Source organism: Streptomyces sp. NBC_00209 (genome assembly GCF_045206345.1).
In the GTDB taxonomy this organism is placed as follows: Bacteria; Actinomycetota; Actinomycetes; order Streptomycetales; family Streptomycetaceae; genus Streptomyces.
Map to the genome: position 1 here is coordinate 625,463 of NZ_CP108121.1, position 922,746 is coordinate 1,548,208.

General features: G+C 71.1%; 736 protein-coding genes, 1 tRNA gene, 3 rRNA genes, 39 pseudogenes and 2 riboswitches (1 of these 781 running past the window's edge). Of the genes and pseudogenes, 335 read left to right on the forward strand and 444 right to left on the reverse strand.

Annotated features, from left to right (window positions below; genetic code table 11):
* The first annotated feature begins 44 nt into the window (after positions 1-44).
* Positions 45-2,423, forward strand: coding sequence for a discoidin domain-containing protein (locus OG867_RS02780; protein ID WP_406282300.1), 2,379 nt, complete (start codon positions 45-47; stop codon positions 2,421-2,423).
* A gap of 75 nt (positions 2,424-2,498) precedes the next feature.
* Here OG867_RS02780 and OG867_RS02785 read toward each other — a convergent pair whose 3' ends face one another.
* From OG867_RS02785 to OG867_RS02810, 6 genes are all read right to left on the reverse strand, one after another.
* On the reverse strand, positions 2,499-3,749 hold the full coding sequence (locus OG867_RS02785) for an ABC transporter substrate-binding protein (RefSeq protein ID WP_406282303.1): 1,251 nt from the start codon (positions 3,747-3,749) through the stop codon (positions 2,499-2,501).
* Positions 3,746-4,837, reverse strand: a complete 1,092-nt coding sequence (locus OG867_RS02790) for a branched-chain amino acid ABC transporter permease (RefSeq protein WP_406282306.1) — start codon at positions 4,835-4,837, stop codon at positions 3,746-3,748. The genes OG867_RS02785 and OG867_RS02790 overlap by 4 nt, the downstream gene beginning before the upstream one ends.
* Positions 4,830-5,720, reverse strand: coding sequence for a branched-chain amino acid ABC transporter permease (locus OG867_RS02795; RefSeq protein ID WP_328903488.1), 891 nt, complete (start codon positions 5,718-5,720; stop codon positions 4,830-4,832). Before OG867_RS02795 ends, OG867_RS02790 begins: the two co-directional genes overlap by 8 nt.
* On the reverse strand, positions 5,717-6,499 hold the full coding sequence (locus tag OG867_RS02800) for an ABC transporter ATP-binding protein (protein WP_406282310.1): 783 nt from the start codon (positions 6,497-6,499) through the stop codon (positions 5,717-5,719). The genes OG867_RS02795 and OG867_RS02800 overlap by 4 nt, the downstream gene beginning before the upstream one ends.
* A complete protein-coding gene (locus tag OG867_RS02805; RefSeq protein WP_328903486.1) occupies positions 6,487-7,287 on the reverse strand; it encodes an ABC transporter ATP-binding protein in 801 nt (266 codons plus the stop codon). The genes OG867_RS02800 and OG867_RS02805 overlap by 13 nt, the downstream gene beginning before the upstream one ends.
* Positions 7,288-7,526: 239 nt before the next feature.
* Positions 7,527-8,657, reverse strand: a complete 1,131-nt coding sequence (locus OG867_RS02810) for a glycerate kinase (RefSeq protein ID WP_406282313.1) — start codon at positions 8,655-8,657, stop codon at positions 7,527-7,529.
* 104 nt (positions 8,658-8,761) lie between these two features.
* Between OG867_RS02810 and OG867_RS02815 the strand changes: the two genes are divergently transcribed.
* Positions 8,762-9,253 carry an NUDIX domain-containing protein gene (locus OG867_RS02815; RefSeq protein WP_406282315.1) on the forward strand — a complete coding sequence of 164 codons (492 nt, stop codon included), beginning with the start codon at positions 8,762-8,764 and terminating at the stop codon, positions 9,251-9,253.
* 14 nt (positions 9,254-9,267) lie between these two features.
* Here the strand turns inward: OG867_RS02815 and OG867_RS02820 are convergent, their stop codons facing one another.
* Positions 9,268-9,468 carry a type II toxin-antitoxin system VapB family antitoxin gene (locus OG867_RS02820; RefSeq protein ID WP_073965865.1) on the reverse strand — a complete coding sequence of 67 codons (201 nt, stop codon included), beginning with the start codon at positions 9,466-9,468 and terminating at the stop codon, positions 9,268-9,270.
* 400 nt (positions 9,469-9,868) lie between these two features.
* Here OG867_RS02820 and OG867_RS02825 point away from each other — a divergent pair, with 400 nt between their 5' ends.
* A complete protein-coding gene (locus OG867_RS02825) occupies positions 9,869-10,453 on the forward strand; it encodes a TMEM165/GDT1 family protein (protein ID WP_328903483.1) in 585 nt (194 codons plus the stop codon).
* Positions 10,454-10,520: 67 nt separating this feature from the next.
* Here OG867_RS02825 and OG867_RS02830 read toward each other — a convergent pair whose 3' ends face one another.
* The 7 genes from OG867_RS02830 to OG867_RS02860 form a co-directional block, all read right to left on the reverse strand.
* Positions 10,521-11,021: a methylated-DNA--[protein]-cysteine S-methyltransferase gene (locus tag OG867_RS02830; RefSeq protein WP_406282320.1), complete on the reverse strand. Its 501-nt coding sequence runs from the start codon at positions 11,019-11,021 to the stop codon at positions 10,521-10,523.
* Positions 11,018-12,508: an AlkA N-terminal domain-containing protein gene (locus OG867_RS02835; protein ID WP_406282323.1), complete on the reverse strand. Its 1,491-nt coding sequence runs from the start codon at positions 12,506-12,508 to the stop codon at positions 11,018-11,020. The genes OG867_RS02830 and OG867_RS02835 overlap by 4 nt, the downstream gene beginning before the upstream one ends.
* A gap of 92 nt (positions 12,509-12,600) precedes the next feature.
* Positions 12,601-14,313: an aldehyde dehydrogenase family protein gene (locus OG867_RS02840; protein WP_328903480.1), complete on the reverse strand. Its 1,713-nt coding sequence runs from the start codon at positions 14,311-14,313 to the stop codon at positions 12,601-12,603.
* A gap of 37 nt (positions 14,314-14,350) precedes the next feature.
* Positions 14,351-15,652 (reverse strand): MFS transporter, encoded by a 1,302-nt coding sequence (locus OG867_RS02845; protein WP_406282326.1) that lies wholly within the window; start codon positions 15,650-15,652, stop codon positions 14,351-14,353.
* 30 nt (positions 15,653-15,682) lie between these two features.
* Positions 15,683-16,618, reverse strand: a complete 936-nt coding sequence (locus tag OG867_RS02850; RefSeq protein WP_406282329.1) for a TauD/TfdA dioxygenase family protein — start codon at positions 16,616-16,618, stop codon at positions 15,683-15,685.
* 169 nt (positions 16,619-16,787) lie between these two features.
* Positions 16,788-17,390, reverse strand: coding sequence for a TetR/AcrR family transcriptional regulator (locus OG867_RS02855; RefSeq protein ID WP_406282332.1), 603 nt, complete (start codon positions 17,388-17,390; stop codon positions 16,788-16,790).
* A 56-nt stretch (positions 17,391-17,446) separates the two neighbouring features.
* A complete protein-coding gene (locus OG867_RS02860) occupies positions 17,447-18,967 on the reverse strand; it encodes a class I adenylate-forming enzyme family protein (protein ID WP_406282335.1) in 1,521 nt (506 codons plus the stop codon).
* 73 nt (positions 18,968-19,040) lie between these two features.
* On the opposite strand from OG867_RS02860, the gene OG867_RS02865 reads away from it, so the two are divergent.
* Positions 19,041-19,658 carry a TetR/AcrR family transcriptional regulator gene (locus OG867_RS02865; protein ID WP_406282338.1) on the forward strand — a complete coding sequence of 206 codons (618 nt, stop codon included), beginning with the start codon at positions 19,041-19,043 and terminating at the stop codon, positions 19,656-19,658.
* A gap of 24 nt (positions 19,659-19,682) precedes the next feature.
* Positions 19,683-21,341, forward strand: a complete 1,659-nt coding sequence (locus OG867_RS02870; RefSeq protein WP_406282341.1) for an acyl-CoA dehydrogenase family protein — start codon at positions 19,683-19,685, stop codon at positions 21,339-21,341.
* Positions 21,342-21,378: 37 nt separating this feature from the next.
* Here the strand turns inward: OG867_RS02870 and OG867_RS02875 are convergent, their stop codons facing one another.
* Entirely contained in the window at positions 21,379-24,726 is a 3,348-nt protein-coding gene (locus OG867_RS02875; protein WP_406282344.1) for an ATP-binding protein, read from the reverse strand.
* 141 nt (positions 24,727-24,867) lie between these two features.
* Here OG867_RS02875 and OG867_RS02880 point away from each other — a divergent pair, with 141 nt between their 5' ends.
* Both OG867_RS02880 and OG867_RS02885 read left to right on the forward strand, forming a co-directional pair.
* Entirely contained in the window at positions 24,868-26,169 is a 1,302-nt protein-coding gene (locus OG867_RS02880; RefSeq protein WP_406282346.1) for a hypothetical protein, read from the forward strand.
* Between the two features lie 36 nt (positions 26,170-26,205).
* The gene (locus OG867_RS02885) at positions 26,206-27,222 is read left to right on the forward strand and encodes a DUF389 domain-containing protein (RefSeq protein ID WP_406282349.1); all 1,017 of its coding nucleotides are present in this window, start codon (positions 26,206-26,208) and stop codon (positions 27,220-27,222) included.
* A 6-nt stretch (positions 27,223-27,228) separates the two neighbouring features.
* Here the strand turns inward: OG867_RS02885 and OG867_RS02890 are convergent, their stop codons facing one another.
* Positions 27,229-28,665 carry a phytoene desaturase family protein gene (locus OG867_RS02890; RefSeq protein WP_406282352.1) on the reverse strand — a complete coding sequence of 479 codons (1,437 nt, stop codon included), beginning with the start codon at positions 28,663-28,665 and terminating at the stop codon, positions 27,229-27,231.
* A gap of 87 nt (positions 28,666-28,752) precedes the next feature.
* Between OG867_RS02890 and OG867_RS02895 the strand changes: the two genes are divergently transcribed.
* A complete protein-coding gene (locus OG867_RS02895) occupies positions 28,753-29,595 on the forward strand; it encodes a nucleotidyltransferase domain-containing protein (protein ID WP_406282355.1) in 843 nt (280 codons plus the stop codon).
* Between the two features lie 6 nt (positions 29,596-29,601).
* Here the strand turns inward: OG867_RS02895 and OG867_RS02900 are convergent, their stop codons facing one another.
* A complete protein-coding gene (locus tag OG867_RS02900) occupies positions 29,602-30,033 on the reverse strand; it encodes a MarR family winged helix-turn-helix transcriptional regulator (protein WP_406282358.1) in 432 nt (143 codons plus the stop codon).
* A gap of 90 nt (positions 30,034-30,123) precedes the next feature.
* Between OG867_RS02900 and OG867_RS02905 the strand changes: the two genes are divergently transcribed.
* On the forward strand, positions 30,124-30,969 hold the full coding sequence (locus OG867_RS02905) for an SDR family NAD(P)-dependent oxidoreductase (protein ID WP_406282360.1): 846 nt from the start codon (positions 30,124-30,126) through the stop codon (positions 30,967-30,969).
* A gap of 24 nt (positions 30,970-30,993) precedes the next feature.
* Here the strand turns inward: OG867_RS02905 and OG867_RS02910 are convergent, their stop codons facing one another.
* The 6 genes from OG867_RS02910 to OG867_RS02935 all read right to left on the reverse strand — a co-directional run bounded on the left by OG867_RS02910 (position 30,994) and on the right by OG867_RS02935 (position 39,192).
* Entirely contained in the window at positions 30,994-31,821 is an 828-nt protein-coding gene (locus tag OG867_RS02910) for an inositol monophosphatase family protein (protein WP_406282363.1), read from the reverse strand.
* A 47-nt stretch (positions 31,822-31,868) separates the two neighbouring features.
* A complete protein-coding gene (locus OG867_RS02915) occupies positions 31,869-33,149 on the reverse strand; it encodes a lectin (protein WP_406282366.1) in 1,281 nt (426 codons plus the stop codon).
* Between the two features lie 282 nt (positions 33,150-33,431).
* Entirely contained in the window at positions 33,432-35,096 is a 1,665-nt protein-coding gene (locus tag OG867_RS02920) for an ABC transporter family substrate-binding protein (protein WP_406290724.1), read from the reverse strand.
* A gap of 73 nt (positions 35,097-35,169) precedes the next feature.
* Complete coding sequence (locus tag OG867_RS02925; protein WP_406282369.1) at positions 35,170-37,287, reverse strand: dipeptide ABC transporter ATP-binding protein; 2,118 nt, start codon at positions 37,285-37,287, stop codon at positions 35,170-35,172.
* A complete protein-coding gene (locus tag OG867_RS02930; protein ID WP_406282372.1) occupies positions 37,284-38,207 on the reverse strand; it encodes an ABC transporter permease in 924 nt (307 codons plus the stop codon). Before OG867_RS02930 ends, OG867_RS02925 begins: the two co-directional genes overlap by 4 nt.
* Before the next feature lies 1 nt (position 38,208).
* A complete protein-coding gene (locus OG867_RS02935; protein ID WP_406282375.1) occupies positions 38,209-39,192 on the reverse strand; it encodes an ABC transporter permease in 984 nt (327 codons plus the stop codon).
* A 267-nt stretch (positions 39,193-39,459) separates the two neighbouring features.
* Here OG867_RS02935 and OG867_RS02940 point away from each other — a divergent pair, with 267 nt between their 5' ends.
* On the forward strand, positions 39,460-40,524 hold the full coding sequence (locus OG867_RS02940) for a biotin/lipoate A/B protein ligase family protein (protein ID WP_161207842.1): 1,065 nt from the start codon (positions 39,460-39,462) through the stop codon (positions 40,522-40,524).
* Here the strand turns inward: OG867_RS02940 and OG867_RS02945 are convergent.
* Both OG867_RS02945 and OG867_RS02950 read right to left on the reverse strand, forming a co-directional pair.
* Positions 40,521-41,996, reverse strand: coding sequence for an amidase (locus tag OG867_RS02945; RefSeq protein WP_406282378.1), 1,476 nt, complete (start codon positions 41,994-41,996; stop codon positions 40,521-40,523). The genes OG867_RS02940 and OG867_RS02945 overlap by 4 nt on opposite strands.
* 113 nt (positions 41,997-42,109) lie before the next feature.
* Positions 42,110-42,451: a hypothetical protein gene (locus OG867_RS02950; protein WP_406282381.1), complete on the reverse strand. Its 342-nt coding sequence runs from the start codon at positions 42,449-42,451 to the stop codon at positions 42,110-42,112.
* Between the two features lie 255 nt (positions 42,452-42,706).
* Between OG867_RS02950 and OG867_RS02955 the strand changes: the two genes are divergently transcribed.
* The gene (locus OG867_RS02955; RefSeq protein ID WP_328903459.1) at positions 42,707-43,480 is read left to right on the forward strand and encodes a hypothetical protein; all 774 of its coding nucleotides are present in this window, start codon (positions 42,707-42,709) and stop codon (positions 43,478-43,480) included.
* On the opposite strand, the gene OG867_RS02960 is transcribed toward OG867_RS02955, so the two are convergent.
* From OG867_RS02960 to OG867_RS02995, 8 genes are all read right to left on the reverse strand, one after another.
* Positions 43,443-44,993, reverse strand: coding sequence for an NCS1 family nucleobase:cation symporter-1 (locus OG867_RS02960; RefSeq protein ID WP_406282384.1), 1,551 nt, complete (start codon positions 44,991-44,993; stop codon positions 43,443-43,445). The genes OG867_RS02955 and OG867_RS02960 overlap by 38 nt on opposite strands.
* Positions 44,994-45,086: 93 nt before the next feature.
* Positions 45,087-46,103 (reverse strand): TIGR03842 family LLM class F420-dependent oxidoreductase, encoded by a 1,017-nt coding sequence (locus OG867_RS02965; RefSeq protein ID WP_328903457.1) that lies wholly within the window; start codon positions 46,101-46,103, stop codon positions 45,087-45,089.
* An 11-nt stretch (positions 46,104-46,114) separates the two neighbouring features.
* A complete protein-coding gene (gene hydA / locus OG867_RS02970; protein WP_406282387.1) occupies positions 46,115-47,515 on the reverse strand; it encodes a dihydropyrimidinase in 1,401 nt (466 codons plus the stop codon).
* Positions 47,516-47,588: 73 nt separating this feature from the next.
* Complete coding sequence (locus OG867_RS02975) at positions 47,589-48,872, reverse strand: aspartate aminotransferase family protein (RefSeq protein WP_406282390.1); 1,284 nt, start codon at positions 48,870-48,872, stop codon at positions 47,589-47,591.
* Positions 48,869-49,711, reverse strand: coding sequence for a nitrilase-related carbon-nitrogen hydrolase (locus tag OG867_RS02980; RefSeq protein WP_328903454.1), 843 nt, complete (start codon positions 49,709-49,711; stop codon positions 48,869-48,871). The genes OG867_RS02975 and OG867_RS02980 overlap by 4 nt, the downstream gene beginning before the upstream one ends.
* Positions 49,712-49,882: 171 nt before the next feature.
* Positions 49,883-51,148 carry a hypothetical protein gene (locus tag OG867_RS02985; RefSeq protein WP_406282393.1) on the reverse strand — a complete coding sequence of 422 codons (1,266 nt, stop codon included), beginning with the start codon at positions 51,146-51,148 and terminating at the stop codon, positions 49,883-49,885.
* A 142-nt stretch (positions 51,149-51,290) separates the two neighbouring features.
* Positions 51,291-51,671, reverse strand: a complete 381-nt coding sequence (locus OG867_RS02990) for a PPOX class F420-dependent oxidoreductase (protein ID WP_328903452.1) — start codon at positions 51,669-51,671, stop codon at positions 51,291-51,293.
* 47 nt (positions 51,672-51,718) lie between these two features.
* Positions 51,719-51,988 (reverse strand): helix-turn-helix transcriptional regulator, encoded by a 270-nt coding sequence (locus tag OG867_RS02995; RefSeq protein ID WP_328903451.1) that lies wholly within the window; start codon positions 51,986-51,988, stop codon positions 51,719-51,721.
* A 55-nt stretch (positions 51,989-52,043) separates the two neighbouring features.
* Between OG867_RS02995 and map the strand changes: the two genes are divergently transcribed.
* Entirely contained in the window at positions 52,044-52,811 is a 768-nt protein-coding gene (gene map, locus OG867_RS03000; RefSeq protein ID WP_406282398.1) for a type I methionyl aminopeptidase, read from the forward strand.
* Here the strand turns inward: map and OG867_RS03005 are convergent.
* Both OG867_RS03005 and ggt read right to left on the reverse strand, forming a co-directional pair.
* Positions 52,808-53,458 (reverse strand): glycoside hydrolase family 75 protein, encoded by a 651-nt coding sequence (locus tag OG867_RS03005; RefSeq protein WP_406290726.1) that lies wholly within the window; start codon positions 53,456-53,458, stop codon positions 52,808-52,810. The genes map and OG867_RS03005 overlap by 4 nt on opposite strands.
* Complete coding sequence (gene ggt / locus OG867_RS03010; RefSeq protein ID WP_406282401.1) at positions 53,455-55,272, reverse strand: gamma-glutamyltransferase; 1,818 nt, start codon at positions 55,270-55,272, stop codon at positions 53,455-53,457. Before ggt ends, OG867_RS03005 begins: the two co-directional genes overlap by 4 nt.
* Positions 55,273-55,377: 105 nt before the next feature.
* Between ggt and OG867_RS03015 the strand changes: the two are divergent.
* Positions 55,378-55,720 (forward strand): annotated as a pseudogene (locus OG867_RS03015) (hypothetical protein); the annotation flags it as partial.
* On the opposite strand, the gene OG867_RS03020 reads toward OG867_RS03015, so the two are convergent.
* A complete protein-coding gene (locus OG867_RS03020; RefSeq protein ID WP_406282403.1) occupies positions 55,610-57,589 on the reverse strand; it encodes a recombinase family protein in 1,980 nt (659 codons plus the stop codon). The pseudogene OG867_RS03015 and the gene OG867_RS03020 overlap by 111 nt on opposite strands.
* Before the next feature lie 1,305 nt (positions 57,590-58,894).
* Here OG867_RS03020 and OG867_RS03025 point away from each other — a divergent pair.
* Complete coding sequence (locus OG867_RS03025; RefSeq protein WP_406290728.1) at positions 58,895-59,941, forward strand: ISAs1 family transposase; 1,047 nt, start codon at positions 58,895-58,897, stop codon at positions 59,939-59,941.
* A 20-nt stretch (positions 59,942-59,961) separates the two neighbouring features.
* Here OG867_RS03025 and OG867_RS03030 read toward each other — a convergent pair whose 3' ends face one another.
* Positions 59,962-64,584 (reverse strand): AAA family ATPase, encoded by a 4,623-nt coding sequence (locus OG867_RS03030; RefSeq protein ID WP_406282406.1) that lies wholly within the window; start codon positions 64,582-64,584, stop codon positions 59,962-59,964.
* Positions 64,581-65,462, reverse strand: coding sequence for a hypothetical protein (locus OG867_RS03035; RefSeq protein ID WP_406282409.1), 882 nt, complete (start codon positions 65,460-65,462; stop codon positions 64,581-64,583). Before OG867_RS03035 ends, OG867_RS03030 begins: the two co-directional genes overlap by 4 nt.
* Before the next feature lie 238 nt (positions 65,463-65,700).
* On the opposite strand from OG867_RS03035, the gene OG867_RS03040 reads away from it, so the two are divergent.
* Both OG867_RS03040 and OG867_RS03045 read left to right on the forward strand, forming a co-directional pair.
* Positions 65,701-66,863, forward strand: a protein-coding gene (locus OG867_RS03040; protein WP_406282412.1) for an IS3 family transposase whose coding sequence is annotated in 2 segments (ribosomal slippage) — positions 65,701-65,985 and positions 65,988-66,863 — 1,161 coding nt in all. Because the reading frame shifts where the segments join, the coding sequence is not laid out codon by codon here.
* 227 nt (positions 66,864-67,090) lie between these two features.
* Complete coding sequence (locus OG867_RS03045) at positions 67,091-67,696, forward strand: hypothetical protein (protein ID WP_406282415.1); 606 nt, start codon at positions 67,091-67,093, stop codon at positions 67,694-67,696.
* A gap of 1,125 nt (positions 67,697-68,821) precedes the next feature.
* Here OG867_RS03045 and OG867_RS03050 read toward each other — a convergent pair.
* Both OG867_RS03050 and OG867_RS03055 read right to left on the reverse strand, forming a co-directional pair.
* Positions 68,822-70,717 carry a UvrD-helicase domain-containing protein gene (locus OG867_RS03050; protein WP_406282418.1) on the reverse strand — a complete coding sequence of 632 codons (1,896 nt, stop codon included), beginning with the start codon at positions 70,715-70,717 and terminating at the stop codon, positions 68,822-68,824.
* A 3-nt stretch (positions 70,718-70,720) separates the two neighbouring features.
* Positions 70,721-72,601, reverse strand: a complete 1,881-nt coding sequence (locus OG867_RS03055) for an ATP-dependent nuclease (RefSeq protein ID WP_406282421.1) — start codon at positions 72,599-72,601, stop codon at positions 70,721-70,723.
* A gap of 320 nt (positions 72,602-72,921) precedes the next feature.
* Between OG867_RS03055 and OG867_RS03060 the strand changes: the two genes are divergently transcribed.
* The gene (locus OG867_RS03060; protein ID WP_406282424.1) at positions 72,922-73,089 is read left to right on the forward strand and encodes a hypothetical protein; all 168 of its coding nucleotides are present in this window, start codon (positions 72,922-72,924) and stop codon (positions 73,087-73,089) included.
* A 360-nt stretch (positions 73,090-73,449) separates the two neighbouring features.
* Here the strand turns inward: OG867_RS03060 and OG867_RS03065 are convergent.
* Positions 73,450-73,545 (reverse strand): annotated as a pseudogene (locus tag OG867_RS03065) (IS5/IS1182 family transposase); the annotation flags it as partial.
* Positions 73,546-73,619: 74 nt separating this feature from the next.
* Here OG867_RS03065 and OG867_RS03070 point away from each other — a divergent pair.
* From OG867_RS03070 to OG867_RS03090, 5 genes are all read left to right on the forward strand, one after another.
* Positions 73,620-74,428, forward strand: a protein-coding gene (locus OG867_RS03070) for an IS5 family transposase (RefSeq protein ID WP_328903448.1) whose coding sequence is annotated in 2 segments (ribosomal slippage) — positions 73,620-73,959 and positions 73,959-74,428 — 810 coding nt in all. Because the reading frame shifts where the segments join, the coding sequence is not laid out codon by codon here.
* Positions 74,429-75,423: 995 nt separating this feature from the next.
* Positions 75,424-75,768, forward strand: a complete 345-nt coding sequence (locus OG867_RS03075) for a hypothetical protein (protein WP_328903447.1) — start codon at positions 75,424-75,426, stop codon at positions 75,766-75,768.
* 165 nt (positions 75,769-75,933) lie between these two features.
* The gene (locus OG867_RS03080) at positions 75,934-76,539 is read left to right on the forward strand and encodes an ABC transporter ATP-binding protein (RefSeq protein ID WP_328903446.1); all 606 of its coding nucleotides are present in this window, start codon (positions 75,934-75,936) and stop codon (positions 76,537-76,539) included.
* 11 nt (positions 76,540-76,550) lie between these two features.
* Positions 76,551-78,689: a permease gene (locus OG867_RS03085; protein WP_328903445.1), complete on the forward strand. Its 2,139-nt coding sequence runs from the start codon at positions 76,551-76,553 to the stop codon at positions 78,687-78,689.
* Between the two features lie 382 nt (positions 78,690-79,071).
* Positions 79,072-79,464, forward strand: a complete 393-nt coding sequence (locus tag OG867_RS03090) for a hypothetical protein (RefSeq protein WP_406290731.1) — start codon at positions 79,072-79,074, stop codon at positions 79,462-79,464.
* On the opposite strand, the gene OG867_RS03095 is transcribed toward OG867_RS03090, so the two are convergent.
* A complete protein-coding gene (locus OG867_RS03095) occupies positions 79,421-79,813 on the reverse strand; it encodes a transposase (protein WP_328903444.1) in 393 nt (130 codons plus the stop codon). The genes OG867_RS03090 and OG867_RS03095 overlap by 44 nt on opposite strands.
* Positions 79,814-79,911: 98 nt before the next feature.
* Between OG867_RS03095 and OG867_RS03100 the strand changes: the two genes are divergently transcribed.
* From OG867_RS03100 to OG867_RS03120, 5 genes and pseudogenes are all read left to right on the forward strand, one after another.
* Positions 79,912-80,214, forward strand: coding sequence for a transposase (locus tag OG867_RS03100; RefSeq protein WP_406282430.1), 303 nt, complete (start codon positions 79,912-79,914; stop codon positions 80,212-80,214).
* Positions 80,211-81,083 carry an IS3 family transposase gene (locus OG867_RS03105; RefSeq protein WP_328903443.1) on the forward strand — a complete coding sequence of 291 codons (873 nt, stop codon included), beginning with the start codon at positions 80,211-80,213 and terminating at the stop codon, positions 81,081-81,083. The genes OG867_RS03100 and OG867_RS03105 overlap by 4 nt, the downstream gene beginning before the upstream one ends.
* 30 nt (positions 81,084-81,113) lie before the next feature.
* Positions 81,114-82,277 (forward strand): annotated as a pseudogene (locus OG867_RS03110) (RHS repeat-associated core domain-containing protein); the annotation flags it as partial.
* A 673-nt stretch (positions 82,278-82,950) separates the two neighbouring features.
* Positions 82,951-83,523 (forward strand): hypothetical protein, encoded by a 573-nt coding sequence (locus OG867_RS03115; RefSeq protein WP_406282434.1) that lies wholly within the window; start codon positions 82,951-82,953, stop codon positions 83,521-83,523.
* Between the two features lie 244 nt (positions 83,524-83,767).
* Positions 83,768-84,484 (forward strand): annotated as a pseudogene (locus tag OG867_RS03120) (transposase family protein); the annotation flags it as partial.
* Here the strand turns inward: OG867_RS03120 and OG867_RS03125 are convergent.
* A complete protein-coding gene (locus OG867_RS03125; protein WP_328903442.1) occupies positions 84,482-85,672 on the reverse strand; it encodes an IS110 family transposase in 1,191 nt (396 codons plus the stop codon). The pseudogene OG867_RS03120 and the gene OG867_RS03125 overlap by 3 nt on opposite strands.
* A gap of 463 nt (positions 85,673-86,135) precedes the next feature.
* On the opposite strand from OG867_RS03125, the gene OG867_RS03130 reads away from it, so the two are divergent.
* From OG867_RS03130 to OG867_RS03150, 5 genes and pseudogenes are all read left to right on the forward strand, one after another.
* Positions 86,136-86,819 (forward strand): IS3 family transposase, encoded by a 684-nt coding sequence (locus tag OG867_RS03130; RefSeq protein ID WP_406290733.1) that lies wholly within the window; start codon positions 86,136-86,138, stop codon positions 86,817-86,819.
* Between the two features lie 169 nt (positions 86,820-86,988).
* Entirely contained in the window at positions 86,989-88,188 is a 1,200-nt protein-coding gene (locus tag OG867_RS03135; protein WP_406290735.1) for an IS30 family transposase, read from the forward strand.
* Positions 88,172-88,504 carry an integrase core domain-containing protein gene (locus OG867_RS03140; RefSeq protein ID WP_328903440.1) on the forward strand — a complete coding sequence of 111 codons (333 nt, stop codon included), beginning with the start codon at positions 88,172-88,174 and terminating at the stop codon, positions 88,502-88,504. The genes OG867_RS03135 and OG867_RS03140 overlap by 17 nt, the downstream gene beginning before the upstream one ends.
* 45 nt (positions 88,505-88,549) lie before the next feature.
* Positions 88,550-88,642 (forward strand): annotated as a pseudogene (locus tag OG867_RS03145) (oxidoreductase); the annotation flags it as partial.
* A 243-nt stretch (positions 88,643-88,885) separates the two neighbouring features.
* Positions 88,886-89,305 (forward strand): annotated as a pseudogene (locus OG867_RS03150) (hypothetical protein); the annotation flags it as partial.
* 19 nt (positions 89,306-89,324) lie between these two features.
* Here the strand turns inward: OG867_RS03150 and OG867_RS03155 are convergent.
* Together OG867_RS03155 and OG867_RS03160 are read right to left on the reverse strand one after the other, a co-directional pair.
* Entirely contained in the window at positions 89,325-90,392 is a 1,068-nt protein-coding gene (locus OG867_RS03155; RefSeq protein WP_406282438.1) for a serine hydrolase domain-containing protein, read from the reverse strand.
* Positions 90,386-91,297, reverse strand: a complete 912-nt coding sequence (locus OG867_RS03160) for an IclR family transcriptional regulator (RefSeq protein WP_406282441.1) — start codon at positions 91,295-91,297, stop codon at positions 90,386-90,388. The genes OG867_RS03155 and OG867_RS03160 overlap by 7 nt, the downstream gene beginning before the upstream one ends.
* Before the next feature lie 54 nt (positions 91,298-91,351).
* Between OG867_RS03160 and OG867_RS03165 the strand changes: the two genes are divergently transcribed.
* From OG867_RS03165 to OG867_RS03185, 5 genes are read left to right on the forward strand one after another with little or no spacing between them, the layout of a single operon-like run.
* Positions 91,352-92,926: an ABC transporter substrate-binding protein gene (locus tag OG867_RS03165; RefSeq protein ID WP_406282444.1), complete on the forward strand. Its 1,575-nt coding sequence runs from the start codon at positions 91,352-91,354 to the stop codon at positions 92,924-92,926.
* Entirely contained in the window at positions 92,926-93,906 is a 981-nt protein-coding gene (locus tag OG867_RS03170; RefSeq protein ID WP_328903436.1) for an ABC transporter permease, read from the forward strand. The genes OG867_RS03165 and OG867_RS03170 overlap by 1 nt, the downstream gene beginning before the upstream one ends.
* Positions 93,903-94,811: an ABC transporter permease gene (locus OG867_RS03175; RefSeq protein ID WP_406282447.1), complete on the forward strand. Its 909-nt coding sequence runs from the start codon at positions 93,903-93,905 to the stop codon at positions 94,809-94,811. Before OG867_RS03170 ends, OG867_RS03175 begins: the two co-directional genes overlap by 4 nt.
* Complete coding sequence (locus OG867_RS03180) at positions 94,808-95,635, forward strand: ABC transporter ATP-binding protein (RefSeq protein WP_328903434.1); 828 nt, start codon at positions 94,808-94,810, stop codon at positions 95,633-95,635. Before OG867_RS03175 ends, OG867_RS03180 begins: the two co-directional genes overlap by 4 nt.
* Entirely contained in the window at positions 95,632-96,450 is an 819-nt protein-coding gene (locus tag OG867_RS03185) for an ATP-binding cassette domain-containing protein (protein ID WP_328903433.1), read from the forward strand. Before OG867_RS03180 ends, OG867_RS03185 begins: the two co-directional genes overlap by 4 nt.
* A gap of 8 nt (positions 96,451-96,458) precedes the next feature.
* Here OG867_RS03185 and OG867_RS03190 read toward each other — a convergent pair whose 3' ends face one another.
* Entirely contained in the window at positions 96,459-97,415 is a 957-nt protein-coding gene (locus tag OG867_RS03190; protein WP_328903432.1) for an ROK family protein, read from the reverse strand.
* A 41-nt stretch (positions 97,416-97,456) separates the two neighbouring features.
* Here OG867_RS03190 and OG867_RS03195 point away from each other — a divergent pair, with 41 nt between their 5' ends.
* The 3 genes from OG867_RS03195 to OG867_RS03205 are packed head-to-tail and all read left to right on the forward strand — an operon-like array spanning position 97,457 to position 99,821.
* Positions 97,457-98,263: a creatininase family protein gene (locus OG867_RS03195; protein ID WP_328903431.1), complete on the forward strand. Its 807-nt coding sequence runs from the start codon at positions 97,457-97,459 to the stop codon at positions 98,261-98,263.
* Between the two features lie 29 nt (positions 98,264-98,292).
* Positions 98,293-99,420, forward strand: a complete 1,128-nt coding sequence (locus tag OG867_RS03200; RefSeq protein WP_328903430.1) for an enolase C-terminal domain-like protein — start codon at positions 98,293-98,295, stop codon at positions 99,418-99,420.
* Positions 99,417-99,821, forward strand: coding sequence for a Rid family hydrolase (locus OG867_RS03205; protein WP_328903429.1), 405 nt, complete (start codon positions 99,417-99,419; stop codon positions 99,819-99,821). Before OG867_RS03200 ends, OG867_RS03205 begins: the two co-directional genes overlap by 4 nt.
* Before the next feature lie 58 nt (positions 99,822-99,879).
* Here OG867_RS03205 and OG867_RS03210 read toward each other — a convergent pair whose 3' ends face one another.
* From OG867_RS03210 to OG867_RS03220, 3 genes are all read right to left on the reverse strand, one after another.
* The gene (locus tag OG867_RS03210) at positions 99,880-100,428 is read right to left on the reverse strand and encodes an LURP-one-related family protein (RefSeq protein WP_328903428.1); all 549 of its coding nucleotides are present in this window, start codon (positions 100,426-100,428) and stop codon (positions 99,880-99,882) included.
* Between the two features lie 66 nt (positions 100,429-100,494).
* Complete coding sequence (locus OG867_RS03215; RefSeq protein ID WP_406282454.1) at positions 100,495-101,283, reverse strand: hypothetical protein; 789 nt, start codon at positions 101,281-101,283, stop codon at positions 100,495-100,497.
* Positions 101,283-101,747 (reverse strand): hypothetical protein, encoded by a 465-nt coding sequence (locus tag OG867_RS03220; RefSeq protein ID WP_406282457.1) that lies wholly within the window; start codon positions 101,745-101,747, stop codon positions 101,283-101,285. Before OG867_RS03220 ends, OG867_RS03215 begins: the two co-directional genes overlap by 1 nt.
* A gap of 232 nt (positions 101,748-101,979) precedes the next feature.
* Here OG867_RS03220 and OG867_RS03225 point away from each other — a divergent pair, with 232 nt between their 5' ends.
* Positions 101,980-102,777, forward strand: a complete 798-nt coding sequence (locus tag OG867_RS03225; RefSeq protein ID WP_406282460.1) for an SAM-dependent methyltransferase — start codon at positions 101,980-101,982, stop codon at positions 102,775-102,777.
* A 14-nt stretch (positions 102,778-102,791) separates the two neighbouring features.
* Here OG867_RS03225 and OG867_RS03230 read toward each other — a convergent pair whose 3' ends face one another.
* Genes OG867_RS03230 through OG867_RS03250 form a run of 5 tightly spaced genes read right to left on the reverse strand, consistent with a single transcriptional unit; the run spans position 102,792 to position 108,328 of the window.
* A complete protein-coding gene (locus OG867_RS03230; protein ID WP_406282463.1) occupies positions 102,792-103,319 on the reverse strand; it encodes a hypothetical protein in 528 nt (175 codons plus the stop codon).
* Positions 103,316-104,737 carry a sensor histidine kinase gene (locus tag OG867_RS03235; protein ID WP_406282466.1) on the reverse strand — a complete coding sequence of 474 codons (1,422 nt, stop codon included), beginning with the start codon at positions 104,735-104,737 and terminating at the stop codon, positions 103,316-103,318. Before OG867_RS03235 ends, OG867_RS03230 begins: the two co-directional genes overlap by 4 nt.
* Complete coding sequence (locus OG867_RS03240; protein ID WP_406282469.1) at positions 104,734-105,417, reverse strand: response regulator; 684 nt, start codon at positions 105,415-105,417, stop codon at positions 104,734-104,736. The genes OG867_RS03235 and OG867_RS03240 overlap by 4 nt, the downstream gene beginning before the upstream one ends.
* A gap of 59 nt (positions 105,418-105,476) precedes the next feature.
* The gene (murJ, locus tag OG867_RS03245) at positions 105,477-107,168 is read right to left on the reverse strand and encodes a murein biosynthesis integral membrane protein MurJ (protein ID WP_406282472.1); all 1,692 of its coding nucleotides are present in this window, start codon (positions 107,166-107,168) and stop codon (positions 105,477-105,479) included.
* The gene (locus tag OG867_RS03250) at positions 107,165-108,328 is read right to left on the reverse strand and encodes a lipid II:glycine glycyltransferase FemX (RefSeq protein WP_406282475.1); all 1,164 of its coding nucleotides are present in this window, start codon (positions 108,326-108,328) and stop codon (positions 107,165-107,167) included. Before OG867_RS03250 ends, murJ begins: the two co-directional genes overlap by 4 nt.
* 226 nt (positions 108,329-108,554) lie before the next feature.
* Here OG867_RS03250 and OG867_RS03255 point away from each other — a divergent pair, with 226 nt between their 5' ends.
* Positions 108,555-109,763 carry an Ig-like domain-containing protein gene (locus tag OG867_RS03255; RefSeq protein ID WP_406282478.1) on the forward strand — a complete coding sequence of 403 codons (1,209 nt, stop codon included), beginning with the start codon at positions 108,555-108,557 and terminating at the stop codon, positions 109,761-109,763.
* Positions 109,764-109,849: 86 nt separating this feature from the next.
* On the opposite strand, the gene OG867_RS03260 is transcribed toward OG867_RS03255, so the two are convergent.
* The 12 genes and pseudogenes from OG867_RS03260 to OG867_RS03315 all read right to left on the reverse strand — a co-directional run bounded on the left by OG867_RS03260 (position 109,850) and on the right by OG867_RS03315 (position 121,593).
* The gene (locus OG867_RS03260; protein WP_406282481.1) at positions 109,850-110,722 is read right to left on the reverse strand and encodes an amino acid ABC transporter permease; all 873 of its coding nucleotides are present in this window, start codon (positions 110,720-110,722) and stop codon (positions 109,850-109,852) included.
* Positions 110,719-111,363, reverse strand: a complete 645-nt coding sequence (locus OG867_RS03265) for an amino acid ABC transporter permease (protein WP_406282484.1) — start codon at positions 111,361-111,363, stop codon at positions 110,719-110,721. The genes OG867_RS03260 and OG867_RS03265 overlap by 4 nt, the downstream gene beginning before the upstream one ends.
* A gap of 17 nt (positions 111,364-111,380) precedes the next feature.
* Positions 111,381-112,292: a glutamate ABC transporter substrate-binding protein gene (locus tag OG867_RS03270; RefSeq protein WP_328903417.1), complete on the reverse strand. Its 912-nt coding sequence runs from the start codon at positions 112,290-112,292 to the stop codon at positions 111,381-111,383.
* A 14-nt stretch (positions 112,293-112,306) separates the two neighbouring features.
* Positions 112,307-113,050 carry an amino acid ABC transporter ATP-binding protein gene (locus OG867_RS03275; RefSeq protein WP_328903416.1) on the reverse strand — a complete coding sequence of 248 codons (744 nt, stop codon included), beginning with the start codon at positions 113,048-113,050 and terminating at the stop codon, positions 112,307-112,309.
* A gap of 137 nt (positions 113,051-113,187) precedes the next feature.
* Positions 113,188-113,628, reverse strand: coding sequence for a DUF6278 family protein (locus tag OG867_RS03280; protein ID WP_406282488.1), 441 nt, complete (start codon positions 113,626-113,628; stop codon positions 113,188-113,190).
* A gap of 116 nt (positions 113,629-113,744) precedes the next feature.
* Positions 113,745-114,524, reverse strand: coding sequence for an exodeoxyribonuclease III (locus OG867_RS03285; protein ID WP_406282491.1), 780 nt, complete (start codon positions 114,522-114,524; stop codon positions 113,745-113,747).
* A gap of 48 nt (positions 114,525-114,572) precedes the next feature.
* Positions 114,573-115,232 carry an MBL fold metallo-hydrolase gene (locus tag OG867_RS03290; protein WP_328903413.1) on the reverse strand — a complete coding sequence of 220 codons (660 nt, stop codon included), beginning with the start codon at positions 115,230-115,232 and terminating at the stop codon, positions 114,573-114,575.
* A 12-nt stretch (positions 115,233-115,244) separates the two neighbouring features.
* Entirely contained in the window at positions 115,245-116,522 is a 1,278-nt protein-coding gene (locus tag OG867_RS03295; protein ID WP_406282494.1) for an alpha/beta fold hydrolase, read from the reverse strand.
* A gap of 32 nt (positions 116,523-116,554) precedes the next feature.
* Positions 116,555-117,661, reverse strand: a complete 1,107-nt coding sequence (locus OG867_RS03300; RefSeq protein WP_406282497.1) for an IS110 family transposase — start codon at positions 117,659-117,661, stop codon at positions 116,555-116,557.
* A gap of 381 nt (positions 117,662-118,042) precedes the next feature.
* Positions 118,043-118,360 (reverse strand): annotated as a pseudogene (locus OG867_RS03305) (transposase); the annotation flags it as partial.
* A 191-nt stretch (positions 118,361-118,551) separates the two neighbouring features.
* Positions 118,552-119,928: an IS1380 family transposase gene (locus OG867_RS03310; RefSeq protein ID WP_406282500.1), complete on the reverse strand. Its 1,377-nt coding sequence runs from the start codon at positions 119,926-119,928 to the stop codon at positions 118,552-118,554.
* Positions 119,929-120,216: 288 nt separating this feature from the next.
* Positions 120,217-121,593, reverse strand: coding sequence for an IS1380 family transposase (locus tag OG867_RS03315; RefSeq protein WP_406282503.1), 1,377 nt, complete (start codon positions 121,591-121,593; stop codon positions 120,217-120,219).
* A 124-nt stretch (positions 121,594-121,717) separates the two neighbouring features.
* Between OG867_RS03315 and OG867_RS03320 the strand changes: the two are divergent.
* The 3 genes and pseudogenes from OG867_RS03320 to OG867_RS03330 all read left to right on the forward strand — a co-directional run.
* A pseudogene (locus OG867_RS03320) lies at positions 121,718-122,146 on the forward strand (polymorphic toxin-type HINT domain-containing protein); the annotation flags it as partial.
* Positions 122,129-122,455 carry an HNH endonuclease gene (locus OG867_RS03325; protein WP_406290737.1) on the forward strand — a complete coding sequence of 109 codons (327 nt, stop codon included), beginning with the start codon at positions 122,129-122,131 and terminating at the stop codon, positions 122,453-122,455. The pseudogene OG867_RS03320 and the gene OG867_RS03325, both read left to right, overlap by 18 nt.
* A complete protein-coding gene (locus OG867_RS03330; protein WP_406282506.1) occupies positions 122,427-122,969 on the forward strand; it encodes a DUF4265 domain-containing protein in 543 nt (180 codons plus the stop codon). The genes OG867_RS03325 and OG867_RS03330 overlap by 29 nt, the downstream gene beginning before the upstream one ends.
* Before the next feature lie 78 nt (positions 122,970-123,047).
* Here OG867_RS03330 and OG867_RS03335 read toward each other — a convergent pair whose 3' ends face one another.
* The gene (locus OG867_RS03335) at positions 123,048-123,245 is read right to left on the reverse strand and encodes an integrase (RefSeq protein WP_406282509.1); all 198 of its coding nucleotides are present in this window, start codon (positions 123,243-123,245) and stop codon (positions 123,048-123,050) included.
* 597 nt (positions 123,246-123,842) lie between these two features.
* Between OG867_RS03335 and OG867_RS03340 the strand changes: the two are divergent.
* Together OG867_RS03340 and OG867_RS03345 are read left to right on the forward strand one after the other, a co-directional pair.
* Positions 123,843-124,100: pseudogene (locus tag OG867_RS03340) on the forward strand (transposase); the annotation flags it as partial.
* A 9-nt stretch (positions 124,101-124,109) separates the two neighbouring features.
* A pseudogene (locus tag OG867_RS03345) lies at positions 124,110-124,400 on the forward strand (integrase core domain-containing protein); the annotation flags it as partial.
* 774 nt (positions 124,401-125,174) lie between these two features.
* On the opposite strand, the gene OG867_RS03350 reads toward OG867_RS03345, so the two are convergent.
* Complete coding sequence (locus tag OG867_RS03350) at positions 125,175-125,792, reverse strand: TetR/AcrR family transcriptional regulator (protein WP_406282512.1); 618 nt, start codon at positions 125,790-125,792, stop codon at positions 125,175-125,177.
* A gap of 71 nt (positions 125,793-125,863) precedes the next feature.
* Between OG867_RS03350 and OG867_RS03355 the strand changes: the two genes are divergently transcribed.
* Together OG867_RS03355 and OG867_RS03360 are read left to right on the forward strand one after the other, a co-directional pair.
* Positions 125,864-126,310, forward strand: coding sequence for a nuclear transport factor 2 family protein (locus tag OG867_RS03355; protein ID WP_406282515.1), 447 nt, complete (start codon positions 125,864-125,866; stop codon positions 126,308-126,310).
* A gap of 3 nt (positions 126,311-126,313) precedes the next feature.
* Positions 126,314-126,808 (forward strand): DUF3237 domain-containing protein, encoded by a 495-nt coding sequence (locus OG867_RS03360; protein WP_406282518.1) that lies wholly within the window; start codon positions 126,314-126,316, stop codon positions 126,806-126,808.
* Between the two features lie 30 nt (positions 126,809-126,838).
* On the opposite strand, the gene OG867_RS03365 is transcribed toward OG867_RS03360, so the two are convergent.
* The 3 genes and pseudogenes from OG867_RS03365 to OG867_RS03375 all read right to left on the reverse strand — a co-directional run.
* Positions 126,839-127,465, reverse strand: coding sequence for a TIGR03086 family metal-binding protein (locus OG867_RS03365; protein WP_406282521.1), 627 nt, complete (start codon positions 127,463-127,465; stop codon positions 126,839-126,841).
* Positions 127,462-127,911, reverse strand: coding sequence for a hypothetical protein (locus OG867_RS03370; protein WP_328903407.1), 450 nt, complete (start codon positions 127,909-127,911; stop codon positions 127,462-127,464). Before OG867_RS03370 ends, OG867_RS03365 begins: the two co-directional genes overlap by 4 nt.
* Before the next feature lie 49 nt (positions 127,912-127,960).
* A pseudogene (locus tag OG867_RS03375) lies at positions 127,961-128,110 on the reverse strand (TetR/AcrR family transcriptional regulator); the annotation flags it as partial.
* Between the two features lie 104 nt (positions 128,111-128,214).
* On the opposite strand from OG867_RS03375, the gene OG867_RS03380 reads away from it, so the two are divergent.
* Positions 128,215-129,444: a metallophosphoesterase gene (locus OG867_RS03380; RefSeq protein ID WP_406282524.1), complete on the forward strand. Its 1,230-nt coding sequence runs from the start codon at positions 128,215-128,217 to the stop codon at positions 129,442-129,444.
* 64 nt (positions 129,445-129,508) lie between these two features.
* Here the strand turns inward: OG867_RS03380 and OG867_RS03385 are convergent, their stop codons facing one another.
* The gene (locus OG867_RS03385) at positions 129,509-129,907 is read right to left on the reverse strand and encodes a nuclear transport factor 2 family protein (RefSeq protein WP_406282527.1); all 399 of its coding nucleotides are present in this window, start codon (positions 129,905-129,907) and stop codon (positions 129,509-129,511) included.
* A gap of 242 nt (positions 129,908-130,149) precedes the next feature.
* On the opposite strand from OG867_RS03385, the gene OG867_RS03390 reads away from it, so the two are divergent.
* Complete coding sequence (locus OG867_RS03390; RefSeq protein ID WP_406290740.1) at positions 130,150-133,209, forward strand: AfsR/SARP family transcriptional regulator; 3,060 nt, start codon at positions 130,150-130,152, stop codon at positions 133,207-133,209.
* A gap of 12 nt (positions 133,210-133,221) precedes the next feature.
* On the opposite strand, the gene OG867_RS03395 is transcribed toward OG867_RS03390, so the two are convergent.
* Complete coding sequence (locus tag OG867_RS03395) at positions 133,222-133,416, reverse strand: hypothetical protein (RefSeq protein WP_328903404.1); 195 nt, start codon at positions 133,414-133,416, stop codon at positions 133,222-133,224.
* Between the two features lie 313 nt (positions 133,417-133,729).
* Here OG867_RS03395 and OG867_RS03400 point away from each other — a divergent pair, with 313 nt between their 5' ends.
* The 15 genes from OG867_RS03400 to OG867_RS03470 all read left to right on the forward strand — a co-directional run bounded on the left by OG867_RS03400 (position 133,730) and on the right by OG867_RS03470 (position 170,675).
* A complete protein-coding gene (locus tag OG867_RS03400; protein ID WP_406282530.1) occupies positions 133,730-135,085 on the forward strand; it encodes a helix-turn-helix domain-containing protein in 1,356 nt (451 codons plus the stop codon).
* A 227-nt stretch (positions 135,086-135,312) separates the two neighbouring features.
* A complete protein-coding gene (locus tag OG867_RS03405) occupies positions 135,313-147,963 on the forward strand; it encodes an amino acid adenylation domain-containing protein (protein ID WP_406282533.1) in 12,651 nt (4,216 codons plus the stop codon).
* Entirely contained in the window at positions 147,960-148,742 is a 783-nt protein-coding gene (locus OG867_RS03410) for an alpha/beta fold hydrolase (protein WP_328903401.1), read from the forward strand. Before OG867_RS03405 ends, OG867_RS03410 begins: the two co-directional genes overlap by 4 nt.
* A gap of 48 nt (positions 148,743-148,790) precedes the next feature.
* Entirely contained in the window at positions 148,791-149,822 is a 1,032-nt protein-coding gene (locus OG867_RS03415; RefSeq protein ID WP_406282536.1) for a TauD/TfdA family dioxygenase, read from the forward strand.
* Positions 149,823-149,830: 8 nt separating this feature from the next.
* On the forward strand, positions 149,831-151,654 hold the full coding sequence (locus OG867_RS03420) for a non-ribosomal peptide synthetase (protein ID WP_406282538.1): 1,824 nt from the start codon (positions 149,831-149,833) through the stop codon (positions 151,652-151,654).
* Positions 151,655-151,716: 62 nt separating this feature from the next.
* Positions 151,717-155,532 carry a condensation domain-containing protein gene (locus OG867_RS03425; RefSeq protein WP_406282541.1) on the forward strand — a complete coding sequence of 1,272 codons (3,816 nt, stop codon included), beginning with the start codon at positions 151,717-151,719 and terminating at the stop codon, positions 155,530-155,532.
* Between the two features lie 175 nt (positions 155,533-155,707).
* The gene (locus OG867_RS03430) at positions 155,708-162,814 is read left to right on the forward strand and encodes an amino acid adenylation domain-containing protein (protein WP_406282544.1); all 7,107 of its coding nucleotides are present in this window, start codon (positions 155,708-155,710) and stop codon (positions 162,812-162,814) included.
* Positions 162,811-163,026 carry an MbtH family protein gene (locus OG867_RS03435; protein WP_328903396.1) on the forward strand — a complete coding sequence of 72 codons (216 nt, stop codon included), beginning with the start codon at positions 162,811-162,813 and terminating at the stop codon, positions 163,024-163,026. Before OG867_RS03430 ends, OG867_RS03435 begins: the two co-directional genes overlap by 4 nt.
* 192 nt (positions 163,027-163,218) lie before the next feature.
* Positions 163,219-163,632: a cobalamin B12-binding domain-containing protein gene (locus tag OG867_RS03440; RefSeq protein ID WP_406282547.1), complete on the forward strand. Its 414-nt coding sequence runs from the start codon at positions 163,219-163,221 to the stop codon at positions 163,630-163,632.
* On the forward strand, positions 163,629-165,959 hold the full coding sequence (locus OG867_RS03445) for an amino acid--tRNA ligase-related protein (RefSeq protein ID WP_406282550.1): 2,331 nt from the start codon (positions 163,629-163,631) through the stop codon (positions 165,957-165,959). The genes OG867_RS03440 and OG867_RS03445 overlap by 4 nt, the downstream gene beginning before the upstream one ends.
* Positions 165,956-167,251, forward strand: a complete 1,296-nt coding sequence (locus tag OG867_RS03450; RefSeq protein WP_406282553.1) for a glutamate synthase-related protein — start codon at positions 165,956-165,958, stop codon at positions 167,249-167,251. Before OG867_RS03445 ends, OG867_RS03450 begins: the two co-directional genes overlap by 4 nt.
* On the forward strand, positions 167,248-167,652 hold the full coding sequence (locus tag OG867_RS03455; protein WP_406282556.1) for a hypothetical protein: 405 nt from the start codon (positions 167,248-167,250) through the stop codon (positions 167,650-167,652). The genes OG867_RS03450 and OG867_RS03455 overlap by 4 nt, the downstream gene beginning before the upstream one ends.
* 141 nt (positions 167,653-167,793) lie before the next feature.
* Complete coding sequence (locus tag OG867_RS03460) at positions 167,794-169,083, forward strand: MFS transporter (RefSeq protein WP_406282559.1); 1,290 nt, start codon at positions 167,794-167,796, stop codon at positions 169,081-169,083.
* 7 nt (positions 169,084-169,090) lie between these two features.
* Positions 169,091-169,855, forward strand: coding sequence for a 4'-phosphopantetheinyl transferase family protein (locus tag OG867_RS03465; RefSeq protein ID WP_406282562.1), 765 nt, complete (start codon positions 169,091-169,093; stop codon positions 169,853-169,855).
* A 139-nt stretch (positions 169,856-169,994) separates the two neighbouring features.
* Positions 169,995-170,675 carry an AroM family protein gene (locus OG867_RS03470; protein ID WP_406282565.1) on the forward strand — a complete coding sequence of 227 codons (681 nt, stop codon included), beginning with the start codon at positions 169,995-169,997 and terminating at the stop codon, positions 170,673-170,675.
* Between the two features lie 15 nt (positions 170,676-170,690).
* On the opposite strand, the gene OG867_RS03475 is transcribed toward OG867_RS03470, so the two are convergent.
* A complete protein-coding gene (locus OG867_RS03475; RefSeq protein WP_406282568.1) occupies positions 170,691-171,461 on the reverse strand; it encodes an IclR family transcriptional regulator in 771 nt (256 codons plus the stop codon).
* Positions 171,462-171,663: 202 nt separating this feature from the next.
* Between OG867_RS03475 and OG867_RS03480 the strand changes: the two genes are divergently transcribed.
* From OG867_RS03480 to OG867_RS03490, 3 genes are read left to right on the forward strand one after another with little or no spacing between them, the layout of a single operon-like run.
* Positions 171,664-173,304 (forward strand): OPT/YSL family transporter, encoded by a 1,641-nt coding sequence (locus OG867_RS03480; protein ID WP_406282570.1) that lies wholly within the window; start codon positions 171,664-171,666, stop codon positions 173,302-173,304.
* Positions 173,305-173,361: 57 nt separating this feature from the next.
* Positions 173,362-174,426, forward strand: coding sequence for a DUF917 family protein (locus OG867_RS03485; protein WP_406282572.1), 1,065 nt, complete (start codon positions 173,362-173,364; stop codon positions 174,424-174,426).
* Positions 174,419-175,873 (forward strand): M20/M25/M40 family metallo-hydrolase, encoded by a 1,455-nt coding sequence (locus OG867_RS03490; protein WP_406282575.1) that lies wholly within the window; start codon positions 174,419-174,421, stop codon positions 175,871-175,873. Before OG867_RS03485 ends, OG867_RS03490 begins: the two co-directional genes overlap by 8 nt.
* Before the next feature lie 7 nt (positions 175,874-175,880).
* Here the strand turns inward: OG867_RS03490 and OG867_RS03495 are convergent, their stop codons facing one another.
* The 3 genes and pseudogenes from OG867_RS03495 to OG867_RS03505 all read right to left on the reverse strand — a co-directional run.
* Positions 175,881-176,480 carry a class F sortase gene (locus OG867_RS03495; RefSeq protein WP_406282578.1) on the reverse strand — a complete coding sequence of 200 codons (600 nt, stop codon included), beginning with the start codon at positions 176,478-176,480 and terminating at the stop codon, positions 175,881-175,883.
* Positions 176,481-176,529: 49 nt separating this feature from the next.
* Positions 176,530-177,198 carry a hypothetical protein gene (locus OG867_RS03500; protein ID WP_406282581.1) on the reverse strand — a complete coding sequence of 223 codons (669 nt, stop codon included), beginning with the start codon at positions 177,196-177,198 and terminating at the stop codon, positions 176,530-176,532.
* A 207-nt stretch (positions 177,199-177,405) separates the two neighbouring features.
* A pseudogene (locus OG867_RS03505) lies at positions 177,406-177,773 on the reverse strand (ATP-binding cassette domain-containing protein); the annotation flags it as partial.
* A gap of 274 nt (positions 177,774-178,047) precedes the next feature.
* Here OG867_RS03505 and OG867_RS03510 point away from each other — a divergent pair.
* Both OG867_RS03510 and OG867_RS03515 read left to right on the forward strand, forming a co-directional pair.
* A complete protein-coding gene (locus OG867_RS03510; protein WP_406282584.1) occupies positions 178,048-178,809 on the forward strand; it encodes a GAF domain-containing protein in 762 nt (253 codons plus the stop codon).
* Positions 178,806-179,171, forward strand: a complete 366-nt coding sequence (locus OG867_RS03515) for a hypothetical protein (protein ID WP_406282587.1) — start codon at positions 178,806-178,808, stop codon at positions 179,169-179,171. The genes OG867_RS03510 and OG867_RS03515 overlap by 4 nt, the downstream gene beginning before the upstream one ends.
* A gap of 11 nt (positions 179,172-179,182) precedes the next feature.
* Here the strand turns inward: OG867_RS03515 and OG867_RS03520 are convergent, their stop codons facing one another.
* Positions 179,183-179,857 (reverse strand): ArsR/SmtB family transcription factor, encoded by a 675-nt coding sequence (locus OG867_RS03520; RefSeq protein WP_406282590.1) that lies wholly within the window; start codon positions 179,855-179,857, stop codon positions 179,183-179,185.
* A gap of 65 nt (positions 179,858-179,922) precedes the next feature.
* Here OG867_RS03520 and OG867_RS03525 point away from each other — a divergent pair, with 65 nt between their 5' ends.
* Positions 179,923-181,506, forward strand: coding sequence for an isocitrate lyase/phosphoenolpyruvate mutase family protein (locus tag OG867_RS03525; RefSeq protein ID WP_406282593.1), 1,584 nt, complete (start codon positions 179,923-179,925; stop codon positions 181,504-181,506).
* Here the strand turns inward: OG867_RS03525 and OG867_RS03530 are convergent.
* From OG867_RS03530 to OG867_RS03565, 8 genes are all read right to left on the reverse strand, one after another.
* Entirely contained in the window at positions 181,468-182,064 is a 597-nt protein-coding gene (locus OG867_RS03530) for a hypothetical protein (protein WP_406282596.1), read from the reverse strand. The genes OG867_RS03525 and OG867_RS03530 overlap by 39 nt on opposite strands.
* Before the next feature lie 13 nt (positions 182,065-182,077).
* Entirely contained in the window at positions 182,078-183,241 is a 1,164-nt protein-coding gene (locus OG867_RS03535) for an ROK family glucokinase (RefSeq protein ID WP_328903374.1), read from the reverse strand.
* A 111-nt stretch (positions 183,242-183,352) separates the two neighbouring features.
* Entirely contained in the window at positions 183,353-184,195 is an 843-nt protein-coding gene (locus tag OG867_RS03540) for an ATP-binding cassette domain-containing protein (RefSeq protein WP_406282599.1), read from the reverse strand.
* Complete coding sequence (locus OG867_RS03545) at positions 184,192-185,238, reverse strand: ABC transporter permease (RefSeq protein WP_328903372.1); 1,047 nt, start codon at positions 185,236-185,238, stop codon at positions 184,192-184,194. Before OG867_RS03545 ends, OG867_RS03540 begins: the two co-directional genes overlap by 4 nt.
* Complete coding sequence (locus OG867_RS03550; RefSeq protein WP_328903371.1) at positions 185,235-186,218, reverse strand: sugar ABC transporter substrate-binding protein; 984 nt, start codon at positions 186,216-186,218, stop codon at positions 185,235-185,237. Before OG867_RS03550 ends, OG867_RS03545 begins: the two co-directional genes overlap by 4 nt.
* A gap of 171 nt (positions 186,219-186,389) precedes the next feature.
* Positions 186,390-187,565 (reverse strand): cytochrome P450, encoded by a 1,176-nt coding sequence (locus tag OG867_RS03555; protein WP_406282603.1) that lies wholly within the window; start codon positions 187,563-187,565, stop codon positions 186,390-186,392.
* Positions 187,566-187,651: 86 nt separating this feature from the next.
* Positions 187,652-188,350, reverse strand: coding sequence for a response regulator (locus tag OG867_RS03560; RefSeq protein WP_406282606.1), 699 nt, complete (start codon positions 188,348-188,350; stop codon positions 187,652-187,654).
* Positions 188,347-189,561, reverse strand: a complete 1,215-nt coding sequence (locus OG867_RS03565) for a sensor histidine kinase (protein ID WP_406282609.1) — start codon at positions 189,559-189,561, stop codon at positions 188,347-188,349. Before OG867_RS03565 ends, OG867_RS03560 begins: the two co-directional genes overlap by 4 nt.
* Before the next feature lie 146 nt (positions 189,562-189,707).
* Between OG867_RS03565 and OG867_RS03570 the strand changes: the two genes are divergently transcribed.
* Positions 189,708-189,911 (forward strand): hypothetical protein, encoded by a 204-nt coding sequence (locus OG867_RS03570; RefSeq protein ID WP_406282612.1) that lies wholly within the window; start codon positions 189,708-189,710, stop codon positions 189,909-189,911.
* A gap of 5 nt (positions 189,912-189,916) precedes the next feature.
* On the opposite strand, the gene OG867_RS03575 is transcribed toward OG867_RS03570, so the two are convergent.
* Positions 189,917-190,846 carry a DMT family transporter gene (locus tag OG867_RS03575; protein ID WP_328903366.1) on the reverse strand — a complete coding sequence of 310 codons (930 nt, stop codon included), beginning with the start codon at positions 190,844-190,846 and terminating at the stop codon, positions 189,917-189,919.
* Between the two features lie 152 nt (positions 190,847-190,998).
* Here OG867_RS03575 and OG867_RS03580 point away from each other — a divergent pair, with 152 nt between their 5' ends.
* The 4 genes from OG867_RS03580 to OG867_RS03595 all read left to right on the forward strand — a co-directional run bounded on the left by OG867_RS03580 (position 190,999) and on the right by OG867_RS03595 (position 194,463).
* Entirely contained in the window at positions 190,999-191,622 is a 624-nt protein-coding gene (locus OG867_RS03580; protein WP_406282615.1) for a TetR/AcrR family transcriptional regulator, read from the forward strand.
* Positions 191,623-192,114: 492 nt separating this feature from the next.
* On the forward strand, positions 192,115-192,699 hold the full coding sequence (locus OG867_RS03585) for a TIGR03086 family metal-binding protein (RefSeq protein WP_328903364.1): 585 nt from the start codon (positions 192,115-192,117) through the stop codon (positions 192,697-192,699).
* Between the two features lie 97 nt (positions 192,700-192,796).
* Complete coding sequence (locus tag OG867_RS03590) at positions 192,797-193,543, forward strand: SDR family NAD(P)-dependent oxidoreductase (protein ID WP_406282618.1); 747 nt, start codon at positions 192,797-192,799, stop codon at positions 193,541-193,543.
* 89 nt (positions 193,544-193,632) lie between these two features.
* On the forward strand, positions 193,633-194,463 hold the full coding sequence (locus OG867_RS03595; protein ID WP_406282621.1) for an aldo/keto reductase: 831 nt from the start codon (positions 193,633-193,635) through the stop codon (positions 194,461-194,463).
* A 21-nt stretch (positions 194,464-194,484) separates the two neighbouring features.
* Here the strand turns inward: OG867_RS03595 and alc are convergent, their stop codons facing one another.
* Positions 194,485-195,600, reverse strand: coding sequence for an allantoicase (gene alc / locus OG867_RS03600; RefSeq protein ID WP_406282624.1), 1,116 nt, complete (start codon positions 195,598-195,600; stop codon positions 194,485-194,487).
* Entirely contained in the window at positions 195,597-196,946 is a 1,350-nt protein-coding gene (allB, locus tag OG867_RS03605) for an allantoinase AllB (protein WP_406282627.1), read from the reverse strand. The genes alc and allB overlap by 4 nt, the downstream gene beginning before the upstream one ends.
* A gap of 315 nt (positions 196,947-197,261) precedes the next feature.
* Here allB and OG867_RS03610 point away from each other — a divergent pair, with 315 nt between their 5' ends.
* Positions 197,262-198,062 (forward strand): IclR family transcriptional regulator, encoded by an 801-nt coding sequence (locus tag OG867_RS03610; protein WP_360861727.1) that lies wholly within the window; start codon positions 197,262-197,264, stop codon positions 198,060-198,062.
* Positions 198,063-198,113: 51 nt separating this feature from the next.
* Here OG867_RS03610 and OG867_RS03615 read toward each other — a convergent pair whose 3' ends face one another.
* Together OG867_RS03615 and OG867_RS03620 are read right to left on the reverse strand one after the other, a co-directional pair.
* Complete coding sequence (locus tag OG867_RS03615; RefSeq protein ID WP_328903358.1) at positions 198,114-198,794, reverse strand: ABC transporter ATP-binding protein; 681 nt, start codon at positions 198,792-198,794, stop codon at positions 198,114-198,116.
* Complete coding sequence (locus OG867_RS03620) at positions 198,791-199,864, reverse strand: ABC transporter permease (RefSeq protein WP_406282631.1); 1,074 nt, start codon at positions 199,862-199,864, stop codon at positions 198,791-198,793. Before OG867_RS03620 ends, OG867_RS03615 begins: the two co-directional genes overlap by 4 nt.
* Positions 199,865-199,974: 110 nt before the next feature.
* Here OG867_RS03620 and OG867_RS03625 point away from each other — a divergent pair, with 110 nt between their 5' ends.
* A complete protein-coding gene (locus tag OG867_RS03625; protein ID WP_406282634.1) occupies positions 199,975-201,177 on the forward strand; it encodes a sensor histidine kinase in 1,203 nt (400 codons plus the stop codon).
* Complete coding sequence (locus OG867_RS03630; RefSeq protein WP_406282637.1) at positions 201,174-201,806, forward strand: response regulator; 633 nt, start codon at positions 201,174-201,176, stop codon at positions 201,804-201,806. The genes OG867_RS03625 and OG867_RS03630 overlap by 4 nt, the downstream gene beginning before the upstream one ends.
* 30 nt (positions 201,807-201,836) lie before the next feature.
* On the opposite strand, the gene OG867_RS03635 is transcribed toward OG867_RS03630, so the two are convergent.
* Positions 201,837-202,151 (reverse strand): DUF5955 family protein, encoded by a 315-nt coding sequence (locus OG867_RS03635; RefSeq protein WP_328903354.1) that lies wholly within the window; start codon positions 202,149-202,151, stop codon positions 201,837-201,839.
* Positions 202,152-202,336: 185 nt separating this feature from the next.
* Here OG867_RS03635 and OG867_RS03640 point away from each other — a divergent pair, with 185 nt between their 5' ends.
* Entirely contained in the window at positions 202,337-202,930 is a 594-nt protein-coding gene (locus OG867_RS03640; protein ID WP_328903353.1) for a nucleotidyltransferase family protein, read from the forward strand.
* A gap of 232 nt (positions 202,931-203,162) precedes the next feature.
* A complete protein-coding gene (gene aceB, locus OG867_RS03645) occupies positions 203,163-204,782 on the forward strand; it encodes a malate synthase A (protein ID WP_406282641.1) in 1,620 nt (539 codons plus the stop codon).
* Positions 204,783-204,848: 66 nt separating this feature from the next.
* Here the strand turns inward: aceB and OG867_RS03650 are convergent, their stop codons facing one another.
* From OG867_RS03650 to OG867_RS03670, 5 genes are all read right to left on the reverse strand, one after another.
* On the reverse strand, positions 204,849-205,745 hold the full coding sequence (locus OG867_RS03650) for a sucrase ferredoxin (protein WP_406282644.1): 897 nt from the start codon (positions 205,743-205,745) through the stop codon (positions 204,849-204,851).
* Positions 205,746-205,761: 16 nt separating this feature from the next.
* A complete protein-coding gene (locus tag OG867_RS03655; protein ID WP_406282647.1) occupies positions 205,762-206,973 on the reverse strand; it encodes a cupin domain-containing protein in 1,212 nt (403 codons plus the stop codon).
* Complete coding sequence (locus OG867_RS03660; protein WP_328903349.1) at positions 206,970-207,245, reverse strand: BatC protein; 276 nt, start codon at positions 207,243-207,245, stop codon at positions 206,970-206,972. Before OG867_RS03660 ends, OG867_RS03655 begins: the two co-directional genes overlap by 4 nt.
* A gap of 146 nt (positions 207,246-207,391) precedes the next feature.
* Positions 207,392-209,680 (reverse strand): glycosyl hydrolase family 18 protein, encoded by a 2,289-nt coding sequence (locus OG867_RS03665; protein ID WP_406282650.1) that lies wholly within the window; start codon positions 209,678-209,680, stop codon positions 207,392-207,394.
* A gap of 134 nt (positions 209,681-209,814) precedes the next feature.
* Positions 209,815-210,795: a fibronectin type III domain-containing protein gene (locus OG867_RS03670; RefSeq protein WP_406282653.1), complete on the reverse strand. Its 981-nt coding sequence runs from the start codon at positions 210,793-210,795 to the stop codon at positions 209,815-209,817.
* A gap of 396 nt (positions 210,796-211,191) precedes the next feature.
* Between OG867_RS03670 and OG867_RS03675 the strand changes: the two genes are divergently transcribed.
* The gene (locus OG867_RS03675) at positions 211,192-211,773 is read left to right on the forward strand and encodes a TIGR03086 family metal-binding protein (RefSeq protein WP_406282656.1); all 582 of its coding nucleotides are present in this window, start codon (positions 211,192-211,194) and stop codon (positions 211,771-211,773) included.
* Between the two features lie 91 nt (positions 211,774-211,864).
* Here OG867_RS03675 and OG867_RS03680 read toward each other — a convergent pair whose 3' ends face one another.
* Complete coding sequence (locus tag OG867_RS03680; RefSeq protein WP_406282659.1) at positions 211,865-212,548, reverse strand: alpha/beta fold hydrolase; 684 nt, start codon at positions 212,546-212,548, stop codon at positions 211,865-211,867.
* A gap of 108 nt (positions 212,549-212,656) precedes the next feature.
* Here OG867_RS03680 and OG867_RS03685 point away from each other — a divergent pair, with 108 nt between their 5' ends.
* Both OG867_RS03685 and OG867_RS03690 read left to right on the forward strand, forming a co-directional pair.
* Positions 212,657-213,439: a chitosanase gene (locus tag OG867_RS03685; RefSeq protein ID WP_406290742.1), complete on the forward strand. Its 783-nt coding sequence runs from the start codon at positions 212,657-212,659 to the stop codon at positions 213,437-213,439.
* Between the two features lie 43 nt (positions 213,440-213,482).
* On the forward strand, positions 213,483-214,208 hold the full coding sequence (locus OG867_RS03690; protein ID WP_406282662.1) for a chitosanase: 726 nt from the start codon (positions 213,483-213,485) through the stop codon (positions 214,206-214,208).
* Positions 214,209-214,275: 67 nt separating this feature from the next.
* Here OG867_RS03690 and OG867_RS03695 read toward each other — a convergent pair whose 3' ends face one another.
* The 10 genes and pseudogenes from OG867_RS03695 to OG867_RS03740 form a co-directional block, all read right to left on the reverse strand.
* Positions 214,276-215,727, reverse strand: a complete 1,452-nt coding sequence (locus OG867_RS03695) for a nucleobase:cation symporter-2 family protein (RefSeq protein WP_406282664.1) — start codon at positions 215,725-215,727, stop codon at positions 214,276-214,278.
* A 274-nt stretch (positions 215,728-216,001) separates the two neighbouring features.
* Complete coding sequence (locus OG867_RS03700; protein ID WP_406282667.1) at positions 216,002-217,399, reverse strand: 8-oxoguanine deaminase; 1,398 nt, start codon at positions 217,397-217,399, stop codon at positions 216,002-216,004.
* A 42-nt stretch (positions 217,400-217,441) separates the two neighbouring features.
* Positions 217,442-218,839, reverse strand: coding sequence for a nucleobase:cation symporter-2 family protein (locus OG867_RS03705; RefSeq protein WP_406282670.1), 1,398 nt, complete (start codon positions 218,837-218,839; stop codon positions 217,442-217,444).
* A 91-nt stretch (positions 218,840-218,930) separates the two neighbouring features.
* Positions 218,931-219,863 (reverse strand): factor-independent urate hydroxylase, encoded by a 933-nt coding sequence (gene pucL / locus OG867_RS03710; protein WP_328903339.1) that lies wholly within the window; start codon positions 219,861-219,863, stop codon positions 218,931-218,933.
* 7 nt (positions 219,864-219,870) lie between these two features.
* Positions 219,871-220,263, reverse strand: a complete 393-nt coding sequence (gene uraH / locus OG867_RS03715) for a hydroxyisourate hydrolase (protein ID WP_328903338.1) — start codon at positions 220,261-220,263, stop codon at positions 219,871-219,873.
* 19 nt (positions 220,264-220,282) lie between these two features.
* Positions 220,283-220,792, reverse strand: a complete 510-nt coding sequence (uraD, locus tag OG867_RS03720) for a 2-oxo-4-hydroxy-4-carboxy-5-ureidoimidazoline decarboxylase (RefSeq protein ID WP_406282675.1) — start codon at positions 220,790-220,792, stop codon at positions 220,283-220,285.
* 177 nt (positions 220,793-220,969) lie between these two features.
* Positions 220,970-221,347 carry a helix-turn-helix domain-containing protein gene (locus OG867_RS03725; protein WP_406282678.1) on the reverse strand — a complete coding sequence of 126 codons (378 nt, stop codon included), beginning with the start codon at positions 221,345-221,347 and terminating at the stop codon, positions 220,970-220,972.
* The gene (locus OG867_RS03730) at positions 221,344-221,595 is read right to left on the reverse strand and encodes a hypothetical protein (RefSeq protein ID WP_406282681.1); all 252 of its coding nucleotides are present in this window, start codon (positions 221,593-221,595) and stop codon (positions 221,344-221,346) included. Before OG867_RS03730 ends, OG867_RS03725 begins: the two co-directional genes overlap by 4 nt.
* Before the next feature lie 39 nt (positions 221,596-221,634).
* Positions 221,635-222,336, reverse strand: a pseudogene (locus OG867_RS03735) (lactonase family protein); the annotation flags it as partial.
* 516 nt (positions 222,337-222,852) lie between these two features.
* Complete coding sequence (locus OG867_RS03740) at positions 222,853-223,692, reverse strand: GntR family transcriptional regulator (protein ID WP_406282684.1); 840 nt, start codon at positions 223,690-223,692, stop codon at positions 222,853-222,855.
* Positions 223,693-223,919: 227 nt separating this feature from the next.
* Between OG867_RS03740 and OG867_RS03745 the strand changes: the two genes are divergently transcribed.
* From OG867_RS03745 to OG867_RS03780, 8 genes are all read left to right on the forward strand, one after another.
* On the forward strand, positions 223,920-225,188 hold the full coding sequence (locus OG867_RS03745) for an extracellular solute-binding protein (protein ID WP_406282687.1): 1,269 nt from the start codon (positions 223,920-223,922) through the stop codon (positions 225,186-225,188).
* Between the two features lie 44 nt (positions 225,189-225,232).
* On the forward strand, positions 225,233-226,219 hold the full coding sequence (locus OG867_RS03750) for a carbohydrate ABC transporter permease (RefSeq protein WP_406282690.1): 987 nt from the start codon (positions 225,233-225,235) through the stop codon (positions 226,217-226,219).
* The gene (locus tag OG867_RS03755) at positions 226,216-227,058 is read left to right on the forward strand and encodes a carbohydrate ABC transporter permease (RefSeq protein ID WP_406282693.1); all 843 of its coding nucleotides are present in this window, start codon (positions 226,216-226,218) and stop codon (positions 227,056-227,058) included. Before OG867_RS03750 ends, OG867_RS03755 begins: the two co-directional genes overlap by 4 nt.
* Positions 227,059-227,092: 34 nt before the next feature.
* Positions 227,093-228,691, forward strand: coding sequence for a beta-N-acetylhexosaminidase (locus OG867_RS03760; protein WP_406282696.1), 1,599 nt, complete (start codon positions 227,093-227,095; stop codon positions 228,689-228,691).
* Between the two features lie 41 nt (positions 228,692-228,732).
* A complete protein-coding gene (locus OG867_RS03765) occupies positions 228,733-230,175 on the forward strand; it encodes a cellulose binding domain-containing protein (RefSeq protein WP_406282699.1) in 1,443 nt (480 codons plus the stop codon).
* A gap of 198 nt (positions 230,176-230,373) precedes the next feature.
* The gene (locus OG867_RS03770; protein WP_406282702.1) at positions 230,374-231,213 is read left to right on the forward strand and encodes a TIM barrel protein; all 840 of its coding nucleotides are present in this window, start codon (positions 230,374-230,376) and stop codon (positions 231,211-231,213) included.
* A gap of 44 nt (positions 231,214-231,257) precedes the next feature.
* The gene (locus tag OG867_RS03775; protein WP_328903191.1) at positions 231,258-232,157 is read left to right on the forward strand and encodes a 2-hydroxy-3-oxopropionate reductase; all 900 of its coding nucleotides are present in this window, start codon (positions 231,258-231,260) and stop codon (positions 232,155-232,157) included.
* 224 nt (positions 232,158-232,381) lie between these two features.
* Positions 232,382-233,839 (forward strand): catalase, encoded by a 1,458-nt coding sequence (locus tag OG867_RS03780; protein ID WP_406282705.1) that lies wholly within the window; start codon positions 232,382-232,384, stop codon positions 233,837-233,839.
* Between the two features lie 242 nt (positions 233,840-234,081).
* On the opposite strand, the gene OG867_RS03785 is transcribed toward OG867_RS03780, so the two are convergent.
* The 4 genes from OG867_RS03785 to OG867_RS03800 are packed head-to-tail and all read right to left on the reverse strand — an operon-like array spanning position 234,082 to position 238,061.
* Complete coding sequence (locus OG867_RS03785) at positions 234,082-235,200, reverse strand: hypothetical protein (protein ID WP_406282708.1); 1,119 nt, start codon at positions 235,198-235,200, stop codon at positions 234,082-234,084.
* Entirely contained in the window at positions 235,197-236,099 is a 903-nt protein-coding gene (locus tag OG867_RS03790) for a lactate/malate family dehydrogenase (RefSeq protein WP_406282711.1), read from the reverse strand. Before OG867_RS03790 ends, OG867_RS03785 begins: the two co-directional genes overlap by 4 nt.
* A complete protein-coding gene (locus OG867_RS03795) occupies positions 236,096-237,421 on the reverse strand; it encodes a phosphotransferase (protein ID WP_406282714.1) in 1,326 nt (441 codons plus the stop codon). The genes OG867_RS03790 and OG867_RS03795 overlap by 4 nt, the downstream gene beginning before the upstream one ends.
* Positions 237,342-238,061 carry a hypothetical protein gene (locus tag OG867_RS03800; protein ID WP_406282717.1) on the reverse strand — a complete coding sequence of 240 codons (720 nt, stop codon included), beginning with the start codon at positions 238,059-238,061 and terminating at the stop codon, positions 237,342-237,344. Before OG867_RS03800 ends, OG867_RS03795 begins: the two co-directional genes overlap by 80 nt.
* Before the next feature lie 34 nt (positions 238,062-238,095).
* Between OG867_RS03800 and OG867_RS03805 the strand changes: the two are divergent.
* Together OG867_RS03805 and OG867_RS03810 are read left to right on the forward strand one after the other, a co-directional pair.
* Positions 238,096-239,156, forward strand: a pseudogene (locus OG867_RS03805) (hypothetical protein).
* Entirely contained in the window at positions 239,153-239,695 is a 543-nt protein-coding gene (locus OG867_RS03810) for a GNAT family N-acetyltransferase (RefSeq protein ID WP_406282720.1), read from the forward strand. The pseudogene OG867_RS03805 and the gene OG867_RS03810 overlap by 4 nt, the downstream one beginning before the upstream one ends.
* On the opposite strand, the pseudogene OG867_RS03815 reads toward OG867_RS03810, so the two are convergent.
* From OG867_RS03815 to OG867_RS03825, 3 genes and pseudogenes are all read right to left on the reverse strand, one after another.
* A pseudogene (locus OG867_RS03815) lies at positions 239,695-239,799 on the reverse strand (thiamine pyrophosphate-dependent enzyme); the annotation flags it as partial. The gene OG867_RS03810 and the pseudogene OG867_RS03815 overlap by 1 nt on opposite strands.
* 62 nt (positions 239,800-239,861) lie before the next feature.
* Positions 239,862-240,155 (reverse strand): DUF1330 domain-containing protein, encoded by a 294-nt coding sequence (locus OG867_RS03820; protein WP_406282723.1) that lies wholly within the window; start codon positions 240,153-240,155, stop codon positions 239,862-239,864.
* 35 nt (positions 240,156-240,190) lie between these two features.
* Positions 240,191-240,757: a carboxymuconolactone decarboxylase family protein gene (locus OG867_RS03825; protein ID WP_406282726.1), complete on the reverse strand. Its 567-nt coding sequence runs from the start codon at positions 240,755-240,757 to the stop codon at positions 240,191-240,193.
* A gap of 68 nt (positions 240,758-240,825) precedes the next feature.
* On the opposite strand from OG867_RS03825, the gene OG867_RS03830 reads away from it, so the two are divergent.
* The 3 genes and pseudogenes from OG867_RS03830 to OG867_RS03840 all read left to right on the forward strand — a co-directional run bounded on the left by OG867_RS03830 (position 240,826) and on the right by OG867_RS03840 (position 241,735).
* Positions 240,826-241,182, forward strand: coding sequence for a winged helix-turn-helix transcriptional regulator (locus OG867_RS03830; RefSeq protein WP_406282728.1), 357 nt, complete (start codon positions 240,826-240,828; stop codon positions 241,180-241,182).
* Positions 241,183-241,228: 46 nt separating this feature from the next.
* Positions 241,229-241,420 (forward strand): annotated as a pseudogene (locus tag OG867_RS03835) (cold-shock protein); the annotation flags it as partial.
* Between the two features lie 96 nt (positions 241,421-241,516).
* Complete coding sequence (locus OG867_RS03840) at positions 241,517-241,735, forward strand: hypothetical protein (RefSeq protein WP_406282731.1); 219 nt, start codon at positions 241,517-241,519, stop codon at positions 241,733-241,735.
* 57 nt (positions 241,736-241,792) lie between these two features.
* On the opposite strand, the gene OG867_RS03845 is transcribed toward OG867_RS03840, so the two are convergent.
* Together OG867_RS03845 and OG867_RS03850 are read right to left on the reverse strand one after the other, a co-directional pair.
* The gene (locus OG867_RS03845; RefSeq protein WP_406282734.1) at positions 241,793-242,380 is read right to left on the reverse strand and encodes an Imm21 family immunity protein; all 588 of its coding nucleotides are present in this window, start codon (positions 242,378-242,380) and stop codon (positions 241,793-241,795) included.
* Between the two features lie 436 nt (positions 242,381-242,816).
* Entirely contained in the window at positions 242,817-243,782 is a 966-nt protein-coding gene (locus OG867_RS03850) for a helix-turn-helix transcriptional regulator (RefSeq protein WP_406282737.1), read from the reverse strand.
* Positions 243,783-243,874: 92 nt separating this feature from the next.
* On the opposite strand from OG867_RS03850, the gene OG867_RS03855 reads away from it, so the two are divergent.
* A complete protein-coding gene (locus OG867_RS03855; protein ID WP_406282740.1) occupies positions 243,875-244,240 on the forward strand; it encodes a VOC family protein in 366 nt (121 codons plus the stop codon).
* 280 nt (positions 244,241-244,520) lie between these two features.
* Complete coding sequence (locus tag OG867_RS03860; protein ID WP_406282743.1) at positions 244,521-245,291, forward strand: MBL fold metallo-hydrolase; 771 nt, start codon at positions 244,521-244,523, stop codon at positions 245,289-245,291.
* A gap of 109 nt (positions 245,292-245,400) precedes the next feature.
* On the opposite strand, the gene OG867_RS03865 is transcribed toward OG867_RS03860, so the two are convergent.
* The 3 genes from OG867_RS03865 to OG867_RS03875 form a co-directional block, all read right to left on the reverse strand.
* On the reverse strand, positions 245,401-245,703 hold the full coding sequence (locus tag OG867_RS03865; RefSeq protein ID WP_406282745.1) for a hypothetical protein: 303 nt from the start codon (positions 245,701-245,703) through the stop codon (positions 245,401-245,403).
* A gap of 403 nt (positions 245,704-246,106) precedes the next feature.
* The gene (locus OG867_RS03870) at positions 246,107-247,084 is read right to left on the reverse strand and encodes a hypothetical protein (RefSeq protein WP_406282748.1); all 978 of its coding nucleotides are present in this window, start codon (positions 247,082-247,084) and stop codon (positions 246,107-246,109) included.
* Between the two features lie 25 nt (positions 247,085-247,109).
* Complete coding sequence (locus OG867_RS03875; protein WP_406282750.1) at positions 247,110-247,667, reverse strand: hypothetical protein; 558 nt, start codon at positions 247,665-247,667, stop codon at positions 247,110-247,112.
* A gap of 817 nt (positions 247,668-248,484) precedes the next feature.
* On the opposite strand from OG867_RS03875, the gene OG867_RS03880 reads away from it, so the two are divergent.
* Positions 248,485-248,877 (forward strand): nuclear transport factor 2 family protein, encoded by a 393-nt coding sequence (locus tag OG867_RS03880; RefSeq protein WP_328903182.1) that lies wholly within the window; start codon positions 248,485-248,487, stop codon positions 248,875-248,877.
* A 120-nt stretch (positions 248,878-248,997) separates the two neighbouring features.
* Here OG867_RS03880 and gcl read toward each other — a convergent pair whose 3' ends face one another.
* Positions 248,998-250,773 carry a glyoxylate carboligase gene (gene gcl / locus OG867_RS03885; RefSeq protein WP_406282753.1) on the reverse strand — a complete coding sequence of 592 codons (1,776 nt, stop codon included), beginning with the start codon at positions 250,771-250,773 and terminating at the stop codon, positions 248,998-249,000.
* 269 nt (positions 250,774-251,042) lie between these two features.
* On the opposite strand from gcl, the gene OG867_RS03890 reads away from it, so the two are divergent.
* Both OG867_RS03890 and OG867_RS03895 read left to right on the forward strand, forming a co-directional pair.
* A complete protein-coding gene (locus tag OG867_RS03890) occupies positions 251,043-251,741 on the forward strand; it encodes a hypothetical protein (RefSeq protein ID WP_406282756.1) in 699 nt (232 codons plus the stop codon).
* A gap of 153 nt (positions 251,742-251,894) precedes the next feature.
* Complete coding sequence (locus OG867_RS03895) at positions 251,895-252,122, forward strand: hypothetical protein (RefSeq protein WP_406282758.1); 228 nt, start codon at positions 251,895-251,897, stop codon at positions 252,120-252,122.
* 6 nt (positions 252,123-252,128) lie between these two features.
* On the opposite strand, the gene OG867_RS03900 is transcribed toward OG867_RS03895, so the two are convergent.
* Positions 252,129-253,736, reverse strand: coding sequence for an AMP-binding protein (locus tag OG867_RS03900; RefSeq protein ID WP_406282760.1), 1,608 nt, complete (start codon positions 253,734-253,736; stop codon positions 252,129-252,131).
* Positions 253,733-255,409, reverse strand: a complete 1,677-nt coding sequence (locus OG867_RS03905; protein ID WP_406282763.1) for an AMP-binding protein — start codon at positions 255,407-255,409, stop codon at positions 253,733-253,735. Before OG867_RS03905 ends, OG867_RS03900 begins: the two co-directional genes overlap by 4 nt.
* A 137-nt stretch (positions 255,410-255,546) precedes the next feature.
* Between OG867_RS03905 and OG867_RS03910 the strand changes: the two genes are divergently transcribed.
* On the forward strand, positions 255,547-256,398 hold the full coding sequence (locus OG867_RS03910; protein ID WP_406282766.1) for a response regulator transcription factor: 852 nt from the start codon (positions 255,547-255,549) through the stop codon (positions 256,396-256,398).
* A gap of 62 nt (positions 256,399-256,460) precedes the next feature.
* Here OG867_RS03910 and OG867_RS03915 read toward each other — a convergent pair whose 3' ends face one another.
* Positions 256,461-257,606 carry a winged helix DNA-binding domain-containing protein gene (locus tag OG867_RS03915; protein ID WP_406282769.1) on the reverse strand — a complete coding sequence of 382 codons (1,146 nt, stop codon included), beginning with the start codon at positions 257,604-257,606 and terminating at the stop codon, positions 256,461-256,463.
* Positions 257,607-257,724: 118 nt separating this feature from the next.
* Here OG867_RS03915 and OG867_RS03920 point away from each other — a divergent pair, with 118 nt between their 5' ends.
* Positions 257,725-258,603 (forward strand): DMT family transporter, encoded by an 879-nt coding sequence (locus OG867_RS03920; RefSeq protein WP_406282772.1) that lies wholly within the window; start codon positions 257,725-257,727, stop codon positions 258,601-258,603.
* Between the two features lie 37 nt (positions 258,604-258,640).
* Here the strand turns inward: OG867_RS03920 and OG867_RS03925 are convergent, their stop codons facing one another.
* Both OG867_RS03925 and OG867_RS03930 read right to left on the reverse strand, forming a co-directional pair.
* Positions 258,641-259,225, reverse strand: a complete 585-nt coding sequence (locus OG867_RS03925) for a TerD family protein (protein ID WP_328903173.1) — start codon at positions 259,223-259,225, stop codon at positions 258,641-258,643.
* A 212-nt stretch (positions 259,226-259,437) separates the two neighbouring features.
* On the reverse strand, positions 259,438-259,668 hold the full coding sequence (locus OG867_RS03930; protein WP_406282775.1) for a DUF6296 family protein: 231 nt from the start codon (positions 259,666-259,668) through the stop codon (positions 259,438-259,440).
* 169 nt (positions 259,669-259,837) lie between these two features.
* On the opposite strand from OG867_RS03930, the gene OG867_RS03935 reads away from it, so the two are divergent.
* Together OG867_RS03935 and OG867_RS03940 are read left to right on the forward strand one after the other, a co-directional pair.
* Positions 259,838-260,290, forward strand: a complete 453-nt coding sequence (locus OG867_RS03935) for a DUF5709 domain-containing protein (RefSeq protein ID WP_328903171.1) — start codon at positions 259,838-259,840, stop codon at positions 260,288-260,290.
* A gap of 121 nt (positions 260,291-260,411) precedes the next feature.
* On the forward strand, positions 260,412-260,774 hold the full coding sequence (locus OG867_RS03940) for a nuclear transport factor 2 family protein (protein ID WP_406282778.1): 363 nt from the start codon (positions 260,412-260,414) through the stop codon (positions 260,772-260,774).
* Positions 260,775-260,950: 176 nt separating this feature from the next.
* Here OG867_RS03940 and OG867_RS03945 read toward each other — a convergent pair.
* The 8 genes and pseudogenes from OG867_RS03945 to OG867_RS03980 all read right to left on the reverse strand — a co-directional run.
* Positions 260,951-261,145: pseudogene (locus OG867_RS03945) on the reverse strand (aldo/keto reductase); the annotation flags it as partial.
* Positions 261,142-264,981 carry an ABC transporter ATP-binding protein gene (locus OG867_RS03950; RefSeq protein WP_406282781.1) on the reverse strand — a complete coding sequence of 1,280 codons (3,840 nt, stop codon included), beginning with the start codon at positions 264,979-264,981 and terminating at the stop codon, positions 261,142-261,144. The gene OG867_RS03950 and the pseudogene OG867_RS03945, both read right to left, overlap by 4 nt.
* Positions 264,978-266,363, reverse strand: coding sequence for an LLM class flavin-dependent oxidoreductase (locus tag OG867_RS03955; RefSeq protein WP_406282784.1), 1,386 nt, complete (start codon positions 266,361-266,363; stop codon positions 264,978-264,980). Before OG867_RS03955 ends, OG867_RS03950 begins: the two co-directional genes overlap by 4 nt.
* Complete coding sequence (locus OG867_RS03960; protein ID WP_406282787.1) at positions 266,347-267,144, reverse strand: ABC transporter ATP-binding protein; 798 nt, start codon at positions 267,142-267,144, stop codon at positions 266,347-266,349. The genes OG867_RS03955 and OG867_RS03960 overlap by 17 nt, the downstream gene beginning before the upstream one ends.
* Complete coding sequence (locus tag OG867_RS03965) at positions 267,120-267,989, reverse strand: ABC transporter permease (protein WP_406282790.1); 870 nt, start codon at positions 267,987-267,989, stop codon at positions 267,120-267,122. The genes OG867_RS03960 and OG867_RS03965 overlap by 25 nt, the downstream gene beginning before the upstream one ends.
* Positions 267,986-269,053: an ABC transporter substrate-binding protein gene (locus tag OG867_RS03970; protein ID WP_406282793.1), complete on the reverse strand. Its 1,068-nt coding sequence runs from the start codon at positions 269,051-269,053 to the stop codon at positions 267,986-267,988. Before OG867_RS03970 ends, OG867_RS03965 begins: the two co-directional genes overlap by 4 nt.
* Positions 269,054-269,073: 20 nt before the next feature.
* Positions 269,074-269,598, reverse strand: a complete 525-nt coding sequence (locus OG867_RS03975; RefSeq protein ID WP_328903164.1) for a flavin reductase family protein — start codon at positions 269,596-269,598, stop codon at positions 269,074-269,076.
* Positions 269,599-269,929: 331 nt separating this feature from the next.
* Positions 269,930-271,198, reverse strand: coding sequence for an ROK family protein (locus OG867_RS03980; RefSeq protein ID WP_406282796.1), 1,269 nt, complete (start codon positions 271,196-271,198; stop codon positions 269,930-269,932).
* Between the two features lie 332 nt (positions 271,199-271,530).
* Between OG867_RS03980 and OG867_RS03985 the strand changes: the two genes are divergently transcribed.
* Positions 271,531-273,999, forward strand: coding sequence for an endonuclease/exonuclease/phosphatase family protein (locus tag OG867_RS03985; RefSeq protein ID WP_406282799.1), 2,469 nt, complete (start codon positions 271,531-271,533; stop codon positions 273,997-273,999).
* A 21-nt stretch (positions 274,000-274,020) separates the two neighbouring features.
* On the opposite strand, the gene OG867_RS03990 is transcribed toward OG867_RS03985, so the two are convergent.
* The 3 genes from OG867_RS03990 to OG867_RS04000 are packed head-to-tail and all read right to left on the reverse strand — an operon-like array spanning position 274,021 to position 276,447.
* A complete protein-coding gene (locus OG867_RS03990) occupies positions 274,021-274,944 on the reverse strand; it encodes an alpha/beta fold hydrolase (protein ID WP_406282802.1) in 924 nt (307 codons plus the stop codon).
* Between the two features lie 28 nt (positions 274,945-274,972).
* Positions 274,973-276,217 carry a beta-ketoacyl-[acyl-carrier-protein] synthase family protein gene (locus OG867_RS03995; protein ID WP_406282805.1) on the reverse strand — a complete coding sequence of 415 codons (1,245 nt, stop codon included), beginning with the start codon at positions 276,215-276,217 and terminating at the stop codon, positions 274,973-274,975.
* Entirely contained in the window at positions 276,214-276,447 is a 234-nt protein-coding gene (locus OG867_RS04000) for a phosphopantetheine-binding protein (protein WP_026171182.1), read from the reverse strand. Before OG867_RS04000 ends, OG867_RS03995 begins: the two co-directional genes overlap by 4 nt.
* A 327-nt stretch (positions 276,448-276,774) precedes the next feature.
* Here OG867_RS04000 and OG867_RS04005 point away from each other — a divergent pair, with 327 nt between their 5' ends.
* Positions 276,775-278,325, forward strand: coding sequence for a peptidoglycan-binding protein (locus tag OG867_RS04005; RefSeq protein WP_406282808.1), 1,551 nt, complete (start codon positions 276,775-276,777; stop codon positions 278,323-278,325).
* Positions 278,326-278,359: 34 nt separating this feature from the next.
* Here OG867_RS04005 and OG867_RS04010 read toward each other — a convergent pair whose 3' ends face one another.
* The gene (locus OG867_RS04010; protein ID WP_406282811.1) at positions 278,360-278,926 is read right to left on the reverse strand and encodes a dihydrofolate reductase family protein; all 567 of its coding nucleotides are present in this window, start codon (positions 278,924-278,926) and stop codon (positions 278,360-278,362) included.
* A 110-nt stretch (positions 278,927-279,036) separates the two neighbouring features.
* Here OG867_RS04010 and OG867_RS04015 point away from each other — a divergent pair, with 110 nt between their 5' ends.
* Positions 279,037-280,077, forward strand: coding sequence for a hypothetical protein (locus OG867_RS04015; RefSeq protein WP_406282814.1), 1,041 nt, complete (start codon positions 279,037-279,039; stop codon positions 280,075-280,077).
* A gap of 148 nt (positions 280,078-280,225) precedes the next feature.
* A complete protein-coding gene (locus tag OG867_RS04020; RefSeq protein ID WP_406282816.1) occupies positions 280,226-281,446 on the forward strand; it encodes an MFS transporter in 1,221 nt (406 codons plus the stop codon).
* Between the two features lie 71 nt (positions 281,447-281,517).
* On the opposite strand, the gene OG867_RS04025 is transcribed toward OG867_RS04020, so the two are convergent.
* The 6 genes from OG867_RS04025 to OG867_RS04050 all read right to left on the reverse strand — a co-directional run bounded on the left by OG867_RS04025 (position 281,518) and on the right by OG867_RS04050 (position 292,193).
* Positions 281,518-285,276 (reverse strand): S8 family peptidase, encoded by a 3,759-nt coding sequence (locus OG867_RS04025; RefSeq protein WP_406282819.1) that lies wholly within the window; start codon positions 285,274-285,276, stop codon positions 281,518-281,520.
* Between the two features lie 128 nt (positions 285,277-285,404).
* Positions 285,405-286,556, reverse strand: a complete 1,152-nt coding sequence (locus OG867_RS04030) for an XdhC family protein (protein WP_406282822.1) — start codon at positions 286,554-286,556, stop codon at positions 285,405-285,407.
* A gap of 33 nt (positions 286,557-286,589) precedes the next feature.
* A complete protein-coding gene (locus OG867_RS04035) occupies positions 286,590-288,047 on the reverse strand; it encodes an NCS2 family permease (protein ID WP_406282825.1) in 1,458 nt (485 codons plus the stop codon).
* A gap of 268 nt (positions 288,048-288,315) precedes the next feature.
* Complete coding sequence (locus OG867_RS04040; RefSeq protein WP_406282828.1) at positions 288,316-290,700, reverse strand: xanthine dehydrogenase family protein molybdopterin-binding subunit; 2,385 nt, start codon at positions 290,698-290,700, stop codon at positions 288,316-288,318.
* A gap of 3 nt (positions 290,701-290,703) precedes the next feature.
* Positions 290,704-291,300 (reverse strand): (2Fe-2S)-binding protein, encoded by a 597-nt coding sequence (locus OG867_RS04045; protein ID WP_093704893.1) that lies wholly within the window; start codon positions 291,298-291,300, stop codon positions 290,704-290,706.
* Between the two features lie 2 nt (positions 291,301-291,302).
* Entirely contained in the window at positions 291,303-292,193 is an 891-nt protein-coding gene (locus OG867_RS04050; protein ID WP_328903152.1) for a xanthine dehydrogenase family protein subunit M, read from the reverse strand.
* A gap of 257 nt (positions 292,194-292,450) precedes the next feature.
* Here OG867_RS04050 and OG867_RS04055 point away from each other — a divergent pair, with 257 nt between their 5' ends.
* Positions 292,451-294,172 carry a PucR family transcriptional regulator gene (locus tag OG867_RS04055; RefSeq protein ID WP_406282831.1) on the forward strand — a complete coding sequence of 574 codons (1,722 nt, stop codon included), beginning with the start codon at positions 292,451-292,453 and terminating at the stop codon, positions 294,170-294,172.
* 175 nt (positions 294,173-294,347) lie between these two features.
* A complete protein-coding gene (locus OG867_RS04060) occupies positions 294,348-295,133 on the forward strand; it encodes a hypothetical protein (protein ID WP_328903150.1) in 786 nt (261 codons plus the stop codon).
* 44 nt (positions 295,134-295,177) lie between these two features.
* Here OG867_RS04060 and OG867_RS04065 read toward each other — a convergent pair whose 3' ends face one another.
* The gene (locus tag OG867_RS04065) at positions 295,178-295,942 is read right to left on the reverse strand and encodes a GntR family transcriptional regulator (RefSeq protein WP_406282834.1); all 765 of its coding nucleotides are present in this window, start codon (positions 295,940-295,942) and stop codon (positions 295,178-295,180) included.
* 145 nt (positions 295,943-296,087) lie between these two features.
* Here OG867_RS04065 and OG867_RS04070 point away from each other — a divergent pair, with 145 nt between their 5' ends.
* Positions 296,088-296,936 carry a (2Fe-2S)-binding protein gene (locus OG867_RS04070; RefSeq protein ID WP_406282837.1) on the forward strand — a complete coding sequence of 283 codons (849 nt, stop codon included), beginning with the start codon at positions 296,088-296,090 and terminating at the stop codon, positions 296,934-296,936.
* A 206-nt stretch (positions 296,937-297,142) separates the two neighbouring features.
* Positions 297,143-298,219, forward strand: coding sequence for a DUF2637 domain-containing protein (locus OG867_RS04075; protein ID WP_406282840.1), 1,077 nt, complete (start codon positions 297,143-297,145; stop codon positions 298,217-298,219).
* 49 nt (positions 298,220-298,268) lie between these two features.
* Here OG867_RS04075 and OG867_RS04080 read toward each other — a convergent pair whose 3' ends face one another.
* Together OG867_RS04080 and OG867_RS04085 are read right to left on the reverse strand one after the other, a co-directional pair.
* Positions 298,269-298,634, reverse strand: a complete 366-nt coding sequence (locus OG867_RS04080) for an ATP-binding protein (protein WP_328904513.1) — start codon at positions 298,632-298,634, stop codon at positions 298,269-298,271.
* Between the two features lie 156 nt (positions 298,635-298,790).
* Entirely contained in the window at positions 298,791-300,665 is a 1,875-nt protein-coding gene (locus OG867_RS04085; RefSeq protein WP_406282843.1) for a serine/threonine-protein kinase, read from the reverse strand.
* A gap of 173 nt (positions 300,666-300,838) precedes the next feature.
* On the opposite strand from OG867_RS04085, the gene OG867_RS04090 reads away from it, so the two are divergent.
* The 3 genes from OG867_RS04090 (at position 300,839) to OG867_RS04100 (ending at position 302,385) form a co-directional block, all read left to right on the forward strand.
* Positions 300,839-301,429, forward strand: a complete 591-nt coding sequence (locus tag OG867_RS04090; RefSeq protein WP_406282846.1) for a TetR/AcrR family transcriptional regulator — start codon at positions 300,839-300,841, stop codon at positions 301,427-301,429.
* Between the two features lie 150 nt (positions 301,430-301,579).
* Positions 301,580-301,972: a ribonuclease domain-containing protein gene (locus OG867_RS04095; RefSeq protein ID WP_328903144.1), complete on the forward strand. Its 393-nt coding sequence runs from the start codon at positions 301,580-301,582 to the stop codon at positions 301,970-301,972.
* 23 nt (positions 301,973-301,995) lie between these two features.
* Positions 301,996-302,385, forward strand: a complete 390-nt coding sequence (locus OG867_RS04100; RefSeq protein WP_328903143.1) for a barstar family protein — start codon at positions 301,996-301,998, stop codon at positions 302,383-302,385.
* 16 nt (positions 302,386-302,401) lie between these two features.
* Here the strand turns inward: OG867_RS04100 and OG867_RS04105 are convergent, their stop codons facing one another.
* From OG867_RS04105 to OG867_RS04145, 9 genes are all read right to left on the reverse strand, one after another.
* Entirely contained in the window at positions 302,402-304,762 is a 2,361-nt protein-coding gene (locus OG867_RS04105) for a M9 family metallopeptidase (RefSeq protein WP_406282851.1), read from the reverse strand.
* Between the two features lie 230 nt (positions 304,763-304,992).
* Positions 304,993-305,682: a GntR family transcriptional regulator gene (locus OG867_RS04110; protein ID WP_328903141.1), complete on the reverse strand. Its 690-nt coding sequence runs from the start codon at positions 305,680-305,682 to the stop codon at positions 304,993-304,995.
* 69 nt (positions 305,683-305,751) lie between these two features.
* The gene (locus OG867_RS04115; protein WP_406282854.1) at positions 305,752-306,753 is read right to left on the reverse strand and encodes a proline racemase family protein; all 1,002 of its coding nucleotides are present in this window, start codon (positions 306,751-306,753) and stop codon (positions 305,752-305,754) included.
* 13 nt (positions 306,754-306,766) lie between these two features.
* Positions 306,767-307,675: a dihydrodipicolinate synthase family protein gene (locus tag OG867_RS04120; protein WP_328903139.1), complete on the reverse strand. Its 909-nt coding sequence runs from the start codon at positions 307,673-307,675 to the stop codon at positions 306,767-306,769.
* A gap of 48 nt (positions 307,676-307,723) precedes the next feature.
* A complete protein-coding gene (locus OG867_RS04125; RefSeq protein ID WP_328903138.1) occupies positions 307,724-309,154 on the reverse strand; it encodes an NAD(P)/FAD-dependent oxidoreductase in 1,431 nt (476 codons plus the stop codon).
* Positions 309,135-309,479, reverse strand: a complete 345-nt coding sequence (locus OG867_RS04130; protein WP_406282858.1) for a (2Fe-2S)-binding protein — start codon at positions 309,477-309,479, stop codon at positions 309,135-309,137. The genes OG867_RS04125 and OG867_RS04130 overlap by 20 nt, the downstream gene beginning before the upstream one ends.
* Before the next feature lie 67 nt (positions 309,480-309,546).
* On the reverse strand, positions 309,547-310,713 hold the full coding sequence (locus tag OG867_RS04135; RefSeq protein ID WP_406282861.1) for an NAD(P)/FAD-dependent oxidoreductase: 1,167 nt from the start codon (positions 310,711-310,713) through the stop codon (positions 309,547-309,549).
* An 83-nt stretch (positions 310,714-310,796) separates the two neighbouring features.
* Positions 310,797-312,539: a pyruvate dehydrogenase gene (locus OG867_RS04140; protein ID WP_406282864.1), complete on the reverse strand. Its 1,743-nt coding sequence runs from the start codon at positions 312,537-312,539 to the stop codon at positions 310,797-310,799.
* Positions 312,540-312,653: 114 nt separating this feature from the next.
* A complete protein-coding gene (locus OG867_RS04145; protein ID WP_328903134.1) occupies positions 312,654-314,210 on the reverse strand; it encodes a protein phosphatase 2C domain-containing protein in 1,557 nt (518 codons plus the stop codon).
* 266 nt (positions 314,211-314,476) lie between these two features.
* On the opposite strand from OG867_RS04145, the gene OG867_RS04150 reads away from it, so the two are divergent.
* Together OG867_RS04150 and OG867_RS04155 are read left to right on the forward strand one after the other, a co-directional pair.
* A complete protein-coding gene (locus OG867_RS04150) occupies positions 314,477-315,454 on the forward strand; it encodes a helix-turn-helix domain-containing protein (protein ID WP_328903133.1) in 978 nt (325 codons plus the stop codon).
* 51 nt (positions 315,455-315,505) lie between these two features.
* Positions 315,506-315,988, forward strand: a complete 483-nt coding sequence (locus tag OG867_RS04155) for a DUF456 domain-containing protein (RefSeq protein ID WP_328903132.1) — start codon at positions 315,506-315,508, stop codon at positions 315,986-315,988.
* Here OG867_RS04155 and OG867_RS04160 read toward each other — a convergent pair.
* Both OG867_RS04160 and rsgA read right to left on the reverse strand, forming a co-directional pair.
* The gene (locus OG867_RS04160; protein ID WP_328904512.1) at positions 315,934-317,340 is read right to left on the reverse strand and encodes an AlkA N-terminal domain-containing protein; all 1,407 of its coding nucleotides are present in this window, start codon (positions 317,338-317,340) and stop codon (positions 315,934-315,936) included. The genes OG867_RS04155 and OG867_RS04160 overlap by 55 nt on opposite strands.
* Positions 317,341-317,412: 72 nt before the next feature.
* Positions 317,413-318,582, reverse strand: coding sequence for a ribosome small subunit-dependent GTPase A (gene rsgA / locus OG867_RS04165; RefSeq protein ID WP_328903131.1), 1,170 nt, complete (start codon positions 318,580-318,582; stop codon positions 317,413-317,415).
* A gap of 317 nt (positions 318,583-318,899) precedes the next feature.
* Between rsgA and OG867_RS04170 the strand changes: the two genes are divergently transcribed.
* A complete protein-coding gene (locus OG867_RS04170) occupies positions 318,900-319,400 on the forward strand; it encodes a DUF5949 family protein (protein WP_328903130.1) in 501 nt (166 codons plus the stop codon).
* A 104-nt stretch (positions 319,401-319,504) separates the two neighbouring features.
* Here OG867_RS04170 and OG867_RS04175 read toward each other — a convergent pair whose 3' ends face one another.
* From OG867_RS04175 to OG867_RS04200, 6 genes are all read right to left on the reverse strand, one after another.
* On the reverse strand, positions 319,505-319,915 hold the full coding sequence (locus OG867_RS04175) for a rodlin (protein WP_328903129.1): 411 nt from the start codon (positions 319,913-319,915) through the stop codon (positions 319,505-319,507).
* A gap of 118 nt (positions 319,916-320,033) precedes the next feature.
* Entirely contained in the window at positions 320,034-320,204 is a 171-nt protein-coding gene (locus OG867_RS04180) for a hypothetical protein (protein ID WP_406282870.1), read from the reverse strand.
* Between the two features lie 114 nt (positions 320,205-320,318).
* On the reverse strand, positions 320,319-320,729 hold the full coding sequence (locus OG867_RS04185; protein ID WP_328903127.1) for a rodlin: 411 nt from the start codon (positions 320,727-320,729) through the stop codon (positions 320,319-320,321).
* Between the two features lie 103 nt (positions 320,730-320,832).
* Positions 320,833-321,123, reverse strand: coding sequence for a hypothetical protein (locus tag OG867_RS04190; RefSeq protein WP_161206837.1), 291 nt, complete (start codon positions 321,121-321,123; stop codon positions 320,833-320,835).
* A 255-nt stretch (positions 321,124-321,378) separates the two neighbouring features.
* Complete coding sequence (locus OG867_RS04195) at positions 321,379-321,612, reverse strand: chaplin (RefSeq protein ID WP_018100607.1); 234 nt, start codon at positions 321,610-321,612, stop codon at positions 321,379-321,381.
* 270 nt (positions 321,613-321,882) lie between these two features.
* Positions 321,883-322,284, reverse strand: coding sequence for a rodlin (locus OG867_RS04200; RefSeq protein WP_018100608.1), 402 nt, complete (start codon positions 322,282-322,284; stop codon positions 321,883-321,885).
* Between the two features lie 383 nt (positions 322,285-322,667).
* On the opposite strand from OG867_RS04200, the gene OG867_RS04205 reads away from it, so the two are divergent.
* Positions 322,668-323,606: a chaplin gene (locus tag OG867_RS04205; RefSeq protein WP_406282875.1), complete on the forward strand. Its 939-nt coding sequence runs from the start codon at positions 322,668-322,670 to the stop codon at positions 323,604-323,606.
* A gap of 100 nt (positions 323,607-323,706) precedes the next feature.
* On the opposite strand, the pseudogene OG867_RS04210 reads toward OG867_RS04205, so the two are convergent.
* The 7 genes and pseudogenes from OG867_RS04210 to OG867_RS04240 all read right to left on the reverse strand — a co-directional run.
* Positions 323,707-324,027 (reverse strand): annotated as a pseudogene (locus OG867_RS04210) (dihydrodipicolinate synthase family protein); the annotation flags it as partial.
* 55 nt (positions 324,028-324,082) lie between these two features.
* Positions 324,083-325,309 carry an acetyl-CoA C-acetyltransferase gene (locus OG867_RS04215; protein WP_406282878.1) on the reverse strand — a complete coding sequence of 409 codons (1,227 nt, stop codon included), beginning with the start codon at positions 325,307-325,309 and terminating at the stop codon, positions 324,083-324,085.
* 130 nt (positions 325,310-325,439) lie between these two features.
* Complete coding sequence (locus OG867_RS04220; protein WP_406282881.1) at positions 325,440-327,641, reverse strand: B12-binding domain-containing radical SAM protein; 2,202 nt, start codon at positions 327,639-327,641, stop codon at positions 325,440-325,442.
* A complete protein-coding gene (locus OG867_RS04225) occupies positions 327,638-328,978 on the reverse strand; it encodes an MFS transporter (RefSeq protein ID WP_406282884.1) in 1,341 nt (446 codons plus the stop codon). Before OG867_RS04225 ends, OG867_RS04220 begins: the two co-directional genes overlap by 4 nt.
* 27 nt (positions 328,979-329,005) lie before the next feature.
* The gene (locus OG867_RS04230) at positions 329,006-329,599 is read right to left on the reverse strand and encodes a flavoprotein (RefSeq protein ID WP_018100615.1); all 594 of its coding nucleotides are present in this window, start codon (positions 329,597-329,599) and stop codon (positions 329,006-329,008) included.
* A complete protein-coding gene (locus tag OG867_RS04235; protein WP_406282888.1) occupies positions 329,599-330,966 on the reverse strand; it encodes a radical SAM protein in 1,368 nt (455 codons plus the stop codon). The genes OG867_RS04230 and OG867_RS04235 overlap by 1 nt, the downstream gene beginning before the upstream one ends.
* A gap of 94 nt (positions 330,967-331,060) precedes the next feature.
* Positions 331,061-331,258 carry an aroma-sacti cluster domain-containing protein gene (locus tag OG867_RS04240; RefSeq protein WP_018100617.1) on the reverse strand — a complete coding sequence of 66 codons (198 nt, stop codon included), beginning with the start codon at positions 331,256-331,258 and terminating at the stop codon, positions 331,061-331,063.
* A gap of 221 nt (positions 331,259-331,479) precedes the next feature.
* Between OG867_RS04240 and OG867_RS04245 the strand changes: the two are divergent.
* The 6 genes and pseudogenes from OG867_RS04245 to OG867_RS04270 form a co-directional block, all read left to right on the forward strand.
* Positions 331,480-331,623 (forward strand): annotated as a pseudogene (locus OG867_RS04245) (response regulator transcription factor); the annotation flags it as partial.
* A 6-nt stretch (positions 331,624-331,629) separates the two neighbouring features.
* Positions 331,630-332,004: an aroma-sacti cluster domain-containing protein gene (locus OG867_RS04250; RefSeq protein ID WP_406290746.1), complete on the forward strand. Its 375-nt coding sequence runs from the start codon at positions 331,630-331,632 to the stop codon at positions 332,002-332,004.
* On the forward strand, positions 332,001-335,114 hold the full coding sequence (locus tag OG867_RS04255; RefSeq protein WP_406282891.1) for an AAA family ATPase: 3,114 nt from the start codon (positions 332,001-332,003) through the stop codon (positions 335,112-335,114). Before OG867_RS04250 ends, OG867_RS04255 begins: the two co-directional genes overlap by 4 nt.
* A complete protein-coding gene (locus OG867_RS04260) occupies positions 335,111-335,986 on the forward strand; it encodes a S8 family serine peptidase (RefSeq protein ID WP_406282894.1) in 876 nt (291 codons plus the stop codon). Before OG867_RS04255 ends, OG867_RS04260 begins: the two co-directional genes overlap by 4 nt.
* Positions 335,987-335,999: 13 nt before the next feature.
* Positions 336,000-336,524 (forward strand): GAF domain-containing protein, encoded by a 525-nt coding sequence (locus OG867_RS04265; RefSeq protein ID WP_018100621.1) that lies wholly within the window; start codon positions 336,000-336,002, stop codon positions 336,522-336,524.
* Positions 336,517-337,500, forward strand: coding sequence for a hypothetical protein (locus OG867_RS04270; RefSeq protein WP_406282897.1), 984 nt, complete (start codon positions 336,517-336,519; stop codon positions 337,498-337,500). The genes OG867_RS04265 and OG867_RS04270 overlap by 8 nt, the downstream gene beginning before the upstream one ends.
* A gap of 1 nt (position 337,501) precedes the next feature.
* On the opposite strand, the gene OG867_RS04275 is transcribed toward OG867_RS04270, so the two are convergent.
* Complete coding sequence (locus tag OG867_RS04275; RefSeq protein WP_406282900.1) at positions 337,502-338,398, reverse strand: LysR family transcriptional regulator; 897 nt, start codon at positions 338,396-338,398, stop codon at positions 337,502-337,504.
* 163 nt (positions 338,399-338,561) lie between these two features.
* Here OG867_RS04275 and OG867_RS04280 point away from each other — a divergent pair, with 163 nt between their 5' ends.
* Entirely contained in the window at positions 338,562-340,115 is a 1,554-nt protein-coding gene (locus tag OG867_RS04280) for a 3-hydroxyacyl-CoA dehydrogenase (RefSeq protein ID WP_406282903.1), read from the forward strand.
* A gap of 358 nt (positions 340,116-340,473) precedes the next feature.
* On the opposite strand, the pseudogene OG867_RS04285 reads toward OG867_RS04280, so the two are convergent.
* Positions 340,474-340,635, reverse strand: a pseudogene (locus OG867_RS04285) (AraC family transcriptional regulator); the annotation flags it as partial.
* 201 nt (positions 340,636-340,836) lie between these two features.
* Between OG867_RS04285 and OG867_RS04290 the strand changes: the two are divergent.
* Positions 340,837-341,181, forward strand: coding sequence for a CU044_2847 family protein (locus tag OG867_RS04290; protein ID WP_328904509.1), 345 nt, complete (start codon positions 340,837-340,839; stop codon positions 341,179-341,181).
* Positions 341,182-341,185: 4 nt separating this feature from the next.
* Here the strand turns inward: OG867_RS04290 and OG867_RS04295 are convergent, their stop codons facing one another.
* Entirely contained in the window at positions 341,186-342,316 is a 1,131-nt protein-coding gene (locus OG867_RS04295) for a YihY/virulence factor BrkB family protein (protein WP_328904508.1), read from the reverse strand.
* A 74-nt stretch (positions 342,317-342,390) separates the two neighbouring features.
* Between OG867_RS04295 and OG867_RS04300 the strand changes: the two genes are divergently transcribed.
* From OG867_RS04300 to OG867_RS04365, 14 genes are all read left to right on the forward strand, one after another.
* On the forward strand, positions 342,391-344,028 hold the full coding sequence (locus OG867_RS04300) for an acyl-CoA dehydrogenase family protein (RefSeq protein WP_406282906.1): 1,638 nt from the start codon (positions 342,391-342,393) through the stop codon (positions 344,026-344,028).
* 337 nt (positions 344,029-344,365) lie between these two features.
* Entirely contained in the window at positions 344,366-345,580 is a 1,215-nt protein-coding gene (locus OG867_RS04305; protein WP_406290749.1) for a GAF domain-containing protein, read from the forward strand.
* A gap of 49 nt (positions 345,581-345,629) precedes the next feature.
* Complete coding sequence (locus tag OG867_RS04310) at positions 345,630-346,226, forward strand: GNAT family N-acetyltransferase (RefSeq protein ID WP_406282909.1); 597 nt, start codon at positions 345,630-345,632, stop codon at positions 346,224-346,226.
* A 185-nt stretch (positions 346,227-346,411) separates the two neighbouring features.
* On the forward strand, positions 346,412-346,495 hold the full coding sequence (locus OG867_RS04315; RefSeq protein WP_309486338.1) for a putative leader peptide: 84 nt from the start codon (positions 346,412-346,414) through the stop codon (positions 346,493-346,495).
* Between the two features lie 114 nt (positions 346,496-346,609).
* Positions 346,610-348,307 carry a nitrite/sulfite reductase gene (locus tag OG867_RS04320; RefSeq protein ID WP_406282913.1) on the forward strand — a complete coding sequence of 566 codons (1,698 nt, stop codon included), beginning with the start codon at positions 346,610-346,612 and terminating at the stop codon, positions 348,305-348,307.
* Positions 348,304-348,483: a hypothetical protein gene (locus OG867_RS04325; protein WP_328903112.1), complete on the forward strand. Its 180-nt coding sequence runs from the start codon at positions 348,304-348,306 to the stop codon at positions 348,481-348,483. Before OG867_RS04320 ends, OG867_RS04325 begins: the two co-directional genes overlap by 4 nt.
* Positions 348,480-349,196 (forward strand): phosphoadenylyl-sulfate reductase, encoded by a 717-nt coding sequence (locus OG867_RS04330; RefSeq protein WP_328903111.1) that lies wholly within the window; start codon positions 348,480-348,482, stop codon positions 349,194-349,196. The genes OG867_RS04325 and OG867_RS04330 overlap by 4 nt, the downstream gene beginning before the upstream one ends.
* A 23-nt stretch (positions 349,197-349,219) precedes the next feature.
* Positions 349,220-349,765, forward strand: coding sequence for an adenylyl-sulfate kinase (gene cysC, locus OG867_RS04335; RefSeq protein ID WP_018100635.1), 546 nt, complete (start codon positions 349,220-349,222; stop codon positions 349,763-349,765).
* On the forward strand, positions 349,762-350,697 hold the full coding sequence (gene cysD, locus OG867_RS04340; protein WP_328903110.1) for a sulfate adenylyltransferase subunit CysD: 936 nt from the start codon (positions 349,762-349,764) through the stop codon (positions 350,695-350,697). Before cysC ends, cysD begins: the two co-directional genes overlap by 4 nt.
* Positions 350,698-352,029: a sulfate adenylyltransferase subunit 1 gene (locus OG867_RS04345; RefSeq protein ID WP_406282919.1), complete on the forward strand. Its 1,332-nt coding sequence runs from the start codon at positions 350,698-350,700 to the stop codon at positions 352,027-352,029. It begins immediately after the preceding gene.
* A 243-nt stretch (positions 352,030-352,272) separates the two neighbouring features.
* On the forward strand, positions 352,273-353,385 hold the full coding sequence (locus OG867_RS04350; protein WP_328903108.1) for an aliphatic sulfonate ABC transporter substrate-binding protein: 1,113 nt from the start codon (positions 352,273-352,275) through the stop codon (positions 353,383-353,385).
* A 34-nt stretch (positions 353,386-353,419) separates the two neighbouring features.
* Positions 353,420-354,208, forward strand: a complete 789-nt coding sequence (locus tag OG867_RS04355; protein ID WP_328903107.1) for an ABC transporter ATP-binding protein — start codon at positions 353,420-353,422, stop codon at positions 354,206-354,208.
* Positions 354,195-355,106 carry an ABC transporter permease gene (locus OG867_RS04360; protein ID WP_328903106.1) on the forward strand — a complete coding sequence of 304 codons (912 nt, stop codon included), beginning with the start codon at positions 354,195-354,197 and terminating at the stop codon, positions 355,104-355,106. The genes OG867_RS04355 and OG867_RS04360 overlap by 14 nt, the downstream gene beginning before the upstream one ends.
* A 7-nt stretch (positions 355,107-355,113) precedes the next feature.
* Positions 355,114-355,872: a sirohydrochlorin chelatase gene (locus OG867_RS04365; protein ID WP_406282924.1), complete on the forward strand. Its 759-nt coding sequence runs from the start codon at positions 355,114-355,116 to the stop codon at positions 355,870-355,872.
* Positions 355,873-355,896: 24 nt separating this feature from the next.
* Here the strand turns inward: OG867_RS04365 and OG867_RS04370 are convergent.
* Together OG867_RS04370 and OG867_RS04375 are read right to left on the reverse strand one after the other, a co-directional pair.
* Positions 355,897-355,989, reverse strand: a pseudogene (locus OG867_RS04370) (disulfide bond formation protein DsbA); the annotation flags it as partial.
* A 54-nt stretch (positions 355,990-356,043) separates the two neighbouring features.
* The gene (locus OG867_RS04375; protein ID WP_406282927.1) at positions 356,044-356,625 is read right to left on the reverse strand and encodes a TIGR03086 family metal-binding protein; all 582 of its coding nucleotides are present in this window, start codon (positions 356,623-356,625) and stop codon (positions 356,044-356,046) included.
* Positions 356,626-356,763: 138 nt separating this feature from the next.
* Here OG867_RS04375 and OG867_RS04380 point away from each other — a divergent pair, with 138 nt between their 5' ends.
* Positions 356,764-357,600 carry an ABC transporter ATP-binding protein gene (locus OG867_RS04380; protein WP_406282930.1) on the forward strand — a complete coding sequence of 279 codons (837 nt, stop codon included), beginning with the start codon at positions 356,764-356,766 and terminating at the stop codon, positions 357,598-357,600.
* On the opposite strand, the gene OG867_RS04385 is transcribed toward OG867_RS04380, so the two are convergent.
* Entirely contained in the window at positions 357,545-357,976 is a 432-nt protein-coding gene (locus tag OG867_RS04385) for a DUF4440 domain-containing protein (RefSeq protein ID WP_406282933.1), read from the reverse strand. The genes OG867_RS04380 and OG867_RS04385 overlap by 56 nt on opposite strands.
* A gap of 115 nt (positions 357,977-358,091) precedes the next feature.
* Positions 358,092-359,294, reverse strand: a complete 1,203-nt coding sequence (locus OG867_RS04390; RefSeq protein ID WP_406282936.1) for a S8 family peptidase — start codon at positions 359,292-359,294, stop codon at positions 358,092-358,094.
* A 358-nt stretch (positions 359,295-359,652) separates the two neighbouring features.
* On the opposite strand from OG867_RS04390, the gene OG867_RS04395 reads away from it, so the two are divergent.
* Positions 359,653-361,944 (forward strand): MMPL family transporter, encoded by a 2,292-nt coding sequence (locus tag OG867_RS04395; RefSeq protein ID WP_406282939.1) that lies wholly within the window; start codon positions 359,653-359,655, stop codon positions 361,942-361,944.
* Between the two features lie 54 nt (positions 361,945-361,998).
* On the opposite strand, the gene OG867_RS04400 is transcribed toward OG867_RS04395, so the two are convergent.
* Genes OG867_RS04400 through OG867_RS04410 form a run of 3 tightly spaced genes read right to left on the reverse strand, consistent with a single transcriptional unit; the run spans position 361,999 to position 365,080 of the window.
* The gene (locus tag OG867_RS04400) at positions 361,999-363,291 is read right to left on the reverse strand and encodes an ABC transporter substrate-binding protein (RefSeq protein WP_406282942.1); all 1,293 of its coding nucleotides are present in this window, start codon (positions 363,289-363,291) and stop codon (positions 361,999-362,001) included.
* Positions 363,291-364,130 (reverse strand): carbohydrate ABC transporter permease, encoded by an 840-nt coding sequence (locus tag OG867_RS04405; RefSeq protein ID WP_406282945.1) that lies wholly within the window; start codon positions 364,128-364,130, stop codon positions 363,291-363,293. The genes OG867_RS04400 and OG867_RS04405 overlap by 1 nt, the downstream gene beginning before the upstream one ends.
* Positions 364,127-365,080 (reverse strand): carbohydrate ABC transporter permease, encoded by a 954-nt coding sequence (locus OG867_RS04410; RefSeq protein ID WP_406282948.1) that lies wholly within the window; start codon positions 365,078-365,080, stop codon positions 364,127-364,129. Before OG867_RS04410 ends, OG867_RS04405 begins: the two co-directional genes overlap by 4 nt.
* Before the next feature lie 125 nt (positions 365,081-365,205).
* Here OG867_RS04410 and OG867_RS04415 point away from each other — a divergent pair, with 125 nt between their 5' ends.
* Positions 365,206-366,072 (forward strand): phosphotransferase enzyme family protein, encoded by an 867-nt coding sequence (locus tag OG867_RS04415; RefSeq protein ID WP_406282951.1) that lies wholly within the window; start codon positions 365,206-365,208, stop codon positions 366,070-366,072.
* 201 nt (positions 366,073-366,273) lie between these two features.
* On the opposite strand, the gene OG867_RS04420 is transcribed toward OG867_RS04415, so the two are convergent.
* The gene (locus tag OG867_RS04420) at positions 366,274-367,002 is read right to left on the reverse strand and encodes a 3'-5' exonuclease (protein ID WP_406282954.1); all 729 of its coding nucleotides are present in this window, start codon (positions 367,000-367,002) and stop codon (positions 366,274-366,276) included.
* A gap of 67 nt (positions 367,003-367,069) precedes the next feature.
* Positions 367,070-368,302: an SAV2148 family HEPN domain-containing protein gene (locus OG867_RS04425; protein WP_018100654.1), complete on the reverse strand. Its 1,233-nt coding sequence runs from the start codon at positions 368,300-368,302 to the stop codon at positions 367,070-367,072.
* Between the two features lie 366 nt (positions 368,303-368,668).
* On the opposite strand from OG867_RS04425, the gene glgX reads away from it, so the two are divergent.
* Entirely contained in the window at positions 368,669-370,837 is a 2,169-nt protein-coding gene (gene glgX, locus OG867_RS04430) for a glycogen debranching protein GlgX (protein ID WP_328903094.1), read from the forward strand.
* Between the two features lie 124 nt (positions 370,838-370,961).
* Positions 370,962-373,328, forward strand: coding sequence for a malto-oligosyltrehalose synthase (gene treY, locus OG867_RS04435; protein WP_406282958.1), 2,367 nt, complete (start codon positions 370,962-370,964; stop codon positions 373,326-373,328).
* 4 nt (positions 373,329-373,332) lie between these two features.
* On the opposite strand, the gene OG867_RS04440 is transcribed toward treY, so the two are convergent.
* Entirely contained in the window at positions 373,333-374,304 is a 972-nt protein-coding gene (locus OG867_RS04440) for a cytochrome (RefSeq protein ID WP_406282961.1), read from the reverse strand.
* Positions 374,305-374,354: 50 nt separating this feature from the next.
* On the reverse strand, positions 374,355-375,305 hold the full coding sequence (locus OG867_RS04445; RefSeq protein WP_406282963.1) for a LysR substrate-binding domain-containing protein: 951 nt from the start codon (positions 375,303-375,305) through the stop codon (positions 374,355-374,357).
* An 88-nt stretch (positions 375,306-375,393) separates the two neighbouring features.
* On the opposite strand from OG867_RS04445, the gene lpdA reads away from it, so the two are divergent.
* Positions 375,394-376,815 (forward strand): dihydrolipoyl dehydrogenase, encoded by a 1,422-nt coding sequence (gene lpdA, locus OG867_RS04450; protein ID WP_406282966.1) that lies wholly within the window; start codon positions 375,394-375,396, stop codon positions 376,813-376,815.
* 25 nt (positions 376,816-376,840) lie between these two features.
* Here the strand turns inward: lpdA and OG867_RS04455 are convergent, their stop codons facing one another.
* On the reverse strand, positions 376,841-377,407 hold the full coding sequence (locus OG867_RS04455; protein ID WP_328903089.1) for a DUF1707 and FHA domain-containing protein: 567 nt from the start codon (positions 377,405-377,407) through the stop codon (positions 376,841-376,843).
* Positions 377,408-377,572: 165 nt separating this feature from the next.
* On the opposite strand from OG867_RS04455, the gene OG867_RS04460 reads away from it, so the two are divergent.
* Both OG867_RS04460 and treZ read left to right on the forward strand, forming a co-directional pair.
* The gene (locus tag OG867_RS04460; RefSeq protein ID WP_406282970.1) at positions 377,573-378,529 is read left to right on the forward strand and encodes a GNAT family N-acetyltransferase; all 957 of its coding nucleotides are present in this window, start codon (positions 377,573-377,575) and stop codon (positions 378,527-378,529) included.
* Positions 378,530-378,596: 67 nt separating this feature from the next.
* Positions 378,597-380,357, forward strand: a complete 1,761-nt coding sequence (gene treZ, locus OG867_RS04465) for a malto-oligosyltrehalose trehalohydrolase (protein WP_406282973.1) — start codon at positions 378,597-378,599, stop codon at positions 380,355-380,357.
* Positions 380,358-380,369: 12 nt separating this feature from the next.
* Here treZ and OG867_RS04470 read toward each other — a convergent pair whose 3' ends face one another.
* Positions 380,370-381,497 (reverse strand): aminopeptidase P family protein, encoded by a 1,128-nt coding sequence (locus OG867_RS04470; protein ID WP_406290752.1) that lies wholly within the window; start codon positions 381,495-381,497, stop codon positions 380,370-380,372.
* A 279-nt stretch (positions 381,498-381,776) separates the two neighbouring features.
* Between OG867_RS04470 and OG867_RS04475 the strand changes: the two genes are divergently transcribed.
* Positions 381,777-382,163 carry a VOC family protein gene (locus tag OG867_RS04475; protein WP_328903086.1) on the forward strand — a complete coding sequence of 129 codons (387 nt, stop codon included), beginning with the start codon at positions 381,777-381,779 and terminating at the stop codon, positions 382,161-382,163.
* Positions 382,164-382,182: 19 nt separating this feature from the next.
* Here the strand turns inward: OG867_RS04475 and OG867_RS04480 are convergent, their stop codons facing one another.
* From OG867_RS04480 to OG867_RS04495, 4 genes are all read right to left on the reverse strand, one after another.
* A complete protein-coding gene (locus OG867_RS04480; RefSeq protein ID WP_328903085.1) occupies positions 382,183-383,082 on the reverse strand; it encodes a LysR substrate-binding domain-containing protein in 900 nt (299 codons plus the stop codon).
* Positions 383,083-383,176: 94 nt separating this feature from the next.
* Complete coding sequence (locus tag OG867_RS04485) at positions 383,177-384,370, reverse strand: glycine C-acetyltransferase (protein ID WP_328903084.1); 1,194 nt, start codon at positions 384,368-384,370, stop codon at positions 383,177-383,179.
* Positions 384,371-384,394: 24 nt separating this feature from the next.
* Positions 384,395-385,423 (reverse strand): L-threonine 3-dehydrogenase, encoded by a 1,029-nt coding sequence (gene tdh, locus OG867_RS04490; protein ID WP_406282978.1) that lies wholly within the window; start codon positions 385,421-385,423, stop codon positions 384,395-384,397.
* 235 nt (positions 385,424-385,658) lie between these two features.
* Positions 385,659-386,105 carry a MarR family transcriptional regulator gene (locus OG867_RS04495; RefSeq protein ID WP_406282981.1) on the reverse strand — a complete coding sequence of 149 codons (447 nt, stop codon included), beginning with the start codon at positions 386,103-386,105 and terminating at the stop codon, positions 385,659-385,661.
* A 244-nt stretch (positions 386,106-386,349) separates the two neighbouring features.
* Between OG867_RS04495 and OG867_RS04500 the strand changes: the two genes are divergently transcribed.
* Together OG867_RS04500 and OG867_RS04505 are read left to right on the forward strand one after the other, a co-directional pair.
* Positions 386,350-386,970 (forward strand): L-threonylcarbamoyladenylate synthase, encoded by a 621-nt coding sequence (locus tag OG867_RS04500; RefSeq protein ID WP_328903081.1) that lies wholly within the window; start codon positions 386,350-386,352, stop codon positions 386,968-386,970.
* A 354-nt stretch (positions 386,971-387,324) separates the two neighbouring features.
* Positions 387,325-389,772 (forward strand): GTPase-associated protein 1-related protein, encoded by a 2,448-nt coding sequence (locus tag OG867_RS04505; protein WP_406282985.1) that lies wholly within the window; start codon positions 387,325-387,327, stop codon positions 389,770-389,772.
* A 38-nt stretch (positions 389,773-389,810) separates the two neighbouring features.
* Here OG867_RS04505 and msrB read toward each other — a convergent pair whose 3' ends face one another.
* The 4 genes from msrB to OG867_RS04525 all read right to left on the reverse strand — a co-directional run bounded on the left by msrB (position 389,811) and on the right by OG867_RS04525 (position 393,084).
* On the reverse strand, positions 389,811-390,215 hold the full coding sequence (msrB, locus tag OG867_RS04510) for a peptide-methionine (R)-S-oxide reductase MsrB (RefSeq protein ID WP_328903079.1): 405 nt from the start codon (positions 390,213-390,215) through the stop codon (positions 389,811-389,813).
* Between the two features lie 10 nt (positions 390,216-390,225).
* Positions 390,226-391,623 (reverse strand): UDP-N-acetylmuramate--L-alanine ligase, encoded by a 1,398-nt coding sequence (murC, locus tag OG867_RS04515; RefSeq protein WP_406282987.1) that lies wholly within the window; start codon positions 391,621-391,623, stop codon positions 390,226-390,228.
* Between the two features lie 40 nt (positions 391,624-391,663).
* A complete protein-coding gene (locus tag OG867_RS04520) occupies positions 391,664-392,116 on the reverse strand; it encodes a hypothetical protein (RefSeq protein ID WP_018100680.1) in 453 nt (150 codons plus the stop codon).
* Positions 392,117-392,319: 203 nt separating this feature from the next.
* On the reverse strand, positions 392,320-393,084 hold the full coding sequence (locus OG867_RS04525; protein ID WP_406282989.1) for a pyrimidine reductase family protein: 765 nt from the start codon (positions 393,082-393,084) through the stop codon (positions 392,320-392,322).
* A gap of 37 nt (positions 393,085-393,121) precedes the next feature.
* On the opposite strand from OG867_RS04525, the gene zapE reads away from it, so the two are divergent.
* From zapE to OG867_RS04600, 15 genes are all read left to right on the forward strand, one after another.
* A complete protein-coding gene (zapE, locus tag OG867_RS04530; RefSeq protein ID WP_406282991.1) occupies positions 393,122-394,264 on the forward strand; it encodes a cell division protein ZapE in 1,143 nt (380 codons plus the stop codon).
* 89 nt (positions 394,265-394,353) lie between these two features.
* Positions 394,354-394,779, forward strand: a complete 426-nt coding sequence (locus OG867_RS04535; protein WP_406282993.1) for an OsmC family protein — start codon at positions 394,354-394,356, stop codon at positions 394,777-394,779.
* A gap of 187 nt (positions 394,780-394,966) precedes the next feature.
* Positions 394,967-395,773 (forward strand): polyphosphate polymerase domain-containing protein, encoded by an 807-nt coding sequence (locus tag OG867_RS04540; protein ID WP_406282995.1) that lies wholly within the window; start codon positions 394,967-394,969, stop codon positions 395,771-395,773.
* Complete coding sequence (locus OG867_RS04545) at positions 395,770-396,447, forward strand: DUF4956 domain-containing protein (RefSeq protein WP_328903073.1); 678 nt, start codon at positions 395,770-395,772, stop codon at positions 396,445-396,447. Before OG867_RS04540 ends, OG867_RS04545 begins: the two co-directional genes overlap by 4 nt.
* Positions 396,444-398,105 (forward strand): CotH kinase family protein, encoded by a 1,662-nt coding sequence (locus OG867_RS04550; protein ID WP_406282997.1) that lies wholly within the window; start codon positions 396,444-396,446, stop codon positions 398,103-398,105. The genes OG867_RS04545 and OG867_RS04550 overlap by 4 nt, the downstream gene beginning before the upstream one ends.
* Positions 398,106-398,236: 131 nt before the next feature.
* Positions 398,237-398,956 carry a response regulator transcription factor gene (locus OG867_RS04555; protein WP_406282999.1) on the forward strand — a complete coding sequence of 240 codons (720 nt, stop codon included), beginning with the start codon at positions 398,237-398,239 and terminating at the stop codon, positions 398,954-398,956.
* Positions 398,953-400,464 carry a sensor histidine kinase gene (locus tag OG867_RS04560; protein WP_406283001.1) on the forward strand — a complete coding sequence of 504 codons (1,512 nt, stop codon included), beginning with the start codon at positions 398,953-398,955 and terminating at the stop codon, positions 400,462-400,464. Before OG867_RS04555 ends, OG867_RS04560 begins: the two co-directional genes overlap by 4 nt.
* 92 nt (positions 400,465-400,556) lie before the next feature.
* Positions 400,557-401,930: an alkaline phosphatase PhoX gene (locus tag OG867_RS04565; RefSeq protein ID WP_406283003.1), complete on the forward strand. Its 1,374-nt coding sequence runs from the start codon at positions 400,557-400,559 to the stop codon at positions 401,928-401,930.
* Between the two features lie 172 nt (positions 401,931-402,102).
* Positions 402,103-402,492 (forward strand): DUF6507 family protein, encoded by a 390-nt coding sequence (locus OG867_RS04570; protein ID WP_328903068.1) that lies wholly within the window; start codon positions 402,103-402,105, stop codon positions 402,490-402,492.
* Entirely contained in the window at positions 402,489-404,846 is a 2,358-nt protein-coding gene (locus tag OG867_RS04575) for a hypothetical protein (protein ID WP_406283005.1), read from the forward strand. The genes OG867_RS04570 and OG867_RS04575 overlap by 4 nt, the downstream gene beginning before the upstream one ends.
* Positions 404,847-404,861: 15 nt before the next feature.
* Positions 404,862-405,506, forward strand: coding sequence for a hypothetical protein (locus tag OG867_RS04580; protein ID WP_406283007.1), 645 nt, complete (start codon positions 404,862-404,864; stop codon positions 405,504-405,506).
* Positions 405,507-405,658: 152 nt separating this feature from the next.
* On the forward strand, positions 405,659-405,838 hold the full coding sequence (locus tag OG867_RS04585; protein ID WP_406283009.1) for a hypothetical protein: 180 nt from the start codon (positions 405,659-405,661) through the stop codon (positions 405,836-405,838).
* Between the two features lie 18 nt (positions 405,839-405,856).
* The gene (locus OG867_RS04590) at positions 405,857-406,546 is read left to right on the forward strand and encodes a hypothetical protein (protein WP_406283011.1); all 690 of its coding nucleotides are present in this window, start codon (positions 405,857-405,859) and stop codon (positions 406,544-406,546) included.
* Positions 406,543-407,208 carry a pentapeptide repeat-containing protein gene (locus OG867_RS04595; protein WP_406283013.1) on the forward strand — a complete coding sequence of 222 codons (666 nt, stop codon included), beginning with the start codon at positions 406,543-406,545 and terminating at the stop codon, positions 407,206-407,208. The genes OG867_RS04590 and OG867_RS04595 overlap by 4 nt, the downstream gene beginning before the upstream one ends.
* 155 nt (positions 407,209-407,363) lie before the next feature.
* Positions 407,364-407,510: a hypothetical protein gene (locus OG867_RS04600; RefSeq protein ID WP_406283015.1), complete on the forward strand. Its 147-nt coding sequence runs from the start codon at positions 407,364-407,366 to the stop codon at positions 407,508-407,510.
* A gap of 161 nt (positions 407,511-407,671) precedes the next feature.
* Here the strand turns inward: OG867_RS04600 and OG867_RS04605 are convergent, their stop codons facing one another.
* A complete protein-coding gene (locus tag OG867_RS04605; protein ID WP_406282500.1) occupies positions 407,672-409,048 on the reverse strand; it encodes an IS1380 family transposase in 1,377 nt (458 codons plus the stop codon).
* Between the two features lie 212 nt (positions 409,049-409,260).
* Between OG867_RS04605 and OG867_RS04610 the strand changes: the two genes are divergently transcribed.
* Genes OG867_RS04610 through OG867_RS04625 form a run of 4 tightly spaced genes read left to right on the forward strand, consistent with a single transcriptional unit; the run spans position 409,261 to position 412,580 of the window.
* Complete coding sequence (locus OG867_RS04610; RefSeq protein WP_406283017.1) at positions 409,261-409,917, forward strand: pentapeptide repeat-containing protein; 657 nt, start codon at positions 409,261-409,263, stop codon at positions 409,915-409,917.
* Positions 409,918-409,923: 6 nt separating this feature from the next.
* Complete coding sequence (locus OG867_RS04615; RefSeq protein WP_406283019.1) at positions 409,924-410,229, forward strand: hypothetical protein; 306 nt, start codon at positions 409,924-409,926, stop codon at positions 410,227-410,229.
* Between the two features lie 37 nt (positions 410,230-410,266).
* On the forward strand, positions 410,267-411,694 hold the full coding sequence (locus OG867_RS04620) for a DUF6177 family protein (RefSeq protein WP_406283021.1): 1,428 nt from the start codon (positions 410,267-410,269) through the stop codon (positions 411,692-411,694).
* A 46-nt stretch (positions 411,695-411,740) separates the two neighbouring features.
* Positions 411,741-412,580 (forward strand): polysaccharide deacetylase family protein, encoded by an 840-nt coding sequence (locus OG867_RS04625; protein ID WP_406283023.1) that lies wholly within the window; start codon positions 411,741-411,743, stop codon positions 412,578-412,580.
* A 6-nt stretch (positions 412,581-412,586) separates the two neighbouring features.
* On the opposite strand, the gene OG867_RS04630 is transcribed toward OG867_RS04625, so the two are convergent.
* The 4 genes from OG867_RS04630 to OG867_RS04645 form a co-directional block, all read right to left on the reverse strand.
* Positions 412,587-412,775 carry a hypothetical protein gene (locus OG867_RS04630; RefSeq protein ID WP_406283025.1) on the reverse strand — a complete coding sequence of 63 codons (189 nt, stop codon included), beginning with the start codon at positions 412,773-412,775 and terminating at the stop codon, positions 412,587-412,589.
* A 14-nt stretch (positions 412,776-412,789) separates the two neighbouring features.
* Complete coding sequence (locus OG867_RS04635; protein WP_406283027.1) at positions 412,790-413,461, reverse strand: ABC transporter; 672 nt, start codon at positions 413,459-413,461, stop codon at positions 412,790-412,792.
* Positions 413,458-414,357: an ATP-binding cassette domain-containing protein gene (locus OG867_RS04640; protein ID WP_406283029.1), complete on the reverse strand. Its 900-nt coding sequence runs from the start codon at positions 414,355-414,357 to the stop codon at positions 413,458-413,460. Before OG867_RS04640 ends, OG867_RS04635 begins: the two co-directional genes overlap by 4 nt.
* Positions 414,358-414,422: 65 nt before the next feature.
* Positions 414,423-415,100, reverse strand: coding sequence for an AIM24 family protein (locus OG867_RS04645; protein WP_161206685.1), 678 nt, complete (start codon positions 415,098-415,100; stop codon positions 414,423-414,425).
* A 71-nt stretch (positions 415,101-415,171) separates the two neighbouring features.
* Between OG867_RS04645 and OG867_RS04650 the strand changes: the two genes are divergently transcribed.
* The 4 genes from OG867_RS04650 to OG867_RS04665 all read left to right on the forward strand — a co-directional run bounded on the left by OG867_RS04650 (position 415,172) and on the right by OG867_RS04665 (position 419,182).
* Complete coding sequence (locus OG867_RS04650; RefSeq protein WP_406283032.1) at positions 415,172-415,921, forward strand: peptidyl-tRNA hydrolase; 750 nt, start codon at positions 415,172-415,174, stop codon at positions 415,919-415,921.
* A gap of 133 nt (positions 415,922-416,054) precedes the next feature.
* Positions 416,055-417,341 (forward strand): DUF692 domain-containing protein, encoded by a 1,287-nt coding sequence (locus tag OG867_RS04655; RefSeq protein ID WP_406290755.1) that lies wholly within the window; start codon positions 416,055-416,057, stop codon positions 417,339-417,341.
* Complete coding sequence (locus OG867_RS04660) at positions 417,257-418,339, forward strand: TIGR04222 domain-containing membrane protein (RefSeq protein WP_328904503.1); 1,083 nt, start codon at positions 417,257-417,259, stop codon at positions 418,337-418,339. The genes OG867_RS04655 and OG867_RS04660 overlap by 85 nt, the downstream gene beginning before the upstream one ends.
* Positions 418,340-418,402: 63 nt before the next feature.
* Positions 418,403-419,182 carry a TIGR04222 domain-containing membrane protein gene (locus OG867_RS04665; RefSeq protein ID WP_328903056.1) on the forward strand — a complete coding sequence of 260 codons (780 nt, stop codon included), beginning with the start codon at positions 418,403-418,405 and terminating at the stop codon, positions 419,180-419,182.
* Between the two features lie 132 nt (positions 419,183-419,314).
* Here OG867_RS04665 and hemQ read toward each other — a convergent pair whose 3' ends face one another.
* Both hemQ and hemG read right to left on the reverse strand, forming a co-directional pair.
* The gene (hemQ, locus tag OG867_RS04670) at positions 419,315-420,049 is read right to left on the reverse strand and encodes a hydrogen peroxide-dependent heme synthase (protein ID WP_406283034.1); all 735 of its coding nucleotides are present in this window, start codon (positions 420,047-420,049) and stop codon (positions 419,315-419,317) included.
* Between the two features lie 4 nt (positions 420,050-420,053).
* On the reverse strand, positions 420,054-421,526 hold the full coding sequence (gene hemG / locus OG867_RS04675) for a protoporphyrinogen oxidase (protein WP_406283036.1): 1,473 nt from the start codon (positions 421,524-421,526) through the stop codon (positions 420,054-420,056).
* A 103-nt stretch (positions 421,527-421,629) separates the two neighbouring features.
* Here hemG and OG867_RS04680 point away from each other — a divergent pair, with 103 nt between their 5' ends.
* Complete coding sequence (locus OG867_RS04680) at positions 421,630-423,012, forward strand: FAD-dependent oxidoreductase (RefSeq protein ID WP_406283038.1); 1,383 nt, start codon at positions 421,630-421,632, stop codon at positions 423,010-423,012.
* A gap of 24 nt (positions 423,013-423,036) precedes the next feature.
* Here the strand turns inward: OG867_RS04680 and hemE are convergent, their stop codons facing one another.
* Positions 423,037-424,110 (reverse strand): uroporphyrinogen decarboxylase, encoded by a 1,074-nt coding sequence (hemE, locus tag OG867_RS04685; RefSeq protein WP_406283040.1) that lies wholly within the window; start codon positions 424,108-424,110, stop codon positions 423,037-423,039.
* Positions 424,111-424,202: 92 nt separating this feature from the next.
* Between hemE and OG867_RS04690 the strand changes: the two genes are divergently transcribed.
* The 11 genes from OG867_RS04690 to OG867_RS04740 all read left to right on the forward strand — a co-directional run bounded on the left by OG867_RS04690 (position 424,203) and on the right by OG867_RS04740 (position 439,218).
* The gene (locus OG867_RS04690; RefSeq protein ID WP_406283042.1) at positions 424,203-424,862 is read left to right on the forward strand and encodes a DUF3000 domain-containing protein; all 660 of its coding nucleotides are present in this window, start codon (positions 424,203-424,205) and stop codon (positions 424,860-424,862) included.
* A gap of 288 nt (positions 424,863-425,150) precedes the next feature.
* Positions 425,151-425,813 carry a response regulator transcription factor gene (locus OG867_RS04695; protein ID WP_018100712.1) on the forward strand — a complete coding sequence of 221 codons (663 nt, stop codon included), beginning with the start codon at positions 425,151-425,153 and terminating at the stop codon, positions 425,811-425,813.
* 115 nt (positions 425,814-425,928) lie between these two features.
* Positions 425,929-427,203, forward strand: coding sequence for an HRDC domain-containing protein (locus OG867_RS04700; RefSeq protein ID WP_406283045.1), 1,275 nt, complete (start codon positions 425,929-425,931; stop codon positions 427,201-427,203).
* Positions 427,204-427,479: 276 nt separating this feature from the next.
* Positions 427,480-428,706, forward strand: coding sequence for an acetyl-CoA C-acyltransferase (locus OG867_RS04705; RefSeq protein ID WP_328903049.1), 1,227 nt, complete (start codon positions 427,480-427,482; stop codon positions 428,704-428,706).
* Positions 428,703-430,832 carry a 3-hydroxyacyl-CoA dehydrogenase NAD-binding domain-containing protein gene (locus OG867_RS04710; protein WP_328903048.1) on the forward strand — a complete coding sequence of 710 codons (2,130 nt, stop codon included), beginning with the start codon at positions 428,703-428,705 and terminating at the stop codon, positions 430,830-430,832. The genes OG867_RS04705 and OG867_RS04710 overlap by 4 nt, the downstream gene beginning before the upstream one ends.
* A 158-nt stretch (positions 430,833-430,990) precedes the next feature.
* Positions 430,991-432,037, forward strand: coding sequence for a signaling protein (locus OG867_RS04715; RefSeq protein WP_406283047.1), 1,047 nt, complete (start codon positions 430,991-430,993; stop codon positions 432,035-432,037).
* Positions 432,038-432,342: 305 nt separating this feature from the next.
* Positions 432,343-434,370 (forward strand): hypothetical protein, encoded by a 2,028-nt coding sequence (locus tag OG867_RS04720; protein ID WP_406283049.1) that lies wholly within the window; start codon positions 432,343-432,345, stop codon positions 434,368-434,370.
* Positions 434,371-434,429: 59 nt separating this feature from the next.
* Positions 434,430-435,932 (forward strand): bifunctional cytidylyltransferase/SDR family oxidoreductase, encoded by a 1,503-nt coding sequence (locus tag OG867_RS04725; RefSeq protein ID WP_328903045.1) that lies wholly within the window; start codon positions 434,430-434,432, stop codon positions 435,930-435,932.
* Between the two features lie 31 nt (positions 435,933-435,963).
* The gene (locus OG867_RS04730; protein ID WP_328903044.1) at positions 435,964-436,779 is read left to right on the forward strand and encodes a rhamnogalacturonan acetylesterase; all 816 of its coding nucleotides are present in this window, start codon (positions 435,964-435,966) and stop codon (positions 436,777-436,779) included.
* Positions 436,776-437,579 carry an Ig-like domain-containing protein gene (locus OG867_RS04735; RefSeq protein ID WP_406283052.1) on the forward strand — a complete coding sequence of 268 codons (804 nt, stop codon included), beginning with the start codon at positions 436,776-436,778 and terminating at the stop codon, positions 437,577-437,579. The genes OG867_RS04730 and OG867_RS04735 overlap by 4 nt, the downstream gene beginning before the upstream one ends.
* A 22-nt stretch (positions 437,580-437,601) precedes the next feature.
* Positions 437,602-439,218 carry a glycosyltransferase family 2 protein gene (locus OG867_RS04740; RefSeq protein WP_406283054.1) on the forward strand — a complete coding sequence of 539 codons (1,617 nt, stop codon included), beginning with the start codon at positions 437,602-437,604 and terminating at the stop codon, positions 439,216-439,218.
* Between the two features lie 90 nt (positions 439,219-439,308).
* Here OG867_RS04740 and OG867_RS04745 read toward each other — a convergent pair whose 3' ends face one another.
* Positions 439,309-440,319 carry a hypothetical protein gene (locus OG867_RS04745; protein ID WP_328903041.1) on the reverse strand — a complete coding sequence of 337 codons (1,011 nt, stop codon included), beginning with the start codon at positions 440,317-440,319 and terminating at the stop codon, positions 439,309-439,311.
* Between the two features lie 451 nt (positions 440,320-440,770).
* Between OG867_RS04745 and OG867_RS04750 the strand changes: the two genes are divergently transcribed.
* A complete protein-coding gene (locus tag OG867_RS04750) occupies positions 440,771-441,874 on the forward strand; it encodes an LCP family protein (protein WP_328903040.1) in 1,104 nt (367 codons plus the stop codon).
* A gap of 49 nt (positions 441,875-441,923) precedes the next feature.
* Here OG867_RS04750 and OG867_RS04755 read toward each other — a convergent pair whose 3' ends face one another.
* Entirely contained in the window at positions 441,924-443,054 is a 1,131-nt protein-coding gene (locus tag OG867_RS04755; RefSeq protein WP_406283056.1) for a hypothetical protein, read from the reverse strand.
* Positions 443,055-443,229: 175 nt separating this feature from the next.
* On the opposite strand from OG867_RS04755, the gene OG867_RS04760 reads away from it, so the two are divergent.
* The gene (locus tag OG867_RS04760) at positions 443,230-443,625 is read left to right on the forward strand and encodes an NTP pyrophosphohydrolase (protein ID WP_328903038.1); all 396 of its coding nucleotides are present in this window, start codon (positions 443,230-443,232) and stop codon (positions 443,623-443,625) included.
* A 3-nt stretch (positions 443,626-443,628) separates the two neighbouring features.
* On the opposite strand, the gene OG867_RS04765 is transcribed toward OG867_RS04760, so the two are convergent.
* The 9 genes from OG867_RS04765 to ngcE form a co-directional block, all read right to left on the reverse strand.
* On the reverse strand, positions 443,629-445,134 hold the full coding sequence (locus OG867_RS04765) for an amino acid permease (RefSeq protein ID WP_328903037.1): 1,506 nt from the start codon (positions 445,132-445,134) through the stop codon (positions 443,629-443,631).
* 162 nt (positions 445,135-445,296) lie between these two features.
* Complete coding sequence (gene dxs, locus OG867_RS04770; RefSeq protein ID WP_328903036.1) at positions 445,297-447,273, reverse strand: 1-deoxy-D-xylulose-5-phosphate synthase; 1,977 nt, start codon at positions 447,271-447,273, stop codon at positions 445,297-445,299.
* 181 nt (positions 447,274-447,454) lie between these two features.
* Positions 447,455-448,753, reverse strand: coding sequence for a sugar ABC transporter permease (locus OG867_RS04775; protein ID WP_406283059.1), 1,299 nt, complete (start codon positions 448,751-448,753; stop codon positions 447,455-447,457).
* On the reverse strand, positions 448,750-449,538 hold the full coding sequence (locus OG867_RS04780; protein ID WP_328903034.1) for an ATP-binding cassette domain-containing protein: 789 nt from the start codon (positions 449,536-449,538) through the stop codon (positions 448,750-448,752). The genes OG867_RS04775 and OG867_RS04780 overlap by 4 nt, the downstream gene beginning before the upstream one ends.
* A gap of 233 nt (positions 449,539-449,771) precedes the next feature.
* The gene (locus OG867_RS04785) at positions 449,772-450,839 is read right to left on the reverse strand and encodes a sugar ABC transporter substrate-binding protein (RefSeq protein WP_406283062.1); all 1,068 of its coding nucleotides are present in this window, start codon (positions 450,837-450,839) and stop codon (positions 449,772-449,774) included.
* Positions 450,840-450,962: 123 nt separating this feature from the next.
* Positions 450,963-452,162, reverse strand: a complete 1,200-nt coding sequence (locus tag OG867_RS04790) for an ROK family protein (protein WP_406290757.1) — start codon at positions 452,160-452,162, stop codon at positions 450,963-450,965.
* Positions 452,163-452,385: 223 nt separating this feature from the next.
* Complete coding sequence (locus OG867_RS04795) at positions 452,386-453,306, reverse strand: carbohydrate ABC transporter permease (RefSeq protein ID WP_406283064.1); 921 nt, start codon at positions 453,304-453,306, stop codon at positions 452,386-452,388.
* Positions 453,307-453,400: 94 nt separating this feature from the next.
* On the reverse strand, positions 453,401-454,324 hold the full coding sequence (locus OG867_RS04800) for a carbohydrate ABC transporter permease (RefSeq protein WP_406283066.1): 924 nt from the start codon (positions 454,322-454,324) through the stop codon (positions 453,401-453,403).
* A 50-nt stretch (positions 454,325-454,374) separates the two neighbouring features.
* The gene (gene ngcE / locus OG867_RS04805; protein ID WP_406283068.1) at positions 454,375-455,820 is read right to left on the reverse strand and encodes an N-acetylglucosamine/diacetylchitobiose ABC transporter substrate-binding protein; all 1,446 of its coding nucleotides are present in this window, start codon (positions 455,818-455,820) and stop codon (positions 454,375-454,377) included.
* A 500-nt stretch (positions 455,821-456,320) separates the two neighbouring features.
* Between ngcE and OG867_RS04810 the strand changes: the two genes are divergently transcribed.
* Positions 456,321-460,166: a GH92 family glycosyl hydrolase gene (locus tag OG867_RS04810; protein ID WP_406283070.1), complete on the forward strand. Its 3,846-nt coding sequence runs from the start codon at positions 456,321-456,323 to the stop codon at positions 460,164-460,166.
* Between the two features lie 206 nt (positions 460,167-460,372).
* The gene (locus OG867_RS04815) at positions 460,373-462,640 is read left to right on the forward strand and encodes a glycosyl hydrolase family 18 protein (protein WP_406283072.1); all 2,268 of its coding nucleotides are present in this window, start codon (positions 460,373-460,375) and stop codon (positions 462,638-462,640) included.
* 24 nt (positions 462,641-462,664) lie between these two features.
* Here OG867_RS04815 and OG867_RS04820 read toward each other — a convergent pair whose 3' ends face one another.
* Both OG867_RS04820 and OG867_RS04825 read right to left on the reverse strand, forming a co-directional pair.
* On the reverse strand, positions 462,665-463,309 hold the full coding sequence (locus OG867_RS04820) for a histidine phosphatase family protein (protein ID WP_328903027.1): 645 nt from the start codon (positions 463,307-463,309) through the stop codon (positions 462,665-462,667).
* A gap of 121 nt (positions 463,310-463,430) precedes the next feature.
* Positions 463,431-464,312: a LysR family transcriptional regulator gene (locus OG867_RS04825; RefSeq protein WP_406290760.1), complete on the reverse strand. Its 882-nt coding sequence runs from the start codon at positions 464,310-464,312 to the stop codon at positions 463,431-463,433.
* 156 nt (positions 464,313-464,468) lie between these two features.
* Here OG867_RS04825 and OG867_RS04830 point away from each other — a divergent pair, with 156 nt between their 5' ends.
* Entirely contained in the window at positions 464,469-465,641 is a 1,173-nt protein-coding gene (locus OG867_RS04830) for an alpha/beta hydrolase (protein ID WP_328903026.1), read from the forward strand.
* Here OG867_RS04830 and yicI read toward each other — a convergent pair.
* Positions 465,610-467,859, reverse strand: coding sequence for an alpha-xylosidase (gene yicI / locus OG867_RS04835; RefSeq protein WP_406283075.1), 2,250 nt, complete (start codon positions 467,857-467,859; stop codon positions 465,610-465,612). The genes OG867_RS04830 and yicI overlap by 32 nt on opposite strands.
* Before the next feature lie 270 nt (positions 467,860-468,129).
* On the opposite strand from yicI, the gene OG867_RS04840 reads away from it, so the two are divergent.
* The 4 genes from OG867_RS04840 to OG867_RS04855 are packed head-to-tail and all read left to right on the forward strand — an operon-like array spanning position 468,130 to position 472,567.
* Complete coding sequence (locus OG867_RS04840) at positions 468,130-469,359, forward strand: sugar ABC transporter substrate-binding protein (RefSeq protein ID WP_328903024.1); 1,230 nt, start codon at positions 468,130-468,132, stop codon at positions 469,357-469,359.
* Between the two features lie 12 nt (positions 469,360-469,371).
* Positions 469,372-470,319: a sugar ABC transporter permease gene (locus OG867_RS04845; protein ID WP_328903023.1), complete on the forward strand. Its 948-nt coding sequence runs from the start codon at positions 469,372-469,374 to the stop codon at positions 470,317-470,319.
* Positions 470,320-470,324: 5 nt separating this feature from the next.
* Complete coding sequence (locus tag OG867_RS04850) at positions 470,325-471,179, forward strand: carbohydrate ABC transporter permease (protein ID WP_328903022.1); 855 nt, start codon at positions 470,325-470,327, stop codon at positions 471,177-471,179.
* Positions 471,180-471,187: 8 nt separating this feature from the next.
* Positions 471,188-472,567, forward strand: coding sequence for a GH1 family beta-glucosidase (locus tag OG867_RS04855; RefSeq protein ID WP_406283078.1), 1,380 nt, complete (start codon positions 471,188-471,190; stop codon positions 472,565-472,567).
* 69 nt (positions 472,568-472,636) lie between these two features.
* On the opposite strand, the gene OG867_RS04860 is transcribed toward OG867_RS04855, so the two are convergent.
* Positions 472,637-472,897: a GlsB/YeaQ/YmgE family stress response membrane protein gene (locus OG867_RS04860; protein WP_328903020.1), complete on the reverse strand. Its 261-nt coding sequence runs from the start codon at positions 472,895-472,897 to the stop codon at positions 472,637-472,639.
* Positions 472,898-473,167: 270 nt separating this feature from the next.
* On the opposite strand from OG867_RS04860, the gene OG867_RS04865 reads away from it, so the two are divergent.
* Together OG867_RS04865 and OG867_RS04870 are read left to right on the forward strand one after the other, a co-directional pair.
* Positions 473,168-474,022, forward strand: a complete 855-nt coding sequence (locus OG867_RS04865; protein ID WP_406283081.1) for an FG-GAP-like repeat-containing protein — start codon at positions 473,168-473,170, stop codon at positions 474,020-474,022.
* A 163-nt stretch (positions 474,023-474,185) separates the two neighbouring features.
* The gene (locus tag OG867_RS04870; RefSeq protein ID WP_406290763.1) at positions 474,186-475,067 is read left to right on the forward strand and encodes an FG-GAP repeat domain-containing protein; all 882 of its coding nucleotides are present in this window, start codon (positions 474,186-474,188) and stop codon (positions 475,065-475,067) included.
* Positions 475,068-475,155: 88 nt separating this feature from the next.
* On the opposite strand, the gene acnA is transcribed toward OG867_RS04870, so the two are convergent.
* Together acnA and OG867_RS04880 are read right to left on the reverse strand one after the other, a co-directional pair.
* On the reverse strand, positions 475,156-477,870 hold the full coding sequence (acnA, locus tag OG867_RS04875; RefSeq protein ID WP_328903018.1) for an aconitate hydratase AcnA: 2,715 nt from the start codon (positions 477,868-477,870) through the stop codon (positions 475,156-475,158).
* A 198-nt stretch (positions 477,871-478,068) separates the two neighbouring features.
* Positions 478,069-479,334 carry an MFS transporter gene (locus tag OG867_RS04880; RefSeq protein WP_406283083.1) on the reverse strand — a complete coding sequence of 422 codons (1,266 nt, stop codon included), beginning with the start codon at positions 479,332-479,334 and terminating at the stop codon, positions 478,069-478,071.
* A gap of 46 nt (positions 479,335-479,380) precedes the next feature.
* Between OG867_RS04880 and OG867_RS04885 the strand changes: the two genes are divergently transcribed.
* On the forward strand, positions 479,381-479,755 hold the full coding sequence (locus OG867_RS04885; RefSeq protein WP_328903016.1) for a MerR family transcriptional regulator: 375 nt from the start codon (positions 479,381-479,383) through the stop codon (positions 479,753-479,755).
* An 11-nt stretch (positions 479,756-479,766) separates the two neighbouring features.
* Here OG867_RS04885 and OG867_RS04890 read toward each other — a convergent pair whose 3' ends face one another.
* A complete protein-coding gene (locus OG867_RS04890) occupies positions 479,767-480,447 on the reverse strand; it encodes an MOSC domain-containing protein (protein WP_328903015.1) in 681 nt (226 codons plus the stop codon).
* Positions 480,448-480,595: 148 nt separating this feature from the next.
* On the opposite strand from OG867_RS04890, the gene OG867_RS04895 reads away from it, so the two are divergent.
* Entirely contained in the window at positions 480,596-482,125 is a 1,530-nt protein-coding gene (locus OG867_RS04895) for a UDP-N-acetylglucosamine 1-carboxyvinyltransferase (RefSeq protein WP_018100749.1), read from the forward strand.
* A 475-nt stretch (positions 482,126-482,600) separates the two neighbouring features.
* Here OG867_RS04895 and OG867_RS04900 read toward each other — a convergent pair.
* Together OG867_RS04900 and OG867_RS04905 are read right to left on the reverse strand one after the other, a co-directional pair.
* Positions 482,601-483,024: pseudogene (locus OG867_RS04900) on the reverse strand (hypothetical protein); the annotation flags it as partial.
* 45 nt (positions 483,025-483,069) lie between these two features.
* Positions 483,070-483,432, reverse strand: coding sequence for a hypothetical protein (locus tag OG867_RS04905; protein ID WP_406283086.1), 363 nt, complete (start codon positions 483,430-483,432; stop codon positions 483,070-483,072).
* Between the two features lie 528 nt (positions 483,433-483,960).
* On the opposite strand from OG867_RS04905, the gene OG867_RS04910 reads away from it, so the two are divergent.
* The 8 genes from OG867_RS04910 (at position 483,961) to OG867_RS04945 (ending at position 507,313) form a co-directional block, all read left to right on the forward strand.
* Positions 483,961-485,802, forward strand: a complete 1,842-nt coding sequence (locus OG867_RS04910) for a DUF262 domain-containing protein (RefSeq protein WP_406283088.1) — start codon at positions 483,961-483,963, stop codon at positions 485,800-485,802.
* Positions 485,799-486,836 carry a CBS domain-containing protein gene (locus tag OG867_RS04915; RefSeq protein ID WP_362273624.1) on the forward strand — a complete coding sequence of 346 codons (1,038 nt, stop codon included), beginning with the start codon at positions 485,799-485,801 and terminating at the stop codon, positions 486,834-486,836. Before OG867_RS04910 ends, OG867_RS04915 begins: the two co-directional genes overlap by 4 nt.
* Positions 486,837-486,982: 146 nt before the next feature.
* Positions 486,983-488,170, forward strand: coding sequence for a serine/threonine-protein kinase (locus tag OG867_RS04920; protein WP_406283090.1), 1,188 nt, complete (start codon positions 486,983-486,985; stop codon positions 488,168-488,170).
* 143 nt (positions 488,171-488,313) lie between these two features.
* Positions 488,314-491,478 (forward strand): SNF2-related protein, encoded by a 3,165-nt coding sequence (locus OG867_RS04925; RefSeq protein WP_406283092.1) that lies wholly within the window; start codon positions 488,314-488,316, stop codon positions 491,476-491,478.
* The gene (locus tag OG867_RS04930; protein ID WP_406283094.1) at positions 491,478-497,117 is read left to right on the forward strand and encodes a hypothetical protein; all 5,640 of its coding nucleotides are present in this window, start codon (positions 491,478-491,480) and stop codon (positions 497,115-497,117) included. Before OG867_RS04925 ends, OG867_RS04930 begins: the two co-directional genes overlap by 1 nt.
* Positions 497,114-503,962, forward strand: a complete 6,849-nt coding sequence (locus tag OG867_RS04935) for a DEAD/DEAH box helicase (protein ID WP_406283096.1) — start codon at positions 497,114-497,116, stop codon at positions 503,960-503,962. The genes OG867_RS04930 and OG867_RS04935 overlap by 4 nt, the downstream gene beginning before the upstream one ends.
* The gene (locus OG867_RS04940; protein ID WP_406283098.1) at positions 503,962-506,286 is read left to right on the forward strand and encodes a UvrD-helicase domain-containing protein; all 2,325 of its coding nucleotides are present in this window, start codon (positions 503,962-503,964) and stop codon (positions 506,284-506,286) included. Before OG867_RS04935 ends, OG867_RS04940 begins: the two co-directional genes overlap by 1 nt.
* Before the next feature lie 445 nt (positions 506,287-506,731).
* Entirely contained in the window at positions 506,732-507,313 is a 582-nt protein-coding gene (locus OG867_RS04945) for a DUF6907 domain-containing protein (protein ID WP_406283100.1), read from the forward strand.
* On the opposite strand, the gene OG867_RS04950 is transcribed toward OG867_RS04945, so the two are convergent.
* Both OG867_RS04950 and OG867_RS04955 read right to left on the reverse strand, forming a co-directional pair.
* Entirely contained in the window at positions 507,259-507,834 is a 576-nt protein-coding gene (locus tag OG867_RS04950; protein ID WP_406290765.1) for an IS3 family transposase, read from the reverse strand. The two genes, OG867_RS04945 and OG867_RS04950, sit on opposite strands and share 55 nt — an antisense overlap.
* Before the next feature lie 81 nt (positions 507,835-507,915).
* A pseudogene (locus OG867_RS04955) lies at positions 507,916-508,170 on the reverse strand (transposase); the annotation flags it as partial.
* Positions 508,171-508,634: 464 nt separating this feature from the next.
* Between OG867_RS04955 and OG867_RS04960 the strand changes: the two are divergent.
* The 3 genes from OG867_RS04960 to OG867_RS04970 all read left to right on the forward strand — a co-directional run bounded on the left by OG867_RS04960 (position 508,635) and on the right by OG867_RS04970 (position 510,456).
* Entirely contained in the window at positions 508,635-508,904 is a 270-nt protein-coding gene (locus OG867_RS04960; RefSeq protein ID WP_406290767.1) for a hypothetical protein, read from the forward strand.
* Positions 508,897-509,514, forward strand: a complete 618-nt coding sequence (locus OG867_RS04965; RefSeq protein WP_406283102.1) for a DUF6879 family protein — start codon at positions 508,897-508,899, stop codon at positions 509,512-509,514. The genes OG867_RS04960 and OG867_RS04965 overlap by 8 nt, the downstream gene beginning before the upstream one ends.
* Positions 509,515-509,604: 90 nt before the next feature.
* Positions 509,605-510,456, forward strand: a complete 852-nt coding sequence (locus OG867_RS04970) for a methionyl-tRNA formyltransferase (protein ID WP_406283104.1) — start codon at positions 509,605-509,607, stop codon at positions 510,454-510,456.
* A gap of 22 nt (positions 510,457-510,478) precedes the next feature.
* On the opposite strand, the gene OG867_RS04975 is transcribed toward OG867_RS04970, so the two are convergent.
* The 3 genes from OG867_RS04975 to OG867_RS04985 all read right to left on the reverse strand — a co-directional run bounded on the left by OG867_RS04975 (position 510,479) and on the right by OG867_RS04985 (position 514,626).
* Positions 510,479-512,635, reverse strand: coding sequence for a tetratricopeptide repeat protein (locus OG867_RS04975; protein WP_406283106.1), 2,157 nt, complete (start codon positions 512,633-512,635; stop codon positions 510,479-510,481).
* On the reverse strand, positions 512,632-513,042 hold the full coding sequence (locus OG867_RS04980; protein WP_406283108.1) for a hypothetical protein: 411 nt from the start codon (positions 513,040-513,042) through the stop codon (positions 512,632-512,634). The genes OG867_RS04975 and OG867_RS04980 overlap by 4 nt, the downstream gene beginning before the upstream one ends.
* Before the next feature lie 300 nt (positions 513,043-513,342).
* A complete protein-coding gene (locus tag OG867_RS04985) occupies positions 513,343-514,626 on the reverse strand; it encodes a hypothetical protein (protein ID WP_406283110.1) in 1,284 nt (427 codons plus the stop codon).
* 199 nt (positions 514,627-514,825) lie between these two features.
* On the opposite strand from OG867_RS04985, the gene OG867_RS04990 reads away from it, so the two are divergent.
* Both OG867_RS04990 and OG867_RS04995 read left to right on the forward strand, forming a co-directional pair.
* Positions 514,826-515,446 (forward strand): L,D-transpeptidase family protein, encoded by a 621-nt coding sequence (locus tag OG867_RS04990; RefSeq protein WP_406283112.1) that lies wholly within the window; start codon positions 514,826-514,828, stop codon positions 515,444-515,446.
* 81 nt (positions 515,447-515,527) lie between these two features.
* Positions 515,528-516,118, forward strand: a complete 591-nt coding sequence (locus tag OG867_RS04995) for a hypothetical protein (RefSeq protein ID WP_406283114.1) — start codon at positions 515,528-515,530, stop codon at positions 516,116-516,118.
* A 240-nt stretch (positions 516,119-516,358) separates the two neighbouring features.
* Here OG867_RS04995 and OG867_RS05000 read toward each other — a convergent pair whose 3' ends face one another.
* The gene (locus tag OG867_RS05000) at positions 516,359-517,171 is read right to left on the reverse strand and encodes a hypothetical protein (RefSeq protein ID WP_406283116.1); all 813 of its coding nucleotides are present in this window, start codon (positions 517,169-517,171) and stop codon (positions 516,359-516,361) included.
* A gap of 183 nt (positions 517,172-517,354) precedes the next feature.
* Between OG867_RS05000 and OG867_RS05005 the strand changes: the two genes are divergently transcribed.
* On the forward strand, positions 517,355-518,308 hold the full coding sequence (locus tag OG867_RS05005) for an IS481 family transposase (protein WP_406283118.1): 954 nt from the start codon (positions 517,355-517,357) through the stop codon (positions 518,306-518,308).
* A gap of 106 nt (positions 518,309-518,414) precedes the next feature.
* Positions 518,415-519,199 (forward strand): annotated as a pseudogene (locus tag OG867_RS05010) (IS5 family transposase).
* On the opposite strand, the gene OG867_RS05015 reads toward OG867_RS05010, so the two are convergent.
* The 3 genes from OG867_RS05015 to OG867_RS05025 form a co-directional block, all read right to left on the reverse strand.
* Positions 519,196-520,149, reverse strand: a complete 954-nt coding sequence (locus tag OG867_RS05015) for an IS481 family transposase (RefSeq protein ID WP_406283120.1) — start codon at positions 520,147-520,149, stop codon at positions 519,196-519,198. The pseudogene OG867_RS05010 and the gene OG867_RS05015 overlap by 4 nt on opposite strands.
* 55 nt (positions 520,150-520,204) lie before the next feature.
* Positions 520,205-520,915: a serine/threonine-protein kinase gene (locus OG867_RS05020; RefSeq protein WP_406283122.1), complete on the reverse strand. Its 711-nt coding sequence runs from the start codon at positions 520,913-520,915 to the stop codon at positions 520,205-520,207.
* A 752-nt stretch (positions 520,916-521,667) separates the two neighbouring features.
* Positions 521,668-522,426, reverse strand: a complete 759-nt coding sequence (locus OG867_RS05025; RefSeq protein WP_406283124.1) for a DeoR/GlpR family DNA-binding transcription regulator — start codon at positions 522,424-522,426, stop codon at positions 521,668-521,670.
* 18 nt (positions 522,427-522,444) lie between these two features.
* Here OG867_RS05025 and OG867_RS05030 point away from each other — a divergent pair.
* Both OG867_RS05030 and OG867_RS05035 read left to right on the forward strand, forming a co-directional pair.
* Positions 522,445-522,749: pseudogene (locus tag OG867_RS05030) on the forward strand (DUF4406 domain-containing protein); the annotation flags it as partial.
* Positions 522,746-522,931, forward strand: a pseudogene (locus tag OG867_RS05035) (GDP-mannose pyrophosphatase); the annotation flags it as partial. The pseudogenes OG867_RS05030 and OG867_RS05035, both read left to right, overlap by 4 nt.
* Positions 522,932-523,379: 448 nt before the next feature.
* On the opposite strand, the gene OG867_RS05040 reads toward OG867_RS05035, so the two are convergent.
* A complete protein-coding gene (locus OG867_RS05040) occupies positions 523,380-523,865 on the reverse strand; it encodes a hypothetical protein (RefSeq protein ID WP_406283126.1) in 486 nt (161 codons plus the stop codon).
* Positions 523,866-524,038: 173 nt separating this feature from the next.
* Between OG867_RS05040 and OG867_RS05045 the strand changes: the two genes are divergently transcribed.
* Both OG867_RS05045 and OG867_RS05050 read left to right on the forward strand, forming a co-directional pair.
* Entirely contained in the window at positions 524,039-525,520 is a 1,482-nt protein-coding gene (locus OG867_RS05045; RefSeq protein ID WP_406283128.1) for an MFS transporter, read from the forward strand.
* An 83-nt stretch (positions 525,521-525,603) separates the two neighbouring features.
* Entirely contained in the window at positions 525,604-526,272 is a 669-nt protein-coding gene (locus OG867_RS05050) for a helix-turn-helix domain-containing protein (protein ID WP_328902988.1), read from the forward strand.
* A 453-nt stretch (positions 526,273-526,725) separates the two neighbouring features.
* Here the strand turns inward: OG867_RS05050 and OG867_RS05055 are convergent.
* Positions 526,726-526,926: pseudogene (locus OG867_RS05055) on the reverse strand (IS3 family transposase); the annotation flags it as partial.
* Between the two features lie 469 nt (positions 526,927-527,395).
* On the opposite strand from OG867_RS05055, the gene trpS reads away from it, so the two are divergent.
* Together trpS and OG867_RS05065 are read left to right on the forward strand one after the other, a co-directional pair.
* Positions 527,396-528,439: a tryptophan--tRNA ligase gene (trpS, locus tag OG867_RS05060; RefSeq protein ID WP_406290769.1), complete on the forward strand. Its 1,044-nt coding sequence runs from the start codon at positions 527,396-527,398 to the stop codon at positions 528,437-528,439.
* 140 nt (positions 528,440-528,579) lie between these two features.
* Positions 528,580-529,413: an alpha/beta fold hydrolase gene (locus tag OG867_RS05065; protein WP_406283130.1), complete on the forward strand. Its 834-nt coding sequence runs from the start codon at positions 528,580-528,582 to the stop codon at positions 529,411-529,413.
* Between the two features lie 33 nt (positions 529,414-529,446).
* On the opposite strand, the gene OG867_RS05070 is transcribed toward OG867_RS05065, so the two are convergent.
* Positions 529,447-529,575, reverse strand: coding sequence for an LPFR motif small protein (locus OG867_RS05070; protein ID WP_328902986.1), 129 nt, complete (start codon positions 529,573-529,575; stop codon positions 529,447-529,449).
* A 224-nt stretch (positions 529,576-529,799) separates the two neighbouring features.
* Positions 529,800-530,405, reverse strand: coding sequence for an RICIN domain-containing protein (locus OG867_RS05075; protein ID WP_406283133.1), 606 nt, complete (start codon positions 530,403-530,405; stop codon positions 529,800-529,802).
* Between the two features lie 371 nt (positions 530,406-530,776).
* Between OG867_RS05075 and OG867_RS05080 the strand changes: the two genes are divergently transcribed.
* Positions 530,777-531,799, forward strand: coding sequence for an AraC family transcriptional regulator ligand-binding domain-containing protein (locus OG867_RS05080; protein WP_406283135.1), 1,023 nt, complete (start codon positions 530,777-530,779; stop codon positions 531,797-531,799).
* Positions 531,800-532,056: 257 nt separating this feature from the next.
* Here OG867_RS05080 and OG867_RS05085 read toward each other — a convergent pair whose 3' ends face one another.
* Positions 532,057-534,201: a glycoside hydrolase family 3 N-terminal domain-containing protein gene (locus OG867_RS05085; RefSeq protein ID WP_328902982.1), complete on the reverse strand. Its 2,145-nt coding sequence runs from the start codon at positions 534,199-534,201 to the stop codon at positions 532,057-532,059.
* Between the two features lie 176 nt (positions 534,202-534,377).
* Between OG867_RS05085 and OG867_RS05090 the strand changes: the two genes are divergently transcribed.
* Both OG867_RS05090 and OG867_RS05095 read left to right on the forward strand, forming a co-directional pair.
* Complete coding sequence (locus OG867_RS05090; RefSeq protein ID WP_328902981.1) at positions 534,378-535,184, forward strand: endonuclease/exonuclease/phosphatase family protein; 807 nt, start codon at positions 534,378-534,380, stop codon at positions 535,182-535,184.
* A 49-nt stretch (positions 535,185-535,233) separates the two neighbouring features.
* Positions 535,234-536,826: an alpha-amylase family glycosyl hydrolase gene (locus tag OG867_RS05095; RefSeq protein WP_406283137.1), complete on the forward strand. Its 1,593-nt coding sequence runs from the start codon at positions 535,234-535,236 to the stop codon at positions 536,824-536,826.
* Between the two features lie 46 nt (positions 536,827-536,872).
* On the opposite strand, the gene OG867_RS05100 is transcribed toward OG867_RS05095, so the two are convergent.
* The 6 genes from OG867_RS05100 to OG867_RS05125 form a co-directional block, all read right to left on the reverse strand.
* Positions 536,873-538,285 (reverse strand): sulfatase, encoded by a 1,413-nt coding sequence (locus tag OG867_RS05100; protein WP_406283139.1) that lies wholly within the window; start codon positions 538,283-538,285, stop codon positions 536,873-536,875.
* The gene (locus OG867_RS05105) at positions 538,282-538,962 is read right to left on the reverse strand and encodes a hypothetical protein (RefSeq protein WP_406283141.1); all 681 of its coding nucleotides are present in this window, start codon (positions 538,960-538,962) and stop codon (positions 538,282-538,284) included. The genes OG867_RS05100 and OG867_RS05105 overlap by 4 nt, the downstream gene beginning before the upstream one ends.
* Positions 538,963-538,991: 29 nt before the next feature.
* A complete protein-coding gene (locus OG867_RS05110; protein WP_328902977.1) occupies positions 538,992-539,876 on the reverse strand; it encodes a carbohydrate ABC transporter permease in 885 nt (294 codons plus the stop codon).
* Positions 539,876-540,862, reverse strand: a complete 987-nt coding sequence (locus OG867_RS05115) for a carbohydrate ABC transporter permease (RefSeq protein WP_406283143.1) — start codon at positions 540,860-540,862, stop codon at positions 539,876-539,878. Before OG867_RS05115 ends, OG867_RS05110 begins: the two co-directional genes overlap by 1 nt.
* Positions 540,859-542,115 (reverse strand): sugar ABC transporter substrate-binding protein, encoded by a 1,257-nt coding sequence (locus OG867_RS05120; RefSeq protein WP_406283145.1) that lies wholly within the window; start codon positions 542,113-542,115, stop codon positions 540,859-540,861. The genes OG867_RS05115 and OG867_RS05120 overlap by 4 nt, the downstream gene beginning before the upstream one ends.
* 258 nt (positions 542,116-542,373) lie before the next feature.
* Complete coding sequence (locus OG867_RS05125) at positions 542,374-543,435, reverse strand: LacI family DNA-binding transcriptional regulator (protein WP_406283147.1); 1,062 nt, start codon at positions 543,433-543,435, stop codon at positions 542,374-542,376.
* A 214-nt stretch (positions 543,436-543,649) separates the two neighbouring features.
* Between OG867_RS05125 and OG867_RS05130 the strand changes: the two genes are divergently transcribed.
* Positions 543,650-545,065 (forward strand): lamin tail domain-containing protein, encoded by a 1,416-nt coding sequence (locus OG867_RS05130; protein ID WP_406283149.1) that lies wholly within the window; start codon positions 543,650-543,652, stop codon positions 545,063-545,065.
* 26 nt (positions 545,066-545,091) lie between these two features.
* Here OG867_RS05130 and OG867_RS05135 read toward each other — a convergent pair whose 3' ends face one another.
* On the reverse strand, positions 545,092-546,402 hold the full coding sequence (locus OG867_RS05135) for an aminoglycoside N(3)-acetyltransferase (protein ID WP_406283151.1): 1,311 nt from the start codon (positions 546,400-546,402) through the stop codon (positions 545,092-545,094).
* A gap of 83 nt (positions 546,403-546,485) precedes the next feature.
* A pseudogene (locus tag OG867_RS05140) lies at positions 546,486-547,245 on the reverse strand (MerR family transcriptional regulator).
* A 168-nt stretch (positions 547,246-547,413) separates the two neighbouring features.
* Between OG867_RS05140 and OG867_RS05145 the strand changes: the two are divergent.
* Complete coding sequence (locus tag OG867_RS05145; RefSeq protein WP_406283153.1) at positions 547,414-547,653, forward strand: hypothetical protein; 240 nt, start codon at positions 547,414-547,416, stop codon at positions 547,651-547,653.
* Positions 547,654-547,751: 98 nt separating this feature from the next.
* Here the strand turns inward: OG867_RS05145 and OG867_RS05150 are convergent.
* Positions 547,752-548,914 (reverse strand): IS3 family transposase gene (locus OG867_RS05150; RefSeq protein ID WP_328903012.1). Its coding sequence is split into 2 segments (ribosomal slippage): positions 547,752-548,627 and positions 548,630-548,914, totalling 1,161 coding nucleotides; the frame shifts between segments, so codons are not numbered across the junction.
* 1,113 nt (positions 548,915-550,027) lie between these two features.
* A pseudogene (locus tag OG867_RS05155) lies at positions 550,028-550,833 on the reverse strand (IS5 family transposase); the annotation flags it as partial.
* Positions 550,834-551,093: 260 nt separating this feature from the next.
* On the opposite strand from OG867_RS05155, the gene OG867_RS05160 reads away from it, so the two are divergent.
* Positions 551,094-552,935: a TerD family protein gene (locus tag OG867_RS05160; RefSeq protein ID WP_406283155.1), complete on the forward strand. Its 1,842-nt coding sequence runs from the start codon at positions 551,094-551,096 to the stop codon at positions 552,933-552,935.
* Positions 552,936-552,969: 34 nt separating this feature from the next.
* On the opposite strand, the gene OG867_RS05165 is transcribed toward OG867_RS05160, so the two are convergent.
* Together OG867_RS05165 and OG867_RS05170 are read right to left on the reverse strand one after the other, a co-directional pair.
* Positions 552,970-553,365: a hypothetical protein gene (locus tag OG867_RS05165; protein ID WP_406283157.1), complete on the reverse strand. Its 396-nt coding sequence runs from the start codon at positions 553,363-553,365 to the stop codon at positions 552,970-552,972.
* Complete coding sequence (locus OG867_RS05170) at positions 553,365-555,011, reverse strand: hypothetical protein (RefSeq protein ID WP_406283159.1); 1,647 nt, start codon at positions 555,009-555,011, stop codon at positions 553,365-553,367. Before OG867_RS05170 ends, OG867_RS05165 begins: the two co-directional genes overlap by 1 nt.
* 520 nt (positions 555,012-555,531) lie before the next feature.
* On the opposite strand from OG867_RS05170, the gene OG867_RS05175 reads away from it, so the two are divergent.
* A complete protein-coding gene (locus tag OG867_RS05175) occupies positions 555,532-556,506 on the forward strand; it encodes a hypothetical protein (protein WP_406283161.1) in 975 nt (324 codons plus the stop codon).
* Between the two features lie 199 nt (positions 556,507-556,705).
* Here the strand turns inward: OG867_RS05175 and OG867_RS05180 are convergent, their stop codons facing one another.
* Entirely contained in the window at positions 556,706-557,338 is a 633-nt protein-coding gene (locus OG867_RS05180) for an HAD family hydrolase (protein ID WP_406283163.1), read from the reverse strand.
* Positions 557,339-557,457: 119 nt separating this feature from the next.
* On the opposite strand from OG867_RS05180, the gene OG867_RS05185 reads away from it, so the two are divergent.
* A complete protein-coding gene (locus tag OG867_RS05185) occupies positions 557,458-557,883 on the forward strand; it encodes a class I SAM-dependent methyltransferase (protein ID WP_406283165.1) in 426 nt (141 codons plus the stop codon).
* A gap of 21 nt (positions 557,884-557,904) precedes the next feature.
* Here OG867_RS05185 and OG867_RS05190 read toward each other — a convergent pair whose 3' ends face one another.
* Positions 557,905-558,759 carry an AraC family transcriptional regulator gene (locus OG867_RS05190; RefSeq protein ID WP_406283167.1) on the reverse strand — a complete coding sequence of 285 codons (855 nt, stop codon included), beginning with the start codon at positions 558,757-558,759 and terminating at the stop codon, positions 557,905-557,907.
* Positions 558,760-558,865: 106 nt separating this feature from the next.
* Between OG867_RS05190 and OG867_RS05195 the strand changes: the two genes are divergently transcribed.
* Complete coding sequence (locus OG867_RS05195; protein WP_406283169.1) at positions 558,866-559,237, forward strand: cupin domain-containing protein; 372 nt, start codon at positions 558,866-558,868, stop codon at positions 559,235-559,237.
* A gap of 10 nt (positions 559,238-559,247) precedes the next feature.
* On the opposite strand, the pseudogene OG867_RS05200 reads toward OG867_RS05195, so the two are convergent.
* The 3 genes and pseudogenes from OG867_RS05200 to OG867_RS05210 form a co-directional block, all read right to left on the reverse strand.
* Positions 559,248-559,819 (reverse strand): annotated as a pseudogene (locus OG867_RS05200) (IS630 family transposase); the annotation flags it as partial.
* 139 nt (positions 559,820-559,958) lie between these two features.
* A complete protein-coding gene (locus tag OG867_RS05205; protein ID WP_406283171.1) occupies positions 559,959-560,582 on the reverse strand; it encodes a hypothetical protein in 624 nt (207 codons plus the stop codon).
* A 107-nt stretch (positions 560,583-560,689) separates the two neighbouring features.
* Positions 560,690-561,187: an ATP-binding protein gene (locus OG867_RS05210; protein WP_406283173.1), complete on the reverse strand. Its 498-nt coding sequence runs from the start codon at positions 561,185-561,187 to the stop codon at positions 560,690-560,692.
* 153 nt (positions 561,188-561,340) lie between these two features.
* Here OG867_RS05210 and OG867_RS05215 point away from each other — a divergent pair, with 153 nt between their 5' ends.
* The 3 genes from OG867_RS05215 to OG867_RS05225 all read left to right on the forward strand — a co-directional run bounded on the left by OG867_RS05215 (position 561,341) and on the right by OG867_RS05225 (position 563,474).
* A complete protein-coding gene (locus OG867_RS05215; RefSeq protein ID WP_406283175.1) occupies positions 561,341-562,165 on the forward strand; it encodes a Scr1 family TA system antitoxin-like transcriptional regulator in 825 nt (274 codons plus the stop codon).
* A complete protein-coding gene (locus OG867_RS05220; protein WP_406283177.1) occupies positions 562,162-562,350 on the forward strand; it encodes a DUF397 domain-containing protein in 189 nt (62 codons plus the stop codon). Before OG867_RS05215 ends, OG867_RS05220 begins: the two co-directional genes overlap by 4 nt.
* A gap of 128 nt (positions 562,351-562,478) precedes the next feature.
* Positions 562,479-563,474 carry a phosphotransferase family protein gene (locus OG867_RS05225; RefSeq protein ID WP_406283179.1) on the forward strand — a complete coding sequence of 332 codons (996 nt, stop codon included), beginning with the start codon at positions 562,479-562,481 and terminating at the stop codon, positions 563,472-563,474.
* 53 nt (positions 563,475-563,527) lie between these two features.
* Here the strand turns inward: OG867_RS05225 and OG867_RS05230 are convergent, their stop codons facing one another.
* Both OG867_RS05230 and OG867_RS05235 read right to left on the reverse strand, forming a co-directional pair.
* Positions 563,528-564,919, reverse strand: a complete 1,392-nt coding sequence (locus OG867_RS05230) for a ricin-type beta-trefoil lectin domain protein (protein ID WP_406283181.1) — start codon at positions 564,917-564,919, stop codon at positions 563,528-563,530.
* Between the two features lie 16 nt (positions 564,920-564,935).
* Positions 564,936-567,074 carry an RICIN domain-containing protein gene (locus OG867_RS05235; protein ID WP_406290771.1) on the reverse strand — a complete coding sequence of 713 codons (2,139 nt, stop codon included), beginning with the start codon at positions 567,072-567,074 and terminating at the stop codon, positions 564,936-564,938.
* A gap of 404 nt (positions 567,075-567,478) precedes the next feature.
* Here OG867_RS05235 and OG867_RS05240 point away from each other — a divergent pair, with 404 nt between their 5' ends.
* The 3 genes from OG867_RS05240 to OG867_RS05250 all read left to right on the forward strand — a co-directional run bounded on the left by OG867_RS05240 (position 567,479) and on the right by OG867_RS05250 (position 571,805).
* The gene (locus OG867_RS05240; protein ID WP_328902956.1) at positions 567,479-568,714 is read left to right on the forward strand and encodes a ThuA domain-containing protein; all 1,236 of its coding nucleotides are present in this window, start codon (positions 567,479-567,481) and stop codon (positions 568,712-568,714) included.
* Positions 568,715-568,849: 135 nt separating this feature from the next.
* Positions 568,850-571,009, forward strand: coding sequence for a choice-of-anchor A family protein (locus OG867_RS05245; RefSeq protein WP_406283184.1), 2,160 nt, complete (start codon positions 568,850-568,852; stop codon positions 571,007-571,009).
* Positions 571,010-571,109: 100 nt separating this feature from the next.
* Positions 571,110-571,805, forward strand: a complete 696-nt coding sequence (locus tag OG867_RS05250; protein WP_406283186.1) for a L,D-transpeptidase — start codon at positions 571,110-571,112, stop codon at positions 571,803-571,805.
* Between the two features lie 5 nt (positions 571,806-571,810).
* Here OG867_RS05250 and cobN read toward each other — a convergent pair whose 3' ends face one another.
* Positions 571,811-575,470, reverse strand: coding sequence for a cobaltochelatase subunit CobN (gene cobN, locus OG867_RS05255; RefSeq protein WP_406283188.1), 3,660 nt, complete (start codon positions 575,468-575,470; stop codon positions 571,811-571,813).
* An 84-nt stretch (positions 575,471-575,554) separates the two neighbouring features.
* A riboswitch (cobalamin riboswitch) is annotated at positions 575,555-575,631 on the reverse strand.
* Positions 575,632-575,750: 119 nt separating this feature from the next.
* Between cobN and cobG the strand changes: the two genes are divergently transcribed.
* From cobG to OG867_RS05270, 3 genes are read left to right on the forward strand one after another with little or no spacing between them, the layout of a single operon-like run.
* Positions 575,751-577,085, forward strand: coding sequence for a precorrin-3B synthase (gene cobG, locus OG867_RS05260; protein WP_406283190.1), 1,335 nt, complete (start codon positions 575,751-575,753; stop codon positions 577,083-577,085).
* A 55-nt stretch (positions 577,086-577,140) separates the two neighbouring features.
* On the forward strand, positions 577,141-577,767 hold the full coding sequence (locus OG867_RS05265) for a precorrin-8X methylmutase (RefSeq protein WP_018105780.1): 627 nt from the start codon (positions 577,141-577,143) through the stop codon (positions 577,765-577,767).
* Positions 577,764-579,293: a precorrin-2 C(20)-methyltransferase gene (locus tag OG867_RS05270; RefSeq protein WP_406283192.1), complete on the forward strand. Its 1,530-nt coding sequence runs from the start codon at positions 577,764-577,766 to the stop codon at positions 579,291-579,293. The genes OG867_RS05265 and OG867_RS05270 overlap by 4 nt, the downstream gene beginning before the upstream one ends.
* Here OG867_RS05270 and OG867_RS05275 read toward each other — a convergent pair.
* Positions 579,278-580,027 carry a cobalt-precorrin-6A reductase gene (locus OG867_RS05275; RefSeq protein WP_328902949.1) on the reverse strand — a complete coding sequence of 250 codons (750 nt, stop codon included), beginning with the start codon at positions 580,025-580,027 and terminating at the stop codon, positions 579,278-579,280. The two genes, OG867_RS05270 and OG867_RS05275, sit on opposite strands and share 16 nt — an antisense overlap.
* An 11-nt stretch (positions 580,028-580,038) precedes the next feature.
* On the opposite strand from OG867_RS05275, the gene OG867_RS05280 reads away from it, so the two are divergent.
* On the forward strand, positions 580,039-581,154 hold the full coding sequence (locus tag OG867_RS05280) for a cobalt-precorrin-5B (C(1))-methyltransferase (protein ID WP_406283194.1): 1,116 nt from the start codon (positions 580,039-580,041) through the stop codon (positions 581,152-581,154).
* Positions 581,155-581,174: 20 nt separating this feature from the next.
* Here the strand turns inward: OG867_RS05280 and cobM are convergent, their stop codons facing one another.
* The 3 genes from cobM to OG867_RS05295 all read right to left on the reverse strand — a co-directional run bounded on the left by cobM (position 581,175) and on the right by OG867_RS05295 (position 584,331).
* Entirely contained in the window at positions 581,175-581,924 is a 750-nt protein-coding gene (gene cobM, locus OG867_RS05285; protein ID WP_406283196.1) for a precorrin-4 C(11)-methyltransferase, read from the reverse strand.
* On the reverse strand, positions 581,921-583,174 hold the full coding sequence (gene cbiE, locus OG867_RS05290; RefSeq protein ID WP_406283198.1) for a precorrin-6y C5,15-methyltransferase (decarboxylating) subunit CbiE: 1,254 nt from the start codon (positions 583,172-583,174) through the stop codon (positions 581,921-581,923). Before cbiE ends, cobM begins: the two co-directional genes overlap by 4 nt.
* A 98-nt stretch (positions 583,175-583,272) precedes the next feature.
* Complete coding sequence (locus OG867_RS05295) at positions 583,273-584,331, reverse strand: VWA domain-containing protein (protein ID WP_406283200.1); 1,059 nt, start codon at positions 584,329-584,331, stop codon at positions 583,273-583,275.
* A gap of 278 nt (positions 584,332-584,609) precedes the next feature.
* Here OG867_RS05295 and modA point away from each other — a divergent pair, with 278 nt between their 5' ends.
* Both modA and OG867_RS05305 read left to right on the forward strand, forming a co-directional pair.
* Entirely contained in the window at positions 584,610-585,425 is an 816-nt protein-coding gene (modA, locus tag OG867_RS05300; protein ID WP_406283202.1) for a molybdate ABC transporter substrate-binding protein, read from the forward strand.
* A gap of 63 nt (positions 585,426-585,488) precedes the next feature.
* A complete protein-coding gene (locus OG867_RS05305) occupies positions 585,489-587,393 on the forward strand; it encodes an ABC transporter permease (protein WP_406283204.1) in 1,905 nt (634 codons plus the stop codon).
* 3 nt (positions 587,394-587,396) lie between these two features.
* Here the strand turns inward: OG867_RS05305 and OG867_RS05310 are convergent, their stop codons facing one another.
* A complete protein-coding gene (locus OG867_RS05310) occupies positions 587,397-591,383 on the reverse strand; it encodes a molybdopterin-dependent oxidoreductase (RefSeq protein WP_406290774.1) in 3,987 nt (1,328 codons plus the stop codon).
* A 222-nt stretch (positions 591,384-591,605) separates the two neighbouring features.
* Here OG867_RS05310 and OG867_RS05315 point away from each other — a divergent pair, with 222 nt between their 5' ends.
* The gene (locus tag OG867_RS05315; RefSeq protein ID WP_406283206.1) at positions 591,606-592,247 is read left to right on the forward strand and encodes a hypothetical protein; all 642 of its coding nucleotides are present in this window, start codon (positions 591,606-591,608) and stop codon (positions 592,245-592,247) included.
* Positions 592,248-592,265: 18 nt separating this feature from the next.
* Here the strand turns inward: OG867_RS05315 and mnhG are convergent, their stop codons facing one another.
* From mnhG to OG867_RS05345, 6 genes are read right to left on the reverse strand one after another with little or no spacing between them, the layout of a single operon-like run.
* Entirely contained in the window at positions 592,266-592,619 is a 354-nt protein-coding gene (gene mnhG, locus OG867_RS05320) for a monovalent cation/H(+) antiporter subunit G (RefSeq protein WP_328902941.1), read from the reverse strand.
* Complete coding sequence (locus OG867_RS05325; RefSeq protein WP_406283208.1) at positions 592,616-592,948, reverse strand: monovalent cation/H+ antiporter complex subunit F; 333 nt, start codon at positions 592,946-592,948, stop codon at positions 592,616-592,618. The genes mnhG and OG867_RS05325 overlap by 4 nt, the downstream gene beginning before the upstream one ends.
* Positions 592,945-593,589 (reverse strand): Na+/H+ antiporter subunit E, encoded by a 645-nt coding sequence (locus OG867_RS05330; RefSeq protein ID WP_406283210.1) that lies wholly within the window; start codon positions 593,587-593,589, stop codon positions 592,945-592,947. Before OG867_RS05330 ends, OG867_RS05325 begins: the two co-directional genes overlap by 4 nt.
* Positions 593,586-595,241, reverse strand: coding sequence for a Na+/H+ antiporter subunit D (locus OG867_RS05335; protein ID WP_406283212.1), 1,656 nt, complete (start codon positions 595,239-595,241; stop codon positions 593,586-593,588). Before OG867_RS05335 ends, OG867_RS05330 begins: the two co-directional genes overlap by 4 nt.
* Positions 595,238-595,873, reverse strand: a complete 636-nt coding sequence (locus OG867_RS05340) for a Na(+)/H(+) antiporter subunit C (protein ID WP_406283214.1) — start codon at positions 595,871-595,873, stop codon at positions 595,238-595,240. Before OG867_RS05340 ends, OG867_RS05335 begins: the two co-directional genes overlap by 4 nt.
* Positions 595,870-598,779: a Na+/H+ antiporter subunit A gene (locus OG867_RS05345; protein ID WP_406283216.1), complete on the reverse strand. Its 2,910-nt coding sequence runs from the start codon at positions 598,777-598,779 to the stop codon at positions 595,870-595,872. Before OG867_RS05345 ends, OG867_RS05340 begins: the two co-directional genes overlap by 4 nt.
* A 114-nt stretch (positions 598,780-598,893) precedes the next feature.
* Here OG867_RS05345 and OG867_RS05350 point away from each other — a divergent pair.
* Together OG867_RS05350 and OG867_RS05355 are read left to right on the forward strand one after the other, a co-directional pair.
* Positions 598,894-599,019: pseudogene (locus tag OG867_RS05350) on the forward strand (ATP-binding protein); the annotation flags it as partial.
* Positions 599,004-599,225: pseudogene (locus OG867_RS05355) on the forward strand (FAD-dependent oxidoreductase); the annotation flags it as partial. The pseudogenes OG867_RS05350 and OG867_RS05355, both read left to right, overlap by 16 nt.
* Before the next feature lie 89 nt (positions 599,226-599,314).
* Here the strand turns inward: OG867_RS05355 and OG867_RS05360 are convergent.
* Together OG867_RS05360 and OG867_RS05365 are read right to left on the reverse strand one after the other, a co-directional pair.
* On the reverse strand, positions 599,315-599,716 hold the full coding sequence (locus tag OG867_RS05360) for a RidA family protein (RefSeq protein ID WP_406283218.1): 402 nt from the start codon (positions 599,714-599,716) through the stop codon (positions 599,315-599,317).
* Positions 599,713-600,840, reverse strand: a complete 1,128-nt coding sequence (locus tag OG867_RS05365; protein ID WP_406283220.1) for an acyl-CoA dehydrogenase family protein — start codon at positions 600,838-600,840, stop codon at positions 599,713-599,715. Before OG867_RS05365 ends, OG867_RS05360 begins: the two co-directional genes overlap by 4 nt.
* A 129-nt stretch (positions 600,841-600,969) precedes the next feature.
* Here OG867_RS05365 and OG867_RS05370 point away from each other — a divergent pair, with 129 nt between their 5' ends.
* Genes OG867_RS05370 through OG867_RS05380 form a run of 3 tightly spaced genes read left to right on the forward strand, consistent with a single transcriptional unit; the run spans position 600,970 to position 603,896 of the window.
* Positions 600,970-602,622, forward strand: a complete 1,653-nt coding sequence (locus OG867_RS05370) for an AMP-binding protein (RefSeq protein ID WP_406283222.1) — start codon at positions 600,970-600,972, stop codon at positions 602,620-602,622.
* A 4-nt stretch (positions 602,623-602,626) separates the two neighbouring features.
* Positions 602,627-603,472, forward strand: a complete 846-nt coding sequence (locus OG867_RS05375; RefSeq protein WP_328902932.1) for a PaaX family transcriptional regulator C-terminal domain-containing protein — start codon at positions 602,627-602,629, stop codon at positions 603,470-603,472.
* Entirely contained in the window at positions 603,465-603,896 is a 432-nt protein-coding gene (locus OG867_RS05380) for a hypothetical protein (RefSeq protein WP_328902931.1), read from the forward strand. Before OG867_RS05375 ends, OG867_RS05380 begins: the two co-directional genes overlap by 8 nt.
* Here the strand turns inward: OG867_RS05380 and OG867_RS05385 are convergent.
* Together OG867_RS05385 and OG867_RS05390 are read right to left on the reverse strand one after the other, a co-directional pair.
* A complete protein-coding gene (locus OG867_RS05385; RefSeq protein ID WP_406283224.1) occupies positions 603,883-606,177 on the reverse strand; it encodes a bifunctional salicylyl-CoA 5-hydroxylase/oxidoreductase in 2,295 nt (764 codons plus the stop codon). The genes OG867_RS05380 and OG867_RS05385 overlap by 14 nt on opposite strands.
* A complete protein-coding gene (locus tag OG867_RS05390) occupies positions 606,174-607,001 on the reverse strand; it encodes an enoyl-CoA hydratase family protein (protein WP_406283226.1) in 828 nt (275 codons plus the stop codon). Before OG867_RS05390 ends, OG867_RS05385 begins: the two co-directional genes overlap by 4 nt.
* Positions 607,002-607,240: 239 nt before the next feature.
* Here OG867_RS05390 and OG867_RS05395 point away from each other — a divergent pair, with 239 nt between their 5' ends.
* Positions 607,241-607,660, forward strand: coding sequence for an ATP-binding protein (locus OG867_RS05395; RefSeq protein ID WP_328902928.1), 420 nt, complete (start codon positions 607,241-607,243; stop codon positions 607,658-607,660).
* Here OG867_RS05395 and OG867_RS05400 read toward each other — a convergent pair.
* The gene (locus OG867_RS05400; protein ID WP_406283228.1) at positions 607,657-608,610 is read right to left on the reverse strand and encodes an IS481 family transposase; all 954 of its coding nucleotides are present in this window, start codon (positions 608,608-608,610) and stop codon (positions 607,657-607,659) included. The two genes, OG867_RS05395 and OG867_RS05400, sit on opposite strands and share 4 nt — an antisense overlap.
* A gap of 242 nt (positions 608,611-608,852) precedes the next feature.
* On the opposite strand from OG867_RS05400, the gene OG867_RS05405 reads away from it, so the two are divergent.
* On the forward strand, positions 608,853-609,806 hold the full coding sequence (locus tag OG867_RS05405; protein WP_406283230.1) for an IS481 family transposase: 954 nt from the start codon (positions 608,853-608,855) through the stop codon (positions 609,804-609,806).
* On the opposite strand, the gene OG867_RS05410 is transcribed toward OG867_RS05405, so the two are convergent.
* From OG867_RS05410 to OG867_RS05435, 6 genes are all read right to left on the reverse strand, one after another.
* Positions 609,803-611,221: an amino acid permease gene (locus tag OG867_RS05410; RefSeq protein ID WP_406283232.1), complete on the reverse strand. Its 1,419-nt coding sequence runs from the start codon at positions 611,219-611,221 to the stop codon at positions 609,803-609,805. The two genes, OG867_RS05405 and OG867_RS05410, sit on opposite strands and share 4 nt — an antisense overlap.
* A 178-nt stretch (positions 611,222-611,399) precedes the next feature.
* Positions 611,400-612,404 (reverse strand): ornithine carbamoyltransferase, encoded by a 1,005-nt coding sequence (argF, locus tag OG867_RS05415; protein ID WP_406283234.1) that lies wholly within the window; start codon positions 612,402-612,404, stop codon positions 611,400-611,402.
* A 112-nt stretch (positions 612,405-612,516) separates the two neighbouring features.
* Positions 612,517-613,749 carry an arginine deiminase gene (locus OG867_RS05420; protein ID WP_328902925.1) on the reverse strand — a complete coding sequence of 411 codons (1,233 nt, stop codon included), beginning with the start codon at positions 613,747-613,749 and terminating at the stop codon, positions 612,517-612,519.
* 66 nt (positions 613,750-613,815) lie between these two features.
* A complete protein-coding gene (locus OG867_RS05425; RefSeq protein ID WP_406283236.1) occupies positions 613,816-616,383 on the reverse strand; it encodes a polynucleotide kinase-phosphatase in 2,568 nt (855 codons plus the stop codon).
* Entirely contained in the window at positions 616,380-617,861 is a 1,482-nt protein-coding gene (locus OG867_RS05430; protein WP_406283238.1) for a 3' terminal RNA ribose 2'-O-methyltransferase Hen1, read from the reverse strand. Before OG867_RS05430 ends, OG867_RS05425 begins: the two co-directional genes overlap by 4 nt.
* A 30-nt stretch (positions 617,862-617,891) precedes the next feature.
* On the reverse strand, positions 617,892-619,400 hold the full coding sequence (locus OG867_RS05435; RefSeq protein WP_328902922.1) for an MFS transporter: 1,509 nt from the start codon (positions 619,398-619,400) through the stop codon (positions 617,892-617,894).
* 126 nt (positions 619,401-619,526) lie between these two features.
* On the opposite strand from OG867_RS05435, the gene OG867_RS05440 reads away from it, so the two are divergent.
* Positions 619,527-620,120, forward strand: coding sequence for a MarR family winged helix-turn-helix transcriptional regulator (locus tag OG867_RS05440; protein WP_406283241.1), 594 nt, complete (start codon positions 619,527-619,529; stop codon positions 620,118-620,120).
* Here OG867_RS05440 and OG867_RS05445 read toward each other — a convergent pair.
* From OG867_RS05445 to OG867_RS05535, 19 genes are all read right to left on the reverse strand, one after another.
* Complete coding sequence (locus OG867_RS05445) at positions 620,082-620,495, reverse strand: transcriptional regulator (RefSeq protein ID WP_328902921.1); 414 nt, start codon at positions 620,493-620,495, stop codon at positions 620,082-620,084. The two genes, OG867_RS05440 and OG867_RS05445, sit on opposite strands and share 39 nt — an antisense overlap.
* Positions 620,485-620,943 (reverse strand): hypothetical protein, encoded by a 459-nt coding sequence (locus OG867_RS05450; RefSeq protein WP_406283243.1) that lies wholly within the window; start codon positions 620,941-620,943, stop codon positions 620,485-620,487. Before OG867_RS05450 ends, OG867_RS05445 begins: the two co-directional genes overlap by 11 nt.
* Positions 620,944-621,045: 102 nt before the next feature.
* Complete coding sequence (gene mmuM / locus OG867_RS05455; protein ID WP_328902919.1) at positions 621,046-622,038, reverse strand: homocysteine S-methyltransferase; 993 nt, start codon at positions 622,036-622,038, stop codon at positions 621,046-621,048.
* A 13-nt stretch (positions 622,039-622,051) separates the two neighbouring features.
* Complete coding sequence (locus OG867_RS05460) at positions 622,052-622,975, reverse strand: LLM class F420-dependent oxidoreductase (RefSeq protein ID WP_328902918.1); 924 nt, start codon at positions 622,973-622,975, stop codon at positions 622,052-622,054.
* Positions 622,976-623,094: 119 nt separating this feature from the next.
* Positions 623,095-623,631 (reverse strand): DUF6099 family protein, encoded by a 537-nt coding sequence (locus OG867_RS05465; protein WP_328902917.1) that lies wholly within the window; start codon positions 623,629-623,631, stop codon positions 623,095-623,097.
* 146 nt (positions 623,632-623,777) lie between these two features.
* Positions 623,778-624,137: a nucleotide pyrophosphohydrolase gene (locus tag OG867_RS05470; RefSeq protein WP_406283246.1), complete on the reverse strand. Its 360-nt coding sequence runs from the start codon at positions 624,135-624,137 to the stop codon at positions 623,778-623,780.
* A 7-nt stretch (positions 624,138-624,144) separates the two neighbouring features.
* Positions 624,145-624,543, reverse strand: a complete 399-nt coding sequence (locus OG867_RS05475) for a cell division protein SepF (protein ID WP_073966243.1) — start codon at positions 624,541-624,543, stop codon at positions 624,145-624,147.
* Positions 624,544-624,647: 104 nt separating this feature from the next.
* A complete protein-coding gene (locus tag OG867_RS05480) occupies positions 624,648-625,922 on the reverse strand; it encodes a cytochrome P450 (RefSeq protein WP_406283248.1) in 1,275 nt (424 codons plus the stop codon).
* A complete protein-coding gene (locus tag OG867_RS05485; protein ID WP_328902913.1) occupies positions 625,919-626,533 on the reverse strand; it encodes an ATP/GTP-binding protein in 615 nt (204 codons plus the stop codon). The genes OG867_RS05480 and OG867_RS05485 overlap by 4 nt, the downstream gene beginning before the upstream one ends.
* Positions 626,511-626,864 carry a DUF742 domain-containing protein gene (locus tag OG867_RS05490; protein ID WP_018105822.1) on the reverse strand — a complete coding sequence of 118 codons (354 nt, stop codon included), beginning with the start codon at positions 626,862-626,864 and terminating at the stop codon, positions 626,511-626,513. The genes OG867_RS05485 and OG867_RS05490 overlap by 23 nt, the downstream gene beginning before the upstream one ends.
* Positions 626,861-627,286: a roadblock/LC7 domain-containing protein gene (locus OG867_RS05495; protein WP_406283251.1), complete on the reverse strand. Its 426-nt coding sequence runs from the start codon at positions 627,284-627,286 to the stop codon at positions 626,861-626,863. Before OG867_RS05495 ends, OG867_RS05490 begins: the two co-directional genes overlap by 4 nt.
* On the reverse strand, positions 627,283-628,635 hold the full coding sequence (locus OG867_RS05500; protein WP_406283253.1) for an ATP-binding protein: 1,353 nt from the start codon (positions 628,633-628,635) through the stop codon (positions 627,283-627,285). The genes OG867_RS05495 and OG867_RS05500 overlap by 4 nt, the downstream gene beginning before the upstream one ends.
* Before the next feature lie 62 nt (positions 628,636-628,697).
* On the reverse strand, positions 628,698-629,696 hold the full coding sequence (locus tag OG867_RS05505) for an MBL fold metallo-hydrolase (RefSeq protein WP_406283255.1): 999 nt from the start codon (positions 629,694-629,696) through the stop codon (positions 628,698-628,700).
* A gap of 274 nt (positions 629,697-629,970) precedes the next feature.
* On the reverse strand, positions 629,971-631,128 hold the full coding sequence (locus tag OG867_RS05510; RefSeq protein ID WP_406283257.1) for a ricin-type beta-trefoil lectin domain protein: 1,158 nt from the start codon (positions 631,126-631,128) through the stop codon (positions 629,971-629,973).
* A gap of 156 nt (positions 631,129-631,284) precedes the next feature.
* A complete protein-coding gene (locus OG867_RS05515; protein WP_406283259.1) occupies positions 631,285-632,460 on the reverse strand; it encodes a Gfo/Idh/MocA family protein in 1,176 nt (391 codons plus the stop codon).
* A 39-nt stretch (positions 632,461-632,499) separates the two neighbouring features.
* Positions 632,500-634,140, reverse strand: a complete 1,641-nt coding sequence (locus tag OG867_RS05520; protein WP_406283261.1) for a hypothetical protein — start codon at positions 634,138-634,140, stop codon at positions 632,500-632,502.
* A 51-nt stretch (positions 634,141-634,191) separates the two neighbouring features.
* Complete coding sequence (locus OG867_RS05525; RefSeq protein WP_406283263.1) at positions 634,192-635,148, reverse strand: carbohydrate ABC transporter permease; 957 nt, start codon at positions 635,146-635,148, stop codon at positions 634,192-634,194.
* The gene (locus OG867_RS05530; RefSeq protein ID WP_406283265.1) at positions 635,145-636,155 is read right to left on the reverse strand and encodes an ABC transporter permease; all 1,011 of its coding nucleotides are present in this window, start codon (positions 636,153-636,155) and stop codon (positions 635,145-635,147) included. Before OG867_RS05530 ends, OG867_RS05525 begins: the two co-directional genes overlap by 4 nt.
* Positions 636,156-636,587: 432 nt before the next feature.
* Positions 636,588-637,388, reverse strand: a complete 801-nt coding sequence (locus OG867_RS05535; protein WP_328902905.1) for a DeoR/GlpR family DNA-binding transcription regulator — start codon at positions 637,386-637,388, stop codon at positions 636,588-636,590.
* 185 nt (positions 637,389-637,573) lie between these two features.
* On the opposite strand from OG867_RS05535, the gene OG867_RS05540 reads away from it, so the two are divergent.
* Positions 637,574-638,458 carry an SIS domain-containing protein gene (locus OG867_RS05540; RefSeq protein WP_406283267.1) on the forward strand — a complete coding sequence of 295 codons (885 nt, stop codon included), beginning with the start codon at positions 637,574-637,576 and terminating at the stop codon, positions 638,456-638,458.
* An 88-nt stretch (positions 638,459-638,546) separates the two neighbouring features.
* Here OG867_RS05540 and OG867_RS05545 read toward each other — a convergent pair whose 3' ends face one another.
* The 4 genes from OG867_RS05545 to OG867_RS05560 all read right to left on the reverse strand — a co-directional run bounded on the left by OG867_RS05545 (position 638,547) and on the right by OG867_RS05560 (position 643,355).
* Positions 638,547-639,074, reverse strand: coding sequence for a hypothetical protein (locus OG867_RS05545; RefSeq protein ID WP_328902903.1), 528 nt, complete (start codon positions 639,072-639,074; stop codon positions 638,547-638,549).
* 106 nt (positions 639,075-639,180) lie between these two features.
* Positions 639,181-641,904 (reverse strand): cellulose binding domain-containing protein, encoded by a 2,724-nt coding sequence (locus OG867_RS05550; RefSeq protein WP_406283269.1) that lies wholly within the window; start codon positions 641,902-641,904, stop codon positions 639,181-639,183.
* A 151-nt stretch (positions 641,905-642,055) separates the two neighbouring features.
* Positions 642,056-642,460 (reverse strand): hypothetical protein, encoded by a 405-nt coding sequence (locus OG867_RS05555; RefSeq protein WP_328902902.1) that lies wholly within the window; start codon positions 642,458-642,460, stop codon positions 642,056-642,058.
* Positions 642,461-642,590: 130 nt separating this feature from the next.
* Complete coding sequence (locus OG867_RS05560; protein WP_328902901.1) at positions 642,591-643,355, reverse strand: TetR family transcriptional regulator; 765 nt, start codon at positions 643,353-643,355, stop codon at positions 642,591-642,593.
* A gap of 109 nt (positions 643,356-643,464) precedes the next feature.
* On the opposite strand from OG867_RS05560, the gene OG867_RS05565 reads away from it, so the two are divergent.
* Positions 643,465-644,250 (forward strand): electron transfer flavoprotein subunit beta/FixA family protein, encoded by a 786-nt coding sequence (locus OG867_RS05565; RefSeq protein ID WP_328898951.1) that lies wholly within the window; start codon positions 643,465-643,467, stop codon positions 644,248-644,250.
* Positions 644,251-644,303: 53 nt separating this feature from the next.
* A complete protein-coding gene (locus OG867_RS05570; RefSeq protein ID WP_328902899.1) occupies positions 644,304-645,266 on the forward strand; it encodes an electron transfer flavoprotein subunit alpha/FixB family protein in 963 nt (320 codons plus the stop codon).
* A 74-nt stretch (positions 645,267-645,340) separates the two neighbouring features.
* Here the strand turns inward: OG867_RS05570 and OG867_RS05575 are convergent, their stop codons facing one another.
* From OG867_RS05575 to OG867_RS05585, 3 genes are all read right to left on the reverse strand, one after another.
* A complete protein-coding gene (locus OG867_RS05575) occupies positions 645,341-646,513 on the reverse strand; it encodes a macrolide family glycosyltransferase (protein WP_328902898.1) in 1,173 nt (390 codons plus the stop codon).
* 15 nt (positions 646,514-646,528) lie between these two features.
* Positions 646,529-647,197 carry a CatB-related O-acetyltransferase gene (locus tag OG867_RS05580; RefSeq protein WP_328904494.1) on the reverse strand — a complete coding sequence of 223 codons (669 nt, stop codon included), beginning with the start codon at positions 647,195-647,197 and terminating at the stop codon, positions 646,529-646,531.
* A 128-nt stretch (positions 647,198-647,325) separates the two neighbouring features.
* Entirely contained in the window at positions 647,326-648,699 is a 1,374-nt protein-coding gene (locus tag OG867_RS05585; protein WP_406283273.1) for a lipase family protein, read from the reverse strand.
* Between the two features lie 192 nt (positions 648,700-648,891).
* Between OG867_RS05585 and OG867_RS05590 the strand changes: the two genes are divergently transcribed.
* The 10 genes from OG867_RS05590 (at position 648,892) to OG867_RS05635 (ending at position 661,909) form a co-directional block, all read left to right on the forward strand.
* Positions 648,892-649,707: an SAM-dependent methyltransferase gene (locus OG867_RS05590; protein WP_406283275.1), complete on the forward strand. Its 816-nt coding sequence runs from the start codon at positions 648,892-648,894 to the stop codon at positions 649,705-649,707.
* Positions 649,708-649,818: 111 nt separating this feature from the next.
* Complete coding sequence (locus OG867_RS05595) at positions 649,819-650,862, forward strand: hypothetical protein (protein WP_406283277.1); 1,044 nt, start codon at positions 649,819-649,821, stop codon at positions 650,860-650,862.
* Between the two features lie 52 nt (positions 650,863-650,914).
* Entirely contained in the window at positions 650,915-651,364 is a 450-nt protein-coding gene (locus tag OG867_RS05600) for a helix-turn-helix transcriptional regulator (protein ID WP_406283279.1), read from the forward strand.
* Positions 651,365-651,431: 67 nt separating this feature from the next.
* Positions 651,432-653,813 carry an ATP-binding cassette domain-containing protein gene (locus OG867_RS05605; RefSeq protein WP_406283281.1) on the forward strand — a complete coding sequence of 794 codons (2,382 nt, stop codon included), beginning with the start codon at positions 651,432-651,434 and terminating at the stop codon, positions 653,811-653,813.
* A 532-nt stretch (positions 653,814-654,345) separates the two neighbouring features.
* Positions 654,346-656,706, forward strand: coding sequence for a nitrate- and nitrite sensing domain-containing protein (locus tag OG867_RS05610; RefSeq protein WP_406283283.1), 2,361 nt, complete (start codon positions 654,346-654,348; stop codon positions 656,704-656,706).
* Positions 656,703-657,092, forward strand: a complete 390-nt coding sequence (locus OG867_RS05615; RefSeq protein ID WP_328902891.1) for a roadblock/LC7 domain-containing protein — start codon at positions 656,703-656,705, stop codon at positions 657,090-657,092. The genes OG867_RS05610 and OG867_RS05615 overlap by 4 nt, the downstream gene beginning before the upstream one ends.
* Before the next feature lie 94 nt (positions 657,093-657,186).
* Positions 657,187-658,395, forward strand: coding sequence for an ABC transporter substrate-binding protein (locus OG867_RS05620; protein ID WP_406290776.1), 1,209 nt, complete (start codon positions 657,187-657,189; stop codon positions 658,393-658,395).
* Between the two features lies 1 nt (position 658,396).
* A complete protein-coding gene (locus OG867_RS05625; protein WP_406283285.1) occupies positions 658,397-660,367 on the forward strand; it encodes an ABC transporter permease subunit in 1,971 nt (656 codons plus the stop codon).
* Positions 660,364-661,170 (forward strand): ABC transporter ATP-binding protein, encoded by an 807-nt coding sequence (locus tag OG867_RS05630; protein WP_406283287.1) that lies wholly within the window; start codon positions 660,364-660,366, stop codon positions 661,168-661,170. The genes OG867_RS05625 and OG867_RS05630 overlap by 4 nt, the downstream gene beginning before the upstream one ends.
* 10 nt (positions 661,171-661,180) lie before the next feature.
* On the forward strand, positions 661,181-661,909 hold the full coding sequence (locus OG867_RS05635; protein ID WP_406283289.1) for an ABC transporter ATP-binding protein: 729 nt from the start codon (positions 661,181-661,183) through the stop codon (positions 661,907-661,909).
* Between the two features lie 51 nt (positions 661,910-661,960).
* Here OG867_RS05635 and OG867_RS05640 read toward each other — a convergent pair whose 3' ends face one another.
* On the reverse strand, positions 661,961-663,178 hold the full coding sequence (locus OG867_RS05640; RefSeq protein WP_406283291.1) for an FAD-dependent monooxygenase: 1,218 nt from the start codon (positions 663,176-663,178) through the stop codon (positions 661,961-661,963).
* 416 nt (positions 663,179-663,594) lie between these two features.
* On the opposite strand from OG867_RS05640, the gene OG867_RS05645 reads away from it, so the two are divergent.
* Genes OG867_RS05645 through OG867_RS05670 form a run of 6 tightly spaced genes read left to right on the forward strand, consistent with a single transcriptional unit; the run spans position 663,595 to position 668,922 of the window.
* Entirely contained in the window at positions 663,595-665,085 is a 1,491-nt protein-coding gene (locus OG867_RS05645; protein ID WP_406283293.1) for an ATP-binding protein, read from the forward strand.
* Between the two features lie 2 nt (positions 665,086-665,087).
* The gene (locus OG867_RS05650) at positions 665,088-665,516 is read left to right on the forward strand and encodes a roadblock/LC7 domain-containing protein (RefSeq protein WP_406283295.1); all 429 of its coding nucleotides are present in this window, start codon (positions 665,088-665,090) and stop codon (positions 665,514-665,516) included.
* 23 nt (positions 665,517-665,539) lie between these two features.
* A complete protein-coding gene (locus OG867_RS05655; RefSeq protein ID WP_018105447.1) occupies positions 665,540-665,866 on the forward strand; it encodes a DUF742 domain-containing protein in 327 nt (108 codons plus the stop codon).
* Positions 665,844-666,470, forward strand: coding sequence for a GTP-binding protein (locus OG867_RS05660; protein ID WP_406283297.1), 627 nt, complete (start codon positions 665,844-665,846; stop codon positions 666,468-666,470). Before OG867_RS05655 ends, OG867_RS05660 begins: the two co-directional genes overlap by 23 nt.
* Complete coding sequence (locus OG867_RS05665; protein WP_406283299.1) at positions 666,467-667,678, forward strand: cytochrome P450; 1,212 nt, start codon at positions 666,467-666,469, stop codon at positions 667,676-667,678. Before OG867_RS05660 ends, OG867_RS05665 begins: the two co-directional genes overlap by 4 nt.
* Before the next feature lie 11 nt (positions 667,679-667,689).
* Complete coding sequence (locus OG867_RS05670; RefSeq protein WP_406283301.1) at positions 667,690-668,922, forward strand: cytochrome P450; 1,233 nt, start codon at positions 667,690-667,692, stop codon at positions 668,920-668,922.
* On the opposite strand, the gene OG867_RS05675 is transcribed toward OG867_RS05670, so the two are convergent.
* Positions 668,870-669,118, reverse strand: a complete 249-nt coding sequence (locus OG867_RS05675; protein ID WP_406283303.1) for a CDGSH iron-sulfur domain-containing protein — start codon at positions 669,116-669,118, stop codon at positions 668,870-668,872. The two genes, OG867_RS05670 and OG867_RS05675, sit on opposite strands and share 53 nt — an antisense overlap.
* Positions 669,102-669,785 (reverse strand): HemK2/MTQ2 family protein methyltransferase, encoded by a 684-nt coding sequence (locus OG867_RS05680; RefSeq protein WP_406283305.1) that lies wholly within the window; start codon positions 669,783-669,785, stop codon positions 669,102-669,104. The genes OG867_RS05675 and OG867_RS05680 overlap by 17 nt, the downstream gene beginning before the upstream one ends.
* A 207-nt stretch (positions 669,786-669,992) precedes the next feature.
* On the opposite strand from OG867_RS05680, the gene OG867_RS05685 reads away from it, so the two are divergent.
* On the forward strand, positions 669,993-670,853 hold the full coding sequence (locus OG867_RS05685) for an SDR family oxidoreductase (protein ID WP_406283307.1): 861 nt from the start codon (positions 669,993-669,995) through the stop codon (positions 670,851-670,853).
* Positions 670,854-670,869: 16 nt separating this feature from the next.
* Here the strand turns inward: OG867_RS05685 and OG867_RS05690 are convergent, their stop codons facing one another.
* The 3 genes from OG867_RS05690 to OG867_RS05700 are packed head-to-tail and all read right to left on the reverse strand — an operon-like array spanning position 670,870 to position 674,856.
* A complete protein-coding gene (locus tag OG867_RS05690) occupies positions 670,870-672,432 on the reverse strand; it encodes a phytoene desaturase family protein (protein WP_406283309.1) in 1,563 nt (520 codons plus the stop codon).
* A 32-nt stretch (positions 672,433-672,464) separates the two neighbouring features.
* Positions 672,465-672,920, reverse strand: a complete 456-nt coding sequence (locus tag OG867_RS05695) for an SRPBCC family protein (RefSeq protein ID WP_406283311.1) — start codon at positions 672,918-672,920, stop codon at positions 672,465-672,467.
* A 34-nt stretch (positions 672,921-672,954) separates the two neighbouring features.
* Positions 672,955-674,856: an alkyl/aryl-sulfatase gene (locus OG867_RS05700; protein ID WP_406283313.1), complete on the reverse strand. Its 1,902-nt coding sequence runs from the start codon at positions 674,854-674,856 to the stop codon at positions 672,955-672,957.
* A 176-nt stretch (positions 674,857-675,032) separates the two neighbouring features.
* Here OG867_RS05700 and OG867_RS05705 point away from each other — a divergent pair, with 176 nt between their 5' ends.
* Positions 675,033-675,311, forward strand: coding sequence for a metal-sensitive transcriptional regulator (locus tag OG867_RS05705; protein ID WP_406283315.1), 279 nt, complete (start codon positions 675,033-675,035; stop codon positions 675,309-675,311).
* Between the two features lie 58 nt (positions 675,312-675,369).
* On the opposite strand, the gene OG867_RS05710 is transcribed toward OG867_RS05705, so the two are convergent.
* Both OG867_RS05710 and OG867_RS05715 read right to left on the reverse strand, forming a co-directional pair.
* Positions 675,370-676,011: a class I SAM-dependent DNA methyltransferase gene (locus OG867_RS05710; protein WP_406283317.1), complete on the reverse strand. Its 642-nt coding sequence runs from the start codon at positions 676,009-676,011 to the stop codon at positions 675,370-675,372.
* Between the two features lie 20 nt (positions 676,012-676,031).
* Positions 676,032-676,568, reverse strand: a complete 537-nt coding sequence (locus tag OG867_RS05715) for a GNAT family N-acetyltransferase (RefSeq protein ID WP_406283319.1) — start codon at positions 676,566-676,568, stop codon at positions 676,032-676,034.
* A gap of 250 nt (positions 676,569-676,818) precedes the next feature.
* Between OG867_RS05715 and OG867_RS05720 the strand changes: the two are divergent.
* Positions 676,819-677,618: pseudogene (locus OG867_RS05720) on the forward strand (alpha/beta fold hydrolase).
* 43 nt (positions 677,619-677,661) lie between these two features.
* On the opposite strand, the gene OG867_RS05725 reads toward OG867_RS05720, so the two are convergent.
* On the reverse strand, positions 677,662-680,943 hold the full coding sequence (locus tag OG867_RS05725) for a S8 family serine peptidase (RefSeq protein ID WP_406283321.1): 3,282 nt from the start codon (positions 680,941-680,943) through the stop codon (positions 677,662-677,664).
* Between the two features lie 62 nt (positions 680,944-681,005).
* Positions 681,006-684,734 carry a S8 family serine peptidase gene (locus OG867_RS05730; RefSeq protein WP_406283323.1) on the reverse strand — a complete coding sequence of 1,243 codons (3,729 nt, stop codon included), beginning with the start codon at positions 684,732-684,734 and terminating at the stop codon, positions 681,006-681,008.
* A gap of 281 nt (positions 684,735-685,015) precedes the next feature.
* Here OG867_RS05730 and OG867_RS05735 point away from each other — a divergent pair, with 281 nt between their 5' ends.
* Positions 685,016-685,936 carry a formylglycine-generating enzyme family protein gene (locus OG867_RS05735; protein WP_406283325.1) on the forward strand — a complete coding sequence of 307 codons (921 nt, stop codon included), beginning with the start codon at positions 685,016-685,018 and terminating at the stop codon, positions 685,934-685,936.
* 61 nt (positions 685,937-685,997) lie between these two features.
* Here OG867_RS05735 and OG867_RS05740 read toward each other — a convergent pair whose 3' ends face one another.
* Together OG867_RS05740 and OG867_RS05745 are read right to left on the reverse strand one after the other, a co-directional pair.
* A complete protein-coding gene (locus OG867_RS05740; RefSeq protein WP_406283327.1) occupies positions 685,998-688,934 on the reverse strand; it encodes an FG-GAP repeat domain-containing protein in 2,937 nt (978 codons plus the stop codon).
* The gene (locus tag OG867_RS05745; protein ID WP_406283329.1) at positions 688,934-691,525 is read right to left on the reverse strand and encodes a S8 family serine peptidase; all 2,592 of its coding nucleotides are present in this window, start codon (positions 691,523-691,525) and stop codon (positions 688,934-688,936) included. Before OG867_RS05745 ends, OG867_RS05740 begins: the two co-directional genes overlap by 1 nt.
* A 433-nt stretch (positions 691,526-691,958) precedes the next feature.
* Between OG867_RS05745 and OG867_RS05750 the strand changes: the two genes are divergently transcribed.
* Complete coding sequence (locus tag OG867_RS05750; RefSeq protein WP_406283331.1) at positions 691,959-694,790, forward strand: FAD-binding and (Fe-S)-binding domain-containing protein; 2,832 nt, start codon at positions 691,959-691,961, stop codon at positions 694,788-694,790.
* Between the two features lie 107 nt (positions 694,791-694,897).
* Here OG867_RS05750 and OG867_RS05755 read toward each other — a convergent pair whose 3' ends face one another.
* The 3 genes from OG867_RS05755 to OG867_RS05765 all read right to left on the reverse strand — a co-directional run bounded on the left by OG867_RS05755 (position 694,898) and on the right by OG867_RS05765 (position 699,138).
* Positions 694,898-696,268 carry an MFS transporter gene (locus OG867_RS05755; protein ID WP_406283333.1) on the reverse strand — a complete coding sequence of 457 codons (1,371 nt, stop codon included), beginning with the start codon at positions 696,266-696,268 and terminating at the stop codon, positions 694,898-694,900.
* A gap of 136 nt (positions 696,269-696,404) precedes the next feature.
* Entirely contained in the window at positions 696,405-698,060 is a 1,656-nt protein-coding gene (locus OG867_RS05760; protein WP_406283335.1) for an amidohydrolase, read from the reverse strand.
* Positions 698,061-698,238: 178 nt separating this feature from the next.
* Positions 698,239-699,138 (reverse strand): Lrp/AsnC family transcriptional regulator, encoded by a 900-nt coding sequence (locus tag OG867_RS05765; RefSeq protein WP_328902860.1) that lies wholly within the window; start codon positions 699,136-699,138, stop codon positions 698,239-698,241.
* Between the two features lie 187 nt (positions 699,139-699,325).
* Here OG867_RS05765 and OG867_RS05770 point away from each other — a divergent pair, with 187 nt between their 5' ends.
* The 4 genes from OG867_RS05770 (at position 699,326) to OG867_RS05785 (ending at position 704,441) form a co-directional block, all read left to right on the forward strand.
* Positions 699,326-700,330, forward strand: a complete 1,005-nt coding sequence (locus tag OG867_RS05770) for a C-terminal binding protein (RefSeq protein ID WP_406283337.1) — start codon at positions 699,326-699,328, stop codon at positions 700,328-700,330.
* Positions 700,327-701,124, forward strand: a complete 798-nt coding sequence (locus OG867_RS05775) for a class II aldolase/adducin family protein (protein WP_406283339.1) — start codon at positions 700,327-700,329, stop codon at positions 701,122-701,124. Before OG867_RS05770 ends, OG867_RS05775 begins: the two co-directional genes overlap by 4 nt.
* A gap of 945 nt (positions 701,125-702,069) precedes the next feature.
* The gene (locus OG867_RS05780) at positions 702,070-703,269 is read left to right on the forward strand and encodes a cytochrome P450 (protein WP_406290779.1); all 1,200 of its coding nucleotides are present in this window, start codon (positions 702,070-702,072) and stop codon (positions 703,267-703,269) included.
* 158 nt (positions 703,270-703,427) lie between these two features.
* Positions 703,428-704,441, forward strand: a complete 1,014-nt coding sequence (locus OG867_RS05785) for a LacI family DNA-binding transcriptional regulator (RefSeq protein WP_328902857.1) — start codon at positions 703,428-703,430, stop codon at positions 704,439-704,441.
* A gap of 178 nt (positions 704,442-704,619) precedes the next feature.
* Here the strand turns inward: OG867_RS05785 and OG867_RS05790 are convergent.
* Positions 704,620-704,919, reverse strand: a pseudogene (locus OG867_RS05790) (carbohydrate ABC transporter permease); the annotation flags it as partial.
* Between the two features lie 341 nt (positions 704,920-705,260).
* On the opposite strand from OG867_RS05790, the gene OG867_RS05795 reads away from it, so the two are divergent.
* Positions 705,261-706,493, forward strand: a complete 1,233-nt coding sequence (locus OG867_RS05795) for a DUF6271 family protein (RefSeq protein ID WP_406283342.1) — start codon at positions 705,261-705,263, stop codon at positions 706,491-706,493.
* Complete coding sequence (locus tag OG867_RS05800) at positions 706,486-708,117, forward strand: GNAT family N-acetyltransferase (protein WP_406283344.1); 1,632 nt, start codon at positions 706,486-706,488, stop codon at positions 708,115-708,117. Before OG867_RS05795 ends, OG867_RS05800 begins: the two co-directional genes overlap by 8 nt.
* Positions 708,118-708,180: 63 nt before the next feature.
* Here the strand turns inward: OG867_RS05800 and OG867_RS05805 are convergent, their stop codons facing one another.
* On the reverse strand, positions 708,181-709,464 hold the full coding sequence (locus tag OG867_RS05805; protein WP_328902854.1) for a glycoside hydrolase family 6 protein: 1,284 nt from the start codon (positions 709,462-709,464) through the stop codon (positions 708,181-708,183).
* 539 nt (positions 709,465-710,003) lie between these two features.
* Between OG867_RS05805 and OG867_RS05810 the strand changes: the two genes are divergently transcribed.
* Positions 710,004-710,783, forward strand: a complete 780-nt coding sequence (locus tag OG867_RS05810) for a glycoside hydrolase family 16 protein (RefSeq protein WP_406283346.1) — start codon at positions 710,004-710,006, stop codon at positions 710,781-710,783.
* A gap of 123 nt (positions 710,784-710,906) precedes the next feature.
* Here the strand turns inward: OG867_RS05810 and OG867_RS05815 are convergent.
* From OG867_RS05815 to OG867_RS05825, 3 genes and pseudogenes are all read right to left on the reverse strand, one after another.
* Positions 710,907-711,247: pseudogene (locus OG867_RS05815) on the reverse strand (type II toxin-antitoxin system death-on-curing family toxin); the annotation flags it as partial.
* Between the two features lie 78 nt (positions 711,248-711,325).
* Entirely contained in the window at positions 711,326-711,559 is a 234-nt protein-coding gene (locus OG867_RS05820) for a DUF2399 domain-containing protein (RefSeq protein ID WP_406290781.1), read from the reverse strand.
* A gap of 19 nt (positions 711,560-711,578) precedes the next feature.
* A pseudogene (locus OG867_RS05825) lies at positions 711,579-711,815 on the reverse strand (DUF2397 family protein); the annotation flags it as partial.
* A gap of 205 nt (positions 711,816-712,020) precedes the next feature.
* Between OG867_RS05825 and OG867_RS05830 the strand changes: the two are divergent.
* The 3 genes and pseudogenes from OG867_RS05830 to OG867_RS05840 all read left to right on the forward strand — a co-directional run bounded on the left by OG867_RS05830 (position 712,021) and on the right by OG867_RS05840 (position 715,609).
* A complete protein-coding gene (locus OG867_RS05830) occupies positions 712,021-712,428 on the forward strand; it encodes a hypothetical protein (RefSeq protein ID WP_406283348.1) in 408 nt (135 codons plus the stop codon).
* Between the two features lie 20 nt (positions 712,429-712,448).
* Positions 712,449-714,263, forward strand: a pseudogene (locus OG867_RS05835) (caspase family protein); the annotation flags it as partial.
* 383 nt (positions 714,264-714,646) lie between these two features.
* Positions 714,647-715,609, forward strand: a complete 963-nt coding sequence (locus OG867_RS05840) for an AAA domain-containing protein (protein ID WP_406283350.1) — start codon at positions 714,647-714,649, stop codon at positions 715,607-715,609.
* A gap of 36 nt (positions 715,610-715,645) precedes the next feature.
* On the opposite strand, the gene OG867_RS05845 is transcribed toward OG867_RS05840, so the two are convergent.
* Together OG867_RS05845 and OG867_RS05850 are read right to left on the reverse strand one after the other, a co-directional pair.
* Complete coding sequence (locus OG867_RS05845; protein ID WP_406283352.1) at positions 715,646-716,692, reverse strand: beta family protein; 1,047 nt, start codon at positions 716,690-716,692, stop codon at positions 715,646-715,648.
* Between the two features lie 1,264 nt (positions 716,693-717,956).
* Positions 717,957-719,540 (reverse strand): hypothetical protein, encoded by a 1,584-nt coding sequence (locus OG867_RS05850; protein ID WP_406283354.1) that lies wholly within the window; start codon positions 719,538-719,540, stop codon positions 717,957-717,959.
* A gap of 948 nt (positions 719,541-720,488) precedes the next feature.
* Here OG867_RS05850 and OG867_RS05855 point away from each other — a divergent pair.
* Positions 720,489-720,995 carry a hypothetical protein gene (locus OG867_RS05855; protein WP_406283356.1) on the forward strand — a complete coding sequence of 169 codons (507 nt, stop codon included), beginning with the start codon at positions 720,489-720,491 and terminating at the stop codon, positions 720,993-720,995.
* Positions 720,996-721,422: 427 nt separating this feature from the next.
* The gene (locus OG867_RS05860; RefSeq protein WP_406283358.1) at positions 721,423-721,923 is read left to right on the forward strand and encodes a hypothetical protein; all 501 of its coding nucleotides are present in this window, start codon (positions 721,423-721,425) and stop codon (positions 721,921-721,923) included.
* A 41-nt stretch (positions 721,924-721,964) separates the two neighbouring features.
* On the opposite strand, the gene OG867_RS05865 is transcribed toward OG867_RS05860, so the two are convergent.
* The 5 genes from OG867_RS05865 to OG867_RS05885 all read right to left on the reverse strand — a co-directional run bounded on the left by OG867_RS05865 (position 721,965) and on the right by OG867_RS05885 (position 726,402).
* Positions 721,965-722,903 carry a hypothetical protein gene (locus tag OG867_RS05865; protein WP_406283360.1) on the reverse strand — a complete coding sequence of 313 codons (939 nt, stop codon included), beginning with the start codon at positions 722,901-722,903 and terminating at the stop codon, positions 721,965-721,967.
* 256 nt (positions 722,904-723,159) lie between these two features.
* Positions 723,160-723,768: a hypothetical protein gene (locus OG867_RS05870; protein WP_406283362.1), complete on the reverse strand. Its 609-nt coding sequence runs from the start codon at positions 723,766-723,768 to the stop codon at positions 723,160-723,162.
* 416 nt (positions 723,769-724,184) lie between these two features.
* Complete coding sequence (locus tag OG867_RS05875) at positions 724,185-725,273, reverse strand: tyrosine-type recombinase/integrase (RefSeq protein WP_406283364.1); 1,089 nt, start codon at positions 725,271-725,273, stop codon at positions 724,185-724,187.
* 57 nt (positions 725,274-725,330) lie between these two features.
* Positions 725,331-725,537, reverse strand: a complete 207-nt coding sequence (locus OG867_RS05880) for a helix-turn-helix domain-containing protein (protein WP_406283366.1) — start codon at positions 725,535-725,537, stop codon at positions 725,331-725,333.
* A 235-nt stretch (positions 725,538-725,772) separates the two neighbouring features.
* Positions 725,773-726,402, reverse strand: a complete 630-nt coding sequence (locus tag OG867_RS05885; protein ID WP_406283368.1) for a tyrosine-type recombinase/integrase — start codon at positions 726,400-726,402, stop codon at positions 725,773-725,775.
* A 2,246-nt stretch (positions 726,403-728,648) separates the two neighbouring features.
* On the opposite strand from OG867_RS05885, the gene OG867_RS05890 reads away from it, so the two are divergent.
* A complete protein-coding gene (locus tag OG867_RS05890) occupies positions 728,649-730,271 on the forward strand; it encodes an ATP-dependent nuclease (protein ID WP_406283370.1) in 1,623 nt (540 codons plus the stop codon).
* On the forward strand, positions 730,268-732,031 hold the full coding sequence (locus tag OG867_RS05895) for a UvrD-helicase domain-containing protein (protein ID WP_406283372.1): 1,764 nt from the start codon (positions 730,268-730,270) through the stop codon (positions 732,029-732,031). The genes OG867_RS05890 and OG867_RS05895 overlap by 4 nt, the downstream gene beginning before the upstream one ends.
* Positions 732,032-732,834: 803 nt before the next feature.
* Here the strand turns inward: OG867_RS05895 and OG867_RS05900 are convergent.
* Genes OG867_RS05900 through OG867_RS05915 form a run of 4 tightly spaced genes read right to left on the reverse strand, consistent with a single transcriptional unit; the run spans position 732,835 to position 742,579 of the window.
* Positions 732,835-735,918 carry a pPIWI_RE module domain-containing protein gene (locus OG867_RS05900; protein ID WP_406283374.1) on the reverse strand — a complete coding sequence of 1,028 codons (3,084 nt, stop codon included), beginning with the start codon at positions 735,916-735,918 and terminating at the stop codon, positions 732,835-732,837.
* Positions 735,919-735,949: 31 nt separating this feature from the next.
* Entirely contained in the window at positions 735,950-739,648 is a 3,699-nt protein-coding gene (locus OG867_RS05905) for a hypothetical protein (protein WP_406283376.1), read from the reverse strand.
* Entirely contained in the window at positions 739,641-740,873 is a 1,233-nt protein-coding gene (locus OG867_RS05910; protein WP_406283378.1) for a hypothetical protein, read from the reverse strand. The genes OG867_RS05905 and OG867_RS05910 overlap by 8 nt, the downstream gene beginning before the upstream one ends.
* A gap of 23 nt (positions 740,874-740,896) precedes the next feature.
* Positions 740,897-742,579 carry a PD-(D/E)XK nuclease family protein gene (locus OG867_RS05915; RefSeq protein ID WP_406283380.1) on the reverse strand — a complete coding sequence of 561 codons (1,683 nt, stop codon included), beginning with the start codon at positions 742,577-742,579 and terminating at the stop codon, positions 740,897-740,899.
* A gap of 154 nt (positions 742,580-742,733) precedes the next feature.
* Between OG867_RS05915 and OG867_RS05920 the strand changes: the two genes are divergently transcribed.
* Positions 742,734-744,254, forward strand: a complete 1,521-nt coding sequence (locus OG867_RS05920) for a serine/threonine-protein kinase (RefSeq protein ID WP_406283382.1) — start codon at positions 742,734-742,736, stop codon at positions 744,252-744,254.
* A 47-nt stretch (positions 744,255-744,301) separates the two neighbouring features.
* Here the strand turns inward: OG867_RS05920 and OG867_RS05925 are convergent, their stop codons facing one another.
* From OG867_RS05925 to OG867_RS05940, 4 genes are all read right to left on the reverse strand, one after another.
* A complete protein-coding gene (locus OG867_RS05925; RefSeq protein WP_406283384.1) occupies positions 744,302-746,305 on the reverse strand; it encodes a class I SAM-dependent DNA methyltransferase in 2,004 nt (667 codons plus the stop codon).
* Between the two features lie 593 nt (positions 746,306-746,898).
* Complete coding sequence (locus OG867_RS05930) at positions 746,899-748,041, reverse strand: hypothetical protein (protein ID WP_406283386.1); 1,143 nt, start codon at positions 748,039-748,041, stop codon at positions 746,899-746,901.
* 404 nt (positions 748,042-748,445) lie between these two features.
* A complete protein-coding gene (locus OG867_RS05935; protein ID WP_406283388.1) occupies positions 748,446-748,739 on the reverse strand; it encodes a hypothetical protein in 294 nt (97 codons plus the stop codon).
* Positions 748,740-749,091: 352 nt separating this feature from the next.
* On the reverse strand, positions 749,092-749,550 hold the full coding sequence (locus OG867_RS05940; protein ID WP_406283390.1) for a MarR family winged helix-turn-helix transcriptional regulator: 459 nt from the start codon (positions 749,548-749,550) through the stop codon (positions 749,092-749,094).
* 122 nt (positions 749,551-749,672) lie between these two features.
* Between OG867_RS05940 and OG867_RS05945 the strand changes: the two genes are divergently transcribed.
* The 5 genes from OG867_RS05945 to OG867_RS05965 all read left to right on the forward strand — a co-directional run bounded on the left by OG867_RS05945 (position 749,673) and on the right by OG867_RS05965 (position 755,139).
* Positions 749,673-751,178, forward strand: coding sequence for an MFS transporter (locus OG867_RS05945; RefSeq protein WP_362638550.1), 1,506 nt, complete (start codon positions 749,673-749,675; stop codon positions 751,176-751,178).
* A gap of 127 nt (positions 751,179-751,305) precedes the next feature.
* Entirely contained in the window at positions 751,306-752,514 is a 1,209-nt protein-coding gene (locus tag OG867_RS05950) for an NAD(P)/FAD-dependent oxidoreductase (RefSeq protein WP_406283392.1), read from the forward strand.
* Positions 752,515-752,646: 132 nt separating this feature from the next.
* On the forward strand, positions 752,647-753,864 hold the full coding sequence (locus OG867_RS05955) for a cytochrome P450 (protein WP_362638552.1): 1,218 nt from the start codon (positions 752,647-752,649) through the stop codon (positions 753,862-753,864).
* Between the two features lie 79 nt (positions 753,865-753,943).
* Positions 753,944-754,144 (forward strand): ferredoxin, encoded by a 201-nt coding sequence (locus OG867_RS05960; protein WP_406283394.1) that lies wholly within the window; start codon positions 753,944-753,946, stop codon positions 754,142-754,144.
* A gap of 95 nt (positions 754,145-754,239) precedes the next feature.
* Positions 754,240-755,139: an SDR family NAD(P)-dependent oxidoreductase gene (locus OG867_RS05965; protein WP_406283396.1), complete on the forward strand. Its 900-nt coding sequence runs from the start codon at positions 754,240-754,242 to the stop codon at positions 755,137-755,139.
* Between the two features lie 399 nt (positions 755,140-755,538).
* On the opposite strand, the gene OG867_RS05970 is transcribed toward OG867_RS05965, so the two are convergent.
* Positions 755,539-756,219 (reverse strand): LuxR C-terminal-related transcriptional regulator, encoded by a 681-nt coding sequence (locus tag OG867_RS05970; RefSeq protein WP_406283398.1) that lies wholly within the window; start codon positions 756,217-756,219, stop codon positions 755,539-755,541.
* Positions 756,220-756,411: 192 nt separating this feature from the next.
* Positions 756,412-758,625 (reverse strand): MMPL family transporter, encoded by a 2,214-nt coding sequence (locus OG867_RS05975; protein ID WP_406283400.1) that lies wholly within the window; start codon positions 758,623-758,625, stop codon positions 756,412-756,414.
* A gap of 607 nt (positions 758,626-759,232) precedes the next feature.
* On the opposite strand from OG867_RS05975, the gene OG867_RS05980 reads away from it, so the two are divergent.
* A complete protein-coding gene (locus OG867_RS05980) occupies positions 759,233-760,420 on the forward strand; it encodes a sensor histidine kinase (protein ID WP_406283402.1) in 1,188 nt (395 codons plus the stop codon).
* 92 nt (positions 760,421-760,512) lie between these two features.
* Here the strand turns inward: OG867_RS05980 and OG867_RS05985 are convergent, their stop codons facing one another.
* The 3 genes from OG867_RS05985 to OG867_RS05995 all read right to left on the reverse strand — a co-directional run bounded on the left by OG867_RS05985 (position 760,513) and on the right by OG867_RS05995 (position 765,489).
* Complete coding sequence (locus tag OG867_RS05985) at positions 760,513-761,178, reverse strand: response regulator (RefSeq protein WP_406283404.1); 666 nt, start codon at positions 761,176-761,178, stop codon at positions 760,513-760,515.
* 799 nt (positions 761,179-761,977) lie between these two features.
* The gene (locus OG867_RS05990) at positions 761,978-763,333 is read right to left on the reverse strand and encodes a class I SAM-dependent RNA methyltransferase (protein ID WP_406283406.1); all 1,356 of its coding nucleotides are present in this window, start codon (positions 763,331-763,333) and stop codon (positions 761,978-761,980) included.
* Positions 763,334-763,440: 107 nt separating this feature from the next.
* The gene (locus OG867_RS05995; RefSeq protein ID WP_406283408.1) at positions 763,441-765,489 is read right to left on the reverse strand and encodes an APC family permease; all 2,049 of its coding nucleotides are present in this window, start codon (positions 765,487-765,489) and stop codon (positions 763,441-763,443) included.
* A 331-nt stretch (positions 765,490-765,820) separates the two neighbouring features.
* Here OG867_RS05995 and OG867_RS06000 point away from each other — a divergent pair, with 331 nt between their 5' ends.
* Together OG867_RS06000 and OG867_RS06005 are read left to right on the forward strand one after the other, a co-directional pair.
* Complete coding sequence (locus OG867_RS06000; RefSeq protein WP_026242838.1) at positions 765,821-766,489, forward strand: TrkA family potassium uptake protein; 669 nt, start codon at positions 765,821-765,823, stop codon at positions 766,487-766,489.
* Entirely contained in the window at positions 766,489-767,166 is a 678-nt protein-coding gene (locus OG867_RS06005; protein ID WP_018105403.1) for a TrkA family potassium uptake protein, read from the forward strand. The genes OG867_RS06000 and OG867_RS06005 overlap by 1 nt, the downstream gene beginning before the upstream one ends.
* Positions 767,167-767,220: 54 nt before the next feature.
* Here the strand turns inward: OG867_RS06005 and OG867_RS06010 are convergent, their stop codons facing one another.
* The 12 genes from OG867_RS06010 to OG867_RS06065 form a co-directional block, all read right to left on the reverse strand.
* On the reverse strand, positions 767,221-767,976 hold the full coding sequence (locus OG867_RS06010; RefSeq protein WP_328902808.1) for a DUF3159 domain-containing protein: 756 nt from the start codon (positions 767,974-767,976) through the stop codon (positions 767,221-767,223).
* A 3-nt stretch (positions 767,977-767,979) separates the two neighbouring features.
* Positions 767,980-768,396: an OB-fold nucleic acid binding domain-containing protein gene (locus tag OG867_RS06015; protein WP_328902807.1), complete on the reverse strand. Its 417-nt coding sequence runs from the start codon at positions 768,394-768,396 to the stop codon at positions 767,980-767,982.
* An 87-nt stretch (positions 768,397-768,483) separates the two neighbouring features.
* Positions 768,484-769,176 carry a response regulator gene (locus OG867_RS06020; protein WP_328904487.1) on the reverse strand — a complete coding sequence of 231 codons (693 nt, stop codon included), beginning with the start codon at positions 769,174-769,176 and terminating at the stop codon, positions 768,484-768,486.
* A 53-nt stretch (positions 769,177-769,229) separates the two neighbouring features.
* Positions 769,230-771,773 (reverse strand): ATP-binding protein, encoded by a 2,544-nt coding sequence (locus tag OG867_RS06025; protein WP_328902806.1) that lies wholly within the window; start codon positions 771,771-771,773, stop codon positions 769,230-769,232.
* 142 nt (positions 771,774-771,915) lie between these two features.
* Complete coding sequence (locus OG867_RS06030; protein WP_406283411.1) at positions 771,916-772,650, reverse strand: ABC transporter ATP-binding protein; 735 nt, start codon at positions 772,648-772,650, stop codon at positions 771,916-771,918.
* A gap of 78 nt (positions 772,651-772,728) precedes the next feature.
* Entirely contained in the window at positions 772,729-773,382 is a 654-nt protein-coding gene (gene kdpC, locus OG867_RS06035; protein ID WP_328902804.1) for a K(+)-transporting ATPase subunit C, read from the reverse strand.
* A gap of 6 nt (positions 773,383-773,388) precedes the next feature.
* A complete protein-coding gene (kdpB, locus tag OG867_RS06040) occupies positions 773,389-775,443 on the reverse strand; it encodes a potassium-transporting ATPase subunit KdpB (protein WP_406290786.1) in 2,055 nt (684 codons plus the stop codon).
* Positions 775,444-775,469: 26 nt separating this feature from the next.
* Positions 775,470-777,134: a potassium-transporting ATPase subunit KdpA gene (kdpA, locus tag OG867_RS06045; protein ID WP_406283414.1), complete on the reverse strand. Its 1,665-nt coding sequence runs from the start codon at positions 777,132-777,134 to the stop codon at positions 775,470-775,472.
* A 7-nt stretch (positions 777,135-777,141) separates the two neighbouring features.
* Complete coding sequence (gene kdpF, locus OG867_RS06050; protein WP_018520580.1) at positions 777,142-777,231, reverse strand: K(+)-transporting ATPase subunit F; 90 nt, start codon at positions 777,229-777,231, stop codon at positions 777,142-777,144.
* Positions 777,232-777,534: 303 nt separating this feature from the next.
* Entirely contained in the window at positions 777,535-778,302 is a 768-nt protein-coding gene (locus OG867_RS06055; RefSeq protein WP_328902802.1) for a DUF3710 domain-containing protein, read from the reverse strand.
* 1 nt (position 778,303) lies between these two features.
* Positions 778,304-778,837, reverse strand: a complete 534-nt coding sequence (gene dut, locus OG867_RS06060) for a dUTP diphosphatase (RefSeq protein WP_328902801.1) — start codon at positions 778,835-778,837, stop codon at positions 778,304-778,306.
* A complete protein-coding gene (locus OG867_RS06065) occupies positions 778,837-779,421 on the reverse strand; it encodes a PaaI family thioesterase (protein WP_406283417.1) in 585 nt (194 codons plus the stop codon). Before OG867_RS06065 ends, dut begins: the two co-directional genes overlap by 1 nt.
* A gap of 57 nt (positions 779,422-779,478) precedes the next feature.
* Between OG867_RS06065 and OG867_RS06070 the strand changes: the two genes are divergently transcribed.
* Positions 779,479-779,937 carry a DUF3093 domain-containing protein gene (locus OG867_RS06070; protein ID WP_328902799.1) on the forward strand — a complete coding sequence of 153 codons (459 nt, stop codon included), beginning with the start codon at positions 779,479-779,481 and terminating at the stop codon, positions 779,935-779,937.
* A 9-nt stretch (positions 779,938-779,946) separates the two neighbouring features.
* On the opposite strand, the gene OG867_RS06075 is transcribed toward OG867_RS06070, so the two are convergent.
* The 4 genes from OG867_RS06075 to OG867_RS06090 form a co-directional block, all read right to left on the reverse strand.
* Positions 779,947-780,891, reverse strand: coding sequence for a hypothetical protein (locus OG867_RS06075; RefSeq protein ID WP_328902798.1), 945 nt, complete (start codon positions 780,889-780,891; stop codon positions 779,947-779,949).
* 13 nt (positions 780,892-780,904) lie between these two features.
* On the reverse strand, positions 780,905-781,201 hold the full coding sequence (locus OG867_RS06080; protein WP_003965732.1) for a DUF4193 domain-containing protein: 297 nt from the start codon (positions 781,199-781,201) through the stop codon (positions 780,905-780,907).
* A 406-nt stretch (positions 781,202-781,607) separates the two neighbouring features.
* Positions 781,608-782,843: a sensor histidine kinase gene (locus OG867_RS06085; protein ID WP_406283420.1), complete on the reverse strand. Its 1,236-nt coding sequence runs from the start codon at positions 782,841-782,843 to the stop codon at positions 781,608-781,610.
* The gene (locus OG867_RS06090; RefSeq protein ID WP_143617776.1) at positions 782,843-783,496 is read right to left on the reverse strand and encodes a response regulator transcription factor; all 654 of its coding nucleotides are present in this window, start codon (positions 783,494-783,496) and stop codon (positions 782,843-782,845) included. Before OG867_RS06090 ends, OG867_RS06085 begins: the two co-directional genes overlap by 1 nt.
* Positions 783,497-783,878: 382 nt before the next feature.
* Between OG867_RS06090 and OG867_RS06095 the strand changes: the two genes are divergently transcribed.
* On the forward strand, positions 783,879-784,055 hold the full coding sequence (locus tag OG867_RS06095) for a hypothetical protein (protein WP_018105385.1): 177 nt from the start codon (positions 783,879-783,881) through the stop codon (positions 784,053-784,055).
* A gap of 87 nt (positions 784,056-784,142) precedes the next feature.
* On the opposite strand, the gene OG867_RS06100 is transcribed toward OG867_RS06095, so the two are convergent.
* Together OG867_RS06100 and OG867_RS06105 are read right to left on the reverse strand one after the other, a co-directional pair.
* A complete protein-coding gene (locus OG867_RS06100) occupies positions 784,143-784,973 on the reverse strand; it encodes an inositol monophosphatase family protein (RefSeq protein WP_406283423.1) in 831 nt (276 codons plus the stop codon).
* A gap of 48 nt (positions 784,974-785,021) precedes the next feature.
* Positions 785,022-786,149 carry a ferrochelatase gene (locus tag OG867_RS06105; protein WP_406283425.1) on the reverse strand — a complete coding sequence of 376 codons (1,128 nt, stop codon included), beginning with the start codon at positions 786,147-786,149 and terminating at the stop codon, positions 785,022-785,024.
* A 208-nt stretch (positions 786,150-786,357) separates the two neighbouring features.
* On the opposite strand from OG867_RS06105, the gene OG867_RS06110 reads away from it, so the two are divergent.
* Positions 786,358-787,680 carry a D-arabinono-1,4-lactone oxidase gene (locus OG867_RS06110; protein ID WP_406283427.1) on the forward strand — a complete coding sequence of 441 codons (1,323 nt, stop codon included), beginning with the start codon at positions 786,358-786,360 and terminating at the stop codon, positions 787,678-787,680.
* 7 nt (positions 787,681-787,687) lie between these two features.
* Here the strand turns inward: OG867_RS06110 and OG867_RS06115 are convergent, their stop codons facing one another.
* A complete protein-coding gene (locus OG867_RS06115; RefSeq protein WP_406283429.1) occupies positions 787,688-788,659 on the reverse strand; it encodes a hypothetical protein in 972 nt (323 codons plus the stop codon).
* 494 nt (positions 788,660-789,153) lie between these two features.
* Here OG867_RS06115 and sepH point away from each other — a divergent pair, with 494 nt between their 5' ends.
* Positions 789,154-790,212 carry a septation protein SepH gene (gene sepH, locus OG867_RS06120; protein WP_018105380.1) on the forward strand — a complete coding sequence of 353 codons (1,059 nt, stop codon included), beginning with the start codon at positions 789,154-789,156 and terminating at the stop codon, positions 790,210-790,212.
* A gap of 71 nt (positions 790,213-790,283) precedes the next feature.
* Here sepH and OG867_RS06125 read toward each other — a convergent pair whose 3' ends face one another.
* Positions 790,284-791,114 carry a sulfurtransferase gene (locus OG867_RS06125; RefSeq protein ID WP_406283431.1) on the reverse strand — a complete coding sequence of 277 codons (831 nt, stop codon included), beginning with the start codon at positions 791,112-791,114 and terminating at the stop codon, positions 790,284-790,286.
* Positions 791,115-791,344: 230 nt separating this feature from the next.
* Here OG867_RS06125 and OG867_RS06130 point away from each other — a divergent pair, with 230 nt between their 5' ends.
* Positions 791,345-792,121, forward strand: coding sequence for a VOC family protein (locus OG867_RS06130; RefSeq protein ID WP_406283433.1), 777 nt, complete (start codon positions 791,345-791,347; stop codon positions 792,119-792,121).
* On the opposite strand, the gene OG867_RS06135 is transcribed toward OG867_RS06130, so the two are convergent.
* Positions 792,093-792,539 carry a hypothetical protein gene (locus OG867_RS06135; protein WP_406283434.1) on the reverse strand — a complete coding sequence of 149 codons (447 nt, stop codon included), beginning with the start codon at positions 792,537-792,539 and terminating at the stop codon, positions 792,093-792,095. The two genes, OG867_RS06130 and OG867_RS06135, sit on opposite strands and share 29 nt — an antisense overlap.
* Before the next feature lie 98 nt (positions 792,540-792,637).
* Here OG867_RS06135 and OG867_RS06140 point away from each other — a divergent pair, with 98 nt between their 5' ends.
* Positions 792,638-792,994 carry a MerR family transcriptional regulator gene (locus tag OG867_RS06140; RefSeq protein WP_406283436.1) on the forward strand — a complete coding sequence of 119 codons (357 nt, stop codon included), beginning with the start codon at positions 792,638-792,640 and terminating at the stop codon, positions 792,992-792,994.
* Between the two features lie 3 nt (positions 792,995-792,997).
* Here OG867_RS06140 and OG867_RS06145 read toward each other — a convergent pair whose 3' ends face one another.
* The 4 genes from OG867_RS06145 to OG867_RS06160 form a co-directional block, all read right to left on the reverse strand.
* Positions 792,998-793,648: a thymidine kinase gene (locus OG867_RS06145; RefSeq protein WP_406283438.1), complete on the reverse strand. Its 651-nt coding sequence runs from the start codon at positions 793,646-793,648 to the stop codon at positions 792,998-793,000.
* Between the two features lie 53 nt (positions 793,649-793,701).
* The gene (locus OG867_RS06150; RefSeq protein WP_406283440.1) at positions 793,702-794,892 is read right to left on the reverse strand and encodes an alkaline phosphatase family protein; all 1,191 of its coding nucleotides are present in this window, start codon (positions 794,890-794,892) and stop codon (positions 793,702-793,704) included.
* Positions 794,892-795,488: a DUF5998 family protein gene (locus OG867_RS06155; RefSeq protein WP_328902786.1), complete on the reverse strand. Its 597-nt coding sequence runs from the start codon at positions 795,486-795,488 to the stop codon at positions 794,892-794,894. Before OG867_RS06155 ends, OG867_RS06150 begins: the two co-directional genes overlap by 1 nt.
* 89 nt (positions 795,489-795,577) lie before the next feature.
* Positions 795,578-798,517 (reverse strand): GNAT family N-acetyltransferase, encoded by a 2,940-nt coding sequence (locus OG867_RS06160; RefSeq protein ID WP_406283442.1) that lies wholly within the window; start codon positions 798,515-798,517, stop codon positions 795,578-795,580.
* A 173-nt stretch (positions 798,518-798,690) separates the two neighbouring features.
* Here OG867_RS06160 and OG867_RS06165 point away from each other — a divergent pair, with 173 nt between their 5' ends.
* Positions 798,691-798,972, forward strand: a complete 282-nt coding sequence (locus tag OG867_RS06165) for an HPr family phosphocarrier protein (protein ID WP_018105371.1) — start codon at positions 798,691-798,693, stop codon at positions 798,970-798,972.
* A 173-nt stretch (positions 798,973-799,145) separates the two neighbouring features.
* Here the strand turns inward: OG867_RS06165 and OG867_RS06170 are convergent, their stop codons facing one another.
* From OG867_RS06170 to OG867_RS06185, 4 genes are all read right to left on the reverse strand, one after another.
* Entirely contained in the window at positions 799,146-799,850 is a 705-nt protein-coding gene (locus OG867_RS06170) for a GntR family transcriptional regulator (RefSeq protein WP_406283443.1), read from the reverse strand.
* 210 nt (positions 799,851-800,060) lie between these two features.
* Positions 800,061-800,900 carry a M23 family metallopeptidase gene (locus OG867_RS06175; protein WP_406283444.1) on the reverse strand — a complete coding sequence of 280 codons (840 nt, stop codon included), beginning with the start codon at positions 800,898-800,900 and terminating at the stop codon, positions 800,061-800,063.
* Positions 800,901-800,913: 13 nt separating this feature from the next.
* Positions 800,914-801,079: riboswitch (cyclic di-AMP (ydaO/yuaA leader) on the reverse strand.
* A 221-nt stretch (positions 801,080-801,300) separates the two neighbouring features.
* Positions 801,301-802,683: a M16 family metallopeptidase gene (locus OG867_RS06180; RefSeq protein ID WP_406290789.1), complete on the reverse strand. Its 1,383-nt coding sequence runs from the start codon at positions 802,681-802,683 to the stop codon at positions 801,301-801,303.
* Positions 802,684-802,709: 26 nt separating this feature from the next.
* Positions 802,710-804,080, reverse strand: coding sequence for a M16 family metallopeptidase (locus tag OG867_RS06185; RefSeq protein WP_406283446.1), 1,371 nt, complete (start codon positions 804,078-804,080; stop codon positions 802,710-802,712).
* A gap of 311 nt (positions 804,081-804,391) precedes the next feature.
* Here OG867_RS06185 and OG867_RS06190 point away from each other — a divergent pair, with 311 nt between their 5' ends.
* Positions 804,392-806,842, forward strand: coding sequence for a DNA topoisomerase (ATP-hydrolyzing) subunit A (locus OG867_RS06190; protein ID WP_406283448.1), 2,451 nt, complete (start codon positions 804,392-804,394; stop codon positions 806,840-806,842).
* A 44-nt stretch (positions 806,843-806,886) separates the two neighbouring features.
* On the opposite strand, the pseudogene OG867_RS06195 reads toward OG867_RS06190, so the two are convergent.
* Both OG867_RS06195 and OG867_RS06200 read right to left on the reverse strand, forming a co-directional pair.
* Positions 806,887-807,375, reverse strand: a pseudogene (locus OG867_RS06195) (CobW family GTP-binding protein); the annotation flags it as partial.
* 19 nt (positions 807,376-807,394) lie between these two features.
* Positions 807,395-808,555 (reverse strand): citrate synthase/methylcitrate synthase, encoded by a 1,161-nt coding sequence (locus OG867_RS06200; RefSeq protein WP_406283450.1) that lies wholly within the window; start codon positions 808,553-808,555, stop codon positions 807,395-807,397.
* Between the two features lie 135 nt (positions 808,556-808,690).
* On the opposite strand from OG867_RS06200, the gene OG867_RS06205 reads away from it, so the two are divergent.
* A complete protein-coding gene (locus tag OG867_RS06205; protein ID WP_406283452.1) occupies positions 808,691-809,962 on the forward strand; it encodes a citrate/2-methylcitrate synthase in 1,272 nt (423 codons plus the stop codon).
* 40 nt (positions 809,963-810,002) lie between these two features.
* Here the strand turns inward: OG867_RS06205 and OG867_RS06210 are convergent, their stop codons facing one another.
* Positions 810,003-811,022 (reverse strand): LacI family DNA-binding transcriptional regulator, encoded by a 1,020-nt coding sequence (locus OG867_RS06210; RefSeq protein ID WP_328902777.1) that lies wholly within the window; start codon positions 811,020-811,022, stop codon positions 810,003-810,005.
* A 165-nt stretch (positions 811,023-811,187) separates the two neighbouring features.
* Between OG867_RS06210 and OG867_RS06215 the strand changes: the two genes are divergently transcribed.
* Positions 811,188-811,682, forward strand: a complete 495-nt coding sequence (locus OG867_RS06215) for a hypothetical protein (RefSeq protein WP_406283454.1) — start codon at positions 811,188-811,190, stop codon at positions 811,680-811,682.
* A 19-nt stretch (positions 811,683-811,701) separates the two neighbouring features.
* Here the strand turns inward: OG867_RS06215 and OG867_RS06220 are convergent, their stop codons facing one another.
* From OG867_RS06220 to OG867_RS06245, 6 genes are all read right to left on the reverse strand, one after another.
* Positions 811,702-813,294, reverse strand: a complete 1,593-nt coding sequence (locus OG867_RS06220; RefSeq protein WP_406283456.1) for a cation acetate symporter — start codon at positions 813,292-813,294, stop codon at positions 811,702-811,704.
* Positions 813,291-813,734 (reverse strand): DUF485 domain-containing protein, encoded by a 444-nt coding sequence (locus OG867_RS06225; protein WP_406290791.1) that lies wholly within the window; start codon positions 813,732-813,734, stop codon positions 813,291-813,293. Before OG867_RS06225 ends, OG867_RS06220 begins: the two co-directional genes overlap by 4 nt.
* A gap of 131 nt (positions 813,735-813,865) precedes the next feature.
* Positions 813,866-814,543, reverse strand: a complete 678-nt coding sequence (locus OG867_RS06230) for a response regulator transcription factor (RefSeq protein ID WP_328902774.1) — start codon at positions 814,541-814,543, stop codon at positions 813,866-813,868.
* Complete coding sequence (locus OG867_RS06235; RefSeq protein WP_406283458.1) at positions 814,540-815,703, reverse strand: sensor histidine kinase; 1,164 nt, start codon at positions 815,701-815,703, stop codon at positions 814,540-814,542. The genes OG867_RS06230 and OG867_RS06235 overlap by 4 nt, the downstream gene beginning before the upstream one ends.
* Positions 815,700-816,218: a DUF1453 domain-containing protein gene (locus OG867_RS06240; RefSeq protein WP_406283460.1), complete on the reverse strand. Its 519-nt coding sequence runs from the start codon at positions 816,216-816,218 to the stop codon at positions 815,700-815,702. Before OG867_RS06240 ends, OG867_RS06235 begins: the two co-directional genes overlap by 4 nt.
* 171 nt (positions 816,219-816,389) lie before the next feature.
* Entirely contained in the window at positions 816,390-818,510 is a 2,121-nt protein-coding gene (locus tag OG867_RS06245; protein WP_406283461.1) for a type IIA DNA topoisomerase subunit B, read from the reverse strand.
* Between the two features lie 435 nt (positions 818,511-818,945).
* Between OG867_RS06245 and OG867_RS06250 the strand changes: the two genes are divergently transcribed.
* Positions 818,946-819,176, forward strand: coding sequence for a hypothetical protein (locus OG867_RS06250; RefSeq protein WP_018105354.1), 231 nt, complete (start codon positions 818,946-818,948; stop codon positions 819,174-819,176).
* A 102-nt stretch (positions 819,177-819,278) separates the two neighbouring features.
* Here the strand turns inward: OG867_RS06250 and OG867_RS06255 are convergent, their stop codons facing one another.
* From OG867_RS06255 to OG867_RS06280, 6 genes are all read right to left on the reverse strand, one after another.
* Complete coding sequence (locus OG867_RS06255) at positions 819,279-820,109, reverse strand: S1 family peptidase (RefSeq protein ID WP_406283463.1); 831 nt, start codon at positions 820,107-820,109, stop codon at positions 819,279-819,281.
* Between the two features lie 165 nt (positions 820,110-820,274).
* Positions 820,275-821,822: an RNA polymerase sigma factor gene (locus OG867_RS06260; protein WP_328902769.1), complete on the reverse strand. Its 1,548-nt coding sequence runs from the start codon at positions 821,820-821,822 to the stop codon at positions 820,275-820,277.
* Positions 821,823-822,126: 304 nt separating this feature from the next.
* Complete coding sequence (locus OG867_RS06265; protein ID WP_406283465.1) at positions 822,127-823,041, reverse strand: FadR/GntR family transcriptional regulator; 915 nt, start codon at positions 823,039-823,041, stop codon at positions 822,127-822,129.
* A 136-nt stretch (positions 823,042-823,177) separates the two neighbouring features.
* The gene (locus OG867_RS06270) at positions 823,178-824,950 is read right to left on the reverse strand and encodes an ATP-binding cassette domain-containing protein (protein WP_406283466.1); all 1,773 of its coding nucleotides are present in this window, start codon (positions 824,948-824,950) and stop codon (positions 823,178-823,180) included.
* A 144-nt stretch (positions 824,951-825,094) separates the two neighbouring features.
* The gene (locus OG867_RS06275; protein WP_406283468.1) at positions 825,095-825,859 is read right to left on the reverse strand and encodes an NUDIX domain-containing protein; all 765 of its coding nucleotides are present in this window, start codon (positions 825,857-825,859) and stop codon (positions 825,095-825,097) included.
* Between the two features lie 174 nt (positions 825,860-826,033).
* The gene (locus OG867_RS06280) at positions 826,034-827,338 is read right to left on the reverse strand and encodes a DUF4192 domain-containing protein (RefSeq protein WP_406283469.1); all 1,305 of its coding nucleotides are present in this window, start codon (positions 827,336-827,338) and stop codon (positions 826,034-826,036) included.
* A gap of 111 nt (positions 827,339-827,449) precedes the next feature.
* Here OG867_RS06280 and OG867_RS06285 point away from each other — a divergent pair, with 111 nt between their 5' ends.
* Together OG867_RS06285 and OG867_RS06290 are read left to right on the forward strand one after the other, a co-directional pair.
* Positions 827,450-829,621, forward strand: coding sequence for a RecQ family ATP-dependent DNA helicase (locus OG867_RS06285; protein ID WP_406283471.1), 2,172 nt, complete (start codon positions 827,450-827,452; stop codon positions 829,619-829,621).
* 218 nt (positions 829,622-829,839) lie between these two features.
* A complete protein-coding gene (locus OG867_RS06290) occupies positions 829,840-830,469 on the forward strand; it encodes a hypothetical protein (protein WP_403997312.1) in 630 nt (209 codons plus the stop codon).
* 105 nt (positions 830,470-830,574) lie between these two features.
* Here the strand turns inward: OG867_RS06290 and OG867_RS06295 are convergent, their stop codons facing one another.
* From OG867_RS06295 to OG867_RS06325, 7 genes and pseudogenes are all read right to left on the reverse strand, one after another.
* Complete coding sequence (locus OG867_RS06295; RefSeq protein WP_406283473.1) at positions 830,575-831,192, reverse strand: hypothetical protein; 618 nt, start codon at positions 831,190-831,192, stop codon at positions 830,575-830,577.
* A 60-nt stretch (positions 831,193-831,252) separates the two neighbouring features.
* On the reverse strand, positions 831,253-831,963 hold the full coding sequence (locus OG867_RS06300; protein WP_328902761.1) for a ribonuclease HII: 711 nt from the start codon (positions 831,961-831,963) through the stop codon (positions 831,253-831,255).
* A gap of 72 nt (positions 831,964-832,035) precedes the next feature.
* Positions 832,036-832,257: pseudogene (locus OG867_RS06305) on the reverse strand (TetR family transcriptional regulator); the annotation flags it as partial.
* Positions 832,258-832,637: 380 nt separating this feature from the next.
* Positions 832,638-834,155, reverse strand: a complete 1,518-nt coding sequence (locus OG867_RS06310; protein WP_406290793.1) for a DUF4153 domain-containing protein — start codon at positions 834,153-834,155, stop codon at positions 832,638-832,640.
* A 488-nt stretch (positions 834,156-834,643) separates the two neighbouring features.
* On the reverse strand, positions 834,644-835,540 hold the full coding sequence (locus OG867_RS06315) for an ADP-ribosylglycohydrolase family protein (protein ID WP_406283475.1): 897 nt from the start codon (positions 835,538-835,540) through the stop codon (positions 834,644-834,646).
* Positions 835,541-835,550: 10 nt separating this feature from the next.
* Positions 835,551-836,210 carry a histidine phosphatase family protein gene (locus OG867_RS06320; RefSeq protein WP_328902759.1) on the reverse strand — a complete coding sequence of 220 codons (660 nt, stop codon included), beginning with the start codon at positions 836,208-836,210 and terminating at the stop codon, positions 835,551-835,553.
* Between the two features lie 89 nt (positions 836,211-836,299).
* Complete coding sequence (locus OG867_RS06325; RefSeq protein WP_406283477.1) at positions 836,300-836,905, reverse strand: YdbC family protein; 606 nt, start codon at positions 836,903-836,905, stop codon at positions 836,300-836,302.
* A 191-nt stretch (positions 836,906-837,096) separates the two neighbouring features.
* Between OG867_RS06325 and OG867_RS06330 the strand changes: the two genes are divergently transcribed.
* A complete protein-coding gene (locus tag OG867_RS06330) occupies positions 837,097-837,633 on the forward strand; it encodes a TerD family protein (protein WP_406283478.1) in 537 nt (178 codons plus the stop codon).
* 62 nt (positions 837,634-837,695) lie between these two features.
* On the opposite strand, the gene OG867_RS06335 is transcribed toward OG867_RS06330, so the two are convergent.
* Both OG867_RS06335 and nrdR read right to left on the reverse strand, forming a co-directional pair.
* Positions 837,696-840,599 (reverse strand): vitamin B12-dependent ribonucleotide reductase, encoded by a 2,904-nt coding sequence (locus tag OG867_RS06335; protein WP_328902756.1) that lies wholly within the window; start codon positions 840,597-840,599, stop codon positions 837,696-837,698.
* A gap of 164 nt (positions 840,600-840,763) precedes the next feature.
* Positions 840,764-841,276: a transcriptional regulator NrdR gene (gene nrdR / locus OG867_RS06340; RefSeq protein ID WP_328902755.1), complete on the reverse strand. Its 513-nt coding sequence runs from the start codon at positions 841,274-841,276 to the stop codon at positions 840,764-840,766.
* 515 nt (positions 841,277-841,791) lie between these two features.
* Between nrdR and lexA the strand changes: the two genes are divergently transcribed.
* Positions 841,792-842,586, forward strand: coding sequence for a transcriptional repressor LexA (lexA, locus tag OG867_RS06345; RefSeq protein WP_405939185.1), 795 nt, complete (start codon positions 841,792-841,794; stop codon positions 842,584-842,586).
* A 110-nt stretch (positions 842,587-842,696) separates the two neighbouring features.
* Here lexA and OG867_RS06350 read toward each other — a convergent pair whose 3' ends face one another.
* Genes OG867_RS06350 through OG867_RS06370 form a run of 5 tightly spaced genes read right to left on the reverse strand, consistent with a single transcriptional unit; the run spans position 842,697 to position 850,606 of the window.
* Positions 842,697-844,667: an ATP-dependent DNA helicase gene (locus OG867_RS06350; RefSeq protein WP_406283482.1), complete on the reverse strand. Its 1,971-nt coding sequence runs from the start codon at positions 844,665-844,667 to the stop codon at positions 842,697-842,699.
* A 50-nt stretch (positions 844,668-844,717) separates the two neighbouring features.
* The gene (locus OG867_RS06355) at positions 844,718-846,553 is read right to left on the reverse strand and encodes an IucA/IucC family protein (RefSeq protein ID WP_406283484.1); all 1,836 of its coding nucleotides are present in this window, start codon (positions 846,551-846,553) and stop codon (positions 844,718-844,720) included.
* A gap of 60 nt (positions 846,554-846,613) precedes the next feature.
* Positions 846,614-847,270, reverse strand: a complete 657-nt coding sequence (locus OG867_RS06360) for a GNAT family N-acetyltransferase (RefSeq protein WP_406290795.1) — start codon at positions 847,268-847,270, stop codon at positions 846,614-846,616.
* Positions 847,267-849,198: an IucA/IucC family protein gene (locus OG867_RS06365; protein WP_406283486.1), complete on the reverse strand. Its 1,932-nt coding sequence runs from the start codon at positions 849,196-849,198 to the stop codon at positions 847,267-847,269. Before OG867_RS06365 ends, OG867_RS06360 begins: the two co-directional genes overlap by 4 nt.
* A 28-nt stretch (positions 849,199-849,226) precedes the next feature.
* The gene (locus tag OG867_RS06370) at positions 849,227-850,606 is read right to left on the reverse strand and encodes a diaminobutyrate--2-oxoglutarate transaminase family protein (RefSeq protein WP_406283488.1); all 1,380 of its coding nucleotides are present in this window, start codon (positions 850,604-850,606) and stop codon (positions 849,227-849,229) included.
* Positions 850,607-850,932: 326 nt separating this feature from the next.
* Here OG867_RS06370 and OG867_RS06375 point away from each other — a divergent pair, with 326 nt between their 5' ends.
* Positions 850,933-852,165, forward strand: coding sequence for a trypsin-like serine peptidase (locus tag OG867_RS06375; RefSeq protein ID WP_406283489.1), 1,233 nt, complete (start codon positions 850,933-850,935; stop codon positions 852,163-852,165).
* 126 nt (positions 852,166-852,291) lie between these two features.
* Positions 852,292-853,473, forward strand: coding sequence for a trypsin-like serine peptidase (locus OG867_RS06380; RefSeq protein ID WP_406283491.1), 1,182 nt, complete (start codon positions 852,292-852,294; stop codon positions 853,471-853,473).
* 80 nt (positions 853,474-853,553) lie between these two features.
* On the opposite strand, the gene hflX is transcribed toward OG867_RS06380, so the two are convergent.
* The 6 genes from hflX to miaA all read right to left on the reverse strand — a co-directional run bounded on the left by hflX (position 853,554) and on the right by miaA (position 861,522).
* Positions 853,554-855,074 carry a GTPase HflX gene (gene hflX, locus OG867_RS06385; protein ID WP_328902747.1) on the reverse strand — a complete coding sequence of 507 codons (1,521 nt, stop codon included), beginning with the start codon at positions 855,072-855,074 and terminating at the stop codon, positions 853,554-853,556.
* A 142-nt stretch (positions 855,075-855,216) separates the two neighbouring features.
* Positions 855,217-856,671 carry a M1 family metallopeptidase gene (locus tag OG867_RS06390; protein WP_406283494.1) on the reverse strand — a complete coding sequence of 485 codons (1,455 nt, stop codon included), beginning with the start codon at positions 856,669-856,671 and terminating at the stop codon, positions 855,217-855,219.
* Positions 856,672-856,790: 119 nt separating this feature from the next.
* Positions 856,791-858,905 carry a RelA/SpoT family protein gene (locus OG867_RS06395; protein WP_406283496.1) on the reverse strand — a complete coding sequence of 705 codons (2,115 nt, stop codon included), beginning with the start codon at positions 858,903-858,905 and terminating at the stop codon, positions 856,791-856,793.
* Between the two features lie 140 nt (positions 858,906-859,045).
* On the reverse strand, positions 859,046-859,918 hold the full coding sequence (gene dapF, locus OG867_RS06400; protein ID WP_406283498.1) for a diaminopimelate epimerase: 873 nt from the start codon (positions 859,916-859,918) through the stop codon (positions 859,046-859,048).
* Positions 859,919-860,026: 108 nt separating this feature from the next.
* Entirely contained in the window at positions 860,027-860,479 is a 453-nt protein-coding gene (locus tag OG867_RS06405) for a hypothetical protein (RefSeq protein ID WP_406283500.1), read from the reverse strand.
* Between the two features lie 104 nt (positions 860,480-860,583).
* Positions 860,584-861,522 carry a tRNA (adenosine(37)-N6)-dimethylallyltransferase MiaA gene (gene miaA / locus OG867_RS06410; RefSeq protein ID WP_406283502.1) on the reverse strand — a complete coding sequence of 313 codons (939 nt, stop codon included), beginning with the start codon at positions 861,520-861,522 and terminating at the stop codon, positions 860,584-860,586.
* A gap of 145 nt (positions 861,523-861,667) precedes the next feature.
* Between miaA and OG867_RS06415 the strand changes: the two genes are divergently transcribed.
* A complete protein-coding gene (locus OG867_RS06415; RefSeq protein WP_265540393.1) occupies positions 861,668-861,913 on the forward strand; it encodes an antitoxin in 246 nt (81 codons plus the stop codon).
* A 66-nt stretch (positions 861,914-861,979) separates the two neighbouring features.
* Here the strand turns inward: OG867_RS06415 and OG867_RS06420 are convergent, their stop codons facing one another.
* Both OG867_RS06420 and miaB read right to left on the reverse strand, forming a co-directional pair.
* Positions 861,980-862,693, reverse strand: coding sequence for a class III extradiol dioxygenase subunit B-like domain-containing protein (locus OG867_RS06420; RefSeq protein ID WP_406283504.1), 714 nt, complete (start codon positions 862,691-862,693; stop codon positions 861,980-861,982).
* 50 nt (positions 862,694-862,743) lie between these two features.
* Complete coding sequence (gene miaB / locus OG867_RS06425; protein ID WP_406283506.1) at positions 862,744-864,264, reverse strand: tRNA (N6-isopentenyl adenosine(37)-C2)-methylthiotransferase MiaB; 1,521 nt, start codon at positions 864,262-864,264, stop codon at positions 862,744-862,746.
* Between the two features lie 99 nt (positions 864,265-864,363).
* Here miaB and OG867_RS06430 point away from each other — a divergent pair, with 99 nt between their 5' ends.
* Entirely contained in the window at positions 864,364-865,362 is a 999-nt protein-coding gene (locus OG867_RS06430) for a TAXI family TRAP transporter solute-binding subunit (RefSeq protein ID WP_328902740.1), read from the forward strand.
* An 11-nt stretch (positions 865,363-865,373) separates the two neighbouring features.
* Here the strand turns inward: OG867_RS06430 and OG867_RS06435 are convergent, their stop codons facing one another.
* Entirely contained in the window at positions 865,374-866,768 is a 1,395-nt protein-coding gene (locus OG867_RS06435; protein ID WP_406283509.1) for a sensor histidine kinase, read from the reverse strand.
* Positions 866,769-866,783: 15 nt separating this feature from the next.
* Complete coding sequence (locus OG867_RS06440; RefSeq protein WP_328902738.1) at positions 866,784-867,476, reverse strand: response regulator transcription factor; 693 nt, start codon at positions 867,474-867,476, stop codon at positions 866,784-866,786.
* A gap of 327 nt (positions 867,477-867,803) precedes the next feature.
* Here OG867_RS06440 and OG867_RS06445 point away from each other — a divergent pair, with 327 nt between their 5' ends.
* The 8 genes from OG867_RS06445 to OG867_RS06480 all read left to right on the forward strand — a co-directional run bounded on the left by OG867_RS06445 (position 867,804) and on the right by OG867_RS06480 (position 874,119).
* Entirely contained in the window at positions 867,804-868,592 is a 789-nt protein-coding gene (locus OG867_RS06445) for an amino acid ABC transporter ATP-binding protein (RefSeq protein WP_026171813.1), read from the forward strand.
* 69 nt (positions 868,593-868,661) lie between these two features.
* Complete coding sequence (locus OG867_RS06450) at positions 868,662-869,504, forward strand: glutamate ABC transporter substrate-binding protein (protein ID WP_406283512.1); 843 nt, start codon at positions 868,662-868,664, stop codon at positions 869,502-869,504.
* Positions 869,505-869,579: 75 nt separating this feature from the next.
* Positions 869,580-870,248, forward strand: a complete 669-nt coding sequence (locus tag OG867_RS06455; protein WP_406283514.1) for an amino acid ABC transporter permease — start codon at positions 869,580-869,582, stop codon at positions 870,246-870,248.
* The gene (locus OG867_RS06460) at positions 870,245-871,156 is read left to right on the forward strand and encodes an amino acid ABC transporter permease (protein ID WP_406283516.1); all 912 of its coding nucleotides are present in this window, start codon (positions 870,245-870,247) and stop codon (positions 871,154-871,156) included. The genes OG867_RS06455 and OG867_RS06460 overlap by 4 nt, the downstream gene beginning before the upstream one ends.
* Before the next feature lie 221 nt (positions 871,157-871,377).
* Entirely contained in the window at positions 871,378-872,994 is a 1,617-nt protein-coding gene (locus tag OG867_RS06465; RefSeq protein ID WP_406283518.1) for an FAD-dependent monooxygenase, read from the forward strand.
* A 32-nt stretch (positions 872,995-873,026) separates the two neighbouring features.
* On the forward strand, positions 873,027-873,113 hold the full coding sequence (locus OG867_RS06470) for a putative leader peptide (RefSeq protein WP_311307652.1): 87 nt from the start codon (positions 873,027-873,029) through the stop codon (positions 873,111-873,113).
* Between the two features lie 104 nt (positions 873,114-873,217).
* Complete coding sequence (locus OG867_RS06475) at positions 873,218-873,733, forward strand: cysteine dioxygenase (protein ID WP_018105303.1); 516 nt, start codon at positions 873,218-873,220, stop codon at positions 873,731-873,733.
* On the forward strand, positions 873,730-874,119 hold the full coding sequence (locus tag OG867_RS06480) for a rhodanese-like domain-containing protein (protein WP_328902732.1): 390 nt from the start codon (positions 873,730-873,732) through the stop codon (positions 874,117-874,119). Before OG867_RS06475 ends, OG867_RS06480 begins: the two co-directional genes overlap by 4 nt.
* A gap of 41 nt (positions 874,120-874,160) precedes the next feature.
* On the opposite strand, the gene OG867_RS06485 is transcribed toward OG867_RS06480, so the two are convergent.
* Positions 874,161-876,716: an FtsX-like permease family protein gene (locus tag OG867_RS06485; protein ID WP_406283520.1), complete on the reverse strand. Its 2,556-nt coding sequence runs from the start codon at positions 876,714-876,716 to the stop codon at positions 874,161-874,163.
* Between the two features lie 760 nt (positions 876,717-877,476).
* Here OG867_RS06485 and OG867_RS06490 point away from each other — a divergent pair.
* Complete coding sequence (locus OG867_RS06490) at positions 877,477-878,121, forward strand: hypothetical protein (RefSeq protein WP_328902730.1); 645 nt, start codon at positions 877,477-877,479, stop codon at positions 878,119-878,121.
* Between the two features lie 11 nt (positions 878,122-878,132).
* On the opposite strand, the gene recX is transcribed toward OG867_RS06490, so the two are convergent.
* The 5 genes from recX to OG867_RS06515 all read right to left on the reverse strand — a co-directional run bounded on the left by recX (position 878,133) and on the right by OG867_RS06515 (position 882,354).
* Positions 878,133-878,774: a recombination regulator RecX gene (gene recX, locus OG867_RS06495; RefSeq protein WP_328902729.1), complete on the reverse strand. Its 642-nt coding sequence runs from the start codon at positions 878,772-878,774 to the stop codon at positions 878,133-878,135.
* A gap of 3 nt (positions 878,775-878,777) precedes the next feature.
* The gene (gene recA / locus OG867_RS06500) at positions 878,778-879,902 is read right to left on the reverse strand and encodes a recombinase RecA (RefSeq protein ID WP_328902728.1); all 1,125 of its coding nucleotides are present in this window, start codon (positions 879,900-879,902) and stop codon (positions 878,778-878,780) included.
* A gap of 214 nt (positions 879,903-880,116) precedes the next feature.
* Positions 880,117-880,272, reverse strand: a complete 156-nt coding sequence (locus OG867_RS06505) for a hypothetical protein (RefSeq protein WP_328902727.1) — start codon at positions 880,270-880,272, stop codon at positions 880,117-880,119.
* 524 nt (positions 880,273-880,796) lie between these two features.
* Positions 880,797-881,987, reverse strand: a complete 1,191-nt coding sequence (locus OG867_RS06510) for an AI-2E family transporter (protein WP_406290798.1) — start codon at positions 881,985-881,987, stop codon at positions 880,797-880,799.
* 172 nt (positions 881,988-882,159) lie between these two features.
* On the reverse strand, positions 882,160-882,354 hold the full coding sequence (locus OG867_RS06515) for a DUF3046 domain-containing protein (protein ID WP_406283523.1): 195 nt from the start codon (positions 882,352-882,354) through the stop codon (positions 882,160-882,162).
* Positions 882,355-882,433: 79 nt separating this feature from the next.
* Here OG867_RS06515 and OG867_RS06520 point away from each other — a divergent pair, with 79 nt between their 5' ends.
* Positions 882,434-883,348: a hypothetical protein gene (locus OG867_RS06520; protein WP_328902725.1), complete on the forward strand. Its 915-nt coding sequence runs from the start codon at positions 882,434-882,436 to the stop codon at positions 883,346-883,348.
* Between the two features lie 81 nt (positions 883,349-883,429).
* Here OG867_RS06520 and OG867_RS06525 read toward each other — a convergent pair whose 3' ends face one another.
* From OG867_RS06525 to OG867_RS06535, 3 genes are read right to left on the reverse strand one after another with little or no spacing between them, the layout of a single operon-like run.
* Positions 883,430-883,735, reverse strand: coding sequence for an AzlD domain-containing protein (locus OG867_RS06525; RefSeq protein ID WP_406283525.1), 306 nt, complete (start codon positions 883,733-883,735; stop codon positions 883,430-883,432).
* The gene (locus OG867_RS06530) at positions 883,732-884,529 is read right to left on the reverse strand and encodes an AzlC family ABC transporter permease (protein WP_406283527.1); all 798 of its coding nucleotides are present in this window, start codon (positions 884,527-884,529) and stop codon (positions 883,732-883,734) included. Before OG867_RS06530 ends, OG867_RS06525 begins: the two co-directional genes overlap by 4 nt.
* 10 nt (positions 884,530-884,539) lie before the next feature.
* Positions 884,540-885,403: an AraC family transcriptional regulator gene (locus OG867_RS06535; RefSeq protein WP_406283529.1), complete on the reverse strand. Its 864-nt coding sequence runs from the start codon at positions 885,401-885,403 to the stop codon at positions 884,540-884,542.
* Positions 885,404-885,504: 101 nt separating this feature from the next.
* Between OG867_RS06535 and OG867_RS06540 the strand changes: the two genes are divergently transcribed.
* On the forward strand, positions 885,505-890,181 hold the full coding sequence (locus tag OG867_RS06540) for a DEAD/DEAH box helicase (protein WP_406283531.1): 4,677 nt from the start codon (positions 885,505-885,507) through the stop codon (positions 890,179-890,181).
* A gap of 53 nt (positions 890,182-890,234) precedes the next feature.
* Positions 890,235-891,065: a DNA-formamidopyrimidine glycosylase family protein gene (locus OG867_RS06545; protein WP_328902721.1), complete on the forward strand. Its 831-nt coding sequence runs from the start codon at positions 890,235-890,237 to the stop codon at positions 891,063-891,065.
* 63 nt (positions 891,066-891,128) lie between these two features.
* On the opposite strand, the gene OG867_RS06550 is transcribed toward OG867_RS06545, so the two are convergent.
* From OG867_RS06550 to OG867_RS06600, 11 genes are all read right to left on the reverse strand, one after another.
* Positions 891,129-891,392, reverse strand: a complete 264-nt coding sequence (locus OG867_RS06550) for a hypothetical protein (protein ID WP_406283534.1) — start codon at positions 891,390-891,392, stop codon at positions 891,129-891,131.
* 172 nt (positions 891,393-891,564) lie between these two features.
* Positions 891,565-891,756, reverse strand: a complete 192-nt coding sequence (locus tag OG867_RS06555) for a CsbD family protein (RefSeq protein ID WP_406283536.1) — start codon at positions 891,754-891,756, stop codon at positions 891,565-891,567.
* A 44-nt stretch (positions 891,757-891,800) separates the two neighbouring features.
* Positions 891,801-892,271, reverse strand: coding sequence for a Dps family protein (locus tag OG867_RS06560; RefSeq protein ID WP_406283538.1), 471 nt, complete (start codon positions 892,269-892,271; stop codon positions 891,801-891,803).
* Between the two features lie 264 nt (positions 892,272-892,535).
* On the reverse strand, positions 892,536-892,919 hold the full coding sequence (locus OG867_RS06565; protein WP_018105285.1) for a helix-turn-helix domain-containing protein: 384 nt from the start codon (positions 892,917-892,919) through the stop codon (positions 892,536-892,538).
* Positions 892,920-893,028: 109 nt separating this feature from the next.
* Positions 893,029-893,538: a CinA family protein gene (locus OG867_RS06570; protein WP_406283541.1), complete on the reverse strand. Its 510-nt coding sequence runs from the start codon at positions 893,536-893,538 to the stop codon at positions 893,029-893,031.
* The gene (gene pgsA, locus OG867_RS06575) at positions 893,535-894,272 is read right to left on the reverse strand and encodes a CDP-diacylglycerol--glycerol-3-phosphate 3-phosphatidyltransferase (protein WP_406283543.1); all 738 of its coding nucleotides are present in this window, start codon (positions 894,270-894,272) and stop codon (positions 893,535-893,537) included. The genes OG867_RS06570 and pgsA overlap by 4 nt, the downstream gene beginning before the upstream one ends.
* Positions 894,269-895,747, reverse strand: a complete 1,479-nt coding sequence (rimO, locus tag OG867_RS06580; RefSeq protein ID WP_406283545.1) for a 30S ribosomal protein S12 methylthiotransferase RimO — start codon at positions 895,745-895,747, stop codon at positions 894,269-894,271. Before rimO ends, pgsA begins: the two co-directional genes overlap by 4 nt.
* 133 nt (positions 895,748-895,880) lie before the next feature.
* Positions 895,881-896,684, reverse strand: coding sequence for a helix-turn-helix domain-containing protein (locus OG867_RS06585; protein ID WP_406283548.1), 804 nt, complete (start codon positions 896,682-896,684; stop codon positions 895,881-895,883).
* A gap of 201 nt (positions 896,685-896,885) precedes the next feature.
* Positions 896,886-899,627 (reverse strand): DNA translocase FtsK, encoded by a 2,742-nt coding sequence (locus tag OG867_RS06590; RefSeq protein ID WP_328902714.1) that lies wholly within the window; start codon positions 899,625-899,627, stop codon positions 896,886-896,888.
* Positions 899,628-899,812: 185 nt separating this feature from the next.
* On the reverse strand, positions 899,813-900,490 hold the full coding sequence (locus OG867_RS06595; RefSeq protein WP_406283550.1) for a two-component system response regulator: 678 nt from the start codon (positions 900,488-900,490) through the stop codon (positions 899,813-899,815).
* 245 nt (positions 900,491-900,735) lie between these two features.
* Entirely contained in the window at positions 900,736-906,162 is a 5,427-nt protein-coding gene (locus OG867_RS06600) for a HAMP domain-containing protein (protein ID WP_406283552.1), read from the reverse strand.
* A gap of 410 nt (positions 906,163-906,572) precedes the next feature.
* Here OG867_RS06600 and OG867_RS06605 point away from each other — a divergent pair, with 410 nt between their 5' ends.
* Positions 906,573-909,179: a SpoIIE family protein phosphatase gene (locus OG867_RS06605; protein ID WP_406283554.1), complete on the forward strand. Its 2,607-nt coding sequence runs from the start codon at positions 906,573-906,575 to the stop codon at positions 909,177-909,179.
* Here the strand turns inward: OG867_RS06605 and OG867_RS06610 are convergent.
* The 8 genes from OG867_RS06610 to thyX form a co-directional block, all read right to left on the reverse strand.
* The gene (locus OG867_RS06610; RefSeq protein ID WP_406290800.1) at positions 909,176-909,709 is read right to left on the reverse strand and encodes a DUF4253 domain-containing protein; all 534 of its coding nucleotides are present in this window, start codon (positions 909,707-909,709) and stop codon (positions 909,176-909,178) included. The two genes, OG867_RS06605 and OG867_RS06610, sit on opposite strands and share 4 nt — an antisense overlap.
* A tRNA-Thr gene (locus OG867_RS06615) sits at positions 909,668-909,740 on the reverse strand. The genes OG867_RS06610 and OG867_RS06615 overlap by 42 nt, the downstream gene beginning before the upstream one ends.
* Positions 909,741-909,902: 162 nt before the next feature.
* A 5S ribosomal RNA gene (gene rrf / locus OG867_RS06620) occupies positions 909,903-910,019 on the reverse strand.
* A 79-nt stretch (positions 910,020-910,098) separates the two neighbouring features.
* A 23S ribosomal RNA gene (locus OG867_RS06625) occupies positions 910,099-913,223 on the reverse strand.
* A 303-nt stretch (positions 913,224-913,526) separates the two neighbouring features.
* A 16S ribosomal RNA gene (locus tag OG867_RS06630) occupies positions 913,527-915,052 on the reverse strand.
* Together the 16S, 23S and 5S rRNA genes with 1 tRNA gene alongside form the textbook arrangement of a ribosomal RNA operon.
* Positions 915,053-915,590: 538 nt before the next feature.
* Complete coding sequence (locus OG867_RS06635) at positions 915,591-917,276, reverse strand: ribonuclease J (RefSeq protein ID WP_406283556.1); 1,686 nt, start codon at positions 917,274-917,276, stop codon at positions 915,591-915,593.
* A 148-nt stretch (positions 917,277-917,424) separates the two neighbouring features.
* On the reverse strand, positions 917,425-918,324 hold the full coding sequence (gene dapA, locus OG867_RS06640; RefSeq protein ID WP_328902708.1) for a 4-hydroxy-tetrahydrodipicolinate synthase: 900 nt from the start codon (positions 918,322-918,324) through the stop codon (positions 917,425-917,427).
* A gap of 153 nt (positions 918,325-918,477) precedes the next feature.
* Positions 918,478-919,218, reverse strand: coding sequence for an FAD-dependent thymidylate synthase (thyX, locus tag OG867_RS06645; RefSeq protein ID WP_328902707.1), 741 nt, complete (start codon positions 919,216-919,218; stop codon positions 918,478-918,480).
* Between the two features lie 197 nt (positions 919,219-919,415).
* Here thyX and OG867_RS06650 point away from each other — a divergent pair, with 197 nt between their 5' ends.
* Both OG867_RS06650 and OG867_RS06655 read left to right on the forward strand, forming a co-directional pair.
* A complete protein-coding gene (locus OG867_RS06650; RefSeq protein ID WP_161211430.1) occupies positions 919,416-919,655 on the forward strand; it encodes a hypothetical protein in 240 nt (79 codons plus the stop codon).
* Positions 919,656-919,749: 94 nt separating this feature from the next.
* Positions 919,750-920,301: a hypothetical protein gene (locus OG867_RS06655; protein WP_406283559.1), complete on the forward strand. Its 552-nt coding sequence runs from the start codon at positions 919,750-919,752 to the stop codon at positions 920,299-920,301.
* Between the two features lie 68 nt (positions 920,302-920,369).
* Here the strand turns inward: OG867_RS06655 and OG867_RS06660 are convergent, their stop codons facing one another.
* The 3 genes in view from OG867_RS06660 to OG867_RS06670 are tightly spaced (at most 21 nt apart) and all read right to left on the reverse strand, a layout consistent with a single transcriptional unit that may run on beyond the window.
* The gene (locus OG867_RS06660) at positions 920,370-920,864 is read right to left on the reverse strand and encodes a tetratricopeptide repeat protein (RefSeq protein WP_328902705.1); all 495 of its coding nucleotides are present in this window, start codon (positions 920,862-920,864) and stop codon (positions 920,370-920,372) included.
* Positions 920,865-920,875: 11 nt separating this feature from the next.
* Complete coding sequence (dapB, locus tag OG867_RS06665; RefSeq protein ID WP_406283561.1) at positions 920,876-921,628, reverse strand: 4-hydroxy-tetrahydrodipicolinate reductase; 753 nt, start codon at positions 921,626-921,628, stop codon at positions 920,876-920,878.
* Between the two features lie 21 nt (positions 921,629-921,649).
* Positions 921,650-922,746, reverse strand: the 3' portion of a protein-coding gene (locus OG867_RS06670) for a M16 family metallopeptidase (RefSeq protein WP_406283563.1). The gene runs 283 nt beyond the window's last position; the window shows 1,097 of its 1,380 coding nt (coding positions 284-1,380); its start codon lies beyond the right edge, outside the window; it ends in the stop codon at positions 921,650-921,652.

Consider the following 922,746-nt stretch of genomic DNA (forward strand, 5'->3'; position numbering starts at 1 on the left):
GGGACGTCCGAAGAGCCCCCACGAGCCGCAAGGACGACTTCGACGTGACTTCCCCACCCCGACGACCGCTGCTCAAGCGGTCCATCTCCGCCTCCCTCTCGCTGGCTCTCGCCGTGGTCGGCACCGCCGCCGCCGTGGTGCTGACCGGCGCCCCGGCCGCTCAGGCCGCCGGTGTCCCCGCCCCCTCGCCGCTCTCCGTTCCCGGCCGCGGCGCGACCGTCCCGTTCAAGGAACAGGAGGCCGAGTACGCGGCCACCAACGGCACCCTGATCGGCCCGAACCGCCTCTACGGCACGCTGCCCTCCGAGGCGTCGGGCCGGCAGGCGGTGACCCTGGACGCGGTCGGTGAGTACGTGGAGTTCACGCTCACCGCCCCCGCCAACGCGATGTCCTTCCGGTACTCGCTGCCGGACAACTCCGCCGGGACGGGCCGGGACGCCTCGATCGACGTACGGGTGAACGGGGCCTCGCCCAAGGCGGTGCCCGTGACCTCCAAGTACGGCTGGTACTACGGGGGTTATCCGTTCAACAACAACCCGGGCGACACCAACCCGCACCACTTCTACGACGAGGCCCGGACCATGTTCGGGTCCACCCTGCCCATCGGTACGAAGATCCGCCTCCAGGTCTCCTCCACCGCCGGCTCACCGTCGTTCACCATCGACCTGGCGGACTTCGAGCAGGTGGGCGCGCCCATCGCCAAGCCCTCCGGTGCGCTGGACGCCGTCTCCGACTTCGGGGCCGACCCGACCGGGGCCGCCGACTCGACCGCCAAGATCCAGGCGGCCGTGGACGCGGGCAAGGCGCAGGGCAAGGAGGTGTACATCCCGCAGGGCACGTTCCAGGTCCGCGACCACATCATCGTGGACAAGGTGACCCTGCGCGGCGCCGGACCCTGGTACTCCGTGCTGACCGGGCGTGACCCGTCCAACCGGAGCAAGGCCGTCGGCGTCTACGGCAAGTACGCCGGGGACGGCGGCAGCAGCAATGTCACGCTCAAGGACTTCGCCATCATCGGTGACATCCGCGAGCGCGTCGACAACGACCAGGTGAACGCCATCGGTGGCGCCCTGTCCAACTCGACGGTCGACAACGTCTGGATGCAGCACACCAAGTGCGGCGCCTGGATGGACGGCCCGATGGACAACTTCACCATCAAGAACAGCCGCATCCTGGACCAGACCGCCGACGGGGTGAACTTCCACTACGGCGTCACCAACTCGACGGTCACCAACACCTTCGTCCGCAACACCGGTGACGACGGTCTCGCCATGTGGGCGGAGAACGTCCCGAACGTGAAGAACAAGTTCACGTTCAACACGGTGATCCTGCCGATCCTCGCCAACAACATCGTCACCTACGGCGGCAAGGACATCACCCTGTCCGACAACGTCATGGCGGACACCATCAGCAACGGCGGCGGCCTACACATCGCCAACCGCTACCCCGGCGTCAACTCCGGTCAGGGAACGGCCGTTTCGGGCACCACCACGGCCGCCCGCAACACCCTGATCCGGACCGGGAACAGCGACTACAACTGGAACTTCGGGGTCGGCGCGATCTGGTTCAGCGGGCTCAACGAACCGATCAACGGCAACATCAACATCACCGACAGCGAGGTCCTGGACAGCTCCTACGCCGCGATCCACCTCATCGAGGGCGCGACCAACGGGCTGCACTTCAAGAACATCAAGATCGACGGCGCCGGCACCTACGCACTCCAGATCCAGGCCCCCGGCACGGCCACCTTCGACAACGTCACGGCGACGCACATCGCGCAGTCGAACCCGATCCACAACTGCGTCGGCAGCGGCTTCCAGATCACCCGGGGCTCCGGGAACTCCGGCTGGTACGCCGATCCTCCGGCCTGCACCGGCGTCTGGCCGGACCCGGTGTGGACCAACGGCGGTGTCCCGGGCGGCGGCACCGGCCCGACCGACCCCACCGACCCGCCGACCGACCCCACGGACCCGCCCACCGACCCGACCGACCCGCCCGAGGAGACCGGCAACCTCGCCCAGGGCCGCCCGGTCACCGAGTCCGGTCACGCCGACGTGTACGGCGCGTCCCACGCGGTCGACGGCAACGCGAACACCTACTGGGAGAGCAGGAACAACGCCTTCCCGCAGACGATCACCGTGGACCTCGGCGCCGCCAAGTCCGTCAAGCGGCTCGTCCTGAAGCTGCCCCCGTCGTCCGCCTGGGCGACCCGCACCCAGACCCTGAGCGTGTCGGGCAGCACCGACAACAACACGTACAACTCCCTGAAGGGTTCGGCTGGTTACACCTTCAACCCGTCGAGCGGCAACCAGGTGACGGTCACCCTGCCGGGCACGTCGGCCCGCTATCTGCGGCTGACGTTCACCGCCAACACCGGCTGGCCGGCCGCGCAGCTCTCGGAGCTGGAGGCGTACGCCAGCTGACCGGGGATCCGGAAACACCGGTGGGCGGCACGCATCGCGCGTGCCGCCCACCGGGCATGTCCCTCGCGGTGTCCGCTACTTGCGGGTGTAGCTCTTGGCGGCCGCCGCGGCCTCGGCCGGCCTGACCACCTTCAGGCCGCCGGGGACCTTGTCGTCCGGCTTCATGATCACGCTCTCCCGGGTGGAGGGCGCCGCCGGGTCGGTGAAGTCGTGGGAGACCCCGAAATCGGTGCCGAACCCGGTGATGGTGAGCAGCGCCTTGTCGACGCCCTCGCGGGTGAGGTCCTTGGCCGCGCACGCCTTCTTCAGGGCCTCGCCGTACAGGTCGGCGGCCGTGTAGCCGGCGATGACGCCGTTGTCGAGACCGTCCTTGGGGTAGGCCGCGGCGTACTCCTTCGCCAGCTTCGCCGGGCCGGTGCCCGGGTCCCCGATGGGCAGGGTGGACGCGGCGACGTAGTAGTCCCGCGTCAGGGCCGGGCCCGCCTGGGTCTTCAGCAACTGCGGTGCGTACGCCGAGTTGTTGCCGATCACCGGGACCTTGAGGCCGGTGGCGGCGGCGACCCCGACGAGCGAGGCGGCCTGGCGGGGGCCCGCGCTGACGACGACGGCCTTGACGCCCGCCTGTTTGAAGGCGGCGACCTGGGCGGTCATGTCGTTGGCGGAGGGCGTGATCTTCTGCTCGACCACGGTGAGACCCGCCTGCTTGGCGGCGTACTTGGAGCCGGCGAGCGCGTTCTCGCCGTAGTCGCCCTCGAAGTAGACGTGGCCGATCCTGTCGCCCTTGGCGATGCGCTTCTCCGCGAGCAGGTAGTCGATGGCGTTGATCGTCTCGATGTCGTACGTGGCGCCGATGACGCGTACGTACTTACTGCCGAGCAGATTCGCCGACCACGCCTGCGGGAGAACGAGGCCCTTGTCCAGGCCGTCGATGCGTTGCTCCACCGCCGCGACGAACGGGGAGCCGATGAACTGGACGAAGCCCAGCACCTTCGGTTCCAGCTCGGTGTATCCGGCGACCGCCTTCTGCGGGTCGTAGCCGTGGTCGCGCACGGTCAGCTCCACCTTGCGGTCGCAGATGCCGCCCTCGGCGTTGGTCTGCTTCACCCAGAGCTGCTGGGCCTGGGTGACGCTCTTGCCGAGCGAGGCGTAGACGCCGGTCATGTCGGTGAGCGCGCCGAGCGCGATCACCGAGTCGGTGACTCCTTCGCCGGTCTTCACCCCGCCCTTGGCCCCCTCTCCCCCGTCGGAGGACTTGGCCTTCTCGCTGCATCCCGTGAGGGTGAGGGCGAGGGCCGCGCACACGGCCCCGAGCACACGCAGTTTCATTTCTTCTCCCCTGGGTTCTTCATCGGGCGCGTCAGGCCGCCGGGCAGGAACAGGACCGCCGCGACGACCGCGGCGCCGTACAGATAGCGCGATGCCTCGCCCGGGGTCAGGCCGCCCGTGCCGGGGGCGGCGACCAGGGGCAGGGAGTCGCTGTAGTGGGTCAGGAGCTGGGGCAGCAGCGAGACGAAGGCCGCGCCGACGACCGCCCCCGCCACGGTGCCGAGCCCGCCGATCACGATCATGGCGAGGTATTCGAGGGACAGGACCATGCCGAAGTACTCGGGCACCGTCCGCTGGAAGACCAGGGCCAGGAGCACCCCGGCCAGTCCGGCGTACATGGAGGACAGGACGAAGACCCCGGCCCGGTAGCGGGCCACCGGGACGCCCATCACACCGGCCGCGACGCGGTGGTCGCGGATGGCGTTCAGCGCCCGGCCGGGCCGCCCGCGCAGCACCCCGCGCGCGAACAGGCCGCTGAGGAGCAGGGCGAGCAGCGCCGCGTACCAGAGCTTCTCGGAGGACTGGAACGGCACCGCGGCCACCAGTACCTCGGTGTCGTCGAAGGTGAGGCCGAAGAGCGACAGCGGCGGCACCGCACGGCCGTTGTAACCGCCGGTGAGGGACGAGGCGTTGAACAGCACGTGCTGGCCGATGAAGATCAGCGCCAGGGTGGCGATGCCGAGGTAGGCGCCGCGCAGCCGTCCCGCGATCGGGCTGAACAGCCCGCCCGCGGCCCCGGCGAGGAGGACGGCGAGCACGGCCGCGAGCCAACTGGGCAGGCCGAGCCCGGACAGGGTGTGCCCGTTCTCCGTTCCGCTCTCCCCCGCCAGCACGCAGTAGCCGTACGCGCCCACGGCGAGGAAGAAGGCGTGGCCCATGGACAGCTGCCCGGTGGCCCCGGTCAGCAGGTTGAGCCCGATCGCGCCGATCGCGGCGGCCATCGCGAACAGCCCGGCCTGGAGCCAGAAGCGGTCCAGGTAGAAGGGGAGGGCGAGCAGCAGCACCGATCCCGCCGCCCAGGCCCAGGTACGGGGACGGCGCAGCCGCGCGGTGACGGTGTACGCGAACGGGGTGGCGGTCTCAGACACGGGCCGGCTCCTTCGTACCGAGGAGTCCGGCGGGGCGTATCAGCAGCACGATCACCATCACCAGGTAGGGGGCCAGGTCGCCGATGCCCCGGCCGAGGAACGACAGTTCGCTCTGGTAGCCGGTGGCGAGCGATTCGGTGACCCCGACGATCAGGCCCCCGGCGAGGGCCCCGGTCGTGGAGTCGAGGCCGCCGAGGATGGCGGCGGGGAACGCCTTGAGCGCGGCGAGCGAGGTCGCCCGTTCGAGGCCGGGCGTGGGGAAGACGGTGAGGAACAGCGCGGCGACGGCGGCGAGCGCCCCGGCGACCGCCCAGGCGGCGAGCGAGACCCGGCCGAGCCTGATCCCCATCAGCGCGGCCGTCCGCGGGTTCTCGGCCGCGGCGCGCATCGAGACGCCCCAGGAGGTGAAGCGGAAGGCGAGCAGGAAGACGGTGATGAGGAGGGCGGCCGCGACGAACGCGGCGACGCGGGTCTGGGCGAGCGTGACCCCGCCGATGGTGAGGACCCGGTTGCCCCAGGGGTCCCCGAGGGCGAGCACCTCCGTGCCCATGCGCCGGGTGAGTTCGGTGGTCAGGAGGATGTCGACGCCGATGGTGACGATGGCGAGGACGCTGTGGTCGCCGCCCCGGTAGCGGCGCATCACCAGGACGTCGACGGCGGCGCCGACGACGGCCGCGCCCGCGACGCCGGCCGCGAGGGCGGGCCAGAAGCCGATGTCGTCGTGGAGCACCGCGGTGACGTAACCGCCCGCCAGCAGCAGCGAGGCATGGGCGAAGTTGACGACCTCGGTGGCCTTGAAGATGACGACGAAGCCGAGCGCGATCAGGGCGTAGACCGAGCCGATGGACAGGCCGCCGAGGAGGAGTTCGATGAAGGTGGTCATTGCGGTGCTCCCAGATATGCCTGGACGACGGCGGGATCGTTCTGGACCTCGGCGGGGGTTCCGCCGGCGATCCCGCGTCCGAAGTCGAGTACGGTCACGGCGTCCGCGAGCCGCATCACCACGCCCATGTCGTGCTCGACCAGCACGACCGAGATGCCGAGGCCGTCGCGCACCCCGGCCACGACCGCCGCCGTACGCCGGCGCTCGTCGGCGGTCATCCCGGCGACGGGTTCGTCCAGCAGGAGCACCTGCGGCTCCGTGCACAGCGCCCGGCCCAGCTCGACCAGCTTCTGCTGCCCGTACGGCAGTGCGCTCGCCGGCCGGTCCAAATCCGCTTCCAGGCCGATGAATTCCGCGATCTCGCGGACCCGTTCGCGGTGCGCGCTGGCCTCCCGGGCGGCCGACGGCAGCCGCAGCCCGGCGGCCAGGAAGCCGGTCCGGGTGAGCCGGTGGCGGCCGAGCATGAGCGTGTCGGCGACGGTGGCGTACGGGGGCAGCGCGAGGTTCTGGAAGGTGCGGGCCACCCCGAGCGCGGCGATCCGGTGCGGGGCGAGCCCGGTCAGCTCGGTCCCGCCGAGCCGGACGCTGCCGGAGGCCGCCCGGCAGACCCCGGACAGCACGTTGAACGTGGTCGACTTGCCGGCGCCGTTGGGGCCGATGACGGCGTGCACACTGCCCGGCTCGACGGTGAACGAGACGCCGTCGAGGGCGGTGAGCCCGGCGAAGCGGACGGTGACGTCCTGGACGGTGAGCTGCGCGGGGGTGGTCACGCGGACCACCTGCTCAGGGTGCGTACGGCGGTGCCCGCCGCCCGGTCCGCGTCGGCGGCGGCCGCCTCGTCCACGACGCCCAGATAGCGGCGGCGCACCTCGTCGGAGGCGGCCAGCTCACCGGCGGGCCCGTGCAGGGCGACCTCGCCGACCTCCAGGACGTACGCCGTGGTGGCGAGGCGCAGGGCGATCGACGCGTTCTGCTCCACGAGCAGGACGGACGTGCCGGAGGCGTTGATCTCGCGCACCGTGTCGGCGATGCGCTGCGCCATCAACGGCGCGAGGCCGAGCGAGGGTTCGTCCAGGAGGAGCAGCCGGGGGCGGGCCATCAGGGCGCGGCCCATGGCCAGCATCTGCTGCTCGCCGCCGGACAGCAGCCCGGCGCTCTGGTGGGCGCGGCGGGCGAGTACGGGGAACAGCTCGTGCACGCGGTGCAGCTCCCGGGCCGCCGCCCTGCGGCCGCCGTCCGCGCCGAGGGCTCCGGCGCGCAGGTTGTCCGCCACCGTCATGCGGGCGAACACCTGCCGGCCCTCGGGCACGTGGACGATCCCGGCGGCCACGATCCGGTCGGGCCGCAGCCGCTCCAGGGGGCGCCCGTCGAACCGGACGGTGCCGGTGGCGGTGCCGCCGTGGAAGCGCAGGGTCCGCGAGATGGCGCGCAGCAGGGTGGTCTTGCCGGCGCCGTTGCCGCCGAGCACGGCGGTGATCGTGCCGGCCGGGACGTCGAGGTCGATGCCGCGCAGTGGGCGTACGGGTCCGTAGGTGGCGGTGAGTGCGCGGATCTCCAGCGTGGGCATGGGGGCCTCCTCCTTCCGCGGTTCCTGTGTTGCCACAGGTCAGCAGGGGGAGGAGGGGGGCGTCCATGGGGGTGGGGGGATGCGGTGCGGGTGCCCCGGGTGGGCGGGGGCGGGGTTGTGCGGGTGCACAGGGCGGGGCGCCTGCGGCGGGCCTTGTCCCCTACCCGCCCCTTCCCGAAACCGGGGCTCCGCCCCGGACCCCGCGCCTCAAACGCCGGCGAGGCTGGTTTTTCAGCCCCTCAGACCAGAAAGTCCCGCGCGATCGACTCCGCCGCGCGCTCAAGGAGCGCCCCCGCCTCCGCCATGCACACCGCGGGGTCCGGCTCCAGGTCCAGCAGCGCGTACGCCCGCCGGATTCCCGCCCCCGCCAGCGCCTCCGGCGACAGCGTCAGCCGCCCGCACACCGCCACCACGTCGACCCCCGCCGCCCGCGCCGCCGCCGCGACGCCCGCCGGGGCCTTGCCGTGGAGGGTCTGGGCGTCGAGGGAGCCCTCGCCGGTGATGACGAAGGTCGCCCGGTCGAGCGCGGGCGCGAAGCCCAGGACGTCGAGCATGACCTCGATCCCGGGGCGGAAGCGCGCACCGAGGGCGACGAGCGCCCCGTAGCCGATGCCGCCGGCCGCCCCGGCGCCGGGGAGGTCCGCCTGGGCGGGGCCGAGGAGCGACGCGTAGTGGGCGAGCGCCGCGTCGAGGGTCGCGATGTCCGCCTCGGTCGCGCCCTTCTGGCGGCCGTAGACCTCCGGCGCGCCCTTCGGGCCGGTCAACGGGTTGTCGACGTCGCTGGCGAGGACCAGGTCGATGCCGGCGAACCGGGGGTCGAGCCCGGACAGGTCCGCCTCGGCGAGGTCCGCGAGACCGCCGCCGCCCGGCCCGACCGGCTTGCCGTCCACGTCGAGGAAGCGCGCGCCGAGCGCGGCGAGCATGCCCGCGCCGCCGTCCGTGGTCGCGCTGCCGCCGACGCCGAACACGATGGTCCGGGCCCCCGCCTCGACGGCGGCGAGCAGCAGCTCCCCCGAGCCGTACGTGGTGGCCGTGAGGGGCGCGAAGACCCCGTCGGGCAGGTGCTGGAGGCCGGACGCCTCGGCCATCTCGACCACCGCGGTGGTCCCCCGCACCGCGTACGCGGCGGTGACGGGGTCGCCCAGGGGCCCGGTCACCCGCACCTCGCGGCGCTCGAAGCCGGCGGCCACCGCCGCGGCCACCGTGCCGTCGCCGCCGTCGGCGACCGGCAGGGTCTCCACCCGTACATCCGGGACGACGCGCCGCAGACCGGCCGTCACCCGCTCCGCGACCTGCACGGCCGTGAGCGAGCCCTTGAACTTGTCCGCCGCGACGAGCACGCGTGCGGTCACTGCTCCGTCCGTCACCATGATTCCCTTTGCATTCGAACAGGCAGTCGCGCCGCCCCGACCCTATCCGCCGCACCCCCTCCCTGCCCATGTCTGATCGATCAAAATGGCCCTACGCTGACCGTGTGACCACTACTGACTACGCCACGTATATCGCCGGTCTTCCCAAGGTCCTCGTCGGTGCCGCTTGCGTCTTCCGGGACGTGGGCGGCCGGGTGCTGCTGGTCGAGCCGAACTACCGGGAGGGGTGGACGCTGCCGGGCGGAACGGTCGAGTCGGCCGAGGGGGAGGGCCCGCGCCAGGGTGCGCGCCGGGAGTCCCTGGAGGAGATCGGGCTGGACATCGAGCCGGGGCGGTTGCTGGCCGTCGACTGGGCGCGCGGCAGCGACCGGCCGCCGATCGTGGCGTACGTGTACGACGGCGGGGTCCTGGACGAGGAGCAGCTGAAGGCGATCCGGCTCCAGGAGTCGGAGCTCCTGTCCTGGAAGCTGGTCGAGCCGGCGGAGATCGACCAGTACCTGAAGGGTGCGCGCGCCGGACGGATGCACGCGGCGCTGAAGGCGCTGGATTCCGGCACGGGCGCCGTGGAGCTGGAGGACGGCCGCCCCGTCGGCTGAGGCGGGGCGGCCGGTCAGCCCTGGGTCTCCGGGGGCCTGGTCTCGTCGTCGCGCGCGGTCTCCTCGCGCGCCGCGACGCGGGCCTCCGTGCGGTGGCCGCGCGCGATGTAGTCGCGCACGACGAGTTCGACCGCGTCCTGCGGGTTGCCGACCCCCGCGAGCACCATCACCTCGACCACGAGTTCCGCGTCGAGGCTGATCGCTACCTTCGCCATGGCGCGACGGTAGCACCGCACCCCGGTACGGTCCCGGGCATGACTCTCCGCGCCACCCGGACTCGTACGACACCGTCACCGCCGACTACGCCACGCTCCTCGTGGACGAGCCGGCCGCGAAGCATCTGGCGTTCCTGATCGCGCGGCGCCCGGCCGGGTGAGGTACTGTTGACGGCTGCGAAGGGGAGTAGCCCCGCAAACCGGTCGTCGACACACTGGAACCTCGCGGTTCCCGGTGGCCGGGCTCGTGGACTATCACGGGTGGGCGAGACCTTCGGTCAGGTATGACACGCCCACGCCCTGTGGGCGGTGCCGTCATGCCGGGCCGAGTGGTCCTCCGAAACGCCGACCGGCACTTCGCGGAGATCCGGGGCCCGGCTCGTACAGAAAGCCACCCGGAATGCATCTCGACCCCCTGGCGATCATCACCGCTTTCGGGCTGATCTTCCTCGCCGAGCTCCCGGACAAGACGATGTTCGCGTCGCTCGCCATGGGCACGCGCATGCGCCCGCTCTACGTCTGGTTCGGCACCTCCTCCGCGTTCATCGTGCATGTCGCCATCGCGGTGGGGGCGGGCGGGCTGCTCGGTCTGCTGCCCGACTGGATCGTCAAGCTCGTCTCGGCCTCCCTCTTCGCGTTCGGCGCGTTCATGCTGCTGCGCGGGGGCGGGGACGACGAGGACGACGAGGCGGGCCCGAAGACGGTGACCGGCTTCTGGCCGGTGTACTCGACGGCGTTCATGGCGGTGTTCATCAGCGAGTGGGGCGACCTCACGCAGATCACGACCGCCAACCTGGCGGCGAGCAACGGCACCTGGTCGACCGCGATCGGTTCCGCCGCTGCCCTGATGTCGGTCTCGGCGCTGGCGCTGCTGGCGGGCCGGTTCATCGCGAAGCGTGTACCGCTGAAGACCGTGCAGCGGATCGGCGGGCTGTGCATGCTGGCCCTGGCGATCTGGACGGTGACCGAGATCTTCGTCGGCTGAGCCACGGACCTGCTGTACGGCGAGGGGCCCCGCACACGCGTGTGCGGGGCCCCTCGCCGTACCCGCCTCAGAACAGCGCCGGGGTGCTCGCCTCCGTACCGTTCTCGAACGCCAGCAGGCGCTGTTTGCGGTCAAGCCCGCCCCCGTAGCCCGTGAGTCCGCCCGAGGCCCCGATCACCCGGTGGCAGGGCACGATGATGCCGACCGGGTTCTTGCCGTTGGCCAGGCCCACCGCCCTGGAGGCCCCGGGCTTGCCCAGGTTCTCGGCGAGTTCGCCGTAGGAGCGGGTCTCGCCGTACGGGATGAGGCGCAGCTGCTCCCAGACGCTGCGCTGGAACGGGGTGCCGTCCAGGTGCAACGGCAGGTCGAAGTCGCGCAGTTCGCCGGCGAAGTAGGCGTCGAGCTGGCGGACCGTCTCGGCGAAGGGGCGGGGATCGGGTGCGCCGAAGGTCTCCTCGGGGGGCCGGTGGCGCTGGCCGGTCATGTAGAGGCCGGCGAGGACGCCGTCGGTGGCGACGAGGGTCAGCGGGCCGTAGGGGCTGTCGGTGACGGTGTGCTGCCGGGTCACGGGGCACTTCCTTCCGTGTCCGGGAGGTGGTTGATGGGGTGGTCGTCCACGGTCCAGAGGTACTGGACGGCGTACGCCCGCCAGGGGCGCCAGCCTGCCGCGCGGGCGGTGAGGGCGGCCGGGGTGGAGGGCAGGCCCAGCTGCTCGGCGGACCTGCGGATGCCGAGGTCGGTCGGGAGGAAGGCGTCCGGGTCGCCGAGGGCGCGCATCGCGATGACCTCGACGGTCCAGGGGCCGAAGCCGGGCAGTGCGGCCAGTTCGGTGCGGGCCCGCTCCCAGTCGGAGTCGGGGCCGAGGCGCAGCGAGCCGTCCGCCAGGGCCCGCACGAGGGTGGTGAGCGTGCGGCGGCGGCTGCGCGGGAGGGCCAGCTGCTCGGGGTCGAGTCCGGCCAGCGCCTCCGGGTCCGGGAAGAGGTGGGTGAGTCCGCCCTCGGGGTCGTCGACCGGGGTGCCGTGGGCGGTGACCAGGCGGGCGGCGTGGGTGCGGGCGGCGGCGGTGGACACCTGCTGGCCCAGCACGGCGCGGACGGCGAACTCGGCGCCGTCGACGGTTCGCGGCACCCGGCGGCCCGGTGCGGCGTCGACCAGCGGGGCGAGCAGCGGGTCGGTGCGCAGTTGCTCGTCCACGGCGACCGGGTCGGCGTCCAGGTCGAGGAGCCAGCGGCACCGGCTGATGGCGAGGGTCAGGTCGCGCGGGTCGGTGAGGGAGAGCCGGCAGGCGATGTGGTCGGGGCGCGGGGTGAGCGCGACGATGCCGTGGCCGTGCGGCAGGGCGAGGGTGCGGCGGTACGCGCCGTCGCGCCACTCCTCGACGCCGGGGACGGCGGTCGCCGCGAGGTGGCCGAAGAGGTTGCTGGGGTTGAGCGGGGCGCGGTACGGGAGGCGCAGCGTGATGACGCCGGGGGTGGCGGGCGCGGGTGCGGTGCGGGCGGCCCGGCTGCGCAGTTCGCCGGGGGCGAGGGCGAAGACCTCGCGGACGGTGTCGTTGAAGGTGCGCACCGAGGAGAACCCGGCGGCGAAGGCGATCTCGGCCATGGGGAGCGCGGTGGTCTCGATGAGCACGCGGGCGGTCTGGGCGCGCTGGGCGCGGGCCAGGGCGAGCGGTCCGGCGCCCAGCTCGGCGAGCAGCTGGCGTTCGATCTGGCGGGGCGAGTAGCCGAGGCGGGCGGCGAGGCCGGGGACGCCTTCGCGGTCGACCACGCCGTCGCGGATGAGCCGTATCGCGCGGGCCACCGAGTCGGCGCGCGCGTTCCACTCCGGGGATCCGGGGCTGGTGTCGGGGCGGCACCGCTTGCAGGCCCGGAACCCGGCCTGCTGGCAGGCGGCCGCGCTGGGGTAGAACGTCATGTTCTCGGCCTTGGGCGGCACGACGGGGCAGCTCGGGCGGCAGTAGATCCGGGTGGTCAGGACGGCCGTGAAGAACCAGCCGTCGAAGCGGGCGTCCTTGGACCGGACCGCCCGGACGCAGCGCTCGGTGTCGGTGTGCATGGTTCAAGGATGGGTCACGTGCGGGGCCTGGTGCTGGCGGAAATCCGACATGGGCGTCGGGCTGCCTGGGGCTGCCCGACGCCAGGTACGGCTCAGCCGAGGAGGGCCGAGGCGAAGATCCCCGGCAGCCGGGACACCCTCGGGTCGGCCGTGTACGCGGTGAGCCGTTCCATGGTCGTACGGCCGGTGCGGTTGGTGACGTAGTACGGCGGGCGCGGGGACAGCGACGGGGAGCCGGTGAACAGGCCGCGCGGGGCCGGTGCGAAGGGGGCGCGTACGACTGCCTTCTCGACGTGCTCCAGCATGAACGCGTTGTGCACGAAGCCGACGCCGCTGCCGATGTCCTGGCGGCTGTGCCCGGGGAAGGCGCCCCAGGGGGTGTAGCCGAGCAGGAAGCCGAACGCCGACCAGCAGTTGACGCCGAGGGTGCCGTAGCGGAGGCCGGCAACCGCCTCCTCGACCGCGCGGCGGTGGGCGCGTTCGGTGCGGGGATGGACGAGCAGGGTCGCGCCGAGGGTGCCGGGGAGCCGGTCGTTGGCGAACTCCGTCGCGGCGCGCAGGAATTCCGGGGCGTCGGCGCCGGGCAGGCGTACGACTCCGAGGGCGCTGGCGAACACCTCGATGTCGAGCATCGGGTCGCCCTCGTCCGTGATGTCCGGGACGAGGAGGCGGCAGGCGCCCTCGCCGTGGGTCTCGGCGTCCGGGTGGGCGCGGACGACCGCGTCGAGGCGGTCGGCGGCGCCGGGGTAGTAGTCGGCGCGGGGCGGCAGTTCGCGCAGGACCCGGCGGATCTCGGCGAGCAGCCGCTCGGTGCCGTCCCACTCGCGGGGGACGACGAGGATCTGGCTGGCGACGCAGTTGTGGCCGGAGTTGTTCATCTTGCTGGTGACGATGTGCTCGGCCTGGAAGCGGAAGTCCGCCGCGCTCCACGGGCCGGGGGTGACGATGCAGGGGCTGACGCCGCCGAGTTCGCTGGTGAACGGCTTGTCGTTGAGCGGGCTGTCCTCGCTCCTGCGCCGCTCGGCCTGTTCGTCGGTGCCCCAGACGATCGCGTCGTGGGTGCGTTCGCTGCCGGTGACGTGGATGGTGTCGACGCCGTCGTGGGTGGTGAGGTAGGCGCCGGTGTCGGCCCCGCCGTCCACGAAGCGCACCCAGCCGTTCTCGATGAACTCGGCGAACACCGTCTCGAAGTGCGGGCGCAGGTAGGCGTTGACGGGGTTCATCTTGGCGAGGACGACCTCGCCCTCCGCGTACAGCTTGTGCAGGATGTCGAGCGGGGTGATCGCGGGGACGTTCCCCGCGCCCAGGACCAGGGCGACGGCCGGGCTGCCCCGGCGGCCCCGGTACTCCCCCGCCGCGTCGGCCAGCGCCTGCTCGCGGGTGGTCCCGGGCAGGGTCCAGACCTCGGCGGTGAACCCGTTGAGCAGGAGGCGGTCCGACCCGGTGGCGGGGAAGACGTCGACCAGGACGCGTCCCTCGCGGTCGCGGACGGCCTTGGGGTCGACCGGGTCCTGTCCGGCGGCCAGCCTGCGCAGCACATGGAGGTAGGCGCTCGCCGTCTGGGCCAGGGCCCAGGGGGCGGTGACCCAGTCCTCGGCGGCCCAGGCCGAGTCGGCGGCGTACCCCTTGGCGGCGGACGCGTCGGCGACCATGGCGGGCGCGGTCTCGGCGATGCGCGGGAGCATGCGCTCCAGGAGGGCGACGCGTTCGGGGAGCGGGGTGGCGGTCCAGGTGGCGGCCCGGTCGCGGAGTTCGGAGACGGCGAGGTCGAGCGGGCTGGTGTCGAGTGCGGGGGCGGCGCTCACGGGCGGGCTCCTTGGGTGGGTCCGGTGGGGGCAGGCGTCAGGGGGTCGGGCGGGCCGCGTCGCGGGCCGGGTCGATGAGCCAGAAGGATGCCGCCGCCCCCAGGACGAGGAGAAGACCCGAGAGCACGACGGCGTTCTGGTAGCCGCCGGTCCCCTGGGCGTCGACGAGGGCGCCCACGACGGCCGGGGCGGCCAGTCCGGCCATGGTGACCAGGGCGTTCATGACGCCGAGCGCGCCGCCTGCCCTGTTCGGCGGGGCCAGTTCGCTGACGGTGGTCGCCGCGACGGCCGCGTACGAACCGCCGAGCCCGAAGCCGAGGGCGATCAGCACGGTCTTGGCCGTGGAGCCGTCCGCGAGGGGGACGGCCAGGCAGCACAGGGCGCCGAGCCCGAGCAGTGTGCCGCCGACCCAGCCCCGGGCGCGGCGGCTGCCGGTCCCCCGCCGCATCAGCCGTCCGGTGACACCGGCCTGGGCGAGCAGGACGACGGCGCCGATGGTCCAGGGCGCGACGACGACGGTGCCCGCCTCGCCGGCCGAGTAGCCGAGGGCGTTGCGGAGGTAGGACGGCAGCCAGACCAGCATGAGGGCGACGGTCCAGTAACTGGTGAAGTAGGCGAAGGTGGCGCCGATCCAGGTGCGGCTGGTGAGGATCGCGCGGTACGGGACCGGGGCGGCGGGCGCCTCTTCGCGTACGGGTTTACGGGTGGGCTCGACGCGGTGTCCGCCGTCGGCGCCGAGCACCTTCCAGACGGCGGCCCAGACGAGGCCCACGCCCGCCAGCACCCACAGGGCGGTGCGCCAGCCGTGGTGCTGGATGACCCAGGACAGGCCGGGCGCGGAGGTGATCACGCCGAGCGTGACGCCGAGGGTGATCAGGGCGCCCGGCAGGTTGCGCCGGTCGTTCGGGAACCAGGCGAGGGTGGCCTGCTGGGCCACGGGGAAGGCCGGGCCCTCCGCCGCGCCGAGGAAGACCCGGGAGGCGACGAGGACGGCGAGGCCGCCGCCGATCGCCGCGGGCACCTGGGCCACGGACCACAGCAGCGCCATGAGGAGCAGCAGGATCTTCGGTGACACCCGGTCGGCGGCGAGCCCGACCAGGACGGCCGCGACCGAGAAGAGCAGGAAGAACGCGCCGTTGACGAGGCCGAACTGAGTGGCACTCAGATGCAGGTCCGCGCGGATCTCGTCGGCGGCGAGGCCGAGTACGGACTTGTCGGCGAAGTTGACCATCATGAAGACCACGAGGAGCGCGGTCACCGTCCAGGCCCTGCTACGGGTGCCGGCGGGTGCCACCGCTTGGGTGGGCTGCTGGGGCCGTTCGATCGGTGCCGCGGTCATGGGATCTCCCGGTAAGAGGGGCGGAGGGGGTCAGGCGAGCGGTACACCGGCGATGGCGATGCGCTCCATGACCCGGCGCTGCGGGAAGTAGTCGTTGATCGCGTAGTGCTGGGTGGCGATGTTGTCCCAGATGGCGATCGAGTCGGCCTCCCAGCGGAAGCGGACCTGGTACTCGGGGATGCGGGCCTGGAGGACCAGGATGTCGAGCAGTTCGCGGCTCTCGGCGTCGGACAGGCCGTTGATGCGAGTGGTGAAGGGCTCGTTGACGTAGAGCGTCTTGCGGCCGCTGCGCGGGTGGCGGACGACGACGGGGTGCTCGACCTGCGGCCAGGACGTGCGGAACTCGGCCTTCTGCTCGTCGTTCATGAGGGCGCCCCAGCTGGGCGCCCAGTCGTGTACGGCGGTGAGCTCGGCGATGCGGGCCTTCAGGTCGTCGGGCAGGTTGTCGTAGGCGGCGGCCATGTCCGCCCACATCGTGTCGCCGCCCGCTCCGGGCACCTCCACGGCGCGCAGGACGGAGCCGAGCGCCGGGTTGACCATGAACGAGTGGTCGCTGTGCCAGATGTTCTTGTTGCCGGCGGCCTTGGCGTCCTTGGCGAGGCGCGAGACGCCGGCCGTCCCGGTCTTCGGGAAGAACGGGTTGGGCTCGGGCGGACCCCAGACGCCGGACAGGGCGAGCTGGTGCTCGGCGGTGAAGCCGGTCTGCTTGCGGAAGAAGATCACCTTCCACTCCAGCAGCGCCTGGCGCAGCTCCTCGGCGAGCTCCACGGTGATCGGGCGGGTCAGGTCGACTCCGCCGAGCACGGCGCCGAAGTGCGGGGTGAGCGGGCTGATCTCGACCTGCCGGTACGTGGCCGGCTCGGCGCCGGGCGCGAGCCGTTCGAGGGTCCGGCTCCCGTAGTGCATGAGCGGCTTGTCCAGGACCGGCCGCGGATTCTGGACCGGGTTCGTCGTGGCGGTCTGCATGGGTGTTCCTCCCGACGGCGAGCTAATTACGTAACCAGCAGTATCGATATGAGAATGCGGCGGGGCAAGGGGTGTGGCGCATTGATTTCCCGGGGATCCGGTGACCTTCCTGGGCTGTTCTGGACATGCCGAAGCACCCGGCGGCGGGGCCGGGTGAAGGCGTACGCGGCTACGCCGGGGCGGCGACCGCCCGGCCGATGAGGTCCACCACGGAGTCCACCAACCGCTGGTCCGGGAGGCGCTGTTCGCCGACCATGCGGAAGACCAGCGAGGCGGCGACGAGCGTCGCGGCGGCGGCGATGTCCACGTCGGCCCGGACGTCGCCGCGCGCCACCCCGCGTTCCAGGAGGTGACGGGTCTCGCCCATCACGCGGGCCGCGTAGTCGCGGTACGCGCCCGGCTCGGCGCCCACCTCCGAGGCCGAGCCGATCACCCCGGCGAGCAGGCGCGAGACGCCCGGCTGCCGGTACGCCTCCATGCGCGCCGTCAGCACGGCGCGCAGCTCGGCGCGGAAGTCGCCCATGTCGGGGACGGTGAGCGGCCCGATCCGGGACTCGGCGGCGGCCAGGACGAGATCCTGCTTGGTGGCCCAACGCCGGTACATGGCCGGTTTGCTGACGCCGGCGCGGGCCGCCACGGCGTCCATCGTCAGGGCGCCCATGCCGTTCTCCGTGACCAGCTCGACCACGGCCTCCAGGACGGCCCGGGTGACCCGCTCCTCGCGGGGTCTGCCGGGCCCCCGCCGCGCCTTGGTCACCTGTTCGTCGGCCATGTCCCGACCCTACGCGGCCCGGCCCCGCCGCCGGTTGCGGGGGTACGGGGCCGGGCTCACCGCGTCAGCTCGTCGCGCAGGACGTGCTTGGTGATCTTCCCGGACGGGGTGCGCGGCAGGCCGGGGCGCAGGACGAGCTCGCGGGGTGCCTTGTAGCGGGCGATCCGGGTCTCCAGCCAGGCGCGGACGCCCTCCAGGTCGAGCGCGGCGCCCTCGCGCGGGACGACCACGGCGACCACGGTCTCGCCCCACTGGGGGTGGGGCCGGCCGACGACGGCGACGTCCAGGACGTCCGGGTGGCCGCGCAGGGCGCCCTCCACCTCCTGCGAGGCGACGTTCTCGCCGCCGGTGATGATCACGTCCTTCATCCGGTCCACGACCGTGACGAACCCGTCCTCGTCCACCCGGCCCAGGTCGCCGCTGCGGTACCAGTCGCCCGCGAACACCTCGGCGGTGGCCTTCTCGTCGTCCAGGTAACCCACCATGCGGGTGTCGGAGCGCAGCCGGATCTCGCCGGTCTCCCCCGCCCCCGCGTCCGTGCCGTCCTCGCGCACGACCCGCAGCTCGACCCCGGGCATGCCGCCCCTGCCGATCGCGCCGGCCTTGGCGACCTGCTCGGCGGGCGGGAGCGAGGCGCCGACGGGGCCCGTCTCGCTCATCCCGTACACCTGGTGGAAGTCCTCGGAGCCGTACGCCTTCATGAGGCGGCGCGCGGTGTCCGCGTCGAGCGGTCCGGCGCCGTAGATCCAGGCCCGCACGGACGAGAGGTCGTACGAGGCGAAGTCGGGGACCGCCTGCGTCGGCGCGATCAGGGCGATCGGGGCGCCGAACATCGCGGTGACCCGTTCGCGCTCGATGACCTCCAGCATGCCCCGGGGTTCGTACTCGCGCTGGAGCACCACCGTGCCGCGTGTCAGCAGCGTGCCCATCACCCAGTTGTTGAGTGGGGAGGCGTGCCAGACGGGCATGCAGATCAGGAACCGCTCGTCGCGGCGCAGCGGGATGGCGGCGGCGGTGTAGGCGGCCGTGAGGGTGATGGTCCGGTGGGTGTGGACGCAGCCCTTGGGGGTGCCGGAGGTGCCCGAGGTGTACAGGATCTGGGCGACCGCGTCGTCCGTCCCGGGGTCCCCGGTCCACGGCTCGGCGGCCGCGATCCGCGCCTCGAACGCGTCGGCGGGCAGGGCACCCGGCCCGGCGTCGGGGTGGCTGACCAGCCAGGTCACCCCGGTGTCGGCGGCGGTGGCGCGCTCCCCGATCTCCGCGTCGACCAGGGCCATCCTGGCCCCGCAGTGGGTCAGCTGGCGTGCCACCTCGCCGGTCTGGAGCTTGTGGTTGACGGGGACCAGGGTGGCGCCCGCGTACCAGGCGCCGAAGGCGGCGAACAGGAAGGCCGGGGTGTTGTACGTCATCACGGCCAGCCGGTCGCCCGGCCGGAGCCCGGCCTCGCGCAGCACGGTTGCGGCACGGCGGGCCGCGTCGGCGAATTCCCGGTAGGACCACCGCTGCTCACGGTAGACGACCGCTTCGTGGTCGCCGGCCGAGCGGACGGCGCTGTCCAGCAGGGTACTGAGGTGCATCACGTTCTCCTGACGAGCCGGACCGTGCGAACGGACCATGGCGGGAAACTCTGAATGATGGTTCACTTCTTTTATGGCCTACCGCAAGACCCCAGCCGAAATCAGTCGGCTCGAAGCAGCCAGGGAGCATCTGATCGCCGCCGCCACCTCGGTGGTCACGGAGGTCGGCTGGTCGCAGGCGTCGGTCACCGCCGTCGCCGACTCGGCCGGCATCGCGGCCGGCTCCGTCTACCAGCACTTCTCGTCCAAGGCGGCGCTGGCCGTCGAGGTGTTCCGGCGCGCCGCCGGGCGTGAGGTCGAGGTGCTGGGCACCGTGCTGCGCGAGCCGGGGACCCCGGTCGAGCGGCTGGCCCGGGGCGTCGAGGTCTTCGCCCGCCGCGCCCTGGAGAACCGGGGCCTGGCCTACGCGCTGCTCGCCGCCCCGGCCGATCCGGCGGTCGGCGCCGAACGCCTCGACTACCGCCGCCGCTACCGCGCCCTGTTCGCCGAGGTCGTCCACGCGGGCATCGAGGAGGGCCTGCTGCCCGCGCAGAACGGCGAGATCACCGCCGCCGCGCTCACCGGCGCGGTCGGCGAGGTCCTGGTCGACCCGCTCGGCGCCGGCGACGGCGAGACCACCGAGGCGCTGCTCACCGAACTCGTCGCCATGGCCCTGCGGTGTGCGGGCGCCCCGCCCGCACAGCAGCCCTGACGCCCCTTCCACCAGGAGGATCCCGTGCCCGAAACCGTCGCCCCCCGCAGCAACCCCGCTGCCGCGACCCACGAAGTGACCAACCAGGCACCGCCGTTGACCGGGCACGACGTGGCCGACGACGTGGTGCTCCTGGAGGGCCTGCGCCGCGAGGGCGCCGAGTGGCACACCGAGGAGCTGCACCGCCTCGGCCGCTACGTCGGCAGCGCGCAGGCCCAGGAGTGGGCCGAGCAGGCCAACGCCAACGAGCCGGTGCTGCGCACCCACGACCGCTACGGCCACCGCGTGGACGAGGTCGACTTCCACCCCGCCTACCACCACCTGATGAACGCCTCGGTGAGCGCGGGCCTGGCCGGCGCCGCCTGGGCGGACGAGCGCCCCGGCGCCCATGTGGCGCGCGCGGCCGGCTTCATGGTGATGTCGACGCTGGAGGCGGGCCACCTGTGCCCCGTCTCGATGACGTACGCCGTCGTCCCGGCACTGCGGCACGCCCCCGACCTGGCGAAGACGTACGAACCGCTGCTGACCAGCCGGGTGTACGAGGCCGGGCTGCGCACCCCCGCCGAGAAGCCGGGACTGCTCGCCGGGATGGGCATGACGGAGAAGCAGGGCGGCACCGATGTGCGCGCCAACACCACGATGGCCACCGAGGCGGGCGACGGGGCCTGGCGGCTGCGCGGGCACAAGTGGTTCACCAGCGCCCCGATGAACGACCTCTTCCTGGTCCTCGCCCAGACGCCGGGCGGCCTCTCCTGCTTCCTGGTGCCGCGCGTCCTGCCGGACGGCAGCCGCAACACCTTCCGCATCCAGCGGCTCAAGGACAAGCTCGGCAACCGGTCCAACGCCAGCAGCGAGCCCGAGTTCGACGACACGGTCGCCTGGCTCGTCGGCCCGGAGGGCAAGGGCGTGCGCACCATCATCGATATGGTGACGATGACCCGTCTGGACTGCGTCATCGGCTCGGCCGCCGGCATCCGCGCCGCGCTCGCCCAGGCCGCCCACCATGTGCGCCACCGCTCGGTGTTCGGCGCCAAGCTGATCGACCAGCCGCTGATGCGCAATGTCATCGGGGACCTCGCGGTCGAGTCCGAGGCGGCGACCACGCTCGGGCTGCGCCTGGCCGGCGCCGCCGACCGCGCCCAGCGCGGCGACTCCGGCGAGCGGGCGTTCCTGCGCCTGGCCACGGCCGTGTCCAAGTACTGGGTGTGCAAGCGCCAGCCGGTCGCGGTCGCGGAGGCGCTGGAATGCCTCGGCGGCAACGGCTACGTCGAGGATTCGGGCATGCCGCGCATGTACCGGGAGGCCCCGCTCAACGGCATCTGGGAGGGCTCCGGCAATGTGAACGCGCTGGACCTGCTGCGGGCGCTGGCCCGGGAGCCGGAGTCGCTGGACGCCTTCCGCGCCGAGGTCGAGGCCGCCTCGGGGGCGGACCGCCGGCTGGACGCGGCCTGGCAGGAGCTGCGCGGCGAGCTGGTGCTCACCGAGGACGCCCCGCTGCGGGCCCGGCGGCTCATCGAGCGCGCGGCACTGGTGCTCCAGGGCTCGCTGCTCGTCCGGCACGCGCCGACGGCGGTCGCCGACGCGTTCTGCGCCTCGCGGCTCGCCGGGGACCGGGGGCTCGCCTTCGGCACCCTGGCGCCGGACACCGACTTCGCGGGACTGCTGGAGCGGCTGCCGGCCTGAGTACCGCGCCTGACCCCGTCACGGAGCCGGACACCCCTCACCGGGCGTCCGGCTCCGTTTCCATGAGCGCCCGCACCTCGGCCGCGTGGGCCGCGCCCGCCGGGTAGGGCAGGGCCCGGACCAGGTCGTCGGCACGTGTCAACGCCTCCCGGGCCGCCTCGCCGTCGCCGAGCCGGTGCAGGGCCAGCGCGAGGACCGTCCGGGCGTCCGCCTCGGCGAGCCGTTCGCCGGTGCGGGCGGCGCGGGCCACCTCGTCGCCCGCGAGGCGCCGCGCCGCCTCGGGCCGGCCGCAGTGCAGCTCGGCCCAGGCGGCGAACACCGGCACGTCCCGCTCATGGCCCTCCACGGCGCGGCGCGCGTGGCCCGGCAGCCCGTCGCGCAGGGCGAGTTCGGCGCGGGCCGCCCGTACCTCGTGACCCGCCTGCCGGTCCACGAGGCCAGGTGAGGACCGCGCCCTGTCGAGCAGGGCGGCGGCGTCCCGGGCGTCCCCGGTGCGCATCCTGACCAGGGCGAGGGCCGCCAGGGTGTACGGAAGGCACCAGGCGTCGTCCTGCTCGGCGCCCGTGACCGCCGCCTCGGCGAGGGTGCGCGCCGTGTCGAAGTCTTCGAGGAGCAGCCAGAGTTCGGCGAGGTTGGCCCGCTCGAAGGCGGCGCTCGCCGGATCGCCGGACTGCTCGGCGAGATCGAGGGCCCGCTGTCCGGTGGCGACGGCCTCGCGGAGCTGGCCGCCCCGCCGCTCGTTCTCCCGCAGCGTCGAGAGCACCGAGCCGAGCAGGGTCGGGTCGCCGTACGCCTCGGCCGGGGGCAGGGCGAGGTCGGCCGCCTCGCGGGCCTCGTCCAGCCGGCCGCTGAGGCCCAGGATGCTGGCCCGCAGCGAGTGGGCCCGGGCCATCAGCCCTTCCCCGGCCCGTCCTGCCACCCGCTGCCCGGCGGCCACCGCCTGCTGGGCGGCCGGGTAGGCGTCCTCGTACCGCCCCTGGATGCGGCACAGCACGGCCTGGGCCAGGTAGTGCCCCGCGGCGGGCTCCGGCGCGGTGGCGGAGGTGACCGGGTGCGCGGCCAGTACCTGCCGGCCGGCGTCGGGCAGGCCGGTGCGCCCGAGGGTGTCGGCGAGCCAGGCCGCCGCGAGCACGATGTCCTCGTGGTCGCCGCGCCGGACGAACTCGTCCAGCGCCAGCCGCAGCACCTCGGCGGCCTGGGCGAAGTTCCCCATGCGGCGCAGCACCTGGCTGTGGGCGAGGCGGGCGCGGGCGGCGTCCACGTCGAGGCGGGCGACCAGATCACGGTAGTAGCGGTCGGCGGTGTCGTTGGCGAAGAGGGCGGCGGCCCGGGCTGCGGCCCGGCGCAGGTACTCGGCGGCTCGCGGGTCGTCGGCGCGGGTGAAGTGCGAGGCCAGGGTGTCCACGGCGTCGGGGCGGCTGCGGAGCACCGCCTGCGCGAAGGCGCCGTGCAGCTGCCTGCGGCGGATGGCGGAGAGCTTCTCGTAGCAGGTGAGCCGGACCAGGGGGTGGCGGAAGGTGAGGCCCGCCTCGTGCCGGCCGCCGACCAGGATGTCCCGCTCCTCGATCAGCGAGGCGTCCATGGCCCGTTCCAGCGCGTCGGTGGCGGCGCCCCCGGTGACGACGGGGTGGAGCCCGTGCGCGGCGACGTCGAGCAGTTCCGACAACGATGTCTCCGGTCCGGCCACGGAGAGCGCCTCGACGAGCCTGCGGGCGTCGTGGTCGAGCCGCGCCAACCGGTCCGCGACGAGCTGCCGGACCCCGTCCGGGGCGACGGTCCCGGCGCCCTCGGCCATGCCGTGGGCCAGCTCGACGGCGAAGAGCGGGTTGCCGAGGGAGAGTTCCCAGATCCGGTCCGGGACGCCGGAGGCGGGGGCGGCCGTCAGTTCGACGGTGTCGCGTACGACGGCGAGGCACGCCTCCTGGTCCAGGCGCGGCACGTCCTCGCGGACCGAGAGGCCCTGGCGGGCCAGGGAGGACAGACCGGCACCGCGCGGGTCGCCGTCGGGTATCTCCTCCTCCCGGTACGTCACGAGGAATCGCCAGCCGTCCGTCTGCGCGGCCCGCCGGGCCAGGTGGCTCAGCAGCTGGAAGGAGCCCAGGTCCGCGGCGTGCAGATCGTCCAGCACGATCAGCACCGGCTGTACGGTGGCCAGCTCGCCGAGCAGGCCGGCCGCGGCGCGGAAGAGGCGGTCGCGCTCCTCCTCGGGGGTGCGTTCGGAGTCGGCGCGGACCCGGCCGAGCGCCGGCAGGAAGGCGGCCAGTTCGGGGTACTCGCCGCCGACGCGGGCGCGTTCCGCCTCGTCGCGTTCGGCCAGCCAGCCGTCCAGGGCCTCGGCGAAGGCGCCGTACGGGGTGTGCCCCTCCGCGTCGTGTCCGCCGCCCCACAGGACGGCTGTGCCGGAGGCGGCCGCCCGCCGGGCCACCTCGCCGACCAGCCGGGTCTTGCCGACGCCCGCCTCGCCGGTGAGCACGGTGACGACGGCGGGCCCGTCCACCGCGAGCAACCGCCCGAGCACGGCCTCGCGCCCGCGCAGCGGGGTGGCGGCGGCGACGCGGAGCGAGGCGGGCAACGAGGGCGCGGACGGCGGTCCGGCGGGCTCCGCCGCGAGTGCGGCGCGGTGCAGGCGCTCGGTCTCGGCGCCCGGCCGTACGCCCAGCTCGGCGTCGAGGGCCGCCCGGCAGACGTGGTACTGGCGCACCGCGCGGCGGCGCAGCCCGAGCCGGGTGTAGGCGTCGATGAGGAGGCGGTGGGCCAGCTCCTCGGCGGGGTTGTCGTCCAGGAGCCGTTCCGCGAGGGTGACCGCTTCCTGGGGCTCGCCGGCCCGGAGGTGGGCGTCGCCCAGGGCGAGGAGCAGCCGTTCCTTGAGATCGGCGAGCTGGGAGCGGCGGCCCTCGGCCCAGTCGGCGTAGCGGTCCTCGGGGAGGAGTTCGCCGGAGAAGCGGTCCAGGGCCTCGCGGAGGACGTCCACGCCACCGGCGGTGAGCGCGGCCCGGGCCTGCTCCTCTGCGCGGTCGGCGTCGATGCGGACGCGCGCGGGGTCGAGGTAGAGCAGTCCGCCTTCCGAGACGAGGTACGAGGAGGTGGCACGGGAGGCGAGCTCGGGTTCGAGGGCCCGGCGGGCGGCGTGCAGGGCGACGCGCAGACTGCCCTGGGCGGCCTGGGGGTCGGCGTCGGGCCAGCAGATGTCGATGACCTGTTCGCGGTGGAGCCGGTGTCCGGGTACGACGGCGAGCAGCTTCACCAGAGCCTGGGCGGTCTGTCTCGGCCAGCGGTCGGCGAGGGCCGGTCCGCCGTCGCGGGTCACCCGGAATCCACCGAAGAGATGTATGTGCACCAGGGGCGGGGCCTGGTCCGTGCTGTGTGCCGTGTGCCGCTCGTTCATGAGAGCGCCCACTCTAACCGGGCCCGCGGTGCCCCCCGGCCGGCCACCCCGGATTGTCCGTTCGGCGCAACCCCGCTCGCGCGCGCCCGCCGGTCGCCGTTGCCTGGACAGTCAGGGGATCCGGACCCGGCAGGAGGCGCGGTGGACGACGACGGCGCGGCAGCGAGTGACGGCTCCTCAGCCACGGAGGTCCAGGCCCTGCGCGACCGGGTGACCGCTCTCGAACAGGCGCGCGCCCGGCCGCCGCGGCATCGCGGCCGGTCCTTTCTCGCCGCCGTCCTCATCGTCCTCGGCTGTCTGCTCGCCCCGCTCTCCGTCGTCGCCGCGTGGGCGTCCGACCAGGTCGGGGACACCGATCGTTACGTGGACACCGTCGCCCCGCTCGCCTCCGACCCGGCCGTCCAGGACGCCGTCGCCGACCGGGTGACCGACGCGCTCATGACCCGGATCGACCTGTCCACGCTGCTGTCCGGGGTGTCGCCGGACGACCGGCCCCGCTTGGAGAAGGCGCTCGGGCGGCTCGGCGGTTCGCTGGAGGACGCGGTCCGCGGTCTGGTCCACGACCGGGCGCGCGCGGTCGCCGCGTCGGACGCCTTCGAGAAGGTGTGGACCGAGGGCAACCGGCGGGCGCACCGGGCCGTCGACAAGGCGCTGACCGGGAAGGGCGGCGGCGCGGTGGAGCTGACCGACGACGCCGTCACGCTGGACCTCGCCCCCGTGATCGACCGGGTCAAGCAGCAGTTGGTGGACCGGGGCATGGCGGTGGCCGGGCACATCCCGGAGATCCACACCGACATCACGCTCGTCAGGTCGGACGACATCGGCGAGGTCAGGACGTACGTACGGGTCCTGCAGCTCCTGGGCGACTGGCTCGCCGTGATCGCCGTCCTGCTGATCGCCGGGGGCGTGCTGCTCTCGGTGCGGCGGCGCCGGTCGCTGGTGGCGGGGGCCCTGGGCGCCGCCGTCGCCGTGGGGCTGCTCGGCATCGGGCTGCGGATCTTCCGGGCGGTCTATCTGGACGCGCTGCCGGCCGGGGTGTCGCCGGGGGCGGCGGGCGCGGTCTACGACGCGATGACCCGGTTCCTGGGGACGACGGTGCGGATGGTGGTCGCCCTGGGGGTCGTGGTCGCGCTGGCGGCCTGGCTCACCGGTCGGGGGCGCCGTGCCACGACCGTCCGGGGGCTGTGGACGTCCGGGATCGGCGCGGTGCGGGCGACGGCGGACGGGGCGGGGCTGCGGACCGGTCCGGTCGGCCCGTTCGTACGCCGGTTCCGCGCCTGGTTCACCTGGCTGCTGGTGGCGGGCGCCCTGGTGGTCTATCTGGTGTGGGCGCACCCGACGGGGTGGGTCGTCGTCGGGATCGCGCTCTGTCTGCTGTTCCTGCTGGCGGTGGTGGAGTTCCTGGCGGCCGGGGACCGGAAGCCGGTCGGCGGGCCCGCCTGAGCACATCGTGGCCGTACGACAGAGAGGAGCGGACCGGTGGCAGTGGACGCCGACGCCGTCCGGAGGATGACCGACGCGCTGTTCATCGAGCGCGGGCTGCGCAGTCCGAGCTCGACCCGGTTCTGGGGGCTGCTCGTGCTGGCCGCCGTCATCGCGAGCGCGGGGGTCGTCGGGGACTCGACGGCCACGGTGATCGGGGCGATGATCGTCGCCCCGCTGATGACGCCGATCCTCGGCTGCGCGCTGGCGCTGGTGCTGGCCCGCCGGCGCCAGGTGATGCGCTGTCTGCTGCTGGTGACCGGGGGCGCGCTGGCGGTGGTGGCGATCGGCATGCTGCTCGGCTGGGTCGTCTCGCCGCCGGACGCGTTCGCCTCCAACAGCCAGGTCTCCTCGCGGATCAGCCCGCGCCTGATCGATCTGCTCGCCGCGCTGGCCACCGGCACGGTCGGCGCGTTCGCCCTGGTGCGCGCCGATATCTCGGACACGCTGCCGGGCGTGGCCATCGCCATCTCCCTGGTGCCGCCGCTGGCCGTGACGGGGCTGCTCCTGACGGTGCACCGCTACCACGACGCCGGGGAGTCGGCGCTCCTGTTCGCGACCAACGTGGCCGCGATCGTGGCCACCGGGACCGTGGTCTTCCTCCTCTACGGAGTCCGGGCGGGCGCCGAGCGGGCGGACATGCGGGTCGGGCAGTTCCGGGGCTGGACGCTCGTGGCGGTGGCCTGTGTCGTCGTGCTCGTCGCCGTCCCGCTCACCGTCGGCACGGTCGGCGTCGCCCGGGACCGTTCGCTGGCCGCCGACGCCCGGCCGGTCGCGGAGCGGTGGGCGGCGACCGGGAAGTGGCAGATCGCGTCCGTGGAGGCGCGCAACGGGATCGTCGTCATCGGCGTGCTCGGCCTGCCGCCGCAGCCGGCGCCGACCGCGCTGCGCGAGGCGCTGGACGACCACGGCATGCGCGACGCCGACCTCGAACTCCACCTGGTCGGGGGGCGTACGCACTGGTGCCCGGCGGACACGGACACCTGCACGGTACGGGAGGGCGGGCGCAGCTGATCCGGGTCAGCGGCGGCGGCCCGGCTCCCCCGACTCGCGCAGCCGCCGCCAGACCGCCTTCGCCGCGTGGTGTCCGGACATGCCGTGCACCCCGGGGCCGGGCGGGGTCGCCGAGGAGCAGAGGAAGACCGCCGGGTGCGCGGTGGCGTACGGGACGCGGGCCAGCTTGGGGCGGATGACGGTCTGGAGGCCGGCGAAGGCGCCGCAGGCGATGTCCCCGTCCACGTAGTTCGCGTTGCGCTTGGCGATGGCGGGCGGGCCGGCGATCGCGCGGGCGAGGACCAGGTCGCGGAAGCCGGGGGCGAACCGCTCCAGCTGCCGTTCGATGACCTCGGTCGCGTCGCCCTGCCAGCCCGCCGGGACATGCCCGTACACCCAGAACACGTGTTTGCCCTCGGGGGCGCGGGAGGGGTCGAGCAGGCTGGACTGCGCGGTGATCAGGAAGGGGGCGCGGGGGTCGCGGCCGTCGACCGCCCGGTGCAGGGCGTCGTCGATCTCGCCGGCGGTGGGGCCGATGTGCACGGTGCCGGCCCGGCGGGGTTCCTCGGCGGTCCAGGGCACCGGGCCCGACAGCGCGTAGTCGATCTTGAAGCAGGAGGCGCCGTAGCGGTACCCCTGGTAGGCGCGGCCGAGGCCGGCGATCCGGGCGAGGGCGGTCGGCGAGGTGTCGAAGACGTAGGCGCGGGCGGGCGGCAGTTCGTCCAGGCGCTTGACCTCCGTACCGGTCGTGATGGTGCCGCCCAGCTCCCGCAGATACGAGGCGAGGGCGTCGGAGATGGCCTGGGAGCCGCCGCGCGGAATGGGCCAGCCCCGCTCGTGGGCGGCGAGCGCGAAGAGCAGGGCGATGCCGCCGGTGGCGATGCCGTTCATGGGCGCGATGGCGTGCGCGGCGAGTCCGGCGATCAGGCCGCGCGCCTTCTCGCCCCGGAAGCGGCGGGAGAGCAGGGTGACGGGCTGGATCGCGTCGAGCCCGAACCGCGCCCAGCGGTACGGGTCGCGGGGCAGTCCGTCCCACGGGGTGCGCAGGAAGTCCTGGGCGAGGGTGTCCCAGTGGCCGAGGTAGGGGGCGAGGAGCCGGCGGTAGGCGCCCGCGTCCCCGGGGCCGAGCGACATCGCGGTCTCCCCCACCGAGGCGGCGAGCACGGCGGCGGTGCCGTCGGGGAAGGGGTGGGCGAGGGCCAGATCGGGCTGGATCCACTCCAGGCCGTGCCGGTCGAGCGGCATCGCGTCGAAGGCCGGGGAGCCTATGGCCAGGGGGTGCACCGCGGAGCAGGGGTCGTGCCGGAAGCCGGGGAGCGTCAGCTCCTCCGTACGCGCGCCGCCGCCGACGGCGGGTCCGGCCTCGAAGACCTGGACGGCGAAGCCCCGGCGGGCCAGTTCGACTGCGGCGGTCAGCCCGTTGGGGCCCGCGCCCACCACGACCGCATCGAGCATCGACGGCACCTTCGGACTCCTTTGTCAGCCGACGGTCGGAGCGTCCAGGATATTCGCAGGCGCCGACAACCGGTGGGCGGGTAGCGTCCTCACCCGATGACCTCAGAGAACTTCGCGGGACCCGCCGATTCCGGAATGACCGCCCGGGTCGCCGAGATGGCCGCCCGGCTCACCCAAGTGCCCGGCATCCGGGCCGTCCTGCTCGGCGGCAGCCGGGCCCGGGGCGCCCACCGCCCGGACTCCGACTGGGACCTGGGCGTGTACTACCGCGGTACGCCGGACACCGCCGCCCTCTCCGCACTGGCCTCCGCCTTCCAGGGTTCCCCGGTCGAGGTGACCGGCCCCGGCGGCTGGGGACCGTGGGTGAACGCGGGCGGCTGGCTGCGCGTGGACGGCGTCCAGGTCGACTGGATCCTGCGCGACGTGGACCGGGTCGAGGCGGTCTGGGCCGACTGCCGGGAGGGCCGCTACGAGGTGGGCGTCCAGCCGGGCCACCCGCTGGGCTTCTGGTCGCCCACGTATCCGGGCGAGGTCGCCCTCGGGCGCGTACTGTCCGATCCGGGCGGGGAGTTGACGGCTCTTCGGGAAGAGACATCGCGCTACCCGGAGGCGCTGCGCAAGGCGCTGGCCGAGGCGTCCTGGGAGGCGGAGTTTTCCGTCGCGGGGGCCCGCAAGTCGGCCCCGGCGGGCGACCGGCTGCACGTCTCGCTCTGCCTGTCCCGCGCCTTCGGCGTCCTCGCCCAGTCGCTCCACGCCCACCACCGCACCTGGTGCCTCAACGAAAAGGGCGCCCTCGCGGCCACCGCCGCCCTGCCCGCGACCCCGGCGGGCTTCGCGGACCGGGCGAACGCGGCACTGCGGGGCCTGGACCCGGCGGCGGTGGAGACGGCGGCGGAGCTGGTACGCGAGGTGCGCGAGATGCTGGCCGCCGGTTCCTGAGCGGGCTCAGTCCGCCCGGATCGCCGTGACGCAGCGGGCCAGCAGGTCGCGCAGGGCGTCGCGTTCGCCGGGGGTGAGCGCGTCCGCGATGCGGCGTTCGATGCGGACCGCTCGTTCGTCGGCGTGGCGCAGGGTCTCCGTGCCGGCCTCGGTCAGCCGGGTCTCCAGCATCTTCTGGTGGTAGGGGTGCGCGGACCTGGCGATCAGGCCGCGCTCCTCCAGGTGCTTGAGCACCCCCGCCATCGCCTGGGGGGTCACCAGGCACGCCCGGGCGAGCGCCGCGCCGGAGATCCCGGGGTTGTCGGAGAGCGCGAGCAGCGCCGCGTACTGCGCGACCGTGAGGCCGGCGTCCTTGAGCGCGGCGCTCTTGGCCGCCATGAGGGCCTGCTCGGCGCGCTTGATGTCCAGGCCGAGGCGTTCACCGGCGGTCATTCCCATGGTCGCGAGCGTACAGCGCCGGATATACAGCAAGTCTCGAACGTGAGACAAGCATGGAATATGAATCAAGAGCTTGATATAACTCAAGCCATGGATACCTACACGGCACCCGACACCTTCGACCGCACCGTCCTCATCACCGGCGCCACCCAGGGGCTCGGCCTCCACCTCGCCCGCGACCTGGCCGGGCGTGGCGCGACACTGCTCCTGCACGGCCGCGACCGCGCCCGGCTCGACCGGGCGGCCGCCGAGGCGCGGGACCTCTCGGCCGGCCGGGCCGAGGTCCGCACCTATCTCGCGGACCTCTCCGACCTGGACCAGGTCCGGGCCATGGCGGCCGGCATCCGCGCGGCCGAGCCCCGGCTCGACGTGCTCGTCAACAACGCGGTGGCGGGCGGCGGAAGCGAACCGCTGCGGCGCGAGTTCGGCGCGCAGGGTCACGAACTGCGCTTCACCGTCAACCATCTGACGCCGTATCTGCTCACCAAGGAGCTGCTGCCGCTGCTGTCGGCCTCGGCGTCCGCGCGGGTGGTCCAGGTGGCCTCGATGGGCCAGGCTCCCGTCGATCTGGACGACGTCATGATGGAGCGCGGTTACGAGGGCCTGGAGGCGTACTGCCGGAGCAAGCTCGCGATGATCATGGCGACGTTCGACCTGGCCGAGGAGGAGACGGCCCGCACCGGCGTCACCGTCAACGCACTGCACCCGGCCCACCTGATGGACACCGAGGGCGTACGCGCGTACGGGCTGACGCCGGCCGTCTCCATCGAGGAGGGGGTGCGCCCGACGGTGCGGCTGATCACCGACCCGGCGCTCGCGGGGGTCACCGGCCGCTACTTCGACCGGTTCACGGACGCGCGGGCGCACGACCAGGCGTACGACCCGGAGGCCCGCAAGCGGCTCACCGCGCTGACCCGCGAGTTGCTGGACCTCTGACGGCGGCCCGCCGCCCGCCCGCCGTCAGGCGCCCGTGCGCAGCGCCGCCAGGACGCGGTCGGCCGTCGCGCGGTCGCGGGCGGCGGTGAAGGGCAGGGTGTTGCCGCCCGCGATACGGAACGGCTCGCCGGACAGCGTGGACTGCGCGCCGCCCGCCTCGGCGACGAGGAGGAGCCCGGCCGCGTGGTCCCAGGCGTACTCCCAGCTGAAGCCGACGGCGTCCAGCTCGCCCCGGGCCACGGCGAGGTATTCGAGGCCCGCCGAGCCGCAGGGGCGGGCGGCGAAGCCGTCGGCGCGCAGGCCGAGCAGGGCTGCCTTCTGCTCGTCGGTGGTGTAGTCGGGGTGGGACATCGCCACGCGCAGCACGGCGTCCGGCGCGGGCGAACCGGCGTGGATCGGGGTGCCGTCGACCCGCGCGCCCCGTCCGCGTACGGCGACGGCCATCTCGTCCAGAGCGGGGGCGTACGTCCAGGAGGCCAGCAGCTCGCCGCGGTGGGCGAGGGCGACCAGGGTGCAGAAGCCGGTCTCGCCGTGGACGAACTGGCGGGTGCCGTCGACCGGGTCCACGATCCACACGGGCGCCTCGCCGCCCAGCGCCTCGTACACCTTCGGGTCGGCGTGGACGGCCTCCTCGCCGACGACGACCGAGCCGGGCAGGAGCCGGCCGAGGGAGGCCGTGAGGTGTTCCTCGGCGCGCCGGTCCGCGACGGTCACGAGGTCGTGCGGGCCGTTCTTCTCGACCACCTCGTGGGCGGCGAGCTGTCGGTAGCGGGGCATGATCTCGGCGGCGGCCGCTGCGCGGACCGCCGCCTCGATGTCGGTCAGGTCACCGGCGAGGAAGGCATCGATCATGCCCCCAGCCAATCATGGCCCTCCGGGGCACCGGAGGGCCGGGCCGGTCAGCCGTTGACCGTCCACTTCTGGTTGGCCGTTCCCGCGCAGGTCCAGATCTGCAGCCGGGTGCCGTTGGCCGCGTTGTTGCCCGTGACGTCCAGGCACTTGTTGGCCTGGGGGTTCACGATGTCGCGGGCCCCGCTGACCGCCCACTTCTGCGCGGCCGATCCGTTGCAGTCCCAGAGCTGGACCGGCGTGCCGTCCGCCGTGCCGCCGGAGGCCACGTCGAGGCACTTGCCGAGCGCCCGGATCGTGCCGTCGCCGCCCACGGTCCACTTCTGCGCGTTGCTGCCGTTGCAGTCGTAGAGCTGGACCGGGGTGCCGTTCGCGGTGCCGGCGGCGGCGACGTCCACACACTTGCCGGCGAGCCCGGTGATCCGGCCGCCCGTGGCGGGCGGCTGGCTGTCGTTGGTGGTGACGCGGACGTGGTCGACCACGAGCTGGTTCGGGAAGGCGGTGCTGCCGTCGGGGTCGCCGGGCCAGTAGCCGCCGACCGCGAGGTTCAGGATGAGGAAGAACGGCTTGTTGAAGGCCCAGGCGTTCCCGTTGGTGTCGGCCGGGGTGCGGTGCTGGTAGACGTTTCCGTCGACCGACCAGGTGATGGAGTCGGGCGCCCAGTCGACGGCGAAGGTGTGGAACGCGTCCGCGAACGCCTGGCCGTTCGGCAGGGTGTAGCCCGCCCCGATGCCCCCGGAGCCGGAGTAGCCGGGGCCGTGCAGGGTGCCGTGCACGGTGGAGGGCTCGAAGCCGACGTTCTCCATGATGTCGATCTCACCCGAGTTGGGCCAGCCCACCTGCCCGATGTCGTCACCGAGCATCCAGAACGCGGGCCACATGCCCTGGCCGCGCGGGATCTTCATGCGCGCCTCGACATGCCCGTACGCCTGGGTGAACTTGCCCGAGGTGTTCAGCCTCGCGGAGGTGTACTGACAGGTCCCGTACCAGCACTGGTAGTTGGAGGGGTTCTCCTTGCGGGCGGTGATGACCAGATGGCCCTGGCCGTCCAGCGCGGCGTTCTTGTTGCCGGAGGTGTAGTACTGCCGCTCGTGGTTGTTGACGTTGTCGCCGGTCTCGATCTGCCACTTGCCGCCGTCCACGGCCGAACCGGCCGCGCCGTCGAACTCGTCGGAGAACGTCGTCGTGGCGGTCGCCGCGGCCTGCGACATCGGAGCGGCACCCGCCGAGGAGGGCCCGCCGGTGCCGGCCAGTCCCGCGGTGGCCAGGGCGAGAGCGAGTGCCGGGAGTACGGAGCGCAGCAGGCGCCGCGAAAGGCGTGGGGAGTCCATGACTCTCCCTTCCGGTGTGTATGGGGAGGGAAGGGGAACCCCGCCGTGCACACGTAAGCCATGTGCATGACAGGTCGAGCGCACACGATGGAGCGGACACGGTGGAGCGAGCATGGGGCACTTGGTTCGCTACGTGATTTAAGAAGTGAAGAAAGGCGCTGTCAAGAGTTTGGTACGGACCACAGAAGTCGAAGTGACGGGCGCCCGGCACACGCCACCGGTCCGCAGGCACCAGAGGTGTGCCCGCGGACCGGTGGTTCGGCGCCGTGGGGGCGCCGCCCGTCACTTCTGCCAGCCGACCGTCTCCGGCAGCGGGGTGGAGAAGATCGTCGCGCCGACGTTGGCGAGGCCCTTCTTCACGCCGTACGTGGAGGGCCCGCTGAACAGGGGCAGGAAGGCGTACTCCTGGAGCGCCTTCTTCTCGACCTTGTTCACCGCCGCCGTCTGCTCGTCCAGGTCGGCGATCTCCGTGGTCGCGCGGATCTCCTTGTCCAGGGCGGGGTTGCCGGATCCGGTGATGTTGGAGTCTCGGTCCGAGCAGTAGAAGTCGCACAGATAGCGGGCGCCGAACGGGTCCATGGAGCGGTTGCCCGACAGGAACAGGTCGAACCGCCGCTCGCTGATGGTCTTGGCGAAGTCCGCGTCGTCGCCCTTCCGGATGTCGAGGTGGATACCGGCCGGCCTCAACATCGCGGCGAGGGCTCCGGCGGTGGCCTTGCCCAACGGGTCGTCACCCAGGAGGGTGTAGCCCACGTCCAGCTTCTTGCCGTTCTTGGCGCGGACGCCGTCGGAACCGGGCTTCCAGCCCGCCGCGTCGAGCGTCTTCTTCGCCTCGGCCGGGTCGTACGTCAGGACGGCGGACAGGTTGTCCTCGTACCCCTTCTGGAAGCTGTAGAGCACCGCCGAACCGGGCAGCGGCTCCGTGTAGTCGAGCCCCTGGAACTGGATCTTCGCGATCTGGGCGCGGTCGACGCTCTGCTGGATCGCCTTGCGGACGGCCTTCTCGGAGAGGACCGCCGACTTGGTGTTGAAGTACAGGGAGTACTCGAAGGGGCTGCCACCGCTGCGGATCTCCGTGCCCTTGAGGCCCTTGACCTGCTTCAGGCTCTCCGCGTCGACGGCGGAGGTGTAGTCCAGCTGACCGTTCTTGAAGGCGTTGACGCCCGCCGTGGACTCCAGGTTGACGTACACCCGCTTGTCCAGCTTGCCCTTCCTCCCCCACCACTTGGGGTTGCGGACGAAGGTGATGTTGCCCGAGTGGGCGTCCCACTTTCCGACGGTGTACGGGCCCGCGCCCCACTCGGGGTGGGCCTTCTTCACGTACGCCTTGTTGAAGTTCCCGACCGTCGCCGCCTTCGGGTGCAGGAAGGTCGTGAACAGGGTCGACCAGGAGGCGTTGACGCCCTTGAAGGTGATGACGGCCTGCTTGGCGTCCTTGCCCTGCGCGACGGAGGTGATCTGGTCGTAGCCGTCCGTGGAGGAGGCCGCGAACTCCTTGTTCGAGCCGTTGTTGGCCTTCCAGGTGGCTTCGATGGCCCGCCAGTCGATGGGGGTGCCGTCGTTGAAGACGGCCTTCGGGTTGATCGTCAGGACGACCTTCTGGTTGCCGCCGTCGACGGTCACCTTCACATCGCTGTAGTAGTCCTTGTTGTACTGCACGTCGCCGGTCGGCGAGTACGTGATCGCGTCGGCGTTGTACCAGCCCCAGACCCGGGACGCGGTCAGCGTGGCATTGACGTTGAAGGGGTTGCCCTGGTCGTCGAAGGTGCCGACGGTGGTGTACGTGCCGCCGTCCTTGATGTTCTCGTACGGCTGCGGGTTGTAGTCGACGGCGGCCGACGCGGCCTTGGGCGCCTTCTTGCCGTCCCCGCCTGAGTCGTCGCTCCCGCCGGACGACTGGCACGCGGTGGCGGCGACGGAGACGGCGGCGATCAGGGCGACGGGCATGGCCAGTCTTGCGCGCATGGCGGAGTGTTCCTTCTGGTTCGAGGGATGGGGAGGGGCGGAGAGCGGAGGTGCCTCAGACGGCGTGACAGGCGTACGTGTGGCCGGGCTGCCCTGCCACCGGGGAGGCCGCGGGCCGTTCCGTACGACAGCGCTCGCGCACCTCCTCGCCGGCCAGCCGGTACAGCGGGCACCGGTCCACGAAGACGCAGCCCGCCGGCAGCCGGGCGGCGCTCGGCTGCTCGCCCTCCAGGACCACGCGTTCGCGGGTGCGTTCGCGCTTCGGGTCCGGGACCGGGATCGCGGACAACAGGGCCTTGGTGTAAGGGTGCTTGGGGTCGGCGAACAGCGACTCGGTGTCGCCGGTCTCCACGATGTGCCCCAGGTACATCACGGCGATCCGGTCGGAGACATACCGGACGACCGCCAGGTCGTGGGCCACCACCAGGTAGGCCAGGCCGAGTTCGCGCTTGAGCCGGGCCAGCAGGTTGATCACGCCCGCCTGCACGGAGACGTCCAGGGCGGAGAGCGGCTCGTCCAGCACGAGGAGCCTGGGTTCGGTCGCGAGGGCCCGGGCGATCCCGACGCGCTGGCGCTGCCCGCCGGAGAGCGCGGCCGGGAAGCGGTCGCTCACCGCCTCGTCCAGGCCGACCAGGGCGAGGAGTTCGCGGACCCGGGCCCGGGTGGACGCACGGTCCCGGCCGATCGCGCGCAGGGGTTCGGCGAGCAGTTCGGAGACGGGCAGCCTCGGGTCGAGGGCGCCCATCGGGTCCTGCATCACGATCTGGACGTCCCGGCGCAACTCCCGCTGCCGTGCGGCGGATTCGGCGGAGCCCACCTCGGTTCCGGCGATCTCGATCCGGCCGCCCTCGGGCCGTTTCAGCCGCAGGATCTCCAGCAGGGTGGTGGTCTTGCCGCTGCCCGACTCCCCCACCAGGCCCAGGGTCTCCCCGGACCGCAGCTCGAAGCCGACCCCGTTGACCGCGCGCAGCGTGCCGACGCGGCGTTTGAGGACGGCCCCCTTGGTGACGGGGAAGGTCTTCACCAGGTCCTCGACCCGGAGCACGACGTCCCCGGCGGACGCGTCGCGCCCGGAAGGCCCGGACGGCCCGGACGGCCCGGCAGGTTCATCCGGCTCCGCCGCCTCCGCCCCGCCCGCCGGATCCAGCGACCCGGCCGCGATCTCGTCCGCCCGCAGGCAGGCCACGTCCCCGTGCCCGGTGACGGCGCGCAGGGCCGGTTCGTCCGTGCGGCAGGCGTCGAGCGCCACGGCGCACCGGCTCGCGAAGGGGCAGCCGGCCGGGAGGTCCACCAGAGCGGGCGGTTCGCCGCCGATCGGGACGAGGGGCCGGCGTACCCCGCTGTCCACCGTGGGCACGGCGGCGAGCAGGCGCGCGGTGTACGGCATCACGGGCCGCGCGAACAGCTCGTCCACTCCCGCCCGTTCCACGAACCGTCCCGCGTACATGACGGCCACGTCGTCCGCGTGACCCGCGACGACTCCGAGGTCGTGGGTGATGAGGAGGAGCCCGGCGCCGGTCTCCTTCTGCGCGAGGCGGAGCACGTCCAGGATCTGGGCCTGCACGGTGACGTCGAGCGCGGTGGTCGGCTCGTCGGCCACCAGGACGGACGGTTTGTTGGCGATGGCCATCGCGATGACGACGCGCTGGCGCATACCGCCGGAGAACTCGTGCGGGAAGGAGGCCGCGCGGGCGCGCGGGTCCGGGATGCCGACGAGGTCGAGGAGCTGGACGGCCTGTTCCCAGGCAGCCCGCTTGGTCAGGTCCTGGTGGACGCGCAGGGCGTCGGAGAGCAGCCGGCCCACGGTGAAGATCGGGGTGAGCGCGGAGAGCGGGTCCTGGAAGACCATGCCGATGGCGTTGCCGCGTATCGCGGACAGCTCCTTGTCGGTGAGGCCGACCAGGTCCCGGCCGCCGAGGAGCACCTGGCCGCTCGTCGCGGCGGTGGGCGGGAGAAGGCCCATGATGCCCATGGCGGTGGCGGACTTGCCGGAGCCGGACTCGCCGACGATGCCCAGGGTGCGGCCGGGCAGCAGGTCGAAGCCGATGCCGCGCACCGCCTCCACGGGGCCCGCCTCGGACGGGAAGGTGATGTGCAGGTCGCGCACCGAGAGGACCGGGGCGACGGCGTCGCCGGGCCGCCGCCCCGTGGGCAGGGTCGTCGCGAGGGTCATCGTCGGCCTCCTGCCGCACCGGTCGTGGATGTGGGGTCGAGGGCGTCGCGCAGCCCGTCGCCGACGAAGGTCATCGAGACGGTGAGCAGGACGACCAGGCCCGCGGGGAAGGCGAACAGCCAGGGCGCGCTGGTGACGGTGTTCGCCCCGTCGGCGAGCATCGTGCCGAGCGAGACGTCCGGGGTCTGGACGCCGAAGCCGAGGAACGACAGCGCGGTCTCGCTGAGGACGGTCGCCACGACGCCCAGGGTCAGGTTGACGATGAGCAGGGAGCCCAGGTTGGGGATGATGTGGCGCAGGATGATGCGGGCCGGGGTCACCCCCATGAACTCGGCGATCGTGATGTAGTCCCGCTCCCGCAGCGAGGTCGAGACGGACCAGACGACCCGTGCGGTCGACATCCAGCCGAACACCGTCAGGACGACGATGAGCACCCGCCAGTCACCGGCGAGCCGGTGGGAGACCAGGGCGAGGATGAGGAAGGAGGGGACGACCAGCAGGAAGTGGATGACGGCGAGGGTCGCCTTCTCCACCCGGCCGCCGAGGTACGCGGCGCTGGAGCCTATGACCGCGGCGACGACGATGGTCAGGACGGAGACGCTGACCGCGATGACCAGGGAGCGCCGCAGCCCGTGCACGGCGGAGGCGTAGATGTCGTTGCCGCCCTGGTTGGTGCCGAACCAGTGCGTACCGCTCGGTGGTTGGGTGAGCGCGGCGAAGTCGGCGTCCGAGTACGCGTACGGGGTGAGGAGTCCCCCGAACACGCTGAACAGCACGAGCAGCACGAAGATCGCCACACCGGCGACGGCGAGCCGGTTGCGCAGGAATCGCCGCGCGTAGAGCCGGGCGAGACCGGTGCCGGTGTGCCGGGGCGGCGCCGCCGGGGCGGGCTTGATGAGTTCCGTCGGTTGTACGGCCATGTCAGCTCACCCTCACGCGCGGGTCGAGGAAGACGGTGGCGATGTCCGCGAGGATCGCGCCGATCGCGGTCAGGGCGGCGGCGAAGGCGGCCGTGGCGACGGTGCCGTGGATGTCGTTCTTGCTGATGGTCTGGATGAAGTAGCGGCCCATGCCGTTCCAGCCGAAGATCGTCTCGGTGATGACGGCACCGGTGAAGATCGCCGGGATGCTGAACGCCACGGAGGTCGCCGTGGGGATGAGCGCGGTGCGCAGGGCGTGCCGGCGGATCGCCTGGGCGCGGGTGAGTCCGGTGGCCCGGGCGGTGCGGACGTATTCGGCGTTGAGGGTGTCGAGCAGCAGCGAACGCTGTGTCAGGTGGTAGCCCACGTAGCCCATCAGGGTCAGGGTGAGGGTGGGCAGGATCAGGTGGAGCACGCGGTCGCCGATGGTGGGGAGCAGCCCTTCGACGTTCGGCGAGTTCTCGCCCGCGACGTAGAGGAAGTGCAGCCCGGCGTGCTGGTTGAGCCAGATCGCGACGAAGACCACGGCGAGCGCGGCGACCGAGGTGGGCACGTTGAACACGGCGATGGAGACGGCCTGCGAGACCCTGTCCGCCCAGCCGTACTGCCGGGACGCCGTGTAGACGCCCAGGGTGACGCCGATGAGGACCGAGAGGAGTGTCGCCATGACGACCAGTTCGGCACTGACCAGCGAGCGGTAGCCGATCTCGCCGTTGACGGAGACACCGGTGGGCGACATGCCCCAGTCGAAGCGGGTGACGACGCCGCCGAGCCAGTCCCACCACCGCTGTACGAGCGGCACCGACGGGTCCAGGTGGTACGGCGCGAGCGCCCGGTCGATCTGGGCCTCGGTGCGGACGGGCCGCAGTTCCTTGAAGTTCGACCGGGGGTCCAGGAACCAACTGGCCAGGAAGTAGGTGGCGTTGGTCGCCATCACGATCATCAGGAGCCAGCCCGCCGCCTTGCGCGTCACATGGCGCAGCACGGGTGGCACCTCCTCGCGCACAAGGGACGCGCCGTGCGGGCGCGGGGTCTGGGGGGCGTATGCATGCGCGGTGGTGCTTTCTGGGGGGTCGGGAAAACGTTGCACAGACGTGCGAACGTCAGTCTGGTGCGGGCTCCGGGGCCGGCACCAGACCGGGAGCCCTCCCGCCACGACCTCGCAATACCGCCGTAGCAAACGGGCCGGACTGATCATGTTTTGTACGTGAGCGGGAGTTTTCTGTTCGTAGGCGGAAGTGGAGGCAGGACCGTGCACGGTGAGTACAAGATCCCCGGCGGCAAGCTGGTCGTGGTGGACCTGGAGGTCGAGGGCGGCGCGCTGCGCGACGTCCGGGTGGCCGGTGACTTCTTCCTGGAGCCGGACGAGGCGATCCTCGCGATCGACGCGGCGCTGGAGGGGGCCCCGGCGACCACCGACACGGTGGCCCTCGCGGCCCGGATCGACGCGGCGCTGCCGGAGTCGACGGTGATGCTCGGGCTCACCTCGGAGGGCGTCGCCGTCGCCGTACGCCGGGCGCTGGCGCACGCCACGGAGTGGAGCGACTACGACTGGCAGCTCATCCACGACGCCCCGCAGTCCCCGGCCCTGCACATGGCCCTGGACGAGGTCATCACGGCGGAGGTCGCGGCGGGCAGGCGGCCGCCGACGCTGCGGGTGTGGGAGTGGGACGCCCCGGCGGTGATCATCGGAAGCTTCCAGTCGCTGCGCAACGAGGTGGACGCCGAGGGCGTCGAGCGCCACGGCGTCACGGTCGTCCGGCGGATCTCCGGAGGCGGCGCGATGTTCGCGGAGCCGAGCAGCACCATCACGTACTCCCTCGCGGTGCCGCAGTCCCTGGTCTCCGGGCTCTCGTTCGCGGACAGTTACGCGTACCTGGACGACTGGGTGCTCGAAGCCCTCGGGGACATGGGCATCAAGGCGTGGTACCAGCCGCTCAACGACATCGCCACCGAGGTCGGCAAGATCGCCGGGGCCGCGCAGAAGCGCGTGGTCGGCCCGGACGGCGGCCCGGGCGCGGTGCTGCACCACGTGACCATGTCGTACGACATCGACGCCGACAAGATGCTGGAGGTGCTGCGCATCGGCAAGGAGAAGATGTCGGACAAGGGCACGAAGAGCGCCAAGAAGCGGGTGGACCCGCTGCGCCGGCAGACCGGCCTGCCGCGCCAGGCCGTCATCGAGCGCATGATCGAGTCCTTCCGCAACCGGCACGGGCTGACCCGGGGCGAGGTGACCCCGGAGGAGCTGGCCCGGGCGGAGGAGCTGGTCCGTACGAAGTTCTCGAACGACGAGTGGACCGCCCGGGTGCCCTAGCCCAGGGGTGGCGGCCGGTGGTCCTGCCAGCGCAGCTCCGCCTCCAGCTGGGCCGCCAGGGAGACGAGCCGTTCCTCGCCGCGCGACGGGCCGAGGAGCTGGGCGCCGACCGGGAGGCCGTCCGGGGTGAAGCCCGCCGGGACGTTGATCCCGGGCCAGCCCAGCACGTTCCACGGCCAGGCGTACGGGCATGCCTCGGTCATCGCCACATCGGTGCGCCAGGCGCTCAGCCCGTCGAACCGGCCGATCCGGGGCGGCGGCATCGCGGTCGTCGGGGTCAGCAGCACATCGAACCCGGCGCCGCCGCGTCCGTGGTGGAACAGCGCCCCGATCCGCCGGTGCTGGTGCACCTCGCGCGCCCGGGCCGCCCGCACCACCCCGCCGCCCAGCCGGGTGCCGGTCCGCAGCGCGCTGCGGGTGCGCGCGTCCAGGAGCGCCGGTTCGGGGTGCAGGGCGGCGAGCTCGGCGATGCCCGCGGTGGCGCGGGGTACGAAGCCGAGGCCGATGAGCCCGTAGCGCGGCCGGGCCTCCTCGACGTGGTGGCCGAGCCGGGCCAGCGCCTCCGCGAGCGCGGTCACCGCGCGGCGCACGTCGGGGTGGGGTGCCGTGCCGGTGAGGGTGAGCGGGGGCCGCCAGGCGAGCGCGATGCGCAGCCGGCCCGGGTCGCGGCGGGCGGCGGCCGAGGCGTCGACGGGCGGCGGGCGGTGCGGGTCCTCGGGGTGCGGCCCCGCGACGGCGTCGAGGAGGAGGGCGGCGTCCTCGACGGTCCTGGCCAGCGGTCCGTTGACGGTGAGGCCCTGGAAGGCGTCGCTGTGCGGGTGCACCGAGATCCGGCCGCGCTGCGGTTTGATGCCGACCAGATGGGTCCAGGCGGCGGGGATGCGGACGGACCCGGCGCCGTCCGAGCCGAGGGCGGCGGGCACGAGACCGGCGGCGACGGCGGCGGCCGAACCGCCGGACGAGCCGCCCGGGGTGTGGTCGGTGTGCCAGGGGTTGCGGGTGGCGCCGAACGCGGCGCCCTCGGTGAACGGCCACTGGCCCAGCTCGCAGGAGTTGGCCTTGCCGACGATCACGGCTCCGGCCGCGCGCAGCCTGCGCACCGCCTCGCTGTCGGCGCCCGCCGCCGCCCGGTCCCCGGCGCAGCCGAAGTAGGTGGGCATCCCGGCGACGTCCGTGTCGTCCTTCACCGCGACGGGCACCCCGAGCAGCGGCAGCCGCTCCCCCACCGCGAGCCTGCGGTCGGCCTCGGCGGCCTCGGTGAGCGCGGCCTCGGCGCGCAGGTGGCGGAAGGCGTTGAGGGTGCCCTGGCTCGCCTCGATCCGGGCCAGGGCGGCGGTGACGAGTGCGGTGGAGGTGGTCCGGCCGGCCGCGAGGGCCCGCACACTGTCGGCGAGCCCGCGCGGGGCGGGGTCCGGGGTGTCCCGGTCCGGTACGGGTTCTTCGGCCGTTCGGGTGATTGGGGCTGAGGACATGGGCGGCTCGCCTCCTCGTACCGTCAGGTGCGTGCGTGCACCTGTCCGCGCGAACGGACTTACTGGAGGGTAACGAGTGGGCGCGCCGCCCTCAACCGTGCGGGCCGATGTGCTTACGGCTGCACGCTGATCTCACCGATGCCCGTGCCGAGCCCTGCGCAGTGCGCGGTGGACTGGCCGGACTGGCCCGGGGCGAGGGTGACGTGCTCGCCGTCCACGTCGGGCGACCAGCCGCAGACCAGGTGGACCCAGAAGGTCCGGGTGGTGGAGCCGTTGTTCCGGCACAGCGCATAGCCGGTGTAGTCGTCCACGGCGTGCTTGCCGGTGTCGCAGGACAGGCCGGGCGGCGTGGCGGAGGCGGGGGCCGCGGCGGCGAGGCCGCCGGCCACGGCGAGGGCCGTGGCCAGGCCGGTGACGGCGGCGCGGCGGGACAGGCTCCCCAGGGTCTTCTTCATGGTGCCCTTTCGGTGGTGACCGCCCGTGACCGCCGGGGCGGCACGCGCGCGGTCGCGTTCGGCTCTGGCGGGCGGATGCCGGAGCGGGCCGCCCGCGGTCTGCCTAACCCGGGAGCGCCGGGAAACGTCACGTTGTGTAGACGCCACCGGGCGCACCTTGCGCCGAACGGGCGGCGTTCACTCCCCCGGCGTACGCTCGACTGGTCCGGACCGCAGTCGTCCGGAAGCCCCCACTCTTCGCACCGAGGAGGCGACGTGACCGGTTCACACCTCGGCACCCGCCCGGCCGCGTGGGCCGCCGCGTTCCTGATCGGCGCCGGGGGTACCGGCGCCCTCGGCGGCGTGGCCCATGCGGAGGACATCGACCATCTCACCGCCCAGCAGATCGCCGACCGCTCCCGGGACGCGATGCTCGGCGCGGAATCCCTGCACGTGTCCACGCGGGGTGACCTCGGCAAGGGCACCCCGTCCATGTCCCTGGACCTGGCCGTGGACCGGCACGGCAACTGCAACGGCTCGGTGGACCTGGGCCGCAGCCAGGGCTCGGTGCTGATCGTCAAGCGCGGGGACGACGTATGGCTGAAGCCGGACGCGGACTTCTGGAAGAACCAGGTGCCGAACGGCGGTTCGGCCTTCGCGGCGATCGTCGGCGACCGCTATCTGAAGGGGCCCGCCGACAGCCCGAGGCTGCGCGGCCTGACGAAGGCATGCGACCTCAACACCTTCCAGAAGCTGGTCAGCGACAACGCGAACGACGACACCGGCACCCTCAACAAGGGCCCGAAGACCACCATCGACGGAGAGTCCGTGGTGCCGCTGACCCGGATGCGCGGCGACATGACGCTGACGGTGGACGTCGCCGCGACCGGCAAGCCGTATCCGCTGCGGCTCTCGTTGCACGGAGGGGACGGCACGGACGCGGTGGTGAACCTCTCGGACTTCGACCGACCGGTGCCGAAGAACACGCCCTCGCCCGCCGATTCGTACGACGTCAGCGCGCTGCTGAGCCGGACCTCCGCCCCGACGTGACCCCTGCCATCAGGACCACGTACACGAGGAGCGAGGCCGCGAGGCCCACCGCCCAGCCGTAGTCCGCGAGCGGCTTCAGGATCGGGATGACGCCGTCCGAGGGGAACGGGCCCTCCCCCGGCTTCGAGTGGGAGCCGCCGATCGCGAGGACACCGCCGACCACGAACGCGGCGACGGCCCGCCAGTTCCAGCCGCCCGTGTACCAGTAGCGTCCGCCGGGCCGGTAGAGATCGGCGAGGTCGAGGACGGTGCGGCGGACGATCCAGTAGTCGGCGATCAGGATGCCCGCGACCGTACCGAGGAGCCCGCCGACCAGACCGAGCCAGGTGAAGATGTACAGCTCCGGCGTCTCGGTGAGCTTCCACGGCATGATGACGACGCCGACGACCCCGGTGATCAGCGCGCCCGTACGGAAGTTGATGAGCTTCGGCGCGAGGTTCGCCAGGTCGTACGCGGGTGAGACGACGTTGGCCGCGATGTTGACGGAGATCGTCGCGACCAGGACGGTCACCAGGGCGTAGAGGAGTCCGAAGACGTTGTCGGTGTGGGCGCCCAGCTCGACCGGGTCCCAGACGGCCTTGCCGTAGACGGCCTGCGAGCCGGAGGTGACGAGCACCGAGAGCAGCGCGAACAGGGTCATCGTCGTCGGCAGACCGAGCGACTGGCCCCGGATCTGGGCGCGTTGGCCCGCGCCGAAGCGGGTGAAGTCCGGGATGTTCAGGGAGAGCGTGGCCCAGAAGGCGATCATGCCCATGAGCGAGGGGAAGAAGACCGGCCAGAAGTCCTTGCCCCAGCCCAGCTCCGACGGCTGGTCGAGCAGCGGCCCGAAGCCGCCCGCCTTGACCGCGACCCACACCAGGAGCACCACCGCGCCGACGATGACGAAGGGCGCCGCCCAGTTCTCGAACCGGCGCAGCGCGTCCATCCCCCGGTAGATGATGGCGAGTTCGAGCGCCCAGAAGAGCAGGAAGCACAGCCAGAGCGTCCAGGGCTGCCCGCCGATCTCGGACGCCTCGGCCCAACCGCCGAACACCTTGCCCAGCAGCGTGAAGATGCCGACGCCGCCGATCCAGGTCTGGATGCCGAACCAGGCACAGGCGACGGCCGCCCGGATCAGGGCCGGGAGGTTGGCGCCGCGCAGCCCGAACGAGGCCCGGGCCAGCACCGGGAAGGGGATGCCGTACTTGGGCCCGGCGTGTCCGGTGAGCAGCATGGGCCCGAGCACGATCAGGTTGGCGAGGGCGATGGTGAAGACGGCCTGCTTCCAGTCCATGCCGAGGGCGACGAGACCGGAGGCGAGCAGCCAGGACGGGATGTTGTGGGCCATCCCGACCCAGAGCGCGGTGAAGTTGTACGTGGTCCAGACGCGCCGCGCCAGCGGGACGGGCAGCAGGTCCGCGTTGACGAAGCGGTTGTCGTCGGGGGCGGCGCCGGGGGCGAGTTCGACACGGTCGGCGGAGGCCGGTATCGGCTCCGGTGAGGAGGACGGGGAGGGAGGTGCGGTCGATGTCATGGCGGCTGGACCCTTCGCTCGGGGCGGTGCCGTGCGGGGCGGGGCGCGGGGGGTTTCGCGTACGACCGGGGGTTGCGTACGACCGTGGGGCGGTCAGTCGGTGAGGGCGGGGATGACGGTGGAGCCGTAGGCGTCGATGGTGGCTTCGCGGGCGTCGTGCATGTTGTACACCGCGAACTGGTCGACGCCCAGACCCTTGAGGTGTCTCAGCTTCTCGACATGGGCGGAGGCCGGACCGAGCAGGCAGAAGCGGTCCACGATGACGTCGGGGACGAACGCGGTGTCGGGGTTCCCGGCCCGCCCGTGGTGGCTGTAGTCGTAGCCCTGCCGGCCCTTGATGTACGCGGTCAGCTCGTCGGGGACGAGGCCCGAGTGCTCGCCGTACCGGGCGACGAGGTCGGCGACGTGGTTGCCGACCATCCCGCCGAACCAGCGGCACTGGTCCCGGGCGTGGGCCAGCGCCTCGGGCGAGTCGTCGTCGGTGACGTAGGCGGGGGCGGCGACGCAGATGGCGACGGAGTCCGGGTCGCGTCCGGCCCCGGCCGCCGCGTCCCGTACCGCTTTGATCATCCATTCGGTGAGATACGGGTCAGCGAGCTGGAGGATGAAGCCGTCGGCCTTCTGCCCGGCGAGCGCGAGGGCCTTGGGGCCGTAGGCGGCCATCCAGACGGGGAGCTTTCCGTCCTTGATCCAGGGGATGCGGATGGGGTTGCCGTCCACCTCGGCCTCGCGGCCCTCCGCCAGGTCGCGGATGACGTCGATGGCCTCGCCGAGCCGGGCCAGGGTGTTGGGCGCGCGCCCGGCGACGCGCATCGCGGAGTCGCCCCGGCCGATCCCGCACACGGTCCGGTTGCCGTACATGTCGTTGAGGGTGGCGAAGGTGGAGGCGGTCACCTCCCAGGTGCGGGTGCCCGGGTTGGTGACCATGGGGCCGACGGTGAGCCGGTCGGTGTGTTCCAGGATGCTGCTGTAGATGACGAACGGCTCCTGCCAGAGCACCGCAGAGTCGAAGGTCCAGCCGTAGCGGAACCCGTTGCGTTCGGCGCGGCGCATCAGGCTGATCACGGCCGATGCGGGCGGGTCCGTCTGGAGGACGAGTCCGAAGTCCATGCCCGTTGCTCCTAGTTCAGGTACTGACAGGTGGCGCGTGGGGTGTAGCTGCCGTGGCCGGCGCGGCCGGTGTACGTGCGGTGGTCGATGACGACCTCGCCGCGCGAGAGCACCGTCTCGACCTGCCCGGTGAGCTGCTTCCCCTCGTACGCCGAGTAGTCGACGTTCATGTGGTGGGTCTCGGCGGACACGGTCTGCCGGGCGGCCGGGTCGTAGACGACGATGTCCGCGTCCGCGCCGGGCGCGATCGTGCCCTTCTTCGGGTAGAGACCGAACATCCGGGCCGGGGACGCGCAGGCGATCTCGATCCAGCGGCGCCGCGAGATGTGGCCGTCCACCACGGCCTGGTGCAGCAGGTCCATGCGGTTCTCGACGCCCGGCATGCCGTTGGGGATCTTCGAGAAGTCTCCCCGGCCCATGTCCTTCTGCCCGGAGAAGCAGAAGGGGCAGTGGTCGGTGGAGACGACCTGGAGCTCGTTGTTGCGCAGCCCGCGCCACAGGACCTCCTGGTGCTCCCGGGGCCGCAGCGGAGTGGAGCAGACGTACTTGGCGCCCTCGAAGTCCGGTTCGGCGAGGTTGTCGGTGGAGAGGAAGAGGTACTGCGGGCAGGTCTCGCCGAACACGGGCTGCCCCTTGTGGCGGGCGGCGGCGATCTCGGCGACGGCCTCGTCGGCGGAGACGTGCACGACGTACAGCGGCGATCCGGCGACGCGGGCCAGCTGGATGGCGCGGTGCGTGGCCTCCGCCTCCAGCGCCACCTTGCGTACGTCTCCGTGGTAGCGCGGGTCGGTGCGGCCGGCGGCGAGGGCCTGCTCCACCAGGACGTCGATGGCGATGCCGTTCTCCGCGTGCATCATGATCAGGCCGCCGTTGGACTCGGCCCGCTGCATGGCGCGCAGGATCTGCCCGTCGTCGCTGTAGAAGACACCGGGGTAGGCCATGAACAGCTTGAAGGACGTGATGCCCTCACCGACCAGGAGGTCCATTTCCTTGAGCGAGGACTCGTTCACGTCCGCGAGGATCATGTGGAAGGCGTAGTCGATGGCGCAGTTGCCGTCCGCCTTGGCGTACCAGGCGTCCAGGCCCTCGCGCAGGGAGCGGCCGACGGACTGGATGGCGAAGTCCACGATGGTGGTGGTGCCGCCCCAGGCCGCGGCGCGGGTGCCGGTCTCGAAGGTGTCGGCCGCGTAGGTGCCGCCGAACGGCATCTCCATGTGGGTATGCGCGTCGACACCGCCCGGGATGACGTACTTTCCGGTCGCGTCGATGGTCCGGGCGGCGGTCCAGCCGGCCGCCTCGTCGCTGTCGTGGGCGGCGAGCGCGGCGATCCGGCCGCCGTCGACGAGGACGTCCGCGTGCATCTCGTCCGACGCGGTGACGACCAGGCCGCCGCGGATGACGGTACGGCTCATGGGTACCCCTCCTCGTTGTACGGGTGGAACGCGGGTGCGGGGTCCGGCCCCGCACCCGCGCGGGTGCCGGCGCTCAGCCCACGGTGCTCAGCGCGTCGGCGAGGATGTCCGCGCCCTCTTCCGCCTCGGCGATCGCGAGCGAGAGCGGCGGGGCGATGCGCAGCACGCTGGTGTTGTGGCCGCCGCCCTTGCCGATGAGCAGGCCGCCCTCGCGCGCCGCCTCCAGGACGGCCGTGGCCGCTTCCGGGTCGGCCTCGTCGGTGCCGGGCTTCACGAGTTCGATCCCGATCATCAGGCCCCGGCCGCGCACCTCGCGGACCCGCTCCGAGGTGGCACCGATGGCGCGCAGCCGCTCGATGAGCAGGCCGCCGACGCGGCGGGCGTTGCCCTGGAGGTCGTGTTCCAGGAGGTACGAGAGGTTGGCGAGGCCGGCCGCCATGGTGACCGGGGAACCGCCGAACGTCGAGATGGAGTTGGCGTCCAGGCAGTTCATGACCTCGGCGCGGGCGACCACGCCTCCGATGGACATCCCGTTGCCGATGCCCTTGGCGAAGGTGAGGATGTCCGGCGGCCCGTTCCGGGCATGGGCCTGCCAGCCCCAGAAGTGTTCGCCGGAGCGCCCCCACCCCGTCTGCACCTCGTCGGAGATCCACAGCACGCCGTGCCGGTTCAGCACCTCGCGGAACGCGCCGTACAGCCCGTCGGGCGGTGAGGTGAAGCCGCCGACGCCCTGGATGGGTTCGGCGATCAGGGCAGCCGGGGTGCGGGTGTGGCCGAGCAGGTCCTCCAGGTCCGCGACGCAGGCGGCGGTGAACTCCTCGTCGCTCAGGTGCGCGTAGGGGCCCCGGGTGCGGACGCCGCCGTGCACGTACAGGGTCTGGAGCGGCGAGAGGCTGGTGGGCGACCAGGCGTTGTTGCCGGTGATGGAGACCGCGGAGAAGGACCGGCCATGGTAGCTGTTGCGCATCGCCAGGATCTGGTTCGACCTGCGGTACGTGGTGGCCAGGAGCAGGGCGGTGTCGTTGGCCTCGGTGCCGGAGGTGGTGAAGAAGACCCGGGCGTCGGGGATGCCGGAGAGCGAGGCGATGCGCTCGGCCAGCTCGATCATCGGGCGGTTGAGGTAGAGCGTCGAGGAGTGGATGATCCGGCCGGCCTGCTCACTGACGGCCTTGCTGACCTCGGGCAGGGCATGGGCCGTCATGGTGGTGAGGATGCCGCCGAAGAAGTCGAGGTAGCGGTTGCCGTCGGCGTCCCAGACGTGGCGGCCCTCGCCGTGCGTGATCTCCAGCGGGTGGCGGTAGTAGAGGGCCAGCCAGTCGGGGCTGACGGCGAGGTGGCGGTGGTGGAGGCTGCTCACGGCTCGACCAGCCCCTCGTACGCGTCGGGGCGGCGGTCCCGGTAGAACGCCCACTGCTGCCGGACCTCTTCGATGAGCCCGAAGTCCAGGTCGCGGACGAGGAGTTCCTCCTCCTTGTCGCTCGCGACGTCGCCGACGAACTGGCCGCGCGGGTCCACGAAGTAGCTGGTGCCGTAGAAGTCGTTGTCGCCGTACTCCTCCTGGCCGACGCGGTTGATCGCGGCGATGAAGTACTCGTTGGCGACGGCGGACGCGGGCTGTTCCAGCTGCCACAGGTGGGCGGAGAGGCCGCGCGAGGTGGCGGACGGGTTGTAGACCAACTGGGCTCCGTTGAGGCCCAGTTGACGCCATCCCTCGGGGAAGTGCCGGTCGTAGCAGATATAGACGCCGACCTTGCCGACGGCGGTGTCGAAGACCGGCCAGCCCACGTTGCCGGGTTTGAAGTAGTACTTCTCCCAGAAGCCCTTGACCTGCGGGATGTGGTGCTTGCGGTACTTGCCGAGGTAGGAGCCGTCGGCGTCGATCACGGCGGCGGTGTTGTAGTAGAAGCCGGACTGCTCCAGCTCGAAGACCGGGACGACGATCACCATGCCGGTCTCGCGGGCCAGGTCCCGCATGCGCCGTACGGTCGGGCCGTCCGGCACCGCCTCGGCCCAGCGGTAGTGCTCGGGCTCCTGCACCTGGCAGAAGTAGGGGGCGTTGAACACCTCCTGGAAGCCGATGATCTTCGCCCCCTGCCGGGCGGCCTCGCGAGCATGCTCCTCGTGCTTGGCGATCATGGATTCGGTGTCGCCGGTCCAGGTCGCCTGGACGAGTGCGGCGCGTACGACGTGGGACATGAGCTGCTCCTTCGACGCGGCGTCAGAGAGCCTTTTCGTGCTTCTTCTACGCCCGTAGACACGTGCGTACGGGAGAACGTAAGCCCCGTCACACCGCGGGGCAAGACCATCGCCGTGAACCGGCTGAGTCGATCATGTTTCACACCCGTGCGGGCCAGTACCCCGCGCGCCTCAGCTCAGTCCCGCCACGCGCAGGGCATGCTCGACGCCGCGCTCGCGCGCCTCGGACACCGTCCGGGCGGCGGCGAGCAGTTGCGGTACGAGCCGGGGCGGGTCGATCGAAGCGATCATGGCCGCTTCCTGCGGCGAGCGGACCCGGACGAAGGCGCCGAGCAGCGTCTGGGCCAGCGGACCCCGGCCCGCCCGGTCGAGGGCGGTCGCGGCCTCGGCGATCTCGGCGGCCGGACGTGCGACGCCCTGCCGCAGCAGCTGCCCGCAGTCCTCGGCACGCCCCGCCGCCGCCAGGGCGTCCACGGCGGCCGCGAGCCCGTCCGGGGGGAGCGAGGCGACCTCCCAGAGCAGGGTGGCCCAGTCCGCGCCGAGCCCGGCCCGGTGCAGCTCGACGGCGAGGAGCGGCAGCCGGTGCCCGGGGAGGGCCGCCGCCTCGCAGAGCACGGCGTGCGCCTCGCCGCTGCGGCCCTCGGCGCGCAACCGGAGCAGCGCGCCCACGACCGCCTGCGCGGACCGGAGCGCGGCCGGGTCCGGCGAGGCCGTGGGCCGCTCGGTGCTCGCGGCGGGCGCTCCACCGAAGCGGGCGCCGCGCGGTGAGGCGGCCGGCACGGCGGGCAGCACGGGCGCCTTGTCCGCGCCGCCGTCCTCGGCCTCCAGACCCGCGAACCGGGCCCCGGTCGCCTTCCGCCTCCGGGCGGGTGCGGTTTCGTGGGGCGCGGGCGCGGGCTCCGGCTCGGGGGCAGCGGGCCTCGCGGGGGCCGCCGCTCCGGCTGCGAACCGGTCCGGGGTACGGGAGACGGCCGTCAGGCGGCTGCGGAGTTCGACGCAGCGGGCCGAGGCGCGGACGTGGTCGTCGCGGGCCCAGGCGAGTGCCGTCTCGTCCCCGTCGCCACGCTCACGGGCCGCCCGCAGCCGCTCGGCGGCGTATTCCTGCTCGCGCAGCAGGAGGCCGAGCCGTTCCACCAGGCGGGCGCGGCCGCCCGGGCGGCGGTCGAGGCTGAGGGCGCAGTCCGCGTGGAGCCGGGCGGCACGTGCCGACGCCTGTCCCGCGTACGCACTCCCCCGCGCCTCCGCCAGGTCCGCGAACAGCGCCTCCATCACGTCCCAGGGCGGCAGCTCGGCCCCGTCCAGGCAGGCGTCCATCCCCATCGGGTCGCGGCGGCGGAAGACCCCGTACCACCCCCGCCCGGGATCGAGCAGCGCCACCAGCTCACGCAGATGGGTCGCGAAGTCCCTTACCGATACCACCTCTTGATGCACCGTCACCGTCGCCTTCGGCCGCCGTCGCCCGGAACCCTCCGGTCCGGGGCATTCGACCGCAGGTGTGTTACGGGACGGCTACACGCGCTTTGCGGGTGCGAGGCGAGGGGGCGGGACTCTCGAAACACGCCCGAAGCCGGTGCGGGGCTCAGAGGGTGATGGCGATCCCGGTGTGCGGGCGCTTGCCCAGGCGGACGATCATCGCCGGGTAGTCGAGCAGCCAGTACTTCCAGGTGTACTTGCGGCCTATGGCGCGGCGCACGGCCACCGTCTCCCGCTCGTCGAGCAGCCGGGCGGTGCCCTCGGCGCTCGGGGCGCCCTCCTCGGTCCGGCCGCGAACGTCGCAGACGGTGACCCGGACCCGGGTGTCGTTGCGCAGGCGCTTGACCTTCCAGGAGTCCGTCTTGGTCCAGACGAGCAGCTTGCCGCCTTCGGCCACCGCCCAGACGGGGGTGGCGACGGGCGTGCCGTCCTTGCGGTACGTGGTCAGGCTGACGTACTCGCTGCGCGCGAAGTCCTGGAGGCTCATGGCCCCCAGACTATGCGCGCGGCGCAAGCGGGGCGCGAGCCACCGGGCTATCCGGCGAGCGGTACCGCCGCCGGTGCCGGGGCGCAGCGCAGCAGGAGTTCGTCCATGGAGAGGCCGAGCGCGCCGGAGAGGGCGGCGACGGTGAAGAACGCGGGGGTGGGGGCGCGGCCGGTCTCGATCTTCCGCAGGGTCTCGGCGGAGATTCCGGCGTGGGCGGCGATCTCGGTCATGGAGCGGGCGCCTCGCGCCTCGCGCAGCAGCAGGCCGAGCCGTTCGCCGCGCAGGCGCTCTTCGGGGGTCAGGGGGGTACGGACCATGCCGTCATTCTAATACCGCTCGGACCGGTATAGTAATTGCGGTATTGTAATTGGCATGGTGCAACTCAAGACGGACACATCCATCGAAGCCATGCGTACGACCGGCCGCGTCGTCGCCCGCATGCTCACCGCCGCCCGGGAGGCCGCCGAGGTCGGCGTCTCGCTGCGCGAACTGGACGAGGTGGCGCGCGGGGTGCTGCGCGAGGCGGGCGCGGGCTCGCCGTTCCTGGGCTACCGGCCCCACTTCGCCCCGGTCCCCTTCCCCGCGGTCATCTGCGCGTCGGTCAACGACGCGATCGTGCACGGCATCCCGACGGACTACCGGCTGCGCGACGGCGACCTGGTCAGCATCGACGCGGGTGCCACGCTGGACGGCTGGGCCGGTGACTCGGCGATCAGCTTCACCGTGGGCCGCGCCCGCCCCGCCGACACCCGGCTCATCGACACCGCGTACAAGGCCCTGGAAGCGGGCATCGCGGCGGCCACCGTGGGCAACCGGATCGGTGACATCGCGCACGCCATCGGCACCGTCTGCCGCACCGCCGGCTACGGCATCCCCGAGGGGTTCGGCGGGCACGGCGTGGGCCGCGAGATGCACGAGGACCCGGGGGTGCCCAACGAGGGCCGTCCGGGGCGCGGGATGCCGCTGCGGCACGGCATGGTGCTGGCCATCGAGCCGATGCTCATCGGGGGCGGCGTGGACACGTACCGCGCGGACCGCGACGGCTGGACCCTGCGCACGACGGACGGCAGCCGGGCCGCGCACGCCGAGCACACGGTGGCGATCACGGACGACGGCCCGCGCATCCTGACCGCGCTCTAGTCCCCGCGTACGAACTCCTCCGCGAGCGCCCGTCCCGTACGCACGGCGGCTTCGTGGTCCTCGATCGGTGACACCCGGGAGTCCTTGAACAGGATGTACGTGACCCCGGAGGGTGCGCCGCCGCTGCCCGGGTCCGGGTCGATGCCGAGCGATTTCGCCGTGGCGTACGAGGCTTCGCCGATGATGCGCTCCGGGCCGACGTCGCCCACGACCGCGTACTCCACCTTCTCGCCGTGCACGACGGCGACGACCCCGCCGCCCTTGACGCCGGACTTCGCGTAGTCCCAGACGCCGGAGGGCGCGGGCACGACCACGTACGGCAGCTTCTCCGCGTTCAGCGGCCGGCCGTCCGAGGCGTGGAAGGCGGTGTCGCCGTGGAAGGCGGGGTCGGTGGCCGGGTCGCAGGCGGCGGTGACCTGTCCGTCGCAGTCGATGTCCAGGTCGGCCTTCCAGAACACGGCCCCCTTCGCACCGCACTTCACCGAAGTCGCCTCGTCCTTCCGGTACTTACCGTTCGACAGCTGCTCGCAGGCCGACGCCTTGGCCAGCAGGTCAGCCGCCCCGACGGCGCCCTCCCGGTCACGGGCCGGCCCGGGTCTGGGAGGAGATGGTCGTGCCGTGCCCCCCTTGTCCGGTGTGCGGGTCAGCGCCCCCCGCTGGGCCTCACCACCATCGCCGAGCCGCCGCCGCGCCGCTCCTTCTCGGCCGCGGCGAGCCACCGCCCGTCGGGCAGCCGCTGTACGCCGGTCGCCGCGCCGATCTCCGGGTTGAGCTTGAAGACGTGGCCGAGGGATTCCAGCTTCGCCCGCAACGGGCTGTTCCAGAGCGCCGGTTCCAGTTCGGTGGCCGGTGCGTTGCGCTGGCTGGCCCGAGGCGCGGCGATGGCGTCGACCAGCGGGAGCCCCCGGTCCAGCTTGCCGGTCAGCGTCTGGAGCACGGTGGTGATGATGGTCGCGCCGCCGGGCGAGCCGAGGGCGAGGACCGGCTCGCCGTGCCGGAGCACGATGGTCGGCGAGATCGAGGAGCGCGGGCGCTTGCCCGGACCGGGCAGGTTCGGGTCGTGGACGGCGGGGTCGGCCGGTGCGAAGGAGAAGTCGGTCAGCTCGTTGTTGAGCAGGAAGCCGCGCCCCGGCACGGTGATCCCGCTGCCGCCGGTCTGCTCGATGGTCAGCGTGTACGCGACGACGTTGCCCCACTTGTCGGCGGTCGTCAGGTGCGTGGTGTTCTCACCCTCGTACGTGGTCGGCGCGGCCTTCCCCGTGGACCGGCAGGCGCCGGGGTGGCGCGGGTCGCCCGGGGCGAGCGGGCTCGTCAGCACCGCGTCGTCCTTGATCAGGCACTCCCGCGCGTCCGCGAACCGCTGGCTGAGCAGCTGCTTCGTCGGCACGTCCTCGAAGGCGGGGTCGCCGACCCAGCGCCCCCGGTCGGCGAACGCGATGCGGCTCGCCTCGATGGAGCGGTGCAGGTACTGGGCCTCGCTCGCCCGCGAGAGGTCCGTGGACTCCAGGATGTTGAGGGCCTCGCCCACCGTCGTACCGCCGGACGAGGACGGCGCCATGCCGTACACGTCGAGCCCCCGGTAGTTCACCTTCGTCGGCGCTTGGCGCAGCGCGCGGTAGGAGCGCAGGTCCTTCGCGGTCAGGTCGCCGGGGCGCACCACCCGGTCGGAGGCCGGGTCGACGGGCGGGTTGCGTACGGTTCGTACGACGTCCTCGGCGAGCTCGCCCCGGTAGAGCTCGTCCACGCCTTTGCGGCCGACCTCCTCGTAGGTGCGTGCCAGATCCGGGTTCCTGAGGACCGAGCCGACCTCGGGGAGCTTTCCGCCGGGCAGGAACAGCTTGCGGGTGGCCGGGAAGTCCCGGAACCGCTCCTCGTTGCCGGCCGTCTGCGAGCGGAACGTCTCGTCCACGACGAAGCCGTCCCGGGCGATCCGCTCGGCGGGCTTCAGAACCTGCCGGAGCGACGTGCTGCCCCAGGTGTCCAGGGCGGTGTCCCAGGTGGCGGGCGTGCCGGGGGTCCCGATGCTCAGCCCGCTGGTCACGGCGTCCGCGAAGTCGAGCGGCTTGCCGTTCTCCAGGAAGAGGGAGGAGTCGGCGCTGCGCGGGGCGGTCTCGCGGCCGTCGATGGTGCGGACGGTGTGGCTGCGGGCGTCGTAGTAGACGAAGTAGCCACCGCCGCCGAGCCCCGCGGAGTACGGCTCGGTGACGCCGAGCGCGGCGGCCGTGGCCACGGCGGCGTCGACCGCGTTGCCGCCGTTGCGCAGCACCTCGATACCGGCGGCCGTGGCGTCCGCGTCGACACTGGAGACCGCTCCGCCGTATCCCACCGCGACGGGTGACTTGGGCGGTGGCGCGGGGGAATGTCCGGGATGGGCGGACGAGGAGGGGGCGGCGGCCCCGACCGACACGACGGCGGCCAGGATCGCCGCCAACGACACATTTCGCCTGATGGAACGTCGCACGCGCAACCTCCGGTGAAGGATCGTCCGCGCAGGGTAACGCCGCCCCGGCCGCCCCGTCAGGACCGCCTCGGACGTGAGGCCGAATGCCCGCTAACATGCCCGCCCATGACTGACGACGTACGCAACATCGTGCTGGGCGTGATAGCCGCCGGCATCAGCGCCGCCCTCGGCTGGCTCGCGCGCACCCATCTGTGGCGCCGCAAGCTCCGCCGCAAGCAGGCGTTCTTCGGGCTGCCGGGGAACTCCGAGTGCCTGCTCGTCGTCAACCGCGACGCGGGCGGCGACGGCTCGGTCCATCGCCACGACGTCTTCGCCCTGCTCGAACTGTCGGCCCTGATCAAGGACTGCGAGGCGCACGCCCAGATCCTGTCCCACGACATCGCGCAGCAGGGCATCGGCGAGCGGACCGAGTTCTGCGTCGGCGGCCCGGTGTCGAACCGTCGCGTTCCACGTCACCCTCAAAGCACTCAATGGCCAGTGGCTTCAAGCTCGCCCGGATCTCGACCGGGTCCGGTTGCCACGCTGGTTGAGACTCCATCCCCTTCAGTGAAGTCATAGCCTCGGCCCAAACGCCAGCCTGCAACCAACGGTGAGCTTGAGTCTGCAGGGTCGCCGGCTTGACGCCATACCGCGGCGCCACATCCTGGAACCGTTCACCCGAAACAGCTTTGTCCAGCAGAGCGGCGACGATCGTGCGCCGATCGACGACGGATCGGCTACCACCCATGAGTGGCTCAATCCGCGCCCACGCCTGGTCACACAGAACAGGAACCTCCTGCCCCTCCTGCAGGAACCAATCTCGTATCGCGCATGCAACGCCCTTGCGTCGCGGGGCGCACCTGACCACCTGGGCCCGTAGGCCCACACTGCGAAAAAGCTCGGCCTTCTCTTCTTGGTCGATGTCCTTGAGGTTCCTCCGCGCCGTTGCGGCTAGGCGCTCCAGCCCTTGAACGCGCTGACCAGCTTCAGTCGCCTCGCTCTGCCAAGCCTTCGCCTCCTGGCGCTGCTTTTCCAGACCAGCCAGGATCTCTTCGTGCGGCTTCGTGGCCCTATCCGCTGCTTGCTCCGCCTCCTCCCTGCTCAGACCTCGACGCAGGGCTCGCTTGGCCGCTGTTGCAGCGGCGACTTCTATCAGGTCTTCTGCCTCGGCAATCTGTTCACTTAGTTCGGATATGCGCTTGTTGTAGTCCACCCGCTCGCGCCCGGTCGCGTCCAGCCATTCTTGAGCCATGGCCTTCATGCGGTCGGCGTCGCCAAGGAGGGCCGCGACCGCATTCCACATCTGCCCCTCAACGCTGGTCGCTTCCAGGTACGGGCATGTACAGCGGTCGTTGGCTCCAGCGTAGGAATCACGCCGCCCCTTACAGCGGTAAATGATTTCGGTGGGGCGACACTGGTGTCCTTCATACGTGCGACCACACGGGCTAGCCATGATACCGGTCAAGGTATAGACACGAGAATCCCTTTTAACCTTCACTCGGCGATGACTCATCGCAGCACGCAAGTCATTGATTTCGCCACCGGTAAAGATGGGTGGAATTTCTATGACGACAGTCTCGCCGTATATAGGATTTCCGTCCGGGTCTCGCTGCGCAGATCTTCCTCGCCATATAACGCGATTCTCCATCGCCGCACCACCGAGCAAACGACATCTGATGTTTTTTGCCGTCCAGTACCTACCCGAACGCGTTTTACGCTGCTCCGTGTTGAGGATTAGAGCGGTTTCCTCCCAGCTCAACTTTTCGAGGAATATTTCTCGTGCCCTACGGAGCGTCAGCGCCTCTGTTTCGCAAATGACATAGCGCGAAATACCCTTCCGTCCCCGTTCGGCGATCTCCCACCCGAAGGGAACCGCCCCGCCGGGATACAGCCCTTCTTCGGCCTTCTCCTGGATACCACCCTGAGTGCGATCACGAATCAACTCGCGTTCCTCTTCAGCGTAGTCAGCGTCCTTCCGCATCTGACTACGACCAGCCGAAGTCGAGTTGTCATAGTCCCGCTTGACCACGGCCACGTACACACCAAGGTCTTCGAGCTCCCAGACCCATTTCCAGAAGGCACGGCCTGTGCGACCGATACCTCGCCCCTCGTTCACCACGACCATGTCGAACGGGCGCGGCACCATGCGCGCGGTGTCCATGAGGCGTTTCAGGTCTGGGCGGCGGTCGGCCTCCAAGCTGCCGCTGAAGCCTTCATCGGCGTACGTGCCGACGTGCACCCATCCCTTCTTCTCGATGTAGCGTGCAGTCCGCTTGCCGGTATACGAGATGCCGTAGCCCTCAGTTTGCTCCTCCGTGGAGACCCGCAGGTAGTCCACGGCGCGCAGCGTTGCCGCCCTACCTCCGCGCGCCACACCGCTGGCACGCGTTCGGGAAGTTCCCATATCAACCTCCTTTGACCGGGTGGGCCCCAGGGTTTTGCCATGCAGCCGAAGTCACCCAAGTACCGGTAACCCTAAGGCGCAGGGGTGTCAATGCGGGGCCGAAACAGTATCTGCAGTATTCTGCTGTAGGCGATAGCGTCAAGCTCCTCGTCTCGAAAGCTCAGGTCAATCCGCGGAGCGGGGTCGCCCGTGAAGTGCCCCCTCAACCATTCGTTGGCCACCTCGACCGGTGCGGCTTTCGTGTTGTTCTGCATGCGCCTTTCCCCTTGCTCCCGTCTGACGACCCCGGCCGCGCAGGCTGGGCCGCCACTGGGCAGTACCTTGCGTCCGGGTTCTGCACCCCTGTCGAGTAACCCTGGATATCCCTATGCCGCCAGCATCACGGACTCGCGAAGCAGCGGCGCCGGGCCTGCCAACCGTCATTAGATGCGGATTTGTCCGCATGCTTCACGGAGTCGGATCACCAGGATTGATCGGGCGCGAACTCCCTCAACAATCAACACAATCGCCGGTTTGGGAAACCGGCGATCATCAGGTATCTTGGCTCGCTATTCGAGAGAGGTGTGTCGCGGCTCTGCAGAGTTGGGCGCCTCGGACGGACGGCGCCGGCCACCGTGTCCAGGGCCGCCAACGTCACGGGCATCCCGTATCGCGCGATGACGATGCTCACGGAAAGCGGCGAGGCAGATTTCGCTGCCTCGTTGCAGAACTTGCGCCGGGCGCATCTGCGGTACAACTCGTCTCCGCACCCAGGTGGGGCGAGGAGCTGCTGCGGCAGGTTCTGCGGTGGCGCCCTCCCAGGGCCCGCTGGCGCGCGCCCAGCGCAATCAAGAACTGGTCGATGCACGGCCCGGTCCAGACGCAGGGGAACGACCAGCACGCCTCCTGGCGCGCTCCGGCCGCAGAAACCGACTCGGGCCGACTTCCAGGGGCATTGCGCGATTGGGATTGGTCCGGTTCGCCGGTCTCGTCAGTGACGTGGCGTCAAGTCCGTTGTGTGGCAAGGGACCCCGGAGAGCAGAGCAGGCACGGTGCTGGTGATCATGTGGTTGTCGAGACCCATGAGAACCGAGCGAGACCGTGCCTGCCCGAACATCATCGCCCATCCCTTCCGCGCTGGAGCAACTGGGCTCCCCGACTGATCCCCTCACCTCAAGCGATGTCGCTGACCTGCGGCGTTTCCTGATTCTGGTCGCCGATCCCCGCGATGCGCGAGGGCTGCGGTATCCGGCCCTCGCGTTGCTGTGCGCGGCCGTCTCGGCGGTGCTGACCGGGGCCCGGTCGCTCATCGCGATCAGCGAGTGGATCACGGATGCCCCGCAGCATGTGCTGGGTGTCCTCGGCTTCGCTGCCGATCCGCTTACCGGTCTGCGGCCGGTGCCGCACGCCGCAACCGTGCGCCGCCTGCTGCAGCGTGTGGACGGTGACGCGCTGGATGCGGCGATCAGCGCGTATCTGCAGGCCAGAACGCCGCCCCCGGTCGAGCCGGACGCGGAGGAGGGGCCGGTGCGACGGGTGATCGCGGTCGACGGCAAGGTGGTCCGCGGATCGCGAACCCAGACGGCCGCCGCGATCCAGCTGCTGGCGGCGATGGACCACCACGGCGTTGTCCTGGCCCAGCGGCAGGTCGCTTCCAAGAGCAACGAAATCCCCTCCTTCGCACCGTTGCTGGACGGACTCGAGCTGGCGAACACGGTGGTGACCGCCGACGCCCTGCACACCCAGCACGACAACGGGGCCTATCTGACCCGTCGCGGCGCGCACTACGTGGCCGTCGTGAAGAAGAACCATCCGGGCCTGTATGCCCAGGTCAGAACGCTGCCCTGGCGGGACATCCCGCTCGGGCACCGCACGCGCGACCACGCCCACCACCGCGACGAGGTCCGCCGGCTCAAGGCCGCCGCATTCAGCCACCTCGACTACCCCGGCGCCCACCAGGCCATCCAAGTCGTGCGCTGGCGACGCGACATAAGCGCCGGGAAGCTGACCATCGAGCGCGTCTACCTGATCACCAGCCTGACCGTCTTCGACGCCACCTGCACCGAGCTCGCCACCTGGATCAGAGGCCACTGGGGTATCGAGAACCTCCTGCACCACGTCCGGGACCGCACGTTCCGCGAGGACGACTCCAAGGTCCGCACCGGCACCCTGCCCCGCGCCATGGCCTCCCTGCGCAACCTCGCCATCAGCGTCTTCCGCCAGGACGGCCAGACCAACATCGCCGCCGCCCTCCGCCACACCGGCCGCGACTACCACCGGCCCCTACGAGCCCTCGGCCTCACGTGACGAACCCAGACAGATCTCGATCATGCAATGACCCTGCGCCGGACAGTGAGGGCTGCCAGGCCCGCTGGTCCGCCAAAGGCGATCGCCGGGTCGGTGGTGTCCGGCATGCTGCCGTCGGGCAGGGTGCAGAGGGAGGTGAGGGGCGTGCCGGTGACCACCCGCATGAGCTCTTCCCCGGTCCACGGGTCCCAGAGGCGCACGGTGGTGTCGCTCAAGCCAGCAGTGGCGAGGAGCGGCTGCGGCGAGGTGAGGGTGGGTGGTAGAAGGCCGATGGCGGAGACCGGGCCGTGGTGCCCCACGAGTACGGGATACGCCTCTGTCCGAGGAGCGTCCGGGGACCAGAGCCGGACGCAGCCGTCGCTGCCGCCGGTGACCAGCAGTGAACTGCCGTCCTCCGCAGGGCAGACTGCGAGCGAACGGACGGGGCCCGTGCGGCCGGGCAGGCGCAGGTGCGGCGGCGCACCGACGTGGCTGAACCTCACGGTACGGCCACTAGAGAGGGCCACGAGCGGGCCCGTCTCGCTCGGCAGAGCCGCGAGGGCGCGCACGGCCACGTCCTCGCGGACGGGCTCCCAGCGTTGCTCGCCGCTGGCGAGGTCATGGAAGCAGATGCTTCCCGCGCTCGTGCCGCTGACCAGGACGACGTCGTCGGCACCGGGGAGGGAGAGCGTGGCGAGAGAGCGCACGCTCGCCGCCTGCCAGCTCTGGTCCACCAGAGGGGACTGCCAGCCGCGCTGCTCGTCCCAGCGGCCGATCACGCCATTCTTTAGGCCGATGACGACGGACGCCGACCCGTCCGGCCAGACGTGGGTGGCCAGGGCGGTCAACGTGTCGCAGTGCCATTCGGCGGGCCATGTCAACTGCTGGGGACGCCGCTGCGTACGCCGCAGTTGACCCCTCGCCGCCGATCGGATGCTGACGGCACCTGAGCGGGCGGGCGTCAGCAGGCTGGGGCCGTCGTGCGATCCGGGGAACACGGCTAGGAGGGAGCCGTCTACCGACGCCTCCAGATCGAGTTCCGGCTCCGACGTGCGCCCGGCGGGGTTCCAGCTCCGGACCGTCCGGTCCAACGATGCGGAGACCACGAAGGGCATCCGCTGTCCCGTATCGACCGCGACCACGGCCTTGACCCTTCCCGTGTGGTCGGGCGGGGATGTGTACACCTCTTCCCCCGTGGCCGGATCCCAGAGGCTCACGGGCCCCCCTTCAGTGCCGCCGAGTGCCAGCAGTGTTCCGAAATCCGGATGGGGGTAGGGCCCGAGGGAGGCCGCCGACCGCGGGATGCGCGCTGCCTTGTTCTCATTGCCTGTGAGCGCGTCGTAGGTGCGCACGCTGCGCGTCGTGCTCGAAGCCGCGGCGAGCCGGGGACGGCCCTGCTGGTCGAAGTACAGGGCGAGCGCGACCACTCCTCTGCCCTGCCCGTGCACCACGGTGACGACGTCGAGCGATTCGGCGTCGAAGACCTCGAACGTGCTGTTCCTGCCGCCCGCGGCGAGCAGCGTCCTGCCCGAGGGGAGCTGCAACGTCGCCAACGCCTTGACTGAGGGGCCCATCACACCGTCGAGGGGCCCGAGGGGCAGGACCGGTGTCTCCTCGTCGAAGGGATCACACATGATCAGTCCCGCGTCGGTTCCGACGGCCAGCCGGACCCGTCCGGTCCTGGTCCTGAAGGCGGCGAGGGCGAACACGGCTCCTGTCACCGGGAGCCGGGCCGCATCGCCGCTCTGCGGGTCGTAGATCCAGACGCCGTGGGCGGTGCCCACCGCGAGCAAAGGGCTCTCAGCGGAGGCGGTCAGCACGGCCAGGGCGCGTACGTACGGGGCCGGCCGGAAGGGCAGGCCGAACTCCGTTCCCGTGCGCGGGTCCCACACACGCACCTCACCACCCTGGTCGCCCGCCGCGACGAGCGGGCTGCCGTCCGGAAGGGTGAAGGACACCAGCGAGGCGAGAGGGCTCGACATACGTGCCAAGAGGTTGTCGGGCACCCGCAGTTGGCTCCACTGCGGTGTGATGCCGGAGCGGTAGAGGGGTAGGGGCCGTGTCGCGACCATGTTCCCGGCGGCACCACGCCCGACAGCCGTGCCCAGGAGGGACAGACGGAGGCTGTCGGCCCGGGCCGCCGCTCCTGCATCGCCCAGAAACGCTTCGATACGGGCCCACGCGGCGAGGCACGCGGCACCGGTGTGGAAGTCGGCGGGGAGTCCGAGGGCTGCCCGGACCGTGCCGCTCGTCTCCCATGGCAGGAAACGCCAGGGGACGTGCAGGTCGTCGACCAACCCGGCGGCGGCGGCGTGCGCGATGAGGTGGCGTCGTAGGTACGGGTGTGGGGGCTGGTCCGGTGCCGGAGGGAGCAACTCTCCGAAAGCCCATACGAGTTGCGCGTGCGTGGCAGTGATCGAGATCTCGGGGAAACGCTCAGCCGGGTCCGTGTCCGGGAGACCGAGTAGGAACTGCGGTGAGTACCGGAGGGTTTCGCTGATCCGTTCGTGGATCGGCCGGTACACGGTCCGCTCGTCCTCGACCGCAGTGGTCAGGTAGCCATTGAGACGACTGGCCATCACTTGGCGAATGACCGCGTCCGGGTCGGCCACGGGGGTCAGGCACAGCGCCCGCACCGCGGCGGGCCAGATGTCGGCCCAGGGCAGTCCCGCCCCCTGCCCGAAGGCAGACGTCCGCAACACGGTCATCAGGTGTTCCACCGGGGTGTCGTGCCAGCGGGCCACTTCACCGAGATCCTCGCGAAGGAGCGCCTCGGTCCCCTCGCGTAGAGTCCGGCGCCACTGAGGGTCGTCGGGGTTCGGCAGGACATGCATCGAGCGAAGTCGCTCGGCGGCGATCCGGGCGTCCAGGAAGGACGGGGACACCTCTTCGGCGACCGCTGCGGCCAGCGAGCGGTGCTGGTACCGGAGCTGGAGCTGGGCGGCATCCAGCCCCAGAAGCCATGGCCGCCCTTCCTCGGCGCCGCCTTGGCCTTCGTACGGGGCCTGGAGCAGCGCGCGGACGTACGCGGCGATGTCGCCCATGGTTGCCTCGACGTCGTCCGTGCGAATCAGGTTCCCGGAGTGAGTGGCCCGGATGAGAAGCCCGAGCAGGTCGGTGGAAAGGGCTATGGGGGTTGAGCTGGAGGGGCGCAACGCTGCGCTCTCGGCGACCGTCGCGTACTTCCTGGGGCTGCGGACGCCCAGAAGCACCCGGACCGCGGGACGTCCGTCCGTTTCCATGCGCAGTTGGGTGAGGGGGCGGAGCAGGTCGGTGATGACGCGCGTCGGGTTTCTGGCCTCGTCGATGCCGTCGACTACGAGGGTCAGGGGCCGCCCCCGCAGCAGGGCGAGCTCCCCTACGAGCTTGCACAGGGCCACCACTGGCCCCTCGTCCAAGGGCTTCGCCGGCCCGCTGGATGCCATCCGGGTGCGTGCCATACGCGCCGTGCCGAAGACGCTCGGGGAGCCGCCGAGCGCCTCGTGCAAGGTCTGGGCGAGTTCGTCCGGATCGAAGTTGCGAGCGAGGACGGCCGCGTCCACCGATCCCACCGGGACGTCGAGTTCCTCGGGGATGTCGGCGATGAGCGGGCCATAGTGCGGGTCCGCGCGGAAACGGGCGTCACTGAGGGTCACCATGCGCGCCAGGAGGGCGGACTTCCCCGAGCCGGCCTCGCCAGTGACGATCAGTACGTTCTCGCTGCCGACCAGGAACGCGAGCACCCGCCTGACCAGCTCGGTGCGCCCAGTGAAGTACCAGCCGGGGGCGCCGGCTCCCGGCTGACCGGCGGCGCGTGAGATCCAGTACGTGTCCAGCTCGGTCCGCGTCCACCCGACCTGGCTGAGGGAGGCACCGAGTACGGGTTCGACGGCCGTGTAGCCGGGGTTCGGAAGGCAAGGGCTCGGCTGTTGGTGCGCCCTCTGGACTGCGGCGGACGGGGTCGGCCAGATCTCGTGGACGTCGGCCATGGTCTTCGCGTCGAACACCGCGCCGACGATGCCCTTCCAGTCCTGCCAGCTGAGGTGGGACCCGGCGTAGCCGTTGGCCCGGTCCGCGCAGTGCTCGTGGGCGGCCCGGAGCAGGTTGGTGAACTGACCGAGCCGGGGTCTGCTCTCGTCATTCCCGGCCGCGAGTACGACGAGCGAGCCGAGCGAGCGGCGCCCCTCTCGGAGCGCCTTCAGGTTGGCCTTGAGCTCGGTTTCGAGCCGGCCGGAGAAACAGGAGTCGACCATCACCAAAACGTGCGTGGCCCGGGAGTCCAGCACGGTCGCGATCAGTTCGGCGGTCGGGAAGGCAGTGCTGAGCGGCCGGTCCTCGTAGGAGTCAGACAAGCGCAGGAAATGCTGCGGGGAGTTGGCGGGGGCCAATCCGTGGCCGGTGACGTAAACGACGAGGGCTTCGTCGTCGTCTACCTCGGCGAGTTCCTCGTCCAGGAGGAACTCGCGCAGGTCCCTCAGATCACGGAGTTGCTTGGGCCGGGCGGGGGCGAAGCGACGCGTGTCGTCAAGGCTGGGATCGGCCCACCAACCCTCCACGACGGTCATCTGCGCCGAGATACCCGTGCTGAACTGCTGTTGCTGTGCCGGCGTCCCGTCGTCGTACTCCGTGACGGCTATGACGAGCAGGCGACGGGCGTACGTGCCGGTGACCGGGTCACGCGTCATGGCCGCCCGCCCGCCACTGCGCGGGCCACCGGCTCGCTGCGGAGGTAGCGCACGGCGCTGTGGGGGTCGCCCATGCCGTTGCGGACCGCGGCATCGACCAGTCCCAACGCCACCCGGCGCAGCCCCGCGCCGCCGGTTACCACGTCATCCGGGTCGTAGACGTTGATCCACCGGACGTGCTCGGGCAGACGCAGGTGGTCGCCGTCCTCGATCTTCATGAGTCGCCGCACCGAGGGGATACCCAGTGGGGAACCACAGGTGATGAGGGTGTGGGCGGCGGGCGCGGGGACGTCTCCGGGTGTCCGAGCCGCGGCGTCCTTGTCACGAAACAAGTCGTAGGCGATGACGCTGCCGAGTGAATGGCCTATGACCACGGAGGTGGTCGGGGTGACGTGGTCCCGGACGAGAGCGCGGACCTTGACGGCCAGGTTCGGCTCTGTCAGATAGGAGCGGACTTCCCGCATCCGCTGGACGAAGAACCGCCCGCCGCCACCGGGGAAGCGGTGGTCATAAGCCATCAGCAGTCGAGTGATCCGGGGCGACCAGAGCTTCGGCGGGCCCAATACGGCCAGCGGCTGTTCCTCGGCGTAGGCCATATCCTGCGGCCCGACGACGTCACCAAGGGCCTCCGCTACGAACCGTTCCTCCGCCGATGTCATCGATGCGTCGTAGAGGTCATTCTGCGGCCCCAATCGGTCCATGCCCTTAGCGAGCAGGGAAGTCCAGTGCGGCATGCGGAGCATGAGCGGGCGGTTGGGCCGTTCCGTGAACTCCTTGATGCCGCGCCCGAGCGCCCTCCCCCAGTCCCGGGTCAACTGCTCCCCCGAGGTTCTGGACTGCCCGATCCCGTGCACGCCGACGATCTCCACTGCCCGCATTCGTTCCCCACCCCGTCTAGCCCGTTCCGTGCCGGCATCCGTCGACCGTTACCGGTGACCATCGCCTTCTGCACGCTGTCCGGGTCTCCGGGTCATCATGATTGTGCTCTATCCGGACAGGACTTGTCGCTCGATCGTCCGGACTACCCAAAGCCCCCTTGCCTAGACTGGGTCTGCCGCACGAACGGGTGACATCTGAACTGGCTTGCCGTGTAGGGCAGGTGGGAAGGATGTTGCTGTGCCCAAGCCTTATCCCCAGGAGTTCCGCGAGGACGTCGTGCGGGTCGCGAGGAACCGCGGCCCGGGCGTCACTGTCGAGCAGGTGGCCGCCGACTTCGGCGTCCACGCGATGACGTTGTGGAAGTGGATGCGCCGCGCCGACATCGACGACGGCACGAAGCCCGGGGCGACCAGTCAGGAGAGCACGGAACTGCGGGAAGCCCGCCGGAGAATCAAGCTGCTGGAGCAGGAGAACGAGGTCCTGCGGCGGGCGGCGGCCTATCTGTCGCAGGCGAACCTCCCGGGAAAAGGATCTACCCGCTCGTGAAAGAGCTGGCCGCAGGCGGAGTGCCCGTCACGGTCGCGTGCCGGGTGCTGAAGCTCGCCAGACAGCCCTACTATCGCTGGCTCGACGACCCGGTGACCCCAGCCGAGCTCGCCGAGGCGCATCGCGCACACGCGCTGTTCTCCGCCCACCGCGACGACCCGGAGTTCGGCTACCGCTTCCTGGCCGACGAGGCCCGCGACGCCGGCACCGACATGGCCGACCGCACCGCGTGGCGGATCTGCAGGAACAACCAATGGTGGAGCGTGTTCGGCAAGAAACGCGGCCGGACAAAGAAGGCGGGCCCGCCCGTCCACGACGACCTGGTCAACCGGGCCTTCACCGCGACCGGCCCGAACCAGCTCTGGCTCACCGACATCACCGAACACCCCACCGGCGAGGGCAAGCTCTATCTCTGCGCGGTCAAGGACGTCTTCAGCAACCGGATCGTGGGCTACTCCATCGACGCACGGATGAAGTCCCGGCTGGCCGTGACCGCCCTGGACAACGCAGTCGCCCGGCGCCAGGACGTCGCCGGATGCATCCTGCACAGCGACAGAGGATCGCAATTTCGATCAAGGAAACTCGTACAAGCGCTCAGCCGCCACCAGATGGCCGGCTCGATAGGAAGAGTCGGAGCGGCAGGCGACAACGCGGCCATGGAGTCCTTCTTCAGCCTGCTGCAAAAGAACGTCCTCGACCGCCGCACCTGGACCACCCGCGAAGAACTCCGCATCGCCATCGTGACCTGGATCGAGCGGACCTACCACCGACGCCGCAGACAAGCCGCCCTCGGCCGGCTCACACCCGTCGAATACGAAACCGTCATGACCACACAGGCCCTCCAGGCCGCGTGACTGAACCTGTCACCCAACGCTGCATCAGACCCCTGGGTGCTGAAGTTCCGCACGACTAACCTGTCCGAGGTTACTTGCAGTGCCAAATCGGCTGCAGCAGCAGGAGATCCGCAGCACGTGGACTTCGATCGTTCTCCTGCTGTATCAACCCCGCAAGCGGTACGTTTTACGCGCCCGACGCACATCACCGGGCATATCTCGCCCTACGCGGAGGTGGATCACAGATCATGAGACTCGTGGACGGTCTCACTCTGGAGCGCGGCACCTCTCTGCAGGAGAAGCCGGGAAAGACTTGCACTGGGGTCCCAGCGAAGGGCTCGGCCGTTGAGTGGGAACTACGTCTTCCTGGCCGCCCGTTGTTAACAGTGCACGACACCCGCTGGGACAACGGCGAACGAGATCTCGTGCTCTACCAGCCCACGGTCGTCCCCGAGATCCCCGCGGCGCTATCTAACCTGCACAACCGGCTGCGCGTCGGCATCGCTCGCGCGCCGGGAAACACAACCGCCCTACGCATCATGGCCTTCCCAGCCTGGGTGGACGGAGAACGCCCTAGGATCAAGAAGTCCCTTACCACGGCCCAACTGGCAGCCAGGTACGGTCTCCAGCAGTTGCGTGACCTGACCGCGCGTCCGGGCGTTGCTCTGCACTCGGCGGGCGGCCGTGTCGACGTTCCAGGGTGCGACATGGATGATCCGCAGGACGAAATGCGCATCCAGCACGCCTTGTCCTTCCCAGCCGAGGACGATGAGACACCCGTAATCGCCTTCACCCACCTACGCGTGGTGCCCGTTCTCCGCATTGTCGGCTGGCTGTGCATGGTCGCCGTTTAACACACGGCGCAGGCAGGCGCTTACGCCGCGCCTGCGCAGCGACCATGAGACACACAGCGTCTGACATTGAGGGGTTACCCGTGAGTGATCACCGACCGAGCCAGCGCGTCAGTCTGGAGGAAGCTATCCGCGCGCTTCGCGGCCTATGGGACACCCAGCGCGGGCTTACCGCACTGCGCGACGCCGGTCATGGGCCAGAGGAAAAGCACACGCGCCAGATCCTCCGCGATCTCGCGAGCAGCAGCCTACTCGTCAAGGTGCAGGACCGGCCGGTCCTATACCGCACAGAGCCGATGAACGAGTGAGGCAGGCCCTCACGCGGCACGGGGTCCGAAGGGCATGAGGTTGGGTGCACCGGACCGTACCGCCCAGTTCAGAGAACACACCCAGATCCGTGTCATGCTTGTACTCGACCACGACGGGTGCCCCGTTCGCGTCGAGCCCCAGCGAATCGATACGGCTGGCGGGAACAGGGCCCGTGCCGTATTCGGATGCCAGGAATGACCCCCAACAACGCCTCCATGTCTGTCTCGACAAGGCGCTGCACGTCCGCTGCGGCCGTGGCAAGCCGGAGCGCGATCTCGCCCACGCCCCTGCCCATGGGGCAGCAGGCACATTTCCAGCCTCTTGTGCCTCGGAGCGTACTCAACCGCCGATGCAGGCAAGCGCGGCAAGAGAAACGGGTTCTGGGTCCGTACAGCAGAAAGCCGCCCTTCCGACCGGGCTGTCAAACCGGTTTGAAGGGCGGCTTTCCGCTACTTACGGGGCGTTAGCTGAAGAGCGGGGCGTGCGTCAGTCGTGCGTCAAAGGTGCCTCAGGTGTGCGTCAAGATATCGCCCGCAACGCACGTAAGGCCCATAATGCACACTCGGCAAACTTGCAGCTCAGCGGCCCTTTTCGGCGGTTCAAGGATCGCGACGCACTCAACATGGTGAGTCATCGGAAAGACGCTGCATTCCATCGGCGAGGTTCGAAGGTGAGCCCTGCAGCGAGCACCTGGGACGAACGCCAGCCCCGGTACGGGAGGCTGTTCCAGCCGTTGAGATGCCTGCATCCGGGCAAGGGCTGCGTACCGTACACGTAGCTGCCTTCTACCATTCCCTGCATGTCGGGACCCTGGCGGATTCAGCGTGATGGGGAAATATCGCGGATCAGCCAGCCTCTGCCCTGCAGCGCCGCCGCGTGGGGCGCCGCGTGCTCTTTCAAGGTCGCGAAGGCGAGAAGGTGCGTGGGACGGGTGGCGGCCACGAACACCAGTTGCATGGCCTGCTTCACGGTCTCCGAAGCCCGTCCGAGTTCACCTTGACCTGCGAGAAAGGCCAGCGCCTGCCCGACATCGTATTTCTGTCCGGTGCGCCCGAGGCAGTCCAGGATGAGCGTTGCGGTATGTGTTTCTCCCTTGGCTCTCTGGATGGTGCCCGCCATGCTCGGCCCCAGTCGGGTGCTCGGTGCGGCAGGGCGAGCCGCAGGTCCAAGGGGCGCCGACGTATCACGGAGGTCCCACGCAACGGCGCCCGCCAGATCTCGAATCGCAACGGTCAGCCGAGCACAGAGCGATTCCCAGGTCCCAGCTTCCTCTACCGGTCCCGTGAGGAAGTCAAGCAGGATCGCCCTGGTCCGCCCGCCGACAGTGGCCGGAGACCGGTCCAACCTGATCAGAGGGGGCAGCGGTGTTGCCTGATTCGGCAGGTAGGGACGGGCCATCGCACGGATGCCGTCCCACAGGTCTGTCGCTGCCTCACGGCTTGTTCCCGGTGCCCAGCGAGTGCGTGCGGCCAACACCAGGTCGGCCAGGGAAGCATGCGTCCCGGACGTCTTCTCGGCGGCGTCGAACTCCGGGACGTAGCAGGCAATGCTCTGCGGGAACCGCTGCGCCGCTCCGGGCCTCTTCCTAGCCCCCAAAACCCTGGGCGGGCTGATGGACAGCAGGTCCTCGGGGACCGTCTCCGCCGCGAGGCGCTCGAAGGCCGGCACGACCTCCGGGACGGACTGCTCGTCGAAGAGGAGCAGTGCCACCGTGCCGTCCAGACCCGCCCCGATGATCTTCTGCCTGCGGTGGACGGTGAGCTCGCTGGCGAGCTCCGCTATGCGGCCGCCGAATCGACGGCTCACTGGCAGTTCAGTAGCCATCGGTGACGGGAACGCGGCCGCACCGATGTCGTCCTTCAGGCGACCGGAGAAGATGCGTTGGTTCACGTCGCCCACCCGCTGCACCACTGTGCCCCCGGATCCGAAAACCTTGTCGAGCAGGCGCAGCTGGAGTGTGTCGGTGTCCTGCATCTCGTCCAGGAGTACGAACGGGAAGCGCGACGAGATGGCTCGGGCGAGGTGGGGCGCGCGGATCAAGTGCCGTTCGGCGATGGCGTACATGTCCTGGAACCGAAATATCCCCGCCCACGCCAAACGGCGCTTGAGCGCTGCGAACTCCCCGCCGCTCTTGGAATCGGTCCTGAACGGCAGACTGCGGTAGGAGACCACGTTCAGTTCGCCGCCGTCGCAGACGAACTGGGCATCTGACAAGAGGCGCTCACCGTCCTGCTGGTGCTTCAGCGTGGACCGGAGGTTGGCGTAGTCCCAGCCCTTCATGAGCGTGCGTTGGGCCGCCGCTGCGTAGGCCGCGTCGTCCACTACGACGATCCGCCCGCCCTGGCCTCTGATCGCGGGGCCGGCGAGGAAGGTGTGTGTGAAGGACTGAATGGTGCCGATGAAGTGCGGGTAGCCGAGGAACCTGCGGCCGGCCGTGGCAGTGGTGATCCGTTGCTTGATCTCGTCCTTGGCCGTATTGGTGTGGGAAAGGACGCAGACCCCCTGAGTGGCAGACGTCCAGCCCTTAGCGAGAAGCGCCAGTTTAAGGCCGACCAGGCTCGTCTTGCCGGAGCCCGGCGCTGCCTGCAGGTCCATGGTGTGGAGGCTCTGGAGGAAGTCCCACTGCTCCTGGTGCGGGAGGGTGAGCCCCATCTCGGCCGCGACCGTCTCGGCCTTGTCCTTCGACAGCGTGTCCGGCGTAAGAGGCAGTTCCATGACTCACGCCCTTCCACAGAGGTAACCGAACGCGTCGCGCAAATACGAGGGGAGGTCTGATCGGGCAAGGGACCTCGACGTGAGCAGCTGTGCCGCGTACTGTGCCGCAATCGCCTTGCTCGCCTGCTTGCCAGGCTTTCTCCGCAGCGGTTCATAGATGCGCATGGCCACCTCGCCCCGAGAAATCCCCTCCTCCCGCCACCCCTCGACCTGCTCGGCCGCACGAACCTGGATTTCGGCCACCTCGGCGCCGGTGGGCCACTTGTTCACCGACACCCAGGCAGAGCGCACCGCTTGGTTCATGACGGTGGCGAGGGGCCAGGAAGCCGCTGCGAGGTCGTACTCCAGCGTCCAGTGGTCGGAGACGAAGGTCTTCACCGGACCGTCGTCCCCGTCCTTCAGTCGCGCGACGTACTCCTCAACCTGCTCAGGCGTCATGTCCGAGACTGACCGGAGCTGACCACTCATGTTCTCAGGGGTGTTTGGAGGGAGCAGGTCGCGGTCGCGTATGCAGGCGACGGACACCGGAATCTGGTGGCCGTCGCGCTGGAAGATGTGACTGTACCGGAAGAGGCCGGTGTGCCCGACGTTGACGACGCTGACGCCGTTCTCACTGAACGACCAGCCTGCGGCCTCCGCGAGAGCGGGCAGAAGCAGCGCCTCCGCGTCCCCCTCCACCAAGGCCACCGATCGGGCGAAGAACAAATTCGCCTTGGTCGCGTCGAGGAACTTGGACAGGAAGGCGTAGTCGCTCGCGTCGAGCTTGGTCTCGTGCGGCGCCAGGCTGAAAGCCCGTCCGCCGACAACAAGGGTGATCCACTCCACAGGAACGGCGGAGGCGAGATGCGGGCTGTGCGTAGTGAGGACGACCTGGACCCTCGGGTCACCGGCGCTCGCCCCGCCTGCTGCCCGATCGAGCAGCAGATCCATCACGCGCGTCTGCAGCTGCGGGTGGAGATGCGCCTCGGGTTCCTCGATCAGAAGAAGCGGAGCCACATCGTTGTTGCCCAGTAGCAGGAGTTCGGCGGCCATGAACATCGCGTTGTTGTACCCGAGCCCGCGACGGGTCCATTCCGGCTCTCCGGTCGAAAGCCTGAGTTCGAGACGCTCCAGAGCGCGGGAGAGAGTGGCGTCCCCGGCGACCCCGATCTCGCCTTGGAGGACGTCGCTTCCGATGGAGAACTTCTCCAGGTAGCCCTTGTTGATGTCATCCAGGGCAGCCATTACGGCGCTGTTGGAGCGGATGTGGTGCTCGGCACGACGCAGGATGCCGACCAGCGTGCTGGCCGAGTCATCACCGGCTGCGAAATCGTCCGTGCCCTCGGCCTTCATCGTGGGATATCCGGCCAGGATCTGCGACAGCCGGGACCCCCGTCCTGCCCGCATCTCCCCCTCGGCGTCCCGGAGCGGGCGAAGGTACGTGGCTTTCAAGTGTTCTCGCGCCTTGCCGTCCAGGGTGGGCCCCTCGCCATTCGGACCCGTACGAGTCGTAACCGAAACGCGGTGCGGGGGCAAGGAATCCATCAACTCGGCCCTGAAGCTGACGTACAGAGACGAGGATCCCTTCGCGTCGGTCGTCAGATGCTCGAGGAAGATCCCCTGCTCCTCCTCCGAGAGCTCCATGAAGCGACATGTGATCGTGAAGAACTCCGCGCGCCCTCCCGGACCAACGTGGAAATCGTCCTTGGTGACACGATAGAAATCGGCTGCTGTCGTCAAGAGGCACAGCCGAATCGCGTCGACGACGGCCGTCTTCCCGGCGTCGTTCTCGCCCAGGAGAACGGTTACACCCGGCGTCAGCTCGACCTCGAGCGCATCTCCCGTTTCCTCGGGCGATATCCGGGCACCGAAGACACGGAAGTTCTCAGCCGCCAGCGTGGCCAAATACACGGCACCCCCACCGAAGGGCCGGCGCCCCAGGTGGGCGCAGGCGCATCCCCCGCGCCACACTCCCCAGCTGTGCGCGGCTATTCGGGAAATCGTACGACTCGAACCGGCCTCCGCGAACGGCTATCCGAACCCGCGGGGCCAAGAGCGCCGCACATGGGGGATTGAAGTTCCCCCTCGATCCTGGACACTCGTTCGTTATGCCGCGAGGGCGTGTTGATGCCGCTGCCTGGTCTCGGCCGGGGTGAGGTAGCCGAAGATCTTGTGCTTGCGCAGGCGGCGGCGGTTACGGAGCCGGACTCCAGACCGCCCCGACCGTGGGCCATGTCGAGAGCGTCGACGACGAGCTCTGCGCGGTGTTGGTCGAGCAGGGCGCTGCCACCAGCATCGTCGCGGCCGGCGCCCCGGCCGATCGTGCGGCCTTTCGGCGTAGCGGGGCGACCTTCGAGACACAGCTGGTGATGGTGGGGCGGGCAGCCTCGTAGTGGATCAGGCACGCATCGGCGGCAGGTCGACGCCAGCCAGCAGGGGATGCGGCGGATTCACTCCTCCACTCCCATGGCGAAGGCTCCCGCAGGAGCGGGAGCCTCGCATCTCCGCAGGTCAGGACGCTGTCACGAAACTGAGTTCAAGGTGGGACCCCTGGAACGCGCCTGAACGGTAGGGTTTCTCCGCGACACCCACAATAAAGTCGTTGGCCAGTGACGATGTTGGACGCCAGGCGTGCCGTCGGGTCGCGTCCCTTCCCGTGGAGCACCCGGTTACAGGACGCGCAGCTCCCGGCAAAGCACCTGTCCGCCGGGTGCGGGGAGGGAGTCCACCGTTTCCACGAGCCTTTTCCAACCTCAGCTTGAGGCGTGGTGAAGGGCGAGGACGGCCTTCACGATGTCGGTGATGCGGTTGGTGCTGCATCGGAGCTTGCGGAGGAGCTGCCAGCCCTTCGTTTGCTGATCGTTTCAGAATGAGTTGAGCTGTGGGCTTGCACTTGCCGATCTTGGTCGGCAGGGTGTCCGGGGTGCGTGCTGATCTTGTTCCTGACGACCTGTGGGAGCGAGTGGCCCCGCTGCTGCCGCCCGCTCCCGAACGGCGCCGCCGGTATCCCGGGCGGTTGCGTGTTCCCGACCGTGTGGCGCTCGCCGGAGTCCTGTTCGTGCTACGAACCGGCGTTGCCTGGCGCGACGTCCCGGCCGAGACCGTGGGCTGCTCCGGGGTAACAGCCTGGCGCCGACTGCGGGACTGGACCGAGGCCGGCGTCTGGCCACGCCTGCACGCCGCCCTGCTGGCCGAACTCCGCCGCGCGGACTCGCTGGACCTGGACGACTGCGCCGTGGACGGCTCTCATGTCCGGGCCCTCAAAGGGGGGATCACGTCGGCCCATCGCCCGTTGACCGGGCCCGTCCCGGCTCCAAGCACCACCTGATCGTCCACCGCCACGGAACCCCGCTCGCCGTCACGCTCACCGGCGGCAACCGGCACGACGTCACCCAGCTTCTGCCCCTACTTGATGCCGTCCCGCCAATCCGAGGGCTGCGGGGACGTCCCCGTCGTAAGCCCCGGCGCCTGTATGCCGACCGGGGCTACGACTTCGACAAGTACCGCCGCCTGCTCTGGAAACGGGGCATCAAACCGCTGATCGCCCGACGCGGCGTCGCCCACGGCTCCGGACTGGGCAAGGTGCGCTGGGTCGTCGAGCGCGCCTTCGCCTGGCTGCACCAGTTCAAACGACTCCGCACCCAACACGAACGACGCGCCGATCTCCACCAGGGCCTGCTCGAACTGGCCTGCAGCCTCATACGCCTCCGCCGCCTCCGAAACTCATTCTGAAACGATCAGTTAGTGGCCATGGTCTGCTCACCGAGACAGCGGCTCTTGGCGTGGCTGCTGTCGTGGCGGCGCTTCCATCGCTTGGAACGACGACCCCGGAACAAGGGCCCGAACGGTCCCGCCCGCCCCTTGGTACGCCTCATTAGCCCACATGTGAGCCCGGCCTCGACGAGGTTCTCGATGATTCCGTGCTGCCGGGCCGCGGTCAGATCGTGGGGCGGGCCCTTGCAGGAGACCCGGACAATGGCATTCAGCTCTCCCGGGGCTGCAGGATGCAATACATATGCGGATTCATATGGGCGGCGCTACGTATGCGGGCCCGCAACCTGACGTCGCCGTCCCCAGCAGCGAGTTCACCAAACCCGCGGCGGCTGGCCCGCGTAGCCACGCGCGTTGAAGCCCGCCTCGCAGGGGACCCACGGGACCCAGGGCGAGTTGTAGTCGTATCGGACCGCTCCCGCGCGCGGGCACAACTGGGACGGGACGCTGCCGGGGCGGGCGCCGGCAGAAGGTAAGGCGAGAACGGCGGTCAGCCCTTCAACAGCCCGTCGCACACCGGCATCCAATCCAGGGCGGAGCGGATGCCGCTGCCATGATCCCCCCACCCTCGGCGAACCCTCTACCGCCGTCGTACGGCGAACGAGCACGACCGTCAAGCCAAGTTCAAACAAACTGCCGGTAGCACGAGCGACGACAGCACGTGATGTATGCCACATGGCCAACGAGCGTCACGAACAGTAGTCGCCTGGCTGGGAACTGTGCCGGAATTGACTGGTTCCCTCCCTTGGCGCGCGAGTCAATACCCCGCGTGAGCAAAGAAGTTGACGCGATTCCACATGTGAAAGTCAATTGGTTGACGAAGATCAGCCCCTACGTCATCGTGTGATCCCGCGTGCACCACGAGTGACATTCGGTCGCTGTGGTGCACGGCTGGTCTCTTGGGCATCAGGCGTCACAGAGTCAGCCATCGTTCCGATAGAGGCGAAGGAGCACGAATGAAGAGATCCAGGGTCATAACGGCCACGATGCTCGGTCTGGCGCTCGCGGTCCCCACGGGCACGGCCGTGGCCGCCAGCGTCACTGCGGCGGGCGCCATCGCCTGGTCCCCCGCAATGAAGGACACCGGGAGGGTGGGCCTCACGGACACTCAGAAGGACGGCGACCCGGTGAAAGCGCAGTACTACCGCTCGGGCGACAGTGACTACAGGACTCTGTGGAACCACAGCGGGTCCGGCGTCAGCGTCTACTCCGCGGATGGTGCGACTATCAAGGAGATCCGGACATGCGAGTCGCGCAATTGGGACCCGGATGTCTGTTCAGGCTGGGTGTACACCTCCTGACCTGAAGTCAGTCGTGCTTCCGCCGCATCCGCCCTCGTTGGGCGGATGCGGCGCCCCCGTTGACCATGCCATGAGATCAGGTGCTGTGTGAGAGCTAGCGATTCGGTCGGACTCCGCGTGCGCGGACTGAGCTATCAGGTCGGAGGCCGCACTCTCCTGGACCGCGTGGATCTCACCATCACGCCCGGGGAGTCGATGGCGGTGACCGGGCCCAGCGGATCGGGCAAGTCCACCCTGCTGATGTGCTTGCTGGGGCTGGTCAGGCCCCAGGCCGGGACCATCGTCGCGGGGGGGCTGGAGCTGACCGCTTTGCGATCCGCGCGCCTGGCCCAGGCCCGGCGTCGAACCATTGGAATGGTCTTCCAGTTCGGGGAGCTTCTTCCCGAACTCAGCCCTGTGGAGAACGTCGCGCTGCCCGTCCTGCTCGACGGAGGGAGCCACCAGGACGCCTACCGTCGAGCCGCTGAACTGCTGCACGATCTCGGTGTCCCGTCCGGTTCCACTCCCACTGGGCAGCTCTCCGGCGGCGAACGCCAGCGCACCGCGGTGGCCCGCGCCCTGATCACCGACCCTCAGGTCCTCCTTGCCGACGAGCCCACAGGCGCGCTGGATCCCGAAGCCAAGAACGCGGTGGCGGAGTTGCTGTACGCCAGTGCCCGCGAGCGCGGTTGCTCTCTGCTGGTGGTAACCCACGATCCGGCCGTGGCCGAGCGCGCCGACCACCGCCACGAACTCCGTGCCGGGCTCCTTGCCCCGATGGGTGCACGGTGAGGGCGGGCACGATGCGCACGGTCATCACACTCCTGCGCATCGGCCTGGCCGCCGGCCGGTCCACGCCGGGCGATCGTCTGCGCTGGTGGGTGCTGGTCGTGGCTGCCGCCACCGTGGCGTTTGTCGCGGTGGCCACCGCGGGCACGGTGGCCACCTACGAGGGGCGCAAGGCCCGGTCTGACGCCCGGGGCGTGGTGTTCGCTGAGGGCAGGGACGCACCGCTGCTGTACCGGCCAGGGGGGGACTCCATCGACGGGCACCCGGTGTCCGTCGTCTTCGTCTACCCGATGACCGAGGACGCCCCGGTGCCCGCGGGTGTCCGTCACTGGCCGGAGCCCGGCGGAGTGCTCCTCTCCCCAGAACTGGTGCGTACAGGCCGGTCGGAGGGGGTCCTGACGCGTTACGGTACGTTCTCCGGCACTGTGGAGCCCGCTGGCCTCGCCTCCCCCTCTGAGCGGATCGCCTACGTTCGGGTGGCCTCGCTGCCCACGAACCATGCTCAGTGGGTGCCGGTCTCGGCCTTCGGCGGCAGGGGCGGCTCGACCGGCGAGATGCGCTACGAGTGGCCGCTGAACTCGACCCTCCTCATGCTGTGGGCACTGGCGGGTGTACCGGCGCTCGCGCTGACTGTGGTGGCGGCGCGGGTGGGTTCGCGCTCCCGTGACCGGCGCAGCGGGCTGCTGCAGGCGCTGGGCGGTGTGTGGTGGCATCGGGCGGTGGTCAACCTCGGGGAGGCGGTGTTCCCCGCCGCACTGGGTGCGGCCTTTGCGCTGGTCCCGTATACCATCGCTGCCTGCTGGAATCTGCGGCTGCCGCCCACCGGATACATTCTTGACCACCGTGATCTGTGGGCGCGGTGGCCTGCGGCGGCAGCCATCGCGGCGGGTGCGCTAGTGCTGGTGCTGGCCATCGTCGTGGGTACGCACCGTGTCTACGCCGACGGTACGTCCAACCGTCCGGCATCTGCCGCCTCCGGGGTGCCGCGCTGGCGGCTGGCGGCCTGCGGTGGCGGCGCCGCACTGGTGGTGTTGAGCCAGTACGCCCCATCAGGCACGCAGTTGGCCATCTACTGCTGCGGAACGGTGACGATGTGGGCGTTCCTGTCCTCCGTCGTGGCAGTTCTCACCCGCCGACTGGGTGCACGGCTGGCGGACGGCGGGAAGCGCGAGGGGCACCCGGGCCGGCTGGTCGGCGGGCGGTGGACGCACGCGCATCCCGGGGTCATCGTGCGGCTCGCACTGGCCATGGTGATCGGTATCGGGATCCTCACCCAGATGCAGATCTGGACCAGTCGCCTCGCGGATCAGGAGCTGGCCGTGCGCCTCACCAAGGAGCGCATCGAGGACACAGTGATCGAGCTGACCGTTCCCGCCATGGACGCCGCGCAGACGGACCGCCTCCGCGCCGCGCTGCCTCCCGGATCGGCGCTGCTGACCCACACCTTGGGCGATCCGGGAAAATACCAGCGCCCGCGTATCACCGTTCAGGGCACCTGCCGTGATCTGCGCGTCCTGGACATCGACTGCCAGGGGAACGCGGCGTCCAGCGCTATCCAGGCCCAGGAGATGCGCCGGTGGTACGGCGCCGACCTCACCTTCGCGCCAGTGTCCCGGGTCACCGCGAAACCCGGCGGCACCCAGTTCCTCGTGGTCGTGACACCCGAACCCGGACACCTCGCCGAGGTAAAACACGCCGCATACACGCTGCCCACCCCCGCAGTGCAGGTCATGGTGCTCGGTGGAGTGTGGGAGACCAATGACCGTGCACGACTGGTGAACTGGATCCGCCTCTTCGGAAGTGCCGGGCTCTTCTTCGTCCTGCTGGCCGGAGGGGTGAGTGCGGCAGCCGAGTTCATCCGCGTCCGCCAGGTTCTCGCGCCGCTGTCCGTCCTGACCGGCCACCGCCGGATCTTCCGCTCCGTATCCACCTGGTACCTCACCGTGCCTCTACTCATCGCCACCGCTGTCACCACAGTGGTGACCGCCTGGCACGCGGTGTTCTTCATCGCGCTGGTCAACGAAGGCACCGTGTCCTGGACCATCCTGGGCGCCGGAGCCGCGGCATGCGCCCTGGTCTCGCTCGCCGTCGGGCACCTCGCTGCCCGGGCGGCGGCCCGGGCAGCGGACCAGTGGGTGCCCACTGCGGATTGACCTCACAAGCTGGGCACGTCCGGGGGACTGGCGGGCCAGCGTGTTCGTGGCCCCGGAAGGGCTGAAACCTGGCGGCAACTGCCGCCAGGTTTCAGCCCTTCCGGGTGATCCATTGGATGCTGTTGTCTTTCCGAGTCCGACGACTGTATTTTCGCTGGTCAGGGGTAGGGGCGGCGCCGGTGTGGGAGTGATGGGGTGTCGTTTCGTCGCTCTCGTGGAGGCCGTGGATGCCGTCGGTTGTCGGACTGCTGGAACAGCACGAGCTTGCTGCTCGTCGTCGTGTGGACGGGCTGCGTGAGGAAGCGGACCGCATCCAGGCGAGCTCGCGGTGGCCGAGCAGGAGTGGTCGGAGTGGACGATCGCTCGCGAGCGTGTCGGTGCGGTGCTGTCCGCGCCGGGCAGTGACTCAGCCGGCGTGGTCGCCTCCGACGTGCCAGAGGGCGTCGGAACGGGAGCCGAGGTGGAGGCGTCTGCGCCTCTGGTGGTGAAGGCGAGGTCACAGGTTCCGGTGTGGCGCGAAGGGCTGGGCGGGACGGCACTGTCGGTGGACTACCAGCGCATCCTGGCCGCGCTCGAGGATCAGGTCCGTCTCGGTCAAGGGCCGCTGACCTGTCAGGAGTTGGACGCCGCGTTCGGCCCGGACGTGGTGCCAGCCAAGGTGGAGGGGCTACGGTCGAAGGCGAAACACCTGGTCGCGCGGGGCTGGCCGGCCGAGCCGGCACCGGGCCGGTTCACCCTCGCGCGGAGCGTGAGCGGGCCAGGCGGCGGGTCATGATCATGGTCATCGACCAGTAGATCATCGCCTCGGCGCTGCTGGTGGAACGTTCGAAGTCACGGACCAGGCGGCGGCTTCGCATCAGGTGGGCGAAGAGCCGCTCGACGATCCACCGCTTGGGCCCGTCGCTCTCTTTCAGGATCTCGATTGTCTGCTGCTGCTCGCGGTTCTCCTTGCGCAGCCGGCGCAGTTCGTCGCGCTCGGCGCTGGTCAGCTCGCCCGGGGCTCCCTCGCCCCGATCGGCCCTGGCCCGGTGGTACCAGCCGCGCAGTGAAGCTTCCCCTGGATCGTGGACACCTGGAGACTGGGATCTGAGGTTCCAGAGGAAGTAGTGCCAGGTGGGAAGCAAGTATCAGAATCGGTACTCCGCGGAGTTGAGCTTGATCCGCTTTGACGGACATTCGAGATCAGGGGTTCAGCCCCGGGAGGATGTCCATCATGGAGAGCATGGGGAAGAGAAAGCCTCGCCGCCCTCGCCGTTCGTTCACGCCGGAGTTCAAGGCCGAGATCGTCGGGCTGTGCCGACGGGGTGACCGCTCGGTCGGCCAGGTCGCCAAGGACTTCGAACTGACCGAGACCGCGGTGCGGGACTGGGTGAAGCAGGCCGAGGTCGACGCGGGCGAGCGCAACGGGCTGACCAGCGGGGAGCGCGAGGAACTGGCTGCGCTGCGGCGGGAGAACCGCCGGCTGCGTGAGGATGTCGACGTCCTCAAGCGGGCCACAGCTTTCTTCGCGAAGGAGACCCGGTGACGGTGCACCCGTTCATCGAGGCGGAGAAGCGTGCAGGTCACAGCGTCAAACGGGCGTGTGAGCTGATGAAGGTCTCCAGGACCGCCTTCTATGCCCGTCGCTCCGGCCTGCCCGGCTCCCGGGCGGTGCGGGATGCTGAGCTGACCGAGCAGATCACTGAGGTCCATGCGCGATCGCGTGGCACCTACGGGGCCCCGCGTGTGCATGCCGTGCTCACGCGCGAGGGCGCCGGGTGCGGCCGGCGTCGTGTCGCACGGCTGATGCAGGCCGCTGGTCTGCAGGGCCGGCACCGCCGCCGACGGCAGGTGACCACGGTCCCCGATCCCAGGGCTGCTTTTCGTCCCGATCTGATCGTCCGGGACTTTCAGCCCGGCCGCAGCGGGCTCGATGCCCGCTGGTGCGGTGACATCACCTACATCCCGACCGACGAGGGCTGGCTCTATCTGGCCACGGTCATCGACATCGCCTCCCGGCGCGTGGTCGGCTGGGCAACCGCCGATCACCTGCGGACCGACCTGGTCGCCGAGGCGCTGACGGCCGCCTGCCGGCAGCGTCGCCCCACCCGTCCCGTGATCTTCCACTCGGATCGCGGCTGTCAATACACGAGCCAGCAATTCGCCTCCCTGGCCGCCGAGTTCGGGGTTCGGCTGTCGGTCGGCCGGACCGGTCAGTGCTGGGACAATGCGCTGGCAGAGTCGTTCTTCTCGACCATCAAACGTGAACTGCTCGGCACCTCCGCGTGGCCCAGCCGGGCCACCGCCCGCACCGCGATCTTCGATTTCATCGAGGGCTGGTACAACTTGCACCGACTGCACAGCAGCCTCGGCTACCTCAGCCCAGCTGAGTACGAGACCGCACTCGCAGTCTGACCACCACACCAATGGTGTCCGTCAAAGCGGATCAAGCTCATCGCCGACAAAGCCAACGGCAAGGACACTCAGTGCTTCGCATACGACGGCTACCGCCGCCTGACCGAGGCATGGACCCCCGCGTCGAACGACTGCACGACCACCCGTGCGGCAACGGGACTCAGCGGGCCGGCTCCGTACTGGACCAGCTGGACCTACAAGACCGGCGGCCTGCGTGACACCCAGACCGAGCACAAAGCCGCCGGTGACACCAAGACCAGCTACGGCTACCCCACTGTCAACTCCTCGGGCACCGGCCAGCCCCACACCCTGACATCTGTCACCGTCAACAGCGGGACTGCCAAGACCTACGTCTACGACGAGCAGGGCAATACCACCAAGCGCTACAGCCCCAGCGGCACCGTCCAGAATCTCGTCTGGGACATCGAAGGTGAACTCACCCGCCTCACCGACGGCACCAAGACCACCGACTATCTCTACGACGCCAACGGTGACCTCCTCATACGGCGCGGCCCCGTCAAGACCGTCCTCTACTTGGGCGGCCAAGAGCTCAACTACGACACGGTGACGAAGAAGTTCACCGCCCAGCGCTACTACCCGGCAGGCGACGCCACTGCCGTCCGCACCGAGAGCGGCCTGTCCTGGATGGTTGACGACCACCACGGCACCGCCTCCATGACCGTGGATGCCACCACTCAGGCCGTCACTCGTCGATACACCAAGCCCTTCGGAGAGAGCCGCGGAGCCACACCGTCGGCCTGGCCCGACGACAAGGGATTCCTAGGCAAACCCAGCGACGTCGACACCGGGCTCACCCACGTCGGCGCCCGCGAATACGACCCAGCCAGCGGACGCTTCCTTTCCGTCGACCCAGTGCTCGCCCCCGAGGACCACGAGTCCCTCAACGGCTACGCCTACGCCAACAACACCCCTGTCACCCTGTCCGACCCCACAGGGCTCCGTCCCGACGGCGCGTGCGGCGGCGCATCAAGCTCCTGCAACGGCGGCACCGAGACCTGGACCAAGACAAAGGACGGCTGGGACTGGTCGTACACAAAGACGACCACCAAGACCTTCTCCTACAAGACCGACAACGGAACCGTCGGACAAGGCACCATGAGCACCACCGTTCACCAGACCGCCGGCACCACCACAACAAAAATTACCTTCAAGAAGGGGCCGGAGCCGAAGCCCAAGCATTCAGATGGCACATGTCACTCATGCTGGGCCATGGGGACTAATCCGCATTACGACTACAACGCGCACGACCTGCCGGACCATGGAAAGCTCGCAACCTGGCAAAAAGTCTTGCTAGGCGTGGTCACGACGGTGGCCACTGCTGTCGTAGCGGCGCCGGTGGTTGTCGCTATTGGCGAGGGATGCCTTGTGACGGCGCCAGTGTGCGTAGCCGAGATCGCGGAAACGATGACCGGAGGGGCGTCCGGTGGAAGTGCCGTAGTGGGATCTGGTCTGGCGGGCACCGGCGTTGCCGCCGCTACGTCCCGGGGCGCTGAAGGCGTAGCGGTAGGTCTACGACGCGAAGAGTATGTTGCTAAATTGATTGGCGGCACTCTCGCGAAGGACGCGAAAGGTGAGGACATCCGCATCGTCATGCCCAATGTGGGGAGGACTGGTTTGGACGTCCGCGGGCCCAACGGAGAGATGGTTTTCGTTGGCGGCGGAGCAAAAGCGAAGAACCCTGCAGCATTCGGAAAGGCTTTGAAAATCAGCAAGTACGCAGCGGACGAGGAAGGTGTGCCGGCCATCTATTACCTGGCTTCCAATACGCCCGAGTCCGCTATAAAGCAAGCGCAAAAATGGTTCGGTCCTGAAAATGTGCATACATTCACGATGCCGGAGTAGCGCAATGGGAGACAGTTTCATTCGTTGGTACCGAGAGGTCGAACTCGGCTCTGTTTTCTCAGACCAAGTCGCCGAGTTTGGGCGTTTCGGGATCAGCCTCACTCACCCGGTGACTAACGTCGTGACGTTGGTCAATGTCGATGGCGACGATATTACGGTCGGTCTCGAGGAGCTGACGTGGCTGATCGGTCTCAGAATTCCATCCGTCACGGTGAATTGGTGGATGTCGCCGGACGTCAGCGTGTTGAGCACGTACTCGAATGAGCCGCTCGGATGTGAAGTGCAAACCTTGTGGCTAGACGGCCTCAACCCTGAAGAGGCTGAAGTGGTGCATGCAGCCACGCTGTCGACGGTGAACCGTGTGCCAGCAGGAACGCGTGCTCTGCTCTCGGACACGCAAGGCCGCACGGATGCCGAATCTTGGGATTCGGTTATCCTCCATGGAGGATGCGAGATTCCAGGTGAGATCGACTCGTTGCTTCTCAGCGCGGACATCTCAAGGCGTTTGCTTTCCGGGTCAGTTCACCTGCGCGGTAGAGAGGTAAGTCAAACACTCACGAGAGTACTTTCGATGTAGTCATCTCCTCTGATCTCCACGCCTCTTGTGGCGGGGTGCATTGGAAGCGGGCCATCGCGGCGGGGTCGTCCATTGTTTGACTTCCCCGCCACACTCCCGTATCGCTCAGAAACTCATTGAGCGTTTTCAGAGTGGCCACTGATCGAGTGACGGGGCGGTGTGGGATCGGAGTGCGCAACGGACAGGGCTCCCGTGCCGTTGAGGGAGGTGTTCGACGTCTCAACTCAGCAACGCAGGAGCCCTGTTGGTTCCCTATCCTGCCGTACTCGACCTGCCTCACGCCTTGGTCGAGTGGGTCACGATGCTCATCGTCACCCGTGAAGGTGACCGCCGGTGCAAGCTTCCGCCGCACCGGCGGGCGCTGGTCGCACTGGGGTACTTGCGCCGCCACGACACCCTGGCCCGGATCGCCGGAGCCTTCGGGATATCCGTCGGCACCGCCCATGCCTACGTCACCACGGTCACCGGCCTGCTCGCCGAGCAGGCACCGGGTCTGTTGAAGACGCTACGCGCACACGATCCGGACTTCGTCCTCCTGGACGGCACGCTCGCCGAGTGCGACCGCGTCGGCGACGGCAGGGCCGACTACTCCTCGAAGCACAAGCGGCACGGGGTGAACGTGCAGGTCGTCACCAACCCGGCCGGCCAGATCCTGTGGCTGTCGCCGGCCCTGCCGGGCCGGACACACGACCTGACCGCCGCCCGCACCCACAAGATCCTCCGGATCTGCGAACGCCAGGGCATCCCGATCCTCGCCGACATGGCCTACATCGGTGCCGGCGACTGGGTCACCACCGCCAAGCGCCGACCGCCGGGCGGCGAACTCACACCCACCGAGCAGACCGCGAACCGGGCCCTGTCCGCAGCACGGGCCCCCGTCGAACGAGGCATGGCACGACTGAAGTCCTGGCAGATCTTCCGCAGATCCCGCATCAGCCCCAACCTCCTAATGGTGTTGTCAAGTCGTGGCAGTGACGGGGCGGTCGCTTTGGTAGCACTGTCCGTCACGGATGAGGGCCCACAAGACGTTCACCCGTCGGCGGGCCAAGGCGAGCACGGCCTGGGTGTGCCGTTTTCCTTCAGCGCGTTTGCGTTCGTAGAACCGGCGCGACGCGTCGCAGGTGCGGATGCTGATGAGCGCGGAGGTGTAGAAGACGCGCTGCAGCCCTCGGTGGTAGCGCCTGGGCCGGTGAAGGTTGCCGCTGATGTTGCCGGAGTCCCGGGGAACCGGGGCGACTCCGGCGAGGCTGGCCAGGCGGTCGGCGGTGCTGTAGCGGCTCATGTCGCCAGCGGTGGCGGCGAGGAACTCAGCGCCCAGCAGGGGGCCGATGCCGGGCACGCTGGAGATCACTTCGGCGAGTTCGTGGGCGCGAAACCGGGTCGCGATGAGCTTGTCGATCTCAGCGATCTGCTCGTTGAGGCTCATCACCTCTTTGGCCAGGGTGTGGATCACCTGCGCGGTGATCTTCTCCCCCGGGACGGCGGTGTGCTGGCGCTCGGCCGCTTCGAGGGCTGCCTCGGCCAGGGCTTCGGGGGTGCGGACCTTGCGGTTCCGCAGCCAGGTCGCCAGCCGTTTCCCGCCGGTCCGGCGTAGGGCGGCGGGGGTCTGGTAGCCGCTGAGCAGAATCAGCGGCCCTGCGTTGCCAAGGTCGAGGATTCGTTCCAAGGCCGGAAAGATTCCGGTGAGTTGACCGCGAAGGCGGTTGATCCGGCGGGTGCGGTCGGCGTTCAGGTCTCTCCGGCGGTTGGTGAGGACCCGCAACTCGATGGCGTGCTCGTCGTCCGGCCGCAGGACCGTCAGGTCCCGGCGCATCCGGGCCTGGTCGGCGATGACGGTGGCGTCCTTGGCGTCGGTCTTGCCCGTGCCCCGGTAGCCGGCCGAAGCCCGGTTGACCGCCAGGCCGGGTATGTAGACGAGGTGCTGGCCGTGGTTGAGCAGCACGCTGATCCACAGTGCGGCCATGCCGTCGGCGACATCGACTGCCCAGACCACGTCCTCGTCGAGGGCCAGCACATCGGAAAGCAAGGCCAGGAGCTCCGGCTCGTCGTTCAGGACACGCCGCGACAGCAGTCGTGCGCCCTCAGTGTTCAGGACCACACGGTGGTGATGGGTCTTGCCGATGTCCGTACCCGCCCAGATCTGGGCCACCAGTTCCTCCGGTCGTTCGATGAAGCTCTGCTCTCCCGGACGACCTCGCCGGCGTGGTCCTACTCAGCGATCCGCCCGCGGGCGTTCGCAGCTCCTAATCAGCGGCCGAGTCGTCGTGAGACGCCGGGCGGCCAGGTTAGGGGAGCCATCGAGGGCCACCGCATGAAAGCCATACCCGGTGTCTCTGGGCCTCTGGACCTTACGACGGCCCGTCCAACCCGCGAACAAGGTAGGACCGCATGAGCGTCATCGCCAGAGCCGTCCTCACCCTGGAGAGGCAACGCTGAAAACGCTCATTGAGCGTTTTCAGAGTGGCCACTGATCGAGTGACGGGGCGGTGTGGGATCGGAGTGCGCAACGGACAGGGCTCCCGTGCCGTTGAGGGAGGTGTTCGACGTCTCAACTCAGCAACGCAGGAGCCCTGTTGGTTCCCTATCCTGCCGTACTCGACCTGCCTCACGCCTTGGTCCCGCACCGGGTCTCCTGCCGGGTGGTCGGGGTGAGCGAGGCATGGTTCTACAAGTGGCGCCGGCGCCCCGACGAGCCGACGAAACGCGAGGTCAGGAGGGCGAGGCTGGAGGAGCGGATCATCCACTTCTTCACCGAGTCCGGCGGCACTTACGGCTCGCCGAGGATCACTTTGGACCTGTGGGGGGAGGGCTGGCAGGTGTCGGTGAACACGGTTGCGGAGATCATGGCCGAGCTCGGTCTGCAGGGCCGCAAGCCGCCCAGGCGGCGGTCGCTGACCCGGCAGGGCAAGCGGAAGGCTGCCCCTGACCTGGTGAATCGCCGTTTCGACGCGGTGGCCCCGGACGTGCTCTGGTACGGCGATATGACGGAGATCGAGACCGGCGAGGGCAAGATCTATCTGGCCACGGTCATCGATGCGTTCTCGCGCCGCTGCCTCGGCTACGCCATGGGCGAGCACCATGACGCGGCCCTGGTCGGGGCGTCGTTGAAGATGGCCACCACGACGCGCGGCGGCCGAAGGGACGGGACGATCTTCCACAGCGGCAGGGGAAGTGAGGGTGGATTCAACTGGTCGTCGCAACACTTTGATCTCGGAGGTGGGCGACGTGGCCACGGCGGACTGGAGTCTGAAGACCAGCGATATTCCGGAGAAGCGGCGTCGGCAGTGGCGCGCTGACCGTGCGTTGCGGCCGGCGATGCGTTCACCGGGGCGGCCTGACCCGTCCCGGGTCGTGCAGCGCCAGTTCTGGCGACTGATCGCCACGGGGATCACGACGGCGGAGGCGTCGTTGGCGGTCGGCGTGTCGTGGCCGGTGGGTGCGAGGTGGTTTCGCCACGCTGGCGGCATGCCTCCGATCTCCTTGTCCGAGCCCACAGGCCACTACCTCACGTTCGAGGAGCGCGAGGAGATCGCGATCCTCAGGGCGATGGACAAGGGCGTGCGCGAGATCGCCCGCACCCTGGGGCGTGACCCGGGGACGATCTCTCGCGAACTGCGCCGCAACGCTGCCACACGCGCCGGCAAGCAGGAGTACCGCGCGACGGTCGCCCAGTGGAAGGCTCAGCAGGCGGCCAAGCGCCCCAAGAGCGCGAAGTTCCTGGGCAACGATCCGTTGCGGGAGTACGTGCAGGAGCGGCTCTCAGGGAACGTCCACCGACCTGACGGGACACTTGTCGCGGGACCAGAGACGCCTGCGTGGAAGGGGCTGAACAAGCCGCACCGGCAGGACAGACGGTGGGCGACAGCGTGGAGCCCGGAGCAGATCTCGCACCGGCTCCGCATCGACTTCCCCGAGGATGAGTCCATGCGCATCAGCCACGAAGCGATCTACCAGGCGCTGTTCATCGAGGGCCGTGGCGCGCTCAAGCGGGAGCTGGTCACGTGCCTGCGCACCGGCCGGGCACTGCGGACACCCCGTGCACGGTCGCGGAACAAACCACAGGGGCACGTCACCGCGGACGTCGTCCTCAGCGAACGCCCCGCCGAGGCCGCAGACCGAGCAGTGCCCGGACATTGGGAAGGCGATTTGATCATCGGGACGGGTCGCTCCGCGATCGGCACGCTGGTCGAGCGCAGCAGCCGCTCCACGCTCCTGGTGCACCTGCCCCGCCAGGCAGGCTGGGGCGAGAATCCGCCCGTGAAGAACGGCCCCGCACTCGGGGGCTACGGCGCGACCGCGATGAACACGGCGCTCACCACCTCGATGACGCAGCTGCCCGAGCAGCTCCGCAAGACCCTCACCTGGGACCGAGGCAAGGAACTCTCCGGTCATGCCCAGTTCGCTCTCGACACCGGGACGAAGGTGTTCTTCGCCGATCCGCACTCGCCCTGGCAGCGGCCGACGAACGAGAACACGAACGGGCTGCTGCGTCAGTACTTCCCCAAGGGCACCGATCTCTCCCGGTGGTCGTCCACGGACCTCGAAGCCGTCGCCCTGGCGATCAACAACCGGCCACGCAAGGTGCTGGGTTGGCGGACACCAGCCGAGGTCTTCGAAGAGCAGCTACGCTCGCTGCAAGAACCCAGTGTTGCAACGACTGGTTGAACTCGCCGAGTACACGTCAGAGGCGTACAACACCCTGTGTGACCGCCTGGGCGTGGTGCAGTCCATGGGGCGGGTGGGGTCAGCGCTGGACAACGCCGCCGCGGAGTCGTTCAACTCGCTGCTCAAGGTCGAGTACATCCACCGGCACCGATTCGCCACCCGCACCGAGGCCCGCCTGAAGATCGCCACCTGGATCACCGGGTTCTACAACCCGCGACGCAGGCACAGCGCGGCCGGCGGCCTGCCGCCGGTGGAGTTCGAACGGACCATCACCGAAGCACGAAAGAAGAGCGACCAGAGGTGCAAGGCCGCATAGGAGAGGTCTCTACGAAACCAGGGGATTGACAGGTTGGAATCAGCTCAGTCGCTCGACGCGGCCGAAGCCGCCGGAGTCTTCACATACAAAGCGGTCGAGCAGGACGCTGCCACCAGCATCGTTGCGGCCGTCGCCCCGGCCGATCGTGCGGCGTTTCGTCGTAGCGGGGCGACCTCCGAGTCACAGCTGGTGATGGTGGGGCGGGCAGCCTCGTAGTGGATCAGGCACGCACCGGCGGCAGGTCGACGCCAGCCGGCAGGGGATGCGGCGGATTCACTCCTCCACTCTCATGGCGAAGGCTCCCGCAAGAGCGGGAGCCTCGCATTTCCGCAGGTCAGGACGCTGTCACGAAACTGAGTTCAAGGTGGGATCCCTGGAACGCGCCTGAACCGCCGGATGGCCGCGCACCTTCACTCCCTGCTCCCCGGGGTGCGGATCAACACCGAGCCGGAGCCCGGGCCCGACCGGGGCGCCTTCCAGATCGGTCCGGAGCGCTACCGGGTGGAGAAGGGCGCCAGCGAGTACGTACTGCTGGCCCGGCTGACGACCGGTCAGGACGCCAGACCTGTCTTCCTCTTCTGCGGCCAGCAGGCCATCACCAACCAGGCCGCCACCCGCTACCTGGCCCGCAACCACGAACGTCTCGCCCGCAAGCACGGCAACAACACCTTCTGCCTGCTCCTGAAGGTGGTCAACTCCCAGGCATACGGCCCCGATGTGGTCGAGCTGGTCGCCGACGTCACCCGCGCGGCCCAGGCCCCGATCCCCGCGGCACGCACCTCGCACCGCGCGGGGACCTGAACGTCATCGGCCGGGAAGGTCACACGGAACGGCGCTCCGGACCGCCAGGACGATGGAACTCCCGTCGCAGCTCGTTGAATCCGCGCTCCTCGCGGCTGGGGTGGACGCGGTTCGTGAGCAGGATCGCGTAGCGGCCGGCCTCGGGGTCGAGCCACAGGCTCGTGCCGGTGAATCCCGTGTGGCCGTACGAGGCCGGGCCGAAGGTGTCGCCCACCGGCGATCCGGCCGGGTCCTGCCCCTGCCAGGCCAGTGCGCGGCGCAGGTTGAGGTGGTCCGTGCGCGGGGCGGTCATCAGCGTGAGGGTGTCCGGCTCCAGCAGCGGGGGGCCGCCGCCCACCAGGCTGAGCGCGATGCGTTCCAGGTCCGCGAGGGTGGAGAAGAGGCCCGCGTGCCCGGCGACGCCGCCGAGTACCACGGCGTTCTCGTCGTGCACCTCGCCGACGACGGTCCGGCCGCGCCAGGGGCAGGCTTCGGTGGCCACCGCGCGGCCCCGGTCGGCGGGGGTTGGGCGGAAGCGGGTGTCGGCGAGGCCGAGGGGTGCACACACGAGCTCGCTCGTCAGCTCGTCCAGGCCCCGGCCCGTGGCCTGTTCGGCGATGAGGCCGAGCAGGATGAACCCCTGGGAGGAGTAAGTGACCCGGGTTCCGGGTTCGGCGTCGCGCGGCAGTGTGCCGAGCGCCGTGAGCAGGGACTCGCGGGTGGGGTGGTCGCGGTAGAGCGGGACCCCGCCCGGCAGCCCCGAGGTGTGGTCGAGGAGTTGGGCGATCGTACGCGGGGCGTGCGGGCTCGCCGCGTAGCGGGTCAGGTGCTGTCCGACGGTGTCGCCGAGGCGGAGGTCGCCCCGTTCCACCAGGGCCATGACGACCAGGCCCACCAGCGGCTTGGTCACGGACGCCAGGTCCCACAGGTCGTCGCCGTCCAGCGCGGGCCCACCGGTCGCGCGGGTGCCGGTCCAGCCGCGGTCCAGCGGGCCCGAGGCGTCGCCGAGTGACCACGCGGCACCCGAGTAGAGGCCGCGCGCCCGGCCGTCCTCCAGCAGCCGGCGGCGGGCGGCGGACGCCACGCCCAGGTCCCGCGCGCTCACCATGACTTCTCCTGCCTCTCGTGTCCGCCCGCTCGCCGCTCGTCCGCCTCCCGCTCGGGCCCCGGGACCAGGCCGAGCCGTGCGCCGGGCTGCGCGGCCAGGCGCGCCGATACCGCTGCCGCGGCCGAGCGCACCATCGGCCCGTACTGCCGCGCCGCCGCCTCGTCCAGCGTGAAGGCGAGCCCCGTCAGGACGAGGGCCCCGGCCACGTGGCCGGTCGCGTCGCACACCGGGGCGGCGAGTGCGCGCCGGTCGGCCCAGGCGTCGGTGCCGTCGAAGGCGTAGCCGTTCCGGGCCGCGGCGGTCAGGGCGGCGCGGGTCCTCTCGTCGGCGGGGGCGCCGTCGGGGCCGGCGGACAGCGGTTCGCGCTCCTCGGCCGGAAGGGCGGCCAGCAGGGCGAAGCCCGCAGCCCCCGCGGTGAGCGGTTCCCGGAAGCCGGGGCTCAGATCGAGGCCGAGGGCCTGCGCCGGGGCGCGGACGTCCAGATGGATGACCGTGCGGTCGTCGCGGACCACGTACGAGGCGAACAGTCCGGTGCGTACACGGAGTTCGTCCAGGAGCGGACCGGCCCGGCGCAGCGCGGCGTCGTCGGCGAGCGCGCCCGCGGCGAGGCCGAGGAGCCTGGCGCCCGGGCGGTAGCTGCCGCCCGGGGCCGCTTCGGCGTATCCCGACGCCGCGAGGGCGCGCAGCAGTCGGTGCACGGTCGGCTTGGCCAGTCCCGTCCGCCGGGCGAGGTCCGCGAGGCGGTGCGGGGCGCCTGCTCCGGCGAGGGCCGTCAGGACTTCCATCGCCTTGTCCACCGGGCCGGGCGCGGGTGGTGCCGTGTCCGCTCCGGCGCCTTCCAAGGCGCCGGTGGGCGCTGCGGCGGAGGTCTGCTGCTGCGAACGACTGTTGACCGGATTCCCCATGTGGCCTACCTTACCCGAACTGCATTCCATTCACCGGAACGAGTGTGTTGCCCAATGGAACGAATACATGAAGGGGGAGGCGCCCCGCGCGGCGGGTACTCCCGCCGTTCGGTGCTGCGCCTGAGCGGCCTCGCGGTGCCCGCTCTCGCCGCCCCCGCCCTGCTGACCGGGTGCGGAGCACCGTCGGCGGCCTCGGCCGGCAATGTGCTGCGGGTCTCCCAGACCGGGGACCCCAAGACGATGGACCCGCACAAGCAGGGCGACATGACGTCGATGAACGCCCTGATCAACATGTTCGACACGCTCACCACGCGGGGCCGCGACAACTCCCTCCAGCCCCGGATCGCCCTGTCCTGGAAGGCCGTTGAGCCCAAGGTGTGGCGGTTCGAACTGCGCCGGGGCGTCACCTTCCACAACGGCGAGCCGTGCGACGCCGAGGCCGTCCGCTTCAGCATCGAGCGGCTGCTGGACCCCTCGACCAAGTCGCCCATCGTGGAGCTGCGTTACGTCGAGGGCGTCAAGGTGGTCGGCCGGTACACGGTGGACGTGCGTACCTCGGTGCACGATCCGATCCTGCCCGCGAAACTGTCCCTGTTCGGGGGCGTCGTGGTGCCTCCGCGCTATCTCGCGAAGGTCGGGGACGAGGGCTTCGCCGCGCACCCGGTGGGCACCGGCCCGTTCACGTTCCGGCACTGGCAACGCGACCACGAACTGCGCCTCGCCGCCTTCGACCACCACTGGCAGGGGCGCCCGCACGTCGATGAACTCGTCTTCGTGCCCGCCCCCAACTCCTCCTCCGCGCTGGCCGCGCTGCAGAGCGGCGGCGTCGACATCGTGGCGGGCATGACCCCCGACGCGGCGCAGCAACTGGCCGGCTACCCGGGCGTGGAGATCGGCCACCACACCGGCATCCGCACCTCGTACCTGTCGCTCGACACCCTCACCGAGGGACCGCTGCGCGACCGGCGCGTACGGCGGGCGCTCAACCACGCCATCGACGTACCCCTGCTCATCAAGGCGGTGCTCGGCGGGAACGCCACCGAGGTCCCGGCGATGATCCCGCGCGGCGCCTTCGGTTTCGACCAGTCCGTGAAGCCCTTCGAGCGTTCGCTCACCAAGGCCCGCGCCCTGCTGGCAGAGGCCGGGCACCCCGACGGCATCAGCACCTCGATCACCGCCTCCAACCTGGACGCGAACGTCGCCGAGGCCATCGCCGGGCTGCTGTCCCGCGCCGGTATCCGGGCCAAGGTGAATCTGCTCGACCCGGGCACGTACTCCCAGCGTCTGACCTCCTCCAACCACGGCGCGCTCGGCCCCGTCTACCTGGCCGCGTCCACCGTCTGGACCATGGACGGCGAGAGCATGCTCCAGTCGAACGTGCGCAGCGACCGGCGGCAGAGCCGCTGGCACCACAAGGGCGCCGACCGGCTCGTGGACCGCGAGGAGCTGTCCGTGGACCCGGACGTGCGCCGCCGCGCCTTCTCCGGACTCCAGCAACTGATCAAGGACGAGGCGCCGTTCGTGCCCCTCTACCAGATCGACAACATCTACGTGCACAACACCCGGCCGAGCTGGACGCCCGGCGCCGCAGGGGTGCTGGACATGGCGAGCGCGAAGGTGGCCGTGTGATGAGCCAGACCCTGACCGCACCCGGTGTACGCGTTTCCGGGCCCAGCCGCGCCTGGGCCGTGCTGCGGCCCGCCGCCTCCCGGCTCGGCGCCGCACTCCTGGTCCTGCTGTGCACCGCCACCGTCGCGTTCTTCCTGGTACGCCTGTCCGGCGACCCGGTGAAGGTGATGCTGCCGCCCGACGCCACCGCCCAGCAGGAGACCGTGCTGCGGCACAGCCTGGGCCTGGACCGGCCGCTGCTCACGCAGTACCTGGACTACCTGTGGGGCCTGCCGCGCTTCGACTTCGGCAACTCCCTCTTCTACAACCAGCCGGTCCGCGCGGTCCTGGCCGACCGCATCCCCGCCACGTTGCTGCTCGCGGCGGGCGCCCTCGTGGTGACGCTGGTGATCGCCCTGCCCGCCGGCACGATCGCGGCGATGCGGCGCGGCAAGGCCGCCGACCGCGGTGTCATCACGGCCGTCCTGATCGGCCAGTCGACCCCCGCGTTCTGGGTGGGCATCCTGCTCATCCTCGTGTTCGCCGTCGGACTGCACGCCCTGCCCGCCTCCGGATACGGCACGTTCGCGCATCTCGTCCTGCCGTCGGTCACGCTGGCCGTCTACTCCGTCGCCGTCGTCGCACGGCTGCTGCGCTCGTCGCTGATCGACGTGCTCGGCTCCGACCACATCCGCACGGCCCGCGCCCGCGGTCTCGGACCGGTGCGCACCGTGGTCCGGCACGGTCTGCGCAACGCCTCGCTGCCCGTGGTCACGGTCGTCGGACTGGAGGTCGGCAGCCTGCTCGGCGGGGCGATCCTCACCGAGCAGGTCTTCTCCTGGCCGGGTGTCGGCCAGCTGACCGTGCAAGCCATCGCCAACCGCGACTTCCCCCTGGTCCAGGGCACCGTCCTGCTGTTCGCCGCCACCTTCGTCGTGGTGAACCTGCTCGTGGACCTGTCCTACGGCCTCCTCGACCCGAGGGTGAGGAACTCCCGATGACCACCACCGCCCCCGCGGCCCTTCCCGCCGCGCCCGCTCCCCCCGCCTCGGCTCAGCCGTCCGTGCTGCGCTCCCTGCTGCGCAACCGGCTCGCCGCCGTCGCACTCGTCTTCCTCCTGCTCATCGTCGTGTGCGCGCTGTTCGCGCCCCTGATCGCGCCGGCCGACCCGGCCGCCCAGAACCTCCTCGGCAGGCTCCGGCCTCCCGCCTGGCAGTCCGGCGGTGACAGCGCCCACCTGCTCGGCACCGACCAGCTCGGCCGCGACCTGCTCTCCCGGGTCGTCTACGGCACCCGCGTCTCGCTGCTCGTCGGTGCCGGCGCGGCCCTGCTCGCCGGGGTGATCGGCACCGCCGCGGGCCTCGCCTCCGGATACCTCGGCGGCTGGACCGACCGGGTCGTGATGCGGTTCGCCGACGTCCAGCTCGCCTTCCCCGCGATTCTGCTGGCGCTCGCCGTCGTCGGATTCGTCGGCTCGGGCCTCGGCTACGTCATCCTCGTGATCGGCATCACCGGCTGGGTGTCGTACGCCCGGGTGGTGCGCTCCGAGGTGCTGTCGCTGCGCACCCGCGACTTCGTCACCGAGGCCCGCGCGATCGGCGTCGGCGACCTGGCGATCATGCGGCGGCACCTGCTGCCCAACGTCATGGCGCCGCTGGCCACCATCGGCACGCTGCACATCGCGTCCGCGATCGTCGCCGAAGCCTCGCTCAGCTACCTGGGCCTCGGCGTTCCCAAGGAGACCGTGACCTGGGGCGGCATGCTCGCCGACGGACAGCTCTACCTCGGCACGTCCTGGTGGATCGCCGTCTTCCCCGGCATCGCCCTGATGCTCACCTCGCTCTCCATCAACATCCTGGGCGACGCGCTGCGCGACGTCGCGGACCCGAAGGCGTACCGCCGATGACCGACTCCGCACAGACCCCGCCCGCCGAGCCCGTCCTCGAATTCCGTGACCTGCGCGTCGACTTCGCGCTCGCCTCCTCGACCGTGCACGCCGTGCGCGGAGTGAGCTTCTCGGTCGCCGCCGGCGAGACCCTGGCCGTCGTCGGCGAGTCCGGCAGCGGCAAGTCGGCCACCGCCCTGTCCGCGATGCGACTGAACCCGGAACCTCCGTGCGTGTACGCGGGCGGCCAGGTGCTGCTCGACGGCCGGGACGTCCTCGCCCTGCGCGAGAAGGAACTGCGCACGATCCGCGGGGCCCGGATCTCCATGGTCTTCCAGGACCCGATGACCAGCCTCGACCCCCTGCAACGGGTGGGCGAACAGGTCTCCGAGGTGCTGCGGCTGCACGGCGACCACACCCGGGCCGAGGCGCGCCGGGCCGCCCTGACCGCGCTGGAGGAGGTCGGCATCCCCGATCCGGAACGGCGCTACGGCCAGTACCCGCACGAGCTGTCCGGCGGTCTGCGCCAACGCGTCATGATCGCCTCCGCACTCGTCGCCCGGCCTCGCGTCCTCATCGCGGACGAGCCCACCACCGCGCTCGACGTGACGGTGCAGCGGCAGATCCTGGAGCTGCTCGTGCGGCTCCAGCGACGCCACGGCATGGCCGTCCTGCTCATCACCCACGACCTGGGAGTCGTCGCCGAGACGGCCGACCGCGTCGTCGTCATGCGGCACGGCGAGGTGGTCGAGACCGGCGACGTCGAACAGGTCTTCACGCGACCCACCGCCGCGTACACCCGCGAGCTGCTGGCCGCCACTCCCCGACTGGAGCCCGTCGCATGACCACGACCCCGCTGCTGGAGATCGAAGGACTGCGCAAGGAGTTCCCCGGCCGCCCGCCGAGCGTCGCCGTCGACGACGTCTCGCTCACCGTCCGGGAGGGCGAGACCTACGCCCTGGTCGGTGAGTCCGGCTGCGGCAAGACGACGCTGACCCGGCTGCTGCTGCGGCTGCTCGAACCCACCGCGGGCAGCGTGCGGTTCGACGGCACGGATCTGCTCGCCCTGAAGGGGTCCGCGCTGCGGCCGCTGCGCCGGCAGATGCAGGTCGTGCTCCAGGACCCGTACTCCAGCATGAACCCGCGGCTGCGGATCGCCGACATCGTCGGTGAGCCCCTCGTCACGCACGAGGAGTGGGCGCGCGGGCGGCGCGGCCGGGCGAAGGTACGCGACCGGGCCGGGGAGCTCCTCGACGCGGTCGGCCTGGACGCGGGCATCCTCGACCGCTATCCGCACGAGTTCTCCGGCGGGCAGCGCCAGCGCATCTCCATCGCTCGGGCCCTCGCGCTGGAACCGCGCCTGGTCGTGCTGGACGAGCCGACGAGCGCGCTCGACGTGTCCGTCCAGGCCCGGGTCCTCGACCTGCTCGCCGATCTCCAGGACCGCCTCGGCCTGACCTACGTCTTCATCTCGCACAACCTGGCCGTGGTGCGGCAGATCGCCGACCGGGTGGCCGTGATGAGACAGGGCCGCATCGTCGAGTCCGGCACCGCCGACCAGGTGTTCACCGCACCCGCCGAGACGTACACCCGGCGGCTCCTGGACGCGGTGCCGGTGCCCGACCCGGGCCGCCGCATCCTCGGGGGCGTCGGCGCGTGAGGTCCGCCCTAACTCCCCGACAGCACCAGCCCCGCCGCCCCCAGCAGCGTGCCGGTGTCCGCGGCCTCGCCGAGGACCACGCTGGGGAGCTCACCACCGCCGAGCGCGTCGGCGCGCAGCCGCGACTCGACCATCGCCCGGAACGGCTCACCGCCGTCCAGGGCCTCGCCGTGCAGCACGAACAGGCCGCACGCGAACAGCTGCTGCACCGTGGCGAGGCCGAGCACCAGGTTCTCCGCGTAGCGGCCGACGAGGCGGGCGGCCTCCGGCGCGTCGGACGCCACCAGCGCCCCCAGGGTGGCCGCGCCCTGGGCGAAACCGTGCTCGGCTGCCCGCTCGCGCAGCCAGCGCGTCGTCGCCACGGTCTTCCAGCAGCCGCGCCGTCCGCAGGTGCAGAGCTCACCACTCGCGGTGACCGTCATATGGGCGCCGCTGCGGCCGCCGGACGGAGCGAGCACCTCACCCTCGTAGAGGATGCCGACGCCGAGCACCTCACCGGTCGCGACGGAGGCGAAGGAGCGCCGGCCACGCCCCGCGCCGAACCAGCGGTCACCGAGCACCTGCACGCGCGCCCGGTGCTCGATCCGCACGGGCGCGCCCGCCAGGGCCGCCAGCCGGTCGGCCACCGGGTAGCCGCGCAGCGCCGGGGCGTCGTTCACCTCGATGATCCGGCCCGCCACCGGGTCCACCACACCGGCCGCCGCCACGCCGACGCCGAGCAGCGGCTGCCCGTCGAAGACCGCGGCCGCCTCGCGCAGCGCCGCGTCCACCAGCGAAGGGTCCGAGCCGGCCGGGTCGAAGCGGGCCTGTGTCCGGGCGCGCACGGCTCCGGCGCGGGTGAGCAGCGCGGCACGCACCAGACCGGGCAGCACCTCGACGGCGCCCAGCACACCGCCGTCCCGACCGGCCGGCTCGTCCGGCCGCGGGTCGGGAACCAACCGCAAAGGAATACGTTCATGCGCCATGCGCCGACTCTGTCATGCCCCCGGACCGGGGAGACAGCGGCATGACCCACCGCAATCTGACCGAGACCACCTGGCGCGAGACCCGGGCGGCGGCGCCCGAGGCGATCGCCGTCCTGCCGATCGGCTCGCAGGAGCAGCACGCCGAGCACCTGCCGATGGGCACGGACACGATGCTCGCCGACGCCGTGGTCTCCCGGGCCCTGGCCCTGCTCGACGAGCGGGCCGCCGCCGGCGAGGCCGTGCCCACCCTCGTACGCCTGCCGACCCTGCCGTACGGACACAGCCCGCACCATCTGTTCGCGGCGGCGCTCACCCTGTCGGCGCCGGTGCTCGGCATGGTGCTGGACGAGCTCCTCGACTCGCTGGCCGCCTGTGGCTACCGCCGGGTGCTCGTCGTCAACGGCCACGGGGGCAACGACGAGATCATGCGGCTCGCGGTCAAGCGGTTCGCGCTGCGCGCCGAGGTGACGGCGGCCGCGTGCTCGTACTGGACGCTCACCGACACCGGGGAGCCCGCCGACGCGGAGGACCCGGACGGGCTCCACGCCGAGCTGGTGCCCGGACACGCCGGCTGGTTCGAGACGTCGCTGATGCTGGCCGCGCAGCCGTCGCTGGTACGTGCCGAGCGGGCCGGGCACGCGCCGGTCGAGCCGCCGCCCCTGTTCGACAAGCCGCCCTACCCCGGGCTGACCGTGGAGCGGCACGGCGAGTGGGAGCGGGTGGGCGGCGCCACCGACGACGCAGCCGGTGCCGACGCCGCGCACGGTGAGCGCCTGCTCGACCGCCGCGCCCGCGGCCTGGCCCGCGCGGTCCTCGCCTTCGATGCCGCGTCGCGCCCCCTCGCGTGACCCCCGTCCCCTCACACAAGGAAGTACTCATGAAGATCACCGAGGTCGACGTCCACGTCGTCAACCTGCCCCTGGTCAACCCGTTCACCAGCTCCTTCGAGACGAAGACCGGCGAGACACGCACCGTGGTGCGCATCAAGACCGACTCCGGCGTCGAGGGCTGGGGCGAGACGATGTGGGGCCGCCCGGTCGCCGCGATCGTCCGCGATCTCGCCGAGGATCTGATCGGTACCAGCCCGTTCGCCCTGGAGGCATTCCACCGCCGCCACCACATGGTGCCGTTCTTCTACGGCTACCTGGGGTACGCCGCCCTGGCCGCGATCGATGTCGCCTGCTGGGACGCCATGGGCAAGGCCACCGGGCAGTCGGTGACCGACCTGCTGGGCGGCCCGGTGCGCGACGAGGTGCCGCTGACCGCCCTGATCACACGCGCCGACGCGCCCGGGGCCGGTGCGGACGACCGGCCGCGCGCCCTGGCCGAGCACACCGAGCGCGTGGTGGCCGAGGGCGGCTTCACGGCCGTGAAGCTCAAGGGCACCAAGGACGTCGAGGGCGATGTCGCGATCCTGCGGGCCGTGCGCGACGCTCTGCCCGGGGTGAACCTGCGCGTCGACCCGAACGCCGCCTGGTCGGTGCCGGACTCGATCCGGGCCGGGATCGCCCTGGAGGAGCTGGATCTGGAGTACCTGGAGGACCCGTGCGTCGGGATCGAGGGGATGAGCCAGGTCCGCCAGAAGATCCGTATCCCGCTGTGCACCAACATGTGTGTGGTCCGGTTCGAGGACTTCGCGCCCGCGATGCGGCTGAACGCCGTCGACGTGATCCACGGTGACGTCTACAAGTGGGGCGGGATCTCCGCGACGAAGGCCCTGGCCGCGCACTGCGAGACCTTCGGCCTGGGCATGAACCTGCACAGCGGCGGCGAGCTGGGCATCGCCACGGCGGCGCACCTCGCGGTGGTCGCCAGCACCCCGGTGCTGTCGCGTGCCATCGACTCCATGTACTACCTGCACGCGGACGACATCATCGAGCCGCTCACGCTGTCCGGCGGCAGCCTGCGGGTCCCGGACGGGCCCGGTCTCGGCGTCACCGTGGACGAGGACAAGCTCCGCCACTACGCGGGGGTCAACGCCGCGGAAGGAGACCTCACCAAGTGACCGCCGACAGCCACCTCTCCCCGCGCCGCGCCGTCACCACGGCCGGGGCCCCGGCCCCGATCGGCGGGTACAGCCAGGGCATCGCGGCCGGCCCGTACCTGTTCACCTCCGGCTTCGGCCCGCAGGACCCGGCCACCGGCGCGCTCGGCGACACCATCGAGGAGCAGACCCGCCAGGTCCTGGCGAATGTGAGCGCCCTCCTCGCCGCCGACGGGCTCACGCTGGACGACGTGGTCAAGGCGACGGTCCACCTCCAGGACGTGCACCGCGACTTCGCCGGCTTCGACCGGGTGTACCGGGAGCACTTCGGCGCGCCACGTCCGGTGCGCACCACGGTCGGCTCCCAGCTGATGGGCATCCTCGTGGAGATCGACGTGGTGGCGCTGCGCCGGAATCCCTGATCCGGGGTGACGCGCGTGCGGGCCGGACCGTGGTCGTACGGTCCGGCCCGCCGCCCCGTCAGTCCCCGGGGTGGGCCATCGCGTCGATGGCGACCGCCGCCGCCAGGACGGTGGCGGGATCGGCACCCGGCCCGACGTCGAGGCCGTAGGTGTCCCGGACGCGGAACCACTTCTTCGACACCTCGGCCACCTTGTAGCCGTCCCGCTCGATCGTGTACTCGTGGTCGAGGATGTTGCCGACCACGCGCAGGTCCCCGCCGTCCTCCTGCTTGATCCGCCACCGGTCGCGCAGCGGTCCGACGACGGCCTTCTTGACGATGGCCACGCGCTGTCCGTCGGCGTCCTCGATCGCCATCGAGTCCTTGATCCGCAGCGGTCTGCTCTGCACCGTGGCGACACGCAGACCGTCACGGTCCTCGATGTGATACGTCCGGCGCGCCCGGAGCACCTTGGCGTTGACCTTGTACTTGTGGTCCCCCGACTCGTCGTCGATCCAGTAGTCGTCGCCGAGGGAGACCAGCTTCTGCCGCATCCGGTAGCGGGTCACACCCTCACCGTGGTCGAACGCGCGATTGGCGTGTCGGCGGTCTTTGCGCTCCTGGAACATCGCACATCCTTCCAGCCGTCCGTCGAGGGGGCCGGGCAGAAATCGATGACGGCGGTTGCCACTTTCCTATCCCGCTCGCGGCGGTGCCGCATCTTCTGAGGTCGCGGTCCGCTCGCCGCCGCGCAGCCGCTGTCGCAGCCCGCCGAGCATCGGCATGGTCAGACCGGCGAAGAGGAAGAGGACGGCGAGCCCGCTCAGTGCCGGGCTCGCCGCCTCCTCGACGTCGAGGGACCAGGGGCTGCCGAGTGCGTGACAGACGAGGTACGAGCCCTTGGACATCGTGTAGCCGACGCCCAGGACGGCCGCGAGTGCGCACAGGGTGAAGCCGGCGCCGGTCCAGGGGCGGGTGGTCCGGGCCCGGCGGGCGGTGCGGCCGCACATGAAGGCGAGTTCGCCGCAGGTGATCAGAACGTAGGAGAGGTAGACCAGCAGGTAGGCGGCCACGGCCGAGTGGTCGGCGTACGCCGTGGTGAACTCGACGTCCTGGCCGTTCGTGGTGAGGAAGAGTGGGACCATGACGGCCAGCACGACGACGGCCAGGCACACGCGCTGGTACAGGGCGGCGCGCAGGTACTCCGGGCGGTAGGCCAGGTCCACCATCGTCAGCTGCAGTGCCGCGCACCAGAGGATGGCGCAGATGTGCGCCACCAGCTTCCCGGCGTTGTCCAGGCCGGTGACCTCCTCGGCCGCCCCGGCGACCGCGGGGACCGCGAAGAAGACGCCCACGGTGCACACGCCGAACGCGACCGCGATCAACCAGGTGAACACGCGCGGGTGGTGAAGGGCTCTGCGGGCGCAGAGCGCGGTGACGAGCACTCCTGCGACGGTGCAGGCGCCGAATATCATGCCGTCCATCAGAGACCTTCCAGTGCATCGGCCGCGTACTGGGCGGCTTCGGTTTCGGTCCGTCGTCGTCGGGCCCTCTTCGGCTTCTCCGCGCCCGGACCGTCGTCGGGCACGGCGGGGAGGCCGAGGGTTCCGCGCCGGTGTTCCAACTGCTCGATGAATTTGCGGACTTCGCTCTCCGGAAGATCGCCCAGCAGGACGAGCACGCGACGCGCGAGGGGGTTCTCGAAGGCTTCGAGTGCGGCGAGGTCGTCGTAGCCGGGGTGCGGCAACAGGTAGGCGGGCGGCACGTCGCCGAGAGCCTGGCACAGGGCGAGGACGGTCTTGATCGTCGGGTTGTCCTGCTGGCCGCCGGCGAGTTTCGCGATGAGCGCGAATGACGTCGTCGCGGGCGGGTCGGGCAGGTCGTCGACGGCCTGCGACAGGGTGCGGGAGACGTAGGCCCTGCCCCGTGCGTCCCTCCGGTGGGCCATGAGCGACTTCAGCTTGTGCGCGAGGGAGTGCGGTCGCGGGTGCGGCCCTTCGACGGCAGGGCCCCTGCGGGGCTCTCCCTCGTCACAGCTCGCGCTCACGTGGTGATCTCTCTCGCCATCATCGATCGTGCTCGTGTGTACTTTAGTTGACACGTTGTCGGGCGCAAAGGCAGGATCGCAGCATCGGCAGACTCCGGAATCCGACCGCAGCGGCCGCCGAGAGGAGCGCCACTTGAGGCAGCACGGCTTACCCGCCCCGGTGATCGACACCGGTCGGCCTCATTCCGCAAGGATCTACGACTACCTGCTCGGCGGCAAGGACAACTACCGGGTGGACCAGCAGGCCGGCGAGGAGCTCGTGGCCGCCGCGGCCCAGGAGCGGGCCGGTGCCCGGGCCAACCGTGCCTTCCTGGAACGCGCCGTCCGCCATGTCGTCGGCGCGGGCCTGCGGCAGATCCTCGACATCGGCACCGGGCTGCCCCACTCCCCCAACGTGCACGAGGTCGCCCTCGAAGCGGCGCCCGACGTGCGTGTCGCGTACGTCGACAACGACCCGATCGTCACCGCACACGCGGACGCCCTGCTGCGCAGCTCCCCTCTGGTCGGCGTCGCGCTCGCCGACCTCCGCGACCCGCAGACCGTCGTGGACCATCCCCACGTCCGCGAAGTCATCGACTTCGACCGGCCCGTCGCCCTGGTCCTCACCTCGGTGCTGCACTTCCTCACCGACACGCAGGAGCCCCAGCAGGTCGTCGCGACCCTGCGCGACACGCTCCCGGCCGGCAGTTGCCTGGTGCTCTCGCACGCCACCGACGACTTCGCCGACTGCCGAGCGGCACAAGCCGTCTACGCCACCGCGACCACGCCCCTCACCCCGCGCTCCCACACGGAGATCGAGAAGCTCTTCGACGGCTTCGAGTTCCTGACGCCGGGCCTGGTCCCCGTCCCGTCCTGGCGGCCGGACGCACCCGTCGCGGCGGTGCCGGCCACGATCGGCATCTACGGGGCGGTCGCCCGCAAGACCGGCTGAGCGGCCGGAGCGCGTCAGACCGAGCAGTGCGCCGGGCCGATGACGCCGTCCGTGCCCTTCACCGTGACCGCCTCGGTCCGGTCCGCCGTACGGGCCCGGGCCGCCGTGCAGATGAGCTGCTGGCGGGCGGCCTGGGAGAGGCCGGTGACCGGGATGTCCACGGTGACCCGCACGCCGTCCGCGTTCAGCTCGACGCCCACGCGCGTCCGGCCGGTGGGCAGCTCCGAGCGGAGTCCGGCGTCGTGCTCCGTCCTGGTGGGTCCGAGGAAGAGGAGCAAGAGGGCGTCGGGCGCCCCGGTCGACCCGGCCTCCCCCCAGGCCCCGCCGCCGACCTCCACGGTGCGGGCCTTGCGGACGACCGGCATCAGCCGGGAGGCCGAGGACGAGGACACGAAGTACAGCAGGGTGCCGAGCTGGTCGGCCGGGCCCACCTCCACGGTCGCCGGTTCACCCGCCTCCACGACGTCCGTCGCACGGATCCCGCACCCGGTGGCGAGCAGCAGCACGGGCAGCAGCGCGCCGAGCACGCGCCCGCCCCTCACCGCTCCCCCATCGGCAGCGCCACGGTGAACAGCGCGCCGCCCCCGGGCCGGTTCGCCGCGCGGACCGTGCCCCCGTGCAGCCGTACGTTCTCCTGGGCGATGGCGAGGCCGAGACCGCTGCCCGCCGACCGGGTCCGGGCCGCGTCGGCCTTGTAGAACCGGTCGAAGATGTGCGGGAGCACCGCCGCGTCGATGCCCGGTCCGCTGTCCGCCACCTCCACGACGAGCCGGTCGCCTCCGCGTACCCGTACGGTGACGGGCTCCGCGCCGTGCCGCAGGGCGTTGCCGACCAGATTGGCGACGACCACGTCGAAGCGGCGCGGATCGAGCACCGCCCTTACGCCGTCCGGGAGTTCGGTGGCGACCCGGCCCTCCCAGCGGCGGCCCTGAAGGGTCTTGCGCACGGTCTCGGCGACGTCGACCTCGTCCAGGTGCAGCTCGGCCGCACGGGCGTCGAAGCGGGATATCTCCATCAGGTCCTCGACCAGGGTGGCCAGTTTGCCGGTCTCCGTGCTGATCAGGCGGACGGCGGCGGCGGTGTCGGGGCGCAGTTCGCCGGCGTCCTCGTCCAGGACCTCGGTCACGGCGAGCATACCGGCGAGCGGGGTGCGCAGTTCGTGGGAGACGTCGGAGGCGAAGCGCCTGGCCCGCCCCTCGGCCCGGCGCAACTCCTCCACGGATTCCTGGAGCTTGGTGGACGACTCGTTGAACGTCCAGGCGAGGTCGGCGAGTTCGTCGGAGCCGCGCACCGTGATCCGGGTGTCGAGCTCGCCCCTGCCGATGCCCGCCGCCGCCCGGCGCAGGTCTCGGACCGGGCGCAGGACGCTGCGGGAGGCGAGCAGCGCGGGCACCAGGGCGACGAGCAGGGCGGGCAGGGCTCCGTCGCGGGCGGCGGTGACCATGGCGCCCACGTTGGCCTCCTCGGTGGACAGCGGCATCACGGCGTAGAGGACAAGGCCGGTGGGCTGTCTGCCGTCGCCCCGGTTGAAGACGGCGGGCATGCCGACGGTCAGCCAGGGCTTGCCGTCCTTGACGACGCGCTGGAACGAGCCGTGGGTGTTGTCGCGGGTGGCGGTGCGCAGACCGGCGGTGATCACCCCGGAGGAGGACCGGTCCGACGAGGAGGCCCGCAGCTTCCCGTACTCGGCGAACACGGTCCAGCCGCGCCCGCCGCCCGCACGGGCCAGCCCCAGGCAGACCTGGCGCAGTTGCTCCCTGTCGATGGGCAGGCTGACGGCCTGGTCGCCGACCCGGTCGCGGAACTGGTCGACGGCGGAGTCCTGCGCCTGCTGGAGGATCGCGGAGCGGGCCTCGCGGTAGGTGAGCGCGGCGGTGGTGGCGGCGCTGACGGCCGCGACGAAGAGGAACGCCGCGATCAGCCGGGTGCGGAGGCCGAGGCGGGCGGCGAACAGTTTCATGTAAGCGGTCCGAAGCGGTAGCCGAAGCCTCGGACCGTCTGGATGTAGCGGGGGCTGCCGGGGACGTCCTCGATCTTCTGGCGGAGGCGGCGGACGCAGGCGTCGACCAGGCGGGCGTCGCCGTGGTAGCTGTGCTCCCATACGTGTTCCAGGAGCTGCTGGCGGCTGAAGACCTGTTCGGGCGAGGCCGAGAGGTGGAGCAGCAGCTTCAGTTCGGAGGGGGCGAGAAGCAGCCGCTCGCCGGCCTTGGCGACGGCGAGGCCCGCGCGGTCGACGGCCAGTTCGCCGTGCGACTCGATGCCGCCGCGCCCGGCGGGGACGGCGAGGCGGCGCAGCACGGCCCGGATGCGGGCCTCGATGACCTCGGTACGGGCGGGCTTGACGATGTAGTCGTCGGCGCCGGCCTCCAGGCCCACGACGACGTCGAAGTCGTCGCCGCGCGCGGTCAGCATGATCACGGGGAGCTGGCTGGTCTCGCGGATGCGGCGGCAGACCTGGACGCCGTTCATGCCGGGCAGCATCAGGTCGAGGAGGACCAGCTCCGGCCGGAACTCGCCGAGCGCGGCGAGCCCGGCCTCGCCGGTGCCGACGGCCCGCAGCTCGTGGCCGCGCCTGCGCAGGCCCAGCTCGACCCCTTCGCGTACGGAAGGGTCGTCTTCTATGAGGAGCACGCGAGGCATGGCGTCAGAATCCCAGCGATCAAGGAACGGATGCGAACAGGAGGGCGGCGCGGGCCGGTTCAGCCGCGCCGCAGCCGGCCCCGGGCGGCGTTCAGCGCGGCGCTCACCTCGGTGAGCCGCAGCGGCCGGGCCAGCCCCGCCACGACCAGCGCGAGGACGACGGTCCCGGCGCCCAGCGCGGCGAAGTCCCCCAGGCCCGAGCCCTCCGTGTCGACGGCGCGGGCCGCCCCGTACGCCAGCGCACCGGCCGGCACGGACGCGGCCACCAGCCGCACATGCGCCCACATCCCGGGCGAGCGGCCGAGCGGGAGGCGCGGCGCGCCGGGCGGGGAGAGCCTGCGGTGCAGCACGTACGCGGTGACGGCGAAGCCGGTGAGCAGGGCCACGGAGTACGCGCCCGCCATGCCGGTCACCGCCCAGCGCGCGGGCAGCGTCAGATAGGCGGCGACCGAGAGCCCGGCGTTGAGGGCCGCGATGACCAGGTTCAGCAGGAACGGGGTGCGGGTGTCGCTCATCGCGTAGAACCCGCGCGAGAGCACGTACTGCCCGGAGAAGGCGATGAGCCCGGGAGCGAAGGCGGCCATCATGCCCGCCATCACCGTGATGTCCGCCGGGCCGGTGCGCCCGTAGCCGAAGACCGAGCCCATCACCCAGGGCGCGAGCGCCAGCAGCAGCGCGGCGGCCGGGACCACCACGGCGGCGGAGGTGCGCAGCGCGTACGAGAGGTCGCGCCGCACCCCGGTGAGGTCGCCGCCGGCCGCCGCCCGGCTCATGCGCGGCATCAGCGCGGTGACGAGGCTGACGGTGACGATGCCCTGCGGGACGACCCAGAGCTGGTAGGCGTAGCTGTACGCGGTGTAGCCGGCGCCGCCCGCGAGGTTCTGGTCCGCCGCGTGCTGGCCGCTCGTGGTGGCGAGGCGGGTGATCACCCAGTACGCGGCCTGGTTGGTGAGGACGAGCATGACGAGCCAGCCGGCGGCGCGCAGCGGCCGGGTCAGTCCGCTGCCGCGCCAGTCGAACCGGGGCCGCCAGCGGAACTTCGCGGCGCGCAGCGAGGGCACCAGGGCGAGGCTCTGCACGGCGATGCCCGCCGTGGTGCCCCAGCCCAGCCACTGCGCCTGCGCGGGGGTGAGGGTGCCGTCTGAGCTCGCCGCCGTCCAGAGGTAGAGCCCGAACACGGCGATGATCACGAGGTTGTTGAGCACCGGCGTCCACATCATCGCGCCGAACCGGTCGCGGGCGTTGAGGACTTGGCCGAGGAGCGTGAACAGGCCGTAGAAGAGGATCTGCGGCAGGCAGTAGCGGGCCAGGGCGATGGTGAGTTCGGCCTGGTCGCCGTCGTAGGTGGGGGCGTACACCTGGATGATCAGCGGTGCGCCGAGGACGGCCAGCGCGGTGAGGGCGAGCAGGCCCACGGTGCACAGGGTGAGCAGGCGGTCGGTGTACGCGGCCCCGCCGTCGCCGTGCTCCTTGGCGGCGCGGACGAGTTCGGGGACGAAGACCGCGTTGAGGGCGCCGCCGATGAGCAGCATGTAGAGGATGTTGGGCACGGTGTTGGCGACGGTGTACCCGTCGGCGCGCAGTCCGGTGCCGAGCGCGGCGACGACGACCGCCGAGCGTATGAACCCCGTGGCCCGCGAGACGATGGACCCGGCGGCCATCACGGCACCGCTGCGCAGCACCGAGCCGGAACCGCGCGCGCCGCTCTCCTCGGGGGCGGCCGCCTCCGGGGCGGTGCCGGCGGCCGTCACCGGCGTGCCAGGTACGCCTGGAACGCCCGGTACAACGTGTTGTTGGCGGCTCCGCCCACCGATGTCTCCCACTCTCCGAGGGTCTCCACGACCTCCCCGCCGGTGCCCAGCTTCCAGCGCAGCAGCCCGAAGGGCCGGTCGTGGGGGTCGAGGGTGGAGGATACCCCGCGCATGTCGTACACCTCGGCGCCGCCCGCGAGGGCGTCGCACATCATCTGCCACTGCAGGGCGTTGCTGGGGCGGACCTCGCGGCGGTGGTCGGCGGAGGCGCCCGTCTGGTACCAGACCCGCCGGCCGGTACTGATCATGGTGTGGGCGGCCAGGATCTCCCCGTCGTGCACGGCGAGGCAGAGTTTCATCCGGCCGGGCTCCTCGGCGTTGAGCACCGCGTGCTGGCGCTGGTAGTAGCCGAGCGAGCGGCCGAGCCGGAAGCCGTCGCGCTCCTCGGTGATCCTCAGCAGCCGGTGGAACTCGGGCAGTTCGGCGGCGCTCCCGGTCACGATCCGCACCCCGGCCTTCTGCGCGCGGCGGACGTTGCGGCGCCACTCCTGGTTGAGCCCGGACCACAGGTCCTCGGTGGTGCGCCCGGCGAGCGGTACCCGGAAGACGTACCGGGGCTGGGCGTCCGCGTCGTCGCCGTCCCCGCCGCAGCGCCGCCAGCCGCGCGCCCGCAGCCGGTCGGCCACGGCGGCCCCGAGCGGGTCGACCTCGCTCGCCAGGACGTCGCCGACGGTGCGCCCCGGGCCGGTGGCGGCCTTGAGGCGGGCGCCGGTCCAGCGGCGGTAGGCGGGGCTGGGGCCGATGCGTACGGCGAAGGCCCCGGCCGCGCGCAGGTGCGCGAGCAGGGGGCGCAGCCAGCGGTCCATTCCGGGGTCGGCCCAGTCGGCGGCCGGGCCCTCCGGCAGATAGGCGAAGTATTTCCGGGTCCCCGGGAATTGCCGGTAGAGGACGAGTGCGCTGCCGTTCAGGGTGCCGTCGTCGCCGTGCCAGCCGAGGCTTTCCGAGGACCAGCCCTCTTTCACCCCGGCCCAGGAGGGGTGCTGCAGGAAGCCGGCGTCGGCCCGCGTGGCCAGGTGGGCCCGGTGCTCGTCGGCGGTGAGGCCGTGGATGCGCAGGTCCCGTTCCCTGCTGCGGTCGCCGGTCGCGAGCAGCGCTGACATGTCGGTGGCCCTCCCCCTCGTGGGCCCCGCGGTCTGCTCTGCGGGGCTGCACAGGATGCTCACAGCGGTCCGTGACGGGCCCGCGCGCCGAATGTGACCGGACCATGACCGTTGCGCTGCGCTTCCCGTCACACGGGGAATTCCTGCTTTTCCGCGGATTTAGGGAACTTAGGCTCCGGTGCGTTCCTCTTCACCGATGACCGCGTACGGCCCTGGAGGTTTTCCGTTGATTCCCGCATTCCTGATACCGGCGCGCCCGCAGCACCCCGCCCGGCTCGCGCTGATCGCCGGCTGCGCGGTGCTCGGCGTGACCCTCACGGCCTGTTCCGGCGGCGCCGCCGCGTCGGACAAGAACGGCGACACGGCCCCTTCGAGGGCGGCGGCGCGGGCCTCCATCTCGGTCAGCCTGCACGGCACATCGGCCGCCGCGGGGAAGCCGGTGACGGTGACCCTGGCGGCCGGGAAGCTGAATGAGGTGACCGTCTCGGCCGGGAAGGACGGCGTGCTCAGCGGCCGGATATCCGCCGATGGGCGGACCTGGACGTCCGACCGGGCGGCGGCACCCGGCACCGCGTACCGGGTGGAGGCGCGCGACACCTCGGGCGGCAGTGACACGGCCTCGTTCACGACGCGGGCGGCGGACAAGGTGAACAAGCTGACGCTGGCGCCCGGCAAGAACACGACGGTGGGCATCGCCCAGCCGCTGTCGATCGTGTTCGACAACCCGGTCAAGAACAAGGCGGCCGTCGAGAAGGCCCTCAAGGTGTCGACCTCGAACCACACCGAGGGCTCCTGGGGCTGGCTGCGCGACTACTCGGGCCGCGACCGCGTCGACTGGCGCCCCAAGGAGTACTGGAAGTCCGGGACGCGCATCACGCTGGACGCCGAGCTGAACGGCGTCGACTCGGGCCAGGGCGGCGGCTTCTTCGTACGGGACTACGCGACGACGTTCACGGTGGGCGTGAGCCAGCTGGTGAAGGTAAACCTGGACCGGCACCGGCTGGCGCTGAAGCGGGACGGGCGCACGGTCATGGACGTGCCCGTGTCCGGCGGCACTCCGGGCGGCGACAAGCGGTCGTGGCGGGGGACGGCCGTGCTGATGGCGAAGGAGGGCACGATCAACATGCGCTCCGAGACGGTGGGCCTGGGCCACACGTACGACAAGATGGTCGACTACTCGATGCGGCTGACCTGGTCGGGCATGTACGCCCACGCCGCGCCGTGGAACGCGGCGTACTTCGGGGTGGCCAACCACAGTTCGGGATGTGTCGGGATGAGCGACGCGAACGCCGCCGCCCTCTACCGTCAGGCCCACGTCGGCGACCCGTTCGAGATCACGGGCGCGGAGACCAAGGGCACGGTCGCGGAGGGCAACGGCTACGGGGCGTGGAACGTCTCGTGGGACGAGTGGCAGACGAGGAGCGCCCTCGGCTGACCGGTCCGCCGGCGCGCAGCTGACCTTCTTCCCGCGTGCGAGAAGTGATCACCGGCTGCTGCCGGGCGGACCCCGCTCCCGTCTTTCTACCGCCCTCCCGGCATTAGCGTGCCGGGCTGCGCCGGTCCGACGCCCACCGCCTCCGTCTTCGGATTGCGCCGTTGCCGCCTCGCCACCCAGGTGGCGAACCAGGAGAGCAGCATGCACATCCCGATGTAGATCGGTGAGATCACCATCACCACGGGGATGAAAGGCAGATCGTAGTCCAAATTGGAGGCGATGAGCTTGCCCGCGTGGAGGAATTCCTCGTACGTGATGAGGTAGCCGAGCGAGGTGTCCTTCAGGGCCACCACCAGCTGGCTGATGATGGTGGGCAGCATCGCGCGGATCGCCTGCGGCGCCAGGACGAAGGTGGTGACCTGCGTCTTCCGCATGCCCAGCGCGTACGCCGCCTCGCGCTGGCCGCGCTCCACGGAGTTGATGCCGGTACGGAACACCTCGGCGAGCACCGAGCCGTTGTAGAGCGTCAGTCCGGCGACCAGCGCGGGAAGCGGCTGTACCTTCAGCGCCACGAAGATGAAGAAGATCATCACCAGGACGGGCATGGCGCGGAAGAACTCGACGAGGATCGTCGCCACCCAGCGCACCGGGCGGTGTTCGGACAGCCGCCCGACCGCGAGGGCGGCGCCGAGGGCCAGCGAGAGGACGGCGGCGTACGCGAACGCCTTGAGGGTGTTGCCGAGTCCGCGCAGCAGGAGTTCCTGGATGCCCTTGTACTCGAAGGGCGTCCACTTGGCGGCGGTGAACTGGTCGGTGTCGAAGAGGAGATAGATCACCCAGCCGATCAGCGCGAGGATGAGGACCGTCGACACGATTCCGTAGAGACGGTGCCGTTTACGGGTGTGCGGCCCCGGGATGTCGTACAGGGCGTTGGCGGTGGGTGCGGTGTGGGCGGTCATCGGGCGACTCCCCAGCGCTTCTCCATGACGTGGAACAGCGCGCTGATGCCGAGGGTGATGATCAGGTACCCCACGGCGATCCACACGAAGGTCCAGATGATGCTGTATCCCAGCTCGTTGAGGGTCTTGTAGGTGCCGAGGAGTTCGGTGACGCTGAACGCCCCGGCGATCGCCGAGTTCTTGGCGAGCGCGATGAGCGTCGAGCCGATCGGCGGGATCACCGAGCGGAACGCCTGCGGCAGCACGATGGAGCCGAGGCTCTGTCCGAAGGTCATCCCGAGGCTCCGGGCCGCCTCGCCCTGCCCGGTGGGCACGGTGTTGATGCCGGAGCGCAGCACCTCGCAGATGAACGCGGAGGTGTAGCAGCCCAGCGCGAGGATCGCGAACACGTTGAACGGCAGGACGAGCCCGAAGCGCGGCAGGCCGAGGAGCACGGCGAAGAAGAGCAGGGTGAGCGGGGTGTTGCGCAGGACCGTCACCCACACGGTGCCGAACACCCGGAGCGAACCGACGGGCGCCACCCGGAAGGAGGCCATGACGAAGCCCAGGACCAGCGCCAGGATCGAGGCGTAGACGGTGAGTTCGAGGGTGCCGAGGAAGCCCTTGCCGTAGAGCGAGAAGTTGTCGGTGAGTACGTCCATGGGAGCGGGCCGTCCTCTCAGTTCGCCGGGTAGCGGTCGATGGGCGGCGGCTTGGGCGCGGGCGCGCCGGACAGGCCGAGCGTCGCGTCGAACGCTTTCTTCCAGTTGCCGTTCTTCTCGTTGGCCTCCAGCGCGTCGTTGAGTGCGAAGCGCAGGGCGTTGTCGCTGCGCGGGACCCCGATGCCGTACGGCTCCTCGGAGAAGGGTTTGCCGACGACCTTCATCTCGTCGGGCGCCTTGGCGGCGAAGCCGAGCAGGATCGCGTCGTCGGTCGTGACGACGTCGACCTGGAACGTCAGCAGGTTGTCGACACAGATCGAGTAGGTGTCGTACGAGACCAGCTTCGCCTTCGGGTAGTCGGCGGCGATCCGCTGGTACGGGGTCGAGCCCGCGGCGGAGCAGACCGTCTTGCCGGCCAGGTCCTGGGGGCCGTGGATGTCGTCCTCGTCGGAGCGCACCAGGAGCCCCTGGCCCGCCATGTAGTAGGGCCCGGCGAAGCCGACGAGCTTCTTGCGCATGTCGTTGATGGTGTAGGTGCCGACGTAGTAGTCGATCTGCCCGTTCTGGAGGGCGGTCTCGCGGTTGGCGGAGGCGATCGTCTTGAAGCGGATCGTCTTCGGGTCGAAGCCCAGCGAGGCGGACATCATGCGGGCGATCTCGATGTCGAAGCCGGAGTAGACGCCGGTGGCGGGGTCCTTCTCGCCCAGGTAGGGCTGGTCCTCCTTGGCACCCACCCGGAGGTAGCCGCGCTTCTTCGCGTTCCGCCAGGTCCGGGAGTCGGGCAGCTCGAAGCCCTTGTCGACCTGGTAGACGGGCAGTTGGTCGGCCTTCGGACCCTTGACCGGCGGGCTGCCCTCCTTGCCGCAGCCGGCGGCGAAGAGGGCGAGCAGGAGGCCGGCACAGGCGGCCAGCAGTTTCCTCGTACGCAACTCAGGTCCTCCCGTCAGTGCTTGAGGATCTTGGACAGGAAGTCCTTGGCCCGGTCGCTCTCCGGGGAGGTGAAGAAGTCCTCCGGGGTGCGGTCCTCCACGACGCAGCCGTCGGCCATGAAGACGACCCGGTTGGCGGCGGAGCGTGCGAAGCCCATCTCATGGGTGACGACGACCATGGTCATGCCCTCACGGGCGAGCTGCCGCATCACTTCGAGGACCTCGTTGATCATCTCCGGGTCGAGCGCCGAGGTCGGCTCGTCGAACAGGAGCGCCTTGGGGTCCATGGCGAGGGCGCGGGCGATGGCGACGCGCTGCTGCTGTCCGCCGGAGAGCTGGGCGGGGAACTTGTCGGCGTGCGCGGCGAGCCCCACCCGGTCCAGGAGTTCGCGGGAGCGCTGGTCCGCCTCGTCCTTCTTCCGCTTGCGCACCTTGACCTGGGCCAGGGAGACGTTGGCGAGGACGGTCTTGTGCGCGAAGAGGTTGAACGACTGGAAGACCATGCCGACTTCGGCCCTCAGCTGGGCCAGACCCCGGCCCTCCTCGGGGAGGGGTCTGCCGTCGACGGTGATACGGCCCGACTCGATGGTCTCCAGCCGGTTGATCGCCCGGCAGAGCGTCGACTTCCCGGAGCCGGACGGGCCGATGACCACCACCACCTCCCCGCGGCCGACGGTGAGACTGATGTCCTGCAGTACGTGCAACTTTCCGTAGTACTTGTTGACGTCTCGCAGCTCGATCAACGGATCGACGGCCATACGCTGCCCTACCCACTTGTCGCTCGGTCGAGGTCAGCGCAAACTAACCAGCCCGGCAAGGGACTTCTCGACCGACACGCACCAATGGGGCAAAAGGATTCTTATCGCTTCGCGCAGTCCGCCGCGCGGAGAGCGGGTCAGCCCTCGGCCGACTCCGCGTACACCTGGGAGAGTTCGGGGCTGCCGGAGATCGCCCAGTCGAGGCCCGCCTCGACCACGTCGATCTCGCGGCCGGAGGCGAGCCGCACGACGGGCTGACCGCTCGGCCAGATGTGCCAGTGCGCCCCGTCGACATTGCGCACCAGGACCGTACCGAGGTAGAGCCCGGCGTCGTTGCCCAGCCAGGGCAGCTCCTCCGGGTCGTCGCGCCAGCGCGGCACCAGCTGGTCGAGGGCCGTCAACGAGGCGGGGCTGTCGTCCAGTTCGATGCCGCGCTCCCCCACCCGGACCCGGAGCAGCTCGCATTCGGCGAGCAGTCCGGCCACGCCCTCCGGATCGGCGTCGACGGCGCCCACGAGGCCCGCCTTCCGCGTCCCGTCGTGACGCTTACGCCAGTTGTCCAAGAAAGGGATGTTCATACCGCTCAGAATCGCATCCCGGCGCGCCTGCGCACCACAGGGCGCGCGGCCTGTCGTTCGAGTGCCGAACACCACACGGTCACCGCGCGTTCACGGAACGCGGGCGCCGGGCCCGCTCAGAGGTCGAGGTCGACCACGACCGGGGCGTGGTCGGAGGCGCCCTTGCCCTTGCGCTCCTCGCGGTCCACGTAGCTGTCCTTGACCGCTGTGGTGAAGGGGGCGTTGCCGTAGACGAGGTCGATGCGCATGCCCTTGTTCTTCGGGAAGCGCAGCTCGCGGTAGTCCCAGAAGGTGTACGGGCGGTCGTACTTCAGGGGGCGGGGCATGACGTCGGACAGGCCCTCGGCGCGCAGGGCGGCCAGGGCGTCGCGCTCGGCGGGCGTGACATGCGTGGCCCCCTCGAAGAGGGCCGGGTCCCAGACGTCCTCGTCGGTCGGGGCCACGTTGAAGTCGCCGAGCACGGCGAAGGGGGCCGCACCGGCGGCGTCGTCGGCCACGGCCTCGCGCAGCGCCTCCAGCCAGCGCAGCTTGTACGCGTAGTGCTCATGGGCGACCTCGCGGCCGTTGGGCACGTACACCGACCAGAGGCGCACCGGGCCGCAGGTCGCGCTGATGGCGCGGGGCTCCTGCGCGTCCTCGTAGGCCGGGCCGTCGGGCAGGCCGAGGACGATGTCGGAGAGACCGGCGCGGGAGATCAGCGCGACCCCGTTCCACCGCCCGTTGGCGTTGACCGCGGACTCGTAGCCCGCCTCGCGGAGCGCGTCGGCGGGGAACTGCTCGGCGGTGCACTTGGTCTCCTGGAGGCACAGCACGTCGGTGCCGCTGCTCTCCAGCCAGGCCAGCAGCCTCGGCAGGCGGGCGGTGATCGAGTTGACGTTCCAGGTGGCGATGCGCATGTACGTAAACCTAACGCCTGCCACTGACAGCCGCCGGGGCGGCGGCCGTCACAGGCCCGTCGAGTCGCCCGGTGCCATGCGGCCGTGGTCGGAGCCGCCCAGCTCGCCGATCTGCCGGTCGTAGATCGGCCGGGCCAGGTCGGTGAGGAGCGCGTCGTGGATGTCGATCGCACGGCGCGGCTTCACCTCGCGCACGTAGTCGATCACTTCGGAGATCTTGTTCCACGGGGCCATCACGGGGAGCAGGAGCGTGTCGACGGCCCGGCCCGGCACCGTCAGGGCGTCGCCGGGGTGGAAGACCTGTCCGTCGGCCAGGAAGCCGATGTTGGTGACGCGCGGGATGTCCGGGTGGATCACCGCGTGCAGCTCGCCGTGCACCTCGATGTCGAACCCGGCGGCCGAGAAGCTGTCGCCGTGGCCCACCGTGTGGACGCGCCCCGGGAAGGCCGCGCTCAGCCGCTCCGCGACGCTGCGCAGGGTCCAGACCCGGGCCGCCGGGTCGGCTTCGAGACCGGCCCGGATCCGGCCCTCGTCGAAGTGGTCGGGGTGCTCGTGCGTCACGAGGATCGCCTCGGCGCCGATCGCCGCGTCGCCCTCCGAGAAGCCGCCCGGGTCGATGACGAGCGTGCGCCCGTCCTTCTCCAGACGGATGCAGGAGTGCGACTGCTTGGTCAGGGTCGGCGCGGTGTTCCCGGCGTGGCTGCTCATAGGGCCATCCTGCTACGCGGGCGGCGTCGTTTCCGCCCGAATCACCGACTGCGCGATCGTGAAGGCGGCACTCGCGGCCGGGACGCCGCAGTACACGGCCGTCTGCATCAGCACCTCCCGGATCTCGGTCGGCGTGAGTCCGTTGCGCAGGGCGGCCCTGGTGTGCGCGGCCAGGCTCTCCATCCGCCCGGAGGCCACGAGCGCGGTGAGCGTGACGGTGGAGCGGGTGCGCCGGTCCAGCCCTTCCCTGCTCCACACCTCGCCCCAGGCGTACCGGGTGACCAGCTCCTGGAAGTCCTCGGTGAAGGCGTCGGCGGTGGCCAGGACCCCGTCCACCTGCGCGTCGCCCAGCACCTCGCGCCGCAGCCGCATGCCCGGCGCGTACGGGTCGGGCCGCCCGCCGGCCGCGGCCTCGGGGGCCGGTCCGGCGGGGGCGATCTCGGCGACGGGCTGGACGGGGGCGGAGAGCCGGGGCACGGAGTCGGGCATCGGGATGGCCGCCTGGGTGTCCTGCCAGGCGGTGGAGAAGTGGGTGAGCAGGAGATCGGTGACCGCCCCGGGCTGCTCGACGGGCGCCAGGTGCGAGGCCGCGGGCACCAGCGCGAGCCGGGCGTCCGGGATTCCGGCGACCAGGGTGCGCGCGTCGCCGGGCCCGGTCACCCGGTCCTCCGCCCCGACCACGACGAGGGTGGGGACGGGGATGCGGCTCAGTTCCGTACGGACGTCGAACGCGGCCAGGGCTTCGCAGGCGGCGATGTAGCACCCCGGGTCGGTGGTCCGCACCATCTGGACGGCCCACTCCACGATGGCGGACTGCGCCGCGGCGAAGGCGGGCGTGAACCAGCGCTCGGGCGCGGTGCGCGCCATGGGCTCCAGGCCGTTCGTACGGACGATGACGCCGCGCTGCCGGAACTCGTCGGCGCTGCCGAACCGGGCCGAGGACGCCACCAGGGCGAGCGCGGCCACCCGGTGCGGGTACCGCAGCGCCAGGTCCGCGCCGATCGCCCCGCCGATGGAACACCCCACATACCCGAACCGCTGGACCCCGACCCCGTCGAGCGTCGCGAGCAGCCGGTCCCCCAGCTCCGCCACGGCGGTCGCGGGCCGGGCGGGGGCGCCGCCGTGACCGGGGAGGTCGTACCGGAGGACTCTCCAGTGTTGGATGAGCTCGGGTATCTGGCGATCCCACATGTGCCATGTAGTACCCAGTGAGGGGCCGATGACCAGGACCGGGGCGTCTTCTGGCCCGTCAAAGCGGTATTGCAGGGTGTTCGGCGGTGTATCACTCACGCCCCGCACCCTCTCACGTCTCACAGACGCCCCTATGACACGGGGGTGCGAGACACCGGTCTGACCAGGTTGAAGACCTCGCGGGCGGCGTATCGCTTGAGGCATCGGATGATCTCACGTCGGGTCTTTCCCTCCTGGGTGCGGCGTTCGTAATACGCCTGGGTTCGTGGGTCGTGGCGTAGTCGGGTGAAGACGATGCGGTGCAGGGCGGCGTTGGCCTGGCGGTCGCCGCCGTGGTTGAGCCGACGCGTTCTTCGCCGGCCGGAGGAGTACTCGATGGGGCTGACTCCGCAAAGGGCAGCAAAGGACGCCTCCGTGTTCAGCCGCTCGGGGTTGTCTCCCATGGTGATCAGGAGAGTGACGGCGCTGTCCGGGCCGATGCCCACCGGTTCGAGCAGCTGTGGAGCGTGGAGTTCGACGAGCCGGGTCAGGCGTTGGGTCAGCTCGTTGATCTGAGCGGTGAGCTGTTCGATGCGCTCGGCGAGCATGCGTAACGTCATGTGGGTGGCCTGGGTCACCGCCTCCTCGTCTCCCCCACCGTCGGGTGGACCAAGGCGCGCGCAGGTGCGGAACAGCTCGGCGTTGCCGAGGCTGGACATTCGTTCCCGCAGGGCGGGGTCGGCGATGACCAGGACGGCCTTGAGCTGGTTGATCGCCTGGGTGCGGGCCTTGACCGCGGAGTCCTTGGCAAGTTTGTAGATCCGGGCGCTGTGCACGGGTCCGTCGCCGGATTTGGCCTGGGCCCGGGCGCGCCCACTGAGCACCGCTCGCGCGGCGGCCTGGGCATCGAGCGGGTCCGACTTGCCGAGCAGACGGCGGGCCGAGCGGTCGGGCCGGTTCACTTCGAACACCTGGATCTGCTGAGCGAGCAGATATCGGGACAGGCCCGCGCCAAAGGTGCCCGTTCCCTCCACACCCGCCCGGCGCACCGTCCCCCGTTTGCGGGCCCAGACGAGCAGCTGCCGGTAGCCGGCCGCCGTCGCTGGGAAGGACTCGGTGGCCAGGATCTTTCCCAGCGGGGAGATGACGGCCGCGACATGGACTTCGCCGTGCGTGTCCACGCCCAGGACGACCTCGCGCCGAACGGGCGGATCCGTATCGGAGGAGGAACTGTGCTTTCTACTCGTCCTACTGGTCATGGTGGTTCACCTTCCGCGTCATAACGTGCTGAGTAGTCGACACTGGCCCGGGCGGTCTGAACTGTGATGGCGCCTGATCATCGGCAAAGCCCCTATGGGGACACGCCCTGTGGCTCGGTGACAGCAAGCACCGTCCCGCTACGACAGTCGACAGGCCCGTGACTGGACACTTCGGTCATAAGTCTCATGAGTCAGACCCCGTCCGGGATGGCACTGCACAACCGTCGCATCGATCGGGGTACGACGGTATGACTCGATCACTGGCGGATGACTCCGGCCGAACCGACGCTCAACTTGACTGAAAACGCCGACAAGGCGTTGGCTCTCGTCCACTTCTGACCGGTATTTCGTGGCCAGCAGCCCTCAGGTCGGCACCGACTACGGTAGTTCTTCGCCTTTGCGGCTGCGGTGCGAGATGACAAGTCCGGTGCCAGGGTAGCCGCCGTTGGCGATCGTCATGGTTCTGCCGACGGCGGCCTTGGCACCGGATTCCTCCCATGCCTTGGAGTCATTGCGATTCCCGGCGAGCGGCCAGCCGATCATGACGACCAGGCGGGTGTCGGCGTCGATGACGACCTGGTGGTTGGTGGAGTTTCAGTAATTCTTGGACTGCGCGGCGATGGTGTGGTCGCGGGTGGGGACCAAGGTGCCGTCCACGATGAGCACGGCGTCCTTCGCGAACCGCGCGCGCTGCTGGAGCTGGCGGGGCTGGGGGAAACCCCTACCTAACCTCGATCTTTCGTGACGGTCCGTCGGTTTCTCCGGCGGACCGTTTCGGTTGTTCAGGCCGGTGGTGGGCAGGGTGACGGCCCGGCTGTCGCGTCGGGTGGGCGCCGGTTTCCACAGCTCCGGTCGGGGTGGTGCTGCTCGCAGGGACGGGAAGGTGCTGGTCAGTCCGGGTTCGGGAGAGCTGCGAGCCGTGCCAGGGCATCGGTGATCACGTCGGTCCAGGGCCAGTGGCGTGCGAACCTCAGGCGTCGGCGGCGGGCGGTCGTGACGATCTGGGCGGCGGCTGAGAAGAGGCGGAGCCGGAGGCGGCGGGGTTCCCACCTGCGGGCCTTGCCGGTCAGAGCGAGCATGGGCATCCAGGCCAGCAGGTCGAGGGCGAGCTGGATGATCTCCAGCCAGATCTGGTTCTGCGCGGTGTCGTGCAGGGGCAGGTTGCGCAGGCCGGTGGCCCGCGCGGCACGGATGCGGTCCTCGGCTCGTGCGCGTTGGCGGTGCCGCAGTTCGAGTGCGGCAATGGGGATGCCGGTGGTGCTGGTGGCGAACGCGGTGAGCCGCAGGCCGTCGGCGTCGGTGAGCCGCAACTGGGCGCCGGGGTGGGGTCGTTCCTTGCGGACGATCAGCCGCATTCCCTTTGGCCAGCCGTCCAGGACATCGCCGGCCAGTTCGGCGACCCAGGCGCCGTCGCGGATCTCACCTTCCGGTTCGACGGCGGGTGTCCACGCGGCGGCCGGGACCTTGAGGACGGCCTGGTGAATCTGCTCGGTGACGGTCATGCCGACCGAGTACGACAGCCACCTGCCCCGCTGGGCGAGCCAGGCGACGAACTCGTGGGTGCCGCCCGCGGAGTCGGTACGGATCAGCGTCTGGCGTCCGCGCCGGTACCTTTTCGGCAGCTGAGCCAGGGCGAGTTGGGCGGTGGTGATGTGGTCGGCGGCGGTATTGCTGCCAGCGTTCCCGGGCCGCAACAGCGCGGCCACCGGCTCTCCGGTGCCGCCGCTTCCGTGATCGACGAAGCCCATCAGCGGGTGGTGTCCGTAGGTCTTCTTCCAGGTCGCTGTGGCGTCCTGCTTGTCGGAGTGGGCCAGCACGAGCACCCCGTCCAGGTCCACGATCACCTGCCCGGTGGTGTCCGGCGACGAGGCTCCGGCCAACTTCCAGACGTGCTTGCGCACTTCGGCCCGTGCTGACCGGATCGCGGTCAGGGCCTTCGGACCGGCCGCGGCCAGGGTGTCGACGAGGCGGGAGACAGTCGGGTCGGAGGCCACCGGCCCGAACACGGCCGGTTCGGCCCGCAGCATCCCGACATCCGCGAGGCAGTCCCCGCCCAACGCGACCGCGAGGGCCACATCCAGCACGGTCTTGCCCGGATCGTGCACCGCCCGGTCCTTCCGCCACGGCGCCAGCGCCGCTGATATCGCGGTGCCCAAGCCGACCTTGCGGACAGTCTCGACCAGCACCACGCCCCCGGCCTGGGAGACCACCGCCCGGCCGCCGCCCTCGATGCGGACACGCGGGTACGACCCGATACGCTTCTTCACCTGAGAAGTGCTTCTTTCCACGGCACGATCTGGACCCTCGACAAGTCCTATCGTTGCAGGTCAGGAGCACTTTTCGTGTTTTCGATCACGCTTTGGACAGCCCACTTCGTGAAAGCCCGAGGCTAACCTCGAAGTTTCGTGACGGGCCGCCGACGGAGTCGGTGGCCCGTTTTCGTGCCGTGTGCTGAGGCTGGGCAGGCCGAGGGCCCGAGTGTCGTCTCGGGGTGGCGCCGGGTTCCACTGCTCCGGGTGTTGAGCTGCTGTCGCAGGGATGGGCGAATCCGCTGGTCAGCCTGGGTTCGGCAGGAGCGCAAGCCGTTCAAGGGCGGCGGATATCTCGCCGGTCCAGGGCCAGTGGCGGGCGAGGCGGAGGATGCGGCGTCGGCCGGTGGTGACGAGCTGTCCGGCCGCGGAGAACAGGCGGAACCGCAGTCGGCGGGGTTCCCAGAGCCGGGCTTTGCCGGTGAGGGCGAGCATGGGCATCCAGGCCAGCAGGTCGAGGGCGATCTGGACGATCTCGAGCCAGACCTTGTTCTGGGCGGTGGTGTGGAGGGGCAGGTTGCGCAGGCCGGTGGCCCGGGCGGCCCGGATCCGGTCCTCGGCCCGGGCCCGCAGCCGGTGACGGAGTTCGAGCTCGGCGATCGGCCGGCCGGCGGTGTTGGTTGCGAAGCACGTGATTCGCATGCCGTCCGCGTCCGTGATCCTCAACTGGGCTCCGGGGTGCGGCCGTTCCTTTCGGACGATCAGCCGCATCCCCTTCGGCCAGCCGTCGAGCAGGCTGCCGGTGAGCTCGGCGACCCAGGCCCCGTCACGGACCTCACCACTGGTCTCGACGGCCGCCGTCCAGGCCGATGCGGGGACCTTCAGCACATGCTCATGGACCTGCTCGGTGACCGTCATGCCGACCGAGTAGGACAGCCATCGTCCTCGCCGGGCAAGCCAGGACACGAAGTCGTGGGTGCCGCCGGCGGAGTCTGTGCGGATCAGGGTCTGCCGCCCTCGCCGGTAGCGCTTGGGCAGCTGGGCCAGGGCGAGCTGGGCGGTGGTGATGTGGTCGGCCGCTGTGTTCGAGCCCGCGTTCCCCGGCCTGAGCAGAGCCGCGACCGGCTCGCCGGTTCCGCCCGGGCCGTGGTCGACGAAGGCCGTCAAAGGGTGATGGCCGTAGGTCTTCTTCCAGGTCGCGGCCGCGTCCTCCTTGTCGGAGTGCGCGATCACGAGGACACCGTCAAGATCGACGGTGACCTGGGCGTCGGGGTCCGGGGCGTTCTCACCGGCCAACGACCAGACAAGGTAGCGGACTTCCGAGCGTGCGGACCGGATCGCCTGCAAAGCCTTCTCGCCGGAGGCGGCGAGGGCGTCGATCAGGCGTGAGACGGTCGGGTCGGAGGCGACCGGACCGAAAACGGCCGGCTCGGCCCGCAGCATCGCCACGTCCGCGAGGCAGTCCCCGCCCAGTGCGACCGCCAGGGCCACGTCCAGGAGGACCTTGCCGGGATCGTGGACGGCCCGCGGCTTGCGCCACGGCGCCAGAACTGACGATACGGCCTGGTCAAGACCGGTCTTGCGGACCGTCTCGACCAGCAGGACCGACCCGGCCTGGGAGACGACCTGGCGGCCGTCGTCCTGGACACGAACACGGGGATAGGACCCGATAGAGTGCTTCACCTGGGAAGTGCCTCCGGCGGTGGCAGGAACAAGGACCTCGACAATCCTCATTCTTGCTGGTCAGAGGCACTTTCTGCTTTCCTGACCGCCTGCCGGACAGCCCGCTTCATGAAAGCGCGAGGCTAAGGTCTTGATGGCAGACGGGTCCTCAAAACCGATCGAAGAGGTCAAGATCGGTGACAGAGTTCTCGCCACGGACCCTGAATCAGGAGAGACAAAGGTCCGAGAGGTCACGGCCGAGATCAAGGGCCAGGGCCTCAAGCACCTGGTCAAGGTCACGATCGACACGGACGGCGACAAGGGCGATGACACGGCCTCCGTCACCGCCACGGACGGCCACCCGTTCTGGATACCCGCACTGCACGCTTGGATCACCGCCACGGATCTCAAGGCGGGCGAGCAACTCCGTACGAGTGCCGGCGAGCTGGTGCAGATCGACGGAGTTGCACGCTGGACCCAAGCGGCGACCGTCCGCAACCTCACTGTCAGAGACCTGCACACGTACTATGTGCTGGCGGGAGCCACTCCGGTTCTGGTGCATAACTGCGACAGGGCTGGTTTGGATTTCACTGATGCTGAGAGGCAGAAGGTTTATGACGCTAACGCCGCGAAGAACGGCGGCGAGTACAAGTGTGACTACTGTGGGCAGACGGTGGAACGGCGCGCATCGCGAGATGCCGATGGAAACGCCATCAAGGGGAGGCCCGACGATGCCCAGATCGACCACGTAGAGCCGAAGGCCAGTGGAGGGCACGGTGGCGACCATAATGGAGCAGTGGCCTGCCGTCGGTGCAACAGAGATAAGTCCACCAAGCCACTGGAGGATTGGGACGATGAGCTCAGAGATTTCCTCGATGAATAGCGCCAGAAAGTCGGAGTCGGACGATAAGCCTGAGAGGCTGTACAAGGTAGCCTTCGACCTCCCTGAAGAGACAGCTCAGTGGGCGCGTGCGTCTGCGGAGCGGCTCTGGACCGGGAAGACTTCCGTGAAGATGGAGGTTCAGGTTCGGAACACCCCCTTCTACGTGAAGGGCGTTGCCTTCGGAGATATCGTGCGGGTCAGGGCTGATCACGAGCGCAGAGAGCTCGTTTTCGAGGAGTTCGTTTCTGAGTCTGGTCATTCGACGGTCCGCATCATCATCAAACTTGATGGAGTGGGGGAGCAAGTCGACGCCATGCTCCGCACCTTTGACTGTTCCTGGGAGATTGATGCAACTGGTTCCTTGTGGGCAATCGACGTGCCGCCGCATGTTGATTACGCGCCCATGAAAACCGCTCTCCTTCAAATTGCCAGTGAAGAGAAAATCGGCATCGAAGAGAGTGCCCTTGCGAGGGCTCATCGCGACGGACTCGAATTGCCAGAGTCGGATCACTAATATGGCCCCCAAGAAGCCCCGCCGGATTTCATTCCGGCGGGGCTTCTTGGGGGCTTGATGGCAACGGTGACGGCAACGTCAGCGGACGACGGCTGTGGCGGGTGGGTCGTCGGGGTCGTTACCGGTGGGGCGGAGGGCGTTGCCGAGGGTGTCGATGGCCTGGCACTGGAGGCGGAGTCGGACGTGGGCGTAGACGGTGACGCCGGTGTGGGCGTGGGCGAGGAGTTCCTTGATGACGACGAGTTCGACGCCATCACGACGACGCCTCGGACGCATCGCCGCCCGAAAAACTCGAAGCCGCACTGGCCGCATCGGAGAAGCGCCGACAACAGCGCCCCTGACAGTCAACCCGACACCTTGGCCAGATGCGGCGACAGGGTGGTCGACAGGGCGGCCTGTTCAGAGATTCGGCGCCGCGCAATCATGCATCGTGTACGCGCCCCTGGGTGCGTCGCCTCCGCGGGAGCGGAGGTGAGCCGCGCCGCTCGCCGTACTGCTCCGCCCATTGGGTGTGCTCTCCGCGCGAACGGAGTCGACCCAACGGCTAGGCACAGATTCCACATGCTTCTCCTCCGTAGAGTCGGCTCTGCGCGAGCGGCTGTGCGCCTGTGGTGCACGAAAAGCGTGGGACGCGTCTTTGCGTCCGTTCCTTGAAACGTGAAGAGCGCAATCGTGCTCCCCCACGCGCGAGCTCGGGATGAGTCGGCGTCACGTCACGCTCGGAGAGCAGGGTGCCGGTGGTCCCATCGCAGGCAGGAGTGAGACCCCTAAGATCAACCGGCCGGGGATGAAGCGCCATGCTCTCCGTACGGGCCGAGGTGGGTCGGCCCTCGTCGGTACAAGTGGCGCCCTGGACACGTCCTCTCCGCGCGCGCGGAGAGGACACATGACGTCGCCCTGGTCGACGACAGCGGTCAGTTGGTGGCCAAGCGGCATATCACTGATGACGCCGCCGGCTACAAGATCTTGTTGGATCTGCTCGCTGAGTACGGCGATACGGAGGAGTTCCCGATCTCGGTCGCGATCGAGACATCCCGGGGCCTGCTGGTCGCAGTGCTGCGGACCGGCAAACGACAGGTGTTCGCGATCAACCCGATGGCCGCGGCCCGCTACCGAGACCGCCACTCCATCTGACGCACGAGCAGGACTTTCGCCGAAGCCTGCAGGTCAGCAGGGGTGCGGCGGAGCATGAGCGCGGTCGGGTCCAGCGCGGACATCGCACTCGCCGAGTCCTTCAACGCGACCTTCAAACGCGAGACCCTGCAAGGACGAAAGAGCTGGCCGACCGAGTGCGAGGCCCGACTCGACGCCTTCCGATGGCTCCACCGCTACAACACCGGACGCCGACACTCCCGCCTCGGACAACGCTCACCCATCGCCATCGAGAACGCCCTCCACCACACACCAACTACGCTGACACAAGCCGCATAACCCGTGTCCAGGATCCGGGGCCAAGGCCCAACCACCGGGGCCTGGAGGGGCAGGCAATACCCCATCTATCGCGTTCTTCGGCCGCCCTCGATCGTTACCAGCTGCGGGGGCGATGGACGTGACTCGCCCAGGGGCGTCCGGCATACCGCTTGGCCTGCCCTGCACGCACAGCGCTCCAGCCGACAGAGCCCGCCGGGTTGCCTGACGGGCCACGTCCTTCGTCATGGCAGCGATCGCAAATGCAGCGTCCCCGCGAACAGAACTGGAAGACAGACTGCATGAGAAGCCGAACGCGTCACGCGTCCACGCACAGTTCACTTCCCGACGATGCCCCAACGCCGCCTTCCAGTGGGGCGTCATCTCATGGGTCCGGGCAGAGGCCCGCCAAGGATGCTCCCCGGCGGGGCCTCCGTCTATCACCGGCGCTGTCACGCGTCTGTCACCAACTACGCCGACGCCACCGGACCGCAAAGCGCTGACCTGCTACAACGCACACACCATGGACTGGCTTGGACGCCCATAGACGGTCTCTACAACCTGTGCCAGGTGGTGCCGAGTGAGGGCCCGATCACCAGGACCGGCGCGTCCTCGGGGCCGTCGAAGCGGTATTGCAGGGTGTTCGGTGGGGTCTCACTCACGCCCTCGACCCTCTCACCTGTCACGGGACGTCACGTCGCCGGGGTGAACGTAGCGGGCCGCGCCCGGCTCCGGCCGTGCCGGGCAGCGGGTACGACTCGGCGGGTCGCGGCCCGGCCCGGCGACCGTCGGCAGGCGTCAGCGCGGCGGCTGGAGGAGGCCCTCGGTCACACGGCGGACCTTGGCCACGGCGTCTTCACGTCCGCAGCGCAGCGCGGTGTTCACGGCGAGCAGGACCGCGTCGAGCTGAAAGGCCGCCAGACCGGCATCGAGCTCAGCGATCTCCGCGGCCTCGACGGCGTGCCGCAACTCGTCGGCCAGGAGGTCGCGCCAGCTGCGCTGCCCGTCGAACAGGGCGTCATGGACTCGTCCGGGACGGCCGTCGAAGGCGGCCTGATTCGCTGCCCAGAAACATCCCCCGGGGAACAGAGGGGTCGTCGCGTACGCGATCCAGGACTCGATCAGGGCCCGCAGACGTACCGCTCCCTCGGGCACGGAGAGCGTGGGACGGACCACGGCGTCGTTGAACACTTCGCGCGCGCACTCGGCCGTGGCGACCTGAAGGTTCTCCTTCGTTGCGAAGAGGGTCTGCACGCCGCTCTTACTGACGTTCAGGTCGCCGGCGAGCCTGCCGAAGCTGAGCCCGTCCAGCCCTTCCAGCGACGCGACGTCGACGGCGTGGCGCAGGATCACTCGTCGCGACTGGGCTCCGCGCAGCAGCCGCCGGTCCGAAGTCTCCCGCTCCCCTGAACTCATGCCCGCATCCTGCCAGATCCCTTGCATGAACGTACGTACGGCCGTACGTTTACATTATGAATGCCCACCGCATGCTGGAGCTGGCGCAAGCGCTGGCGGCCGCGAAGAGCCGTCAGGACGTGCCCGCGGCCCTGAAACTCTGCCACCCGGACATGACGCTGGAGGCCCCGCCCTTCGGGACCGCAGCCCATGGGCCGGCCGAGAACGAACGAGCACTGACCCGGTTCTTCGCCTCGTTTCCCGACTACGACGTCGCCCTGGAGGGCCACGCCGTCGGCGACGGCACCCTGATCTGCTGGGGAACAGTCAAAATGACCATGACCGGCGAGCGGTTCGGCGTGACACCCGGCGGCCGACGCGCCGAGCTGCCGGTGTTCATTCAGTTCTCGTTCAAGGACGACCTGATCGCGAGCGAGCTCTTCAGCTTCGACCTGTCGGAACTGTGCGCCCAGTCGGACGTCTCCACGGACGCGGTCCGGCGGACACTGTTCGGCGACTTCGCGCGAGCGAGGCGATGAGCGATGACGACCGACCGCCGCACCAAAGCCGTCGACGAGATCCGGACGGCTCATCTCTTCGACATGGTCGCCGACTTGGACCCTCGCCTCGACTTCGGTGGCGGACCGCTGGGACGCCGCGTTCTGTTCGGCGCCGGCGGAGGTACGTTCCATGGGCCGCGCCTACGGGGAACGGTGCTGCCGGGAGGAGGCGACTGGGCGCTGTTCCGCCCGGACGGTGTGATGGCGCTGGACGTCCGGCTCACCCTGCGCACCGATGACGACGAGCTGCTGTACATGACGTACAGCGGACGCTGGGTCACCCCGCCGGACCTCAAGGCCGACATGGCCGACCCCGTCGAGCGGCACCGGATCGACCCGGCGCGCTACTACTTCCGCACCAACCCGCTCTTCGAAACGGGCTCCAAGCGCTACGCCTGGATGAACGACCTCGTCTGCGTCGGCTCCGGATACCTGGTCGACGGCGGCATCGCCTACCGCATCTCGCAGGTCCTCTGAGCCCGGCGAAACCCCCGGCGGGCGGGGCCTTCATTGATCGTCCGACACTTCGGGGGACCAGTGAGGGCTCCGCCCGAGCAGGGCCAAGGTCTCTGTCAGGGGCGTGACCTGCGCGAACGTCGACCGGACCGGAGCGAAGAGGGCGCCGGGCCCTCGCGTCCGCCCGTCGGTCGGCACGCGGCGCGCCACTCGCAGGGCCGCCTCCCAGACGCTGTCCGGGAGGCGCACCTCAAGTGCGAGGGTGCGGGCCAGGTCCCAGGCGTGCACCACGAGGTCGAGGAAGTGGAACGACACGGCCACCCGGCCGGGAAGCGTGCGGCCCGGTCCGGGCAGCACGAACTCCTGCTCGCACCCACCCGCTTCGACGAACGGCACGATGAGCGCGGCCACGGACTCCCCGTAGGCGCGCGCCGGATCGGCGGCGATGTCCGGCACCCGCCAGTGCGCGGGCAGCCCGCCCTCACCCCGTGCGGCCGCCGCGAAGCCGTGATTCTGCGCCGTCATGTGGCCGAGGAGATCGAGCAAGGACCAGCCGGCGCAGGGGGTCGGCCGGTCCCAGGTCTCGTTTCCGTCGGCGCCGGCGGCGTCGGCCGCGCCACGTACGAGACGTAGCGTCTCCAGCGCGGCGACGCGGTCCAGCTCAACGAAGTTGATCACACGTCCTCCAGCCGAGCGAAGCCCTGCGGCCAGGGAGTCCTACCGGTGAGCAGGGCGCGGGCCCGGCTCCACACGGCGTCCGGATCAAAATCCTCGGCCTCCCAGGAGGCGGCCCGCATCGTGCCACGCCCCCGGTGGGCCCGGACGACCGCGAGGTGGTCGGAGCGGCCCACGAACTCCCCGAGCGCGGCCTCGTCGCGCCACACGCTGACCGAGCCCGAGCGTCGGCTCGCCACCTCGGCCCACAGCCACATGCCGAGCGCGCCCGGCGTCCGGGACCAGGTACGGCGCAGGCGCAGGCCCGCGAGAGCGATCGCGCCCGCCTGCGGATGGCTCGTCGCGGTGAAGTCGGTGACGCTCACAACGACGGGGCACAGGGCGAGCGGTACGGGGCCGGAGCGCCAGCGGGTGCGCAGCAGCCGGGAGGTCACGGGTCGAGTGGTCATAACGACGAGCATAAAACTAAACGACCGGTCGTGCTATTTATTTTCGCCGCGAATATCTCAGCCCGAGCTCGGTCGCGAGCCGTCCCACCGACAGCGCTTCGAGTCCCTCGACCGAGGCGATGCCGACGGTCCGGCGCACCACGCGGCGCGGGGTGCGGTTGCCCCGCTCGACCCGCCCGTCCTCCTTGGCGGCGCTCACCGCCGCACCGCCGGGTGATCGGCTGGGTGCCCCGTCCGCCTCCGGGACCTCAGGGGCGACCGGGTACAGTGCCCGGCGGCATTCCGGCCGTCCGAGGAGGAAACGTGACCGACACCAGCGAGGCCCGGTCCGCGGACGGCGGGGCGACAGCGGCGCCGCCGAGCCGGCTGCGGCGTCTGATGCGCTACGTGCCCCTGGTCGCCCCGGTCCTGCTGTGGGCCGTGCCGTGCTGGGTGCTGCTGTACACCGGTCAGCACTGGCCGCTCCCCGTCACCGTGGTCGGCACCTGTCTCTTCGCGCTTGGCCTCGTCACCATGCCGGTCGCGATGGTGCGGGGGCACGGCAGGCGGCAGCAGGACCGGGCGGCGATCGTCGGGGACAGCCTGCTCGGCTCCATCTGGGTGCTGTTCACCTGGTCCGTGCTGCTCGGCGTCCTGCTCCGGCTCGCCCTGACCCTGGCCGGGACCGGCGACGGGCAGGACCGGGCCAGGATCGTCACCTGGTCGGTGCTCGGGGCCGCCGCCGCCCTGCTCGCCTGGGGTTACGCCGAAGCGCGCCGGGTGCCGAGGGTGCGCCGGGTCGACGTCCGACTGCCGCGCCTGGGGCCGGGCCTGGACGGGACGCGGATCGTCCTCATCACGGACACGCACTACGGGCCGCTGGACCGGGCCCGCTGGTCGGAGCGGGTGTGCGCGGAGGTCAACGCGCTGGAGGCGGACGTGGTCTGCCACACCGGTGACATCGCGGACGGCACCGCCGACCGCCGCCGCGCCCAGGCCGCCCCGCTCGGCACCGTGCGCGCCGCCCACGCCCGCGTCTACGTCACCGGGAACCACGAGTACTACAGCGAGGCGCAGGGCTGGGTGGACCTGATGGACGAGCTGGGCTGGCAGCCGCTGCGCAACCGCCATGTGCTGCTCGAACGCGGCGGCGACACCCTCGTGGTCGCCGGTGTGGACGACGTCACCGCCGAGTCCTCCGGTCTGGCCGGTCACCGAGCGCACCTCGCCGGGGCCCTGGACGGCGCCGACCCGGACCTGCCGGTGCTGCTCCTGGCGCACCAGCCGAAGTTCATCGACCGGGCCGCCGAGGGCGGCGTCGACCTCCAGTTGTCGGGCCACACCCACGGCGGTCAGATCTGGCCCTTCCACTACCTGGTCCGCCTCGACCAGCCGGCCGTCGCCGGGCTGAGCCGCCACGGCGACCGCACCCAGCTGTACACCAGCCGGGGCACCGGGTTCTGGGGCCCGCCGTTCCGTGTCTTCGCGCCCAGCGAGATCACCCTGCTGGTGCTGCGTTCACCGGAGGGACCGGCCGGCTCCGCCGCGTCCTGACCCGCGACCGGCTGCGGCGAGGCCGAACTGGCGCGGCCGCTCTGCGCCCGGCGGACGGGGCCGGTCAGGGCGCCGCGTGGTAGTAGCGGGTGCAGGATTCCACCATGCCGTCCTCGGCGATACGGAAGAAGTCCACGAAGCGCACGCACGTGTGCCGGGCGCCCGTGCCGAGGCGGCGGCCCGCGGCCACCACCATCCGGGCGTGCGCGACGACGTGGTCGATCTCGTGGCGGGCGGGTGACCCCAGGTGGTCGCGGTGGGCGTGCAGGAACGCGGTCGGGCCGTGGGCCGTCGGGGCGCCGGGCAGGTCCAGGGCGACATCGCCGTGCAGCAGGGAGGCGCACGCGTCGAGGTCGCCGGCGTCGAGGTATTCGTAGACGAGACGGACGTGGTCGGTCCCCGCGGCGGTGACCAGATCGCCCCCGGTGTACGGGTCGCTGCTCGTCCAGGCGTCGGTGTGCATGGACGCCTCCTTTCTCCTTCGCCCCGTACTCTTCCGGGCCACGCCAACCCCCGCCTATCGCGCCGCTATTCGCGGGCCGGTGACGCTGGGCACGCAGGATGGACAGATGCGTGAGGATTGTGAAAACTTTGGGGACGTTGATCCCGGAGTATCAACACGCTTACGAGCTGGGGGTCTCGGTGGCCGAGGGTACGACGCACACGGTCCAGGATGCCCCCGGCGCGGCGAGACCACCCTTCCAATTGCTGGGCCCGCTCCAGGTGCGGGGCAAGGACGGGCCGCTGCGGGTGCCGCCGGGCCGGCAGGAGGTCATCCTCGCCGCTCTACTGCTCGAAGCAAACCGGGTGGTCAGCACGAATTACCTGGTGGACCTCATCTGGGAGGACAGCCCGCCGGAGACGGCCCGCACCCAGGTGCAGATCTGTGTGTCCCGGCTGCGGAAGCTCCTGGCCGGCGCGGACAGCACGGTCTCCCTGTCGACCCGCCCGCCGGGATACGTCCTGCATGTGGACACCGGGGACGTGGACTCGCTGCTCTTCACCGGTCTGGTCGCGATGGCCAGGCGGCAGCGCGACGAGGGCGAGTCCGAGAAGGCGGTGGCGCTCCTGAAGTCCGCGGTGGCGCTGTGGCAGGGGGACTCCCTGAGCGGCCTGGACAGCGGCCCGCTGTCCAACAAGGCGCGCCAGCTCGACGAGGAGAGGCTGAGCGCCGTCGAGCTGCGGATGCAGTTGGAGCTGGAGCTCGGCCGGCACGACCGGCTGGTGGGTGAGCTCCAACTCCTCACCCACGAGAACCCGTTGCGGGAACGGCTGCGGGGCCAGCTGATGTGCGCCCTGTACTGGTCGGGCCGGCAGGCGGAGGCACTGGAGGCGTTCCGGGACGGGCGCCGGATCCTCGACCAGGAGCTGGGGCTCGAACCGGGCCGGGAGCTGCGGCGGCTGGAGGCGGCGATCCTCGCCGGTGAACTGCCTCCGCCGGTACGGGGGCAGGCGCCGCGGTCCGCGGGTGGGAGCGCCGTCGAGCCTCCCACGTCCCGGCGGCCGGCCGACGGCACCGACCGTATCGAGCCAGGCCACACCGAGGCAGAACGCGCCGCCGCCCCGGGCGCCCGGCCGGCGTCCTCCAGGGCCGGCCAGGACTCCCCCGCCGCCCCCGCCGAACCGCAGCCGCACGACGTCCGGCCGCAGCAACTGCCCGCCTCCACGTCGGACTTCGTGGCCGACGACGCCCAGCTCGGCGCCTTGGAGAAGGCGCTGACCGGCGGCCGGGAGCGCAAGGCGGTCGGTCTTGCCGTGATCACCGGAAAGCCGGGCACCGGCAAGTCCACGCTGGCCGTGAATATCGCGCACCGGCTCGCGGAAACAGGTTTCCCCGACGGCCAGTTGTACTGCGATCTGCGCGGCACCGGCACCCCGGCCACGACCTTGGAGGTGCTGGGCCGCTTCCTGCGGGCCCTGGGCATCCCGGGCCAGCTGATCCCGGACTCGCTGGACGAGCGGGCGGAGATGTACCGCACCCGGCTCGCCTCCCGTCGCCTCCTGGTGGTCCTGGACGACGCCGCGTCGGAGAGCCAGGTGCAGCCGCTGCTACCGGGGAGCCGGGACTGCGCGGTCCTGGTCACCAGCCGGGCCCGGCTGACCGCGCTGCCGGGCGCGCACCGCGTGGAGCTGGACGTCCTGGACGAGGAGCGGGCGCTGAAGCTGCTGTCCCGGATCATCGGGGAGGAGCGGGTCGAGGGTGAGGCGGCGTCGGCCGAGGCGCTGGTGCGCACGGTGGGGAGGCTGCCGCTCGCGCTGCGGATCGTGGCGGCCCGGCTCGCCGCCCGCCCGCACTGGACGCTCGCGTCGATGGTGCACCGGCTGGCCAACGAGCGGCACCGGCTGGACGAGTTGGCGCACGGCGAGATGACGATGCGCGCCAGCCTCTCGCTCACGTACAACGGTCTGGCGCCCGAGGACCGGGGGCTGCTGCGGCTGCTCTCCATGGCGCGCACCCCGACGCTGCCGGGCTGGCTCGCGGGTGCGCTCCTCGACGACGACCGGCCCGTGCCGTCCGACCTGCTGGAACCGCTGGTCGACATGCAGATGCTGGACGTGGTCGGGGTGGAGCGGACCGGCGGCTACCGTTACCAGTTCCACGAGATCATCCGCGTCTACGCGCGCGAGCAGCTGGCCGCGCAGGACGCGCCGGAGCTGCGCCGGGACGCGCTCGTCCGGATGGCGGGCGGCTGGATGTATCTGGCGCAGGAGGCCCATCGCAAGGTGTACGGCGGTGACTTCACCGTCCTGCACGGCGACGCCCCGCGCTGGGCGCCGCCCCCGTCGTGCACGAGTGACCTGCTCGCGGACCCGCTGGCCTGGTTCGACGCGGAGCAGGGTGCCCTGTGCGGGATGGTGGAGCACGCCGCCGACGAGGGCCTGCACGACGTCAGCTGGAATCTGGCGACGACCCTGGTCACGTTGTTCGAGGTGCGGGGCCATTACGACCTGTGGGAGCAGACCCACGTACGGGCGCTGGCCGCTGTGCGCAAGGCGGGCAATCTGCGGGGCACCGCCGCCGTTCGGGCGTCGCTGGGTTCGCTGTACATGAGCCGCAACGAGTTCGACATGGCGCGCCAAGCGCTGAGTTCGGCGCTCGACGTCTTCCAGGCGCTGGACGAACCGCAGGGCGAGGCACTGTGCCGACGTGACATGGCCCTGATCGCGCGGACGAACGGCGATGACGACACCGCCCTCGATCTGTACGGGCGGTCCCTGGCGGATTTCGACCGGGCCGGTGACGTGGTGGGGCGGGCGATCGTGCTGACGCAGAGCGCCCATATCCGGATGCGCCGGGGTGACGTGGACGTGGCGCAGGCGCAGTTGGACGAGGCGCTGGAGATATACGACGGGGTGGGCTATCTCGGGGGCAGGGCGCGGACCCTGCGCCGGGTCGGCCAACTGCTTCTGGAGCGGGGTGATCTGGACCTCGCGGTGCTGACCTTCACGGAGGTGCTTGAGCTGTGCCGGGATTCCGGTGACGTGATCGGCGAGGGGCATCTGCTGCGGGACCTCGGTCAGGCGTTCGTGCTGATGGGGCGGCCCGACCGGGCGAGGTATTTCTTCGACCGGGCCGTCGCGGCCCGGGAGCAGATCATGGATTTCGGCGGTGGCGCTCTGGCCCGCCTGGATCTGGCGCGGCTGCTCGGCGAGGAGGAGCCGGGGCGTTCCCGGGAACTGCTGGCCCCCGCGGTGGAGGTCTTCACGAGCCGGGGGATGAAGCGGGAACTTGCTGAGACTCGGCGGCTGTTGGGCGCCGGCTGAGTCCTGCGGGGGTCAGTCCCAGGGGTTGTTGTCGGTGGAGCCGGTGGAGCCCGGGGTGGGGGTGCTGCTGGTGCCGGTCGGCTGGGTGCCGGTGCCGGTCGTGTCGTCGGCCCAGCCCGCCTGGACGCCGATGCCGGTGACGATCACGACGGCGACGGTGGCGAAAGCGGCGCGGAGGGCGTTGCGGGCGGTGGCGTTGCGGTTCATCGGACTGTCCCTTCGTCGGTGTTCCGTTTCCTTCTGGACACCAAGTTAGGAACGGGCGGATTCACGGCACCGCCCCCGCCCCTATCCCCCCGCTATCACGGCGCCGGACCCCTATCGCCGGCCCGGGCGGGGCCCCTGTCGCCTATCCCGAGGGGCCGGCCCGGCCCGCGACGGCGTTGGCCGCGCGATGCCTCCCGGATAGGGCGCGCGCGGAGGATTCCGGCAGCAGCAAGGCACGACAGCCGTCCCTCCGGCGCCCCGGCCCACAGCCGCTTCCGGGGCGCCCATCCCCCGACGAGCAGGAGTCCTTCCCATGACGCTCAGCCACCCCCCGCAGGACACCCCGGCCACCACCGCCCCGCTCGGTTCCCTGATACGTGGGCACCGGCTCCGTATCGGCCTGACCCAAAGGGAGTTGGCGGATCTGTCCACCATCAGCGTGCGGGCCATCCGGGACCTGGAGAAGGGGAAGGCGCAGCGGCCCAGGACGGATACGGTGCGGCTCATGGCCGACGCGCTCAGGCTCGGCCCCCGGGCCCGTGCCGCGCTGGAGGCGGCGGCCCGGAGCGGGTCCCGGGCGGACGGTGACGTCCGGCGCCTGTCCATGGAGCGGGCCGCTCCGCCCGTGCCGCTGTACCCGCTGGTCGGGCGGGACGCGGAGACCGGTGTCCTGGTGGAGGAGCTGGGGTCCGGCGCCGAACGGCTGGTGACCGTCGTCGGGTTGAGCGGTGTGGGCAAGACCCGGCTGGCCCTGGAGGCGGCCGCCCGCCTGCACGACGCCGGGCTGCCGGTGCTCTGGCACTACGGTGACGGCGTCACCGCCGACTGCCTGCGCCCCGACCACGAGCCGATGCCCCAACTCGCTGACGAATGCGCCCGGTTCCTGCGCGGCGGCGGCGCGTCCGAGGAGGTGCTGCCCGCTCTGGCGGACGCGCTGGCCGCCCTCGATGACGACGGTGGTTCCTCCGTACGCGGTGCGGCCGTGCTCGTTCTCGACGGTGCCGACACCGCCGCCCTGGACTTCGGCCGCCTGAGCCGGCTGCTGCGTGCGTTCCCGGGCCTGCGGCTCCTGATCACCGGTGAGCGACCCTGGAGCGTACCCGGTGAACGCCTCTTCCTGCTCTCACCGTTGGAGGCACCGGATCCGGCCGCCGGGCACCCGGACGCGCCGGCCGTACGGTTCTTCCTCAGCCAGCTCCGCCGCGTCCGGCCCGACATCGTGCCCGATGAGCAGGCGCTCGCGGATGTGGCCTGGATCTGCCACCGCCTCGACGGCCACCCGGCGGCGCTCGGTGCCGCCGCTTCCTGGCTCACCGTGTGCGACCTGTCCACCCTGCGGAACATCGTGGACTCCGACCCGGCCCCGCTCCTCGACCACCTGGCCGGCGGTCCGGACGGTTCCCGCCTCCAGGTCCGGGTGAGCCGCACCCTCGCCGCGCTGCCCGCCCCCTACCGGGCCCTCATCGGCGACCTGGGCGAGGTGGGCGACGGGGAGTTCCTTCTCCAGGACGTCGTGCGGCTCACCGGCCGCCCACTGCCGGAGTGCGGCCGGCTGATCCGCGAACTGCTGGTCGGCGGCGTGATCCGGACGAGCGCGGACGGGGGGCGCTCGGCGTTCCGCGTGCTGTGCGTGGTGCGGGCGGCGGCGGGGGCGACGGCCGGGGTGTGAGGGCCCCGGTGCGACGGCTCGGGGGCGACGGCGGCCGCGCGGTCCGGGCGGTCCGGGCCGGCTGCGGTCGCCGCGCGGTGCGCCGGTGCCGTGTGCCTGCCGTTCGACTGCCGCCGCAACCGCCGCACTGCTGGCCCTACCGCCGGAACAACTGCCGCTCGGCGCCCGGCCCCGGCGGTTGTATGGCACTGCCCCGCCCCCTCCCGCCGCGACTCACAGGAGACCTCATGCCGTCCGACGCCACCGTCGCACCCGCTCCGGCCGCCTTCCGGTTGCCGCTCTCGGAGGCCCAGCGCGACATCTGGACGGCACACTCCCTGGACCCCACCGGCCTGAAGTACAACGTCGCCGAGTGCCGGGACATCCTGGGCCCGGTCGACCCCGTGCTGATGGCCGCCGCCTGGCGCCGCCTCGTCGTGGAGGCCGATGTCATGCGCACCCGCTGCTTCGAGGACGACGGCGAGCAGGTGTGGCAGCTGATCGACACCGACGCGGGAGAGCGCACGCTCCCCTACACCGATGTGAGCGGTGCGGCGGACCCGGCGGGCGCGGCCTGGGGGCTGGTGGACGAGGCGGTCGGGGCGTCCTTCGATCTGACCGGCGAATACCCGGTCCGCTGCATGCTGATCAAGCTGGCCGACGACCGGTACTTCTACGTCTACGCCTTCCATCACCTGGTCGTCGACGGCGCGGGCATGGGCATGCTGCTGCAACGGCTCGTCGAGTTGTACGAGCGGGCGGTCGCCGGGGAGCCGTGGGGTGACTCCCCATTCGGTGGGATCGCCGAGCTGTACGACGAGGACGCCGCGTACCGAGCCTCCGAGCAGGCCACGGTCGAACGGTCCGCCTGGCGGGAGCACCTGGCGGGCGCTCCGGAGACGTTCCCCAGCCTGGTCAGGGGCGCCGGACGGGCCGCCCACGCCCGGGCTCTGCTGCCCTTCGCCCGGCGCACCGTCCTCATCCCGGCAGCGGAGGCCGACCGGCTGCGTGCCGTGGCGCGCGCCGAGCGGGTCTCCTGGCCGGTGCTCGTGGTCGCGCTGTTCACGGTCTACCTGCACCGTGTCACGGACCTGGACGAGCTGATGGTCGCCCTGCCGGTGGCGGGCCGAGCCACGAAGACGGCCCGCAGCACGCCGGGCATGACGTCGAACATCGTGCCCCTGCGGCTCCGTGTGGGCACGGACGAGTCCCTGCGGACCCTGGTGCGTGCGGTGGCCGCCGAGGTCAAGCACGGACTGCGCCACCAGTTGACGCGGTTCGAGGACATGCGCCGGGACGCGGGGACGCTCACCGGCGGGCGCAGGCTGACCGGACCGGTGCTCAACATCATGTCCTTCAACGCGGACCTGACGGTCTGCGGCAGCACCACGGTGAACCACAACGTGACCAGCGGCCCGGTGGAGGACCTCAACGTCACCGTGTACGACCTGGGCGCGTCGGACGGTTTCCGCATCGACTTCGATACACCGGTGGAGGGCGTCGACATCTCCGCCGTGGCCGCCCACCAGGACCGGCTGGCCGCCTTCTTCACCCACGCGGTCGCACCGTCCCCTGACGGGGTCGAGCCGGCCGAGCGGAACGCGGCAGAGTTGGAGGTGCTGTCCGCAGGCGAGCGGTCGATGCTGCTCGGGGCGTGGGCCGGGGAGGTGGCCGCCCGGGACGATGTGTCACTCGTGCAGCGCTTCGAGGAGCAGGTGGCGCGGGTCCCGGATGCGGTTGCGCTGATAGACGGTGAGCGCAGCTATACGTACGCGGAGCTGAACGCCACCGCCAACCGCTGGGCGCGCGAGCTGCGCGAACGCGGCCTCGGCCGGGGTGACCTGGCGGGCATTCTCCTGGAACGCAACGCCACCTTCGCTGCCGCGCTGATCGCCGTACTCAAGACCGGCGCCGGACACGTGCTGCTCGACCCGGACTTCCCGGACGAGCGTCTGCGGTCGGCGGCGGACGAGGCCGCGATCAGTCACCTGATCACACGTGCGGGGCTGGCGGGTCGCCTTGAGGGTGAGTGGGTTACGTGTGTGGAGGGCCCGGATGACGTGGCCCACCACGACGCGGGCAACCTCGGTCTGCCGATCCACGGTGACGACCTCGCCTGCGTCATGTTTACGTCGGGTTCCACGGGCCGCCCGAAGGGCATCGTCTCCTCGCACCGCAACCTCGTATCGACCCTGGTCGGACAGACCTACCTGCCCACGGGTGCGGACGAGGTGTACCTCCAGTCCTCCCCCATCTCGTGGGACGCCTTCAGCCTCGAATTCTGGGGGCCGCTGCTGCACGGCGCACGTGTCGTCCTGCAACCCGGGCAGAAGCCGGAACCGGCGCTCATCGCGGAGTTGGCCCCCCAACACCACGTCACGACCCTCCTGCTGTCGGCCAGCCTCTTCAATTACCTCACCGACGAACACCCCGAGACCTTCGGCTCGGTCACGACCGCGTACACGGTGGGTGAGGCGGCGTCCCCGGCACACGTGCACAAGCTTCAGACCGTCCGGCCCGGCATCAAGGTGGTCAACGGGTACGGGCCGGCGGAGGCGATGATCTACGCCACCACGCACGTCATCGAGCCCGGCGACGCCCCGCACACCGTGATCCCCATCGGCACTCCGCTGGTCAACAAGCCCCTCTACGTCCTCGATATGTCGCTGCGGCTGTGCCCGCCGGGTGCCACCGGCGAGCTGTACGTGTCCGGCGACGGCCTCGCCCACGGCTACCTCAACCGCCCCGACCTCACCGCCACCAGCTTCGTGCCCAACCCCTTCGGCCCTGCCGGGACCCGGCTCTACCGCACCGGCGACCTCGCCCACTTCGACCGCGACGGGCGGCTCCACTACGAGGGCCGCGCCGATCACCAGATCAAGATCCGGGGCTTCCGGATCGAACCCGCCGAGGTCGAGGCCGCGCTGCTCACGCACGCGCAGGTCAGCCAGGCCGTGGTCACCAAGCACCACGACCAGCTCTCCGCCTACGTGGTCACCAGCGGCGACCCGGTGGAGCTCCGGCGCCACCTCGCCGACCGGCTCCCGGAACACCTCGTCCCCGCCTACCTCACCCCGCTCGACCGATTCCCGCTCACACCGAACGGGAAGATCGACAAGCGCGCACTGCCCGAGCCGGTCGCGGTGTCGTCGGGCGGTCGTGCCCCGCGCACCCTGCTGGAAGAGACCCTGACCGGCCTCTTCACCAGCACGCTCGACGTGCCCGGCACGCTGACGATCGATGACGACTTCTTCCAGCACGGCGGGCACTCGATCCTCGCGGCCCGCCTCACCAACCGGATCGCGCAGGCCCTCGGCGTCCGGCTGACGATCCGGGACGTGTTCGAGAACCCGACCGTGGCGCGGCTCGCGGAGAAGGTCGGTGCGGCGAAGGGCCTTCCGGCGCTGCCTCCGCCGTCCGCCGGTGAGGGTCCGAGCGAGGGACTGGCTCCCCTGTCCTTCGCCCAGCGCCGGTTGTGGCTGCTGGCGGACCTGGACGGCGGGAGCACCGCGTACAACGTGCCGATGGCCGTACGCCTGGACGGCACTCTGGACGCCGACGCCCTGGAAGCCGCGCTCAATGACGTCATCGCGCGCCACGCGCCCCTGCGCACCCGGTACGAGACGGTGGACGGCGAACCGCGGCAGCGCATCCTCCCGGCCACCGGGGCGCGGGTGCGCGTGGAGCGCCGCGAGGTGACCGCCGGGGAGCTGGACCACGCGGTGGCCGAGGCGGGTCGCCATGTCTTCGACCTCCGCAGTGAACTCCCGCTCGCCGTCACGCTGTTCCGGCTGGACGACACCACGCACCACCTGGTCTTCGTGCTGCACCACATCGCCACGGACGGCCAGTCGGGCGAGGCGTACGTGACCGACCTGGCCCGTGCGTACGAGGCACGGACGGCCGGGGCCGAGGGAAGCGTGCTTGAGCCGCTGTCGGTGCAGTACGCGGACTACGCGGTGTGGCAGCAGCGGGTGCTGGGCTCGGCCGACGACGCGGACAGCGTGCTCTCCCGCGAACTCTTTTTCTGGCAGGGCGCCTTGGAGAACCTTCCGGAGGAGCACGGTCTCAACCTGGACCGGCCGCGCCCCGCCCGGGCCTCGCACCGGGGCGGTGAGGTGGCCGTCGATCTCGGTGACGACCTGTTCGCCCGCGTGGGTGAGCTCGCCCGCGCCGAGGGGTGCACCCCGTTCATGGTGGTGCACGCGGCCCTGGCCGCAGCGCTCACCCGACTGGGCGCCGGCACCGACCTGGCCATCGGCTCACCCGTGGCCGGGCGCACCGATGAGGCGCTGCGCGATCTGGTCGGGTTCTTCGTCAACACCCTGGTCCTGCGCACCGATACGGCTGGCAACCCCACCTTCAGGGAGCTCCTGGGACGCGTCCGCACCACCGACCTCGACGCCTTCGCCCACCAGGACGCCCCCTTCGACCTCGTCCTCGACACCCTCAACCCCACCCGCACACTCGCCCGCCACCCCCTCTTCCAAATCTGCCTCACCCTGGAGACCAGCACACCGGTGCTGGCTCTGCCCGGGGTGCGACCGCAAGCCGTGCAGACGTTTGCCAACGGCTCGGCCAAGTTCGACCTGGAATTCCTGCTCCGCACGGACGACGGCGCGGGCCTGCGCGGCATGGTCGTCTTCGCGGACGACCTGTTCGACCGGTCCACCGTCGAGCGCATGGTGACCGTGCTCGGAACGGTGCTGCGCCGGGCGCTGGCCGACCCGGAGGCGCGCATCGGGGACGTCGAGGTGCTGTCGGCGGGTGAGCGGGAGGTGCTGCTCGGGGCATGGGCCGGAGAGGTGGCCGCTCGGGACGATGTGTCGCTCGTCCAGCGCTTCGAGGAGCAGGTGGCGCGGGTCCCGGATGCGGTTTCGCTGATCGACGGTGAGCGCAGCTATACGTACGCGGAGCTGAACGCCACCGCGAACCGCTGGGCGCGCGAGCTGCGCGCACGCGGCCTCGGCCGGGGTGACCTGGCGGGCATTCTCCTGGAACGCAACGCCACCTTCGCCGCCGCGCTCATCGCCGTACTCAAGACCGGCGCGGGACATGTGCTGCTCGACCCGGACTTCCCCGACGAGCGCCTGCGGTCCGCCGCTACCGAGGCCGCCATCAGCCACCTCGTCACCCACACCGCACTCGCCGACCGCCTCCCCGGAACCTGGACCACCTGCACCGAAGGCCCGGACGACGTAGCCCACCACGACGCCGGCAACCTCGGTCTACCGATCCAGGGTGACGACCTCGCCTGCGTGATGTTCACCTCCGGCTCCACCGGACGGCCCAAGGGCATCGTCTCCTCGCACCGCAACCTCGTATCGACCCTGGTCGGGCAGACCTACCTGCCCACGGGCCCGGACGAGGTGTACCTCCAGTCCTCCCCCATCTCCTGGGACGCCTTCAGCCTCGAATTCTGGGGGCCGCTGCTGCACGGCGCACGTGTCGTCCTGCAACCCGGGCAGAAGCCGGAACCGGCGCTCATCGCGGAGTTGGCCCCCCGACACCACGTCACGACCCTCCTGCTGTCGGCCAGCCTCTTCAACTACCTCACCGACGAACACCCCGAGACCTTCGACTCGGTGACCACGGCCTACACCGTCGGGGAAGCCGCCTCGCCCGTCCACGTACACAAGCTGCACGGCGCCAGGCCGGGCATCAAGGTGATCAACGGATACGGGCCGGCGGAGGCGATGATCTACGCCACCACCCACACCATCGCGCCCGCCGACGCGCCCCACACCGCCATCCCCATCGGCACTCCGCTGGTCAACAAGCCGCTGTACGTGCTCGACACCGTGCTCCGGCTCTGCGCACCCGGGGCCACAGGTGAGCTGTACGTATCCGGTGACGGTCTGGCCCACGGCTACCTCAACCGCCCCGACCTCACCGCCACCACCTTCATCCCCAACCCGTACGGCGAGCCAGGCACCCGGCTCTACCGCACCGGCGACCTCGCCCACTTCGACCGCGAAGGGCGGCTCCACTACGAAGGGCGCGCCGACCACCAGATCAAGATCCGGGGCTTCCGCATCGAGCCCGCCGAAGTGGAGGCCGCGCTCCTCGCCCACCCCCACATCACCCAGGCCGTCGTCACCAAGCACCACGACCAGCTCTCCGCCTACGTCGTGACGAGCGGTGACCCGGTGGAGCTCCGGCGCCACCTGGCAGACCGGCTCCCCGAACACCTCGTCCCCGCCTACCTCACCCCGCTCGACCGATTCCCACTCACACCGAACGGGAAGATCGACAAGCGCGCACTGCCCGAGCCGGTCGCGGTGGTGAGCACCGAGCGGGTGCCGCAGACGCAGCTGGAAGAGGTGACGGTCGCCCTGTTCAGCCGGGTGCTGCGGACCCCGGAGCCGGTGGGTGTGGACGACAGTTTCTTCGCCCACGGCGGTCACTCGCTGCTGGCGGCCCGCCTCACCAACCACATGGCCGATGTGCTGGGTGTCCGGCTGACCATCCGGGACGTGTTCCAGCACCCCACACCCGCACGCCTCGCGCGGTACGTCGCCTCGCTGAAGGGGCGGCCCGCACTGCCGCCCCTGGTCGCGGGCGAGGCGGGCGACGGGCCGGACAGCCCGGTCTCGTTCGCCCAGCGCCGGCTGTGGCTGCTCGCCGAGCTGGACGGCGGGAGTACCGCGTACAACGTGCCGATGACCGTACGCCTGGACGGCATCCCGGATGTCGATGCCCTGGAAGCCGCACTCAACGACGTCGTGGAGCGCCATGCACCACTGCGCACCGTGTTCACGACGGGCGACGGCGAGCCCCGGCAGCGCGTCCAGCCGGCCGCCGGAGCCCGGGTCGTCATCGAGCGCCGGACGTCGACGGCGGCCTCGCTGGACGGTGACCTGGACGCGGCCACCCGGCACCGGTTCGACCTCCGGACCGGGAACCCGCTGCGGGCCACCCTGTTCGACCTCTCGGACGGGCGCCCCGTCCTGTTCCTGCTCTTCCACCACATCGCGACGGACGGCCGCTCGGCCGGTGTCTTCTTCGACGACCTGTCCCGGGCCTACGAGGCGCGGAGCACGGGTGCGACCGCGAGTGTCCTGGAACCGCTGCCGGTGCGGTACGCGGACTACGCGGTCTGGCAGCAGCGGGTGTTGGGCTCGTCCGACGACGCGGACAGTGTGCTCTACCGCGAACTCGCCTTCTGGCGAGGCGCCTTGGACGCGCTGCCGGAGGAGCACGGGCTGAGCCTCGACCGCCCCCGTCCGGCGGTGGCCTCGCACCGGGGCGGTCAGGTCGAAGTGGCCCTGGGAGACGACCTGTTCGAGCGCATCGGTGAGCTGGCCCGGTCCGAGGGCTGCACCCCCTTCATGGTCGTCCACGCCGCGCTCGCCGCAGCGCTCACCCGACTGGGCGCCGGCACCGACCTGGCAATCGGCTCACCCGTCGCCGGACGCACCGACGAAGCCCTCCGCGAACTCGTCGGCTTCTTCGTCAACACCCTGGTCCTGCGCACCCACACCGACGGCAACCCCACCTTCCGCGAACTGCTCGAACGTGTCCGCACCACCGACCTCGACGCCTTCGCCCACCAAGACGCCCCCTTCGACCTCGTCCTCGACACCCTCAACCCCACCCGCACACTCGCCCGCCACCCCCTCTTCCAAATCTGCCTCACCCTGGAGGCCGGGGAGGCTCCGGCGCTGGAACTGGGCGGCCAGACGGCCGAGGTGCGGGGGCTGACCAACGGTTCGGCCAAGTTCGACCTGGAGTTCCTGCTCCGGTCGGACGACAGCCGGGGCCTGCACGGGGTCGTCGTCTTCGCGGAGGACGTGTTCGACCGGCCCACTGTGGAGCGCATGGTGAGCGTGCTCGGCGGGGTGCTGCGCCAGGTGCTGGACGACCCGGAAGCACGCATCGGGGACGTCGAGGTGCTGTCGGCCGCCGAGCGGGGGCTGATCCTGGGGCCGTGGGCCGGGACCGCTGCCGACATCGGCGCCACTTCGCTGGTCGCACGGTTCGAGGACCGGGCCGCCCGGGCCCCGGAGGCCGTCGCGCTCATCGACGGCGACCAGGCCATCACGTACGCGGAGCTCAACGCCACCGCCAACCGCTGGGCCCACCAACTGCGCGAACACGGCCTGGGCCGAGGCCAACTCGCCGGCATCCTCCTGGAACGCGACGCCACCTTCGCCGCCACACTCATCGCCGTACTCAAAACCGGCGCCGGTTACACCCTGCTCGACCCCGATTTCCCGGACGAGCGCCTTCGCTCGGCCGCACACGATGCGGGCATCGCCCTGCTCGTCACGGACGACGTCCTGGGGCAGCGCGTGGACGGTCCGTGGGGTGTGGTCTCGTGTTCCGGCGGGGCGCCGGTCGATGCGGCGGAGGGCAACCTGGGTGTGCCCGTCACGGGAGACGACGTGGCGTGCGTGATGTTCACCTCCGGCTCGACCGGGCGGCCCAAGGGCATCCTGTCCTCGCACCGCAACCTGGTCTCCACGGTCACCGCGCAGACGTACGGGAACTTCGGGCCGGACGAGGTGTTCCTTCAGTGCTCACCGGTCTCCTGGGACGCCTTCAGCCTCGAATTCTGGGGCGCGCTCCTCCACGGCGCACGTATCGTCCTGCAACCCGGGCAGAAGCCCGAACCCGCCCTCATCGCGGAGCTGTCCCACCGGCATGGGGTCACGATGCTCCAACTCTCCGCCAGCCTCTTCAACTACCTCACCGACGAACACCCCGAAGCGTTCGCGTCGGTCACCGTCGCCTACACCGGCGGGGAAGCCGCCTCGCCCGCCCACGTCCACAAGCTTCAGCACCTCTCACCTCACACCACCGTGGTCAACGGATACGGCCCCGCCGAGTCCATGGGGTTCACCACCACCCACACCATCGCCCCCGCCGACGCGCCCCACCCCACCATCCCGATCGGCGCACCTCTGACCAACAAGGCCGCCTACGTCCTCGACGCCACCCTCCGACCCGTCCCGCCCGGCGTCACCGGCCACCTTTACCTCACCGGACACGGCCTCGCCCACGGCTACCTCAACCGCCCCGACCTCACCGCCACCACCTTCGTACCGAACCCGTACGGCGAGCCCGGCACCCGGCTCTACCGCACCGGAGACCTCGCCCGGTTCGACCGCGAAGGCCACCTGCACTACGAAGGCCGGGCGGACAGCCAGGTCAAGGTGCGCGGCTTCCGCATCGAACCCGGTGAGATCGAGGCCGCGCTCCTCACCCACCCCCACCTCACCCAGGCCACCGTCACCACCCACCGCGACCAGCTCGCCGCATACGTCGTCACCGACACCGAGACCGCCACGGAAGACATCCGCCGACACCTCATCGACCGGCTCCCCGAGCACATGGTCCCCGCCTACCTCACCGTCCTCGACCGGCTCCCCCTCACCCCCAACGGCAAGATCGACCGACGCGCCCTCCCCGAACCGGCCGCCGTCGCCTCGCAGGGCCGCGCCCCGGGGAGCCAGCTCGAAGAGGTCACGGTCGCCCTGTTCAGCAAGGTGCTGGGCACACCGGGGCCCGTGGGTGTCGAGGACAGCTTCTTCGCCCATGGCGGGCACTCGCTGCTGGCGGCCCGCCTCACCAACCACCTCGCCGATGTGCTGGGCATCCGGCTGACCATGCGGGACGTGTTCCAGCACCCGACGCCCGCACGCCTCGCCCAGCACATCGCCACCCTCGACGGCCGGCCCGCGCTTCCCCCGCTCACCGCCGGGGCCTGGTCCGGTGACGGCGACGCGCCCGTGTCCTTCGCCCAGCGCCGGCTGTGGCTGATGGCCGAGCTGGACGGCGGCAGCGCCGCGTACAACGTACCGATGGCGGTACGGCTGACCGGTCCGCTGGACGCCGGGGTGCTCGACGCGGCGCTGCACGACGTGGTCGTACGCCACACCCCGCTGCGGACCGTGTTCGCGACGGTCGACGGCGAACCGCGCCAGCACGTCGTACCGGCCGAAGAGGCCCATGTGCCCGTCGAGCGCCGCGAGGTGACCTCCGGCGAGCTGGACCGCTTCATGGCCGGGGCCGCGCGCCACGTCTTCGACCTCCGCAGCGAGCTCCCGGTCCGGGCGCACCTGTTCGAGGTCGATGACGACTCCCGGGTGCTCCTGCTCCTGCTCCACCACATCGCGACGGACGGCCGGTCCACCGGTGTGCTGTTCGATGACCTGTCCCGGGCCTACGAGGCGCGGAGCGCGGGTGCGACCGCGAGTGTCCTGGAACCGCTGCCGGTGCGGTACGCGGACTACGCGGTCTGGCAGCAGCGGGTGCTGGGGGCCGCCGACGACGCGGACAGCGTGCTCTCCCAGGAGTTGGCGTTCTGGCACAAGACGCTGGAAGGGCTCCCCGAGGAGCACGCCCTGAACCTGGACCGCCCGCGCCCCGCACGGGCCTCGCACCGGGGCGGTCAGGTCGAAGTCACCCTGGGAGACGACCTGTTCGAGCACATCGGTGAGCTGGCCCGGTCCGAGGGCTGCACCCCCTTCATGGTCGTCCACGCCGCGCTCGCCGCAGCCCTCACCCGACTCGGCGCCGGCACCGACCTGGCCATCGGCTCACCCGTCGCCGGACGCACCGACGAAGCCCTCCGCGAACTCGTCGGCTTCTTCGTCAACACCCTCGTCCTTCGCACCCACACCGACGGCAACCCCACCTTCCGCGAACTCCTCGAACGCGTCCGCACCACCGACCTCGACGCCTTCGCCCACCAGGACGCCCCCTTCGACCTCGTCCTCGACACCCTCAACCCCACCCGCACACTCGCCCGCCACCCCCTCTTCCAGATCTGCCTCACCCTGGAATCCGGAGGCGTTCCGGAGCTGCGGCTCGGGGACGCGACGGTCACCGTCATGCCGGACGTCACGAGCGGCGCGGCCAAGTTCGACGTGGAGTTCCTGCTCCGCACGGACGACGGCCAGGGGCTGCGGGGCACGGTGCTCTACGCGGAGGACCTGTTCGACCGGTCCACCGTCGAGCGCATGGTGACCGTGCTCGGTGAGGTGCTGCGCCAGGCGCTGACCGATCCCGAACTGCGCGTCGGTGAGCTGGACGTGGTGTCGGACGCCGAACGGCAACTGATCCTGGGGCCGTGGGCCGGGACCGCTGCCGACATCGGCGACACTTCGCTCGTCGCACGGTTCGAGGAACAGGTGACCCGGACCCCGAAGGCCGTCGCGCTCAAAGACGGCGACCAGGCCATCACGTACGCGGAGCTCAACGCCACCGCCAACCGCTGGGCCCACCACCTGCGCGAACGCGGCCTCGGCCGAGGTGACCTGGCGGGCATCCTCCTGGAACGCAACGCCACCTTCGCCACCGCACTCATCGCCGTACTCAAGACCGGCGCCGGACACGTCCTGCTCGACCCCGACTTCCCCGACGAGCGACTGCGCTCCGCCGCGACCGAGGCCGCCATCAGCCACCTGGTCACGAACACCGCACTCGCCGGCCGCCTCCCCGGAACCTGGACCACCTGCACCCAAGACCCGGACGGCCTGGCCCACCACGACACCGGCAACCTCGGTCTGCCGATCCAGGGCCAGGACGTGGCCTGCGTGATGTTCACCTCCGGCTCCACCGGGCGGCCCAAGGGCATCCTGTCCTCGCACCGCAACCTCGTCTCCACGGTCAGCGCGCAGACGTACGGGAACTTCGGGCCGGATGAAGTGTTCCTTCAGTGCTCACCAGTCTCCTGGGACGCCTTCAGCCTCGAATTCTGGGGCGCCCTCCTCCACGGCGGCACCACCGTCCTCCAACCCGGCCAGAAGCCGGAACCCGCCCTCATCGCCGAGCTGTCCCACCGCCACGGCGTCACCATGCTCCAACTCTCCGCCAGCCTCTTCAACTACCTCACCGACGAACACCCCGAAGCGTTCGTGTCAGTCACCGTCGCCTACACCGGCGGCGAGGCGGCCTCCCCCGCCCACGTCCACAAACTCCAACAGCTCTCGCCCCACACCACCGTGGTCAACGGATACGGCCCCGCCGAGTCCATGGGGTTCACGACCACCCACACGGTCGCGCCCAGCGCCGAACCCCACCCCACCATCCCGATCGGCTCGCCCCTCACCAACAAGGCCGCCTACGTCCTCGACGCCACCCTCCGACCCGTCCCGCCCGGCGTCACCGGCCACCTCTACCTCACCGGACACGGCCTCGCCCACGGCTACCTCAATCGCCCCGACCTCACCGCCACCACCTTCATCCCCAACCCCTACGGCAAACCCGGCACCCGCCTCTACCGCACCGGAGACCTCGCCCACTTCGACCACGACGGCCACCTGCACTACCACGGCCGCGCCGACAACCAGGTCAAGGTGCGCGGCTTCCGCATCGAACCCGCCGAGGTGGAGGCCGCGCTGCTCAGCCACCCCGACCTCACCCAGGCCACCGTCACCACCCACCGGCGCCAGCTCTCCGCCTACGTGGTCACCGACACCGACACCGACACCACCACGGAAGACATCCGCCGACACCTCACCGAGCGGCTGCCCGAACACATGGTGCCCACCTACCTCACCGTCCTCGACCGGCTCCCCCTCACCCCCAACGGCAAGATCGACCGACGCGCCCTCCCCGAACCGGCCGCCGTCGCCTCCCGGGGCCGCGCCCCGCGCGACCCGCTGGAAGAGACCGTGACCGGTCTCTTCGCCCGCACGCTGGGGGCCGAGGAAGCGCTGAGCATCGATGACGACTTCTTCCACCACGGCGGCCACTCCCTCCTGGGCGCCCGCCTCACCAACCACATCGCGGTCTCCCTGGACGTCCGGCTCACCGTCCGCGACGTCTTCGAGCACCCGACACCGGCCCGGCTCGCCGCGCACATCACCGCGCTGAAGTCCGCGCCGGCCGCCAAGAAGGCCCGGCCCACCCTCCGCCGTCGTACCGAGACAGAACGGATCAGCTCATGACCTCCGTGTCCCCCGCCCCCGAAGACGTCGTCTGGGACCTTCCCGGTGACGGCCCGCACCGCCTGTCGCTGCTGGTGCTGCCGCACGCCGGGGGCAACGCCCACGCCTACGGCGGCTGGCGCGAGCACCTGCCGGCCGATGTGCGGCTGCTGATCGGCCAGTACCCGGGCCGTGGCGCCCGCTACTGCGAGGACCTGCCGCTGTCCGTGGACGACCTGGCGCAGCCCGTGGTGGACTCGCTGCCCGCCGACACCGGTGAGCTGGTGGTGCTGGGGCACAGCATGGGGTCGCTGGTGGCCTTCGAGGTGGTACGCGCCCTGCGGGCCGCCGGCCGCACTCCGCGGCTGCTGATCGCCTCCGCCTGCCGGGCACCGGTGCTGCCGAACCAGTGCCCGGTGCATCCGGAGCGGCTGGACGACGACGAGCTGGTCGCCGCCATCAAGGCGCGCGGCGGCACCGACGACGGGATCCTGGACGACCCGGAGCTGCGGGAGATCGTCCTGCCGTCCATCCGGGCCGACTTCGCGATCGACGACGCCTACCGGTGCACCGCCCCGGACGCCCGGCTCGACTGCCCGGTGGCCGTGTTCGGCGGGGACGCCGACACGATCGTCCCGGCGGAGATGCTCGCCGGCTGGTCGCTGGTGACCGGCCACGAGGTCGTGCCGCAGCTGCTGCCCGGTGACCACTTCTACTTCCAGCAGGACCTGCCGGGCTTCTTCGCCCGCCTGAACCCGGCCCTGGACGCCCTCCGCGACTCCGCCGCGGCGTCCGCGTAACCACCCAACCGACTTCGTCCGAAGCAAGCCAAGGAAGAGGAACCCATCGTGACCGCTCTCGCCCAGCCGCCCGTCACTGGAATCGCCCCCGTCCGGGAGCCCGGCAAGCCGGTGATCGTCCACACGCCGGAGTTCGGCACCATGGCGGAGGCCACCGCGTGGCTGACCGCCCAGCGGCCCGCCATCCAGGCCGAGTTGCACCGGTCCGGCGCGGTCATGCTGCGCGGGCTGCCCGTGCGCGACGCGGCGACGTTCGCCGAGGCGCGGGACGCGCTGGTCGCGGAGCGGGCCGGCTACAAGGAGAAGGCCACCCCGCGCACCGACTTCGGTGAGGGCGTGTTCTCGTCCACGGACCTGCCGGCCGTCCAGCCGATCCGGCTGCACAACGAGAACAGCTACACGCTGGACTTCCCCGGCGTGCTGCTCTTCGGCTGCGTCACCGCGGCCGAGACCGGCGGCGCGACGACGGTCGGTGACATGCGGGCGGCGCTCGCGAAGCTGCCGCCGGAGCTGACCGCGCGGTTCGCGGAGGCCGGCTGGCTGCTCGTACGCAACTACTCGGACCTGGCGGGCATGCCGTGGCGCAAGGCGTTCTCCTCGGAGGACCCGGCCGGTGCCGAGGAGTACTGCGACGCGCACGCCATCGGCTACGACTGGCTGGACGAGGACACCCTGCGGACGCGGCAGCGGCGTTCGGCGATCATCACGCACCCGGTGACCGGTGAGCGGGTCTGGTTCAACCACTTCGCGTTCTGGAACGCCCGCAGCCTGGACGAGGACGTCCGCGACGTGCTGGTCGAGACGTTCGGCGCGGAAGGGCTGCCGTTCAACACGTTCCTCGGGGACGGCACCGCCCTCACCGACGCGGAGGTGGACGCGATCAACGACGCGTACCAGGCGGTCACCGTACGGGAGAGCTGGCAGGCCGGTGACGTGATGCTCGTGGACAACATCCTTTGCGCGCACGGCCGCGAGGCGTTCACCGGTGACCGGAAGATCCTCGTCGCGATGGGCGAGCCGGTGCCGCTGTCCGACTGCGCGCCCGCCTCCGCCCCCTCCACCACCCTGTACGGAAAGTGAGCCCCGCCATGACCGCCGTACTCCCCGAGCGCGCGACCGCCCCGGCCCTCGCCCATCCGCCCGGCTGCCCCTGCGAGACGTGCACGGCCGCCGGGACCGGCGCCGCCGACCTGATGGCCCGGCTCGCGGCCGTGCCCGGTGACCGCACCGCTGTGATCGCCGGTGACCAGAAGCTGACGTTCAATCAGTTCCGCTCACAAGCAGCCTCGTTCGCGGCCGGGATCGCCCGGCTGGGCGCCGGGCCGGAGAGCGTCGTGGCGCTCTGTCTGCCGCGCGGGGCCGACCTGGTCACCGCGATCGTCGGCACCCTCACCGCGGGCGCCGCCTATCTGCCCGTGGACCCGGCGCTCCCCGAGGAGCGGCGGCGGCTGCTCCTTGAGGACTCCGGGGCCGACCTGGTGGTCACCGACGGCACCGGTCCCGCGCTCGGCGGCCCCCGGGCGGTCACGGTCGGCGAGTTGACCGCGCTCCCGGGCGGGGCGTTCGCGCCGGTGCCGGTGGGGCCGGGCGCACTCGCGTACGTCATCTACACCTCCGGCTCCACGGGCCGGCCCAAGGGGGTGGAGATCGCGCGCGGTTCGGCCTCGCTGCTGCTGCGGGAGTTGGAGGACGAGGGCGCTGCGTGCGGAGAGGGGCGGCGGGTCGGGTGGAACGCCTCGCCGTCGTTCGACGCGTCGGTGCAGCAGTGGGTGCGGCTGTCGCGCGGGGACACGCTGGTGATGATGGACGAGGAGACCCGCCGCGACCCGGCCCTGCTGGCCGCCTTCATCGACGCGCAGAAGCTCACCGACCTGGACATCACCCCGTCGCACGCCGAACCGCTCCTGGACCTGCTCACCCCGGACGGCGGCCCGCGTCCGCTGACGCTGCTCGTCGGCGGCGAGGCGATCGGCCCGGCGCTGTGGGACCGGCTGGCCGACGCCCACCGGGCGGGTGTGCTGCGCGCGGTGAACGTGTACGGGCCCACCGAGTGCACCGTCGACGCGACGGCGGGCTGGATCGAGGAGCCGGGCGAGCCGCACATCGGGGCTGTACTCCCGGGGCTGCGGATGCGGCTGCTGGACGAGCACCTGGCTCCGGTCGGGCCGGGTGAGGCCGGGGAGCTGTATCTCGCCGGGCCCCGGATCGCGCGCGGCTACCGGCGCGGCCCGCAGCTGACCGCCCAGCGGTTCGTCGCCGACCCGTTCGGCGCGCCCGGGGGCCGCATGTACCGCACCGGTGACCGCTGCCGGCTGCTGCCGGACGGGCGCCTCGTGCACCTCGGACGGCTCGACGGGCAGGTGAAGCTGCGCGGCCACCGCATCGAGGTGCAGGAGATCGAGGCGACGCTGAGCCGGGCGGGTGCCACCGAGGCTGCGGTGGTCCTGGGCGAGGACGCCGGGGGCACACCGTGCCTGATCGCCTACCACCGGGGCGGGGACGCCACCTCGCTGCGCAACGCCGTGGCGGGGGCGCTGCCGTCGTACATGACGCTGTCCGCGTTCGTCGCGGTCGACCGGTTCGCGACGACGCCCAGCGGCAAGCTGGACCGGTCCGCGCTGCCGGCCCGGATCGAGGCGGCCGAGGAGGCGCCCGTGCGGGGGGCCGGGCTGAACGGGCAGGCGGAGGAGCTGATCGCCCGGGTGTGGGCGCAGGTGCTGGGCGCCGCGTCGATCGGCCCGGACGACAACTTCTTCAAGCTGGGCGGCCACTCGCTGCTCGCCATCAAGCTGGTCTCCCGCGTACGTGCCGAACTCGCCGTCGCGCTTCCGGTGAAAGCGGTCTACGCCCACCCGAAGCTGCGCGATCTCGCCGCCCACATCGAGGAGTTGACGGCCGCCAAGGATGGCTGACGCCCGCCTCCGCACCGGCCCGTTCTCCCGCCCGCCCCCGTCGTCCCCGAGGAGCAGCAACCGTGATCCCCCTCTCGTACGCCCAGCACCGGCTGTGGTTCCTGAACCGTCTCGACGGCCCGTCGGCCGCGTACAACGCGCCCGTCGTGCTGCGTCTGGAGGCCGCGCCCGACCCGGGCGCCCTGGAGGCGGCGGTCCGTGACGTGGTGGACCGCCACGAAGTGCTCCGTACGGTCTACAAGGCCGTGGACGGGGAGCCGTACCAGGAGGTCGTCGGCGATCCCGGCGTGCACCTGGAGGTACGGGAGTGCGGTCCGGGCGACGACGTGGACGCGCTGGTCACCGCTTTCGTGAGGCTGCCGTTCGACGTCACGTGCGATCTGCCTCTGCGAGCACGGCAGTTCACGATGCATGACGGAAGTGCCGTGCTGGTGCTGCTCGTTCACCACATCGCGACCGACGGCTGGTCCGTCGGCTGCCTGCTCACCGACCTCGACCGCGCCTACACGGCCCGGTGCGAGGGCCGCGCACCCGGGTGGGAACCCCTGCCCGTGCAGTACGCGGACTACGCGCTGTGGCAGCGGGACATGCTCGGCGACCCCGCCGATCCCGACAGCCTGGCACACGAACAACTCGCCCACTGGCGTGTGGCTTTGGAGGGAGCACCGGCCGCGACCCGGCTGCCCGCCGACCGCCCCCGCCCCGCCGAGCCGAGCCACCGGGGAGAGCTGGTCACCGCCCGCCTCTCCGCCACCGCCCACAAGGCGCTCGCCGCGACCGCCCGCGCCCACCGCGCGACGTTCTTCATGACCGCCCGGGCCGCCCTCTGTGCCGCGTTGCAGGCGGCGGGGGCGGGGCCCGACGTGGTGGTGGGGACACCGGTGGCGGGCCGGCCCGAGGAGGATCTGCACGACCTCGTCGGCTTCTTCGTCAACTCGCTCGCCCTGCGCGCCGATCTGTCCGACGACCCGGACCTCGGCACGCTGCTCGACCGGGTCCGGGAACGGGACCTGGCCGCCATGGCCCACGAGGACCTGCCGTTCGACCTGCTCGTCGAGGACCTCAACCCGGAACGGTCCCTCGGCCTGCACCCCTTCTTCCAGGTCATGCTGACCACGCAGACCGCGCAGGACACCACCTGCGCCCTGGGGGCCGTATCCGGCACCCTCGACGCCGCGGACCTGGCCACCGCCAAGTTCGACCTCAGCTTCAACTGTGCCGAGACGTACGGCCCCGACGGCGATCCCGCCGGGGTACTGCTCGGCCTGCAGTACGCGACCGACCTCTACGACGAGGAGACGGCGCGCCTGCTCCTCACCCTGTTCCACCGCGCGCTGACCGCGTACGCGGAACAGCCGGCCGGCACACCCCTCAGCCGGACCGGCCTGCTCACCGCCTCGGACCGCGAGGCCATCGACCGCCGTCACACAGCCCTGACCAGGGCAGCGGAGCGGACCGCCGCCACCCAGGGCGACCCGCGTGACGGCGAGGACCGGCGCACCGCCGCCGCGGACCCCCGCGAGGAGATCCTCCGCGGCCTGTTCGCGGAGGTGCTGGGCCGGGACGACATCGGCCCGGACGACAGCTTCTTCAAGCTGGGCGGCCACTCGCTGCTGGCCGGAAAGCTCACCAACCGCATCCGCAAGGCGCTCGGCGTCCAGGCCGCGATCCGTGACGTGTTCCTGGCGCCGACGCCCGCCCGGCTGCTGCGCCGGCTCGCCGAGCAGGGCGAGGGGCCGGTCCGGCCGCCGCTGCGTCCGGTGCCGGCAGCATCAAGACCGAAGCGGCTCCCGCTGTCCGCAGCCCAGCAACGGCTCTGGTTCGTCGGCCAGTTGGAGGGACCGAGCGCCACGTACAACATTCCGGTGGTGACCCGGCTGCGCCGCCCGGTCGAGCCGGCCGCTTTCCGCGCCGCCCTCGCCGATGTCGTACGACGGCACGAGGTGCTGCGCACGGTGCACCGGTCGGCGGACGGGGAGCCGTACCAGGAGGTGCTGGCGCACGCCGAGCCCGTGCTCGACGTGGTGCGGACGGGCGGTCCTGAGGAGCTGCGGACGGCCGTGGACGCCGCCGCCGGGTACGTGTTCGACCTCGCCGCGGAGATCCCGGTCCGGGCGTGGCTCCTGGAGGAGGCCGACGGGGGCCAGGTGCTGGTGCTGCTGGTGCACCACATCGCCGGGGACGGGTGGTCCACCGGCTGCCTGCTCGCCGATCTGGACCGGGCCTACCGGGCCAGGTGCGCGGGCCGGGCTCCCGGGTGGCAGCCGCTTCCCGTCCAGTACGCCGACTACACCCTGTGGCAGCACGAGTTGCTGGACGGTGACCACGGGGTGGCCGGTGAGCAGCTGGCGTACTGGCGCACCGCGCTCGACGGGATGCCGCCGCTGCTCGCGCTGCCCACCGACCGGCCGCGCAGGCCGGAGCCGGACGGGCGGGGCGCGCTCGCGCGGTTCGAGGTGGGCGCGGAGACCCACCGGGCGCTGCTGCGGTGCGCCCGGGAGAACGGCGTCACCCTGTTCATGGTGGTGCAGGCCGCGCTCGCCGCACTGCTGACGCGGCACGGGGCCGGCGACGACCTGGCCATCGGCACCACCGTGGCGGGCCGGGGCGACGAGGCGCTGCACCCGCTCGTCGGGTTCTTCGTGAACACGCTGGTGCTGCGTACGGACACCGCGGGCGACCCGGCCTTCACCGAGCTGGTGCGCCGGGTCCGCGACGGGGGCCTGGGCGCGTACAGCAACCAGGACCTGCCGTTCGACCGGCTCGTGGAGCACCTGAGCCCGCACCGCTCGTCCGCGCACGCGCCGCTCGTCCAGGTGATGCTTCAGGTGCACGCGGCGGGCGCGGGCGACGCCTCGGCGGCCCCGTCCGCGCTGGACGGCGAGCCGGTGGCGTTCCGGGGCGCGGGCGCCAAGTCGGACCTGACGTTCGCGCTCACCGAGACGGTGGGCCCGGACGGGGAGCGGGCCGGGCTGCGGGGCGTCCTGGAGTACGCCACCGCGCTGTACGACGCGGAGACCGCCCGGCTGCTGGTCCGGCGCCTCGCCGAGACGCTGGACGCGTGCGCGGCGGACCCGGAGGCGCAGCTCTCCGCGCTGGGCGGTGGGCAGCCCGCACCGGGTGGCCCGGAGGTGGTCCTCGACGCGCAGGGGCGCCTGGCCCCTGTCCGCGTACCGGGCGAGGTGCACGAGCCGGCGGCCGGAGGGGGGCTGCGCGCCACCGGGCGGCGGGCGTTCCGGGGCGCGGACGGGGTGCTGCGGCCGGTGGCCGTCGAGCGCGTGAACGGCTATCCGGTGGAGCCGGGGCAGGTGGAGGGCGTCCTCACCCGTCATCCGGCGGTGACCGGGGCGCGGGTCCTCGTCCGCGACGGGCGGCTGCTGGTCTTCGTCACCTGCGCCCCTGGGTCGCCGCCCGCCGAGAGCGCGTTGCGCGCCTGGGCCGCCGAGCGGCTGCCCGAGTATCTGGCCCCGGCCCGGGTGGTGCGGACGGCCTGGCTGCCCGTTCCGGGCGAGGACCCGGTGGAGCTGTCCGAGGACGCCGCAGCAGGCCCGACCGCCGCGCCGGCGGGCGGCGGGGGCACGGACCGGCGGTTGCTCGGGATCTTCCGGGAGGTGCTGGGCGGGCGGGATGTCGGGGCGGACGACAACTTCTTCAAGTCCGGCGGGCACTCGCTGCTGGCGGTGCGTCTGCTGAACCGGATCCGGAAGGAGTTCGGCCAGGACCTGACCTTGCGCGATGTGTTCCGCAACCCGACGGCGGCCACGCTCTCCCGGCGGCTCGCCGGGGCCGTGGCCGACGCGATCGAGCCGGAGGACGCCGGTCCGGTGGCCGCCCCGACGCTGCGCCGCCGGACCAGGGCGGGCGCCCGGCGGGGGTGACCCGGGCGGGCGGACGGGGGTACGGAGCGGCAGCTCCGTACCCCCGTTTCTGCCGCTCGGAGCTGCCGGGCGGACTGCCGAGAGGGGCGGTCGGGGGCCCCTAGCGTGAAGGCACGGAGGCGAGAGGAACCGTTCGCCCCGGTCTCTCGGCGCCCCAGACGGAGGAAACCCCAGGATGCCCCCCATCAGAACGGACGACCTGCTCGACGGCGGCCCCTCTCCCTCGCCCGCCCCGCCGGTGCTCGACCTCGTCGCCCACCAGGCGCGCACCCGGCCCGGCGCGGTCGCCCTGGTCCACGACACCGCCCGGCTGACCTACGCACAGCTCGCCGCCGCCGTGCGGGAGCGGGCGAGCGTCCTCGCCGCCGAGGGCGCGGGCCCGGGCCGGCTGGTCGCCCTCCACCGCCCCCGTGGGATCGACGCCGTCGTCGGCCTCCTCGCCGTGCTCACCACCGGCGCCGCCTACCTGCCCCTCGACATCCAGGCCCCCGACGCCCGGAACGCGGCCATCCTGCACGACAGCTGCGGCGGCCTGGCGCCGACGCCCGCCGAGGTGGCCGCCGCCGGTGAACTCGTCCTGCCGGGGCCGGGCGCACCGTCCGGTGCGGCGTACGTGATCTACACCTCCGGGTCCACCGGCACCCCCAACGGGGTCGTCGTCGCCCATGATTCGCTCGCGCACTTCATCGCGGGCGCCGTCCCCGCGTACGGCATCGGACCCGCCTCCCGGGTCCTCCAGTTCTCACCGCTGCACTTCGACGCCAGCGTGCAGGAGGTGTTCGCGACCCTCGGCGCGGGCGGGACGCTGGTGCTGCGTACGGACGACATGCTGGACGTACGCGATCTGCTGGCGGGCTGCGTACGGCACGGGATCACGGTGCTCGACCTGCCGGCCGCGTACTGGCACGAGCTGGTCCACGTCCTCAGCACCGGTGCGGTGGGCCTGCCCGGCTGCCTGGACACGGTCATCATCTACGGGGAGGCGGCGCTGCCTGAGCGGGTCGCGCAGTGGCGGGAGCTGACCGGGGAGCGGGTGCGGCTGCTGAACGCGTACGGCCCCACGGAGACCACGGTGGTCGCGACGGTCGCCGACCTGACCCGCCACGGGGGCGGCCCGGTGCCGATCGGCCGGCCGCTGCCGGGGGTCCGGGCGGCCGTCGTCGGCGGTGAACTGTGGCTGCTCGGCGGCGGGTTGTCGTACGGGTATCTGAGCAACCCGGAGCTGAACGCCCGCCGGTTCACCGAGTTGGACGGGGAGCGCGCCTACCGCACAGGGGACCTCGTCACGATCGGCGAGGACCGGCAGATCCTGTACCACGGGCGGCTGGACGACGAGGTGAAGATCGGCGGGCAGCGCATCGACCCCGCCGCCGTCGACTCGGTCCTGTCGGCGCATCCGAAGGTACGCGAGGCCGCCGTCGTCGCCCAGCAGGACGCGGACGGGGTCAAGCGGCTCGTCGCGTTCGTCGTCACCGAGGGCGGGGTGGGGGCCGAGGAACTGCGCGGCCTGGTGCGCGAGCGCATGCCCGCCGCCGCCGTGCCCGCCGCCGTCGGAATCGTCGCCGCGCTGCCCCGTACCAGCTCCGGGAAGATCAACCGCAAGGCGCTGCGGACCACGGACCCCCGGCTTTCGGTCGTCCACGAGGAGCCGTTGCCGGTCGAGGACCGGGTGCCGCTCTCGCACGCGCAGCGCCGGCTGTGGCTGCTGGACCAGCTGGACGGCCCGTCCTGTGCGTACAACATGCCGGTCGTGCTGGAGCTGGACGGGGCGCCGGACCGGGCGGCGCTCGCCGCCGCCGTCACGGACCTCGCCGAGCGGCACGAGGTGCTGCGGACCGTGTTCCTGGCCCCGGAGGACGAGCCGTACCAGCATGTGCTGGCCGCGTCGGCGGTGCGGACGCGTACGGTCGGGTGCCCGGCCGGTGAGCTGCGGGAGCGGGTCCAGGACTTCGTGTCCGAGACGTTCGACCTGGCGCGGGAACTGCCGTTGCGGGTCGCGCTGTTCGTGCCCGAGGGGGGCGAGGGCCCGGCGGCGGTGCTGGCGGTGCTGCTGCACCATGTGGCGGGCGACGGCTGGTCGCTGGCGCCGCTGATGAACGACCTGGCCACCGCGTACGCCGCCCGTGCCCAGGGGCGTACGCCGGAGCAGGATCCTCTTCCCGTCCAGTACGCCGACTACACCCTGTGGCAGCACGACGTCCTCGGTACGGCCGACGACCCGGACTCCGCCGTCGCGCGCGGGCTCGCCCACTGGCGGGCCGCGCTGGACGGGCTGCCGGCCGTCACCGGCCTGCCGTTGGACCGGCCGCGCCCGGCCGTGCCGGATCACCGGGGCGGTGTCGTCGCCACGCGCCTCGAACCGGCCGCGCACGCCCGGCTCGCCCGGCTGGCCGACGCGCGCGGCGCGAGCATGCTGATGGTGATCCAGGCCGCGCTGGCCCTCGCGCTGCGGGCGGCGGGCTGCGGGGAGCGGGTGGCCGTGGGCACTCCGGTCGCGGGGCGGGACGACGAGGCGCTGGGCTCACTCGTCGGCTTCTTCGTCAACACGCTGGTCCTGCCGACCGACGCCTCGGGTGACCCGGCGTTCGCCGAGCTGCTGGAACGGGTACGCGACACGGATCTCGCCGCCTACGAGCACCAGGGCCTCCCCTTCGACCTGCTGGTGGAGCATCTGAACCCGCCGCGCACGCCCGGGGTGCACCCGCTCTTCCAGACGATGCTGACCCTGCGCACCGCCGCCCCGGACGACGCCCTCTTCGCGTTCGGCGCGCTCACCGGCCGCTTCCGGGCGGAGGGCCCCGCGACCACCAAGTTCGACCTGACCGCCGCCTGTGTGGAACACCGCACCGCCGACGGTGCGCCCGCCGGGCTCGAACTCGGCCTGGAGTACGCGCGTGACGTCCTCGACGAGGACACCGCCCGCCTCCTCCTGGGCGCCCTGGAACGTGCCCTGCGTACGGCTGCCGAGCGGCCGGGGGAGCCCGTCGCCGACACCGGGCTGCTGGGCGACGAGGAGCGCCTGGCCCTCGCCGGTCGTCGTGAGCGCGTCGCGGCCCTCGCCGCCCGGCAGGCCGCCGACGCCGAGGCGGCCCGGGCGGGCGGCGCACCGGACGCGGAACACGTGGGCACCCTGCGCGAGATGTTCGCGGAGATCCTGGGGCTGGACGAGGTCGGCCCGGACGAGGGGTTCTTCACCATCGGCGGCCACTCGATGAGCGGGGTGCGGCTCGCCAACCGGATCAGGGCCCGCCTGGGCGTCGACGTCCATGTCCGGGACCTGCTGCTCGCCCCGACCCCGGCCGCCCTGGCCCGCCGGATCGCGGAGCACCGGGCCACCGGGGAGGGAGGGCCCGCGCTGGTCCGGCGCACGGAGCGGCCGGAGCGCCTGCCGCTGTCCCGGGCGCAGCGCCGGCTCTGGTTCATCGACGCGCTGGAGGGGCCCAGCGCCTCGTACGACATCCCGCTGGTGCTGCGTCCGGCCGAGCCGCTGGACGCCGATGTCCTCGGCCGTGCCCTGGCCGACCTGGTGGAGCGCCACGAGGTGCTGCGTACCCGCTACCCGTCGGTCGACGGGGAGCCGTACCAGGAGATCGTGGCGGGCGCGCGGCCGGTACTCGATGTGCGCACCGTGCCGGCCGGGCGGTTCCGGGCGGCGGTCGCCTCGGCCGCCGGGCATGTCTTCGACCTCGCCGGGGAACTCCCGCTGCGGGCCGCCCTTCTCACCCCGGACGACGGCGGCGGCCAGGTCCTCGTCGTGCTCGTCCACCACATCGCCGCCGACGGCTGGTCGACGGGCCCGCTGCTCGCGGACCTGGGGGCCGCCTACGCCGCGCGCGCCGAGGGCCGCGCACCGGGCTGGGAGCCGCTTCCCGTCCAGTACGCCGACTACACGCTCTGGCAGCAGGAGCTTCTCGACGGACCTGCGGCGCATGACCATCTCGCCTTCTGGGAACGTGCCCTCGCCGGGGCGCCGCCCGTCCTCGAACTGCCGGCCGCCAAGCCCCGCCCCGCCGAGGCCACCCACCGGGGCGGCCACGCGCCGCTGACTGTGGACGCGGCCACGCACGAGGCCCTGGAAGTGCTGGCCCGGTGCCACGGCGCGACGCTCTTCATGGTGCTGCAGGCCGCGCTCGCCGCCGTCCTCACCCGGCACGGGGCAGGCACCGACCTGCCGCTGGCCACCATGACGGCCGGGCGCGACGACGAGGCACTGAGCGATCTGGTCGGCTTCTTCGTCAACACGCTGGTCCTGCGCACCGACACGTCGGGTGACCCGGAGTTCACCGAGCTGCTGGGCCGGGTACGCGACACGGATCTCGCGGCCTACGCGCATCAGCGGCTCCCCTTCGACCGGATCGTGGAACACCTCAACCCGGCCCGCTCCACCGCCCACCACCCGCTGACCCAGTTCGTCGTACAGCTCCATCACGACTACACGTCCGACCGCGCCGAGGGACCGCTGTTCCGGGCCGAACCGGCCCCGCTGGACACGCTGTCGACCAAGTTCGACCTGACGCTCGCCCTGTGGGAGCGGAAGGACGAGGCGGGGCGGCCGGCCGGTCTGGCGGGCGGTCTCGAATACGCCACCGACCTGTTCGACGCCGCCTCCGCCGCCCTGCTCGCCGCCCATGTCGGACGTCTGCTGCACGCCGTCGCCGCCGACCCGGGGGTACGGATCGGGGCGGTGGACCTGCTCGCCGACGCCGAGCGGTTCCGGCTGGTCGCGGAGTACAACGACACGGCCACCGTGACCCGCGACCGGGCCCCCGTCCACGAGGTCATCGCCCGCCGGGCCGCGCTCACGCCCGGGGCGCCCGCGCTGGTCACCGACGCGGAGACCCTCGGCTACGGCGAGCTCGACGCCCGTGCCGACGCGCTGGCCGCCCGGCTGCGCGCGGCCGGGGTGCGCAGGGGCGACACCGTTGGGGTGCTGCTGGAACGCGGTGCGCCGCTGGTGGTCACCGCGCTCGCGGTCCTGAAGTGCGGGGCCGCCCACGTCCCGCTGGACCCCGCCCTCCCGGGGGCCCGGCTCGCGCTGATGGTCCAGGACGCGGGCGTCCGCCTCGTCGCGACCACCACCGGGCAGGCGGGCGCGGTCCCGGAGGAGGTCTCCGTACCGGTCCTCCTGACCGACGCGCCCGCCGAGGGCGGCGCCCCGCCGGCGGACCGCGAGGCCGTGGCGGTCGACGGGGACGACCTGATGTACGTGATGTTCACCTCCGGGTCGACCGGCCGTCCGAAGGGCGTCGGCGTCACCCACCGCAACGTGACCGAGCTCGCCGCCGACCGCGACACCACCGCCGGCGGCCCCCACCGGATGCTGGTCCACTCCGCGACCGGGTTCGACGCCTCGGTGTTCGAGATATGGGTGCCGCTCCTCAACGGCGGCAGCCTGGTCGTCATGCGCGGCGACGGCACCGACCTCGCCGAGACCGCCCGCACCGTCCGCGAACACCGGGTCACCGCCGCCTACTTCACCGTCGGCCTGTTCCATGTGATGGCCGACGAGGCGCTGGACACGCTGCGGCTGCTGCGCGAGGTGTGGACGGGCGGCGACGTCGCCTCCCCCACCGCCGCGCAACGGGTCCTGACGCACTGCCCGGACACCGTCCTCGTCCACTCCTACGGCCCGACCGAGACGACGTTCGCCTCGCACAACCAGTGGCTCACCGGCGGCCGGGGCTCGCTCGGCGGGTCCGGGCTGCACCTGGGCCGGCCCATGGACAACACCCGCAGCCACGTCCTGGACGCGGCGCTGCGGCCCGTGCCGCCGGGCGTGCCCGGGGAGCTGTACATCGCGGGCACCCATGTGGCGCGCGGGTACACCGGGCGTCCGGATCTGACCGCCGAGCGCTTCGTGCCCGACCCCTTCGAGGCGGACGGGAGCCGGATGTACCGCACCGGCGACCGGGTCGTCTGGACGCCTGAGGGCGAACTGCGGTTCCTGGGGCGGGCGGACGGCCAGGTCAAGCTGCGCGGGGTCCGGATCGAGCCCGGCGAGGTGGAGCACGCGCTCGCCGCGCACCCCTCGGTCGGGCAGGCCCTCGCCGTCGTGCGCGAGGACCGGCCGGGCGAGCGGAGCCTCGTCGGGTACGTGGTGCCGCGCGCCGGGTCCGAGGTCACCGGGGCGGACGTCCTCGCCCTGGCCCGTACCGCGCTCCCCGCCCATCTGGTGCCCTCGGCGGTCGTCGTCCTGGACACCGTGCCGCTGACGGTCAACGGGAAGCCGGACCGCCGGGCGCTGCCCGCGCCGGACCGGCCCGCCGTCGGGCACCGGGCTCCGCGCAACGCCCGGGAGGAGGTGCTGTGCGGGCTGTTCGCCGAGATCCTGGGCGCGCCCCGGGTCGGTCTGGACGACAACTTCTTCACGCTGGGCGGGCATTCGCTGCTCGGTGTGCGCCTGGTGAGCCGGGTGCGCTCGGTCCTCGGCATCGACCGGACGGTCCGTGACCTGTTCCGGGCCCCGACCCCGGCCGGGCTGCTCGGCGCGCAGGACCCGGACGGCACGGCCGGCGCGATGGGCGTCCTGCTGCCGCTGAACGCCCGGGGCACCCGGCGCCCGCTGTTCTGCGTGCACCCGGGGACCGGGGTCGGCTGGTCGTACGCGGGCCTGGCCCGGCACCTCGGGGACGACCAGCCGCTGTACGCCCTTCAGGCCCGCGCGCTGAGCGAGCCGGGCCATCTGCCGCGCACCGTCGAGGAGATGGCCGACGACTACCTGGAACGCGTCCGGCAGGTCCAGCCCTGGGGCCCGTACCGGCTGCTCGGCTGGTCCTTCGGCGGGATCGTCGCCCACACCATGGCCGTCCGGCTCCGCGCGGCCGGTCAGCGCGTCGAACTGCTCGCGCTGATGGACGTCCACCGGACCGGGCCGGGAAGCGTGTCCGTGCTGCCGGCGCGGGAGCCGGAGGCGGCGCCCGGGCAGGACGCGCTGCCGGAGGCGGTGGACCCGGTGCTCGGCGGCTTCAGCGCCGAGGAGATACAAGCGGTGCGGCGGGCCTCCGAGACCCACGCGGCCCTCATGGCGCGGCACGTGCCCGAGGTCGCGGACGCCGGCGCGGTGTTCTTCACCGCCCGCAGGCCCGGCGAACCGGAAGGTGCGCTGGCCGCCACCTGGAATGCCTATCTGACGGGCCCGATCGAGAATCACACCGTGGATTCCACGCATCTCCGGATGGCCGAGGAAGAGCCCCTCGCACACATCGGAAAAGTCATCGCGGAGAAAATCTCCGCACTGCAGGAGAACAGCCTGCGGGAAAACGAAACGAGGAGTTATTCATGAGCGACATCGCGAACCCCTTCGACGACGCCGAGGGCTCCTTCCACGTCGTGGTGAACGACGAGGGACAGCACTCCCTGTGGCCGGCCTTCGCCGACATCCCGGCAGGCTGGGAAGGCGTCTGGGGGCCGGGCAGCCGCTCCGAGGCCCTGGAGTACATCACCGCGCACTGGACCGACATCCGCCCCCGGAGCCTGGTCGCCCAGTACGCCTGACCCGCCGCCGCGCCCCCGCCGTGCCCCCGCAGCTCCTGCGGGGGCACGGCATTTCCTTGTGCCCGCCGGCCGCCTTCCGAGAAAGCCCCCTTTCCGGGAAAACCAGGAAAGGGGAAACTGCCGCTCGTTACTGCCGCTCGACTTCCGCCTCTACTTCCGCCCGGAAGGGGTTCGGAAAAATAATATCGAGGCATGAAGATACTCCTGAGCGGAACCGCTTCGGACTCCCATACCTGGAACCTCGTGTATCTCGGGCTGTTCCTGGAGGAGCGGGGGCACGACGTCGTCGCGCTGGGCCCCTGTGCGAGTCCCCGTCTGCTCACGGCCGCCTGTCGCCGGCATGCCCCCGACGCGGTCGTGCTCAGCAGCGTCAACGGCCACGGCTACCGGGACGCGCTCGCCGCCGTGCGCGCGCTGCGGGCCGAACCGGGGCTCGCCGCCCTGCCGGTGGCCGTCGGCGGCAAGCTGGGGACGGTCGGCCACGCGCGAGAGGACGAGGCGGCCCGGCTGCGCGCGGCGGGCTGCGACGCCGTCCTCGGGGACGGGGCCGCTGACCTGGACGCCCTGTGCGCGTTCCTCACGGCCCCCGCGCGGGTGGGGGCATGACCACCGCCGCCGCACCGCGCCCGTTCGGTGCGTTCGTCGCGGCCTCGGCGGCCGCCGGACGGCTGGTGGTCCAGCCCCGCATGGGCTTCGGCGACCCGGTCGCCATGCGTACGGGGCTTGAGCGGACCCGGGCCGCCACGGCCACGACCGCCGGGACGCTCACCATCGACAGCTACACCCGCGTCGGCGACCTCACGGGAGCCGGTGCCGCGCTCGCCGAGGGCGCCGGGCTCAACGGCTACCCGATCGCCACGCACCCGCTCGCCGTCACCCGCGCCCTGCTCGACGGGGTGCGCGACGACGGGTTCCCGGTCCAGGTCCGCCACGGCTCCGCCCGCCCCCAGGCCATCGTCCGGGCCCTGCTCGCCGCCGGCCTCGACGCGACCGAGGGCGGGCCGGTCTCCTACTGCCTGCCGTACGGCCGCACCCCGCTGCGCGAGTCCGTCGCCGCCTGGGCCGCGGGCTGCGAACTCCTCGCGGGGCACGCCCGCCCCGGTTCCGTGCCGCACCTCGAAAGCTTCGGCGGCTGTCTGCTCGGCCAGCTCTGCCCGCCCGGGCTGCTGGTCGCGATGAGCGTGCTGGAATGCCTGTTCTTCGCCCAGCACGGGGTGCGCAGCGTCTCGTTGAGCTACGCCCAGCAGACGGACCCGGGCCAGGACGAGGAGGCGATACGGGCCCTGCGCCGGCTGGCCGGCGAGCTGCTGCCGACGGGCGTCGACCACCACGTCGTCCTCTACACCTACATGGGCGTCTACCCGCGCACCGAGCGCGGGGCGACCCGGCTGCTGGAGGCGTCGGCACGCCTTGCGGTGCGGGCCGGGGCGGACCGGCTCCTCGTGAAGACGACCGCCGAGTCCCGCCGTATCCCGACCGTCGCCGAGAACGTCCGCGCCCTGGAGACCGCCGCCGCGGCCGCCGCGCTCGCCGGTCCGCCGCTGCCGGGGGGCCGGGACGACTCCGAGGTCTACGCGGAGGCCCGGGCCCTGGTGGAGGCCGTGCTCGGTCTGCACCCCGACCTGGCCCACGCGTTGCCGGCCGCCTTCGAACGCGGCCTGCTCGACGTGCCGTTCTGCCTCCACCCGGACAACGCGGGCCGCTCCCGCAGCGTCATCGGCGCGGACGGGCGGCTGCGCTGGTCGGACACCGGCGCGATGCCGATCCGCCCCGACGCCCCGGACGGGCTGGCGCCGCTCACCGCGAACGGCCTCCTCACGGCCCTGAACCACATGGCCGACCGCTACGACCGGCCGCCGCCCGCCCCCCTGCCCCCGTACCGACCCCGCATCGACACCCCTCACCACCGCCACGAACAGGAGCCCGTCATGGACCACGCCCCGCAGCCCGGAGGACCCGCCCTGCCGCCCCCGCTCGGTGAGCACCTGCGCTCCCCGCAGCTGCGCGCCGCCATGCTCGTCCAGCAGGAGGCGCTGTGGGCGGCCCGCGACTTCCTGCGGCGGTCGGGTTTCACGGAGCTGCTGCCCCCGCTCGTCGGACCCGTCACCGACCCGGGAGGCCGGGGCGCCAAGGCGCTGGACGTCGACTACTACGGGCGCCCGTACAAGCTGATGACCAGCGCGATCCTGTACAAGCAGGCGTCGCTGCACGGCTTCCCGAAGCTGTTCTACATCGCTCCCAACGTCCGTGTGGAGCCGGAGGAGACCGCCACCACGGGCCGCCATCTGGTCGAGTTCCACCAGATCGACGTGGAGATCGCCGGGGCGAGCCGCGAGGACGCGCAGGAGGTCGCCGCCGGGCTCCTCACCCATGTCGCCGAGCACGTATGGACCGCCGTTCCGGACGTTCTCGCCGAACTGGGACGACAGGAAGCGGACTTCGCGGACGTCCGCAGCGGCAAGTACGACGTGTGCACCCATCAGGAGGCCGTGGCACGGCTCCTGACGGCCGGTCATCCGCAGAGCCCGGACAGCGAGATCGACTGGACCGGTGAACGGCTCCTGTCGCTGGAGAGCGACCGGCCGTTCTTCATCAACGACTACCCGAAGGGCTCGCGCGGCTTCTACGACCGGGAGGACCCCGAACGCCCCGGTGTGCTGCGGAACTTCGATCTGATCGCACCGCACGGCTACGGCGAGCTGGTCTCGGGCAGCGAGCGCGAGTCGGACTACGCGACCATCGTCACGCGGATGCGGGAGAGCGGCGAGAACCCCGCCAAGTACGCCTGGTACCTGAAGGAGGCCCGGGAGGGCATCCCGGCCAGCGCCGGTTTCGGGATGGGCCTTCAGCGCCTCGTCCGCTTCCTCACCGGCCTCGACTCGCTGTGGCAGGTCAGCGCCTACCCGAAGCTCCCCGGGGTGGTGGCCCCGTGAGCGCCCTCGCCGCCCCCGGCCTCCCCGAGCGCGAGATCCGCGCCCGCGCCCGGCGCGGCACCGCCGAGGTGTTCCCCGACCCCGGTTCGTACGGTGCCGAGCTCTTCGGCCCCGGGAGCGAGGCCGGTACGGACGCGCTCGACCGGGCCAGGATCGTCCCGCCCGTCTTCATGCCGGAGCGGCTGGAGAAGCTGATCGCCCTCGCCCGCGAGCCGGAGTCAGGCGACGTCGAACTGGGCGTCCGGACCGGCGGGTTCACCTCTTCGCTGCCGCTGTACCTGTCGGCCTTCGGGTCGACCCGGGCGGGCAGCGGCGACCTGGCCGTGCAGGCGTCCCGGCAGGCCGGCCGCCTCGGCATCCCCATGGTCATCGGCGAGAACATGGTCCCCGTGCACGGCTACCGGCGCGGCGGGGACGCCGCCCGCTCCGCGCTCCTCGCGCGCATCGAGGCGTATCTCGACGCGGCACCCGAGGGGGTCGGCGGGATCGTCGTCCAGCAGTCCACCGAGGACGCCGACTCGGAGGTCTGGAACCTCCTCTACAGCGACCCCGCCACCCGGCCGCTCCTCGCATCGGGGCGCCTGGCCTTCGAGTTGAAGACCGGCCAGGGCGCCAAACCGGGTCTCGGCGGCATGACCGTCGTCGGGAGTGCGGAGGCGGAGGCCCTGGCGGACCGCTTCACGGTCACCGATCCGTTCGGCACGGGTGACGGGCGCCGGCTGCGCTGCGCCACGCCGGGCACCTTCACCGACGAGATCCTGCGGCAGCAGCTGCGCTTCATGCGGAACAACTTCCCCAAGGCCCGTACGTGGGTGAAGTTCCACCCGGGCCGCGACATCGCGCACGCCGCCCGCACCGCCTGGGCGGCCGGGGCGGACGCCGTCACCGTGGACGGCGCGGAGGGCGGCACCGGCTGGGCGCCCCGGGTCTTCCTGGACCAGGTCGGTCTACCGCTCGCGGAGTGCCTGCGCCGGATCGGCCGGCCCGGGGGCTGCCTGCTCGCGAGCGGCGGGATGTGGGAGGGCGGACGCGCCCTGCGCACCCTCGCCCTGGGCGCCACGGCCGTCGGGCTCGGCCGCGCCGCGCTGGTCGCCGTGGACGAGGACCCGGAACACGGCCTGGTGCGGCTCGCCGAGAGCATCGCGCTCGAACTGCGCCTCCTTGTCAGCGCGTTGGGCAAGTACGAGGTCGGCGCTCTGGGACCCGACGACCTGTGGTGGCCGGACGGCGGCCCCTTCGACGCCGGAGCACCGCTGCCCGCCGACCCGGCGGCCACCGGGGCGACGCCGTGACCGGGCGCGCGAGGTCCGGGCCACGGCGGACCCCCGGGAGCCGGCCCGCCCCGGCACGGCAGCCGCACCACGTCACCGGCCGCCACCGCACCGTGCGGGCCCGGTTCCTCCTGCGGGAGACCCCCGGCGTCACCGTCGGGCCCGCCGGTGACGGCGTACTCGACACCGACGGCCGGGACCCCGTGGCCGACGCGGCCCTGCTCGCCGCCCAGCGCGCCCTGGCCGAGGCGGGCCGGGGTTACCTCGGCGGCCGCCTGGAACTCCGCGCCCCCGGGCGCACCCGTGCCGCTCGCGACCGGCGGGCCCTGCGGCGCGCCGCCGGCCGGGCCGCCGCGCTGGCCGTCGCGGCGACGCTGCGCGGCGACGACACCGGCGTCGACGTCCGCGTGACGCGCCGCTGAACCGCTCCCGCACCGAGCCGCACCGCCCTCTCCGCACGAAGCCGACGCAGAAGGCCGACGCAGAAGGCCACCCCGGAACCCCACCCCAGAACGCCACCCGGGAACCCCACCCCGGAAAGCCGACCCAGGAAAGCCGAACCCATGACAACGAACCCCTCCGCCCCGCCGTCCGAGGCGGGCGCCGCGCCCGACTGGCGGCGCATCGGCAGCTTCGTCACCGGCCAGGCGGCCGTGCAGTGCGGCAGCTTCGCGCTGATCATCGCCATGAACTGGACGGCCGTCCAGCTCGGCGGCCGGTCCGCGGTGACGCTCGTCATCCTCGCCTCCACGCTGCCGCGCGCCCTCATGCTGCTGTTCGGCGGCGCCCTCGCCGACGCCCTCGGCCCGCGCGCGGTCCTCCTCCGGGCCACCGCCACCCGGCTCGTCGTCCTGGTGATCGGCGCGCTGGTCACCGCGGGCGCCCACAGCATCTGGCCGCTGATCGCCGTCGCCGTGGTCGAGGGCTCGCTGCTCGGCCTGACCGGCCCGGCGTCGGGCATCCTGCTCACCCGGCTGGCCCCTCAGGAGCACCTGGGCCGCGCCAACTCCCTGTTCTCCATGGTGATGCGGCTGGCCCCGATCGCCGGATCACCGCTGGGGGCCTGGCTGGTGGTGGCGGGCAGCCTGTCCGGGGTCATGCTCGTCTCGGCGGCCGGGTGCGCCGTCTGGCTGCTGTGCGCGTTCCATGTGACCCGGGGCATGACCCGGCCGGAGCGCGGCGCCGGGGCGGGGGGCACGTCACTGTTCCGGCGCTCCGGCGACGGCCTGGCACTGCTGGGCCGTCACCCCCGGCTGCGCTGGATGTTCGTCGCCTGCTTCTGCATGGACTTCGCGTTCCTCTGGCCGGCCGAGGTGGCCCTTCCGCTGCGCGCGTCCGGCGAGGGCTGGGGCATCGGCTCGGTCGCGGCGGCCCTGACCGCGTTCAGCGCGGGCGCCCTGGTGTCGGCGGCGGCCGGTGCCGCGCTCGCCCACCGCATCCCGGTCCCGGTCAAGCTGGTCGTCACCGGCACCGGGCTCGCCGTGGGCATGGGCGCCATGGCCCTGGTGCCCTCGCCGGCCGTCCTCGCGGTCACGGCGTGCGCGGTCGGCCTGTTCTCGGGGCTCAACGGACCCGCCCTGGTCACCGCGTACCAACACGCCGTGCCCGAGGGGAAGCTGGGCGCCGCGATGTCGACGTTCTCGCTGTCCAGCATCGGGGCCGCGCCCCTGTCCCTGGCCGTCTTCAGTTCGCTCTCGGCGCCCCTGGGCGTGACCGGCACCTGGCTGCTGTGCGCATGCGTCGCACTGTTCTCGCCGGTCGCCGCCACGCTCGCCCTGCGCGCCCCCCTGACGCGGAAGGCCCCCGCCGTGAAGGCTTCCGCCGCCCCCGAGCCCACCGCCACCGCCGTGTGAGGCAGCCATGTCCCTGCTGGACCCCCGCCCGACGCCCGTCCTCGAACCCGTCCTCCTGCCCACCGCGCTGCCGCCCCTGCCCGCCGCGCTTCCCCCGCCGTCCGGGCCGGGCCCCGGCCGCCCGCAGCTCTGGCTGGTGGCCACCGCCGCGCACGAGGAGACCGCGACCCGGTACGCCCCGCTCGTGCTCGGCCCCGCCGAGCTGGCCCGGGCCGAGGAGTTCCGCCGCCCCACCGACCGCGCCACGTACCTGTGCGCCCACGTCGGACTGCGCCGGGTCCTCGGCAACCACCTGGGCGTCGCCCCGCGCACGGTGTCGGTGGCCCGGGCCCCCTGCCCGGGCTGCGGCGAACCGCACGGGCGGCCCGTACTCCCCGACGGGCCCCTGCACTTCTCGCTCTCGCACTGCGAGGGCCTGAGCCTGATCGCCGTCGCCGCCACCCCGGTCGGCGTGGACGTCGAACCCGTACCGGACCCGCGCACCCTCCTGGAGGCGGCCGATGTCGTCCACCCCTGGGAGGCGGCGGAACTCGCCGCGCTGGCGCCCGCGGTGCGGCCGGCCGCCTTCGCCCGGGTGTGGACCAGGAAGGAGGCGTATCTGAAGGGCCTCGGCATCGGTCTGGGCGCGGACCCGTCGACGGAGTACGTGGGTGCCGGGCCGGCACCGGCCGCCCCGGGCGGCTGGCTCCTGACCGACATCGCCGTCCCGGCCGGCCACCGGGCGGCGGTGGCGGTCCGCCGCGACGAGGCGGGCGGAACCGGTCCGGACTGATCCGCTCCGTCCCGTAACGCCCCCGGTGGTGACCGCCGCCGGGGGCCTCCGGCTGCCGCACGGGCCGTGTCCGGCGTTAGGTTGTCCCGCAACAGGCAACCAACTTCCAATATCCGGAACAACGTCGAAGCGAGGCCCCGTGCACACCGTGACCTTCCTGACCATCGGCCAGTCCCCCCGCCCCGACCTCTCCGTGGCCATCGAGGCGGAGCTGCCGCCCACGGCGCGGATACGGCACGCGGGGGTCCTCGACGGGCTCGGCCGGGCGGAGGTGGAGGCGGGGTTCGGGGCGGTGCGCGGGCGGGCGACGCTGCTGAGCCGCTTGGCCGACGGGACCTCCGTGACCCTGGACGCCGACACGGTCGGGGCCGGGCTCGCCGCCCTCGTGGAGCGGGTGGAGGCGGAAGGGGCGGACGTCGTGGTGCTCCTGTGCACCGGGGAGTTCCCGGGGCTGCGGACCCGGCGGGCGCGGCTGGTCGAGCCGGACGCGCTGCTCACGGGGTACGTGGGCGCGGCGCTGCGGGGTGCCCGGGTCGGGGTCGTCGTGCCGCTGCCGGAGCAGGTGGCGGAGGCCCGGACGAAGTGGCGGGCGCTCGACCCGGCCCCGGCGTTCGGGACGGCCTCGCCGTACGCCGCCGACGACGGCGCCCTGTGCGCGGCGGCCCGCGCCCGGCTGGACGCGGGGGCGGAGGCGCTGGTGCTGGACTGCATGGGTTACGGGACCCGGCACCGCGAAGCGCTGCGCGCGGCCGGGATCACCGCCCCGGTGCTGACTCCGGGCGCGGTGGTGGGCGCGATGCTGGGGCCGCTGCTCGCCTGAGGGAGGCCCCCGGGCCTATGCGGCCACGTACCGCAGCCAGTACGGATCGCCGATCCGCTTCCCCACCCGCCGCGCGGCGTCCCGCACCGCCCGTCCGAAGCGGGCCTCGTTCTCGTGGCGCAGTTCGGGGGCGGGCAGGGCGATCCCTATGCCGAAGACCTGACCCGTATCGCCGTCCACGACGGCCGCGGAGATGCCCGCGACGTTCGGCACGAACTCGCCGCGCGAGGACTCCCACCCGTCGGCGCGCACCCGGGCCAGGGAGGAGACCAGCTCGCCGGGGGTGCGGGGGGCCGATCCGGTGGCCTGTTCGAGACGGGCGTCGACGAGCCGCAGTACCTGCGCGTCGTCCAGGCGGGCCAGCAGGGCGCGCCCCATGGAACTGGCGTAGGCGGGCGCGCGGGTGCCGGCCGGGGTGTACGCCTGAAGGGCGCCGACCGTGCCGATCCGCATGTGCAGTACCAGCGATTCGGCGCCGTCGAGCACGTCCACGTAACCGGTGTAGCCGATGTCGGCGACCAGCCTGGCCAGTTCCTCCTCCAGGAGCGAGGCGGTGGAGCGCGAGGCGCGGAAGTGGTACGAGGCTTCCATGACGAGTTCGCCGGGCCGGTAGGCGCGGCTCACCGGGTCGCGGTCCAGGAAGCCGTACTCGGCCATCATGCTCAGCGTCCGCGACACGGAGCTCTTCGGCAGGTCGAGGGCGCCCGCCACATCCGTCACGGTCAGGTCGCGCTGAAGGCGCGCCAGCAGCCGCAGGACGTCCCGCGCGTTGGCGAGTGTGCTCACCGTTCTCCTGCCTCCCCCGGGCCCCGGGCCCGTGCGTTCCGATCGTAAGGGGCGCCCACATACCGAGACCGCCGCCCACCCCCTTGACGGGCGGGCGTGCCGCGGAGATGATCCAGCATATCCAGATATTCACACACGGTTCCATATTTTAGAACTCCTGGAGCGGCGGACACGCCGCCCCGCACGGAAGCACCGGAGATCCATGAGCACCGACGCGACGAACCGGGCCGTCACCGACGCCCCGCACACCGCGGCCGACGGAGCGCGCCATCCCCGCGCCCTCGCGCCCGGCAATCTGATCCTGACCGTCGTGCTCAGCGTGTTCGGCGCGGTCGTCGGCGTGCAGCTGCTCGCCACCCTCGGCGTCACGCCCAGCACCTCGCTGATCGGTGCGCTGGCCGCGATGACGCTGGCCCGCGTGCCGCTCGTCGCCTTCCGCGGCTTCCGCTCGGTCCACGCGCAGAACCTGGCGCAGACGAGCATCTCGTCGGCCACCTTCGGCGCCGCGAACAGCCTGTTCCTGCCGATCGGCATCCCGTTCCTGTTCGGGATGGACGACATGATCATCCCGATGCTGGTCGGGGTCTCGGTCGCGATGCTGGTCGACGCCTGGCTGCTGTACCGGATGTACGACACCCCGGCCTTCCCCGCGAAGAACCCGTGGCCGCTCGGGCTCGCCGCCGCCGAGGCGATCAGGGCGGGCGACGAGGGCGGGCGGCGCGCGAAGGTGCTCGGGCTCGGGCTGGTGACCGGTCTGGTGGGCGCGGTGTTCTCGCTGCCGATGTCGGCGTTCGGCGTGGCCCTGATCGGCGGCTTCGGCGCGATGGCCGCGTTCGGCGTCGGCCTGCTGTTCACGCAGTACGCGGACCCGCTGTTCGGCCTCGACCTCAATGCGATGTACCTGCCGCACGGGATGATGATCGGCGCCGGTCTCGTCGCCCTCGTCCAGGTCGGCCGGACCATCCTCGGCGCCCGGCGGACGAACACGGCGCGGACGGGCTCGGCCGCTGCGCCGGAGGGCGCGGAGGAGGGCGCGCAGCGGCTGGGGCGCTCCATGCGATTGGGCCTCGGCGCCTACCTCGCGATCTCGGTCCTGCTCGCCTTCGGCACCGGAGCGGCCACGCACATGAGCCCGGGCATGCTGATCGGCTTCCTGGTCTACGCGACCGTCGCGGCGTTCCTGCACGAACTGCTGGTCGGCATCGCGTCCATGCACTCCGGCTGGTTCCCGGCCTTCGCCATCGCCCTGATCACCCTGCTGCTCGGCATCCTCATCGGCTTCCCGCCGGAGGCGCTGGTCGTGCTCTCCGGCTTCACCGCCGCGACCGGTCCGGCCTTCGCGGACATGGGTTACGACCTGAAGACCGGCTACCTGCTGCGCGGCGAGAACGCCGACCCCGCCTTCGAACTGGAAGGCCGCCGCCAGCAGCTGATCGCCGCGATGATCGGCTTCGGCGTCGCGATCGTCGTCGTCCTCGTCTCGTACCGGATGTTCTTCGACAACGGGCAGACCGCCCCGATCGACGCCGCGTACGTCGCCGCGATCAAGGCGGGCCCGTCCGTCGAGACGGCGAAGCACCTCGCGCTGTGGGCGATTCCCGGGGCGATCGTGCAGCTCGTCGGCGGGTCGAAGCGGCAGCTCGGCATCCTGCTCGCGACCGGGCTGCTGATCACGACCCCGATGGCCGGCTGGATGGTCGCCGCCGGCATCGCCGCCCGCGTCCTCGCCCCGCGCCTGTTCGGCAAGGACGTCAAGGGCGACCTGGAAGTCTTCGCCGGCGGTGCGATCGCCGGCGACGCCCTCTACTCCTTCGGCAACGGCGTGTTCAAGGCCGCCAAGTAGCCGGACCCCCGCTCTGCCCTCTCGTACACCCGCACAGCACCACCCTGGGAGAATCCCGTGAAGCGACAGCTGACCCATGACGACATCCGCGCGGCCGTGTACGGCGGTGCCGTGCTCGGCGGAGGCGGCGGCGGCTTCGTGGAGCGGGGGCTGCGCACCGCCGAACTGGCCCTTCAGGTCGGCACGCCCGAGCTGTGGAGCGCCGACGAGTTCGCGGACGGCGATCTGACCGCGACCGTGGCCCTGGTCGGCGCCCCCGCCGCGCCCGACCCGCAGGTGCTCCCGACGCACCTGCTCCGCGCGCTGGAACTGCTGCGCCGTGAACTGCCGGGCGACCTGGTCGCGCTGCACACCAACGAGAACGGCGCCGAGACCACGATCAACGGCTGGTTCCACTCCGCGCTCACCGGCCTGCCCGTCATCGACCTGGCGTGCAACGGCCGCGCCCACCCCTCCAGCCAGATGGGGGCCATGGGCCTGCACCGCCGCGAGGGCTACCGGTCCAGCCAGGGTTACGCCGGCGGCAAGCCGCACGCCTACGTCGAGGGGGCTGTCTCCGGCCGCCTGGACGCGACGTCCAACGTGGTCCGCCGCGCGTCCGTGGAGGCGGGCGGCTGGGTGGGCGTCGCCCGCAACCCGGTCGAGGTCGGCTACGCCGTCCGCAACGGCGCCCCGGGCGCCATCGGCTTCGCGATCGAGCTGGGGCACCGCTTCCTGGCCGAGGGCCCGGCGGGCGCGGCCGCGCAGCTGGGCGGCGAGATCGCCGCGTCGGGGACCGTGCGCGAGTACCGCTGCGAGCAGCGCGAGGGCCTGGACGTGGGTGTCGCGGTCCTGGACGACGCCGACGGCACCACGCTGCACTTCGTCAACGAGTACATGGCGCTCGACCTGGCCGGCGGCCGCCGTGCCGCGTTCCCGGACCTGATCACGACGTTCGACGAGGCGGGGCAGCCGCTCGCCTCCGCCGACGTCGAGGTGGGCAAGCGCGTCGAGGTCCTGGTCGCCCCGGCGGAGGCCCTGCTGCTGTCCCCGACGATGTACATGCCCGAGGTGTACGCCCCCGTGGAGGCGCTGCTCGGCATCGAGTTCGCGCCCGCCGCGAAGGCGCTCGCCCATGTCTGAGCCGTTCCTCGCCGAGCCGGGCCCCGTACGGGAGTTCTGTGACGCGCGGTGGGAGGACGAGATCCTGCCGCTGGTCCGGGACCACATCCGGGTCCCGGCGGTCAGCCCCGCGTACGACCCGGAGTGGGAGGCCCGCGGGCACCTGGACCGGGCCGTCGACGCGGCGGCGGCCTGGCTGCGCGCGGTGCCGCTGCCCGGCCTGCGCACCGAGGTCCTGCGCGCCCCCGGCCGTACGCCCCTGATCTTCTTCGAGATCCCCGGCGCGGGCACCCGGTCCGACGAGACCGTCCTCTTCTACGGCCACCTCGACAAGCAGCCCGAGGGCGAGGGCTGGACCGGGGGCCGCACCGCGTGGGAGCCGTCCTTCGACGGCACCCGGCTGTACGGGCGCGGCGGCGCCGACGACGGGTACGCGCTGCCCGCGTCGGTGACCGCGATCCGGGCGCTGGCCGAGCAGGGCGCGGCCCGGCCCCGGTGCGTCGGGGTGTTCGAGGCCGGGGAGGAGTCCGGCAGCCCGGACCTGGACCACTGGTTCGGGGCGCTGGCGGACCGGATCGGCGAGGTGGGCCTCGTGGTCTGCCTGGACTCCGGCGCGGGCGACTACGAACGGCTGTGGCTGGTCACCTCGTTGCGCGGGGCCTGCGGCGGCACGCTCGACGTGCGGGTCCTCGGCGACGGCGCGCACTCCGGGGACGCCGGGGGCGTGGTGCCGTCGTCGTTCCGGGTGCTGCGGCACCTGCTCGACCGCGTCGAGGACTCGGCGACAGGCACGCTGCGCCCCGCCGTCCTGCACGGCGAGGTGCCCCCGGAGCGCCGGGAGCAGACCCGTGAGGCGGCGGCCCTGCTCGGCGACCGGGTCCAGGAGCGCTTCGACTGGTGCGGGGACACCTCGGCCATGGCCGACGACCCCGGGGAGCTGCTGCTCAACCGGGCGTGGCGGCCCAGCCTGGAGGTCACCGGGGCGGACGGGCTGCCCCCGGTCGGCTCGGCCGGCAATGTGCTGCGCCCGTACACCCGGGTGAAGCTGGCGCTGCGGCTGCCGCCGACGGTGGACGGCGCGGCGGCCGTCGCGGAGCTGGGCAGGCTCCTGGAGGCGGACCCGCCGTACGGCGCGACGGTCCGCTTCACGCCCGACCGGGTCCTCGCGGACGGCTGGCACGCGCCCGCCGAGGAGCCGTGGCTGAGTGCCGCGCTCTCCGGGGCGAGCCGGGCGTGCTTCGACGGGGCGGACGTCGCCCGGATCGGGCAGGGCGGCACGATCCCGCTGATGGGGAAGCTGTCCCGGCGGTTCCCCGATGCCCAGTTCCTGGCCTGCGGAGTGCTGGGGCCGGGGGCGAACGCCCACGGGCCGAACGAGTCTCTGCACGTGCCGTACGCGCGGCGGCTCACCGCGAGCCTGGCCCTGACCCTCAACGCCTTCGCCGTACGGGAGCGGCACGCCGGGTGAGGGGGTGTCACCCCTTCTTCAATGACGTGAGGTGGGCGAAGACGACGACGTTGGCCGCGTAGCCGTCCTTCTTGTTGAAGCGCCCGCCGCAGGTCATCAGGCGGAGTTCCGGACGGCCGGTGCTGCCGTACACCTTGTCGTCGGGGAACTTGTCCTTCGTGTACGTCTCGACCGCGTCGACCGTGAAGACCGCGGTCTGCTTGTCGGCCCGGGTGACGGTGACCTTGTCGCCCTTGTGCAGGGCGTTGAGGTTGAGGAAGATCGCCGGTCCGGTCTCCGTGTCGCGGTGGCCGACGATCAGCGAGGTGCCCTTCTCGCCGGGTGAGGGCCCGTCGCGGTACCAGCCCACCTCCCTGGGCCTGCTCATGGGCGGGGCCCCGAGGTGCCCCTTCCTGTCGAGTCCGAGGCCGGTGACCGGCGCCTCGATGAAGATCGCGGGCACCGCGACCTTCACCGGCCGCGACGGGGACAGGGGTGCGTGCGAGACCGGCCGGTCGCCGCCGCCCGCGGCGTCATTGCCGTGGGCGGCGGCGACCGCATCGTCGGACGAGTCGGAACTCGCCCAGACGATGCCGGTCACCAGCGAGGAGGTCACGCACAACGTCATCGTGAGACGACACGCCCGGCTCGGGCCCCGTCGGCGTCTGCTGCGCGGGTTATGCCTCGTTGCGGGCACGGCGGCGTGCGGCTCGGCGGACCATGATCAGCCCGGCGGCTCCGACGGCGCCGGCCGCGAGCGCGGCGGTGGCCCCGACGTTCGAGTCGCCCTCGGAGCTGACGCCCTCCATGTCCGGGACGCCGCCGCCACCGGCGGGAACGCCGCCGGACGGCTGCTCGTAGCCCGCCTCGGAGCCCGAAGCGGCGGAACCGCGCTCGGCGGTGTTGCCCGACCCGTTGTTCCCGGCCGGCTTGGTGCAGTTGACCTTGAACGCCTTGTTCTTCGGGCCGGACGGAACGATCCACACCAGCTGGTACGTGCCCTCGGGGAGCAGGTACTCCTGGCTGCGCGCCGAGCCGTTCACCAGGGGAAGGGTGCTGGCGAGGGTGTCCCCCGGGGGAACGGTCGGGGGCTGCGCGGTGATGGTCCACGGCACGGCCGGCATGTCGCCGAAGTTGCTGGCCTGGAGGACGAACTTGCAGACCTCGTTGCCGTCGCCGCCGCGCGCCGCCCAGCCGCCGGAGCGGATGTCGATGTCACCGCTGTCGCCGGGGGCGGCGAAGGCGGCCGCCGCCCCGCCGAGCGTGGCGGCGGCGGCTGCGGCCACGGCGGCCGCGACGGTGCCCGCGCGGACAGTGCGGGCACGGACAGAAGCGGAAATACGCATGCTGAACTCCTTCGAGCCGGGATGATTGTCGTACTGATCAATCGATCGACCTAAGAGATGCCATGACGCACGGGATAAATGCCGCGTAACACTCTGAAAAGTGCGACAAGTACCCTGAGTAGCCGATAGCGGTTCGACCCGAAGGGCCCCCCGGACACGCGAACGGGGCGCCCGGTGAGCGCCCCGACTCGTCCGTTTCCCCGCAGGTCAGCCCGGTCCGGCCGCGTCCTCGGCCGCCGCGCGCCGCCTGCGCTGCTCGGCCACGTCCGCCACCGGCGAGGCGAGCAGCAGGTGCGCGTGCAGGCGTGGCGCGGCTCGGAGGCGACCGTCGCGGCGTCGCCCGTCTCCTCCTGGATCTCCAGGAGGAGGTCGAGCACCGTGCGCTGGGTCGTCAGGTCCAGTGCGGAGACCGGCTCGTCGCAGATGACCAGCCGGGGCCGCAGGGCCGGCGCCCGGGCGATGGCGAGCCGCTGCCGCTGGCCCCCGGAGAACTCCCGGGGCAGCCGCCCCGCCGCGTCGGACGGCAGGTGGGCACCAGGAGGACGAGACCGCGTTCGTCCCGCAGCCGGCTCAGCAGGGCGAGCACTTCGGCCTGGACGCGCACGTCGAGCGCGGTGGTGGGCTCGACGGCGATGAGGAGGTCCGGGCCGGGCTTGGAGGGCGATCGTACGGACGGATACCGGCCGCTGGGCGTCCGGCAGACGGCGGCCTGAGACCCGGGCGCCTGCGCGGTCCCGGACACGATCGTGGTGGGCGTGGAGGCGACGGCCTTCGCCGAGCGGGCCCCGCAGCAGGCGTCCTTGGTCGTATGATCTGCCCCTGCGTCTGTGCGGAACGGGGAGCGGGAGCATGACACCAGAGCGCAAGAACAAGGTCACCGAGGCCGCCCTGACCACTCTCGCCATCATTTTCGGCAGCGTCGCCTTCGCCCTGTCCGTCGTCGCCGGTCAGACGCCCAGCATCAACTGGCCGCTACTCATCGCGGGGATCATCAGTACCGCCATCACGCTGGTCGTCGCGGCCGTCGAAAAGGTCAGGGCCAACAAGCTCCGTGCTGCGACGGAGCAACTGGCCAGGGACACCGAGGCCCGCTACGAGCTGCTGGTGTCCGGACTCACGCCCAGCGCCAAGCACGTGGCGGCCATCGCCGGGCTCACCGCCGCATCCGCTCCCCTGGAGACCCAGCGCGGGCGGCTCGACCAGTCGGTGGCCGTATCGGCCTCAGGGGTCGCGCCGGGCTCGCGCGGCATGTTCTACCGGTACGACCAGGCCACCGCGGAGTTCACGCTGGCGGCGGAGTGGCCCGGAGGGGCGAGACAGCGGTGCGGCCCCAACGATCCGGGCCACTTCGCGATGAAGCGCGCCGCAGAGGACGGTCTCGTTTTCGAGGCGGACGACCGTCCCTCACCGTTCAAACAGCCCTCCCCGGGCCCGCCGCAGGCGCACGCCGTCGTCATCGTCCCGGTGCGCGTGGGCACCCTCGCGCTGGGAGTGCTGACCGTCGACTCCGACCGGTCCTCGTGGCCCACCGGCGTCACGGCGTACAGCAGCCGCGACATCCGCCAACTGCTGCTGCTCGCGGACCTCCTCACCGCCGGACTGACGCCATGAGCCGGCCCGAGGACCCCTGGTCCCCTGAAGCCGTGGAAGGGCACCTCTTCCCGCCGGACACCTTCTACACCGACCGGGAAAGCTCCCTCGCTCAGGCAGACCGGGGCATCGATGCCCGGATGGCGGATATTTACCGCTCGTTGCCCGGCGAGACCCTGGGATTCTCCCTGTCGGCCGCAGGCGCTGTCGGCGCGACCGGCTGGCTCGCCTGGGCCGGGACCTGGTGGGCGGCCGCTCCGGGCGGACTCACCATGGCCATCGCCGCCGTCTGGGTCACGGCCGGAACGGCTGGCAGACGGCCCGGCCCTCGGCCGGAACCGGAGCCCGAGCCCCGCCCTCGGCCTCACCCCCGCGGCGACTGATCCGCCGCAGCTCATACCCGCACCCCGAGCAGCTCCCCGAACGCCTCACTCCCCTCCGGTGTCACCTTCACCGCGCGCCCCGAGCCGACGCGCCGGACCCACCCGCGTTCCAGGGCCGCCGTGCACAGCGCCGCGCCCAGGGCGCCGGCGAGGTGGGAGCGGCGCTCGGTCCAGTCCAGGCAGGTACGGACGAGGGGGCGCCGGGCCCCGGCGGGCTGCCGGTAGTCCAGGGTGTCGGCCAGCCAGGTGCGGCCCGCCGGGGTGACGGCGATCCCGGAGCCGGTGTCGACCAGGCCGCGCGCGGTCATCGCGTCCGCCAGGGCGACCCCGAGCCGGCCCGCCAGATGGTCGTAGCAGGTGCGCGCCCGGGCCTCGGCGTCCTGGCGCACCGAGGCGCGCAGGGTGCGCGGGCCGGACGTGCCGGGGGCGTACGCGGCAAGAGCCTCGGTCAGCGCGGCCGCCTCCGGGCCCGCGAGCCGGACATAGCGGTGACGGCCCTGACGCTCCTCGGCCAGCAGGCCGCCCGCCACGAGGCGGGAGATCTGCTCGCTGGCGGTGGACGCGGCGACACCCGCCTGCCGGGCCAGCTCACCGGACGTCCACGCCCGCCCGTCGAGCAGCGCCTCGCAGAAGGCGGCGCGGGTGCGGTCGGCGAAGAGGGCGGCGGTGTCGGCGAGAGAGGACATGCCTCCATGGTGGCGCGGGGACGGTTCGGCGGGGGCCGAAGTGTTCCGGGCCTACGGTCGGAGCCATGAGCCACCCGACGACCCATGAGTTCAGTCAGTACGCGGAGGTCCTGGCGGCCCTCGCCGATCCCGCGCTCGTCCCTCCGGGGCCCGGCCCCTTCGAAGGACCGCCCGGCGCGAGTGTCGCCTGGCTGCGGGCCACGGTGGCGAGGTTCGCCTCCGGCGAGCCGCACCGGCGGCGCCGGGCCCTCGTGGAGGCCGAACTCGCCCGGCTCGCCCCGGCCGATCTGCACCGGGCGGCATCGGCCCCGGCTTCCGGGGCGGGCGATCCGCGGACGCGGGTGGTGAGCGGCCTGGCCGCCGCGCTGGGCATGCCGGAGCCGGAGCGGGTCGCCCGGGAGGTGACGGTGGTGGCGGACGCGTACTTCGGCGAGGACGGCGGGCCCGAAGCCGACCGGGCCGTCGCCCGGCTGGTGGACCTGCTCGCGCCGGGCCCGGCGGACGACGCCGGGCTGGAGGCCGTAGCGAACCGCATCGGGCTCCTGGCCCAGGCGTGCGCCGCGACCGCCGCGCTGGCCGGGGCCGTCGCGGCGGCCGGGGCCGGGGCGCCGACGGCCCGGGTGCTGCGGGACGATCCACCGGTGCGGGTCATGCGCCGGGTCGCCGCCCGGGCCACCCGGATCGCCGGACGGGAGATCGCCGAGGGCGACGAGGTGGTCCTCGACCTGGTGACCGCCCAGCGGGACCACCCCGTGCCGCTCACCTTCGGCGCGCCGCCCCGGGTCTGCCCGGGCAGGGCACACGCCCTCGCGCTGTCGGAGGGGCTGCTCGGGCGCCCCATGACACCGTTCGCCCGGCTCCACCACCGGGGCGAAGCCTTCCTGCTGCCCAACGCCTGGGACTACGCGTCGGCCGCCGCGCTGGCCGCCGAGGGGTTCGGGGCGGTGGGGACCACCAGCCTGGGCGTGGCGGCGGGGCTCGGGCTGCCGGACGGGGCGGCGGCGACGAAGGAGGCGACCGTGGACCTGGCCCGGCGGCTGGGCCGGGGCCCGTTCCTGTTCAGCGTGGACGCGGAAGCGGGGTTCAGCGACGACCCGGCGGAGGTCGCCGTGTTCGCGCGCCGGCTGTACGAGGCGGGGGCGGCGGGGATCAATCTGGAGGACGGGCGGGCCGACGGCACCCTGGCCCCGGTGGAGCTGCACGCCGCGAAGATCGCCGCCGTGAAGGAGGCCGTGCCCGGGCTGTTCGTGAACGCCCGCACGGACACGTGCTGGCTGGGGGTCGCGCGGGAGCGGACCGCCGAGCGTCTCGCGGTCTACGAGCAGGCCGGTGCGGACGGGGTGTTCGTGCCGGGGCTGTCGGACCGGGCGGGGATCGCCGCGCTGACCGCCGCCCTCGTCACCCCGCTGAACGTGCTGTACAGCCCGGCCGGACCCGGCATCGCCGAGCTGGGCGCGCTAGGAGTACGCCGGGTCAGCCTGGGCTCACTGCTGTACCGCGAGGCGCTGACCGGGGCCGTGTCCACGGCTGCCGCGATCCGGGACGGCGGGACGGTGCGGGGCGGGGCACTCCCGTACGCCGAGGTGCAGGCACTGGCGCCGGGCGAGGGGTCAGGGGGTCGCGGCGGAGACGACGTAGACCACGGGTGACATCGGGTCCGTCATGTCGACGGTGATGTCCTGGGTGGGGCGCGGGTCCTTGTTGGTGTGGGTGGTGCCCGCCCAGGAGACGCCGTCGCCGAAGTACCAGCCGGCGATCTTCGTGTCGCGCTTGCCGATGGTGACCTTGCCGGGTTCCAGGGCGGCGCGGCCGGTGCCGATGTCGGTCAGGAAGGCGTCCAGGCCGTTGGACGTCGTGCGGAACTGCACGTACATCCGGCTGGCCTTCCAGTTGTTCGTCTCGTAGTACTGCACGCCGGTCGCGTAACCGGGGATCGGGACCTCGAAGATGCGGCGCAGCATCTTCGAAGGCCAGCCGGGGCGCAGCCCCTGCGCGGCGGCCTCGGCGGCCTTGTCCTGGCCGGAGCGGCGGCTCTGGCCCGCCGAGATCAGCAGGTATCCGGCGGGGACGCCGATGAGCAGCACGATGATCGTCGCCGTGATCAGGCGCCGGCGGATCAGATGGCGGCGGGTCTCGGAGGCCGGCCCGTCGCCCTCGTCCGGCGGCGGGGACTGGCGCGGCACGACGGGGTGCTCGGCTGCGGTCATGGGTGTGGGGCCCCTAGGAAGTGCGGGTGTTGCGGTTGCTGCGGAGGGTGCTCGTCGCCTGGTCGTAGATCTGCGCGTACCTCTCGTACCGCTCGACGCGGCGGCGGTTGGTGCGGCGGAAGCGCCGCGCGACCAGCCGGGCGAGGTCCGCCGCGCCGACCATACCGGCCTCCGGGCCGAGCTGCGCCTTCGCGATCCGGGCCTCGGGGCGGTAGCCGCGGCCGGTGAGCTGGCGCTTGAAGGCGTCCCGGGCGGGGCCGATGAGCAGGTCGTCGGCGGCGCTGACCCCGCCGCCGATGACGAAGCAGGACGGGTCGAGCGCGGCGGCCAGATTGGCGATGCCGACGCCGAGCCACTGGCCGATGTCCTGGAGGAGCTCGACGCACATCGCGTCGCCCTCGCGGGCCAGTTCGGTGATGAGCGGTCCGGTGATGTCCGGGACGTTGCCCTTGACGCGCTCGATGATCCCGTGGGCCACCGGCGAGTCGGCGGCGGCCAGCTCGCGGGCCTCGCGGACCAGCGCGTTGCCGGAGCTGTACTGCTCCCAGCAGCCCCGGTTGCCGCAGGGGCAGCGGTGGCCGCCGGGCACGACCTGCATGTGGCCGAACTCACCGGCGACGCCGTACTTGCCGCGCTTGACCTGGCCGTCCTCCAGGATCGCGCCGCCGATGCCGGTGCCGAGGGTGATCATGACGAGGTGGTCCTCGCCGCGCCCCGCGCCGAAGCGCCACTCGGCCCAGGCCGCGGTGTTGGCATCGTTGTCCACCATGACGGGGACGACGAGCCGGGAGGCGAGGGCGTCGCGCAGGGGCTCGTCGCGCCAGGCCAGGTGCGGGGCGAAGAGGACCTTGGAGCGGTCCGCGTCGACCCAGCCGGCCGCGCCGATGCCCACCGCGTGCACGTCGTGCCGGTCGGAGAGGTCGAGGACCAGCTCCACGATGGTGTCCTCGACGACCTTCGGGCTCTTCGACTTGTCCGGGGTCTCGGTGCGCACGGTCTCCAGGATCGTTCCGTCGGCGTCCACGACACCGGCCATGACCTTGGTGCCGCCGATGTCGATGCCGACGGTGGGGACCCGGGGCGCCGTGAGGTGCGAGCGCCTTTCCCGGGTGCCCACGGTCCGCAGGACGGTCGCGCGGGCGGAGCCGCGGTGTGCGAAGTCGCGGTACGTGCTCATCGTCCCTGAAAGGTGTGGGGTGACCGGGTCAGGAGTGACCCCGGTGGCGGACGGCGCCCGTCCGTCCCGATTCTGCCACCCCGGAGCCGAAGGGGTCGCCGGGCGCCTCCGCTACACGCGGTCGCCGGTCCCCGGTCCGGAGCCGCGCTCCAGTTCGTGGCTCAGCTCCTCCAGCTCGCTGCCGCCCGCCATCTGCCGGGTCAGCTCGTCCAGCGTGACGCCGTCCTTGGTGTGGCTGCCGGCCATGGCGCCCCGCTTCAGGAGGACGAACCGGTCACCGACGAGGTAAGCGTGGTGCGGGTTGTGCGTGATGAGGACCACGCCCAGGCCGGCGTCCCGGGCGGCCGCGATGTACTTCAGGACGACCCCGGACTGCTTGACGCCGAGCGCGGCCGTCGGCTCGTCCAGGACGAGCACCTTCGCGCCGAAGTGGACGGCGCGCGCGATGGCCACGCACTGCCGCTCGCCGCCGGACAGGGTGCCGATGGGCTGGTCCACGTCGCGCAGGTCGATGCCCATGCGGAGCAGCGCCGCGTGGGTGGTCTCGCGCATCAGCTTCACGTCGAGGCGCTTGAAGGGGCCGGCGCCGGTCGTCGGCTCGGATCCCAGGAAGAAGTTGCGCCAGACCGGCATGAGGGGGACGACCGCGAGGTCCTGGTAGACGGTGGCGATGCCCCGGTCGAGGGCGTCGCGCGGGTTGGCGAGGGTGGTCTCCTCGCCGTCGATGAGGAACCGCCCGGCGTCGTGCCGGTGCAGCCCGGCGATGATCTTGATGAGGGTGGACTTGCCGGCGCCGTTGTCACCGAGCACGCAGGAGATCTCGCCCGCGTGCACGGTGAGGGAGACACCTTCGAGCGCCTTGATGTTGCCGTAGTACTTGGCCACGTCGTCCAGCTCGACGAGGGCCTGCCGGCCGGTGTCCTGGGGCCCTTCCGGGGCCTTGGGGGCCGTCATTTCGTCGCCTCCGCGCGCTTGCGTACCCATGCGTTGAGCAGGGTGGCCAGGAGCAGCATCGCTCCCAGGAAGAACTTGAACCAGTCCGGGTTCCACTCCGCGTACACGATGCCCTTGCTGGTCATGCCGAAGATGATGGCGCCGACCGCCGAGCCGATGGCGGAGCCGTAACCGCCGGTGATCAGGCAGCCGCCGATGACGGCCGCGATGATGTAGATCAGCTCGTTGCCGACGCCCTCGCCGGACTGCACGACGTCGTAGCTGAAGAGCAGGTGCTGCCCGGAGACCCAGGCGCCGAAGGCGACGCCGAGGTAGAGCCCGATCTTGGTGCGGATGACCGGGACGCCGACCGCGCGGGCCGCGTCCGCGCCGCCGCCGACGGCGAAGATCCAGTTGCCGAAGCGGGTGCGGAGCAGGATCCAGGTGGCGACGGCCACCAGTCCCGCCCACCACAGGAGCGTCACCTTGAGCTCGACGCCGCCGACGGTCCAGTACGAGGCGAAGAGCTTGCGGGCGGAGGGGAAGCCCTCCATGTTGCCGATGGTCTTCGTGGAGACGGTCCCGCTGATCAGCTTGGTGAAGCCCAGGTTGAGACCGGTCAGCATCAGGAACGTGCCCAGCGTGATGATGAAGCTGGGGAGTTTCGTACGGGTCAGCATGAAGCCGTTGAACGCGCCGATGGCGAGCGTGACCAGCAACGACACGAAGACGCCGACCCAGACGTTGGCCGTCATCTGGTAGCTGAACATCGAGGAGATCAGCGCGGAGCTGGTGACCAGCACCCCGGCGGACAGGTCGAACTCGCCGCCGATCATCAGGAGCGCGACCGGCGCCGCCATGATCCCGATGGTGGAGGCCGCGTACAGCACGGTGCCGAAGCTGGTGGCGCGCAGGAAGCTGTCGGCGACGATCGCGAAGAAGAGGAAGACGGCGAGCGCGCCGACGACCGAGCCCAGCTCCGGGCGGCCGAGGAGCTTGCGCAGCGGTGAGGTGCGCAGCAGCCGTTCGTCCACGACGGCGGACGATCCGGGCCCGGCGGTCATCGGGTGCCCCGGTCGGCGTACTCGGCGAGCGTGTCGGCGTCCTTCGCGGTGATGATCTGCGGGCCGGTGAGGACCGGGCGGCCGCCGCCGAGGACGTTGCGGTTGTAGCGGTAGAGCCAGAGCAGGTCGACGGCCTCGTAGCCCTGGAGGTAGGGCTGCTGGTCGACGGCGAAGCCGAGGGTCTTGGACTTCAGCCCGGCGGCGACGGTGGGGTTCAGGTCGAAGGTGTCGATCTCGGCCTTGCTGCCGGCGGTCTTCTTCGCCTTGACGGCGGCGTCCGCGAAGGGCGCGCCGAGCGTGACGACCGCGTCGATGTCCTTGTCGGACTGGAGCTTCGCCTCGATGGACGCCTGGACGTCGGGCATGTTGGTGCCCTCCACGTACAGGTTCTGCATCTGGCCGTCGAAGGTCTTCTTCGCGCCGGCGCAGCGCTGCTCGTGGCCCACGTTGCCCTGCTCGTGCAGGATGCAGAGGGCCTTCTTGCGGCCGCGCTTGTTGAGCTCGTCGCCGACGGCCTCACCGGCGATGGACTCGTCCTGGCCGATGTGGGTGAGCGCGCCGTACGCCTTGGACTCGGCGGAGCCGGAGTTCACGGTGATCACGGGGATGCCGGCGCGGACGGCCTTGGCGACGACGTCCTTGAGGGCGTCGGGCTTGGCGAGCGTGACGATCAGCCCGTCGACCTTCTTGTCGATGGCCGCCTGCACGAGCTGGGCCTGCTGCTGGCCCTCGTCGTTGTGCGAGTACAGGAAGTTGATGTTGTCCTTCTTGGCGGCCATGTCGGCGCCCTTCTGGACGATGTCCCAGAAGGTGTCGCCGTCGCCCGAGTGGGTGACCATCGCGAACGTCCAGCGGGGCGTGTTCACCGCGGCCCGGCCTTCGGCCGCGGCCTTGGCCGCACGCTCCTCCGCCCGCTTGCCGCCGGTGCTGCTGCATCCCATGAGGGACACCCCCAGCACCGCCGCAAGCACGGCGCCCATCGCACGTACCCCTGTCCGAACCCTTGCCACGACGCCGTGCCCTTCTTGTGCTGCTCGCTGTGCTGCTGCCGGTGGAGCCGGGGCCCTGTGGTCCCGGCCCGGCTGGGCAAGTATCCCCGAGCACGCGCCGCCGCAACCCGGAGGGGCACGAACAGGGCGGCGGCGCGTCGCTCACCAGCGCACCGGCAGGCGGCGCACCCCCCGGATCAGCGTGCCGGGCAGCCAGTCGAACGGGGCCGCCTCCGGGTCCGCCTCCAGCCCGGGGCAGCGCTCCAGGAGCGCGCGGATCGCGATGCGGCCCTCCATCCGGGCCAGCGGGGCGCCCAGGCAGAAGTGGATGCCGTGTCCGAAGGCGAGGTGGCCGCGGGCGTCACGGCGGATGTCGAAGCGGTCGGGCTCGGGGTAGCGGGCCGGGTCGCGGTCCGCGCCGGCGAGCGAGACCAGGACGGCGTCGCCGGTTCCGATGGTCCGGGAGCCGACCTCGACCGGTTCCCGGGCGAAGCGGAGGGTGGCCGTCTCGACGGGTCCGTCGTAGCGCAGCATCTCCTCGACGGCGCCGTCGAGGAGCGAGAGGTCGGCGCGGAGCGCGGCGAGCTGGTCGGGGTGGGCGAGCAGGGCGCGTACGCCGTTGGAGATGAGGTTGACCGTCGTCTCGTGGCCGGCGACGAGCAGCAGGAAGGCCATGCCGACCAGCTCGTCGGGCGAGAGCGCGTCGTCGTCCTCGTGGCGGGCGTCGATCAGGGCGCTGAGCAGGTCGTCGCCGGGTGAGCGGCGCTTGTCCCCGATCAGCTCCGCGAGGTAGCCGCCCATGGCGCGGACCGCCTCGCCCTCCTCCTCCGCGTTCACGGGGGCGACGATGCCGTTGGACAGCTTGCGGAAGGCGGACCGGTCCAGGTCGGGGACGCCGAGCAGCTCGCAGATCACGGTCATGGGGAGCGGGAAGGCGAGCGCGTCCACGAGGTCGGCGCGGCCTTCGGGGACCATCAGGTCGAGGAGTCCTCCGGTGATCTCCTCGACCCGGGGGCGCAGCGCCTCGATGCGGCGCGGGGTGAACGCGCGGGCGACGAGTTTGCGCAGCCGGGTGTGGTCGGGGGCGTCCGTCTCCAGCATGTTGGCGTTGATCGGGTCGCCGCCGGTCTCGCCGGGCAGCGCCCGCCAGTCCTTGCCGAAGCGCTGGTCGGCCAGGACGGCCCGGCCCTCGTCGTAGCCGACGACGAGCCAGATGCTGTCGAACTCGTCGGTGCGGACGAGATGCACGGGCCCGGCCGCGCGCATCCGCTCGTAGTAGGGGTACGGATTCGCGGTGAAGTCGGCCAACCCGCTGAGATCCACATCGACTTCGGACATGCGCCCGCCCTCCCGGTCGTGTCGTCCCCGCTCCGAGGACCGGCCCGTTCAGCGTATGCCGGGATACCTGCCGGGAACGAGGGGCTTCAGGCCGGATTCGATCCGCTCTCGTCGTCCAGCAGACCGGCGTCGTGGACGAGGAGGGCGATCTGGACGCGGTTGTTGAAGCCGAACTTGGCGAGGATGCGGGAGACCTGGGTCTTCACCGTGGCGACGCTGAGGTAGAGCGTCGCGGCGATCTCCGCGTTGGACCGGCCCCGTCCCACGGCGACGGCCACCTCGCGCTCCCGGTTCGCGAGCAGCGCGATCCGCTCGCGCGCCCGGGCAGCCCGGTCCACGCGTTCCTCCTGCCCGGAGCCGGCCGCCCGGGCCATGAGCTGCCGGGTGACGGCGGGCGAGAGGACCGGGTCGCCGGCCGCGACCCGGCGCACCGACTCCACGATCTGCGCGGGCGGGGTGTCCTTGAGGACGAAGCCGGCGGCCCCGGCGCGGATGGCGCGGAGCACCTGCTCGTCGGCGTGGAAGGTGGTCAGGACGACGATCTCCGGCGCGTCGGGCCGGGCGCGCAGCGCTTCGGTGGCGGTGAGGCCGTCCATGACCGGCATCCGGATGTCCATCAGGACCACGTCGGGCCGCAGCCGTTCGACCAGGGCCGCGACCTCGCTGCCGTCGGCGCCCTCGCCCACGATGTCGATGTCGTCGGCGCCGCCCAGCATCAGGCTCAGCCCGGCCCGGACGAGCGGGTCGTCGTCGATGATGAGCAGGCGGACGGGCGCGTTGGTCATGACGCCCACGGTAGCCAGGCCCGTACCGCGAACCCGCCGTCGGGGGCGGGCCCGTGGTCGAGGCGGCCCCCGGCGAGGGTGGCCCGTTCGGTGAGGCCGATGAGTCCCTGGCCGGAGCCGGGGACCGGCGTGAAGGGCTCGGTGGGGGCCGGGTTGCGAACCTCCACGGTGATGCCCTGCCCGGGTCCGCCGGTGACGGCGACGGTGACCTCGGTGCCGGGGGCGTGCTTGCGGGCGTTGGTCAGCGCCTCCTGGGCGATGCGGTAGACGGTGCGACCGGGGGCGGCGGGGGCGGCGTCGGGGTCGGCGAGGCGGTTGTCGAGGGTGACCTTCATGCCCGCCTCCCGGGATTCGGCGACGAGGGCGTCGAGCGTGGCGAGGGTGGGCTGCGGGCGGTTGCCGTCGCTGTCGCGGGGGCCGCGGAGCACGCCGATGATCTCGCGGAGGTCCTGGAGCGCCTCGTGCGCGCTGTCCCGGATGACCCCGGCGGCGCGGGCGACCTCGGCGGGGGGTGCGTCGGGGCGGAATTCCAGGGCGCCGGCGTGGACGCTGAGCAGGGTCAGCCGGTGGGCGAGCACGTCGTGCATCTCGCGGGCGATCTCCTCGCGGGCGAGCCGCTGGGCCTGCTCGGCGCGGAGGGCGGCCTCGGTCTCAGCGCGGACGGCGCGTTCGCGGAGGGAGACGACGAGCTGGCGCCGGGAGCGCACGATCATGCCCCAGCTGAGGACGAGCAGGATCAGCAGGAGCCCGATGATGGTGGACGCCAGGAACGACGTGTTCGGGTCGGGGCGCAGATACGGCTGTACGGGGACGACGGCCAGGGCCAGGGCGCCGACGAGAGCGACCGGGCGGAACGGCCGGTGGACGGCCAGGCTGAACAGCGCGACGAGCAGGGCGCCCGCCGCGACCGGTTCGACGGTGGACAGCAGGGTCAGGGCGACGGCGAGCCCGACCGGCCAGCGGCGCCGGAGCCACAGGGCGCAGCAGGCGGCGGCGCCGACGAGGGAGTCCACCAGCACGAAGGTGTCCGGTGTGGTGGGGTCGGCCTCGATGGTGGCAAGCGTGGCCAGGCCGATGCCCGCCGCGCAGAGGAACGCCGTGAGGTCGACCACCCAGTCCCGCACGGTGCGGCGGGACCGGCCCCGGTCGCCGGGCAGCTCGGGTCCGGCCATCGCCGAGGGCAGCAGCCAGGGGTACTCCGTACGCGTCATGTCGACAAAGCTACGCACGCGGGCCGCGGGTTCCGGGTGCCCGGGGCGCGGGAGCGACCAAAGTCGCGGGGCCGGATACTTTCGGACCCGGCGGGCAGACCACCGGCCGACGCGGCGGCACCGCCCGGGCGGTCAGGCTCGGGGCCATGAAGAAGCTCTGCGAGACGGTCGGGTTCCTGGTCTTCGTCCAGGGGGTCGCCGGGCTGATCCATGTGTGGCTGGACTGGTTCCGGTTCTTCAGCCTGGTGCAGAGGCTGCCGTTCGCCGCCGAGTACCCGGTCTTCGTGTCGATCGTGCTGGTCGTGGCGGGCGCGGCCGTCATGGTCGCGGCGGACGCGATCGAGGAGTGAGCCGGTCAGGGCGCGCCCGGGTCCGCGCTCCGCCGCCCCCAGGCGGTCCCGGCCAGCACCAGTACGGCGCCCGCCGCTCCGGCGAGGCCCAGCCGCTCGCCGCCGATCGCGATGCCGGCGGCGGCGGCCCACAGCGGCTCCGTACCGAGCAGCAGGCTGACCCGGGACGGGGAGGTGCGGCGTACGGACCACATCTGCACGAAGAACGCGAAGAGCGTGCAGAACACCGAGAGGAAGAGCAGCCCGCCCCACTCCCGGGCCCCGAATCCGGCGGCCACCGTCCAGGGCGCCTCGCCCGTCCCCGGCGCGGCGGCCAGCAGGGCGAAGACGGCGACGGCGCTGCCGAGCTGCACGGTCGTCAGGGACAGCGAGTCCGCGTCCTGGACGGACTTGATGCGGGCCATGAGCAGGACGTGCAGGGTCCGGGCGAGGGCGGCGGCCAGCATGAGCAGGTCGCCGGCCGAGGGGCTGGTGAATCCGCCGCCCTGGGTCAGCAGCACCACCCCGGCCACGGAGAGCCCGGCGGCGGCGAGGAAGGTCCCCGTCGGCCGGGTCCGGGTGACGGCGGACTCGGCGAGCGGGGTGAAGATCATGGTGAGGCTGATGATGAGCCCGGCGTTGGTCGCCGAGGTGTGCACGATGCCGTACGTCTCCACCAGGAAGATCCCGCTGAGCACCAGGCCCAGCAGCCCGGCGCCCCGCCACTGCGCGGCGCTCAGCGCGCGCAGCCGGCGCCGGCCGGCGACCGCGAGGACGGGCAGCACGACGGCGAACCGCAGCACGAGCACGGCGACGACGGTCCGCGGGGTGGTGATGCCCTTGGCGGCGAGATAGCTGGAGCCCCAGACCACCGCGACCAGCAGGACGGGCAGATCGGTGAGCCAGGCCCGGCGCGGCGGGGCGAGGACGGGGGCGGAAACGGCGGCGGAGGACACCTGGATTCCTGCTCTCTCCACAGGGACGACGTGGAGACGGCACCGGCTCACACTGGGGAACGATCACGCTACCGGGCGCCCTCATAGAATGACGAGCCCCGGACGCGCCCGACGCGGGCCGCCCGCACCTCATCGGAGCACGGAGTCACCGGATGGCCGGAACACGCCAGGACGGCAGGGTCGAGCGCGGCAACCGCACCCGGCAGCTGGTCCTCGCCCGGGCGGCGGCGGTCGCCTCGGTGGAAGGGCTCGACGGGCTGTCGCTGGGCCGGCTGGCCACGGATCTCCGGCTGAGCAAGAGCGGGGTGTTCGCGCTCTTCGGCTCCAAGGAGGAGCTTCAGCTGGCGACCGTGCGGGCTGCCTCAGCCGTCTACGACGCGCATGTGGTGGCCCCCACGCGTGAGACGCCCGCCGGGCTGGGCCGGGTGCGGCGGATGTGCGAGTCCTGGATCGCCTACTCGCGGGACCGGGTCTTCCCCGGCGGCTGCTTCTTCTACGCGGCGCTCGCGGAGTTCGACGCCCGCGAGGGCGCGGTGCACGACGCGCTCCTGGCGGCGCAGGCGAGCTGGTTCGCGTTCGTGGAGGCGCGGATCGAGGAGGCGCGGACCCTGGGCGAGATCCGGGACGACTGCGACGCGGCGCAGCTGGCCTTCGAGATCATCGCGTTCCTTGAGCTGGCGAACGGCGACTCGGTGCTGCGCGGCAGCGCGGAGAGCTATACGAGGGCGTGGCACGCGATCCTGGGGCGGCTCCGGTCGGCGGCGGTGGACGGGTAGCCCCTGCGGGTGCGGTTCGGCCCAGCTCGGCTCGGCTCGGCTCGGCTCGGCTCGGCTCGGCTCGGCTCGGCTCGGCTCGGCTCGGCTCGGCTCGGCTCGGCTCGGCTCGGCTCGGCTCGGCTCGGCTCGGCTCGGCTCGGCTCGGCTCGGCTCGGCTCGGCTCGGCTCGGCTCGGCTCGGCTCGGCTCGGCTCGGCTCGGCTAAACTAATAGCACGATCGTTCGCCTACTTGTAGGGTCGTGGGCATCCGCCTCGGGAACCCGCGGCGGCCGGCCCCGCGCGCCGGGAGCACCCGAGGGGGTTCCTCGCCCGTCCCGGCCACCGCGCGATCGTCCGCGCCCACCGGGACGGGGGCGTCCCGCGCTCGGCGACCCGGACGGCCCGGTTCACCAGCCGTTCGGCGGTGTACTCCGCGTGGCCGCTGGTGTCCGGGGCGGCGCCGTGGCCCGTGGGCACGCCCTGCCCCGCCTTCCGCTCACGAAGGGACCCACCATGGACATCATCGAGCTGGACCGGATCGCGGTGCTGGAATCCGTGCGCCTCGTCGGCCGCGCGGGCCCCGGTGACTGGGACCGCCCCACCCCGTGCGACGCCTGGACGCTGCGCCGCCTGGTGGAGCACATGGGCACCCAGCACCTCGGCTTCGCCGCCGCCGCGCGGGGGGAAGGGGCGGACCCGGCCGCCTGGGCGGACCGGGCGGCCGGGGACGACCCGGCGGCCTGGTACCGGGGGACGGCCCGGACCGTGCTCGACGCGTTCGCGCGGCCGGGGACGGCGGAGGGGCGGTTCGCGCTGCCGGAGATCAGTGCGGGGACGGCGTTCCCCGGGGCGACCGCGATCGGGTTCCACTTCATCGACTACGTCGTGCACTCCTGGGACACGGCCGCGACGCTCGGCCTGCCCCTCGCGCTGCCGGACGAGGTGGTGGAGGCCGCCCTGCCCCTGGCCCTGCGCGTCCCGGACGGGGCCGCGCGGGAGCGCCCGGACGCCGCCTTCCGGCCCGCGCTGCCGACGGCGGACGGCGGCCCGCTCACCCGCGTACTGGCGGCGCTCGGACGCTCGCCGGACTGGCGCTGACCGCACCGGATTCGGCGTCCATTTCCCGCCGGTCTCCGGGGCGCCCAACGGCTTTCCTGGTTCCTGTCAGCACGACCGGCAACGGACAGGAACCACGATGAACACCACCCTTCCCACCCCCCGCACCGCGCTCGTCACCGGCGGCAGCCGGGGCATCGGCGCCGCTACCGCCCTGCGGCTCGCCCGGGACGGCGCCGACGTGGCGCTGACCTACGTACGCGACGAGCACGCCGCCAAGGAGGTCGTCGCCGCGATCGAGGCGACCGGCCGCCGTGCGGTCGCGCTGCGCGCCGACTCGGCCGACCCGGAGGCCGCCGCCTCGGTGGTGCACCGGGCGGCGGCGGAGCTGGGGCGGCTGGACATCCTGGTGAACAACGCGGGCATCGGCGTCCTCGGCCCCATCGGCACGCTCACGCCCGCCGATGCGGACCGGGTCCTCGCCGTGAACGTCCGGGCGGTGTTCCTCGCCTGCCGGGCGGCGGCCGAGGTGCTGGAGCAGGGAGGCAGGATCATCTCCCTCGGTACGGCCCTGAGCCGGCACGCGGGCGGACCCGGCTCCACGCTGTACGCGATGAGCAAGTCCGCGCTCTCCGGCCTGACCAAGCCGCTGGCCCGCGAGCTGGGCCCGCGCGGCATCACGGTCAATCTGGTCCAGCCGGGCGCCGTGGACACCGACATGAACCCGGCCGGCGGCCCGTTCGCCGAGGGACAGCGCGCGGCCAACGCGCTGGACCGGTTCGGCACGACGGAGGAAATAGCCTCCCTGGTCGCCTACTTGGCCAGTGCCGAGGCGGCGTTCGTCACCGGCTCCGAGTGGACCGTGGACGGCGGCCACTCGGCCTGACCTAGGGCCTGTCGTGCCGCTCCTCCCCGCCCGGCCTACGCTGGGCGGGGAGGCATGCCCGTAACGGCAGACGAGGAGAAGGGACGATCATGTCCGGTATCCCGGCGCACACCCTGAACGACGGCCGTACGATCCCGGCGGTCGGGCTCGGCACCTACCCGCTGGACGACGACGCGGCGGAGAAGGCGGTGTCCGGGGCCCTCGGTCTCGGCTACCGGCTCGTGGACACCGCGCTGAACTACGGCAACGAGACCGGTACGGGGCGCGGAATCGCCCGCAGCGGGGTACCGCGCGAGGAGATCGTCGTCACGACCAAGGTGCCCGGCCGGCACCACGGTTACGAGAAGACGCTCGCCTCGTTCGAGGAGTCCCGGAGCAACCTCGGCCTGGACTACGTGGACCTCTATCTCATCCACTGGCCGCTGCCCAAGGTGGGGCTCTACGTGGACACCTGGCGGGCGCTCATCAAGCTGCGCGAGGACGGGCTCGTCCGGTCGATCGGGGTCTCCAACTTCACCGCCGAGCACCTGAAGCGGCTGGAGGAGGAGACGGGCGAGGTGCCCGCCGTCAACCAGATCGAGCTGCACCCCCGGCTGCCCCAGGAGGAGCTGCGCGCGGCGCACGCGGCGATGGGGATCGTCACCCAGAGCTGGAGCCCGCTGGGGCGCGGCCGGGACCTGCTGGCCGACCCGGACGTGCTGGCGGTGGCCGAGGCGCACGGCGTCACCCCGGGCCAGGCGGTGCTGCGCTGGCACACCCAGCTCGGGGCCGTACCGATCCCGAAGTCGGCCGATCCGGGACGGCAGCGGGAGAATCTGGACCTGTCCGGCTTCGAGCTGGCACCCGAGGAGCTGGGGCGGATCTCCGGCGGCCCCAGGGAGCGGTTCGGCGGGGACCCCGAGGAGCACGAGGAGTTCTGACGCTCCCCGGGGCCCGGCGCCTCAGCCGCCGAGTTCCGCGTGGCGGGCCGCCAGCCGGGCCGCGCCGCGTTCGGTGAGCGAGCCGAAGAGGCGGAGCCGGGAGATGCCGCCGTCCGGGAAGATGTCGATCCGGACCTGGTCGGCGCGTACCGCGCCGGGCAGCACGAAGCGGTGGTTGGTGTCGGGCTGGAGCCGGGTCCGGGGCAGGAATTCGGTCCACTCACCGGTCTCCGCGTCCCGGGCGGTGAGCTGCGCCCATCCGGCCGCGTTCCCCTTGAGGTACGCGGTGTCGATCTCGACGGCGCGGATGTCCGCCTCTTCCACCAGGTGGTAGTGGATCCAGTCGTTGCCCCGGTCGCGGCGGCGGCGGGTCTCCCAGCCGTCGTCCATCTTGTGGGAGCGGCCGGGCTGGATGGTGTTCGTCGCCGGGGAGTAGAAGCGGTCGGAGGCGTCCTCGACCCGGCCGCCGTTCTCCAGGGCGACGACGTCGAACGTACCGAGCGCGGTCAGCCAGGCGGGGTCGGGGGCGACGTCGCCGTAGACCCTCAGGCGGGCGATGCCGCCGTCCGGGTGCTGGTTGAGCCGCAGGTGTGTGAAGCGGCGCTCCACGTCGACGGCGAACCCGTTGGCCGCGTGGCCGCCGACGGCGGTACGGGGGACGAGCGTCGTCCACTTCACGTCCGGGGCGAGCAGCTCCCCCGGCGAGGGCGAGCCGGGCAGCGAGACGGCCTCGACGGAGACGGCCTGCGGGTAGTTGCCGCGGAAGTGGGCGGTGTCCACGACCAGGCCGCGCACGATGCCGGGGGCGCCGAGGCGGATCAGCGCCCAGTCGTGGTCCTCGTCCACCGGGTGCGGCCGCTCGGCGCTCGCACCGCGTCGGCGGCGGGTCTCCCAGCCGTCCATGATCTTGCCCTTGTGGCCGAAGCGCTCCGGGTCGAAGTGGGCGGGCTCCGGCTTGAGCAGGTTCTCGCGCTCGGCGAAGAACTCGTCGTTGGCGGCGATCACGCCCGCCCCGAGCCGCCGGTCGGCGAGGTCCACGAGGTGGGTGAAGGGGTGGTCGGCGGTGCGGTAGTCGGCGTAGGGGTCGCCGCCGCCGTACGGGTTCGCGTCGCCGGTGAAGTGCGCTGTCGCCGTCATGCCTGGGGGTCCCTTGTCTGGAGGCGGCCGGTGGGTTCGGAGAGCACGCCGTCGGCGGCGATCCGTACGCCGCGCAGCCAGGTGGACCGCACCACACCGTGCAGGGTGCGGCCGGCGTAGGCGGTGACCTGGTTGCGGTGGAAGAGCTCGGCCGGGTCGACGGTGAAGGTGGCGTCGGGGGCCAGGACCGCGAAGTCGGCGTCGCGGCCCGCCTCGATGGCGCCCTTGTGGTGCAGCCCGGCCAGGGCGGCGGGGGCGGCGGACATCCAGCGGGCGACGTCGTCCAGGGTGTGGCCGCGGCGGCGGGCCTCGGTCCAGATGGCGGGCAGGCCGAGCTGGAGGGAGGAGATGCCGCCCCAGGCGGAGGCGAAGTCCGGGGTCTTGAGGTCGGTGGTGCACGGCGAGTGGTCGGAGACGACGCAGTCGATGGTGCCGTCGGCGAGCCCCTGCCACAGCGCGTCCTGGTTGGCGGCCTCCCGGATCGGCGGGCAGCACTTGAACTCGGTGGCCCCGTCCGGGACCTCCTCGGCGGTGAGGGTGAGGAAGTGCGGGCAGGTCTCGACGGTGAGCCGGACGCCCTCGCGCCGGGCGGCGGCGATCAGCGGCAGCGCGTCGCTGGACGAGAGGTGCAGGACGTGGACGCGGGCGTTCAGCCGGCGGGCGTGGGCGATCAGGCCCTCGATCGCGGTGTTCTCGGCGTCGCGCGGCCGGGACGCCAGGAAGTTCGCGTAGGCCGGCCCGCCCTGCTGCGGCGCGGAGGCCAGGTGGTGGGGGTCCTCGGCGTGCACGATGAGCAGCCCGCCGAAGCCGGCGATCTCGGCCATGGACCGGGCCAGCTGCTCCTGGTCCAGCTCGGGGAACTCCTCGACGCCGGACGGCGACAGGAAGCACTTGAAACCGAACACCCCGGCCTCGTACAGCGGGCGCAGGTCCTTGACGTTGGTGGGGATCGCACCGCCCCAGAAGCCGGTGTCCACGTGCGCCTTGGGCTCGGCGACGCCCTGCTTGACCCGCAGGTTCTCCACGGTGGTGGTGGGCGGCAGGGAGTTGAGGGGCATGTCGAGCAGCGTGGTGATGCCGCCGGCCGCCGCCGCGCGGGTGGCGGTCCAGAAGCCCTCCCACTCGGTGCGGCCGGGGTCGTTCACATGGACGTGCGTGTCCACGAGGCCGGGCAGCAGGACGTCGTCCCCGAAGTCCTCGACGCGGGCACCGGCCGGGACCTCGGTGTCGTACGGCAGGACGGCGTCGATGGTCCCGCCGGTGACGGCGACCGAAGCGGGCCGGGTCCCCTCGGGGGTGACGACGCGCGTCGAGCGCAGTAGCAGCTTCACGTCCGGACCGGACACCGGTGCTCCTCACTTCGCACTTTCAACGAACTGTTGAAGGAGTCTTCACTCGGGAGCGCGACCCGTCAAGACCCCTCCCCCGCGCCCCGCCCACTCCCCGAAGCCGCACTGGAGGTTTCCACAAAGTAAAAGGTGAATTTCGGAGTGCGGAACGTAGAATGGGCCAGGTACCGCGCGGCCGGGCTGCCGAACCACCTGCGGACACCCGGACAAACGGGCGCTGACCGGCCACGACGGCCCCCGCCGACTGTGGGTCGATCGAAAAGGGCCCGGTAGGCTGCTGCCTTGCTCCTCCGCTTCGAAAGGACCGTTGACGTGCCGCCGTCCCACGCCAGCACTTCCGACTCCAAGCCCGCCGGTTCCAGCGGTGGTGTGCAGTCCCTTGAGCGTGCCTTCGACCTGTTGGAGCGGATGGCCGACGCGGGGGGCGAGGTCGGCCTGAGCGAGCTCTCCGCGAGCAGCGGACTCCCGCTGCCGACGATCCACCGCCTGATGCGCACGCTGGTCCTGTGCGGTTACGTACGTCAGCAGCCCAACCGGCGTTACGCGCTCGGCCCCCGGCTGATCCGCCTCGGCGAGTCCGCCGCACGGCTGCTCGGCACCTGGGCCCGCCCGTATCTGGCCCGGCTGGTCGAGGAGACGGGCGAGACGGCCAACATGGCGCTGCTCGACGGCGACGAGATCGTGTACGTGGCGCAGGTGCCGTCCAAGCACTCGATGCGCATGTTCACCGAGGTGGGCCGCCGGGTGCTGCCGCACTCCACGGGTGTCGGCAAGGCGCTGCTCGCGCACACGCCGCCGGACGAGGTGCGCGCCCTCCTCGCCCGCACCGGGATGCCCGCCGCCACCGAGAAGACGATCACCACGCCGGACGGCTTCCTGGAGGCGCTGGACCAGGTGCGCCGGGTGGGCTACGCGGTGGACGACAACGAGCAGGAGATAGGGGTCCGCTGCCTGGCGGTCTCGGTGCCCAACTCCCCCACCTCCGCCGCCATCTCGATCTCCGGCCCGGCGGGCCGGGTCACCGAGGCGGCCACCGAGCGGATCGTGCCGATCCTCCAGCAGGCGGCCAAGGAGCTGTCGGACGCGCTGGCGAGCAGCGGTGCGGCGGGCTGAACGGCCGTGAAGCGGGCCCGGACCTCCGAGAGGTCCGGGCCCGCCCCCGTTTCAGGTGAGCGCCGGGGCCGTCAGACGGCCGTCCAGCAGGGTGACCGTCCGGTCCACACGGTCCAGGTGGGCGCGGTCGTGCGTGACCAGGACCGTCGCCGTGGACCGCTGCCGGGTCAGCGTCACGAGCAGGTCCAGGACGGCCGCGCCGCGCTCGTGGTCCAGGGCGCTGGTCGGCTCGTCCACGAGCAGCAGGGCCGGGTCGTTCATCAGGGCCCGGGCGATGTTGATCCGCTGGCGCTGCCCGCCGGACAGCTGGTGCGGCCTGCGGCCGGCCTGCCCAGCGAGACCGACCGCGTCGAGCAGGCCGAGCGCGCGGGCCCGGGCGGCCCCGGCCCGGCCGCCCGACAGATGGGTCATGACCTGGAGCTGTTCGACGGCGGTCAGGGACGGGAGCAGGTTGGGCTGCTGGAAGACGATGCCGACGCGCTCCCGCCGCAGCGCCGCCGTCTCCGCGCGCCCCAGCCCCGTGGTGTCCGTACCGGCGACGACGACCGCCCCGTCGTCCGGGGAGACCAGGGTCGCGGCCACCGCGAGGAGGCTGGACTTGCCGGAGCCGGACGGGCCGACGACGGCGGTGAGGGTGCCGGCGGGCACGTCGAGCGTGACGCGGTCCAGCGCGGTGAGCCGCCCGTCGCCGTCCGGGTAGGTGAGGGTGACATCGGTGAGCGTGAGGGTCATCGGGCACTCCCGAGCGCGGTGAGCGGGTCGACGGCGGTGATCCGCCGGATGGACAGGGCGGCCCCGGCCGCGCCGAGGGCGATCATCACGGCGGCCGGGACGAGGACCGTCGCCGCGTCCAGGACGAACGGCACGGCCCCGTCGGCGACCAGGGCGCCGATGCCGGAGGCGAGGGCGGTGCCCAGCCCCGTACCGACGGCGAGCATCACGACGGCCTGCCCGAGCGCGTCCCGGAGCAGATACGGGGTGGAGGCGCCCAGCGCCTTGAGCACGGCGACGTCACCGCTGCGCTGGATCGTCCAGACGGTGAAGAACGCGCCGATGACCAGGGCGGAGATGGCGAAGAGGAAGCCGCGCATCAGCTGGAGGGAGCCGTTCTCGGCCTGGTAGGAGCCGATGGCGGTCAGCGAGTCGTCCAGCGAGAGCGTGCGGGTGCCGGCCGCCCGGTCACCGGCGTCCAGATCGGCGGCGCCGGTGGTGGTCAGGGCGATCACGGTGGCGCGCCCGTCCCCGCTCCCGGACCGCCGCCAGTCGGCGAGGTCGGTCCACACGACCGGGGTGTGGCTGTACGAGGCGTCGCCCGCGACGGCGGCCACGGTGGCCTCCCGGCCGCCGAGGGTCAGCCGGTCCCCGGGGCGCACGCCCAGCTCGTCGGCGCCCCCGTGCGAGAGCACCACCTCGCCGGGGCCGACCCGGGCGGGCGCCAGACCGCTGCCGGGCCCGACGCCGAACGCGGAGACGGCGGCGGTGTGCTTCCCCGTACCGGCGGTGGCGTTCAGGGTGCGGATGCCGAGCGGGTGCGCGGACTCCACGCCGGGCCGCCCGGCCCAGGCGCGTACGGCGTCCTCACCGACGGACGAGTCGGTGAAGGACACCGACCGGCCGTCCGGCGGGGCGGCGAACGCCAGATGGTCGGCGTTCAGCCCGGTGACGGCCGAGGTGTTCTCCCGGGCCAGCCCGGCGGTCAGGCCGGACAGCAGGCCCACGAGCAGGGTGATCAGCACGATCACCGTGCCCATGAGCGCGAACCGGCCCTTGGCGAACCGTAGGTCTCTCCATGCGACGAACATGGATCCAGCGTCGTTTCCCGCCGCTCCGGAAACATCGCCCCCGGGCTGGTGACGACATCAACCTTTCGATTGACCGGTCGGGGCCGGGCCGCGCCTACGCTGGATCCATCATGGCAACCCGCGTTCACCCCCCGGTCGCCGCCGCCCTGCGGCTGTGTCTGCACGGCCTGATGCTGGGCCTGCTGGCGCTCACCGCCGTCAAGGCGTTCACCGACGACCGCCCGCACCCCGGCGCGGTGGCGGCGGTCGCCGGGGTGCTGGCCGCGGTGTACGTGGCGGGCGCGGCGGCCCGGTTCGTGCAGCCGGGGACCCGGGCGGGCGCGGGGTGGCTGGTGGTGCTCGGGGTGCTGTGGGCGGCGCTGCTGGTGCTGTCGCCGGACGCGCTGTGGGTGGCCTTCCCGCTCTACTTCCTCCAGCTGCATCTGCTGCCGACGCGCTGGGGCCCGCCCGCCGTGGCGGTGACGGCGGCCGCCGCCATCGCGAGCTTCCTGCTGCACGGACAGGCGGTCACGCCCGGCACGTTCATCGGTCCGCTGCTCGGCGGGGCCGTCGCCGTCGCCACGGTCCTCGGTTACGAGGCGCTGTTCCGGGAGAGCGAGCGGCGCCGCGAGCTCATCGAGGAGCTGGTCGCGACCCGTGCGGAGCTGGCCGAGGCGGAGCGCACCGCCGGCACGCTGGCCGAGCGCGAGCGGCTGGCCCGGGAGATCCACGACACCCTCGCCCAGGGCCTGTCCTCCATCCAGCTGCTGCTGCGCGCCGCCGAGCGCACCCTGCCCGAGGGCGCCCCGGCCGCCGCCCATGTGCACCGGGCACGCGAGGCGGCGCAGGACAACCTCGCCGAGGCGCGCCGCTTCGTCCGCGCGCTGACCCCGCCGGACCTGGCGAACGGCTCGCTGACGGCTGCCCTGGAACGGCTGTCGGCCCGCTCCACGACGCCCGCGCTCACCGTGCGGTTCGCGGTCAGCGGCACACCGGTCGCGCTGCCGACGCCCTACGAGGTGGCGTTGCTGCGGACCGCCCAGTCGGCGCTGTCCAACACCGTGCGGCACGCCGGGGCGGGGCGGGCGGAGATCACGCTGAGCTTCATGGACACCTCGGTGTCGCTGGACGTGGTGGACGACGGACGCGGCTTCGCGCGGGACGTCCCGGCGGCCGGTGCCACGGAGTCGGGCGGCTTCGGGCTGCCGGCGATGCGCTCCCGGGCCCGGTCGCTCGGCGGCACCCTGAGCGTCGAGTCGGCCCCCGGCCAGGGCACCGCCGTCGCGCTGACGCTGCCGCTGCCGGTGGGCCGGGCCGGGCGGGAGGCGGCATGAGCGGGCCCGTCCGGCTGCTGCTCGCCGACGATCATCCGGTGGTACGGGCGGGGCTGCGGGCCGTCCTGGACACCGAGCCGGACTTCCGGGTCGTCGCGGAGGCCGCCACCGCCGAGGAGGCGGTCGCCCGGGCGGCCGGCGGCGGGGTGGACGTCGTGCTGATGGACCTCCAGTTCGGCGCCGGGATGCACGGTTCGCAGGCGACCGCCGCGATCACGGCGGCACCGGACGCGCCCCGGGTGCTGATCCTGACGACCTACGACAGCGACGCGGACATCCTGGCGGCGGTCGAGGCGGGGGCGGCGGGCTATCTGCTGAAGGACGCGCCGCCCGAGGAGCTGGCGGCCGCGGTCCGTACGGCGGCGGCCGGGCGCTCGGCGCTGGCCCCGGCCGTCGCGCACCGGCTGATGGACCGCATGCGCACCCCCGCCCAGGCGCTCACCAAACGCGAGCTGGAAGTGCTGCAACTGGTCGGCGAGGGGCTGTCGAACGCGGAGATCAGCAAGCGGCTGTTCCTCAGTCAGGCGACCGTGAAGTCCCACCTGGTGCACATCTACGCGAAGCTCGGCGTCGACTCGCGCACGGCGGCCGTGGCGGCGGCGACGGCCCGCAGGCTCATCCGCCGCTGAGACCGCCGAAGCCGCCGGATCCCCGCCCGTTCAGCGCTGCGGCGGCTCGCCGAAGAGGTCGACGGCGACCCGGACGTCGCGCAGGGCCGCGGCCAGCGCGCTGACCGAGCCGATCGCCCCCGCGATCAGCAGCAGCGAGCGGCGCAGCCGGGGGATCTCGGGCGTCCCGCTGAGCGCCATCGCGTTCAGCGCGGCGAGTTCGTCCTCGGCGATGGCCCGGTCGGGGAACTGCCCGGGGTGGCCGGCCAGGGCCCGCCGGAGCCGGGAGACCGCGGTACGCAGCTCCGCCACCCTGGGGTCCTCACCGCTGCCGGTCACCCGCTCCTGTCCGACGCTCTTCAACAAAGCTCCCCCTCGCACGTCCTTGTGCCGGTGTCGTTCCGCCCGGTCCCGGGACCGTGGTCAAGTGTCCGGGGATGCGGGCAAGTTAACGCCATAAAAGGTGTCGGGCGCCACTCCGCGTGCGTCACACGCGCCGCAGAGATACGAGGCGGTGGGCGGGAGCGGCCGCCGTGGGGTATCCAGGCGGCATGACACACGCACAGATCGCCGGACTGCTGCTCGCCGCGGGCGGGGGCCGCCGGCTCGGCGGACGCCCGAAAGCCCTGCTGGAACACCGTGGCGGACTGCTTGTCGAGCACGCGGTGCGCACGCTGCGCGAGGGCGGCTGCGGCCCGGTCCAGGTGGTGCTCGGCGCCTCGGCCGACGAGGTGCGGGCCCGGGCCCGGCTGGAAGGTTGCGGGGTGAGCGTCAACCCGGAGTGGACCGAGGGCATGGGCTCGTCGCTGCGGACGGGGCTGGACGCGCTCACGGGGACGGGCGCGGACGCGGCACTCGTCCTGCTGGTCGACCAGCCGGGGATCGGGGCGGAGGCGGTGGCCCGGGTGTGTGCGGCGTACCGGGACCGGACGAGCCTGGCGGCGGCCTCGTACGCGGGGGAACGCGGGCATCCGGTGCTGTTCGGGGCGGACCGGTGGGCGGACATCGCGGCGGGTGCGGTGGGCGACCAGGGGGCGCGGGGGTATCTGCGGGCGCACCGGGAGGCGCTGACGCTCGTGGAGTGCGGCGATGTGGCACAGGCGTACGACATCGACACTCCGGCGGACCTTTCGCACCTGGAGTGAACGCCCTGGCACGCTGCGCCAGCACGCGGGCCGTTCTGTCGACCCGAAGAATCTCGACATCAACAAACCATTGAACTTCCACCATGAGGAAACTACTATCCACTGATCAGAAGCCCTCTGCACCTCAGACGGCGGCCACAGCCGTATCCCGGAGCCCTGGCACGCCGTGCCGAATCGGGTGGCCCGGCGGCCGTGACGCCGTCCGCACCGCCCGCTGAAGGAGTGACCGCTCATGTCCGCACCAGCGCCGTCCTCGCTGGCCATCGTCGATGCCGAGACCCTGCCCCGGCAGGACGAGGTCCTGACCCCCGCGGCCCTCGCGTTCGTGGCCGCGCTGCACCGCCGGTTCACGCCCCGGCGCGACGAGCTGCTCGCCCGCCGCGGTGAGCGCCGCGCCGAGATCGCCCGCACCTCCACGCTGGACTTCCTCCCGGAGACCGCGGCGATCCGTGCGGACGACTCCTGGAAGGTCGCGCCGGCCCCGGCCGCGCTGAACGACCGCCGGGTGGAGATCACCGGTCCGACCGACCGCAAGATGACCATCAACGCCCTGAACTCGGGCGCGCGGGTCTGGCTCGCCGACTTCGAGGACGCCTCCGCCCCCACCTGGGAGAACGTGGTCCTCGGCCAGCTCAACCTGATGGACGCCTACCACCGCTCCATCGACTTCACCGACCCGAGGTCCGGCAAGGCGTACGCGCTGAAGCCGGCCGACGAGCTCGCGACGGTCGTCACCCGCCCGCGCGGCTGGCACCTGGACGAGCGCCACCTCCAGCTCGACGGCACCCCGGTGCCCGGTGCGCTGGTCGACTTCGGCCTGTACTTCTTCCACAACGCCCAGCGCCTGATCGACCTCGGCAAGGGCCCGTACTTCTACCTGCCGAAGACGGAGTCGCACCTGGAGGCCCGCCTCTGGAACGACATCTTCGTCTTCGCCCAGGACGAGCTCGGCATCCCGCAGGGCACGGTCCGCGCCACGGTCCTGATCGAGACGATCACCGCCGCGTACGAGATGGAGGAGATCCTGTACGAGCTGCGCGACCACGCCTCCGGGCTGAACGCGGGCCGCTGGGACTACCTCTTCTCCATCGTGAAGAACTTCCGCGATGGCGGCCCGAAGTTCGTCCTGCCCGACCGCAACCTGGTCACGATGACGGCCCCGTTCATGCGGGCGTACACCGAACTCCTCGTCCGCACCTGCCACAAGCGCGGCGCGCACGCGATCGGCGGCATGGCGGCCTTCATCCCGTCCCGCCGCGACGCCGAGGTCAACAAGGTCGCGTTCGAGAAGGTCAAGGCCGACAAGGACCGCGAGGCGAACGACGGCTTCGACGGCTCCTGGGTGGCCCACCCGGACCTCGTCCCGATCGCCATGGCCTCCTTCGACGCGGTCCTCGGCGAGAAGCCGAACCAGAAGGAGCGCCTGCGCGAGGACGTCTCGGTGGCGGCCGGCGACCTGATCGCCATCGACACCCTGCACGCCAAGCCCACGTACGAGGGCCTGCGCAACGCCGTCGCCGTCGGCATCCGCTACATCGAGGCGTGGCTGCGCGGCATGGGCGCGGTCGCCATCTTCAACCTGATGGAGGACGCGGCCACCGCCGAGATCTCACGCTCGCAGATCTGGCAGTGGATCAACGCGGACGTGGTCTTCGAGAACGGCGAGCACGCCACGGCGGACCTGGCCCGCAAGGTCGCCGCCGAGGAACTGGCCGCGATCCGCGCGGAGATCGGCGAGGAGACCTTCGCCGCCGGCCAGTGGCAGGAGGCCCACGACCTGCTCCTCCAGGTCTCCCTGGACCAGGACTACGCGGACTTCCTGACCCTGCCCGCGTACGAGCGGCTGCGCTGACGTCCGCACCGCCGCACGGAAACCCCGCCCCCTGGCGTACGCCTCCGGGGGCGGGGTTTCCCGCGTTCAGCCGACGCGGATCGCGGTGACCTCGTGGACCATGGCCGCGCTCGTGGCCGGGCCGTTGCAGGTCAGTTGGTGCGGTGGGGCGCGGCGTACGGTGACCTCCACGTCGTACGCGGTCGCGCCGGGCGGGGGGCCGGTGAGGCGGATCAGCCAGTGCGGTCCGGCCCGGGAGGTGCCGGTGACCGTGTAGGCGTGGCGGCCGGCCGGGCCGAAGCGGGCGAGCACCGCGGCGACGGCCGCCTGCTGGGCCGGGAAGAGGTCGGTGTACCCGCGCAGGTGCGTGGCGTGGACGCGGTCGGCGAGGTGCTGTCCGACCACGGTCACGGCCGCGGCCGCGTCCAGGGCGCCGTAGTAGACGCCGTCGGGCGCGACGAGGACGTTGGCGGCGAACCGGTCGCCGCCCACATGGGTGCACTCCCACACCAGGTCCGGCCACCGCTCGGCCAGCTCGCGGGCCGCCGGGCGTCCGCGCAGGGCGCAGCAGGTGTCGTGCCGGCCATGGGCGCAGACGAGGACGACGGGCGGGTGCCCGGGCTCCCCCGGCGAGCCGAGCGCGGCGGCGGCGAGCGCCAGGTCCTCGTCGCGCTCCCAGGTCCCCCACTGCTGGCGGTGGGCGCCGGTGCCGTCGTAGCGCAGGACGGCCCAGCGCCGGGGGCCCGCGCCCTCGGGGCGGCGGCCGTGGCGGCGGATCAGGAGGATGCGGGCGCGCACCGCCCGGGCCGCCCCGTAGAGCAGGGACTTCGTCACGGGGTCGAGCGCGAGGCCGTCGTAGCCGTTGGCCGGCCAGGGCGCGTGGTACTCCACGAGGACCCAGACCAGGCCGTACGGGGCGGTGCCCGGGAGCGCGTCGCCGCGGGCCCGGGCGGCGTCGGCGCAGAAGAAGCGTTCCGCTGTCACCGGAGGCGTTCCGCGCTCACCGAGCGGCCGGGACGAGGACACCGGCGCGCAGCAGCCTCCCCGCGCAGGCGAGGCCGAGGTCGCCCGCGGTGCGCACCTCACCGGCGAGCAGGCGGGCCAGGGCGGGCAGGTCCGCGTCCGGGAAGTCCAGCCAACCGACCCGGGTGACCAGGCGGCGGCCCTCCAGGCGGGCTTCCAGCGCGCCCCGGAGGCGGACCGGGGTGCCGGGGGCGAGTCCGTCGACGGCGGCGAGCTGGGCGAGCGGGCCGAGCGGGGCGGGGCGGGCCTGGGCGCGCCGGGTGCGGTGGAAGTGCGGGGCGGGGTCGGCACCGGCGAGGGACGCGACGAGTCGTTCGCGTACCGGAACGGCCTCCTCGGCCGGGTCCGCCAGGCCCAGCGGCAGGGAGCCGCGCATCCAGGGGTCGTCGCGCAGTTCCGCGAGCGCGGCGCGCATCAGCTGTTCGGCGAGGGCGTACCGGGTCCAGGTGTGGACGCCGAGCGTCAGGTGGACGGAGACCTCGCCCTGCGCCTCGGCGGCGTGCAGCCAGCCGCGCGGCAGATACAGGACGTCGCCCGGTCCGAGCACGGTGTCGAGATACGGCTCGCCCCCGGCGGCCTCGGCGACGGCGCGGCGGTGGTCGGTCCAGGGCTGGTCGCGCAGCGGGTCGGGGTGCACGGGGCGGTGGACGATCCAGCGCTTGGTGCCCTCGGTCTGGAGCACGAAGACGTCGTGCACGTCGTAGTGGGCGTCGAAGCCGCGGTTCTGCGGCGGGGTGACGTAGGCGTTGGCCTGCACCGGGTGGCCGAGTTCGGCGGCGAGCGCGGCGGTGAGGTCGCCGACGGGGGCCCAGGTGCGCTGGAGCGCCTGCAGGACGAGGGTGGCGCCGTCGGCGAACTCCCGCCACAGGGCGGTGTCGTCGGCCTGGTCGCCGATGGTGGCGCCGACCCCGGCGGACGAGGTGAAGGAGGCGTCGGGCAGCGTGGCGCCGTTCTTGGCGACGCGGAGGAACGGCGTACGCAGTCCGCGCCGCGAGACGAGTTCGTCCACGGCGGCGGCCGGGAAGAGGTCGGAGAAGTCACCGGCCCGGCGGGTGAGCAGCGCCTCGCGGCCCCAGAAGTCGCGGGCGAACGCGGCCCGGCTCGTGCCGGGTGTCAGGCGCGACTCCAGGACCCCGGGGGCCGCGCTCGCGGCCGGGGGGTCCTGGGTGCCGGTCGGGGATGTGCTCAAGAACGGTCCGCGCCGCCGTCGGCACCGCCGTCGTGGACGCCCGGTGTACCGGACGCCCCGCCGTCCGCAGGGCCCTCGGCACCACCGTCGGCGCCTCCGTCGGCCCCGCCGTCCGCGCCGCCGTCGTGGACGCCCGGCGTACCGGACGCCCCGCCGTCCGCAGGGCCCTCGGCCCCGCCGTCGGCGCCTCCGTCGTGGACGCCGGGCGTGCCCGCCGCGCCCCCGTCCGCGGGGCCTTCCTGCTGGTTCGGGTCCTGCTCGGGGCTGGTCATGGTTCCTCCCGCGCATCGAACGGCTGGGGCCGGACCCGTAAGAGGGCCCGGTGGTGAGGCACGGCGGTGCCACGGGGGCACCGCCGCGACCAGCCTACCGCTATGGGCGGTAAGTCTCGATGTGAGGGAAATTAACCGGTGTCAGGCTATTTCAGCCCGTTGTCCAGGGCGCCCATCAGCGTGCCCTGGGTGGTGTCGCCCGACATCTCCCAGACCATGACGCCGAGCAGCCCCTTGTCCTTCACATAGTCCGTCTTCTTGCCGATGGACCAGGTGTCGTCGAAGGACCACCACTGGCTACCGGTGTAGCCGTACGTCGAGATGGACTGTTCGTCGTGATGGACCGTCATCGTCGGATAGGCACCGATGAGGTTCGAGTAGCCCCGGGTGCCGGCCTCCTCGGCGAACTGCCCGGGGGCGGCCCCGCCCGCCGACTGCCACTCGCCCGCGACACCGCCGTCGGTGACGCCCTGCCAGCCCCGGCCGTAGAACGGGATGCCGAGGGTCAGCTTGCGGGGTTCGACACCCGCGTCGGTGTACGCCTTGATGGCGCTGTCCGCGCTGAAGTGGAAGTCGTACGGGTCCTGCGCGTCGTTGTAGAGGTTGGCCTGGTGGCCGGTGCGGTCCGGCTCCCAGGAGTTGTCGCTGCCGGAGCCGTGGAAGTCGTAGCCCTGGACGTTGGCGACGTCGAGCGAGTCGAAGACCTTGGACAGGTCCCAGCCCTCGTCGATCTTCTGCGGGTCGGCGGGGGTGAAGGCGGTGAGCAGGCGGTGGCCGCCGCCCAGTGCGTCGAGCTGCTTGCGGAACTCGGCGAGCAGCAGGGTGAGGTTGTCCTTGTCGTCGGGCGCGTAGTGGTTGCCGGGGTGCCCGGTGCCGGTGCCCGGCCACTCCCAGTCGATGTCGAAGCCGTCGAAGATGCCGGCCGCGCTGCCCGGGCCGCCCGCGCCGTTGTACTCGGGCAGGTTGCCCTTGATGTACATGTCGATGCAGGAGGAGACGAACTTCTTGCGCGCGGCGTCGGTGGCGGCGACGTCGGAGAAGTACTTGGAGTACGTCCAGCCGCCGAGCGAGACCACGATCTTCAGGTCGGGGTGCAGCTTCTTCAGCTTCTTCAGCTGGTTGAAGTTGCCGCGCAGCTTGCCCCAGCCGTCGTCGGCGACCCCGTCCACGGACTGGGCGGCACTGAACGGGCGGGCGTAGTCGGCGTCCGCGTCACCCGCGCCGGTGCCCTGCTCGGGGTCCTGGGGGTCGGCGGTGGTGCCCTTGGTGACGCCGTTGAGGCAGGTGAGGTTGTTGGGGTCGATGTTGGCGAAGGCGTAGTTGACGATGTCGAGCTTGCCGGCGGCGCCCGAGGTCTCCAGGTTCTTGACGAAGTACTGGCGACCGTAGATGCCCCACTGGACGAAGTAGCCGACCTTCGCGTAGTTCCCGGCGCCGACGATGTCGTCGGTCTTCACGGTGAGGGCGTTGCTCGCCGGGGAGGCGTTGTCGGCAGGGTCCCGGGCCTTCACGGTGAAGGTGTACGAGGTGGAGGGCGACAGGCCCCCGACGGTCGCGGTGGTCGTGGTGCCGGAGACCGTGGTGGCCAGGGCGGAGCCCCGGTAGATGTCGTACGCGGCGACGCGCTGGTCGTCCGCCGACGCGGTCCAGGCCAGCGTCACGGACGAGGAGTCGGTGGCTGTGGCGCGCAGGGCGCCGGGGGCCGTCGGGGCCGAGGTGTCGGTGGCCGGGTCGACGGTCGTGACGGTCAGCGGGGCGCTCTCGGCGGAGACGTTGCCCCGGGTGTCCTTGGCCCGGACGGTGAACGCGTAGGCGGTGGCCGGGGTCAGGCCGGTGACGGTGGCGGAGGTGGCCGCGGTGGCGGAGCCGACGACCTTGCCGCCCGCCAGGATGTCGTACGAGGCCACGGGGAAGTCGCCCGCGGTGGCGGCCGTCCAGGACAGCGACGCGGTGCGGGCGGTGACATCGGTCCGCTTCAGCCCGCCGGGCGCACCCGGGGGCGCGTCCGCGGAGCCGTCGCACTTGTCTCCGTTGATCCTGCACCCGGTCGGTGCGGTGATCGGGCCGGTTGCGACGAACCAGAAGCTGTACGGCTCGGTGCTGCTGTGCGCGGCGACCGTGCCGTTGTAGTGCGCGTTGACGGCGGTGATGTGGCTGCCCCGGGTGGTGGTGGTCCCGTTGTACGAGGACTGGATCGCGACCCCGGCGGGCAGGTCGAACTCCAGACTCCAGCCGGTGACGGCGGTGTCCGTGTCGTTGCGCAGGACGTAGGTGCCCTTCCACCAGGGGCCGTTGTCGGCGGAGGTGAAGGCCGCCGTGAGCTTGCCCGCCGCGTGCGCGGGGACGGCCTGCAGGGACAGGAGCGCGAGGAGGAGGCCGAGAACGGCGAGCAGCGCGGTCGCCGTTCTCCGTCTGAGTGGCATGTGCTCGAACATGGTTTCTCCCTTACGGCAGGGACCGGTGAGGCGGTCCTCGGGGAGGTGCGGATGTCGTTCCATGGAGCACACGGGAAGGTAATTGGTCTGGACCAAGTCGTCAAGAGGTACAGACCACTTGAGGCAAAGGCGGCTCAGTCCCCGAGCACCACGGTGCGGGCCGCGGAGAAGTCGCCCCACTTGCCGTCCGGGAGCTTGGCGCGGAGCTTCATCGCGTAGCGGGTGCCGCGTGGGTCGTCGACGGTGAGTTCGTAGTGCGCCCGGCCGGCGGGCGGCTCGCCTCCCCAGACGATCGTGGTGGTCAGCCTGCCGTTCATGTAGAGCTGGTACGCGGGGATCCTGCCGCCCGTCGCGGGCTGCTTCCAGTCCAGCTCGACGGTGTGCTCCTTGCCGTCGGCCCGGTTGGTGATCCGCAGGTCGGTCGGGGCGGTGGAGGCGGGCGCGCCGGGGGCCGAGGCGGTGGTGAGGTCGAGGCTCGCGCTGTCCGGCGACGAGGTGTCGGCCGCGTCCCGGGCCCGCACGGTGAACGTGTAGATGGTGCCGGGGCGCAGTCCGGTGAGCCGCGCGGTGGTCTGCGTACCGGGCACGCTGTGGATGCGGGAGCCCTCCTGGTAGATGTCGTACGCGGTGACGCCGACGTCGTCCGTGGAGCCGCCCCAGGTCAGGGTCGCGGCCCGGCTGCCGTCCGCCTTGCCGCGCGGTGCGCCGGGCCGGGTCGGGGGCCCGTGGTCGGCCGGGGTCGGGGCGGGGGTGGTGACGGATGCGGCGGCGCTCGGCGCGGAGAGGTTGCCGGCCGCGTCGCGGGCGCGGACGGTGAAGGTGTAGGCGGTGGAGGCGGTGAGCCCGTCGATGTCGATCATCACCCGGCTCGCGGACACCGACTTGACCTTCTCGCCCTGGCGGTAGACGTCGTAGCCGGTGACCGCCGTGTCGTCGGTGGCAGCCTTCCACATGACGTGCGCGGAGGTGGCGCTGCTCGCCTGCGCGGTCACCCCGCGCGGTGCGGTCGGCTCACTGGTGTCCGCGTGGGCCTCGGAGCCACAGGCGGTGGTGAGCGTGGCGAGGAGCAGGGCGGCCGAGCAGGCCAACGCGGCATGCGTGTGGGGGGATCGCACGGGTCTTGCCTTCCATCCGGGAGCAATGGTCCAGACCTGTATCGCACGGGCCGGGGGTCTCCGACAAGAGGACGGAGCGGAACCTTCCGCAATGTGCCGGTGTGCCCCGCCCCCTCGGCACGCGCGGCGCCTGACGTACCGTCGGCGGATGCTGTGCCTACGAGGTGCGGTGCTGCCGGAGCGCGAGGAACGGGCCTTCTGGATCGGGGGCGAGGTGCTGCGCGAGGGCGCCCCGCCGGGCGGGTTCGCGGGGCGGCACGCCGAGACCGTGGTCGACGGCGGCTGGCCGCTGCCCGGCCGATCCGGCGGTGCTCGACCACCCCAGCCGGATCGTTCTGCGGGGACACGTGGTGCGCTGACCGATGAGGTGGCGGCGGTCCGGCAGTCTCCATGGGTATGGACACACAACCGCTCGACCTGGGACCGGCCGCGCGCCGGATCACCGCACAGCTCGACGCCGTGGACGACGGGGCGCTGGGAGCCGTGACACCCTGCCCCGGCGTGACCGTGGGCGCCCTGCTCGCCCACATCGAGGGCCTGGCCGTCGCCTTCCGCGACGCCGCCCGCAAGGAGCCGGGACCGGCCACCGACTCGGCGCCCTCCGTGGAGTCCGGCGTCCTCGAATCCGGCTGGCGGACCACGCTGCCCGCCGCGCTCGACGGGATGGTGGCCGCCTGGCGCGCCCCCGACGCCTGGGAGGGCATGACCAGGGCGGGCGGCGTGGACCTGCCCGGCCAGGTCGCGGGGATGGTCGCGCTCAACGAGCTGGTCCTGCACGGCTGGGACCTGGCGAGGGCGACCGGGCAGCCGTTCGACGCCGAGGACGCCCACCTGCGCAACACGCTCGCGCTGCTGGCCGACCAGGGCGACGACCCCTCCCCGTTCGGGCCGCCGGTGCCGGTCGCCGATGACGCGCCGCTGCTGGACCGGGCGGTGGCCAGGGGCGGGCGGCTGCCGGACTGGCGGCCGCGGGGCTGAGGGGCGTGGGTCCGGGCGCGGGCCCGGACCCACGGCGTACGCGCCGGAGCGCGCGCCCCGGAACCCCACTCGGACCGCGAACGCCCGCCCCTCAGCTCGTGAAGAACTCCGTGATCCGCTGAGCCGTCTGCTCGGGATCGGCCTCGTGCGGACGGTGCCCGCCGCCCAGCGTGACCAGGTGGCAGTCCGGGATCATCGACGCCATGTCCTGGATGCGCCCCTGCGGCATCGTGCTCGCCGGTCCGCCGGCCAGGATCAGCGTCGGCGCGACGATCTCCCCGAGGCCCCGCGCCCACGCCGGATCCGGGTCCGCCAGCTCGCCGTTCACCGACGCGAGCACCGCCTCGTCGTAGTCGGCCGGCCCGTCCGGCTCGACGGCCGGGCCCGCCGCCCCGGGGAACGGCGGCGGGGTCTCCACCAGCACCAGCCGCTCCACCCGGTCCGGGTGCTCCTGGGCGAGGAGGTGGGCGACGACCCCGCCCATGCCGTGGCCGACCACGCCCGCCCGGTCCACTTCGCACTCGTCCAGGAACCCGAGCACGTCGTCGCGCATCCGCTCCAGGTCGTACTCGTCGGGCCAGTCGCTCTCACCGTGGCCGCGCAGATCGATTCCGTACACCCGCCACTCCCGCCCCAGCAGGCTCCCGGCCGCTTCCCAGCTCGCCGCGCTCGCGCCGAGATCGTGCAGCAGTACGACGGGGGACCCGAACGGGTCACCCCAGCTCCGGTACGCCAGCCGCACGTCGCCGACATCCACCACAGACTGATCATCCATGCCCCCGACGCTACCGCCGAATGCGCCGGGATCACGCCCCTGGCCTGGCAGGCTGGACCGGTGAAGCTCACCCCGCGCGCCCTGGTCACCCCGCTCGCCGCCCTCCTGATGTCCGCCACCACGCTCACCGGCTGCGCCCAGGCCGGGGGTTACTCCGGCAAGGGACCGGCGGACGGGCTCGCCGCCCCGGCGAAGAAGGACATCGCCATGCAGCTCGTCTCCAGCGCGGAGAACTCCACGCTGGACTGGAAGGCCCAGTACACGTACATCGAGGACATCGGGGACGGGCGCGGCTACACGGGCGGCATCATCGGCTTCTGCTCCGGCACCGGTGACATGCTCCGGGTCGTGGAGCGGTACGCGAAGTCCCGGCCGGGCAACGCGCTGGAACGGTTCCTGCCCGCGCTGCGGAAGGTGAAGGGCAGCGACGCGCACACGGGGCTCGGCTCCCCGTTCACCCGGGCCTGGGCCGAGGCGGCGGGCGACGCGGAGTTCCGGGAGGCGCAGGAAGCCGAGCGGGACGCCTCGTACTTCGATCCGGCGGTGCGCCGGGCGAAGCGGGACGGGCTGGGCACGCTGGGCCAGTTCGTCTACTACGACGCGTACGTGATGCACGGGGAGGCCGACGCGGACGGCACCACCGGCTTCCGTACGATCCGGAGCCAGGCGCTCGACGCGGCCAGGACCCCCGCGGACGGGGGCGACGAGACCGCGTATCTCGACGCCTTCCTCGACGCCCGGGTCGACGCGATCCGCGAGGAGCCCTCGCACAGCGACACCAGCCGGGTCGAGACCGCGCAACGGGTCTTCCTGGACCGGGGCAATCTGGACCTGGACCCGCCGCTGGCCTGGAAGGTGTACGGCGACAGCTACGAGATCAAGGGCCCGTAGCCTGGGGGTCCCGCTCAACTCGCCTGTCTCGAAGGAGTGCAAGGTGCCCGCCACCCCCTCGACCGGTCTCGACGATCCGGCGAAGAAGGACATCGCCATGCGACTGGTCTCCAGCGCGGAGAACTCCACGCTGGACTGGACGGCGCAGTACGGCTACATCGAGGACATCGGCGACGGCCGCGGCTACACCGCGGGCATCATCGGCTTCTGCTCCGGCACGGGCGACATGCTCGACCTGGTCGAGCTGTACACGCAACGCAGGCCGGACAACGTGCTGGCCGGATATCTGCCGGCCCTGCGCGAGGTGGACGGCGGCGACGCGCACGACGGCCTGGACCCCGGCTTCCAGGACGCCTGGAAGACGGCCGCCCGGGATCCGGACTTCCAGCGGGCGCAGAACGACGAGCGCGACCGGGTGTACTTCGATCCCGCCGTCAGCCGGGCCAAGAGCGACGGCCTGGGCACGCTGGGCCAGTTCGCGTACTACGACGCCCTCGTGATGCACGGCGACGGCGGCGACAGCACGAGCTTCGGGTCCATCCGGCGGCGGGCTCTGGCGCAGGCGAAGCCGCCGGCCCAGGGCGGTGACGAGGTGGCCTACCTCGACGCGTTCCTGGACGCGCGGGTCTGGGCCATGGAGCAGGAGGAGGCCCACTCGGACACCAGCCGGGTGGACACCGCCCAGCGGGTCTTCCTGCGCAACGGCAATCTGAACCTGGACCCGCCGCTCGACTGGCAGGTCTACGGGGACGGCTTCCACATCGACTGAGGACAGACTGAACCTGCTGTGGCGCGTACGGCCAACCCCGTACGCGCCACGGCTTGCTGACTGTACGTCAGTGAGTGGCCACCTCCATCGCCTTCACCGGGTCGTGGCCGCCGGGCGCGGTCCCCGCCTCCGGGTCCGATGTGCGGCCGAGGTGGTTGAAGGCCAGGTTGAGGACGATCGCCACGACGCAGCCGGTGGAGATCCCCGAGTCGAGGACGACGAGGAGGTCCTTCGGGAAGGCGTGGTAGAAGTCCGGCGCCGCGATCGGTATGAGCCCGACCCCGACGGCCGCCGCGACGATCAGCGCGTTCTCACCCTTCTCCAGCGCGGCGCCGGCCAGGGTCTGGATACCGCTCGCGGCCACCGAGCCGAACAGGACGATGCCCGCGCCGCCGAGCACCGGCAGCGGCACCAGCGCGATGACGGACGCGGCCACCGGGACCAGGCCGAGCAGGATCAGGATGCCGCCGCCGGCCGCGACCACGAAGCGGCTGCGCACCTTGGTCATCGCGACCAGGCCGATGTTCTGCGCGAAGGCACTGCACATGAAGCCGTTGAACAGCGGGCTGATGGCACTGCCCAGGGTGTCGGCGCGCAGCCCGCCCTCGATGGTCCGTTCGTCGGCGGGGCGGCCCACGATCTTGCCGAGGGCCAGCATGTCCGCCGTGGACTCGGTCATGCAGACCAGCATCACGATGCTCATCGAGACGATCGCGGCGATCTCGAACTGCGGGGCGCCGAAGTGGAACGGGGTGGGGAAGCCGATCGCGTCGGCGTCCTTGATGGCGCCGAAGTCGGTGATTCCGACGGGGATCGCGATGAGCGTGCCGATGATCAGGCCGAGCAGGATGGCGATCTGCTGGAGGAAGCCGCGCAGCAGTTTGCGCAGGGCCAGCACGATGACGAGGGTGACCGCCGCCATGGTGATGTTGGTGGTGGAGCCGTAGTCGTGGGCGGTCGCGTTGCCGCCCTGGGACCAGTTGAAGGCGACCGGCAGCAGCGAGACACCGATGAGGGTGATGACCGTGCCGGTGACCACGGGTGGGAAGAAGCGGACCAGTTTGCAGAAGTACGGCGCGAGGACGAAGCCGAGGAGGCTCGCCACGATGATCGCGCCGAAGATGACGGCGATCCCGTCGTGCCCCCGGTCCTTGCCGATCGCCACCATCGGGGTCACCCCGGCGAAGGAGACGCCGTTGACGAACGGCAGCCGGGCGCCTATCCGCCAGAAGCCGAGCGTCTGGAGCAGGGTGGCTATGCCCGCGGTGAACAGGCTCGCCCCCATCAGGAAGGCGGTCTCCTTGGGGCTGAGGCCCACGGCGGGCCCCACGATCATGGGCGGGGCCACCACGCCCGCGTACATCGCGGCCACGTGCTGGAGGCCGCTGGTGAACATCTTCAGCGGGGGAAGCGTCTCGTCGACCGGATGTTTCCGGCCGGACGCCTCCGTCGTCGTCGGGTCCTCGTCGGAGTGGGGGGTCGCACTTGCGTCGTCGCGAAACCTGGGCGTAGCTGCCACGGCGGTTCCTCCGGTCGGTTACACGTCGGCGGTGACGTGGGGTTCAGGGAGGTGGTGCCGGGGCCGGTCCGCCGGACCGGGCCCCGTTGCTGCGGTGGTGCGGTGAGGCAGGTCGAACGGCTGGTGCGGGCAGCCGGGATCGCCGGGGCGGGAGGCGCGTGCGCGTGTGGGCGGCGCGCCTCCCGCACCGGTTGCCGCGGACCCCGCTCGGGTCCGCGGCGGCCGGGACGAGGGCCGTCCCCCTCGTCCGGCCGTTTTCGGGGCCGCCGGGCCGTCAGGCTCCGGCGGCGATCTGCGCGAGGCGGCGGGCCTCGTCGCGGGTGGCGCGGGCGATGGCCTCCTCGTCGGCGGAGACCAGGCGCCCGGACTCCACGACCGGCTTGCCGTCGACCAGCGACAGGGTGACCGGGGCGGCGGCGCCGAAGACGAGCGCGGTGACCGGGTCGGCGATGGAGGCGTGGGCGAGGGTGTCCAGCTTCCAGAGGACCAGGTCGGCGAGCTTGCCGGCCTCCAGCGAGCCGGTCTGCGCGGCGCGGCCCAGGACCTGGGCGCCGCCGTAGGTGCCCAGACGCAGCGCCTGACGGGCGTTCAGGGCGCGTTCGCGGTGCGGGCCGAGGCGGTTGATGAGGAGGGCGTTGCGCAGTTCGGTGTGGAGCTCGCCGGACTCGTTGGACGCGGTGCCGTCGACGCCGAGGCCGACCGGGACGCCCGCGGCGAGCATGTCCGGGACGCGGGCGATGCCTGCGGCGAGGCGGGCGTTGGAGGACGGGCAGTGGGCGACGCCGGTGCCGGTGCGGGCGAAGGCGGCGATGTCGGAGTCGTTCATGTGGACGCAGTGCGCCATCCACACGTCCTCGCCGAGCCAGCCGGTGGACTCGAAGTAGTCGGTGGGGCCCATGCCGAACAGCTCGTGGCAGAACTTCTCCTCCTCCACGGTCTCCGAGCCGTGGGTGTGCAGCCGCACGCCCTTGCGCCGGGCCAGTTCGGCTCCCTGGCGCATGAGTTCGGTGGATACGGAGAACGGCGAGCAGGGGGCGACGGCGACCTGGGTCATCGCGTCGAAGGAGGCGTCGTGGTGGGCGTCGACGGTCGCCTCGGTGGCGGCGAGCGCGCCTTCCAGGGCCTCCACGGCGAAGTCCGGGGGCAGCCCGCCGTCCTTCTCGCTGCGGTCCATGGAGCCCCGGGCGAGGGTGAAGCGTACGCCCATGTCGCGGGCGGCCCCGATGATGGCGCCGGACAGGTCGCCGGAGCCCTTCGGGAAGACGTAGTGGTGGTCCATCGCGGTGGTGACGCCGCCGAGCGCCATCATGGCGAGCGAGCCCTGCGCGGCGGCACGGGCCATCGGCTCGTCGATGCGCGCCCACGTCGGGTACAGCGCGACCAGCCAGTTGAAGAGGTTGTGGTCCGTGGCCAGGCCCCGGGTGATCCACTGGTAGAAGTGGTGGTGGGTGTTGATCAGGCCGGGCGTGGCCAGGTGGCCGGTTCCGTCGATCCGGCGTACGACGTTCTCCAGGCCCTCGGGTGCCCGGCCGGCGCCGACGGACTCGATGCGGTTCCCGGCGACGACGACATAGCCCGAGGCGTACTCGGTGTCGGCGGCGTCGACGGTCGCGATCGAGCAGTTCTCGATGACGATGCGCTCCACCCGGTCGGGGGCTGCCGGTGCTGCCATGGTGCTTCCTTCTCTCATGCGGGATGTGGGCACGGCAGGACCCTAGGAGGATTTGAGTGCCACGGCGGTGCGGCCGTGGGTGCCGAGATGGTGGAAGAACAGGTTGAGCAGGACCGCGACGAGCGCTCCCGCACTGATTCCGGAGCCCAGGACGGTCTGGGCCCAGGACGGGAAGTCGGCGTAGAACCCGGGCGCGGCGAGCGGGACGATGCCCGCGCCGAGGGCCACGGCGACCAGGATGATGTTGGAGCTGTCGTCCAGGCCGGCCTCGGAGAGCGTACGGATGCCGCTGACCGCGATCGAGCCGAAGAGGACGATGCCGGCGCCGCCGAGCACGGGCATCGGGACGAGCGAGACGACCGCGCCGAGCACCGGGAAGAGCCCGAGGACCAGCAGCGCGGCCCCGGCCGCGGCGACGACGTAGCGGCTGCGGACCTTGGTGAGCGAGACGACGCCCACGTTCTGCGCGAAGGCGCTGGTGGGGAAGCCTCCGAAGACGGGGCCGATCAGGGTGGCGAGGCCGTCGGTGCGCAGCCCGCGGGTGAGGGTGCGCCCGTCGGTGCGGCGGTCGCAGATCTCACCGACGGCCAGCATCCCGGCGGACGACTCCGTCATCAGGACGAGCATCACGATGCACAGCGAGAGGATCGCCGCCGGCTGGAACTCCGGCGCGCCGAAGGCGAACGGGGTGGGCACGGCCGCGAACGGGGCGTCGCGCAGAGCGGAGAAGTCGGCGAGACCGAACGGCACGGCGGCCAGCGTGCCGACCAACAGGCCCATGAGCAAGGCGATTTGGCGCAGAAATCCATGGCCGAAGCGCTGGATCAGCAGGATCACGGCGAGGGTGAACGCGGCGAGCGCGAGGTACTTCATGTCGCCGAAGTCGGTGGCGCTCTGGTCGCCGCCCTGCGCCCAGGAGACCGGTACGGGCATCAGGGTGACCCCGATGAGGGTGATCACGACGCCGGTGACCAGGGGCGGGAAGAAGCGCAGGAGCCTGCCGAAGAACGGCCCGACGGCCAGGCAGAACACTCCGGCGACGAGCACCGCCCCGTAGATCGCGGGGAGTTGGTGCCCGGGCGCGCTGGTCTCGGCGATGGCGAGCATCGGGGCGATGCCGGCGGAGGACGCGGCGTTGACGAACGGCAGCCGGTTGCCGGCGAGGCCGCCGATACCGAGGGTCTGGAGCAGGGTGGCGCAGCCGGCGATCAGGAGGCTCGCCGCGATGAGCCGGGTCATGCCCGCCGCGTCGAGGCCGACGGCCTGACCGATGATCAGCGGAGGGGTGACGACGCCGGCGTACATGGCGGCGATGTGCTGGAGCGCGGCCGGCAGGAGCCGCGAGGGGGTGAGCTTCTCGTCCACCGGATGGACCGCACGCTCCGGCGGGGTGGAACAGGGGCCTTCTGCTTCCGCGGGCCCGGATGCTGGCTGTGCCATGAGGGTTCCCTCCGGCCCGGCCGGTGCCCGGTCGCCAGGGCCTGTCTCAAGACAGGGCCCAGGGGCGGGCGGGCACCGGCGCGGCGCCGCGTCAGAGGTTGGTCATGTCGACCGGGATCTGCGGCTCGACGCCGTCCCGGAGCACGGTGCCCTCGATGAGCCCGTACGGACGGTCGGCCGCGAAGTACACTGCACCGTCGGCGGTATCGTTCTTGAGACCGAACGGCTCCAAGTCCACAAGGAAGTGGTGGTTGTTCGGCAGCGAGAAGCGGATCTCATCGATCTCGCTGCGGTTGTTGATGATGCGCGAACCCATCTGGTACAGGGTCTGCTGGAGCGAGAGCGAGTAGGTCTCGGCGAAGGCGTGCAGCATGTGCTTGCGCGCCTGCTCGTAGGACTTCTCCCAGTTCGGCATGCGCTGCTCGTCGCTGGTCCAGTTGTAGCGCCAGCGGGCGGAGACGTCGGTCGCGAGGATGCGGTCGTACGCCTCCTTGAGCGTCGTGTACTCGTCCTTGACGTAGCCCCAGAACTCGGAGTTGGTCGAGTTCATCACGGTCAGGTCCTTGAGCCCGGAGATGACCTGCCACTTCTCACCGTCGAAGGTGATCTGGGCGGTGCGGGTCTCCTGGTTCTTGCGGACGAAGGAGTGCTTGACCTCGTCGGACCCGATGAAGCGGGAGTTGGCGTCCGAGGTGGCGATGCGCTCCCAGGCGTACTCCTCGATACGGATGCGCGCGGTCTTGATCGGCTCCTGCGAGGTCACGAAGTGACGGGCGAGGTGGATGCCGAACTGCTCGGCGGACTCGATCCCGTGCTCCTTGGCGAACGCGAACACCGTGTTCTTGGTGGTGTCCGTGGGCAGGACGTGCGCGTTGGAGCCGGAGTAGTGGACGTCGTCCATCTCGCCGGAGAGCGCGACCGAGACGTTCAGGTCCTTGATGTGGTGGGTGTCGCCGTCCCGCGTGATCTTGACGACGCGGTTCTCTGCTTTGCCGTACTGGTTCTGGCCGAGAATCGTGGGCATGTGTCTGCTAGCTCCCTCGGTATACGGAGTAGCCGAACGGGTTGAGCAGCAGCGGTACGTGGTAGTGCTCGCCCGGGGTGACGGCGAAAGTGATCGCCACCTCGGGGAAGAACGCGCCGCTGTCCCTTACGCGGGGGGCGTCCTGCTGCGCCTCGGCTTGCTTCTTGGCTGTGAAGTACGGCTCGGTCTCGAAGTCGAGCCGTACCTGGGTGGTGCCCTCCGGCAGGGCCGGCAGGTCCTTGCAGCGCCCGTCCGCATCGGTCGCGGAGCCTCCGAGCGTCACCCACTCGGCGTCGGCACCCCGACGGGCGGCGAGCGAGACGGCGACGTCCGCGGCGGGGCGGCCGATGCTGGTGTCCAGGATGTGCGTGGACACCGATGCGGTGGCGAAGGTGCTCAAGACCTTCACTCTCCTTTTGTTAGGCGTCTTCCGTGACGAGGCGGGTGAGGCGGATGCGGTTGATCTTGCCCAGTTCGGTGCGCACGATCCCCCGCTCCCGCTCGGGCGAGTTCCCGATGCGGGACTTCACCGCGTCGCGCATCTGCTCACCGGTGGCGCCGGTGGCGCAGATCAGGAAGACATGTCCGAACCGCTCCTGGTAGGCCAGGTTGAGTTCGAGCATCTCCGCCTTGAGCTCTTCGGAGGCCCCGGCCATCCCGCGCTGTTCGCGGGAGGAGGTCGGGTCCCCGGGCTTCGGGCGGCCGATCGGCGGGTGACCGGCCATGGCCTCGGCCAGGTCCTCCGCGCCGAGCGCCGCCGTGGCGGTGTCGCTCGCGGAGAGCAGGGCTTCGGTGGTGGCGTACGGGCGGTCGGAGAGGATCGCTCGTCCCCATGCCGCACTGGCACACACCTCGTGCAGTGCGGCGGCCGCCTCGGCGTCCGCCTGGGTGTTGAACCGGGCGAGGCCCGGCGTGGAGCTCGAAGTCACGGGAGCCTCCGTGGCTGTTCTTCGCTGTGCGTTGGTCGGGCTGCGGATAGCTAACGCCCTCCACAACACGACGTCAACAGTTTGTTGAAATTCCGTATACCGAAAAAGCCGCCGCCCGGTGACCCGGGCGGCGACTTGATCGATCATGCATCGGCGGCCTGTACGTGTGGGGACCAACTACCCGCTCTTGGCGCCGTTCTCGCGGTTCAGGTAGTTGTAAACAGTGAACCGGGAGACGCCCAGCGCCCCCGCCACGGTCTCGACCCCATGGCGTACGGAGAAGGCACCGCGTGCCTCAAGCAGCCGGACCGCCTCCTGCTTGGTCTTACGGTCCAGCTCGGCCAGCGGCATGCCGTGCCGGCGCTCCATCGCGGCCAGGATGTGGTCCAGCGACTCCGAGAGCTGGGGCAGCCGGACCGCCACGACGTCCTCGCCCTCCCAGGCCAGCACCACGTCGTCGGGGTGCGCCTCACCGGGGCCGACGAGCTCGGCCCCCATGGCGTCCACGAGCGGCTTCACCGCGGTGATGAGGGGGTGGTCCACCGGTCCGGTCACTTCGGGTCCTCCCCGAGGACGTTGACCTGGAGCGAGACCCGGGTGGCACCCGATGCCAGCGCTTGCCGCAGCAGACTGTCCACGGCGGTGAGCACCTCGTCGGCACCGCCCTCCGCCGTGTTGCCGAACGGGCCGACGTCGACGGCGTCCAGCCCGGCCCCCTGGATGACCTCGCGCGCCACGACCGCGTGCGCGGGCGCCTCGTCCAGATCGAAGGGCTCGGTGGTGAACTCCACTCTCAAGCGCATGGTGCCTCCCTGATACGGCTCGGCCACGACCCTAACGCCCTACACCGGCAGCACGCAGACCGCCGCCGGGGCCGCGTAGGGGGTTCCGGCCGAGGTCAGGGCGCCTGATGCGGCGTCCACCCGGAAGGCGGTGACCGTGCCGGACTTCTGGTTGGCGGCGAAGAGCAGGGTGCCGTCCGGCGAGAACGCGGTGTGCCGGGGGAAGTCACCGCCGACGGGCACGGTGTCGAGCAGGCGCAGCGCGGCCCCGCCGTCCTCGATCGCGTACCGGGTGATGCTGTTGTGCCCCCGGTTGGCGAGGTAGGCGAACCGGCCGTCGCCGGTGACCAGGAACTGCGCGGGATAGCTGGTGCCGGAGCCCGTGCCGGTGGACTGCGGGCCGCCCGGGGTGAGCGCGCCCGTGGCGGGGTCGTAACCGCAGACCACCGCCGTGTTGTCGAGCTCGCAGGCCAGGTAGGCGTAGGTCCCGTCAGGGTGGAAGGTGAGGTGGCGGGGGCCCGCGCCCGGCCGCAGCGCGGCGTACGAGACCTGTTCCAGGGTGCCGAGGGTCTCGTCCAGCCGGTACGTGTACACCGTGTCGTTCCCGAGGTCGACGGCGAGCACATGGCCGCCGTCGGGCGAGGTGATGATCTGGTGCGCGTGCGGGCCGTCCTGCCCCGGTCCGGGCGCGGGCGAGCTGTGGGCGACCAGGTCGGTGCGCTCCGCCACCGACCCGCCGTCGGCCAGGGGGTGTACGGCGACGCATCACCTGGATGCTTGTCGAACAACGTGCGGAAGGTCGCTTTAGCTCGATGGGGTGATGGTCGGCATCTGCCCTTGCGGCACCTCGGGCCGGCTGGAGTAGCGTGGCCGTGCGACCTGGGACGCCGGGTGCGGCGTCAGCGTGCGGGGCCCCCGTTCCACCAGAGAGATGGTTCGGGGCCTCCCCGTCGCCTCTGGCCACACCCAATTGGCCAGGTCGTAAGGGGAACCGGCCTCCCGGGACCGGACCGCGGACAGGATCCGTGTCGCCGCCTCGGGGTCGAGTACGCCGGAAACCAGTGCGCCCAAGACCGTTCGGGGCGTGCGGCTGAGCAGGCTCGCTCCTGCCCAACCTTCAGGAACGGTTCTCGACGCCCGTGACGACCGGGCGGTCGGTATTGATCCCCTCCGTCGACCCGGGCAACGTCGGCATCGGCGTCGCCCGGGCCGACGAAGGGGTACATCACCCCGTAGAACGTCCCGGTCCGGGGCGCCATGCGAGCCCCCACCCACCCCTCAGTCCCCGGACTGGATGTCCCCCCGCGTCGAGGACGTGATCGGCTCCCGCTGCGCGAAGTCGCCCGGCGGGATGCCCGGATGGTGGCCGCCCTCGACCGGCGCGACGGCGGCGGCCGGGCCGAGCGCCAGCCGGGACACGATGCGGTAGCGGTCGCCCCGGTAGAGCGAGTGCACGTACTCGACGGGGCGGCCCGTCGTGTCCGAGGTCAGCCGCTCGAAGAGCAGCGCCGGGGACAGCTCGGGCACATCCAGGAGGCGGGCCTCGGCGCGGGTCACCACAGTCGGCTCGATCGCCTGGACCGCCTCGTGGACGTGCACGTCGTGGCGCTCGCGCAGGTGCTCGTACAGGTCGCCGCTCTCCAGCTCCTCGGCGGACAGGCCGGGTACAAGTTCCGCCCGGATGTGCAGGTGCTCGATGGCCATGGGCGCGCCGTCGACCAGCCGCAGCCGGGCCACGTACACGATGTCGGCCGCCGGTGACATGCGCAGCTTCCGGCCGACCCGGGCGCCGGCCTGGAGGGTGGTGAACTCAAGCAGCCGGCTCGACCAGGCCCCGGCCGCCTGCGGCACGGACAGGGCCAGGTCGGCCGAGATCAGCTCCTGGGTGATCTTCTCGGGCGCGACGAACATGCCCCGGCCGTGCTCCCGCACGAGGAGCCCCGTCGCGACCAACTCGTCCACCGCGGCGCGCAGGGTGGGCCGGGAGACGCCGAGCGTGGCGCACAGGGACCGCTCCGAGGGGATCACGTCGCCCGGGCGCCGGGACTCGATCATTTCCAGGATGGTGTCACGGGCCCGCTCCCGTTTGAGCACCGTCCCCGATGCGTCGGCGTCCATGCGCTGCCCCCTTCTGGCGGGTTAGGTACCTGACCACTGGACCACTGGTCAGGTGGAGTGTAGCCGCTTTTACGGGCCACCTCTCCGGGAGATCGCCAAAACCCTTTGAATACAAGGGGCTTGACGGCTCCATTGGTCCATGCCACCTTCATCCACCAACAAGAGGTGAGCTGTCCAGCGGCCTTCACTGGTCAGGTGGTCAGGTCCTGTTCTCCCAGAGGTGAACCGTGAAGTACCGCTTGCTTGCCGGTGGGTCCGCGCTCGTGCTGGCCGCCGTCCTCAGCGCCTGTGGCTCGTCCGACGATTCCTCCGACGCGTCCGGTGACGGCCGGACCAGCATCGACGTCTGGCTGATGCGCGACAGCGTCTCGGCGCAGTTCCAGAAGGAGTTCGTCCAGGGCTTCGAGAAGGCCCACCCCGACATCCGGGCCCGGATCCAGATCCAGGAGTGGGACGGCATCGGCGAGAAGATCACCGCCGCGCTCGCCAGCAACGACGCCCCGGACGTCATCGAGAGCGGCAACACCCAGGTCGCCCAGTTCGCGCAGAGCGGCGGGCTGCTCGACCTGAGCGACAAGGTGGACGAGCTGAACGGCAAGGACTGGCTCAAGGGCCTGGCCGAGCCGGGGGCGTACGAGGGCAAGCAGTACGGCATCCCGTACTACGCGGCCAACCGCGTGGTCATCTACCGCACCGACCTCTTCGAGAAGGCCGGCGTCGACGCGAAGACCATCAAGACCCGCGACCAGTGGATCGCCGCCACCGAGAAGCTCAACAAGGGCGGCAACCAGGGCATCTACCTGCCGGGCCAGACCTGGTACGCCCTGGCCGGCTTCGTCTGGGACGAGGGCGGCGACCTCGCCACCGAGTCCGGGGAGAAGTGGAAGGGCGCCCTGGACACTCCGGAGGCCCTGCGCGGCATGGAGTTCTACGGGAAGCTCCAGGCGCTCGGCAAGGGCCCCAAGGACGCCGACGAGGCCGATCCGCCGCAGGCCGATGTGATGGCGCAGGGCAAGGTCGCCCAGGTCATCTCGACCCCGGGCGGCGCCAATGTCGTCATCGAGAAGAACCCGGACCTGAAGGGGAAGCTGGGCTTCTTCCCGATCCCCGGCAAGACCGCCGACACCCCGGGTGCCGTCTTCACCGGCGGCTCCGACCTGGTGATCCCCACCGCCTCCGGCAAGCAGGAGGCCGCGCTCACCTTCATCAAGGAACTCACCGGCGACACCTGGCAGAAGAAGCTCGCCGTCGCCATGAGCTACGTGCCGAACCGGACCACCCTCGCCTCGGCGGTGGCCGCCGACCCGGGCGCCGCCGCGATGGCGGTCGGCGCGGCGAACGGCCACGCCACGCCCAACACGCCGAGCTGGGCCGCGGTCGAGGCGGAGAACCCGATGAAGGACTACATGACCGCCGTCCTGACCGGCGGTGACCCGGTGAAGGAGGCCACCAAGGCGTCCGCCGACATCACCCGGGCCATGAACTCCGGCTCCTGATCCCCTCCCGCTCATCCGTCCAGACCCCCGAGAGGAGGCGTGCCGTGTCGGTCATCCGGGAACGGACCGCACCCCCCAGCCCCAAGCGCCGGGCCGTACCCGGCACGTCCGGACCGCCGCCCCGCCGGCGGCGGTCCGGGGAACCGCGCGGCCTGTGGCCGTACGCCCTGATCGCACCGGCCGTCGGCGGCATGCTCTACCTGCTGGTCTATCCGCTGCTGCGGGCGGTCCTGATCTCGCTCCAGGACTTCCGGCTGCGGCAGCTGATCACGGGTGACGCGGAGTTCGTCGGGCTGCGCAACTACCGCACCCTGCTGAGCGATCCGCGGTTCTGGGAGGTGGTCCGGCGCACCTTCCTGTTCATGGCGGTCAACGTGGTCCTGATCATGGTGATCGCGACACTGGTCGCCCTGATGACCGAGCGCCTGGGCAAGATCGCCCGGACGGTGGTGCTCAGTTCGCTGGTGCTGGCCTGGGCGATGCCGGTGATCGCGGCCACCACGGTCTTCCAGTGGCTGTTCCACTCCGAGTTCGGCATCGTCAACCATCTGCTGACCGGTGCGGGCTTCTCCTCGTTCGACCGGTATCCGTGGTTCGCGCACGGCACCGCCGCCTTCGCCATCCTCGTCCTGCTGGTCGTGTGGCAGTCGGTGCCGTTCGCGGCGATCACCCTCTACTCCGCGCTGACCACGGTCCCGACCGAGCTGTACGAGTCGGCGCGGCTGGACGGGGCGAGCGGCGCCCGCATCTTCCGCTCGGTCACCCTGCCGGTGCTCCGGCCGATCTTCCTGCTGGTGTTCTCGCTGGAGGTGATCTGGACGTTCAAGGCGTTCGTCCAGATCTGGGTGATGACCCGGGGCGGCCCGGGCGACGCGACGACGATCCTGCCCGTGTACGCGGTCCAGACCGCGCTCGCCGGCCAGCGTTACGACCTGGGCTCGGCCGCCTCGATGGTCACCGTGGTCCTGATGTCCGGGGTGCTCGTCCTCTACTTCCGCCAGATGCTCCGCCAGGAGGACGAGATCCGATGAGCCGTACCCGTAGCGCCCGACTGCGGCGGCTTCCGCTGAACGCCGCGGCCGCGCTGACCGTCCTGGTCTGTCTGTTCCCCGTCTACTGGATGATCTCCACCGCGTTCAAACCGTCCAAGGACATCCAGTCCTCCGACCCGCAGCTCTTCCCGCACACCTGGACGCTCGACCACTTCCGCACCGCCGTGCAGGCCGACGGCTTCGGAATGTTCTGGCGCAACAGCGTTCTGGTGACGGTGAGTTCGATCCTGCTGGCGCTGATCGTCGCCCTGGCCTCGGCGTACGCGGTGGCCAGGCTGCGCTGGAAGGGGCGGCGGCAGTTCATGCTCATGGTGTTCATCGCGCAGATGGCGCCCTGGGAGTCGCTGATCATCCCGATCTACATCATCTCCCGTGACACGGACATGCTGGACCGGCTGCCGACGCTGACCCTCGTCTACTTCATGGTCACGCTGCCGTTCTCGGTGATCGTGCTGCGGGGCTTCATCGGGACGATCCCGCCGGAGCTGGAGGAGGCCGCGCAGGTCGACGGCTGCACCCGGACCGCCGCCTTCCGGAAGGTGGCCCTGCCGCTGCTCGCGCCTGGTCTCATGGCGACCTCGCTGTTCGGTTTCATCACCGCCTGGAACGAGTTCGCGTACGCCAACTTCCTGATCATCAAGCATCAGGACAGCCGCACCCTGCCTGTCTGGCTGTCCTCCTTCCAGAACACCTTCGGCACCGACTGGGGCGCCACGATGGCCGCCTCCACCCTCTTCGCCCTGCCCGCGCTGGTGGTCTTCCTGCTGCTCCAGCGCCATGTCACCTCCGGCTTCGCGGCCGGCGCCGTCAAGGGCTGACCGACGACCCCGCTCCCCCTTCCGGAGGCCCCGCATGCCCGCACCCCGCCCCGAACACTCCCTCGTCCCCCGCCCCCGCAAGGTCTCCGCGCGCCCCGGCCGCTTCACCCTGACCCCGGACACCGGTATCCGCGCCTACCCCGGCGCGGAGGGCGCCGCCGACCTGCTGCGCACCCTGCTCGCCCCCGGCACCGGGCTCCCCCTCGCCCCCTCCGCCACCGGCCGCGTCGTGCTCGCCCTGGACCCGCAGCTGAGCGACCTCGGCGAGGAGGGGTACGGGCTCACCATCGGCCCGGACACGGTGCTGCTGCGGGCGGCCCGGCCGGCCGGCCTGCTGTGCGGGGTGCAGACGCTGCGCCAATTGCTGCCCTCCGAGGCGCTCTCGGCGGGGGCCCGGCGGGGCGGGGCCTGGACGCTGCCGTGCGTGGAGATCAGCGACGTCCCGGCGCATCCGTGGCGCGGCACGATGCTCGACGTGGCCCGGCACTTCCAGCCGGTCTCCTACCTGCGCCGTTACGTGGACCTGATGGCCCTGCACAAGCTGAACACGCTGCACCTCCACCTCACCGACGACCAGGGCTGGCGGATGCCGGTCGCCGCGTACCCGAGGCTGACGGGGATCGGCGGCCACCGGACCCAGTCGATGGCCGGTCCGCCGGGCGGCCCCGTCGAGCGCTTCGACGGCGTCCCGCACTCGGGGGCGTACACCACGCGGGAGCTGCGCGACCTCGTCCGGTACGCGGAGGCGCGCGGGGTGCGGGTGGTGCCGGAGATCGAGATGCCCGGCCATGTGCGCGCGGCCCTGGCCGCCCATCCGGAGCTGGGCAACGACCCGTCGCGGCGGCTGGGCGTGTGGACCAAGTGGGGTGTCTGCGACACGGTGTTCGGGGTGCACGAGGAGGTCTTCGACTTCTGCCGGACCGTGCTGGACGAGGTCATGGACGTCTTCCCGTCGCCGTACATCCACGTCGGCGGCGACGAGTGCCCGACCACCGAGTGGGAGAACAGCCCGGCGGCCCGGGAGCGGGCCGCCGCCGAGGGGCTGCCCGACGCGCGGGCCCTGCACGGCTGGTTCATGGGCCGCATCGGGGCGTACGTCGCCGAGCGGGGCCGTATCCCGGTCGGCTGGGCCGAGACCGGCACCGAACTCCCCCCGGAATTCACGGTGATGACCTGGCGCGACCCGGCCCACGCCCGCGCCGCCGCCCGCCGCGGCCACCAGGTGGTCGCCGCCCACTACCGGGCCACCTACCTCGACTACGCGGAGTCCGACGCCCCCGGCGAACCGCTCACGCAGCCGGGCCCGCCCGTCGAGCTGCGCACGGTGCACGGCGACCGCTCGCTGACCGACGACTGGGAGCCGGGCGACGCGTCCCGGCTGCTCGGCACGCAGGCCCAGCTGTGGACGGAGTACGCGCGCACCCCGGACCGGATCGAGTACCAGACGTATCCGAGGCTGTGCGCCCTCGCGGACCGCGCCTGGTCCGGCGGCGGCGACGGCTGGCCCGGCTTCCTGTCCCGCCTCGGCCACCACACCACCCGCCTGGACGCGCTCGGCGTCCGCTACCGCCCTTGGGGGTCTCCCCCCCGGCCGCTCACCGCGGCATCCCCAGGAACAGCGCCGACCCCGTGAATCCCCCGCTCACCCACGACGTTCCCGGAAGGAACAGACGCATGAAGTCACACGCGAAGAGCCGGTTGCGCGCCGCCGCCGCGGCCGCCGTCACCGTGGCGCTCGGCTGTACGGCCCTGGCCGCCGTCCCGACGACGGCGAGCGCCGCCGGCGAACCGATCGCCGTGCAATACCGCACCGGCGCGTCCGGCGCGAGCGCCGACCAGAGCGAGCCCTGGCTGAAGGTGCGCAACACCGGCAGCGGGTCCGTGCAGCTCAACGACGTGAAGGTCCGCTACTACTTCAAGGGCGACGCGGTGGGCGAGGTCTACCGGTTCGCCTGCTCCTGGGCGGTGAAGGGCTGCGGGAACATCACGGGGACGTTCGGCACGCTCGCGCATCCGACCGCCACCGCCGACCGCTACCTGGAGATCGGCTTCACCTCCGGTGCGGGCTCCCTGGCACCGGGTGCCGACACCGGTGACATGCAGCTGCGGTTCTACCGGTCCAACTGGCAGCCGCTGACGCAGAGCGACGACTACTCGTTCGGCGCCGGCTCGACCGCGTACGCCGACTGGTCGAAGGTGACCGCGCAGCTCGGCGGCGCCACGGTCTGGGGCACGGCCCCCGAGGGCAACGACCCCACGGACCCGACCGATCCCACGGACCCGACGGATCCGACGGACCCGGGCGAGGACGGGCCGACGCTCTTCGACGACTTCAACTACAGCAACCACAGCGACCCGCAGATCGCCGCGCACGGCTGGAGCGTCCGCTCCAACGCGGGCGGGCCCGGCGTGCCCGGCGCCACCTGGGCGCCGGAGAACGTCACGTTCGCCACGCAGAGCGGCAACTCCATCATGAACCTGGAGACGTCGACGGCGGGCAGCGGCGAGTCGACCAAGCAGACCGAGATCCTGACCCAGTCGATGAAGTTCCGCAACGGCACCTACGCGGCGCGGGTCAAGTTCAACGACGCGCCGAAGTCGGGCCCGGACGGGGACCACTTGGTGCAGACGTTCTTCACCATCAACGACCTCAAGGCGCCGATGGCGGACGACTACGCCGAGTACGACTTCGAGTACCTGCCCAACGGCGGCTGGGGCGAGAGCGGCAACATCCTCTACACGACCTCGTGGGAGACCTACCGGCCCGACCCGTGGGAGGCCGTCAACCAGCACACCGAGTCCCGGCAGAGCTACGCCGGCTGGCACGACCTGGTGGTGACCATCGACAACAACGCGATCACGTACTACATCGACGGCCGGCTCTTCGGCACGCACGGGGCGGCCTATCTGCCGGAGCGCGGGATGTCGATCAACTTCAACCAGTGGCTGATCGACCTCGCCGGTCAGACGAGCACCAGCCCGCGTGCGTACGACCAGCAGGTGGATTACGTGCTGCACGTGAAGGACAAGGTCCTCACGCCTTCGCAGGTGAACGCGAAGATCGCCGCGTTGCGCGCGGCGGGGACCACGTTCCAGGACACGGTTCCGGCCGGGTGATCCGGTAGCGGGACGTACGGGCGGGGCGGTGGGCCGACGGGCCTCCGCCCCGCCTTTCGCGTGGCCGCCGAGGGGCCACGCCGCCTCCCTGACCGGCGCGCATTCCGGGCACCCCCTTGACAGCCCCGCCACCCGCCGGGCAATCTTCCATTAAGCAGAAACTAACTTCCGCGATACGGAAGGAGCACCGAAACCCTCATGGGCTACCCGGACCAGCGCTTCGATGTGAACCTCTCGATCCTCTTCACGGAACTCCCGCTCCTGGAGCGTCCCGCGGCAGCCGCCGCGGCCGGCTTCACGGCGGTCGAGCTGTGGTGGCCCTGGATCGAGACCCCCACCCCCGAGCAGGCCGAGCTCGACGCCCTCAAGAAGGCGCTCGACGACGCCGGCACCCAGCTGGTGGGCCTGAACTTCTACGCCGGACAGCTCCCCGGCCCCGACCGCGGCGCGCTCTCCGTGCCCGGTGCGGAGTCGGATCGCTTCCGGGCCAACATCGAGGTGGCGGCCGACTTCGCCGCCTCGGTCGGCTGCAAGGCGCTCAACGCGCTCTACGGCAACCGGGTCGACGGCGTCGACCCCGCCGCCCAGGACGAACTCGCCCTGGAGAACCTGGTCCTGGCGGCCCGCGCCGCCGACCGGATCGGCGCGGTGCTGCTGATCGAGACCCTGAACGCGCCGGAGTCGCCGCGCTATCCGCTGGTGAGCGCGCCGGCCGGGATCGAGGTCGTGGACCGGGTCAACGCCGCGACCGGCCTCGGCAACGCGAAGTTCCTGCTGGACCTGTACCACCTGTCGATGAACGGCGAGGACCTCAGTCAGGTCATCACCGCGTACGCCGACAGGACCGGGCACGTCCAGATCGCCGACAACCCGGGCCGCGGCGCGCCCGGTACCGGCTCGCTCCCCCTGGAGCAGCTCCTGGACGAGCTGGCGAAGGCCGGTTACGAGGGCTGGGTCGGGCTGGAGTACAAGCCCGGCGACCGCCCGAGCGCCGACTCCTTCGACTGGCTCCCGGCCGCGGCGCGGCCCGCCCGCTGAGCGCGGCGAGAGCCCCCTCCACACGTAGATCGGAAGACACCCTCATGAGCAACAACCTCCCCAAGGTCGCGTGGATCGGTCTCGGCATCATGGGTTCGCCCATGTCGGAGAACCTGATCAAGGCCGGTTACGACGTCACCGGTTACACCCTGGAGCAGGACAAGGTCGACCGCCTGGCGGCGGCCGGCGGCACCGGCGCCTCCTCGATCGCCGAGGCGGTCGGGGACGCGGACGTGGTCATCACGATGGTGCCCGCGTCCCCGCAGGTGGAGGCCATCGCCTACGGCCCCGACGGCATCCTGGAGAACGCGAAGCGCGGGGCGCTGCTGATCGACATGTCCTCGATCACCCCGCAGACCTCCGTGGACCTCGCGAAGAACGCCGCCGAGAAGGGCATCCGGGTCCTGGACGCCCCCGTCTCCGGCGGCGAGGCCGGCGCGATCGAGGCCGTGCTGTCCATCATGGTGGGCGGCGAGCAGGCGGACTTCGACGCGGCCAAGCCGGTGCTCGACGCGCTCGGCAAGACCATCGTGCTGTGCGGGCCGCACGGCTCCGGCCAGACGGTGAAGGCCGCGAACCAGCTGATCGTCGCGGTGAACATCCAGGCGTGCGCCGAGGCCGTGGTCTTCCTGGAGAAGTCCGGCGTGGACCTCGCCGCCGCGCTGGACGTGCTGAACGGCGGTCTGGCCGGTTCGACCGTGCTGACCCGCAAGAAGGACAACTTCCTCAACCGGGACTTCGCGCCCGGCTTCCGGATCGACCTGCACCACAAGGACATGGGCATCGTCACGGACGCCGCCCGCAACGTCGGCGCCGCGCTGCCGGTCGGCGGTGTGGTCGCTCAGCTCGTCGCCTCGCTGCGCGCGCAGGGTGACGGCGGCCTGGACCACTCGGCGCTGCTGCGCTCGGTCGAGCGCCTGTCCGGTCAGCCCGTCCAGGGCTGAGACCGGCCGCTCCCCCTCCCACAGACTTCCGGACGGTGCCGTCGCTGACACCTGTCCTGTCGCGCCCAGGCGCCGGCGCCGTCCGGAACACCCTCCCACCACGAATTTCAACAAACTGTTGACGCCGCAACCGGGGTCTCTTTACGCTCCGGACACGCCCCCAGGAATCTGCCCCCTGGCCGTCGCAGTTCAGCAGCTCCCGTACGGAAGGTCGCCCCGACACCATGACGCAGCGTGTGCTTACGACCGAGTCCGGCGCCCCGGTCGCCGACAACCAGAACTCCGCCACCGCGGGTGCCGGAGGCCCGATCCTCCTCCAGGACGGCCACCTCCTGGAGAAGCTCGCCCGCTTCAACCGGGAGCGCATCCCGGAGCGCGTGGTGCACGCCCGGGGCTCCGGCGCGTACGGCTACTTCGAGGTGACCGACGACGTCACCGCGTACACCCGCGCCGACTTCCTCTCCGAGGTGGGCCGCCGCACCGAGACGTTCATCCGCTTCTCCACCGTCGCCGACTCGCTGGGCGGCGCGGACGCGGTGCGCGACCCGCGCGGGTTCGCGCTCAAGTTCTATACGAACGACGGCAATTACGACCTCGTCGGGAACAACACCCCGGTGTTCTTCATCAAGGACCCGATCAAGTTCCCCGACTTCATCCACTCGCAGAAGCGCGACCCGTTCACGGGCCGTCAGGAGCCGGACAACGTCTGGGACTTCTGGGCGAACTCCCCCGAAGCCACGCACCAGATCACCTGGCTGATGGGCGACCGGGGCATCCCCGCCTCGTACCGCCACATGAACGGCTTCGGCTCGCACACCTACCAGTGGACGAACGCCGCGGGCGACGCGTACTTCGTGAAGTACCACTTCAAGACCAACCAGGGCGTGCGCTCCCTCTCCGCCGCCCAGGGCGCCGAGCTCGTCGGCAAGGACGGCAGCTCGCACCAGACGGACCTGCTCCAGGCCATCGAGCGCGGCATGAACCCGTCCTGGACGCTGTACGTGCAGCTCATGCCGGCCGCCGAGGCGGCGGACTACCGCTTCAACCCGTTCGACGTCACCAAGGTGTGGCCGCACGCGGACTACCCGCTCCAGCGGGTGGGCCGGCTGGTGCTCGACCGCAACCCGGACAACGTCTTCGCCGAGGTCGAGCAGGCCGCGTTCTCGCCGAACAACTTCGTGCCCGGCATCGGCCCGTCCCCGGACAAGATGCTCCAGGGCCGCCTGTTCGCCTACGCGGACGCGCAGCGCTACCGCCTGGGCATCAACCACACCCAGCTCCCGGTGAACGCGCCGCGCGCCGCGGCCGCGGACAACTACGGCCGCGACGGCCTGCACGCCACGCGGTACGGCTCGCGCCACGACAAGAACTACGAGCCCAACTCGTACGCGGGCCCCGCCCAGACGGACACGGCGCTCTCCGCCCCGCTCCCCGTCCAGGGCTGGACCGGCACCCACGAGGCGCCCGCCCACACCAAGGACGACGACTTCTTCCAGGCCGGCGAGCTGTACCGCCTGATGACGGCCGACGAGAAGGACCGCCTGGTCGCGAACATCGCGGGCGGCCTGTCCCAGGTCTCCCGGGACGACGTCATCGAGAAGAACCTCGCCCACTTCCACGCGGCCGACCCCGAGTACGGCAAGCGCGTGGAGAAGGCGGTCCGCGCCCTCCGCGAGGACTGACCTCACCCCCCGAACCCTGCCCGCGCCGACGCGTCCACCCGGATGAGGGGTTGCGCGCGACGCGGGCAGGACGAGGCCGCGGCGGTGGCGCGATGCCAGTGCGGTGGTACGCGGAGGGCGGCCCGGTCACCAGACCTGAAGGCCCGTGCAGCCCCCCTTCGCGCCTCCGCCGCGGCCCCTGTTCCTCCTGAACGAGGGCGCGGAGTACGGATACGGTCCCGTACTCCGCGCCCTTTCACGTGTCAGAGGACGCTGTCGACGGCGTCCAGCAGGACGGCGGTACTGGCGTCGGGATCGTGGTTCATGGTGAGCGCTTGGTGCGGGAGCCGGCCGAGGTGCCCGGCGAGCTCCTTGGTGGAGGTCTCGGCGGGCAGCAGCCCGAACACATCCGGGTACCGGTCCTCCGTGGCGGAGCCGAAGAAGTCGGCGTCGGCCACGCCGCGGGCGACGGTGGTCAGCCCGGGGACGGTCTTCGCCTTGATCTCCGGGAAGAGAATCCCCACGGCATGCCCTTCGGTCGCCAAGGTCAGCCCGAGCCAGGATTCCAGCTGATCGGGAAAGAACTGCGGTTTCATCTCGACTCCCGACGCCTTCCACAGCGGCGTACGGTCACCGGCGAGGAGCGCGTCGGTCACCTTCTGCTTCTGGGTGGGATGCATTTGCTCACCGGCCCGGACGCGGGCGCGTACCGGCTCGTACCAGCCAAGGGCATCGAGCAGCCCGAAGCCGATGGCCGCCGCGCTGGGCCAGGGCAGGACGCGGATGACTTCGCCGTCGAAGCGGGCGAATACCCGGTCATTGGCGAGGAGTTGAAACCCGCCGGTACGCGCCAGAAGGAACCCGGTGGTCGTCTTCCCGGCGCCCTTGTTGCCGAGGGTGAGGAGCGTCGCCCCGTCGGCGGGGCGGGTGACGGCCGACGCATGAAGGATCTGCCAGCCATCGGCGAGGAGCCGGCCCCGGACGACCTCTCTGGCCAGCCGGGCGGTCGCGGTGGCGACGGAGGTCTCATCGGTACCGACGATGCGCATACGGGTGGCACCCGGGTCCCACTCGTACGACAGCCGGTCCTCCGGCTGCGTAGCCGTAACAAGACCGCTCTCACTACGGCTGACCAGCATCGGAGCGGCAGCGTACGCAATCACCTCCGGCAGCCCGGCCAGCACGCGCCTTCCAAGCGCGGCGTGCTGTCGCTCGTCGATGTCGGCGCGGATGACCGGACCGTCGGCGGTGCCCGGGTCGACGTTCTCAGCCGTCCACCACAAGCCCAGGTATCGGCCTACCCAGTCGGTGATGGCGGAGGTCTCACTGGTGACGGTGACCGATGGGCCGTCGGCCGTCGTGATGCGGGTCGCGAAGGTCATGACGCGGACATCTCCTCGAGAGTCGGGCAAAGGCGGTGGTAGGTGGACTGCAATGTGGCTTCTGCGGCTGCGAGATCGCGTATCTCTCCGGCGTCCAGACGCGGGAGACATACCGTGGGCTGCCCCGAGGAGAAGTGCAACGGCATTCCGAGATAGACGCCGTTCCTCGGTGCGGACAGCTCGATGGAGCCGTCCGTGACACCCAGAACAAGGGCAAGGGCGGCCACGGTGGCAGCGGCAGGACCGGAACGGACCCTGCCGATCCCAGCGGCGATCCGGCCGGGCCGCGCGGCCATCTCTGCCCGGATCGCCTGCACGGGGACGGGGACGGCCCGACCGTCGACGGTGGTGGAGGAGGCGCAGATCACCGCCAGGTCCCCGTGCTCGCCGATGACGTGTCCTCGTACAGCTTCCGTCGGTACCCCCATCCTCCGGGCCAGGATGAGCCGGTACCGGGCCGTGTCGGTGCTGGAGCCGATCCCCCACACCCGCGTACTGCCGGACACCTCCGCGTACAGGCGGGTCATCACGTCGACGGGATTGGTCACCACGACGACCGGGCCGGTGAACCCGGCCAGCTTCTGGCCGAGGCTCCGGATCATGAGCCCGTTGGCGGCGAGCCCGGCCATGCGGATGTCTGTCGTACGGTCGTTGGTGAAGGCGGCTCGCGGGCAGAGCACGAGAGCATCGCACGACTGCATTCCGGCGAGGTCGGCCCGGCGCGCTCGCGCGGAAGACGCACTGACGAGGCTCATGTCCTCCAGATCGGTGACAAGCCCGTCGGCGCTGCGTCCGTGGAGCGACGCCACCATCACTGTGTCGCACCAGCCCGCGTGGACCAGGAGCCCACCCACAGCCTGGCCGACGGCCCCGGCGCCGATGATGCCGACGGCCGTCACCGGGTCGCCGCCTGCGCGACGTGGGCCAGGCACAGACGCCACAGGTCGCGCCCGGAACGAAGGGGAACGAGCGCGGAGGTGCAGAGGTCGAGCATCCGGCACACGGCTCCGGCCTCGGAGACCACGGCCGCTCCGATTCGGGTCATGGGCAGACCCGTTGGGTGCGAGAGGTACGTGGTGAGGATGTTCGTGGTGTCCATCAGCCACAGGGCGACAAGCTGCCGCAGAAGCGCACTCTCCTCCGGGGCCGACAGATGCGCCGCCGCGACGTCCGTATGGACCGCGGCCTGCTCCAGAACCACGCGGACGGCGCCCGCTCCGGGCCGGCAGGCGACCAGGTCCAGGAAGAGTCGGGACAGAAGCTTGGCGAGGTCGGCGCAGGGCGGATTACGCATGAGGCCCGGGTCGATGAACGTGGGCCGCCCACCATCGGAGGGGAACAGCACATGCTCCGGCTTGAGGTCTCCGAAAACGACCGGTCGCGACAATGCGAACGCGGCAGAGGCATTGGCCCGACGCAGACGAAGAACGATCTCCCGGAGCAGGTTGCCGAAGGGGAGCCGCCCCAAGTACACCGCACCGTTGACGCCGCTGAACTTCCGCAGGAAGGTCCCGGGGATCGACCTCTCAACAATCGGCGCGCGGTCGACCAGTGCAACGACGTCAGGTGAGCGCAGTACCGGCGCGAGTTCTTGGCGTACGAGGTGCAGGAGGTCGGCCGTACGCCCGGGAGACGCCGCGACCAGTTCGGCGAGGGTCGCTCCGCCCACGTACTTGGTGAACAGCACCCCGGGCCGGCGACCGAGAACCTTGGGCACCCGCAGCCCGGCGGCGGCGAGCACTCGAAGCTGATCGGCCTCCCGTTCGAGGAGGGTGCCGGGTCTGGCGAGGTAGGCGCGCTGGGCGGCCTGGGCAGTCGGCCAGTCGCCGCCCCGCCCGCGAACGATGGAGACGAGCGACATGCCGAGCAGCTCACTCTTCGCGTACACGGTGTCGCCGTCGACAGTGAGCTGCTGTACATGGCTGGTCACGCTCGGGACGACGGGGCCGGGCTGGACAACGGAGGTCGGCCACAGCTCGTGGGCGGCCGTCGCGATGTGCTCGGCCACATAGTCGGCCACCAGTGCCGGCGTCGGCACTTCTGCGATGTCGGGATCTACGGCGTCGGCGGCAGGGCGGAACATGAGGGGCCCCATTTCTTCCGGGTCAACCGGTGCGAGGGTGGCTTGCGCGGTGCGTGCGTCAGCTGCTGGGCCGGAAAGAGCCTGCCGATGCGGTGTTCCGGTGCAACGCGTCAGCGAGGAGCAGCGCGTCGTCGGCATCCAGGTAGTCGAGGCGGATGCGGTTGCCGCCGCGCAGGCCGCGACAATGCCCGCAGGTGGGTACCGACTCGACGGGCAGCGCCTGGCCGGTCGCGGCGAGCGCCCGCTCCAGTTCCCGGGCGAACCGCTCGTGGTCGTGCCAGTCCCCGAGGTCGAGGGCGCGCAGGACCAGCTCGTCACCGCCGAGGCGGCGGTAGAGCAGCGCGGCAGTGTCTGTATCGAGCATGCCGATGTCGATGAGGGCCCGGCTCCCTACGTCCTGGATCTCCACATGCCGCTCGACGCCGATGCGGGCAAGGGCGCGATGCAGCTGCAATGCCGAGTTCTGGGCCTCGGTGAGACGCGTCTCCAACAACCGCCCGAGAGCCTGAACTTCCTGCTCCGAAGGCAGGGTGAGAACCAGCCCATGGCCAGGGCGTGGCGCAGGCGCGAGGTGTTCCACCTCGGCGGTGATGCCCTCGGCGAGCAAGTGGGCCCGCACGTCTCCGTGTGTCCAGGGGTAAGCGACCGAGGGAGCCAACCGGAGGCGGCAACCACCTGGCGCGGGGCCTTGCTTCAACTCGAAGCCAAGACCGGCGTACTCCAGGACAAGCTCCAGAGCGCGAGCCGTGGCCATCGGGGTCGGCGGCGAGTTCGTCATCGGATCATCCTCGTGAGATAGGTCGAACGCCTGCATGCGTGTGCGGCGACAAGCGGCTCGGGGACGTACAGCCAGTCAGTGGCGCGCTCAGAGATCCTTGATGCCGACGAGCACGCGACCGATCAGGTTCGGGTCGGCCCGAGCAACTTCGGGCGCCCGGAGGCCATCGGATTCGGACAGGCCCGGAGACGACACCGAAGCGTCGCGGCCCTCGTTCGACCACTCGGCATCGCTCGCGATCTCGGCCCGCCACGGCGGGCAGCCCCGCATCGAGGAGCAGGCCACCGCGCTCGCCGACGAGGCACTCAACCTCCAGAACGCGGGCAGCGCGACGCAGCGAGTACGAAACAGCCTGTACGCCTCCGGGGCCGCATTCCGCTCGTCTGCGATGTGGGCGGCCATCGACGGCCGGCGCTACGAGGCCGCGAAGACTCACATGCGCGAGGCGCAGGCCCTCGCGGAGATGTCCGGTGACCAGGCGATCAAGTTCCGCATCTGGAGTCACGCGGGAACCATGTACCGGCACATGGGCCGCCCCGCCGACGCGATCGCTGCCAACGACGTTGCTCGCAACCTGCATCTCACCCGCCGCGACCCATTGTTCGCGTCTCTCGGTCTCGCCCGTCAAGGAGCCATCCACGGCACGGCCCAGAACCGGACCGAGACCCGTCGCGCGTTCGAGCAGGCGCAGGACGCCATGCTGCGCGCAGATCCCGCTGACCAGCGGCCGGTCTGGCTGCTCGCCTTCTACGACCAGGCCGAACTGGACTCCCTTGCTCTCTCCGCGTACCTGGCGCTCGGCGACTACCCGACCGCCGAGTACCACGCCCACCGGTGTCTGGCCTCGCTCCGGCCCCACATGGTTAGGTCTCGCGCCATCGCCACGACCCGTCTCGCTCACGCCCTCCTTTCTCAGGGGGCCGCCGACGCCGCAACTGCCACCGCCATAAGGGTTTCTGCAGACGCCGCCACCCGCCACGCCCGCGTGTCGCGCATGCTCCAAGAGTTCGGAGCCGCCCTCGCGCCACCGCGCCGCGCAGCACCACCGTCCAGACGTGGACCGAGCACACCATCACTTGGAGGACGACCGCATGACCACCGCACCCGCCACGGAGCTGCGCACCTTCACCAGCTTGGACACCATCCGCGGTGACCTCCTCGACGTATACGCTGAGGTACGCGCCCCGCTGCTCCACCTGCCGAACTACGCGGTCACCGCCTTCGGCGAACGTATCGACCGGCACGCCACCGAACCCGGATTCACAGCCGTCCTCGCGTACGCGGACAACCAGCCGGTCGGCTACGCGTACAGCAACACCATCGAGCACGGCGACCGCTACTGGCAGCGCACCAGCCCGACCCCGGCGGAGAAGTACACCGAGCGCCCGACCATGGCGCTCAAGGAGATCGGTGTCCACCCGTCCTGGCGCAAGACCGGCACCGCCCGCCGCATCCACGACGCCCTGCTCGCCACCGGCGCCGAGCCGTACATCACGCTCATGGTCAACGGAGCCGCAGGCGACGGAAAGGTCCACGCGCTGTACAAGTCATGGGGCTACGAGGACATTGGCCAGAGCCAGCCGTCACCGGCGTCACCGATCCTCACCGTGATGATGCGAGACGCTGCTGGGTAGCCGAGGTACGAGTTGTTGACCAGGACGTGCACGTACGGGATTCGGTGCTGGGCGCCCACCGCGAGCTCCTCCAGCGTGAACCTGAAGCTGTAGTCACCACAGAGTCGGGCATACGGATTCGGTGAAGCGTTGAAAGGAACGTCAGCGACGGCGCGCCGACTCTTGGTCAGTCAATGCCCTCGACGATACGGAAGTCCCGCTCGACGCCGTCGGAGAGGGCGGCCAACGCCTCCTGGTAGGCCGCACTTTCGCGCGCCGCGACGGCCTGCTCGAAGGTGCCGAACTCGACCAGGACGGTGCGTTCGGCGATTCCCGCCTCGTATGCCTCGACGCGAGTGCCGCGGGAGAGGATCCGGCCGCCCCCGGCTTTGACGGCTGGAGGGGCCAGCTTGTTGTAGGCGGCCAGCTTCTCGGGGTCCGCAATGGTGCGGTAGACGCTGACCCAGTAGCCCTTGGGCATGGAACCTCCCGTGTGTGGTGATGAGTGCGTTCGGCTTACGGGGTTGCCTCGGGGAAACGGGCGCCCCAGGGCTCCGCTTCCAGCAGAAGCCCGTTGGCCAGAAGGCTGATGGTTCGGTACCAGCCGATCAGTACGAGTAGTTCGAGTACGTGGGCTTCTTCGTAGTGCGTGCGCAGGGCGTCCCAGGCGGGCTGCGTGAGCTGAGCCGTGTCGTTGAGTTCGTCAACCGCGTGGAGTAGTGCCGTGTGGCGTGGGGACCATGGAGCGCTGGCCACCGCGTCGGGCTGGGCAGTTGCCCGGAGCTGTTCCGGGCCGAGTCCGGCCTGCGGCGCCAGGGTCGCGGCGTGGACGCCCCATTCGTAAGCACAGGCGGACCGCGCGGTCACGCGGGCGATGACGATCTCCCGGTCCATGGCGGGGAGGAGTCCATGACCCAGCAGCCCGGCGCCGAGGGCGAACATGCGTGAGGCCAGCTCCGGGTTGCGGTGCAGGATACGGAACAGCGCGAGCGGTTCGTGCGGTACGCCCGGCGGCATCCATCGGCGCAGCGCCCGGTCGATGTCGGCGGTGTAGGGCGGGGTGAGCGGTTCGATGCGGGGCATCTCAGCACCTCCTGCTTCGATTTTCGAACCACTATGATGCTTCGAGAACCGAAGCGCAAGGAGCGAGCATGGAAGCCAGAGCGCCACGTCCGGGGAAGCCGGTACGGGGATCCGAATCGGGCCGCCCGGTAATGGCCGCACTCGACCTGCTCGGACGGCGGTGGACGATGCGGATCCTGTGGGAACTGAGCCAAGCCCCGGCAGGGTTCCGCGAATTGCAGCGCCGGTGCGAGCGCATGTCCTCCAGCGTGCTCAGCACCCGGATCGAGGAACTGTCCACCGCCCGCCTGCTCACCCTGGACGGCGACGGCTACCACCTCACCCGGCTCGGCCGCGATCTCGTCGAGGCGCTGAGCCCGCTGGACGCCTGGAGTCGACGCTGGGCCGAGGAAATGGGACCCGCGACGACAGGAGAGCTGGAATGATCACCGTATGGCCGATTCCTGCGGCTATGAGCGAAGGGAGCGGCACATGGGCCGTCGCGAAAGTCCCCGTAAGGACACGGCAGTCGTGACCGCGACTGTGCGCGAGTGGAACGACGAGGAGGGCTGGGGCGTCCTCGACTCGCCCGAGACTCCCGGAGGGTGCTTCGGCCACTACTCCGACATTCAGGCACCCGGCTTCCGCACACTGTCACCAGGGCAAGAGGTCGATCTCACCTGGTAAGCACCGGGCTTCAAGCAGGACGGGTACGACTATCGCGCGATGAGCATCACCCCCAAGCACGTCTGACCCCGCAATGGCCGCAGGTGGGTTGCGGTGGAGCAAGAGGCGGCGAGGCCCCGGGGCGACGTCTACCCCCAGCCCTGCAACGGCGGCTCGTACCAGAAATGGCGCACCGTCCAGCCCGCCGCCCGCAGCGCCGTCATGCTCCAGAGCGTCGGCACGGGCGGCTGCCTGCAGCAACAGGACAACGGCTACTACCGCACCGTCGCCTGCGACCGGAACGCCCAGAACCAGCGCTTCACCATCGGCTGAGATGCAGGCTCGGGGGTCCTGCGCGGCTGCCAGGACCTCGCGCGCCGCAACTGGCGTTCAGGACTCGGCCGCCAGGAGCTGGACCAGGCCGACCCAATTCTCCCCATCCGCCTCGGTGTGTGTGGCGCGGACCCTCCATCGACCTGCGGGCAGCGAAACCGATACCGCGGCGGGCATCCCGCCGCCGGGGTACTCGACGCCCAGGTCGGAACCCGCTTCGGCGGAGTCCATGAGCACCGCCGGGCCGTCCGTGGCCCACGTGCTGCCCTCCTCCCACACCGTGTCCGGGTCGGCAAGAACCGTGTCCGCCGCGGCTCTCAGCCCGGCCTCGGAGTCGGCGGCGAGCCACCGCAGGAACGTTCGGTGCTGGGGCACGTAGCAAGTGGTTGCCGGCTCGTCCGCCAGTACGAGTGCCTGCGCACCCTTCTCGTCAAGAGGGATCACACCGGCCAGATCGTCCACCGCGCAGGCCCGGTCGTAGTCGTCCGAGGCTGTGCCGGCTCCGGCGATGAGTCCACTCTCCGTGCTTCCGCCCCAGGAGGCCAGGGCGGAGACAGGAACGACGATCAAGGGGCCGCCCAACGACTCCACCCAGACCGGGGAGGAGTCAGAGGCATCGTCCGCAGCGGATGAGGAGGTGATCATGCCAGTCAGTGTGCCCCGCCCGCTGACAATGTCGCAGTGGACATGAACGGGGCGAGGCATTGCGATACCACTATCGACGGGTGGCGCGCCAGGTGGCACAAGCGGCGCGACGGACGTCGAGGCCACACCCACCGAACCCCGCCGCCTGGCCACCTGGCTCAGCCCGCGTGACACCGTCGGCTACATCCGAGCCGCCCTGACCGCACCGTCCTCCACTCGCTTCGTCACGGCTTACGCCGTCTCCGGCAATTCCCGCCGCTTCTGGAGACTTCCCGACGCGTCGGAACTGGCCTACGTCCCCCTCGACAACGCCGAAGCCCACGCCTCGGACATCCCCGGAGACCTTGCGCCCGATCCGGCCGCCGTCCAGGCCGGCCCTACGCCAACCCCGAGTTCACGCTCAAGCACCTCCGGCCCTGCCCCTAGGTGTTGCGGGTCAGCCCGTTGGTGGCGGCGCGTAGTGGTGGGCGAGGGCGGTGGCGAGGTTGCCGAGGTGGGCTCTGGCTTCGGCGGGGCCGTGCACAGTGATGGCGCTGCCGAAGGGGAGCAGTGTGCGCACGTCCTCCAGGTGCGGGAAGCGGATCCTCACCCTGTGACCGGTGGTGGATTCCTCATGGTCGTCCTGGACGAGTCGTTGGCCGAGGATCCGTCGCGCTCGCTCGATCTGGGTCCGGTCGATGGTGGCGCTGACCTCTACAGCATGGTTGAGTTCCCACTGGTCTATGAGCGCTGCGGCGACGGTGGCCAGGGTCTGGTTCTCGCGGATCCGTCGTGGCTGGTCGACCTCATTCCACGTGGTGATCCGTTCGAGTCGGTACATCCGTGGCTCTCGGGCACAGTCGGCGACGAGGTACCAGGTGCCGGCTTTGGCGAACAGCCCGTAGGGGTCCACGACCAGGTCGCGTGGGCATGACTCGCGTGGGCTGTCGTACGCGATCCGTAGCCGACGACCTCGCCGCACCGGGCCGATCAGCGAAGCCGGAGTCGTGCCGGAAACCCGTGCCTGGAGCCAGGGACGGCTGTCCACGTGCACTACGTCCGTGAGCGGCAGCAGCTCATCAACTCGACGTGGCTGTGCGGCGGCGATCTTGGCGAGCGCGCGCCGGCTTTCGGCCGATGCGTCGAGCTCCGCACGTTGCTTCTCGTCCAGCCCGGCGAGCGAGAGATGGTTACGCTCGCCCGGCGTAAGTCGTGTGAGGTCGGGCCCGGACCCGGGCAGCATGGTCACGCCTCCGAGGCGGCCCCGCTGCCCGGTCACCGGCAGACCGGCGTCACGAAGCCAGTTCAGGTCCCGGGTGACGGTTCGAAGGGACACCCCGAGCGCCGAAGCGAGTTCCTGCGTGGTCACGGCATTCCTCGACGCCAAGAGCAGCATCAGGGAGAAGAAGCGGTCCGGGGTCACACACCAAGTTTTCCAGGAATTGCGACACGATGCGGCGCATATCCCGGTGAGGCTGGTGGGTGCGTACCCACGACCTGCGAGAGGGAAGAACCATGACCACATCCGTCGTGTCCATCGTCTACGTGAACGACGCTCCCGCCGCGGCACGCTTCTACGGCGGCCTCCTCGGCATGAGTCCCTCGTTCGAGACTCCGGGATACATCACCTTCGACCTCGGGCCGGGTGCTGACCTCGGTTTGTGGTCCGGCCAGTTCGAGGATCTGTCACCGGACGTCCCGCGCACCGGTGAGGTGTGCCTGGCCACCGACAGCGGCCCCGAGGAGGTCGACGCGATCTTCAAGCAGTGGCAGTCCAAGGGCGTCACGATCCTGCGCGAGCCTCACGATGCCGGGTTCGGGCTGACCTTCCTCGCCGCCGATCCCGACGGGAACCGTATCCGCGTCGCACTGCGGGGCTGACGAGCCGCGAGGCGGCAGGCGCGCACTCGGTCCCGGCAGGGCCCATCCCTGAAGAGCCCCCACGGGGATCCGTGGGGGCTCTTCAGGGATGGGCCCTGCCGGGTTACGCCCCCACGTACGGCCGGGCCTCGCAACCCAGGCCCTCGACCACCTCGAACTCCACGAGACCTGGAAGTCGATGTCGCAGAGGACACCGACCTGAAGCGCCGCGCCCTCGTAGGCGGCCATCGACGGCCGGTATCGCGCAAACCTGTGGACCAAGCGTTTGTAGACTCCCTGGATGACCAGCCATCTGCTCCGTCTCACCGTCCTGGGGTCTGCGACGCCCTATGCGAGCGTGGACAACCCGTGCTCCGGCTACCTGGTGTCGGGCGGAGGCACTCGAGTGTGGGTAGACGCGGGCAGCGGGACGCTGGCGCAGTTGCAGCGGCATGTCAGGCTCGATGAGGTGAATGCGATCTGGATCTCGCATCTGCACGCCGATCACAGCGCGGACCTGCTCACCGCCTATTACGCGGCGCTCTATGCGGATATCCGGCTTGCCGCACCCATCCCCCTGTACGGCCCACCGGGCATCGCCGACCGGCTGGCCCACTTCCTGTCCAACACCTCAACGCGCAGCCCGATCGAGTCCGCATTCGCCGTCCATGAGTTGGATGACGGGCACCAGGCGCGCATCGGCGCACTCACCCTGACCAGCCGGGCAGTGGCGCACGGCATCCCGGCCTTCGCCGTGCGCATCGAGACCGAGGGCCGATCGCTGGTCTACTCCGGGGACACAGCGCCGTGTGTAAACCTCACGCGACTGGCGGAGGGATGTGATGTGCTGCTGTGCGAGGCCGAGAGCGCCGAGGCGCCGGCCGAGGGCGAACAGGTGCACCACACACCCGAAGACACCGGTGACACGGCCGGCGCGGCCCGGGCAGGCCGGTTGATCGTCACGCACGTCGGCCGGTTCCTCACGCCGCAACAGGCGGTCGCACGCGCCTCGGCCCGGTTCGACGGTCCCGTCACCTATGCCGCACCTGGTGCGGTCTTCTCGATCGATTAGGCGACAACTACCTCGGGTTGCTCCACGATGACCGAGCGGCTTCCCTCCTTGTTCTCGACCGCCGAGGATGTCACTCCTGTGCGGCACGCGACATGCTTACGATGTGCGGTCAACCCGGCGGATGCAGGTACGACGAGTACTGCTCCAGCTCGTCCAACTGCGCGACGTAGCGCGGTCCGATCCGTGTGCGCCCGTGGCCGAGTACCCACGGCAGCAACTCCGGGGTGGCGTCGCATTCCTCATAGAAGCCCAGCTTCAGCTCGGACAGCTGGTCCTCGAAGCACCAGTAATCCACAAGCTCTTCCAGATGCCTGGTCGCGCTCGGGGTGCGGGCGTGCTCCCATACCTCCAGCCACGGGTTCAGAGCGCCCGTGACGACCGTGACGATGTTCAGGACGTCGTCCGCGTCCACCGGGGCCGGGTACTGGTCGAGTGTCGCCGCCCACCAGGACGCCCACAGCTCCCGCAGCGCGGCCGCCTCCGCCGGCGGCCACCCCGCTCAGCGGCGTCGTCACGAGATCGTCGGGTACCGCCTCCGGCGGTCCGGCCAGTGCGGCCCGGTCCATGGCAGGGAGGAGTCCATGACCCAGCAGCCCGGCGCCGCTGCCGGGCCGGCTCCGCATTCACCGGTGGGGCCGGGTTGCATCTTCGCATTCGCGGCCCCACGCACGGAGTTCGGTTGCGCACTTTCGATCCTCGCGCCGCCGGGGTCCGTTCCAGACCTCTGGAACGGACCCCGGGGACGGGCACTCGGCACAGCCTCAGCACGCGTGACGAAAAGGCTTCCCGCACACCCGTTTCGAGCTGACGGGGCTCTACTTCACAAGGGCCTTCTGCGCTGCTGCCACAGCGGAGGCATTGCTCTCCTTGGGCTTCGCGAGCTCGCTCCGGTGATCGGCAATCAGCTGCTGCTGGATGGCGGTTTCAGTGCCGTTCCAGACCTTCACGAGATCGGTGGCCTCCTTGCAGTCGATATCGGCGACGGCGACATCGATTTCGTCCTGAGAGGGAGACCCGTCGATGTGGACAACAACCTTGTCCGCATCATACGGGCTGTCAACGGTGTAGCCCTTGCCGCTCATGCACTTGGACCAGTCCGCGATGACCTCTTGGACAACCGGCTCCTTGAGGGACTGGGCAAGGCTCTGCCCATTGAGTTCCGAGGCCAGGGAGAAGTCTGCCGATGTACCGCCGAGTTGGCTGTCAGCCCATCCTGCGCAGCCGTTCTCATGGATCTTCTTGCCCTTGAAGGTGGCGGGGGCGGCCGCACGGCTGAGGTCGCGAGGGTTGAGGCTGGTGTATCCGGAGAACACCTCCGTCTCCTCCACCGTCATGGTCGGCAGCTTCGCGCCCTGCGGGTTCTGCACGAGGTAGTCCGGCAAGCCGTAGCCGTACTTCTCGGCCGTGTCCCGGTCGGTGATGCCGTAACGGCGTTCGATGTTGGCATCGTTGTCGTTCGGAGGCGGCGTACTGCCCGCCGGCGGCAAAGTGATGGTGAGCCCGTAGTCGGCCATGCACTTCTTCTGCAGGTCGCGGGCGCCATTGTCGAGAGCGACCGTGTCCTGATAGGTCTGCATGTAGTCCTCCAGCGGCAGCGACAGCCCCTTCGCCAGGCCGTTGCGTGGGGTGGACGTCGGCCAGTGGGCCTTGTCCACGGTGGAGGACTCCTGGGCTATGGGCCCGGTTTTCGGGTTCTGCGCCGTGTCCGAGGCACCGGTCGTGGCGGCGGAGCAGCCGGTGACCAGCGCGGCAGCGGCGAGAGCGATCGCAGCGGTCGTAACGTGACGGTTCATCGCGGGTCCTTACGATCCGGGGCGGTCAGGCGAAGTGCTGGGAGGCGTTTTGGTTCTTCAGGGTCGAATTGAGATCCGCCTTGGGGCAGTCGGCCTCGTAGCCATTCCAGTGCCTGAGGTACTGAGAAGCCCCGGCATAGCTGGAGTTGTAGTAAACGCGATAGTTGTCCGCCGGCGCGCAGTTCCACATGGCAGCCGCGTTGTTCTTCACGTACTGGCCCTTGCCGGGCGCCGAGTAGCCGCCGGGGTACTCATAACCGTCGTCCCCGAAGACGTAGCGGTAGGTGCTCAGGGTCGAGCCCTGATACTGGCTGGTGCCCTCATAGTTGGAGACGTTGCCGTAGAACCTGGCCTTCCCCGTGGTCTCACCGGGATGACTCTTCAAGTACGCCGAGGAATTGTAGGTGAGCGTGAGATCTCCGAAGGAGCAGCTGATCCACGGCACATCACAGTTGTCCGTGACTTTGAAGGTCGCCGCTTGGGCCGGTGCGGCGGACATCAGCAGGCTGGCGCAAGCGGCGACGGCCGCGGTCGCGGCCATCCTGGAGCGCGATAGAAAGAACTTCACGTTGTCCCTCTCCACGGAGCACCCCTGAGGGCGCGCGTGCGGTTGTACCGGAGTAGTAAGCGAGCCGTCGCAGAACATGCCTGCGACGTAAAGGGCCAGCGGTCCGGGAAACCAGCCGGGATGATGCGGCGAGCGGGGCTGAAGGACTGTAAGCAAAATGTGGATGCCCTGTAAACCCATCATCCCGCTCCACGCTCCACGGAGCCTCCGCACCGGGGGCGGCAGGGCGCGCAATGGGGCGGCACCTGCCGGATGGTTCAACACAGCTTCCATCACAGCGAGTTACCTTCCGCACTGCTTCGACGTGCCCCCAGCTCCGACATTTTTGTCCCATCAGGAACGGCATGGGAGTCTTCGCCTCCGCCCTCCAGGAGCCCAAACCCCCACCCCCTTCCGCCCCCGGTTGACGCTCCGGAGTCACGGGAAGCTTCGCCATACCAGGGGCCGCCGCTCAGCCGGTTGAACTGCGACGGCTCCCTCGCCCCTGAGAGCCGAAGCAAATTTGCGCAGCCTTTACCATCCGCAACTGGGTCATGGCCTGGACCTCCGAGATGGTCTTCCACGCCGTGTGCGGACCAACCGACCTCACCGTGGAGAAGAGAGCCGACTCCTGACCTTCGGGCCGGGTTGGCGGTGGCAAGGTGCGGGGGTGGAGAAGTCGGTGGCGGGCCGGCGGGTGGTGAGGGACGATCACGACCTGCACGGCCCTGCTCCTGCCGGACGCGCCCGAACGCGTTATGCGGTGCGGTGCTGACGTCGGATCGATGCTCGGCCTGGTGCCTGCCGCGCCGGGCCGGAGAGGACTCATGTGTCGCTCACTCTTGAAGATCGCTTGGCCATCATCGAACTGGTCTCGTTGCACGGTCACCTCGTTGACGACGGGAGCCTTGACCGGTTGGGGGAGTTGTTCACCGCCGATGTGGTCTACGACCTCACCGACTTCGGCCAGGAGCCGCTGTCCGGGGTGGCAGCCATCCAGGAAGCGGCATGGGCGCTGGGATCGGCCAACCCCGTCGCACATCACGTCACCAACGTCGTCGTCACCGCATGGGCCGAGGGTCGTGTGCAGGTCCGTTCCAAGGGGCTGGGTGTCAAGGCGGACGGCTCCTGCGGTTCCGTCACCTACGACGACACGGTCGTGCCCACCGCTGACGGCTGGCGGATCAGCTGTCGCAGGGTGGCGCCACGCCGAACTCCCCTGAGCGGGATGACAAAGCCCGGCTGACCAGGCGCGCCGTCGTCGCGGTCAACGACCCACTCCGCTGCTGCGGTCGCCGGCATGCCCGAAGAGCACCTGCGGATCCCCGCAGGTGCTCTTCGGGCGGGGCCGCAGGCCCCTCCGGGGTCACGCCCCCACGTACGACCTGATCGCCGTAGGTGCGTGTGACGGGTCCGTTGCCACGTCCTCGAACTCGTTCACCGACGCGATGTCCGTGCCGCTCATCGCGATGTTCGTGACGCGTTCCAGGATCGCTTCGACCACCACCGGGACGCGGTGTTCCGCGGCCAGCTTCTTCGCTTCCTCGAAGGCCGGGAGGAGGGCGTCCGGTTCCGTGACACGGATGGCCTTGCAGCCGAGGCCCTCGACCACCTTGACGTGGTCCACGCCGTAGACGCCCAGCTCCGGGGAGTTGAGGTTCTCGAACTCCAGGTTGACCTGGAAGTCGATGTCGAAGTTGCGCTGGGCCTGGCGGATCAGGCCGAGGTAGGAGTTGTTGACCAGGACGTGCACGTACGGGATGCGGTGCTGGGCGCCCACCGCGAGCTCCTCCAGCATGAACTGGAAGTCGTAGTCGCCCGAGAGCGCGACGACCGAGCCCTCCGGGTCGGCGGTGGCGACGCCCAGGGCGGCCGGGATCGTCCAGCCCAGGGGGCCCGCCTGGCCGCAGTTGATCCAGTGGCGCGGGCGGTACACGTGGAGCATCTGGGCGCCCGCGATCTGGGAGAGGCCGATCGTCGTGACGTACCGGGTCTCCGGGCCGAACGCGCGGTTCATCTCCTCGTACACCCGCTGCGGCTTCAGCGGCACGTTGTCGAAGTGCGTACGGCGCTGCAGGGTCGCCCGGCGCTCCTGAGTGGACGCCGCCCACGCCGAGCGGTCCGCGAGCTTCCCCGCCGCCTTCCGTTCGCGGGCGACCTCCACGAACAGTTCCAGCGCCGCCTTCGCGTCGGACACGATGCCGAGGTCCGGGGCGAAGATCTTGCCGATCTGGGTGGGCGCGATGTCCACGTGGACGAACGTGCGGCCCGCCGTGTAGACGTCGAGCTCGCCCGTGTGGCGGTTGGCCCAGCGATTGCCGATGCCGAGGACGAAGTCGGACTCCAGGAAGTTCGCGTTGCCGTAGCGGTGCGAGGTCTGGAGGCCGACCATGCCGGCGTTCAGCTCGTGGTCGTCGGGGATGATGCCCCAGCCCATCAGGGTCGGGACGACCGGGACGCCGGTCAACTCGGCGAACTCGACCAGGAGTTCTTCCGCGCCGGCGTTGATGATGCCGCCGCCCGCCACGAGTAGCGGGCGCTCCGAGGCGTTGAGCATGTCCAGAGCGCGCTCGATCTGCTTGCGGGTCGCGGCGGGCTTGTGCACCGGCAGCGGCTCGTACAGGTCGGGATCGAACTCGATCTCGGTGCGCTGCACGTCGATCGGCAGGTCGATGAGGACCGGGCCAGGGCGGCCCGTGCGCATCAGGTGGAACGCCTGCTGGAAGACGCCGGGGACCTGCGCGGCCTCCAGGACGGTCGTCGCGGCCTTGGTGACCGGGGCGGCGATCGAGGCGATGTCGACGGCCTGGAAGTCCTCCTTGTGCAGGACGGCGGTCGGCGCCTGGCCGGTGATGCACAGGATCGGGATCGAGTCCGCGATCGCGGAGTACAGGCCGGTGATCATGTCGGTGCCGGCGGGCCCCGACGTACCGATGCAGACGCCGATGTTGCCCGGGCGGGCCCGGGTGTAGCCCTCCGCCATGTGGGAGGCGCCCTCGACGTGCCGGGCGAGCGTGTGGTGGACGCCGCCGGCCGCCTTGAGGGCCGCGTAGAAGGGGTTGATCGCGGCGCCGGGCACACCGAACGCGTTGCTGACGCCTTCGCGCTTGAGGATCTCGACTGCCGCGCGGGCAGCGGTCATACGAGGCATTGAGTGCTCCTGCTCGTCCCTGGATGGAGTCGGGGGTGGAGTCGGGCTCTGTCGCGCCACCTGAGAGCACCAATTCACCGAATTCCGCATTACGGAAAACTTCTTCTGTTATGTGGAATCAAATCTAAGCCGCGTCCGGACCGCCGTCAAGGGAGCGGGGAGCCGCACGGAGGGGGCGCGAGTGAAGCGATTCCGCTCCCTGCGGCGGAGTCTTGGGGGAGCATGGACGGATTACGCACGTGGTACGGAGGGAGCACGGGGTGGAGTCAGTGCCGGTACGGTGCCCGGCCTGTCGCCGCGACCACGCGTACGTGACCCCCGTCTACCCGTGCCCGTGCGGGGAGCCGACAGCCCCACCGCTGCTGCGCGGCGCCCCCGTCGTCCCGATCACCCATCGCACCTGGAACGACGACTGGGTGACCGTACGGTGCCGGGGCTGCGGGCGGCACGACCAGTGGCCGCAGCCCGAGCTGTGCTGCCCGTGCGGCGCGGTGCTGCGGGTGCCGGTGCGGCCGGTGGCGGCCGCCGGGGCGGTCCGGCCCGCGCACATACCGCTGCCGCGCACGGCGGCGGCGCCCCGTCCGGCGTTCCGGCCGCTGACCATCCGCACCGCGCGGGACGCGGTCGCGGCGGCGGCGCTCTATCTGACCTGGCTGGGTTTCCAGGACGTGACGCACCCGGCGAACCGGCCGGCGTCCCGGATCGACCTGCGGGCGGCCGGGCTGATCGCCGAGGTCGACTCCACGACCGGGCCGACCGCGCTCCGGGACGTCGAGTGCCTGTGGCTCAACGCGCTCAACGGCTCGGTGCGCGGGGTGCTGTTCTCGCTCGCGGGCTACACGCCGGAGGCCCGGAAGCGCGCGGACACCTTACGCGTGCCGCTGTTCGTCCTGGACCTCACCGGCACGCCGCAGCCGGTGAACGGCGCGGCGGACGAACTCGTCAGCACCGGTGCCTGACCGCGCGCACCCATCAGAATCGGACACCCGGACCGGGCGACGTGCCGTGCCTCACAGGAACCGCCCGGCCACCCTGCGTGTGATCCGTCACGTTCTGGCCAACGGCGCCCGATGTGCGGTTCGTTGTCAGTGGCGGGCCCTACAGTGGAACGCATGGTCTTAACTCCACGGACTTCACCACCCTCGGACACGCCCGCGCACGCCCCCGCGCTCGCCGGCCTCGCCGCCCTGGAGGCCAATGAGGCGATCCGGGCGTTCGTGGACGCCCGCGCGGGGCAGGAGTGGTCCCCCGTGGAGTCCGCCGCGTACGAGGTGCTGCTCATCGAGTGGGCGGCCGCGACGCGCGGGACGGCGGCGGGGGACGTCATCGAGGCGGCCTGACGCGGGCTACCTCCGGTAGTTCTCCCGCAGTTCGATCTTACGGACCTTGCCGCTGACCGTCATCGGGAAGGTCTCCAGGATCTGGAGCAGGCGCGGAATCTTGTAGTGCGCCAACTGCCCGTCGCAGAACGCCCGTACATCGTCCAGGGTCGGCGGGTCGGCCGGGACGGCGGGAATGACGCAGGCCAGCACCTCCTCGACGTAACGCTCGTCGGGCACACCGACCACCTGCACATCGGCGATCTTCGGGTGGCGGTACAGGAACTCCTCGATCTCGCGCGGGTAGACGTTCTCGCCGCCCCGGATGATCACGTCCTTGATGCGGCCGACGATCTGTACGTAGCCGTCCTCGCGCATCACCGCGAGGTCCCCGGTGTGCATCCAGCGCCCCGCGTCGATGGCCTCGGCGGTGCGCTCGGGCTGGTCCCAGTAGCCGAGCATCACGCTGTAGCCCCGGGTGCACAGCTCCCCGGACCGCCCGCGTTCCAGGGTCACGCCCGTCGCCGGGTCGATGACCTTGACCTCGATGTGCGGCATGACGCGGCCGACGGTGCCGGTGCGGCGCTCCAGGTCGTCGTCGCGGCGGGTCTGGGTGGAGACCGGGGAGGTCTCCGTCATTCCGTAGCAGATGGACACCTCGTCCATGTGCATCTCGGCCACCACCCGCTTCATCACCTCGACCGGGCACGGCGACCCGGCCATGATGCCGGTGCGCAGCGAGGACAGGTCGTACGAGGCGAAGTCCGGCAGGTTGAGCTCGGCGATGAACATCGTGGGCACCCCGTACAGCGAGGTGCAGCGCTCCTGCTGCACGGCGCCCAGCACGGCGGCCGGTTCGAACGAGCCGCCGGGGATCACGATGCAGGCGCCGTGCGAGGTGATGCCGAGGTTGCCCATCACCATGCCGAAGCAGTGGTAGAAGGGGACGGGGAGGCAGACCCGGTCCTGCTCGGTGTAGGCGACCAACTCACCGACGAAATAGCCGTTGTTGAGAATGCTGTGGTGCGAGAGCGTCGCACCCTTGGGGAAGCCGGTGGTGCCGGAGGTGTACTGGATGTTGATCGGGTCGTCGCAGGACAGCTCCGCCTCGCGAGCAGCCAGCTGATTTACCGTCACCTGGGCTGCCATGGAAAGGAGTTCGCCCCAGGATCCGTCGCCGATGTAGTGGACCGCTCGCAGATCCGGGCAGTTGGCGCGGACCTCCTCGACCAGGGCCCGGTAGTCGCTGGTGCGGTGCGCGAGGGAGGCGGCCAGCAGGCAGATCCCGGCCTGCTGCAGCACGTACTCCAACTCGTGCGCCCGGTAGGCGGGGTTGATGTTCACCATGATCGCGCCGATGCGGGCGGTGGCGTACTGGACGAGCACCCACTCGGGGCAGTTGACCGCCCAGATCCCGACCCGGTCCCCCTTGGCCACGCCCGACGCCAGCAGCGCCCGCGCCAGCTCGTCGACGGCCGCGCCGAGCTCCGTGTACGTCCAGCGCCGCCCGGACGGTACGTCGACCAGCGCCTCGCGGTCGGGCCAGGCGGCGACGGCCCGGTCCAGGTTGCGTCCGATGGTGTCACCGAGCAGGGCGGTGGTGCCCGTGCCGTGCGCGTACGAGAGCTCGGTCATGCCAGGTCCCCCTCGGCGTACTCGGTGCCGCCGCCCTGGGCGGTGCGCTCGCGCAGTTCGATCCGGCGGATCTTGCCGGAGACGGTCTTGGGCAGCTCCGCGAACTCCAGCCGCCGCACCCGCTTGTACGGGGCGAGCACGGACCGGGAATGGGCGAAGAGCACCTTGGCGGTGTCGGGCCCGGGCTCCCAGCCCTCGGCGAGCACCACGTACGCCTTCGGGACGGAGAGGCGGACCTCGTCGGGGGCGGGGACGACGGCGGCCTCGACCACCGCCTCGTGCTCCAGCAGGGCGCTCTCCAGCTCGAACGGGGAGATCTTGTAGTCGGAGGACTTGAAGACGTCGTCGGCGCGCCCCACGTAGGTGATGTAGCCGTCCTCGTCGCGGGAGCCGATGTCACCGGTGCGGTAGTAGCCGCCCGCCATCGCCTCGGCGGTGCGGTCGGGGTCGCCGTGGTAGCCGGTCATCAGGCCCACCGGGTGCGCCGACAGGTCGAGCGAGATCTCGCCCTCGGCCGCGCCGGGCTCCCCGCTCACCGGGTCGAGCAGGACCACCCGGAAGCCGGGGCTGGGCCGCCCCATCGAGCCGGGCTTGAGGACCTGGCCGGGGGTGTTGGCGACCTGGACGGCGGTCTCCGTCTGGCCGAAGCCGTCGCGGATGGTGACGCCCCAGGCGCGCCGGACCGCCTCGATGACCTCGGGGTTCAGCGGTTCGCCGGCCGCGACGACCTCGCGCGGCGGGGTCCTCAGCTGGGTCAGGTCGGCCTGGATGAGCATGCGCCACACGGTGGGCGGGGCGCAGAAGCTCGTAATGCCGGAGCGGTCCATCTCGGCCATCAGGCGGCCGGCGTCGAAGCGGGTGTAGTTGAAGATGAAGACGGTCGCCTCGGCGCTCCACGGCGCGAAGAGGTTGGACCAGGCGTGCTTGGCCCAGCCGGGCGAGGAGATGTTGAGGTGCACGTCGCCGGGCTTGAGCCCGATCCAGTACATCGTCGCCAAGTGGCCCACGGGGTAGGAGACATGGGTGTGCTCGACCAGCTTGGGGCTGGCGGTCGTGCCGGAGGTGAAGTAGAGCATCAGCGGTTCGTCCGCGTCGGTCTCGCGGTCCGGCGTGAACGGGCGGGGCGCCTCGGCGGCCTCCGCGTAGTCGAGCCAGCCCTCGGCCGGGGCGCCGACGCAGATACGGGTGTAGGAGCCGGGCACCTCGGCGAACTTCGCGGTGTCGGTGTCGCGGACCAGGACGTGCCGGACCCGGCCGCGCTCGACCCGGTCGCACAGGTCGGCGGGGCCGAGCAGCGGGGTCGCCGGGATGACCACGGCGCGCAGCTTCATCGCGGCGAGCGCGGTCTCCCACAGCTCCACCTGGTTGCCGAGCATGACGAGGACGCGGTCGCCCTCGCGCACCCCCTGGGCGCGCAGCCAGTTCGCGGCGCGGTCGGAGCGGGCGGACATCTCGGCGAACGACACCTCGGTGCGGGTGCCGTCCTCATCCACGATGTGCAGGGCGGTGCGGTCGTTGTCCCGGGCGATGACGTCGAACCAGTCGAGCGCCCAGTTGAAGTGGTCGTCGCGGGGCCAGCGGAAGCCGTCGTAGGCGGCGGCGTAGTCCTCGCGGTGCCGGAGCAGGAAGTCCCGGGCCGCCCGGAACGTCTCCGTCGCACTCGTTTCCGGCATGTGCCCTCCTCTTTACCGACCCGGCCGGTCCTTTGGCTCCTCACATCATGTAAACAGTGAGCCAGGTCTCACCACCCCCGGACGGGGGTGTCGCGGGGCCGCCATTCCATCGGGGGGCCGGGCAGAGAGGCGGCAGGGTGCCGGAATCCGTCGACGCGGTCGAGATGCAAGCGGCGCTGCTGCGGCTGCGCCGGACGAGCGGGCTGCCGGTCGCCTTCGGCGGGCTGCTCGCGGACAGCCGGCACGCCAGGATCGCCGAGGTGAACGGGGCGCGCACGGCGGCGCTGCGCGGGCTCGTGATCTCGTCGGGCAGCGGCCTGGGCGGCAAGTCCATGGCCCTGTCGAGGCCGTGCGCGGTGACCGACTACCGCTCCTCGCGCCACATCAGCCACGAGTACGACACGGCTGTCGCGGCGGAGGGCCTGCGCTCGGTGGTCGCCGTCCCCGTCGTGGTGCGGCGCGAGGTGCGGGGGGTGCTGTACGGGGCCCTGCGTGAACCGCTCACGCTCGGGGACCGCACGTTCGACGCGGCAGTGGCCGCCGCCCGTGACGTGGAGCAGGCACTGGTGGTCCGGGACGAGGTGCGGCAGCTGCTGGCGGTGAGCCGCCCGGAGCCGGACGCCGCTGCCGTGGCGGCGGGGGCGGCGGGGGCCTGGGAGGACGTCCGGGAGGCGCACCGCGAGCTGCGCGCCCTGATGCCGAAGGTGCTCGACCCGGCGCTCCGGGACGAGCTGCTCGCGGTGTGCGGGCGGCTGGCCTCGGCGACGGGCACCCGGGAGCCCGGGGCGCGGGAGGTCCGGCTCGCGCCGCGCGAGATCGATGTGCTGGCGTGCGTGGCCGCGGGCGCCACGAACGCGGTGGCGGCGGACCGGCTGGGGCTGCGCCCGGAGACGGTGAAGGGGTATCTGCGGTCCGCGATGCGGCGGCTGGGGGCGCACACCCGGCTGGAGGCGGTGGTGGCGGCCCGCCGGGCGGGACTGCTGCCGTAGGCGCGTCCCGCCCCGTCGGGCGTCCCCCGCCCCGCAATCCGCCCCCCACCTCCGCGCCGCCGTCAGCGCCCCAGGTCCACGAACGACCGGAACCGGACATCGCGCTCCGTCGCTGAGGTCATCGTCGCCATCAGGTCCATCGCCTCCTCCGTCATGACCTCGCGCTCCGCGGGCGTCAGCGGGCGCACTTCCTGGACGGTGACCACGGCCGGGGTGTCGCGCGGGGTGTCCAGCCGCCAGACCGCCGCGAAGAGCCCGTCCACCAGCACGCTGCCGTAGGTCTGGTTGCCCACCCCGTTGAGGCCCTTGAGGGCCGCCGGGATGACCCGGGTGCGGTCGGCGTGGCCGAGGAGGACGTTGTCGAACTCGGGCAGGAAGCGGGGCGGCGCGGGGGTGTCCTCGGCGGGGCGCGGGGCGTCCGGCAGGTCGAAGAGTTCGGTGCCGTGCTCGTCGCGGAAGGTGACGAGCCGGGGCCGCAGCCGCTCGAAGACCTCCTTCAGGCGGGTCAGCCCGGCCCAGGTCTGCATGTCCTTCACGGAGGCGGGGCCGAACGCGCCGAGGTAGCGCAGCACGGCGCGCTCGATGCCGGGCGCCTCCTCACCCGCGCGACCGAGCCAGCGCTCGACGGTGGTGAGCGCGACGCCGCCGCTGATGCCCCAGAGGCCGCGCGGGGTCACCTGGACCAGGGGCAGCAGGCAGCGGGCGGCGATGCCGAGGGCCTGCGGGTCCGCGTCGGGCCACTCCGTGAGCAACCGCTCGCGGATCTCCTTCGGGGTGCGCGGCGCCTCCTCCACGTACGCCCGGCTCAGCTCGCGCAGCCGGTCCAGGTCCACGCCCGTGAGCCCCTTGCGGAAGATGCCGAGCTCCCGGTCGCGGGCCGCCTGCACCAGGGGCCGCAGGGTGAGGGCGTCCTCGGCGGTGTGGGTGTGGATGGTCGAGCGCAGGGAGACGATGCGGACGACCTCGCGCGCCTCCATCAGCAGCGACAGGTCGGCAGGCCGGAAGCCCTGGAGGCGGGCCAGGAGCTGGTAGTACGGCGGCTTGGTGTTCTGCGCCTGGAGGCCGACGAGGTGGGTGACGGCGTCCTTCGCGCTCATCGCGGTCCGGCGCAGCAGGAGCTGGCGGTCCAGGGTCGCCCGGCCGAGCGCCCTGGGCGTGAGCACGGGGACGGGGGCGGCGCCGGCGGAGATCCTCTTCTTCACGGCCATGACGGCACGCTACGCGTCCATGCGGTCGGATTCGGTCCTGATGGACTCATCCGGGGCGGCGCCACGCCCTCCCCCGGCGAAGCCGGAATCGCGGCGGGGCCGCCCGCATCATGGTCCCGTGATCGCCGTCCTGTTCGCCGTCCTGACCGCCCTCAGCAACGGTTCCGCCTCCGTGCTCCAGCGCCGGGCCGCCCTCGACGTGCCGCAGACCGAGGCCATGCGGGTGTCGCTCATCGGCCATCTGCTGCGCCAGAAGGTGTGGCTCGCGGGGATCGCCCTGGTGATCGTCGCCGCCGTCTGCCAGGCCGTCGCGCTGGCCACGGGACCGATCTCCGTGGTGCAGCCGATCTTCGTGATCGAGCTTCCGGCGACGCTGCTCCTGGCCGGCTTCATGATGCGGGCCCGCCTGCCCCGGACGGTCTGGCTGGGGGTCGCCGCCGTGACGGCCGGGCTGGCCCTCGGGATGGCGACGGCCGCGCCGGGCGGCGGCAGCGACAGTGTGCACGGGGCGGCGTGGGTGCCGGCGCTGATCCTGACGGGGGTGGCCGAGGTGCTGCTGATCGCGGGGGCGTCGGCCACCCGGGGCAATGTCCGGGCCGCCCTGCTGGCCACGGCCGCCGCCTGCGGTTACGCGCTGACCGCCGCGCTGATGAAGGACGCGATGGCGCGGCTCGACACGGGTGGCGCGGGGGCGCTGTTCAGCTCCTGGCAGCTGTACGCGATGGCGGGGGCGGGGGTCGGCGCGCTGTTCCTGCTCCAGAACGCCCTTCAGGCGGGCACGCTCGTCGCCGTACAGCCGTGTCTGACGCTGGGCGACGCGCTGATCAGTGTCCTGTACGGGGTGACGCTGTTCGGCGAGGAGGTGCGCACCGGCTGGTGGGTGCTGCCCGAGCTGCTGGCCCTGGGGCTGATCGCGGCGGGGTGCGTGGAGCTGGCGCGGTCGCCGCTGGCCACCGGGAACCCGACGGCCCCGCCCCGCGCGCGCCGGGTCGACTGACCGGGCGCGCACGGACCGGGGCCGGGACGTACGCGTACTACTTGCTGATCGCGAAACGCATCAGGGCGTGCTCGTCGCCCTGCTTGATCTTGCCGGTCTCGTTGATCACCTGGAGCTTCCAGCCGGCGCCGACGCGCATGGCCTTCGCCACGGCGCAGCCGTTGTCGCTGGTGAGCAGGCTCGGCCAGATGTCGGCGACCTGCTGGCTGCTGCCGCCCGTGGCGTCGTAGACCTTGATGCTGACGTTGCGCGCGTTCTGGAAGGCGCTGCCCTTCTTGTACGCGGCGGCGACGAAGACGACCGCCGTGACGTTCGGGGGGATCCTGGCGAAGTCGACGGTGACCGTCTCGTCGTCGCCGTCGCCCTTGCCGGTCTGGTTGTCACCGCTGTGTACCAGCGAGCCGTTGCCCAGCGGGTCCAGGGAGTCCAGGCCGGCCAGCCGGACCGGGTCCGCGCCCTGCATCGCGATGGCGATCAGGTCGAGGTCGGTGCCCTTCTTCTGCTTCAGCTTCCCCATCAGCCCGCCACTGCTGCCGACGGTGGGGTCCCAGGAGACACCGATGGAGAGGTGGGTCACCCCGTCCAGGTCCGCCGGGCCGTCTTCCTTCTTCAACGTGATCATGCGTGATCCTCTTCGTGGCGGGATTCCTACAGGGTGAGTCTGCCTGGTGTCCTCCCGCTCCCCCTCACCAGGGGCAAAATTTCGACCAAGTGTGGGAGGCGCCCGGCCGGATTGTCCTGCCTCGGCATGATGTACGGGTACGTGTCCACGTGATACGGACACGGGAAGGGCGCCCGGTCCGGGTGTGGACCGGGCGTCGGTTGTCGGCCGTCTCAGGCGGCTTCCTCGCGCACCACCATCGGGGCTCCGAGGTGCTGGTGGCCGCCGCTGGCGAGCATGCGCACCTCCCCGTGATCGCTGATCTCGGCGCGGACGATCCCGGTGTCGTCCTCGTAGACGGGATGCCCGCCCGCACCGCTCTGTGCCGTCCGGTGGACGGTGACGGCATCGTCCTCCACTGCCGAGGACTGGAAGACGAGCTCGTAGCTTTCCGGATAATCCATGACTGGGCTCTCCAGACGACTTTCCCCGGGCCGGCCTCTCGGGCACGCCCGGCCTGCACCCTCCATGGTTGCGCAGACCCGGGCCGGACGCAGGGGCGGGCGCGTCCTGCGGGCGGCGGCGGAGGCTGCCTATGCTGAAGGAGAGCCCCGCCGCGGGAAGGGAAGCGCCATGGACGAGGCCGGCCTGGGGGACGACGTCTATCAGCCCCAGCAGGAGTCGGAGGCATCCGATCGTGTCGAGCAGCTCGACACGGAGGACACCTTGGCCGATCCGGACGTGGACGACGTCCTGGACCGGGGTTATTCACCGCCCGAGCGCCCCTACGCGGTGGACGATGTGGGCACCACCGCCGCCGAGCAGCACCGGGGCGAGTCCCTGGAGGGCCGGCTCGCGCGCGAGCGGCCCGAGGACGAAGGACCGCCCGGCGACGGGGTGGGCGATGTCGTGGACGGGGACGGCGAACCGTGGGACCGGGAGGTCGGCACCGTACGCGCCGGACGGCTCACCCGGGACCTGGACATCGACGAGCCGGACAGCACGGCGGGCGAGGACGTCGGGATCGACGGCGCCGCCGCCTCCGCCGAGGAGGCCGCGGTGCACGTCATCGCGGACGAGGCGTAGGAAGGCCCGTTCCCCCTTACCCCGGAGGTAATCGACGCCCCGCGCGGCCTCGGACATCGTGTTCCTCACCAGCACAGCGCTTCCGGCCCACCGGCCGGGAGCCCTACCGGAGGGACCCACGATGACCACGTACGACGACGCCGTGCAGCGCTACTTCGCCGCCTGGAACGCCGGTCCGGACGAGCTGGAGATGGCCGTCGCCGCCGCGTTCACCGACGAGGCCGCGTACACCGACCCGCTGGCCGACGTACGGGGCCACGCGCAGCTGGCGGCCGCCATCGGCGGCGCTCGGCAGCAGTTCCCCGGGTTCGTCTTCCGCCCCCTGGGCACGGTGGACGGGCATCACGCGCTGGTCCGCTTCGGGTGGGAGCTGGTCGCGCCCGACGGCTCGGCGCCCGTCGCCGGCTTCGACGTGGCGACGCTCGCCGATGACGGCCGGATCGCCTCGGTCAGCGGCTTCCTGGACCGGGTGCCGGCCGCCTGATCACGCGGCGGAGTGCGAACGGCGGCTCAGGGCCGGGTCGGTGAGGTCCGCCGGGTGTAACCGGCCTCCCGGGGCGAGAGGTTGACGCCGGGCGGGACGATCTTGTCGAACCGGCCGGCCTGGCGCGCGGCGCGGCTGGAGTCCGGCTGACCGGCTCCCTGGCGGTAACGGCCGGAGAGGATGGTCGCGGACTCCCCGGCCGAGTGGACGTCGGCGGTGTCCACGGAGTTGATGCCGGAGTCCAGGGCGTGGTGGATGATCCGGACGCTGTCGGCGTGGTCGGGGTTGCCGCGGGCGCCGAACATCATGGTGCCCAGGCACAGCGGGCTGACCTTCACTCCGGTGCGGCCGAAATCGCGGTACTGCGTCATCGTGCGTTCTCCTTGACGAGTTCACTGACATTCAGGTGGTCGACGGCCGCGCCGGGGCCGGTCTCCCGGAAGGCGTCCCACAGCCGCCGGTAGGGCCCCCGGGCGGCGAGCAGTTCGGTGTGGGTGCCGGTCTCGACCACGGTTCCCGCGTCGAGCACCACCACCCGGTCCGCCCGGGCCGCCGTGGTCAGCCGGTGGGCGACGACGACGGTCGTACGGCGACGGGCCAGTACCTCCGTGGCCGCGGCGACCCGGCGCTCGGTGGCCAGGTCCAGCGAGGCGGTCGCCTCGTCGAGCAGCAGCACGTCGGGGTCGACCAGTTCGGCCCGGGCCAGGGCGAGGAGCTGGCGCTGTCCGGCGGAGAGGTTGCGGCCCCGCTCCCCCACCGGGGTGAGGTAGCCGAGCCGCAGCCCGGCGACCATCTCGTGCGCGCCGACCGCCCGGGCCGCCCGCTCCACCTCGGCGTCCGTGGCGTCGGGCCGCCCGTAGGCGATGGCGTCGCGGACGGTGCCGCTGAACAGGTGCGCCTCCTGCGGGACCACGCCGAGCCTGCGCCGGAAGGCGGTCAGGTCCAGGTCGCGCAGATCGTGCCCGTCCACCCGGACCGCGCCCGCCGAGGGGTCGTAGAACCGGGCGAGGAGCTTGACCACGGTGGACTTGCCCGCGCCCGTGGCGCCGACGAGCGCGACGGTCTCGCCCGGTTCGATGCGCAGGTTCACCCCGTGCAGGACCTGCTGACCGCCGCCACCCGCGTACCCGAAGGACACCGCGTCGAACTCGACCTCGCCGCGCAGGGCGGGCACCGGGCGGGGGCGCTCGGCGGGCGGGGTGCCGGTGGGGGTGTTCATCAGGGCGCGGAGGCGGCCGAGGCCGACGACCGCCTGCTGGTAGCCGTCGAAGACCTGCGAGAGCTGCTGGATCGGCGAGAAGAACAGCTCCACGTACAGCAGGAACGCGATCAGGGTGCCGGCGCTCAGCTCGCCCGAGCGGACCTGCGCCGCGCCCGCGGTGAGCACGGCCGCCGAGCAGAGCGTGCCGAGGAACTCCACGAACGGGAAGAAGGTGCCCATGTACCGCTGGGCGCGCAGCCGGGAGTCGCGGAAGGCGCGGGCCAGTACGGCGAAGTCGGCGGCGTTGCGCTGCTCGCGGCGGAACGCCTGGGTGACGCGGATCGCGGTGACGTTCTCCTGGAGGCAGGCGTTGACGGCGCTGATCCGCTCCCGGGCCTCGCGGTAGGCGGGGACCGAGCAGTGGCGGAAGACGGCGGTGGCCGCGATGAGCAGCGGGAGCGCGGCGAGCAGGACGAGGGCCAGTTCCGCGTCGATCACCAGGAGAGCGACCAGCACTCCGGAGACCGTGAGCAGGCTGACCACGGCGGTGATCAGGCCGGTCTGCAGGAAGTTCGACAGGGCGTCCACGTCGGTGGTCATCCGGGTCATGATCCGGCCGCCGAGTTCGCGCTCGTAGTAGTCGAGGCCGAGGCGCTGGAGCTGGGCGAACGTCTTCACGCGGAGGGTGTAGAGGAGGCGTTCGCCGGTGCGCCCGGTGGTGCGTACCTGGGCCACGCCGATCAGCCAGTTCGCGGCCACCACAAGACCGGCGGCCGCCGCGGCGGCGAGCAGGACGTGTCCGGCCTGGTGGGCGACGCCGCGGTCCACGCCGTACCGGACGAGGACCGGCACGGTGATCTGGGCGCCCGCGTCGAGCGCGACGAGCAGCAGACCGAGGAGGAGCGGCAGCCGGAAGGGCCTGAGCAGGGCGCCGAGACCGAAGCGGGCGTCGGCGGCGACGGCCTGTCCGGTGGGCACCTCCGGGTCGGCGGCGGGCAGCGGCAGGCGGGCCAGGCCGGCGAGGAGTTCGGGGCTGGGCGGGGCCGAGCCGAGCACCCCGCCGCCGGGGCCGGCGCGTCCGGGCCCGGAGGTGGCGGCGGCTTCGGCGAGCGCCTGGGCGGCCCGGACCGCGGTGCCCTCCACCTGTTCGTCCTCGTCCTCCTCGGGGCGCAGCCACAGGTGCGGGGTGGGGCAGCCGGGGTCGGGTGCGAGGGGGGCGTCCGGGCGGTCGTCGTCGCGGTCGTCGCTGGCCAGGAGAGCGCGGAACAGGGCGGATCTGCCCCGCAGTTCGTCGGGCGTCCCGGTGTCCGCGACGCGGCCGCCGTCGAGGATCGCGACGCGGTCCGCGAGCTCCAGCGTGGAACGGCGGTGGGCGATGATCAGGGTGGTGCGGCGGCGCTCGTCCGCGCGCAGCCGGTGGTGGATCTCGGCCTCCACCCGGGCGTCGATGGCGGAGGTGGCGTCGTCCAGGACGAGCACGGCGGGGTCGCCGACGAGGGCCCGGGCGAGGGCCATCCGCTGGCGCTGGCCGCCGGACAGGGTGAGGCCCTGTTCGCCGACGAGGGTGTCGTAGCCCTGCGGAAGCCGTTCGATGAACTCGTCGGCGCGGGCGATGCGGGCGGCCGCGCGCACCTGTTCGTCGGTGGCGTCCGGCATCCCGTACGCGATGTTGGCGCGCACGGTGTCCGAGAGGAGCAGGCTCTCCTCGAAGACGTAGCCGATCCGGGAGCGCAGCGAGGCGAGGGTGAGGTCGCGGACGTCGGTGCCTCCGGCCCGTACCGCGCCGGAGGGCACGTCGTAGAAGCGGGGCAGCAGGGCGGCGGCGGTGGACTTGCCGGAGCCGGCCGGGCCGATCAGGGCCAGGGTCTCGCCGGGGCGGATGTCCAGGGTGAAGCCGTCCAGGAGCGGGGCGCTGTCGCCGTATCCGAAGGTGACGTCGTCCCAGGAGAGGGCCGGGGGCGCGTCGGGCAGTTCGCGGGCGTGCGAGGCGTCGGTGATGACAGGGGCCTCGTCCACGACCTCCAGGACGCGTTCGGCGCCGGCCCGCGCCTGCTGCCAGACCGTGAGCAGGGTGGCGACCTGGCGTACGGGGGTGACGAAGGAGCCCAGGTAGGTGGTGAACGCGAGGAACGTGCCGAGGGAGATCCGGCCGTGCAGGGCCATCCAGCCGCCGAGCGCCAGCACGGCGACCTGGCCGAGGGCCGGGACCGCCTGGAGGGCGGGGTTGTAGCGGCTGGTGAAGCGGACGACGCGCAGTCGGGAGGCGAACAGCTGGCGGGCGCGCCGTTCGAGGCCGGTGAGCTCGCGCTGCTCCTGACCGAAGCCCTTCACGACGCGGACGCCGGTGACGGTCGCCTCGACGGTGGAGGCGACCTCGGCGGCCTCCTGCTGGGCGTGCCAGTTGGCGGGGAACAGGTCGCGGCGGCTGCGCAGCGCGATCAGCCAGAGCAGCGGGCCGACGACGAGCGCCACGACGGTCAGCAGCGGCGAAAGGAACGCCATGACGGCCAGCGAGAACAGGAACATCAGGGCGTTGCCCGTGAGGTTGGGCAGGAACTGCAGCAGGGTCTGGATGAGGGTGATGTCGGAGATGGACCGGCTCACCACCTGCCCGGTGCGCAGGTCGTCCTGCTGGGCGCCGCCGAGCCGGAGCAGCGCGGCGAACGCGTCGTTGCGCAGGTCGTACTGGACCCCCAGGGAGAGCCGTCCCGAGCGGTAGCGGCGGGTGAAGCTCGCGCCGAACCGGAGCGCGCCGAGTGCGGCGAGCAGCCCGGTCCAGGGGACGAGCGAGGCGGTGGTGCCGGCCGCCACCCCGTCCACCACGTGCCGCAGCACGAGGGGCAGGGCGGCGGTGGCGACGGCGGCGGTCACGGCGGCGCCGAAGGCCATGAGGAGATCGGTGCGGTGGCGCAGGCAGTAGCCCAGCAGCCGCCGCGCCCAGCCGGGCGGCGGCCGCCGGGCCGTGCCCCCGCCCGGACCGGCCCCCGGGTGCGGACAGTCGGTCACCGGGCCTCCGCCAGACCGATGCCGTACTCGCCGGCGCCGCGGACGACCTGGTCGAAGAGGCGGTTGGCGGGGCGGGGCAGTCCGTAGTGGCCGCGCAGGGTGCTCGCGGTGTACTCGGTGCGGAACAGGCCGCGCTCCTGGAGGATCGGCACCACCCGGTCCACGAAGACCTCAAGGCCGGACGGGAGGACGGCGGGCATGATGTTGAAGCCGTCGGCGGCCCCGCTGTCGTACCAGTGCTCGATCGTGTCCGCGACCTGCTCGGCGGTCCCGGCGAAGGTGCGGTGGCCGCGTCCGCCGCCGAGCCGCCCGATGAGCTGACGTACGGTCAGCTTTTCGCGCCTGGCCAGCTCCACGATGAGGGTGTAGCGGCTCTTGGCGCCCTCGATGTCGTCCTCGGTGGGGATGTCCTCGGGGAGTTCCGCGTCCAGGTCGAGGTCCTCGGGGGCGATCCTCAGCCGCTTGGCGAGCTGGAGCTTGGCGTACTCGGGGACGATGAGGCTCTCCAGCTCGGCGTCGAGGGCCAGCGCCTCGGCCTCGGTGTCCCCGATGACGGGGACGATGCCGGGAAGGATCTTGATGCCGTCCGGGTTGCGGCCGAGGGCGGTGGTGCGCTCCTTGACGTCCTTGTAGAAGGCGATGCCCTCCTCCAGGGTCTGCTGGGCGGTGAACACCGCCTCCGCGTACCGGGCGGCGAAGTCCTTGCCGTCCTCGCTGGAACCGGCCTGCACGAGCAACGGATAACCCTGCGGGGGGCGTTGTACGTTGAGCGGCCCGTCGACCCGGAAGAACTCGCCCCGGTGATCGATCTGCCGGACCCGTTCGGCCAGGGCGTGCACCCCGCGCTCCTTGTCGGCGATCACCGCGTCGTCGGCCCAGCTGTCCCAGAGCTTGGTGGACACCTCCACGAACTCCCCGGCGCGCCGGTAGCGGTCGCGGTGCAGCGGGGTGTCGTCCAGGCCGAAGTTGCGGGCCGCGTCGGCGCCCGCGGTGGTGACGATGTTCCAGCCGGCCCGGCCACCCGAGACATGGTCGAGTGAGGCGAACCTGCGGGCCAGGTTGTACGGCTCGTTATAGCTGGTCGACGCGGTGGCGATGAGGCCGATGTGGCGGGTGGCCCCGGCGAGCGCGGTGAGCAGGACGGTGGGTTCCAGCTTGGCGGCGGGGCGGCGGCCGGGGTCGCCCATCAGTACGGGGCTGTCGGCGAGGAACAGCGAGTCGAGCCGACCGCGTTCGGCGATCCGGGCGAGGTTCTTGTAGTGCTCGATGTCGGAGTTGGCCTCGGCCGGGCTCTCGGGCAGCCGCCAGGACGCCTCGTGGTGGCCTGTGGACATGAGGAAGGCGTTGAGGTGGAGCTGCTTGCGCTCAGGCGTGCGGGTCATGGGAGTCCTTCTTCGCTTCGGTACGGGGCTGGGGCTGGGCGACCCCGAGGGCGGTGAGCAGGGTGTCGCGGTGTTCCTGGAAGCGCGGGTCGCGGCGGGAGCGCGGGGTCGGCAGGTCGACGGTGAGGTCGACGGAGATCCGGCCGTCCTCCAGGACCAGGACGCGGTCGGCGAGTTCGACGGCCTCGTCCACGTCGTGAGTGACCAGGAGCACCGCGGGGCGGTGGCGTTCGTAGAGCTCGCGGAGCAGGTCGTGCATCTTGATCCGGGTGAGCGCGTCCAGGGCGCCGAACGGCTCGTCCGCGAGGAGGAGTTCGGGTTCGCGGACCAGGGCGCGGGCGAGGGCGGCGCGCTGCTGTTCGCCGCCGGACAGCTCGTGCGGCCAGGAGCGGTCGCGGCCCTCCAGGCCGACCTCCGCCAGGGCGGTGAGGCCGCGTTCCCGGGCGCCGGAGCCGCGCAGGCCGAGGGTGACGTTGTCGATGAGCCGGAGCCAGGGCAGCAGCCGGGAGTCCTGGAAGGAGAGCGAGACCCGGTCGGGGACGGTGAGTTCGCCGGAGCCCTCGACGGTGTGGTCGAGGCGTGCGACGGCGCGCAGCAGGGTGGACTTGCCGCAGCCGCTGCGCCCGAGCAGTGCGGTGAACTCGCCGGGGGCGACGGTGAGGTCGAGTTCCTTGAGGATGTCGCGGTCGCCGAAGCGGCGGACCAGTTTCCGGGTGCGGATGGCGGGGTGCGCGAGGGCCGTCGCGCCGGGGGCGGTCAGCCCGCCAGGGTGCGTCGCCATGACAGGACCTTCCTCTCCACGGCGCGTACCGCCGCGTCCGACGCGAAGCCGAAGATCCCGTAGGCCGCCAGGCCCACGATGATCACGTCGGACTGGGCGTACTGCTGGGCCTGGAACATCATGTAACCGATGCCGCTGGTGGCGTTGATCTGCTCGACCACGATCAGCCCGAGCCAGGACGCGGTGACGCCGAGGCGCAGCCCGACGAAGAAGCCGGGCAGCGAGCCGGGGACGACGACCTTGCGGATGAACTGCGCGCGGCTCAGGTCGAGTCCTTCGGCGAGTTCGACGTAGCGGCTGTCGATGCCGGTGAGCGAGGCGTACGTGTTGATGTACATGTTCACCGCGACGCCGAGCGCGATGACGGTGACCTTCATCTGCTCGCCGATGCCGAGCCAGAGGATCAGCAGCGGGAGCATGGCCAGGGAGGGGATGGCCCGCTTGATCTGGAGCGGTCCGTCGAGGAGGTATTCGCCGGTCCGGCTCAGTCCGGCGGCGACGGCGAGGAGGACCCCGGCGCTCACCCCGAAGAAGAGGCCGAGCCCGGCGCGCTGGAGGGAGATGAGGACGTTGTCCTGCAGCCGGCCGCCGGCGACGAGGTCCGAGGCGGTGGAGAGCACCGTGCCGGGGCCGGAGAGTATCCGGGGGTCGAGATAGCCGGTGGCGGAGGCGGCCCACCACAGGGCGATGACCAGGACCGGGCCGATGAGCCGCCCGAAGGGGACGGCCCGGCCGGGGCCAAGCCGTCTGCGGGTCTTCCGTACGGGGGCGGGTGCGGCGGCCTTCACCGGCGGCGCGACCGGTGGTGCGGCGGGGCGGGTGGTGTGGGTCAGCAGCTCGGTCATGACTTCTCCCGGTACTCGGCGGGTACGGCTTGGGCCGCCAGCGCCTCGAAGCGGCGGTCGAACAGCTCGGTGGCGTCCTGCTCCGGTACGAATCCGCCTGCGGCGAGCAGGTCGGCGGTCTCCTGCTCCCAGGCGATGGCCGCGTCCCAGGAGGCCGGGAAGAGCGGCTTGTTGAGCGAGGCGACGATGCGCTTGCCGTCCTCCCGGGAGACGCCCTGGTCCTTGACGTAGTACGTGTCGATCCACTCGTCGGTGTTCTCCCACGCCCAGACCTGGCCCCGGGCCCACAGCGGGATGAAGCTGCGGACGGCGGCCGCCTTGGCCCGGTCGTTCAGCACCTCGTTGGGCGCCCAGAGCACCGAGAGCAGGTCCACGACGTCGGTCGTCACGCCGCGTGCCCCGTCCTTGCCGTACTGGGTGAGGTACTTGGTGAGGGTGGGTTCGCCCAGCGGGGCGACGTCCACCTGCTCGGACTGGAGGGCGGTGAGGAACTGGGTGCTGGGCAGGGCGACCAGCTCCACGTCCTTGTGGGAGATGCCCGCCTGCTTCAGGGCCCGCAGCACGACGACGCCCTGGGCCTGCCCCTGGGAGAACCCGATCTTCTTGCCCCGGAAGTCGTCCACGGTCCGGATGACGGAGCCGGGTGCGGTGGCGAAGACGTACGAGGGGTTGTTCCGCACCTGCACGGCGACGATCTTCGCGCCGACGTCGATGGCGTGGGCCTGGATCGGCGGAATTCCGGCATTGACGGCCAGGTCGATGGAATGGGCGCGGAATCCCTGGATGATATCGGGGCCCGCGTTCAGGTTGGGCCATTGCGAAACGGTGAAGGGAAGGTCCTTCTCCAGTCCGGCGGGGCCGAGTTGAAGCCGGGTGGAACGCACGGCGACGGAGAGTTTCGTGCCGGGTGGCGGCGCTCCGGACGGCAGTCTTCCGGCCGGTTCGGCGCTCGCGGCGGATTGCGTCCGCGGCGAGCAGGCGGCGAGCGTGCCGATGAGGGCGGTGCCGCCGAGGGCGAGGAACGAGCGGCGGCCGAGGACCGGCGATGTGCGGTGGCGTGGCATGGGAAGAGGTCCTGATCCGGTCAGAGGGAGAGGTAGGAGCCGTCGTGGAAGAGCAGCGGGGCGCGGCCCTCGTCGAGCTGGGCGTCCACCACCCGGGCGATGACGACGCGGTGGTCACCGGCCGGCACGATCTGCTCGGTCTCCACCCGCAGATGGCCGGCCACCCCGTCGAGCAGGGGCTCGCCGCCTGGCAGGCGGTGCCAGCGGGTGGGGGCGGCGAAGCGGTCGATGCCGCTGGTGGCGAAGGTGGCGGCCAGGGGCTGCTGGTCGGCGCCGAGGAAGTGCACGACGGCCGTACGGGCGTGCTCGAAGTGCGGCCACGACGAGGTGGTGGTCCCTATGCCGAACGAGATCAGCGGCGGGGTCAGCGAGAGCGAGGTGAGCGAGGTCGCGGTGAAGCCGACCGGGCCGCGGCCGGAGTCGGTGGTGATGACGACGACCCCGGCGGGGTAGCGGCGGAACGCCTGCCGGAAGCGGTCCGGGGCGATCCCCGCCGGGGCGGGGGCGGCGGCCTGAGCCGCGTACGAGGGCACAGTGACGGTCAACGTGTCTCCCGAAGGTGAAAAGCCGAAAAGGGCAGCACGAAAAGGCAGCAGGAATTGCACGAAGGCGTGCATACGCACGGCGAGACGCGCGGACGCGCGGAGCGTTCGCCGGATATCAGCGGGTGTTTACCGGAGGCCCGGACAGCGGCCGCGACAAGAACGCGGCGCGGCGGGCGCGGACGAGCGGAAGCGCGGCGTCATCGAGGACGCTTTCGCTGAATTCCGCTGTCGGCTGGTCATGAATCCATCATCCCGTCGGCGTTCGCGGCCGGTCAACAATGCAACTGACTGAATTAAGTCGGATTACGGAAGAGGCGCGGCGGGTCCGGTATCAGGACACCGCGGGCAGCGCCGGCCACGGCCCCAGCGGGTCCGTGTACAGGGAGCCGAGGGCCGCCGCCCCGCCCGCCACGGCCAGGACCGATCCGGTGAAGCTGCTCGGCACCACGGCCCGCTCGGGGTCGTCGCACACCACCGACCGCGCGGCCACCTCCGCCCGCAGTCCGGCCAGGCACTCCGGCATCCGCCCGGCCCCCGGCTCGACCACGACCAGGACCTCCGGGTCGAACATGTCGAGGAGCAGGGCCGCCGCCCGCCCCACCAGCCGGGCCCGCCGGAGGAACAGCGCCACCGCCACCGCGTCCCCGGCGAGCGCCCGGTCCAGCAGCTCCGGGAAGGATCCGGTCACCAGCCCCTGGGCGGCGGCGCGCCGCACCATGGCCCGCTCGGAGACCTCCGACTGGAGGCAGCCGGACCGTCCGCAGGAGCACGGCTCCGCACCGCCCGATCCCCCGGCGCCCAGGGGCAGATGGGCGACGCTGCCCGCGCCGGAACGCGGTCCCCGGTGCAGGGCGCCCTCGGTGGCGAAGGCGGCGTCCACGACCGCGCCGACGAAGAGCAGGACGGTGCTGGCCCGCGTCGATTCCTGGCCGAACAGCTGCTCGGCCCGGGCCAGGGCTCGGGAGTGGCTGTCCACATGGACGGGCAGCCCGGTCGCGGCGGCGAGCAGATCGCGGGCCGGGACGTCGTGCCAGCCGAGCTGCGGGTGCGCCACGATGACCCCGTCGACCGGGTCGACGCGGTGGCCGGTGGCCAGGCCGAGGGCGAGGACGGTCCGCCCGCCGGCGTGCGCGGCCACCAACGAGGGCAGGCGGTCGGCGAGTTGGGCGAGGAGGCGGTGGGGTTCGGTGGTGCCGTGGGGCCGCCGGTCCTCGGCGACGATCCGGCCGCGCAGGTCCATCAGCGAGAGGGTGGAGTGGGCGACGGCGATGTGGGCCCCGGCCACCAGATAGCTCCCGGTGTCGATCTCGACGGGGATGTGCGGCCGGCCGAGCCCCTTGGGACCGGCGGTCTCGGCGGCCTCCCGGACCAGTCCGCGGGCGAGCAGCCGGCCGACGTGCCCGCTGACGGAGGCGGGCGAGAGGCCGGTGAGGCGGGCGACCGTGGACCGGGCGACCGGCCCGTGGTCCAGGATCGCGCCGAGGACGGAGCCGGTGCCGGTCGGGCGGCGGCCCGGCACCGGGGCCGGTATGTCGGCGCGGCGCAGCGGGGTGGTGCGGGTCTCGTGGGAGCGGCGGACGGGGGCGGAGAGACTCTTCACCGTGTCTTCCAGACCTCGGGGGCGGCGATGGGCGCGGTGTCGGCGCGGCACGGGCCGGGGCGCGGAGGGCGCGGGCGCGGTGCCTCAGGCGCGGTGACACACGGCGGAGCACACCCTCTTGAGGTCGATGTGACCCCGCGTGGTGAGGTGTGCGGATCGCTGCATGCCGCGCAACGTAGCCGGACCGGCTCAACCCGGTCAAACCATCGCCGCATCCTGGACAGCTCCGTACGTCACCGAACGTTTTCCGGAATTCACCCCTGATGCCTTGTCATCGCCTGTTCTACGCGCATAGCTTGTGCTCCCTCACCACACTCTGAGGGGCCTTCTCCGTGCGCATATCCACCACCCGATCCGCCCTGCTGGCCGGCGCGGTAGCCGTGACGCTCTCGGCGACCGCGCTGCCCGCCGCCTTCGCGGCCCCGTCCGCGACCGCCGTGATCTCCGAGGTGTACGGGGGTGGCGGGAACTCCGGTGCGACGCTGACCCGCGACTTCATCGAGCTGGCCAACGCCGGCTCGGCCGCGTACGGCCTCGACGGGCTCAGCGTCCGGTACCTGCCGGGTGCCCCGTCGGCGGGCTCGCTGTGGCAGGTGTCCGCGCTGACCGGTTCCGTCGCGCCGGGCGGCCGCTATCTCGTCGCGGAGGCGGCGGGCACCGGCGGCACGGTGGCCCTGCCCACCCCGGACGCCACGGGCACCGTCGCGATGTCCGCCACGGCCGGCACCGTGGCGCTGGTCTCCGGGACGGCCCCGCTGACCTGCAAGACGGCCGCCGACTGCGCCGCCGACACCCGGATCGTGGACCTGGTCGGCTACGGCACCGCGGTCGTCCGGGAGGGCAGCGGACCGGCCAAGGGCACCTCGGCCACGGCTTCCGTGGCGCGGGCGGCCTCGCTGGCGGACACCGACGACAACGCCGCCGACCTCGCCGCGGCGACCCCCTCCCCCGTCAACGCGGCCGGTGGGACCTCGGGCGGCGGCGAGGACCCGGGCGACCCGGGCAACCCCACCGAGCCCGGCACCGTGCGGATCCACGACATCCAGGGCACCACCCGGGTCTCCCCGCTGGACGGCAAGCCGGTCACCGGGGTCCCCGGCGTCGTCACGGCGGTCCGCACCTCGGGTTCGCGCGGTTTCTGGATCCAGGACACCACCCCGGACGCCGACCCGCGCACCGGCGAGGGCGTGTTCGTCTACACCGGCTCCGCCGCCCCGGCCGTCCAGGTGGGCGATTCCGTGCTGGTCAGCGGCACCGTGGACGAGTACTACCCGTCGTCCACCACCCAGTCGGTCACCGAGATCACCGCCCCGAAGTTCACGGTCGTCTCCTCCGGCAACGCGCTGCCCGCGCCGGTGGTGCTGGACGCGAAGGCGGTGCCGTCGACGTACGTGCCCTCGGCCGGGGGCGGCTCGATCGACGCACTGCCCCTGGAGCCGTCGACGTACGCGCTGGACCTGTACGAGTCCCTGGAGGGCACCCGGGTCCAGATCGCCGACACCCGCGTGACCGGCGCGACGACCGCGTACCACGAGGTCTGGGTGACGGTCGAGCCGAAGCAGAACCCGACCCGGCGCGGCGGCACGCTCTACGCCTCGTACACCGACCAGAACACCGGCCGGATCAAGGTCATTTCGCTGGACCCGGCCGCGCCGGTGCCGACCGCGAACGTGGGTGACGTGCTCGCCGGAACCACCTCGGGCGTCCTGGACTACGACTCGTACGGCGGCTACAACCTCCAGGCCACCGCGCTCGGCAAGGTCACCGACCACCACCTGAAGCGCGAGGTCACGCGCAAGCAGAAGGGCAAGGAGCTCGCGGTCGCCACGTACAACGTGGAGAACCTCGACGCGCTGGACGACCAGGCGAAGTTCGACACGCTGGCCGAGGGCGTCGCGGTCAACCTCTCCTCGCCCGACATCGTGTCGCTGGAGGAGATCCAGGACGACAACGGCGCGCTCAACGACGGCACGGTGGGCTCCGAGGCCACGCTGAAACGGTTCACGGACGCGATCGTCGCGGCGGGCGGCCCGCGCTACTCCTGGCGCTATGTCGCCCCGCAGGACGGGAAGGACGGCGGCGAGCCCGGCGGAAACATCCGCAACGTCTTCCTCTTCAACCCGAAGCGGGTCGACTTCGTGGACCGTCCGGGCGGCGACGCGACGACCCCGGTCGCGGCCGTGAAGACGAGGAAGGGCGTCACGCTGTCGGTGTCGCCGGGCCGGATCGCGCCCGAGAGCGCGGCCTGGGACGACAGCCGCAAGCCGCTGGTCGGCGAGTTCCGCTTCCACGGGAAGTCCGTCTTCGTCGTCGGCAACCACTTCGCGTCGAAGGGCGGCGACCAGCCGCTGCACGGGCGCTACCAGGAGCCGGTGCGCAGCTCGGAGACCAAGCGGGTGCAGCAGGCGAAGGAGGTCAACACCTTCGTCAAGTCGCTGCTCACGGCGGACAAGTCGGCGCGGGTCGTGGTCCTCGGCGACCTCAACGACTTCGCCTTCTCACCCACCGTGGGCGCGCTGACCGACGGCAAGGTCCTCAAGCCGCTGATCACCACGCTGCCGAAGAACGAGCAGTACAGCTATGTGTACGAGGGCAACTCGCAGACCCTCGACCACATCCTGACCAGCCCGGGCGTGCGCCGCTTCGACTACGACGTGGTGCACATCAACGCGGAGTTCGCCGACCAGGCGAGCGACCACGACCCGCAGATCGTCCGCGTCGACGTGAACGCCCCGGAGCACGGGAACGGGCACGGCGGCCACGGTCACGGTCACGGCGGCGGGCACCACGGGCACCACTGATCCGGCCCGCGGGCGGGCGGTTCAGCCGCCCGCCCGCGGCACCACCGCGTCCACCGCCGCCTCCGCACGCGGGCGCGGCAGCGGGGCGACCGGCCGCAGCGCGGGGGCGGGTTCCAGCGGCCGGTCGGTCAGGAAGCGGGCCACCAGGTCCGCCACGTCGTCGGGGCGTTCCAGGACGACCCAGTGGTCCGACTCGCCGATGGTCAGGAAGCGGCTGCCCTCGATCGTCGCCGCGAAGGCCCGCTGGCGCTCCGGCGAGGTGACGGTGTCGTGCTCGCCCGCGAAGACGAGCGCCGGGACCCCGGTCAGCCCGCCGGAGAAGTCCGGGCGGTGCTCCAGGGACCGGCGCAGTGAGCGCTCCGCGTGCGGGGAGTGCGTGAGGGCGTGCACGAAGGAACGGCGGACATAGCGCAGGGCCAGCTCCCGCCTATGGACCGGCCGTTCGGGGTCCAGGCACATCAGCGCCTCGGCGGTCAGGGCGGCGAGCCCTTCCGCGTCCCCGGCCTCCAGCCGTCCGACGGCCCGGCTCCAGCCGTCGCGCTGGGCGTCGCCGAGATGCGACGGTACGCCGCCGAGGACCAGGCGGGCGATCCGGCCGGGGTCGCGCCGGGCGCAGCCGAAGGCGATGGACGTGCCGTAGGAGAAGCCGAAGAGATTGACCCGGTCGGCGCCCAGGTCGTCCATGACGCCGGTGACGGCGGCGCACAGGAGGCTGTCGCCGGTGCCGGGCGGCAGCGGGTCGGCGCCGCCCATGCCGGGCAGGTCGAGGGTGATCACGGAGGCGTGCGGGCCGAGGTGCTCGTCCATCTGCGGCCAGCCGTGGATGCCCTGGAGGGCGCCGCCGAGAACAACGACCGGTTCGGTGCGGGGCGCGGGCTGCGGCAGGACGCGGTAGCGGTAGCGCAGCCCGTCGACGGCGAGGGTGCGGATGATCTCTTCGGTCATGAGGTCTGGTCCCTGGTCCTTGCCCCGGTCACCTGGTGAGGACGAGGGCCGCGTTGTGGCCCCCGAAGCCGAGCGAGGTCTTGACGGCCGCCTCGAACGCCGCGGGCCTGGCCTCCTTGCTCACCACCTCGACCGGGATGTCCGGGTCGGGGGCGTCGAGATTGACGGTGGGCGGTACGAGCTGGTGCTGAAGGGCGAGGACCGTGAGCGCGGTCTCGATGCCTCCGGCGGCGCCGAGGGTGTGGCCGGTCATCGCCTTGGTGGAGGTGACGAGGGGGTGCTCGCCCAGGACCCGGCGGAGCATGGCCGTCTCGATCAGGTCGTTGGAGACGGTGGAGGTGCCGTGCGCGTTGACGTGGCCGATGGCGGCGGGGTCGGTCCCGGCGTCCGCGAGGGCGGTGCGCAGCGCACGTTCGATGCCGAGCCCGTCGGGGTCGGGGGCGACGGCCGAGTAGGCGTCGCTGGAGGCGCCGTAGCCGGTGACGTGGGCGCGGACGGTGGCGCCCCGGGCGCGGGCGTGTTCGGGGCGTTCCAGGACGAGGAGTCCGGCGCCCTCGCCGACGACGAAGCCGTCGCGGTGGGTGTCGAAGGGGCGGCAGGCGGCCTGCGGGTCGTCCAGGCGGGTGGAGACGGCCTTCAGGCTGCAGGCGCTGGCGATCAGGAGCCGGGAGCAGACGGACTCGGCGCCACCGGCGACGACGATGTCGCAGGCACCGGTGCGCAGCATCTGGTGGGCGGTGCCGATGGCGACCGTGCCGGAGGAGCAGGCGGTGGAGACGGCCTGGCTGGGGCCGTGGGCGCCGAGGTCGGTGGCGACGCTGCTGGCGGCGCCGTTGACGACGGTGAGCGGGGCGAGCTTGGGCGAGACGCGGCGGGCGCCGCGTTCGGTGAGGACGGTGTGCTGTTCGTCGTAGAAGGGCAGGCCGCCGTGGGCGGAGCCGATGACGACGGCGACCCGGCCGCTGTCCCAGACGGCGGGGTCCAGGCCCGCGTCGGCGACGGCCTCGCGGGCGGCGATGACGGCGAGGTGCGAGAAGCGGTCCATCAGCCGGTGCGCGGCGACGCCGAGCACGGCCCGGGTGTCGAGGCCGGTCACGCTGTACATGAAGTCGCAGGGCAGACCGGCCAGTTCGGGCCGGTGCGGCACACAGGGCGCGGTCGCGGGGTCGTTCACGGCGCGCCAGGTGGCCTCGGCGCCGACGCCCGCCGAGGTGACGAGGCCGATGCCGGTGACGGCCGCGGCGAACGGCGGCAGGCGGTAGGGGGCCGTCACGCGGCGGCCTTGCGGCGCACGGCGTCGACCAGCTGGCCGACGGTGTCGCGCGAGGTGAGCTGGACGTCGTCCAGGTCGACGTCGAGCCGGTCCTCGATGAGGAGCCGCAGCTCCTCCAGCGCCAGCGAGTCCAGCCGGAGCTGCCTGAGGGGCACGTCGGGGCGGATCGCCACGGGGTCGGTTCCGAAGTTGGCCGTCAGCAAGGTGCTGATCTCGTCTGCCGTGCTCATGCTCATCGGGCGCTTCTCCGCTGTCGTACGCGGTGACGCCTTGCCGCGTGAGATGTGAGTGCCATCGGGGACGCCGGCCGGTCCGGAGTTCTCTGTTATACGCCCTGTCGGCGGCGGGCCCGGCCCGCGTTCCCCCGTGCGGTGGGCTGCCGTCCAGGTGTACGAATCCCATGCGGCGCGCGTGTGCTCACAGGCCGTCAACTCCGCCGGAGTGCACGCGCTTCAACACGCCCGTGGGCTGATTGTCATACCCGCGGTGGCTCTCTATCGTGAGCAGGCTTCGCGGCCCCCTGGCCCGTCCGCCCTCCCCACAGAGCAGGAGCAGGTATGCCCACACGCGCCGCCCGCACCCGGACCCGCGCCTCCCTCCTCGCGGCCCTCACCGCCACCGTCCTCGCCGCGACCGGCTCCCCGGCCCTCGCGGCGGCGGACCCCGCGCACCCGATGGACCGGGCGTTCACCCGGGCCGCCAGGGCGTTCGACGTACCGCGCGATCTGCTCGCCGCCGTCGGGTACGGCGAGACCCGCCTCGACGGCCACGCCGGACACCCCAGCCAGGCGGGCGGCTTCGGGGTGATGCACCTGGTCAGCAACCCGGTGCGGCACACCCTGGAACGGGCCGCCGCCCTCACCGGCGAACCGGCCGCCACCCTGCGCACCGACACCGCCGCCAACATCCTGGGCGGCGCGGCGCTGCTGCGCGGTTACGCGGACGGGCTGGGCCTTGACGCCGCGGACCGCGACGACCTCGACGCCTGGTACCCGGCCGTCGCCCGCTACAGCGGTACGCGGGGCACGACCGCCGCGCTCTACGCGGACTCGGTCTACACCTTCCTGGCCGACGGGCTCGACGCGCTCACCCCGGACGGCGAGCGGATCACGGTGACCGGGCGGCCGGTCTTCCCCGAGCGGGACGGTTCCCCGGCGGCGGACGTCGGTGCCCGGAGCGCCGACTACCCGGCCGCGCTCTGGGTCCCGGCCGACCCGAACAACTACACCAGCGGCCGGACCGCGAAGATCGACAAGATCGTCGTCCACGTCACGCAGGGCTCGTACGCGGGCTCGATCAGCTGGTTCCAGGACCCCGTGTCCGAGGTGAGCGCGCACTACGTGGTGCGGTCGTCGGACGGGCAGATCACCCAGATGGTGCGGGACGCCGACACCGCGTACCACGCGCGCAGCGCCAACGCCTCGGCGCTGGGCATCGAGCACGAGGGCTTCATCGACGACCCGACCTGGTTCACGGACGCGATGTACCGCTCGTCGGCCGCGCTGACCGCCTCGCTGTGCGAGAAGTACGGCATCCCGAAGGACCGGGCGCACATCATCGGGCACAGCGAGGCCCCGGGCAACGACCACACGGACCCCGGCCCGTACTGGGACTGGGACCGCTACATGGAGCTGGTCAAGGGCACCGGGACGGGCGGCGAGACCCGGGACGGGCTGAGCTTCACCACGTACACGACCCAGCGGTCCGGCTCGACGGGACCTCAGGTCACCGCCCTCCAGCGCCTGCTGAACGACCAGGGTTACGCGGCGGGCGAGGCGGACGGCAGCTTCGGGCCCGCCACGGCGGCCGCGGTGACCTCGTTCCAGTCGGCGCACGGCCTCGACGCGGACGGGGTCGTGGGGGCCAGGACGTGGACCGCGCTGCTGTCCGCCGGGGCGGCCCCGGAGCTCGCCGAGGACGCCACGGGCGAGGACGTGAAGCGGCTCCAGCGGGCCCTGACGGCGGCGCTGGGCTCGACCGTGGACGCGGACGGCAGCTTCGGCCCGGCGACCGCGACCGCGGTGCGCACCTACCAGACGGGGCGGGGGCTGACGGCCGACGGGATCGTGGGCCCCGGCACCTGGGCGGCGCTCCAGGCGGGCCGCTGACGGAGCGGTGGCGTCCCGGGCCCGCCCCGGGACGTCACCGGTCGGCGCGGTCGTAGCAGAGCTCCACGACCCCTGTGCCGAAGGTGCGGGTGCCGGTGAGGCGGAGGGGCCGCAGGGTCTCCTCGGCCGGGAACATCGGCTTGCCCCGGCCGATGAGGACCGGGTGGACGTAGACGCGGTACTGGTCGATCAGGTCGTGCGCCGCGAAGGAGGCGGCGAGATCGGCGCCGCCGAGGGCGAGGTCGCCGCCGGGCTGCTCCTTGAGGGCCCTGACCTCCTCGGGAACGACCTCGCGGACGATGGTGGTGTTCCAGTCGGCCCGTTCCAGCGTCCGTGAGTAGACGTACTTCGGCATGTCCCGCCAGATGACGGCGAAGTCGGCCATCGGGCCCTCGTTGGCGGGGTCCTGGTCGGCGGTGGGCCAGAAGCCCGCCATCAGCTCATGCGTGACGCGCCCGTCCAGCATGCCGCCCATACCGGCCAGTTGCTCGTTGAAGTACTGATGGAGCTCCTCGTCCACCGTATGCCAGTCGATGTTCCGGCCCGGGCCCTCGATGAAGCCGTCGAGGGACATCGACATCCAGTAGACGATCTTGCGCATCGGGTACCTCACCGGGCGTTCGGGGACGGGGCGGTGAACGCGGCCGACGTTACCGGCGGCGGGCCGACCGTTCCTTGACGCCGGGCCGGACCGGGGCGTAGGTGTCGGGCATGAGAATCGGAGAGGCGCGCGCCGCCGCCGCGCACTGGGTGGCCGCACACGCCCGCCCCGCGCCGGACTACCTGGGGGCCTACTTCAGCGGGTCCACGGTCGGGCGGCCGGACGACGCGGAGCTGCCGGTCTCCTCGGACGTGGACGTGGTCGTGGTGACGGAGGGGGCCGAGGCCCCGGCGAAGCCCGGCAAGCTCCCGCACCGGGGCGCGCTGCTGGAGATCACCTACGAGCCGTGGTCCCTGCTGGCCGACCCGGAAGCGGTACTGGGCGCGTACCACCTGGCGGGCGGCTTCCGCCGGGACACCGTCATCGACGACCCCACGGGGCGGCTGCGCGCGCTGCACGCGTACGTCGCACCGCGCTTCGCCCGGCGGGACCACGTACGGCGGCGGTGTCTGGACGCCCGGCACCGCGTCGAGACCCGTCTCACCGCCCTCGACACCACACAGCCGTTCGCGACCCGCGTGATGGCCTGGCTCTTCCCCACCGGGGTCACCACACACCTCCCGCTGGTGGCCGCCCTGCGCAACCCGACCGTCCGGCTGCGCTACCCCGCCGTGCGCGACGTGCTCACCGCCTACGGGCAGGAGGCGCTGTATCCGGAGCTGCTGGCGCTCCTGGGCTGCGCGGAGGTGTCCGCACCGCTGGTCCGGCACCATCTCACCGAGCTGACAAGGACGTTCGACGCCACCGCCCCCGTCGTACGCACGCCGTTCTTCTTCACCAGCGACCTCACCGAGCGGGCGCGGCCCGTCGCCGTCGACGGCAGCCGGGAGCTGATCGACCGGGGCGACCACCGGGAGGCGGTGTTCTGGATCCTGGCGACCTTCGCCCGCTGCCACACCGTGCTGGCCGTGGACGCGCCCGCGCTGCACACCGCCCGGCTCCCGGCCTTCCGGGAGGCGGTCGCCGACCTCACCGGCATCGCGGACACCGGGGACCTGCTCGCCCGCCGCGACGAGGTGCTGCGCTTCGTGCCCCGGCTGTGGGCGGTCACGGAGGAGATCCTGGCGGCCAATCCGGAGATCGTCGGGTAGGGCGGGGCTCTGCTACCTTGCCCGCGTGTCTCTTCCTCGTGCGTAGGACCCCGTCGAGACCGCGCCCGGCGTACTGGGTGCGGCGCTCCGGTGTCCCCGCATACCCGTGGCGCGGCGAGTCCGCGCCGCCCTCCCGAGGAAGACCCTCGTGTCCACTCCTTCGTACGTCGCCGTCCTGCGCGTGCCGCACGCCGCGCGCGCCTTCGCCGCCGCGCTGACCGGGCGGCTCTCCTACGGAATCGCCCCGCTCGCCCTGCTGCTCGCCGTCAGGGACGCCACCGGCTCCTACTCCGCCGCCGGTACCGTGATGGCCCTGTTCGGGGCCGCCAGTGTGTTCCTGTCCCCCGCCCGTGCCGGGCTGATCGACCGGTACGGGGCGCGCCGCGCCCTGCCGCCGATGGCCGGTCTGTACGCGGTGCTGCTCACCGTCCTCGCCCTGGTCACCTGGCGGCCGGGCACGTCCCCCGTGGTCCTCGGGGCCCTCGCCACGGCGGCCGGGGTCTGCACTCCGCCGCTCGGCCCGGTCATGCGGACGGTGTGGAGCGACCTCGTACCCGACCGGGAGCTGCTGCGCCGCGCGTACAGCCTGGACGGGGTGGCCGAGGAACTGCTGTACGTCTCCGGGCCGTTGCTGGTGGGCGTCGCGGTGACGGTGACCGGGCCCGCCGCCGCCGTGCTGGCCGGTGCGGTACTGATCGCGGTGGGGGCGGGGGCGCTGGCGGCCTCGCACGCCGTGCCGCGCGGGAAGCCGGACCACCGCACGGCGGCCGACGGACCGGCCGCGCCCGGTCTGCGGCTGAGCGCCGTGCCCGCGCTGCGGCGGGCCGTGCTGCTGACGGCGGCCGTGGGGCTCTGCCTCGGGGCGCTCGACCTGCTGGCGGTGGCCCTCACCGAGGCGATGCACCGGGCGTCGGCGGTGTCCTGGGTGCTGGCCGCCCTGTCGGCGACGAGCTCCGTCGGGGGTCTGGCCTACGGGGTGCTGCGGTGGCGGGCCCCGCTCGGGGTGCGGCTGCCGCTGCCGGCCGCCGGGCTGTCCGGCGCGGTGGCGGCGGCCGGTCTCGCGGGCAACGTGTACGTGCTGATCGCCGTGGTCGGCGCGGCCGGGCTGTTCCTCGCACCGGCGCTCACGACCGCCTACCTGATCGCGGACGAGTCGGCGGACGCGGCCCGGCGCACCCGGGCGGGCGCCTGGGTCAACACCGCGTTCAACGCGGGCTCGTCGGGCGGCACGGCGGCGGTGGGGCTGCTGGTGGGCCGGCTGCCGCTCGCCCTGTGCTGCGCGGTGGCGGCGGCGCCGGCGCTGCTGTGCGCGGCGGCGATGTGGGGCGCCGGTGTCCGGACGGGGCCCGAGGTGGTGAAGGCGGTCTGACGCACGGAGACGGCCGCCCACCCCGGGAAGGGGTGAGCGGCCGCCTCGTACGCGGGTTCAGCGGAAGCGGGTCACTTCAGGCCGAACGCCCGGATGATCTCCTGGTCCACCGCGAGGCCGCCGGCGGCCTCGGCGTGGGCCTTGAGCGAGACCGCCTTGGCGCCCTTCTTCGGGGTCTTGAACCGGGCGGTCCAGGATCCCGTCCGGTCCTTGTCGAGCGACACCGGGCTCCAGGTCTTCCCGTCGTCGTAACTCACCGACAGGCGGGCCTTCGTGGCCTTCACGGCGCCGTTCAACCACTCCTGCGTGGTGGACGACAGTCCGATCTCGGCCCACTTCCCGGCCCGCACGTCACCGGCGAGGTCCGTGGCGACGTCGTAGTCCAGCTGGAGCATCGGGATGTCCACCTGGTACGGGCCCTCAGGGTCGAGGGCGCCCGAGACGAACGACCACTCCGAGTGGGTGCGTACGGACGTCTTCCAGGTGTCCGCGTCGCGCGAGGCGTCGAGCACCAGGCGGTAGGGCAGCTTCTCGTCGGGCAGGTCGCCGATGTAGCCGGCCCGGCCCGGGGACTCGTCCAGCACCTTGTCGCCCTGGTAGACCGTCACCTTGCCGGTGTCGTACTCCTTGTCCGGCATGGAGCCCGAGTGCCCGGCCCCGGCGTCCGTCCACGGGGTGATGTTGTACTGGATGTCACCGTACTGCGAACGGTTCGGGCCCCAGTAGGCGGTGCCCAGGCGCGGCCGGGTGATGGGCGCGAACCACTGGGCCCTGCTGGTGGAGCCGGCCCGGTAGTCCATCTCGCCGCCGCGCTCCTCCAGCGCGGTGTCGCTGCCCTCCTCGTTGAACTGGGAGTGGTTCTCGTACCAGAAGGAGGCGCCCGGCAGCGGGTTGACCCACTCGGTGCGGGTGCCGGGGAACTTCTCGTACTCCTCGAAGCCGAGCCCGGGGCCGTACTCGGGGATGTCGTAGCGGAAGCCGCCGCCGACGACGTCGCGGTGGCCGTAGAAGGCGTTCTGGATCTTCGCCAGGTCACGGGTGGCCGGGGCGAAGGCGAGCGAGCGGTTCGGGACGGTGCCGTCGTGACGGTCCACCAGGTCGTAGACGTAGCTCGCGTACTTGTGCTGCTCGACGGTCAGTTTCTCGCCGTGCTGCGCGGCCTTGACCAGGCTCTCGCCGGCGATCCGCTGGACGGAGAGCACCGGGATGGGAAGCGTGGTGCCCCAGTCCGCGTAGGACTCCATCAGCCGGCCGTCGCCGCGGTTGACGACGAACAGCGCCTTGGCGCCGGCGGCGATCGCTGCGGCGGCGCGGTCGGCCGGGGACACCGTGTCACTGGCGCGGATGACCACGGCCATGCCCTTGGCGTCCACGCGCTTGTAGTCGGCGGCGGAACCGTTGCCCGCGAAGACGCTGCGGAGCTTGCCCCTGCTGTCCTCGGCGATCGCCGATCCGCCCTGCGGGGTGACCGGGACGTCCCGGCCGTCGGACGTCAGGTCGATGAGCTTCTCGCCCTGGCGCCAGCGGGTCAGGAAGGAGAAGTCACCCTGGGTGACCTTCTTGGTGGGGCTCGCCCACAGCTGGTCGTACGTCAGCGGGATCTGGTACGCGTCACGCTGGACGGTACCGTCGGGTGCGGTGCGCGCCATGTCGTAGCGCAGCTGGCGGGTCTCGGTCTCCTTCGGCGTGCTCACGCTGATCTTGCGGGCCTTGGAGGCGTCGAGGGTGGCCGTGACCGGCTTGTCGAGGATGATTTCGGGGGCCGCGAGGAAGGCGATGGCCTTGGAGTCGGCGGTGTCGCCCTTGACGTCGGCGGCGGCCCAGGCGGTGTAGTTGCCCGGGGGCAGCCGCAGCGTGGTGTCGCCGGAGACCGCGATCGGCGACAGGTTCGGGTCGCCGAGGGCGCCGAGCACGACGGTGCCGTCCATGGGCTTGCCGGAGCGGTCGCGGAGCCGGAGCGTGAGGTCGTAGAGCTCCTGCTCCTTGGTGAGCGCGAAGCCGGTGTGCGCGACGACGGCGCCCGAGGCGTCCTTGGCGACGACCTGGCCGGAGAACGTGGTGCCCGCGTCCACCTTCGACGGGTCGAGCGTGAGGACGGCCTCGGCGGTGGAGCCGGCCGGGACCGTCAGCTGCTTCACGGACAGCGTGTACGCGTCCGAGTCGCTGTCCGTCGCCAGGTCGAGGGTGACGTCGGCGGTGCCGGTGTTGCGGTAGGTGAGGGTGCGCTCGGCGACCGGGTCGGAGGCGCTGTGCGGCCAGTCGTACGCGGCGACCTCGACGGAGCCCGTGGCCTCGATGGTCGTGTCGATGGCGGCCTTCACGTCGAGGCGGCCGGTGCCCTGCTCGTACGGGGTGTAGTCGGGCAGCACCTTGGACGAGGTCATCAGCGCGTCCTTGATGCGCTGACCGGACCAGTCGGGGTGGCGCTGCTTGACGATGGCGGCGGCGCCCGCGACGTGCGGGGTGGCCATCGACGTACCGGACATCGACTGGTACATGCCCTCGATGCCGGGGACGGACTGCGAGGCGGCGGCGTTGATGTCGACACCGGGCGCGGACAGGTCCGGCTTCAGGCCGTAGCTGCGCACCAGCGGGCCCATGGACGAGAAGTCGGCGCGGCCGTCCTGCTTGTCGACGGCGGCGACGGTGAGCGCCTTGTCGGCGGAGCCGGGCGAGCCGATGGTGCCCGCGCCGTACGCGTTGCCGGCGGCGATCACGAAGAGCGGGCCGCCGTCCGCGGAGAGGGTGTTGACGGCCTGGGACATGGGGTCGGTGCCGTCGTCGGCGACCGGTGAGCCGAGGCTCATGGAGACGACGTCGGCGCCCTCCGCCTTGGCCCACTCCATGGCCTCGATGATCCCGGAGTCGGCGCCGGAGCCCTCGTTGCTGAGGACCTTGCCGACGAGCAGCCCGGCCTCGGGGGCGACGCCCTTGTTGACGCCGTCGGACGCGGCGCCCGAGCCGGCGATGGTGGAGGCGACGTGCGTGCCGTGGCCGTTCTTGTCGTCGACCTCCTCACCCGGGACGAAGCTCTTCGTCTCCAGGATGCGGTCCTTGACGTCCGGGTGGTCCTCGTCGATGCCGGTGTCCAGGACGGCGACCTTGATGCCCTTGCCGTCGTAGCCCTCGGCCCACGCCTGCGGGGCGTTGATCTGCGGCACGGAGTCCTTGAGCGCGGCCTCGGCGCGGCCGTCGAGCCAGAGCTTGGCGATGCCGTTGTCCAGCGAACGGGCCGTGGCGGTGCGCGCGATGTCGTTCCAGAAGGCGCGGGCGGTGTCCTTGCCGGCCTTGAGGGCGGCGCCGTGGATGGACTCCAGCTGCCGGACGGTCCTGCTGCCGCGCGGGGCGACGGGCAGCGAACGGGCCTTGGACGCGGGGTAGGTGGCGATCAGCGGGATGCCGCCGGTCTTCTTGTCGTCGTAGCCCATCTTCGCGAGCGCCGAGACGTTGAAGAGGCGGCGGTCCAGCTTGCCGGCCGCGAGAAGGCTCTGCGCCTCGTCGGGCAGGACGTAGATGTCGTCCCCGGCCTGCTGGACGTGGACGCCGCCGGTCGCGCCCTCGGGGCGGTCCACGGTGACGGTGTCCTGGTGGCCCGCGCCGTCGGCGTAGTGGACGACGTCACCGGTGACGAGGGTGATGTCGTAGCGGTGAACGGGCTCCGCGGCGGGGGTGGTTGCCGTGGTGAGGGAAGCGGGGGCGGCGTACGCGGCGCCCGTGACGGGCAGCAGCGCGCCGCTCATCAGGGCCGCGGCGGTGGCTATGACGAGGGTGCGTCGCCCGGCGCGTGCGGGTCTCGCCCGGCCGGTCGCGGTGGAGGGGGAGAAAGTCATGGGTGATGATCTACCGGTAAACCGGCCGCCGCGGGACGGTCCGCGCCTGGCGCGAATGTGCCGTGGCGGCTAACCGCCGGTACCGGACGAAGTGCTGCGAGGGCGAGTTCAGGCCACCTCAGGCCACCTCAGGCCACCGAGCCGATGCGCCCCGCCGGGGGCAGCCCGCCGGGGTGGTGGATCGGGGTGTGCGCGCCGGTCAGCGGGGCGCCGCTGCCGCCGCGCCGGGCGGCGACGATCTCGGCGGCGATCGACAGGGCCGTCTCCTCGGGCGTACGCGCTCCGAGGTCGAGCCCGATCGGCGAGTGCAGCCGGGCCAGCTCCAGCTCGGTGACCCCGGCCTCGCGCAGCCGTTCGTTGCGCTGGAGGTGGGTGCGGCGGGAGCCCATCGCGCCGACGTACGCGACGGGCAGCTTGAGCGCCGCCTCCAGCAGGGGCACGTCGAACTTGGCGTCGTGCGTCAGGACGCACAGGACCGTGCGGGCGTCCACCGCGGTTCCGGCCAGATAGCGGTGCGGCCAGTCCACGACCAGCTCGTCGGCGTCCGGGAAGCGGGCCTTCGTCGCGAAGACGGGCCGCGCGTCGCACACCGTGACGTGGTAGCCGAGGAACTTGCCGGCCCGGACCAGGGCCGAGGCGAAGTCGATGGCCCCGAACACGATCATCCGGGGCGGCGGCACGCTGGACTCCACGAGCAGCGTGAGGGGCTGTCCGCAGCGCGAGCCGTCGGCGCCGATGGTGAGGGCGCCGGTGCGGCCCTGGTCCAGCAGGGCGCGGGTCTCGGCGACCGCGGTGCGGTCCAGCTCGGGGTGTCCGCCGAGCCCGCCCTCGTAACGGCCGTCGGGGTGCACCAGGAGGGGCCGGCCGAGGAGTTCGGCGGGCCCGTCGGTGATCCGGGCGACCGCGGCCGCCTCCCCCCGTACGGCGGCGGCGAGCGCGGCGGCGTACACCGGGCGGGCGGGGTCGTCCACCCGGACCGGGGTCACCAGGATGTCGATGACGCCGCCGCAGGTCAGGCCGACCGCGAAGGCGTCCTCGTCGCTGTAGCCGAAGCGTTCGAGGCGGGTCAGGCCGTCCTCCAGCGCCTCCTGGCACAGCTCGTACACCGCCCCCTCCACACACCCGCCGGAGACCGAGCCGATCGCCGTGCCGTCGCGGTCGACGGCCAGCGCGGCCCCCGGCTGGCGGGGGGCGCTGCCGCCGACGGCGACGACGGTGGCCACGGCGAAATCGCGTCCCTGCCCGGCCCAGCGGTCGAGCTCTTCGGCGATGTCCAGCATCTCGGTCTCCTTGGCGGATGGGTGAAGGGCGGGTCAGCTGACGCCGAGCCAGCTCTCGATCGGGTGCAGGGCGAAGTAGACGACGAAGATCACCGTCAGGCCCCACATGAACGCGCCGACCTCGCGGGCCCGGCCCTGGGCGGCCTTGATGGCGACGTACGAGATGACGCCCGCCGCCACACCGGTGGTGATGGTGTACGTGAACGGCATCAGGACCACCGTCAGGAACACCGGGATGGCCACGGAGCGGTCGCTCCAGTCCACTTGCCGGGCGTTCTGCATCATCATCGCGCCGATGACGACGAGAGCGGCGGAGGCCACCTCGGCGGGCACGATCGCGGTGAGCGGGGTGAAGAAGAGGCAGGCGGCGAAGAACAGGCCGGTGACGACGGACGCCAGACCGGTCCTGGCCCCCTCGCCGACGCCGGTCGCGGACTCCACGAAGACCGTCTGCCCGGAACCGCCGGCGACACCGCCGATGGCCCCGCCTGCGCCGTCGATGAACAGCGCCTTCGACAGGCCGGGCATGCGGCCCTTGTCGTCGGCGAGCCCGGCCTCCGTACCGACACCGATGATGGTGGCCATGGCGTCGAAGAAGCCGGCGAGCACCAGGGTGAAGACGATGAAGCCGACGGTCATCGCGCCGACGTCGCCCCAGCCGCCGAAGTCGACGTCGCCGAAGAGCGAGAAGTCCGGCGAGGAGACCGCGGAGCCCTTGAGCTCCGGCGGGCCGCTGCTCCAGATCTTGGGATCGACGTCCGCGGCCTTGTTGATCACGAAGGCGACCACGGTGCCGACGACGATGCCGATGAGGATCGCGCCGGGGATGTTGCGGGCCTGGAGCATGAAGATCAGCAGCAGGGTGACCGCGAAGACGAGGACCGGCCAGCCGGCGAGTTCACCGGCCGGGCCGAGGGTCACCGGGGTCGCGGTGCCCTTGCCGACGAATCCGGCCTTGAAGAGCCCGATCAGGGCGATGAACAGGCCGATTCCCATCGTGATGCCGTGCTTCAGCGGGAGCGGGATCGCGTTCATGATCAGCTCACGCAGACCGGTGACCACCAGGAGGCAGATCACCACGCCGTACATCACGCACATGCCCATGGCCTGGGGCCAGGTCATTTCGGGGGCGACCTGCGAGGACAGGACGCCGGAGACGCTGAGGCCCGCGGCGAGCGCGAGCGGGACCTTGCCGACGAAGCCCATGAGCAGGGTGGTCACCGCCGCCGCGAGCGCGGTGGCGGTGATCAGGGCGGGCTGGCTGAGCAGATTGCCGTCGACGTCCTTGCCGCCGAGGATCAGCGGGTTGAGCAGAAGGATGTACGCCATGGCCATGAAGGTCGTGACGCCGCCGCGCACTTCCCGGGCCACGGTCGAACCGCGGTCGGATATGTGGAAGTACCGGTCGAGCCACGATCTGCCGGCGGGGACGCGCGAGCCGGGGCCCGCGTCCTCCGCACCGGTCTTCGGCTGCACTGACTGCTGGGTCATGATGCCTGACTCCCAAGGTTCACAGGGGCACCCGCGATGAAGAATCGAAATGCGGGATTTGGGATGACTGCGCTGGCGGCACGACCCGGGGGACGGCCCGAGACGAACTGTTCATGCAGGAGGGAACGGAACGGGTGGTGCTGTTCCGGTGCGGGGGGGGTCGGGGCCGCGAGCGGGGCGGGACCCTGGGCCTCCGGGCGGTGCGGGCCGGGAAGTGTGACGTTCGCCGGTGGCGCGCACCGCCCGGAGAGCTGGTGGCGGAGCCTCGTCAGACGCCGGTGAGGTGTTCCGGCCGGACCGGCGTCCGGTCGAGCTCCAGACCCGTCGCGTTCCGGATCGCCGCGAGGACGGCCGGGGTGGACGACAGGGTCGGGGCCTCGCCGATGCCGCGCAGCCCGTACGGGGCGTGGTCGTCGGCGAGTTCGAGCACGTCGACCGGGATGGTCGGCGTGTCGAGGATGGTGGGGAGGAGGTAGTCCGTGAAGGAGGGGTTGCGCACCTTCGCGGTCACCGGGTCGACGATGATCTCCTCCATGACGGCGATGCCCATCCCCTGGATGGTGCCGCCCTGGATCTGGCCGACGACCGACAGCGGGTTGAGCGCCTTGCCGACGTCCTGGGCGCAGGCCAGTTCGATGACCTTGACCAGGCCGAGCTCGGTGTCGACCTCGACCACCGCGCGGTGCGCGGCGAAGGAGTACTGGACGTGGCCGTTGCCCTGTCCGGTGCGCAGGTCGAAGGGCTCGGTGGGCCGGTGGCGCCACTCCAGCTCGATGTCGATCGCCTCGTCCTCCAGGACGTCCGCGATGTCGGCCAGCACCTCGCCGCCGTCGGTGACGACCTTGCCGCCCTCCAGCAGGAGTTCGGCGGTGGCCCAAGCGGGGTGGTAGGTGCCGAGCTTGCGGCGGCCGAGCTCCAGGAGCTGTTCGCGGACGGCCTCGCAGGAGTTCTTGACCGCGCCGCCGGTGACGTACGTCTGACGGGACGCGGAGGTCGATCCGGCGGAGCCCACCTGGGTGTCGGCGGGGTGGATGGTGACCTGGGCGACGCCGAGTTCGGTACGGGCGATCTGGGCGTGCACCGTGACGCCGCCCTGCCCGACCTCGGCCATGGCGGTGTGGACAGTCGCGACGGGTTCGCCGCCGATGACCTCCATGCGGACCCGGGCGGTGGAGTAGTCGTCGAAGCCCTCGGAGAAGCCGACGTTCTTCAGGCCGACCGCGTAGCCGATGCCCCGCACGACGCCCTCGCCGTGAGTGGTGTTGGACAGGCCGCCGGGCAGGGCGCGTACGTCGGCGTGCTCGCCGGCGCTCTCCCACTGGCGCTCGGGCGGCAGCGGCATGGCCTTGACGCGGCGCAGCAGTTCGGCGACCGGGGCGGGCGAGTCGACCGGCTGTCCGGTGGGCAGCAGGGTGCCCTGTTCCATGGCGTTGAGCTGCCGGAACTCGACCGGGTCCAGGTCCAGTTCGGCGGCCAGCTTGTCCATCTGCGCCTCGTAGGCGAAGCACGCCTGGACGGCGCCGAAGCCGCGCATGGCGCCGCACGGGGGGTTGTTGGTGTAGAGGGCGATGGCCTCGATGTCGACGTCCTCGATGACGTACGGGCCGACGGCCAGCGAGGAGGCGTTGCCGACGACGGCCGGGGACGCGGAGGCGTAGGCGCCGCCGTCGAGGACGATGCGGCACTTCATGTGCGTGAGCTTGCCGTCGCGGGTGGCGCCGTGCTCGTAGTGGAGGCGGGCCGGGTGCCGGTGGACGTGCCCGAAGAAGGACTCGAAGCGGTTGTAGACGATCTTCACGGGCTTGCCGGTGCGCAGCGCGAGCAGGCAGGCGTGGATCTGCATCGACAGGTCCTCGCGTCCGCCGAAGGCGCCGCCGACGCCGGAGAGCGTCATGCGGACCTTGTCCTCGGGCAGGCCGAGGACGGGCGCGATCTGGCGCAGGTCGGAGTGGAGCCACTGGGTCGCCACGTACAGGTCAACGCCGCCGTCCTCGGTGGGCACGGCGAGGCCGGACTCGGGCCCCAGGAACGCCTGGTCCTGCATGCCGAAGTAGTAGTCGCCCTTGACGATCACATCGGCCCGGGCCTCGGCCGCGGCCGCGTCGCCGCGGACGATCGGCTGGCGGTGGACGATGTTGGGGTGCGGCACATGGCCGATGTGGTGGTCGTCGCGGCCCTCGTGGATGAGGGGGGCGCCGGGCGCCGTCGCGGACGCCTCGTCGGTGACGACGGGCAGCTCGCGGTAGTCGATCCGGATCTTCGCGGCGGCGCGGCGGGCCGTCTCCGGGTGGTCGGCGGCGACGAGCGCGACGGGCTCGCCGTGGTGGCGGACCCGTCCGTGGGCGAGGACGGGGGTGTCCTGGATCTCCAGGCCGTAGTTCTTCATCGCGGTCGGCAGGTCGTCGTAGGTGAGGACCGCGTAGACGCCGGAGGTGGCCAGCGCCTCGGAGACGTCGATGGAGACGATCTCGGCGTGCGCGACGGTGGAGCGCAGGGTGTGGCCCCAGAGCATGTCCTCGTGCCACATGTCCGAGGAGTACGCGAACTCGCCGGTGACCTTCAGGATGCCGTCGGGGCGCAGCGTGGACTCGCCGATGCCGCCCTTGGTGCGGCTGCCCTGGTTGATGTTGGTGGGGGAACCGGTAACGCCCATGGCTCAGACCGTCTCTTCCGCGCGGGCGGCCGCGAGGCGGACCGCGTCGAGGATCTTCTCGTAGCCGGTGCAGCGGCAGAGGTTGCCGGAGAGCGCCTCGCGGATGTCCGCGTCGGACGGCTGCGGGGTGCGCTCCAGGAGCTCGTCGGCCGCGACCAGGAGGCCGGGGGTGCAGAAGCCGCACTGGACGGCTCCGGCGTCGATGAACGCCTGCTGGATCGGCGAGAGCTCGCCGGTGTCGCGGGTCTCGTCGCCCGCGGCCGGCTCGGCCTTCCAGCGCTTGGCCCGGTCCAGCGAGGTGCCGCAGGCGCCGGAGGCGCAGCCGGTGCCGGGGTGGGCCTCGGCGCGGTGGGCGGCGAAGTCGGCCAGACCTTCTACGGTGACGACGTCGCGGCCCTCGACCTGGCCGGCGGCGACCAGGCAGGAGCAGACGGGGACGCCGTCGAGGCGGACGGTGCAGGAGCCGCACTCGCCCTGCTCGCAGGCGTTCTTGGAGCCGGGCAGACCCATGCGCTCGCGCAGGACGTAGAGGAGGGACTCGCCCTCCCAGACGTCGTCGGCCTCGTGGCGGCGGCCGTTGACCGTGAAATTGACACGCATGATCAGGCGGCTCCTTCGGTGCTGCGGCCGTTGCCGCGGTATGACTCCCAGGCCCAGCCGAGGGTGCGGCGGGCCATGATCCCGACGGCGTGCCGGCGGTAGCTCGCGGTGCCGCGCACATCGTCGATCGGGTTGCAGGCGCCGGCGGCGAGGGTGGCGAACTGCTGGGCGACGGACGGCGTGATGATCGTGCGGCTGTCCCAGAAACCGCCCTCCTCCAGCGCGGCGTTCAGGAACTCCTCGGCCTCCTTCGCCCGTACGGGTGTCGGGGCGGCCGATCCGATGCCGGTGCGGACCGTGCGGGTCTCGGGGTGCAGGGCGAGGCCGAAGGCGCAGACGGCGATGACCATCGCGTTGCGGGTGCCGACCTTGGAGTACTGCTGCGGCCCGTCGGCCCTCTTGATGTGCACGGCCCGGATCAGCTCGTCCGGTTCGAGGGCGTTGCGCTTGACGCCGGTGTAGAAGGCGTCGATGGGGATCATCCGGGTGCCGCGTACGGACTCGGCCTCCACCTCGGCACCCGCGGCGAGCAGGGCGGGGTGGGCGTCACCGGCCGGGGAGGCGGTGCCGAGGTTGCCGCCGACGCCGCCGCGGTTGCGGATCTGCGGGGACGCGACGGTGTGCGAGGCGAGCGCGAGACCGGGCAGCTCGGCCCGCAGGTGCTCCATGATCTGGCTGTACGGGACCGAGGCGCCGAGCCGTACGCTCTCCTGGCCCACCTCCCACTCGGTGAGCTCACCGATGCGGTTGAGGTCCAGGAGGTATGCGGGGCGCCGGTGGTCGAAGTTGATCTCGACCATCACATCGGTGCCCCCGGCGATGGGCACAGCCGTCGGGTGCTCGGCCTTGGCGGCGAGCGCCTCCTCCCAGCTTGCGGGGCGAAGGAAGTCCATGGTGGCTCTCTTCTTCTCAATCGGGTCTTCACGCTGGGCTGGGTGACGGCCGGCCCTCGAACTCGTTCATGTCTTGTTCACGCGGTGTGTGGCCCAGTACACAAGCCCTGCTCCACCTGGTGCAGTCACCGAACCCATGAAGCAGTTGGCTGGTCTCCGCTCATGTCTTGTAGATTCGAACGAATGGCGGGGCTCAACAGCCTCACCGCAACACCCAGACTTCACCCGTACCAACGAAAGAGATCGGCGGCGACCGGATGCGGCTGCGCGCACTGCTGGAGAACGACGCGCTGGGCCTGCGGCTGCTCGGCGGCGACGAGGAGCTGGACCGGTCGGTCCGCGGGGTGATGACGACCGACCTGCGCGACCCGAGCCGCTACCTCACCGGCGGCGAGCTGGTCCTGACCGGTCTGGCCTGGCGCCGGGACGCCGCGGACTCGGAGCCGTTCGTGCGGATCCTGGCGGGCGCCGGGGTGGCCGGTCTCGCGGCGGGCGAGGCCGAGCTCGGCGACATCCCGGACGATCTCGTGGAGGCGTGCCGCCACCACCGGCTGCCGCTGTTCGCGGTCAACGAGACGGTCGCGTTCGCAACGATCACCGAGTACGTGGTGCGCCAGGTGTCCGGCGAGCGGGCAGGCGACCTGGCGGCCGTGGTGGACCGGCACCGCAGGCTGATGACCTCCGGCCCGACCGGCGGCGGCCCCGAGGTGGTCCTCGATCTCCTGGGCTCCGACCTGGACCTCCACGCCTGGGTTCTCTCCCCCACCGGGCGGCAGATCGCGGGCGCGGGTGCCCCGCTGTCCGCCGCCGCCGGGGCCGAGCTGGCCGGGCTGCATCTGGCCGCCGTCCGCTCCGGCCGCCGCGCCCCGCACCGGGCCGCCCTCGGCGGTACGACGTATTCGCTCTTCCCGATCCGGAACAACGGCCGGGGCGGCGCGGTGCCGCCCGCCCGTGACGTGCGGGAGTCGGTGCTCTCCGACTGGCTGCTCGCCGTGGAGGCCGACGCGGGCGACTGGCCGGCCGCGCGGCTCGACCTGCTCCAGGGCGTCACCCAGCTGATCGCCGTCGAGCGCGACCGGCGCGACGCGGCCCGCACGGTGCGCCGCCGACTCGCCCAGGAGGTCCTGGAGCTGGTCCAGGCGGGCGCCGCGCCCGCCGAGATCGCCGCCCGGCTGCGCGTGGCCACCCCGGTCCTGCTCCCCGGCCTCGGCACCGCGCCGCACTGGCAGGTCGTGGTGGCCCGGGTCGAGTGGGACGAGGACGGCGCGTCCGGGGTCCCGGGCGGCCCGGTCGCCCAGGCACTGCTTGAGGAGATCCTGGTCGACCCGGCGGTGACGGGCCCCGACTCGGCGGACCGGATCGCCGTCGCCCACACGGGTGACGAGGCCATCGCGCTGGTGCCGCTGCCCGCCGCTTCGGACCGGCCGGACGGCGAGGCGGCGGCCGGCGGGGACAGCGGCGCCGAGGACCCCGGCGAAGGACCCGCCCTGCACGCCGACGCGCTGCTCGCCGCCGTGCGCGCCCCGCTCTCCGCGGGTCTCGGCGACGACGGCCGCCTGACACTCGGTGTCAGCGCCTCGGTGCACTCGGCGGAGGGGCTGCGCGGCGCGCTGGAGGAGGCCCGGCACGCGCGCCGGGTGGCGGCGGCCCGGCCCGGCCGGGTCTGCGCGGCCGGACACCACGAGCTGGCCTCGCACGTGCTGCTTCTGCCGTTCGTCCCGGACGACGTGCGGCGGGCGTTCACCGCGCGGCTGCTGGACCCGCTGCGCGAGTACGACCGGCGCCACCGCGCGGAGCTCATCCCGACCCTGGAGGCGTTCCTGGACTGCGACGGTTCGTGGACCCGCTGCGCGGCCCGGCTGCACCTGCACGTCAACACGCTGCGCTACCGGGTCGGGCGAATCGAGCAGTTGACGGGGCGTGATCTGGCGCGCCTGGAGGACAAGCTCGATTTCTTCCTCGCCCTGCGGATGAGCTGATATCCCGGGCCCGGCAAGGGCCCGGGGGGCGGCCGGCCCCGCGCCGCCGATTGTGAAAAGTTTCACCTGACATTGCCTCGACCTCTTGGCCCGGCGTGCCATTCCGTGCTGTGATGCGGCCCATACTCAACAGCTCGACGGCGCGCTCGGGGAGGGCAATGTGGCGCATACCGCCATGTCTGGTTCCGGAACGACAGCAGATGACGATCCTCCGCTCCAGACCGCGGTATGGCGGCTGCGCTCACGCGCCTGCTGGACGGACGCCGCGGCCCTGCTGGAACACGACGCCGCCACCGACCCGGCCGCGGCCCTCCAGCGGACGGCCCTGCTGACCGAGCGCTGCCTGTACACCGGGCAGGGCTGGACGGACGCCGAGGACGCCCTGCGGACCGCCGAGGCCATGGCCCACGACGACGAGGAACGCGGCGCGGCGGCCTGCGAGCGCGGGCACCTCGCGTACGCCTCGACCCTGCTCGGGGTGCGGGACCGGGCCGACGAGGCCCGGGTGGCGCTCAGCCGGTCCGCCGCCCTGCTCTCCCCCGCCGCCCAGGGCCGGCCGCTGCTCGACTTCCGGCGCGGCCTGATCGCACAGAACATCGCGGACTCGCCGCAGGCCGCCCGGGCCGCCTACCGCAGGGCCCACGCCGGTGCCACCGCGCAGGGCGACGCGCTGCTGCTCTCCTCGACCTGGCGCCATCTCGCCCTGATCGCCCTGCGCGAGGGCGAGCTCGCGGAGGCCCGGCACGGCTTCGCGGAGTCCCTGCGGATAAGGGAGGAGCTGGGCTATCTGGTCGGTACGGCCCCGGCGCTCATCGCGCTGGCCGACGCCGAGCCCGAGCCGGAGGCGGCGGCCCGGCTGCGCGCCGAGGCGGCCCGGCTCTTCCGGCTGCTGGGCGGCGTCCCGACCTGGCTGGGCCCGCATCTGGACCAGCCCCCGCCGGAGACGATCGAGGCGAACTGAGCGCGGGCGCCGGCCCGTCCCCGTACGCGTCGATGCCTACGGGGTCAGCCGTCGGCGCCCGCGAAGTGTTCGCGCACGAGCGACTGGACGACCGCCACGTCCTGGGCGATCAGCGCGTCGAGCAGCGCGGTGTGCTCGGAGGCGTCGGCCAGCAGGTCGGCGCGCCGGGTGACCGGGTTGTCCACCAGGGGCCATTGGGAGCGGCGGTGCAGGTCGTCGGCGACGGCCACCAGGCTGTCGTTCCCGGCGAGGGCGAGCACCGCGCTGTGGAAGGCCCGGTCGGCGTCGGCGTAACTCGCCCGGTCGCCGACGGCCGCCGCGGCCACGGTGGCGTCGGCCAGCGGGCGCAGCGCGCACCAGCGGGCGGGCGGGACGGTGCGGGCGAGCCGCAGCATGACGGGGACCTCGATCAGGGCGCGGACCTCGGCCAGCTCCGCCAGCTCGCGCGGTCCCCGCTCGGCGACCCGGAAGCCCCGGTTGGGCACGACCTCCACGGCCCCCTCGGTGGCCAGCCGCTGCATCGCCTCGCGCACCGGGGTGGCGGAGACGCCGAAGCGGGCGCCGAGCACGGGCGCCGAGTAGACCTGGCCGGGGACCAGCTCGCCGTCGACCAGGGCGGCGCGCAGGGCCTCCAGGATCTGGCCGCGCACGGAGTGCCGGCGCACCTGGACGCGGGGGGCCTCGTGCGGGTGCTCCCCGTGGGTGTGCTCACCGCGGGCCTGCTCGGGCACCCGGACGGCCGAGGCGGGCACGGCAGCGCCACCGGCGTACGGGGGACGCACCTCCTCGCGCGCTCCGCCCTGCTCCACGGGCACCTCCTCGGCCGGTCACGGGCGCGCTCGCGCGTCGGGCGCCCCCAGTGCACGATAGGCGCAAGGACCCCCAGTTCAAACATGGATCCGGCAGGGTAAGGTAAGGCTTACCTGCTGACGATCGTGAATCGGTGGTCCCCGTATGACCCTGCCCGCCCTGCTCCCCGCAGCGACGGCCTCGCCCGTGGCCGACGCCTACGCGCGCCTGACCGAGGTCTTCCCCGGGATGCGCGCCGAGATCCTCGCCGAGGGCGAGAGCGCCCCCGGCGGCCCCGGCTGGGTGGGCGCGCACGAGCTGGCGGCCGGCTGCGAGGCCCTGGACACGTTCCTCGCCTTCGACGCCGAGCAGGTGCGGCGGGACTACGGCCAGGAGGGCCGGCCCGACGTGATCGCCAGCTTCGGACTGCACCGGTACGCGTGGCCGGCCTGTCTGCTGGTGACGGTGCCGTGGTTCCTGCACCGCCGGGTGCCTCGCGTCCCGGTCGAGGACGTCTCGTTCCAGCGGGCGCTGGGCCATCTGACGCTGCGGGTGCGGGAGTTCGCGTGTCTGCCCGACGACCCGGCGGCCGGGCTGCCGGGGGCCCGGGTGGTGGCCGACGAGGCGGCGCTGCGGGCCGAGGTGCTGGACGCGGTGGCCGAACACCTGGGCCCGGTCCTCGACGGCTTCCGGCCCCGGATGCGGCGCGGCAAGCGGGCCCTGTGGGGGATGGCGACCGACGAGATCGTCGAGGGCCTCTGGTACGTCGCCCATCTGCTGGGCGAGGAGCGGCGCGCCATGACGGAGCTGGAGGCGCTGCTTCCGGGCACCACCAAGCCGTACGTCGGCACCGCGGGCTTCCGCGAGCTGACCGGGCCGAACGGGGAGTCGCTGCCGACCCGGGACCGGGCCAGCTGCTGCCTGTTCTACACGCTGCGCCCCGAGGACACCTGCGTCACGTGCCCGCGTACGTGCGACGAGGAGCGCGTCCGCAAACTGACGCCCGCGCCCTGATCCACTCCACCGGATTCACACCGCCCGGACGGGTGGCAGGTATTCGAACATAATGCGCAAACCGCTGAAGGGCGTTCGACCAGAACGTCCATATCGGCGGCCTCCTGCACCCCTTTGGCGTTCTCTTGCCCCGAAACCGCCTGGCCGTGACGGGATTTCCGCCACGATGGCGCCCGAAACGCCCTACGTGACGCAAGGGACCGCGCATGAGACTGACCGACATATCGCTTGACTGGCTGCTTCCGGGCGCCGTGCTGCTCGTGGGGGTCATGGCGGCGGTGGCGGTGGTCGCGCGCGGAAGGCGCGCCTCTGACACAGCCTCGGCCGACGACAGCTGGGAACGCAGCGAGGAGCGGCGCAGACGCAAGGAAGCGCTGTACGCCACCGCTTCGTACGTGCTGCTGTTCTGCTGCGCGGCGGTCGCCGCCGCACTCTCCTTCCACGGGCTCGTCGGCTTCGGCGAGCAGAACCTCGGCCTCTCCGACGGCTGGGAGTACCTGGTGCCCTTCGGCCTGGACGGGGCGGCGATGTTCTGCTCGGTCCTGGCCGTACGGGAGGCCAGCCACGGGGACGCGGCGCTCGGCTCGCGCCTCCTGGTGTGGACCTTCGCCGGTGCCGCCGCCTGGTTCAACTGGGTGCACGCGCCGCGCGGCATCAACCACGCGGGTGCCCCGCACTTCTTCGCGGGCATGTCGCTCTCGGCCGCCGTGCTGTTCGACCGCGCGCTGAAGCAGACCCGCCGTGCCGCGCTGCGCGAGCAGGGCCTCGTGCCCCGCCCGCTGCCGCAGATCCGGATCGTGCGCTGGCTGCGCGCGCCCCGGGAGACCTTCGGCGCCTGGTCGCTGATGCTCCTCGAAGGCGTACGCACGCTGGACGAGGCGGTGGACGAGGTACGCGAGGACCGCAGGGAGAGTGAGCAGAACCGTCTCCGCAGAAAGGATCAGGAGAAGCTGGACCGGGCGCACATCAAGGCCCTGAACCGGCAGAACCGGGCCTGGGGCCGGCTCGGACGGGGTGGCTCCCCGGTCGAGGTGGCCGCCCTGGCCCCGGCTACGGGCTCCGCGCAGTCCGTCTCGGAGCCCGCCATATCCGAGCCGGGTCAGCTGCCCCTGCGACCCCGGCCATCCCTGCAAGCCGCGAGCCACTCGAACTCGGCGAGCGTCCCTGAACTGGGCGCGAGCGAATCGTCGGCGGTCGATCCGGCCGACGACGACACCCAGGCACTGCCCCGGCTCGATTCGCTGGAGCAGAAACTCAAGGACCTGGAGCAGCAGTTCGGCTGACACGGAACAGCGGATGCGAGCGAACGGCCCTGCCGGTCCGGAAGGACCGTCAGGGCCGTTCGCCGTCCAGTTCGAACCACACCACCTTGCCCAGCGAGCGAGGGCTGATGCCCCAGGAGTCGGCAAGGCTCTCCACCAGGATCAGCCCCCGGCCGTGCGTACCGTCGTCGGCGGGCGGTACGTGCGGCTCGGGGTCCATTCCGGGGACGAAGTCCCGCACCTCCACGCGCAGGCGGCGGGGTGCGACGCTCACGGCGACGACCGCGCCGTCGTCCGTGTGCACCAGGGCGTTGGTCACCAGCTCACTGAGCAGCAGCTCGGCGACCTGCGCCGGTTCCTCCTTCCACCGGTAGCGCAGTAACTCCCTTACCGCACCCCGGACTTCTCCCACGGCTGCCAGATCGGCCCGGTCCACCCTGCGATGCATCCGGGCCTCTTCGTGACGCTCCATCGTTTCCCCCGCCCACACGGCCATTCGCCCCCTGTCTCGAAGGTGCTCACGCAATGCATGCCCCGCCTACCGGCTGTCACGCTTGGGGAGCCCTTCGGACCGGAGGGAATCGTGTGGGCCTCAGGCCCGCTTGTAGTAGTACTTGGTGCCGCCTGGGTTGTAATCGATGCCGCTGCCGTTGATGTCGAAGTAGGACGCCGGGATCGTTGGCATGCAGTACGGAAGGTTGGGACCGGTGAGCTTGGCGATGCTGACATTGAGACGCTTGCCGCCGTTGGAGGTGGACGTCACCTTCGCCTCGTACGGGCACTGGCTGTACATGTAGCCGGTCATGCGCACCACGCCCGCCTTGGAGATGGTGATGGGGTCCGGCTGGCCCGCGGGGTACAGCCCGGCGAACTTCCAGGTGCCGACGAACGACGTCGGCACCGTGCTGCCGCCCCCGCCCGAGCCGCCGGTGGAGGAGCCGCCCGAGGTGCTGGTCGAGCCACCGCCGCCGGACGTGCTCGTGGAAGTGCCGCCCTTGCTGCCACCTGAGCCGCCGCCGCTCGTCGTGGTGGAGGACGGACCGCCACCGCCCGTGGAGGACGAACCGCCCGAGGACGAACCGCTTCCCGTGGAGCCCGAGCCGCCGCCCGAACTCCCCGTGGTCCGGCCGTCCTTGCCCGGCTGCCCGTCCTTGCCGTCCTTCCCGTCCTTCCCGGCGTCCGCCTTCTTCTTGCTCGGCGACGCCTTCGGGCTCTTGCTGCCCGCCGGGGACGCGCTGCCGGCCGCCGAGGGCTCCGGCTCGGCGGTCGGACCGGTGGAGGCGGCGGCCGGAGGCGCCGCGTGCGCGTCGCCCCCGTCGTGGCTGAACGGCTGGAGCATGACCAGCGTGCCACCCCCGCCACCGAGGACGACCACCAACGGCACGGCGACCAGCCAGGGGCGGCGGCGCTTCGGCTTCTCCTTCTCCGCCGCCTTCGGGCCCTCCACCACAGCCGCCACCTCGGGCGCCGACCCGAGATCGACCGTCGGGCGGTCCCCTTCCTGCCGCAGCGGCGCCGCCTCCGCGTCGAGCAACTGCGCCGACTGGCGAGCCAGATGACCCACGACGGCGGCCGGCAGCCACGAGGAGGCGACCGGACCGGACTCGCGCCCCGGCTCCGCCAGCAACTCGTCCACGGAGGGCCTGTCCTCGATCGGCTTCACCAGCAGCCGGGCGATCAGCTCCTTCAGATCCGCGTCCCGGACCCGCTTGAGCTCGGGCTCGACCTCGGCGATCCGGTACATGATCGCGTGCTGATTGCTCGCGCCGTGCCCGAAGGGGAGCGTCCCGGTCGCCGCGTACGTCAGGACACAGCCGAGGGTGAAGACGTCGCTCTTCGGTACCGCGCTCTCCCCGCGCACCTGCTCCGGGGCCATGAACCCGGGCGTGCCGATCACCATGTTGGTACTGGTGAGCAGGGACTCGACGGCGGTCCCGACGGCACGGGCGATCCCGAAGTCGATGACCTTGGGCCCCTCCATCGTGAGCATCACGTTGGACGGCTTGAGGTCGCGGTGGACGATGCCCGCCGCGTGGATGTCCTTCAGCGCGTGCAGCAGCCCCGTGGCAAGCGCCTGCACCGAGGCGGCGGGCAGCGCGCCGTGGCCCCGCACCACCTGTTCCAGGGAGAGTCCGGGCACGTAACCCGTGGCCACCCAGGGGAATTCGGCGTCCGGCGCCGCGTCCAGGACGGGCGCGGTCCAGCACTCGCCGACGCGCCGTGCCGCTTCGACCTCGCGCCGGAAGCGACCCCGGAACTGCGGGTCCGCGACGTGCTCCGCGTGCACCACCTTGACCGCGACCGTGCGGCCGCCGTCGGAGCGGGCGAGGTAGACCCGGCCCATGCCGCCCGCGCCGAGCCGGCCCAGCAGCAGATAGGGCCCGACGCGCGCCGGGTCCGTCGGTGTCAGCGGTTTGATACCTCCGTCGAGGTAGTCCTCGTTGTCCGCGTGGTCGTCGTTGTTCACGCCGGTCTCCTGAAATCCCCATGTACGGCCGCGACTTGGCGCGGCAAACGTTCAGTGTGAAGCAAAGTGGGCACTGATTGGAACAACTTCTGGAAACAATTCCGGAATCTTCTTCTACGCTGTCCCCGGGCACCATGAGGAGCCAGAGATTCCGGAAGGGAGGGGCTGCGCCGATGAGTCCGAAGCAACAGCGGGGGGAGGCCACGGCCGCCCAGGTGCTCGACACCGCCCTGGAGCTGTACGCGGCCCAGGGCGAGGCCGGCCTCACGCTGAACGCGATCACCTCGGCCAGCGGCGTGAGCGCGGGCAGCATCTACCACCACTTCGGCAGCCTTCAGGGCGTGGTCCTCGCTCTCGCGCAGTCCTGGCTGGGCCGCCTCCTCGGCGAGGTGGTCGAGGCGCTGCACCAGGTCACGGACGCGCGCGGCGGGGTGCGGGCACTGGCGGAGACGTACCTCCGCTTCATCCAGGAACATCCGGACGCGGCCCGGCTGATGCACTCGGTCACCGCCGACCGCGAGGCCATCACCAACGCGCGCCAGCTCCGGGGCGCCCAGGAGGCCCGGATCGCCCCGCTCGCCGCCTGGCTCCACGCCCACCAGGATTCGGGCGAGCTGGTCGCGCTGCCGGTCCCCGTCCTGGAGTCACTGATCCTGGGGCCGGTGACGAGCATCGCGCGGCGCTGGCTCGCGGTGGGCGACATCGACATCGAGGAGGCCATCCGCACGGTTCCGGATCACATCTGGCGCTCCGTCAGTTCGTGACCCGGCTACGGGCTTCTGTTCGAGCGCCGCACGGCCGTTGTACTCCGGCGGCCCCCGAGGCGCGATGTGTTCCCTCTCCACGGTTAACTCTCGAAGAATTCACCCGAGTTGGCGTTGACGGGCCGCTGTCTACGCGCGTCATCATGGAGCATGCGAATCCCCCCACGGATCACCACGCTCGGCGGCGCTGCCGCCCTTCTGTCCGCTCTCCTCGTCGGCGGGCCGGTCACGGCGACCGCGTCGGCAACGACCGCGTCGGTCGGCAGCGTCTGCTACTCGGACCTGCCGTCCCAGGCCCACGACACCCTGGATCTCATCGACTCCGGCGGCCCGTTCCCGTACGACCAGGACGGCACCGTCTTCCAGAACCGCGAGGGTGTGCTGCCCTCGCAGAGCACCGGCTACTACCACGAGTACACCGTCATCACCCCGGGGTCCTCGACGCGTGGAGCGCGGCGCGTCGTCACGGGTGAGGAGAGCCAGGAGGACTACTACACCGCCGACCACTACGAGACGTTCGACCTGGTGGATCACGACTGCTGACCCGTGCCCGTAGGGTCGTCCCCATGACCGTGACGTATGTGATCGAGGGTTCCCGGATCACCGGCCTGGACAGTTTCTGGACCGTGGTCGGTGAGGCGGTGAACGGGCCGGGCGGCTGCTTCGGCCGCAATCTCGACGCCTTCGCGGACTGTCTGGGCGGTGGCATGGGCGCGCCGGACGACGGCGACTTCGTCTTCGAGTGGCGCGATCACTCCGCGTCCGTAAGGGCGTTGGGGTATCCGGAGACGGCCCGCCATCTGGACCGGCTGGCCGCCCGTGCCCATGAGAGCAACCGGAGCCGCCTGCGCGAGGAGTGTGCGCAGGCGGCTGCGGGGCGCGGTCCGACCCTGTTCGACCGGCTGGTGGAGATCATCCGGGACCGGGCGGGGCCGGACGCGCTGCGGTTGCTCTGAGGGTGTGCGTGCCGGGTCAGTAGCGTGTCGCGACGCTCACCTGCCCGAAGTCCTGGACCCCGTACAGGCTGATGTAGTGGGCCCCAGCGGCCGGGTGGTCGACGGTGAGGGTGTGGGCGTTGCCGCTGCCGGTGGCCCTGGCGGTGTACGAGCCGGTGGTCGCCCAGCCGGTGGAGCTGTAGTAGAGGTCGGCGTCTCCCGTGCCGCCGCTGGTGGTGATGGTCAGCCGGTCGGTGCCCGCCGGTATGGAGAGGTACAGGTAGGCGTAGTTGCCCCGGGTGGCGTGCCGGCCGTCGCGGGCGCAGTCCTGGCCGAGTTCGCGGGCGTCGGTGCCGGTGCACTGGGCGGTGGGCTCGGTCGGCGGGTCGGCGGCGGTGCCGCAGCTGCCGGCCGCGCACGCCGTGAGCCAGGTCGCCCAGTCAGTGTCGTATCGGGTGCCGATGGTGGAGGTGAGCAGGGCGCGGGCGCCGTTCCAGTCTCCGGCGCGGTACAGGCCGAGGAGCCTGTCCATGTCGGCGTGGTGCGACTGGAGCATGTAACGGACGGCCAGGTAGCCCCAGTTGTAGACGCGGGTCTGGTCGGCGTTCTCGTAGGTGGTGTCGAAGAGGGTGCGCAGGGTGTAGGTGTGCGCGCCCGCCTGGGTGAGGGCGTCGTCGTAGGTGACGTCGCGGTACGAGTAGGAGACGTACTCCGCGAAGCCCTCGATCCACCAGACCGTCGGGGTGGTGACACCGGCGTCGAAGTCGCCCGCCATGTCGAACCGGCCGTCGAGGTAGTGGGTGTACTCGTGGTTGAGGTTCCAGATCTGGAAGTCGGGCCGGACCCACTCGGCCTCGTAGGCGATGAACCTCGGCTGGTTGCCGGCCGCCGAGGGGTCGCCCTCCAGGTACATCCCGCCGTTGTTGGTGTCGATGCCGTAGACGGCTCCGGCGTAGGTCTGGTAGTCGGTGCTGGAGTCGAAGACGACCACCTCGATGGTGGTGTTGCGGTCCCCGGCCACGGGCCCGCCGTCCCGGGCCACCTGGTGGAAGTAGGCGTCCTGGCCGCGCAGGCTGGTGCACGCCTTCGTGAGGTCGTCCGAGGACATCTGCTGGGCGAGGATGCGGATGCTGTCGCTGCACGTGTACGAGACCGGCAGGACGGCGCTCTTCAGGCGGGCGGCCAGGTCGCAGGTGCCGTACGCGGAGCAGTTGGCGCTGTCGTAGTAGTCGGCCATCTCGGCCAGCCCGACCCAGAGGGGCGCGGTGGGGCCGGTGAGCGAGGAGCGGCCGAGGAGGTCGATGACCAGCGGCTTCGCCGTGGGTCTGAGCGCGTCCTCCTGGAGGAAGCGGGCCAGCTCGCGGCCCGCGTTGGAGGTCAGGTAGGACTGCTCGGTGCCGAGCAGGTCCAGGTGGGCGCGGGCGAATCCGGCGAGCGCGTCGAGCAGGCTCGGATCGGCCTCGACGGCGCTGACGAACGCGGGCAGCTGGTGGCCCCGGAAGGTCACCGTGTAGACGTTGTTGACCGCGTTGAGCATGTACCAGGAGCTGTTGTACGAGGCGTCGTAGCCCGCCAGCAGCCGCTTCACGACGTCCAGATAGCGGGCGTTCTGCTCGGCGCTGTCGATGAGGACGACGGCCTCGGCCAGGGTCTCGCCGTTGGCGTCGGTGACGTCGCGGGAGTGCGCCGAGGCGAAGAAGGCGTCCAGACCGCCCTGGATGGCGGTGCGCAGGGCGGTGCCGTACGAGCCGACCGTGCCCGGGTCGTAGTACTGCACGTAGTACCCGGCCCGGAGGTAGAGCACCAGTTGGGGCATTCCGGTGCTGCTGTCGCCGGGATAGGCGGCCGATCCGTCGCGCAGCGCGTTGGCCACGGTGACCATCTGGGCCTCGCGGAAGGCGAGGTAGCCGTCGCCGTCCTTGACGGAGAAGAGGGTGTTGACGCAGTCGGTGGTGGACGCCTCGATCTGCTGGACGAGGGCGCTGCCGGTGCGGCTGGTGAAGTCCGTGACGGAGCAAGTCGCGTTCCGCGCAAGGGACTTCGCATTCATCGAGGGGGCCGGGTGGCTGGGTTCGGTGGCGCGCGGGTCGTCGTAGTCACGCCGTAGCGCGTCCTTGGATGCGCTGAGGGGGGCCCGGTCGGCGGGGATGGCGGCCGCCTCGCCCAGGTGGGCCGGGTCCTGGGCGGGTGCGGTGGGGGCCTGCGCGGCGGGGCCGCCGGGCTCGGGCGACGCCTCGCCGGCCGTCCGGTGCGCCGCGGTGGCGCTCGCGGCGGCCGGGGCGGAGGGCCGGGGCTCGGCGGCCGGGGCGGGTACGGCGAGCATGCCGATGCCCAGGCAGGCCGCCAGGGCCGCGGTGGTGAGTCCGGTGACTCTCTGTCGGACCGTTCGTTTCTTCACGTGCCGCCTCCCAGCGGTGTGATGGCCGCGCGCCTCGCGCGGCCGTGGGGGATGGCGCGCGGATGAGGCCGGACGGGGACGGCGGGCGACCGGATCGGTCAGCAAAGTGGCATGGACACGACCTCAAGCGCGACGTCAGTACAATGGCACATGTCACATGTCCTTAGGAAGCGGCCGTGACGACATTCGTCGGCGCGTCAATGTCCTTGCCTACGTGGGGGCTTGAGGCGTTACGCCTGGCTCGCGGGTTCACCCCGGCGGCCGTCCGCCCACAGCGACCGGACGTGCGACATGTGGCCGAGCATGCAGGACTCCGCGCCCTCGGCGTCCCCGGCGACCACCAGGTCGAGCAGCTCGATGTGCTCCTCCGCCGACGCGGCCAGCTGCCCGGACTCGGAGAGCCGGTTCAGCCCGAAGAGCCGGGAGCGCTTGCGGAGTTCGCCGACCTCCTCGACCAGCCGCCGGTTGCCGGCCAGCCCCAGCAGGGCGAGGTGGAAGCGACGGTCGGCCTCCAGGTAGCCCAGGATGTCGTGCCGGCGGGCGGCCTCGACGATCTCCTCGGCGACGGGCCGCAGCGCCTCCAGCTCGTCGGTCAGGCCCATGCGCGCGATCCGGCCGACGGTGGGGACCTCGATCATCGCGCGCAGTTCGGTGTAGTCGTCCAGGTCCTGGTCGGTCAGTTCGGTGATCCGGAAGCCCTTGTTGCGGACGGCCTCGACCTGCCCCTCGCGGACCAGGTCGAGCATCGCCTCACGTACGGGGGTGGCGGAGACGCCGAACTGGGCGGCCAGCGCGGGCGCCGAGTAGACCGTGCCGGGCCGCAGCTCACCGGAGACGAGGGCCGCCCGCAGCGCGTGCCCCACCTGATCGCGCAGGTGCTCCTGCGCCGAGATGGCGTTGAGCGACGTCAGGGGGGCCATGTCTGTTCCTCCAGCACCGTGCGGAGGGCCAGAATACAATGTGACGTTGGACCCGGACCCGGCGCGGGCTCACAACAGAAAGCCCTCCGGGAAGGGGTCCTCCGGGTCCAGGAAATACTGCGCGGTCCCGGTGATCCAGGCCCTTCCCGTGACCGTGGGCACGACGGCGGGCAGCGCGCCCACCGTGGTCTCGCCGACCAGCCGGCCGGTGAACCGGGTACCGATGAAGGACTCGTTGACGAAGTCCCGGTCCAGCGGGAGTTCGCCCCGGGCGTGCAGCTGGGCCATGCGCGCGGAGGTGCCCGTGCCGCACGGCGAGCGGTCGAACCAGCCGGGGTGGATGGCCATCGCGTGCCGCGAGTGCGCCGCGTCGGAGCCGGACGCGATCAACTGGACGTGCTTGAGCCCGTGGATGGCCGGGTCCACCGGATGGACCGGCCGGTCGGTCGCGTTGACCGCCTCCATCAACGCCAGCCCCGCCGCCAGCAGTTCGTCCTTCCGCGCCCGGTCGAACGGCAGGCCCAGGTCCGCCAGCCGCACCATCGCGTAGAAGTTGCCGCCGTAGGCGAGGTCGTACGGCACCTCACCGAAGCCGGGCACCTTCGCGGTGAGGCCGAGCCCGGCGCTGAAGGCCGGCACGTTGGTGAGGGTGACAGAGGTGGCGGCCCCGCCCTCGACGCGTACGTCCACGCCGACGAGCCCGGCGGGGGTGTCCAGTCGTACGGTGGTGACCGGTTCGGTGACCGGGACCATGCCGGTCTCCACCAGTACGGTCGCCACCCCGATCGTGCCGTGCCCGCACATCGGGAGGCAGCCGGAGACCTCCATGAACAGCACCCCGAAGTCGGCGTCGGGCCGGGTCGGCGGCTGGAGGACGGCCCCGCTCATCGCGGAGTGGCCGCGCGGCTCGTACATCAGCAGGGTCCGCACCGCGTCCCGGTGCGCCATGAAGTACGCGCGGCGCTCGGCCATGGTGGCGCCGGGGAGCGTGCCGATCCCGCCGGTGATCACGCGGGTGGGCATGCCCTCGGTGTGCGAGTCGACGGCGTGGAAGACGTGGCGGCTGCGCATCGTCCCTCCCCCCTCAGTCCAGGCCCTCGGCGAGGGCCTTCTCCGTCGCGGCGCGTACGGCGGCCAGGGCGTCGGCGCCCAGCGGCAGGCGGGGCGGCCGGGTGGGCCCGCCGGGCCGGCCGACGATGTCCATGGACGCCTTGATGGCCTGGACGAACTCCGGCTTGGAGTCCCACCGCAGCAGCGGGTGCAGCCGCCGGTACAGGGGCAGGGCGCGCTCCAGGTCCCCGGAGACGGCCGCCCGGTACAGCGCGACACAGCTGCCCGGAAGCATGTTGGGGCAGCCGGCGATCCAGCCGACGGCCCCGGCCAGAGCGAGTTCGAGCAGCACGTCGTCGGCTCCGACGAGCAGATCGAGGCCGGGCGCCTCCTCCGCGATCTCGTATGCCCTGCGGACATCGCCGCTGAACTCCTTGACCGCGACGACCGACCCCTCCGCGTGGAGCTGTCCGAGCAGCCGGGGCGTCAGGTCCACCTTGGTGTCGTACGGGTTGTTGTACGCGACGACGGGCAGCCCGGCCGCCGCCACCTCGGCGTAGTGCGCGCGGACGGCCGCGTCCTCGCACGGGTAGCCGTTGGGCGGCAGCAGCAGCACGGAGCCGGCCCCGGCCCCGGCGGCCTCCTCGGCGCGACGCCGGGACTGGGCGCTGTCGTACGAGGAGACGCCGGGCATCACCCTGCCGCCGTCCCCGGCCGCCTCGACCGCGACCCGCACGACCTCCCGGCGCTCCCGGTCGCTGAGGGTCTGGTACTCCCCCAGCGACCCGTTGGGCACCACACCGTCGCACCCCGCGTCGAGGAGGTCGCGGACGTGCGCGGCGTACGCGTCGAAGTCGACGGACCGGTCCTCGCGCAGGGTGAGCGGCGTGGCGACCATGACACCCCGCCAGGGGGCACCGGTGCGGGTGGGCTCGGAGGTCATACAGGCTCCTTCGGGGTGGGTACGGGCGTGAGCGGGGTGGTACGCGGCTCACGTGTCCTCGCGCCGGGCGGCGCGGGCGAGCGTGGCGAGCGGGACCGGGCAGGCGAGCGGGCGCCGGTCGGGGGTTGGGTCGGCGTCGGGCGGGTCGGTCAGGGCTCGGACGGCGAAGCCGCAGGTGCGGCCCTGGCACCAGCCCATGCCGGCCCGGGTGAGCAGCTTGGCGGTGCGGGTGTCGCCCGCGCCCAGCTCGGCGACGGCGGTCCGGACCGCGTCGGCGGTGACCTCCTCGCACCGGCAGACCTCGGTGTCCGGGGCGAGCCACGCGGTCCACCCCGGTCCCGGCCGGTGCACGCCGCCCATCAGCCCGGCGAACCCGCGCATCCGGCGCCGGCGGCGACCTAGCGCCCCCGCGCGGGCCGGGGCCCGGCCGCCCCGCGCGTCGGCGATCACCGACAGCGCGGCCAGTTCCCCTTCGGCCAAGGCCAGTTGGACCCCGCCGATGCCTCCGGTCTCGCCGGCGGCCCAGACTCCGGGCACGGTGGTACGCAGCTGCGCGTCGACCTCCAGGACCGCCGAGCCGTCCGTGCCGGCGCGGGTGGCGCAGCCGAGGCCGAGGGCGAGGTCCAGTTGCGGGACGAGGCCGTGGCCGACGGCGAGCGCGTCGCAGTCGATGCGCCGCCCGGTCCCCGGCACGGGCCGCCAGGCGGCGTCGAGCCGGCTGACCGTGACCCCTTCCACCCGTTCGGTGCCGTGGACGGCGGTGACGGCCCGGTGCGTGAGCATCCGTACCCCGTACCGGGCGAGGCCCGCCCGGTGGCGGACGCCCTCCGCGAGCCGGCCGGGGTTCGCGGCCAGGGTCTGGGGTGCGCGGGCGTACGCCCCGTAGCCGGCGGCCTCCACCAGTGCGGGCACCCGGGCCCCGGCCCTGGCCAGGGAGAGGGCGACGGCCTGGAGCAGCGGCCCGCTCCCGGCGACGACGACGCGGCGGCCGGGCAGCACGAGCCCCGACTTGAGCATGGCCTGCGTCCCGGCCGCGCCGACCACACCGGGCAGGGTCCAGCCGGGGAAGGGGAGTTGGCGCTCGACGGCACCGGTCGCGATCACGAGGCGGCGGGCGCGTGGGGCGGCCCCGTCACCGCTGTCGGGCCCGGTGAGCGCGTGCAGGGTCCAGTCCTCGCCGGTCCGCGTCACCGCCCAGACCTGGTGGCCGCCGAGGTGCCGCACCCGCCCGGTGGCGCGGTGCCGGTCGAGGCGGGCGGTGAGCGCGGTGAACGTGCCCCAGCCGTGGTGCAGGGCCTCCGGGCGGGTGGCGCCGAGACCGGGGGCGGGTGCGCGGTAGTACTGGCCGCCGGGGGCGTCGGCCGCGTCGATCAGCAGCACGTCGAGCCCGGCGTCGGCGGCGGTGACGGCGGCGGCGAGCCCGGCCGGTCCCGCGCCCACCACGGCGACCTCGGCGCGGTCAGGGTCGGGGTGCGGCATGTCCGTTGCCTTCCTGGGTGGTGACGGCGTCGCCGGGGTGGGCGGGCAGCAGGCAGGCCCGCAGGTTGGGGCGCCCGTTGACCGTGGCCAGGCACTCGAAGCAGGAGCCGATCCCGCAGAACGCGCCCCTGGGCCGCCCGTTGACCCGGGTGGTACGCCAGCTGAGGACAGAGGCGGCCCACAGCGCGGCCACGATGCTCTGTCCGGGCAGGGCGGGCACCGGGCGCCCGTCGAAGGTGATCTCGAAGCCGGGCCCCGGTTCGGCCCCGGCCAGGGCCTGTCCGGTCGGGGTGCGGGCGGGGTCGCGTCGGCGTGCTCGTCTCACCGGGGCTCCTGTCTCGTGGATCGGGCGGTACGGGGAGGGGCGGGCGGCTCAGGGGAAGGCCGACGGCTCACCCGCAGCCGGTGTCCGCCCCGAAGCGGTCCGGCCGGAACGGCTCCGCGTCCAGGGGCGGTTCCTCGCCCCGGATCGCCGCCGTGACCAGCGCCGCCGTCGCCGGGGCGAGGCCGATGCCCGCGCCCTCATGGCCGCAGGCGTGGAAGAGGCCGGGGACCCGGCGGTCGGGCCCGATGGCGGGGAGGTGGTCGGGCAGGTACGGGCGGAAGCCGTGGTAGGCGCGGAGGACCCGGGCGGCCCCGAGGACCGGGAACAGCGCGGCGGCCGCGTCGGCCAGCCTGCTGATCACCGGCACGGACAGGGTGCGGTCGAAGCCGACCCGTTCGCGGCTGGCGCCGATGAGGACGGGCCCGGCGGCGGTGCCCTCCACGACCGGTGACGTCTGGAGGGCGGCCGACGCGCTGGACACGTCGGCCACGTACTCGGCGGCGTACACCTTGTGCCGGATCAGCGGCGCCAGCGGCTCGGTCACCAGGACGAACCCGCGCCGGGGCAGGACGGGCAGCTCCACCCCGGCGAGCGCGGCGAACTCGCCGCCCCGTACGCCCGTCGCGTTGACCACGGCCGGGGCGAGCAGGTCGCCGGCACCGGTGCGGACGCCGCGCACCGCGCCCGTGGGGCCGGTGAGCACGGCGGTGACCGGGCGGCCGGTGTGCAGGGCCGCCCCGGCGTCGCGGGCGGCGCGGATCAGGTGGGCCGCGGCGAGGGCGGGCTGGACCTGGGCGTCCTCCGGGTAGAGGACGCCGCCCGCGAGGCCGGGGGCGAGGTGCGGTTCCAGCGCGGGCAGTTCGTGCGGGGCGACGGCGGTGGTGCGTACCCCTGCCCCGGCCTGTCCGGCGGCGGTCGCGGTCAGGGTCGCGAGGGACCGCTCGTCCGCCGCGACGACGAGGCCGCCCTTCTGCTCGTACTCGACCGCCCGGGGCAGGACCTGGGACAGCTCGCGCCAGAGGGCGGCGGAGAGCCGGGCGAGGTCGAGTTCGGGCCCGGGCGGCTTGTCGGAGACCAGGAGGTTCCCCTCCCCCGCCCCGGTGGTGCCACCGGCGACGGGTCCGCCGTCCACCACCGCGACCGAGAGGCCGGACCGGGTGGCGTAGTACGCGCAGGCGGCGCCGACGACCCCGGCTCCGACGACGACGACATCCAGAGGCTGTCTCGTGAACACATCAGTAATATGTCACATGGCTCCGAGCCCGCCAAGAGGGCGACCCAAAGGCGCTTGTGAGACTCTGTCAGGTCGCTGGGGGCCTACGGCCGGGGTACGTTGCGAAGGTTGGAGCGGGCCATCTGGAGCATCCGGCCCACCCCGCCATCGAGCACGATCTTGCTGGCGGACAGGGCGAAGCCGGTCACCATGTCCGCGCTGATCCTGGGCGGGATGGAGAGCGCGTTGGGGTCGGTGACGACATCGACCAGCGCCGGACCCTTGTGCTTGAAGGCGTCCTTGAGCGCGCTCGTCAGCTCCTTGGGCTTCTCGACGCGGACGCCGTAGGCCCCCGCCGCGCGCGCCACGGCCGCGAAGTCCGGGTTCTTGTAGGTCGTCCCGAACGACGGCAGGCCGCCGACCAGCATCTCCAACTCGACCATGCCCAGGGATGAGTTGTTGAACAGGACCACCTTGACCGGCAGGTTGTACTGGACGAGGGTCAGGAAGTCGCCCATCAGCATGGTGAATCCGCCGTCGCCCGACATCGAGACGACCTGCCGGTTCCGGTCGGTGAACTGGGCGCCGATCGCCTGCGGCAGCGCGTTGGCCATCGAGCCGTGGCTGAACGAACCGATCACCCTCCGCTTGCCGTTGGGTGTCAGATAACGGGCCGCCCAGACGTTGCACATGCCGGTGTCGACGGTGAACACGGCGTCGTCGTCGGCGAGTTCGTCCAGCACCGAGGCCACGAACTCGGGGTGGATCGGGACGTGCTTCTCGACCTTTCGGGTGTACGCCTTGACCACGCCCTCCAGCGCGTCGGCGTGCTTCTTGAGCATCCGGTCGAGGAACTTGCGGTCGGACTTCGCCTTCACCCGGGGCGTGAGGCAGCGCAGCGTCTCGCGGACGTCGCCCCAGACGGCCAGGTCCAGCTTGGTGCGCCGGCCGAGGTGTTCCGGCCGCACATCGACCTGCACGATCTTCACGTCGTCGGGCAGGAAGGCGTTGTACGGGAAGTCCGTGCCGAGCAGGATCAGCAGATCGCACTCGTGGGTGGCCTCGTAGGCGGCGCCGTAGCCGAGCAGCCCGCTCATGCCGACGTCGTACGGATTGTCGTACTGGATCCACTCCTTGCCGCGCAGGGCGTGCCCGACCGGGGACTTGATCCGCTCGGCGAACTCCATCACCTCGGCGTGCGCGCCCGCCGTGCCGCTGCCGCAGAACAGCGTCACCCGTTTGGCCTCGTCCACCATCCGGCACAGCTTCTCGATCTCGGCGTCGCCCGGCCGCACGGTGGGGCGCGAGGTGACCAGGGCGTGCTCGGCGGACCGCTCGGGCGCGGCCTGCCCGGCGACGTCGCCCGGCATGGTCACGACGCTGACCCCGCCCTGGCCGACCGCGTGCTGGATGGCGGTCTGGAGCAGCCGGGGCATCTGCTGCGGGTTGGAGATCATCTCGTTGTAGTGGCTGCACTCCTGGAAGAGCAGCTCGGGGTGGGTCGCCTGGAAGTAGTTGAGGCCGATCTCGCTGGACGGGATGTGCGAGGCCAGCGCCAGCACGGGGGCCATCGAGCGGTGGGCGTCGTACAGGCCGTTGATGAGGTGCAGGTTGCCGGGCCCGCACGACCCGGCGCAGGCCGCGAGGTCCCCGGTGATCTGCGCCTCGGCGCCGGCCGCGAACGCCGCCGTCTCCTCGTGCCTGACCTGGATCCACTCGATGTCCGCGTGCCGCCGTACGGCGTCGACCACCGGGTTGAGGCTGTCTCCGACGACCCCGTACAGGCGTTTGACGCCCGCCCGGGCGAGGATGTCGACGAACTGCTCCGACACGTTCTGCTTGGCCATGGGTGACGCACTCCCTCTGCCTGTGCTCCGTGCACGTCCGGCTGTCCGGGACACGGGGCGTCAAACCCCGGCCCGGACGGGTATCCGGAATCCATCAACCCATGGCGTGCCCGGTTACGCCTCCCAGACGCCGACCGCCGTCCGGTCGTCCGCGTACCCCTTCACCCGGATCTGGGTGTCCGCGAGGAACGCTCCGAGCCCCGGCGCCTCCTCGGGCGACCAGCGCGTGGCGAGCTCGGCGGCCAGCTCCGGTTCGCCGCGCAGCGGTTCGGCGAGGCCCGCCCCGCACAGCAGCAGGGTGTCCCCCGGCCGGGCGACGGAGGCGCGGAAGCGGAACGGTTCCGCAGGGGGCGGCAGCGGGTCCTCGACATACGGGGCGGGGCCGGTGACGATGTCCAGGTCCATGGTCAGCCGGTCGCCGTCGGGCCCGCTCTCGGGCCCGGACGACCCGAAGCCGACCACGGGCTCCCCGGCCGGCGCGGCGGGCGGCGGCAGCGCCGGTTCCAGGTCGTGCCAGCTGCCGTCGCGGAGCCGGAAGAGGCCGCCGGCGCCGATGCCGAAGAAGACGCGGGTGCGGCAGTCGGGGTCGGCGGACAGCAGCAGGCAGCGCAGACTCGCGGTGTACGCGTCCGGCTCGACGCCCAGTTCGGCGGCGCGGGCGCGCAGCTTGCCGAAGGCGCGGTCGGTGAGCCGGTGGAGCCCGGACTTCAGGTCGGCGCGGCGGCCCGCCCTTATGTCGTCGGAGAGCCGGGCGTGGCTGCGCCCGACCGCCTCGCCGATCCAGCGGCAGGCGTCGGCCGCCGCCGTGTGCGCCCCCTCCGCGCCCCGCGACGCACCCGCGACGGCCACCAGCACCAGCGCGCTCTCCCCGTTCCCGAAACGCGCCGTCAGCAGCGCGTCCCGGCGCGGCTCGCCCCGGAACCGGGCCGAGTCACCGCGTACGGACGTGGCGCGCAGCGCGTACGTGCCGTACGTGGCACCGTCCAGCACCGTGTCCGGGACGACACGGTCGAGTGCGTACGGGTCGGTGGCGGGCAGCGCCGTGGGCTCGGCGTCGTAGGTGGGCGGCCGGGCCCCGACGTGGGCGACCCGGGGCGGGGGCGCGGCGGCCGGCTCCGCCGGTGCCTCGTCCGGGGCGGGTTCGTCGGCCTCGGCCCGCTCGGTGACGGGCCGCCTGGGCAGCGGGGGCGCTTCGCGCCCGGCGGAAACCCGGGGATCCTCGAAGGCGGGCGGCTCGGGCTCGGGGGCCGGTGGCGGCGGCTCGGGGGCCGGTGGTCCCGGAAAGGTGCGCGGGAACGCGGGCCCGGTCATCGGCTCCCACGGCGCGCGGGGCGGCGCCTGCACGTCCCACGGCGCGCGGGCGGCCGGCTCCGGCGGCGTCTCCCCCGGCGGCCGCGCGACCACGCCCGACGGGGTGTCCGGCCCCGTGTCCGCCGACCGGGTGACCGCCGCCGGCCCCATCGGCCACGGCTCCTCCCTGGGCCCGGGTATCTCGCCCGGCGTCCCGTGGGCCGCGCTCTTCCCGGACGCCACCGTGTCCGACGCCGAGTCGAATCGGTCGTCAAGACTGTCGGCCGCCCGGCTCGCCCCGACGTCCGGGGCGGATTCGTCGTACAGCCTGCGCCACCAGTCGTCCTCGTGGGCCGCGGGCTTCTCCCCCTGCTGACTCATGTCCTTATTGTCGACCGCGGGGGCCCTGCGAAAACGGGCATCCGGAAAATGGGTCCGCCGGGCGACCCCACCCCCCACGGGAAGGACGCCCGGCAGACCGGTCCGGGGAGCGGATACCGGACAAGGCAGCCGGGCCCGCTGTGCCGCCACATTGGCAGAGTGGCGCACGGTACGGCGATGATGTGCCGTGGCGAAATCACGCCGTGGCGACTTCTCGCCACAGGGGTGCGCCGCACGCGTACGCACTGGTCAGGGGAGGGGTCGGGATGCTGGCAGCCATAGGTCTTGACGAGAGGCAGGAGTCGGCCTACCGCGCACTCGTGGCGCTGGGAGCCGCCGAGGTGTCCGACCTCTCGCACCGGCTGGCGCTCCCCGAGCGGGACACGGAACGCGCACTGCGCAGGCTGGAGCAGCACGGCCTGGCCGCCCAGTCCTCCGCCCGCACGGGCCGCTGGGTCGCGGCTCCGCCCGGGGTCGCCCTGGGGGCCCTGCTCACCCAGCAGCGCCATCAGCTGGAACAGGCCGAGCTGGCGGCGGTCCTGCTCGCCGAGGAGTACCGCGCCGACGCCGCCGAACCGGCCGTCCACGACCTGGTCGAGGTGGTCACCGGGGCGAGCGCGGTGGCCCACCGCTTCCACCAGCTCCAGCTGGGCGCGACGAGCGAGGTGTGCGCGCTGGTCACCGGGAAGCCGATCGCGGTCAGCGGCCTGGACAACGAGTCGGAGGAGGAGGCGGCCGCGCGCGGCGTCTCGTTCCGGGTGGTCGTGGAGCGCGAGGTGCTGGGCCTGGAGTCCGGGATCACGGAGCTGTCGGCGGCGCTCAGCCGAGACGAGCAGTGCCGGGTCGTCCCCCGGGTCCCGACGAAGCTGGTGATCGCCGACCGGGCGCTGGCCATGGTGCCGCTGACCGGGCGCGGCGCGGAGCCCGCCGCGCTGGTGGTGCACGCGTCGGGGCTGCTGGAATCGCTGACCGGGCTCTTCGAGGCGGTGTGGCGGGAGGCCATGCCGCTGCGGCTCGGCGAGAGGGGCGCGGTCCTGGAGGAACCGGGCGGCCCGGACCCGACGGATCTGGAGATCCTGTCGCTGCTCCTGGCCGGCCTGACCGACGCGAGCGTCGCCAAGCAGCTGGACCTGGGCCTGCGGACCGTGCAGCGCCGGGTCAAGGGCCTGATGGAGCTGACCGGCGTCTCCACGCGGCTCCAGCTCGGCTGGCACGCGTACGAACGGGGCTGGGTGGCCCGGTAGGACCGCTGGTCAGAACGGGCGGGACCCGGTGGACTCCGGCACGCTGGTCAGATGAGTGTGTGGCAGCTCGTCGCCGTCGGACTGGTGATGCTGCTCGGTCTGATCGGTGTGCTGGTGCCGGGCGTACCGGGGCCGGCGATCGTCTGGGCCGCCGTCCTGTGGTGGGCGTTCACCGACACGACCCCGACCGCGTGGGCCGTGCTGATCGGCGCCACCGTGCTGCTCCTGCTCAACCAGGCGCTCAAACCGCTGCTGCCGCCGCGCCGGCCCCGTGAGTCGGGGGCCCCGCGCCGGACGCTGCTGCTGGGCGGGCTCGGCGCGATCGTCGGCTTCTTCGTGCTGCCCGTCGTCGGGGCGGCCGTCGGATACGTCGGCGTGATCTTCGGGGCGGAGCGGCTGCGCCTCGGCAGCCGGGGCGCGGGCTGGACGTCTGTCCGCACGGTGATGCGGGCGACCGGCTACTCGGTGCTCGTGGAGCTCTACGCGTGCCTGCTGGTGACGGGCGCCTGGCTGGGCGCGCTGATCTGGGGCTGACCCCAGGACCTGGCCCGCCGTACCCCGTACGAGCGCCAGGGGCGCCAGCCGCTCGCGCCCGGGGTGCCGTACGGGTCCACGTCCGGGTCGCCCAGTCCGCGCATCCGGATCAGCGCGGCGGTGGCGGGGGCGATGCCGGGCAGCCGGAGGAGCGCCTGCTCGGCCTCGTCGCGGTCGGCGCCCGCGTCCAGGCGTACGGTGCCGTCGGCGAGCGCGGTCGCCAGGGCCCGCACGGCCGGGTCACCGGCCGCCTCGGCGAGCACGGCCGGCTCGGGGAAGACGTGGGTCAGCGCACCGCACGGCACGTCCAGCGCCTTGCCGTACTCCTCGACCAGCTTCCCCGCCGCCGCGTCGCCCACCAGGGCCCGCACGGCGAACTCCTCGGCGTCGGCCGCACCCGGCGAGCGCACGCCAGGCCGGGCCGCGACGTCCGGGGCGAGCGCGGGGTCGGCGGACAGCAGCTCGTCCACGGCGTACGGGTCGGCGTCCAGGTCGAGGAGCCGGCGCAGCCGCTGGACGGCCGTGGTCAGGTCGCGCAGGTCGGTGAGGTGGATGCGGGCGTCCAGCCAGTCCCCGGCGGAGCGCTCGTCCACGGAGGTGACGGCGGTGCCGTACGGGAGGCGCAGCGTGCGCCGGTAGGTCCGGCGGCCGGGCTCCCCGGCGATCTCCTCGACGCGGTCGACCGGACCGGCGGCGAGCAGGTCGAAGACGTCACCGGCGGCGTACGGCCCCCGGTGGGCGAGCCGGAGCGGGATGCCGGTGGTGCCGGCCTGGCGGACCGCGATGCCCAGCCCCGTACCGGCTTCCGCGCGCAGGGCGCTCGGGGTGCGGGCGTAGATCTGCCGGACGGTGTCGTTGAACTGGCGCAGGCTGCCGAACCCGGCCGCGAAGGCGATCTCGGTGACGGGCAGGGCCGTGGTCTGGAGCAGGATCCGGGCGGTGTGGGCGCGCTGGGCGCGGGCCAGGGCGACGGGTCCGGCGCCCAGTTCCGCGTTGAGCTGGCGCTGTACCTGGCGGGAGCTGTAGCCGAGCCGGTGGGCGAGCCCGGGGACGCCTTCCCGGTCCACCACACCGTCGCCGATCATCCGCATGGCGCGTCCGACGACATCGGCCCGGACGTTCCAGTCGGCGGAGCCGGGGACGGCGTCCGGGCGGCAGCGGCGGCACGCCCGGAAGCCGTTGGTCTGGGCGGCCGCCGCTGTCGGGTAGAAGCGGACGTTCCTCCGCTTGGGGGTCACGGCGGGGCAGCTCGGCCGGCAGTAGATGCCGGTCGTCTCGACGGCGAAGAAGAACTCGCCGTCGAAACGGGCGTCGCGGCTGCTGACCGCCTCGTACCTGGTCTGTTCGTCCATCACACCGTCCAGTGTGCGCCCCGCCGGGCACCGTCACTCGCGGTTTTCGGACGTCGACCAGGGGTGGTCCGGCTACCGGATCCGGCCGCGCTTGGCGTCCATCGCGGCCCGGCCCTCGGCCCCCTTGCGCTTCCAGTCGCGCCGGATCTCGGCCCGGGCGCGGGCGTCGGTCTTGGCGACGATGCGCTGGTTCTCGCGCTGGAGCTTGCGGTAGCTGTCGAAGCGGCGCTCGGGCAGCGTGCCGTCCTCGATGGCCTCCCGCACGGCGCAGCCGGGCTCCGCCTCGTGGCCGCAGTCGTGGAACCGGCAGCCCTCGGCCAGCTCCTCGATCTCCGAGAAGACCTGGCCGACGCCGACCCCGGCGTCCCAGAGGCCGACCCCGCGCAGTCCGGGGGTGTCGATGAGGACCCCGCCGGTGGGCAGCACGAGCAGGTTGCGGGTGGTGGTGGTGTGCCGGCCCTTGCCGTCCACGTCGCGGGCGGCCTGGACCTCCATCACGTCCTCGCCGAGCAGCGTGTTGGCGAGGGTGGACTTGCCGGCGCCGGAGGCCCCGAGCAGCACACTCGTACCGCCGGAGACGATCGCGGAGAACACGTCGATGCCCTCGCCGGTGGCGGAGCTGACCGGGAGCACCTGCACACCGGGCGCGATGTGCTCGATGTCCTGGACCAGGTGGGAGAGGGTGACCGCGTCCGGGACCAGGTCGGCCTTGGTGAGGACGACGACCGGTTCGGCGGTCCGCTCCCCGGCCCCGGCGGCGTCGCCGAGCAGCGCGTCACCGCCGGAGCTGGACATGGCGAGGGCCAGGAACCGCTCGACGCGGCCCAGGTCCAGCTCCACGGCCAGCGAGACGCAGATGACGATGTGGTCGACGTTGGTGGCGAGCACCTGGCCCTCGGAGCGCTTGGACGAGGTGGAGCGTACGAAGGCGGTGCGCCGCGGCAGCAGCGTACGGACGAACCGCGGGTCGCCGTCGGCGTCGACGGCCGCCCAGTCGCCGGTGCAGATGATCCGCATCGGGTCGCGCGGCACGACGAAGGCGGTGTCCGCCCAGATCGTGCCCTCGGGCGTGACGATGTCGCAGCGCCCGCGGTCCACCCGCACCACGCGTCCGGGCACCAGTCCCTGGGCGGCGTACGGGGCGAACTCGGCGGCCCAGTCGTCGTCCCAGCCGTAGGCGGCAAGCGGGTGCGAAGCGGTGGAGAGGGAGGAGGAGAAGGTGGAGAAGGACGGGAGAGACAAGGGAAACCCTTCACAGGGTGGCCCGGCGGTGCGCGTGAGGGCGCGAAGAGGTCAGCCGGTGGCCACGGAGGTGACACAGAGGAACTTCGACTCGTGGGCAGCGCCCACCGCAACGACCGTCGTCAATGTCCTCACCTCCGCTTTCGTCCAGGTCCGGTACCGGCGGCAGTTCCGCCGTCCGTCTCTTCGCACACCTTAGCCCCCGGCGGTCCGGCGGCTCAAGGGATTATTTCGCGCGGACCCCGTTGTGGCAGTCGTCCCCCGATCGGGTGATACGCATGGAGTTGGACCGGTCGCGGACGGTTAGGGTGCCGCACATGACCTCCCCCCAGACAGCCACCGGCTCGTTCACCCAGGCCCAGTTGGGCACCCTCATCCTGATCGGCTGGAGCGGCGAGTACCGGCAGAGCGGGCGCGACGCCGCCTTCCTGCTCGCCTACTCGCTGGGCGACGGATCGGACGGCCCGGCGGCCGGCGAGCACGCCATGCGGCTCGCGCTGCAACGCTGCGGACTCCCCGTCGGCGGTGCGCCGGTGCGGGCCGACGAGACGCCGGGGCTCCCCGTGAAGCTCCTCGTCCAGGCCGGCCAGGCCGTCCTGACCCTGCCGCACTTCAAGGCGCAGTACCCGGTGCCGCCCGAGTGGCTGGCGGCGGCGAACGAACAGGGCGAGGTGCACGCGATGTTCGCTACCCGCCCCTGGCCGCAGGGCGCGCCCGGGCTCCCCATCGGCGAGGCGGAGTTGCGCGCCTTCGCGGGCGACCCGGACACCATCGCGACCTCGGCGCACTGCGTGCTCCCGGTCCGCAGCCTCGGCTGACCCGGTCCACGGAAGAGGCCCACCACCCGGCGAGGGTGGTGGGCCTCCGTCATGCCGTACGCGCCCGCGCCGCACAGGACGGACGACGCGGGCGCGATGCGCAGTCAGTCGTTGGCGACGCCGTTCCCGGAGAGGACCGGGATGTCGTCCACCAGGTGCGACAGGGGCTCGTCGCCCTTGGCCTGGGTGGAGTTGTCGGCGCACTGCTGGTTCTGCGGGTTGGACAGGACGTTGACGTCCTGGACCGCGACGGGCACCAGCAGACCCACGAGGGAGCCCACGTTGGCCTTGACCGGGGCACCCACGCACAGGTCGTTGAGCGAGCCCTGGATGAGCTGGGCCTGCGGGCTGCCGTCGCCCTGGGTCTCGGCGTTGCCGTAGGAGCTGGCGGCGCCGTTGCCGTTGACCGAGGTGGTGCCTCCGTCATCGCCGATCGCCATGGCCGAGGGGGCCGCGGCGGCCGACAGGCCGACCAGGGACACGGCCACTGCCGCGCCGGCCATCATCTTCTTCATCACGCTTCACCTTTCGGAGCGTTCCGTTTGGAACGTACTGATCAACCCCGGGCGGACGCTTCGGTTCCGCTGATCCACTCAAATGGGTTCGATCCCGCATGAGTTCGACGCCGCCGCGTCAGCCCCGGCCGCCCGCCTCGGCCGAGGTGCGGGCCGGGGGCACGAGTCCGCCGGCGTGGGCAGGACCGGGGTCCGGGGCCGGTTCGGCGTGGGCGGCCCGCCACTCGGCGAGGAGCCGGTCGTAGATCGGGGTTGCGCTGCCGGGCTGCCGGCTGTGGTGCTGGTCCATGCGGAGGCCCTACCCGTTGCGGCGCGGAACGGCCGCCCGCACTACGGCAAGCGGCCCAGCGAGCCGCCCTTTCGGGCGACCGCCGGGCCGCGTGTGGTGCGCCGTCAGTACCGGTCAGTTGTTGCCGGCACCGTTGCCCGAGAGGATCGGGATGTCGTCCAGGATGTGCGACAGGGCCTCGTCGCCCTTGGCCTGGGTGGAGTTCTCGGTGCACTGCTGGTTCTGCGGCGAGGACAGGACGTTGACGTCCTGGACCGAGATCGGCACGACACCGAGCAGCGAGCCCACGTTGGCCTTGGCCGGCAGGGCGATGCAGGGCTTGTTGAGCGAGCCCTGGATGAGCGCGAACTGCGGGCTCCAGTCACCGTGGGTGGCGGAGTTGCCGTACGCCTGCATGGCACCGTTGCCGTTGACGGTGGTGGTGCCCTGGTCGTTGCCGATGGCCATGGCCGACGGGGCGACCGCGGCGGAGACGCCGACGATCGATGCGGCGACGGCCGCGGAGGCCATCATCTTCTTGATCATGAAACTGCCCTTCTGGTTTTCTCTGGTTGCCCGCCGGTGCCGAGCGCACTGATCAACTCGGCGGGGAGGGAATGGTTGTGGCACGTCACCCGAAAGGTGCGGATCAGTTCGTGAGCGGGAGACCGCCGAGCAGCGGGGCCGCGCCCTTCGCCGCGTCGGTGGCCTGGCCGGTGACCTTCGAGACGGTGCCGTCCTCGTGCAGGCGTTCGGCGGCGCCGCTGACGGTGTCGAGCACCGGGTCGACCACCTGCGGGGCCGCCGCCGTCACCTGGTTGACGCCTCCGTCGAGGCTGAAGTTGGGGGCCGTGGTCGTGGTGACGGCGAAGGCGGGAGCAGCCGTGCCGAGTGCGACCACGGAACCGGCGAGGAGCGCGGCGGACTTCGCGTACTTCACTTTCGGGTTCCCTTCTCAGCGGCGGCCGTTCCGGTCGCGTCCCCGCGCCGCACGGGCCTTCTTTGGCCCTGTCCCCGGCCGCCCTTTTCCTGGCTAACGAACCGGATACGGCGGGGAAACTGGACGGCACGGGATTTCTCGGAGTCCGGGCACGGAAAAGTTCCGGACCCGGTTTGGTTCCGGGCACGGGAAAAGCCCCGGACCGCTGAGAGCGCGGGCCGGGGCTTTTCGAGCCGAGAGAATTCGGCGGGTGGATCAGTCGTTGACGCAGGCGTTGCCGAAGGCCGGGTTCAGCAGGCCGATGACGTCGATGGTGTTGCCGCAGACGTTGACCGGGATGTGGACCGGCACCTGGATGGTGTTGCCGGAGATGACACCCGGGGAGCCGACGGCCGCACCCTCGGCGCCCGAGTCGGCGAAGGCCGGGGCGGCGGCACCCATGGCCATGAGCGTACCGGCGGCGACGGCGGCGATCTTGGTGTACTTCACTTGAAACCCTTTCTTGTGCGGAGTCCGGAGCGGCCACGGCTTTCGTGCCGCACGAGCGCGGACCTGATCGCTCGTAACTCCGTCACTTTCATTCGTAACGATTTCGGACGGTATACGACACTGCTCGGCGAGGAGATTGCTCGAATACCGCCCGAATGATGCAGTTTCGGTCAGCCGACCGCGCTCCCGCGCGACACGCGCGGGGGCGACGGGGGGCCCGGGCCGCCCGGAGGAGGAACACCGGCGGCCCGGGCCCGGGAGGGGGCCGGATCAGCTGTTGCCGGCGCCGTTGCCCGAGAGGACCGGGATGCCGTCCAGGATGTGCGACAGCGGCTCGTCGCCCTTGGCCTGGGTGGAGTTCTCGGTGCACTGCTGGTTCTGCGGGTTGGACAGGACGTTGACGTCCTGGACCGCGATCGGGACGAGGCCGATGAGCGAACCGACGTTCGCCTTGAGCGGCAGGCCGACGCAGGGCTTGTTCAGCGAGCCCTGGACCAGGTCGAACTGCGGGCTGCCGTCGCCCTTGGTCACGGCGTTGCCGAAGGACTGCGAGGCACCGTTGCCGTTGACCGAGGTCGTGCCACCGTCGTTGCCGATGGCCATCGCCTGCGCGGCGCCGAGCCCGAGGATGGAGGCGGCGACGGCACCCGTAGCCAGGACCTTCTTGATCACGATGAACCCTTCTCGTACTGGATACCCCGTAGCCGGAGCGCCCTGAACAACTGCCGGGCCGACGTTTGGTTATCGCCATTCACCCGAATGCCTGGAAGACACGGACGTCCGTACGAAAGTGATCGAGTAATACTGTCGGAAATCGAGAGACGAAACGTTCACTCGCAGCCCCGCCGCGTGCGCACAGAAACTTCACGGCATTCACGTTTCCCCTGCACGCGGGCGTCGTTATGGGTGTCGTCAAGCCGCTCCGCCAGGAGGGCCGCCTACTGGATGGGCGGGTCCGACGGCTGCTGCACCGCCTGATGAACGAACTGTGGGCCGTGTGCCCGCGAGAAATGTCCCAAGGAAGGGCACCAATGCGAAAAGCCTTGAGTAAAAGCATGCTCGTCATGGCGGCGGCGTCAGGCATCCTGACCGCCTCCGGCGGCTATGCCTTCGCCGATGCCACGGCCGACGGTGCGGCCGTCGGTTCGCCCGGCGTCGCTTCGGGCAACGTCGTCCAAGCCCCGGTGCACGTGCCCGTCAACGTGTGCGGCAACACGGTCAACGTGATCGGCGCGCTCAACCCCGCCTTCGGCAACGAGTGCGAGAACAAGGGCGGCTCCGGGGACGGCGGCTCGGGCGCGAGCGCCCAGGGCGTGGCCGCCGGCTCCCCCGGCGTGCTCTCGGGCAACGTGGTCCAGGCCCCGGTCGACATCCCGGTCAACGTCTGCGGCAACAGCGTCAACGTGGTCGGCCTGCTGAACCCGGCCGCCGGCAACAAGTGCCAGAACGGCGGTGGCGACGAGGGCAACCCGCCCACCGAGGAGCCGCCGACGGAGCACCCGCCGCACAACCCCCCGCACCACCACAAGCCCCCGCACCACAAGCCGCCGAAGGGTCACCACGACCACGACTGCAACTGCGGCCACGAGCACAAGCCGCCGAAGCCGCACCACCCGCCGAAGCCCCCGAAGCCGCCGGTGCACCACCACGACGGTGACTGCCCGCCGAGCCACCACCACAACCCGCCGAAGCCGCACCACCCGCCGAAGCCCCCGAAGCCGCCGGTGCACCACCACAACGACGACTGCCCGCCCAGCCACCACCACAACCCGCCGACCCCGCCCACGGAGAACCCGCCCACGCACAACCCGCCGACCCACACCGGTTGGCACCACACCCCTCCGAAGCACCACACCCCTCCGAAGCACCACAAGCCGCCGCAGATGGCGCACACCGGTGCCAACGAGAACCTGGGCATCGCCGGTGGCGCCAGCGCCGCGCTGGTGCTCGGTGGCGGCCTGCTGATGCGCCGCGCCCGCGCCGCGAAGAAGTGAGCTGACGCTCCCCCGAGCACGAAGAGGTCCGGCCCGACAGCCCTGAGCTGTCCGGCCGGACCTTTTGTCTTCGGCGCCCCGTGCGGCGTACGGGTCAGACCGCGCCGAGTCCCGCCGCAGTGGCCGACGCCGTGCCCGGGCGGGCGGCGCGCACGATGTCGAACAGCGCGACCAGGCGGTCCTGTTCGGCGCGCGCGGCCGCCCAGTCACCGCGCACCGCGGCCTCGTGCGGGCGTACGTACCCGTGCGGATCGACGTTGCCGATCCCCGGCACCGAGCCGTCGGCGGCCAGCGGCAGCAGCGGTTCCGGGTCGAGCTTGCTGTGCACGCGGACCGGCACGTCGTACGCCAGGACCGGCAGGTCGAGGGCGGCGGCGTCCCGGAAGTGGCGGTCGATCTCCGTGGCGTGGGTGCGGGTGTAGTCGGCATCTCCGGCCTGCTCCCCCGCTACATCGGCGGCCCGGTAGCCCTCGCCGTCAGGGCGCCACGCGCTCGAAGACCGCCGCGAGGCCCTGGCCGCCGCCGATGCACATGGTCTCCAGGCCGTAGCGGGCCTCGCGGCGGTGCAGCTCGCGGGTGAGCGTGGCGAGGATGCGGGCACCGGTCGCGCCGACCGGGTGGCCCAGCGAGACGCCGGAGCCGTTCACGTTGATCCGCTCCTCGTGGTCCTTCTCGCCGAGGCCCATCTCGCGGGTGCAGGCCAGGACCTGGGCGGCGAACGCCTCGTTCAGCTCGATCAGGTCGAGGTCGGCGAGCGTGAGCCCGGCGCGGCCGAGCGCGGCCTCCGTCGCGGGGACGGGGCCGAGGCCCATGGTCGCGGCGGGCACCCCGGCCCGGGCGAAGGAGACCAGCCGGACGAGCGGGGTGAGGCCGAGGCGTCCGGCGGTGGCGGCGCTCGTCACCAGGCAGGCGGCCGCCGCGTCGTTCTGGCCGCTGGCGTTGCCCGCGGTGACGGTGGCCTCCGGGTCGGACTTGAGCATGACCGGGCGGAGCGCGGCGAGTTGTTCGGCGGTGGTGTCGGGGCGGGGGTGCTCGTCGGTGGAGATCACCGTCTCGCCCTTCCTGGTCCGTACGGTGACGGGGACCGTCTCCTTCCCGTACCGGCCCTCGGCGGCGGCCAGACCCGCCCGCCGCTGCGAGCGCAGGGCCAGCGCGTCCTGGTCCTCGCGGCTGATCCCGTACGCCCGGCGCAGGTTCTCGGCGGTCTCGATCATGCCGCCGGGCACCGGGTGGTGGACGCCGCCCGCGGTGACCCGGCCCCGGGCGAGCGCGTCGTGGAGCTGGAGGCCGGGGCCCTTGATGCCCCAGCGCCCGTCGTGCGTGTAGTACGGGGCGCCGCTCATCACGTCGACGCCGCCCGCGATGACGACCTCGCTGAACCCGGCCCGGATCTGCATCGCCGCGTCCAGGACCGCCTGGAGCCCGGAGCCGCAGCGGCGGTCGGTCTGGAGGCCGGTCACCGACTGCGGGAGCCCGGCGTCCAGGGCGGCGACCCGGCCGATCGCGGGGGCCTCCGCCGACGGGTAGGAGTGGCCGAGGATCACCTCATCCACCCGGTCGGGGTCGATGCCGGTCCGGGCGACGACCTCGGCGATGACCCGGGCCGCGAGGGCGGCCGGCTTCTCCCCGGCGAACACCCCGCCGAAGCGGCCGATGGGGGTGCGCAGGGGTTCGCAGATCACGACATCGAGGGCGTCGGGCACGGCGGGGCCTTTCGGGGAGACGGAGTGCGGGGGTCCGGCACGACCCTCGCACCCGGCGGCGTGCCCGGTCCAATACCCGGTTTCCCCGGAACCGAGACGCCCGGCGTCTCAATCGGCCGCCCCGGACGCCTCAGGCGCGGGCCTGCGTCGCGAGCATCAGGCGCAGGGCGCGGGTGACGGCGTTGTCCGCGCCGAAGTCCACCCCGGCGGGCACCTCGACCAGGTCGCCGTGGGCGAGGACGAGGACCCCGCAGGAACCGGGGCGGGCCGTGCCGGTCCCGTCGAGCCATTCCACGTAACCGCCGGACGTGGTGTCCAGGTCCTCCCGGCTGCGGCGGCTGACCTGCGCCATCAGGTCGCCGATGCCGGTCAGCCCCTCGATGGAGGCGAACGGGATCGTCACGACCGGTTCCCCGACCAGGCGGACGCGGGGTTCCTCGTCGCGGCCGGAGCCCTCGGGGGCCTCGGGCAGCAGGTCCCGGCCGAAGCGGGCGAAGTACAGCAGGGTGTGCGCGGAGTCGATGCCGCCGACGAAGGGCCGGTCGAAGCTGGTCCTGCGGTTGCCCGCGAAGTACTCGCGCGGGATGCGGGGATCGTCGGCGACCGGCCAGTGCACCTCGCCGGACTCACGGTCGCGCCAGGGCAGATAGCGCCGGATGTCGTCCGACGCGGAGGTCGGCAGGACGTCGATGCCGAAGCGGTCGGGGTCCTTGGCGACCATGGAGCCGGGGGTCAGCGCGAACACGCCGATGCCGGAGGTCGTCCACAGCTTCTCGTGGTGGTGGAGGAACTCGTACGTCGCCAGCGCCTCCTCGCGGGTCTCGGTGGGGAAGCCGGTGAAGCCCATCATCTGGGCGGCGATGCCGTTGCGCGCCAGCTCCCCGAGGACGTCCGGGACCACATCGATCTTGACGCCCTTGTCGATGAGGTCGAGGACCCGCTGGGTTCCGGACTCGTAACCGAAGGAGACCGCCACACAGCCGGAGGCGGCGAGGACTTCGCCCGCGGAGCGCTTGGGGAAGGTCCGCTCCAGCCGCAGTTCGGCGGACCACCGCAGGTCCAGGGAGGATTCGGCGAGGGCGGCGGCGAGGGTGCGCAGATAGCGCGGGGACATGGCGTCCACCGCGAAGTAGAGGGTCCTGCCGTAGCGGCTCACCTGCCGCAGGTCCTCCAGGACGGCGGCGACGGGGCGTTCGCGCGAGGGCGAGGTCGGCCGGTCGGTGTTGAGGCCGTAGTCGCAGAAGGTGCACTTGTTCCAGTAGCACCCCCGGGTCGGGCTGTAGAGGATCACCGGTTCCGGTGCCCAGTAACGGTCCCAGTCCCACACGTCGTACGCCGGGGAGTCGAGGGTCGCCACGCTGCTGTACGCGATGACGGGGTCCGGCCGGCGTCTGGTCATCACGCCGCCGATGCCCTCGAAGGCGTCACCGCCCCGGACCGCGCCGTTCCCGACGGCGTCGAGGATGCCGATGAGAGCGGTCTCGCCCTCGCCCGGAACGATCAGGTCGGCGTCCTGGAAGACCCGCCAGGCCGACGCCGGGTCGGTGGCGTACTTGACCACGTCGCCGACCTCGGTGCCGCCGAAGACGATCACCGCGTCGGGCAGCACGGTCCGGACCAGGCGGGCCATCCTCAGGGCGACGGGCAGCTGGCTGGTGTAGTTGACCGAGAAGCCGACCACCGCCCAGGGGCGTTCGCGCAGCTTCGGGACGAACTCGTCGGCGAAGTAGCCCTCGAAGGGGCGGGCCACGGCCGCCGGGACCTCCGGGTCGGACAGGTCCGCCGTGCTGCACAGGTTGACCGCGGACTTCACCCGCATCGAGAAGCCGTCCGCCGCGCCGGGCGGCATCTCCAGCGCGATCAGCTCCCACCACCGGCTCGTCACCGCGACCGCCTGGGCGTAGGTCGGGGGGTGGTAGAAGTGCTCGGGGTCCTGGAAGACGCGGATCGCGTCGCGCGCCGAGGTGGCGGTCAGGCCCTCGGCGGCCAGGGCCTGCCGGTAGCGGATCTCGTCGTGGCGGCGGGGGGCGGCGGACCCGGCCTCCAGCTCGGCGCGCAGCGCGCGGGCGGCCGTGAGCGTGGCGCCGAAGCGGGCCGGGTCGGCGAGATAGGTGAAGGCGTCGAGATTGGCGTCCACGCAGGCGTACTCGGTGTGGCCGGCCGCCCTGGCGGCGCCCACCAGGTACGGGATCGAGTGGTACGCGGTCGTCGGGTCGGTCACCGGCGGGTTGATCAGCAGGTACGCGGTGTCGCCGGTGCCGCGGCCCGGCCGCGCGCCGTGGTCCGGTCCGCCCTCGAACCGTGGCATGCCCAACGGGACGAACACGCTCATCGCTGTGACTCCTGACTGTTGTCCTGCCCCGGATGGGGGGAGCGGGCGGCCGGGGTCCCGGCGGGTACGGGGACCGGCGGGGCGTACTCGGTGTCGGCGCGGTGCTCGCGGAACACCCGCTGGGTGAGCGCGCCGAGGACGGTGAGGGCGATGGCCCCGCCCGCCACCGGGAAGAAGGGGGCCGCGCCGAGGTGGCGGACCCCGAAGCCGGCCACCGCGACGGAGACCGGGAAGGTGCCCATGACGGCCAGCATGACCAGGCTCATGACCCGGCCGATGAGCGCGGACGGCGCCCAGACCTGGAGCATCGTCACCACGACGATGTTCTGCCAGCCGCTGGCCAGGGCGTAGACGCAGACGCACACCGCGGCACCGGCCAGCCCCCCGGCGTACGGGACGGCGCCGAGGGCGAGGCCCATGACGACCGCGAGCGCGGCGAACAGATAGGCGGGCGACTCCACCGGCCGGCTGCGGGCGGCGACCAGGGAGCCGGCCAGACCGCCCAGGCTCAGGCAGGTCAGCAGGATTCCGTAGCCGGTGGCGCCCATGCCCTGGTGGGCGAGTTCGGGCAGCGCCACCTCGATCGTGCCGTTGAAGGCCAGGTTGCAGACGAGGGCCACCACGAGGACGACGTGCAGCAGCCTTCCGTGGCGCAGCAGTTCAGGGAAGGACACCTTGCGGGCCGGGGCCTCGTCGGCGGCGGCGGGCCCCTCGTGTTCCGGGGCGTCCGCACCGCTGCGGATCCGGGCGAGGACCAGCGCCGACACCAGGAAGGACGCGGCGTCGACTATGAGCGCCGGGCCCGCGTCGAAGGCGGCCACCAGGGCGCCGCCCGCGGTGGGCCCGAGGAGTCCGCCGACCTGGTTGACCATGGTCGACAGGGCGTTGCCCCGGCCCAGGTCCTCCTTGCGCAGCAGGGCAGGCAGGAGGGTGTACGAGGCGGGGATGAACATGCCGGAGCAGGCGCCCAGGACGACGGCGATGGGGGCGAGCTGGCCCAGTGTCGGTGTCCCGGCCGAGGCGAGCACCGCGAGGAGGCCGACGGCCGCGGCGCGCACCAAGTCGGTCATGAGCATGACCCGCCGGCCGCCGATCCGGTCGGCCACCACCCCGCCCAGCGGAATGGTGACGACGCGGGGGATCCCGTAGCAGGCCAGGACCGTGCCGAGCATGACCGGGCCGCCGTCGCCGGAGAGGATCAGCCAGGGCAGCGCGACGGCGTAGCAATAGTCGCCGACCGTGGAGGAGAGCTGTCCGGCGAGCAGCAGCCGGAAGCCGTGCACGGACATCGGTCCGCCCGTCAGTGCCGTCCGGAACCTCTGTCCGGCTGCTGCCACGTCTCCTCCATCTGCTGGGTGGGGTGGTCAGCCGCCGAGCGGGCCGACCGGCATGTCCAGGAACTCGCCGATCACCGCCGTCACGGTGGCGGGCGGCGGCAGCCCGAGGTTCTTGCGTACGTCGCCCGCGGCGATCTGCCAGCCGGCGGCGGGCACCGGGTCCACGACGGCGTGGCCGTCGGCGCGCAGCCGGTCCACGTTGCGGCGGACGGCGGGGCGCTCCCACATCAGGCTGTTCATGCTCGGGAAGAAGACTACGGGGCGTTCATGGGCGAGCAGTGCGGAACTGAGGAGTCCGGAGGCGAGGCCGTGGGCGGCCTGGCCGAGCATGTTGGCGGTGGCGGGCAGGACGACGAACCGGTCCGCCCAGACGGCGGGAGCGACATGACCGGTCGTCAGTTCGTCCTCGCCGTCGCAGTACACGTCCCGGCAGAGCAGCCGCATGGTCGCGGCCGGGATGAGCGCGGCGGCGGAGCGGGTCATGGCCATCCGGATCTCGACGCCGGGTCCGAGCCCGGTGCGCAGGGCCATGAGGTACTGCGGAACGGCGAGTACGTTGCCGGAGCCGCAGACCCCGATGAGCAGCCGGCGCGGGGTGTCCGGGCCGGTCTCCGCCGTCATCACCGGGCTCCGGCGGGCTCACCGGCCACCTCGTGCAGGCCGCACTGGGCGGCGATGAGATCCAGCCGGTCCTGGACGTTGTACTTGTAGCCGGGGCAGGGCGGATGGCCCTCCTGCCACGCCTTGGGACAGGAGCCTCCGCACGTGGGCATGAAGACACAGCTCTTGCACCAGGTGCTGCCCGCGGCGATCTCGTCGTTCCAGCCGTCGAAGGGACCCAGCGGCCGGAGTGGTTCGGTGCCCGCCCGGTCGATGTGTACGAGCGGGAGGAGGCGCTCGGCCTCGGGGACGAGGGGGTACTCGCTGCACGAGAAGATGTTGCCGGTGCTGCTGATGATCTCGGACGAGCGGGTCGTGGCCGGGCAGAGGACCTTCCGCGCGGTGGTCGGCAGCAGCTGCGTGTGCAGCCCGTGGCCAGTGAGCAGCCTGAGCCACCCCGTCTCGCGTTCGGCGAACTCGTACTTGGAGACCTCGATCTCCGATACGTCGTTTCCCCACGAGTGGACGGGAGCGATCGAGAAGGAAACGCGGGGGTGGCCGAAACCAAGCTCCGCCATCAGCTCGACATAGCGGGGAACGGAGTCCTGGTTGTGCACATCGACATTCGTCCGGAACGAGAAATGGGTGGGCCCCAGATCCGGTTCGTCAAGTACGGAACGCACGGCGCGCACGATGTTCCAGAAAGATCCGCGTCCGCTTTTCAGCGGCCGGTGTTCATTGTGGATATCCGGCGGCCCGTCGATCGTGATCTCGAAATGGGTGACCCCGCAGGAACGGATGAGGGTGTTGATTTTTGCGGGATTCAGGAGGGATCCGTTGGTGACGATCACCGAGGAGTAGGCGACCCCGCGCTCGGCGGCGGCGGCCACGAACCGGGGGGCGAGGTCGCGGATGACCGCGTACCCCATCATCGGCTCTGCCCCGAACCAGTCGATGCGGGCGCTGCGGGTCTCCGGGGCGGTCACGGCGCGCAGCACGCGGTCGTGGACCCGGCTGCGGTGGTTGCGGGACAGGCCGCCCTTGGTGTGCTCCTGGCCGCAGTAGGCGCAGCCCATGTTGCAGTAGGAGGTCGGCAGCAGGGCGATGTGCACGGCCGAACGGTCCGCCGAGGCGCGCCGGTTGCGGTCGAGCACGACGGCCAGCTCGTCCTCGCCGGCCGGTACGAGCAGCCTGGCCTCGCGCAGGGCGCCGGTCCGGGCCGGGCTGATCGCGGCGGCGTCGCCGGCCTCCAGGGCCCGTGCGGTGGGGAGGTCGACCGCCACGGTGCTCGCGGTGCGGGTGCCGTAGGCGAGCCGTACCGGGACGCCGCTGGTGTCGGCGTACGCGCGGTCGCTCAGCACCAGGTATCTGCTGACTTGGTCCATCATCACGCTCCCACTGGGTGTCCGGACGCACGGCGGTCGGGCGCGTCGTCTCCGGCGGGTCCGGCGGCCGGTGCCGCCGGACCCGCCCAAGCTGGGATCAGCAGAGAACGTTGACCTGGTTGTCGTTGACCTGGCCCTCGACCGCGGCCGACACGGCGTTCAGCCGGGCCTGGATCGAGCCGAGGACCGCGACCTCGTCCGGGCTGAGGCCGTTGAAGATCTCGCGCTCGGAGTCCGACAGCAGGTCGACCGGGGTGCCGGCGCTGCGCAGTGCGTCGAGGGGTGCTTGCGACATGGGTCACTCCTTCAGGAAGACGGTCACGGGCTGGTGCAACGGCAAGGCTGCTCCGGCGTCCCCCGGCTTCACATCCCTCGATCGACTATGAATCGGTGGGCGGGTGATCCCACTCAAGGCGTTCTTGTCCGGAACATGACCCGCAGCTACTCTGACCCCCGGGAGTGAGGAAATCCCCCCGCCGGCCCATGCTTCACTCACCGAAATGAGGGGTAAAGGGTTTGACCAGGCGTGAAATTCTGATCGCTGCGCTCGTGGCCGCCGGCTCCTCGAACCGGGATATCGCCGAAGCTCTCTGCATCAGCCCGCACACGGTGGCGGCCCACTTATGCAACATGCTTCGAAGAACGGGCGCGTCGAACCGCACGGAAATGATTGCGCGGCTGTACGCCCAGGGCGTTCTGGTCCAGGGGATCTGGCCGCCGCTGCCCGCCGACGAGCGGAAGCGGCAGGAGGCCCCCGAGGCCGTCGGCGCCCTCGCGGCGGCGGTCGCGGAGTGCTCGATCGGACCGGCCGGCGTGACGCTCGACTGGCCGCACTACGAGAACGAGGTACCGGTAGCCATGACCTTCGACGCCCTGCACGCACTGCGTGAGGCCGGACACCCGGTGGACCTGCTGGCGGTCGAGCAGCGCTCGGTCCTCTCGGCACTCAGCGAGCAGGAGGTCCAGGTCCTCAACTCCGTCAAGGAGCGGCTGGAAGCGGTCTCCGGTGAGGTGGAGGGACAGGACATCAAGCTCCTGTGAACGCCGCCGCGCGCTGCGGCGGCTGCCGGGGCGCGGTGCCGGACGGGGCCAGGTTCTGCCCCGAGTGCGGCACCCCGGTGGTCGCGGGGGCGCCGTCGTCGGACAGCCGCAGAATCGTCACGGCGGTCTTCATCGACCTCGTCGGCTCGACCGTGCTGGCCGAGACCCTGGACCCGGAGGCGCTGCGGCGCACGATGGACCGGTACTACCGCGCCTGCACCACGGCGGTCACCGAACACGGCGGTGTGGTCGAGAAGTTCATCGGCGACGCCGTGATGGCCGTCTTCGGCGCCTTCGTCACCCATGAGGACGACGCGCTGCACGCGGTCCGGGCGGCCTGCGCCGTACGCGAGTCCGTGGCGGCCATCGCGACCGGGCCCGGGGTGCGGCTGGACGTCCACTGCGGGATCGCCTCGGGAGAGGCCGTCGTGGCGGGGGTGCTCGGCGGCGCGGCCAGGGTCGTCGGGGACGTCGTGCACACCGCCGCCCGCCTCCAGTCGCACGCCGGGCCGCACGAGATCCTGATCGGCGCGGAGACCGCCGGCCTGGTCGGCGGCCGGGTCCGCATGGAGGCCGTCACCCCGCTGCGGGTGAAGGGCAAGCGCGAACCGGTCGCCGCCTGGCGGGCCCTCTCGGTCGCCGAGTCCACGGGCCAGGGGGATCTGGTGCCCCTCGTCGGCCGGGACGCCGATCTGGCCGCGCTGCTGCGGGAGTTCCAGGCGGTCCGCCGCGAGCGCCGCAGCCGTCCCGTGACGGTGACCGGTCCGCCGGGCATCGGGAAGTCCCGCCTGGTACGGGAGTTCCTGGCGAGACACGAGGCGGAGGGGGCCGTCGTCCTGCGGGCCGGCTGTCAGGCGTACGGGGCCGGGCTCGCCCACCGCCCGCTGGCCGACGCGGTCTGGTCGCTGCCCGGCGGCTGGGAGCAGGCCCGCAGCGCCCTGGAGACGCTGCGCCCGAGCGCGGACCGCGCGGTCACCGCCCTCGCCGTCGCCCTGGGCATCCGCACCGGCAACGGGCTCCCGGTGAGCGTCGAGGAGATCGGCTGGGCGTTCCGGCGGCTGCTGGAGGCCCTGGGCCGGGGCACCGCCGTGGTCCTGGTCCTGGAGGACTTCCAGTGGGCGCAGCCGACGCTGGCCGGGATGGTCGCCGAGCTGTCCGAGGGGATACGGGACGCGGAGGTGCTGGTCGTCCGGGTGGCCCGGAGCGAGGCCGCGGCTCCGTCCGGCGGAGACCTGGTGCTGCACCTCGACCCGCTGCCCCGCGCCCACACCGAGCGGCTGGTGGGGCTGCTCGCGGACCGGGCGGAGGTCGCGGCGCAGGAGGCGGTCGCCACCGAGGACGAGCTGTCCCGGGTCGTCCGGGAGTGCGACGGCAATCCGCTCTTCGCCGAACTGCTGCTGGAGAACCTGTCCGGTCCCCGCTCGGTGGACCAGGGCGTCCCCACCTCGGTCCGGGTCCTGCTGACCGCCTGGCTGGACCGGCTGCCGGCCACCGACCGGGCCGTGCTGGAACGCGCGGCCGGGGTGGGCGGGTCGTTCACCGCCGGGGACGTGCGCGCGCTCGCCGAGGGCGAACCGGCCCTGGCCGGAGGGGCGCTGGACGAGGCGCTGAACAGGCTTCTGCGCTCCCGGGTGCTGCATCTGTACGGGCCGCCCGGCGCCTATCGGTTCACCCGCGTGCTGGCCCGGGACACCCTGTACGAGATGACCTCGAAGGCCCGGCGCGCGGCCTGGCACACCGTGCTCGCCGACCGGCTCGACGGCCGGGCGCCGGGCCCGGCCGCGGACGGCGACCTCGCGCACCACCTGGAGTCCGCGTGCCGGCTGCTGTCCGAGGCGGACCCGGGGGCTCCCGGGCTGCCCGCGCTGACCGGCCGCGCGGCCCGCGTCCTGGTGGCCACCGGGTACCGGGCGCTGCACCGGCGCGACCTGCCCGCCGCCGTCTCGCTGATGGAGCGCGGCCGCGGCCTCACCCCGGACGGCGATCCGCAGCACCGGGTGCTGGCCGCCCGCATCACCGACACCTATGCCGCGCTGGGCCGTTGGGACAGCGCCCGGCGGGCCGTGGCCGAGGCGGAGCGCGGGAACGCGGACGACGTGCCGACCCGGGACACCTGCGCGATCCTGCGGCAGCTGATCGCCCTGCGCTCGGGCGGACCGGCGCCGGCCGGGGTTCCGTACGGACCGGGTGCGGGGCAGACCGCGCCGGGCGCGGCGGACAGCCTGAGCTGGTGCAGGCTGCATCAGCTGTCCTCGCTGCGGAGCTTCGCCGAGGGCCGGATCGGCGCGGCGGAGGCCGCCATGCGGGACGCGCTCGCCCGGGCGCACGGGCTCGGCGACACCTATGAGGGGAACCGCATCCTGGCGTCGATCTGCGAGCTGACGCAGTGGTCGCCGACCCCGCTCTCCCAGGCCATCGCGCTGTGCGAGGACCTGGTCGGGCGGTTCGACGGCGACCGGAGTCTGCTGGTCCCGGTCCTGCTGACCCGGGCGCGGCATCTCGCCCTGTCGGACCGGGTGGACGCGGCCCGTGCGGACCTCGCGCTGGTCCGCGTCCACTGCGACGACCTCGGTCTGGCCCTCGGCACCCTGGCGGCCGACCAGACGGCGGGGCTCGTGGAGTCGCTGGCCGGTGCGCACCCGGCGGCGGCCGGCCACTACGCGGCGGCGGCGGACGGGCTCGCCGCGCTGGGGCAGGACCGGACCGCGGCCACCTTGCGGCTGTACGCGGCGCGCGAGCGGTTCCGCGCCGGGACGGACGCCCTCCTGGACGCGCCCGAACTCGCCGAGCCGGCCACGGACCCGCCGGCGGAGGCGCGTACCCGGGCCGTCCAACTGGCGCTGCGGGCGCGGGTACGGGCGCGGGCCGGGGCGTACGGGGAGGCGGCCGGGGACGCCGGGCGCGCCGTCGCCGCCCTGGACGGCACCGACGACCCGTGCCTCATCGGTGACGTCTGGTCCGAGGCGGCCAGGGTGCTGGACGCCGTGGGCGAACCGGTGCGGGCCCGGCACGCGGCCGAGCGCGCGCTGGCCGCGCTGACCGCGAAGGAGGCCGTACTCCCCGCCCGTACCCTGCGGGCGTGGCTGGCCGGGCTGGAGGAGAGGCGATGAGCGATCCGCCCTGGAGACGGCCCGCGAGGGCCTACACACCGGGCGTCCCGGCCTGGGGCGCGACCCGGGAGCAGGCGGCGGAGGGATTCGGGTCCGTGCCCATGGACTCGGTCTCGCCCGAGTGGGCCTGGGGCGGCGCCGACGGTTCCGGGGTCCGGGTGTGCGTCGTGGACAGCGGGGTCGAGGGCGGCCATCCGATGGTCGGCCCGGTCGACCTCGCCATGACGGCCGTCCAGGACGAGGCCGGCGAGGTGACGATGGTGCCGTGCGAGCCCACCGACCGCGCCGGACACGGCACCGCCTGCGCCGGGGTGATCCGGTCCGTCGCGCCGGGGGTCTCGGTCTCGTCCGTCCAGGTGCTGACCGACGGCAAGACGGGCAGCGGTCAGGCCCTGATCGCCGGGCTCTCCTGGGCGATCGAGCAGAACTTCGACGTCATCAACCTGAGTCTGGCGACGACCCGGCCGGCCCTGACCGCGCAACTCCACGAGCTCGCCGACCGGGCCTACTTCCGCCGGTGCGCGCTCGTCGTCTCCGCGCACAACCGGCCGGTGCCCAGCTACCCCTGGTCGTTCTCCTCGGTGATCTCCGTCGCCAGCCACGACGAGGACGACCCGATGACGTACTACTACAACCCCGCGCCGCCCGTGGAGTTCCACGCGCGCGGGGTACGCGTGCCCGTGGCGTGGCCCGGTGGCGGCACCATCCGCTCGACCGGCAACAGCTTCGCCGCGCCGCACATCTCGGGCCTGTGCGCGCTGATCCTCGGCAAGCACCCCTGGCTCACGCCGTTCCAGCTGAAGACGGTGCTGTTCCTCTGCGCCGGGAACACCACCGGTCGACTTGGAGGTGCGCATGACGAAACCCGTTGACGCCGCGACGCCCGTGGAGCGCCGCCTGTTGCAGTCCATCGTGGAGGTCGCGCGCCATGCGTTCGGCGCGGCGGCCTCCTCGATCTTCCTCATCGATCCGGAGACCGGCGACCTGGTCTTCGAGGCCGTGGCCGGGGAGGGCGACGGCCAGTTGGTCGGCACCCGCTTCCCGGCGGGGACCGGCATCGCGGGCTGGGTCGCCGCCTCCGGTCAGTCGATGCTCGTGGACGACCTGCGCGAGTCGCGGCACTTCTCGGGCGAGGCCGCCGCCTCCACCGGGTACGTGCCCGACAGCATCATGGCCGCCCCGCTGTTCGGCGACGACGAGTGCGTCGGCGTCCTGGAGGTGCTGGACCGGGGGGCGGGCGGCGTACGGGAGATGGCCGACGTCGAACTGCTGGGCCTGCTGGCCGATCAGGCGGCGATCGGCCTGGAACTGCTCACCCGGCTGCGCGCCGCCGAACCCAGCAATCGTTCCGACAAGGCGCTGCGGCTCCTGGAGATGGCGGAATCGCTGCTGGCCCCGACCCATGGCTGAGCGGTGCGTCCTGCTGCTCACCCGGCGGGGCGACCGGGAGGCCACCGAGGTGTCCGGCCTGCTGCGGCAGATCGGTGTGCCGGTGCACCGGCTCGACGCGGACGGCCTGGCGGACGTCCGGGCCGTCCAGGGAATGGACGGCGAACTGACCCTGGACGGGCACCGGTTCGCCCCGACGGTGACCTGGCTGCGGCACTTCTCGCCGCGGGCCGCGCCGCTGTCCGGGGCGGCCGGCGGGCGGATGGTGTACCGGGACGCGTGGGCCGCGCTGGCCCGGCAGCTGGCCCTCGCCTCCCCGGCCGCCATCGGCGCGGCCGACCCGGGGCAACTGGTGCAGCGGGACCGGGCGCGAGCGCTCGGCGTGCGCACCCCGCGTGGACTGGTCACCACGGACCCGGCGGACGCGGCCGGGCTGCTCCCCGCCGAGCGGTACGTGCTCAAGGTCCTCGACCGGCACTACGTGGAGCCGGAGCCCGGGCGGCTCGACTGGTACCTGCCCCGGGTGCTGGACCGCGACCGGCTCGCGGGTGCGCCGGGGCTCCCCCGGGGCACACCGATGGTGCTCCAGGAGTACGTCGAGCACGACGCCGAGTACCGGGTCTACCTCGCCGGGGACGCGCTGCACGCCTTCGAGGTGGTCAAGGAGCGTCCCGAGGACGTCTGGACCCGCCCCGACGAGGTGCGCGTACGGCAGGTCCGGCCGCCGGACGCCGTGGCGTCGGCGGCACGCGCGCTGGCCGGGGACACCGGCGCGGTCTACGGGGCGTTCGACTTCCTGTGGGCCCGGGACGAGCCGGTGTTCCTGGAGATGAACGCCCACGGCGACTGGCACTGGTTCGAGCGCAAGGCCGGTGTGGACGTGGTGACCCGGGCCGTCGTACGGACCGTGCGGGACCTGCACCGGGCCGCCGTCGGCGACGCCCGCCCGGCGGCCGTCAGCCTGCTCGCCTTCCTGGGGGCGGGCCGGGGGCGGTGAGTCAGCTCCCCGGTGTGGGCAGCGCCCGCTCCGCCACGTCCAGCACCGCGCGCAGGGCGGCCGACGGGTTGTCCGTCCGCCAGGCGAGCGCCGGCTGCCGTCTGATCGGCGGCCCGGCCAGCGGGCGGTAGACCAGGCCGCTGAGCTGGATGTGCTGGACGGAGGTGACGGTCAGCGTCACCCCGACGCCCGCCGCGACCAGCGCCAGGATGGTGTACGAGTCCGGCGCCTCCTGCACCACGCGCGGGCTGAACCCGGCCGCCTCGCACGCCTCGGTCATCGCGTCGCGCACCGTGGAGCCGGTGTTGGCGGGGAACGCGACGAACGGCTCCCCGGCCAGCGCGTCGAGCGGGATCTCGGCGCGGCCGGCGAGCGGATGGTCGAGGGGCAGCGCGCACACCAGCTCCTCCTCGTCGATCACCCGGCAGCTCACGCCGGGCGCCGTCACCGGAAGCCGGACGAACCCGAGATCGAGCGAGCCGTCCGCGACCCGGGCGAGCGCCACGTCGGCGTAGGTCTGGCCGGTCATGACGAGCTCGATGCCCGGGTGGGCGGCCCGCACCGCCCGGGTGAGCAGCGGCAGCGTCTCGTGACTGGACGCGCCCGCGAAGCCGATGCGGACCCTCCCGTACGCGCCCTGTCCGGCCGCCCTCGCGGCCCGTACCGCCGTGTCCAGATCGTCCAGCACCGTCCGCACCGGCTGGAGGAAGGACTCCCCGGCGCTGGTGAGCCGCACCGAGCGGGTGTTGCGTTCGAAGAGCTGGACGCCGAGCTCCTTCTCCAGGCGGCGGATCTGCTGGCTCAGCGGCGGCTGCGCCATCCGCAGCCGTCTGGCGGCGCGGCCGAAGTGCAGTTCCTCCGCCACGGCGAGGAACGCGGACAGATACCGCAGCTCCATACCGCCCCCTCCCCCGGGTCCGCCCTCATCATGGAGTCGGCGGTCATTGATTCGTCAGGCGTCTCGGTCCGAGCCTAATTCGGTATTGGACGGCGATCAAAGCCACTGAGAGCGTCGGCAGCGCGGGCACCCGGCCCGCCCCCGTGAGAGGACCGTGACCCGCATGCGTATCAGGATCGTCGGCGCCGGAGCCATGGGCCGCGGCATCGCCCAGTGGGCGGCCTCGGCCGGACACACCGTCGAGCTGTGCGACGTACGCGCCGAGGCGGTGGCGGACGCCGTCGCCTTCGTACGCTCCATGCTGGACCGGGCCGTGGCCAAGGGGCGGATGGCGGCGGCGGACGCGGAGTCGGCGGCGGAGCGGCTGGTCCCGCTGGACGACCCGTGGGCGGCGGGCCCCGACGTGGAGCTGGTGATCGAGGCCGTACGCGAGGACCTGGCGACCAAGGCCGAGGTGTTCGGCCGGCTCGAACAGGCGCTGCCCGCCTCCACCTTGTTCGCCACCAACACCTCCTCGCTCTCGGTGACCCGGATCGCCGCCGCGCTGAAGGACCCGACGCGCCTGGCCGGGCTGCACTTCTTCAACCCGGTGCCGCTGATGCGGATCGTGGAGGTGGTGCCCGGCGCGGCGACCCGGCCGGAGATCCCACCGCTGCTCACCTCGCTCGTGGAGGGCTGCGGCCACCGCGCGGTGACTGTCGCGGACACCCCGGGCTTCCTGATCAACCACGCCGGGCGCGGCCTGGTCACGGAGGCGCTGGCGCTGCTTGAGGAGGGAGTCGGGGAGCCCGCGGACATCGACCGGATCGCGCGCGATGTGCTGGGGCTCCGGATGGGCCCGTTCGAACTGATGGACCTCACCGGGCTCGATGTGACGGCCGCCGTCATCGACTCGATCTGGGAGGGCTTCCGTTACGAGGACCGGCTCCGCCCCTCCTTCCTCACCCCGAACCGGGTGGCGGCCGGGCTGCACGGCCGCAAGACCGGACGCGGCTGGTACGCGTACGGCCCCGAGGCCACCGGACCCGCGCCGGAGCCGCCGGTCACCGGGGACGCGGACCGCCCGGTGCACGTCTTCGCCCCGGACCCCGCGCGGGAGGCCGAAGCGGCCGCGCTCCGCGAGGCGCTGGCCTCGGCGGGCGCCGCCGTGGAGAGCGGGGAGCGACCGTCGGACGCGGCGGTCGTCCTGGTCCCGGTCTGGGGCACCCCGGTCGCCTCGGCGGTCGCCGCGCACGGGCTGCCCGCCGGGCGCACCTTCGGCGTCGACCCGCTGCCCGCGGCGGGGCGGCGACGCGTGCTCGCGGTGACCCCGGCGGCGGACGCGGCGGCGGCGCGGGACGCCCGCGCGGTGCTGGCCCGGGCCTCGGACGGCGGTGAGCCGTTCGCGGTGTCGGTGGTCCGGGACACGGCGGGCTCGGTCGCGCAGCGGCTGCTGGCCTCGGTCGTGTCGGTCGCCGCGTCCCTCGCGGAGCGCGCGCTCGCCGCCCCGGCCGACATCGACGTGGCCGTCACGACGGGGCTCGGCTATCCGGTGGGCCCGCTGGCCTGGGGCGACCGGATCGGCACGGTCAGGATGCTGGAGCTGCACCGGGCGCTGTACGCGTCGACGGGCGACCCGCGCCACCGCCCGACGCGCTGGGTCACGGAGCGCGCGGCGCTGGGGCTCGCGCTGACGGACCCGGGGACCTCGCCGGGGGATGTGCTCGGGGCCTCGTGACGGAGGTCCGCCCGGGCGCGGACCGGACCGTGACCGATTCGTACAAGACCCCGGCCCCGGGCCCCGCCTACGGTCGGTCCATGACTCCACGACTCGACGCGATCTCCCGGCCGGGACGTCGAGCCCCAGGCGCCGGTAGAAGGCGAGGGATGCGGGCAGGTCGGCGGTGGTGAGCGGGCACCTAGGGCGTGTTTCGAAAGTAGCGCCGTCCGCCCGCAGGGCGGGCCGGGCGGTGTCTGGTGCGTGCTCTCGGCGTGCCGGCCGCGATCCCTCGTACTGGACGTACTAGGGATCTCGGCCGGTGCGGCGAGAGTGCGTGCCAGGCGTCGCCCGGCAGGCGGGACTTTCGAAACACGCCCTAGGACCGGCCGAAGTACGCGGTCAGGGTGGCGCCGGCCAGGTCGCGCATGTCGCGCGCCAGGTGGGCCTGGTCGGCGCAGCCCGCCGCGAGTGCCGCGTCGGCGTACGGCAGCCCCGCGCGTACGAGGGCCGGGGCCCGCTGGAGGCGCAGCACCCGGGCCGGCGACGAGTAGCCGCTCCCCGCTCCAGAGCAGGTCCATGCAGCCGTCGGGCAGCACCGGATGGGCGGTGCCCGGCTCGACGGTCAGGGTCCACACCTTCGCGCCGTCCAGTCGCGACGCGCGCTCTGTATAGCTGTCGCCCATGCCACTAGTGTCGTTGACGGACACGGCGGCGTACGCAATCGGCTACGGGGGCGGTCATGGCGGCACTGATGGAGTTCACCACGGACAGTGGGGCGACGGTGACCGTGGAGGTCGACCGGCACGCGCCGGGCGCCCAGCTGGTGGCGCGGGACGGGCAGCACGCGCTGGCGCGTGCGGGGCGCACGTTCGACAGCGCGCTGGAGGGCATCCGCTCGGCGGCGGAGTCGGCGCTCGCCGTGTTCCGGGACGGGCGGCTGAAGCCGGACGGGGTGGAGCTGGAGTTCGGCGTGAAGATCACCTCGGAGGCGGGCGCGGTGATCGCGAAGAGCGCGCTGGAGGGCCATCTGACGGTGAAGCTGTCCTGGTCGCCGCGGTCGCAGAGCGCGCCGGACGCCGACTGAGCGCTCACTCGTCGTACGGGTTGGACCGGTCCGCTTCCTTCTCGCGCCCGGGCTTCTGGAGCCGGGACTTCACGTCGTCCGGCGGCAGGAACCGCGACCAGCGCTCGGGGAACTCGGAGGGCATGTACGGGCTGTCGCCCTCGTCGCCCTCGTCGTCGTCTCCGTCGTCCCCGTCGGCCGGCGGGCCGCCGTGCCAGCTCTCCGCCTGGGTGCGGGCGACGAACTCGGCGGCCTGGGCGGCGCGCACCCGGTCGTTCGCGGCGCGGGCGGCGGCCGTCGCCACCGAGGGCCAGACCCGGTCGATGGCCGCGTTGACCGCGGCGCCCACCAGCACCGCGAAGGCGGAGACGCCGATCCACAGCAGCACCGCGATGGGGGCGGCCAGGGATCCGTAGATCGTGGGGCCCTCGACCGTACTGGTCAGGTAGATCCGGAGCAGGAAGCTGCCGAACACCCACATCGCCAGGGCCACCAGGGCGCCCGGCATGTCCTCGATCCACGGCGAACGGACCGGCACGGACACGTGGTAGAGGGTGGTGAGGAAGGCGACCGAGAGCACGATGACCAGCGGCCAGTACAGGACGCTTATGACCTCGGTGCCCCACGGTATGAGCTCCACAACCCGGTCCGGGCCGACCACGAGCAGCGGCAGCACGACCGCGCCGAGCAGGAGCGCCACCACGTACAGCAGGAAGGCGAGCATCCGGGTCTTGACGATGCCGCGCTGGCCGTCGAGCCCGTACATGACGGTGATCGTGTCGATGAAGACGTTGACCGCGCGGGAGCCGGACCACAGGGCGATCGCGAAGCCGAGGGAGATGACGTCGGGCCGGGCGCCGGTCGTGACGTCGGACAGGAGCGGCTTGGCGAAGTCGTTGACGCCGCGCTCGGAGAGCATGGTGTGGGCCGCGCTGAGGATGTTGCGCTCGATGGACGCGACCGTCGCGGTGCTGGTCCACTCGTCCACGTAACCGAGCAGGCCGATCAGGCCGAGGAGCAGCGGGGGCAGGGACAGCAGGGTGAAGAACGCGGCCTCGGCGGCGAGTCCCAGGATGCGGTACTCCATGCACGAGTTGACCGTGTCCTTGAGCAGTTGCCAGGCGAGCTGCCGCTTGGAGACGTTGCGGTAGAGCACTCGGGCCCGGTGGAGCCGGCCCGGTGGCCGCTCGGGTGTTTCGTTTGCTGCCTGCACGTCCTTACCGTATCGGCATGACGACCACCCCCCACACCGTGTCCAACCAGGCCCCTCCCCTGCTCGGCCATGACGTCTTCGGCACGGACCGGGTACTCGGCGAGGCCGTGGAACGCCATCTTCCGCCCGAGCTCCTGGACGAGGCCCGGGACGGGCTCACCGCGCTCGGTCGGGCGGCCGGCTCCGCGCAGGCGGCGTCCTGGGGGACGCAGGCCAACGAGAACCCGCCGAAGCTGCGCACCCACGACCGCTACGGCCACCGCGTGGACGAGGTCGGCTTCCACCCGGCCTGGCACCGGCTGCTCGGGCACGCCGTCGGGGCCGGGCTGACCGACGCCTGGGACCGGCCGGGCGGGCATGTCCGCCGGGCGGCGGGTTTCCTGGTGTGGACGCAGGCGGAGGCGGGGCACGGCTGCCCGCTCTCCATGACGCACGCGGCGGTGCCGGCCCTGCGCGCCGAGCCGGAGGTGGCGGCCGCGTGGGAGCCGCTGCTGACCTCGCGGGTGTACGAGGAGGGGCTGCGGCCGCCCCTGCGGAAGGCCGGGGTGCTGCTGGGGATGGGCATGACGGAGAAGCAGGGCGGCTCGGGCGTACGGGCGAACACCACGCGCGCCGAGCCGCTGGCCGAGGACGGCGCATACGCGCTGACCGGGCACAAGTGGTTCTGCTCGGCGCCGATGTCCGACGGCTTCCTGGTCCTCGCGCAGGCCCCGGACGGTCTCACCTGCTTCCTGCTGCCCCGGGTGCTGCCGGACGGCGGCCGCAATCCGTTCGCGATCCAGCGGCTCAAGGACAAGCTGGGCAACCGGTCCAACGCCTCGGCGGAGGTCGAGTTCGACGGGTCGTGGGCGCGGCGGATCGGTGAGGAGGGGCGGGGCGTCCGCACGATCATGGGGATGGTGGCGGCGACCCGGCTGGACTGCGTGACCGGTTCGGCGGCGCTGATGCGGCAGGCGGTGGCGCAGGCGGTCCATCACACGACGCACCGGTCCGCGTTCGGCGGGCCGCTCGTGGACAAGCCGCTGATGCGCAATGTGCTGGCCGATCTGGCGGTGGAGTCGGAGGCGGCGACCGTGCTGGCGATGCGGCTCGCGGCGGCGTACGACGACGGCGGCGAGAGCGAGGCGGCGTTCCTGCGGATCGCGGTGCCGGCGGCGAAGTACTGGGTGACCAAGCGGTGCACGCCGCTGGTGGGCGAGGCGCTGGAGTGCCTGGGCGGCAACGGCTATGTGGAGGAGTCGGGGATGCCCCGGCTGCTGCGGGAGGCGCCGTTGAACTCCCTCTGGGAGGGGTCGGGGAACGTCCAGGCGCTGGACCTGCTGCGGGTGCTGCGGCGGGAACCGCTCGCGCTGAACGCGTTCCTCCAGGAGGTCGGGCGGGCCCGGGGCGCCGATCACCGGCTGGACGCGGCGATCAGGGACATGCTGACGGAGCTGGCCGACCTGGCGGGGATCGAGGCGCGGGCGCGCCGGGTCGTGGAGCGGATCGCGCTGGTGCTCCAGGGCTCGCTTCTGGTGCGCTGGGCGCCGCCCGAGGTGGCGGACGCCTTCTGCGCTTCGCGCCTGGGCGGGGACGGGGGCGCGGCGTTCGGGACCCTGCCGCACACCCTGGATCTGGCGTCGGTCGTGGCCCGGGCCCGGCCGGTGGACTCCTGACCGGGCGCAGCGACGGGGGGTGGTGCTGCGCCGACACGGCACCACCCCCCATGCTGTGCACACCGCACGTGAGGGCCGGGGGCCCCGCGGTGCGGTGTGCCGCCACTCTTGTACGGTCCGGGGGCCCTCGCCAGAGTTGCAGAGGGTTGCAACCATTGTGTGGAGTTGCGATATCGCGGCCCCGGCGGCGGCAGGATGGGGGCCCGGCCCGCGCACCGGGCCGGTAGTGGGGTGAGGGGGAACCGGCGTGGAGACGACTCCGGCGGACGTGCTGCGGCCGATTGTTCAGGAGAGCCCGCAGGCCAGACGGCAGGTGCACCGGTCCCGGGAGGCGCGGATGGCGGGCGACCGGATGCCCGCCGTGCCCCGGGCGGAGATCGGCGCCTCCTGGGACCGGGTGCTGCGCAGCGGCATCGATCCCGAGCAGACGACGCACAGCAGGCTGCTGGAGGCGGACGAGATCGAGCACCGGCGCCGCAGCTCGACGCTGGGCGAGGTGATGCCGCTGCTCAGCGACGGGCTGACGAGCATCGCGGACGCCTCGCAGCAGATCATGGTCGTCACCGATGTGGAGGGCCGGGTGCTGTGGCGCGAGGGCAACACGGGGGTGCTGCGCCGCGCCGACGACATCTGCCTCGCGGAGGGCGCGGCCTGGTCCGAGGAGATCACCGGCACCAACGCGATCGGTACGGCGCTCGCCTCCCGCGCCCCGGTGCAGGTGCACTCGGCGGAGCACTTCGTGCGCACGCTGCACGGCTGGACGTGCGCGGCGGCCCCGGTGCGCGATCCCCGGGACGGCCGGCTGATGGGGATCGTGGACATCAGCGGACCCGCGTCCACCTTCCACCCGACGACGCTGGCCCTGGTGCGGTCGGTGGCGCGGCTGGCGGAGAGCGAGATCCGGGTGCGGCACCTGGAGGCGGTGGACCGGCTGCGGGCGGTCGCCGCCCCGGTCCTGAGCCGGATCGGCGGCCGGGCGGTGGCGGTGGACGGCCACGGCTGGACGGCTGCGGTGACGGGGATGCCCCCGGTGGACCGGCTGCCGCTGCCGAAGTCGGTGGGGCCGGGCCGGGTGTGGCTGCCGTCGCTGGGGATGTGCCGGGTGGAGCCGCTGCCGGGCGGCTGGCTGGTCCAGGTGGCGGACGGGACGATGGACAGCCCGCCGCGCCGGGTGGTCCTCGATCTGAGCCGGCCGCGCGCGCTCGCGGTGAACGTGGTGAGCCCGGTGGGCACCTGGACACAGCGGCTGTCCCCGCGCCACGCCGAGCTGCTGTACGCGCTGGCGCTCCACCGGGACGGGCGTACGGCCTCCGAGCTGGCGCAGGACCTGTTCGGTGACGCGACCAGGACGGTGACGGTGCGGGCCGAGATATCGCGGCTGCGGCGCCATCTGGCCGAGGTCCTCGCGCACCGCCCGTACCGGTTCGGCGAGGGCGTGGAGGTGGAGGTGGTCCATCCGGAGCACCCGGCCGATCTGCTGCCGCGCTCGCAGGCCCCGGTGGTGGCGGCGGCGCGGGGTGCGCGTGAGCGGGAGGGGCCGGGGGCCCTGTGACCAGGGGCCGGGTGGGGCCAGGGGTGCGGGGCATGGTTGTCTGGCAGCCATGAGCGACCCCGTACGTCCCGCGCCACCGGCCTCCGAAGAGGTGACCATCTGGTCCCTGGAGCAGACCTCGCCCGATGATCTGCGGCCGTCCGCCGTGCCGGACGCGGAGGTCCGGATCGTGCGGTCCGAGGTGCCGCTGCCCGAGTTCAGCCGCTTCCTGTACACCGCGGTGGGCGGGGACATCCGGTGGACGGACCGCCTGGGCCTGACGTACGCGCAGTGGCAGGAGGCCCTGGAGCGGCCGGGCGCGGAGACCTGGGTGGCGTACGCGAACGGCACCCCGGCGGGCTACATCGAGCTGGACCCGCAGGACGACGGCGCGGTCGAGATCATGTACTTCGGGCTGATCCCGGCCTTCCGGGGGCGGCGGATCGGCGGTCATCTGCTGTCGTACGGCACGGCCCGCGCCTGGGACCTGGCCGAGCGGTGGCCGGAGCGGCCGGCGACGAAGCGGGTGTGGCTGCACACCTGCTCCAAGGACGGTCCGCACGCGAGGGACAACTACCTGAGGCGCGGCTTCCGGCTGTTCGACACGCGCACGGAGCTGGAGGAGCCGGTGGACACCCCCGGCCCGTGGCCGGGCTCCGGCCGCTGAGCGGTGCCCCGAGCACAGCCGTCACCGCTTCCGTAGCAAATCCCCTTGCTTGTCCGGTTTTACGCTCCACCCCGGCGCCCGCCACCCGCGTGACGGGCGCCACATCGTCTCACCAAACGGGACCATGTCGTCCACATCATGGATAGTGGTGGACTGCCGTGAGATTGCCATGACACGCTTCCGTCATGTCCGGAACTGGAATTGCCTTGGTGAGTCGACGCCACGTCGACCTCGGCCGCATGTCCAGCGCCATCTGTCCGGCGAGCTGAGAGTCCCAGCACCGCCGAGATCTCCTTTCTTCAGTTCAGCCCTGCGCACCGCCGCGCCTCACGCGAGTGTGCAGTTCAGAGCCGCCCTCCCGCAGTCCCGAAGGACGTACCGTCATGGCCGCAACCCCGGAAAAGCCTGCGCCCGCCGCGCCCCGCCGCAAGGTGGGCCGTCACCGCGGCGAAGGTCAGTGGGCCCTGGGGCACTACACCCCGCTCAACGGCAATGAGCAGTTCAAGAAGGACGACGACAGTCTCAACGTGCGGACACGCATTGAGACGATCTACTCCAAGCGCGGTTTCGACTCGATCGACCCCAACGACCTGCGGGGGCGCATGCGTTGGTGGGGGCTCTACACCCAGCGCAAGGCCGGCATCGACGGCGGCAAGACCGCGGTGCTGGAGCCCGAGGAGCTTGAGGACAAGTACTTCATGATGCGGGTCCGCATCGACGGCGGGAAGCTGACCACCGAGCAGCTACGCGTCATCGGCGAGATCTCGCAGGAGTACGCGCGGGGCAGCGCGGACATCACCGACCGGCAGAACGTCCAGATGCACTGGATCCGCATCGAGGACGTCCCGGCGATCTGGGAGAAGCTGGAGGCCGTCGGGCTCTCCACGACCGAGGCGTGCGGCGACTGCCCCCGCGTCATCATCGGCTCACCCGTGGCGGGCATCGCGGCCGACGAGATCATCGACGGCAGCCCGGCGGTCGAGGAGATCCACTCCCGCTACATCGGCAGCCCCGAATTCTCCAACCTGCCCCGCAAGTTCAAGACCGCGATCTCCGGCTCCCCGGTCCAGGACGTCGTCCACGAGATCAACGACATCGCCTTCGTGGGCGTCGAACACCCCGAGCACGGACCGGGCTTCGACCTCTGGGTCGGCGGCGGGCTCTCCACCAACCCCCGGCTGGCCGAACGCCTCGGCACCTGGGTGCCGTTGGACGAGGTGCCGGACGTCTGGGCGGGCGTCGTCGGCATCTTCCGCGACTACGGCTACCGGCGGCTGCGCAACCGGGCGCGGCTGAAGTTCCTCATGGCCGACTGGGGTCCGGCGAAGTTCCGCCAGATCCTGGAGGACGAGTACCTCAAGCGCCCGCTCCTTGACGGCCCCGCCCCGGCGGAGCCGAGCAGCCGGTGGCGCGACCACATCGGCGTCCACCAGCAGCAGGACGGCCGCTTCTACGTCGGCTTCGCCCCCCGGGTCGGCCGGGTCGACGGCTCGACGCTCGCCAAGATCGCCGAGCTGGCCGAGGCGCACGGCTCCGGCCGGGTCCGGACCACCGTCGAGCAGAAGATGATCATCCTCGACGTCGAGCAGGACCGGGTCGAGTCGCTGTCCGCCGGCCTGGAGTCGCTCGGCTTCCAGGTGCAGCCGTCCACCTTCCGGCGCGGCACGATGGCCTGCACCGGCATCGAGTACTGCAAGCTGGCGATCGTGGAGACGAAGGCGCGCGGCGCCTCGCTCATCGAGGAACTGGAGCGCAGGCTCCCGGACTTCGACGAGCCCCTGACCATCAACATCAACGGCTGCCCCAACGCCTGCGCCCGCATCCAGACCGCGGACATCGGGCTCAAGGGCCAGCTCGTCCTGGACGAGAACGGTGAGCAGGTGGAGGGCTACCAGGTCCACCTGGGCGGCGCCCTCGGCCTGGACGCCGGCTTCGGCCGCAAGGTGCGCGGCCTGAAGGTCACCTCGGCCGAACTGCCCGACTACGTGGAGCGCGTGCTCGGCCGGTTCCAGGAGGAGCGCGAGAGCGACGAGCGCTTCGCGACCTGGGCGGCCCGCGCCAGTGCGGAGTCGCTGTCATGAGCGAGCGCGCCGCCCCGTTCCACTGCCCGTACTGCGGGGACGAGGATCTGCGTCCGCACGAGGCCGGGCACGGGGCGTGGGAATGCGCCTCCTGCAATCGGGCGTTCCAGCTGAAGTTCCTGGGCCTGCTGAGCCGGGGACTGAAGACCAACGACGTTGGAGGGGACGGGATATGACGGTCGCTCAGAACATCGACACGCTCACCGGTGAGGAGCTGCGGGAGCTCGCCGAGCGGGCCGGGCGCGAGCTGGAGGACGCCTCCGCGCTCGACATCCTGAAGTGGGCCGCCGACACCTTCGGGCCCCGGTTCTGCGTCACGTCCTCGATGGAGGACGCGGTCGTCGCGCACCTCGCCTCCCGGGTGATGCCCGGTGTGGACGTCGTGTTCCTCGACACCGGCTACCACTTCGAGGAGACCATCGGGACCCGGGACGCGGTGGACGCGGTGATGGACGTCAACGTGATCACGCTGACCCCGCGTCGGACGGTCGCCGAGCAGGACGCCGAGTACGGGCCGAAGCTGCACGACCGCGACCCCGACCTCTGCTGCAAGCTGCGCAAGGTCAAGCCCCTGGAAGAGGGCCTGACCGCGTACGCCGCCTGGGCGACCGGGCTGCGCCGCGACGAGTCCCCGACCCGGGCGAACACCCCGGTGGTGGGCTGGGACGAGAAGCGCCGGAAGGTGAAGGTCTCGCCGATCGCCCGCTGGACCCAGGACGACGTGGACGCCTACGTCGCCGAGCACGGGGTGCTCACCAACCCGCTGCTGATGGACGGTTACGCCTCCGTGGGCTGTGCGCCCTGCACCCGCCGGGTGCTGGAGGGCGAGGACGCCCGGGCCGGCCGCTGGGCCGGGCGCGGCAAGACCGAGTGCGGGCTGCACGGCTGATGACGACTGATCAGGAGACTTCGATGAGCGTGACGGAGACGGGGGCCACCGTCTGGCTGACCGGTCTGCCGAGCGCCGGCAAGACCACCATCGCCTACGAACTCGCCGGGCGGCTGCGCGCCGAGGGCCACCGCGTGGAGGTGCTCGACGGCGACGAGATCCGCGAGTTCCTCTCGGCGGGCCTCGGCTTCTCACGCGAGGACCGGCACACCAACGTGCAGCGGATCGGCTTCGTCGCCGAGCTGCTGGCGGCGAACGGCGTCAAGGTGCTGGTCCCGGTCATCGCCCCGTACGCGGACAGCAGGGACGCCGTCCGCAAGCGGCACCAGGCCGAGGGAACCGCGTATCTGGAGGTGCACGTCGCCACTCCGGTCGAGGTGTGCTCGGAGCGCGATGTGAAGGGTCTTTACGCCAAGCAGGCGGCGGGCGAGATCAGCGGCCTCACCGGGGTGGACGACCCCTACGAGGCGCCCGAGTCACCCGATCTGCGGATCGAGTCGCACCGCCAGACCGTGCAGGAGTCCGCGGCGGAGCTGTACGCGCTGCTGAGCGAGAGGGGTGCGGCGTGACGACCGTCGCGACTGTGCAAGAGGGCACCGATCATCCGTACGCGCTGAGCCACCTGGACTCGCTGGAGTCCGAGGCGGTGCACATCTTCCGCGAGGTGGCGGGTGAGTTCGAGCGGCCGGTGATCCTGTTCTCGGGCGGCAAGGACTCGATCCTGATGCTGCACCTGGCGCTCAAGGCGTTCGCGCCGGCGCCGGTGCCGTTCACCCTGCTGCACGTGGACACCGGTCACAACTTCCCCGAGGTGCTGGAGTACCGCGACCGCACGGTCGCCGAGCACGGGCTGCGGCTGCACGTCGCGTCCGTGCAGGAGTACATCGACGCCGGCAAGCTCCGCGAGCGCCCGGACGGCACCCGCAACCCGCTCCAGACCGTGCCGCTGACCGAGGCCATCCAGCAGCACCGCTTCGACGCGGTGTTCGGCGGCGGCCGGCGCGACGAGGAGAAGGCGCGCGCCAAGGAGCGGGTCTTCTCGCTGCGCGACGAGTTCTCCCAGTGGGACCCGCGCCGCCAGCGCCCCGAGCTGTGGCAGCTCTACAACGGCCGGCACGCCGCAGGCGAGCACGTCCGGGTCTTCCCGATCTCCAACTGGACCGAGCTGGACGTCTGGCAGTACATCGAGCGCGAGGGGATCCAGCTGCCGGAGATCTACTTCGCCCACGAGCGCGAGGTCTTCAACCGCAACGGCATGTGGCTGACCGCGGGCGACTGGGGCGGGCCCAAGGAGCACGAGAAGACCGAGACCCGCCAGGTGCGCTACCGCACGGTCGGCGACATGTCCTGCACCGGGGCCGTCGACTCCGACGCCACCACGCTGGACGCCGTGATCACCGAGATCGCCGCCTCCCGGCTCACCGAGCGGGGCGCGACCCGCGCCGACGACAAGATGTCCGAGGCCGCGATGGAAGACCGTAAGCGCGAGGGGTACTTCTAAATGACCACCACAGCTGAGCAGTTGAGCACCACCACACTCCTGCGCTTCGCCACCGCCGGGTCCGTCGACGACGGCAAGTCCACCCTCGTGGGACGCCTGCTGCACGACTCCAAGTCGGTCCTCACGGACCAGCTGGAGGCCGTCGAGCACGCCTCGCGCAACCGGGGCCAGGAGGCGCCGGACCTGGCGCTGCTGACCGACGGACTGCGCGCCGAGCGCGAGCAGGGCATCACCATCGACGTCGCCTACCGCTACTTCGCCACGCCCAGGCGCCGGTTCATCCTCGCCGACACCCCGGGCCATGTGCAGTACACCCGCAACATGGTCACCGGCGCCTCCACGGCCGAGCTGGCCGTGGTCCTGGTCGACGCCCGCAACGGGGTGGTCGAGCAGACCCGCCGGCACGCCGCCGTCGCCGCCCTGCTGCGCGTCCCGCACGTGGTCCTGGCCGTCAACAAGATGGACCTGGTGGACTACGCGGAGCCGGTGTTCGCCGCCATAGCCGAGGAGTTCACCGCGTACGCGGCCTCCCTCGGGGTCCCCGAGATCACCGCGATCCCGATCTCCGCGCTGGCCGGCGACAACGTCGTGGAGCCGTCCGCCCACATGGACTGGTACGGCGGCCCGACGGTCCTGGAGCACCTGGAGACGGTCCCGGTCAGCCATGACCTGACCGGCTGCCACGCCCGCTTCCCGGTCCAGTACGTGATCCGGCCGCAGACCGTGGAGCACCCGGACTACCGGGGCTACGCGGGCCAGATCGCCGCCGGGGCGTTCCGGGTCGGCGAGTCCGTGACCGTGCTGCCCTCGGGCCGTACGTCCACGATCGAGGGCATCGACCTGCTCGGGGACTCCGTGGACATCGCCTGGGCGCCCCAGTCGGTGACCCTGCGCCTGGCGGACGACATCGACGTCTCGCGCGGCGACCTCATCGCGCCGGTGGACGACGCGCCGGCCGTCACCCAGGACGTCGAGGCGACCGTCTGCCACGTCGCGGACGAACCGCTCACCGTGGGCCGGCGGGTGCTGCTCAAGCACACCACGCGCACGGTCAAGGCGATCGTCAAGGACATCCCCTCGCGGCTGACCCTGGACGACCTCTCGCAGCACCCGGCCCCGGGCAAGCTGGTCGCCAACGACATCGGCCGGGTCGTCGTCCGGACCGCGGAGCCGCTGGCGCTCGACGCGTACGCCGACTCGCGCCGCACCGGTTCCTTCCTGCTGATCGACCCGGCGGACGGCACCACCCTCTCGGCGGGCATGGCGGGCGCCTCGTTCGCCGCCGCCGAGGAGCCGCCGGCCGCGGACGACGACGCGGAGTGGGACTTCTGATGGGCATCGACGTCTTCTCGACCTTCGCGAAGGAGGGCGGCCGCGTCGGCAGCGGCGCGCTGGGCAGCGGCCAGGGCGGAGTCGGGCGATGTGCGCGATGACGTACGCGCACTGCCTGCGCGCCCGGCAGCACCAACAGCTCCGCACGCACCGCCCGCATCGACGAAGACCCGCCGACTTCCCGGCCGCGCCCCCGCACGTACGAGGGGCGTGAGCACCGGGCCTCCGAGAGGAAGACCTCCCGTGCCTGCCCCCCGTACCACGCGTCGCCGCAGTATCGCCGCCGTCGCCGCGCTGCCCCTGCTGGCCGTGGCTCTGACCGCCTGCGGCTACGGCTCCGAGTCGACGGACGACGACGCCAAGAAGGTCAACGCGGCCAGCGGCAGGAAACTCTCCGCCGACACCGTGCGCATCGGGTACTTCCCGAACCTCACGCACGCCACCGCGCTCGTGGGCGACCAGGAAGGTCTGTTCCAGAAGGAGCTGGGCGGCACCCAGCTCAAGACCGCCACCTTCAACGCCGGCCCGTCCGAGATCGAGGCGCTGAACGCCAACTCGATCGACATCGGCTTCATCGGCCCCTCGCCGTCCATCAACGGCTACACCAAGTCCAAGGGCCAGAACCTGCGGATCATCGGCGGCTCCGCGTCCGGCGGCGTCAAGCTCGTCGTGAACCCGAAGAAGATCAAGACCCTGGACGACCTCAAGGGCAAGAAGATCGCCACCCCGCAGCTCGGCAACACCCAGGACGTGGCGTTCCTCAACTGGATCTCCGAGAAGGGCTGGAAGGTCGACGCCCAGAGCGGCAAGGGTGACGTCTCCGTCGTCCGTACGGACAACAAGGTGACGCCCGACGCCTACCGCTCCGGTTCCATCGACGGCGCCTGGGTCCCCGAGCCGACCGCCTCCAAGCTGGTCGCCGAGGGTGCGAAGGAACTGCTGAACGAGTCGACGCTGTGGCCGGACGACAAGTTCGTGATCACCAACATCATCGTGTCGCAGAAGTTCCTGAAGGAGCACCCGGACGTGGTCGAGGCCGTGCTGCGCGGCTCGGTGAGGACGAACGCCTGGATCAACGCCAACCCGGACAAGGCGAAGGACTCCGCGAACGCCGCGCTGAAGAAGCTCACCGGCAAGGAGCTGCCGGCCGAGGTCATCGACCCCGCCTGGAAGTCGATCCAGATCACCGACGACCCGCTGGCCGCGACGCTCGACGCGCAGGCCCAGCACGCGGTGAAGGCCGGTCTGCTGGAGGAGCCCGACCTCAAGGGCATCTACGACCTGCAGCCGCTCAACGAGATCCTCAAGGCCGCGGGCAAGCCCGAGGCCGACGACGCCGGCCTCGGCGTCAAGTAACCAGCCGCCCGAAGACTCCCAGGAGGTGACGACCATGGCGAACACCCTCACCAAGGCCGAGGACCGTGTCCAGGTCGGGCACGCCGCTCGTATCGCGCATGTCTCGAAGTCCTTCACCGGGCCCGCGGGAAGCCAGCTGGTCCTGGACGACATCAGTCTCGATGTCGCCCCGGGCGAGTTCGTCACCCTCCTGGGAGCCTCCGGGTGCGGCAAGTCGACCCTGCTCAATCTGGTGGCCGGGCTCGACCGGCCGACCGGGGGCAGCATCGAGACCCCCGGCGGCCGTCCCGCGCTGATGTTCCAGGAGCACGCCCTGTTCCCGTGGCTGACCGCGGGCAAGAACATCGAACTGGCCCTGCGCCTGCGCGGGGTGCCGAAGACGCAGCGCCGCGCGGAGGCGGAGCGGCTGCTGGAACTGGTCCGGCTCGGCGGGGCGTACGGGAAGCGGGTGCACGAGCTGTCCGGCGGTATGCGGCAGCGGGTGGCGATGGCCCGCGCGCTCGCCCAGGACAGCCAACTGCTGCTGATGGACGAGCCGTTCGCCGCACTCGACGCCATCACCCGCGATGTGCTGCACGACGAGCTGACCCGGATCTGGCGCGAGACGAACGTCTCGGTCCTCTTCGTCACACACAACGTGCGCGAAGCCGTCCGCCTCGCCGAGCGCGTGGTGCTGCTCTCCTCCCGCCCCGGCCGGATCGCCCGTGAGTGGACGGTCGACATCGAGCAGCCGCGCCGTATCGAGGACACCGCCGTCGCGGAACTGTCCGTCGAGATCACCGAACAACTGCGTGGGGAGATCCGCCGCCATGGCCAGCACTGACATCAAGTCGGACGAGGCGGGGTCCGGCGGGAGTCGGAAGCCGGACGACCTGGCCGGGCTCGAAGCCGGTCTGGACGCCCTGGACGCGGTGCAGGTGCAGCGCACCCCGGTGCGCGAGGTCCTGCTGCGCAAGGTCCTGCCCCCGCTCACCGCGGTGGCCCTGGTCCTGGTCGTCTGGCAGCTGCTCGTCTGGGGCGAGGTGACCGAGGACTACAAGCTGCCCTCGCCGTCCGCCGTCTGGGACAGCGCCCACGACATGTGGCTGCAGGGCACGCTGCTGGAGGTGGTGTGGACCAGCGTCTCGCGCGGTCTGCTCGGCTTCCTGCTGTCGGTCGCGATCGGCACCCCGCTCGGGCTGGTGGTCGCCCGGGTGAAGTTCGTCCGGGCCGCGATCGGCCCGATCCTGTCCGGGCTCCAGTCCCTGCCCTCGGTGGCCTGGGTGGCGCCGGCGGTGATCTGGCTCGGGCTGAACGACTCGATGATGTTCGCGGTCATCCTGCTCGGCGCGGTGCCCTCGATCGCCAACGGCCTCGTCTCGGGCGTCGACCAGGTGCCCCCGCTCTTCCTGCGGGCCGGTCGCACCCTGGGCGCGACCGGGCTGCGCGGCACCTGGCTGATCGTGATGCCGGCCGCCCTGCCGGGCTATCTGGCGGGCCTCAAGCAGGGCTGGGCGTTCTCCTGGCGTTCGCTGATGGCCGCCGAGATCATCGCCTCGTCCCCGGATCTCGGCCTCGGGCTCGGGCAGTTGATGGAGAACGGCCGCAACAACGCGGACATGCCGGGGATCTTCCTCGCCATCATCCTCATCCTGTTCGTCGGTATCGCCATCGACCTGCTCATCTTCAGCCCGCTGGAGCGGTGGGTGCTGCGCAGCCGCGGTCTCCTCGTCAAGAACTGAGCCTTCCATGTCCTCTCCGGTCCTCCTCGTCATCGCCCACGGCAGCCGCGATCCGCGGCACGCCGCGACCGTGCACGCGCTCACCTCGCGGGTACGGGCGCAGCGGCCGGGGCTCCGGGTGGAGACGGCCTTCCTGGACTTCAACGCGCCCTCGATGCCGCGGGTCCTGGAACGGCTGGCCGCCGAGGGCACGCCCGAGGTGGTGGCGCTTCCGCTGCTCCTCACCCGGGCGTTCCACGCCAAGTCGGACATCCCGGCGGTGCTGCGCGAGGCCCGCGCGGCGCTGCCCCGGCTGCGGGTCCGGCAGGCCGAGGTGCTCGGCCCGTCGCCGCTGCTGAACGCCGCGCTGGAACGGCGGCTGTACGAGGCCGGGGTGCGCCCCGGCGACCGAAGCTCGACCGGGCTCGTCCTGGCCTCGGCGGGCTCATCAGACCCGGAGGCGATCGCAGTGATCGCTGAAATCGCGCGGGAGCTGCGGCACACCGGTTGGTGTTCCGTGCGGCCTGCGTTCGCCTCCGCATCCCTTCCGCGTACCGAGGACGCGGTACGTGCCCTGCGGGCCGACGGGGTCCGCCGCGTGGCGGTCGCCCCGTATGTGATCGCGCCCGGCCGCCTCCCGGACCGCATCGCGGCGGGGGCGGCCGAGGCCGGCGCGGACGTACTGGCCGGGGTGCTGGGCCCGGCCCCGGAGCTGGCCCGGCTGCTGCTCGACCGCTACGACGAGGCGAACGCGGCCGCGGCGCGGCCGGTCGCGGTCAGCGCCTGAGCCGGGCGGCGCGGCGGTCCCGGGTCAGCCGACGTCGATGCCGCCCGTACGGGTGCGCTTGAGCTCGAAGAAGTCGGCGTGGCCGGCGAGCACCCGGAAGCTGTCGAAGAGCCCAGCCAGCCGGTGGCGCACTCCCCCGGGCCATTCGGCGCCCCTCCGCCTGGGCCGTTCTCAGCCGGCGGTCCCCTGCGGGTCGCGCCCGCTCAGCGCCAGGGCGCGGGTGAATCCGGTGGCGCCGGGGGCGTCCACCTCGTCGGTGAACCCCTCGTACTGACGGTAGAGCGCGGCGGTCTTCTCGACGGTGGCCAGGATGTACGCGGCGGCCTCCTCGGAGAGCCGGAACTCCTGGCCGGTGGCGCGGGCCACGTCCCAGCCGTGCAGCGCGATCTCCTCGATGAGCATCGCGGCGGTGTCGGCGGCCGGGGACGCGGAGTCGCCCTCGCCGATGGTGCCCTCCCAGACGGCCGGGTCGGACCAGGCGGCGACGGCCCGGTCGAGCTGGGCGGCGTACCGCTCGGCCCAGTCGGTGTCGGCGGTGAAGTCGCGGGCGATCAGCTCCTCGGGGATCTCGGTGCGCCGGGCGCGGTGCTCCATGCCGTGCGAGGTGTAGAGGACCCAGTGGTTGACGAGGGTGCGCAGGTCCCAGTCCGCGCAGGGGGTGGCGGTGGCGTCCAGCTGTGCGGCGGTGACGCCCCGGGCCACGCGGGCGGCCTCGGCGGCGCATTCGGTCATGTGGGCGTGCTCGTTCTTCATGCACCCCAACCTAGGCGGGCGTGCGCCGCCGGTCTTGAAGAAAGGCGACAGGTGCCGGGCGCGGAGGGTGTACGGGCCACGGATAGGCTTCGCGGTGCGCGGATGAGCGCTCGCGCCCGTACGAAGGAGCAGCCGCACGTGACCACCACCGCACCCCTGTCCCCCTCCGTCGCCACGGCCCCGGTCCCGGTCATCCGGGCCGACGAGGTCTCTCTCGTACGCGACGGAAACGTCCTGCTCGACGCGGTCTCGCTCACCGTGCGCGGCGGGGAGCACTGGGCGCTGCTCGGGGCGAACGGGGCGGGGAAGAGCACCCTGCTCGGGCTGCTCGGGGCGGTGACGCATCCGACGCGGGGTTCGGTCGAGGTGCTGGGCCGCACGCTGGGGCGGGTGGACCTGCGGGAGCTGCGGACGCTGCTCGGCCATGTCAATCCGCGCCATCCGCTGCGTTCCCCGCTGACGGTGAGCGAGGTGGTGCTGACCGGTCTGACGAACTCGGTCGAGCCGGTGCCGCGCTGGTCGCCGGGTCCGGGGCAGCGGGAGCGGGCGGAGCGGCTGCTGACGATGCTCGGGATGGGCGGCAAGACGGGGTCGCGCTGGCCGGCCCTGTCACAGGGTGAGCGCGGCCGTACGCTGATCGCCCGGTCCCTGATGCCGCAGCCCCGGCTGCTGCTCCTGGACGAGCCGGCGACCGGGCTCGACCTGGCCGCCCGGGAACAGCTGCTGGACAGCCTGGACGCGTTGCGGGAGGAGCACCCGGAGCTGGCGACCGTGCTGGTCACCCATCATCTGGAGGAGCTGCCCGCCTCCACCACCCACGCGATGCTGCTGCGCGGCGGGCGGTGCCTGGCCTCGGGCGGGGCGGACGAGGTGCTGACCACGGACCTGGTCAGCGAGTGCTTCGGCCACCCGGTCCGTATCAGCCGGACGGACGGCCGGTGGGCGGCCCGGGCGCGGCGGACGCCCCGGGGCTGACCTCGGAGGGCGCGGCGTCGAAGGGCGTGGCCTGGTGGTAGTAGAGGAGCCAGCCGGCCCGGGTGAGCCGCCAGAGCGAGCTGCGGTGGGCGCGCTTGTTCCTGGCCTCGGTGTCGAAGGTGAGGTGGACGAGCCCGTCCGCGAGGTGCACGCCCCGCATGAGTGAGGCGGTGAGCCGGCCCGGCCCCGGGGCCCGCCCCGAGACGAGCAGGTCGATGATCGTGTCCCGCTCCCAGTGGCGGCCGGTGGTGTCCACCTCGCGGTAGTCGGGGTGCAGCACCTGGTCGAGGAGGTCGGCGGAGGCCCGGACCAGGGGGTCCAGCAGCCGGAGTTCCCCCTCGATGGCCGCGGCCACGCCCGGCGCCGGTCCGGTCATTCCCGCCTCCCGCCCGCAACGGTTGTCATGGGGCAAGCGTAGAACGGGGATCGCGGACCGGGCGGCCGCCGCGCCCCGTGGGGGAGAGCGCGGTGGCCGCCGGCCGGTTGCGCGGTTACTCGACGATCTTCAGGAGCTTGTTCGCCGTTCCCTCGGTGGCGTTGCTGATGGCGTCCGGGGTGGCCCCTTCGGTCAGGGCCGTCGCGACCTCGTCCGGGGTGGCGTCCGGGTGCCCGGCCAGGTAGACGGCGGCCGCGCCGACGACGTGCGGGGTCGCCATCGACGTACCGGAGATGGTGTTGGAGCCGGTGTCGCTGTCGTTCCAGGACGAGGTGATGTCGGAGCCCGGAGCGTAGATGTCCACGACCGAGCCGTAGTTGGAGAACGATGACTGCTCGTCGTCCACGGTGGACGAGGCGACGGTGATGGCCTCGGGCACGCGGGACGGGGAGCCCTCGCCGGCGTCGCTGGACTCGTTGCCGGCGGCGACCGCGAAGGTGACGCCGGAGGCGATGGCCTTCTGGACGGCCGCGTCGAGCGCTTCGTCCGCGCCGCCGCCCAGGCTCATGTTGGCGACGGACGGGCCCTCGTGGTGCTCGGTGACCCAGTCGATGCCGGCGACGACCTGCTCGGTGGTGCCGGAGCCGGAGTCGTCCAGGACGCGGACGGCGACGATCTTCGCCTTCTTGGCGACGCCGTAGGTCGACCCGGCTATGGTGCCGGCGACGTGGGTGCCGTGGCCGTTGCCGTCGTCGGCGCTGTCGTCGTTGTCGACGGCGTCGAAGCCGGAGCTTGCGCGGCCCCCGAACTCCTCGTGGGTGGTGCGGACCCCGGTGTCGATGACGTAGGCGGTGACGCCCTCGCCCGCGCTGTCCGGGTAGGTGTACGCGTTGTCGCCCGCGGTCTCCGTCTGGTCGATGCGGTCCAGGCCCCAGGACGGCGGGTTGTCCTGGGTGGCGTCGATGTGGAACTTCTTGTTCTGGACGACCTTCGAGACGGCCGGGTCGGCGGCGAGCCGCTTGGCCTCGGTCTCCGAAAGGCCGCTGGCGGAGAAGCCGTTGATGGCGGAGCTGTAGTTGCGCTTCAGCTTTCCGCCGTACTCCTTGGCGAGCCCGGCCTTGTCCGCCTTCTGGTCCAGCATCACGATGTAGCTGCCGGAGACCGCGGTCGCCGCGTCGGCGCCGTAGACCTTGCCCATGGCCGGAGCGGGTGTCGCTCCGGCGAACGGGGTGCCCAGCAGGGTGACGCCGGCGGCGGCCGCGACCGCGGTGATGGAGGCGGTCAGCTTGAACCGGCGTGCGCGCTTGTGAATGGCCATGAAGAGGGGTCTCCTCGTCATTCTTTGTGGGGGGATTGGCCCCCGGCCGGAAGATCTCCGGGGGTTGGTTCGAAACCCTGACCGATTGACGCGCGCAGATCAAGACCTCGCTACAGCTCCGCCGCACTCGCCAACTTTTCGTCACAGGACGGTCGCAGGAGCCCCTTGATACGCCGATCACCTTTACGTGTAAGGGGCTTCGATCCTCCTTCTCGGGGGCACGCCCCGTCCCCAGGGCGGAGAGGGGCCGCCCCCGCCTCGCCGGAGAGCATGACGCACTCGCTTTATGCCGCGCCTACCTTCGAATCGGGAGGCGACGGCGAGGGGCCGGTGCCGTTCACAAGGGGGCAGGCCCGTCATGGGGAATGTGGATGCGGCACGGACGCGGGGGCCGCGGGTGCGGGGCGTCGCGGCCCGGGCGGGCGGCTGGAGCGCCCGGCACCGCTGGGCGGCGGTGACGATCTGGGTGCTGTTCGTCGTCCTGGCCATGGGGCTCGGCTCGGCGGCCGGCCGGGTCGACGTCAAGGAGAGCGAGCAGATGTCCGGCGAGGTGGGCCGGGCCGTGCGGATCATCGAGGACGCGGGGCTCAAGGACCCGGCCGGTGAGACCGTGCTCATCCAGTCGGAGGGCAAGGACGGGGCGGTGGCCGGGTCGGCCGAGTTCCGGACGGCCGTCAAGGACGTCATCCGGGCCGTGCAGGACACCGGTGAGGTCACCGCCGTCACCTCGCCGTACACCACCACGTCCATCTCGGCCGACGGGCACAGCGCGCTCGTGCAGTTCGAGATGAGGGGCGACCCCGAGACGGCGAGCGAGCGCGTCGCGCCCGTGCTGGAAGCGGTCGAGAAGGTGGACGGCGCGCACGAGGGGCTGCTGATCGAGGAGATCGGCGGCGCCAGCATGGGCAAGACGTTCGACGACGCCTTCGGGAGCGACTTCCAGCGGGCCGAGCTCTCCGCCGTGCCGGTCGCGCTCGGCATCCTGCTCATCGCCTTCGGCGCGCTGGTCGCCGCGCTGCTCCCGGTCGCCCTCGCCCTCACCGCGATCATGGCGACCATGGGCCTGATGGGCGTGGTGAGCCACTTCCAGCCGATGAGCGACACCGCCAACTCGGTGATGCTGCTGGTGGGTCTGGCCGTCGGCGTCGACTACTGCCTGTTCTACCTGCGCCGGGAACGCGAGGAGCGGGCCAAGGGCAGGGACGCCCGGACCGCGCTGATGATCGCCGCCGCGACCAGCGGGCGCGCCATCGTCGTCTCCGGTGTGACGGTCTGCGTCGCGATGGCGGGCATGCTCTTCACCGGCATCGCGGAGTTCCAGGCGATGGGCCTGGCCTCGCTGATGGTCGTCGCCGTCGCCATGGTCGGCTCGGTCACCGTGCTCCCCGCGCTCCTCTCGCTGCTCGGCGAGCGGGTCGAGAAGGGCCGGGTGCCGTTCCTGAACCGCCTGAAGCGCTCGGAGCGCGGCGGCGCCGACGGCGAGAGCCGCGTCTGGCGCGCGGTGCTCACCGCCGTGCTGCGCCGCCCCTGGACCGCGCTCGTGGTCGCCGCCGGGGCGCTCGCCGCCATCGCGCTGCCCGCGCTCGGCATGCACACCCAGAACCTCACCCTGGACCAGGAGTTCGGGAACTCCCTGCCGATCGTGCAGACCTACGAGCGGCTGAACGAGGCGTTCCCCGGCGGCGCCGACCCGGCGCAGGTCGTGGTGAAGGCCGACGACATCGGAGCGGCGCCGGTACGCCAGGCGCTGGAGGAGTTCCGCAGGCAGGCCGTCTCCTCCGGGGCCTCGAAGGGCCCGGTGGACATCGTGACGCACGACGCGGAGAACGTCGCGGTCATCGACGTACCGCTGGTCGGCGGTTCGGACCAGAAGAAGGCCGAGAAGAGCCTGGACCTGCTGCGGGACACCGTGCGTCCGGCGACGCTCGGCAAGGTCGCGGGGGTCGAGGCGCCGGTCACCGGGCAGGTCGCCGGGTCGAAGGACTTCAACGACCAGATCGTCGGCTCGGTCGTGCCGGTCTTCGCCTTCGTGGTCGTCTTCGCCTTCCTGCTGATGCTGCTCTGCTTCCGCTCGCTGACCGTGGCCATCACCTCGATCGTCCTCAACCTGCTCTCGGTGGGCGCGGCGTACGGCATCCTGACGGCGGTCTTCCAGCACGGCTGGGGCGCCTCGCTGGTGGGCGCGGAGGGCGTCGGCGCGATCATCTCCTGGCTGCCGCTGTTCCTCTTCGTGATCCTCTTCGGGCTCTCGATGGACTACCACGTGTTCGTGGTCTCCCGTATCCGTGAGGCCCGCCTCCAGGGCCGCACCACCCGGGACACCATCGCCCACGGCGTGGTCACCACGGCCGGGGTCGTCACCAGCGCCGCCGTGATCATGGTCGCCGTGTTCGCGATCTTCGGGACGCTGTCGATGCAGTCCATGAAGCAGATGGGCGTCGGCCTGGCGGCGGCCGTGCTGATCGACGCGACGATCATCCGCGGGGTGCTGCTCCCGGCCGTGATGGCCCTGCTGGACGAGCGGAACTGGTACTTCCCGAAGTGGCTGCGGTGGCTGCCGGACATGACGCACGACGAGTCGTACGACGACCAGCCGGTCCCGTCCGCACCGGCGCGCGGCGACGAGGAGCCGGAGCGGGTCGGCGTCTGACCCCCTGCCGTACGCGGGCCCTCCTCCCGGACGCCGGGAGGAGGGCCCGCGCGTTCAGCGCTGGTAGCGGGCCAGGACCCGGTTGCCGTCGGTCACCAGACGCTTCTTCAGCTCGGCCGCGTCGATCGCTCCGCTGTAGTACTCCTGGAGCGCGGGCGTCGCCACCTTGTCCTTCCACTCGGGGTAGCCGCGCACCGACTGGGCCGGGGCGGACCGCAGCGCCCCCGCGAGCGCGGCGCCGGTCGCCCAGCCCCGGTCCGCGGTGTGCAGGGAGGGGTCGGCCAGCGCCTCGGTGCCGGTGGGCAGCATCCAGTCCCCCTTGGCCAGCCGGACCATGTTGGCGGGCCGCAGCAGGAAGTCGACGAACCGGACCGCCTCCTTCTTGTGCGGGCTGTCCTCGGCGACGGACAGGGTCTGCGGGCTCACCCCCTGGGCCGGCCCCTCCCGTCCGGCCGGGGCGGGCAGCACCGTCCACTCGAAGCCCTTCGGCGCCTGCTCCACGATCTGCTGGCGGTACGAGAACCCGAGCGGCACCATCGCGTACTTGCCGCCGAAGAAGCCGGGCAGGGTGTCGCCGCCGCCCATGCCGAGCGCGGTGCGGGCGGCGCTGTGGTCGGTGTTGACCTGGTCGTGGATGGTGCCCGGGACGACCTGATCGCCCTCCCCCATCGCGATGGTCACCTTGCCGTCGGCGCCCCGGTGGAAGAGCTCGCCGCCCGCCGAGAGGCCGAGGTTGAGGGTGACGGAGACCGGCTCCTTGAGCGGCCAGGCGACTCCGTAACGGCCCTCGCCGGTCAGCTCCTTGGTCACCTGCCGGAACTCCGTCCAGCTCCACGGCTTCTCGGGAGTCGGGATGCGGACTCCGGACGCCTTGAGGATCTTGGTGTTGGCGATCAGGACCCGGGGCTCCTGGAGGAAGGGCACGCCGTACACCCCGCCGTCGAAGGTGGCCGTCTCCCAGCTGTCGCGCGGGATGCCGTCCGTCAGCCCCTTCGGCAGGAGCGGGCGGAGGTCGGCGAGATAGCCCCCGTACGCGAAGTCGGCGAGGTCGTCGGAGGCGTCGTGGATGATGTCGGGCGCCTCGCCGCCCTCGAAGGAGGTGAGGAGCTGGTCGTGGACGCTGTCCCAGCTGCCCTGGACGTACTCGACCCGGATGTCGGGGTGGGCCGTGTTCCACTCCTTCACCAGCTGCTTGTTGATGTCGACGGACTCCTTCTGCCAGGCCAGCGACTGGAAGCGGAGGGTGATCCTCCCGTCCGCCTCGCCGTCACCGTTCGCGCCGCAGCCGGTGAGCAGCAGGGCGAGCGCGGTGGCCGCCGCGGCAGCCGTGCGTACCAGCGTGCCCATCAGTTCTTCACCGCCCCGGCCAGCATGCCGCCGGTGATCCGCCGCTGGATCACCGCGAACAGCACGAGTGAGGGGAGGGTGGCGAGGAACGCGGCGGCGGCGAGCGGCCCGAGGTCGCTGGCGCCCTCGGCGCCGAGGAAGTGCGTCAGTACGACCGGCAACGTCTGCTTCTCCGGGGTCTTGAGGAGGACGAGTGCGAAGAAGAACTCGTTCCACGCGGTGATGAACGCGAAGAGGGCCGTGGCGACGATGCCCGGGGCCAGCAGCGGGGCGGTGACCGAGACCAGCGTCCGCAGCCGCCCGGCCCCGTCGACCGCCGCCGCCTCCTCCAGCTCGCGCGGCACGGCCCGTACGTATCCGACGAGCATCCACAGCGCGAAGGGCAGCGCCCACACCACGTAGACCAGGACCAGGCCCCAGAGGGTGTTGATCAGGTGCAGGTTCTTCAGCACCAGGAAGAGCGGAATGATCAGCAGGACGAAGGGGAACGCCTGGCTGACCACGACCCAGCCGGTGGCGGCCGTGGCGAGGCGGGTGCGGTGGCGGGCCATCACATAGGCCATCGGGGTCGCGATCAGGACGGCGATCAGCCCGGCCGAGAGCGCGGCGATCAGCGAGTTGGCGGCGGCCCGCAGCAGCGGCTGCTCATCGAACGCCTGCCGGAAGTTGTCGAGTGTCGGGTGCTGCGGAATCCAGGTCGGGTGCAGGGAGCCGAGCTCCGGCGCGGGCTTGAAGGCGGTGGAGATCAGCCACAGGAACGGGAACGCCAGGAAGACCAGGTAACACAGGAGCGCCACGTACTGCCCGGCGCGCACGGACCGTTTGGTACGCATGCTCATCGGTCGTCGCCTCCCCTGAGCCGCCCGGCGAGATACACGGCGAGGATCACGGAGATCACGGCGACCATGACGCAGCCCATCGCGGCCGCGTAGCCGAACTGCCCGTAGCGGAACGCCTCCTCGTACGCGAAGAGCATCGGGAGCCGGGTGCGGCCGCCGGGGCCGCCGTTGGTCAGGACGTAGACCAGCGCGAAGGAGTTGAAGTTCCAGATGAAGTTGAGGGCGGTGATGGAGAGGGCGACCGGCCTGATGGCGGGCCAGGTCACCGTGCGGAACCGTCGCCACGCGCCCGCCCCGTCCAGCGCGGCGGCCTCGTGGAGTTCGTGCGGGGTGTTCTGGAGCCCGGCCAGCAGGGCGACCGTGGTCTGCGGCATGCCGGACCAGACGCCGACGACGATCACGGCGGGCAGCGCGGTCGCCAGCCCGGTGAGCCAGTCCCGGCCGTCCCCGAGCCCCAGGTCGCGGATGGTCTCGTTGAGGATGCCGGCGTCCGGGTTGTAGACGAGCCGCCACATGATGCCGACGACGACCTCGGGCATCGCCCACGGGATGATCGCCAGGGCCCGGGCCAGCCAGCGCATCCGCAGGTTCTCGTTGAGCAGCAGGGCCAGGCCGAGGGCGAGCACGAACTGCGGAACGGTGACACCGACCGCCCACACCAGGCCGATCCGGAACGACTCCCAGAACGGCCCGTCGTGCAGCAGGTCCTGGAAGTTCAGCGTGCCGATCCACTGCGTGGCGCGGGTGCGGCCGGACTGGGCGTCGGTGAAGGCCAGCGCGATGCCGTAGAGCAGCGGGCCGACGCTCAGGACCAGGATCGGGATGAGGGCGGGCAGGACCAGGAACCAGGTTCCGGCGCCCCGGTCGAGCCGGTCGTCGGTGCGCTTGCCGGTGCGCTTGCCGGGCGGTCCGTGGCGCCCGGATCCCACGGTTGCACTCGCCAATGTCATACTTACGCCCCCTTTGCGTCGTTCGATCGGCTTGCTGCCGTTCTGGCCGCTCAGGTGGCCTCCGTCATCGTGCTGACGGGCCGCCGGTTCGTCAAGGCAACCTGCACGGATGCGAAAATCGGACCATGAACGAGATGGAAGCGCGCGAGGTGCTGGCCGCCGCCGGGGTCCCCGGGGGCGCGGAGCTGATCGCGCTCGGCGAGAACGCGGTGTTCACGGTCGACGGGCTCGTCGTCAAGGTCGGCCGGGACGCCGTGCGCCACCCCGAGCTGCTGGAACGCGCCGAGCGCGAGGTGGCCGTCGCCCGGTGGCTCGCGGCCTCCGGCGTCCCCGCCGTGCGAGCCGCCGAGGAGGGGGCCCGGCTGGTCAGGGGGCATCCGGTGACCGTGTGGCACCGGCTGCCCGAGGCGGTGCGGCCCGCCGAGCCGCGCGACCTGGCCCCGCTGCTGACCGCCGTCCACGCGCTGCCCGTGCCGGAGGACTTCGCGCTGCCGCGCCGGGAGCTGCTGGGCGGCGTCGAGCGGTGGCTGCGGCTGGCGGGCGACGCGATCGATCCGGCGGACGCGGCGTATCTGCGCGAGCGGCGGGACGGGTTCGCGGCGGCGGCCGCGGCGCTGGTCCCGCATCTCCCGCCGGGGCCGATCCACGGGGACGCGCTGGCGCGCAACGTCCATGTCGGGGCGCACGGGCCGGTCCTGGTGGACCTGGAGACCTTCTCCTCGGATCTGCGCGAACACGACCTGGTGGTCCTCGCGCTGTCCCGCGACCGGTACGGGCTGGCGGCGGACGCGTATGACGCGTTCACCCGGGCGTACGGGTGGGATGTACGGGAGTGGGACGGGTGCGGGGTGTTGCGGGGGGCGCGGGAGACGGCGAGCTGTGCGTGGGTGGCGCAGCATGCGCCCGTGAACGATGCCGCTCTCGCGGAGTTCCGGCGCCGGGTGGCGTCCCTGCGGGACGGTGACGCGTCTGTGCGGTGGTATCCGTTCTGAGTCGGCTGGGTGCCCCCGGCGTGCCGGACCAGCGTGCGTCCTCAATCGCCGGACGGGCTTGATTGTGCCGCCGGTCGTGTTCTCCCGCGGCTGGGATCGGCGCAGAAACCCAAGCCAGTCCGGCGACCAGCCGACGCGAGGCTGACTCGCCGCAAGGACGGCCACATCAAGCCCGTCCGGCGATTGAGGACAACACGCGGGTCAGGCCGTCGTGCGGACCGGCAGCCGCACCGGCCACTGGCCGTCCACCACCGCGTCCGGGGTGCCCTTGCGGCGGAGGAATCGCTGGAAGTCCGCCGCCCACTCCGCGTGCCACGTGATCTGGCGGGCGTGCAGCGCGGGCGCCGGGAGTTCGGCCACCGCGCGGTGGCGGGCGGCTATCGCGTACGCCACGCGGACCGCGGCCAGCGCGTCCGCCGCCGCGTCGTGGGCGCCGCCGTGCACCACGCCGTACTCGACGCAGACCGCCTCCAGATTCCGCTTGCCCTTGCGGTAGCGGTCGACCGCCCGGTCGATGGTGTACGGGTCGATGACGGGGCCGACGGGCGCGCCGCCCAGCCGGTCGGCGAGCGGGGGCAGCCCGTGGCGGTGCAACTCGGCGGTGAGCAGCGTCAGGTCGAACGCGGCGTTGTACGCGACGACCGGGACGCCCCGGCGCCAGTACCCGGCGAGCGTGTCGGCGATCTCGTCGGCCACCTCGCGCGCGGGCCGGCCCTCCGCCGCCGCCCGCTCGCTGCTGATGCCGTGGATCGCGGACGCCTGGGCCGGGATGCGGATGCCCGGGTCGGCCAGCCAGGTGTGCCGGGCGACCGGCTCACCGTCCCGGTCGTCCACCGCGATCACCGCGGCCGTGACGATCCGGGCCTCCAGCGGGTCCGTCCCCGTCGTCTCCAGATCGAAGCCGACCAGCGCGTGCCGGTGCCAGCTCATCCCGTACCTCCTTCGTGGTGCTCCCCCGGATGACGACCACCCTCGCACGGGCCACTGACAACGCCGCTCAGGAGACCGGCCGGGAGTCCGTCCACACCGACTCGAACTCCTCGCGGTACGTCTCGAACAGCCCGTGCTCGTACCCCTGCCCCGCCCGGACCACCGCACGCCCGCCGCCGCGCAGCACCAGCACCGGCGCCTCCATCCCGCGCGCCCGGCGCAGATAGGTCTGGACGACCCCCACCGCGTCGGCCCCGTCGCCGTCCACCAGGTAGGCCGTGAAGCGCGGGGTCTCGTCGAAGACGTGGATCTGGAAGGCGTCCGGGTCGCGGAGCTTGGCGCGCACCCGGCGGGTGTGCAGGATGTTCATCTCGACGGACCGGCTCAGCTCGCCCTTCTTCAGGCCGAGCTCCCGCTCGCGGCGCTTGACCGCACTGCTGGCCGGGTTGATGAAGAGCAGCCGGATCCGGCAGCCGGACTCGGCGAGCCGGATGAGGCGGCGTCCGGAGAAGTTCTGCACCAGCAGGTTGAGCCCGATGCCGATCGCGTCGAGCCTGCGGGCGTCGCCGAACAGGTCCTCGGCGGGCAGCTGGCGCTGGAGGCGCACCCGGTCGGAGTGGACGGAGACCACGTCCGCGTACCGGTCGCCGACCAGCTCCTCCACCGCGTCGACCGGGAGCCGGTCCGCGGAGGGCACCCCCGCGCCGCTGCCGAGCATCTCCAGGAGCCGGGCGGAGGCCCGCTCGGCCTGGGCCAGCACCGCCTCGTTGAGCGCGCGGTTGCGGGAGACGACGTTGCGGGCGACCTCCAGCTCATCGAGCGCCAGTTCGACATCGCGGCGGTCGTCGAAATACGGCTCGAAGCACGGCCAGTGCTGGACCATCAGCTCGCGGAGCTGGGGCAGCGTGAGGAAGCTGAGGACGTTGTCGTCGGCCGGGTCGAGCAGATAGCCCTTGCGGCGGGAGACCTCGCGCACGGCGACCGCGCGCTGCACCCACTCCTGTCCGGCGGGCCCGGCGGCGGCCACCACCCAGTCCTCGCCGTGGACGGGCTCGTAGATCGGCCGGAGCACCGCGGCGACGACGGCGCGCAGCCGCTGTTCGACCAGATTCAGCCAGATATAGGCGCGCCCGGCCCGCTGGGCGCGCGTGCGCACCTCGCTCCAGGCGTCGGCGTCCCAGTCCAGCTCCGCACCGATCTCCAGGGGCTGTGCCAGCGATACCGCCCCGGGCGGGACCTCGGCCACGTCCCCCTCGTGACCCGCGTCACCCGGGGGCAGCTCGAACCCTCCCGAGCTCACCCACGCACCGCCTTCCACTCCCCCACCAACGATCAAGGAAGGGTACTCCGGGAGCGGGAGCCGGTGCAGCCGGATGCGCAGGCTCCTTTACCAACTCCCCATGGAATCAAACCTGTTCCGGTCGCCGGCTTCGACGGGAGTGAGCGGATTCATAGGGATTAAACACCCCAGCGAGGGCCACGAAACGGACAGCTCGGACATGGACCCGGCCGGAGGCCGGTTCCGGGCGACACGGAGAGGCACGAGGTTGACCGACCGGCCGACGTCCTAGGTAAGGCGCGCTCTTTCGGGGAAGATCTGGGCCGGGGCCCAGGCGGTCCCGCATTTCACCCGAGCGACCGCGGCAGGACGGGAAGAGTCGAATCCATGCAGGTGTGGCCGGGACAGGCGTACCCGCTCGGTGCCACGTACGACGGCGCCGGGACCAATTTCGCGGTCTTCTCGGAGGCCGCCCACCGAATCGAGTTGTGCCTGCTGCACGACGACGGTTCCGAGACGGCGGTGGAGCTGAGAGAGACCGACGCGTTCGTCCGGCACGCGTATCTGCCCGGGGTGATGCCCGGTCAGCGCTACGGCTTCCGCGTGCACGGCCCGTACGAGCCGCAGCGGGGCATCCGGTGCAACTCCGCCAAGCTGCTCCTCGACCCGTACGCCCGCGCGGTGTCCGGGCAGATCAAGTGGGGGGAGGCGGTCTACGGCTACCCGTTCGGGAAGCCCGACGCGCGCAACGATCTCGACTCCGCCCCGCACACCATGACCTCGGTCGTGGTGAACCCGTACTTCGACTGGGGCGACGACCGGCGCCCCCGTACGGACTACCACCGCACGGTGATCTACGAGGCCCATGTGAAGGGCCTGACGATGCTCCATCCGGGGCTGCCGAAGGAGCTGCGCGGCACGTACGCCGGGCTGGCGCATCCGGAGATCATCGCCCATCTGACGGAGCTGGGCGTCACGGCGATCGAGCTGATGCCGGTGCACCAGTTCGTCCAGGACCACCGCCTCGCGGACGCGGGACTCCACAACTACTGGGGCTACAACACGATCGGCTTCTTCGCCCCGCACAACGCCTACGCCTCCTGGGGCGACCGGGGCGAGCAGGTCCTGGAGTTCAAGCAGGCCGTGCGCGCCCTGCACCAGGCGGGCATCGAGGTCATCCTCGACGTGGTCTACAACCACACCGCCGAGGGCAACCACCTGGGGCCCACGCTGTCGTTCCGGGGGCTGGACAACGCCTCGTACTACCGGCTGACCGATGACCAGCGGTACTACATGGACACCACGGGCACCGGGAACTCGCTGCTCATGCGGTCGCCGCACGTGCTCCAGATGATCATGGACTCACTGCGGTACTGGGTGACCGAGATGCATGTCGACGGCTTCCGCTTCGACCTGGCGGCCACGCTGGCCCGGCAGTTCCACGAGGTGGACCGGCTGTCGTCGTTCTTCGACCTGGTGCAGCAGGACCCGGTGGTCAGCCAGGTCAAGCTGATCGCCGAGCCGTGGGACGTGGGCGAGGGCGGCTACCAGGTGGGGAACTTCCCGCCGCTGTGGACCGAGTGGAACGGCAAGTACCGGGACACGGTCCGCGACCTGTGGCGGGGCGAGCCCCGGACGCTGGCCGAGTTCGCCGGGCGGCTGACCGGGTCCTCGGACCTGTACCAGGACGACGGGCGGCGCCCGCTGGCCTCGATCAACTTCACCACCTGCCACGACGGCTTCACCCTGCACGACATGGTCTCGTACAACGACAAGCACAACGAGGCCAACGGTGAGGGCAACCGGGACGGCGAGAGCCACAACCGGTCGTGGAACTGCGGCGCCGAGGGCGAGACGGACCGGACCGAGGTGCTGGAGCTGCGCGAGCGTCAGATGCGCAACTTCCTCGCCACGCTGATGCTGTCGCAGGGCGTGCCGATGCTCAGCCACGGCGACGAGTTCGGGCGTACCCAGCAGGGCAACAACAACGCCTACTGCCAGGACAACGAACTGTCGTGGGTGCACTGGCCGGAGCCCGCCGCCGCGGTGGGCGCGGACGGCGAGGACGAGGACGCCGAGGCGGACGGCGACGCCGAGGACATGAGCCTCCTTGAGTTCACCCGGGCGATGGTGTGGCTGCGCCGCGACCACCCGGTCTTCCGCCGCCGCAGGTTCTTCCACGGCCGCCCGGTGGAGGGCACGCACGACGAGCTGTCCGACATCGCCTGGTTCACGCCCGAGGGACAGGAGATGACCCAGCGGGACTGGCAGGCCGCCCACGCGAAGGCCCTGACCGTGTTCCTGAACGGGCACGCCATCTCGGAGCCGGGGCCGCGCGGGGAGCGGATCTCCGACGACTCGTTCCTGCTGATGTTCAACGCGAGCGCCGAGACCCTGGAATTCGCGGTGCCCGTCAACCACGGCAGGCAGTGGCACGCCGTCGTGGACACCGCGCGCCCGGCCGGGGTGCTGCCCGGGGCCGGGCCGAAGGTGGCGGCGGGCGATCGGGTGACGCTGGTGGGCCGGAGCATGGTGGTGCTGCAACGCCCGGCCTGACCGGTCGCACGGGGCCGCCCGTGTCACCCCGTCGTGGCTGGGGCCTGTCCGGCTCGATCCGCCGGACAGGCCCTTGTGCCGGGCGGGATGACACAGGCGGCCCCGATGTGGGTACGAAGGTCCCATGACGCCTACCGCCACGTACCGGCTCCAGCTCCAGCCGGAGTTCCCGTTCCGCGCCGCCGAGGACGCCGTGCCGTACCTCGCCTCGCTCGGCGTCTCCCATCTGCATCTCTCCCCGGTCCTGGAAGCGGTGCCGGGCTCCCGGCACGGCTACGACGTCACCGACCACGGCCGGGTCCGGGCCGAGCTGGGCGGTGAGGAGGGGCTGCGGCGCCTCGCGCGCACCGCGCGGGAGCACGGGCTCGGCCTGGTCCTGGACATCGTGCCCAACCACATGGCGGCCGACCCCGTCCACAACCACGCCCTGCGCGAGGTGCTGCGCGAGGGCCCGGAGTCCCCGTACGCCCGCTGGTTCGACATCGACTGGGCGGCGGGCGACGGGCGGATGCTGCTGCCGGTACTGGGCGGCCGGATCGGCGACGAGATGGCGCGGATGCGGGTCGACGGCGAGGTGCTGCGCTACGGCGAGCAGGAGTTCCCGCTCCGCGAAGGCACCGCCCGCCTTCCGCTCCCGGAGCTGCTGGACGCCCAGCACTACCGGCTCGGCTGGTGGCGGCTGGCCCGTACCGAGCTGAACTACCGGCGGTTCTTCACCATCTCGGAGCTGATCGGGGTGCGGGTGGAGGACCCGGAGGTCTTCGCCGCCACCCACGGCAAGATCCTCGAACTGGTCCGGGACGGCGTCGTGGACGGTCTGCGGATCGACCACCCGGACGGTCTGGCCGACCCGGCCGGTTATCTGGAACGGCTCTCCGGGGCGAGCGGCGGGGTGTGGACGGTGGTGGAGAAGATCCTCACCGGCTCCGAGCCGCTTCCGGCAGGCTGGGCCGTAGCCGGGACCACCGGCTACGACGCGCTGTACCGGATCGACGGCCTCTTCACCGACCCCCAGGGCGCCGCCGAGCTGCTGGGCCACTACCGCGAGGCCGCGTCTCCGGCCGGTGACCGGGGCGGCTCCTGGACGGCGACCGTGCGCCGGGCCGCGTACCGCGTCGTCACCCATGAACTGGCGGCGGAGACCGAGCTGCTGACCCGCCTCGCCTCCCGGATCTGCGCCGGGGACCCCGCGCTGCGCGACCACGCCCCCTGGGCGCTGCGCACGGCCGTGCGCGAGCTGCTGGTCCGCGTCCCGGTCTACCGCCCGTACGTGACGGCGGGCGGCCCCTGCTCCGACGCGGCCGAGGCGACGCTCGACGCGACGACGGTGAGCGACGCCAAGGCGGTGTTCGCGGTACGCGAGGAGGCGTCGGCGGTCGACGTGGTGCGGGACCTGGCCCTCGGGCGGCTGGGTGACGGCGCGGACCGGGCGGCGTTCTGCGCCCGGTTCGCCCAGACGTCGTCCGCGCTGCGGGCGAAGGCCGTCGAGGACACCGCGTACTACCGCTACCTGCCGCTGGTCTCGGCGAACGAGGTGGGCGGCGACCCGGGGCACCCGGCGGTCGAGCCGGAGGACTTCCACGCCTTCTGCACCCGCCTCGCCCGCGACTGGCCCGCCACCGGGACGGCGCTGACGACGCATGACACGAAACGCAGCGCGGACGTGCGGGCGGGCATCGCGGTGCTCTCGCAGTGCCCGGGGCGGTGGGCGGGTCTGGTGGCGGGGCTCGGGCGGTCCGCCCAGGCCGCGCCCGATCCGCAGCTGGCCTGGCAGGCGTGGCAGACGGCGGTCGGCTGCGCGGGGATCCCGGCCGGGGAGCGGGCGGCGCGGCTGGAGCCGGCGCTGCTGAAGGCGGTGCGCGAGTCGGGGCTCTTCACGAGCTGGACGGAGCCCGATCCGGTGTACGAGCGGATGGCGTCGGACTTCGTCGCCGCCGGGCCCGCCGCGGACACCGGCCCGGTGCGGTCCCTCGTGGAGGAGTTCGCCGCCCCGCTCGCGGCCCATGTGCGGGCGCAGTCGCTGGGCGCGGCCCTGGTGCACCTGACGATGCCGGGGGTGCCTGACCTCTACCAGGGCACCGAGCGCGCGTATCTGGCGCTGGTCGACCCGGACAACCGGCGGCCGTTCGCGGAGCCGTCGCCGGACGCGCCCGCCGACGAGAAGGCCGGCCTGACGGCGGCGGCGCTGCGGCTGCGGCGGGAGCGGCCCGCGGTGTTCGGCGAGTCGGGCACGTACGCCCCGCTGCGCGCCTCGGGCCCGGCGGCCGCGCACTGCGTGGCCTTCTGCCGGTCCGGGGAGGTCGTCACGGCGGTGACCCGGCTGTCGCTGCGGCTCGCGGAGTCGGGCGGCTGGCGCGGGACGCGGCTGGCCCTGCCCGACGAGGGCGTATGGCGGGACCTCCTCACGCCGGGCAGGGAGTTCACCGGCGGCACGGCGGAGGTGGCGGAGCTGTTCGCGGACCGGCCGGTGGCCTTGCTCGTACGGGGGTGAGGGATCAGCCCGGTCGGACGAGGAGGGAACGCGGGCCCCTCGTGAGCAGGCCCGTGGCGGCCGGGCGGAAGCCCTCCGCCCAGCGGAGCCGGGGCATCGCGGCGAGCAGGGCGCGCAGCCCGTGTTCGGCCTCCAGGCGGCTGAGCGCCACGGCCGGGCAGCCCGCCGGGCCGGTCAGTGTGCGGTCCTGGTCGGTGCGGAACGGGTCGAACGCGTCCGGGGCCGCGAACCGTCCGGGGTCGCGCGCGGCGGCCCCGACGAGGCAGGCGACGGGCGCCCGCGCGGGGAGGGTGCCGCCGCTGAGGGCGACCTCGGTGACCGTGCGGCGCAGGACGACCTGGACCGGCGGATCGCGGCGCAGCGACTCCGTCCAGGCCCGGCCGGTGAGCGCGGGTTCGACGCGCAGGGCGGCCAGCAGGTCCGGGTCGTCCAGCAGGTTGGCGAGGAGCGAGGCGAGCACGGTCCGGCGCAGGGCGGTGTCCCGGGCGCAGGGCCCGTCACCGGCCGGTGCGGCGGGCAGCCAGCGGCAGAACTCCTCGACCAGGTCGGCCCGGGAGGAGCGGGCGATCCGCCGGGCGAGCACATAGGCGGTGCGCTCCACGCGCTCGGCGAGACCGTCCGGGACCGTGCCCGTCACCACGGTGTACCGGTCAACGGGCAGACAGCGCGGGCTGCCGTGGCAGAGGCCGAGCGGCGCGGGCCCGCCCCGGGGCGCCCCGTCCTGCGGGAAGCCGGCGAACCGGGGATCGGTGAGGGCGGTGGTCACATCGTCGTACCGGCTGACCAGCCAGGCGCCGAGGGGCGCGTCGTAGCTGAGCGGGTACTGCTCGCGCAGCATCCGGTAGAAGCGGTACGGGTCCCGGGCCGCGCCGCGCGCGAGGAGGCTGGGGCCGGTGCGGGCGAACCGGGTGGCACGGGCGCGTGGTTCGGGCGAGGGGGTCGGGGCCGGTATGTCTCGGGGCGCGTCTGCCTGCATGGCGGTTCCCCCGGGGCGAGTCGGTACGCCGGTGAACGGCGCGGTCCCTCTCAGGGCATCACCTGAACGGTCCCCTCGCAGTCGGCGCGCGGCCGTCCGGGTGACGCGGGGGACGTGCCGCCGGTGCTCCGGGCGTCGGCCAGCAGGTCGGTGAAGGCGGCGGCCGCGCCGGTCAGCGGGACGCGGGAGAAGACGGCGAGCTCGCGCCGCCACGCCGGGTCCACGGGAAGCACCGCGCAGTCCTCGCCGACCGCTCCCCGTACGACGTGGGCGGGGGCGGTGGCGACGCCGACCCCGGCCGCCGCCATGCGCACCGCCGTCGAGGTGTGCTCGGTGCGCACCGCCGTACGCGGGCGGAATCCGGCCCGGGCGCAGGCCCAGTCGATGAAGGGGGTGCCGTCCACGAGGGGCTCCATGGCGCAGCGCACCCAGAAGCGGTCGGCGAGCTCCTGGAGGCGGACCGAGGCCCGCCCCGCGAGGGGGTCGTCGAAGGGGACGACGAGGACGATGTCCTCCACGCCGACGGGAACGACGGGGCCGCTCCAGCGGGCGGGCGGCGGGCCGACGGCGAGGTCGGCGGTGCCCCGTTCGATCTGGTCCTCCAGGGCCTCGGTGGTGGCGTATTCGTGCAGGACGAGGGCGACACCGGGGTGGGCGCTCCGCCAGCGGGCGAAGACGTCGGGGAGGATGCCGACGGCGATGGCGTGGACGGTGGCGATGTGGAGTTCGCCGCCCCGCGCAGCGGCGGCGGCGCGCGCGGCACGCCGGGCCTGGGCGGCGCTGCGTACGGAGCGTTCGGCGTGCGGCAGGAAGGCACGGCCCATCGCGGTGAGCCGCACCCCGCGCGGCAGCCGTTCGAGCAGGGGCCCGCCGACGGCCCGTTCCAGGGCCTTGATCTGGTGGGAGAGCGCGGGCTGGGTGACGTGGAGCTGTTCGGCGGCCCGGGTGAAGGACGCCTCCTGGACCACGGTGAGGAAGTACTCCATCTGCCGCAGGCTCATCGCGCCCTCTTCCTATGAGCTCCGTGCATGGAAACCACACAAACATTGCCTTGGACTCATGGCAAGGACCGGGCGGAGGGTGGGAGCCATGACACAGGATCAGCGGGTGGGGGAAGCGGACGTCGTCGTCATCGGCGGCGGGACCGGGGGTTACTCGACGGCACTGCGGGCGGCCGGGCTCGGGCTGAGCGTGCTGCTCGCGGAGCGCGACAAGGTGGGCGGGACCTGTCTGCACCGGGGCTGCATCCCGAGCAAGGCGATGCTGCACGCGGCCGAGCTGGTCGACGGCATCGCGGAAGCGCGTGAGCGGTGGGGCGTGAAGGCGGCGCTGGAGTCGGTGGACTGGTCGGCGCTGGTCGCCACCCGCGACGACATCGTGGCCCGCAACCACCGGGGCGTGCGGACCCACTTGGCGCACGCCGGCGTGGAAGTGGTGTCGGGCAGCGCCGAGTTGACCGGGCCGCGCACGGTGCGGATCGAGGGGTACGGGGAGGTGGCCGCCCGGCGCGGCATCGTGCTGGCGACCGGATCGCGGCCCCGGGTGCTGCCGGGCCCGGCGGCGGACGGGCGGCGGGTGGTGACCAGTGACGACGCGCTGTTCGCGCCCGGGCTGCCGGAGTCGGTGCTGGTGCTGGGCGGCGGGGCGATCGGCGTGGAGTACGCCTCGCTGCACCGGTCGATGGGGGCGCGGGTGACCCTGGTGGAGGCGGCGGACCGGCTGGTTCCGCTGGAGGACGGGGAGGTGTCCCGCCATCTGACCCGGGGGCTGAGGAAGCGGGGCATCGACGTGCGGACCGGGACGCGGCTGCTGGGGACCGTGCTCCTGGACGACGGCGTCCGGGCCACGCTCCGCACCCCGCGCGGCGAGACCGTGACGGTGGAGGCCCAGCGGCTGCTGGTGGCGGTGGGCCGGGTCCCGGTGACGGACGGGCTGGGGCTCGCCGCCGCCGGACTGGCCGCCGATGAGCGGGGATACGTGGCACCGGCCGACTGGTCGCGGCTGGAGACCCCGGTGCCGGGTGTCCACGTGGTAGGTGACCTCCTGCCGCCGCCGTCCCTCGGGCTGGCCCACGCCTCTTTCGCGGAGGGGCTGTTGGTCGCGGAGACCCTGGCGGGGCTCCGTACGGCGGCGGTGGACTACGACGCGGTGCCCCGGGTCACGTACTCGGCACCGCAGACGGCGGCGGTGGGGTTGTCGGAGGCGGCGGCGCGCGACGCGGGCCACGACGTCGTGGTCAACACCATGCCCCTGACCGCTGTCGCCAAGGGCATGGTGCACGGGCAGGGCGGCATGGTGAAGGTGGTCGCCGAGCGGGACGGGCGGGTGCTCGGCGTGCATCTGGTCGGGCCGCACGTCTCGGAGATGATCGCCGAGTCCCAGCTGATCGTCGGCTGGGACGCGGAACCCTTCGACGTGGCCCAGCACATCCACCCGCACCCGACGCTCTCCGAGGCGATCGGCGAGTCGTTCCTCACCCTGGCGGGCCGGGGACTGCACCAGCAGGCGTGAGGACGGTCCGATCCGAACCAAAGCCCTATGCGGGCGGCCGGAGCGCCGGGGCGGAGAGCCGGAACATCATGCGGCCGAAGCTCACCTGGTCCCCCTCGCGTACCGGGACCGTGCCGGTGACGCGCTGCCCGTTGACGCAGGTGCCGTTGGTCGAGCCGAGGTCCCGCAGCAGCCAGCGGTCACCGTGCGCGGTCAGCTCCGCGTGCGTCCGGGAGACGGTCTCGTGGCTGAGCCGCAGTCCGTTGCCCGGGTCGCGGCCGATGAGCAGGGGCTGCGGGCCGGGAACGGGCAGCAGCAGCTTGGGCAGTCGCTCCGCCCGCCACGCCCGGCGGACCCGCTCGGGGAATCCGGAGACCCCGCCGACGACGCGCAGCAGTTGCCGCGACCAACGGCCCTCCCCCTCCAGGTCCTTGGTGAGGGCTTCCAGCTCCTCGGGGCGAGTGGTCGTCAGCGCCACCTCCATGCGCCGCATGAAGGTGTCCTGGGAGAGCTTGCCCTGGGCGGCGCCCTCCCTGAGCACACCGAGAACACGGTCGCGCTGCGCGTCGGACAGGCGCGCGGTGGGCGTGTGGTACTCGAACGGGGACGTCACGGCTCGATTGTCGGTCCGGCGGCCCCGGGGTGTCCAGAAGAACCCCGGTTTCCGGCACCTCTGACCTGCACCGGATATCCAGGGGCGGCCCGTACGGAACGTTGCTAGGGTCGGCCGCTGCCGTCCGGAGACCGCCGTGACGCGCCCCTTCATCCTGGGAGCTCAGTGCCCGACGCACCGCTTGATCTGACCATCCGTCCGCTGACCGGCCCCGAGGAGCTGAAGCTCTTCCTCGCACTCCCCTACGTCCTCGACCACGAGCTGGCCGACGATCTCGACACGGGCCGCCGCCGCCCGGAATGGATGTGGGTGGCGCTCCGCGGCGACCGCGTGGTGGCGCGGATCGCCTGGTGGAGCAGGGACGGCGCGGCGCCACTGCTGCTCGACTTCTTCGACCTGGACGACACCCTGCCGCCCGCCGAGCGCGAGGAGGCCGGGCTGCGGCTGGTCGAGACGGCGACCGCCGCCGTCGTCCCGGCCGGGGCGCCGCGTCCCGAGTACGGGCGGTTCGTGCCGCCCGACTGGCGTGAGGACCCGGCGGTCCGCGAGGCCGTCGAGGCCCGGATCCGGGTCATGGAGCGCACCGGGGCCCGGATGCTCGTGGAGCGGCTGCGCCTGGAGTGGCGCGCGGGGACTCCGGTGCCGGCCGCGAGCGGGCGGCTGCGGTTCCGGCCGGTGGCGGGGCGCGAGGACCTGCTCGCGCTGATGACGCCCGTGATGGAGGGCACCCTCGACGCGCACGGGCAGGCGGACCTGGCCTCCGGCCTGACGCCGCGTCTGGCCGCCGAGAAGCATTACGACGAGGAACTGGCCGGGTATGCGACGCCCCGGGAGTGGTGGCGCGTCGCGGAGCTCCCGGACGGCGAGCCGGTCGGCTTCGTGATCCCGGCCCGCAACAACTACCACCCGATCATCGCGTACATCGGTGTGCTGCCCGCCCACCGCGGCCACGGCCACATCGACGACCTCCTCGCCGAGGGGACGCGGATACTGGCCGCGCAGGAGGGTGTGGAGCGCATCCGGGCGGCGACGGACCTCGGCAACGTGCCGATGGCGAAGGCGTTCGCCCGGCTGGGCTACGTCAATTTCGAGCGCGCCTTCGACATGGTGTGGGACGACTGACGGGCGCCTCGCCTCCGTAGCACCATGGGCCGGGGCGACCGGGCCCCCGGGAGCGAGGGAGTGCTGCATGTTGTTCGAGGTATGGGCACCCGACGCGGGATCGGCCGCGCTGCGGCTGGCGGGCCAACCGCGGCCCATGGAGCCCGATCCGGACCGGCCCGGCTGGTGGACCGCCGAGGCGGAGGCCGCGGACGGCGACCGCTACGGCTTCGCCCTGGACGGCGGTCCGGTGCGCCCCGACCCCCGCTCGCGCCGCCAGCCGGACGGCCCCGACGGCGAGTCGGCGGTGGTCGACCACGACGCGTACCCCTGGCGTTCCGAGTGGGCGGGGCGCGAGCTGCCCGGGGCGGTCCTGTACGAGCTGCACATCGGTACGTTCACCGTCGAGGGCACGTTCGACGCGGCGGCCACCCGGCTCGGCCATCTCGCGGAGCTGGGCGTCACCCATGTCTCGCTGATGCCGGTGTGCCCGTTCCCGGGGGTGCACGGCTGGGGGTACGAGGGGGTGTCGCTGTGGGCCGTCCACGAGCCGTACGGCGGGCCCGAGGGGCTCAAGCGCTTTGTCGACACGGCGCACGGTCTCGGGCTCGCCGTTGTCCTGGACGTCGTCCACAACCACCTGGGTCCGTCCGGGAACCACCTCCCCGCGTTCGGCCCGTACTTCACCGAGACGCACCACACCCCGTGGGGCGCGGCGGTCAATCTGGACGCGCCGGGCTCCGACGAGGTGCGGGCGTATCTGCTGGGCAGCGCGCTCGCCTGGCTGCGGGACTACCGGCTCGACGGGCTGCGGCTCGACGCGGTGCACGCCCTGGCCGACACCCGGGCGCTGACCTATCTGGAGGAGCTGTCCGCCGGGGCCGACGCGCTCGCCGCCGAGCTGGGGCGCCCGCTGCCGCTGATCGCGGAGTCCGATCTGTGCGACCCGCGCACCACGGCCCCGCGCGAGGAGGGCGGGCTCGGGCTGCACGCGCAGTGGAACGACGACTTCCACCACTGCCTGCACACCGCGCTCACCGGCGAGGACCAGGGCTACTACGCGGACTTCGCGGCCGCCCCGCTGGCCGGGCTCGCCCAGACGATGACGAGCGCCTTCTTCCACAACGGCACGTACTCCAGCTTCCGGGGCCGTACGCACGGCCGCCCCGTCGACGTCACCCGCAGCGCCGCCCACCGCTTCGTCGGCTACGCCCAGACCCACGACCAGATCGGCAACCGGGCCCTCGGCGACCGGCTCGCCGCCTCCCTCTCCCCCGGGCTGCTGGCCTGCGCGGCGGCGCTCGTGCTGACCGGCCCCTTCACACCGATGCTGTTCATGGGCGAGGAATGGGGGGCCCGCACCCCGTGGCAGTTCTTCACCGACCACACCGACCCGGAGCTGGCGGAGGCCGTACGCACGGGCAGGCGACGGGAGTTCGGCGCGCACGGTTGGGCCGAGGAGGACATCCCGGACCCGCAGGACCCGGCCACCCGGGCCCGCTCCTGCCTGGACTGGGACGAGCTCCGCCACGAACCGCACGCCCGGCTGTACGCCTGGTACCGCGAGCTGATCGCCCTGCGCCGCACCCTGCCGGACCTGCGCGACCCGGACCTGGCGAGCGTCAAGGCGGCGTACGACGACGGGGCGCGGTGGCTCGCCCTGCGCCGGGGCGACCTGCGGATCGCGGTCAACCTCGACGCGGAACCGGCCGCGATCCCGCTGGGCGACGGGCGGCACCGGGGCGGTCCGGGGCGGGTCCTCGCGGCGTGGCTGCCGGTGGACCCGCCCGGCCCGGACGGGATGCTGCACCTGCCGCCGCAGTCCTGCGTGGTCCTCGCGGACGACTGACCGGGGCCCCTCCTACTCCACGATCGCGAGTTCGCGGGCGGTGGCGTTCAGGCGCCGCCCGCCGTCCTCGGTGACGGTCACGATGTCCTCGATGCGGACGCCGAACCGGCCCGGCAGATAGATGCCGGGCTCCACCGAGAAGCACATGCCGGGCACCAGCGGCTGCTCCTCGCCCTCGATCATGTACGGCGGTTCGTGGGTGGTGACGCCGATGCCGTGGCCGGTGCGGTGGATGAAGCGTTCCCCGTAACCGAACTCGGTGATGACGGCGCGGGCGGCCCGGTCGATCTCCTGGCAGGCGACGCCGGGGCGCACCGCCGCGCAGCCCGCCTGCTGCGCCTCGCGCACGATGTCGTGGACCCGCTGCTCCTCGGCGGTGGGCTCGCCTACGTGGACGGTACGGGAGGTGTCGGAGCCGTAGCCGTGCTTGAGGCCGCCGAAGTCGAGGACGACCATGTCGCCGTGCTCGATGGTGCGCTCGCCCGCCTCGTGGTGCGGGTTGGCGCCGTTGGGGCCGGAACCGACCACGGTGAAGTCCACCTGGGAGTGGCCGTGCTCGGTGAGCAGCCGGGCCAGGTCGGCGGCGACCTCGGTCTCCTTCCGGCCGGAGAAGCGGACCTTCAGGATCTCCCCGTACGCGGCGTCGGCGGCGGCCCCCGCGGCGGCGAGCCGGTCCAGCTCGTGGGCGTCCTTCACCGCGCGCAGCATCGGGAGCGCCTGGGTGAGCGAGGCGTACGAGGAGTCGGGCAGCCGCTGCTGGAGGCCGAGCAGGTGCATCGCCCAGGCGTTGTCGCTGATCCCGAACCGGCCCCGCGCGTCGAGCAGCGGGGCGGTGACCTCGTACGGGTCCTTGCCGTCCGTCCAGTCGCGCAGGGTCAGGGCGGGGGCGCCGACGGCCTTCGCCGCGTCCGGTGCCTCAAGGGTCGGCACGACGAGGACGGGGTCCCGGTCGGCGGCGAGGACGAGGAGGGTGAGGCGTTCGGTGGCGGCGGGCGGCGCGTAGCCCGTCAGGTAGACCATGTCGGGCCCCGGTGCGACGAGCACCCCGGCCAGCCCGGCCCCGGCGGCACTCTCGGCGGCCCGTGCCATCCTGGCCCGGTAGTCGTCGGCGGTGAACGGCACGGGCTGGTTCGTGGGCATGGGGGCCTCCTGACGGCACGGAACGGCCCTCCCATCCTGCCCGCCCGCCGGTGCGCGCGCGAGCGGGTCACCGGACGACGAGGTCGGCCCGAGCGCGTCGGTGATGCGCCCGGCCAGGGTGGACTTCCCGGCGCCGGGCGGCCCGGCGATCCCGAGGACGCGCCGCCCGCCGGTCCGGGCGAGGCGGTGCGCGCGGGCGTTGAGGTCGGGAAGGTCCATGCGGATAGTGTCGCGCCCGGGGCGGGCGCCCCGTCCCCCACCCGCACCGCGAGGAGCCCCATGCCACACATCGCCCTGGTCACGCTGGTCGTCCGCGACTATGACGAGGCCCTGTCCTTCTACACCGGCGCCCTCGGCTTCGACCTGGTTGAGGACACCGACCGGGGCGACGGCTCGCGGTGGGTGGTGGTGCGGCCCCGGGGCACCGAGGGCACGGGGCTGCTGCTGGCCCGCGCCAAGGACGAGGCGCAGGCGACGAACATCGGCGCGCAGACCGGCGGCCGGGTCGGCTTCTTCCTGCACACCGAGGACTTCGCGGCCGACCACGCCCGGATGACGGCGGCCGGGGTGCGCTTCCTGGAGGAGCCGCGCCACGAGGTCTACGGCTCGGTCGCGGTCTTCGAGGACCTGTACGGCAACCGCTGGGACCTGCTCCAGCCCGCGTGACGGGGGCGGGGGGCGCCCCTCAGCCCGCCGCGCCCCCCAGCGCTTCCAGGACCGGTGCGATCAGCGGGTGGGCCTCCGCGCCCCGGCGCACCGCCGCGAAGACCCGGCGGGTGGGGGCGGTCCCGCGCACCGGGCGGACCACCACGCCGGTCAGGGCCATGCCGCGGAGGGCGGTGCGCGGCACCAGGGCCACTCCGGCGGCCGCTCCGGCGAGGGCGACGACCGCGTGGAAGTCGTCCGAGGAGTGTTCGAGGTTCGGCGCGAAGCCGGCGTACTCGCAGGCCAGGACCACCACGTCGTGGCAGGGGTTGCCCGGGTACGGCCCGATCCAGGCGTCCTTGGCCAGCTCGGCGACGGCCACCTGGTCCTGGCCGGCCAACCGGTGCCCCACCGGCAGCACCGCGTCGAACGGCTCGGAGTAGAGGGGGACGCGGGTGAGGCGGCGGTCGTCCTCGCCGGGGGCGCCCCGGTACTCGACGGCGACGGCCACATCGACCTGCCGGTCCAGGACCATCGGGACGCTCGCGTCGCCCTCGGCGTCCTGGACCCGGACCTTGATGCCGGGGGCGGTCCGGCCCAGCGCGGCGATGGCGGGGGCGAGCACCAGCCCGATGCCGGTGGCGAACGCGGCGACCGTGACCGTACCGGCCTCGCCCGAGCCGTACGCGGCGAGCTCGGCCTCCGCCCGTTCCAGCTGGGCCAGGACCGCGTTGGTGTGAGTGAGCAGGATCTCGCCGGCCGGGGTGAGCCTGGCCCCGCGCGAGCCGCGTTCGACCAGCCGGTGGCCGGTCTCCTGCTCCAGGGCGGCGAGCTGCTGGGAGACGGCGGACGGGGTCAGGTACAGGGCGGCGGCCGCGGCGGTCACCGTGCCGTGGTCCGCCACGGCACGCAGGACGCGCAGCCGCCGTGCATCGATCATGCGACCCATTGTCCCAGGTAGCGGGGGCGCCCTGACCGCCCCCGCGACGAGCCGGGGACTAGGGGCTGTCCGGCGGATCTTCGCGGATCAGCCCCTAGCCCTCCAGTACGGCGCGCGCGTCGATGAACGCGTCCACCGCGCGGTTCACGTCCTCCGTGGAGTGCGCCGCGGAGAGCTGGACGCGGATGCGGGCCGCGCCCTGGGGGACGACCGGGTACGAGAACCCGATCACGTACACACCGCGCTCCAGGAGCAGCTCCGCCATCCGGCCTGCCTTCGCCGCGTCCCCGATCATGACGGGGGCGATGGCGTGGTCGCCGGGCAGGATGTCGAAGCCGTTCTCGGTCATCCGGGTACGGAAGAGCGCGGTGTTGGCGTTGAGCCGCTCGCGCAGGTCGCCGGCCGACTCCAGGAGGTCGATGACCTTGAGCGAGGCGGCGGCGATGACCGGGGCGAGCGAGTTCGAGAAGAGGTACGGGCGCGAACGCTGGCGCAGCAGGGCGACGATCTCGGCGCGGGCCGCGACGTAACCGCCGGAGGCGCCGCCGAGCGCCTTGCCGAGGGTTCCGGTGATGATGTCGACGCGGTCCATGACGCCGTGCAGCTCCGGCGTACCGCGCCCGCCGGCGCCGACGAAGCCGACGGCGTGCGAGTCGTCCACCATGACCATGGCGTCGTAGCGCTCGGCCAGGTCGCAGATCTCGCGCAGCGGCGCGACGTAACCGTCCATGGAGAAGACGCCGTCGGTGACGATCAGCCGGCGCCGGGCCCCGGACGCCTCCTTGAGCCGCGTCTCCAGGTCGGCCATGTCGCGGTTGGCGTAGCGGAAGCGCTTGGCCTTGCACAGGCGGATGCCGTCGATGATCGAGGCGTGGTTGAGGGCGTCGGAGATGACCGCGTCCTCGGCGCCGAGGATCGTCTCGAACACGCCGCCGTTGGCGTCGAAGCAGGAGGAGTAGAGGATCGTGTCCTCCTGGCCCAGGAAGGAGGAGAGCCGCTGCTCCAGCTCCTTGTGGACCTCCTGGGTGCCGCAGATGAAGCGGACCGAGGCCATGCCGTAGCCCCAGCGGTCCAGCGCCTCGTGCGCGGCGGCGATCACCTCGGGGTGGTCGGCGAGGCCCAGGTAGTTGTTGGCGCAGAAGTTCAGCACCTCGCCGGGGCGGCCCCCGGCGGTGACGGCCACGGTCGCGGACTGCGGGGTGCCGATGACGCGCTCGGGCTTGTGCAGCCCGGCCGCCTCGATCTCTTCGAGGGTGGTGCGCAGATCGTCGCGTACGGAGTCGAACATGCCGGTTCCTTAGAGGTGAAGAGGTCAGACGGTCCAGTCGAGGATGACCTTGCCGCCGCGCCCGCTCGCCGCGTCGTCAAAAGCCGCCTCGAAGTCGCGGTAGCCGTACCGGCCCGTGATCACGGGGGCGAGGTCGAGGCCGCCCTCCAGCAGGACGGACATGGCGTACCAGGTCTCGTACATCTCGCGGCCGTAGATGCCCTTGATCGTGATCATGGAGGTGACGATCCGGGCCCAGTCGACGGCGAACTCCTCGGCGGGGAGGCCGAGCATGGCGATCCGGCCGCCGTGCGTCATGTTCGCGATCATGTCGCGCATCGCCTCGGGGCGGCCGGACATCTCCAGGCCGATGTCGAAGCCCTCGCGCAGGCCCAGCTCCTTCTGGCCGTCGGCGATGGTGTGCTCGCCGACGTTGAGCGCCAGGCTGACGCCGACCTTGCGGGCCAGTTCGAGGCGGGCCTCGCTGACGTCGGTGATCACCACGTTGCGGGCGCCGGCGTGCTTGGCGACGGCGGCGGCCATGATGCCGATCGGTCCTGCGCCGGTGATCAGGACGTCCTCGCCGACGAGCGGGAAGGACAGCGCGGTGTGGACGGCGTTGCCGAAGGGGTCGAAGATCGCGGCGACGTCGAGGTCGACGGGGACCCGGTGCACCCACACGTTGGACGCGGGCAGCGCGACGTACTCGGCGAAGGCGCCGTCGCGGCCGACGCCGAGGCCCAGCGTGGAGCGGCAGAGGTGGCGGCGGCCCGCCAGGCAGTTGCGGCACTTGCCGCAGACGAGGTGGCCCTCGCCGCTGACCAGGTCGCCGACGGCGATGTCGGCCACGTCCGCGCCGATCGCGGCGACCTCGCCGACGAACTCGTGGCCGAGGACGAGCGGGGTGCTGATGGCCTGCTGCGCCCAGCCGTCGTAGTTGCGGATGTGCAGGTCGGTCCCGCAGATGCCGGTGCGCAGGACCTTGATCAGTACGTCACCGGGGCCGGTCTCGGGCTCGGGGACGTCCATCAGCCAGAGTCCGGGCTCGGCCTTCTGCTTCACGAGTGCCTTCACGGCTGTGGCTCCCTGTACGGCGTTGAGCTCCCCGGGCCGGGGGCATGCCTGAGGATGCCTGCGGCCCGGGGAAGGATGAGAGGGACGGCGTGGCAGCGCGCTCGCACCGGCTGCCGCGCACCATCCTCCGCCGTCACGGAGAAATCTGCCGTACCCCGCGCCCCAGGTCCATCGAGGTTTTCTTAAGCGGGACCGCAGCTCCGCTTCACGCCGCGCACGAGTGCGACCGTACGGCTCAGTCGCGCGGCCAGGGCCTGCCGTCGAGGCGCTCGATGTCGCGGTTGAGGCGGGCCAGGTCGTCCGCGAAGCGGGCGGCCTCCTCCGGGGTCCACTCGGCGAGGACGCGTTGCAGTCCCTCGCGGTTCTCGGCCCGGTCCTTGTCGAGGCGGTGTTCGCCCTCGTCCGTGATGACGAACTTGCGCGCGATCCCGCCGTCCGGGTCGGCGATGCGGTCGACCACGCCGGCTCGGAGCATCGCCGCGGTCTGCCGGTTCAGCGTCGAGGTGTCGAGGCCGAACGCGTCGTGCAGCTGGCCGATCGACATGGGGCCCTGGACCCGGATGCGGCTGAGGAGGATGTACGCGCTCCGGTCGAGCCGTCCGCCGCCGCGTGAGGTGAGCAGGCTCATGTGCCGGCCGAGCAGCATCGTCTCGAACTCGATCCGGTCCACAGGCATGTCCACGCGCGGCTCCCTCAAGACTGCGGTACGCCTCCCCACCGGAACGGCGACCTCTCTGTACACATATACCATGGAATGTGTGCACGATGCACGTTTCATGCATGATGCACAACTCACCGCTCGAGACGCCATCGGCCGGAAGGGTTTGAACGGCGGCCGCCACTCGAAACGGTTGTCCTGCCCGCCCGGGGGCCGGACAATCCACCGCTCCGGGAACCGTTCGCGCGACCGGCCGTAGACTCGCCGGATGGCGAAGTATTTCGACGTACACCCCGAAAATCCCCAGCAGCGCACCATCACCAACGTGGCCGAAAACATCCGCTCCGGAGCGCTCGTCGCGTATCCGACGGACTCCTGCTACGCACTCGGGTGTCAGCTCGGCAACCGGGACGGCCTGTCCCGCATCCGGGCGATCCGCAACCTCGACGACCGCCACCACTTCACGCTGATGTGCCAGAACTTCGCCCAGCTCGGGCAGTTCGTGCACATCGACAACGACGTGTTCCGTACGGTGAAGGCGTCGACGCCCGGTCAGTACACCTTCATCCTGCCGGCCACGAAGGAGGTGCCGCGCCAGCTGCTGCACCCCAAGAAGAAGACCGTGGGCGTCCGCATCCCGGACCACCCGGTCGTGCAGGCCCTCCTGGGCGAGCTGGGCGAACCACTGCTCTCCAGCACGCTGTTGCTGCCCGACGAGGCCGAACCCCTCACCCAGGGCTGGGAGATCAAGGAGCGCCTGGACCACGAGGTGGACATCGTCATCGACTCCGGCGACTGCGGTACGGAGCCGACGACCGTCATCGACTTCTCGGACGGTGAGCTGGAGATCGTACGCCGGGGAGCCGGCGACACCTCACGCTTCGAGTAGTCCGGGCCCGGCCCCCGCGACCTCGCCGAAGGATCGCGGGGGCGGCCGCGTTCGGGCGGTACGCGCGCGACCCGTCGGCCAGACTGCTCATCGGGTGGACGAACATGCCGGCGAAGTCGCCGCGCCCCGGGAGCGGCCGGGCGAGCAGTCAGTTCGGCCGCCCGGCGGCGGTCCCGCGCCCCCGGGCTTCCGGCCGCAGGGGCACAAGGGCGTGTCGCTCCTTGATAGCGTCGCCCCAGCGACTGCGGAGCACTCCCCGCCGGGGTCGCCGCTCTCTGCCGGGACGGCGCTGCCACCGCGAGGGCGGGTGCGGGTGGCAGGGGATCTTCAGGCAGGGACGAAGAGAGCCGACGCATGAGCCTCGCACAGTTGCACTACACCTCCGCGGACGGGGACGGAACCGGCGAGGACGGGCCGACAGCCGCCCGGTTCACGTCGGTTGACGCCTCGATACCCGCGTCCGTGCTGACCGAGGCGGGACCGCTACTGGCGTACGAGGCGCCGCACGGCACACCGGACCGGCTCACGGACACCGCCCTGCGCGCCCTGCCCGAGGCGTACAGCTTCAGCCTGCTCTCCGACGGCAGCGGGCTGCTGGCCCGGACCGTCGCGGTGCGCTCCCCCCGGACCTCCGCCGTCGGCTTCCACGCCCACGCGGTCCACCTGCCCCCGGGCACCCGGCTCCCCGAGGGGACGCTGCCGCTCACCGCCTGCCGGTCCGCCCGCTGGGCCGCCGTCACCCCCGACCGCCCGCTGCCCGACCCGCTCGCCGCGCCGGCCGCCCCGGTCGGCCACGAGGCCCGCGAGCGCGAGGCGCTGAACGACTTCGCCGTCGCCCGCGGCCCCTGGCTGGCCGGGGTGCTGTCCGACCTGCGCCGCCTGCACGGACCGGACGGGCCGGAGCGGGTCGTCCTGGCCGAGCGGCAGAGCGCGGACGTCGCCCGCTGGGTCGCGCTGGCCGGGCTCGCCCTGCCGGACGGGCTCGCCGAGCAGCTGACCTTCACCACGTACACCCGCCGGCCCCGCGAGGCGGCCGGGCGGGTGGTCGGGGTGCTGCCCGAGGACGCCGAGGAGCTGGCGGACGCCGGGCTGCGCGTGCATCGGTGCACCGGTCCGCGCCCGGAGGGGCCCGTCGGCGACACCTGGGCCGAGACGGCGGCCCGGGTCTGGCGCGGCCGGGCGCCGGAGCTGTTCCGGGAAGCGGCCGCGCTGCCCGGGGAGCCGTTCGCGGCGGGGCCGCTGGCGGTGACGGCCCTGTGCGCCGGCATAGCGCTCGGCACCGAGGAGCGCGCGGCGGCCGCCGACTGGGCCGCCGAGCGGCCGTACGCCCTGGACGGGACCCGGACCCACCGGCTGGTCGAGGCGCTGACCGCGCCCGGGACCGACGACCGCTCCGGGCCCGAGTTCGACGCCGCCGGGCGGCTGTTCGCGGCGCTCGACGGCCGCTCCCCCACGACGACCACCACCCCGCTCGCCGCGATGCTGGTGACGGAGGCGGTGCGCGGCGGCAACGGCTCGCTGGAGCTGCCCGGCCGCACCGCCTTCAGCGGACCGGAGGGCGCGGCCGTCGCCGGGGTGCTCGGGCCGGAGATCATGACCGAGCTGGGCGGCGCGGGCGTCGGCCTGGACGTGGCCCGTACGGTGCAGCTGCTGCGGGTGGCCCGGCTGCTCGGGGTGAACTGCGCCGAGCTGCTGCCCTCCGTGGTGGACCGGCTCGGGCCCGCGCTGCTGACGGGCGACGAGGAGGGCGCCCCGGGCTGGGCGCCCGCGCTGCTGGAGCTGATGGACGAGCAGTTCGATGTGCGTACGGCGCTGCTCGGCGCGCTCGACCGGATCGCGCCGGACCATCCGGCCGGGGTCGCGCGGCTGCTGAGCCGGGTGCCGCTGCCGTTCACCGGCACGCAGGCGCTGCCGCATCTGCGGATGTGCGCCGGGGCGCCGGAGGCGAGGGCGGGCTGCGGCGACGACCGGGTCGCGACGCTCCAGCGGATCCTGCGGGCCGGCGGGGTCTCCCCGTTCGCCGAGCCGCTGGTGCTGCGGACAGCGGTGGGCCTGGTGTGGGACGAGGGGGCGCCGACGGCCGCCGAGGCCCGGCAGCTGCTGGAGGCGGCGACCTCGGACGCGCACCGGGCGGCCGGCACCTGGTCGCTCCTGGTGGCCGCCGCGCTCGCGGCCGGCGCGGATGACGGGGCGGCCCCGGAGCTGGCCCACGACCTGCTGCGCGGCTTTCCGCAGGAGACCGGGGGCCGGGTGCGCGCGGCGCTCCAGCTGCTCGATTTCGCCCGCGAGGTGCGCTCGGGCGCGGCGGAGCCGGACTGGGCCGAACGGGTGCGGGCGCTGCGCGCGGAGGCGGAGCCCGTGGAGCCGGGCGTGCTCGGGCAGGCGTGCGACGCGGTGGCCGGGCGGCTGCTGGCCCCGGAGCGGCCCGACGAGGAGCTGTACGCCCTCGTGCAGAGCGGGGACGCGGACCTGATCGCCGCCTACGCCCGGACCGCGCGCGGTGACGGCGTCCGGGCCCGGCTGGCCGCCGACCCGGCGTACGCGGCCGACTGCTTCACCGTGTGGACGGCCCACCCGCACGCCGGCGCCCCGTGGACCGAGGCCGCCACCGGGCTCCTCGACGAGGTGCTGCGGCCCGTGGTGCGGAGGCTGCCCGCCGACCGGGTCGCGGCGGTCGAGGACGCGGTCGGCCGCTCGGGCAGCAGCGGCCGGGCGGACGCCTTCCGCGACTGGAACCGCCGCGAGCGGAGCACCCTGGGCCGCCTGGGCCGCCGCCTCGCGGGGCGGGTACGACGGGCCTGAGCGTTACGGGGCGCGCCGGCCCCGTAACGCGGGGACGATCAGGCGTCGGGCGTCAGTCGCAGCGAGATCGAGTTGATGCAGTAGCGCTGGTCGGTCGGGGTCGGGTAGCCCTCGCCCTCGAAGACGTGGCCCAGGTGGGAGCCGCAGCGGGCGCAGCGGACCTCGGTGCGGACCATGCCGTGGCTGCGGTCCTGGATCAGCTCGACCGCGTCGGTGTCCTTCGGGTCGTAGAAGGACGGCCAGCCGCAGTGCGACTCGAACTTGGTGCCGGAGCGGAACAGCTCCGCGCCGCAGGCCCGGCAGGAGTAGACGCCCTCGGTCTTGGTGTCCGTGTACTCACCGACGAACGCGGGCTCGGTGCCGGCTTTGCGCAGCACCGCGTACTCGGCGGCGGTGAGCTCCTCCCGCCACTGTTCGTCCGGCTTCTCGACGTCGTACGTCACGGTGGCTCCTTCAGCTCGACAGGTGGTCCAGGATCCGCGGGCCGAGGTCGGTGACGTCGCCCGCTCCCATGGTGAGAACGAGGTCGCCGGGCTTCGCCATTCCCGCGACGACCTCGGGGACCCGGTCCTTGTCGTGGACGGCGGTGACATCGGCACCGGCGGCGGTGGCCGCGTCGATGATCAGGGCGCTGGTGACGCCGGGGACGGGGTCCTCGCGGGCCGGGTAGATGTCCAGGACCACGGAGGCGTCGGCGAGGGCGAGGGCCTGACCCATCTCGGTGCCGAGCTCCTGGGTGCGGGAGAACAGGTGCGGCTGGAAGACGACGAGGAGGCGGGCCTCGGTGGCGGCGCCGCGCATGGCCTCCAGGTCGGCGGTCATCTCGGTGGGGTGGTGCGCGTAGCTGTCGATGACCTGGACGCCGGCCGCCTCGCCCTTGAGCTGGAGGCGGCGCTTGACCCCGGTGTACTTGCCGAGGGCCGAGGCGAGGTTGTGGGCGGGGATGCCGAGGGCGATCCCGGCGGCGAGGGCGGCGACCGCGTTGAGCGCGTAGTGGCGGCCGGGCACGGACACCGTGAAGGTGAGGAACTTCCCGCCCAGGATCACCGTGACCTCGCTGGTCAGGCCGCGCGGGGTGATCTTGTGGACGCGCACGTCGGCGGCCTGGGACTCGCCGTAGGTGACGACGGTGAGCGCGGGCAGCGCCTCGCGGACCCGGCGGGTCAGCTCGACGGCGCCGGACTGGTCGGCGGAGACGACGAGGGTGCCCTCGGGGACGATCTTCCCGGCGAAGGTCTCGAAGGACTCGTAGATCTCGTCCATCGACGCGTAGTTCGCGTGGTGGTCCAGCTCGACGTTGAGGACGATCGCGACGTCGGGGTCGTACTTCTGGAAGCTGCGGTCGCTCTCGTCGGCCTCGGCGACGAAGAGGTCGCCCTCGCCGTGCGTGGCGTTGGTGCCGGGGCCCGCCAGGTCACCGCCGATGGCGTACGAGGGGTCGAGGTCGAGCTCGCTCAGGGCGACGGCCAGCATCGAGGTCGTGGTGGTCTTGCCGTGGGTGCCGGCGACGGCGATGGAGCGGAGCCCGCCCATCAGCGAGGCCAGGGCGTCGGAACGGTGCACGACGGGGACCGACAGCTCCCCGGCGCGCACCAGCTCCGGATTGTCGGCGCGGATGGCGCTGGAGACGACGACGCAGCTGGCGTCGTCGGCCAGGTGCCCGGCGGCGTGCCCGATGTGGACGGTCGCCCCCAGCGCGCGCAGCGCCTCGGCGGTCGGGGACTCCTTCGCGTCGCTGCCCGCGACCTTCGCGCCGCGCTGGGCGAGGATCTTGGCGATGCCCGACATTCCGGCGCCGCCGATGCCGATGAAGTGCGGTCGTTCCATGGCGGCGGGGATGCCGGGTGCCATACGTGTCTCTCCCAGGTGCGTACGGGTAAGGGCTCCCAGCCTATTCGCTGTGCGCGAAGAGCTTGAGCACCGGGACGCCGACCTTGTGCCGGGCCCGGGACGCCCAGTCGCGGTGGAAGAACTCCTCGACGTAGTGGGGCGCGGTCAGCACGATGACCTCGTCGGCCTCGGACTCCTCGACCACCGAGGTGAGCTTGTCCAGGGGGTGGCTCTCGATCACCTGGCCGACGGCTTCGGAGCCCGCCTGGCGCAGGGCCTCCAGGGAGACCTGGAGGGCGAGCTCCGCCGACTCCCTGGCGCTCCGGCCCTCGGGTTCCTCGCTCTCGCGGGCCGCTTCCTTCAGTTCGCCCATCGCCAGGTCGTCGATGGCCCGCAGCAGGACGTCCGCCTGGTCGCCGCGCGGCTGCATGAGGACGACGAAGGAGGTGCGGTCCTCCCCGTGCAGGGTGGTGACGAATTCGATGTCCCCGGAGGTGAGGGCCTTCTCGATCATCAAAACGCTGGTGAACACCACAGAGCCCTTCTCTTCAGCGACCGTCGCGGGCCGCTGCCGAAACCATCCTTCCCCGCGCTCGCACGGGGTCTGCGAGATCCATTCTGCCCACGGAACGCTAACCGGAACACGATATTCCGCTCATTGCCACCGCATGGGGCGGTACGGGGAGAGCTCTGGGGCGTACGGGGACGGCGGGACCGTCAGCACCTCCGGTAGCGGCTGAAGAGGAAGCCGTCCTCCTCCAGCAGCGAGGCCAGGGAGAATCGTTTCGGCACGGCCACGGCGGGCCCGCCCGCGATCCGCTGGGCGTCACCGGCCGTGAGCATCGGCGCGACGGTCAGGCACAGCTCGTCCAGCACCCCCTCCGCCACGAACTGGCCGAGCAGCCGGGGCCCGCCCTCCGTCAGCAGCCGCCGGTGCCCCCGGTCGGCCAGCTCCCGCACGGCGCGCGCGGGGTCGACGCGCGAGCCCTCGCCCGCGATGACCACCTCGGCGCCCGCCTTCCGGGCCGTCGCGATCCGGTCCGGGGGCGCGCCCGCCCCGGTCAGCACCAGCGTAGGGACCAGCGGCGAGACGAAGAGCGGGAGCGAGAAGTCCAGGTCCAGGCTGCCGCTGACCACGGCGACGGCCGGGGCGGGGGTCTGGCCGGCCGCCGCCCGGCGCGCCGCGAAGGCGTTCCGCGCCCTGGCGGGGCGGTAACCCTCCTGGCGTACGGTCTGGGCGCCCGCGATCACCACGTCGGCCAGGCCGCGCAGGGTGCCGAAGACGCGCATGTCGCTCTCGCAGGAGATCGGCTGCGAGCGGCCGTCGTGCTGGGCGGCCCCGTCCAGCGTGGACACCATGTTGGCGCGCAGCCAGGGGCCGTCCTCGGCGGGGTAGGCGTAGGCGTCGGCGAGGCGGTCCAGGCTCCACTCGCCGGAGGTGTCGGCCGCTGTCAGGTCGGTCACAGGGAACAGGCGTCGCATGTCCGGCAGTCTGGCACGGGTCGTAAGCTTGACGGTTGTGTCGTCCTCCCACGCCGTGCCGGGGTCCAGCCCCATAGCCGAAACGGCCCCGCTGTCCCTGTGCGCCCGCGAGCCGCACGTCCCCGCCGACCGTCTGGTCGCCGAGATGGTGCCGCCGCCGCGCTTCGACTCGGTGCGTTTCGATACGTACGTACCCGACCCGAACCAGCCGAGCCAGACCGAGGCGGTCCACGTGCTCAGCGACTTCGCCGCCGGGCTCGGCGGGGCGCACGCGTCGGGGTCCGGGAAATCAGGAAGAGCGCGCAGCGCATCCCTTGAGGGGTGGTGGCGGGCGACGGGTGGGCGGTTCGGCCGCAAGGCGGCTGCCGCACCCTCGGGCCCGCGCGGGGTCTACCTGGACGGCGGGTACGGGGTCGGCAAGACCCATCTGCTCGCCTCGCTCTGGCACGCCACCCCGGCCGCGCCCTCGCTGAAGGCTTTCGGCACCTTCGTGGAGCTGACGAACCTGGTGGGCGCGCTGGGCTTCCAGCAGACCGTGCGGACGCTGAGCGGGCACCGGCTGCTGTGCATCGACGAGTTCGAACTGGACGACCCGGGCGACACCGTGCTGGTGTCCTCGCTGCTCAGCCGGCTGGTCGAGGAGGGCGTCGCGCTGGCCGCGACCTCCAACACGCTGCCCGGCAAGCTCGGCGAGGGCCGGTTCGCCGCCGCCGACTTCCTGCGCGAGATCCAGGGCCTGTCCGCGCACTTCCGCCCGCTGCGCATCGACGGCGAGGACTACCGCCACCGCGGTCTGCCCGACGCCCCGCCGCCGTTCTCGGACGAGCAGGTCACGAAGGCCGCCTACGCCACGCCGGGCGCCAGCCTGGACGACTTCCCGGCGCTCCTCGACCACCTGGCCCGCGTCCACCCGAGCCGGTACGGCGCGCTGACGGACGGGCTGAGGGCGGTGTGCCTGACCGAGGTGCGGCCGGTGCCCGACCAGTCGACCGCGCTGCGGCTCGTGGTGCTCGCCGACCGGCTGTACGACCGGGAGGTGCCGGTCCTCGCGGCCGGGCTGCCCTTCGACCAGCTGTTCAGCGACGAGATGCTGAACGGCGGGTACCGGAAGAAGTATTTCCGGGCGATCTCCCGGCTCACGGCGCTGGCGCGCGACGCGAAGGGGCTGGTGGCGCAGTAGGTTCGGGGGCGTAAGGACGTACCGTCGGCGGCGCACGACGCAGTGCCCCGCCGTCCCCGTACCACCGCGCACCGTTCGAAGGGACCAGCATGGCTACCACGCGTACCGCCCACACGGAATGGGAAGGCACCCTCCTTGAGGGCAAGGGGGTCGTCACCCTCGACTCCTCCGGGATCGGCGAGTACCCGGTCTCCTGGCCGTCCCGCGCGGAGGAGGCGAACGGGAAGACCAGCCCGGAGGAGCTGATCGCCGCGGCCCACTCCAGCTGCTTCTCGATGGCGCTCTCGCACGGTCTGAGCGGCGCCGGCAACCCGCCGGCCCGGCTGGAGACCAAGGCCGACGTCACCTTCCAGCCGGGCACCGGCATCACCGGCATCCACCTCACCGTGGTGGGCACCGTGCCGGGTCTCGACGAGGCGGCCTTCGTCAAGGCGGCCGAGGACGCCAAGGCCAACTGCCCGGTCAGCCAGGCTCTTTCGGGCACGACGATCACGCTGAGCGCGTCGCTCGCCTGAGCGTTCCCCCGCTGTGTCCCCGGGCCGTCCGCCCGGGGACACAGCTGTTTCCACACCCGCCGTGTTCACCTTCCGGCCCTCTTGAATCCTCCGGCAATCCACCCGGGTTTCTCATCGCTTCCTCATCCGTCGTTGGTTCCGTGTCGCGGGCCGGCCGGTCCGGCACGGACGACGAAGGAGGCGCACGGTGTCGCGACCCGACACAGCCACACTGGACCCCCCACCGCTGCATGTGGCGAGCAGGCTGCACGCCTTCAACAGATACGAGCTGAAGTACCTGGTCCCGGTCGAGCAGGCCGCCGAACTGCGCGACGAGCTCGGTGAGCGGATGGACCGCGATCTGAACAGCCCGGTCGGCGGGTACGGGGTGTGGAGCCTGTACTACGACTCCCCCGAACTGCGGTTCTACTGGGAGAAGATCGAGGGCCTGAAGTTCCGCCGCAAGCTGCGCATCAGGCACTACGGCGACCCGGCCGGAGTCACGGACGAGTCCCCGGTCTGCGTGGAGATCAAGCAGCGCGTCAACCGGGTCACCCAGAAGCGCCGCATCACTCTGCCGTATGTGACTGCTCGGCAACTCTGCGACGGGCGCCGGCTGGTGGAGCACTCGCCCGGGGAGCGCGCATTCGTCCACGAGGTGCTCGACCTCGTCGTACGGCTCAACCTCCGGCCCACCGCGATGACCGGCTACCAGCGCGAGGCGCTGGTCGGGCGCGCCGCCGACACCGGGCTCCGGGTCACCTTCGACCGGCGCGTCCGGGGCCGCGACCGCGACTTCCACTTCGGGCAGGCGAATCCGGAGAACCGGTTCACCGTGCCACCGCACCTGTCGGTGATGGAGATCAAGGTCAACGAGCGCACCCCGCACTGGATCACCGACCTCGCGGCCCGCCGCAACCTGAGCCTCATCCGGGTCTCCAAGTACGTCCAGTCCATCGAGGCGTTCGGGCTGGCACCCCGGTCCGCCTTCCATCTCGAAGCGGGAACACAGTGAATTTCGATCTGCAGGAACTCAGCGGGACGTTCAGCGTCGCCGACGTCGTCGTGGCGATGGCGCTGTCCTTCGTCCTGAGCACGGTCATCGGCCACGTCTACCGGTACACCCACCGGAACGTGTCGTACAGCCAGTCCTACGTCCAGACCCTGGTCATCGTCGGCATGATCGTCGCCCTGATCATGCTCGTCGTCGGGTCCAACCTGGCCCGGGCGTTCTCCCTGGTCGGCGCGTTGTCCGTGGTCCGGTTCCGGAACGCGGTCAAGGAGACCCGGGACGTCGGGTTCATCTTCCTGGCCATGGCGATCGGTATGGCCTGCGGTGCCCGCTTCTACACGCTGGCCGCGGTCGGCGCGGTCGTCATATGCGCGGTCGTCGTCATCATGCACAAGTTCGACTGGTTCGCGCTGAACGTGCAGCGCCAGGTGGTCAAGGTCCAGGTCCCGGCGGGCGAGGACTACACCCCGGGCATCCGTGACGTGCTGATCAAGTACACGACCGAGTTCGAGCTGGTCTCCACGGAGACGATCCGGGGCGGGGCGCTGAACGAGGTGTTCTACACGGTCCGGATGAAGAAGGGCACCGAGCCCGGCGACCTGGTCACCGCACTCCAGGAGCGCACGTCCGGCCAGCGCGTGACGGTCCTGACCGGTTACGACACGACCGACCTGTGAGCCCCGTCGACGGAAAGCCCCGCGGGCGACGGCTGCGCGACCGCGTACCCGTGCGCCTGCGCCACCACTGGAAGCCCGCCGGGGCGCTGTGCGCGGGGCTCGCGGTGATGCTGTACGCGTTCGGCGACGCGCGGGTCTCCCCGTATGTCACCTCCGCCTCGCGGGTGGAGGCCGACACGATCACGGACGACGTGCGGGGGACGGTCGGGCTGTACGACACGTCCGTGCGGCACTCGGTGCAACTGGAGTACAAGCAGACCGACTTCGACAAGATGATGAAGGAGTTCAAGAAGGACGGCACGAAGGACTCCATCCCGGCCGACCTCACGATCGACGGGGTCTTCCTGAGCGACGTCGGCATCCGCCTCAAGGGCAACTCGACGCTGATGTCCCTGCGCGGCAACCGGGGCGGCGGTCCGGGAGGCGGCCAGGGCGGGATGCCGGGCGGCGCGGAGGGCGGCGGCGCGGAGGGCGGCGCGGGGGGCGGCATGCCGGGCGGCGGGATGCCGGCGGGCGGTACGGGGCAGCGCGGCGGTCAGGCGTCCGGCGGCGCGGCCGGCGGGCGTGGTGGCGGGATGACGCAGTACAACCTGTCCGCCGACAAGCCCGAGGAGCTGCCCTGGCTCATCAAGACCGACGAGTACGTGGAGGGCCGCGCCTACCAGGGCGAGCGGGAGATCTCGCTGCGCCCGGGCAGCAACGCGCAGGTCCCCCTCAACGAGGCACTGGCTCTCGCGCTGATCGACGGCACCGGGGAGCCGGCCGAGCGGTACGGCCTCACCACGCTGAAGGTCAACAGCCGGCCGACGGCCGTACGGCTCATGGTCGAGAACCCCGACACCGAGTACGCGGAGGCGGTCGAGGGCGAGTCCGTGGTCTACAAGGCCAGGGCGGGCGGCACGTTCGACTACCAGGGCGACGACCCCTCGAAGTACGAGACGTCGTTCCGGCAGCTCAACAAGGTCGGCAGCCAGGACCTCGAACCGGTGATGAAGCTGACCAAGTGGGTCGAGAAGTCCTCCGACAAGGAGTTCGCCGCCGACCTGGGCAGGTACGTCGACGTCGACTCGTTCGCCCATTACGCCGCCACGCAGAACCTGCTGATGAACTTTGACGACATGGCGGGCCCGGGCAAGAACTACCTCCTCGGGTACGACCTGAACAGCAGGAAGTTCTCGGTGCTCGGCTGGGACTACAACCTCACCTTCAGCGGGGACGCGACGGCGGGTCCTGACGACCGGATGAGCATGGGCGGCGGCCGCCCCGGCGGAGGCCAGGGAGGCGGTCCGGACGGCGGCGACCAGCCGGAGGGAATGCCGGAAGGCATGCCCGAGGGCTTCCCCGGCGCACCCGAGGGCGGCGACGGCGACGACACGGCCGGTGGCCCGCGCGGCGGCGGCATGATGTCCGGGCACGCCCTGAAGGAACGGTTCCTGGAGCTCGACGCCTTCGACGCGGTCTACCGGAAGGCGTACCAGGACCTGTACGAGAAGTTCTACGCCTCCGGCAAGGCCACGAAGACCCTGGACGACCTCGCGGAGCAGGCGACCAGGGCCGGTGTCCCCGCGAAGGACGTCAAGAGCGCGGTCGGCACCCTGCGCACCACGGTCACCGAGCGCACAGCGGCTCTGGCGAAGAACAAGGAGGTGACCGGCTGACCTCCGGCGCGCCCCGGACCCCCGCCGGGGCGCGCCCCCGTTCCTGTGAACGCGCACAAGTTCCGCCCGTAGCATCGCGCCGCACGGCGCCGCCCGGACCGTGTCCGCAACGCCGCGAGGTGATCCTTCCCATGGGCGACCGGTCAGCCCGGCACACCGTCCTGGTCGTCGAGGACGACCCCGGTATCCGTACGCTGCTCACCTCCGCCCTGACCGCGGCCGGTCACAGCGTCGCCTCGGCGGCGAACGGGCGGGACGCGCTGGACGAGGTGGCACGCCGCCGGCCGGACCTGGTCGTGCTGGACGTGACGCTGCCGGACACGGACGGCTTCGCCGTGACGCGGGCGCTGCGGTCCCGGGGCGACTACACCCCGGTGCTGTTCCTGACCGCGCGGACGGACATCGAGGACCGCATCATCGGGCTCAGCTCGGGCGGCGACGACTACGTCACCAAGCCGTTCCACATCCAGGAGATCCTGCTGCGGATCCGGGCGATCCTGCGCCGCACCGGTGGCGCGCCCCGCCCGCCGGCCGAGCAGCCGCCGCTGCGGTACGCGGATCTGAGCGTCGACCGCGAGCGGCACACCGTGCACCGGGGCGGGGAGCCGGTGCGGCTGTCCCCCACCGAGTTCCGGTTGCTCGTCTGCCTGCTGTCGCGGGCCGAGAAGGTGGTGGAGAAGCAGGAGATCCTGCTGGACGTGTGGAGCTACGGCTTCGCCGGGGACACCCGCATCGTGGACACGTACATCAAGAACCTGCGCCGCAAGATCGACCGCGCGGACCGGCCGCTGATCCACACCGTGCGCGGCGTGGGCTACTGCCTGCGACTGCCCCGCGCGGCCGCGCCGTGAGGTTCCTGCCGCGCCGGCCCCGCTCGGTACGGACCCGGCTGGTGCTGATCTCGACCGTCCTTGCCACCGCGGCCGTGCTGGTCTCGCAGGCGGCGGGGCTCGCGGTGATGCGGTCGTGGCTGACGGGCCAGATCGACCACCGGCTCACCCACTTCCGCCCGCCGCCCCCGGCCGCGTACGGGATGCCGCCCCACCGCCCCGTGCCCGAGGACGCCCTGCCCTCCGACTTCCGGGTCTTCTTCTACGGCTCCGACGGGCGGCTCCGGCCCGACTCGCTCGGCAGCGGCACGGGACGCCCCCGGCTGCCCGCGACCGCCTCCGGCCCCGGCCCGGAACGCGGCCACCCCGTCACCGTGCCGGACGCGCACGGCGGTTCGGCCTGGCGGGTGGTCGCCGACACGGGTCCGGACGGGCGGCGCGTCGTCGTCGCGCTGCCGCTGGGCACGGTGGAGGGGGCCACGTCGAAGCTGCTGTGGTTCAGCCTCGCGATCGGGGTCGCCACCGCGGCCGGGGTCGGGCTGCTCGGCAGTGCCGCCGTGCGCCTGGGGCTGCGCCCGCTGGCCCGGATGGAGCGGACCGCCCTGCGGATCACCGGCGGCGAGTCGGCCCTGACCGTCACGGACACCGACCCGCGCACGGAGACCGGGCGGCTCGGGCTCGCGTTCAACACGATGCTCGGCCAGGTCCGGGCCGCTCTGCACCGTAAGGACGCCTCCGAGCAGCGGCTGCGCCGTTTCATGGCGGACGCGGGCCACGAACTGCGCACCCCGCTCACCTCGATCCAGGGGTTCGCCGAACTCCTCGTGGAGCGGCCCCGTCTGCCCGCCGCCCGGCGGGGCGAGGCCCATGTGCTGATCGCCCGGAACGCGGAGCGGATGAGCCGGCTCGTGGACGACCTCTTCCTGCTGGCCAAGCTGGGGTACGCCCCCGTGGCGCACCGCGAGACCGTGGACCTGCTGTCGCTCGCGGCGGACGGGGTCGCCGCGGCCGTCGTCGCGCATCCGGGCCGCGACGTACGGCTGGCACCGCTGGGCGGGCGGGGCGGGTCCGGGTCAGCGCTGGACGTGGTGGAGGCGCTGGGCGACGCCCATCAGCTGTCCCAGGTCATCGGCAATCTGCTGGCCAACGCCTGTGTGCACACCCCGCCCGGCGCGCGCGTCGAGGTCCGGGTCGGCGCGGTGCGCACCGGGCCGGACACCGGCGGGGCCGACCGGCCCGGCCGCTACGGCGCCACTGCCGCGCTGCCCGCCGGGGTGGAGGCGTGCGTGGTGGAGGTCGCGGACGACGGGCCGGGGCCGGCGGCCGACGCGGCGCCGCAGGTCTTCGAGCGGTTCTACCGGGGGCCGTCGGCGGACCGGGAGGGCGCCGGACCCGGGTCCGGGCTCGGCCTGTCGATCGCGGCCACCATCGCCGAGGCGCACGGCGGGCGGCTCGAACTCGACACCCGGGTGGGCGACGGCTGTGTCTTCCGTCTGCTGCTGCCCCGGAGCGTCGGCTCCGGTCCGTAATGGGCGGCGTGACAACGTTCACGGATGGCCTCGGATGGGCAAGGCTGCTCTTGACGAAGCCATGTCACCTGTCCCCCAGCAGGGAGTTGCCCATGTCAGTCGCACCCCGTCCCACCGCCACCCGGCGGAACGTTCTTGCCGCGGGCGGCGCCGCCGTCTCGATCGCCTTCACGGGGGCCTTCACCGAACTCTTCGCGGGCAGCTCCGCCGCTCGCGGCCACGAGGGCTACGGCCCGCTCGTGCCGGACCCGGACGGCCTGCTCGACCTGCCCAAGGGCTTCCACTACCGCGTGCTGTCCCGGGAGGGCGACCGGCTCCGCTCCGGCGAGGGGCAGGTGCCCAGCCACTGCGACGGCATGGCCGCGTTCGCCGGCCGGGGCGGGCACGTACGGCTGGTCCGCAACCACGAGAACCGGGTGGACGCCGCGATTCCCGTACCGGTGGTCGAGGAGCTGACGTACGACCCGATGGGCAAGGGCGGCTGTACGGCCCTGGAGCTCGACGGCCACAACCGGGTGCTGTCCGAGCGGGTCGCCATCGCCGGTACGGCGGTGAACTGCGCGGGCGGGCGCACCCCTTGGAACACCTGGCTGACCTGTGAGGAGACCGAGGACAGGGCCGGCACCAACGGCTACACCAAGGACCACGGCTACGTCTTCGAGGTGGACGGCGCCGATCCGCGCCGCACGGGTGCCGTGCCGCTGACCGCGATGGGCCGCTTCCAGCACGAGGCCGTCGCGATCGACCCGCGCGACGGGACCGTGTACGAGACGGAGGACGCGTTCGACAAGCCGTTCGGGCTGTTCTACCGCTTCCTGCCGCAGAAGCCGCTGGGCGGTACGGGTTCGCTGCGGGCGGGCGGCCGGCTGGAGGCCATGCGGGTGCCGGGGGTGCCGGACCTCTCGGCCGTGCGGGAGACCGGGACGGTGTTCGAGGGCGTCGAGTGGGTGCCCGTACCGGACCCGCAGGCCGCCGAAACCCCCATCCGATTCCAGGATTTCGGCCGTAAGGGCATCACGCACGGCCAGAAGCTGGAGGGCTGCTACTGGGGCGGTTCGTGCGTCTACTTCGTCTCCAGCTTCGCGCACAGCGCGGAGGGCTCGGCGGCGGACCACTACGGGCAGGTCTGGCGCTACGACCCGCACCGGCGCCGGCTGACCCTGGTCATCGTCTTCGGCCCCGGCACCGATCTCCAGCTCCCCGGCGAGTCCCCCGACAACATCACCCTGGCCCCCGACGGCGGCCTGATGGTCTGTGAGGACGGCGGCGGCGCCCAGCACGTGTTCGGCCTGACCCGGCGCGGCGAGGTGTACCCGATGGCGCGCGGCCGGCAGAACACCGGGACGCCCGAGGAGCCGGAGTGGGGCGAGTTCGCGGGTGTCACGTTCGCACCGGATTACGGGACGATGTACGTGAACGTCTACACACCGGGCACCACGTTCGCGGTCACGGGTCCGTGGCGCTGACGTACTGAGCGGAACCGCGGCGCACCCCGCCGCGTCTTTGCAGACGGCAACATGGGGTTTGATCCATCCGGGTGTGCCGGTGCAGGATGGCGAGGTGTGCTTCGGTGTGCCCGCGCTTCGGCGCACCGGCGCCCGGACGCTCAGTGGAAGCGATTCTTGACGGGGGGGCACCGTGACCAAGTGGGACATCGACCCGAACGGCGTTCGTCGGGTGCTGAAGAAGACAGCTGAAGTGGGCGGGGAGTTCGAGAAGGAGTTCACGTCCTACAACGACCACCTGGTGGGGTCGGCGACGTCGGCGGGCACGATGGTGCTGGGCGGGACCGAGATCCCGAAAGGGGGCGCGTTCGGGCCGGTGGCCCAGGCGTTGCAGGAGTTCCAGGAGCACACGCTCAACGACCTCAAGTTCCTTCCGGTCCGGGCGGCGAAGTCCATGACGGGGGCGCGGCTCGCCACTGAGGCGTATCTCGCGGGCGACCTGGACATGGCGAAGAACAAGCAGGAGCAGTACTCCAAGGCGCCGACCCCGGAGGAGCTGAAGGGGAAGGGTCCCAAGAAGTGATCGACCTGGCGAAGATCCCCTTCTACACCGGCAATCTGGAGGCCCTGGAGAAGCACGCGGCCACGCTGAAGACGACCGCCTCCGACATCCGGACCACGGGCAAGGACGTCCACACGGCCTTCCAGGCGCTGGACCCGGTCTATGACGCCCCGGAGCAGGAGGAGTTGCTCGACTCCACGATTCCGGTACGGGACAAGGCGGACGGGTTCGCGGACAAGCTGGAGTCGGTGAGCGGGGCGCTCTCGGGATTCGCGACGACGGCCCGGCCGCTGGTGGCCCGGATGAACCGGCTCCGGGAGGACGCGGCGAGGTTCGTCGCGGAGAACAGGGACGACGACGACTGGCAGCAGGACCAGGACAAGATCGACGAGAACGCCCGCCTGGTCCACGAGGTCGGCACGACGTGGGTGGCCTTCCAGGGCGCCGAGCGCGACGCGGCCAACAAGATCACGGCGCTGGTGGGCGGGACGCACTTCGTCGTGGACGACGGTTCGCACAAGGCCGGTATGTACGGCTTCAAGGCGGACGACGTCAAGGATGCCGGTGAGACGCCGTGGGGCACGGTGGACGAGCGCGAGTACACCGGGTGGCGGGCCGCGTGGGAGTGGACGAAGGACAACGTCGGCGGTGCGCTGAAGGGCTTCTTCGTCGACGGGGTCTGGGGCACGATCAAGGGCCTCGGCAGCATGGTCAACGTCTTCGACTGGGACAACTTCAAGAAGACCTGGTCGGGCATCGGTGACGTGTTCGGCGGCATCAGCGCGTACATCATGACGCCGTACGACTGGGCGATGGACAAGATGTTCGGCCCGGTGGACCACAGCGACACGGACCGCCAGAAGGCGGCCCTGCGCAACTTCGGCAAGTCGCTGGTCGCCTGGGACGAGTGGGGCCACGACCCGTCACGCGCCTTCGGTTCGGTGCTGTTCAACGTGGTGACCATCGGTTCCGGTTCCCTGTTGAAGCTGGGCAAGGCCGGCAAGCTGGGCGTGGTCGCGGACGCGGCGTCGGTGGCGGGCAAGGCGGGTGCGCTGGTCGACCCGATGAGCTACCTCGGCAAGGCGGCGGGCGTCACCAAGATCAAGGTCGGCGACCTGATGGACAGCCTGCGGACGAGCTCCGCGGGCGTGGACGACATGGCCCGTACGGCCCCGACCGGCACGGCCCCGCACCCCACGACCGAGACCCCCGGCTTCCACTACACCGACCACAACGGCAACCCGCGCGTCGTCGGCGACGACGCGGTCATCCGCGACGAGCACGGCAACCCCGTACCGGACACCGATGCGGTCCCCGAGCCCCACAAGAACGAACTCCCGGACACGCACGAGCGCGTCCCGGACCACGAGAAGGTCCTGGAGGGCGCGGGGGGCCCGAGCCACGTCGAGAACTCGGCGAAGCCGCCGCACTCCTCGCCGGAGGGCACGACGCACCACACGACGCCGTCGACGGGCGGGCATGTGACGGAGCATCCGACGGGGTCGGGCGGGGGCGGCGGGTCGCATACGCCTGCCGGTCACGGGGGCGGCGGACACGGCGGCGGGGGACACGGTCCGGGCGGCCACGGAAGCCACGAGCCGGCAGGCCACGGCGGCCAGCACGAGACACCGGGTGGCGGCGACACCGACGGACCGGGCTCGGGCGAAGGCGGTGGCACGGGCAACGGTCCGGAAGGAAGCTCCGGGACACCGGAGCGCGAGCCGGGCGTCGTGCTGGAGGGCGATCACAAGGCACAGACGCCCAGCGGCGGGATGCCCGCCGAAAGGGAAGCCGCCGTCACGGACGCCCTCAAGGATCTGAAGGTCCCTCCGACGGACCAGGCTCGTATGCTGACGCAGCTGAGGAAGTCGGAATACGGGGCGGCTGTCGCCGACTACATCGCGAGTGGCCGCTTCGCGGACGTGCCGATGTTCAAGGACCCCAAGGGCCTCCTTTTCCAGGTCAAGCAGAAGGACATGATTCCGGCAGTGCACCAGGCTATGGAGCACGCGGCGGAATTGCAGGCCAAGGGAATCAAGAACATCGAGTTCGAGTTGAAACTCCCGGACAAGAAGCTCGACCTCGATGTGCTGGTCCGCACCGACGGCCGTATCGAGTACGGTGCTCAGCTCAAGGACGTGGACAGCGTCGCGGGCATCAAGTCGGCGGTCAAGAAGATCGCGGAGAAGCAGCTCGCCGGCGCCGGGGTGGACGTCAAGGTCGGAATCCTCGATATCAAGGGCTTCAGGAACGAACTCACGGAGCGCGAGATCCAGGCGGTCCAGCGGGCCGCCGATCGCACCAACGCCTCGTTCGAGCTAAAGTTCAAGGACGGCTCTGTCACTATTTATCCGACCAACGCCGCCAAACCATAAGGAAGTTCCAACATTATGCTGACGCGCGCGCCAAGAGAGAGCGGATCGTGGTTCTGGGACCTGGACGACGTGGTGGAGCCGGGTCTGGAATCCGCACTGCGGACGGCGGGACGCATGAGTGCCGTTCTCCGGCAGCACGGCCTTCTGGAGCCGGACGCCCTCGAATGGAACTGGTTCCAGGTCGGTAAGGGCGGTCTCGGTATTCACAGCCGACTGGATCTGGTCGAGCGTTCGCTCGACGACCCGAAGTTGCCGGAGGCACTCCGTTCCTGCCGGCCCGCCGGATATCCGCAGGCCGAGATGGGCGGAATCCTCGTACTGGGATCCGGAACGTGGTTCGACGCGAAGGGAACACCGCAGAGCGAGCACCGGCTCGTCGAGTTGATGGTGTCTCCGGACGAGATCGGCCCTTCGGCCGAGATCTCCGTCTACCACGACATCTGGGGCCCGTGCGATTTCCGGGGTGAGCCCCACCCGGCCATCCACGCGGCCAACGCACCCCGGCTCACGTCGGCACTGGAAGAGATCGTGATGCTGCTCGGCGTCGAACCGGAACCCGGAGAGCCGACGTATTACGGACACGCCAAGGGATACGAACTGGCGGCACCCGACCTTGTCGACGGCCGAGGACCGGACCTCACCGACACGGCGGTGGGCTGATCGCCGACAAGCGAAGCAGGCGCGCTTCGACAGGAGAAATCCAAGCAGACCCGCGCTTCAGGAACTTCTTCAATGCCCACCTTGATCTCGAACGGGGATACGAGAACACCGGCGAACTGAGGCCCACCTTGTTGAGCTTCAGAGATTCCTACGTGGATTTGATCCGCTCAGGTTTCGAGCAGATCATGTCGGACGAAAGTTTCGGACCCTCGGAATACGAACGACTCACCAATATCGAGTTTCCCGACAAGGAGACACTGCACACCTACCTTCGGGACATGTACGACTACCTGTTCGGCGATGCGCCGGAACAGCCGATGCCCCCGGGTTAGTTCGAGGAAGAGAATCGATTGGACCAGGAACGCGACCGCGTCGCCGGGCTCATCCGTGTGATGAACGACCCCGGCGCCCCGCCCATGGAACGGTTTCTGGCGTGCCGGGATCTGACCGAAGAGGGCGAGGCGGCCGGGTTTGAAGCGGTGATCCGGGCTGCCGGTGACCCGGAGGGCACCCCGTGGTACGACTTCTCGATCGACCGGAAGTTCTCCGTGGACAGCACGTTCTCGCAACTGGCGGTTGCCGTGGATATGAGCTGTTACGAGATCGAGGAGAAGGGGACGGCGGCGCTGCGCGAGCAGGCGTTCCGCGCGCTCGTGCGGCTCGCCGACACGCAGTACTTCGAGGACCGGCTCGGTGAACTGATCGACGACGCGACGATCAGGGCCACGCTGGGTGAGATCAAGGAGGCCATCGGCCGAGGCGTGCGCGCACTGGCCGCCGGCGAGAAGCAGCGGTTCGACCTGGCCACCCAGCTCGTGGACCTGGCATGCGCCGTCACCCCGGTCGACGGGCCCACGTCCGTTGAACTGGCCATGAGCGTGCTACGGGTCAGCGCTTCGACCCGCACGCTGGAGCACGCCGTCACCATCGTCTACCGGGCCGAGGGGCCGGAGATCAGGGAATTCGGCGCATACCTCACGACGGTCGGCAACGAGCACGTACGGACGAAAGTCCGCAAGGCGTTCGAAGGCTCGCAGTGACGGAGGCGCCGTCCATCGAGCCCGTCCCGTGGCAGCCTGCCGCGTTTCCCGTTGATCCTGCGGCCGCCGAGCAGCTCCGCGAGTGGCTCGACTCCGAGGAATACAACCTCAACGGGATGGGGCGGGACTTCCGGGGCGCGGACCTCTCGGGCGGGGATTTCTCGAATTGCTGGTTCACCGACGCCGTACTCGTCGATGTACGGCTCGTCGGAGCTTCCTTCTACCGTGCCGATCTCCAGTCGGCGGACCTGACGGGCGCGGACCTGACGTGCGCCGACCTGGTGAAGGCGAACCTGGATGAGGCCGTTCTCCGCTCGGCGGTGCTCGACGGGGCGGACATGGTCGGAGCCTCATTGTCCGACGTGGACGCAAGGGGAGCCAGTTTTCGCGGAACACGTTTCATCGGTGCGGAGTTGCTCGACACCGACATGAGGGGCAGCGACCTGTCCGATGCCGTGGTCAAGGAGAACTACTTCGAGATCAAGGTCGACGAAAGCACGGTTCTTCGCGGCTTGACGGGCACGGTATTCGGGCCGATCACCGTCATCAGCGACGATTCCTCGCGCGAAGTGGGCGGCGCGGAACTCGAAGCCTGGATCAGTGCGCGCGGCGGGCAGGTTCAGGTGATCCCGCCGCGCCGACCGGCAGTAGGTACGCCTTGAGCGAGCCAATTCATGCGGACCCGGACTTCAGAGGCTTTTTCAGAACTCAACTCGACCTCGAGGGTGGATATGACATCACAGGCGACTTAAGGCGCACGTTGTGGAGCTTCAGCGACTCCTATGTTTACTTGATCCGCTCTGGGTTCGAGCAGATCATGGCAGACGAGAACTTCGGCCCCGACGACTACGAACGGCTGACCGACATCGAGTTCCCCGACCGGGAGACCCTGCACACCTACCTTCGGGACATGTACGACTACCTGTTCGGCGATGCGCCGGAACAGCCGATGCCCCCAGGTTAGCCTCGATCTTTCGTGACGGTCCGTCGGTTTCTCCGGCGGACCGTTTCGGTTGTTCAGGCCGGTGGTGGGCAGGGTGACGGCCCGGCTGTCGCGTCGGGTGGGCGCCGGTTTCCACAGCTCCGGTCGGGGTGGTGCTGCTCGCAGGGACGGGAAGGTGCTGGTCAGTCCGGGTTCGGGAGAGCTGCGAGCCGTGCCAGGGCATCGGTGATCACGTCGGTCCAGGGCCAGTGGCGTGCGAACCTCAGGCGTCGGCGGCGGGCGGTCGTGACGATCTGGGCGGCGGCTGAGAAGAGGCGGAGCCGGAGGCGGCGGGGTTCCCACCTGCGGGCCTTGCCGGTCAGAGCGAGCATGGGCATCCAGGCCAGCAGGTCGAGGGCGAGCTGGATGATCTCCAGCCAGATCTGGTTCTGCGCGGTGTCGTGCAGGGGCAGGTTGCGCAGGCCGGTGGCCCGCGCGGCACGGATGCGGTCCTCGGCTCGTGCGCGTTGGCGGTGCCGCAGTTCGAGTGCGGCAATGGGGATGCCGGTGGTGCTGGTGGCGAACGCGGTGAGCCGCAGGCCGTCGGCGTCGGTGAGCCGCAACTGGGCGCCGGGGTGGGGTCGTTCCTTGCGGACGATCAGCCGCATTCCCTTTGGCCAGCCGTCCAGGACATCGCCGGCCAGTTCGGCGACCCAGGCGCCGTCGCGGATCTCACCTTCCGGTTCGACGGCGGGTGTCCACGCGGCGGCCGGGACCTTGAGGACGGCCTGGTGAATCTGCTCGGTGACGGTCATGCCGACCGAGTACGACAGCCACCTGCCCCGCTGGGCGAGCCAGGCGACGAACTCGTGGGTGCCGCCCGCGGAGTCGGTACGGATCAGCGTCTGGCGTCCGCGCCGGTACCTTTTCGGCAGCTGAGCCAGGGCGAGTTGGGCGGTGGTGATGTGGTCGGCGGCGGTATTGCTGCCAGCGTTCCCGGGCCGCAACAGCGCGGCCACCGGCTCTCCGGTGCCGCCGCTTCCGTGATCGACGAAGCCCATCAGCGGGTGGTGTCCGTAGGTCTTCTTCCAGGTCGCTGTGGCGTCCTGCTTGTCGGAGTGGGCCAGCACGAGCACCCCGTCCAGGTCCACGATCACCTGCCCGGTGGTGTCCGGCGACGAGGCTCCGGCCAACTTCCAGACGTGCTTGCGCACTTCGGCCCGTGCTGACCGGATCGCGGTCAGGGCCTTCGGACCGGCCGCGGCCAGGGTGTCGACGAGGCGGGAGACAGTCGGGTCGGAGGCCACCGGCCCGAACACGGCCGGTTCGGCCCGCAGCATCCCGACATCCGCGAGGCAGTCCCCGCCCAACGCGACCGCGAGGGCCACATCCAGCACGGTCTTGCCCGGATCGTGCACCGCCCGGTCCTTCCGCCACGGCGCCAGCGCCGCTGATATCGCGGTGCCCAAGCCGACCTTGCGGACAGTCTCGACCAGCACCACGCCCCCGGCCTGGGAGACCACCGCCCGGCCGCCGCCCTCGATGCGGACACGCGGGTACGACCCGATACGCTTCTTCACCTGAGAAGTGCTTCTTTCCACGGCACGATCTGGACCCTCGACAAGTCCTATCGTTGCAGGTCAGGAGCACTTTTCGTGTTTTCGATCACGCTTTGGACAGCCCACTTCGTGAAAGCCCGAGGTTAGTTCGAGGAGGAGGACCGATTGGACCAGGAACACGACCGCGTCGAGCGCGTACGGACGGAAGTCCGCGAGGCGTTCGAAGGCTCGCAGTGACGGAGACGCCGTCCAGCGAGTCGGGTCCCTGGCAGCCTGCCGCGTCCCCCGCCGACCCGGCGGCGGCGCGGCAGTTAAGGGAATGGCTCGATGACACGAGTTACGCCCTGTACGGGGTGGGGCACGACTTCCGGGGTGCCGATCTCACGAACGGCGAATTTCCCGGCGCGTGGCTCATCGACGCGGTGCTGACGGGCGTGGAGCTCGCGAACGTGTGTCTCTACCGTGCGGACCTCACCGGGGCGGACCTGACCAGGGCCAACCTGTTCGGCGCCGACCTCGTCCGGGCGAAGCTCGACCGGGTCATGCTCCGGTCCGCCCGGCTCGACGGGGCCGACATGGTCAAGGCGTCGCTCCACGACGTCGATGCCTCGGGGGCAAGCTTTCGCGGGACGCGCATCATGGGGGCCTCACTGTACGACGTGGACCTGCGGGGCGCGGACCTGACGGACGCCGTCCTCTTCCACAACACGTTCAAGGTCACCGTGGACGACGCCACGCTCGTACGCGGCCTCACCGGCACGGCCTTCGGGCCGGTCACGGTGGTCAGCGGCGAGGGTTCCCGGGAAGTAAGCGGCGCGGACCTTGAGGCGTGGATCAGTGCGCGTGGCGGCGAGGTTCAAGTGATCCCTCCGCAGCGACGGGGGCAGTAGGTGCGAATGGGAGATGAAAAGCCGTTGGACCCGCACGTCAGGAACTTCTTCCGGGTGTACCTGGACCTTGAGCGGGGATACGAGAACACCGGCCACCTGCGGCGCACCCTGCTGAGCTTCAAGGATTCCTATGTGGACCTGATCCGGACGGGATTCGAGCAGATCATGTCGGACAAGGATTTCGGGCCCGCCGCATACGAGGACCTGACCGACGTCGAGTTCCCCGACAAGGAGACACTGGACGCCTATCTCCGGGACATGTACGACTACCTGTTCGGCGATGCGCCGGAACAGCCGATGCCCCCGGACTAGCCAGATCCCCCGATCCACCTCACCGAAGGACCCCCGCATGACCCAGGACGTCGTCGCACTCACCCGGCGGATGCCCGACTCGCTCGCTGTGCTGGCCGGGTTGCTCGCCGGCGGGCCCGATCTGCGGGTGGGGACCACCGGGGATGGGGCCGTCGTCCAGTTGTGCGACGACGAGGGGCGGCCGCTCGTGTCCGTCGAGGTGCCCCTGTTGATCCAGGTGCCCGGGGAAGCCGTGCGGCTGCTCGGGGCGGAGGCCGCGCCGGAGGGGGACGGGCCCTGGTGGTGGGTCGAGGCGCGGGCCGCCGCCGGGGTGGACCGGGCCGAGGAGCTGGCCGGGGCCTTCGCCGCGCGGCTCACGTTGCTGCTCGGCGGCAGGGTCTGGCCGGCCGACGCCCCCGGCACCACCGGCGCCGCCAGCCCCCTCGACGTCTCGGGCATCACGGCCGTGCCCTCCCCCGCCGCCGCGCAGCCCGCCGTCGACATGCTCACCGACCATGCGGCCGTCGTCATCCAGGACCGCCCGGTCGTCCCCATGACGAGCTGGCTGACGGAGGCGCTGCGGGCCACCGTGGAGAGCGAGCGGTCGCTCCAGATCGTCACCCCGCCCCACTGCACGCTCTCCCTGCCGACGCGGCTGCTGCTCCAGTCCACCTCCTCGCGCTGGGTCGTCCAGGACGAGCGCTGCGGCTACTACGACGGGCTGACCGGCGCCGTACTCCGCTGGCAGGACGACGCGTTCGCGCCGGACCGGCGCGAGGACGGGCAGACCTCGGTGGCCGAGGCGTTCACCGAGGCCGGGCCCACCGGTGAGCGGCAGCTCGTCGTGTCGCTCCGGACCGTGCACCGCCCCACCGCCGACCTCGTGCTCGGCGGCGCCCTGGAAGCCGCCTGGGAGGCGCTGACCGGCGCGCCCCCGGCCGGCTGGGGGACCTCGGAGCCGGCAGGGCTCATCTGGTCGCGGCGGCGGCTGACCGACCTGGCGTACGAGCGCGCGCCCCGGCCCACCTGGCTGGTCGCCGTGGGCAGCCCGGACCGCCCCGCCGTCGCCACCCTCCAGGTGAACCGCACGTCGGACGGGGTGGAGGAGGACATCACCCTCGTCCTCGGCTACGGCCCCGACGAGTCACCGGCCCTGGACGCGCTGCCGGGGCTCGCCGACGAGCTGGTCACCCGGCACGGGCTGCGGACCATGCTCTGCCAGCTGGGCGAGGGCCGCCGCGACCTGAACGCTCCGCCCCGCTTCGAACGCCCCCCGCTCCCGTACTCCTTCACACTCGGCTCCGCCGAGGTGACCGAAGTCGGCCGCGACACCGCCGCCCGGACGCCGCTCGAAGAGGCGCCGGTGCGAGTGGGCCCCGGCGGCCGGCCGGGCTACTACTACCCGCTCGGCGACGGCGAGACCGCCGAGAGCTGGGCGGCCCTCGAACAGCTGATGCGCCATCTGCGTGGGGCGCCGCCGGTCTAGCGCGCCAGCCCGGGACCGTTTCCGGACGATCGGCTAGCGTCCGGAAATGATCAGATTTACGCACAAAGCGGCCGTTCTGGGTGTGCTGGGTGCGGTGCTCGTCGGCTGCGGCCAGGCACAGCCGACGCGTACCGCCGCCGAACGTCCGTCCGCCTCCCCCGTCGTCTCCCCGGCACCGGCCGACAAGCCCCCCGTCATGGCCCCCGGCCCCGGCGGGCTGACCCCCGTCTTCACGCGTGGGCCGCAGCGCGCCGCGAAGGTCGTCGCGCTGAGCTTCGACGCCGACATGACGGCCGACGAGGGGCCGCGCGCGGCGGCCGGTGAGCACTTCGACAACCCGGAACTCATCGCCCTGCTGCGCCGCCTGAAGGTGCCCGCGACGGTGTTCATGACCGGGCGCTGGGCCGAGGAGTACCCGGACCAGGCGCGCTCCATCGGCACCGATCCCCTCTTCGAGATCGGCAACCACTCCTACAGCCATTACGCGTTCACCACGCCCTGCTACGGGCTGCCGACGGTCGAGGAGGGCGCGGTGCGCAAGGAGGTCCAGCGGGCGTTCGGGGCGATCCGGGCGACCGGCGCCCGCAATGTCGTGCCGTACTTCCGCTTCCCCGGCGGCTGTTACGACGACGACACGCTGCGCGCCCTCGGGCCGGAGAAGGTGACCGCCGTGCAGTGGGACGTCGTCAGCGGCGACGCCTTCGCGACGGACGCGGACGCCGTCGCCGAGCAGGTGCTCGACGGGGTGCGGTCCGGTTCGCTCGTCGTCATGCACTGCACCCGCAGCGCGGCGCCGGTCACCGCCGAGGCGGTCCGCCAGGTCGTGCCGGAGCTACGGAAGCGCGGCTACCGCTTCGTCAGGGTGTCCCAGCTGATGGGCGGCTGAAGCGCGTCAGCCGGAGCAGGCCGTGCGCTGGGCCTCCTGCCACTCGCACACCGGGCACAGCGTGATCCCCTTGACCGACTCGGGGTATTCGGTCGGCTTCCGGCACAGCACGCACTCGGCGTACGGCGGCCCCTCGGCCCGTTCCGGCGACGCGGCGGACGACGTCTCGCAGTAGGGCCCCGATTCCTCACTCATACGTACGAGCCTACTCAGCCCCGTACCGAAGTCAGTCGGCAGACGAGCGCGAACACGGCGGCCGTCACGGCGGCCGCCCCGAGCAGCGGCAGCACCGGTACGTGGACCGTGCCGGTCAGCGAGCCGGTGACCAGGCCCGTCACCGCGTACTTCGCGGGCGATCCGGTGCTGACCAGTGCCAGCAGCGCCACGAGCACGGTCGCCGCGATGGACCAGCCGCGCCCGTGCAGCAGCGGCCGGCCGCACAGCGCCCCCACCGCCGCGCCCAGCAGCACGCAGCACGCGGTGGCGAGGATGCCGGCGGCCCCGGCGGGCGGCAGGGGCACCCGCACCGCGTGGTCCGTGCTCGCCGGGTCGCTGATCGCCAGGACCACGGCTGTGGCGGCGGCGCCCAGCAGCGCGGCGCCGCCCAGCGCGGTGAGCAGGGCCGCCAGATGGGCCTTCGGCTGCCCGCCGGCCGCCGCCGCGACGACCGCCCGGGCGGCGGGCGGCTCCTGGGTGACGCAGACGCGCACCAGCCAGGCGGTGACCGGGAGCATCCCGGCGGCGGTGTAGCCGAGCGAGTCCAGGACGGGCTGCCCGGAGCGGATGCCGACGGCGAGGAAGGCCAGGTAGAGGAGCACGGGGGCCAGCCAGCGCTGGGACCGTACGAGCAGGTCGGCCTGGTAGCGGATGAGCGCGATCACGGTGCGGGGTTCCCGTCCGGCGTGGGTGAGCGGTGCGGCGCGGGTTCGAGGCGGGGGCGCGTACGTCCCGCGTGGGCTTCGTCCCCGCCACCGCCCGCGACCGTACGGCCCGCATCGGGCCCCCGCACCTGCTCCACGGCCCCGATGTGCCACGGCGGCCGGGCCGACAGCAGCGCGCCGAGCAGGGCGTCGGAGTGCGCCGCCGGAACCGTGAGGCGGGCCGTTCCGTCGTCGCTCAGGGTGTACGCGGGAGCCCCGGGCAGTCCGGCCGGGAGCGGGGTCCCCGACGGGGCCGTGGCCTCGATGCGTACGCGGGGCTCAAGGCCCGTCGCGAGCGGGGCGGCGGTCAGGCCCAGCCCCTCCACCCGGTAGGCCGCGTCGACCGCGTCCGCCAGTCGGCGCGGGTCGTGGTCGACGTAGACCACCGTCGCCCCGGCCGCGACGCGCTCCGTCACGGCCCGGTCCAGCACGTCGCGCGCCTCGGTGTCGAGGCCGGTCCACGCCTCGTCCAGGACCAGGAGCTCGGGTTCGGCGAGGAGTGCCTGGGCGACGGCGACCTTCTGGCTGGTGCCCTTGGAGAGTTCGGCGAGGGGGGTCCGGGCGTGCGCGGCGGCGCCGAACCGGGTGAGCCAGTGGTCCGCCCGGCCGGCCGCATCGGAGGCGCGCAGCCCGTGGACGCGGCCGATCCGGACGAGATACCCGGCGGCCGTGAACGGCAGGGCCGCCGGGAACCGCTCGGGGACGTACGCCGTGCGCGGCCGGCCCGTGACGCGGCCCTCGGAGGGGGCGTCGATCCGGGCCAGCAGCCGCAACAGGGTGGACTTGCCGGTGCCGTTGGCGCCCTCGACACGGACGAGAACGCGCGCGGGCAGGACGAGGTCGACCCCGCGCAGCACCCAGGGTCCGGTGAGCCCGTACCGCCGGCCGGCTCCCCGCAGCCGCAGGACCTCCGTACCGGTGCTCAGTGGGACGACGCCTTCTCGGGCTTCAGCTCGCTCGGCCGTACGATCACGAAGCCCTGCCCGTCCAGGCGCAGTTGGACGGCCTCGCCCGAGCCGCCCCGGATCATCGAACCGACGCTCTGCGAGCGGTGCAGCGAGGTGTTCAGCTGGGCGCTCCAGCCGACGACGGCGTCCGTGTCCACGAACACCGGCTGCTGCGGGGTGACGGGGATGACGATGGGATACCCGTCACACATCAGGCCCAGCTTGCCGTGCCCGGTGAAGACGCTGTTGAAGAGGCCGCCGCCGGCCATTCCGGCGCCCTTGACGGTCTTTATCTCGTACGCGAGCGACGCGTCGAAGCACAGGACGTTGCGGCCGTTGATGGTGAGGGCGTCACCCTGCTCCATCTCCACGATGAAGCAGTTCGCGGCCTCGTGCGCGAACCACGCCTCGCCCTGGCCGCGCACGGCCATCAGCGGCAGCCCCTCGCCGGTGACCGCCCGCTTGAGGAGGCCGCCGATGCCCTGGCTCTTGTGCTCGAACTGGAGGTTCCCGCGGAAGGCGACCATCGATCCCTGGCGGGCGTGCATCTCCCCGTTGACCGCGTATTTGATGGACTTGGCGTTCTGCAGCGTCATCCCGGGGACGGTCGCCTGCTCGGCCATGTGCTCACTGGAAAAGAGATCGCTCTTCATGGACGGCATCCTCGCCCGGAGCCTTCCATTCCGCCAAGAACGGTGTCCGGGGCGGCTGGCAGACTGGGCGGGTGAGCAGCAACGACATCCCCGCGTCCCCGTCCGCCGAGCCGGCCCCCGAGCCCGTGGACAGCCCCTTCCGGTCCGAGCGCACGGACCGGGACGAAGCACCCCAGTACGTACTGCCGTTGGTGGTGCACATCGAGAAGGCCGCGCCGCCGGCCCGCACCGACGCCCTGCGCACGGCCGCCCGCGCGGTGCTCGTGATGCTGTCCGACGAGCGGTCGGTGGGCGAGGGCGAGTGGGCGCGGGTGATGCGGGACTGGCAGGACGCCCGCATCCGCAAGGTCGTCCGGCGGGCCCGGGGCGCGGAGTGGCGCAAGGCGTCGGCGCTGCCCGGGATCACGGTGACGGGCGAGGAGGCGGAGGTGCGGGTCTTCCCGCCGGTGCCCCTGGACGGCTGGCCGAAGGAGCTGGCCAAGCTCCAGGTCTCCGGGACGGACCTGGACGACCCGGAGCCGCCGGCCGCGCCCGGCCCGGGGCACCCGGTGCTCTGGCTCAACCCGGACCTCGGCATGTCGGCGGGCAAGGAGATGGCGCAGGTCGGACACGGGGCGCAGCTCGCCTGGTGGGAGCTGTCGGAGACCGAGCGCAAGGCGTGGCGCGAGGCCGGCTTCCCGCTCTCGGTGGCCACGGCTGAGCCGGGCCGCTGGGCGGAGCTGACGGTGAGCGGGCTGCCTGTCGTACGGGACGCGGGCTTCACGGAGATCGCCCCGGGGTCGTGCACGGTGGTCGCCGACCACCCGGCGCTGCGGCGTTGAGACCGGCGAAACCTCAGCGGGGACCGGCGGAACCTCAAATGAAGCTCTGAACGTCTCCCCTGCCGGATTCACGACCGCGAACCGGGGTCATCACCCCTGCACGAACCAAAGGGGAAGCAGCATGGGGGACGGTATGAGGCTGGGCATCGGGATCGGCTGGCGGCCGGAGATCGCCGACGAGGTGGAGGCGCTGTCGGGGATCGACTGGGTGGAGGCCGTCGCGGAGAACCTCTGCGCCGATCACCTGCCGGATTCCCTGGTACGGCTGCGGGAGCGCGGGGTCACCGTGGTGCCGCACGGCGTCTCGCTGGGCCTCGGCGGCGCCGAGCGCCCCGACGCCGGCAAGCTCGCGGACCTCGCCGCCCGGGCCACGCTGCTCGGTGCGCCGCTGGTGACCGAGCACATCGCCTTCGTACGGGCGGGTGGGGCGCGCACCGGGTCGCCGGTCCTGGAGGCGGGTCATCTGCTGCCGGTGCCGCGCACCCGGGCGGCGCTGGACGTGCTGTGCGAGAACGTGCGCATCGCGCAGGACGCGCTGCCGGTGCCGCTGGCGCTGGAGAACATCGCGGCGCTGGTCTCCTGGCCGGGCGAGGAGCTGACCGAGGGGCAGTTCCTGGCGGAGCTGGTCGAGCGGACCGGGGTGCGGCTGCTGATCGACGTGGCCAATCTGCACACCAACCACGTGAACCGGGGCGAGGACCCGGCGGCCGCGCTGGACGAGCTGCCGGTGGAGGCCATCGCGTACGTGCATGTGGCGGGCGGGGTGGAGAAGGACGGCGTGTGGCACGACACGCACGCCCACCCGGTGACCGCCCCGGTGCTCGATGTGCTGGCGGAGCTGCGGTCCCGGGTGGACCCGCCGGGGGTGCTGCTGGAGCGCGACGAGGCGTTCCCGCCGCCCGGGGAGCTGGCGGGCGAGCTGGCCGCGATCCGGGGGGTGCTGGAGAAGGGCGGGGGTGCCCCGGCTGCCTGGGCCACCCCGGAGGTCCCGCCCGCCTCGCCCGTCGCGGAGTCCGTACGGGACGGCGTCGCCGTCGCCCAGACCGCACTGCTGTCCGCCCTGGTCGCCGGCACGCCCGTGCCGGAGGGGTTCGACCCGGGCCGGCTCCGGGTGCAGAGCCGCGCCCTGGCCGCGAAGCGCGCGGACGTCGTGGCCAAGGTGGCGCCCGAGCTGCCGGAGATCCTGGGGGGCGGCTACCGGGCGGCGTTCCTCGCGTACGCCGGGGCGCGGCCCATGACGTCGGGGTACCGGCGCGACGCCCTGGACTTCGCCGAGCACCTGCTCATCGCGGGCCGCCCCGAGGACGACGCGGCCCGGCACCGGCTGACGCGGTGGTGGCGGGACCGGGCCGCGCCCCGGCCGCCCGGCCGCGCGACCCGGCTGGCCCGTGCGGCCCGCTCCGCGCTGGCGGGGCGGTGACGGGCATGGACGGGATGCTCGTGTTCCTCACGCTCGTGGTGATCGCCTCGTCCACCGTGCTGATCAGCGGCCTGGCCCGCTCCCGCCGGGGGGTGGGCGGTCCGGCGCACGACCTGTCCGAGGTGGCGTTCCTGAACGGCGGGCCCGGGCGGGTGGTCGACACCGCACTGGCCGCGATGCACGCGGACGGCCGGCTGACCATCGGCGGTCCCGGCATCGTCGCCGTGCTCCGGCCGGTCGCGTACGACCCGGTGGAGCGGGCGGTGCTGCACGAGCTGGCGGCCGCGCCGAGCGGGGCACTGCCGGCGCTGCGGGTGGCCGTGATGCGGCACCCGGCGGTGCAGGAAGTCGGTGACGGTCTCGCCGCGCGCGGGCTGCTGGCCCCGCCTCGCGCCAACGCCAAGTGGCGCGTCTGGGGTCTGTTGCAGACGCTGTTGTGCCTGGCGTCCGGCCCGGTCACCATCGGCCTGGCCATGGTCCGGTTCATGGAGGGCGACGACGCCGCCGGCTGGAGCTACCCGTTCGCGGTGGCGATGATCCCGGCCGTCGTCGTCGGCTTCGTGTCCGGCCTGGTCTGCGCGGGGGTGGCCCGGTCCCGGGTCACCCGGGCGGGGCGCAGGGCGGCGGCGGAGTTCGGGGCCGCGCACGCCCTCCGGACCGACCCGGGCTTCCTGGTGGCGACCCGGGGGCTGCGCGGCGTCGCGGACCCGGAGCTGCGGACGCACCTGGTCGCGTCCGCCCGGACCCGGCCCACCGCCTCCTCGTACACCCCGTTCGGCGCCGCGGCGCTGACGGTCGCGCCGGCCGTGTGGTGCGCGGGGGCGAGCCCGGGCGGCGGCTGCGGCAGCTCCTCGGGCAGCAGCTGCGGCGGAGGCGGCGGGTCGAGCTGCGGCGGGGGCAGCAGCTGCGGCGGAGGCGGATCGAGTTGCGGGGGCGGCAGCAGCTGCGGCGGCGGTTCCAGCTGTGGTGGCGGGTCGAGCTGCGGCAGCAGTTCCTGAGACGGCCGTCCACTTACTGGACGAGCTATGGCGTCACGGGCGGCGCGGGCATAGAACACCGGCATGGTGCCGTTTCTGTTGTTGCTGGTCGCGTGGGGTGCGACGGGTCTTTCCTGCGCCCGGCTCTGTCTCGCGGCAGCCCGCGCCGCCCGGCGGCCCGTGACCGCGACCGGCGGGCCGCGCGGACGGCAACTCACGCTGTACGAGGCGGCGTTCCTGGCGGGCGGGCCCGGCCGGGTCGCCGACCTGGCACTGGTCTCCATGCATCTGCGGCGCCGGCTGCTGCTGGCCCACACCGGCTGGGCGACGGTCGTGGACCCCGAGGGCCGCGACGAGGTGGAACGTACGGTGATCCGCGCCATAGGTCCGGAGGGCCAGTCGCCGATAGCGCCGGTGCGCGCGTCGGCCGCGGCGGCCGACGCCGTACGCGCGGTGGCCGACCGGCTCGTCGCCGCCGGTCTGGCGGTCCCGCGCGGGGCGGACGTCGCCTCGGCGGTGCGGGCGGTGCGCGGGGCGGCGCTGCTGGTGGCCGCGCTGGGCGCCGCCGCCCTGCTCGCGCCCGGCGACGGGGGCACGGCCCCGATGCCGGTGTGGTTCGCGCTGCCGCTCGCGCTGACCCTGGGGTGCCTGGCCATAGCGCGGATCGAGGCGCACCCCTACGGTTCCTGGGCCTCCCCGGACGGGCAGCGGCTGCTGGCGGCGTGCGCTGTGCCGGGGGACGGAGCGACGGGCGACACGCTGGTGACGGTCGCGGTGCGCGGGGTGGACGCGGTGGACGACCCGGCGCTGCGGGCGGCGTTGACCGGCCGGACGGGCGTACGCAGCCGGCTGGGCCGGGAATGACAAACGGTGCGGCGCGCAGGAAGCGCGCCGCACCGCTGAGCCGAACCCGGTGTCGCTGGACCCGCGGGCGGCACGAGGTGCCGTATGCCCGCCGTCTGATCTTCCGGGTTGGGGTGGTCGGAAGCCCGTTCGCTAGGCGAGCCCGGCCACCAGGTCCGCGACCGTCTTGCGCCGGCCGGTGTAGAAGGGGACCTCCTCGCGGACGTGCATCCGCGCCTCGGAGGCCCTGAGGTGACGCATCAGGTCCACGATGCGGTACAGCTCGTCCGCCTCGAAGGCCAGCATCCACTCGTAGTCGCCGAGCGAGAACGAGGCGACGGTGTTGGCGCGCACGTCGGGGTAGCCGCGGGCCATCTTGCCGTGGTCGGCGAGCATGCGGCGGCGGTCCTCGTCGGGCAGCAGGTACCAGTCGTACGAGCGCACGAAGGGGTAGACGCTGACGTAGTCGCGCGGCGTCTCGTCGGCGAGGAACGCCGGAACGTGCGACTTGTTGAACTCGGCGGGGCGGTGCAGCGCCATGTTCGACCAGACCGGCTCCAGCTGGCGGCCGAGCCGGGTGCGGCGGAAGAGGTTGTACGCCTCCTGGAGCTCGTCCGCGGTCTCCGCGTGCCACCAGATCATGAGGTCGGCGTCGGCGCGCAGGCCCGAGACGTCGTACGTGCCGCGGATGGTGATGTCCTTGGCGTCGAGCTGGTCGAAGAGCTCCTGGACCTCACCGGCGACGGCCGCGCGGTCCGTGTCGGCGGGCAGGACGTCGCGCAGCTTGAAGACGGACCACAGCGTGTAGCGGATGACGTCGTTGAGGTCCTTGGCCTTCTTGCCGGCGTTCGGAGCCTTGCTTGATGTCGCAGTCTCGGGTGCACTCATACGGCTATTGTCCCGCCTCGCTCCGAGTGCCCTGAACCAGGGTCGGCGTGGCGATGATCTCCCCGGCGAGATCCCCGGCGATCTCGTTTGCCGCCCGGTGGGCGCTCGCCACGCAGGCCGGGATGCCGACCCCGTCGTACACCGCGCCGCACACCCGCAGCGCGGGCAGCTTCGCGACCGCGTCGCGGATGCGGGCGACCCGGGTGAGGTGGCCCACCGGGTACTGCGGCAGTCCGCCGATCCACCGGGTGACCTCGGTGGCCACGGGCCTGGCGGTGAGCCCGGTCGCGGCGGCCAGGTCGCGCAGCGATACGCCGACGAGCTCGCCGTCCTCGCGGTGCAGGTGCTCCTCCTCGCCGTACCGGCCGACCGAGGTCCGCAGCACGAACAGGTCCGGGGCCGCGTCGGCGACCCACCGCCACTTGTGCGTGGAGAAGGTGGCGGCCTTGATGGTGTGCCCGTCGACCGGCGGTACGAGGAAGCCGGAGCGCCCGTCGAAGGCCGTGCCGGTCACGTCGGAGCGCCGGAACGCCATGGTGACCAGTGCCATCGACGCGTACTCGACGCCCGCCAGCTCGGCCGAGGCCCCCGGTGACTCGGCGGCGAGCAGCGTGGCGGCGGACCAGGCGGGCACGGCGAGGACGATGCCGTCGGCGGGGACGACCCCGGTGTCCGTGCGGATGTCCCAGCCGTCGGTGTTACGGGTCAGGCCCAGCACGGGGGTCTCGGTGAGGATCGCGCCGCCCCCGGCGCGCACGGCGTCGGCGACGGCCCCCGGAAGGGCGCCGATGCCGCCCTCGATGCCCTGGAAGACGGGCCCGGTCTGCTGCCGGCCGGCGGCCCGCTCCTGGAGCCGGGTGACCGCGTCGAGCAGGGAGCCGCCTTCCCGGGCGGCCTCGTAGAGCTGCGGTACGGCGGCGCGCATCGAGATCCGGTAGGCGTCGCCCGCGTACACCCCGCCGAGCAGCGGCTCCACCAGCCGGTCCACGACCTCCCGGCCCAGCCGGTCCGCCACGTACGCGCCGACCGCGACGTCCTCGCCGACCGCCGCCGAGGGCAGCTCCCGGTCCTCGGCGATCCGGGCGAGCCCCTCGGCCGACAGCACCTCGCCCAGGACGGACGGGTCGCCCGGGACGCCCATCACATGGCCCTTGGGCATCGGGCGCAGCGCGTCGCGCGTCCACAGCGCGGCGGTGGCCGTGGCGGGCGGCTGGAGGCGGTCGCCGAGGCCCACGGCCCGGGCCAGGGCGACGGCCTCCGGGCGGCGGGCGAGCATGGACTCGGCGCCGAGGTCGACCCGGACCCCGGCGACCTCACCGGTCATGAGCTTGCCGCCGAGCCGGTCGGTCGCCTCCAGGACGGTGACCCTCAGCCCGGCGCCGACGAGCCGGTGGGCGGCCGCGAGGCCGGCGATTCCGCCGCCGATGACGACGACGTGGCGGGGGGGCCGGTCCGCGCGGTGTGTGGATGGCTGCATGGCTCCACTCTCTCAAACCGGTTCCGGGTCCCGGCCGCGACCGTTCGGAACCGGTGGGACGCCGTAGCGTGGGTGTTTTCGGACGCGCTTCGGAGGGACCGGCATGGCGGCGGAACGACTGGTGATCATCGGCGGGGACGCGGCGGGGATGTCCGCCGCGTCCCAGGCGCGGCGGCTCAAGGGCCCGGAGGAGCTGAGCATCACCGCCTTCGAGCGGGGCCACTTCACCTCGTACTCCGCGTGCGGCATCCCGTACTGGGTCAGCGGCGACGTGACGGACCGGGACGACCTCATCGCCCGTACGCCCGAGGAGCACCGGGCCCGCGACATCGACCTGCGCACCCGCACCGAGGTCACGGAGATCGACGTGGCGGGGCGGCGGGTGCGCGCCCTGGACCGGGAGTCCGGTGAGGCGTACTGGACCGGGTTCGACAAGCTGGTGATCGCCACCGGGGCCCGTCCGGTGCGCCCGGAGCTGCCCGGCATGGACGCGGCCGGGGTGCACGGGGTGCAGACCCTGGACGACGGGCAGGCGCTGCTGGACAGCCTGGACCGGGCGGAGGGCCGGCGCGCGGTCGTCGTCGGGGCGGGGTACATCGGCGTCGAGATGGCCGAGGCGATGCTGAAGCGCGGCTTCGAGGTGACCGTCCTCAACCGGGGCGAGCAGCCGATGGCCACGCTCGACCCGGACATGGGGCGCCTGGTCCTCGACGCGATGGACGGGCTCGGGATCACCACGGTGAACGGGGCGGCGGTCACCGCGATCCGGACCGGCGACGACGGGCGGGTCACCGAGGTCGTCACGGACGACGCGTCCTATCCGGCGGACGTCGTGGTGCTGGGCATCGGCGTCGCGCCGGAGACGGCCCTGGCCCGGGAGGCCGGGCTGCCGCTCGGCCCGCACGGCGGGCTGCTCACCGACCTGGCGATGCGGGTCCAGGGCCACGAGAACATCTGGGCGGGCGGCGACTGCGTGGAGGTCCTGGACCTGGTCGCGGGCCACACCCGTCACATCGCGCTCGGCACGCACGCGAACAAGCACGGCCAGGTCATCGGCTCCAACGTCGGCGGCGGCTACGGCACGTTCCCCGGTGTGGTGGGTACGGCGGTGAGCAAGGTGTGCGACCTGGAGATCGCCCGGACCGGGCTGCGCGAGAAGGACGCCCGGGCGGTGGGCCTGCGGTACGTCACGGCCACGATCGAGTCGACCAGCCGGGCGGGCTACTACCCGGGCGCGGGGAACATGACGGTGAAGATGATCGCGGAGTACCGCACGGGCCGGCTCCTCGGCGTACAGATCGTGGGCCGCGAGGGCGCGGGCAAGCGGGTCGACGTGGCCGCGGTGGCGCTCACCGCCCGGATGACCGTCGAACAGATGACCGCCCTTGACCTGGGCTACGCCCCGCCGTTCTCACCGGTCTGGGACCCGGTCCTGGTGGCGGCCCGCAAGACGGTGTCGGTGCTGCGGAAGGCGGGCACCGACTGAGCGGCGCCCGCCTTCGCGCGGGGTTCAGCGGGCGGTGCTGGTGTGGACGTACTCGACGAGGCGGGAGAGCGCGTCCGGGTCCATGTTCGGCGTCACGCCGTGGCCCAGGTTGAAGATGTGGCCCTCCAGACCGGCGGCCGCGTCCAGCACCTCCTGGGTCTTGGCCTCCACCGCCGCGGTCGGCGCGAACAGCACGGAGGGGTCGAGGTTGCCCTGGAGCGCCTTGCCCGGGCCGACGCGGCGCGCGGCCTCGTCCAGCGGGACCCGCCAGTCGACACCGACGACGTCCGCGCCGGCCTCGCCCATCAGGCCGAGCAGTTCGCCGGTACCGACACCGAAGTGGATGCGCGGGACGTCGTACGCCGCGACGGCGTCGAGGACCTTCGCGGAGGCGGGCAGCACCGAGCGGCGGTAGTCGGCGGGGGCCAGCGCGCCCACCCAGGAGTCGAAGAGCTGCACGGCGGAGGCGCCGGCCTCGATCTGGACCTTGAGGAAGGCGCCGGTGATCTCGGCGAGGCGGTCCAGCAGGTCGGCCCAGAGCTCCGGGTCGCCGTACATCAGGGCCTTGGTGTGCTCGTGGTTGCGGGACGGGCCGCCCTCCACGAGGTAGCTGGCGAGGGTGAACGGTGCGCCCGCGAAGCCGATCAGCGGAGTGGACCCCAGCTCCGCGGTGAGCAGGCCGATGGCCTCGGTGACGTACCAGACGTCCTCGGGGGTGAGATCGCGCAGCCGGGCCAGGTCGGCGCGGGTGCGGATCGGCTCGGCGATCACGGGTCCGACGCCGGGCTTGATGTCGAGGTCGATGCCGATCGCCTTGAGCGGGACGACGATGTCGCTGTAGTAGACCGCGGCGTCGACCCCGTGGCGCCGGACGGGCTGCATCGTGATCTCCGCGACCAGCTCCGGCATCGTGCAGGAGTCGAGCATCGGGATGCCTTCGCGCACCTTCAGGTACTCGGGCAGCGACCGTCCCGCCTGGCGCATGAACCAGACCGGCGTGTGCGGGACCGGCTCGCGCCGGCACGCCTTGAGGAACGCCGAGTCATAGGTGGCGGAAGTCTTCGTCTGCTGCCCGGAGGGGCGGTCGTTGGCACTCACGCACAGAATCTTCGCACGCGTGGGCAACGAGCCCGGCCCCGCACGGGTGTCCTTCCGCGCACGGAGCTCCCGTTCCGCCTACTCTTCCCCGCATGGCTGCGGCTCAGGGACACATCTCCGGTCAATCCGATGGCGCTGACGGCACGGACGGCGCGGAGGGTGGTGCCGTACCGTCCGCGTTCCGTTCGGCGGTGGACGCGCTGCGCGCGGCGCGGCTGCGTCCCGAACTGGAGGTGGAGCCGACCCGGCCGCCGAAGCGGCTCGCCCCGCACGCGTACGCGCTGGAGGCGGCGGTGGTCGACGGCGACGACGACCTCGCCGACGGCCGGCTCGTCCTGCTCCACGACCCGGCCGGCCACGAGGCGTGGCAGGGCGCCTTCCGGCTGGTGACCCTGGTCCGCGCCGAGCTGGAGCCGGAGATGGCCGCCGATCCGCTGCTCCCCGAGGTCTGCTGGTCCTGGCTGACCGGCGCGCTGGAGGCCCGGGGCCTGTTCTACGGGGAGGCGGGCGGCACGGTCACCATGGCGGGCTCGCACTACTTCGGCGCGCTGGAGACCCGGCGCCCCGCGACGCAGATCGAGATCCGGGCCTCCTGGACCCCGCGCGAGGGGTTGGGCGGCGCTCCGGACGCGGCGGCGCACCTGGTCGCCTGGGGCGACCTGCTCTGCCAGATCGCGGGCCTGCCGCCGTCGGGCCCTCTCGACGCGGCGGTGGTCACGCTCCCACAGCGCCGGGGCCCGCAGACGACGTAAATCCTGTCATGACCGGCGCGAGCGGGGCGGCCTTCGGGCCGCCCCGTTTTCGTGCCGCCGCGTCGGGCGAGATCCATGACGCCGCGTCATGCGATCACTTTCAGCCAGTGGAAAACGTTCTCAGGAATCGATCGAGAACCCCATTTGCCCGAATTGTTACTCAACAAATCGTGATCTTCCCCTAAAGGAGCAGGGGTCTGCTGCCGAAGGAGTCAATGACCCTTCAAGCACGGTTCGCCCCGGCTTCATCCCCGAGCCGGACCGCCCCGCCACTCCCCAGGAGGCCTGGTGTCCGTTCTCCTCGAGCAGCCCGCAAGCCTGGTCGCCTACCGCCCGAACAAGCCGACGGCCATGGTCGTCGTGGCCGACCCGCGCGTCCGTTCCACCGTGACCCGCCATCTGTGGGCCCTCGGAGTTCGTGACGTCATCGAGGCGTCGTCCATCGCGGAGGCCCGTCCCCGCGTCGGCAACCCGCGCGACATCTGCGTAGCCGACGTCCACCTGCCCGACGGTTCCGGGCTGACCCTGCTGTCCGAAACCCGAGCCGCCGGCTGGCCCAACGGTCTCGCCCTGTCCGCCGCCGACGACATCGGCGCCGTGCGCAACGCCCTCGCGGGCGGCGTCAAGGGCTACGTCGTCACCGGCACCCGTACCAACATCGGCCACCCGGCCCGTCCCGGCGTCGCCCCCATCGGCGCCACCGCCGCCCGGATGCACCGCCGGCCCCCCGGCACCCCGAGCCACCCGGGCGGCTACCGCGAACTGTCCGGCCGCGAGGTGGAGGTCCTGCGGCTCGTCGCCGAGGGCCAGTCGAACAAGGCCATCGGTGTCTCCATGGGGCTGTCCGCCCTGACCGTGAAGAGCCACCTCGCCCGCATCGCCCGCAAGCTGGGCACCGGCGACCGCGCCGGCATGGTCGCGGTGGCCCTGCGGACGGGCATCATCCACTGATTCCCCGAGCCCGGCCGGTGCACGGCGTGCGGAACCGGCTGGATTACGTGCATCGGCGCCTGCCGACGGAACGTTCCGTCGGCAGGCGCCGCGCACACACAGATACCCTTGACACGTGACCGACGCCCAAGAGACCGCAGCAGACACATCACTGCGAACCACCGGGGGCGCTCCCCCGGACGACGTCGCCCCGGCGCCGATCCCCTTGCTCGAACCGCGCGAGGGCATTCCGCCGGTGGTGGCGTCCGACGACGCCCTGGCCGGGGTGATCGCCGCCTTCGCCGCGGGCTCGGGCCCGGTGGCCGTGGACGCCGAGCGGGCGTCCGGCTACCGCTATGGCCAGCGCGCCTACCTCGTCCAGCTGCGCCGCGACGGGGCGGGCAGCGCGCTCGTGGACCCCGTCGGCTGCCCCGACCTGTCCGGGCTCGGCGAGGCCCTGCGCGGCACCGAGTGGATCCTGCACGCGGCGACGCAGGACCTGCCCTGTCTGCGCGAGATAGGGATGACGCCGACCGGGCTGTTCGACACCGAGCTGGCCGGACGGCTGGCCGGCTTCCCGCGCGTCGGCCTCGGCGCCATGGTCGAGAACGTCCTCGGCTACTCGCTGGAGAAGGGCCACTCCGCCGTCGACTGGTCCACCCGCCCGCTGCCCGAGCCCTGGCTGCGCTACGCCGCGCTCGACGTCGAGCTCCTCATCGACCTGCGCAACGCGCTGGAGGACGAGCTCGACCGGCAGGGCAAGCTGGAATGGGCCCAGGAGGAGTTCTCCGCCATCGCCTCGGCACCGCCCGCTCCTCCGCGCCAGGACCCCTGGCGCCGCACCTCCGGGATGCACAAGGTCCGCCGCCGCCGTCAGATGGCGGTCGTCCGGGAGCTGTGGAACGCCCGGGACCAGATCGCCCGGCGGCGCGACATCTCGCCCGGCAAGGTGCTCGGCGACGCCGCGATCATCGAGGCCGCGCTCGCCCTTCCGGCCGACACACAGGCGCTGACCGCCCTCACCGGCTTCGGTCCGCGCATGGGCCGGCGCCAGCTGGAGCAGTGGCAGGCCGCCGTGGACCGGGCCAAGGCGCTGCCCGACACGGAGCTGCCGCAGCCCGGCCAGGCCCTCGCGGGACCCCCGCCGCCGCGCGCCTGGGCCGACAAGGACCCGGCCGCCGCCGCCCGGCTCTCGGCGGCCCGCGCCGCGGTGTCCGCGCTGGCGGAGCGGCTGCACCTGCCGCAGGAGAACCTGATCACACCGGACACGGTGCGCCGGGTCTGCTGGGAGCCGCCGAAGAACCCGACGCCGGAGACGGTGGAGTCCGCGCTCGCCGGGTACGGCGCGCGGCACTGGCAGATCGAGCAGGTGGCCCCGCTGCTGTACCGGGCGCTGACGCAGCCCTCGTAACGGCACATGGCCCTCGTACGGCATAGGACAGGGGCGTAATCACGCCAGGTTCCGCGCCAGGCCGCGCGAATGGCCCGGACGGACTCGAAAACGAGTCCGTCCGGGCCATTCGCCGTGTGTGGAGGGGTGCTCTCCGGGCAGTTTCCGCGTGTGACCTTCGCCGCTCCGGCACCAGGGGGTGGGCAGTCTGGTTACCCGCAAGTAGCATGACCGGAGCGGCGTGCCTCCGGGCGCGCCCCGCAGCAGTGCCATCCCGCACCCTGGAGGAGAGCCATCGTGCCTCGCACCATCCGGGACGTCGTCTTCGTAGACGGCGTCCGCACCCCGTTCGGCAAGGCGGGCCCGAAGGGCATCTACCACGAGACCCGCGCCGACGATCTCGTCGTGAAGGCCATCCGGGAGCTGCTGCGCCGCAACCCGGACCTGGACCCCAAGAAGATCGACGAGGTCGCCATCGCCGCGACCACGCAGATCGGTGACCAGGGCCTGACCCTCGGCCGTACCGCCGGCATTCTGGCCGGTCTGCCGCAGTCCGTCCCGGGCTACTCCATCGACCGCATGTGCGCGGGCGCCCTGACCGCCGTCACCTCGACGGCCGGCTCCATCGCCTTCGGCGCGTACGACGTCGTCGTCGCCGGCGGTGTCGAGCACATGGGCCGCCACCCGATGGGTGAGGGCGTCGACCCGAACCCGCGGTTCGTGTCGGAGAAGCTGGTCGACGAGTCCGCCCTCTTCATGGGCATGACCGCGGAGAACCTGCACGACCGGTACCCCACGATCACCAAGGAGCGCGCCGACGCCTACGCGGTGCGGTCGCAGGAGAAGGCCGCCAAGGCGTACGCCAACGGCAAGATCCAGCAGGACCTGGTGCCGGTCTCGGTGCGCCGGACCAACGCGGAGGCCGGTGAGACCGGCTGGGGCCTGGTCACCGCCGACGAGCCGATGCGCCCGGGCACCTCCATGGAGTCCCTGGCCGGCCTGAAGACCCCGTTCCGCGCCCACGGCCGCGTCACCGCCGGTAACGCCGCGGGCCTCAACGACGGCGCCACCGCCTCGCTGCTCGCCGCCGAGGACGTCGCCCGCGAGCTGGGCCTCCCGGTCAGGATGCGCCTCGTCTCGTACGCCTTCGCGGGCGTCGAGCCGGAAGTCATGGGCTACGGGCCGATCCCGGCCACCGAGAAGGCCCTCGCGCAGGCCGAGCTGTCCATCTCGGACATCGGTCTCTTCGAGATCAACGAGGCGTTCGCCGTACAGGTGCTGGCGTTCCTGGAGCACTACGGCATCGCCGACGACGACGCCCGCGTCAACCAGTACGGCGGCGCCATCGCCTACGGTCACCCGCTGGCCTCCTCCGGCGTCCGGCTGATGACGCAGCTGGCTCGCCAGTTCGAGGAGCACCCCGAGGTCCGCTACGGCCTCACGACCATGTGCGTCGGCTTCGGCATGGGCGCCACGGTCGTCTGGGAGAACCCGCACTTCGAGAACGCCGGAGGCGACAAGTGAGCACCACCACCGAGCTTCTGAAGGGTGCGGCCGAGCTGTTCCCGGACGAGGTCGTCACCCAGGCGCACGTACGCCACCTGGACCTGCCGGCCGGTGCGGGGCGGTTCGCCCTCATCACGCTGGACAACGGCCTGGACCACACCAAGCCGACCACCTTCGGACCGCAGTCGCTGGCGAACCTCGACGCCGCGATCGACCAGGTCGAGAAGGAGGCCGCCGACGGCGCGATCACCGGCGTCGGCGTCACCGGCAAGCCGTTCATCTTCGCGGTCGGCGCCGACCTCAAGGGCGTCGAACTGCTCAAGGAACACAAGGACGCGCTGGCCATCGGCAAGGGCGGCCACGACGTCTTCCGCCGCCTCTCCACCCTCGCGGTGCCCACATTCGCGTACTACAACGGCGCGGCGATGGGCGGCGGTGTCGAGGTCGGGCTGCACTGCTCGTACCGCACCGTCTCCAAGGCGCTGCCGGCGTTCTCACTGCCCGAGGTCTTCCTCGGTCTGGTCCCCGGCTGGGGCGGCTGCGTGCTGCTGCCGAACCTGATCGGCGCCGACCGCGCGGTCTCGGTGATCATCGAGAACTCGCTGAACCAGAACCGCCAGCTCAAGGGCAAGCAGGTCTTCGAGCTCGGCATCGCTGACGCGCTCTTCGAGGGCGCCGACTTCCTGGAGCGGTCCCTCGTCTGGACGGCGGACGTGCTCAACGGCACGACCACGGTCGAACGCCCCGAGATCGACCGCGGGGACGCCTGGGACCAGGCCGTCGCGCGCGGCCGGGCCATCGCCGACTCCAAGGTGCACGGTGCGGCCCCGGCCGCGTACCGCGCGCTGGAGATCGTCGCCGCGGCCAAGGACGGCGACCTGTCCGCCGGCTTCGACCGCGAGGACCAGGCCCTGGCGGACCTGATCATGGGCGGCGAGCTGCGGTCCGGGATCTACTCCTTCAACCTGGTCCAGAAGCGCGCCAAGCGCCCGGCCGGGGCCCCGGACAAGAACCTGGCGCGCCCGGTCACCAAGGTCGGCGTGGTGGGCGCGGGCCTGATGGCCAGCCAGCTCGCCCTGCTCTTCCTGCGCCGCCTGGAGGTGCCGGTCGTGCTGACCGACATCGACCAGGAGCGGGTCGACAAGGGGGTGGGCTACGTCCACGCCGAGATCGAGAAGCTGCTCGGCAAGGGCCGCGTCAACCAGGACAAGGCCAACCGCCTGAAGGCCCTGGTCTCCGGTGTGCTGGACAAGGCGGAGGGCTTCTCCGACGCCGACTTCATCATCGAGGCGGTCTTCGAGGAGATCGGCGTCAAGCAGCAGGTGTTCGCGGAGGTCGAGGCGGTCGCCCCGGCGCACGCGATCCTCGCCACCAACACCTCGTCCCTCTCGGTCACCGAGATGGCGTCGAAGCTGAAGAACCCCGAGCGGGTCGTCGGCTTCCACTTCTTCAACCCGGTCGCGATCCTCCCGCTCCTGGAGATCGTGCGCGGCGAGCAGACGGACGACGCCTCGCTGGCGACGGCCTTCGGTGTGGCCCGCAAGCTGAAGAAGACCGCGGTCCTGGTGAAGGACGCCCCGGCGTTCGTCGTCAACCGCATCCTCACCCGCTTCATGGGCGAGATCCAGAACGTCATCGACGAGGGCACTCCGGTCGAGGTCGCGGAGAAGGCCATCGAGCCGCTCGGCCTGCCGATGTCCCCGCTGGTGCTCCTGGAGCTCGTCGGCCCGGCGATCGGCCTGCACGTCTCCGAGACCCTGAACCGCGCCTTCCCGGAGCGCTTCACGGTCTCCGAGAACCTCGCGGCGGTCGTGAAGGCGGGCAAGCGCGGCTTCTACGTCTACGACTCCGGTGCTCCGGTCCTCGACCCCGAGGTCGCCGCCCTCCTCAAGCAGGGCGACACCGTCCTGACCGAGGAGCAGGTCCGCGACCGCGTCCTGGACGCGGTGGCCCAGGAGATCGGCCTGATGCTGGCCGAGGGCGTCGTGGCCGAGGCCCAGGACATCGACCTCTGCCTGATCACGGGCGCCGGCTGGCCCTTCCACCTGGGCGGCATCACGCCGTACCTGGACCGCGAGGGCGTCTCGGAGCGCGTGAACGGGAAGAAGTTCCTGGACGCGGGCGTGGCTGGCGTTCCGGCGTAACAGGGGATCCGCCCGAAGGGCGGGAGGGTGCGGTCCGGGCGCCGGACCGCACCCTCCGTGCTCGGGGCTCCGTCCGTCCCGTGCGAGGACAATGGCAGAATGCCGATCTTGCACTGCAGACGGGCGGCGCCCGCCCTGGGTGAAGACGGTGAGTACGCATGGGCACGGCAGAGACGGGACGGCGCATCACAAGGAGAACGCTTCTCCTGGGCGGCAGCGGTGCCGCCGGCGGTGTCCTGCTGAGCCCACGGCACGGTTCCGTTCTGCCGGGCGGCGGGAAATCCGCCGGGGCCGCCGGGGAGTTCGACGTTTCCACGGCTTCGGAACTGATGGCGCCCACACCGCTGCGTCACGTCACGGGACCGCAGTCGGTCTCGTACGGCCGGAGTCCGGACGATACGTATGCGCTCCAGCTCATGCCGGCCTCCGTTCGCCTTCCCGACGAGACCCGGGCCCTCGGAGGCCGGGCCAGACGGCTGTCCGGTGACATGTGCGTCACGGTCCTCTCCCCGTCGGGCGGCAGTACCGGGCACATGTACCTGCGTGGCTTCGGGCACGGGATCTCGTTCGGGGTGGAGCCGTCGGACGGAAACGTACTGCTGTGGGTGGAGTCCGATGCGGATCCCCGAACGGGGTACGGCCGTGCCATCGCCCGTGTCCCGTTCCGTGACGGCACGGTGCTCGACAGTTCGTCGCCGGGCCTTCGCCATCACCGCCCGGTCCCGGGCGCCCTGCGGATGCACCCCACGCTTGATCTGGCCAACCGCCGTGTACTGGTGAGCCACTGGATCGGGCGGAGGCACGCCTATGCGGTCTATCGCATGGAGGACTTCCTCGCCCAGCGGTACGAGCCGCTGTACGACTTCGCGGACAGCGCGTTGAAGAAGGGCGAGACCTTCCAGGGATGCGCCCTGCGCAATGGGTACGTCTACCAGCTCACGGGGAATCCCTATTCAGGTGAAGCGGGTGGGAATCCACCGTCCGCCGGCGGCAACACCTTCGTTTCGACGCTCGACGTGAACAGCGGGCGGACGGTCGCACGCCGGCGCGTGACCGCGGCTCCGGAGCTGGACTTCCGGGAGCCCGAAGGGATCGCCGTCAGGCCCGGTACCACACCGCGGCTCTGCATCGCCTTTTCGGTCAAGACGCCTGATCGGCGCAGAATCACCGTCTACTCGTGCGGATCTGAAGGCGTAGGCGCCTAGCACGAGACGAGCCGCATCGTCGGCCGGAGCGCAGGAACGTTAGACAGATCACAAGCATCCACATTCCGTTCGTAACTGTTCCGCATCCAAGCAGTGAATGTTCAACTTTTGTCCCTTTAGGAGTTCACTGAACACTCAGTGAGTGTTTAGAGTTCCGTCGGAGGCTTCACAAGTTCCTTACACCCTGCCCGCGTCCTTCGGTCGGCTGCGGCGCTCGGCCCCCACTGTGACGTGCGGCACTCCCGCTCCGCGCCGGCAACATCGCCAAGCGCCGCATAGACCACTGAAGGAGGAGTCGGTCACCGATGGGCAAAGCACGCCGCCAGGCCGTACTGGGGTTCCTGATCACCGCTGCCCTCGGGCTCGGCTTCCTGGGCATGCTGGCGGCGGTCGTCATCCCGTCGCTGCTCGTCTTCTCGTGTGCGACCGCGGCCACCTACGTGGCTGACCTGCTCCTGCACTCCTCCGAATCCTCGACTCTCGACAGGCTGCGGGACTCCCGGTTCGGCCTCACGATCCGGTTCCTGATCCGCCAGTTCCTCCTGCTGGCCTTCTGCGGATCGATCGACGACCTCGACTCCTTCGTCGTCCAGATGACGTCCGTGGGGCTGCTCCTCCTGTTCGCGCTCCAACTCGTCTACGGGGCGGTGCTGAAGCGGGTCAAGACCGAGCGTGCCGCCCTGCCGTTCACGACGCGTGGGCTCGATCTGGAGGCCCTGGGCATACGGCGCATGCCGCATCCCTTCCTGATGAACAAGCACGTCCGCAAGACGCTGCACCTCGACGTCCCCCTCATAGCCGGTGCGCTCGGGACCATCGCCACCGGCCGCTGGGAGTTCGTGACCTTCGGCGCGATCGCCGCGGTCTGGTTCGCCTGCCTGGCCGTGCTGGTGCTGCTGCCCGGCGCGCGGAACGCGCTCATCCTGCCCTCCCCCGACGACGCCATCGTCGAACTGAACCGGCAGCTCGCGACGTACCGGCCCCAGGTCGCCCTGTACTTCACCTTCGCCGCCGTCTCCCGGGACTTCATGTACCAGGTGAACATGTGGCTGGAGTCCCTGGAGACGCTGGACCTGCGGCCCATCATCGTGCTTCGCGAACGGGCCACGCTGCGCTTCCTGGACGCCACATCCGTGCCGGTCATCTGCGTGCCGAAGGCCGAGTACCTGGCCCGCGTCGAAATGCCCGAGCTCCGGGTCACGCTCTATCCCGGCAACGCCGGCAAGAACGTGCACATGCTTCAACGGCACGACGTCAAGCACGTCTTCATCGGACACGGCGACAGCGACAAACTGGCCAGCAGCAACCGGGTCAGCAAGGTCTTCGACGAGATCTGGGTGGCGGGCCGGGCCGGACGGGACCGCTACGAGCGCATCAAGCACGCGGTGACCGCCCAGCAGATCGTCGAGGTCGGCCGCCCGCAGCTCGCGCCGCTGCGGCGCTGGACCGGCGCTGTCGGCAACAGCGAGATACCCACCGTCATCTACGCCCCCACGTGGGAGGGCTGGACCGATGACGCCTGCTACACCTCCGTCATCCCGGCCGGTGAGCAGCTCGTACGTGCCCTCCTGGCGCATGAGCGGCGCCTTCGGATCATCTACAAGCCGCACCCTCTGACCGGAACGCGTTCAGCGGCGGCGGCAACCGCGCACCGGCGTATCATCGCGCTGCTCCAGGAGGACAACGCACAACGGTTCGGACGCAACGTCCTGGATTCCAAGGCCGCTTCCCGCCAACTGGCGCGTATCGACAAGCGTCTCGCCGCATATCAGGAGCGTGGCGTCCGGTCCAAGTATCCGGACCTGACCGAGGAGGCTCGGACCGTCCGGATCCGGAAGCTGCGGGAACAGGCCGGCACCCTGTACTGGGACTCGCTGCCCGAGAGCGCTCACCACGTCGTGACGGAGCGAGTACCCACCCTGTACGACTGCTTCAACCACTCCGACCTGCTCATCGGGGACATGTCGAGCGTTGTCTCGGACTTCGTGGCGACCCGTAAGCCGTACGCGATCTTCAACCTGGACGGGCTTCCGGACGCGGAGTTCCGGAACGAACAGCGCACGGCCTACGCGTCCTACCTGCTGGACGGCGACTGCAACGGCCTCGACCAAGCCCTTGCGGCGACGCTCGACCCGACGCAGGACGTGATGGCTTCCTACCGGGAGCAGCTCAAGGACTACCTGCTCGGCGCGGACCATCCTCCTTCCACGGTCCGGTTCAACAACGCTGCGAACGCTCTCTACTCCCGCGGGCTCCAGGACTTCCCCATCGAGTATCCGGCCTTCGAAGAGTTCCCCGACCGGCCGGGACAGCAGCCCCATCAGCCCGTCTGACAGCGCGGGGCTTCGCCCTTCTGCCCGTCGACCCCCATCTTTCGAGGAAGCAGGATCTCTTGACCAGCCGCTCAACCCATCGCCGAACCGTCGCCGTGGTCCTCGCCGGTGGCACCGGGCAGCGCATCGGGCTCGCCATACCCAAGCAGCTCCTGAAGATCGCCGGGAAGCCGATCCTGGAACACACTCTGCAGGTGTTCGAAAGCGCGCCGGACATCGACGACGTGATCGTTCTGATGACGCCCGACTATGTGGCCGAGGCCGAGAAGATCGTGGCTCGTGCCGGGCTCCGCAAGGTTTCCCAGGTCCTCGCCGGGGGGTCCACCCGCAGTGAGACCACCACGCTGGCCATCGAGGCGGTGAAGGCCGGACTCGGCGAGGGCGAGGACTGCAACCTCCTCTTCCACGACGCCGTACGGCCACTGGTCTCGCAGCGCGTGATCAAGGAATGCGTCCAGGCGCTGAAGAAGTACCAGGCCGTCGACGTCGCCATCCCCTCGGCCGACACCGTGATCGTCACCCGGATGCACGGGGGCGACGGCGAGTTCATCACCGAGATCCCGGACCGGGGCAGGCTCAGGCGGGGCCAGACCCCCCAGGGGTTCTGGCTCTCCACCATCAGCAGTGCCTACGACCGCGCGAGTTCCGACCCGCGGTTCCAGGCCACCGACGACTGCTCCGTGGTCGTGAAGTACCTGCCCCACGTGCCCGTGCACGTGGTCATGGGCGATGAGTACAACATGAAGGTCACCCAGCCCGTCGACGTCTTCATCGCCGACAAGCTGTTCCAGCTGGCGTCCACGACGGCGCCCAGCCCGGGCGGCGAGGAGTTCTACCGGAGCCGTCTGACCGGGCGGACATTGATCGTGTTCGGTGGGTCCTACGGGATCGGGGCCGACATCGCCCGCATGGCCGAGGCGTACGGGGCACGCGTCTTCGCCCTGGGCCGCTCCACGACGGGTACCCACGTGGAGAACCCCGACGACGTCGAGGCGGCGTTCTCCCGGGCCTACGCGGAGACCGGGAGGATCGACTACGTCGTCAACACGGCGGGTGTGCTGCGGATCGGCAGGCTCGACGCGACGGACAACGCGACCCTGCGCGAAGCCCTGGAGGTCAACTACCTGGCCCCGGTGAACATCGCGCGGACCGCGTTCAAGTACCTCGCCGAGACAAAGGGCCAGCTGTTGCTCTTCACTTCGAGCAGCTACACGCGGGGGCGTGCCGAGTACAGCCTCTACTCGTCCACCAAGGCCGCCATGGTGAATCTGACGCAGGCCCTCGCGGACGAGTGGGCCGGGGACAGCATCCAGGTCAACTGCGTCAACCCGGAGCGAACGGCCACTCCCATGCGTACCAAGGCATTCGGCGAGGAGCCCGAGGGCTCTCTGCTCTCGTCGGAGATGGTCGCGCTCAGCTCGCTGGACGTCCTGCTGTCCTCCCTGACGGGCCATGTCATCGATGTGCGCCAGCAGGACCCCACGGCGAGCCGGCCTGCCGCTTCGGAATTCGAGCAGGCGCTCGCGTCGGTGCTGCACGAGCAGGCCGACTCGTCCGCATAGACCTGCCGCGTCGAACCGGTGAGAGAGATTCATGGACTATTCCGCACAGCCCGACGGCCGTAAGCCGAAGATCTTCGTCGCCGGTGACTCCACCGCCGTCACCAGGCCGGTCAGTCACCTGCCGATGGCAGGCTGGGCCCAAGCCCTGCCGCTCTTCCTCAGCCCTTCGGTGGAGGTGGTCAACTGCGCCCGTGCGAGGGCCAGCTCGAAGAGCTTTCGTGAGCGTGGCCGCCTCCAGTGGATCCTGGAGAACATGTCGCCGGGTGACTACCTGATCTTCGGTTTCGGCCAGATCGACTGGAAGCCCGACGCCGGTCTGCACACCGATCCGTTCGGGTCGTTCATGGAGCACATGCGCGCCTACGCCGTCGGCACCCGGGCGGCGCAGGGGCACCCGGTGGTCCTGCTCCCGTTCGAGCGCCGCAGAGTGGACCCGCATGGGAACGTGTCCCGCTTCCTGGGGGACTATCCCACCGCCATGCGCCGGCTCGCGCAGGAGGAGCACCTTCCCGTCATCGACCTGTACGGGCAGAGCCTCGCCTGGTGGGAAGAGCTCGGGCCGGAGAACTCCAAGGACGCGTTCACCTACCTGCGCCCCGGAGAGCCGCTGCAGAAGATCGTCCAGGACGCGGACAACGTGCACCTGCGCGCCGAGGGCGCGATCGAGTGTGCGCGCTATGTGGCGCGCAGCCTCCGCACTCAGCAGATAGTCCCCGAGCACTGGACGACCGGCCTGGACCGCCGTCGCTTCTCGTACGACGAGCTGGGCTGGCTCGACGACGACACCTTCGCCCGCCGGACCAAGGAGCGGGTCTCCACCTATCTCCCGGAGGGCCCCGCCGTATGAACCACTTGTTGTGCAGCGGCCGTGCCACGGGCCCGGACCCGTCCCAGGGTGTGGTGCGCGCGGCCCTCTTCAGCTCGGTGGAACCGGACCGGCCCGTCGTGCCCGGCGACATCGTCGAGCTGGCGTTGTGCGTCGCGGCGGAGCAGGGTGCGCCGCGGGGCTGCGCCTATCTGCTGGAGAGTTCTCTGGTCGACGCGGGGGAGGTCGTGTCCCTGGAGGCCCTCGAGTACTTTCCGCGGCAGCGCTGGTTCAGGGTGCGCGCCGACCCCGGGGAGACGCGCACCGGAGTGCTGTCGGTGCGGATCGGCAGCCCCGGGCGCGCGCCCCGGCTGCGGCCCCAGATCATGGTCGGCATTCCCGACGCGACCCAGCGCAAGATGGTCCGCACCGCGCGCCTGACCGGGCACGCCGTGCCGGTCGGGCCGCATCGGCTGACCGGACTCCGGATCGTCACGAGCCCTGGAGTGCGGGGCGAGGGGAACGCACTCGTCGAAGCCCCCGAGGGCAGCTTCGCGATTTCGGTGACCCAGCCTCTGCACGGCAGCGCCCAGCTCTCGCGTGACGGGTGGGTGGCGTACGACCCCGCTCCGGGATTCGTCGGCTACGACCGGTTCGAGTACACGATCGGCACCTCGGACTCGACGAAGGCGACGGCAACGGCCCATGTGTTCGTCGGTGACCTCACCGCGGCGCCGGGTGCCTTCCCCCAGACCGCTGTCACCACCGCGTTCACTCCCTGGCAATGGCCCGAACTGACCGGGACGATGCCCTGGCCCCAAGAATCTTCGAGGAACCGGTAAACCGATGCTTCGCTCCCGGCCCATGCACCCTGCCGACATACGCGACGTCACCGTCGTGGTCCGTGTCAGCGACCACGCCACGACCGTCGAAGCGTGTCTCGACTCGCTGCTGGCCCAGTCGATCGGGATGAACCGCCTGGAAGTGGTGGCCATCGACGACGGGTCCTCCGATCATGGTCCCGAGTTGCTGGCAAGGTTCGCGCGTACCCATGCGAATGCGGTGAGGACCGGTCGGCAGCCCATCGGCACGAGGCCCGCGGCGGCGCGCAACATGGCCCTGGACCAGGCATCAGGGCGGTACGTCATCTTCCTTGAGGGCTCCGACCGGCTGCACGCGGATGCCCTCGAACGGCTGGTGGAGACGGCTGACGCACAGGAGGCGGACGTCGTCGCCGGACAGCCGGAGAGTCTGGCGGGGACCTCGGAGCCTGCTGCCCTCTACCGGCGCAGCCGTGCCTCTGTCGACCTCTACAATTCTCGCGCCTACTGGTCGCTGTCGGCGAACAAACTGTTCCGCACCGACCTGATCCGCCGAAAGGCGCTGGAGTTCCCGCTCGACGCCGCTTCCGGGGCGGACGAGATGGCATTCACCGCGGCGGCGTACGTCGCGGCCGACAACATCGCTGTGGTGGCCGACGCCCCCTGCCTCGTCTCGGCCCCGGCCCGGACGCCGGCGCTGACGTGTGTCGAGCGGATCGGCCTCGCCGACTACCTGATGCGGTCGGCGGCTTCTCTCCGGCCCGCGGGTCCCCAACGGGACTACCTGCTCGCCAGACACCTGGAACTGGACCTGGGCACCGCGACCGGTCGCTCACTCTTCGCGATCCAGAGCAGGGACGAGCTGGAACGCACCTGCTGGGCAGCCAGGGACGTGCTGAACACACATCTCACCCACGGCTCGCTCGCGTTGCTCCCCAAGCCGCTCGCGGTGCGCCTGGCCCTTCTTTCGGCGGGCCGGTTCTCCGAGATGTCACACATGGTCGCGTACGAGACCGACAAGGACCGCGCCCCCGCACGCAAGACCGTCGAGAACGGCAGAGTCTTCACCACCCTGCCGTTTTTCCGCGATCCCGAAGTCGGGCTCCCCGACGAACTCTTCGAGATAACGGATCGCATGACCGTGAGTCAGCAGCTCACCCGTGTCCAGTGGACCGACTCGATCCTCGGCCTTGACGGCTTTGCCTTCTTCGAGCAGCTCTCCACCCGGGACAGGGCCACCGAGGTGGTTCTGCGGCAGCGGGGCACCGGTGATGAGCACCGCTTCTCGGTCACGGCTCGCCGGGACGAGAAGCTGCTGAACGCCAAGGGCAAGCCCCGGGCGATGGGCCGGTTCTCCGCCCGCGTCAATCTGCGGCAGACGACGAGTGGGTGGCCGGTGGCGCCCGGCGTCTGGGACATCCACCTCTCGGTGAGCTTCGAAGGGGTCGCCAAGGAGGTGCCTCTCGGCCGTGAGCGCGCTGAGAGCGTCGACCTCACCAGCCGGGCCCCTGTTCGCATCGCTCCCTCGCCCACGTCCGCGCAGCACGAGCTGGCCGCGACGCTGTTCTGTACCGAAGCCGGTGATCTCGCCGTCGAGGTCGCGGAGCGCCTCCCGCTTCCGCAGGGGGGCAACTCCGCCCCGGCGGAAGCGACGTGGTGAACCCGGGCGTATCCCCGACCGCTGCCGGCTGACCACCGACAGCGGTTCGCCGCGGCTGTGCCGGTGCGCGGGTACGGCGCCTCGGGGGTGTCAGCCGGCTACCCGGACCCACGGTCCGAAACCGAGGCCCTCCATGGCGAGGTTCTGCCTCGCGACGATCAGGGAGCCCTCGCTGTCGAGGGCGGCCACCACGACCCGGCCCAAGCCGTCCACGGCCACCTGCGGGTTCTGCGCGCCCAGTCCTTCGACCTGCGCCCACCACATGCCGTATCCCTCGTTCTCGGTCACATAGGCGGTGATCTCCACAGCGCCGTCGACGCCCGTCTGGGCCAGGACCGTGCAGTCGTATCCACCGATGAGGGCCCGGGTGACGCTGGGTGCGCCGGTGCCTCCGGCGCCCCCGAGCGTCATGAGGCCACCGCCGGCCGACTGCCCATCAGAGCGCCGCCACGCCACCAGCGAGCCGTCGCCGGGGTATCTCCAGAAGTACGTTGCCCGCTTGGGGCCGGTCTCGTGGGCGGTGACCGAACCGGAGACGACCGGAGTCTGCATGCTGCCGACGAGCTGGAACCGGCCCTTGGACGTTCCGACCCAGTGATCGGCTCCGCCGGTCCCGAGGGCCAGGACTTCCAGCGGCCCGCCCTCGGTCATGACCACCCCGGGCTCCGAGGGGTACGCCCGGTCGGTGACGGGCTTCCAGGCTCCCCACTCGCCTTCGGGCTTCCGACTGCGCCGGAACACGCCGCTCCCGCTGAGGGAGGCCAGTACGTGCACCGAGCCGGTGGCGGGATTGACCGCGATGAGCGGGCTGTGCACCACGGTGTCGTCGAATGCGGTGTCCTGCCCCTTCGGCAGCCCCAGGGAGTTCCAGCCGGTCAACGCGCGCCCCGTCTGGTACTGGGTGGCCACCGCGATGCCCTGCGCGCCGTCGTTCTCCTGCAGAGCGGCGAAGCACACGTAGCCTTCACGGCTCTGCGCCATCACGACCCGGCCCGCCCAGTCCGGCACATCGAAGAGCTCGGGCCCGGACCAGAGCTCCGTTCCCCCGGCCGATTCGGTCCACCGGACCAGCCCACGTGCCGAGGTCGCGTACGCCGTCATCCGTCCGTCGGGGCCGGTGAAGAGCCAGCGGCCCGGTCCGGCGGGAACCCGCGAAGCCCCGCCCCGCGTGCCGGGTGCGCTCGCACGCCGGGACGCCGCGGCGCGACCACCATTCCTGCCACGGATCACGCCCTGCACCGCCTTCTTCGCCCACGGGCATCCCATGGTATTCCGACCATGATTTTGTCACATGATTCACGCGTCCGTCACTTTGCCCCCATCCGTCACGCCGCGCCCAAGTGCCCGCCGGCCAAAGCGATTCGCCGCCACCCACCGCCTCTCCGGCCCCAGGCGCCATGTCACAGTTACGCCACATCTTCCGTACGTACACCTGATCGACTGTTTATAGTTCTCATCCCGGGAAAAAAGAGGACCGGCTTCACCCCCCACCCGAGTCCCACCCCATCACCTGCGCCCTGACCAGGCCACAAGCTGTGAGGACTCATTCAGGATGAGCCAAGACGACACGACCCCCGGCCAGGGGAGCTCCCCGGAGACCCCCCGCCGCCGCGGGCGCAAGCGTGTCCGGACGCGGGGCCAGCGAATACGGCGAGTGATCCTGGTCTCGGCCCTGGTGCTCGTCGTCGCCGCGGGCGGTACCGCGTGGTGGTTCTGGAGCCACCTCAACGGCAACATCAAGGGCGTCGACATCAACAAGGCGCTCGGTGAGGACCGTCCCGAGAAGCTGCCCACCAGCGGGCAGAACCTGCTGGTCCTGGGGTCCGACTCGCGGGCCGGCGCGGAGAACAAGAAGCTGGGCGGCGCGGTCGGGGTCAGCGGGGCCCGGTCCGACACCGCGCTCGTCGTGCACATCCCGGAGGGCCGTGACAAGGCCGTCGCCGTGTCCATCCCGCGCGACACCCTGGTGACCCGGCCCGAGTGCGCCAAGGGCGACGGTTCGACGGTGGCGGGCAAGGACCGTGTGATGTTCAACTCGGTGTACTCGCAGGTCGGTCCGGCGTGTGTCGTCAAGACCGTCGAGAAGATGTCCGGGGTGCGCATCGACCACTACCTGGAGATCAACTTCGCCGGGTTCAAGGGGCTCGTGGACGCCATCGGCGGGGTGAACATCGACGTCAAGGAGCCCATCCACGACAAGAAGACCGGGCTGAACGTCGACGCGGGACCGCACAAGTTCGACGGCACCGAGTCCCTGAAGTTCGTCCGTACCCGCTACAGCCTCAGCGACGGCACCGACCTGAGCCGCATCGGCCTCCAGCAGCAGTTCCTGATGGCGCTGCTCAAGGAGGTCAAGAGCCAGGACCTGCTGGGCAGCCCGACGAGCGCCTACAAGATCGCCAACTCGGCCACGGCGGCCCTGACCACCGACGACGAACTGGCCTCGCTCACCTCGCTCGCGAAGTTCGCCCGGTCCATGAACGGGGTCGACCCGGACACGATGGAGACGATCATGCTCCCCGTCGAGTACGACAAGATCGACCACAACCGCGTCGTGGCCGTGAAGTCGCGGGCGGACGCGCTGTGGAAGGCGCTCCGCGAGGACGCCCCCATCCCCGAGTCCGCCAGGAAGTCCCCGGCGCTCGGACAGGGCTGAGCAGAACTGCGGCGTACGGCCCCGGGAGCGGTCCCGGGGCCGTAGTGGTTCACACCCGCTGCGCCGGTCCCAGCGCGAGGCCCGGTTCGTCGTTCTGCCGGGCCACGTACAGCCCGCCGCGCTCGCCGATCATCGCGAGCACCACGCGCCCCTGGCCGTCGAGCGCCAACGCGGGGGGCGCCGAGGTGCGTTCGCCCGTCGCCGCCCACCACAGGCCGCCCGACTCGTTCTCCGTACCGCAGGCCGCGAGCAGCACGCGGCCGTCGCGGGTGCGGTGGGCGAGCACCGTGCAGTCGTAATCGTCCAGCTCGGCGCGGAGCACGGCGACCGGGCCATCGGCCGGGGTATCCCCGATCGTGATGGGCGGGGTGTCCAGGCGGGTGGCGACCAGGGTGCCGGTGGTGGCGTCGGTCCAGTAGAAGGTGTTGCGGTCGGGCGCGGTCTCCAGCACGCTCACCGCGCCGCCGGCGATCTTGACGTTGAGGTTGTCGCCCTTCTGGAAGGCGCCGCCCGGCTCGGCCTGGGCCCACCGCATGGCCTTGTTGGTGCCGGGGACCAGGAGCTCCATGCGGCCCGAATCGGCGACCGCGACGGCCATCGTCTCCTTGCCCAGGGTGCCCCTGAGGTCCTTCCACCCCTCCCACTTGCCGCTCTTCGCCTCGCGGCGCAGCATCATGCCGCCGTTGGCGTTGCGGACGAAGACGTGGACCATGCCGGTCGAGGCGACGGCGACGGCCGGCGGGCCGATGCGGGCTGCGCGCTCGTCCCCGTCCTTGTACGGATTGCCCACGGTCCGCCACGCGGTGACCGGGCGGCCCGTCTGGTACTGGATGGCGTGCACGAGGTCGACCTGCGGCTGCTCCTCGTCGCCGGGCACCGTGCGGCGGCCGATGAAGTGGACGTAGCCGTCCGGGCCCTGGGCGACGCCGAGGTGGGTCAGGTCCGGGGCCGGGAAGAACTCGGGGCCCTGCCAGTCGGGTCCGCCGGGGCATTCCTCGGTCCAGCGCAGGAGCCTGTCCTCGTTGCGCGCGTAGGCGGTGAGCCTGCCGTCCTTGCCACGCACGAGCCAGCGTCCGCCGACCGGGGTCTCGCCGGTGCCACGGGCGCTTTCGACGTCTCGCAGGGCATCGTCGCCCTTGCCCGAGGCGCTCCCCTGGGCACGTCTCGACCTGACTCGCATGTCGTGGCGTCTTCCTTCCGTGATGGTCCGCCCCCGATCTGCGGCTTTGTGTCACGGCCGGCATCCGGAAGGCGGGGAGCACCCATCATAGAATCACCGTTCGAACCCTTGGAATCACCGCGTCCGCACCGCTTGCGCGGGACTTCGCCACACCCGGACATGACAGGGTGGCCGCATGTCGAATCCGCTGCCCCTGGTGATCGTCGACGCCGCCAATGTCGTCGGGTCCGTCCCGGACGGCTGGTGGCGCGACCGGCGGGGCGCGGCCGAACGGCTGCGCGACTCGCTGGTTCCCTACGCCTCCGACGGCCTGCCCGGTACGCCCGGCCCCGTCGACCTGGTGCTGGTGGTCGAGGGGCGGGCCCGGGACGTCGCGCCCGTGCCCGGGGTCCGGGTGGAGGCGGCCCCGGGCAGCGGTGACGACCTGATCGCCGAGCTGGCGGCGGGCGCGGCGGCGGAGACCGCGCCGCGCCCCTGCGTCGTCGTCACCGCGGACCGGGAGCTGCGCCGCCGGGTCGAGGCGCACGGGGCACGGTGCACGGGGCCGCGTACGGTGCGGCCGGGTATCTGAGCGTCAGGCCCGTTCGCGGTTCACCCGGCTGTGCGAGCGGCCGTACGCGAAGTAGATGACCACGCCGATCACCATCCAGACCGCGAACCGCAGCCATGTCTCGGCCGGCAGGTTGAGCATCAGCCAGACCGAGGCGGCCACCGACACGATCGGGACCGCCGGAACCCACGGAGTGCGGAAGGCGCGGTGCAGGTCCGGGCGGGTGCGGCGCAGCACGATGACGCCGAGCGCGACGACCACGAAGGCGAAGAGCGTGCCGATGTTCACCAGGGTGGCGAGCTCGTTGATGCTGGTCACCCCGGCGACGACGGCGATGATCACGCCGAGCAGGATGGTCGGGCGGTACGGGGTGTGGAAGCGCGGGTGCGTCTTGGAGAAGAACCTCGGGAGCAGGCCGTCGCGGCTCATCGCGAAGAACACCCGGGTCTGGCCGAGCAGCAGGATCATGCAGACCGTGGTGAGGCCGACGGCGGCCCCGAAGCTGATGACGCCCGCGTAGAAGGGATGTCCGACGGCCTTGAAGGCGTCGGCGAGCGGGGCGCTGACGGACAGCTCGGTGTATTTCTGCATGCCCGTGACGACGATCGACACGGCGACGTAGAGCACGGTGCAGATGAGCAGCGAGGCCAGGATGCCGCGCGGCATGTCGCGCTGCGGCAGCTTCGTCTCCTCCGCGGCCGTGGCGACGACGTCGAAGCCGATGAAGGCGAAGAAGACGATGGAGGCGGCGGTGAAGATGCCCATGACGCCGAAGTTCGTCGGCGCGTAGCCGAAGATCAGCTGGACCAGCGGGGCGTCGAACCCGGAACCGGAGGGCTGGGGCTGGGCCGGGGGGATGAACGGCGAGTAGTTCGCGGTGTCGATGAAGAACAGGCCCGCGATGATGACGATCAGGACGACGGCGATCTTGATGGCGACCACCACCGTGGTGACCCGGGCGGAGAGCTTCATGCCCAGCACCAGGATCGCGGTCAGGACCAGCACCAGGGCGAAGGCCAGGATGTCGAAGCCGAAGCCGTCCGCCACGTCCGGCCCTGACAGCACGTCCGGCAGGTGCCAGCCCGCGTTGTCCAGCAGCGAGCGGACGTAGCCGGACCAGCCGACGGCGACCACCGCCGTGCCCAGCGCGAACTCCAGCACCAGGTCCCAGCCGATGATCCAGGCGACCAGTTCGCCGAGCGAGGCGTACGAGAAGGTGTACGCGGACCCCGCGACCGGCACGGTGGACGCGAACTCCGCGTAACACAGCGCGGCCAGCGCGCAGACGACGCCCGCGACGACGAAGGCGAGGGCGGTGGCCGGGCCCGCCGTCTCCTTGGCGACCTTGCCTGTGAGGACGAAGATGCCGGTGCCGATGACGACACCGACGCCGAAGACCGTGAGGTCGAGGGCCGAGAGTGACTTCTTGAGGGCGTGCTCCGGCTCCTCGGTGTCGCGGATGGACTGCTCGACCGTCTTGGTCCTGAACAGTCCGTTCCCGCTCGGGGGCAGGTCCTGCTGCGTGCTCACCGGCGTACCTCCACGCACTCGTCGTGCACGCCAGTTTCCGGACCGGGCCCCACCACCCGTTCGCGGCACGCCTGCCACGCCCGGATTTCACGCGAACGGGCCGGTCGGACCACTCGTTACGGGTGGTCCGACCGGCCCGTTCGGCCGAAGCGGGGGTACGCGTCAGTCGCGGACGCGCTCCGCGACGGTGCGGTCCTCCGCCGGGTCGTAGCGCCCGTCCAGCTTGGCGACCAAGCCGGTGACCTGGCGGGCGATGTCCGGGGCGGTCAGCCCGATCTCTGCCATGACCTCCTTGCGGGAGGCGTGGTCGAGGAAGACCGGCGGGATGCCGAAGTCGCGCAGCGGTACGTCGACGTCCGCGTCGCGCAGCGCCTGGGAGACCGCGGAGCCGACGCCGCCGGCCCTGCTGTTGTCCTCGACGGTGACGACGACGCGGTGCTGCGCGGCGAGCGGGGCCAGGGCCTCGTCCACGGGCTTCACCCAGCGCGGGTCCACGACGGTCGTGGAGATGCCCTGGGCGTCGAGCAGGCCGGCGATCTCCAGGCACATCGGGGCGAGCGCGCCGATGGAGACGAGCAGCACGTCGGGCCGGGCGGTGCCGGGCTCGCGGAGCACGTCCATGCCGCCCACCGTGCCGACGGCCTTGACCGAGGGGCCGACGGCGCCCTTGGAGAAGCGGACGACCGTGGGTGCGTCGTCCACCTCGACGGCCTCGCGCAGCTGGGCGCGGACCTGGTCGGCGTCGCGCGGGGCGGCGATCCGCAGGCCGGGCACGACCTGGAGGATCGACATGTCCCACATGCCGTTGTGCGAGGCGCCGTCCGTACCGGTGATGCCGGCCCGGTCCAGGACGAAGGTGACCCCGCACTTGTGCAGGGCGACGTCCATCAGGACCTGGTCGAAGGCGCGGTTGAGGAAGGTGGCGTACACCGCGAAGACCGGGTGGAGGCCGCCGGTGGCGAGGCCGGCCGCGGAGACCGCGCCGTGCTGCTCGGCGATGCCGACGTCGTAGATCCGGTCCGGGAAGTCCTTCTCGAACCCGGTCAGGCCGACCGGCTGGAGCATGGCCGCGGTGATCGCGACGATGTCCTCGCGCTCGTGGCCGAGCTTGACCATCTCCTCGCCGAACACCGAGGTCCAGTCGAGGCCCGACGTGGCGACGGGCAGGCCCGTGTCGGGGTGGATCTTGCCGACGGCGTGGAAGCGGTCGGCCTCGTCCTGGAGCGCGGGGGTGTAGCCGCGGCCCTTCTCGGTGAGGCAGTGCACGATGACCGGGCCGCCGAAGCGCTTGGCGCGCTGGAGCGCGGACTCCAGGGCCTCGATGTCGTGGCCGTCGATGGGGCCGACGTACTTGAGGCCGAGGTCCTCGAACATGCCCTGCGGGGCGATGAAGTCCTTCAGGCCCTTCTTGGCGCCGTGCAGCGTCTCGTACAGCGGCTTGCCGACGACGGGGGTGCGCTCCAGGAGGTCCTTGCCGCGGGCCAGGAAGCGTTCGTAGCCGTCGGTGGTGCGCAGGGTGGCCAGGTGGTTGGCGAGGCCGCCGATGGTGGGCGCGTAGGAGCGCTCGTTGTCGTTGACGACGATGACGAGGGGGCGGTCCTTGGCGGCGGCGATGTTGTTCAGCGCCTCCCAGGCCATGCCGCCGGTGAGGGCTCCGTCGCCGATGACCGCGACGACGTGGTCGTCCTTGCCGCGGACCTCGTTGGCCTTGGCGAGGCCGTCGGCCCAGCCGAGGACGGTGGAGGCGTGCGAGTTCTCGATGACGTCGTGCTCGGACTCGGCGCGCGAGGGGTAGCCGGAGAGGCCGCCCTTGCTCTTGAGCCTGCTGAAGTCCTGGCGGCCGGTGAGGAGCTTGTGCACGTAGCTCTGGTGGCCGGTGTCGAAGAGGACCTTGTCCTTCGGCGAGTCGAAGACCCGGTGCAGGGCGATGGTGAGCTCGACCACGCCGAGGTTGGGTCCGAGGTGTCCGCCGGTCTTGGAGACCGCGTCGACCAGGAAGGTCCGGATCTCCTCGGCGAGCTGCTCCAGCTGCTCGGGAGTGAGCCGGTCGAGGTCACGCGGTCCGCCGATGCGGGTCAGCAGATCCCATCCGTCGCCCACCACCGCCCGTGCGTGACGCGCTTCGCGCGGCTGTGTCACCGTGCCTCCTTGCGATTGTGCTGGTCGAGCATGCCGAATCCGATGAGTCTAACGGCCTCTCCCCGAAGCGGGAGTCGGGGCGTACCGCCCCTTCCGTGCCGGTACGCGCCGGAGCCCGGCGCCCTCCGTGGGGGCGCCGGGCTCCGGCGGGTGGTGCGTACGCGCGCGGCCTGCGGTGTTGCTAGGCGCGCCCGGCGGTCTTCTGCGTCTTGCGGGAGACCGAGTCGATGATCACGGCGATGAGGAGGACCGCACCGGTGATCATGTACTGGATCGCGTTGGACGACAGGTTCATCTGGTTGAGGCCCTGGACGATCGACTGGATGACCAGGATGCCGAGGAGCGCGGACCAGACCTTGCCGCGTCCGCCGAACAGGGACGTACCGCCGATGACGGCCGCGGCGATGCACATCATGAGCTGGTTGCCGCCGCCGAGGGAGCGGTCGGCGCCGCCGGTCGCGGAGGCCAGGAAGAGGCCGCCGACCGCACCGAGCGTGCCGGAGATCATGAACACCGAGATGCGGATCCAGGACACGTTGATACCGGCGCGGCGCGCGGCCTCGACGCCACCGCCGACCGCGAAGACCTGACGGCCGTACGTGGTACGGCGCAGCACGAAGTCGGTGATGACCAGGATCGCGAGGAAGATCACCAGGGAGAGCGGGAGGCCCTGCTCCTGGTTGAACGCGTACGCGGCGAGGAGGGCCATGACGGCGAGCAGCGCGGTGCGCAGGATGATCTCGCTCTGCGGGCGGGCCGGCAGCTCGGCGGCCTTGCGGCGCCGTGCGTCGCGCAGCTGCGCGAGGTAGAAGGCGACGATCACGACGATGGCGAGGCCGTAGGCGGCGGCGACGTCCTCGAAGTAGTAGCTGGTCAGGTCGCGGACGAAGCTGCCGAGCGGGGTGGTGATGGTGGACTTCTCGCCCATCACCCAGGTCTGCATGCCGGCCCAGCCCAGGAAGCCCGCCAGCGTCACGACGAACGCGGGCACGCCGATCTTGGCGAAGACGATGCCGTGGAAGGCGCCGATGACCGTGCCGGAGAGGATGCCGAGCACGATGGCGAGGCCGTCCGGCATGTCCGTGCCGAGGACGGCCCACACCGCGCCCGCGAGACCGGCGACGGAGCCGACCGCGAGGTCGATCTCACCGAGCAGCAGCACGAAGACGATGCCGACGGCCATGATGCCGGGGCCCGCCGCGTACAGCGTGATCTGGTCGAGGTTGTACGAGGTGAGGAAGTTGCCGGTCTCGGCCTGGAAGACGATGGCGATGATGATCAGGCCGACCACGACGGGCAGCGAGCCGATCTCGCCCGAGCGCACCTTGCGCTTGAACTCGGTCCAGTAGCCCTTGAAGCCCTGCTCGCGGACGAGCAGCCGGGGGTCCACGACCCGCACCGCTCCCTCCGCCGCCGCAGGGGCCTCGGTGGTCTCCGCCTGGGCCGGGATCTTGGCGGAAGTCTTGCTGATCTTGCTCACTTGGATGCCTCCGCGCTGCGCGACTTGCGACGGGTCACGGCGTTGTCCGTGGCGCCCGTGATCGCGGCGATGATTTCTTCGTGGCTGGTCGTGGCCACGGGGAAGACGCCGTTGTTGTGGCCGAGTCGCAGCACGGCGACCTGGTCGGCCACGGCCTTCACATCGGCCATGTTGTGGCTGATGAGGATGACGCCGAGGTTCTGCTCGCGCAGCCGCTCCACCAGGTCGAGGACCTGGGCGGTCTGCTCGACGCCGAGGGCCGCGGTGGGCTCGTCCAGGATCACGATCTTGGGGTTGCCGACCAGGGCGCGGGCGATGGCCACGACCTGGCGCTGACCGCCGGAGAGCGCGGCGACCGGGATGCGGACGCTGGGGATGCGGATGGAGAGGGTGGACAGGAGGTCCTGGGCCCGCTTCTCCATGGCGACCTCGTCGAGGACGCCGCCCTTCTTGATCTCGCGCCCGAGGAAGAGGTTGGCGACGACGTCCAGGTTGTCGCAGAGCGCGAGGTCCTGGTAGACGGTGGCGACGCCGAGGTTCTGGGCGTCGTGCGGACGGTCGATGTCCACCTTCTTGCCCTCCCACTCGATGACGCCCTCATCGATGGGGTGCACGCCGGCGATCGTCTTGACCAGCGTGGACTTTCCGGCACCGTTGTCGCCGACGAGGGCGACCACTTCTCCGGCGTGGACTTCGAGATCGACACCGGAGAGGACCTGGACCGCTCCGAATCGCTTGAAGACTCCACGCAACGCCAGCACGGGCGTCTGTGACACGTGAACCATCTCCTTCGCCGCCTGACCGGCGGGGATGTGCCGCCTGACCGGCGGAGACGCCGCGCCGCGAGGGCAGCGTCGACATACGGGAAGCACGGGGGGAAGAGTGTCCGGCACCCGGCCGGAAGCGGGGTGTGAGCCGGCCGGGGCCGGACAGTCATGGGGCGCGGGCGGATTCCGCCGTGCGGGGCGGAACCGGACCCGCACGCGCCGGGGCCGTCAGGCCCCGGCGCGAGGAGGGACTACTTGATGCCCAGCGCGGTGCACTTGGCGGCGATGTCCTTGACGCAGACGTCGGCGGCCTTGTAGATGCCGTCCTTGATCACGGTGGACTCGATGTTGTCCTTGTTCACCACGGTCGGCTCCAGCAGCGTGGACGGAACGCCGTCCGTCTCGCCCTGGGCGCCGATGTCCTTGCCGTGGAGCAGGTTGACGGCGAACTTGGCGGCCTCGGGGGCCAGCTGCTTCGGCGACTTGTAGATCGTGAAGGTCTGCGTACCGGCGATGATCCGCTGGATGCCGGGGAGCTCGGCGTCCTGGCCGCCCACCGGGATGTCCTTGATGCCGGCGTTGGTCAGGGAGGTGATGATGCCGCCCGCCATGCCGTCGTTGGCGGAGTAGACGGCGTCGATCTTGCTCTTGCCGACCGAGGAGATACCGGCGGTCATCTTCTCGCCGGCGATCTTCGGGTCCCACTCGCCGGACGCCTCGTAGGCGATCTTGATCTTGCCGTCGAGGGACGCGTGGGCGCCCTTCTTGAACAGACCGGCGTTCGGGTCCTTCTCGTCGCCGTTGATCATGACGAGGTTGGCCTTGGCCGCCTTGGAGCCCAGGGCGTCGAGGATGGCCTGGCCCTGGAGCCGGCCGATCTTCTCGTTGTCGTGGCTGACGTAGGCGTCGGCACCGGCGATGGCGCGGTCGTACGCGACGACCTTGACGCCCTTCTTGTGCGCGCCGGCGATCCAGCCGGCGGACTTCTCGGAGTCGACCGAGGAGATCGCGATGACCTTGACGCCGTCGGCGATCTGCTGCTCGAACTGCTGCTTCTGCTGGCCGCCGTCGCCGCCCGCGTTGTTGTAGACGACCTCGCAGTCGGCGCAGCTCTTCTTGACCGCCTCGATGAACAGCGGCTTGTCCAGCGTCTCGTAGCGGGCGGTCTTGTTCTCCGGGAGCAGCAGACCGATCTTGGTCTTGCTGCCCGAGTCCGCCGAGTCCTTCTTGTCGTCGCCGGCCTTGCCGCAAGCGGCGAGGGAGACGGCCATCGAAACGGCGGCCGTGCCTATGACGATGCGTCGCGTCATTGCGTTCATTGGGGGTTTGCCTCCCTGACGAGGCCGCAACGTCGCGGCCGAGGTGGCTGGAAGTCAACTCGGCCGCAGGGGCGGCGTCAAGGAGTAAATCCTTAACGAGATGACAACGGTGCCATTCGTTATCTAAGTGAAGGCAGGAGTGGCCGCGGGGAGGGTGCTCTCCAAAAGGGTTGAATCCCCCATCTCGCTCAGGACGAGCGCCAGCGCGCCCAGCACCTCGGCGCGGCCCCCCAGGGCCCCCGGAAGCACGGACAGCTGCCGGGCCGCGCTGGGGATGGCGTAACGCGACACGGAGTCCCTGATGGGCCCCAGGACCAGCTCCCCGGCCTCCGCCAGCGAGCCGCCCAGCACCACGCGGCTCGGGTTCAGCAGATTGCAGAGGTTGGCCACCCCGCTGCCGATGTGCCGCCCGACGTCACCGATCACCCGCCGGCACCCCGGATCCCCCTCGCGGGCCAGCTGGACCACCCGCTCCATGGTGAGATCGGGGCCGTGGCTGGGCTGGAGCAGGGGCAGGACGTAGCGCGCGGCCGTGAAGGTCTCCAGGCAGCCGCGGTTGCCGCAGCGGCAGACCGGGCCCGATTCGTCGAGGGTGATGTGGCCGATCTCGCCGGCCGTGCCGCCCGGGCCCCGGTAGATGTGCCCGTCGATCACCAGACCGGCGCCGACACCGCTCGCGACCTTGATGTACGCGAGGTCCCTGACCCCCCGGCCGCTCCCCCACACCAGCTCGCCCAGGGCTCCGAGATTGGCGTCGTTGTCGACGTAGACCGGCACGCCGAGGCGCGAGGACAGCTCCTCGCTGGGGTTGATGCCCGTCCACCCCGGCAGGATCGACGTGGAGCCCAGGGTGCCGGACTCGACGTCGATCGGGCCGGGTACACCGAGCCCCACCCCGATGACCTTGCCGGGGCTGATCCCGGTGGTCTCGATCAGCCGGTTGACCAGCTGTTCCGCCCGTCCGAAGCCCTCGGCGGAGGAGGCGTCGACGTCCAGCGGCTCGGACTCCTCGGCGAGCACCTGGTGGGCCAGGTTGCCGACCGCCACGCGCAGGTGGGTGTGGCCGAAGTCGACGCCGATCACGATGCCCGCGTCGCCGCTGAGCGAGACGCTGCGGGCCCGGCGGCCGCCCGCCGAGGTGGGGGTCACCTCGACCGTGCCGCTTTCCTTCAGTTCGCGAACGATATTGGAGACGGTGGCCGCGGAGAGGCCCGTGCTCCTGGCGATCTCCGCCTGGGTGAGCGAACCAGCCATGCGTACGGCGCGCACCACCCGCTCAAGGTTGGCGCGATGCAGAGACGTCTGCGACCCCGGAGTCTCCATCGACTCACTCACTCCTGCCATATTCTCCAACATGTGAACTCTAAGCTGACCGTTTTCGGGCGGGCCCCGTCAAGACCTTGAGCAGTCGGAGCCACCGATGAGCACCGCTCCTCCACCCAGCGGCCCGGGCGAACTCCCCCGTACGCAGACGAACCGCCCGCCGGCTGGGATGCCGGCGGGCGGTTCGCTTCGTTCGTGAAGTGCGTTCAGGGTGTACGAGGCGTTACTTCACCGCTCCCGCGGTCAGCCCCGCCACGACCTGGCGCTGGAAGATGATGTAGGCCGCGAGGACCGGCAGCATCGCCATCACCAGACCGGCGAAGAGCCCGGACCAGTCGCCCTTGTAGCCCTGGCTGCTGGCCAGTTCGACCAGACCCTGCGAGAGCACCCGGTACTTCGGGTCGGTGTTCAGTACCGTCGGCAGCATGTACTGGTTCCACTGGCCGAGGAAGTTGAAGATGCCGACGCTGATCAGGCCGGGCTTGGCCATCGGCAGCATGACCTGGAAGAACGTCCGGGTGTGCGAGGCCCCGTCGATCATCGCCGCTTCCGCCACCGACCCCGGCAGCGTCCGGAAGAAGGAGGTGAGGAAGAAGACGGTGAAGGGCAGCGAGTACGCGATGTAGACCAGGATCAGTCCGTGCCGCGTGTTCAGCATCCCCATGTTGTTCATCACGAAGAACAGCGGGACCAGCGCCAGGATGATCGGGAAGCTCATCCCGCCGATGAACAGGTAGTAGATGAAGCGGTTGCCCGGGAACTCGAACCGCGCGAGCACATAGGCCGCCATCGAGCCGAGCAGCAGCGTGCCGACGAGCGAACAGCCCACCACGACGATCGTGTTGAAGAAGTAATCGCTCATGTGCGCCTGGCTCCAGGCGCGCGACCAGTTCTCGAAGTGGAGCGTGTCCGGCAGCTTCCACGGCGTCGACAGGATCGAGTCGTCGGTCTTGAACGAGGACATGATCGCCCAGAGCAGCGGCAGCACCACCAGGATCGCCCAGATGATCAGCACACCGTGCGAGAAGACGTTGAGGGTCTTCCCCTCGCTGCTCTTCTTCTCCTTGCCCGCCGGGGCGGGCGACTTGGACACGGGGGCCGGATCCGTCGCCGCGACCGCGGGAGGGGTTTCAGTGGCCTTCACGCGTGCTCACCTCGTACTACTGTCGAGCCGGCCGCCGCGGCCGGACTGTCTTGCCTGCTGGGGGTGCGGGGAACGCGTCCCGGGAAGCGCGGCATCAGAACTCCAGCCGCTCGCGCCGGCCCAGCCGCATCACGACGGCGGCGAACGCCATGGTGACGACGAGCAGTCCGACACCGATCGTCGTCGCGTAGCCGGCCTGACCGTCGCGGAAGGCGGTCTGGTAGACGTACAGCGGCAGGATCGAGGTCGAGTAGTCGGGACCGCCGGGGCCGACCGTCATGACCTGGACGGCCGTGAACGCCTCGACGCCGAGGGCCAGGATGCCCATGTAGACCCAGCCCGACTGGATGGTGTCCCAGAGCAGCGGAACGGTGATCTTGAAGAACGTCGTGATGCGGCTGGCACCGTCCAGGAGCGCCGCCTCGTAGAAGTCCTTGGGGATGGACGCCATTCCGGCCGAGAAGAGGACGACGAAGAAGCCGACCGTCGACCAGACCAGCACCACCATGACGCAGATCAGCGCCAGATTCGGATCGCCCAGCCAGTCCGGCTGGACGGAGTCGAGGCCGATCCCCTTCAGCGCCGAATTCACCATGCCGGAACGCGGGTTGTACGCGAACTGGAACAGCAGGGCGACGATGACGATCGACAGGACCTGCGGGAAGAAGTAGGCGATCTTGTAGAAGGCCGACCCCCGCACACCGGAGACCGCGGCGTTTTTCCGCCGACGGCCTCCGACGTTCAGCATGAAGGCGAAGAAGAGCGCGAGGCCCAGCGTCACCAGCGGCAGCACCAGCACGAGAATCACGCTGTGCTGGAGCGACTTCCAGAAGATGTCGTCCTTCAGCATCCTGGAGTAGTTGCCGAAGCCGACCATCTTGAAGTCGGGGCTCAGTCCGGTCCAGTCCGTGAAGGAATAGTAGATGGCCTGGATGAACGGCCAGATGACGAAGACCGCGTACAACACCAAGGGGACTACCAGGAACCCCACAATGAACCGGTACTTGCCGTGCTGCATCTCTTACCGACCCCGATCTTTCCGCGGGTGCCGCCGCTGGTGACGGTTGCTCACTGGTGCTTGTAGTGCTTGATGGACTGGTCCTTGGCCGCCGCGTCCGCGAATGCCTGGATCTTCTTGATGGCCTCGGCCGGGGTCAGGCGGCCGGCCATCATCTCACCGATGCCCGCGGTGCCGATCTGCTCCTTCTGGAGCTTCACGTACCAGTCCTGCATACGCGGGTTCACCACGTTGTCGCCGGCCTTCTCCAGCGCGTCCACACCGGACTGCATCGCCGTGGAGAGGGTCAGGCCGTCGGTGCCGCCGTTGAAGGCGCTCAGGGACTTGACCTGCTTGGTGAAGTTCTTCGAGGACTCCTCGGAGAGCATGATGCGCAGCTGCTCCATGCCGCCCTGCGGGTTGGCCGCCTTGGCCGGGACGACGAAGGGCTCACCGCCGGACGCCCAGATGGTACCGAAGGGCATCTTGTCGGACGAGTCCAGGCTGGACGGGGCCGAGACCATCATCTTGAAGTCCTTGGGCGTGGTCGGCGCCGCCTCGTTCTCCACCCACGAACCGTTGGGGATGAAGAGCGCCCTGCCCTTCGTCCACTCGGTCTGCGACTGGATGTGGGTCAGACCGGGGGTGCCCTTGAGGATGTACCCCTTCTTGTAGAGCTCGTAGTACGCCTCGAACGCGGCCTTGACGGCCGGGTCCTTCCAGGCGTTCGGCTCCAGGTTGTCGATCTTGTCGAGAACCTCCCGGCCGCCGATCTTGGCGATGAACGGGTAGAGGGAGAACGGCAGGTAGTACGGGTACTTACCGGCGTACGTCCAGCCCGCGATGCCCTTCTTCTTCGCCTTGGCGCAGAGGGCGAGCATGTCGTCCCAGTTCTCGGGGTACTGGGCGTCCAGCTTCTCCAGGTTGGTCTGCGAGTACCACACGCCGTACACGGTGTACGCGTAGTACATGATCCAGACCGGGTCGCCGTCGAACTGGCCCATCTCGAGGACGCCCGGACGCAGCGTGTCGCGGACCTTCTTGCTCGGGTCGTCGTAGGACGGGGCGTCCATCAGCGGAGTCAGGTCGAGCAGCTGCTTCTTGCCGACGAGGACACCCATGTCCATCTGCTCGGCGCCCGAGTTGTCGATCAGGTCCGGCGGGGTGCCGCCGTTGAAGCGCGGCTGCAGCTGCGACTGGATCTTCTGCGTCGAGGTGTGCTTGACCTTGGCCTTCGGGAACGCCTCGCCGTACTTCTTCTCGGCGTCCTTGGCGTACTGGTCGCCGAAGCCGCCGTTGAAGATCACCACGTCGAGCGCGGCGCTCTCGTTGACGCCCAGCGGGTTCTTCGCGCTGGTCTTGCCCTTCTTGACGGGCTCGTCGCCGCCGCTGTCGCCGCTCGCGCAGGCGGACAGGAAGCTCATGGTCGGGACGGTGATCAGACCGAGTGCGGCAGAACGCTTGATCACATCGCGACGGCCAAGGCCCTCATTCTTGTGGGCGGAGGTGGATCCCATGCTCAAGTCCTCGCCTTCTCCAGGACTCAGGCGGTGTGTACCGGTCGCCCCGTTGAAATTCGCCTCAGCGAAGGGCCCCGCCACCGCGGTCAGTTGCGCTTGGGTGGTACAGATTTAACGCTAATGATTGCCGTGGGGGGCGCCGGGGGGACCGGACAGCCGACGCACCTGCGGCGTCACGTTGCCCTGCCCCCGTGTCCCCCAGCCGCACAACCGGTGAACCAGCTGTGCAGACGCCGACAGGTATAGTCCACTTGCCGCCAACTGAGCAAGATCGAAAGCAAGGTTGCACGGCAGTCTTTCCCGAGTTGAGACCTCGCGGATACCTCGACACTCCGGACCCTCCTTCGGATGTAACGATTTCCGCATTCCGGTCGATTCGGCGGCGGGCCTCGATCCAACTCCCTTGACACCATCAGCCACTTCACTCCCTACTTGTTCCTGCGCACCTTCTGACAACGTTGTCCAAGCGCACACTTCCCCGGGAGGAATGGCTCGGTATGCACCCCCGACACCGTTCTCGTACGAGACGAAGCAGCACGGCAGCGCTGATCACGGCCTCTTTGGTCCTGGCCGTGACAGCCCCCACGGCGGCCGCCGCTCAATCGGCCGGGTCCGGCCCGAGAGGCCAAAGGCCCACGGGTGAACGGACGTTCAGCACGTCCTTCGAAGAAGAAGAAAAGCAGCCGGACTGGCGCAATTCAGTAGAAGAGGGCTCCGACGGAAAGAAGCGGTCATCGGGTGTCGATGGCGGATTCTCCTCCGGAATACCGGGCAATGTGACCGACCAGGTCACCGATGTCCGCGCCAGCGATGAGAACACCGGCGGCGGGGAGGTGAAGGAAAACCTCGTCGACGGCGAATCCGGTACGAAGTGGCTGTCGTTCGAGCCCACCGCCTGGCTGGAGTTCGACCTCACGGAACCGGTGAAGGTCGTGACGTACGCGCTCACCTCCGCCGACGACCACGACGAGCGCGACCCCGAGGACTGGACGCTCCAGGGCTCCGAGGACGGCAAGACCTGGAAGGACCTGGACACCCGCACCGGCCAGACCTTCAGCGAGCGCCTCCAGACCAAGTCATACGATTTCGAGACGGACCAGGCGTACCAGCACTTCCGCCTGAACATCACGAAGAACAACGGCGCCACCGACGCCACCCAGCTCGCCGACGTCCAGTTCTCCGACGGCGACACCTCCGCCCCCGCGCCCTCCGACATGCGCACGCAGATCAGCAACGGCCCCTCCGGCTCCCCCACCGCAAAGGCCGGCGCGGGCTTCACCGGCACGAAGGCGCTGCGGTACGCGGGCACCCACAAGGCGGACGGCCGGGCGTACTCGTACAACAAGGTGTTCGACGTCAACACGCGCGTCGAGCGGGACACCGAGCTGTCCTACCTGGTCTACCCGCAGATGGGCGAGACGGACCTGTCCTACCCGGCCACGCACGTCGCGGTGGACCTGGCCTTCACGGACGGCACGTACCTGAGCGACCTGCACGCCACCGACACCAACGGCGGGCTGCTGACGCCGCAGGGCCAGGCGGACGCCAAGCGGCTCTACGTCAACCAGTGGAACAAGGTCGAGGCCGGCATCGGCTCGGTCGCCGCGGGGAAGACGATCGACCGCATCCTGGTCGCGTACGACTCCCCCAAGGGCACGGCCAAGTTCCAGGGCTGGATCGACGACCTGAAGATCGCGCCCGCGAAGCCGGAGAAGCGCAAGGCCCACCTCGCGGACTACGCATCCACCATCCGGGGCACCAACTCCAGCGGCTCCTTCTCGCGCGGCAACAACTTCCCCGCGACGGCCGTCCCCAATGGGTTCAACTTCTGGACGCCGGTCACCAACGCCGGCTCGACCAGCTGGCTCTACGACTACGCGCGGGACAACAACGACGACAACCTGCCCACCCTGCAGGCGTTCGCCGCGAGCCACGAGCCGAGCCCCTGGATGGGCGACCGGCAGACCTTCCAGCTGATGCCCTCGGCGGCCTCCGGCACCCCGGACGCCTCCCGCACGGCCCGCGCGCTGCCGTTCAAGCACGAGAACGAGACCGCGCGGCCGCACTACTACGGCGTGACGTTCGAGAACGGCCTCAAGGCCGAGATGACGCCGACCGACCACGCGGCGCGGATGCGGTTCACGTATCCGGGCAAGGACGCGAGCATGGTCTTCGACAACGTCTCCAACGACGGCGGCCTCACCCTGGACCCGGCGACCAGCTCGTTCACCGGCTTCTCGGACGTGAAGAGCGGCGGCTCCACCGGGGCGACGCGGCTGTTCGTGTACGGCGTCTTCGACGCGCCGGTCACCGCGAGCGGCAAGCTCTCGGGCGGCGGCGGTGATGACGTCACCGGCTACCTGCGCTTCGACGCGGGCAAGGACCGCACGGTGAACCTCCGCCTCGCGACCTCGCTGATCAGCATCGACCAGGCGAAGAAGAACCTGGCCGCCGAGATCCCGGCCTCGCGCTCCTTCGGCCGGGTCGAGGACAAGGCGCAGGACGCCTGGGACGACCTCCTCGGCAAGGTGGAGGTCGAGGGCGCCACCGCCGACCAGCTGACCACGCTGTACTCCAGCATGTACCGGCTCTACCTCTACCCGAACTCGGGTTCCGAGAAGGTCGACGGCAAGGACAAGTACGCCTCCCCGTTCTCCCCGCAGGTCGGCTCGGACACCCCGACGCACACCGGCGCGAAGATCGTGGACGGCAAGGTGTACGTCAACAACGGCTTCTGGGACACCTACCGGACGACCTGGCCGGCATACTCGCTGCTGACACCGAAGAAGGCCGGCGAGATGGTCGACGGCTTCGTCCAGCAGTACAAGGACGGCGGCTGGATCTCCCGCTGGTCCTCGCCGGGTTACGCGGACCTGATGACCGGCACCTCCTCGGACGTGGCGTTCGCCGACGCGTACGTCAAGGGCGTGGACTTCGACGCGAAGGCGGCGTACGACGCGGCCGTGAAGAACGCCACGGTCGTCCCGCCGAGCTCCGGCGTGGGCCGCAAGGGCATGGAGACGTCCCCGTTCAAGGGGTACGCCGACACCACGACCCATGAGGGCATGTCCTGGTCGATGGAGGGTTACGTCAACGACTACGGCATCGCGAAGATGGGCGAGGCGCTCTACAAGAAGACGCACGAGCAGCGCTACAAGGACGAGTCCGCGTACTTCATGAACCGGGCCCGCGACTACGTGGAGCTGTTCGACGACAAGGCCGGCTTCTTCCAGGGCAAGGACGCCAAGGGCGACTGGCGGCTGCCGTCCGGTCTGTACGACCCGCGCGTCTGGGGCTACGACTACACGGAGACCAACGGCTGGGGCTACGCCTTCACCGCTCCGCAGGACAGCAAGGGCCTGGCCAACCTGTACGGCGGCCGGGACGGGCTCGCCAAGAAGCTGGACACGTACTTCGCCACCCCGGAGACCGGCACCCCGGAGTTCGCGGGCAGCTACGGCGGGGTCATCCACGAGATGACGGAGGCCCGTGACGTACGGATGGGCCAGTACGGGCACAGCAACCAGGTCGCCCACCACGTCACGTACATGTACGACGCGGCCTCGCAGCCGTACAAGACGCAGGAGAAGGTCCGCGAGGTCCTGGGCCGCCTGTACACGGGCAGCGAGATCGGTCAGGGTTACCACGGCGACGAGGACAACGGCGAGCAGTCGGCCTGGTTCCTCTTCTCCTCGCTCGGCTTCTACCCGCTGGTGATGGGCAGTGGCGAGTACGCGATCGGCTCGCCGCTCTTCACCAAGGCGACGGTGCACCTGGAGAACGGCCGCACGCTGACCGTGAAGGCGCCGAAGAACAGCGCGAAGAACATCTACGTCCAGGGTCTGAAGGTCAACGGCAAGAAGTGGACCTCCACCTCGCTGTCGCACGACCTGCTGGCCAAGGGCGGGACGCTGGACTTCGACATGGGCCCGAAGCCGTCCGCGTGGGGCACCGGCAAGGACGCCGCGCCGGTCTCCATCACCAAGGACGACCAGGTGCCGTCCCCGAGGAAGGACGTGCTGAAGGGCGAGGGCCCGCTGTTCGACGACACCTCGGCCACCACCGGCACCGCCGCCACGGTCGAGCTGCCCGTCCCGTCCGCCACCAAGGGCGTCCAGTACACGCTGACCTCGGCCGCCAGGGCGACGGCGCCGAAGGGCTGGGTGCTCCAGGGCTCGTCGGACGGCAAGAGCTGGAAGGACCTCGACCAGCGGTCCGGCCAGTCCTTCGCCTGGGACAAGCAGACGCGGGCCTTCTCCGTGAAGTCCCCCGGCTCGTACGCGCACTACCGGCTGGTGCTCGACGGTGAGGCGTCGCTCGCGGAGGTGGAGCTGATCGCCTGACCGAGCTGTGCGACACGACCGGGCGGGGCCTTCTGGTCCCGCCCGGTCGTGCTGCGTCCGGCGGGTTCGGCCGAAATTGGTCTACACCAAGTTTCTCCCAAGTCCCGCCCCACGCTTGACCCGGCGCATTGGTCCAGTCCAATCTCCGTACAAGACGGCCGTCTGGCATGCACACATAATCCGCGCCCGTACCCGGAGGTGGCACGATGTCCGCACGCCCAGCAGGCTCCCCGACCGCGCAGGTGCGCGGGCCGGCGGCCCGCGCACGACGCAACGGAGCGCTGGCGGTCGCCGCCGTGCTCGTCGCCTCCGGGGCCGCCCTGGCCGCCGTCCCCGGCCACGCCGCAGCGGCCGACGCCGAACTCCTCACCAACGCCGGCTTCGAGGCCGGCTCCTTGAGCGGCTGGACCTGTACGAACGGGGGCTCGGTCACCTCCACCGCGCACAGCGGATCGGGCGGCCTGGCCGGCAACGCCACCGCCGCCGACACCGGACAGTGCGGCCAGACCGTGGCCGTGCAGCCCAACACCTCGTACACCCTGTCCGGATGGGTGCAGGGCTCGTACGTCTACCTGGGCGCGACCGGCACCGTGGTGGACGCGAGCGCCTGGGCGCCGTCCGCCTCCTCCTGGCAGAAGCTGTCCACGACCTTCAAGACCGGTGCGAACACCACCGCGGTGACGGTCTACACGCACGGCTGGTACGGACAGGGCGCCTACCACGCGGACGATCTCAGCCTCACCGGACCGGGCGGCGGCTCCACGACTCCCCCGACCGACCCGCCCACCGATCCGACCGATCCCCCCACGGACCCGACCGACCCGCCGACCGACCCGCCCACCGACCCGAACGGGCCCGCCGGTGACGGCAAGGTCACCACGCCCACGGGGCTGACCGCCTCCAAGGTCACCGGGAACGCGGCGGTCCTCAAGTGGAAGGGTTCGACGACCTCCTCGCAGGACGGCGCCGTCGCCTCGTACAAGGTGTGGTCGGGCGGACAGCTGGTGGCGACCTCCATGGGCACCACCGCCGCCGTCAGCTCGCTGCTGCCGAACCACGCCTACACCTTCACCGTGCAGGGCTACCAGGGCTCGCACGCCTCCGCCCAGTCCACGGCGGTCACCGTGACCACCGGGGCCGCGCCCGCCGCGAAGCCGTACGCCTCCGCCTACTTCGACCAGTGGGGCATCTACGAGAACGCCTACTACCCGAAGCACATCGGCACCAGCGGGGCGGCCGCGGGGCTGGACGTGGTCACCTACGCGTTCGAGAACATCCACCCCACGACCCACAAGTGCTTCGAGACGATCAAGGCGTCCGACGCGGGCAACGAGGACAACCCGAACGCGGGCGACGGCGCCGGGGACGCCTACGCCGACTACCAGGCGGACGTCTCGGCCGCGGACAGCGTGGACGGCACCGCCGACGTCTACGAGCAGCCGCTGAAGGGCAACTTCAACCAGCTGCGCGCACTGAAGGCGAAGTACCCGAACCTGCGGTTCACCGTCTCGCTGGGCGGCTGGACCTATTCCAAGTACTTCTCCGACGCCGCCGCGACCGACGCCTCGCGGAAGGCGTACGTCTCCTCCTGCATCGACATGTTCATGAAGGGCAACCTGCCGAAGAACGTCCAGGGCGACCCGTCCGGCGGCCCCGCGTCCGCGGCCGGCATCTTCGACGGGATCGACATCGACTGGGAGTACCCGGGCTCGGCCGGCGGCCACACCGGCAACCACTACTCCCCCGCCGACAAGGCCGACTTCACCCTGCTGCTCAAGGAGTTCCGCACGCAGCTCGACGCGTACGGCGCGACGGTCGGGAAGCGGTTCCTGCTCACCGCCGCGCTGCCCAGCGGCCAGGACAAGATCGCGTACCTGGAGACCGACCGGATCGGCGACTACCTGGACTACGCGGACGTCATGACGTACGACATGCACGGCGCCTGGGACGCCACCGGGCCCACCAACCACCAGGACCCGCTGCACGACAGCCCCGCCGACCCGACGACGCCGATCGCGCCCGGCACCGCGAAGTACAACCTCGACACCGCCGTCACCGCGTACACCGACGGGCTCCCCGACTACGGCATCCCGGGCGGCTTCCCCGCCTCCAAGCTGGTGCTCGGCGTGCCCTTCTACTGGCGCGGCTGGACCGGCGTGCCGGCCGGTGCCGACTACGGGCTCTACCAGTCGGCCACCGGTCCCACGCCCGCCAAGCAGCTGAGCCAGGAAGCCGGGCTCGCCGCCTGGAAGGAGCTGAACGCGACGGAGGCCCAGACCCACTGGGACCCGGTCACCGAGAGCTCCTGGATCTACGACGGCACCAACTTCTGGACCGGTGACACCCCCCGCGCCATCCAGGCACGGGCGGACTACGCCAAGAGCAAGGGGCTGGCCGGGATGTTCGCCTTCTCACTGGAGAACGACGACGCCTCGGGCACCCTGCTCAACGCGATGACCGACGGCCTGCGATGAGGCCGCCGGGCCCGGCCGTCGCCTTCAGGTCCGTTCCGGTGTCTCCGGGACCGCCGCCGGGAACAGGCTCTCCGGCAGGGTGACGTTCCACGCGGTGATGACCGGGTTGCCGTGTTCCCGGCCCAGCCGGGACACGGCGCCCGTGGCCAGCTGGAAGAGCGTGCCCTCGGCCGCGGTCAGGCGCAGGTAGCGGGCGGTCAGGACGCGCAGGAAGTGGGAGTGGGCGACGAGCACGATGTCCTCGTCGCCGGCGCGTCCGGCCGCCTCCGCGACCTCGGCCAGCACCCGGTCGGCCCGGTCCCCGACCTCCGCCGGGGTCTCCCCGGGGTGGGCCGCGGGACCGGCGCCGACCCCGTCGGTCCAGAGGTTCCAGTCGGGCCGGGTGCGGCGGATCTCGTCCGTGGTGATGCCCTCGTAGCCGCCGTAGTCCCACTCGCGGAGCTCCGGGGTGATGCGGGGCGCGGCGAGCCCGGCGAGTTCGGCGGTGCGCCGGGCCCGGACCAGGGGGCTGACCAGGGTGAGCGCGACGGAGCGGTCGGCGAGCAGGGGGGCCAGGGCGCGGGCCTGGCGTTCGCCGAGGGGGGTCAGGGGCAGATCGGTGTGGCTGGTGTGGCGCCCGTCGCGGGACCACTCCGTCTCGCCGTGCCGGATCAGGATCAGCTCGCCCATGTCAAGGCCATCCGCTCTCAGTGCTGTTACCGCTCGTGTTCACGTTCCGTACGGGCGCCAACCCGCCGGTCCACGATCGCATTCCGGCCCGGGCGGCGAGTGCGGGCGCGCCCGTGAGACGTCAGTCGCTGAGCCGTCCGGCGTCGGACGCCGCCTCGGCGAACGCGCGGATGAGCGGTGACTCGGCCGCGGTGCGCCAGACGTGGGCCCAGCGGCAGGGGGGCGCGTCGCGGATGGGGACGTAGGCCAGGCTCGGCCAGGCGTAGAAGTCGGGCACCTCGGCCGGTACGGCGGCGGTGGCCTGGCCCGAGGCGACGACGCTGAGCGCTTCCCCCCAGGTGGTGACCCGGGGGCCCCGGGGGACCGGGCGGCCGGAGGGGGTGTGCCGGGGGTTGAGGACCTCCTCCATGGTGGAGGGGATCGATCCGCCCTCGACCACGGCGCAGTCGCCGAAGTCCTCCAGGCAGACGGACTCCCGCCCCGCGAAGGGGTGTCCGGCGGAGACCATGAGGAGCAGCTCGGAGGTGTGCGCGGTCGGCAGGACCGTCAGGCCGGGGCCTTCGACGGGCAGCCAGACGTAGACCATGTCCACGTCGCCCGACAGGAGGAGGTCGAGCGGTGAGGCGGGCTGGATCTCGCGGTGCCGGACGCGGGCGTCGGGGTGGCGGGCCTGGAAGAGGTCGAGGGTGTCCTTGATCTGGAGGGCGTACGGGCCCATGGTGCCGAGGGTCAGGGTGCCTCTGGTGCCCCGGGCGGTGGCCCTGGCGGCCTCGATGCCCTGGGTGATCTGCTCGTGGCCGCGCTTCAGCGCCTCGTACAGCTGCTCGCCGAGGGGTGAGAGGCGCACGGTGCGGGTGGTGCGGTCGAAGAGGGGGCCGCCGATGAGGCGTTCCTGTTTCCTGACCAGCTGGCTGACCCGGCCGGGGCTGACGCCCAGCCGCTCGGCGGTGCGGCTGAAGTGCAGCTCCTCCGCGAGCGTCAGGAATATCTCGATCTCCCGCATCTCCACGCCCGGCCCCCCGGATTCTTTAGCCCAGAGTCAAAAGACGTTACCAGTACCGTCGTTGATGCCTCGCGGGCGTCGGGGAAGACTGGGGCACGCTGCCCTCGACCGGGGGTGCGCGAGCGGGCAGGCCCGGCTGCCGTTCCAGGAGGTGCCGTGCCTGTCGGATATCTGATCCCCGTGCTCATCGTCGCGATCGGCACGTGGTGTGCGCTGAGGCCGGTGCCGTTCGAGCACCCGCTGGGCCGCCCCAGCTACGTCTTCGGGCTGGCCGCCAACGAGCTGCCGTTCGCCGCCTTCTTCTGGATGCTGTTCGTCCCGACGGCGATGGCGTTCGCCCAGGACGACGTCATGGACTCGCCGGGCGCCTGGGGCATCGTCGCGCTGGCCACCCTGACCGCGCCCGGGCTCGCGGTGATCGCCCACCGCGCGTGGGGCGAGCGGGACCGGATCGAGCGCGCGATGACGGAGGGACTCGGCGAGGGGTGGCGCGCCTCCATCGACGCGGATCTCGCCGAGGGGCTGCGGCACCGGCCCCCGTGGTTCCGCGTCCTGTTCGTGCCGATCCTCAAGCGCCGCGCGGACGTGCGGCGGGTGGCCAACCTGTCGTACGGGGATGCGGGGCGCCGCAATCTGCTCGACGTGTACCACCACCGGGCCCGCCCGCAGGGTGCGCCCGTGCTGATCCACATGCACGGCGGCCACTACAGCGGCGGCCACAAGAACAGCCAGTCGCTGCCGCTCCTGTACCGGCTGGCGAGCCGGGGCTGGGTGACCATCAGCGCCAACTACCGGCTGAAGCCGCAGGTCCGGCACCCCGAGCACATGATCGACCTGAAGCGGGTGATCGCCTGGGCGAGGGAGCACGCCCACGAGTACGGTGCCGACCCCTCGGCCCTGTTCGTGGCGGGCAGTTCGGCGGGCGGCCACATGGGCTCGGTCGCCGCGCTGACCCCGAACGACCCCGCGTTCCAGCCGGGTTTCGAGGAGGCCGACACCTCGGTCACCGGGCTCGTCGTGCTGAACGGCTTCCTGGGCGCGTACTGGCACCAGGGCCCCGAGTCCTCCCCGCTGGGCCGTGCCCGGCCGGACGCGCCGCCCATGCTGATCGTCCACGGCGACCTGGACCCGCTGGTGCCGGCCGCCGATATCCGCGTGGTCGCCGAGGGGTTGCGCGACGCGTCCGAGAGCCCGGTCGTGTACGCCGAACTGCGCGGCGGGAACCACGCCTTCGACCTGTACCACTCGCTCCGGTTCGACGCGGTGGTGGACGCGGTCGAGGCGTTCACCGCCTGGGTCAGATCGCGGGAGCGCTCGCCCCGGGCGTGATGGTCACCGCCTCGTACGGCCGGTCCGTGTCGGCCGTGACCCGCAGCGTGCCGCCCTCGCGGACCACCCCGTACGTGGCGGCGGGCTCGCCCGTGAGGCCGGGGACGGTGACCGTGCGGCGGAGGTCGCCGGTGCCCTCGGGGGCGTACACGCGGAGCTGGAGGTTCTCCGTCCACTCGCCGTCGGGGCGGGAGGTGTCCGCGCCGACCGGGAGGACCGCGCCGGGGCGGACCAGCAGCGGGAGGCCGTCGAAGCCGTAGGTGTCCCGGTGCCAGGCCGGGCCGGTGACGGTCTCGCCGGTGAGGAGGTGGGTCCAGGTGCCCTCGGGGACGTAGTACTCCACCTCGCCGTCCTCGCTGAAGACCGGGGCGACCAGGAGGTCGGGGCCGAGCATGTACTGCCGGTCGGCGGTGCGGGCGGCCGGGTCGTCCGGGAACTCCAGGAGCATCGGGCGCATCACGGGGACGCCGGTGCGGTGGGCCTCGACGGCCGCCCCGTACAGGTAGGGCATCAGGCGGTGCTTGAGCTCCGTGAAGCGCCGGGCGACCTCGACCGCCTCGTCGCCGAACTCCCACGGGACGCGGTAGGACGAGGAGCCGTGCAGCCGGCTGTGCGAGGAGAGCAGCCCGAAGGCGAGCCAGCGCTTGAAGACCGCCGGGTCCGGGGTGCCCTCGAAGCCGCCGATGTCATGGCTCCAGAAGCCGAAGCCGGACAGGCTCAGGGACAGGCCGCCGCGCAGGGACTCCGCCATGGCCCCGAAGGAGGACCAGCAGTCGCCGCCCCAGTGCACGGGGAACTGCTGGCCGCCGGCCGTGGCGGAGCGGGCGAAGAGGACGGCCTCGCCCTGGCCGCGCTCCTTCTCCAGGAGCTCGAAGACGGCCTTGTTGTACAGGTGCGTGTAGTAGTTGTGCATGCGCTCCGGGTCGGAGCCGTCGTGCCAGACGACGTCGGTGGGGACGCGCTCGCCGAAGTCCGTCTTGAAGCCGTCGACGCCCTGGCCGAGAAGGGTGCGCAGTTTGCCCTGGAACCAGGCGGTGGCCTCGGGGTCGGTGAAGTCCACCAGGGCCATGCCGGCCTGCCACTTGTCCCACTGCCAGACGTCGCCCTCGCGGGTGCGGACGAAGTAGCCCCGGGCCGCGCCCTCCGCGTACAGGGGGCTCTTCTGCGCGATGTACGGATTGATCCAGACGCAGATCCGCAGGCCCTTGTCCTTGAGCCGGGCGAGCATGCCCTCCGGGTCGGGGAAGACGTCCGGGTCCCATGCGAAGTCGCACCACTGGTACTCGCGCATCCAGAAGCAGTCGAAGTGGAACACGGAGAGCGGGATGCCCCGCTCGGCCATGCCGTCCACGAACGAGGTCACGGTCGCCTCGTCGTAGGAGGTGGTGAACGAGGTGGTCAGCCAGAGGCCGAAGGACCAGGCCGGGGGCAGGGCCGGGCGGCCGGTCAGCGCGGTGTAGCGGGCCAGCACCTCCTTGGGGGTGGGTCCGGCGACGACGAAGTACTCCAGCGTCTGGTCCTCGACGCTGAACTGCACCTGGCCGACCGCCTCGGAGCCGACCTCGAAGGAGACCTTCCCCGGGTGGTTGACGAAGACGCCGTAGCCGCGCGAGGAGAGGTAGAACGGGACGTTCTTGTACGCCTGCTCGCTGCTGGTCCCCCCGTCCGCCTGCCACATGTCGACCACCTGGCCGTTCTTCACGTACGGGGTGAACCGCTCGCCGAGCCCGTGGATCGTCTCGCCGACGCCCAGCGCGAGCTGCGCGACCATGTGGTGCGCGCCGTCGCCGGTGGTGGCGAAGGCGGTCCCCTTGCGCCCGGCGGCGGTCAGGACGCGCCCGTCCGCGTCCCGGAACTCCAGGCCGAAGCCACCGTCGGGGACCCGGAGGGTGAGCGGCCCGCTGGTCAGCTCGGCGGCCCCGGCGGCCTCACGGGTGGCGGCGGAGGGGTCACCGGTGGCGCCGGGCAGGGCGAAGTCGGGGCCCGGGTGGCGCTTGCCCGCGAGGTGGGTGACACGGACACCGATGACGCCTTCGGCGGGGGCGTACGCCTCCACGGTGATCAGCGGGGCGTTCAGGGTGTCGCCGCGCCGCGTCACGCGCTGGACGGCCGCGTAGGCGGTGAGGCGGTCGGTGTCGAGGCGGAGGTCGCGGAGTTCGGTGGCGTACGAGGCGTGGACACCGTCTCGCATCTGCCAGAAGCCGTCGGTGAACTTCATGGGGGGGGTCCGTTCCTGTGGTTCCTGATTTTGATCGTACACAAAACAAATATTCTTCGAAGCGCTTCGATTCCGCCGTCGGAGCTTATGGATCCGCCGGAACAGGGGCGCGAACACCCCGCGCGAGCGGCCATGTTGCCCCTGTGTGACCTGTGCGTCACCGGGACGGTCTAGAAACGGACGCCCCCATGCCGTATTAGTACTGGCAGCAAACAAATCGGTCGGACGGCAGCGCAGCCGCCCGGGCCCTCGCCGACAAGAGGCAGCTGAATGTCGAACCGCTTCACCCCACGGGTCGCCGTCCCGCTCACCGTCGTCTCCGCGCTGATCGGCGGTGCGGTCCTGTCGGGCTGCGGCCGGCAGCGGGACCCGGACGTCTACACCGTCCTGAACTCCTCGACCGACGAGTCGTACCACCGCTGGGACGCCGAGACGCTGGCCCGGTGCGGCAAGCGGCTGGGGGTGACCATCGAGCAGCAGAGCGTCCCGGCCTCGCAGGTGATGACCAAGGCGCTGCGGATGGCGTCCTCGAAGTCGCTGCCCGACGTGCTCCAGCTGGACGCCTCCGAGATGCCGACGTTCGCCGAGGCGGGCGGGCTGATCCCGCTGAAGGACCTGGGGCTGACCACGAAGGACATCCCCGAGGGGATCGTGGACTTCGGCTCGTACGAGGGGACGTACTACGGGGCCGCGCGCACGGTGAACACGCTGGCGCTCTTCTACAACAAGGACACCCTCGACCAGGCCGGCCTGAAGGTCCCCACCACCTGGGACGGTATGCGCGAGACCGCGAAGGAGCTCACGCAGGGCAAGCGCTACGGGCTGGCGCTCAGCGCGGGCGGCGCGGAGGACGGCGTCTTCCAGTTCACGCCCTTCATGTGGTCCAACGGCGGCGACGAGACGAAGCTCGACAGCCCCGAGGTGGCCGGGGCGCTGGACTACTGGAAGAGCCTCCTCAAGGACGGCTCGCTCTCCAAGTCCACGGTCAACTGGACCCAGGCCGACGTGAACGACCAGTTCATGGCGGGCAACGCCGCGATGATGATCAACGGCCCCTGGCAGGTGGAGACCCTGAACTCCAAGAAGGGGCTGAACTGGGGCATCGCCGAGATCCCGGTCCCGAAGGCCGGCGACGACTCGGTGGGGCCGCTGGGGGGCGGCGTGCTGACCGTGCCCAACACCGGTGACGAGGCGCGGGAGAAGATGTCCGCGAAGATCATCGGCTGTATGTCAGGCGAGCAGGAGCAGATCACCTACGCGCTGAACAGCTGGATGGTCCCGGCCAACGAGAAGGCCGCCGCCGAGTGGCGTACGAAGGTGCCGGAGCTCGACGCCCTGGCCGACCAGGTCGCCACGGCCCGTTCGCGTACCGCCAAGCTCGGCGCCCGGTGGTCGTCCGTCTCCCTCGCGCTCCAGAGCGCGTTCCAGTCCGCCCTGACCGGCGAGTCGAGCGAGGCCGCCCTCACCCGCGCCCAGAAGCGCGCGACGAGCGGGAACTGAGGTATCCGAACCATGTCGACCACCACCGCTGCCCCCGCGCTCGTGACCGAGAAGACCGCGAAGCCGCCGAACCCCGCCCGCGTCCGGCGCCGCAGGCGGCTCGCCCAGTGGGGCTTCATCGCCCCCGCCGTGATCTTCATGGCGCTGTTCTTCGGCTACCCGCTCGTCCGGAACATCGTGATGAGCTTCCAGGACTACTCGCCGTCCACCTTCTTCACGGGCAAGTCCCCGTTCAACGGGACGGACAACTGGAGCAAGGTCTTCAACGACGAGCTCTTCGGCAAGGCCCTGTGGCACACCATCCTGTTCACGATCGGCTCGCTGACCGGGCAGTTCTGCGTCGGCCTCGGCCTCGCCGTCTTCTTCAACCGCCGCTTCCCGCTGAACGGCGTGCTGCGGTCGCTCATCCTGCTGCCGTGGCTGGTGCCGATGGTCGTCTCGGGCGTCGTCTGGCGGCGCATCCTCGACCAGGACACCGGCGTCCTCAACTCGTTCCTCGGCACGATCGGCCTCGGCGGCGACACCCCGTGGCTGACCAGCACGAGCATGGCGCTGATCTCGGTGATCCTGGTGAACATCTGGATCGGCATCCCGTTCAACATGGTGATCCTCTACGGCGGGCTCCAGGAGGTCCCCAAGGAGCTGTACGAGGCCGCCTCGCTGGACGGCGCCTCCGCCTGGCGGACGTTCCGCTCGATCACGCTGCCGATGCTGCGGCCGGTGATCACCGTGGTCCTGGTGCTCGGCTTCATGTCGACGGTGAAGATCCTCGACCTGATCCTGGCGCTCACCGACGGCGGACCCGCCGACTCCACGCAGACCCTGGGCACCCTCACGTACCAGAACTCCTTCGTCCAGCTGGACTTCGGAGCGGGTGCCGTGGTCGGCAACATCCTGATCCTGATCTCCGCCGTCTTCGCGGTGTTCTACCTGCGGGCCAACCGCAACGAGGGGAAGTGACCGGCATGGCGAGCCCCGTGCGTACCCCCGCCGCGTCCACGCGGTCCACCGGCCGGCCGAAGCGGCGCTGGGGCGCCACCGTCTTCGGCGTCCTGGTGCTGGGCGTGATGCTGTTCCCGCTCTACTGGATGGTGAACACCGCGCTCCAGCCCGAGTCCGGGCTGCTGGAGGTCGACCCCGTCCCGCACGGCCTGGACCTGTCGGGTTTCCGCTCGGCACTCACCGACCAGGGCGGCAATCTGCTGACCTCGCTCGCGGTGGCGCTCGGCGCGGTCGTCATCTGCCTGGCGGTCTCGGCGCCCGCCGCGTACGGGCTGGCGCAGTTCAGGCTGCGCGGCACCCGGACGATCGTCTTCGGCACGCTGATCACCCAGATGGTGCCGGGCATCGTCATCGCCAACGCCCTGTACAGCGCGTACGTGGATCTCGGCCTGGTCAACTCGTACGCCGGTCTGATGCTGGCCGACGCCTCGCTCGGGATACCGTTCGCGATCGTGCTGATGCGGTCGTTCATGGTGGCGATCCCGCGCGAGGTCATCGAGGCGGCCGAGGTCGACGGGGCCGGGCGCTTCCGGACGTTCGTACAGGTCGTGCTGCCGATGAGCCGCAACTCGCTGATCACGGCCGGGCTGTTCTCGTTCCTGTACGCGTGGAGCGACTTCATGTTCGCGCTGACGCTGAACACCACGGACGACGTGAAGCCGATCACGCTGGGCATCTACCAGTACATCGGCGCCCATGTCGGCGACTGGGGCTCGGTGATGGCCGCCTCCGTGCTGTCCGCGGTGCCGGCGGCGGTGCTGCTCGTCCTGTCGCAGAAGTACATCGCCGCCGGGATCACCGGTGGCTCGGTCAAATAGGGGTATACATGGTTGAGTTCCCGGTCTTCCCGCCCGACTTCGTCTTCGGCGCGGCCACGGCCTCGTACCAGATCGAGGGTGCCGCGCGGGAGGACGGACGCGGCCCGTCCATCTGGGACACCTACAGCCACACGCCCGGGAAGACGGACGGCGGCGACACGGGTGACGTGGCCTGCGACCACTACCACCGCTACCGGGAGGACGTGGCCCTGCTGCGGGAGCTGGGGGTCGGCTCGTACCGCTTCTCGATCGCCTGGTCGCGCATCCTGCCGGAGGGTTCCGGCGCGGTGAACCCGAAGGGTCTCGACTTCTACTCCCGGCTGGTGGACGCACTCCTGGAGGCGGGCATCGAGCCGGCCGCCACCCTCTACCACTGGGACCTGCCGCAGGCCCTGGAGGACCGGGGCGGCTGGCGGGTACGGGAGACGGCCGAGCGGTTCGGCGAGTACACCGCGGTCGTGGCGGAGCACCTGGCCGACCGGGTACCGCGCTGGATCACCCTCAACGAGCCGTGGTGCAGCGCCTTCCTCGGCTACTCCGTGGGGCGGCACGCGCCCGGCGCCAAGGAGGGGCGCGGTGCCCTGGCCGCCGCGCACCACCTGCTCGTCGGCCACGGCCTGGCGATGAAGGCGCTGCGCGCCGCGGGGGTCCGCGAGGCGGGCATCACACTGAACCTGGACCGCAACGTCCCGGCCGCCCCGACGGACGCCGACCGGGCCGCGGTGGTCCGCGCGGACACCCAGCACAACCTGGTGTGGACGGAGCCGATCCTGGCGGGCCGCTACCCGGCCACCGAGGAGGACACCTGGGGCGAGCTGATCACCGGTGCGGACTTCCGGCGCGACGGCGACCTGGACCTGATCTCCCAGCCCCTGGACTTCCTGGGCGTCAACTACTACCGCCCGATCGTGGTGGCCGACGCCCCGCACCGCGAGCCGGACCCCGCGCTGCGGGTCGCCACGGACAACCGGTACGCCGAGGGGCAGTACCCGGACGTGCGGCGGACTGCGATGGGCTGGCCGGTCGTGCCGGAGTCCTTCACCGATCTGCTGACCGCGCTGAAGGGCACCTACGGGGACGCGCTGCCGCCGGTGCACATCACGGAGAACGGTTCGGCGGAGCACGACGCCGTGGAGCCGGACGGTGCGGTGCGGGACGCGGACCGGGTGGAGTACCTGCGGACGCATCTGGCGGCGCTGCGGTCCGCGATGGACGCGGGCGTGGATGTGCGGGGCTACTACGTGTGGTCGCTGCTGGACAACTTCGAGTGGGCGCTCGGGTACGCGAAGCGGTTCGGCATCGTCCGGGTCGACTACGACACCCTGGAGCGCACCCCGAAGGACAGCTACCGCTGGTATCAGGCGCTGATCGCGGCGCACCGGGGCTGAGCGGCATGACACGAACGCCCGGTCCGCCGCATCGTGCGGCGGACCGGGCGTTCGTCGTACGGCCGGGGGTCAGGCGCGGCGTCGGGCCCACATCGGGCTGACGAAGGCGATGAGCACGGCGGCGACACCGATCTGGAAGATGTGCCGGATCCAGTCGATGCCCCCGGTGTCAGCCACACCGAAGGCGCTGGCGAGGGCGTTGCCGGCGAGGCCGCCGACGATGCCGAGCAGGACGGTCAGCCACAGGGGGATGGGCTGACGGCCGGGGACGACCAGCTTGGCCAGCAGGCCGATGACGAGTCCCGCGATGATGGCCCAGAGAAATGACACGACAACTCCTCTTCTACCGCTGTCCGACTGGTTTCGGGAAGCTGACTTCCGCATGCCCGGCATACACCGGTGTACGCGTTCCTCTCCGCACGAAGGACGATCGGGCTCCCTGCGATGTCCGCATACCGGGGCGAAGACGTGGGGTTGGCCTCATTTCGACAAACCCTTGGAGACGTGAGGGAGTCGTGAAAGGATCACCCTCAATTCCGTGGCGTGTCCCCGTATCCCGCGGCGCGTCACGCCTCGTCCCACCACCCATGGAGAACACACGTGGCCAAGATCTCTGGCCGTCGGCACGGACGGGCTGCCGCCCGTCTCGCCGCCGCGATAACCGCGGCCCTGGTCGTCACCGGCGCTGCCGCCGCCTCCGCCTCCGCCGCCGAGGTCGGCGACGCGCCGATGTTCGGCCTCTACGGCCTCGACGGCTCCGGCAACGCGTACACCTACGTGCCGCAGGGTGACGGCACCCTCTCGTCGCGCGTCCAGTTCGAGACCGGCATGACGGGCCTCGCGTTCGTCGGCCTGGTGGACAACGACGCGGACAACCTCGCGGACGGCCGCTGGCAGCTCGGCACCTCGGGCAACATCTGGTACTACGAGGGCAACTCCCCTGCCAAGAAGATCGGTTACGGCTGGGACACCTACAACACCGTCGTCTCGGTGGGCCAGTTCGGCGGCGCCGAGGGCGGGGACCTGCTCGCCCGCGACAACAAGGGCGACGTCTACCTGTACCTGGGTTACGGCGACGGTACGGTCACCAAGCGCCTGAAGGTCGGCTACGGGTGGGACATCTACACCCAGATCGCGGGCAACGGCGACCTGGACGGCGACGGCAAGGGCGACCTCGTCGCGCGCGACAAGTCGGGCGTCCTGTGGCTCTACAAGGGCACGGGCGACCAGAAGGCCCCGTACGCCAAGCGCACCAAGATCGGCAGCGGCTGGAACCAGTACAACACCCTCTTCGCCGCCGGCGACCTGAACATGGACGGCCGGACCGACCTGGTCGCCCGCAACGCCAAGGGCGAGCTGTACCTGTACGCGGGCACCGGCAACGGAGCCGCCCCGTACAAGCCGAAGGCCATCATCGGCACTTCGGGCTGGAACACGTACCGCCTCTTCTTCTGAGCCGGTCACAGCGGTTACACACTCATGACGAAACGTGAAGGTTTCACGTACGAAATCGTGACACGATTCCGCTGAAACCGTGGCCCGCCGCCCACGTGCGGCGGGCCACTCCCACTTCACGATCCATGGAGTACTTGTGGCCAAAACCACTGGCCGGCACCACATGCGCATAGCCGCTCGCGCGGCAGCCGCGGCGCTCACCGCCGCCCTCGTCGCCACCGGCACCTCCGCCGTGGCCGCCGACGCCCCGCAGCCTTCGCTCGGCGCCTCGGCCGACCAGCCGGCAGCGGCTCCGGCCGCGGCCGCCGCGGCCGGCAACCCGAGCTTCTCGCTCTACGCCGTCAACTCCGCGGGTATCGCGTACGCGTACGGCGCGAACGGCAAGGGCGGTCTCACGGCCCGCAAGCAGTACGGCAAGGGCTGGATCGGCGTCACCGCGATGATGCAGGTCGACCACCAGAACGACGGTGACAGCGACGGCCTCTGGTTCCGTGAGTCCAACGGAGACATGGGCTACCTGCAGTTCGACTCGTCGTCCGTCAAGATCGGCTACGGGTGGAACACCTACAGCAAGATCGTCTCTCCCGGCCAGATCGGTGGAGCCGCCGGGGGTGACATCCTCACCGTCGACACCAAGGGCGACCTGTACGTCTACCTCGGCTACGGCAACGGCAAGGTCACCAAGCGCATCAAGGCCGGCTACGGCTGGAACATCTACAGCGAGATCGCCGGCAACGGCGACCTGAACGGCGACGGCAAGAACGACGTCGTCGCGCGCGACAAGTCGGGCGTCCTGTGGCTGTACAAGGGCACCGGCAACCAGAACGCGCCGTTCGCCAAGCGCACCCAGATCGGCAGCGGCTGGAACCAGTACAACCGTCTGATCTCCACGGGTGACATCGACCTGGACGGCAAGACCGACCTGATCGCCCGCAAGGGCGGCGAGCTGTACCTGTACAGCGGCACCGGCAACGCCGCGGCCCCGTACAAGGCCAAGAAGAAGATCGGCACGAGCGGCTGGGACAGCTACAAGTTCCTGTTCTGATCCGCACGGCAGCTCTTCCCGGAGCATGAGAGAGGGCCGCACCCCCGTCACCGGGGATGCGGCCCTCTCGCCGTACTGCCGCTGATCCCTACTTGCGGATCAGGCTGCGGAGCACGTACTGCAGGATGCCGCCGTTGCGGTAGTAGTCCGCCTCACCGGGGGTGTCGATGCGGACGACGCCGTCGAACTCCACACCGGTGTCCGTGGTGACCTTGACGGTGCGCGGGGTGGTGCCGTCGTTCAGCTCGGTCACACCGGTGAAGGAGAAGGACTCCTCGCCGGTCAGACCGAGGGTCTCGGCGGTCTGGCCCTCCGGGAACTGGAGCGGCAGGACGCCCATGCCGATGAGGTTCGAGCGGTGGATGCGCTCGTAGGACTCGGCGATGACGGCCTTGACGCCGAGGAGCGCGGTGCCCTTGGCCGCCCAGTCGCGGGACGAGCCGGAGCCGTACTCCTTGCCGGCCAGGATGACCAGCGGGGTGCCGGCGGCCTGGTAGTTCTGCGAGGCGTCGTAGATGAACGACACCGGGCCGTCCTGCTGCGTGAAGTCGCGGGTGAAGCCGCCCTCGGTGCCCGGCGCGATCTGGTTGCGCAGGCGGATGTTGGCGAACGTGCCGCGGATCATGACCTCGTGGTTGCCACGGCGCGAGCCGTAGGAGTTGAAGTCACGGCGCTCGATGCCGTGCTCCGTGAGGTACTGACCGGCCGGGGTGTCGGCCTTGATCGCACCGGCCGGGGAGATGTGGTCGGTGGTGACCGAGTCGCCCAGCTTGGCGAGGACCCGGGCGCCGGCGATGTCCTCGACCGGCGAGGTCTCCATGGTCATGCCCTCGAAGTACGGGGGCTTGCGCACGTAGGTGGACTCGGAGTCCCACTCGAAGGTGTTGCCGGTCGGGATGGACAGCGCCTGCCACTGGGCGTCGCCCGCGAAGACGTCCTGGTAGGACTTGTTGAACATGTCCTCGCCGATGGAGCTCGCGACGACGTCGTTCACCTCGGCCTCGGACGGCCAGATGTCGGCGAGGAAGACGGGCTTGCCGTCCTGGTCGACGCCGAGCGCGTCCTTGGTGATGTCCACCTTCATCGAACCGGCGAGGGCGTACGCGACGACCAGCGGCGGGGACGCCAGGTAGTTCATCTTGACGTCGGGGTTGATCCGGCCCTCGAAGTTGCGGTTGCCGGAGAGCACCGAGGTCACGGCCAGGTCGTGCTCGTTGACCGCCTTGGAGACCTCCTCCGGCAGCGGGCCGGAGTTGCCGATGCAGGTGGTGCAGCCGTAGCCGACGAGGTTGAAGCCGACCTTGTCGAGGTAAGGGGTCAGGCCCGCCTTGTCGAAGTAGTCGGTGACGACCTTCGAACCCGGGGCGAGGGTGGTCTTGACCCACGGCTTGCGGGTCAGGCCCTTCTCGACCGCCTTCTTCGCCACGAGCGCCGCGGCGACCATGACGTACGGGTTCGAGGTGTTGGTGCAGGAGGTGATCGCGGCGACGGTGACGGCGCCGTGGTCCAGCTCGTACGTGGTGCCGTCGGGGGCGGTGACGGTGACCGGGTTCGACGGGACGCCGTTGGTGGCGGCCGGGGAGTCGGAGGCCGGGAAGGACTCCTTGCCCGCCTCCTCGTCGTCGTCGACGTAGTTGCGGACGTCCTGGGCGAACTGGGCCTTGGCGTTGGCGAGGACGATGCGGTCCTGCGGGCGCTTCGGGCCGGCGATGGAGGGGACGACCGTGGAGAGGTCGAGCTCCAGTTTCTCGGAGAAGTCCGGCTCGGCGGCCGGGTCCAGCCAGAGGCCCTGCTCCTTGGCGTACGCCTCGACCAGGGCGACCTGCTGGGCGTCGCGGCCGGTCAGGCGCAGGTAGTTGAGGGTCTCCTCGTCGATCGGGAAGATCGCGGCGGTGGAGCCGAACTCCGGCGACATGTTGCCGATGGTGGCGCGGTTGGCGAGCGAGGTGGCGGCGACGCCCTCACCGTAGAACTCCACGAACTTGCCGACGACGCCGTGCTTGCGGAGCATCTCGGTGATGGTCAGCACGAGGTCGGTGGCGGTGGTGCCGGCCGGGAGCTCGCCGGTCAGCTTGAAGCCGACGACGCGCGGGATGAGCATGGAGACCGGCTGGCCGAGCATCGCGGCCTCGGCCTCGATGCCGCCGACGCCCCAGCCCAGCACGCCGAGGCCGTTGACCATGGTGGTGTGCGAGTCGGTGCCGACGAGGGTGTCGGGGTACGCCTGGCCGTTGCGGACCATGACCGTACGGGCCAGGTGCTCGATGTTGACCTGGTGGACGATGCCGGTGCCCGGCGGGACGACCTTGAACTCGCTGAACGCGGTCTGGCCCCAGCGCAGGAACTGGTAACGCTCCTTGTTGCGGCCGTACTCCAGCTCGACGTTCTGGCCGAAGGCGTCCTTCGTACCGAACTTGTCGGCGATGACGGAGTGGTCGATGACCAGCTCGGCCGGGGCGAGCGGGTTGATGCGCTCCGGGTCCCCGCCGAGCTCCTTGACGGCCTCACGCATGGTCGCGAGGTCCACGACACAGGGCACACCGGTGAAGTCCTGCATGATCACGCGGGCCGGCGTGAACTGGATCTCCTGGCTGGGCTGCGCCTGGGAGTCCCAGCCGCCGAGCGCGCGGATGTGGTCGGCGGTGATGTTCGCGCCGTCCTCCGTGCGGAGCAGGTTCTCCAGCAGCACCTTCAGGCTGTAGGGGAGGCGCGCGGAGCCCTCGACCTTGTCCAGCTTGAAGATCTCGTACGACTCGTCGCCCACGCGCAGCGTGCTGCGGGCGTCGAAGCTGTTCGCCGACACGACAGTCTCCTTCATCAATGTGCGCGTATCTCCGCGCCGCGCCTCACCACGGCGGGCGCCGCGTGGTGCCGCCTCGGACCACCGGGCCATCCGCTAAGGTAAGGATTAGTTAGGCAACCCTTACCTGCGGCGGCTCGCTGTGCGCCTTCGGCATATATCTCGATGTCGAGATAACTCTAGTACATGACCGCGGAAGGGTCATGTCCGGGCGCCCCGTGTCCCCTCCCGGCGTATCCCCCTGACCCGCGTCGCCATGGCCACAGCGGCCAGGGCGATCGTCGCCACCCCCGAGGCCGCCAGCACCTGCCGGGGCCCCAGGGCCGCCACGAGCGGGCCGCCCAGCGCGGTGCCCACCGGAGCGGCCGTGAGGAGGGCCGCGCCCCGGACCGCCAGGACCCTGGTCAGCCAGGCAGCCGGGGTGCGGTCCTGGAACAAGGTGTAGGACAGCGCCGTGAAGGGTCCGTAGATCATGCCGCCGAGGCCGAAGCACACGAGGGAGACTCCGGCGGACACGTCCAGGCCGAAGGGCACGAGCATCACCCCCCAGCCGGCGACCACGCCCAGGGTGACCGGCCAGAGCGGCAGCCTGCTCAGTGCGCCGGCCGCCAGGCCACCGACGACGGCGCCCAGGCCGAAGAGCGTCCAGTACAGCCCGAGAAGGCTCGCCCCCGAGTGGAGGTCGTCGGTGACGTGCAGCGGGAGCGCGACCTCCACCGGCCCGTAGAGGAAGTTGAAGAGCCAGGTCAGCGCGAGGACTCCGAGGAGCTCGGGCTGACCACGCAGCAGACGCGGGCCGGCGGCCGGTCGCCCGGTGCCGTCGGGCCCGGTCTCCACCGCCGCCCGCGGCGCACCGCCCAGCCGTCCCACCTGGACCGCGAGAACGGCGAAGGACAGGGCGTCGAGGCCGATGATCCAGGCCGGGCCGACGACCGCCGCCAGGAATCCGGCGAGCGCCGGACCGATGACGACGGACGCCGACGCGCTCGAACCGACCAGTGCGTTCGCGGCCAGACGCCGCTCCGGTGGAAGCATCTGGGCGATCAGCGCATACTTCCCCGCACCACCCCAGGCGTGCAGCACCGACGACCCGGCGAGCAGGACGACGTACAGCACCGGGTGCAGCACGCCCGCCGCCCAGGCGAGCGGCACACAGCCCAGAAGCGCGGCACGCAGGCAGCTGTCCGCCGCGAGCAGCCGCCGAGGAGCCAGTCGCCGCAGCCAACGGCCGAAGAGCAGCGCACCCACGACCCCGGGGAGGGCATAGGCGGCGATCGCGGCACCGACGACCAGCCCCGACCGCCCGGGAGGAGCGATCAGCACCGCGAGCCACGCCACGGCGACCACGCTCATCCCGTCGCCGAGGTCCGAGGCCGCCAGGGCCGGCAGGAGCCGCCGGAACCGGGCGTGCGCGAACAGCGGCCGGTACGCCGACGGCACCAGGCGGCTTGTCCAGGAAAGAGGCACCGCGACAGACTTGCGGTTCAAGCACGCTTGAAGTCAAGGGGGATCAGTGCGCGAGCTGGGCATCGGCGACCTCGCGCGCCAGGTCGGAATGCGCGCCTCCGCGTTGCGCTACTACGAGAGCATCGGCTTGCTGCCGGCCGCCCGGCGCGTCGGGGGCCGGCGCGTCTATCCGGCCGGCGCCCTGCGGCGACTGGCCCTCATCCGAATGGCGCAGCGGGCCGGATTCACCCTGGCCGAGATCCGCCGTCTCCTGGACACCGACGCCGACCGGGGCGCCACCAAGCAGTGGCGCGCCCTCGCGGAGCGGAAGCTTCCCGAACTGGACCGGTTCATCCAGGAGACGCAGACCCTGCGGAACGCCGTCGCCGACTGCCTCGCCTGCGGGTGCATGAACTTCGACAGCTGCCGGCTGCTCTCCTGACGGGCACGTGGTCACGGTGCGGGGCGTGGGGCGTCCGTGCGGCGGCGGACCGCCTCCTTCGTCTCGTCGGGCAGGGCGTCGGCGGCGAGGAGGCGCGGCAGCAGGTCCGGTTCCAGGGTCGTGGCCCGGAACTCCAGTGCCACGGTCACCTCGTGCGCGGGCCGGTGCACGATCTCCAGTCGGTCGCCGGAGCGGATCTCGCCGGGCTCGATCACCCGGAGGTACGCGCCGGGCAGGGCCGCCCGGGTGAACCGTTTGATCCAGCCGTCCCGCTCCAGCCAGCCCTGGAAGGTCCCGCACGGTATCCGGGCGCACGACACCTCCAGGACGACGTCCGGCCCGATCCGCCAGCGCTCCCCGATCAGGGCGCCGTTGACGTCCACGCCGAGGGTGGTCAAGTTCTCGCCGAACACCCCGTTGGCGAGCGGCCGGCCGAGCTCGGCCTCCCAGCCGTCGAGGTCCTCGCGCGCGTAGGCGTAGACGGCCTGGTCGGTGCCGCCGTGGTGCTTCACGTCGTGGACGCGGTCACCGGCCAGACCGACGGCGCCGCTGCCCTTGGGCCCGGGGGCGGTCACCGCGACCGGCCCGTCGACGGGCCGCTTGTCGATGCCGGTCGCGCTGATCCCCTTCCAGGGGTTGGGGCGGGGACGGCCGATGTTCACGGAGAGCACGTGCGTGCCGCGGGAATCCATGGGGCGGGACCCTATGAGGGGCGGGGCCCGGACGCGAGGGAGTTTCGCGCACCGCCCTTCACTCCCCCGCCCCGTCCGGCACACCCCTCTCACCCGAACGGCACACCCCCACGCGAGTGCAATCTCATATCTGAGATAGCCTTTCGCCATGTCAGATGACTACCTCGTACGTATCGGCAAGCTCATCCGTGACGCCCGTCAGCACCGGGGCTGGACACAGAGCCAGCTCGCCGAGGCGCTCGGCACCAGCCAGAGCGCGGTGAACCGCATCGAGCGCGGCAACCAAAACATCAGCCTTGAGATGATCGCCCGTATCGGTGAAGCACTCGACAGCGAAATCGTCTCGCTCGGCTACGCCGGTCCCATGCATCTGCGCGTGGTCGGCGGGCGCCGCCTCTCCGGCGCGATCGACGTCAAGACCAGCAAGAACGCCTGCGTGGCGCTGCTGTGCGCGTCCCTGCTCAACAAGGGCCGTACGGTGCTGCGCCGGGTGGCCCGCATCGAGGAGGTCTACCGCCTCCTCGAAGTGCTCAACTCCATCGGCGTGCGCGCCCGCTGGATCAACGACGGCACCGACCTGGAGATCGTGCCGCCGGCCCGGCTCGACATGGACGCGATCGACGCGGACGCCGCCCGCCGCACGCGCTCCATCATCATGTTCCTCGGCCCGCTGCTGCACCGCATGGACGCGTTCAAGCTGCCGTACGCGGGCGGCTGCGACCTCGGTACGCGGACGATCGAGCCGCACATGATCGCGCTCCGCCGCTTCGGCCTGGACATCGCCGCCACCGAGGGGATCTACCACGCCCGGGTGGACCACTCCGTCACGCCCGGCCGCCCGATCGTGCTGACCGAGCGCGGCGACACCGTGACCGAGAACGCCCTGCTGGCCGCCGCCCGCCACGACGGCACCACGGTCATCCGGAACGCCTCCTCCAACTACATGGTCCAGGACCTCTGCTTCTTCCTGGAGGCGCTGGGCGTACGCGTGGACGGCGTCGGTACGACGACCCTCACGGTGCACGGTGTGCCCGAGATCGACGTGGACGTGGACTACTCGCCGTCCGAGGACCCGGTCGAGGCGATGAGCCTGCTGGCCGCGGCCGTCGTCACGGAGTCCGAGCTGACGATCCGCCGGGTCCCCATCGAGTTCCTGGAGATCGAGCTCGCGGTCCTGGAGGAGATGGGCGTCGACTGCGACCGCACCGCGGAGTACGCGGCGGACAACGGCCGCACTCGCCTGGTCGACCTGACGGTCCGCCCCTCCAAGCTGGAGGCGCCGATCGACAAGATCCACCCGATGCCGTTCCCCGGCCTCAACATCGACAACGTCCCGTTCTTCGCGGCCATCGCGGCCTCGGCCCACGGCCAGACCCTGATCCACGACTGGGTCTACGACAACCGCGCCATCTACCTCACCGACCTCAACCGCCTCGGCGGCCGCCTCCAGCTCCTGGACCCCCACCGCGTGCTGGTCGAGGGCCCCACCCGCTGGCGCGCCGCCGAAATGATGTGCCCCCCGGCCCTCCGCCCCGCGGTGGTCGTCCTCCTGGCCATGATGGCGGCGGAAGGCACGTCGGTGCTGCGCAACGTGTACGTGATCAACCGCGGCTACGAGGAGCTGGCGGAACGGCTGAACTCGGTGGGGGCGCAGATCGAGATCTTCCGGGACATCTGACGGGTGGGGTGTTGTGCCCCTTGGCGGCACGGGGCACGACACCCCAACATGCCAGCTGACCTGCGGATATTTACCTTCACAGCCCTCCACTGATCACTGTTGTTTTTCAGCACCTTGTGCAACGCACGTGCAAGATGATCTTGAATGAGTGACGGTACGTCAGAGACGTCTGAGTGCCCATCAGCCTTCACGGTGGGTTTGCTGCTCGGACGACAAGACCGGCAACGCGTATCTACGAAGCCCTCCGAGTCCACGACCACTGACGGCCTTCCTCCTGCACAACGCTGCAGTAGGGCCGGCAGGTTCGGTGCGCCGTCAGGTGACCTGAACCGGTGGATTCGATACGTCGGGCAGCTACGATCTTCCTCAGCGCAGTCGACGGGTCTCAGGAACCCATCCCTTGCGATGGTCGGCTGCCCGCCGCTACTGATCGGCGTTTTGGGGCGACAGCGCATTGCCGAACACACCGATACGTCTACGCCGGCAACGCGGGGAACACCACCACCGGGCCGTCCTTGTCGCGGGCAATCTCAATCGCCACGTCTGTCGTACGGCTGCTTACTGTGACGCCACGGCCCAGCTGGTGAATCCGGGTGCGCCGCGCTCATGAGGCGATCCACGCCACCGGTCGTGAAGACGGGCTCCCGCAAGCCGCTCGGGCGTGCCAGCTCCAGTGCCGACAGGCGCACCAGGACACCGGCGATGCTTGACTCCATTTCATCGAGGCGCTGCTGATCGCGCCTGAGTTCGCAGGTGAAGTTCTCGAACGGATCGCCGTCGTTGCTCTGTGCGTGCTCGACGGCCTGGAGGACAACCACCCGCCGCTTCAGCGCGATGGCCAGGGAGGCGAGTTCGAGGTGGGTGCGATGGTCATCGACGCCGGGGAACGCCTTGCTCAGCACCGTGTCGGCGTGCCCGCGATCCTGCCCGTCGAATTCACGAGCTCACCGCAGATACCGCCGACCGCCCCCCTTCGGCACATCGGGCGGACGATGCCCTGCCCGAACTGGGCGGTGACCTTCTCCGGGGCCACCATGAATACGGAAGGGGATTTCGGGTCGGGTGCCGCCTGTGGGGAAGTATTCGGCGAGGGAGGCGATCTCGCGGCTGTTGCGGTGGTTCCGCGCAATCTCGACGCGTCCCGTGGAGCGGCCGAGAGCGTCGGTGATCTCGTTGAGGGTGGAGTTCGTTTCCGTAAGGCGCTGACAGTCGTCGGCGAAGACCGTGACAGATATGGCGGCGATACGGACCAGCCGGTAGAAACCGGGCGACAGGTCCTGGCCTTCGTCGACGACAAGATGGGGCATGGTCTCGTCGTATGTGCCGAGCGTCCCGGCGGCCGGGCCGGTGAGGGCCGTCCAGTCGAACCGGTGGCGGCCTCGACGGGGGCACTCGAGACCGTGAGGCCCTGGAGCGTTTCCCGCAGGAGCTGACGCCGGAAGTTGGAGCGAACGGGCCCGGATCAGCGCCTGGGCACAACAGTCTGCATGCCAGTGACCTGATCCAGCAGCGCGAGGAAGGCTGGTTGTACGGCACGGGCGCCAAGAAGGCAGTCGACCGTCCACTGGACGAAGGACGTCACACCGGGCGTCGAAAGCACCACTGATCGCGGCCGGTCCTTCTGATGCGCCACGGACCGCGTTGCTGGAGATCGAGTCGACCTGCCGAAGATCCGCCGATGACAGGCCGAGGTGCTGGTTCGCGCCGCCGCGGCCTCCACCCGAGTCTGAGTGCCTCACACTCGGGTCGATGGCCAAAACCCGGCTTAGCGCCACCTTGGCGTTGACGTCTCATCGATCTCTTGATGCAATGCCTCGTTCGCATGATTCGCGAGGGTGGAGTACGGGAACGTGGCAGGGCTTGACAGCGCAAACCTGAAGAATCTCCTTCGTGACGTCGCCTCCGGGCGCCTTCAACTTCCCGATTTTCAAAGGGAATGGAAGTGGGACGACGATCGCATCCGGGCCATCATCGCGACGGTGACGCTCGACTATCCACTGGGCGTCACGATGACGCTGGAGACCGGCGGGGAGTCCCCGTTCCGTACCCGGCCCCTCACTGGAGCCCAGGCCGGCGCACAGCGCGAACCAAGCTTGCTGCTCCTGGACGGCCAGCAGCGGCTGACATCGCTCTTCCAGGCGCTGTACATCTCAGATGTCCCGGTACTCACGGTGAATTCGCGGGGTAAGCCGGTGAGCCGCTGGTACTACGTGGATATCGCGAAGGCCACAGGCTCCCCCTCCGACCGGGACGAGGCGATCGTCTCAGTGCCGGAGGATCGGATGCTACGTCGGGACTTCGGACGCACCGTCGTGCACGATCTCACCGATACGACAGGTGAGTGCGCCGCCGGCCTTTTCCCGTTGCGCATCGTGTTCGACACGCAGCAGGTCAACGCCTGGCGCCGCGAGTACGAGAAGGCCGACGAAGCGCGGAACTTCCGACTGTGGTCGGAATTCGAAGACAAGGTGCTCCACCCGGTCCGGTCGTTCCAGGTTCCAATGATCAACCTGTCGTCTTCGACATCCATGGACGCTGTCTGCGCGGTCTTCGAGCGGGTCAACACGGGCGGTGTACCGCTCAACGTCTTCGAGCTGCTGACCGCGACGTATGCGGGCAACCGCGCGTACACGAGCCGGACGGGTGCCTACTACGACCTCCCCTCCGCTTGGCGCTCGATCAAGGAACACGTAGCGGAGCGGTACCCTGCGCTCGGCCGCCTCGAAGTAGACCTCGACGACGGCCTCAGCAACAGCGATTTCCTGCAGTCCGTGGCCCTTGTGCGGACCTGGAACCGCAAGCAGCAGGACCCCTCGGTAGGCGTCTCCTGTAAGCGACGCGACCTCCTGGAACTTCCTCTAGCCGACTTCGAGGGGCTGTCCCTGCGCTTGAAGGACGCCTTCGAGTGGACAGGCGGATTTCTGTTCTCCCAGTGCATCGTCCATGTGGCCGACCTGCCATACCGCACCCAACTCGTTCCGCTGGCGGCGGTCCGGGCCATCCTCGGTGATGAAACCGACACTCCGGAAGCGATTCGGAAGATCGAGCAGTGGTATTGGTGCGGCGTCCTCGGTGAGATGTACGGGGGCTCGACCGAGACGCGGTTCACCCGCGACGTCGAGCAACTGGTTGCCTGGATCCGCCGAGATGAGGCCGCCCCCGACACAGTCACCGACGCATTCTTCTTCCCCGACCGCCTGCATACGCTCAAGACCCGGAACAGTGCTGCTTACAAGGGAATTTACGCTCTCCTGGTCAAGCAAGGGGCGGTGGATTGGCACTACGCGGAGACTCCGCTGGTTCCTGGTCGGCTCATGGAGTACGGGGTGGACGTCCACCAGGTCTTCCCCCGAAACTGGTTGCGCAAGAACTTGGATGATACGTATCCGGCGACCTCCATCGTCAACAAGACGCCCCTGTCATTGCGCGCCTCTCAATCTCTCATCGGAGCGCCCGCCGCTTACGTGGAGTCCCTGGCAGCTGCCGCCGATCTGCGCCCGGAATGGTTCGACGACGTGCTTCTGACTCACCTCGTCGACCCCAAGGCTCTCCGTGCGAACGACTACGTGACGTTCTTCGAGTCCCGTGCCGCGGCCCTCGAAGAACTCGTGTACCAGGCCATGGGGAAGCGAACCACCGTTGTTCGTGACGCAGCGGACGTGGAGGCCGACCGTTGATCAGGAAGCCGGGATCGCAGAAGCTGATCGAGCTCAAAGGCGTAGAGGTACAACTTGAGGCACTCTTGGACCTCTTCGCTGTGCGTACACGCCGGAACGCGATCGTCCACGAAATCAGTAAGGCGCTCGCCGACGTCGGCTTGACCACTTTGCCCGACTTCTCGACCTGCCCCGCACGGAGCAGCGTGCGCCTTGTGGAACTAACCGCAGCGCCCTCCCTACCGGAGCCCGCAGACGACGAGATTCCGGAGCCGCTTCCCCCTGGGATGCTGCCGCAGCGGCTACTCATCGGCGATCTTCCGTCCGCATCCGGCGGCGTGGTCTGCGTACCCTTCGGCGCCCAACTATTCGAGGCCACCTACCTCATGCGGCACAAGGGGATCGCGCAGATCCCGGTGACCAGCAACAGGACCAGGCTCCACGGCATCGTCACCTGGCGCTCCCTGGCTCTCATGTACGAAAACGGAAAGGAGGCGACGCTGGAGAACGCCATGCAACAGGAGTCCTTGCCGGTGTTCGACAGTCGCGAGGACCTCTTCAGCTGCCTGCCGCAACTCACCGACCACGGCTACCTGCTGGTACGGGACCAGGAAGGGGAACTCACAGGCATCGTGACCTATCGCGAGATCGTCCGACGCTTCCAATACACCGCGCGCCCCTTCTTCCTTCTCGGCGAGATCGAGTCACTGCTGCGGCGATGGCTGGGCGAGGCGTTGGATACCAGTGCAATCGTGGCGGTTCAGGGCAATCGGAAGGCCGAGGACCGAACGGGAAGTATTCAGGATCTTACGTTCGGCGACTACGTACACCTGCTCGACGGCAACCAGAAGAAGCAACAGCTAGCCGAACAAGCGGACCGGAACTGGGCTGCCATCGGCCACCCGACGCTTGACCGAGGACAGTTCGTTCACCACCTCGAACGTGTTAAGGACATCCGGAATCGCGTTGCTCACTTTGATACGGATCCGCTGCCCCGGCAGGACCTGCGCGAGTTGACGGCGTTCGCTGACCTGCTTCGTGAGTACGTTCGCTGACTCTCGCCGGAGCAACGCGTCCGCCCTTGGCGTCTGCGCACGTCAAGGGCCAGAAACAGGCCCTGGCCCGCCGGCGCAGGGATAGGGTGAACCTTCGGTGATGGTGCAACACGGTGACGCGACCGCGAGAGGGTGACGCAGAGAACATGGCAGAGGTGCCCGCGCAGATCGGCCGCTACGTGGTCGAGCGCGAGCTGGGCTCGGGGGGTATGGGAGAGGTCTATCTGGCCTATTCGCCCGGCGGGGACCCGGTCGCGGTGAAGGTGATCCGACGGGATCGCCTCGACCAGGCCACGCGCGCCCGTTTCGAGAAGGAAGCGCTCATCGCGCGAACGGTCGTGGGTACGAACCGAGTGGCACGCTTCCTCGATGCCGATCCGTACGCCGAGCAGCCCTGGATGGCCGTCGAGTACGTCCCAGGACATACGGTTCACGAGCAAGTACAGGGCCGGGGCACGCTCCCTACCCCCCTCGTCGCCAGCCTCGGCGCGCTGCTCGCCGAAGGGCTCGAAGCCGTTCATAAAGTGGGCCTACTCCATCGCGATCTCAAACCGCAGAACGTCATGCTCAGCGAGTACGGTCCGATACTGATCGATTTCGGTCTTGGGGCCTTCGTTGACGCTGACAAGGACAACCTGACGCAGGCCGGGATGATTATCGGCACCATTCGGTGTATACCTCCCGAGCAAGCTCTCGCCCGCACCAAGCCGAAAGAACCTGCCGATGTGTACGGGCTCGGCACAGTGCTGCTCTATGCGGCGACCGGCCACTACCCGTACGAGGGCGCAGACTGGCTCGGAATCGCCACTCAGGTGGCGGACGAGGAGCAGTTCCCGAATCTGGCCGAGCTGCCTGATGCCCTTCTCCCGCTGATCACGGCAATGCTCGCGTACGCGCCGGCCGACCGTCCCATGCTGGCCGAGGTGACCCGGCAGTGTGTAGCACTCGTTGAGGATGCGGGGTTGTCTGCGGCACAAGCCCGCCATGCACTGGTGAATGCGACGGCTTCCCCCGAAGACAGTGCTCGCGAGGCGCAGAACAAAGGCCCGTCCTCCTCGGTGTGGGAACGCATCGAACAATTCGCGGCCCCGGTCGGCGAGACCAGCACTGCGGACGAGGACGACCACGACAGCCCGCTCGACCGTCCTCTCCCGGCCTCAGAGGACTCCGGCGCTGAGGCGCCTGCCTATCTCACGGAAGACATCGTGCGGGAAGCCGAGAAAACTCCCGATCCGGAGCCGCCGACCCAAAAGTCGAGACGTGGTCGGAAGCCGGCCTCGCTGACGGTTTCCGAGGGCTTGCGGAAGCGGTACGCGATGCAGACAGCGCTGTAGCTCGCCTATCAGGCACATCGTCCGCCGGAGACAATGTCAGTGCACTGCGGTAAAACAACGGCGAATGATCGAGTCGCCGTTCCTCACCTCCGGGCTTCTCCGGAGCGCATGTGAAACAGCGGTATGAAGGAATGGAGCGGTACGTGACCAGCGTGACGGAGACCGGTGACGGTCAGGGCGCGTTCGACACGGAGGACACTGCGGGTGAAGCCGTGGACTCCGCCGTTCCCGGCTCCACAGGTGCCGCCTCCCTGACCCGCCGGGCCAAGTACGCGCCGGGGGCACAGGTCCGGGTCCGGGACGAGCAATGGCTGGTCAAAACCGTCACTCCGGTGGGTGACGAGGACTGGATGGTCGAGGCGACCGGAGTCTCCTCCTTCGTCCGCGGGACCGACGCCGTCTTCTACGACAAGCTCGACTACATCGAGGCCCTCGACCCGAAGAAAACCCTCCTGGTCCCGGACGACTCCCCGAACCACCGCAAGGCCCGCCTCTACCTGGAGGCGGTCATCCGCAAGACCGCGCTCCCGCAGACCGAGCACGGTCTCGCACTGGCCGACAACTTCCTCATGGACCAGCAGACCCACCAGCTGCGCCCCGCCGAGCTGGCCTTGTCCAAGGAGAATCCGCAGCCGCGGGTTCTGATCGCCGACGTGGTGGGGCTGGGAAAGACCCTGGAGATCGGCATCCTGCTCGCCGAGCTCATCCGCCGCGGGCGCGGCGAGCGCATCCTGGTGGTCACTCCGGCGCATGTCCTGGAGCAGTTCCAGCGCGAGCTGTGGACCCGCTTCTCCATCCCGTTGGTGCGCCTGGACTCCACGGGTATCCAGCGCATCCAGCGGGACATCCCGGCCGGCCGCAACCCGTTCGCGTATTTCAAGCGCGCGATCATCTCCGTGGACACCTTGAAGAGCGACGTCTACGCCCACCACCTGGAGAACTCCCACTGGGACGCGGTGGTCATCGACGAGTCACACAACCTGGTCAACCGGGGCACCAAGAACAACGATCTCGCCCGTGCCCTGGCCGATCACACCGACGCGCTGATCCTCGCCTCCGCGACCCCGCACAACGGTGCGACGGAGTCCTTCGCCGAGCTGATCCGGATGCTGGACAAGACAGCGATCGCGAACACGTCGGAGTACGAGGTAAAGGACCTCGGCCACCTGTACATCCGGCGGACCAAGACCGACCGCGAGGTCCGTGACTCCCTCAAGGGCAAGTGGGCCGACCGCGGCCCGTCCCGGCCGGTGGTCTGCGAGGCCGGGGCGAAGGAGCGGGCGGTCCTGGCGGAGCTCGCCGCGCGGTGGACACCGCGCGATCCGGCCGCTTCCTCGGTGTGTGCGGACACGATGGTGGCCTACAACCTGCTGAAGTCGTTCCTGTCCTCGCACCGGGCATTCCAGGACTCGGTCGCGGCGCGGCGGAAGGTCCTGGACGCTCCCCTCAAGGTCAGAAGGGGGCAGGATCCGGCGGCCCGGGAGGCCGAGCGCCGTATTGAGCGCGAGGCCATCGTGAATCTTGAGCGCCTTGCTGCCGACGTTGGCGACGACGACTCCGCGAAGCTCGATGCCCTGGTGCGCGAGCTGAAGGAGATCGGTGTGGTTCCCGGGTCGGACATGCGGGTCGTGGTCTTCTCGGAGCGCATCCCCACCTTGAAGTGGCTCGCCGAAGTGGTCCCGTCCAGGCTTGGTTTCCGGGCCGGGACCAAGCTGGAGGAGTCCGTGGCGGAGGCGAAGCCTTGGCTGGCCTACGGCGGCGCGGTCCAGGTCATGCACGGCGAGGCCAGCAATGAGGACGAGCAGAAGGACATCGTCTCCAAGTTCGGGCTGAAGACCGACCCGGTCCGCATCCTGTTCACCGGTGATGTCGCCTCCGAAGGCGTCAACCTGCACCAGCAGTGCCACCAGTTGATTCATTACGACCTTCCGTGGTCGCTGATCCGCATCGAGCAGCGCAACGGCCGTATCGACCGTTACGGACAGACCAAGGCCCCTCAGTTCCGGGCCATGGTCCTCACCGGCGATGTGAAGTGGCGCACGGATGAGAAGGGCGAGCCACTGCATCTGGACGACCGCCTGGTGGGCTCCAAGCTCCTGGCCCGTGAGGAGGAGGCGCACCGGATCGAGGGCTCGGCGGAGGCCGTCACCGGTATCTACCGGGCAAAGGAGGAAGAGGACCGCCTCACGCGAGACTTGATCTCCGGGCGGACGGTCGAGGAGTCCATCAAGAAGTCCAGCGGCGGTGCCAAGGCGATGCTCGGCCGGCTGATGGGCAATGTCGGTGCCAAGAAGCCGACCGACGACGTGCCCATGGCCACGGTACCGAGCCTGTTCGGCGCCGCAGGTTCCACGGCCGCCTACTTCGACGAGGCGTTGCGCCAGACGTACTTCCCCGACAAGCCGGAGAACGTACTCAAGCTCCGCCGTGAGGACGACGGCACGATCGCCTTCGAACCGCCGCCGGACCTGGTGTACCGGCTGAAGTCGCTGCCCAAGTCGTACCTGACCGACCAGGGCATCCTGCCTACCTCGAAGAAGGAGGGCCGGCTGCGGCTCACCTTCGACAAGGGGCTCGCGGCCAAGCGTTTGGAGGTCGCCCGGGAGACCACCGAGAGCCAGTGGCCCAACGTCAGTTACGTGTCGGACGTCCATCCCGTCCTGGACTGGGTGACCGACAAGGCTCTGGCCGCCCTGCGCCACGACGAGGCGTTCGTTCTCGCTTTCGCCCCCGATCTCGAAGCGGCCGGGACGCTGGACGAGCAGCTACCGGCTGACCTGGCTGGTCCGGTGTATCTGGTCCAGGGGATCTACTCCAACGCGGTGGGCCGCCCTACCGTCGTGGAGTGGATGGCCGTCGTCGGCCTGCCCACCGCACCGCGCGTTCTACGCATCGATGATGCCTTCCTTGCCGCGTGCAATGTCGGCCCGAAGATGCCCGGACGCGCCACCCCCGCCGACCGGGAGGGGCTCCAGACGCTGGTGCCGGCGGCCGTCGACGCGGCGACCGTGTTCCTCACCGACCGGGCGGCGGAGTACAAGGAGGCGATCGACGCGGTGCTCGCCCCGTACGAGAAGCGGGTCGCCCAGTGGCAGCAGGACGCACTCTTCGCCGCCTCCACCCGCTCGCAGAAGGCCAAGCAGGACGTGAACCTCACGGCGAGCCGTCGCAAGTCCATGATCCGGTCGCTGCGGACCTCCGGAGCGCCGATGCTGCGCCTGCTCGGTGTACTTGAACCGCTGTCCGCGACGCCTGCCGGCGTCACCGATGTATCCGCTGCGCCTGCTGCCGGAGAGACGATCGCCTGATGAGTACCGACTTCGACTCCTTCTCCAACCGCGGCGAGTACCTGTCCGCGTTCTACTTCGCCGAGCAGCTCGGCGACGGCCTCAAGAAGGGCGTTTTCGCCGCCTGGGCCAACCGAGAGAGCGACGAGCACGACCCGCGCCCCACGCCGCGCGAGTCGGTACGGGCACTGCGCTCGACGTACCTGGACGAGAAGTACCGCGGCTTCTTCGCCGAGCAGGCCAAGGCCGACGAGCAGGATGACGAGTACCCGGAAGCCGCGGCCTTCGAGGCCCGCCTCAACACCTACGGGGACGCGGAGTGGTGCGAGCGCGTTCAAGACTGGCACCGGCAGGTCCTCGTTGCGCTCGGCTTCCCCTTTGTCTCAGCGGAACCCGCGGCACGGACCCTGATCGTGCACCGCGCCGGGCGCGAGCACGAGGTGGCCGTGGCCTGGCACAGCGACGGCATCGTAGCCCTGGACTGCGGCTGGTCGGCGAGCAACGACACGGCGCTCGACGCGGACGGGTACGGCCGCCTGCTCCACCCGCTGCGGGCGGGCAGCGGTGAGAGTTACGAGACCGGGCAGGCGCTCGCCACCTGGTTGTTCCAGAGCGAGCTAGGTGAGGAGGGTGGCGCGGCCCCGCGGTTCGTACTGCTCCTGTGCGGCGGCGTCATCGTCCTCGCCGACCGGCATGCCTGGGGCGAGGGCCGCTACCTCTCCGCAAACCTCGACGCCGCCCTGGAGCGCAACGATCGCCGCCAGCACGGCGAACTCGCCACGATCGCGGGCCTGTTCAGCTACGACGTACTCGCACCGGCCGAGGACGGCAAACCGCCGGCCATCGACGCGCTGGTCAAGGCGTCCCGCGACAACGCGGTCGGCGTCTCCGGAGAGCTTCGCGAAGGACTCCAGAAGTCCGTCGAGATCATCGCCAACGCGGTCCTGGAACGCCTGGAGGACTCCGGACTCGACCCGCGCGACATCGAGCGCCCGGACCTGACGCTCGCCCGGCAGCTCACCCGGGAGTCGCTGCGCTACCTCTACCGCATTTTGTTCTTGCTGTACGCCGAGGCCCGTCCCGAACTGGGCATCCTGCCCGCAGACGACGGCTCCTACGAGGCCGGCTACTCGATGGCCCGCCTGCGGGAACTGGTGGAGCGCGACGAGCTGTTGACCGAGGAGACGGCTCGTAACGGATTCCATCTACACGCCTCGCTGGACGTCCTCTTCAAGAAGGTCAACAACGGCTACCGGCCCTATGGCACCGAGTCGAACGACGCCCTGCCCGGCGACGACGAGGACACCCGTCGTCGAAAGGCGAAGTACCGGAGCGAGGACCGCGGACTGCGCTTCGAGCCCTTGCGCAGCGAGCTCTTCGAGCGTGACTCCGTCCGCCTCATCGGCAACGAGACCCGCGACCCGCGCAGCGACGAGGACAACGAGCCACGCTGGCTGGACCTGCGTCCGCGCAACAGCGCCCTGCACGAGGTGCTGCGTCTGCTGACCCTGAAGAAGGCCGAACGGGCCGGGGGCCGAGCGGGCTTTATCTCCTACCGCAATCTGGGCATCAACCAGCTCGGGGCCGTCTACGAGGGGCTGATGTCGTACACCGGCATCATCGCCGAGGAAGAGCTGTGCGAGGTCGCCAAGGGCGGCGACCCGGCGAAGGGCTCCTGGCTGGTGCCCTCGCAGCGGCTCAAGGAGTATCCCGAGAACACCTGGGTGACGTACGACGAGCGGGACGCGGTGAAGGGGCTGCGCGGCCCGAAGAAGTACCCGCCGGGCCGGTTCGTGTACCGCCTGGCCGGCCGTGACCGGGAGACGTCCGCCTCGTACTACACGCCCGAGTCGTTGACGAAGGTCACCGTCGAGCTGGCGCTCAAGCACCGGCTCGACCAAGAACGCGACGCCGACGGAAACGTCGTGAAGACACGCGCCTCGGAGCTGCTCAAGTACCGGATCTGTGAGCCCGCGCTGGGGTCGGGGGCGTTCCTCAACGAGGCGATCAACCAGGTCGCCGAGGAGTACCTGCGGCGCCGGCAGGACGAGCTGGGTGTGTCTGTGCCGACGGGCGACGCGCTGACGGAGAAGCAGAAGGCCAAGGCGTACATCGCCCTGCACAACGCCTACGGCGTGGACCTCAACGCAACCGGCGTCGAGCTGGCCGAGGTCTCGATGTGGCTGAACACCATGCATCCCGGGATGCGGGCGCCATGGTTCGGGCTGCACCTGCGGCGCGGCAACTCGCTGGTCGGCGGGCGGCGGGCCGTGTACGCGGCGGGGGACGTGGCCCCGCTGAAGGGCAAGGCCCCCTGGCTCAACGCCAAGCCGCTCGCGCCGGAACCGCTGCCGTTCCTGAAGGACGGGGCCGAGCAGCCGCTGCCGGACGGGGCGGTGCACCAGTTCCTATTGCCGACACCGGGGTGGGCAGCGGTCACGGGTGCGAGCGGCGACGCGAAGAAGCTGCTCGTGCAGCTGGCCGAGGGCGGGGTGAAGGATCTCGCGGAGTGGAAGAAGGGGATCCTGAAGACGCCGGCACGGCGGCTGAACAAGAAGACCGGCGAGCCAATCCTCGACCGCAAGTCCGGCGACGAGGCGGCCTCGCAGTACACGCGGCTGCGGGACGCGGCGCGGCGGGCGGAGTTCCTATGGTCGCTGGTCGTGAAGCGGATGGAGCTGTCGGAGCGGGAGATCGCCCGCAGCATCGACGTGTGGGGCGCGGACACGAAGGACGAGGAGTTCGCCTTCCTGCGGCGGTCCGAGGGCGATGGGGGTAGTTCGGATGCCGCCGTCGTCCGGATGTCGAAGGAGAAGGTGTACGCGGATTTGTTCCGCGCGGCGGGAACCCCGTACTGGCGGCTCAAGCGCGTCATGGACGCGTGGTGCGCGCTGTGGTTCTGGCCGGTGGGGAAGGCGGGGCTGCTCGACGGGGCGGACGACGTGTATGCCGGTGCGCCGGTGGTGGGGAGTGAGGGCGCAGGCAGTATCGGCGATCTGATCGAGGCGATGACCGCGACGGTGGTGCCGCTGGGTGGTGCGGTGCCGCCCGTCGAGGCCGCGCCGGCGGCTGAGGCCGGGGAGACCCCGCCTCCGTCCCCTCCCATGCCCTCGAGCGCACCCCGCTTCGTGGAGAACACCATGCTCTTCGCTATGGAGGGCGACCAGATCTCGATGTCCGACATCGAGGCGTCCTCCGACGGTGTGGTCCACGTGGAGGTCAAGGAGGTCGGCCCGTCGAAGACGACGGCGAAGACCAGGAAGCGGCCTGCCCTTGATCTCTCCCGCCCCACTCGCCGCCCGCTCATCGCGCTGAAGGACCTCGACGACTGGCTGGACTTCCTGGAAGCCATGCTCGGCCGTGGACCGGTCCCGGACGCCGGGTCGCTCATCGGGTCCCTCAACACCCTGGAGGAGCTCAGCGACTACGAGCAGCTCATTCAGGAAGAGACCGAGATGGACATGGACCAGCGGGAGCCGGAAGCGCGCTTTCCCTGGATGGGTGCGGTCCGTGACATCGCCGAGGACCAGGGGTTCTTGCACTGGGAACTTGAGTACGCGCTCGTCTTCGCTCAAGGCGGCGGGTTCGACCTCCAGGTCGGCAACCCGCCGTGGGTGCGTCCCCGTTGGGACGAGGCCGGGGTTCTCGCAGAGCACGAGCCTTGGTTCGCGCTGGAGGAACGGGCGTCCACATCCGCAAAGGACAAGCGTCGCTCGGAACTGCTCGGTGCGCCACGAATCAAGCAGTATGTGCAGGACGAGATCACGGACGTCGTCGCCCAGGTCGGCTTCTTCGGTTCCCCACAGGTGTATCCGTTGCTAACGGGGACCCAGCCGGACCTCTACAGAGCCTTCATGTGCCAAGCGTGGGGTCACAACGCTGCCGCAGGCACCACGGGGTTCCTGCATTCCGACACCCACTTCACGGGTGACAAGGAGGGGGCGCTCCGCGAGGCTGCGTACCGGCGACTTCGGATTCACGGCGACTTCGTCAACTCCGGGCAGCGATTCTTTCCCCGTCCTGTTGGCGACGGCACACATTTCGGCGTGAACATCTACGGCGACGTCAAGGAGATCGGCTTCGACCATCTCTCCTGGCTGGTGTCTGCAGACGCCCTGCGGTACTCGTCCGACCATGACGGTTCGGGCGACGTACCCGGAGTTCGATACAAGAACGCCGAGTTCGATGAACGTCCGCACAAGGCTCGCGTCGTACATGTCGATGAAGACCTGCTCGCTGTGTGGCAGCGCCTGCTCGACGACGAAGGTCAGCAGCCCGTACAGCAGGCGCGTCTCCTCTTCCCGGTCAGCACCGGGGAAGCTTCGGCCATCAGCGCGCTGGCCGACTACCCGGTGCGGTTGGGCGCTTTCGCACCACAGATCTCTCCCGGGTACCACGAGAGCGGGGCGAAGAAGGACAACCTGATCGACTACAACCGTCCCGACAGCACCACAGGGAACCCGTACCAGCCCGATCGCTGGCGACACGTCATCCTCAAGGGCCCCCAGCTGAGTGTCGCCACCCCGGTGTTCAAACGTCATGACGCCAACAGCAACGACGCCTACGGCGCGGACCTGATGAATCTTGCCGTGGACTTCGTGCCAGACACCGCATACGTACGGGCCGAGGGACAGTCCCAGGAGTACCTCGCGGCGCAGGACCGCTGGATCGATCACCGGGCGCTCGCACGACTCCGGGCTGATGAGAAGGCTGTGGCACGGGCACGTCAGCAGGTCGCCCGTGCGTATGACGTACCCGAGACGAAGGCGGACCCAGAGAAGGTGGACGCGCTTCTCGTGGATCGGGCGCGGCGAAGGTGCACGATTTTCCCTCGGCTTGCCTGGCGGAGGATGGTCTCGCCAAATAGCGAGCGGGCCTTGTACCCCGCACTGGTTCCTCCGGGCACTGCACACGTCGATGCTGTCCATAGCCTAGCCATGCCTGAATCCCGTATGACTGCACTGGTAGCAGGTTTTTGGGCCTCAGTACCGCTGGACTATTTTTTGCGCGCAACCGGCCGTGGAGATCTCCGCATTGCTGGCGCAAAAGCTATGCCCTCCCCAGTGCCCGGCCATCCCTTGGCGTCGTCCCTCCTCCTTCGCACTCTCCGCCTCAACTGCCTCACGCGTGCCTACGCACCGTTGTGGGCGGAGCTCTACGACCCCACGTGGGCGGCGTACGAACCCTGGGCACGCGTATGGAATGACCTTCCCCCGCTCCACGAAGTCAACGCGACCTGGAATTCGGATACTCCTCTCCGTTCCGAGCGCGCCCGTCGCTCGGCTCTCGTCGAGATCGACGCCCTCGTCGCCGTCTGGCTCGGCATGGACGCCGACGCCCTGATCGCCGCCTACCGGGGCCGCTTCCCCGTACTCCAGAAGTACGAGGCAGCAAGCTGGTTCGACGCCGAGGGCTGGAAGCTGGCGAGTTACGCCCGAACGATCGGGCAGCGTCAGACGAAGGATTCGTGGACCCAGTTCGAGGCGTACCAGGCCGACCCTGAGCACGCCCCCGTCCCCGACGGCTACACCGCCCCCTTCTACAAGGCCGACCGCGAGACCGAGATGCGTGAGGCCCACGCCTACTTCCAGAAGCGTCTCGACGCCGCCGTCGAGGCCGGTAAGTGGGACCCGGTCACGCAGGAGGTGCCCAAGCCGTGAGGCCGACGCTCGAGGCGCAGGGGCTCAAAGAGAGCTTGCTGCAGTACCTGTCCACCACGTACGCGCTGACCGACGAGGGCGCGCGGCAGGCGCTGCACCGGTTCCTGGGGGACGAGAACTCCGGGATGTTCCGGGGTCCGTTCCTCCGCCTGCGCACGCCTTTCGTCGCGGCCGACGCGTCATGGACCACGTATCTGGACTGGCGGCGGACCGACGGCTGGACACCATACGCGCATCAGGCGAAAGCCTTCGAGCGGCTGTCCTCGGCAGGCGGGCGTACGCCGAAGCCCACGCTGGTGACGACCGGTACCGGCTCCGGCAAGACGGAGTCGTTCCTCTATCCCGTACTCGACCACTGCGCCCGCGAGCGGGCGGCCGGCCGTTCCGGGGTCAAGGCCGTGCTCCTCTACCCGATGAACGCGCTCGCCACCGACCAGGCTCAGCGCATCAACGAACTCCTGTGCGAGCACGAGGCGTTGAAGAAGGTGCGGGCCGGGCTCTACATCGGCGACAAGGCGGCGACGCACTACGACCGGGTCTATACGCGCCGGTCGGACATGCAGATCTCGCCGCCCGACATCCTGATCACGAACTACAAGATGCTGGACCTGCTGCTCCAGCGGGCCCAGGACGCCCCGCTGTGGGCGGACGCGGATATCCGGTACGTGGTCGTGGATGAGTTCCACACCTACGACGGTGCGCAGGGCACGGACGTCGCGATGCTCCTGCGGCGCCTCGCCTCGGCGGTCGGGGTGGCGGAGAAGGGCCGTCCGCTGGGGCGGATCTGCCCGGTGGCGACCTCGGCAACGCTCGCTTCCGACAGCACGGACCAGGACGGGGTCCGCCAGCTGCTCGACGTCGCGACGCAGGTGTTCGGTACGGAGTTCGACGTGTCCTCGATCATCGGGGAGCACCGGCAGACGGTGGACGAGTTCGTGCCGCCGAGCGGCTTCGATCCGATGCTCCCGATCCCGGTCCCGGACGAGCTGGCCACCCTCCCTGACCCCTCACTCGGCGAGGAGGAGTTCCTGGCGCTCGTCGAGGCCGTCACCGGCACCCGCGAAACCGACCCGCACGTGCTCGGTGGCCTGCTGAAAAAGCACATGCTGACCTCGGCGGTGATGCATGCCCTGGACGGGCAGGTGCGGACCGTGCCCGAGGTGCTGGACCTGATGTGGCGGCGGGGCGCGTTCTCCTGGGGGCAGGCGATCACCCGGCAGCCGGAGGTGGCGGCGTCCGCCCTCGCCCGGCTCCTGGCGCTGCTCTCGGTGGCTCGTGATCCGGCCTCCACGCCCGAGCGGCCGCGGCCCTTCGTGCAGGTCGAAGTGCATCAGTGGGCGCGGTCGGTGTCTCGGGTCGTGCGCGGTGTGTTGCCGTGGCCCAAGGCCGAGTTCCAGTGGGACGCGGCCGGTTCCGCCCACCACTCGGGCGAGCAGCCGGCCCGTACCGCCCCGGTGACGACGGCGACCGCGGGCGCGGCCGCGAACCTGTTTCTGCCCGCTGTCTACTGCCGTGACTGCGGGCGTTCGGGCTGGGCGGTGTTCTCCCCGGAGACCGACGACGCGGACGTACAGGTCGACACGCACAAGATCCGGCGGGCCTCGGTCAGCCAGGACAAGATGCGGGTACGGAACCTGATAGCGGCCACCGAGAAGGAGGCCCAGGAGGGCTCCGGTGCCGCCCCGATGGACGAGGCCGGGCGCGGTGCGGGCCGCGGCAGCACCGCCCTCGCGGCCACCAACGCCGGGCAGTTGCGTGTACTGGACGGGCCGAAGCGCCGCCTGCGGCTGCCCGATCCGGTCGAGGACTACGACCAAGAGACCGGCGCGCCCCGATTGGCGGGCTCCGACTCAACCTTCGTCCTCGTCTACCTCGGGGACACCGCGACCACCGCCGCTGAGGACGACTGGTGCCCGGCCTGCGGTTCGCACAACGCGATCCGCTTCCTCGGTACCGGTGCTGCCGCCCTCGCCGCGGCCTCGGTTACCCAGTTGTTCACCGGCGGCGAGATGGACCGGGCGCAGGGTGAGGACAAGACCCTGATGTTCAACGACTCGGTGCAGGATGCCGCGCACCGGGCCGGTTTCGTGGCCAGCCGCTCGTACACCTTCTCCCTGCGCGCACTGTTCAAGAAGCATCTGTCGGAGGAGACGCCGACCGCGCTGCACGACCTGATCGCCGACGTGGTCGCGGCGACCACCGACCGCGAGACCCTTGCCGCCGTCGTACCCACCGACCTGCACGACTTCAAGGGCGTCAAGCGGCTCCTGTCCGGTCAGGGGCGAGGCGGGGACAAGAAGACCTGGGAGCTGATCGGCGAGCGCTTCGCGTTCGAGGCGCTGATGGAGTTCGGCTTCCGCTCCCGCAACGGCCGCACCCTGGAACTCACCCGGACCGCCGCCGCCCACGTGCGCATCGAGGACCCCGCCGCCGCGATCGCCCTGGTCAAAGCCGCGCACACCGAGCCGTACGGGCACGGCGGCGGGCTGCCGATCATCGAGCAGGACGACGCCCGCTACCTCGGGTTCCTGCGGATCTTCCTGGAGCGGCTGCGGACCCGTGGCGCGATCGGTCACAAGTGGCTGGAGGGGTATCTCTCGGAGGCCGGTACCAGCCGGTACTACATCTGGGGCAAGCGGCCTCCCGGTATGCGCGCTTTCCCCAAGGGCATCGCGGCCCCGGTGTTCCTGCTCAGCGCACCCAAGACAAAGAGCGAGTTCGACTTCGCGACCGGCCGTCTCTCCTGGTACGAGCGGTGGGCGCAGCGCACGCTCGGGCTGCCGCGAGAGCAGGCCGCGGAGTTCTGGTCGCGGCTGCTGCCCGCGCTGGTCGAGGCGGGCCTGCTCTCGGTGCGCACTCCGACCGACAGCAGTCTGCGCGTCTACGGTCTGAAGCCGGGCGCGGTCGACGTGCAGCTGTTGAAGGACGCCGAGGTGAACGAGGCGTTTGTCCGCTGCCCGGACTGCTTCTGGGAGCAGACCGTCCACCCCGGCCTGCTCGCGCAGTGGGACGGGCAGCGCTGCCCGTCCTACCGCTGCCGCGCCGGCCATCTCATCGCGGGCGACCGGCCCGAGGGGCTCGGCAAGCACCAGCGGGACCGTAACTACCGCGAGGACTACTACCGCAGGCTGTACCGGAAGGCGGGCACCTACCAGGTCATCACGGCTGAGCACACGGGCATGCTGACCCGGCCGGAGCGTGAGCGGGTCGAGGCGGCGTTCAAGGACGGCAGCGGGTTCAAGGATCCCAATGTGCTCTCCTGCACGCCGACGCTCGAAATGGGCATCGACATCGGCGACCTGTCGGCTGTCGTGCTCGCCGCGCTGCCCAGGCGCGCTGCCAACTACGCCCAGCAGGTGGGCCGGGCCGGTCGCCGTACCGGAAACGCGTTCCTGCTGACCATCCCCGACCGCAGCCGCCGAGACCTGTACTACCTGGAGCAGCCGCGCGAGATGATCGCCGGGCAGATCGTGCCGCCGGGCAGTCACCTGTCGGCCATCGAGATCCTGCGCCGCCAGTACCTCGCACACCTCCTCGACCTCGCCGCGCGGGGCCGGCTGTCGCGCACTGACGGCCGTCCGCTGCCCGCAGTCGTTCGGGACGCCCCGGCCCTCTTCGGCCCGTCCGGATACCTCGCCGATCTCGTCGAAGCGGCGCTCGCGGACGCCTCGCACCTGGTCGAAGGGTTCCTGGACCTGTTTCCCGTCGGTGTCAACGAACAGGCCGCCGACGACCTGCGGGCCTTCGCCGGGCGCGGGCTGCGCAGCGCGGTGGAGCGGGCCGAGCGACAGTGGCTCCACGCCGAGGAAGTGCTGCGGCGGCGACTGCGGTACATCGCGGAGGCCCGCGACGAACTCCACGACACCGAGGACGAGCAGCGCGACCGTAAGGCCGAACTCGACGCCGAACACCGGGCGCTCGGCAAGCGCCTGAGTAAGCTCGGGCTCATCACCGCCCAGCAGGCCCTGTGTGATCTCGGACTGCTGCCTAACTACGCGCTCATCGACTCCGTCACGACCCTCAACGCGACGCTGTATTGGGTCGACGGCATGGATCCGAACACCGGCCGGGACCGCTTCGACTCCAAGATCCGCTCCTACGACCGGCCCCGGCGCTACGCCCTGTCCGAACTCGCTCCCGGCAATACGTTCTACGTCAACGGCTACAAGCACGAGATCACCGGCATCGACATCGGCAGCCCCTCTCAGCCGGACTGGAATGCCTGGCGCTTCTGCCAGGAGTGCGGCTACGTCCGTACCGAGGACGCCATGGACGACCGCTCGCCATGCACGCGCTGCGGCAGCGCCGGGATCGCGGACGACGGTTCCTGCCTGCACCAGGTCATCGAGCCCACGACCGTCACCTCCCGCGACAAGCGCGAGGACGCCCGTATCGGCGACGACAAGGACGACCGGGAACAGCGCTACTACACCGTCATCGACGCGGTGGACATCCCCCGGGAGGAGATCAAGCACGGCGCTTCCTGGCGGCACGCCCACCACACCTTCGGCGTCGACTACTGCCGCAAGGCCGTGATTCGCCGCATCAACGTCGGTCCCATGCGGTTCGACAGCCAGAGCGAGGACGAGCTCGCCGGGCAGGACGTCCGCATCGCCCCGTTCCACGTGTGTACCGCGTGTGGGGCGGCGACCGCCGACGGCAAACCGGTCTTCGACCACGCCACCGACGCCTTGGACTCCTCTGCCGCCCGCAATCCGAAGGTGAAGCACCACCAGCCGTGGTGCCCGCTGCGGCGTGGGAAGAAGGCCGCTGCTGTGCCCCAGCAGCCGGTGCTCCTCGCCCACCAGCTGAACACCGAGGCGCTGCGGGTACTCCTTCCTGCGGCCACCGTGCTCGTCGAGGAGAAAATCTACTCCTTCAAGGCTGCACTGCGGCTCGGCGTCGATCGGCAGTTCGGCGGCGACCCCGCGCACCTGGACACCACGCTGGCCCGGATGCCCGACCAGGCCACCGGCGAGAAGCGCCACTTCCTGGTGCTCTTCGACCGGCTCCCCGGCGGCACCGGATATTTGGACCGGCTGACCGACCCCGGCGACTTCAAGGAAATGCTCCTCAAGGCTCGTGCCGCGCTCCTCGAATGCCCCTGTCAGGACGAGAGCCTGCGGGCCTGCCACCGATGCCTACACCGCTACACCGAGGAACGCCACCAGGACGTCGTCTCACGCCACGAGGCCCTGGAGATCCTCGGTGACCTCCTCGGCCCGGTCGACGAGAACGGCGAGCCGCTGCGCGGCGCCGACGGTAACCCCGTCGACGGGTGGGCGGTCACCAAGGTGGCGTCCACCGAACTGATCGGCCTGGACAAGCAGGTCGAGTCCGACCTGGAGGCCCGCTTCCTGGCCGCCCTACGCAAGTGGAGCGAGAACCAGGACGACGCCGCACTCGACGAGAGTGGAACGAACAGCGGATACCTCCGCTTCACCGGTCCACCGGCCGGTGCGGGAGAGGCCGCCGATACCGAGTCCGTACGCTCGACCGGCTGGCGGCTCACCGCCCAGCGCAGTATGGAGCACACCCGCACCGACTTCACCTTTGAATCCACCGACGGCCCCCGCCGACTCGTCACCGTCTACCTCGACGGGCACAGGTACCACGCAAGCCGCAAGCACAACCGGATCGCGCCCGACTGCACCAAGCGCAACCAGCTGCGGGCCGACGGACACATCGTCTTCCAGATCACCTGGGACGACCTGGAGCTCTTCGAAAAGGGCGACGCCGCCAAGGCACAGCCGGTGTGGCCGCCTTATCGGCGCATCAGCCAGGACACCGCCAAGGAGTGGTATGAGGAGCTGGGCGGCGACCGCGCCCACTACTCGGCCGCTGTGTTCGCCAACCCCATCGACACGCTCCTCGCCTATCTGCGCCAGCCCTCCCGTACCGCATGGGGGCGGCGGGCCAAGGCGCTGGTCGGCGGGTTGATGAGCACGCCGGAGCCACTCGTACAGCAGGCCGACCGGGGCCAGGCACGCGAAGCCGTACGGGCCGCTCTCACCGCCCTCGGCCGCGGTCAGGAGCCGGGGCCGGAAGCCGGGGAAGGTGACGGAGAGATCCTCGTCCTGCACGCCGTGGACGAAAGCGGGCTGCCGCTGATCTACATCGTGGACGCCTCCGGCCAGGAGCCGGGTTGGAGTGCCATCGCCGTACTCGACGACCGCACCGAGAACCTGGGCACCACCGAACACAAGCTGATGTGGCGGTCCTGGCTGTACTGGTCGAACCTGCTGCAGTTCCTGGCCTTCACCGGCGGCGACGGCATCCAGCTTGCGAGCGGCCAGGCCGCCGACTACCCGGTGGAGGTCCTCACCATCGGCGGCGGCATCGGCGAACTCGAATCTCTGATCGTCCAGCGGAGCCCCGCTGCCGACGAGGTGAGTTCGGTGGTGGACAGCCGCACCGCGGTGCTCGCTGGTGCGGCCGACGCCGATTCGACGGAGGAGTCCTTCCTGGAGAAGATGGTCGCCGGCGTCCTGCGGGACCGGACCTGGGACGAGGACATCCTCGAGCTCCTGGAAGAGGACGAACCGGACTCCGACCTCACCCGGCTGGCCAAGAAGATCGCCGCCAACGGCAAGAAGGCGCCTGTCTTCGGTTACGAACTGGGCGAACGCGGCTGGCAGACGGACTTCGCCTGGGACGACTCCCAAATCAAGATCGCCGTCGTCGTGGCGCCGGACACACACGGATCGCAAGCCGAAGAAGAGCGCCGCAAACGCGACGAGGCGTACGCCGCCGACGGTTGGACCGTACGTACCGCCACCGACTGGCTCAACCACCTCGACACCCTCCTGACACTCCTCCCCGACACGGAAGGCTCCGACTCCTGATGACCGCCCGGCTCAGCCTGTACGAGAAGGCCGAACACGAGCTGTACAAGCTCGACCGCTCGGTCAAGGGAAAGTTCTACGACTTCTGCCACCGATTCCGGCAGAACCCCGACCACCCTGGCCTCGACCTCAAGCCCCTCAAGGGCGACGGACGGGTCTTCCGCGCGAAGATCGACCAGTCCTACCGGGCCCTCCTCGCCAAGGCCGGCGTGGACGAACAGGGTCAGGAGCGGTGGCTCGTCGTCGCGGTACGCCACCGCAAGCACGTCTACGAAGAACTCTCCGTCGCGATCAACCGCGTCACCGGTGAGATCGAGTTCGTCGACCTGTCCGTCGTCGGGCAGAGTGTGCTGCAGCGCGCCGGTGTCACCCTCACTCCGGTCGAACCGGCGCCCGAGGCCAAGCTCCAGCAGCCGGCGCCGGCCCCTGAGGTTCGCGAGTCGGTCGCCGTAGAGCCCTCCGCACCGCTCCTCTCCGGGATCACTGGCGAGGACCTGCGGTCGCTTGGTGTCGCCGCACAGCTCATCGACCTCGCACTCGCCGTCACCGAGAGCGGCGAGCTCGACCAACTGGTCTCCGGCGCCCCGCTCCTGACCAAGGACATCCTCTACGGCCTGGCCGCCGGGATGTCCATCGACGAGGTCCGGCGCGAGATCACGGCCCCCGTCGAGGTCAAACTCGCCGACACCGAACGTGACGACCTCGGCGCGGCGCTGGCCCGCACCACCGTCACCACCATCGACGATGACCTCCGCGTCGTACTGGAGGAAGGCGACTTCCGGGCCTGGAAGGTCTTCCTCCACCCTGCCCAAGCCAAACTCGTCGCCCGCCGTTACAACGGTCCCGCCCGGGTCTCCGGCGGCCCCGGAACCGGCAAGACGATCGTCGCTCTCCACCGGGTCAAGCACCTGGCCAAGCAGCTCCCTCCCGGCCACAACAAGCCCATCCTGCTCACCACCTTCACCACCAACCTCACCGTCGACCTCCGCGCGCGCCTCTCCTCCCTCCTCGAACCCGACCTCGTCGCCCGCGTCGAGATCACCAACATCGACAAGCTCGCGGCCCGCGTCCTCAACGAGAACTCACTCAGCGGCACCGGCAAGCAGCGCATCTACGACAGCGTCGCGATCGGCATCCTCCAGCACCTCCTGTTCGAACTCGACGAGAAGCGCTGGGAGCCCGAGTTCCTCTACGAGGAATGGGAACAGGTGATCCTCGGCCAGTCGCTCGGCAACCGCAAGGCGTACTTCGACGCCCGCCGCGCAGGCCGCGGCCGGTCCGTCAGCCGCCCCGAACGCGCCCAGATCTGGAAGATCCTCGAGCAGTTCACCGCCCGCCTCGACAAGGAGAACCGCGAAACCTGGGGCCAGGCCGCCGAACGAGCGGCCCGCTTCGAGATGGAACGCGCCGCCAAGATCAAGGCCAGGCAGGACCGTAAGGACGAGGTCGGCGGCAAGGACCTCATCCACCGCGACGACAGCTCCGGCATGCGCTACATCGCCCACCGCTACCAGCACGTCGTCGTCGATGAGGCCCAGGATCTGCGCCCCGCTCACTGGAAGATGCTCCGCGCCATGGTCGCCCCCGGCCCCGACGACATGTTCATCGCCGGCGACACCTATCAGCGCATCTACGACCAGCAGGTCACTCTCGGCACCGTCGGCGTCAACATTCGGGGCCGCTCCTCCCGCCTCACCCTCAGCTACCGCACCACCAAGGAGATCCTCGCCCGCGCGATGCAGGTCGTCGACGGCACGGGCAACGCCCCCTCCTACGACGACCTCGACGACGGCACCGACACCCTCGCCGGCTACCGGTCCGTCCTTCGCGGCCCCGTCCCTGAACTCGCCCCCTGCGACACCTGGGACGACGAACTCACCCAACTCGCCGCCACTCTCCACGCCTGGCGCGAGGAACTCACCTCTGGCGACGGCAACAACCCGCGCCGCGACCCCCGCGGCAACATCGCCGTCTGCGTCGCCGACCGCGACTCCGTCAACCAGGTCATGTACTACCTCGCCACCGAGGCCGGCATCACCGTAGCCGAACTCACCAAAGACGGTGTCAAGGGCGACGGCGAAGTCCACGTCGGCACCATGCACCGCTTCAAGGGCCTCGAATACCAGAAGCTCGCCATCGTCGGCGCCCGCGACGGTGTCATCCCCCGCACCGCAGTCATCGACCGCTACCGCGAATCCGACCCCCAGCGCTACGCCCGCGAGGAACGCAAGGCCCGCTCCCTCCTCTTCGTCGCCGCCACCCGCGCCCGAGACACCCTCCGCATCAGCTGGCACGGGGCACCGAGCCCCTATATCTCCCGATAGAGAAAGACGAAGGCGTGTCCGGCGGAAGGCGCAAAGGTTGTGCCTCATGACCGTCCTACAAGGCTCTGCTTCGCGTGATGCTGAACCGAGAGGTCGTTGGCGGGACGAGTCAGCTGGAGTCTTCGAGCCGATGCCCCAGCCGTCCCTCTGCGTCGCGCTCCGTCTGGTTGGTCGGTTGCGGGCGGCTTGGGCGAGAACCCTGCGGTTCCGCACCGGCACCGCCCGACGAGACTTGCTCGGGCAGTCACCCGCCAACCGAAGCGGCGCATTGTACGCACCGCCTACCGCGAACTGGTCCGAAACCTAACCTGGACCCCTCGAACGGGAGAGCGCTCTTGCCCCGGTTTCCACAGGACGCGTATCACCAAGGCAAGAGGCCTTGGCCGGTGGGTGCAACACCGGAAGTAAGGCCATAGCCCGACTCCTGTAATGAAGGAGAAAGAGCATGGAAGGCATACCAACGGCCACCGACAACGGCGGTCCCGAGGACCACACCACCCATCCTCTCGGTAGCACCGGCCCAACCACCCGGCTCCAACCCGTCCCCGCAGCAGCCCTGTCAGACGGTGCGCCTGCCATGGGAGCGCCCGCTGTCGGACGCACGTTCACCTTCACTAACTCCATCAACGGTGAAAATGTGACCGCGAACTGCATGCCCGGTTGCACGATCGACCACGAGGCGAACAGCGACAGGCCCGAGCACCCGCACGACATCTACTGCAACATCCCCGGCACCGCTGGCGAGCTGCCCCTCTACGGCCCGCTGTGCGACACGGGCCGCCCTGAGGACTTCCGCTTCCTCAGCTGGAGCATACAGTCCCGGCCCTACTCGGGACGGCCCTCGGAGCGGCTGCCGTTCGTCTCCATCGAGGCATTCGACGACCACTACATCGAGTACCTCGATCCGGACACGTTGGAAATGGTCATCAGCCACCTGCAGAAGCAGGTGGGCTCCTTGCGCGAGGCCCACGCTCATCTCGTCAACGTCCGCACCACGTATCTCAAATCGCCGGAGGTTGCGGCATGAGGAACACGGCGAACACCAAACGCGCCATTGCCGAGGTCACCCGTGGCGGATCCGTCGACGGCGTGGTATTCCACTCGGACCACGGCACCCATGACCAGATCGGTCCTCATGTGCTCCGCCATGGACCAGCCGACCACCCGTCGCGAGTGCATGTCGATGACTGTTGCCAGATACATCCAGTCATTTCCGACCGGCAGGTATGTGATGTCGCCGCACCAACGGACATCGGTCCTGGGCGCGGTGAAATCGCGCCCCACGAGGTCCGGCGCCTTGGGCGCCCGCGCGTCCTGCACGGTGGTCCGCTTCCCCCTACGCAGGTGGCGGCCGGTGATGCCGGCGGCCCTCATCAGCCTCGCGACCCGCTTGTGATTCACCACCGGACCCGACTCCCGCAACTCACGCGTGATCCTCGGGAGGCCGTAGGCGCCCTTGGTCCCGGTGTGAATGCCACGGATCTGTTCGGTCAGCGCTGCCTCGGCCGCCGCCCTGGCCGCCCGGGCGGGCCCGGCGGTAGAAACCAGAGCCGGAGACGCCGAAGATTCTGCACAGCCGCTGTATGCCTTACTCCATGTGGTGGTCGGAGATGAACCCCCAGCGGCCGGTCATCGACCCATCTCCTTCGCAAAATACTGCGCCGCCTTCTTCAGGATCTCCTTCTCCAGCTCACGCACCTGCTTGCGCAGCCGCTTCAGCTCCTCATGCTCCACCGCGGTCATCGGCTCACCGCCCATGCCGGCCTGGGCGGACTCAGCCCCACGTACCCACTTCCGCAGGGACTCGGTGTTGACGCCGAGGTTCTTGGCCACCGAGTTGATGGACCGGCCGGTGGAGGCCCCCAGCTTGACCGCATCCTGCTTGAACTCTTCCGACTACCGGGCTGTACCCACCACGACACCTCCATGCCAGATCCCACGATCTGACCCTCAAGAGATGTCCCCAAACGCGGGTAAACCCCACCGCGGCGGTACTCCCGATGTGCAAGCTCTTTGACGGTCTGCGTATAGCGCCACTCCGAGAGCAACCCGAGCTTGTGCAATTGATAGGTCAACGCCATAGCTGAGACGCCCCACTTGCGCTTGGCTACAAGACTCGCGGGGACCGACGGGACAGCAGTGCATATTCGTGAAGCGCTGTCACGGTCGGCCGGGCATGAGTCCAGTCGTTCCTGCCGGTCCATCCCGGCCGACTTCGCCGTGATCCGCCCGACTGTCGGTCGATGCAGGGGGACGAGCCGTTGTGTTCGGATGGCTGGAAGTCTCTGCCCGACGTTGCGTCAGATGTGATCTAGGTTACCTTCGGGGGGACTGAATGGAGAACCGTGATGATTCGGGGCTGGGAAGCCGATCCCTCTTCGCCGCTGGTGCGCCGCCTGGGTAAATCCCCCACCGCGCTCGGGACCACGGGCGGCGAGCAGGGGTGCCCGGACATCTGGGAACTGGAGAACGGGGACATCGCCGTCGTTGGCCGCGACCTCACCGATTCCTACCTGCCGATCCTGCCCCCAGGGCTTGTTGTCGCCCCGGATGAACGAATCGTCGTGATCCCCCGCAGAACAGCCGCTGCGGCGAAGGTAGACCTTCCTGATGCTTAGCTCACAGGCCGACGGCCCGGGTCAGCGCCTCGGGCTTGACGACTACTCCGAGGACTTCGGTCGCCATTTCTGGCGTTCCGGCTCCGAGGGGTTCTGGAAGCTCGAACGTCAGCAGATCTTCCAGGAGCCCGGGGTGGAGAGCTGGGATGCCTTCCGCAAAGGGCTCTGGGATGAGGCCCTGGCGCTGATCGAGGAACAGCGGGGGCACTACGAGGAGTACCTCCGGCGAATCGCCGGAAGCGGATTCGCCCTCCACCGTGTCCGCTGTGTGGAGGAGCCCATCGCTCCGTACCTCCAGTGGGAGCTCCACCTGCTGAACCTGAAGGCCCAGTGCGGGGAGGACACGAGAGTCCTCAGCGGGGACGGCATCCTCCGGTACGAAGCTCAGCATCCGCTTCCAGAGGTCGTGGTCCTCGGCTCCTCGGTGATGTACGAGGTGCTTTATGACGACGACGGGAAACTCGCCGGCGGTATCCGCTTCGACGATCCACGCGACATCTCCCGATGGCGGAAGACGATCCAGGAGATGCACCGGGCTGCTGAGCCGATGGACGACTTCTTCACTCGCCGGATCGCCCAACTGCCTCCGCCGACCGTGACCGAGGAGTAGAGCCGAGCAATCCCGCCCCGAGCGCGATGGAGAGTCCGGGATGGGCATAAGAGTTTCGGCCGGAAGCCTGCCGCAGTATAAGGGCTATAAATGCGCATTATTCTGATTTCATTCTCCGCGCAGGGCTTCGCCCTCCTGCACCGCGTGTGCGAGCGGGCCGGGCACACGCCCGTCGCTTACCTGCACGCTCGGTCGCTGCGGCCGGGCGAGCCGTCGCGACGCGGTGCTGGCGATGCCGTGGGCGAGATCGTCGACGCCCTGCCGAACGGGATGGATCTGCTGATTCCGGGCCGGAAGAGCATGTTGCCGCACATCATCGCGGGATACCAGGCTGATCTCATCGTCTGCTACGGCTTCCCCTGGAAGCTACCGTCGGCGGTACTCCGGTCGACGAACTTGGGTGCCATCAACGTGCATACGTCGATGCTGCCGAAGTACCGAGGCCCTATTCCGGTCAACTGGGCGATCAGGAAAGGCGACAAGGAAATCGGCGTCAGCATCCACTGGATGGAGAGCGAATTCGACTCCGGCGGGATTCTGGCGCAGGAGGCAGGTATCGCGTTGGGCGACGATGTCGCCCCCCAGTTGTTGTGGGAAGAGGTCGACCGATTCATCGAGCGGCTTCTGCCCCGCGCGCTCTCGCTGGTCGTGGCCGGTTCGCCTGGTACACCGCAGGAGGAGAGGTCGGCCACCTACGCGGGGTGGATGGAACCCGAGTTCTCTCAGATCGAGTGGAACACCGCCAGGGAAGATATCCACAACCAGGTACGCGCCGTCAGGTTCGGCAGCTCCGGAAGATCCGGCCCAGTTGCCGTGGTGGCTGACCGTCGTCTGCGAGTTCTGAGGACATCGTTGCAGCCGGCGGACGGAATCAAGGTGATGTGTGGAGATGGACCCGTGTGGATCACGGAGTCCGCACCGGTGGCGGACTCCGATTCCTGAACGGAGACCGGACCACCGCGAGTCAGTTCGGGTCTGGTGACGTTGTCTCTGCCAGGGAACGTCGGTACCGCGCGAGCTTGTCCCGGATTGCCCTCGTCCACGGGTGCTCCGGACCGAGTACCCGCTCGCGCCATTTCCGCACGATTTCCGCCTGTTCGATGGCTTCCAGGTCCTCGCCGACCGCGTGCAGCACGTTGCTGAGCAGGCTTCGTGCCGCCAGCGTGATGGGGTAACGAGTTCCGAACCGGCGTTCGTGCGCCGCCAGCGCACGGCGGGCCGACGGCAATGCGTCGGCGTGCTTTCCGGTGTTGAGCAGCGCACCTGCGCAGTTGAGGTCGGCCGACAATGTGATCGGGTGGTCCGGGCCCAGCTCACGGCGACAGTCGGCGACCAGGTCCGTTCCTGCCAGTGCCTCTCGGTCCAATTCCGGGCCGGGAGGCAGTTCGAGCAGACATGCCCTCGCCTCCAGTGTCAGCGGGTGCCATGGGCCCAGCAGTTCGGCTCGCCCGGCAACCGCCCGGTGCATCAACTGCACGGCTTCCGTCACTTGACCGAGCCAGACCAGCGGGCGGGACAGATGGAGGCAGGTGGTCAGGGTGTCGAGCGCCTCGGGACCGCAGACCCGTTCGAGGTCGTCGAGCAGCCCGCGGTGGAGATCCGCTGCCTCCTCAAGGCGCCCCAGACGATCGGTCGCCTTCCCGATCCGCTGCCGCAGGCGCAGCACCAGGACGTGATCGTTTCCCAGTCGTCGTCGTACGAGAGCCGTCGCTTGTTCGGCCATGGCCAGCGCAGATGCGTAATCGCCGGAGCGATGCTGGGCCGTCACCAGGCGCAGGACGCAGGTGGCTGCGGACTCGGCGGTGCCGATCGTGGTCTCGGGCCAGGTGATGACGCGGCGAAGCAGCGCCAGGACATGGGGAGCGAGGGGGGTGAGGAGGCTGTCCCGCAAGCCGCGTTCCGGGGATGCAGGTAGGGAGTGGAGAAGGAGTCCGGCTGCCGCGGCGGCGAGTTGGTCGCGTTCATCGACCGGGGTGATGCGGGCGACGCTGTCGAGCAGCACTCCATGCGTGCGCAGGCAGCGGATGTCGCCGGGGACGAGTTCGGTGAGCGAGTGGTCGAGCAGTCCCCGAAGTGCCAGTTCCACCCGGTCTGCGGGCAGGGGCAGGTCGAGCCGGGCGTTGGCCAGCAGCGACAGGGGCAGCGGGTCGTTCGACCAGCAGGCCAGAAGGCGCAACAGGGTGACGGCCTCGGGCAGGTTCTGCCCCGTCAGGGAGTTCAGCGAGAGTTGCCACGTTCCGCTGACCAGGTGCCGCGAGTCGTTGCCCGCCTCGACGGCTCCCTGGTCGATCAGCTCGATGGGATCCGGACGCTCCTGCAGACGACGCCCGTACTCCACCATCGTCCAGGGGTCGATCACCTGGTGGGCCAGGAACCCGCCGGCCAGAGTCAGGGCGAGCGGGAGTCGGCCGAGGCTGTCCGCGATGGCGGCCGCGTCCTCGGCGGAACCCGTTCCCGGGGCGAGATCACGCAGGACCTGAGCCGCCTCCTCACGCGGCAGGACACCCACGTACAGCAGCTCAGCGGCGGGCCACCAGTGTCCGGCAGCCTGCCGTGTCGTCACGAGGACGGTTCCGCGCGGGCTGGTGCGCAGCCATCCGCCGTCCCGTAGCACCGCTGGGTCATCGGCGTTGTCCAGCACCAGCAGCCATGGTGCGTCGGACCGGTCGAGATGGTCCCAGACCAAGTCCGCAGCCGCGCGTAAGCCGTTGCGCGCGGCCATCAGCTCACCGTCGCCGGCGCCGCGGTCGGCGGCCACAGCAAGCATCCCGGCCCGTAGGGATGCCTGATCGGAGGCATTGACCCACAGGCCCAGGCGTCCGCGTTCGCGGGTGGCGTGTTCGAAGAGTGCGCACGCAACGGCAGTCTTCCCGCATCCTCCCAGGCCGTGCAGGACGAACACGGTGCTCCCGGCGTCCTCGGTCACGGCCTCCTTCAGGCGTCCGACGAGTTCGCCGCGATCCCTCAGGATCGCCGGTGCTCGGCCGATGGGCGGATGCCTTACCGAGTCCGGGCCGGCCCAGGCGGCACTGTGATGGTGGTGTTCGGTGATGTGCTGGTCACCGGAAGCCTGGTAGACGCGTCCCTGTTCAGTGGCCCGGCCGTCGTTGCGGCCGGTCACCGCTGGTCAACGTTCAGGTCGCGGCCGGCCTGGTAGACACGCGAACTGCCGAAAGCGGTCGCACGTTGGGTGACGGCCGGGATGGAGGGTGCGCCGGGGTCGAGTTCGGTCAGCAGGGAGCGCAGTTCCGCCACCAGCTCGGGGTGCGCGACCAAGAGGCGGCGAATGCGGCCCTGCCACTCCGCCGCGATCTCCCGCTCGGCCTCCTCGTCACCACTGCTCTGCGCGCCCAGGAGGTCCCGGCGCGAGGTGTCGAGCTGGGCGCCGACTTGCTCCTCGTAGTCCGGCCGGACACGTCGCCACAGACTGACCACGCCGTTCCGCACACCGTTCCACGTGTCGGTCGCCAGCAGCGTCGCGATCGTCGTACCGGCAGTACCCGCCAAAAAGGTGATCTCCGCGTCCATCCTTGCCCTCCCTCAGTCCTGTCCGGGTCACAACCCTATGGAGCCGACGCAGCGTCAGTACACCGGACTTTCGGCGACATTTCGCGCCGCCTTCGGCCCACCGCCACCCTCGACCTCTCAAATCAACTCGCCCATTACTAACCGGATGGACGCCCGCGCCAAACAGGCAAGGGCGCCTTTACCGTACTCGGCAAAGCGAAGCACGCCACGGAGCGCCGGACGTCGTCCATCGCCCCCGTCCATCGCCTCGCGTGTCCGGCCGTCATCGGCCTCGTCCTGGCCGCCTCGGTCGGGATGCTTCTAGGATTGGTCGGCCCACACTGGATTGCCGGCTTCTTGCACATGCAGGGTTGGTGAATGCTCCCGGTATGCCCACTGTGTCGCGTCGTGCGGTGCCACCCAGGCTCTGGTCTGGAATGCCTGAATGGGCGTCAGTGCAGCGGTGCAGGTGTCAAGCGGGCTGATTCGAGTGGCCCTGGCTGGGATGGTGATGGTCGCCGAGGTTCCCCAGGGAGCGGGGCAGGTCTGCTCCACGGCGGCTTGGACGTAGGCGAGTTTCGCTTTCACTGTCATCGGCTTGCCCGAGGTGTTGGTGAACTGAACGAGGAAAGCCATCGTCGCCTCGTCGGAGACGATCAGGCATGGCTTCCACACCACTGTCCCCGCGCTCCGCGGCTTTCCGCACCGGTGTTTCCCGTTCAGGCTGCCTGACACGGCGGAGGTATCAGCGTTGGGACCGTCGGCGTCCATGGCATGCGCGCTCGGTGACGCCGACCTGTCCGGGCCCCTGCCAGCCGTGGCCGGCGTTTCGTCGCCCGGCCACGCCCACAGGCCCATCGACACGGCTGCCGCGGCGGTGAGCGCTCCTGCCCCGATCCACCTCTTCCTCGCCAGGCACGATGTCCGGTCGGTGATTCCCGCCGCCACGATCGCGCCGGTTTCCGCTTCAGTCGCAACTGCTGCGCTGGGTGCCCGGGGCGAGACTGCAATGGTGACGGGTTCGACCGGCAGCAGCTCGGCGAGTTCCGGCTCGGTAACTGCCGTCGATTCCACGTTCGCCCGGAGTTCGACAGGTTCCGTGGGGCTTGGTTCAACGGCTTCGCTCGATGCGACGGCTGCGGAAATCCCGATGGGTTCCCCAGAGCTGATCTGCCCGGGGGAATGCAGACATCTACTCTCCCCAATCCGGCGGCGCCACCCGCGTCCAACTGTCTCCTGAAGCCCGTGTGCCAGATCGGCGATTTCCCGGCCGATCATTGGTAACCGCTTCGCATTGCCGGGTGAATACAGCTCCAGCGCTCGTGCGATAGCCGCGCTGTCCTCCATGCTGGGCAACCGGTTGTGCTTGGTGCCGGGAAGGAGTTGCCTGCGGCCACGGAGCCAATACGACAGTATTGGCCCGTCGATCGGCGCACGCGATGTCCACTCTGGTGTAGCCCGCTCCTGCTCCAGCGCCCTGACCAATACTTTCCGTGCCGGCCTGTCCTTGGAGATCGGCTCTCCCACACACACTGCCCATGCATCCAGTGCCTGCACGAGGCCGCGCGCGAGGTCCGCGAACTCATCCCCTGGTTCCTCGGTCATCGGCTCCCTTCCGACGGACTCTTCGTTGCAGTGCAACGAAGAAACAGCAGGTTACGGAGGTGCAAGTTGCGCTGCAAATCCCCGATTCTCTTGCACTGGTGTTCTCCCGATCCGGCTACGGCACAGTCGGTTCCGGCGGCACGGAGCGTCCGGCCGCTGTCCCCAACGAGGGTCGAAAGTAATAGGGAGAGTCGACATCATGAACAATCTCAAGAGCGTTATCGCGGCAACGGCGGCCACGGCCGTACTCGCCACTGGAGTGGTCACCACGATGGCCGCGCCGGCCACTGGTGCCCCGTCGGCTCAGCACTCCGCTGCTGCGGCATCCCGCGTGGCCCTCGTATTCGTGAAGAACGCAAAGGACCCGTCCAACTCAACTTTGCAGCTCTGGAACGGAAGGGACCGCATCGCCACGTACCGGGCCGGTTCCGGGCTGGGAACGGCCGCCAACTACAACACGAATAAGGGCAAGAGCTACCGGAATGACTGCACGAGCAAAGCCGGGTGGCTTCCCAACGGCACGTACAAGCCGACCTCCTTCGAGACCGGTCGGAACAGCACGATCAAGGGCTACGCCATCGGCCTGCCGGACACGAAGTGCCGCACCGGCAAGGTCGAGCGCACCGGACTGTTCATCCACAGTGAGATGACGAAGAACAGGAAGCAGGGTCCGCGCAACGGTGCCGACAGCCCGCAGCGCTGGGAGGGCGTGCAGGACTACAAGTCCTACGGCTGCATCAAGCTCCACCCCAGCCACGTCGCCCAGCTCTTCAGTTACATGAACAAGCATGGGCGTGCTGTCTTGCTCACCGTGCGCTGACCCGCCGGCAGCCCGGGTCCCCGAACGGCCCGCTCCGGTGTTTGCGAGGTGCTGCGACGCCGGAGCGAGGCGTGGTCACGGATGGCCTGTTCGGATGACATCGACGGGGCGCACCCGGACGGCCCGATGGTGCACGTGCAACGGCAAGTAGTCCACGACGGCTCGTTCCTGGCATACGCCCTCCCCAAGGGTGGAAGCGACGAGGATCCGAAGTACCGGTGGGTCGAGCTGACCGACGACGTGGCCATCCCCCTGCGCGAGCACATGCAGAAGTACCCGCCGGTCGAGGTGACCCGACCGTGGGGCAGCATAGGCGGCGACCCGGTCACGGTGCGGCTGATCTTTTACACCCGGGAGAAGACCGCCATTCAGTCGAATTGGTTCAACTCCTACCGCTGGAAGCCCGCCCTAGCGTCGGCCGACCTCATCAAGCCCCTTGAATCCGACGCGAAGGGACGACGCTGGGAGAAGTCCCGCGACGTGATGATGCACGCGCTCCGACACCTGTACGCGTCGATGATGATCAACGGCGGGGTAGACGTGTACACGCTCGCGGACCGCCTCGGCCACGCCGATCCCGCGTTTACCCTGCGTAAATGCGTGCACCGGGTCGTGGGAGCCGGTTCCAAGGTCCGCACCGCGGTCCGGAGCGCCTACACCAGGGCCGCGTGACTCCTGCTCCCTTCGGCTTGTGCAACACCCGTGCAAGATGATCTTCGAGAGGTGTCAATTAAGCAGGCCAGAAGCTTTGTCCATGAGTTCCGGGACATCTGAGAGCCCCAAGAATGGCACCGTCACACCCCTTTTGACCTGCATAAATGCGAGGCAAGGCGGGGTGTGACGGAGTCCCTGGGCTTTTCTGTGACTTTGAACCAGGAGCGACGGCGGCCGGGCAGTGCGGCCCTGGCCGCGTCAGGGGTCAGGGACATCGTGCGGGTCTTCGTACAACGCGCCCGCGTAGTGCTTCAGGGCGTTGCGAAGCCGCTCGGGGTTGACCGTGCGCGGGTGGGGGCGGGTGGAGTGATTCCGGTAGACCCAGACACCACCGCCTTGTCTCTTTTCAACATCGTGCTTGTTGCGCCAGGCTTTGGAGGGCTTGGCGGCCGGCCGGAACCACACGGCGATGGCAGCGGGTTCCTTCGCCCTCGGGTACTCGACGGCGATGCGCTCCAGTGCGCCCCACCGGAGGGTGAAGGTCTCCGGTCCGGGCGGTTCGGGGGTGCCGCCCTCCGTGAGGCGGTGCAGCTGGTTCCACCGCCGGCTGCTGACGGTGAGGCCGTGCGCGTCGAGGGTGATGATGTCCGACTTGGCGCGGGCTCCGGCGATCAGGCCCCCCAGCCAGCAGACGAAGCCGAGCAAGCTGCCGAGCACTGCGGCCCCCAGCGGAACGTTCTGCAGGCGGTCGTCCCCGACGAGCTCCAGCGACCCCAGGCTCAGGACCGGGTCGGGGAAGGTGAGGGCGGCGAGAATCCCGCCGATCCCTAGGCCCGTATACCCTCCGATCTTCCCCGCCGTCTTCGAGTACGCCCACGCGATCTCGCTCTGTTTGTTCGCTACCGTCACGGACTCCTCGCGCCGGGCCTGGTCCCAGGGTTTCGTCCGCTGCTCGGGAGGGCGGGGCGGCGGGATCAGCAGCTCCCGCGCCACGTCGACGGTAGGGCGCCGGGCCGGGTCCTTCTCCAGGAGGGCGAAAAGCAGCGGGGCCAGCGCTCCGGCCCGCTCCATCGGCCTCGGCTCCTCCGTCAGCGCGGCAGTGGGGTTCTCCGGGCGGAACGGCAGGACTCCCTCTAGGTGTTCTGTCCACGGAGGTTGGTGACAGGTTTCACGGTGGGGTGATCTTGAACGAGTGAGGGCCTTCCGGGTTCGGTGTGGATTGCGACATCAACATCGAACGACCAGAAGGCCCTCATGCCCCACCGTAATGCACCCCTGACCGAGACCGGACGTCTGCGCCTGGCCCGCTGCGTCGTGGACGACGGATGGCCCCTGCGCCGGGCCGCCGAACGCTTCCAGGTCTCGCCCACCACCGCTCAGAGGTGGGCCGCCCGTTACCGCGAGTTCGGCGAGGCCGGGATGACCGACCGGTCCTCCCGACCGCACCACAGCCCGCGCCGGACACCGACCCGAACCGAGCGGCGGATCATCCAGGTCCGTGTCCTGCGCCGGTGGGGCCCCGCCCGCATCGCCTACCTGCTCGGCCTGAACCCGGCGACCGTCCACCGCGTCCTGACCCGCTACCACCTGGCCCGGCTCACCCACCTGGACCGGGCCACCGGCCGGGTGATCCGCCGCTACGAACACGCCGCCCCCGGTGACCTCGTCCACGTCGACATCAAGAAGCTCGGCAACATCCCCGACGGCGGCGGCCACAAGGTCCTCGGCCGGCAGGCAGGCCGCAAGAACCGGGCCAACGCCGGGACGAGCTTCCTCCACAACGCCGTCGACGACCACTCCCGCCTCGCCTACAGCGAGATCCTCGGCGACGAGAAGAAGGAAACCGCTGTCGGATTCTGGCAACGGGCCCACGCCTACTTCTCCGCCGCCGGAGTCACCGTCCAGCGGGTCCTGACGGACAACGGCTCCTGCTACAAGTCATACCTCTGGCGGAACTACCTTGCAGCGCAAGGCATTTCACACAAGCGCACCCGCCCCTACCGGCCGCAGACGAACGGGAAAGTAGAGCGTTTCAACCGGACCCTGCTGGAGGAGTGGGCCTACGCAAGGCCCTACCGAACCGAGACCGAACGCCGCGACGCCTACCCGCAATGGCTACACACCTACAATCACCACCGCGGACACACCGCACTCAAAGGCCAACCACCAGCCAGCCGCGTCCCCAACCTCACGGGGCAGTACATCTAGGGCGTGTCCGCAATGTCGTTGGATCGTTGGTCTGTTCGTGGTGCGTCGTCATGAAGTGACTGATCAAGCGTGGGGTCTGATCGGGCCGTTGCTGGCGCCGCCTCGGATGGGGCGGCCGGTGCGGGACCGGCGTCAGGTCCTCAACGGGATCCTGTGGAAGCTGTCCACGGGTGCCGCCTGGCGGGACCTGCCGGAACGGTACGGGCCGTGGAAGACGGTCTACGAACGGTTCCGCCGCTGGTCGGCGGACGGGACGTGGGACCGGCTCCTGGCCCACGTCCAGCAGCACTCCGATGCGGTCGGGGAGGTCGACTGGTCGATCGTGTGTGTCGACTCGACAGTCGTGCGGGCCCACCAGCACGCGGCCGGGGCCCGAAAAGGGGGCCCTGGAAGGGTGAGGCACTCGGCCGGTCCCGCGGCGGGCTGAGCACGAAGATCCACCTCGCCTGCGACGGGCAGGGCCGGCCGCTCGCCTTCACTATCACGGGCGGGAACGTGAATGACTGCACGCAGTTCGAGCCGGTCATGGCCCGCATCGCCGTCAAGCGGGACGGCCCCGGCCGGCCCCGCACCCGCCCCGACCGGGTCGCCGGCGACAAGGGCTACTCGTCCCGCAAGATCCGCGCCTACCTGCGAAAACGGGGCATCGCCTGCACCATCCCCGAACGCATCGACCAGATCAAAGGGCGCCGACGACGCGGCGAAACACTCTGCCGCCTCGACCGCACCGCTTACAGACGCCGCAACGTCGTCGAACGCTGCTTCAACAAACTCAAGCAGAACAAAGCCCTCGCCACCCGCTACGACAAACGAGCCCGCCACTACCAAGCCCTCGTCACCATCGCCTGCCTACGACTCTGGCTCCCCAACGACATTGCGGACACGCCCTAGCTGTACTGACCTGTGAGGTTGGGGACGCGGCTGGCGGGTGGTTGGCCGTTGAGCGCGGTGTGTCCGCGGTGGTGATTGTAGGTGTGCAGCCATCGCGGGTAGGCGTCGCGTCGTTCGGTCTCGGTCCGGTAGGGCTGGGCGTAGGCCCATTCGTCCAGCAGAGTGCGGTTGAAGCGTTCGACCTTGCCGTTGGTCTGGGGCCGGTAGGGGCGGGTGCGCTTGTGTGAGATCCCTTGTCCGGCCAGGGTGTTGCGCCACAGGTGGCTCTTGTAGCAGGAGCCGTTGTCGGTGAGCACGCGCTCGACGCTGATCCCGGCCTGGGTGAAGTAGGCGTGGGCCCGCTGCCAGAAACCGACGGCGGTCTCCTTCTTCTCGTCGGTGAGGATCTCGCTGTAGGCGAGACGGGAGTGGTCGTCGACGGCGTTGTGGAGGTAGCCGTAGCCGGCGCCGGAGCGGGTCTTGCGGCCGGCCCGGCGCCCCAGGGTCTTGTGGCCGCCGCCGTCGGGGATGTTGCCGAGCTTCTTGATGTCGACGTGCACCAGCTCGCCGGGGCGGTCGCGTTCGTAGCGGCGGATCGCCCGGCCGGTGGCCCGGTCCAGATGCGTGAGCCGGGCCAGGCCGTAGCGGGTCAGCACGCGGTGGACGGTGGCCGGGTTCAGGCCCAGGAGGTAGGCGATGCGGGCGGGTCCCCATCGCCGCAGGACGCGCACCTTGATGATCCGCCGCTCGGTGCGGGGCGGCGTGCGGTGCGGGCTGCGACGGGGCTGGGAGGAGCGGTCGGTCATGCCGGCCTCGCCGAGTTCACGGTAGCGGCCGGCCCACCGCTGAGCCGTGGTGGGCGAGACTTGGAAGCGCTCGGCGGCCCGCCGAAGCGGCCAGCCGTCGTCCACGACGCAGCGGGCCAGACGCAGCCGTCCGGTCTCAGTCAGGGGTGCATTACGGTGGGGCACGAGGGCCTTTCTGGTCGGTGTAGACGTCGCAATCCACACCGAACCCGGAAGGCCCTCACTCGTTCAAGATCACTCCACCGTGAACCCTGTCACCAACCTCCGTGGACAGAACACCTAGCGCCTCGTACAGCATCACACCCAGCGAGAAGAGGTCGGCGCGACCGTCGCCCGCTGCTCCCTGCCAGCGTTCCGGTGCCATATACCCGGGCGAGCCGACGACGAGGGATGTGCGGGTGAGCCGGGATTCGGCCTGCGCGACAGCGATACCGAAGTCGGCGAGCAGGACCGAACCGTCCGCGGCGAGAAGCACATTGGCCGGCTTGACGTCGCGGTGCACGACGCCGGCCCGGTGCGCGGCATCCAGCGCGCCGAGCAGCGCCTCGGCGACCTGGGTCGCCCGCTCCGGGGCCAGCGGGCCTTCGCGCTTCAACTCTTCGGCGAGGGAGTGCCCATCGACCCACTGCATGACGATCCAGGGGACGCGCCACGGGCCTTCGTCGACCTCGACGACGTCGTACACGGTGACGATGTGCGGGTGATCGCGCAGCCGGGCGGCGTGCCGGGCCTCGCGGGCCGCGCGGGCCAGCAGCTCCGTGCGCGCCTCGTCGGGCAACGCTCCGTCGAGGCGCACCTGTTTGACCGCGACGTCCACCCCTAGCACCGGATCGTGCGCCAGCCAGACCTGGCCGAAGCCGCCGGCACCGAGCGGGCGGGTCAAGGTGTAGCGTCCGCCGATCACCGTGCCCGGCCGTGTCTCCGCTGCCATCGCTCCCCCAACTCCGTTCCCTCGCCGCGGAACACCGTGGTGTGGCGGGGAACAGGGTAGGGAACGCTCTCCTTGTCGGGGGCGGCTTTCACGAGATCGCTACCCGGCACCGTCACGCGACGGATCCGATCCGACCGGCGGGTTCGCGCGGCCATGCGTGGGATGAGGGCCACGCCCGCGCCGCGGCAGGCCAGGGCGGACAGTACGGCGAAGTCGCGCAGGTCCGCAGGGGCGCCCGGGGAGAGGTGGTGGCGGGCGGCGTCTGCCGGGTGCATGACGAGGTGGACGGGTTCGTCGAAGAGGGTGCGTTGTTCGCAGCCGGGAGGCAGGGGCGCGGGAGCAGGCCGTAGGAGGCGTGGGGGCGCCTGTGGAGGAGGAGTCCGGCGACGATGACGAGTCCGTCGATGACCGCTGTCGGCCGTCCGCATCGCGGCGTTCCCCTCCGCCGCCCGCACCCTCGTCCCCCGTCTGTGGCCGGTCCCTGGTGCCGCACCGGACCCCCGAGACCCCGTCCTTCACCTCACCGAACAGGAGCCCCTGCCGCCGAAGCAGGCTGAGAGCCGTTCGCCATTCGGTTCGCCGTCCGCTGTGGACGGCGGGTCGAGCTCTCGGACCGGAGGCGTGCCTCACGATCTTCCAGTCTGCCGTGGTGGACTGATCGCAGCTCTCGCCATGGGCGCGGTTGCCCTCCCCGCGCGGCGTTGACCGTTGGCCGGTCGACCGGCCAGTCCGCAGTCGGAACCCCACCGCCGTCAGCCGGCCGACAGCACCTCGACCCCGCTCTCCGTGAGCTGCTCGATCACCGGGTCGTGCGGGGCCCTGTCCGTGATGAGTCCGCTGATCTCTTCCCAGGGCAGGACACGGAACCGGGACGCGGTGCCGATCTTCTCGGAGGAGGCGAGGACGTAGGTGTCCGCCGCCCGTGCCGCGAGAGCACGCTTCATCGCCGCGTCCTCGGCGTCGCCGGTGGTGAGTCCCGCCTCGGGGTGTACGCCGGTGACGCCGAGGAGGAAAAGGTCGGCGAACACGTTCTGCGCGGCCTCCACCGCGGTCGCGCCGCAGGCGACCGCCGAATGCTTGAAGAGGCGGCCTCCCAGCATGAAGACCTCGGCCTGCGGGTGATCGAGCAGAGCGACAGCGATCGTCGGACTGTGGGTGATCACGGTGCAGGCCAGGTCCCGCGGGAGCGTGTGGGCGACGGCCAAGGCGGTGGTGCCGCCGTCGAGGATCACCACGCCGCCGGGCCGCACCAGCCCGGCAGCCACCGAGGCGACCTTCCGTTTGCCATCCGGGGCCACATCCTGCCGGGCGCCGTAGTCGGCAACAGCCGGCGAGACGGGAAGCGCCCCGCCGTAGACCCGCTGACACAGCCCCTCACTCGCCAGGTCGCGCAGGTCACGCCGCACGGAGTCCTCGGAGATCCGCAACTCTGCGGCGACCTCCTTGGCGACGATCTTGCCCCGCCGGGCCAGCAGGTCCAGCAGGTGATCACGTCGTTCAGCAGGCAGCATCCTCATTCTCTCCTGTTCGCCAACCGCGCACGCCTCGAAGGGGCGGCGTGGCCCGTGTTCGCCGCCGGTCACCTCCCGGTATCGGGGAGTGGATCGCCCTCCCGGTCCTGGCATCGGCCGGCGCGGGCCCCACCGACCCCCTCGCCGACCAGGTGCTGTACCCGACCGCCGAGCGCCTGCTGGCCCGCTGCGATGCCGTGTTGCGTCTGCCCGGGGACTCCGCCGGCGCCGACCAGGACGTCGCCCTCGCACTCCGCCGCGGCCTGCCCGTCTACTACGACATCGCAGAGATCCCGGCCCTCGACCGGCAGGGGGCAGCGTGAAACTCCGCCCCGGCGTGGACACCCAGGACCACCGCGGCCGTACCGGACTCGACCGGACCGGACGCGATCTCGACCGCAACCCCGCCTTCCGGGTCCGCGGCGTCGAGCTGACCTCCCGGGGCTGGCACGTCCTGCGCCGCACCACCTTCGACTACCGCCGCCGCGACGGACGCCGGGAAACCGGGGGATGCTCCCGGATCCGGTTGCGGTCGAGCTGAGCGGCGACGGCGACTGCCTGGGAGTACGAGAGCAGGCCGCCGAACGCCTGCCCAGGACATCGTCGGCCTCTTCCTGCGAGGAGCCGGCCCGGACACTCCCGGACCCGAACATGCGGCGGCCGTGCGCCGGGCCAAGACCCCGAACTTCCGAGTGCCCGAAGGGCTGGGACCGTCCCGGCGACATACGGCCGTCGCCTGACCGACGACACCACGACGGCCGACGGCCCGGTGATCGAGTCAACCACCCGCCCCAGGCCCGGCCTCGCCCTGCACCGGCCAGCTCAACGCCTGGGCTCCCTCGACGACGAGTGTGCGCCCGACGGCTCCGTTTCCGCCGGGTCATCGCCCCAGCCGCGTCGGCGTGCGAGGCCCAACAGCAGGACAGAGCCTACGAGCACGCTACCCAGTGCGGTCAGCATGAGCGGGCCGTTGCCGTCCGCACCTGTGTGGCCGAGCCCCCGCCTCCGCCACCGGGCCCGCCTCCAGGGTGCTGAGTGGGGTGCGGGCCGGGCCACGTAGGTAAGGGCGACGGGGAGGCTCCGCGTTCCCTGTCGGTGAGAGTGCAGGTCACCTTGCCTCCGGCGGTGATCGTCACCTGGTCGTCGACGACCGGCAGGTCCTCGCCCGCGGATTCGGTGCACGCCCAGTCGGACGGCCGGTAGCCTTCGGGCCCGCCGGACTCACCGAGGGTGCAGGTGCCGGAGGGGACCGTTACGTCGGTGACCTCGTTGCTGCCGCTCGGACCGGAGAGGTCCTCGGAACCGTGCGCGGTCAGGGTCCAGTCGCCGAGTTCCGCGGTCCCGCCGTGCTGGTTGACGACGCGCTTGACCAAGGCCGGGCGGGAGTCGTCCTCACAGCTCACCTTCTCGCCGCACACACCGGTGGCAGCGGTCATCATCCGGCCCACTCGCCGGGGCGAGGCTGACGCACGGCACGGCGGGTGGTCGTCGCTGTGGGTCTCCCCCGCCGCGGTTCTCCGCATGCTCGGCACCACAACCATTTTGAACGGAGCGCTCCGCTCCGATATGTTTGCGGCGACCACCCGATCCACACTCTGGGAGAGGTACCCCCATGTCTCATGCCGTGCCGCAGGCGGCCGGACGCCAAAGAGCGGCGGGACCCGGCGCCCTGCTGGCAGCCCTGCTCGTCTCCGTCGGTTCGTACGCGCTGATGCAGACCATGATCGTCCCCGCACTGCCGGTGCTGACCCACGAGCTGCACACCGACACCGCCACCGCGGGATGGCTCATCACGGCGTTCATGCTCGGCTCCGCCGTGCTCACGCCGGTCGTCGGTTCACTCGGCGACCGGTACGGACACCGGCGGATGCTCCTGGTCTCGCTCGGCGTCTTCCTGCTGTCCACCGCCGGCGCCGCCTTCGCCCCCGGAGTGCCCTTCCTCATCGTCATGCGCGCCCTGGAGGGCGTCAGCATGGCTACGCTGCCCCTCGCTCTCTCCATCATCCGCGAGGCGATGCCGGCGGACCGGACCGCCGGCGCCTTCGGCCTCACCTCGGCCATGCTCGGCGGTGGCGCCGGGCTCGGCCTGGTCGTCGGCGGGCTGCTGGTGGACGCCGCGTCCTGGCGGTGGATGTTCGGCGTCGAGATCGTGCTGATCGCGTTCTCGATCCTGCTCGTGCTCGCCTGGGTGCCGGAATCGCCGCGCCACGCCGATAAGAGGGCGACAACCGGCCGGCTCGACATCCCCGGGGCCGTACTGCTGGCCGTCGGGCTGTCCTCGCTCCTGCTCGCCGTGACCCAGGGCAGCGCGTGGGGCTGGGGATCCGCCCGTGTCATCGGACTGTTCGTAGTCGCCCTCGCGCTCTTCGCCGCACTGGGCGCGGTCGAGTCGCGCCATCCCGCCCCGCTGGTGGACGTCCGGCTCCTGATGCACGCCCCGATGCTCGTGACGACCGTGGCGACGCTGTTCGTCGGCGCGATCCCGTTCCTCTTCTACGTACTGCTTCCGCAGCTGCTGCAGACCCCGCACACTTCCGCCGCTCCCTACGGACACGGCCTGACCGTGATCGAGGCCGGTCTGCTCCTGCTGCCGGGCGCCTTGGGCACCATGGTCGCGGGGCGCCTCGGCCCGATACTCGGGCACCGCCTCGGGGCCCGCGCTCCGATGATCGCCGCCATGGTGCTCATGACCGCCGGTGGTGCGCTCCAGGCGCTCTGGCACGGCAGTGTGCTGTCGATCGGCCTGGTCTTCGTCCTGGTCGGCCTGGGCTCGGGCTTCGGATTCGCGGCGCTGGCCTCGCTCATCGCGAAGATCGTGCCCCGCGAGGACCTCGCCGCCGGGAACAGCCTCAACACTGTTGTCCGTACCGTGGGCAGCGCGATCGGCAGCCAGCTCGCCACCGTGCTGCTCCAGTCCGCGGTGGCCCCGGGCACGGGCCTGCCGACGGAGAGCGCGTTCACGCAGGGGTTCTGGCTGGCCGGGGCGCTGGGAGCAGCCGGTATCGTGCTCACGGTGGCGCTGCGTGTGCACCCGTACCAGCGGTCCGCCCCCGCTCCCCGGGCCGTCGCCGCCGTCGGCGCGTCCGCCGAGTAGGCGGCGGAATCCGTTCGCGGGACGGCTTTCCGGACGGCGCCCGGTCGCCCCGTACGCGATACAGAGAAGCGGAGTCAGGTCCCATGCCCACCCCCAGCCGCCGCACGAACAACCCTCGCCCGCGTGGCCGTCAGGCGGAGGCCGAGGCGAATGACACCCGGCTGCTGCGCGCGGCCCGTGCCGTTTTCGCCGAACTCGGCTGGGACGCCCCGGTGTCGGTCATCGCCAAGCGCGCCGGGGTGGGCATGGGCAGCCTCTACCGCCGCTACCCCACCAAGGACGACCTCGCCCGCCACGTCCAGGTCGACGGCCTGGACCGGTGGACCACCCTCGCCGAAGAGGCCCTGGACAACCCCGACCCGTGGGAGGCCCTGGCCCTGGCCCTGCGCGCGGCCCTGACCCAGGGCGGAGACGTCAGCATGCTGCCCGTCATCGGCGGCCGCTTCGCCCCGTCCCCCGAGGTCGATGCCGCGTCCGCCCGCCTGGAACAGGCCCTCGACGCCCTCGTCCGCCGGGCCGTCGCGGAGGGTGTCCTGCGGCCCGATGTCACCCTCGCCGACCTCGTCCTGCTGCTGCAGATCCTGGGCAGCCGCCTCCCCGGCCCCCCGGAACGCGTGGACCAACTGCGGATCCGCTACCTCGACCTCACCCTGTCGGCCCTGCGCGCCCCAGCCGCGACTCAGCTGACCGGCCCCGCACCGCAGTGGCCGGAACTGCTCTCCCTCTGGAACCTGCGCGAAGACGATGCCTGAGCCTCCGCCGAGGGACGACCCGTTCCTGCAGCCGAGGATGCCATGGCCAACGCGTGGCCGACCTCCGCCGCAAGGGCGATCGCCGTCAGCCGCGCCGCACGCTTGACGTCTTTTCCCGAGGTCGTTCATCGCGCGACACCAACGGCCACCTGCCCGGCATCGCGATGCCCGGCGCCGAGCCCGGGGGTTCCCTGCTGTTCACGGCGGTGCGTGACGAGGAGCTGGAGGCCCCCAAAAACCCCCAGGGCCGAAACCGTCGACCTGCCGGGCCTCATCCGCCGTGCTCCTGTTTCACAGCAGGCCGTGCCGTTCCCCTACCTCACCGAGGCGGGCGCCGGCGCGGAGTTCGGCGAGGACGGTGGATTCGCCGGCGGCGCGGTGGGCGACGGCGCCAGATGGTCGGCGAGGTACTGGTTGTCGCGTGGTGGGCCTCGAACTCGGCGGGTGGCACGTGATCTCGACGTCGTTGCTGCCCCTCCAGGGGCCGCGGTTGCGGATCAGCTCGGCCTTGAACAGGCTGTTGAATGCCTCGGCGAGGGCGTTGTCGTACGAATCTCCCCGAGATCCGACCGAGACGACCGCATCGGCCCCTTCGAGGCGCTCGGTGGAGCGGATCGCTCGATATTGAACTCCGGGATCGGAGTGATGGACCAGACCGGCCGGATCGCCGCCCGCGTGACTCCGTCTCCGGCAACTGGTCGGAGATCCGCTTGATCGCACCAGCCCGGCCGACCGGGTCCATGCGGGCCTCGACCGCCAGACGCGTCGCGCTCCAACTCGCCTTCAGCATCACCTGCTTGCGACGATTGCGGCCCTCATTCCGACGTACACCCGCACGTCAGCGCCGAAGTCGTGTTCCACACCCGGTCGGCTGTCTATGATGCCGCCATGCATCTCTCATCATGCCGCGGCTGGTGGCGCTCCCCATAGGAGCGGCCACCTCTCACGCATGACCGGGCCGTTCGGATGGACGGCCCTTTCGTGTCCCCTGGCCCGGGGGCGTGTCGTCCGGACGGCGATACGACCACCAGGAGACCCTGTGAACACCATCGACGCCACTCCTCAGCCGGCAGGACCGAACACCGACGCCCCTGCCGTCGAACCGTCCGCCGACGTACTCGGGATGACCGCCGCGCAGACGCGCGGGGCGGAACTGGAGGATCTGATCCTCGCCGATCCGAAGCGGTTCCGTGTACTGACCGGTGACCGCCCTACCGGGCGTCTCCATCTGGGGCATTACTTCGGCACCCTGCACAACCGGGTGCGCCTGCAGAACCTCGGGGTCGAGATGTTCGTCATCATCGCGGACTACCAGGTCCTGACCGACCGCGACGTGGCGGACAACCTGACCGGGCACGTCGAGGAACTGGTCCTGGACTACCTCGCCATCGGAGTGGACCCCACCCGCAGCACGATCTTCACGCACAGCGCGGTCCCCGCTCTCAACCAGTTGCTGCTGCCCTTCCTGAGCCTCGTCTCCGTCGCCGAACTGAACCGCAATCCCACGGTCAAGGATGAGATCGCCCACTCACGGCAGTCGTCCGTCAGCGGCCTGATGTTCACCTATCCCGTCCACCAAGCCGCCGACATCCTCTTCTGCAAGGCCAACCTGGTCCCGGTGGGCCAGGACCAACTCCCCCACCTGGAAGTCACCCGCACCATCGCCCGCCGCTTCAACGACCGCTACGGCGCCGGTGCCGCGGTCTTCCCCCGGCCCGACGCCCTGCTGTCGCCCGCCCCGCTGCTCCTGGGTACGGACGGCACGAAGATGAGCAAGAGCCGCGGCAACGCCCTCACCCTGGCCGCCGACGCCGATGAGACAGCACGGCTGATCAAGGGAGCGAAGACCGACTCCGAGCGCCACATCACCTATGACCCGGCCGGCCGTCCCGAAGTGTCCTCGCTCCTCCTCCTGGCCGCCCTCTGCCAGGGCCGGGCACCCCGTCAGCTGGCGGAGGACATCGGCCCCGGGGGTGCCGCCGCCCTCAAACGTACGGTGACGGAGGCGGTCAACGAGTACCTGGCCCCGATCCGGGCCCGTCGCGCCGAGTACGCCCAGGACCGCGCGTACCTCCGAAGCGCACTGCGTGAGGGCAATGAGCGAGCGAGGACCGTGGCTGATGCCACCCTCGGCGAAGTGCGGGCCGCGATGAACAGCGACTACTGAGTCCGACGTGCCCCCATTGCTTTCCTAGGACCCCTCGGCTAAACCTAGGGGTCCTAGGTTTCGGATCGGGCATGCCCGCGCTTTCGCTACGGAGGACAACTCTCCGGCGGCCCGCGCTTGCCCTTCGAGGAGGACTCCCCATGAGCGACCCGACCATCGGCAGTCTCCGGGTGAACGGGGCAACCCTGCGTTACGAGGTACGCGGCGACGGACCGCTCCTCCTGCTGATTCCCGGCGGGACGGGCGGCGCGGCCTCCTTCGACGGCATCGCCGGCACTCTGGCGTCGGCGTACACCGTCGCCGCCTACGACCCACGCGGAATATCGGGCAGTCCGCTGGACAATCCCGACGCCGATCAGCGCGTGTCCGAGCATGCCGACGACGCGCTGCGGCTGCTGGACCTGCTCTCACCCGGTGAACCGGCTTGGGTGTTCGGCGCCAGCTCGGGCGCCATCGCCGCCCTGCATCTGCTCGCCGCGCACCCCGGACGCCTCACGCGCGTCGTGGCGCACGAGCCGCCGGTGGTGGAGGTGCTGCCGGACGCCGTCCAGCACAGGGCGCTCCTCGACCGGGTGCGGGACACACTCCAGGCGCAGGGGCTCGGGCCGGCGATGTCCTTGTTCGCGGCGGGCCTGGCGAAGGACCGGGCCGCCGGGCCCGGAGCCGCCGCCGATCCGCAGGCCCCCGCACCGGCCCCGACCGACCGGGGGATGGCCGGCCTGCCCTATTTCATCGGGCGCATCGTTCCGGCCTTCATGTCCTACGCCCCGGACGTCTGCCGGCTCAACGACGCGCCGGACCGGCTCGTACTCGCCGTCGGCCGGGAGTCGTACGGCGAACTCCCCCACCGCGCGACGGCCGCCCTCGCCGAGCTCCTGGGCACGCGACCCCGGACCTTCCCCGGCGGCCACACGGGGCTGACGAGCCACCCCGCCGCGTTCGGAGAAGCCCTGCGCTCGGCCCTTCAAAACTGAGCGCGCACCGTGGCTCTCTTCCGCCTCGCCCTCTCAGTGGTGACCGTGGGCCGTGCTCGACGCGCCGTTGAACAGCCGCGCGACAGCGCGGAAGGGCAGGGTGACAACCGTGGCGATGGCACTACCGATGGAACGAAGCACATCTGCGATGGCCTTCAGCATGGATATTCCTCCGTTCGGTGGCACCCCGGTTCCGGAGTGCCGCAATCGTCGGTCACCGACCGCGTACCCGGGTCATCGGCGCGAAAACCCACGGCATGGCGGGGCCCGTCATGGAAGTGGGACCGGGGGTGACCGCCGCCCGGCACAAGCCCGTACGGCGTCTCGACGCCCGCACCCTCCGGGGCCGGGCACACCCCTTGCGCAGGGATACTCACTGGTCTGGTTCACTTGTTCCACGCCTGGTAGCCGTTGTCCCAGGCCGCCCAACTGCAGTCGTGCAGGCGCAGGCCGTGGCCGGAGCTGTAGTCCAGGCACTTCCCCGTGGCCACGTTCTGCCAGCTGACCCAGTGGCCGCCGGGAGCCCAGTACGTCCGCCACTTCTGGTAGCCGTTGTCGTAGCTCGCGTCGCTGCATGTGTGCGTGCGTACGCCGTGCAGGCTGCTGCCGTCGAGGCAGAGGTGCGTCTTCGTGTTTTTGAACTGCATGTTGACGCCGTCCACCGCGGCCCGCCATGACTGGTAGCCGTTGTTGTAGCTCTCGTTGCTGCATGTGTGTGCCCGAAGCCCATAGTTGCTGCTGTCGTCCAGGCATACCCCGTACAGGCCGTTGAGTATGTTGCCGTACGTGAAGGGGCGAGAGTCTCCGGAATCACTCTCCACGGGACCGTCCGACAGATTGTGCTGCGTGAATTCGGGTGTCGCAGACGCGGGGTCGGCCACGACCGCGGACGGAACGTTCGGGTCGACGGTTGACGCCGCGGCGCCGGGCGCACCGGCGAGCAGCGCGATCAGTCCGACGACAACCGCGACCGGTGCGTAGGTCTTCCGCATGGACAAAGCCTCCTGAAGGGTGTGTGACCTGGCCCGCAGGGCCGCTTCGTATCGCCCCCTCCGCGATACGAAGCGGCATCCGCGTTACCCTTCCGCACGCCGGGTGCGGACAGGATGGCGACGACTGCTGCCGGAACCCGGGCGCCGGAGCAGCACCACCTGCCGAGGAGAGCGCGGTACTCGCGCCCCGCGACCCATCCTCGGAGGGACAGGACATGACGCTAGATCGAACAGTCCGGCCGGCAAAGGACTCAGCGCGCCATCAACAGGGCTTCACGCGCCAGCGTCGTCCCCGGCACCACCAGTCGGAATGCCCGGAGGCCACGGACCTTCCGCAACTGGCCGGCACGACAGCGGCGTCCTTCACCCGCGTGAACGCCACGGCCGCCACACGGCTCGGCGTCAGCCCGGCCGCGTACGCCGATCTCGTCGGCATGGCTCCCCGGCATCTGGCGGACGACCGCTACCGCACTCCGGCGTCCACCAACGTCCGCATCTGGGAACTCATGACCCTTCAGGCCCCCTGGCACGAGGTCTCACTGCACATGGCCCACCAGAGCCCCCTGGGGTCACTGGGTCTCTGGGACTACCTGCTCACTCAGGCACCGACGCCCCTCGAAGGACTGCGCGATGCCGCCCGCTTCGTCGCCACGGTGGCCGACGCCGGCACGGAGGCCCTCCGTATCGAGGAGGACGAGCGGCACATCACGCTCAGCCACATCAACGCGGCCGACCTCACCGACGAGATCGCCTCCGCCATCCGGGCCTACTCCCTGAGCTTGTTCCGCCCCCGGATCAGCGCGAGCACGCGCCGCACCATCACGCCTGTCAGGGTCGTCCTCGCGGCCCGCGCCCCCCGAACCCACAAAAGTCTCGTCCGGTTGTACGGGACCCCTGCCATCGACTTCGCCGGCCCGGTCAACTCCATCACCTTCAAGACCGCTGACCTCACCACGCCGCAACCCCACGCCCCCGGCTTGTCCGCCCTTCTCCGAAGACACGCGGAGCAGTTGCTCCATCAGGCGATCCCCCTGCGCGACTGGCTCGACCTGTTCCGCGCGACTCTCCGGGCTACCCCGGACTCCGGGATCCCCACCCTCACGTCCACAGCCCGTCGCATGTCGCTCAGCACCCGCACACTCCAGCGCCGCCTCGATGAACATCAGACCACCTGGTCGCGAGAACTCCAGGCGCTGCGCCGCGAGCACACGCTCCGTCTGCTCACCTCGACCGAGCTGTCCCTCCCCGCCATCGCCGAACGCGTCGGCTACGCCGACACCAGCGCCCTTCGTCGTGCCGTCCAGCGCTGGACCGGACAGCCCCTCGCCGCGGTCCGCGCACACGGCGACGCAGACCGCCCCACGGGGCCGCCCATCGCTCACGACGGCTGCTGACGCCGGCATCGGCGGGAGACCGGATCCGGCCCGCGTGGTTGCGTTCCGGCAGCCTCGGCTCAGGCGGGCGTCGGGGCCGGGGCCTCGCGCCTGCTTCCGGCCGGGATCGCCGCGCAGACCGCGAACGTGACGCCGAACAGGCCGAGGACTATGGCCAGGTAGCCCTTCGTCTGGATGGACGACTGGCGGGAGGCGACCTCGCGGGACCAGAGGGCAGCGTCCGCCCGGACCCGCCGTCAGCCGCCGTCCGGGGAGGCTCACACCAGCCGCAGGCTCCCCCGCGCCGTCGCCGCCGAGCTCGTGCCCGTGTAGACGTCGATGCGGCCGCGTTCCAGGAGGTACGTGCCCGAGGGGTCGTTGGTCCAGTAGCCGAGGTCCTCCGCGCCCAGCGTGAAGCGCAGGTGGCGTTCCTCGCCCGGGGCGAGGGTGACGCGTTCGAAGGCGCGCAGCCTGCGTACCGGCTGGACCACGGACGCCGCGACGTCGTGGATGTAGAGCTGGACGACCTCGTCGCCGGTGCGGTCGCCGGTGTTGGCGACGGGGACCGTGACCTCGACGGTCTCGCCGCGTTCCAGGGCGTCCACCGCGATCTCGGTGCGGCTCAGCTCCGGTTCTCCGGTCGTGAAGGTGGTGTAGCTCAGGCCGTGACCGAAGACGAACTGCGGGCCGTCCGGCAGGTCCAGGTACTTGGAGACGTACTTCTCCGCCTCGTCGTAGGGGCGGCCCGTCGCCTCCCGGTTGTAGTAGACCGGGATCTGGCCGACCGTGCGGGGGAAGGAGACCGGCAGCTTGCCGCCCGGGTTGACCGTGCCGAACAGGAGGTCGGCGACCGCGTTCCCCGCCTCGATGCCCGCGTGCCACGCCTCCAGGACGGCCGGCGCCCGGTCCACCCAGCCGCCGATGGTGAGCGGGCGGCCGTTGACGAGGACGACGACGAAGGGCTTGCCGGTCGCGGCGACGGCCTCGATCAGCTGCTGCTGGCCCGCGGGGAGGTCGATCTCGCTGCGCGACGCGGCCTCGCCGCTGATCGCGGAGTCCTCGCCGACCACGACGACGGTGACGTCGGCCGCCCAGGCGGCTGCCGCGGCCATCGCCGGATCGCCGCCGGAGTGCCGGACATCGGCGTCCGGCGCGGCCGCGCGTACCGCGTCGAGCACGCTGACCGTGTCGAACACCAGCCGGCCGGGGCCCGCCCAGGTGCCGTGCTGGTCGGTGGAGTCGGCGTGCGGGCCGACGACGGCGATCGTGCCGCCGGGCTTCAGCGGCAGGACACCGCCCTCGTTCTTCAGGAGCACCATCGACCGGGCCGCGGCCTCCCGCGCGGCCTCCCGCGCCTCGGCGGTGGGACCGGCGATCTCGGCCGCCTCGTCGGTGTACGGGTCCTCGAAGAGGCCGAGGGCGTACTTCAGGCGCAGGATGCGGGTGACGGCGTCGTCCAGCCGTTCCATGCCGATGCGGCCCGCTTCGAGCAGGTCCGCGCCGTGGTCCGCGATGTGCGTGGAGACCATCTCCATGTCGAGGCCGTGCATGAGGGCGAGTTCGGCCGCGTGGGCCGCGTCCTCCGCGTAACCGTGCGCGACCAGTTCCATGACGCCCGTGTAGTCGCTCACCACGAAGCCGTCGAAGTCCCACTCACCCTTGAGGATGCTGTTCATGGTGTGGCTGTTGGCGTGCGCGGGAACGCCGCCCACGGTGTTGAACGCGGCCATCACCGTCGCCGCGCCCGCGTCCAGCGCGGCCTTGAACGGCGGCAGGTAGTGGTTGCGCAGCCGCTGCTCGGAGATGTCCACGGTGTTGTAGTCCCGGCCGCCCTCGGCGCCGCCGTAGGCCACGAAGTGCTTGGCGCAGGCCGCGACGTGCTCCTCGGACCGGAGCCCCGAGCCGTCGGCGGGACCCTGGTAGCCGCGCACCTTCGCCACGGCCAGGACGGCGTTCAGATACGGGTCCTCGCCGCTCGATTCGGCGATCCGGCCCCAGCGCGGCTCGTTCGTCACGTCCATCATCGGCGAGAACGTCCAGCGCACGCCCTGCGAGCGGGTCTCGGCGGCGGACACCCGGGCATCGGTCTCCGCCACGGCCGGGTCGAAGGCGGACGCCTGCGCGAGCGGGATCGGGAAGGTCGTCCAGAAGCCGTGGATGACGTCGAAGCCGAAGAGCAGCGGGATGCCGAGCCGGGACTCCTCCACGGCCAGGCGCTGGAGGTCGTTGGTCCACTTCGCGCCGTGCAGGTTCAGCACCGAACCGAGCCGCCCGGCCCGGGCCAGCGCCTCGATCTCCTTCGTCTGGCCGCCGCCCGGCCCCGTGTCCCCGGTCCAGGTCAGCTGCTGGACCTGGCCGAGCTTCTCCTCGGTCGTCATCCGGCCGAGGAGTTCCTTGACCTTGTCGTCGTGCGATCGGAGCATGTCGGGTCCTTCGTAACCGGATAGCGGGGGCGAGCGGCCTCCCGGGCGGGAGCCTTGCCGGACGGAACAACGGCGGGCTAACGTCGCTCGCAGCAGAATGTAAGCGCATTCAGTCGCAGGGGCAAGGAATCCTGGTCCCTCGTGACGGAATCGATGAGTCAGCACGGGAGACATCCATGGCCAACAGCGCGTCGGCCCTGCGCGTCATGAGCTTCAACCTCCATGTGGACTGGGACGGTTCGCCCCGCCCCTGGCCCGCGCGCCGGGACGCGGTGGCGGCGGTGCTGCGGGACGCGCGGCCCCACCTGCTCGGCACGCAGGAGGGCCGCCCGCACCAGATCGCGGACGTGCTCGCCGCCCTCGGACCCGGTTACGCGAGGACCGGCCGGGACCGGGACGGCGACGGGACCGGCGAGCACATGGCCGTCTTCCACGACCGCGAGCGCCTCGACGCCCTGGACCACGGCGACTTCTGGCTCTCGGACACGCCCGAGGTGCCCGCGTCCGAGACCTGGGGCGGCGCCTGCCCGCGCATGGCGACCTGGGTCCGCTTCCGGGACCTGGCCACGGGGGGCGAATTCCTCGCGGTGAACACCCACCTGGACCATGTGAGCGCTTACGCACGCACCCGCGCGGCCGGGCTGCTCGTGGAGCGGTCCGCCGCTGCGGCGCCCGGTCTGCCGGTGGTCGTCACCGGTGACTTCAACACCCCGGCCGGGGATCCCGAGGTGCACGGCGTGCTGCTCGCGCGGGGCGGCCTGGACGACACCTGGGACCGTGCCGAGGAACGCGGGCCCACGTACGCCACCTTCCACGACTACCGCGCGCCGGTCGCGGACGGCCCGCGCATCGACTGGATCCTCGCCTCGCGCGGTACGCGGGTACGGGAGACGTCGGCGGTGCTGCCGGACGCGGTGGCGCCGAGCGACCACCTTCCCGTTCGCGCCCTGATCGAGCTGCCGTCGGCGCCCGTGGCGCGCTGAGCCCGCGCTCCCGCAAACCGCCCCGTACCCCCTCACCGGAGGAATCCGCATGTCATCCCCCCGCCCGGCGACCGAATGGCTCGCCGACGCCGTGCTCTACCAGATCTATCCGCAGTCCTTCGCCGATTCCGACGGTGACGGGATCGGGGACTTCGCGGGGATCGAGGCGCGACTCGATCATCTCCAGTGGCTCGGGGTGAACACCGTGTGGTTCAACCCGTGCTTCGTCTCGCCGTTCGACGACGCCGGTTACGACGTGGCCGACTACCTCAACGTCGCCCCGCGCTACGGCACCAACGAGGACCTGGCCCGGCTCACCGAGGCCGCCGGGCGGCGTGGCATCCGCGTGCTGCTCGACCTGGTCGCCGGGCACACCTCCGACCAGCACCCCTGGTTCCGGGCATCGGCGGACGACCCGGCCGACCAGCGGTTCATCTGGGCCGACACCGAGCAGGCGCCGCCCGGGTTCGTCGCCTCGCCCGGCAGCCGGTCCGGGTTCTACCAGCCGAACTTCTTCGAATCGCAGCCCGCGCTCAACTTCGGCCACGCGCGCAGGGACCCGACGGAGCCCTGGCGGCTGCCCGTCGACGCCGAGGGGCCCCGGGCCAACCGGCAGGCACTGCGCGAGATCATGGACCACTGGCTGGCCCTCGGCCTGTCCGGCTTCCGGGTCGACATGGCCGCGTCGCTGGTCAAGGACGACCCGGGCCAGGCCGAAACCGCGAAGCTCTGGACCGAGCTGCGCGGCTGGCTGGACCGGGCGCACCCGCGGGCGGCGCTGCTCTCCGAGTGGGGCGACCCGCAGGTCTCCGTCCCGGCCGGGTTCCACGCCGACTTCTTCCTGCAGTTCGGTCCGCGCGGTGACGGGCTGCCGCTCCGGTCGCTCTGGAACAACTGGGAGGGCACCGTCAGCGAACCCTGGGAGCCGCTGGAGCCGTACTTCGGCGCCGGGGGCGAGGGCGGTTTCGCCACCTTCCTCGGCGCCTGGCGCGAGGCGACGGAGGTCATCGGGGACGCCGGGTTCATCTCGCTGCCCACGTCCAACCACGACTTCTCGCGCCTCGCCACCGGCCCTCGTACGGCCGAACAGCTGCCCGCCGCCTTCGCGTTCCAGCTGACCTGGCCGACGCTCCCCGCGATCTACTACGGGGACGAGATCGGCATGCGGTACGTGCCCGGCACGCCCACCCGCGAGGGCAGCCGTCTGGGTCCGCGCTATGACCGGGCCGGGTCCCGTACGCCCATGCAGTGGGACGACTCGCCGAACGCGGGCTTCTCCACCGCACCCGCCGACGCCCTGTACCTGCCGCTCGACCCGGACCCGGGCCGCCCGACGGTCGCCGCCCAGCGCGCCGACGAGGGCTCCCTCCTCCACCTGGTCAGGCGCCTGATCGCGCTCCGCAAGGCCACCCCGGAGCTGGGCAGCGGCGGCTCCGTGGAGGTGCTGCACGACGGGTATCCGCTGGTGTACGTCCGGGGCAGTCGCTACCTGGTCGTGGTCAACCCGCGCTCCGAGGCCGCCACGACCGCCGCGCCCGTCGGCCGGGCCACCGCCGTGGAGGCTCGCGGGGTCACCGTCGCGGACGGCCGCGTCCACGCCGAGGGCTTCGGCTTCGGCGTCTTCACGCTCGACGCGGGCTGACCGGTTCCGCCCCCGCCCGGCGTCGGGCGGGGGCGGAACCCGTACGTCAGCCGGCGGTGTCACCGTACTGCCGTTGCAGCGCTGCCAGTTCGGCGGTCAGCTCCATGACCAGATCCTGGTACCCCGGGTCGTCGTACCGGTTGTGCAGCTCGTCCGGGTCGGCCACCAGATCGAACATCTCCCACTCGGGGGCGCGGATCTCGTCCTTCGCGCCCGGCTGGCCGGAGCCGTGGCCCGGGTAGTGGATCAGCTTGTGGGTGTGGGTGCGGATGCCGTAGCTGGCCTGGACGTTGTGGCAGACGTCCAGGTGCTCGAAGTAGCGGTAGTACACCGACTGCCGCCAGTCGTCCGGCCGTTCGCCCCTGAGCAGCGGGACGAGGCTGCGGCCCTGCATCCGTGGATGCGCTTTCACTCCGGCGAGGTCCAGGATCGTCTGGGCGTAGTCGACGTTGATCACGAGTTCGTCGCGGCTGCTGCCCGGCGGGGTGACGCCGGGCCACCGCACCACCAGCGGGATCCGCAGCGAGGGTTCGTACATGAACCGCTTGTCGAACCAGCCGTGTTCGCCCAGGTAGAAGCCGTGGTCGGAGGTGTACGCGACCGCCGTGGACCGGTCCAGGCCGGTGAGGTCCAGATAGTGCAGGACCCGGCCGACGTTCTCGTCCAGGGCCGCGATGACCCGCAGGTACTCCTTGATGTAGCGCTGGTAGCGCCACTCGCGTTCCTCGCGCTCGTCCAGACCTTCGGGGACGGGTGCCTTGAGGTCCTGCGGGAGCAGGTCGCGCATCCGCATCTCGGCCTCGGCGGCCGCGCTCGCCCGGTGGCTGTAGTCGTCGTGGAGGGTGGCGGGCGCCGGGATGTCCACGTCCTCGTACAAGTGGCGGTGGCGTTCGGCGGGTTCGAAGGCGCGGTGCGGGGCCTTGTGCTGGATGAACAGCGCGAAGGGCTTGTCGCGGTCCCGGCGGTCGAGCCAGTTGAGCGCGAGGTCGGTGATGAGGTCGGTGACGTAACCGGTGTGCTGCCGCTCCCCGTCGCGGGTGGCGAACGTCGGGTCGTGGTAGACGCCGTGTTCCGGCAGCACCTCCCAGTGGTCGAAGCCGACCGGGTCGGAACAGCCGCCGTGGCCCAGGTGCCATTTGCCGATGATCGCGGTCTGGTAGCCGGCCTCCTGGAGCATGCGCGGGAAGGAGGGCTGGGTGGCGTCGAACTTCTGGCCCTCCTGTTCGAGCGTCGTCATGCCGTTGACGTGGCTGTAGGTGCCGGTCAGCAGGGACGCCCGGGCGGGCGAGCAGATCGAGTTGGTGCAGAAGGCGTTGTCGAAGCGCATGCCTTCTGCGGCCAGCCGGTCGACGGCCGGCGTCCTGTTGATGACGCTGCCGTAGGCGCCGATCGCGGGTACGGCGTGGTCGTCGGTCATGAAGAACACGAGGCTGGGGCGCTGGGTGCCGGTGGTGCTCATGGCCCGGGGTCCTCCTTGGCTGGGTGCGGGCGGGGGCGGTCCGGGGCCAGTCGCAGGGTGCGGCTGCCCGGCATGGGCAGGTCGAGCGTGGTGCGTACGAGACCGTCCGGGCCGGTGTGCGCGAGGGCTTCGGGGCCGGTGTCACCGGCGGGGCGCATCCGGTAGCCGGCGCCCGGTTCGAGCCCGGCGATCTCCACGGTGACGCGGCGGCCCAGCGCCGGTACCGGTATCGCGTGGGGCCGGTCGGCGGCGGCGTTGACCACGCGCACCTCGACCGTGCCGTCGCGCGCGGTGACGGTGGCGGTCACCAGGGCGCGGGCTCCGTCGCCGGTGAGGTGCGCGGGGTGGTGCGGGGCCCCGGCGTCGATCCGGACCCTGATCCGGGCGGGTGCGCTGCCCGGGGCGAGCGCGCAGCCGCGCACGGGGCCGGGGAGCGGTGGCTCGGGGCCCTCGGGCGTCCTGGGCGCGATCCGGTACCAGTATCCGCGACCGGGCTCGGCGCGCGTGTCCGCGTACGGCGGGAGGACCGGGCCGGTGTGCAGGGGCGCGTACGGTCCCTCGTAATGATCGGAACGGTGGACGACGTAACCGGCCGTCCCCGGCGTCGGCAGCCAGTCGAGCAGCACATGGCCGATGCCGTCCCGGGACCGTATGACCGTGCGGTGCGAAGGCGGCACGCCCGCCGGAGCGAGGCCGGGGTGCCCGTTCACTTCAGGCCGGAGGTCGCGATGCCCTGGGTGAAGTGCCGCTGGAGGGCGATGAAGACGGCGACGACCGGGAGCACCACGAGGAAGGCGCCGGCCATCAGGACACCGTTGGAACCGGCGGCCTTGGTGGGGTCGGTGGCGAAGGTGGCGAGAGCGACCGGCAGGGTGTACTTGTCCGGGTCGTTGGTCGCGACGAGCGGCCACAGGAAGTTGTTCCACGAACCGAGGAACACGAAGATCGCCAGGGTGGCGAGGGCCGGCTTGACCAGCGGGATCACGATCCGCCAGAAGATGTACCACTCGCCGGCGCCGTCGATGCGGGCCGCTTCGAGGAGTTCGTCGGGGATCGCCGACATGAACTGCCGCATGAGGAAGACCCCGAACGCGCCCGCCGCGAAGGGCAGGATGAGCCCCGCGTAGCTGTCGAGCAGCCCCATCTTGCTCATCATCACGAACTGGGGCAGCAGCATCAGGTTGCCCGGCACCATCAGGGCGCCCAGCACGATCGCGAGCACGCCCCGCTTGCCGAAGAAGTTCAGCTTGGCGAGCGCGTACCCCAGCATCGAGCAGAACACCAGGTTGCAGACGGTCACGACGACGGCGACCACCGCGGAGTTGAGGAAGTTCCGCGCGATGTCCATCAGGTCGAGCAGTTCGCGGAAGTTCGCGAGGGTCCACTCGGTGGGGATCCACACCGGCGGGCTGGCGCCCAGGTCCTGCGGGGTCTTGAAGGCGGACACCGCCATCCACAGGAAGGGCGCGGTCATCACGAGCAGGCCCAGGGTGAGCAGCGTGTAGGTGAGTGCCCTGGCGCCCGGCCTGCGCGAGGTGGCGGTGCGTCCCCGGCCCGGTGCGCTCTTGGTGGGGAGGTCGGTGGCGCTCATCAGGTCTTGTCCTTCAGCAGGCGGAACTGGAGCAGCGTGACGGCCAGGACGATCGTGAAGAGGACGTAGGCCATGGCGCTCGCGGAGCCCATGTGGAAGAAGCTGAACCCTTCCTTGTACATGTGCAGCGACACGGTGAGGGTGCTGTCGCCGGGTCCGCCGTCGGTCATCACGAAGGGTTCCTCGAAGACGTTGAGGAAGCCGATGGTGGTCATCACCGCGACGTACAGCATGGTGGGCCGCAGCAGCGGGACCGTGATCCGGCGGAACTCCTGGAAGGCGCCGGCGCCGTCCAGCTTGGCGGCCTCGCGGACCTCGACCGGGATGGCTTGGAGGCCGGCGAGGAAGAGGACCATCGCGGTGCCCATGTTGCGCCAGACGGCCATCACGATCAGCGACGGCATGGCGAGCACCTTGGAGGCGAGGAAGTCCGGCGTGGAGAAGCCGAGTTGCGCGCCGAGCCCGGCGATCAGGCCCTCCGAGGGGTCGAGCACGAACCGCCAGATGACGGCCACCGCGACGATGGCGGTGACCACGGGGACGTAGAAGCCGACCCGGAAGAAGGTCCGGAAGCGGTCGATGCCGGAGTTGAGGAGCACGGCCGCGACCAGTCCGCTGCCGATGGTCAGCGGGACGCCCAGCACCACGAAGTAGCAGGTGTTGAAGAGCGCCTTCATGAACTTCGGGTCGTCGAACAGCGCGGTGTAGTTGTCCAGACCGACGAAGTTCGCGTCGAGCGGGTGGGTGACGTTGCGCAGGCCGAAGTCGGTGAAGCTCATGAGGAGCGTCGCGACGATCGGGAACGCCATGAAGGTCAGGAAGAGGGCCAGGAACGGCGTCGAGTACAGCCAGCCGGCGAGGTTCTGCCGGGAGAGCCGGTCGGGGCGGAGCTCCTGGCCCGCCGGGGCCTGCTGTCCGGGAGGGCCGCCGGCCTGGGCCGGGGCGCGGTCCAGGCCGGCCCCGGCCCGGGTGGCGGCGGTCTTCACTGGGAGATCAGCCCCTCCGTGGTCGCCTGGAGCTTCTTGGCCTCGGCGGCCGGGTCACCGCCCTGTGCGATCTTCTCCAGGGTGCCCTCGATGGCGGCGGCGATCTCGTTCCACTTCTCCAGGGCCGGGATCTCCTTGCCGGTGTCCAGGGCCTGGCGGAAGACCTTCAGGCTGTCGGCCTCGGCGCTGTCCTTGATCTCCGGCAGGTCGTAGGCGGCCTTGTTCGCGGGCAGCGACTTGGTCGCCCCGTACCAGGCGGCCTGCGTCTCGGGGGTGGTCAGGTACTGGGTGAACTTCTCGGCGGCGGCCTTGTGCTCGCTGTCCTTGAAGGTCACGAGCGAGGCGCCGCCGACCCAGGAGACGGATCCCTTCGGGCCCGCGGGCAGCGGGGCGGTCTTCCACTTGCCCTTCAGCTGCGGCTGCTGCTCGTTGAGGTTCTGGACCATCCAGGGGCCGGACATGAACGTCGGCTCATCGCCCTTGGCGAAGGTCTTGGCCACGTCCGCGCCGGGCACGAAGTTCTTCTTGGCGAGCCCGTCCTTGAAGTAGCTGCCCCACGTCTCGAACGCCTTCACGGCCTCGGGGGAGTCGAGCGCGGACTTGCCGTCCGCGTCGACCAGGCTGCCGCCCTCGGAGTACAGGAACTGCAACCAGCTCTGCCAGGCGCCGGTGTTGCCGGGCTGGAGGGCGGTGCCGAACTGCGAGCCGTTCTTCTGGTACGCCTCCGCCAGCTTGTGGTGGTCGTCCCAGGTGACGGGCGCCTTGTCGACGCCGGCCTTCTTCGCGAGGTCGGTGCGGTAGTAGAGGCCGCGTACGTCGGCGTACCACGGGACGCCGTAGGCGGTGCCGTCCACCACGTTGCTGTTCCAGGTGGCGGGGAAGAAGTCGGACTTCTTGAAGCTCTTGGTGTCCACCGGCTCCAGCACGTCCAGCGCGATGTACTGCCCCATCATCGTGGAGCCCATCTGCGCCATGTCGGGGAGCTTCCCGGCGGCAGCGGCGGCGGTCATCTTCTGGCCGACGACGTCCCAGCCGATCGGGGTCACCTTGACGGTGATGTTCGGGTTGTCCTTCTCGAAGTCCTTGGCGACCGTGGCGAGCCGCTTGGCCTCCTCGCCCATGCCCCAGACGGTCAGGGTCTGCTTGGCGTCCGCGGACTGCTGCGCGCCGCCGCCACCACCGCAGGCGGTGAGGGACAGCGCGGCGGCCACTGCGACGGAGATACCTATGACGGTCTTGGCGGGGCGTGCCATGGAGCTCCTCCTTGAGCTGTGTATGCGCTATCTGAAAGCGCATACAGAACTCTGCGATATGGGTCTGGATCGCTCAAGAGGGATGGGATAACGCTTGGGTAACGTGGGGGGTGGCGGGGTTGACCTGCGGCGTACGGGAGTGAGCTTCGGGCGTACGGAGGTGAGCCCGGGGGCGCTTTGCCTACGGGCGTACGGGGTGAGCTCCCCCGGGCCCGAAAACGCACCCCTGACCTGGGCTTACGGACCCCGCCCCGCCCCTTACGCCGCCGCGTCCGCCGGGCAGCCGCAACTGCGGCGCAGCACCGCGGAGACGGGCAGCAGCCGCTCCTGCGGGGGTCTCTCGCGCTCGGAGAGCCGGGCCACCAGCAGTTCGACGGCCTCCACGCCCAGCAGGCCCATCGGCTGCCGGACCGTCGTGAGCGTCGGCCGCACGAGTTGGCTGAGCGGGATGCCGTCGAAGCCGGTCACCGCGATGTCGCCGGGCACGTCGATGCCGCGCGCCTCCAGGGCGTGCAGCGCGCCCACGGCCATCTGGTCGTTGGCGAACACCAGGCCCTGGGGGCGGGGCCCCTCCCCCGCCGCCCCGAACAGGGTCTCCACCGCCTGTCGCCCGGCGGCCTGGGTGAGGTCGCCCCGCAGGTCGGGGGCCTTGGGGAGCGGGAGGCCGGCTTCCAGGTGGGCGGCCTGGTAGCCGAGGAACCGGGCCTCGCCGTCCGGGGAGTCCTCCGGCCCGCCGACGAACGCGAGCCGCCGCAGCCGGTGGGGGCCGAGCAGGTGCCTCGTGATCTGCAGCTGTCCGTCGAAGTTGGCCACTTTCACGTGGTCGATGCCGTCGTACGGCTCCCCCGCGAGCAGCACGACCGGGACCCGCCGGGCCACCATCTCCAGGACCTCGTCGGGCACGGCCTGGGCGAGGACGGCGAGCCCGTCCACCCGGCCCGCGACCTCGGTGAGCCGGGTGCCCGCGTCGTCGGCGTGCGAGGAGGCGATGAGCAGCGCGTAGCCGTGGCGCCTCGCGGCGCGCTCCATGCCCCTTATGACCTCGTCGGAGTAGAGGGTGACCTCGCCGGGGTCGGCGGCGGGCGCGCTGTCGGCCTCCGCGTCGTGGAAGTCCGGGTAGCACAGGCCCAGGACCCCGGTGGAGCGGCTGGCGAGGCCGCGGGCGCTGCCGCTGGGCACGTACCCGAGTTCGCGCGCGCTGGCCAGCACGCGTGCGCGGGTCTCCCCGCGCACCGATTCCGGGCTGCGGTACACCCGCGACACCGTGGCGATGGAGACCCCCGCCCGCTCGGCAACGTCGTACACCGTAGGAGTACTCATCGCGCCGCGTCACCTCTCTTCCCCTGTGGTGGGGAGATGTTCCCACATGCGGGGCAGGTGTATGGAAGCGCATTCACTCATCCCGCCGCCGAGGGACGGGCCCCGCAGAATTTGCCCGGCGTTCGCGAGCTGTCCTCCCGGGGGTGGGCGTCCCGTTCGGGCTGGGCCGAGAGCGTCGGGCCGCCCGCCCCACGACTACCTCAGGATGGATTCCGTGACCGCATCGCTCTCCCGCCCACGGCGGCCCCGCGCTCTCGCCCGCTTCCTCGTCGCCGCGCCGCTGCTGGCGGCCGGTGCGCTGACCGGGGTGCCGGCGGCGCACGCGGCCCCGGCCGACGACGTGCGTATCAACGAGGTGGTGACCACCGGCGACGTGAACGACTCGGTCGAGCTGTACAACAAGGGCGCCTCGTCGGTCGACGTCTCGGGCTGGGTCCTGAAGGACGACGACAAGGACCACGCGTACGAGATCCCCTCCGGGACGACGCTGGCGCCGGGCGGCTTCCGGGCGTTCGACGTGAGCGGCGCGTTCGGGCTCGGGTCGGCCGATGAGGCGCGGCTGTATCAGGCGGACGGCACGACGCAGGTGGACGGCTTCTCCTGGAGCAAGCACTCCGGTCCGTCCTGGTCCCGCTGCCCCGACGGCACCGGCGCGTTCAAGCAGGCGGCCTCGGTGACGCTGGGCGCCGCGAACAACTGCGGTACGGGCGGGGGCTCGACGGCCCCCGTGGCATGGCCCGGCGGCAGCTCGGTCGCCACGGCGGACGGCTCGAACGTGTTCGGCGAGGACCTGAGCGGGCTCTACCAGGACGGCAGCGTGCTGTGGGCGGCGCAGAACAGCGGCAAGCTGTGGCGCCTGGTCCGTGACGGCTCCGGCGGCTGGAAGCCGGACACCGCGAACGGCTGGTCCTCGGGCAAGGCCCTGCGCTTCCCCGGCGGCTCCGGCAGCCCGGACGGCGAGGGCGTCACCGCGACCGGCGGCGGGATCTTCGTCGCGAGCGAGCGCGACGGGGACGCCTCGGGCACGAGCCGCCTGTCGGTGCTCCGGTACGACGTGAGCGGTTCGGGCTCGTCGCTGACGGCCACCAAGGAGTGGAACCTCACCTCCGACCTCCCGTCGACCGGCTCCAACCTCGGCCTGGAGGCGGTGACTTGGATCCCGGACGCGTCGCTGACCGCTGCCGGCTTCAAGGACGCGTCGACGGGCGCGGCGTACGACGCGGCCCACTACGCCGCCCACAGCGGCGGGGTCTTCTTCGTCGGCGTCGAGGGCACGGGCATGGTGTACGGCTACGTCCTGGCCGACTCCGGCTCGTACACCCGGATCGCCTCCTTCAGCAGCGGCATGTCCGGCGTGATGGAACTCCAGTGGGAGCCCCAGGCGTCCCGCCTCTGGGCGGTCTGCGACGACACCTGCGACGGCAGCCACCAGACGTTCACGGTCAACGCGACGGGCATGTTCGCGCCGACGGCCGCGTACAACCGCCCGAGCGGCATGCCGAACTACAACAACGAGGGCTTCGCGCTGGCGGGCGCGGACGAGTGCGTGTCGGGGTCGAAGCCGGTGTACTGGTCGGACGACGCGAATGACGGCGGGCACGCGCTGCGAAGGGGCAGCGTCAGCTGCTGATCGCAGGGCCGGGGCGCGGGGCGTCGTCAGGGCGTCTCGCGCCCCTCCGCGGCCAGCCGCTCCCGGAGGCGTCGGGCGGCGAACTCGATGAAGGGGCGGCTGTCCATCAGGCGGCACTCGGCGGCACCGATCACACCGACGCGCACCAGCCCCGCCTCCTCCGCCTCCGCGCCGACCCCGGGGAAGTGCCGGCCGTTGTCGTCGCCCACGTCCGGCACTTCCACCCAAACCCGTTCGCCGTCGACGGCGTACGGGAAGCGGCGCAGCTTGCGCCGGTGATTGGGGATCAGGGACTCGGCGTAGTGCAGAAACGAGTTGCGGTTGTGGCCCACGCCCAGCAGCAGGATGTGGGCGCCGAGTTCATGCAGCCGGTCGAACGGCGAGCCGTGCCCCACCGCATAGGCCAGCGGCTGCCGGGCGGTGATGTCCCGGGCCAGCGGCCCCAGCGCGGCGACGGACGCCTGCGGGTGGGAACTGCGCAGCCGGTCGGGGTCGGCGAGCACGGCGGTGGGCAGCGCGCCCATGAGGATGGGCAGCCTGTCGTGGAACAGCGGCACGCCCGAGCGGTCCGCGTCGGCTCCCGCTCCCGGGTGCGGGTCACGGACCTCGTCGCCCGTGAACGCGGGTACCACCACGGTGCCCTGCGGGCCGAGGCGGTGGCGCAGCGCGCCGAGAACCGTCGCGACACCGCCGTCGACGCGACCGAAGGCGGACAGGGAGGCGTGCACGATGACCGTCGCGCCGACGGGCAGACCAAGCGCCTCGAATCCGGCGCACAGATCCCTTCTGCTGAGCGGGCCGCACTCCACTCGGAGGGCCGCATCCAACGCGGTCATGAGTTGCGCGGCGCGGCTCCTGCCGGTGGGGGCGGGCGGGTAGCGGCGGAGGATGTCGATCAGGGCGGGGGCGGCTCGTTCGCGGGCCCCTTCGAGCGCCCGGTCCCCCGCTCCGGGGTCCTCCGCCGCCTCGATCTCCGCGATGCGGGCCGCGTTCGCGGCAGCGCGCAGGATGTGGGCCACCTGGTGGGCCTTCGCGAGGGGGTGCAGGTAGGCGGCGGAGGCCGCGTCGCCCGCCGCCTGGGCGGCGAGGCGGGCGGCCTCCGTGGCCGCGTCCTTGGCCGCGCGGTGGGCGTCCATCGAGGTGATGCGTTGGAGCCTGGTGCGGGGTGCGCCGTCGATGAACTCCCACGCGGCGTCGATCGCGGCGCGCGGCCTTCCGTCGCCGGGGTGGGCGTCCTCGAACACCGCAAGAACGCCCTGCGCCGCCTCGGCGGCGTACCGCGCCACGACGCGCAGCTCGTCCATGGACAGCTCGAAGTCCCCGCTCACGCTGGTCATTCGAGCGATCGTCGCACATGCCGCAGGTGCGGTCGTACGGCTCCGAGGGGCCGCCCCGCCCACCGGGGCGGCCCCGTCCGTGCTCAGGTGAGGCGTTCTGCGGTGTACGCCTCGATGGCGTCCCGCTGGAACTCGGCGAGTCCGGCCGCGATGGCCTCGTACGCGGCACACCAGTCGGGGTTGTCCACGACGGAGCGCGCCATGGCCAGGTGCTCGTCGGCGGTGACCGGCCGCAGGGCGGAGAGCAGCCGGTAATGGGCGTCGACCTCGGCCTGGACCGGGGCGGAGTCGGCCGTGTGGCCGTCGGACCGGAGTTCGGCGAGGCGGATCATCCTGGCCGTACGGTCGCGCTGCCCGGCCTCGATGTCATCCGGGCTCATCGCGGCGACGTGCTGGGCGACGCGCTCGGCGTGGGCGGGGAAGTCTCGCAGGCTGTCCTCGTACTGGTCCGGCTGTACGCCCTCGAAGAGGTTCTCCGGTCGGTTGATGGTCATGGGTGCGTCGTCCTTCCTGGCCTGTTCCAGTTCGGCGATCGTGCGCGAGACGGTGGCGGCCAGCGTGTCGAGCCGGTCCCGTTCGGCGAGGAGCCGCCGGTGGTGGCCGCGCAGGGGCCTCCACCGCGTCGGCCTGCTCGGCCAGGACGCGCCCGATGTCCTCCAGCCCGAGCCCCAGCTCCCGCAGGACGAGGATCTGCTGAAGCACCAGGAGCTGGCGCTCGCCGTAGTACCGGAGCCCGCCCACCCCCGTCCGGGCGGGCGGCAGCAGCCCGATCGCGTCGTAGTGCCGCAGCGTCCGGGCAGTCACCCCCGACATCCGCGCCACCTCAGCGGTCGGCCACTCCATCCCCGTCACCCCGCTCTCTCGCCGTACCGGGCCGGTGTTTCCGGCCCTGTCCCACGACCGTAGAAGCTGCCGTTACGTCAACCGCAAGGCGTTGCGTCGGGCGGTGGGCGTAGCCGTTACTCAATGCCGCACGCGCACAGGATCGCACTACGGGGCAGGGTCTTCTAAGTGGGCGGTTCATTGGCCTTTGAGGGGTTTCAATGTCGCCTGATGGTGTGGTGGTGGGGCGGAATCTGCGACGCCTTCAACCATGCGACCGGACCACAACGGGCGAGGGACGTCTGCCAAGCCTTGGGCCACGAGATGGTGCCGAAGAACGTCGAAGGCACCCGCGCCAAGCTGAAACGCTTGGTCAAGCTCGACATCCTCGCTGAGGTCGGCACCGGCATCTTCGCGAGAAGGCCATAGCCGGACGTCTATGGCCGGCAATCACTGGCCACAATCTGGTGTGCGTACTTGTTCTCCGGGTCGATGGGGTCTGCTGCACCTTCAGGTGACAGGTTCAGTCACGCGGCCTGAAGGGCCGGTGTGGTCATGACGGTCTCGTATTCGACGGGTGTGAGCCGGCCGAGGGCGGCTTGTCTGCGGCGTCGGTGGTAGGTCCGCTCGATCCAGGTCACGATGGCGATGCGGAGTTCTTCGCGGGTGGTCCAGGTGCGGCGGTCGAGGACGTTCTTTTGCAGCAGGCTGAAGAAGGACTCCATGGCCGCGTTGTCGCCTGCCGCTCCGACTCTTCCTATCGAGCCGGCCATCTGGTGGCGGCTGAGCGCTTGTACGAGTTTCCTTGATCGAAATTGCGATCCTCTGTCGCTGTGCAGGATGCATCCGGCGACGTCCTGGCGCCGGGCGACTGCGTTGTCCAGGGCGGTCACGGCCAGCCGGGACTTCATCCGTGCGTCGATGGAGTAGCCCACGATCCGGTTGCTGAAGACGTCCTTGACCGCGCAGAGATACAGCTTGCCCTCGCCGGTGGGGTGTTCGGTGATGTCGGTGAGCCACAGGCGGTTCGGGCCGGTCGCGGTGAAGGCCCGGTTGACCAGGTCGTCGTGGACGGGCGGGCCCGCCTTCTTTGTCCGGCCGCGTTTCTTGCCGAACACGCTCCACCATTGGTTGTCCCTGCAGATCCGCCACGCGGTCCGGTCGGCCATGTCGGTGCCGGCGTCGCGGGCCTCGTCGGCCAGGAAGCGGTAGCCGAACTCCGGGTCGTCGCGGTGGGCGGAGAACAGCGCGTGTGCGCGATGCGCCTCGGCGAGCTCGGCTGGGGTCACCGGGTCGTCGAGCCAGCGATAGTAGGGCTGTCTGGCGAGCTTCAGCACCCGGCACGCGACCGTGACGGGCACTCCGCCTGCGGCCAGCTCTTTCACGAGCGGGTAGATCCTTTTCCCGGCAGGTTCGCCTGCGACAGATAGGCCGCCGCCCGCCGCAGAACCTCGTTCTCCTGCTCCAGCAGCTTGATCCGCCGACGGGCTTCCCGCAGTTCCACGCTCTCCTGACTGGTCGCCCCGGGCTTCGTGCCGTCGTCGATGTCGGCGCGGCGCATCCACTTCCACAACGTCATCGCGTGGACGCCAAAGTCGGCGGCCACCTGCTCGACAGTGACGCCCGGGCCGCGGTTCCTCGCGACCCGCACGACGTCCTCGCGGAACTCCTGGGGATAAGGCTTGGGCACAGCAACATCCTTCCCACCTGCCCTACACGGCAAGCCAGTTCAGATGTCACCCGTTCGTGCGGCAGACCCATGTCTTGGATCACCTTCAGGGCTTCATGCCTCCGCTCCGTCTCGCACATCAGCCGGACAAGGACGTACAGGGCGTCACGGTCACCGTCTTCGGCGCGCTCGCGCAGCGCGGAATCCATACCTCGCTCCCGAAGCGACCTGTTAAGCCTCCGAAGTGCGTGGCGATCCCTGAGGGCGAGCTCCGTAAGTTCTGGAATCCGTTCCGCTCGGCCCAGCAGATCCATGTGCCACAGATGATTGTCGTGCCTGTCTGGATCGTCGGAGAAGCACTCGGCATAAGCGCTTACCAGCGCGATCGCTGCATCCCAATCCTGAAGTTGCTCCGCAGCTCGAGCTCGCTCCAACCAGTCCACAGGCCGATTATCGCCCGTTGCCCCAGCGAACAGCAACGGACTGCACCTTGAAGCAACCCCTGCAGAGTGCCCTTGAGAGCAAGTCACGGTCAAAACCTCTCAAACCTTCCTCTAGAGGTCCCAACAAAGGCTTTGTGTGAATCGAGGGCTGATCAATCAGGCGGCTTCAGTGACCGATGTCGCATGCTTCGTAGCTCTTCAGCCCGACCGTCAGCAGGGGCGGCACGAGTGTGTGCATGTACCAGCTCAGGTCGGTGAACTCGAGCGAGTCAGGTAGACGCCGCCGGTTGATGGTCGGGATGAAGCTGCAGGTCATGCGGCCAGGGAAGAACAGGAGCTGACCGCCTGTGCTCGCCTTCCCGTGGTAGATACAGACGGCCACGTGGTGGTTAGCGTTCTCGGGTGCGTCAAGGATGGCCAAGACATCCTGCGTGTGGTCACGGGTCGTGGTCCGCCAGTCGTATAGGTCGTCGTCGTTCACCATGAACGAGAGCGGATCCTCCAGAGCCCAACCTGTGGCAGCCAGGGCCCCGATGCCGGCGCGGACCGTGAGCTCTTGGGCGAAGGTGAAGTCGATGTCTGCGGTCCTGGACGACACTGATGGCTCCCGGTGAAGGTTCGACGGCACCGCATCGTTGCCGAGGATGTGTCGAACTGTCGATCGAATTGCGGATCGAGGATCCTGGCAGAGGCGTTGGACGTGGCGGTAGTTGATGAGGCAGGTTGCGAGGCCGAGGAAGGCTTCGTGAATGTCGTCGCGTCTTTCCCAGAGGACGCGTAGGCGCCGGAAGCCCTGAAACCAGGCGATGATGCGTTCGACGACCCAGCGGTCGACGCCAAGGCCGGAGCCGTGCGGGACGCCGCGGCGGGCGATCACCGGTTTGATGCCCTGGGCCCAGACGAGACGGCGGTACTTGTCATGGCCGTAGCCGCGGTCGGCCAGCAGCACGTCCGGCCGGCGCCGTGGTCTGCCGAGCAGGCCCGCTACGGACGGGATCTTCGCAAGCAGAGGCAACAGCTGCGTCACATCGTTGCGGTTTCCGCCGGTCAGCGACACAGCGAGTGGGATGCCCTGCCCGTCGACAAGGATGTGATGCTTGCTGCCCGGACGTGCTCGGTCGACCGGGCTGGGTCCGCTTTTGGGCCGCGTCGGGCGGGCCGGAGGTGGGTGGAGTCGATCACCGCCCGGGACCAGTCCAGCTGCCTAGCCGACCGGCAGCTTCGTCAGCAGGACTGCATGGACGCGGCAAAGCGCCGCCAGCACGTCATGCCGGACCCGAAGCCGAGCTCCTGGGGTAGGTACTCCCACTGAATGCCGGTGTGCAGCACGAACAGGATCCCGCACAGAGCCCGCCGGTCGGGCACTCGCGGCCGCCCTGCCACCAGCTTCGGCACCGGGACCGGGACCGGCAACAACGGCTCGATGAGCAACCACAGTTCATCCGAGACGATCCACGGCCGAGAGTCTCTTTGTGCCACGGATGTCCCAACGAGCATCCAAGCCGACAGTCACATGATCAACCTCTTCTGTTAGGACCTTTAAGCGCCTGGCCGCAGGTTCGAGTCCTGCCGGGGGCGCCGAGGCGTACGTGGTGTTGCGCCCTCCGCCAGGGAGGGCGTTTTTGCAGTCTTCCCGCAAATGTCCCGAAGCTTCAGCGCGACCTCTATACCGCCCCGCGCACCGATCAGCCTCTCCAACCAGGACAAACGGGCATACAGCTTGTAGGAGAGTCGTATACCGCCGCATCCTTGGCGCCATGAGCCTCGTCATGCCCTCTTTCGACCTGTCCACCATGAGTGACTACGCCCATGACTGGGCGCTGGTCGATGTCGAGACCTCCGGACTCATTCCTCGGCGGGATCGCGTCCTGTCGATCGCGGTCGTGACCATGGAACCCGACGGAGAGCAGACCGGAGAGTTCTCCACGCTGCTTAATCCCGGGTGCGATCCGGGCCCCGTGGAGGTCCACGGACTGACTACAGAGCTTCTGCACGGGGCGCCAACCTTCGACCAGATCGCCGGGCAGCTCGGGGCGCTGCTTCAGGACCGTGTCCTGGTGGCTCACAACGCCCAGTTCGACTACGACTTCCTGGCTCACGAGTTCGCACGCGCCAGGCTCTACCTGCCGGTCACTCGCCGACTGTGCACCTTGGCGCTCAACCGGCAGGTGGACCCGCCGGCACATGACATGAAGCTTGGCTCCCTGGCCGCTCACTACGGCGTACCGCAGACGCAGGCACATGACGCGCTGGACGACACACGTGTGCTGGCCGGAGTCTTCCGCGCCACCTTGCACGAGGCGGTCCGGCTCGATCTCCCGCTGCCATTCGTGGCGTGTCCGCCGCGCCAGGACCCACAGTTTGCCCCCCAACCGCCGAAGACCCCGTGCTCGTACCGGAATCCGGGACGCCTGAGGCCGAGTGGCCAGCTCGTGCAGGGAATGAAGATCGCTATCACGGGGCAGACAGCGACATCGCGAGCCGAGCTGGTCGCACGTTCGGTCGCCGCTGGATTGAACATGATGTCGTCAGTCAGCCGGCACACCAGCGTCCTCGTCACCAACGAGTCCACATCAGGATCGGCCAAAGCGCGGAGGGCGGCCGCCCAAGGGGTGCCGGTCATCGACGAGCGCGTCTTCCTTCAACTGCTCGGGTCGGTGCAGGCAGGCACCCCGCATCAAGCCACTCCACAAACCAAAAAGCCGGTGGCCGTCGCCGCGGTCGTTCCAGCACCGCGACCACCGGAGGCAACGCCCGTCACCGTCGCCGCAGGCAAGCCTCTGACGGGGCGGCGTGTGCTCGTCATCGGCGGGCCGCACGCGGCGGCCGCCGCTGCCCGCGCCCGGATCGTGGAACTGGGTGGATCGGCCGCCGTCAACCTCTCCCGCAGCGTCACTGACGTCGTACGCCTGACCGACGGGCACACAGACCGCCGCCTGCCCAAGATCGCCGACCTTGGGCTACCCGTTCACGACGAGGCATGGATCGCCTGTCCGACCGCGGCAGTGCCGCCGGAAGGCGAGCCGGCACAACAGACCGACGCCCTCGACCCATCGCCGCCTCTGGTATTGCCTCGCGGCGGCGTTGTCGATCTGCCGATGCCCTCCCCCGGAGAAGAGCTCTTCTCATGGCACGCCACCGCCACCTGGGCACCGCAGGGAGGATGCGAGGTCGACGTCGTCGCCTTCGTGCTCGACGAGGACGCGCAGGTCACCTTCGACGAGGACTTCGTTTTCTACGGTGCTCCGGAGAATCCGGCCGGCACCGTCCGCCTGCGCACCGACGGCCCTGCCGATCAGTCATTCGACGTGAACCTCGGCGCCCTTCCTCCCGCCTCGCACAGGGTCGTTGTCGCGGCCGCCATCGATGGTGACCGTACCTTCGGCGAGGTTGGTGCCGTCCAGATCAGCGTCAGCCCCGACGATGGTGCTCCCCCGATGGCACGCGCCACGCTGGACGCCGCAACCACCGAACGAACCCTGATCCTGGCCGAGTTCTACCGTCGCGGGCCCCTTTGGCGCTTCCGCGCCATCGGGCAGGGCTACGACCACGGGCTCGCCGCCCTCGCTTGTGGATACGGCGTGGACATCGATGACTAGCCCGTGGATCGGGACAACTCCACCTATCACCCGCTCAGTTCACCAAGCCGCCGATGGCGTGAGCGAGCGCCTCGCCACTCTGTTGGACCACGCTCCCTACAACAAGGGCGGGAAGGGCCTGCGCGATTCCTCGCAGGGCGCCTACCCGTTCGGCCGGCTCAGCAAGGGAGTTGTCGACACTGGTCGCCATGGCCCGCAGGGCATCCGCATGTTCCAGCTGTGGTTCATTCCGCTCCAGGTCCAGGCGGAATGTGGCCAGTAGCTCGCGTACGGAGTCGATGTCAGTGGCGCCCTCCACCGTCGCGTGTTGATGCACATGCGAGATGTTCTGACCGACGACGTTCTGAAGCGGAGCCATATTGTTGCCGCCGATGCTGATGCCTGCTCCGTGAACGGGCTCGGGTTCCTGACGCCTTCGTCCGATGGCCATCACTTGCCTCCCTGGCTGTTCTGGCTGGTGGAGTTCTGTCCGATGTTGCTGTTGCCGTTCCCCACGACGTTCTGGATGGGCGCGTTGTTGTCGCCGTAGATCTGAATGTTGTTGGTGACAGCAGCCACTTGCTGCTCATAGGCGGTCGTGTCGATCCCGCGCTCCTGCAAGTAGACGGCGACGGCGCGGAAGACGCGGGTCTCCATGAGGACAACATGGCGTTTGGCGTCGTCGCTCTGGTGCATGTCGGACACCTCCTCCGTCGAATACCGGTCGCGGAGACTCACCGGATCCTCTTCCTCAGTGCGCCCTGGAGTGGGTTCCCCTCGTGCGATCTGTGCCACCAGGCGCCAGAGGGTCATCGGGCCCGCGACGGCGTCGAGAACGGACTGCACTGCAAGCCAGCCCATCAGGCGCAGGCCGTTCCGGGCGAGGGGATTCGTCGTCCCTCGCAGTTCGTTGTAGAGCGGAGTGTTCACATGTGGTCGCACGGTGAGGCGCAGTTCGCCGGCTTCAAGTGCGGCGTGGACGAATACGCTGACCACGACCTGTCCGCCCCAGGTGATGCATTGAGCGCGCAGGTAGAGCCGAGACGGCTGGCTGGAGGGCGACTTGCGACCCCGGCCGTTCAGGTCGGGGGCCTCCGGGTCGCCCTCGCGTGTGCGTTGGAGCCAGAGGTGAGAAGGCAGACCCAGAACGCGTTCCATGGAGAATCCTGGGAGCGGGTCCGTTATCTCCCGGACACCGCGCCCCAGTTCGTCGAGGGCCCCGCCCACGCGCCGAAGGAGTTCGGCTTCACCGAACGACTTGACCGGCTCATCCGGGTCCTTGGGCTTCAGCGGGATATTGATGTGGGCGGCACCCCAGTGATCACGTCCAGCACCGACGAAATGCTGTGCAGTGTCGTAGGGAAGCAGCCTGCCCTCCTGGCCCTCCCCTATTCTGTCCATCCTGCTTTTGCGCTTTCCCTTCACCCAGGGCGGCGCGTTCCGGGAGACTTGCGTGCGACTCAGCACGGAGAGTGCCGCTCTCGCAACCAGGCGGTCGGCAACATAGATCATCGCCATCCCCGCGAGATAGCCGAAGGGCGCGACGACCAGGCCCAGCCGCACGGACAGGAAGGTGCTCCATGACGACTCGAACGGCGCCACGGCCAACGCCCACGGGATGAAAAGCGGTACGTAGGACAGGCGCGGACGGCGCGACAGTCGGGTGTTCTTCGACTTGCGCTGCGCGCGGAAAGCCACCCACCTCATGGCAAAGGCTGAGGCGGCGCAGACCATCCACAACGCCGTCGCCCACGGCGACAGGTATGCGGCCGCCCCGAGGAGTAGCGCGAACAGCACTCGACGCAGTCGGCGTCGGCGCCGGGCGCGCAGACTGTGCGCCACCACCGGAACAAGGTCGACACCATAGGAAGGCACAGGCATCGGAGGCCCGTTGAAGATGTGATCGATGATCCATTGCGCCGACGCTTCGCCGAGCGGTGGGCAGTCGTCGCTGCCGTCCAGATAGATGGGTCTTCGAGTGCTGCGACGAGGCTTGTGGGGCGCGGAATTCTTGCCACGCACCTTGCGCCACCACGTCTTGAGAGCGGCAACTCGATCTGGCCGCGCGTAAACCGATTGGCACAGGAACTTCGTCACTTCCGTGGTGGTCGGATCGACCTCGGCCGGCCTCGGAGTGTCCGCCACAGGCTGGGAGCGCTGAACAGGCACTCCGGGCCACCCATGGGTCGCCGAACTGTCGGTCTTCTTCTGCCGGGCTTTGGTACCCCAGGCGACACCCACACTGCTCCCCCGTTCATTGGTACGGCGGGCATCTTCACAAGGAACGACGGGGGCCGCCAGAGCGCAAAGTCGACATCATGTAAGGCCGTTGAGCGAACAATGGTTTGGCGCGTTCTCAGCCACAATGACTATCGCGAGCCGCAGATTGCTGACGTACCCGTCCGGCTGACTCACCCGTGCGACCGGAACTCGATGTTGCCGAGTGGCTTAGAACGCCCTGCTGAGGCTCCATGACCCCGGCGCCGCTCGTACATCGCATTGCGCCGTTTTCTGTACGACCCATCACTACGAGGACTACGGTCGCCTGTTGTCCGTGGCCGATAGGGCTTCCACAAGCCCCTCTCGGTCGCCGCTCCCCATGGTTCAGGAGTCCGACATGCGCGGCAATCCCTCGTATTCTGGCGCCAGGCCGGCCCCGGCTCCGGCAGCCGAACCCCTCACCGCTCCGGAGATCGATGGGATTCTCATCGAGCTTGCCCGTTGCTCGACCGCCCTTGTCCAGGAGTGGCAGGCCGCCCAGCACCGTGCGGAGGAGCTGGACGCGCACAGCGAGAGCGGAATCCAGCGGCGCGTCGAGGGGCAGGAGCCGCCCTACAGCGCTGAGTCCGTGGCACTCTCCGTCCGTCTGACGTTGGCCGTCAGATACGCGAAGGACAGTCGCGACGCCGCGCGGGAGTTCGTCTGCTGGTGGGTGGACGCAGCTGTGACGGCATGGACGGCGGCGGTCCACGAACTGCCGGTCACTCGAGCACGCCTGGGCGCAGCCGCGCCGGACACCTTGTTGGCCGAAGAGGATCCTTCGGTACTGCCCGCCATAGACGAACAGACCTGGACACTTGTGGAGTTGGGGATTTCTCTGGGTGACCCCTGCGTGGCTCCTGGCAGCGACGAAGACACCGCCTCCACGGCCACGGAGCTGGCAGCCCGTTCAGGTCTGTCCCTGCGGCGGAATGCGCACGGGGACGTCGAGGTGACGGAGAACGTCGATCCGGAAGCACGGAGGCGCCGCCTCTGGGGAAACTGCTGGCTCCAGCTCGGCATTCCAGCACTGCCCGGCCCCGGTGACCTCGACGTGCTCCTCGCCCACGCCCCCGGCAAAGTCGGCGAGCGCATCCTGAGTGCCTCCGGGGACGTCGTCCGCGCCTCCATGGCCTCCTTGCGCATGTCGGAGCTGGGAGACAGCGACGAACCCTGGACACCCGAGCAGATCGACGAGTACGACCGCCTCTCCGCCCTGCATGACGAGGTGACGCTGCTTCTCGCCGACTACGCGCACGCGGTCACCGAGAGCCTGCCCACCGTTCGGGCCACACGGAGCGGCCGAGGGGCGCCGACGGGCCAACCGGACTGACTGACAGGTCGAGTCCCAGGGCTGCAACCTGGGGCTGGGCTGCGGAAAGCACCCTCGCTCGCGCCGGCCTGACGGACCGGGCCGAGGCTGAGTCCTGTCCCATGTCGCCAAGCCCGTCGGATGTCCGTGTCGCCGAAGTCGGCCACACGGTGCGCCGGACGTCGGGGCGCTCGAGGACTCCCGCTGTCCGTGGCGTTCGTCAGCCGAGTGCGCGCCTCACCAGCAGGTCCAGCGCCTGCTGGGGGTGGGACAGAACCGCGTCTGCCGGCTCCGTCGCGTCGTACATGTGCCCCCATCGAGCTGCGGCGCTGCGGCTGCCCGCCGCCCCAGCGGCTCTCAGGTCCAAGGGGGAGTCACCGACGTACGCCAGCCGCGGCGTGTCGATGCCGAGCCTGTCCGCAGCAAGCAGGATGCCGTCCGGCGCCGGTTTGGGGCGCTGGATCCGGTCCCCGCCGATGACGAGATCAGCCGCCAGACCTGCGGACCTCAGCAGCATCAGGGCCGCCCGGGTGCTGGCACCGGTGAACACCGCGCGCACCCGCCCCTGCGCACGCAACCCGTCGAAGACCTCGCGCACCCCGGGATAGACGTCTGGTGCAGCGCTTTCCAGCTCCTGGTAGTAGACGTCCGTCTCGTCCGGGGCCAGTTGGCGACCGACAAGGTGCTCCAGGATGACCTCGGGTGTTCCGCGCCAGTAGGCAGCGACGACCTCGGCTGCGTCGACCGATCGGCCGCCCAGCTTCTGCACGGTTCTCACGAATGCCGCGGGCACCACGACGGTGGTGTCCAGCAGGGTTCCGTCCATGTCCCAGAGCAGCTCTTCAATGGCCATTCCAAGATCCTCGCCCGTCGAGAGGCAGGTGATCAAGGCCCCGCACACGGCTCCCGGGGCGGGCGCCAGGCGCGTAAAGGGGTGGGCGGACCCTACCCCCTCTGCCAAAGTGACCGGCCATGACCGCGACGCGGGCCACCGCCCTCTTCGACCAACTGGCCTCGGTGTACGACGAGGTGCTGCCGTTCTTCGCCGGATTCGCCCGACAGCACGTGGAGTGGCTCGCTCCGGGGCCCGGGACCCGGGTGCTCGACCTGGGGGCCGGGCGGGGCGCCCTGACCGGTGCCGCGCTTGCCCGTGGCTGCCGGGTGACGGCGGTGGACTGCGCGCCCGGCATGGTCGAGCGGCTGGCGGCCCAGTACCCGCAGGTGCGCGAGGCGCGGGTGATGGACGTTCACCGGCTGGACTTTCCCGACGGCTCCTTCGACCTCCCGGCCGATGCCCATACCGAGTTCGAGGCCCGAGTGCGGGCGGAGCTGTCCGCCATGGAACCGATCGTGTGCGCGGCCGGTGCGCGCCTCTGGGAGGGCACCACACCGGCCTGACCTCGTGCCGCATCCAACCGGCTAGTCCTCTGACCAAGCAGGTTCGCCGGAGGTAGTGGTGCGCGAGCCGGTGCGAGTGCGCTGGTATCGCGCGGGTGTGGTGCCCACATGGCGTGTGAAGTGTCGGTTTAGGTGGGCTTGGTCGTGCAATCCAACGGCTGTGGCGACCTCGGCGGGTCGGTGGCCGTCGAGGAGGAGACGGCGGGCGTGTTCGATCCGCTTGCCGGTGAGGTAGGCGTGTGGCGGAAGGCCGTACGTCTGCTTGAAGCAGCGGATCAGGTGGGTGGGGTGGGCATGCAGGATGGCTGCGGCCTCGTGCAGGGAAAGGCCGGTGTGAGTCCGCTCGTCCAGTAGTTCCCGCAGCTGAGCGGCGAGCCGGTTTGCCTCACGCCCCGGCGCACGGGGCTGGAGCGCGTCGAGGTGGAGGCGGAGCCGTTCTCGGATGAACGAGAGGCGGGACTCGGCTTCGAAGCCGTCTCCGGGATGGGCGAGAGAGGTGTGCAGCTGGTCGATCCGGCCGCGCAACTGTTCATCGTCGAGGACCGGAGTGTCCGCCGCCCGGCTGGCCAAATGCTGTGGAAGTACGGAGTCGTCGAGGTAGAGGTTGCGCTTGCGGAACCCGGATGCGGTGACGGTTCGTCCGTCGTGGGGGATGCCGGGAGGCAGCAGGAGGACGCTGGTGCTGCCGGTCGCCCCGTGGCGGTGACGGTCGAGTGCGAAGTCCACTGAGCCGTCGTCGAGGATCATCAGGTCCCACGTGTCGTGAGTGTGGGCCTGGTATGCGTGGTCGGTGAAGTGGGCGTGGAAGACCTCGGCGATTCCGGGGACCGGCGGCCGCCAGGCGCTGATGAGCGTGCGAGGGCGGTCAGAGGCCATGCCAGGAACGTACAAGACCCGCGGATTCTTCGCGCGGCACGCTCATGGCACCGGCCGGAGGACCGACAGGTTCCTCCTGGTGCCCGGTCCTGAGGAGGAATGACGTATGTCCACGTCAGCTGTTCCCGTCAACCTCGCCGAGAGGCTCGCGCAGTTCAGCGAGCTGTGGTCGCAGAAGAAGGTGGCGGTGCTCAACGACTACGAGGTCAAGCTGGCCAAGCTGAAGGGGGAGTTCGCCTGGCACACCCACGCGGACACCGATGAATTGATCATGGTCATCAGCGGGCGGCTCACCATCCGGCTCAGGGATGGCGATGTGGTGTTGGAATCCGGCGAACTGTTCGTCGTCCCCCGTGGGGTCGAGCACTGCACTGCGGCGGAGGAAGAGACCGCGATCCTGTTGCTCGAACCGGCGGGAACGCTGAACACCGGTGATGCGGGAGGGCCGATGGCCAAGGCAGCCGAGATCCTCGACTGAGGGTGCGGCGTCAAGCTGCGGCCTTGAGTGGTCGTCCACCCCAGCGAATGCCCTTCTCGCTCCGGGCGCGGGCGCGTTCACGTCGTTGGGCGGCCAAGACGTCGGCGTGAAGCACAGCTCGACCTTGTTGCGAGACGCCCAGCACAGGATGCGCGTGTTCTTGTGGGCGGACAGGTTGTCCAGGATCACGTAGATCGGGGCGCCGTCCGGGCGGGCCGCGCGGATGCTCTTGAGCGCGGTCCAGGTCGGGGCGATGCCCTTGCGGCGCCGGTTGGCGCCCCACAGGGTGTCGTCGCCAACTGAGTAACAGCCGTGGAAGTACGTGATCCCGTGGGTGCGGTGGAAGGTCGCCGGCAGCCGGTCCGGCCCGCCCTTCTTCGCCCAGCTGGCTCCGGTGGGACCGATGCCGGGCGGCCCGAATTCGTCGAAGGCGAACGTGCGATCGGGCCGCTCGTTGATCGCGTACTCGATCCGGCCCAGCTTGGCGTCGGAGTCCGGGTCTCTGGATTCCTTCCAGGTCTTGGTCCGTTGGAACGTAACGCCGCGACGACGGAGCAGGCAGCGCAGAGCCTCGCGACCAACTCGGTGAACCTTTGGGTCAGCGCGCTAGGTCCTGTCGTCACATTCCCGTCGTCCGCCCGGAGGGCGGGCCGGGCGGCGTCAGGTGCGGCGAGAGTGCGTGCATGGCGTCGCCCGGCAGACGGGAATGTGACGACAGGACCTAGCGCCCCGGCCAATGCGGGTTCGGCATGCCGTCTTCGCCCATGTGGGCGCGCCGCCACAGCCCCGTCCAGTTGTACGGGGTCTGCGGGACCACCGGGTGCCGCTGACCGCACGGGCAGGGCGCCAGCACCCACGCGCACCCGGGGCACAGCTCCACCCAGCCGTGCCCGGAGGAGTGCGACACCGGTGGTCTCTCGTCCCCGCAGGCGGGGCAGCCGGGGAGGTCGGCGCCGTCCAGCAGCGCGTTCTGCCGCCGGACGTACTCGGGAAGCCGCAGCGACGGATGGCGGAACGGGTCCTCGTACCAGCCGCGCTTCGGGCTCTCCGACCAACTCCGCAGCCACCACGGCCGCGGGCTCGCCACGACCCGCCGCCCGGCCCGCTTCTCCGCCCGGCGTTGCGCGGCGTACTCCTCCGCCCGCGCGAGCCACAGCACCCGCGCCTCGTGCAGTTCCTCCACCGCCCGCCCGAGGGCGTCCGGGTCCGCCTCCAGCCGCCGGGGGATCGCGGCGCTGAGCGTGAGGTGGTGGTACGTCGCCCGCAAGCCGTACGGAGCGAAGACGGTGAGGCAGGTCCGCAGCGCGCTGTGCCGGCGGTGGGCGGGGAGACCGGCATCGTGCACGTGCGCTCGGTGGGTCAGGAAGCTGGTCATCACTTGGCGGCCAGGTCCAGGGACACCACGCCGTTCACGTACGCCGCCTGTGCCGTCTTCGTTCCCATGCCCCCACGCTAATTCGCGCCGCCGACCGTCAGGTCGTACTCCGCCCACACCGTCTTCCCCGGCGCCTGCGTCCTCGGGTACCAGCCCCAGCGCGTGGCCAGGCCCTCGACCAGGAGCAGGCCGCGGCCGTCGTCCGCGAGGCCGGCGGCCGGGAGCTTGCCGGGGCGGGGTGGGACGCGTTCGCCCCGGGTGTCGGTCACCTCGATGCGGGCCGTCGGGCCGGGGCGCTCCACGAGGCGCAGCAGCAGGTGGAAGTCCCTGCCCTGTACGTGGCCGTGGCGCACCGCGTTCGCCGTCAGCTCCGCCGTGATCAGGACGACCGCTTCGTGCGTCTCCGTCCCGTACGGCAGACCCCAGGCGTCCAGCCGGACCGCCGACAGACGGCGGGCCAGCCTCGCGCCCCGGGGCGTGGAGGTGAACCTCATGTCGAAACTCGGGGTGCCCAAGTGAGGGAAGTTGAGGGTGTGTTGCGTGGGGCGGTGGGGGCTGTCGATGTTGCTCGTCATGACCACGAGACTCCTCTCCGTGGCGTAGCGTGACCAGTGGTGACGCACCGACGCGATCTCCTTGTACGCGCGCTGTCGGCACCAGTACGTGGAACACGGCGCGATCGAGCGAGGCAGGGTGCGATGACGGCTGAGCGGGTGGACCCCGGGGAGATGGACGCCGCCCAGGCGGCGGACAAGGCGGGCCAGGATGTGGTCATTGCCTTCGGGCAGAGCCTGAAGACCTTACGCGTACGGGCGGGCATGCAGCGGGACGAGCTGGGCCGCCGTCTGGGGTACTCGGCGTCGACCATCGCCTCCTTCGAACAGGGCCGGAGGATTCCGCCGCCGAGGGCGATCGACCAGGCTGACAAGGAGTTGGGCGCGGACAACCTGCTGACGGTGTGGAAGGAGCCGGTGGAGAACGCGCAGTACCCGGTGTTCTTCCAAGGCATGGCCCAGTTGGAGAAGCACGCGATCGAGCTGCTGTCGTACGACACGCTGGTTGTGAAGGGGCTCCTTCAGACAGAGGAGTACATGCGGGCGGTTCTCGCTCTCCGGCGTCCTGTTCTCGACACGGAGATCATCGAGCAACGAGTGACGGCCCGACTGGCACGGCAGGAGATCTTCGACCGCCGCCCCGCGCCGCTCCTCAGCTTCGTCATGTGCGAGTCGGTACTGCGCCGGAGGTTCGGCGGCACCGAGGTACTGCGGGGCCAGTTGGAGCATCTCCTCCTGGTCGGCCAGCGGCGAAACGTGGAGCTTCAGGTCATGCCGCTCGACTCGGTGGAGAACTCGGGTGTGGACGGGCCATTCACCGTAGTCACTCGCGAGGACGGCAAGAAGTTCCTGTACGTCGAGGCACAGGGGACGAGTTCGCTGGAGACGGACCCGAAGCAGGCTGCGCTGGCCGCAGCGCGCTGTGGGATCATCCGTTCGCAGGCTCTCACCCCGCGAGAGTCACTGGCGTTCATCGAGAAGTTGCTGGGAGAGCTATGAACAACGCTGAGCCCCTTGCCTGGTTCAAGAGCAGCTACAGCGGAGCCGAAGGCGGCGACTGCATCGAGGTCGCGGCCGGTGCGGGCGCCGTGCATGTCCGTGACTCCAAGGTCACGGCCGGACCCGTCCTCCACCTGTCGCGCGACGCCTGGGCCGGGTTCGTCGGACTCGCCACGGCGAAGTAGTACAGGCGGCGTCTGTACGCGCCAGAGCCCTGCCGGTCCGGGGTGGACCGGCAGGGCTCTGGCGTGTGCGGGTGAGCGGTCTGGGGCGCCGGCCGTCGGGCCACTTCGGCGGATAGGGTCGGCGAATCATGGACTATTCACCGATCGACCGGAGTCCCGGAGAATTCCAGCGAGCCCTGAGCGCGGCCGAGATCAAGGCCGTCGTGCGGGCGGCCTTCGGCGACGGGGCGGTCGTACGGGCGGCGGCCGAACTCGCGGGTGGCTACTACAACAACACGTACAGGATCGACCTGGCCGGTGACGACCGGCCCGTCGTGCTGCGGGTCGCGCCGGAGCCGGACCGCCAGGCCAAGGCCGATCCCGAGATGATGCGCAACGAGCACGCCGGGGTGCCGTATCTGGCGCCGGTGACGGGGCTGCTGCCGCGTACGCTCGCGATCGACTTCACCCATCAGGTGATCGGCCGGGACTACATGTTCCAGACGTTCCTGACCGGTGTGCCCGCCGGAGAGGCGCTCACCACGTACCCGGAAGCCGCGCGGGGTGCGTACTTCCGTCAACTGGGTGACATCACACGTACCGTGCACGGTGTACGCGGACCGGGGTTCGGCCGGGTCGCCGGCCCGGTGCACGGCCGGTGGAGCGAGGCGCTGTTCACCTGGTTCGATCACGCGTGCGCGGACCTCACCGACGCCGGGCTCGACGCCCGTGACATCACGAGGCTGGTCCGGCTGGCCGACCGTGAGCGCGCCGTGCTCGACGAGGTCACCGAGCCGCGCCTGCTGCACGGGGACCTGTGGGTGGGGAACACCATGCTGGCCGAGGCGGCGCCGGAGCCGTTGATCACGGGTGTCTTCGACTGCGACCGGCTCTGGTGGGGCGACCCGGAGGCGGACTGGCCGATCTACCTGGCGCTGCGCAAGCCTGGCGGCGAGCGCGATGCCTTCTGGGGGACGTACGGGCGGGTGGGCCGGACCGAGAGCGCCCGGTGGCGCGCGCTCGTCTACGAGGCCAGGCACGCCACCGCGCTGCTGCACGAGTTCCACCGGCTCGGCCTGGCGGACAGGGTGGCCGAGACGTACGGCGAGATCCGCGACCTCTCCGACCGGCTGGCCATGCATTGACGCGGGCCCGGCTCCCCTCGTACAGGCAGCCGGGCCCGGTCACGCGCCTGCCGTCAGGCCAGCGTCCAGGACTGGTTCGCCGTGCCGCCGCACGTCCAGATCTGGAGCTGGTTGCCGTCCGTGGTGCTCCAGTCCGTGACGTCCAGGCACTTGCCCGAACCGGCGTTCACCAGGCTGCCGTTGGCGCCCGTCGTCCAGGACTGGGCGGCGGAGCCGTTGCAGTCGTAGAGCTGGACCTTCGTGCCGTTGGCGGTGCCGGCCGCCGCGACGTCGAGGCACTTGCCGAGGGCGCGGAAGGTGGTGCCGTTGCGGGTCCACTGCTGGGCCGATGTGCCGTTGCAGGTGTAGAGGTCGACCTTTGTACCGTTGGCGCTGTTGGCGCCGGCGACGTCGACGCACTTGCCGCCGTAGCCCTTGATGGCGGTGGTGCCGGCCGGTGGGTCGACGGGGCCGCCGCCGCCCGTGATGGCCTTGAAGGTGTTGGTGAACTGCCAGGTGCTCTGGGGGGTGCCGCTCTGGCCCTGGTTGTCGCGGCCGAGGGACCAGAAGGTGAGTTCCTGGATGCCCTTGCTCGCGGCGAAGGCTTCGAGTTCCTGGGCGTCCTGGACGGTGAAGACCTCGGCGGCGGTGTCGTTGACGCCGATCATCGGGCAGTTGCCCTCCATCGCCCAGAGCTGGGCGGAGGACTTGTCGGTCCAGATCTGACCGAGCTGGGTGTGCAGCCCGTTCGCGGCGCTGATCGCGGCCTGGCCCATGTCCATGGCGGGGCCGTAGTCCATGGTCATGATGTTGACCAGGTTGACGTTCAGGTTGTGGCTCTTGGCGTTCTTCAGGAGCGCGATGCCGTTGGACTCCAGGCCGCTGGGGCTGACCGGGAGGGTGAAGTCGACGTCCAGCTTCCGGCCCTGGGCCGCGTAGTCCTGCTGGAGGTTGGCCAGCGCCTGGTTGCGGCGGTCGTTGGCGGCGGTGTTGTCGAGGGTGCCGCCCTCGATGTCCAGGTCGATGCGGGTCAGGTTGAACTGGTCGATGACCTTCTTGTACTGGGCCTGCATCGCGGAGACCGAACTACAGGAGGCGAGTTCGCTGCCGCTCGCGCCGCCGAAGGAGGCGATGACGTCGCCGCCGACCGCGCGGAGGCTGTTGATCGCGTTGTTCCAGCCGGAGTCGGTGACCGGGGTGTCGCCGTTGATGGTGGCGTTGCAGGTGCCCTGGCTGACGATGAAGGCGAGTGTGTAGTACTTGTTGCCGGTCGCGTTGTACGCGTTCATCAGGCTGGACGGGCTGTTCCACATCTCCGCGTACGGGGCCGCGTAGTGCGCGGGGAAGCCGGGGCCGGGGTTGGCGGCGGCGGAGGCGGGGGCGGCGGCCGTGGCGACCAGGCCGGCGGCGGCCAGCGGCACGACGCCGAGCAGGGCGGTGAGCCATCTGCTGCGGGATCTGGGCATGGGGGGTCCCTCCGGTTTACGGGTAGGTGGTGAGGTACGCGACGTTGTTGCTCGGTGTGACCGTCGCCCCGGTGCTGTTGATGATGTGGCTGATCGTTCCGGCGCCGCCGAGGACGACGGTGACCATGTCGTGGAACTTCACGCCGGAGGTCTGGGGCCCCTCGAAGGAGTGGTCCTCGACCACCGACGGGTTGACGTTGAAGTACGCGTAACTGCCGAGCCCCCACGCTTCGTGGCTGGTCACGGACGCGCCGACCTTGTACGCCGGGTAGCCGTTGGTGTTCCCGTTCTTCCAGGCGCTCTGGTTGGGCGGGTCGTAGGGCAGCTCGTTCTGGAAGAAGTACGTGCGCCCGCCGTTGCCGTTCCAGATGACCTGGGTCTTCTGGTAGTGCTCCACGAACAGCCCGTACGCGGTGACGTTCTGGCCGTTGACGACGAGCCCGGTGTCGGCGGTGTTGGTGTTCCAGCCGACCGTGCCGCCGTTGCCGTGGTCGGCGCGCCAGATCCAGGTGTGGTCGATGATCGTGTTGCTGGTGTTGACGACCAGCGACTGGGTGGCCTTGCCGACGGTGGCGCCGCCGATGCGGAAGAACACGTCGTTGAGCGTGACGGGGTTGGCGGCGTGGTTCGCGGACGAGCCGTCGGGGCCGATCCGCATCAGGGTCTGGGAGTTGGTCGTACCGGCGTCGACCAGGACTCCGGCGATCTTGATGCCGTCCACGTCGGCGGTGGTGAGTGCGGTGATGCCGTTGTCCGGGATGAGCGTGGCGAGGCCCATGCCGAGGACGACGGTGTCGGGGCGGGTCACGTTGAGCGTCTGGTCGAGGTGGTAGACGCCGGGGGTGACGAGGAGGTTCTTGCCGGCGGCCAGCGCCGCGTTCATGTCGGCCGCGCTCGCGCCGGGCTTCGCGATGTAGAAGTCGTCCAGCGGCAGCGAGGAGCCCGCCTGGTTCTTGTCGCTCCAGGTGGTGGCCGAGGCGTTGGTCTGCGCGGCGGGGACGAACACCTTCCAGGCGCCCGCGTCGTCCACGTACAGGAAGGGCTTCTCGCGGTTGACCGGGGCGGAGGCGACGGTGGTGTAGGTCGGGAAGGACTGGGCGGGGGCGCCCTGGTCGCCGACGAAGACCATGTTCCAGTTGGAGCCGGACCAGGAGCCCATCCGGGTGTTCTTGGTCAGGAACTGCTGCTGGCTGCCCGACTGGATCTGGCCGTCGACCTTCGAGTCGGAGATGAAGCCGCCACTGGACCAGCCGCCGTCGTCCAGCTTGAGGTTCCCGCGCACGTGCATGCGCCGGTACGGTGCCGCCTGCGAGACGGCCCAGCGGTCGCTGCCGCCGTTCGGCGTGACCGACAGGTTCTCCGCGTCGCGCCAGAAGTTCTGGGTGGCGTTGCCCTGGAACCAGTCGGCCTCGGCGTGGACGGCGCCGTTGATGTTCACCGCGTCCGGGGAGAGGCCGAGGCCGGCGACCTGGGTGTAGAAGCCGACGTTGACGTCCGCGCTGTACGTGCCCGGCTTGAACAGGACCGCGTAGCGCTGGGAGCCGAACTGGTTGGACTGCTGCTGGCTGAAGATGCTGTTCAGCCTGGACTGGATGGACGAGGCGGACATCGACGGGTCGAAGATCACCGTGTTCGGGCCGAGGTCCGGGTTGTTCCCCGTGGGCGGGTTCGTGGGGTCCGTCGGGTCCACGGCGCCGGAGAAGCTCCACTTCTGGTTGCCGGTGCCCGCGCAGTCCCAGACCTGGAGCCGGGCGCCGTCCGCGTTGCTGTTGTCCTTGATGTCCAGGCACTTGTTCGCGGCGGTGTTGACCAGGTCACCGGCGGAGGTCAGCCGCCACTTCTGGCTGGCGACGCTCCCGTAACAGGTCCACAGGTGGACGGCGGTGCCGTTGGCCGTGCCGTTCGCGGCCAGGTCCAGGCACTTGCCCTTCGCGGTGAGCGAGCCGTCGCTGTTCAGGGTCCAGCTCTGGTTCTGGCTGCCCGGGTAGCAGGTCCACATCTGGGCGAGCGTGCCGTCGGCGGTCGAACCGCCGGTGACGTCCAAGCACTTGCCGTTGCCGGTGTTGGTCAGGGCGCCGGGGGTCGCGGCTCCGGCGGTTCCCGAGCCGAGGGCGACCAGGGCCCCCGCGGCGGCCAGCAAGGCGGACAGCGCCATGGCCAGGGGTACGGTGCGCCGTCTGCGGCGGCGGTGGGGCGGATGAGGCATGGGGAGCCTTCCTGTGGCGGGCGGGGAGAAGGAAGTCAGGTGCATGACAGCAAACACGTCCGGCCTTATTTCAAGCCGTGAAGCTAGAGGCGTCATCGGCCACCCGTCAACCCCCTTGCGCAGGACGGTATTTCAACCTCTGTAGACACTCCGCCCGCGATCACGGGAAACCGCGGCATCCTCGTACGCCTTCTGAAGTCGCAGCTCAGCTGCGCTGACATGCAGCGTTCGAGTTGTGCGCGAATTTCTGCCAGGAAGGTTTCCTGACAGATGCCTTGACGGGCTGTCGTGTACACGCGCAGACTCCGGTCTGCTCAGCCGCTGCGCTCCACCGCCCACCTCTGGAGTCCCCCATGCGCGTCAGACACGGCACCGCACTTCTGCTCCGGCTCCTCGCCCTGGCCGCCCTCGTGCTCGGCCTGCAAGCCGCCCCGGCGCACGCCGCCCCCGCCGCCGGTACGTTCCGGGTGCTGGCCTTCTACGACGGTACGTACGACGCGGCGCACATCAGCTTCGACCACGAGGCGAACACCTGGTTCGCCCAGCAGGGCGCCGCCCACGGCTTCACGTACACCGCCACGACCGACTGGAACCGGCTCAACAGCTCCGAACTGGCCGGCTACCAGGTGGTGATGTTCCTCGACAACTACCCGCACACCGCCTCGCAGCGCTCCGCCTTCCAGACGTACGTGCAGAACGGCGGCGGGTTCGTCGGCTTCCACGTGTCCGCGTTCAACACGGACACCAGTGACTGGCCCTGGTATCACAACACCTTCCTGGGCACCGGCACGTTCCGCTCCAACACCTGGGGGCCCACGCAGGAGACGCTGCGCGTGGACGACCCCGGGCACCCGGCCACGGCGGGGCTCCCGGCCACCATCACCTCGTCGGTCAGCGAGTGGTACAGCTGGCAGAACGACCTGCGGAAGAACCCCGCGATCGACGTGCTCGCCTCCATGGCGCCCTCGACGTTCCCCATCGGCACCGACCCCAACCAGACCTGGTACAGCGGGGATTACCCGATCGTGTGGTCGAACCGCGACTACCGGATGGTCTACAACAACTTCGGCCACAACGCGATGGACTACGCGACGAACACCGCCCTCTCCTCCACCTTCGTGAGCGCCCGGCAGAATCAGCTCCTGCTCCAGGAGATCGCCTGGGCCGCCGGGCAGGACGGCGGCCCGGTCACCCCGCCCGACGGCGCCACCGGCCGGATCACCGGCTACGGCGGCACGTGCGTCGACGTGGCGGGCGCGAGCTCCGCCAACGGCACGGCGGTCCAGCTCTACGACTGCAACGGCTCCGGGGCCCAGCGGTGGACGACCGGCGCCGACGGCACGCTGAGGGCGCTCGGCAAGTGCCTGGACGTCGCCGCGGCCGGGACCGCGAACGGCGCGAAGGTGCAGCTCTACGACTGCAACGGCTCCGGGGCGCAGGTCTGGCAGCACCGGAGCACCGGCGAGCTGCTGAACCCCGCGTCCGGGAAGTGCCTGGACGCGACCGGGCCCAGCTCGGCGAACGGCACCCGGCTCCAGCTCTGGACCTGCTACGGCAGCGACAACCAGCTCTGGACCCTCCCGGCCTGACGGAGCGGCCTGACCGGGTGGCCCGGATGGACGGGGCGGCCCCCGCCCCCATCCGGGTGGCCCCGTCCCGCCGCCCGGCGCAACGGCTCGTGTCGCGCGCGCGGAGCGGGGGCCCGGGCCGCCCAGGATGCCGCCATGAAACCCATGCCCAAGCGCCTGACCGCGCTGCGCTCGCGCGCCCGCACCACGGGTGCGGCCTGCGCCGTCCTGGCGGCCGTCGTCCCCGCCTTCACGTTTGGCCTAGGCGCGACTCCGGCCGCCGCGGCTCCCCTGCCCGGCGGGCTCGGGCCCTGTGTGCCGGGCGACTGCCCGGACCCGTTCCCCGACGTCAACAACGGGCCGATCGCCGGCCGGGACGACGCGATCAACATCTTCGTGGGCGACGACTTCCTCGTCCGGGGGCGGGCGGCGGAGGCCGAGGGCCGGGTCGTCGTGCTGGACGACTTCGACCAGAACAAGGACACGCAAGGGAGCTCGCTGTACAACCTCGGGATCGTCGGGGTCGGCTCGCGCGTCGCGCCGCCCGTCGACTCGGACTTCCTGGCCGCCGGCGGGGACGTGACCATCGCCGCCGGGCAGACCCTGGACACGACGGGCGGCCTCGTCGACGAGCTGGGCACCGTGCGCTACGCGGGCGCGCTGACCGGGACCGTCACCGGGACGACCGTCCAGGACGACGACGCGACGGCCCCGTACGTGGGTCTGCGCGACGAGCTCACGGCGGCCAGCCAGTGCTACGCGCGGCCGGACGGCACGACCCGGACGCCCACCGGGACCGCGGTCAACGAGGGCTACCGGACGCTGTTCACCGGCGACGGGTCGTCCGACCTCCAGGTGTTCAACGTCGACTTCGACCTGGTCAACCCGAGCTCCCCCAACGGAAGCCAGTCCATCGAGTTCGCGGGCATCCCCGACGACGCGACGGTCCTGGTCAACGTGGTCGGGACGAACCGGGTCATCAACACCACCAGCGGGAGCGACACGCTGGGCCAGTACCGCGAGCGGCTGCTGTGGAACCTGCCCGACGCCACCACGGCGTCCTTCGAGGGGTCCGGGCAGTTCCAGGGCAGCGTGCTGGTGGGTGAGCAGGCTTCCATGACCACCGTGAGCCTGCCCGGTATGAACGGCAGGTTCTTCACCACCGGCTCGCTCACCCACACCAGCGACAACGCCGGGGTGGAGTTCCACGCCTACCCGTTCGACGGCGACCTCCCGGACTGCGGTGGTCCGCAGCCGGTGACGGGCGCGGTGAGCGTGCTGAAGACCGACGCCGACACCGGAGCCCCGCTCGCGGGGGCCGACTTCGAGCTGTGGCGCGAGACCAACGACACGCCCGGCCTCCAGACCGACGGTGCCGACCCGGACACCCAGGTCTCCGACTGCACCACCCCGGCGAACGGTGTCTGCTCCGACACCACGACCGTGGGTACGTACTACTGGCGCGAGACCGCGGCCCCGGACGGCTACGAGCTGCCCGACCCGAACGTCTTCGGACCGCTCGTCCTCACCCAGGACAACGCGGACCAGGGCGTCCAGGTCGAGGCCGTCAACAGCCAGTCGCCCGTGCCGCCGGTGACCGGTGAGGTCCGCGTACGCAAGACCGACGCCGACACCGGAGCCCCGCTCGCCGGAGCCGACTTCGAGCTGTGGCGCGAGACCAACAACACCCCGGGTCTCCAGACGATCGGCATCAACCCCGACACCCACGTCTCGGACTGCACCACCCCGGCGAACGGCGTCTGCACCGCGACCACGATCCCGGGCACGTACTACTGGCGCGAGACCGAGGCCCCCGACGGCTACGAGCTGCCCGACCCCAACGTCTTCGGGCCTCTCACCCTCACCGAGGACAACGCCGAGGACGGTGTCCAGGCCGAGGCCGTCAACTGCAAGGAGCCGGTGCCGCCGGTGACCGGTTCGCTGACGCTGGACAAGACGGACGCGAAGAACGGGGAGCCGCTGCCCGGGGCCGTCTTCGAGCTGTGGCGCGAGAGCAACGACGTGCCCGGGCTTCAGACGGGCGGGGCGAACCCCGACACCCTCGCGGACGCGGGCTGCTCCACCGACCAGGACGGGCAGTGCACCTTCGACGACCTGCCGCTCGGTGAGTACTACCTCCGCGAGATCGCCGTCCCGGAGGGGTACGTCCTCCCGGCGAACCCCGTCTCGGGTCCGTACGAGGTGACGGAGGAGAACAGCGGGGAGGGCGTCACCGTGGACCTGGCCAACCACCGCGGTGAGCCCTGCAAGGGCAAGGACTGCAAGGACGACACGCACAAGGCCGCGCGCGGCTGACACGGTCACCCGCCCGGCCGCCCACGCGTGGGCGGCCGGGCTTTTCTGCTGATTGGCTCGGCATTACACCGTTTCCGTTGATCCCGCAGGAGGTCCGGCCGTGCCCCGTCCCCACCGCCTCATCGCCGCCGTCGTCGCCACCGCGGCCACGGCGCTGCTGTGCACCGCGGCCCCCTCGGTCGCCTCCCCCGGCCGCGACGCCGCGTGCACCGCCCCGGCCGGGCCGTACCAGCGGCAGCTGGAGACCCACCTCGGGCTGCCCGTGGACGGCCGTCAGTCCGACGCCGACTGCCGGGCGATCCGGTCCTTCCAGACCGGGCAGGGCCGCCCGCACCCGGACGGGTTCGCCGACCTCGGCACGTACCGCGCGATGCTCGCGGTCGAGGCCGCGCCGGACCCGAACGCCGCCGGGAACTGCCCGGTCGAGACCGGCCGGGTGACCTGCGTCGACATGGACCGCCAACTGCTGTGGGTACAGAAGGGGAAGAAGGTCGTGTTCGGTCCCGTGCCCATCCGTACGGGTCGCGACGCCGAGGAGACGCGGCCGGGCCGCCACACCGTCTACTGGCGCGACCGCGACCACGTCTCCGACCTCTACGACGACGCCCCCATGCCGTACTCGCAGTTCTTCGACGGCGGTCAGGCGCTGCACGGACACCCGGGCGACCTGTACGACGGGGGCGGGTCGGCGGGCTGCGTCAACCTGACGGTGGACGACGCGGCGAAGCTGTGGGGTCTGCTCGCGCTCGACGACGTCGTGTACGTCTGGGGGGTGAAGCCCGGGACCGCCGGCTGAGGGCCTTACTCCTCGCCCTCCAGGTTTCCTTCCGTTTCCAGGAAGACCTGGCGCAGCGCTTCGAGCACCGCCGGGTCGGGCTTGGCCCACATGCCGCGCGACTCCGCCTCCAGGAGGCGTTCCGCGATGCCGTGCAGGGCCCACGGGTTGGCCTGTTCCAGGAAGGCGCGGTTGGCCGGGTCCAGGACGTAGGTCTCGGTCAGCTTGTCGTACATCCAGTCCGCGACCACGCCCGTCGTGGCGTCGTAACCGAAGAGGTAGTCGACGGTCGCGGCCAGCTCGAAGGCGCCCTTGTAGCCGTGGCGGCGCATCGCCTCGATCCACTTGGGGTTGACGACGCGGGCGCGGAAGACGCGCGAGGTCTCCTCGGTCAGCGTCCGGGTGCGGACCGTCTCGGGGCGGGTCGAGTCCCCGATGTACGCCTCCGGGGCGGTCCCCTTCAGCGCGCGGACCGTGGCGACCATTCCCCCGTGGTACTGGAAGTAGTCGTCGGAGTCCGCGATGTCGTGCTCGCGGGTGTCGGTGTTCTTCGCGGCGACCGCGATGCGCTTGTACGCGGTCTCCATCTCCTCGCGGGCCGGGCAGCCGTCCAGCTCGCGGCCGTAGGCGTAGCCGCCCCAGGTCGTGTAGACCTCGGCGAGGTCGGCGTCGGTGCGCCAGTCGCGGGAGTCGATGAGCTGGAGCAGCCCGGCGCCGTACGTGCCGGGGCGCGAGCCGAAGATACGGGTGGTGGCCCGGCGCTCGTCCCCGTGCTCGGCCAGGTCGGCCTGGGTGTGCGCCCGTACGTGATTGAGCTCGGCGGGTTCGTCCAGCGAGGCGGCCAGGCGCACGGCGTCGTCCAGGAGGCCGATGGTGTGCGGGAACGCGTCGCGGAAGAAGCCGCTGATGCGGAGGGTGACGTCGATGCGGGGGCGGCCGAGCTCGGCCGCGGGGATCGGTTCGAGGCCGGTGACGCGGCGCGAGGCGTCGTCCCAGACCGGGCGCACGCCGAGCAGGGCGAACGCCTCCGCGACGTCGTCGCCCGCGGTGCGCATGGCGCTCGTTCCCCAGAGGGAGAGGCCGACGGACTCCGGCCAGTCGCCGTTGTCCGTGCGGTAGCGGTCGAGGAGCGAGTCGGCGAGGGCCTGGCCGGTCTCCCAGGCGAGACGGGAGGGGACGGCCTTCGGGTCGACCGAGTAGAAGTTCCGGCCGGTGGGGAGGACGTTGACGAGTCCCCGGAGCGGGGAGCCGGAGGGGCCTGCGGGGACGAATCCGCCGTTCAGGGCGTGGACGCAGTGGTCCAGTTCGTCTGTGGTCCTGGCCAGTCGGGGGGCGACCTCTTCGGCGGCGAAGTCGAGGATGGCGGCGACAGAACCAAGCCCCTGCGGCGATTGAGCAGCGGGGTCCGGGGCCGAGCCCCGTGCCGACGAACCGGGAACGGATGTGGCGACCGTAGCCACGGCCGAGCGCTCCCAGTTGGCGTCCTCCATCGCCTGGACCAGCGCCCGCGCCTGGTCCTCCACCGCGTCCGCGTCCGTGCGGGTCGCCGCTGACTCGTCCAGGCCCAACGCCTCGCGCAGGCCCGGCAGGGACGTCGTGCCGCCCCAGATCTGGCGGGCCCGGAGGATCGCCAGGATCAGGTTGACGCGGGCGGCCCCGGTCGGCGCGGCGCCCAGGACGTGGAGGCCGTCGCGGATCTGGACGTCCTTGATCTCGCAGAGCCAGCCGTCGAGATGCATGATGAAGTCGTCGAAGCCCTCGTCCTCCGGGCGGTCCTCGACACCCAGGTCGTGGTCGAGCTTCGCGGCCTGGATCAGGGTCCAGATCTGGGCGCGGATGGCCGGCAGCTTGGCCGGGTCCATGGCGGCGATCTGGGCGTGCTCGTCCAGGAGTTGTTCGAGGCGGGCGATGTCCCCGTAGCTGTCGGCCCGGGCCATCGGCGGCACCAGGTGGTCCACCAGCGTGGCGTGCGCCCGGCGCTTCGCCTGGGTGCCCTCGCCCGGGTCGTTGACGAGGAACGGGTAGATCAGCGGGAGGTCGCCGAGCGCCGCGTCCGGGCCGCAGGCGGCGGACAGGCCCGCGTTCTTGCCGGGCAGCCATTCCAGGTTGCCGTGCTTGCCGAGGTGGATCATCGCGTCGGCGCCGAAGCCGTTGTCGTCGGCGCGGGCGGCGATCCAGCGGTAGGCGGCCAGGTAGTGGTGCGAGGGCGGCAGGTCCGGGTCGTGGTAGATCGCGATCGGGTTCTCACCGAAGCCGCGCGGGGGCTGGATGAGGATGAGCAGGTTGCCCCGGCGCAGCGCGGCCAGGACGATGTCGCCCTCCGGGTTGCGGGAGCGGTCCACGAACATCTCGCCGGGCGGCGGGCCCCAGTGCTGCTCGACGCCCTCGCGGAGTTCGGCGGGCAGTGTGGCGTACCAGCGGCGGTAGTCGGCGGCGGGGATACGGACCGGGTTGCGGGCGAGCTGCTCCTCGGTGAGCCACTCCTGGTCGTGGCCGCCCGCCTCGATGAGGGCGTAGATCAGCTCGTCGCCGTCACCGGAGGCGAGGCCGGGGACCTCCTCCGTACCGAAGTCGTAGCCCTCCTCGCGCAGTCGGCGCAGCAGGGCGACCGCACTGGCGGGGGTGTCGAGCCCGACGGCGTTGCCGATACGGGAGTGCTTGGTCGGGTACGCGGAGAGGACGAGCGCGACGCGCTTCTCGGCGTTCGGGATGTGGCGCAGGCGGGCGTGGCGGACGGCGATGCCGGCGACGCGGGAAGCGCGCTCGTCGTCGGCGACGTAGGAGGGGAGGCCGTCCTCGTCGATCTCCTTGAAGGAGAACGGGACGGTGATCAGGCGGCCGTCGAACTCGGGCACGGCGATCTGGCTCGCGGCGTCCAGCGGGGAGACGCCCTCGTCGTTGCCCTCCCAGTCGGTGCGGGAGCCGGTGAGGCAGAGCGCCTGGAGGATCGGCACGTCGAGCGCGGTGAGCGCGCCCGCGTCCCAGGACTCGTCGTCGCCTCCGGCCGACGCCTCGGCGGGCCGGGTGCCGCCCGCCGCGAGGACCGTGGTGACGATCGCGTCGGCGCCGCCCAGGGTCTCGATGAGCTCGGGTTCGGGGGCGCGCAGGGAGGCGACGTACAGCGGGAGGGCCTTCGCGCCCTCGGCCTCGACCGCCCGGCACAGGGTCTCGATGAACGCGGTGTTGCCGCTCATGTGGTGGGCGCGGTAGTAGAGCACGGCCACCGTGGGCGCGCTGTCCGCCGTCTCCCGGGGGGTGCGTTCCAGCGGGCCCCAGGAGGGTGCGGGGGCGGGCGGTTCGAAGCCGTGGCCGGTGAGCAGCACGGTGTCGGAGAGGAAGCGTGCGAGCTGGTCCAGGTTGGCCGGGCCCCCGTGCGCGAGGTAGGCGTGGGCCTCGGCGGCGATCCCGATGGGCACGGTGGAGGCGGCCATCAGCTGGGCGTCGGGGGCCTGTTCGCCGGTGAGGACGACGACGGGGCGGCCGGTCGCGAGGAGCTGGTCGAGGCCGTCCTGCCAGGCGCGGACGCCACCGAGGAGGCGTACGACGACGAGGTCGGTGCCGTCCAGGAGCGCGGGCAGGTCCTGGAGCGGGAGGCGGGAGGGGTTCGCGTACCGGTAGCGGACGGGTCCGTCGGAGGCGCGGGCGCTGAGCAGGTCGGTGTCGGACGTCGACAGGAGCAGGATCATGCGGCGTCTGGCCTTCCTCGGGGTGTCCACGCCCCGGGCGGTGTCGAGATCCCCTGCTCGGACCTGCCGAACGTGCGGGGAAGGGAGTTCCTGACTCGCCCGGCCTGGTGGGGCCGGGCTCACAGTGGCGGGACCGCGCCGGAATCGCACCGGGCTTCCTCCCCTGTCGCCGTCTGTGGCGACGACGGACCCGGAGGTCCGCCGGGGTCCGTCCGCGAAGACGGGCCCCGCAGGCATAGTACGGGCCGGGGTGGGCGACGGGTCATACGGATCGGATGAGATGGTCGGTATGCTCGCCGCCATGCCTCCCCCAGCCCCCCATTTCGCCCAGCCCGACGACGCCCGTTTCCGGTCGCGCGGCGACGCCTGCCCGGGTGCGCTGCGGCTGCACCGGGCGGACGACGGGTCGTTGGCGCGGGTCCGGGTGCCCGGTGGTGTGCTCGGCGCGGACCAGGCGGACGGGCTGCGGGAGTTGGCCGTGGAGCTGGGCGATGGTGAGCTGTATCTCACTTCGCGCGGCAATGTGCAGCTGCGCGGGCTGGGTGCGGAGTGCGGGGGCGAACTGGCCTCACGGATGTATGAAATGGGGCTTTTGCCCTCCGAGCGCCATGAGCGGGTCCGCAATGTGGTGGCCTCCCCGCTGTCCGGGCTCGACGGCCGCGGTGCGCGGGATGTCCGCCCGTGGCTGACCGCGCTGGACGCGCTGGTGTGCGCGAGCGAGGAGGCGGCCGGTCTGTCGGGCCGGTTCCTGTTCGCGCTGGACGACGGGCGCGGCGACGTGGACGCGCTGGGCGCGGATGTGACGCTGCGGGCGCGGGCGGACGGGGACGCGGAGCTGCGGATCGGGGCGCTGGACCCGGTGGCCCGGATTCCGGCGGACGAGGCGCCGCGCGCCGCGCTCCTCGCGGCGACGGTGTTCCTGTCCATGGCGGCCGGTTCCGGTGCGTGGCGGGTGGCCGACCTGCCCGGGGGCGCCGGGCCGTTGCGGGACGAGGTGCTACGGAGGTGGGGTGCGGCCGGGCTGCCCGTCGCCCTCGGGACCGTACCGGTGCCGGACTGCACTCCCCCGGCGCTCGGTGTGGTGGCGGGGTCCGGGGACACGGACGCGCTGTCCGTCGGGCTGCCGCTCGGGCGGGCGGACGCGGTGCGGTGGCGGACGCTGACGGACCTCGCCCGGGACCACGGCGCCGGCGAACTGCGGCTCACCGCGTGGCGCGGAGTCGTCGTGCCCGGCGTCCGGCGGGAGCGGGCGTCCGGGGCACTCGACGCGCTGGAGGCCGTGGGACTCGTCACCGGGGACCGCTCGCCGTGGACCGGGGTCGGGGCGTGCATCGGGCGGCCGGGGTGCGCGAAGTCCCTGGCCGACGTGCGGGGTGACGCCGCGTCAGCGCTGTCCGTCGCCCCGACCGCGGGCGCCCTGCCCGTCCACTGGTCCGGCTGCGAGCGGCGGTGCGGGCACCCGCGTGGTGCGTGGGTCGACGTCGTCGCAGGACCGGACGGCGGCTACCGGGTGTCCGTCGTACGGGACGGCGGGCGCGCGGACCCGGTCCACGTCGCCGACGACCCCGCCGCGCTGGCCGACGCCGTGGCGGCGGCCCGTGACCCTCGTACCTGACCACCCCACACTTTTTCTGTCCGACCCCCGCCCCGAAGAAGAGAGCGACACCACTGTGTACGAGTACGAGAAGGACGGACCGGCCATCTATCGCCAGTCCTTCGCCACCATCCGGGCGGAGGCGGACCTCGCCGGGCTGCCCGCGGACGTGAGCCAGGTCGCGGTCCGGATGATCCACGCCTGCGGGATGGTCGACCTCGTACGCGACCTCGGCTACACGCCCGACGCGGTCGCCCGCGCCCGCGCCGCGCTGCGGGCCGGCGCGCCCATCCTGTGCGATGTGGCCATGGTCGCCAGCGGGGTCACCCGCAAGCGGCTGCCCGCGGACAACGAGGTGGTGTGCACCCTGTCCGACCCGGCCGTGCCCGGGCTCGCGGCGGAGCTGGGCACGACCCGCTCGGCGGCCGCCCTGGAGCTGTGGCGGGACCGGCTGGACGGGGCGGTGGTGGCCGTCGGGAACGCGCCGACCGCCCTGTTCCGGCTGCTCGAAATGATCGAGGAGGGGGCCCCGCGCCCCGCCGCCGTCATCGGTGTCCCGGTCGGGTTCGTCGGGGCCGCCGAGTCCAAGGACGCCCTGGCCGCCCATCCGTCGGGCCTCGACCACCTGATCGTGCGCGGCCGGCGCGGCGGGAGCGCCATCGCGGCCGCCGCGCTCAACGCCATCGCCAGCGAGGAAGAGTGACCGTGAGCGAGCAGCAGACGGGGCGCCCGGACGGGCGGACGGGGCGGCTCTACGGGGTCGGGCTCGGCCCCGGCGACCCGGCCCTGATGACCCTGCGCGCGGTGGAGGTCATCGCCCAGGCGGACGTCGTCGCCTACCACAGCGCCCGGCACGGCCGGTCCATCGCCCGGTCCATCGCGGCGAAGCACCTGCGCGCCGACCACATCGAGGAGGCCCTGGTCTACCCCGTCACGACGGAGACCACGGACCACCCGGGCGGCTACCGGGGCGCGATGGAGGACTTCTACACCGAGGCGGCGGCCCGGCTCGCCGTGCACCTGGACGCGGGGCGCACGGTCGCCGTGCTCGCCGAGGGCGACCCGATGTTCTACGGCTCGTACATGCACATGCACAAGCGGCTGGCCGACGGCTACCCGACCGAGGTGATCCCCGGGGTGACCTCGGTCAGCGCGGCCGCCGCCCGGCTCGGGACCCCGCTCGCGGAGGGCGAGGAGGTCCTGACGATCCTGCCCGGCACCCTGCCGGAGGAGGAGCTGACCGCCCGGCTCGCCGCGACCGACGCGGCGGTGGTGATGAAGCTCGGCCGCACCTTCCCCGCCGTGCGCCGGGCGTTCGAGGCGTCGGGCCGGCTGTCCGAGGCCCGCTATGTGGAGCGCGCCACGATGGCCGGGGAGCGGCTGGGCGACCTCGCGGACACGGACGCGGACTCGGTGCCGTACTTCGCTGTCGCCGTCCTGCCGAGCCGGATCGACGCCCGCCCGGAGCGCGCCCCGGGCGACGGTGAGGTGAGCGTCGTCGGCACGGGTCCGGCGGGTCCGCTGTGGCTGACGCCCGAGACGCGCGGGGCGCTGGCCGGGGCGGACGACCTCGTCGGTTACACCACGTACCTGGACCGGGTGCCGGTCCGGCCGGGGCAGATACGGCACGGCTCGGACAACAAGGTGGAGTCGGAGCGGGCGGAGTTCGCGCTCGACCTGGCCCGGCGCGGTCGGCGGGTCGCCGTGGTGTCCGGCGGGGACCCGGGGGTCTTCGCCATGGCGACGGCCGTGCTCGACGTCGCGTCGCGGGAGGAGTACGCGGACATACCGGTGCGGGTACTGCCCGGGGTGACGGCGGCCAACGCGGCGGCGGCCCGGGCGGGTGCGCCGCTGGGCCACGACTACGCGACGATCTCGCTGTCGGACCGGCTCAAGCCGTGGGAGGTCATCGCGCGCCGGCTGTCCGCCGCCGCCGCGGCGGACCTGGTGCTCGCGCTGTACAACCCCGGTTCGCGGAGCCGGACCTGGCAGGTCGGCAAGGCCCGGGACCTGCTCCTCGAACACCGCTCGCCGGACACGCCCGTGGTCCTGGGCCGGGACGTGGGCGGGCCGGCCGAGAGCGTACGGACCGTGCGCCTCGCGGACCTCGATCCGGCCGAGGTGGACATGCGCACGATCCTCATCGTCGGCTCTTCGCAGACCCGGTGGGGGCGGCGGGGCGACGGCACGCAGATCGTGTGGACGCCGCGCCGCTACCCGGAGGACTGATCCGTCAGCCAGGCCAGGGCCTCTTCCGGGGTGCCGGCCACCGCGCCCCCCTCGGGGACCGGTGGCCGGCGGACCACGACCACGGGGATGCCGGCCTCGCGGGCGGCGGTCAGCTTGGGGGCGGTCGCGGCGCCGCCGCTGTCCTTGGTGACGAGGACGTCGACGCGGTGGCGGCGGATCAGCTCGCGCTCGCCCTCCAGGGTGAAGGGGCCCCGGTCGAGCAGGGTCTCCATCCGGGCCGGGTACGGCGGTTCCGGAGCGTCCACGGAGCGCGTCAGAAACCACAGCTCGTCCAGGCCCGCGAAGGCGGCGAGCCCCATGCGGCCCGTGGTGAGGAACACCCGCCGCCCCAGTGCGGGCAGCGCGTCGGCCGCCTCGGCCAGGGAGCCGACCGGGTGCCAGTCGTCGCCCGCACCGGGCACCCAGCCGGGCCGGCGCAGCATGAGCAGGGGAACATGGGCGGCGGCGGCCGCGACGGCCGCGTTGAAGGTGATCGTCCCGGCGAAAGGATGGGTGGCGTCGATGAGCGCGTGCACCCGGTGCGCGCGGAGCCAGTCCGCGAGCCCGTCGGCTCCGCCGAAGCCCCCGACCCGGACCTCCCCCGGCGGCAGTTTCGGCCTGGCCACCCGGCCGGCCAGGGAGCTGGTGACCCCGCTCCCGGCGGGCAGCCCCGCCACCAGCAGCTCGGCGAGCCGGCGGGCCTCCGTCGTCCCGCCCAGAATCAGTACGTGCACAGGGACCATCCATGAGTGAGGCGAAGGGCGGGCGCGGCGCCCAACTCAAGCACACCGGTCTGCGGCCCGGCTGGACGACCGGGGCCTGCGCGACGGCCGCCGCGACGGCCGCGTACACGGCGCTGCTGAGCGGCGACTTCCCGGACCCGGTGACGATCACGCTGCCCCGGGGCCAGACCCCGGCGTTCGCGCTCGCCGTGGAGGAGCTGGGCGACGGGCGGGCGACGGCCGGCGTGGTCAAGGACGCGGGCGACGACCCCGATGTGACCCACGGCGCCCTGGTGCGGGTGAGCGTGCGGGCGCTGCCTCCGGGCTCGGGCGTGGTGTTCCGGGCGGGCCCCGGCGTCGGCACGGTGACGCTGCCGGGGCTGCCGCTGGACGTCGGCGAACCGGCGGTCAACCCGGTGCCGCGCCAGCTGATCCGGGACCACCTCGCGGAGGTCGCGGCGGCGCACGGCGGGTCCGGGGACGTCGAGGTGACGATCGGCGTGGACCACGGCGAGGAGATCGCCCGCTCCACCTGGAACCCGCGCCTGGGCATCCTGGGCGGCCTGTCGATCCTCGGCACGACCGGGGTCGTGGTGCCGTACTCCTGCTCGGCGTGGATCGACTCGATCCGGCGCGGCGTGGACGTGGCGCGCGCGGCCGGGCACACGCATGTCGCCGGGTGCACGGGGTCCACCTCGGAGAAGACGGTGGTCGCCGAGTACGGGCTGCCGGAGATCGCGCTGCTGGACATGGGCGACTTCGCGGGCGCGGTGCTGAAGTACGTACGCCGCCACCCGGTGGACCGGCTCACGATCTGCGGCGGGTTCGCCAAGCTGTCGAAGCTCGCCGCCGGCCATCTGGACCTGCACTCGGGGCGCTCCCAGGTCGACAAGGCGCATCTGGCGGAGCTGGCCCGGCGCGGTGGTGCCGACGAGACCCTGGCCGCGGAGATCGCCGTCGCCAACACCGGGCTCGGCGCGCTTCAGCTGTGCCAGGCACGCGGGGTGCCGCTGGGCGATCTGGTGGCCGTGGCCGCGCGGGACGAGGCGCTGTCGGTGCTGCGGGGGGCGCCGGTGGCCGTGGACGTGATCTGCGTCGACCGGGCGGGGACGGTGGTGGGGCGCAGCTCCGTACGCTGACCCGCCCGGGCGGGCCCCGGTCAGCAGGTGTGGCGGTCGCGGGCCGGGGAGTAGAGGTGGCTGTCGTGGAACTGCTCGGCGCCCAGGGTGCGGCCGACCATGATCACGGCGGTACGGATGACACCCGCGGCCTTCACCTGTGCGGCGATGTCGTCCAGGGTGCCGCGCAGGACGAGTTCGTCGGGGCGTGAGGCCATCGCGACGACGGCGGCCGGGCAGTCCGCCCCGTAGTGCGGCAGCAGTTCCTCGACGACGCGGTCCACGTAACGGGCGGCCAGGTGCAGGACGATCAGGGCGCCGCCGCGGCCGAGCGTCGCCAGGTCCTCGCCCTCGGGCATGGCGGTGGCCCGCTGGGCGATCCGGGTCAGGATGACGGTCTGGCCCACGGTCGGCACGGTCAGCTCGCGCTTGAGGGCGGCCGCCGCGGCCGCGAACGCGGGCACACCCGGGACCACCTCGTACGGCACGCCCGCCTCGTCCAGGCGCCGCATCTGCTCGTTGACCGCGCTGAACACCGAGGGGTCGCCGGAGTGCAGCCGCGCCACGTCGTGGCCGGCCCGGTGAGCGGCGACGAGTTCGGCGGTGATCGCGTCGATGTCGAGCTGCGCGGTGTCGACCAGGCGGGCGTCGTCCGGGCACTCGGCCAGGAGTTCGCGGGGCACCAGGCTGCCCGCGTACAGGCACACCTGGCAGGCGGCGAGCGTGCGCGCGCCGCGCACCGTGATCAGGTCGGCGGCGCCGGGGCCCGCGCCGATGAAGTACACGGTCATCTGTCGTCTCCAGGAAGTTGCGTGGCCTTGCGTACGGACCACTGGGTGACGGGCATGGCCTGCCGCCAGCCGGTGAACGTGCCGACGGGCACGGCGTGCGACACGGCGAGGCGTGTCAACTCACCGCCGTGCGCCTTGTGCTGGGCGGCGAGCAGCGCTTCGGACTCCAGGGTGACCGTGTTGGCGACCAGCCGGCCGCCGGGCGGGAGCGCGGCGAGGCAGGTGTCGAGGAGGCCGGGCGCGGTGAGGCCGCCGCCGATGAACACGGCGTCCGGGGTGGGGAGTCGGTCCAGGCAGTCGGGCGCGCGGCCGGTGACGACGCGGAGGCCGGGCACGCCGAGCCGGTCGGCGTTCTCCGCGATGCGCGCCGCGCGGACGGGGTCGCGTTCGACGGTGACCGCCCGGCAGGAGGGGTGGACGCGCATCCACTCGATCGCGATGGAGCCGGAGCCGCCGCCGATGTCCCAGAGGAGTTCGCCGGGGGCGGGGGCGAGCACGCCCAGGGTGACGGCCCGGACGTGCCGCTTGGTCAGTTGCCCGTCGTGCGCGTACGCCTCGTCCGGCAGGCCCGGTACGGCGCCGAGGCGCAGCGCCCCCGGCGCGGTCCGGCACTCGACGGCGACGACGTTGAGCGGGTCCCCGGCCGGGTGGTCCCAGCCGTCCGCCGTGCCCTCGGCGCACGCCTCGTCCTCGCCGCCGAGCTGTTCCAGGACCCGCATGCGGCTGGGCCCGAAGCCGTGGTCGCGCAGCAGTGCGGCGACCGTGGCCGGGGTGGTGGCGTCGGCGCTGAGGACGAGCAGCCGGCGTCCTTCGTGGAGGGCGGCGGCGAGCCGGGCGGCCGGGCGGCCGACGAGGGTGACGACCTCGGTGTCCTCCAGCGGCCAGCCGACGCGGGCGCAGGCGTAGGAGACGGACGAGGGGTGCGGCAGGACGTGCAGCCGGTCCGGGCCCAGGATCTCGGTGAGGGCCCGGCCGATCCCGTAGAACATGGGGTCGCCGCTGGCCAGGACGGCGATGCGGCGGCCAACGTGCGCGGCGAGCAGGCCGGGGACGGCGGGGCGCAGGGGCGAGGGCCAGGGCACGCGGGTGCCCGCGCACCGGGGCGGGATCAGGTCCAGCTGGCGTCCGGCGCCGATCAGGACCTGGGCGGCCGCCAGCTCCGTGCGGGCCGCCTCGGACAGGCCGGCCCATCCGTCGGCTCCGATCCCGACCACGGTGACTAGGGGCGGGCGGGGGTGCTCGGGGGTCACGGACGGTACCTCGGGTTTCGGGGGCTGACGCTCCCGAAACTCTACTGGCCGGTTCCGGGCGCCCGGCTCCGGGAGCGTCCCCCGCGAGGCCGGAGCCGTCAGAGCATGATCAGCAGGCGGGTCTTCGGCTTGAGCTTCCTGTTGACCGATCGGCTCTGCACGTACACCTCCAGATCGGGGTTGTTCCCCGCCTTCACGGACACCGTTCCGCGGACGCCCGAGCCGAACAGCAGGTTGCGGGCCGCGTCGCCCGCGTAGGCGCGGTCGGTGTCCTTCTCCACGACGACGACCTCCTTGTCGGGCTGCACCTGGACGCGGGCGCCCAACTGGTAGTAGCAGGAGCCGCGCTCGTACGTGACGCCCGGGTGCGAGTCGACGAAGGAGCGGATCTCGACCTCCTTGTCGACCTTCAGGAGCCGGTACTTGTCGGCCGGGACCGGTTCGAGACTGGCCCGGACGTCGTCCACGGATATGTCCTGGCCGACCGCGAAGAGGTTCTTCGTGCCGCGCACGCCCTGCTCGCGGCCCCGCAGGAAGCTGGTGGCGGCGGCGCGCACGGTGCCGATCGCCTCCTCGACGCCCTCCTTCGAGTCGGCGTCCCAGATCGCGATGTTGCCGGCCGGGAAGCCGTAGTTCTGAGCGGTGCGCTTGGCCAGGGAGTTGGGGACGAGGATCGCCGACGTCCAGTGCCCCGGGAGGGCGCCCATCGTCGCCGAGATGCGGTCGAGCCAGGGGCCGAGGATCGTCATGTCCCCGTCGTGCCTGCGGTCGCCGCCGGAGGCGTTCTCCTCGCCGTCCGTCACCACGATCTGGAGGAAGCTGTGCTCGCCGTACTCCTCCCAGATGTGGCCCAGGTCGTCCAGGGACTTCAGGGATGCCTCGATGAGGGCCGTCGCGCCGTTGTTCACGTGGTAGAGGCCCCGCATGGACGGCAGGTGCTTCACATCCATGTCCCAGACCAGGTTCTCCACCCGGTGGTCGAAGGAGTAGAGGCTGATCCGGGTCTCGTGTCCGAGGCTGTCCGACTCGGCCTTCAGTCCGGCCACGAACTCGTCCACGACGCGCACGAGCTGCCCCTGGTGCGGGCGCATGGAGCCCGAGCAGTCCACGACGAGCGCGACGTGATTCACCTTGTGCTGGATCTTGTTGGCAGGCACTGCTGCTCCTTCTGCGAGGCTCCCCAAGCGACGTCTTCACACTAGGTGGAGGCACTGACAACGGAGCCCGGCGCCGGATCACCCGGGCCCGCCGCCCCCGCGCACGGCTCGGACCTTCCTCCAGGCATATGCGCATCTGCCATGTGTTTTCGCATGGACATATGTAAATGCCACCCCAGAACACCTATTCTTTGGCACATGCTGTCTCCTGTCACCGGGTGGTCCGCTCGCCGGCCCGGCGGCATCGGCCTCTCGCGTTCCCAAGGAGCCCCGCTCTCATGTCCTTCACCCCCGCCCTCACCCGCCGACGCGCCGCGGCGGCCCTCGTCGTCGTGGGCCTGCTCACGCCCCTCACCGCGTGCGGCAGCGACGACGACACGAAGGACGCGTCCACCGGCTCCGGCGCCTCGTCCGCCTCCGGCGCGCCCGCCGCCGATCTGACCGTCCTCGCCGCCGCCTCCCTCACCGATGTGTTCAAGGAGGCGGGTGCGGCGTACGAGAAGGAGCACCCAGGCACGAAGGTGACGTTCTCCTTCGCCGGGTCGCAGGAGCTGGCCGCGCAGGTCAAGCAGGGCGCCCCCGCCGACGCGCTGGTCACCGCCGACACGAAGACGATGGACGGCCTGAGGTCGGACACCGGCACGCCCACGGTCATCGCGAAGAACCGTCTCGTCATCGCCACCGGCAAGGGCAACCCGGAGAAGGTCGAGAACCTCAAGGACCTCTCGGACACCAGGCTGAAGGTGGTCCTGGCCGCGCCCGAGGTGCCGGTGGGCCGGTACAGCAAGCAGATCCTGGACGCCCGGAAGATCACCGTGAAGCCGGTCTCGCAGGAGCCCAACGTGCGCGCGGTGCTCAGCAAGGTCGAGTTGGGCGAGGCGGACGCCGGTCTGGTCTACAAGACCGATGTCGCCTCGGCCGCGGGCAAGGTCGACGCGGTCGACATCCCGGACGAGCAGAACGCCGTCGCCTCGTACCCGGCGGCGACCCTGAAGGCCAGCAAGCACAGCGCGGCGGCCGAGGCGTTCGTGACGTGGCTGTCGACGCCCGAGGCGCAGAAGATCCTGGCCGACGCGGGCTTCCAGCAGCCGTAACGTAGGCGAGGGCCCGGCTCCGACAGGGGCCGGGCCGCCCTTTCTCCAGCCTCAGGGAACCCGATGAACCGCCGCCCCCGCGCACCGATCGTGCTGGCACTCCCCGCGCTCCTGGCCGTCGCGTTCCTGCTGCTGCCGCTGGCCGGCATCCTGGCGCGGACCTCGTGGGGCGAGCTGGGCACCCACCTCACCAGCGAGGGCACCACCCAGGCGCTGACGCTGTCGCTGATCGTCTCCGGCTGGGCGCTGGCCCTCTCCCTCGTCCTGGGGGTGCCGCTGGCCTGGCTGCTCGCCCGGGTCGACTTCCCCGGCAAGGTCTTCGTCCGCTCGCTGGTGCTGCTGCCGATGGTGCTGCCGCCCACGGTCGGCGGGGTCGCCCTGCTCCTCGGCTTCGGCCGCCGGGGGCTGCTGGGGCCGTGGCTGGAGGACTGGTTCGGGATCACGCTGCCGTTCCACACCTCGGGCGCGGTGCTCGCGGCGACCTTCGTCGCCATGCCGTTCCTGGTGATCAGCCTGGAGGGCGCGCTGGGCGGGCTGCGACCCCGTTACGAGGAGACCGCGGCCTCCCTGGGGGCTTCGCCGGTACGGGTGTTCTTCACGGTCACCCTGCCGATGGTGGCACCCGGTCTTGCCGCGGGCGCGGCGCTGACCTGGGCGCGGGCGCTCGGCGAGTTCGGGGCGACCATCACCTTCGCGGGCAACCTCCCCGGCACCACGCAGACCCTGCCGCTTCAGGTCTACCTGCTGCTCCAGGACAGCCCGGAGGCGGCGACCTCGGTGTCCCTGCTGCTGCTCGTCATCGCCATGGCGGTGCTGCTGGCACTGCGGGGGCGGTGGACCGGGACGCCGCCGGAGCGGACACGGCGGGAGGTCGTTGACGACGAACCGGCGGCCGCCGTCCCCTCCGTCACCGCTCCGGAGGCCGTACGGGAGAGCTGGCCGCTGCACGCCGAGGTCACCGGCTTCAACGAGCTGACCCTGGACGCGGAGGCCGGGACGACCATCGCCGTCGTCGGCCCCAACGGCGCGGGCAAGACGACCCTGCTGCGCGCCCTGCTCGGCCTCACCCCGCGCGCCCACGCCCGGCTCCTCCTGGGCGACACCGACGTCACCGCCCTGCCCGCCCACCGCCGGGGCGTCGCCTGGGTCCCGCAGGACGGCGCGCTCTTCCCGCACCTGAGCACCCTCGCCAACACCGCGTACGGGCTGCGCGCCCGGGGCGTACCGCGTGCCGAGGCCCGCCGCGCCGCGCAGGAGTGGCTGGACCGGCTCGGGGTCGGGCATCTGGCCGCGCGCCGCCCCGCCCAGGTCTCCGGCGGCCAGGCGCAGCGCGTCGCGCTGGCCCGCGCGCTGGCCGCCCGTCCGCGCCTGCTGCTGCTCGACGAACCGCTCGCCGCGCTCGACCAGACGACCCGGTCCCAGGTCCGGCACACCCTGCGCCGCCATCTCGACGGGTTCGGCGGCGTCTGCCTCCTCGTCACGCACGACCCCGTGGAGGCCGTCGCGCTCGCCGACCGGGTCCTCGTCCTGGAGGACGGCCGCACGCTTCAGGACGCCCCGCCCGCCGAGGTCACCCGGCACCCGCGCTCCCCCTGGGTCGCCCGGATGCTCGGCCGCAACGCCTGGCCCGGCACCGCCACCGCCGACGGCCTGGAGCCCTCGGGCGGCGGGCACCTCGTCGCGGCCGAACCGCTGCCGGCCGGGGCGCCCGCGCTCGCGGTCATCGCGCCCGAGGCCGTCTCCGTACACCGGGAGAGGCCGGCCGGGAGCCCGCGCAACGTGTGGCCGGGGACGGTGCGCGAGATCACGGCGGGCGGGAGCCGGCTGCGGGTGCTGGTGGGGTCGGAGCAGGCGCCGGACCTGGTCGCCGAGATCACCCCGCAGGCCGCGGCCGAGCTGTCCCTCGCGGACGGGGCGCGGGTCTGGACCAGCGTCAAGGCCACGGAAGTGACGCTCGTAGCCCTGTGAACCTCAGTACACGTCCCGCACGTACCGCTTGTCGGCGGCGAGCTGCTTCACGTACAGGGCGGCGGCCTCCGGGTCGAGCCCGCCGTGCGCGACGGCGATGTCCCGCAGCGCCCGGTCGACGTCCTTCGCCATCCGGGCCGCGTCGCCGCACACGTAGAAGTGGGCGCCGTCGCGCAGCCAGGTCCACAGCTTGGCGCCGTGCTCGCGCATCCGGTCCTGTACGTAGACCTTGGCGCGCTGGTCGCGGGAGAAGGCGGTGTCCAGGCGGGTGAGGGTGCCGTCGGCGAGGAAGGACGTCAGCTCCTCCTCGTAGAAGAAGTCGGTGGCCCGGTGCTGCTCCCCGAAGAACAGCCAGTTGGGGCCGGGGTCGCGGCGGGCGCGGCGCTCTTCCAGGAAGCCGATGAAGGGGGCGACTCCGGTCCCGGGGCCGACCATGACCATCGGTGCATCGGGGCGGGCCGGTGGCCGGAAGTGCGGGGCGCGGCGGACGAAGACCGGGACGCGGGTGTCGGGGGCGGCGTCCGCGAGGAACGGCGAGCAGACCCCGGAGCGGGGGCGGCCGCGGGTGTTCTCGTAGCGGACGACGGAGACCGTCAGGGAGAGCCGGTCGGGGTCGGTGAGCGGGCTGGACGATATCGAGTACAGGCGCGGTTGCAGGGGTTTGAGGAGGACGGCCCACTCCTCGGGGGTGGCCTTGACCGGGTATGCGGCGAGGACGTCGACGGCCTGGCGGCCCCAGGACCAGCGGGCCAGCTCGCCCTTGTTGTCGGGCCGCAGCATCTTCTTCAGCTCCCGGTCTCCGGTGCGTTCGGTGACGAAGCCGAGGAGGGCGGGGGTGAGGCGGGTGATGTCCAGCCGGGTGTGGAGCGCGTCGCCGAGCCGGAGGCCGCCGAGGCCGGAGACCTCGATCTCGGCGTCGGCGTCGAGGCCGGTGACGGAGAGCCATTCGGCCACCAGGTCCGGATGGTTGGCGGCGTGGACGCCGAGCGCGTCACCGGCCGCGTAGTCGAGGGCGGTCCCGGTCCCGCTGGTGTCGAAGGTGAACCGGCGGACCTCCTTGCCGGAGCCGGGCCGCCCGAGCAGCCGGTTGCCGGCCAGCCGGGCGGTGACGGGCGCGGGCCTCGGGGTGCGGACCGGGGCGGGGGCGGGCGGGGGCGCGGGGGCCGGATCGGTGGGCGGGGCGGTGAGCCCGGCGAGGACCTGGTCGAGCCAGCTGAGCGCGGAGGGTTCGTAGTCGGGTTCGCAGTCGGTACGGGGGGCGAGGCGGACGGCCCCGAGCTCGTCCAGTCGGCTGTCGAGCCGGCGCCCGTGTCCGCAGAAGTCGTCGTACGAGGAGTCGCCGAAGGCCAGGACCGCGAACCGCCGGCCGTCCAGGGTCGGGAGGTCGGCGGCCGTCAGGGCCTCCCAGAATCCGGAGCCGTTGTCGGGCGCGTCGCCGTCCCCGAAGGTGCTGGTGATCAGGAGGAGGTCGGCGGCGGGCGGCAGGGCGCGCGGGTCCGCCTGGTCCATGCCGAGGAGTTGGGTGCGGTGGCCCGTGGCGGTGAGCCGGTCGGCGGCGGCGACGGCGAACTCCTCGGCGTTGCCGGTCTGCGAGGCCCACAGCACGACGACCTCGCGGCCGGGGGCCTCGGCGGGGGCGGGCACGGGGTCGTCGGCGGGCGGCCCGGTGCGCGAGTACATGCCGGCCAGGACGCCGTTGACCCAGCGCGCGTGCTCGGCGCCGAAGGGCGCGCCGGGCGGGAGGACGGGGACGCCGGGGGCGCCCAGGGGCAGCCCGGCGAGGAAGCCGACGAGGTACTGGCGCTCGTGTTCGGCGAGGACCGGGGGCGGGGTGGTCTCCAGGCCGAAGACGGCGGCGGGTGCCTGCGCGGGCGCCTCCACCGGCAGCGGCGCCGGGGCCGCCGGCGCGGCCGCCACCTTCGTCAGCGTCACCGCGCACACCTTGAACTCCGGCTGGTAGGAGACCGGGTCCACGGCGTCGCCCGTCACCGCGTTGACGCTGAGGTATTCGCCGAAGAGGTCGTTCCAGTGGAAGGGCGCGAAGCAGCATCCCGGCGCCACCCGGTCGGTGACCACGGCGGGCAGCACGGCGCGCCCGCGCCGGGACTCGACCTCCACCGAGTCGCCCTCCGCGAGCCCGAGGCGGGTCGCGTCCTCGGGGTTCACCTCCACGAACGGTCCGGGGTTCAGCCGGTTGAGCTTGGCGACCCTGCCGGTCTTGGTGAGGGTGTGCCACTGGTGCTGGACCCGGCCGGTGTTGAGCAGGAAGGGGTAGTCGTCGTCCGGCATCTCGGCCGCCGGGATGTGGGGGCGGCCGAAGAAGCGGGCGCGTCCGGCCGGGGTCGGGAAGGCCGGTCCGCCGCCGTCCGGGGCGAGATAGCGGATGGGGTTGCGGTCCGGGCCTTCGGCGGTGGGCGCGGGCCACTGGACGGGGGCGGTGCGCAGCCGTTCGTACGTCACGCCCCGCAGGTCGTAGCCGGTGCGGGGGTTCGCGGCGCGCTTGATCTCCTCGAAGACCTCCTCGGCGCTGTCGTACGTGAAGGCGTCCTCGTACCCCATCGCGCAGGCGATACGGGCGATGATCCGCCAGTCCGCGAGGGCTTCGCCGGGCGGCTCGACGGCCGGGCGGGCGAGGGTGAGGTTGCGTTCGCTGTTGACGAGGACGCCCTCCGCCTCGCTCCACAGGGCGCCGGGCAGGACGACGTCGGCGTAGGCGTTGGTCTCGGTGTCGGCGAACACGTCCTGGGTGATGACGAGTTCGGCGGCTTCCAGGGCCTCGATGACGGTGCGGCGGTTGGCGACGGAGGCGACGGGGTTGGTGCAGATGATCCAGCACGCCTTGATGTCGCCGGCCGCCATCCGCTCGAACATCTCGACCGTTCCCCGGCCGCACTCGTCCTTGCGCAGGGTGCCGGGGGCCAGGCCCCACAGCTCCTCGGTGAAGGCGCGGTCCTCGTCGTCCAGGAGCGAGCGCTGGCCGGGGAGCCCCGGGCCCATGTAGCCCATCTCGCGGCCGCCCATGGCGTTGGGCTGGCCGGTGAGCGAGAGGGGGCCGCTGCCGGGGCGGCAGATCGCGCCGGTCGCGAGGTGGAGGTTGATGAGCGCGTTGGTGTTCCAGGTGCCGTGCGTGGACTGGTTGAGCCCCATCGTCCAGCAGCTGGTCCACTCCCCCGCCTCGCCGATCCACCGGGCGGCCTGCCGGAGGTCGTCCTCCGGGATGCCGGTGATCTCGGCGACGGTGGCGGGCGGGTAGTCGGCGAGGAACTCCGGCATCTCCTCCCAGCCCTCGGTGTGCGCGGCGATGAACGCGGGGTCGGTGTGCCCGTTCGCGTGGAGCAGGTGCAGGAGGCCGTTGAGGAGGGCCAGGTCGGTGCCCGGCCTGACGCGCAGGAAGAGGTCGGCCTTGTCGGCGGTGGCGGTGCGCCGGGGGTCCACGACGATCAGCTTGGCGCCCGCCTTGACGCGGTCCAGGAGGCGCAGGAAGAGGATCGGGTGGCAGTCGGCCATGTTGGAGCCGATGACGAGGAAGACGTCCGCGCGGTCCAGGTCGTCGTAGGAGCCGGGCGGCCCGTCGGCGCCGAGCGACAGCTTGTAGCCGCTGCCCGCGCTCGCCATGCACAGCCGCGAGTTGGACTCGACGCGGTTGGTGCGGACGAACCCCTTGGCCAGCTTGTTCGCGAGATACTGCGCCTCCAGGCCCAGCTGCCCGGAGACGTAGAAGGCGACGGCGTCCGGTCCGTGCGTGTCGATGACCGCCCGCAGCCGCCGCGCGGTGGACGCGACCGCCTCGTCCACGCCCACCGGTACGGGCTCCGCGCCGCGCTCCGGCCGTACCAGCGCGGTGGTCAGCCGGCCGGGGGCCGCGAGCATGTCGGCGGTGGTCGCGCCCTTGGTGCAGAGCCGCCCCGCGTTGGCGGGGTGGGCCTTGTCGCCCGACGCCTTGAGGACCGTACGCCGCCCGTCGGGCCCGGCCGCGATGTCGAGGACCATGCCGCAGCCCACCCCGCAGTACGAGCAGACCGTACGGACCTGAGTGGCGTCGGCCGACGAGCTCTGTGGGGGCACCGGGGAGACCTTCCGTGAATCGGATCGTCCTCCGACGGTAGGAAGCGGCCGTTACGCCGGTGTGGCACCGGCCGATCATGGGCGGTAACGCTCGTCGCACACCGGGCGGGCCGCGGGTGTGAGAAGAGCCGACCGTAGCCTCTCTCCATGCAGACCAATCTGATGATCTACGACGGCACCGCGGCGGCCGACTCCGACGTCCCGCGTACCGGTGGCGTGCCGCTGGCCCCCGCGGGCTTCACCTGGCCCGTGTGCGGCTGTGGAGGGCCGTTGCGGTTCTTCGCGCACCTTCCCGTCGAGGACGGTGTGCTGTCGGTGTTCGTGTGCCAGAACGACCCCGGCGCGTGCGAGTTCTGGGCAGCCGGGTCCGGCGCCAACCGGGTCCATCTGTTCCCCCGGGAGGGACTGCGGCCGGTCGCCGTACCGGAGAACGGGCTGACGCTCCTGCCCGCGGTCTCGGCCATCCGCACCCAGGTCGTGACGGTCGACCCGGAGGACCGCGACGAAGGCGTCGATCCCGACGCGTACGACCTCGGCCGCGCGGGGTGGAAGCGGGACCCCGACGAACGGTTCGGGAAGCAGCGGGAAGTGCTCGGATCGCTCGGCGGCAGCCCCTCCTACCTGGAGGACGACCGGGTGCCCGGGTGTCCCTCCTGCACGGGCACCATGGAGTTCGCGGCCCATCTGGAGGAGGGGATCACCTGGGAGACCTCGATGAACCTCGGCGGCCAGCTGGGCTACGTCTTCGTCTGCCGCCCCTGCCGCGAAGGCGCGTTCCTCACGGACTGAGCCGCCGCCGGACGCCTTCTACTTCTCCTCGGTGAGCTGTTCGTCCAGGTCGTCGAAGAGCAGTTCCGTGTGGTCGACCTGCCCGGTCCGGTACGCCGAGCGGGCGACGAGGTGGGCGGCGACCGGGCCGGTCATCAGCTGGAAGAAGCCGATCAGCGCCAGCGTCGCCAGGTCCATGCCGCTGCGCAGCCGCAGGGCGACCCCGGCGAGCACGATGAGCATGCCGAGCGCCTGCGGTTTGGTCGCGGCGTGGCTGCGGGAGAGGACGTCCGGCAGGCGCAGCATGCCGACCACGCCGAGCAGGCAGATCGCGGCGCCGAGCAGCACCAGCGCCGCGCCCGCCGTGTCCAGGATCTGGAGCCAGACGCTCATGAGGTGCCGCCGTTCCGCGGTCCGCCGTGGTGGTTCGGATGGCCCGGCGGCCGGTCGCGTACGGCGATGAAGCGCGCGATGCCGACCGAGCCGGTGAAGCCGAGGAAGGCCAGGACCAGCATGATCGGGAAGTAGAAGGGGTCGCGGGCGAACGCCGATTTGGCGCCGAGCCCGGCGATGATCAGGGCGGCGCAGACGTCGAGCGCGATGGCCCGGTCGAGCATCGAGGGGCCGCGCCAGATGCGCGCGAGCAGCAGCGCGCCGGCGACGAGGATCAGGACGACGGCCGCCACGAGCAGCACCCGGTCCACGGTCTGGGGCGCGCTCATCGGCCGTCCTCCTGGTCTCCCGGCGGTCGGCCGGTGTGCGGTGTCAGCGGGGGCGGGGCGGCGACCCGCTCGATCTCGTCGCGGGTGCCGAAGGCGCGTACGGTCAGCTCCTCCAGGCGCCACACGGAGCGCCGGGCGGCTTCCAGTTCGGCGGGGTCGCCCGCGTCCAGGACGTGCAGGAAGACGGTGGCGGTGGCGCGGCGGACCTCCACGACGGAACCGTCGGGCACGTTCGACACGGTGACGGCGGTCGCGGTGAGCATCAGGTCGGAGCGGCAGCGCAGCGGTACGGCGATGACGGCCGCCCGGCGCGGCTGCCGGCCGTGGATCTGCCGGGTGACCTTCACGCCGGAGGTGTACATGTCGTACAGCAGATAGCCGGCCAGCCGCAGGATGCCCCAGGGGTGCAGGCGGAGCCCCAGGTCGACCTGGGGCAGCGGGAAGGCCAGGCAGACGACGACCGCGACCACGGCCCCGGTCAGCAGGTTCGCCCAGTTCAGGCTGGACCAGAGCAGCACCCAGATGACGGTGAGCCAGGCGATCAGCGGCAGGTCGAGCACCCGTCGGCGCCGGGCGCCGAACGCGGCGCTGAGCGGCGGCAGGTCCTTGTTCCGGAAGGAGAAGGTGACGAGGCGTTTCACGGGCCGAGCACCTCCTGGGTGTACGGCGTGCGGGCGAGGAGTTCGGCGGCGGCGCGGTCGGTGTACGAGGTGAGCGGGCCGGCGAACACGGTGAAGGCGAGCCCGAGTCCGACCGCGGCGGCCGTCGCCCAGGTCATCGGGCGGGGCAGCACGCTGGTGGTGGTGACGGCGTGGCCGTGGAGCGTGGCGGCGACGGCGAGCCCGGCGGGCTGGTGGCGGACGCGGACGCCCTCGTCGCCGGTGCCCGCCATCCGGTCGGGGCCCTCGTCGGCATCGTCGTCGTCGCTGTCGTCGTCGGACTCCAGGACGGTGCCGGCGGCGGCCTGGCCCGGGGGCGCGGCCCGCCAGAAGGCGAGGTTCCAGACCTTGGCCATCACGTACAGCGTGAGCAGGCTGGTCACGGTCGCCCCGGCGACGAGGATCCAGGCCCACACCCCGCCGTCGGCGACGCCGGCGCGCATGAGGCCCAGCTTGCCGATGAAGCCGGACAGCGGCGGGATGCCGGCGAGGTTCATCGCGGGCACGAAGAAGAGGACGGCGAGGGCGGGGGCGGCCCGGGCGATGCCGCCGATCCGGGTGAGTTCGGTGGTGCCGCTCCGGCGTTCGATGAGCCCGGCGACCAGGAACAGCGTGGTCTGGACGGTGATGTGGTGGACGACGTAGACGATCGCCCCGCCGTACGCCTCCCGGGTGGCGAGGCCGATGCCGAAGACCATGTAACCGATGTGGCTGATGAGGGTGAAGGAGAGCAGCCGCTTCAGGTCGGTCTGCGCGACGGCCCCCAGGATGCCGACGATCATCGAGGCGAGGGCCGCCGCCATCAGCAGGTCGCCGAGCCGGTTGCCGGGGAAGAGCAGGGTCTCGGTGCGCAGCATGCAGTAGACGCCGACCTTGGTGAGCAGTCCGGCGAAGACGGCGGTGACGGGGGCGGGCGCGGTCGGGTAGGAGTCGGGCAGCCAGGCGGCGAGCGGGAAGACGGCCGCCTTGATCGCGAAGACCGTCAGCAGCATGGCCTGGATCAGGGTCTGGACGCCCAGCGGGAGCGCGCCCAGGCGCTCGGCGAGCTGGGCGAAGTTGGCGGTGCCGGTCGCCGCGTACGTCATGGCGATGGCGGTCAGGAAGAGCATCGAGGAGAACAGCGAGATGATCACGTACGTGGAGCCCGCCCGGATGCGCGGTCCGGTGCCGCCGAGCGTGAGCAGGACGAAGCTGGCGACGAGCATGATCTCGAAGCCGACGTAGAGGTTGACCAGGTCACCGGCGAGGAAGGTGCACGAGACGCCGGCGACCAGGATCAGGTACGCGGGGTGGAAGACGGCGACGGGCGTCTCCTCGTCCCGGTCCGCCATGCCCTGGCCCAGGGAGTAGACGAGGACGCACAGGGTGACGGCGGAGGAGACCGTCAGCATCAGCCCGGAGAGCCGGTCGGCGACCAGGGTGATGCCGAGCGGCGGCGCGAAGTCCCCGAGGTGCACGGAGAGCGGCCCGTCCGTGTCGGCGGCGATCATCAGGGCGACCGAGAGGCCGAGGACGGCGGTGAGCACGGCGACGCTGATGAAGCGCTGGATCTGCTTGAGCCGGGTGCCGAAGGCGAGGCTCAGGCCGGTCGCGCAGAGCGGCAGCAGCACCGGCAGCGGGACGAGGGCGTTCATCCGGTGTCTCCTGGGTTCTGGGCCTCGGGGCCGGGGCCTCGCGGGTCCTCGGCTTGTGAGTCCTCGGGGTTCTTCGCGTAGTCCTCCGGGTCCGCGCCCAGGACGTCGTGCCACAGGTCGCCGGTGGCGTCGCGGCCCCGCGCCTGGAGGGCCCGGTCGGCGCGCAGCCGGGCCCGGAGGCGGCGGCGTTCGTCGCGGTAGGCGCGGCGGGCCCCGGCGCTGCGGTCGCCGTCGGCCCGGAACCGCTCGCGCAGTTCGTCGCGCTCGTCCAGGATCTCGGCGCGCAGGACGATGCGGCGGTCCTCCAGGTCGTCGTGGACCTCGTCGGTGCCGGTGAGCTGGTGGCCGCGGTAGGCCATGGCGAGCAGGAACGCGGTGGTGGCCAGGGTGATGACGATGGCGGTGAGCGCGATGGCCTGGGGCAGCGGGTCGGTGACCCGGGCGAGGGCGACCCCGTACAGCAGGGGTTCACGGCCGGCCGTGCCGGTGGCGGACAGGATGAACAGGTTGATGCCGTTGCCGGCGATGACCGCGCCCAGCAGGATGCGGGTGAGGGGCCGGGTCAGCATGAGGATGCCGCCGACGGCGCAGAGGACCGCCGCGGTGGCGAGGAGCGAGGCGCTGACGGTCACGGGGCGGCCTCCCCGGTCTCCGGTCCGGCCCGGCGGGCGGCGGCCTTCTCGGCGGCGGCGCGCTCGATCTGCCGGTCGATCTTGGCGCCGAGGGCCCGCACGATGTCGAGGACGACGCCGAGGACCAGCAGGTAGACCCCGCAGTCGAAGATGACCGGGGTGCCGAACTCGTAGTCGCCGATGAGCGGCAGGTGGCCGTGGTACGTCCAGGCGTGCAGGACCGTTCCGTCGGAGAGGCCGATCAGGGCGACCCCGGTGGAGATGAACAGGCCGAGCCCGGTGAAGAGGCCGGGTTGCAGGGGCGCGGCCTCGGCGAGCTCGAAGCGGCCGCCCGCGAGGTAACGGGTGATCAGGGCGAGGCCCGCGACCAAGCCGCCGACGAAGCCGCCGCCCGGCATGTTCTCGGCGCAGAACAGCAGGTAGACCGAGAGCACCAGGATCGGGTGGAACAGCAGCCGGGTCACCACCTCGAAGACCACGGACCGGTGTTCGGGTGCCAGCGTGGCACCGGCCGCCAGCCAGCCGCGCTCGGGCGCCCCCTCGTCGCCCTGGGGCACCCCGGTCAGCGGCTCGGCGGTCACCGACCAGGCGGTGTGTCCGCGTACCTCGGCGGGTACGGCGGCCCCCTCGGCGCGGCGGTGCAGGTAGATGAGGCTGGTGACGCCGATCGCGGCGGCGGCGAGTACGGCGGACTCCCCCATGGTGTCCCAGGCGCGGAGGTCGACCAGGATCGTGGCGACGACGTCCTTGAGGCCGTGGTGCGCGGTCTCCTCGACCATGGCGGCGCCCGCCGGGGACGCGGTGCGCGCGGCGGCGGCGACCCAGACGACCACGCCGAGGGTCGCGGCGGCGGCCAGGGCGACCGGGATGCGCACGGCCCGCCGCCAGGTGCTGACGGACTCCTGGAAGTGCACCGGCATCCGCCGCAGGACCAGCACGAACACGATCATCGACACGGTCTCGACGCAGAACTGGGTGAGCGCCAGGTCCGGGCCGCCCTGGACGACGAACAGCAAGGCGGTCCCGTAACCGGTGAGTCCGGCCAGGACCACGGCCTTCATCCGGCGTCTGACGGTGAGGCAGAGCAGGGCCGCCGCGCAGGTCAGGGCGGCGACGGCGCCCTGGAGGGGGACATCCCAGAGCCGGGGCGCGGACGCGCCCCGCCAGGGCTGGTCGGCGATGAGCACGGCGAGCTGTCCGGCGAGCATCACCAGCAGGGTCGTCGCGAGGTAGACGGAGAGGGAGCCGCGTTGGACGAAGCCGGTGGCCTGGAGGGAGAGCCGTTCCAGGCCCAGGAGCAGCTGGCCGAAGACGCCGTCGGCGGTGGGCCAGGCGATGCGCCGGGACAGCCGGGCGACCCGGTCGCGCGCCGCGAAGAGGACCGCGCCGCCCAGGGTGGCGGCGGCGGAGAGGAGGAGGGCGGTACCCCAGCCGTGCCAGAGCGCGAGGTGGTACGGGTGGGCGGGGGCCGGGAACGCGTCGGCGTAGGCGCTGAGCAGCCGGTCGGTCCAGCCGACGCCGGGGCCGAGGACGAGCCCGCAGAGGGCGAGCGCGGCGGGCGCGGCGAGGAAGGCCGGGCCGACCCGGTGCACGGGGGTGTCGGCGATCCCGGGTTTGCGCAGGAAGCCGCCCCAGATGAACCGGGCCGTGTACGCCACGGTGAGCGCCGAGCCCGCGACCGTGATGCCGAGCGCCCAGCGGTCCGCCGTGTCGCCGTGCAGCAGCGCCTCGAACGCCGACTCCTTCGCGGCGAAGCCGAGCATCGGGGGCAGGGCCGCCATGGAGAGGGCGGCGAGCACGGCGACGGCGCACACATGGGGCAGGGCGCGCCCGACGCCGGAGAGCTTGCGCAGGTCACGGGTGCCGGCGGCGTGGTCCACGATGCCGGTGACGAGGAAGAGCGGGGCCTTGAAGAGGGCGTGGCCGAGGATCATGACGGCGGCGGCCAGCGCGGCGTCGCGGTTGCCGACGCCCGCGAGGAGGGTGAGGAAGCCGAGCTGGCTGACGGTGCCGTACGCCAGGACGATCTTGAGGTCGTTCAGCCTGAGGGCCCGCCAGCCGCCGAGGAGCATCGTCGCGGCGCCGAAGATGATCACGACGGGCCGCCAGCCGGGCACGTCGGCGAAGGCGGGGGCGAGCCGGGCGACCAGATAGACCCCGGCCTTGACCATCGCGGCGGCGTGCAGATAGGCGCTGACGGGGGTGGGCGCGGCCATGGCGTTGGGCAGCCAGAGGCTGAACGGCCAGACCGCCGACTTGGACAGGGCCCCGCACAGGATGAGCAGGACGGCGACCTCGACGGCGGTGGTCGCGGGGGGCGGGTCGGCGAGGATCTCGGAGATGCGGTAGGTCCCGGCTTCCTGACCGACGATCAGGAAGCCGACCAGCATGGCGAGGCCGCCGAGCGTGGTGACGGTCAGCGCCTGGAGCGCGGAGCGTCTGCTGTGGCGCTGCTCGCTGTCGAATCCGATGAGCAGGTACGAGAAGACGGTGGTGAGCTCCCAGAAGACGTAGAGGGAGATCAGGTCGTCGCTGAGGACGAGGGCGAGCATCGCGCCGGCGAACGCGAGGAGGTTCCCGGCGAAGCCGGCCAGCCGGGGTGTCGTGTCGCTGAAGTAGGAGGCGCAGTACAGCAGGACGAGCGTGCCGACGCCGGACGCGAGCAGCACCATGAGTTCGGCGAGCGCGTCGAGGCGCAGGTCCACCGATACGCCGTAGTCGGGCATCCAGGCCCAGGACCAGTTCACCGAGGAGCCGGAGGCGGCCGTCTCCCACCGGGTGAACGCCCAGCAGGTGGTGGCAGCGGGCGGCAGCGCGAGGACGAGGAAGGCGCGCGCGCCCAGCCGTCGCACCAGCGGGCGCGCGAAGGCCGCGAGGACGAAGTGGGCGACGATGAGCGCGGTCATACGGCGGAGCTGCGGGGCGCGGCGGCGGGCGGCGGGGTGTGCGGGGCTACCGAACGGACAGAGGGCACTAAATACAGATATATCCCCGGCGCCGCTTCACCCGTCCGACCCGCCGAGATCAGGGCCGCCCTGGACCTGGATCCGCATGTACCGCTGCTGGTCGGCGACGTACGTGAGCGGCCGTTCGGCCGGGACGTGCTGCTGGCCCTCGTGGACCACCTGATGAGCCTGCCCGTGGCCTCGCCGAGTCGCTGGACGCCGAGGCGGACGTCGACGCGGCCCTGGACGGGTGGGAGGCCCGTCGCCGGCCGCGCGCCATGTGGGTGCAGGCGATGTCGCGCGCGGTGCTGAGGCAGGAGACGGGCGGCGAGACGACGCCGGAGGAGGACGAGCTGCTGAAGATCGGCATCCCGGGCGCGGCCCATGTGCTGGTGCGGCCGTACTGAGGTGAGGCGTGACGCGTGGCGCCCCCGCCGGGCCCGGTTTCCGGGATCGGCGGGGGCGTTCGTCGTTCAAAGGCAGGGGCGTACGTCGTTCAGGGCAGGACCGCGATGCCGTCGATCTCGACCCGTGCCTGTTCGTCCCAGAGCCGCGCCGCGCCGATGACCGCCATGGCCGGGTAGTCGCGGCCCGCCATCCGGCGCCAGATCCGGCCCAGTTCCGGGGCGTGGGCCCGGTAGTCGGCGACGTCGGTGGCGTACACCGTGACCCGGGCCAGATCGGCCGGGGAGCCGCCCGCCGCGCGCAGGGCGGTGAGGAGGTTGCCGAGGGCGGTCGCGAACTGCTCGGGCAGGGTGTCGCCCACGACCTCGCCGCGCTGGTCCAGGGCGGTCTGCCCGGCCAGGAAGACAAGCCGGCCGCCGGTCGCGGTGACCGCGTGCGAGAAGCCGGAGGCGGGCGAGAGTTCGTGCGGGTTGATGCGGTGGATCGGGCTCATGCGGTCGGCTCCCGGTTCGCGTACAGCTCCTTGGCGATGATCGTGCGCTGGACCTCGCTGGCGCCCTCGTAGATGCGCGGGGCCCGGACCTCCCGGTAGAGGTGTTCGAGCAGATGGCCTCGGCGCAGGGCGCGGGCGCCGTGCAGCTGGACGGCGGTGTCCACGACGAACTGCGCGGTCTCCGTGGCGTACAGCTTCGCCATCGCGGCCCGGCGCGGCACCCCCGGTTCCCCGGCGTCATGCGCGGCGGCGGCCGCGTAGACCAGCAGCCGGGCGGCCTCGGTGCGGGTGGCCATCTCGGCGACCTGGTGCGACACGGCCTGGAGGGCGGAGAGGGGCGCGCCGAAGGCGGTCCGGGTCGCGGTGTGCTCCACGGTGGCGTCGAGGGCGGCGCGGGCCATGCCGAGGGCGAAGGCGCCGACGCTGGGGCGGAAGAGGTTCAGGGTGTCCATGGCGACCGCGAAGCCCCGGTCCGGCTCGCCGAGCAGGTCGTCGGGGGTGACCCGGACCCCGTCGAAGGCGAGGGCCCCGATCGGGTGCGGGGAGAGCATGTCCAGGGCGGTGCCGGTCAGTCCGGCGCGGTCGGCGGGGACCAGGAAGGCGGTGACGCCACGGGCCCGGGCGCCGGGGGTCGTGCGGGCGAAGACCGTGTAGAAGTCGGCCTCCGGCGCGTTGGAGATCCAGCACTTCTCGCCGGTCAGCCGCCAGCCGCCGGAGTCCGGGGCGGCGTCGAGCGCGAGGGCCCCCGCGTCGGAGCCCGCGCCGGGCTCGCTGAGCGCGAAGGCGGCGACCTGGCGGCCGGCGCGGACCCCGGGGAGCCATCGCTCGCGCTGGGCGGGGGTGCCGGACCGGAGCACGGGGAAGGCGCCGAGGCCCTGGAGCGCGAGGGCGGTCTCCGCCTCGGTGCAGCCCCGGGCGAGCGATTCGCGCAGCAGGCAGAGGTCCAGGGCGCCCGCGCCGAACAGCCGGTCGAGGAGGCCCAGCCCGCCGAGGGCGGCGAGCAGCGGGCGGTTGACGTGCCCCGGCGCACCCTCGGCGGCGAGCGGGGCGAGCCGGTCACGGGCCAGGGCGCGCAGCTCCTCGCACCAGGCGGTCTGTGCCGGATCGAGCGAGAATGCCGTCATACCGGCGCCTCTCTGGTCGAATCTGATCAAAGACTTTCAAATCGATGGCACCTGAGCATCTTTATCGCGGACCGTTGACTACCGTCACCCAAACGATACGCTCCAAGGGCGACAAGGGAGCGATGCTTCATGGACCCGAACACCATGGACCCGAAAACCTCAGCGCACATCGACGGCTTCGCGAGGGAGTATCTGCCCCCCGTGGAGCAGTGGCCGGACCTGCTCTTCGACCTGCCCGAGCTGCGGTACCCGGACCGGCTCAACTGCGCCACCGAACTCCTGGACCGCACGGCCGACCGCCTCGGCCCCGGGCGCCCCGCCTTCCGCACGCCGGACGGCGGGGTGCTGAGCTACGGGGAGCTGCGCGGTCTGGTCGACCGGATCGCCCATGTCCTCACCTCGGACCTGGGGGTCGTCCCCGGCAACCGCGTCCTGCTGCGCGGCCCCACCACGCCCCATCTGGCCGCCTGCTGGCTGGCGGTGCTGAAGGCGGGCGCGGTCGCCGTCACCGTACTCGCGCAGCAGCGGGCGTCCGAGCTGGCCACCATCTGCTCGATCGCCCGGGTGAGCCACGCCCTGTGCGACGCGCGGTCGGTCGAGGACCTGGCTCAGGCGGAGGTGCCCGGGCTGCGGATCACGGCGTACGGGGGTGAGGCGCCGGACGACCTGCTGCGGCTGGCGGCCGCCCGGCCGGGCCCGTACCGGGCGGTGGACACCGCGTCGGACGACGTTGCCCTGATCGCGTTCACCTCGGGCACCACGGGCCGGCCCAAGGGCTGCATGCATCTGCACCGCGATGTGCTGGCCATCGCCGACACGTTCTCCCGGCACGTCCTGCGGCCCGGGCCCGACGACGTGTTCGCGGGCAGTCCGCCGCTCGGTTTCACCTTCGGGCTCGGGGGCCTGGTGGTGTTCCCGCTGCGGGTGGGCGCGTCGGCGCTGCTGCTCGAACAGGCGGGCCCGAAGCAGCTGCTGCCCGCCCTGGCGGAGCACCGCGTCTCGGTGCTGTTCACCGCGCCGACCGCGTACCGGGTGATGCTGGACCAGCTCGACGGGCACGACCTGTCGGCGCTGCGCCGCTGTGTCTCGGCGGGCGAGAACCTGCCGGAGACGACCTGGCACGCCTGGCACGAGCGGACCGGGCTGCGGATCATCAACGGCATCGGCGCGACCGAGCTGCTGCACATCTTCGTCTCGGCCGCCGACGACGCGATCCGCCCCGGCACCACGGGCATCCCGGTCCCCGGCTGGCAGGCCCGCGTGGTGGACGCCGACGGCGCGCCCGTGCCGGACGGGGAGCCGGGCCTGCTGGCCGTGCGCGGCCCGGTCGGCTGCCGCTACCTCGCGGACGAGCGGCAGCGCGACTACGTACGGCACGGCTGGAACATCACCGGCGACACCTATGTGCGCGACGCGGACGGCTACTTCCGGTACGTGGCCCGCGCCGACGACATGATCATCTCCTCCGGGTACAACATCGCGGGCCCCGAGGTCGAGGAGGCCCTGCTGCGCCACCCCGATGTCGCGGAGGTGGCGGTGGTGGGCCAGGCGGACGAGCTGCGCGGCCGGATCGTGGCGGCGTACGTGGTGCTGCGGGAGGGCGCCGCGCTGACGGCGGACCAGCTGCGCACGTTCATGCGGGCGGAGCTGGCCCCGCACAAGTGCCCCCGCAGCGTCACCTTCCTGCCGGCCCTGCCCCGTACCGCCACGGGGAAACTGCAACGGTTCAGGCTCCGCACGGGCGAATCCGGTGCGGCCGGGCCCGGCCCGGACCGAGAATGATCACATGGTCGAACCGCACACCCCCCGTTCACTGATCGTCACCCTGTACGGGGCGTACGGCCGCACCCCCGGCGACGGGCCGATGCCGGTGGCCGGTCTGGTCCGGCTGCTCGGCGCCGTCGGCGTGGACGCGCCCGCCGTGCGCTCGTCCGTCTCCCGGCTGAAGCGGCGCGGGCTGCTCGTCGCCGAGCGCACGGCGGACGGGGCCGCCGGATACGCGCTGTCGGCGGACGCCCGCCAGCTCCTGGACGACGGCGACCGGCGCATCTACCGCCACCCGGACCCGCCACTGGCGGACGGCTGGGTGCTGGCGGTGTTCTCGGTGCCCGAGGCGGAGCGCCACAAGCGGCACCTGCTGCGCTCGCGGCTGTCCCGGCTCGGCTTCGGCACGGCCGCGCCGGGTGTCTGGATCGCCCCGGCGGGGCTGTACGACGAGACCCGGCACACCCTGGAACGGCTGGAACTCGCCCCGTACGTCGATCTGTTCCGGGGCGGCCACCTGGGCTTCTCGGCGACCCGGGAGGCCGTGGCCCGCTGGTGGGACCTGGACGCGGTGGCCCGGCTCCACCACGGCTTCCTGGAACGCCACGAACCGGTGCTCAGGGCCTGGGAGGCGCGCGGCGACGCGGCGGTGGACCCGGAGGCGGCCTACCGGGACTACCTCTCCGCACTGGACTCCTGGCGCCGGGTGCCCTACGCCGACCCGGGGCTGCCCGGGGAGCTGCTGCCCGGCGCGTGGCCGGGAGCCAGGTCGGCCGAGGTGTTCCGGGCGCTGCACGAGCGGTTGCGGGACGCGGGGGCGGAGTTCGCGCACCGGCTGGTGGCCGGCGCGGAGCCGGACCATGGCTGAGGCGCCCGAGCCGCGCTGGCTGGTCGCGGCGAACGTCGTGCGGTGGCGGCGGTACGGGGAGCTGGGCCAGGAGTTCCGCTCGGGGACCAAGGCGTTCCGGGCGGGCGCGAAGGTCTACGTGGTCGACACCTACCCCGGCATGGGCAACGAGCAGCTGACGGCGGTCGGCCACGGCCGCCACACCGGTCACTGGATCACCATCGACACCGGCACCCGCCACCTGCACACGTTCCGGGCCCGGTTGGTGTACTCCCCCGCTGTGCTCCGCCGGTGCGAAGAGCGGATCGTGTGGACGCGTGAGGAGGCGGTGGAGTGGGCGGAGCGGCTGGAGCGGACCGCACGCCTGGGGCGGGACACCCACCACGCGGCCCCGCATCCGGACCCGTGCCGGTGCCACGAGTGCCTCCCCCTCACCCCAGAGTGAGGCGCGGCTTCGGGGCGTCGGTGCGGCCGGCCGGTGGGGTGCGGCTGCCCGCGCGGTACGGGAGGGGCCAGGGGGCGCCCGGGCCGGTGTAGCCCTGCTCGGCGGCCGCGTGGAGCGTCCAGTGCGGGTCGTAGAGGTGGGGGCGGGCCAGGGCGCAGAGGTCGGCGCGGCCCGCGAGGAGCAGGGAGTTGACGTCGTCCCAGGAGGAGATCGCGCCGACCGCGATCACCGGCACGCACAGGGTGTTCCGGATGCGGTCGGCGTACGGCGTCTGGTACGACCGCCCGTACTCGGGCCGCTCGCCGGGCACCACCTGGCCGGTGGAGACGTCGATGGCGTCGGCCCCGTGCGCGACGAACGCGCGGGCGATCTCCACGGCGTCCTCGGCGGTGGTGCCGCCCTCCGCCCAGTCGGTGGCGGAGATCCGGACGGTCATCGGCCGGTCTTCGGGCCACCGTTCGCGGACCGCGTCGAAGACCTCCAGCGGGAAGCGGAGGCGGTGGGCGAGCGGTCCGCCGTAGGCGTCGGTGCGCCGGTTGGTGAGCGGCGAGAGGAAGCCGGAGAGCAGATAGCCGTGCGCGCAGTGCAGTTCGAGGAGGTCGAACCCGCAGGCGTCGGCGCGCCGGGCGGCGGCGGCGAACTGCTCGCGGACCTCGTCCAGACCGGCCCGGTCCAGGGCGTGCGGAACCTGGCTGGCCCCGGGCGCGTACGGCAGCGGCGAGGCGGCGGTCACCGGCCAGTTGCCGTGGTCCAGGGGCTGATCGATGCCCTCCCACATGAGCTTGGTGGAGCCCTTGCGGCCGGAGTGGCCGAGCTGGACGCCGATCGCGGTGCCGGGGGACGCGGTGTGCACGAAGTCGGTGACCCGGGTCCAGGCGACTGTCTGTTCGTCGGTGTAGAGGCCGGTGCAGCCGGGGGTGATGCGGCCCTCGGGGCTGACGCAGACCATCTCCGTCATGACGAGCCCGGCGCCGCCGAGCGCCCTGGCTCCGAGGTGGACGAGGTGGAAGTCGCCGGGGACGCCGTCGGTGGCCGCGTACATGTCCATCGGCGAGACGACGACGCGGTTGCGCAGTTCCAGGCCGCGCAGCCACAGCGGCGTGAACATCGGCGGGGTGCCGGGCGGGCAGCCGGACTCCTCCTCCACCCCGGCCGTGAACGCGGGATCGCGCAGCCGGAGGTTGTCGTGGGTGACGCGGCGGCTGCGGGTGAGGAGGTTGAACGCGAACTGGCGGGGCGGCTGGTCCACGTACGTGCCCAGCTCCTCGAACCAGCGCAGGCTGGCCGCCGCCGCGCGCTGCGTCGACTCCACGACGGGCCGCCGCTCGCTCTCGTACGCGGCGAGCGCGGCGGGCAGCGAGGGCTGCTCCTCGACGCAGGCGGCGAGCGCGAGGGCGTCCTCCACGGCGAGCTTGGTGCCGGAGCCGATGGAGAAGTGCGCGGTGTGCGCGGCGTCCCCGATGAGGACGGTGTTCCCGTGCGACCAGTGCGCGTTGACGACGGTACGGAAGGTGAGCCAGGCGGAGTTGTTGGAGCGCAGGGGGCGGTGGCCGAGGGCGTTCGCGAAGATCTTGGCGCACTGGCCGACCGAATCGGCCGGGTCGGGTACGTCGAAGCCGGCCGCGCGCCAGACCTCCTCGCGCATCTCCACGATCACGGTGGAGGCGCCTCCGCCTTCCGGGGACCGGGCGAACGGGTAGGCGTGCAGTTGCATCACGCCGTACGCGGTCTCCGCGATCTCGAAGCGGAAGGCGTCCAGGGCGAAGTCGGCGGCGAGCCAGATGTAACGGCAGCGGTGTCCGGTGATCCGGGGGCGGAAGCGGTTCGCGTGGGCCTCACGGGTGGCACTGTGGACGCCGTCGGCGGCGATGACCAGGTCGTGCGTGGCGGCGAGTTCGGCGGCGGGCGGGGCCTGCGTACGGAAGCGGAGGTCGACGCCGAGTCCGGCGCAGCGCTCGTGCAGGATCTCCAGGAGCCGGCGGCGGCCGAGGGCGGCGAAGCCGTGGCCGCCGGAGGTCTGGGTGTGGCCCCGGTGCACGATGTCGATGTCGTCCCAGCGGACGAACTCGCGCTGGAGGGCGCGGTGCACGACCGGGTCGGCGTGTTCGATGCCGCCCAGGGTCTCGTCGGAGAGGACGACGCCGAAGCCGAAGGTGTCGTCGGGGGCGTTGCGCTCCCAGAGGGTGACGGCTCGGTCCGGGCCGAGGCGCTTGAGCAGCGCCGCCGCGTAGAGCCCGCCGGGGCCGCCGCCGATGACCGCGATCCGGTGCGGGCCGGTCATTTGCCCCGCCAGGCGGGCGGCCGCTTCTCGGTGAACGCGGCGTGGAATTCGGCGTAGTCCTCGCCGTGCATCAGGAGGGCCTGGGTCGCGGCGTCCATCTCGACGGCGGCGGCCAGTGGCATGTCCAGCTCGGCGGTGAGCAGCGCCTTGGTCTGGGCGAGGGCGAGCGCGGGCCCGTCCGCGAGGCGGCGGGCGAGCGCGGCGGCGGCCTGGTCGGCGTCGCCCTCGTCGGTGAGCTCGCTGATCAGGCCGATCCGTTCCGCCTCGGGGGCGCGGACCTGTTCGCCGAGCATCAGGAGCCGGGTGGCGTGACCGAGGCCGACGACCCGGGGCAGCAGATAGGCCGCGCCCATGTCGCCGCCGGAGAGCCCGACCCGGGTGAAGAGGAAGGCGAACCGGGCGGTGGGGTCGGCGACGCGGAAGTCGGCGGCGAGGGCGAGGACGGCGCCGGCCCCCGCCGCCACCCCGTGCACCGAGGCGACGACGGGGAAGGGGCACTCGCGGACGGCGCGGACGACCTGGCCGGTCATCCGGTTGAAGTCCAGGAGCTGGGCGGTGTCCATCGCGAGGGTGGCGCCGATGATCTCGTCCACGTCGCCGCCGGAGCAGAAGCCGCGCCCCTCGCCGGCCAGCACGAGTGCCCGCACGGAGCGCTCCCGGGCCAGCTCGGCCAGCAGGTCGCGGAGGTCGGCGTAGGCGCCGAAGGTCAGGGCGTTGAGCTTGTCGGGCCGGGCGAGGGTGACGGTGGCGACACCGTCCTCGACGGTGACCTTCAGATGGCGCCAGTGCTGCGTACGCGGTACGGAGCCGGTGAACGGGCTCATGGCGGGGTATCCCCTTCAGCCGTCGCTGCTGCTGACCCCGAATTTATCACCGTTACGTGACTGCCGTCACGAGTACGCGATACATCGGCGCGTGCGCGGTCCCGTGACGAATGTCCCCAAGGTCCCGGACCGCAGGCCCTTGTCCGCGTCGCGCCGCTTCGTAAGGTTGGACCCGACACGTCTTGAGCGCGGAACCGTCTGAGCCCAGGACCCCCGCGCTCACCCGAACGGAAACCCTCGTGCCCCCCGACGGACCGCCACCCCCCTCCTGGCGCATCTCCCTGCCGCACTCCACGGCCGCCGTGCCGATCGCCCGCGCACTGATCCGCTCGGTGCTGACGGACATCGACGCGCCCGCCGACAGCGACACCGCCGAACTGCTCACCGCCGAGCTGGTCGCGAACGCGGTGGAGCACACCCCGGGCGACGAGCCCATAGAGCTGGTGGTCGAGCTGCTTCCGGCGGGCTGCCAGGTGGAGGTGCACGACGGCGACCCGGCCCCGCCCGGCGATCTGTCCCGCCCGGAGCCCGACGACGTACCGGACCCGTGGCAGGAGCACGGCCGGGGGCTGCTGCTGATCCGCACGCTCAGCTCGTCCTGCGGTCACCGCCCGACCGAACGCGGCAAGGCGGTCTGGTTCCGGCTGCCGCCGCTCTAGGTGTACTGCCCCGTGAGGTTGGGGACGCGGCTGGCTGGTGGTTGGCCTTTGAGTGCGGTGTGTCCGCGGTGGTGATTGTAGGTGTGTAGCCATTGCGGGTAGGCGTCGCGGCGTTCGGTCTCGGTTCGGTAGGGCCTTGCGTAGGCCCACTCCTCCAGCAGGGTCCGGTTGAAACGCTCTACTTTCCCGTTCGTCTGCGGCCGGTAGGGGCGGGTGCGCTTGTGTGAAATGCCTTGCGCTGCAAGGTAGTTCCGCCAGAGGTATGACTTGTAGCAGGAGCCGTTGTCCGTCAGGACCCGCTGGACGGTGACTCCGGCGGCGGAGAAGTAGGCGTGGGCCCGTTGCCAGAATCCGACAGCGGTTTCCTTCTTCTCGTCGCCGAGGATCTCGCTGTAGGCGAGGCGGGAGTGGTCGTCGACGGCGTTGTGGAGGAAGCTCGTCCCGGCGTTGGCCCGGTTCTTGCGGCCTGCCTGCCGGCCGAGGACCTTGTGGCCGCCGCCGTCGGGGATGTTGCCGAGCTTCTTGATGTCGACGTGGACGAGGTCACCGGGGGCGGCGTGTTCGTAGCGGCGGATCACCCGGCCGGTGGCCCGGTCCAGGTGGGTGAGCCGGGCCAGGTGGTAGCGGGTCAGGACGCGGTGGACGGTCGCCGGGTTCAGGCCGAGCAGGTAGGCGATGCGGGCGGGGCCCCACCGGCGCAGGACACGGACCTGGATGATCCGCCGCTCGGTTCGGGTCGGTGTCCGGCGCGGGCTGTGGTGCGGTCGGGAGGACCGGTCGGTCATCCCGGCCTCGCCGAACTCGCGGTAACGGGCGGCCCACCTCTGAGCGGTGGTGGGCGAGACCTGGAAGCGTTCGGCGGCCCGGCGCAGGGGCCATCCGTCGTCCACGACGCAGCGGGCCAGGCGCAGACGTCCGGTCTCGGTCAGGGGTGCATTACGGTGGGGCATGAGGGCCTTCTGGTCGTTCGATGTTGATGTCGCAATCCACACCGAACCCGGAAGGCCCTCACTCGTTCAAGATCACCCCACCGTGAAACCTGTCACCAACCTCCGTGGACAGAACACCTAGGTGTTCTGTCCGAGGAGGTTGTGGACGGGTGAGCCATATCTCGGCTGAGGGATCTTGAACGGGTGAGGGCCTTCCGGGTTCGGTGTGGATTGCGACATCTGCACCGACCAGAAAGGCCCTCGTGCCCCACCGTAATGCACCCCTGACCGAGACCGGCCGCCTGCGTCTGGCCCACTGCGTCGTCGAGGACGGCTGGCCCCTGCGGCGGGCGGCCGAGCGCTTCCAGGTCTCACCCACCACCGCCCAACGATGGGCGAGCCGCTACCGGGACCTCGGCGAGGCCGGCATGACCGACCGCTCCTCCCGCCCCCACCACAGCCCACGACGGACCCCGACCCGCACCGAACGCCGGATCATCAAGGTCCGACTCCTGCGCCGGTGGGGACCGGCCCGCATCGCCCACCTGCTGGGCCTGGTCCCCTCCACCGTCCACCGCGTGCTGGTCCGCTTCGGCCTGGCCCGCCTCACCCACCTCGACCGCGCCACCGGACACGTCATACGCCGCTACGAACGCGACCGCCCCGGCGAACTCGTACACGTCGACATCAAGAAGCTCGGCAACATCCCCGACGGCGGAGGCCACAAGGCCCTGGGCCGCCAGGCCGGCCGCAAGACCCGCTCGAACGCCGGCTACAGCTACATCCACACCGCCGTCGACGACCACTCCCGCCTCGCCTACAGCGAGATCCTCACCGACGAGAAGAAGGAAACCGCCACCGCCTTCTGGACCCGCGCCCACGCCTACTTCACCAGCGCAGGCATCACCGTCGAACGCGTCCTGACCGACAACGGCTCCTGCTACAAGTCCCACACCTGGCGCGACACGCTCGCAGCGGCCGGGATCGCCCACAAACGCACCCGCCCCTACCGCCCCCAGACCAACGGCAAGGTCGAACGCCTCAACCGCACCCTGCTCGACGAATGGGCCTACGCACGCCCCTACCGATCAGAACAAGAACGCCGCGACGCGTTCCCACAATGGCTCCACACCTACAATCACCACCGCGGACACACCGCGCTCAAGGGCCAACCACCCGCCAGCCGCGTCCCTAACCTCACGGGTCAGTACACCTAGGCGTTCGCCAGCCGGGAGCGGCGGTGCCCGTACACCGCGTACACGACGGCACCGACCGCGAGGAACACCGCGAACTGCACCCAGGTCGTCCAGCCGGTGCCATACATCAGGTAGACGCAGAAGCCGATGCCGATGAGCGGGCTCAGCGGGTAGAGCGGGACCCGGAAGGAGCCGCGCACCTCGGGGTTGCGGCGGCGCAGCACGAGGACGGCGGCGTTGACGGCGACCATGGTGGCGAGCGTGCCGATGGTGGTCAGGTTCACCACCATGCCGAGCGAGGAGAAGGCCGCCGGGACCGCGAAGACGACGGCGACGATCCAGGTGTTGGCGACCGGCGTCGCGGTGCGCGGTGAGACCCGCTCGAAGACCCTCGGGACGAGGCCGTCGCGGGACATCGACATCAGGATGCGGGTCTGCCCGTACATCACCGCGAGGACGACCGAGGCGATGGCGACGACCGCGCCGAAGGCGATGACGGCGCCGCCCACGGACGAGCCGGTGACCTGGTCCACGATCAGCGAGAGCGCTGCGGGCTTGTCGGAGACGGCGTCCGGGCCGAGTGCGCCGATCGCGGCGAGGGCGACCGCGCAGTAGAGCAGCGTGACCAGGCCGATGCAGATCATGATCGCGAGCGGGATGTTGCGCCGGGGGTTCTTGACCTCCTCGCCCGCCGTGGTGATCGCGTCGAAGCCGATGTACGAGAAGAACGCCAGCGACGCGCCCGCCGTGACGCCGCCCGCGCCGTGGGGGGCGAACGGGGCGAGGTTGCCGCGCTCGAACGCGGTGAACGCGATGACGCAGAACAGGGCCAGGACGACGAGCTTGAGGACGGCCATCGCGGCAGTGGCGGTCGCGCTCTCCCGTACGCCGCGCACCAGCAGGCTCGCGGCCATCATGACCACGATCACGGCGGGCAGGTTGATCACGCCGCCGTCGGCCGGTCCGGCGGAGAGGGCGGCGGGCAGCTGGTGGCCGAAGAGGCTGTCGAGGAGTTCGTTGACGTACTGGCTCCAGCCGACCGCGACGGCGGAGACCGACACGCCGTACTCCAGGAGCAGGCACCAGCCGACGAGGAAGGCGAGGCGTTCGCCGAGTGTGGCGTAGGCGAAGGAGTACGAGCTGCCGGAGACGGGAATGGCGCTGCCCAGCTCGGCGAACGAGAACGCCGTGAAGACGCAGGTGACGGCCGCGAGGACGAAGGAGACCACGACGGCGGGCCCGGCCTCCGCCACGCTGTCGGACAGGCCCACGAAGATGCCGGTCCCGACGACCGCGCCGATCCCGAAGCACACCAGCTGGAACAGGCCCATGGTGCGCTTGAGGCCGTGCCCCTCCAGGTCCGCGCCGGATTCGGCGATCAGCCGGTGCGGGTCCTTGACGCGGTGCGGGGGGCCGGGGAGGCGCAGGGGGCTCACGGCGGTGTCTCATTTCCGGTGGTACGCGTGGGGGGTACGCGGCTCGGGCGGTGGGGGCCGTCGCGCGCACGAAAAGGGGGTTCGAGCGTGCGAGCTCGAACCCCACTAATCGGCACCATCATAGACATCCGTTCGCATATTCACCCAATTGGGTGCATGAACATGCGGGGTCGCCGGGCTACCGGCCGGCCATCGTCGCCACGAGGACGGCCTTGATCGTGTGCATGCGGTTCTCCGCCTCGTCGAAGACGACGGAGTGCTCGGACTCGAACACCTCGTCACTCACCTCCAGCTCGCTCAGCCCGTGCCGCTCGTGGATCTCGCGCGCCACCCCGGTGCCGAGGTCGTGGTACGCGGGCAGGCAGTGCAGGAACTTCACCCCGGCGTTCCCGGTCGCCCGCAGGACGTCCATCGTGACGGCGTACGGCACGAGGGCGGCGATGCGGGCGTCCCAGACCTCCTTGGGCTCGCCCATCGACACCCAGACGTCGGTGGCGACGAAGTCCGCGCCGCGCACCCCCTCGGCCACGTCCTCGGTGAGCGTGACCCGCGCGCCGGACTTCTCGGCGAGCGCCCGGGCCTCGGCGACGACCGTCTCGGCGGGCCAGTACGCCTTGGGCGCGACGATGCGCACGTCCATGCCGAGCAGGGCGCCGGTGACCAGGTAGGAGTTGCCCATGTTGAAGCGGGCGTCGCCGAGGTAGGCGAACGCGATCTCCTCCAGCGGCTTCTCGCTGTGCTCGGTCATCGTCAGCACGTCGGCGAGCATCTGGGTCGGGTGCCAGTCGTCGGTCAGCCCGTTGAAGACCGGCACCCCGGCGTACGCGGCCAGCTCCTCGACGGCCGCCTGGCTGTCGCCCCGGTACTCGATCCCGTCGAACATCCGGCCGAGAACGCGCGCGGTGTCCTTGACCGACTCCTTGTGCCCCATCTGGGAGCCGGAGGGGTCGAGATACGTGGTCGAGGCGCCCTGGTCGGCGGCGGCGACCTCGAACGCGCACCGGGTGCGGGTCGACGTCTTCTCGAAGATCAGCGCGATGTTCCGGCCGCGCAGCCGCTGCGCCTCCGCGCCCGACTTCTTGGCGGCCTTGAGCTCGGCGGCCAGCTCGATCAGGCCGCGGAACTCCGCGGCCGTGAAGTCCAGCTCCTTGAGGAAGTGGCGGCCTGCGAGGTCTATGGCCATGGTGACTGCTCCTGGGTCGGACGGGGGGACGCATACCGTAACGCTGGAACCCTATACGACGCAATGCATCGCTATACAGAGCCGTCTCGCGGTACGGATGCCCCGCCGCCCGTCACACCGCGTCCCGCACGACCGGGCAGCTCATGCAGCGCGGACCGCCCCGGCCCCGGCCCAGCTCGCTGCCCCGGATCTCGATGACCTCGATGCCCTGGCGGCGCAGATGCGTGTTGGTGGTGGCGTTGCGCTCGTACGCGACGACGACGCCGGGCTCGACGGCGAGCACGTTGCAGCCGTCGTCCCACTGCTCCCGCTCGGCCGCGTGCACGTCCTGGGTCGCGGTGAGCACCCGGATCGAGCCGAGCCCGAGCGCTTCGGCGATGGCGGTGTGCATCTGCTCGGGCGGGTGGTCGGTGACCTTGAGGTCGCGCGGCCCGTCGCCGGGCTCGATGGTGTACGAGCGGAGCATGCCGAGGCCCGCGTACTTGGTGAAGGTGTCCCCGTCGACCATGGTCATCACGGTGTCCAGGTGCATGAAGGCCCGGCTCTTGGGCATGTCCAGCGCCACGATGGTCCGGGCCGAGCCCGCGTCGAAGAGCCCCCGGGCCAGCATCTCGACGGCCTGCGGGGTGGTGCGCTCACTCATCCCGATGAGCACGGCGCCGTTGCCGATGACGAGGACGTCGCCGCCCTCGATGGTGGAGGGGTAGTCGTCCTGCCCCTCGGACCAGTGGTGGAAGGCGCCCGCCTCCGGCCCGGTGAACAGCGGGTGGTGACGGTAGATCGCCTCGAAGTGGACCGTCTCGCGCTGCCGGGCCGGCCAGCGCATGGCGTTGATCGAGACGCCGTCGTAGATCCACGCGGAGGTGTCCCGGGTGAACAGGTGGTTGGGGAGCGGCCCGAGCAGGAAGTCGTCCAGGTCCATGACATGGAAGCGCACCGAGACCGGCTCCTTGTGCCGTTCCAGGAACTCCCGCTTGGTCATCCCGCCGACCAGCGCCTCGCACAGCTCGGCCGCGGCCAACTCCTCGAAGGAGGCGCGCAGATGCTCGGTGGCGAGCGGGCCGTACTCCTTCTCGGCGAAGACCCGGTCCAGCACGAGGCGCCGGGCGACCGGGATCTCCAGGGCCTCGCGGAGCAGGTCGCCGAAGAGGTGCACCTCGACGCCCCGGTCGCGCAGTACGTCCGCGAAGCCGTCGTGCTCCTGGCGGGCCCGGCGCACCCAGAGCACGTCGTCGAAGAGGAGCGCGTCCTTGTTGCTCGGCGTGAGCCGTTTCAGTTCCAGATCGGGGCGGTGCAGGATGACGCGGCGCAGCCGCCCGGCCTCGGAGTCGACATGGAATCCCATGCCCCCATCCTCACCGCGCGGCGCGCCGTTCACCCGGCGAATCGCCCGCTTGTTCTCCCGACGTGCTCAGAGCCGGGGGTCCACCGGCTCCGACTCCAAGGCCAGGACGGCGAAGACCGCTTCGTGGACCCGCCACAGCGGCTCCCCGTCCGCGAGCCGGTCCAGGGCCTCAAGACCGAGGGCGTACTCACGCAGGGCCAGCGAGCGCTTGTGGCCGAGGAAGCGGCCGCGCAGCCGGTCCAGGTTGTCGGGGCGGGTGTACTCGGGGCCGTAGATGATCCGCAGGTACTCCCGGCCGCGCACCTTGATGCCGGGCTGCACCAGACGGCCCTTGGCGTCCCGGACGAGCGCGCCGAGCGGCTTGACGACCATGCCCTCACCGCCCCGGCCGGTCATCTCCAGCCACCAGTCGGTGCCCGCGCGGACGGACTCCTCGTCGGCCGTGTCCACGACGAGCCGCCGGGTGACCTGGAGCAGCCCGGTGGGGTCGTGCTCGACCAGCCGGTCCAGCCAGGCCAACTGCTCGTCGTGCGGTACGGAGGCGAGGGAGCGGCCCTGTACGGCGAGGATCTGGAACGGCGCGAGGCGCACGCCGTCCAGCCCGTCGGTGCCCCAGCAGTAGCGCCGGTACGCCGCCGTGAACGCGGCCGCGTCCCCGGCCCGCTCCCGCTGCCGGTCCGCGAGCGCGCCCACGTCGACGCCGCGCGCGGCGGCCGCCGCGAGGGCCCCGGTGGCGGCGGGGAACACCGCTCCGGACGCGGCGCCCACGGCCGCGTACTGCGAGCGGAGCAGGCCGCGCGCCTTCAGGGACCAGGGCATCAGCTCGGCGTCGAGCAGCACCCAGTCGGTGCCCCACTCCTCCCACAGCCCGGCCGCGGTCACGGCCGCGCGCAGCCGCCCGAGCACCGTCTCGGTGAGCGCGGAGTCGTCCAGGAACGGGCGTCCGGTGCGGGTGTACAGCGCGCCGGCGGGCCCGCCGTCCGCGGTGCCGAAGCGCTCCCGGGCCGCGGTGGCGTCCTTGCAGACCAGGGCCACGGCGCGGGAGCCCATGTGCTTCTCCTCGCACACGACCCCGGCCACGCCGGCCGCCCGGTACTCGCCGAACGCCTCGGCCGGGTGCTCCAGGTAGCCGTCCTCGCGGGAGGTGGCGGTGGGCGCCATGGTCGGCGGCAGGTAGGGCAGCAGCCGGGGGTCGACCGCGAACCGGCTCATGACCTCCAGGGCGGCGGCCGCGTTCTCCTCGCGGACGGCGAGGCGGCCCATGTGCCGGGTCTCCACGATCCGACGGCCCTGCACGTCGTCCAGGTCCAGCGGCCTGCCCTCCCGGCCCCCGGGCGCCTCCGTCTCCAGCGGCTTCACCGGCTCGTACCAGACCTGCTCCGCCGGTACGTCGACGAGCTCGCGCTCCGGCCAGCGCAGCGCGGTCATCTTCCCGCCGAAGACGGCACCGGTGTCCAGGCAGATGGTGTTGTTGATCCACGAGGTGTTGGGCACGGGCGTGTGGCCGTAGACCACGGCGGCGCTGCCCCGGTAGTCCTCGGCCCACGGGTAGCGCACGGGCAGCCCGAACTCGTCGGTCTCGCCGGTGGTCTCCCCGTACAGCGCGTGCGAGCGGACCCGGCCGGAGGTGCGGCCGTGGTACTTCTCGGGCAGCCCGGCGTGGCAGACGACGAGCCGGCCGCCGTCCAGCACGTAGTGGCTGACGAGCCCGTCGATGAACGCGCCGGCCCGCTTGCGGAACTCGGGGTCCTTCGCGTCCTCCCGTTCCAGCTGCTCGACGGTCTCGGCCAGGCCATGGGTGAGCTGGACCTTGCGGCCCTTGAGGTAGCGGCCGAGCTTGTTCTCGTGGTTGCCGGGGACGCACAGCGCGTTGCCGTCGGCCACCATCGACATCACGCGGCGCAGGACGCCGGGGCTGTCGGGGCCGCGGTCGACCAGGTCGCCGACGAAGACCGCGGTGCGGCCCTCGGGGTGGGCGCCGTCCACATAGCCCAGCTTGCCGAGGAGGGTGTCGAGCTCGGAGCGGCAGCCGTGGATGTCGCCGATGATGTCGAACGGTCCTGTGAGGTGGCGCAGGTCGTTGTAGCGGCGCTCCAGGACCACTTCGGCCTGCTCGGCCTCGTCCTCGGAGCGCAGGATGTGCACCTTGCGGAAGCCCTCGCGCTCCAGACCGCGCAGGGAGCGGCGCAGCTCGCGGCGGTGGCGCTGGATGACGTGGCGGGGCATGTCGGCGCGGTCCGGGCGGGCCGCGTTGCGGGCTAGGCAGACCTCTTCGGGCAGGTCGAGCACGACGGCGATGGGCAGCACGTCGTGCTCCCGGGCCACGCGGACGAGCTGGCGCCGGGCCTCCGGCTGCACGTTCGTGGCGTCCACGACGGTCAGCCGGCCGGCGGCGAGGCGCTTGCCCGCGATGTAGTGCAGGACGTCGAAGGCGTCCTTGCTGGCGCTCTGGTCGTTCTCGTCGTCGGCGACTAGGCCCCGGCAGAAGTCCGAGGAGATGACCTCGGTCGGCTTGAAGTGCCGCCGGGCGAAGGTGGACTTGCCGGACCCGCTGGCCCCGATGAGCACGACGAGGGAGAGGTCGGTGACGGGGAGGGTGCGGTGCGGGGCGCGCCCGGTGTCGTTGGTGGTCATGCGGCTTTCGCCTCCTTCTGGTTCTCGTCGGTGGTGGCGGTGTTGATGGTGAACGTGGCCATCTGTGTGGGCGGGCCGACCTCGGGGTCGTCCGGGCCGATGGGCACGTACGCGACGCCGTACCCGTGCCGTGCGGCCACCGCCTCGGCCCAGGACCGGAATTCGGCCCGGGTCCACTCGAAGCGGTGGTCGCCGTGGCGGGTGTGGCCGGCCGGAAGGGTCTCCCAGCGGACGTTGTACTCGACGTTGGGCGTGGTGACGAGGACCGTGCGGGGGCGCGCGGAGCCGAACACGGCGAACTCCAGGGCGGGCAGCCGCTCCGGGTCCAGGTGCTCGATGACCTCGCTGAGCACCGCCGCGTCGTATCCCTTGAGCCCCTTGTCCGTGTAGGTCAGGGAGCCCTGGCGCAGGGTCACGCGGGCGGCCTGCCGCTCCCCCATCCGGTCCAGCTTCAGCCGGCGCGAGGCGATCGTCAGGGCGCGCATGGACACGTCGAGGCCGATGATCTCCGTGAAGCGCGGGTCCTTCAGCAGCGCCTGCACCAACTGCCCCTGTCCGCAGCCCAGGTCGAGCACCCGGCCGGCCCCGGCGGCGCCGAGCGCGGCCAGGATCGCGTCGCGGCGCTGCACGGCCAGCGGCACCGGCCGCTCCTCGGTGTCGGAGCCCTCGTCCACGGCGTTGTCGACGCTCTCGACGTCGAGGTCGTCCGCCTCCGCGAGCCGCACCAGCTCCAGCCGCTCCATCGCCTGCCGGGTGAGCCCCCAGCGCCGCGCCAGATACCGGCTGGTGATGAGCTTGTGCTCGGGGTGCTCCGCCAGCCACCCCTCGCCCGCGCGCAGCAGCTTGTCCACCTCGTCGGGCGCCACCCAGTAGTGCTTGGCGTCGTCCAGCACCGGCAGCAGCACGTACAGCTGGCGCAGCGCGTCGGCGAGCCGCAGCTCGCCTTCGAGCACCAGCCGTACGTACCGCGAGTCGCCCCACTCCGGGAACGTCTCGTCCAGCGGTACGGCCTCCGCCTCCACCCGCGTCCATCCGAGCGGACCGAAGAGCTTGCGCACCAGCTCGGCACCACCACGGGCCGGCAGGGCGGGCACTTCGATCCGCAGCTCCATGGGGGCCGCCGCCCGCTCGGGCATCGCCTTGCAGGCACCGCTCAGCGCGGACTTGAAGACGGTGCTCATCGCGACGGACAGCAGCGAGGATGCCGCGTAGGGGCGGTCGTTGACGTACTGCGCGAGCGCGGCGTCGGGCGCCCCGCCCCGGCCCTTGCCCTTCCCCTTGCGCACCAGCGCGATGGGATCGACCTCCAGCAGCAGAGCCGCCGTGCACCGCTCCGCGGACGCCTCGGGATAGAAGACGTGCGCGGTGCCATGGGAGGTGGAGAACGCCTGTGCCCGCTCGGGATGCTTGTGCAGCAGGAACCCGAGGTCGGTGGCGGGACGTTCCGGGGAGCCGGTGGTACTGATCGTCAAGAACACACGTTTGAGTATGATCCGCCCGCGCTCCCCTCACCAGGCAATTTCCCGGGGTCCTCCTCCACCTGCGGGCTCCGGCTCCGCCTCGGGTGCGATGCCGTGCTGCTCGTCCTCGGGGCGGCCCTTCCTGGGCAGGAGGAAGGTGATCGCGAAGAAGGCCACCAGCAGGCACGCCTGGACGACCAGCGCGCGGTGGAAGCCGCCGCTGAAGTCACCGGCCTCGGCCCGGGCGAAGAACACCGATCCGAAGACCGCGACGCCGATGGAGCCGCCGACCGCCTGGACCGCCGACAGGACACCGGAGGCGGATCCGATCTCGTCGTCGTCCACCGCGGCCAGGATGAAGCTGAACAGCGCGGCGATCACCATGCCGGCACCGATGCCCGCCACCACCACGCCGGGAGCGATGTCCCAGATCGAGAACGAGGTGGCATCGAGGCCGTCGAGCTCGAACCACAGCACGGCCGCACCGGCGAGCTGGACCAGCGGTCCGATCTGGAGGACCTTGCGGCCGATCCTGTCCGCGAGGAACGCACCGCTGACCGCGCCGCCGATCGCGGTGCCCACCGCGAGGGGCAGGTTGCCGAGGCCCGCCTCACCGGCGGTGAAGTGGTGGCCGATCTGGAGGAACAGGGTCAGCACGAGCTGGGTGCCGATGAGCCCGCCGAAGAACAGCGCGATGCCGCCGAGCCCGACGGTGAAGGCCGGCTTGCGCAGCAGGCCCGGGGTCACCAGCGGCTCGCGGCCCGCGGCCGCCGTGCGGCGCTGCTGGAGGGCGAAGAGGGCGAAACCGATCACCGAGGCGGCCATGGACAGCCACGTCCAGAGCGGCCAGCCGTTCTCCTGCCCCTGGTTGAGCGGCAGCACCAGCAGGGCGCAGGACGCCGCGACCAGGGCGGCGCCGGTCATGTCGACCCGCACCCTGCGGTCGCCCGCCTTCTTCGGCACGAACTTCGCGGCGATGATCAGTGCCGCGAGGCCGATGGGCAGGTTGACCAGGAACACCGAGCGCCAGCCGAGGCCGAAGAAGTCGCCCTCGATGAGGAAGCCGCCCAGGACCGGGCCGATGATGCCGCCCAGACCGAGGACGGGCCCGAAGATCGCGAAGACCTTGGTGAGTTCGGGACCCGAGAAGTTCTCCCGCAGCAGGCCCAGGCCCTGGGGCAGCAGCATCGCTCCGGCGGTGCCCTGCAGCAGACGGAAGGCGATCAGCGACTCGATGTTCGGCGCGACCGCGCACAGCAGTGAGCACGCCGTGAAGGCCGCGAGTCCGATCAGGAACATCCGGCGCCGTCCGTAGCGGTCGCCGAGCCGGCCGCCGAGCACGAGCCCGGCGCCCAGGGTGAGGGCGTAGCCGCCGATCACCCACTGCAGTCCGACGGAGCCGGCGCCGAGGGACTTCTCCAGGTCCGGTCCGGCGACGTTGACGATCGAGGCGTCCAGCAGATCCATGATCTCCGCGACGATCATCACCGCCAGGATCAGCCACCGCCAGCGGTAGGCCCCGGTCGTCTCGCCGGGGGTGCGGGACGGGTCACGCATGCCAGATACCTCCATGGTGAAGTAATTACACCGTGAAGGTAAAGTGGGGGAGGTAGGTTGTCAAAGCGGGCTGCCGTGGGGACGCCCGGCAGGCGAGAAGAGGTGGCGGGCCCTGTGGAGGTGGCGATGGGCGACGAGGTCGCGGCGCGGCGCGAGCGGCTGATGGAAGGGCTGCGGAGCTACGGCGGCCACTACGCCGAGCTGAGCCGGCGCTTCGCCGCGTGGCTGGGTCTGCACTCCACCGACGCGACCGCGGTGCTGGAGATCGCCGCCGCCGAAGAACGCGGGACCCCGCTGTCACCGGCCCGGCTGAGCGAGCGCATCTCCCTGTCCACGGGCGCCACCACCGCGCTCCTGAACCGCCTCGAAGCGGCCGGGCACATCACCCGCACCCGCGAGCACTCCGACCGGCGCGTCGTCACCCTGCGCAGCGGCGGGAACATCCAGGAGCGGGCGGACGAATTCTTCGGCCCGCTCGCCGGCCGGCTCGACGCCGCGATGTCCCCCTACCCGCCACAGCTCCTGGAACAGTTCGAGCAGTTCCTGGCGGATCTGAACGCCGCCATGGACACCCACCTCACCGAACCGGACCCGGTTCGTCGTTCAACAGACCGCACTCCAGCAGCGGGGACTGCCGGACGGCAGGACATCAGCCTCCGCGCGACGGGCGGCAGCCAGTCTTCACGTGCTGCGAGGCGGATCGAGTCGAACGGTTCTTGACGCCGAGCGCGGATCGGTTGTGTCAACGGGCGTACGGTCCGCGTCGGCCCCCTGCTCAGCGGCGGAGCGGGCCGCCGCCGCGACTGCCCGGAGCGCCTCCAGGTGGGCGGCGAGCGCGTTGCCACCCTCAGGGGTCAGGGCGAGCCAGGTTCGGGCTTTGCGACCGGCACGCCCCTTTCTGACGTCGATGTAGCCGGCTTCTTCGAGCGTCTTGGCGATCTTGCTCAGTGCCGAGTCGGACAGTTCGCATCGGTCGCGTACGAGCGCAAAGTCCGCCTCGATGCAGCCGGAGAGGAATGCCAAGACAGCCAGTCGGCTCGGATGGTGCATGAGCTCGTTGAAGCCCGCCCCGGCCACGCCCCCGTCAGCGGGCATGGGCCCCTCCAGGCCCGGGAGGCAGCGCCCGGTTGCGCCGCGCGAACAGGATCGAGGCCACCGCGGCGCCAACGACAGCGGGGGCGATGATGCACGTGGCGTGACTGCCGCCACCGAGGCGGCACACCGCCCAGACGGCAATGCACAGCGCGCAGAGCCCCACCGCCTCGCCCACGAGCCGTAGGTTGCCCAGGCGCTTGGAGGGGACATCTCGCACCCCTGTGACCTGGACGCTCATCCGGCGGATCAACCATGCTACGAACCAGGCGAGCAATGCTCCCGGCAGCGCGGCAAGCGGTATCTCCCGCGTGGCGGCAAGCGCCGCCACGTCCATGCCGACGAGCAGACCCGCCAGTATCGGGAACCAACCCGGCGCCCGTCGCCCCCGCACCCCGGCACGGATCGACTCCACGCGAGCCAGCGCGCCCGCCGCCTGGACCGGGGACACCTCCGCGGACTGTGATTCGCCACCATGAGCAGCAAGAGACACGGAACTGCACGACCTTCCCGACCGCAAGACGATGCTGTTGCCAGCATGGCACACACTTTCCTAGTCGGAAAGTCGCAGGTCCGACTCGAAGGGCATGGCCACCCGCGCCGCCGCCAGCTTCGCGATGGTCCCCGGGCCCACCCGGCAGCAGCCGCCGATCAGGCGGGCGCCGGCCCGCTGCCACGTCTCCACCCGCCCGGGGTCGAACGTGGCGCCCCCGGCCCAGGCTCCCGACGCCGCGTCCCAGCGCTCGCCGCTGTTCGGGTACGCCACGGCCGGCTTCCCGGTCGCGCGGACCGCCGCCCGCACGGCGGCCTCCGCGTCGGCGGGGGCGCAGCAGTTGACGCCGACCGCGATCACCTCGTCGTGCCCCCGGGCCAGGGCGAACGCCTCGTCCAGCGGCTGTCCGGCCCGGGTCCGGCCCCCGGCCACGGTGCAGGAGAGCCACACCGGCAGCCCGTACTCCCCCGCCACCCGCAGCAGCGCCCGCGCCTCGTCCATGTCCGGCACCGTCTCCAGGGCCAGCGCGTCCGGCCCGGCGGCGGCCAGCGCCTCGATGCGGGGGCGGTGGAAGCGCTCCAGCTCCCGGACGGTGAGCCCGTAGCGGCCCCGGTACTCCGCCCCGTCCGCCGTCACCGCCCCGTAGGGGCCGACCGAAGCCGCCACCCAGACGTCCCGCTCCACCGTGCCGGCCGCCCGGCGGGCCAGCTCCACGCTGCGCGCGAAGAGCCGAGTCGCCTCGTCCCGCCCGATTCCGCGCCGCCCGAAGCCCTCGTAGCTCGCCTGATAACTGGCCGTGATGAGCACCTGGGCCCCAGCCCGCACGTACGCCGTGTGGGCGGCCTCGATCTGCCCGGGTCCGTCGGCGAGCAGCCGGGCGGACCACAGCGCGTCGGACAGATCGCAGCCCTGCGCCTCCAACTGGTTGGAGAGCCCGCCGTCGAGGACGAGCGTGCCCTCGGCCAGCGCGGCGGCCAGCGGGCGGGACGGCACCCCGGTCCAAGGGCCAGAACCGGAACCCGCACCCGCACCGCCACCGGGCCCCGGTGCCATCACGAGCCCCCTCTCAGCCCAGCTGGGACTGGACCTGGGACGAGATCAGGTCCAGGTGGTCCAGGTCGTCCAGGTCGAGGACCTGGAGGTAGATCCGCGACGCCCCGATCGCCGCGTACCGCCCGATCTTGTCGACCACCTCGGCGGGCGACCCCGCGAGCCCGTTGGCCTTCAGCTCGGCCACGTCCCGGCCGATGACGGCGGCCCGGCGCGCGACCTCCGCGTCGTCCCGGCCGACGCAGACGACCAGCGCGTTGGAGTACACCAGGTCGTCGGGGGTGCGGCCCGCCGCCTCGGCAGCCTCCCGGACCCGGCCGAACTGCTTCTCGCTGTCCTCCAGCGAGGCGAACGGGATGTTGAACTCGTCCGCGTACTGGGCGGCGAGGCGCGGGGTGCGCTTCGCGCCGTGCCCGCCGATGAGCACCGGCACCTTGGCCTGCGCCGGCTTGGGCAGCGCGGGCGAGTCCGTCAGCTGGTAGTACGTGCCGTCATAGCTGAACGTCTTGCCGGCCTCGGTCGCCCACAGGCCCGTGACGATCGCGAGCTGCTCCTCCAGGCGGCCGAACTTCTCCTTCGGGAACGGGATGCCGTACGCCTTGTGCTCCTCCTCGAACCAGCCGGCTCCCAGGCCCAGTTCGACGCGGCCGCCCGACATCTGGTCGACCTGCGCGACCTGGATGGCGAGGACGCCGGGGAGCCGGAAGGTGCCCGCCGTCATCAGCGTGCCCAGGCGGATGCGCTTGGTCTCGCGGGCCAGTCCGGCCAGCGTGATCCAGGCGTCCGTCGGGCCGGGCAGGCCGTCGCCCTGTCCCATGCGCAGATAGTGGTCGGACCGGTAGAAGGCGTCGAAGCCGAGGTCCTCGGTGGCCTTGGCGACGGTGAGGAGGGTGTCGTAGCTCGCCCCCTGCTGGGGCTCGGTGAAGATGCGAAGATCCATGCCTCCATCCTGCACCCGTGTACGTCGCCCACCCGGCTCCGGGGCACCGTCCGCACGGAGTCGCGGCCTAGGAGGGCGTACCGGAGGCGTGTCCGAGGGCGGATCGGAGTGCGTTCCGCTCACTGAATACCGGTCACCGGGCCCACCGATTCGCGCAGTATCCCGTGCGGGCCGTCGCGCTCCCGGCCCCGCTCCAGCTCCTCCCGCTGCTCGCGCTCCCGCTCGTCGAGGAGACGGAGCATGGAATGGACCCGGTCCGTCGACTCGTCGGCGGCGTCGATCGCCTCCATGCACTGCCAGTACAGGCTCTGTTCATCGGTCTCGCACGCCACCCCGACCAGGGCCATGCCGACCTCCCCGAGCAGCGTGGCAAGGCCCGTCAGGGCGGCGCGGGGATCGGCGACCTCGGTCAGCCGCGCCGCGCGGGCCACCCCGGCGCGGGCCGCCGGGTGGTCGAGCGCGCCGCTGCTCCTGCCCCCGGTCTCGCTGAGGGCGCCCGCCTCGGCCCGCAGTTCCTTGGGACCGGCCGCTGCCAGTCGGCTCCCGACCGCCTGGGCCAGGGCCTGCGCCTGCCACGCCTCGGCGATGATGTCCGGTGTGCCCCGGCTCTGCGCCAGCGCCTGCCTGATGACCGCTACCAGCCGTTCCGCTTCCATCGACTGCCCCCGTTCGACGCGAAATCCCGCTCGTCGCTGCGAAAAACCCGCTCACCACGTTCATTACCCACAGTGAGGTCGGTCGCACCGAAACGCCAGAGGATTTCGGAAATCTGTGGACACTCAATCGAATGTGAACAAGTCGATCACTCCGAAGAGTGACGATCTTGGTCGCCCGTTGATCCCGGGACCGGAAAGCGCGTCTCATTCCGTTCGATCTTGGCCGCGAGTGCCGAGAGGACATCGATCCCCAGCGCCTCGCAGAACTGGAGGAGATACGCGAGCACGTCCGCGACCTCGTCCGCCACGCGGGGCGCCCGCTCCGGGTCCTCCATGACCCGCGCCGACTGCTCGGGCGTCAGCCACTGGAAGATTTCCAGGAGTTCGGCGGCCTCCACGCTCAGCGCCGAGGCCAGGTTCTTCGGGGTGTGGTACTGCCCCCAGTCGCGCGCGTCCGCGAACGCGGCCAGCCGCCGCTGGAGGGTCCGTACGTCGAGTCCGGTCACCGCCCGCCTACGCCCCCGGCACCCCGGCCGCCGTGACGCCCTCGACCTCCATGCCGGCGGGCGACAGCAGGAAGACGTTGCGGTCCACCCGGTGCATGCCGCTGCCGAGCCCGAAGACGACACCGCTGGCGAAGTCCAGGATGCGCTTGGCCACGTCGGCCTCCGCGCTGGTCAGGTCGAGCAGCACCGGCACCTGGGCGACCAGGTATTCCGCGACCTCGCGGGCGTCGGCGAACACCTGGACCCGCAGCACCACCATGCGGCGCTGCTCGGCGGGCTCCGGCTCGTCCTGGACGGTGCGGTGGTCCACCCGGGAGGGCCACTCGTTGCGGCTGCGCAGCGGTACGACCTGGGCCAGCCCCTCCCACTGCTCGTCCGTGACGTCGTACCTGTCGTACCTGCTCACCGGACCACCCCGTCGGCACATCGGTCGGCGTCGTGCCGGTCGCGCTCACTGTTCATCGGGCGATTGTCCCCTCCCTCACCCGTTCGGCCTACGAGCGACACGGCTCACAGACCGATTGCCGCCGCCGGAATCACGTCCGAGGGCTCCGCGACCGTGAGGGCGCCGCTCGGCGCGGCGGTGGTGTCCAGCGGGGTGAAGCGGATCGGGAGGTGGGCCAGCGCGCGGTGGAACGGGCCGGGGCGCCACAGCAGTTCGTCCGGTGCCACGGCGAGCCGCGCGTCGCACAGGAGGCTGGTGAGCTGTTCGATGGCGGTCATCGCGATGAGCAGGGCCGGCTGCTTGGCGGGGCAGCGGTGGGGCCCGGCCGACCAGGCGAGGTGCGCGCTGGCCCCGGACCGGAATCCGTCGTCGGTGACGGGCGGCGGGGACTGGGAGTTGGCGGCGGCGAAGGAGACCAGGACGAGCTGTCCGGCGCGCAGCCGGACGCCGTGGAACTCGGTGTCGTGGCGCGGGTAGTGGGCCGCCAGGTTGGCGATCGGCGGGTCGCGCCACAGCACCTCGTTGATCGCCTCGTGGGCGGTCATCGCGCCGCCGTGCAGGGAGCCCGCGTAGCGTTCGTCGGTGAGCATGCGGAGCGTGGCATTGCCGATCAGGTTGGTCATCGGGTCGTTGCCCGCGCTCATCACCAGGGTGATCTGACGTACCGTCTCGTCGTTGTCGAGCCCCGCCGGGTGGGCGAGGAAGTACGAGGTCAGGTCGCGGCGCGGCCGGGCGCGCCGGTCGGCGACGAGACGGGTGACGACGTCCACCAGGTCGGCGTACGCGGCGGCGGCGTCGGCGGCCGAGTTCATCATCCCGGCGACCCCGTCCACGATGCGTTCCCCGTCCTTGGGGTCGGCGCCGAACCAGGTGACGAAGATGTGCATGGGGAGGCGGCGGGCGTACTGGGCGATGAGGTCGCCGCTGCCGGTGGCGGCGAACCGGCCGATGAGCTGCCGGGCGACGCGGGCGACCTCGGCGCGCAGGACGTGCGGTTCGATCAGCGCGAGGCTGTCGTTGATGGCTTCGCGGTAGCGGGCGTGCACCGCGCCGTCGCTGAACAGGGCGGTGGGGCGGTGGCCGAGCACGGGCAGCACGGGCGAGTCCGGCGGCATGGTCGCCTGCCAGGCGCGGGGGTCCTTGCTGAAGGTGTGGGTGTCGCGGAGCAGGTCGATGGCGGCCTGGTAGTCCGTGACGAGCAGCGCCTCGACGTCGGGGGCGATCCGCACCGGTGCGAGCGGGCCGTGCTCGCGCAGAGCGCGGTAGTGGCCCTGCGGGTCGGCCGCGAAGGCCGGGCCGAACAGCGCGAGGGGCTGCGGCGGCGGTGCGTACGTGGTCATGAGGCGTCCTCGGGCTGCGGCATGCGGGTCAGCACGTGTTCGGCGAGTGCGATCAGGGCGTCGACGCTGCCGCGCCGCTCACGCGCGTCGCACTGGACGAGCGGGGTGGTGTCGTCCAGGTCGAGGTGCTTGCGCAGGACCTCGTCGCTGTGTGCGGGGGCGTCGGGGAAACGGTTCACCGCGACGGCGTACGGCAGTCCCTGCTCCTCGACCATGTCCATCACCGCGAAGGAGTCGGCGAGCCGCCGGGTGTCCACGAGGACGAGCGCGCCGAGGGCGCCGCGCGCGATGTCCTCCCACAGCGGCAGGAACCGCTCCTGGCCGGGGGTGCCGAACATGTAGAGCACGAGGTCGTCGGGGACGGTGAGGCGGCCGAAGTCGATGGCGACCGTGGTGGTGGTCTTGTCGGGGAGCCCGGCGGTGGAGTCGACGCGGGTGCTGGACTGGGTCATCGCCTCCTCGGTGTGGAGCGTGGCGATCTCCGAGAGGGTGCGGATCAGGGTGGTCTTGCCCACGCCGAAGGGACCCGTGACGACGAGTTTCATCAGGGTCCGGGCGGCGGCCGGCAGATAGCCGACGCCGGTCCGGTCAGGGGAGGGAGCGGAGTCCATCGAGCAGCCTCTCGACAAGCGACCTGTCGATCTGCCCGGCACTGGGTATCGGCGGTCGGGTGAGCAGTAGTCCGGTGGCCGCGAGGTCCGTGGCCAGGAAGACGGTGGCGCTGACCGGCAGGTCCAGGTGGGCCGCGCACTCGACGACGGTGAGGGCACCCGGTTCCAGCAGGTCGCAGAGTCTGCGGGCCTGGGTTCCGGCGTCGTCGGGCACGGGCGCGTCGGTGCGTACGAGGACGGCGAGCCGGTCGAGGGCGGGGCCGGCGGGGCGGGACCGGCCGCCGGTGACCAGATAGGCGGGGATCAGACGGCGTGCTGGGCCGGGGGTCATGGCCGGGCGGCGGTGTCCGATTGGCGGGCGGGTGCGTGCATCGCCCGGGTGAGCGCGGTGACCTGGACCTGCATCTGGTAGGCGATGTCGCCGAGTTTGGCGCCGGGTTCGGCGAACAGGGCGAGGGTGGTGTTGCGGCCGGCCGGGACGACGATGGCGAAGCCCAGGTCCGACTCCACCACGGTCTGGGCCAGTTGCGGGGCCTCGGTGTCGGTGAAGGCGGTCGTGAAGGCGCGGGCGGCGGCGTGCAGCGTGGCCGTCATCGCGGCGACCCGTTCGCCGGACGCCCGGTCGAGGCCGGGGGACGCGCCTTCGACCAGGCCGTCGCCGGTGGCGACCACGGCGTGCTGGACTCCGGGCAGCTCAAGCAGCGGGGTCAGCACCCATGCGAGGTCGCCTGAGTTGGGACTGGGGGCGCTCACTTCTCGTCGTCTCCTTGGTCGTCCTGGTGGTCGGGGGCGCCGGTGTCCGGTGCGGGGGGCCGCCCGGTGACGCTCCTGCCGTTGAGGGTGCCCTGCTGGAGGGCCGCCCAGGAAGCCCCTGCCACCTCCGGAGTACGGACCGGCTGGGCGGCGTCCGGCTCGGCGGCCCGGGCGGCGCTGGTCGCGGCGGGTGTGCGGCGCGGCGCCCGCCGGCGCCGGCTGGGCAGTCCGGTGGGCTCGGCGGCGTCCGGTGCGGGGGTGTCCGTTCCGGCCGGGGCGGGCTGGGCGGGGGCGGCGGCCGGCACGGGGGCGGGGGCGAGGGCGGAGAGGTTCCGGTCCTCGTCCAGCACGGTGAGCAGGTGGGCCGGGACGCGCAGGATCGTCCGCATGCCGCCGAACGGGGACGCCTCGATGTGGCACTCGAAGCCGTACTGCACGACGAGCCGGCCGACGACCGCGAAGCCGGTCTGCGGCGGGTCGCCGAGCTCGGTGAGCAGGACCTCGGCGGGTCCGGCGAGCAGGGCGCGGGCCCGTTCGAGGGCGTCCTCGTCCATGCCGATGCCGGCGTCGTCCACGACGAGGAACGCCCCCCGGCCGCCGCTCTGCTGGACGGTGACCTGGACGTCGGTGTCGGGGTGGGAGTACGCGGTGGCGTTGGCGAGGAGCTCGGCCAGGGCGATGGCGAGGGGTTCGGCGGCGCGGGCGGCGAGCGCGAGGCGTTCGTCGCGCAGGTGGTTGGAGACCTTGATCCGCTCGTAGCCGGCGACGCGGGACTGGGCGCCGAGGACGATCTCGACCAGCGGCGAGTTCTGGCGGGCGAGGCCGGGCCAGGCGTCGCACAGGACGGCGGTGGACTGGGTGCGGCGCAGCGCGAGTTCGTTGCGGAAGTCGAGCTGGAGGATGCGCGGGTCGTCGTACTCGTGCTGGAGCTCGTGCAGTAGCTGCTGGGACTGGTTCAGGAGCGACTGGATCTTGGCGGAGGTGCCGCGCATCGCGGCGCGGGCCGCCGCGTCGACGCGTCCGCGCTCTTCGAGGACGGCGGTCCGCGCGGCCTGGACGGCCTCGGTGAGCAGGAGGGCGGCGCCGCCGTCGACCTCGGCCGCCTCGCGCAGTCCGGGGACGGTGGCGCTGGGGTGGGAGAGGGCGAGGGCGGCGGAGGGTATCCGTCTGCGCGCGAGCTGCCGGATCTCGTCCAGGAGGGCGGCGGTGCGGGCCTCGGCGGCCTTGGCCTGGCGTTCGGCGAGTTCGGCGCGGGTGACGGCCTGCTGTTCCAGGAGGCCGGTCCGGTAGGCGCGTGTGAAGCCCGCCACCGCGGCGGCGACGGCGATCAGTGTGACGATCCATGCCATGCCGTTACCGCGTTTCTCTCGTCGGGTCGGTCCGCCGGTGCGCGCGGGGCGGGACCGCGCGGTCAGCCCGCGCTGCCTGCCGGCTCACTGACCTGCTCCACCTCGTGTGCGACCGTGGCGACGTCGGTCATGACCTGGACGACGCTGCGCCGCTCCGAGCCGTCGAGCTGCCGGTATTCGCTGCCGATGGTGACCACCAGCCGCTCGGGCAGGCCGAGTCCGGGGTAGCGGCCCTCGGCGATGACCCGGCGGGCCGCGTCGATGGAGGGGACGCCCGCGGCGTGCAGGGTGTGGGCGCGCTCCTGGATGTACGCGAGGTACGTGATGTGCTCGCGGACGCCGTTCCGGTCGAGGACGGGTCCGTGGCCGGGGACGATCGTTTCGGCACCGGTGGCCAGCACCTGTTCGCAGGCGCCGATGATGTTGCTGAGCGGGCCCTCCCAGTGGATCGGGTGGTCGCCGGGCTGCGCGTCGGACGACGAGAAGATGATGTCGCCGCTGAACACGGTGGACTGGGCGGGCAGGTGGACCATCAGGTCGCCGGTGGTGTGCGCGGGTGCGAGCGAGGTGATCTGCACCGGGTAGTCGCCGAGGCTCAGTTCGAGCTCGCCCGTGAAGTAGGTGGTCGGCCGGACGGGTTCGGTCTGCGACCAGTCGAACGGGCCGAAGTGGCGGCCGAGGTAGGACCCGAGCGGGGTGGCCGGGTCGCCGCCGGTGACGAGCGCGTGCTGCTGCTGCGGCGAGGGCTCGTAGTGGATGTGCTCCCGGGCCTCGCGGGTCACGATGATCTCGGCGTCCGGGAGCACGCCCGCGCCCCAGAAGTGGTCGCCGTTGGCGTGCGTGACGATCACCCGGTCGATGGTGACGCCGTCGGGCAGCCGCTTGGTGGACTCGGCGAGGAACTGGCCGGCGAGCACCGGGTCGTACGGCGTGTCGATCCACAGCGCGCCACGGGGCGAGACGAGCAGGCCGCAGTTGGCCAGCCCCCAGCCACGCTTCGGCGGGAGCCAGGCGTACAGGCCCCTGCCAAGGTCAACGACATCCCCACCCGTGATCGACATGGACGCGATTATGCCGACCGGTTTCCGGTCGCGCGTTCGAACCCGGCCAGATGGGCACGTGATTGGCTTGAAATAGACCTTGCGCGGCCGCGCGGACGGCGGGGCGGTGACCGTACGAGACCACTTCGGACCGGCTTCGTCACTATTACGGGATACGGCACCGTCAAACCGGAAGGGGCCGATTACCCATTGAGCATGGCCGAAAACAGACGCCGAAAGGTCCCCGGCGCACCACATGGCGCGGTGCGCCGGGGACCCGGGACCCAAGGAGCGCCTAGGAGGTGGCGGGCACGCTCCACCGCTGGTCGGCGGAGCCCGCCTCGCAGTCCTGGAGCCTGAGTTCCTTGCCCTTGCCGTAGGCGGACAGGCACTGGCCGGACGCCTTGTTGACGAGGGTGTATGCCGAGTCGTCGTACGTCCACTGCCGTGCGGCGTCGGTGACCGCCCCGCCCGCGCCCGTACCGGCGCAGTCCTTCACCCCTACGAGCGCGCCCTCGGTGCTCAGGCAGTAGTCCGACGGCAGCCGCAGCGAGCCGTCGGCGGCCCGGACCCAGGACTGGTTCTTGGCGTTCTTGCAGGCGCGCAGGCCCGCGACCGCGCCGTCCTTCACCCCGTCCTCGGACGTGAGGCACCGGCCGCCGGGCCCTTCCACCGCGCCCCGCACCGAGTTGCCGACGCCCAGGTTCTGGACGGTGGCACGCTTCGCGGTGTCCGTGCGGGTCATCGGCGCGCAGGCGTTGCCGTTGTTCGTCGTGGACGCGACGGCGCCGGTGACCTTACCGCCGTTACCGGTCGGTACGCCGAAGCGGGCGTCGCTGAACGGCTGGTCGTAGCAGGTGGCTCGGGAGTCGTTCCACTCGAAGTACTCGGTCCAGTCGACCATCCCGGTCGGCGAGATGACCGTGGCCGGAGTCTTGATGCTGCCGAGCCTGTACGCGGTACTCGTGGCGGTGTCCGTGACGGTGGCGCCGAACCAGCCGTCGCCCTCCGCCGCGATCCGGAAGGTGTAGCGGTGGCCGGCGGTCCAGTCGAGGTGCAGCCGGCAGCTCATGCCCTCGCCCTCACCGCCGAAGCCCTGGCACCAGCTTCCGGCGGAGCCGGGCTTCGCCTCGGAGACGTCCCAGACGGAGAAGAGGAGCGTGCGCTTCGAGCCGCCGTTGGACTGCATCCCGACGTAGGCGCCGTTGCCCTTGTCGAAGCCGAACTGGTGGCTCCAGAACACGTTGGCCCGGTACCCGGGGTCGTGCAGGACGGTGGTGGACCAGGTGACCTCGGTCAGCTTCGGCTCCCCGGCGAAGGAGTAGCGCGTATAGGTGCCCGGAGTGGTCCCGATGTCGTCCGCGGCGTGCGCGGGCGCGGCCGTGCCAACCAGGGCGAGGGCGGCCGCCGCCGCTGTGGTGGCGAGCGTGTGGAACAAGTGGCGCAGGGTCACGCGTGTACCTGCCTCTGATGGAGAGTGGGGATCGTTGCTCGTGCGTGCACGGCGGGCCCGCCCGGCAGGGGTGCCGGGCAGGCCCGTCGTGCATGTGGTGCGGTGAAACCCGCCGGAACCGGGCCGTGGCCCGTCCGGTTTTTCCCGGTCAGATCCTCAGGAACGGACCTGGCCGCGCTCGAAGTACGCGACCAGCTCCGGGTCGAGCGGCGGCACCTCGTGGGGTGCGCCGCCCTCGCGCAGGGAGCGGGTCGCGAGGACACCGGCGGCGACGCTCATCCGGGCGGCGACCGGGGAGGTGTCGGTGAGTCCCCCTTCGCGGGCGAACCGGACGAACTCCTGCATGATCCGGCTGTCGCCGCCGCCGTGGGAGCCCTTGGCCTCGGGCACCCGGTAGGTGATGTCGGCTTCGGCGCGGTAGCCGCTGGGGCCGGTGTTCCAGACCTTGACCTCGTCACCGGGGCCGTCGCCGAAGTTCTCCAGTCGGCCCTCGGTGCCGATGACCGTGTAGTTGCGCCAGTAGTCGGGGGTGAAGTGGCACTGCTGGTAGGCGGCCACGACGCCGTTGTCCAGTTGCATGTTCATCACCGAGACGTCCTCGACGTCCACGATGTGGTGCAGGTCCTTGCGAGCGGTCGGCGGCCAGTCGAACTCGCGCAGCCAGTTCTCGGGGCGCGGGGTGTCCGGCTCGCGGCGCGGCAGGTCGCCGTAGACGAGCAGGTCGCCGAGGGCGTTGACGCGCTGGGTGTAGCCGCCGGCCAGCCAGTGCAGCACGTCGATGTCGTGGGCGGCCTTCTGGAGGAGCAGGCCGGTGGTGCGGGTGCGGTCGGCGTGCCAGTCCTTGAAGTAGTAGTCGCCGCCGTAGCCCACGAAGTGGCGCACCCAGACGGTCTTGGGCTCGCCGATGTCGCCGCGCGCGATGATGTCGCGCATCAGCCGGACGACGCCCATGTGGCGCATGTTGTGGCCGACGTAGAGCCGGGTGCCGGTCTCGTACGCGGCGCGCAGGATGTTGTCGCAGCTCTCGACGGTGATGCCGAGCGGCTTCTCCACGAAGACCGCCTTGCCGGCCCGCAGGGCGTCGATGGCGATGACCTCGTGGGTGTCGTCCGGGGTCGCGACGATGATCGCGTCCAGGTCGTCCCGGCCGAGGAGCAGCTTGTAGTCCTCGACCGCGATCTCGGCGCCGAAGCGCTCGGCCTCGCGGCTGCGCACCTCCGGGTCGAGGTCGCAGACGGCGGTGATCGCCGAGCCCTTGCCGGGGTGGTGGGCCGACATCGCGATGGACCGGCGCAGGCCGAGCCCGATGACGCCGATTCGCAGGTCTGACACGGAGGTCCCTTCGGTTGGTGCGGGTCGTGCGGGCGGAGACTACTTACCGGCGAGCGATGCCTCGAACTCGGCGCGCATCTTGTCGCCGCCGCCGGAGCGCCACTTGCGCAGCTCGTCCTTGAACGCGGAGATCGGCTTGCGGCCGGCGACGATGTCCAGCTGGACGTCGCTCATGGCGGTGGTGAGCGACGGGCTCTTGCTGGTGGACGTGTCCGAGAAGTGGCCGCTCGTCGGGTTGGTCTGGGCGATCTTGAGCAGATCCTCCTGCCAGCCGTGGATCTTGCCGGCGAGTTCGCCCCGGCCCGGCAGGTAGATGTACTCGGGGCCGGCGGCGAGGAAGGCCAGCGGCATCGCGGTGGTGACGGCCTCGGAGTTGCCCTTGGCGGTGAGCTTGACGTCTCCGCCGGAGGTGCGCTGCCAGTGCTTGCCCTCGATGCCGTTGTCGAGGAAGAGGCGCTCCTCGGTACCGAAGGGGGCGGCCAGGTAGTCCAGGACGCGCAGCAGCATCTTGACGCGCTTGTCGTCGGCCTTCTTGTTGATGGCGGTGTAGCCGACGGAGCCGTAGCCCATGTTGTAGTGCGGCGTGGCGCCTTCCTTGGCCGCGAACGGCACGATGACGCCGAACGGGAAGTCGTACGTCTTGGCGTCGACCAGGAAGCTGGGGAAGGACTGCACGTAGGCGCCGAGGGAGCCCTGGGCCATCTTCTCCATGGTGGTGCTGAGGTTGGGGTCCGGCCAGAAGAGCTTGGCCTGGGCGCACTTGACCGCGAAGGCCAGGGCCTCCTGGTACTCCTCCGTCTCGTACTGGTGCGTCAGCTTGCCGCCCTCCAGACGCCAGGCGCTGGGGGCGCCGAACCACTGGGCGAACTGGGCGATGTGGTTCACGTACGCCGGTTCCAGGACGTACTTGTTGCGCTTGACGTCCAGCAGTTCCTTGCCCTTGGCGAGGAAGTCCTCGGCGCTGGTGAACTCGGCGCCGCCGACCGGCTTCCAGAAGTCCTGGTTGACGACGTAGACCTGGCCCATGGAGCCGTAGGCGACGGTGACGCCGCGGATCTTGCCGTTGACGACGGCGGTCTTCCAGGCGGTGGTCGGCAGGTTGGCCAGGTTCGGATACGCCTTGACCGCGTCGCCCGAGAGGTACGGGGTGAGGTCGTGGAACTTGGCGTCCAGGAGCTCGGGCACGCGCTGGATGCCCTGGTTCGGCGGGAACCACACCAGGTCGGGTATGTCGCCGCCGGCCATCATCGCGTTGAACTTCTGGAGGTACGCGTCCACGCCCTGGTCCACGACGATCGTCATGTCGAACTGCGCACCGAGCCGCTTGTTCAGCTCCTGCCAGTAGCCGTTCTTGGCCTGCGGCGGGGCGGGGGTGGTGAACGTCTCGGTGAGGGCGGTGATGCGGCTGCCGTCACCGGGGGTCTTCGCGACGGACTTGGTGAGCTTCTTGGGGTAGCGCAGGTAGGTCGCGTCGAGGCCCGCCGCGTTGCCCGCGAGGTCGGCGGGGGCGGTCTGGGCCGCCACGTACGTCGGAAGCCTCAGCTTGGCCGACGCCTTGGCGCCGCCCTTGCTGACCGTGGCGCCGCTGCCGCAGGCGCTCAGGGTCGTCAGACCCGCGACGGTGAGGCCGGCGATTCCCGCGGCGCCCATGAAACCGCGTCGGGACAGGTGGGTGGACATGGGGCTCCTTGAAGTGAGTGGCGTACGGGGCGGTGGTGCGGGGCGGGCGGGTCAGCCCTTGATCGCCCCGGTGAGGACGCCCTTGACGAAGAACTTCTGCAGGAAGGGGTAGACGCAGAAGATGGGCACGATCGCGATGATCAGTACGGCCATCTGGAGCGAGGTCGCGGGCGGGATCGAGTGGACGCCCATCGCGGAGGCGTTGATGCTCTGCCCGTTGAGGACGTAGCTCCGCAGGATCACCTGGATGGGGAACTTGCCGGAGTCGTTGAGGTACAGCACCGCGTTGAAGAAGCTGTTCCAGTAGCCGACGGCGTAGAAGAGGCCGACCACGGCGAGGACCGCCTTCGACAGCGGGAGGACGATCCGGAAGAGGACCGTGACCTCACCGGCGCCGTCGATGCGCGCCGCGTCGTACAGCTCCTCCGGAATGCTCTGGAAGAACGAGCGCACCACGACGATGTTGAAGGCGTTCAGCAGGACCGGGAGGATCAGTGAGGCGTACGTATCCAGCATGTGGAACTGCTGGACGGCGAGGTACGTCGGGATGATGCCGGGCGCGAACAGGAACGTGCCGAGCACGAGCAGCAGGATCGGCTTGGCGAGGACCGTGCCCGGCCGCGAGGTGCCGTACGCGATCATCACCGTGCACGCCAGGCTGAGCGCGGTGCCGATCAGTGTGATGAAGATGGACACCAGCGCGGCCCGGGTGACGATGCCCCCGGACAGGATGACGCGGTACGCCTCCAGCGTCGGGTGGTGCGGGATCAGCACGTAGCCGCCGTTGGCGTTCAGCTCCTCGCGGCCCGCGAGGCTGGTGCCGATGGCCAGGACGAACGGGTAGAGCACGATCACGGTCAGCACGATGAGGGCGAGGCCCTTGGCGCCCTGCCCGTACCAGTGCGGGCGCTCCATCCACGGCGGGCGGCCGTTGGACTTGCGGGGGCGGGGGCGGGGGCGGGCCCCGGACCGGGCGGCGCGCAGCCGGGTCGCGACGGACTCACTCATCGGTACACTCCCTGCTCGCCGAAGCGGTGGGCCAGCTTGTTGGCGGCGAGGATGAGGGCGAATCCGATGACGCCCTTCATCAGTCCGGCGGCGGTGCTCATGCCCCAGTCGCCGTCCACGACGCCGTGGAAGTAGACGTAGGTGTCCATGACCTCGGCGGCGTCCGGGCCGACGGCGTCGCGCTGGAGCAGGATCTGCTCGAAGCCGACGGAGAGGATGTCGCCGAGCCGCAGGATGAGCAGCATCAGGATGACCGGCCGGATGCCGGGCAGCGTGATGTGCCAGATCCGGCGCATCCAGCCGGCGCCGTCCATGGCGGCGGACTCGTACTGGCCCATGTCGATCGAGGCGATGGACGCCAGGAAGATGATCGTGCCCCAGCCGCAGTCCTTCCAGATGGCCTGCGCGGTGATGAGGAACTTGAAGGTGCCGGGGTCGGTCATCACGTTGCCGATGCTGACCCCGTGCTCCATGAGGAGCGTGGTGACCGATCCGGCGCCGCCGAGCACCTGCTTGAACATCGCGACGACGACGACCCAGGACAGGAAGTGCGGCAGGTAGACGACGGTCTGGATGAACCGCTTGATCTTCTCGCTGATGAGCGAGTTGAGCAGCAGGGCCAGGGCGATCGGCGCCGGGAAGTACAGGAGGAGCTGGATCGCCGTGATCTGGAGGGTGTTGGACACCGCGCTCCAGAAGTCGGGCTCGGCCAGCAGCGCGGTGAAGTTCGCCATCCCGACGAACGGACTCTCCTTGAAGCCCAGGAACGGCTGGTAGTCCTGGAAGGCGATGACGTTGCCCGCGAGCGGCAGATAGAAGAAGAGGGCGAAGTACAGCACTCCGGGGAGACAGAAGAGCAGAAGCGCCTTGTCCCGCTTGAGTCGCTGCCGGAGCGGCTGCCGTATTCGGTTCTTCTTGCCCTTCCTCCCTGCGGGGCGTTCCGCGTCTTCCGGTTCGCGGGGCTGCGGCACGGGCGGCCGCGCAGCTGTGACCGGCGTGTTTGCCATCGTCACAGGCACCTCCAGGGCTGATGGAGCGAGAGAACGTCCCGCATACGTGAAGGGCGGCACGCACTTCGGGGAAGCGCGGCCGCTGCCTCTTCGCGGCGACAGGCACATAGTTCACGACTGTGCGGCCATATGGCAAGAGTTGTTCATTTCACAGAGGTAACGAACATCTATGGGCAGGCAAAAGTCGCCTCATATGACACAACGAGGCGTCACGAATCCGGCAAACGCCACATAAGCGGCGCTTGACACTTGCAAAATCGGACCGGAATGCACTGTCCCTCCGTCAAAACCAGCCACCGGGTGCGTGGTTGTGCTTGAACGTGCACACTTCACGCACGGTCCGGCGCTCTGAACCGGTTTGGCTGCGCGCGAAAAAGCGGGCCGCCGCGCACTGTGCGCGCGGCGGCCCGCTGTGGGTACGGCGAGGGGTCAGACGGCGATGACCGTGACACCGGCCTCGGTGAAGCGGGCGGACGCCTCGGGGGCGATCCCCCGGTCGGTGACCAGGAAGTCGACCAGCGAGAGGTCGCAGACCCGGGCGAAGGCCCGCTTGCCGATCTTCGAGGAGTCGGCGGCGACCACCACGCGCTGCGCCTGCTGGGCGAGCAGCCGGTTGATGCTGGCCTCGCCCTCGTGGTGCACGTACGCGCCGCGTACGGTGTCGATGGCGCTGACGCCGAGCACGGCCACGTCGAGCGTTATCTCGCCGAGCACCCCACTGGCCAGCGGGCCGGTCAGCTCGTACGACTGGGGCCTGGCGACCCCGCCGGTGACGACCATCTTGATCTGCGGCCGGATCACCAGCTCGTTGGCGATGTTGAGGGCGTTGGTCACCACCGTCAGCGTCGGCTGCCCCGCGGCACCGCCGGCGGCGTCGCCCACCAGGTCCGCGCGGACGGCGAGCGAGCGAGCGACCTCGGTGATGGTGGTGCCGCCGGTGAGGCCGACGACCTCGCCGACCGCGACGAGTTCGGCGACGGCACGGCCGATGGCCTGCTTCTCCGGGGCGTTGCGCCCCGTTTTATACCGGAGTGCCAGCTCGTAGCTGACGCCGTGGGCGATCGCGCCGCCCCTGGTGCGGGTGAGCAGTTGCTGCTCGGCGAGCTGGTCCAGGTCCCGCCGGATGGTCGCGGCCGAGACATCCAGCGTCTTCGCGGCGTCCTCGACGTCCACCCGGCCGTGCTTACCTACGAGTTCCAGCAGTGCGTTCCACCGGGCATCCCTGGACAAGACGGTTCTCCTCACAGGTCCGGGCTGCGGGCGCCCATCCCCTTGGGCGCGATCACCGGACAGGCGCAAGCGTCGCACAAGGCTCCGGCGAGTCAAGCCCTGTGCATGCAGAATGCTTGATAATGCTCGCTCATCGCGGGTAACGTGCGTAAACGAGCATCCCATCACCAGTACGGAGTGCAAAAGTGTCATTTGTCGAGATCGAGATCGCCAGTCAGCCGGAGTGCTGGCGCCGCGCAGCGGAGCTGGCACCGAGTCACGCCGCCGCGCTGCCCGCGCCGGGCGAGCGCGTCGCCGTCGTCGGCTGCGGCACCTCGTTCTACATGGCTCAGGCATACGCCTCGCTCCGTGAGGAGTCCGGGCAGGGCGAGACCGATGCCTTCGCCGCGTCCGAGTTCCCCACCCGCCGCCGCTACGACCGGGTCGTCGCGCTCACCCGCTCCGGCACCACGACCGAGGTCCTCGAACTCCTCGGCCGGCTGAGCGGCACCACGCCCACGGTGGCCATCACCGCCGACCCCGAGACCCCGGTGATGACGGCCGCCGACGCGGTCGTCGTCCTGGACTTCGCGGACGAACAGTCCGTCGTCCAGACCCGGTTCGCCACCACGCTGCTCACGCTGCTGCGCGCGCACCTCGGCCTGCACACCGACGCCGTGGTCCGGGACGCGGAGCGGGCGCTCGCCGAGCCGCTGCCGGAGGGCCTGGTGGACTGCACGCAGTTCACGTTCCTCGGGAGCGGCTGGACGGCCGGCCTCGCCAACGAGGCGGCGCTCAAGATGAAGGAGGCGTCGCTCTCCTGGACCGAGTCGTACGCCGCGATGGAGTACCGCCACGGCCCGATCTCCATCGCCACCGACACCACCGCCACCTGGATGTTCGGCGCCGCGCCCGAGGGCCTGCGCGAACAGCTCCTGGAGACCGGCGCCCGCTGGGTGGAGAGCGACCTGGACCCGCTGGCCGACCTGGTCCGCGTCCAGCGCCTGGCCGTGGCCCGCGCCACCGCGCGCGGCCTCGACCCGGACGCCCCCCGCCACCTGACCCGCTCGGTGGTCCTGGCGGACGCCTGATCGGGGGCGTTGCCCCCGAACCCCCGGTCCTCGAACGCCGGCGGGGCTGAAATCCAGCCCCGCCGGCGTTTGAGGCGCGGGGTCCCCCTCAGGACTCCTCGAAATGCGTGTCCAGGACCGCGTCGAAGCCCTCGGTCCACTCCTTGAGGCTGCCGCGGGACGGCGCCTCGACCTCGCCGTTGAACCAACGCTGCGACGACAGGTGGACGGTGACGGTGAACCGGCGGCCGAAGCGGGCCGGCTTCAGCTCGACCGCGCCGATCTCGTCCCAGCCGAAGTCCGCCTGCTGGTCGTCCAGCGTGAACCGGACGCCCTCGGGCCCGGCCGAGATCGAGCCGCGCCGGTCGCTCACCTCGAACGAGGGCCCCTCGGCCGCCTCTTCGTCGTTCTCGTCCTGCTCGTCCTCCTCGTCCTCCTCCTGCGCCACCGGCACCTCGTCGGCCGGCGGCTCGGCGACGGCGTCCGCGACGGCGTCCTCCGGGGCGGGCTCCTCGGGGTTCTCCGGCTCCTCGTCCGCCGCTTCGGCGGGTCGGGGGGCCGTGAGACCGGGGATGTACGCCGGGTCGGTCCCTGCGGCGTACGCGGGCTGGGTCTTCGGGTCTATGCGCTGCTCCACGGCGGGCAGTATGGCCGACGAACCTGTACAGGGCCAGTAAGACCGTGTCGGGGGGCGGGCCGGGGCCGCCCGGCCCGCCCCCCGGCGCGGGGCCCCGCGCCCCGCGTCAGCCGGTGGCGCAGACCTCCTCGCCGAGCGAGAAGGCGTCCGGTGCCGTGTTGCCGCCGGTCAGCGTGCCCGTGAAGCCGAAGCCCGCGGACGCGCCCGGCGCCACCCGGCCGTTCCAGGAGACGTGGGTGGCCGTCACCTTCGCCCCGTCCTGACCGGCCGTCGCGTTCCACATCTGGCCGACCTTCTGCCCGTCCGGGAAGGTCCAGGCGAGCTTCCAGCCGTCCAGCTCCGTGCCGCCCGTGTTGGTGAGGGTCACGTCGGCCTGGAAACCGCCGGACCACTGGTTGGTGACCTTGTACGTCACCGAACAGGCCGCGTCACCGGGGTCCGTGCCCGGATCGGTACCAGGATCCGTACCGGGATCCGTGCCCGGGTCCGTACCGCCCCCGTCGCTGTCCGAGGAGTCGCCGTACATGATCCCGCGCCCGTTGGTGGACACGTACACCCGGCCGAAGACGCGCGGGTCGCCCGTGATCGCGGCGCCGGTCCAGCCCCACTGGTGGGCGTCGTCGTTGATGCGGGTCCAGCCGGCGCCCGCGTCGGTGGACCGGAAGATGCCGCGCACCCCGCCGATCTTCGCCGAGACGAAGAGCGTCTGGTACGAGGCGCCTGCCGCCGCCTTGCCGAAGCCGACGGAGTCCGCCTCGCCGACGCCGCTCAGCTTGGTGAAGGTCGCCCCCGAGTCGGTCGAGTGCCACAGGCCGTACGCGCCCGTCGTGGCGCCGCCCGCGAGCCAGATGTCGCCCTCGGTGCCGGGGACCGCCTTGAAGCGGACGTTGCCCTCGGTGGGCAGGCCGCTCGACGCCTTGGCCGTGAAGGACGCGCCGCCGTCCGTGGAGACGTAGAAGGTGCCGGCCTTGAACCCGTAGAACTTCTTGGGGTTCTTCCGGTCCGACTCGACCGTCGCGCCCTGCGGTATCCCCGTGGACGCCGCCCACGAACTCCCGTACCCGGTCGTGTGATACACCCCGGCGCCCTCGGGGCTCCAGACGAAGCCGCTCGCGTCGGCCGCCGCCGCGACCGTACCGCCGCCGGTCACCCCGGACGGCTCGGAGCCCTGGAACCAGTTGGAGCCGTTGTCCGTCGAGAAGCCGATGTGCGGGGCGGCGTCGGCACTGCCGACCCGGACCACCGTGTTCGGGCTGCTCTCGGCGAAGTCGATGCTCGTGGTCGAGGTGAGGTTGGGCGAGGTGAACATCATGTCCGGCACGGCGTCGAGGTCGGTGTGCCGGAAGCCCCCGATGTCACCGAGCGCGCTGAGCAGCGGCGCCCCGGACGGCGGGCTGGCCAGGTCGTTGACGGCGGTCTCCTCCAGGCCCTTCACCATCGGGGTGATCTTGAACTTGCTGCCGGAGTCCCAGTTGGTGAGGTTCTCGGTGCCGTAGATCGTCGCGCCGGTGCCGTACATCATGCGGTTGGAGTCGAACGGGTCGATCTCCAGCGCCTCCGTCATCCAGCCCAGCTTGGGCGTGGTCTCCGGCGGCGTCGGGTTGGCGCCCCAGGTCAGCCACGGCACCGAGGAGACGTCCTGGGTGAAGCGGTTGGAGCGGTTGGGGTAGCTGGTGTAGTCCCACGCCTGGGTCCAGGTCGCGCCGCTGTCCGTCGAGCGGAAGATCTGGGTGTCGGGCCACCAGGAGCTGTAGGCGGTCGCCATCACCGTGCCGGGATGCTGCCGGTCCACGGTGAGCCCGCTGAAGCCGTAGAAGGTGTCGGCCTCGGCGACCGGGCTGACGTCCTTCCACTCACCGGTCGCGGTGGTGTACCGCCAGATCTGCCCCTTGCCGCCGTCGTACGGGCCGCCGGTGTCGCTGAGGGTCAGATACAGGTAGCCGTTGTCCGAGTCGAGTACGCCCTTGTGCGCCAGGTATCCGGTCGGCTGCCCGGCGATCCGCGACCAGGTGGTCCCGCCGTCCGTGGAGCGGTAGACGGTGTTGTCCTTGTCGGCGACCCCGACGTAGATGTCCTGGGTCGCGCTGCCCGCGCTGCCGCTGCGCTCGTCGAACGTCACCCAGACGATGCCCTGGTTGTCGTTGCCGTAGCCGCTGGTGTCGGTCGGGTCCTGGGAGTAGTTGCCCGGGTTGGGGAAGGCCGTCACCTCGGACCAGGTGGCGCCCGAGTCGGTGGACCGCCAGAGGCCGTTGCCGCTGGGCGCGCCGAGGTACAGCACGGAGTTCTTGTTCGGGTCGACCGCGAGGCGTTCACCCATGCCCCGGCCCGGCATGTTGCCGCCGAGCTTGAAGGGCAGCGTGCTCGCCTTCCAGGTCGCGCCCCGGTCCGACGAGCGCAGCACCGCGCCGTTGGTGGGGTCCCAGTCGTTGGTGTACGTGCCCACGGCGGCGTACACCTTGTCCGGGTCGACGGAGTCCGAGGCGAGGCTCACCACCCCGGTCCAGCCCCAGTGGTCCCAGTCCACCCAGTCCAGCAACGGGGTCCACCGCTTGCCCGACTGGTCCCAGCGGTAGGCGCCGCCGATGTCCGTACGCGCGTAGGCGAGGTTCTTCTCGGTCCGGTTGAAGACGATCCCGGGGACGAAGCCGCCGCCGTCGATGCGGACGTTCTTCCAGTCGTACGTGTCCGCCGCGAGGGACACATCGGATGCCTGGGCGGACGCGGAGGTGCCATGGTCTCGCGCCGCCGCCGGCGCACCGGCGGCGAAGAGCCCGGCGGTGAGGGTGAGTGCCGCCACCAGGGCAGCGAAGGGTCTTGCGCTTCTGCGCACGGAAACGTCTCCTCCGAACAGGGCCGCCGACAACGGCGGTTAAGGGCGTGAACGGATGTGGGAGCGCTCCCATTTCGCGTCCCGATGGTAGCGGCGCCGCCCTTCCGGGAGAAGGGCGGGCGCAAAGTTCATCGGATGACTTCCGGGCGCGTCAGTACCAGCCGACCGACCCGGGCGGGTCGCAGACTTCGAGCACGACCTCGCCGGCCACGGAGGTGCGGCCGCCGAGCGGTCGCACCCGGTCGCCGACGTTCACCATGTGCGGGGCCGCGCCCACGATCCGGCAGCGGTAGACGAAGCCTTCGGGGAAGCGGACCAGGGACTCGTTGCGCATCACGCGCGAGTAGCGGTTGACGACGTTGGAGCGGATGACCACCCCGTGGCCGTCGCCGTGCTCGGATTCGAGATCGCTCGACGCGCAGACGGGGCACAGGAGTTTGCGGAAGGAGGCGGTGTGGCACCAGCGGCACACCTGATAGACGAGACCTTCCTGGCTGTGTGCGTCCGCCGCCTCGCGGGCCGGCCGCCCCATCACGTCGGTTCCGGTACTGAACACGTTCCGCCTCCCGCGCTCGACTCGGTGCGCCGCAGCTTCGGCGACAGCACACCGGCACCGTATGGCACTTAGTTCCAGGAGTAAAGGCACTGAGTGCCGCGAAGCGGCGATACGGCTCCCGCGGGGCCCGTCAGGCGCTGCCGAGCGCGGACTCGATGTGCTGCACCACGCGCCACATCGGGGCGCCCTTGCGCGCGACCATGACGATCACCTCGTCATCGCCCACGGAGGAGGTCACGGGAGCGGGCACGGGGGCCGGCGAAGGCTCCGGCGCGGGTGCGACGGGCCGCGCGTCCGCCCCGCCCCACACCGCGCGTACCAACTCCAGGGCCCGGTCCACCTCGGCCCCCGCGTCACCCTTGCCGCCCGAACGCAGCCAGGACCGCAGCCCGTTGTTGTGCGCGGCGACGACCGAGGCGGCGATCACCTCGGCGCGCAGGGCGGCGTCGGGCCCGGCGTCCGGATCCCCGTCCCAGCGCCGCTCCAGGTAGCCGGCGAGGGTCCGCTCGTAACGGCGCACCACGGAGAGCTCGTACGTGCGAAGCCCGGGCACCTCGCGGGTGAGCCGGTAGCGCTGTACGGAGAACTCGGGCTTCTCCGCGTACATCCGCAGCACCAGCCGGGCCCCGTCGCACACCGTGGCGACCGGGTCCGTGCCGTCGGCGTCCGCCAGGAAGGCGGTCATGTCCGCGAGGCACCCCTCGTGGTCGGGGAAGACCGCGTCCTCCTTGGAGGGGAAGTAGCGGAAGAAGGAGCGCCGCCCCACCCCGGCCCGGGCGACGATGTCGTCCACCGTGGTCCGCTCGAACCCGCGCTCCAGGAAGAGCGCGAAGGCCGCCTCGGCGAGCACGTCACGCATGGGGGGCTTCTTGGCCGGCCGGCGGTCTTCGGTCATGCCGGAAACGTAACACCGAAAGCAGCTGTCCGGCACTGGGTACCTTTACGAAGGGTACTGAGTGCCATAGGATTCCCGCAGAAGACCACCAGGTACAGGGAGAGCCGGCGTGAGCTTGAGGATCGTTGTCACTGTGAAGTACGTGCCCGACGCGACCGGTGACCGGCATTTCGCCGATGACCTGACGTTGGACCGTGAGGATGTCGACGGTCTGCTGTCGGAGCTGGACGAGTACGCGGTCGAGCAGGCGTTGCAGATCGCGGGGGCGGCTGATGATGCGGAGGTCACCGTGTTGACGGTGGGTCCGGAGGATGCCAAGGACGCGTTGCGCAAGGCGTTGTCGATGGGTGCGGACAAGGCGGTTCACGTCGAGGACGACGATCTGCACGGTACGGACGCGCTGGGGACGTCGTTGGTGTTGGCGAAGGCTCTGGAGGAGACCGGGTACGACCTGGTGATCTCGGGGATGGCGTCGACGGACGGGACGATGGGTGTGGTTCCGGCGCTGCTCGCGGAGCGGCTGGGTGTGCCGCAGGTGACGTTGTTGTCGCAGGTGTCGGTCGTGGGTGGTGTGGTGCGGGGCCGTCGTGACGGGGACAGTGCGTCGGAGGAGCTGGAGGCGTCGCTTCCGGCGGTGGTGTCGGTGACCGACCAGTCCGGTGAGGCGCGTTATCCGTCGTTCAAGGGGATCATGGCGGCGAAGAAGAAGCCGGTGAAGTCCCTGGACCTGGACGATCTAGGGATCGACGCGGACGAGGTGGGTCTGGCGGGTGCGTGGACCGCGGTCGACTCCGCGACCGAGCGTCCGGCCCGTACCGCGGGGACGATCGTGAAGGACGAGGGCGAGGGCGGCAAGCAGCTGGCCGAGTTCCTGGCCGGCCAGAAGTTCATCTGATCCCGCTTCGGGATGTCGTCGTTCGTTTTCGCTGATGTGCAGGAGTGGGTCTGATGGCTGAAGTTCTCGTCTTTGTCGATCACGTGGATGGTGCGGTCCGCAAGCCGACGCTGGAGTTGTTGACGCTCGCGCGGCGGATCGGTGACCCGGTCGCCGTTGCCGTCGGCGCCGGTGCGTCCGCGACGGCGGATGTCCTCGCCGAGCACGGCGCGGTCAAGGTCCTGGTCTCGGAGGCCGCCGCGTACGGCGACTACCTCGTCGTGCCGAAGGTGGACGCCCTGCAGGCCGCCCACCAGGCGGTGTCCCCGGCGGCGGTGCTGGTGTCCTCGTCGGCGGAGGGCAAGGAGATCGCGGCGCGTCTCGCGGTACGGGTCGGGTCGGGCATCATCACCGACGCGGTCGACGTCGAGGCCGGCGCCGAGGGTGTCGTGGCGACGCAGTCGGTGTTCGCCGCCTCGTTCACCACGAAGTCCCGGATCACGCACGGCACCCCGGTCATCACGGTGAAGCCGAACTCCGCCCCGGTCGAGGCGGCCGCCGGTGCGGGTGCGGTGGAGGAGCTGGCGGTGGAGTTCTCCGCCGCCGCGACCGGCACGAAGGTGCTGTCGCGTACCCCGCGTGAGTCGACCGGGCGCCCGGAACTGACGGAGGCGGCGATCGTGGTCTCCGGTGGCCGTGGCGTCAACGGTGCGGAGAACTTCGCGGTCATCGAGGCCCTCGCCGACTCGCTGGGTGCCGCGGTGGGTGCGTCGCGTGCCGCGGTGGACGCGGGCTGGTACCCGCACACCAACCAGGTCGGCCAGACCGGCAAGTCCGTCTCCCCGCAGCTCTACATCGCCTCGGGCATCTCCGGCGCGATCCAGCACCGGGCGGGCATGCAGACCTCGAAGACCATCGTCGCGGTCAACAAGGACTCCGAGGCCCCGATCTTCGACCTCGTGGACTACGGCGTCGTCGGCGACCTCTTCGACGTCGTCCCCCAGCTCACCGAGGAGATCAACACCCGCAAGGGCTGACCTGCCCTCACCTGTGGTGCCCGGCCGGGGCGGTGAGCGCGGAGAACCCGCCCGCCGTCCCGGCCGGCCCCGTTTCAGCCGAGCAGTTCCTCCACCAGGTCGGCGGCGCGCGGGGTGCCGCCCTCCGCCCGGGCGTCCTCGCGCAGCCGCGCCGAACGCCGGGCGACCTCAGGGTCGTTGACGAGCGCGGTGAGCGCTTCGCGCAGGGCCTCCGGGGTGGCGTCGTCGGTGTCGATGCGGCGGGCGACGCCCAGCTCGACCAGCTTGTCGGCGTTCATGAACTGGTCGACGCCCTGCGGAACGGCGATCATCGGCACCCCGCTGTACAGCCCCTCGGAGCTGCCGCCCATCCCGGCGTGCGTGATGAAGGCGTCCGCCTGCTGGAGGATGGCCAGCTGCGGCACCCACCGGTGCACCTCGACATTGCCGGGTACGGTGCCGAGCTCCGCCAGGTCCGTCTGCTTGCCGACCTGGAGCACGACGTGCCAGCCGGGCAGGTCGCCGTAGGCCGCCAGGCAATTGCGGTAGAACTCCGGGCGGTTGGTGTACGCGGAGCCCAGCGAGACCAGCAGCACCTTGTCCGCCCCGGCGGGCCGGGTCCAGGTCTGCTCCTCGCCGCGCCCGGCGAAGCACGGACCGACGAACGTGACGGTGTCCATGTCCACGTCGTCCGCGTGCGGCTGCATCGCCCGGGGGATCAGGGCCAGGGTGTTGTCGGGGCGGCCGGTGAAGGCGTCCATGTCCAGCGTGGTCGCGCCGTTCCCGGCCAGCCACTCGGTGAACCTCGCCCGGTACGCGTCGGCCCCCGGCAGCGTCCACAGGTGGGCCGCCACGTCCTTCTCGTAGCTCCGCCAGCCGACGAACGTCGGGTAGAGCTGCATCAGGCGGCGGTTCCGGGACTCGGCCAGCACCCGGGCCGGGTACGCGCCGATGTCGTACAGGTAGAGGTCGGCCGGGTCCTCGTCGTAGACGGCGCGCAGCTGCGGCAGGGCCTGGACGGCGTCGTCCAGGAAGAGGCCCATGGCGGCGATCGGGTCGTCGGGCCAGGCGCTGTCACCGACCGGGAGCACGGAGTCGTACGGCACGAAGGTGGCGCCGGTGGCCTCGATGCGCTCGGCCATCACGGGGTCGTTGGCGTAGGTGACGCGGTGACCGCGGGCCACCAGTTCGCGGATCACCTCGATGCTCGGCAGGACATGGCTCACGGCGGGGATGCCGATCATGGCGATATGGGCACGGCGTGACATGCGGAATCACTCGTTTCAGTCGTGCGGCGGAAGCGGATGCGGCGGACCGGCCGGGGCGGCGGCTTCGAGGTCGTCCACCGTGCCGGACATGAGGGTCCGGATGTGGGCGGTGAGGTGCTCGGCGGGCCAGTCCCACCAGGCCAGCGCGAGGAGGCGGGCGACGTCCCTCTCCTCGTAACGGGTGCGCAGCAGCCGGGCCGGGTTGCCGCCGACGATCCCGTAGTCCGGGACGTCCTTGGTGACCACCGAGCCGCTGCCGACGATCGCGCCGTGCCCGATCCGCACGCCGGGCAGCACGGTCGCCCCGTGGCCGAACCAGACGTCGTTGCCGACGACCGTGTCGCCCCGGTTCGGCAGCCCCGCGAGCAGGTCGAAGTGGTCGGCCCAGGAGCCGCCCAGGGTCGGGAACGGGAAGGTGGACGGGCCGTCCATGCGGTGGTTGGCGCCGTTCATCAGGAAGCGCACACCCGTGCCGAGCGCGCAGAACTTGCCGATGACCAGCTTCTCCGGACCGTAGTGGTACAGCACGTTGCGGGTCTCGAACGCGGTGGCGTCGTCCGGGTCGTCGTAGTACGAGTACTCCCCCACCTCGATCAGCGGCGAGGTCACCAGCGGCTTGAGCTGCACCACCCTCGGCTGGCCGGGCATCGGGTGGAGCACGGTCGGGTCTGCGGGTACGGGCAGCGGCATGGATTCCTCACGGTCGCGGGTCGGTCCGCCGACCATGATCGCCGCGTCGTGGCCCGTACGACAGCGGTTTACGGGAAAGCCCGCCCCGGGAGGACCGGGGCGGGCGGGTAAGGCCGGGGGGATCAGGGCTGGATCGGCATCGACCAGCAGTTGGAGGTGGTGCGCTTGCCGGAGAGGCGGTCGGTCATCCAGGAGATGGCGTCGCCCTGGTCGGTGATGAGCGGGACCATGTGGTTGGTGAGGATCTTGTCGCCGAGGTTGGGCAGGATGACGGCGTCGTAGGTGACGTCACCGCCCTTGCGGCACCAGTCGACGGCGAGCTGACGTGCCTGGCGGTGCGGCACGATGTCGTCCTGGATGCCGGTCGCCAGCCGCACGGGGCCGGACGGCTTGAGGGTGCCGATGCGCTGCTTGTCGAGCGCGGCCTGCGCCTTGGGCTCGGCGGCGATGATCTCGCCGAGGGACCTGCCGGTGGTCGTCCACTTGGAGCTCTTCGCGAAGCCGTAGCCGAGGATCGCGTCGCCGACGCACATGGTCGAGGCGTTCTTCAGCGCGGCGCGCCCGGCGTCGTTGATGTTGGCCTGCACGACCTCGCGCAGATCCGCGTCGGCCTGTGCGAAGCCGTTGATCGACCAGGCGAGGGCCCCGGCCAGGGCGCTCCCGTCGATGCCCTTCATGGTCGCGGTCAGGTCTGCGGGCGGCGCCCCGGCGTAGGTGCCGGCGAGCTGGATCTCGGGGGCGTACGAGGGCTGCAGCTCGGCGGCGGACGCGCTGGCCCCGCCGCCCTGGCTGTAGCCGTACAGGCCCGTCCGGGACGCGGCCGTGAGCGAGGTGGCGGGCAGCCGGTGCGCGGCGCGGACCGCGTCGAGCAGCGCGTGGCCCTCGTCCACCCGGTTGACGTAGGTGTGCAGGCGGTCGGTGGTGCCGAGGCCCACGTAGTCCGTGACGACGACGGCGACACCGGCGGCCAGCAGCCGGTAGACGGACAGCGTCTCGTAGCCGATCGACACGGACTCGGGGCTGATGGCCAGCGGGTGCTGGAGGGCCAGCGAGGGGGCGCACTGGTCGCCCTGGCCCATGGTGCCCGAGGCCAGCGCGACCAGGGGCCGGGCGCCGCCGCCCTTCCAGGCGGCCGAGGGTTCGATGTAGGCGCCGGTCACCGCGGCCGGCTGCCCGTTGGAGTCGGTCGTGCGGTACATGAGGCGGGTGGCGGTGCCCGGCATCGGGCGGCCGTCCAGGCCCGGCAGGCTCAGGGCGAGCGGCAGGGGCTCGGTCCGGATCAGCGCCCCGTTGGCGGCGGGCAGTTGGGCGGGCGGGTTGTAGAAAGCGGGGATGGTCACGCCCCGGGAGACGACGGGCTCGGTGCCGTCCGTGGCGGACGCGGGCGCGGCGTACGCGGCCACGCAGGCCGCCGCGGTCACGGCGACGGCCGCGGCGCGGAGGGGACGGACGCGGTGTGGGGGAAGGGTGGAACGCGAACGGTCCTTGCGGCTCAAGGCTCACTCCTCGCTGGCTCCGGAATAGGGGTGAGCGCAAGCTAACAGCGGGACTTACCGGTGGTAACCCATGAGTAAGTTACGCATTGGTAACTGTCGCTGGCCACCGAACTCTCCCTGCTCCGCGGCGGAGTTGCCTAAGGTGGGCCCGAGCTGATCATCCGCAGCACCTCCCGCACCCTGGAGTTGGTCATGTCCCGACCGGAGAACGACCCCACCGCCCCGCTCATCGACACCAGCAAGCCGCATCCCGCGCGGATGTACGACTGGTTCCTGGGCGGCAAGGACAACTACCCGGTGGACGAGGCCATGGGCCGTCAGATGCTGGCCGTCGAACCGAACGTCCCGGTGATGGCGAAGATCAACCGCGCCTTCATGCACCGCGCCACGCGCTGGCTGTCCACCCAGGGCGTCCGCCAGTTCCTCGACATCGGCACCGGGATACCCACCGAGCCGAACCTGCACCAGGTCGCCCAGGAGGCCGCCCCGGCCACCCGGGTCGTCTACTGCGACAACGACCCGATCGTCCTGGCCCACGCGGAGGCGCTGCTCAAGGGCACGCCCGAGGGCGTCATCGACTACGTCCAGGCCGACGCGCGCAACGTGGACACCATCCTCGAACACGCGGGCAAGTCGCTGGACTTCAGCAAGCCGGTCGCGCTGTCGATGATCGCGCTGCTCCACTTCGTGAGCGACGAGGACGGCGCGTACGAGCTGGTGCGCCGGCTGACCGACGTGCTCGCGCCCGGCAGCTACATGGTCATCTCGCAGATCACCGCCGACTTCCACCCGGAGGAGGCGCGCGAGGTCGACAAGATGTACAAGGCCAACACCCTGACGCTCGCGCCGCGCACCCGCGACCAGTTCGCCACGTTCTTCGACGGGCTGGAGATCGTGGAGCCGGGCATCGTCGCCGCCGAGGCATGGCACCCCGAGCTCGGCGAGCCGGTCCCCGGCACCGGCGAGATCGTCACGCCCGGCTACGTCGCGGTCGGCCGCAAGCCGTAACGCACGGGCCTCATCCGCAGCAGCCCGGTGGCCCGTTGGGGTGTCACCGGGCTGTGTGATGATGCGAGGAAGGACGGACCGGCGGCAGGCCGGCGGGGGCGGGGGCACAGCGTGGACACGGGCGGGTCATCCATACCGGACGAGGAGTGGGAGCGCTTCCTCCGGGAGGCCGAGGCCGGGACCCCCGGCGCCCCCGAGGAGCCGTCCGCCCGGGCCCGGATGGTGACCCAGCGGCTGCGCGAGGAGACCGGCCCGCCCCCGGGATGGCGCACCCACCAGCCGCCCCGGCGGCGCGGCCGGGTCTGGTACGTGGTGGGTCTGGTGGTCGTCGTCGCGCTGCTCGTCGTGGCGCTGGTCCCCGGCCGGGCGGCCGGCTGGCTCGACTTCCACGGCGGGGGCGACTCCACGGCGACGCCCGGACGGCCCACGCTCGACGACCCGTTCAAGGGGTCACCGGCGGAGCACTGGGCCGCCGGAACGGCCGGGATCACGATGCCCTCGGCGCGGGCGACCGGGTGGATGAGCGAGAAGCAGGTGTCCGACGCGCTCGACAGCAGCCTGGCCTTCCTCTCCGACGCCGGCCTGGATCCGGCGGTGCTGCGCGGGGAACGGCCGGCGAAGGCCATCGCGGCCCTCAACACCGAGCAGCCCGGCATCAAGGAATACCTGACTACGTCATTCGACACCCCGACCCGGACGAACGACCCGCTGATGCTGTTCAGCCGCTTCGACCCCTCGTACGCGCGCCTGGCCGGTGACGTGATCAAGACGCGCGGCGGGATCACCTACCGGGAGGGCGAGCGCGGCGCGGTCGAGGTCACCGCCGACGTCACCTTCGTCTACGCCGTCGTACGGGCGTCCGGGGACAGCGACGAGGTCGCCCGTACGATCGCGCGCCGGGAGATCGTGATGAGCTGGTACGACCCGGACAAGGTGATCGGCACACCGGGGACCTTCGCGCTGAAGTCGTACCGGCTGGACTCCGCCAACGGGGGCTGCGACAACACCACCGGCTACTTCCGCCCCGAGTTCGAGAAGGAACCGGGGCCCTCGGACGACGCCACGCGGGTCGACCCGTACGAGCGGGGCACCTCGATGGACGAGCGCATGGCGGACCGGGACGCCGCCGACTGCGACACGGCCACCCGCACCTGATCCCGGGGCGCGATACCCGGCGGCCCGCTCCCCCACGACGTACGCTTCGAGCGTGACGAGCACATCCGACGCGGCACAGAACCTGCGCGACCTCACACGGCTGCGCCGGGTCCGCGACCGGATCGACCGCGAGTACGCCCAGCCGCTGAACGTCGAGGCGCTGGCGCGCGGCGCGCACATGTCGGCGGGCCACCTCAGCCGCGAGTTCCGGAAGGCGTACGGGGAATCCCCGTACGGCTACCTCATGACCCGGCGCATCGAGCGCGCGATGACGCTGCTGCGCCGGGGCGACATGAGCGTCACCGAGGTGTGCTTCGCGGTCGGCTGCTCCTCGCTCGGCACGTTCAGCACGCGCTTCACGGAGCTGGTCGGGATGCCCCCGAGCGTCTACCGGCAGGAGGCGGCGCAGGCCACCGCGGGCATGCCGTCCTGCGTGGCGAAGCAGGTGACGCGGCCGGTCAGGAATCGAGAAGCCCCGCTGCCGGGGACGCGGCTAGCGTGAGGCGGTGTACGGGGGACGGCCGCCGGGTGGGACCCGCGCGGGGGCCCCGCCACACCAGGGAGGCACGATGAGCAGGGCCACCGGCAGGAGCACGCGGCCGCACGCCGCCGACCGCCACGATCTGATCCGCGTGCACGGGGCGCGCGTGAACAATCTCAAGGACGTCAGCATCGAGATCCCCAAGCGCCGGCTGACGGTGTTCACGGGCGTCTCCGGGTCCGGCAAGAGCTCGCTGGTGTTCCACACCATCGCCGCCGAGTCGCAGCGGCTGATCAACGAGACGTACAGCGCCTTCGTCCAGGGGTTCATGCCCACCCTGGCCCGGCCCGAGGTGGACGTCCTGGAGGGGCTCACCACCGCGATCATCGTGGACCAGCAGCGGATGGGCGGCGACACCCGCTCGACCGTGGGCACGGCGACCGACGCCAACGCCATGCTGCGCATCCTCTTCAGCCGCCTCGGCACCCCGCACATCGGCCCGCCCAGCGCGTACTCCTTCAACACCGCGTCGGTGAAGGCGAGCGGTGCGATCACCGTCGAGCGCGGCAACAAGAAGACCGTGAAGGCGACCTTCAACCGGACCGGCGGCATGTGCACCGAGTGCGAGGGCCGGGGCACCGTCTCGGACATCGACCTCACCCAGCTCTACGACGCCTCCAAGTCCCTCGCCGAGGGCGCGTTCACCATCCCCGGCTGGAAGTCCGACAGCTTCTGGACCGTCCGGGTCTACGCCGAGTCCGGCCTGCTCGACCCCGACAAGCCGATCGCGAAGTTCACCAAGAAGGAGATGCGGGACTTCCTGTACCGGGAGCCCACCAAGGTCAAGGTGGAGGGCGTCAACCTCACGTACGAGGGGCTGATCCCCAAGATCCAGAAGTCGTTCCTGTCCAAGGACAAGGACGCGCTCCAGCCGCACATCCGGGCCTTCGTGGAGCGCGCGGTCACCTTCACCACCTGTCCGGCCTGCGACGGCACCCGGCTCAGCGAGGGCGCCAGGTCCTCGAAGATCGCGGGCATCAGCATCGCGGACGCCTGCGCGATGCAGACCAGCGACCTGGCCGCCTGGATCCGCGGTCTGGACGGGCCCTCGGTGGCACCGCTGCTCACCGCGCTCGGGGAGACCCTCGACTCGTTCGTGGAGATCGGCCTCGGCTACCTCGCGCTCGACCGGCCCGCCGGCACGCTGTCCGGCGGCGAGGCGCAGCGCGTCAAGATGATCCGCCACCTCGGCTCCTCGCTGACCGACACCACGTACGTCTTCGACGAGCCGACCGCCGGGCTGCACCCGCACGACATCCAGCGGATGAACAACCTGCTGCTGCGCCTGCGCGACAAGGGCAACACCGTGCTGGTGGTGGAGCACAAGCCGGAGACGATCGCGGTCGCCGACCACGTCGTGGACCTCGGCCCCGGCGCCGGTACGGCAGGCGGCACCGTCTGCTTCGAGGGCACCGTCGACGAGCTGCGCGCCTCGGACACCGTCACCGGGCGGCACTTCGACGACCGGTCCACGCTCAAGGCGGACACCCGCAAGCCCACCGGCGCGCTGGAGGTGCGGGGCGCCTCGGCGAACAACCTGCGCGGCGTCGACGTGGACATCCCGCTCGGCGTGCTCACCGTCGTCACGGGCGTCGCCGGGTCCGGGAAGAGCTCGCTGATCCACGGCTCGGTGGCCGGGCGGGACGGCGTGGTGACCGTCGACCAGAGCGCGATCCGCGGTTCGCGGCGCAGTAACCCCGCCACGTACACCGGGCTGCTCGACCCGGTCCGCAAGGCGTTCGCCAAGGCCAACGACGTGAAGCCGGGGCTGTTCAGCGCCAATTCGGAGGGCGCGTGCCCGACGTGCAACGGGGCGGGCGTCGTCTTCACCGACCTGGCGATGATGGCGGGCGTCGCCACGGTCTGCGAGGAGTGCGAGGGCAAGCGGTTCCAGGCGTCGGTGCTCGAATACCGGCTGGGCGGGCGGGACATCAGCGAGGTGCTGGCGATGTCGGTGGCCGAGGCCGAGGAGTTCTTCGGCTCCGGTGACGCGCGCACACCGGCCGCGCACCGGGTCCTCGAACGGCTGGTGGACGTCGGGCTCGGCTACCTCGGCCTCGGGCAGCCGCTGACCACGCTCTCCGGCGGTGAGCGGCAGCGGCTGAAGCTCGCCACGCACATGGGCGAGAAGGGCGGGGTGTACGTGCTGGACGAGCCGACCACCGGACTGCATCTCGCGGACGTGGAGCAGCTGCTCGGGCTGCTCGACCGGCTGGTGGACTCCGGCACGTCGGTCGTCGTCATCGAGCACCACCAGGCCGTGATGGCGCACGCCGACTGGATCATCGACCTGGGGCCCGGCGCCGGTCACGACGGCGGCACGCTGGTCTTCGAGGGCACCCCCGCCGATCTGGTCGCCGCGCGCTCCACCCTCACGGGCGAGCACCTGGCTCAGTACGTGGGTGCCTGAGCGAGTCTCCCGCGCGCCCGTCCGGCCGTGGTGGCCGGGCGGGCGCTGTCATGAGCGCCTTCCCGGGACGCGGGCGCGTGCGGCGGCGGCGGCGCTTGAGGGGTGATCAGGTCAAGGCGGCGTGCCGTGGAGGTCATGTGTCTTTTCAGGATGGCCTGTTCGCGGCGGTGTGGGCGGGGCGACAGATCGTCGCCTTCGCTAATCGGACGCGACTTCTCCCGACTTTGCACATCTGTGTGGAGGCCGTCAGGCCGTGCACCCCAGCGCCAATCAGGCACCAGGTGGCCACACTTGACCGAATCCGACCGCATTCGCGCAGCTAACTGAACGCAAATTTTCGACGCTGCACGCATCCGGCGTTGTGCACTAGGCATAGGATCAAGCCGCGCAATGCGAGCCCCACCCACCCCACCCGTCCCATCCGTAACTGTGCGCACGATGTACGAGCGTCCCTACCGACACCCCACAACCCGTTAACAGGTATCTGCGTGTCACCGATACTCAAGCCCGGTTCCGGCGACGGAGCCGCGCAATGAAAATCAATCGCCGCCTCGTCCTGCTGGTCACCGCTCCCCTGACCGTCGCGGTCACGTTCTCGGCCCTGGCCCTCGCACCCGCCACCAATCAGGCACTCCAGGCGAACCGGCTCGCCGACATGGTCGACGTCGCCGCCGGTGCAGCCGATCTGACTCACCAGTTGCAGCGTGAGCGCGCGGCCGCCACCGCACTGGTCTCCGATCAGGGGGACTCGTCCGCCTTCCAGACGAGTTCCGACGCGACCGACAAGAGCATCGCCTCCTTCAAGAGCCGCGCCGGCGGACTCTCCGAGGTGCCCGGCAGCGCCCAGGAGTCACTGGACCGCATCGACCGCTTCATCGATGAACTTCCCGCTCTGCGCGCCCAGGTGCGCTCGGGCAGCACCACCATCTCCGCGCTCGCCTTCGGCTACCGGATCGTGATCGCGGACCTCAACGGCTACCGCGACGGCATCGCGCAGGCCGACGGTGTCGACGCCGACATCGCCGACCGCATCCGCGCGGCCGCGGCCCTGTCCGAGGCCGCCGAACACACCGCGCAGCAGCAGATCACCGTCATGAGGGCGCAGGCCGCGGGTGGTTTCACCGCGGCGTCCCAGCGCACCTTCGACGCGAGCCGGCTCGGCTACACCGAGTCGACGGGCGTGATGTTCGGCCTCGGGCCGAGCGAGTGGCGGAGCTGGCTGGAGCGCACCCTCTCCGGACCGAAGGCCCTGGAGTCCCGCAAGCTGGAAGACCGGATCGGCCGCACGGACACCAGCAAGCCGATCGGCATCACCCCCAAGGCGTGGCAGAAGGCGTCCGACGACCGGCAGACCCTGCTGCACCAGGTCGAGGAGCGGATCGACGAGTCCGTCGCCGCCACCGTCGACGCCGAGCGCACCAGGCTGCTGTGGACCGCCGGCGGCGAGGTCGCCCTCGTGCTGCTGACCCTGGTCGGTGTCGTCCTCGTCGCCGTCCGCCTCGGCCGGGTCATGATCCGCCGACTGCGCGACCTGCGCAACGCCGCGCACGAGGTGGCCCACACCCGGCTGCCCGCCGTCATGAGCGAGCTGTCCCAGCCCGGCGCGCTGAGCGGGGCCACGCCCGAGCAGGTCGCCGAGCGCACCGGCAACCCCGTCGAGATCACGAGCGGGGACGAGATCGGTGAGGTCGGCGAGGCGTTCAACGCCGTCCACCACGAGGCGGTGCGCCTCGCGGCCGAACAGGCCCGGGTGCACGAGCAGTTCGCCGAGACCCTGGTCCGGGTCGCCCGCCGCGGGGCCCAGCTGACCAGCGTCATGGTGTCCGAGCTGGACACGGTGCAGCGCGACGAGGCCGACCCGGAGCGCATGAAGACGCTCTTCGCCCTCGACCACCTCGCGATCCGCATGGAGCGCAACACCAACAACCTCCTGGTGCTGGGCGGTTACGGCAACGCCCGGGTGCGCTCCGCCGACATCGGCTGCTCCACCGTCATCGTGGCGGCGGCCCAGCAGATCGAGCGCTTCGACCGGGTGTCCCTCGGCGCGGTCGAGGCGGGCATCGGCATCGCCGCCCGCGCCGTGCACGACGTCGCGCACATCCTGGCGGAACTCCTCGACAACGCCACCCGCTTCTCCCCGCCCGACGCCCCGGTCGGGGTCGCCGTATGGCGGCTCTGGGACCGGGCCGTCGTCCAGATCGTGGACGAGGGCGTGGGCATCACGACGGACCGCCGCGCGGTGCTCAACGCCGGGCTGCGCGAGCCGAAGGCGGGCATCGGGGACGTGCGGTCCATGGGTCTGCACGTGGTGGCGCGCCTCGCCGCCCGGCACGGCATCGTTGTCGAGCTGCGCGACTCCTCGGGCCCCGGCACCATCGCCGAGGTCACCCTCCCCAAGGGGGTGCTGGCCGAGGTGTCCGAGGAACCGGCGCCGCCGACGGAGAACGGCTTCGAGTCGCCCCGTACGGTCGTCACCCGCCGGAAGCAGGAAAACGTCCGCGGACGGGTCGGCCGCCCGGTCGGCGCCCGCCCCGGCAGACCGGCGGCCCCGGGTGCGCGCGAGGAGCACGAGGCCCCGGCCCGTACGGACGTCACCGACGCGCCCGCCCCGCACCCCGTGCACGACGAGCCGGCCTCGCGCATCGCGGGCGTCAGCGCCTCCGGCCTCCCGGTCCGCAAGCGCACCGCGCCCCAGCAGTGGCCCGTGCGGGAGAAGCGGGCCGCTACCGAGCAGCAGCGGTCCGGCGCCGGTGCGCCGCGGCCGACCCCCCGCCGCCGGGACTCCCGGCAGGTATCCGACGTCCTGGCGGCCTACGCCCAGGGCATCAGCCGGAGCACGAACCCCCGCGGGCGTCCCGCCAACAACGACGACACCGAACGGACCAAGAAATGACCTCACCCACCGACCTGAGCTGGATCCTGAGCGACTTCGCCGGACGCATCCCGGAGGTCACCCAGGCGATAGCCGTGTCCGTGGACGGACTCGCGCTCGCGTACACCGGCGTGGAGCGCGACGACGCCGACCGGCTGGCCGCCATCGCCTCCGGCGTCGTGAACCTGCTGTCCGCGGCCGCCCAGCTCACCGACACCGACCCGGTGGAGCACAGCCTCACCGCGATGGAGGGCGGCTACATGTTCTCCATGGCCGTCTCCAGCGGCGCCTCGCTCCTGGTCATGACCACCAGGGACGCGGACATCGGCGAGGTCAGCTACATGATGTCCGAGCTGATCAACCAGGTCGGTGACTCGCTGTCCCCCCAGGTCCGTTCCTCGCTCTGACCGGCCGTCCCCCACGGCCGTCCCGACCCGTCCGCGGAGCCGACTCCGCGGTCGGGTCACACCGTTGCCCGACACTCCCCCGATGAGAGCACTCATGTTCTTCGACATATCCCGCCACACCCGCCACCGCAGATTCGTCCGGCCCGTCGGTGCCGCCGCCCTCGCACTCGGCCTGGCCGCCGTCACCGGGTGCAGCAGCGACAGCGGCTCCGGCGACGAGACCGTCAAGGTCGGCCTGGTCGCCTCGCTTTCCGGCACCTACAAGCCGGTCGGCACCGACCTGCGCGACGGCTTCCAGCTGTACCTGAAGACGCACGACAACAAGCTGGGCGGGCGCAAGGTCGACCTCATCGTGGCCGACGAGGGCGACGGTCCGCCGACCGCCGTGCCGGCCGCCACCAAGCTGGTCAAGAAGGACAAGGTCGACGTGCTGACCGGCCTGGTCAGCGGTGGCTCGGTCAACGCGGTGCTGCCGCTGGTCGGCCAGGCGAAGATCCCCTTCCTCGGCTCCAACGCCCGTCCCGAGGTCAAGGACCCCGAGTACGTGTGGACGACGAGCTTCATGTCCGACGAGCCGGGCAAGGCCATCGCCCCGTACGTCAAGGAGAAGGTGGACGGCCCGGTCTACGCGATCGGACCGGACTACCAGGGCGGTTACGACGAACTGCGCGGGTTCACCGACGAGTTCAAGCGGATCGGCGGCAAGCTCGCCAACCCGGACGGCAAGACCAAGTGGACGCCGTTCCCGAAGACGACCAACTTCATGCCGTACTTCGCGGAGATCGCCAAGACCGACGCCAAGGCGGTCTACTGCTTCTACGCCGGCAAGGCCGCGATCGACTTCGCCAAGCAGTACGCGCAGTCCGACGTCGCCGACCTGCCGCTGTACACCGCCTTCGTCACCGAGGGCAGCGTGCTCCAGGCCGAGGGCCAGGCCGCCAAGGACATCTACTCCGTCCTGAACTACGCGCCGGACCTCGACAACGCGGCCAACCGCAAGTTCGCCGCCGACTGGACCGCCGAGCACGACACCCAGCCGACCACGTACGCCATGTCGTCCTACGACGCGGCCGCTGTGCTCGACAAGGCGATCGCGGACGCCGCGAAGAAGGGTGACGTGACCTCGGAGACGATCAACAAGGCCATCGCGAGCCTGGGCCAGATCGACAGCCCGCGCGGCAACTGGGAGTTCAGCGAGAAGGCGCACGCCCCGGTGCAGACGTGGTACCTGCGCCAGGTGCGTCCGGACGGCAACCAGTTGTCCAACGTCATGGTCCAGGACCTGGCGACGCTCGGCGGCTGACATGGATCTGCTCGATGCCCACCTCGTGCCGGCGGTGGACGGCGTGGCCTACGGGCTGCTGCTGTTCGTCGTCGCCGCCGGCCTGAGTCTCGCGTTCGGCACGGCCGGCGTACTGAACCTCTCGCACGGCATGCTGTACGCGATCGGCGCCTACACCGGCGCCGAGCTGAGCGACGGAACGTGGGGCGGCCTCGCCCTCGGGCTCGCGGCCGGAACGGCTGCCGCGGCCCTCGCCGGGGCGGGGCTCTCCGCCGCCACGGTTCCGCTCGCCCGGCGTGGGCATCTGGCGCAGGCCCTGCTGACGTTCGGGATCGCCCTCGTCGGCGGGGACCTGCTGATCCAGTTCTTCGGGGCGGACGAGCTGCCGGTGCGCGTCCCCGGCGCGCTCGACTCCTCGGTCCACCTGCTGGGCCACCGCTACCCCGCCTACCGGCTCTGCTTCATCGCCATGGCCGTCGTCCTGGCGGCCTTCGGTACGTGGGTGCTGACCCGGACCCGGGTGGGTGCGGCGGTACGCGCGTCGGCGGACGACCCCCAGATGCTCGCCGCCACCGGCCGCAACCCCCGCGCCGTGCACACCGGGGTGCTCGCGGCGGCGGGCGCGCTGGCCGGTGCGGCGGGCGTGCTCGGGGCGCCGATCATCGGCCCCGGGCCCGGCACCTCAGAGAACGTGCTGATGCTGTCCCTCGTGGTCGTCGTCCTCGGCGGGCTGCGCTCGCTGTGGGCGACGTTCGCCGCGGCGGTCGCCGTGGGCGAGGTCCAGACCCTGGGCGTCTCGGTGCTGCCGGACCTGGCGCCGTATCTGCTGTTCGCCGCGATGGCGGCGGTGCTGGTGTTCCGCTCCCGCTTCACGGAGCCGGAGGCGCACGAGGAGCGTGGCCCGTCCTCCGACCCGGTCTCCCGGCTGCGCAAGCTCCTCGCCGCGCGGTGGGAGAACCGGCCGCGCGGGGCTGCGGTGCCCGCTCCGGCGGCGCCCGGCCGGCTCGGTGCCTGGCTGCACTCGGCCGGGTGGCGGCAGGCCGTGCCGCTGCTCGTGCTGCTCGCCGTCCTCTTCGCGCTCCCGGGGATGCTCGACTCGTACAGCATCTCGCTCGCCGGGTCCGCCCTGGCGCTCGGGCTGCTCGCGGTCAGCGTCACCGTCCTGACCGGGTACGCCGGTCTGCCCACGCTCGGGCAGACCGCCCCGTTCGCCGTAGGCGCGTACGCCACCGCCAACCTGGCCGACGCCGGGTGGACGGTGGGCCCGGTCCAGATCGTCCTGTCGGCGCTCGCGGCCGCCGTGTTCTCGGCGATGACCGGACCCGCGGTCATCCGCGCCCGGGGCACGACCGTGCTGATGATCACCCTGGCGGTGGGCGAGCTGACCAGTGCGGTGATCAACCAGGTCAAGTCCCTGACGGGCGGCGCCGACGGGCTGGTCGGCTTCCCGGCCACCCGGGCGCTGTGGGGCGGCGAGGGCATGACCGAGGAGCGCGAGCTGTACGTGTACGCGGCGGTCGTCGCGGTCGTCGCCGTCGCCCTCACCCTGCTCGTGCTGCGCTCCCCGGCCGGCAAGCTGCTGACCGGGACCCGGGGCGCCGAGGCGCGGATGCGCGCGTCCGGGCACCCCGTGGGGCGCTATCTCCTGGTGGCCCACATCTGCGCGGGCGCGCTGGCCGGGGTGGGCGGCTCGCTCATGGTCACCGTGCAGCAGTACCTCTCCCCCGCCGACGTCGGCTTCGAGATCGCCGCGTTCGCGCTGCTCGCGGTCGTCATCGGCGGTACGACGTCGGTCATCGGCGCCCTGCTCGGCGCCGGGCTGATCGTGTTCACCCGGGACTGGGTCGCCGGCTCCTGGCCCGGCCACGGGCCGCTGCTGCTCGGGGCGCTGTTCATCGCCGCCGTGTACCTGCTGCCGCGCGGCCTGGCCGGTCTGCGCCTCTTCGTCGGCCGGCCGGCTCCCGCCGTCTCCCCCGGGAAGGTCTCCCCATGACGCCCGCACCCGAAGCCGCGCAGCCGGTCCCCGTGCTGGACCTCGGCCACCTCACCCGTAGGTACGGCAGCCTCACCGCCGTGGACGACGTCGCGCTGCGGCTGCCCCCGGGCGCCCGGCACGCCGTCATCGGCCCCAACGGCGCGGGCAAGACGACCCTGCTCAACCTCATCGCCGGCACCGACCGGCCCGACCGGGGCACGATCGCGCTGAACGGTACGGACGTCACCCGGGCGTCCACCGCGAAGCGCAGCCGGCTGGGCATCGCGCGCAGCTTCCAGCAGCCCTCCGTCATCGGTGAACTGACGGTGCTGGACAACATCGTGCTGGCCGGCTGGGCGCACCACCCGAAGCGCCGGGGCGCCTGGCGCAGCCCGTCCCGCTACCGGCTGCACACCGAGTCGGCGGGGCAGCACCTGGAGACCGTCGGCCTCGCGCACCTGGCGCACCGGCCGGCCTCGGAGCTCTCGCACGGGCAGCGCCGCATGCTGGACCTGGCCGCGGCCCTGGCGGGCGATCCGCGCCTGCTGCTCCTGGACGAGCCGGCGGCCGGGCTGACCGACGGCGACATCGGCCGGCTGCTCGCCATCCTCGGGGCGCTGCCCGCGAGCGTGGCGGTCGTGCTGGTCGAGCACCACGTCGAGGTCGTCGCCCAGGTCGCCACGTCGGTGACCGTGCTGGCGGCCGGCCGGGTGCTGGTGACCGGGCCGACCGGGGAGGCGCTCGCCCACCCGGAGGTCCGCGACGCCTACCGGAACACCGTGCCGGACCTCGTCACCGGCAGCCCCGAAGCGAGAGGATGACCGACCCCCGATGCTCGAACTCACGGGCCTGACCGCGGGCTACCACGGCGGCACGGTCCTCCACGGCCTCGACCTGTCCGTGCCCGCCGGCACGGTGCACGCCGTCGTCGGCCACAACGGCGCGGGCAAGACGACGCTCGTCCACACCGTCGCCGGTCTGATGCGCCCGGACTCGGGCACCGTACGGCTGGCCGGCCGGGACCTGACCGGGCAGCCGGCGCACCGGATCGCCCGTGCCGGGATCGGCCTCGTGCCGCAGGGCCGCCGGGTCTTCGCGAACCTCAGCGTCGCCGAGCACCTGCGCCTCTCGCACCGTCCACCGCGCCGGGGCGACGCCTCGCGGCCCAGTGTGTGGACGCCCGAGCGGGTGCTGGAGCTGCTGCCGAGGCTGGGCGAGCGCCGGGGGAACCGGGGCACGGACCTGTCGGGCGGGGAGCAGCAGATGCTGGCCCTGGCCCGGGCGCTGCTCGGTTCGCCGAGCGTGCTGCTGCTGGACGAGCCGACGGAGGGCCTGGCGCCGGCCCTGGTCCGTCAGGTGCACGACCTGGTGACGACGCTGGCCGACGAGGGCATCGCCGTACTCCTGGTGTCGCCGAGTCCGGCGACGGCGGCCGGGTGCGCGGACACGCTCACGGTCCTGACGTCGGGCCGGGTGGCGCTGCGGCTGGACGGGGCGGAGGCCCGTAAGGACCCGACGGCCCTGCACGCGGCGCTGGAGCTCGCGCCGACAGGCGTCTGACGTGGGTGAGGAGGGGCGCACCGGCCGGTGCGCCCCTCCTCACCCACGCCGCTACCCGGCCTTCAGGCTGTGGCCTCCGAAGCCGCTGCTGCGGTCGGAGCCGCTGTTCTGGTCCTGCCACCAGGCGTCGAACTCGGGCTGGCCCATGGCCGACCAGTCCGGGGTGTTCTCGACCTGGGTGCTGCCCATGCGGCGCGCGAGGGCCACCATGGCGGAGCCGACCGGGCCGCGGCCGGCGTCGTAGCGCTCCAGCACGTCCTTCCAGCTGTCCCCGGCGGTCCAGGCCGCCTCCAGGGCGGTGGCGTCCTGGAGCGCCTTCACGCTGCCCGCGCCGACGTGCGGGCGGGAGACGCTGGCGGCGTCGCCGACGAGCGCCATCCGGCCCGAGGTGTAGTGCGGGACGGCCAGGTCGTAGATGGGCTGGATGAAGGTGGTTTCGGCGGGCGTGCCGAGCACCTTGTCGGCCCAGAAGGGCGGGAAGTGCTCCGCGACCAGGGCGCGCAGCCAGTCGGTGAGTTCGGAGTTGAGGCGGCCGGGCGGGAGCGAGGTGGGGGTGCGCAGGTCCGGGTGGAGGCCGCCGGCCTGCGGGGGCGTGGTGTAGAGCACCCAGTTGAGGCGGTGGCCGCCGGTGCCGTCCGGGATGCGGTAGATCATGCAGTGGCCGTTGGGGAAGACGATGTTGTGGGCGTCGAGCCCGTCCGAGGGCAGCCCCTCGACGTCCTCGGACGCGCCGCGCCAGCCGATGTAGCCGGCGTACTCGGGGCTGATGCCGGGGAACATGGCCTCGCGGACCACGGAGCGGTAGCCGTCGGCGCCGATGACGAGGTCGAACCGCTCCTCGTGGCCGTCGGCGAGCCGCAGGGTCACCCCGTCGTCGGCCGGCTCCACGGCGGCGATGACGGCGCCGGAGCGGTAGTCGACGCCCTCGGGCACCCGGCTGCGCAGCTCGCTCCACAGCGAACCCCAGTTGTAGGCGCGGAACGGGAACGGCTGCCGCCCGAAGCCCCGGCCGTGCGGCGCGTCTCCGTCCCGTACGCTCCATACCCGCCGGGTCAGCGGCGCCCAGGGCATCTCGGGGGCTACGTATCCGGCCTCTCTCAGCTCCTCGTAGCGGTCGCTCTGGAGGGCGATTCCGACGCCCCGGTCCCGGAGTTCGGCGTCGGCGCGCTCGAAGACGGTGACCCGGTCCGCTCCGGCGCGCGACACGGCCAGGGCCGCGGCACACCCCGCTATGCTCCCGCCGACCACGGCGATGCTGCCTCCACGCATGACTGGCTCTCCACTCACTTGATGTCCCGGCCGTCCGCCCGGCCGTTCTCCCGCCGGGGCGCAGGCGCGGAAGTTCGCTTGCGTTTGCGCTGGTTGGCCCGCGCCTTCGCGGTCGGGCCCGCACCGAATCCTAGCGAGGGGCGTAGGGCGGGTGAGCGACCAGGTGGTTGCACTTTTCGGCCACCGATACATCGTCACGAGTCGTCTTGTGTGCGGTCCTTGGTCATTTCTGATTAGTGTTCTGTCATGTTCCCCTCGCCGGTCACCCGCTCAGCGTCCCGCCCGGCGGCCGGCTTCGGCACCGGCCGCGACGCGCTCCGAAGACGCCTCGCCGTCCCCGGCCGCAGCTGAACGCGCGGGCCCCGGCGCCCGCGCGGTCGGTGGAACCGTCCCCCCTGATTTCCCGCGAGGACCCCATGACCGAACCGATATTGATCCTGCTCGCGCTGGCGGCGGGATCCTGCGTCTCGCTGTGGTTCCTGCGCCGCGCCCGCGCCGAGAAGCGACGGGCCGACGAACTCCATCAGCAGCGCGAGCAGTTGGCCCAGCAGATCCGGGCCGCCGAACAGTACGTGGCACATATCGCCCAGAGCATCGTCCAGGCGGCCGCGTCCGAGGCGCAGACCGGCCGCCCCTACCAACTGGATTCGGCCATCCCGCCCCAGCTGGCCCACACCCAGCTCGCCAACGGGCTGACCGCGCTGGCGAACCAGGTGCGCTCCGCGATCACCATGGCGGGCCGCCTCGCGCAGAACGCCGCCGAGGAACAGCTCACCCAGGTCTGGGCCGAGACGGAGCGTCAGGTCGTTCAGGCCCGCCGGGAGTCGGTGGACACGGCACGGGCGGCGGTACGCGCCTTCGCGTCCAGCACCGTGCACCGCGCGGCGAAGCTGAGCAGCACGATCAGCGCCGGGGTGCGGCGCCACGTGTCGGACGACGCGTACGCGACGCTGGTCGAGATGGACCACCTGGCGCAGCAGATGCTGCTCACCGCGTCCGGCTACGGCGTCCTGGCCGGTGACAAGCTGTCCCGACGCTGGCCCGCCACCACGCTGACCGATGTGGTCCGCACCGCGATGGGCCGGGTCGAGGGCTACCAGCGCGTCCAGCACACGAACCTGGAGTCCTTCGCGGTGCGCAGCCGGTCCGTGGAGGCGGTCGTCCACACCCTGGCGGTGCTCCTGGACAACGCCCTGCGCTACTCGCCGCCCAACGCCCTGGTGCACGTCTCCCTGGAGCACGGGGCGAACGCCGCGTTCCTCGTCGTGGACGACGCCGGCCTCCGGATGGAGGACGAGCGGCTGACCTGGGCCCGCGAGGTGATGTCCGGTGAGCAGCGGGACGACATCACACGGCTCGGCGCCTACCCGCAGACGGGTCTGCGGGTGGCCTCGGTCCTGGCCCACCAGTACGGCTTCCGCGTCGAGCTGACCGCGCCGAACCTGTACGGGGGCACCCGGGCGATCATCGTGCTGCCGCAGGAGCTCCTGACGACGCCGGGGCCGTCCCGGCCGGTGTCCGCGCAGTCGCTGCCCCCGGCCCGGAAGGCCACCGTCCCGCCGCCCCGCCGGCCGTCCTCGCTCCCGGAGGCCCCGCCCATGACCGGGTCCGCACCCGAGCCCGCCCCGGCCGCCCACGCTCCCGCGGCGCCCGCTCCCGCCGCCGCCGAGCCCGCGCCCGCCCCCGCGTCCCCGCCCGCCGAGGAGCCCGCGTCCGGCCCGGCGTCGGCGACCACGGCCGGCGGGCTCACCGTCCGCCGGCGCGGGACGCGGCCCGCCGCCGGGGCGCGTCCCGGGCCGGAACCGGAGGTCGAGCCGGGCAGGCCCGCGGTGGCCGCCGCGTGGATGGCGGGCAGCCGCCGCAGCCGGGACAACCAGAACACCGCTCGTACGGACGAAGGACGTTGATCATGTCGGACACGCACGCGAACACCCTGGGCTGGCTGCTGGACGAGCAGCTCGGATCGGTGGAGGGCGTCCGGTACGCCGTGCTGATGAGCGGAGACGGGCTGCTGAAGGCGCGCACGCGCACCATCAGCCAGGAGGACGGCGAGAAGCTGGCCGCCCTGACCGCGTCGCTGCGCGCTTCGGGCCGCGCCTGGGACGAGTTCACCGGCGGGCAGGGCGTGCGCCAGCAGCTGATCGAGTCCGTGTCCACCATCGGGCTGACCACCGCGGCCGGGCAGCACACCATGCTGTCCGTCGTCACCACGGGCCCGCACGCCGACGTCGGCCTGATCAGCCACCACATGGCCCTGCTGGTCGTCCGCCTGGGCGAGCAGCTGGGCACCAGGGAGCGCACCCCGGTGCTCCAGCCGGACGGGGGCCCCGCCGCATGAGCGGCCCACGGCACGATCCGGACATGGTCAGGCCCTACGTCCGTACGGGCGGCCGGGTCCGCCCCGACCGGGATGTACGCCTGGAGAGCGTGGTCGTCGCGGCGCCGGGCCCGGCCGGTGAGCTGGGGCCCGACGCGCGGCGGGTGATGAGCCTGTTCGCGGTGGGCCGGGGCGGTCTGGCCGTCGCCGACATCGCGGCCGCGCTCCAGCTGCCGCCCTCCACCGTCCGGATCATCGTGTCCTCCCTGATGGACAGCGGCCATCTGGCCAGCCCGGCCCCGGCCGCCGGTGACCAGCCCCGAAACGACCTCCTTCAGAAGGTGCTCGATGGACTCCGAGAACTGGTCTGACGCCTCGAACGGCGTCACGTACGTACCGGCCACGGTGACCCAGTCCGCCAAGATCGTGATCGCCGGTGGCTTCGGCGTCGGCAAGACGACCTTCATCGGCAGCGTCTCGGAGGTCCGGCCGCTGCGGATGGAGGAGCCGATCACCGAGGACAGCGTCGGCGTGGACGATCTGCGCGGGGTGCCGGACAAGACCACGACGACCGTGGGCATGGACTTCGGCCGCATCCACCTGGCCGGCGGCGCCCTCGCCCTCTATCTGTTCGGCCTGCCCGGCCAGGTGCGGTTCCAGCCGCTGTGGGAGGACCTGGCCCACGGCGCGCTCGGCTGCCTGGTGCTGGCCGACACCCGCGACCTGGACGCGAGCCACGAGGCGCTGGGGCTCCTGGAGGACCAGGGCATTCCGTACGCGGTCGCGATCAACGTGTTCCCGGAAGCGCCCGGCTACGGCCTCGCCGAGCTCCGCGAGGCGCTGGCGCTGGACCCGGAGACGCCCCTGACCACCTGTGACGCCCGGGACCGTACCTCCTGCGTGTACGCCCTGATCACGCTCACGGAATACCTCGCCGCACAACGACCGGCCCTCTCCCTGGAGCCCACGCGATGACGTCCCCCAGCATCACCCTGCCGTCGGCCCCGTCGGGCCGGGTCGCGCTCTACGACCCGGCGTACGCCGCCGACCCGCATGCCGCGTACGAGCGGATGCGGGCGGCGTACGGGCCGCTGGTGCCCGTCGAGCTGTCCCCGGGCATCCCCGCCACCCTGGTGATCGGCTACTTCCAGGCCCGGCGCATCCTCAACGACCCCCTGTACTTCCCGCACGACCCGCGCGTCTGGCAGGAGCAGGTGCCGGCCTCCTGCCCGGTGCGGCCGATGATGGAGTGGCGGCCCAACGCCCTGCGCAGCAGCGGCACCGCGCACGCCCGCTACCGGTCCGCCAACACCACCGCCATCGACGCCGTGGACCAGCACGAGCTGCGGGCCCGGGTGGAGAAGCTGGCCGAGACCGCCATCGGGGACTTCATCTCGGCGGGCCGGGCCGATGTGCTCACCCAGTACGCGTGGCCGATCGCCTTCCGCGTGCTGAGCTCCCTGCTCGGCTGCCCCGACGAGATCGGGGCGCGTATCGCCGACGGTATGTCCCGGATCTTCGAGGCCACGGACGCCCAGCGCGGCAACGAGATCCTGGGCCAGGCGGTCGCCGACCTCGTCGAACTGCGCCGGCGCCACCCCGCCGACGACATCACCTCCCGGCTGATCGGCCACGCGGCGCAGCTGACCGACGAGGAGATGGGCCACCAGCTGGTCACGCTGTACGGGGCGGGCATCGAGCCGCTGACCAATCTCATCGCCAACACCCAGCTGAAGATCCTCACCGACGAGGAGTTCTCCGCCGGGCTGCACGCCGGGCACTCCACCGTGCGGGACGCGCTCGACACCGTCCTCTACACCGACCCGCCGATGGCCAACTACTGCGTCACCTATCCGCCCTACCCGGCGGACATCGACGGGGTGCTGCTCCCCGCCCACCAGCCGATCCTGATCTCGATGGCCGGCTGCAACAACGACCCGGCGATCGCCGAGGCGTCCGGCGGCATCGCGGGCAACCGGGCCCATCTGGCGTGGAGCATCGGCCCGCACACCTGCCCGGCGCGCTCGCACGCGTACCTGATCGCGGAGACCGCGGTCACCTATCTGCTCGACGCCCTGCCCGAGATGGACCTCGCGGTCCCGGCCGCCGAACTGCGCTGGCGCCCGGGCCCGTTCCACCGCGCGCTGGAATCCCTCCCCATCGTCTTCCACGCCTCCCACTGAAGGAGACACCCATGTCCGAGCAGCCGATCATCGTCCTCGACCCCGCGGGCACCGACCGCCACGCGGAGTACCGGGCGCTGCGCGAGCGCGGTCCCGCCACCCGCGTCGACGTCCTCGGGGTCACCGCGTGGTCCGTCAGCGACCCGGTCCTCCTGAAGGAGCTGCTGACCAGCTCCCAGGTCTCGAAGAACGCACGCGCGCACTGGCCGGCGTTCGCCGAGACGGTGGCCACCTGGCCGCTCGCCCTGTGGGTGGCGGTGAACAACATGTTCACCGCGTACGGCGGCGACCACCGGCGGCTGCGCCGGATGATCGCGCCCGCGTTCAGCGCCCGCCGCATCCAGGACCTGCGCGTCTCGGTGGAGAAGGTCGTCTCCGAACTCCTCGACGGCCTCGCCGACCGGCCCGCCGGCGAACCAGTCGACCTGCGCACCGAGCTCGCCTACCCGCTCCCGATCGCGGTGATCGGCCGGCTCATGGGCGTTCCCGACGACCAGCTCGACGGCTTCCGCTCCAAGGTCGACGGCGTCTTCGACACCACCCTCACCGTCGAGGAGGCCACCGCCAACACGGCCGCCCTGTACGGGGCGCTCGACCAGCTCATCGCCGCCAAGCGGGCGCAGCCGGGCGACGACATGACCTCGCTCCTGCTCGCCACCCGCGACGAGGAGGGCGACGGCGGCAGCCTCAGCGACGAGGAGCTGCGCGACACGCTGCTCCTGATGATCTCCGCCGGTTACGACACCACGGTCAACGTCATCGACCAGGCGATCACCGCCCTGCTGACCCACCCGGAACAGCTCGCCCACCTCCGCGAGGGCCGCGCCGGCTGGAACGACGTGGTCGAGGAGACCCTGCGCCACGAGCCCGCGGTCAAGCACATCCCGATGCGCTACGCCCTCTCGGACATCCCCCTGCCCGACGGGCAGAAGATCGCGCGGGGCGAGGCGATCCTCGTCTCCTTCGCCCCCGCCAACCGCCACCCCGACTGGCACGGCGAGACCGCCGACGCCTTCGACGTCACCCGCACCGCCAAGGACCACCTGGCCTTCGGGCACGGCGTCCACTTCTGCCTCGGCGCCCCGCTGGCCCGGCTGGAGATCGCCACGGCCCTCCGTCAGCTCTTCGAGCGCTTCCCCGACGTCAGCCTCGCGGTCCCGGCCGAGGACCTGCTCCCGCTGCCGTCCCTGATCAGCAACGGCCACCAGGCCCTTCCGGTCCACCTGCACCCGACGGCGGGCTGACGGGCCGCCGGTGACGGCGGTGGCTGGTGTCGCACCAGGGGTACATCCGGCTGCGGCGGCAGGTGCAGACCGCGACGACGAAGCGGTCGGAGGTGACGGTCGAGCCGTCCTCCCGGACGATCTCGACCGGCCCCTCGATCAGCACCGGGCCGCCCGGCTCGATGGTGAGGCGGCGGGGTTCACGGGCGTTCGGCACGGATGACCACCAGTTCCTCGGTGTTGTCGCGGGGGCCGAGCAGCCCCTGTGCACGGAGCCACGGCAGGCGCTCGGTCATGACCGGGCCGAAGGGTACGGAGGACCGGCTCGTGACCGCGGCGCGCAGGCCGTTCGCGGTCAGCCGGTCCAGGGTCTCCTCCGCGCCGCACAGCCCGGAGTGGACGAGGAGCAGCACACCGCTCGGGTGGAGGGCGTCGTGGGCGTGGGCGCAGATGCGGTCCAGGGCCTGCCGGCCGCAGTGCCCGGCGTCCCAGGCGACCTCGGGGCCGTGGGCGCGGACCCGCCCCAGGGGCGCCGGGACGTACGGCGGGTTGCTCACGATCAGGTGGAAGCGGCGGCCGCTCACGGGGCCGGTGAGGTCCCCGCGCAGCACCCGGACGCGGTGGCCGGCGCGGGCGGCGTTGAGGCGGGTGGTCAGGACGGCCCGCCGCGAGATGTCGATCGCGGAGACCCTGGCCCCGCCGCGCGCCGCGAGCAGGGCCAGGGCGCCGCTGCCCGTGCAGACGTCGAGGACGTCCATCCCGGCGGCCGGGCCCTCGGCCTGGAGCGCCCGCGCCAGCAGGTGGGTGTCGGCCTGCGGGGCGTAGACCCCGGGCAGGGTCCACAAGCGGCCCAGGTCGACGGGCGGAGCGGCGGCAGTCGTCATCCGAATCCTCCGTGATCCTCCGTGAGGGGGAAGGCGGTCCTCGTTCTCACCGGCGCGGGCGCATCCAGTCCAGGGTGGCCGGGCCCACCGCCCACCGCGACCCGGGAGGCCGTCTCCCGTGGCTCCCGGCGCGCACATCCGGCACCCCCGGGTGACCATGGCCGGAACAGGGCCTGTCCGGCCCTCCCCTCACCGCGTAGGAGTCCCGTGACTGACCGGAAGCACCTGCTGCGCGGCCGTACGGCCGTGGTGACGGGCGGGGCGCGCGGCCTCGGGAAGGCCGTGGCGCGGGAGCTGGCCGCCCGGGGCGCCCGGGTGGCCCTGCTCGGCCTGGAGGAGGAAGCGCTCGCCGGGGTGGCCGCCACGCTCCCCGCACCCTCCGGGCACTGGCATGTGGACGTCACCGACGACGCCGCGATGGCCCGCGTCGCCGACGAGGTACGCCGCCGGCTGGGCCCCGCCTCGGTGGTCGTCGCCAACGCGGGCGTGGCCGAGGGCGGCCCGTTCGCGGACTCCGACCCGGCGAGCTGGCGGCGTGTGGTCGAGGTGAACCTGATCGGCAGCGCGGCCACGGCCCGGGTGTTCCTGCCGCAGCTCCTGGAGACCCGGGGGCACTACCTCCAGATCGCGTCGCTGGCGTCGATCGGGGCCGCGCCGATGATGAGCGCGTACTGCGCCTCCAAGGCGGGCGTGGAGGCCCTGTGCCACTCGCTGCGTTCGGAGCTGGCGCCGCACGGTGTCGGCGTGGGCATCGCGTATCTGAACTGGATCGACACGGACATGGTCCGCGACGCCGACCAGTTCCCCGTACTGCGCGAGCTGCGCGCCCACATGCCCCCGCCGGCCCGGAAGACCTACCCGGCGCCCCAGGTGGCCCGGCGCCTGGTCGCCGCGATCGAGCGGCGGTCCCCCTCGGTGTACGTCCCCGGCTGGCTGCGGGGCGTCCAGGCCGTGCGGGCCGGGCTGCCGGGGGTGGTCGCGCTCGCGACCCGCAAGGAGCTGACGCGCTCGGAGTTCACGGCGACGGGCCTGCTGGGGGCCGGGGGCCGCGCGGCGGAGAACGCGTAGCCCGTACGTCCGTACGTCAGCGCCGCAGCCGCTTCCGCAGCGCTGCCCGGGCCGCGTTCGCGCCCGGCGCGCCGTGCACCCCGCCCCCCGGGTGCGCCGAGGCCGAGGCCAGGTACAGCCCCCTGACCGGCGTCTCGGGGCGTCCCGTCCCCGGGGTCGGGCGGAACACCAGTTGCTGGTGCGCCGCCGTCGTACCGCCGTTGATCGCGCCGCCGACCAGGTTGGCGTCCATGGATTCGATGGTCGGGGGCGCCAGCAGGCGGCGGGCCATGATGCGGGAGCGGAAGCCGGGGGCCCAGCGCTCCACCTCGTGCTCCATGCGGTCGGCCATGGCTTCCTGCTCGCCCCGGTCCCACCGCCCGGTCAGCCCGTCCTCGCCCGCGTCGCCCTTGATGCGGTGCGGGACGTGGGTGTAGGCCCAGGCGGACTCGGTACCGGCCGGGGAGCGGGTGGCGTCGGCGGTGCTCATCTGGCCGAGGAGCAGGAAGGGGCGGTCCGGCACCTGCCCCATGGCGATCTGCGCCGCGAACCGGGTCAGGCCGTCGACGCCGTCCGCCAGGTGCACGGTGCCCGCCATGGTGGCCTCGCGGGCCGTCCAGGGCACCGGGCCGCTGAGCGCCCAGTCCACCTTGAACGTGGCGAAGTCCCACTGGAAGCGTCGCAGGTCGTCCAGGATCCGGGCGGGCAGATGGTGTGCGCCGACCAGTCCGCCGTAGAGCGCCGGGGCGGACACGTCGGCGAGCACGGCACGCGACGCGGGCACGGACTCGCCCTTCGCGGTGCGTACGCCGACGGCGCGTCCGCCGCGTACGACGACCTCCGTGACCCGCTCACCGCAGCGGAGCACGCCGCCGTGCCGTTCGAGGCGCCGCACCAGGGCCGCCGTGAGCGCGCCCGCGCCCCCGACCGGCACCGGGAAGCCGTAGGTCTGGCCGAGCATGGACATCAGCCAGCCGAAGCCGCCGCTCCCGGCCGCCTCGGGGCCGAGGTCGGCGTGGAGCGCGCTGCCCGCGAGCAGCAGCCGGGCCGCCTCGCCGCCGAAGCGCTCCTCGCCCAGACGGCGTACCGGCAGCAGCAGGGTCCGCGCCAGGCGGAGACCCCCGGCGGCCCGGAGCCGGGCGGCGAGGCGGACGCCCGCGCGGACCGGCGGGAAGGGCGTGAAGAGGGCGCCCAGCACCTCGCGGTGCACCCGGTCCCAGGTGGCGCACAGCTCCAGCCACGCCGCCCCGTCGCCCTCGGCGAACGCGTCGAGCCCCGCTGCCGTCTCCCGCGCGCCGTTCTCCAGCACCGCGCACCGCCCGTCCGGCAGCGGGTGCGCGAGCACGCGGGGCGCACGCGACCAGCGCAGCCCCTCCTCCCGGAGGCCGAGTCCGTCGATGACCGGGGAGGCCGCCGCCAGCGGGTAGAACGCGCTGAACAGGTCGGAGACGTAGTCGGGATGCACTCCGCGGTCGCTGCGCACGGCCCCGCCGGGCTCTGGCTGCGCCTCCAGGACCTCGACGCTCCACCCGGCGGCGGCGAGCAGGTTCGCCGCGACGAGACCGTTGGGGCCCGCGCCGATGACCACGGCGTCCGGCATCGATGCCTCCAGGTGGGGTCGCGGGAAGGGCTTCAGACCGCTTCGCGGGCGCCCTTCGGGGCCGCCTCGACGGTCTGCGCGAGACGGGCGAGGACGCTGCGGTGGCGGAGCTGGATCAGCGCGTCGACGGCGGTGTTGTGGAGCTTGCCCGCCGGTCCGCGCAGGGGGTGTTCGTCCAGCGTCACCAGGGCGTTGTCGCCCCAGCGGCGTACTTCGATGGCGATCCTGGCGGTGCCGATCCGCCCGCTGTCGGCCTCCAGCTCCAGGATGTGCGGGGCCTCGCAGCGCCGGACGATGGTCCGCCCCTGCACGGACCAGCGGCCGATGCCCACGGCGTACGTGAGGCTGGCGCCGACCTCCGGCCAGTTGCCCCGGCGGGGGCGCGAGTCGGAGGTCCCGACCACCCAGTCGCTGTAGCGGGAGGGGTCGGCGAGGACCCGCCACACGTCCGCCACGGTGGCCTCGATCAAGCGATGCCGTACGGCCATGGGCCCTCCTCTTGTCGTGCCGCGCGCCGGGTGCTCAGGGGGTGACGATGGCGAAGTCCGGGTCCGGGGCGTCGAGGTGGCCGAGGAGTTCGATCAGCCGGCCGGCGTCGCCGGTGACCTCGACGCCGGGGCGGGCCGCCAGGTCGCCGGGCTGCACCGCGCCCACCAGGACGTCCCGCAGATCGGCCTCGGTCAGCGCGAAGGTGACGTCGGGCGCGCCCACCGCCGGTCCGGTGCCCACGACATGGGTGAGGACGCCGTTGCGCAGCCGCATCGTGAGGGGGTCGCCACCGGCGATGTCCCAGCGGATGGTGATGTCCGCGTCCCAGGCCCGGGGGCCGTTGACCCGGATGGCGACGGAGTCGACCAGCTGGTCCAGGGTCAGGGCGGCCAGGACGTCCGGCGCGACGGTCGAGGTGGGGGTGCCGATCGAACCGTGGCGCAGTTCCAGGGCGCCCGTCAGGTAGAAGTTGCGCCAGGTCCCGTTCTCGCTGCCGTAGCCGAGCTGTTCCAGCGCGTCGGCCTGGAGGGCGCGCGCCGACGCGTTGTCGGGGTCCGCGAACACCACGTGGTTGACGATCTCCGCCACCCAGCGGTAGTCGCCGTCCTCGAAGGACTGCCGGGCCCTGCGCAGGACTTCGTCCGCACCGCCCATGAACTCCACATACCGGCGGGCCGCTTCGACCGGGGGGTGCTGCCACAGGTGCGCCGGGTTTCCGTCGAACCAGCCCAGGTATCGCTGGTAGATGGCCTTGCTGTTGTGGCTGACGGAGCCGTAGTAGCCATGCGTGTGCCAGGCCCGTTCCAGGGCGGGCGGCATCACGATCTCCTCGGCGATCTCCGGAGCGGTGAGCCCCTGGTTGAGCAGGCGCAGGACCTGGTCGTGGAGGTACGCGTACAGGTCGCGCTGTTCCGTGAGGAAGGCGATCACGCGCTCACGGCCCCAGACGGGCCAGTGGTGGGAGGCGAAGGCCATGTCGGACGACCCGCCGAAGAGGTTGACCGACTCGGTGAGGTAGCGGGACCACACGTGCGGGTCGCGGACCTCGGCGCCGCGCAGGGTCAGCAGGTTGTGCAGGTTGTGCGTGGCGTTCTCCGCCATGCACAGCGCGGAGAAGCCGGGGAAGTGGATGTTCAGCTCCGCCGGTGCCTCGGTGCCGGGGGTGAGCTGGAAGACCATGCGGATGCCGTCGACGGTCTCCTCCTGGCCGGTGCGGGTGATGTCCACCGTGGGCGGGATCAGCCCGACCCCGCCGGTCGACAGCGTCTGCCCCAGGCCCGCGCCGATCTGGCCCTGCGCCCCCTTGGGCAGCGCGGCTCCGTACATGTAGGCCGCGCGGCGGTTCATCGCGGTACCCGCGTAGACGTTCTCGCTGACGGCGTGCTCCAGGAAGCCGTGCGGGGCGAGGACGGGCACGCCGCCCGCGACGTCCTCGTCGGTCAGCACCCCGCGTACGCCTCCGAAGTGGTCGGCGTGGCTGTGCGTGTAGAGCACGCCCGTGACGGGACGCTCCCCCCGGTGGCTGCGGTAGAGCGCGAGACCGGCGGCGGCCGTCGGGGCGGTCAGCAGGGGGTCGATGACGAGGATGCCCCGGTCGCCCTCCACGATCGTCATGTTGGACAGGTCGAAGCCGCGCACCTGGTAGATGCCCTCGGTCACCTCGAAGAGCCCGTGCTCCGAGCAGAGCCGGCTCTGCCGCCACAGGCTCGGGTTGGCGGTGTCCGGGCACTCCTGGTCGAGGAACCCGTAGGCTTCCAGGTCCCATACGGCGCTGCCCGTGGCGTCGCGGATCACGGGGTCCTGCGCGGTGCCCATGAACCCACGCCGGGCGTCCTCCAGGTCCTGGGTGTCACCGAAGGGGTAGTCGCGCTGTACGGCCTGGTTCGCCTGGGCCACCGCCCGCTCGGCGGGCTTCGCGTCGTTGTCCTGCGGCATGTCGGTCTCCCTCGCGACGGTGGCCGGCCCCGCGCGGGCCCGGGCACCGCCACCCTCACCCGGCGTACGGGACCCCACAAGCGGGTGTACGCCGTACGGGGAGGCGAACGGGGTAGGATATACCCCTAGGGGTATGAGACCGGGGCCGCGACCGAGGCCCGCACTTGGGAGGAACCGTGGAGCTGGACATGGCGGCGGACGAGCTGAAGTCGGTGCTCAACCGGCTGAAGCGTGCCCAGGGCCAGATCGCCGGGATCGTCAGGATGATCGAGGAGGGCCGGGACTGCGAGGACGTGATCACGCAGCTGGCGGCCGTCTCCCGCGCCCTGGACCGGGCCGGGTTCGCCATCATCGCGACGGGCCTCCAGCAGTGCATGACGGACGGCGACCGGCCGGCGGTGGACCGGGACCAGATGCGGGCCCGGCTGGAGAAGCTGTTCCTGTCCCTGGCGTGAGGGGCGCCGCCGCCGTCACGTCAGCGCGTCGGCCGACAAGAGCGGGCGCCGCTCCGCCCTACGCCTTGCGGGCGAGCAGGTGGACCTCCTGGAACTGGCGCCGGTCGTCCGGCCGCGGCTCGCGGACCATCCGGGCCGTCTCGGTCAGTCCTTGGGCGCGCAGCAGGCCGGCGAGGTGGTCGGGTGACCACCGGTAGGCGGTCGTGACGGCGTGGTCGAAGGACTGCGTGGGGTGATCGGGTCCGTCGGTGGCGGAGAAGCCGATGAGGAGGTGACCCCCGGGCGCGAGTACGCGGCCGAACTCGGCCAGGACCGCCAGGAGTTCCGCCGGCGGGGTGTGGATGACGGACCACCGCGAGAGCACACCGTCCAGCGCGCCGTCGGGGAGGTCGAGCGCACCCATCTCCCCCACGTCGAAGCGCAGCCCGGGCCAGGCCCGGCGGGCGAGCTCGACCATCGCGGGTGAAGCGTCGACACCGAACACGTCGAGTCCCAGGCCCGCGAGGTGGCCGGTGACGTGCCCTGGCCCGCACCCGAGGTCCGCCACCCGCCCGCCCGCGCCGACGGACTCCGCGAAGGCGTCGAGCATCGCGCGGTCCAGCGGACTGTCGCGCAACGAGTCGCCGAACAGCCGCGCGTACAGCTCGGCGGCGTCGTCGTAGGCGGCACGGGTGACGGAGAGCGCTTCGTGTTCGGCCATGGCGGCGAGGGTAGCCGCCCCTACGGGACGGGGTCCGTCGTGAGTCTGGCGTGGGTCTCGACGTCGTAGCGGACGCCGTCGTACGCCAGCTTCTGCCGCTGCACCCCTTCGGCCGCGAATCCGGCGGCGAGCGCCACCCGGCAGGAGGCGGGGTTGTTGGTACGGTGCCCCAACTCCAGCCGGAAGAGAGCCAGTTCGGCGAAGGACCAGTCGGCGAGCGCCCGGCAGCCGAGGGTGGCCACTCCCCTCCCGCGCGCGGCGGAACCGGTCCAGTAGGAGATCCAGCCGGTGGCGTGCCGGGCGTCCAGGCCGCTCACGGCCACACCGCCGAGCGCGGTGCCGGACGCGTCCGCGACGGCGAAGGCGAATGCGGCCCTCCGGTCCCACTGGTCCTGCCGCCGCCGCACCCACTGCTCGGCGTCGGACACCGTGGCGAGGGGCGCGTCGGCCTGCCGCTCCATCCCCGGCTCGGCGAACGCCTCCCGTACGGCGGGGGCGTCGGTCGTCTCCCAGCGGCGCAGGACGAGCCCGGCCGGCAGGTGTATGCGGTCATTCATGCCAGGGATTATCGGCGCACCTCCCGGCGGACCGCCCCGGCCCGACGTCAGGACTCGCTGTCCAGCAGCGTCAGCAGGTGTCCAGGATGCCGCTGGCCTCGGGCCATACACCCCGGCCTGGAGGCTGCCGTAAGCCGCCACTTCCCCGACAAGCTGACGGCGCAGGAGACCGATACGCCGGCCGCGCTCCTCCGCCGGCTCTGAGAACACGGGGCATGATCGTCGGAGCAGTCGAACGCCTGGGGGCACCATGTCGTGGACCGAGCACACCGTCGTACGTGAAGGGGTCCGGCTCGTCTGCCGGGACGGGGGCAGCCCCGGCCGGCCCGTCGTCCTGCTGCACGGCCTCGCCGGTCACGCGGGCGAGTGGGACGCCCTCGCGGAGCTGCTGGCGCCCCGGCACCGGGTCGTCGCGGTGGACCAGCGGGGGCACGGCGCGAGCGAACGCCGGCCGGACGACGTCTCCCGCGCGGCGTACGTGGAGGACGTCGTCGCCGTCGTACGGCACCTGGGTCTGGAGCGGCCCGTCCTCGTCGGGCAGTCGCTCGGCGGTCACACGGCGATGCTGACGGCCGCCGCCCACCCGGACCTGCCCGGCGCGCTCGTGCTCGTGGAGGCCGGGTGCGGTGGCCCGAACCCGGGGCTGGACGAGCACATCGGCCGGTGGCTCGACTCGTGGCCGGTGCCGTTCGCCTCCCGTGAGGCGGCGGCCGCGTCTTCGGCGGGGGCCCGGCCGGTGCGGGCTGGGCGGCGGGGCTCGCGGAACGCGACGGCGGCTGGGGGCCGCGCTTCGACAGGGACGTGATGACCGGGTCCATCGCGGAGAACGCCCGGCGCTCCCTCCACGAGGAGTGGGACCGGGTCGCCTGCCCCACCCTGCTCGTCCTCGCCCGGAAGAGCTTCATCCCGGCCGAGGAGGTGGACGAGATGCTGCGCCGGCGCCCGGGCACGCACGCGGTGAGCGTCCCCGGCACGGGCCACGACCTCCATCTGGAGCGGCCGGACGCGCTGTACGGGGCGCTCTCTGCGTTCCTGGACGGGCTCGTGTAGGGCCTCCGCCGGGGGGAACGGACCGGCGGAGGCCCTAGGCGCGCTACCCGCCGAAGGCCACCTTCGTCTCGCCGGAGCAGCGGTCCGCACTCGTGTCGCACAGCTTGTACGTGTACGACGGACGGCGGCTGCCGGTGATCAGGTCGGTCCAGCGCCCGGTGTTCGGCACGGTCGCGACCACCTTGCCGTCCCGGACCACCCGGACCCTCGCCGTCGTCGCGCCGTTCCAGGTGAGGGACGCCGTGCGCAGCAGCCTGCCCGGGCCCGCCGTGGCGGTGAGCTCGAAGCGGGCGCCGACCCTGACCTTGACGACCCGGCCGGGCGCGTCCTTCGTACCGAAGTACGCGTAGGCGCCCTGCGGGTCGATCACGCCCGAGATCAGCGGGCCGTCGTTCTCGCCGAGGATCGTGTAGCCCGCGGACTCGAAGCGTTCCAGGTCGATGGTGACGACCCGGCCGGGCACCGACAACGTACCGAAGACGGCGAACCGTCCGCCCGGGTCCATCGCCGCCGAGAAGAACGCCCCGCCGCCCGACGGGGTCAGCACCTTGTCGCGGGTGAAGGTCGTCAGGTCGATGCGGACGATCCGGCCACTGCTGCCCTCGCCCGTGCCGAAGTAGGCGTATCGGTCGCCCGGTTCGACGACCGCTGCCCGCAGCGGAGCCTCGCCCGGCTGGAGCATGAGCGTAGCGGCCTCCTTCATGGCGCCCAGGTCGACCTTGACGACGCGGCCCTCCGGGGCGGCGACGGTACCGAGGTAGGCGAACTCCCCCTTGGAGTCGATGACTCCGGCGTCGAGGTAGTTGCTGCCGGCGCCCAGGGTGACGGCTCCCGCGCGGGTGAACGTCTCCAGGTCGACCTTCACCAGCCGGCCCGGGCTGGTGCCCGTACCGAAGTAGGCGTACGTGCCGGCGGGGTCCATGAGCGCCAGGTGGGCGTTGTCCTCGCCCTGCCCCAGGACCAGGATCTTGTCCCAGGTGAAGGTCGCCAGGTCGACGCGGACGATGCGGCTGGGGCCGGTGGCGACGACGAAGTAGGCGTACTTGCCCGCCGGGTCGATGACCGCGTCCTGCATCACCTTCTGGCCGACGCCCACGGACAGCGTGCCGACCTTCTTGAAAGTCTTCAGGTCGACCTTGGTGATGTAGCCGGGCAGCGGGTCCCAGGGGTTGTCGGTGCCGAAGTAGGCAAAACGCCCCTGCGGGTCGATGGCCGCGGCGTGCAGGTCGCGCTGGAGGGCCGACGTGCCCACCGCGCCGGTGCGGGCCGGGATCGCGGTTCCGCGGCCGTGGACGCGCACGGTGTGCACGAGGCCCTTGGCGTCGTCCAGGAGCGTGATCTTCCCGTCCTGGGCGGTCTTCTCGGTCGGCCGGAACGTGAGGTCGAGCGTGCAGTGCTCCTTGCGCTTCAGCTGGAAGGGTGCCTTGCCGCAGGTGCCCGGGTCGGCCACGAACGCCCCGTCGTGGTCGGTGACGTGGACGACCGTGACCGGTGTGCTGCCGAGGCTGGTGAGGGTGACGGTGACGGCTCCCCCGGTGGTGCCGATGGGTACGGTGCCGAAGTCGATGTCGCCCTGGCTGACGGACAGGACCTTGCCGGGCAGGGCCGGGAGGCGGATGTCGGCGGTGGCCGGGGCGGCCTCGGTGATCGTCACATCCGTCTTGGTGGCGGTGTAGGCCGGGGAGGACGTCGTCACGGTGTAGTCGCCGACGGTGGCGAGCGTCGTGTAGCGGCCCTCGGCGTCGGTGGTCACCGGGAGGCCCACCGGGTCGCCGGAGGCGGTGAGTTGCACGGTGACGCCCTCGACGGGCTCACCCGTGGTCGCGTCGGTGACCGTGCCGCTCAGGGTGCCGGTGGTGCCGCGCGGCGCCTTCTCGACGGCCGCGTGGATGTCCAGCCGGCCCTGCCCGTACACGTTGTTGTCCTGCGCGGTGCCGCCGCAGGAGACGTCCGGGACGTCGACGGCGGTCTCGTCCAGGAGCCTGCGGGTCGCGTCGATGTCCCGCGCGACCGCCGGGGCCGCCGACCACAACAGGGCGATGGCGCCCGCGACATGGGGAGCCGCCATCGACGTACCGCTGCCCACGGCGTACTTGCCGCCGGGGTACGTGGAACGGATCGCGACACCCGGCGCCGAGACGTCCGGCTTGATCAGATCGTCGTCGAACTCCGAGGGACCACGGCTGGAGAAGGACGCGACCTCACCGTCGGCGTCGAAGGCGCCGACTCCGTAACTCTCCTTCAGGTTGCCCGGATTGCCGTCTGTGCCGCAGTCCGGTCCCTCGTTGCCGTTGGAGAAGACCGGGAGGATCCCGGCCGCCACCCACGCCTGCACGGTCTGCTCGAACCACGGGTCGGCGCCCGCGGCGGCGCTGCCCCACGAGTTGTTCACCACGTGCGGGCGCAGCTCGGGGCGCGGGTTGCGGCCGTTGGCGTCGGTGGGGGCCAGCATGAACTGTCCGGCGGCCAGCAGGTCGCGCTGGGCACAGGTGCTGGACGAACATCCCTTCGCCGCGATCCACTTGGCACCGGGCGCGACGCCGACGTGGTTGCCGGTGCCGCCGTCGCCGACCATGGTGCCGACGGTGTGGGTGCCGTGCCCCACGTTGTCGCAGGGCGTGGAGACGACGATGCCGCAACTGACCGTGGGGTCGTACCAGTTGTAGTCGTGGGTGAAGGTGCCGTCGCCGTTGTTCCCCCGGTACTGCTTCACCAGCGCCGGGTGGTCGTACTGGACGCCGGAGTCGATGCTGCCGACGACGATGCCCTCTCCGGTGGCCTTGAAGTCCTTCCACACCCGGGGCGCGCCGATCCGGTCGACGCCCCACTCGACGTCGTCCACGGTCGGCTCGTCCTGCGCCGCCTTCATCTCCGGCAGGGCGTAGGTCCGGTCGCCGGTGACCCGGTCCACGTCCGGCAGGGCGGTGATCCGCTTGAGCAGTTTCGCGTCGCCCTTCACCTCGACGGTGTTGGCGATCCAGAAGGGCGTGTACGAGGCGCCCGCATCCCGCAGCACGTCGATCAGGGCGGCCTGGCTGGTCGTGGCCGTCTTCTGGAGGCGGCTCTGCACCTCGCGCCCCTGCCGTGCCCGGTCCGCGATCTTCGCGGCGCCCTTGAGGTCGGCCTCGTCGCGGAGGTAGACCCAGAAGGTGGAACTCCCGCCGTCCGCCAAATCGTTGGTCAGGGCGCGCTCGACGGACGGCCGGGCGGTGTCGCTCGCGGGTGCGGCCTGGGCGGTCGTGGCGGCGGGGAGTCCCGTCGCCGCGAGGCCCACGGCGAGCAGGAGGCCCCAGGCGCGTCGCGGTCTGCCGTGTCTCGGTGTCATGGAGAGGTGAACCCTTCCTGGTGGGAGTGGGCTTGCGGTTCCGTCGTCCCCCGCGCCCCGGGTCAGCGGCGCAGCGCGTACGCCCGGACCACGGTCTGCTGGGTGCGGCTGCCGGCGGCGTCCCAGGCGGTGACCCGGAGCGTGACGTGCTCCGCGCCGGTGCGCGGGTGGTGCAGGACGGCGGTAGCCGATCCGTCGGGGCGTACATGCGGCTGGACGGAATCGGTCCAGGTCGCGCCGTCGTCGTACGACGCCTCGACACGCATCCCGGTGACGCGCGGGCCCCGGTAGCCGTCCGGGCGCAGGGTGCTGAGGCGCACCGGGAAAGCCCGGCCGGCGCGGGCGGTGTTGTCGCCGCCGACGCCCAGGTCGTAGCCGAGCAGGATCACCGGCAGGACGGCGCACGGGTGGTCCGGGCCGTAGACGTCGGCGCAGCCGGGGGCGGTGGCGCCGGGCTGCGGTGCCGTCGAGCGGAAGGTGTACGTGGTGTCCGTACGGGTTCCGAGGGTTTCCAGGGCGTTCGTGCGGCGGACGACGCTCTGGTCGATGCGGTACTCGGCCTCCTCGGGCACGAACAGTTGCGCGGCGGGCACCTGTTGGCCGTTCCGCCGGTAGGTGAAGGTGCTCGTGGAGGCACCCATGCCGTAGTGGGCGGGGTCGCCGTCCCCGTAGGGCGCCAGCAGGAAGCTGGCTCCGAGGTCGGACCGGCACAGGGCACAGCTGATGCGGCGCGGGAGGGTGGGGTGCATGGGCGCGGCGCCCCACGCGCGGTTCACGGTCTCGCGGGCGCGGTGGGTCGCCGGGTACTCCTCCAGGTAGGTGTCGGTGAGGTCGGACGCGCGGACCGTCTGCGCGTACTGGCTGTCGGCGGCGTACACGTAGTCGGTGCGGGTGCCGGGCGCGAGGTGCCGGGCCCCGATCCGGAAGGTGGCCTTCTCCCACGAGTGCCAGACCGTGAGGACGTCGTCGGCGATCCGTGCGTCGCCGTCCGCGTGGAAGGTGTTGACGAGCCGGGCGAACCGGTCGGTGCGGACGGTGAGCGCGGTGTGCGTGGGTATGGTGCCGGTCGCGTGGAACGGGGCGGTGTACGTGAAGCGGCTGTCGGCGCGGCCGTCGAGGCTGACCGGGACCGGGCCCTTTGCCAGGGCGGCAAGGAGTTCCGTGCCCTGTTCGTGGCTGACGGCAACGGCCGGGACGGTGCTCTTGCCGTCGTCCTGGACGAGGGTGGCGCCTTCGGTGGGGCGGATCGCGAGAACAGCGGCGGCGTGGTGCTGGGCGGCGAGGGCGAGGGTGGGCACGAGCCAGCCGTTGGTCCGGACGACGGCCAGCTTGCCGGTCAGGTCCCGGCCCGCGTAGTCCGCTTCGGTGCCGGTGCCCACGTCGACGGCGGCCAGTTCGCGCGTCCCGGTGAGGCGTGTGCCGAGGTCCGGAGTGAGGAGGTCGAGGCGGTGGGCCGTCCGGCCCGTCTTCCAGGTGCCCTGGACGAGCGGGTCGCGCAACCGGTGTTCGACGGTGAGGTCGAAGGTGCCGTGCTCGGCGGTGGTGTGCGAGGCGATGGCCCCGTAACGGGTGGTGTTGTCGCTGAGGCCCTTGGCGATGCCGATCGCGGCGGTGGCCCCGTCGCCCAGGGTGCGGCGGGCGGTGACGCCGAGGGCCGCGCGCTCCAGCGGGTCGCGCTCGCCGTCCACCCGGGCGGTCAGCTCGTGGGCCTGCCGGGCGTCGATGCGTACGGTGCGGTCGCCGTCGACGGTCAACTCCGGTTCGGCGAAGGTGTCCACGGCCAGCGGGATGCGGTTGGTGTCGTAGGTGGTGACGAGGGCCTGAAGGGCGTAGTCGCCCTCCGGGAGCCGCGTCTCCCAGGTGCCGTCCCCCATGAACGTGAGGCTTTGCAGCTCGGCGTCACCGCTGGTCATGTTCAGTATCTGGAGGTTCGTCTGCCCGCCGGCCTTGCCGTCGCGGCCGGTGAAGGCGAAGTGCACGGTGTGCTTCGGGGGTGGTTCGGTCCAGCCGACGGCGGTGGTCAGGTGGGTGGAGTCGCCGGTGGCGGTCAGGTAGCCGTCGTAGCGGCCGGTGCCGGTACGGGCGGGGTCGACGGTGAGGGAGACGGCCGCGCTGTCGTGGGCCGGGACGGTGACCGTGCCGGCGGAGAGCGTGGCGCCGCCCTCGGGGACGGGCGACCCGCGCCCCAGGTCGAGTGCGAGGCTCAGGGTGACCTCGTGGTCGCCGTCATTGGTGTAGACGATGTCCCGGCTCACCGTCCGCTCCTCGTCGCGCAGGTCCCCGAAGTCGGCGGTCCCGGTCGCGGTGACCGACTGGGCGGAGGCGCGGTCGACGGCGACGCGCCCGGCGCCCTGCTCGTAGACCTCGTCGTCAGGGCCCGTCTGCGCGGCGGAGACCAGCGCGTCCTTGAGCCGGGCCGCCCGCCACCCCGGGTGCTGCTGCGCGAGGAGGGCCGCCGCACCGGCCACGTGCGGGGTGGCCATGGAGGTGCCGTCCAGGGCGGTGTAGAACGCGCCGACGTCCTTGCCGATGTGCGTGTCCGCGGCCCGGGCCGCGACGATCCCGACACCCGGCGCGGTGATCTCCGGCTTGAGCGCGCCGGAGGCGGTCGGCCCGCGCCCCGAGAAGTCGGCGAGGCGGTCCTGGCGGTCGACGGCGCCGACGGTCAGCGCGGTCCGTGCGGTGCCGGGGCTGGCGACGGTGGACCGGCCGGGTCCGGTATTGCCGGCCGCGATCACGAACAGCGCCCCGGAGGACTCGCTGAGCGCGTCCACGGCCTCGCTCAGCAGGTCGCTGCCCTCTTCGGTGGGCGCCCCGAGGCTCATGGAGACGATGTCGGCGCCCTGCGCGACGGCCCACTCCATGCCGGCGATGACCGTGGACTCGTCACCGTTGCCCGTGTTGTCGAGCACCTTCCCGATCAGGAGCCCGGCGCCCGGCGCGACGCCCTTGTACTTCCCGTCGGACGCGGCCCCGCTGCCCGCGACGGTGCTCGCCACGTGGGTGCCGTGCCCGCGCCCGTCCTGCACGTCCTGGCCGGGTATGAAGCTCTCCGAGTCCAGGACCCGGCCCTCGAAGTCGGGGTGCCCGAAGTCGATTCCGGAGTCCAGCACCGCGACCTTGACGCCCGTCCCGTCGTAGCCGCTTTTCCACACCTCGGGTGCGCCGATCTGCGGCACGCTGACGTCCAGCGTCGCCCGCACCCTGCGGTCCGGGCGCACCACGGCCTCCGGCCCGTCCAGCACGGCACGGTAGAACGCGTGGAGCGAGTCCTTCTCGACGTCCACGGCGGCCGCGCCCAGCGAGGTGAGCGGCGTCCGGTGCGTGACCCCCGGGACGTCCCCGGCGCGCGCCGCGAGCGTGGACCGGGCCGGGGTGCCCGCGTAATCCACGATGAACGGCACGGTGTCCTGTGCGCCCCCCTGCCCGTCGGCGGCGAGCCGGGTCACGTTGAACAGCTCCCGGTCGAGCCGCCCGGACGCCAGCCCCTCCCCCGCGCTGCCCGGGATGACGTAGGTGTCCCCCGAAGGCCCTTGCTCGGTACGGAAGGTGGTGGCCGTCCCCGCCGCCCCCGCCTCGGCGTCCACCGAGACGCGCCCGTCGCCGTCGGTGGTGACGGTGACCGTGTCCCCGGTGACCAGGGTGACGGTGTCGCGGTGCGGGGCGGGAGACGTACGGACGGCGACGGGCGCGGTCCCGGCCGCCTGCCCGGGGAGCACGGGGCCGAGGAGTGCGAGGGCGAACGCGGCGCCGAGGAGCGCGGTGCCGCGTCTGATGGGACCGGTGCGCATCGTGGCCTCCTGGAGCGGTGCGGCCACGGCATCGGCTGCCGGGCGACGGACGAGCGGGAGCACGGTGACGGGCCGGGCGACCGCTGAGGCAGCCGCGCGGCCCGTTGCCGGTCATCCTCGGGGCGGCGTCGCGGTGAGGCATAGGAGGTACGGGTGGCGAGCATGCGACATGTCGCCTGCTCGCCGGGGGTGGTCGCGGCCGAACCACTGTTTCCGGCCATGGTTACGATTTCCCGGTGCCTCGGTTCCCCGACGAAGGTTCCCCGACGAAGAAGGCAACGATGAGTGACCGCCCCGACGCCCCCAAGAGCTGCTGCGCCCCGTCCCGGGACGGGGCCTCCCCGGCCGATCCGGTCCTGGGCATCGGGCCGGTAGCCCCGCGTGCGCCGCAGGCGGCGTACGCCGACCGCGTCGAGCTGCCCGGGGGCACGTTCCGGATGGGCAGCGAGGACCGCGACGCGAACGCGGGCGACGCCGAGGGCCCGGTGCGTGAGGTGAGCGTCGCGGGCTTCGCGATCGACGCGTACGCCGTGACGAATGACCGGTTCGCCGCGTTCGTGGAGGCCACCGGCTACCGCACCGAGGCGGAGGAGTTCGGCTGGAGCTACGTCTTCGCGAAGTTCCTCCCCGGCCACCTGCGCAAGGTCTCGCCGCGCCCGCAGCAGACGCCCTGGTGGTGCGGGGTGAGCGGCGCCCGCTGGGACGTCCCCGAGGGGCCGGGCAGCGACCTGCGCGACCGGGGCGACCACCCGGTCGTCCATGTGACCTGGCGCGACGCGCTCGCCTACTGCCAGTGGGCCGGTGCCCGGCTGCCGACCGAGGCCGAGTGGGAGTACGCCGCCCGGGGCGGGCTCGACCAGGCCCGCTACCCGTGGGGCGACGAGCTCACCCCGGGCGGCGAGCACCGCTGCAACATCTGGCAGGGCTCCTTCCCCACCCGTAACACGGAGGAGGACGGCTACGCGGGCACGGCGCCCGTCCACACGTACGCGCCCAACGGATTCGGGCTGTACAACACGGCCGGCAACGTCTGGGAGTGGTCCGCCGACCCCTGGCAGCCCGGCACCGACGACCGCCGCACGATGCGCGGCGGCTCGTACCTCTGCCACGACTCGTACTGCAACCGCTACCGGGTCGCGGCGCGCACGTCGAACACGGTGGACAGCTCCGCCGGGAACATCGGCTTCCGGGTGGCGTGGTGACGTACGCCGAGGGCCCCCGGGACACGATGCGTCCCGGGGGCCCTTTTACAGCTGCGACAGGTCAGGACAGCTTGAACGCCGTGACCTGGTGGATGCCGTTGTCGGTGAGCAGGTAGCCACCGCCGAACTCGCCGACGGTCCGGTCCCGGCCGTTGTCGTCGCTGTTCAGGGACAGCACCTCGTCGACGCCGTCACCGTCGAGGTCGCCCGCGAACATGTTGCGGGCGCCCAGGGTGTTGCCGGTGATGGAGCCGACGGGGTCGGCCCAGGAGTCCTCGGAGTCGAGGATGCTCGGGTCGAAGACGTACCCGCCGGACTCGGCGCCGGCGAACAGCAGCTCGCGTCCGCCGGGGCCGGTCATGAAGCCGCCGCCGTAGGTCTGCGGGAAGACGAGCTGCTTCTTGTCGTCGCCGTTGGCGCGGTACCGCCGGAACGACGCAGTGCCGGCCTCGTACAGCGCGCCGTCCTTGGCGAAGAAGCTGTTGTGCGTCCACATGCCGCCCGAGACGCCGGAGTGCAGCACCTCACCGGTGCGGCCGTCGCGGATCTCGAAGTAGTTCTGCGGGTTGATCGCATCGGCGGCGGTCGCCAGCGGCGCGTTGACGGCCCACATGTAGATCACCGCGTGCCCCTTGGCGTACGGGATCTCCTTCGAGGCGAAGACGCCCTCGTTCGGAATCGCGGTACGGATACCGCCGACCGCGCCCCCGGGCGCCTTCGGCGCGACGGACCACTTGGCCTTGCCGTTCTTGGCGTTCAGCGCGACCGCGCTCGTGACGGGCGTGGCCAGCTGGTACGCGTTGAGGCTGGCGTACGAGGCGTACACCTTGCCGTCGTTGACGGACGGGTCGGTGAAGCGCACCTCGCCGGCGTCCTTGGGCGCGTTGTACGTCCAGATCGCGTGGCCGTCGCCGTAGTAGGCGCGCAGGGCGTCGGTCGGGACGAGGATGTCCAGCTCGCCGTCGCCGTCGAGGTCCGCCAGCGTGGCGGTGCGGATGAACTGGCCGCCGCCGTCGATCGTGGCGAGGGTCTTGCCGGTCTTGCCGTTGAGGACGACCGTCGCGGTGTCGGCCGCGATCACGATCTCGGGCTTGCCGTCGCCGTTGACGTCGCCGATCTCGATGTCGTGGACCGCGCCGGGGACGGTGGCCGTCCACAGCTTCTCGGGCTTGCCGCCGTTCACCAGCGACGGGCCGGAGTAGGCCCACACACCGTTGGACGAACCGCCCATGACGACGTCGTTCTTGCCGTCCTTGTTCAGGTCCGCGCTCTTGGCGAAGGCGATGTCGCCCTGCAACGGCGTGACCTTCTCCGACTTGCCGTTACCCAGCTTGAAGGTGCGGATGTTCTGCGACTGGTCCATCACCCGCACGTGCGTGCCCTGGGCGTCGGTGAAGACGTCCTGGTACATGGGGGCGGCGGTGACGCCCTTTTCCTGCCACTTGACAACGCCCTTGCCGTTGAACACGGTCAGCGACGCGAACTGGTTGCCGCCGCGGTTCCCCGGGACGTCGATGTCCTGGTCGTCCTGGGCGGAGGTGACCAGCTTGCCGTCGGCCACGCCCAGGCCCCAGATGCTGGGGGCGTTGCGGAAGTTGTCGGGGGCCCGCTTGATCGTGTTCGACCACTGCACCTTGTCCGCGGCGTCGCCGTTGACCACGCGGATGGTGCTGGCGTTCACGTACAGGTTCTCGTCCAGCGACGATTCCGCGACCACGTACTCGTCGCCCGCCTTGGCGGTCAGGTCGCCGACGGTCAGCGCGGTGGGCACCACGTTGTCCCGGCTCTGCAGGGTGGCGCGGTGACCGTTCTTGAGGTCGTAGGAGGCGACCTCGTAGCGCACCCCGACGGTGGAGTCGGCCTGCTCGATCGCGACGAGGCGCTTGCGGCCGGCGTCCACACGCAGCTGACGGCTGTACAGCAGGCTGTCGCTCTGCCACGTGACGGAGCCGTCGGCGCTGTCGAGGACGAGGGTGCGGCCGCGGCCGGAGACACCGGTGTCCTTGCCCAGGTTCCAGGAAGCGGCGATCTTGCCCTTGCCGAGGTCCTGGATGTCGCCCCAGTTGACGTACCGGGCTTCCTTGGTGTCGTACGTCCAGGTCTGCGCCGGGGTGAGCTTGCCGTCCGCCGAGGTGAAGCGGATGCCGGTGAGGGTGGCGGTCGCGTCGGCCGGGACCTTGGCGTCGCCGCTCATCCGGGGGGCGTCGGCGACCAGGAGCGTGCCGTTGACGATCTTCACCATGGAGGCGTGGTTGTAGAGCTTCGACCACACCGTGGTGCCGGTCTTGCCGTCCAGGACGGTGACGAACGTGCCGGTGCTGAGGTCCGAGCCCGGCGAGGTGAAGGCCCGGGGGTACGGGTTCGTGCCGACCTGCGCGGAGAACACCAGGTCCGGGACGCCGTCGCCCGTCAGGTCACCGGCGGAGTAGCCGGAGTCCGAGTTGGGGGAGAACGGCGAGACCGCGTTGTAGCCCATGAGGATCTGGGCCGGGTACGGCTCGACGCGCCAGACCTGGAGCGGCTTGACCTGCCAGTCCGTGTAGAAGGAGGCGCTGGTGCGGGCCCAGGTCTCGCTGCCGTCGGCGGCATGGAGCTGGACGTTGCCCATGCTGTTGACGGTGTAGTAGTCGCCCTTCTTGCCGACCGGCACCGTGGCACCCATGCCGCGCACGCCTTCGAGCGTGGCCTTCGCGGTCATGGTGACCGGGGTGGCCGGGTCGACGCCGGTGGCCGCGGCGTTCAGCTTCGAGCCGCTGCCGGAGCCGGCGTCCGTCGCCGCGGAGCCGTCCTTCTGCGCGCCGGTGGTGTCCTCGGCCTTGACGTACGGGTCGAGGGTGACGTTGGCCGCGAGCTTCTTCGCCTGGGCGCTGGTCAGCTTCATCGGCGCGTCGCTGCCGCTGTCGGCGGCCAGGGCCTGCGGGGCGGCGGTGAGGCACAGGCCCGCCGCGACGAGGCCGGCGGCGAGCTGAAGCGCCCGCCGGGAGTGCTGGGCTCTCATTACTTCGCTCCCTGGGTGAAGCTGACGGCGGTGCCGTCGGCGATCACGGGCTGGTTGTACGCGTACTGGAAGGCGTCGGTGCCGGACTGGTTCGCGATGCCGACGGTGGCGCCCGCGCCCTGGTCCGCGACCGACTGGTACTGGAGGGTCACGGCGCCGGTGGCCTCGTCGAAGACGGCCTCGAAGGTGGCGCGACCCGAAGTGCCGTTGGCGTAGGCGGCGTTGTTCCACACGATGGCGAACTTGCGGCTGCCCTTGGTGCCGGTGGTGGCGGTCTGGACGGACGACTTCTTGTCGAGCGTCAGGTCGTCCCACAGCGGGGCGACGATGCCCTTCACGCCGTTGGCGCCGGCCGTCGGCAGCGCGGTGTTGCTGTAGTCACCGACGCGCGAGGACAGGAAGTTGATCAGGCCGTCGGTGGTGACCGAGGCGGTGGAGTACGCGACCCCGTAGTGCTTCACCGAGAAGGGCAGCGAGACGGTGGCGGAGTCCTCGTCACCGGTCAGGGCGACCTTCTTGGAGCCCGCGATCCAGGAGTAGTCGGCCGGGACGCAGACGTTGCCGGAGTTGTCCGCGCGGTTGGGGACCTGCACGTTCTTCGTCAGGTCGGCGGCGCCGACGGCGGCGGGGCCGGTGTAGACACCGTTGCACAGGATCGGCGCGGCGGGCTTCACGGCCAGGCTGTAGGAGCCCTCGGCGACCGTCTTGAAGGTGTACTTGCCCTTGGCGTTGGTGGTGGCGGCCGGCAGCGGCGTGCCGTTCAGCTCGACCGTGGCGCCGGGCAGCGGCTTGCCGGTGACGTCCCGGACGATGCCGGAGACCTTGTGGCTGGGCACCGCGGTCAGCGCGATGTCCTGGGCGTACGCCTGGCTCTCGGCCAGGACGACGCCGGCGGTCGAGCCGCTCTCGTAGCCGTAGCCGCTGAACGCGAAGGAGTACGTGCCGGCGGCCAGCGGGAGGCGGTAGGTGCCGTCCGTGCCGGTGGTGACCGCACGGACCGCGCCGGCCGCGTCGGTGGACTTCACGGAGATGTTCGACAGCGCCGCGCCGGTCGCCTTGTCGGTGGCCTTGCCGCTGACGACGGCCGCGGTGTGCGGGGCCTTCTCGACGGAGGCGAGGATGTCGAGCTTGCCGTTGCCCCACACGTAGTTCATGCCGGCGGTGCCGCCGCAGTGGGTGTCGTCCACGTCACGCGCGCCCTCGTTGAGGAGGTTGCGGGTCTCCTCGATGTTGCCGATCAGCGAGGGGGCCGCCGACCAGAGGAGCGCGACGGCGCCCGCGACGTGCGGGGTAGCCATCGACGTGCCGTTGATGGTGTTGTACGAGTTGCCCGGCCAGGTGGAGGGAATGTTCACACCGGGGGCCGAGATGTTCGGCTTTTCGCTGCCGTCGGTCGGCGAGGGGCCGAAGCCGGAGAAGCCGGCGATCTTGCCGTTCACGTCGTAGGCGCCGACACCGTAGGAATCGGCCTGCGCGCCCGGCGGGTGGGTGGTCGAGCAGGTGACGCCGTCACCGTCGTTACCGGCCGCGAACGCCTCGAAGATGCCCGCCGCGTCCCAGGCCGCCAGGATGTCCTGGTAGAACGGGGTGGAGGTGTCCTTGTTGCCCCAGGAGTTGTTGACGATGTTCGGCGCCAGGTCCGGGCGCGGGTTCTGGCCGTTGTGGTCGGTCGGCGCGAGGATCCACTGACCGGCGGCGAGCAGCTCGTCGTCGTAGCAGACGTCGGAGGCGCAGCCCTTGGCGGCGATCCACTTGGCGTTCGGTGCGACACCGAGGCCGTTCTTGGCGACCATGGTGCCCATCGTGTGGGTGCCGTGGCCGTTGTTGTCGCACGGCGCGGTCGTGGGGCAGGTCCCGCTCGCGTCGTAGAAGTTGTAGTCGTGCGTGAAGGTGCCGTCGCCGTTGTTGCCGCGGTAGTTCGCCACGAGGTCGGGGTGGTCGAACTGGACGCCCGAGTCGACGTTGGCGACGACGATGCCCTCGCCGCGGTCCTGGTACTGGTCCCAGACCTGGTCGGCCTTGATGTCCGAGACACCCCACGCCGGGGCGTCGGTGCCGTCGGCGGACGAGTCGGTGCCCAGCGCGGCGGCGCGCGAGGCGGTGACCTTCTTGTCCGAGGTCTCGATGTCGTCCAGCTTGAACGAGTGCCGCTTGACGACCGACGCCACGTCCGGGCGCTTGGCCAGCTCGTTGACGAGGTCCTGGTCGCCGGTGACCTTGACCGCGTTGGCGATCCAGAAGTCCTCGTGTCCGACCTTCTTCTTGTCGAGGAAGGCGTTGAGCGACTTCTGGCTGGACTTGGCGTGCGACCGGAGCTCGCTGTACGCGGCCTTGGCCTTCTTCGCGTGCGTCTTCTGCTTCTTCGCACCGGCCAGGTCGGCCTGGTCCTTCAGGACCACGAAGAAGGTGGCGTCCTTGCCGTTGCGCACCGCACTCGTGAGCGCGGAGTCGACCTTCGCCGAGGCGGTGGCAGAGGGGGCCGGGGAGTCCGCCGCGAGGGCGGGCAGCGGGGTGGTGAGCAGGGCAGCCGCGGCGAGCGAGGCCACCGTCCACACGGCGTGTCTGCGCCTGGACGGTTGGAGCAGGGGCATCGAGCACTCCTCCGAGTGACGGTACATACGGGGTGCGCGCACCGTAGGAAGCCGCCGTTACTCGGGCATTACAAGGCTGGTCATCCCCCGGCCACCTCCGGCCGTCCGGGGCGGGGTTGCGGAAACCGGCCACCCTTGTCGCTCCGACCGCACGGCCCGGGGGAGGAGCTCTACGGGGGACTTGGCCCGGTCGCCCTCGCACTCACGCCCCAACCCTCCCGGTTTCACCCCGGCGGTGGTCCTGCCCGGCCCCGTCCACGGGCGGGCGCGTCGTCCAGTTCCCCACGGCGGACGCCCACACGCTGCGGGACACGGCGAGTGACGCCCCCGGAGGCTGGTGCTGCGACGAGGATGACGTCACCACGCTTCCGCTTGTGGCACGGCGGGATCGTGCCCACACCACCAGAACCGACGCCCCCAGGAGCAGCACCCGATGGACGCGACCATGGCAGACGCCCCGATCCCCCTCACCGAGGCGTTTCTCGACGCCCTGCGCGGGAAGCTGGGCGATCTCGTCGACGCTTCGGCGACGACCCGGGCGGTCTACTCGACCGACGCGTCGAACTACCGGATCGTCCCGGGGGCCGTCCTCATGCCCCGGTCGAGGGAGGACGTGATCGCCGCGGTCGGGATCGCGCGTGAACACCGGGTTCCGGTCACCGTCAGGGGCGGCGGGACCTCGTGCGCCGGGAACGCGGTGGGGCCGGGTCTGGTGATCGACTTCTCCCGCTCGATGAACCGCGTGCTGTCCGTCGATCCCGTCTCCTCCACGGCCGTGGTCGAGCCGGGCGCGGTCCTGATCGCCCTTCAGCAGGAGGCCCTGCCGCACGGGCTGCGGTTCGGCCCCGACCCCTCCACGGCCACCCGCTGCACGATCGGCGGGATGATCGGCAACAACGCGTGCGGGCCGCACGGCCTTTCGTACGGGCGTACGGCCGACAACGTGGTGTCGATGACCTGGCTGACGGGAAGCGGCGAGGTGATCACGGCGGGATCGGGTCCTGAGGCGCTGCACGCGGTGCCGGGGCTCGACGCGTTCGTCGCGGAGCATCTGGCGGTGCTGCGGACCGAGTTCGGGCGGTTCGGGCGGCAGATCTCCGGCTACTCGCTGGAGCACCTGCTGCCGGAGAGCGGGCGCAACCTCGCGGCCGCGCTGACCGGCACGGAGGGCAGCTGCGGCGTCCTGCTCGAAGCCACGGTCCGGCTCGTCCCGCAGGCACCCGCTCCGGCGCTCGCCGTCCTCGGTTACGCGGACATGGCGACGGCCGCCGACGACGTGCCGCACCTGCTGCCGTTCCGCCCGCTCGCGCTGGAGGGCCTGGACGCGCAGCTCGTGGACGTGGTCCGCCGGGCGCACGGCGACGCGGCCGTCCCCACGCTGCCCGAGGGCGGTGGCTGGCTGATCGCCGAGGTCGGCGGGGCGACTTCGGCCGAGGCGGTCGAGGCGGCGCGGGCGCTCGTCGCGGCCTCGCACGCCGCCGGCAGCGTGGTCCTGCCGGCGGGCCCCGAGGCGACCCGGCTCTGGCAGATTCGCGCCGACGGTGCCGGACTGGCCGGCCGCACCGCCGACGGCAAGCAGGCGTGGCCGGGCTGGGAGGACTCCGCCGTGCCGCCGGAACGGCTCGGGGACTATCTGCGCGGGCTCCAGGCGCTGATGGCCGAGAAGGGCCTCTCCGGCCTGGCCTACGGCCACTTCGGCGACGGGTGCGTCCACGCCCGCATCGACTTCCCGCTCGACGCCGGGGGCGCGCCGATGCGCGACTTCCTGGAACACGCCGCCGCCCTGGCCGCCGAGCACGGCGGATCGCTCTCCGGCGAGCACGGCGACGGCCGTGCCCGCTCCGAGCTGCTGCCGACGATGTACGGCCCCGAGGCGCTGCGCGCGATGGAGGCGTTCAAGGCACTCCTGGACCCGGACGACGTCATGAACCCCGGTGTCGTCGTCCGTCCGGCGCCGCTGGACGCGGACCTCCGGCGGCCGGGGGCGCGCCGGCTGCGGGCGAGCGACGGTTTCGCGTTCGCGCACGACGGCGGGGACGTCACGGACGCCGTGCACCGGTGCGTCGGGGTGGGCAAGTGCCGGGCGGACCTGCGCGGCCAGGGCGGCTTCATGTGCCCCTCGTACACGGCCACCCGCGACGAGAAGGACTCCACGCGGGGCCGGGCGAGGGCGCTCCAGGAGATGCTGAACGGCGGCTTCGTCACGGAGGGCTGGAGCTCCCCGGAGGTTCATGAGGCCCTGGACCTGTGCCTGAGCTGCAAGGCGTGCGCCAACGACTGCCCGACGGGGATCGACATGGCCACGTTCAAGTCGGAGGCCCTGCACCAGACGTACAAGGGCCGCCGCCGCCCGTTGAGCCACTACACCCTGGGGCGGCTCCCGCAGTGGCTGCGCCTGCTCGCGCCGCTGGCCCCGCTGGTCAACCTGGCCGGGCGGGTGCCGGTGCTGCGGCGGACGATGATGACCCTGATGGGCGCGGACTCGCGCCGCTCACTGCCGCCGCTGCCGGCGAAGCCGTTCCGGTGGAGCGGGGCACGGAAGGCCGCTGTCGCGCGGGCGGACGGCCCGAAGGCACTGCTCTGGGTCGACTCCTTCTCGGACGCGCTCGCCCCGGACATCCCGCGCGACGCCGTGGAGGTGCTGACGGCGGCCGGCTGCGACGTGGAGATCGCCGCCCCGGGCGCCTGCTGCGGCCTGACCCTGATCTCCACGGGCCAGCTGACCGCCGCCAGGGCGAAGCTCCGCGCCACGGTGGACCTGCTGCTCCCCCACGTCCGGGCCGGCCGCACGGTGATCGGCATCGAACCGAGCTGCACGGCGACGCTCCGGTCGGACCTGGTGGAACTCCTGCCGGACGACCCCGGCGCCGCGGAACTCGCGGGCGCGGTCAGGACGGTCGCCGAATTCCTCACCTCGATCGACTGGAGACCCCCGCAGGCAACGGAACACCTCCTGGTCCAGCCCCACTGCCACCACTACGCGGTCATGGGCTTCGAGGCGGACCGCTCGCTGCTCCGGTCCATGGGCTGCGACATCGACATCTCCGCGGGCTGCTGCGGCCTGGCCGGAAACTTCGGCATGGAGAAGGGCCACTACGAGGTCTCCGCGAAGATCGCCCAGGACGGCATCCTGACCAGGGCGGCCACCGCCCCGGACCGCCGCATCCTCGCGGACGGCTACTCCTGCCGCACGCAGGTCCAGGATCTGGCGGGCCTGGAGAGCCGCCATCTGGTGCAGGTGATCGCGGAGGCGTTGCGGGGGTGATCCCGGCGCGGTCAGGGCAGAGGGAACCACTCCGCCGGCCCCTCGGCGACAACCGGCACGTCGAGGGCCCGGCCACCGAAGTGGCCGGGCCCTCGTGCGTCGGGTCGTCAGACTCCGGCGCCCACCCGGGCCGCCGTCGCGTCGGCGGTCGTGGGGGCGATGAGGCGGGCGCGGTACGTGCGCAGGCGCAGGGTGCACCAGATGCCGATCAGCGAGATCACCATCAGGGCGACCGCCGGCGGCCAGTACGCGCCGCCCGCGAGGGAGGACAGCCACACCGCGGTGACGGGGGCGAAGCCCGCGAAGACCAGGTTGCAGATCTGGTACGACAGGGAGATGCCGGTGTACCGGACGTGCGGGGCGAAGCCGTCCGCGAGGATCGCCGCCATCGGCCCGTACAGCGCCGACATCACGAGGCGCATGGCGAGCATCGCCAGATAGATCAGGACGACGTTCCCGGTGCCCACGACCATGAACTGCGGTATCGAGAGCAGCACCACGCCCACGAGCCCGCCGACGACGACCTTGTGCGCGCCCATCCTGTCCCCGAGCAGCGACAGGAACGGGGTGACGACCAGTTCCAGGAACGCGGCGAGCGTGAGGCCGTTGAGCAGCATCGACTCGGACAGGTGCTGGTCGTCGGTGCCGTACGAGAGCAGGTAGCTCGTCACGACGTAGTAGCCGCCGGTCGCGGTGGCCAGCGAGAAGACGCCCACCAGGACCGTCTTCCAGTCGTTGCGCAGCACCTCGGCGACGGGCAGCCGCGAGGCTCCCTTGCGCTCCCCCTTCTCCTTCTTCTGCTCGGTGTGGATGTCCTCCATCACCGGGGAGTCCTCCAGCTTGGTGCGCACGACCAGGCCGATGACGACGAGGACCGCCGAGGCGAGGAACGGCACGCGCCAGCCCCAGCTGTCGAAGGCGGCGTCGCCGAACAGGCTCATGAGGCTGAACATGCCGGTGGACAGGAGCGCGCCGACCGAGGAGCCGAGCTGGGCGAAGGAACCGAAGAACGTCGCCTTGCCCTCGGGGGCGTTCTCCACGGCGATCAGGACCGCGCCGCCCCACTCGCCGCCGATCGCGATGCCCTGGACCAGGCGAAGCACGATCAGCAGGATCGGCGAGAGGACGCCGACCTGGTCGTACGTGGGCAGCAGGCCGATCGCGACCGAGGCGACGCCCATCATCATGAGGGTGATGACCAGCGTCTTCTTACGGCCGACGCGGTCACCGATGTGCCCGAACACGATGCCGCCGAGCGGGCGCAAAAGGAAGCCCACCGCGAAGGTGGCGAAGGACGAGATGGTCTTCAGGGCCGTCGGCATGTCGGCGGGGAAGAAGACGTCGTTGAACACGATCGCCGCCGCGGTGGCGAAGGCGTAGAAGTCGTACCACTCGATGGAGGTCCCGGACAGGGCGGCGAGGGCCGTCCGGTACGGGCTCTGCGGTCGGCGGGCGGTGGTGGTGGTGCGGTCCGGCAAGGGGACCTCCGGCAGGTGAGTGCAGACGGGGACGTTGCAGCCAGTCGAGTGGGGAAGAAGGAGGGCGTGCGGGGCCCGGCGGCCGGGCCATGGAGGGGATCGTCCGGCCGCCGGGACATCGGGTGCGCGCGACGGTTCAGCGGCCGGAGGCGGCCCAGGCGCGGCTGCCGCCGATCCAGGTCTCCAGGACCCGGACGCCGGTCAGCTCCTCGGCGGGCACGGCCAGCGGATCGGCGTCCAGGACGACGAAGTCGGCCAGCATGCCGGGGGCAAGCGCGCCGACCGCGTGCTCGCGGTGCAGGGCCGCGGCCGCCGCACCGGTGTGGGCGTGCAGACCGGCCTCGACGGGCAGGCGCAGCGACTCGTCGCCCAGGACGGTGCCGAGCACGGTGCGGCGGGTCGCGGCGGCGGCGACGGCCTCCAGCGGGGCGGGCGGGGCGACGGGGGCGTCGGAGGAGAAGACGACCGGTACGCCGGCCTCGGGGCAGCGGCCCGCCGGGTTGTAACGGTGGCCCATCTCGCCGATGGCGGTGAGGGTGCCGTCGCCGGTGCGCAGGTGGTGCTGGGGCTGCATCACGGGGACGACGCCGAGCTCGCCCATGCGGTCGATCTGCTCGTCGGTCGGCAGTCCGGAGTGCTCGACGCGGTGGCGCATGTCCGCGCGCGGACGGTCCGCCTGGGCCTTCTCGATGGCGTCGAGCACCATGCCGATGGCGTACGGGGACTGCGCGTGGGTCGCCGTCTGGAGGCCGGCCGCGTGGGCGCGGCGGACGATCTCGGCGTACTCCTCGACGGAGTGGTAGAGCTGGCCGTGGTGGCAGCAGTCGGCGGCGTAGCCCTCGGGAAAGTAGGCGGTCCAGCCGCCGAGCGTGCCGTCGGCGTAGAACTTGACGCCCTGGATGCGGAAGTGGTCGTCGCCGAAGCCGCGCACCGCGCCGAGTTCGAGGGCGGTGTCGAGGAGCGCCGAGGTCAGGTAGGCGGAGACCCGCATGCGCAGCGAGCCGTCGGCGCGGGCGCGCAGGTAGGTCTCCATCTCGCGGCGCGAGACCTGGGCGTCACCGATCGTGGTGACGCCGGCGGCGAGGAACACCTCCTGGGCGCGCAGGAGGTGGTCGGCCATGATGTCGTCGGGCTCGGACAGGTGGAAGTTCGGGCCGTGGTTGCCGATCTTGACGCCGGCCGGTCCGGTCAGCAGGTCGCAGGCGGCGTCCCACAGCTGCCCGTCGGGCTCCCCGTCCTCGAAGTGGCCGATGCTGCCGCCCGCGGGGGACGGCGTCTGCGCGTCGATGCGGCAGGTGCGCAGGGTGTGGGAGTTGACGACGCCGCCGTGGCCGGAGGCGTTCATGACGTAGACCTCGCGGTCCTCGGCGACCCGGTCCAGGTCGTGGCAGCTGGGGTGGCGGCCCTCGGCGAGGCGGCGGTGCTCGTAGCCGAAGCCGCGGACCGGGACGCCGGAGGGCAGGTCCCGGGCGGCCTCGCGCAGCACCTCGACCATGGTGTCGATGTCGGGGACGCTCTCGGGGCGCAGGTCGACCCAGGCGAGCGCCTGGCCGTACATGACGGGGTGGCAGTGGGCGTCTACGAAGCCGGGGTGGACCAGGCCGCCGTCGAGGGACAGCTCCTCGTCGGCCCGGCCGCCGAGCGCGGCACGGGCGTCCTCGGCGGTGCCGACGTGCACCACGCGGTCGCCGCGCACCGCCAGCGCCTCGGCGCGGACCGAGGTGCCCGGGACGGCTACGGCGGCGCCGGTGACGAGGAGCGTGCGCTCGGGGGACTCGGTGGGACGGGGCATGGCAGGCTGCTTTCGACCAGGACGTACAGGGCTCGCCGACAGACGATTCGGCTCGCAGAACGATAAAGAGCGAACGCCTGATTGACCAGAGGCTCCGGTGAAGAAGTTTTGTAAAGTTGAATCGAGCCTTCAGTTACGTATCGACTGCGCGCCCTCGCCAGGACCGCCGGTGTGACCCTCAGGCGCTGTGCGGGCGGAGGTCGTAGCGCTCCTTGACGAGCTCCAGATGGAGCCAGCTCTCCACCTCGCGCACGGCGTCCAGGCCGCGGATCTCCTCCAGCGTGGCGCGTACGGCGTCCAAGGACTCCGCGGTGATCGTGCCGACCGCTTCCGCCCGGCCCAGACACGTCGAGAGGAAGGCCACCCGCGCGAAGCCCGCGACGGTCTCGGCGACCTCCGCCGCCCGGCCCGCCACGCGCAGGCTGAACCCGCACAGGTAGCCCATGCCGAGCATGTCGGGCCGCACCAGCGCGACCACCTTCGCCACCCCGCCGTCGAGCAGCCGCAGCGTGCGCGACCGGGTCGCCCCCGCCGACAGGCCGACCCGCCCGGCCAGTTCCGCGAACGGCAGCCTGCCGTCCTCCTCCAGCTCCGCGAGGATGCGTTCGTCCGTCCCGTCGAGCACGCCGACGGTCGGCTCGCCGGTGAGCAGGTAGGGATCCTTCACGTGCCGCGTCGCCACCAGCGGATCCACCGCACGCACGCCGGCGAGGGCACGGATGTCCTCGATCGTGCGCTCCAGCTCCCCGAAGCCCGCCGTGCGCAGTTCGGCCATGATGGCCCGGCGCCCGCTCGTCAGCGTCACGAAGGGCGCCTGCGGGAGTGCGGCGACCTGCCGCGCCACCTCGGCCGCCGGACCGTGCGTGTCGATGGCGAGGTGCGCCGAGGCGGTGAGGGCGCGCACGGCCGGATGCACGATCGCCACCACACGGACGGCGCCGGACTCCTGGAGCCGCTGCACCCGCATCCGGGCGGCCGGCCGGGACAGCCCCACCCGCTGCGCCAGCGTCTCGTAGGTGAGCCGTCCGTCGCCCTGCAACTCCCGCACGATCGCCAGGTCGGTCTGGTCGAGCTCCACGTAGCGCCCCTCCTCGTTCAGCGGTGTCCGCCCATTCTGAGCCCGCCGGGCGGGTGGTCCGGCCCCGGGCCCGCCGCCACCCGGAACCACCCTTCCTCACCATCATCTCGTCCGAGGTAGACAACCACCACAGTCGAAACGTAAGTTTCTCGGCGATTACACGATCGAATCATCGACGGAGGCTGGCGTGACACGACCTGTAGCCGTGATCACCGACACCGGGGAGCTCGACCCCTCACCTGGCGTGGAGCGGCTCACCGATGCGGGCTTCGAGGTCCGCGTCGTCGGCAGCACGGACCCCGAGGCGATCGCCGCCGCCGCGCACGACGCCGTGGCGCTCGTCGTCGGTTACGCCCGCGTGGACGGTGCTCTCCTCGACCGCCTGCCGTACGTACGGATGCTGGCGACCATGTCCGCCGGCTACGACATGATCGACACCGCCGAGGCCGCGCGCCGGGGCCTTTGGGTGGCCAACCTGCCCGACTCGGCCACCGAGGACGTCGCCGTCCACGCGCTCGCCCAGATGCTCGCCCTCGCGCGACGCCTGCCGCAGGCCGACGCCGTCGTCCGGGCCGGCGGCTGGAGCACCGACCTCACCGAAGTACCGCGCCGGCTGAGCGAGATGACGCTCGGCCTCGTCGGTCTCGGCCGCATCGCCCGGGTCCTCGCCCGCCTCGCCGCCCCGCTCTTCGGCCGGATCGTCGCCCACGACCCGCACGCCTCCGACTGGCCCGAGGGAGTCGATCGCCTCGACCTCGACACCCTGGCCGGAACCGCCGACGTGCTCTCCCTGCACGTCCCGTCCACACCCCGGACCCGGGGCATGGTCGACGCCGGCCTGCTCGGCCGGATGCGGCCCGGCGCCGTCCTGGTGAACGTCTCGCGCGGCGACCTCATCGACCCCGGCGCGGTCCTGGACGCCCTGGACAGCGGCCGTCTCTCCGGTGCCGCGCTGGACGTGTTCCCCGTCGAGCCGCCCGCCGCCGACGACCCGTTGCGCAACCACCCCCGTCTGCTGGTCTCCCCGCACTTCGCCTTCCTCACCGATGCCTCGCTGCGCGCCTACGTCACCGAGCCCGCCGAGAACGTCATCGCCTGGTGGACCACCGGACGCCCCCGCACCCCCGTCGTGACGCCGCAGCCGACCGCGACCGCCCCTCTCAACGACAGCATGCAAGGAGACCCCGCGTGACGGACATCCTGGACACTCCCGCCACCGCCCAGGGCACGGACGGCGCCGCCGAGGAACTGCGGCTGCGCCGCGAACTCGCGGCCGTCTACCGGCTGGTCGCCCATTTCCGTATGACCGACCTGATCTTCACGCACATCTCGCAGCGGCTGCCGGGCCCGGACCACCACTTCCTCATCAACCCGTACGGACTCCTCTTCGAGGAGATCACCGCGTCCAAGCTGGTCAAGATCGACCTGAAGGGCAACGCGGTGGAGCCGAGCCCGCACCCGGTCAACCCGGCGGGCTTCGTGATCCACAGCGCGATCCACAAGGCCCGTGCGGACGCCCACGTCGTGCTGCACACGCACACCAGGGCAGGCTGCGCCGTGGCCGCGCAGAAGTCGGGCCTGCTGCCCGTGAACCAGATGTCGATGGAGTTCCACAACCGCGTCGGCTACCACGCCTACGAGGGCGTCGCCCTCAACCTCGCCGAACAGGAGCGCCTGGTCGCCGACCTCGGCACGCACCCGGCGCTCATCCTGCGCAACCACGGCCTGCTGACCGTCGGCGACAGCGCCAAGCAGGCGTTCCTGCGCATGTTCTACCTGGAGAAGGCGTGCGAGATCCAGGTCACCGCCCAGGCCGGCGGCGCCGAACTCGTCCTGCCCTCCGACCAGGTCGCCGAATACACCGCCCAGCAGCTCACCGGTGAGGGCGACGCCTCCTCCGACTTCGAGGACCACGACGCGTACGACCTGGCCTGGGCGGCGCTGCTGCGCCTGGTGGAGCGGATCGCCCCGGACTACAAGGACTGAGGAGCCTCGTTCGGCGCGGACACCGGGCGAACGGGAAACTCCCTGCGGCGGCGGACCGGACTCGGCAGGATCGCTCGTATGAAACCGCGCCCGCTCCTCGATGTCGCCCATGTGCCCGAACTCGACGCCTACCTCGCGGACATCGGAACGGTTTTCCGCACCTTCGCCGATCAGGACTCCGGATGCGTCTCGTACGGGGTCCTGTCGGCGGGGCGACGATGGTTCGTGAAGAGCGCTCGGACCTCCGAGGGGGCCGCCTCGCTGCGGCGGGCTGTCAGCGTGCACCGGGTGCTCGCTCACCCAGCCGTCACACCCTTGCGGCACAGCATCACGACGGACGGGGGACCCGCGCTCATCTATCCCTGGGTGGAGGGCGAAGTCCTCTACCACCCCACCAGGTCCCACCGCGGCGGACGCACCGCGCCCGGCAGCCCCATGGCCCGTTTCCGCGGCTGTCCGCTCCCCGAGGTGCACGCCGCCCTGGACACCCTCCTGGATGCCCATCTCGCGGTGGAGGCCGCGGGCCTCGTGGCCGTCGACCTCTACGACGGCTGCATGCTGTACGACTTCGCCGAGCGACGCATGCGGCTGTGCGACCTCGACGAATACCGGCCCGGCCCCTTCGAGCTCGACGCCGCCCGACTCCCCGGATCCACCCGTTACATGGCACCGGAAGAGTTCGTACGCGGCTCGTCGATCGACACCCGGACGACGGTGTTCCACCTCGGGAGGGGCCTGCGCCTCCTCCTGGACGCCGGCGACGAAGAGACCCGGTGGCGAGGCACCCCCGGCCAACTGGCTGTCACGCGACGGGCCACAGCACCCGACCCGCAGGACCGCTACCCCTCGGTGCGCTCGCTCACCGAGGCATGGCGCGGCGCGTGCCCGCCCGGAGCCCCGTCGAACACTCCACCACTGAGCCTCGCCGCGGAGGCCCCGCACCGCATGGACCCGGCCGGAGGCTGCCCCCACTCGGCCAACGGCCTTCTGCTGCAACGGAGTTCGGTCGTCCCGGTGGTCCTTCCCGGCGAGGTACGAGGGATGGCCGTGCTGGGCCACGAAGCGCTGAAGGACTTCCTCGCGCACCCCGACGTCGCCAAGGACGCGCGGCACTTCGCGGCACTCCAGGCCGGGGAGATAGCAGACGGCTGGCCGCTGAGGACGTTCGCCACGGTGCAGGGCATGACGACCGCGGACGGCGACGACCACCGGCGGCTGCGGTCGCTGATGGGCAGGGCGTTCACGGCCCGCCGGGTCAAAGAACTGCGGCCCTCCGTAGCGGAGTTGACGGCGCGGCTCCTGGATGAGCTGGAGGCGGCCGCCACCGAGGACGGTGCTGTTGATCTGCGCGCCCACTTCGCGCTGCCGCTCCCGATGGGCGTCATCTGCGCACTGCTGGGCGTGGACGAGGTCCACCACGACCGGCTCCACGCCCTCTCCAGCCAGATCGTGGCCACGGATACCGGTCCGGCCGAGGCGATGGCGGCCAACCGGGAGATGGTGGAGATCCTGAGCGCGGTCGCGGCGGCCCGGGCGGCCGATCCGGGGGACGACCTCACCAGCGCGATGATCGCCGCCCGCGAGGAGGACGGCGACCGGTTCAGCCCGCACGAGCTGATCGGCACCCTGATGCTGACCGTCATCGCGGGCCACGAGACGACGATGAACCTGATCACCAACGCCGTACGCGCCCTGTGCACCCACCGTGACCAGCTCGACCTGGTCCTCTCCGGCGGGGCCACCTGGTCGGACGTGGTGGAGGAGACCCTGCGCTGGGACAGTCCGGTCAGCTACTTCCCCTTCCGCTATCCGACCCGCGACCTGACCCTCGACGGCACCCTGATCCCCCGGGGCACCCCGGTCCTCGCGGGCTACTCGGCGGCCGGCCGCGACACCGGGGCCCACGGCCCGGACGCGGCCACCTTCGACATCACCCGCACCGGTCCCCGCCACCTCTCCCTGGGCCACGGCGCCCACTACTGCCCGGGCGCCCCCCTGGCCCGCCTGGAAGCCACCACGGCCCTGGCCCAGCTCTTCGCCCGCTTCCCGGCCCTGGACCTGGCAGCCCCGGACCCGGAACTCCCCCGCGCCCGCTCGTTCGTGGGCAACAGCGTGCGGAGGCTACCGGTACGACTGAGGAGCTGAGGCTCAGGCCGCGGCCCGCATCCAGGCATGAGAGCGCTCCCAAAAATAGGCTGCCTGAGAGCGGCAGCGGCGGGGAGTGCCCCTCCGTATCCATGTGCCACGCCCACAGGTGACAATGGAAGGGCTTCCATAACTGCAGCGAAGGAAGGCCCGCGTTCATGACTGAGGAACTGCCGCATCGGCACGCCACGCTCGATGAGGTGGCCGCGCTGGCCGGTGTGTCACGATCGGTGGCTTCCCGGGTGATCAACAACGCACCCCATGTCAGCCGGGCCAAGCGTGAGTCCGTCGAGAGGGCGATCAGGAAGCTCGGCTACGTACCCAATCCGAAGGCGCGTGCCCTGGCCACGCGGCAGGCGGGTGCGGCCGCACTGGTCATCTCACAGGATGACCCGGAGGTCCTGACGGATCCATTTTTCGCGCAGGTCGTCGCCGGGGTGGCCAGTGCGCTGGAAGACGCCGATCTGCACATGATGCTGTGCGTCGCTGCCAGCGCACGGGGGCGGGAGCGGGTGGAACAGCTCGTGCGCTCCCGTGTCGTGGACGGGGTGATGCTGATGGCGTTGCACGAGGACGACCCCTTGGCACGGATCGCCAAGGAAAGTCGGATCCCGGTCGTCTTCGGCGGGCGACCGGTGGACTTCGAGCCGCGCTGGTACGTGGACATCGACAACGTCGGCGGCGCACGGGAGGCGACCGACCACCTGCTCAAGCGCGGGCGGACACGCGTGGTCACGATCTGCGGCCCGCTGGACACCGAGGTGGGTGCCTCCCGGCATCGCGGCTACCGGGAGGCGATGACGCTTGCCGGTCTGAAGCCCCGCCCGCCCGAGCAGGGGGATTTCACCGAAGCGTCCGGGGCCGCCGCCATGGCTCGTCTGCTGGAGGCGCATCCGGATCTGGACGGGGTGTTCGCGGCCAATGACAACATGGCGGCGGGCGCGTTGCGCGCGTTGCGCAGCGCCGGGCGCTCAGTGCCCGTGGATGTGGCTGTCGTCGGGTTCGATGATCTCGCTGTCGCACAGCTCGCGGAACCCACGCTCACCACGATCCATCAGCCGGTACGGGATCTGGGGCGCGAGATGGCCCGGATGCTCGCCGGGCTGATCGCGGGCCGTACCGCCAGTCCGCTGATCCTGCCCACCCATCTGGTCAAGCGCTCCAGTACCTGACGGGCGGACGGGGTGAGTGGTGCGCGGCCGGCAACGGTTGGCCACCGGGAGGCAGCCGGGCGGGGAGTGAACACCGGTTGCCTGCCGGGAGGCGGGCCGCACACCACCGTTCATGGGCGATCGCCGGGAGACGGGCTCGGGGCCGGATCGCGCGTGGCACGGCTCGTCGCGGGGCCGTTCACCCCTTGACAGCGCCTTGCATGATGCCGCCGACGATCTGCCTGCCGAGCAGGCCGAAGACGACCAGGACAGTCAGTGTGCCCAGGAGCGTGCCGGCCATGACGACGGACTGGTCCTGGACATAGCCGCCGCCGAGCTGCCGCAGGGCGACCTGCACGGTGGGCTCTTGGGAGGAGAGCGCGATGATCGGCCAGAAGAAGTCGTTCCAGGCCGTCATGAAGGTGACCAGGCCGAGGACCGCCATGGCGGGGCGCGCGATGGGGACGACGATCGTCCAGAAGATCCGGGCCGTGAAGGCGCGGGTCGGCATGAGCTTTCACCGGCACCACACGACCCCGCCGGGCGATCGGTGGAGTCTTGAACACCTTGCACAGCAACCAGACGCTGATCACAGGGCAGTTGAACAACTATGTTCGCCCGGCAGTGACGGGCAGCAGCGCGCCCGCACGAGGCGGCCCACCTGCCGGCCAACCGGCTGCAGGACAGCACGATTCTCAACCCTTCGGGAGAAGTTGTGAATGCGCAGTGTTTCTCGACCAAGGAACTCCTGGTGACCAAGGGTCAGCCCCCCGTCGGGTCGATGGCGGCTCAACCGGACGCGCTCCGAGCGCCGGGCGGACTCTCCGGGGAGGTGTGAGTATGCGGCGCATCTGCCTGACGGTCCCGACGAACCGGGAGTGCGCTGCCACGCTCACCGAGGTGCTCGCGGAGGCCGCTTACGCCGAAGAGCACTTCGATGTCGAGGTACACCTCGTGGTGCTGGACTCATCCGCCGACTTCGCCGCACATGCCCAGGTGCTGCGGGGGACGGAACGCGTCTGGCACCTGGACGAGGCAGCCCAGTGGGATTTCTTGCAGCGGGTCATCCGGCGTTCCGGCGTCACCCGTCCCGGCCTGATAGCCGATCTCATGCTTCCCCAGGGACTCTCGTACGGCGCCTGCACCAACCGCGCGTTCTGGGTGGCCGTCGCGCTGGGGTGCGACTCGGTGCACCGCCGTGACTCGGACAGCTATTTCCAGACCCACGACGGTGACAAGGTGTTCCCGATCCACGCGGAACTTCTGTCGCTCGGCAAACCGGCACACATGGCGGTGACCACCGAGAACCAACTGGACCCCTCGCTGCGAAACGCCACCGTAGCGATGGTCGGTGCGTCATTCGTAGGTGAGATGTCAGTGGACCTCGGCGAAATCCGCGACCATGAAGCCTACGGCGACCTCGTCAGCCTCTGGGCTGCTGACGACAGTTCGGAGCAGGAGAGGGAGGACCTGGTCAGCGAGTCCTTCATGGGCTCGGAACCGTTCGCCGGCGACCGGTCCGTCCTCACAGTGGTCGACCCGATGCGGGTGGACATGCACAACATCAGCTTTCACGGCCTCCATGAGCGCATTCCATTGCCACCGGCCAAGGACACCATCGGCAGCGACTACTTCCTGATCCATGTCGCCCACAAGTCCCGGATGCCCGCCGTGCTCCACAATCGACACATCGTCAACTTCCACACAAAGGAGCGGAAGAGCCCCGCCGGATTCCTCGCGTATCAGATGCGCTTCGTGAAATTCATTCTGTCCATGCACTACTTCCATTTCATCTATCGGCGCATGACGAACTCCGCTCCGGCTTCGATCGCCGCCATCGTCCGTGAGAGCACCTGGCAGAACAGAGAGCCGAACGAAGCAAAACTGGACCGGATGGAACGCGCATACCGCAGGATCGGCGGCAAGTTCGCTGCCGTGGCGGACCGCATCGTGGAGCGCAGGGAGAGCCTGCTCACAGAGGCCCGCCGGGACCTCGATGACTACGTGCAGCTCATCGAGGCTTGGGGGCCGCTGATGGATGCGAGCCGTGTCACGGATGTCCGTCATGGATGAGCCCGCACACATACGGGCCGCTCTCGAGGACAGCGGCCGGGATCAGATCGTCTACGACCTGACCGGCATAGAGTCCCAGTACGACAGGTTGCGTACCGAACTTCCCGGGGTCGCGGTGCGGTTCGCGTTGAAGGCTTGCCCGCTGCCCGAGGTTCTCACCTGCCTTGCCGACCGGGGCGCCGGCTTCGACGCGGCCAGCCCAGGCGAGATCCGCCAGGCGCTGCGGACGGGAGTGGCGCCGCGCAACGTGCACTACGGCAACACGGTCAAGTCCGACCGAGAGATCGCGACAGCGTTCCACCTGGGTGTCACTACGTTTGCCACGGACTGTGTCGAGGACGTGCGTGCGATCGCCCAGCACGCTCCCGGTGCGCGAGTGTTCTGCCGCGTTGCCACCAGCGGCCACGGCGCGTTGTGGGGGCTCACCGGCAAATGCGGCACCCACGACGCGGTCGGCGTTCTGGCGGAAGCGCGCAGGCTCGGGCTCATCCCGGCGGGGCTGTCCGTGCATGTCGGATCCCAGCAGATGACCGTGAGCGGGTGGGAGGCAGCAGTCGACGAACTCGCGACCACCCTGTCGAAGCTCGCCGCGCGAGGGATTCACCTCGACCACATCAACCTCGGTGGCGGACTGCCCGCTCACGGCTACCTCACTGCCGACGGCACGGCACTGGAACCACCCACCGCGGAGATCTTCAGAAGCATCCGGGCCGGCATCCACCGGCTGCGGGAAGTGGCACGGGGTGCACTCGACTTCGTCGTGGAACCGGGACGGCACCTCGTCGCCGATCACGGCACGATCCGCGCCCATGTGGCCCGACTGACGGTACGTCACCAAAGGTGGCTCTACCTGAGCTGCGGCCGGTTCAACGGGCTGTACGAAGGTGACCAACTCCGTTATCCGCTCGCCTTTCCCACCCGCAACGACAGTCCGCAGGTACCGGCGATCGTCGCCGGACCGACCTGCGACAGCGACGACACGCTCGGCGACGCCTCGGTGCCGGTGCCGCACGACCTCACCTCGGGGGATCCCGTGTGGATCCGGTCGGTCGGCGCCTACGCGGTCAGCTACACCACACGCGGCTTCAACGGCTACGAGCCACTGCCTTACGTGGCCGTGCGCGCGGAGCGGATCCGGCCGATCGAGGCCGATGACTGGGACACCATCACGGAACTGGAGACCCATGCGTACGCGGAACGCGGCCTGTCCGAGGACCGCGGCGTCCTTCAGTCCCGCGCCTCGGCCTCTCCGGCAACGTCGTTCGTCCTCGACGCCGGGGAACGGGCCGCTGGATACGTCCTCGCTCTTCCGTATCCACGGTTCCGGTTCCCCGATCCGGATGTTCAGGAGAGTGAGGTCTTCACCTCATCGAACCTCCACCTGCATGACCTCGTCATCGGGGACGAGTCCCGCAAGCGTGGCTGGGCCACCCGCATGGTGCGCCATCTGACGGACGCGGCCCGAGCGTTGCGGTACGAGCGGATATCTCTGATCGCCGTGAGCGGTACGGCCGGTTTCTGGTCCAGGCAGGGATACCGACCACATCCCGATGTCGCCCTGCCGGCCGGCTACGGGCCGGACGCCCGCTACATGTCCCGCGCGATCACCGGCGAGAGCTCCTGAACGAGCGCACCGGTCCAGCAAGGCGCTCGCCCGTCCGATGCCGGACGGGCGAGCGCCTTGCGGCTACCGGCCGGTGTTGAACGTGAGCGCGGGCTTCGCGTTCCTGGCCAGGGTGTGCGCGAAGTCCGGCCACCACGCGCCGGCCGCCGGGTCCTCGCTTCCGTACTCCGGGTCAGCCGGGCCCGCAGTGCCCCGGTGGCAGGTGCCGTCCGATTCACCGATGGTCTTCACGTACACGTACGCGTCGGCCAGGGGCTGGCCGGTGTCGGCGGTGGGCCGGACGCCGATACCGCGCCCGGGGGCGTTGCACCAGGGTTCGGCATCGGTGTACTTGCCCGCCGGGGGGATCCAGGCGCCGAGGCCGTTGCGGCTGTTGTCCAGGACGTAGTGCGAGAGGTCCTTGAGCGGCGGCGTGCCCACCGTCCGGTCGAACCACGCGTCGGTCCACTTCCAGGTGGACGGGTCGTAGAAGTCCACCGCGTTGCCGGGCTGCCCGTCGTTGGGCGCGGCCGGCGAGTAGTACTGGCCGGCGCAGGTGTCCGTCTTACCGCGTGCCTCCTGCGGGCCTTCGGTGGCGTACCAGACGCACTTGGAGACCCAGGTGGCGTATCGGTTGAGCTGGTCGGTGGGCTGGTAGTTGGAGACGTTCAGGGCGAAGCCCTGGGTCTCGGCCAGACCGGCCTTGATCAGCCGGCCGGCCAGTTCGCCGACCGGCTGCCAGTTGCTGCTGCCGCCGTCGAGGTACACGGACGTCTTGGGCTTGGACTCCATGAGGCCGACCGCGGTGCGGATGTTGGCGTACCGCTCCTCGGTCCGGGTGCCGTCCGCGTCGCCCTCGGGACACTCCTTGGGCAGCAGAGCCAACCCGTCGGGCTCGACGACGACCGCGGCGCGGCCGGTGCCGATGCCGTCGGCCACACCCTGGACCCAGGCGCGGTACTCCGCGGGGCTGTCCGCGCCGCCGGCCGAGTAGAAGCTGCAGTCGCGGCCGGTGACGTTGTAAAGGACGAACACCGGAACGGTGCCGGTCAGCCTGGCCGCCAGCATCTTCTTCTGGACGACCTTCTTGATCTCGGTAGGCGTGCCGTAGTCGAGCCAGATCGCCTGCGGCCAGGACGCCAACTTGGCCATCCGCACGGCGTCTTCGACCTTGCCGGCCTTGAAGTCGGCGACCGCTTGCTGAGCGGCCCCGGCCTCGGGGTCGACGTAGAAGCGGGTGTTTCCGGGCAGCGTATGACCGGCCGCCGCGGGGCCGGGGGAGGCAGCTGCCTCGCCGCCACCGCCCAGCGTGCCGGCGGCAAGCGCCGCGCAGGCAACCGAGACGACCAACCGTCGCACTCTGCTCATGAGGTGAAGTCTCCTTTGTGCAGGCTGATTCGCCGGTGCGGACCCCACTTTTTGGGAGCGCTTCCAGATTTCGGCAAAGCCCAGCGCTTTCGTGGGCACATGCTGAGGCCCGCCTTACGGGCATGTCAATAGCCGTTCAGCGACTCCGCCACCAACCCCCTCCGACCAGCCAAGTCACTGGAAGAAGCGCAAGGCTGCGGGCACTTGACCTGTGCGGCGACGCATCGCCGGCTGCCCCTACGGTGTGAACGGGAGGTTTCCTCCGTGATGCACCGAGGCGCTCCGACCCCTTGTCGGCCCGCTGCAGCGCTGCTACTTTTTGGAAGCGTTCCCAGTCCTTCCCGTTCGCGGCGCACCACCCATGCGCCATCGGGCCCGTACCACACCGCGACTCTCGGTTCCCCCCACCGGTGGTGCACGGAAGATCGTGGTCGAGTGCACGTCCCAGCACTGCAGGCGTCCCGTCCCCGCACGGTTGTGTCGCCGGCGGACGCCGAACCTCTCCCGCCTGCCGCGTTCGCGCCCCCAAGGAGGCAGTCATGCAATCCCCCACGGCTTCACGGCGGTTCCGCACGTACCGCTGGCTACTCGCTCCAGCCGCCGCCCTCGCGCTGATCCTCAACCCGGTTTCCACCCCGGCCTACGCCGTCGGCAGCAGCTTCACCGACAACTTCGACTCCTACAACACCGGCCTCTGGAGCAAGTCCGACGGCTGGTCCAACGGCGGAATGTTCAACGCCGGCTGGCGCGCCGACCACACCTGGTTCAGCGGCGGCGTCATGGGGCAGAACCTCGACACCGCGAGCTGCCCCTCCGGCTGTTCGGGCAAGCCCTACGCCTCCGGTGAGTACCGCACCAACGACTCGTACTCGTACGGCCGCTTCGAGGCCCGACTCCAGGCAGTCAAGCGCGAAGGCACGGTGACCGGGTTCTTCACCTACACCGGCCCGAGCGACGGCCAGCCCTGGGACGAGATCGACGTCGAGATCCTCGGCAAGAACACCAACCAGATGCAGACCAACTACTTCACCAACGGCGTCGGCGGCCACGAGACCGTCATCAACCTCGGATTCGACGCATCCGCCGGGTTCCACGACTACGCCATCGAGTGGTGGGACCAGGGAACCATCAACTGGTTCGTGGACGGCAAGCTCGTCCACCAGGAAGACGGATCGCGCGGAGCGCTCCCCACCCACCCGATGCGCATCATGGCCAACCTGTGGCCCGGCACCGGGGTCGACAGCTGGCTCGGCCCGTTCAGCTACCCGGGCACTCCGCTGACCGCCCGCTACGACTGGATGAAGTACACCAAGTACTGATCCGGCGAAGGAGGTGGAGCCGGTACACGCCCTGACGACCTGTACCGGCCTCGCCGAAGTCACCGCCGGGGAGCGACAGCACGCGTGTCGCTCCCCGGCGGTTCCCTTGTGCCGCGTCGAACGTCAGGAAACGGGGAACCAGGTCGCGAGGCGCTGGCGATCGCCGGTACATCGACGTTGTCCTGCGCGACTTCCTCGACGAACGGCCCGGCCATGGGAACGGGCGGCGGGACGGTACTCGCGCTGACGCCGTTGCACCTGAGGAAGACACGCATGGTGAGCCAGGCGGTGCGCTGGTTGCCGTCGATCAGCGCGTGATCGCGGGCGACGGAGTGCAGCAATGCCGCAGCCTTCTCGTGCGGCGTGGGATACAGCTCGGCTCCGAACACGTTCGCCCGGGGCCGCTCCATCGCCGACACCAGAAGCCCCATGTCACGCACACTGTGCTCGGTACCGTTGACAGAACCCCATCACCGCCGCTGCTGATGTCTCCGCCGAACCCGGAACGGTTCGCTCTCAACCGCCCCTGCCCAGCCGGACGGTCACGATCCCCACGTGAGATCGGACAACAGCAGCTCCAGCTCGCTCTCCTCCTCGACGCGAACACCGAGTTCGGCGAGGGCCGTAGCGAGTGCGGACTCCCAGGGGGTCTCCGTCGGGGTGCTGACGAGCGGTGACAACGGAGGTTGGGCACAGCGGAGCACGGCGGCGCGGTAGTCCGCAGCCGTGTAGCGCCAGGGCAGCCAGGGGACGCGGCGGCGAAGGCCGCCGGCGATCCGGAGCCGCCTCCTCGGCGGCCTCCCCCTCCCTGGTGAGCTGGTAGATGAACCGCTTCCGGTAGAAGTCCTCGACCGCGGTCACCCGGGCGGGATCGGGATCCGCCCGCAGATTGCCCCAGCCGACGAGCTTGTCGAGCGCGCCGACGACAGCCTCCAGCTCGGCAGGACGGACATCCGCCGGCAGTGCGGTGTGCACGTCCTCGGGCCGCAGGTGGACCGCGAACCGTTCCTTGGCCGTCAGGAACGCCCGCATCACGTGTTCGAAGGGGTCGCATCGCACGACCCGGTGTGCGAAGAAGTCGATGCCGGTCCGGACAGGAAGGACCGCACGGACCGCGCTGCGCGTTTCACGCCATTGACCAGCCTGTTTCGGCTACCCAGGGAGCGCCGCACTATGCCCCCGGATAGCCTTGCGGATCCGTGTATCCGCCGCATGGGAACCAAAGGACACAGTGAACGTGAGCATCATCCACGCGGGGCCGGTGGGCTACCGCCTCTCCATCGTCGACGAGGACCCGCTGCGCTCCCGGCGCGAAGCGCGGGAGCTGCTCGCGGCGATCACCGGCACCGATCCGCACGCCGCACTCGATGTTCCCCGACCTCAGGATCCGGGCACCGACGACAGTCTCAAGGGCGGCCCGGTCACCGACCTGATCGGGCTGGTGTTCGGCGGCGGTTCCTTGGCCGCCGCCGCCGTTCAGATCTGGCTGGCACGCGTGCCGCAGCGGACCATCGTCGTCACCCGGCCCGACGGGGCGACGCTGCGCATCTCCGGGAAAGAGGCGCGGGTCGACGACGAGCGGATCGAGCGTTTCCTCACCGACGGCTCGGAGGACCTCCACGGAGACGGACCGACCGCAGAGTGAGTGACAACGACCGGTACGCCATGCTCATCGGCGTATCCACGTACGACAGTGACCGCTACCACGATCTGCCGCCCGTCCGGGCCGACCTGCACTACATGCAGGCGGTGCTGGAGAGCACCGAGATCGGCATGTACAACGACTGCGCGCTGGTCGCCGAGCCGACCCGCGCCGAGATGCTGCACGCGATCGAGACGTTCCTGGAGGAGCGGCAGCCCATCGAGACCGCTCTGCTCTACTTCAGCGGCCATGGGGAGTTCTGCGAGGCGGACGGCCAGCTGTACTTTCTCACCCGGGATGCCGATCCGGACGACCTGCCGGGAACGGCGGTGCCCGCCGAGTTCCTGGAGCGGATGCTCCAGTCCTGCCGGGCATCCTCGAAAGTGGTACTGCTGGACTGCTGCTCCAGCGGTTCCGTCGTACAGGGCTGGACCGCCAAGGGCGCATCCAAGTCGGATGCCCAGCCCGCGCCCAGCACACTGCTGCATCCGACCGGGGTGTACTTCATCACCGCCTCCGACGCCCTCCAGGCCGCTTCGGCGATGGCCCCGGCCGGGTCCTCCCTCGGCACCTCCCGATTCACCGGTGAGATCGTGGAAGGGCTGCGTTCGGGGCGGATCAAGGACAGTGGCTGGATCACACCGGACGACCTCTTCACGTACCTGACCGCCCAGATGGTGCGCGCCGGAGTGCCGCAGGAGCAGCGGCCGACCAAGTCCACGATTCGGGCCACGAGTTCGCTCCCCCTGGCACGCTCCGTGGCGCGGTCGGTGAACCTTCCCGCCCTGCCCGGCGACGGCAGCACCCGGGCCGACCGGAACACCTCCCCCGCGCTGCTGAAGGCACGGGAACTGGCCGGGCTCGACGCCCGGGACGGCGTCGACCGGCAACGGCTGCTGCGTTACTACGTGCACTGCTTGAGCGCGCAGGCGGCGTCGGGCATGCTGCCCGATCGGGACAGCGGACGAGGCTCCGCGTACTTCTTGCTGGGGCAGGGGTCCGAGACGATCCAGTCCGGGCTCGGCCCCACCCTCCCCGCTCCCCCCCAGCTGCCGAGGCCGAAGAGTGGAGGGGCCGGATCTGCGAATGGCGCCGGGCTCCAGGAGTACTGGTACGGATATCCGGCGATCACCCTTCCCGAGCGCGGCGGGGACGGCCGACGCCGGGCCGCGGTGCGGATCGCGCCGTTGCTGATCCAGTCGATGGAACTCGCCCCCGATGCAGACGGCCGTGACAGGCTCCGCCCGAACGGGGTTCCCTCTCTCCACACGGGGCTGATCACGGACCTGCTGGACGATGAGGCCGCTGCGGACCTCCTGGCCCGCTGGCAGCCGGCCTGGCAGGAGGGCAACGGCACGCAGATGGTGCGGGCCGTGCGCGAGCTTCTAGCGGAACTCGGTGTTCCGGAGCTGGAGCCCTTGGACCTGTCGGCGCTCAGTGAGCGATCCGTGATGGACTCGCTACGGCCCGGTGCTCACAACGCCGCGGTTCTCCTCGCGCCCTCGGGTGTGGAACGGATCGCGACCGAGGCGCTCGTGGACAACCTGCTCCAGATGTCGACACGTACCGCACAGATGCCCGGCACCGCGCTGGACGCGCTCCTCACGGGCGGCGAAGAGGCGGTGGTGGACCGTGAAGCGCCGGGCGTCGTCGCCCCGGGGCCGTGCAACGAGAGCCAGGAGCGCGTGATCAGAGCGGCGATGACCCGTCCACTGACCGTCGCGACCGGGCCACCCGGTACCGGCAAGAGCGAGGTCGTGACGGCCGTGGTCGCGACGGCCGTCGCCGCAGGCCAGACCGTGCTGGTCGCCTCCACGAACAACGAGGCCGTGAACGTGGTGGCCGACCGCTGTGACGCGATCTCGCCCGGCCTGCTGATGCGGACGGGCAACGCCGCGGCGCTGGAGCGGGAGGCCGCGAAACTGGAGCAACTTCTCAGCCGCTCCGCTGAACCTCCGGGACGCGGGACTGCAACCGTAGCCGGTGACCTTCGCAACCGGCACGCACGAGCGCTCGCACACCGGGCGGAGGCGGCGCGGCTGGTGGGCGACGAAATGGCGTTGGTGGAGTTGCTACGGCAGCGCGCCCAGGAGGCCGACGCCCTCGGCCTGGCCGTAGAACTGCTCAAAGGACTCTGGGCCGACGACGAGACCGACAGGCTCTCCCGCTGGGAGGAGCGGGCCCGTGGGGCCGCCCAGGCCCGATGGTTCGGCTTCGGCCGATGGCGCAGGGGACGTGCCCTCTCGGCGTTCGTCGCCGGTTCCGGTGCGGCGCCGGCCGACCCGTGGCCGTCCTGGGTCTCGGCCCGGCCCGCGCCACCCGAGCTCCTGCTCGCTCTGGCGGAGGCTGTGGCCGTGGAACGTGCGCTGCGAGAACGCGTGCCCCTGCTCCTCGGCCGGGACGAGGAACAGCTGAAACAGGCACGGCGGAGGCGGGGCGGGTACGGGAGACGGTGGACGAGCTACTGCTGCGGCTTCCGCCGGACGCGACGGTCGGTGTTGTCACGCCGTTCCGGGCCCAGAAGGAAGCGCTCGCCCGCTTCTGGCCAGACAACGAGCGGGTCAGGGTGGGAACGGTGCACGCCTTTCAGGGCGGGCAGCGCGATGTCATGGTCCTGAGTCCGGTAGCAACCGACAACACCCCTCCGCGTACGGCGCATTGGGTGGCGAGTCAGGTCAATCTGTGGAACGTTGCCGTCACCCGGGCAAAGTCTCAGCTGATCACCGTGGGCAGTCACGCGTTCTGGCAGGACCAGGCGGGGCTGCCCGCATTGCTCGCCGAGCGGTCGACGGTGCTGGGCACGGACGCGTATGCCGACCAGGACACCGCGGTCAGGGCGGAGACGGTCTCCGGCGTGCGCGAAGAACTCGCGGATCGGCTCCAGGAGTATCTGGGGGAGCGTGGGATCACCGATCTGGAACGTGCGGCCGTCGTCGGTGGGCACACCGTGGATCTGCTGTTCACCGTGGACGGCACAAATACCGCCGTACTGATCGATCCTGGCCCCCGCGACAACCAGGATCCGGCCCGGCACCTGCGGCTGACCCACGCACGGGCCGATCTATTGACCGGGCTTCCGTCCGGTGGTGCCGGGGCGAAGGCCGGGCCGGTAACCCGGACTGTCCGGGTCCCGGCATGGCGGATCCTGGCCGGCGAGGCGGTGTTGGAGCCCCTGTTCAGCTGATGCGTCGGGTAGCCGAACAGGGGCAGAGGGGCGCTGTCATTCCCGCAGGCTCCGCACGACGTAGGTCATGTGCTGGACGTTGCCGACGCGAAGCCAGACGGAGGCATTTCCGGTGCCCTTAGTGCCGTAGCCGCACGCGCAGTCCCTCAGCCAGCTCTCGCCTGCACCGGCCACCGCGCCCCGGAAGTCAGGCAGTTCAAGCAGCCGGCGGGCCGCCGCCCGGTTCACGGCGGTCCGGTCCTCGCCTCGCGCAAGTACTTTGGCGAGGACGAACGACTCGGCGGTGGTGTAGCGAAGCACGCCCCAGGCGGGGCCGCCCCCACCCGCCGATGGTTCGCGTGCGATGACCCGGGCGGACTGGATGCCGTAGTCGCCGAAGCTGAGCCACGGGACGTAGCCGCGGGCGGCGGCGGTCAGCTCACGCCAGACGAGCCAGTCCGTGCGAGGTTCGGCCCGCAATCCTTCCTCCAGCATCTTCGCGGTCACGGACGGGAACCCACCGCTCAGAATGGCTGCGGTTCTCCAGGGTGTCAGGGGCATCAGCGCATCGAACGCACGCAGTGCCTCCTTTTCTGCATCGGGGCGATCGCCCAAGACCGCACCCAGGTCGAGGAGCAGATCCGCCTCGTCGGCAGGATCCAGGCGGGCGAGCAGGGCGCGAACAGCGTGGGCTGCGTGATCGTCCCACTCGCCCGGCAGTGCCACCCGTATGCCGATGCCGCTCCCGCTGCGCCGCGCAGCCTCCAGCGCGGCTGTCTGCTGGAACTCAGGACGGTCGGGCCCGGTGACCGGACGCAGTGCGCTCAGCTCACCGAGGTCGGCCAGCACGGACATGAAGACCCGCAGTTGGACCTCCCCTGCGAAGGGGGTATCGATCCAGGCCGGATGATGGCGCTGCACTCTGCTCACATCATGCGCTTCGCGCCGTGTGTGTGCGACGAGTACGTCGCGTACCGACCCATGACGCGGCGGAAGGTTCCAGAGCGGCACCACCGCTCCCTGAACAGCCGGACTCAACTGCCGGTACGCCGCGATGGCGTGCGGCGCCGCCGACAGGACGGGAACGTACGACGGTCCGGACATGACGGCTCCCCCTTGGCTGTGCCCGTGCCCTGGCTCCCCTTCTTCAGGGTCCACCCCGTCGGCATTTCATGGAATGACGCCTTTTCGGCCTGGGTGGCTGGACTACGCCAGCGGCCTGCTCACCAAGATCGGCTACGCGGATGGCACGCCCGACGCCACCCTCGGCTACGACGGGGCCGGGCGCATGACCGGCTCCATCACCGCGATCAGGGGAAGGTTCCGCTCTGATGTCGATGACATCGCGGAGCTCGGAGCACACGAACCTTCGCTTCCATCTCGCCAGGCTCGGCGCCGTCGATCTCGTGGGCGGGGCGTTCGGGAAGCCGGGGGAGCTGAAAAATGAAGCTCCCCCCGCGGCTGGCCACCGCCACGGTGGCTGCGAAAGTCGCCGACTTCGACGGCGCACGTGCCGTTCTGACGGAGCCGAAACGGTTGTACGTCACATCGGCCGGATAGCCGTCGCCTCTGGTCCGGGGCCACGGTCGGGCTGTTCGCGGCACGCCGCTCGCGCCCATATCCAGCGGTGTGGCGGATAACGGACGGAGTGGGGCTCACGGTGCGGTCTAGCCTGGCAGGCCCGTGTGCCGCATGCACAGCGCCAAGGGCGGATTTGCGAGCGCCGTCGCCCTGATTCATCACAGCACTGCGGCTCGCCATACGTTTCCATCCCCTGCGAGGATCGGCTGCTGGACACTGGCGCGACCGCCTCCGTCGGCTTCTTCAAGGCCGAGCTGGCAAGACGCTGCCCACGTCGAACGCCTCGCCGTCCAGCGGGCCTCCACTCGAAGGGTTCGAGGCCCGGCACCACCGGTCCCAAGCGACCACGAGCACTGCCGGACACGCATGACGTCCCGTCAGAATGAGCGTCGAAATGATCTCTCACTGCCCCGCGAAGATGGGGGCCGTGAATCCCTCATCCCACACGCCATCCACAGAACCGCAGGTCAGGAGTCCTTCTTCGCCGGCTCAAGGATCGCCACGCACTCCACATGGTGCGTCATCGGAAAGATGTCGGCCTGGGCGGGTCAGAGAAAGGCGCAGGTCAGAGCCAGATTATTGACTCCCTGCTCCTGGTGCGGGCACCAAGAGCGTCAAATGAGCGTCACGGCCAACAGTCCGTCCCTCCTCTCGAGGCGGAAGGGGCACGACCAGCTCACCTGCACGAGCCACTGCCATGTGCGCCCGGCGGCCTGGACCCGCCGTCGCACGGTGTCCGGATGGCCACTACGGATGCCGGCAGGTACAAGGTGCCTGCTGGGATCGGCTACAGGTGTAGGCCCACGTGATTCACGATGAACCGCTTCTCCTCGGAATCGAGGGCAAAGTAGATGCGTCCGACCTCGTTGGGCGAGACGGCGTCCCGGACCTTGATGTGCGGCAGTCCGTCCCAGCGCTTCCCGTTGAACATGAAGTAACGCTTGTCCTTGTCCTTGCTGAGTTTCTCGTCATTGGGCGCGAATTTAAGTCCGTGGTTGTCGTAGAACCACTGGGCCAGCCTAGGCATCTTGCCGGAATGGGAGTACAGGTCGACGGCAGCCTGCGCGAGGGCTGTCAGCCGGTCGGTCATCTCCTGGGGGTACGGGTAGCGGGAGTTCTTCCAAGCGCGCGCAGCTCTCGCCGTGAACACGATGTGCTCCTCCGACGCCTTGGCGAGAGCTTCGAAAGTGAGCACGGCATCCGACCCCAAAGAAGGGATCTCGCTCCAGGCATCGAATGTGGCCGCCCTCCCGCCCTTCGAGAGGCTCAGGTACTCGTTCTTCCAGTAGTCCCGGTCCTGACGCAGGGCCTCAGCAGTGGCGGCATCGTCTCGCGCCTTGTCGCGTTCCTCCATGCAGCTCTGTGCCATGCTTTCCCAGGACGTGGCGTCCTCTTCGAGCTGCCGGACCCGTTTCTGCAGTGCTTCGAGCTCGGCGGTCGTGTCTCCGGCGGCTTGGGCGAGCGACAACTGCTCCGCCGCCCTACGGGCTCCCGCGCGGTACGAAGCCTGCCGCGCACGTTCCCACGCCGTGTCACTGCCACGAGCGATGACAGAGAGATGGGCGAGCGAAAGCATCAACCGCCGTCCCACGAAGGACGGCTGGGACACCTCCTCACGCGAGTACGAGGGGTGTTCCAGGGCGAGGTCGGGCCAGACCAGCCGGGCGCCACCGCTGGGTACGGCCAACTGCTCGTGAGCCCGCCGGACCGCTTGTGCAGTCACGTAGTTCAGGGTCACCACCTGGGCCAAGCCAGCCAGTTGCCCCGACGCGTCGGCCGCCGCACTCCATCCCGCCCGGTCCCTGGGATGTACCAGGAGAATGGGGAGCCGCGTGCGCAGCGCCAGGACATCGAGGAGTACGTCAGCATGGTTCTCCTCCCGGATCCTCTCGTACCGTCCCGTGGCGAGCTGGCTCAGCACCCGCACTTCGAGCTCCTGGTCGCCGAGCACCGCCCGCAGCAGGTTCGGGCGCTTGAGCTGCGGATCCTGCACCGGTGCTATCCAGCCGTCGGGGATCTCCCTGCCCATTACGATCCTGAGCCCGCCACCGCCCTCCTCCGACTGGGAGACCGTGACCCGGGTGACGAACTGGGCCGGCCCCGTAGAGAGCGGCTGATGGATGGTCATGCGCAGCGCGCGGGTGAGGTCGTCGCCTGCCACGGTCCAGCTCACTGTTCGGTCACCCTGGCCAGGAAACTTGCCAACGAGCACCGCCCGACCATCCCGGTCGAGTTCGGTCACCGAAGGTGCCGGTACACGTCCGTGGTGGCCGAGCCAGTCGGCGAGATGGCCGCGGAGGCTCTCGTAGACGCGGCCCGGCTGCTCTTGGGCGGACCGGATATCGAAACTGACGGCGTACAGCGCCTGCACGGCGGCTCCCCTCACCCCCGATGCCCTGCACGACGACCGTTTCCCCCTCGAAGGCGGTCTGGGCACCACTGGGAGAGCAACCCTAATACCGCTCCGCCCATGTCAGTAATGCCATGGGCGGAGCTTCGGGGCCGACCGTCCGGTCAACCGACGCCATAGCTGCGGGCCCCAACGGGCCCGATGAAGTGGGGAACCGTCCGGCACTCCGCAGCCCGTCTTGTCGGGCGGCGGGGGATGGTCGCGTACACGCCAGTCGACGAGCACGTCAACGAGGAGCAGTCTGCGTTTTCCGCCCTCGTCCGGATCGGGAGCCGGTCGCGATAGCCGGGCGGGGTGAGTATCGGTCACCTCGATCCGGACGCCGCCCAGCCACTCATCGCGGAAAGGGGACGGCAAGAAGCCCCGTCGGGTGATGCGGCCATGGAGGACGGCGTTCGCAGCGAGTTCCCCACACACTTCATGTGCAGGGCCATCGGGAAATCTGTGTGACAGTTCTGACCCAGAAAGAGTGGCAGGTCAGAAAGGGTTTCTCGGCCCCTCCGTGGACTCTCTGTGACTGCCCGGAGCGCCACCTGAGCGTCACGATCGACATAAGTCCATCAGGCTCCAGCAACGACCCAGGACATGACAACATCGACCGCAACTGCCTCGTCGCATAGGACCGGGGCCCTTTCCCTGCTCGCACTCCTGCTGCTGCAGGTGCTGTCCACCCACCACGGCCGCCCCACCCCCCTCCGCATTCAAGTTCCCCGTGGGGACCGCCCTCGTGCTGTCCCGACCATGCGGCCATCGGTCGGGGCGTGCCGTTGACTGGCGGCGAGTGGGTACGCCTGCCCCCGGTACTGCTCACAGAGGCGTGGCGAGCAGCCCGAAGACGAGGAAGAGAGGCTAGTCGGTGGGGACCGCTACTATCCAGGATCCTCACGGGACGACGAACGGAGTCAGGGAATGGGCTACGTGAACGAAGCGGCGATCAAGCGGAAGCTGGGTATCCCGAACTTTCGGAGCCTGTCCAAGGACAAGGTGCTCAAGCTCGCAGCAGCCATGCCCGGGATGGCCACCGAGGTGCGGCTCAAGCTCATCGAGCAGTTCCCTGCCTTCAAGGACCTGGGCAAGGCCAACATCGATGCGGTCAAAGAGGCCCACAAGTCCACTCTCGCAGCCAATGAGAACAGTCAGAACCACTTCTATAAGGCTTCACAGGACCAGCGGGACGCTCTGCAGGCCGACCTCGGCCGGGACGACCTCAGCTGGGCGCAACGGGAGGCCCTCCACGACCGCCTCGACCAAAACGTACAGCGGGTAGGCGAGAAGGACAGCGAGAACAAGCAGTTCCTGGGGGCGGGGATGAAGTTGGTGGCAACCGCCGGTGCAGCCGCCCTCGCACTGAGCGTGGTATACGTCGGCGGCAAGAACACTGGAGCGAGCGAAAACGGTTCCGAGGAATCCCAGTAGGACAGAGACTGGTCCTCTGGAGTGGCCCCCGCGGGTCAAGGCTCGCGGGGTGCGATCTGTCTTCTTGAAGAAAATCGGCACCTGGGTCAAAGTGCGGCGGCGAAGTTCGTCAAGGCGACGGGTTTTGCCCGCACGATCAGGAAGGCCCCCCGCGCACCAGCGGGTGCTCTTCACCGTCCTGAGGCGGTGATGGTCCGCTCGCAGGATGCTCGTAGGCTTGCATGCCATGACAACGCGGATAGCGGAGGATCAGGTGCTCAATCCGTGGACCCGCACGACCAGGAACGCACCGTACGCGGTCCCCGAAGACCTGCCGCACTTGTAAGCCCTCGCCGATGCCCAAGTCCACCCTTCGCACGCGCCCTACCAGCTCAACCTAACCCTCTCGCCGGAGCCGTTCATCGGCCTCCACGACGCGCCCCTGGTCATGCTGCTGGCCAACCCAGGCGTGAGCGATGCAGACCCGGCTGCCTACGCCCGGCCCGGCGTGACCGAGCGAACGCTGCAACACATCGCGAACGCCGGCGGGACCCCCAACCACTTCCTGACGCACCCTGACAAGGACCATCCTGGACTCCGGTGGTGGTCCCGAGCCCTGAACGGCCTGACGAAGCGGGGACACAGCCACGACGAACTCGCCCGGCGGATCCTTGCCGTGCAATTCCATAGCTACCATTCGCAATCGTGGCGGCCGATCCCCTACACACTGCCCTCCCAGTCCTTCGCCTTCTACCTGGTGCGCCGCGCCATGACCCGTGACGCGGTGATCGTCCTCGGGCGCATCGCGGCCATCTGGAAGATCGCCGTGCCGGAGCTGGCGTCGTATCCGAATGTGGTGACGCCGAAACAAAACCGGAGGGTGCAGATCAGCCGGGGCAACTTCAGCCCTGACGACTTCGAGCGGATCGAGCGAGCCCTCAAGAGCTGAGCACACACGGCGATGCGGTGCGCCTCCAGCGGGAAGGGCGGTCAGAGGTTGGCACGCGCTTCGGCCAGCTTCACGTCCGCCGCCCGCATCTCCCCGCATGCCTGCGGATGCTTCTGATCCATCTCCTCAAGCTGCACCGGCGACTTGCACAGAGCCGTGGTCGCCTTCAGGTCCAGTTCGGCGTCGACCTCGTACGGCTTTTGTGAACCGATCGGCGCCGGTCGAGGCGACGACTTCACATGCGCCATCGCCGCGATCTTTCCTTCGACCCCGCCGAAGTAGATCCACAGCCGGTCGTTCTCCCTCATCCGCTTCAGGGGCCTCCCGAGCCACCACTCGGTCGAACCGGGGTTCTCGCGCGCCAACCTCGCGACCCGCTCTGGGGTGGAGGGGCCATTCTCGATCGTGTCGCGCTCCGGATCCAGGCAATACAGCCAGTCCCGAGGACCGACGACCTGGTAGACGGCGCGCCCGCCTCGGTTCGGAATCTTTTCCAGCACCTCCTGCTCGGTCAGCGCCCGCAGCAGTGCACGGGCCCGCTTATCGTCGATCTCCCAGCCGTAGCTGCTCATGGTGGCGACGACGCGAGCCGCGTCCCACTCTCCGTTTTCGCTGGTCACCCGGCTCTCCAGCACCTCCACCTGGGTCAGCCGTGTCTGAGTGCGTGGTCGACCATGCCGTTCCAGCAGGTCGTACAGCTTCGCCGCGCCCATGCTCGCAGCGATACCGAGGGCGTACCGGTCCACGGTGCCGCTTTCGTCGACCGCCACGATGGCCCTCTCCCGCCAATCCTCCAAGCTCTCCAGCAGCCTGGTCACGGCTTCGATGTTCCGCCACAGGTCATGAGGCGCCGCCTGCTCCGACAGCAGCACCTTGCCTTGCAGTACGGCGCGCACCACTCGGGCGAGCTGGTCGGAGCTGATCACGACGCTCTCCTGGCTTCCGTCGTCACCGAAATTAAAGTCCACCCGTGTCGCCACTGCGTCTCCTCTTCTCTGGCTTGGAGAGAAGGTTACATCTCGCTTCTGCCGGCGCGTCACCGTTGCAACAAAACGGACAGTTGGCTTCCCGAGGCGCCCGGTCAGGTTGCGGGCGCGGCCCGGCGTGAGGCCATTGACGTCCTGGCCGTCCGCGCGCCGATCCTGGGGAGGGGAAAACCGGAGACAAGGTCCACAAACTCGGCGAGCAGGTCAGCCTGCTGCAACCACACCTACAACTGACAGGCCCGCTGGCTGGCTACATGGCCTTCGACTTATGCCTCCAAACGGCATGCTCTAGCCCGCCTTTGTCGTGCCCGAGAAGCGCGGCGGCTTCCTCATACACGGCGCGCAACTGGTGGTATGGGAGGTCCGGAACACCAGCGTCCCCGGCGAAGGCACGCAGGTGTACGTCAACGGCGACGTGCGAACGGCCAACTAGATTGCCGATGTAGTCGATGCTCTTCGGCCCCACTCCCTTCACCGTGCGCAGTGCGGCGCGATTGACCTGATGATCGAGCCAGGCGTGAAGGTCCTCGCGGGTATCGACCCCGTCGGCAGCGAGGAGGTCGGTGATGGCGTGAGCCGTCGCGACCTTCTGTGCGTGGTTGAACTTCATGGCCACGGCAAGGTCTGCCGTGACGAGCCGGCGCTGAAATCCGCGGACTGTCCTCGCATCAGCCCAGCTCAGCTGCAAATGGAGAAGCCGCGGTCGGAGAGTCCTCTCGTAGTTGCACCGTGGCTGAAAGCTGACGTCGCAGATGACAGCACCCATGTGGGTCCATCCGCCAGGCTGGAGAAACGGTCCGCTGCCAAGGAAGTGTCGAACGTGGTCGGCGAGCTGTTGGGCAGGGCTGGATGCGAGCATGGGTCAAGGATGGCGCTGCCGTCCGGCAAGCTGGTGGGAAAGCTCAAAATTCTAGAATGGATGGAGCAGGGGGCCGTTCCATCGTGCAGCTCCCTCCATGATGGGAAGGCTGGCCATCTCGGCTACCGGGTCTCCGTCGAGACCGGGAAGAGGCGTAGCTGAGTGGGCGGAGGCGTATGCCGCACGGCTCGACCCGCTGCACCACGCGCTGGTCACTTCGCCTGAGCCCCCGGCCAGGCGGGAGGTTCTGCGCGAGCTTGCAAAGGTCGATGCCTACGCCTACCCGTGGCCGTTGGATGCTGACGCCCGCTGGGTGCTCTCGCAGGAACAGCCGACCGATTGGAACGTGATCGTGACCGCGTTCCGCTCGCAACCGGCTTCGCCCCTGTCCAAGCAGGACAGGGGCGAAGGATCGTTTATGCGGCGATCGTGAGCGGGGTTTCCATCCGCTCCCAGGCCCCAAGGACGGCCTTGTGGGCGTCCGGCTGCAGGTGGGCGTAGCGCTGGGTGGTCTGGAAGCTCTCGTGGCCGAGGAGGTGCTGGACCTCGTAGAGGGAGACTCCTTTCTGGACCAGCCATGAGGCGCATGTGTGGCGCATGGAGTGGGGCGGGTAGTGCGGGACGAGTTGCTGCTCGCCGTCGTCATCGAAGTAGTGAGCCTTTTCGATGGCTGGCCACCAGGTCTGTCGGCGCCAGTTGCCGTCATCGAGGAGCCGTCCGGCCCTGCCTTTGGTGACGGTGGTGAATACCACGGCATCCCGGTCGAGCCGGTAGATGTGACGTTCAAGTGCTTCCAGGACATGGGCCGGGAGCGGGACCTCCCGGCGGCTCCTGGAGCTCTTGGGATACTCCTTGATGCCCCTCTTGGTGTTGACCTCGACCACGAAAAGGCGCGAGCGGCGCTGGTCGATGCGGTGACGGTGAAGGCCGGAGAGTTCGCCCCAGCGCAGTCCGGTGTAGACGCCCAGTAGGCACATCGTCTTCCAGGGGGCGGGAAGCTCGTCGAGAATGCTCTGCGCCTGGTCGGTCGTGAACCACTGCGGCGGCTTGACGGCGATCTGAGGCAGGTCGATGCGGCGGCACGGGCTCAACGCGATCACATCGTCATCCACGGCCGCGCGCATGATGGACGACGTCAGGTTGTACGCCCGCTTGATCGCGGCAGCGCCCACGCCCTTCTCCACCAGGGAGCGGATCCAGCTCTGGACGTCCATGCGAGTAACAGCCCGCATCTCCCAGTCCGCCCAGTGGGGCATGACGTGGTTTTTGATGGTGGAGGCGTCGCCGCGCAGGGTGCGGGGCTCAACGATGCGGGCGTCCCACCACCTGGCGTGCCACTCACGGAACGTGATCTCGCCGGCCCGCGGGTCGCGCATGCCTCCGCGGGCGGACTGTGTCTCCATCTCGATGCCCCAGGCGCGAGCCTGCGCCTTGAGGGGGAACGACTCGCTGTACCGGTCTCCTGCCCGGTTGCGTACGGTCGCCTGCCAGTTGCCGGACTTCAACTTGCGGAGGTACAGGTTCTACTCCTTGTTTCGACGACGGGGCCGCCCTGATCGGGGTCAGCGGCGAGTTGTCGGTATGACAACGGCGCGACGGCTGAGGAACTCGTCAAGGCTGGCCGCGGGGACCCGCACACGGGAGCGGCCTGGCCCGGTGCGGAGGTCGACGACAGACAGGTCGCCGGCTGCGATGAAGCGATAGACGGTTCGACGGTCGACGTCCAGGGCGGCGGCGACGGTGGGTATGGACAGCAGGCGTGCGGGCATAGCGGGGCCTCGAAGTACTGGGAAAGGGCTGGGCGTCCGGCGAGACGGCCATCAGAGCGTCGGCCGGTGCAAGGGCGGGCAAGTCACCCGGCCGGGGGGAACGCGTAGAAAGCCTCGGCCGCGAACGAAGGTTGATCGCACGGCGGCTTCATCGCGCTCAGGAGTTCATACCAACAGGGCAGTTCTGCCCCACGCGCCCCGCGCTCTGGACCTCAGCCAGAGCGGTGGGCGAAACTCACCACTTCAGTGACTCTGGAAGACCCATGACGTCCGCCAGGCGGTCCCAGTCGATCTCGGCGTCTTTTTCATGGAAGCAGTGCGGGTAACGCAGGGCCAGCCAACTCGGATTCACACCGGCCAACTCAGCAACCATGAAAGGTGAGATGCCTGTCCCGAGCCACTTCACCAGGCAGGACTCCCGGAGAATAGAGATGGGCTCCCCCAGGCGCCACCAGTACCGCTCATCCCGTGGCAGAACGGCCTCTTGCGCCTGCTCCCATACCCGCTGGTATACGGAAGTTGAGGCTGAACGTCCGCCCAAATCGGGAAACAGGAGATCGTCCTCCCGAAGGCCGGCCTCACTTATCCATGCCCGCAGAAACTCAACGGACGGCGACCGGAGGGGAACCTCCCTCACTTTCCCCCTGTAGCGGACGGTCAGCTTGCCCAGGCCACGCTCCGGGAGCACCACGTCGCTCACTCGCAGCCCACGGGCTTCGCCCGGGCGCAGAGCCTGCTCGGCCACAACACGCATGAAGGGGTACACCGACCGTTCAACACCCTCCTGTCCACGCACCCACTCAAGCAGCGCTCGAACCTGCTCCTCCGGATACAGCCACTCTTCTTCCATGACTTCGACCGACATAGTTTTGACTCCTTGGCGCAACGACGGAACATACCCGGCAGATCAGCGGGTGGTTCAATGGTCTAGAGAAACGCCGGTTTGGCTAACCGGCGATCGTCGGATATCTTGCGCCCAACTCGAGACGCACGATGCCTTGGCGAACAGACGCGAATGCGGCGCGTAGTCGCACCGCTGCGGACTGTTCTAGGTTTGCTTGCTTCGGCGCGTCATTCCAGTCAATTGCGCCCTCAATGTGTCTGCCGTCGGCGAATCAGCACAATCAGGCACCGCGTTGGGGTATTCCCAGCTGCACCAGCCCCGGGCAGTGAGGAGCCATGGACAGAGCAGGTGCCTTCTAAGCGCCTGCTCTGTCACACCCTGTCGCCCGCAAGGGTCGAACGCCCTGCGAGGGAACTCAAGGATGGCGAGCAATGCGAACGAGGGAAAGTCGCTGCGGACACCAAGAAACACACTTCTCGCATTGATGTATTTTCGCCAGCAGCCCGGACTACGTGGCTTTAATTTCGGCGGCGCTTCGCAAAATGCGTGATGACCCGAGTGCGCACCCCGAGGCGATATCGTTCCGTCAGGCAGTCAAAAAGTTACACCTTCGGGTCTACAAATAGAGGGGACCCCCATTGCGTCCAGAGGAAGAAGCGGAACCGCTCTGCAGTGGACTTCGCCGGCGCCCCCAGCCACTCGTGGCGTGAGACGACGATCTGCCGCTCGGAGTGCGCAGACTCTGGTTCCCGGCATACCGGCTACAGCGGCTTCGACCTCGGGAGCTACCTCAGAAGTGGGGCCTCCCCTCCGGGGGCAACTGACATCAACCCGGCCGATTGTCAGAGGGGTTAGCTACGATGGTTGCAGTTGTGGAGACCCCGGAAGAGCAGGGCGCGTCGATGCAGGGAGTCAGCTATCACGGCGGGACGGCCGCGATCCGATAGGAGCGCCTGGCCGGCGCTCTCCTATGGCGACGCCCGATGGGCGGCGATGTCGTGACCCCGATCCGGCGGTGGGTTGACACCCGCCCTGGCTCTGAGACAGCGTTCTCTCGAAGTTCTGGAGGGCCTCCTTGACTGCACCCGCTTCTACCTGCGACCACGGCATCTGCCACGTTGTCGTCGTCACTCTGACCTCCATGGTCGCCGGGCTCGCCATCGGGATCGGCTCCGCCGTTCTCGGGCAGGCTCCGTTCACCGCTGCCGCGTCCGGTGCGGCTGCCCTGGCATTCACGTTTGGTGCGGGTATGAACGTGATTACTCACGTCAGCAGGCACCGGTAGCAAGGTCCGCACACGGGGCGGCCGGTCGAGGCCGCCCCAGGAGCGCTCCGCCCGAACGGTTCATCATCATCTGCCATGACGCAGGAACCATCACAGGCCGCGAGGCACCCGCCCAGAACCGTCTCAACAAGAGTCGGTAACTGCACGGCTTCCCAGAAGGCGAGGGCTACTACGTCCAAGCTTGATCTGGAGCCGAGAGGTCGGCGGGTCGCCGAGCCTCTCGGCTCCAGCGCGGCGGTGCACTGATCCCCGCAACCGACTTGGCCCTGTTCGCTGGGCAGCCATTCTTGGCTGTGCCTCCGCACAAGGTTCGCGGACCTTCTGTCCAGCCCTCAACATCCAGACACGTTGGAGCAGTGACTCGAGCTACCGTCGGACCCGATCCGATACCTCCAGGGCGGGAGATCCGCTGCGCTCAAGCTAGCGGTCGACCCAGGCGGGCACGTTGAGGAGAAGCTGCTTCCGGGCTGCGTAGAACGCCGGGTAGTCCTCCTGGATTCGCGCGAGTCGATCGCCGCGGCGCTGGATGGCCCGGACCTCCAGCACACCGGGCCGCCCCGGCGACGGTCGTGGTGCAATGGTCGTGCCCAGGCGACAGTGGCCACCTCGACAGCTTCGCCTCGACGTTCCGGGACCTACAGAGCCGTTCCCGCAACGGCTACCCCCAGTAGTGGACCGAAGTGTCGCCAGTCCGGCGGCGCGGCCTGGTGGGTGGCTCGGCGAACAGGCCAAGGCGACTTCCTACGCTCGGGCGGCGGCACCAGGCTCTCGATTCGGACAGCTTCCCGAACTGCCAGGTGCCTGGGGAACCAATCTCCAACTACCGTCCCGGATCAGGAACCCACAACTCCGGAGCCCGGACGTCCTAATCGTCGTAGTCTGACCGAGTGAACCTCAGCACCCTGTTGACTCCACCCCTGAGTCATTCCAGCACCGTCGTTCGGCGTCCGAAGCCCGCGCTGCGACGGGCAGGTCAACGGCCATGAGGCTCACCAGGCTGAAAATCGTCAACTACGCCCGACTGCATGACCTCGACATCGAGGTTCGCAAGCACCTTGTCATCGTGGGCGCAAACGATGTCGGCAAGACGTCACTCCTGCGGATGCTCAACCTCACACTAGGAGCCACGCTCGGCCAGCTTTACCAGAGTCTGTCACGAGCGGATCTTCGGGACCAGGATCAGCCACTGACCGTGGAGGCGGTACTGGCTGACTTCTCCGACACTGAGGGGGCGCTGTTCCACCGCGAGATCGACATCGATGCTGACTCCGGTGCCGGGTCGCTGACGGTCCGTCTCGATGTACAGCCCGACGCGGATGACTTGGAGGCTGTTGTCATCCACCGGGTCCTCACTGGCACGGCAGACCGTCGCGCGCCGACTCGCCAGCAGCTCGAAGCGTTCGGCTGGCGCTACTTGCCGGCCACGCGCGGGACGAGCGGGGCGCAGCTCGGGGGCCCGAACAGTGCCCTACAGCTGATGTTTGACAGCCTCGACATGGGCGCGGAGAGGGCCGTCCTAACAGGGATCCTCAGCGACTTCAACGACAAGCTCCACGTCAGCGAGAGTCTGACCGAGCTCCGCAGGAAGATAGCCGGGCACCTGGCCAAGGCCATGCCGCGCCCGGTCACCGCCAACGATCTGGCTGTGCGCACCGCGGCCGACCCGGGTGCGTCCATGCTGGAGGGCGTCTCGATGTTTCTCCAGCGCGATGACCAGTACGTGCCGATCGCCGAGCAGTCGGATGGTCTGCGTCAGCTGATGGCGCTCACGCTGTTCGACCTTGCCGAGAACGCCGCGAACATCATCGCGGTCGACGAACCGGAACTTCACCTGCACCCTGCCAGCCAGCGGACCATCGCCGAGTTGTTCGCCGCAGCCGAGAACCAGAAGATCGTCTGCACGCACTCGCCGTACGTTCTGCAGCGTTTCGAGCCGGCCCAGGTGCTGGTGGTTGCCCCTGGTGGGGATGTGCACCAGGTGCCGGACGACAGTCTTGGTGCGGTCGAGAAGCTCCGCGCCCAATGGTGGTCGCCGCGCCTGCTGGAAGCCCTGACCGCCCGCTACGTCATTGCGGTCGAAGGCGTAGCCGACAGGATCATCGTCGAAGCGGCAGCGCGGGCACTCGGTATCGGGCTCGACCGTCTCGGCGTAGTGGTTTTCGAGCTGGACGGTGCCGACAAGTTCCGGCACGTCTACAAAATGCTCGGGGAGAACGGCTTCGGCGTGCATGTCTTGGGACTCGTGGACAAGGCCGAGGAAGGCATCTTTCTCGGTGCTATCGGGGGCCGGCTCAAGGATCTGATCGGTGCGAAGGTCTGGCCCAGCGACAGCGACCTGGAGGATGAGTACTGCAAAGCGCTGACCGGTCCTGGTGCCGGCCGCATCCTCATCGACGCAGGTGTGTGCCGACTTGAGGGGCTCCTCCAGGCGTGCGGTGCCTCCAGCGAGGATGAGCTCACGTCCGAAGCCGTCGCGGCCTACTGCCGCCGGAACAAGACAGATGCGGCCATAGCCGTGGCGAACGCGATGTCCCAGGAACAAGCGGAGGCGATCGGCAGCGTCGCTGGAATCCTCACCCGGGCTAAGGAACTGGCCGGAGGATGAATCAGGACACGGGACCGGACCCGGCCTGTAGCCCAGTGGCGAACCTCCTGGCCATCGCACCGCCGGGCTGCGGCAAGACGGAGCTACTCGCCCGACGCGCTGTTTACCTGCTCGGTGTGCTACAGCCCCACCAGCGCATCCTCGCACTGACGTTCTCCAATCGCGCTAAGCAGAACCTCCGTGAGCGCCTCTTGCGCACTCTGGGACCGCAGCGTTTTTCGCGCTATGTCCGAGTTGCCAACTTCCACGGGCATGCTGCTGACATCATCCGCGCCCACGGCCGGACTCTCGGGCTCGATCAGAACACTCCGATGCCCGGCCGCTCAACCCTCTCCGACGCGATCTCCTTGTTCACCGACGGCCTAGACATCGGCCCTGCCATCAACCGCAAGAAGGCCATCGAAGGGGCCCTGACCGCCGCAAAGCAAGGCCCATACGACGACGATGAGGTGCGCGAAGCCCTCGCCTCCAGCGGTAACACCTTCGCCCAGCAGATCGAGGCCAAGCGTCTCGCAGAAGGGATCTTCCACTACGAGGATCTACTCCGACACGCGCAACGTCTGCTCAGGGTCGAGGAGATCGCCCGCCTGTACCAGCTGCACTATGGTGCGGTTCTGGTCGACGAGTTCCAAGACATGTCACCGCAGCAGCTGGAGATCGCCCTCGGGAGCAGCTCGGCAAGCCGGACCTTCGTCGGCGATCCACTTCAGGGGATCTTCAGCTGGGCCGGCGCGAGACCCGCTGAGGTGGAACGGGAGTTGAGGGATATTTGCGGAGAGCCACGCCGTCTCACTCTCTCCTATCGGTCCTCCCCTGCCGTGCTCGACGTCGTGAACGGTGTCGCAGCCCGGCTCGAGGATGTCGCAGATCTCCGGTCAGTCCACCCTGATGCCTGGCTCCAGGGCGGTGCCGCAGCCACCGCGGGCTTCAACAGCGGGGCCGAGGAAGCAGGGTGGATTGTGGACCGGGCAACCGAGATCCTGTCTGCCTTTCCCAAGACGACCATCGGCGTCATCACCCGGTCTGGATGGCGCCGCAAGTACGTCGATGCGGCATTCTCAGAAGCGGTCCACCTCCGCTGCCAGCGCTGGGACCTCGCGATCGAGGACAACACCATGGTTCAGCGGCTGGTGGCCACGGTTGCCCAGCTGCCGCGCCAAGCCGATATGGACAGGCTGCGAAGCGCGGTGCTTGGAGGCATTAACCCGAGCGATATCGAGACGATGGAACAGGCGACGAACGCCCTATCAGACTTCGAGAGCCTGGCCATCCAGGCGGGATCCCTCGCCGCGGCAGCAGCCCAACTCCGCATCGTGGAGGAGGGCGCGGCAATCGAGCCGGGCGTCCACTTGCTCAACGCCCACACAGGAAAGGGACAGCAGTTCGACTGGGTATTCGTGCCCGGCTTCGAGCACTGGCACATCCCAGATGGTCGGGCCGACACTGCCGAGCAACTGGCGGAAGAACTCCGGGTCGTCCTCGTCATGGTCTCCAGAGCACGCCATGGCATCGTCATCACCCGCGCGCGGTCTCTCATCTCCAAGGCAGGGAACCCCTACGCCACGCGCGAGAGCCAGTGGTGGCCTGTGATCGTCGAGGCATGCCCTATGAACGCCAACACTCTCGCCCAGCACATCTCCACACTGGTAACCCAACCCGCCCCTGGGGATGAGTCCGTGTCCGCACCGCCACAAGCGTCAGAACAGGTACGAACCGAGCCCTCGGGGGATTCGGTGGCCGCTGGCACAGTAGGCCAATGATCCCTTCGCTCTTCGCCGACGTCCCAGCCCGAGCAGGGAGACGAGGCCCGGCAACCTCGACAGATTGCCGGGCCTGCGTGCAGTCGGCAGGTGCATGATCATGGCTCCTCGCCAGGTTTCTGCCCTGCCCTCGCAGGCAGTCACTCAGCGTGCCCTTTGGCAGCGCCTCCGCCCCTGCCACCACGACCAGCCGCAACGGCACTTCCTGGAGCGGATCTGGGGAGTATCGACGGCCCCGGAGGGCGCGTGGGGAGAATCGACCGCGTAACGCAGCACGATCCGGAAAGACGCTGAGAGACTTGTCCGCGCAGGTCAGCGGTGGGCACAGCCGCACGGATGCAGCTCAGCGCCACCAGGCAGATAACTTCATGACGTACGTGCCGAGATCATGAGTAGGCGAGTTCGCCTGGGTATGGTGGCGCGCATGGTGACTGACCAGCACAGGTGGGACCGACGGGCAGCAATCTCCGCTGCTCGGCATGCCAGACGTCATCGGCAACGACGTCATGACTCACGGTTGGAGTCCTCTACGGATTAGTCACTCCCGGGCTGGTGCTGACCCTGCAAGTGCGGAGGCACGATTCAGACGCCCGGCGTCGTGGATATGGCCGTTGCAGAATCTCAGTTGAGCGAGCCCATACAGCGCGTGGCACGGATCACCCTACCCAGCGAGATCTGGTCTGTGAGGGCGGCTTCTCTGCGTGAGCAGTCCGTAGACCTGCTGCGAGCGCGGCTGTCCGGGCGCCGGGCTTGAACGCATGATCGGTGATGGCTACCCCGTCACCACCGACTACGGGTCAGACCTACATTTCGAACAGTTCCAGCTGCCCTTCCGTGTCGACGTCAAGTGCCTCCAACTCCAAGTTCGGCAAGGGCTGTTCCACCGGCGATGCGTCCTGCGCGTCATCCACATCGTCCGAAGCACCGGATTGAACCGCGGCCCCTGCGTCTCCCGTTCCCGCCTCGTCATCCTTCGGTGTCGGCAGGACGTACTCCTGCGCCAGGCCAGCCAGGTGGAGCGGCAAGGGCAGGGCGAGGGCCTGGTCGTAGTCCGAGGGCTGGCGAAGAACATGGGTGAGGAGTGCGAGGGACTTCGGGTCGTCTCCGTCATCCCGATGGCAACCGACGACGGCGATCTCCAGCAGCCCCGGCATCCAGGCCGTCTGGCCGGTGTCGATGGTGGGTTCACCCTTGCGCTTGCCCTGAGCGATCGGCCGGGGCGAGAGCTTGTCGGCGGTCACCGCCGCATGCTTGAACTGCACGGGCTTGGCCGTCGTACTGAAGAACACGCGGGCGTCTTCAGCGGCATCTTCTGGCACCCACAAGCCCTGCTGGATGCCGTTCGCCTTGCCCTCCGGGGCTCTCCCCCACCACTGCGGAGTCTCGTTCCGGGCGCCTGCGCGGACCCGGACCATCCGCAGGTCGGGGTCGAGGCGACGAGCGGGAGCGAGGCCGTCCTGCAGGCGATCCCGTTCGATCCGGCCGTCCTGGAGCCAGGTCCAGTGCGAGCGGGCGTTGTGGGCCTCGGCGAACAGGACGGTTGGTGCGGTGCGCAGGGAGGCACGCAGACCCTGAAGCCACTCGGCGGCCTCACGACGCTGCAGTTCGCGTTCTTGGTAGCGTTTCGGGCGCTCGGTCCCACTTTCCGTCTGCACCTCCGAGGTGTCGGCCTCGTCGTCCTGTGAGCTGCGCTGGCTGGGCAGAACGGGCTTGACCTCAGCTTTTTTGGTCAGCTTTAGAAGGAGTTCGGGGTAGGGGACCCAGGCGCCTGCGCCGGAGCGTGCTTCGGGGTCCCAGCCTTCGACACGGGCCGCGTCGGTGCCTGCCGGATCGGGGGTGATCATGACGCCGACCGGAAGGTACGCGGCCCAGCGATTCCGGGTCGTACGGTTCTTACGGACCATCCACAGTGCGGCATGCCGCAGTCCGTCGGGCAGTCCGTCGTCCTCGGCGAGCCGGGGAAGGGTGCGCGCGCCGAGTTGCCGCAGGCCGTCGTTCCAGGCGCTTAGCGTGCGGTGCCGCAGGCTGGACGCTGTTTCCGCGCCCTTGCCGTTCTCGTCGCCTGCTTCAGGCACCGTGGTGAATTGTGTGACGAAGCCTGCCTTGGCACAGCCGAGTCGCATGGCGAACTTCGGGTCGTGCAGTCTGCTTGGATATGACGCGGCGCGGCCGATCTCTACAAGGGCGAGGGCTGGCGCGTCGGTGGTGCGTTCCGCGGCCAGCCACTGTGTGGCACTGTCGCGGCGGGCCGCTGTCGCGGCGGTCACCTGGACGTCCTTGATACGGGTGCCGGTGGGCAGGTCGAGGGGGGCAAGGAGGCTGTCGGCGGTGCGGTCACCGAGCGCGATGAGCGGGCGCATACAGTGGACTCGCACGGTCAGCTCCGGAGCGGACCACTCGTGCACGACCGATGCGCCGGCCGTGGCGTCGTCGTACTGCTGTGCGGTGAAGGACCCGCCGTCGCCCTTGAGGCCCAGAAGCTCGCCGAGGGAGGCCAAGGCGGCGTCGCGCAGCCGCGGCGACTGCCACAGCAGCCGTGCCTCAAGCACGGGAGCGCCGCCCAGGCGCGCTACTCCGTCGAGAGCGTCCAGCGCGTAGGCCGTCGCCAGCCGACGCTGAGCGCACCGTTCCGCTTCGACCGTCTCCTTGTCGCCCTTGGAGATGTTCGCGGGCGTGCCCCGGTCGATCAGCGAGAGGTCCGGGGCGCGGCGCAGTTCGGACGTGAGGGCGCCTTCCGCCCAGGCTGTGAGTTGCGAGAGCTGGTGTGCCATGAAACCGGGGCCCACGTCGTGCCGACCCATAGCGGTGCGGTACAGAATGCCGGCTCGGGCATCGTCGCGCAGCCAGGACGCGGGGTCGGTCAGGATCGCGTCGGCGTCCGGGAAGGGCTCGCCCAGGGGCAGCCCGGCGAGCATCGCTGCGGGGCCACCCGCGCGCCACCGGTCGGCGAAGTCGCCCTTCTCGCCCAGGTCCTTGTCCCAGTAGCGCTCCAGAGCGGCGACGGCAAAGCGCTCGCTGCGGGGGGTGCCCGGCAGGAACGGCCTGCGCGGACGCAGCAGGACGGTGGTGCTCGCACCCCACGGGAGGCGCAAGCGGCCCGTCTTGGCGTTGGTACGAGTGGCCCAGCGGCGAACCGACCAGCGGAGGTTGAAGCGCGGCAGCGGGTCGAACGGCACGGTCTGGAGCGTGATCGACAGCGTCACCGACCACCAGGAGTCCTGCCTCTCGTCCGGCCCGGGGAACCGGATCGGCTCGGACATGAGTTGGGCACCCTGGTCACGCGGCCCACGTGGCATGGCCCGGAAGATGAGCTGCCCACCGTCGTACGGGTACGGGCCTAGCGCGAGGATACGGCGCGCCAGCCAGTCGGGGCTGAGGCTGTACTGGTGCGGTGACGGACGTGCGGTGCCGCCATCGGTCGGGACGTCACGCGGCATGAGTTCATGGTGGACGGTCTCCCAGCGCGGCGGATGAACGGCCAGTTCTGCGACGGTCTCCTTCAGCAGGCTGCGGTACTCGGGCTCGGGCCGCAAGTCACGCAGCCAATGCTTGAGCACGGTGTCCAGGACCTGGCCGGGGAGCGGGTCGGGAAGGTCGGCGGGCGCACACAGCCAGTGGGCCGGCGCGCCCGGTTCGCGGTCGTGGAAGGGGCGTGGCAGAGCGAGGACGTCAGGCGCGAAAGCCTGCAGGACCTGTTCCAGGCGCCAGGTCGGTGCTGTCTTCCACGGCTCCTTGCCCGCTGCCACCCGGGGCGCGTTGCACAGAGTCAGGACGGCGTCACGCCACTGCTCGGGGAAGGGCATGACACGGTAGGGCGCGGTGTGAGAGGCCAAGGCGTCGGCCGGGCGCCAGGCCGTGGTGCGGGCGGAGCGGTAGACGGGTGGCATGGGACGGCTCCTCGCGAGCAGAGTCGGGGGGTCAGCGATGGGTCATCGTGCCGAGGGCGTTGTAGAACGGCTGGTACAGGAGACGGACCAGAGAGCGAGCCGCCGGGTCGGGGTGGGGCGGGGCGGTGTCGGGCCGGTCCGTCAGGTAGGGGTCGAGGATGCCGGCGAGGGCGTGGAGCAGGCCGTCGGTGCCCGGCACATCAGTCCCGGAGGACGGTTGGCCAGTGCTGCCGGGTGCGAGCTGTCTCGCCAGGCGAGGCGAGAAGGCGGCATCGACGAACACCACCCGGGCCGGCACTCCGCCGCGCACCAGACGGCCGATGACCTGCCAGAGCGTGACAAGTTGGTCCCAGGCGAAGGCGCGCTTCTCCCAGGCGGGCAGTGAACTGTAGGCGTATCTGCGGTTGAGCAGCCGACGCCATTCGCGGCGGCCCTGTTGGCGCAGGGCTCCGGCCGCCTCGTCCAGCGATCCCGCCTTCTCCATGAGTTCGGTGAGCGTGTGCGGGCCGTCGAGGGTGTCGCGGCGCGGCTGGTCGCGCAGCAAGCCGCTCAGCCAATCGTTGACGGCGAAGACGGACAGGTCGAGGTCGTCGGGGCGGGGGTGCGGGCGGACCAGGAACAGGGCCGTGCCGAAGGCCGCTTTGCCCTCCTCGTTGAGGATATTGTGGCCACGCTCGACGGCCAGCAGCGGAGCGACCAGGACTTCTGCGGTGTCATCGTCGGCGAAGCGGGCGACGTCGCCACGCCGTAGTGTCGCCGGAGTCTCATCCTGCTGCCCCGGGGCGGTGCCGACTGGTACGCCGCTACCGCGGGCCTCGTCGTCCGGGATCAGCGCGCTCACCTTGCCACGCCAGGCGTCGAACCGATGCAGTGCCTCGGCCACCGCAGCGGCTTCCCGGTAACTGCCCACGAGGATCAGCGCTCTCCGCCGCGTCGTCTCAGGGATACGACTGATCTCCTGGCCCAACACCGAAGAGCCGCCCGGGCCCGGTTCGCCGAGCCGCCGGGCCATCGCGACCGCCTGGGCGAGCCGGTCGCGCGGCGGTGTGCCGGAGAGGCTCATCGGGCGCTCGTCCCGGTCGTAGAGGAAACGGGTGGCGAACGAGGTTCGGGCCACGGCAGCCAAGGACGCATCAGTGGGCTTGAGGACGAGGCTCACCGGGACGCGGACGTGGGCGCGGCTGGACTCGCCGGCCCAACTGGTACCGGACATCAACACGACGTGCGGGCCACCACGGTCGGTGGCCGGGTCGGCGCCGAGGCTGTTCAGATTCAGCAGCAGCTCGCGCCCGACTCCGGCACACCGGAAGAAGCGCAGGGTGCCGCCGCGGCGGCCGGCGTCGTCGCGTTCCTCGCCGTCCGGGAGGTACTGGTAGCCGAGGATGTTACCCATGGGCGCCTCGGGCACCAGCGGGGCGTAGTCCAGCGGGACGCGCCGGGCCAGCTCCCTGCCCTGGGAGTCCAGTCGCAGGGCGGCCTCCACGTGCGGCCATAGGAAGGTGAGTCGCTCCAGCCTGTGGTGGAGAGTGCTAAGCAGCAGGAGGAAGGAGAGCCGCAGGCATAGGACGTCCCACCAGTCCTTCGTCGGCTCGGGCGGGGGCGTGGTGAATGCAGGCTGTTCGACCCGTACTTCCTCCGTCACCCGGTCGACGAGCTGACCAGCCAGTTCACGTACCCGATCCCTCGTGCGGCCTGCTGCCATGTGGTGCAGGAGGGCATCGGCCGTGTCGGTGAGGACGCCGGTGAGCGGGTCGGGGGCGTCGCCTTCTCCGAACGGATCGTCGCGGAAGGCATCCCAGGCAGCCTCGAGCAGGCGGCGGGCCGGGGAGAGTTCGAGGTGCGGGGAGGGGCCGGGCTCGTGCGCCACGTCGTCATAGCCCTCGTAGAGTTCAGCGCTGTCCCCAGCCATGTCGGCCGCGGCGGACGCCTCCCGTTCCGCCTGGTACTGCTCGCCTTCGCGGTGGCGCCGAGTCAAATCGCGGAACAGGTCGTCTAGCAGGCTCTGCTGGAGGGTCCACGGGCTGAAGTAGGCGGGATCAGCCCACTCCCGGAGGTTCTCGTCCTTGATCAGCAGAGCGCAGAGCGGATCGACGGCAAGGGTGACGGTTCCCAGTGCCCGGTTCCACTGGGCGACCTGGCCGTCAGTCAGAGGTAGGCGGGCGCGCCTGCTCAGCTCCTCAATCTTGTAGCGGTTCAGTTGGTCGAGCCAGGAGTCGGTGTCGGGGCGAACCAGCGTGCCGGATGGGGTGAAGAGGCGGTCCAGTGCCATCTGGACGCTGTCGGCCTCGTCCACGAAAATCAGGTCGCTGCGCAGACAGGCCAGTTCCAGCTGGCGCAGCCGCTCGTCGTTGAGGTGCGCGGGCACCTGGCTCTGTACCAGGCTGGCCGGGTTGGCCACCCAGATCAGAGCGTCGACCTGCGCGCGGGCAGCCGCGTGGCGCGGGCATTCTGCCCACAGAGGGCAACCGTGCGGGCGGCCGGGCAGGCGGTCCGGGGCGTGGGCCTGGTGGGGTCCGGTGTTCCCCCGGTCGGGAGTCCATTGCTCCAGGACGACCGATTCCGGTTCCGCCGGGCCGCGCTGTGGCTCGGGATGCAGCCGCGTGCATGGTGCGTCGCGGTATTGCAGCGGATCGCCGTCGACGCCGCGCAGACCGCTCACTGCGCAGGCGGTGCTCAGCATGTCGAAGCCGGGGTCGTCGTGGTCGAGGAGGTTGTCGAACCCTCGGGCGGAGAGCCGCCGGTGCAGCCGCTGGACATGTTGCTCGCGTGTGGTGGTGCCGAGCACCGGCGCGACGGCGATGTCGAGTGCCTCGAAGAGACCGCACAGCCGTAGCTGTTCGGCGACGTCTCCGACGACGAGCGTGGTGCGCAGCGGGATCTCGCGCCGGGCGGCCCAGACGGCCACCAGAATCATGAACGTGCTCTTGCCGGCACCGACCATGCCGGCCAGGTGCACCATGCCAGCCAGTTCGACCTCGTCGGCCTCGGTGTAGTCCGTTCCCGCGGCATTGCGGGGCGCGAACCTGACCCCCTCCAGCCTCTGTTCCCAGTGACCGGGATGCGGGACCTCCGCCTCGCGCTCGCGCTTGTCCATCCACCGGGCCGTTGCGCGCAGTTCGGTGCGGCACACGCTGAGTGGCTCGCCGCCCCCGGGCCGTCCTGCGGCAAGGTCGTGGCCTGGTGGGCTGGCACAGACGAGTTCCTGGGGAATGGTGACCGAGGCGTTGCGGCGGCGTTCCTGGAAGGAACTCGTCCCTGCCCGGGCCGGTTTCAGGGCACGGGTGACCAGGTCCGGTAGCCGACTGAGGGCTTGGTCGTAGACGTCCATCCGGCGCCCGGCCACCATCGGCACCACGGGTCGGGGACCATCGGTGGTTCCGGTCGGCGGCGGCTCGTAAGCCCGCAGCCTGTTGGCGACTGCCCAGTAGGCGTCCAGCGCCTGCCGCCAGGCGCGCCGCCGCAGCGGCCACAGGAGGTGCCGGGCGGCGGCGAGGGCCATGCGCTGCCACGGATGTTGCGCCAGCCCGGCGTGCTGCGCGAACGGATAACCGCCGAACAGCGCATAGGCGTCCAAGGCACCCGCCGTAGGGGCAAGCCGTTCGAGCAGCCGCAGCCCCAGCTCGACGCGGCACAACTCGACCGGGCCAAACCCGTCCGGGGCACCGGCCTGGGGCCACTCGTCCCTCAACTCCCCTGCTACCGCCTCGCACCAGGCTTTCTCGTCACGCATCTGTGCCCTCCTGGCTGTCGGCGCGGGTGCCACGGCGCGACCCGGCCAGCCGCTGCCGGGCAGCCCGAGTCAATTCGTCGTCGGTGAGCAGGCGTACGGCAGCGGCCGCCGCTGGCCGGGCTCGCTGAAACGCCTGCTGATAGCCGGGGCGCTCGCGTACTCGGTAGACAGGCACCACCCAGAACGCCTCGTCGTACGGAGGCTCGGGCCGCACGGGGCGGGCGGCTCGGCCGAGGAAGGCCGGGTGCGCCCAGTCTTTGACGTCGACGGCCCAGCGGTGGCCGTCGGGGAAGACCACCAGCAGGTCGTAGGAGTCGAAACCGGGCCACATGGTGACGTCGAGGCCCAGACCGGTGAGCCGGTCCTCCAGTTCCACCTCGGCCAGTCCGGGCCCGGTGACGTGTCGGCGCAGCGGGCGCTCCAGCTGGTACACAGTGCCAGCGTGAGTCGCCTCGATCAGACGGCCGACCGGCGGGTCTCCCTGCCGTCGGCAGCGATCCCGCTCACACCACCACTCTCCGCCCGCAAGCGGCGTCAGCAGTGTTCCGCAGCGACCGCACACCGCGTAACAACCGTCCCGGCTCCAGGAAAGAGGGACCTCCGGGTAGATCAGGTCGATGAGCTCCCAGACCGGCTCCAGCGTGAAGTCGCCGTGCAGAGCGAAGAGTTCCTGGGCCGACAGCACCGGCCGCCGCACCAGCAGGCTGCGGAACTCGGTGTATGCGTCCTCCTCTCCATGGCTGCGGCAGCGATCCAGAGCGGTCCGCATTACCTGCTGATCCCGATGCCGCACAGCCGGGTCGGACGCCGAACGTTCCCATTCGCTCCACTCATGGCACAACTGGGTGGGGCGATGCGAGTACGGGTCGAGCAGAACGTCGTCCGGGCCGACAGCGTCCGACGGCAGTGACAGCGGCCAGTCCTCCAACGGGATGTCGGCACACCGCTGGACGAGTTCGGCAAGTGAGGCGGGTGGCCGGAGTCCGCCGCGTAGCCAGGCGACAACTGCCCGGTCCAGGGCGAGTTGGACGACGGGAGGGTACGGAAGACAGAAGGCATCCAACCCAGCGGTGTGGTCCAGGACACACAGGGCCCGGGCCACCGTAGCCAGCAGCGGCACGCCGTCATGGGCAGCCCAGGCATCGAGCGTTTCGGCGGACGAATCGAAGGTGGCAAGGGGACTCGCAGGCACGGTTTCCACTCCAGGTGGTGCGACGAGCGTCATGACGGAGACAACGCGAACTTCCCTCAACCTGCGGCAGCCACCCGCTCTTTACCAGTGGCACACCAGGACAGTGCCTCGCAGCCCGTGCAGTCGTAACCGGGCCGGGGCACCGCGTCGTAGCGGGTCTCGGCGGACCAAGGCACGGTGTACGAGGCAAGGACGGTACGGGCGTGCTCGACCGTGGCCTCATCGCCCGGATCGAACTCCTCAAGGGACACCCCGTCCGGGCGCAGGATCTCCAGTTCCACGCGGGACCGTCGCGAATCGCCGCCAAGCACGCCGGCCTCCAGCAGCAGTACCGAGAGGGCAAGCTGCGGATGCTTCTCCAGCAGAACGGACCGACCGCCCGGTGGAAATGCGCTGGTCTTTGTCTCGCGAACGACCACGCCGCCGCGTTCCTCGTAGACCAGATCGCACGAGGCGATGACCATGACGTCGGACTGCGGGTCGTGGGCCGTCACTCGATGCTGCGGGCGGAACCCCGTCGCCGCTGGATTGTCGAGCGGGCACCGGGTGCGGTGGGCCCGGAGCATGCCGAGGGCGGGAGCCAGCTCATCGTCCGAGAGGCCGGGCAGGTGTGCGGGCAGAGGCACCTCGCGGCACGGTGGAGCGTCCGCCGAGGCATGCCTGACGTTGAGCCAGCTGTCGACGGCCCGGCCTCTGCGCACGGCCTCGCTCTCTTGAACGGAGTTCGGCAGCTTGAGCACACGGGTCAGGTGATAGCGGGCGGGGCAGTCGCGGTGCGCTCTCAGGTCGCTGACCGATACCGTGCGCCGCTTGCGAGGCCGCGCGGGAGGTGGGAGCACGAGGAGAGCGGGCACCCGCGGTACGACAGAGCACTCAGGTAACACCTTGCAACCCGCGCAGTGGGCACCGGCGATGCGTTCGCGGCCGTCGAGGACACGGCCGAGCCGGGGCACGACGTGCTGCTCGTGCAAGTCCATGATCTCTTCAGCGCTCCAGTCCGCGAAGACGTCGGTCTCGGTTGCGCGCAGAAGACGGACCCTGCCTTCAGTGAGGCCGGCGGAGTAGACCCGGACACGTTCTGGCCGCGGCGGTGGCGCCGGGTGCCTGAGGGCTGGGGAGTGGTGCTCGAAGGAAGGGATGCGGGCCGGAGTCCCGTAGTACAGGACAGAGGCGACAGAGGCGAGTTCGGGCAGCGGGAGACGCTCCTTGGCATTTCCCTTGGCGGGAATCACGAGTTCACGCAACGTTGCGTCGTCCGAGACGTACTGTCGCCCCCAGACAGTGCGCTCGTAGTCGGTGATGCCGCGCTTGTCGGGTTCCTCGAGCGTGCGGAACGCGATCCATGCGTCCGAGGCGCGGAACGTGCGGGGGAGGTCGGTGCCGTTGCGGCTTCCCTGCCCCCTGCGGCGAGCGTCGAGGTAACGCTCCGCGGCCGCCACCGACCAGGCCACATGCTGCGGCAGGCACCGGGACCGGGTACGGCGACACCGTTCCAGGGCTTCTTCGATGCTCTGCGCCGCACCGGACTCCAGTTGGTCGAGCAGTTCCTGCACGAGCGCGAACGGGAACTCCTCGCGTGGAGTCTTGGACGAAACCCGTTCCGCAGCGAACACGTCGCGGCGGACACTGAGAGCACGGTTCATCGGACAACCGGGCTCCTCGTCGCGCAGTTGGCGGACCGGGATGCGGGCCAGGCGCCCGACGCCGACCGTACCGGGAGGGTTGACCCAGTGCTGCACAGTGCCGACTCCTTGCGGTCTCGACGGTGAGGGCATCACCGTGACAGAGTTCTGTGAACAAAGTCAAGGCACGCAAGAATCTCCTGTAGCTTGATGCCTGACGGTTCGCCAGGAGAGGCAGGGAGTGTGCGTGGTGGAGCCATGGCCGGCGGGGATGAAGCTCGCGGGCAGATTCAGCCGCGCTGGCGAAGGCGCTTGGGGTGGCATGGGGGTTGTCTATCGGGCGACCGACGACAGGCATGCCGAGCGGCCGGTCGCGGTGAAGTTCCTGTGGCCTCGAGATCCGGAGGCCACCCTGCGCGGGTACCGGACTCCCACCCCACAAGAGCTACGGCGTTTCGACCGCGAGTGCGAAATGCACCAACGCTTCGGTGGCCAGGGCGTACCAGCCTTCGTCCACGCCGATCTCTCCCCGCCGCGCCCGTACCTCGTCACAGAGTACGTCGACGGCGATGACCTGCATGCTTTTCTCACCCGGAACAGGCCCACCCTGTCGGCTGCGGCGTGTGTGATCGTCCGGCTGCTGGAAGTGCTCGGCCGGGTGCACGGCGCGGACGTGGTGCACCGGGACGTCAAGCCGGCCAACATCCTGCTGGCCCGACGCGACGGCGTCGTATACCTCACCGACTTCGGCATCGCCTTGCCCAAAGATCCGGCGGCCACTCGGTACACCAACGGACGGACGCCCGGCACGATCGGCTACATGGCCCCGGAGGTCCACCGCGGCGAACGCAACCCGGGCCCGGAGGCCGACCTCTACAGTGTCGCCTGCATCGCCTTCCAGATGGTAACCGGACGGCTGGTCTTCGAGGCCGGCCACTCCGACTACGACTTGGCCCGCCTGCACTGCGAGGAGCGGCCACCGCTGCTCAGCGACGACGTCCCCGGCCTGCCGTCCGAGATCGTGGACGTTACGGACCGTATGCTCGCCAAGTCGCCCGCCGATCGGGCGCCTCTGGAACTGGCGCTTGAGATCTGGCGGCCCCTGCTGCCCTCGCCGGGCGACCCCCCTCCACGCCCGGCCCTCGACCCGGACCCGACCCTGCCCCATCGCGCCCCGGAGACCGCTGCGGCCCCGCTCTCGGAAGCACCACCGGCGGGTCCACGCCGCCCTCGGGTGTATCGCCGACCCGTTGGCGGTCCCACCCGGTCCGCGCTCCGAAATCTGTGCGCCGAGGCCGAGATCGAAATCGAACGCGGCGAACCGGACAAGGCTGTCGACGAGCTGACCGCCATGCTGCTGCGCGCCGAGCAATGCCTCCCCGGGGCGGTCCGCGAGGTGCAGAGCGCGCGCCTCGTCGTGGCCCGTGCTCAGATGCTGCGCGGAGAGACTGCCTCCGCGGGCCGCATCTGCCGGGATGTCGCCAGGCGGCTCGCGGACGCATCGGCCGGCACGGATACCGGTGAACTGCAAGCACAGGCGCGGCTCGGCGCGGTCCAAGTGATGACTGCGGAAAGGAGCCCGGTCCAGGCGGTGGCCGACACCTGGCTGGAGCTGGCCGAGGAACTCGCGTCATGGCCCGGACCAGGACCATCCCGCCAGACCGTGGAATTCTGCCGAGAAGTAGGAGTCGAAGTGAAGGAACTTGTTCTGGACGCGAGGCAAGGTGAAGTGTCCCCGGCGCTGCCGGAGGCAATCCGCAAGCTGCTGGATCGCCTGCCAGGGCCAGCTTGACGAACTCCGAGGAACCGGGGCCCTGCCTCTGCCTGGGCCCCGCCCCCTCACTCCTCCGTCAGCCTGCCCTGGGCCAGCAGCCCCGACAACATGGCGGAGAGCACATCACCGTGCCTGCCCAGGTCGGCCACCGCCTCCCGGAACCGGACGAGTCGGCGGTGGACCTCCCCGATCCGCCGCTGCTGCGTCGCTGGCGCGCGCAGGACGCGCAGTCGGCGCACGTCGACCCGAGAGGAAGAGGAGGCACGCGTCCCTGCCCGCTGGTCGTTGCCTGGCGCGCTCAGACACGCAGCGAGGAAGAACGGGTCGAGCAGCGCAGGATCGGTACGCAGCTGGACGGTGTGGGCACCAAGCAGTCGCGGTCCGGCCGTCTCGACCCAGACCTCGAATCCGTCGGCCGCAGTCACGACCACGACATCGCCGAACGACGTCAGAATCCCCTGCCCCTCCGCCTCCAACTTGGCGGCCTGCGCCGCGGCAACCCATGGCTCCTCACCCCGTACGGCCCATGGGGTGACGACGGGCAGAGCATCCTCGGGCTGCACTCCCTGCTGGATCAGACCGTCAGCGAGAACCTTGCCGGGCATCACGTCCAGAGCGCCGGAACGCTCCAGTTCACCCACGAAGATGTAGCCGAAGTCGTCCTGCGCTGCGGCACTCGCCTCGTGTTCGCGAACTGCCTTGGCCACATCGTCCATGTCCATCAGCGCCCTGTCCCAGCCGGTCCAGGCGCGGCGCAGTTCCACCGGCCCCACGGACCGCTCGGTCACGGTACGGCGAGATGGCGTCAGGTCGGTCCCGTCACTGAGCAGTTCCGCGGTCGGCACCCGTGTGACGCCAGGTAGGTCACTGCCACGAAGGGCCGCCACGGTGCGCTCACGCAGACCGTCCCAGTCGACGGCCATGCCGCGGCCGGTGAGCGCGGTCGTCCGGCAGTCCGCAGCGTCAACGAAGGTCACCTCGTCCGCGGAGTGTTCACGGGGCGTCGCCAGCAGCCACAGGTGCAACCCCACCCCATGCGGCGGCGCGCTCCCGGGCGGCAGCGCGACTACGGCTCGCACGGCTCCGGTGCGCACCAACCCCACCCGAATTCGCCGTCCGGCCCGGCGCGAAGCGACACCCGGTGGTAGGACCAGCACTGCTACTCCCCCAGGTTCCAGCACGGACAGACAGTGCTGCACCCACGCCAGCTCAGGCTCGGTCCGTGGTGGCGTGCCATACGTCCAGCGAGGATCAGTCGCCAGTTCCTCGTGTCCCCAGGAACGCTCGTTGGACGGTGGATAGCTCAGAACCACGTCTGCACGGGAGGCGTGCCGCAGCGGGGCATCAAGCAGTGTGTCCCCAGACTGCACGTGTCGCTCACAGCCCGGGAACTCCAGAGCCAGCCTGGCTCGGGTCAGGCGAGCCACAGCAGCATCGTTGTCAACACCTGCCATCGCGGGCGGAGGTACCTGCCCCGACCATCGCCGACCGGACGCAGCCAGGAGCGAACCCATTCCGCACGCAGGATCCAGCACCCGTCGCACCGGCGTACTGCCGTCACGGAGTTCGGCCGCCAGAGCCACCATGGTGTCGGCCAGTTGGCGGGGCGTGACGATCAACTGACGTACGTGGACAGCGTGCCAACGATCCAGCAGCACGGCGAAGGCTTCCTTCGACGACTGACGAAGGGCCAGCCGCACGACCTCGTCCTCCACCCTCCGGTCGGCAGCACTGGGTTCCGGGGCTCCGCGCGGCGGGTTCATCGCCGGGCTCGCCAGACGCTCCCCCGCCGAAGCCAGTAGATGGGCCATCCCGTCCCGGTCGCCGAGGTCCTCAATCCGCGGCCAGAGACGGTCCCAGCCACTGGAGGACTCGTCGATCTTGCCGTGCCGTAGAAGCCAGAACTCCGCATCCGCCAGGGAGAACATGGGGCTGGCGTCAGTGCCGCCGACCGGCTTGGGGAAGTCGCTGTGCCGCCGCCTCCAGTTGCTCACGGCGGCACGACCGACTCCGGCAAGCCGCGCGATCCCCGCAAGGCTGAGCGTGACCGGTTCATCATGCTGCTCCATGCTCTCTCATTTCAGGGATGGTCCAGCTGGATAAGGCGGGCAACGACGCACCCAAGGCATGGTGCAGCCGACGAGTGAAGCCTACGCGTTGACTGTGTCAATGCACTCAGCCCCAGGGTGCACGAGAGCCGCGCTCAAAAGCGAGCCGCACGCACCGCTGCTATTCCCGACGCCATGCCCGCTCCGAAGCAGATGCCACAGCGGAAAGGCAGATGCCTGGATTCAGTGGACGATCCGCCGGGACAGCTCAGTGCATGGATCCCCGGCCGCTCCGCCACCAAGCTGATCGTGGCCTGGCGCTCCGGGAGCTCACGAACCCTCGTGCGGTTCGTTCCGGCCGTGCATGCGTTGACCGTGCCGAAGTCATGACCAGGTCCCCGGCTTCGACTGGATGAACTGGGCCCGGCAGCAGAACCCACTGGCCGACCCTGTAGTCGAGGCCACCGGGGACAGCCCCGTGGACAGGTTCGCCTCTATCATCGTCCGGTCTTCGAGAACGTCATCGCGGTCCCCTCAGCCGCCCACTCAAAAATCGCCACACACTCCAGATGATGCGTCACCGGCAGCAGATCTGCGAACTACTCATGCGCGCGTCACCGACCGCCCCGCCGTTCCGGCCCGTCGGGGCTCCATCCCCGGAGATATGACTTGAGTTCCTCCGGCGTAGGTTCGCGTGCGTCCGGCGTCTTCGGAAGCTCGCTCAAGGGGTCGATCGACCTCACGTACGCCCTTGCCCACTCCAACCAGCGCCGGGCCTGACTCAGAGTCGGCCCGTCCACGACGCCGTGAAGCTCGCCAATACGACGTTCCAATGCCGTGCAGTATGCGCTGAGGGCAGCAGACTCCTGCCAGCGCCCGGCCTCGTCGCGTAGTGCCTGGGCAAGTTGTTCGCGAACAGCCTGTCCTTTCGCCACCTCCACGGCCGCTCGCCAGCGAACTTCGCGTTCCAAAATGGCCTGCTGCTCATCCTGCCTGCGCCGAGCGTCTTGTGCCGCTCGTACCTCGATCTCTCCAAGGACCGCGTCCAGGGCCTCTTCGAGCGTGCGGGTCTTCCGATCTCGCCAGCGGCCGGGCCGGTCGGTCAGGCCATGAGCGAGCTCCACGACGAGGCGAGAGGAGCGGTCGGGATCCAAGGACTGCGGGAACTCCTGCCTGACACTGACGGTGTAAGCGAGACCGTCGACAGCAACGTCCACCCCACCCTCGCGTGGGTGGAAGAACGAGTGGGCCTTCCGCACCTCGTACCCTCGCCGGACCGCCTCAGCCGACAGTCCCTGCAGCAGAAGAAGCGACCTTCGACGGAGCCCAGAAGGCATGACGAGTCGGCGCTCATCGTCTTTGAGCGCGGTCACGATCGGATGGAAGTTCCCCAGCCGTGAGGGAACGGGAACCGGATCCCCGCCCTCCTTCGGCCGGTGACTCCGCGCATTGGGATGCGGGCCATCCGCAAGGAACAGCTCCAGCCCCGGCCCACCATACGGAACCTTCTCAATGCGCTTGCCCGCTGGTTCCAAGCCGTGCCGTTTCGCATAGTTGACGACACGCCGCCACTCCGCGACCTCGTCGTCATCAGGGTCGGTGATCCGAACGCGGCCCTCAGCGACGAGCCGCTCGATCAGCTCATGAGCCTTCGCCCGCCGGGCCCGCGCGACGGGCCTCTCACTGTAGGGCGTCCGAGGGCTGGCGGACGTTGCCGACTCACCGCCACCAGCGACCGCGGAGTCGTCGTCGATCATCAGGACCCCACCATCCCGCAAGGCATCGGCCGAGCGCCAGTCACTCGACATCCAGGCTCCACCACCTTCGCTGGAAACGAGGCCGTTCGACTGCCCGCACGCCCGTACAGAGCCGAAAGGCACTCGTCAGCAGTGAGAGTCCCCTGGGACTTTTCTGGGACTTCCGGCCCCATCAAGCGGCACGAGCGTGAAACAGTCGAAAGGCCATTCGCGCAGGTCATCGACCACAAGCCAATCATCACGGCAGGTCCTCGCGCTCCCTGGTCTCTTCCGGGACATCTGATCAGCACGACTCAGTAGGTCTGCGCTCCGCGTCGCCCGCCCTTGGCGCCCCATCGATGCTCGCCACCTTGACAGGGTCTGACCGGCCCGAAAAGGCGCCTGACGCCCCATCAGAACAAGCGTCAAATGAGCGTCACGAGCGTCATTTCAGCGTCAAGATATCGCCCGTAACGCCCACACCGCACATAATGCGCACGGGCAAAACCGCAGGTCAGGCGCCCTTTGCGATGGGTTCTAGGATCGCGACGCACTCCACATGGTGGGTCATCGCGAAACATGTGGAACAAAAGCATGTGGAAGTTGGCGCAGGTCAGCGCCATGCGCGCGAGAATCCGGACGAATTGCCCGTGTGCGTTGTGGGCGCTGCGGGCGTTACGTGCGCGCATCTGACGCACGCCGCTAGCGATGTTGTCCATGATCCGGAAAGGTTCCGACACCCGATCTCCAGCGGATCGATCGGCTTCGCGTACACCGATTCTGGTGTCGGTTTGGGGTTCGTCACGAACCTCCGAGGCTTCCGGACCGATGACACGCGGGCACCGGGAACTGGCAAACGCCGCCCGACTCTGCCTTGAAAGACCGGACACCCGCCGATCCGGCAGCTCCGGCTCGTCTGCACCCACAGCGGACGACCCCCAACGTTGGCACGCCATCACCGGTACGGCGGCCAACCTTGTGGTCAGGTCATCCCATGCAGACAGCGGATGACGAGGCGGCCCCGCGCGCGGTCGAGGTCCCGTGTCTCGCCACCGCCAGCCAGGAGCACCATCAGCGCGGCCAGGGGCGCCCTGTAACCCGTTCGATGTCCTTGTTGAACTGCTGAAGGTCCTCGATGAAGCGATCCAGGCGCTCGGGGGTCCAGTCGGTGACCACTTCGGCGAGTCCGTCGACCACCTTCTCGCGGTCGGCCCTGAGTGCGCCGGTTCCCTTCTGGGTGATGCGGAACTTCCTGGCCACCCCGCCGTTGGGGTCGAGAGTCCGTTCGACGAGTCCGTCCCTGAGGAGGGCGGCCGTCTGCCGGTTGAACGTCGAGGCGGCGAGCCCGAAGGCGTCAACGAGGTCGGCGACCGACATGGGGCCCTGCACCTCGATCCGACTGAGGAGCACGTAGGCGCTGCGCTCCAGGGCCTCACTGCCGTGCAGGCGGCGGGGTGAGGACATTTCCTGGTGCCGCGTAAGGATCAGGAGCTCCCGCTCGATCCGCTCCCCCGCTTGCTGGGAATCCATCTGGGGCACCTCCGGCTCTGTCATATACACATCCTCACCCTACGCCACAAGTGTGCACGATGCTTTTGGCGAGCATCATGCAACTTTTGTGCATGATGCTTTTTTTCTGTACGGTGCAACGCATGAATGCTTCTGCCTCCCCGGCTCGCACGGGAGCGATCGTCGCCTCGCTGTCTGCGGCCGGCATCGTGGCCTCTCTCATGGGGACGCTGGTCATCCCCCTCGTCGCACAGCTCCCGGAGCTGCTGGACACTTCCACCGCGAACGCATCGTGGGTTGTCACCGCACCTCTGCTCACCGGCGCGGTTGCCACTCCGGTGTTCGGACGCCTCGGTGACCTCTACGGCAAGCGGCGGATGCTGCTGATCTGTGTCGGCCTGCTCGTCGTGGGCTCGCTCGCGAGCGCTGTGTCGGACTCGCTGGTCCCCATGGTCATCGGGCGTGCGATCCAGGGCATCGGCATGGGAATCATCCCGCTCGGAATCAGCACCATGCGTGATGTCGTGCCACCGGAGCGCATGGGATCGTCGGTGGCTCTCATGAGCTCGTCTCTGGGCATCGGCGGTGCCTTCGGTCTGCCCCTTGCGGCCGGCGTCGCTCAGAACGCCGACTGGCACGCACTGTTCTGGGGCTCGGCCGCCATCAGCCTGCTCGTCGGGTTCGCGGTGATGCGCTTCGTTCCGGGTGTGCCCGCAGGGGGCGCGCGGGGCCGGTTCGACATACCCGGCACGATCGGTCTCTCGGTCGGTCTCGTATCGCTGTTGCTCGCCGTCTCCAAGGGCGCCGAGTGGGGCTGGACGAGCGCTACCACCCTGGGTCTCTTCGCTGCCGCCGTGATCGTCCTTCTGGCCTGGGGCTGGTTCGAGCTGCAAACCACTGATCCGCTGGTCGATCTGCGAGCCACCGCCCGGCGGCGGGTGCTGCTGACGAACCTGGCCTCGATCGTGATCGGCTTCGCCATGTTCGCCCAGAGCCTGGTGGCCCCCCAACTGCTCCAGCTGCCGAAGGAACTCGGCTACGGTCTGGGCCAGTCGATGCTCGCCGCCGGCCTGTGGATGGTTCCCACCGGACTGGTGATGATGGCGTTCTCCCCGCTCGGCGCGAAGCTGTCCGCCCGGTTCGGTCCCCGCACGTCGCTGCTGACCGGGTCTCTGATCATGGCGATCGGCTACGGCCTCGCCGTCCCCCTCATGGGATCTGTCGCCGGGATCGTCGTCGCCAGCTGCGTCGTCAGTATTGGGGTGGCCTTCGCCTACGGAGCGATGCCCGCCATCATCATGGCGTCGGTCCCCGCTTCCAAGACGGCTTCGGCCAACGGCTTCAACGCGCTGATGCGTTCCATCGGACTTTCGGCATCCAGCGCGGTCATCGGTGTCCTCCTGGCCCAGATGAGCCAGGACGTCGGGGGGTTCACGATCCCGACCGAGAACGGCTTCCGGGTCGCCCTCGTCGTAGGCGGAGCCGCTGCCCTCGCCGCCGCACTCCTCACCCTGGCCATCCCCCGCGCCACAACGCCCCTCCCCGCCCCCGACACCCAGCAGCCCGGTGCGTCCGAAGCGGCCTCCGCGACGGAAGCCGACCAGCTCTCGTCCTCGGCTCCCACGGCGCCGCGCGCCCCTCGGGGGTGATCACCCACGCCGGTGTGGCTGCGGGGTAGCCCTCGTCCGGTATCGGCCGACGACCCTGCGACCGCGTACCAGCCCTTGAGACCCCGCACACGACGATCGAAGAACCCGAGGAGAAGGGCGAACAGGTATGCCGGACAAGGACCATGCAACGGCCGGGAGCGTGCTGATCGTCGGCGCTTCCGCCGCCGGCCTCGCGACTGCAGAAGCCCTGCGGCGCAACGAATACCAGGGCGCTCTGACGCTACTGGACGCGGAACAGCACCCTCCCTACGACCGGCCGCCGCTGTCGAAGCAGGTCCTGAAGGGAGACTGGGAGCCCTCTCGGGCGCATCTGCGCACGGATGAGCAGCTCGCCGCCTTGGACGCCGAGTTCGTCGCGGGCGATGCTGCCGCCTCCTTCGACTCAGCGGCCCGTACCGTCACTACGCGCACAGGCCGTCAACTGCGCGCCGATCACGTGGTGATCGCCACCGGTATGCACCCGAGGACCCTGCCCGGCCAGGACGCTCTGGCCGGAGTGCACGTCCTGCGGTCCATGGGCGACGCGCTGCGGCTGCGTCGTGATCTCCTCGGCGCCGAACGGCTGGTGGTCGTCGGTGCCGGCGTGCTCGGCACCGAGGTTGCGGCCAGCGCGCGCACCCTGGGACTGGACGTCACCATCGTCGCACCGGCCACGACGCTGCTGGGGGACCAGGTCGGCGACGTGGTCGGCGGCCTCCTCACCCAGCTGCACACGGAACAGGGTGTGCGCATGCGTCTCGGCGTCGCGGTCGATCACCTCACCGGTGAGGACGGTCAGGTCACCGGCGTCCAGCTGTCCAGCGGTGAGGTCCTTCCCGCGAGCGTGGTCGTGATCGCCGTCGGCGCGCACCCAGCGACCGGCTGGCTCACAGGTAGCGGACTGACGCTCGGCGACGGCATCGAATGCGATGCACACTGCCGCGCTGCCCCCGGAACCTGGGCCGTGGGAGACGTCGCGTCGTGGTACGACGTGCGGCTCGGCCGGCGGCTGCGCCTGGAGAACCGCACCAACGCCACCGAGCAAGCTCAGACGGTTGCCGCGAACATCCTGGGAGCAACCCGCCCCTACACGCCGGTCCCCTACTTCTGGACCGACCAGTACGCGGCGAAGATCCAGGTCCACGGGCTGCCTTCCCCGCTCGACGACGTGACGGTCGTCGAAGGAGACGTCGAGGAGCGCCGGTTCGCCGCGCTGTACAGCCAAGGCGGCCGGGCCACTGCCGTCCTCGGCTGGAACATGCCCAAGCAGGCCCGCCTGCTGCGCCAGCAACACCTCACGGGTCCGCCCGGCGCTGATGCTGCCCGCTCCGCGTGAACCCCACAAGCCATACCGGGTGACAAGGCCCGGTCCCCGAGCGAAGGGAGAACTGCCCACGCCCCCGGCCCAGTACCGCCCCACCGAGGTACCTGCCGGACGAAAGCCCCACATTTCCGAGGGAGAACACTTATGAGTCAGAGCCAAGAGACCGTGCACTACCCGCTGCCCCAGACGGGTGCCCTGGACGCCCCCGCTGATTGGCAGCGGCTGCGCAGCCAGTGCCCGGTGGCCTCGGTCCAACTGCCCAGCGGCGACGAGGCAACTCTGCTCACGCGCCACGAAGACATCAAGACACTGCTTTCCGACGCGCGCTTCGCCCGCCCGACCGCGCAGGACGGCGCGGCCCGCCTCGCACCCGATGGTGGGGGCGGAGCCGTCGCCTCCAGCAGCGCCGACGCGCTCTCCCTTCCCGCGAAGGGCGAGCCGCACCAGCAGTGGCGTCGCCAGGTCAGCAAGTGGTTCACCGCCAAGCGCATGACGGCTCTTCGCCCCGGTATGACGGCGACGGCCGAACGGCTCGTCGACGACATGGTCGCCCTCGGTGCGCCCGCCGACCTCAAGGCGCACGTCGGCTTCCTCCTGCCCGTCTACGTCATCTGCGACATGCTCGGCGTGCCCGCACAGGACCGTGACCGCTTCTCCCACTGGTCCGACGCGCTGCTGAGCCTCACTCGCTTCACCAAGGAGGAGACGGATCGGGCCCAGATCGAGTTCGTCCAGTACATGTCCGGTCACATCGAGACCAAGCGCGAGAACCCGACCGACGACCTGATCAGCACGCTCATCCGGGACTCCGCGGATGGCCAGGGACTCTCCGACTCGGAGCTGCTGGCAACCGCCTTGGGCCTCCTGATCGCAGGGCACGAGACCACCGCCAACATGATCGGCAAGATGGTCGGCATGCTCCTGGCCGACCGCAGCCGGTGGGAGCAGCTCCTCGCCGATCCCTCTCTCGTGCGCACCGCCGTCGAAGAGGCACTCCGCTTCGACACCAACCTCGGATTCGGCCTGCGCCGCTACATCAGCGAAGACACCGAGATCGGCGGCCAGACGGTACCCGGCGGCACCACCGTGATCTGCAGCATGCCCGCCGCCAACCGCGACGAAGACGTCTTCGACAACGCTGAGGAGATGGATCTGGACCGCAGCCCCAACCCTCACCTCATCTTCGGTGCCGGACCCCACTCGTGCCTCGGCCAGGCATTGGCCCGCACCGAACTCCAGGTGGTGTTGGAAGTCCTGCTGCGCAAGCTGCCCACTCTCGAACTGGCGGTCCCCGTAGAGGAACTGCAGCGAGTGGAAGGACTCCTGGTCGGCGGGCTGCGCACCGTCCCCGTGCGCTGGTGACCCCACCCCAGCCCCCGAGCACAGCCGCCGCCCAGCGGCCCACACAACCCCCCACCGTCCCGATGAAGGGAGAGTCCCTATGAACGTCACCGTCGATGAACACAAGTGCTGCGGCGCCGGCCAGTGCGTCCTGATCGCCCCAGAGGTGTTCGACCAACGCGACGACGACGGCATCGTCGTCCTGCTCGAGGCCGCGCCCCCGCAGGATCAGCACACCTTGGTCCGTGAAGCTGCCGCGGTCTGCCCGGCCGCCGCTATCGAACTCACGCCGGCCCAGTAGCCCGGCGGTGGCCGGCCGGGGTACAGCACCGGGCCGGCCACCCCACAGGAACGAAGCACCCTGCCAAGGGCGCCGAACACAGCTAGGAGAAGGACATGAGTGACCGTCTGAGTGGCAAAGTGGCCATTGTGACCGGTGGCGGCAACGGGGTCGGGAAGGCATGCGCGCTGGCCCTGGCCGCAGAGGGCGCACGGGTCGTAGTCAACGACCTGGGCACAACCGCAGCAGGCGGTGGAAGGAGCTCCGAAGCCGCAGACGCGACCGTCGCCGAGATCCTGGCGGCGGGCGGCCAGGCGGTGGCCAACTACGACTCCGTGGCCGAAGCCCAGGGATGCGCCAACCTGGTCGCGCTCGCCGAGAAGACCTTCGGCCCGGTCGACATCGTCCTCGCCATCGCGGGCGCCGTGCTCCCCGGCCAGATCGACATCACCGATGAGCAGTACAACAAGCTGATGGACCTGTTCCTCGGTCAGAAGTTCTGGCTCTCGCGCCTGACCGTGCCGGGCATGGTCGAACGCGGTTGGGGCCGGATCGTCGTGACCGCTTCCGAGGGTGCACGTGGCGGCGTGGGCAACCCCGTCTTCGCCGCGGCCATGGGCGGCACCGTTTCCTTCATCAAGGGGCTGGCCACAGAGCTCAAGGGCACCGGCGTGACCGCGAACACTCTGGCGCCGGGAGCCTCCACCCGCACCTACGAGCTGGCCCTTCCGGGGCTTGAGCAGGCGCACGCGGAAGGCCGTCTCTCCGACGAGATGTTCGCTGCGGCGAAGAAGGGCCCCGGCCCGGTCGAACACGTGCCGCCGATCGTCACCTGGCTCTGCACGGATGCGGCTTGCGACGTCAGCGGCCGCGTCTTCCACTCCGGTGGCGGGAAGATCAGCGTCTGGTCTGAGTACGAGGACCTCAACACCATCTCGAAGGGCGACCCCTACGAGAACCCCCCGTACACCCTTGACGAACTGGACGACCTCGTCCCCGGCCAGGTCCTGCGCTAAACGACCTGAAGGCCCACCACGCCCTCTCAACCGGGGCCGTCAGAAGGCAGCCGTCGCACTGGACCAGTGCGGCGGCTGCCTCAGTGCATCGGGGCGTGGCCGGCAGCACCACCTCGTCGGCACAGGCTGCAGACAACGTGCCTGCCGCGCCGTGACATCAAGACACTCCAGCCTCCAAACCCGCGGAGACCACGTCGAGTCGCCCCCAACTGACGTCCTCGCTCCCGAGGAGATCACCTCCCCGAGTGCGCAGGAGGCCGCGGCGATGTCGACGGCGTACGCGCTTATCGCCGCTACGCGGGCGCCGAAGCGAGCGTTCTACGCCGCTGACGCACCGCGTGGCGCGAGGAAGCAAGCTCTGGTCCAACGTCACGCGGCGAAGCGGAGCTTGCCTGTGCCCTATCCATCAGGCCCGGCATCCCTGTGACCGGAGAGGTGTCGTCTCCCGGGTGTTCCGGGGGTGACCAGTCCGCTCTCGTAGGCGATGACAACGAGGCGGGCCCTGCTGGTCGCCCCGAGCTTCCGCAGAATGCTGTTCACGTGTGACTTGACCGTGAGCGGGCTGATGCGGAGGAGTTGGGCCAGGGATTCGTTGTCCGGCTGGGTGGGGATAAGCGCGAGAATCTCGCGCTCTCGGGCCGATAGCCGATCCACTATGGGGAGCGGGGAGAGCGGAGGCGCCGCGTCGAATATCGTTGGCGGGCTGATGACCACGCCGCCCCTGCTCACCAGATCCACTCCCGTCACGAATTGGTCCGTATCCATTTCATGGCTCAGGATCCCGGTGACACCATCGCGCAGATATGACGCGATCTCCCCTACCGGTACGGTGCCGATGAACGCGAGCCGGGTCAGGGTCGCGGCTTGGCGCAGAACCATTCGAGGCGGAGCGAGGACGGCAGGCGGCAGGGTTCCCTTATCGATGAGCAGCAGGTCAGGACGGGAGCACAGAACCTCCTTGAGCGCCTCGGCGAGAGTGGCGGTGTGCCCCAGCATCGTCAGGGTCCTGGACCGGTTGATGATGTGCTCGTAGGCATTGCGTTCGAGGGTGGAGCCGCCTGCGAGGAATACCCCCTGCATCTGTTGTCCTTCTGCGTGGTGCATTGCTCCGGTGGACTCTCCGCGCCGCTGCTGCCATGGGGCGGTCACCGCTCTGTGTCAGCGCGTTGTGAGACGCGAACCTGATCAGGTATGCGGGCCGGCAGCGATGGCCGGAGCCTGAGCCGCGGAGGTGCGGCACTCGACTTGAGTGCCGCACCTCCGGGTCTCGGTTCAGTGCTGGTTGCTGTACTGCGGCGTCTCGATACCGTCCTGGTGGACCTCTGCGGGGGCTTGCTGCACGAGCTTCTCCCCTTCGATGTCGACGTTGGGCAGGATGCGGTCGATCCAGCCCGGCAGGGACCATGCGCGCTTGCCCAGGAGGGCGAGGGCGGCGGGGATGATCGTCATGCGGACGACGAAGGCGTCGAGGGCGACGGCGATGGCCAGGCCGAAGCCCATGGACTTGAGCATGGCGTCGTGGTTGCCGACGAAGCCGGCGAACACGGAGATCATGATCAGTGCTGCGGCTGTGACGACCTTCGCGCTGTGCCTGAAGCCGGTTTCCACCGCTGTACGGGCATCGGCGCCGTGCACGTATGCCTCCCGCATGCGGGTCACGAGGAACACCTGGTAGTCCATGGCCAGCCCGAACACGATGCCCACCATGAGGATCGGCATCAGACTCATGATCGGGCCGGTCTGGTCGAGACCGACCAGGTCCTTGAGCCAGCCCCACTGGAAGACCGCGACGAGGGCGCCGAGGGAGGCCAGTACGGACAGCAGGAAGCCGAGCGCTGCCTTGAGCGGCACCAGAAGCGAGCGGAAGACCAAAGTCAGCACAAGGAAGGCAAGGCCGACGACGAGCGCCAGGTAGGGAGCGATCGCCGCGCTGAACTTGTCGGAGATGTCGATGTTGAGCGCGGTGGTGCCGGTGACCATGGAGCGCACGCCGCCGGCCGACTCGGTCTCGGCGGCAAGTGAGCGGATATCTCCCACGAGGTCCTTGGTGGCATCCGTGATGGGTCCGCTCTTCGGAATGACGGTGATGATCGCGGTGTCGCCGGCCTCGTTGAACACGGCCGGTGTGACGGCTGCGACGTCCGGCAGGTCGGTGATGGCCTTGCCCAGGTCGGTGGCTCCACTGCGGGCGGTCTCGGGGCTCTTGCTGTCGACCGTCACGGTCAGCGGGCCGTTGAACCCGGGGCCGAAGGACTCGGCCAGCATGTCGTACGCCTTGCGCTGCGTCGAGGAGGCGGCCTTGGAGCCGTCGTCCGGGAGTCCGAGCTTCAGCTGGGTCGCGGGCAGGGCAACGACTCCGAGGGCCAGTACGGCGAGCACGAGGACCTTCGCAGGCTTGCGCAGAATGTAAGCGATCCAGCGCTGGCCGATCGTGGCCTTCGTCGACACCTGCTTGCGGCCGGCCCGCTTGCGCGCCCTCCCCAGGACCCGCTCGCCGGCGAATCCGAGCAGCGCGGGCACGAGGGTCACGGCGACGAGTACGGCGACGATGACGGCGCCCGCGGCGGAGAGTCCCATCGCGGTGAGGATGGGCAGGTTGACCACGGCCAGCCCTGCCAGGGCGATGATGACCGTCAGCCCGGCGAAGACGACAGCGGAACCAGCCGTTCCGTTGGCGCGCGCCGCTGCTTCCTTGGCGTCGTACCCATCGGCTCGTTCGGAGCGGTACCGGGAGACGATGAACAGGGCGTAGTCGATACCGACGGCGATGCCGAGCATTGTTGCCAGGGCTGACGCGTTGCTGTTGAGATCGAAGGTCGCGCTGAGTGCGGTGATCGCGGTCATGCTCACGCCGACGCCGACGATGGCGGTCAGCAGGGGCAGGCCGGCGGCGATCAGGGAGCCAAAGGTGATCACAAGGATGAGAGCCGCGAGGGCGAAGCCGATGGCTTCCGCGGAGTGGCCCTCCTCGGGGGGCGCGAGGGCGCTGCCGGACGCCTCGACCGTCAGCCCCTGGTCACGGCCCGCGTCGAGAGCGTCATCGATGCCGGTGTGATCCGCATCGGTGAGATCGGCGTCGGCAACGGTGTACGTGGCCTGGGCGTAAGCGGTGGTGCCGTCCGCGCTGACCGTCTTGGCGGCGAACGGGTCACTGACCTGGCCGACGCGCGACGAGGAGTCCTTGAGGTCCTTGAGGGTGGCGTCGACCGCTGCCCGGTTGTCGGCGCTGCTGATCTTCTCGCCGTCCGGGGCCCTCATCACCACACGAGCCGTGGCACCGTCGGCGTTGGCCGCGGGGAACTTGTCACCGAGCAGGTCGAAGGCACGCTGCGACTCTGTGCCGGGCAGTGTGATGCTCGAGTTCGCGGCGCCCGTGCTGTTCGCAGCCCCGGCACCGAGGGCGCCGAGGATTACTGCCCACAGGAGCACGACCAGCCAACGCCGCCTGAAGGCGAATTGGCCGATCCTGTGCAAGAAAGTAGCCATGGGGTGTGAGACTCCGAGAGGGTGGATGAGGGAAAGCACCGCAGACACGGTGCGCAGGAGATACGAGTCGGCCCTGTGGGGCGGCGGTGCTTTCGTGGCAGTGCCGTCCGATGGGCCATCTGCTCTGGGCGATCAGGTTTGGCGGCGCGGATCGAGTGCAACTACCACCTGTGTGGAACCGGGCGCGGCCGACTCCTACGCGCATCACTCATTGCTGACAAATTCCGTTTTTGCAGTTTCAAGGTCAAGAGAGGTGCCGCGGCCCGCGCCCCAGGTACAGGCAGCACGGGCCGCAGCGTGCACCGGCCCCGTCCCCACGGGCGGCGGTGCACATCGCCCGAACCTGTCGCCGCGCGTGACAGGACGGACACCCAGCGGCGCTGCCTTCCGTGCAGGCAACTAAGTCCCCTTCGCTGCTGAGCGGGCACCGTCAGTGGTGACCGGTGCAAAGACCGGCGGCCGGCCTCGGGGGAAGGACCGGCCGCCGACAACATCCATGGTGGCCTGCTCGGACGTCCCGTTCTGTCAGCCAGAAGTACTGTCCGGGAATCGGTCTGTCGGCCATTCGGCCGACACGGCAAGGCGCACCAGTCCATACGCTAAGGGTGTGGATTGGGACCTTCCGTTTACGCCGACCGTCAGACGTCTCATCATCGTCTTCGGACTGCTCGCATTCGCCATGACATGGCTGGCGGACATCGCGATGCTGCTGACCAGCCCGGACCCGTGGGATCCAGCCACCAACTGGGTCCCCGTTCTGGTCACTGGCCCCGCCACCGTGCTGGCGGTCTCCGAGACCCGCTTCTCGCCGCCCTTTCTGCGACGCGTCTGGTTGATCGCCGCGATGTCGGTGACGCTCTCCGTCGTCAGCATCGCAGTTCCTCAGGACGGGCCGTCGTGGGGAACGCTCGAGACCGCCGGACTGCTCGCTCTGATCCTTCGCACCACAGCCCAGACACGGCGCACGACCACAGCAGCCGCCTCAGCCGCAGCCCTGAGCTTCGCCGTCCTGATACTTCCCGCCCGTACGGGATCCTGGTCGACGATTGTGGCCGGCGGCTACATTCTGACTATCGCGCTCGCCATCACCGTCACTCTCGGCTGCGCTGTCCGAGCCCTTGAAGCCCGCCGCCGGCGCAACATCAGCGATGTCCGCCAGGCCGAGCGCCTGGCTATCGCCCGTGATCTTCACGACCTGATCGCTCATCACATGACAGGCATCATCGTCCAGGCCCACGCGGCGTCGGCCATCTATCCGACCGCGCCTGACAAAGTCGCACCGATCCTGCAGAACATCGCCCAGGCCGGCACGGAGACGCTTGAATCCATGCGCCGCCTGGTTCGCGTGCTACGCGAGGACAACCACTCAGCGCTGCGCCCGGGCGACCTGCTGACGGAACTATCCGAACTCACAGCAAGCTACTCGGCACCTGCGTCCGACGGCGATTCCTCCGGCGCCGCTCGGCTGGAGGCGACCGCTGCCGCAAGGACAGCCCGCCTGAGTCCAGAAGTAGAGGTCTCTGCCTACCGCGCCGTGCAGGAGGCGCTCACCAATATCCGACGACACGCACCCGGAACCCAGGCCAGTGTGCGTCTCGATGCCGATGACACGTGGCTGTGGGTCACCGTTACGAACACCCCTGCGGCCAAGCGGGCACCGTCGCCCGCCGGCGGGCACGGCGGCTTTGGCCTGATCGGGTTGCGCGAACGGATCGAGGCACTCGACGGTGTTCTCCGAACCGGCCCGCTGCCCGGAGGCGGATGGGAGGTCAAAGCAGGCTTCCCATTGCACTGACCCGCTCGGGGCGGAAACCGTTCAGCCCGTCGTGCGGGTCTCTTGCAGTTGCACCGCCACACCCTTCCAGAGCCCGACGAAGGTCCGAGGGCTCAGCGGTGGGGTCGCGCTTCGCCGTGTTCCCATGCCCACGCCGCGATCTCCACCCGATTGCGAGCCTCCAGCTTGACCTGGATACGTCCAAGGTAGGTTTTGACCGTCGACAGCGAAAGAAAGAGCTCGTCGCAGATCTCCTGGTTCGTACGACCGACCGCGATCAACCGGACGATGTCCAGCTCCCGGGCGCTCAGTCCGAATGCCGCAGGGCTGCCCGGTTCCGAACGAAGTTCCGCCTGCTCGAGTCGCTTCAGCAGCCGCACCGTCACGGCCGGAGACACCAGCGCATCTCCCCGGGCCGCTGCCTGAACCGCCTCCACCAGCAAGGCCGGAGTCGCGTCCTTCAGGAGGAATCCGCACGCGCCGTTGCGCAGGGCAGTCCGCACGTAGTCGTCCTGGTCGAAGGTTGTGATCACGACGACGTTCAGCGGGTCAACCACCCCAGGGCCCGCCAGCTGCCGCGTCACCTCCAGCCCGTCCAGCCGCGGCATCCTGATGTCGACCAGCACCACGTTCGGACGCAGTCGGCGCGCCAGGTCCATGCACTCCACACCGTCGACCGCCTCGCCAACGACCTCGATGCCCGGCTGAGCATCGAGGATCATGCGGAAACCCGTGCGCACCAGCTCTTGATCATCGGCGATCACGACATCAATCTTCATTGGGGACACTCACCGTCTCTATCACGGCAGCTGCGGCCATATACACGCGCCCATCTACCCAACCTTGTCGACAACGTGATGGCCGCCCTACCGAACCACCCCGGCGGGACCCCTCAGGGCCAGCAGATGGCGGGCGGGCGGACCTGAACATCAGTTTCCTGGTCCCGCCAAAGGGCCTCGCCGTCATCGCCGCTGTGCGGCGACCACTCGCCTGCGGACCAGGGCTTCGTTGGGGTTCTCACTCCTGCTTCAATCGATCGAGCCACCCGGTCATCGTCGTGATTCCTTCGTGGAAGCCCTCCGAGTGCGGCTTGTCCAGGAATCCGTGACGTGCCCCAGGAACCAGGTAGGCGTCGAGCCGTACCGAATACGTCACAGCGGCAGGCGACCACGCCACATCGCTGCCACCCGGACAGGAAAGGACAGAGATCGAGGCGTGGCTCGCCTTCGCGGACGCCCGGCTCCAGCACCTCACCGAGTCCGCCGAAGCTGCCCTCCCCACCCAAGCCCAGCGGCGACGACCTCAAGCCCTTCCTCGGCCACTGGAGCCCTTACGGGCCCCGTTCCTACTGAGCCTCAGATCAGGCCATATCGAGCACGGCTTCACCAAGAGGCGGTAAAGAAGGAGCCCCCTCAAGCCGCACTCGACACACCGCCACCTGCAGAAACGGGCATCTGACACCTCATCAGAACGTGCGTCAAACGTGCGTCAGAAGGGCCCAACGTGCGTCGAATATGCGTCAAGATATCGCCCGTAACGCCCACAGCGCACATAATGCACACTCGGCGAAACCGCAGGTCAGACACCCTTTGCGGCAGGCTCAAGGATCGCCACGCACTCGACATGGTGCGTCATCGGAAACAGATCGAACGCCCGCAGCGTCCGCACCCGGTACCCGCCGTCCGCGAAGTACGAGATGTCCCGCGCCAGTGCTGCCGGGTCGCAGGCCACGTACGCGATGCGGCGGGCGCCCAGGGCGACCAGCTGCTTCACCGTGGCGCGGCCGGCGCCCGCGCGGGGCGGGTCCAGGACGATGAGGTCGCATGCGGTGATGCCCGTGCGGGGCAGGACCTGGTCGACCTTGCCGTGTTCGATGCGGACGCGGTCCAGGTCCGCCAGGTTGTGGCGGGCGTCCTCGACCGCGCGCTTGCCGGACTCGATGCCGAGGACCGCGCCCTTCTCGCCGATGCGCTGGCCGATGGCGCCGGCGAAGAGGCCGACGCCGCAGTAGAGGTCGAGGGCCGTGTCGTTCTTACGGGGCAGCAGGCCCTGCATGACCGCGCGGACCAGGGTGTTCGCGGCCTGCGGGTGGACCTGCCAGAAGCCGCCGGAGCCGACGCGGTACGTGCGGTCGTCGGCGCGCTCGCGGACGAAGCCGCGGCCGTGGACCCGGTGCACGCCGCCGTCGCGTTCGTCCACGCGGAGGACGGAGACCGGCTTGTCGAGCTCGACCAGGGGCAGCCGGCCGCCCGGGCGGGGGGTCAGGATGACCTGGCGGTCGTGGGAGCCGGTGGCGGCGATGGCCTCCACCGTGGCCATCTGGGGCCAGTCCTGCTGCTCGACGCCCAGCTCGGAGACTCCGGGCGCGGCGATCATGCAGTGGTCGATGATCTCGATGTCGTGCGAGCGGTGCTTGCGCAGGCCGACGCGGCCGTCCTCGTCGATCGCGTACTGGACCCGGGTCCGCCAGGCCGGCACCTCGCCCGCGGGGAGCTTGTCGCCCTCGGCCGGCATGACCGTGCCGTCCCAGCCCGCCTCCTCCGGCGTGAGGCCCGCGAGGCGCTGGAGCTGTTCGGCGATGACCTCGCCCTTCAGGCGGCGCTGGGCGCCCGGCTTCGCGTGCTGCCAGTCGCAGCCGCCGCACTTGCCGGGACCGGCGAACGGGCAGGGGGCCGGCACCCGGTCCTTGGACGCCTCGATGATCTCCACCGCGTCCGCGCGCAGGAAGCGCGAGTCCTCGGCGCCGTCGGTGATCCGCGCGACGATCTTCTCGCCCGGCAGGGTGTGGCGTACGAACAGCACCCGGCCCTCGTCCGTGCGGGCGATGCAGTGGCCGCCGTGCGCGACCGGGCCGACCTCGACCTCGTACTCCCGCCCGACCAGCGACTCCGGCTGCGTCTCCCCGGTCTGCGGCGACGTGGATTCGTTCTGCATGAGGGGCGGGCTCCAGAGAGGGAAGGGGACGGCCGGCGGCCGGACAACAACCTACGAGTCTACGTGGGTGTCGCCCGGCCGCCGACCACACGCGGCGGTCCCCCGCCTCAGCCCTTCGGCGTCGGTTCCTTCTGCCTGCGCTCCACCGGGCCCCGGCGCACCGAGCCCGGAGCGCTCCAGTCGGCGCGCCTGCGGGCGCGCTTCTTCGCGGCCTCGGAGGATTCCAGCTGGTACGGGACCGAGGTGACCATCACACCGGGCGTGAAGAGCAGCCGGCCCTTGAGCCTCAGGGCGCTCTGGTTGTGCAGCAGGTGCTCGTACCAGTGCCCGACGACGTACTCCGGGATGTAGACGCTCACCACATCGCGCGGGCTCTCCCGGCGCAGGCCCTTGACGTACTCGATGACCGGGCGGGTCACCTCGCGGTACGGGGAGTCGAGGATCTTCAGCGGTACGTTGATGCCGCGCCGCTCCCAGTCCTCCCTGAGGGCCTTCGTCTCGGCCGGGTCCACGCTGATGGAGAGCGCCTCCAGGTGGTCCGTGCGGATCAGCCTCGCGTAGGCGAGGGCGCGCAGGGTGGGGCGGTGGAGCTTGGAGACCAGGACGATCGAGTGGACCCGGGAGGGGCGGATCGACTCGTCCGGGGCGGCCTCGTCGGCGGAGATCTCCTCGGCGACCCGGTCGTAGTGCTTGCGGATCGCGGTCATCGTGCCGAAGAAGATGACCATGCCGAGGAGCGCCACCCAGGCGCCGTGGGTGAACTTCGTGGCGAGGACGACGACGAGCACCAGACCGGTGAAGAAAGCGCCGAAGGTGTTGATCGCCCGGGAGCGGATCATGTGGCGGCGCTTGGCCTGGTCCTTCTCGACGCGCAGGTGGCGGTTCCAGTGCCGGACCATGCCGGTCTGGCTGAGCGTGAAGGAGACGAACACGCCGACGATGTACAGCTGGATGAGCCGGGTCGAGTCGGCCCCGTAGATCACGACCAGCAGGATCGCGGCGCCGGCCAGCAGCACGATGCCGTTGGAGAAGGCGAGCCGGTCGCCACGGGTGTGCAGCTGGCGGGGCAGGTAGCGGTCCTGGGCCAGGATCGAGCCGAGGAGCGGGAAGCCGTTGTACGCGGTGTTCGCGGCCAGGAAGAGGACGAGGGCGGTGGCGGCGGCGAGGATCACGAAGAAGAACGTGCCGTCGCCGAAGACCGCGGCCGCGACCTGCGAGATGACCGGGTCCTGGACGAAGCCCGCGCCGACCGGGCTGCCGTTGCTGATCAGGTCCTTCGCCGGGTTCTCCGCCATCTTGACGTCGGTGGCCATGGCCAGCCCGATGATGCCGCAGAACATGGTGACGGCGAGCAGGCCCATCATCGCGAGCGTGGTCGCGGCGTTCTTGCTCTTCGGCTTGCGGAACGCGGGCACACCGTTGCTGATCGCCTCGACGCCGGTGAGCGCCGCACAGCCGGAGGAGAAGGCGCGCAGCAGCAGGAAGACGAGCGCGAAGCCGGCCAGCCCCTGGTGCTCGGGCCTGATCGTGTACGCGGAGGTCGGGGCGTGCATGGTGTCGCCGAGGACGAGCCCGCGGAAGGCGCCCCAGACGATCATGATGAAGACGCCGGCCACGAAGAGGTACGTGGGGATGGCGAAGAGCTTCCCGGACTCCTTGACGCCGCGCAGGTTCATCACGGTGAGCAGGACGATGGCGGCCACCGCGCACCCCGTCTTGTGCTCGACCACGAAGGGGATCGCGGAGCCCAGGTTCTCCACGCCGGAGGCGATCGACACGGCCACGGTCAGGACGTAGTCGACCAGCAGGGCGCTGGCGACGGTCAGCCCGGCCTTGGGGCCGAGGTTGGTGGTGGCGACCTCGTAGTCGCCGCCGCCGCTCGGGTAGGCGTGGACGTTCTGCCGGTAGGAGGCGACGACCGTGAACATCAGGACCACGACCGCGACCGCGATCCAGGGGCTGAAGTGGTACGCCGACACACCCGCGATGGACAGCACGAGGAGGACTTCTCCGGGTGCGTACGCCACCGAGGACAGCGGGTCGGATGCGAAGACGGGAAGCGCGATGCGCTTGGGGAGGAGCGTCTCCCCCAGCTTGTCGCTGCGCAGGGCCCGTCCGATCAGGATCCGTTTGGGCACGTCGGTCAGTTTGGACACGCAGAGGATCGTAAGGGTTCCGTATGGGGCCCGCCCCCGCTGTAACGGCGTGGCCCGCCAATGTCCTGCACTCGGCCGGAAACGCCACGGAATCCTTAACGCAATCCTTGCGCCACGCCGCCGGAAAGCGCCTTGGGCACGTCGTCTTTGCCACACCCGCGCCGCGATGCGCACACTCGGATGAGGCGACGCGACCGGCGCCGCATAAGCTCGTCACCGGGCGACGGGACACACCGTTGCCCCGTTGTTTGCCCGGCCAGCCGAGGAAAGAGTGTGAGCAGGGTGTTTTCGCAGGTCAGCCGGACGACCAGGACTGCGAGGTAGGCGCAAGGTGCACATCGTCATCATGGGCTGCGGGCGAGTGGGAGCCGCTCTCGCGCAGACCCTGGAGCAGCAGGGGCACACGGTCGCCGTCATCGACCAGGACCCCACGGCGTTCCGGCGCCTCGGCTCCGGGTTCGGCGGCCGTCGCGTCACCGGGGTCGGTTTCGACCAGGACACGCTGCGCGAGGCGGGGATCGAGGAGGCCGGCGCGTTCGCGGCGGTGAGCTCCGGCGACAATTCCAACATCATCGCGGCCCGGGTGGCGCGCGAGATGTTCGGCATCGAGAACGTCGCGGCCCGGATCTACGACCCCCGGCGCGCCGAGGTGTACCAGCGCCTGGGTATCCCGACGGTCGCGACCGTGCGCTGGACGGCGGACCAGATGCTGCGCCGGCTGCTGCCTTCGGGCGCGGAGCCGCTGTGGCGCGATCCGAGCGGCGGGGTGCAGCTCGCGGAGGTGCACACCACGCCGTCCTGGATCGGCCACAAGATCAGTACGCTCCAGGAGGAGACGGGCGTGCGCGTCGCGTTCCTCACCCGGTTGGGCGAGGCCATACTGCCGTCGTCGCAGACGGTGCTCCAGGAGGGCGACCTCGTCCACGTGATGATGCGTACGGACGAGATCGCGAAGGTCGAGGCGGCCTTCGCCGAGGGCCCCGAGGAGGGCGGTCACTGATGCGTGTCGCGATTGCCGGGGCCGGTGCGGTGGGGCGTTCCATCGCGGGCGAGCTGCTGGAGAACGGGCACGAGGTGCTGCTCGTGGACAAGGCGCCGACCGCCATCTCGGTGGAGCGGGTGCCGATGGCCGAGTGGCTGCTCGCGGACGCCTGCGAGATCACGTCGCTGGACGAGGCGGCGCTCCAGCGCTGCAACGTCGTGATCGCGGCGACGGGCGACGACAAGGTGAACCTGGTCGTCTCGCTGCTGGCGAAGACCGAGTACGGCGTGCCGAGGGTCGTCGCCCGGGTGAACAACCCGAAGAACGAGTGGCTGTTCAACGAGTCGTGGGGCGTCGATGTGGCGGTGTCCACGCCGCGTCTGATGTCGGCGCTGGTCGAGGAGGCGGTGAGCGTCGGCGATCTGGTCCGGCTGCTGCGCTTCAGCCACGGCGACGCGAACCTGGTGGAGCTGACGCTGCCGCCGGAGTCGGCGCTGGCGGGGACGCAGGTCGGGGAGGTCGCCTGGCCGGAGGACACCTCGCTGGTGACGATCATCCGGGGTCAGCGGGTGCTGACCCCGAGCCCGGAGGAGAGCCTGGAGGCCGGTGACGAGCTGCTGTTCGTGGCCGCGCAGGCGCGCGAGGAGCAGCTGGAGGACCTGCTGTCGGTGCGCCGGGGCGACTCGGAGGCGTAAGGCGTACGAGAGGGGCCCCGTCACCGGCTGGTGACGGGGCCCCTCTCGTACGCCTCAGAACTCCTGGCCCCCGGCCGCTTCGGCGGCGGCCGCCTTGCGGGCCTTCTCGGCTTCCTCCTCCGCCTCCATCTCGGCGAAGACGTCGATCGGCGGCGGTGCCTTGGCGAGGAAGACCCAGGTCAGGTAGACCGCCAGCAGGAACGGCGGGATCTTCAGCGCGACCAGCACCCAGCCGAGCTGGGCGGTGTCGGCCCACCAGTACAGCGGGAAGAGGATCGCGCACTTGGCGAGCAGGATCAGCCCCCAGGCGTAGCTGGCCTTGGTGTACGCCTTCTTGCGGCCGGGGTTACGGGTGCGCCAGGAGAGGTTCTCCTTGAACACCGGGCCCAGGATCAGGCCGATCAGCGGCAGGCCGGCGACAGCGGTGACCAGATAGGCGAGGGCGAGGCCCAGGGTGTAGAGCATGCCCGGGAGGTAGAAGTCCTTGGCGTTGCCCGTCATCTTGGCGAAGACCACGCCGAAGGCCACACCGAAGACGCCGCTGAAGGCGTGCTTGACGGTGTCCTTGCGGATCAGCCGGACGACCACGAGCGCCAGCGACACCGCCAGGGCCGCGATGGCCGAGTAGGTGAGGTTCTTGTTGATGGTGAAGATCGTGACGAAGAGCAGCCCGGGCAGGACCGTCTCCACCATGCCCCTCACGCCGCCGAAGGCTTCGAAGAGCGCGGCCTCGGTGACCGCCCTGCTGTCGGCCTCCTGCTGGTCGGTGGTGCGGTCCGTGTCGGACGTCGGCTTGTCGAGAGACGTCACCGGCTACTCCTTGCCGAGCGGTCGGAGTTCGTATGTGGGGTTGAACAGCACCCGGCGGCCGTGGCTCATGGCGATCCGGCCGGAGACGATGAGCTTGCGGCCCGGTTCTATGCCCTGGATGGAGCGGCGGCCGAGCCAGACCACGTCGAGCGGTGCCGTGCCGTCGAAGAGCTCCGCCTCCAGGGCGGGCACTCCGGCGCGCGGCCGCAGGGTGACCGTCCGCAAGGTACCAGTGACCTTCACGATCTGGCGGTCGGTGCATTCGGAGATCCGGGTGCACCCCGATGCCTGCGAGTCCTCCTCCAGCTCCTCGCACTCCAGGTCCTCCTGGGAGCTGGAAAGCCGGTCGAGCATGCGCCGGAAGCGCCCGGACGGCCGGTCGCCCCTGGGGAGTTTCTCGGATCGAGGAACAGCACTCATACCCGAAGGGTACCGGTCCTGCGAGGTCATGGCGGGTGGCCGCCGTCTCACCCGTACGGAGGACACGTGCGCGCCCGTCAGCCGGTTTCAGGCGCGCTCGAAGCGGTAACCCATGCCGGGTTCGGTGACGAAGTGGCGGGGGTGGGAGGGGTCGGCCTCCAGCTTCCGCCTGAGCTGGGCCATGTAGACGCGCAGGTAGTTGGTCTCGGTGCCGTACGAGGGCCCCCAGACCTCCTGGAGCAGCTGGCGCTGGCTGACGAGCCGGCCGCCGTTGCGGACCAGGACCTCCAGCAGGTGCCATTCGGTGGGCGTGAGCCGTACGTCGCGGCCGTCGCGGTGGACCTTCTTCGCGGCGAGGTCGACGGTGAAGCCCTCGGTCTCCACGACGACGACCTGGTCGCCCCCGTCCTGGCCGACCGGCTCGGCCCGGCGCACCGCGGCCCGCAGCCGGGCCAGCAGCTCGTCCATGCCGAAGGGCTTGGTCACGTAGTCGTCGGCCCCCGCGTCCAGCGCCTCGACCTTCTCGTCGGAGGTGTGGCGGGCCGAGAGGACCAGGATCGGGACCCGGGTCCAGCCGCGCAGGCCCCGGATCACGTCGACGCCGTCCATGTCGGGCAGCCCGAGGTCGAGGACGACGACGTCCGGGTGGCGGGTGGCGGCGAGCTGGAGGGCCGTGGCCCCGTCGGGCGCGGCGTCCACCTCGTACGTGCGCGCCTTCAGGTTGATCACGAGGGCGCGTACGATCTGCGGCTCGTCGTCGACCACAAGCACCCGGGTCATCTGGGTCCTGCCTTTCTGCTGGGCGTACGTCGGTGCGGGGAGGTCCGGGCGGTTCACGAGGTGATCCGTGCGGGAAGGCCGGGAGCGGCCGGGGCGTGGCCGGGGGCCGCCTTGAGGGTCAGGACCATGGTGAGGCCGCCGCCGGGGGTGTCCTCGGCGTCGAGCGTGCCGCCCATGGACTCGGCGAAGCCCCGGGCCACCGCGAGGCCGAGGCCGACCCCGGCGCCGCGCGGGGCGTCCCCGTAACGCTGGAAGGGCTCGAAGATGCGCTCCTTGCCCTCGTCCGGGACGCCCCGGCCGCGGTCGGTCACCCGGAGTTCGACGCGGGCGCCGAGCGCGCTGGCCGCCACGGTGACGCGGTCGCCGTCGGGGCTGTACTTCACGGCGTTCTCCACGATGTTGGCGACGGCCCGCTCCAGGAGGCCGGGGTCGACGGCGACCATGGGCAGCGTCTCGGGTATGTCCAGGTCGACGCTGTCCTCGGGGACGCCGCCCAGCGCCATGGGCACCACCTCGTCCAGGTCGATCTCGCGGATGAGCGGGGTGACGGTGCCGGTCTGGAGGCGGGACATGTCCAGGAGGTTGCCGACGAGGTGGTCGAGGCGGTCGGCGCCGGCCTCGATGCCCTCCAGGAGTTCCGCCTCGTCGTCGTCGGACCAGGCGACGTCGTCCGAGCGCAGCGAGGAGACGGCGGCCTTGATCGCGGCGAGCGGGGTGCGCAGGTCGTGGCTGACGGCCGCCAGGAGCGCGGTCCTGATGCGGTTGCCCTCGGCGAGTCTGCGGGCCTCCTCGGCCTCGCCCACCAGGCGCTGGCGGTCCAGGACGACGGCGGCCTGGGCGGCGAAGGCGCCGAGCACCCGGCGGTCCTCGGCGGGCAGCACCCGGCCGGTGAGGGCCAGGGCCATGTGGTCCCCGACGGGCATGTCCACGTCGGCGTCCTCGGGCCGGGCGGCCGGGGCCGGGCCGACGCTGCCGGCGCAGGTCCAGGGGTCGACGTCGCTGCGCCGTTCCAGCAGGGCGACGGAGCCCATGCCGAAGGTCTCCCGGACCCGGTCCAGGAGGGCGGCGAGCGTGGTCTCGCCGCGCAGCACGCTGCCGGCCAGGAACGACAGGATCTCGGACTCCGCGCGCAGCCGGGCGGCCTGGTGGGTGCGGCGGGCCGCGAGGTCCACGACGGACGCCACCGCGACGGCCACCGCGAAGAAGATCACGATGGCGACGAAGTTCTCCGGGTCCTGGACGGTGAGCGTGTGGGTGGGCGGCGTGAACCAGTAGTTCAGGAGCAGGGAGCCCGCGGCGGCGGCGGCGAGGGCGGGCAGCAGTCCGCCGATCAGGGCGGCGGCGACGGTCATGAAGAGGAAGAGCAGGACGTCGTTGGCGAGCCCGGGGCCGGATTCCAGGGCCTTGAGGAGCACCGCGAGGAGGACCGGGCCGCCGACGCCGACCGCCCAGCCCCAGATGATGCGGGCCCGGCCGAGGCGGGCGCCCCGGGCGATGGGCAGGCCGCGGCCCTTGGCGACCTCGTCGTGGGTGACGATGTGGACGTCGAGGTCGGTGCCGGACTCGCGGGCGACGGTGGCGCCGACGCCGGGTCCGTAGATGTACTGCCAGGTCTTGCGGCGGCTGGAGCCCAGGACGATCTGGGTGGCGTTGACGCCCCGGGCGAACTCCAGGAGCGCCGAGGGTATGTCGTCGCCGATGACGTGGTGGAAGGTGCCGCCCAGGTCCTCCACGAGGGTGCGCTGGACGGCCAGCTCCTTGGGCGAGGCGGAGGTCAGCCCGTCGCTGCGGGCGATGTAGACGGCCAGGATCTCGCTGCCGGAGCCCTTGGCCGCCATCCGGGCGGCGCGGCGGATGAGGGTGCGGCCCTCGGGGCCTCCGGTGAGGCCGACGACGATGCGTTCGCGGGCCTGCCAGGTGGTGCGGATGTTGTGCTCGCCCCGGTACTGCTGGAGGTATTCGTCCACCCGGTCGGCGACCCAGAGGAGGGCCAGTTCGCGCAGGGCGGTGAGGTTGCCGGGGCGGAAGTAGTTGGAGAGGGAGGCGTCGATCCGGTCGGGCTTGTAGATGTTGCCGTGGGCCATGCGGCGGCGCAGGGCCTGAGGCGACATGTCGACCAGTTCGAGCTGGTCGGCCCGGCGGACGACCTCGTCGGGCACGGTCTCGCGCTGGCGGACACCGGTTATGGACTCGACCACGTCACCGAGGGATTCCAGGTGCTGGATGTTGACGGTCGAGACGACGTCGATGCCGGCCTGGAGCAGTTCCTCGACGTCCTGCCAGCGCTTGGCGTTGCGGGAGCCCGGCACGTTGGTGTGGGCCAGCTCGTCCACCAGGGCGACGGCCGGGGCACGCTCCAGGACGGCGTCGATGTCCATCTCGGTGAAGACGGCCGAGCGGTGCTCGATCTCGCGGCGCGGGACCACTTCGAGGCCGTGCAGCAGGGTCTCGGTGCGCGGGCGGTCGTGGTGCTCCACGAAGCCGACGACGCAGTCGGTGCCGCGTTCGACGCGCCGGTGCGCCTCGGCGAGCATCGCGTACGTCTTGCCGACGCCGGGTGCCGCACCGAGGTAGATCCGAAGTTTGCCGCGCGCCATGGCCCCATTGTCTTCCGGAACAGGCGGCTGCCGCCGTGGCAGCCATGGTTCGAAAGTACCTGGTGAATTTCCGGCATATCGGACGGGGGTGGGGAAGCGACGGGATTTGACGCAACCCTGATACCGCTCCGCCGGCCGCCGGTCAGTGCTCGACGATGTGGCCGTCGCCGAGTTCGAGGACCCGGTCGGCGAGGCCGAGGAGCTGGGGGTCGTGGGTGGCGACGAGTGCGGTGACGCCCTCGCTGTGCACGACGGCGCGCAGCAGCTCCATCACCGCGAGGCCGGTCTCGGCATCGAGCTGCCCGGTCGGCTCGTCGGCGATCAGCAGGGCGGGCCGGTTGGCGAGCGCGCGGGCGATGGCCACGCGCTGCTGTTGGCCGCCGGAGAGCTCGCCGGGGCGCTGGGCGGCGTGGTCGGCGAGGCCGACGAGGGAGAGCAGCAGCGACACCCGCTCCTCGCGCTCCTTGGGGTCGGCCTTGCGCAGCCGCAGGGGCACGCCCACGTTCTCGGTGGCGGTGAGGATCGGGATCAGGCCGAACGACTGGAAGATGAAGCCGATCCGGTCCCGGCGCAGCTCCAGGAGCCCGTTCTCGCCGAGCGAGGAGAGGTCGGTGCCGTCGACGGTGATCCGGCCGCCGTCCGGGGTGTCGAGGCCGCCGACGAGGTTGAGCAGGGTCGTCTTGCCGGAGCCGGAGCGTCCCTTGAGGGCGACGAGCTCGCCGCGCGGCACCTCGAAGGAGACGCCGCGCAGCGCGTGCACCGCTCCCGCGCCGGAGCCGTAGGAGCGGTGCAGGTCCTCGACGCGGACCATGGGGGCGTCGGCGACGGCCGTGCCGGGGCCCCCGCCGGTGCTGGTGTCGGCGGTGTTCTCGGTCATGGCGTTCCCCCGTGGGTCCTCGGTCCTGTCGGCCGCCAGTATGTGCAGGTGGCACGGGACCGGGCAATGCCCCTCCCGTCAGCGCTCCGCGGTCACCAGCTGCCGCAGCGCGATGTTGAGCCGGAGGACGTTGACGCGCGGTTCCCCGATGAAGCCGAGTGCACGGCCTTCGGTGTGCCGCTCCACCAGCGCGGCGACCTGTCCGGCGTCCAGGTGGTTGCGTGCGGCGACACGGCGGACCTGGAGGTCCGCGTACGCGGGTGAGATGTCCGGGTCGAGTCCGGAGCCGGACGAGGTGACCGCGTCGGGCGGCACCGCGGCGGGGTCCACCGGATGCCCGGGGACGGAGTTGTCCCGGACGACGGCCGCCCTGGCGTCGGTGACCCGGTGGATGAGCTCGGGGTTGTCGCCGGCGAGGTTGGACGCGCCGGACACGAGCAGTGCGTACTGGGTGTTGAGGCTGTTGGTGCCGAGCCCTTCGGAGGGGCGCGGCTGGAACCACCGCAGGTCCGGGGCGCCCCCCGGCAGGTCGTAGCGCTGCCCGATGAGGGAGGAGCCGACGGCCTGGCCGCTCCCGGTGACTTCGGAGCCGTTGGCCCGTCCGGGCATCAGCAGCTGGGCGGCGCCGGTGACCGCGAAGGGGTAGAGGACGCCGCAGACCAGGGTGAGGACGAGCAGGGCGCGCAGGGCGGCCCAGAGGCGGCGGACGGGGTTGCGTACGGATGCGTTCATGGCGGGTCAGCCGATTCCGGGGACGAGGGAGAGGAGCAGGTCGATGAGCTTGATGCCGGCGAAGGGGGCGATCAGGCCGCCGATGCCGTAGACGGCGAGGTTGCGCCGGAGCATGGACGCGGCGCCGCCGGGCCGGTAGCGGACGCCCCTGAGGGCGAGCGGGACGAGCGCGACGATGATCAGCGCGTTGAAGATCACGGCGGAGAGGATCGCGGTGCGCGGCGAGGACAGGTCCATGATGTTGAGCCGGTCCAGGCCCGGGTAGAGCGCGGCGAACATCGCGGGGATGATCGCGAAGTACTTCGCCACGTCGTTGGCCAGCGAGAACGTGGTGAGCGCCCCGCGCGTGATCAGCAGCTGCTTGCCGATCTCCACGATCTCGATGAGCTTGGTCGGGTCGGAGTCCAGGTCGACCATGTTCCCGGCCTCCTTGGCGGCCGAGGTCCCGGTGTTCATGGCGACGCCGACGTCGGCCTGGGCGAGCGCCGGGGCGTCGTTGGTGCCGTCACCGGTCATCGCGACGAGCCCGCCGCCGGCCTGCTCGCGCTTGATGAGGGCCATCTTGTCCTCGGGCGTGGCCTCGGCGAGGAAGTCGTCCACCCCGGCCTCCTCGGCGATGGACTTCGCGGTCAGCGGGTTGTCGCCGGTGATCATGACGGTACGGATGCCCATGCGGCGCAGTTCGGCGAATCGTTCCGGCATGCCCTCCTTGACGACGTCCTTGAGGTGGACGACGCCCAGGACCCGCGCCCCGTGCGCGTCCTCCACGGCCACCAGGAGCGGGGTGCCGCCCGCTGCGGCGATGCGGTCGGTGAGGGTCCGCGCCTCGTCGGAGACGCCGCCGCCGCGCTCCTCGACCCAGGCGACGACGGCCCCGGCGGCGCCCTTGCGGACCTGGCGCCCGTCCACGTCCACGCCCGACATGCGAGTGCGGGCGGTGAAGGCGACCCAGGTGGCTCCGGACAGCTCGCCCGCGTGGCGTTCGCGCAGCCCGTACCGCTCCTTGGCGAGGACGACCACGGACCGCCCCTCGGGCGTCTCGTCGGCCAGCGAGGCGAGCTGGGCGGCGTCCGCGAGTTCCGCGCCGGTGACCCCGGCGACGGGCAGCAGGTCGGTGGCACGGCGGTTGCCGAGGGTGATGGTGCCGGTCTTGTCGAGCAGCAGCGTCGAGACGTCCCCGGCCGCCTCCACGGCGCGCCCGGACATCGCGAGCACGTTGCGCCGCACGAGCCGGTCCATGCCCGCGATGCCGATGGCGGAGAGCAGGGCGCCGATGGTGGTCGGGATGAGGCAGACCAGGAGCGCGGTGAGCACGATCATGGACTGCGCGTCACCCGCGTACACGGCGAAGGGCTGGAGGGTGACGACGGCGAGCAGGAAGACGATCGTGAGGGACGCCAGGAGGATGTTCAGGGCGATCTCGTTGGGCGTCTTCTGCCGGGCGGCGCCCTCGACCAGGGCGATCATCCGGTCGATGAACGTCTCGCCGGGCTTGGTGGTGATCCGGATGACGATCCGGTCGGAGAGCACCTTCGTACCGCCGGTGACGGCGCTGCGGTCGCCGCCGGACTCGCGGATGACCGGGGCGGACTCGCCGGTGACGGCGGACTCGTCCACGCCGGCCACGCCCTCCACGACGTCCCCGTCGCCGGGGACGATGTCGCCCGCCTCGCAGACGACCAGGTCGCCGACGCGGAGGTCGGTGCCCGCGACGCGCTCCTCGCGGCCGCCGGTGAGGCGGCGGGCGACGGTGTCCGTCTTCGCCCGGCGCAGGGTGTCCGCCTGGGCCTTGCCGCGGCCCTCGGCGACCGCCTCCGCGAGGTTGGCGAAGACCGTCGTGAGCCAGAGCCAGCCGGTGATCGCCCAGCCGAACCAGTCGCCGGGGTCCAGCGCGGCGAGGACGGTGGTGAAGACGGACCCCACGAGGACCACGAACATGACCGGTGAGTCGGCCATCGCCCGGGGGTGGAGCTTGCGCAGTGCTTCGGGCAGCGCGGCGAGCAGCGTCCTGGGATCGGACAGCGCGGCGCCGGCACGTCCCTGCCGCACGGATGCGGTCATCGGGCTCTCCTGCTTCGTACGAGTGGTCATGACGCCAGCCCTTCGGCCAGCGGGCCCAGGGCGAGGGCCGGGAAGTAGGTCAGGCCGGCGACGACCACGACGACCGCGGCCAGCAGTCCGCTGAACAGCGGGGTGTGGGTGGGGAGGGTGCCCGAGGTGGCCGGGACGGGGCGCTGCTCGGCGAGTGAGCCGGCGAGGGCCAGGACGAACACCATGGGCAGGAACCGGCCCAGCAGCATCGCGAGCCCGATCGTGGTGTTGAACCACGGGGTGTCCGCAGCGAGCCCGGCGAACGCCGAGCCGTTGTTGTTGGCGCCGGAGGTGTAGGCGTACAGGATCTCGGAGAAGCCGTGCGCCCCCTGGTTGGCCACCGAGTGGGGCGGGGTGGGCAGCGCGACGGCGACGGCGGTGAAGCCGAGCACCAGGGCCGGGGTGATCAGGAGGTAGCAGGCGGCGAGCTTGATCTCGCGGGTGCCGATCTTCTTGCCGAGGTATTCGGGCGTGCGGCCGACCATCAGTCCGGCGACGAACACCGCGATGAGCGCCATGATCAGCATGCCGTAGAGGCCGGAACCGACGCCTCCGGGAGCGATCTCGCCCAGTTGCATGCCGAGCAGCGTGATGCCGCCGCCGAGGCCGGTGAACGAGGAGTGGAAGGAGTTCACCGCGCCGGTCGACGTGAGGGTGGTGGCCACGGAGAACAGGGCGGAGCCGCCGACTCCGAAACGGGTCTCCTTGCCCTCGGTCGCCCCGCCCGCGAGCTCGAAGGCGGCGCCTTGGTGGGCGTACTCGGTCCACATCATCAGCGCGGAGAACCCGAGCCAGAAGACGAGCATCGTGGCGAGGAGCGCGTACCCCTGCCGGACCGAGCCGACCATGCGGCCGAAAGTGCGGGTCAGGGCGAACGGGATGACGAGGATCAGGAAGATCTCGAAGAGGTTGGACAGGCCGCTGGGGTTCTCGAAGGGGTGCGCGGAGTTGGCGTTGAAGTAGCCGCCGCCGTTGGTACCCAGCTCCTTGATGGCCTCCTGGGAGGCGACCGCGCCGCCGTTCCACTGCTGCGCACCGCCAGTGAACTGCCCGGTCTCGTGGATGCCGGAGAAGTTCTGGATCGCCCCGCAGGCGACGAGGACGAGTGCGCCGACGACCGCGACCGGCAGCAGGACGCGTACGGTGCCGCGCACCAGGTCGGTCCAGAAGTTGCCGAGTTCACCGGTGCGGAAGGCGGCGAACCCTCGTACGAGGGCCACCGCGACGGCCATGCCGACGGCGGCGGAGACGAAGTTCTGCACGGCGAGGCCGCCCGTCTGCACGACGTGGCCCATGGCCTGCTCGCCGGCGTACGACTGCCAGTTGGTGTTGGCGACGAACGAGGCGGCCGTGTTGAACGCCTGGTCCGGGCTGATCGAGGAGAAGCCGAGCGAACCGGGCAGAGCGCCCTGGAGCCGTTGCAGCAGGTAGAGGAAGACGACGCTCACGGCGGAGAAGGCGAGGACACCGCGCAGATAGGCGGCCCGGCGCATCTGCGTGTCGGGGGCGACGCCTATCGCCCGGTAGATCCACTTCTCGGCGCGCAGATGGCGGGGCGAGGTGTAGACGCGGGCCATGTGGTCGCCGAGCGGTCGGTACGCCAGCCCCAGCGCGACGACGAGCGCGAGGAGCTGGAGCACGGCGGAGAGGACGGGACTCATGTCGGGCTCAGAACCTCTCCGGGAAGAGGAGGGCCAGGACGAGATAACCCAGCAGGGCGGCGGCCACGACGAGGCCGGCCACGTTGTCCGCGGTCACAGCTTCGCCACCCCCTTGGCGACGAGTGCCACCAGCGCGAAGACCGCGATCGTGGTGACGACGAAGGCCGCATCGGCCATCGGATGCTCCTGAATGAGGTGTCGATGAATCGGACCCCTTGAGCAAACCGCCCGCCGGCACCGCCGTGACCTGCGTTGATGCCTCTCTTACGGAAGTGGGCCCGGCCTTGACGACGCCTGTACGCCGCCGATACGCGTCCCGTACGCGCCGGCGCACGCAAAAGCCGGTGGGCCGCACCCCGGGAAGGGGTACGGCCCACCGGCCGGTGTCCGCGGGTGCGGGTCAGCGCACCTCGGTGATCTCGGGACCTCGCTGGAGGCCCGCCATGCCACCGGAGAACTTCGAGCCCTCCTGGTCCTCCTGCTGTACGCCCTCGGGAACCATCTGGGCGTCGTTGGGGAGCTTGAGGACGATCGGGTCGCGCGGGGCCATCGGGCCCTCGCCGCGGACGACCACGGTGTCCCGGAAGACCGACTCCAGGAGCCCGGCGGCCTCCGGCTGCACAGCGCCCTGGCCGGAGATCACACCGCGCAGGAACCAGCGCGGGCCGTCGACCCCGATGAAGCGCACCAGCTGCACGCCGTTCGCCCCGTCGGGAAGCTGTACGGGGACCTGAGCGCGCAGCTCCCAGCCCAGCGGGCCCTCGACCTCGTCGATGACGCCGCCCTGCTGGGTGATGCCCGAGGCGATCTCCTCGCGGACCTCGCCCCAGATGCCCTCCTTCTTGGGGGCGGCGAAAGCCTGGAGCTGGACCGCGCTGTCGCGCATCACGACGGTGGCGGCGACGATCGCGTCACCGGCGACCTCCACACGCAGCTCCATGCCCTCGACACCGGGCACGAAGATGCCGCCCAGGTCGACCCGGCCGTCGCCGGGCTGGGACACCTCGCTGATGTCCCACGGACCGTCCGGGCGCGGCGCCGGCGGAAGGTTCGTCGTCCGGCGGGTCTCGCCCTCGGCGTCATCCTGCTCGTCGACGACCTGCTCGGCCTCGCGCGCCTCGTCCGCCGTGTCATCGGCGGCATCACTGTTCTTGCGACGTCCGAACACGTCACTGTCCTTCCCGGTCGGATTCGACCGAAGCGTAGCTGTTCCCGCCCTGGGGAACCCCGCCCCGGACGCCATCAACATCAACGGCGGCATGGCCGCCGGTGGACCCGAAGCCCCCCTCGGCCCGCGCCGAGCCGGGAAGCTCCGACACCTCGTGGAAGCGCACCTTCTCGACCTGCTGCACGACCAGTTGGGCAATCCGGTCGAACCGCTCGAACCGCACGGCCTCGCGCGGGTCGAGATTGACGACGATCACTTTGATCTCTCCACGGTACCCGGCATCGACCGTCCCCGGGGCATTCACCAGGGCGACTCCGCAGCGGGCGGCGAGACCGGATCGCGGGTGCACGAACGCGGCGTACCCGTCGGGCAGGGCGATCGAAACCCCGGTGGGCAGTACGGCCCGCTCCCCCGGTGCCAGCTCGGCGGCCTCGGTCGTCACGAGGTCCGCGCCGGCGTCGCCGGGGTGCCCGTAGGCCGGAAGCGGAACGTCCGGGTCGACCCGGCGGATCAGGACGTCGACGGGGTGGCGCATCACGGGTTCACCTCGAAGGCGCGGGCGCGCCTGACCTGGTCGGGGTCGGCCATGGCCGCCTGGATCTCGGCCGGCCGGCCGTTCTCGATGAAGTGGTCGACCTTGACCTCGATGAACAGGGCATCGGCACGCACCGCGACCGGCCCGTCCGGGCCGCCGATCCGGCCGATGGCCCGGGAGTAGATCTTCCGGCCGTGCACGGCGGTGACCTCGGCGTCGAGGAACAGCACGGTGTCGACGGGGACGGGCCGCACGAAGTCGGTCTCCAGCCGTCCGGTGACCGCGATGACCCGCAGCAGCCAGTTCAGCGAGCCGAGCGTCTCGTCCAGCGCCGTGGCCAGCACCCCGCCGTGCGCCAGGCCCGGGGCGCCCTGGTGGGCGGCCTTCACCGTGAACTCGGCGGTCACCCGGACCCCCTCGCCGGCCCGCGCCTGGAGGTGCAGCCCGTGGGGCTGGCCGGAGCCGCAGCCGAAGCAGTGCTCGTAGTGCGCGCCGAGGAGCTCGCCGGGGGCCGGGGCTTCGGGGTGCCGGACCGGTTTCACCGCGCCGGCCGGGGGCGTCAGAGCCGCAGATGTTCCACTCACAGGCGCAGACCTTACCCGCGCGGGTACCCGCCGGTCGCGCCGTGCCAAGCTGGAGCCATGCAGCCTTCGACCCCGCCCTACGACGAACGCCTCACCGCTCCCCGTTCGTGGTGGCTGATCGCCGTCCTGATCGGCATCGCGTGCGCGCTGATGCTGCTGCCGCTGGGCACCCTGCCGCTCCTCGCCGGCCTGGCCGGCGGCACGGTCCTGTCCGCCGTCGCGGTCAGCTCGTACGGCTCCGCCCGCATCCGGGTGGTGGCGGGGGCACTGGTCGCCGGGGACGCGCGGATTCCGGTCTCGGCGCTCGGCGAGGCCGAGGTGCTGGACGCCGAGGAGGCGCGCGCCTGGCGCACGCACAAGGCGGACGTCCGGGCCTTCATGCTGCTGCGCAGCTACATCCCGACGGCGGTCCGGGTGGAGGTCACCGACCCGGAGGACCCGACCCCGTACGTCTATCTGTCGACGCGCGACCCGCAGGCCCTGGTGGCGGCGCTGACCGCGGCGGTCCGGGCCTAGGGACCCCGCCTAGGGACCCTCAGGTCTCAGCGGGGGCTGCTCCGGGAGGCGGTCCCAGGGGATCTGCTTCTCGCGCAGGTCCTTCCTGACCCGTTCGGCGAGCTTTCTGGTGTCGCGCCGGTTCATGGACGCGCCGACCGCGGCACCGACCATGAACGGGATCAGGCTCGGCAGGTTGCGCACGGTGCGCTTCATGATCTGGCGGCGCAGCTCGCGCTTCATCCGGCCGCTCAGCGCCGCGTCGACCGTGGCGGGGCGGGTGATCTCGATACCGCGCTCCTCGGTCCAGGCGGTGAGGTAGGCGGTGGAGCGCCGGCCGATGCCGCCCGGGGGACGGCGTCCGTAGACCTCGTGCAGCTCGGCGACGAGCTTCATCTCTATGGCGGCGACGCCGGTGACCTCCGTGGCCAGCTCGGCGAGCATCGCGGGCGGCACGGGCATCATGGCCGCCGCGCCGATTCCGGCGCCGACGGTGGCGGTCGCGCGGCTCGCGCCCACGATGAGCCGGTCCGCGATCTCCTCCGGCCCGAGGCCGGGGAAGTGCTTGCGCAGGGTGGCGAGGTCGCGCACAGGGACGCGGGGAGCGATGTGGATGATCAGGTCCGCGATGTGACCGATCGCTTCCTTGGCGCTCTCCCCGCCCTTGCGTACACCCCGTTTCACTGAACTCAGACGGCCTGCCCCGGTCGCGGGCTCCGTCCTGCCGACCTCTCCGGCCCCATCGGCCGTGTCGACTCCGGCAGCCTCACGGGCTGCGCGTACCGCTACTTCGGCTGCTTCGAGCGAGGCCGCCTGCAGGCCCCGCTCGTCGTCCTGTCCGTCCGGCGAAGGTGGCAGGGCGGACCGCTCGGCAGACGCTTCTGCGCCTTCTGCCGGGCCTGTACCGCCCTGGTGCGCCTCCGGTGGCCTTCTACCCCAGGGGCGCCGCTTGCGGAACGGTGTGTCCCCTGCCACGGCCGACCGGATCTCAGTCGCAGTCGCGGCAGATCGGCTGGCCGTTCTTCTCGCGGGCCAGCTGACTGCGGTGGTGCACGAGGAAGCAGCTCATGCAGGTGAACTCGTCGGCCTGCTTGGGCAGGACCCTTACGGCCAGCTCCTCGTTGGACAGGTCTGCGCCGGGCAGCTCAAGGCCCTCGGCCGCGTCGAACTCGTCGACGTCGACGGCGGATGCCGTCTTGTCGCTCCGGCGCGCCTTCAGCTCTTCAAGGCTGTCCTGATCGACGTCGTCGTCGGTCTTGCGTGGGGTGTCGTAATCCGTTGCCATGTCGCTCTCCCCCTCTGGGTGTCTGCGGTGTCTCAAGCGCTCGTAACGCGTGAGAGGCCGGACTTGTGCCCGACCTGAGGCGGAGATTTTGCCTCACATCAAGGTCTGTTACTCAATCGACACCCAAAAGGACCGCTCGGGAGTGATCGGCTTGGGTGGCGATGGGGACCGTACACGGTCCCGGCGGCACCCTCTGCAGGCGCCACCCCGTGTACTTCCCGTCATGCATACCCCCGAAAACCCGGTGATTCGCCGGGTTTCCGGTGAGTTCCCTGGTCACGGAGCGTGGACAGGGAGATATTCGCTCCTGTGATCGATCACACACGGTTTCTTCGGGATCAGGTCCCGAAAATTCCGCTCAAAGCGAACAAAAAATAATCAGTGCGCAAAGCTCCTCTCGGGCCGGTTAGACCGGCAGTGAGACGCGCATCACAAGACCACCGCCTTCGCGGGGCTCGGCGATGATACGGCCGCCGTGGGCGCGGGCGACGGACCGCGCGATCGACAGACCGAGCCCGACCCCCTTGTCGCTGCCCGTCCGCTCCGTGCGCAGCCGCCTGAACGGCTCGAAGAGGTTGTCGATCTCGTACGCCGGAACCACGGGCCCCGTGTTCGAGACGACGAGCACCGCCCGGCCGGGCAGCAGCTCCGTGCTCACCTCGACCCAGCCGCCCTCCGAGATGTTGTACCGGACGGCGTTCTGTACGAGGTTCAGCGCGATGCGCTCCAGCAGGACGCCGTTGCCCTGGACGACGGCCTCGGCCAGCTCCACGCGCGTCTCCACGCCCTTGGCCTCGGCCTCGCCGCGCGCCTGGTCCATGGCGCGCGAGGCGACCTCGGCGAGGTCGACGGGTTTGCGCTCGATGATCTGGTTGTCGCTGCGGGCCAGCAGCAGCAGGCCCTCCACCAGCTGCTCGCTGCGCTCGTTGGTGGCCAGCAGCGTCTTGCCCAGCTGCTGGAGCTCGGGCGGCGCCTCCGGGTCGGAGAGGTGGACCTCCAGCAGCGTGCGGTTGATGGCGAGCGGCGTGCGCAGCTCGTGCGAGGCGTTGCCGACGAACCGCTGCTGCGCGGTGAAGGCCCGCTCCAGCCGGTCCAGCATGTCGTCAAAGGTGTCGGACAGCTCCTTGAGCTCGTCGTCCGGCCCGTCCAGCTCGATGCGCCTGGACAGGTCGGTCCCGGCCACCCGGCGGGCGATGCGGGTGATCCGGCCCAGCGGCGAGAGGACCCGGCCGGCCATGCCGTAACCGAAGGCGAAGGCGATGATGCTGAGCCCCACCAGGGCCAGCAGCGACCGGTTGAGCAGCGTGTCCAGGGCCTGCTGGCGCTGGTGGTTCACGCAGGAGTTCATCGCGGCGTTGACCGCGCTCGGCGAGTTGCCGTGCTCCAGGAGGTTGCAGACCTTGCTGGACATATAGCCGTCGACGACCTTGAACGGCAGCTCACTGCCCACGTGCAGGGCCTGCGCCGCCAGCATGTAGATGATCGACAGCAGCAGGATGCCGGCGATCAGGAACATGCCGCCGTACAGCAGCGTGAGCCGTATCCGGATGGTCGGACGCAGCCAGGGGTAGGAGGGCTCCTGCTGCTTCGGCTCCCAGGTGGGCTTGGGGGGCGCGGGCGGCGGGGCGGCGGGCACGGGCATCAGATCCGGTAGCCGGAGCCGGGCACCGTGACGATCACGGGCGGCTCACCGAGTTTGCGGCGCAGGGTCATGACGGTCACCCGGACGACGTTGGTGAACGGGTCGGTGTTCTCGTCCCACGCCTTCTCCAGCAGCTGCTCCGCCGAGACGACGGCGCCCTCGCTGCGCATCAGGACCTCCAGGACGGCGAACTCCTTGGGCGCGAGCTGTACCTCCTGGCCGCCTCGGAACACCTCCCGGCGGTTGGGGTCCAGCTTGATCCCGGCCCGCTCCAGGACGGGCGGCAGGGCGACGGTCGTCCGCCGGCCGAGGGCCCGTACCCGGGCGGTCAGCTCGCTGAACGCGAAGGGCTTGGGCAGATAGTCGTCGGCGCCGAGCTCCAGGCCCTCCACCCGGTCGCTGACGTCCCCGGACGCGGTGAGCATGAGCACCCTGGTGGGCATGCCGAGCTCCACGATCCGGCGGCAGACGTCGTCGCCGTGGACCAGGGGGAGGTCGCGGTCGAGCACCACGACGTCGTAGTCGTTGACCTCGATGCGCTCCACGGCCGCGGCCCCGTCGTACACGACATCGACGGCCATGGCCTCACGGCGCAATCCGGTGGCCACCGCATCGGCGAGCAGCTGCTCGTCCTCCACGACGAGTACGCGCACGGCGCTTCCTTCCCTAGAACTTCGCAAGCGGTCTGCCCCACGGGGCTCCGGGCGTCCGGGACGGCCCGGCCGCCCGTGCCCGGGCACGGCCCCGGCACACTTGTGCGGCTCCATCCTGCCCGCAACCCGCATAAACCGGCGGTAAGACGTCCTGCCCCGACCTGCGGCTTCAAGGAAGCAACGGGATTTTCGGGCCAGTTGAGGTTTCTCTGAGCTTGGGGCGGGGGAGTACGCATTCACACCCGCGATCACGTCTTCCCATGTGGCGTTGTCACAGGCCCCTCCGTCCCCCGGAGAGTGCGTGATCACCCGCCCTACCGCCTCGGCGGAGGGAAACCCGGGCACACCCCCGTGCCACCGACCCACGATGAGGGGGCGCTTCATGGACGCTTTCACCGCAGGTCTGCTGCAACGCATCAAGACGACCGAGGACGACCTCACGAAGGCCCGGGAGACGGGCGACGACTTCCTCGCGGACGTCGAGCAGAGCGAGCTGGACGACCTCCGTCGTCTCGCCGCCGAGCACGGTGTGCGGATCAGCACGACGACGAACGCCTGACCGTCCCTATGGGCGAAAGGCCCCGCAGCCGCCGTACGGCGGCTGCGGGGCCTTTCTGCTGCCCTGGTACGGGTTCGGCGCCCCGCGTCAGTCGTGCCAGGCGCCCAGCCCGTCCAGGAGGGCCTGGAGCGGTTCGAAGACCCCGGGGGACGCGGCGACGGTCAGCTCTCCGTCGGCCGGCCTGCCCGGGCGCCCGCCGGTGAGGGCACCGGCCTCCCGGGCGATGAGGTCGCCCGCGGCCAGGTCCCAGGGGTGCAGCCCGCGCTCGAAGTAGCCGTCGAGCCGGCCGGCGGCCACGTCGCAGAGGTCGATCGCCGCGGAGCCGCCGCGCCGGATGTCCCGGACCTGCGGGACGAGGTCGCGCGCCACCTCGGCCTGGTGGGCCCGGACCTCGGCGACGTAGTTGAAGCCGGTGGCCACCAGCGCCTCGGCGAGCGGGGCGGTCTCCCGGCACCGCAGCCGGACGTGCCGGTCGCCGTACGCGCCGCCCGTGACGAAGGCCCCGTGGCCGCGTTGTGCGAAGTACGTCTCGCCGCGCATCGGGACCTCCACCACACCGGCGACCCGCTCGCCGTACATCTCGACGCCGATGGAGACGGCCCAGGACGGGAGTCCGTAGAGATAGTTCACCGTGCCGTCGAGCGGGTCGATCACCCAGCGCACGCCGCTGACGCCCTCGGCGGTCGTACCGCCCTCCTCACCGAGGTAGCCGTCGAGGGGGCGGAAGTCGATCAGGAACTCGGTGATCAGTTTCTCGGCGGCGATGTCCATCTCGGTGACGACGTCGACCGGGCTGGACTTGGTCGCGGCCACGCCCAGTCCCGCCGGACGCCCGTCGCGCAGCAGCCTGCCGGCGAGTTGCGCGGCTTCCTGGGCGAGTTCGAGCAGGGTCTCCACTGAGTGTTCGACTCGGGTCACGGCGTTCCCTAAGGGGTTGAGAAGGGGCGGACAGGGAAGAGCGAAGGCTTACGCGTAAGGGCTGTCGGCGCCCGCGGCGGCGGGCTTGGGCGCCCGGGCCGGGCAGCAGCCCACCGGGCAGAGGTCGTGGCTCGCACCGAGCGTCCCGAGGGCGCACCGACGCGGCTCGCGGCCCTGCTCGGCGGCGGCCCGTTCCAGGACGAGCTCGCGCACGGCGGCGGCGAACCGGGGATCGGCACCGACCGTCGCGGAGCGGCGTACCGGCAGGCCCAGCTCGGCGGCTCTGGCGGTGGCCTCGGTGTCGAGGTCGTACAGGACCTCCATGTGGTCCGAGACGAAGCCGATGGGCGCCATCACGACGGCGGGGACACCCTCGCCGTGGAGGGCGTCGAGGTGGTCGCAGATGTCGGGCTCCAGCCACGGGATGTGCGGCGCGCCGCTGCGCGACTGGTAGACGAGCCGCCAGGGGTGGGCCGTGCCGGTCCGCTCGCGCACCGCGTCCACGATCAGCCGGGCCACGTCGAGGTGCTCGGCGACGTAGGCACCGCCGTCCCCGTGCGCCTCCACGGGGCCCGAGGTGTCCGCCGCCGAGGTCGGGATGGAGTGCGTGGTGAAGGCCAGGTGCGCACCGGGGCGCACCGCGTCGGGCAGGTCCGCCAGCGAGGCGAGGACGCCCTCCACCATGGGCTCCACGAAGCCGGGGTGATTGAAGTAGTGCCGGAGTTTGTCCACGCGCGGCACGGGAAGGCCCTCGGCCTCCAGGGCGGCGAGTGACTCGGCGAGGTTCTCGCGGTACTGCCGGCAGCCGGAGTACGAGGCGTAGGCGCTGGTCGCCAGGACGGCGATGCGGCGGTGGCCGTCGTTGACCATCTCGCGCAGGGTGTCGGTGAGGTACGGGGCCCAGTTGCGGTTGCCCCAGTACACGGGCAGGTCCAGCCCGTGCTCGGAGAAGTCCTTGCGCAGCGCGTCGAGCAGAGCCCTGTTCTGGGCGTTGATCGGGCTGACGCCCCCGAACAGGAAGTAGTGCTTGCCGACCTCCTTGAGCCGTTCCTCGGGGATGCCCCGGCCACGGGTCACGTTCGCGAGGAACGGAACCACGTCGTCCGGGCCTTCGGGGCCGCCGAAGGAGAGCAGCAGCAGGGCGTCGTAGGGGGCGGGATCGCGCAGATCGGACATGCCGTCGATCCTGCCACCCGAGCCGGGACGGGGTGGCACCGACGTCCGGAGCGGGCGCTTCCGGTCCCCGCACGGGGTGGTGGGAGGGGTGGATGCATATGCGGGAGCCGTGAGTATGATCCCCCTCCAACCGGCCGGTAACCCGTGGTTTCCGTCCGGGGGAAGCGCCGGCTGGGTGGGCCGGTTCCTAGGGAAGGGCGCGGCGAAGATGACCGAGACCTACGCACGGACGGCGACGAGCCCATGGCGCAACTGGGCGGGGACGGTCACCGCGCGGCCGGCCCGGACCGTGTCCCCCGCCTCCGTGGACGAGCTGGCCGAGGCGCTGCGCAGGGCGTCCGAGGACGGGCTGCGGGTGAAGCCGGTCGGCACCGGGCACTCGTTCACCGCGACCGCGGCCACCGACGGACTGCTCATCCGCCCCGATCTGCTGACCGGTATCCGCGCGATCGACCGCAAGGCGATGACGGTGACGGTCGAGGCGGGCACCCCGCTGAAGCGCCTGAACAACGCACTCGCCCGCGAGGGCCTCTCGCTCACCAACATGGGCGACATCATGGAGCAGACGGTCGCCGGAGCCACCTCCACCGGCACGCACGGCACCGGCCGTGACTCGGCGTCCATATCCGCCCAGATACGCGCCCTGGAGCTGGTCACCGCGGACGGCACGGTGCTGACCTGTTCGGAGACCGAGAACGCCGATGTGTTCGCGGTGGCGCGGATCGGGCTCGGCGCGCTGGGCGTCATCACCGCGATCACCTTCGCCGTGGAGCCGGTCTTCCTGCTGACCGCCCGCGAGGAGCCGATGAGCTTCGACCGGGTGACGACCGACTTCGATCAGCTCGTGGCCGAGAACGAGCACTTCGAGTTCTACTGGTTCCCGCACACCGGGAACTGCAACACCAAGCGCAACAACCGCAGCGCCGGTCCCGCCGCCCCGCCCGGCAAGGTCGGCGGCTGGATCGAGGACGAGCTGCTGTCCAACGGCGTCTTCCAGGTCGCCTGCGCGCTCGGCCGGGCCGTACCCGCCACGATCCCCTCGATCGCCCGGATCTCCAGCCGGGCCCTGTCGGCGCGTACGTACACCGACATCCCGTACAAGGTGTTCACCAGCCCGCGCCGGGTGCGGTTCGTGGAGATGGAGTACGCGCTGCCGCGTGAGGCCGCCGTCGAGGCGCTGCGCGAGGTGCGGGCGATGGTGGACAGCTCGCCGCTGCGGATCAGCTTCCCGGTGGAGGTGCGCACCGCGCCCGCCGACGACATCGCGCTCTCCACGGCGTCGGGCCGGGAGAGCGCGTACATCGCCGTCCACATGTACCGGGGCACGCCCTACCAGGCGTACTTCACGGCGGTGGAACGGATCATGACCGCGCACGGCGGCCGCCCGCACTGGGGCAAGATCAACACCAGGGACGCCGCGTACCTCTCCGGGGTGTATCCGCGCTTCGGCGAGTTCACAGCCGTACGCGATCGGCTGGACCCGGAGCGGCTGTTCGGCAACGACTACCTGCGCCGGGTGCTGGGCGACTGACCCGGGCTCACTCCCCCGCTTCGGTGCCCGCGGGCGCCGGGGCGCCGTCCGTGGCCGTCGGGTCGGGCGTCGTGCTCTCGCCGCCGTCCGTGGTGCTCGGGGTGGGCGTGGGCGTTGGCTCGACACCGCCGCCCGCCGGGTCCGAGGGGGTGGGCGAGGGTGTCGCCCCTTCGGTGGGAGCGCCGCTGCGGTCCGGTCGCGGGGCGGTGCCGTCCTCGTCCCCGGCGCCGGTGCCGGGCGTCGCCGTACCGCTCTCGTCCTGCCGGCCGGGGTTGGTCCCGTCCTGGCCGGGTCCGGTGGTTTCGGCGGGCTCGGGCGTGGAAGGCCCGCTGCCGTGCCCACCGCGTACGACGGAGCCCACGGTCGTCCCATGGCCGCCGCTCAGGTCGTCGCCGGAGATCAGTTCGTAGGTGGTGATGCCGGCCATCGAGACCGCGAAGACCACGGCCGCGCCGATGGCCGACCGCTTCCAGCCACGCAGCCGGGTGCCGTGCGTGGTCGCCTCGGAGAACTCCTCGTCCGGCCCGGCGCCGGTGGCCGGGCCGCGCAGCACGGTCGTCGCGCCGGGCTCCGCCCGGCGCAGGAGCATCGTCTCGTCCGGCCGCGGGTCCGCCCGGCGCAGCACCGTGGTGGCGTCGTCCACCGCTCCCAGCAGGACGGTCTCCTGCGGCGAGGGGTCCGGCTGCCGCGCACCGGTCTCGCGGGTGTAGACGGTCACCTCGCGGTCCGGCTGCTTGACCTGGACCGTGACCTCGCGGATCTGCTCTCCCGTACGACGGAAGAAGTGCTGGAACACCGAGCCGCCGCAGGTCGCCACGACGCTCATGACTCCGGCGCCCGCGATGGTTCCGTACACACCGAGCTGGGAAGCCGCCACGGCCGCCGCCACCGCGGCGACCGCACTGCCCGCCACCTGGGGCAGGCTCAGATCGATCCGCCTCTCCTTGAGTTCTATGTCGCTTTCCGGCTTCTGCACCATTTCCAGCCCTTGATTGACATCTCTCCCACCATGCACCAACTAGGGACACCTGAGCGAAGCCGAAAGTTCCGGTTGCGTGGATTGTGTGAAGCACGACACGGATCATGAGCAGGAGGCGTCTGAAGGGGTAGGTCAACTCCCGCACCTGACGAGAACTTCGACGGCGCGGCGGTCCACCCACATGGCCCGAATGGAGTACTGTGGCGAGCCCTGGGGCCGGACACCCGCGCGGGCGTCCGGAACCTTCGGAGGGGGCCGAAGGAGGCACTCGATCCGGCGGCGCACGGCATCGCACGGCGGCCTGCTACACGGAGTGACTATCGGTCACTTTGCGTCGCGCACGGGCTACCGTGGCATACCGGCGATCAAGGGCTCACGCCCGACACGCCGGGCAACACGGCAATGTTGTGGCAGGCTGCACCCGGGCAGGCCACACTCGACTAGCGGAAGCAGCGACGCACGTGACGTCGGCAGGCACCACCCGGGAGGTCCCCATGCCCGAACTGCGTGTCGTGGCCGTCTCCAACGACGGCACACGACTGGTGCTCAAGGCTGCGGACAGTACGGAGTACACGCTTCCGATCGACGAGCGGCTGCGAGCCGCCGTGCGCAACGACCGCGCCCGGCTCGGCCAGATCGAGATCGAGGTGGAGAGCCACCTCCGCCCGCGCGACATCCAGGCACGGATACGAGCCGGCGCCTCCGCCGAGGAGGTCGCCCAGTTCGCCGGGATCCCCGTCGACCGTGTCCGCCGCTTCGAGGGCCCCGTGCTCGCGGAGCGCGCCTTCATGGCCGAGCGGGCCCGGAAGACTCCCGTGCGCCGTCCCGGCGAGAACACCGGCCCCCAGCTCGGCGAGGCGGTGCAGGAGCGGCTGCTGCTGCGCGGCGCCGACAAGGAAACCGTCCAGTGGGACTCCTGGCGTCGCGACGACGGCACCTGGGAGGTCCTCCTCGTCTACCGGGTCGCGGGTGAGCCGCACTCGGCGAGCTGGACGTACGACCCGCCGCGCCGACTGGTCCAGGCCGTGGACGACGAGGCCCGTTCGCTGATCGGCGAGACGGACGAGGTCGCGGCGCCCGAGCCCAGCTTCCCGTTCGTGCCCCGGATCGCCCGGCTGCCGCGCGACCGGCCGCTGGACCGCGCGCTCGACCGGCAGATCGAGCGTCCGGCCCCGCCTCCGCCCCCGGAGCCGGAGGAGCGGATCGCCGGGGTGACCGCGAGCGAGCGGGATTCCCTCACCAGCCTGCTGGAGGCGGTGCCCAGCTTCCGCGGTGACATGGTCGTACCGGAGCGGCCCGCGCCGCCCGAGCCGCCGGCGATCGAGCCGCCGGAGCGGGAGCCGGAGGCCGAGGAGCCGCCGGCCGCGTCGGCCGGAGCGGGCTCCGCGTACGCGGACGTCCTGATGCCGCGCGCGGTCGCCGGTCACCGCGACCGGCTGACGGGGACGACGGACCGGCAGGCGGAGGCGGACGGGGTCCGGCCCGGGCGCAGAGCCGCCGTGCCCAGCTGGGACGAGATCGTCTTCGGCACCCGCCGCAAGAAGCAGGACTAGACGGCATGCCAAGGGCCCGTACGCGCTCGCGTACGGGCCCTTGCGCGTCGTCCTCGCGCGACGGCGTGCCGTTACCGGGGGTCGGGTCCGGTGGCGACCGGGCGCGACTCGTCGGCGGACCAGTCGGACCAGGAGCCCGCGTAGAGGGCGGCCCGGTGCCCGGCGAGCTCCAGCGCCAGCACCTGCTGGGCCCCGGAGACCCCCGAGCCGCAGTAGACGCCGACCTCCGCGGTCGCCCCTTCGACGCCCAGCCCGGCGAACCGGGCGGCCAGGCGTTCGGGGCTCAGGAAGCGGCCGTCCGCGTCCACGTTCTCGCCGGTCGGCGCGGAGAGCGCGCCGGGGATGTGGCCGCCGACCCGGTCGATGGGTTCCACATCGCCCCGGTAGCGCTCGGCCGCCCGCGCGTCGAGCAGGACACCCGAGCGGGCCAGGGCCGCGGCGCCGTCCGCGTCGAGCAGCGGCAGCGCTCCCGGCGCGGGCGCGAAGTCGCCCTCGGCCGGGTCCGGGGTCTCCTTCGACAGCTCGCCCGTCCAGGCCGCGAGGCCGCCGTCCAGCACCCGTACGTCGGCATGCCCGGCCCAGCGCAGGAGCCACCAGGTCCGGGCGGCCGCCCAGCCCTGACCACCGTCGTAGACGACGACCGGGCCGCCTCGGCGGACCCCGGCACGGCGCATCGCGGCGCCGAACTCCTCCGGGTCGGGCAGCGGGTGGCGGCCACCGGTGCCCGCCGGTCCGGCGAGCTCCGTGTCGAGGTCCACGAAGACCGCGCCGGGGATGTGCCCCGCCTCGTAGCCGGGCCGGCCGTGCGGGCCGCCCAGCTGCCAACGTACGTCCAGGAGCACCGGCGGACGCGGCCCCGCCAGTTCGCTCGCGCATTCGAATGCGGAGATGATGGGCTTCATGCGTGCCATCCTCGCGCAGACGCCCGGCTGCCCGTAACGACCACCACGCGGTTATACCAGGACAAACCGGTCTGCCTGGGGCGAGATCCCGGACACGACGGCGCGGCCGGAGCGCATCCCGCGCCCGGTGGTGCAAGCATCTGCACGGGGCGTACACAACTCGCACCGCACCACGGCGCGCCGACCCCGTTTTCCCGTACGACCACCACGATGGTCCGAGGAGAGTGACGATGACCGAGGCTGCCGCTCGGCGTACACCCGGAACACCTTGCTGGGTGAGCCTGATCGTGCACGGCCTGCGCACCACCCAGAACTTCTACGCCGAACTGTTCGGCTGGGAGTTCGGACCCGGCCCCGAGCAGCTCGGCCCGTACGCACGGGCACTGATCGACGGCAAGGGGGTCGCGGGCATCGGCCAGCTGCCGCCGGACCGGCATCTCCCGATCGCCTGGACGACCTATCTGGCCACCGACGACGCCGATCAGACGGCGGAGGCCATCCGGGCCTGCGGCGGCACGGTCGGCGTCGGGCCGCTCGACGCGGGCGAGGCGGGCCGCATGGCCATCGCCTCCGACCCGGGCGGGGCCGTCTTCGGCATCTGGCAGGCCGCAGCGCACATCGGCACCACGCTCGCGGGGGCGCCCGGCACCCCGGTCTGGAACGAGCTGGTGACCCGGGAGACGTCGACGGTCGCCAAGTTCTACCAGGCGGTCTTCGGCTACGAGACCAAGGCGGTCGTCTCGGCGGACTTCGACTACCAGACCCTGCACCTCCAGGGCCGCCCGGTCGCCTCGCTCCACGGCGTCGGCCACGCACTGCTGCGCGACCGGGGGCCGCACTGGATGACGTACTTCGAGGTGGCCGACACGGACGAGGCCGCGCAGCAGGTGGCGGAGCTCGGCGGTCAGGTCCTGACCCCGCCGAGGGAGGGCCCGAGCGGCAGGGTCGCGACGGTCACGGACCCGGAGGGCGCGGTCTTCACGATCCAGCACTCGGTGGCACGCTGACCGCACCGCGTACGAGCCGCCAGGGCGCGAGCTGGACGACGCCGAACGCCACCTCGGCCACCAGGAACAGCCAGAGCCAGTACGGGGCTCCGTGGGCGAGCGCGTACGCCTGCCACAGGGCGAACAACGTGCGCGCGAGGCCGTCGTACAGACCGTGCACCGGCAGCGGCCGGATGAGGCGCAGGAGCGCCCAGACGACCACCACCGACCCCATGAGGTTGGCGTAGAGGGTTTCGATCGGATCGAGGACGGGCAGACCGCCCGCCCCGGTCGCCTCCCCGAGCCGGGACAGCGCGCTGTTCACCAGCCCGTACGTCCACGGGGTGGCGAACCCCGCGGTGACGGCGAGGTCGTACCACGCGCTCGCGCGTACGAAACGCGGATAGGCGGGGTGGGAGGGCGTGACGGTACGGAACAAGGCGGGACTCCTGACGGCTTCCTTCACGGACGCCCCCGACCGTAAACACTGGAGTACTGTCCAAGGTCAAGTCCGCGAACCCGGAGGGTGGGAGAGCCGTGCGCATCGGGGAGCTGGCCGCGCGGACGGGGCTGAGCAGGGACACCATCCGCTTCTACGAGCGGACCGGGCTGATCTCCGGGCAACGGCTGCCCAACGGCTACCGCGACTTCCCGCCGGAGACGGTCCCCTGGCTCGCCTACGTCCGCACCGCCCAGGCGCTCGGCTTCTCACTGGCCGAGATCGCACGCACGGGCCAGGAGCTGCGCGACACACCGGACAGCGCGGCGGCACTGTCCGCACTGTTCGAGGAGAAGATCGCGGTCATCGACGTACGCATGGTCCAACTCACCGCCCTGCGAGCTGACCTGACCGCACGCGCCAACACGGGCTGCCCGCTGCGGACGGCGCGCTGAGCGTCAGGCGGAGCTCACCGGCAGGACGTCCGGGGAGAGTGCGGCGGCCTGGGCGGACGCCGCGGTGGCGCGGCGGCGGTGGTGGCGGCGGCACAGTACCTCGTAACCGACCTCGCCCGCCGGGTGGTTCACATCACCGACGACGACCTGTGCGCCCTCCACGACCATCTCGCCGTCCACGGTCCGGGCGTTGTGCGTGGCGCGGGCGCCGCACCAGCAGAGGGCTTCGACCTGGAGCTGTTCCATGCGGTCGGCGAGCTCGACCAGCCGCTGCGAGCCGGGGAAGAGCCGGGTGCGGAAGTCCGTCGTGATGCCGAAGGCGAAGACGTCCATCTCCAGGTCGTCCACGACCCGGGCCAACTGGTCGATCTGGGCCGGGGCCAGGAACTGTGCCTCGTCCACGATCACGTAGTCGACCCTGCCGCCCTTGGACAGCTGGGCGACGAGATACGCGTACAGGTCCATGTCCTCGTCGGCCTCGACGGCCTCCGTGACCAGGCCGAGGCGGGACGAGAGCTTCCCCTCCCCCGCCCGGTCGTCCCGGGTGAAGATCACGCCCTGCAGGCCCCTCGCCGACCGGTTGTGGCCGATCTGGAGGGCCAGGGTGCTCTTTCCGCAGTCCATCGTTCCGGAGAAGAACACAAGCTCGGGCATGAGGGGTTGAGCACCTTTCGGGACGGGAAGAGAGAGCGGCTGGACGGAACGGGCTACGAGCGTACTTCGAGGAGCGGGACGAACTGCTCGACGGGAGTCATGGAGCCGTGCATGCCGACCATGGCCGACTCGTGCGGCTCGTTGCGCGAGGCGGTGATCACCACGTCGTCGTGGGCGGCGGCGACCACGTCGCCGATCCTGCCGTACACCCGCTCGTCAACGCGGGGGCCGAACCAGCCCGCGGCGACGGCCTCGTCCCGGCTCGCCACCCAGAACTGCTCGCCCAGCACCTCGCGCCAGACGGCCAGCACGTCGGACGCGGCGCCCGGCACGGCGTACACATGCCGCGCCCGGCCCTCGCCGCCGAGCAGCGCGACGCCGGCGCTCAGCTCCCAGTCCTCGTCGAAGTCGATCCGGGACTGCTCGTCGAAGGGGATGTCGATCATGCCGTGGTCGGCGGTGATGTAGAGCGCCGAGCGCGGCGGAAGCTGCTCGGCCAGGCGCCGGGCCAGCCCGTCGACGTACATCAGCTGTCCGCGCCAGGCGTCGGAGTCGGTGCCGAAGCGGTGGCCCTTGCCGTCGACCTCGCTGTAGTACGTGTAGACGAGCGAGCGGTCGCCGGAGGCCAGCCGCTCGGCGGCGGTGTCCATCCGCTCCTCGCCGCTGAGCCGGCCCAGGAAGGAGCCGCCGCTCAGCGCGACCTTGGTCAGCGGGGTCTGCTCGAAGGTGGGGGCGGAGACCTGGGCGGTGCGCACACCGGCGGCGTCGGCGAGCTGGAAGAGGGTGGGGTGGGGCTGCCACGTCTTCGGCGGGGTCCACGGCTTCCAGCGGAGCTGGTTCATCAGCTCGCCGGTCTCGGGGTTGCGGACGGTATAACCGGGAAGGCCGTGCTCGCCGGGGGGCAGGCCGGTGCCGACGGAGGCCAGCGAGGTCGCCGTGGTGGCCGGGAAGCCTGCCGTGATCGGGCGGCCGGTGCCGCCGCGCGAGGTCGGCAGCAGCGAGTGCAGGAAGGGGGCCTCGTCGGGGTGGGCCTTTATCTGCTCCCAGCCGAGGCCGTCGATCAGGAACACGCAGTTCCGGTCGGCGGGGGCGAGTTCGCCGATGGCCGCGTCGAAGCCGGCTACTTCCTGGCCCGCGAGCAGGGTCGGCAGCAGGTCGGCGAGCGAGCCGCTGCCGTACTCCGGGACGGGCGCGGAGTCGACGGGCAGCGGGACGAAGTCGTCCGGCCAGGCCGGCTGGACCATCAGTGGCCGGCCGCGGGGGTCGCGGCCGTGGCCTCGGAGAGCGCCTGGGCGAAGGCGAGGGTCTGGCGCACGGTGTCCGGGCCGTCGCCGGCCTCGCTGACCCGCAGGCTCAGGTCGTCGGCGGTCGTGCTGCCGGTGTAGCCGTGGTCCGCCTCGCAGTTCGGGTCGCCGCAGGCGGCCGGCTCCAGGTCGATCCGGGAGACCGCGCCCCAGCCGATGGTCAGGACGACCTCGCGGGGCAGGGTGCCCGGAACGTACTTCTCCGGGTTGGCGACGACGCGGCTGACCACGACCGAGGAGATCCGGTCCAGCTTGACCGACTCCGTCGAGGTGGTGGCGTACGGGGAAGGGGAGCTGGTGTCCGCGTTCTGCTCGTCGGTGTGGCTGACGATGAAGCGGGTGTCCGTGAGCACCAGCACCGTGACGTGCCGGCGCACCTCGTTGGAGTCGAAGGTCGTCTCCTGGTGCACCAGGTACGAAGCGACCGGCTCACCGCCCACGGCGGCCTCCACCGCCTCGGCCACGAGGGCCGGGTAGTAGCCGCTGCGCTCGATCGCCGCGCGCAGCCCCTGGGTGGTCGTACCGGTCTTAGCCATGGGAACCATCCTACGGGGGCCGGATGGCTGCCGGGGACGCCGCCGGAGCCCCGCCCCGGCCGGTCCAGGAGGACACGAGCGGGCCGGCGTCAGTAGTTGGACAGGCGGCGCGGGCCGAGGTCGTTCCGGGCCGGGGGCGGCGAGAGACGGACGCTCGCCCCGAGCACCGAGAGGCCCTGCGGGGCGACCACGACCGGTTCCAGGGCGATGGACACCACCTCGGGATGGTCGTCGACCAGCCGGGAGACTCGCAGCAGCACCTCCTCCAGCGCGGCGGTGTCCACCGGCGCCGCGCCGCGCCAGCCGAACAGGACGGGGGCCGCGCGGATGGACCGGATCAGCTCGGCGGCGTCGCGGTCGGTGGCCGGGACCAGGCGGTGGGCGGTGTCGCCGAGCAGCTCGGAGGGCGCCCCGGCCAGACCGAAGGAGAGCACGGCGCCGGCGGCCGGGTCGATGGTGGCCCGTACGACGGTGTCGACGCCGCGCGGCGCCATGGCCTGGACGACGGGCCGCAGCTCCGCCGGCTTGCCGAGCAGTTCGGTGAGGTCGCCGTACGCGCGGCGCAGGGCCGCCTCGCTGTCGAGGTCCAGGCGTACGCCGCCGAGGTCGGCCCGGTGGCGCAGATGGGGCGCGGTCGTCTTGAGCGCCACCGGATAACCGAGCCGGGCGGCGGCGGCCACCGCCTCCTCCGGGCCGGGGGCGGGCAGCGTGGGGCGTACGGCGATGCCGTAGCAGGCGAGCAGTTCGCGGGCCTCGTCGTGGCCGAGCGGCCGGCCGCGCGGGTCGGGGTCCTCGCCGAGGAGCGCGTCGATGCGGGCGGCGGCGCCCGGGGGGTCGATGGTGTCGTCGAGGAAGTCGGGCACCTTGCCGGGCGTCGCGGCCTGGCGCCGCCACTGCGCGTACCGCACGGCCTCGGCGAGCGCCCGCACGGCGCGCTCGGCGGCGGGGTAGGCGGGGATGCGGCCGATGCGGGGGGCGTCCTGAGGGTCGCCGGGGGCTCCGGGAGTGCCGTCCTCGGCGGCGGGGGATGTCGGAGCAGCGGCGGACGGCGTGGGGGCCGGAGTGCCGGTGGCTCTGGCGCTCGGCGACGCGGCGGGGGTTCCCGTCGCACTCTGTGCCGCCGTGAACGGCTGGGTGGCCGGGCGCGGCTGCGCCACCGTGCTGGTGGCGGCCGACAGCGCCTCCGCCAGGCCGCCGATCTCGACGTGGACCACGGCGACCGGCTTGGCCGGTCCGGCGGCGGCGGCCGCGTGCAGGGCGGTGGCCAGGACCTCGCCGTCGCCCGACTCCGCCTCGCCGTTCTCGCCGACCCAGGGGATCGCCGTCACGATCACGGCGTCGCACGCCCCGTCGGCCAGCGCCGCCGACAGCGCGTCCCGGAAGTCCTGCGGGGTGGCGGCGGTGGTGAGGTCGATGGGCGGCCGGGGGCGAAGCCCCTCGGCCAGGCAGACGTCGTACGTGAGCAGCCCCAGGGACTCCGAGTTGCCGAGGATCGCGACGCGTCCGCCCGCCGGGAGCGGCTGGTCGGCGAGGAGCAGCCCGGCGTCGACCATCTCCGTGACCGTGTCGACGCGGATGACGCCCGCCTGCCGCATCAGCGCGGAGACCGTGGAGTCGGGGATGCGGCTGACGGGGACGGCGTGGCCGGGCGGGGTGGAGCCGCTGTGCCGGGCGCCCTTGACCACGACCACCGGTTTCACGGCGGCGGTACGGCGGGCGAGGCGGGTGAACTTGCGCGGGTTGCCCAGCGACTCCAGGTAGAGCAGGGCGACATCGGTGTCCGGGTCCTCGTACCAGTACTGAAGGAAGTCGTTGCCGGAGATGTCGGCCCGGTTGCCGGCCGAGATGAAGGTGGAGAGGCCCGCGCCGCGCCGGTAGAGCCCGGAGAGCAGGGCGATGCCGATGGCGCCGGACTGGGTGAACAGACCGATGCGCCCGGAGGCGGGCCGGTCCGGGGCGAGCGAGGCGTTGAGCCGGACCGCCTCGGAGTTGTTGATGACGCCGAACGCGTTGGGCCCGATGATCCGCATGCCGTACGAACGGGCCTGGCGCACCAGTTCCCGCTGGCGCTCGCGGCCCTCGGCGCCCCACTCGGCGTAACCGGCGGAGAGGACCACCAGTCCCTGGACGCCGTGCTCGCCGCAGTCCGCGACGGCCTCCGGGACCCGGTCGGCGGGCACGGCGACCACCGCGAGGTCGACCGGCTCGCCGATCTCGCCCAGGGAGCGGTGCGCGGGGACCCCGTCGATGGTGCCCTGGTCCGCGGAGAGGGCGCTGTTGACCGCGTGGACGCGGCCGGTGAAGCCCGCGCCGAGCAGGTTGCGCAGAACGGTGCGGCCGACGCCGCCGGGGGTGCGGCCGACGCCGATGACGGCGACGGAGCCGGGGGCGAGCAGCCGTTGCACGGACTTGGCCTCGGCGCGCTGTTCGCGGGCGCGCTGGACGGCGAGTGATTCGGCGGTGGGTTCGAGGTCCAGGGTGAGGTGGACGGAGCCGTCCTCGAAGCTGCGCTGCTGGGTGTAGCCGGCGTCCCGGAACACCTTGATCATCTTGTTGTTGGCGGGCAGCACTTCCGCGGCGAAGCGCCGGATGCCGCGCTCGCGGGCGACGGCCGCGATGTGTTCGAGCAGGGTCGAGGCCACGCCTCGGCCCTGGTGGGCGTCCTGGACGAGGAAGGCGACCTCGGCCTCGTCGGCGGGGGCCGAGGCGGGGCGGCCGGTCGCGTCGATGCGGTCGTAGCGGACGGTGGCGATGAACTCGCCGCCCACCGTGACGGCCAGACCCACCCTGTCGACGTAGTCGTGATGGGTGAAGCGGTGGACGTCCTTGGCGGAGAGCCGGGGGTAGGGCGCGAAGAAGCGGTAGTACTTCGACTCGTCGGAAACCTGCTCGTAGAAGCTGACCAGGCGCTCGGCGTCGTCCGTGGTGATCGGCCTGATCCGCGCGGTGCCGCCGTCGCGGAGCACCACGTCCGCCTCCCAGTGATCGGGGTAGGCGTGATGCGGACTCTGCTCCGGAGAGGGCTGCATGAGGAAAGCCTACGGCTGTCGCACGGGTCGCGGGGGCGCCGGGGCCGGGGCAGTCTGAGGTCTCCGGACGACCGTGGGCGCGGCGTCCGGGAGGGCCCGCGGGTCTGCCCGGAGCATCGCGCACCACATGAGACACTGGTCTAGACAACCGTTGATTCTTGAAGGGCAGAACCATGGCTGAGCGCCGCGTAAACGTCGGTTGGGCCGAGGGCCTGCACGCCCGCCCCGCTTCCATCTTCGTCCGTGCCGCTACGGCCTCCGGCGTTCCCGTCACCATCGCCAAGGCGGACGGCAACCCGGTGAACGCGGCCTCCATGCTCGCGGTGCTCGGGCTCGGCGCCCAGGGCGGCGAGGAGATCGTGCTCGCCTCCGACGCGGACAACGCCGAGGCCGCCCTGGACCGCCTGGCGAAGCTGGTCGCCGAGGGGCTTGAGGAGCTTCCGGAGACCGTCTGAGCCCGAGCGGCCCGACACCGCCGGAATTCTTACGGAAAGCCGCGGCCCCCTGCATGGGGCGCCGCGGCTTTTGCGCGCACGGACCCAAGCCGTGTCGGCCCGGGCCGAATAGGCGGGCGATGCCTTTTCCGGTTTTTTTACACACGCCTTTCTTTATTTGTACGCGTCCTTTGTTAATTCCGGCCGCCCGCGGTGTTTACGGCACGTTGCGAAGTCCTCACACGGCCGGCCCGGGGCACGGTGGCGGGGCGGGCGGTGCGGCGGAGCCGGTGCGCGGCGCCGTGGCGGTCGGCGAGCTGCACGGCCAGGGCCCGCGCCCGCTCCGCGTCCCCGCGCGCCACGGCGTCCACGAGGGCCCCGTGCTCGGCCCAGGCTTCGGCCGGGCGGGCCGGCTGCTCGACCGCGTACATCCAGGCGATCTTGTGGCGGAGCTGGGTGAGCAGGGCGATGAGGCCGGGGCTGCCGGACGCCTGGGCCAGCGTCTCGTGGAACCAGCCGGCCAGGGAGCGCAGGTCCTCGCCCTCGCCCCGGCGGGCCCGCTCCTGGCCGAGCCTGACCAGGCCGCGCAACACCTTGAGGTGGGCGTCCGTCCGGCGCTGGGCCGCGCGGGCCGCGCTCAGCGGTTCCAGCAGCATGCGGACCTCCAGGAGGTCGGCGGCCTCCTGCTCCGTGGGCTCGGCGACGCAGGCTCCGGCGTGTCTCCGGGTGACCACGAAGCCCTCCGACTCCAGGGTGCGCAGCGCTTCCCGTACCGGGACGCGGGAAACCCCGTAACGCCGTGCGAGCACCTCCTCGGTGAGCCGGCTGCCACGTTCGAAGACACCGGAGACGATGTCGTCACGGATTGCCGTGCATACCGAATGCGCCGGAACACGCATGTCCGAACCTCCGCCTCAATCCCCGCGAACAGCGGCCGATCGACACCTCTGGCGTGACTCTATTGCAATGCGCTCGCATTTCCGATGCCGGGCGGGAATTCATGAATATCTTTTGGTCGCGGCCGGGCGGTGGAAGGCGCGCGGGGAGGCGCGGGAACGGCGAAGGCCCCGGCGGGCTGCCGGAGCCTTCGGTATGGAGCCTGTGACCGGTCAGACGCCGACGCCGTGGGCGCGCAGATAGGCGACCGGATCCATGTCGGAGCCGTAGGAGGGCGTGGTGCGGGCCTCGAAGTGGAGGTGCGGACCGGTGGAGTTGCCGGTCGAGCCGGAGAGCCCGATCTGTTGGCCGGCCGCGACGCCCTGGCCGACGGAGACACCGATCGAGGAGAGGTGGCCGTACTGGGTGTACGTGCCGTCCGTCATCCGGAGCACGATGTTGTTGCCGTACGCCCCGCCCCAGCCGGCCTCCACGACCGTGCCGGCGCCTACGGCGACGACGGAGCTGCCGGACGCGGCGTGGAAGTCGATGCCGGAGTGGCTGCCGGAGGACCAGAGGGAGCCACTGGACTTGTAGCCGGTGGTCACGTACGAGCCGGCGACGGGCAGCCGGTAGGACGAGCCGAGCGCGGTACGTGCGGTGGAGCGGCCGGCGCGGGCGGACGCCTCGCGGGCGGCCTTGGCCTTCGCCTTGGCCGCCGCCTTGGCCTTGGCGGCCTTCTCGGCGGCCTTGTTCTTCGCGGCCTCGGCCTTCTTCTTGGCCGCCGCCTTCGCCTTGGCCGCCGCCTTCTTCTCGGCGGCCTCGGCCTGGTGCTGCTGCGCCGCCGCCTGGGCGTCGATCCGGTCGGCGAGGGTGTTCTCGATGGCGAGGAGCTGGGAGAGGCCGGTCTCGGTGGCGGCGGGGGCCGTCCCGGTGTCGGCGGCGAGGGCCGGGGAGGCCAGGGAGCCGATAACACCGCCGGCGGCGAGCGTCGCGACGCCGACGGCCTTGGCGCCGGCGCGCGTCAGGCGGCTCGGGGCACGGTGCTTCCCGGTGGCACGGGTGAACGCCATGGGGTGGCTGGTCCTTTCCTTCCTTCTCGCCTACCGGGTTAGCTGACGGGTTCGGAGCAGGAAGGTCTCCTACGGACGCCTCGCCCCGGACGGAGCGCGGGCATCCGATTCACCCCAGGGACTTGTGGGTCCCCGGCTCCCCAGGCTCGCGCCTGACGGGGACTCGGCGATGGCTGCCCGGTACGTGACGGATGCGCGTACGAGTGGCGGACAGCGGACCCGACGCTAAGCGGGCGGACTTCCCGCCACCAAACGGACACGGGGCTTTGTAGCGCATCCCACAGGGCGAGCCGACCTCTTAGCGTGCAAAAGGTTCAAAGCGCCCAAACGTGCGGGGAGGGTCCGGCGCGACCGCGCGCCGGACCCTCCCCGTTGCCCGTCGAGCGGGCCGAGCGGCGGATCAGCCGGTGACGACCGACACCTCTCCGATGCCGAGCGCCCTGACCGGCTCCTCGATCTGCGAGGCGTCACCGACCAGGACCGTGACCAGCCGGTCCACCGGGAAGGCGCTGACCACGGCCGCGGTCGCCTCGACGGTGCCGGTCTCGGCGAGGCGGGCGTACAGCGTCGCCTGGTAGTCGTCCGGGAGGTGCTGCTCCACCTGGTCGGCGAGGGTGCTCGCGACGGAGGCCGCCGTCTCGAACTTCAGGGGCGCGACGCCCACGAGGTTCTGCACGGCCGTCTCGCGCTCGGCGTCCGTCAGGCCCTCGGCGGCCAGCGTCCGCAGGACCTTCCACAGGTCGTCCAGCGCCGGTCCGGTGGATTCGGTGTCCACGGAACCGCTGATGGCGAGCATCGAGGCGCCCGTCGCACCCGACACGGAGTCGGCGGCGCCGGAGCGGAGCACCTGGGCGAAGGCCCGCACGCCGTACGTGTAGCCCTTCTCCTCGCGCAGCACCCGGTCGAGCCGGGAGGTCAGTGTGCCGCCCAGGCAGTAGGTGCCGAGGACCTGGGCGGGCCACACGCTGTCGTGGCGGTCGGCGCCGATGCGGCCGAGCAGCAGCTGGGTCTGCACCGCGCCGGGGCGGTCCACGATGATCACCCGGCCGGTGTCGTCGGCCGTGATCGGCGGGACGGGGCGGGGCTCGGCGGAGTTCCCGGACCAGTCGCCCAGGGTCTCGGCGAGCAGCGCGTCCAGGTCGATGCCGGTGAGGTCGCCGACGACCACGGCGGTCGCGGTGGAGGGGCGGATGTGCGCGTCGTAGAAGGCGCGCACGGCCGCGGCGTCGATCCGCTCGATGGTCTCCTCGGTGCCCAGGCGCGGGCGCGACATGCGGGCCGTGGTCGGGAAGAGCTCCTTGGAGAGCTGCTTGGCCGCGCGGCGGGCCGGGTTGGCCTGCTCGTGCGGGATCTCGTCCAGCCGGTTGCTCACCAGACGCTCGATCTCGCTGTCGGCGAAGGCCGGCGCCCGCAGCGCCTCGGCGACCAGGCCGAGCGCCTTGGCCAGGCGGGAGGCCGGGACCTCCAGGGAGACCCGGACGCCCGGGTGGTCGGCGTGGGCGTCGAAGGTGGCGCCGCACCGCTCCAACTCGGCGGCGAACTCCTCGGCGCTCCGCTTGTCGGTGCCCTCGGACAGGGCGCGCGACATGATCGTGGCCACGCCGTCCAGACCCTTGGGCTCGGCGTCCAGGGGGGCGGCGAGGAAGATCTCGACGGCGACGACCTGCTGGCCCGGGCGGTGGCAGCGCAGGACGGTGAGGCCGTTGGGCAGGGAGCCCCGCTCGGGCGCGGGGAAGGCCCACGGCCGGGCCGCGCCGGGAGCGGGCTGGGGGTGGAACTGCATCGAAACTTCAGTCGCGGCAGCGTCGGTCACTGGTCCGCCCCTTCGTGCGCGTCGGTGTCGGTGTCGGCGTCGGCCTCTTCGGCGGCCTCGGCGGGCTCGACCGGTTCGTAGACCAGGACCGCCCGGTTGTCGGGCCGCAGCTGCGCCTGCGCGGCGGCCTTGACCTCCTCGGCCGTGACGTCGAGGACCCGGTTCACGGCGGACAGCGCGAGCTGCGGGTCGCCGAACAGCACGGCGTAGCGGCACAGTTCGTCGGCGCGGCCCGCGACCGTACCGAGGCGGTCCAGCCATTCACGCTCCAACTGGGCCTGGGCGCGCTCCATCTCCTCGGCCGTGGGGCCCTCCTCGGCGAACCGGGCCAGCTCCTCGTCCACCGCGGTCTCGATCTCCGCCACCTCCACGCCGCCGGACGTCTTGACGTCCAGCCAGCCCAGGGAGGGCGCGCCGGCGAGCCGGAGCAGTCCGAACCCGGCGGCCACGGCCGTACGGTCGCGCCGGACCAGGCGGTTGTGCAGCCGGGACGACTCGCCGCCGCCGAGCACGGTCAGGGCGAGGTCCGCGGCGTCGCACGCGCGGGTGCCGTCGTGGGGCAGCCGGTACGCGGCCATCAGGGCACGCGCCGGCACCTCCTCGCGCACCTCCTCACGCAGCTGGCCACCCATGACCGTGGGCAGCGAGCCGTCGCGCGGCGGCTGCTTGCCGTCGTGGGAGGGGATGGAGCCGAAGTACTTCTCGATCCACGCGAGGGTCTGCTCGGGGTCGATGTCTCCAACGACCGACAGCACCGCGTTGTTCGGCGCGTAGTACGTACGGAAGAAGGCGCGGGCGTCCTCCAGGGTCGCCGCGTCCAGGTCGGCCATGGAGCCGATCGGGGTGTGATGGTACGGGTGGCCCTCGGGGTAGGCCAGCGCGGTCAGGCGCTCGAACGCGGTGCCGTACGGGACGTTGTCGTAGCGCTGGCGGCGCTCGTTCTTGACGACGTCGCGCTGGTTCTCCATGGACTCCTCGTCGAGCGCGGCGAGCAGCGAGCCCATCCGGTCGGCCTCGAGCCACAGGGCCAGCTCCAGCTGGTGCGTGGGCATCGTCTCGAAGTAGTTGGTCCGCTCGAAACTGGTGGTGCCGTTGAGCGAGCCGCCGGCGCCCTGCACCAGCTCGAAGTGTCCGTTCCCCTTGACCTGGCCTGAGCCCTGGAACATCAGGTGCTCGAAGAGGTGGGCCAGGCCCGTACGGCCCTTGACCTCGTGGCGTGAGCCGACGTCGTACCAGAGGCACACCGCCGCGACCGGGGTCAGATGGTCCTCGGAGAGCACCACGCGCAGGCCGTTGGCCAGACGGTGCTCGGTCGCTGTCAAGCCGCCGGAGCCGGCCTGGGCTGTGGCCGTGTGACCCATGGGCATGTACGTCCCTTCGATCGCGCTACTGGATGTCCATATGAAGAAGCCGCTGCGGGAGGCTGCTTCGAAAGGTTGCTTCAAGACACCCGCCACTGTATGCAAGCGAACCGGCACCTGCCGAAGTTCCCGTGCGGCGAAGCTGCGAGCGAAATTCCCCGGAAGGTGGTCCTCCGCCCCCTCGGGACGGACGGCGCGGGGCCTTTGGGACGGGTCGAGGTCGGGGTTGTCAGTGCGGCGGTCCACAATGGACCGCGTCAGAACCTGAGGGAACCTGAGGTTGCCCGCTCGAAATCCGTGAAGGAGTCGCAGCAGCGATGGCCCGCCGCAGCACGAAGACCCCGCCGCCGGTCGACTTCGAGGAGAAGATCCTCGACATCGACGTCGTCGACGAAATGCAGGGCTCCTTCCTCGAGTACGCGTACTCGGTGATCTACTCACGCGCCCTCCCGGACGCCCGTGACGGCATGAAGCCGGTGCATCGCCGCATCGTGTACCAGATGAACGAGATGGGCCTGCGCCCGGACCGCGGCTTCGTGAAGTGCGCCCGGGTCGTCGGCGAGGTCATGGGCAAGCTGCACCCGCACGGCGACGCGTCGATCTACGACGCGCTGGTGCGCATGGCCCAGCCGTTCTCCATGCGTCTCCCCCTGGTCGACGGGCACGGGAACTTCGGCTCCCTGGGCAACGACGACCCGCCCGCCGCCATGCGGTACACCGAGTGCCGGATGGCCGACGCGACCTCGCTGATGACGGAGTCGATCGACGAGGAGACGGTCGCCTTCCAGTCGAACTACGACGGTCAGGAGCAGGAGCCGGTCGTCCTCCCGGCGGCCTACCCCAACCTCCTGGTCAACGGCGCGAGCGGGATCGCGGTCGGCATGGCGACCAACATGCCGCCGCACAACCTGGGCGAGGTCATCGCCGCGGCCCGGCATCTGATCAAGCATCCGGGCGCGGACCTGGAGACGCTGATGCGGTTCGTTCCCGGTCCCGACCTGCCGACGGGCGGGCGGATCGTGGGTCTCGGCGGCATCAAGGACGCCTACGCCAACGGCCGCGGCTCATTCAAGATCCGTGCCACGGTCGCCGTGGAGAACGTCACACCGCGCCGCAAGGGCCTCGTCGTCACCGAACTGCCCTTCACCGTCGGCCCCGAGAAGGTCATCTCCAAGATCAAGGACCTGGTCTCGGCGAAGAAGCTCCAGGGCATCGCGGACGTCAAGGACCTGACGGACCGCTCGCACGGCCTGCGTCTGGTCATCGAGATCAAGAACGGCTTCGTGCCGGAGGCGGTGCTGGAGCAGCTCTACAAGCTGACGCCGATGGAGGAGTCCTTCGGCATCAACAACGTGGCGCTGGTCGACGGCCAGCCGCTCACGCTGGGCCTGAAGGAGCTGCTGGAGGTCTATCTCGACCACCGTTTCGAGGTGGTGCGCCGGCGCAGCGAGTACCGCCGGACCAAGCGCCGCAACCGGCTGCATCTGGTCGAGGGTCTGCTCGTCGCGCTGGTCGACATCGACGAGGTCATCCGGCTCATCCGGTCCAGCGACAATTCGGCGCAGGCGAAGGAGCGGCTCATGGAGCGCTTCTCGCTGAGCGAGATCCAGACGCAGTACATCCTGGACACGCCGCTGCGCCGGCTCACCCGCTTCGACCGGATCGAGCTGGAGAGCGAGCGGGACCGGCTGGACGCCGAGATCGCCGAGCTGACGACGATCCTGGAATCGGACGCAGAGCTGCGCAAGCTGGTCTCCGCGGAACTGGCCGCGGTCGCGAAGAAGTTCGGCACGGCCCGGCGCACGGTGCTGCTGGAGTCGGCCGGTTCGCAGGTCGCGTCGGTGCCGCTGGAGGTGGCGGACGACCCGTGCCGGGTGCTGCTGTCCTCGACGGGCCTGCTGGCGCGTACGGCCAACGACGAGCCGATCGTCGTCGCCGAGGGCGCCAAGCGGTCCAAGCACGATGCGATCGTCTCGGCGGTGGCGGCGACGGCTCGCGGTGACGTCGGGGTGGTGACGTCCAGCGGACGGCTGCTGCGGCTCCCGGTGATCGATCTCCCTCAGCTGCCGGACACGCACGCGGCGCCCAATCTGTCGGGCGGGGCGACGGTCGGCGAGTTCCTCACGCTGGAGGCGGACGAGGACGTCGTCTGCCTCACCACGCTCGACGAGGCGTCACCGGGTCTCGCCATCGGCACGCTGCAGGGCGTCGTCAAGCGCGTGGTGCCGGACTACCCGGCCAACAAGGAAGAGCTGGAGGTCATCACCCTCAAGGACGGTGACCGGATCGTCGGCGCCTCGGAGCTGCGGACGGGTGAGGAGGACCTGGTCTTCATCACGTCGGACGCGCAGCTCCTGCGCTACCCGGCCGCGCAGGTGCGCCCGCAGGGGCGGCCGGCCGGCGGTATGGCGGGCGTCAAGCTGGGAGCCGGTGCCAGGGTGCTCTCGTTCGCGGCGGTGGACCCGGCGGCGGACGCCGCGGTGTTCACGGTCGCCGGTTCGCACGGCACGCTGGACGACTCGGTCCTGACCTGCAAGCTCACCCCGTTCGACCAGTATCCGCGCAAGGGCCGGGCGACCGGTGGGGTGCGCTGCCAGCGGTTCCTGAAGGGCGAGGACGTGCTGGTGTTCGCCTGGGCGGGCGCGCTGCCGGCCATGGCGGCGCAGAAGAACGGCGCCCCGGCGTCGCTACCCGAGCCCGACCCGCGGCGCGACGGTTCCGGGATGCCGCTGGAGAGCCCGGTCGCGGTGATCGCCGGCCCGGCGTAGGCCGTCCGGCCCGGCGGCGGGACGCCCCTACGCGTCGTCGTCGCCGGGCTGTTGCACGTGTCGAAGAGCAGCTCGGGGTCCATGCGCCCGTACGTGGCCGGAATGACCGCGGCCGTGCTTCCGGTCTCCGCGACGGCCTTCCGGACGCGGGCCCACTCTTCGTCCCCGGCCCGGTCCGTCTTGTTGAGCACGACGAGATCGGCCACGGCGAGATGGCGGCCGATCTCCGGATGGCGCTCCCAGGTCGCCTCGAACTCGGCGGCGTCGACCACCTCGACCAGTCCCCCGTACACGATGTGCGGGTTGTCGCCGGCGGGGATCACGCGGACGAGCTCCTGCGGCTCGGCGAGGCCGCTCGCCTCGATGACGATGGCGTCGATCTCGATGGCCCCGAAGTCGTTGACGATCACGCCGATCCGGTTGCCCGCGCGGTGGAGCAGGAGGTGGTTGAGCAGCGTCGTCTTGCCGGATCCCAGGAATCCCGCGAGGACGACGACGGGGATACGGGGGCGGTGGGGCGACGACGAGCTCAACGGATGCCTTCCCGCGGGGTCAGACGGCCGGGACCGACTGCGGCGGGGGCGGGCCGACGTAGCGGGCCGCCGGGCGGATGATCTTGGAGTCCTCCGCCTGTTCCAGGACATTGGCGCTCCAGCCCACGACCCGCGCCGTGCAGAAGGTGGGCGTGAACATCTCACGCGGCAGCCCGCACAGCTCCATGACCACTCCGGCGTAGAACTCCACGTTGGTGTGCAGCTCGCGTCCCGGTTTGAGCTCGGCGAGGATCGCCTCGACCTGGCGCTCCACCTCGACGGCGAACTCCACGAGCGGGCCCCCGAAGCCCTGGGCGATGGACCGGAGCATGCGCGAGCGGGGGTCCTCGGTGCGGTAGACGGGGTGGCCGAAGCCCATGATGCGGTCGCCGGCGAGCACCCGTCCGCGGATCCAGCCGTCGATGCGGTCGGGGGTTCCGATCGCGTCGAGCGTGTCCAGGGCGCGGCTGGGGGCGCCGCCGTGCAGGGGGCCGGAGAGCGCTCCGACGGCGGCCACCAGGCAGGCGGCGACGTCCGCTCCGGTCGAGGCGACGACCCGTCCGGTGAACGTCGAGGCGTTGAAGCCGTGGTCCACGGTGGAGATCAGATACTGCTCGACGGCCCTGGCCCGGCCCTCGTCCGGGACGGAACCGGTGAGCATGTACAGGTAGTTGGCGGCGTGCGGCAGGTCGGCGCGTGGCTCGACGGGTTCGAGGCCCTGGCCGAGGCGGTGCAGAGCGGTCAGCACGGTGGGGACGGCGGCGCAGACGGCCAGGGCATCGGCCCGGCGTCGGCCCGCGTCGATGTCGTACACCGGCCGGAATCCGGCCGACGCTCCGAGCAGGGAGAGCGCTGTACGCAGCCCGGACAGCGGGCCGGACACCGCGCTCGCCCGCGCTATGGCGGGCAGCGCCTCGCGTAGCGCGTCGGGCAGTACGCGCAGGGCGGCCGTGCGGGCGGCGAAGTCGGCGCGGGCCTCCGGGCCTGGCAGCTCGCCCTCGGTCATGAGGTACCAGACGTCCTCGAAGCTACGGGTCTGCGCCAGCTCGACCGCCGAGTACTGGCGATAGTGATAGAAGCCCTCGCGGCCCCGGACGTCCCCGAGCGCCGTATCGGTCACGACGACACCCGCGAGACCTCGGGGGACGTCGAGCGGTGTTCCGCCGGTCATGGTCGTCATTGCTTCCTCCGTGGATAGTCGGGCGACTCCTTGATATTGATTCGACTGTCCATGCATGACTCGATTCCTGTCAATATTGATTGAATCAATATTCATGTATGGATACGGAGGCCGGCATATGGATACGGTGGCGACATGACGGAGCGATCAGAGGCGAACGGGCAGCGGCTCACGACGCGGGAGACGGCCGAGCGTCTGGGCGTGAAGCCCGAGACGGTGTACGCGTACGTCAGCCGGGGGCAGCTGAGCAGCAGCCGCGCGCCGGGCGGTCGCGGCAGTACGTTCGACGCGGCGGAGGTCGACGCACTGGCCCGGCGTACGGGGCGCAGGGAGACGACGTCGGCCCCGGGCGAGCCGGCCGTCCGTACCGGCATCACCCTCATCGCCGACGACCGCTATTACTTCCGGGGCGTGGACGCGACGGAGCTGGCCGCGCGCCACGCGTACGAGGAGGTCGCCGAGTGGCTCTGGACCGGTGAGTTGCGGCCGGGCGTCCGCTTCACGGCCCCGGAGCAGGCGGTGGCGGCGGCCCGGCGGGCGGTCGGTGCGCTGCCGGTGCACTGCGGGTCCACGGACCGGCTCCGGGTGGCGGTGGTGGCCGCCGCTGCCGCCGACCCGCTGCGCTTCGACCTGTCGCGTGAGACGGTGCTCGGCGGTGCGCGTGGCCTGATCCCGGCGCTGGTCGCGGCGCTGCCCACGGTGGTTGGCCGCGAGCGCGGCACGGGGGATCCGGGCGAACCTGACGTGTCCTCCGGTCTGGCCGCCCAACTGTGGCCGAAACTCACCGCCCGCCGGCCCGACGAACCCTCACTCGCCGCGCTGGACACTGCGCTTGCGCTGCTCATCGACCACGATCTGGCCGCTTCGACGCTGGCGGCCAGGGTCGCCGCATCGGCCCGGGCCCATCCGTACGCGGTGGTGTCGGCGGGGCTCGGCGTGCTGGAGGGCCCGTTGCACGGGGCGGCGAGTGGGCTGGCCCACCGCATGCTGGCCGAGGTCCTGGAGCGCGGTGGCGCCGCGCCGGTGGTGGCGGACCATCTGCGGGCCGGCCGCCGGGTGCCGGGGCTCGGGCACCGGCTGTACACGGGCGAGGACCCGCGCGCCCGTACGCTTTTCGGCCTGCTCGAACGCATCCCGCAGGCCGGACCGGCCCTGGCCGCCGCCCGCGACGTGGTGGCCACTACCGCGCGGGACGTCCCTCTGCACGCCAACGTCGACCTGGCGCTGGCCGTGCTCTCGGTCGCTTCGGGCATGCCCGCGGAGGCGGGAGAGACGGTGTTCGCGATCTCCCGTACGGCGGGCTGGATCGCGCATGCACTGGAGGAGTACGGGGAACGCCCGCTGCGGATGCGCCCCAGCGGGCACTACACCGGACCCCGGCCGCCCCAGCCGCTCCCGTCCCCGTAGGCACGCAATTGGCGGCTTCGGGGGTGCAAAATCCCGACGGTCAGCGGGAAGCCGAGCGCGGGGGCTGGGCCGTGGAACCCCGGACGACCAGTTCCGGTTCGAAGAGGAGCTCGTCCGACGGAACGGCGCGGCCACCGATCTGCACGGAGAGCAGTTCCACCGCGGCCCGCCCCATCGCCTCGATCGGCTGGCGGACGGTGGTGAGCGGGGGCTCGGTGCAGTTCATGAAGGCCGAGTCGTCGTATCCCACGACGGACACGTCGTCGGGCACCGACAGGCCACGCCGCCGCGCCGCACGCACGGCACCGAGAGCCAACGGGTCGCTGGCGCAGATGAAGCCGGTGACGCCCTCGTCCAGCAGGCGCGTGGCGGCGGCCTGCCCGCCCTCCAGCGAGAACATCGCCCGGGTCACCCACTCGTCCGGGATGGTCGTGCCGGATTCCTCCGCGAGCGTCCGGGCGGCGGCCAGCTTGCGCTGCGAGGGCATGTGGTCCGAGGGGCCGAGCACCAGGCCGATGCGCTCGTGGCCCAGCGACACCAGATGGCGCCACGCCTGTTCGACGGCCACGGAGTCGTCGCAGGAGACGCAGGGGAAGCCGAGATGGGCGATGGCCGCGTTGATCAGGACGACGGGGATCTTGCGGTCCGCCAGCACCTTGTAGTGGTCGTGCGGGGCGTCGGCCTGGGCGTAGAGACCACCGGCGAAGACCACGCCCGAGACCTGCTGCTGCAGAAGAAGTTCGACGTAGTCCGCCTCGGAGACGCCCCCCTTGGTCTGGGTGCAGAGGACCGGAGTGAGGCCCTGCTGGGCGAGCGCACCGCCGACGACCTCGGCGAACGCGGGGAAGATCGGGTTCTGCAGTTCGGGCAGGACGAGGCCGACCAGGCGGGCCCGTTCGCCGCGCAGCTGGGTCGGGCGCTCGTAACCGAGGACGTCCAGCGCGGAGAGGACGGCCTGCCGCGTGGCGTCGGAAACGCCCGGCTTGCCGTTGAGTACCCGGCTGACCGTGGCCTCGCTGACTCCAACCTTCTGTGCCACCTGAGCAAGTCGTCGCGTCATACGCGCAAGATTAGCGCAAGAAACGCAAGCAGATTGCGTGGGGTCGGAATCAGAGACGAATTTCAGCAAGTCCCCGAGGGCCGCCTCACCGGCGCCACCGTACCCGCCGCCGCCCGGCCCGGCACCCCTCGGGACATGAGTCGAGCCGCCCATACCCTCGCAGACATGAACGAGTTCCTGGGACCCGACGGCCGGCACCTGTCCCTGACCAATGGCGGTACGGCGGTGTTCGTGGACGTACTGACGCTCGCCGTCTCGGAGCTGGCCCGGGAACCCTGGGATTTCCGGTTCGCTGCCCTCCTGACGCTTCAGAACCAGAACGTGATGGGGCGCGGGGTGGTCGGCTTCGCTCTGGAGGAGCTCGACTGGGGCGAATCGCCGCAAGAGGCCGCCGCGGCCAAGGGTTTCCTGCTGCGCATCCTCGATCTGGCCCTGGCCCATCACCGGTGGGACGAGCTGACGTACGAACCGCCCCGGGCAGAGGGCTACTTGCGCACGTACCGGGCGATGCTCGAAGCCTTCGACCCCGCCACCGCGAAGGCCGGCGAGGAGGTCCTGCCCGGCCCGCAGGAGGCCGCCAGGGCCTCCTGCGTACGTCACCGTGTCCTGAACGGACTGCCGTTCTGGGAGGAGTGCGTGTTCTGCACGGATGAGGTCTGACTGTCGGGGCGGGCGGCGCTCAGACTGCCCCGGCCCCGGTCATCGCGCGCACCTCGATCTCCGCGTGCTTGGCCGCGTCCGGTGGCTCGTTCGCGGTGACCGTCCCGATCCAGCCTGCCAGGAAGCCCAGCGGGATGGAGACCAGGCCGGGGTTCTCCAGGGGGAAGACCTGGAAGTCGACGCCGGGGAAGAGCGAGCTGGGGCTGCCGGAAACGACCGGGGAGAGCACCACGAGCAGCACGGCGGGGATCAGCCCTCCGTAGACGGACCAGACCGCCCCGCGCGTGGTGAAGTTCCGCCAGAACAGCGAATAGAGCAGGACCGGGAGATTGGCGGACGCGGCAACGGCGAAGGCGAGCCCCACCAGGAACGCCACGTTGAGATCCTGGGCGAGTAGGCCCAGCCCGATGGCGGCGACGCCGATGCCTGCGGCCGCCACCCGGGCAACGGCCACCTCGCTGCGCTGCTTGGCGCCGGGCCGTTTGAGCGAGGCGTAGAGATCGTGGGCGACGGACGCCGACGAGGCGAGGGTGATCCCGGCGACGACGGCCAGGATGGTCGCGAAGGCGACGGCGGCGACCACGGCGAACAGGATCGTCCCCCCGGTGGAGCCCTCACCCCCGCCCAGCACCATCGCCAGCAAGGGCACCGCCGTGTTCCCGGCGGCATTCGACTCCCGTACGTCGGCCGAGCCGACCAGCGCGGCGGCCCCGAACCCGAGCACGATGGTCATCAGGTAGAAGCCGCCGATCAGGCCGATGGACCAGACGACGGACCGGCGGGCGGCGCGGGCGGTGGGGACGGTGTAGAAGCGGGACAGAATGTGCGGCAGCCCCGCCGTGCCCAGCACCAGGGCGAGGCCGAGGCTGATGAAGTCGATGCGCGCCGTCCAGCTCCCGCCGTACCGGAGTCCGGGCGACAGGAAGTCCTTGCCGTACCCGCTGCGGTCTGCGGCGGAGTTGAGCAACGCGTTGAAATTCCCGTGGAAGTGGACCAGCACGAGCACGGTGAGCACCACGGTGCCCGCCATCAGCAGGACCGCCTTGACGATCTGGATCCAGGTGGTGGCGCGCATCCCGCCGAGCGAGACGTACACGACCATGAGCGCCCCGACACCGACGACGGTCCAGGAACGGGCGGCACCGCTCGTACCGCCGAGAAGCAGCGCGACCAGACTCCCGGCACCGACCATCTGCGCCACCAGATAGAGCACGGACACGGTGACGGAGGACGTCCCCGCGGCAATGCGGACCGGGCGCTCCGCCATCCGGGCCGCGACCACATCGGCGAGGGTGAACCGGCCGCAGTTGCGCACGAGTTCGGCTACGAGCAGCAGAACGACGAGCCAGGCGACCAGGAAGCCGACCGAGTACAGCATGCCGTCGTAGCCGAACAGGGCGATCAGCCCCGAGATGCCGAGGAAGGAGGCGGCGGACATGTAGTCGCCGGCGATGGCGAAACCGTTCTCCATGGGTGAGAACAGTCGGCCGCCCGCGTAGAACTCCTCCGCCGAACCGTGCCTGTTGCGGCTGACCCACGTGGTGATGCCCAGGGTGACCGCGATGAAGGCGCTGAACAGCAGCAGCGCCAGGGTCTGGTGGTCGCCGCTCAACGCCCCGCCCCCCGTGTCATCTCCTGCGTCTCCCACCGCAGATCGAGCGCGGCCCGGTCCCTGCGCAGCCGCGCGTGCCGTGCGTACGCCCCGGTGAGCAGGAACGTCGTCAGGAACTGGCCGAGCCCCACGACCATCGCCACATTGACCGCCCCGGCCACCGGCCGCGCCATCAGCCCGGGCGCGGTCACCGCCGTGACGACATAGGCGAGGTACCAGACGAAGAAGGCCGTGGTGGCGGGTACGACGAAACGCCGGTAGCGACGGCGCACCTCCTGGAACGCCTCGCTGCGCTGCACCTCCAGATAGATGTCGGCCGCGCTGGGGCCACCGCGCGGTGCGGCCGGCCCGGGCACCACGGCGGGCGTGGAGCCGGCCGCGCCGTCCGGCTCGCCCCACCCGGAGGTCAGTGCGTCGTCCCACGGGTCGTCGAGCCGCATCGCTGCGGACTCGCGCCCTGCTTCCTTCTCCACCGAACAACTCCCCTTGTCCACGGACCACTTCGGCCGTGTATCCAAGAATGGGCAGATCGGGAAGATCCAGGGCACTTCATTCGCGAGACTTCACCTCTTCAGGTGAAGGATCTCCCGGGCGGGCGCACCATCCCCCGCTGGTACGCATAGCGCACCGCCTGAGCCCGGTCGCGCAGGCCCGCCTTGGCGAAGAGGTTGTTGATGTGGCTCTTCACCGTGGCCTGCGAGATGTGGAGAGCCCGGGCGATGTCCGCGTTGGACATCCCTTCGGCGATCAGGACCAGCACCTCGGCCTCCCGGGGAGTCATCCCGTCCGGCGGCTCCGGCTCACCGCCGCCACCGGTCAGGAGAGGCCCCTCGGTCACCTGCTCCAGGAGCCGGCGCTGCACCGTCGGCGAGAGCCCCGCCTCGCCCGAGAGGACGGCGTGGACGGCCCTCACGATCTCGTCACCCCCGGCGTCCTTGGTGAGGTAGCCCCGCGCCCCCGCCCTGAGCGCCGGAAACAGGGAGTCGTCGTCCGCGAAGGTCGTGAGCACCACGACCTGCGTGCCCGGGAACTCATCACGGATGCGCCGGGTCGCCTCCACGCCGTCGCAGCGGGGCATCCGCAGATCCATCAGCACCACGTCCGGCGCATGCTCGGCCACCTGCGCGACCGCTTCCTCCCCGTCCTTCGCCGATCCGACGACCTCGATGCCGGGCAGCAGGCCGAGCAGCATGACGATGCCTTCCCGTACCACCGCCTGGTCGTCGGCCACCACCACCCGCGCCGTCACGCGGGCACCCGCAGACTCACCACGAACCCCTCCTTGCCCGGGCCTGCCTCCAGCGTGCCGCCCAGCAACTCGGCGCGCTCCCGCATCCCGAGCAGACCGTATCCGGAGCCGCTGACAGCCAGGTCCGCTTCCGGACTCCGCCCTCCCGAGTCCTTGACCTCCAGCACGACGAAGTCGGGCTGGTACTCCAGCCGGAGCTGCACCCTGGCTCCGGGCGCGTGCTTGCGCACGTTGGTCAGGGCCTCCTGTGCCACCCGCCGGACCGCCTGCGACGCCTGGGCGGTCAGTGTGCGCCGCGTGCCCTCGACCCTGACCTCGGCCGGCTCAGCCGTCACCAGCTGCCTCAGGAAGTCCTCCACCGGTGACACCTCGCCCCGTAGTGCGGAGAGCGCCTGACGGGTCTCCGAGAGGCCCTCGCGGGCCATCGACCGGGCCGCGACCACCCGTTGCAGGACCTGATCCCGGAACTCCCCCGCGGGCTCTCTCTCGATCAGCAGGCGGGCGGCCTCCAGGTGCACCAGCTGCGCGGAGAGGCTGTGGGCCAGCACGTCGTGGATCTCCCGTGCAATCCTGGACCGCTCGTCCAGCGCGGCCCTCTCCGCCTCCGCGACCCGGGCCGCCCGTTCCTGGGCGAGCAGCCGTTGCGCAGCGCCACGGGCCTCGGCGTCCAGCCGGAGCACATACCCGGCGAGGCAGAGCCCGGCCGTGGTCACCGCGGTGGTCAGCCAGTCGTCGGTGTCGACCACCACATAGGCGCCGAGGGCCACCGCTGTGGCCGGAACTCCCGCCACCAGGGGCAGCCGCTCCAGAGCGGTGACGGCGCAGCCGCACCAGAGCACCGTCGCGGGCACCGTCGCCCCTGCCTGCCCCGCCCCGAATCCGGCCAGCACGAGCAGCCCGAGCAGACCGAGCGACGGCCACAGTCGGTTGTCGAGACTTGTCCGGAAGAAGGCGACGGCGAGCAGTGCGCAGACGAGCACTCCGATCAGCCCGACGACGATCTCCCAGGGCCCGAACAGCCCGTTGGTGAAGGTCCCCCACAGCATCAGAGTGAGCAGGGCGGTCCGCACGGACCAGCCGATCGCTCTGCGCGGGCGGCTGCGGGTGTCCCGGGCGAGCGCCTCCCTCGACGGCCAGCTTGTCCAGGCAACGGGTGTCACACGCGGTCCTTCCCCTCCTGCCGCACCGCGGCGCCGACGACGGGCCCACCGTGCGACCCGGATATCGCTGCGGCCCGGAGTGCCAACAGCCCCTGCCGTATCAGCAGCGTCGCCGCGAGAGCCGCCATCAGGGCGGGGCCGCCCTGATGCACGCCCAGCACCACCGCGACGCCGTACAGAGCCACGCGCAGGCCCAGTCCGCCGACCCAGACCAGGGCAGTGGCCCTGGTCCCCCTGCTCCACAGGGAGCCGTCCTCAGCACGCCAGACGCGGGATGTCCACGCCCACCCGGCACCGGTGAGCAGCCCGACGACGAGCTCGGCGCCCAAGACGATGGCCGAGGCTATCCGATGGTGCGGGTCGACGAGTCCGGGCTCCCGCAGGGCCATGAAAAGCAGAACGCCGGGCAGCACCCACCAGCGCCGGTCGCCGGAGATCCGTTGCGCCGAGCACTGACGGACCACGACGAGGACGATGACCGCGATGATCACCAAGGCATTGACAAGCCCGGACATGGGCGCCTCCGAGATGCGAGTAGTTCTGCATCTCCGAAGCTACGGAAGAGCCCAGCCCAGCAGATCGGCTCCCGGGTGGATCGTGGGTGGAGATGTCGTCTCCACCCACGGGTGGAGACGGCATCCGGGGCCCGACCGCGCCGAACGGCGGCCGGGCCCCGGAGCGGACGCTCAGACGTCGATGCGCGAGCGGTCCAGCGTCGCCGCCGAACTGGTGATGAACTCCTTGCGCGGCGCCACCTCGTTGCCCATCAGCAGGTCGAAGACCTTCTCGCTGGACTCCAGGTCACCGATGTTGATCCGCCGCAGCGTGCGGTGACGGGGGTCCATCGTCGTCTCCGCCAGCTGGTCGGCGTCCATCTCGCCCAGTCCCTTGTAGCGCTGGATCGAGTCCTTGTAGCGGATGTTCTTGCGCTGGAGTTCCAGCAGCCGCTGGCGCAGCTCGTTGTCCGAGTAGGTGTAGATGTACTTGTCCTGGCCCTTCTTGGGCTGGACCAGTTCGATCCGGTGAAGCGGCGGCACGGCGGCGAAGACCCGGCCCGCCTCGACCATCGGCCGCATGTACCGCTGGAAGAGCGTCAGCAGCAGGATCCGGATGTGGGCGCCGTCGACATCGGCGTCGACCAGCAGGACGATCTTGCCGTACCGGGCGGCGTCGATGTCGAAGGTGCGCCCGGAGCCGGCTCCTATGACCTGGATGATCGCACCGCACTCGGCGTTCTTCAGCATGTCGGAGACCGACGCCTTCTGAACGTTGAGAATCTTGCCGCGGATCGGCAGGAGTGCCTGGAATTCGCTGTTCCGGGCGAGCTTCGCCGTACCGAGCGCGGAGTCGCCCTCCACGATGAACAGCTCGCTGCGCTCCACGTCGTCGCTGCGGCAGTCAGCGAGCTTCGCCGGCAGGGAGGACGACTCCAGCGCCGTCTTGCGGCGCTGCGCCTCCTTGTGCTGGCGGGCCGCGATCCGGGTGCGAGCGGCCGCCACCGCCTTGTCGAGGACAGCCCTGGCCTGGGCCTTCGCGTCCCGCTTGGTGGAGGTCAGGAACGCCTTGAGCTCCTTGGCCACCACGTTGGCGACGATCCGGTTGGCCGCCGAGGTGCCGAGCACCTCCTTCGTCTGGCCCTCGAACTGCGGCTCCGCCAGGCGTACGGTCACGACCGCGGTGAGGCCCTCAAGGGCGTCGTCCTTGACGATGTCGTCCTCCGCCACGCGCAGCAGCTTCGCGGAGCGCAGCACCTCGTTGACCGTCTTGGTCACGGAGCGCTCGAACCCGGTCATGTGGGTGCCGCCCTTGGGGGTGGCGATGATGTTGACGAAGGACTTCACGTTGGTCTCGTACCCGGTGCCCCAGCGCAGCGCGATGTCCACACCCAGTTCGCGCGTGACCTCGGTGGGCGTCATGTGTCCGCGATCGTCCAGGACCGGCACGGTCTCCTTGAACGTGCCCTGCCCGGTCAGGCGCAGGACGTCGCAGACGGCCTTGTCCTGGGCCAGGTACTCGCAGAACTCGCTGATGCCCCCGTCGAAGCGGAACGTCTCCTCCGTCTTGCCCGCTCCGTCCAGGCCACGCTCGTCGCGCACGACGATGGTCAGGCCGGGGACGAGGAAGGCTGTCTGGCGGGCCCGCTGGTGAAGCGTCTCCAGGTTGAGCTTGGCGTCCTTGAGGAAGATCTGCCGGTCGGCCCAGTACCGCACCCGCGTGCCGGTGCGCGTCTTCGGGACACGCTTGCCCTTGCGCAGCCCGTTGTCCGGGTCGAACGGGCTGTCCGGGCCCTGCTCGGTGAAGATTCCCGGGACACCACGCCGGAAGCTGATCGAGTGGGTCGCACTGTTGCGGTCGACCTCGACGTCGAGCCTGGCGGAGAGAGCGTTGACCACGGAGGCGCCCACACCGTGCAGCCCTCCGGACGCGGCGTAGGAGCCGCCACCGAACTTGCCTCCGGCGTGCAGCTTGGTCATGACGACCTCGACGCCGGAAAGACCCGTCTTGGGCTCGATGTCGATCGGGATGCCCCGGCCGTTGTCCCGGACCTCGACGGAGTTGTCGTCGTGGAGTACGACCTCGATGTGATCGCAGTAGCCTCCGAGGGCTTCGTCGACGGAGTTGTCGATGATCTCCCAGAGGCAGTGCATCAGACCGCGGCTGTCGGTGGACCCGATGTACATGCCCGGGCGCTTGCGAACCGCTTCGAGCCCCTCGAGTACGAGCAGGTGCCGCGCGGTGTAGTTGGAACCGTCTCGGTCTGCTCCGGTCAGCAGCGCAGTGGACGGCACGGACGTATCGGCGGTCACGCGGTTCGCTCCTCGCTGAATTTCATTTGGGGCCCTGTGGGTCACGGGCTCGGCTTCGGTGCCGCTGTGAGGGTACCGATGCCTGGTGGAGCGGGTGAAACGCCACCCTAGAAGAACCTCACCCTAAACCAGACTCGCATACATGTTCGATCCCCCCGCAGGGGTGACGCACACATCACGTTCCCTTCCAGGCATGAACCATTTAGGCTCCGGGCACGTCCTCATCAACAACCGGCAAGCCAGCCGGCCCGGACTGACCAAGCCAAGCAACGCGAAAACCCGTAGCGCCACGCAATACGGCACATTCGCCGCGAACCGGCAACAGACAGCCATCCCGAGAAGAAGTTTCGAAGAAAAGCCACGAGCGGGAACGTTTTCGGCCTGGTTGGATGTTGACCCTGGTACGACAGCTCGTCGAGCTAGAGAAGAGGCGACGTGACTACTGTTCTGACCCCCGCGAGCCCGCTGACCGCAGCAGACCGCTGTGACCGTTGCGGCGCCCAGGCTTACCTGCGCGTCGTACTCATCAGTGGCGGTGAACTGCTCTTCTGCGCCCACCACGGTCGCAAGTTCGAGCCGGAACTCAAGAAGATCGCCGCGGAAATACAGGATGAGACGGACCGACTGACGGCCGTGCAGGCCCAAGCCGCCGAAGAGGAACACTGACACCTCTGCATCCACGACGAGCCAGGGGCCGATCCCGGACCGGCCGACGGGCGGCCTCCCGTGAGGGAAGCCGCCCGTTCTCGTACCTGCGGAGTCGCGCCGTCAGCCGGCGTTCGCCATCCAGCCGATGGCCGCGGAGATCCGCGTGTAGACACCGGGGCTTCCGGCACGCCCGCAGCCGTTCCCCCACGACACCAGCCCCACGAGCCTCCCCTGCGCCACCAGAGGCCCTCCGCTGTCCCCCTGGCAGGCGTCGTACCCGCCCTCGGGTTCGCCCGCGCAGAGCATCGATGAGGCGTCGTACGTACCGGTGCTGCCGCCCGGGTATGCCTGTTTGCACGAGCTGTCGGGCAGGACGTCCACCTGGGCGGACCTGAGCGATGACGCGTAGTCGCCGTATCCGGTGGTGTCACCCCATCCATAGACGACGGCGGGTGTCCCCGCCTTGTACGCCGAGTCACCGGCCTCGGCCAGGGGGATCGCGTCCCCCTGGGGCAGCGCCTCGGACAGGGTGAGCACCGCGACGTCCCCGCTGTTGGTGGCGGCTTCGAACCCGGGGTTCACCCACGTCCCGCTCACCGGGATCTCCTTGCCGCCCGTGCCGTTCAGCTCGTCCCGGCCGGAGATGATCCGCAGATCGCTCACCTGGTCCACATCGGTGCCCAGCGCCTCCCTGCTCAGGCAATGGGCGGCGGTGAGCACCTTCTTCGGCTCCACCACGACCCCGCCGCAGAACTGACCGGCCCGGGTACCCCCGAACCGGTCACGGCTGGACAGCGCCACCACCCAGGGGCTGTCCGCCACGTGGGCCGGCCGGCCTCCGATGATGATGCTGTCAGCGACCGCCGGAGCGGAGGAAGCGAGCGGTATCACGGCCGTGGTTGCGGCAAGGGCGAGCGCCCCGGTCAAGGTGCGGACGACAGTGCGGGACATGCGTACTCCTGACTCTGTGATGGACCATGCCTACCCAGAGTCATTCCAGCGACACCGATGCGCACCTCCGCCTTGCACCTCACGTGAAGACCGGGACGCGACGCAGCGAGGGCTCGGATCCCCTAGGGGATCCGAGCCCTCGCTGCGTCGTGACGCCGTTGCGGCCTAGTCGAGGTAGTCGCGCAGGACCTGAGAGCGCGACGGGTGGCGCAGCTTTGACATGGTCTTGGACTCGATCTGCCGGATGCGCTCGCGCGTCACGCCGTAGACCTTGCCGATCTCGTCCAGCGTCTTCGGCTGTCCGTCGGTGAGGCCGAAGCGCATGGAGACCACACCCGCCTCACGCTCGGACAACGTGTCCAGCACCGAGTGGAGCTGTTCCTGGAGAAGCGTGAAGCTCACCGCGTCGGCCGGGACGACCGCCTCGGAGTCCTCGATCAGGTCACCGAACTCGCTGTCCCCGTCCTCACCCAGCGGGGTGTGGAGGGAGATCGGCTCACGGCCGTACTTCTGGACCTCGATGACCTTCTCGGGGGTCATGTCGAGTTCCTTGGCCAGCTCCTCCGGGGTGGGCTCGCGGCCCAGATCCTGGAGCATCTGGCGCTGGACACGGGCGAGCTTGTTGATGACCTCGACCATGTGCACCGGGATACGGATGGTGCGCGCCTGGTCGGCCATGGCGCGGGTGATCGCCTGACGGATCCACCAGGTGGCGTACGTGGAGAACTTGTAGCCCTTGGTGTAGTCGAACTTCTCCACCGCGCGGATCAGGCCGAGGTTGCCCTCCTGGATCAGGTCCAGGAAGAGCATGCCGCGGCCGGTGTAGCGCTTGGCCAGCGACACCACGAGACGGAGGTTGGCCTCCAGCAGGTGGTTCTTGGCACGACGGCCGTCCTCGGCGATGATCTCCAGCTCGCGCTTGAGCTTGGGAGCGAGCTTGTCGGAGTTCGCCAGCTTGTCCTCGGCGAACAGACCCGCCTCGATGCGCTTGGCGAGCTCGACCTCCTGCTCGGCGTTGAGGAGCGGGACCTTACCGATCTGCTTGAGGTAGTCCTTGACCGGGTCGGCGGTGGCACCGGCGACGGCGACCTGCTGCGCGGGCGCGTCGTCCTCGTCGTCGTCGGAGAGGACGAAGCCCTTGTTCTCGCCCTCGCCCTCCTCTTCCTCGCCCTTGCCGGCCTTGACCTCCTCGACGGCCTCGTCGCCGTCGAGGATCTCCTCGTCCTGCTTGCCGGCCTTCTTGGAGGCCGTCTTCTTGGCCGCCGTCTTCTTCACGGCGGTCTTCTTGGCTGCCGTCTTCTTGGCTGCGGCCTTCTTCGCGGGCGCGGCCGCGGGAGCCTCCTCGGCCGCCGGGTCCGCGGGCTCGGCGGACGGTGCGGCGGGCGCCGCCACAGTCCGCGTCACCGTCGTCTTGGCCGCGACGGTCTTGGTGGCGGTGCGCTTGGCCGGGCTCTTCGCTGCAACGCTCTTGCGGGCGCGCTTCGACGGCTCCGCGGCACTGACCATCAGCGTCACACCCTCTTCCTCGAGGATCTGGTTGAGGCTGCGCAGAACGTTCTTCCACTGGGTTGGCGGAATCTGGTCAGCCTCGAAGGCCCGACGCACGTCATCGCCGGCGATCTGCCCATCAGCCTTTCCCCGCTCAATGAGCGCCATCACAGATTCGGACTCGGCGATCTCCGGCGGGAGCGTACGGGATGTGCTGGCCGACACGAACAACCTCTCGGAACGATGGAAACGGCTTCCGGTCCGGCCCGAAGAGGGCTGGAACCGACGACCGGCGGGCAGGGAATGCACCGACGGCGCGGGCTTGGCCTCAGAACTGCACAGCGCCCTGGACGGCTGCTGTATTCCTTCTGCGACGGTCACCTCTTAAGTCATCGCGCTGTTTCAAGGAGTGTTACGGCCGTTCCGCGTGGCCCGAGTCACACCCCATTTGCGATGAACGCGACCAAGGCGACATCTCTCCGCCCCGTGCCGCCGGACCCGAGGCCCGACGGCACCGCCCGCGCCCCAGTCAGTGCTGCTCGCGCGGCGCCGGCACCACGCGTTCCGTCTCGTGGTGCCCGACCAGCAACTGGCGCATGGCCGACTCGGCGCCGGCCGAGTCGCCGGACGCGAGGGCGTCCACGATGCGCGCGTGCAGGGCGAGCGACGCCTCACTGGGCCGGTCACATCCGGTGGCCGGGCCGCCGGACACCTGCAGCGCCGCGGAGACGATCCCGGAAAGGTGCTCCAGCATGCGGTTGCCCGCGGCCTGGATGAGCAGGGAGTGGAACTCCGCGTCGGCACGGGCGCACGTGATCATGTCGCCCTGACCGAGCGCGTGCCCCATGATCTCGACCATGTCGACAAGGCGCTGCTGAAGATCCTCACGCCCATGCCCTGCGGCAAGGCGGGCGGCAAGTGGCTCGATCGTCCACCTGAGATCACCCAGCTCACGGCGCTGGTCATCACGCTGCGGGCCGAAGGCGCGCCATTCGATGATGTCGGGATCGAGCAGATTCCAGTCACTGACCGGCCGCACCCGGGTACCGACATTGGGGCGGGCGCTGACCAGCCCCTTCGCCTCCAGTACGCGCAGCGATTCGCGCACGACGGTCCTGGAAACCTCGAAACGCTGGCCGATCTCCTCGGGCACCAGCGGGCGGTCCGCACCGAGGTCGCCGGAGACGATCATCTGCCCCAGCTGCTGAACAAGTTGGCCGTGGAGCCCGCGGCCACGGCTGGCCGAGCCCCGTCGGCCCACCCGGCCGAGTTCGGCTTCGGCACCATCCCAGGAGCGTGCGGCGGCGCGCTCGCCGGGCGGCGCCTCCGCGTACGAGTAGCGGTCGAGTCCGCCCGAGCCGGCGAGGCCGGAATCGGCGGAGCGGGCGGTGGTCATCATGGTGTGCGCAAGGGTACTCACGCATCCTTTGTCGGCGGGTCCCATCCACCCCTTGAGGTCTTTGCTGAAAAGCACACGAAAGGGTGATCGGCACCCGCCCCTCAATTGACGCCTTACTGGCATAAACAGGACGTTTCACAGTGGGGGATGCGGAGAGACCATCCCCCGCCGCGCCTCGCACTCACCAACGCACCCTCCCCCGAAGACCGGTGAGAAGAAACGCGCAGGTCAGGACCGACAGAGACAGCGCCAGAGCCGCCCCCACGGGCTGCGCCACGATCCTCGCACCGGCCAGCATCCACCGGTCCGCCTCCCCCGGCCACTGGAGCCAGGCCAGGTCCCGCAGCCGGCCCGGAAGCCCAGCCATCGAACGCGTGCTCGCCACATTCGGCACTCGCTCGACGAGCGGCACCATCACCACGGGTACGGCGAGCACGGCGGCGATGCCCGCGGTCGCCACCCGGAAGACGCCGGCGGCCAGCAGGCCGGCCCAGGCGCAACCGACGGTCAGAGCGGACCAGCTCACCGCCGGCGACACCACGTTCGAGGGGACGTCGAGCAGGCTTCCGCCGTATACGACGCGCAGGGTCGCAGCCGAGGCCAGCACGACGAACAGCGCCAGCAAGAGGGCGACTCCCCCGGCCACCACCAGTTTGGCGAGGAGCAGCCCCAGCCTGCGGGGCACGCTCCCCCGCCCTGCGGCGAGTGCTGGATAGCGAAACTCGTCGCCGAAGGAGAGTGCCCCGAGGAGCCCGGCCCCGAGTGCGGCCGGCGGAAGCGGCAGCAGCGAGGGCCAGGCGGCGATCACATGGACGAGCGGGGTGCGGCCGTCGCGGGCCAGCAGTACGGAGAGACCTACGGAAACGGCCAGAACGACGCCCAGGATCACGGCCGTCGTCCGCACACCGAAGAGGCGGCGCAGTTCGTACCGCACCGGCCGCAACGGCCCTCGGGCCGGGCGCCGCCTGATCGGCGGCGGAAGCGCGCCCCGCACGGCTGGGCGCCGGAGAAGGGAGGATGCGCCGGAGTGGTCATCGACGGCGTGGCGGCCGGCCAGGGCGTCGGTCGCGCCCGCCGGACGCATGTCGCCCACTTCGTCGGCGAGCTGGTGAACGGGAAGTCCGTGCCGGAACGCGGCGTCCCCCACTTCCGCGCAGCTGCTGCCGTACACGGAGAGCCGGTTGCCGGCCGCCTCGGCGACGACCTCTACGGATCGCCGGGCAGCACGCGCTTCCCGGCTGACGATCGCGGCGAGGCGGGCGGCCTGCGGGGAGCGGACCGCCACACGAGGCCGCAGGCGGGTACGGGAAAAGGCGACGCCGTCCTGGTCGGCGACCACGCGCCCACCATCAAGGGTGACCACATGGCCCGCCGAGCGCGTGGCCTCCTTGGGGTCCCTGGTCGCGAACAGCACGGTCCCGCCGCGTTCTGCGTGGGAGCGCAGCATGCCGTGCACCCAGTCCGCCTCCCTCGGCGTCAGACCCTCGACCGGATCGTCCAGAAGGAGCGTGTGCGGGTCCCCGAGCAACGCGCAGGCGAGCGCCAGCCGACGATCCATGCCGAGGGAGAGCGTGGCGATGCGCTGATCCCGAAGACCGGCAAGGTCCACCGCGTCGAGCAGTTCGTCGGCTCTGGATACGGGTACGCCCGCCGCGGCGCAGAGCATGCGGAGTTGCCCTCGAACGGTGCGGGCGGGGTGCCCCGGCACATCACCCAGCACCACTCCCACCTCACCGGCCGGGTTCGGAACGCGATGCAGCGGCCGGCCACGGAAGTAGGTCACCCCCCGGCCCGGCTCCAGTTCGAGCATCAACCGCAGAGCCGCGGTCTTGCCGGAACCCGGCGCCCCCAGCAGTGCGGTGACACATCCCGGCTCCGCGTCGAAGCTGAGGTCGTCCACTGCGAGGGCTTGTCCACGGGAGGGGGCGCTGGTGAGTCCGATGGCCTGGAGCATCGCTTCTCTCGCAGGTACGGGGACGGCGAAGGCGGAGCCGCCCGGCGGCGAGTGAGTACCGCAGCACGATAACCCGACATATTGGACTTTTGACGCAAGGTGAGGCGCGCGGCGCCCCGGGCCTCCCGCCAGGGCGGGGAGGACCTAGACCTCGGGCCTCAACATCGGCGGGTTGAGCACGGTCGCCGTCCCCGACCGGAACAGCTGAGCCGGGCGGCCCCCCTGCCGGGTGGTCGTGCCCCCGGTCGGCACCAGGAAGCCCGGCGTACCCGTCACCTTGCGGTGGAAGTTCCTCGGATCCAGCACCACGCCCCACACCGCCTCGTACACCCGGCGCAGCTCGCCGACCGTGAAGGCGGGCGGGCAGAAGGCAGTGGCCAGCGAGGAGTACTCGATCTTGGACCGGGCCCGCTCGACCCCGTCGGCAAGGATCTTCGCGTGATCGAAGGCCAACGGCGCCTGATGCTCGCCATCCGGTGCGTACACGCCCTCGGGTCCAAGCAGGTCGTCGACAGGCGCCCATCGCGCACTGTTCGCGTCGCCGCCCGCCCTGGGAGCGGGCAGATCGGGAGCCAGCGCGAGATGGGCGACGCTGACAACCCTCATCCTCGGGTCCCGGGCGGGATCCCCGTACGTGGCGAGCTGTTCCAGGTGGGCGCCGTTGCCTACGGCCGGGGCAGCCGGATCCTGCGCGCACAGACCGGTCTCCTCGACAAGCTCACGTGCCGCTGCGGCGCCGAGATCCTCGTCGGCCCTGACGAAGCCGCCCGGCAGTGCCCACCTGCCCTGGAACGGAGTCTCGCCCCGGCGTACCACCAGCGCGCAGAGGGCGTGCCGACGCACCGTGAGCACCACCAGGTCGACGGTGACGGCGAACGGCGGAAAAGTCGACGGGTCGTAGGGCGGCATGCCGCGATCATAGTCGTCTTCCTGACGATAAACACTCCCTTCCCGGTGACTCTTCACCGGTCTCCGGAGCACCCTCCCGGGCGTCCGGAAGAGCGCGGGCCGAGCATCCCCGTTTCGCCGCGAGGCATACGACCGGCCTCGCGTGCGGCGCCGGGGCCCGGCGCCGCACGGGTGTCAACGGCCGGTCTTGGTCCCGCGACGCCCTTGTGCCCCGGGCCGGGCGGACCGTCGCCTGTCCGCCGTGCCCGGGCCGGGCCGACTGGAACCAGGGCGCGTCCTGGCGCGCCCGGCCGGCTTCACCCGTGCGGGACGGGCCCCCGCGACCCGTTCCGCACGCCGGACGTGCTGGGCTGTCCGCGCGCTGCGCTCGCCTCGCAGACAGCGCCGCAGCGTTTCCGGGTCGAGCCCCTGGTTGCACGCCTCGTGCAGCAGTTGCGCGAAGGTGTAATGCGGATCGAGGCGCAGGGCGAGCCCCAGAGCGACGCGCGCCGCCGGTTCGTCGCCGGTCGACCAGGAGACCCACCCCGCCAGGGTGAGAGGAGCCGCGGCATGTTCCTCGTACGGGGCGACGCAGCGGCGGGCCAGCGCTCGCCAGAGCCTCAGGGCGGCATACACCTTCGGCCCTTCCATCCACTCGGCCGCCCGGTCGCGGGTCTCCCTGTCCTGGAGACCGAGGATCATTGACGCGGCCTCCTCGTCGCTGATCAGTCTGTCGTCGTTGATGTCCGCGAGGGATGGCGTCGTTGCGGGTGCTTTCCCGAGTCGGTCGATCAGGCGGGCGGCGAGCTTCAGCGTTTCCCCGCTGAGCTCCTGGCGGCGTTCCTGGTCGAGCAGCAACGGCACCATCGCGCTGCCGGCCGCGTCCAGGGCGCACAGTTGGGCGGCAGTCGATGTGCGAGTGAACGGGGTGAGCCTCGCCTCCATCTCGCGCAGCGATCCCCGCACCTGAATGCCGGCATAGGTGGCCGCCGCCGCCATCACCGAGGTGCCGGGCATGGCCAGCAGGTTGCCTTCTGCCGGGCAGCATCGGGCATCGGGGCAGACATAGGACCAGAAGCGGTTCCCCGAGATGCACAGCACTTCGAGGACGGGCACGTCCAGCGCTCCGCACGCCGTACGCAACCGCTGGGCGAAGGGCCGCAGACGCTCCATGGTCCGATTGCCCGTCTCGCCGTCCGCCGGGTCCTGGCAGAGGAAGACGACGATGGCGTCGGGCCGGGCGTCACGCCGCTCGCTTCCTTTGATCAGGCACTCGGCGAGCTGGTCGGCGACCGTCGGCCATTCCAGCGGGGACTGCGGGATGCCGAGCCTGAGCCTGGATCCGAACCGGCCTCGGCCACCGTGCAGGGCGACCATCACCACGCTGTCGCTCGGGTGGAAGCCCATGAGATAGGGGAGAGCGTCGGCCAGCTCGGCCGGGCCTCGCAGGGTGATCTGCTGTTCCTCGGAGGGACCGGTTGATTCGGGGTGCTTGTTCATGGCCAGACCGTCTCGCGGACCGCACATTTTCGCTACCCCCTGTGGATAACTTATGCACAGGGGGTAATCGACTGTTCGCGGTTGTCGGAGTCATCGGGTTGCATGGGAGGCATGACCAACGCAGACCGCGCAGAGCTCAGGGCTTCGGCCGATTCGATACTGGCCCGACTCGTCGGAGACGCCTCGGGCACCGCGCGGCTGCGCGAGGACCAGTGGCGGGCCATCGAGGCGCTTGTCGCGGACAAGCGCCGAGCGCTGGTCGTCCAGCGCACCGGCTGGGGGAAGTCAGCGGTGTACTTCGTCGCCACCTCCCTTCTGCGCGCCCAGGGCGCCGGACCGACGGTCATCGTCTCGCCGCTGCTGGCGCTGATGCGGAACCAGGTCGCGGCGGCGGCCCGCGCCGGCATCAGCGCGCGCACGATCAATTCGTCCAATACGGAGGAGTGGGACACCGTGCGGGCCGAGGTGGCCGCCGGTGAGGTCGACGTCCTGCTGGTCAGCCCCGAGCGCCTCAACAATCCTGATTTCCGTGACCAGGTGCTGCCACAGCTCGCCGCGACCACCGGGCTGCTCGTCGTGGACGAGGCGCACTGCATCTCCGACTGGGGCCACGACTTCAGGCCCGACTACCGCCGACTGCGGACGATGCTCGCCGACCTTCCCGCCGGTGTCCCGGTGCTCGCCACCACCGCCACGGCGAACGCCCGGGTCACCGCTGACGTGGCAGAGCAGCTCGGTACCGGTGCCGGCGCGGACGCGCTCGTTCTGAGGGGGTCACTGGACCGCGAGAGTCTGAGCCTCGGCGTGCTGCGACTGCCCAACGCGGCACACCGCCTGGCATGGCTCGGGGACCACCTCAAGGAGCTTCCGGGCTCGGGAATCATCTACACACTGACGGTCGCGGCCGCCGAGGAGGTCACCGCGTATCTCCGCCAGTGCGGGCACACCGTCGCCTCCTACACCGGCCGCACCGAGAACGCGGAACGGCAGCAGGCGGAGGACGATCTGCTGGACAACCGGCTCAAGGCGCTGGTGGCGACTTCCGCGCTCGGCATGGGCTTCGACAAGCCCGACCTCGGCTTCGTCGTGCACCTCGGGTCGCCGTCCTCCCCCATCGCCTACTACCAGCAGGTGGGCCGCGCCGGACGCGGAGTCGAACATGCCGAGGTGCTGCTCCTGCCGGGCAAGGAGGACGAGGCGATCTGGCAGTACTTCGCGTCGGTCGGCTTTCCTCCGGAGGAACAGGTCCGGCGCACCCTCGACGCGCTGGGCCAGGCCGGGCGACCGCTCTCGTTGCCTGCCCTGGAGCCGCTGGTCGACCTGCGTCGCGCACGGCTGGAAAGCATGCTCAAGGTCCTCGACGTCGACGGGGCGGTGAGACGGGTGAAGGGCGGCTGGACCGCGACGGGAGAGCCCTGGGCCTACGACGCCGAACGCTATGCGTGGGTTGCCCGTCAGCGCGCCGCCGAACAGCAGGCCATGCGTGACTACGCCACGACGGACGGCTGCCGGATGGAGTTCCTGCGCCGCCAGCTCGACGATGAGGCGGCGACCGTGTGCGGGCGTTGCGACAACTGTGCCGGCGCCAGGTTCGGCGCGGGAGTGTCCGACGCCGCTCTGGACACCGCGAAGGGTGAGCTCCGCAGGGCCGGTGTGGAGGTGGAGCCCCGCAAGATGTGGCCGACCGGACTCGCGTCGGTGGGTGTCGATCTCAAGGGCAGGATTCCCGCGACGGAGCTGTCCGGCACCGGCCGGGCGCTGGGGAGGCTCACCGACATCGGGTGGGGCAACAGACTGCGCCCGATACTGGCGGCTCAGGCACCCGACGCTCCGGTGCCGGGTGACGTGGCCGATGCCGTGGTGACCGTGCTGGCCGACTGGGCCAAGGGTCCCGGTGGCTGGGCTCCCGGCGCCGTCGACGCCGTTCCCCGCCCGGTCGGTGTCGTCACCATGGTCTCGGACCGCAGACCGCAGCTCGTCGAATCGCTCGGCAGGCACATCGCCGGAGTGGGACGGATGCCCTTGCTGGGGTGTGTGGCCCTGGCTCCGGACGCCGATGCGGTCCGGATGTCGCAGACCAACAGCGCGCAGCGGGTCCGCGCCCTGCACGAGAGGCTGGTCATCGCACCCGACCTCGCGGATGCCCTGGCGGCCGCGGACGGACCGATACTGCTCGTGGACGATCTCTCGGACACCGGCTGGACGCTCGCCGTGGCAGCCCGCTTGCTACGTCGGGCCGGAGCGGAGGCGGTGTTTCCGCTGGTCCTCGCTGTTCAGGCGTGACAGGAGGCGTCAGGCGGGGCCGTACTGGGCAGGGATATCCGTATCATTCCGGCTGAATACCGTCAGCCTCGCCAATTGCTCGTTGCCGCCTGCCGATACGCCAGGAAGAATTGGACTCGCTCCCCGCACGGTCCTTTCGCGGGCCCGAAAGGGCTGTGCCGCGGCGCGCCCTCACCCGACCCTGCCCGCATCGTGGGCGCGTATGCGAAGGGAGGACCGTGACCTTCGGATTCGCTCCGTCCGCAGCCACTTCGATGTCAGCAGCCGCCGACTCCGCCAACCGCCTTGCCAGAATGCTCGAACCGGCCGAGTGGGCAGCGGCCGGAATACCCCTGCTGCGCAGTCCGCGTGAGGTGGTCAGCGGTCTGCACGCCAGGCACCGGCCGACGCCGGCCACCGCCGTGGTCGCCGTCCTGGACCACGAGGAGCGCCTGACGGCAAGCGCCTCGTTCGCCCGCCGCTCGGTGACGGCCGACGGCTGGGAGTTCCGTAACTCTCTGCTGGCGCACCTGCGCCGCGTCATCCCGCATGATCTGCGTCGCCGTACGCCTGTCCGCACCGCGGTACTGCTCTACTGCCGTGAAGGCGACGAGCGCTGGACGGAGGAGGACGGCGCGTGGATGTGGGGGCTGCGGGACGCCTGCACACTGCACGGGCTGCGGTGCGGCGCGTACATCACGCTGACCCGAGGCGGCTGGCAGGTGCTGGGCGAGGGCAGAGGCGGCCGCCGTCCGAACTCCATGTCGCAGCCTTCAGCCCTCGCCGACACCGCCCTGACTTCCGAGCAGGTGCCGTCGCGGACCGGTGGCGGAGCGGCGCAGGCACTGCACCGCTCCGCCGCACGCTGACCGAGCACGCTTCGGCGGTCCGGCAGCCCTCGCGGACGGCCGGACCGCCGAAGCCGCCGGGTCACTCCGGGCCGTAACCGGCCACGGACCCGTCGGCGCTGATCCTCAGACGCCGGCGCCGAGCGCGGCGTTGATGCGCTGCGGGTCGCCGCAGACGATCAGCAGCGCACCGGCGGACTCCCGGCCCTTGGCCAGTGCCCGCGCGGCAGCGTCGTCGGCCGGGCCGTTGACCGCGATGATCACCACGGGCCGGGGCTTGAGCCGGTCCGCCGCCGCGGCCGCGGCGAAGAAGACGTCGTCGCCCGCTTCATGCTGGGCCCAGTAGGCGGCCTCACCGAAGGTGAGCTCGTGGGTCGCCCACGGGTGCTGGCCGACCGTGGTCAGCACCAGGATGTCTCCGGGTGCGCGACCCGCGTCGAGCAGCAGATCCACTGCCTCGTCGGCGGCGTCGAGCGCCCCCTCGGCCGAGGCGGGGATGACCTGGAGCTGCGGTGCGGAACGATTCTCCGACGGAGCCGCCTGGGGCCTGCCGGAGGTGGAGTGCTGGCGCTGTGCCGGGGGCACAGGCCGCGGGCCGGGCACCGGGCGACCGGGGCGCGGCGTGGCCGCTGTACGCGGACCGGGTACGGGATGAGGGGTCGACGCGGCGCGGCCGGTGGCCGGGGTGGCGCGGGGACCCTGGACGCTCTCGTGAATCTGAGGCTCCTCGGGGATGAGAGGCATGGGTGGTTGTCTATCAAACGCCGATACCGCGGGCATCGGCGGGTGGGCACATGTGCGTGATCAGAAGTCGAAGCCGAGCTGGCCCCCGCTTTCCAGTGCGGCCGCCTCAGCGGAGAAACGGACCTTCTTCAGGTGCTGCCACCGGGGCAGCGCGTCAAGGTAGGACCACGAGAGACGGTGGTGGGCGGTGGGCCCACGCTCCTCTAGTGCGGCCCTGTGCACGGGGGACGGATAGCCGGCGTTGGCCTCGAACCCGAAGTCCGCGTACTCGCCGCTCTGCGCGCCGAGTTCGGCCATCACGGTGTCCCGGCGGACCTTCGCGATCACCGAGGCCGCGGCAACCGCGACGCAGGACTGGTCCCCCTTGATGACGGTACGGACCTGCCAGGGGCTGCCCAGGTAGTCGTGCTTGCCGTCCAGGATCACCGCGTCGGGGCGGACCGGCAGGGCCTCCAGGGCGCGTACGGCCGCGAGCCGGAGTGCGGCGGTCATGCCCAGTGCGTCGATCTCCTGGGGGGAGGCGTCACCGAGGGCGTACGCGGTGACCCAGCTCTCCAGCAGCGGAGCGAGTTCCGCCCGGCGCTTGGGGCTGATCAGCTTGGAGTCGGTGAGTCCGGCGGGGGGCCTGCGGAGACCGGTGACGGCGGCGCACACCGTGACAGGTCCCGCCCACGCTCCGCGTCCGACCTCGTCGACACCGGCGACGGTCTTGGCACCGGTGGTGGCGCGCAGTGAGCGCTCGACGGTGTGCGTGGGTGGTTCGTACGGCATGGCGTCTGTCAGCGTACGCCGAAGGGGGCGCCAGGAACACCCCGGGGCACCCCACCCGGGCTCGCACCGTGGGTCGCATTCGTGAATGACCGAGCGCAGGGCGGCCGAGCCGGAGGTGGACCGCGTCGCGTCGCGCATGCCCCGGCACAGCTGGTAGAGGTCGTCGCGGACATCGCCCGAGTCCGGGCCCGGCATCGCGCTGCGCAGCGCCTCGGCCACCAACTCCTCTTTGGAGGACCAGCGCCGGTAGATCGCGGCCTGCCCCGTCTGGGCGCGCGTGCCAGCACAGGTCCCCGTCGGCACAGGGACACCATAGGAGGCGCCGTTGCCTCACCGACGTCCCTCGCACGCATCACCACGACGTTTCCCGAGGGCCTGAGCGCAACCGTGCGTTCGGCGTCTTCGCCGCGGTATCCGCCGGCGGCGGTGCCTTCGGGCTGTTGGCGGGACTCACTCACGCCGGCGCCATTCGGAGCGGCGGTGCTGCTGCTGGCTGCTGGTGTTCAGCTTCGGTATGGGACTCGACTTCGTGACGCTCACGCTGCCGGGAACCGTGGGGATGCCGAGCGGAGGGTAAGACCCGCCGCGGGCCGCCCTCCCCCTGAGGAACGGCCCGCGCGATCAGCATGGATGGAGCTGCGGATGACAACGCGTTCCAACCGCTTACGTGTTGGTCAGTACGGGTCGTACGGGTCGTAGACGTCGTCCGTCCCGCCGCCGCGCTCTTCGCCGTTGTCGCCCGTGCTCAGCCCCCGGCAGTCGAGTGCACGGTGGCCGGGGTCCCAGTCGCCGAGGATGTCCCGGGCTCGCGCTTCGCCCCAACTCGTGGCGTACCAGGGATCGTCGGAGCCGCGAAGCGTGCGCTGGATGTCCTGCAACGCACAGGAGCGCAGGGGTTCGGGCAAGGTGTCGAGAGCGGGTACGGCGTCGGCCGACAGGCCCTTGAGGTACTCGATGTCGATCGAGTGGTCGTTGCGGTAGCGCTGGACGTTCTGCTCGGCGATGAGCCCGTCGGGCGAGATGAGACCGAAGGCCAGTACGCCGACGGCCGCGCTCGCCGCGACCGCACGCGGCAGCAGGCGGGGGCCGAACACGCCGGCCGCCATGATCAGCACGAGGATCACACCGAGCCAGAGTTCCACGGCGGCCACGGAGATCCGAAGCCTGGTCAGGCCGTACGCGTCGACGTAGAGGTCCATACGCCGCAGGGCCGAGGCGACCACGACGAGCGTGAGGAAGCACAGGGTGCCGAGCACACAGCGGACGAGGGTGCGGTCGCGGGTGCCGCCGCGCGGGGCCCAGCGAAGGGCGAGCGCGATGACGCCGAGTGTGAGCACCGTGGCCCAGAGCAGCTGCCAGAAGCCCTGGCGGGCGTACTCGGAGTAGCTGAGATCCGTCTCGGCCATCACCTTGTCGTATCCGCCGAGCAGCACCGTGAGCTGGATGATGAGAAACGCGGCGAAGAGGAGGTTCAGGACTACCAGCGGGAGAGCCCATTCCAGCCGACCGCGCGCCTTGCCCGGCCGAACGATCACCCTGTCCCAGCCGACCGGGGCGGCGGCGGTGTAGGCGGCGGCAAGGGCGCCGACCAGCCCGAGGAGGCCCAGGAGGATCCGCCATGGACCGTCACCGACCGACACGTCCGGGGTCAGGTCGCCCAGCAGGTCCGCGAAGGCGGCGTCGGCACTCGCGAAGAGCGCGCCGAACACGATGACCAGGACGACGGCCACGGCCGCGGACCGGAACACGACCCCGAACCGGGCCCGGGACCCCGACATGCGCTCGCGGACACCGCGGACACCCCAGCCCAGCGATTCGAACACGGAGGTGAAAACGCCCAGGGACCCGAGGAACACGCCCAGCCAGCTCCGGCTGCCGTGCAGGGCCAGTGAGCCGAGTGCCAGAGCGGACACCATCGCAAGGAAGGTGGGCCAGCCGGCGTCCCGGAGTGCGGGAACGGCCAGGAGCGCCAGCCCGCCGATGGCCCACACAGCGGTCCAGGGGCGGAGCCCTCGGCCTGCGGCCCTGGCGGAGATGTACGCGCCGGCCGAGGCGGGCAGCGCCACGATGAGCAGGTTCAGCCCGATGCCGTCGCCCAGCAGAGCCGTGCTGAGCAGGGCCGTCGCGAGGGTGGCCCAGAGGGTGCCGGTGTGGACGGGCCCGGCCTTCTTGGCCCGGAGCCGCGTCGTCACGGAGGGCGGTGGCTTGCCCCAGGGGCTCGGCTGTCCCTGCCCACCCGGGCGCTGCGCCGCGTAGGCGGGGATCTTGGGGGGTTCGGGCATCGACGCCGTACCGCCTCCCGCCCCGCCTCTGCCGGTGGCTCCAGGGGCGGCCGGCGCGGGTATCCGCTCGGGCCGGGGTGAATCTGGCGGTGTTTCGGACACGGGACCCCTCCCCACCGGGGTCCGCTCACGCGAGCTCTGGGCAGCGCGCGGCCCCCCGGCGTCTCATTCGGTGCGCACCCGTCGTCATGATCACCGAGGGCGGCGTGGCCGAAAGAGTAACCCCGTGTCACGGCCACCAGCCGTGCGGGGACGTGCTGTGGCAGGACCGTGACACTCGAAGCGCCCGTCCGGCCTGCGGCTGCACCTGCCGTGCTCGCTAGGTCCTGTCGTCACATTCCCGTCGTCCGCCCGGAGGGCGGGCCGGGCGGCGTCAGGCGGGAATGTGACGACAGGACCTAGCGAGGCATCCAGTCCGGCAGGGATTCCGTCTGGGCCGTCCAGTGCGCCGGAGGGGCTCCCGCGGTGCCTGCCGCGATCACGCCGCCGACGATGGCGCAGGTCGTGTCGACGTCGCCACCGGCCTGGGCCGTCACCCAGAACGCCTCCTCGAAGTCGCCGAGGCTCCGCGCCGCCGACCACAGGGCGAAGGGGACGGTGTCGTGCGCGCTGGTACGGCGTCCGTTGCCGAGGACCGCCGCGACGGTGCCCGCGTCCTTGTAGTCGAGCATGTCCCGGGCCCGGCGCAGCCCGGCGCCCACGGCGCTGCGCGGGACGAGCGCGACGACGCCGTCCAGCAGGTCCTCCGGAGCGGGCGGCCCGGCCGGTGAGGCGACGAGCGCCGCGGCCGCCGCGACGGCCATCGCGCCGACGACGGCCTCCCGGTGCTGGTGCGTGGTGTACGAGGAGATCTCCGCCTGGTGCGTGGCCTGCTCCGGGTCGTCCGCGTACCAGGCGCCGAGCGGCGCGATGCGCATCGAGGAGCCGTTGCCCCAGGAGCCCTGTCCGTTGAACAGCGAGGAGGCGAGCTCCCGCCAGTCGCCGCCCTCGCGGACCAGCCGCAGCATGCGGTTCACGGCCGGGCCGTATCCCCGGTCGAAGTCGTGGTGGTGCGCGAAGGACAGGGCCAGGGCGTCCTGGTCGATGCGGCCGTGCTCCTGGAGTACGGCCACGACGGAGCAGGCCATCTCCGTGTCGTCGGTCCACTGCCAGGGCCCGGGCGGCACGGCGCGGTCCTTCAGGAGCGGATAGTTGGCGGGCACGAAGAACTGGGAGCCCAGGGCGTCTCCCACGGACAGCCCGCGCAGGCTGGCCAGGGTGCGTTCGAGGCGCTGGTCGGAAGCGGATTCGGTCATCGCTTCCACTCTATCCGGAGATGCCGTAGGGCTCAGGAGTACGCCAGCGCGCGAAGGGCCGGTCGAGCGTGTACCGCCCGTCCTCGCCGAGCACCAGGGTCCGCGATTCCCCGTTCCCGGGGTTGGAAAGCGACTCGAATTCGGCCACGGTCCAATGGAACCAGCGCATGCAGAAGAGCCGCATGGTCAGACCGTGGGTGACCAGCAGGACGTTCGGCGGGTGGTCGGGGGCCTCGAAGCTGCGGTGCAGGCTCTCCAGGAAGGCCCCGACCCGGTCGTACACGTCCGCACCGGACTCGCCCTGTGCGAAGCGGTAGAAGAAGTGCCCGTAGGCGTCCCGGTACGCCTTCTGCAGCCTGACGTCGTCGTGGTCCTGCCAGTTCCCCCAGTCCTGCTCGCGCAGCCGGGGCTCCTCGCGGACCCGGACCCGCCCGGTGTCCAGGCCGAGGGAGGCGAACGTCTCGTGGGTGCGCCGGTAGGGAGAGACGTACACGCTGACCCGCTCCTCCCCGAACAGCCCGCGCAGCCGCTCCCCCGCCTCGCGGGCCTGGCGCAACCCGGTGGGGGTGAGCCTCAGCGCGTGGTCGGGTTCGCGCTCGTACACGGTGTCGTCGGCGTTGCCCTCGGACTCACCGTGCCGGACAAGAACGATTCGCTGCGGTCGTGCCATACAACGACCCTAGATCGAGTCGCCGCCATTCGAGCACCTGTCCGGAATTCGTCGGTGCATGTCGCGGCCGTACCCGTCGCCCGGGCCGGTCACACCGTCCAGGACGGTTCGAGTTGCACCACGTCGCCGTCGAGCGCCGCCACGTCCTCCTCCGTACCCGCGCGCTGCGAGAGCCGGTCCACGCTGCCCGGCCGGTACTTCCCGCGTTCCGCGCTGGACTGCCACATCGACAGGACCAGGAACTCGTGCCCGGGCGCCTCGCCGAAGACCCCGCGCAGCATCCCCGGCGATCCCGCCATCGCCGGGTTCCACACCCGCTGCTGCATCAGCGCGAAGTGTTCGACCCGGTCCTCGTGGACCCGGCTGTGGGCCACCCTGAGCACATCCGCGTCCGTGAAGCGGGGTTCGAATCCCGTCTTCACGTCGAAGCGGTACTCGAAGAGCTTGACCCGGAGATCCTGGTACGTGCCGGACTGCGCCGCGGCCAGGGCGTCATGGCCGCGCGCCATGAAGGAGTCGTAGAAGACCCGGTTCTCCCAGAAGGCGAAGACGTGCGCCACCTCCGGACGGACGCGGCTCCAGCCGCCGCCCTGCCCCCTGAAGCCCGGCTCACCCAGCAGCCCCGCCCACTTCCGCTGCCCCTGTTCGAATCCCCGACGGTCCGACACACTGCAGCGAATCCACTTGACCAGCACCGCGCCATCGTACGGCCGCGGGACGTGGCGTGGGTCACGCTCCCACGGAGTCCACCGGAACCAGCCGTCTCCCGCCCGATCCTGGCCCGTTTCAGCCGCTCCTCCCCAAGCCGGTTGGTTTCGGGCCAAGTTGCGGACATGATCGGGGGACGGAACCGGAGCGCCGTCCCCGCGCGCAGGAGGGAAGTCCGATGAGCACTCCCAACAAGGATCTCGACAAGGTCGAGGTGCGGATCAAGTGGGACCCCAGCGACCAGGGCGAGGCCGCCAACGACCTCGACATCATCGCGGCGACCTACCCCACGGACGAGCCGTACGGCAGTCCGGCGTACCTCGTGCACTTCGACAGCCGGGCACCCGACGGCACGATCACCCTCGACCGGGACAGCAGGACGGGTCAGGGGCTCGGCTACGACGAGGTCATGACGCTGGAGCTGGACCGGCTGTCCGACGCATACGCCCGGGTCGTCGTCGGCGTCGCCATCCAGCAGCGCGACGGCCGCAAGACGTTCGGCGCCATAGAGAACACCGGGATCCAGGTCCGCGAGGGCTACACGACGCTCGCCGAGGACGACTTCTCCGCGGTGGGGAACGCCACCGCGGCCGTCGTGGCCGAATTCGTACGGGACGAATCCGGCGGCTGGCACTTCCACGGCACCGTCCGTGGCTTCGACGGCGACCCCGAGGAGTTCGCCGCGGCGATGGGCGGCCGTGCGTTCGGCGCGTAGCCGCGTACAGCAGTGCGGGCAGGTCTTCCGGGGAAGACCTGCCCGCACTCAACGCCTACCGGTCAGCTGCAGCCGCTGGTGGAGCCGCAGCCCTCGCAGATGTAGCAGGAGCCGGCGCGCTGCATCTTCGTACCGCAGGAGAAGCAGAGCGGGGCGTCCGCGCTGATGCCGAGCTGCATCTCGACCAGCTCGGCCGAGGTGTGCGCCGTCCTCGGCTCGGCCTTCTCGGTCTCCTGGACCGGGGCGACCGCCTTCAGCGTCTCCGTCCGCACCGGGGCGGTCTGGGCCAGGGTCTCGGCCTCCAGCTGCTCCTCCTCGAACGTCGGCTCGTAGGAGCCGGTGTCGAGGTGGCGCTGACGCTCCTCGGCGGAGTGGATGCCGAGGGCCGAGCGGGTCTCGAAGGGCAGGAAGTCGAGCGCCAGGCGGCGGAAGATGTAGTCCACGATCGACTGCGCCATCCGCACGTCCGGGTCGTCCGTCATGCCGGCCGGCTCGAAGCGCATGTTGGTGAACTTCGAGACGTACGTCTCCAGCGGGACGCCGTACTGCAGGCCGACCGAGACCGCGATGGAGAAGGCGTCCATCATGCCCGCGAGGGTCGAGCCCTGCTTGGACATCTTCAGGAAGACCTCGCCCAGGCCGTCGTCCGGGTAGGAGTTGGCCGTCATGTAGCCCTCGGCGCCGCCCACCGTGAACGAGGTGGTGATGCCGGGCCGGCCCTTGGGCAGACGCTTGCGGACCGGGCGGTACTCGACCACCTTCTCGACCGCGGTACGGATGGTCTCCTCGGCCTTGGCCGTGACGGCCTCCTTCTCCTTCTCCTTGGTCTTGGCGGAGAGGGGCTGGCCGACCTTGCAGTTGTCGCGGTAGATCGCGAGCGCCTTGACGCCCATCTTCCACGCCTCGAAGTAGACCTCCTCGACGTCCTCGACGGTGGCCGTCTCCGGCAGGTTCACCGTCTTGGAGAGCGCGCCGGAGATCCACGGCTGGATGGCGGCCATCATGCGCACGTGACCCATCGCGGAGATGGACCGCTCGCCCATCGCGCAGTCGAAGACCTCGTAGTGCTCGGTCTTCAGGCCGGGGGCGTCGATCACATTGCCGTTCTCGGCGATGTGGGCGACGATCGCCTCGATCTGCTCCTCCTGGTAGCCCAGGCGGCGCAGGGCCTGCGGGACGGTGCCGTTGACGATCTGCATCGAGCCGCCGCCGACCAGCTTCTTGAACTTGACCAGGGCGAGGTCGGGCTCAAGACCGGTGGTGTCGCAGGACATGGCGAGGCCGATCGTGCCGGTGGGCGCGATGACCGACGCCTGCGCGTTACGGAAACCGTTCTTCGCGCCGAGTCGGATCACGTCCTGCCACGCCTCGGTCGCGGCGGCCCAGACCGGGTTGTCCAGGTCGTCGGCGTGCACGGCCACCGCGTTGGCGTCGGCGTGCTGCTTCATGACGCGCTGGTGCGGCTCGGCGTTGCGGGCGTAGCCGTCGTACGGGCCGACGACGGCGGCCAGCTCGGCGGAGCGCTTGTACGAGGTGCCGGTCATCAGCGAGGTGATGGCGCCGGCGAGCGCGCGGCCGCCGTCGCTGTCGTACGCGTGGCCGGTCGCCATCAGCAGGGCGCCGAGGTTGGCGTAACCGATGCCGAGCTGGCGGAAGGCGCGGGTGTTCTCGCCGATCTTCTCGGTCGGGAAGTCGGCGAAGCAGATGGAGATGTCCATCGCGGTGATGACCAGCTCGACCACCTTGGCGAAGCGCTCGGACTCGAAGGACTGGTTGCCCTTGCCGTCGTCCTTGAGGAACTTCATCAGGTTCAGCGAGGCGAGGTTGCACGAGGTGTTGTCCAGGTGCATGTACTCGCTGCACGGGTTCGAGCCGTTGATCCGGCCGGACTCGGGGCAGGTGTGCCACTGGTTGATCGTGTCGTCGTACTGGATGCCCGGGTCGGCGCAGGCCCAGGCGGCCTCGGCCATCTTGCGGAAGAGGGACTTGGCCTCGACCTCTTCGATGACGTCGCCGGTCATCCGGGCGCGCAGCCCGAACTTGCCGCCGGACTCGACGGCCTTCATGAACTCGTCGTTCACCCGGACCGAGTTGTTGGCGTTCTGGTACTGGACGGACGTGATGTCGTCGCCGCCCAGGTCCATGTCGAAGCCCGCGTCGCGCAGGGCGCGGATCTTCTCCTCCTCCTTCACCTTGGTCTCGATGAAGTTCTCGATGTCGGGGTGGTCGACGTCGAGGATGACCATCTTGGCCGCGCGGCGGGTGGCGCCACCGGACTTGATGGTTCCGGCGGAGGCGTCGGCGCCGCGCATGAAGGAGACGGGACCGGAGGCGTTGCCGCCGGAGGAGAGGAGTTCCTTGGAGGAACGGATACGGGAGAGGTTCAGGCCGGCTCCGGAGCCGCCCTTGAAGATCATGCCCTCTTCCTTGTACCACTCGAGGATCGACTCCATGGAGTCGTCGACGGCCAGGATGAAGCAGGCGGAGACCTGCTGCGGCTGGGGCGTGCCGACGTTGAACCACACCGGGGAGTTGAAGCTGAAGACCTGGTGCAGGAGGGCGTACGCCAGCTCGTGCTCGAAGATCTCCGCGTCGGCGGGGGAGGCGAAGTACTGGTGGTCCTCGCCGGCCTTCCGATACGTCTTGACGATCCGGTCGATGAGCTGCCGCAGACCGGTCTCACGCTGCGGGGTGCCCACGGCGCCCCGGAAGTACTTGCTGGTGACGATGTTGACCGCGTTCACCGACCAGAAGTCGGGGAACTCGACGCCACGCTGCTCGAAGTTGATCGAGCCGTCGCGCCAGTTGGTCATGACGACGTCACGGCGCTCCCAGGTCACCTCGTCGTACGGATGCACGCCCGGGGTGGTGTGGATGCGCTCGATACGCAGGCCCTGCTTGGACGCAGTCGACTTGGTCCCCTTGGTGCGGGAACCCCGTGCCGGGCCGCTCGCCGTCTCTGTCATGCCGCCTCCCATATGTGGGCAAAAACGCCCTGAAGTGCCGAGAACTTCCCCGGGCACAATGTGTGTCTGATGCTTCGGCCGGCGCATTCGTCATACGCCGCCCGGAGCAGGGTCCTGGTGCCGGCCCGCGCGATCCCCGGATCGTCGCGGCCGGCGGCTGCCGCTCAGTCGGCGGCGACGGCGGGGGCGGGGACCTCCAGGGTCTCGCCGCTCCCGCATGATTCCGCGCGGGGCCGCCGCTCACGGAGTTCCGTGATGGCGGCCTCGAAGTCTTCGAGGCTGTCGAACGCCCGGTACACGGACGCGAAGCGCAGGTAGGCGACGAGGTCGAGTTCCTGCAAGGGACCGAGGATCGCCAGGCCCACGTCGTGCGTGGTCAGCTCGGCGCTGCCGGTCGCGCGCACCGCCTCCTCGACCCGCTGGCCGAGCTTGGCGAGGGCGTCCTCGGTGACGGGCCGCCCCTGGCACGCCTTGCGCACACCCGAGATGACCTTGGTGCGGCTGAAGGGCTCGGTGACCCCGCTGCGCTTGACCACCATGAGTGAACACGTCTCCACCGTGGTGAAGCGGCGGGAGCAGTCGGGACACTGGCGGCGCCGGCGGATCGAGGTCCCGTCGTCGGTGGTGCGACTGTCGACGACCCGGCTGTCGGGGTGCCTGCAGAAGGGGCAGTGCATGGCTCCCAACCCTCCTTCACAGCACGACTGAATAGCCTCTTCAGGCCCGGTCGGGGGCCCTCGAAGCGGTCTCAAGCATAGGCGATGACCGCACCCCCGATAGACGGGGGACCACTACATTCGGGGCGGTCGGGACTATCCAACCACTAGATCTTGGGTCCGGCCGCGCATACGGCCCTACGCGCGTGTCGCGCCGGAGGGCGGCCGGAAGGCAGCGTAGGCCGACCAAGAGGGTACGGGAAGCGCCTGGACGGCGGACGACCGGGCGGCGCCCCACGACGGGCCCGCGCGGGGCGCCGCATTACGGTCGGAGGGCGGCCGCGACCGCCGCCGAAGCGAGCGGTGACGCCCTCGGCGGCACGCTCCCGTCGCGCACCGTAGGCAGTCTCATACACCTGGCGGCGGAGCCCCGACAGTCTTTTATTCGTTTTTCACTCGAACGTGTGTTTGGCGCAACCTTTCGAAAGCTACTACCGTTGTGCAGCCAGGGAGACCATTCGAGAGGGGCCGCCGACGTGACCACCACCGCAGACAGTGCCATCATCACTGCCCAGGACCGCTCCCAGAGCCGACTCGAGCCGGTGCATGCCATGAATGACTCAGTCACGAACACGGAGAGCCCGGAGCCCGGGCGCCCAGCGCGCTCGCTCCCCGGACGACCTCCCGGAATCCGGGCGGACAGCTCGGGGCTCACTGACCGGCAGCGGCGGGTGATCGAGGTCATCCGGGATTCCGTGCAGCGGCGCGGCTATCCGCCGTCGATGCGGGAGATCGGTCAGGCGGTGGGCCTCTCCAGCACTTCCTCCGTCGCCCATCAGCTGATGGCTCTGGAGCGCAAGGGCTTCCTGCGTCGCGACCCCCACCGCCCCCGGGCGTACGAGGTGCGCGGCTCGGACCAGCCGAGCACGCAGCCGACGGACACCACGGGCAAGCCCGCCGCCTCGTACGTACCGCTGGTGGGCCGGATCGCCGCCGGTGGGCCGATCCTCGCCGAGGAGTCCGTCGAGGACGTCTTCCCGCTCCCCCGCCAGCTGGTGGGGGACGGCGAGCTCTTCGTCCTCAAGGTCGTCGGTGACTCGATGATCGAGGCGGCGATCTGTGACGGCGACTGGGTCACCGTGCGCCGCCAGCCCGTCGCGGAGAACGGCGACATCGTGGCCGCCATGCTGGACGGCGAGGCCACGGTGAAGCGCTTCAAGCGCGAGGACGGCCATGTCTGGCTGCTTCCGCACAACGCCGCCTACCAGCCGATCCCCGGCGACGAGGCGACGATCCTCGGCAAGGTCGTCGCGGTGCTGCGCAGGGTCTGAGACCCGCACACCTCACGCTCTCTGGGAGAAGGGGCCCGGAACCGGCTTCGCGCCGGTCCCGGGCCCCTTCTCATGTACGCCCTGGCGGTGTTGTGTACGCCCCCGAGGGGTTACCGCCCGTCCGCCTTGGCCGCCGCGTCGATCGCGGCGAGCGAGCGGCGGGCCTGGTTACGGTCGGTGGTGTACCAGAAGTCGGGGAGCGAGGCCCGCAGATAGCTGCCGTAGCGCGCGTTGGCCAGGCGCGGGTCGAGCACCGCGACGACCCCCTTGTCCCCCGTGGCCCGGACGAGACGGCCGGCGCCCTGAGCCATCAGCAGCGCGGCATGCGTGGCCGCCACCGCCATGAAGCCGTTGCCCCCGGCCTCCTCCACCGCCTTCTGGCGCGCGCTCATCAGCGGGTCGTCGGGCCGGGGGAACGGGATCCGGTCCATGATCACGAGCTGGCAGCTCGCCCCCGGGACGTCCACGCCCTGCCACAGCGACAGCGTGCCGAAGAGACAGGTCTCCGGGTCGGCGGCGAAATTCTTGATCAGCTCGCCCAGCGTCTCCTCGCCCTGGAGCAGGATCGGCTTGTCCAGCCGTTCGCGCAGCTCCTCGGCCGCCGCCTTGGCCGCGCGCATCGAGGAGAACAGCCCCAGCGTGCGCCCCCCGGCCGCCTCGATGAGCTCGGACAGCTCGTCCAGCATGTCCGTGCGGGAGCCCTCGCGGCCGGGGGTCGCCAGATGCCGCGCGACGTACAGGATGCCCTGCTTCGGGTAGTCGAACGGGGAGCCGACGTCCAGGCCCTTCCACTGGGGGACGTCCTCGCCGGCCGTGCCCTCCGGGGCGAGTCCCAGGGAGGCGCCCACGCCGTTGAAGTCGCCGCCCAGCTTGAGGGTCGCGGAGGTGAGCACGACGGAGCGCTCGGCGAACAGCTTCTCGCGCAGCAGCCCGGAGACGGAGAGCGGGGCGACCCGCACCGAGGCGCCGAACCGGTCGTGGCGCTCGTACCAGACGACGTCGTACTCGGAGCCCTGCGTGATGCGCTCGGCGACGGTGTGGATGGACTCCACCGAGGCCAGCGCCTGCTTGCGGACCGCGTCCTCGTCCTGGACGGACTTGTCCCGCGTGGCGCCGATCGCGGAGATCACCGTACGCGCGGCGTCCCGCAGGGCCATCAGCGCGTACCCCAGGTCCTCCGGCACCTCCTCCAGACGGCCGGGGAGCGCCGGCTCCATGACCCGCTCGAAGCCCTCGGAGGCGGTCAGCAGCGCGTCGGCCGCCTTCTCGTTGACCAGCTTCGAGGCACGGCGCACCGCGCGGTTGACCTGGCCCGGGGTGAGCTCGCCGGTGGCCACACCCGTGACCCGGGAGACCAGCTCGTGGGCCTCGTCCACGATCAGCACCTCGTGCTGCGGGAGCACCGGGGCGCCCTCGATGGCGTCGATCGCCAGCAGCGCGTGGTTGGTGACGACCACATCGGCGAGCTTGGCCCGCTCCCTGGCCTGCTCGGCGAAGCACTCCGCCCCGTACGCGCACTTGCTCGCGCCCAGGCACTCCCGCGAGGAGACCGAGATCTGCGCCCAGGCCCGGTCCGAGACGCCGGGCGTGAGGTCGTCCCGGTCGCCGGTCTCCGTCTCGTCGGCCCAGTCGCGCATGCGCAGCAGGTCCTGGCCGAGCTTGCTGGACGGGGCCGCCGCCTCGAACTGGTCGAACAGCCCCTCCTCCTCGTCCTGCGGCACGCCCTCGTGGAGCCGGTGCAGGCAGAGGTAGTTCGACCGGCCCTTGAGCATGGCGAACTGGGGGCGGCGGCGCAGCAGCGGATGCAGCGCCTCGACCGTACGCGGCAGATCGCGCTCCACGAGCTGGCGCTGGAGGGCCAGTGTCGCCGTGGCCACGACGACGCGCTCGCCGTGTGCCAGCGCCGGAACCAGGTAGCCGAGCGATTTGCCCGTCCCCGTGCCGGCCTGGACGAGCAGGTGGGATTGGTCGTCTACGGCCTCGGCAACAGCGGCGGCCATGGCGGCCTGGCCGGGCCTCTCCGTACCGCCGACGGCGGTCACGGCGGCGTGCAGGAGCTCGGTGAGGGATGGCTTCGTCATAGCCCGGCCAGCCTACGGGGCGCCGCTGACATCGACGGGCACTCCCGGCCTCACCGGGAGGGGTGGAGCGGGTTGGCCACGCTGCCGTGGACCGCCGCGTGCGGGCGTACGGGCCGGTCGCGGTAGCCGTCCAGATGCAGGCGGTTCCGGTTCAGACAGAGGCGGTCGATGCGCGGGGTGAGCATGTCGAACATCTCGAAGCGCTCCTTCAGCTCGGGGAAGCGGGCGTGGTGGCGCAGGATCTCCGCCCGGACGAGTGACCAGAATTCGCCCTCGGGGACGCCGAGCTGTTCCTCGCAGAGCGGGGAGAGAAACCTGAAGACCCCGGTGAAGAGCCCGGAGTGGATGAACTGGGTGAGGAACGCCGGTTCCTCGGTCAGCAGGACGCGGCGCACGTCCGCCGGCATGGTGTCGTGCTCGGGCAGCGGCTGCGCGCTCACGTTGACGTCGTCCACGAAGTCCTTGATCGCGAGGCGCACGGGCACGTCCTGCCCGTCGAAGACCACGATCGCGTTCTCGCCGTGCGGGGAGAAGACGGTGCCGTAGCGGTAGAGGAAGTGCAGCAGCGGCGGCAGCAGGGCGGCGAAGAGGCGGGTCAGCCAAGCGGCGGGCGCCAGTCCGGAGCGGGCGACCAGCTCGGCAGTGAAGGAGCGTCCCGCCGGGTCGGTGTGGAGCAGGGAGGCGAGGGTACGGGCCCGCTCCCCCGGTGCCAGGCGCGGCGGCAGCGGCTCGCGCCAGATCGCCCCGAGGATCTCCTTGAACTGGTACGGCGCCTCGGGGAGGTGGTCGTACAGCGGGTGCTCGACGGTGACCGAGGCGACCTCGCCGAGGAGGATCACGCCGCAGGTGTCGCGCAGGAACGGGTCGTTGTCGCGCAGCCCCAGCACCCAGCCGGTGACGGCGGGCGCGGCGATGGTGCGCTCGGTGGGCAGCCCGCGCCAGACCAGGGTGTTGAGGACCGACAGCGGCAGCTTGACCGTGTGCCGGTCGGGCCGCGCGAGGTTGGCGAAGGTACGGATGGACTGCTGCGGCAGCCGTACGTCCGGATCGGCGGGCAGGGGCACGATGTCTCCGGCGGCGATGGCCGGCGCGAACAGGGGCACGATCCACTCGTCCCACTGCCAGGGGTGGACCGGCAGGTAGTGATAGTCGTCCGGGTCCAGGCCGCGTGCGCGCAGGCTGTCGGCGAAGGACGCGCGGACGGCCGGGTCGAGCTCCTGGGTGTAGAGCGTGTCCGGGGTGGAAAGGGCGGGCACGCCCCGGTACTCGGCGATCCGGTGCGAGACGGCGAGCCAGGGCAGCCGGACGGGCTCGCGGGCCTCGGGGGTGTAGCGGGCGGCGTCGGTGGCGGAGAAGCCGAGCCGGCCCTTGTTGGCGACGATCCAGGGGTGGCCGGTCTGGTGGCCCTCCAGCTCCGCGTAGCCGAGACCGGCGAGCTCGGCGGCGGTGAGCGCGGTGTGGTCGAGGCGGGCGTCCGCGGCGAGCGTGGTCGTCAGTTCGCGGAGAAGGTGGCCGAGCGTGGCGCCGTCGAGGCCGAGGAGGCGGCGGGCCCGGGTCACGAACAGCAGCGGATCGCGGAACGGGACGCTGCCCGCTGCGGGGTCGGGACCCTCCGCGCGGATCGATCCGGGGTCGACGCGCCAACTCCCGTACACGCCGCGCCGGGCGGTGAAGGAGAGGCTGCCGCCGTCGTCCAGGGGGAGGGTGTACGTGCTGCCGCCGGCGGTTCGCGGAGCCGGCTCGATGACTTCCTCGTAGGCGAATTCACCGAGCATCTTCGCGAGCATCCGGGAGGCGGCCCGGTCCCAGGCGTCCCGGTTGAGCTCGGGGGTGGTGAGCAGTGCGGGCGGCTCCGTTGCGTCGTGGTGCGCGGGGTATGTGGGCACGGGGACTCCTCGGGTGGGAACCGATGGGGTTCGAGCGGTGCGGACGGGTCGGGGATGCGTTCATGGCCGGCTGCGGTGGGCTCGGTCGCGGACCATCAGCGCCGCCCGCTTCTCCGGGAGTTCGATCTCGGCGGAGAGGCGGAAGCCGGCGCTCAGGAACGCGGAGACGGACGGGGCGTTACGGACGTCGGGCTCGGCGACGACCCGTGTGCAGAGGGGAACGTGGTCGAGCACGAGGCCGGCCACGGCGCGCAGCAGTGCCGTGCCGGTGCCCCGGCCCCGGTGGCGGCCCTCACCGATGAGGAGGTGGACGCCCATGTCGTGCGGCCGGGCCGGGTAGTGGCGGGCGAGGAGGTCGAGGTCGGCGCGGTACAGCTCCCAGTAGCTCATGGGTGTGCCCGACAGCACCCCGATGCACGGGGTGCTGTGGCTGCCGTCGGCGAGCTGGGGGGCGAGGTGCCGGGCGATGACGCTCTCGTCGCCGGCCAGCTCCCAGAAGGCGGCGACGACGGGGTCGTTCATCCAGCGGGTGAGGGCCGGAAGATCGCGCTCCGGGCGGACGGGAACGAGCTGGAACTCCCCGGCCGGCGTGGGGACGGGGGCCCATTCCGCCCGAAGAACGGGACCGGCGGGCGCGTCGGGGGGAGACACGGGTGGCGCTCCTCTCTCAGCTCGCGTCGGTGCTTTCGGCGATCGGCGCTTCGGCCCGGTCCTCAGCCGTGCAGGGGGTTGGTGAGGGTGACGTAGACGGACTGGGTGTCGACGGGGCCGACGAGTTCGTCAAGTCCGTGCAGGCGGGTCAGCATGTTCGCCTTGCAGCGCAGGCGCGGGTTTTCCAGCAGGTGGGCGGGGAGGGGCGAGCCCAGTTCGCACGCCGACTTCAGGAAGCGCCGGAAGGCGTCGATGAGCATCTGCTCGTCGGCGAGCCGCTGGGAGCCGAACGCCCCGATCAGTCCGAATACGTTGTTGATGCCGAGGTAGTAGGCGAAGCGTTCGTCGGTGACGGCGTCGGAGACGAAGGTGTCGCTGACCGATCCGATGCCGGGGAGCCTGTGGTCGAGCGCGGTGCGGTGCGATTCCCGGAAGTAGTAGCCCTGATTGTCACGGTAACGGCCGCCGGTGGGCCAGCCGTCGGCGTCCAGCAGGACGAGGGTGTTCTGCTGGTGGGCTTCGAGCGCGACCCCGGCGTGGGCGTCGAGCCACAGCACCGGGTGGACGACGCGCTCCAGGTAGCGCAGGAACCACTCGGCGGCCACCGCGGTCGTCGTCCGCCCGGTGGCCGCGGCGAGGCGGTGGACCACGTCGGCGAGACGCGAGTGCAGCCCCGTCCGGCCCGGCCAGGGGCGTTGAGCGGTGAGCCCGGCGATGCAGACGGCGTCGTCCTGCCGGCTGAAGGGGTTGTGCCGGAGCATCACGTCGAGGCCGTGCACGGGCGCGCCGTCCGGGGTGTCGACGGCGAGCCAGGCGGGGTCGCGCACGATGTCGAAGCCGGGGTGCGCCGCGTGCCACTCGCGGGCGAGTCCGGTACGGAGCAGCCGGTGGACCTCGACGCCCCGGTGGAGCTCCTTGCGGAGGTTCTCCCGGCGGGAGTTGGTGATCCGGACGCCGAGGGAGAGCTTCAGCATCAGGTCGGTCCCCGGCCGGTGCACGGTGCGCACCGAGGAGGTGGGGTGCCAGGGGACGCCGTAGGGGCCGAGGTCGTGCAGGAGGCCGGCGTCGAGCAGGGCGGCGACCTCGGGCCGGCTCCGCAGCTCGCGGGCCTGCCAGGGGTGGAGGGGAAGGGGCGCGGTGTGTTCGGGGAAGGCCAGGCCCGGGGCGTGCCGGGCGACGAGGTCGGCGGCGGGCACGGGGCGGCCCTGGTCGGTCCACGCGGAGTCGGTGGCCAGCACGGAGCGGTCGGCGGCCATCCAGTGGAGCGGGAAGGAGCCGTGGAGCTCAGGGGAGTAGAGGCGCGCCTCGGCGTCGGTGAGCCCTTCCCTGCTCTTGGGCGAAGGATGCAGGGGGTGACCGAGGAGGAGGGACTGTTCCGCGGTGAGGAAGAGGTCGGCCTCGTCGGGTGCGGCGGGCCGGCGGCGCCGTTCCTCGATGAACGAGGCGGTGCGGCGTACCGAGTCGGCGACCCGGCCGGCCATGTCGGCGCCTTCGTGGTGTCCGGCCTCCCGGCCGAGCAGGGCTGCCACGGTGACCGCGTCGGCGGTGGGCGCGGTGGCGGGTGCCTGCTCCAGGGCGGGGGGGCCGAAGCGGTGCCAGCCGGTGGCGGACCAGTGGCGGACGGGGACGAGCAGGGCGGTGCCGCTCGCGGGGAGCGGGACGCGCAGGGTCTCCCCCGCCGGTTGGGGCAGGTCGTTCTCGCGGACCCAGCAGCGCAGCAGGTTCTCGACTCCGGCCGCGTCGGCGGCGCGGAGCGGGTCGGGATGGTCGAGCGGGTCGGGGGCCGAGTCGTCCTGGGTGCCCGCCGCCGGGTCCTCCTGGTGTACGGCGGCCTGCGGCGGGGAAGCGGGCCGCGAGGCGCGCCACAGGTCGTGCGGGGTCTCCTTCTGGCGCGGCACGGTCGTCGCCTCTACGGCGAGCCCGCCGAGGGCGTCCGACTCGGCGAGGTGGCTGGGGGGAGGGCCGTCGGCCTCGGGGGCGGGGGTGGGGTTCACGGCGGTCTTCCTGTGCTGGTGTCCGTGGTCAGCGGAGCGATCCGGTCGGCAGGCGGCGGTGCGGTGAGCGCTCCGCCGCTGCCAGGGCGTCGGCGAGGCGGTCGACCACCGCTGTCGCCTGTTCGTCGGTGAGCGTGAGGGGCGGCAGCAGGCGTACGACGGTGGAGTACCGGCCGCCGAGTTCGACGATGAGCCCGCGGCTCAGGCACTCCTGCTGGACGGCGGCGGCGAGGACCGGGTCCGGCGGCGGTTCGGTGCCGGTGCCCTGCGGGCGGGCCTCGGGGTCCACGATCTCGACGCCGATCATCAGGCCCCTCCCCCGGACGTCGCCGACGCACGGGTGGTCGGCGGCCAGCGACCTGAGGCTCGCCAGCATGCGGCCGCCGAGGACCCCGGCCCGTTCGGCGAGGCCGTTCTCGCGGACGTAGGCGAGGGTGGCCGTGCCGGCCGCCATGGCGAGCTGGTTGCCGCGGAAGGTGCCGGCGTGGGCGCCGGGCTGCCAGGTGTCGAGCTCCGAGCGATAGACGATCACGGCGAGCGGGAGGGAGCCCCCGATGGCCTTGGACAGCACCATGACGTCGGGCACGATCCCGCTGTGCTCGACGGCCCAGAAGGCGCCGGTCCGGCCGACGCCGGTCTGGACCTCGTCGGCGATCAGCGGGATGGACCGGGTCTCGGTGATCTCGCGCATCCGTCGCATCCAGCCGTCGGGCGCGGGGTTGACCCCGCCCTCGCCCTGGACCGGTTCGAGGATCATCCCGGCGGGGGCGGGCGTCCCGCTCTTGGGGTCGTCCAGCAGGTTCTCGGTCCAGTGCGCGGCGGTCCGCGCACCGGCCTCGCCGCCGATACCGAAGGGGCAGCGGTACTCCTGCGGGAAGGGCAGCCTGGTCACCCGTACGTCCTCGGCGCCGCCGGAAGCCGCGAGGGCACCCGCCGTCATACCGTGGTAGGCGCCGGCGAAGGCCAGCAGGCCGCTGCGGCCGGTGGCGGCGCGGACCAGCTTGAACGCCGCCTCGACCGCGTCCGTACCGGCGGGTCCGCAGAACTGGACCCGGGCGTTGTCGGCGAACTCCCGCGGCAGGGTGCTGAACAGCTCCGTGACGAACGCGTCCTTGACCGGGGTGGCCAGGTCCAGGACGTGCAGCGGGGCACCCGAGTCGAGGACCTTCTTGATCGCCTCCAGGACGACCGGGTGGTTGTGGCCGAGGGCCAGCGTCCCCGCCCCGGACAGGCAGTCGAGATACCGCCGCCCGTCCGCACCCTCGATGGTCAGCCCCCGGGCCCGCACCGGCACGATCGGCAGCGACCTGGCGTAGGTGCGGGCGGCCGATTCACGCAGCGACTGGCGGCGCAGGATGCCTTCGTGGGCCGCCAGGGGTGGCGCCGGAGCTGGTTCGGTCACGGCCACGGCTCTTGATCCTCCCGCTGTAACAGTTGCGTTGCACGTCAGTACGTTTTCGCAAGGGCTGCCTGCGAGGGTGAACGCTGTCTCCGTGCCCCCACGCGTACCAACGACCGAGGGGGCGAAGGATCACGGGTAAATCCGAAGATCCTTGCGGAGCGCAACCCTGCCGCGCACCGCCGACAGCGGCACCGGCATAGTGGGGGCCGCGCCGGGCTCGGGCACGTCCCGAAGACCGCGCTGCTCCCTGCCCGTTCGGCGGACCATGCGGCGCGCCGGACACAAGTGCAGTACGGAAGCGTTGAGTTACGAAGTCCCAGGGGGATCAGCAGATGCGTCTCGTTCGACCAGGAAGCACCGCACGTCGCGGCAGGAGTGCGCGTCGCGCCTCCTCCCCCGTGCTCGTCACCGCCGCGTTCACCGCCGTCCTCGCGCTCACGGCCACCGCCTGCGGGCCGACCGAGGACGACGCGAACTCCGAGCCGAGCAGCAGCGCCTCGGCCGGTGCGACGTCGGACAGCAAGATCGCCATACCCGACGATCTGAAGGACCGGCTCAAGGAACACGGGATCGACATCGACAAGTGGAAGGGCGGGGAGTGGAAGAACTGGGACAAGGACAAGTGGCTGCGTGAGGCCCAGGACTACATCAACCCGATCATCGCGGGCCTCTGGGACCCCGACCGTATGCAGGACGCCGACAAGCCGCCCGAGAAGCCGGTCGACAACGACATCTCCGGCGACGAGGGCGTGACGGACCCGACGCCCGCGCCGGTCCGCGCCGTCGGCGTACAGACGCAGTACCACGCCAACGCACCGGAGTCGGGCAAGCTGTTCTTCGACGGCCCCGAGGGCTCCATGGTCTGCTCGGCGACCGTGGTGAAGGACCCGGCGCACCCCGGCAAGTCCAACATGGTGTGGACCGCCGGCCACTGTGTGCACGCGGGCAAGAAGGGCGGCTGGTACCGCAACATCGCCTTCGTGCCCTCGTACAACAACAGCGGTCTGTCGACGGCCGAGCTGCGTAACAACCCGCCCAAGGAGAAGGTCGCCCCCTACGGCATCTGGTGGGGCACCTGGGCGCAGACCTCCCAGCAGTGGATCGACCAGGGCGCCTCGGTCGGCGGCCTCGGCGCCCCGTACGACTTCGCCGTGCTGCACGTGACGCCCGAGGAGGGCTCGGGCGGCAAGTCCCTGGAGGAGACGGTCGGTTCCGCCCTGCCGGTCGAGTTCAACGCCCCGGCGGTGCCCAAGATCACCGACATGACGGCCACCGGCTTCCCGGCCGCGGCACCGTACGACGGCCAGAAGATGTTCCAGTGCAAGGACAAGCCGGGCCGTCTGTCGCTCGCGCAGGACGACCCGACGATGTACCGCATCGGCTGCTCGATGACCGGCGGTTCCTCCGGCGGTGGATGGGTCGCCAAGGGCCCGGACGGCAAGCCCGCGCTGGTCTCGAACACCTCCATCGGCCCGGTGACGGCGGGCTGGCTCGCCGGACCGCGCCTCGGCCCGGAGGCCAAGGGCGTCTACGACGCGGTCAGCGACAAGTACGCGGACAAGTAAGAGGCAGGACCGCGCCCGCCGGGCGTGTACGACGGAAGCCCAGGGGCCTCCGGAGCGGCAGAGTCCGCTCCGGAGGCCCCTGGCGCGCAGAGAGCAAGTGTGCAGATTTCAGGGGGAATTCTTTTCATGCGATCCATACGTCCGCTGCTCGCCGCGACCGGTCTGGTCGCCGCGCTCGCGCTGACGGCCACGGCCTGCGGACCCACCGAGGACGAGGGCGCCGACAAGCCGGCCGCCACCGCCACCGCCTCGGCCTCCGGCGGTGCCGGCAAGGACAGCGGCCTTCCCGCCGGGCTGGCCGACACGCTCAAGAAGCACGGGATCGACCCGGACAAGTGGCGCGACGGCGAGTGGAAGAACTGGGACAAGGACAAGTGGCTGCGTGAGGCCAAGGACTTCGTCAACCCGGTCATCGAGGGGCTGTGGAAGCCCGACCGGATGAAGTCCGCGAAGGACCCGGCCAAGACCATGGCCGCCGGTGACCTCTCCGGCGACCAGGGCGTCACCGATCCGGAGCCCAGGCCGGTCACCGCCGAGCGCGAGAAGACGCCGTACCACGACTACGCGGCCCCGGTCGGGAAGGTCTTCTTCGACTCCCCCAAGGGCCACATGGTGTGCTCGGGCACGGTCGTCAAGGACCCGAAGCACCCGAAGAAGTCCAACCTGGTGTGGACCGCCGGCCACTGTGTGCACGCCGGATCCGCCGGCGGCTGGTACCGGAACATCGTCTTCGTGCCCGCGTACAACGACCAGGGCAAGAGCCCCGCGGCGCTGGAGAACGCGCAGCCGCAGGAGATCGCCCCGTACGGCGCGTACTGGGCCGACTGGGCCAGCACCTCCGGCGAGTGGATCAAGGACGGCGGCCCGACCGGCGGCGGGGGCGCCCCGTACGACTACGCGGTGCTGCACGTGAAGCCGGAGCAGGGCACCAAGTCCCTCGAAGAGACCGTGGGCAACGCCCTCGCGGTGAACTTCGACGCCCCCGAGGTCTCACGGATCAGCGCGATCGGCGCCTGGGGCTACCCCGCGGCCCCGCCGTACGACGGTCTGATCATGCACAAGTGCGTCGACCGCCCCGGCCGGCTCTCGATCAGCCCCGCCACGCCCACGATGTACCGCATCGGCTGCTCGATGACCGGTGGTTCGTCCGGTGGCGGATGGTTCAGCGAGGGCAGCGACGGGAAGCCGGCGCTGGTCTCCAACACGTCCATCGGCCCGGTCACGTCGGGCTGGCTGGCCGGACCGCACCTCGGCGAGGGCGCCGAGCAGATCTTCACGATGATGAGCGAGAAGTACGGCGCCCAGTAGCGGCGCGGCCCGTATGAGGCCGGAAGGCCCGTCCCCTCGCGAGGGGACGGGCCTTCCGGTTGTTCCGGGTGCGGTACGGCTCAGTGCACGGCGGGGATGAACGAGGCGAGCTCGGCGGCCAGCTCCTCGTTGACCCGCGCCTTGATCAGCGTGCCCTCCGAGGTGTGTTCCTCGGAGACCACTTCGCCCTCGGCGTGCACCCGTGAGACGAGTCCGCCCTGGGTGTACGGCACGAGTGCCTCGACCGCGACCGACGGACGGGGCAGCTCGCTGTCGATCAGCGCGAGCAGCTCGTCGATGCCGGCTCCGGTGCGGGCGGAGACCGCGATGGCGTGCTTCTCGTTGCGCAGGAGGCGCTGGAGGACCAGCGGGTCCGCCGCGTCCGCCTTGTTGATCACGACGATCTCGGGCACGTCCGTCGCGCCGACCTCGCGGATCACCTCGCGCACCGCGGCGAGCTGCTCCTCCGGCACCGGGTGCGCGCCGTCCACCACGTGCAGGATGAGATCGGACTCGCCGACCTCCTCCATGGTGGAGCGGAACGCCTCGACCAGGTGGTGCGGCAGATGCCGTACGAACCCGACGGTGTCGGCGAGCGTGTAGACGCGGCCGCTCGGCGTCTCGGCCCGGCGCACGGTCGGGTCGAGGGTGGCGAACAGGGCGTTCTCCACCAGCACTCCCGCCCCGGTCAGGCGGTTGAGCAGCGAGGACTTGCCGGCGTTGGTGTATCCGGCGATGGCGACCGAGGGCACCTTGTTGCGCCGGCGTTCCTGGCGCTTGAGGTCGCGGCCGGTCTTCATCTCCGCGATCTCCCGGCGCATCTTCGCCATCTTCTCGCGGATACGGCGCCGGTCGGTCTCGATCTTGGTCTCACCGGGACCACGGGTCGCCATGCCGCCACCGCCGCTGGTACCGCCACCGCCCATCTGACGGGACAGCGACTGACCCCAGCCGCGGAGCCTGGGCAGCATGTACTGCATCTGCGCCAGGGAGACCTGCGCCTTGCCCTCTCGGGACTTGGCGTGCTGGGCGAAGATGTCGAGGATCAGGGCGGTCCGGTCGACCACCTTGACCTTGACGACGTCTTCCAGGTGGATCAGCTGGCCCGGGGACAGCTCACCGTCGCAGACGACGGTGTCGGCTCCGGTCTCCACGACGACGTCCCGCAGTTCGAGCGCCTTGCCCGAACCGATGTACGTGGCCGGGTCGGGCTTGTCACGGCGCTGGAAGACAGCGTCGAGCACCTGGGCGCCCGCCGTCTCGGCCAGAGCCGCCAGCTCGGCGAGCGAATTCTCCGCGTCCTGCACGGTGCCCGAGGTCCACACACCGACGAGCACCACGCGCTCCAGGCGCAGCTGCCGGTACTCGACCTCGGTGACGTCCTCGAGCTCGGTGGAGAGGCCGGCCACACGTCGCAGCGCGGCACGCTCCGAACGGTCCAGCTGGTCGCCGTCCCGCTCTCCGTCGATCTCGAAGCTCCAGGCGACGTCCTCTTCCATCAGGGCGTCGGCCCGCAGGCCCTCGGTGAGGCTCTCGGTCGCGTTCTCCGTGGCACTCTGCGCGTTGTGCGCGTCCTGGGGAAGGGAAGAAGAGGAGGTCATTGGATCCTTACGTCGATAGAAGTGGTTGCATCAGTCACAACGCGTGACCTGTACGGAAGATTCCCGAGGGGGAAATCCTCCGCTCCGGCCGTCTCGGCGACCCGTCGATAGTGGCACGGCCGACGCGGGGCGTCACGCGGGTTTACGAGGCGGCCGGCGCGGTGCTCCGCCAGTCCGGGTGTCCCGGCATGGGCGGTGTCTTCGTCCCGTACAGCCAGCCGTCGAAGAAGGCGGTCAGATCGCGTGCCGCCACCTGTGAGGCGAGCCGGACGAAGTCGGCCGTGTCCGCGTTGGAGTCGCGGTGCTTGCGGACCCAGAGCCGTTCCAGCCGGTCGAAGGCGTCGTGCCCGATCTCCTGGCGCAGCGCGTACAGGACGAGGGCGCTGCCGTCGTAGACGATGGGCCGGAACAGGCTGATCTTCTGGCCGGGCTTCGGGGCCGCTGGCCGGGCGGGCGGCCCTCCGGCGGCACGCCAGGTGTCCGAGCGGATGTAGGCGTTCCGCATGCGTGCCTCCATCGGTGCGTCCATGTGGTCCTCGGTGTACCGCGCCTCGTACCAGGTGGCGTGCCCCTCGTTCAGCCAGAGGTCGGACCAGGACTGCGGGGAGACGCTGTCGCCGAACCACTGGTGGGCCAGTTCGTGGACCATGACCGACTCGACGTACCAGGCGGGGAAACGCGTGTCGGTGAACAGGCGCCTCTCGAAGAGGGACAGGGTCTGGGTCTCCAGCTCGAACCCGGTCTCGGTGTCGGCGACGAGGATTCCGTAGTTCTCGAACGGGTAGCGGCCGACCTGCCGCTCCATCCACTCCAGCTGGGCGGGGGTCCTCTTCAGCCAGGTCTCCACGCGGTCCCGGTCGGCGGTCGGTGCGACGTCGCGCACGGGCAGTCCGTGCGGTCCGGTCCGCCGCACGACGGTCGAGTCGCCGATGCTGACCTGGGCCAGTTCGGTCGCCATGGGGTGCTCGGTGCGATAGGTCCACGTGGTGCTGTCACCGTTGCGGCTGCGACCGGTGGGCAGGCCGTTGGCGACGACGGTCCTGTCGTTCGGCGCGGTGACGCGGAAGGTGAAGTACGCCTTGTCGGCGGGGTGGTCGTTGCTCGGGAAAACCCGGTGCCCCGCGTCCGCCTGGTTGGCCATGGCGAGCCCGTCGGCCGTGCGCACCCAGCCGCCGCTGTCCTGTTCGCCGGTGGGGTCGCTGGTGTGGCGGACGGTGATGCGCAGGGGCACTCCGGCCGGGATGCGGCCCGCCGGCCGCACGACGAGGTCCTCGCCCGCGGTCTCGAAGCCGGCGCGCAGCCCGTTGACGGCGACGGAGCGCACGGTGCCCCGGGTGAAGTCGAGGTTGATCCGGTCCAGCGGCTCGGTCGTCCGCGCGTCGATGGTCGTGACGGCGTCCAGCGGCTCGTCGTTGCGGCCCTTGTAGGTGAGGCCGATGTCGTACGCGAGGACGTCGTAGCCGGGGTTGCCGAGGTGCGGGAAGAGCGGGTCGCCGATGCCGAGGGGCACCGGGTCGGCGGGCAGGGTGGCGGCGACGAGGGCGGCCGACGCGGCGGCCAGCGCGGCGGCCCGCGAGCGGCGGGAGAGGAACGGCATGCACTACGGCTATCAGCGCCGCCCCGCCGGACGGGCGCGGCGCGCGCCGCGCCACCCGAATGAGAACGCGGTTGACGGTCCGGTGCCAAAGAGAACGCGGCGGCTGATCGCTCGGTACGTCAGAGCGCCCCGGCCGGATGCTGGGCGCGGCTAACGTCGTACACGCCGGGCACCTCGCGCATGGCGCGCATCAGCGCGGGCAGACCGGCCGCGTCCGGGAGCCGCAGCGTGTAGGTGTGCCGTACGCGCTGTTCGCTCGGCGGCTCGACGGTAGCGGAGATCACCGCGGCGTCGGCTCCCGCGATGGCCTCGGTGAGGTCGGCGAGCAGCCGGGGGCGGCCGAACGATTCAGCGACCAGGGTCACCCGGCACGCCTGCTCCTCGCCCCAGCTCACCGCGACCGGTGTCCGCCCGACCGCCTGCATGCGGGCCACGGCGGGGCACTCCAGCCGGTGCACGGTGACGGCGGCACCGCCGCGTACGGGGATGCCGGTGACCTCGTCGGGGGGCACGGGCGTGCAGCAGCCGGCGAGCCGTACCGCGGCGTCCGGCCGCTCGGTCACGGCGGTCGCGGTGCGGGCGCGGGCGGTCCGGGGCACCGAGGGCGGGGCCGGCTGCGGCTCGGGGTCGGCCGGCATGCCGGGCCGGCCGGTCTCCGCCGTCTGCGGGTGGGCGTCGAGCCAGCCGGTGATGGCGATGCGGGCGGCGGGGGTGCGCGTGTGGTCGAGCCAGTCCGGCGAGGGGCCGGACGCGGCGTCCTCGGCCAGCAGCGGCTGCACGGTGTCGCCGTCCTTCAGCACGGTGCTCAGTGTGGCCAGCCGGCCGTTCACCCGGGCCCCGATACAGGCGTGGGCGGCGTCTCCGTGCTGGGCGTAGGCCGCGTCGACGCAGCTGGCGCCGGCGGGCAGGCCGAGCATGCCGCCGTCCGTGCGGAAGACCGTGATCTCGCGGTCCTGGGCGAGGTCGGCGCGCAGGGTGATCCAGAAGGTGTCGGGGTCGGGCGCGGACTGCTGCCACTGGAGAAGGCGGGAGAGCCAGCCGGGGCGGGTGGGGTCGGCGCGTTCGCCGTCGACCGGTTCGGCGGTCTGGGTGGCGCCCTCGGAGGCGTACGGATTACCGAGGGCGACGACGCCGGCCTCGGCGACCTTGTGCATGCGGTGCGTGCGGATGAGGACCTCGGCGACCTCGCCGTCCGGACCCACCACCGCGGTGTGCAGCGACTGGTACAGGTTGAACTTGGGGGCGGCGATGAAGTCCTTGAACTCGGAGATCACCGGGGTGAAGCAGGTGTGCAGCTCGCCGAGGACCGCGTAGCAGTCGGCGTCCTCACCGACGAGCACCAGGACCCGTCCGAAGTCGCTGCCGCGCAGTTCGCCGCGTTTGATCCGGACGCGGTGGACGGAGACGAAGTGGCGGGGCCTGACCAGGACCTCCGCGGAGATGCCGGCTTCGCGGAGCACCGAGGCCACGTTCCCCGCGGTGGCTCCGAGCGGGTCGGTGCCGTCGGCCGCCTCGGTGATCAGCGCGTCGGTGCGGGCGTACTCCTCGGGGTGGAGGATGGCGAAGACCAGGTCCTCCAGCTCGGTCTTGAGCGCCTGGACGCCGAGCCGTTCGGCGAGGGGGATCAGCACGTCGCGGGTGACCTTGGCGATCCTGGCCTGCTTCTCGGGGCGCATCACGCCGAGGGTGCGCATGTTGTGCAGCCGGTCGGCGAGCTTGATCGACATGACGCGGACGTCGTCCCCGGTGGCGACGAGCATCTTGCGGAAGGTCTCGGGTTCGGCGGCGGCCCCGTAGTCGACCTTTTCGAGTTTGGTGACGCCGTCCACGAGGTAGCAGACCTCCTCGCCGAACTCTTCCCGCACCTGGTCGAGGGTCACCTCGGTGTCCTCGACGGTGTCGTGGAGCAGGGACGCGGTCAGTGTGGTCGTCTCGGCGCCCAGTTCGGCGAGGATGAGGGTGACGGCGAGCGGATGGGTGATGAAGGGCTCACCGCTCTTGCGCATCTGCCCCCGGTGCGAGCTCTCGGCGAGCAGATACGCGCGCTGCAGGACCGAGAGGTCGGCCTCGGGATGGTGGACCCGGTGCACCTCGGCGACATGCGCGATGGCGTCGGGGAGCCGGTCTCGGGAGACCGGGCCGAAGAGCGCGGCTCTGCCGAGCCTGCGGAGGTCGATCCGGGGACGGCCCCGCCTGCGGATGGGAGCACCTGGGCTGGTGGCCTCTGCGCTCATGGGGGCACCTCCGGCGACGTCGACCGGCGGTGGGGAGGCGCGGCGCGCCTCCGGGCCGGTGCTTGATGCTACCGAGCCCACCACGTGGCGGAGTCCCGCTCTCGCCCAGCGTGAAACGGATCACCCATTCGAGCGACGCGTTACCCGTTCGGCGTTTCGAGCCAGGCCGGATCGATCATGCCCTCGGCGACGATGACGGCCGGTCCGGTCATGTCGATCCCGCCGTCCGGGTGCTCCGTGATGGCGAGGCTGCCCCCGGGGAGGTCGACGGTGTACGTGACGGGCTCGCCTGTCCTCGTGGGGTCGGCCTGGTCCCGGCGGGCGGCCGCGACGGCCACCGCGCAGGCGCCGGTGCCGCAGGAGCGGGTCTCGCCGGAGCCGCGCTCGTGGACCCGCATGGCGACGTGGCGGGGGCCCCGGTCCACGACGAACTCGATGTTGACGCCCTCGGGGTAGACGGCGGCCGGGGCGAAGGACGGCTCGGCGAGCAGATCACCGGCGTGGGCCAGGTCGTCCACGAACACGACCGCGTGGGGGTTGCCCATGTTGACGTTGCGGGCGTCCCAGGCCCGGTCGCCGACGGTGACGGTGACGCCGTCGGCGGGGAGCAGGGCGCGCCCCATGGAGACGGTGACGTCGCCGTTCTTGGCGAGGTGGACCTTCTTGACCCCGCCCCGGGTGGCGACCGCGAGGTCGCCCGGCTCGACCAGGCCGGCGCGCTGGAGGTAGCGGGCGAAGACCCGTACGCCGTTGCCGCACATCTCGGCGACGGAGCCGTCGGAGTTGCGGTAGTCCATGAACCACGCGGCGTCCTCGGCCATCGCCTTCGCCTCGGGGTGCGCGGCGGAGCGCACGACGTGCAGCAGGCCGTCGCCGCCGATGCCCGCGCGGCGGTCGCAGAGCCGGGCGACGACGGAGGCGGGCAGGTCGAGGGCGTTGTCCGGGTCGGGAACGATCACGAAGTCGTTCTCGGTGCCGTGGCCCTTGAGGAAGGCGATCTGCGAGGTGGTCACGGGACAACTGTACGAGGCGGCACGGACAGCCGGAAAACGGTCCGCCGCGCGGACAGGGGCTCGGGGCGCTCTCCTGGCCCGTGTCTCCGGCCCATGCTTCCCGGCAGGTCAGCGCAGGCGCGCCACGCGCCAGACGGCGAGCGCGACGAGCACGGCACAGACTCCGGCGTAGAGCGCGATCACGCGCCAGTCCGCGCGCTGCGAGGAGCCTCTGGAGGGCAGTCCGGGCCAGGCGTAGCCGACGCGGCGGGCGGCCATCATGGACCACCCGGCGGCGCAGCAGCTGATCAGGAGGCCCAGCATGGCGACGACCGCGCCACCGTCACCGAACTCGAAGGCCAGCGGGAACGCGAACATCAGCGAGCCCACCGCGGCGAGCATGACGATGGGCGCGAGCTGCCAGATGCGCAGCCGGCGGGCGGGCCGCAGCTCGACCTCGACCTCGGGGGTCACGTCGAGCTCGTCGGGCCCGTCCGGGCTGAGGCTGTCCGCCTCATGCCCGGCGCCCGGTGCGCCGTGTTCCGGTGTGTCTTGTTCCGTGTCGCGAGGGCCGGCCTCCATCGCCACGCGCCCTCCCAACTCGGACTCCAGTCGATCGATGCTCGATGATGGCACGGCCGCGGTCGCCGAAATGACGGGCGGAGCGTCCCGATGCCATCACGTGATCAGGCTGTAACCGCTCGTTCGACCAACGCCAGCGCCTGGCTGGGGAGTTCCCCGCGGTGCTGCACGGCACCGCTGAGCCATTGGACGCGCGGGTCGCGGCGGAACCAGGAGTCCTGACGGCGCGCGAAGCGTTTGGTGGCGCGTACGGTCTCGGCGCGCGCCTGGTCCTCGGTGCACTCGCCGGCGAGCGCGGCCAGCACCTGCTGGTAGCCGAGGGCCCGCGAGGCGGTACGCCCTTCGCGCAGCCCCCGCGCCTCCAGGGCGCGCACCTCGTCCACGAGGCCCGCGTCCCACATGCGGTCGACGCGCAGGGCGATGCGCTCGTCGAGTTCGGGGCGCTCCACGTCGACGCCGATCTGGAGGGCGTCGTAGACCGCGTCGTCGCCGGGGAGGTTCGCGGTGAACGGCTTGCCGGTGATCTCGATGACCTCCAGGGCGCGGACGATGCGGCGGCCGTTGCTCGGGAGGATCGCGCGGCCGGCCTCGGGGTCGGCGGCGGCGAGACGTGCGTGCAGTGCTCCGGAGCCGTGCTCGTCCAGCTCCGCCTCCAGCGCGGCCCGGACGCCGGGGTCCGTGCCGGGGAACTCCAGGGCGTCGATCGCGCCCTTCACGTACAGGCCGGAGCCACCGACCAGGATCGGGGTGCGGTCCTCGGCGAGGAGCCTGTCGATCTCGGCGCGGGCGAGGCGCTGGTACTCGGCGACGCTGGCGGTCTCGGTGACGTCCCAGATGTCCAGCAGCCGGTGCGGTACGGCGGCGCGCTCGGCAAGAGTCAGCTTGGCGGTGCCGATGTCCATCCCCCGGTAGAGCTGCATGGAGTCGGCGTTGATCACTTCGCCGCCGAGCTGCTGGGCGAGGTACACCCCCAGGTCGGACTTTCCTGCTGCGGTGGGACCGACGACGGTGATGACCCGAGGTGCGGGAGCTGAGCTTGTCACCGGCTCAGTCTCCCTCAAACCTGCGCCGCGTATCCCGAATGAGGGAAGCCCGGGCGGGGAAGGTGACGCGACAGTGCGGTCCTCCCCGTACAGTGGTTGTACATATGGGTTATTTCTCACAGTTTCCGAGCGGAGAAGGTGCCCGATGGGCTTCATGGACAATGTGAAGGCGAAGCTGGCCCCGGCGAAGGAAAAGGTCAGCGACCTCGCGCAGCAGCACGGGGACAAGATCGACCAGGGGCTTGAGAAGGCGGCCCGGACGGTGGACGAGAAGACCAAGGGCAAGTACAGCGACAAGATCGTGACGGGCCGGCAGAAGGCCAAGGACGCGGTGGACAAGCTGGCGAACAAGGACGGTGGGACGCCTCCGCCGCCCCCGCCGGCAGCCTGACAGCGGAACGTGTGGAGGGCCCCGGAGCGAGCGTCGCTCCGGGGCCCTCCACACGTCCGTCGGCCGTCAGGACCAGGCGGCGACCAGATAGCCCACGCCGTACGGCGCGTCCTCGTACAGCAGCCGGCCGGCCAGACCGGCCCCCTCGGCCGCGCCCGCCAGCACCTGCCAGGGCGCGCGCCCCGCGGCCTTGAGCTCGTACGCGAGTTCCTCGTCCAGCGCGGCCAGTGCCTCCGGGTCGGCGGCGCCCAGGGCCCGCGCGGCGTCCGCGTCGAACGCCGCCGCGCGCGCGTCCAGGTAGCCCGGGGCCTTCACCGTGCGGCACGCGCTGCCGTCGCCCATCACCAGCAGGGCGACCCGGTCCGCCCGGCGGGCCAGCTCCCGCCCGGTCTCCGTGCAGCGCGCGGTCTCCAGGGGCTCGCCGACGCCCAGGCCCTCGACGGGGGCGCCGGCCCATCCCGTACGGGCGAGGAGCCAGGCGCCCACCGCGAGCGAGGGCGGGAGGGGACGGGCGTCACGCGTTCCCCGGTCCTGGCCGAGCCGAACCTCCAGATCGACGCCGAATTTCCGGAATCCGCCGATGGCGCCCTCGGGGTGGGGGCCGCGCCCGTCGGGCCCTGCCGGGCCGATCACCACGAGCAGGTCGGGCCGGGAGGCGGCGAGGACGCCCAGAGCGTCGGTGCACGCCTTCCTGGCGTCCTCCAGCTCGGGTGCGGCACCGGCGGCCACGTCGGGGACGAGCAGCGGCGGACAGGGGCAGACAGCGGCGGCGACAAGCATGGTCGGCAGCGTACTGCGCCGTATCCCCGTCGCAGCCGCGGCCCGGGGCCTCAGTCGCAGCCGCAGCCCGGGGCCGCCGTCGCGGGCAGGGGTGCCGGGGCTCCGATGCCCGGCAGGCCCAGCATGACACCGGCCGGCTTGGCGGCCGCGGCGGCGTTCCGCTTCTCCCAGGCGTCGCCGGAGCGGGTCCCGCGCACGGCGACCGGGGTGCCCTCGGCGAGCAGGTGGTGCGGGGCGGCGTAGGTGATCTCGACGGTCACCACGTCGCCGGGGCGGACGTCCTGGTCCGGCTTGGTGAAGTGGACCAGGCGGTTGTCGGGGGCGCGGCCGGACAGCCGGTGGGTGGCGCCGTCCTTGCGGCCCTCGCCCTCGGCGACCATGACGTCCAGGGTGCGGCCGACCTGCTTCTTGTTCTCCTCCCAGGAGATGTCCTCCTGGAGCGCGGAGAGGCGCATGTAGCGCTCCTGGACGACCTCCTTGGGGATCTGGCCGTCCATGTCGGCGGCGGGGGTGCCGGGCCGCTTGGAGTACTGGAAGGTGAAGGCGTTCGCGAAGCGCGCCTCGCGGACCGCGTGCATCGTCTGCTCGAAGTCCTCCTCGGTCTCGCCGGGGAAGCCGACGATGATGTCGGTGGAGATCGCGGCGTCGGGCATCGCGGCCCGCACCTTCTCGATGATCCCGAGGAAGCGTTCCTGCCGGTAGGAGCGGCGCATCGCCTTGAGGACCCGGTCCGAACCGGACTGCATCGGCATGTGCAGCTGCGGCATCACGTTCGGCGTCTCGGCCATGGCGGCGATGACGTCGTCGGTGAAGTCGCGCGGGTGCGGCGAGGTGAAGCGGACGCGCTCCAGGCCGTCGATCTTCCCGCAGGCGCGCAGCAGCTTGGAGAACGCCTCGCGGTCGCCGATGTCGGAGCCGTACGCGTTGACGTTCTGGCCGAGCAGGGTGATCTCGGAGACGCCCTCGGCGACCAATGCCTCGATCTCGGCGAGGATGTCGCCGGTGCGGCGGTCCTTCTCCTTCCCGCGCAGGGCCGGGACGATGCAGAACGTGCAGGTGTTGTTGCAGCCCACGGAGATGGAGACCCAGGCGGCGTACGCGGACTCGCGGCGGGTGGGCAGCGTGGAGGGGAAGGCTTCCAGGGACTCGGCGATCTCGACCTGCGCCTCCTCCTGGACGCGGGCGCGCTCCAGCAGTACGGGCAGCTTGCCGATGTTGTGCGTGCCGAAGACGACGTCGACCCAGGGCGCCCGCCGGACGATGGTGTCCCGGTCCTTCTGAGCGAGGCAGCCGCCGACGGCGATCTGCATGCCGGGGCGCTTCGTCTTCATCGGGGCAAGCCGGCCGAGGTTGCCGTAGAGCTTGTTGTCGGCGTTCTCGCGGACCGCGCAGGTGTTGAAGACGACGACGTCGGCGTCGCCGTCGGAGCCCTCGGGAGCCCGTACGTAGCCGGCGTCCTCCAGGAGCCCCGACAAGCGCTCGGAGTCGTGGACGTTCATCTGGCACCCGTAGGTGCGCACCTCATAGCTTTTTCTGACGTCCACTGCTTCGCTCCGGTTGCCGCTGCTCATGTGACAAGGGTAGGTGGTGTCCGGGCTCCCTCCGCCGCGGGCGGGTGATCCGACGACGCCCCTGGCCACGGCCGGGAATGACCTGGCAGGATCGCCGCCATGCTCCCGGCCCTGTCCCGAATCGGCCGGCGTCGCTCCCTGCGGGCGGGCGCCGCCCTCGCCGTCGTGCTCGGACTGCTGCTCTGGTGGCTGCTCCCGCTCGGCGACCCGGCGCCCACCGGCACCCTGTCGTTCAGTACGGGGGTGCGCAGCGGCGTCTACCAGCGCTACGGGGTGCGGCTGAAGGGAGCCCTGGCCAAGGATCTGCCAAATGTGTCGATAAATCTCCAGACGAGCGAGGGCTCGCAGCAGAACCTGGCCAGGGTCGCGGCGGGCAAGGCGGACTTCACCATCGCCACCACCGATGCCGTCGCCACCTACCTGCACGCCCGGAAGCCCGGCTACGAGCGGCTGCGCGGCTGTGTCCGGCTGTACGACGACTACATACAGCTGATCGTGAAGCGGGACTCGGACATCGACAGCGTGGCGGATCTGCGCGGCCGCAAGGTCGCCGTGGGACAGGCGGGCTCCGGGGTGAGGCTGGTCGCGGACCGGCTGATGACGGCCGCCGGTCTCGATCCGGTCGACGACGTGACGCCGTTGCCGGTGGGCATCGACACGATGCCGAAGCTGCTGGAAGCGGGCAGGATCGACGCGTTCTTCTGGTCGGGCGGGCTGCCCACGACGGCGGTGACCGATCTGTCGGAGCGGTTCGCGATCCGGCTGGTCCCGCTGGAGGAGCCGCTGATCAAGCAGCTCCAGGCGGCGGGCGGTTCCACCCGCTACTACCGGTCGGCCGTGATGCCCGCCGACGCGTACCGCAACGCTCAGCAGGGCCAGGCCGTGCCCACGGTGGCGGTCGCCAATGTGCTGGTCACCACGGACCGCACGGACGCGGCGATGACCGAGGCGTTCACGCGGACCGTGATCGACAGCCGCGACCGCATCGGGCGCGAGGTGCACGCGGCGCAGCTGGTGGACCTGCGCACGGCCATCTACACGGATCCGCTCCCGCTGCACGAAGGGGCGAAGCGCTACTACCGCTCGGTCAAGCCGTAGCGCACCGCTCCTCAGCCCTTGGGATCGTGGCGCGGCACGGAGACCGTCACGCTGAGCCCGTACGGTTCCTTGCGCGCGTACGAGAGCGAGCCGCCGCCCGCCGCGAGGAGCGCGTGGGAGATGGAGAGACCGAGGCCCGAACCCTGGACGTTCTGGTGCTGGGAGCTGCGCCAGAAGCGGTCGCCGACCCGTTCCAGCTCCTGGTCGGTGAGGCCGGGGCCGCCGTCCGCGACGGCCACCGTGACGTCCTGGCTGCCGGAGGCGACGGTGACGCGGACCTCCTCGTCGGCGGGCGTGAATTTGAGGGCGTTGTCGATGATGGCGTCGAGCGCGCTGGACAGGGCGATGGGGTCCGCCCAGGCCGTGACGGCGGGCGGTCCGTCGGCTCGGAGCCGTACACCCTTCTCCTCGGCCACCGGCCGCCAGGACGCGACACGTTCGGCGGTGAGGGCGCCGATGTCCGTGAGCTGGAGGTCGCTCTCGGCGTGCTCGGCGAGCGCGAGGTCGAGCAGGTCGTCCAGGACCTGGCCGAGGCGGCGGCCCTCGGTGCGCACGGAGGCGATCTCCTCGTTGCCCTCCGGCAGTTCGAGGGCGAGCAGTTCGATGCGCAGCAGCAGGGCGGCCAGCGGGTTGCGCAACTGGTGGGAGGCGTCCGCGACGAAGGCGCGCTGCTGCTCCAGCACGTCCTCGACGTTGTCGGCCATCTCGTTGAACGAACGGGCCAGCCGCCTGAGTTCCGGGGGCCCGCCGGATGCGGCGACCCGGGAGCGCATCCGGCCGCTGGCGATGTCGTGGGCCGCGGCGTCCAGGGTCTTGACGGGCAGCAGGACCCAGCCGGTGAGCCGGATCGCGGCGCCGACGGCGACCAGCATGGCGATGGCCTCGCCCGCAGCGATCAGCAGCCAGCCGCGGATCATGTCGCCGCGCATCTGGCCGGTGGGCGAGTCGATGACGACGACGGCGATGACGTCTCCGTCGCGTACGACGGGCGAGGCGACGACCACTCGGCCGTTCTGCCAGGGCCAGACCTGGGGCGGGTCGTGGCTGCGGCGGCCGAGCAGCGCCTCGTTGAAGGCGGCGCGTCCCTCCCCCTCGACGGGCAGCCGCCACGCGTCCGGGGCCTTCGCCATGGCGGAGTCGTCGCGGTAGAAGACACCGGCGCGGATCCCGTACACCGAGTTGTACGTTTCCAGCTCGGTCTGGAGGGTACGGCGCCGTTCGTCGTAGCCGCTGGTGCGCTCGGTGATGAACTGGGCGAGTGCGGCGAAGCGGGCCGTGTCGTCGATGCGGTCGATCACGACGCGCTGCTGTTCGGCGGCGGCCACGCTGACGGCGAGCGGGAAGCCGAGGGCGAGCAGGACGCTCGCCATCAGGACGATGAGCAGCGGGAGCAGCCGGGTACGCACCGGGGACGTACGCCTTTACGCGGACGGGGAGACGAGGCGGTAGCCGACCCCGCGCACCGTCTCGATCAGGGCGGGCAGCCGCAGCTTGGACCGGAGCGAGGCGACGTGTACCTCAAGGGTGCGGCCCGTTCCCTCCCAGCTGGTACGCCACACCTCGCTGATGATCTGTTCGCGCCGGAAGACCACACCGGGCCGCTGGGCGAGCAGCGCGAGCAGGTCGAACTCCTTGCGGGTGAGCTGTACTTCCGTCCCGTCGACGCTGACCCGGCGGGTGGGCAGCTCGATGCTGACGTGCCCCAGGCGCAGCGCCCCGACGGGCGTGGACACGGTGTCCTCGTTGCTCGCGTTTCGCCGGCTGACGGCGTGGATACGGGCCAGGAGCTCCCCGGTGTCGTACGGCTTGGTCACGTAGTCGTCGGCGCCGAGGTTGAGTCCGTGGATGCGGGAGCGTACGTCGGCACGGGCGGTGACCATGATCACCGGCACGGAACTGCGCTTGCGGATCTTGCCGCACACCTCGTAGCCGTCCTGGTCGGGAAGGCCGAGGTCGAGGAGCACGACGCCGAAGGGCTCGGTCTCGGTGGGCAGGAGCGCCTGCAGGGCCTCGTCACCGCTGCGGGCGTGGACCACCTGGAAGCCGTGCCGGGCGAGGATCGCGGACAGGGCGGCGGCGACATGGTTGTCGTCCTCGACGAGCAGCAGTCTCATGGCCCCCCTCTGGCAGTGGCGTGTGTCGGTGGTCGGTCCGTACGGTCGTTTACGCCCCCGGTCACTTCCCCGTTCCGGGGTGTTTCACGTAGGGGTGTACCAGGGAATCCACGCCGATCGCGGGTGGACAGTCAAGGGCCTGTCCGATGCATCGGGGTTTCCGTTATGCACCCGGTACGCCCGGTGCGGCAGGCGTGACGTCCCCTTCACGCGGAGTGTCCGGTTGCCGCCGGATCGTTATGCTCAATTTCCGCTCAGATGTAATGACGCTGGTAGCACTGCGTCACTAGGGTCCTTCCCAACCGAGGAGGACGGAGCAAGAAGCCGATGAGCGGAGTTTCAGTGACCAAGGGCGCCGAGGACGCTGCACCCGCGCCCGCCGGCGATCTGGTGGTGCTGAGCAACGTCAACAAGCACTTCGGCGCGCTGCATGTGCTCCAGGACATCGACCTGACGATCGCCCGCGGCGAGGTCGTGGTCGTCATCGGGCCGTCCGGGTCCGGTAAGTCCACGCTGTGCCGCACGATCAACCGCTTGGAGACGATCGACTCGGGCGCGATCACGATCGACGGGAAGCCGTTGCCCGCGGAGGGCAAGGAGCTGGCGCGGCTGCGTGCCGATGTCGGCATGGTCTTCCAGTCGTTCAACCTCTTCGCCCACAAGACGGTCCTCGAGAACGTGATGCTCGGGCAGCTGAAGGTCCGCAAGACGGACAAGAAGGCGGCCGAGGACAAGGCGCGTTCGCTGCTCGACCGGGTGGGCGTCGGTACGCAGGCCGACAAGTACCCCTCCCAGCTCTCCGGCGGCCAGCAGCAGCGTGTCGCGATCGCCCGGGCCCTGGCGATGGACCCGAAGGTCATGCTCTTCGACGAGCCGACCTCCGCGCTCGACCCGGAGATGATCAACGAGGTGCTGGAGGTCATGCAGCAGCTCGCCCGCGAGGGCATGACGATGGTCGTCGTCACCCACGAGATGGGCTTCGCGCGCTCGGCGGCGAACCGGGTCGTCTTCATGGCGGACGGAAAGATCGTCGAAGAGGCCACGCCCGACCAGTTCTTCAGCAACCCGCGCAGTGACCGGGCCAAGGACTTCCTGTCGAAGATCCTTCACCACTGACGGAGCCCGCCGTACCGGCTCCGGTATCCGCTGATCACGCACTTCGCGCCAACTCTAGGGAATTCCACCATGCAGCTTCGTAAGGTCACCGCCGCCTCGGCCGCCGTGCTCGCCCTCGCCCTCACCGCTACCGCCTGTGGTTCCGACGACAAGGACGACTCGGCCGGTTCGGGCGGCGGCAAGAAGATCACCATCGGCATCAAGATCGACCAGCCGGGTATCGGCCTGAAGACCCCGGACGGCAAGTTCACCGGTTTCGACGTCGACGTCGCCACGTACGTCGCCAAGGAGCTCGGCTACGACGCCAAGAACATCGAGTTCAAGGAGACGAAGAGCGCCGACCGCGAGACGGCGATCTCGCGCGGTGACGTGAAGTTCATCGCCGCCTCCTACTCGATCACCGACGAGCGCCTGCAGAAGGTCGACTTCGCCGGTCCGTACCTGCTGGCCCACCAGGACATCCTGGTCCGCGCGGACGACGACTCGTTCAAGAAGCCCGAGGACCTGAACAACAAGAAGCTCTGCTCGGTCGCCGGTTCGACCTCCGCGCAGAACGTCCACGACAAGCTGGCCCCGAAGGCTCAGCTGCTGGAGTACGGCGGCTACTCCGAGTGCCTGACCGGCCTCGAGAACAAGGCCGTCGACGCGCTGACCACGGACGACAGCATCCTGGCCGGCTACGCCTCGCAGGACGCCAACAAGGGCAAGTTCAAGCTGGCCGGCTTCAAGATGACCAACGAGAACTACGGCATCGGCCTGAAGAAGGGCGACGCCGACCTCAAGAAGAAGATCAACGACGCGCTGACCAAGATGGTCTCGGACGGCTCGTGGCAGAAGGCCGTGGAGGCGAACTTCGGTCCCGCCGGCTACAAGAACGAGAAGGCTCCGGAGATCGGCAACGTCGTCAAGTGAAGCAGGGCTGACCGGGCGCGCCGCCGCTGAACGGCGGCGCGCCGCGCCCTCCTACACGCGGAAGCACGGGAGATCGTGTTCGACTTTCTTGATGGTTATGACCTGTTGGGGGCCTTCTGGGTCACGGTGAAGCTCACCGTGTTCTCCGCCCTCGGCTCCCTCATATGGGGAACGCTGCTGGCCGGCATGAGGGTCAGCCCGGTCCCCCTGATGCGCGGTTTCGCGACCGTCTATGTGAACGTGGTCCGGAACATTCCGCTGACCGTGATCATCGTCTTCGCCTCGCTGGGCCTCTTCCAGACCCTTCAGGTCACGCTCGGAGGCGGTGGCGACTTCAAGGTCATCAACTTCCGGCTCGCGGTGCTCGCCTTCACCGTCTACACCGCGTCGTTCGTGTGCGAGGCCCTGCGTTCGGGCATCAACACGGTGCCGGTCGGCCAGGCGGAGGCAGCCCGGGCACTCGGGCTGAGCTTCAGCCAGGTGCTGCGGCTGATCGTGCTCCCGCAGGCGTTCCGTTCGGTGGTCAACCCGCTGTCCAACGTGCTCATCGCGCTGACGAAGAACACCACCGTCGCCGCGGCGATCGGGGTCGCGGAAGCCTCGTACCTGATGAAGGAAATGGTCGAGAACGAGGCCCAGCTGCTGCTGATCGCGGGTGTGTTCGTCCTCGGCTTCATCATCCTGACCCTCCCGACCGGCCTGATCCTCGGCTGGGTCGCCAAGAAGGTGGCGGTGAAGCGATGAGCTCCGTCCTGTACGACGCGCAGGGGCCCCGCGCCAAGCGGCGCAACATCCTGTACACCGTCCTCTTCGTGCTGGCCGCCGCAGCGGTGACGTGGTGGGTGTACGACGGCCTCGCCGAGAAGCACCAGCTCGACTGGGTCAAGTGGAAGCCGTTCTTCGCCGACACCCAGGCGTGGGAAACGTACATCTGGCCGGGCTTCCAGAACACGATCAAGGCGGCGTTCTACGCACTGCTCATCGCGCTGCCGCTGGGCGCGCTCTTCGGTATCGGACGACTCTCGGACCACCGCTGGGTGCGCGTTCCCGGCGGAGTGATCGTGGAGTTCTTCCGCGCCATTCCCGTACTGCTCCTGATGATCATCGCCAACGCGATGTACTCCGAGTACACCGACCTGGAACCGGACACGCGTCTCCTGTACGCCGTCGTGACGGGCCTGGTGCTCTACAACGCCTCGGTGCTCGCCGAGATCGTGCGGGCCGGCATCCTGACGCTTCCCCGCGGGCAGACGGACGCGGCCAAGGCGATCGGCATGCGCAAGGGCCAGACGATGGTCTTCGTGCTGCTGCCGCAGGCGGTCACCGCGATGCTGCCGGCCATCGTCAGCCAACTCGTGGTGATCGTGAAGGACACCGCTCTCGGCGGCGCGGTACTGAGCTATCCGGAGCTGCTGGCCTCGGTGCGGCCGATGTCCGCGAACTACGGGGCGAACACCATCGCGTGCTTCACGATCGTTGCGGTGGTCTACCTGGCGCTCAACTTCGCCCTGACGTCCTTCGCGAGCTGGCTGGAGCGGTGGCTCCGGCGCGGCAAGAAGAGCACGGGCGCGGTCGTGGGCACCGGGCCGGGGGGCGAACTGGAGACGATCGGTGCGCCGTCGCTCAACATGGACGACGGAACCGCCGCCTGACGGCTCGTCGTACGACGCCCGCGAGGGGCGGTGGCACACCTGCCACCGCCCCTCGCCGCGTTCCGGCGTCGCTTGACGCAAGCACCGGCAGTAGGTTGCATACGTTCTGTGATCGCGCACCGAGTCCCCGACGCCGCAGCACCCCCTTCGACGCCCGCGCACCTTCCGTTCCGCTTCACCGGACCGTTCCGTTTCGCCGCGCTTCCGACGGGGGACGCGCCGTGGACCCGGTGATCGTCGTCGGTGCCGGGCCGGTCGGCCTGGCGCTCTCGCTGGCCCTCGCCGCGCAGGGCGTGCCGTCCGTGCTGCTGGACGAGGACCCCGGCAACGACGAGACACGCCCCGCCCGTACGGTCGTACTGCGCGAGGACACCGCGGCCTTCCTGGAGCGGCTGGGCTGCAAGGCGCTACGGGACGAGGGACTGCGCTGGTCCGGCTGGCGTTCGGTGCGGCGCAGGCAGCTGGTGCGCGAGCTGCCGCTCGGTGAGGACCCGGTCCCGGGCAGCGAGGTGCCGGCCGCCCCCGTTCACGTCCCGCAGCACGCGCTCGTACGGGGTCTGCGGGACGCGGTGGCGGCACAGGAGCTGGTGCAGACCGCCGGGCCCAGCCGGATCGACACGCTGGAGCAGGACCCGGCCGGGGTCACCGTGCACACCAGGGAGCCCGGCTCGACCTGGTGGCGAGGGAGTTACCTGGTCGGCTGCGACGGGGCCCGGTCCACCGTGCGCAAACTCCTCGACATCCGGTTTCCCGGGCGTACGGCGGTGGAACGGCACGCAGTGGCCGCACTGCGCGCCGAGCTGCCCCGGCCCGGTGAGGCCGTGCTGCACCGGTCGCCGCCGTGGCGCACCGGGGGCGCCGAGGTCACGGCGCGCCCGCTGCCCGACGACGTGTGGCGGCTGGACTGGCTGCTGCCCGCGCGCGGCGAACTGGTCACGCCGGACGCCCTGGTCACCCGGGTCCGGGACACGCTGGCCGGCTGGTGCGGCGAGGCACCCCCGTACGAGCTGCTGGACACCGGGGTCTACACGCTGCACCACCGGCTGGCCCGGCGGTGGCGGGTGAAGCGTTCCTTCCTGGCCGGGGACGCCGCCCATCTGCTGGGTGCCCTCGGCACCCAGGGGCTCGACGAGGGGCTGCGGGACGCGGAGAACCTGGCCTGGAAACTGGCCCTCGCCTGGCACCACGGGGCGTCCGACGTGCTCCTCGACAGCTACCAGGCCGAACGCCGGGCCGCCGTCGCCGCACGGCTGCGCGCCGCCGACCAGTCGCTGCCGATACTGCGGGGCGGCGGAGGTTTGCGGACGCTCGTACCGGGGAGCGCACGGGGGCACGACACGCTGCTGATGGACGGGCATCTGGGCTGCGGCCCCCTCGGTGCGCCCTCTTCCTACGCCCTGTCCCCCCTTGCGCCCGCGCGCAGCGAGGCGCAGACCTCGGTGGGCACGCCCCCTGGTGCGCCGGTGGCCGATGTGCGGGTCACGGCACCCGACGGCACCCCGGTGCGGCTGCGGGAGCGGCTGGGGCAGGGACAGTTGCTCGTGGTGCTGGTGGCGCCCGGAACCGGAGTATGGGACCGGCGCCACTGGATGCGCGCCGGAGTGATGCCCCGGCTGGCGGAGGCCGTCACGGGGCTGCCGGTGAAGGCCGAACTGCTGGTGGCCGAGAGCTATCCGGGGGCCTCCGCGCACACGGTTCTGCTGGTCAGGCCGGACGGGCATCTCGTGGAGGCGTTCGGCGGGGTGCGTCCGGCCGAGCTGTTCGCGGCGGCGGACGCGGCGCGCGGAGGCGCTGCCCGGACGTCGGTGCGTGCCGACAGGACCGCGGACGTCAATTGACCCTCACGGGCGCGCATGGTCTACTCCCGGTCATGACCGACACCGATGTGCGCCTGTGGCGGAGGGTCCATATGGACCTGCTCCGCTATGCGGGCTGCGTGTGTCGCCCGTCCTGCTGAATCGCCTTCACCTGCCGTCGCCGTGCGCTGTGCCGTACGGCGGGGCGTCCGCGCGAACTCTCAGGACGGTCTCCGTGTCTGGCTCTCCCTTCCCCTCTGTCCCCGTGCCCACACGCACGTCCGCACCGGCTCCGACCGCCGCGGAACTGCTCGACTTCGTCCGCCGCACCGCCGAGGACACCGCACTCATCGCCTCCCTTCCCCTCGACCCCGAGGGCCGGACCTGGATCCGTCTGGACGGCCCCGGTGGCAGCGAGGCATGGCTGATCGGCTGGCCGCCCGGTACCGGTACCGGCTGGCACGACCACGCCGACTCGATCGGCGCCTTCCTCACCGCGGCCGGCACGCTCAGGGAGCACTCCCTCGCGGCCCGGCTGCCCACCGACGGCTGGAAGACCCTGGAACTGGCCGAGGACATCGACCGCACCCGGGAGCTGACCCCGGGCCGGGGCAGGGCCTTCGGCCGCCATCACGTCCACGAAGTACTGAACGAGTCGGCCACGGAGCACGCCGTCTCCGTTCACGCGTACTACCCACCGCTGCCGCGCATCCGACGCTACAGCCGCACCGGCGCGGTGCTCCGCCTGGAGCAGACCGAGGGACCGGAGGACTGGCAGTGAGCGACGAACCCCTCGGAATCGACGAGTTGCTGGAGCGGGTCAGGGCCGGTTACGAACGGCTCGGCCCGCAGGAAGCGCGGGCGGCGGCCTCCGAGGGCGCCCTGCTCGTGGACATCCGCTACGCGGAACTGCGCGAGCGCGACGGGCTGATCCCGGGGGCGCTGGTCATCGAGCGCAACGAGCTGGAATGGCGGCTGGACCCGCGGGGAAGCCACCGGGTCCCGGAGGCGGTGGACCACGGCCTGCGGGTGGTGGTGATCTGCAACGAGGGTTACGCGTCGAGCCTGGCGGCCGAGTCGCTGCACCGGCTCGGCCTGCACCGGGCGACGGATCTGGTGGGCGGCTTCCAGGCGTGGCGCGCGGCGGGCCTTCCGGTCGAGACGTGAGGGGAGGGGGCGGCCCGGGCCACCCCCTCAGGGCCTCCTCGTCACCGGCCCGCGGCCACCTCCACCGGGCGGGTCCGCAGCGCGAACCGGCCGGGCAGCGCCGTCGCGACCAGGGCGAGCAGCGCGGCGACGCCGACCACGGTCCCGTACGCCAGGGGCAGGACACCGGGCGCCGCGCTCCCCGTCATGCCGATGCTGAACGCGGTCAGCACGGCGAGCGCGATACCGGTACCGAGGGCCGCGGAGATCACCAGGACCGACAGGGTCTCGGTACGGAGCATCCGCAGCACCTGGCGGCGCGTGGCGCCGGCGAGCCGCAGAAGGGCGAACTCCCTGAACCGTTCCGACACCGACATGGCCAGCGTGTTGACGACGGCGATGGCGGTGAAGGCGAGAACCAGCCCCATGGCGAGGAGGTTGACCTCGGCGTTCTCCTGCCCCCGGTCGGCCTGGAGCCGGTCGGCGACCGCCGGGGTGGCGACCTCGACCCCGGGGAACTTGCCCACGGCGGCGGACAGTTCGCCCCCGGACGCGTCCCCGGCCACCAGGACCGTCGCGGCGAGCGGGTTGTCCATGTGCCGTGCGACCAGGTCGTGCGGCAGGGTGAGGTCCCCGAAGCCGAGGCCCCGGTGGTAGACGGCGGCGACGGTGAGGGTGGTGGGGGTGCCGTCCCCGAGATGGAGGGCGAGTTCGCTGCCGACGTGCAGCCCGAGCCGTTCGGCGGCCAGTTCGCTGATCGCGGCGGCCCGCTCGTTTGCGGCGAACGCCGCGAGGGAACCGCTCGTCACACCCGGGTCCCAGGTGCGGGTGAGCCCCGGACCGGTGACACCCTGTGCGGCGTACTTCTCCAGACCCACCCGCACGGTGGTCCGTACGACCTCCGTGGCGGCGGTGACACCGGGCGTCGCGCGGACCGCCTCCGTGGCCGCCGACGGAACGCCCGGCCCCTGCGCGCCGAGCACCCAGGTGGCGCGGGTGCCCTCCCTGGCCTGGGCGCGCGCGGCGTCGCCGATGGTCGGCTGGAGGAAAAAGACCGTGCAGGTCATGCCGATGAGCAGGGTGAGCGGGGTGACGACGGAGGCCATCCGGGTGGAGTTTCCCCGGACGTTCGCGGTGGCCAGGGTGCTCATCGGACCCGTCCGCCGGAGCACGCCCCCCATCAGAAAGGCGGCGGCCCGCACGAGGAACGGCCCCAGCAGCGAGACCGCCGTGGCCAGCACCACCACGGCCAGGAAGGTCACGGGGGTCGAGGCGGCCTCGGTGCGCAGCACGCTCAGGACACCGACCAGCACACCGCCGCCGGCGAGCAGGAGCAGCCCCACGAGGACGCGTCCCCGGGCCGGGCGGCGGCGCTCGACCGCGGACTCGGCCATGGCCTCGGCCGGACGCAGACCGGCGATCCGGCGGCCGGAGATACGGGCGGCGGCCCAGGCGCCGAGCAGGGTGACCGCGACGGCGGCGCAGGCGGGGAGAATACCGGCCGCACGTTCCAGGGTCGGCGGTGTCACGCCCATGTCGGTGAACCTGCCGTACAGCCAGGCGGCGAGCGGCAGTCCGGCGAGCGCGCCCAGGACCCCGGCGAAGGCCCCGACGACCAGGGCCTCCCGGCCGAGCAGCCGGCGGACCTGCCGCGAGGTGGCGGCGATGGTACGGAGCAGGGCCAGCTCACGGTGGCGCTGCTGGATGGAGAGGGCGAACGTCCCGACGACGACGAGCACCGCGACCAGCAGCGAGGTGCCACCCATGGCTCCGCCCATCGAGACCAGCTTGACGCGGGCCCCCGCCGCGTCGAGGAATTCGACCGGTCCGCGCCCGTCACCCGTCGCGACCCGGGCGGTGGTGCCCTTGAGGGCGGCCGTGACCTGCTCCTTCAGCGTGCCGGTGTCCGTGCCGGGTTCGGTCAGGACGCCGATCGCGCTGACCCGGCCCGCACGGTCCGCGAGCCGTTGGGCCTCCGCGGCGGAGAAGAACAGCGAGCGCTGCTGCCGGAGTTCGCCACGCCCCTGGGGCGTGGCGATGCCGCTGATCCGGTACGTGCGCGGGGCGCGGGTCGACTGCACGGTGACCCGGTCCCCGGTCGCGAGGCCCGCCCGTACGGCGAGGGTCCGGTCGATCACCACGTCGTCGGCGGACGCCGGGGCGCGGCCGGCGATGAGCGCGAAGGGGGTCAGCGGGGCGGACGACCAGGCGTGCCCGTGGAAGGGGACGCCCTTGTCCGCCGCGTGGGCGGGGAGCCCGAGCGGCTGGGCGAGGAAGGTGAGTTCGGGAACGACCGTGCGAACACCCGGCAGGTCGCGCAGCCGGTCGGCGGTGGCAGCGGGAAGCCAGGCCCGCTCGGCGACGGGCTTCGCCTTGTGCTTGGTCTTCGTCTTGCCGTTGCCCCGGTGCTTGACGGTCGTGCGGTGGACGTTCTGGTCCGCCGCGACGATCAGCGGGGCGGCCGCGTACCGCTCGGTGGCGATCCGGCCGCACAGCCCGGTCTCCAGCAGGGTGCCGCAGGCGGTGACGAGCGCGGCGGCACACATGAGGGCGAGGAACGCCCCGAGGAATCCCGCCTTGCGGTGCCGGATCGTCCGCAGGGCATAACGCAGCATCATGAGGCGTCCGTCTCTGATCGATCGGGGTCCGGGAAGGCGAGCGGGCGGGTGCGAACCGTCCGGGCATCCGGTGCGGTGTCGGCGGCGCACGTGTGCCGGCCCCGACGCCCGGCCGACTCGTGCGTCGTGGTGTCCGCCGGGAGACCGCGCAGCGTGAGGCGTTGGAGTACCTGCTGACGCCGCGCCTGGCAAAGCGCTTTTGAGGACGGCCACTCCGTGATCCCTGTCATGCGTCACACACTGCTCTGTGCACAGGCACCTGTGCACTGGAGCATTCCGGCGTCTCTGTAGGGGGGTTGTCCCCCTCCGGGGGGTGATGGCTGCGCGTGACGAACGGGGTGCACGCGGTTTTAGGAGGGTTGGGGTGCGGCTCACGGCGGCGCTCGGGAGCGGCCGGGGGTGCTACGGCTGCGCACGAGCGCGTCCGCGTGGGGCGCCGGGTGGTGCGGCTCACCGGAGCGTCGGGACGCGGTCCGGGAAGGAGCGTGGCACCGAGCGGACACCGGCGCCCCGGTTCGGGCGCGGTGCCGCTCTCCGTCCGACGCGGGCACCGCGCCCTGCCGGGCGCACCGTTCTCGTCTCAGCCGTGGGCCGCCACCGGAATGCCCCGTGACACACCCGTATGGCGTCGCTCAGGTGGAGCGGCCCCGGTGGCGGGCGGACATTCGCCTCACGGCGGGTGCGGCCGCTGCGGCCGGCGCCCGCCCGCCGGAACGCCGTCAGGGCGCCGGTACGCCGCTACGACGGGGAGCACGCACCGATGCCGACCACCGCCCTCACCCCCGACGAACTCGACGCCCAGGCCGCGCGCCTCCATGACACGGACGCCTGGCGCCAGATCGTCACCGGCTGGGACCTGACCGCACCGACGCCCGAGTCCCCCAGCCCCGCGATCGGCGTCCCGCCCACACCGGCCACGCCGGCCCCCGCTGCCGACTGGCGCGCCCTGCTCTCCGTGCCGGTGGACCAGCTGATCGCCGACAGCGTCCAAGCACTGCCACCCGCCGCGCCGCGCGAACGTCCGCTCCCCGGGCGCATCGGTGCGATCCTGCCCGACCGGCTCCACGCATGGCGGCGCGTCGGGCGGCCCGATGTGCGGCCGTCCGTCCACCTCGCCCACGCCCGGCAGATCCTGACCGAGTGGGGCTGGCAGAACACCCCGTACCGGCTCCGCGACATCCGGGGCGCTCGTTGCGTCTGCGGTGCCATGCTCACCGCACACCGCCTGGGCTACGGCTCGGCGGAGACGGTCGACCGAGCCGGGGCCTGGCTGATCGCGGAGCTTCGCTCCCAGGGCTGGACCGGGCTGATCGGTCCCTGGAACCGCTACCCGGGGCGTACCGCCGAGGACGCCCTCGCGCTGATCGACGCCACCATCAGCCGTGCGGCCCGCGCCGGCCAGTAGCGGCCGCCGGCTCAGAAGGGCTCGTCCAGCCCCTCCGTGTCCTCCCCCTCTTCCTCCAGCGCCCGGCGCACCACGCGCAGGGCCATCCCCTCGCCGTACCCCTTGCGGGCGAGCATGCCCGCGAGGCGGCGCAGGCGTTTGTCGCGGTCCAGTCCCCGGGTGGACCGGAGCTTGCGGGCGACGAGCTCCCGCGCGGTCTCCTCCTCCTGCTCGGAGTCGAGCTGCCCGACGGCTTCATCGATCACGGCGGCGTCCACACCCTTGGTCCGCAGCTCACGGACCAGTGCCCGGCGGGCGAGCCCCCGGCCGTGGTGTCGGGACTCCACCCAGGCGTCGGCGAACGCGGCGTCATCGATCAGCCCGACGTCCTCGAAGCGGGACAGCACCTCTTCGGCCGCCTCGTCCGGGATCTCCCGCTTGCGGAGGGCGTCCGCGAGCTGCTTGCGGGTGCGCGGTGTGCCGGTGAGCAGGCGCAGGCAGATGTTGCGGGCCCGCTCGACCGGGTCGCGCGGTTCCCCCTTCTCGGCCCTCGACGAGGAGGGGGAACCGCTGTCACTGGACCGGGAGCGGGAACGGCGTCCCGCTCCCTCACCGGATCCGGGGGCCGCGCCGGGGTCGACGGCGCCGGCCGGCCACTCAGTACGACGCGTCACGGATCAGCTCTTGGCCGCGGCCGCCTTGGCCGGCTTGGTCTTGCCGGCCGCTGCCGTCGCCGGCTTCGCCGCGGCCTCGGCCGGAGCCGCTGCTCCCGCCGCGTCCGCCCCGGACTCCGCGGCGTCCTCGGGCTGGACGCCGACGCCCAGCTTCACCAGGATCTTCTTCTCGATCTCATTGGCGAGGTCGGGATTGTCCTTGAGGAAGTTGCGCGCGTTCTCCTTGCCCTGGCCGAGCTGGTCGCCCTCGTACGTGTACCAGGCACCGGCCTTGCGGACGAAGCCGTGCTCCACGCCCATGTCGATCAGACCGCCCTCGCGGCTGATGCCCTGGCCGTAGAGGATGTCGAACTCCGCCTGCTTGAAGGGCGGCGCGACCTTGTTCTTGACGACCTTGACGCGGGTGCGGTTGCCGACCGCGTCGGTGCCGTCCTTGAGCGTCTCGATCCGACGGATGTCGAGACGCACCGAGGCGTAGAACTTGAGTGCCCGGCCACCGGTGGTGGTCTCCGGCGAGCCGAACATCACACCGATCTTCTCGCGGAGCTGGTTGATGAAGATCGCCGTGGTCTTGGACTGGTTCAGCGCGCTGGTGATCTTCCGGAGCGCCTGGCTCATCAGGCGCGCCTGGAGACCCACGTGCGAGTCACCCATCTCGCCCTCGATCTCCGCGCGCGGCACCAGGGCCGCGACGGAGTCGATGACGATGAGGTCGAGGGCGCCCGAGCGGACCAGCATGTCCACGATCTCGAGGGCCTGCTCACCGTTGTCCGGCTGGGACAGGATGAGGCTGTCGATGTCGACGCCGAGCTTCTTCGCGTACTCCGGGTCGAGCGCGTGCTCCGCGTCGATGAAGGCCACCGAGCCGCCGAGCCGCTGCGCGTTCGCCACGGCGTGCAGCGTCAGCGTCGTCTTACCGGAGGACTCCGGTCCGTACACCTCCACCACACGGCCGCGCGGCAGACCGCCGACGCCGAGCGCGACGTCGAGCGCGGTGGACCCGGTGGGAATCACCTCGATGGGCTCGTTCGGCCGCTCGCCGAGGCGCATCACCGCGCCCTTGCCGAATTGCCGTTCAATCTGTGCGAGTGCGGCGTCCAGCGCCTTCTCGCGGTCGGTTCCTGCCATGGGTTCCACCCGATTTGCTTGAGTCGATCGCTTCACGTCAAAGACGCTAACCCCTGCCACTGACAATGGGCCTCGACGTCCTCCCGGCCTGTGGACAACTCCACGGTCGGGCCCGGGAAAACCCGGCCGGAATCCCATGAGAATGGATGTTCGATTTCAGTGTCAAGCGCACCACGCCGTCCCCGGAGCTGACCGGGCCGACCCTCCGGCTCGGTCAGCTCCGGGGACGGCCGCGGAGGCTGTAGGCAAGCCTGGACTGGGGGAACCGTTCCCGTCGGGGGTCCAGCAGATCGACCAGCGCGATCAGCTGGACCTGGAGATCCTTGAGGCGGCCGACCGCCTGGGCCGTGTCAGCGGCGAGTCCGTCCACGTCCGCCAGTGGATCGGAGAACCACGCGGCGAACTCCTGATCCTGTTCCAGCTTCGAGCAGAACTCCGCGTAACCCAGGCAGCGGCGCCGGCCCGGCGAGAAACTGGATGTCGCGGCGCAGGATCTCCACCCAGCCCCGATACTCGGCCGGCACGAAGACCGTGCTGCGCCGGACGAAATCCGCCTCGCGAGGGGTGCCCCGAGTGAGGAAGCTCGTCAGGAAACCGTTGCCGCGCGCGGGGTCCCGATCGATGTCGTGGCCGTGCAGGATGTTGAACAGCCTGCTGTGCAGATCGAACGCGGCCCAGGCGAGGGAGGCCCGTACCGCTCCATGTAGCCGCGCTGTTCCCGGGACCGCAGGCGGCGCTGCTGCCAGTAGCTGAAGACCGCGGCCGCCGCCGCACCGCAGACGGCCACAGCCGCCGATGCCAGGGACAGCCACTCCACGTTCCCCCCAGGGCCGGCACGACATCTCGCGCCTCAGCCTACGGGCCCGCCCTGCCCGCTCCAGCGGAAAGAGCGCTTCAGGTGCGGCTCGGCCCGGAGGGTCCCTCCGGCTCGCTGCCGTCCACCTGCCCGTCGTCCTCCCGGCCGTCCTCGCCCGCGAATGCGGAGCGCATGCGTCTCAGGCGCGTCCACAGGGGCTCGCCCCGCACGCCGGGGCGGCTGCCGTGGACGCGCGGGTCGTCCGTGACGTCGTAGCGCTTCACGTACGCGCCGAGGAACGCCTGGAGCGTGGCCACGGCCGGGATGGCGATCAGCGCGCCGACGGCGCCCATGAGCGCCGTGCCCGCGATGACCGAGCCGAACGCCACGGCGGGGTGGATGTCCACCGTCTTCGCGGTGAGCTTGGGCTGGAGCATGTAGTTCTCGAACTGCTGGTAGACCACGACGAAGCCGAGGACCCAGAGCGCGTACCAGGGATCGACGGTGAAGGCGATCAGCATCGGCAGGGCGCCCGCGAGGTAGGTGCCGATCGTGGGGATGAACTGGGAGACGAGCCCGACCCAGACCGCGAGCGCCGGTGCGTACGGCACACCGAGTGCGGCCAGCAGGATGTAGTGCGCGATGCCGGAGATGAGCGCCATCAGGCCGCGCGAGTAGAGGTAGCCGCCGGTCTTGTCGACGGCGATCTCCCAGGCCCGCAGCACCTCGGCCTGGCGGGCGGGGGGCAGCACGGAGCACAGCCCGCGGCGCAGGCGGGGGCCGTCCGCCGCGAAGTAGAAGGAGAACAGGAAGATCGTCAACAGGCGGAAGAGGCCGCCGAGGACGGTCGTTGAGACGTCGAGCACACCGGTCGCGCTGTTCTGCACGTACTTCTGCAGCCAGTCGGAGTGCAGCAGGCTGTCCTGGACCTCGACGCGGGAGAGCTCCGTGTGGAAGGTCTGGTTGACCCAGTTGATCACCGAGTCGAGGTAGTTCGGGAAGTCCTCCACCATGTCCACGATCTGGCCCGCGAGCATCGAGCCGAGCAGGAAGACGAAACCGGCCCCGGCGACCAGCACGAGGAGGAAGACCAGGAAGGTGGCGAGGCCCCGGCGCATGCCCCGGGCGGACATCCGGCCCACCGCGGGTTCGATGGCGAGCGCCAGGAAGAAGGCGATCAGCACATTGATCAGCAGGCCGATGAGCTGGTCGAACGCCCAGCTGCCGAGCCGGAAGCAGGCGTAGAGCGCGAGGGCGAGGACCATGGCACGCGGCAGCCAGGCGGGCATGCGGGCGGGCCCGGCGCCGGACGGCGGGACCGGTGGCGCGGCCGGTGGTACGGGCGGCGTGCGCGGCGGCTGGATCTGAGCGGTCTCGTCTGTGGGGGCCACGGAGCAAGTCTCGCCCATGTGGGTGACACTCCCTCGCGCACCCCGGAGGGTGACCTTCCCGCCCTCGGCGTCAGCGCCTGTCGGCGGGGACGTCCATCGCGGCACAGACCCCGCGCCACACGTCCTTCGCCTCCCAGCCGGCCGCCAGCGCCTCATGGACCGTACGTCCGCCCAGCTCGGCCATCACATGGTCGCGCGCGAAGGAGTCCGCGTAGCCCGCGCCGAAGTGGTCCGCCATCCGTTCCCAGAAAATCGTCAACCGCATGCCGTCAGTATCCCGCTCCTGAGAGTGCAGCCGAGCCGCATCGGCCCTGCTCGGGGGCCCGAAGCCCTACGGTCGGTCCATGGCTGCAACTGGAACAAATCCCCTCGACCGTGCCGAGCGGTTCATCTGGCTCACGGCCCGTGTCCTCGAACAGCGGCGGTTCGCCCATCACTATCTGGAGGGAGGCGCGGACGCGGTGGAGACGGCCCTCACCGCATATGCCAACGAGGACGGCGGTTACGGCCACGCGCTCGAACCCGATCTGCGGGGCCCCGTCAGTCAGCCCCTGCACACCGCCCACGCGCTCAGCGTCCTCGACTCCATCGGCCGGTGCGGCGGTCTGCGGGTGGAGCGGATCTGCCGGTATCTGACGGAGGTGTCCACCAAGGAGGGCGCCCTGCCCGCGCTGCTGCCCTCGCAGCGCGACTATCCGGCGGCCCCCTTCATCCCGATCGTGGACGACCCGCCGGCCGAGCTGCTGGCGACCGGGCCCGTCGTCGGGCTGCTGCACCGCAATGAGGTGTGGCACGCCTGGCTCTTCCGGGCGACCGACTTCTGCTGGGCGGCCGTGGACACCCTGGAGGTGTCGCATCCGTACGAGATCGAGGCGGCGGTCGCCTTTCTCGACGGGGTGCCGGACCGCCGCCGGGCGGAGGCCGCCGCCGAACGGCTGGGGCGGCTGGTACGCGACCAGCGGCTCGCCGTGCTCGATCCGGACCGGCGCGCGGAGTACCCGGTGGCCCCCGGGTACGCACCGGGCGAGCAGCACTTCCCGTACGACTACGCCCGTACGCCCGCATCGCTCGCCCGGCGGTGGTTCTCCGACACCGAGATGGAGCGCTCGCTCGACCATCTCGCCGCCGCTCAGGAGGAGGACGGCGGCTGGCCGGTCACCTGGCGGCAGTGGGCACCCGGGACGGCACTGGAAGGGCGCCCCCTGGTGACCCTCAGGGCGCTGGAAACGCTGCGGGCGCACGGCCGCGTCCTGGCGTGAGGAGGCGGCACATCGGGGAAAGGCACACCGGTAAGGGGCACGCTCCAGAAGGCATGCCCCTTACGTTTCCGGGCCGGACACCTAGCCCAGCGCGCGCACCCCCGCGGTGACGACCACGGCCGCACCCACGACCACCAGGAACGGGGCGCGCAGGACTAGAGCGAGTGCCGCGGCGGCGAGGCCCGCGCCCCTGGCGTCCAGGGCCAGGTGCTGTCCGTCGGCGAAGGTCTGCTGGGCGGTGAGCGCGGCCAGGAGGGCCACCGGAAGCAGGGCGGCCAGACGTTGCACCAGCGGCCGCTCCAGTGCGCCGGCGGGCACCAGGAGGCCGAGGAGTTTGGCCAGATAGCAGCCGACGCAGGTCAGCGCGATGGCGATCCAGACGTTCATCGACCACCCTCCGCCCGGGTCGCACCGGCATCCTCGGCCTCGGTGCCGCCCGCGCCGTCACCCTTGGCCCGCCCCATCAGGAACAGGACGACGGGCGCGGCCAGCGCGGCCAGCAGCACGGGCACCCCGGCCGGCAGCACGGGCAGGAGGCCGAGGGCGAGCAGGACGGCGAGCGCCGCCGTCACCCGCTCCGTCGTGGACTTCAGCATCGGGGCGAGCAGCGCGAGGAAGACGGCCGGACTGGCCGCGTCGAGCCCCCAGGCGTCGGTGTCGCCGAGCGCCTCGGCGCCCATGGCGCCCACCAGGGTGGTCAGGTTCCACAGCACGTAGAGGGTGAGCCCGGTGACGGTGAAGCCGATCCGCGCGGCCCGCCGGGTGGGCTGGGACAGCGTCACGGCGGTCGTCTCGTCGATGACCCACTGGGCGGCGAGCGGACGCAGGGCGCGCGGCAGGGCCAGGAGCTGGGAGAGCCGCAGCCCGTAGAAGGCGTTGCGTATGCCGAGGAAGAAGGCACCGGCGGCCGCGGTGTACGGGTTGCCGCCGGCGGCGAGCGCGCCGACCAGGGCGAACTGGGAGGCGCCGGTGAACACGAGCAGGCTGAGCGCGCACGTCTGGAGCAGGCTCAGGCCGGAGCCCGCCGAGGTGACGCCGAAGGCGAAGCCGGAGAGGCCGACGGCTATGCCGACGCCGAGCGCGTCGCGTACGACGGCCGAGTCCGGCTTGGTCCCGGCGTCGAGTGTGCTGCCGCCGGCCGGGTCGGCGATGGTGCAGAGGGGTGCTGTCTGTTTTGCCACGTTCAGCACGCTACCGGGACCGTTCCGCACCGGTCTTGTACGTTCTTGCACGTTCGCGCTGGTAGGCGCCGGGGGGCACTCCCACGATCCGGGTGAAGTGACGGTTGAGATGCGGCTGGTCGGTGAAGCCGACTTCCGTCGCCGCGACCGAGGGGGCCGTGCCCGCGTCGAGCATCCGGCGTGCACGCCGCACCCGGGCGTTGGTGAGCCAGGTGTGCGGAGGCATGCCGTACTGCTTCTTGAACGCGCGCAGCAGCGCGAACGGGCTCGTGCCCAGTTCGGCGGCCAGCGCCTCCAGGGTCGGCGGTTCGGACATCCGGGATTCCAGGAGAGCCCGGGCGCGCGCCGCGTCGCGGGCGCCGGCGGCGCGGGGGGCCGAGACGGGGAACGCGGTGCCGTGCCGGGTGAGCAGGCGGGTGACGACGACCCGCAGCACACTGTCGGCGGCCAGCGCGTTGCCCTCCTCGGCCGCCCGGTGGACCTCGGCTATCAGCCGGGCCGCGTACGGATCGGCCACCCCGGTCTCGGAGAAGCCGACGGTGCCGCGCACGCGCGTCGTATCGGCGGCGATGTCGTTGATCACCTGCGCGGACGGGTAGAGCGTGTCGTACACCCAGCCTTCGGGGACACCCGCGCGGGCGCTGTGCGGCACCTCCGGGTTGATCATGATGACGGTCCCCGGCCCCGCGTGCAGGGTCCCCGCGGGCGTTCCGATGTCCTCGACGCCATGGCTCACCGTGGCGACGACATAGCCCTCGTGGCTGTGGCGCGGGAAGGTGTGCCGGATGTAGCGGGCGCGCAGCAGGTCGAGGTCGGGCAGCTCCGCGTAACTCCAGTGCCGCGCCCATTCCGCCGGTTGCTGTGCTCCTGCCATGGTGGGATTCTCCCAGCTCGTGGGTGGTCCGGTCGCCGGTCCTGCGGCCCGCCGGGCGGTTGTCGGGGCCGTTGTCAGTGGCGGGGTGCACGATGGGGAACATGACCGGCTCCGCACTCGATTCCTTCTCCCCCGCGACCCGCAGCTGGTTCACGGGGGCCTTCAGCGCGCCGACCGCCGCGCAGGAGGGCGCCTGGCGGGCGATCGGCGAGGGATCGGACGTGCTGGTCGTCGCGCCGACCGGCTCGGGCAAGACGCTGGCCGCCTTCCTCGCCGCCCTGGACCGGCTGGCGGCCGTCCCCCCGCCGGCGGAGGCGAAGAAGCGCTGCCGTGTGCTGTACGTGTCGCCGCTCAAGGCGCTCGCGGTCGACGTGGAGCGCAATCTGCGCTCACCGCTGACCGGCATCCGCCAGGAGTCGGTGCGCCAGGGGCTGCCGGAGCCGGAGGTCAGGGTGGGCATCCGGTCGGGCGACACCCCGGCCGCCGAGCGCCGCTCGATGGCGACCCGCCCGCCGGACATCCTGATCACGACGCCCGAGTCGCTGTTCCTGATGCTGACCTCATCGGCCCGCGAGGCCCTGTCCGGCATCGAGACGGTGATCCTGGACGAGGTGCACGCGGTCGCGGGCACCAAGCGCGGCGCCCACCTCTCCGTATCGCTGGAGCGCCTGGACGAGCTGCTGCCCCGGCCGGCCCGGCGCATCGGCCTGTCGGCCACCGTCCGGCCGGTGGACGAGGTCGCGCGCTTCCTGTCGCCCCGGCGCAAGGTGGAGATCGTCCAGCCGCCGTCCAGCAAGCGGTTCGACCTGTCGGTGGTGGTGCCCGTCGAGGACCTGGGCGAGCTGGGCGGCTCCCCCGCCACCGACGACACCTCGGGGCAGGCCGAGAAGCCGTCGATCTGGCCGCATGTGGAAGAGCGGATCGCCGATCTCGTCCAGGCGCACCGCTCCACGATCGTCTTCGCCAACTCCCGCCGCCTCGCGGAGCGCCTGTGCAACCGGCTCAACGAGATCGCGTACGAGAGAGCCACCGGCGAGACGATGCCGGAGGCCCACTCCCCCGCCGAGGTCATGGCGGAGTCCGGCGCGGCCAAGGGCGCCCCCGCCCTGCTCGCCCGGGCCCACCACGGATCGGTCTCCAAGGAGCAGCGCGCCCAGGTCGAGGAGGACCTGAAGGCGGGAAGGCTGCCCGCGGTGGTCGCCACCTCCAGCCTGGAGCTGGGCATCGACATGGGCGCGGTCGACCTGGTGATCCAGGTCGAGTCGCCGCCCTCCGTCGCCTCCGGCCTCCAGCGGGTCGGCCGCGCCGGCCACCAGGTGGGCGCGGTCTCCACCGGTGTCGTCTTCCCGAAGTACCGCGGCGACCTGGTGCAGGCGGCCGTGGTCACCGAGCGGATGCGGACGGGCTCCATCGAGGCGCTGCGCGTCCCGTCCAATCCGCTGGACGTGCTGGCCCAGCAGCTGGTCGCGATGGTCGCCCTGGACAGCTGGCAGGTGGACGACCTGCTCGCGGTGGTCCGCCGGGCCGCCCCCTTCGCCTCGCTGCCCGAGTCGGCGTTCACGGCCGTCCTCGACATGCTCGCGGGCCGCTATCCGTCCGACGCCTTCGCGGAGCTGCGGCCCCGCGTCGTCTGGGACCGCGTCGCCGGTACGGTCACGGGCCGCCCCGGTGCGCAGCGCCTCGCCGTCACCTCGGGCGGGACCATCCCGGACCGGGGCCTCTTCGGGGTGTTCCTCGCCGGAGCCGACCCCAAGAAGGGCGGCGGCCGGGTCGGTGAGCTGGACGAGGAGATGGTCTACGAGTCCCGGGTCGGCGACGTCTTCACGCTGGGCACGACCTCCTGGCGGATCGAGGACATCACCCGCGACCGGGTCCTCGTCTCCCCAGCGCCCGGTGTCCCCGGGCGGCTGCCGTTCTGGAAGGGCGACCAGCTGGGCCGCCCGCTGGAGCTGGGCCGCGCCCTCGGGGCCTTCCTGCGCGAGCTCGGCGCGCTCTCCCCCGAGGACGCCCGCGACCGCCTGCTCTCCGCCGGCCTGGACACCTGGGCCGTCGACAACGTCCTGGCGTATCTGGACGAGCAGCGCCGGGCCTGCGGTCATGTCCCGGACGACCGGACCATCCTGGTCGAGCGCTTCCGGGACGAGCTGGGCGACTGGCGGGTCGTCGTGCACTCCCCGTTCGGCGCGCAGGTGCACGCCCCGTGGGCGCTGGCGCTGAGCGCCCGCCTCGCCGAGCGGTACGGGATGGACGCCCAGGTCATGCATGCCGACGACGGCATCGTGCTGCGGCTGCCCGACGCCGACATGATGGGCCTGGATCTCCTGGACTTCGACCCCGCGCAGGACCCGGCCCAGGAGTCCGGCCAGGGCGCCGCCGCACCGCTCGCCCCGGCCAACACCGCCTTCGACAGCGATCAACCCCCGGTCGGCGCCGCCGATGTCGCCTTCGACAAGGGCGAGATCGCGCAGATCGTGACCGACCAGGTCGGCGGCTCCGCCCTGTTCGCCTCGCGGTTCCGCGAGTGCGCCGCCAGGGCGCTCCTGCTTCCCCGACGCAGCCCCGGCAAACGCACCCCGCTCTGGCAGCAGCGCCAGCGGGCCGCGCAGCTCCTCCAGGTCGCCTCCGAGTTCGGCTCCTTCCCCATCGTTCTCGAAGCGGTCCGCGAATGCCTCCAAGACGTCTTCGACGTCCCGGGGCTCACGGAGGTGATGGGCGATCTGGAGGCCCGGCGCATCCGCCTGGTGGAGGTCACCACCCAGGAGCCCTCCCCCTTCGCCCGCTCCCTCCTCTTCGGCTACGTCGCCCAGTTCCTGTACGAGGGCGACTCGCCGCTCGCCGAACGGCGCGCCGCCGCGCTCTCCCTGGACTCCCGGCTCCTCGCCGAACTGCTGGGCCGGGCGGAGCTGCGCGAACTGCTCGACGCCGATGTGCTGACCGAGCTGGAACGGGAGCTCCAGTGGCTGGCGGACGACCGCCGGGTCAAGGACACCGAAGGAGTCGCGGACCTGCTGCGGGTGCTCGGCCCGCTCACCGACGGAGAGCTCGCCGAGCGCGGGGCCGAGCCCGCCTGGGCGAAGGAGCTGGAGTCCGCCCGCCGCGCCATCCGCGTCCGGATCGCCGGAACGTCCCACTGGGCGGCGATCGAGGACGCGGGCCGACTGCGCGACGCCCTGGGCACGGCGCTCCCGGTCGGCGTCCCCGAAGCGTTCACCGAGCCGGTGAAGGACCCCCTCGGCGACCTCCTCGCCCGGTACGCCCGTACGCACGGCCCGTTCACCTCCACCGCGGCGGCGGCCCGGTTCGGCCTCGGCACCGCCGTCACCGACGGGGCGCTGCAACGACTCGCGGCGTCGGGCCGCATCGTCCAGGGCGAGTTCCACCCCGCGGGCATCGGCCAGGAGTGGTGCGACGCCACGGTGCTGCGGCGGCTGCGGCGCCGTTCGCTGGCCGCCCTCCGCCATGAGCTGGAGCCGGTCCCGCCCGCCGCCCTGGCCGGGTTCCTGCCGCAGTGGCAGCATCTCGGCGGCAACAGCCTGCGCGGCATCGACGGACTGGCCCGCGCAGTCGAACAGCTCCAGGGGGCGCCCGTCCCCGCCTCCGCGCTGGAACGGCTCGTCCTGCCCGGCCGTGTCACCGGCTACACCCCCGCGCTCCTGGACGAGCTGACCACCACCGGCGAGGTCGTCTGGGCCGGTGCGGGCGCCCTGCCCGGCAAGGACGGCTGGATCTCCCTCTACCTCGCCGACAGCGCGCCCCTGCTCCTCCCCCCGCCGCGCCCCTTGGAGCTGAGCGCACTGCACGAGTCCGTGCTGACCGCGCTGGGCGGCGGCTACGGCCTGTTCTTCCGCCAGATCGCCGACCAGGTCCGCGCCACCACCCACCCCGACTGCACCGATCCGCACCTGGCGGACGCCCTGTGGGACCTCGCCTGGTCCGGCCGCCTGACCAACGACACCCTCGCGCCCCTGCGCTCCCTCCTGGGCTCGGGCCGCACGGCCGGCTCGACCGCGCACCGCGCCCGGCGGAATGTGCCGCGCGGCCGTTACGGCACCCTCACCGCCGCTGCCCGCCCGGCCTCACGCACCGGGCCGCCCACGGTCTCCGGCCGCTGGTCCCTGCTGCCGGCCATCGAGCCCGAGCCGACGCACCGCGCCCACGCCCTGGCGCGCACGCTGCTCGACCGCCACGGGGTGGTGACCCGGGGCGCGGTGCAGGCCGAGGGCGTCGAGGGCGGCTTCTCGGCGGCGTACCGGGTGCTGTCGGCCTTCGAGGACAACGGGCAGGCGCGCCGGGGGTACGTCGTGGAGGGGCTGGGGGCCGCCCAGTTCGCGATCGACGGCGCGGTCGACCGGCTCCGCGCGGTGTCCACGGCCCGGGACCGTACGGAGCCGGGCGCCGACCCCCGCGCCCTCGTCCTCGCGGCGGCCGACCCGGCCAATGCGTACGGCGCCGCCCTGCCGTGGCCGGAACCGCCGGACGGGGCCGGGCACAAGCCGGGCCGCAAGGCGGGCTCGCTCGTGGTCCTGGTCAACGGTGAGCTGACGCTGTACATGGAGCGCGGCGGCAAGACGCTGCTGGCCTGGCCGACCGATCCGGACGACCCCGCGCTCCGGGCGGCGGCCGGCGCGCTGGCCGCGGCCGCCCGCGCCGGGGCCCTCGGCACGGTGACGGTGGAGCGCACCAACGGCGCCTCGTCCCTGACCTCGCCCCTGGGGCGGACGCTGGAGGCGGCCGGCTTCCTCGCCACTCCGAGGGGCCTGCGCCTGCGCGCGACATAACCCCGGCCCCGGCGAACGAGGACGGGCACCCCCGCCCCACGCATCATGGAGGCATGCCCGAAGGAGACACCGTCCTGCAGACCGCCGCGCGGCTGCATCACGCGCTGGCCGGACAGGTCCTCACCAGGTCCGACCTCCGCGTCCCCCGGTTCGCCACCGCCGACCTCACGGGACGGGCCGTGCTGGACGTCACCGCCCGGGGCAAGCACCTGCTGACCCGGATCGACGGCGGTCTCACCCTGCACAGCCACCTCCGGATGGACGGCTCCTGGCGGATCTACGCCCCGGGCGAGCGCTGGCGCGGCGGCCCCGCCCACCAGATCCGCGCGATTTTGGGCAACGCGGCCCACACCGCCGTCGGCTACCGCCTCCCGGTCCTTGAGCTCTTGCGCACCCAGGACGAGGAGCAGGCGGTCGGCCATCTCGGCCCCGATCTGCTCGGGCCGGACTGGAACGCCGGCACGGCGCTGCGGAATCTCCTGAGCGACCCCGCCCGCCCGCTCGGCGAAGCCCTGCTCGACCAGCGCAACCTGGCCGGCGTCGGGAACATCTACAAGGCCGAGCTCTGCTTCCTGGCGCGGGCCACCCCCTGGCTCCCCATCGGCGAGCTGCCCGCCCGGACGGCCACCTTGCTGGTCAGCACGGCGCACCAGCTCCTCGACGCCAACCGCGACCGCCCGAACCGCGTCACGACGGCCGGGGGCCGTTCCCGTACCGTCGCTGACGCCGCCGCCCGCGCACGCAGGCCGAGCGAAAGCCTCTGGGTCTACGGCCGGACGCACCGCCCCTGCCTGCGCTGCGGAACCCCGATCCGCGCGGCCGAGCAGGACGACCGCCCCGCCTACTGGTGTCCCGGCTGCCAGACCGGCCCGGGGCCCACCTGACGTACCTCGTTGCCGGTGCGAAGCCCCCGCCGGCCCGCGCGGCCGGAGCCGCCGCCCCGGCACCTACCTGACCACCCACCGCCGCCACGCCCCCGCCCGGCTCCGGGCCCACGCCGTACCGCGCCGCAGCAGGCCCGTACCCGCGTCGAAGATGCCGAGGGGCCTGGCCGTCGCGGCCACGTGCACCGGAAGGAGGCTGAGCCCCCAGCCGCCCGCCGCCACCGCTCCCTCGACCACCCCCGCGTGCGCCGGGGCCAGTATCAGCCGCAGCACGGCCCACCACCACACGCCACAGAGAACGAGCGCCGGCACCCATCGCCGTACCATGGCCGCCTCCTCCGGCTTGATCCAAACGAAGGACCCTAGTCGCGCCCGTTCCGCCGGGGCGAGAGCGCACCGTTGCACCCCCGGCGCGCACGATGCCGGTCGCACCACCCCCGCACCGGCCCCTCTCAGCGCGGAGCCCCCACCGCGCGGGTGGGGGCTCGCCGAGGGCGGGTCAGTCCTTGTCGTTGTTCAGGGAGTCCTTGACGCCGTCCGCCCGGTCGCGGGCGCCGTCCATGGCGTCCTTGGCCTTGCCCTTGGCCTGGTCCGCCTTGCCCTCGGCCTCCTTGCGACGGTCGCCGGTCATCTTGCCCATGGCTTCCTTCGCCTTGCCGGTGACCTTGTCCTTCGCGCCTTCGTTCCTCATGCTCTTACCTCCGTTGGAGAAATCCGGTGAGTGACGGCGTGTGCTCAGGCGCTCTCGGCCTGGAACATCCACGCGTGCTTTTCGAGTTCGGCGGTCAGCGAGATCAGGAGGTCCTGGCTGACCGGGTCCGGGGTCTCGGTCACCTCGATGCGCTCGCGCATCCGTCCGATCACCACGCCGAGGGCGTCGACCAGGGCCTTCACCGCGTCCACGTCCTTGATCCAGCCTTCGGACACGGAGGCGATGGCCGTGCTCCTGGCGATCGTCGCGGATCGGCCGTCCGGGTTGACGCCGAGCGCGGACGCCCGCTCCGCGACCGTGTCGGAGTGCTGGCGAGCGGTGTCCACGACTTCGTCGAGCTGGAGGTGCACGGACCTGAACCGCGGCCCGACCACGTTCCAGTGGACCTGCTTGGCCACCAGAGAAAGGTCGAGGAGGTCCACCAGAGCGCCCTGGAGGGCGTCCCCGACGGCCTTGAGGTCGGTCTCGGACAGTGGGCTCTTCACCACAGACATGCACGTCTCCGATCTGGAATCCGTTCCGTTCAGCACCACCCACGATGGCACAAACGAAGCAAAACGGTCATTCGAGGAAGTCTCCGATGGCTCCGCCCAGTGCGATCGGGACGGTTCCTCGGTCTCTCATCCACGCGCCTGCCCCCCATCGCCCCGCTGACACACTCACGGGCGCACCAAAACCACACGTAGACACACGAAAGCCCCGGCCCTCCCCACAACAGGGGGAGAGCCGGGGCTCCGGCTTCACACCGAACCGATCGGTCAGGCGGCGACTACGTCCACCGCTTCTGCGGGTGCCTTGATGGTCACCCGCCCCGTCGGTACACCCGCCACCGAGGTAACGGAGACGGAGTTGAGCATGGGGCGCACCGGTACAGGTACCGGATCGCTGGCCGCTGCCGACTCGGCCAGTTCGGCCAGGGACAGCTCATCGCTCACTTCACGCATGAGCTCGGACATCCGTACGTCAAGCGCGTCGCAAATGGCGGAGAGCAGTTCGGAGGATGCCTCCTTCTGCCCCCGCTCCACCTCGGAGAGATAGCCGAGCGAAACTCGGGCGGACGAGGAGACTTCGCGCAGAGTACGGCCTTGGCGCTGGCGCTGCCGACGCAGCACGTCACCCAGCAGGCGACGGAGCAGAATCATCGGTGGCTCCCTCCTCGGACCGCGTAGCCGCATCCTTCACGCCCCACCGTACCGCCTAGCGCTGCGGCCGTGCGGGGAGCGATGTCGTGTTCACTCAGGGCTGCAAACATCAATTCCCCCCGTTCTCTTCCGTATCCTGTGCGCTCGCATTCTCGTGGAGTTCGCCTGAGAGCAGGTCGAGCGCGCTTCGTACGCTCTTCTTACGGATGTCCGCCCGGTCGCCGTTCAACCTCAGCGCGGACACTTTCCCGGCGCCGTCCGGGCCGCTGACCGCGACGAAAACCGTTCCGACGGGCCGGCCATCCTGCGGTTCGGGGCCGGCGACGCCGGTGGTCGCCACTCCCCAGTCTGCGCCCAGAGCCTGCCGTACGCCTGTCGCCATCTGACGCGCGACGTCCGCGTCGACCGCTCCGCGCTCCGCGAGGAGACCTGCGTCCACCCCGAGGACTTCACTCTTGAGGGGGGTCGCGTAAGCCGTCACCGAGCCCCTGAAGGCTTGGGAGGCACCCGGTACGGACGTCAGTTCGGCCGCGACCAGGCCGCCGGTCAGCGACTCCGCGACGGCAAGAGTCTCCCCTCGCTCGACCAGCAGTCGCAGTACCCGGCCCGCCGCAGTCACCGCTCGGCCTCCGCCGGCCCCCGGGCCCCCGCCGCCTCGGCGACCGCGCCGGTCTCCTCGGAGACGGCCTGAGGAACTTCCTCTGCCGCCCGTTCCGCCGCGAGGCCCTGGCGCCGCAGCACGACGGCCTGGCGGACGTAGTCGAGACCGGTGACGACCGTCAACACGACGGCCACCGCCATCACCCAGAAGCGCAGGGTGGCCAGGGGACCGGTCAGCGCCAGGACGTACATCCCGACGGCCGTCCCCTGCGCCAGCGTCTTCATCTTGCCGCCGCGGCTGGCCGGAATGACCCCGTGCCGGATCACCCAGAACCGCATCAGGGTGATGCCCAGCTCACGGAAGAGGATCACGCCCGTCACCCACCAGGGCAGATCGCCCAGGTACGACAGACAGATCAGCGCCGCGCCCATGATCGCCTTGTCGGCGATCGGGTCGGCGATCTTCCCGAAGTCGGTGACCAGGTTGTACGTGCGCGCCAGATGCCCGTCGAACAGGTCGGTGATCATGGCGATGGCGAAGGCGGCCCAGGCGAAGGAACGCCAGGCCGGGTCGTATCCGCCGTTGTGGAGCAGCAGCACCACGAAGCCGGGAACGAGCACGAGCCGGGCCATCGTCAGGAGGTTGGCGATGTTCCACAGACTGGCCTGATTGACCGCAGCGGCGCCCAGCTTTCCGCCGCGGACCGGCGTCGCGCCGGAACCGCCTGCCGCGGATGCCGGGGCTCCGGTCATCTGGCTACCTCCACAAGCTCACTGCACTCGGCGATCAGGTCCACGCCTTCGGTGCCCACGACCTTTGCCTCGACCATACGGCCCGGGACCAGGCCCTCGCGTGTGGTGAAGAGCACCTGGCCATCGGTTTCGGGCGCCTGGTGCGCGGCCCGGCCGTAGGCGCGCGGCTCGTCCTCGGTGGGCTCGACGGACTCGACCAGCACCTGGAGCGTTTCACCCATGCGCTCCTCGGCGCGCTGCGAGGTCAGTTCCTCGGCGAGCTGCGAGATGTGCGCGAGGCGCTCCGCGATGACGTCGGCGTCGAGCTTGTTGTCGTAGCCGACCGCCTCGGTGCCGTCCTCGTCGGAGTAGCCGAAGACGCCGATGGCGTCGAGACGGGCACCCGTGAGGAACCGTTCCAGCTCCGCGAGGTCGTCCTCGGTCTCGCCGGGGAAGCCGACGATGAAGTTGGACCGGGCGCCGGCCTGCGGTGCCTTGCCGCGGATCGTGTCCAGCAGCTCCAGGAAGCGGTCGGTGTCCCCGAAGCGGCGCATCGCCCGCAGCACGCCGGGCGCGGAGTGCTGGAAGGACAGGTCGAAGTAGGGCGCGACCTTCGGCGTCGAGGTGAGGACGTCGATCAGGCCGGGCCGCATCTCGGCGGGCTGGAGGTAGCTGACGCGGATGCGCTCGATCCCGTCGACGTCCGCGAGCTCGGGCAGCAGGGTCTCCAGGAGGCGGATGTCACCCAGGTCCTTGCCGTACGAGGTGTTGTTCTCGGAGACCAGCATGACCTCCTTCACCCCCTGCTCGGCGAGCCAGCGGGTCTCGCCCAGCACGTCCGAGGGACGGCGGGAGATGAAGGAGCCCCGGAAGGACGGGATGGCGCAGAAGGAGCAGCGCCGGTCGCAGCCGGAGGCCAGCTTGACCGAGGCGACGGGGCTGGTGCCCAGCCGGCGGCGCAGGGGCGCGCGCGGCCCGGAGACCGGGGCGACGCCCTCCGGCAGGTCGGCGGGGGCGGGGGCGATCTCCTGCGCGTGGCCGGGCAGGGACACGGTGGTGTCCTGCCGCTCGGCGGGGCTGATCGGCAGGAGCTTGCGGCGGTCGCGGGGGGTGTGGGAGGCGTGGATGCCGCCGTTGAGGATGGTCTGGAGGCGGTCGGAGATGTCGGCGTAGTCGTCGAAGCCGAGGACACCGTCCGCTTCCGGCAGGGCCTCGGCGAGGTCCTTGCCGTAGCGCTCGGCCATGCAGCCGACGGCGACGACGGCCTGGGTACGGCCGTGGTCCTTCAGATCATTGGCTTCGAGGAGGGCGTCGACGGAGTCCTTCTTGGCGGCCTCCACGAACCCACAGGTGTTGACGACGGCGACATCGGCATCGGAGGCATCCTCGACGAGCTCCCAGCCGTCCGCTGCCAAGCGGCCTGCGAGCTCCTCCGAGTCCACCTCGTTACGGGCGCAGCCAAGAGTGACAAGGGCGACGGTACGGCGTTCGGGCATGGGCTCAAGACTACTTTGTCCCGGCACCGACCCCGCCGCGGAGGGTTGCACCGTTACCCACGGTGACAAAGACGGCGAGCGCCCGGCACGATGGCCGGGCGCTCGCCGCGCCGCGATGTCTCCGGGTGACCGGTCAGCCGACCTCGGGGTCGCCCTTGGTGTACGAGAGGCGCTCGACCTGTCCGGGCTTGAACTGGTCCTCGACCTTCTTCCCGTTCACGAAGAGCTCGATCGAGCCCGCGTTGCCGAGGATGAGATCGACGCGCTCCTTGTCCTGGAAGGTCTTCGACTCGCCCTGCTGGAGGGTGCCGTCGAAGAGGGCCCGGCCGTTGTGGTCCTTGGCGGAGATCCAGCTCTTGCCCTGGGTGGCGCTGAGCTTGACGGTGACCTTGTCCTGGGGCGCCGCGGCGATGGCGCTCTCGGACGGGGCCGGCTTGGGGTCGGCGGGCTTGCTGGCGGAGGGCTTCGGGGCGATCTTGTCGGAGGTCGGGCCCTCGGCCACCCGGCCGGCCGTGGAGGGCCCGTCGTCGCCGCCCTTGAAGAAGGTGAAGCCGACGAAGCCGACCACGGCGACGATCGCCGCGACCATGGCCGCCGTCCAGTTGGGCCTGCGGGGTTCGGAGCGGATGCGTTCGGCTTCGAACAGCGGCGCCGCCGGGGTGGGCGCGGGACGGCCGCCGTGCTCGGCGTCGTACTGCGCGATCAGCGGTTCCGGATCGGTGCCGACGGCACGGGCGAGCGTACGGATGTGGCCGCGGGCGTACACGTCGCCGCCGCAGCGGGAGAAGTCGTCCTGCTCGATCGCGTGCACGATGGGGATGCGCACCCGGGTGGACGTGCTGACCTCTTCGACCGTGAGACCTGCGGAGAGACGAGCCTGCTGGAGCACTCGACCGATCGAAGGCCGGTCGTCTTCGGGGGAGTTGCCGATGGACACGGGGGCGCCTTTCGAGCGTGAGCCACCTGCTGGGTGTTCAGTCTAGGGGGGGTACGAAAGGGTGGGGCAACCGGGCGGGTGGACTTTGTACGCCATCAGATTCGAACAGAGCCGGTTTCGCCGGGACGCCCCGGGGAAGGACGTTCCGTCCTTCCCTTCAACTTGACGTACGGCCCGGCGAAACGGTTGCCCGTAAAACTCTTACGAAGCGGTTTCCCCACGAATCTGTGCCAACACCCCGTCGAGCTCGTCGGGTTTCACCAGGACGTCGCGTGCCTTGGAGCCCTCGCTCGGTCCGACGATGTTGCGCGACTCCATCAGGTCCATGAGCCGCCCGGCCTTGGCGAAGCCGACCCGCAGCTTGCGCTGGAGCATCGAGGTCGATCCGAACTGGGTGGAGACGACCAGCTCGGCCGCCTGGCACAGCAGGTCGAGGTCGTCGCCGATGTCCTCGTCGATCTCCTTCTTCTGCTTCGTGCCGACCACCACGTCGTCGCGGAAGACCGGGGCCATCTGGTCCTTGCAGTGCTGGACGACGGCCGCGACCTCGTCCTCGGTGACGAAGGCACCCTGCATACGTGTCGGCTTGTTCGCGCCCATCGGCAGAAACAGACCGTCACCCTTTCCGATGAGCTTTTCGGCGCCGGGCTGGTCCAGGATGACGCGGCTGTCGGCGAGCGAGGACGTGGCGAAGGCGAGCCGCGAGGGCACGTTCGCCTTGATCAGACCGGTGACGACGTCCACCGAGGGACGCTGCGTGGCGAGCACCAGGTGGATGCCGGCGGCGCGGGCCAGCTGGGTGATGCGGACGATCGAGTCCTCGACGTCACGCGGGGCGACCATCATCAGGTCGGCCAGCTCGTCAACGATCACCAGCAGATACGGGTAGGGCGCGAGCTCCCGTTCGCTGCCCTCCGGCGTCTTGAGCTTGCCGGTGCGCACCGCGTGGTTGAAGTCGTCGATGTGCCGGTAGCCGAAGGCCGCGAGGTCGTCGTAGCGCAGATCCATCTCCCGTACGACCCACTGAAGCGCCTCGGCGGCCTTCTTGGGGTTGGTGATGATCGGCGTGATCAGGTGCGGAATGCCCTCGTACGCGGTGAGCTCGACGCGCTTCGGGTCGACCAGGACCATCCGGACGTCCTCCGGCGTGGCCCGCACCATGATCGAGGTGATCAGGCAGTTGATGCAGGACGACTTGCCGGAGCCGGTCGCGCCGGCCACCAGGACGTGCGGCATCTTCGCGAGGTTGGCCATCTCGTAGCCGCCCTCGACGTTCTTGCCGAGCGCGACGAGCATGGGGTGGTCGTCCTCCGCCGCGTCCGCCAGCCGCAGCACGTCGCCGAGGTTGACCATCTCCCGGTCGGAGTTGGGGATCTCGATGCCGACCGCGGACTTACCCGGAATCGGCGAGATGATGCGGACGTCGGGGCTGGCGACGGCGTACGCGATGTTCTTGGTGAGCGCCGTGATCCGCTCGACCTTCACGGCGGGGCCGAGCTCCACCTCGTACCGCGTCACCGTCGGCCCGCGGGTGAAACCGGTGACGGCGGCATCCACCTTGAACTCGGTGAACACGTTGGTCAGCGAGGCGACGATCGCGTCGTTGGCGGCGCTCCGGGTCTTGCCGGGACCGCCGCGCTCCAGCAGGTCGAGCGAGGGCAGCGCGTACGTGATGTCGCCGGAGAGCTGCAGCTGCTCGGCCCGGGCGGGCAGCGGCTGCGACTCGGAGCGCTCGGGAACCGGCTTGGTCAGATCCGGTACGCCACCGGCCGGCGTCGACTCCGCGCGCTTCCCGGCCGACTCCGCTTCCCTGGCACCCGGCACCGGCGTGCCCGCCCGCTCGCGGTCCACCGAGACACCCTGCGTCAGGTCCGCGACGACCGGCGAGGGCGGCATGCCGTTGAGCACGGCCCCGTCGAGCGCGGCGGCAGCGGCGGCCGCGACGTCCACCGCGTCCATCGTGCGGTTCATCGCGGGCTGCACCGAGGGCCTGCGCGGCCTGCGGCGCTTGGACAGCGCCTCGGACTCCGGGTCGTACGCGTCGGGCGCCCGGGAGCGGCGGGAGCGGGGCGGCAGCGCGTCGCGCCACTGCTCGTCGTACCGCTCCTCGTCATCGCCCTCCTGAGCCTCGGGGTCGTACGCCGGCTCCATGATGCCCAGCTTGACGCCGAGCAGCCGCAGCCGCTGCGGGATGGCGTTCACCGGGGTTGCCGTGACGACCAGCAGCCCGAAGACGGTGAGCAGCAGGAGCAGCGGCACGGCCAGCACCTCGCCCATGGCGAAGATCAGCGGCTTGGAGGCGGCCCAGCCGATGAGGCCGCCCGCGTCCTGCATGGCCTCGGTTCCCTCGTCGCGCCCCGGCGAACCGCACGCGATGTGGACCTGTCCGAGCACGCCGACGACCAGGGCGGAGAGGCCGATGACGATGCGGCCGTTGGCCTCGGGCCGCTGGGGGTACAGGATCAGCCGCACCGCGATGGCGCCCAGCAGTATCGGCACGAGCAGGTCGAGCCGGCCGAACGCCCCGGTGACCAGCATCTCCACCAGGTCGCCCACGGGACCGCGCAGATTCGACCAGGTGCCCGCGGCGACGATCAGCGCGAGGCCGAGCAGCAGCAGCGCGACGCCGTCCTTGCGGTGGGCCGGGTCGAGGCCCTTGGCGCCGCGCCCTATGCCGCGGAACATCGCGCCGACGGCGTGGGCCGCGCCGAGCCAGAGGGCCCGCGCCAGCCGGTACACCCCGTTCGTGGGCGACGGCGCCGGACGCGGCGGAGCGGCCTTCCTCGCCGGGGCCTTCTTGGCCGGGGCCCTCTTCGCGGGCGCCTTCTTCGCTGCGGTCTTCTTGGCGGGCGCGGCTTTCTTCGCCGGACCCGGGCCACCGCCGACGCGCTTCGCGGTGCCCGCAGTGCCCTGGGAACCCTTGCCGGACGTACGTGAGGCCATGGGGCCGAGGTTACCGGTGTCCACGTCCGTGGACACCGGTGCGTGCCGGTTCACCCGTCCGTGTCGCCCTGCACGGGCCGCGAACTGACGTACCCTCACCGGCGGCCGCACACCGAGAACCCGCGGCCCCCGGCCAGTTGTCCGGGCGCACCCGAAGCCGCCCCGCGCACAAGGCGGATGCCCCGTTACGTGGGAACGGCCGCCGATGCCCCGCCGATGCCCGGCTCCAGCGCGTCGAGCGCGCGGCGCAGGCCGGTCAGCTTCCGTTCGAGATGGGCGGCCGTCGCGACCGCGCCGGCGTCCGCGGACTCGTCGTCAAGCTGCTTCGACAGCGCCTCCGCCTGCTCCTCGACGGCAGCGAGCCGCGCGGAGAGCTCGGCCAGCAGACCGGCGGGCTCCCTCTCCTGCTGGGCGCTCGTCTGGCCGCCGCCCTCCAGCTGGAGCCGCAGCAGCGCCGCCTGCTCCCGCAGCTGGCAGTTCTTCATGTACAGCTCGACGAAGACCGAGACCTTGGCGCGGAGCACCCAAGGGTCGAACGGCTTCGAGATGTAGTCCACCGCGCCGGCCGCGTAACCCCGGAAGGTGTGGTGCGGGCCGTGATTGATCGCGGTGAGGAAGATGATCGGGATGTCCCGGGTCCGCTCCCGCCGCTTGATGTGCGCGGCGGTTTCAAAACCGTCCATGCCCGGCATCTGGACGTCCAGCAGAATGACCGCGAAGTCGTCCGTGAGCAGCGCTTTGAGCGCCTCCTCCCCTGACGATGCCCGTACCAGTGTCTGATCGAGCGCAGAGAGGATGGCCTCCAGCGCCAGCAGATTCTCCGGCCGGTCATCGACCAGGAGGATCTTGGCCTTCTGCATCATGGCCCGCCCTCCTCGCCCCGGAATTGCACCGGGCGCCGCCCCGGGGGACGACTCCCTTACGCCGCCCGTCCTTGTGCCGGTCATGGTAGCCGCACCCCGGCGGTCACCACACCCTGTCACCGTGATGTCACTGTGCACGTACCGGAAACGTGGCGGGAGACCAGAAGGTTCCCCGCGATCCGCGTTCCCACACTCCTTCGGACACCACCGGTCAACAAATCTTCCTGGATTCTCTCAGTGGGCGCTCACTCACCACGCACGTACCCTTCCATGACCGAAAGAAGATGGTCGGGATCAACCGGCTTGGTGACATAGTCGGACGCACCCGATTCGAGCGCCTTCTCCTTGTCGCCCTTCATCGCCTTGGCGGTCAGGGCCACGATCGGCAGCTCGGCGAACTGCGGCATCCTGCGGATCGCCGAGGTCGTCGCGTAACCGTCCATCTCCGGCATCATGATGTCCATCAGTACGACCGTCACATCGTCGTGCTGCTCCAGGACTTCGATGCCCTCGCGCCCGTTCTCGGCGTAGAGGACCGCCAGTCCGTGCTGTTCCAGCACGCTGGTGAGCGCGAAGACGTTGCGGACGTCGTCGTCCACGATCAGCACCTTCTCGCCGCCGAACCGGAACGTCCTGCGCGGCTGCTCGGGTTCCTCCTGACCACCCACGGCCCACGCCTCCGGCTCGGCGCCCTGAGCCGGCTGCGGGGCGGGGGCGGGCACCGGACGCGGCGGCAGCGCGGGCTGCTGCTGTGCGCCTCCCAGCGCCTTGCGCCGACGGCGCGGGGCGGCCTGGGCGGTGTCCGGCACGTACACCTGCCCGGGCTCCGGCGTCCGGCCGCCCTCGATCGCGCCGGTCTGGCCGTCGGACTGCCCCGGGGCGAGCTGCGGGTAGCCCTGCGGCGGGAGTTCGCTCGGGTGCAGCGGCAGGTACAGGGTGAACGTGGAGCCGCGGCCGGGCTCGCTCGCCGCGTGGATCTCGCCGCCCAGCAGCCGCGCGATCTCGCGGCTGATGGACAGACCGAGGCCCGTGCCCCCGTACTTGCGGCTGGTCGTCCCGTCCGCCTGCTTGAACGCCTCGAAGATGACCCGCATCTTGCTGGCCGCGATCCCGATGCCGGTGTCCGTCACCGAGAAGGCGATCAGCTCACCGTCCGCGTCCCGCAGCGAACCGGCCTCCAGCAGCTGCTCGCGGATGGCGTCCGGCACCTCCTGGCCGGCGTGCCTGATCACCAGCTCGACGGCCCCGCCGTCGGTGAACTTCACCGCGTTGGACAGCAGGTTGCGCAGCACCTGGAGGAGCCGCTGCTCGTCCGTGTGCAGCGTCGCCGGCAGCTCCGGCGACACCCGTACGGAGAAATCCAGCCCCTTTTCCGCGGTGAGCGGCCGGAAGGTCGCCTCCACATAGTCCACGAGCTGCACCAGGGCGATCCGCGTCGGGCTGACGTCCATCTTGCCCGCCTCGACCTTCGACAGATCAAGGATGTCGTTGATCAGCTGGAGCAGGTCGGAACCGGCCCCGTGGATCGTCTCGGCGAATTCCACCTGCTTCGGCGAGAGATTGCCCTCGGCGTTGTCCGCGAGCAGCTTGGCCAGGATGAGCAGCGAGTTGAGCGGCGTACGCAGCTCGTGCGACATGTTCGCCAGGAACTCGGACTTGTAGCGCATCGAGACGGCGAGCTGTTCGGCGCGCTCCTCCAGGACCTGCCGCGCCTCCTCGATCTCGGTGTTCTTGACCTCGATATCGCGGTTCTGCCTGGCCAGCAGCTCGGCCTTCTCCTCCAGTTCGGCGTTGGACGCCTGGAGTGCCTTCTGCCGGTTCTCCAATTCCTGCGAGCGGTCGCGCAATTGCTCGGTGAGCTCCTGCGACTGTTCGAGCAGCTTCTCGGTCGTCGTGTTGACGCTGATGGTGTTGACGCTCGTGGCGATCATTTCCGCGAGCTGGTTCAGGAAGTCCCGCTGGATGTGCGTGAACGGCTGGAACGAGGCCAGTTCGATGACTCCGAGGACCTTGCCCTCGAACAGCACCGGAAGCACGATCACATGCGCGGGCGGCGCCTCACCGAGCCCGGAGGAGATCTTCAGGTACCCCGGCGGAACGTTGTCCACCTGGATCGTCCGCTTCTCCTCGGCGGCCGTGCCGATGAGCGTCTCGCCCGGCCGGAAGGACGTCGGCATGGAGCCGGCGGAGTAGCCGTAGCTTCCCCGCATCCGCAGCTCGTACACGCCCTCGGCCTCGGCGCCCAGCGCATCGGTCTCGCCGGTGGGCGCGGCCAGGAAGAACGCGCCGTGCTGCGCGGAGACCACGGGGGTCAGCTCGCTCATGATCAGCGAGGCGACGTCGTCCAGGTCGCGCCGCCCCTGCATCAGACCGGAGATGCGGGCGAGGTTGCCCTTCAGCCAGTCCTGCTCCTTGTTGGTGGCGGTGGTGTCGCGCAGGTTCGCGATCATCGTGTTGATGTTGTCCTGGAGGGCCTGGATCTCGCCCGCCGCGTCCACGTCGATCTTCAGGTTCAGGTCGCCGCGCGTCACCGCTGTGGCGACGGCCGCGATGGCGCGCACCTGACGGGTCAGGTTCCCGGCCATCTCGTTCACCGACTCGGTGAGGTCGCGCCAGGTGCCGTCCACGTCGCGCACCCGCGCCTGGCCGCCGAGCTGCCCCTCGGTGCCCACCTCGCGGGCGACCCGGGTCACCTGCTCGGCGAACGACGACAGCTGGTCGACCATCGTGTTGATGGTGTTCTTCAGCTGCTGGATCTCGCCGCGCGCATCGATGTCGATCTTCTTGGTCAGGTCGCCCTTGGCGATGGCCGTCGTGACGGCGGCGATCTGGCGCACCTGGCCCGTCAGGTTGGACGCCATCGAGTTCACGGACTCGGTGAGGTCCTTCCACGTACCCGAGACGCCCGGGACGCGCGCCTGGCCGCCCAGCTCGCCCTCGGTGCCCACCTCGCGGGCGACGCGGGTCACCTCGTCCGCGAAGGAGGACAGCGTCGTCACCATCGTGTTGACGGTGTCGGCCAGCTCGGCGACCTCGCCGCGCGCCTCGACGGTGACCTTCTTCGTCAGGTCGCCGTTGGCGACGGCGGACGAGACGCGGGAGATGTTCCGCACCTGACTGGTCAGGTTGTTGGCCATCAGGTTGACGTTGTCGCTGAGGTCCTTCCAGATGCCCGTCGCCCCGCGCACCCGCGCCTGGCCGCCGAGGATGCCCTCGGTGCCCACCTCACGCGCGACGCGGGTCACCTCGTCGGCGAAGTTGAGCAGCTGGTCGACCATCGTGTTGACGGTCGTGACCAGTTCGAGGATCTCGCCCTTGGCGTCGACGGTGATCTTCTTGGACAGGTCGCCGTTGGCGACCGCCGTCGTCACCTCGGCGATGTTCCGCACCTGGAGGGTGAGGTTGTTCGCCATGCCGTTGACGGACTGCGTGAGGTCCTTCCACGTACCCGATACGCCCTGCACCTCGGCCTGACCGCCGAGAATGCCCTCGGTACCCACCTCGCGGGCCACCCGCGTCACCTGCTCCGCGAAGTTCGAGAGCTGGTCGACCATGGTGTTGAGGGTGTTCTTCAGCTCAAGGATCTCGCCGCGCGCGTCCACGTCGATCTTCTGCGACAGGTCACCCCGCGCCACCGCCGTGGCGACCTGCGCGATGTTTCGGACCTGAGCGGTCAGGTTCCCCGCCATCCCGTTCACCGAATCGGTCAGATCGCGCCACACACCGGCCACGCCGGGCACCTGCGCCTGGCCGCCCAGCCGCCCGTCCGTACCCACCTCGCGGGCGACCCTGGTCACCTGCTCGGCGAAGGCGGAGAGCTGGTCGACCATCGTGTTGATGGTGTTCTTCAGCTCAAGGATCTCGCCGCGCGCGTCCACGTCGATCTTCTGCGACAGGTCGCCCCGCGCCACCGCCGTCGTGACCTGTGCGATCTGGCGCACCTGGGAGGTCAGGTTCCCCGCCATGAAGTTGACGGAGTCGGTGAGCTCCTTCCACGTACCGGAGACGCCGTCGACCCGCGCCTGACCGCCGAGGCGGCCCTCGGTGCCCACGTCACGCGCCATCCGCGTGACCTGGTCGGCGAACGAGGAGAGCTGCGCCACCATCGTGTTGACGGTGTTCTTGAGCTCCAGCATCTCGCCCGCGACGTCGACGGTGACCTTCTGCGACAGGTCGCCGTTGGCGACGGCCGTCGTGACCTGCGCGATGTCGCGGACCTGACCGGTCAGGTTACGGAAGGCCGTGTTCACGGAGTCCGTGAGGTCCTTCCAGGTTCCGGCAGCGCCCGGCACCTCGGCCTGCCCGCCGAGCCGGCCCTCGACGCCGACCTCCCGGGCCACCCGGGTCACTTCCGAACCGAAGGACTGGAGCTGGTCGACCATCGTGTTGACGGTGTTCTTCAGCTCCAGCATCTCGCCGGCCACATCGACGGTGACCTTCTGCGTCATGTCACCGCTGGCCACCGCCGTCGTCACCTGGGCGATGTCACGCACCTGGGTCGTCAGGTTTCGGAAGACCGTGTTCACCGAGTCGGTGAGGTCCTTCCAGGTCCCGGCAGCGCCCGGCACCTGCGCCTGGCCGCCGAGCACACCCTGCCCGCCGACCTCGCTGGCCACGCGGGTGACCTCGTCGGCGAAGGTGCGCAGCGTCTCGGTCATCTGGTTGATCGTCTCGGCGAGCTGGGCGACCTCGCCGCGCGCGCTGACCTGAACCTTCTGCGACAGATCACCGTTGGCGACCGCCGTCGTCACCTCCGCGATGCCACGCACCTGGGAGGTGAGGTTGCCGGCCATCGTGTTGACGGAGTCCGTGAGGTCCTTCCACACCCCGGCCACACCCGGCACCACGGCCTGGCCGCCGAGCTCGCCCTCCGTGCCGACCTCGCGGGCGACCCGGGTCACCTCGGAGGAGAACGAGGACAGCTGGTCGACCATCGTGTTGACGGTGTTCTTCAGCTGGAGCATCTCGCCGGCCACATGGACGGTGACCTTCCGCGACAGGTCACCCTTGGCCACGGCCGTCGTCACCAGCGCGATGTCGCGCACCTGTGCGGTCAGCCGGTACGCCATGGTGTTGACGGAGTCCGTGAGGTCCTTCCACGAACCGGACATCCCGCGCACCTGTGCCTGGCCGCCCAGCTTGCCCTCGGTCCCCACCTCGACCGCCACCCGCGTCACCTGCTCGGTGAACGCCGACAGCTGGTCGACCAGGTTGTTGACGGTACGGGCGACCTTCAGGAACTCGCCGCGCAGCGGCCGTACCGTGTCGTCCGCCGTGTGGGAGCGCAGCTCCATCCGCTGCTCGAGATCACCGTCGGCCACCGCCGACAGCACCCGCCCGACCTCCGAGACCGGGCGCGAGAGATCGTCCACCAGCTCGTTGGAGGCGTCGATCGCGGCAGCCCAGGAGCCCTCGCAGGCACCCGTCTCCAGGCGCTCGGTGAGCTTGCCCTCCCGCCCCACCACACGCCGCACCCGGGCCAGCTCGCCGGTGAGGTGCACATTGCGGTCGGCGACCTCGTTGAAGACCGCGGCGAGCTCCGCCATCACGCCTTCGCCGGAGACCGTGACGCGCCTGCGGAAGTTCCCGTCGCGCATGGCGACCAGACCGGCCAGCAGTCTGTGGAGCGCCGCCGCGTCTACCTCGACGGTTCCATTGCGCTGCTTCTTCACGGACTGCCCGCCTTTACTGCGCGTACCCGAACCCCGCGCCGCCACGTCAGACTCCACCGTGTCCCTCCCGCAGGGGTTGACCATCTAGCTAGAACCTCGTCCGAGAGCCTGCCCAGAACTTCCACGGCTCACCGCCACCGCCCACCGTCGACGGGTGACCATGCGGACGTCAAATCGTTGAAACGTACCAGGCGGGAACCGGTCGGGGTGGAACCTCCCATGGTTGTCCCACATCCCTCCGAGGGGAAGCCCATCCTGTCCGGTCATCCTCCGTTCCCGCCCGGCCCTGTCCGAAGTCCGCCCTCGTGTACCCGGTGCGCGGGGGGAGCGTCTAGCCTGGCAGGCGAATCGAAGCGGCGAGAAACGGGCACGGACTCGGGGAAGCGACGAGACACCATATGGGGAGTGCTGTGATCACGGCGCGTGCGGCTGCCACCTTCGAACCGGTGGCGCGCTCCGTCGCGACGGCCCGTGCCTTTGTCCGCGACACGCTCCAGGGCTGGGGATACACCGACGTCGTGGACGACGCCGTCGTCCTGACCAGCGAGCTCGTCACCAACGCCGTGATCCACGCCGGCACCGCCGCGGACGTGCTGTGTCTGCGCACGGAGGACGGCGTCCGGGTGGAGATCGCCGACCACTACCCGGAACGGGAGATCCCACTCCAGCCGGCCGCCCTCGATCTCGGCAGCCTGGACAGCGAGAACGGCCGCGGTCTGCTGCTGTGCGCGGCTCTGGCTTCCCGCTGGGGCGTCGAATACTCCCCCACGCGCAAACATGTCTGGTTCCAGCTCGATCTCCCGGACCGTCCGGTGGGCGTCCGCTCGGCCGGTCCACTGCTGCCCGTGGGCCTGCTCCCGGTCACCGACGAACGCGTCAGGGTCGCCGTCGCCCAGGTCGACAGCGAGGGCGCCGTCGCCGCGTGGAACGACGACGCCGGGTACCTCTTCGGTTACACGGCGGACCAGGTCATCGGCAAGCAGCTCACCGACTTCACCGCCTGGCCGCAGACCCCCGGTACCAGCACCGGCATCGCGGACGCCCTGCGCCTCTCCCGCTGGGAGGGCAGCTACGGCATCCGGGGCGCCGACGGCCGCACCATCCCGGTCTACGGCTCCCACCTGCGCGTACGGGACCCTCAGGGCGAGCCGTCCACGGTCTGCCTGCTGGTGCGCGACTACGAGCGCGCGGTCCTCCAGACGCCTGTGCGCGCCCCGGTCTCGGACACCGCCGAGAGCCGCAAGACGGACCCCTTCGAAATCTTCATCGGCTCCCCCGCCCCCGACGACCTCGACGGCCTGCTCCAGCGCACCGTCGAACGGGCGCGCGACATGCTGGACGCCGACGCCGCCTTCCTCCTGCTCGCCACGGACGACGAGACCGAGCTGGAGGTGCGCGCCACGACCGGCCTGCCCTCCGCCCGTCAGCGCTTCGCCCGCGTCCCCGTCGAGGCTGGCACCGGACGGTACGGCTCCGCCCGGATGCCAGCCGTCCACGAGGACCTGGACGCCGTCCCGGGCGCGGTCCCGCTGCTCGGCAACACCGGCATGCGCTCGGTGGTCACGGTCCCGCTGAAGGTCGAGGGGCGCCTCACGGGCTCGCTGGGCGTCGCGGCCGAGGCCGCGGGCCGCTATTCGAACGAGGAGGCGCTGCGCCTGCAGTTCGCCGCGGACCGGATCGCCCTCGCGGTCGAGTCGGCGCGCCTCGGCGAGCTGGAGCGGCTGCGCCGCGGCTCGCTGTCCTTCCTCGTCGAGGCGTCGGACCTGCTGGCGGGCACCCTGGACCGGGACCAGACGCTGGCCCTGATGGCTCAGATGACGGTCCCGACGCTGGCGACGTGGTGCGCCGTCTACACGATTGCCGACCCGGCGTCGGACCCGGAGCTCTCCTACGTGCTGCACGAGGACGAGGAGCGCATCGACGGGGTCAAGAGCCTGCTCACCCGGATCTCCCCGCCGGAGCCCGTACGGACCCCCGGGGCACGGGTGTGGGCCGCTCCTTCCCAGGCCGCCCACGAGGCGGCGCTGCGGACCTCGATGCGGAGTATCGGGATCGGCGACGCGGGCGGCCTCGGCTCGACCACGCGTACGACGCTGGCGACCGCTGCGGCGGTGGGCGGCGAGACCGTCGTCCTGCCCCTGGTCGCCCGTAACCGCGTCATCGGCATGCTGACGCTCGGCAAGCCGTCCGACGACCACTTCCGCCAGGAGATCCTGGAGCTGGCCGAGGACCTGTCCCGCCGGGCCGCCCTGGCCCTGGACAACGCCCGCCTCTACTCGGAGCGCACGGCGATCAGCCAGTCCCTTCAGCGCAGCCTCCTTCCGCCGGGCCTGCCCGCCGTGCCCAACGTCGAGGTGGACGTCATCTACCGCGCGGCCGGCGAGGGCAACGAGGTCGGCGGCGACTTCTACGACGTCTTCCCGATCCGGGACGGCGCGTACGGGTTCGCCATCGGCGACGTGTGCGGTACGGGGCCGGAGGCGGCGGCCGTCACGGGCCTGGCCCGCCACGCGCTGCGCCTGCTGGCCCGGGAGGGCTTCGGCGGCCCCGCGGTCCTGGAACGGCTCAACGCGGCGATCCTCGACGAGGGCACCCGAAGCCGCTTCCTCACGCTGCTCTACGGCGAGCTGTGGCCGCAGGAGGACGGCAGCGCGCTCCTGAAGGTCGTCTGCGCGGGCCACCCGCTGCCGCTGCGTCTGCGCCAGGACGGCTCTGTGGAGCCGGCGGCGGACCCGCAGCCCCTCTTGGGCGTCATGGAGGACCTGGAGCTGTACGAGCAGGAGTTCACGCTCGAGCCGGGCGATGTCCTGTTGTGCGTGACAGACGGTGTGACGGAACGCCGTGAGGGTACGCGCATGCTCGGCGACGACGGCCTGGCAGACGTGCTCGCCCACTGCACGGGGCTCACGGCCGGCGCGGTGGCCGCACGCATCCTCCGAGCCGTCGAACGCTTCGCCGCCGAGCCGCCCTCGGACGACATGGCCATCCTGACCATGAGGGTCCCGGAACCGCACTAGGCCCTTTCGTTTGGATCACCGGGCCGGACGACCCTAGTCCCACCAGAACGACCGGGAGGTCCGTCCCCTGAGGCCCCTCGCGTATTCGGGGAACGGTGTGGGCGGGTCGTCGACGATGTTGTTCGCGGACGAGAGATGTGTTCCAAGGCAAGCAGGTTCGCATGCTCTGCTTCGACGGGCGGCCTCGCGACCGATACGTGCAGCTCGCTGCCGAACACCGCTACGACCCGGGCGCCGAAGCGCTCTTCCCAGCCAAGCCCGGCCACTGCTCGAAGGGCGGCCCGGTGATCGACGGCTTGAGGGAATTCGTCAGAGATCCACACGCGTGTGGGAGCGGAAGACAGGAACCGGCCGGGAGGTTGACGATCGGGCAGGGCAGACGACATGGTCTCACCGTAGAGCGTGGCGCTGACATCGCGGCCGCCCGCAGGACTAGGCCCGGACATGCAGAAGGGCCCCGCCAATCGGCGGGGCCCTTCTTTCTTCTGAGCCCCAATGCGGAATCGAACCGCAGACCTTCTCCTTACCATGGAGACGCTCTACCGACTGAGCTATTGGGGCCTTGCTGCCCTGCGGCAACGAGCTAAAGCATACCCTGATCCAGGGGGTATGCAAAACCGCCCGGGCCGGCAGAAAAAGAGGGGTACCCAGGAGGACCAGGCAACCCCCGGAAAACGCGAAAGAGCCCCGTGCCACAAGGGCACGGGGCTCTTCCTAAAAGGAGTTCGGCGGCGTCCTACTCTCCCACAGGGTCCCCCCTGCAGTACCATCGGCGCTGAAAGGCTTAGCTTCCGGGTTCGGAATGTAACCGGGCGTTTCCCTAACGCAATGACCACCGAAACACTATGAAATTAACCAACACCGGATGAAAACACAGCCGTTCGTTATTTCAGAACTAACACAGTGGACGCGAGCAACTGAGGACAAGCCCTCGGCCTATTAGTACCAGTCAGCTCCACCCGTTACCGGGCTTCCACATCTGGCCTATCAACCCAGTCGTCTACTGGGAGCCTTAACCCTTCAAGAGGGTGGGAATACTCATCTCGAAGCAGGCTTCCCGCTTAGATGCTTTCAGCGGTTATCCTTTCCGAACGTAGCCAACCAGCCATGCCCTTGGCAGGACAACTGGCACACCAGAGGTTCGTCCGTCCCGGTCCTCTCGTACTAGGGACAGCCCTTCTCAATATTCCTACGCGCACAGCGGATAGGGACCGAACTGTCTCACGACGTTCTAAACCCAGCTCGCGTACCGCTTTAATGGGCGAACAGCCCAACCCTTGGGACCGACTCCAGCCCCAGGATGCGACGAGCCGACATCGAGGTGCCAAACCATCCCGTCGATATGGACTCTTGGGGAAGATCAGCCTGTTATCCCCGGGGTACCTTTTATCCGTTGAGCGACAGCGCTTCCACAAGCCACTGCCGGATCACTAGTCCCGACTTTCGTCCCTGCTCGACCCGTCGGTCTCACAGTCAAGCTCCCTTGTGCACTTACACTCAACACCTGATTGCCAACCAGGCTGAGGGAACCTTTGGGCGCCTCCGTTACTCTTTAGGAGGCAACCGCCCCAGTTAAACTACCCATCAGACACTGTCCCTGATCCGGATCACGGACCCAGGTTAGACATCCAGCACGACCAGAGTGGTATTTCAACGACGACTCCACAACCACTGGCGTGGCCGCTTCAAAGTCTCCCACCTATCCTACACAAGCCGAACCGAACACCAATATCAAACTATAGTAAAGGTCCCGGGGTCTTTCCGTCCTGCTGCGCGAAACGAGCATCTTTACTCGTAGTGCAATTTCACCGGGCCTATGGTTGAGACAGTCGAGAAGTCGTTACGCCATTCGTGCAGGTCGGAACTTACCCGACAAGGAATTTCGCTACCTTAGGATGGTTATAGTTACCACCGCCGTTTACTGGCGCTTAAGTTCTCAGCTTCGCCACCCCGAAGAGCAGCTAACCGGTCCCCTTAACGTTCCAGCACCGGGCAGGCGTCAGTCCGTATACATCGCCTTACGGCTTCGCACGGACCTGTGTTTTTAGTAAACAGTCGCTTCTCGCTGGTCTCTGCGGCCACCCCCAGCTCAAGCAGCAAGTGCTCTCACCAGTGATGGCCCCCCTTCTCCCGAAGTTACGGGGGCATTTTGCCGAGTTCCTTAACCATAGTTCACCCGAACGCCTCGGTATTCTCTACCTGACCACCTGAGTCGGTTTAGGGTACGGGCCGCCATGAAACTCGCTAGAGGCTTTTCTCGACAGCATAGGATCATCCACTTCACCACAATCGGCTCGGCATCAGGTCTCAGCCTTAACGTGTGACGGATTTGCCTACCACACGGCCTACACCCTTACCCCGGGACAACCACCGCCCGGGCTGGACTACCTTCCTGCGTCACCCCATCGCTTACCTACTACAAGTCTGGTTCATCGGCTCCACCACTACCCTCAACTCCGAAGAGATCGGGCCGGCTTCACGGACTTAGCATCGCCTGATTCAGTACTGGGCGTTTCAAAGCGGGTACCGGAATATCAACCGGTTGTCCATCGACTACGCCTGTCGGCCTCGCCTTAGGTCCCGACTTACCCTGGGCAGATCAGCTTGACCCAGGAACCCTTAGTCAATCGGCGCACACGTTTCTCACGTGTGTATCGCTACTCATGCCTGCATTCTCACTCGTGAACCGTCCACAACTCGCTTCCGCGGCTGCTTCACCCGGCACACGACGCTCCCCTACCCATCCATACAGGCGTTGGCCCTATGTGTATGAATGACACGACTTCGGCGGTACGCTTGAGCCCCGCTACATTGTCGGCGCGGAATCACTTGACCAGTGAGCTATTACGCACTCTTTCAAGGGTGGCTGCTTCTAAGCCAACCTCCTGGTTGTCTCTGCGACTCCACATCCTTTCCCACTTAGCGTACGCTTAGGGGCCTTAGTCGATGCTCTGGGCTGTTTCCCTCTCGACCATGGAGCTTATCCCCCACAGTCTCACTGCCGCGCTCTCACTTACCGGCATTCGGAGTTTGGCTAAGGTCAGTAACCCGGTAGGGCCCATCGCCTATCCAGTGCTCTACCTCCGGCAAGAAACACACGACGCTGCACCTAAATGCATTTCGGGGAGAACCAGCTATCACGGAGTTTGATTGGCCTTTCACCCCTAACCACAGGTCATCCCCCAGGTTTTCAACCCTGGTGGGTTCGGTCCTCCACGAAGTCTTACCTCCGCTTCAACCTGCCCATGGCTAGATCACTCCGCTTCGGGTCTAGAGCGTGCAACTCAATCGCCCTATTCGGACTCGCTTTCGCTACGGCTTCCCCACACGGGTTAACCTCGCTACACACCGCTAACTCGCAGGCTCATTCTTCAAAAGGCACGCAGTCACGACTGCATGTGCAAGCACATACAGCGACGCTCCCACGGCTTGTAGGCACACGGTTTCAGGTACTATTTCACTCCGCTCCCGCGGTACTTTTCACCATTCCCTCACGGTACTATCCGCTATCGGTCACCAGGGAATATTTAGGCTTAACGGGTGGTCCCGCCAGATTCACACGGGATTTCTCGGGCCCCGTGCTACTTGGGTGTCTCTCAAACGAGCCGTTGATGTTTCAGCTACGGGGGTCTTACCCTCTACGCCGGACCTTTCGCATGTCCTTCGCCTACATCAACGGTTTCTGACTCGTCTCACAGCCGGCAGACTATGAAAGAGAGATCCCACAACCCCGCATGCGCAACCCCTGCCGGGTATCACACGCATACGGTTTGGCCTGATCCAGTTTCGCTCGCCACTACTCCCGGAATCACGGTTGTTTTCTCTTCCTGAGGGTACTGAGATGTTTCACTTCCCCTCGTTCCCTCCACACTGCCTATGTGTTCAGCAGCGGGTGACAGCCCATGACGACTGCCGGGTTTCCCCATTCGGACACCCCCGGATCAAAGCTTGGTTGACAGCTCCCCGGGGCCTATCGTGGCCTCCCACGTCCTTCATCGGTTCCTGGTGCCAAGGCATCCACCGTGCGCCCTTAAAAACTTGGCCACAGATGCTCGCGTCCACTGTGCAGTTCTCAAACAACGACCAGCCACCCACCACCCCACCCAATACAGGCGAGTTCACTGGGGCCGGCAACCGAAGGAACAGACTCAAACGAGCCCGTACCTTCAGATACCCAACAGCGTGCCCGACCCGACCAATCATTTTTCACGTTCCACGCCGAAGCAGTACTAGTGACAAACAACTTGCCGTGCCGAGTAGTCAACGTTCCACCCATGAGCTAACCACCGTCGAACATTTGCCGACGTAGTGGCTCTGGATTCCTTACGGAATCTAGATGCTCCTTAGAAAGGAGGTGATCCAGCCGCACCTTCCGGTACGGCTACCTTGTTACGACTTCGTCCCAATCGCCAGTCCCACCTTCGACAGCTCCCTCCCACAAGGGGTTGGGCCACCGGCTTCGGGTGTTACCGACTTTCGTGACGTGACGGGCGGTGTGTACAAGGCCCGGGAACGTATTCACCGCAGCAATGCTGATCTGCGATTACTAGCAACTCCGACTTCATGGGGTCGAGTTGCAGACCCCAATCCGAACTGAGACCGGCTTTTTGAGATTCGCTCCGCCTCGCGGCATCGCAGCTCATTGTACCGGCCATTGTAGCACGTGTGCAGCCCAAGACATAAGGGGCATGATGACTTGACGTCGTCCCCACCTTCCTCCGAGTTGACCCCGGCAGTCTCCTGTGAGTCCCCATCACCCCGAAGGGCATGCTGGCAACACAGAACAAGGGTTGCGCTCGTTGCGGGACTTAACCCAACATCTCACGACACGAGCTGACGACAGCCATGCACCACCTGTACACCGACCACAAGGGGGGCACCATCTCTGATGCTTTCCGGTGTATGTCAAGCCTTGGTAAGGTTCTTCGCGTTGCGTCGAATTAAGCCACATGCTCCGCTGCTTGTGCGGGCCCCCGTCAATTCCTTTGAGTTTTAGCCTTGCGGCCGTACTCCCCAGGCGGGGAACTTAATGCGTTAGCTGCGGCACCGACGACGTGGAATGTCGCCAACACCTAGTTCCCAACGTTTACGGCGTGGACTACCAGGGTATCTAATCCTGTTCGCTCCCCACGCTTTCGCTCCTCAGCGTCAGTAATGGCCCAGAGATCCGCCTTCGCCACCGGTGTTCCTCCTGATATCTGCGCATTTCACCGCTACACCAGGAATTCCGATCTCCCCTACCACACTCTAGCCTGCCCGTATCGACTGCAGACCCGGGGTTAAGCCCCGGGCTTTCACAACCGACGTGACAAGCCGCCTACGAGCTCTTTACGCCCAATAATTCCGGACAACGCTTGCGCCCTACGTATTACCGCGGCTGCTGGCACGTAGTTAGCCGGCGCTTCTTCTGCAGGTACCGTCACTTTCGCTTCTTCCCTGCTGAAAGAGGTTTACAACCCGAAGGCCGTCATCCCTCACGCGGCGTCGCTGCATCAGGCTTTCGCCCATTGTGCAATATTCCCCACTGCTGCCTCCCGTAGGAGTCTGGGCCGTGTCTCAGTCCCAGTGTGGCCGGTCGCCCTCTCAGGCCGGCTACCCGTCGTCGCCTTGGTAGGCCATTACCCCACCAACTAGCTGATAGGCCGCGGGCTCATCCTTCACCGCCGGAGCTTTCAACCTTCTCCCAGGAGGGAGAAAGTATTATCCGGTATTAGACCCCGTTTCCAGGGCTTGTCCCAGAGTGAAGGGCAGATTGCCCACGTGTTACTCACCCGTTCGCCACTAATCCACCCCGAAGGGCTTCATCGTTCGACTTGCATGTGTTAAGCACGCCGCCAGCGTTCGTCCTGAGCCAGGATCAAACTCTCCGTGAATGTTTTCCCGTAATCGGGAGACACATCACGAGAGCGGAACGACAAGGTCGGAATAAGACCCGTCGTCCACTGCGTCCTCGCTGTGTTTTGCCTACCCGGACCCAAAGAGGACCGTGTAGGACTTTCAAAGGAACCACCAACCTGCCGAAGCAGGCCGGGGTATCAACATATCTGGCGTTGACTTTTGGCACGCTGTTGAGTTCTCAAGGAACGGACGCTTCCTTTGTACTCACCCTCTCGGGCTTTCCTCCGGGCGCTTCCCTTCGGTCTTGCGTTTCCGACTCTATCAGACTCTTTCGTGTCCGATTCCCGGTCGAAGCGGGTTTCACTTTCCAGTTCTTCGCTTTCGCGTTTCCCTTTCCGGCGGCTCCGACTTTATCAGAAGTTCTGAGTCGGAATTTCCACCCCCCTCTCGAAAGCTTCGAGGCGCACGGATGCGCTCGCTGCTTCCCGGTGAGGTGGAGACGTAAACGTACTGGAGCGGGGCGCCCCGATGCAAATCGGGGGCCCCGCTCCGGAGTTCGCGCCTGTCGGAGGGTCAGACCTCGACCACGACCGGGAGGATCATCGGGCGCCGGCGGTAGGTGTCCGAGACCCACTTGCCCACCGTGCGGCGGATCAGCTGCTGGAGCTGGTGCGGCTCCATCACGCCGTCCTGGGCCGACTTGTTGAGCGCCTCCTCGATCTTCGGAACGACCGCGGTGAACGCCGCGTCGTCGATGCCGGAGCCGCGGGCCTGGATGTGCGGGCCACCCACGATCTTGCCCGAGGTGCTGTCGACCACCAGGAACACCGAGATGATGCCCTCGTCGCCGAGGATGCGGCGGTCCTTGAGTGAGGTCTCCGTGACATCGCCGACGGAGAGGCCGTCGACGTACACGTAACCGGCCTGGACCTTGCCGACGATCTTCGCCTTGCCGTCGATGAGGTCCACGACCACGCCGTCCTCGGCGATGACGATGTGGTCCTTCGGCACGCCGGTCAGGGCGCCGAGCTCGGCGTTGGCCCGCAGATGGCGCCATTCGCCGTGGACCGGCATCAGGTTCTTCGGGCGGCAGATGTTGTAGAAGTACAGCAGCTCGCCGGCCGAGGCATGGCCCGAGACGTGGACCTTGGCGTTGCCCTTGTGAACGACGTTGGCGCCCCAGCGCGAGAGGCCGTTGATCACGCGGTAGACCGCGTTCTCGTTCCCCGGGATCAGGGAGGAGGCCAGGATGACCGTGTCGCCCTGGACGATGCGGATCTGGTGGTCGCGGTTGGCCATCCGGGAGAGGGCCGCCATCGGCTCGCCCTGCGAACCGGTGCAGACGAGCACGACCTCGTCGTCCGGCAGGTCGTCCAGGGTCTTGACGTCCACGACGAGCCCGGCCGGGACCTTCAGATAGCCGAGGTCACGAGCGATGCCCATGTTGCGGACCATCGAACGACCGACGAAGGCGACCCGGCGGCCGTACTCATGGGCCGTGTCCAGGATCTGCTGGATGCGGTGTACATGGCTGGCGAAGCTCGCCACGATGATGCGCTTCTGCGCATTGGCGAAGACGTTGCGCAGCACGTTCTGGATGTCCCGCTCGGGCGGTACGAAGCCCGGGACCTCCGCGTTCGTGGAGTCGGAGAGCAGAAGGTCGATGCCCTCCTCGCTCAGCCGGGCGAAGGCGTGCAGGTCGGTGAGGCGGCCGTCCAGCGGAAGCTGGTCCATCTTGAAGTCACCGGTGGCGACGGCCATGCCCGCGGGGGTCCGGATGGCGACCGCGAGGGCGTCCGGGATGGAGTGGTTGACCGCGATGAACTCGCAGTCGAAGACTCCGATGCGCTCACGCTGCCCCTCCGTCACCTCCAGGGTGTACGGACGGATGCGGTGCTCCTGGAGCTTGGCCTCGATCAGCGCGAGGGTCAGCTTGGAGCCGATGAGGGGGATGTCCGGCTTCAGGCGCAGCAGGTACGGGACACCACCGATGTGGTCCTCGTGGCCGTGCGTGAGGACGATGCCCTCGACGTCGTCCAGGCGGTCCCGGATGGTCGTGAAGTCCGGAAGGATCAGGTCGATGCCGGGCTGCTCCTCTTCGGGGAAGAGGACACCGCAGTCGACGATGAGCAGGCGGCCGCCGTACTCGAAGACCGTCATGTTCCGGCCGATCTCGCCGAGGCCGCCGAGCGGGGTGACCCGGAGGGCGCCCTTCGCGAGCTTCGGCGGGGTGCCGAGTTCAGGATGCGGATGACTCAAAAGACTCTCCTTACCACACGCGCCACGTACCGCTTGGGCACGTGGCGCGCATGTCATTCGTGCACTTGCTGTTGTCTTGGGTAGTGCTGTGCTGCGGGTTTCCCCACGTGTCAGCTGTGTTTCGCGTATTCAGTTGTGAAGTCCGTTGTCAGAGCTCTACCCCGCCGGCGGCGAGATCGATCTTGAGCTGGGCCGTCTCCTGGGCGGTCAGCTCGACCAGGGGCAGCCGGAGCGGGCCCGCCGGGAGTCCCTGCAGCGTCAGCGCGGCCTTGGTGGTGATCACGCCCTGGGTGCGGAACATGCCGGTGAAGACCGGGAGCAGCTTCTGGTGGATCTCGGTGGCCTTCTGTACGTCGCCGCCGAGGTGGGCCTCGATGAGCGCCCGCAGGTCCGGGGTGACGACATGGCCGACGACGGAGACCACACCGACCGCGCCGACGGACAGCAGCGGAAGGTTCAGCATGTCGTCGCCGGAGTACCAGGCGAGACCCGAGCGGGCGATGGCCCAGCTCGCACGGCCCAGGTCGCCCTTGGCGTCCTTGTTGGCGACGATCCGGGGGTGCTCGGAGAGCCGTACGAGCGTCTCCGTGTCGATCGGCACACCGCTGCGGCCCGGGATGTCGTAGAGCATCACCGGTAGGCCGGTGGCGTCCGCGATGGCGGTGAAGTGCCGCAGCAGGCCCTCCTGCGGCGGCTTGTTGTAGTACGGGGTCACGGCGAGGAGGCCGTGGACGCCGCTGCGCTCGGCGGTGCGGGCGAGCTCGATGCTGTGCCTGGTGTCGTTGGTCCCGATGCCGGCGACGATGTACGCCCGGTCCCCCACCGCTTCCAGGACCGCCCTGACGAGCTGGTCTTTCTCCGCGTCGCTGGTGGTCGGGGACTCGCCGGTGGTGCCGTTGATGATCAGGCCGTCGTTGCCTGCGTCCACCAGGTGGGTGGCGAGCCGCTGCGCGCCCTCGATGTCGAGAGCGCCGTCCGCCGTGAACGGCGTGACCATAGCGGTGAGGACCCGCCCGAAGGGGGTCTGCGGAGTGGAGATCGGAGCCATGGGTAACACGCTACTCGCTGCTCGACGCACGGTGCCCCCTCGGGGGGACAAGCAAGAGGAGCCCGGCACTGCCTGCTCGGGGGTTCAAGCAGTGCCGGGTCCGTTTGATCAGCCTAGATGAACTTCTCGAAACGCCGCAATACGGACACCGCCCTATGGGGCGACACGTCCATTTTTGTTGAAGGCTGCATGGGTGAGCGGCATGAGCCGGGCCCAGTGGGCCTCCATCTGCTCGCCCACCATCTCGATCTCCCGCTGCGGGAACGAGGGCACCTTCGCCATCTCGTGCTGCGTGCGCAGGCCGAGGAAGTGCATCAGGGAGCGGGCGTTGCACGTGGCGTACATCGTGGAGAACAGGCCGACCGGGAGCACCGCGCGGGCCACCTCGCGGGCCACGCCCGCCGCCAGCATCTCCTGGTACGCCTCGTACGCCTGGCGGTAGGAGTCCTCCATGGCGCGGGTGGTGAGCGTGTGCTGCTCCGGCGTGCCCTCGACGAACTCGTACTTGCCCGGGCGGCCCTGCTGGATGAGCTTGCGGGACGTGTCGGGGACGTAGAAGACCGGCTGCAGTTCCCTGTAGCGGCCCGATTCCTCGTTGTACGACCAGCCGACGCGGTGGCGCATGAACTCGCGGAACACGAAGATCGGGGCGCTGATGAAGAAGGTCATCGAGTTGTGCTCGAACGGGCTGCCGTGCCGGTCCCGCATCAGGTAGTTGATGAGGCCCTTCGAGCGCTCGGGGTCCTTGGTGATCTCCTCCAGGGACTGCTCACCGGCCGTGGAAACGCGGGCGGCGAACAGCACGTCGGCGTCGCCCGCAGCGGATTTCACCAGGTCGACGGTGACGTCGCTGCGGAAATGGGCCTTCGTGGGCTCGGGGGTGTCGTCGGTCACCGACAGGGTCCTTCCAATGGCGTCGCTCGGGCGGCGTCCACTCTACGGGCCGGGCTGAGAGCGTTTGCGCGCGGCTTGGGTGGGAACGTCTTTCCGGTTTTTTCTGATTTCATCGGGCGATTCGGGGCACCGAACGGGGTAGTCGTGCGTCTGACTCGATAGCACCACCCGAAAGAGACTCCAAGGAGAGCCACCCCATGTTCCGCCGGCGTGAATCCGTCCCGTTCTCGTTCGTAGCCGAGTCCGACCGGTTCCGCAGTAACGTCACACCGCCTCCCCGGCCCCGCAGTACGGTCTCCGAGCGGGCGGGACGCGTCCTGATCGGCCTTGTCGTCGTCGGGGGCATCGCAGGGGCTCTGCTCCTCGGTCTGCCTGCTCTGGGCCCCGAGCAGGCGCCGGCGCACACGCAGCAGACCGAAGCGGCGCATGGGCGCTGACCCGGACGGACCCCCTGGGGTGGTCGGTCCGGGCATCTCCTCGGTAGCCTCACCGGGCACAGCAATCGAGCGTGCTTGTGAGTGAGGATCAGTCGTGCCCCTGCCCTTTCTGACGGCCGACCGCGCGTTTGACTCGAACGCGGAGGACGTCGCGCTGCCGTTCGACGACCACGACAGCTGGCGGCGGCCCTACCGTCCCGGTCCGTGGCGGGTCGCCGCAGCGGCCGGTCTGCTGCTGCTCGCCTCGTTCATCCTGTTCGCGGGAATGATCATCGCGTTCGCCGGCGCGCTGCCCGGGGCCGGGGCGTGTCTCGCGCTCGGCCTCGCGATCATCCTGTGCGCCCTGCGGATGCTGCGCGTCGGCGCCTGGGTGAGCCGGCACGGCGTGCGCCGGGTGGGCTTCTTCCGTACGACGACCGTTCCGTGGAGCCGGGCCACTGCCGTACGTACGGTGCAGCAGCCGGTGAAGTGGCTCGGGTTCCCCCGTACCGTGCAGGGCCAGGCGCTGATCGTCGTCCGTAAGGGCGGGGACGCGGTGCCGCCGCTGCTCACGGACTCCAACGCGGATTTTCTTGCGCGGGGGGAGGCGTTCGATCGGGCGGCGGACACGATTGAGGCGTGGGGGGATGAGTATCGGCCGCGGTAGCGGTTTCGCTGCGCGAGCCGTCCGGCGACTGAGGTGTCCTCAGTCGCCGGACGGCTCTTTTTTTGTCCTCAAACGCCGGACCGGCTGGAGTGGTCGCCGGACGGGCTGGGAAGGTCGCCCGGCTCAGTGGAGCGGCGCAAGGCGATTGCTCGTTGCATGGCCTTGCGGGCTCGGGGGGTGTCGCGTGCGTCCTGGTAGGCGACAGCCAGGCGGAACCAGCAGCGCCAGTCGTCCGGGGTGTCCTCCGTCTCCTCGCGGCGGCGTTCGAACACCGCGTCGGCGGAGTCGCGGTCGATACGGCCGCTGGGGGTGCGCAGCAGTTCATCGACGGGGAGGCCGCCCTCCGCGTCCAGTTCGGCGGCCAGGGCGTTGGCCCTGCGGACGAACTGGGTGTTCTTCCACAGGAACCACACGCCGATCGCCGGCAGGACCAGCACGGCGATCCCGAAGGTGACCGTGATGAGGGTGCCGTGCTTGATGAGCAGGACGCCGCGGCTGCCGACCAGGACGAAGTAGAAGACCAGGACGGCAGCGGTGACGACGTAAGTGATCTTTGCGCGCATGGCGGGGCCAGTCAGTTCAGGTCGAGGAAGTGTTCCAGGCCGAACGTGAGGCCGGGAGTGGTCACCACGCGGCGGGCGCCGAGCAGGATGCCGGGCATGAAGCTGCTGTGGTGCAGGGAGTCGTGCCGGATGGTGAGGGTCTCGCCCTCACCGCCGAGCAGTACCTCCTGGTGGGCCAGGAGGCCGCGCAGGCGGACCGAGTGGACCGGGATGCCGTCGACGTCGGCGCCCCGTGCCCCGTCCAGCGCGGTGCTGGTGGCGTCCGGCTGCGGGGCGCAGTCCGCCTCGCGGCGGGCCGCGGCGATGAGCTGGGCGGTGCGGGCGGCGGTGCCCGAGGGGGCGTCGGCCTTGTTGGGGTGGTGGAGCTCGATGACCTCGACGGACTCGAAGTAGCGGGCCGCCTGCTGGGCGAACTTCATGGTGAGGACCGCGCCGATGGAGAAGTTCGGTGCGATGAGCACACCGGTCTCCGGGGAAGCGGAGAGCCAGCCGTTGAGCTGCGCGAGCCGTTCGTCGGTCCAGCCGGTGGTGCCGACCACCGCGTGGATGCCGTGGCCGACGCAGTACTCGAGGTTCTCCATCACCGAGGCAGGGGTGGTCAGCTCGACGGCGACCTGGGCGCCGGTCTCCGCGAGGGTCTCCAGCTTGTCGCCCCGGCCGAGTGCGGCCACCAGCTCCAGGTCGTCGACGGCCTCGACGGCTCGTACCGCTTCGGCGCCGATACGGCCCTTGGCGCCGAGGACGGCCACGCGCAGCTTGCTCATTGCTCTGCTTCCTTAGGAGTTTTAGGCGACCGCTTCGTGGAGACGGGCGGCCTGCTTGTCCTTGAGCGGTCCGATGACGGACAGCGAGGGGCGGTGTCCGAGGATCTCGCCCGCGACGGACCGGATGTCGTCCGGTGTCACCTCGCTGATGCGGGCCAGCATCTCGTCCACCGACATCTGCTCGCCCCAGCACAGCTCGCTCTTGCCGATGCGGTTCATCAGCGCGCCGGTGTCCTCCAGGCCGAGGACCGTGGAGCCGGAGAGCTGGCCGATTGCGCGGCTGATCTCCTCGTCGCTCAGCCCGTCCGACGCGACCCGGTCGAGCTCGTCGCGGCAGATCTTGAGGACGTCGTGCACCTGGCCGGGGCGGCAGCCCGCGTACACGCCGAACAGGCCGCAGTCCGCGAACCCCGAGGTGTACGAATAGACGCTGTAGGCGAGGCCGCGCTTCTCCCGTACCTCCTGGAAGAGGCGGGAGCTCATACCGCCGCCGAGAGCGGTGTTGAGGACACCCAGGGCCCAGCGGCGCTCGTCGGTGCGGGCCAGGCCGGGCATGCCGAGGACCACATGGGCCTGCTCGGTCTTGCGGCCCAGGACCTCGACCCGGCCGGCGGTGCGCAGGGCGCGGGAGCCCTCGCGGGGCGCGGTGGGAACCGCGTCCGTACGGGAGAGGGCGCCGGCCCTGTCGAACGCCTTGCGGACCTGGCGTACGACGGTGGCGTGGTCGATGTTGCCCGCGGCGGCGACGACGAGGCGGGTCGGGTCGTAGTGCTTCTTGTAGAAGCGGGCGATCTGGCCGCGGTCCAGGGCGTTGATCGTGTCGACGGTGCCGAGGACGGGGCGGCCGAGCGGGGTGTCGCCGAGCATGGTGTGCGCGAACAGGTCGTGCACGCAGTCGCCCGGGTCGTCCTCCGTCATCGCGATCTCTTCGAGGATGACGCCGCGCTCGGCGTCGACGTCCTCGGGGGCGATCAGCGAGCCGGTCAGCATGTCGCAGACGACGTCGATGGCGAGCGGCAGGTCCGTGTCGAGGACCCGCGCGTAGTAGCAGGTGTACTCCTTCGCCGTGAAGGCGTTCATCTCACCGCCGACCGCGTCGATGGCGGAGGAGATGTCGA

Bases quoted from the DNA above. Each gene is read 5' to 3' on its own strand.
- OG867_RS02785 (WP_406282303.1), bottom strand. From the start codon at position 3,749: ATGAAACTGCGTGTGCTCGGGGCCGTGTGCGCGGCCCTCGCCCTCACC.
- OG867_RS02795 (WP_328903488.1), bottom strand. From the start codon at position 5,720: ATGACCACCTTCATCGAACTCCTCCTCGGCGGCCTGTCCATCGGCTCG.
- OG867_RS02805 (WP_328903486.1), bottom strand. From the start codon at position 7,287: ATGCCCACGCTGGAGATCCGCGCACTCACCGCCACCTACGGACCCGTA.
- OG867_RS02810 (WP_406282313.1), bottom strand. From the start codon at position 8,657: ATGGTGACGGACGGAGCAGTGACCGCACGCGTGCTCGTCGCGGCGGAC.
- OG867_RS02820 (WP_073965865.1), bottom strand. From the start codon at position 9,468: ATGGCGAAGGTAGCGATCAGCCTCGACGCGGAACTCGTGGTCGAGGTG.
- OG867_RS02825 (WP_328903483.1), top strand. From the start codon at position 9,869: ATGCATCTCGACCCCCTGGCGATCATCACCGCTTTCGGGCTGATCTTC.
- OG867_RS02835 (WP_406282323.1), bottom strand. From the start codon at position 12,508: ATGCACACCGACACCGAGCGCTGCGTCCGGGCGGTCCGGTCCAAGGAC.
- OG867_RS02845 (WP_406282326.1), bottom strand. From the start codon at position 15,652: ATGACCGCGGCACCGATCGAACGGCCCCAGCAGCCCACCCAAGCGGTG.
- OG867_RS02850 (WP_406282329.1), bottom strand. From the start codon at position 16,618: ATGCAGACCGCCACGACGAACCCGGTCCAGAATCCGCGGCCGGTCCTG.
- OG867_RS02855 (WP_406282332.1), bottom strand. From the start codon at position 17,390: ATGGCCGACGAACAGGTGACCAAGGCGCGGCGGGGGCCCGGCAGACCC.
- OG867_RS02860 (WP_406282335.1), bottom strand. From the start codon at position 18,967: ATGCACCTCAGTACCCTGCTGGACAGCGCCGTCCGCTCGGCCGGCGAC.
- OG867_RS02865 (WP_406282338.1), top strand. From the start codon at position 19,041: ATGGCCTACCGCAAGACCCCAGCCGAAATCAGTCGGCTCGAAGCAGCC.
- OG867_RS02875 (WP_406282344.1), bottom strand. From the start codon at position 24,726: ATGAACGAGCGGCACACGGCACACAGCACGGACCAGGCCCCGCCCCTG.
- OG867_RS02895 (WP_406282355.1), top strand. From the start codon at position 28,753: ATGACCTCAGAGAACTTCGCGGGACCCGCCGATTCCGGAATGACCGCC.
- OG867_RS02900 (WP_406282358.1), bottom strand. From the start codon at position 30,033: ATGGGAATGACCGCCGGTGAACGCCTCGGCCTGGACATCAAGCGCGCC.
- OG867_RS02905 (WP_406282360.1), top strand. From the start codon at position 30,124: ATGGATACCTACACGGCACCCGACACCTTCGACCGCACCGTCCTCATC.
- OG867_RS02910 (WP_406282363.1), bottom strand. From the start codon at position 31,821: ATGATCGATGCCTTCCTCGCCGGTGACCTGACCGACATCGAGGCGGCG.
- OG867_RS02915 (WP_406282366.1), bottom strand. From the start codon at position 33,149: ATGGACTCCCCACGCCTTTCGCGGCGCCTGCTGCGCTCCGTACTCCCG.
- OG867_RS02920 (WP_406290724.1), bottom strand. From the start codon at position 35,096: ATGCCCGTCGCCCTGATCGCCGCCGTCTCCGTCGCCGCCACCGCGTGC.
- OG867_RS02925 (WP_406282369.1), bottom strand. From the start codon at position 37,287: ATGACCCTCGCGACGACCCTGCCCACGGGGCGGCGGCCCGGCGACGCC.
- OG867_RS02930 (WP_406282372.1), bottom strand. From the start codon at position 38,207: ATGGCCGTACAACCGACGGAACTCATCAAGCCCGCCCCGGCGGCGCCG.
- OG867_RS02945 (WP_406282378.1), bottom strand. From the start codon at position 41,996: ATGTCCTCAGCCCCAATCACCCGAACGGCCGAAGAACCCGTACCGGAC.
- OG867_RS02950 (WP_406282381.1), bottom strand. From the start codon at position 42,451: ATGAAGAAGACCCTGGGGAGCCTGTCCCGCCGCGCCGCCGTCACCGGC.
- OG867_RS02960 (WP_406282384.1), bottom strand. From the start codon at position 44,993: ATGACATCGACCGCACCTCCCTCCCCGTCCTCCTCACCGGAGCCGATA.
- OG867_RS02965 (WP_328903457.1), bottom strand. From the start codon at position 46,103: ATGGACTTCGGACTCGTCCTCCAGACGGACCCGCCCGCATCGGCCGTG.
- hydA (WP_406282387.1), bottom strand. From the start codon at position 47,515: ATGAGCCGTACCGTCATCCGCGGCGGCCTGGTCGTCACCGCGTCGGAC.
- OG867_RS02980 (WP_328903454.1), bottom strand. From the start codon at position 49,711: ATGTCCCACGTCGTACGCGCCGCACTCGTCCAGGCGACCTGGACCGGC.
- OG867_RS02990 (WP_328903452.1), bottom strand. From the start codon at position 51,671: ATGAGCCTCCAGGACTTCGCGCGCAGCGAGTACGTCAGCCTGACCACG.
- OG867_RS02995 (WP_328903451.1), bottom strand. From the start codon at position 51,988: ATGGTCCGTACCCCCCTGACCCCCGAAGAGCGCCTGCGCGGCGAACGG.
- map (WP_406282398.1), top strand. From the start codon at position 52,044: ATGGTGCAACTCAAGACGGACACATCCATCGAAGCCATGCGTACGACC.
- OG867_RS03030 (WP_406282406.1), bottom strand. From the start codon at position 64,584: ATGACGCGTGACCCGGTCACCGGCACGTACGCCCGTCGCCTGCTCGTC.
- OG867_RS03035 (WP_406282409.1), bottom strand. From the start codon at position 65,462: ATGCGGGCAGTGGAGATCGTCGGCGTGCACGGGATCGGGCAGTCCAGA.
- OG867_RS03045 (WP_406282415.1), top strand. From the start codon at position 67,091: ATGAGACTCGTGGACGGTCTCACTCTGGAGCGCGGCACCTCTCTGCAG.
- OG867_RS03050 (WP_406282418.1), bottom strand. From the start codon at position 70,717: ATGGAACTGCCTCTTACGCCGGACACGCTGTCGAAGGACAAGGCCGAG.
- OG867_RS03075 (WP_328903447.1), top strand. From the start codon at position 75,424: ATGAAGAGATCCAGGGTCATAACGGCCACGATGCTCGGTCTGGCGCTC.
- OG867_RS03085 (WP_328903445.1), top strand. From the start codon at position 76,551: ATGCGCACGGTCATCACACTCCTGCGCATCGGCCTGGCCGCCGGCCGG.
- OG867_RS03100 (WP_406282430.1), top strand. From the start codon at position 79,912: ATGGGGAAGAGAAAGCCTCGCCGCCCTCGCCGTTCGTTCACGCCGGAG.
- OG867_RS03115 (WP_406282434.1), top strand. From the start codon at position 82,951: ATGGGAGACAGTTTCATTCGTTGGTACCGAGAGGTCGAACTCGGCTCT.
- OG867_RS03135 (WP_406290735.1), top strand. From the start codon at position 86,989: ATGCCTCCGATCTCCTTGTCCGAGCCCACAGGCCACTACCTCACGTTC.
- OG867_RS03155 (WP_406282438.1), bottom strand. From the start codon at position 90,392: ATGGTGAGCGCGCGGGACCTGGGCGTGGCGTCCGCCGCCCGCCGCCGG.
- OG867_RS03160 (WP_406282441.1), bottom strand. From the start codon at position 91,297: ATGGGGAATCCGGTCAACAGTCGTTCGCAGCAGCAGACCTCCGCCGCA.
- OG867_RS03165 (WP_406282444.1), top strand. From the start codon at position 91,352: ATGGAACGAATACATGAAGGGGGAGGCGCCCCGCGCGGCGGGTACTCC.
- OG867_RS03170 (WP_328903436.1), top strand. From the start codon at position 92,926: ATGAGCCAGACCCTGACCGCACCCGGTGTACGCGTTTCCGGGCCCAGC.
- OG867_RS03175 (WP_406282447.1), top strand. From the start codon at position 93,903: ATGACCACCACCGCCCCCGCGGCCCTTCCCGCCGCGCCCGCTCCCCCC.
- OG867_RS03180 (WP_328903434.1), top strand. From the start codon at position 94,808: ATGACCGACTCCGCACAGACCCCGCCCGCCGAGCCCGTCCTCGAATTC.
- OG867_RS03185 (WP_328903433.1), top strand. From the start codon at position 95,632: ATGACCACGACCCCGCTGCTGGAGATCGAAGGACTGCGCAAGGAGTTC.
- OG867_RS03190 (WP_328903432.1), bottom strand. From the start codon at position 97,415: ATGGCGCATGAACGTATTCCTTTGCGGTTGGTTCCCGACCCGCGGCCG.
- OG867_RS03195 (WP_328903431.1), top strand. From the start codon at position 97,457: ATGACCCACCGCAATCTGACCGAGACCACCTGGCGCGAGACCCGGGCG.
- OG867_RS03200 (WP_328903430.1), top strand. From the start codon at position 98,293: ATGAAGATCACCGAGGTCGACGTCCACGTCGTCAACCTGCCCCTGGTC.
- OG867_RS03210 (WP_328903428.1), bottom strand. From the start codon at position 100,428: ATGTTCCAGGAGCGCAAAGACCGCCGACACGCCAATCGCGCGTTCGAC.
- OG867_RS03215 (WP_406282454.1), bottom strand. From the start codon at position 101,283: ATGGACGGCATGATATTCGGCGCCTGCACCGTCGCAGGAGTGCTCGTC.
- OG867_RS03220 (WP_406282457.1), bottom strand. From the start codon at position 101,747: ATGGCCCACCGGAGGGACGCACGGGGCAGGGCCTACGTCTCCCGCACC.
- OG867_RS03235 (WP_406282466.1), bottom strand. From the start codon at position 104,737: ATGAAACTGTTCGCCGCCCGCCTCGGCCTCCGCACCCGGCTGATCGCG.
- OG867_RS03240 (WP_406282469.1), bottom strand. From the start codon at position 105,417: ATGCCTCGCGTGCTCCTCATAGAAGACGACCCTTCCGTACGCGAAGGG.
- OG867_RS03250 (WP_406282475.1), bottom strand. From the start codon at position 108,328: ATGTCAGCGCTGCTCGCGACCGGCGACCGCAGCAGGGAACGGGACCTG.
- OG867_RS03260 (WP_406282481.1), bottom strand. From the start codon at position 110,722: ATGACCGCCCACACCGCACCCACCGCCAACGCCCTGTACGACATCCCG.
- OG867_RS03265 (WP_406282484.1), bottom strand. From the start codon at position 111,363: ATGGACGTACTCACCGACAACTTCTCGCTCTACGGCAAGGGCTTCCTC.
- OG867_RS03275 (WP_328903416.1), bottom strand. From the start codon at position 113,050: ATGGCCGTCGATCCGTTGATCGAGCTGCGAGACGTCAACAAGTACTAC.
- OG867_RS03280 (WP_406282488.1), bottom strand. From the start codon at position 113,628: ATGAACATCCCTTTCTTGGACAACTGGCGTAAGCGTCACGACGGGACG.
- OG867_RS03285 (WP_406282491.1), bottom strand. From the start codon at position 114,524: ATGCGCATCGCCACCTGGAACGTCAACTCGATCACCGCCCGCCTGCCG.
- OG867_RS03290 (WP_328903413.1), bottom strand. From the start codon at position 115,232: ATGAGCAGCCACGCCGGGAACACCGCGCCGACCCTGACCAAGCAGTCG.
- OG867_RS03300 (WP_406282497.1), bottom strand. From the start codon at position 117,661: ATGACCAGTAGGACGAGTAGAAAGCACAGTTCCTCCTCCGATACGGAT.
- OG867_RS03330 (WP_406282506.1), top strand. From the start codon at position 122,427: ATGAGCTCAGAGATTTCCTCGATGAATAGCGCCAGAAAGTCGGAGTCG.
- OG867_RS03335 (WP_406282509.1), bottom strand. From the start codon at position 123,245: ATGCGTCCGAGGCGTCGTCGTGATGGCGTCGAACTCGTCGTCATCAAG.
- OG867_RS03350 (WP_406282512.1), bottom strand. From the start codon at position 125,792: ATGAGTTCAGGGGAGCGGGAGACTTCGGACCGGCGGCTGCTGCGCGGA.
- OG867_RS03355 (WP_406282515.1), top strand. From the start codon at position 125,864: ATGCTGGAGCTGGCGCAAGCGCTGGCGGCCGCGAAGAGCCGTCAGGAC.
- OG867_RS03360 (WP_406282518.1), top strand. From the start codon at position 126,314: ATGACGACCGACCGCCGCACCAAAGCCGTCGACGAGATCCGGACGGCT.
- OG867_RS03370 (WP_328903407.1), bottom strand. From the start codon at position 127,911: ATGACCACTCGACCCGTGACCTCCCGGCTGCTGCGCACCCGCTGGCGC.
- OG867_RS03385 (WP_406282527.1), bottom strand. From the start codon at position 129,907: ATGCACACCGACGCCTGGACGAGCAGCGACCCGTACACCGGGGGCGAT.
- OG867_RS03395 (WP_328903404.1), bottom strand. From the start codon at position 133,416: ATGAACCGCAACGCCACCGCCCGCAACGCCCTCCGCGCCGCTTTCGCC.
- OG867_RS03400 (WP_406282530.1), top strand. From the start codon at position 133,730: ATGACGCTCAGCCACCCCCCGCAGGACACCCCGGCCACCACCGCCCCG.
- OG867_RS03405 (WP_406282533.1), top strand. From the start codon at position 135,313: ATGCCGTCCGACGCCACCGTCGCACCCGCTCCGGCCGCCTTCCGGTTG.
- OG867_RS03410 (WP_328903401.1), top strand. From the start codon at position 147,960: ATGACCTCCGTGTCCCCCGCCCCCGAAGACGTCGTCTGGGACCTTCCC.
- OG867_RS03420 (WP_406282538.1), top strand. From the start codon at position 149,831: ATGACCGCCGTACTCCCCGAGCGCGCGACCGCCCCGGCCCTCGCCCAT.
- OG867_RS03430 (WP_406282544.1), top strand. From the start codon at position 155,708: ATGCCCCCCATCAGAACGGACGACCTGCTCGACGGCGGCCCCTCTCCC.
- OG867_RS03435 (WP_328903396.1), top strand. From the start codon at position 162,811: ATGAGCGACATCGCGAACCCCTTCGACGACGCCGAGGGCTCCTTCCAC.
- OG867_RS03440 (WP_406282547.1), top strand. From the start codon at position 163,219: ATGAAGATACTCCTGAGCGGAACCGCTTCGGACTCCCATACCTGGAAC.
- OG867_RS03445 (WP_406282550.1), top strand. From the start codon at position 163,629: ATGACCACCGCCGCCGCACCGCGCCCGTTCGGTGCGTTCGTCGCGGCC.
- OG867_RS03460 (WP_406282559.1), top strand. From the start codon at position 167,794: ATGACAACGAACCCCTCCGCCCCGCCGTCCGAGGCGGGCGCCGCGCCC.
- OG867_RS03465 (WP_406282562.1), top strand. From the start codon at position 169,091: ATGTCCCTGCTGGACCCCCGCCCGACGCCCGTCCTCGAACCCGTCCTC.
- OG867_RS03480 (WP_406282570.1), top strand. From the start codon at position 171,664: ATGAGCACCGACGCGACGAACCGGGCCGTCACCGACGCCCCGCACACC.
- OG867_RS03490 (WP_406282575.1), top strand. From the start codon at position 174,419: ATGTCTGAGCCGTTCCTCGCCGAGCCGGGCCCCGTACGGGAGTTCTGT.
- OG867_RS03495 (WP_406282578.1), bottom strand. From the start codon at position 176,480: ATGACGTTGTGCGTGACCTCCTCGCTGGTGACCGGCATCGTCTGGGCG.
- OG867_RS03500 (WP_406282581.1), bottom strand. From the start codon at position 177,198: ATGCGTATTTCCGCTTCTGTCCGTGCCCGCACTGTCCGCGCGGGCACC.
- OG867_RS03510 (WP_406282584.1), top strand. From the start codon at position 178,048: ATGACACCAGAGCGCAAGAACAAGGTCACCGAGGCCGCCCTGACCACT.
- OG867_RS03515 (WP_406282587.1), top strand. From the start codon at position 178,806: ATGAGCCGGCCCGAGGACCCCTGGTCCCCTGAAGCCGTGGAAGGGCAC.
- OG867_RS03520 (WP_406282590.1), bottom strand. From the start codon at position 179,857: ATGTCCTCTCTCGCCGACACCGCCGCCCTCTTCGCCGACCGCACCCGC.
- OG867_RS03525 (WP_406282593.1), top strand. From the start codon at position 179,923: ATGAGCCACCCGACGACCCATGAGTTCAGTCAGTACGCGGAGGTCCTG.
- OG867_RS03530 (WP_406282596.1), bottom strand. From the start codon at position 182,064: ATGACCGCAGCCGAGCACCCCGTCGTGCCGCGCCAGTCCCCGCCGCCG.
- OG867_RS03535 (WP_328903374.1), bottom strand. From the start codon at position 183,241: ATGAGCACGTACCGCGACTTCGCACACCGCGGCTCCGCCCGCGCGACC.
- OG867_RS03540 (WP_406282599.1), bottom strand. From the start codon at position 184,195: ATGACGGCCCCCAAGGCCCCGGAAGGGCCCCAGGACACCGGCCGGCAG.
- OG867_RS03545 (WP_328903372.1), bottom strand. From the start codon at position 185,238: ATGACCGCCGGGCCCGGATCGTCCGCCGTCGTGGACGAACGGCTGCTG.
- OG867_RS03550 (WP_328903371.1), bottom strand. From the start codon at position 186,218: ATGGGCGCCGTGCTTGCGGCGGTGCTGGGGGTGTCCCTCATGGGATGC.
- OG867_RS03555 (WP_406282603.1), bottom strand. From the start codon at position 187,565: ATGTCCGAAGTCGATGTGGATCTCAGCGGGTTGGCCGACTTCACCGCG.
- OG867_RS03560 (WP_406282606.1), bottom strand. From the start codon at position 188,350: ATGACCAACGCGCCCGTCCGCCTGCTCATCATCGACGACGACCCGCTC.
- OG867_RS03565 (WP_406282609.1), bottom strand. From the start codon at position 189,561: ATGACGCGTACGGAGTACCCCTGGCTGCTGCCCTCGGCGATGGCCGGA.
- OG867_RS03570 (WP_406282612.1), top strand. From the start codon at position 189,708: ATGAAGAAGCTCTGCGAGACGGTCGGGTTCCTGGTCTTCGTCCAGGGG.
- OG867_RS03580 (WP_406282615.1), top strand. From the start codon at position 190,999: ATGGCCGGAACACGCCAGGACGGCAGGGTCGAGCGCGGCAACCGCACC.
- OG867_RS03585 (WP_328903364.1), top strand. From the start codon at position 192,115: ATGGACATCATCGAGCTGGACCGGATCGCGGTGCTGGAATCCGTGCGC.
- OG867_RS03590 (WP_406282618.1), top strand. From the start codon at position 192,797: ATGAACACCACCCTTCCCACCCCCCGCACCGCGCTCGTCACCGGCGGC.
- OG867_RS03595 (WP_406282621.1), top strand. From the start codon at position 193,633: ATGTCCGGTATCCCGGCGCACACCCTGAACGACGGCCGTACGATCCCG.
- alc (WP_406282624.1), bottom strand. From the start codon at position 195,600: ATGACGGCGACAGCGCACTTCACCGGCGACGCGAACCCGTACGGCGGC.
- OG867_RS03615 (WP_328903358.1), bottom strand. From the start codon at position 198,794: ATGACCCTCACGCTCACCGATGTCACCCTCACCTACCCGGACGGCGAC.
- OG867_RS03620 (WP_406282631.1), bottom strand. From the start codon at position 199,864: ATGTTCGTCGCATGGAGAGACCTACGGTTCGCCAAGGGCCGGTTCGCG.
- OG867_RS03625 (WP_406282634.1), top strand. From the start codon at position 199,975: ATGGCAACCCGCGTTCACCCCCCGGTCGCCGCCGCCCTGCGGCTGTGT.
- OG867_RS03630 (WP_406282637.1), top strand. From the start codon at position 201,174: ATGAGCGGGCCCGTCCGGCTGCTGCTCGCCGACGATCATCCGGTGGTA.
- OG867_RS03640 (WP_328903353.1), top strand. From the start codon at position 202,337: ATGACACACGCACAGATCGCCGGACTGCTGCTCGCCGCGGGCGGGGGC.
- aceB (WP_406282641.1), top strand. From the start codon at position 203,163: ATGTCCGCACCAGCGCCGTCCTCGCTGGCCATCGTCGATGCCGAGACC.
- OG867_RS03660 (WP_328903349.1), bottom strand. From the start codon at position 207,245: ATGACCAGCCCCGAGCAGGACCCGAACCAGCAGGAAGGCCCCGCGGAC.
- OG867_RS03665 (WP_406282650.1), bottom strand. From the start codon at position 209,680: ATGTTCGAGCACATGCCACTCAGACGGAGAACGGCGACCGCGCTGCTC.
- OG867_RS03675 (WP_406282656.1), top strand. From the start codon at position 211,192: ATGGACACACAACCGCTCGACCTGGGACCGGCCGCGCGCCGGATCACC.
- OG867_RS03680 (WP_406282659.1), bottom strand. From the start codon at position 212,548: ATGGATGATCAGTCTGTGGTGGATGTCGGCGACGTGCGGCTGGCGTAC.
- OG867_RS03685 (WP_406290742.1), top strand. From the start codon at position 212,657: ATGTCCGCCACCACGCTCACCGGCTGCGCCCAGGCCGGGGGTTACTCC.
- OG867_RS03700 (WP_406282667.1), bottom strand. From the start codon at position 217,399: ATGGCAGCACCGGCAGCCCCCGACCGGGTGGAGCGCATCGTCATCGAG.
- OG867_RS03705 (WP_406282670.1), bottom strand. From the start codon at position 218,839: ATGGCACAGCCAGCATCCGGGCCCGCGGAAGCAGAAGGCCCCTGTTCC.
- pucL (WP_328903339.1), bottom strand. From the start codon at position 219,863: ATGCCCACGATTCTCGGCCAGAACCAGTACGGCAAAGCAGAGAACCGC.
- OG867_RS03730 (WP_406282681.1), bottom strand. From the start codon at position 221,595: ATGCGCTTGAGAGTGGAGTTCACCACCGAGCCCTTCGATCTGGACGAG.
- OG867_RS03740 (WP_406282684.1), bottom strand. From the start codon at position 223,692: ATGGACGCCGACGCATCGGGGACGGTGCTCAAACGGGAGCGGGCCCGT.
- OG867_RS03755 (WP_406282693.1), top strand. From the start codon at position 226,216: ATGAGCCGTACCCGTAGCGCCCGACTGCGGCGGCTTCCGCTGAACGCC.
- OG867_RS03760 (WP_406282696.1), top strand. From the start codon at position 227,093: ATGCCCGCACCCCGCCCCGAACACTCCCTCGTCCCCCGCCCCCGCAAG.
- OG867_RS03765 (WP_406282699.1), top strand. From the start codon at position 228,733: ATGAAGTCACACGCGAAGAGCCGGTTGCGCGCCGCCGCCGCGGCCGCC.
- OG867_RS03770 (WP_406282702.1), top strand. From the start codon at position 230,374: ATGGGCTACCCGGACCAGCGCTTCGATGTGAACCTCTCGATCCTCTTC.
- OG867_RS03775 (WP_328903191.1), top strand. From the start codon at position 231,258: ATGAGCAACAACCTCCCCAAGGTCGCGTGGATCGGTCTCGGCATCATG.
- OG867_RS03780 (WP_406282705.1), top strand. From the start codon at position 232,382: ATGACGCAGCGTGTGCTTACGACCGAGTCCGGCGCCCCGGTCGCCGAC.
- OG867_RS03785 (WP_406282708.1), bottom strand. From the start codon at position 235,200: ATGACCTTCGCGACCCGCATCACGACGGCCGACGGCCCATCGGTCACC.
- OG867_RS03795 (WP_406282714.1), bottom strand. From the start codon at position 237,421: ATGCCGACGACGCGCTGCTCCTCGCTGACGCGTTGCACCGGAACACCG.
- OG867_RS03800 (WP_406282717.1), bottom strand. From the start codon at position 238,061: ATGACGAACTCGCCGCCGACCCCGATGGCCACGGCTCGCGCTCTGGAG.
- OG867_RS03810 (WP_406282720.1), top strand. From the start codon at position 239,153: ATGACCACCGCACCCGCCACGGAGCTGCGCACCTTCACCAGCTTGGAC.
- OG867_RS03820 (WP_406282723.1), bottom strand. From the start codon at position 240,155: ATGCCCAAGGGCTACTGGGTCAGCGTCTACCGCACCATTGCGGACCCC.
- OG867_RS03825 (WP_406282726.1), bottom strand. From the start codon at position 240,757: ATGCCCCGCATCGAACCGCTCACCCCGCCCTACACCGCCGACATCGAC.
- OG867_RS03830 (WP_406282728.1), top strand. From the start codon at position 240,826: ATGGAAGCCAGAGCGCCACGTCCGGGGAAGCCGGTACGGGGATCCGAA.
- OG867_RS03845 (WP_406282734.1), bottom strand. From the start codon at position 242,380: ATGATCACCTCCTCATCCGCTGCGGACGATGCCTCTGACTCCTCCCCG.
- OG867_RS03855 (WP_406282740.1), top strand. From the start codon at position 243,875: ATGACCACATCCGTCGTGTCCATCGTCTACGTGAACGACGCTCCCGCC.
- OG867_RS03860 (WP_406282743.1), top strand. From the start codon at position 244,521: ATGACCAGCCATCTGCTCCGTCTCACCGTCCTGGGGTCTGCGACGCCC.
- OG867_RS03870 (WP_406282748.1), bottom strand. From the start codon at position 247,084: ATGAACCGTCACGTTACGACCGCTGCGATCGCTCTCGCCGCTGCCGCG.
- gcl (WP_406282753.1), bottom strand. From the start codon at position 250,773: ATGACCGCTGCCCGCGCGGCAGTCGAGATCCTCAAGCGCGAAGGCGTC.
- OG867_RS03895 (WP_406282758.1), top strand. From the start codon at position 251,895: ATGGTCTTAACTCCACGGACTTCACCACCCTCGGACACGCCCGCGCAC.
- OG867_RS03900 (WP_406282760.1), bottom strand. From the start codon at position 253,736: ATGACCGAGCTCTCGTACGCGCACGGCACGGGCACCACCGCCCTGCTC.
- OG867_RS03905 (WP_406282763.1), bottom strand. From the start codon at position 255,409: ATGCCGGAAACGAGTGCGACGGAGACGTTCCGGGCGGCCCGGGACTTC.
- OG867_RS03915 (WP_406282769.1), bottom strand. From the start codon at position 257,606: ATGGCCGTGAAGAAGAGGATCTCCGCCGGCGCCGCCCCCGTCCCCGTG.
- OG867_RS03925 (WP_328903173.1), bottom strand. From the start codon at position 259,225: ATGATCACGTTGAAGAAGGAAGACGGCCCGGCGGACCTGGACGGGGTG.
- OG867_RS03930 (WP_406282775.1), bottom strand. From the start codon at position 259,668: ATGGATTATCCGGAAAGCTACGAGCTCGTCTTCCAGTCCTCGGCAGTG.
- OG867_RS03935 (WP_328903171.1), top strand. From the start codon at position 259,838: ATGGACGAGGCCGGCCTGGGGGACGACGTCTATCAGCCCCAGCAGGAG.
- OG867_RS03940 (WP_406282778.1), top strand. From the start codon at position 260,412: ATGACCACGTACGACGACGCCGTGCAGCGCTACTTCGCCGCCTGGAAC.
- OG867_RS03955 (WP_406282784.1), bottom strand. From the start codon at position 266,363: ATGACCCGCACGCCTGAGCGCAAGCAGCTCCACCTCAACGCCTTCCTC.
- OG867_RS03960 (WP_406282787.1), bottom strand. From the start codon at position 267,144: ATGGCGACGCACCCTGGCGGGCTGACCGCCCCCGGCGCGACGGCCCTC.
- OG867_RS03965 (WP_406282790.1), bottom strand. From the start codon at position 267,989: ATGACCGAGCTGCTGACCCACACCACCCGCCCCGCCGCACCACCGGTC.
- OG867_RS03970 (WP_406282793.1), bottom strand. From the start codon at position 269,053: ATGCCACGCCACCGCACATCGCCGGTCCTCGGCCGCCGCTCGTTCCTC.
- OG867_RS03990 (WP_406282802.1), bottom strand. From the start codon at position 274,944: ATGACCGAAGAGATCATCCGCACCCTCGCCGTCGACGGGCTGCGCTAC.
- OG867_RS04000 (WP_026171182.1), bottom strand. From the start codon at position 276,447: ATGAGCACGGCAGACGAGATCAGCACCTTGCTGACGGCCAACTTCGGA.
- OG867_RS04005 (WP_406282808.1), top strand. From the start codon at position 276,775: ATGCCCACACGCGCCGCCCGCACCCGGACCCGCGCCTCCCTCCTCGCG.
- OG867_RS04010 (WP_406282811.1), bottom strand. From the start codon at position 278,926: ATGCGCAAGATCGTCTACTGGATGTCGATGTCCCTCGACGGCTTCATC.
- OG867_RS04015 (WP_406282814.1), top strand. From the start codon at position 279,037: ATGAGAATCGGAGAGGCGCGCGCCGCCGCCGCGCACTGGGTGGCCGCA.
- OG867_RS04025 (WP_406282819.1), bottom strand. From the start codon at position 285,276: ATGACTTTCTCCCCCTCCACCGCGACCGGCCGGGCGAGACCCGCACGC.
- OG867_RS04030 (WP_406282822.1), bottom strand. From the start codon at position 286,556: ATGCTGGACATCGCCGAAGAGCTCGACCGCTGGGCCGGGCAGGGACGC.
- OG867_RS04035 (WP_406282825.1), bottom strand. From the start codon at position 288,047: ATGACCCAGCAGTCAGTGCAGCCGAAGACCGGTGCGGAGGACGCGGGC.
- OG867_RS04040 (WP_406282828.1), bottom strand. From the start codon at position 290,700: ATGGGCGTTACCGGTTCCCCCACCAACATCAACCAGGGCAGCCGCACC.
- OG867_RS04045 (WP_093704893.1), bottom strand. From the start codon at position 291,300: ATGCGTGTCAATTTCACGGTCAACGGCCGCCGCCACGAGGCCGACGAC.
- OG867_RS04050 (WP_328903152.1), bottom strand. From the start codon at position 292,193: ATGGACTTCCTTCGCCCCGCAAGCTGGGAGGAGGCGCTCGCCGCCAAG.
- OG867_RS04055 (WP_406282831.1), top strand. From the start codon at position 292,451: ATGCGGCTGCGCGCACTGCTGGAGAACGACGCGCTGGGCCTGCGGCTG.
- OG867_RS04060 (WP_328903150.1), top strand. From the start codon at position 294,348: ATGTCTGGTTCCGGAACGACAGCAGATGACGATCCTCCGCTCCAGACC.
- OG867_RS04070 (WP_406282837.1), top strand. From the start codon at position 296,088: ATGACCCTGCCCGCCCTGCTCCCCGCAGCGACGGCCTCGCCCGTGGCC.
- OG867_RS04075 (WP_406282840.1), top strand. From the start codon at position 297,143: ATGAGACTGACCGACATATCGCTTGACTGGCTGCTTCCGGGCGCCGTG.
- OG867_RS04090 (WP_406282846.1), top strand. From the start codon at position 300,839: ATGAGTCCGAAGCAACAGCGGGGGGAGGCCACGGCCGCCCAGGTGCTC.
- OG867_RS04095 (WP_328903144.1), top strand. From the start codon at position 301,580: ATGCGAATCCCCCCACGGATCACCACGCTCGGCGGCGCTGCCGCCCTT.
- OG867_RS04100 (WP_328903143.1), top strand. From the start codon at position 301,996: ATGACCGTGACGTATGTGATCGAGGGTTCCCGGATCACCGGCCTGGAC.
- OG867_RS04110 (WP_328903141.1), bottom strand. From the start codon at position 305,682: ATGGCCCCCCTGACGTCGCTCAACGCCATCTCGGCGCAGGAGCACCTG.
- OG867_RS04115 (WP_406282854.1), bottom strand. From the start codon at position 306,753: ATGCGCAGCCGCCACGTCTTCCACGCCGTCGACTCGCACACCGAGGGC.
- OG867_RS04120 (WP_328903139.1), bottom strand. From the start codon at position 307,675: ATGACCTCCGAGCCCACCCGCACCGGTGCCCCCTGGCGGGGTGTCATG.
- OG867_RS04125 (WP_328903138.1), bottom strand. From the start codon at position 309,154: ATGCCGCACCCCGACCCTGACCGCGCCGAGGTCGCCGTGGTGGGCGCG.
- OG867_RS04140 (WP_406282864.1), bottom strand. From the start codon at position 312,539: ATGGCCAAGCAGAACGTGTCGGAGCAGTTCGTCGACATCCTCGCCCGG.
- OG867_RS04145 (WP_328903134.1), bottom strand. From the start codon at position 314,210: ATGAGTCAGCAGGGGGAGAAGCCCGCGGCCCACGAGGACGACTGGTGG.
- OG867_RS04150 (WP_328903133.1), top strand. From the start codon at position 314,477: ATGCTGGCAGCCATAGGTCTTGACGAGAGGCAGGAGTCGGCCTACCGC.
- OG867_RS04155 (WP_328903132.1), top strand. From the start codon at position 315,506: ATGAGTGTGTGGCAGCTCGTCGCCGTCGGACTGGTGATGCTGCTCGGT.
- OG867_RS04160 (WP_328904512.1), bottom strand. From the start codon at position 317,340: ATGGACGAACAGACCAGGTACGAGGCGGTCAGCAGCCGCGACGCCCGT.
- OG867_RS04170 (WP_328903130.1), top strand. From the start codon at position 318,900: ATGACCTCCCCCCAGACAGCCACCGGCTCGTTCACCCAGGCCCAGTTG.
- OG867_RS04175 (WP_328903129.1), bottom strand. From the start codon at position 319,915: ATGAAGAAGATGATGGCCGGCGCGGCAGTGGCCGTGTCCCTGGTCGGC.
- OG867_RS04180 (WP_406282870.1), bottom strand. From the start codon at position 320,204: ATGGACCAGCACCACAGCCGGCAGCCCGGCAGCGCAACCCCGATCTAC.
- OG867_RS04185 (WP_328903127.1), bottom strand. From the start codon at position 320,729: ATGATCAAGAAGATGATGGCCTCCGCGGCCGTCGCCGCATCGATCGTC.
- OG867_RS04205 (WP_406282875.1), top strand. From the start codon at position 322,668: ATGCTCGTCATGGCGGCGGCGTCAGGCATCCTGACCGCCTCCGGCGGC.
- OG867_RS04220 (WP_406282881.1), bottom strand. From the start codon at position 327,641: ATGAGCGTGTTCGTCCCGTTGGGCATGCCACGGTTCGAGGGCGGACCG.
- OG867_RS04230 (WP_018100615.1), bottom strand. From the start codon at position 329,599: ATGACGGCGGAGACCGGCCCGGACACCCCGCGCCGGCTGCTCATCGGG.
- OG867_RS04235 (WP_406282888.1), bottom strand. From the start codon at position 330,966: ATGATGGACCAAGTCAGCAGATACCTGGTGCTGAGCGACCGCGCGTAC.
- OG867_RS04240 (WP_018100617.1), bottom strand. From the start codon at position 331,258: ATGTCGCAAGCACCCCTCGACGCACTGCGCAGCGCCGGCACCCCGGTC.
- OG867_RS04250 (WP_406290746.1), top strand. From the start codon at position 331,630: ATGATTGCGCGGCTGTACGCCCAGGGCGTTCTGGTCCAGGGGATCTGG.
- OG867_RS04260 (WP_406282894.1), top strand. From the start codon at position 335,111: ATGAGCGATCCGCCCTGGAGACGGCCCGCGAGGGCCTACACACCGGGC.
- OG867_RS04270 (WP_406282897.1), top strand. From the start codon at position 336,517: ATGGCTGAGCGGTGCGTCCTGCTGCTCACCCGGCGGGGCGACCGGGAG.
- OG867_RS04275 (WP_406282900.1), bottom strand. From the start codon at position 338,398: ATGGAGCTGCGGTATCTGTCCGCGTTCCTCGCCGTGGCGGAGGAACTG.
- OG867_RS04280 (WP_406282903.1), top strand. From the start codon at position 338,562: ATGCGTATCAGGATCGTCGGCGCCGGAGCCATGGGCCGCGGCATCGCC.
- OG867_RS04290 (WP_328904509.1), top strand. From the start codon at position 340,837: ATGGCGGCACTGATGGAGTTCACCACGGACAGTGGGGCGACGGTGACC.
- OG867_RS04300 (WP_406282906.1), top strand. From the start codon at position 342,391: ATGACGACCACCCCCCACACCGTGTCCAACCAGGCCCCTCCCCTGCTC.
- OG867_RS04305 (WP_406290749.1), top strand. From the start codon at position 344,366: ATGGCGGGCGACCGGATGCCCGCCGTGCCCCGGGCGGAGATCGGCGCC.
- OG867_RS04310 (WP_406282909.1), top strand. From the start codon at position 345,630: ATGAGCGACCCCGTACGTCCCGCGCCACCGGCCTCCGAAGAGGTGACC.
- OG867_RS04315 (WP_309486338.1), top strand. From the start codon at position 346,412: ATGTCCGGAACTGGAATTGCCTTGGTGAGTCGACGCCACGTCGACCTC.
- OG867_RS04320 (WP_406282913.1), top strand. From the start codon at position 346,610: ATGGCCGCAACCCCGGAAAAGCCTGCGCCCGCCGCGCCCCGCCGCAAG.
- OG867_RS04325 (WP_328903112.1), top strand. From the start codon at position 348,304: ATGAGCGAGCGCGCCGCCCCGTTCCACTGCCCGTACTGCGGGGACGAG.
- OG867_RS04330 (WP_328903111.1), top strand. From the start codon at position 348,480: ATGACGGTCGCTCAGAACATCGACACGCTCACCGGTGAGGAGCTGCGG.
- cysC (WP_018100635.1), top strand. From the start codon at position 349,220: ATGAGCGTGACGGAGACGGGGGCCACCGTCTGGCTGACCGGTCTGCCG.
- OG867_RS04345 (WP_406282919.1), top strand. From the start codon at position 350,698: ATGACCACCACAGCTGAGCAGTTGAGCACCACCACACTCCTGCGCTTC.
- OG867_RS04355 (WP_328903107.1), top strand. From the start codon at position 353,420: ATGGCGAACACCCTCACCAAGGCCGAGGACCGTGTCCAGGTCGGGCAC.
- OG867_RS04360 (WP_328903106.1), top strand. From the start codon at position 354,195: ATGGCCAGCACTGACATCAAGTCGGACGAGGCGGGGTCCGGCGGGAGT.
- OG867_RS04365 (WP_406282924.1), top strand. From the start codon at position 355,114: ATGTCCTCTCCGGTCCTCCTCGTCATCGCCCACGGCAGCCGCGATCCG.
- OG867_RS04375 (WP_406282927.1), bottom strand. From the start codon at position 356,625: ATGAAGAACGAGCACGCCCACATGACCGAATGCGCCGCCGAGGCCGCC.
- OG867_RS04385 (WP_406282933.1), bottom strand. From the start codon at position 357,976: ATGACCGGACCGGCGCCGGGCGTGGCCGCGGCCATCGAGGGGGAACTC.
- OG867_RS04390 (WP_406282936.1), bottom strand. From the start codon at position 359,294: ATGGCCATTCACAAGCGCGCACGCCGGTTCAAGCTGACCGCCTCCATC.
- OG867_RS04395 (WP_406282939.1), top strand. From the start codon at position 359,653: ATGGGGAATGTGGATGCGGCACGGACGCGGGGGCCGCGGGTGCGGGGC.
- OG867_RS04400 (WP_406282942.1), bottom strand. From the start codon at position 363,291: ATGGGCACGCTGGTACGCACGGCTGCCGCGGCGGCCACCGCGCTCGCC.
- OG867_RS04405 (WP_406282945.1), bottom strand. From the start codon at position 364,130: ATGAGCATGCGTACCAAACGGTCCGTGCGCGCCGGGCAGTACGTGGCG.
- OG867_RS04410 (WP_406282948.1), bottom strand. From the start codon at position 365,080: ATGACATTGGCGAGTGCAACCGTGGGATCCGGGCGCCACGGACCGCCC.
- OG867_RS04415 (WP_406282951.1), top strand. From the start codon at position 365,206: ATGAACGAGATGGAAGCGCGCGAGGTGCTGGCCGCCGCCGGGGTCCCC.
- OG867_RS04420 (WP_406282954.1), bottom strand. From the start codon at position 367,002: ATGAGCTGGCACCGGCACGCGCTGGTCGGCTTCGATCTGGAGACGACG.
- glgX (WP_328903094.1), top strand. From the start codon at position 368,669: ATGCAGGTGTGGCCGGGACAGGCGTACCCGCTCGGTGCCACGTACGAC.
- treY (WP_406282958.1), top strand. From the start codon at position 370,962: ATGACGCCTACCGCCACGTACCGGCTCCAGCTCCAGCCGGAGTTCCCG.
- OG867_RS04440 (WP_406282961.1), bottom strand. From the start codon at position 374,304: ATGCAGGCAGACGCGCCCCGAGACATACCGGCCCCGACCCCCTCGCCC.
- OG867_RS04445 (WP_406282963.1), bottom strand. From the start codon at position 375,305: ATGAGCCTGCGGCAGATGGAGTACTTCCTCACCGTGGTCCAGGAGGCG.
- lpdA (WP_406282966.1), top strand. From the start codon at position 375,394: ATGACACAGGATCAGCGGGTGGGGGAAGCGGACGTCGTCGTCATCGGC.
- treZ (WP_406282973.1), top strand. From the start codon at position 378,597: ATGTTGTTCGAGGTATGGGCACCCGACGCGGGATCGGCCGCGCTGCGG.
- OG867_RS04470 (WP_406290752.1), bottom strand. From the start codon at position 381,497: ATGCCCACGAACCAGCCCGTGCCGTTCACCGCCGACGACTACCGGGCC.
- OG867_RS04475 (WP_328903086.1), top strand. From the start codon at position 381,777: ATGCCACACATCGCCCTGGTCACGCTGGTCGTCCGCGACTATGACGAG.
- OG867_RS04480 (WP_328903085.1), bottom strand. From the start codon at position 383,082: ATGATCGATGCACGGCGGCTGCGCGTCCTGCGTGCCGTGGCGGACCAC.
- OG867_RS04485 (WP_328903084.1), bottom strand. From the start codon at position 384,370: ATGTTCGACTCCGTACGCGACGATCTGCGCACCACCCTCGAAGAGATC.
- OG867_RS04500 (WP_328903081.1), top strand. From the start codon at position 386,350: ATGGCGAAGTATTTCGACGTACACCCCGAAAATCCCCAGCAGCGCACC.
- OG867_RS04505 (WP_406282985.1), top strand. From the start codon at position 387,325: ATGAGCCTCGCACAGTTGCACTACACCTCCGCGGACGGGGACGGAACC.
- murC (WP_406282987.1), bottom strand. From the start codon at position 391,623: ATGGCACCCGGCATCCCCGCCGCCATGGAACGACCGCACTTCATCGGC.
- OG867_RS04520 (WP_018100680.1), bottom strand. From the start codon at position 392,116: ATGATCGAGAAGGCCCTCACCTCCGGGGACATCGAATTCGTCACCACC.
- OG867_RS04525 (WP_406282989.1), bottom strand. From the start codon at position 393,084: ATGCGACGCCTGTTCCCTGTGACCGACCTGACAGCGGCCGACACCTCC.
- OG867_RS04535 (WP_406282993.1), top strand. From the start codon at position 394,354: ATGGCTACCACGCGTACCGCCCACACGGAATGGGAAGGCACCCTCCTT.
- OG867_RS04555 (WP_406282999.1), top strand. From the start codon at position 398,237: ATGGGCGACCGGTCAGCCCGGCACACCGTCCTGGTCGTCGAGGACGAC.
- OG867_RS04565 (WP_406283003.1), top strand. From the start codon at position 400,557: ATGTCAGTCGCACCCCGTCCCACCGCCACCCGGCGGAACGTTCTTGCC.
- OG867_RS04580 (WP_406283007.1), top strand. From the start codon at position 404,862: ATGCTGACGCGCGCGCCAAGAGAGAGCGGATCGTGGTTCTGGGACCTG.
- OG867_RS04600 (WP_406283015.1), top strand. From the start codon at position 407,364: ATGGCAGACGAGAACTTCGGCCCCGACGACTACGAACGGCTGACCGAC.
- OG867_RS04615 (WP_406283019.1), top strand. From the start codon at position 409,924: ATGGGAGATGAAAAGCCGTTGGACCCGCACGTCAGGAACTTCTTCCGG.
- OG867_RS04620 (WP_406283021.1), top strand. From the start codon at position 410,267: ATGACCCAGGACGTCGTCGCACTCACCCGGCGGATGCCCGACTCGCTC.
- OG867_RS04625 (WP_406283023.1), top strand. From the start codon at position 411,741: ATGATCAGATTTACGCACAAAGCGGCCGTTCTGGGTGTGCTGGGTGCG.
- OG867_RS04630 (WP_406283025.1), bottom strand. From the start codon at position 412,775: ATGAGTGAGGAATCGGGGCCCTACTGCGAGACGTCGTCCGCCGCGTCG.
- OG867_RS04645 (WP_161206685.1), bottom strand. From the start codon at position 415,100: ATGAAGAGCGATCTCTTTTCCAGTGAGCACATGGCCGAGCAGGCGACC.
- OG867_RS04655 (WP_406290755.1), top strand. From the start codon at position 416,055: ATGAGGCTGGGCATCGGGATCGGCTGGCGGCCGGAGATCGCCGACGAG.
- OG867_RS04665 (WP_328903056.1), top strand. From the start codon at position 418,403: ATGGTGCCGTTTCTGTTGTTGCTGGTCGCGTGGGGTGCGACGGGTCTT.
- hemQ (WP_406283034.1), bottom strand. From the start codon at position 420,049: ATGAGTGCACCCGAGACTGCGACATCAAGCAAGGCTCCGAACGCCGGC.
- hemG (WP_406283036.1), bottom strand. From the start codon at position 421,526: ATGCAGCCATCCACACACCGCGCGGACCGGCCCCCCCGCCACGTCGTC.
- OG867_RS04680 (WP_406283038.1), top strand. From the start codon at position 421,630: ATGGCGGCGGAACGACTGGTGATCATCGGCGGGGACGCGGCGGGGATG.
- OG867_RS04690 (WP_406283042.1), top strand. From the start codon at position 424,203: ATGGCTGCGGCTCAGGGACACATCTCCGGTCAATCCGATGGCGCTGAC.
- OG867_RS04715 (WP_406283047.1), top strand. From the start codon at position 430,991: ATGGGCACGGCAGAGACGGGACGGCGCATCACAAGGAGAACGCTTCTC.
- OG867_RS04720 (WP_406283049.1), top strand. From the start codon at position 432,343: ATGGGCAAAGCACGCCGCCAGGCCGTACTGGGGTTCCTGATCACCGCT.
- OG867_RS04730 (WP_328903044.1), top strand. From the start codon at position 435,964: ATGGACTATTCCGCACAGCCCGACGGCCGTAAGCCGAAGATCTTCGTC.
- OG867_RS04735 (WP_406283052.1), top strand. From the start codon at position 436,776: ATGAACCACTTGTTGTGCAGCGGCCGTGCCACGGGCCCGGACCCGTCC.
- OG867_RS04740 (WP_406283054.1), top strand. From the start codon at position 437,602: ATGCACCCTGCCGACATACGCGACGTCACCGTCGTGGTCCGTGTCAGC.
- OG867_RS04745 (WP_328903041.1), bottom strand. From the start codon at position 440,319: ATGACGGCGTACGCGACCTCGGCACGTGGGCTGGTCCGGTGGACCGAA.
- OG867_RS04750 (WP_328903040.1), top strand. From the start codon at position 440,771: ATGAGCCAAGACGACACGACCCCCGGCCAGGGGAGCTCCCCGGAGACC.
- OG867_RS04755 (WP_406283056.1), bottom strand. From the start codon at position 443,054: ATGCGAGTCAGGTCGAGACGTGCCCAGGGGAGCGCCTCGGGCAAGGGC.
- OG867_RS04760 (WP_328903038.1), top strand. From the start codon at position 443,230: ATGTCGAATCCGCTGCCCCTGGTGATCGTCGACGCCGCCAATGTCGTC.
- OG867_RS04780 (WP_328903034.1), bottom strand. From the start codon at position 449,538: ATGGTTCACGTGTCACAGACGCCCGTGCTGGCGTTGCGTGGAGTCTTC.
- OG867_RS04785 (WP_406283062.1), bottom strand. From the start codon at position 450,839: ATGAACGCAATGACGCGACGCATCGTCATAGGCACGGCCGCCGTTTCG.
- OG867_RS04790 (WP_406290757.1), bottom strand. From the start codon at position 452,162: ATGGAGACTCCGGGGTCGCAGACGTCTCTGCATCGCGCCAACCTTGAG.
- OG867_RS04800 (WP_406283066.1), bottom strand. From the start codon at position 454,324: ATGCAGCACGGCAAGTACCGGTTCATTGTGGGGTTCCTGGTAGTCCCC.
- ngcE (WP_406283068.1), bottom strand. From the start codon at position 455,820: ATGGGATCCACCTCCGCCCACAAGAATGAGGGCCTTGGCCGTCGCGAT.
- OG867_RS04810 (WP_406283070.1), top strand. From the start codon at position 456,321: ATGCACCCCCGACACCGTTCTCGTACGAGACGAAGCAGCACGGCAGCG.
- OG867_RS04815 (WP_406283072.1), top strand. From the start codon at position 460,373: ATGTCCGCACGCCCAGCAGGCTCCCCGACCGCGCAGGTGCGCGGGCCG.
- OG867_RS04820 (WP_328903027.1), bottom strand. From the start codon at position 463,309: ATGGGCGAGCTGATCCTGATCCGGCACGGCGAGACGGAGTGGTCCCGC.
- OG867_RS04825 (WP_406290760.1), bottom strand. From the start codon at position 464,312: ATGCGGGAGATCGAGATATTCCTGACGCTCGCGGAGGAGCTGCACTTC.
- yicI (WP_406283075.1), bottom strand. From the start codon at position 467,859: ATGAAGTTCACCGACGGCTTCTGGCAGATGCGAGACGGTGTCCACGCC.
- OG867_RS04840 (WP_328903024.1), top strand. From the start codon at position 468,130: ATGTCGAACCGCTTCACCCCACGGGTCGCCGTCCCGCTCACCGTCGTC.
- OG867_RS04845 (WP_328903023.1), top strand. From the start codon at position 469,372: ATGTCGACCACCACCGCTGCCCCCGCGCTCGTGACCGAGAAGACCGCG.
- OG867_RS04850 (WP_328903022.1), top strand. From the start codon at position 470,325: ATGGCGAGCCCCGTGCGTACCCCCGCCGCGTCCACGCGGTCCACCGGC.
- OG867_RS04855 (WP_406283078.1), top strand. From the start codon at position 471,188: ATGGTTGAGTTCCCGGTCTTCCCGCCCGACTTCGTCTTCGGCGCGGCC.
- OG867_RS04870 (WP_406290763.1), top strand. From the start codon at position 474,186: ATGCGCATAGCCGCTCGCGCGGCAGCCGCGGCGCTCACCGCCGCCCTC.
- OG867_RS04890 (WP_328903015.1), bottom strand. From the start codon at position 480,447: ATGGATTCCCGCGGCACGCACGTGCTCTCCGTGAACATCGGCCGTCCC.
- OG867_RS04895 (WP_018100749.1), top strand. From the start codon at position 480,596: ATGTCAGATGACTACCTCGTACGTATCGGCAAGCTCATCCGTGACGCC.
- OG867_RS04905 (WP_406283086.1), bottom strand. From the start codon at position 483,432: ATGCCCCATCTTGTCGTCGACGAAGGCCAGGACCTGTCGCCCGGTTTC.
- OG867_RS04920 (WP_406283090.1), top strand. From the start codon at position 486,983: ATGGCAGAGGTGCCCGCGCAGATCGGCCGCTACGTGGTCGAGCGCGAG.
- OG867_RS04930 (WP_406283094.1), top strand. From the start codon at position 491,478: ATGAGTACCGACTTCGACTCCTTCTCCAACCGCGGCGAGTACCTGTCC.
- OG867_RS04940 (WP_406283098.1), top strand. From the start codon at position 503,962: ATGACCGCCCGGCTCAGCCTGTACGAGAAGGCCGAACACGAGCTGTAC.
- OG867_RS04945 (WP_406283100.1), top strand. From the start codon at position 506,732: ATGGAAGGCATACCAACGGCCACCGACAACGGCGGTCCCGAGGACCAC.
- OG867_RS04960 (WP_406290767.1), top strand. From the start codon at position 508,635: ATGATTCGGGGCTGGGAAGCCGATCCCTCTTCGCCGCTGGTGCGCCGC.
- OG867_RS04965 (WP_406283102.1), top strand. From the start codon at position 508,897: ATGCTTAGCTCACAGGCCGACGGCCCGGGTCAGCGCCTCGGGCTTGAC.
- OG867_RS04970 (WP_406283104.1), top strand. From the start codon at position 509,605: ATGCGCATTATTCTGATTTCATTCTCCGCGCAGGGCTTCGCCCTCCTG.
- OG867_RS04980 (WP_406283108.1), bottom strand. From the start codon at position 513,042: ATGGACGCGGAGATCACCTTTTTGGCGGGTACTGCCGGTACGACGATC.
- OG867_RS04985 (WP_406283110.1), bottom strand. From the start codon at position 514,626: ATGACCGAGGAACCAGGGGATGAGTTCGCGGACCTCGCGCGCGGCCTC.
- OG867_RS04990 (WP_406283112.1), top strand. From the start codon at position 514,826: ATGAACAATCTCAAGAGCGTTATCGCGGCAACGGCGGCCACGGCCGTA.
- OG867_RS04995 (WP_406283114.1), top strand. From the start codon at position 515,528: ATGGCCTGTTCGGATGACATCGACGGGGCGCACCCGGACGGCCCGATG.
- OG867_RS05000 (WP_406283116.1), bottom strand. From the start codon at position 517,171: ATGGAGCGGGCCGGAGCGCTGGCCCCGCTGCTTTTCGCCCTCCTGGAG.
- OG867_RS05005 (WP_406283118.1), top strand. From the start codon at position 517,355: ATGCCCCACCGTAATGCACCCCTGACCGAGACCGGACGTCTGCGCCTG.
- OG867_RS05020 (WP_406283122.1), bottom strand. From the start codon at position 520,915: ATGGCAGCGGAGACACGGCCGGGCACGGTGATCGGCGGACGCTACACC.
- OG867_RS05025 (WP_406283124.1), bottom strand. From the start codon at position 522,426: ATGCTGCCTGCTGAACGACGTGATCACCTGCTGGACCTGCTGGCCCGG.
- OG867_RS05040 (WP_406283126.1), bottom strand. From the start codon at position 523,865: ATGATGACCGCTGCCACCGGTGTGTGCGGCGAGAAGGTGAGCTGTGAG.
- OG867_RS05045 (WP_406283128.1), top strand. From the start codon at position 524,039: ATGTCTCATGCCGTGCCGCAGGCGGCCGGACGCCAAAGAGCGGCGGGA.
- OG867_RS05050 (WP_328902988.1), top strand. From the start codon at position 525,604: ATGCCCACCCCCAGCCGCCGCACGAACAACCCTCGCCCGCGTGGCCGT.
- trpS (WP_406290769.1), top strand. From the start codon at position 527,396: ATGACCGCCGCGCAGACGCGCGGGGCGGAACTGGAGGATCTGATCCTC.
- OG867_RS05065 (WP_406283130.1), top strand. From the start codon at position 528,580: ATGAGCGACCCGACCATCGGCAGTCTCCGGGTGAACGGGGCAACCCTG.
- OG867_RS05070 (WP_328902986.1), bottom strand. From the start codon at position 529,575: ATGCTGAAGGCCATCGCAGATGTGCTTCGTTCCATCGGTAGTGCCATC.
- OG867_RS05075 (WP_406283133.1), bottom strand. From the start codon at position 530,405: ATGCGGAAGACCTACGCACCGGTCGCGGTTGTCGTCGGACTGATCGCG.
- OG867_RS05085 (WP_328902982.1), bottom strand. From the start codon at position 534,201: ATGCTCCGATCGCACGACGACAAGGTCAAGGAACTCCTCGGCCGGATG.
- OG867_RS05090 (WP_328902981.1), top strand. From the start codon at position 534,378: ATGGCCAACAGCGCGTCGGCCCTGCGCGTCATGAGCTTCAACCTCCAT.
- OG867_RS05095 (WP_406283137.1), top strand. From the start codon at position 535,234: ATGTCATCCCCCCGCCCGGCGACCGAATGGCTCGCCGACGCCGTGCTC.
- OG867_RS05100 (WP_406283139.1), bottom strand. From the start codon at position 538,285: ATGAGCACCACCGGCACCCAGCGCCCCAGCCTCGTGTTCTTCATGACC.
- OG867_RS05110 (WP_328902977.1), bottom strand. From the start codon at position 539,876: ATGAGCGCCACCGACCTCCCCACCAAGAGCGCACCGGGCCGGGGACGC.
- OG867_RS05120 (WP_406283145.1), bottom strand. From the start codon at position 542,115: ATGGCACGCCCCGCCAAGACCGTCATAGGTATCTCCGTCGCAGTGGCC.
- OG867_RS05125 (WP_406283147.1), bottom strand. From the start codon at position 543,435: ATGAGTACTCCTACGGTGTACGACGTTGCCGAGCGGGCGGGGGTCTCC.
- OG867_RS05135 (WP_406283151.1), bottom strand. From the start codon at position 546,402: ATGACCAGCGTGAGCGGGGACTTCGAGCTGTCCATGGACGAGCTGCGC.
- OG867_RS05160 (WP_406283155.1), top strand. From the start codon at position 551,094: ATGAGCCTCGTCATGCCCTCTTTCGACCTGTCCACCATGAGTGACTAC.
- OG867_RS05165 (WP_406283157.1), bottom strand. From the start codon at position 553,365: ATGGCCATCGGACGAAGGCGTCAGGAACCCGAGCCCGTTCACGGAGCA.
- OG867_RS05175 (WP_406283161.1), top strand. From the start codon at position 555,532: ATGCGCGGCAATCCCTCGTATTCTGGCGCCAGGCCGGCCCCGGCTCCG.
- OG867_RS05180 (WP_406283163.1), bottom strand. From the start codon at position 557,338: ATGGCCATTGAAGAGCTGCTCTGGGACATGGACGGAACCCTGCTGGAC.
- OG867_RS05185 (WP_406283165.1), top strand. From the start codon at position 557,458: ATGACCGCGACGCGGGCCACCGCCCTCTTCGACCAACTGGCCTCGGTG.
- OG867_RS05190 (WP_406283167.1), bottom strand. From the start codon at position 558,759: ATGGCCTCTGACCGCCCTCGCACGCTCATCAGCGCCTGGCGGCCGCCG.
- OG867_RS05195 (WP_406283169.1), top strand. From the start codon at position 558,866: ATGTCCACGTCAGCTGTTCCCGTCAACCTCGCCGAGAGGCTCGCGCAG.
- OG867_RS05210 (WP_406283173.1), bottom strand. From the start codon at position 561,187: ATGACGAGCAACATCGACAGCCCCCACCGCCCCACGCAACACACCCTC.
- OG867_RS05215 (WP_406283175.1), top strand. From the start codon at position 561,341: ATGGACGCCGCCCAGGCGGCGGACAAGGCGGGCCAGGATGTGGTCATT.
- OG867_RS05220 (WP_406283177.1), top strand. From the start codon at position 562,162: ATGAACAACGCTGAGCCCCTTGCCTGGTTCAAGAGCAGCTACAGCGGA.
- OG867_RS05225 (WP_406283179.1), top strand. From the start codon at position 562,479: ATGGACTATTCACCGATCGACCGGAGTCCCGGAGAATTCCAGCGAGCC.
- OG867_RS05230 (WP_406283181.1), bottom strand. From the start codon at position 564,919: ATGCCCAGATCCCGCAGCAGATGGCTCACCGCCCTGCTCGGCGTCGTG.
- OG867_RS05235 (WP_406290771.1), bottom strand. From the start codon at position 567,074: ATGGCGCTGTCCGCCTTGCTGGCCGCCGCGGGGGCCCTGGTCGCCCTC.
- OG867_RS05240 (WP_328902956.1), top strand. From the start codon at position 567,479: ATGCGCGTCAGACACGGCACCGCACTTCTGCTCCGGCTCCTCGCCCTG.
- OG867_RS05245 (WP_406283184.1), top strand. From the start codon at position 568,850: ATGAAACCCATGCCCAAGCGCCTGACCGCGCTGCGCTCGCGCGCCCGC.
- cobN (WP_406283188.1), bottom strand. From the start codon at position 575,470: ATGATCCTGCTCCTGTCGACGTCCGACACCGACCTGCTCAGCGCCCGC.
- cobG (WP_406283190.1), top strand. From the start codon at position 575,751: ATGGTCGGTATGCTCGCCGCCATGCCTCCCCCAGCCCCCCATTTCGCC.
- OG867_RS05280 (WP_406283194.1), top strand. From the start codon at position 580,039: ATGAGTGAGGCGAAGGGCGGGCGCGGCGCCCAACTCAAGCACACCGGT.
- cobM (WP_406283196.1), bottom strand. From the start codon at position 581,924: ATGACCGTGTACTTCATCGGCGCGGGCCCCGGCGCCGCCGACCTGATC.
- modA (WP_406283202.1), top strand. From the start codon at position 584,610: ATGTCCTTCACCCCCGCCCTCACCCGCCGACGCGCCGCGGCGGCCCTC.
- OG867_RS05305 (WP_406283204.1), top strand. From the start codon at position 585,489: ATGAACCGCCGCCCCCGCGCACCGATCGTGCTGGCACTCCCCGCGCTC.
- OG867_RS05310 (WP_406290774.1), bottom strand. From the start codon at position 591,383: ATGGTCCTCGACATCGCGGCCGGGCCCGACGGGCGGCGTACGGTCCTC.
- OG867_RS05315 (WP_406283206.1), top strand. From the start codon at position 591,606: ATGCAGACCAATCTGATGATCTACGACGGCACCGCGGCGGCCGACTCC.
- mnhG (WP_328902941.1), bottom strand. From the start codon at position 592,619: ATGAGCGTCTGGCTCCAGATCCTGGACACGGCGGGCGCGGCGCTGGTG.
- OG867_RS05325 (WP_406283208.1), bottom strand. From the start codon at position 592,948: ATGAGCGCGCCCCAGACCGTGGACCGGGTGCTGCTCGTGGCGGCCGTC.
- OG867_RS05335 (WP_406283212.1), bottom strand. From the start codon at position 595,241: ATGAACGCCCTCGTCCCGCTGCCGGTGCTGCTGCCGCTCTGCGCGACC.
- OG867_RS05345 (WP_406283216.1), bottom strand. From the start codon at position 598,779: ATGACCGCGCTCATCGTCGCCCACTTCGTCCTCGCGGCCTTCGCGCGC.
- OG867_RS05360 (WP_406283218.1), bottom strand. From the start codon at position 599,716: ATGAGCCCGATCCACCGCATCAACCCGCACGAACTCTCGCCCGCCTCC.
- OG867_RS05365 (WP_406283220.1), bottom strand. From the start codon at position 600,840: ATGACGGCATTCTCGCTCGATCCGGCACAGACCGCCTGGTGCGAGGAG.
- OG867_RS05370 (WP_406283222.1), top strand. From the start codon at position 600,970: ATGGACCCGAACACCATGGACCCGAAAACCTCAGCGCACATCGACGGC.
- OG867_RS05375 (WP_328902932.1), top strand. From the start codon at position 602,627: ATGGTCGAACCGCACACCCCCCGTTCACTGATCGTCACCCTGTACGGG.
- OG867_RS05380 (WP_328902931.1), top strand. From the start codon at position 603,465: ATGGCTGAGGCGCCCGAGCCGCGCTGGCTGGTCGCGGCGAACGTCGTG.
- OG867_RS05385 (WP_406283224.1), bottom strand. From the start codon at position 606,177: ATGACCGGCCCGCACCGGATCGCGGTCATCGGCGGCGGCCCCGGCGGG.
- OG867_RS05390 (WP_406283226.1), bottom strand. From the start codon at position 607,001: ATGAGCCCGTTCACCGGCTCCGTACCGCGTACGCAGCACTGGCGCCAT.
- OG867_RS05400 (WP_406283228.1), bottom strand. From the start codon at position 608,610: ATGCCCCACCGTAATGCACCCCTGACCGAGACCGGACGTCTGCGCCTG.
- argF (WP_406283234.1), bottom strand. From the start codon at position 612,404: ATGGCCATAGACCTCGCAGGCCGCCACTTCCTCAAGGAGCTGGACTTC.
- OG867_RS05420 (WP_328902925.1), bottom strand. From the start codon at position 613,749: ATGGGATTCCATGTCGACTCCGAGGCCGGGCGGCTGCGCCGCGTCATC.
- OG867_RS05425 (WP_406283236.1), bottom strand. From the start codon at position 616,383: ATGACCACCAACGACACCGGGCGCGCCCCGCACCGCACCCTCCCCGTC.
- OG867_RS05435 (WP_328902922.1), bottom strand. From the start codon at position 619,400: ATGCGTGACCCGTCCCGCACCCCCGGCGAGACGACCGGGGCCTACCGC.
- OG867_RS05440 (WP_406283241.1), top strand. From the start codon at position 619,527: ATGGGCGACGAGGTCGCGGCGCGGCGCGAGCGGCTGATGGAAGGGCTG.
- OG867_RS05445 (WP_328902921.1), bottom strand. From the start codon at position 620,495: ATGCCCGCTGACGGGGGCGTGGCCGGGGCGGGCTTCAACGAGCTCATG.
- mmuM (WP_328902919.1), bottom strand. From the start codon at position 622,038: ATGGCACCGGGGCCCGGTGGCGGTGCGGGTGCGGGTTCCGGTTCTGGC.
- OG867_RS05460 (WP_328902918.1), bottom strand. From the start codon at position 622,975: ATGGATCTTCGCATCTTCACCGAGCCCCAGCAGGGGGCGAGCTACGAC.
- OG867_RS05465 (WP_328902917.1), bottom strand. From the start codon at position 623,631: ATGGAAGCGGAACGGCTGGTAGCGGTCATCAGGCAGGCGCTGGCGCAG.
- OG867_RS05480 (WP_406283248.1), bottom strand. From the start codon at position 625,922: ATGACCACGTACGCACCGCCGCCGCAGCCCCTCGCGCTGTTCGGCCCG.
- OG867_RS05485 (WP_328902913.1), bottom strand. From the start codon at position 626,533: ATGGACTCCGCTCCCTCCCCTGACCGGACCGGCGTCGGCTATCTGCCG.
- OG867_RS05490 (WP_018105822.1), bottom strand. From the start codon at position 626,864: ATGACCCCCGGCCCAGCACGCCGTCTGATCCCCGCCTATCTGGTCACC.
- OG867_RS05500 (WP_406283253.1), bottom strand. From the start codon at position 628,635: ATGGCATGGATCGTCACACTGATCGCCGTCGCCGCCGCGGTGGCGGGC.
- OG867_RS05505 (WP_406283255.1), bottom strand. From the start codon at position 629,696: ATGTCGATCACGGGTGGGGATGTCGTTGACCTTGGCAGGGGCCTGTAC.
- OG867_RS05520 (WP_406283261.1), bottom strand. From the start codon at position 634,140: ATGTCCACCCACCTGTCCCGACGCGGTTTCATGGGCGCCGCGGGAATC.
- OG867_RS05525 (WP_406283263.1), bottom strand. From the start codon at position 635,148: ATGAGTGAGTCCGTCGCGACCCGGCTGCGCGCCGCCCGGTCCGGGGCC.
- OG867_RS05530 (WP_406283265.1), bottom strand. From the start codon at position 636,155: ATGGCAAACACGCCGGTCACAGCTGCGCGGCCGCCCGTGCCGCAGCCC.
- OG867_RS05560 (WP_328902901.1), bottom strand. From the start codon at position 643,355: ATGACCGAAGACCGCCGGCCGGCCAAGAAGCCCCCCATGCGTGACGTG.
- OG867_RS05570 (WP_328902899.1), top strand. From the start codon at position 644,304: ATGGCTGAAGTTCTCGTCTTTGTCGATCACGTGGATGGTGCGGTCCGC.
- OG867_RS05575 (WP_328902898.1), bottom strand. From the start codon at position 646,513: ATGTCACGCCGTGCCCATATCGCCATGATCGGCATCCCCGCCGTGAGC.
- OG867_RS05590 (WP_406283275.1), top strand. From the start codon at position 648,892: ATGTCCCGACCGGAGAACGACCCCACCGCCCCGCTCATCGACACCAGC.
- OG867_RS05605 (WP_406283281.1), top strand. From the start codon at position 651,432: ATGAGCAGGGCCACCGGCAGGAGCACGCGGCCGCACGCCGCCGACCGC.
- OG867_RS05610 (WP_406283283.1), top strand. From the start codon at position 654,346: ATGAAAATCAATCGCCGCCTCGTCCTGCTGGTCACCGCTCCCCTGACC.
- OG867_RS05615 (WP_328902891.1), top strand. From the start codon at position 656,703: ATGACCTCACCCACCGACCTGAGCTGGATCCTGAGCGACTTCGCCGGA.
- OG867_RS05620 (WP_406290776.1), top strand. From the start codon at position 657,187: ATGTTCTTCGACATATCCCGCCACACCCGCCACCGCAGATTCGTCCGG.
- OG867_RS05625 (WP_406283285.1), top strand. From the start codon at position 658,397: ATGGATCTGCTCGATGCCCACCTCGTGCCGGCGGTGGACGGCGTGGCC.
- OG867_RS05630 (WP_406283287.1), top strand. From the start codon at position 660,364: ATGACGCCCGCACCCGAAGCCGCGCAGCCGGTCCCCGTGCTGGACCTC.
- OG867_RS05635 (WP_406283289.1), top strand. From the start codon at position 661,181: ATGCTCGAACTCACGGGCCTGACCGCGGGCTACCACGGCGGCACGGTC.
- OG867_RS05640 (WP_406283291.1), bottom strand. From the start codon at position 663,178: ATGCGTGGAGGCAGCATCGCCGTGGTCGGCGGGAGCATAGCGGGGTGT.
- OG867_RS05645 (WP_406283293.1), top strand. From the start codon at position 663,595: ATGACCGAACCGATATTGATCCTGCTCGCGCTGGCGGCGGGATCCTGC.
- OG867_RS05650 (WP_406283295.1), top strand. From the start codon at position 665,088: ATGTCGGACACGCACGCGAACACCCTGGGCTGGCTGCTGGACGAGCAG.
- OG867_RS05655 (WP_018105447.1), top strand. From the start codon at position 665,540: ATGGTCAGGCCCTACGTCCGTACGGGCGGCCGGGTCCGCCCCGACCGG.
- OG867_RS05660 (WP_406283297.1), top strand. From the start codon at position 665,844: ATGGACTCCGAGAACTGGTCTGACGCCTCGAACGGCGTCACGTACGTA.
- OG867_RS05665 (WP_406283299.1), top strand. From the start codon at position 666,467: ATGACGTCCCCCAGCATCACCCTGCCGTCGGCCCCGTCGGGCCGGGTC.
- OG867_RS05670 (WP_406283301.1), top strand. From the start codon at position 667,690: ATGTCCGAGCAGCCGATCATCGTCCTCGACCCCGCGGGCACCGACCGC.
- OG867_RS05680 (WP_406283305.1), bottom strand. From the start codon at position 669,785: ATGACGACTGCCGCCGCTCCGCCCGTCGACCTGGGCCGCTTGTGGACC.
- OG867_RS05690 (WP_406283309.1), bottom strand. From the start codon at position 672,432: ATGCCGGACGCCGTGGTCATCGGCGCGGGCCCCAACGGTCTCGTCGCG.
- OG867_RS05695 (WP_406283311.1), bottom strand. From the start codon at position 672,920: ATGGCCGTACGGCATCGCTTGATCGAGGCCACCGTGGCGGACGTGTGG.
- OG867_RS05700 (WP_406283313.1), bottom strand. From the start codon at position 674,856: ATGCCGCAGGACAACGACGCGAAGCCCGCCGAGCGGGCGGTGGCCCAG.
- OG867_RS05710 (WP_406283317.1), bottom strand. From the start codon at position 676,011: ATGGCCGAACACGAAGCGCTCTCCGTCACCCGTGCCGCCTACGACGAC.
- OG867_RS05715 (WP_406283319.1), bottom strand. From the start codon at position 676,568: ATGAATGACCGCATACACCTGCCGGCCGGGCTCGTCCTGCGCCGCTGG.
- OG867_RS05725 (WP_406283321.1), bottom strand. From the start codon at position 680,943: ATGACACCGAGACACGGCAGACCGCGACGCGCCTGGGGCCTCCTGCTC.
- OG867_RS05730 (WP_406283323.1), bottom strand. From the start codon at position 684,734: ATGCGCACCGGTCCCATCAGACGCGGCACCGCGCTCCTCGGCGCCGCG.
- OG867_RS05735 (WP_406283325.1), top strand. From the start codon at position 685,016: ATGAGTGACCGCCCCGACGCCCCCAAGAGCTGCTGCGCCCCGTCCCGG.
- OG867_RS05740 (WP_406283327.1), bottom strand. From the start codon at position 688,934: ATGAGAGCCCAGCACTCCCGGCGGGCGCTTCAGCTCGCCGCCGGCCTC.
- OG867_RS05745 (WP_406283329.1), bottom strand. From the start codon at position 691,525: ATGCCCCTGCTCCAACCGTCCAGGCGCAGACACGCCGTGTGGACGGTG.
- OG867_RS05750 (WP_406283331.1), top strand. From the start codon at position 691,959: ATGGACGCGACCATGGCAGACGCCCCGATCCCCCTCACCGAGGCGTTT.
- OG867_RS05760 (WP_406283335.1), bottom strand. From the start codon at position 698,060: ATGCCCCGTCCCACCGAGTCCCCCGAGCGCACGCTCCTCGTCACCGGC.
- OG867_RS05780 (WP_406290779.1), top strand. From the start codon at position 702,070: ATGGACCCGGCCGGAGGCTGCCCCCACTCGGCCAACGGCCTTCTGCTG.
- OG867_RS05785 (WP_328902857.1), top strand. From the start codon at position 703,428: ATGACTGAGGAACTGCCGCATCGGCACGCCACGCTCGATGAGGTGGCC.
- OG867_RS05795 (WP_406283342.1), top strand. From the start codon at position 705,261: ATGCGGCGCATCTGCCTGACGGTCCCGACGAACCGGGAGTGCGCTGCC.
- OG867_RS05800 (WP_406283344.1), top strand. From the start codon at position 706,486: ATGGATGAGCCCGCACACATACGGGCCGCTCTCGAGGACAGCGGCCGG.
- OG867_RS05805 (WP_328902854.1), bottom strand. From the start codon at position 709,464: ATGAGCAGAGTGCGACGGTTGGTCGTCTCGGTTGCCTGCGCGGCGCTT.
- OG867_RS05810 (WP_406283346.1), top strand. From the start codon at position 710,004: ATGCAATCCCCCACGGCTTCACGGCGGTTCCGCACGTACCGCTGGCTA.
- OG867_RS05840 (WP_406283350.1), top strand. From the start codon at position 714,647: ATGGCGCAGGGGACGTGCCCTCTCGGCGTTCGTCGCCGGTTCCGGTGC.
- OG867_RS05845 (WP_406283352.1), bottom strand. From the start codon at position 716,692: ATGTCCGGACCGTCGTACGTTCCCGTCCTGTCGGCGGCGCCGCACGCC.
- OG867_RS05855 (WP_406283356.1), top strand. From the start codon at position 720,489: ATGGGCTACGTGAACGAAGCGGCGATCAAGCGGAAGCTGGGTATCCCG.
- OG867_RS05860 (WP_406283358.1), top strand. From the start codon at position 721,423: ATGCTGCTGGCCAACCCAGGCGTGAGCGATGCAGACCCGGCTGCCTAC.
- OG867_RS05870 (WP_406283362.1), bottom strand. From the start codon at position 723,768: ATGCTCGCATCCAGCCCTGCCCAACAGCTCGCCGACCACGTTCGACAC.
- OG867_RS05880 (WP_406283366.1), bottom strand. From the start codon at position 725,537: ATGCCCGCACGCCTGCTGTCCATACCCACCGTCGCCGCCGCCCTGGAC.
- OG867_RS05885 (WP_406283368.1), bottom strand. From the start codon at position 726,402: ATGTCGGTCGAAGTCATGGAAGAAGAGTGGCTGTATCCGGAGGAGCAG.
- OG867_RS05890 (WP_406283370.1), top strand. From the start codon at position 728,649: ATGAGGCTCACCAGGCTGAAAATCGTCAACTACGCCCGACTGCATGAC.
- OG867_RS05895 (WP_406283372.1), top strand. From the start codon at position 730,268: ATGAATCAGGACACGGGACCGGACCCGGCCTGTAGCCCAGTGGCGAAC.
- OG867_RS05900 (WP_406283374.1), bottom strand. From the start codon at position 735,918: ATGCCACCCGTCTACCGCTCCGCCCGCACCACGGCCTGGCGCCCGGCC.
- OG867_RS05905 (WP_406283376.1), bottom strand. From the start codon at position 739,648: ATGCGTGACGAGAAAGCCTGGTGCGAGGCGGTAGCAGGGGAGTTGAGG.
- OG867_RS05910 (WP_406283378.1), bottom strand. From the start codon at position 740,873: ATGACGCTCGTCGCACCACCTGGAGTGGAAACCGTGCCTGCGAGTCCC.
- OG867_RS05920 (WP_406283382.1), top strand. From the start codon at position 742,734: ATGAAGCTCGCGGGCAGATTCAGCCGCGCTGGCGAAGGCGCTTGGGGT.
- OG867_RS05925 (WP_406283384.1), bottom strand. From the start codon at position 746,305: ATGGAGCAGCATGATGAACCGGTCACGCTCAGCCTTGCGGGGATCGCG.
- OG867_RS05930 (WP_406283386.1), bottom strand. From the start codon at position 748,041: ATGATCGACGACGACTCCGCGGTCGCTGGTGGCGGTGAGTCGGCAACG.
- OG867_RS05935 (WP_406283388.1), bottom strand. From the start codon at position 748,739: ATGGACAACATCGCTAGCGGCGTGCGTCAGATGCGCGCACGTAACGCC.
- OG867_RS05940 (WP_406283390.1), bottom strand. From the start codon at position 749,550: ATGGATTCCCAGCAAGCGGGGGAGCGGATCGAGCGGGAGCTCCTGATC.
- OG867_RS05945 (WP_362638550.1), top strand. From the start codon at position 749,673: ATGAATGCTTCTGCCTCCCCGGCTCGCACGGGAGCGATCGTCGCCTCG.
- OG867_RS05950 (WP_406283392.1), top strand. From the start codon at position 751,306: ATGCCGGACAAGGACCATGCAACGGCCGGGAGCGTGCTGATCGTCGGC.
- OG867_RS05955 (WP_362638552.1), top strand. From the start codon at position 752,647: ATGAGTCAGAGCCAAGAGACCGTGCACTACCCGCTGCCCCAGACGGGT.
- OG867_RS05960 (WP_406283394.1), top strand. From the start codon at position 753,944: ATGAACGTCACCGTCGATGAACACAAGTGCTGCGGCGCCGGCCAGTGC.
- OG867_RS05965 (WP_406283396.1), top strand. From the start codon at position 754,240: ATGAGTGACCGTCTGAGTGGCAAAGTGGCCATTGTGACCGGTGGCGGC.
- OG867_RS05970 (WP_406283398.1), bottom strand. From the start codon at position 756,219: ATGCAGGGGGTATTCCTCGCAGGCGGCTCCACCCTCGAACGCAATGCC.
- OG867_RS05975 (WP_406283400.1), bottom strand. From the start codon at position 758,625: ATGGCTACTTTCTTGCACAGGATCGGCCAATTCGCCTTCAGGCGGCGT.
- OG867_RS05985 (WP_406283404.1), bottom strand. From the start codon at position 761,178: ATGAAGATTGATGTCGTGATCGCCGATGATCAAGAGCTGGTGCGCACG.
- OG867_RS05990 (WP_406283406.1), bottom strand. From the start codon at position 763,333: ATGCAGAACGAATCCACGTCGCCGCAGACCGGGGAGACGCAGCCGGAG.
- OG867_RS06005 (WP_018105403.1), top strand. From the start codon at position 766,489: ATGCGTGTCGCGATTGCCGGGGCCGGTGCGGTGGGGCGTTCCATCGCG.
- OG867_RS06015 (WP_328902807.1), bottom strand. From the start codon at position 768,396: ATGAGTGCTGTTCCTCGATCCGAGAAACTCCCCAGGGGCGACCGGCCG.
- OG867_RS06020 (WP_328904487.1), bottom strand. From the start codon at position 769,176: ATGACCCGGGTGCTTGTGGTCGACGACGAGCCGCAGATCGTACGCGCC.
- OG867_RS06025 (WP_328902806.1), bottom strand. From the start codon at position 771,773: ATGGCGCGCGGCAAACTTCGGATCTACCTCGGTGCGGCACCCGGCGTC.
- OG867_RS06030 (WP_406283411.1), bottom strand. From the start codon at position 772,650: ATGACCGAGAACACCGCCGACACCAGCACCGGCGGGGGCCCCGGCACG.
- kdpC (WP_328902804.1), bottom strand. From the start codon at position 773,382: ATGAACGCATCCGTACGCAACCCCGTCCGCCGCCTCTGGGCCGCCCTG.
- kdpB (WP_406290786.1), bottom strand. From the start codon at position 775,443: ATGACCGCATCCGTGCGGCAGGGACGTGCCGGCGCCGCGCTGTCCGAT.
- kdpA (WP_406283414.1), bottom strand. From the start codon at position 777,134: ATGAGTCCCGTCCTCTCCGCCGTGCTCCAGCTCCTCGCGCTCGTCGTC.
- dut (WP_328902801.1), bottom strand. From the start codon at position 778,837: ATGCGCCACCCCGTCGACGTCCTGATCCGCCGGGTCGACCCGGACGTT.
- OG867_RS06070 (WP_328902799.1), top strand. From the start codon at position 779,479: ATGCAGCCTTCGACCCCGCCCTACGACGAACGCCTCACCGCTCCCCGT.
- OG867_RS06080 (WP_003965732.1), bottom strand. From the start codon at position 781,201: ATGGCAACGGATTACGACACCCCACGCAAGACCGACGACGACGTCGAT.
- OG867_RS06085 (WP_406283420.1), bottom strand. From the start codon at position 782,843: ATGCCCGTGCCCGCCGCCCCGCCGCCCGCGCCCCCCAAGCCCACCTGG.
- OG867_RS06095 (WP_018105385.1), top strand. From the start codon at position 783,879: ATGGACGCTTTCACCGCAGGTCTGCTGCAACGCATCAAGACGACCGAG.
- OG867_RS06105 (WP_406283425.1), bottom strand. From the start codon at position 786,149: ATGTCCGATCTGCGCGATCCCGCCCCCTACGACGCCCTGCTGCTGCTC.
- OG867_RS06110 (WP_406283427.1), top strand. From the start codon at position 786,358: ATGACCGAGACCTACGCACGGACGGCGACGAGCCCATGGCGCAACTGG.
- OG867_RS06115 (WP_406283429.1), bottom strand. From the start codon at position 788,659: ATGGTGCAGAAGCCGGAAAGCGACATAGAACTCAAGGAGAGGCGGATC.
- sepH (WP_018105380.1), top strand. From the start codon at position 789,154: ATGCCCGAACTGCGTGTCGTGGCCGTCTCCAACGACGGCACACGACTG.
- OG867_RS06125 (WP_406283431.1), bottom strand. From the start codon at position 791,114: ATGAAGCCCATCATCTCCGCATTCGAATGCGCGAGCGAACTGGCGGGG.
- OG867_RS06130 (WP_406283433.1), top strand. From the start codon at position 791,345: ATGACCGAGGCTGCCGCTCGGCGTACACCCGGAACACCTTGCTGGGTG.
- OG867_RS06145 (WP_406283438.1), bottom strand. From the start codon at position 793,648: ATGCCCGAGCTTGTGTTCTTCTCCGGAACGATGGACTGCGGAAAGAGC.
- OG867_RS06150 (WP_406283440.1), bottom strand. From the start codon at position 794,892: ATGGTCCAGCCGGCCTGGCCGGACGACTTCGTCCCGCTGCCCGTCGAC.
- OG867_RS06155 (WP_328902786.1), bottom strand. From the start codon at position 795,488: ATGGCTAAGACCGGTACGACCACCCAGGGGCTGCGCGCGGCGATCGAG.
- OG867_RS06160 (WP_406283442.1), bottom strand. From the start codon at position 798,517: ATGCAGCCCTCTCCGGAGCAGAGTCCGCATCACGCCTACCCCGATCAC.
- OG867_RS06165 (WP_018105371.1), top strand. From the start codon at position 798,691: ATGGCTGAGCGCCGCGTAAACGTCGGTTGGGCCGAGGGCCTGCACGCC.
- OG867_RS06170 (WP_406283443.1), bottom strand. From the start codon at position 799,850: ATGCGTGTTCCGGCGCATTCGGTATGCACGGCAATCCGTGACGACATC.
- OG867_RS06175 (WP_406283444.1), bottom strand. From the start codon at position 800,900: ATGGCGTTCACCCGTGCCACCGGGAAGCACCGTGCCCCGAGCCGCCTG.
- OG867_RS06180 (WP_406290789.1), bottom strand. From the start codon at position 802,683: ATGCAGTTCCACCCCCAGCCCGCTCCCGGCGCGGCCCGGCCGTGGGCC.
- OG867_RS06185 (WP_406283446.1), bottom strand. From the start codon at position 804,080: ATGCCCATGGGTCACACGGCCACAGCCCAGGCCGGCTCCGGCGGCTTG.
- OG867_RS06190 (WP_406283448.1), top strand. From the start codon at position 804,392: ATGGCCCGCCGCAGCACGAAGACCCCGCCGCCGGTCGACTTCGAGGAG.
- OG867_RS06200 (WP_406283450.1), bottom strand. From the start codon at position 808,555: ATGACGACCATGACCGGCGGAACACCGCTCGACGTCCCCCGAGGTCTC.
- OG867_RS06205 (WP_406283452.1), top strand. From the start codon at position 808,691: ATGACGGAGCGATCAGAGGCGAACGGGCAGCGGCTCACGACGCGGGAG.
- OG867_RS06210 (WP_328902777.1), bottom strand. From the start codon at position 811,022: ATGACGCGACGACTTGCTCAGGTGGCACAGAAGGTTGGAGTCAGCGAG.
- OG867_RS06215 (WP_406283454.1), top strand. From the start codon at position 811,188: ATGAACGAGTTCCTGGGACCCGACGGCCGGCACCTGTCCCTGACCAAT.
- OG867_RS06225 (WP_406290791.1), bottom strand. From the start codon at position 813,734: ATGCGGCTCGACGACCCGTGGGACGACGCACTGACCTCCGGGTGGGGC.
- OG867_RS06240 (WP_406283460.1), bottom strand. From the start codon at position 816,218: ATGTCCGGGCTTGTCAATGCCTTGGTGATCATCGCGGTCATCGTCCTC.
- OG867_RS06255 (WP_406283463.1), bottom strand. From the start codon at position 820,109: ATGTCCCGCACTGTCGTCCGCACCTTGACCGGGGCGCTCGCCCTTGCC.
- OG867_RS06265 (WP_406283465.1), bottom strand. From the start codon at position 823,041: ATGGGACCCGCCGACAAAGGATGCGTGAGTACCCTTGCGCACACCATG.
- OG867_RS06270 (WP_406283466.1), bottom strand. From the start codon at position 824,950: ATGCTCCAGGCCATCGGACTCACCAGCGCCCCCTCCCGTGGACAAGCC.
- OG867_RS06275 (WP_406283468.1), bottom strand. From the start codon at position 825,859: ATGCCGCCCTACGACCCGTCGACTTTTCCGCCGTTCGCCGTCACCGTC.
- OG867_RS06280 (WP_406283469.1), bottom strand. From the start codon at position 827,338: ATGAACAAGCACCCCGAATCAACCGGTCCCTCCGAGGAACAGCAGATC.
- OG867_RS06285 (WP_406283471.1), top strand. From the start codon at position 827,450: ATGACCAACGCAGACCGCGCAGAGCTCAGGGCTTCGGCCGATTCGATA.
- OG867_RS06295 (WP_406283473.1), bottom strand. From the start codon at position 831,192: ATGCCTCTCATCCCCGAGGAGCCTCAGATTCACGAGAGCGTCCAGGGT.
- OG867_RS06300 (WP_328902761.1), bottom strand. From the start codon at position 831,963: ATGCCGTACGAACCACCCACGCACACCGTCGAGCGCTCACTGCGCGCC.
- OG867_RS06315 (WP_406283475.1), bottom strand. From the start codon at position 835,540: ATGACCGAATCCGCTTCCGACCAGCGCCTCGAACGCACCCTGGCCAGC.
- OG867_RS06320 (WP_328902759.1), bottom strand. From the start codon at position 836,210: ATGGCACGACCGCAGCGAATCGTTCTTGTCCGGCACGGTGAGTCCGAG.
- OG867_RS06330 (WP_406283478.1), top strand. From the start codon at position 837,097: ATGAGCACTCCCAACAAGGATCTCGACAAGGTCGAGGTGCGGATCAAG.
- OG867_RS06335 (WP_328902756.1), bottom strand. From the start codon at position 840,599: ATGACAGAGACGGCGAGCGGCCCGGCACGGGGTTCCCGCACCAAGGGG.
- nrdR (WP_328902755.1), bottom strand. From the start codon at position 841,276: ATGCACTGCCCCTTCTGCAGGCACCCCGACAGCCGGGTCGTCGACAGT.
- OG867_RS06350 (WP_406283482.1), bottom strand. From the start codon at position 844,667: ATGACGAAGCCATCCCTCACCGAGCTCCTGCACGCCGCCGTGACCGCC.
- OG867_RS06375 (WP_406283489.1), top strand. From the start codon at position 850,933: ATGCGTCTCGTTCGACCAGGAAGCACCGCACGTCGCGGCAGGAGTGCG.
- OG867_RS06380 (WP_406283491.1), top strand. From the start codon at position 852,292: ATGCGATCCATACGTCCGCTGCTCGCCGCGACCGGTCTGGTCGCCGCG.
- hflX (WP_328902747.1), bottom strand. From the start codon at position 855,074: ATGACCTCCTCTTCTTCCCTTCCCCAGGACGCGCACAACGCGCAGAGT.
- OG867_RS06390 (WP_406283494.1), bottom strand. From the start codon at position 856,671: ATGCCGTTCCTCTCCCGCCGCTCGCGGGCCGCCGCGCTGGCCGCCGCG.
- OG867_RS06395 (WP_406283496.1), bottom strand. From the start codon at position 858,905: ATGAGCGCAGAGGCCACCAGCCCAGGTGCTCCCATCCGCAGGCGGGGC.
- OG867_RS06405 (WP_406283500.1), bottom strand. From the start codon at position 860,479: ATGGAGGCCGGCCCTCGCGACACGGAACAAGACACACCGGAACACGGC.
- OG867_RS06415 (WP_265540393.1), top strand. From the start codon at position 861,668: ATGGGCTTCATGGACAATGTGAAGGCGAAGCTGGCCCCGGCGAAGGAA.
- OG867_RS06420 (WP_406283504.1), bottom strand. From the start codon at position 862,693: ATGCTTGTCGCCGCCGCTGTCTGCCCCTGTCCGCCGCTGCTCGTCCCC.
- miaB (WP_406283506.1), bottom strand. From the start codon at position 864,264: ATGAGCAGCGGCAACCGGAGCGAAGCAGTGGACGTCAGAAAAAGCTAT.
- OG867_RS06430 (WP_328902740.1), top strand. From the start codon at position 864,364: ATGCTCCCGGCCCTGTCCCGAATCGGCCGGCGTCGCTCCCTGCGGGCG.
- OG867_RS06440 (WP_328902738.1), bottom strand. From the start codon at position 867,476: ATGAGACTGCTGCTCGTCGAGGACGACAACCATGTCGCCGCCGCCCTG.
- OG867_RS06445 (WP_026171813.1), top strand. From the start codon at position 867,804: ATGAGCGGAGTTTCAGTGACCAAGGGCGCCGAGGACGCTGCACCCGCG.
- OG867_RS06450 (WP_406283512.1), top strand. From the start codon at position 868,662: ATGCAGCTTCGTAAGGTCACCGCCGCCTCGGCCGCCGTGCTCGCCCTC.
- OG867_RS06460 (WP_406283516.1), top strand. From the start codon at position 870,245: ATGAGCTCCGTCCTGTACGACGCGCAGGGGCCCCGCGCCAAGCGGCGC.
- OG867_RS06470 (WP_311307652.1), top strand. From the start codon at position 873,027: ATGACCGACACCGATGTGCGCCTGTGGCGGAGGGTCCATATGGACCTG.
- OG867_RS06485 (WP_406283520.1), bottom strand. From the start codon at position 876,716: ATGATGCTGCGTTATGCCCTGCGGACGATCCGGCACCGCAAGGCGGGA.
- OG867_RS06490 (WP_328902730.1), top strand. From the start codon at position 877,477: ATGCCGACCACCGCCCTCACCCCCGACGAACTCGACGCCCAGGCCGCG.
- recA (WP_328902728.1), bottom strand. From the start codon at position 879,902: ATGGCAGGAACCGACCGCGAGAAGGCGCTGGACGCCGCACTCGCACAG.
- OG867_RS06510 (WP_406290798.1), bottom strand. From the start codon at position 881,987: ATGCCCGCCTGGCTGCCGCGTGCCATGGTCCTCGCCCTCGCGCTCTAC.
- OG867_RS06515 (WP_406283523.1), bottom strand. From the start codon at position 882,354: ATGCGGTTGACGATTTTCTGGGAACGGATGGCGGACCACTTCGGCGCG.
- OG867_RS06520 (WP_328902725.1), top strand. From the start codon at position 882,434: ATGGCTGCAACTGGAACAAATCCCCTCGACCGTGCCGAGCGGTTCATC.
- OG867_RS06525 (WP_406283525.1), bottom strand. From the start codon at position 883,735: ATGAACGTCTGGATCGCCATCGCGCTGACCTGCGTCGGCTGCTATCTG.
- OG867_RS06535 (WP_406283529.1), bottom strand. From the start codon at position 885,403: ATGGCAGGAGCACAGCAACCGGCGGAATGGGCGCGGCACTGGAGTTAC.
- OG867_RS06540 (WP_406283531.1), top strand. From the start codon at position 885,505: ATGACCGGCTCCGCACTCGATTCCTTCTCCCCCGCGACCCGCAGCTGG.
- OG867_RS06545 (WP_328902721.1), top strand. From the start codon at position 890,235: ATGCCCGAAGGAGACACCGTCCTGCAGACCGCCGCGCGGCTGCATCAC.
- OG867_RS06550 (WP_406283534.1), bottom strand. From the start codon at position 891,392: ATGGTACGGCGATGGGTGCCGGCGCTCGTTCTCTGTGGCGTGTGGTGG.
- OG867_RS06555 (WP_406283536.1), bottom strand. From the start codon at position 891,756: ATGAGGAACGAAGGCGCGAAGGACAAGGTCACCGGCAAGGCGAAGGAA.
- OG867_RS06560 (WP_406283538.1), bottom strand. From the start codon at position 892,271: ATGTCTGTGGTGAAGAGCCCACTGTCCGAGACCGACCTCAAGGCCGTC.
- OG867_RS06565 (WP_018105285.1), bottom strand. From the start codon at position 892,919: ATGATTCTGCTCCGTCGCCTGCTGGGTGACGTGCTGCGTCGGCAGCGC.
- pgsA (WP_406283543.1), bottom strand. From the start codon at position 894,272: ATGACCGGAGCCCCGGCATCCGCGGCAGGCGGTTCCGGCGCGACGCCG.
- rimO (WP_406283545.1), bottom strand. From the start codon at position 895,747: ATGCCCGAACGCCGTACCGTCGCCCTTGTCACTCTTGGCTGCGCCCGT.
- OG867_RS06590 (WP_328902714.1), bottom strand. From the start codon at position 899,627: ATGGCCTCACGTACGTCCGGCAAGGGTTCCCAGGGCACTGCGGGCACC.
- OG867_RS06595 (WP_406283550.1), bottom strand. From the start codon at position 900,490: ATGATGCAGAAGGCCAAGATCCTCCTGGTCGATGACCGGCCGGAGAAT.
- OG867_RS06610 (WP_406290800.1), bottom strand. From the start codon at position 909,709: ATGGTAAGGAGAAGGTCTGCGGTTCGATTCCGCATTGGGGCTCAGAAG.
- dapA (WP_328902708.1), bottom strand. From the start codon at position 918,324: ATGGCTCCGATCTCCACTCCGCAGACCCCCTTCGGGCGGGTCCTCACC.
- OG867_RS06650 (WP_161211430.1), top strand. From the start codon at position 919,416: ATGTTCCGCCGGCGTGAATCCGTCCCGTTCTCGTTCGTAGCCGAGTCC.
- OG867_RS06660 (WP_328902705.1), bottom strand. From the start codon at position 920,864: ATGCGCGCAAAGATCACTTACGTCGTCACCGCTGCCGTCCTGGTCTTC.
- dapB (WP_406283561.1), bottom strand. From the start codon at position 921,628: ATGAGCAAGCTGCGCGTGGCCGTCCTCGGCGCCAAGGGCCGTATCGGC.